Source organism: Sphingobium sp. B11D3B (genome assembly GCF_025961735.1).
Taxonomy (GTDB): domain Bacteria; phylum Pseudomonadota; class Alphaproteobacteria; order Sphingomonadales; family Sphingomonadaceae; genus Sphingobium.
The window spans coordinates 400,680-1,314,618 of sequence record NZ_JAOQOF010000001.1 but is presented as its reverse complement, the minus strand read 5'-3'; the positions used below and the strand labels follow the sequence as shown (position 1 = coordinate 1,314,618).

The following is a 913,939-nucleotide window of genomic DNA, read 5'->3' as shown; positions in this document are numbered from 1 at the left end:
ACCCCTGTGCCGGTGAAGGCGCTGCCCTTAACGCGACCCGAAGGCGGGCGCAAGCGGTCAACGGCGCTTTCTGCAACTTGTCGTCATTCGTCCTTCGCCGCGTCATCAAGGAGGATGCGGGTCACGCCGAGGAGATCGTCGTCCCACATCATGTGGCTGGTGGGGAGTTCGTGGACATCCCAGGTCGGGTCTGCGGTGCAGCGCGCGCGGAACGGCGCGAACGAGCCGAGCGGGCTGGCGGACGCAAAGACGTACGTCCGCCGCGCAACCGCGTCCTCCTCGCCACCGAGCTTGACCGGTTCGAGCAGGGTGAGGAGCGGATGGCCCGAGACTCGCCCGGCCCGCCCCGGCGGAATCGGGAAGATCGGCTGGACGAGGCCCGGCGACTGCCGCTGATTCTCGATATACATCGCTCGTGTCGCGTCATCGACGATGTCCCAGAGCATTTCGCCATCCTTCGGCAGGAAGGCGTCGAGATAGATGAGGCTGCGGATGCGGGTGCCGCGCAGGGCCGAGACGCCGGTGATGACCATGCCGCCATAGCTATGGCCGACGAGGATGATGTCGCGCAGGCCCTCGCAATCGATGAGGCCGACCACATCGGCGATATGATCGCTGAGCATAATGCCGCCATGCGCCAGATGAGCACGCTCCCCAAGGCCGGTCAGCGAGGGGACATACACCTCATGGCCGGCGGACCGCAGTTCGCGGGCGAGGGGGCCATAACCCCAGCTGCCGCCCCAGGCGCCATGAACCAGCACGAAAATTGCCACAGGCTTGCTCCTCTCCAGACTGTGCCGGATCGCTATCGTCTCCCCGCAGGGCCCGCCAGCCCTTTTTGCCCCAAGGGACGGGCGCGACAAAGACCGGTGGAGATGCTAAAGGCCGGGAATGGCGATCGATTTACCGATCCTGTTGCGCGCTTATGCGGTCGGGCTGTTCCCCATGGCCGACGACCGTGCCGCCAATTCTGTCTTCTGGGTAGAGCCAGAGCGGCGGGCAATCCTGCCGCTCGATGGCTTTCACCTCTCCAAATCCTTGCGCAAGACCGTGCGCGCCGACCGGTTCGAGGTCACGGCGGACACCGCGTTTGAGCAGGTCATCGCCCTGTGCGCGCAGAGCGCCAGCGACCGCCCGACGACGTGGATCAATGGGGACATTGAGGAAGCCTTTGTGCGCCTGCACCACGGCAAGCTGGCGCACAGCGTGGAAGTGTGGAGCCACGAGGATGGCGAGCGCCATCTCGTCGGCGGGCTTTACGGTCTGGCGCTGGGGCGGGCCTTCTTTGGCGAGAGCATGTTCAGTCGCCGGCGCGATGCCTCAAAGGTGGCGATGGCCTGGCTGGTCGCCCGGCTGCGGGTCGGCGGGTTCACGCTGCTCGATTGCCAGTTCATGACCCCGCACCTTGCCTCTCTGGGCGCGGTGGAGATTGACGCGCAGGCCTATTCGGGATTGCTCGGCGATGCGCTGTCGGCAGGCGCGGACGGCGCTGCGGGGGCTTCTGCCGCGTTCGATGCGCTCGATTCGTTGCCGGATGCCCCGGCCGAACGTGCGCTGCGATCCGCCACGCGCACCGTATCCGGCCCGGTCTCCGGCCAGCTCATCGCGCAGCTGATCACCCAGACGTCGTAGATCGGGTGCAGCACCACATTGCGGTCAGGCCGTTCCTTGAACAGCCAGCCGGAGAAGGTGCGGTGCCATTTGTTGTCGCGGCTTTCGAGCACGTCGAGCTGCACGAATGCGCCGGTTTCCTTGTCCATTTCCCATGGCGCGGTGGTTTCGCAGGCGCGCAGGCGGATGATGGCATTGCCTGAGCGCAACGCCACGCCCGGCTTCATCGTGAATTTCTGGGTGATGCCGTTGCGCTTGTTGAGCAGACCGATCTCCGCGACGCGCTCTGCCATCGGCGTGCCGGGCAGGCCGGTCTCGACCTTCACGGGGCGCTCGTCCTGCGTGCGCTCTTCCGGCACGACGGCGACATTGCGGGCAGCCTCGGGGTCTCCGCAGGCCGTTAGCGGTCCAATGATGCCGAGCGCGAGCAACCATCGGCCCGGCCGCGCGGACCGGAGAATCGTCACGTATTCGGCGTCCAGGCTTCGTAATCGCCCGTCGCCATCTGGCGGCGACCGCCGGCAGCGATGGCGCCGGAAGGCAGATGGGCCTGCGGCGTGCCCGTCTGGTTGGGCGTGAATTCGGTTTCCCAGATGCGGGGCGGCGGCAAATGGCTCTCAGGCGTGCCGTCGATGCTGTGATGCAGCCAGCCATGCCATTCTGCAGGCACGCGGCTGGCATCATTGGCGCCCTTGTAAATCACCCAGCGGCGCGTGAGGCGATTAGGGTCCGTGCCGCCTTCATAATAGACATTACCCTGATGGTCCTCGCCCACTTTCGTGCCTTTGCGCGAAGTGAACAGCGAGGTGCCGATGGTGGCGCCGTCCCACCAGGTGAAGATCTTGCCGAGCAGTCCCATGGCCAGAGCGCTTAGCCGCACTCACGGGGGATTGGCAACGTGGAATCGAATGAAGTGCGCTCAGCGCTGCGACGAGGGGCAGAAGCGATCCGCTCGCCACACGGGCGCGCGACCGGCACCGGCGCCTGCATCCGTGGCGCAATCGCCCCATTCGATCCGGTCGCCCTTGTCGATGCCGAGCGCCTCTGCACGTCCCTGCCGGATTTCCAGCACCGCCGTCACCGGCTCGTTCGCCGCTAGCGGGCGGAGGCTGTTCGGCTCACCCTCCAGAATGTCGGCAATCGTGCCGTCGGTGCGGATGAACAACAGGTCCAGCGGAACGCGCGTGTCCTTCATCCAGAAGGATGCCATGTTGGGATAGGCGAAGGGAAAGATCATGCCGGCATCGTCGGCCAGCGTCTCGCGGCCCATCAGGCCGTGCTGCTGGGCCTCCTTGTCCGCCGCCAGTTCCGCGACGAAGCGATGAGTCTGGCCGCTGGACGTGCGAATGCGAACTTCGGTGCTGCCAGCGGGCAGGGCCGCGCTATTGGCAACCGCTGAGGTGTTGGCGCTGTCCTCCGGCGCTGCATGGCAGGCGGACAGTGCGAGCGCTGTCGCCAGCGCGCCGATGTTCAGACCACGCCCGATCCGCCGCCTCTTCGTCATTCCCAATCCTCTGCTGACAGGGTCTCCGGTCGCTCGGGCAACTCGCCCGGCGCGCTTTCGATCCAATTGCGGGCGGTCTGCATGCTGTGCCCCGCCCGCAAAAAGGTCGCGATCTGCTTTTCCCGCAACGGCCGGTCGGCCGGCTCGGCCGCGAACGGCCCGATTCGTTTGCGGCGGGCGAGGCGCTCGGCCGCATCCCATTGCGCGGCAGCGTCGGGGGCGGCCTGCTCGGATGTCGTCTCGTCGATCCCGTCATGCCGCAGCGTCTGCGCGATGCGGCGTTGCCCGAGGCCCCGCCGCTGCATCGCCCCGGATTTCATCTCGGCATAGGCCCGGTCGTCCACATAGCCGAGATCGACCAGCTTCTGCGTAATCCGCTCGGTCGGCGGCGGGGCATCGCCGGCCCAGCCACGCTCGCGCAGCTTGCGCGCAAGATAGGCAGCGAGTCGGCCCCGGCTGGTGGCGAAGCGCCCGACATAGTGGATGGCCAGCGCCTCAAGGCTCGCTTCGACAAGCGGTTTTGGCGGCGATTTTTGCGGGCGCGGCGTCATGCGCCATTTTTGTGCCACACTCCCTGTCTTAAAGTAAACGCGCCTAACTCGCGCAAGAACGGGGTAGGGCCAGGCATAGAATGCGGCTTTTCGGTTCAGACAAGCGCAAGCCAGCCAGGCGTAGACGCAAGAGAACAGCCGCCATGCCTTGACTTAAGGGGATGATATCTGGCGGAAAAAGAAGGGTCATTTAAGATGCAGCCAACACCGACGGAAGATCGGCTTGAGCGGCGCTTTGCCGATTTCGATACTTTGGGTGCCGCGCTTGATTATGCGGCGCAGGGTGTTCGTGGAGTTAACTTTCACGATGCCCGCGGCAATCTTGCGCGTCCTTATCCCTTTTCGGAAATGCGCGGCGATGCACTGGCCTGCGCCTATCGGTTGATTGCGCGGGGTGTCCAGCCCCAGCAGCGGATCGCCCTGATCGCCGAGACCGGCCCCGAGTTCGCCCAATTGTTCTTCGGCATTGTCTATGCCGGTGCCTGGCCTGTGCCGCTACCGTTGCCCACCAGCTTCGGCGGCAAGGAAAGCTATATCGACCAGCTTTGCGTCCAGCTCGACAGCTGCGACCCGATCATGCTGCTCTTCCCCGCCGAGCTGAGCGAGATGGCCGGTGAGGCCGCGCGCCGCAAGGGCGTGGAGCCGCTCAGCTTCGATGATTTCCTCGCGGCACCGGTCGCGGCCTGTGCGCTGCCGCAGGCGGGTCCGGACGACATCTGCTATCTGCAATATTCCAGTGGATCGACGCGATTTCCGCATGGCGTGGCGGTGACGCACAAGGCGCTGCTCAGCAATCTCGCCGCCCATAGTCACGGCATGGAGCTGATCGCGAGCGACCGCTGCATCAGCTGGCTGCCCTGGTATCATGACATGGGTCTGGTCGGCTGCTTCCTGTCGGTCGTCGCCAATCAGGTCTCAACCGATTACCTCAAGACCGAGGATTTCGCGCGCCGGCCGCTGGCGTGGCTGGATATGATCTCGCGCCATCAGGGCACCGCGATCAGCTATTCGCCCACGTTCGGTTACGATATCTGCGCCCGTCGCATGTCCAGCCAGACGCGGGCATCCGAGCGCTTCGACCTGTCGCGCTGGCGCTTGGCCGGTAACGGCGCGGACATGATCCGCCCGGATGTGATGCAGCAGTTCGTGGATGCCTTTGCGGAAGCGGGCTTCTCGCCGAAGGCCTTCCTGCCGAGCTATGGCCTGGCTGAAGCGACGCTGGCCGTAACCATCATGCCACCGGGTGAAGGCATCATGGTGGAGCTGGTCGAGGAAACCGAACTGTCCGGCGGCCATGCCGTAGAGGATCGCCCGCAGCGCTTCCGCGCGATCGTCAATTGCGGCAAGCCGGTGATGGGCATGACTGTCGAAATCCGCGACGAATTCGGCGGCCCGCTGCCCGAGCGGACCATCGGCAAGGTGTGGACGACCGGTCCCTCGCTCATGGTCGGTTATTTCCGCGATCAGGAATCGACCGATGCCTGCATGGCCGATGGTTGGCTGGACACCGGCGACATGGGCTATCTCTCGGATGGCTATCTGTACATTGTCGGCCGCGCCAAGGACATGATCATCATCAACGGCAAGAATCACTGGCCGCAGGATATCGAGTGGGCGGTGGAGCAGCTACCCGGCTTCAAGCAGGGGGACATTGCCGCCTTCGCCATCACCACCGCTGGGGGCGAGGAAGCACCCGCCGTCCTCGTGCATTGCCGCGTCTCCGACAATGTCGAGCGCGCACGGCTGCGGGAAGAGATTCGCGAGCGCGTCCGTTCGATCACCGGCATGAACTGCGTGGTTGAACTGGTACCGCCGCGCTCGCTGCCGCGCACCAGCTCGGGCAAACTCAGCCGCTCGAAGGCGCGGACCCTGTATTTGACCGGGGAAATCGTGCCCTATGACATCGCGGCCTGATCGGGGCGGTTGACGCGGTAAAAGACTGCGAGCGCTTGCTTACGGGTTGATAACCTGAGCGCGATATGACCGCGCCGTGACCAAGCGTTCAACCGTCCCAGACCAGCGCGCAGCGCCCGCCACGGAAGTCGTTTCGCTCGGCTTGTTGTGCGGATTCCGCCCGCTTCCCGGGGCGCAGGGGCGCCTTGTATGCGGGAGCCAGATGCGCTCCGCAGACCGGATGCTGGGGCTCTTCACCACGATCACGGCCATCTCTGCCATGCTCGTGGGCGCGCGGTTTTACAACCATATCAATATCTGGATGTTCGTTGTCTGGATGTTGGTGCTCGGTATTTCACAAGCGCAGTTGCTGCGGTTACGCCGGGTCAATGTGGCGTCGGATTATGCCGATGCGACGCGGGCCGCATTGTTGCGACATGGCGCGATCTGCTGGCTGCAGGGCGCCATATGGGTCGCCGCAATGGTGCTCTTCACCGGTGAGGCCAGGCCGGAAGAAGTGGTCACATTCTGGACCATCGCCTGCTGCCTGATGGCGTCGGTGGCCATTTCGTTCCAGTCGACTCCCTTGTCCGCCAGTGGCTTCATCCTCTCGATCGGCACGGGCACCGTCTGGATGATGCTCCGCCATGCCGATCCCTTTCTGGCGGGCGTAGTGGCGATCTATGCTCTGCTCGCTTTGGCGACAAGCCTCTGGCAGGCGCACCAGTTCGGCGTGCAGGTCTCGACCAGCAAGGCGCTGGCCGAAAAGCGGGAGGTCGTCAGTCTCCTGCTGCGCGAGCATGATCGCGACGGGGCCGATGTGCTGTGGCAGACCGACCCCGCCCGGCGTCTGACCGGGGTTTCCCCGGCCTTTGCGCGGATGCTCGGCAAGACGGTGGAAGAGGTGGACGGCCAGTCCATCCTTCAGGTGCTGGCGGGATCGACCTGGACGAATGGGGACTTCGACCCAACCCTTCATGTGCTGGCGGAGAAGCTCAAGGACCGGGTGTCATTTTCCGACCTGTGCCTGTCCGGCACGGTCGACGGTGTGCGGCGCTGGTGGTCATTGTCCGCATCTCCCAGGCTGGATGAGGTCGGCAATTTCCTGGGCTTTCGCGGCGTCGGCTCCGACATCACGGTGCAGAAGGAGACGAACGAGCGCATTTCGCAGCTTGCCCGGCTGGATACGCTCACCAATCTTCCCAACCGCCTCAATCTGGGCGAGGAACTGGCTAAATCCGTCGAAGACACGCAGACGTGGCAGACGCGGTGCGCCTTCATGATGATCGATCTCGATCGGTTCAAATCAGTCAACGATACGTTGGGCCACCATGTCGGCGACCAGCTTCTGGCGCAGGTTGCTGAACGGTTGCGCGGCGTCTGCTCGCTCAACGAAGTCTGCGGGCGGCTCGGCGGCGATGAGTTTGCCGTAGTCGTGCGCGAGGTGGCCGATCCCATCTATGTCGACCGGCTGGCGAGCGCGATCATCGAGGTCGTGTCCAGACCCTATGTGCTTGATGGGCAGACGCTGTTCATCGGCGCCAGCATCGGCTCGGCCATGGCACCGCAGGACGGCACGGATGCGGACATGCTGATGCGCAGTGCGGATCTGGCCATGTATCGCGCCAAGGAGGCAGGGCGCGGCAAGCATCTGCGCTTTACGGCATCGATGCACGCCGACGCGGAGGAGCGCCGCAATCTCGAACTGGCGTTGCGCAATGCGATCGAGGCCGGTGAATTCCATCTGGTCTACCAGCCCATCGTCAATGCGCGCTCCCGCCACGTCATCGGCTTCGAGGCACTGTGCCGGTGGACACACCCCCAGCTCGGGCCGATTCCGCCCAACCGCTTCATTCCTATCGCCGAGGATACAAGGCTGATCTCCCGCCTTGGCGCTTGGGTGCTGGAGACGGCATGCAAGACCGCCTGTCATTGGCCGGACGCGGTGAGCCTCTCGGTCAATGTGTCGGCCCAGCAACTGTGCGATCCCGAGATCGTCCCGCAGATCAGCGCAGCTCTGGCGCAGTCCGGGCTTCCAGCCAGCCGGTTGGAGCTGGAGGTGACCGAGAGCGTCTTCATGCAGGAGGAGACCGGCGCGTCCCAAGCGCTCGATCGGTTGGCGAAAATGGGCATCCGGCTTTCGCTGGACGATTTCGGAACGGGCTACTCGTCGCTCGGCTATCTCTCCCGCGCACGGTTTGACACCATCAAGGTCGATCAAAGCTTCATTCACGGCGCCGCTCGCGGCCAGCGTGAGAGCCTCGCCATCATCAACGCGGTGGTGGCGATGGCCACCAGCCTTGGGTTGGAGACCACCGCCGAGGGTGTAGAAACCGAAGGGGAATATGACATCATCCGGGCGCTGGGATGCTCGAAGATTCAGGGCTATTATTTCGGCCGGCCCATGTCGCGAGAAGAGAGCATCGGCCTGTTCGGCCGCTCGGCGACGCAGGTCGCCTAATCCTTTCGCCTCACCCTTTGGCGAGACGGCGCTCGATGGCTTGCCAGATCGTCGCAAATTGCTCGGCCGGCTGGCTCTGGGCGGCATAAGTGGCGAGCGGCGCACGCCGGAAGCCCATCTGCTCGACAAGGCTGGAGTAGCTGACGATCGGCCAGTCTGGATGGGCTTCGAGCGCCTCGGCATGGAGCTTGCGCCGCCGGTCCACCATCGAGAACACCGGCAGGATCGGGGGATGCCATCCGCCGCGCCGGATCAGGATGCTGGCCAGATCATCGAGTGATTTGCGGGCGAGCGGTGAGGGGATCACGGGAGCCACGACAAGATCTGCGCCCCGTAGCACCTGCTCGGCCGTCTCGGTGAGGCCGGGCGGGCAATCCAGGATAACACGGTCATAACGCTGCGCGAGGCCCGAGAGGAGCTTCGCCAACCGGCGCTTCTTGCCCAGATCGAAGAGCAGCCGCTCCAGACCGTGAAGAGACATGTCGGCGGCCAAGAGATCGAGGCCCGGGATCGCGGTGGGCTGGCAGATGTCCTCGGGTTCGAGTTGCCGCGCAAAGACGGCGCGGGCGGCGTCGCGCGTTTCCGTCTGCGCGGCCAGGAGCCAGGTCGCGGCGCCTTGCGGGTCGAGGTCCCACAGCAATGTCCGTCGCGCAGAGAGGCTTGCCGAGGCCCATGCCAGATTAACGGCAAAGGTGGATTTGCCGACGCCTCCCTTGAGGCTGAACACCGCGATTGTCTTCATCTCGGGTTGCGCTGCCATGATCCTGTGATGGATCGATGACAGAAATGTTGCAAATTAAAGTCATGCGATGGGCCCGTCCGCGCCACCCGCCGGGCACCCGCACGCGATCCCTGCTTGCAAGATCGCCCGCTGCTGCGCAAAGGTCACCGGCGAAACAGGAGCAGAATTCCCATGCAATGGCAGTTGCCGGCCCTTGTCGCGCTTGTCGGCTATCTTCTGGGGTCCATCCCCTTCGGCATCATCCTTACGCGGCTGGCTGGGGCAGGGGACCTGCGCGCGATCGGCTCCGGCAATATCGGCGCGACCAATGTGCTGCGCACCGGGCGCAAGGGCCTCGCGGCTGCGACGCTCCTGCTGGATGGCGCGAAAGGCGCCGTCGCGGCGATGGTCGGCGCGTGGCTGATGCCGGTCGGTGATATGGCCCTGAGCGGCGCCACCATTGGCGGCGTCATGGCCTTTGTGGGGCATTGCTATCCGGTCTGGCTGCGGTTTCGCGGCGGCAAGGGCGTGGCGACGATGCTGGGCGTGTGTTTGGCGCTGTCCTGGATCGTCGGGCTGGTCTTTGCGACGGTCTGGTTGGCCGCGCTGGCCCTGTTTCGGATCAGTTCGGTGGGCGGCATGAGCGCGGCCATCAGTGCGCCGGTGGCGGCGCTGCTGATCGGCCGGCCCGATCTTGCGGCGCCCATCGCCGGCATGGCGCTCGTGGTGCTGTGGCGGCATCGGTTGAACATCGCGCGCCTGCTGCGCGGGGAGGAACCGCGCGTGGGACGCTCCCGCGCCGCATGACGTCGCTCTACGCAGATCGGTACGATCGCCTGCGGCTCATCCGGACGCCGAATATCGGCCCGGTCGCCTATCGGCAGCTGCTGGCCCGCTTCGGCACGGCGGGCCGCGCTCTGGAGGCGCTCCCCGATCTCGCCTCGCGCGGGGGAAACCGCCGCTTCAAGCCCTGTGACCGCCACAGCGTCGATGCCGAGATCGCGCAGGTCGAGCGGCTGGGGGCGCATTATCTGTTTCTGGGCGAGGCGGATTACCCGGCTCTGCTCGGCCAGGCCGAAGGTGCGCCGCCGGTACTCATCGCCCGGGGTGACGCGGCGCTGGGCGTCGAGCGCTGTGTCGCCATTGTCGGTGCGCGCAATGCCTCCGCTGCAGCCTGCCGATTTGCGCGAGAACTGGCCCATGCCCTGCGCGCGGCCGGCATCGTCGTGGTCTCCGGTCTCGCACGCGGCATCGATACTGCCGCGCATCAGGGGGCAGGGATCACGCGGACCGTTGCGGTCATCGGGTCTGGCATCGATGTCAATTTCCCTCCGGAAAATGCCGATCTGCAGGAGCGCATTGCCCGCGAGGGCCTGCTGCTCACCGAGCTGCCGCCCGGCGCTGAGCCGCTTGCCCGCCACTTTCCCGCCCGCAACCGGATCATCGCCTGGATGAGCCTGGGTACGGTGGTGGTGGAGGCTGCGCCGCGCTCGGGCTCGCTGCTGACTGCGCGGCTGGCGGGCGAGGAGGGGCGGGAGGTGATGGCCGTGCCCGGCTTTCCGGCCGATCCGCGCGCCCATGGCTGTAATGCCCTCATTCGCGACGGCGCCACGCTGGTGCAAAGCGCGCAGGATGTGGTGGAGGCGATCGCGTCGCTCGATCCGCGCGCGCTGCGCTCGGGGCAGCGCGACTTCCTGTCGCAGCCGCCATCTGACGATCTGGGGGAGGCGGAACGGCAGCGCGTGACGGGCTTGCTCAGCCTCAGCCCGGTGGCGGTTGACGAACTGATCCGGCAGAGCGGCTTAGCACCGGCGAGCGTGCAGACGGCGCTGCTGGAGCTTGAGATTGCCGGTCGTCTGCAGCGCCATGCCGGGGGACGGGTGAGCTTTGCCTGAGGTGGCATCGCCTGACACGCCGCCCGCCTGGCAGGGGCGAGGACTGCCCGGCGCGATGATGCGCCGGCTGCTATCCTTGTTGCTCCTTGCGCTCATCGCGGTGCAGGCATGGCCCGACGGTGCCGCGACATTCCAGCCGCGCAACGGCTCGGCTTTCAGCGCTTCGACCGTCGACGTCGCGCTGGTTCCGCCGGGGCGGAGCGAGTTTGCCAAGACGGGGCTGCCTCACACGCTGCCGCCGCTCCCTTATGCGCCCGATGTCGTGGCAGCAGGGCGCACAGTGGCGGTCCCGGAATTCTTGCCGCGGCTGGGCCGCGCAGACCCAACCCACGATCAGGCGGCGCGCCGCAATCGAGGCCCACGCCCACCTCCCTCTGTCTGAAGCTCGGTAATCGCGCCTTCTCGGCGCCCTATCTCACCCGAACTTCGGACAATTATCATGAAACATCTGACGACCCCCGACTCCGGGGATGTCGCTGCGCAGGCGCGCATCGACGCCTTGATCGCCGCATATCCTGACCTGAGCGAGGACGATTTGAAGCGTCTTCTCCACTGGTATCGCAAGGAGGCCTCCTCCTATGAGGTCGCGATGCTGTCCGCTCGCGATGATCTGCGGCCCGGCTATGAGCGCTTCTACAAGGATCATATCGAGCGAATTTCGCCCTTCGGCTACACGGTGATAGCGATAATTGTTCTGCTCTGCGCCATCGGCGTTTATGCGATCATCAACTATTTGCGCTGATGGGTGTTGGGGCAGGGCGGGTCTGCGGGTTGCAGATCCGCCCGTCTTCTAACGCTAACGCGCGCTGGACTGGAGTTTTCAATGCAGGATTGGGTGTTTGATATCGTGGAGAGCACCGGCCTGTTCGGCGTCTTCCTGCTCATGCTTCTGGAGACCGTGTTCCCCCCTATCCCATCGGAAGTGATCATGCCGGTCGCGGGCGTGCTCGCCGCGCGGGGTGGCATGGGGCTGGGCGGCGTGATCCTGGCCGGCACGGCGGGCGCGATGGTCGGCAATCTGTTCTGGTATGCGCTGGCGCGGATGATCGGCCTGCATCGCTTCCGCCCCCTCATCGAGCGATACGGCCGCTGGCTGACGCTCGACTGGCCCGAGGTGGAGCGCGCGCAGGGCCTGTTTCGGCGCTTTGGCGGGCCGATCGTGATGGTCGGCCGGGTCCTCCCAACCATTCGCTCGGTCATTTCCATTCCCGCCGGCGTTCTGCGGATGCGGCTGGTCCGCTTTTTCGTGTGGTCGACGGTCGGCACCGCTGCATGGAGCTCCGGCCTGGCGATTGCCGGTTGGGTCCTTGGGCGGCGGTTCAGCAATATCGAGCAGTTCCTCGGGCCGCTGTCGACCGGCATCATCCTGTTGATCGTGCTGATCTATATCTGGCGGCAGGCGACGTGGCACCGCCGTCATGTCGCAGCCGATAAGCCCGATGCCGACGCGTAAGCATTTCGCTTGACGTTGCGGCCGAGCCGTTTCCAGACTCGCGCGTACACGTAAGGATCGTTAGCGGAACTCTATGCAACTCGTCATCGTCGAATCACCGGCCAAGGCCAAGACCATCGAAAAATATCTGGGAGGCGACTTCCGGGTGTTGGCGTCCTACGGCCATGTTCGAGATTTGCCTGCCAAGGATGGCTCGGTCGATCCGGACGATGGCTTCTCGATGGCCTGGGAGAATTATGGCGACAAGGCGCGCCAGCTCAAGGCGATCACGGACGAGGCCAAGAAGGCCGACCGTCTGATCCTCGCGACTGACCCTGATCGCGAGGGCGAGGCGATCAGCTGGCACGTGCAGGAAGTGCTGCGCAACAAGAAGGCGCTGCCCAAGCTGGTCGATCGCGTGACATTCAATGCCATCACCAAGGCCGCCGTGACCGAGGCCATGAAGGCGCCGCGCGCGCTCGATGAAGATTTGATCGATGCCTATCGCGCCCGTCGCGCACTGGATTATCTGGTCGGCTTCACCCTTTCGCCGGTGCTGTGGCGCAAGCTGCCCGGCGCCAAGTCCGCCGGGCGCGTTCAGTCGGTTGCGTTGCGCATCATCGTCGAGCGCGAGCGCGAGATCGAGGCGTTCACGCCGCAGGAATATTGGTCCGTCACGGCCGATCTGGAGCAGGCCGGGCAGAGCTTCGAGGCGCGGTTGGTGCGCTGGCGCGGCGAGAAGATCGACCGTCTGACCATCGGCAAGGAAGGCGATGCCAAGGCCGCCAAGGCTGATGTGGAGGCCGGGCGCTTCACGGTCGCCTCGGTCGAGACCAAGCCGGCCACCCGCAATCCACCGCCGCCCTTCACCACCTCCACGTTGCAGCAGGAGGCCGCGCGCAAGCTTGGTCTCTCAGCCAACGAAACCATGCGCGTTGCCCAGCAACTCTACGAAGACGGCGCGATCACCTATATGCGGACCGACGGCGTGCAGATGGATGGCAGTGCCATTTCCGCCGCGCGCAAGGCCATCGCGGACCGCTATGACGGCGGCTATCTGCCGGACAAGCCGCGCATGTACCAGACCAAGGCGAAAAATGCGCAGGAAGCGCACGAAGCGATCCGCCCGACGGAATTCACGCGCGAGAGCGTGGGCTCGGGCGTTCATGCCAAGCTCTATGATCTGATCTTCAAGCGCGCGCTGGCGAGCCAGATGGCCTCGGCGCGGCTGGAGCGCACGGCGGTCGAGTTCACCGACGGCACCGGCCAGCACGCGTTGCGGGCGACCGGGCAGGTCGTGCTCTTCCCCGGCTTCCTGGCCCTGTATGAGGAAGGTCGCGACGACGTGGCCGATGAGGACAGCAAGCTGCTGCCCGCCATGTCCGCAGGCGACCAGCCGGCCAAGCGCGATGTGCGCGCGGAGCAGCACTTCACCCAGCCGCCGCCGCGCTACAGCGAGGCGAGCCTCGTCAAGCGCCTGGAGGAACTGGGCATCGGGCGTCCGTCCACCTACGCCTCGACGATCCAGACGCTCAAGGATCGCGATTATGTCCGTGTCGAGAAGAACCGGTTTTTTGCCGAGGAAAGCGGGCGGCTTCTGACGGCCTTCCTCGAGCGCTTCTTCGAGCGCTACGTGGCCTATGAGTTCACCGCCGGTCTTGAAGATGAGCTGGACGAGATTTCCGGCGGCCGGGCCCAGTGGCAGGCGGTGCTGGAAGCCTTCTGGCGCGACTTCAAGCCCAAGACGGTCGAGATCATGGATCGCAAGCCGTCCGAGATCACCGCTGAGCTGGACGAATTCCTCGCGCCGATGCTCTTCCCGGAGCGGGCCGACGGCAGCGATCCGCGTGCCTGTCCGCTGTGCGCTGACGGGCGCCTGTCGCTACGCGGCGGGCGCTTCGGCGCATTCATCGCCTGCTCCAATTATCCCGAGTGCAAGTTCACCCGCAAATTCGGCCAGCCTGGGGGCAGCGGCGAGGCAGATACCGGGCCGGAAGAGCTTGGCAAGCATCCCGAGACCGGTGAGCCGATCCTGCGCAAGTCGGGTCGCTTCGGGCCTTATGTCGAGATGGGCAATGGTAAGGAGGCCAAGCGCGCCTCGATCCCCAAGGATCTGCCGGATGGCGAACTGACGCTCGACTGGGCGGTCAAGCTGCTCTCGCTGCCGCGCACGATTGGCGATCATCCCGAAACCGGCAAGCCGATCGTGGCCAGCCTCGGGCGCTATGGTCCCTATCTGGCGCATGAGGGCAAATATGCCCGGCTGGGCTCGACGGTCGAGATTTTCGAGACCGGCATGAATGCCGCCGTCGCCAAGCTGGCCGATGCCGCCAATCGCGGCGGCGCCCGCAAGGCCGCCGAGCCGCTCAAGGTTCTGGGCGCACATCCGCGCACCGAGGCCGAGATCAAGCTGATGGAAGGCCGCTATGGCCCCTATGTCACCGACGGCACCACCAATGCGACCTTGCCCAAGAGCGTTGCGCCGGATGCGCTGACGCTGGAGGAAGCGGCTCAGCTCATCGATGCGCGCGCGGCTGCCGCGCCGGCCAAGAAGAAGGGCAAGAAGGCACCGGCCAAGAAGAAGGCCGCGACCGCCAAGGCGCCAGCCAAAAAGGCCGCAGCCAAGAAGCCTGCCGCGAAGAAGGCACCGGCCAAGAAGAAGGCGGCAGAAGAGGCTTAAGGGCCCGCTTTCCACGGGGCAGTCGCAGACCCAAGCGCGACTGCCCAAGCCAAACTGTGGCGGATCGTAGGAAAAGCTTGCTGCACCACCTCTGGTGCTGGGCTAGCAGCGTGGCCAGATTAATCGGCCAGGATTGATCGACAATGCCACCGGCCCATCCAGTCCAGGACTTTCCATGACCCGTACGCTCACGCACCTCGAACGCCTCGAAGCCGAGAGCATCCACATCATGCGTGAAGTGGCGGCCGAGGCGGAAAAGCCGGTGATGCTCTACTCGGTGGGCAAGGACAGCGCTGTGATGCTGCATCTGGCGCGCAAGGCCTTCTATCCCGCGCCGCCGCCCTTTCCGCTGCTCCATGTCGATACGACCTGGAAGTTCAAGGCGATGTACGAGCTGCGCAACCGCATGGCGGAAGAGAGCGGCATGGAATTGCTCGTCTACCAGAATCCCGAGGCCAAGGAGCGGGGCATCAACCCGTTCGATCATGGCCCGCTGCACACGGACATGTGGAAGACCGAGGGTCTCAAGCAGGCGCTCAATCTCTACGGCTTCGACGTCGCCTTCGGCGGCGCGCGCCGCGATGAGGAGAAGAGCCGCGCCAAGGAGCGCATCTTCTCCTTCCGCACCGCAAGCCATGGCTGGGACCCCAAGAACCAGCGGCCCGAGCTGTGGAACCTCTACAATGCGAAGAAGGCCAAGGGCGAGAGCATCCGTGTCTTCCCGATCAGCAACTGGACTGAGCTGGACATCTGGCAATATATCCAGCTCAATCGCATCCCCATCGTGCCGCTCTACTTCGCGCAGCCGCGCCCGACGGTGGAGCGCGACGGGATGCTGCTGATGGTCGATGACGAGCGCTTCCCGCTGCGCCCCGGCGAGGAGCCGGTGATGCGTTCGATCCGCTTTCGCACGCTGGGCTGCTATCCGCTCACCGGCGCGGTCGAAAGCGAGGCGAGCACGCTGTCCGAGGTTATTCAGGAAATGCTGCTCACTACCACCAGCGAGCGGCAGGGGCGCATCATCGACAAGGATGGTGGTGCCGCCAGCATGGAGAAGAAGAAGCAGGAGGGCTATTTCTGATGGCCGACGCCACCCTCGAGACGCCGGTCTACCAGACCGATGCCCTCATCGCGCAGGATATCGATGCCTATCTGGAGCAGCATCAGCACAAGTCGCTGCTGCGCTTCATCACCTGTGGCAGCGTGGACGACGGCAAGTCGACCCTGATCGGGCGCTTGCTGTATGACAGCAAGATGATCTTCGAGGATCAGCTTGCCGCGCTAGAGGCGGACAGCAAGCGGGTCGGCACGCAGGGGCAGGAGATCGACTTCGCGCTGCTGGTCGATGGCCTCGCCGCCGAGCGCGAGCAGGGCATCACCATCGATGTCGCCTATCGCTTCTTCACGACGGAAAAGCGCAAGTTCATCGTCGCCGACACGCCGGGCCATGAGCAATATACCCGTAACATGGTGACGGGCGCCTCGACGGCCGACCTCGCCGTGATCCTCATCGACGCGCGCAAGGGCGTGCTGACCCAGACGCGGCGGCATAGCTATCTCGCGCAGCTTGTCGGCATCCGCCACATCGTGCTGGCCGTGAACAAGATGGATCTGGTCGGCTACGACCGCGCCGTGTTCGACAAGATCGTGGCGGATTATGCCGCTTTCGCCAAGGAAATCGGCATCGAGCAGTTCGTGCCCATGCCGATCTCCGGCTTCAAGGGCCACAATATCACGACCCTCTCGGCCAACACGCCCTGGTATCAGGGGCCGACGCTGGTCGATTATCTGGAGACGGTCGAGGTCGACAACAGCGCCGATCAGGCCCGCCCGTTCCGCATGCCAGTGCAATGGGTCAATCGGCCGAACCTGGATTTCCGCGGTTTCTCGGGCCTGGTCGCCAGCGGCGCGATCAAGCCGGGTGATGCCATCCGCGTGCTCCCCTCGGGCAAGACCAGCACGGTCACGCGCATCGTCACGCTGGATGGCGATCTGGACGAAGCCGTTGCCGGCCAGTCGGTCACGCTCTGCTTTGCCGATGAGGTCGACTGCTCGCGCGGCGATGTGATCGCGTCCGCCGAAAACCCGCCGCAGGCCGCCGATCAGTTCGAATCCACCGTTGTGTGGATGTCCGACGATGCCCTGATTCCGGGTCGGGCCTATTGGCTCAAGATCGGCACGCAGACCGTCTCCGCGACGGTCCAGCCGCCAAAATATGTCGTCAACGTCAACACCATGGAGCATCTCGCAGCCAAGACGCTGGAGCTGAATGCCATCGGCGTTGCAGAGCTGACGACCGACAAGGCCATCGTGTTCGAGCCTTATGCCGAGAACCGCACGCTGGGCGGCTTCATCCTCATCGACAAGATCACCAATTCCACCGTCGCGGCGGGCATGCTGAACTTCTCGCTGCGGCGGGCTCAGAATGTCCACTGGCAGGCGATGGATGTCAGCCGTGAGGCCCATGCGGCGCAGAAAGGCCAGCAGCCTGCGGTGCTTTGGTTCACGGGCCTGTCCGGTTCGGGCAAGTCGACCATCGCCAACATCGTCGAGAAGAAGCTGTTCGCGCTAGGCCGACACAGCTTCCTGCTCGATGGCGACAATGTCCGCCATGGCCTGAACAAGGATCTGGGCTTTACCGAGGCCGACCGGATCGAGAATATCCGCCGCGTCGGTGAGGTCACCAAGCTGATGGCCGATGCCGGGCTGATCGTGATCACCGCCTTCATCTCGCCCTTCCGTGCCGAGCGAGACATGGTCCGCGCGATGCTGCCGGCCGGCGAGTTCATCGAGGTGTTCGTGGATACCCCGCTGGCCGAGGCGGAGCGGCGGGACGTCAAGGGCCTCTACAAGAAGGCCCGCGCCGGGGAGCTCAAGAACTTCACCGGGATCGACAGCCCCTATGAAGCGCCCGAGAAGCCGGAAATCCGCATCGACACCCAGGCCCTCACGCCCGAGCAGGCGGCGGACCTCATCGTCGAGCGGATCGTGGGCGTGTGGAGCCCGGATCTGTGACGGACGCAGAGCTGGCCGCGCACCTCGCGGAGGAAGCGGGCCGGCGGCTGCTCGCCTTGCGGGATGAAGCGCGCTTCGACGGAAAGGGGCTCGGCGATGAGGGCGATGCGCTCGCCAATGCCTATCTGTGCGAGGCCCTCGGACGCGAGAGACCCGACGACGGCCTGCTCTCCGAAGAGAGCCGCGATACGAAGGATCGGCTCGCCAAGTCCCGGGTCTGGATCGTCGATCCGGTCGATGGCACGCGCGAATATGGTGAGGCGCGGGCGGACTGGGCGGTCCATGTCGCGCTGGCCGTGGATGGCGTGGCGTCGCTTGGCGCCGTCGCCCTGCCGGACATGGGGCTGGTGATGCGCTCGGACCGGCCCATCGCTGTGGCGCCGGCACCTGCGACGCCCCGCATGGTCGTCAGCCGCACTCGCCCGGCGCCCGAGGCGCTGTCGGTCGCGCAGGCGCTGGGTGCCGAGCTGGTCCCGATGGGCTCGGCCGGCGCCAAGGCGATGGCGGTCGTGCGCGGCGCGGCGGATATCTACCTGCACAGCGGCGGCCAATATGAGTGGGACAGTTGCGCACCCGTCGCCGTCGCGCTGGCCCATGGTTTGCATTGCTCCCGCATCGACGGCACGCCGCTGCGCTACAACCAGGCCAATGTCTACATGCCCGATCTGCTGATCTGTCGCCCCGACTATGCCGACCGGGTGCTGGCCCTGGTCGGCGCGAAGGCGGGGTGACGGGCGGGTTACCGCTTGATGATGAGCGATTCCGGGCGCTTGCGCGGCACCCATTCGCCCTTGCCGGGGAAGTTCTTCAGCACTTCGCCATCCCAAAGGCGCACGGTGCGACGATGGAACAGCCAGGCGCCGTCCGCCCCTTTCACGGCATGGTCGTCATACCAGCCGGCAAAGCGCAGCAGATAGGGCGGCTCGCCCTCGCATTCGGTCACGAAGGCGAAGGAGCGCATCTTCACCGATCCGTCCGGCTGCGGCATGAACTGCGTCTGGGTGACATGATGCTGCCGGCCCGGAAAGCCCGGCGCATTGCGATAATGCTCGGCAATGCCGCGAATGCCCTCATGGCCTTCCCAGATGTCTGGATCCTCGAAGACCTCTTCCACCATGCGCGCATCGGGGGTGAAGCAGGCGACCAGCGCATCGACATCGCCGGTATCCAGCGCCCAGCTATAATTGGCGATAAGATCCTGCAGGCCGAGCCTGTCTTCAATGGGCAAAGTCATTGCGCGCCTCTCCTCTTATGTGTGCCATCCCCGCTACGGACGGGGTGACATTTTAGTACAAATTGCAGGATTGAAGGCGGCGGCGGCATTTTGCAATGCGGTCTTGGCGGACAGGCCAGAAATGAACCCGTTTCGCTGTTTGCCATCCCCATCCGGTCGAGCCTCGGCTCTCCCTCGTTCTGAAGGTTTCTATGCCCGCCAACCGACGCACTGCCGCCGCACTGTTCCTGGCGACCTCGTCCTTTGCCCTGATGCCCGCAGCGGGGCAGGCGCAGGAAGCGGATACCCATCTCGATGAGGGCGTGGGGACGGATATCGAGGAGATCGTGGTGAGCGGTCAGCGCGAGCGGGGCGCGGTCATCGGCAATGCCACCCCTGAGTTGCAGCTGCGACCCGCCGACATCCGGGCCCTGGGCGTCAGCACGATCAGCGACCTGCTGACCGAACTCGGTCCTGAGCTGCAGAGCGCGAGCGGGAAGCCGCCGGTGACGTTGCTCGAAGGGCACCGCATTTCCGGCTTCCGCGAGATCGCCCGCCTGCCGGCCGAGGCCATCGCGCGGATCGACATCCTGCCGGAAGAGGTTGGCCTTCGTTATGGTTACGGCGCCGACCAGAAGGTGATGAACATCGTCCTGCGCCAGCGCTTCCGCGCGGTCACGGCCGAGGTCGACGGCCGCGTACCGACCGCTGGCAATGGCGCTTCGCTGGAGCTGGAGGGCGGGCTCTTCCTGATCCGCAACAGCCAGCGGGTGAACATCAGTGCCGAGCATGAGAGCATCGATCCGATTCTGGAGAGCGATCGCGGGCTGGACCGTGCAGAGAGCCCGGCGCGCAGTCTCCAGGCCGCGCAGGAGACGCTCACGCTCAATGCCAGCTATAGCCGTCCCCTGGGCGAACGCACCAAGGCGACACTGAGCGGCGAGCTGGTCACCAACCGGCGGGACAGTCTGGTTGGCCTCACTCTGCCGGGCGTGACGATTCCCGCCGGATCGCCTTATGTGCCGGGCACCGACGATCTGCTGTTCTACCCGCAACTGGCCGGCGCCGGCGCTCTGGGGCGCGCCTCCAAGAGCCAGACCGGCACGGTCGGCCTCACCGTCAATGCCGAGCGCAGCACGGGGCAATGGACGCTCACCGCCAATTATGCGCGTGCCGAGAGCCGCGTCATCACGGGCCGCCCGTTCGATCTGTCAGATTATGCCGACGCATTGGCGGCAGGCGATCCGGCGGCTGACCCCAGCCTGCCGATCGATGCCGCCTTTCTCAACGCGCGCGCTGCGGACCTCACACGCAGCACCTCGGATACGGCGGACATCACCTTCATCCATAACCGGCCGCTGTTCAGGCTGCCGGCCGGTGAGGTCATGGCCACGATGAAGCTGGGCGGCGCGCTCACGCGGATCGAGAATATGCGCGAGCGCGATCTGGTCCCTTCGGTTCGCGACCTTGGGCGGGACAGCGCGACCGGGTCGCTCACCGTGGACATCCCCCTCATGCCCGCCTCCTCGGGCATCGGACGCATGTCCGCCAATGCCACGCTCGGGCTCGATCATTATTCGGATGCCGGCACGTTGCGGAACTTCGGGCTGGGTCTCAACTGGTCGCCGCTTGGCTTCCTGTCCCTCTCGGCCGGTTACAGCGATGAAGACTCCGCCGCGACGGTGGCTCAGATCGGCGACGCGCAGACCTTTACGCCCTTCGTACCGATCTTCGATTTCGCGCGCGGCGAATCCGTGCTGGTGACAACAATCACCGGCGGCAATCCCGATCTCGACAAGGCGCGGGTGAAGACGTTCCGGCTCGGGGCGGACATCTCGGTGCTACGCGAGCCGCGCCTGCGGTTCGACATATCCTACAATCACCGCGCGACCGAGGGTGGCGTGTCGGCCTTTCCGGGCGTGACGGCGGACGCCATCGGCGCTTTCCCGGAGCGGTTCCTGCGCGATGAAAGCGGCCGCCTCACGCAGGTAGACCTGCGCCCGATCAACATCGCCGAGCAGACGCGGGAAGTGCTCCGCTGGGGTTTCAGCTTCAGCAAGCGCCTTGCCACCCCGCAGAGCCAGATCGATGCCATGCGGGCTGCGTTCCAGCGGCGGCAGGCCGAGCGGGCCCCACGCGGGGAAACGGGCGGTGCGGATCGGCCGGGCAGGGGCGGACAGCCCGGAGCCGAGACGCCACCCGGCGCGGATGGACCCCCTCCGGGCGATGCACCCGGTCCCCGGCCGGGCGGCTTTGGTCCCGGTGGCTCCGGTGGCCCCGGTGGACGAGGCGGCGCAGGCGGCGGCGGACGTGTCGATTTCTCGATCCACCACGAATGGGCGCTTACCAACACCACGCAATTGGCCCCGAGCCTGCCCGTGCTCGATCTGCTGGATGGCGATACGCTGGGGGACACCAGCGGGCCGTCGCGGCATCTGATCGAGTTGCGCACCGGCGTTTCGCAGAGCGGCTATGGTCTGCGGCTGACCGGCAGCTGGCGCAGCCCCTCGCGCGTCAATGGCACCGCAGGGCTGCCGGCCAGCCAGCTGCGCTTCGGTGCGCTGGCCAAGGTGGACGTGCGGGCGTTCGTGAACTTCAATCAGATGCCCGGCCTGATCGAGAAAGCCTCGTTCCTGCGCGGCGCGCGGCTGCAACTGGGGGTCGAGAATGTCTTCGATGCACGTCAGCGCGTCACGGATGGCAATGGCGCGGTGCCCTTCGCCTATCAGCCCGCCTTCATCGATCCGCTGGGCCGCACCGCCCGGTTGAGCTTCCGCAAGCTATTCTAAGCGCTACAGGTCGCGGGACCAGAACTGCATCGGGTGGCTGGTCTCGTCCGTCTGGTCGATGTCTTTCCAGCGATAGTCCGCCATGACGCCTTCCAACGGCTGATAGCCCCGCTTGCGCCAGAATGGGCCAAGGTCGCGGGCATCGGCTGGGCGCAGCGGATGATCGGCAGGGCGGATGACGCCGCAAAAGCAGGTCGCCGTCGCGCCGGCCTCGCGTGCGGCGGCTTCGCGCGCATCGAAAAAGGCGTGGCCGAGCCCATGCCCACGATAGGCACCGAGCAGCACGGACTCGCCGAAGTAGAAGAGCCGATCCACCTCCATGCCCCGCGCGCGGAACGGCGCCTGCAATGGTTCGTCCTGCCCGCTCATGGGCGAGGCCGTGGCTGCGCCGATGATGGCGCTGCCATCGCGGGCGATGACCAAAGCCGCATCCGTCCCTTCCAGAAACGCGCTCAGATAGCGCTGCTCGTAGTCGACCGAGCCATCGTACAGATAGGGCCATTCGCGAAAGACGGTGATGCGCAGGCGGGCGAGATCGTCGATGGCGGCATGGCGCGCCTCGCGGTCCCGCAGCGTCTCGACGGTCAGGTTGCTCACGCCTGCGCGTCTTGCTGGGTGACCTGCGCGATCCAGTCGGCAAGATTGTAGTACACCGTGACACGGCGGATCAGCTCGTCCCGCACCTCGAAGAAGGCCGCGGCCGGCAGCACATAGCTTTGGCCATGCGCGGGAGGCAGGCCGTCCTCGCCGACGAGATACTCACCATGGACGACGAATTCCGCCGCGGCGCGACTGCCCTCCTCATTCACCATCAGCGCGATGTCGGCGAGGCGCTCACGATAGGCGCGGTCCATGCGGCCCAGAAAGGCGCGGAAGGCGTCCTTGCCGGATTCCCGCTCGCCCTGATTGATATCATGCACCACATCGTCGGCGAGGCAGGCCAGCATGGTCTCGGCATCGCCGGCATTGAAGGCGTCATAATAGCGCGCGAGGAGGGCGCGGGTCTGGCTTGCTGAGGTCATCGCAGGTCTTTCGTGATCCATGGAAGGCGGATCGCTAACCTATTCCCGGTTCAACAATCGAGCGCAAGACATGGCCGAACTGGGTGCGCCTTGGCGTTAGTGGCAATAAGTCTGCTTGAGGGTCACCCCATCGATCATCAGGCCGCCCACGATCATCACCGCTCCGCAGCAGCTGGCGTAGAGCAGATAGCCCGCAAAGCCGGGATAGACCTCAAGATAATGGGCACCCCGCGCGGTCGCGCCCATGGCGACGCCGAAGATCGCGAGATAGGCCTCGAACTTGGTGCGAATGGTGAAGAGGCGGGCGATCTTGCGCATCTCTGGTCCTGTGCATCGCGAGTCCGAAGGGGCGGACCGCAAAGGTAAGGATCGTGTTAACCATGCGCAATCGCAGGAGACGGTCGCGTTCGCCAGATGTGTCAGGATGGCACGGTGCCGGCGATCCCGCCGGCCCCGATTTTAGAGCAGGTGCGCAAATTCCTGCACGACGGCGCGATAAACCGGGCGCTTGAACGGCACGATCAGATCCACCAGCCGGTCGGACGTGACCCACTGCCACGCCATGAACTCCTGATGCTCGGTAGCAATGTCGATATCGCTGTCCTCGCCCTTGAAGCGCAGCAGGAACCAGCGTTGCGTCTGGCCGCGATATTTGCCGCCCCACAGCCGGCCCATCAGCTCTTCGGGCAGATCGTAAAGATGCTCCTCGGTCGAGCGGGCGATGATGTCGACGAGATCGGCCACAATGCCGGTTTCCTCGCCCAGTTCGCGCAGTAGTGCCTGCTCTGCCGTCTCGCCCTTGTCGATGCCGCCCTGCGGCATCTGCCAGGCATCGCCTTCCTTGGAATCGAGTCGCTGGCCCACGAACACCTCGCCCTGACGGTTCGCCAGCATGATGCCGACGCAGGGGCGGTAGGGGAGAGAGGCGGGGTCGATCTTGGTCATGACGCGGTCGCGATTTCATCCGTTAAAAGAAGTTCACGGCCGCGATGGCAAGCCGGAGAGAAAAAGGCAATGCTCTGTCGCGCGCAGCTTTTCTACTTTGCTCGGCTGGGCTCGACGGACTAGGGGCGATGCAACCACTGCATTACTAGAGTCTGAGCATGGCATCTGCCGCATCCACATCGACCATTCCCGTCAGCAGCGAAGAGGCTGCCCCCGAAGCTGTCGTCGTCCGTTTTGCGGGGGATAGCGGCGATGGCATGCAGCTGACCGGCGGCCAGTTCACCCTGTCCACTGCGCTTGCCGGCAACGATCTGGCGACGTTCCCTGACTTTCCCGCGGAAATTCGTGCGCCGCAGGGCACGCTGTTCGGCGTTTCGGCGTTCCAGATCAACTTCGGTTCGTCTGAGATTACCACGGCCGGCGATGCACCGGACATCCTGATCGCGATGAACCCGGCAGCGCTCAAGACCAATGTGGTTGATCTGAAGCCCGGCGGCCTCATCATCGCGGACACCGGCGAGTTCAACGATCGCAATCTTGCCAAGGCCAAATATGAGAGCAATCCGCTCGAGGATGGCTCGCTGGCGCGTTGGCAGGTGCTGGCCTTCGACATCTCGGCGCTCACGCTGGAGAGCGTGAAGCCGTTCGGCCTCGGTAATAAGGAAGCGCTGCGCTCCAAGAACATGTGGACGCTGGGCCTGGCCTTGTGGATGTTCGACCGCAGCCGCCAGCCGATCATCGACTGGTTGAAGGCCAAGTTCGCCAAGGCGCCGGAAATTGCCGATGCCAACATCGCCGCGCTCAATGCCGGCCACGCCTATGGCGAGACCGCCGAGCTGGCCGCGCCGCTCAAGCAGCTCCATGTCGCCCCGGCGCCTGCGCCCGAGGGGCTTTACCGCACGGTGACGGGCGCCGAAGCGATCTCGCTCGGCCTCGTGGCCGGTGCGCAGCTGGCCAGCCTGCCGATGTTCTTCGGCGGCTACCCGATCACCCCGGCCAGCTCGATCCTGCATCATCTCTCGCGCCTCAAGGAATATGGCGTGACGACATTCCAGGCCGAGGACGAGATTGCCGCCATCGCCAGCGCGATCGGCGCGAGCTATGCCGGTTCGCTCGGTGTGACCAGCTCGTCCGGCCCCGGCATTGCGCTCAAGGGCGAGGCGATCGGCCTTGCGGTCATGACCGAGCTGCCGTTGGTGATCGTGAACTCGCAGCGCGGCGGTCCCTCGACCGGCCTGCCGACCAAGACCGAACAGTCCGACCTCTATCAGGCCGTCTATGGCCGCAACGGCGATGCGCCGATGCCGGTCATTGCCGCCCGCTCGCCCGCCGATGCGTTCGATTGCGCCATCGAGGCCTGCCGGATCGCCATTGAATATATGACGCCGGTGATGCTGCTAACCGATGGTTATATCGCCAACGCCGCCGAGCCTTGGAAAGTGCCGGATATGAGCGGCTACACGCCGTTTGCCGTCAAGTTCCTGGATGCGGTGCCGGAAGGCGGGCTCAAGCCTTATGCCCGCAATGAGAAGCTGGCGCGGCCGTGGATCAAGCCGGGCACGCCCGATCTCATGCACCGCATCGGCGGCATCGAGAAGGAAGTGAACACCGGCCACATCAATTATGCGCCGGCCAATCACCAGGCGATGACCGAACTGCGCCGCGACAAGGTGCTGGGCATCGCCAAGGGTGTGCGGCAAGATGTGTCGCTGGGCGAGGAGAGCGGCAAGCTCGTCGTCGTCGGCTGGGGCTCGACCTACGGCCCGATCCATCAGGCGGTCCGGCGCGCCCGGCGCAAGGGGCTGGATGTCTCGCACATCCACATCCGCCATATCTGGCCGCTGCCGGAAAATTTCGGTGAGCTGCTCGCTGGCTACGAAAAGATTCTCGTGCCGGAGATGAACACCGGCCAGCTCAAGACCGTGCTGCGCGACCAGTATCTGCTGGATGCCCGCCCGCTCAACAAGATCTCGGGTCAGCCTTTCCGCATCGCGGAAATCGAGGCGGCCATCGAGGGGATGCTCGCATGAACGACATGACCACATTGACCAAGCCGCGCGTCGAGACAAGCCTCAAGGACTGGGAGACCGATCAGGAGGTGCGCTGGTGCCCGGGTTGCGGTGACTACGCCATCCTCAAGGCCGTGCAGCGCACGCTGCCGCAGCTGGGCGCGGACCCCAAGAACACCGTGTTTGTCTCGGGCATCGGCTGCTCCTCACGCTTTCCTTATTATGTCGAGAGCTACGGCTTCCACACCATCCACGGCCGCGCGCCGGCGGTGGCGACGGGCGTGAAGCTGGCCAATCCCGAGCTGGACGTATGGATCGTCACCGGCGACGGCGACGGCCTTTCCATCGGCGGCAACCACACGATGCACATCCTGCGTCGCAACCTCGATTGCCAGATCCTGCTGTTCAACAACGAGATCTACGGCCTCACCAAGGGGCAGTATTCGCCGACCAGCCGGGAGGGAACCAGGAGCCCATCCACGCCCTTCGGTTCGGTCGACCATCCGGCGCGGCCCTGCGCCTTCGCGCTCGGCTCGGGTGCCCGGTTCATCGCGCGGGCCTACGACGTGTCCAAGCAGCTGCCGGACGTGCTCAAGGCCGCCTATGAGCACAAGGGCGCGGCGTTCGTGGAAATTTTCCAGAACTGCATCGTGTACAACAAGGATGTGTTCGCCGACTTCACCGAGAAGAAGAATGCCGATGTCGGCCAGCTCTGGGTGGAGCATGGCAAGCCGTTGCTTTTCGATAAGGGCGCTAAGGGCATCGCGCTCGACCGCGAGGCGCTGACGCTCAAGGTCGTGGATGTGGTCGACGGCGACTGGCAGGCAGCCGGCGTGATCGTCCATGACGTCACCAACCGCGCCGTTGCGCATATGCTGGTGGAAATGCCCTTCGGCCTGTTCCCGATGGCGCTGGGCGTGCTCTACGATGCCCCCAAGGCGAGCTTCGAGCAGGCCGTGGTGGAGCAGAATGCCCTGCTGGCCAAGGGTAAGACGCCGGACCTGCAGAAGTTGGTGAGCCAGGGGCAGACCTGGACGGTGACGAAGGACGGCCCGGCGCTCTGAGGGCGCCGTTTCCGTTTCTTATCCGGCCAACGCCAAAGAAGGCGCAAGCCGACCTTGTCTCACGGTGGATTGGCCCGTAATCCACTCCCGTGATTGCCAATGTCCCGTTCTTTCCGCTGATCGTGGGTGCCGTGCTGGCCGTGTGGCTGGTGCTGGCGGTCTGGGCGCTGTTCACCGGCCTCTCGATGCGGCGCAAGGCGGCGCTGGCGCGCACGCACGCCGCGCAACTGGTCGATCTGCTGAATTCCGCGCCCGCCGTCCCCCTGCTCATTCGCCCCGATGGCAAGCTGGATGCGCCGGACAGGCTGGCCGCATGGCTCGGCCGCGAGACGGCGCCCACCGACCTTGATGCGCTGCTGGAGGCTGATGGCGGCTTGGAGCCAGATCATGCCCGCGCGCTCGGCACCGAAATTGCAGCGGCGCAGCAGGGCGGCCGACCCTTCACGCTGCCGGTGCGGGTCAACGGGTCGGACCGGATGCTGCTGGTGCGCGGCGGCCCTGTCGGCACGCGGCTCGGCAAGGCCGGCACGGTGGTGCTCTGGGTCTTCGACGCGACCGACAGCTTCGCGCAAATCCAGGAGTTGCGCGGGCAGGTCGGGCAATATCGCCAGGCGCTCGATGCGCTCTCGGGCGTGATCGAGGCGGCGCCCATGCCGGTGTGGCATCGCGGCGCCGATCATCAGATCAGCCTGGTCAACAGCGCCTATGTGAAGGCGGTGGACGGAAAGTCCGCGCAGGATGTGATCGAGCAGGGCATTGAGCTTGTCGAAGCAGTCGACGGCATTTCCCCGCGCGCATCCGCTGCCAATGCCGCCGCGCGCAAGGCCCCGACCGCCCGGATGCTGCCGGTCACCATCGATGGCAAGCGCCGCTTGATGAAGGTCGTCGATGTCCCGCTCGGCCCCTCGGGTGTTGCAGGTTACGCCATCGACATGCAGGAGCTGGAGGAGGTGCGGGCCGAGCTGCGCCACCTCTCGCAGGCGAACCGGGACATGCTGGACAGGCTGTCGGCCGGCGTCGTCCAGTTCGGCGCCAATCAACTGCTGCAGTTCTGCAATCAGCCCTTCCTCAGCCTGTTCGGCCTGACGCCGGAGACAGCGGCGTTCGATACCCATTTCGACCGGGTGCTGGATGCCATGCGGGACAGCGGGCAGGTGCCCGACACACCGGATTTCCGCGCGTGGCGGCAGGAGCGCCGCAACTGGTTCCTCTCGCCCTCCGCGCATGAGGAGCAGTGGCGCCTGCGTGATGGCGTGCATCTGCGCGTCTACGCCCAGCCGCTGCCCGATGGCGGCCTGCTGGTCATCTTCGAGGACCGTACCGAGCATGTCCAGCTGGCCTCCGCGCGCGATACGCTGCTGCGGGTGCGCACCGCGACGCTCGACAATCTGTTCGAGGCGATTGCCGTGTTCGCCTCCGACGGTCGTCTGCATCTGTGGAACAGCCGCTTCACCAAGATCTGGTCCGTGCCCGACACGACCATGGCGGCGCATCCGCGCGTCGATGAACTCATGTCGGCGCTGGCGGATCGCCTGGCGCGACCCGAACAGGCAGGTCTTGTCCACCAGCTCATTCGGGCCGCGACGATGGAGCGCCGCCAGCGCGGCGGGCGCATCGCCTTTGCCGACGGGCGCTTCTTCGAATTTGCGGCCATCCCGCTGCCGGACGGCAACGCACTGTTCACCATGCTCGACACCACCGACAGCCGCCACATCGAGCAGGCCCTGCGGGATCGCAATGAGGCGCTGGAGGATGCAGACCGGGTGAAGACCGCGTTCGTCTCCAACATGAGCTACGAGTTGCGCACGCCGCTCACCTCCATCGTCGGCTTCGCCGAGATGATGGAAGCCGGCTATGCGGGCGAATTGAGCGCCCAGTCGCGTGATTATGTGAATGCCATCATGACGGCGACGACGCGGCTGACGCGGCTGATCGATAATGTGCTGGACCTGACGCAGGGCGCAGCGGGCGGCCTGCCCATCGAGAGGCGCGACATCGATGTGGCCGCGATGGTGCGGCAGGTGGTCGAGGGCTTGAGCGACAAGGCAGATTCGCGCGACGTGACGGTGGACATGTCGTTCGAGCAGGAGCCGGGAACCGTGTCGGGCGATGAGCGGCGGCTGCGGCAGGCTCTCGCCCATGTGGTGGACAACGGAGTGAGTTTCGTGAGCCGGGGCGGGCGGGTGCTTGTGCATGTGCAGCCCGCGCCGGACGTGGTGCGAATCATCGTGTCAGATGACGGCCCGGGTATCGACGCCAAGACACAGGCGCATCTGTTCGACGTTTTCGTGCGGTTCGGGCGCCATGGCGACGGTGCCAATCAAGGGCTCGGATTGCCCTTGGTGCGCCAGTTCGTGGAAGCGCATGGCGGCAGCGTCGACCTCGTCTCCGAGCCGGGGCAAGGGACCAGCGTCACCCTCACTCTGCCGCGTGGAGAATAATGGCGTGTCCGATCATGCCCTTTTCTTCTCCTCAGCAGACGCGCTCACCGATTTCGGCGCAGCTTTGGGCGCAAAGCTGCGGCTCGGCGACGTAATCACGCTCACCGGCGGGCTGGGCGCCGGCAAGACGACGCTCGCGCGCGGCCTGCTCAGGGGCCTTGGGCATGAAGGCGATGTGCCAAGCCCGACCTTCGCCATCCTGCAGGGCTATGAGCCGCCCGAGACGCGTCTGCCGGTCGGCCATGTCGATCTCTATCGTATCGAGGACACGGGCGATCTCGGCGAACTCGGGCTGGACGAATGGCTCGAAGATGGCGCGCTGGCGATCGAATGGCCCGACCGTCTGGCCGGGCGCTACGATGCCATTGCCCTTGCCCTGCAGATCGACATTTTGGCGGATGGCACGCGCCGCTTGACAGCGCGGGTGCCGCGCGTTTGGGAGAGCCGATGGCCAGTCACATGATCCCGCCGCCAAGCGCGCGCCCGTTTCTCGATCAAGCCGGATGGGCAGGGGCGGAAATCCTGCCGCTTGCCGGTGACGCCTCGTTCCGGCGCTATTTCCGCGTGGTCGAGGGTGACCGGCGCGCCATTTTGATGGATGCGCCGCCGCCGCATGAAGATCCGCGCCCGTTCATCAGCGTGGGCGAGTGGCTGTGTGAAAACGGATTCGCGGCGCCCGCCATATTGGCGCGGGATCTGACGCAGGGCCTCGTGCTGCTCGAGGATTTAGGCGATGCGCGGGTGCGCGAGCATCTGGATGCCGCGCCGGCCGAGGAAATGGCGATCTACACTCGCGCCGTGGACCTCCTCGCCGATCTTCATGAGCAGCCGGCCCAGAGTGGCCTCGCGCCTTATGACCGCGCCGTCTACCAGCGCGAGGCAGCGCTGCTCCCCGAGTGGTTCGCTCCGGCGGCAGGGCTTGCGGTCGACGCGGCGGGCTATACCGCCGCATGGGACAAGGTGCTGCCGATTGCCGAGCAGGATACAGCGCCGGTGGTGACCGTGCTGCGCGATTATCATGCTGAGAACATCATGCTGCTGCCGGACCATGCGCGCTCGCACGGGCTTGGGCTGCTGGACTTTCAGGACGCGCTGGCCGGCCACCCGGCCTATGATCTCGTCTCGCTCCTGCAGGATGCCCGGCGCGATGTGAGCCCGGCCGTCGAGCAGGTAATGCTGGCGCATTATCAGGCGCGCGCGAAAGCTTCGCCCGATTTCGAGGCGGCTTATGCGGTGTTGGGCGCCCAGCGCAATGCCAAGATCATCGGCATTTTCACGCGCCTGTGGAAGCGCGACGGAAAGCCGCGCTATCTCGATTTCCTGCCGCGCATGTGGGGGCTGCTGGAGCGCGATCTCGCCCATCCCGCGCTCGCGCCGGTGGCCGACTGGTTCGCGCAGAATGTGCCCGCCTCGGCGCGGGGCCAACTGGCTGCGGGGCAATCCGCGCAATGAGCACCACGCTTGAGACGGCGATGCTGATGGCCGCCGGCCTTGGCAAGCGGATGCGTCCGCTCACGGCCACGCGGCCCAAGCCGCTGATCCGCGTCGCTGGCCAGCCGCTCATGGATCATGCGCTGGACCGCATCGAGGACGCCGGCATTCGCCGCACGGTGGTGAACGTCCATTATCTTGCCGGGCCCATCGAGGCGCATCTGGAGTCGCGTGCCCGGCGGACGGGTGCGAGCTATCCGGTCTCCGATGAGCGCGCCCGGTTGCTGGAAACCGGCGGCGGTCTGGTCAAGGCCCTGCCGTTGCTTGGCGACAAGCCGTTCCTCTGCGCGAACAGCGACAATCTATGGATCAACGGGCCGTTCGACTCCATCCGCGCGCTGGCCGACCGCTGGGACGATGACGCGATGGATGCGCTGCTGCTGCTCATCCCGCACGCCCGTGCCACCGGTCATCGTGGTCTTGGCGATTTCCACATGGAGGCCAATGGTCGCCTGAGCCGGCGCAAGCCCGGCCGCGTGGCGCCGTTCGTCTTCACCGGCGTGCAAATCCTCTCGCCGCGCCTGGTGCGCGATCCGCCGGGCGAGGTCTTCTCGACCAATATTTTCTGGGACCGCGCGATTGAACAGGGCCGCGCCTTTGGCCTGAGCCATGGCGGCCAATGGTTCGATGTCGGCACCCCGCAGGCGATTCCGCTGGTCGAGGCAGGGTTGGCCGATGGCTGAGCGCCGCGCGCCGGCCCTCTTTACCATCCCCGCTCACCGGGCATTTTCGGATGCGCTCGCCGCCGGGCTTCTCGCCCAGCATGGCCGGCGCGATGGCGGGCTGGCGCTCGCACGCGGCATCATATTGCTGCCGAACAATCGTGCGGTGCGGGCGGTGCGCGATGCCTTCGTGCGCGCCTCCGGCAACGGGTTGCTGCTGCCGAGGCTGGTGCCCATCGGCGATATCGATCTCGATGAGGCGCTGGGCAGCGCGCTCAGCCCGATCGGGGCGGAAGCGGATATTCCGCAAGCCATCGCGCCGGCCGAGCGGCTGATGATCCTGACCCGGCTGGTGATCGATCAGCGCGCGCGTCGCGGCGAGCGGCTGGAAACGGGCGAGGGCTGGCGGCTGGCGACGGCGCTGGCGGCCGCTTTCGATCAGCTCACCGTCGAGCGCAAGGCGCTGGCCGATCTCAAGGCGCTGCAGCCCGATGACCTCTCGCACCACTGGCAAGCCGCGTTCAGCGATTTCGATGCATTGGCGGCCCAGTGGCAGCAGGAACTGGCCGCGCGCGGGCTGATCGACATGGCCGAGCGGCGCAATCGCCTGCTCGATCATGTTGCGGCCCGCTGGCGCGAGGTGCCGCCGGAGCGCTTCGTGGTTGCCGCGGGTGTCGTCACCAATGCGCCAGCCGTGGCGGGACTGCTCAAGACGGTCGCTGGCCTGCCGCGCGGCGCTGTGGTGCTGCCCGATCTCGACCAGAATCTCTTGGATGAGCAATGGGATGCGATCGGCCCCGTCGCGCGGCCTGAGCTGGGGCGCGATTTGCCGCCGCCCGCCAATGAATCGCACCCGCAATTTGCGCTCAAGCTGCTGCTGGAGCGGATGGATGCCCACCGGGCCGAGGTGGCGCTGTGGCGATGGGGCAGCGAGCATGATGCCCGCGCCGCGCGGGGCAAGGCGATCAGCAACGCGCTGCTGCCGGCTTTGCTCACCGGTGGCTGGCCGGATGTGCCGACGGCGCAGCGCTCGCTCAAGGATGTCCGCGCCATCGAGGCGGCGAACCCGGCCGAGGAGGCGCAGGCCATCGCCATCGCCCTGCGCGAGGCGGTGGAGACGGAAGGGCGCACGGCCGCGCTCGTGACGCCGGATCGTGCGCTCGCGACGCGCGTGTCCGCGCATCTGCGCCGCTGGGGAATCGAGGCGGATGACAGCGCCGGCCGCCCGCTCTCCCAGCTTCCGCCCGGCACGCTGCTGCTGGCGCTCGTGCAGGCCGGTGCCGAACAGTTCGCGCCAGTGCCGCTGCTGGCGCTGCTCAAGCATCCGCTGGTGATGGCTGGCGACGAGCGGTTGGCGTGGCTCGAATCCGTGCGCCGCCTCGATCTGGTGCTGCGCGGCCCCCGGCCGGCGGCGGGATTGGCCGGTGTCACCGCCTTGCTCGCGGAGAAGGGCGGCCGGCAGCAGGTGATGAGGGAAACGCTGCGTCCCTGGTGGGCGCAGGTCGTAGCACTGCTGGCGCCTTTGGAGGCGGCCTTTTCTGAAGAGCAGAGCCTGCCCGCCTTGTTCGCCGCCGTCCGCGAGGCGGCCTCGGCCCTGACGGAGGAGCGCGTCTGGGCCGGTCATCAGGGCCATGCCGCCGCGCAATGCCTGGGCGATGCGGAAGCCGCAGCACCGCAAGGGCCGGCGCGCGCGGATGGCGCCGGCTTCGTGGGGATGCTCGCGCAGATCCTCGGCGGGCAGGCCGTGCGTCCCCCGCAGGGCGGTCACCCGCGCCTGCAGATCCTGGGCTTGCTGGAAGCGCGGCTGCAGCAGGCCGATCTGATGATCCTCGCCGGCCTCAATGAAGGCGTCTGGCCCGGCCTGCCATCGCCTGACCCATGGCTCGCCCCGCGCATCCGCCGCGCGCTTGGCCTGCCGGGGCTGGATTATCGCATCGGCCTCTCCGCGCATGATTTCGCCAATGGGCTGGGCGCGCCGCAGGTGATCCTCTCCCGCGCCCGGCGGGATGCCTCCGCGCCCACCGTCGCCTCGCGCTTCTGGCTGCGGCTCAAGGCCATGACCGGCGCGCGCTGGGTCGAGGATGACAGGCTGATCGCGCTCGCGCGGGCCATCGACCGGCCTGATGCCCCCGCACCCGCCTATCGTACGCCTGCGCCACGCCCACGCGCCGACCTGCGCCCGCGCGAGATCGCCGTCACCGATGTCGATCGCCTCCGGGCCGACCCTTACGCCTTCTACGCCGCGCGCATTCTGCGTCTGGCGCCGCTGGACGTCGTGGATGCCGACCCCGGCCCGGCCTGGCGTGGTACCCGCGCGCATGATGTCCTCCAGCGCTGGATGGAAGAAGGCGGGCACGATCCGGCGCGGCTCTCTGCGCTGGCGCAGGAAATGATCGCGCAGGCGCAAGCCCATCCGCTGCTCAAGACGCTCTGGCAGCCGCGTTTGCTGGCCGCGCTCGACTGGGTGGCGAGCGCCGTGCGCGGTCAGGCCGGCCAGGGGCGCGAGGTGCTGTTCGGCGAAAAATGGGGCCGCATCGAGCGGGCAGGCGTGACCCTGCGCGGCAAGCCCGACCGGATCGACCGGGTTGCGGACGGCACGCTGGCCATAGTTGATTACAAGAGCGGCGCGACCGCCTCGGTCAAGCAGGTCAAGGCCGGCTTCTCGCTCCAGCTCGGTTTGCTAGGGCTGATCGCGCAGGCCGGCGGGTTTGCGAAGGAAGCGGGTCTTGCCGCCGGATCGGATGTGAGCGCCTTTGAATATTGGAAGCTCGGCAAGGGCACGGATGGCAATTTCGGCTTCAAGCGTCCGTTGACCGACCCCAAGGGCAGCTACAGGCGGATCGTGACGGCAGATTTCCTCGCGATGGTCGCCGGCTTCTTCGATGATGCCGTGGCGCGCTGGCTGACAGGCGACGAGCCGTTCGCCGCACGCCCGCACAGCGATGCACCCGTGTTCACCGATTATGACCAACTCATGCGGCTGGATGAGTGGTTCGCGCGGGATCGGCGGGCCGAGCCCCTGCCGGAGGTGAACTATGGCTGAGGCGGGCGAACTCAACCGGCTGACGCACGAGCAGGCCAGCGCCTCGGACCCCGCCGCCCATCGCTGGGTGCGCGCCTCCGCCGGCACCGGCAAGACCGCTGTGCTCTCGGCCCGGGTTCTGCGGCTGCTGCTGAGCGGCGTCGCGCCCGAGCGCATTTTGTGCCTCACCTTCACCAAGGCGGGCGCTGCGGAAATGGCCGAGCGCGTGCACAGCCGGTTGGCGCGCTGGGTGCAGGGGCAGTCCGTCGACGTCGCGCGCGATCTGGTGGCGCTCGGCGAGGATCCGGGGCCGGAGGCGATCGCCCGCGCCCGCCTGCTGTTCGCGCGCGTGCTGGATGCGACCGGCGGCGGGCTGCGCATCCAGACCATTCACAGCTTCTGTCAGGCCCTGCTGACTGCCTTCCCGCTGGAGGCAGGGCTGGTCCCCGGGTTCCGGCCGCTCGACGAGCGCGGGCAGGGCGAGCTGGCCCGGCGTGCGTTGATCGCGATGATCGAGGAGGCCGGGCAGGCGCAGGACGATCCGGTGCTGGCGGCGCTGGAGATGCTGGCCCTGCGGCTGGGCGAGGAAGGCACGCAGGCCTATCTCGCGCGCTGCGTGCCCGCGGCGCAACTGCTGGAGATGTTGCCGGAAGATCTGGCGGGCTTCCTCCTTGCCTTCCTCGACCTGCCGGATGGCGACATCGATGCGCATCTGGCGGATCGCTGCGCCGAGGGCGTGTTTCCGGTGGCCGCGTTGCAGGCCGTCGCGCGGGCCAATGGTGCATGGGGTGCCAAATCCGGCCTAGCGTGCGCTGATATGATCGCGGCTTGGCTAAGCGGCTCCGAGGTCCAGCGCGCCGAGGGACTGGCGGACCTGCTCGGCGTGCTGCTCACCAAGGAAGGCGAGGTCAAGAACCGCGCCAACAAGAACCTGCTGGAAGCCGAGCCGGATTATGTCGATCTCGCCAGCGCGTGCGGCGCGGCGATCAAGGCTCTGCTCGATCTGCGCAAGCAAGCCGCCTTCGCGCGCACGGCGGCGCAGGGACTGACGGCGGGCCGTGCTTATGCGCGGGCCTATGCCAAGGCCAAGCGACAGGCTGGCGCTGTCGATTTCGATGATCTGATCGGCCGCGCGAGCGCGCTGCTCATCCAGCCCGGCATGGCGGACTGGATCCGCTACAAGCTCGATCAGCAGGTCGACCATATCCTGGTGGACGAGGCGCAGGACACCAATGACGCGCAGTGGGACATCGTCTGGTCCATCGTCGAGGAGTTCCTCGAGGTTGAGCCCGACGAGCAGGCGCGGCTGCGCACCCTGTTCGTGGTGGGCGATACCAAGCAGGCGATCTTCGGCTTTCAGGGCACCAGTCCCGAGGCCTTTTCCAGCGCCCTGCAGCGCTTCCGCGAGGCAACCGAGCGCGTCGGCCACCCCTTCGCCGAATTGCCTTTGGCCCGCAGCTTCCGCTCCATGCCGGCCGTGCTCGATGTCGTCGACGCGGTGCTGGACGCGGTGGGGCATGATCGCCTGGGGCTGGAGTCGCCGTCCGCCCCCCATCAGGCCGCCCGCCAGCATCCCGGCGAGGTGCTGCTGCTTCCGCCGACCTCATTGCTGCCGAGCGAGAGCGATGAGGACGGCGAGGCTGACGAGACTGCCGGCGAGGGAGAGGAAGACTGGCTGGCCGATCAACAGCGCCGCCATGCCGAGAAGATCGCGCGGCTGGTCAAGGGCATGATCGGCACGCCGCTGGCCACGCAAGGTCGCCCGGCGCGCGCCGGCGATGTGCTGATCCTGCTCCGTAGCCGCAGCGCGCTCTCCCGGCTGATCGTCGCGCGGCTGTATGAGGTGGGGGTGCCGGTGGCGGGTGTGGACCGGCTGCGGCTTCAGGCCCCGCTCGCCGTGCGCGATCTGTTGGCGGCCCTGCGCTTTGCGGTGCAGCCCGAAGACGATCTCAATCTCGCCAACCTGCTGGTCTCGCCGCTGATCGGCTGGACGCAGGATGAATTGCTGGCGCGCGCCGTCCCGCGCGATGGCTCGCTGTGGAGCCATGTCCGGGCCACGTTGGCGGCGGAGCTTCAGGCCCCGCTGCGCACGCTGCTGGGGCAGGCCGATTTCACGACGCCCTATCGCTATCTCGAGGCCATTCTCTCCGGCGCCATGGACGGTCGGCGCAAGCTGATCGCCCGGCTCGGCGAGGAAGCGCGCGATGCCATTGACGAGCTGCTCAATGTCGCTCTGGGCTTCGAGGCCGACGATCATCCCTCGCTGCAGCGGTTCATCGACTGGTTCGACCGTGGCGACGCGGACATCAAGCGCGAACTGGGCGAGGGCGGTGACATGGTGCGGGTGATGACCGTGCATGGCGCCAAGGGGCTGGAGGCGCCCATCGTCATTCTGGCCGATGCCGCCTTTGATCCCAGCCAGCGCCCCCGCGCCGACGCCGTGAGCCTGCCGGTGACCGAGGCCGCCCGCTTGCCGCTCATCCGCCCCGCCAAGGGCGAAGCCGCGCCGGCGATCGAACAAGCCATGCAGTCCGCCGAGCGGCTCGACATGGAGGAACATTGGCGCTTGCTCTATGTCGGCCTCACGCGCGCAGAAGAGCGGCTGATCGTCACCGGATCGCTCGGTAGCCGCGCCAAGGGTGAGCCGCCCAGGGAAAGCTGGTATCAGGCTGTCGATCTCGCGATGCGGACGCTCGGGGCTGCCGAGGCGGACGTGCCCGACTGGGGCAAATCCCTGCGCTGGTCCGGCCCGGCGGGTCTTGCGCCAGCCAAGCCGAAGAAGGCCCGCGAGGCAGATGCCAGCGCCGCAGAACCCGCGCTGCCCGCCTGGCTGCGCGCGCCGGCGCCGCAGGAAGCACGGCCGCCGCGTCCGTTGTCTCCCTCCGCGCTGGTCGAGGATGACGTGCCCAATCCGCCGCCGGATGCCGCCATGCGTGCCGCCGCAGAGCGGGGCCGGCTGCTCCACGCGCTGTTCGAGCGTCTGCCGGATCTGCCTGCCGCCGAGCGCTCTGCTGCCGCCTCGCGCTGGCTGCAGCGGGCCGGCGTGGCCGATGCCGGGATGCGCACCGACCTGCTCGCGCATGTCCGCGCCGTACTCGACGACCCCGAGCATGCCGCGCTGTTCGGCCCGGATGCGCTGGCAGAAGCGCCCATCGCGGCCGTCGTAGCCGGGCAGGTGATCGCGGGCACGGTGGACCGGCTGCAGGTGACGGATGATCTCATCCATATTGTTGATTTCAAGACCGGGCGGCATATCCCTGACAATGCAGTGGATTTGCCTATGACGCATGTTCGCCAGATGGCGGCCTATGCGGCGGCGCTGGCCGAGATTTTTCCCGGTCGTCCGCAACGGGTAAGTCTGCTTTACACAGCGGCCCCCCGCCTCATCGATCTGCCGCCGGCCTTGCTTGCCGCGCACAAGCCCGGCTTGCTGGCACAGGAGCACAAGTTGGGCAGCACCGACCTTGAGGCGGACGCCTCGGCAACCTAGATAGACGTTCGACAGAAGGAGTTTCGACGATGGCTACCAAGGCAATTTCCGACGCCAGCTTCCATGAGGACGTGATTGCGTCCGACAAGCCTGTTCTGGTCGATTTCTGGGCTGAATGGTGCGGCCCGTGCAAGATGATCGGACCCGCTCTGGAAGAAATCAGCGAGGAATTGGGCGAGAAGGTGACCATCGCCAAGCTCAATATCGATGACCATCCCGACGCGCCGACTCGCTATGGCGTGCGCGGCATCCCGACCATGATCCTGTTCAAGAATGGCGCGCCGGCCGCGACCAAGGTCGGTGCCGCCCCCAAGAGCGCGCTCAAGGGCTGGATCGAAGGCGAACTGTAAGGCAACCGACCACCATTGGCGGTGAGCCAAAGAAAGGGCGCCAAACGGCGCCCTTTTTGTTTTCAGTTATCGTTATAAAACAGCATTTTGTGCTGGGCATTGATTAACCGTACAGAACCGCGGCCGCACGATCCCATAGAGCCGGAGACGCCGCCGCAAGCAGGCCGCGCCCCGGATCGGCTGCCAGCCGATAGGGCGAGCCATCCGGGCGCGCGACACGACCGCCCGCCTCGTTGACGAAGAGCGCGCCGGGGGCATGATCCCATGGCAAGGTGCGCTCGAACGCAGCGAGATCATGCACGCCCAGCACGATGCGGGGATATTGCTCCCCGGCACAGCGCGGAATGTCGGCAATGGCGAACTGGCCTTCGACGCGGTCGATCATCGCCTGCCGGTCTGCGGGGTTCAGGAACAGCACGGACAGTCCGGCAACCGGGATATCCGCGCCGCTCGTCCGGGCCTCGACCCGTTCGCCATCGATCCACGCCCCCTGTCCGAGCGAGGCCTCGCACAGGCGCCCGGTCAGCGGATCGAGGATCCAGCCCGCCTGGATCACGCCGGCATCGGCCAGCGCGACCATGATGGCAAAGGGCGGCTTTCCGGAAGCGAAATTCGCTGTGCCATCAATGGGATCGATCACCCAGTTGAGACCCGTTTCGAGCTTGCCAGTAAGGCCGGGGTCGGTCGCGCAGGCTTCCTCGCCGACAAGGCCCGCCTCTGGCAGGATGCGGCTCAGCCCTTCATTGAGGCGCAACTCGGCTTCGCGGTCGGCAATGGTCACCAGCTCGCCGACCGTCTTTTCCTCCACCTCATGATTGGCGAGGTTCTGGTAGCGCGGCAGGACGACATCGCGCGCGACATCACGCAGGAGCGCGCGCACGGCGCTGCTGAGGCTGTTCATGAGGCTTAGCTCCGGTAATCGGCGTTGATCGAGATGTAGCCATGGGTGAGATCGCAGGTCCACACGGTCGCGCGGCCTGTGCCCAGCCCCAGATCGACACCAATGCGGACATCCTGCCCCTTGAGATGCGCCGCCACCGGGGCTTCGTCATAACTGTCCACGGCAAGTCCGTCCTGCGCCACCCATTTGTCAGCAAAGCGGATGGCCAGCTTGTCGCGATCCGCCGGTTCGCCGGCCTTGCCGACCGCCATGACCACGCGGCCCCAATTGGCATCTTCTCCGGCGATCGCCGTCTTCACCAGTGGGGAATTGGCAATGGAGAGGCCGATGCGCCGGGCGCTGTCGTCGCTGACGGCGCCCGTCACCTCGACCTCGATGAACTTTTGCGCGCCTTCGCCATCACGCACCACGAGTTGGGCGAGCTGGGTGCAGATGTCATTCAGCGCTGCCTGAAACGCGTCGGCGCCGGCATCGTCCATGCTCGTGAGGGGGGCGTTGCCGGCCTTGCCGGTCGCGAAGAGCAGCACGGTGTCGCTGGTGGAGGTGTCGCCATCCACGGTGATGCACGAGAAGCTGCGCCGGTTGACGGCGCTCAGCATCTGCTGGAGCAAATCGGGCGCGATGGCGGCATCGGTGAAGATATAGCCCAGCATCGTCGCCATATCCGGCGCGATCATGCCCGAACCCTTGATGATGCCAGAGAGGCGGACGGTCTTGTCGCCGATCACCGCGCTTGTCGTCGCACCTTTGGCAAAGGTGTCCGTGGTGCCGATGGTCTCGGCCGCCTGCTCCCAGGTGCAGGGCCTAGCGGCCAGTGCCGTCTCGACGCCGGCCTGGGCCTTATCGCGAGGCAGCGGCACGCCGATCACCCCGGTCGAGCTCACAAACACGTCGCTGGCGGCGCAACCCAGGTGCCCTGCGACCTGATCGCGAATCTGGTCCACGGCTTCGCGCCCCCGAAAACCGGTGAAGGCGTTGCTGTTTCCGGCATTGACGATCAATGCGCGCGCCTTGCCCTGCGCGGCGCTTTCGCGGCCAAGCTCGACCTCGGTCGAGCAGCAGACGTTCCGGGTGAAGACGCCGGCCACAGCGGTGCCTTCCGCCAGTTCCACATAAGTGAGGTCGCAGCGATCCCATTGCTTGTATCGGGCGCGGGCGACGCGCGGCGTCACGCCGGCAATATCCGGGAGGGCGGGGAAGGGGCGAGCGAGAGGCGATCGATCAGTCATGCCGCGCGATTAGCGCAAGATGGGGCAGGGGCCAATGCTTCTGGTGCGGCTATCGATATGGTCAGGGTGAGCGGTTGCGCCTTGGCGGGCTGCTCGGGCATGATGCGGGAACGGAGATGGGGGTATGAACCGCAAATCACAGGATTTTCTGTTGGCGCTCGTCGGTGTGGCTGGGCTCGGGGCCTTGCTGCTATGGGCTGGGAAAGCCGTGCAGATCGACGTTGATTATGCAGGGCATTTCGAGCGAGCCGAGGCGGCATTCGGCGCCTTGGCGGAAGCGGTGGTCCTCGGCGCGCCCGAAGCGATCGAGGACGACTATGCACATGTCGCGGTTCCGCCGCCTTATGATCCGGCAAAAGATGCCCTGAAAGCGCCAGCAACGCGGGCGAGGCTGCAGGGAGCCGTGCCAGCCGTCGACTATCCTCTGCTCGCCCGGCGTAACGGCTGGGAAGGCGCGACCATCATCCATTTCACCGTCGATGAGACCGGCCAGCCTTTCGATTGCAGACTGGTGGAAAGCAGCGGTCATGATGTGCTGGACAAGGCTTCGTGCGAGATGATCACGACGCGTGCCCGGTACACGCCGGCGCGCGATGCGCTGGGTCAGCCCGTGATGAGCGGCTTTAATCAGCGTATTCTCTGGCGGCTTGAGGAATGATGCGGCGGGAGGGGCCGCCACAAAAAAAGCGCCCGGGTCTCCCCGGGCGCTCATCTCTCCGACTGGTGAGAGAGGGTTGAACGGATCAGGCGGCGTTCTTGTCGCTTGAGAGGTCGATGACCTCGCCCTTGCCGTTAATGGCGATCTTGCGCGGCTTCATCGCATCCGGCACCTCACGGACCAGCTCTACGATGAGCAGGCCGTCGGCGAGGTCGGCGCGCTCGACGCGCACGAAGTCGGCCAGCTCGAACCGGCGCTCGAAGCTGCGGTTCGCGATGCCGAGGTGAAGATAATTGGCGCGCTCGCTCTCCGCTACCTCGGCTTTGCGGCCAGTGATCTGGAGCAGGTTCTGCTGCGCCGTGATGTCGATTTCTTCCGCCTTGAAACCGGCGACGGCGACCGTCACGCGATAGCGATCCTCATCAAGCCGCTCGATGTTATAGGGCGGATAATTGTCCGTCTGCTGCAGGCGCGCGCTGTTCTCGATAAGGTCGAACAGGCGATCGAAGCCGACAGTGGAGCGGCGGTAGGGAGTCAAATCAAAGCCACGCATAATCAAATCCTCCATTGGAGCGTGTTTGAACTGCGATGCCAGGCCCGTACTCGGCGCCCGGTGCATCAGCCGATCCCCATCATGGGCGACCGGACAGGGCAGAGATATGCGCGCGCCATGCCCTTTCAAGAGGGGCAGGTGAGGCGAGTGATCATGATTTTTGCACAGCCAAGCGGTGCCGCTCGCGCTGACATCATCCGGCAACAATCGGGTGCTAGGCGTGCGGGGAAGATTGCCACAAAGACTAAGCGCCCAGATCGTTGCCGATCCGGGCGCCCGTGGACGATTAATCGTCTCCCCCTTTGGCGTCGCTTCCGCTCACCTGTCCGGCCCCCTCAAGCGAGTCAGGCGGGATGCGACATCCCTGAACCACGGCCTGCTATGATTGCCTGTGTTTCGCCGCTGACGCTAGGATGACGCACGGCGGCTGTCATCAGGCAAGTTGCGACGCTACGAAATTGTTAAGCACCCTGTGCCATATCCGCAACAGGCGCGCCATGCCCCCGGTCAGGCCGCTAGCCCTTGCCACTCCCTCCCCCGCACCATAGAGGTGCGCAGACTGTCCCCCCGCGAGGCTTCTGCCCCTGCCATGATCCTCAATCGTTACGAACGCATGATCGCCCGGCGCTACCTGCTGCCTGGCAAGGGTGAGGGATTCATCTTTCTGGTCGCCTCCATCAGCCTCGTCGCGGTGATGCTGGGCGTGGGCGCGCTGATCGTGGTGATGAGCGTGATGAACGGCTTCCGCGCCGAGCTGTTCGACAAGATCGTGGGTTTGAACGGCCATGCGGTGGTGCAGGGCTATGGCGGGCGGCTGGACAATTGGGAGGAGATCGCGCGGCAGTCGCGAGCCACCCCGGGCGTGACCAGCGCGACGCCCCTAATCGAGCAGCCGCTGCTGGCGACGTTTAACGGCCGGGTGGAAGCCGCTCTGATTCGCGGCATGACGGAAGCCGATATTCACGACAATGCGTCGCTCTCCGGCAAGGTGCTGGCAGGCTCGCTCAAGGATGTGCGTGCCGGCAGCGGCAAGGTGGCGATCGGCTCCCGCCTGGCCGAGGCGCTTGGCGTGGGCGTTGGCCAGTCGATCAGCGTCATCAATCCGGCCGGGCGCTCGACGCCCTTCGGCACGGTGCCGCGCCAGCTCCCCTATGAGATCGGCGCCATCTTCGAAATCGGCATCTATGATTATGACAAGGCGTTCGTGATCATGCCGATGCAGGATGCCCAGACGCTGCTGCTGATGGGCGACAAGGTCGGCATGGTCGAGCTGCAGACCGAAGATCCTGACCGGGTCGGCGAGATTCTGGCGCCGCTGGCCAAGCAGGTGGCAACGCAGGGCCAGGTGATCGACTGGCGACAGATGAATGCCAGCCTGTTCGAGGCCTTGCAGGTGGACCGTGTGGTCTCCTTCGTCATCCTTTCGCTCATCATTCTGGTCGCGGTGTTCAACATCCTCTCCTCCCTCATCATGCTGGTCCGCGCCAAGACGCGCGACATCGCGATTCTGCGCACGATGGGCGCCACGCGCGGTAGTCTGCTGCGGATTTTCGTGACGGTGGGCGTGACCATCGGCACGCTCGGCACTGGCGCAGGCCTTGTGCTTGGCTCGGTGATCCTGTTCTTCCGCCAGGGCATTGTCGATGGCGTGCAGATGCTCACCGGCCAGCAACTCTGGGATCCGTCGATCCGCTTCCTGACCTCGCTGCCATCCAAGCCCGATCCGGTCGAGATTGGCGCGATTTGCATCATGGCGGTGGGCTTCAGCTTCCTCGCCACGCTTTATCCGGCCTTCAAGGCTGCCAATACCGACCCCGTACAGGTGCTGCGCTATGAGTGAGGTGCTCTCCGTTCACAGCCTGTCGCGCAGCTTCACGCAGGGCGGCGCCAAGATCGACGTGCTGCGCGGCGTGGACCTGAACGTTCAGGCCGGCGAGATCGTGGCGCTGCTCGGCCCGTCCGGCTCTGGCAAGTCGACCATGTTGCAGGCGATCGGCCTGCTGGAGGGCGGCTTTGGCGGCTCGATCCGCCTCTGCGGCGTCGAGGTTGCGAGCGAGGGCAACGATGGCCGTACGACGCTGCGGCGGGAGAAGCTCGGCTTCGTCTACCAGTTCCATCATCTGCTGCCGGATTTCAGCGCGGTCGAGAATGTCATCCTGCCGCAGCTGATCCTCGGCAAGAGCAAGGCTGAGGCGCGAGCGCGGGCAGAAAGCCTGCTTACCAGCCTTGGCCTCGGGCACCGGCTGGAGCATAAGCCCAGTCAGCTTTCCGGCGGCGAGCAACAGCGCGTCGCGGTGGCGCGCGCGCTTGCCAATCGCCCGGCGCTGGTGCTGGCCGATGAGCCGACCGGCAATCTGGATGAGCGCACGGCCGATGTGGTGCTGGACGAATTCATCAGGCTGGTCCGCGAGCAGGGCTCGGCCGCCCTCATCGCAACGCATAATGAGCGGTTGGCGGCGCGGATGGACCGGATCGTTCGGCTGCATGACGGGTTTCTCGATTAGCGATTTGTGCCGGCGCGCCATGGTGGCCGGCGGCACGCGACAGGAGACGACTCATGGCAACCATCGTGATCGCCGGCGCCAATCGGGGCATCGGCCTGGAACTGGCGCGGCAATATGCGCAGGACGGGCATGATGTGATCCGCGCCATGCGCGGCGAAGACCGGGCCGACCCCATCTTCGGCACCACCATGGCGCTGGATGTGGCGGATGCGCAATCGGTCAGCAAGTTTGCGGCGGCGCTGGACGGCAGGCCGGTCGACCTGCTGCTTGCCAATGCCGGAGTGATCGGCCCCGAGCGTCAGAGCAGCACGGACATGGACTTCGATGGCTTCCTGCACACGCTCGATGTGAACGTGCTCGGCCCGCTGCGGGTGATCCAGGCGCTGCTGCCCAATTTGCGCAAGGCGGCTCATCCGCGCGTAGCGGTGACCTCCAGCCGCATGGGGTCGATGGCCGCGCCGCAGTCGGGCCATCTCGCTTATCGCGCCTCCAAGGCGGCGGTGAACAAGGTCGTCCAATGCCTGGCCGCCGATCTGGCAGGCGAGGGGATTGCGGTGGCTTCCCTCCACCCCGGCTGGGTACGCACCGATATGGGTGGCCCCGGCGCGGACATCGACGTCGAGACCAGCGCGGCGGGATTGCGGCAGGTGCTCGATGGCCTGAGCATGGAGAATAGCGGCCGCTTCTGGGCCTATGATGGCGAAGTGCTGGACTGGTAATCGCCGACGCTTTCAGCCTCGCGCCTGAACCGCTCAGGCGCAGGCGATTTCTGAACGGATCGGCGCCTGATTAGCGCCCTAGGCCTTTGAGCTTGGCCATGTCGATGGCGGCAACGGCGGCCTTCAGCTCGTCGATGCTGCCGGCGTCGCCCTCTGCCTCGACCATGAAGCGCTTGTCGACCGTGGTTGCGAACGATCCATTGCCGGCGCCGCGGTCCCACCGCTCGATGATCATATTGTCGTCCACCGTCGTGGTGCGCTCATAGCTGTCGCCATCCTCACGGTTGGATTCAACGCCCATGGCGCTTGCCATGCCGGCAATCGCGCCCATCACCGCCATGTCGGAGACCTTGAGGGTGAAGCGCTTGCCGCCCGCTTCATAGCTTGCCTCGGCCTGGCTGGTGGGGCCGGCCTTGACGCTGCTGATTGCCGTGCGCTGATAGGCGCCAATGCTGGCGGGCAGGAGCGCCTGCAATTGCGCCGGGGCGACGGCCTCACGGGTCTGCGCGGCTTCCATGTCGCGCGCTGCCTGCTCGATCTTGCCGGTATCGATGTTGCCGACGCCGGGCAGGGCGATCGTCGCGCCATCCTCCGTCGTCACCGTGCCGCCGCCCAGGCTGCCCGAGGGCGAGAAGCCGAAGGTGCGGCCCACCGTGGCGGTGATCGCGCCGATGACGATATAGATCACCAGCACGCACAGCACCGTCACGATCGTGTAGGTCAGCGCCTTCTCGGGCGGCACTTTCATCAGCGGGGCCGCGCCGACATAGAAGAGATAGAAAGAATAGAGGCCGAGAATTCCAAGGAAGCTGAGCGACGGCACGATACTGAAGATGCCGGCTAGCCAACTGGCCGTCATCGAATAGGCGACGAGCTTGAAGGCGTTGCGAAAACTGCCGACACCGCCGAATTTGGGCGCGAGCTTGCTGGTGATGAAGCTGATGAGGAACAGGCTGACCAGCGCCAGAATGAAGCTCGTCATCGCCATGGAGAGGCCGCCCATCAGCGACGGGCGATAGCTGAAGCCGAACGCGCCGAAGCCGAAGAGCTGGCCGCCGACGAAGGCCGCGATCGGGCTGATCGCCGCCAGTGGCAGGGCGTAGTTGGTGAAGATGTCACCGCTCGGCGTCGTCTCCGCCGCAATCACCGGCCATTCCGCCTTGGGCTTGAGAATGATCGCCTTCGCGCGGTCCATGAGCGATGGCGCCGTGCCACCCGTCGGTTCGATGTCCATAATCCCGTCCCCTGTGTCTGCGACTCATTGAACCATCTTGGGTCCGGCGCGCAAGTCCTTGCAAGATCGGGCGTTCAGGGGGATTGCGGGGATGACCCAGTGCCGGCGGTCTCAGTGGTGCAAAGCCTGTGGGTAACTTGCGCGCGGCCCTTTCCAGATGGACGCCAAAGCCCCATAACAGCGGTCATGCCGCACCAGCCCTATGTTCCGCTCCGAAACCTGTCGGCCTACACCCTGCTGGAAGGCGCGATTGCGCCCAAGCAGCTTGCCGCGCGGGCCAAGGAACTGGGCTTCCCGGCCGCCGCGCTGACCGATCGGAACGGCCTTTATGCGGCCATGGCCTTCTCCGACGCGGCCGCCAAGGCCGGCGTGCAGCCGATCATCGGCACGACGCTCGCGGTGGCGCGCCCCGGCCGGCCGGACAATGCGCCGGTGCAGATCGACTGGCTTGTCCTGCTGGCGCAGGATGATGTCGGCTATGGCAATCTCTGCGCGCTGGCGAGCCGCGCCCATGTCGAGCGGCCGGAAATGGAGGAGGCGCATGTCTCCTTCGAGGCGCTGGAGCGCCATGCCGATGGGCTCATCTGCCTGACGGCCAGCGGCGAAGGCGCACTCGCCCGGTTGCTGGCGGAAGGCCTTCCGGAGGAAGCCGGTCGCTATCTTGGCCGTCTCTCCGCGATGTTCGGCGATCGTCTCTATATCGAGCTGTCCCGCACGGACGATGCGATCATGGCGGCGGCGGAAGACGCGCTGATCGACCTCGCTTATGCGCGCAACCTGCCGCTCGTCGCCACCAATCCCGCCTGTTATGCCGATGCCGGCTTCCATCCGGCCCATGACGTGCTGCTCTGCATCGCCAACAGCAGCTATGTCGAGAGCGACGACCGCCCGAAAAGCTCGCCGCAAAGCTGGATGAAGCCGGCCGATGCGATGCAGCAATTGTTCGCCGATCTGCCCGAAGCCATCGCCAACACCCTCGTCGTGGCGCAGCGCTGCGCGGTGATGGCGCCCAAGCGCAAGCCGATCCTGCCCAGCCTTGCCGGCGACCGCGACGGTGAGGAGGCGCAGTTGCGCGTCGATGCGACGGCGGGTCTGGTCGGGCGCCTGCGCAAGATCCACCAGCAGACGCATGGCGAGGCCGCGGCCGAGCTTGACGAAGCTGCGCTGCGGGAGAGCTATCCGGACTATTTCACCCGGCTCGATTTCGAGCTGGATATCATCATCCAGATGGGCTTCCCCGGCTACTTCCTGATCGTGGCCGACTTCATCAAATGGGCAAAGGCGCAGGATATTCCGGTGGGGCCGGGCCGTGGATCGGGCGCTGGTTCGGTCGTCGCCTGGGCGCTGACGATCACCGATCTCGATCCGCTGGCGCTGGGCCTGCTGTTCGAGCGCTTCCTCAATCCCGAGCGCGTGTCGATGCCGGACTTCGACATCGACTTTTGCGAAACCCGGCGCGGCGAGGTCATTCGCTATGTGCAGGGCAAATATGGCCATGATCAGGTCGCGCAGATCATCACCTTTGGTACGCTGAAGGCGCGCGCGGCGCTCAAGGATACCGGCCGGGTGCTGCAAATGGGCTATAATCAGGTCGACCGGCTGGCCAAGCTCGTCCCCAACCACCCGACCGACCCATGGACGCTGGAGCGGACCATGAACGGCTCCGCCGAGTTCGTGGCCGAATACAAGGCGGACGGACAGATCAAGCGGCTGGTCGATCAGGCGATGATGCTGGAAGGCCTGCCGCGCAACAGCTCTACCCACGCCGCCGGCGTCGTGATCGGCGATCGTCCGTTGTCGGAGCTGATCCCGCTCTACCGCGATCCCAAGTCCGACATGCCGGTGACCCAGTTCGACATGAAATATGTCGAGAGCGCGGGACTCGTGAAGTTCGACTTTCTGGGCCTCAAGACCCTCTCGGTGCTCCAGCGCGCGGTCAAGCTGCTCGCCAAGCGCGGCGTTAGCGTCGATCTGGAAGGGCTGAGCTGGGACGACGCGAAGGTCTACGATCTGCTCAAGCGGGGCGACACGGTCGGCGTGTTCCAGCTGGAATCCGAGGGCATGCGCAAGACGCTCGCCGCCGTGAAGCCGACCAATTTCGGCGACATCATCGCGCTCGTCTCGCTCTACCGGCCCGGCCCGATGGACAATATCCCGCTGTTCGGACGCCGTAAGAATGGCGAGGAGGCGATTGAATATCCGCATGATCTTCTCGAGCCGATCCTGAACGAGACCTACGGCATCTTCGTCTATCAGGAACAGGTGATGCAGGCCGCGCAGATCCTTGCCGGCTACTCGCTCGGCGGCGCCGATCTGCTGCGCCGCGCCATGGGCAAGAAGGTGAAGGCGGAGATGGACGCCCAGCGCGCGACCTTCGTCGAAGGCTGCAAGGCGCACAACCAGATCGACAAGAAGAAGGCCAATGAGCTGTTCGACTTGATCGACAAGTTCGCCGGTTACGGCTTCAACAAGAGCCACGCCGCAGCCTATGCGCTGCTCGCTTATCAGACGGCCTGGCTCAAGGCCCATTATCCGGCCGAATTCTACGCCGCCTCCATGGCCTTCGATATCCACCAGACGGACAAGCTGACCGTCTTCGTGGATGACATGCGCCGCATGGGCCTGACCTGCCTGCCGCCCGACATCAACGTGAGCGAAGCCGATTTCTCGGTGGAACCGGACCCGGAGGACGCCAGTCGCCATGCCGTGCGTTATGCGCTCGGTGGCCTCAAGGGGGTGGGCGAGAAGGCGATGGAGACGCTGGTCGAGGAGCGGTTCCGGGGCGGCGCGTTCCGCGATCTCGATGATCTCGCCGGGCGGATCGAGCCGCGCCTGCTCAATCGTCGGCAGCTTGAGAGTCTCGCGGCGGCCGGCGCCTTCGACAGCCTGGGGCTGGACCGCGCGGTGGTCCATGCCGCGGCCGAGGCGCTGCTGGCGGTTGCCGCCAAAGCCGCCGAGCAGCGCGAGAGCGGGCAGGGCGGCTTGTTCGGTGGGGAGGATGTTTCCCATGCGGATGTGCCGCTGCCGGATGTGAAATGGGCCGCCGTCGAGCGCATGGCGCAGGAGAAGGAGGCGTTCGGCTTCTATTTCTCGGCGCACCCCGTGGACCGCTACCGCATCCTCGCGCGCGGCAAAGGCGTGCGCAGCTATGCGGAACTGTGCGGCCAGTCGGATGGCATTGGCGGGGGCGACCGCACGGGCGCGATGATGGCCGGGCTGATCGAGGATATACGCTGGCGCGAGACCAAGCGCGGCGCCCGCTATGCTTCGGCGACCTTCTCGGATTCGAGCGGGCAGTTCCAGGCCAGTTGCTTCGATGAGGAAAGTTGCAAGCTGCTCGCCACCCTGCACGAGAGCAACGAATGCGCCCTGCTGACCGTGGAGCTGGATCGCCAGCCCGGTGAGGAGACCCCGCGCGTCACCGTGCGCAACGTCCAGTCCTTCGCGCGCCTCGCGGGCACGGCGCGAATGCGGATGGTCATTTCCGTGGAGGAGCCGAGCGCTATTCCTGCGCTCCGGCAGATGCTGGGCGAACGGCGCGGCGCGCGCTCGACGGTGGAGCTGGACGCGGCGCTGCCCGATGGCGGGCGGGCGCGGGTCATCCTCGGCGAGGATTTCCAGCTCGATGCCGAGCTTGGCGAGCGGGTCGAAACGGTGCGCGGTGTGACCAAGGTGGTGCTAGCTCAGCACGGGCCGCAGCTGGCGCTGGTCGCCTCCCGCTAAACCGTGCCTGACGCGCGACGTGCTGCACCGCACCGCGAGGGCGCGCGGACCAACGCGGCTTTCCTCGCCTCGTGAGCACAATTGAACGCAGCGCTATTGTGCGTTTGCGAAATGTTAACCATCGCAGCGGCGGGGGTGCCATCCCGTTCCATCGGGTGGCGTCGGGGGTGACTCTTAGGATTTGGGAGTTACCGATGAAAACTATGTACAAACTGCCGCTTCTCACAGCGGCGCTCATGGCCGGAGCTGCCTTGGCGGCACCATCACAGGCCGCAATCATCAGCTTCGATGGTCTCTCCGGATCGGGTGATCCGTTCACCAGCTACACGCAGGATGGGTTTACCTTCGCCAATGTGCTGGGGTCTTCCGTGGTCGATACCGGCTCGGGCAATAGCGCGCCCAGCGTCGGCTTTGGCGGCGGGACGGCGCTCAGCCTGTTCGATCTGACGGCGGGCGGCGCGAGCTTCACGCTGGACAGCTTCGATTTGGCGACCGTGGACAGCAACCTGCTCTACAGCGTGACCGGCTTTGCGGGTCAGGTGCCGGTGTTCAGCCTGCTCTCGACCTTCTCCGGGGATTTCTCCACCATCGCCGGCGCCAGCAATCTGGTTGACCGGGTCGTCTTCGGCTTCGTTGTCGGTGGCGCTTCGGCGAACATCGACAATATTGCCGTAAACGGAACCAACGCTCCGCCGGTGCCTGAGCCGGCTGTCTGGGCCATGCTGGTCATCGGCTTCGGCGCGGTTGGCTACACGTTGAGGGGTCGCAAGGCGACGATGCGCGTGTCCTTCAACTGATCTGACATAGCCGAAGGGCGGTCTGTTCATCGCAGCATGCTGAACAGATCGCCCTGATCGGACGGCGGCACGAACAGGTCATGCCGCAGCGCAAGGCGGCCCTTGCCAAGGCCATGGCGTGCCTGAGCGACGCGGAAGCGGGTGCCGATCAACTCCGCATAAGCCCCGAACCCACGCATGCGCGTGCCGAAATTGGGATCATTGTCGCGCCCGCCCCGCATCGACTGAATGAGGCTCATCACCTTGGCGGCCCGGTCCGGATAATGCGCATCGAGCCAATCCCGGAACAGCGGCGCGACCTCGAAGGGCAGCCGCACCGGAATGAACGAGACCGATTGCGCGCCCGCCTCTGCGGCCGCCGCGACAAGCGCCTCGATCTCATGATCGTTGATCGCCGGGATCATCGGTGACAGGCTGGCATGGGCCGGCACCCCCGCCTGTGAGAGCCCGCGGATCGCCGCGAGCCGACTGGCAGGCGAGGGCGCGCGCGGCTCCAGCTTGCGGTGCAGCCCGGCATCCAGCGTGGTCAGCGAAATCGCCACCGCGACCAGCCCCTGCGCCGCCATCGGCGCCAGCAGATCGAGATCCCGCAACACCCGGTTGGATTTGGTGGTGATCATCAGCGGATGGCGGCAGTCCGCCAGCACCTCGATGCACGCCCGCGTGATGCGATACCGCGCTTCGATGGGCTGATAGGGGTCGGTGTTCGTCCCCATCGCGATGGTCTTCACCAGATAAGCACGCTTGGCGAGTTCCTGCCGCAGCAGCCTGGCCGCGTCCGGCTTGGCGAACAACCGGCTCTCGAAGTCCAGCCCCGGCGAGAGATCGAACCGGGCATGGCTCGGCCGCGCAAAGCAATAAATGCACCCATGTTCGCAGCCCCGATAGGCATTCACCGATTGCTCAAACCCAATGTCGGGGGAATTGTTGCGGGTGATGATCGTGCGCGCCTGCTCCAGCGTCACGGTGGTGCGCAGGGGGGGCGGCTGATCCTCCTCGTCCGCCAGTCGCGCATCCAGCCAGTCGCCATCCACCTCGCGCGCGGGCAGGTGGAAACGGCTCGATACCTCGTTGGCCGGGGCGCCGCGCCCCTTGATCGCACTCATGCGTCAATAGAACATATGAAGAACATATCTGCAATGGGCTTTGCGGTGTGGCGATGTCCGCTTCATCGCGATAAGGCCGTGGCCGTAACGAGCAATGGGGACGACGATGAAGACGACCGCTTGGATTTCCGCTGCGGCATGTGCGTTTGTGATGATGACGGCGCCCGCTCATGCGGCCGATGAGGAACCGTGCGGCAAGGGGCTCGTCTGCGCCAATGCGCCCGAGACGGTGGTGAAGGCGATCCAGGACGCCGGCTACAAGGCCAGCCTGAGCAAGAGTGAGTCGAGCGGCAACCCGATGATCACCAGCGCGGCGAGCGGCTACAACTTCAACATCTATTTCTACGAATGCGAGGACGGCAAGAACTGCGCCTCGCTGCACTTCTCGACCAGCTTCGTGGATGACGGCAAGAACACGCCAGAGCTCGCCAATTTGTGGAACCGCAAGAACCGGTTCAGCCAGATGGCGGTGGACGAGGATGGATCGCTCGACCTGACCTATGACGTGACAACCTATGGTGGCCTGACCCAGCGCAATTTCGCCGATGTCGTCGACTGGTGGCAGACGATGCTCGGCGCCCTCAACAGCTTCTTCCGCGAGCAGGGCCATATCGAGTGACGGGCTTGCGCTTGTGAGGCGGGGGCGATAGGTTCTCATTTCGTTCCTGTTTTGCCGCGAGTTGCCGTGACCGTTGAAAGCCTCGTTCTTAGTCTGCTTCTTCTGCTGGTCGGGCTTGTCGCCGGCTGGCTGATGCGCGCCCGCATGGCTGCGCCGGTCGAGGCTGAGCGCAAGGCTCTCGCCGACCGACTCGCCACCCTTGAGGATATGCGCAACGCCGCGCTGCGCGACCTCGCGGTGGCGGCGAGCCGGGCGGAAGAGACCGACGCCTTGCGCGCGAAATTGGAGGACACCGATCGTGCGCGGGACGAGGCCGAACGGATGCTCGCGGCTGTGCAGGCCGATCAGAAGGCGCGGATGGAGGGCTTCGAGGCCCAGATTCGCGCGCTGGGTGAGGCGCGTGAGCAATTGTCTGCGCAGTTCAGTGAGACCGCCGGCAAGTTGCTGAATGAGGCGCAGCGCATGCTCATCGAGCGCGCCGATCAGCGCTTCCATCAGGCCCATGAGAAAAGCGAGGCCAGTCTCAAGGCGCTGTTGCAACCGGTCGAGACGACGCTGAAGCGCTATGAGGAGGGCCTCGGCAAGGTCGAGAAGGAGCGGGTGGATAGCTACGCCGCGCTGCGCGAGGCCGTCGAGCAGGTGCGGCTGGGCAGTGCAGAGGCGCGGGTCGAGACGGCGCGACTGGTGAATGCGCTACGCTCCAGCCCCAAGGCGCGCGGACGCTGGGGCGAGCAGCAGTTGCGCAATGTGCTGGAAATGGCGGGCCTCAGCCAGTTCGCCGATTTCCGCTCGGAAGTTTCGGTGGATACTGCTGACGGCCGCCTGCGCCCGGACGTGATCGTGCGTCTGCCCGGGGGCCGGCAACTCATCATCGACGCCAAATGCTCGCTCAACGCCTATCTGGAAGCGGTCGACGCTGTGGACGAGGTGGTGCGGGCCGGGCATCTCAAGGCCCATGCCGGCGCGATCCGCAACCACGCGCAGCAGCTTGGCGCGAAGGATTACTGGACGCGCTTTGGCGATGCGGCGGACTATGTCGTGATGTTCATCCCCGGCGAGCACTTCCTCGCGGCCGCGCTGGAGCAGGATGACGGCCTGTGGGAATGGGCCTTCGAGAAGCGTGTGCTGCTCGCCACGCCGACCAATCTGGTCGCCATCGCGCGGACCGTCGCGAGCGTCTGGCGGCAGGAGAAAATGGCCGAACAGACCCAGCAGATCGCGGCGCTCGGCAAGGAGATGTATGAGCGGCTGGCGGTTGCCGCCGGGCATCTTTCTTCGCTCGGCCGCAGCCTCAATGGCTCGGTCTCCAGCTACAATAAGTTCGTCTCCAGCTTCGAGAACCGCGTGCTGGTGACCGGCCGTCGCTTCAAGGATCTAAGTGTCGAAACCGGATCGCGGGAGATCGACGCGATCGAACCGGTCGAGGCGCTTGGGCGGTTACCGGCACCGGGCGAGAGCGCCGCTCAAGAGGCCGATGCCATGGCCGACGAGCGAGTCACAGGGCGCGCGGACTAGCGTCGTTCGACCAGGTGGCCCTCCGAAAGCGACGCCAGCACGATGTCGCGCACGGCATGCAGATCCTCGACGATGTGGGCGCATAGGCCCTGCATTTCTGATGTGGGCGCCATCAGATCCGGCACCATCACCGTCATCATGCCTGCCGCGGCTGCCGAGCGCACGCCATTGTGTGAATCCTCAAGGGCAAGGCAATCCGCCGGCGAGACGCGCAGCCGCTCTGCGGCGAGGAGATAGGGATCGGGCGCCGGTTTTCCCGCCTGATAATCGCCAAACGCCACGACATGCATGAACCGATCCGCCAAACCATGATGCGCCAGATGATGCCGGACCTGCTCATGGCCGGAGGATGTCGCGATCGCGCGGGGCAACGCTGCCGCATCGAGCACATCAAGCAGCGCTTCCACACCGGGCTTGAGCGGCAAATCCCGCGCCACGAACTGGTCAAAGTGCGCCCGCACGCGATGCCGAAAATCATCGGCCGGAAAATCGCCGCCGAAATGGTCGAGCAATTGCTGGCGCGCCGTCGGCCATGGGCACCCCAATGTGGCATTGAACAGCGCAGCGGTGATCGCATGGCCGCCCTCGTCGCCGGCGGCAAACATCGCCGCGCGATAGAGCGTCTCGGTGTCGAACAGCACGCCGTCCATATCGAACACCACGGCTCTTGTGGGGGGCGGTCCAGCTTCATGCTCGCCTCATAGGCAGAGAGCAGGCGGGTTGGAAGCGCTGCGGTCTCACTGCCCTTCCAAGGCGCGCAAAAGCGCCTATGATCGCGGCCGTCACGGGGCAGAAGGAGTTGGCATGTCTTTCAACGAAGCGTCAAACGAAGCCATTGCGGCCTCCCATATAGACGCGACCATCGATGCGGCGCTGCCCGAACTGATGGAGATCTATCGCGACCTGCATGCCAATCCGGAGCTGAGCTTTCAGGAAGTACGGACCGCGGCGACGCTGGCGGCGCGAATGCGGGCGCTTGGCTTTGCCGTTACCGAGCAGGTCGGGCAGACGGGCGTCGTGGCTGTGCTGGAGAACGGCCCCGGCCCGGTGGTGATGATCCGCGCCGACATGGATGCGCTTCCGCTCGAGGAAAAGACCGGTCTGCCCTACGCCTCAAGGGTCCGGGCGACGACGCGCGACGGCATCGAGAGCCCGGTGATGCACGCCTGCGGCCACGATACGCACATGACGGCCTGGACCGGCGCGGCGCAGGCGCTGATTGGGCTGCGGGCGCGATGGTCGGGGACGCTGGTGATGATCCTGCAGCCGGCCGAGGAGATCGGCCTGGGCGCCAAGGCCATGCTTGACGATGGGCTGTTCACGCGCTTCCCCAAGCCAAGCCATGTCCTTGCCTTCCACGACAGCGCGGAACTCGCGGCCGGCACCATCGGCTACACGCCGGGCTGGATACTGGCGAATGTGGACAGCGTCGACCTCACCGTGCGCGGCCAGGGCGGTCACGGTGCCTATCCACACAAGACCATCGACCCGATCGTGATCGCCGCGCGCATCGTCACCAGCCTGCAGACGCTGGTCAGCCGCGAGTGCGATCCGCAGGAGGCTGCCGTGGTCACGGTCGGCAGCTTCGTCGCCGGCGCCAAGCACAATGTCATACCGGATGAGGCAAAGCTGCTGATCACCGTGCGCAGCTATTCCGATGAGACCCGCGCGCGCCTGCTGGGCGGCATCGAGCGGATCGCGCGGGGCGAGGCGATGGCGGCCGGCGTGCCGGAGGACCGGATGCCGATCATGACGGTGGAGCAGGATTACACGCCGGCCACCTACAACACGCCCCAGTTCAGCGACCATGTCGCGGGCGTGCTGCGCGCCCATTTCGGTGCCGATCGGGTGCGGCAGGTGCCCTCGGTGATGGGCGGCGAAGATTTCGGTCAATATCACCGTGCCGATAACAGCATCGAGAGCATGATCTTCTGGGTCGGCGGGGTGGACCCTGACAAGGTGGCCGCGGCGCGGCGCGGAGAGATCAGCCTGCCGTCGCTCCACAGCCCGCTCTGGGCGCCCGATCCCCATGCGGTGATCGGCACGGCCGCAAAGGCGCTGACGGTGGCGGCGCTGGATATTTTTGGGAAGTCGTAGGTCGGGTGGGCGCATTCACTGATTGGCCGTTATCTTGTATTTATCTTCGAAGGCGCCATTCCGGACACGCCGCCGTTGTGGGCATCGTTGGCATGAGGCAACTGGGCGAGCATGAGGCGGCGGAACCTAAAACTATCGGATTATGGCGTTCACATATTCGGAGCGCTTTTCACTTTCGCATTCCTAACTTTCGCGAGAGAACGAGGTTGGTCTTGGTCGTTATCCATCATCGTGCTGATTGTGGTTTCGATCCCGATAGGTTTGGGACTCGCATGGCTGAGTCTACGATTTAGATCGCGGCGAAGAAGGCGCCCCTAACCAAGCGTTTCGGTTCCAGATCGAGCAAGTCTGCGCTGCTCCGTCGCGGACGTCCAAGAGATATGAATTCTCTACGGGGCGTGGACTGATTGCTGCAAGATCACGCGCGCATCAATAATGCGGTTTGCCATCGTCGCCGCCAAAACCGGACTGCGGCGAGAAGTTTTCCGCGTGGGCCGGGGGCGCCGGTGCGGGGACATCCTCGGCGACCGGCTCGGGAAGCGAGACGCGGGCGGACTCCACGTCCAGCGTCGGGTTGGCATCGAAGAGGGGATCGGTCGATCCGGGCGCCTGTTCCACCATCGGCGGGGGCGGCGCCTCCGTGTCCGGTTCGGACTGAGTCTCGTTCATCGACGGGTCTGGGCCCTGCCCGCCGTTCGCCGCCATCTCTGCCGCCGGGTCCGAAGGGAGGACATCGCTGATGCCCATCACAAGCACCGGGCCGCCGATGATGAAGGCGAGGGCGATTAGCAGATAGATGCGGTTGGGCATGAACGGCTCCGGCTCGTCCGGTCTTCGCGGACGCGGGCATGATAAGCAAACAGGCTTAGCATCCGGTAAAAATCGGCATCGCGCGCCGGCAGTCTGCGGCGTTCAGCATATTTTTGCTATTTCACTGTAAGTCGGCCGGGTGTCGGATCATCTTACACTGAGCTGTAAAGCGGGATGGCGGGGCTACGGCGTGGGCGGTGTGCTCGTCACGGCCGCGCGGTCGCTTAGCCGAGGGGGATGCGCATGGCTGTCTGGCTGATTGCCGGCCATCTGGGGCACGCGCTCGCGGCGATCCTGTTCGCCACGCTCGCGATCCTGATTTCGCGACAGCCCCACCGCATCGCCGCGCCGCAGTTCGTCATCGTGGCGCTGGCGCTGACGGCGCTGTGGTCGCTGCGGCACGCCTTTGTCGGCTTCAGCCCGCTCGGCCAATTGAGCGATGGCGTCACCGAGACCATGCGCAATGCGGCCTGGCTGGCAGCACTGGCCAGCCTTTCGCGGGTCTGGCGACCGGGCGGGCGGGCCGGCCCCAAGGTCGTGGTGCTGGCTCTGGCGCTTGTGCTCGCGGTTCAGCTGATTTTCGATCTGCAGATGGGCGAGGGCATTCGGGTCGATCGGCGCATTCTCGTCTATTTCGAGATGACCTGGATGTTGCGCGCTGCCTTCGCTCTGGGCGCGCTGCTGCTGCTCTTCCGCTGGAACACCGGGCGCGGTGACCCGGAATCGGCCCGCCGCGAGGGTTGGCTGGCCGCCGCGCTGGCCTGCATGTGGGCCTATGATTTCAATCATTATCTGCTGGTCTGGTTCGCCGAAGGGAGCATGACCCCGCTCGCGCCGATGCGCGGGTTCGTGATGGCGGTGCTGGCGATCATGCTCGCATTGGGCCTGCGCAGCGATGGCACGCGCGCCTTCGCGCTCTCGCGCACACTGAAGACCCGGCTCGTCTCTGCAGGCCTCGCGCTGTTCTATATCTGCGTCATCCTGCTGCTGGTCGGCTTGCTGAGCGGCATGAGCGCTCCCATGGCGCGCATTGTCCAGTTCGCGCTCCTGTTCACCCTTGCCGTCGCGGTCCTGGCCTTTCTGCCGTCGGCGTCCATGCGCTCCTGGCTGCGGGGCGAAATCTCCAAGCATGTGTTCGCGCATCGATATGACTATCGCAGCCTCTGGCTCCGCTTCTCCGCCACGATGGATGGCGGAGATACGGATGATACCAGCCTCGATTGCCGCATCGCGCGGGCGATTGCCCAGGCGGTCGATGCGCCGGCCGGTGCGCTGTATCTGAGGCAGGATGAGCGTCTGGTCCGCGTCTGCGCCTATGCGTGGCCAGAGGCTAGCGCTGCGCCGCTGACCCTGCCCATCGCCGTCACCGACCGAATGGTCCCGGCCGGAAAGATCCTCGACATCGCGCGTGAGGGGCATGATCTGGGCGACCTTCTACCGGCCTCGATGTTGGAGAGCCGTATCGCTTGGGCACTTGCGCCGCTCATCTGCCGCGATGAGATCATCGGCGTGATGCTGCTCGCGGCACCGCCACGTTCTCGCGCGCTCGACTGGGAGGATTTTGACGTTCTGCGCGTCGTCTGCGGTGAAGCTGCCGCTCGCGTCGCGGAGGAGCGCCATCGCGAGGCTTTGGCTGAAGCGCAGCGGTTCGAAGAGTTCAACCGCCGCTTCGCCTTCATCCTGCACGATCTCAAGAATCTCGTGAGCCAGATGACGCTGCTGGCCGGCAACGCCCGCCGCCACGCAGACAATCCGGCGTTCCGGGAGGATATGATCCTGACGCTGGAAGAAACTTCATCGCGGATGAACGACCTCATCCAGCGCCTTGGGCGTGGCGGGCAGGCACGCCCCTCCGAGCGCGAGGAACTGCTGCTGGGGCCATGGCTCGGCGATCTCGGCCGCGCCTGGGCTGGCGGCACGCGCAATGTCGTCGTGGAGGGCGCGCTCGAGCAGCAGGTGATCGTCGACGCCGATAATCTGCAGCGCGCGCTCACCCATCTGGTGCGCAACGCTATCGAGGCCAGCCCGGATGAGGCCTTGGTGCGGATCGTCGTGGAGCAGGGCGATGCCTGGCTCGATCTTCACGTTATCGATCGGGGCAAGGGGATGAGCGCCGCCTTCATGCGCGACCGTCTGTTCCGCCCCTTCAGCTCCACCAAAGCCAATGGATTTGGCCTTGGCGCGCATGAGACGCGCGCGCTGGTCGAGGCGATGGGCGGCCGGCTTCTCGTCCAGAGTGTCGAGGGAGAAGGCAGCCAGTTCACGATCCGGCTGCCAGTCACCAGCCCAAGTGAGAACGCAACAGACATGCCGATGCGGAGTGCGATGTGATGGGGGATAGCCGCCCGAAATTGCTGATCGTCGAAGATGATCCAGGTCTGCAGCGCCAGTTGCGCTGGTCCTATGACGGTTATCACATCCTGATCGCCGGGGATCGGGAGGAGGCGATGGACATTCTGCGTGCCGAAGCGCCGCCGGTGGTTACGCTCGACCTGGGGCTACCGCCCGACCCGGATGGAATCACCGAAGGGATGGCCGCACTGGCGCAGATCCTTGCCGAAGCCCCGGCGACCAAGGTGATCGTAGCGTCCGGTCAGGGCGACCGCGCCAGTGCCCGGCGTGCGATCGGGCAGGGGGCGTGGGACTTCTACCAGAAGCCGCTCGACATCGACTCGCTGGGGCACATCGTCGCCCGCGCCTTCCACGTCCACACGCTGGAGCAGGAGAACCGGCGGCTTGCCGAGGCGGTCCCCGCCGATGCGCGGGTGCTCGGGCATATGATCACGGCATCGCCGGAAATGCTCAAGGTCGCGCGCATGATTGAGCGCGTGGCGAGCGCCAGCGTGTCCGTGATGCTGCTTGGCGCCAGCGGCACTGGCAAGGAACTGCTCGCCCGCGGCCTGCACGAAAAGAGCGACCGCGCCGCCGGGCCGTTCGTCGCGATCAACTGCGCGGCGATCCCTGAGACGCTGCTGGAAAGCGAACTGTTCGGGCACGAGAAGGGTGCATTCACCGGTGCAGTCAAAACCACGCCCGGCAAGATCGAACAGGCGCAGGGCGGCACGCTATTCCTCGATGAAGTGGGCGACATTCCGCTGGCCCTGCAGGTGAAGCTGCTGCGCTTCTTGCAGGAGCGGACCATCGAGCGGATCGGCGGACGCCAGCAGATCGCGGTCGATTGCCGGATCGTTTGCGCGACCCACCAGAATCTGGAGGAGATGATCGCCCAGAGCCGCTTCCGCGAGGATCTCTATTATCGTCTGGCGGAGATCATCGTGCGCATCCCGGCTCTTGCGGAGCGAACCGGTGATGCCGTGCTGCTGGCGCGCCATTTCGTCGCCCGCTTCGCTCCGGAACTGAATGCACAGGTGCGCGGCCTGGCCAGCGATGCCATTGCCGCCATCGATGCCTGGCACTGGCCGGGTAATGTGCGGGAGCTGGAAAACCGCGTCAAACGCGCGGTCATCCTGGCCGAGGGCAAGATGGTGACCGCAGGCGATCTTGATCTGGATGGAGCAGCCGGCGAGGATGGTCCGGTGGTCAATCTGCGCGCGGTCCGCGAGGCGGCCGATCAGGCGGCGATCCGGCGGGCGATCGCCCGGTCCGAGGGCAATATCTCAGGCGCGGCCCGAATGCTGGGGGTGAGCCGGCCGACGCTCTACGATCTCATGAAAAGCTATAATCTCCAGAGTTGAGCGGCCCGTGCCGGAGCGACCTTGTGGCCACTCCGGCGCGTCCAAACTCAAGCGCCGATCAGCGGCAGCGCGCGCCGCTGCGCTCGATTTCCCGACCGAGCAAGGCGCCACCGGCCGCTCCAAGCACGGTGCCGAGCGTGCGGTCGCCCCGCGTATCGATGGTCCGGCCCAGCAATGCGCCACCGGCTGCGCCGATGATCAGGCCCGTCGTACCGTTCGCGCGCTTGCAATAATAGCGGCCATCGTCGCCGCGCCATGTGCGCGTGTCGCGAGTGATCGGGCGGGGCTCGCGATAATAGCCGCGGTCGTCATACATACGGCTGGCGCCGTGCCCGTGCCGATGCTTGCTCTTATGGGCTTCCGCAGGGGCTGCGCTCATCATCACGCCGACAGCGGCGAGGGTAGCAAGGGCGGTCTTGATCATGTCTTGTCTCCGTTCAACCTGATGCGACAAGTCTGGCGAGGCCAATCGCAACGGCAGATGAACGAGGGATCAGACGCGATAGGTCGATGGGCTGGAGCGATGGGCCGTGGTCAGCCGGTGGTCACGCGATCTCGTTCGGTCAGCTCTTCCAGCGTGATTCCAATGCGATGCATCTGCTCGGAGACACCTGGCCAGACCGCACTGAAGAAGCGTTCGCGCTCCATCGCCCGCAAGCGACGCGATGCGCCCGGCGCGACGAACATGCCGACGCCGCGGCGGACCTGCACCAGCCCTTCATCCTGAAAGCTCTGATAGGCTTTGGCGACGGTCAGCGGATTGGCGCCCTGCTGGGCGGCAAAGGCGCGCACGGATGGCAAGACATCGCCATCGGCAAAGCGTCCCTCCAGAATGGCGGCGGCGATTTCGTCGCGCAGGCGCAGATAAACGGGCCGGCTCTCATCGATCATGCTGCATCACTGACATAATACAGTGGATCGGTCAAGGCGCCGGCCAGGAAGGGTGCGATCAGCCGCCCGACCAGATCGACAACACGTCGTCCAGCTCCGGCCGGGGGCGCTCGTCCAGATCCCGCGAGGGCGTGCCGATGAACACGAAGCCGGCGATCCGCTCCTCGCTGGTGCCGAACGCATCGCGCACGGCCTCGTTGTAGGACGGCCAGCCGGTCAGCCAACCTCCCGCAAAACCCATGGCATGGGCGGCATGCAGCAGGTTCATCGTCGCCGCACCGACGGAGAGCTCCTGCTCCCACGCCGGAATCTTGGAAGGCTTGGGCGAGGACAGGACAACGATCAGCGCCGGCGCCTGATGCGCGAACTGGTGCATCGCCTCGATTTCCAGCCGGCCAGCCTCGGGCTTCTCGGCGAGGTAGGCGCGCTCGAGCAGCGCCGCCAGCGCCGCGCGCTGGTCGTCGGCCACGATCACGAACCGCCAGGGGGCGAGCTTGCCATGATCGGGGGTCCGCGTCGCGATCCGTACCATTTCGCGCTGCTCATCGAGCGAGGGGCCGGGCGCCGCGAGATCGCGCGGTTTGCCGGACCGGCGGGATGCGAGATAGGCGGGGAGGGAAGAGCGGTCGTTGAACATGCCGTATCGCTAGCCAAATCCGGTCGATCCGCCAAGCGCATTTGCGAATTGATCGCAATGTCGCGGCGGTAGCGGCGCTTTTCGCTACGGCAGGGCCGATGGAGCGGCTCGCATCGAGGCCGGCGGAAAAAAGCGCTTTTCTCAAATGTCAGACTCTCTAAGTCTCGTGGGCATATTGTCGCGGCCGGCGTCTCGCCGTTGCCCGGACCAGGAGACTTTATGGCGACCATTCCAGCCATCGCCCTCATCGCGCTCGTCGTGCTTCTTGCCGGCGGCGCGGTTGGGCTTGTGAGCAAGAAGCAGGAGTTTATCGGCCATCCCAAGGGCCTCTACATTCTGTTCTTTGCCGAGATGTGGGAGCGCTTTTCCTATTATGGCATGCGCGCCCTGCTGATTTTCTACCTCACCAAGCATTGGCTGTTCAGCGATGGACAGGCGAACCTTGTCTACGGGGCCTATACCAGCCTCGTCTACGTCACCCCGGTGCTGGGCGGCTATCTCGCCGACCGTTATCTGGGCCAGCGCAAGGCCGTGCTGTTCGGCGCGCTGATCCTCACCGCTGGCCACTGCCTGATGGCATTTGAAGGCTCGGGCGGACAGGATGATCCCACGATCAATATCTTCTGGCTGGCGCTAAGCTGCATCGTTGTCGGCTCGGGCTTCCTCAAGGCCAATATCTCGGTGATCGTCGGCCAGCTTTACGGGCTTACCGATCCGCGCCGCGACGGCGCCTACACGATCTTCTATGTCGGCGTGAATGTGGGCGCGGCCATCGGCACCATCATGGCCGGTTGGCTCGGCGAGACGTACGGCTGGAAATATGGCTTCGGCGCGGCGGGCGTTGGCATGTTGCTGGGCGCGGCGGTGTTCGTCATCGGCAAGCCGTTCCTGATGGGCAAGGGAGAGCCGCCCAAGCCGCTCACCTTGCGCACCGAATGGCTGCTCTACGCTATCGGTGTCGCTTCCATCGGCGTGATCTGGTTCCTCGTCCAGTATCAGGATATCATCGAGACGCTGCTTATCGTCGCGGGCGTCGCCCTGCTCGGCTATGTGCTCTACGCCGCGATGAAGCTGCAACCGGACGCACGCGACCGGATCTTTGCGATCGTGTTCCTCGTCGCGCTCAACCCGGTGTTCTGGGGTCTGTTTGAACAGGCCGGCGGCAGCCTCAACCTCTATACGGATCGTTATGTCGACCGTGGCGGTTTCCAGACCACCTTCTTCCAGTCGCTCAACCCCATCTACATCGTGTTGCTCGGGCCGGTCTTCGCCTGGCTTTGGCTGTGGCTGGGCAAGCGCGGCTGGGAGCCGTCCGCACCGGCCAAATTCGGTCTGGCGCTGGCGCAGGTCGGCTTCTCCTTCCTCATCTTCGTGTGGGGCGCCCAGTCCGCGGGCATGGCGGCGCTGACGCCGGTACTGTTCGTGTTCCTGGTGTATCTCTTCCAGACCACTGGTGAGCTGTGCCTTTCGCCTGTCGGGCTCTCCGCGATGAACCGGCTGGCCCCCAAGCATCTCGCCAGCCTCATCATGGGCGCGTGGTTCTACATGTCGGCGGTGGGCAATTTCGTCGCCGGCAAGATCGGCGAGGCGACCGGCGGTCATGATGGCGAGATGACCAAGGAAGCAACGCTCTCGGTCTACAACACCATCGGCTGGTGGACGATCGGCATTGCCGTCGCGGTGCTGGCGGTCTCCCCGCTGGTCAAGCGCCTGATGCATCTCGACACGCTGAAGGAAGAGGATGAACCGGTCGATGATCGCCCGGAGGAAGGCCTGCGGGACCAGACGGCGCCTGTGCGGTGAGCCTTCAAGGGGGCTGGCGCTGCCGGCCCCCGATCCGCTAAGCACCGGCGATGACCAGACGCTTCTTCGGCACGGATGGCATCCGGGGCCGCACCAATCAGTCCACGATGACGGCCGAAATGGCCATGCGGGTAGGCATGGCCGCCGGCCGACACTTCATGCGCGGCAGCCATCGCCACCGCGTGGTGATTGGCAAGGATACGCGGCTTTCCGGCTATATGATCGAGAATGCGCTGGTCGCGGGCTTTACCAGTGTCGGCATGGACGTGGTGCAATTCGGCCCGATCCCGACGCCCGCCGTAGCGATGCTGGCGGCATCGATGCGCGCCGATCTCGGCGTGATGATCTCGGCCAGCCACAATCCTTATTATGACAATGGCATCAAGCTGTTCGGGCCGGATGGCTACAAGCTCTCCGACGCCGACGAGCTGAAGATCGAGGCGCTGATCGAGGGCGGCGAGATACCGCTGGCTCCGTCCGAGGGCATCGGGCGCGCGCGGCGGGTCGAGGATGGGCGCGGGCGCTACATTCACTTCGTCAAATCGACCTTCCCGCAGCATCTGCGGCTCGATGGCCTCAAGGTCGCGCTCGATTGTGCCAATGGCGCCGCCTATAACACCGCGCCCTACACCTTCTGGGAGCTGGGAGCTGAGCTAGTCCAAATCGGCGTGACGCCCAACGGCACCAACATCAACGATGGCTGCGGCTCGACCGCTCCGCTGCTGCTGCAGGAGACGGTCGTGGCATCCGGCGCCGACATCGGCATCGCGCTCGATGGCGATGCCGACCGGCTGATCGTGGTGGATGAGACCGGCACCATCGTGGATGGCGACCAGATCATGGCGCTGATCGGCACGAGCTGGGCGCGGCAGGGCATGTTGAAGGGCGAGGGGGTCGTCGCCACGGTGATGTCCAACCTGGGGCTGGAGCGAAAGCTCGCTAGCGAGGGCATTCCCCTCATCCGCACCAAGGTCGGCGACCGTTATGTGCTGGAAGAAATGAAGGCGCGCGGCTGCAACGTCGGAGGCGAGCAGTCCGGCCACATGATCCTCTCCGATTATGCGACGACGGGCGACGGCACCATTGCCGCGCTCCAGGTACTCGCCGCGCTGGTGCAGAGCGGCAAGCCGGCCAGCGCCCTGCTGCGCCAGTTCGAGCCGGTCCCGCAATTGCTCAAGAATGTCCGTTTCGCCGGCGGTAAGCCGCTTGAGGCGCAGAGCGTCCAGGCCGTGATCGCCCAGGCGGAAGCGGAGCTTGATGGGGTGGGGCGCCTCGTCATTCGGCCGTCCGGCACCGAGCCGGTGATCCGCGTGATGGCCGAAGGGGACGATGGCGATCAGGTCGTCCGCGTGGTGGACCGCATCTGCGATGCCGTGGCAAGCGCGGCGGCCGCCCATGCTTGAGATGCGCCCGGATTGCGAGCGCTGCGGCGCCGATCTCCCCGCCGATGCGGGTGGTGCCTTCATCTGCTCGTTCGAATGCACCTTTTGCGCCGAATGCGCCGAGGATCTGGACGATCGCTGCCCCAATTGCGGGGGCGAGCTGCTGGACCGGCCGAGCCGGACTGGCGACGCGCTCAAGCGAAACCCCGCTTCGACGGAGCGCCGCTTCAAGGGCTGAGCGCCCGCGCGACCGGTTTGATCTGGCGCATGGATTGGCGCGCATCACTCCCTAGACTGGCATCGAGCAGTCGGACGGAGAGGTGTGACCATGGATATGATGGACGCAAAGGCACGGCTTCTGGCTATGCGCGATGATTTGAAAGCCCGGCAAAAGCGGCTTGCGGTCGATCTGGACGAACCGCTGAATGCCGATTCAGATGAACAGGCAAGCGAAGTGCAGGATGATCGCGCACTGGAGCAGCAATCTGCACTGGTGGCGCGCGAGATCGGCTCGGTCAATCGTGCGCTCGCGCGGATCGGGGCGGGCGTATACGGCGCCTGCGTGCTGTGCGGCGAGCCCATCGCGCCGGCGCGTCTGGCGGCCCGGCCCGAGGCATCGCTGTGCATCGCCTGCGCCCGTAAGGAACAGTGAGGCGCAGCGCCAGCGGCTCGACTTCCGCGCCGGCAAGGGGCAAAAGCGCCTCATGAGCTATCCTCGAATCCTGATCATCGCCGGCTCGGACTCCGGCGGCGGCGCCGGCATCCAGGCGGACGTCAAGACCGTCACCATGCTGGGTGGCCACGCCATGACGGCGATCACCGCGATCACCGCGCAGAATACGCTGGGCGTGCAGGCCGTACATCCCGTGCCGACGGACATGGTGCTCGCGCAGATCGACAGCGTGGTCAGCGACATCGGCGTGGACGCCGTGAAGATCGGCATGATCGGCTCCGCGGAGACGGCGCTGGCGGTCGCCGACCGACTTGAGAGCATCGGCGCGCCGGTGGTGCTCGATCCGGTGATGGTCGCGACGAGCGGCGGCGTGCTCGCGGACGCCGCCACCATCGAGAGCCTGCACGAGCTGATGGGCTGGGCGTTCGTCACGACGCCGAATCTCCCCGAACTGGAGGCGCTTGGCGGCGAGGCGGACCTGACTGCGCGGGGCGAGATGCTGCTCATCAAAGGCGGCCACGCGCCCGGCGAGATCATCACCGACCGGCTTGTCGGTTCGGAAGGCGAAATCGCCCGTTGGGAAGGGGCACGCATCCATACCGAGGATACCCATGGCACGGGCTGCACCCTGGCCAGCGCCATCGCGACCGGGCTGGGGCAGGGGCTCGATCTGCCGGAGGCGATTGCCCGGGCGCGGCTGTTCGTGCGGCTGGCTCTGCGCACTGCGCCCGGCCTCGGTCGCGGGCATGGTCCGATGGCGCATGGCGCGGTGCGGCTCGATATGGGACCGAGCGGCCGCCTCAATCAGATTTCCGTGCCGGTCAGTGATTATGCCGCCTCGCGCGATTTCTACGAGGATCTGGGCCTCACCCTGATCGTGGACAGCCCGGACCAGCCCTATGCCCGGTTCGAGGCGCCGGGCGGCGCGACCCTATCCCTTCATGGCCAGCAGCATGGCGTCTATCTGGAATGCGATGATCTCGATGCCCGGGTGACGGCGTTGATCTCGGCGGGCCTCGTCTTCGATAATGAGCCGGTGGATCAGGCATGGGGCTGGCGCGAGGCCTGGCTGGTCGATCCGGCCGGTAACCGCGTTTGCCTTTATTCGGCGGGCGAGAACCGGCGCTATCCGCCCTGGCGGGTCGAGGGATGATCGCGGGTGTCGACGAGGCCGGGCGTGGGCCGCTGGCCGGGCCGGTGGTCGCGGCGGCGGTCGTTCTCTGCAAACCGCGCCCGTCCGGCCTGGATGACAGCAAGAAGCTGAGCGCCGCCAAGCGCGCGGGTCTGGAAGCGACGATCAAGCGCCGCTGCCACTGGGCGGTCGGCGTGGTGGACGTCGCCGAGATCGACCGGCTCAACATCTTTGGCGCGACGATGCTGGCGATGACGCTCGCGGTCGAGGGGCTGTGCGCCCGCCTGGGATGCGATCCGCGCGAGGTGCTGGTCGACGGCAATCTCACGCCGCATGGCCGGCGCCCCGAGTGGCGCTGGTCGGCACGGGCAATCGTCGGGGGGGACGCATTGGAGCCCTGCATTTCCGCCGCGTCGATCATCGCCAAGGAACATCGCGACGCGCTGATGCGGGAAGCCGCGCGCGACCATCCGCATTATGGCTGGGAGCGGAACAAGGGCTACGGCACCGCCGATCACCTTGCCGCCCTGCGCCAGCATGGCCCAAGCCCGCTTCACCGCCGCAGCTTCGCACCGGTCGCACAACTGGCCTTTCTGTAGGGCGCCCGTTGACGGGAGACTGCCGAGCGCCTAAGGCGCTGGGGTCATCTGGGGAGTAGCCAGCTGCCGGTTTCCGGCAGGCCTGCGCGTCAACATACTCGGTCGAGAGGCCGTGGCGGCAGGGAATCCAAGCATTCCGGCGAGACCAATGACATCGAGCTTCCGTCCAGGCCGGGCGGGAGGCGCGGTGTCATTGTTTGTCTTGTTGCCCGGCTGAGGATTTTTCATGGAAGCTCTGTTCACCTCCACCGCCGTCGTCGCGCTCGCCGAAATCGGCGACAAGACGCAGTTGCTGGCCATCCTGCTCGCCACCCGGTTCAAGAAGCCGGTGCCGATCATCCTCGGCATTCTCGCGGCGACGCTGGCCAACCACTTTCTGGCGGCTCTGCTCGGCGCGAGCGTGGCGTCCATCTTTCAGCAAAATTGGTTCCACTATCTGGTCGCAGCCGGCTTTCTCGCCATGGCGATCTGGACGCTGATCCCCGACAAGATCGACGATCTGGAGGACAAGCCGGCCCGCTTCGGCGCGTTCGTCACCACCACGATCGCCTTCTTCCTGGTGGAGATGGGCGACAAGACGCAGATCGCGACCGTCGCGCTTGGCGCGCAGTTCCATCAGGTCGGCCTCGTGACGATGGGCACGACCCTCGGGATGCTGATCGCCAATGTCCCGGCAGTGTTCCTCGGGCACGAACTGCTCCGCCGCGTGCCGCTCAAGGTGGTGCGCATCGTGGCGGCCAGCCTGTTCGCGGTCATCGGCCTGTGGTTGCTGATCCAGGGGCCGGGTAGCCTTTGAAAATCGATAATGCCGGAGGCTCGGGTAAAATATTTTTCGGCCCCTCGCGGCCCTGAGTCTTCGGCGCAACACCACAACATGTTGAGTCCTGCCTGAATCGCAGGACTCCATCCCTCGTGTGGGACTCGTTTCGTTCTCATTTCCGGCCCGGATTCTTCGCGTGACTCCAGTCCGTTACCGCTCTTGACGGTGGACTCGTCGTGACTCACACCGGGCGCACAAACGGGGGTGAGACGACATGAGCGTGATGGAAAAACTGACGAAGCGACCGGTGCGCGCAAAGGTCCTGCCGGCCAACACGCCGCCGGTCCTGCCACTCGACACGCTGCTGCAGGGCGACTGCATCGCCATCATGCGCACGCTGCCGACGGCAAGCGTAGACATGATCTTCGCCGATCCGCCGTACAATCTCCAGCTCGGCGGCGATCTGTTCCGTCCCGAGGGCGGGCGCGTGGACGCCGTCGACGACGCCTGGGACCAGTTCGACAGCTATGCCGCCTATGATGCCTTCTGCCGCGAGTGGCTGGCCGAAGCGCGCCGCATCCTCAAGCCGGATGGCACGATCTGGGTGATCGGCAGCTATCACAATATCTTCCGCGTCGGCGCGCTGATGCAGGATCACGGCTTCTGGATCCTCAACGATATCGTCTGGCGCAAGGCCAACCCCATGCCCAATTTCAAGGGCACGCGCTTTACCAATGCGCATGAGACGATGATCTGGGCGAGCCAGGGCGAGAAGGCGAAATACACCTTCAATTATCGCGCCATGAAGACGTTGAATGACGAGCTGCAGATGCGCTCGGACTGGGTGCTGCCGATCTGCGCCGGGCAGGAACGCCTCAAGCGCGGTGGCACCAAGGCCCACCCCACTCAGAAGCCGGAGGCGCTGCTGTACCGCGTGCTGCTCTCCTGCACCAACAAGGGCGACGTGGTGCTCGATCCCTTCTTCGGCACCGGCACAACCGGCGCCGTGGCTCGCCGCCTGGGGCGCCGCTGGATCGGCATCGAGCGGGAAGACAGTTATTGCGAGGTCGCGCGGGAGCGTATTGCTGCCGCGCTCCCGCTCGATGAGAGCGCGCTGACCATCATGCAATCCCCCAAGAGCCAGCCGCGCGTGGCGTTCGGCACGCTGGTCGAGACCGGCATGATCGCGCCCGGCACCTTGCTCACCGCCAGCAAGGGGCGCTTCAAGGCGCATGTCCGCGCCGATGGCTCGCTGGAGTGCAATGGCCAGACCGGCTCGATCCACAAGATGGGCGCCACGCTGCAGGGCGCGCCAAGCTGCAATGGCTGGACCTTCTGGCAGATCGAGCACGAAGGCGCCGTGAAGCCGCTCGATGCAATGCGCCAGCTTTACCTGCTCGCGACGGAGCCATAATGCACCGTCGTTGGGGCCCGGACGGCGCGCTCCCACCGCGGGTCCGGGCTCCTGCTTCCGCTTTTCTGTCGGGCAAGCTAAGGCGCGCGGGATGCACAAGGATATCGCCCGATGATGATGGAAATCCCGCCGCCGGACGCCCGCCTCTATCTGCGCCCGATCTGGTTCATCGACACGCCTGTCGGGCTGGAGACGCATGAATTCCGCAGGCTCGCCGGTGGATTGATCTGGTTCCAGGGCCTCGAGGTCCGTTGGGCGGGCGCGGAAGGCGCCGCCGGCAAGGCCATCGTCCCCGTTGCCATGTTTGAGGACTGGCAAAGCCGCCTGAGCGATGCGCAGGCTGAGCGGATCGCAACGCAAATGCAGGGGCTGACGGCGCCTCGCGCACCGTTGACGCTGGGCGAGCGCGTCATTCGCTTCGATACGCCGCAGGTCATGGGCATCCTCAACATGACGCCGGACAGTTTCTCGGATGGCGGCAAGCTTATCGGCGATGCCGGGCGCGCTGCCGATGCCGGCTTTGCCATGCAGCTGGCCGGCGCCTCGATCATCGATGTGGGCGGCGAGTCCACAAGGCCGGGCGCCGCGACCGTGTGGGAGGGCGACGAGATCGCTCGCACAGTGCCGGTGATCGAGCGACTGGCGAAGAGCGGCATCATGGTCTCCATCGACACGCGCAAGGCAGCGGTGATGGAGGCGGCGCTTGCCGCCGGCGCCGGCATCGTCAACGATGTGACCGGCCTCACCCATGATCCGCGTGGGCTGGAGGTGGTAGCGAAGGCGGGGTGCCCCGTCATCCTGATGCACAGCCCGTCCGCCGGCGACGATCCGCACGGCGGCGCGGTCAAGTACAAGGCCGGCGCCGTTGCCGGCCCGACGGTGGACATGGCCGTGTTCGACTGGCTGGAGGCGCGGATCGCAGCCTGCCTCGATGCCGGTATTGCGCGGAGCAAGATCATCCTCGATCCCGGTGTCGGCTTCGGCAAGGCGTTGCAGGATGACACGCGCATCATCAACAATCTGGCCATGTATCAGGCTCTGGGCGTGCCGCTGCTGTTCGGGGCGAGCCGCAAGCGCATTGTCGGCGCGCTGACCGATGGTGCGCCGGTCGAGCAGCGCCTCGGCGGCTCGGTCGCCTTGGCGCAGGTCGCGATCGGGCAGGGCGCGCAGATCGTACGGGTGCATGATGTGCAGGAGAGCGTGCAGGCCGCCCGCGTGTGGCGCGGCTTGCGGGATGCCGCCTTGGTTGCTGCCTGATCGCTGGGGTAGCGTTCCGATGCAGAAACGCCTGTCATGTTGAACATGGCCATGATCGGCGGAGGCGGGCTCCTGTCTATCGGCCAGACCCACCGCATCGCGGCGGAGGCAAGCGGGCAGATCAGGCTGGTTGCGGGCGTGTTTTCCTCCGACCCCGCGCGATCTCGGCAGGCGGGCCTTGCCTATGGCATCGATCCCGCCCGCGTCTATGCCGATGTCCCCGCCTTGCTGGCGGGCGAGCGCAGCCGGGTGGATGGCGCCGACTTCGTGACCATCGTCACGCCCAATCATCTCCATTATCCGGCGGCCGTCGCGGCCCTTGAGGCTGGCCTTGCCGTGATGAGCGACAAGCCCATGACCGCGCGGCTCGATGAAGCCCGCAGGCTTGCCGCGCTTGTGAACGAGACGGGCCGCCCCTTTGCGGTCAGCTATCCTTATGGTGGCTTTGCCGCCGTGCGCGCCGCCCGCGCGATGGTGGCCGCGGGAGAGCTGGGCGCGATCCGCAAGGTCAGCGCAACCTATGCGCAGGGCTGGCTGGCGAGCGCAGCCGGCCATGCGCAGGCCGCCTGGCGTGTAGACCCCGTGCGCTCCGGCGCGGGCGGCTGCATTGCGGACATCGGCGTCCACGCCTTCAATCTCGCCGAGTTCGTCTCCGGCCTGCATGTGAGCCGGATCATGGCCGACCTTGGCAGCGTCGTGCCAGGACGCACGCTGGACGATGACTGCGCCGTGCTCCTGCGGTTCGACAAGGGTGCGCGCGGGACCATAATGGCCTCGCAGATCGAGGCGGGGGAGGGCAACCGGCTGCGCCTGCGCTGCGATGGGGAGGCCGCCAGTCTGGTCTGGACGCTCGATGATCCGCATGCCCTTACGCTGCATCCGATCGACGGTGCCAGTTTTCGGCTCTCATTCGAAGAGGCCGCGCCTGCGATCGCCTGTCCGCCGGGCGTCCACCATGCCGAAGGTTATATGGCGGCCTTCGCCACCCTCTATCGCGATTTCGCGGCGGTTCTTCAGGGCAATGCGGCGCCTTTGCTCCCCGGCGTGCAGGAGGGGTTGCGCGGCATGGCGTTTATCGAGACAGCCGTTGCCGCCTCTCGGGCCCAAAGCGGGTGGGTCGATCTGGCGCTCTAGACCCGCGCTATCGCCTCAGCTGCTGCAGGTCGAGGCCGCAACATTCTCGTTATTGGCGACGCCCGTTCCGCCATTGCCGTCGTAGTCGCGGTCGTCGCGCACGGTCATGGCGGCGGTATCGACGATGACGGTCGTTGGCACGATGCTCCCCGAAATGAGCGGCGTATAGTCATAGGCTACTTCTACGAAGATGACCGCGCCGCCATCAGGCGCCGTCACCTGCTTGCCGGTTTCACCCATCGCCGGCAGATCGGTGTCGCCCTGCACGCCATGGGTCGAGGCCCAGTTCTTGGCGCCGAAGCAGCGCTGCCAGTGGATGCGGAATTTTTTTGGTTCGGGATTGGGATTGGCGACCGGTTCCAGGCTTGAAATGATGATCCGCCCATTGGTGGCGAGATCCAGCGAGCCGGACTGCATGTTGGCGCCGATCAGTAGATCGTTGATCTGCGATTCGCTGATTAGTGGTGGCGCGTTTAGCTGATTGGTGCCGATGCGCGAGGCATTGTCGGCGACATGCAGCGCGATCTGGCTCACCCGCATCCGCGTAATCGCAAAATTGGTAAGCTCGGCGCCGGCCAGGAATAAGCCGAGAATAAGCGGGGCCGTGAGCGCGAACTCGACGGCGGCGACTCCTCTGTGAGCGCGGATCAAACGCGCGAGGAAGCCATGGGGCGCTCCCTTGCGCCGGGGACGAAGGCGAGCCGTCGTACCGTTCATAAGCAATTCCGCACGGTGGGCTCGCCATCACTGCCCTGGTCGCCATAAGGCTGGTTGGAAAGCACAGTCCTGGCCACGACATGTGTGATCCCATGCCCGCCGATCAGTCTGTCGATCGGAAAAAGGCGCGGATAGGAGACCGTCACCGTGAACACGACATTGTCACGCGCGCCCGCGGCGTTGATGGCATTGCCACCGTCGGCATCCCAAACGCCGTTGTTATTGTTATCCACAAACGGCTCGCCGCCGTCACAAACGCCATTCTTGTTGGGGCCGCTGGCACTGTCCGTAAAGGGCTCGGCCTGGGCAGCGGAGGCTTGCGAGAAGCTGCGATAAAAGCGCCGCTGGACCGAAACCTCCGCGTCATTGTGCAACTGCTTGATCTGGCTTTCCACGACGGCGTCGATAGCATCGCGCGAGGTCGCGTTGGTGCCCGCGGATGTCTCCAGCGTGCCGTCCCGCGCGGCCTTCTGCACGGCGCCCTGCACCACGCTCTGCATGTAGAGCGTGTGGCCAACATCCAGCGCGCCCAGCAACATGATGAGGAAGCCCGGCAGAATGAGCGCGAACTCGATGATCGTCACGCCGTCCTGCGCCTGCGAGAACTGACGCAGGACAGGCAGGGCGTGTGCGCCGAAGATATGAGGCGCGCGCCTCATCTCAGTGGGTCAACCTTAAATCGGCGATTTCCGAGGCGATCTGCTTGAAATTGCTGATCAACGTGGGCGTATCGTCCGCCTTGAAGTATTTTTTAGGCGTGGCACAGCTTTCCAGCCGCGTTTCCGTGGTTTTATCGACACCGCCCCCGTAGGAGACGACCCACAGGGTGATATTGCGGTTACGGATGGCGGTGCACAGGGCGACGAGTCGGCTATTGACGATGTTATTGAGCTGCGTGCTGTTCGGAGAATAGGTAGTTTGGCGCCGTTCATACCAAGGAATCCCATAGGCCGTATAATTCGTGTTGTCGGTCATCGTGGCACCGTCGGTCATGAAGATGATGTGCCGCTGGATGGCGCCGCCGGTGGGCGTCTCCTTGTTTTCGTCGGCGAAGATCCCAGTAGGGGAGATGAAGCGGGCGCCCCATATCAACCCAATGTCGTGATATGTGTTACCGATCGCGGCCAGCGAGTTGACGTAGGTCTCGAATCCGGACGGCGTATACCAAGTCTGGAGTTTCTTGGCTTCGGTCGTGCAATAATAGCTGTTATTGCGATCGAGATTTTCGAACGTTGGCACGTCCGCCATCGTTCGCGTGGAGGTGCCGGTGTACCGCCCCCATACTGCGTCGCGCAGCATCGGGCCCCAGTGCGAACCCGTCGTTGCATCGGGCACGAGATCGATATTCATGTCCAACGCATCACTGGGGATCGGGCTCCATTCGTCGGTTGGATTGCCGTCACTGTTCGGGACAGTCTTCCGCTCTTCGATGCACCCGTCCCACACCACATCCATGTCGACTCTCTTCGAGACGGTGATCGTCTCGTTCGAGCCGGAGAGCTTTGCCTGCACATCCGAGTTGCCAACAGGTAGCGACAAACTGTTATTCCACGTCCAGCCGCCAGCCTTCAGGGCCGCCGTGCTAAACTGGAGTTTTTTATAGGTCCAGCTGGCGCGGTCCCGCGCTGTCCATGTGATCGGACGAGTCGAGGTTTGACTGCGCGTTAATGTATAGGTGCGAGTGCTACTCTGCTGCAGGCGGCAACTATTGTTCGTCCACGTATATTTATATCCTCTGACCGTGTGAACGTCGTTCTCCGAGTAGGTGATTGTCTGTTGTGGGTCGGAGTAAACGGGGGGCGATTCGTTCGTTGCCGCCTGCACATTTCCACTGTCAGTGTAAGTCAGAACGCCACCATTATTGTTCAATTGAGGACACGTCGTAGAGTTCTTGTTAGATACCGTCTTGTTGTAGCTAGTATTGTTTATTGTCACGGAGCCACTCCCGGAGATGTTTTGCCATCCCGTGTAGCTGCTTGAGTTGTTTAGACCGCTCGGTGGATTCGACCAAGCGCTCCAGTTCGAGAAAGTCTCAGAACCGGCCTCCCAGGTGTAGACTCTATTATTGACGCCAACGCGGGACTGGTAATCCCACGTATCGGCAATCCAGTCGTTATGAAGCAACTTGCCTACGTTTACGTTTACCGAATAGGGCATAAATCCTATTCTGACTTGGGCAGTACCAGTATAACTAGTGGCGGTCGGGTCGTTTCCGCATACTTCCGCAGTATTCACCCGTAGCAACGCTTCATAGAAGCACTTGACCGCGCTTTTAAGACCGTAAAGCTTTGCGTTGCTCGCCGGAACGTTATTGTTATTACCGTTGGGGCAGGAGCCGGCGCCGGTAGCGCAATTCATCGATCCCGTCACGTCCAGCACGAACATCACGTCGGTATTCGGAATTTCCATCTTGGCGGTGCAGGTGACGTGCATGGTCCGCTCCGTGATTCCGAAGATGCGCATGATGGTCATGGGCACGGAGACGTCCGCGAAGCCGCTGACCTCGCCGTCATCCACCGAAAAATCATTGTTCAGCAGGGTCGCGCCATAAGCACCATCCGTGAAATTGGCGTTGAACAATTCGAGCGCGCGTCCTCGCGTGCTGGTGGGGCCTTCCGTTGTCCAACTTCCCCCGCCCATCGCGCGGCGGCCGGCCAGCACGCCGGCGTCACAAGCCTGTTGCAGTCGCGTCTTTGTGAGGTAGAGACGGCTCATGTCCACGCCGCCGCCAATCAGCCCCGCCAGCGGAATGAGCGCCGCTGCCGAAATGGCGATGACGTTGCCGCGCACGTCGCGGCCAAGCCTGGTCATGAAGCTTGCGCCTGCCCGGTTGCGCATTCCTGTCCTCACTGCCCTTGAAGCCACCCATCCGGCGAACGATTGCACCGCCACCGGCCCGATCCTCGCCTTATTCAGAAGTGGTGGACAAATGCCTAATTCGGTTGGTTGATCGTTGGTGAATGCGCCGCCTACCGCGCTCGGTGCCGATCACGAGCCCGCCCCCTTGCAGCGCCTGTTGCTCGCACACACGCCTGCGGCGGAACGCTCATGGCATGCGCTGTGCTGGCAATTGGACGCCCGGTTGGCGGAGCTGATCGGTCGGCGGGCCGATCCGACCATCGCCGCCATTCGCCTTGCCTGGTGGGATGCCGTGTTGGTGGAACGGGATGATGCCAAGGGGCGCGGCGAGCCTCTGGTCGATGCCTGGCGCCAGCAAGCGGACGCCGGCGCCAGCGCGGCGGCCGAACGGCTGATCGACGGATGGCGCGTGCTTGCCTCGCCCGATCCGCTGAGCGACGAGGATTTGCGGGACTATGCACTTGCTCGGGGCGGCGGGCTGTTTGCCCTGCTGGCTGGAGGAGAGAGCGAGGTGGCCAATCGGCTCGGCGCGCTCTGGGCCTTGTGGGATCTGGCCGGTCACGCCAGCGAGGATGCGCTTGCGCGGCGGAGCCTCGCGATTGCCTCGGATTTTCTGCCTCGGGATGCGCGATCGCCTCGTAGCCTCCCGCGCCCCCTGCGTCTGCTCGCCGCTGTTGCCATGCCGGACGTCCGCGCCGCCCGGCTGCCATCGCGCGGCTTCACGCCCCGCCAGTACGGCCGCTTGCTGATCGCCGCCCTGCGCGGTTAATCTCCCTGCGGGGGGCCTGCGATGGGGCGATTCTTTGCCGGTGTACTTTCCGCGCTGCTGTTCGTCGCGGCGGGGCTGTTCTGGTGGCAGTCCGCCGTGGATGTGGACATGCAGCCGCGCGTCGCCAATGGTGGCCTGCGCGCCGAAGCGCCGCCTTTGCCGGCACTGGGCGACCCCAATGCACGCGGTGCGCCGCCGCCCGATGTCCCGGAAGCTACAGAGCGCACCCGCGAACAGAAGCGCTTCGACCGCTATGATCGCAATCGCGATGGCGTGGTGACGCGTCTGGAAATGATGGCGAGCCGAACGAGCGCGTTCCGCAAGCTGGATAAGGACGGCAACAACCTCCTCTCGTTCGAGGAGTGGGCCGTGGCGACATCGACCCGTTTTGCCGGAGCGGATGCAAACCGCGATGGGCGTCTGGTCCCAGTCGAATTCGCGACGACCGCACCCCGGCCCAGCGCGACGCGCGCCGGGCCGGTCTGCAAGTGCGAAGAGGATTGAGCCGAAGCGGATTGGAGCGGAGGCGGAAAGGGGGCCGTAGCCCCCTTAGCCTTACTTGGCGGCGTCAGTCTGCTCGACCAGATCGAGCAGGCCGTTGACGATGCCACTTTCCGCGCAACCCGGCTTCAGGCGCGAGGACACCACCTCGAAGGTATATTGGCCAAAAGCCGCATCGTTCGGAATATAGCCCGATGGGCCAAAGCCATTCGTCAGCGTCGTCATCATCGTGCGGCGCGAGGGCGCCTGCGCCTTGAAGCTGGTCGCGATGGGATTGAACACCTCGCCATTCACGCCGCCGATGAAGACATCGCCGATCTTCAGCATGCTGAGGTGAATGGGGATGTCTGCCGCGTCGACATAGGTGCCGGCATAGCCTGCGCGGCCCTTGTCGGTGCGCTCGCGACCGGGGCACACCAACGTCTTGCTGGCGCCGGCGATGCCGTTCACCTTCTCGGGCCGTTCGAGGCGCAGGCGCATGGTCTGCAGCACTTCCTCACCCAGCATCTGGCCCATGGACTGGGCCATTTGCTTTTGCTGCTCCATCAGCTTGGCGACCTGCGGGTTCTTGCGGTCCATGCCGACACCACCGGGCGGCATGGCATTGCTGATGTCCTCACCGCGCTTGGCATAATCGGCGATGCGGATGGCGCGCAGATCGTAGGTCTGTTGGAAGAAGATGGGGTTCTGGTCACCCGCGGCACCCTCGGACCACACCGCCACCACATCATCGCCCATCGCATTTTCGATATAGCGGGAGGCGGCGCCGGGCAGATCGCCGCTCACCAGATCGAGATTGCCGGTCAGCACGGCATGGACCGCATAGTTATAGTAGACTGCGACCGGCTTCCCGGCCGCATTCTCGAAGCGCAGCACGGCCACGGTCTTGTCGGACGGGCCATCGACATTGGGGCCTTCCCACCAACGGCGGTTGTCCGGGTCGATGATGTTGCGGTTCACGTTGATGTAGGATTTGCCTTCCCCGAAGGCGACCTTGCCCGGCTGCATCTTGCCGACCGCTTCGCGCACGGCCTGGACGATCTGGTCCTCCAGCTTGGGGTGCGGACCCCAGGGCACGCTGTGGGTGTGGGTCGCGGTGAGCATGACGCGCTCCGGCGCAATGCCGAGGTCGCTGCTCAGGCGAGCGGTGACGCCGCTCCACAGGTCCGTCGGGATTGCGCCCACATCGACCGTCACGAGCGCGGCGCGCTCGCCATTGCTCTCCAGCGCGATGGCGCGCACGTAAATGGGGTCGAGAACGCCGGTATAGGGTTCTTTCAGACTCTTGGCGGCCGGGGTCCAGTCGACCTTGGCGGCGCCGACTTTCAGTTCTGCCTGAGCGGGCGCAGCGAGCGCGGTCCCCATGGCCAGCATGGCGGCGCCGGCGATCAAAAATCTCTTCAATTCAAAGCCTCCTCATCCTCGTGCGGCTACGGCGAGTCTCGCATCCAGCAGGTCGATGGGTGGGAGGGGTAGCGAAGCGGGACGGGCAGGGCCAGCAAAAATGCAATCGATTGCCGTGGGAGTGTCGGCTCAAACGGATTGTGGCGGCGCGATGCCCAGGATCAGGTCGGCGGCCTTTTCCGCGATCATGATCACCGGCGCATTGGTATTGCCGCCGACGATGCGCGGCATGACAGAGGCGTCGGCCACGCGCAGACCTTCGATGCCACGGACCCGCAAGGCCGGGTCGACCACAGCCTGCTCATCGGTGCCCATGGCGCAAGTCGAGGAGGCATGATGGGCAAGCACGCTGCTGCGGCGATTATAGGCGTCGATCTCCGCATCGCTCTGCACGCCACTGCCCGGCATGATCTCGCCTCCGGCAAGGTCGCGCAGCGGCGCGGTGGCAAAGAACTCCCGCAACATCCGTACCGCCCGGCGCATCGTTACCAGATCCCGTTCGTCCTCATACATGTTGATCCGGATCTCGGGCGCGTCCGCCGGGTTGCGCGAGCGCAGGCGCACGCTGCCTCGGCTTTCAGGCCTCAGCAACACGGCGAACGCGCTCATGGCATGACCCGCGCCCTTGCGGATGCCGGGGAACCAGACGCGGGCATCGAGCCGGGTGGGGTAGATATTGGCCTTGATATCCGGCCGCGCCAGTCCGGGCTTGGTCGGCATGAAGCCAAAGGCGGTGACTGGCAATTGCGTCGCCCGGTTCCCCAGGCCGAGGAAAAAGCGTCCCACGTTCAACAGCAGCCGGTCGAAGCGCAGATTGCTCTCGAAGCCGATGGGCTCGGTCAGCGTGTAGCCTATGCCGGTGAGGGGATGCTCCTGAAGATTGCGGCCAACCCCGGGCAAATCGGCCACGACATCGATCCCGAGCGCGCGCAAGTCGTCCGCCGGGCCGATCCCGGAGAGCATCAGCAATTGCGGCGAGTTGTAGGTGCCCGCGCACAATATGACCTCGCGACGTGCGCGCAGCAAAGTCGGGCGGCCTTTGTCCATGATCTCGACGCCCACCGCGCGCCCGGCCTCGATGACGATCCGGGTGACCGTGCAGCCGGTCCGAATGGCCAGATTGGGTCGATGCGCGACGGGATGTAGGAACTGCCGCGAACTGCTGGCGCGGCGGCCTTTGTCCACCGTTACCTCGGGCGGTGCAAAGCCGTGCCCGCTATTTGGCCCATGCTGATCGTCGAAAATTGGATGGCCAAGGGCGCGCGCGGTCTGCATCACCGCATCATGCAAAGGCCCAGTCGTCTCGACCGGGCTGACCGTCAGCGGCCCCTCGACGCCATGATCCGCGCTGTCGCCGCGCCAGCTCCGTTCGGAGCGCCGGAAATAGGGGAGCACCTCGTCCCAACTCCAGCCGGTGGCGCCGAGTGCCGACCATTCCTCATAGTCTGCTGGATGGCCGCGCGCGTAGACCATGCCGTTGATCGAGGAGGTGCCGCCCAGCACCTTGCCGCGCGGCAGCCAAAGGCGCCGGCCATCCAGCCCCGGCTCCGGCTCGCTCCAATAGGGCCATGTCAGGGACGGCATGAATTGCAGTTTCATGAAAGCGAAGGGCATGCGGATCAGCGGGTGGCGATCGTGCGCGCCCGCCTCCAGCAGTAAGACCTGGTTTTCCGGCGCGGCCGACAGGCGGTTGGCGAGGACGCATCCCGCCGAGCCCGCGCCGATGACGATATAATCTGCGCTTTCCGATTGCGGCACCGGCGCCTCTCTGAAATAGTATATTCTCGTGCTATACAATTCTCACGCCAAGGTGTCACGACTTTGAATGCTCCGCTGTATCAGGATCGTCTCTTCATCGGCGGCGCATGGGTCGAACCGCACGGCCGGGACATCGTCGAGGTTCGGTCTCCGGCGGATGGAACGCTGCTCGGGCGCGCGGCGCTCGGCGATGCGGTCGACGCAGATCGAGCCGTCGCAGCAGCCCGGCAAGCGTTCGCCTCATGGTCGCAGAGCAGCATCGCGGAAAGGCTGGACGTGCTCGCCCGGATGCGCCGCGCCTTCGAGGTGCTGGCACCCGCGCTCGAGGATCACCTCATGCGGGAGATCGGCCTGACGCGCATGGTCGCGCAGGGGCAGAGCATGATGTGCCGAGCGCATTTCGACAGCATGGCCGATATCCTCGCGCGCTATCCCTTCGCCCAGATGATGCCCGGCAGCTTCGAGATCGTGCGGGAGCCGATTGGCGTGGTGGTGGCGATCACCAGCTGGAATGCGCCGGTCAATCAGATGCTGTGCAAGGCCGTGCCGGCGATTGCTGCGGGATGCACGGTGATCGTCAAGCCGAGCGAACATGCGCCATTGTGTGGCGGCCTGCTCGCGGAGGCGATGGCGCAGGCGGACCTGCCGCCCGGCCTGTTCAATCTCGTTAATGGTCGCGGCGCGGATTGCGGGCAGCGCCTCGCCGCGCATCCCGATGTAGACATGATCTCGATCACCGGATCGGTGGCGGGCGGCGCGGCGGTCGCGGCAGCGGCGGCACCGACGATCAAGCGAGTGCATCAGGAACTGGGCGGGAAGGGCGCCAACATCCTGCTGCCGGATGCCGATTTCGCGGCGGTCGTCCCACGCAGCGTGGCGGCATGCATGATGGTGGCAGGGCAAGTCTGCGCCGCGCCGACCCGGCTGATCGTCCCGGCCGACCGCTTCGAGGAGGTTTCCGCGCTTGCCGTGGCCGCCGCGCAGCGCCTTGTGGTGGGGCCGCCTGATGATCCCGCAACAAGCTTCGGCCCGCTGATGAATGAGGCGCAGTTCGATCGGGTGCAGGGCCTGATTCGGCAGGCGATCGATGAAGGCCAGTCCCTATTGACCGGGGGTCTCGGACGACCTGACCATTTGCCGACCGGCTATTACGCCAGGCCGACGATCTTCGGCCCGGTTGCGCCGGATGCCGCCATCGCCACGCAGGAGGTCTTCGGCCCGGTCCTGTGCATCCTCACCTATCGCAATGTTGACGAGGCCATCGAAATCGCCAATGCCACCGACTTCGGCCTCGCCGCCTATGTGCAGTCGGCCGATCCCGCGTCGGCGCGGGCCGTCGCAGCCCGTGTGCGGGCCGGTTATGTGTCGATCAACTTTCCGCCATGGACGGCGGCGGCGCCGTTCGGGGGATACAGAAGGTCCGGCAATGGCCGGCAATATGGTGTCTGGGGACTGGAAGAGTTTCTGGAGACCAAGACAATCATCGCAAGCTAAAAGGGGCAGGAGCAATCATGGGTGTGGTCGTACAGAATATCGAGCGTGCTGATCCTGAGGTGATTGACGGTCTGGCGGCGTGCGGTGTTGCGACGGTTCATGAGGCGCAGGGGCGCACGGGTTTGCTGGCGAGCTACATGCGGCCGATCTATGCCGGTGCGCGGATCGCGGGCAGCGCGGTAACGATCAGCGCGCCTCCGGGCGACAATTGGATGGTGCATGTCGCCATCGAGCAGTTGAAGGCCGGCGACGTGCTGCTGCTGGCGCCGACCAGCCCGTGCGAGGATGGCTATTTCGGCGATCTGCTGGCGACCTCGGCGCAAGCCCGCGGCTGTCGCGGCCTGATCATCGATGCCGGCGTGCGCGATGTGCGCGACCTCACCGAGATGAACTTCCCGGTCTGGTCCAAGGCGGTCTACGCGCAGGGCACGGTCAAGAACACCCTGGGCAGCGTGAACATCCCGGTGGTCTGCGCCAATGCCCTGGTCAATCCGGGCGATGTGATCGTCGCTGATGATGATGGCGTGTGCGTCGTCCCCCGCGCCAACGCCGCCAAGGTGCTGGAAGCATCGCGGGCACGGGAGGCGAACGAGGCTGGCAAGCGCACGCGCCTTGCAGCCGGAGAGTTCAGCCTCGACGTGTTCGATCTGCGCCAGCGGATCATGGACGCCGGGTTGCGCTACGTCTGAGCCAAAGATTCGCTCGGATCGCCCTGCATCCAATATCGGCCTTGCGCGTTAGGCTATCGGGTTCCCGATCAAGCGTGGAGGCAATTGTGGCCGATCTCAGCAACGTCAAAGAGCATATGTCCATCATCGGCGCGGATGGCGTGCATATCGGCACGGTCGACCATGTCGAGGGTGACCGCATCAAGATGACGCGCGCGGACAGCGGTTCGCATGGCAAGCACCACCATTATCTGTCGGGCGGGCTCGTCGCAGAGGTGGAGGGCGACAAGGTGCGCTTGTCGGCAACCGGAGCAGCGGCCTTGCTGTTCGAAGAGGAGCAGGACGGGAAGCCGATCGCGGACATGAATCCCTGAGATGGCCAGCCGCGCGCAGGTCGCCGAGGCATGTTCTGCAGACCTGGCTGACCACTTCCAATCCGTCCGCTCGCTTTCTGTCGATCTGGCGGCGCCCCTGAGCGATGCCGACGCGACGGTGCAGTCGATGCCCGACGCCTCGCCGGCCAAGTGGCACCTCGCCCATACGACCTGGTTTTTCGAAACCTTCCTGCTGCGCGACCATGTGCCGGGCTATGTCGCGCATGACGAGCGCTGGGCCTATCTCTTCAACAGCTATTACGAAGCGGAGGGGCCGCGACATCCGCGCCCGCATCGAGGCCTGCTCACGCGCCCGACGCTCGCGGAGGTCCGCGATTATCGTGCGCGGGTCGATGAGGCGGTCCTGAACGCGATGCCTCTGCTCGCGGAGGCGTGCCCGGACTTGCTCACCCTCGGCCTCCATCATGAGCAGCAGCATCAGGAACTGATGCTGACCGATCTCAAGCATCTGTTTTCGTGCAACCCGCTCGATGTCGCCCTGTGGCCCGCACAACCGCGAGGACATAGCGACACCCCGGCCGCGCGTTGGATCGAGCGGCCGAGCGGCCTTGTCGAGGTCGGTCATGCAGATGGCGCTGGCGCCTTCGCCTTCGACAATGAGCAGCCGCGTCATCCCCATTATCTCGCGCCCCATGCGCTCGCCAACCGGCCGGTCAGCAATGGCGAGTGGCGGGCGTTCATCGAGGATGGCGGCTATCGCACGGCATCCCTGTGGCTGTCAGACGGCTGGGATTGGTGCAATCGCGAGGGGATCGGCCGTCCACTCTACTGGCGGGAATCGGGTGGCGTCTGGGAGCAGTTCAGTCTTTCGGGCTGGCAGGCCTTGGATGATGCCGATCCGGTCACGCATATCAGCTTCTACGAGGCCGATGCCTTTGCGAGCTGGTCCGGCGCGCGCCTGCCCACCGAGCAGGAACTGGAAGCGGCGGCGCAGGGTGCCGATCCTCACACCGGCATCCAGCTTGACGGGCCGGGACCGGTCGCGCCGCGTTGCCCGGAAGATGGGCCCGGCCTGCTCTCGCTGTTCGGCAATGTCTGGGAATGGACCGGTTCGGCCTATCGACCCTATCCCGGCTTTCGCACCGCCGAGGGCGCGGTCGGCGAGTATAATGGCAAGTTCATGAGTAGCCAATTCGTGCTGAAGGGCGGGAGTTGCGCCACGCCACGCGGGCACATGCGCGCCTCGTACCGGAATTTCTTTCACCCTCATCAGCGCTGGCAGTTCACCGGACTGCGGCTCGCAAAGGACTGCTGACCATGGCGACGATGCCCAAACTCGATCTGCTGGACCGCTGCGCGCTCGACGAAGGCAACAATGCATTTTGCGAGGACGTCCTGTCGGGCCTGTCGCAACGGCAAAAGGCCATCCCGGCGCGCTGGTTCTACGATCTTGTCGGCTCGGAACTGTTCGAGGATATCACGCGGCTGCCCGAATATTACCCGACCCGCACGGAAATCGGCTTGCTCAAGACCCATTGCGGTGATGTCGCAGGCCTGATCGGGGAGGGGCGGGTGGTTGTGGAGTTCGGCTCCGGGAGTTCGCTCAAGACCCCGCATCTGCTGCGGCAGGTCAGTCCTTCCGCTTATGTGCCGATCGACATTTCCGGGGAATTTCTCCTCCAGTCCAATGCCGATCTCGCGCAATTGCTGCCGGATCTGCCAATCTATCCCGTCGAAGCCGACTTCACCAAGACCGTGGCGCTGCCCTCCGCGCTGCGGGGCAGTGCGATGCTCGGCTTCTTTCCCGGCTCCACCATCGGCAATCTCGCGCCCTTCGCCGCGACGGACCTCTTACGCTCGATGCGCGACACGCTCGGCCATGGCTCGTGGCTGCTCATCGGCATCGACCGGGTGAAGCCAATCGATCGCCTGATCGCCGCTTATGACGACGCGCAAGGCGTGACCGCTCAATTCAACCTCAATCTCCTGCACCGGATTAACCGGGAGCTGGGCGCGGACATTCCCGTGGACGATTTCCACCATGTCGCCCGTTGGAACCCCTCCGCGAGCCGGATCGAAATGCATCTTGAGGCGCATCGGGACGTCGCGTTCCAGGTCGAGGACCGCCTGTTCTTCATGCGCGATGGGGAAACCATCCATACTGAGAACAGCCACAAATATACTGAACAGTCCGCCCGCGCTCTGCTTTCGGCCGGTGGCTGGACCCACCGGCAGGTTTGGACCGACGCCCGGGAGGACTTTCTCCTGATCCTCGCCGAGGCTGAGACTATTCCCCTCGCTCCCTGACCTCTTTGGGGGTTTTGGTGCTCAGAAACCCCCATCCGAGTGGACTTTTTCAACGCAAAGCCCCGGTTTTGTGACGGATATGTCACACCTCGCCAATGAGGCAGTTAACTCGCGCTAAAGGTGTTGAGGGATCAATTCTCCCTTGATAGTCCGTCATCGTTGTTTTTCCAGCATGTCGAACGGGGGCGGGCATTGTCTTTGCGCGCGCGTCGTTCGGCAAAGCTTGTGCCTAGTGCCTGATCAGGAGAGGAGATTGTCCATGTCCCCATTCATTACCCGTTCGCGCGTTTTGAGGGCCGGTGCCGGTGCCAGCCTGAGCGCTCTCGCGCTCGGCATGGCTTTTGTCGCCACGCCCGCTTTCGCCCAGGACGCCGCGCAGCCGCAGGATGATGAGGCTGGCGAGGCGATCATCGTCACCGGCTCGCGCATCGCCCGCACCGGCTTCGATCAGCCCACGCCCGTCTCCGTCGTCGGCGGTGAGCAGATCGCGCGCCAAGCCGCCGTTAACGTCGCGCAGGTGCTGAACGAGCTGCCGTCCTTCCGTCCGCAGGCGACGCCGAGCACCAACGCGATCTTCGCCAACAACATCGGCGCCTCCACCGCCGACTTGCGCGGCCTCGGCGCCAACCGCACGCTCGTGCTCATCAATGGCCGCCGCGTGGTGGCCTCGACCGTGCAGGGCAGCTCCTTCGCCAATGCCGGCGCGGTTGACCTCAACATCATCCCGACCTCGCTGGTCGAGCGCGTCGACGTGGTGACCGGGGGTGCCTCGGCCGCTTACGGCTCGGACGCCGTCGCGGGCGTCGTCAACGTCATTCTCGACACCAACCTGACCGGCCTCAAGGGCTCGGCGCAGTACGGCATCAACGATGCGGGTGACGGCAAGGAATATCAGTTCGCGCTGGCCGGCGGCATGGGCTTTGCCGGTGGTCGCGGCCACATCATCGCGGGCGTCGAGTATTCCGATAATAAGGGCACCGATGGCTGCTATTCGCGCGACTGGTGCTCGCTGGCTTACAACACAGTCGCCAATCCGCTCGTTAACCCCGCCAATCGGAGTCTGGGCCGCGTCGGCGCGGGGCTGCCCGCCACGCTGATCCTGCCGAATACGCGCACGGCGACGGCGTCCTATAATGGTCTCATCGTCTCTGGGCCGGCTGCGAACGCGGCAGCCTTCAATGCGTCGGGTCTGCGCGGCATGGAATTTCGCCCGGACGGCACGCTCGTGCCGCATGATTATGGCACCTATTACGGCGTGCCGATCTTCCAGAGCGGTGGTGGCGATGCGCGTCAGGCTTTCTACGAAAACTTCCCGATCGCCGCGCCCGTCGAGCGCCTCAATGGCTTCACCCATCTGAAGTTCGAAGTGGCTGACGGCGTCGAGTTGTTCGCCGAGGGCTCCTACAGCCGCGTCAATGGCTCCACCATCGGGGCGCAGCGTCGCGACCTGGGTTCGCTGGTGATCCGCGCCGACAACGCCTTCCTGCCGGATTCGGTCGCAGCCACCATGGCGAGCGTCGGCCTGCCGTCCTTCAACATGGGTCGCGTGTGGAACGACCTCGGGCCGCAGCGTTCGACCGTGAAGCGCGACACCTACCGCGCGGTCGTGGGTATCAATGCCGAAATGTGGGGCGACTGGAAATTCGATGCTTATTACCAGTTCGGCCGCACCGACTACTGGCAGCGCGGCTACAACACCTCGATCACGCCGCGCCTGCAGTTTGCCATCGACGCCGTCGATCAGGGCGAATTCAACGGCGGTCCTGCCAACGGCAACATCGTGTGCCGCGCAACCCTGCAGGGCAACCCGGCGGCTGCTGGCTGCGTTCCGCTGAACCCGTTCGGTGAGAACAACTTCTCGGCCGCCGCCAAGGCGTGGACGCATGGCACGGTGGAGCAGGACACGCGGATCACCCAGAACGTCGTTGCCGCATCGATGAACGGCACGCTGTTCCAGGGCTGGGCCGGTCCGATCAAGGCCGCAACGGGTGTCGAGCTGCGCCAGGATATCGCGCGCGGCAATGCCGATGCGATCTCGCGGGCGCTGCAGTTCTACACGGGCCCGGGCGCGCCGATCGACGGCAAGGTCGATGTCTTCGAGGCCTTCGGCGAACTCGACGTTCCCGTCGCGCCGGGCGTCTATCTGAACGGCGCGCTGCGTTACACGGACTACTCGACCAGCGGCGATGTCATGACCTGGAAGGTCGGTGTCGAGGCTTCGCCGCTTGACTGGCTGCGTGTGCGCGCGACGCGCTCGCGCGACATTCGTGCGCCCAACCTCTTCGAGCTGTTCGGGCCGCTGCAAACCAGCTTCCAGAACGTTCGCCCGAGCGAAGGCGGTCAGGTGCTCACCTCCGTGCTGCTCGGCGGCGATTCCACGCTGGTGCCGGAAGAAGCCGATACCTTCACGGTCGGCGTCGTCCTGCAGCCCGATCTGGGCAGTGCCGGTCGCCTGCGCTTCTCGATCGATTACTTCGACATCAAGCTTGATAAGGCTGTGTCGCAGCTAGGTGCGCAGGTCATCGTCGATGGTTGCGAGCGCGATGGCATCCAGGAATATTGCAGCCTCATTACCCGCGGTCCGGTCGCTCCGGGGCGTCGTTTCGGTGATATCCAGTCGATCGTGAACACGAACGTGAACCTGGGTAGCTTGATCACGCGCGGTTGGGACATCGAGGCCGCTTACACGCTGCCGGTCAACCTGTTCGGGGGCAGCATCTCGCTGCGCGGCATGGCGACGATCATCGACGATCTGATCACCAACTCGGCCAGCGGTACGGTCGATCGTGCCGGCATGAACGGCTCGCCGGTTTCGCAGCCGTCGGGCATGCCGCGCTACATCATCAACGGCTATGTGACGTTCAATGCGGAGCCTGCCACGCTGCAGGTGCAGGTCCGTCACATCTCCAGCGGCACCTACAACAACTCGCTGATCGGGCCTGGCCAATATGGCTATGACCCGAACCTCGATAACAGCGTCAACGACAACTACATCGCACCGTGGACCTATGTGAACCTGAACGGCAGCGTCGCGGTCTGGAACCGTGGCGACCAGAAGATGGAGATCTTCGGCGCGATCAACAATCTGTTCGACAAGGATCCGCCGGTGGACGCGCCGTCCAGCTTCGGTCCGACCAACAACGTGCTGTATGACGTGGTTGGCCGTTCCTACCGCATCGGTGCCCGGTTCAAGTTCTGATCCGTTAATGATGTGCCCGGCGGTCGAACCGATCGCCGGGCATTTTTAATTTCCAGACGAGAGGATAGTCGATGAGCGATACGGCCGGCTTCACGCTGATCATGCAGGATAGCATTGATCCCACGACAGCGCCGGGCAAGCCGCCGCTGCCGCCGATTGCCCATGAGCAGTGGGAAGAGGACGGCCTCCTCATCGACCGCAATATCCAGGTGACGCTGCGCGACGGCGTTCACATCTATGTCGATCTTTATCGTCCCGCCGATGCCGCCGACGGCCCGCTGCCCGTGCTGCTGGGGTGGAGCCCTTATGGCAAGCATGGCCTGTCCGATAAGCTCTTCCCGCCTCATTCGGGCGTGGAGGCGGGCTGGATGTCGCGTTTCACCGCCTTTGAGGCGCCCGATCCGGCCTTTTGGTGTGCGCACGGCTATGCCGTCTGCAATGCGGACTCGCGCGGCATGTGGCAGTCCGAAGGGGAGGTGCGCCACAACGGCCTTGGCGAGGGGGAAGATTGCTACGACCTCATCGAATGGCTCGGCGTGCAGGATTGGAGCAATGGCAAGGTCGGCATGACCGGCGTCTCCTATCTCGCGGCGATCCAGTATCTCGTCGGTCAGCTCAAGCCGCCGCATCTGGCCGCCATCAATCCGTGGGAAGGCTTCTCGGACTGGTATCGCGAATTCGCCTATCATGGCGGCATTCGAGAGACGGGCTTCCTGCCGCGCGGCAGTAGCAATCTGCGCTTTGGCCATCAGCGCTACGAGGATACCAACGCCAATGTGCAGGCGCACCCTTTGTACGATGCCTATTGGGCGAGCAAGGAAGTCGACCTGTCGGCCATCGACATTCCGGCGCTGGTTGTCGGCAGCTGGGCGGATCAGGCGCTGCATACCCGCGGCACCTTCGAGGCCTTCCGCCAATTCTCATCGGCGGACAAATGGCTGATCGGCCATGGCCGCAAGAAATGGGCGCATTACTACATGCCCGAGAGCAAGGAACTGGCCCGCGTCTTCTTCGATCGCTATCTCAAAGGCGTCGAGAGCGGCCTTGCCAACTGGCCTAAGGTGCTGCTCGAAGTTCGCGAAAGCGCGCAGACATGGACCATGCGCGGCGAGCAGGAATGGCCGCTGGCACGCACGGTCTACACGCCGCTCTATCTCGATGCCGCGACCGGCACGATGCAAGGCGAGCCCGTGGGCAATGCAGCCAGCGCCTCCTATGACCCGCTCGATGAAGCCGGCGAGGCCCGCTTCGATATCCGCTTCGACAAGGATACCGAGCTGACCGGCTACATGAAGCTGCGCCTGTGGGTGGAAGCGCAGGGCGCGGACGACATGGACCTGTTCGTCGCGCTGCAGAAGTTGGATGCCGATGGCAATCCGGTCGGCATGACCTTCTACGCCTTCTTCGAAAATGGTCCGGTGGCACTGGGTTGGCTGCGGGCCAGCCATCGCGCCTTGGATGAGGCACGCTCGACGCCGTTCCAGCCGGTTCACAGCCATCTGGTCGAGGAGCCGCTGGAGCCGGGCGTTCCGGTGCCGGTCGATATCGAGATCTGGCCGTCCTCCACGCTGTTCCGGGCGGGCGAGCAATTGCGCGTGGTGGTGAAGGGCATGGATATCTATCGCGAGGGCCTGCCGATGCTGCCCTTCGCGCGCCACGAAGAACTGCGCAACGCCGGCACGCATATCATCCACACCGGTGGTCAATATGACAGCCATCTGCTGGTGCCGGTCATCCCCAAGGCGTGAATGCGAACGCCCGCGACGTGGAGTTTTCCACGTTGCGGGCGCGCTCGCGCACCTAAATGCTAGCGGAACTGAGAGGGTAGGCGGCTGCGCGTTGTTCAGGCGTTCGCTCCCTGATTGGCGGCGCGTAGCGTTTGAATAGCGGGCTGCTTCAGAGGTAGCGTTCCGACCAATTAAATGCCTCCATGCCTTGAAAGACATGATATACCATATCATAATAGTGGCATGGAATTGAATCACGCAGCCGCCGCATCTCCCCTCACGCAAACCCGGAGCAGAAACGACTGGCTGGATGGCTTTGCCGTCTGCGCCTCCGTCGCCTGCATGATCCACTGTCTGGGACTGCCGCTGCTGCTGGCAGCCCTCCCGGCCTTCGCCGATCAGATCGATCCCGGCGAGAGCTTCCACGCCGTCGTCCTCGCGCTCGCGGTGCCGACCAGCGCCTTGGCGCTGGTGAGTGGTTGGCGCAGGCATCGCGCGCCCGTGCCTTTGGCGATCGGCGCGGTCGGCCTGGCGCTGATGGCGGTCGGCATCCTGTTCGCCAGCCGGGAGATTCTGGAAACGGCGATCACGGTCTCGGGCAGTTTGCTGCTAGCGGGCGCGCACCTCGCCAACTGGAGGCTGCGGCGCCCGCGGAACCGATGATGTCCTTCACGAGACCGGCAGTGGCTCCCCGCCCGACATGTGCGAGGTCGAACGCGGTGGTTTGATAGGCGTCGTTGATCCAGTTGGCGAACAGCAGATGGGCGTGGCTCCGCCAGCTGTTCAGCGGCGGACGCGTTGGGTCATTCTGCGGGAAATAGTCGACAGGCAAACAGTCCCCGCCATCGCGGGCATATTCGCGCGCGAGCGTCTCCGTATCATATTCCAGATGATTGAACATGTGGAGCATGTGCCGGGCCTCGTCATAAACCAGACCCGCGCCTGTTTCGGGCGCATCGGCCAGGACCTGCACATGCGGCGCCGTCTCCAGCTCCATCTGCGGCACCTCGGTCCAGCGCGACACCGGCACGTCGAACACGTCGGACATGCCCCGCAGATATGGCGAGGTCGGCAGGCGATTGCGATGCGGGAAGATCCCGAACGCCTTCTGCTCCAAGGTGCGCTTGCGCAGGCCATGGAAGTGATAAAGCGCCGCCTGCGCCGCCCAGCAGATCGTCAGGCTGCGGTGAACATGGGTCTGTGTCCAGTCGAAGATGTCGGTCAGCTCCGGCCAGTAGCGCACATCCTCATAATCGAGCCGCTCCACCGGCGCCCCCGTGATGATGAAGCCATCGAACCGCTCATTGCGTACCGCGCTCCACGGGCGATAGAAGGCGGCCATATGATCGGCGGAGGTATTGCGGGTGGCGTGATCGGTGATCCGCACCAGCGTCAGCTCGATCTGGAGCGGCGTGGCGCCGAGCAGTCGGGCAATCTGCGTCTCGGTGCTGATCTTGTCCGGCATCAGGTTCAGCAGGCCGATCCGTAGTGGCCGGATGTCCTGCCGCGTGGCGGTGCCTTCGTCCATCACGAGGACGCCTTCCGCTTCCAGGGTACGGCGGGCGGGGAGGTGGTCTGGTATCTTGATCGGCACGGTGCGTCGGTCCTTGTCCGGGTCGACGCTGAGTGGCTTGATCCGCATAATTGCCGTTCGGCCACATCCTCCTTGCGGAGTGCCACCTTGCCCGGATTGGCAGGTTGGCGTTGGGCGTCGCCCCAACTCTTGATGTACGGATCCTGCTAGACGCTCGCGCGGGCTTTGGCAACCGCGCCTGCTATCAGGCTGTGAGATCGATGCCGAAAAAGGCCTCGCCTTCCACCTGCTTGCCATCCACGAACCGCATCGTCTCCAGCGCGCGCCGGGATCGGCCATTGCGTTGCGCGAGATAATGGACGTCCAGCACCTGTGCCTCGACGTCGCACACCGCCGCGAGGAGGGTGAAGTGCATGTCCGTGGTGACCGCAAGCGCATCGGACCAATAAGCGCGCAACGCGGCCTTGCCCTCGATAATGGGCGAGCCGGCAATCTCCTTGGCCAAGGGACTGATGAAGCGCCCGTCCTCGGCGAAGTGCGAAAGCACCGCCTCCAGATCACGCGCGTTCCAGTTGGCGATCCACTGGGTCGCAAAGCGCATCATCTCGTCGCGGGTCATGCGCCTATCTCCCTAGATCAGAAACAGCAGGGCGGTGAGCGCCGTCATGATGGCCATGGTCCGCACGAACAGGGTCATGGCTTTGCGACTCTCGAGCAATTCGCGCGCGCCGGCGCCCATCGCCGCCCAGCCCGCGATGGAGGGCAGGCCGACGAGCGAGAAAGCCGCGACGATCACGGCAAGCTGCAGACCCAGCGGCCGATCCGGCACGGTAAAGGTAGCGATGGCAGGCACCGTGATCGCCCATGCCTTGGGATTGATGAACTGGAAGGCCGCCGCCTGCCAGAAGGTCATCGGATGCGCGCCTTCACGCCGGGCCATGCCTTCGGACTGCCAGAGTTTCACCGCAAGCCAGGCCAGATAGGCTGCGCCCACGATGCGCAGCACCCAGCGCAGGATCGGCCAGGCTTCGAAGATCGCGCCAAGGCCCAACCCGCTCAAGGCCAGCATCGCCGCACAACCGAAGTTGATGCCGAAAATATGGGGCAGCGTCCGCCGGAATCCGAACACCAGCCCGGATGAGGCGAGCATGATGTTATTGGGGCCAGGCGTGGCCGTGCAGACGAAACTGTAGAGCGCCAAAGGCGCGAGCAGGCTGGTATCCATGATGATCTCCCGTTTGCGGAAATGATCGCGATTGATCCATGTGTCAAATGTGATATTGAACCGGTTCAATCGAGCGAGGATGATGAATGAAGGACTGGCGGCCGGAGGTGTCGGGCGAGGATGCGCCGATGTACGAGCGTCTTGTCGCAGCGCTGGAACGCGATGTGCGCGAGGGGCGGCTCGTCCCGGGGGATCGCCTTCCGCCGCAGCGCGACCTTGCTCATCGTCTGGCGCTGAGTGTCGGGACGGTCAGCCGCGCTTATGTCGAGGCGGAACGGCGGGGCTTTATCTCCAGCCATGTCGGGCGCGGTTCCTTCGTCGCGGACCGGGCGCGGCCGCAGTCGCCGGCCGAGGCGGGCGGGCCATTGGACATGGCGCGCAACATTCCGCCGCTCGCGCCTGCCGAGCGCTGGATCGGTGAAGGGTTGAGCCGTGTGCGACAGCGCGCGGATCTGGCGACAGCCGTCAATTATGCCCCGCCCGAGGGGCTTGAATCCATCCGGGAGGCCGGAGCCTCCTGGCTCCACCGTCGCCATGGCGTTCAGCGCGCCACGCGGGATCGCGTGATCCAGTGCAATGGCGGCCAACACGGCCTTGCGCTGGCCTTCTCGGCGCTGGCGCGGCCCGGCGATACGATCTTGTGCGAGGCGGCCACTTATCCCGGCATCCGGACGCTGGCCGATCATGCCGGCTATCGCCTGGGCGGTGTCGCCATGGATCAACGCGGGCTCGAACCCGAGGCACTGGCTCGGGCCGCCCGCGAAACCGGTGCGCGCGTGGTGGTGTTGATCCCGACCCTGCAGAACCCTACCACCATCACGCTCGATGCCGCGCGACGCGCAGAGATCATCGAGGTGGCGCGCGCGCAGGATCTGATGATCGTCGAGGACGATGCCTATCGCGTGTTCGCGGATCGCGACGCCCCGGAGAGTTTCGCCGATCTGGCGCCCGAGCGTACGCTCATGGTCGCGGCCGTGTCCAAGGCCGTGGCGCCGGGCCTTCGCCTCGGCTTTTTACTGCCGCCGGAGGATGCCGGGATTCGCGACCGACTGCTGCTCGGTGTCCGCGCCTTTGGTTATACGCCGCCGTCCTTGGGCGGTCTGGTGTTCAGCCAGTGGGAGCAGGATGGCACGGCCGATCGCATCGCCGACGAGCTCGTCGCCGAGACGGAGATGCGGACACAGCTTGCCCGCGACATTCTCGGCAAGGCCATGGCCGTGCCCGGCGCGTCGCGCAGCCTGCATGTGTGGATGCCGATGCCGATGCTCGATGCCGAGCGCCTGAGCGCCCGCGCCCTGCGTGCCGGCATTGCGCTCACCCCGCCCGATGCGCCGGCCGTCGATCCCTGTGCGCCCTCGGGCGTGCGGCTGTGCCTCGGCGCAATCCCGTCACGGGATCGTCTCGAGCACGCGCTTCATGAGGTGGTGGAGATGCTGACGCCGGCGGGCGACAGTACCGCGCGAGGGCTGGTGTAACGCGCGGTCGTTGGTCAGGCTGAGGCGTTGGCGCTGATCCTGCGCAGCACGAAATCCGCCCGCTCGTCTGGAGTCGTAAGCGGTAGCGGCACGAGATTATATCCAAGGTCGGAATAAACCCGGGCCATGACCTCATGGGTTGCCAAGGCTTCCGACCAGTCCTGTTTGCGCTCGGCATCCTGCGCATAAATGTCCGCCCAGGGCGGGGCGATGAAGACGTCGTTATTGTAGCGGTGCGCGCTGGCGGTCCGCTCCAGATCGTGCGGAATGGAAAGACCGCACAGAGTACGATAACCGATGACATCCGGGATGCCCCGGTCGAAGAGGATCGGGCCGAATTGTCCCTTTGCGGTCTCATAGGACGTCACGTCGAAGGCCAGCATCTTCTCCGCAAACGCCTCCCGGTCGGCCCAGGGCAGGGCGCTGCCGCCTGCGGCCATCTGTTGCTGGATGATCGCGCGCCCGGCCTCGGCCATGGTCGCGATGCCATGCCGGGCCAGCGCATCGAGCAGTGTGGTCTTGCCCGATCCGGAGCCGCCGGTGACGATGAAGAAGCGATCCAAGCTGGCCGCTCAGCGCCCCGCGGCGTTCGCGAAGGTCAGGACCAGCGTATCCCGCCAGGCCGGCAGATCCCCGGCTTCCGACTGAATCGGCGTGGTTCCGTGGCGCACCTGTCCGTCATCGAGGAGCAGCGCTTCGCCGGCGTGCGCGAGCCGGTGTTCGAGCAGGCACGCGCCCGAAACAGTTTCGACGCGGGTCTCACCGCCGGAATAATTGCTGCCGCCGACCAGCAGGATCAACACCCAATCGCGCCCATCCTGATGCATCCCCTCAGGGGTCGGAAGGCCGGGGAGGTCGGGCAGGGCCTCAATGCGAAACTGATGGGCCTCGACCATCCATGCGTGCTGTTCGCAACCGCTGGCCTGCGAAATGTGCGCCGCAGTATTCCGCATCAGATCGCGCAATAGCGCGCTCTCGGCCTGTTCGTCCGCCACTGGTGCAAACCAGCGTTCGACGCCGCCATTCAAGGGATTGTGATCGCGATCCTGATAATGCGCGCGGTGCGGCAGGCGCGCGCAGGCGTCGCCATCGATCTCAAAGGCAGCGTAGCGGCGGCGGCGATAGGTTCCGCCATCGGCCATCCACATGTCGCGGGGCAGGTCATCCCAGCTCTGCGCGAACGAGCGCCATTCGGGCCGGGTAGGGAGCGCCAAGTCGCCGGGCTGCAGCAGCAGCGCTGTGGAACGAGTCAGGGTCTCGGTGCGTGGCCTCATCGCGTGAGACCGGCGTTGTCGCGAATGCGCATGATTGAACCAATACATTAGTTCGTTTGGTCGGCGGACCTGCTGATACAATGACACCGGCCTGTGGGCAACCCTGCCGCGTTCGCTCAGCTGGAAAGATTGGCCGCGCGTTCAGTGGAGCCGGTCAGACGGCCTTGTCATCATCTTCCTGCTTGGCCGGCCCGTTATCCTTCTTCGCGATGAAGCTCATTTTGCCATTGGGTTCGAGGATGGCCCAGGCGACCTCGGATATGTTGGCGATACCCGCCAGCCGCATCTCGATTTCAACCTCGGCCCGGGTCACGCGATCACGGCGCATATTGGGGGTAATCAGTTCCCCATCCTTGATCAGCACGCGCGGCACGCCTTCCAGCAGCCGCTCGGCGCGCGGGGAAAGATAGGTGATCCAGCTCAGCGCCAGCGCCCAGAAGGCGATGGTGCCGATGGCGAGGGCGGCGCCGGTCATGCTGAGATCATTATGAGTGATGCCCTGCTGGACGAGATCGCCCATCACCACCAGCAGCACTAGTTCGAACGGCGTGACTTGACTGAGCTCGCGTTTGCCCAGCAGCCGGAGCAGCATGTACATGATGAAGAACATCACGCTGGCGCGCAGGATGATATCCATCAGGGCAAGACCTTGATGTGGACGGGCAGGGCAGCGAGTTCGCGCTCCCCGTCTAGGGCGGCGATCTTGCCGCGCGTGCCGGCGAACAGCGGCGGGTTGATCTGCCCGTCGATCTTGAAGCGGAAGGTCTCGCCGGGCTTCGCCTCGCCGAACGAGAACTGGCGAGAACCGTCTTTATAGCGTTCCTCGCTTGCGGCCGGGATCATCGTGTTGATCGTCATCTCCCGCCAGAGGTCATCCGACACGGCAATCACCAGCTCACCGACCGGTTTGCGCGGCGTCACCTCGACGATGGTCTCAAAAACCATGCCGTTGCGCAGCGTTTCCGGCGTTTGCACGACGAGGGTGATGCGGTCGTTCGAGGTTTTGCGCACGACAGGGGCCTGCCCTGCAAACAGGCCGGTCAGGCCGGCGCCCAAGATCATCGTGAGCAGGACCAGTGGCCAGGGATTGGCCCGCCGGCTGTTGCTCTCATGCTCCTGCGTGATGCCATCGGGTGCCGGTGTCGCCATGGGCGGCCTCACGCGGCCCGCTGCGGATCGGCGACCACCTCGGCGAGCATCTCGCTCAACACGGCAAGGGCAACGCGCAGGCATTCGATCCTGGTCGCGCCGCGCCCGATGTCGCCGAAGTGATGGACGCTGTGGCGCGTCTCCGCCCCATGCGCGGCGCACGCGAAATGGACCAGCCCCGGCTCATCGTCGGAGGCGCCGGGTCCGGCAAAGCCGGTGATCGCAATCGCCAGTCGCGCCTTGGAACGGCGCAAGGCCCCTTCAGCCATCGCGCGCGCGACGGGTTCGCTCACCGCGCCGCAATCCTCGACAAGCTTATGGCTGAGCCCGAGCAGATCGCATTTGGCATCCTCGCTGTAGACCACGAAGCCCCGGTCAAAGGCGCTGCTGGTGCCCTCGATATCGGTCAGCAGCGATGCGAGCAGGCCGCCGGTGCAACTTTCTGCGGTGGCGATCCCGATCTCCGCCTGACTGGCGGTTTCGAGCACAGCCATGGCTGCCGCAATGATGTCATCGGGTAGTGCCGGGGATAGGGTCTCGGCATCTAAAGATTCTGAGGGTTTCTCCTGCGGAAACATCATCTTTCGACCTGTCGTCCTCATCGCTGGAGAGAAACTTCCATCCGGTCGACATCGTTCCCTGCGCCGGGATCTCCGCGAGAAGTTAACCGGCGGTCTCCGCGTCCCGTGACCGCCCAGTCCAAACTTGCGTGGCATCTGAGATCGCGCAGTTATTTGGTCTTCTGATGCCTTTGCGCTTCCTCGCCGGCTTCGATCAGGCTCTCGCCCGTGGCGAGGGCTGCATCCGCCGTCATGGTGACGGCGATCCCGCCCGGACCCTCGAGGATGACATGATCCTCCTCGGCCGTGGCGACGCCGGGTTCGGCATAAGGCTCGATTGGGGAGTGGACAGTCATGCTGGTCCTCCTTGCTGGATATCTGCGCAGGGGGCGAGATACAGATAATCTGATGAAAAATTGCCCCGGCGGGCCAGACCGGCATAATCGTTGATCTGGACCAGCGAAGCGTGCCTCTCGCACAGTCCGGCTTCTCTTAATTGGCGGAGCACCCGATTGGTGTGAACGGTGGTCAGGCCGCAAATCTCGGCAATGTCGCCCTGCGTCAGGGTCAGCACGAAGCGATGTCCGTCCGATAATCCCACCGCATACAGGCGGGCATTCATCTCGCACAGGAAATGGGCGACACGCCCGACCGCGTCGAGCCGGCCCACCCGGAACAACCAGGCACGATGAAGGGCAGCATCGATGAGCGTCGAGAACCACAACTTGCGCGCCAGATCGGGCCGGGGGTCGAGTACTTCCCTCAAGGCTTTGTGCGGCACGATGGCGATGCTCGCGGTCGTGAGCGTGCCGATGGCATGGTCCAGCTCTCGCATGGGATAGGCATGGAGATCGACGAATTCGCCCGGCACATGGATGGCGACGAGTTGCCGCAAGCCTTTGCGATCATCGATGTAGCGCGACATGATCCCTTCGACCAGGAAGCTGCTGACATCCACAATCTGACCCGCTTCGACAATCGTCGTGCGGGGCTCAAAGGTGCGAACCTCGAGAATCGTGTCTTCGAGCGCGGCTCGTTCTTCCGGCGTCAGGGCAACGCCGCGGCGGTTTGCAAGGAGGCGATCCATCAACATCGAGTGGCTAACGGATAAGCCGCGCTGGCGATCCAGCCCCGATCGGCTTTCACTATGATCAATGTTAATTCTTAGCCTTAACAGGCAACTGTCATCCGGACGGCGTGTTGGTGAAGCACGAGACGAACTCGTTCACATCCCAGCAATGACAAGGAACCGCGATGGCGAAACAGGCAACGCGTGCGGCGAAAGGCCGTGCGCCGATGAAATCCGATCAGCAGCGGTCATCGGCAAACAGCTCTTCTGCAGATGCCGCCTTTGAGGACATGCCTGTTTTTGAAGGACCGATGGGCGAGGGTGGCGAGACGCGGCAGACCGCTGGCGGTGATGTCGCGACGCTGACGACCGCGCAGGGCGTTCCCGTTTCCGATGACCAGAACAGCCTCAAGCAGGGCGCGCGCGGCCCCGCGCTGCTGGAAGACTTCCATTTTCGCGAGAAGATGTTCCACTTTGATCATGAGCGTATCCCCGAGCGCGTGGTTCATGCGCGCGGTTATGGCGCCCATGGCTTTTTCGAGCTCACCGACAGCCTGTCCGACATTACCCGTGCCGATCTCTTCCAGCGGGTAGGCGAGCGGACCGAGGCCTTTGTGCGCTTCTCGACCGTGGCGGGGTCCAAGGGCTCATTCGATCTCGCGCGCGACGTGCGCGGCTTTGCGGTGAAGCTCTACACCAAGGAGGGCAATTGGGACCTCGTTGGCAATAATATCCCGGTCTTCTTCATCCAGGACGCGATGAAGTTTCCCGACCTGATCCATGCCGCCAAGCCCGAGCCGGATCGCGCCTTTCCGCAGGCCCAGACGGCGCATGACAATTTCTGGGACTTCATCAGCCTGACGCCGGAATCGATGCACATGGTCATGTGGATCATGTCCGACCGGACGATCCCGCGCTCCTTCCGCTTCATGGAAGGGTTTGGCGTCCATACCTTCCGGCTGGTCGATGCAGAAGGAAAGTCGACATTCGTCAAGTTCCACTGGAAGCCCAAGCTGGGCCTTCAGTCGGTGGCCTGGAACGAGGCGGTCAAGATCAACGGCGCCGACCCCGACTTCCACCGGCGGGACCTCTGGGCCGCCATTGAAGCCGGCGATTTTCCTGAATGGGAACTGGGCCTCCAGCTTTTCGATCAGGAATTCGCCGACAGCTTCGATTTCGATGTGCTCGATGCCACCAAGATCATTCCCGAGGAACTGGTGCCGATCCGTGTCGTGGGTCGTCTGGTGCTCGATCGCCTGGTCGATAACTTCTTCGCCGAGACCGAGCAGGTCGCCTTCTGCACCCAGAATGTCGTGCCGGGCATCGACTTCAGCAACGATCCGCTGCTGCAGGGGCGCAATTTCTCCTATCTGGATACGCAGCTCAAGCGCCTCGGCTCGCCCAATTTCACGCATTTGCCGATCAACGCCCCGCGCTGCCCGTTCGCGCATTTCCAGCAGGATGGGCATATGGCGATGCGCAATCCCGTTGGTCGCGCCAATTATGAGCCCAATAGCTGGGGCGCGGAAATCGGCGGTCCGCGTGAGGATCCGCAGCGCGGGTTCAAGAGCTATGCGGAGGCGGCCGACGGCGACAAGCTGCGCATCCGCCCGGAAAGTTTTGCCGATCATTATAGCCAGGCCACGCAGTTCTATGCGAGCCAGACTTTGATCGAGCAAAAGCATATCGGCGATGCGCTGGTGTTTGAGCTCTCGCGCGTTGAGCGCCCGGACATCCGCTCACGGATGGTTTCGCATCTGCTGAACATCGATGCGGACCTCGCGGCAACCGTCGCAGACGGGCTGGGGCTTGCCATGCCGCAGGCGGCGACCGCAGCGGTCCAGCCGCGGACCGACCTGGCCCCATCCGACGCGTTGAGCATCATCAAGCGCGGGCCGCAGAGCTTTGCCGGCCGAAAGCTGGGCCTGCTGGTGACGGACGGCGCCGACGCGACGCTCGTCCAGGCGATCATCAATGCGGTCGATGAAGCCGGTGCGATGATCGAGTTCATTGCCCCCAAGATCGGCGGGGTCACCTTGTCGGACGGTAAGATCCTTGGCGCCCACTACAAGGTGGATGGCGGGCCTTCGGTCCTGTTCGATGCCGTCGCGGTCGTCGCCTCGGCCGAGGGCGGGCAGTTGCTCGCGCTCGATGCCACGGCGAAGGACTTCGTGACGGACGCTTTTGCCCACTGCAAGTTCATGGGCCTGAGCAAGGAAGCAGAGCCGCTGCTGACCAAGGCCGGTCTGATGCCCGACCTCGATGAAGGCTGCTTCGCCCTCAAGAGCAAATCCGATGCGACGGCATTCGTCGCGGCGCTGGCGCCGCTGCGGTTCTGGGCACGCGAGCCGCTCGTCGATCTCGATGCCGTTGCCTGAGTTCCTTCGAAACGGAGATTAATCATGTCCATTATCGATAAGGTCATCGCCGCTGTCACCCCGCCCGAAAGCGAGGAGGCGCGGGCCGAGGCCCGGGCCAAGGCCGAGGAGCTTGCGACGCGCGGCAGCTGGCTTGCGCATATTCTCGATCATCATCGGCAGATCGAGGCTCTGTTCGCAGCCGTGAAGGCCGCCACCACGGCCGAGACGCGTCGCGATGCGCAGGAGCGGTTGGCGCTGCTCCTCACGGGCCATTCCATCGCGGAGGAAGCGGCGATCTATCCCGCGCTGGCCGCGGACAAGCAGGTCGGCCATGCCGAGCTTGCCTATCAGGAACAATCCGCCGCCAAGATGGAGATGGGTCTGCTGGAACGGCTGGACCCGATGAGCCAGGATTATCTCGACAAGCTCGAGCATATCCGCGGCGCAGTCGCCCATCACATCTATTCCGAGGAGGGAACCTGGTTCCCCAAGCTGATGGAGGACGTCTCGTCCAGCGAGCAGGCGATGATCACCCGCCGCTATTCTGAGGAGTTCGTCCGATATGTGGGCAACGGTCCCAGCTGAGACGCGTTGACTGATCATACGCTCACTGAGCCAACCCGCGATAGGAGAAGTAGAATGCCCGATGCGCGCGACGACGCACCGCTGACGACCTCCAAAGATCGCCACGCGGTCGATGAGGCCGCGGCGACCCTGGTCGAACCCAAAGGCGACAGTCTGGTCGGCCGCTCCGTGACGATCAATCGCCCCCGTGCGGAGCTATACGCTTATTGGCGCGACTTCACCCGGCTGCCGACCTTCATGGACAATGTCGTGCGGGTCGACATGATCGATGATGTGACCAGCCATTGGGTGGTGAAGGCGCCCGGCGGCCGGACCGTCGAGTGGGATGCAGTGATCACCGAAGAGCAGCCCGACGCGTTCATCGCATGGGCCTCGACCGAGGGTGCCGACGTGCCGAACAGCGGTCGCATCGATTTTCGCGATGCAGGCGCGCGCGGCACCGTGGTCACGGCGACGATCCTCTACGATCCGCCCGCAGGGTTCATCGGCAAGGTCATCGCCAAGATGTTTCAGCGCGAGCCGGCCATTCAGGCCCGGCGCGACCTGCGGCGCTTCAAGCAACTCATGGAAACCGGCGAGATCGCCACGTCGGCGTGGACGCACAAGCAACTGGAAGAGGAGACGGCCTGATGCGCGCGCTCACCTGGCACGGCAAGCATGATGTCCGCGTGGACACCGTGGACGATCCCGAAATCATCAATCCGCGCGATGCGATCATCAAGGTCACATCCACCGCGATCTGCGGCTCGGACCTGCACCTTTACGATGGCTACATTCCCACGATGAAGTCCGGCGACATTCTTGGCCATGAGTTCATGGGTGAGGTGGTCGAGACCGGCCCCGGCTCGACGCTCCAAAAAGGGCAGCGGGTGGTGGTGCCGTTCACCATCGCCTGCGGGAGTTGCTACCATTGCGGCAAGCACCAATATTCCGCTTGCGACAATTCCAACCCGGCCGACAATCAGGAAATCGCCCAGACGCTCTACGGTCAGCCAATGAGCGCGCTGTTCGGCTATAGCCACATGACGGGCGGCTATGCCGGCGGGCAGGCGGAATATGTTCGCGTGCCGTTCAGCGACGTTGGCCCGATCGTCATTCCCGACGGGATCGACGACGACAAGGTGCTGTTCCTGTCCGACATTCTGCCGACAGGCTGGCAGGCCGCCGAGTTCGCGCAGATCGAGCCCGGCGATACGGTCGCTGTCTGGGGATGCGGGCCGGTCGGACTATTCTGCGTGCAGGCAGCCTTCCTGATGGGCGCGGAGCGGGTGATCGCCATCGATCATTTCCCCCGCCGCCTTGAGCTGGCGGCAAAGTTTGGCGCAGAAACCATCAACTTCGAGGAGAGCAAGACCTACGAGGTGCTGATGGAGATGACCGGCGGCATTGGCCCCGACGCCTGTATCGACGCGGTCGGCCTGGAGGCGCACGGTCTTTTCGCCGACAATGTCTGGGACCAGATCAAGGTCTCCACCTTTACAGGCACCGACCGCACCCATTCGATCCGCCAGGCGATCATTGCCTGCCGCAAGGGTGGCCGCGTGTCGATGCCGGCGGTCTATGGCGGCTTCGTCGACAAGTTTCCGCTCGGCGCCTTCATGGAGAAGGGGCTGACGCTCAAAACCGGTCAGACCCATGTGCAGCATTATCTGCCGGGCCTGTTGAATGCGATCATGGAGGGGAAGATCGATACCACCTTCCTCATCAGCCACCGCATGCCGCTGAGCGAAGCCCCGCAGGGCTACAAGATGTTCCACGATCACCAGAACGAAGTGACCAAGGTGGTGCTGAAACCGGGGCTCGACCGGGTCGCCGCATGACTCATGCAAGGAGACGGATGATGAAACTCTATTTTGCGATACCGTTGGCGGCCTGTGTATTGGCTGGGTGCAGCCAGGGCGGCGCACCGGCGAATGATACAGCCATGACCAACAACGACATGGCCATGACGGGCAATGCCACGAACATGTCCGTGGGCACGCCGCCGCCGGGCGAGATGTCCGCCACGCCCACCGACGCGACGGGCTATCTGGCCAAGGCAGGCGCCGGCGACCTGTTCGAAATCGAATCGTCCCGCGCCATCCTCGCGAAGAATCCGGACAAACCGGTTGCCGATTTCGCAAACATGATGGTCGATGCGCACGGGCAATCCACCGCCAAGCTCAAGGCAGCGGCTGAGAAGGCTGGCCTGACCGTCACGCCGCCGGCGCTCGACGCCAACCAGCAAGCCAAGCTGGATGCCATCAAGGCTGCAGAGGGCACTGCCGCCACCACGGCTTATCTGACGGCCCAACGCGAAGCCCATGCAGCGGCGCTTGCGCTCCATCAGGGTTACGCCGCCAACGGCGACACGCCGGCGCTCAAGGCTGCTGCGGGCGAGATCGCTCCGGTCGTCCAGAAGCATATCGACATGCTGGCAAAGATGCCGGGCGCATAAGGAGGCATGGGATGGGCGAGAAATTCGCAATCGTCACGGGCGCGTCTACCGGCATCGGTTTCGAACTCGCCCATCTCATCGCGCAGGATGGCTATGACCTGCTCGTCGTCGCTGACGAGCCGCTGATCGACGCGGCCGCGCAGGACTTCAGGCGCCATGGCGGCGACGTGCGATCGCTGGAGGCCGATCTCTCAACGCTGGAAGGGGTGGACCGGCTTCTGGCCGCAGCGGAAGGCCGGAGGATCGACGTGCTTTGCGCCAATGCCGGGGTCGGCACGGGCGGACCCTTTCTGGAGCAGGATGTCGCCATGTGGCGACGGTCTGTCGACACCAATGTCACCGGCACCGTCTATCTTCTGCAGAAGGTGCTGGCCGACATGGTCGCGCGCAATGACGGCAAGATTCTCGTCACCGGCTCCATCGCCGGCTACATCCCGGGCACCTTCAATGCCGTGTACAACGCGACCAAGGCGTTCATAGACAATTTCACCGAAGCGCTGCGCAACGAGATTAAGGAGGCCGAGGGCGTTACCCTCACCACATTGATGCCCGGCCCCACGGACACCGAGTTCTTCGAGCGTGCCGGTCTGCTGGATACGCAGGTCGGCCAGCAGGACAAGGCCGATCCCGCCAAAGTCGCGCGCGATGGCTGGAAGGCGCTGCTGGATGGCAAGGGGCATATCGTCTCAGGCCTCTCCAACAAGCTGCAGGTCGCCGCCGCGGGCGTCGTCCCGCAGGCCATTCTCGCCGAGCAACACCGCAAGCTGGCCGAGCCCGGCAGCGGGAAGGACTGAGCCATGGCCGACAAGAAATGGTCTCAGGATGTGACCGAACATTCGGACGCGCTCGATCTGGATGAGGGCGTCTTCAAACGGGACGATCCGGCGAAGATCGCAGCCTCGCTCAAGCGCTCGGCGGAGCATAGCAAGCGACGCAAGGGCACCGCGCTTCAGTCCGCGATGAGCATGCTCACCTTTTACATCAACCGCGCCGGCGGCAATCTCGGCAAGGACCAACGTCAGATCCTCGAGAAAGCCAAGGATGAGCTGCGTGAGGCTTTTGGCAAGGAGCCAAAGACCGCTGGGAAGGAGAAGGCCCATGGATAAGGATCGCGAAGCGGAGGCCAATTCTCCCAAGGACAAGGGCGAGAAGGGCAATCCAACCGAGATGCCCCATGGCCCCATGGGCGACGCCCGGCCGGACGCTGTCGAGAATGACAATCGCACCGGCGGTGGTCAGTCTCAGGAAAAGGTAGAAGACCGCCCCATGGTCGGCTCGGTCAAGCCAGAGGATTATCCCGAGCAGCAATAGTCTGTTGCGGGAGGGCGGATAGATCGCCCACTTGGCATTCTGAAGCATTTGCGCCATCATCGCGGGATGAAGATCGCACCGTGTACCATCTGCATCGTGCTTCCGCGCCATTGACGTGAAAAGCTGAAGGCGGGCGATCCAGTGATTGCCCGCGCACGTTGTCTTGCGCCAGCGGCCGTCTCAGGCCCTCGAAACTGGCGATCAAATCTTCAGGCCAGACCAACCATGCACAATATATTTGAAAGCCCCTTCAAGGGCATCACGCTCGATCGTCTTGTTGCGCACCCGAACATCCGCGCGGGACGCTACAGCTATTATTCCGGCTATTATCATGGCCATGGTTTCCGCGATTGCGCCCGCTACCTGTTGCCCGATGACGGCGCGGACAAGCTCATCATCGGCTCGTTCTGCTCTATCGGATCAGGCGCGTCCTTCATCATGGCGGGCAATCAGGGCCATCGCAGCGACTGGATCAGCACCTTCCCCTTCTTCTGGATGCCGGACGTGCCGGCATTTGCCGGTGCGGACAATGGCTATCGGCCGGCAGGCGATACGGTCATCGGTCATGACGTGTGGATCGGGTCGGAAGCGGTGATCCTGCCCGGCATCACCATCGGGCATGGCGCGATCATCGGCACGCGCAGCCTGGTGACCAAGGATGTCGCCCCCTATGCCATCGTCGGCGGCAACCCCGCCAAGCTGATCCGGCAACGCTTCGCCGCAGCGGACGTCGCCCGCCTGCTTGAGCTGTGCTGGTGGGACTGGAGCGATGACGACTTGCAACGCGCCATGCCCATCCTGACCAGCGGCGATATCCCGGCTCTCTACGAACATTGGCGCACCAACATCGCTGCCGACAGATAAGGGAGAAGCCTCGAGCCGGCGCTGGCGTCAGGGACGGCGGCAGGCTAGATCACAGCTTGCCGGTGCCTTGGCGCCGCGCTGTCCGCTCGGATGATGGGGAAGGAACATGGCGGGGCTTTTTGCGGCATCCGATGGCGTGGCCCGTTGCGGCTGGTGCGCAGCGTCGGAGGATTACATCGCCTATCATGACGATGAATGGGGCTATCCCGTGTCCGACGATCGGCGGCTGTTCGAGAAGCTGAGCCTTGAAGGCTTCCAGTCGGGGCTAAGCTGGCGCACGATCCTGACCAAGCGCGAGAATTTTCGGGCCGCGTTTCACGGCTTCGATTTTCATCGCGTCGCGGCGTTCGATGAAAGCGACGTCGAGCGCCTGCTGCAGGATGCCGGCATCGTGCGTCACCGCGGCAAGATCGAGGCGGTCATCAACAACGCGCAGCGCGTGCAGGATCTCGTGCGCGAAAGCGGCTCCTTCGCAGCCTATGTCTGGAGCTTCGAACCCCGAGACGAGGTTCCGCATCTCGCCTCAACGTCGCCTGCGTCCATCGCCATGTCGAAGGACCTCAAGAAGCGCGGCTGGAAGTTCGTTGGCCCGACCACGGTCCATGCCTTCATGCAGGCTATGGGGCTGATCAACGACCATGCCCAAGGCTGCGCGATCCGGGAGCGGGTCGCCAAGGCTTACGCCGGGTTCCAACCCCCGCAGGGCTGAGCGGCCGTGCGGGCGGGCGATCAATCCGGCGCGCGCCTGTTGGCCTCGATCGCCGAGACCTCCGGACCATATTCGTTGATCGTAGCGCGGCGCATGTCACGCTTGTAGCGATAGCGCTCGAATGACGTCGCGCTGTGCATCGTGCAGCGATTGTCCCACACGACCATGTCGCCCGGCCGCCACTTATGCGCGTAGACATAGCGCTCCTGCGTGGCGAAGCGGTAGAGCTCGTCCAGGAAGGTGCGGGCCTCGCCTTCCGGCCACCCTTCGATGCCCACGCCGTGCCAGCCCATGTACAGCGCCTTACGCCCGCTGGCCGAGGTGCGAACCAGCGGATGAGCCATGCGCGGATAATTTTTGCGCATCTCCTCGTCCTCGAACTTGACGCCGTTCAGCTGCAGCGCGCGGAAGAGGTCGTGGTCGACCTTGAGGTCGGCGACCTTTGCCTTCATGTCCTCCGGCAGATCGTCATAGACGGCACGGGTGTCGATGAACTCCGTATCGGCACCCTCCGGCGGCGTCACATAGGCCAGCAACATCGACCATTTCGTGGGCCAGGAATTGAACGGGCTGTCGGTGTGGAACAGCTCGAAATCGGCCGGCTGGGCGCCATCCGGCTTGGGCTGGATGATCTCGCCGTCGGCAGTGAGATTGCTGATGTCGTAAAGCCCCGGCGCGATCCGGTTGCGCCCCGGCGGCGCGAGTTCCAGCGGGCCGAAAGACCGGGCGAAGGCGATATGATCCTCGTCCGACAGGCTGGCATTGCGGATCACGCAGACGGCATATTGCGCCATCGCCGCCTCGAAGAACTCGACGGTCTCGGGCGAGAGGGGGCCGGAGGTGTCCAGATCGGTGATCTCGCCCACGAACCGGGGGTGCAGTTGGTTGATCTTCATCGCTCCGCTCATTCCTCATCCCACTCTTTTCTCAGCCCGGCGCGTGCAGGTGCTGCCTGCGCGCGAAGCCATTCTTCCTCGATCTGACATCAGCGCTGGCCCTCAAAATAGTGTGTTCTTTTGCAGCGGCCACTTCATGCCAGTCGCCAGGCTGCTTTCATGATGCTTTGGGACCGCAACCAATTCACAGCACTATTTTCGTCCCGCGTGCTTAGCCCAAAGGCAGGTGGACAAGAGAGGATGTCATCGACCGGACCTCGTCTGCGACACGCGAGCAATGCGGCGCAGTACCGGATCGTGCATCCCGAAACAGCCGCAAGGCCGGGAGGGTGAACATGACTGCAGGCCATCGTCTTTCATTCACGTCGCGCGCGCAATGCGCGCTTCTGCTGCTCAGCAGCGCCTCGATGCTGGGGCTGGCCCAGCCGGCCAGCGCGCAAGCCGGCTCGGCAAGCGCCGATGTCGGAGCGCAGGACAGCAATGGCGATAATGAACGCGCAATCATCGTCACCGGCACCCGCATCGGCGGCGAAGCACCGGTCGGCACGGCGCTCGTTCAGTTGGGCAGGGAGGAGATTAGGGCCACAGGCCTCTCCAGCACCGCCGACATTCTCGGCACGGTGCCCTCCATCCTGCGGCTGGGCGGCGGCGACAATTATGCCGGTGGACAGGCGCAGCAGGCGAACACGATCAACTCCTTCAACTTCAACAAATCGCCCAACGTGCGCGGTCTGGGCGTGGGCGCAACGCTCAGCCTCGTGAACGGGCACCGCGTGCCGTATGAAGGCGGCAACATGAACTCGTTCGACGGGGATAATTACCCCGCGCAGATGATCCAGCGGATCGACGTGGTGCAGGACGGCGGCTCGGCCCTCTACGGCGCGGACGCGATCGCGGGGACGGTCAACTATATCCTGCGACGGCCGGAGGACACGCTTGAAGTCCACGGCGGCTATCGCAAGAATGACGGTCAGGATGGCTGGTATGTGACCGGCATCGGCGGGGTGCGCTGGGGCGAGGGCAGCGTGGGTGAGGGCGGCATTATCCTCTCCTACCAGCACTCCTATCAGACCGCCTTCGCGGCCTCGGCACGCCCGGATCTCTATAATGACGATCTCTCGCCTTATGGCGGGGCGCCCTCATCGCTTTACTCGGCGCCGGGCAATGTCGTCATCAACGGCATCTATTACGGCATCCCGGCGGGTCAGGACGGGTCGAAGCTGACTCTCGCAGATCTCAAATCCACGCCCAACTATTTCAATACCTGGAGTGGCATCGAGGTTATTCCGCAGGTTGAGGCAGACCGCTTTGCGATGAACTTCGAGCAGAATGTTACCGATTGGCTCCGTGTGTTCGCGGACGCGCTCTATGTACGGCGCGACTTCACCATTAACGGTCCCAACTCGTCGACCAGCAACCGCGTCACCAATCTTGGCCAGTTGCCGCGCATTCCCAACAGCAATCCGTTCAGCCCGTGCAACCCCAGCCATTATGCGGGCGGCGTCGTCACCGGTCCCGCCAACCTTCTCGCCGCCTGCGCGACGGGCGCGCTCTCTGTGGCCTACAGCACCGTCTACGACATCGGGTCGCCACGCCGCTTCGGCAAAACCGAAACCTGGACCTATGGCGGCGGTGTCGACATCAAGCTGCCCTATGACTGGTCGGTAACCCTGTCGGCCTTCGCCGGCACGCATGATGCGCCGTCGACCACCACACAGACGGGCGGCGCACCGGCGCCGGTCTTCGCGACGTTCAACTTCTTCTGCGACCCCACCGCCTTCCCGTGCACCGATCAGGCGACGGCAGATTCCATCAATGCGCGCGGCACTTCGCTCATCAACCGCACCAAATATGACATGCAGGTCTATTCGGCGACTGCCGACGGCCCGCTCTTCTCCCTGCCGGCCGGGCAGGTGAAGCTAGCCGTGGGCGTCGAACGCTATGAAGGCTCGCTGCTCAACGAGAATAATTTCGGCGGCAACAACTTCAATCCCCGCAGCGTCTCTTCGGTGTTCGGCGAATTGTTCGTGCCGGTCGTGAGCCCGGATGCGGAAAGCGGCCTCATCTACAAGCTCGAGCTCAATGGCTCGATTCGCTACGATGATTATAGCGACGCCGGCACCACGACCAATCCGCGTCTGGGCTTCAACTTCTGGCCGACGCGCGGCCTCAAGATCTTCGGCAGCTGGGGCACGTCCTTCCGGGCGCCGGGCCTTGCCGATAATGATCCCTTCTCGCAGACAGGCGTCATCCCGCTGGTGACGGCGGGCAACCAGCTCTCGCCGGCGATCTGCGCGGCGTGTCAGGGCGTGCCGATGGGCGCGATCTATCAGTCGATCGGCGGCGCCAATCGCGATCTCGCACCCGAGACCTCCGAGACCTATGCCATCGGCGTCGACTGGACACCACCGTCGCTGCCGGGCCTCACCATGTCCGCCAAATATTGGTGGCTGAGCTATGAGGGCCAGATCACCACGCCGGCCTTCAACGTCGGCAGCGTGCCGGCGATCAACCAGCAGATCTACAACTCGCAGATCATCTACAACCCGGCCTATTTCCCGACACTGGCCGCGAACAACCCGACTGCCTTCTTTGGCGATTTCCCGACGATCAATCAGGCAAACCCGTCCTGCGCCGCAGCCTTCGGGAAGAATGTGACCACGCAGGCGCTCTACGATGCGATGATCAGCTGCTACAACACCGGCGGGGAGCGGGGCGGTCTGTTCGGTCCGCCGACGGCTCCGGGCAATGTGTTCGCGCTGGTGAGCGGGCGCCGGATCAACGCAGGCAAGACGGTCGGCCGGGGCATCGACTTCAACATCGATTATGCCTTCGATAGCAGCATGGGCCGGTTCAACCTCGGTGCGGTTGCCTCCTACACGATGAGCTGGAAGGTGTCCCCTTTGCCCGGCGCTGACCTCGTGCAGGAAGTGAACCAGCTCGGCTTTCCGCTCACCTTCCAGGCGCGCGGCCAGCTTGGTTGGCGGCGCGATATCGGCATGGGCGATCTGTTCGCCAGCACCTTCATCAACTTCCGCAATTCCTATGAGATCGATCAGGCACAACTGCCGGTCGGCGTCGACCCGTCCTATGCCAAGATTGGCTCCTATACGACCTTCGACCTGACCATCGGCTTCGACACCGGGGATCGGGGCGGCTCATGGCTGACGGACAATTTCAGCATCGTCCTCAGCATGCAGAACGTCTTCGATAAGGACCCGCCGCTGGTCGTCAATCAGGCGGGCCTTGCCGGCAGCGCGATCCGCTTCGACCCGACTTATGGCAGTGCGCTGGGCCGTGTGATGCAGATCCAGGTCGGCAAACGCTTTTGACGCGGGGTTCGCTGGGCGGGGTGGCGGCATGCATGCTGCTTGCGGCATGCACGGCCTCCTCGGGCGACGGGTCACCATCGCTCGCACCGCCCGTGGCTGCCGCGAGGGAGGGAAGCGTCGTGCCGGTCATGGGTCACCCTGCGCCACTGTCTCTGCTGGAGGACAAGGACCCGCGCCTGGCCCGGAACAAACGCCTGGCGTTCGACATGTGGCGCAGCATCGTCAATGCCGGCCATGTCGAGCTGGCCGACGATTTGCTGACAGAAGACTATATCCAGCATAGCCCTGTGCTGCCGAGCGGGCGCGCGGCCTTCAAGCAGATTTTCTCGGCCGTCCCACGGCGCGACATCCCGGCGCTGGTCTCCCCGCCGCTCGTTACCATGGTTGCAGAGGGCGATCTGGTGGTGATGGCCTTGCAGGAAGAGCTGCGCGAGCCGGAGGGGGCCGGGCGCTATACCAGCACGCACTTCAACCTGTTCCGGGTGGAAGGGGATCGTCTGGCCGAGCATTGGCACTCGGTCGAAGCCCCGCCCGGACCAGATCTGCCTTCGCCGGAGGAGGGTGGTCCGCAGCCGGTGACGGGCGCGACTGGGCCGGCCCAACAAGCGCGGCTCCAATCGGACGATCCCGCACTGGCAGCCAACAAGCGGCTCGTGTTCGATGCCTGGCGCCATCTGGTCGATGCGGGTGGCGCGGCCGCCGCTAAGAAATATCTGGCCGGCGACTTCATCGAACATGATCCACGCGCCACGCACGGCGCGCCCGCGATCATCGCCGCAGCCAAGGGTCGCACTGCGGTACCGCTTGCGCAGGCCATGCAGGCCACACTGGTCGCCATGGTCGCGCAGGGCGATCTCGTGATCGTCGTCACCGGCCATGAGCATCCGCATCCGAGCCGGGCAGGGGCCAGCTACACGACAACCCAGTTCAACATGTTCCGCATCGAGAAGGGGCGCCTTGCGGAGCATTGGACCGGCGCGATGAAGCCGGGAACCGTGCCCGGCCCCTATACCGATTGATGACATGCTGCGTGGAGAGACAATTTGACTGACATCGCCGCCGCGCAGCCTGATCCGGATCGCGCCGCCAGCCCCGTTTATCGCCCCCATTATTCGGACGAAGCCTGGCCCGCCGCGCGTCAGGCCTATCATGTCGCTTGGGTGCTGGCCGCCGTGCAGATGTGCGCCCAGCTCAATAACGGCGTCATGACGCTGCTGGTGGAGCCCATCAAGCGCGACCTGCAATTGACCGATATGGAGATGAGCTATCTGCTCGGCTTCTCGGTCAGTCTCTTCTACGTGCTGATCGGCATTCCCGCCGCTCGACTGGTGGACCGGCATAATCGCAAGCATCTGCTCGCGGTATCCGTTTTCCTGTGGAGCCTCGCCAGCGCGGCGTGCGGCCTTGCCCAGAATTTCTGGCAGTTCTTCGCGGCACGCTTTGGCATCGGCGCCGGTGAATCGATCAGCGGCCCGCTCTCCTATTCGCTGATGGCCGACTATTTTCCGCCGGAAAAGCTCCCCCGCGCCATCGCGATCTACAATGTCGGCTTTCAGGGTGGCACGGCGCTCTCGCTGCTGCTTGGCGCGGTGATGATCCACCTGCTCTCCGGGATGCCCCCCATTCACCTGCCCCTGCTCGGCGCCGTGCGCGAGTGGCAGGTCGTGTGGGTGGTGACCGGCCTCATGGGCATCCCGATCCTGCTGCTGGTCGCCACGATCATTGAGCCCAAGCGCCGCGGGTTCAGCGCGGCTGCGGTCGTGGGGATGCAACCGCGCAAGGTCGGCCTGCGCGAGACCTTGCGCTATCTGCTTGCCCATTGGCGGCTCTACGGGCCGATGTTCCTGGGCCTTTGCTTCACGGCCATGCACATGTTCGGCACGGCGGCCTGGAGCGCGGCCTTTTATGCGCGAACCTACGGATGGGCGCCGGCCAGCACGGGCCTCTACACCGGGCTGCTCAGCCTCGCCCTGGCGGTTCCGGCCCTGTTCGGCGCGGTCTGGCTCAACGATCATTTCCGCAATCGCGGCCATGCCGATGCGAACATGCGGGTGCTGGCCATCGGCTTTACTGCATCGGCGCCCTTCATGATCGCCGCGCCACTCATGCCCAGTCCCTGGCTGGCGCTCGGAATGGGCGGCATTGGCACGGCCCTGATGCTGATGGCGGCGCCATCACTCAACTCGGCCTTGCAGGTGGTTACGCCCAACGAGATTCGGGGGCAGATCACCGCGCTCTATCTGTTCACCATGACGGCGGTGGGCGGCGGGCTCGGGCCGACCTACTTCGCCTTCCTCACCCAATATGTGTGGGGGGACGAGGCGCTGTTGCGATATGCCATCGCCACCTCTGCGGCGATTTCTTTCCCGCTGGCGGCGATCACCTATTGGGCAGGGGTGAAGCCCTATCGCCGGCGCATCCTTGAGATGCGGGCCGATGGCGCGCCACTCTGAACCGCCCACCGCATCTGCCTATTGTCGCCACTATTTTCGCGCCCGGCACAGCGGCACTCGCTGGGAAAATCAACGGCATGCCTCTTGCGTGAGGCGACGCCGGCCAAGCTGACACATATCGAGGGAGAGAATGATGGCGGACAAGCGTGGAACGATCGTGATCGTGCATGGCGCATGGGTTGGCGGGTGGCGCTGGCGCAAGGTGGCCGATCTGCTGCGCGATCGTGGCCATTATGTGTTCACGCCCACGCTGACCGGGCTGGGTGAGCGCGCCCACCTCAGCAGCCCCGACGTCAATCTGGCGATGCATGCGCAGGATATCGCCAATGTCATCCGCTATGAGGAACTGGAGAATGTGCTGCTGGTCGGCCACTCCTATGGCGGCATGCCGATCTCGCAGGCGACCGAACTGATCCCCGAGGGGGTGATCCAGTCGATCCTCTATATGGACGCTTTCATGCCGGAGAACGGCCAGTCGCTGAACGATCTGGTGCCCGGCGAGCCGCACCTCCCGCCCGAGGAGGGGGATTATCTCGTGCCGCCGCCCCGGCTGCTGCTGCAGGGCTTCAATGCGCATATGGATCCTGCGTCCCGCGCGTCTTACGAGGATCGGCGCACGGCGCAGTCCGTCTACTGTTTCTCGCAAAAGGCGGAGCTGACCGGTGCCCGCGACCGCATCCCGCAAAAGACCTATGTGATCGCCACCGGCTACAAGAACGATACGTTCGCCCCCGTGGCCGAACGGTTGCGCGCCCAGCCGGACTGGCGCGTGGAGGAAATGCCCTTCACCCATGATCTCCAGCACGTTGCCGTGACCGAATCTGCCGACATGATCGAATCCGCGCTGCCCTGAGGCCACTCGGCTCGGCTCAGCCTTGCAATGTAGGCACTATTTTCAAGCCGGCCGATCCGCACACTGGCGCGAAATGAACGAAAGGCGGCCGCAGCGGCATCGCCAGATCGGACGGATAGCCCGTCGACTGCGATGACCCGGCCGTCATGAGGAGAGAGAATCGTGAACAATCAGGCTGCCGCCGTCGCCTCGTGCCCGACCTCGGTCGAGAGCTTCATTCGGTATTCGGAGCGCGCGGCCGATGGGGGCTGGATCGAGAAGAACGGCTCCTATTCCTTCTCGATGGAAGACCATGACGTGACCGTGCACAACGCCCGGCTCGCGGACATCTCGTTCGATGCGCAGGGCTTCACCCTGGTGAAGCACGCCACAGATGTCGATTTCACCGACAAGGATGATTTCGAGCGCCGCTATTATCCCGAGGTGGCACGTCTGGTGAAGGATCTGACCGGCGCCAGCGAAGTCTTCGCCTTCATGGGCATTTTGCGCGGTGGCGAGGATGCCAAGGGCGGCGGCCCGGCGCTGAGTGCCCATGTGGATTTCAACGGGCCCGCGCTGCAGCAGTGGATCGCGCGGCTCGCGCCCGATCGGGCCGAGGAACTGGCGGCCAAGCGCCTCGTCAACATCAATGTCTGGCGTGGCACCAAACCGGTCGAGAATTATCCGCTGGCGGTCTGCGACAGCCGCAGCGTCGAGAAGCGCGACTTCTTGAGCGTATCGCTGGGCAAACCCGAGGGTGGCTTCCGCCAGGGCATGCCAGCCGGCCTCAACATGGCCTACAATCCCCGGCATCATTGGTATTATTATCCGGATATGCAGCCCGATGAGGCGCTGATCTTCCGTCTGTACGATACCGGTAATCCCGATTGGCAGATGACCGGCCATACCGCCTTCGAGGATCCGACCAGCCTGCCGGGTTCCCCGCGCCGGGAGAGCTTCGAGGTCAGGACCATCGCGGTGTTCGACGCATGATGGCGCAGCGCTCTCCTGTCCGCTCCGCCATCCTGCGCGCCGGATCAGCCCGAGGCTGCGCCGGCCGGCGCGCCGATGCGGAAATGGCCTTCCTCCAGCCGGGTCAGCTTCGCCTGTCCGCTCTGCTGCCAGGGGTCCTTCGCCAGTCGATCGAGCACTTCTTCGCGGCTGTCCGCCAGAAACACGAACAGCACATCCTCGGACTCGGCCAGCAGGCCCGCCATGGCGATGAAGCCCTCCTTTTCGAGCGCGCCCATATAGCCGGCGTGGTCCGCAAAGCCGGGCTGCTCATGCGCTTCCTTGCTGGGGTCCCAAAGGTCTGTTCGCTCGACCAGAGCAACGAAGGTCTTTTTCATAAGAACGCCTTTCAAGATTTTCAGACTGCATTAGTATAAGTTCAGTCTAACAATATATTCAAGCGTTACGTTGGAGAATAAATCATGAAGGTCTTTGTATTCGACTGGACCGCTTATCAAGAGAATGTTGATAAGTATCGCGAGGATGGTGTTCTTCCGCGCTTGGGTGCAAGTCATTTTGATCCAAAGGCCGCCGCAAAGACTTACAAGAACCATCTTGAAGCATGGGCGGAGATGGACAAGCAGGGTTTTGATGGCATCGCGATCAATGAACATCATGGCACGCCCTTCGGTCTGGGCAATTCGCCCAATCTGATGGCGGCAGCGCTGTCGCAGGTGACTGAGCGCCTGAAGATTCTGGTCTACGCCAATCTGCTGCCCATCCACGAGCCGCTGCGTCTGGCTGAAGAAATCGCCATGCTCGATTGCATGAGCAACGGACGGCTGATCTGTGGCGTGGGTCGCGGCGCGCCCCGCGAATACAAGATCTTCAACGTACCCATGGGTGAATCGCGCGGCCGGTTCAACGAGGGCTTCGAGGTGATGCGCCGCGCCTGGACGCAGGATAGCTTCTCGTTCGATGGGGAGTTCTACAAGTTCGAAGACGTCTCCCTGTGGCCGCGCACCTTCCAGCAACCCCATCCGCCGATCTGGGTGCCGCTCACCGGGTCGAAGGAGTCCATCGAATGGGCGGCCGAGCATGATGCGACCATCACGCCGGGGATCTTCCGTGGGTCCATGCGCGAGGATACCATCCGCTATTTCGCCGAATGCCAGGCCCGCCATGGGCGCGAGGTCCAGTCGGACAAGATCAGCATAATGGTCGACTGCTATGTGGCCGATTCCAAGGAGCAGGCCATCGAGGAATATGGCAGCCACCTGATGTATCTGTTCAACACGCTGCTGCGCTACGATCAGGTCTGGCAGTCGGATGTGCGCAAGACGAAATATTATAGCTCCACCGCGTTCGAACATCTGCGCGAGGGCGCGAAAGGCACGCTGGCCGAGGATGACACGGTGTTCAACGAGTGGACGATGGACACGGTCCGTGACGCAGCCCAGCACATGCCGATCGGCACCGCCGACGAGATCGTCGCGCGCATCATTGACGAGTGCAACGATGCCGGCGCCAACAATGTGCTGCTGGTCTGCAACCGCGGCGACATGCCCCACGACATGTACATGAATCAGGTGCGCCGTATCGGCAAGGAGGTCTTGCCACGCCTGCAGGCGCACAATGTCACCTTCGTTCCCCATGCCGAGCGGCAGCAGGCAGCGGAATAGCAGTCGGTCAAAAATAAAGTAGAACCGTCGGACGAAATGGGGGGAGTGACGATGGCGACGACGACACAGCAGGACATGGCGGAGCCGGTCGCGGACGAAACGCATCCGCTGCTGCGGCCCGGCTACAAGAAATGGGCCGTCTTCGTGCTGTTGCTCGTCAGCATTTTCAACTTCGCCGATCGCGCGATCCTCGCGGTGCTCGCCCAGCCGATCAAGGAAGACCTCGGGCTCACCGATACCGACCTTGGCATTTTGCAGGGACTGGGCTTTGCGATCATGTATTCCGTGCTGGGGGTGCCGCTCGGTATGTTGGCCGAGCGCGTCAACCGGACGCGGCTGATCGCCATCTGCGTCGCCGCCTGGTCTGCCATGACGGCGGTCTGTGGCCTCGCGACGGGTTTCACGACCTTGCTTTTGGGGCGGATCGGCGTGGGCATCGGCGAGGCGGGGGTGCAACCGCCGACATCATCGCTCCTGTCCGATCATTACAGGGCCAATCGTCGCGCCTCAGTGCTGGCCGTCATCTCGCTCGGCTCACCGTTCGGCTTTCTGCTCGGCCAGTCGTTGGGTGGTTGGGTGGCGACGCAATGGGACTGGCGCACGGCCTTTTTCGTCATGGCCGCACCGGGAATCATGGTCTCCCTGCTGGTCTGGTTCACCCTGCGAGAGCCGCCGCGTGGATTGGCGGATGGCCGCATCACCCGCGCACCCGTGCCCTCACTGGGGACAGTGCTGCGCTTCCTGTTGGCCAAGAAGACCTACATTCACTTGCTGGCGGGGGTGACCATTGCCGGTTTCACCCTCAACGCCATCGCCAACTTCGTGCTGCCCTTCTATCTGCGCAGCTTCGAGATCAACCTGGCGACGCTCGGAGTGATCTTCGGCATCGTCACCTTCACCTCCAACGGCATTGGCATGCTGCTGGGCGGGTTCGGCTTCGACTGGCTGTCGCGTCGAGATATGCGCTGGGTGCTCTGGGGCCCGGCGCTGTGCATGGCGCTGTGCGTGCCCATCTATTTCGGCGCCTTCATGAGCCGCGAACTGTACGTCTCGCTCGCCTGCATCTTCTTCGGCAATATGGCGCTGATCACCTTCATGGCCCCCACAATGGGCACGATGCAGAACCTTGCCGGGCCGCAGATGCGCGCCATGACCGCCGCGATCACTGCGTTGGTCGGCGGCCTGCTGGGTGCCGGCCTTGGACCGACTGTCACCGGCGTGCTCAGTGACTTCTACGCAAGGCGCGCTTATGGCGCGGCTGATTTCGCGACATCTTGTCCGGGGGGCAGGGGGCCAGATGGCATAGGAACGGCTCTCGATGCCGCCTGCCTCATGGCGTCATCGACCGGTTTGCGGTACGCGCTGGTCACTGTGCTGGTGCTGTTTTTCTGGGCAGCTCTGCACTATGTCCTCGCCGCACGCGATCTGCGCAAGGACGTCTACAAGCCCGAGGATGAGGGAGGGGTCGCGTAAGAACCGCGCCCCCTCGCGCGCGCCCTCAGATCGGGCGCGTCGAACTCATGGACAGCATGACCCGCGAGGCTTCTGCCTTCGCCCAGTCCAGTTGCGTGTCGCCGCCGATCGGCATCCGGTCGAGAAGTGTGCGGAGCAACTGGAAATATTCGGCCTGCTTGTGGGCCGGCAGACGCTCCAGCAGAAACGGATGGAACCGCGCTTCATAAGCCGCGAGGCAGCGCGAGAAGAGATCGATGATCGGGCTTCTGGCCAGCTTGGAGACATATTGGACCAGCGCCAGCAGATCATAGCGATCGATGGGGTCGCTGCGCTGTGCCCGGTCGAGAAGTTCCTGCAGCCGTGCTCGCTCCGCCGCACTGGCGCGGCTTACGGCCAGCGCCGGTACGAAGCGGTTCAACTGGAACAGCGTCGTGCCGGCGGTCTGGGGATCGACCTGCCGGCTGATCAGGAAGGCAAGGACAAGCCGGATGCTGCCGGTGCCGCGCAGATCCCGCACGATGAGGCCATTGCCCCGGCCCCGGCGGCACTCGACGAGCCCGCTGTCCTGCAACTGCCGGATCGCCTGGCGCAAGGTAACGCGGCTGACGCTGAAGCGCTCGCACAAATCCCATTCGGAGCCGAGGCGCTGGCCGGCATTGCCGCTCGGCAGGATTTCGGCCGCCAGCCGGCGGGCGACGAGGAGGGCGAGCGTCCGGTCGGCATCCTGACGGGATGCCTCGATGGTCGGCGGCGAAAGCGGCGCATCGCGCGCGGCCAGCCAGTCGCCGAGGCGCCGGTGAAGTGTGTCGGCCTCTTGCTGTGCGGCCGCCACGTTACGGTGAGCGACGGCCTGGTTGATCGCTTCGGCCTGCTGCTTGGCTTGCCCCAGCCAATCGCAGTCATGCGATTCGACGCCGGTAAACAGTATCGTCAGTTCGTTGAGGCACTGCACGAACAGCGGCAGGACGGGGTCTCCACTCATCGCCGCCAGGTGGGAGCGGACCCGCAAATGCCATGCAAGGCCGCCCTCACGTTCGTCCGGCGCGTCCAGTCGCATCCCATGGTCTGACCGATCGGCTGTGGACGCCGCAAGCGTTGCGAGCAGCGGGTCGACAGCTTCGCGCGCATCCAGAACCTGCTCGCACGTCACGCCAGCCAGCTGGAAGTAATTGGCGAGCTCAAGCCCGATCCGGCCCACGTCGGGCTGCGCGACCATGAAGCCACCACTCGGTCCGGGGCGCAGCCGGCCCAACCCGCGGCGCTCGAGCAGGGCAACCGCTTCGCGCATGGCTGCGCGCCCCACCGCATAATGCTCGCACAGACCCCGCAGTGACCCCATCACGCCACCGACGGGCAAGGGGCTGGAGGCGATATCGTCCTCGATCCTGCGGGCCAGCCGCTCGGCCAGGCGGGCGGTGCCGGCATCCTCGCTGGTGGACGCGCTATATATCTTTTCCGCTGTGTTCATGCGATCCTCTACGGACCGATTGAAACTGTCTGATCCTTGTTATGCAAGCGAAATTCAGCCAGCGGCAACTATATTTTCGCTCGGAATTGTTGCCACTATTTTAGTCTGCCCAAGTCCGCCAAGCTCTGGCACACTCGTATCTGTCATACGCATGATGGAACTCAGGAAGATATCTTGAAAAGGCAGCTGCTCGGCGACCTAAGCGCCCAGGTCGTGATCTCTTCGTTACGTCGCAAGCTGCCCCCGCTGCCGGTGATGACGGTTCAAGGTCGCCTCGCGTGACCATTTCCATGCCGGCCCCGGACCCGGACATTCCGGGTCGTCGCGCGGAGATCGTGCGGGCGATGCAGGCCATCGTGCCGGGGGAGGGGGTCGTCTCCCATCCCGATGGCCTGCGCCCGTTCGAGACCGATGCGCTCACCGCCTACCGGCAGATGCCGCTGGCCGCGGTGCTGCCTGAGACGGTCGGGCAAGTCTCGCAGGTCCTGGCCTGGTGTCACGCCCATGATGTGAAAGTCGTCCCGCGTGGGGCAGGGACGTCGCTTTCGGGCGGCGCGCTGCCGCTGGCCGATGGCATCCTGCTCGGCCTCTCCCGCATGAACCGCATCATCGAGATTGATTATGCCAACCGGGTCGCCGTCGTGCAGCCTGGCGTCACCAACCTTGCGATCACCAAGGCGGTAGAAGCGCAGGGCTTCTATTATGCGCCGGACCCCTCGAGCCAGATCGCCTGCTCCATCGGCGGCAATGTCGCTGAGAATAGCGGCGGCGTGCACTGCCTCAAATATGGGCTAACGACCAACAACGTACTCGGCGTCGAGATGGTGCTGATGACCGGCGAGGTCATCCGCCTCGGCGGGCGCCATCTCGATGCGGCCGATCTCGATCTGCTGGGTGTGGTGACCGGGTCGGAAGGGCTGCTGGGTGTCGTGACGGAAGTCACCGTGCGCATTCTCCCCAAGCCGCTGCAGGCACGAGCAATGCTGATCGGCTTTCCGAGCATCGAAACGGCGGGGCGCTGCGTGGCGGATGTGATCGGCGCCGGCATTATTCCGGCCGGCATGGAGATGATGGACCGGGCCGCCGTCGGCGCGGCGGAAGCGTTCGTGAAAGTCGGCTATCCGCTCGACGTGGAGGCCTTGCTGATTGTCGAGATCGACGGTGTCGATGCCGAATGCGATCATCTCGCCGCAGAGATCACCGCCATCGCGACGGCCAATGGCGCGGCCAGCCTGCAGGTGTCGCAGGACGAAACGCAGCGTCTCGCCTTTTGGGCCGGTCGCAAGGCTGCCTTTCCCGCCGTGGGCCGCCTCGCGCCGGACTATTATTGCATGGACGGCACCATTCCCCGCCGCCACCTGCCGCATGTGCTGCGACGCATCTCCGAGCTGGCCGCAGCGCATGGCCTTGCCGTCGCCAATGTCTTTCACGCCGGCGATGGCAATCTGCATCCGTTGATCCTCTACGATGCCAACCAGCCCGGCGAGCTCGACCGCGCGGAAAAGCTCGGCAATGCGATCCTTCGCCTGTGCGTCGAGGTGGGCGGCGTGCTCACAGGCGAACATGGCGTCGGAATCGAGAAGCGTGATCTGATGCCGGAGATGTTCAGCGAGACCGATCTTGCGCATCAGCAGCGGGTAAAATGCGCGTTCGATCCGGCCTTGCGCCTCAACCCCGGAAAGGTCTTCCCCACCTTGCATCGCTGCGCCGAGCTCGGCCGCATGCATGTGCACAAGGGGCAGGTGCCTTTCCCCGACCTTCCGAGATTTTGATGACCCCCAATATGGTCAGGCCGCCCGACATCGCTGAGCTCTGCGCGATCATCAGCGATGCGGGTGGCGATGGCACGCCCGTGGAACTGCGCGGTGGCGGGAGCAAGGCGGACATCGGCCAGCCGGACCGGCAGGGGCTGATGGTGAATATGTCGGCTTTTGCTGGGATCATCGATTATGATCCCGCCGAACTTGTGCTCACGGTGGGGGCGGGTACGCGCCTGTCCGAGATCGAGCAAATTCTGGCGGAGCAGGGCCAGATGCTGGCGTTCGACCCGTTCGATTATGGTCCTGTCTTTGCGCGCCCATCCGGCGCCTCGACCATCGGGGGTATCGTCGCAGCCGGCGTCTCCGGCTCGCGCCGCCTCTCGGCCGGGGCCGCGCGCGATCATATGCTGGGCTTCGAGGCCGTCTCGGGCCGTGGCGAGGCCTTTATCGGCGGCGGCAAGGTGATGAAGAATGTCACTGGCTACGACCTGCCCAAGCTGATGACTGGCAGCTGGGGCAGGCTGGCCGCGCTCACCAGCCTCACCGTGAAGGTCATGCCCCGCCCGCAGACATGCGCGACGCTGCTGTTGCGCGGACTGGACGACGAGGCTGCCGTCGCGGCAATGGCCCGCGCCATGGGTTCGCCCGCCGATATCGCCTGCGCCGCCCATCTGCCTGAGGCGGGTCTCACGCTGCTGCGCATCGAAGGCTTCGCGCCATCGGTCACTGCGCGCGCCGACATGCTGCGGGCGCTGCTGGGGCAGGCCGATCTGCTCGCTGACGGTGCCGACGAGCCTTTGTGGGCAGCGGTGAGGGGTGGAGGCGCCCTGCAGGGCGAGGCCGTATTGTGGCGGATCAGCACCGCGCCGTCCCGTGGGCCGGAGGTCTTCCGGGCGCTCCAGCATCTGGGTGCGCGACGCTGCTATGACTGGGCGGGCGGCCTCGTCTGGCTGAGTTTGCCGCAAGATGCCGATCAGCACCGCGTGCGCCAGGTCATCGCGCAGACGGGCGGGCACGCGACGCTGATCCGCGCGCCAGCCGCGCTGCGCGCCAGCATGTCCGCGCTCCATGTCGAAGAGCCCGGCGTCGCCGCACTCTCGGCGCGGGTGCGGGCGGCGTTCGATCCGCTGGGCATCCTGTCACCCGATCGCTTTGGAGTCGCCCATGCGCACTGATTTCACGGCCGAGCAATTGGCCGATCCTGCGATGGCGACCAGTGAACGCGCGATCCGCAAATGCGTCCATTGCGGCTTCTGCACCGCGACATGCCCGACCTATGTTCTGCTTGGCGACGAGCGGGATTCGCCGCGCGGGCGCATCTACATGATGCAGGATATGCTCCAGAATGAGCGCGTGCCCTCCAGCGAGACCGTGCGCCATATCGATCGCTGCCTGTCCTGCCTGTCCTGCATGACGACCTGCCCGTCGGGTGTGAACTACATGCACCTCGTCGACCATGCGCGCAGCTGGATCGCGACGCATTATAGGCGCCCCTGGCACGAGCGGCTGATGCGGCGCCTGCTCGGCGCGGTCCTGCCGCACCCGCGCCGCCTTGCCCTGGCGCTGCGCCTCGCACCGTTCGGTCGCCCCTTCGCACCGCTGCTGGCGCGATGGCCGGCCACGCGCCCTCTGGCAGCGATGCTGCGACTGGCGCCGTCCGAACGCCCAACGGCTGCTGGGGTGCCGCCAACCGCGACCGGCAATCTGGGCCGCGTCATTCTCCTGCAAGGCTGTGCAGAGCCGGTCCTGAAGCCCAACATCCGCGCTGCCACGCACCGACTGCTATCGCGCGCCGGCTATGAGGTCCTGTTCGCCAAAGGCGAGGTTTGCTGCGGCGCGCTGGTCCGGCACATGGGGCAGGACGCCGAGAGCCTGAACGCCGCGCGTCGGAATGTCGATGCCTGGACTCCTCATATGGACGCCGGCCTGAAAGCCATCATCATCACAGCCTCGGGCTGCGGCACGACGATCAAGGATTATGGCTTCATGCTGCGCGACGACCCGCTTTATGCGGAGAGGGCCGCCCGCCTATCGGCGCTGGCCTGCGATATCAGCGAGTTTCTCGCGAAAATCACGCTTCCGCGGGGACGTCCGCAGGGCATCCGCGTCGCCTATCAATCGGCCTGTTCGCTCCTGCACGGGCAGTCGGTCGACCATGAGCCGCGCGCGCTGCTGGAGCGTGCTGGTTATGAGGTCGCGACCCCCGCCGAGCCCCATTTGTGCTGCGGCTCTGCCGGCACCTACAATATCCTGCAGCCGGAAATCTCCGCACAACTGCGCGATCGCAAGGTCGCGAATCTGCGAGCCTTGCGGCCCGATGTCATCGCCACGGGCAATATCGGCTGCGCGATGCAGATCGGCAGCGCCACGAACATTCCCGTTCTGCACGTCGTTGAACTGCTGGATCGGGCGTGGGGCGGAGTGGACGCCCGCTAGAGTCCCAGACGCCCAAGCCCTTCATTCGCCGCAGCTTCGATCAGTGCGGCGCAAGCCCCATTTCCACGCCCGTTTTGTCGTGCAATGCGAAGCGGTCGACAATGTCGGCGCTGGCGCGGTTATAGCCCACGACCTCGACCTCGCGTCCATCGCGGCGGAGTCGCGCGACGATCTTGTCGAGCGCGCCGACGGCCGAGATGTCCCAGAAATGTGCGCCGGTCACGTCGATGACGACGCGCGTCGCTGTGCCTTCCGATTGGAACGCGCGGGTGAAGCGGTCGACCGACGCGAAGAAAATCTCGCCGGTCACCCGATAGGTGGCCAGCGCGCCGTCCGCAGTTTCGTCACGCTCGACGGCGAACATGCGCTGGACCTTGCCGGCGAAGAAGATGCCGGAGAGCAGCACCCCGGCCAGCACGCCAAGCGAGAGATCATGCGTGGCGACAACCACGATGACCGTGGTCAGCATCACCACTGACGAGGTTGCAGGATGGCGGCGCAGATTGGGGATGGAGTTCCAGCTGAACGTGCCAATCGAGACCATGATCATCACCGCAACCAGCGCCGGCATCGGCACCCGGCCCACGAATGGCCCGAGCACCGCCAAAAGGAAGAGAAGGAAGGCACCGGCGACGAAGGTCGAGAGGCGCCCACGGCCGCCCGACGTGACGTTGATCACCGACTGGCCGATCATCGCGCACCCGCCCATGCCGCCAAACAGCGCGGCGACGATGTTGGAGCCGCCCTGGCCGGCGCATTCGACCCGCTTGTTACTGTCCGTATCGGTCATGTCGTCGACGATCTGCGCGGTAAGCAGGGATTCCAGCAGGCCGACCGCCGCCATCGTCAGGGAATAGGGTAGGATGATCCGCAGGGTGTCGAGGGTCAAGGGCACGTTGGGCAGCGCCAGGCTCGGCAGTCCCTCGGGCAGCTTGCCCATATCGCCTACCGTGTTGACCGGCAGGCCCATGCCGATGCTGATTGCGCTGAGCAGGAGGATGGCGACGAGCGGCGAGGGGATGGCCTTCGTGATGCGCGGAAAGCCATAGATGATGACCAGACCGCCCGCGACCATGGCATATGTCTGCCACCCGACATTGGTCAGCTGGGGCAATTGAGCCATGAAGATGAGGATCGCCAGCGCGTTGACGAAGCCCGTGATGACTGAACGGGACACGAACTGCATCACCAGATCGAGGCGCAGCAGTCCGGCGATCATCTGGATAAGGCCCATCAGGATGGTGGCCGCAAAGAGATAGTCGACCCCATGCTCGCGGACGAGCGGCACGACGAGGACGGCGACAGCCGCCGTGGCCGCAGAGATCATGCCCGGGCGGCCGCCGATCAGGGCGATGGTCATGGCAATCGCGACGGACGCATAAAGGCCAACGCGCGGATCGACGCCGGCGATGATCGAAAAGCCGATCGCCTCCGGAATGAGGGCGAGAGCGACGACGACGCCCGCCAAGATGTCGCGACGGGCAGTCGGTCCGTCAGTGAACCACTGGCGGCGGTAAGATGTCAGATGAGAGGTCATGCGGATTCCACAACAAGGCACATGGCGCACATTGGGCGCGGGGGAGGTTGCATGTGTGATGTTGTCCGGCGGATCGGCGGCCGGAATAGCCACCCGGGGTTTCACCGGGTCCTTGCGATTGCCCGCCTGTTACATGGCACAACGCGGTCGGGCAAGGGACAGAACCACCGCTCGGCATCGCCTTGGGATCGACCGAATAGTCCTGACCACCCTATGGGCGCTCATCGCCCATCGGTCAGCGTAGCCGCGGCGCGGTTAGCGGAAGGATCCACGCTGATTCCCCGCGCTCTCCGTTCGGAATAGCGATCGACCAGTTGAGCCGCATGCGGTCGCATGAGCACGGTGATCCGCACCAGTTCCTCCATCACATCGACGATCCGGTCATAATAGCTGGAGGGCTTCATACGGCCGGCCTCATCGAACTCCTTATAGGCCATGGCCACCGACGACTGGTTGGGGATGGTGAACATCCGCATCCAGCGGCCCAGCAGGCGGAGCGTGTTGACCGCGTTGAAGGACTGCGATCCGCCCGACACCTGCATGACCGCGAGCGTCCGGCCCTGTGTGGGGCGCAAGCCTTTCATCTCCAGCGGCAGATGATCGATCTGTGCTTTCATGATGCCGGTGATCTGCCCATGCCGCTCAGGGCTGCACCAGACCTGTCCCTCCGACCACAGCGACAGCGCGCGCAGCTCATGCACGGCGGGGTGATCGTCGCCGGGCAGCTGATCGGGCAGGGGGAGGTCCGATGGATCGAAGATGCGGGTTTCCGCGCCGAAGAACCGCAGCAGGCGAGCGGCTTCCTCGACCGCAAGGCGCGAGAAGGACCGCTCCCGGAGCGACCCATAAAGCAGCAGGATGCGCGGCGGCGGCTGATCCTCGCCAATCCCGAGGGCGGGCCTGGGTATCGCATAGGCCCGGTCGAGCGCCGGAAGATGATCAGGATCGGGCAGGATGCGTACACGGCTCACGAAACGAGGTTCCTTTCATACCAGGGCCGGCTGCGCTTCACGATGGCGACCACGGAGAGCATGTCCGGCACTTGGACCAGCACGATCATCAGCCAGATCAGCGCGGCGACGATGAGGTTCACTTGCGCCACTTCGGCCGATGCGATTGCGGCGAAGACACCGGGCGCGGCCTGCCCAAGCAGAATGCCGACGACGATGCACAGGGCCACCCAGAGCGAGAGATAGCGCTCGAACGTGCCCATCAGCTCACCCGCTGCCCGGCAGCATCTACGACCGGCTCGCCATCTTCCTTGGTGAAGGCGCCGCGCTGCGCATCGGGCAGGATATCGAGAACAAGCTCGGACGGGCGACAAAGCCGCACGCCAAGCGGCGTGACCACCAGCGGGCGATTGATGAGGATCGGGTGCGCCATCATCGCATCGAGCAGCGCGTCATCGCTCAGGCTCTCATCGCCCAGCCCGAGTTCGGCGAACGGCGTGCCCTTTTCCCGCAGCAGTGCGCGCGGCGTCAGCCCGGCCCGCGCGATCATCTGGGCGAGCAGCGCTCGCGTCGGCGGGCATTTCAGATATTCAATGACATGCGGCTCGACCCCGGAATTGCGGATGAGCGCGAGCGTGTTGCGCGACGTCCCGCAATCGGGATTATGATAGATGACGATGGTGGTCATGGTCCCGTCCTTCAGCAGCAGGAGAGTTCGGCAAGCAGCGGCTCGCACAAATCCGCGCGGCCCTGGCAGCAATCCTTGGCGAGGAAGAGCATCAGATCGCGTAAAGCTGCGATATTGGCGCGCTGGATTTGCTGGCGCCCCCGCTTTTCCGAGATCACCAGTCCTGCCTTCGCCATGACGGCCAGATGGGTCGAGAAGGTGCTCTGCGTCAGCCCGCTCGCCGCGACGATTTGCCCCGTCGAAAGGCCCTCCGGTTCGTGTCGCACGAGGAGATGGAAGGTCGACAGGCGGGTCGGGTGGGAGAGGGCCGCTAGAATGCCGAGGGCGTTATCGGTGTCCATTCATCGGGAATAGCCGATAGGACTGGCTCGCGCAATATCGAACGGGAAAACCCGATACTATTTTCAGACAACGAACGGGGCCGGACGCCTGGAATCTCAAGCGGAAGCAATGTCCGGCTTCGCTCTAGAGATTGAAATTTAGGAAAAAAATGGTGGACGCACTTGGGCTCGAACCAAGGACCCGCTGATTAAGAGTCAGCTGCTCTACCAACTGAGCTATGCGTCCACTTCGGCGGCTCGTTGATCGTTTGATCAACATCCCGTCGGGAGGTGGGCCGTTAACATGGTGTTTTCAGGATGCCAACAAAAAATCTGAAGCGCGGCGAAAAAAGATGCTGCTTTGCGAGAAAGCCGCATGCGGCTCAGTCGGTTTCGCGGGTGCCGGGGCCGACGGGGGCATCGATGTCGCCATCCTCGCTTGTATTGGCGCCGTCTTCGCTCGCGGTCTGCGCCGGGCTGGCGGGAGTCGGAGCGGCCGGGGAGGCCGCATTGCCGGGCTCCGGCATCAGGGGGGCAGACTCAAGGCCGCGCGCAATGCGGAAGGCGTTGAGCTGGCGCTCCATGCGCATCTGTGGGGTGCCGCCCCAGGTCGCCTCGAAGCGCTGCAGCTTCTCCATCGCCTTGGCGGGATCGTAGAGATAGGTGATGCAATCGCCCGAGATCATCGGCGCATCCTGCACCCGGTCCATGTGCCCGCCATGCTCGATGATCGTGGCGATGGCGTAGCGCGGATTGTCATGCGGCGCGAAGCCCTGGAACAGGGCGTGATCGCGCAGGCGGAAGGGCTGGCTTGCCGCGCGCTGGCCGCGGGTGCTGATCGCCCCGACCTGCGCCGTGCCGGTCTTGGCGGCGAGCATTACGCCGGGAACGTCCAGCCGCGCTGCACGGCCGGTGCCGCCGCCGTTGACCACATCCTTCATGGCATTGCGGATGACCGTAAGATGCTCGAGCGAAACGCCCAGCGGCTCGCCCTGATGGCGCTTGCCGTCGACGATGAAATGCGGATCGAGATCGAGCCCGGTGGCGAGGCGCGCGGCCATCACGCACATCTGCGTCGGGTTCACCAGCATATAGCCCTGGCCGATGGTCGCGTTGACCGTGTCATAGGTCTGCCAGGGCTGGTTGTATTTCTTCATCTTCCAGGCCGGGTCCGGCACGGTGCCATAGCTCTGGTTGGGGAAGGGCAGGTCGAAGCGCTGGCCGAGACCCAGGCGCCGCGCCATCATGGCGATGGCGTCCATGCCGATCTTCTGGGCGAAGTAATAGAAATAGATGTTGCAGCTCTGCTCGATGGCGCGGTGCATGTTCGTCGTGCCGTGGCCGCGGCGCGCGTGGCAGTGGAACAGGCGATTGCCCACCCGCAGCGCCCCGGTGCAGTTGACCGTCGCCTCGGCCGGCAGACCGGCTTCGAGGAAGGAGAGGGCGATCATCGGTTTGACGGTCGACCCGGGCGGATACAGCCCGCCCAGCGTTTTGTTGCGCAGCGGCACATGGTCGTCTTGCGAGAGCATCTGCCATTCGTGATGCGAAATGCCCTCGGAGAAGCTGTTGGGGTCGAAGCTCGGCATTGAGGTCGAGCAGAGAATGTCCCCGGTTTGGCAATCCATGATCACCACGGCGCCGCTCTGCGTGCCCAGCCGGCGGCCGGCGAATTCCTGCAGGCCAGCATCGATGGTCAGCTTGATCGAGCGGCCCGGCGTATCGGGCCGGGTTTCGAGGTCGCGCACCATCGCCCCGCGCGCCGTCACTTCCACGCGGCGGGCACCGGGCTTGCCGGTAAGAATCGAATTGAGCGACTTCTCCAGACCCTGCTTGCCGAGCTTGAAGCCGGGCGTGATCAGCAAGGGGTCGCGCGATGCATTATATTCCTCGGCTGACGGCGTGCCGACATAACCGAGTAGATGGCCGACTGGCGGCCCAGCAGGATAATAACGCGAAAAGCCTTGCGAGGGCACGACGCCGGGAAAATCGGGCAGCCGCACGGAGAGCGCCGCATATTGCTCGTAGCTCAAGTCATCGGCCACCTGCACGGGCTGATAGCCCGCCGCGCGGTCGAGATGCTCGTTGATGCGGTCCACATCATTGGGCGTCAGGGCCAGCAGCGTGGCCAGCTCGCGCACCACCCGCTCCCGGTCGCGCAGGCGATCCGGAATGATGTCGACACGGAAATTGGTGCGGTTCGAGGCCAGCGCCTGCCCGCGCCGATCCAGAATCCAGCCCCGCCGGGGCGGGGTGATGGTTAGGTTGATGCGGTTGCTGTCGGAGAGGAGCTGGTACTTCTCATTCTCCGCAATGGCGATCCACCCCATGCGTCCCACCAGCAGGCCGCCCACTGCCAACTGCGCCCCACCGAGCACGAAGGTGCGGCGGTTGAAGCTGTAGGCCTGGCTGGCGGGGGTGACGACTTTGTTGGGGAACAGGATCTTGCGGAAGGAAATCACGGAAGCCGCCATTTGTCCAACGCGGCACAAATGCGCACGATGAAGGGGAACAAGGCGACACTATAGAGGAACTGGGGAAGGATTTGAATGATTTCCCCGCCATGGCCGGACAGATGCACGGCAAGCCAGCCACCGGCCAGCGCAAAGCCGATCGCCAGCGAGCCGAGCAGCCAGCCATGCCAATAATCGCGCCACAAGTTCCGCTGCCCCTCAAAGTCGAAGGCGAGCAGCAGGATCGTCCACAGAAATACCGCGCTACCGACGGGTTGCCCGTTCATCAGATCATCGACCAGCCCCAGCGGCACCCCGATCCACAGCGGCCAGATGTCCGGACGCAGCACGCGCCAGGCGATCAGCATCATCAGGCCGAACGGCGGGAGCAGGGGGGTCTGCGCGATGACCGGCATGAGCGGCGCCAGCATCGATCCCAGAATGACGGACGCGACCGGCACGCCGCGCAGGTGCAGCCAGGTCCGCTTGCGGCCGATCCGGTTGCTGTAGCGGCTGTTCATGGCGCGGCGGGCGGCTGCGCGGCATTGCCGGCACGCTCGGCTTCTTCCGGGCGGAAGGGGGCCTGCACGACGACCAACTCCACGCGCGAGGGGTTGGCGAGTGGAATGGCGATGGCCTTCTCGCCTTCGCGCCGCGCGACGATCGCTACAGGGATGTTGGAGCGATACAGACCGCCAATGCCGGACGTAACGAGCACGTCGCCGGGCTTGAAGGGATTGCGCTCGGCATTGAGCGCGCGGATCTCGACCGTGCCGTCACCCCGGCCGGAGCTGATGCCCGGAATATTGTCGCTCGTGCGCCGCACCGGCACGATATTGCCTTCATCGATGAGCAGCAGCACGTCGGCGGTGTTCGGCCCGGCACGCAGCACGCGGCCAACTAGGCCCTCCGGCGCGCGCACAGGCATGCCCGCACTCACGCCCTCGCTGCGGCCCATGTCGAGGCGCGCCAGGCGGGCGGCGCTGGCCGGCGTGGAGGAAATCAGATGGCCGGCAGCGACCACGCCCTGATCGGTTTCGGTCAGCTTGAGCAGATCGCGCAGGCGGATATTCTCCTGGCGGATCGCTTCGGCCTCAATGAGCCGCGTGCGGTTCGCTTCCACCTGCCGGCGCAGGGCGGCATTCTGCGAGCCGGCATTGATATAGGCGGCAAACTCTTCCTCCATATTGCCGACGCCGACGACGACCGAGCGCAGGTTGCTGGAGATCGGGCGCGTGACTTCCGCCGCCGCCGAGCGCAGGCCAGCAAAGCCGGCGGGATCGGCAATGGAGACGATCAGCATCAGCAGGCCAGCGACCGCGCCGAGCAGCGCGATCACATAGCTGGCGAACAGTCCATATTGCGCTTTCCGGTTGAAGCCGGGGCGCCTGTTGCCGGGTGGCGCCATGCGAACAACCTCGGGCTCAGGCGGTCTGGAGCACGCCGCGGAAGACCGGGTCCTCCATCGCGCGCCCCGTGCCAATGGCGACGCAGGTCAGCGGGTCTTCCGCCACGGTCACGGGAAGCCCCGTCTCGTCGCGCAGTTCCTCGTCCAGCCCCTTGAGCAAGGCGCCACCGCCAGTGAGGACGATGCCCTGATCGACAATATCGGCGGCCAGCTCCGGCGCGGTGTTTTCAAGCGCGATGCGCACGCCTTCCACGATGGTGCCAATGGGTTCGGCCAGCGCATCGGCGATTTGGCCCTGATTGATCGCGATTTCCTTGGGCACGCCGTTCACGAGGTCGCGGCCCTTGATGTGGATCGTGGCGCCCACGCCGTCGGCCGGCTTCTGGGCGATGCCATATTCCTTCTTGATCCGCTCGGCCGTGGCCTCGCCGATCAGCAGATTGTGGTGGCGACGGACATAGGAGACGATGGCTTCGTCCATCTTGTCACCGCCCACGCGCACGCTGGTGGTGTAGGCCAGGCCGCGCAGCGAGAGCACGGCGACCTCGGTCGTGCCGCCGCCAATGTCGACGACCATCGAGCCGATGGGCTCGGTGACCGGCATGTCGGCACCGATCGCAGCGGCCATCGGTTCCTCGATCAGGAAGACCTGGCTCGCGCCGGCGTTACTCGCGGCGTCACGGATCGCGCGGCGCTCGACGCTGGTCGAGCCGGACGGCACGCAGATCACGATCTCAGGAAAACGGGGGAAGCGGCGGTGGCCATGGACCTTGCTGATGAACCATTTGATCATCTGCTCGGCAATGTCGATGTCGGCGATCACGCCGTCGCGCAGCGGGCGGATGGCCTCGATGGATTCCGGCGTCTTACCCATCATCAGCTTGGCGTCTTCGCCCACGGCCTTGACGCGCTTCACGCCGTTGATCGTCTCCACCGCAACCACGGATGGTTCATTGAGGACAATGCCGTGACCGCGCACGTAGACCACCGTGTTGGCCGTGCCGAGGTCGATCGCCATGTCCCTGGAAGTGAACTTGAACCAATTGGAGAAGAACGCCATTGACTGTCCTGTTCATGCCGGTCGCGCCGGTGAGGACGCGGCTTTCAGATGCTCCGGGGAATGCCCGCCCTGCCGACTCCAGCCACCGGAAAAACGGGTGGCTTTCGCTCGCGTAGGAGGCTCGCTTGGTCTAGTCGCAATCCAATGTCAATACGCCGCCTCCCCGAGTCCCTTGTTAATCGAATTGCCGCCGGAGAGGTGGTCGAGCGCCCTGCGAGCGCGCTCAAGGAGTTGCTGGAAAACGCGCTGGATGCGCAGGCCCGCTCCGTTGCGATCTCGCTGCAGCAGGGCGGCCTCGGCGGCCTGAGCGTCACCGATGATGGCCATGGCATGAGCCGCGACGATCTGCCGCTTGCGCTGGAGCGCCACGCGACATCCAAGCTGCCTGACGAGGCCATCGAGGCGGTCAGGACGCTCGGTTTTCGGGGTGAGGCGCTGCCCTCGATCGGCAGCGTCTCGCGCCTCAGCATCGCCAGCCGTCAGCGCGATGCGGATGGATGGCGCCTGGTGTGCGACAATGGCGTGCTGGCCACCGCCGCCCCCTGCGCGATGGCGCCCGGCACGCGCGTGGAGATGGATGGGCTGTTCGAGCGCGTTCCGGCGCGCCGCAAGTTCCTGCGCTCGGCGCGGTCGGAATATGCCGCCTGCCTCGACATCGTCCGCCGCCTCGCCATGGCGCGCAACGATGTCGCATTCGTGCTGGAGCATGACGGGCGCCGGGTGTTCTCGCTGCCGGGCGGGCAGACCCGCGAGGATCGCGTCGCCCAGCTCATTGATCGCGAGCTGGCCGATAATCACGTCATCGTCTCGCTGGAGCGGGAGGCGGTGACGATCAGCGGCGTCGCCTCCCTGCCTACCTATCATCGTGGCTCGGCCGATCATCAATATCTCTTCGTCAACGGCCGCCCGGTGCGCGACCGCCTGCTGGTCGGCGCGGTGCGCGGCGCCTATGCCGATTTCATCGCGCGGGACCGGCATCCGGTGCTGGCCTTGTTCCTCAATGTGCCCATGCCGGACGTGGACGTGAACGTGCACCCCGCCAAGACCGAAGTGCGGTTCCGCGATCCCGCCTTCATGCGCGGGATGATCGTCAGTGGCTTGCGGCGCGCGCTCGATGATGCCGGCATGCGCGTCGCCAACCGGCCCGAGGCCAGCGCCGCCGATCTGTGGCAGCGCGAAGAGGCGCCCGCACAGCCAGCCGAGGCTGCGACACCCTGGCCAGCGCCTTCACCCGGGGGCGCTTATGGCGGCGTGCCCCTGTTCGGAGACCGGCAGGCCCGTTTCACCGGTTTTGCGCCGTCTGGCCGGGCGGAAGCGCCGGTCGCGCAGCCGCAGGCCGAGCACCGTGAGTTTCCATTGGGCGTGGCCCGCGGGCAGGTGGCGCGGACCTATATCGTCGCCGAGGCGGAGGACGGGCTGGTGCTGGTCGATCAGCATGCCGCGCACGAACGCCTCGTGCTGGAGCGGATGCGGCGGGCTTTGGCCGACGGCGCGGTCGCGCGGCAGGCGCTGCTGTTGCCGGAAGTGGTCGAGCTGGATGAGCCGGCCTGCGACCGGATCGAGGCGCGCGCCGCCGAGCTGGCCGAACTCGGTTTGGAGGTCGAGCGCTTCGGCCCGGCCGCAATTCTCGTCCGCGCTGCACCGGCCCTACTTGGCACCAGCGACGTGCCCGGCCTCGTCCGCGATCTCGCCGACGATCTGGCCGCGCTTGGCGATGCCGCCTCGCTCAAGGCCCGGCTCGATCTTGTCGCGGCGACCATGGCCTGCCACGGCTCGGTTCGGGCAGGGCGGGTGCTCTCCGTGGCAGAAATGAACGCGCTGCTCCGCGAGATGGAGGTCACCCCCCATAGCGGGCAATGCAACCATGGCCGGCCGACCTGGATCAAGCTGGCGCATGGCGACATCGAGAAGCTGTTCGGCCGGCATTGAGCCGGCGCGGCTTGTTCGCTCTGCTTATTCGCTCTTGCCGGCCGGGATGAATTCCCGCCGGAACACCGCCGAGCGGATGTTGGTGAAGACGTCGCCCACATATTCATACAGCGCGAAGCTATTGATGTGGATGCGGTCGCCCTTCTTGAGCGGGCCGGAGGTGAAATCGGGCGCATCGACCGTGGCCAGAAACTCCGATTCCAGCTCGGCGACCAGCCGCTTGCCGTCGGTGAAGACATTGCGGACCTGGATGATCCGCCGCGTCTGCTGGTTCACCTTCTTGTAGAAGGCGACAATGGCATCGTGCCCGATCAGCTCTGTGCCATTGCCGATGACCAGATGCACGTCCGGCGCGTAATTCTTCACCAGCGCGGGCCAGTCCTGCGCGTTGAACGAGGCGATATAGGCCCGGAAGCGCTCTTCCTGTGTCATGCGCTGCGCCCCTTCTGCGGACTGAACCGGGCCGAGCGGACCCGCGTGAACCGACCATCCTTGATGTCGTACATGACGAAGTTGACGCTCGAGCGCGTGTCGCCCGCCTTGAGCGCACCGGTGGGCATGTCGGGCCAGTCGGTATGGGCCACCAGCGTCGTGCGCAGCACCGCGAGGATATGCGCGCCGGACGGATCGCCCACATAGGTTAGCAGATCGACCTTCTCGTGCAGATGCTTGCGCACACCGCGATAGAAATCGATCACCGCCTGTCGGCCGGTTACCTGCGCGGCCTGGCCGAAGAACTGCACGTCATCGGCATAATAAGCGCTGAAAACCGCTTCGTCGGCGCGGTTGAACGCGGCTAGATACGCCTCGAACCAGGGCTGCGACGGCACGGTGCCCTCCTGCGTTGCGGCCCTTGCAAGCGCGCTGGTGCTGCCGATGCCGAGCGCTGCCGCCCCGGCGATGAACGTCCGCCGCGATGGTGCGAGCGCACCCGGCACAGCCTTGTCGTCCTTCATGATCCTCTCCTTGCCGCCCCCATGGCCGACGCGCACAGGGTGCAGCAAGGATGTTGAGAGATCAATACATCTTGTGCAGCATTCGTCGCATCAGGCCTTCGGGCGGCGACGATGGAGCACGACGGAGACGAGGCTGAGCACTTCCTGATCGTCCTGATTGAGCAGGCGGGTGCGCCATTTGAGGATGCCCGTCTCCGGACGGCTGCGCGATTCCAGCTTCTCGACCAACTCGCTCGATCCGCGTAGCACGTCACCCGGGAAAACCGGCCGGCGCCAGCGCAGTTCGTCCAGACCCATCGCGCCCAGCGCATTGGCCTGCCAGCCGCCGCTATTCTGCCGCGCCCGCACCATCGCGCCCATCATCATCGCGCAGGTCTGCCAGCCGCTCGCCGCGAGACGGCCGAAATGCGTCTTGGCGGCGGCTTCTTCATCGAGGTGGAAGGGCTGCGGATCATAGCGCTCGGCAAAGGCGATCACTTCATCGCGATCCACTTCGAACGGGCCGAAATGCTCGGTGAGGCCGAGTTCCAGGTTTTCCCAATAATAGTCCATGTCTGTGCCTTCGGTTCCGGGATCGGATGACCGTTTGCCTAAGCGGCGAGGGCAAGAAGGGCAAGCGGCGCTCATTTGGCTTGAACAGGGCGCGAATATGTAACATGATATGTTGCATGAGTCGCAACAGCAGCAAATTGTCCGGCGTCCTTCACGTCCTCCTCCACATGGCCGAGCAGCAGCGTCCGGTTACATCGGAGATGCTGGCCAGGATCATGCAGACCAACCCGGTGGTGATCCGGCGCGTCATGGGCGGGCTGCGGGATGCCGGTTATGTCCGCTCGGAAAAGGGGCATGGCGGGGGCTGGTCGGTCGCTTGCGATCCGGCGGCTGTCACGCTGCTCGATATTTATCGGGCCATCGGGGCGCCGCCGCTCTTCGCCATCGGCAATCGCAGCGACAACCCCGGCTGCGCGGTCGAGCGAGCCGTTAACGCCGCGCTCGATGCACCGCTGCGGCAGGCCGAGTCGTTGCTGCTCGACTCCTACGCCACCGTCACGCTCGCCAGTCTCAGCGCCGGCTTCCACCGTCTCTTGCCGCCCGATTATCCGGGCCAACATAGGATCGAAAATCCATGACCACGCACGACACCGCACCGGACGAGACAGTGGACCCGGACATGTTCATCAAGGCCTTCGATGATCCGGCGGCCACGGCGCGCTACTGGGATAGCCCGCGCCGCTTCGTGCCGGGGCTGGATGCGCTGCACCGAATGACCGGACTGCTGCTCGCCGAGCGCGCCCCATCGGAGGCTAGGGTGCTCGTGCTCGGCGCGGGCGGCGGCATGGAATTGAAGGCGCTCGCGGAGGCACAACCAAACTGGCGCTTCGTGGGCGTGGACCCGGCCGGCGAAATGCTGAAACTGGCCGAACGGCAGCTCGGTCCGCTGATGGAGCGCGTCGAGCTGGTGCAGGGGCTGATCGATGACGCACCGGACGGGCCATTTGACGCGGCGGTCTGCCTCCTGACCCTTCATTTTCTCGATCCCACAGAGCGGACGCGCACCGTGCAGCAAATCCACCGCCGCCTGCGCGCAGGCGCGCCCTTCGTCGCTGCCCATAGCAGCTTCCCGCAGGATGCCGAGACCCGCGATGTCTGGCTGGACCGCTATGCGGCTTACCCCAAGGCGATGGGCGCGGACCCGGCGGACACCGCCAAGGCCCGTGCCGCCGTCGCCGCCAGCCTCCACTGCCTCTCGCCTGAAGAAGACGAAGCCATCTTGAAAGCCGGCGGCTTTGCGGACGTGGCGCTGTTCTACGCCGCCTTCACATGGCGGGGCTGGGTCGGCCACGCCTGACAGCTCAATTAGCCCCTCCTGTTGAGCTTCGCTCACCTGCGGCTCAGAGGAGGTGTTGGGGTGGTGCTGCAACCTCGTGGCGCATCACTGACTGCGCGATGCTGACGCATCGCCACCACCCCCGACCCCTCCTCTGAAGAGGAGGGGAGGCTGATGTCAGCGCCCCAAGGAAAGCCGCGCGAACAGCGTGTAGCCCCAGGGATTATCCCCATAGACCGCATCCAGCGCCGCGGGCTTGGCGTAGAGATTGACGCTGCCGCCAAGCGCGAGGTGGACCGGGCCGTCACCGATCGGGGTGTTCCACGCATAGCCAGCCTGCATCTTGGTGATGCGGAACGGCACGTCGTGGAGCGGATCGTCATGATCGGGGATCAGCTCATCATTGGCGACATTCTCGACCCGGCCGAACAGGCTGTGTCGCGGCGTCAGGTCGTAAGTGATCTCGCCGAGCCAGGCGGTCAGCGTATCGCCGGGGTCGCGGTTCTTGGCGGAGAAGGCCGCGGTCGCCGAGAGGGCGCCGTCCGCATAATGGACGCTCGCCGTGGTACGATGCTCGTTCTGGTCGCCATGAAGCGTCTCGGGATTTTTGAGGAAGCCATGGCTGACCTGCGCGGCCCAGTTTGGCGTCGGCGTCCAGCTCAGCCGCACCGACCAGCTATCGAGCTTGGGCGTCTCGATGCCCCAGCGCTCCTCATCCGGCTCACGCCCCCGGAAGGCCGAGCCTTCGAGCTGCCATTGCGGCAAGGCGACGCCCGCAGTCACCACGCCATAAGTGATATGGGTGGAATCGAACCAGTGGTGCGTGATCGGCGGCTCGGGATTATAATGCGCGCTCGCCCGATGCATGAAGGCCGATGGCCCCAGCGCCGGCTCGCCGACCGGTCCGCCATAGAGGAAGACGCTTGCGCCGGGCGCGATGTCCACGTCCAGCCGCGCGGCCAGCTCCATGAACAGATCGTGCGGATGCTGGCGGTCGACCAGCGCTGCGCCGCCCGCCGTCTCGCCCGTGGCAAAGAGATTGGGGTAGCCCCGCGCCGACATGGTCGGCTCAAGGCTCAGCATCGAGCGGAGCGCAAGCCGCGCGCCGCCCAGATCTCGCTCCGCCGCCAGCATCAGCATGGAGGTGGCGTAGACCAGATCGTCGCCGCGCGGCCCCTTGTGCTCGGTGTAATTGAGCTGGACATTGCCGTGCGCCATCAACATCCAGTCGCCGCTCATCGCATGAAGGCCGCTCATCGGGCCTTGCGCCGCCGGGAGCCGCGCCGTGCCGGAGCCATCGACATAAGGTTGGGCGGTGTCGGTGGGGTGGATGTGGTTCGGCGCCGAGGCGGGCGCTTCGGCATTGTGCTGGGCGTGATCCATCCCAGAATGATCCATGCCAGAATGGTTCATGCCGGCATGATCCATCGCGCCATGATCCATCGCGCCATGATCCATCGCGCCATGATCCATGGTCGAATGGTCCATCGTCTCGCCGGCATTTTCGGCGGGCGGTGTCAGCGGGCTGGCGCTCTGGTGTCCGGCATGGTCATGCCCGGCCGTCGGCGCCTGCGCGAAGAGGGCAACGGGCGAGGCTGCCGCGAGCAGGCTCGCAGCCACGTTCAATCGAAAACTCATGATATAAAAGTCCTGTCTGAAGCTGTTTGGGAAAAGCGTTCAGAGGACCTGTCGGGGAGGAGGGGTATCGGGCGATCCCAGCCAGTCCGTCAGCCGGGCAGGGTTGGGGGACCAGTTCGCCTTGCCCGGCAGCAAGGACAGTCGATCGACCGGGCGGTAGCTCCGGCTGTCGATCGGGGCGACGCAGCCGATGCAATCATGATGCGCCACCGCCGGTTTGGAGCCATCCGGCACAGACGGCGCATGGCCGCTATGGGCAGCGTGATCGCCATGCGGCGCGGCAGTCTGGGCGCTCGCATGGTGCGCGACGCCCGTCCCCTCGCTCCCCGGCGCGCATGCGCTGGCCTGCATCGCCGGCAAGGCCAGCAGCAGCGTCAGCAGCGCGCAGAGGAGTCGGCGGGGGAACGACATGATGGCGAGGTTATCGCACCGATCTAGCTGTGGAGGAAGTGCATCACGTCACCGTCCTGCACCACATAGGCCTTGCCCTCGGCGCGCAGCTTGCCGGCCTCGCGCGCCTTCGCCTCGCCGCCAAGCGAGATGAAATCGTCGAAGGCAACGGTTTCGGCGCGGATGAAGCCCTTCTGGAAATCGCTGTGGATTTCGCCCGCCGCTTCCGGCGCGCTGGCGCCTCGATGGACCGTCCAGGCACGCGCTTCCTTGGGGCCGACGGTGAAGAAGGTGATGAGGTGCAGCAGATCGTAGCCGGCGCGGATCACGCGGGCCAGCCCGGCTTCCTCCAGGCCCATGGCCTCCAGAAACTCGGCGCGATCCTCGATCGGCATCGTGACGAGATCGGCCTCGATCGCGGCGGAGACCACCACGGCCTGCGCGCCCTCGGCCTTGGCTTTCTCGAACACGCGGGCGCTGAAGGCATTGCCCTCGGCCGCGCTCTCTTCCTCGACATTGCACACATAGAGCACGGGCTTGGAGGTCAGCAGCTGCGCCTGCTGGAAGATGCGCGCTTCCTCCTCGTCATTGATATCGACGAGTCGCGCGGGCTTGCCCTCGCGCAGCAGATCGAGCGCGCGCCCGAGCACGGCGGCGGCAATCTTGGCTTCCTTGTCGCCGCCGGTCGCCTTCTTGGCAAAGGCGGGCACGCGCTTTTCCAAGCTTTCAAGGTCGGAGAGCATCAGCTCGGTCTCGACTGTCTCGGCATCGGCAATGGGATCGACGCGATTGTCGACATGCTGAATGTCGTCATTCTCGAAGCAGCGCAGCACATGCACGATGGCGTCCACTTCGCGGATGTTGCCGAGGAACTGGTTGCCCAAGCCCTCGCCCTTGGAGGCGCCGCGCACCAAGCCCGCGATATCCACAAAGGCCAGCTGGGTCGGGATGATCTTCTGGCTGCCGGCAATCGCCGCGAGCTTGTCGAGCCGCGCGTCCGGCACCGAGACCTGGCCGACATTCGGCTCGATGGTGCAGAAGGGATAGTTGGCAGCCTGCGCGGCCTGCGTCTCGGTCAGCGCATTGAAGAGAGTCGACTTGCCGACATTGGGCAGGCCGACGATCCCGCATTTGAAACCCATGGAAATCTGTCCGTTCGATCTGGAAGCACGTGATGTGGCCCCTTAGCGCCCTGTCGCTGCCATGGCCAGCCGTCTCGACCGTAGCGCCCAACAAGAAACCGCCGCGCCGGGGTGGGCGCGGCGGTCGTGCATCGTCGGATCGTGAATCGGTCAGGCGCCGACGGGCTTGCCGTCCGTCCGGGTGATGACGACGGTCGAGGAGCGGGGCTGCTCCCCGGCGATCGGCCAGTTGCCGGTCGGGTGCTGGATGTTCACGAAGAAGGTCTTGAGGTCCGGCGTATAGGCAAGGCCGGTGATCTCGCAGCCCGTCGGGCCGACGAGGAAGCGTTTGCTCTTCTTGCTCGTCTGGTCGATGTAGAACATCGCATTGTGGCCCACGACCTGCTCGATGGTGACGCCGCTCGCGCCCGATGTGCCCGGCACGCTATGATCTGTCTGCACCCACAGGCGCCCCTGCGGATCGATGCGGATGCCATCCGGGCTGGAGAAGGTGTCGCCATTGATGTTGCCGACCAGATTGGTGCCGCCGGCTGCATAACCGGGGTCGCCGGCCAGCAGGAACAGCTCCCAGGTGAAACCGGTCGCCAGCGGAGAATCGCCACTCTCGCGGAACTTAAGGATATGGCCGTGGCGGTTGGTGACGCGCGGGTTCGCCGCATCCGTCACCTTGCGGCCGCTGTTGTTGGTCAGCGTCACGAAGATCGCCTTGCCATCGGGCGAGACCGTGATCCACTCCGGCCGATCCATCACGGTGCCACCAGCAACGCGCGCGGCCGAGGCGCAGTTGATCAGCACGTCGGCCTGGCTGTTGAAGCTCACCGGTGTCGGCGCAGGGGCCGTCGTGAACTGACTGACATCGCCGGGATCGGACGCATTGGCGACGAGGCCATTCTGACCCTGCACCAGCGCCTTCCATTCGCCGGAACCATCGGCGTTGAACTTGGCGACATACAGCGTGCCATAGTCGAGCAGGTTGCTGTTCGCCGCCCGGTTGGTGGTGCTGTAGGCCTGATCCGGCACGAACTTGTAGATGCAGCCCGGCGTCGAATCGTCGCCCATGTAGAAAGCCACGCGGCGATCGCTGTTGGTGAGGTGCGCGACATTCTCGTGGCTGAACCGACCCATGGCGGTCCGCTTAGTCGCCGGAGCCAGCTCCTGGAGCGGGTCGATCTCGACCACCCAGCCATAATCCCGCTCGGGGCGCGTGGGGTCGAGATAATTGTCCGTCGTTTCCTCGCAGGTGAGGTAGGTGCCCCACGGCGTGCGGCCGCTCGAACAATTGTTGAGCATGCCCTTGATCGTGCCGGAGAGCAGCCCGGCGGCCGGCCCACCCGCGCGGTAATTGGAGTTGCCGGTATAGCGCTTGTTATATTGCGAGCCGGCCTTCACCGCCCAGTTGCCATCGCTGCCCTTGGCGACTTCCACCACGCCAATGCCTACGGCCGAGAGCGCAAGCGCCTTCTGGTCCGTGGTGGCGGTGGCGGCATCGTAATTGCCGTTCATCAGAATGTTGAAATCGGGATATTCGAAATTGATCGCCAGCAGGCCGCCCTTGTTGGGGTCGACGCCCGACAGCTCGAAATATTCCATGCCGTCATGATTGCCGCCGGCCCATTTCTCCGCCGTCGCAGGCGTCGGGAAGCTGCCGGCATAGCCGGTGACGCCGGTCTCGATGGCATCGCCCGCCTTCAGCAGGACTTTCACGTCATAGCCGGCCGGCACGGTGACCTTGTCGTCCTGGTTGGCGGCCACCGACGTGAACTCGATGGCGTAGCTGACCGCCGGCGTGGGCGTGGGGGTCGGCGTCGGGCTGGGTGTCGGCGTGGGATTGGGAATGGTCACCATCCCATCCTTGTCCTCCCCGCAGGCCGAGAGCATCGCCGCGACCGGGAAGATCGACAGGCCGAACAGGCCGTTCTTGATGATCGTGCGGCGCGAAGGATTGGCCTCGACAATCGCTTCCAGACTGTTGGGATTGGCCTCGTTAGACATCGCGGTCCGGTAGGGCGCGCGGGCTTCGTCGGTAAGATGTGACATGATTTCCCCTGAATTGGTTCCGCCACGGCTCGCGGAAGGTGCATTTGCCGCTCAGGCGGGGCCTGATCGCAGAGGTGCATGACATGATGATTGCGAGGCGATGGCACGGGGATGAAGATTGCAAGTCAGTTCCGTGACTTAGGTGAGGTGAGGGATGGGGCTGACCGGGAAGTCGATAGCTCAGGGGCACAAAACGCCGTCATTCCCGCGCGCGCGGGAATAACGAAGGGTGAGCGGCTTGGATAAAATTCAGGGGCATGCGACGTCCGATTTCAGACACAGCCCAGGAGGTCTGTACGGCTGATTTGGCGTAGAAAGCGGCCGTTGCAACAAGCGCCAACTCCTGTAGTCTGTAGGCGTGGAAATGGACGAGCTACGCAGCCGCTTAGCGGCCATTCTGGCTGTCGAACAACGAGAGCCAACAGATTGGCTTGAGGTGGATCGGCTAGCAAGCGAGCTTCAGGAGGAACTGCCAATCGACGCGACGCCGGAGGCCGTTCACCACTATCTTAATGATGCTGACATTCGATCCCGCGACGGCGCATACGGGGCGCGTCAAAGGCAAGCGGTGCAACGGTATGTCGACTTGGGAGATTATGACGATGGCACCCTCATCCCGTGGTGGGGATGCGGTCTGGTCCTCTTGGCTGGCGCGTGCGTCGTGAAGTGGCTGCTGCTATAGTGAGCGAATTTCGGCAATGTTGTCGTGTCGGGAATATCTGCATCGCGACGACAATGCAGGATAGCCGACATTACCGGAAGCAGCCAGCTTGTGCCCGCACCCTAGCTGACGACTCATCTCTTCACCGTGGCGGCCCAGTGGGTTAGGGGGAGAGGGATGCTTGCGATCCGCTCTTCCATGCCGCGCGCCTTGCCGGGGCGTTCTCTCTGGCTCGCGTTGCTTGTCGTGCCGGCCCTCGCCGGGTGCGCCAGCAGCACCAAATTCCGTCCGGTCAGCGATACGCCGGTGCGCATAGGCCCGCCTTATGTGGTGCGCGGCGTCACCTACACGCCCGCCGATGACCGCACGCTGGACATGCTGGGCGATGCGAGCTGGTACGGCAGCGAATCCGGCAACCAGACCGCCAATGGCGAGCGCTTTGTAAAGCACGGTATTTCCGCCGCACACACCACCTTGCCGCTGCCCAGCTATGTCGAGGTAACGGCGCTGGACACGGGCCGGACGATCCTGGTGCGCGTCAACGATCGCGGGCCGTTCGCCCGGAACCGGATCATCGACCTGTCGCAAGGCGCGGCGGAACTGCTCGGGATCAGGCAGCAGGGCACGGTGCAGGTGCGGGTGCGCCGGGTCGAGCCGCCCGAGGCTGATCGGGCGCGGCTGCGGGCGGGAAAATCGGCCATGGCCCGGCCGGACGTGCCGCAACAGACGCTGGCGCCGTGGCGCGCGCGTCTCGCGGCCTATCGCGCCGCGCAAGCGCAAAATGGCGGCAGTCGGTAAGCGCGCCGGCGCGTACCCTCAGTCCTGCAGGCGGCGCGCAACCTCGTTCATGAAGCGCACATCGTCGCCCGCAGCCAGCCATTCCGCCTCGCGCGACATGGCGCCGAGCAGGTCGGCCAGCGGATCGATCTCGATCTTGGCATAATTGCCGAGCACATGGCCGGTCACGCGGTCCTTGTCGCCGGGATGGCCGATGCCGATGCGCACGCGCCGAAAGTCCTTGCCAAGATGCGCGTCGGTGGAGCGCAGGCCGTTATGGCCGGCAGTGCCGCCGCCGCGCTTCACCTTCATCTTCATCGGCGCAAGATCCAGCTCGTCGTGAAAGACGGTCACGTCCTCGACACCGAGCTTGTAGAAATCACAGGCGGCGCGAATGGCGCGCCCGCTCTGGTTCATGAATGTCTGGGGTTTGAGCAGCAGCACCTTGTGGGGGCCGATGCGGCCTTCGGAAACGAGGCCCTGAAACTGCTTCTTCCACGGCGAAAAGCCGTAATCCGCGGCGATGACGTCCAGCGCCATGAAGCCGACATTGTGGCGGTGGAGCGCATATTGCGGTCCGGGATTGCCGAGGCCAACCCAGAGTTGCACAGATGCGCTCCCCCCGCGCGGAGAGGCTTACGCCTCGCCGGCCTCTTCGCCGTCCTTCGTCGTGTCGCCTTCGCTCGACTTGAGCGCGGACGGTGCAACGATGGTGGCAATGGTGAAATCGCGATCGGTGATCGCCGGCTCGGCGCCCTTGGGCAGCTTCACCGCGCTGATGTGGATCGAATCGCCCACATCGAAGCCAGTGAGGTCAACCGTGATGCTGTCCGGAATCTCGGCGGCATCCACGATCATTTCCAGCTCGTGACGGACGACGTTGAGCACGCCACCGCGCTTGAGACCGGGAGCGGCCTCTTCGTTCTCGAACACCACGGGCACATTCACATGCACCTGGGCGTGTTCGGAAACACGCAGGAAGTCGGCATGGAGCGGACGATCTGTCACCGGATGGAACGCCACGTCCTTGGGGAGCGTGCGGACCTTCTTGCCGCCCACTTCGACCATGACGACCGAATTGAAGAAGTGGCCAGTGCCAAGCAGCTTGTTGAGAAGCTTTTCCTCAACGTGAATCGACTGCGGCTCTTCATTATTGCCATAAATGACGGCGGGAACGCGGCCCTCACGGCGGAGAGCGCGGGAGGCTCCCTTGCCTGCCCGATCGCGTGCCTCGGCCGACAGCGTAAGCGTATCGCTCATGTGCGTGTCTCCAGAAGCTTAGTGCTAGAATCTCCGCCACGCCTCCAGGGATGACCATGACGGAAGCCGGGGCGCTTAGCGGCAAATTGCAGGGAAAGCAAGCGAAGCGACCGAGCGCTCGTTCACTGCACCCGGTCGATCCGCCATCCGCGCGCGGCAAGGCGGGTCTGCAGGCTGGCATCGCCAACCAGATGCCCGGCGCCGACCGCGACGAACGCGGTGCCGGGCTTGGCTGTCATGGCAGTATCGAGATGCCGCGCCCAGCGCTCATTGCGCCCGTCGATCAGCCTTGCGCGCAGAGCCGGCGCGCGGGCGAATGGGGCGATGAATTCGCGCTCCAGCCGGGCCACGTCGCCGCTCGCCCAGGCGGTGAACAGGCTGCGGTAGAGGGCAGGGGCCTGCGCCGCATCGGTGAGGGACTGGCTGAGCAGTAGCCGTTGCTCGCTCTCCGGCATCCTGTCGAACAGGCCGAGTTGCTGGTCGATGGTCTCCAGCCCCAGAACCGGCCGCGAGGCCTTGTCGAAGCGCTGCTCCAGCACCGCTTCGCCCGCCTCCGCGGCGGTGAGCGAGAGGCCGGAGGCGGCCGCAGCGTTGAGGAGCAGGGCGGCGGCCCAGCTCTCATAGCCGTCCAACTGATCGAGCGCCGCGCCATGGCTCGCCTGCAGCGCCTGATAGCGCTCGGCATCCTCAGGCGAGAGGCGTGCGGCGATAGGCGGCAGGCCGGCGCGGCGCCCCAGCCGCTCGAACACCGCCCGGCTCTTGCGCTCGCCTTCAAGCCCGGTGACCTCAAGATACAAGCGGTCGCTTTCGTCCGCCGCCTTGGCGATGGCCGGCGAAAGCCAGGCCTCGCCGCGCGGCACGGCGTGGATGGTGCCGAACAGCCAGAGCCGCGCCTCGCCCTTGCTGGCCTGCCACAGCGCCGGGCGCGCCGTGACGGTGGCGGGATCGGGCTGCGTCAGCGCGCCGATCCGCCAGCCCAGCCACAAAAGGGCCGTCAGTGAGGCCAGCGCGAGCAGCAGCAGCGGCGCAAGGCGGCGCTTGTTCAAGGCTGGGTGCGGCCCACTCATCGATCAGCCCTTATGCTACCCCGTCCATCACCGCGGCCATTTCACCCGCTTGGCGGACAGACCGTGCTTTTCCAGCATCGCCTGCACGCTCTTGTCTCCCGACAGATGACCCGCGCCCACCGCCATGAAGACGGTGCCGGGCTGCTTCATCCGCGCGGCGATCCACTCGGCCCAGCGGGCATTGCGGTCGGTGAGCAGGATGCGCTCGATCTCTTCGCTGCTCTCGGTCGTCTCGTTCATCAGCGCCGCGAGCCGCTCTTCGTCGCCGGCGCTCCACGCGGCGACCATGCCGTCGATGGTTTCGGCGAGCGTCGGCAGCTCCGCCAGCGTTTCCTTGAGCAGCGTCAGTTGCACGCCCTCGGGAATCTGGTCGAAAAAGCCGATCTGCTCGCTGGAGGTCTCCAGCCCGACCAGCGACTTGCCCGCGTTGACCGTCGCAGCCTTCACCGCCTTGTCGACGCCGCTTTCGGGCGAATAGCCGAGGGCATCCAGCGGGAGCACGGTGAGGGTCGTGGCCGCGAACCAGGGCTTCACATGATCAAATAGCAGGGTCGAGACGCCATATTTCTCCAGCGCGGCGAAATAGGCGGTGCGCGTCGCCTCATCGAGCTTGTTGGAGAGCGGCAGGCCCGGCGCCACCGCGCGCTGCATGATTGCCTCCCGCGTGGCGCCCTGATCTTGATCGATGACCTCCAGCACGACGGTATCCGCCTTGTCGAAGGCCTTGCGCACCGGTCCCTCGAACCAGCTGATGCCGGGCTTGAGCAGGTGGATGGTGCCGAAGAGGTAGATCGTCGTATCCCTGTCCCGCACTACCCACAGGGCCGGCCGCGCGTGAACGGTGGGCGCCTCCGCAGCGGCGGCCGGTGTGGCCGGCGCCTTGGGTTGCTGGGCGAGCGCGGGGCCGGTGAGGGCCGGGGGCAGCAGCAGCGCCCAACCGAGGATCAATGTTTTCCAGTTCATGCACGCGCTCCTCAAATCACCGCCTGCATTGGGCAAGTTGGCGCGCGGACGCAACCCCGCCCGGTCCGGCGCCACCGCGCGGCTTGACCGCGTTAGCCCCATGGGCCAAAGCGCGCGCGTTCCGACAGGCGGTGCACAGCCGCTCAAGCTTAGACGTGAAACGGTTGAACCATGCAGGATAAGGCCTCCAAACCGCTGAGCTTTCAGCAACTCATCCTGACGCTGCATGACTATTGGGCAGCGCAGGGGTGCGTGATCCTCCAGCCCTTCGACATGCGGGTTGGGGCGGGCACCTTCCACCCTGCGACCACGCTGCGCAGCCTGGGGCCGAACCCGTGGAACTGCGCCTATGTGCAGCCCTCGCGCCGGCCGACGGACGGCCGCTATGGCGAGAACCCCAACCGGCTGCAGCATTATTACCAATATCAGGTGATCATGAAGCCGAGCCCGCCGGATCTGCAGGATCTGTATCTCGGCTCGCTCAAGGCCATCGGCATCGATCCGCTGCTGCACGACATCCGCTTCGTCGAGGACGATTGGGAGAGCCCGACGCTCGGTGCCTGGGGCCTGGGCTGGGAAGTCTGGTGCGATGGCATGGAGGTGACGCAGTTCACCTATTTCCAGCAGATGGGCGGGTTCGACTGCAAGCCGGTGGCGGGCGAGCTCACCTACGGGCTTGAGCGCCTCGCCATGTATATCCAGGGCGTCGACAGCGTGTACGATCTTGTCTTCAATGAGGCAGTGGGGGATCGGCCCGCCGTCACTTATGGCGACGTGTTTCTCGAAAATGAGCGCCAGCTCTCCAAGTGGAACTTCGAGGTGGCGGATACGGACAAGCTGTTCCGCTGGTTCAAGGATTGCGAGGAAGAGTGCAAGGCGAGTATCGCGGCCGGCGTTCCCCTCGCGGCCTATGAGCAGGCCATCGAGGCGAGCCATGTCTTCAATCTGCTGCAGGCGCGCGGCGTGATCAGCGTGCAGGAGCGCGCCAGCTACATGGGCCGCGTGCGCGATCTCGCCAAAGGGAGTTGTGAGGCCTGGATGACGCATAACGGGTGGGCGGAATGATAACGATCAGCACCTCATTCCCGTTCGTGTCGAGGTCTCCGTTCGTGTCGAGCGAAGTCGAGACACCCCTCCCAGCACGACTTCGCTCGAACCGAACGGAGAGCAATAATGAGCGCTGACTTCCTTCTCGAGCTGCGCTGCGAGGAAATCCCGGCGCGCATGCAGGCCAAGGCCAGCGAGGATTTCGCCCGGCTGTTCAGCGACGCGATGGCGCAGGCCGGCCTCAAGCCCGAGGGCCTGACCGTCCATGTGACCCCGCGCCGTCTCGCCCTGATCGCGCGCGCTCTGCCGCTCTCCACACAGGCCGTCAGCGATGAATTCAAAGGCCCGCGCACCTCGGCCCCGCCGCAGGCGCTGGAGGGCTTCCTGCGCAAGACCGGCCTCACGCAGGAGCAGCTTGAGGATCGCGACGGTGTGTGGTTCGCCACGGTCGAGAAGCCTGGCCGCGCCACGGCCGATGTGCTGGCCGAGGCGATCCCGCAGGTGGTGCGCGCCTTCCCCTGGCCCAAGTCGATGCGCTGGGGCGATGCCAGCCTCTCCACCGAGAGCCTGCGCTGGGTGCGTCCGCTGCAGGGCATCATCGCGCTGCTCGGCAATGATGTGGTGCCCTTCGCCATCGAAGGCATTGCGACCGGGCGGACGACGCGCGGCCACCGCTTCCATTCCAGCGGCGAGATCACCATCGAAAGCGCTGCAACCTATGCCGATCAACTGCGCGCGGCCTATGTCATCGTCGATCAGGAGGAGCGCAAAGCGATCATCGACCGGCGCGCCAATGAGCTGGCGACGCAGGCCGGTCTGGAGCTGATCCCCGATGCCGGCCTCGTCGCCGAGAATGCCGGGCTGACCGAATGGCCGGTGCCGCTGCTCGGCCGCTTCGATGCCGCGTTTCTGGAGGTGCCGCCCGAGGTCATCCAGCTCACGCTGCGCATCAACCAGAAATATTTCGTGCTGCGGGATAGTGCTGGCAAGCTCGCCAATGCCTTCATCTGCACGGCGAATATCGAGGCCAGCGATGGCGGCACCGCGATTGTCGAAGGCAATGGCAAGGTGCTCGCCGCACGTCTCTCCGATGCCCGCTTCTTCTGGGAGCAGGACAAGAAGACGAAGCTGGAAGACCATGCGCGCAAGCTCTCGCGCATCACCTTCCACGAGAAGCTGGGCACCGTTGCGGACAAAGTAGAGCGGGTCGCGAAGCTCGCCCGCTGGCTGGTGGAATCGGGTGTCGTTGGCGCCGATAACCAACCCCGTGTTCCTGCGAAGGCAGGAAGCCAAGGCGATGTCGCCCAAGCTGGCCCTGGGCTCCTGCCTTCGCAGGAGCACGGCAGAGCGCAACTGGCCGACCTCGCCGAACAGGCCGCGCGCCTGTGCAAGGCCGACCTCGTCACCGAAATGGTCGGCGAATTCCCCGAACTGCAAGGCCTGATGGGCGGCTATTACGCCCGCGCCGAAGGCCTGCCTGATGCGGTGGCCGATGCCATCCGCGATCATTACAAGCCGGTCGGGCAGGGGGATGAGGTTCCGACTGCGCCGGTGACGGTGGCGGTGTCGCTCGCGGATAAGCTTGACACCTTGGTGGGCTTCTTTGCTGAAGACATGCCTCCTACCGGATCAAAAGATCCATATGCGCTCCGGCGTGCAGCCATCGCTGTCATTCAGCTGATTATCAGCAATAATGTTCATGTAAGGCTTTCCAGCCTGCTGCTCGAAGCCTCCCGGCTTCATTTCAACCGTGGTTGGACCAACTATGCGGAGGAAATTGGTGCGGGCGTCTATTTCGGCTTGGCTGACGTCATCGGGGACGCTCCAGAACTTCAGTTGTATCAGCAAGCTCTAGCAGGCCGCGATCTCTCTGATGAACACAAGGCCCTGTTGAAAAAACACCATTCGGCAATCCGCCAGCTGCTCGACTTCTTCGCCGACCGTCTCAAGGTTCAGCAGCGCGAGGCGGGCGTCCGCCACGACCTCATCGACGCCGTGTTCGCGCTCGGTGGCGAGGACGATCTCGTTCGCTTGCTCGCCCGCGTCCATGCGCTGCAATCCTTTGTCAGCACCGAGGACGGCAAGAACCTCCTCGCGGGCTACAAGCGTGCAGCTAATATCCTCAAGAAGGAGCAGCCCGAGGGGGGGAAGCCGCAGAGCCAGCTTGGCGAGGAAGACCCCGGCGAAGCGCTGACCGATCCGGAGATGGCCGACGCCATGCGTGCGCATGAGGCGCAGTTCGTGGCTGAGCCCGGATACGCGCTGGAGCCCGCCGAGGCGGCACTGGTGAGCGTGCTCGACGAGGCCGAGCCGCGCGCGCAGGCAGCCATCGAGGCGGAGGATTTCGAGAGCGCCATGGCCGCGCTGGCCACGCTTCGCGCGCCGATCGATGCGTTCTTCGAGACGGTGACGGTGAACGATACCGACGAGCGGAAGCGCCAATCACGGTTAAGTCTGTTGACCCGTATTCGCGCTGCGGTGCACAAAGTCGCCGACTTCTCGAAAATCGAAGGTTAGGTTTGCGAGCAATAATCGCGCGTCGGCGGCGAGATCATAACGGCTGCTTGCGCGCGCATTCCAATGCAGGTGGAGTGTCTGAATGACGAAATATGTGTACCGTTTCGGTGGTGGCGTCGATGATGGCGGCAAGGGCGACAAGAACCTGCTTGGTGGCAAGGGCGCCAATCTGGATGGCATGGCCGCTATCGGCCTGCCGGTCCCGCCGGGCTTCACCATCACCACCGAGATGTGCACGCGCTATTATGAGGATGGCGAGACCTATCCCGAGAGCCTGAATGCGGAAGTCGCCGGCGGCATCGCGCATATCGAGGGCGTGACCGGCAAGCGCTTCGGCGACAAGGCCGATCCGCTGCTGGTCTCCGTCCGCTCCGGCGCCCGCGTCTCCATGCCGGGCATGATGGACACCGTGCTCAACCTCGGCCTGAACGATGAAACCGTCGCAGGCCTCGCCACCGTCTCCGGCGACGCGCGCTTCGCTTGGGACAGCTATCGCCGCTTCATCCAGATGTATTCGGATGTCGTGCTCGGCCTCGATCACGGCAAGTTCGAGGAAGCGCTGGAGATCGCCAAGGAAGACAAGGGCGCCTTCCTGGATACGGAACTGAGCGCTGAAGACTGGCAGGCGCTGGTCGCCGAGTACAAGACTTTGGTGCAGCAGCTCTGGGGCAAGCCGTTCCCGCAGGATGTGCATGAGCAGCTCTGGGGTGCCGTCGGCGCCGTGTTCGGCAGCTGGCAGGCGGATCGCGCCAAGGTCTATCGCCGCCTCAACAATATTCCGGGCGACTGGGGCACGGCCGTCAACGTGCAGGCCATGGTGTTCGGCAATATGGGCGAAACGTCCGCCACCGGCGTCGCCTTCACCCGCGATCCCGCGACCGGTGAGAACGCTTATTATGGCGAATATCTGATCAATGCGCAGGGTGAGGATGTCGTCGCCGGCATCCGCACGCCGCAATATCTGACCAAGGCCGCGCGCGAGCGGGCCGGAGCCAAACCGCTGAGCATGGAGGAGTCCATGCCGGAGACCTATGCCGAGCTGGCCAAGGTCTTCCAGATTCTCGAGACGCATTATCGCGACATGCAGGATATCGAGTTCACCGTGCAGCAGGGCAAGCTGTGGATGCTGCAGACCCGATCGGGCAAGCGCACCGCCAAGGCCGCGCTCAAGATCGCGGTGGACATGGCCCATGAAGGCCTGATCAGCAATGAGGAAGCCGTGGCGCGCGTCGATGCCGCCGCGCTCGACCAGCTGCTGCACCCGACGCTTGATCCGCAGGCGCCGCGCGATGTGCTGACCAAGGGCCTGCCGGCTTCGCCGGGCGCGGCCTCCGGTCAGGTGGTGTTCGATGCCGAGACCGCCGAGCGGCTCAATGAGCTGGGAGAGGCGGTGATCCTCGTGCGCATCGAGACCAGCCCCGAGGACATTCACGGCATGCACGCCGCCAAGGGCATCCTCACCGCGCGCGGTGGCATGACCAGCCACGCCGCCGTGGTGGCGCGCGGCATGGGGCGGCCTTGTGTGTCCGGCGCAGGCAGCATCTCCATCGACACCGCCGGCAAGCTGATGCGGATCGGCGACCGTCTGCTCAAGGAGCGCGAGATCATCACCATCGACGGCGCGACCGGCGAAGTGATGGCCGGCGAAGTGCCGACCGTGCAGCCCGAGCTGGCCGGCGATTTCGGCACGCTGATGGAATGGGCCGATCAGGTCCGCCGCCTCAAGGTGCGCGCCAATGCCGAGACGCCGCTCGATTGCCGCACCGCGCGCGAGTTCGGCGCGGAGGGCGTGGGCCTGTGCCGCACCGAGCATATGTTCTTCGATGCCGCGCGGATCACCGCCGTGCGCCAGATGATCCTCGCCGAGACCGAGGCAGGCCGTCGCGAGGCGCTGGCCAAGCTGCTCCCCGAGCAGCGCGCCGACTTCACGGAGATCTTCACCGAGATGGCCGGCCTGCCGGTCACGATTCGCCTGCTCGATCCGCCGCTGCACGAGTTCCTGCCGCATGAGGATGTCGATTTCGCCGATGTGGCCGAGGCTGCCGGGGTGAGCGTCGATCTGCTCAAGCGTCGCGCGGCTGAACTGCACGAGTTCAACCCGATGCTCGGCCATCGCGGCTGTCGTCTGGGCGTCACCTATCCCGAGATCTACGAGATGCAGGCCCGCGCCATCTTCGAGGCGGCGCTGGATGTCGCCAAGGCCAGCGGTGACGCGCCGATCCCCGAAGTCATGATTCCCCTCGTCGCCACCAAGCGCGAACTGGAGCTGATGAAGGACATCGTCGACAAGACCGCCAAGGCCGTGTTCGCCGAGCGCGGTACCTCGGTCGAGTATCTCGTCGGCACCATGATCGAACTGCCGCGCGCCGCACTCAAGGCCGGCGAGATCGCGGAGGCCGGCGAGTTCTTCTCCTTCGGCACCAACGATCTGACGCAGACGACCATCGGCATCAGCCGGGACGACGCCGGGCGGTTCCTTACCCAATATGTCGACAAGGGCATCTTCGCGCGCGACCCGTTCGTGAGCCTCGATGTCGAAGGCGTGGGTGAGCTGATCGAGATCGCCGTGGAGCGGGGCAGGGCGACGCGCCCGGCCATCAAGCTTGGCATTTGCGGCGAGCACGGCGGCGATCCGGCCTCCATCGCCTTCTGCGAAAAGGCGGGCCTCGATTATGTCAGCGCCTCGCCCTACCGCGTGCCGATCGCCCGTCTGGCGGCCGCACAGGCGGCACTCGCCGCGCGCGGTTGAAAGGACAAAAAGAATGCAAAAAAGGGGGTTGCCACGGACGGCGCCCCCGACTATCTGCGCCTCTCCCACGGCGGCCAACCGGCACCGTGAGATTGGCAAGCGCCCGTAGCTCAGCTGGATAGAGCATCAGACTACGAATCTGAGGGTCGGACGTTCGAATCGTTCCGGGCGCGCCATTTCTCCCCATCGCAAGCATGATGACCCGCACGGCCAGCGCCGGCGGATGGGGTTAGAAGGCGGTCCAGACCACATAGCCGCCGACGCCGATCACCAGCATCGCAAAGCCCTGCTCGAGCAGCTTTTTGTGCGCAGCAAGCGCCGCCCCCGCGCGCATGCCCAGCACCGATCCCGCAGCACCGCCGGCGATCAGCAGCGCCGTCAGCGGCCAGTCGACATAGCCGGACAGCGCATAGGATGTCGCCGTGGTCAGCCCCAATGCCGTCACCACCACCAGCGAGGTACCGATGGCCGTGGCGAAGGGCATCGCCGTCGCCGCGATGAGCGCCGGGACGATCAGAAACCCGCCACCAATTCCGAAGAACCCCGCCGCCAGACCCACGCCGGCGCCCATGGGGATCAGCCGCGGCAGCAGCCGCCCGGCGGACTGGCGGGTAAGGCGCACGTCGGGATCGTCAACGCCCTTGCGCCTGCGCAGCATCGCGATACCGACGCCGATCATCAGCAGGCCGAACAGCGCGAGCAGCCACCGGCCGTCCACCGCCTTCCCGATCTCCGCCCCCAGCGCTGCCGCCACGACGCCCGACGCCGCGAACACCAGCGCGCAGGGCCATTTGACCCGCCCGGCCCGCGCATGCCCCGCAAGCCCCGTTGCCGCATTGGCCGCGACCGCCACGGCTGCCGTCGCAATCGCGGCATGCGTGGATCCAACCCCGACAACATAGACGAGCAGCGGCACGGCAAGGATCGATCCTCCGCCGCCCACCAGCCCGAGCACGACGCCGATGAGACCGCCGGAGAGGAGCGCGAGGAGGATCTGCGCGGTCGTCATGGCCTCAGGCCGCCTTGCGACGGTTCCAGGGCATGCGCTGGAGCAGCGTCGCCATGCCGCACCAACCGGTCGCCCCCGCGAACATCAGGCCCGCGCCGACAAAGGCGGAAAGGCCGAAGAACCCCGGCGCGACGAGGAAGCCGAGCAGCACACCGATGAGCACCAGCCCGCCGGCAGTCAGTTGCACCTGCCGCATGATCTCCAGCGGCTGCACGCTGTCGACACGCACATCCAGCCCGGCCTTGCGCCAGGCGTCGATGCCGCCTTCCAGAATGAAGCAGGGGGCATCACTGGCTGCGGCCAGACGGTCGGCATTGGCCTGTGTCCGCATGCCGGAGCGGCAGTGAAACACGATGGCATTATTGCCGGCGTCGACCGTGTCGATGCGCTCCAGCGGCAGGTTGACGGCACCCGGAATGCGCTCGCGGGCATGTTCGTCCGCCGCGCGGATATCGATGAGCTTGGCGCCACCCTCAATGAGGCGCTTGGCGTCGGCGGGGGAAAGTGTCTGGATCGTCATGGGATCAGTCCCCTGTGCAATAGAGTTGATAGAGCGTAGCAAGCAGGGTCTCGATCCGGGGATCGGCAATCCTGTACCAGATGGTCTGGCTCTCGCGGCGGAAGGTCACGAGGCCTTCCTCGCGGAGCCGGGCGAGATGTTGCGAGAGGGCCGATTGAGAGAGGCCGACATCGTCCGCCAGATCGCCCACCATGCGCTCGCCATGTTCGACGAGCTTGCACAGCAGCATCAGGCGGCGCCCGTTGCTCAATTCCTTCAGCACCTGCGCAACCTCTTCGGCGCGCGCCTCGAACGTGTCGAGATCCATGGCAGCTTTTAACATCAGCATCCTCTAAATTAGATATTGCTAATGTAGAAGGCGCTTCTATATTGTCAAGCATCGAATGGAGGCACTTATGACCCAACCCATCATTGAGGCATTTTTTGACGAACCCACCAACACGGTGAGCTATCTGGTGGTCGATCGGCAGACCCACATCGCGGCGGTGATCGATCCAGTGTTGGATTTCGATCCGGCCAGTGGCGAGGTCGATACCGGCTCAGCCGAGCGCATTCTTGCCCGCGCCCAGGCGCAGAACTGGTCGATTGCCATGGTGCTGGAAACCCACGCCCATGCCGATCATCTTTCCGCCGCGCCCTTCTTCAAGGCGAAGACGGGCGCGAAGATCGGCATTGGCGAGCACATCCGGGACGTTCAAAAGATCTTCCGCCCGGTCTTCGCGCTGGACGATTTGCAGACCGACGGCTCGGATTTCGATTGCCTGTTCGCCGATGGCGAGCGGTTCTCGATCGGATCGCTGGAGGTCGAGGTGCTTCATCTTCCGGGTCACACCCCGGCGGACATCGCCTACCGGATCGGCGATGCGGTTTTCGTGGGTGATACGCTGTTCATGCCGGATTATGGCACCGCGCGGGCCGACTTTCCGGGTGGCGATGCCCGCACCCTCTACCGCTCGATCCGCCGCCTGCTGAGCCTGCCGGACGAGACCCGCCTGTTCATGTGCCATGATTACAAGGCGCCGGGGCGGGATGATTATCGCTGGGAGACCACCGTCGGCCAGCAGCGGAAAAACAGCGTGCATGTGCGCGATGATGTCAGCGAGGAGGACTTTGTGGCGATGCGCACCAAGCGGGATGCCGGATTGTCCGCGCCGCGCCTGTTGCTGCCCTCCATCCAGGTCAACATCCGCGCCGGCCATTTCCCGAAGGCGGAAGCCAATGGCGTGCGCTATCTGCGCATTCCGGTGACGGTGAAGGGCGACGCTGCAATAGGTTGACGCCCGGGAGGGGAAAGGCCGTGCCCCCGCTCAGCCCAAGGCTTCCAGCGCGGCGAGCAGCGCCTTCTCTTCGATGGTCAGGCGTTTCTGGAACTTGCGATTGCTCGCCTTCACCCGCTTCATCGCCTCGCGCTGCAGGGCTTCTCCCTGCGGCGTCAGCGTCAGGCTCAGGGATCGCCCGTCAATGGGCGCATCGCTGATGAGGTCGCGCGCCTTCAGCCGGCCGATGAGCGGCGTCAGGTTGGCGCGCTTGATGGCCAGCGCCCGCCCGACATCGCTCTGCCGGCAACCCGGATTATGGCCGACGAGAATCAGCAAGGACGCCTCGCCGACGCTCAGGTCAATGGCGCGGAGCGCGGCGATGACATCGCCCATCATCGCCATGGAGGCGCGGCGCAGCCGATAGCCGAGCGTCCCGTCGAGCGGGCTGGCGAGCGTATTGGCGACCGGGGGTTCAGCCGGTGAATCCAGCGCCTTGTCGCGTCCCTGCCTCTGGTCCCTTGCCATCATGCCCCCGGATGAAAACCAGTCGCCAGCCCCTTGTGAGCCATGGTCGATAATGCTATGGCGCATAGCATAAATTGCCTTGAAGGGAAATCAAATGGCTGAGGAAAATACGTCCGTCGAGCGGGAAGAGGATACCGTTCGGGTCGAGGTCGAGAACAATATCGCATGGGTCTATTATAATCGCCCTGCCAAGCGGAACGCGCAGAGCCCCAAGCTCAACCGCCAGATGCTCAAGGTTCTGACGGATCTCGAATTCCGGGACGATGTCGGCGTTGTGGTTCTGGGTGGCGAAGGCCCCGCCTGGTGCGCCGGCATGGACCTCAAGGAATATTTCCGCGAGACCGAGGCGCAGGGCCTGGCCGGCACGCGCAAGGCACAGCGTGAGGCCTATACCTGGTGGGAGCGTCTGCGCTGGTTCCAGAAGCCGACCATCGCCATGGTGCATGGCTGGTGCTTCGGCGGCGCCTACGGCCCGCTGTTCGCCTGCGATCTCGCCTTTGCGGCTGATGAAGCACAGTTCGGCCTGTCGGAAGTCAACTGGGGCATCCTCCCCGGCGGCGGCGCCACCAAGGTGGCCGTGGACCTGATGCCGATGCGCGTCGCCATGTATCACGCCATGATGGGCGAGAACCTCTCCGGTCAGGAAGCGGCCCGTTACAATCTCGTCAACGAGTCGATGCCGGTCGACCAGCTCAAGGCCCGCGTGAAGCAGGTCGCCGAGACGCTGATCGCCAAGAACTGGGCGACGGTGAAGTACACCAAGGACGCCGTCCGCCGGGTCAAGGAAATGACCTACGACAATGCAGAGGATTATCTGATCCGCCTGCAGGAAGGTCTCAACTGGTTCGACAAGTCGGATGGCCGCCATGTCGCGATGAAGCAGTTCCTCGACGACAAGACCTTCAAGCCGGGCCTGGGTCACTACGACAAGACCAAGACCGACGTCTGAGTTGCCGGAAGGGTGGCCCAAGCAGGGCCGCCCTTTCCTGTGTGTTATCCTTCGCCCCGGCAGCATCGGCCTCCGGGGCGAAAGGTCTGATTGCCACGAGCTGGTTTCGCGAAGGAGAGTTGAGTTATGACGGTTGAGGCCGGAGAGCGCCCGCAGGCGGGAACGCGTGACATCAATCGGTTGCTGCGTCCGCGGTCCATCGCGATCGTCGGGGCGTCCGAAACGCCGGGTTCGCTCGGTGCCAGCGTTCTGGCCAATCTCGTTCGGAACGACTTTTCCGGTGACATCCATCTCGTCAATCCCAAGCGCGAAACGATCAGCGGTCGGCCTGCGGTGCCCAGCGTCGAGGCGCTGCCCGAGGGCGTGGATTGCGCGATCCTCGCCATTCCCCGCGTCGCGGTGCTGGATACGATGCGTCAGCTTGCTGCGCGCAAGGCCGGCGCCGCCATCATCTTTGCGGCAGGCTTTGCCGAGGGCGGCGAGCAGGGCATGGCCGACCAGCAGGAAATCGGGCGCATTGCGCGCGAGGCTGGCATCGTGGTCGAGGGGCCGAATTGCCTGGGTTCGGTGAACTATCTGGACCGCATTCCGCTCACCTTCATCGATACCGACATCAAGGCGCCGAGCCCCGGCGGCGTCGGCATCGTCTCGCAGAGCGGCGCCATGGCGGCCGTGCTCGCGGTGATGCTGGAGAGCCGCACGCTCGACCTCACTTACTCGGTGTCCACCGGCAATGAGGCTGGCAGCGGCGTCGAGGATTATGTCGAGTTCATGATCGCCGACGAGAAGACGCGCATCATCGCGATGATCGTCGAGCAGTTCCGTGATCCGGCCCGCTTCCTGGCATTGATGGACAAGGCGCGTGCTGCCGGCAAGCTCGTGGCCCTGCTGCACCCCGGCAAGAGCAGCGCGGCGCGCGAATCCGCCGCCACGCACACCGGCGCCATGGCCGGCGACTACAAGCTCATGCGCGCAAAGGTGGAGCGGGCAGGGGTCGTCGTCGCCGAGACGCTGGAAGAGCTGGGCGACATCACCGAGATCGCGGCGCGTTGCCCGGCGCTACCGAGCGGCGGCACCGCCGTGCTTGGCGAATCCGGTGCGCTCAAGGCACTGACGCTGGATCTGGCTGAAGAGCTGGAACTGGCGCTGCCGACCCTCGATGACAACAATGCGCCTGCTTTGCGCGCGGCGCTGCCCGAGTTCGTCCCGGTTAGCAATCCGCTCGATCTGACCGCACAGGGGCTTGTCGATCCCGACATGTATTACCGCACCCTCGCGGCGCTGTTCGAGGATGATCGCGTCGGCACCATCTTCGCCGGGATCATCCAGACCAATCCGGCGACCATCGGCATCAAGCTGCCGCCGTTCCTCAAGGCCGTCCGTGAGCTCAAGGCGACCAAGCCGGTGATCTTCGGCGGCGTGGATGAGGGCGCGCATGTGCCGGCCGACTGGATCGAGCAGCTTCGCGCCGAGGGTATTCCTTATTTCCCGACCACCGAGCGGGCATTGCGCGCCATCAAGCGGCTCTCGGCCGCTGGTCAGCGCGATGCGACCAAGACGGACGCAGCGCCGGCAAGCGTGCCTGCGCTGGCCAGCGAGAAGGGCGTCGTGCCGGAATATAAGGCCAAGGCTCTGCTTGCGCCGCTCGGCATTCCCTTCCCCAAGGGTCAGTTTGCCGCGACCGTAGACGAAGCGATTGCTGCGGCCGACGCCATTGGCGGGCCAGTGGTCATGAAGGCGCAGGCTGCCGCGCTCAGCCACAAGAGCGATGCCGGCGGCGTGGCGCTCAATCTGGTCGGCGCCGATGCGATCCGCGCGGCGTGGGACAAGATGTTCGCGGACGTGAAGCGCTATGACGCATCCATCATTCTCGATGGCGTGCTGATCGAGGCGATGGGCGCGCGTGGCATGGAACTGATCGTCGGCGCCAAGAATGATCCGCAATGGGGTCCGGTGATCCTTGCCGGTTTCGGCGGCGTGACGGCGGAAATCCTGCAGGATGTACGCCTGCTCTCGCCGGACATGACCAAGGCGGCGATTGTGGCCGAACTCGGCAAGCTCAAGCAGGCCGCTCTGCTCAACGGCTATCGCGGCGCGCCCGCGCTGGACGTTGAGGCGGTGGCCGATCTCATCGGCGGAATCGGGCGTCTGCTGCGCGGCGAGCCGCGGATTCAGGAGCTCGATCTCAATCCGGTGGTCGTCTATCCCAAGGGGCAGGGCGTGGTCGCTCTCGACGCGCTGATGCTCGTCGACTGACACCAGCAGGTCCATTCGTCCCGCAAGGACACCGCCTTATAGTAGACCCTCCCGCGCCAGGCGTGGGAGGGTTGCTTGCATTGGGTGCCTGTGCATTCCTGACGTGCAGCAAAATTGCAGTCTCACCTTCGAATTGGTCTGGCCTTGCGCCACGTTTTCGGGTAGATGAAGTTTTCGTATATACGAACGATTGGAAGCGATGAACGACTCGCCCTCTCTGGCTGTGCCGGTCTTGTTGTTGCCGGGCCTCATCTGTGATGCGCGCATCTGGGCGCCGCAGGTCGCCGCCTTGGGGCCGATCATGCCGATCACAGCCGTGGATGGATATGGCGAGGCGGACAGCCTCACCGCCATGGCCGATCAGGTGATCGAATCCGCCCCTGCGCGCTTTGCAGTCATCGGCCATTCGATGGGCGGCCGGGTCGCGCTCGAAATCTTCCGCAAAGTGCCCGAGCGGCTTGCCGGCATCGGCCTTATCAGCACCGGCGTTCATCTCCCCAAGCCCAATGAGGCGGACGGCCGCTTCGCGCTGCTCAATCGCGGTGTGGAAGAGGGCATGGACGCCCTGATCGATTCCTGGCTCCCGCCGATGGTGTGGGAGCGCAACCGGCTCAAGCCCAAGCTCATGGACATGCTCTGGCAGATGTGCAGCGATGCCGGCATCGACATGTTCGAGCGGCAGATCCGCGCCCTGCTGGCACGCCCGGAAGTCGAGAGCCTGTTGCCGCAAATTCGTTGCCCTGCCTTGGTCGCAACCGGCGCGCACGACGCCTGGGCGCCGCCGGTGCAGCATGAGCGGATTGCTGCAGCGATCCAGGGCGCGACCTATGCTGTCATCCCCGATTCAGGGCATATGCTGCCGGTCGAACAGCCCGATACGATGTCCGCCCTCTTGCGCACCTGGCTTGACCGCGTCGCGCAGCAAGAGGCTGCGGCAACCGCGAACCCCTGACCAATTATAACTGCGTTTCCAACTTCAGTCCGAAGGAGAGTATCATGGCGAAGAATCTTCAAGACGTGCTGGATGGCGCCGGCAATGCCGTCGACTTCCTGCGCAACCAGCAGACCGGTCCGAACGTCTATCCGGGCGTGCCGGCGGAATATTCGAACTGGCGCAATGAGCAGCGGGCGTGGGCCAAGACGGCCGTGCTGTTCAACCAGAGCTACCACATGGTCGAGCTGATGGTCGAAGGCCCCGACGCTTTCGAGTTCCTCAACTATCTCGGCATCAACAGCTTCAAGAACTTCAAGCCCGGCAAGGCCAAGCAGTGGGTCCCGGTGACGCCTGAGGGTTATGTCATTGGCGACGTGATCCTGTTCTACCTCGCCGAGAACCAGTTCAATCTCGTCGGCCGCGCGCCGGCCATCGAGTGGGCCGAGTTCCACGCCTCCACCGGCAAGTGGAACGTCACGCTGACTCGCGACGAGCGCACCGCGCTGCGCACGGACGGCAAGCGTCGCCACTATCGCTTCCAGCTGCAGGGCCCCAACGCCATGGCGATCCTGACGGACGCGATGGGCCAGGCCGCGCCGGACCTCAAGTTCTTCAACATGGCGGACGTCCAGATCGCCGGCAAGACCGTTGGCGCGCTGCGTCACGGCATGGCCGGTCAGCCGGGCTATGAGCTTTATGGTCCCTGGGCCGATTACGAAGCGGTGCACAGCGCGCTCGTCGCCGCCGGCAAGAAGCACGACCTCGCCCTCGTCGGCGGTCGCGCTTACTCGTCGAACACGCTTGAGTCGGGCTGGATCCCGTCCCCGTTCCCGGGCTATCTGTTCGGCGAAGGCTCTGCGGACTTCCGCAAGTGGGCCGGCGAGAACAGCTATGGCGCCAAGTGCTCGGCGGGCGGTTCGTTCGTGCCCGAGACGCTTGAGGGCTACGGCCTGACGCCGTGGGATGTCGGCTATGGCATCATCGTCAAGTTCGACCATGACTTCATCGGCAAGGAAGCCCTCGAGAAGATGGCGAACGAGCCGCACCTCGAGAAGGTGACGCTGGCGCTCGACGACGAGGACATGCTGCGCGTGATGAGCAGCTACTTCGCCGAGTCCGGCCGCGCAAAGTATTTCGAGTTCCCGAGCGCGGTCTACTCGATGCACCCCTATGACTCGGTGATGGTCGACGGCAAGCACATCGGCGTCTCCACCTGGGTGGGTTACTCGTCGAACGAGGGCAAGATGCTCACGCTCGCGATGATCGATCCCAAGTATGCCAAGCCCGGCACGGAAGTCTCGCTGCTGTGGGGCGAGCCCAATGGTGGCACCTCCAAGCCGACCGTCGAGCCGCACGAGCAGACCGAGATCAAGGCGATCGTCGCGCCGGTGCCTTACTCGGCTGTTGCCCGCACCGGCTATGCTGACAGCTGGCGCACCAAGAAGGCCTGATCGGTCTCAAGAGTTCAAGAGCGGGGCTGCCGAAAGGCGGCCCCGTTTTTTATGGGCTGGACGACAGCTCAGTGAATAGCGATGAGTTTTGCGCGAGTGCCGACCGCGGAATGACGCGGCGGACTGGGTAGGCAGCGCGCAGGGGGCAAAGATGGTCGAAGACGAGAAACTCCCGCCATTCGAGCAATCGCTGGCTGCGATCCTGTTGAGCGCCAAGGAAGCGGTGATCGCCCCGATGCGCACCAAGTTGCGCGACTTCGACATCACCGAGCCGCAGTGGCGCGTGCTGCGGGTGATCAACGACCGGGGCACCACCGATGCAACCGACCTCGCCGAAGTCGCGCTGCTCCATGCGCCGAGCGTCACGCGCATCTTGCGCGAACTGGAAGCGCGTGCGCTGATCGTTCGCACTGCCGATCCCGATGATCGCAGACGGTCCACCATCGCGCTCTCGCCGGCAGGCGCGCAGATCGTCACAGCGGTCTCCGCCCATGTCGCGGCGATGATGCGGGTCTATTCCACCCGGTTCGGCGCGACGCGCCTCGATGGCCTCGCCGCTGAGTTGCGCGCATTGTGCGCAGCAATCGATGAGGAGTGAGCCCACGCGTCCCTCTTGCGGCAGTTGCGACGATATGCTTATCATGTTAAGTGATTTCGCATGATGCGCGCGATGGTCTTCCAGGGATCTTGTCGCGCGACCAGCATGATCCTTGGGAGATGAGTGTACGATGACCGGCTTTGCGCTTCGCGACCTGATCGACGACCGCCCGGAAGACGGCGTGTTCCGCGTCAACCGTGCCCTGTTCCGCGACCCCGATCTGTTCGATCTGGAGATGAAGCACATCTTCGAAGGCGGATGGGTGTTCATTGGGCTCGCCACGCAAGCCGAGAATCCTCACGATTATTTCACCAGCTTCATCGGCCGGGTGCCGATTATCGTCAGTCGTGATGGCGAAGGGGCGCTGCACTGTTTCGTCAATGCCTGTCCGCACAAGGGCGTGCGCCTCATCCAGAAGCTGTGCGGCAATGCGCGCCGGCATGTCTGCCCTTATCATAGCTGGACGTTCGATAGCGCGGGCGCGAACAAAAATATTAAGTGGCAGAAGAGCGGCTGCTACGGTGCCGGGTTCGACCAGGAGAACCACAATCTGGCCCCCGTGGCGAAGTTCGGCGAGTATCGCGGTTTCCTGTTCGCCAGCCTGAATGCCGATGTGCCGAGCCTCGATGAGCATCTGGGTGAGGCCCGCAAATTGCTGGATCTGGTGGTAGACAAGAGCCCGGAAGGGGTTGAGCTGGTGCCGGGCCGCGTCACCTTCACTTATGCCGCGAACTGGAAGATGCAGCTCGAAAACTGCTCGGACCAGTATCACTTCACCTCCACCCATCCGAGCTACATCCGCATTCTCGATCAGCGCGCCAAGGAGCAGGCGGAGGATGTCGTGCAGTCCTCGCTGGGGGCCTCCGACTTCTGGCAGGAGGAGGCCAGCGGCACGAGCGGCGGCACGATGAGCTTCGATCATGGCCATGTGCTCAATTGGGGCATCATGCCCGTCTCCTCGGCCATTCCGGAGTTCGAACGGGCCGAACAGCTCGCCCGCGATCATGGCGAGGCCAAGCGCAACTGGATGTTCAACATGCGCAACCTCACGATCTTCCCCAATCTGCAGATCGCGGAGAATGCGTCGAGCCAGATGCGGGTCATCCGCCCGTTGGCCGCCGGCCTCACCGAGATGCAGACCTGGTGCATCGCTCCGCGCGGCGAAAGCGCGCAGGCGCGGACGTTCCGCATCCGGCAATATGAGGATTTCTTCAATCCCACCGGTATGGCGACACCGGACGACACCGTCTGCTATGAGGAGGCCCAATTGGGCATGGCCGAGCAGGACCGTCCCTGGCTGCAAGGCCACGCCCGCGGCCTGACCGCCTCCAAGGAGGGCGGGAACATGTATGCCGACATGATCGACCTCAAGCCCGCGCGCAACGTCGTCGCGGATGCGCAGCTGTGTGACGAAAGCCTTTTCGCGAGCTATTATCGCGCCTGGGCGCAGCGCATGGCGGAGGTGATCGCATGAGCCAGCTGAGCCACGCCGACGCCGCGCAACTGCTTTATCGCGAGGCGCTGCTGCTCGACAGTCTCGATCTCGAGGCCTGGCTTGAGCTGTTCACCAAGGATTGCGTGTTCTGGATGCCTGCCTGGCGCGACGATGGCACGCAGACCGACGACCCGGACGCTGAACTCTCGCTGATCTACTATCGCGGTCGCCGCAACTTGGCCGATCGTATCCAGCGCATCCGCTCAGGCTTTTCGGTCGCCTCCGCCGTCATGCCGCGCGTGTCGCACATGATCGGCAATGTCATCGCCGAGCCGGTGGGTGACGGGCTGGCGCGCGTGAATTCCACCTTTATCGTGAATGTGCACGACGTGCGCAGCAATCGCTCCCACGCCTATTTCGGGCGCTATGAGCATGAGTTGCGCAACGAGGATGGCGCGTGGAAAATCGCGCGCAAGGTCATCCGCCTGCTGAACGACCGGGTGCCGACGATGCTGGACGTCTACGGCATCTGATCGTCCCGCAGGCGCCCGCTTACATCGCCCGGTAGAATCGGATGCGGACGGCGCTCACTTTGCCGTCCGCCATCACCGGCTCCAGCGTGCCGAGAAACGCGCTTTGCCCCAGCCACTCATATTTGCCGAGCGGTGCCTCGAACACCGGGTGGGTGCGCCCTGGCCGTGGTTTGCCGTCCTTGTCCGGCCCGCACAACGTGCCCTTGTTGACCACGTTGATGATCACGCCATCATCGGTGCGGATCATGTAATCGGCCTTGATGTCCGTGCAGCCATCGCTGCGCCGCAACTGCCAGTCCCACCCACCGGGGATGATCGTGCCCTTGATGCCCGGTCCCTCAAACGTCCCGCCGGTGATCGGAATGATCAGGCGCTCGCCATAGGGCGTCTTCCCGGCCGGCATGGCCGGCGAGAGCGTGACCACCTCTTCAAAGGCGAATTCGAGGCTGGGCTTGCTGAGGTCAGCGTCGGCGGCATGAGCCGGGAGCGCCAACGCGGATATCAGCGCGACTGCACCGAGGCCGCGGCTCATGGCTTTTCCTCCACGTCAGGTTGGGTGCAGGTGAAGCTGCTGGCCTTCGTGGCATCGCCGCCGGTATAGCGCGCATATCCCGGGAACGGGCAGAGCGGACGACTGGCCGATCCATCGCGCCGGCTCGCAGTCACGCCTTCTGGCGCCTTGCCTTGCTCGACCCAGTCCACCACGGCGCCGAGCAGATCGAACTGGTCGAAGGCATTGCCGCCACTGCAATGCGCCATGCCCGGGACCATGTAGAAGCGGCTCGCCTTGTCCCACGCCTCGCCATTGGTTTCGGACGCGCGCAGCCAGTAATCCCACGTATCCCAGGCCGAGAACCAGGGATCGCTCACGCCGTGGAAGAAGAGGATCTTGCTGCCCTTGTCGAGGAAGGTGTTGAGGTTGGTCCAGTAGGATGTGTCTGTGAGCCGCTGCTGGGCGTTGTTGCGCACCTCGTTGATGCGGGCATCGAGATCGATCGTGAGGTCGCGAAGTGGCGGGCCGAACACGCCCGGCGCGCCGGTGGTGATGTAGCCGGACACCGGGCCGGAGGTATCGACGATGCCGGTATCAAAAGGCACCGGCGCGTAGAGCGGGTAACCGGACTTATCGCGCGGCCCGGCAAAGGCGCGCTCAAGGGCCTCGACCTGCGCCTTGCTCAGGCACGAATCCGCCTTCGCGCCGGTGCATTGCAGCCGGGCAGGCTGGAAGCGGCATTGGCCCACATTCTCGATCATCCCGTCCTTCAGGCCATCGAGTCCGTCGCACTGGTTGAGCAGTCCCTTGAGGATGAGCTGGCGGTCCGCCGGCGAGAAGGCCCTGTCGATCAAGGGCGAGCCCTTGTCATCCTTGGGTGCGGCCTGGTTGAACATCACCTGCGCATAGCTCATGCCAAGATTTGAGTTGCCAGTCCGCATGGCCGGCGCGCCGACCACGATTCCATCGAACAACTCGGGATAACGCTGTGCGGCGAGCATGCCCTCCCGGCCGCCGGTCGAGCATCCGGTCATGTAGCTGCGCGTGGCCGATTTGCCGTAGAAGCCCTGTGCGATCGCCTTGCCGGCGAGCGTGACGGTGCGCACCGAACTCTCCGCAAAGTCGAGCGTCGCGCGTTGATCGACCATGAAGGCGTTGTCGAACACCGCGCCTTTGTGGCCGCTGTCATGGCTGAGCACGGCAAAGCCGCGGGCGAGGGCAGGGCGGTTGCCGGCCGCAACCGGACCGATCGGCTCGCGAATGCTGCCATTCAGTCCGCCGCCGCCCATCAAGAGGAAGCGACCGCTCCAATCCTTCGGCAGCGCAAGGGCGAAGCCGATGCCATAGGTCTTGCTACCGGCGCCCGTGCGCTGGTTGATGACGCCATCCACGCGGCAGTGCTCAGGGAGGACCAGCGTGGCGGGAGGCTCGCCCGGAGGCGGCGGCGCCTTGGAGGGGCCGGCCGGTACCAGCATGGCGCCGGTGATCTTCACCTCGGCGCCGAAATTCTGGCTGGTGAGGGCCGCACAGCGCTGGGCCGCTTCCTGTGCGGCTGCAGGCGTCGGCGCAAGGGCGGCGCCGGCCAGCAAGGCGGCCAAAGAGGCGATGGATTTGCCGTTCATATATTCTCCCCTGTCGTTGCGTCTTATTGGATCGTCGCCGTCGCGCACGCAAGGCGCTCGGCAGGTTCCGGTCAGGTGAGGTCGCTCAAGCCGATCTTTGCGCCTTCCAGCGCGGCCTTGTTAGCGGCCCGGCGCATCCGCTCGACCTCAAGGCGCTCCGGCGGCGCGACTTCATCCGGCAGGGCGGCGAGGCTGGTTTCGTAGATGTCCTGGAAGTCTTCCGCAAATTCGGGGTGGGTGAAGATCAGGCCCCGGTTCTCGACCATGCCCGCAAAAATCTTCTCGCCGGCCTCCAGCGGGTCCATGCCATTCTGAAAGGCGGTCGCGAACTGGCGGATTTCCGCCTCGTCCACCGGTGCGAAGCCGCTGCCCGAAAATTCGGCCGGGCGCTTCAGCGCAGAGAGCGCCGCGTCCGTGGCGACCAGCGCCGGGCAGACCAGCGAGGCGCCAATGCCATAGGGCACCAGATTATAGCGCAGGCACTCCGTAAGGCCGCGCACGGCGAATTTGCTGGCGGTATAGATGCCGGCTTGCGGCCCGGAGAGATAGGCCGCCATGCTCGCGACGTTGACCACATGTCCGCCTTCGCCGCTCGCCTTGATCTTGGGCAGGAAGGACACGATGCCGTTCACCACCCCGCCAAAGTTGACGCCCATGATCCAGTCATAATCGGCAAAGCTGGCTTCATCGGTGGGGCCGAAGACGGAGACGCCGGCATTGTTCACCAGCACATGGCAGGCGCCGAAATGGTCGACGACCTGCTCTGCCGCCTGCTGGAACGCCGCCCGGTCGGTCACGTCGAGCTTGATCCAGAGCGGCACTTCCCGCCCGCGCTCCTCGAACCATTTGGTACAGTGCGCGCGCTGCTCTTCATTGCGGTAGGAGAGGGCAAGGCGCATGCCAGCGTTGCTGAAAGCCCGCGCGATCCCGAAGCCGATTCCGGTGCCCGCGCCGGTGATGAACGCGACCTTTCCGGACCAATCCGTGCTGCTCATGATGACTCTTTCCTCTCGCCGGCTATTTGTGCTTTGTTAGCAAAACATACAGTCAAAGAGAGAGGAGTCGATAATGTCTGAGGTGGAATCGCGCCTGGCCAAGCTGGAAAAGAAGGTCCAGGAACTCGAAGATATCAACGCGATCCGTCGGCTCCAATGGGCCTATGGCTATTATATCGACTATAACCGCCCCGAGGAGGTTGCGGGTCTCTTTGCCAATGAGGGCGTGGTTGTGTTCCTCTCCGGCGAATATGTCGGATATGAGGGCGTGATGCGGCTCTATGGAACATGGTTCCAGAACCTGTTCACCGGCGGGCGGCGCGGCCCGGTCCATGGCCTGTTGCTCGATCATTTTCAGTTGCAGGACGTCATCACGATTGGCGAGGACGGCCAGACCGCCAAGGGTCGCTTCCGCGGCATTCTTGCGGGTGGCTGGCATGACGACGCGCTGCACGAAAAGCCCGAAGGCGTGCCGCAGCAATTCTGGGAGTCCGGCATCTACGAGAATGACTATGTCAAGGAAGGCGGCGTCTGGAAGATCAAGCGCCTGGACTATATGATGCAGTGGCAGGGCGACTATGAGAAGGGCTGGGCACACACCACCGCGCACCTGCAGCCGGCGCAAAAGCCTTATCCGGAAGATCCCAACGGCCCCGACCGCATCCTGCCCGAGAAGGAAGTCCGCCAGACTTGGCCGCACCGCTACGAAGTGCCGATGAGTTTTGCGCATCCGGTGCTCGGACGCGCCTTCATTGTCGAGAATTTCACGCCGATGATGACCAAGCAGCCGCGGGGTAACTGACGGCCCGACACGTCGCCCGGCGGTTCACTCTGCCGGGCGATCCTGCGGGAAATGCACAGCCAGCCAGACGGTCGGCGGTGCCGCCTGCGTCCAGACGACCCGATGACGGACATGAGCGGGAATGAGCAGCGCATCGCCGGGTGACAGCGGGCATTCGCCACGGTCCTCCAGCCAGAGCCGGGCCGCGCCGGCCAGCAGCAGCACCCACTCGTCATGGGGCTGATCGTATGGCGCGACCTCGGGCGTCGTCTGTCCCTGCGACACGATCCGCTCGATCCGGGTGCCGGCTTTTTCGAGGATCAGATTAAAGACTTCCTCGACGCTGGCATCAGGAAGCGGTGCGAGGAGGTTGAGAACCCCCGGCGCCTCGCCCTCATTCGCCGCCAAGAGCCTGGGCCGCCTGGGTGAGTAGGACGGCCGCGCGCTGCTCAAGCTCTGCTGTAGCCCGCGCGACCGGGATGGCCGCGCTGATCGCGCCGACCAGGCTCCCGCCCACATGCACGGCATGGCCGATACCGATGATGCCGGGGGTGAACTCTTCGGCGGTGCGCGCAATACCGGTTTGCGCGATCTGTGCCAGTTCTCGGCGCAGCTCTGCCTCGGCAGTGCGTGTCTGCGGGGTGAACGCCGCGCGGCTGGCCGCCGCGAAATAGGCGTCCAAGTCCTGCGGATCGAGCGCCGCCAGAATGGCCTTGCCGGCGGCAAAGGCATGGAGCGGGACGAGGCGGCCAACCTCAATGGTATAGCGCAGGGCTTGGGGGGCCACTTCGCCCGCAATCGCCTCCATATTCTCGCCATGGCGGACGAAGAAGGAGACGGTCTCGTTGAGTTGCCGCGAGACCGATCGCAGCACCGGATAGACCCGGTCCTTGAGCGGGATGGCCTCGGGCGCTGGGTTGAGACGGGCGAGCGCTGGCCCGGGCGAATGGAGCCGGCCACTGCGCAGCAGATAGCCGCGCTCGACGAGCGTCCCGAGCAGATAGGAGAGGCTGCTGACGGGAATCGCCAAGGAGAGCGCAATCTCGGCAGCACTGACCGGCCGGCCACTGCTGACGACATATTCCAGAATGTCGAGCGTCCGCGTGGCCGATTTGACCGACGAGGACTCCGCCTTCGCTTCCATGCCGCGATCCCCCAATAGCCGTCGGCCGGCCTGCCCTATTGTGCCCGCCTCACTGCTCAAGCCCGAGCATCTGCCGGGTCTCACCCGGCGTGGCAAGCTCACCGCCGATCTTCTCGAGAATCTCGACGCCCTGCCGCACCAGATCGGCATTGCTCTGCGCCAGCACGCCCTTGCGCAGGTAGATGGTATCCTCGAACCCGACGCGCATATGCCCGCCCAGCAACACCGACTGCGCCGCCATGGGGAAGCTGTGGCGGGAAATGCCGAAGCCGGTGAAAGGCGCACCGCGCGGAATCTGGTTCTTGGAATACATCATCGCCTCCGGCGTCGCGGGCAGACCATATTTGGTGCCGAGCACGAAGGTGAAGGGTGCGTTCTTGGGAATGAGGCCTTTGGCCATCAGATCGTCCGCGAAGACGAAATCGCCGGCCTCGAAGCATTCGATCTCGGTCAGCACGCCGGCATCCTGCAGCATGGTGCCCATCTTACCGACGATCATCTCCAGATTCATGGCGATGCCGCCCCACAGGTTCATGGTGCAGATGTCGAGCGTGCACATGTCGGGCTTGAGGTCGAGAATGTGCTCGATGCGCCGCTCCGCGGTGAACATCAGGGTCTTTTCGAGGTCCGGCATCGCCGGCTCCTCGGCGCTCTTGGGGAACCACATGCAGCCCGGGCCGGTCGTGACGTTGAGGATCACGTCGGTGTTCCTTTCCCGGATGAGGCTCACCACCTTGCGATAGTCGTCCATCTCCTGGCTCGGCGTGCCATCTTCGCCATTGCGGACATGGACATGGATGATCGACGCGCCGGCCTCGGCCGCGTCGAGCGCTTCCTGCGCCACATGCTCGGGGCGGAAGGGAAAGTTGGGATGCTTGGGCATCGGCGATGCGCCGGTGATCGCGCAGGTAATGAATGTCTTGCTCATCTTTTTCTCCTATCGGACACCGGCGCTCGCCGCTCATGCTGCGCGCAGCATAAGCCTCAGCGCGCCCGTTCCACCATGACTTCCAGCAAGCGGGGGCCGCTGCCGGCAAACAGATCCCGGATCGCATCGTCCAGCGCTGCGGGGTCGGAAACGCGCGCACCGGGCACGCCCATGCTCTCACCAAGCTTCACGAAATCGATACCCGGCAGCTTGCTGCCCACCACCTCGATGTCGAACAGCGCACCGAACTGGTCGAGCGCCGCATAGCCGCCATTGTTGACGATGAGGAAGCGCACGTCGAGCTTAAGGTCGCCCGCCGTCCAAAGGCCCTGAATCGAATACATCGAAGACCCGTCGCCCAGCAGGCACAGCACCGTGCGGTTCGGTTGCGCAAGGGCAGCGCCGACCGCAGCAGGCAGCGCAAAGCCCAGCCCGCCGCTGGCGGTGGCCATGAACTCATCCTCGAGCCGGATCGGGAAATGATCGTGTAACGGCCCGCGCGTGCTCGGCGCTTCCTCGCTGATGATGATGCCCTTTGGACGCAGGGCATCGAGGCGCTGCATCAGATAGGGCTCGAAAATGGCGGCGCCATCGGGGCTTTCGGCGGCATGGCTCGCGGGAGGTGCTGGCGCCTTCCGGGGTGCAGCATTGGATGCAGCATTAAGGCGCGCAATCGCATCCGCGACATTGCCGACGATAGCGGTGCCGACCGGCGTGCGGGCTGCCGTGGCGGGATCGTCCACAATCTGGATGATCTGCGCGCCCTCGGGCACATAAGGGCCGAAGCCCTCGACATGATAAGTAAAGACCGGCGCACCGAGCACCAGCACGAGATCATGGCCATCCAGCGCGCCCACAATGGCTTCACGGGAAGCCGGGAGGAAGCCTGCGAACAGGGCATCGTCTTCCGGGAACACGGCGCGGGCAGCCATTGGCGCGACCCACACCGGTGCCTGATGCGCCGTTGCCAGCGCATGGAGCGCGGCGCGCGCATTTTCGCGACCCACGCCTGCGCCGGCAACGATCACCGGGGATTTCGCGGCGTTCAGTGCGTCCGCTGCGGCACCGATGAGGGCAGGGGACGCCATCGATTCCTGAGAAACGGTCGAGGCGCTAATCGGCTGACAGGCGCGATCCCAATCGTCGATGGGCACCGAGACGAACACCGGACCGCGCGGCGCCTGCATCGCCATATGATAAGCGCGCAGGATGGCCAGCGGCACATCCTCGGCGCGCGCCGGCTCGCAAGTCCATTTCACGAAGGGTTGCGGAAACTCCGTGGCGCGCTCGGCATAGAGGAACGGGTCGTAGGGGAAGATGCTGCGGGCCTGCTGCCCTGCGGTGATCACCAGCGGCGTCTGGTTGCGGAACGCGGTGAAGATGTTGCCAAGCGCATGGCCCGTGCCGGCAGAGGAATGCAGGTTCACAAACGCAGCATTGCCGCTCATTTGCGCGAAGCCGTCCGCCATGCCGACGACGACGCTTTCCTGCAGGCCCAGGACATATTGGAAGTCCTGCGGCATGTCGCGGAACAACGGCAGCTCAGTCGAGCCGGGATTGCCGAACAATGTCGTCATGCCTAGATCGCGCAGCAGGCTCATCACGGCATCACGCACCGTCGGTCCTTCGACTGCCTTGGGCTTCTCGACTGCCAGACCCCGCGCCGTCATGCCGCCGCTCCCATCATGTTTGTTGCTGCCGTCATCGTCATTCTCTCTATATATGAAATTATCACATACGCGAACGCATAATCGCTCCCGCGGCCGGGCCGTCAGCCCACGCAAAGTAATTAACATGTTCAGCAAAAGATGGAAGCGGCAACGCTAGTTTGTCACCGCGCATGGCCGATCCAAGCCGCACCCGAAGGAGAACGGGCGCGGCTTGTCGAAGATCAGGCCGGTCAGGCGTCCATCACAAGGACGGGCTTCACCACCGCGCCGCTCTCGCCGGCATGGAAGGCTTCATCGATCTGCGCGAACGGGAAGGTTTTGATCAGCCGATCATGCGGGAAACGACCCGCGAGATGATGGTCGATCAGCTCGGGCAGGAAGCCGAACAGATCGGAATCGCCACCCAGGATGCCCATCAGCCGCTTGCCGCCACCCATGAAGGCTGACTCGTTGAGCGTCAGATTGGCGGCGGGGTCGGATGCACCGACGATGCCGACGATACCCAGCGGCGCAATCAGTCCGGCGGCGCTCTCGATGATCGCCTTCAGACCCGTCGTATCGAACGCATAGCCCAGCCCCTGCGGGCAGAGTTTGCGGATTTCCTCCTCGGCATTGCTGGTCTTGCCGTTGATCGTGTGCGTCGCGCCCAGTTCGCGAGCCAGCGCGAGGCGATTATCGTGGATGTCGACGGCAATGATCGGGTTCGCGCCCGCGATCTTGGCTGCCATGATCGCGCCGAGGCCGACAGCGCCCGTGCCGAAGACGGCGATGGGCATGCCGGCGCGCACCTTCATGCTGCGCAGCACGGCACCGGCGCCGGTCATGAAACCGCAGCCGAGCGGCGCGAGGGTCGAGAGTGGCACATGCGCGGCGCTTTCGGGCACCTTCACGACGTTGCGGGCATGGCCGATGGCGTGGGTGGCGAAGGAAGACTGGCCAAAGAAATTCGCATTCACGCCCTCGCCATCACGATGCAGCGTGTGGCTGCCGTCCGGCCTCGTGCCGATCCAGTTCTCGGGCACGAAATTGTAGCAATAAGTGGGCTTGTCGACTTCACAGCTCGGGCAGGTGCCGCAGCTGTTGAAGCTCATCAGCACCCGGTCGCCCGGCTTCACATGAGTCACCTCGGACCCGACCTTCTCGACCACGCCGGCGCCTTCATGGCCCAGCACCATGGGGAGCGGAGTCGGGAGTTGCCCATCGCGTGCGGCCATATCGGTGTGGCAGATGCCGCAGGCGTGGATGCGCACCAGCACCTCGTCAGCGCGGGGCTCGTCAAGCGTCACGGCTTCGATCGCGAACGGCGCTTCACCGCCCTTGCAGATGGCGGCCTGTGCTGATGTGGTCATGCGTGTCACTCCTGTTCTGGTCTTGGCTTGAGGCAGCGCGATATTGCTCAGCCGAGCCGGCCGAGCGACATGCCGCCATCGATCATCATTTGCGCCCCGGTTACATAGCTCGATGCGTCGGAGGCAAGGAACAATGCCAGCGGCTTGATCTGATAGGTCTCGGCGATCCGCCCCATCAAGGTCGCGTCGTCCCACGCCTTGCGGACCACGGGATCCTTGAGCGATCCATCCGCGATGTTGGTGACGAAAGGTCCGGGCAAGATGGCGTTGACGCGGATCTGATAGGCCCCCAGCTCCAGCGCGAGGTGGCGGACCATGTGGCTGACCCCGGCCTTGGACGGCATATAGGGCATCGGCACAATCGGCTCGCAGATCACGGCCGCATTGGACGAGGTGGCGATGATGGAGCCGCCCTTACCACCCTTCTTCATCAGCCGCGCAGCATCGCGCATCGTGTTGTAGGCGCCTGTCAGGTTGATCGCGATGATCCTGTCCCAGATCGCCGGATCGTAGGTATCGATCTGGCCATGCGGGTCGCGGCCGCCTTCTGGTTTCCAGAAGCCGGGGCCGATCCCAAGGCCGGCATTGGCAAAGGCGATGTCCAGTCCGCCATAAGCAGCCTCGTGCGCATCGAACACCTGGGTGGTGCGGGCGCGGTCGGAGACATCGAGCTGGTCGGCGCGCACCTCATAGCCTTGCGCGCGCAGGCGGGCTGCTTCCCGCTCGGCGGCGGCACCATCGACATCCGTCAGCGTGACCCGTGCGCCGGCTTCAGCCATCGCCTCGGCATAAGCGAGGCCGATGCCGGAGGCGGCGCCTGTCACGAGCGCGCTGCGCCCCGCGATGTCGAACTGCTCAAGTGCCTTGGGCGGCTGTCCCGTGCCGGCGTCGGTCATTCTGTGCGGTCCTCTCCGGTTAGGCGCGTTCAGGCCGGGTCTTCGTCGAACACATTCAGCTCGATCTGCACACCTGTTGGGTCGTGCAGGAAGACCTGCGTCATCTTGATCACCTCGACCCGATTCTCCCGCCAGGGCACGCCATGCGCCTCGAGCCGCTCGATCAGCGGATCGAGGCCGACGCACTGGAAGGCGACATGATCGAGGCCGCCCGTCGTCCCGGTGATATTGTCATAAACCCCATGTTCGGACAGCGCGCCAGGCGTGCTGATGTGGACGATCGGATCGTCCTTGTGATCGTACATCCACCGCACCATCGTCCGGTCCAGATTGGACGGCGGATCGCGCTCCTCCAGCAGCAGAATGTCGCGGTAGAACGCCACCACCGGCGGCAGGTCACGGGTGCGGATGTTGACGTGGTCGAGCCGTTTGATGAGCATGTACGAGTCCTGTTCGTGGGAAGGCGGGCGGTCGGCTTATTGATAGTGTCCAAAGCATCTGCGGCGCAACCGCTTCTGGCCTTTTTGTGCGGCGATTGTGCGCACAATAAGATCGGGAGAGGCGACGGTGCGCCCCTCCCGATCCGCTCGCTTGACGAAGCGGTCAGAAACTGCGGCGCACGGAGACCGCCCAGGTCCGCAATGGCGCAGGCACGCCCGTCACGACGCCAAGCGACGCGCTGACATCGCTCTTGGTCAGGAAGTAATATTTGTTGAACATGTTCTGCACTTCCAGCGAGACACGCCAGTCCTTGTCCGTCGTGGTGAAGGAGAGGCGCCCATTGGCGAGGAAGTTGCCCTCGACCCGGCTCCATTCGGAGTTGGATGTCTCGGTGAAGACATCGGACTGGTAAGAGCCATCGAACCGCACGCTCACCGTGCCGGGCGTGATCTCGTGATCATATTGCAGGCCGAAGCTGTAGGTCCATTCCGGCGTGTAAGGCGTCACCGCATCCAGTGAGATGCCGGACGTGCCGACTTCCTTATACTGGAAGTTGATGTAGCTGAGGCTTCCATCGACGGTGAACCCGGCGAACGGATGAATGGTCGTTTCCAGCTCGAAGCCCTTGACGTCCGCCTTGCCGACGTTGGTCGGCTTGAGGCACGGCACCGACGGACAGGCCGAGAGCGTGAGGATCATGTCATTATACTTGTTCAGAAACACCGCGCCGTTCAGCCGCACACGCCGGTCGAACAGGTCGGACTTGAACCCCAGTTCATAGGTGGTGAGCGTCTCCGGATTGAAACTGCCAAGTTGGTTGCATGGCGCCGGAGCGACATAGCCCGGTGCCGTGCACGAACCCGCCGACGGACCGAAGAACGGCCGGGGATTCACACCGCCGCCCTTGAAGCCGGTCGCGACCGAGCCGTAAACCAGCAGTTCCGGCGAGAAACGGAAGTCGGTGGAAATCCGCCAGTCCCAGCGATCGCCCTTGAAGCTGTCGCTGACATTGTAAAGGCCGGAGAGCAGGCAGTTGGGCGTGTTGCCGATGCCGGTCGGTCCTGCGGTCGGTGCGCCCTGGAAGAACTCGCAGATCGGGAGGGACGGCAATTGCGCCGGCGTCCAATTACCGAACGGAACCGTGCCGTCCGGATTGCGGCGGAAGTAGGTGTAGGTCTTTTCATCCCGCGTGTAGCGCAGGCCGCCCGAGATGCTCCATCCTTCCAGTGGCCGGATTACGCCATTGGCAAACAGCGCTTTCGAGGTGGACGGCGTGGTGTCGGGACCGTGCAGGAAGTCGATTCCGGCATAGTTCAGATCGACACGGGCGGAGTAGGTGCCTTTCTGATCGAAGTAGAAGCCGCCGAGGGTGAAGTCGGCGAACGTGCCGACCTTGCCGTTCAGGCGGAGTTCCTGGCTCCAGGCATGATGGTTGAGCTGGTTATCCAGTTGCGCGACGGGCACAGGGGTCGCGTCCTGATCCTGCCCGAAGTTCGACTGATATTGGCGATAGGAGGAAATCCACACGACATTGACGCTGTCGCTCAACGTCCACGTCACATTGCCGTGAATACCCCAGCCCTTGAAGTCCTGGTTCTGCAAGGCCGTGTAGGGCTTGTAGGGGGACTGGGACGTGGGCAGCATTCCATCGACGAAATTGGCGTAGCTGATGAAGCGGCGGTCACCGCCATAGGCCGAGCTGGCCAGGGAATCGCAGCCATAGACCCCATAAGGCACGAAGGCGCAGCCTACTGGCACGGGACTGCCATTCTTGCCCGGCAGCCAGGCACCGCCGTTGGCATTCGTGCCGGGGTTGGGGATGGCCGGGTTGAACGGATTGGGGTTGGTCGAGGTCGGCCCCGGCAGACCGGCCGCGACTAGGACGGTTGGCGCCGGCTCCGACTTATCCGACGTATAGTCCCCCGACAGGTTCACTTCGAGCGCATCCGTCGGCAGCCAGCGCAGAGCGATCCGCCCGGCGACATAGGACTGGCCGCCCTGCGTCCCGACAACGGGGTCGGCGCCCCGATTGTTGCTGGCCGGCACGTTTGAGCCGGGGTGGGTCGCGCCATAATCCAGAAGTTTGAGGTAGCCATCGCGGCTCTTCGCGGCGCCAGACAGGCGGACGAACAGATTGTCCGTCACAGCGAAGTCGGCCATGCCGCGCAGATCGAGACGATTGTAGGAGCCGTAGGTGGCCTCGAGCGTGCCGCCGCCAGAGCCATCGGGCTTGGCACTGAACAACTTGATAGCGCCGCCGATCGAATTCTTGCCCGCAAGAGTACCCTGCGGGCCGCGAAGGATCTCCACCCGGTCCAGATCCATGAGGTCCAGCAGCGAGCTGGAGAGGGTCGGAATGTAGACATCATCAATATAGACGCCCACGCCGGGGTCGAGGGCATAGTTGAAGTCGGTCTGCCCCACGCCGCGGATGAAGGCGATGAGGCCGGCGCCGCCATTTTGCGGTTGTGGCCGCAAGGTCACGTTGGGCGACTGGTTGGCGATGTCGGCAATGCTGGTCTGTCCGCGCTGCTCCAGGAGGGCGGCGTTGACCGCCGTGATGGCGATCGGCGTATCCTGAAGCCGTGTCTCGCGGAACTGGGCGGTGACGATGATATCGCCGGTAACGTCCGTGTTCTGGGTACTTTGGGGCTGTTCGCCGCTCTGGGCATAAACCGGTGCGGCTAACGCACAGGCCAGGGCATAGGACGCAACGGATCGCGCGCAAAATCTGCGCATGGGCAATCTCCTCTCCATGTTGCCGTTGCTGATTTTCATGTCTCGTAGCGGACATGCAACGGCGTGGCGGCGGCATAACATGAGGGTTTGGCACCAGCAATATGTGCAATAGTGTGAACAGCGGCGGGCCGGGCGGCTGCCCGGGTGATGCTGAGACATCATTGGATATTGTCAACAATGACTGTCTCCGCAAATGGCGGTAAGCCTTGCGTTTTTGGCCCGACCTCTCTCGGGCTTGCCTGATTGCATTGGTCGTGCGAGGGGCGGCGGCATAGCGTTGAATTGAAGAAAGGGTTGAGTACTGTGATCGCAACGACACATGTCGGAAGTCTGCCGCGCGGGCCGGAGCTTGTTCCCTTGCTGCTCGCGAAGGATCATGGCGAGCCCTATGATGCCGCGCAGTTCGAGACGGTTGTGCAGCAAGCCATCGACGATGCCGTTGCCAAGCAGGTCGAGGCCGGAGTCAGCATCGTGTCCGATGGCGAACTGGGCAAGGTCGGTTACTCGACCTATATCATCGAGCGTCTGGAGGGCTTTGGTGGCCACACCGATCGCAAGCCGGCGCTCGACCTCGCGCCCTTGCCGGAACTGCGCAAGAAGTTGGCCGCGATCATGGGCGATCAAGAGTTCACCCGCGCCTCGTGCATCGCACCGGTGAAGCTCAAGAACCTGCAGCCCTGTCATGACGACATTCGCCGGTTCGATCAGGCGCTCAAGGCGCAGGGCAAGGGCGCACGCGGCTTCATGAATGCCGCGTCACCGGGTCTGATCACGGCCTTCCAGCCCAACGCTTATTATTCCAGCCACGAGGCCTATCTCGCGGATCTGGTGACGGCCATGCGCCCTGAATATCAGGCGATCATCGATGCGGGCTTCGACCTGCAGCTCGATTGCCCCGACCTCGCCATGTCCCGCCACACCGGCTATCAGGATGTGAGCGACGCAGAGTTCGTGAAGATTGCCGAGGCCAATGTTGAGGCGCTGAATGCCGCCACCGAAGGACTCCCCCGCGACCGGCTGCGGATGCACATCTGCTGGGGCAATTATGAAGGCCCGCATGATTGCGACATCGATCTTGCCAAAGTGCTGCCGACGATCCTGCGGGCCCGCCCCGGCGTGGTGCTGTTTGAATCGGCCAATCCCCGCCACGAGCATGAGTGGACCGTGTGGCGGGATGCGAAGCTGCCCGACGATCTCGTGCTGGCCCCGGGCCTCATCGATAGCTGCTCGAACTATGTCGAGCATCCCGAGTTGGTCGCCCAGCGGATCGAGCGCTTTGCGGGCATCGTCGGCGCTGAGCGCGTGATCGGCAGCACGGATTGCGGTTTTGGTACCTTTGCCGGCTACGGCAAGATCGATCCCGCCGTCACGTGGAAGAAGCTGCAGGCCCTGCGCGAAGGCGCCGATATTGCAGCCACGCGCCTCGCGAGCGTGCCGGCCTGATTTAAGACCTCCATGCCGGGCCGCGCTCTTCAGATCCGCGGCCCGACATCGGATGCTGTCAGAGCGCGGCCGCCATCCTGGCGCGTTGCGAGGGGGCGGTTTCGGTGAGGAACATCGCCACGATCCCGCCGAGGATCGCCAGCACCACCATGATCCACAAGGGCGCGGCCAGGCTGGTCGCGTCCGCCGCTACACCGGCCAGCGAAGGCGCGAAGACCCCGCCCAGAATTTCCGCTGATCCCATGGTGAGACCCAGCGCGGTCGCGGCTTGGCGCGGATCGACGCTTTCCGACGGCACGGTGGCCATGAACAGCGGGAAGATCCCGTTCAGCCCCCAACCAAAGAAGAAGATCGGGACCAGTCCCCAGATCGACCCGCTCCAATAGAGGGCGCCCAGCGGCAGGATGATGCCGAGCAGAGGCATGGCGATCATGACGGGCCGCCGCCCGATCCAGTCCGACAGGCCCGAGATCGCGAAGCTGCCGATAGTCGCGGAAATGCCCAGGGTTGCGATCAGCCAGCTCATTTCCGTTGGCGTGTAGCTTCTGACGCTGGTCAGATAGATCGGCAGGAAGGTCAGGCAGATGACGAAATAGCTGACCATCAGCACGCCCAGCAGCACGCAGACCAGCACATTGCGGGTGCGCAACACGCTGAGGACACCTTGCGCTTCGCCATCCTGTGCCTGCGGCCGGGCCGGAGCGCCCGGCTCTTCCAGCGTGAACCAGATCAGCAAGGCACAGATGATGCCGGGAATGGATGCGAGGAAAAAGGCGTTGCGCCACCCGAACTCCAGGCCGAACCACACGAGCAAGACCGGCGCAAGAAACGATCCCAGCAGGTTGGACCCGAAATTCTGGGCGATGCCCTGCGCAAGGCCGCGACGGCGCGGATCGACTTCGCTGGCGACCATGGCATGGCTGATCGGCATCACGCCGCCCTCCGCCGCACCCATCAGCATCCGTGCGCACAGCATAAAGAGGAAGCTTGTCGCCATGCCGCTCAGAAAGCAGCAGAGCGAGAAGCCGAGCGTCGCGCCGACGAGCAGGAGCTTGCGATTGCCGATCGTGTCAGACAGGCGGCCGATGGCGAAAGCCGCGATGGCCCAGGTGAAGGAGAGGCCGCCGGCAAGCAGGCCGATCTGCGCATTGGACAACCCGAGCTCGGGCTGGACGAACGGCATCAGCACGTTGAGCGCCTGCCGATCGAAAAAGACGATGCCGAAATTCAGGCTGAGCAGTCCGACCAGCCATGCCTGATAGCCGCCGCTGCGCAGACGCGGCGTGCCCGCATCCCCCATCACCATAAGCCCCTCCATGAGTCCTCTTGTTATGAGGGCATCATGGCGCAGGCTTTGGCAAATGGATAGCCCTCTATCGAATGGCTGTGCGCCCTCGATAGGTCGGCGGCATCACGCTCCGGGCAGAGCGAACCGGGCCCGAATGTCATCGGGCACGCGCTCGGCGCGCATCCCGCCCGGGCGCTCGCTGTCCCGCACGGTCCAGACCCGCTTTTCCGTGCCGCTTACGCAGACATGGCCGTCCTTGAGCAGGCGATGGCGAATGGTGAAGCTGGAATTGCCGAAATGGGGCGCTTCCACCTCCAGCACCACATCGTCGCCATAGGCGGCGGGGCGCTGGAACTTGGCCGACACATCAACCATCGGAAAGCCGACTACGCCCTGGGTTTTCAGCATGTCCCGCTTGCGCACGCCAAGCGCCTTCTCGAACAGCATGATCGTGCTCTCGCCGAACATCTCGAGGAAGCGCGGCGCATAGACGATGCCCGCCGGGTCGCAATGTCCCCATTCAATGCGATAGGGTCGGGAGAGGAACGCCTGGAAGTCATCCGGCTGCGAAGCAGGGGCGCCGGTCATGCCGCGAAATCCAGACCGCCGCGCCGTTCTGCAAAGCGCCATCCCTCCGGTGTCTTGCGCAGGCGGTCCGCATAGGTACCGATCAGCGGCCCCTTGGGATCGCGCACGGGCAGCCCGCCGGTTTCGCTCGCGACGCCCTGATACAGCACGATGACCGACAGCGCCGTCGCTTCGATCTCGCTTACGACGTCCACGACCACGTTGGAAACCACATGGCGCGCCGCACGGGCCGGCCTGCTCTTGAAGGTCGCAAGAATGGCGTCACGTCCCTTGATGGGCTGATCCGGTGCGCTCGGCCGGGCCATCTGACCATCCTCGGTGTAGAGGGCCGCGACGGCGTCCCAGTCAGCCGCATCGTTGAGCAGCGTGTAGCGATTGATGAGCGTGGTGCAGTCCCACTCGATCGCCCGCCGCATCGCGTCGTCCAGTGTCACGCTCATGTCGCGTCCGCCTCTTCGGGCAGCAATTCGGTATCGATCTGCTTCTGCACCGGTGCGGGATAACGCGCGCCGGCAACGGCGCCAGGCGCGAAAATCGCATCGACGGCCGCGACGCATTCGGGCGTAAGGGTGATGGAGGCCGCTTTCACATTCTCCTCGAGATGCGCGATGGACCGCGTGCCGGGGATCGCGATGATCTGCGGCGCCCGCGCCAGAACCCAGGCGAGGCTGAGCTGTGCAGGTGTGATGCCGAGATCGGCCGCTACCGCATTGAACCGCTCGGCCAGCTTGAGGTTGTGGCTGAAATTCGGCTCTTGAAAGCGCGGCATGGGGATGCGGATGTCGCCGGGCTTGAAGTCGATGCTGCTGATCGCCCCGGCAAGCATTCCGCGCGCGACCGGCGAAAAGGCGACGAAGGCGATATCGAGATCGCGGCAGGCGTCCAGCACCGCCACTTCGGGATTGCGCACCCAGGGCGAATATTCGGACTGGATGGCCGCAATGGGATGCACGGCATGGGCGCGGCGGATGCTCGCTGCGGACATTTCGGAAAGGCCGATGGCACCGATCTTCCCGGCTTCCTTCGCGCGCACCAGAGCGCCCATCGAGTCTTCGATCGGCACGTTCCGATCGAGCCGGTGCATATAATAGAGATCGATAAAATCGGTATCGAGCCGCTTGAGCGAGCGTTCCAGCGATCCCGTGATCGTCTCCGGCCGCCCGTCCAGCACACGCTCGCCATCGATCAGATCGAGCACGCACTTGCTCGACAGTACGAAGTCCTTGCGGCGATGGCCGACAGCGCGGGCAATCAGGCCCTCATTCTTGCCACCGCCATACAGCGCTGCGCTGTCGAGATGCGTCACGCCGATGTCGAGCGCATGATTGAGCAAGCGCGCGCCTTCCTCCTCGCTCGGCGGGGCGTCATAAGCGTGAGAGAGGTTCATGCAGCCCAGACTGATGGCGGAGACGGCCATGTCCGCGATGCGGCGGGTGGGGAGGGGTGTCGATGGCGAAGTCATGGCCCGGCTTGTGTCGCCCCGGGCATCAAAAATCAATCCTCGCGGCGCTTTTGGCGAGGATTGCGTGCTTTATCGCCGAAAGCCGACGGCGGTTTCGATCCAGTCCCAGAAGTCCCGGGACGCATCCTTCACATGCTGGGACGCCTCGCGATAGGCGATGGGATCGTCCCGGACACGGATGACCGGCCAGTCCGCCTGATTGATGGCATTGCGTGAGCGGAAAGCCGCCAGCAGGCGCATGGCTTGCGTCATCAGTGCTGGCGAGGCGAGCAGGATGGGTTCGCGCTGGAGCGCGGCGCTTACCAGCCCGAATTGCTCGACGAACTGCCGACGGAGCTGGAGCAATTCATGCATCCGCGCCGCTTGCGCGATCGTGCCTAACTGCACGATTTCAGTTTCGGTGGCAGAAAACGCGCGCAGCAGGTCCGCGAGATCTGAACTTAGCCCGGTCGCCACTGACATGCATCTCTCCCGCCGCCTATGGTCTGACGGTAGAGCGGCGCCTTAAACGGCAAAGCTTGAGAAATGACTACGGGCATGACGCCGATGATTGAGCGTCGCCGGAAATGAAGCGGTGTGCAGCCGCGAAACAGGCCGCACACCGCCAGTCTTTATCAGCCGGCCTTGTTGAGCTGAACTTCCAGATCGCCGAGCACGCGATAGCAATCGAGCACCTGTGCGACGGAGCTGTTGGGCTCGCGGCCCTCGCGGATCGCGGCGATGAACTCGCGGTCCTGCAGTTCAATGCCGTTGCTGGAGACGGCGACGCCGCTCAGGTCCACAGGCTCTTCCTTGCCGGTCACCAGATCGTCATAGCGCGCGATCCAGGTGCCATTGTCGCAAATGTAGCGGAAGAAGGTGCCGAGCGGCCCATCATTGTTGAACGAGAGGGAGAGGGTGCAGATCGCGCCGCTCTCGCTCTTGAGCTGGATGGACATGTCCATCGCGATGCCCAGCTCCGGGTGCATCGGGCCTTGCACGGCATTGGCCTGCACGATCTTGCCGGCCTGATAGGCGAACAGGTCGACCGTGTGCGCGGCGTGGTGCCACAGCAGATGGTCCGTCCAGGAGCGCGCTTCGCCCTTGGCATTCATGTTCTTGCGGCGGAAGAAATAGGTCTGCACATCCATCTGCTGGATTGCGAGTTCGCCCGCCGTAATCTTGTTATGGATATACTGGTGGCTCGGGTTGAAGCGGCGGGTGTGGCCGACCATGCAGACGAGACCGGTTTCCTTCTGCGTGTCGATGACCGCCTGGGCGTCGGCCCAGCTGTCCGACAGCGGGATTTCCACCTGCACATGCTTGCCCGCCTTCATGCAGGCAATGGCCTGCTGGGCGTGCATCTGCGTGGGCGTGCAGAGGATCACCGCGTCCACGTCATCACGTGCAAGCGCTTCGTCCAGTTCGGTGCCGCTGTGCTTCGCGCCATATTTGGCGGCGACTTCGGCGGCCTGCTCGGCACGACGGCTGATGATCGAGACGATCTCCACACCATCGATGTTCTTGAGGCCGTCGAGATGCTTTTCGCCGAATGCGCCGGCGCCTGCGAGTGCGATTCTCATGAGGGGGAGTCCTTTCTCCAGCTAACCCCTCCCTTTCAAGGGAGGGGCAAGGGGTGGGTGAGAGGTATCTAAACGAACGGCGGGGGCTCAATGCCCCGAAGTCGCTTCAAATGGGGTGATGACCAGCACCACCCCAACCCCTCCTCTGACGAGAAAGGGCTTTTGGGCGTGTCAGGCCTTCGCCATGCTGTGGCCGCTCATGACCTTGCGCGGTTCCAGCGGCGCCCCGGCCGTTTCTTCCGGCTGCAGGATCATCGCGCCGAGCGCGGTGTTGGAGGCCGGGATGTGGTAGAAGGTGTAGAGGTCACGCACCTTCTCCGGCAGCGCGCCGCGCATGATCAGCCACATGACCAGCTCGATGCCTTCCGATCCGCTTTCGCGCAGATACTGGATGTGCGGCATCTTGCTGAGCTCTGCGGGATCGCTGATCAGCTTGTCGATGAAGTTCAGGTCGAACTCCTTGTTGATCAGGCCAGCGCGTGGCCCCTGAAGCTGGTGGCTCATGCCGCCTGTACCCCAGACGTGGACATTGAGGTCTTCCGGGAAGCTCTCGACCGCAGCCCGGATGCTGTCGCCCAGGCTGAAGCAGCGCTTGCCCGACGGCGGCGGATAGGTGACCACGTTGACCGGGAAGGGAATGACCTTGCACGGCCATTCTTCCGGCTCGCCGAAGATCATCGAGAGCGGCACGGTGCAGCCATGGTCGACGTCCATCTGGTTCATGATGGTCATGTCGAACTCGTCCAGGATCAGGCTCTGGGCGATGTGCCAGGCGAGATCGGGATGGCCCTTCACGTCGGGCACTGGGCGCGGGCCCCAGCCTTCGTCCGCCGGCTTGAAGCTCTCCGCGCAGCCGATCGCGAAGGTCGGGATGATGTTCATGTCGAACGCCGAGGCGTGGTCGTTATAGACCAGGATCACAACGTCGGGGGTGTTGCCCGGCTGCTTGATCCACTCCCGGATCGGCTCATAGCCTTTGAAGACCGGACCCCAATAATCGTTGTCGCTGGTCTTGGTCTGCATAGCCGCGCCGAGCGCGGGAATGTGGCTGGACGTAATGCCCGTGGTAACGCGTGCCATGATCAAAATCCTCCCTTGATCGAGCGCACGCCCTCAGGCGAACGACCACCGTCGATCATCATCTGTGCATATTCTTCCTGCGTCATGCCGGTCATCGATCCGGCAGCGAACTGGAAGCTCTTGCCATCGGTCGAGAAGAGCTTGGAGAGGAAGTAAACATTCCCGCCCTCGTCGATCATGGCATTGTAGTCGCGGGCCAGCACGGCCGCTTTGGCGGCGGGCGTCAGGTTCCACTCGTCGAGATAGGCGCTCTCGTCCGCCTTGAACCGCTCGCGATTCTCGGCCTTCATCAGGCTCATCGCGAACTGGTTGAGGTTGTAGCCCCGGCGCGCGCGCTGGGCCGTGAACACGCGGGTGCCGGGAATGTCGTCAAACTCGGCAAGATAGGCGTGAACGTCGATTCTCTCTTTCTTCTCGGTCATGATATCCTCTCTTAGAGCCCGCGGGCGTTCAGCTTGGCGTCGAGACGCGGGAAGACGCGGCGGGTATTGCCCTCAAAAATCGCGTGACGCTCCTCGTCAGAAATGTCGAGCGCATCGATATAGCGCTTCGTATCGTCGAAATAATGACCTGTGGTCGGGTCGATCCCACGCACGGCACCGACCATCTCGCTGCCGAACAGGATGTTCTTGTTGTCGATCACGTCCGCCAGCAGGTTGATGCCGGGCTGGTGATACACGCAGGTGTCGAAGAACACGTTGTTCATGAGCAGCGTATCAAGGCTGGGCTGCTTGAGCATGTCCGCGAGGCCCCGGAACCGGCCCCAGTGATAAGGCACCGCGCCGCCGCCATGCGGGATGATGAAGCGCAGCGTCGGGAAATCGGCGAACAGATTGCCCTGCAGCAGCTGCATGAAGGCGATCGTATCGGCCGCCAGATAATAAGCACCCGTCGCGTGCATCGCGGGATTGCAGCTGCCCGAGACGTGGATCATCGCCGGGACGTCCAGTTCGACCATCTTCTCGTAGAAGGGATACCAGAATTTGTCGGTCAACGGCGGCTGCTTGAAGTGGCCACCGCTCGCATCCGGGTTCAGGTTGCAGCCGATGAAGCCCAGCTCGTTAACGCAGCGATCCAGCTCGGCGATCGAGCTGGTCATCTCCGCCTCTGGCGACTGCGGCAACATGCACACGCCAGCGAAGGTCTCGGGATAGAGGTCAACCACGCGGGCAATCAGGTTGTTGCAAGCCTGCGCCCACGGGACCGCCACCGACTGATCGCCGACATGCGGCGCCATGGCCGAGGCGCGGGGCGAGAAGATCGTCATGTCCGCGCCGCGCTCCTTGATGAGGCGGAGCTGGTTCTGCTCGATGGTCTCGCGAATGTCGTCGTCAGAAATCTCGGGATAGGGCGGGCAGGGCGTGCCATTCTTGAACGCCGCCTTCTGCTGCTCGCGCCACTCGTCATGCGCCTTGGGCAGCACGGTATAGTGGCCATGGCAGTCGATGATCATAGTCATTCCGTCACCTTCCAGACTTTTCTGCTTCTGTAATTTTGGGCTGCGCAGCGGACACGGGCTTTGCGATCATTTCTGGATGCATGGCATCCAGAAAGGCCAGCTTGGCCTCAAGCCCCTGCGGCATCTCGGCCGAACCGAGCAAGGCGCCCATCGCCCGCTGGCGTGTCACTGTCCCGCGTGTCATGGCCGGTTCGATGCCCAGCTCGGTAAGCGTCACGACCACCTCGTCCATCTCGGCGGCGCGCCGTGTGCCGTGCGCCAGCATCCGGTCGAGATTATAATCGATCTTTTCGGGCCAGTCTCCGCCGAGTGAGGCCAGCACGTTCTCGGTCACGCCCGCACGACGGGCCGCGAGGATCATCTCCGCCGTCAGCGCCTCGATGCCCTTGATCATGACAGAACGGACCATCTTCGTCGCGCTGGCGGCGCCGACCTGATCGCCCGCAATTGCAACCTTGCTGAAGCCGATCGCACGCAGCGCCGCTTCACCCTGCGCGGCGTGCGGGCCGCTGATCAGCAGAGGCACAGTCATCGCGGCGGGCTGTACGGGCGACATGACCGCTACATCGACATAATGGCCGCCAGCCTGCTCGATCGCCGCAGCATTGCGCTGCTTGGCGCCCGGCGACACGGAATTCATGTCGAAGAACAGCGCGCCGGGGGACAGGTGCCGCGCGGCTGCGGACGCTGCCGCCTCGGTCTGATCGGCGGTGACGAGGCTCAGGATTATTTCCGCGCCGGCTAGCGCGTCCGCCAGGGACTCGCAGCCAGTGACGCCCGTTTCGGTGTACGCGGCGCGGATCGGGCCGGCCGTCTGCGGTTCGATTGCCTTGAGGTCGAATGCGCGAGCATCGCTGCGCCATCCGGCGGCGCCGGCGAAGGTCCGGCCCGCTTCCCCAAAGCCGATAAGGGCAATTCTCCCGCTCATGATCGACGCTGTGCCGCCTATCGATCAGAATCGCAAATTTGTTCCCGCTCCGTGCCATAAGCAGAAGCGAATGGTTCCGTCGCGGCCCGGTCCAGCTCGGCGATGAAGACAGCTTGTGCCGGGGCCGGCCGCCACTGTGCCCGGGTGGTGAGCGCGACCGCGCGAGAGAAGCCCCCGGGCGGGGCGCCAAGCGAGACGAGCCAGCCCGCCTCCTGCTCGACCGAGACCTGATCGGGCGAGAGCAGGGTCAGAAAGTCAGTCTGCATCAGGATTTCGCGGATCATCATCACCGAACCGCATTCGATCGGAACGGGCGGCGGGGCAAGTCCGGCCGTGCGGAACATCTCGTCGAAGCGCGTCCGCAGGGGCGCGCCGGGTGACGGCAAGATCCAGGCATAGCCCGCGAGATCGCTCAACGGACGATCCCGTGCTGGCCCGGCCTCGGGATGACCGGCCCGCGCGATGATAATCACCTCATCCTCGAACAGGGGGCGCTGCGTGAGATCCGGGCCGGGTGGCGGATCGCGCATGGCGCCGACCATCATGTCTATGCTGCCGTCGCGTAGGGATTCCGCCAGTTCGCCATGCGATCCTTCCACGATCACGATTTCGATGGCCGGAAATGCGGTGTTGAACCTTGCCAGCGCGCGCGGCAGCACCCGAGCGCGGGAGAGCGGCATCGCCCCGATGGTGATCCGCGCGGGCACGCCGCCGGATTGGCCCAGGGCTTCGTCGAGGCCGGCTTCCAGCTCTGTCCGGGCGAGGCGGAAGTTCCGGGCGGTGCGCCGGCCCGCGTCGGTCAGCGCAATCCCCCGTCCGCGCCGTTCGACGAGCGACCGCCGGAGGATCAGCGACAGATCGCCAATGGCGCGATGCAGTGTCGGCTGCGAGAGGCCGCTCTGCGCCGCTGCAGCCGCATAACTTCCGCTATCCGCGACGGCGAGGAAAGCCCGCAACTGCGCCATGGTCACCCGTCGCGAGCCGATCAGTTCGGCCGCTTGCTCAACGCGCTCAGCCAGCGCCATCGCAGGAGGGAGGGGCGTCATGCCGTCCGTGCGCCGCTCGAACAGTTGCACGTCCATGATGCTTTCCACGCGGGCAATGGCTTGAGTTACAGCGGGCTGGGTCAGATGGAGCGTGCTCGCGGCGGCGGACACGCTTCCCTTGTGCGTTACCGCCGCAACGGCGGCGAGGTGGCGCAGATTGAACGAAAAGGGTGAGAGGCCCGATGCCATGAGGGCCAGACTTAGCAGATGCTTATGATCTGCGCAAAGTTCGGGGTGGATTGACCGGACGCCGTTCCCCTATTCTATACGGGAGCAAGGCTGTTGCCAGTTAATGTTGATCGAGAGGAGCAATCATGGGTGTGGTCGTACAGAATATCGAACGTGCTGATCCTGAGGTGATTGACGGTTTGGCGGCGTGCGGTGTTGCGACGGTTCATGAGGCGCAGGGACGCACGGGTTTGCTGGCGAGCTACATGCGGCCGATCTATGCCGGTGCGCGGATCGCGGGCAGTGCAGTGACGATCAGCGCGCCTCCGGGCGACAATTGGATGGTGCATGTCGCCATCGAGCAGTTGAAGGCCGGCGACATCCTGCTGCTGGCCCCGACCAGCCCCTGCGAGGATGGCTATTTCGGCGATCTTCTGGCGACCTCGGCGCAGGCGCGCGGCTGTCGCGGCCTGATCATCGATGCCGGCGTGCGCGATGTGCGCGACCTCACCGAGATGAACTTCCCGGTCTGGTCCAAGGCCATTTACGCGCAGGGCACGGTCAAGAACACCCTGGGCAGCGTCAACATCCCAGTCGTCTGCGCCAACGCGCTGGTCAATCCGGGCGATGTCATCGTGGCCGATGATGATGGCGTGTGCATCGTCCCTCGCGCCAACGCCGCCAAGGTGCTGGAAGCGGCCCGCGCGCGCGAAGCCAATGAAGGCGAGAAGCGCGAGAAGCTGGCCTCCGGCGTGCTGGGCCTCGACATGTACAAGATGCGCGAGCGCCTGGAGAAGGAAGGCCTGAAATATGTGTGAGGCACGTCGGCCTCGGAATGCATCTCAGTTCGCTTCGAACGGGAGGCTGTGATGGACGGCATCACCTGCATGTGGATGCGTGGCGGCACCTCTAAGGGCGGCTATTTCTTGGCGGACGATCTGCCCACGGATACCGCCGCCCGCGACGCCTTCCTTCTACGCGTCATGGGCTCGCCAGACCCGCGCCAGATCGACGGCATGGGTGGTGCCGATCCGCTGACCAGCAAGGTTGGCGTGGTCAGGAAATCGAGCCGCGAAGGGGTCGATGTCGATTATCTCTTCCTGCAAGTGTTCGTCGATCAGGCGATTGTCACCGACGCGCAGAATTGCGGCAATATCCTCGCGGGCATCGGTCCGTTCGCCATTGAGCGCGGTCTCGTGCAGCCAACCGGCGATGAAACCCGCGTCGCCATCTTCATGGAGAATACCGGCCAGGTCGCCGTCGCCACGGTGCAGACGCCCGGCGGCCAGGTTCGCTATGATGGTGACGCCTCGATCAGTGGCGTGCCGGGTACATCGGCGCCCATTCCGCTGTTGTTCCGCGATACCGCTGGCTCATCCTGCGGCGCCCTGCTGCCCACGGGCAATGGCGTCGACGAGATCAAGGGCATCAAGGTGACGATGATCGACAATGGCATGCCCTGCGTCGTCATGCTTGCCAGCGACGTCGGCGTGACCGGCTATGAGGATCGTGACACGCTTGACGCCAATAACGAGATGAAGGCGAAGGTCGAGGCCATCCGCCTCAAGGTCGGTGAGATGATGAACCTTGGCGACGTAACCGAAAAGTCCGTCCCCAAGATGATGCTGGTGGCGCCGCCGCGCGAGGGTGGGGCCGTTACCGTGCGTTCGCTCATCCCGCATCGTGTCCATGCCTCCATCGGGGTGTTGGGTGCGGTGAGCGTGGCGACGGCATGCCTTATCGAAGGCTCTCCCGCCGCCTCCGTCGCCAAGGTGCCCGAGGGTGCGACGAAGACGCTGGGGGTCGAGCATCCGACCGGCGTCACCGAATGCGTCGTGACCGTGGACGCTGACGGACAGCCGGTGGAAGCCGGCATGTTGCGCACCGCCCGCAAGCTGATGGACGGGGTGGTGTTCGGCTGAACATCCCCTGCGTCTATGGCAGGCTCCCTGCACCTCAGAACAAGTCCGTTCGCCCTGAACTTGTCAAAGGGCTGTTTCATCTGGAACAATCGAACGGAAAGTGAGAACCGGGCTTCGACAGGCCCAGCCCGAACGGAACCAATGAGATGACCGACCGCATCCTTTCCTGGCATAGCAACCCGAGCAAGCCCGCCTACACGCCGCCGCCGGGCGCCGTGGATGCGCATTGCCACGTGTTCGGGCCGATGGCGCAGTTCCCGTTCAGCGCGAAGGCCAAATATCTGCCGCAGGATGCAGGCCCGGACATGCTCTTTGCCCTGCGCGATCATCTGGGCTTTTCCCGCAACGTGATCGTCCAGGCGAGTTGCCATGGCACCGACAATGCCGCGACCCTGAACGGCATTGCCGTTTCTGACGGGAAGGCGCGCGGTGTCGCCGTGGTCGATCCCGCGATCAGCGAGGCCGAGCTTGAGGCGCTGCACGCCGGCGGCATGCGCGGCATCCGCTTCAACTTCCTCAAGCGCCTGGTAGACGATGCTCCCAAGGACAAGTTCCTCGAGGTCGCGAGCCGACTGCCGGAGGGCTGGCATGTGGTCATCTATTTCGAGGCGGACATTCTCGAAGAACTGCGCCCGTTCATGGATGCGATCTCGGTGCCGCTGGTGATCGACCATATGGGCCGGCCCGATGTACGCCAGGGACCGGACGGTGCTGACATGAAGGCCTTCCGCAACCTGCTCGATAGTCGCGATGACATCTGGTTCAAGGCGACCTGCCCGGACCGGCTCGATCCCGCCGGTGCGCCTTGGAATGATTTTGCCAATGCCGTCGCGCCGCTTGTCGCCGATTATCAGGATCGGGTCATCTGGGGCACCGACTGGCCGCACCCCAACATGCAGGATGCCATCCCGGACGATGGCTTGCTTGTGGACATGATCCCACGCATCGCGCCGACGGAAGCGTTGCAGCGCAAGATGCTGGTGACCAACCCGATGCGTCTATACTGGCCTGAAGAACTTCGCGCTGGGTCATAGCCAGTTCGATAACGAGAGACCAAACAGGCCCGAAACCGCAAGCTGACTGGAGAGAAGAATGCCGTTTCCCGCAACGCCGGACTATATGGGCCTCAACACGCCAGTCCGTCAGGAAGTTTCGCTCAAGGGCCTCACGGCATCCGAGGGCACCATTCCGGCGGATGTGCGCGGCGCTTTCTTCCGGGCAGTGCCCGATCCGCAGTTCGAGCCGTTCTTCCAGCCCGATACCGCGCTCTCCGATGATGGCATGATCAGCCGCATCCTCTTCAATGAGGACGGCACGGTCGATTATGACATCAAATATGTCCAGACCCCGCGCTGGAAGGCCGAGAACGCCGCCGGCAAGCGTCTGTTCGGCCGCTATCGCAACCCCTTCACCAATGACGCGTCGGCCGAGGGCGTGGAGGGGACCGTCTCCAACACCACGCCGGTCTGGCATGCGGGCAAGCTCATCATGACCAAGGAGGATGGGCCGGGTCATCAGGTCGATCCGCACACGCTGGAGACCATCGGCGCCTATGATTTCGGTGGCGCGCTCAAGTCGCAGACGATGACGGCCCATGTCCGCATCGATCCCGAGACCAAGGAGATGTTCGTCTATGGCTATGAGGCGGATGGCCTCTGCTCTAAGACCATCGCTTATTGGTGGACCGACAAGGACGGCAAACTTGTCAAGGAACAGTCGTTCGAGGCGCCGTTCTGCAGCCTTGTCCATGACTTCGTGATCACCGAGAACTACGCGATCTTCCCGCTGCAGCCCACCACCGCCGATCTTGAACGCGTGAAGGCGAAGGGCGCGCACTGGGTTCACCAGCAAGATCTGGAATATCACATCGGGGTGATGCCGCGTTATGGCGATGTGTCCGAGATCCGTTGGTTCAAGGGACCGAAGGGCGCCTCCAGCTTCCATATGATGAATGCGTTCGAGACGCCGGACGGCAAGGTCCATATCGATCATCACATCACCGACACCATCGCCTTCCCGCACATCCGCGCGGACAGCGGTATCGATGTACAGCCTTGGGAGCTGGGCGGCGGCTTTCAGCGCTGGACGGTCGATATGAAAGGCGACGGCGATGGCGTGGAGGTCACGCCGCTCGGGCCTCCGGGAGACATGCCGCGCATTGCCGATGCCGATCAGGGGCGCCCGTACAAGCGGGGCTGGTATTGCAGCATGAACCCGCAGCCCATGGGGCCGCCGCTGATGGGCGGCGTCGTCGGCGCCATGTTCACCGCGCTCCTCCGGAAGGATTTCGAAACCGGCGCAATCGTCGGCTATAATCTGCCGCCGGCGCATGGGATGAGCGAGACCGTGCATGTGCCGTCGAGCGAGCCCGGTCATGAAGGCTGGCTGGTCGGCGTCGTCGATCATGAGACCGCGCCGGACCAGTTCGAACATGCGGTGTGGATCTGGAACGCAGGTGACCTGCCGGCCGGGCCAGTCGCCAAGGTGCCCGTGCCCACCCGCATGCGGCCGCAGGTCCATGGCTGGTGGGTGCCGATGGCGGCCTATCAGGCGGCGAAAGCGGCCTGATCCTTTCGCACGCCCAAGGGCGCAGGTGTTAGAGCCTGCCCCCTTGGACGGCAGTGATGTTTCGTCATACCAACTTGGCGATCAAAGCGTGCTGATCATCCGCACAGTCTCGTCAAACCGTCCCTCGCGCTCAGCCGAGCGAAGGAAGCGGACATTCTCGACGAGGATTTCCTCGGGCGTGGGCACTTGCTGAAAGAGTGCCATCACTTCCGCAGCATAATCATCGAGTGGCATATAGTTTTCCCGCGTGGATTGTCCCGGGGTTAGCTCGGTGCGCACGGCTGGTGGGGCCAGCTCGATCACCTCGACCTTGCCGCGCAGCTGTTCCCGCAGGGAGACCGTCCAGCTGTGCAAGGCCGCCTTGCTCGCGCTGTAGCTCGGCGTGCCGATCAGCGGCACGAAGGCGAGGCCGGAGGTCGTGTTGACGATCGCGGCGTCTTCCTGCGCCGTCAGATGCTCGATCAAGGCATTGGTGAGACGGATCGGCCCCAGCACATTAGTGATGAAGGTCTGCTCCGCCACAGTCGTGTCGCCACGTCGCGTCAGATCCTCGCGCTGCATGATGCCGGCATTGTTGAACAGGATGTTGATCGCCGGAAAGCGGGCGATCGCTTCGGCCGCGAATGCTTCGATGCTTCCCGGATCGCTCGCATCGACGGTGAGCATGTGCATGCCCGCGCGACCCTGGATGGTTTCAGCCAATGTCGCTGCGGTCCGCCCCGCGACGATCACCGTGTTGCCGAGCTCGTGGAAATGGCGCGCCAATGCGCGGCCAATACCGGAGCCGCCACCGGTGACGAGAATGGTGTTGCCAGTGGTCTTCATGCCGTCTGCTCCAAATTCTGCTGGTGGACGACTGCTCATTTAAGTCCTAGCTTTCAGAACGAAAGAAGGCACCGGAAAGATTGATACTCACCGGAAAGAGAGTGTGAATGACAACTCAAGCGAAGCGCCCAAGCGTGCCAGCCAGCCCGGATCGCTACGATCAGATCGATCCCCGCGTGGAAGCGCTGGTCAATGACCTTATCGGCCAAGTCGCGGACAAATGGACCATGCTGCTGATCGAGGTGTTGCATGACCATGGCGAGCAGCGCTTCACACGCATCTTCGAGAAGATGCCCGGCATCAGCCAAAAGATGCTGACGCAGACCCTGCGACAGATGGAGCGCAACGGTCTGGTCCACCGCACGGTGCATCCGGTCGTGCCTCCCCATGTGGATTATCGGCTGACGGAGCTGGGTGCCAGTCTGGGCGAAGCATTTTGTGGCGTGTGGACCTGGGCGGAAGATCATCTGCAGGCCATCGACGCCGCTCGCCTGAGATTTGATGAGGCACGCACTCGTTAAGTGAGCCGGGCAGGGCGACCGCTAACTCGCCGCATTCTGTTTTCACGAACGAAGTGGCAACGAATCACGCATTCAAGTTGGTGTCTTAGCCGGCCTCCGCCTCCATCGCTGCGGCCGTTCGCCTTTGCCGTGCTTCAAAGATGCACAACCAGACATGTTCCTGCGCTCTTGAACAAGCGCGCTGATGCATAACTCCCACGCCGGGACCAAAAGTTCGGCCATCGCGCTGCCGCCGTCTCCTTTAAGTTGATCCTGTCCGGAATTCCTGCCTATATCAACGAGCCTAAAAAACGGCTCCTGTATGCTCTGCGAGAGGTCGCAAAGACCCGCGCAATGTGAGGCTGCATCGAGCCGCACAGGTGAGGAGAAGATGTGATGAACAGGAAGTCCAGAATCCGCCCATTGCTATGCGCCGGTTCGGTTATGGTGATGGCCATCGCGGCGACGACGCCCGCTTTCGCCCAGCAAGATGCCGCCCCGCAGGCCGACAGCACCCCCGATATCATTGTTACTGCACAATTTCGGTCCCAGCGCCTGCAGGATACGCCTTTGGCGATCACGGCGGTGGATGCGGCGCTGCTCGAGGCGCGCAATCAGGATGACATCGCTGCGGTCGCCCGGCAGGCGCCCAGCGTGACCCTCACCCCCATGGGTGGCGCGTTCGGCGACTCCATGGGCGCCTCCATCCGCGGCATCGGGCAGTTCGATTTCAACCCGGCTTATGAGCCGGGCGTCGGGCTTTATGTTGATGATGTCTATTATCCGACCCTCACCGGTGCCAATTTCGACCTGCTCGACCTGGAGCGCGTGGAGGTGTTGCGCGGCCCGCAGGGAACGCTCACGGGTCGCAACTCGATTGGGGGCGCGATCAAACTGTTCTCGAAGAAGCCGGAGGCCGATCCGAGCGGTTTTGCCGAAGTGAGCTACGGCTCGCGCAACCGCGTGGAAGTTCGGGCGGGGGCGAATTTCCCGATTACGGATATGCTCTTCGCCCGCGTTTCCGGCGTCCATAAGAGCCAGCGGGGGTATGTCCAGCAGATCGATTATGGCTGCGCCAACCCCGGCAACCCCGAGGGCATCCTGCCGGCCGTGCCGACCAACACCGACTGCGTGGTCGAGGATCTGGGCGGCATCAATTATTCAGGCGTACGCGGCGCGCTGCGTTATGCCGGCGAGAAGCTCGATATCCAGATCATAGGCGACTATCAGTATTCCGATCGCCCGAGCGCTGCGGAAGTGCCGATCGTCGCGCAGGGCGATGCCTCGAACTTCCTGTGCGGACCGTGGTGCACCTATGCAAGCTGGGGGCTGCCGGCGGGCGGTCAGGCCGGCAACTGGGATACGGGCAATCGCAACAAGTTCCGTGGCTGGGGCGTGTCTGGTCATATCGATTGGGACGTGACCGACAATCTCCAGGTCCAGTCGATCACGGCCTACCGCTCCTACAATAACCGCTGGGGCACGGACGATGATTTCACGCCGACGCTGACGCGGGCTGCCGGCGGCTTCAACGATCTCGATTTCTGGTTCGTGAGCCAGGAACTGCGGGTCAACGCCAAGCTTGGCGACATGGCCGATTTGACCGTGGGCGGATACTATTCCGACCAGCGTAGCACCTACTTCACCATTCAGGATATTCGCTACATCATCCCCGGCGTTCCGCTCCAGTTCCTCGGCAACGATCCGATCAATGCGGATAGCAAGGCTGTGTTCGGCACTGCGATCGTCCGTCCGGTTGATGGCATGACGATCACGGGCGGTATCCGCTACACTGAGGAGCATAAGGACTACACGTTCATCCGGCGGAACCTCGACAATACCGCGCCGCTCTTCCCCGATCCGTTCGGCCTCTCGGCTCTCAACAATCTGAAGGCCGTGTATGACGGCAGCCGGGTCGACTGGCGCTTGTCCGTCGATTACCGCTTCTCGCCGGAAGTGTTGCTCTATGGAACCGTGGGCACGGGCTTCAAGGGTGGCGGCGTCACCGCGCGCCCGTTCCTGCCGACGCACGCGACCCAAGGCACGTTCGGGCCGGAGACCGTCACAGCCTACGAGATCGGCCTCAAGACGGACTTGCTGGACCGTCGCCTGCGGGTGAACCTCGCGGGCTTCTATAACGACTATAAGGCGATCCAGCTGCCCCTCTCCGACTGTTCGGCTTATGGTGGCGGGCCCTGCGCGGTCATCGCCAATGCCGGCGACGGCAAGATGTGGGGCTTTGAAGCCGAGGTTTCGGCAACCCCGGTCGACAATCTGATGATCGACGCGTCGCTGAGCCTGATCGGTTCGGAGTACAAGTCGATCTCGCCCGCCGTCGGCAGCACGATCACCGCCGGCAGCCCCATCGTTTCGCCCGAAACACAGTGGAGCGCAGGCATTCAATATGAGATCGACATGGGCGGGTCCGGCTCGATTACACCGAGGCTGGACGTCGCCTATCGCGGCCGGCAGTTGGCCAGCAGAACGCTGAACGCGGTCAATCCGGACTTCGAATATTTTCCGTCCTACGTGCTCGGCAGCACCCGGCTGACCTGGCGCAATCAGGATCGCGACCTCGCCGTGTCGTTCGAAGTGACCAACCTCTTCGACGAATATTACTACACGTCGCGGTTTGACGCCGTCTACGGCTTCGCGGGCACGGCCTATGCCAATGTCGGCGCGCCGCGCGAATGGCGCGTGTCGATCAAGAAGGACTTCTAAGGCCCTAGGGCGAGATAAACTTGAGGAGGGCGGCCGCGTGGTCGCCCTCATTTCCTTTGACCGCCCCATGATCCCACAATAGCAATAGTCGCAAGAGCGAGAGGCCGCACAGGCCCGCAAGGAGAGGTGAGCGCATGAAGCTAGTTTTGCCGCCCGGAATGTCACCGCAACGCTTCGATGCCGCCGTCAAGGCGTTGCAGGCTGCGGTCGGTGCGGGCTGGGTGATGACCAGCGATGAAGATCGCGACGCCTATGCAGATATCTATGCGCCGGGCCCCGAGACGCTCTGGAGCGCATCGGGCGCGGTGGCCCCGAGCACGGTCGAGGAAGTGCAGGCGGTCGTGCGCATCGCCAATGAGCACAAGCTGCCCCTCTGGACGGTCGCGCGCGGCAAGAACCTTGGTTATGGCACGGCGGCGCCGCGGATGCCGGGCTGTATGGTGTTGGATCTCGGGCGGATGAACCGCATTCTCGAGGTCGATCCGGAGCTGGGCTATTGCGTCATCGAGCCGGGCGTCGGCTTCATCGATCTCTATGAGCATATCCAGCGCGAGAAGCTGCCGCTGATGATGTCCGTGCCCGGCAATGGCTGGGGCTCGGTGCTTGGCAACGCACTCGATCACGGCATCGGCTACACGCCTTATGGCGTCCACGCCAGCAACCTGTGCGGCATGGAAGTCGTGCTCGCCAATGGCGATGTGGTGCGCACGGGCCTTGGTGCCATGGAGAACAACAAGGCCGCGCATCTTTTCCCGTTCAGCTATGGCCCGAGCTGGGACCAGATGTTCACCCAGTCCAACCTGGGCGTCGTGACCAAGGCCGGCATGTGGCTGATGCCGGAGCCGGAAACCTCGGTGGAGCTGAACCTTGAAATCCCACAGGCGGAAGACATCGCCTGGGTGATCGATACCCTCACACCCTTGCGGCTGAATCGGATCATCGATCAGTCGATCTTCATTCCGAGTTGGCTTGGCAAGATGACGATCCTGGGGCAGCGCAAGGACTTCTGGGACAAGCCCGGCGCCATCCCTGACTGGCGCGTGCAGGAGCTGCTCAAGGAGCACAAGCTCAGCTACTGGAACATGCAGTTGCGCCTCTATGGCGAGGAATCGGTGACGAAGGCCAAGGCGGCTGTCGTGAAGGCCGCCTTCGCGCCGCACCTCAAGACGCCGATCGGCGAGCGCTGGTGGCGCAAGGGCGATCCGACCAATGTGATGGACCTGACGCTTGGCGTACCTTCCGCCGTTCCGCTGCAGATGGGCGATTGGGTCGGCGGGCGCAGTGCCCATATGGGCTTCTCGCCGGTTGTCCCGGCCACTGGCAAGCATGTGCTCGACCAGATGCGCCGCAGCCGCAAAATCATCAACGATCATGATGTGGATTTCTACGCCAGCTTCACCATCGGCGGGCGGTTCTGCAACAATGTGAACATGCTGATGTACGACCGCGACAATGACAAGCAGGTCGAGACGATCAAAACGCTGTTCAACGCGCTGATCGCCGACGCTGCCGCCCACGGCTATGCCGAATATCGCACCCATCTCGGCTGGATGGACGCGATCTCCAATACCTTCGGGTTCAACAACCATGCCATGCGGCGGATGACCGAGCAGGTGAAGAATACGCTCGACCCGAACGGCATTCTCTCTCCCGGCAAGAACGGCATCTGGCCCAGCGCCTATGCCGACCAGCGTGGAAAGGCTCTGGCATGAGGATAGGGCAGGTCACGAGCCTCATGACGCTGATGGCAGTCGGCGTGCTGATGACGACCTATGATCTGGGGACAAGGGACGCGCGGGCTGCCCAGCCCGGCGGTGCTCCGGCAGGCGGCCCGCCGCCCCCCTCCGCTTACGGCATGAGGGCGCAAATGGCGCCAGGGGACCGGCAGCATAATGCCAATAGCGGTGAAGCGCTGTTCTCCAATCGGTGCGGCGCATGCCATTTCGATTGGGGGATGGGCACCAATCTGATCACGAAGCAGCAGGTGATGATGGGGAACCCGCCCGCCATGGGCCTGATCGCCAACCGGGACGATCTGACCGCCGATTATGTGAAGGCGGTCGTGCGTATGGGCAAGGGCGCTATGCCCCGCCAGACGCGCGTGGACATCACCGACTCCGAACTGGAAGCCGTGGCGGCCTATCTGGGGAAGGGCAAATGAGCGGCGTCTCCCGGCGGCAATTGCTGGGCGGCGCGGCGGTGGCAGGGGCTGTCGGCTTATTCGGCGCCCGGGCCGTCGCTGGCCCGGAGAAGGCAGCCCGCATCGTCGTCTATGACAGCCGCAGAGCCGCAAGTCGGTCTTTCGCCGGGCAGTTCTTCGGCGTGCAGCAGATCGATCTTGCCGGAGAGCATAGCCGTAACTGGGCCGGCGTCCGCGCGATCCGTCGCAGCGGTGCGATGTCTGGTCCGGTGGCCGGTCTGACCGGCTGGAATGACTATGTCGCCGCCCGGACCTGGCTTGAGGATCGCGGGCTGCGTCTGCGCTCTGAACGGCGCGACGCGACCCATGACCTCATCGCCTGGACGATGGCCTGAAATTGATCGAGAGGAGAGGGCAGCGGCCCGCGTTACGATGAGCAGCAGCAACGACGTCACTTTGTACCATTGGGAGCCCAACGCCAATTCGGGCAAACCCATGCTCACCCTCATCGAGAAAGGTGTGGCGTTCAATAGCCATTATCTCGACCTGCTCTCGTTCGATCAGCACAAGCCGGACTATCTGGCGATCAACCCGATGGGGACGATCCCGGCGATGACCCATGGCGGCCGGCTGCTCAATGAATCGACCGCCATGATGGAATATGTGGAGGAGGCCTTTCCCGGCCCCTCGATGATGCCTGAAGACCCGGTCGATCGCTGGCGTGTGCGCTGGTGGATGAAATATCTCGACCAGTGGCTTTGCCCGTCGTTCAGCATGATCGGCTGGAGCATCTTCATCGGCCCGCAAGTCCGGGCGCGCGACCCGGAAGAACTCAAGGCAGCGATCGACCGCATTCCCTTGCCGGAGCGCCGCACTGCCTGGCGCAAGGCGATCTACGGCTTGTTCAGCGAGGCGGAACTGGCAGAGTCGACGCGGCGGGTGAAGCTGGGCATCACCAAGCTGGAGGAGGCGCTGGGGCAGCGCGAGTATCTCGGCTCGGATCAATACTCGCTGGCGGATATCAATTGCTTCAATTCGGCTTACGGGCTCCCCTCCATGCAGCCCGATGACGTGAACGACGCAAAAACCCCCAACATCATGCGCTGGCTGCGCGCCATTGCGCGGCGCCCTGCGGTGCGGGAGACCTGGGCCTATAGCCGCGTGCCCCGTTTTGCCGAGCGCATCATTCCCTTGATCGAGGAGGCAGCGTGATGGCGATGACCCTGTATCATGGCGAGCCGACCGGCCCCTCGCTCACGGTGCTCGCCGCGCTGTTCGAGAGCGGTCTGAACGCGGAGCTTCGCCCTATCGACCTCGGCATGGCCGAGCGCCATGGCGGGACCGTGCCGCGCGCTTTCGAGGTGGATTACAGCGTCGAAGGGGAAGGTCCCGTGCTCGTCGTCGACGGGCACGCGCTGTGCGATAGCGTGTTCATCGCCTGCTATCTGGATGACGCCGCGCCCGGTTGTGGCCTGCGCCCCACTGATCCCTATGCCCGGTGGGAAATGATGGCCTGGTGTCGCTGGATGATCGAGCGCGTCGCGCCCGGCGCGGCGGCCCTGGCCAACCTGGCGTGGACGACGCCGCGCTTGGCTGCGCTCGATGACGCGCGCTTCGATGCGCTGATTGCCCCCATTGCCTCGCAGGATCTGGCCGAGCGCTGGCGCGAGACGCGTAGCGGCCAGCTCTCGGCCGAGCATCGTGCTGCCAGCGAGGCACGGGTCCGTGAGGCCACGCAGAAGATCGAGGCCCGCCTTGAGGCGCGCGACTGGCTCATGGGCAGCTTCTCCATCGCCGATCTGGAAAGCTACGCCTGGGTGGCGCCGATGCGTGATCTGGTCCCTGATGCCTTCACCGACAAGCCGCGCCTGGCGGCGTGGCTGGCGCGGGTTGAGGCGCGGCCCAGCGTGCAGCAGGCGCTCGCGCAGGCGGGCAGCCCGCAGCCGGCTCACGCCTTTGCCCCCGGCCCGGAAATCAATCGCTGGGGCTAGGACGGAACGTCCACCGCGCTCTCTCGTTGGATGATCGGCGGCGCCTCTCGCGCCGCTGCATCATCGGAGAGGAGCAGCATGAGCACCCAAGCCCGCGACCTGACCAGCTTGCTGACCGTCTGTCTGGAAGACCTCTATGCAGGACGGGTTCTTGCCGCCGAGGCTTTGCCCTCGATCGCTGCTGCCGTCGGCCTGCCGGTCTCCCAGCTTGTCGATGCCCTGGCGCGCAGCTGGAGGGATCAGGCGCGTGCGATCAACGCGCTCGAGCCGATCGACGATCCCGCCGAGAACCTCTGGATGGGCGGCATCGTCAAGGATGCCCACCGCGATACCGAGACGATCCCGCAGGGGGCGTTACGCGACATCGCCATCATTGGCGCCGTGCGAAAAGCCGTGGCGGCCGATGCCGTCTCCCTGGAGACCGCCATCGCTCTTGCGAATACGCTCTCCCATGACCGTGCGCAGGAGGCTCTGACCGCGATGCGCACGCATGCCCACGCCACCGATGAGCAGTTCCGCACCCTTCTGCTCGATGTGACGCGAGCCGCCGGCTGACCATTCCTTTCATCTGACCAGCTAGCAGAGGCTAAACACGGCGATGGCGCGGGCCTAGGCGGGAGGCGTTTTGCCGGTCTTGCCATCGATTAGCACCGCCTGCTGCCATCGCCCGGGGGCCTTGTCCGTCCGGTGGATGCACCCGGCCCAACAGCAGGGCCGCTTCTTGCCCTCGCGCAGTTCCTCGCAGGTTCGCTGGATCCGCCTTTCGCGGGTGTTCGCCTGTTTGGCGTCCTCCACCCAGCAGATGAATTCGTTCCGGCCGAGCGGGGTCAGCTTCTCCCAGAGAGTGAGCAGGTCGGCATCTGCGGTCAGCGCGTGCCGAAGATCGTCTGCGGCCCGATGGACGGTGCCATGCGGAAATGCGTCTGCCGTCTTGCCTACCAAATTACCCATGGGCGCATGGTGCCCGCGATGACCGGACAATTCAATGGGATGGAAGGGAAGCGCTGGCTGCGTAGGCGGACGCGCATTTGCGCTGCCCCGGCGCGACCTCGCAATGCGTAGTTTGACGTATTCCCTCCGAGCCCCTGGCAGCGCTCAATCATGGCACTTTCCGGCCGGTTTCGGAGTGCCTTATGACCCAGACTTCCCCATCACGCCGCCAGTTTCTCGCTGCCGTCGGCAATCTGGCCAGCGCGGCCTGGGTGACCTTGAACTGGCCACAGATCGCATCCGCCGCAGAGCATGTCGGGCATGGTCATGGCAGCGCAGGAGCGGGCGAGGGGCATACGAGCTTTACGACGCTGAGCCCTGCGGAAGCGGCCAATGTCGATGCGATCGCCAACCAGATCGTGCCGGGCGGCGCCATGCCGGGCGCGCGCGATGCGCATATCGTCTACTTCATCGACAATGCGATGGGCAGCTTCTTTGCTGAGCAATGGCCGTCCTTCAAGGCCGGCCTGACCGAGTTCAACGCTGGCTATGCCGCAAGATATGGAACGCAGGCGCCATTCTCCGCCGCGCCGGACGCCCAGCAGATCGCCTGGCTCAAGGAGGTCGACAAGACGCCCTTCTTCCTAGCGGTGCGGCGGCTGACGGTCCTCGGCCTCATCGCCATGCCCAAATATGGCGGCAATTTCGAGGGGGTTGGTACCAAGCTGATCGGCGTGATCGACAGCCATTATTGGGAGCCGCCCTTCGGCTATTACGACAAGGATTATCCGGGGTTCGAGCCCTATCCCGGCACCAAGCCCTACATGGCCTGACGGAGGCGCCGCATGGATCGCAAGACATACAAGACCAGCGAAACAGTCGATTTCATCGTCGTCGGCTCGGGCGCTTCGGGCGGCATCATGGCGCGGGAACTGGCGCGCGCCGGCAACAGCGTCGTGGTGATGGAGCAGGGGCCTCGGCTGGAGGCCTATGAGTTCGAGCATGACGAGCTGAAGTACCGGCACCTGTCCGGCATCACCAACAGCCCGACGGCCAATCCGCAAACCTTCCGCAGCGACCCGAGCAAGCCGGCGCAGCGCATGGAGCGGAATGCGCTGACCTATGCGCGCGTCGTCGGTGGCAGCAGCGCGCATTTCAACGCCAATTTCTGGCGACTGCACGAGATCGATTTTATCGAAGGCAGCCGGTGGGGCTCCATTCCCGGCGCCGATCTGGTCGACTGGCCGATCACCTATGCCGAACTGGAACCCTATTACACGATGGTGGAATGGGAAGTCGGCGTGTCCGGCCTGGCCGGTGCCAGCCCGTTCGACCCGCCGCGCAGCAAGCCTTATCCGATGCCGCCGCTGCCGGTGAAATCTTCCGGCGTGCTGTTCGAGCGCGGCGCCCGCAAGCTCGGCCTGCATCCCTTCCCGGCGCCGCTGGCGATCAATTCGGTAATCTACAAGGATCGTCCGCCTTGCGCGCAATGCGGCCTGTGCGGCGGCTTTGGCTGTGAGGTGATGGCCAAGTCCTCCTCGGTCTGGACGGTGATCCCCGAGGCCGAGGCGACAGGCAATTGCGAGATCCGCTCGGAGAGCTACGTGTTCCGCATCGGCATGAACGATGCCGGGCGCGCCACCGGCGTCCATTATTTCGACAAGGATCGCAAGGAGCAGTTCCAGAATGCCCGCGCCGTGGTCGTGTGCGCCAATGGTGCGGAGACGCCGCGGCTGCTGCTCAACTCCGCGACCAATGCCTTCCCGGATGGGCTGGCCAACTCCAGCGGCAAGGTCGGGCGCTATCTGATGTGCAACAAGGGCGGCGGGGCGATGGCCCGGTTCGAGCAGCCGCTCAACGAATATAAGGGCGCGAACGTCACCCGCATCTTGCACGATTTCTACGATGCCGACGAGAAGCGCGGTTTCTACGGTGGCGGCGGATTCGACGCGCGCTCGGGCGGGCCGCTCACCTGGGGGCAGAGCGTTCCCAAGGGCACGCCGACATGGGGGCCGGGATTCAAGGAATATCTCGAATCCTACACCTATTGGATGAATTGCTCGGGCCACGGCACGTCGCTGGCGCAGGAGACCAACCGCGTCGACATCGATCCCGAACTCAAGGACGAGTGGGGCATTCCGGCGATCCGGGTGACGTACAAGGATCACCCTGACGACACCAAGCATGCGAACTGGCAGGCCGATCGGGCGGTGGAGATCATGGATGCCGCCGGCGCGACGCAGGTCGTCCGCAGTGAAGTCGGCGAAGGGCGAGGCGGCGTCCATCTGCTCGGCACCTGCCGCATGGGGAATAACCCGGAGACCTCGGTCATCGACAAATATCACCGGACCCATGACGTGCGGAACCTGTTCCTGTGCGACGGATCGAGCATGGTGACGTCCGGGCGCGGTCAGCCCACGCAGACGATCGAGGCCCTCACCTTCCGCGCGGCCGAACATATCGCCCGGTTCGCGCGGACCAATCAGATCTGATCGCAGCCAAAGGGGCCATCTGACACAAATCAGACGGCCCCTGAGCAGGCCTATTGGACCTGCCGGCGCGGCATGAATGGCGGCAATGACGGTTATCGCTACGCTCCCGCAATCACCCCATCGACTCTCATCATGACTTTGTCCTAAACCTGTCGTCGAGATCGATGATTTGGGTCATGCGCGTTCCTTCGCCGCCAAGTAGCGTCGGAGCGCTCTGGGCAGATGACATGCCCGGCACGCTGAGCCGGGTTCAAAGAGGAGCTGGATGAATGAACCAGATGAGCAACGTGAAGCTCGAGCAATTCCCCTATTCGGAAGCGGCCAAGAAGGCGCTCGCCCGCAAGCCGCAGCTGTTTATTGACGGGCAGTGGGTGGATTCCACCGGCGGTGAGACGCTGGGCGTGATCGATCCCAGCTCCGGCAAGGAAATCAGCCGCTTTGTCGATGCGAGCGATGCCGATGTGGATCGGGCCGTCGCCGCTGCCCGCCGCGCTTTCGACGATGGCCGCTGGTCCGACCTGCCGCCCATCGTTCGCGAGACGATGATGCGCAAGCTCGCCGATATCCTGGGCGCCCATGCCGATGAACTGGCCGAGCTGGAAGCCATCGACAATGGCAAGCCCAAGGGCATGGCCGGTGCCATCGACGTGCCCGGCGCCATCGGCATGATGCATTATATGGCAGGCTGGGCGACCAAGCTGGGCGGCGAGATGATCGAGCCCATGTCGGCACCGCGGGGTGCCTTCCACAGCTATGTCCGCCGCGAACCGATCGGCGTCGCCGCGCAGATCGTGCCGTGGAACTTCCCGCTGCTGATGGCTGTGCTGAAGATCAGCCCGGCGCTGGCCGCCGGCTGCACCGTGGTGCTCAAGCCCGCCGAGCAGACGTCGCTCACCGCGCTGCGCCTTGCGGACTTCATTGCCGAGGCCGGCATTCCGGCCGGCGTGGTGAACATCATCACCGGCAATGGCCACACCGCTGGCGATCGGCTCGTGCGGCACCCCGATGTCGACAAGGTCGCGTTCACCGGCTCGACGGAAGTGGGCAAGATCATCAACCGCACCGCGACGGACAGCCTCAAGCGCGTCACGCTGGAGCTGGGCGGCAAGTCGCCGGTGATCGTGCTGCCGGACGTCGACCCCAAGGTCGTCGGCCCCGGCACGGCGCAGGCGATCTTTTTCAATTCCGGCCAGGTCTGCGTCGCTGGCTCGCGGCTTTATGCGCACAAGAGCGTGTTTGACAGCGTGCTGGAGAACTTCGTGGAAGCCTCCGCATTCTGGCAGCCGCGCGCCAGTCTCGATCCCGATGCGCATATGGGGCCGCTGGTCAGCGACGAGCAGATGCAGCGCGTGATGGGCTATATCGAGGACGGCAAGAAGGCGGGCGCCTCTGTCGCCGTCGGCGGCGATGCGCCGGCCAGCGAGGGCGGCTATTATGTCAACCCGACCGTGCTGGTGGACGTGAAGCCGGACATGCGCGTGGTGCGCGAGGAGATCTTCGGCCCCGTCGTCGTAGCCCAGCGCTTCGATGATCTGGATGAAGTCGCGCGGCAGGCGAACGACACGAGCTTCGGCCTTGCGGCGGGCATCTGGACCAAAGATCTCTCGGCCATGCACAAGCTGGCCGCGAAGCTGAAGGCCGGCACGATCTGGGGCAATTGCCACTCGATGATCGACCCCGCGCTGCCGTTCGGCGGTTATAAGGAAAGCGGCCTTGGCCGCGAGCAGGGCCGTCAGGGCGTCGAGGCCTATACCGAGCTGAAATCGGTCATCATCGCCCTTTGATCCACAAATGAGCGCCCCCTCCTCAGCCGGGGAGGGGGGCGAGATCGGTCGAGGGACATGGCGGACCCGGACGACATCCGGAACTTTCTGCGCGTCGATGCGCGGATCACGACGTCCGGGCGACTTCAGTCGGGCGATCCTGCGCGCCTTGCCGAGATTGGCGTGCGCCATGTCATCAATCTCGCGCTGGATAGTCACCCGGAGGCCCTGCCGGATGAAGCCGCGGAGATGGCCGGGGCAGGGCTGCGTTACACGCATATCCCCATCCCCTTCGATGCACCGACCGAAGATCACTATCAGGCGTTCGTCGCGGCGCTGGAGGCCGATGACGCGCCGGTGCATATCCACTGCATCATGAACTGGCGCGTTTCGGCCTTCGTCTATCGCTACCGCCGGGATGTGCTGGGCGTCGCCGAGGAACAAGCGCGGGCGCTGATGACGCAGATATGGGATCCTGCCGACGCGGCGAAGGCCGGGAGCAGCCCGGGCCTGGGGCCGTGGATCGAGATCATCGCGCCGCGCTAGACGGTGCGCAGGGAGAGGAGAGAGGCCATGACAGACTTTGCGGGGCGGCATGTGATCGTCACGGGCGCATCCAGCGGCATAGGACTGGCGACGGCGCGGATGCTCGCCGCCCGTGGCGCGAGGGTTTCCATGCTCGCGCGGCGCAAGGACGCGCTGGCCGATCAGGCCCGGGCCATTGGCGATCATGCCGCTGCCTTCGCCGCCGATGTCGGTGACAAAGCCGCGCTTGAAGCCGCGCTGGCAGAGGCCGTGGGGCATTTCGGGCCGGCTTATGGGTTGTTCGCCAATGCCGGGCTCGCGGGCAACTTCGCGCCGGCGCTGGCCTATTCGCCCGAGCTGTTCGACGAGGTGATCCGTGTCAACCTCACCAGCGTCTTCTGGGCGATCCAGGCGCTCGCGCCGGGAATGGTGGAAGCGGGCGAGGGCAGCATCCTCGTCACCGGATCGATGGCCAGCAAGCGCGGCATGGCGATGAACCCGGCTTATGTCGCGTCCAAACATGGCGTACTTGGCCTCTCGCGCGCCATCGCCGTCGAACTGGCGCCGCAGGGTGTGCGGTGCAACTGCATCGTCCCGGGCTTCATCGAAACGCCGGCCTTTGACCTGATCCCGCCCGAGCAAGCCGCGCGCATCAATCAGCGCGTGCCCCAGCGCCGGATGGGCAGCGCCGATGAACTGGCGGAGGTCGCCTGCTTCCTCCTTTCACCGGCTGCCAGTCATGTGACGGCGCAGAACTGGGCAGTCGATGGCGGCGTGCTCGATACGCTCGAAGTTTAAGGAACCCTCACGATGACGCTCAAATATTACCACGCCGAGCCGCTGGCCAATTCGCTCAAGTCGATGATCCCCTTGAAGGAGAAGGGGTTGCCTTATGAATCGATCTATGTCGATCTCCACAAGTTCGAGCAGCATTCGGACTGGTTCAAGGCGATCAACCCGGAAGGGCAGGTGCCGGTGCTGGTCCATAATGGCGCCGTGATCACCCACACGACCGTCATCAACGAGTATCTGGAAGACGTCTTTCCCGAAGTCCCGCTGATGCCCTACGATCCGCTCGGCAAGACCAAGGTGCGCTACTGGAACAAGTTTGTGGACGAGCATGTCATGAACTATGTCTCCATGCATGGCTGGCACCGGCTCGTCGGCGTGATCGCGCGCAACATCGAGAATGGCGAGTTCGAGAAGCTGCTCGAGCATATTCCGCTCCCCGATCAGCGCAAGAAATGGGCGACCGCGCGTTCCGGTTTTTCCGAGGCGGACCTCGCCAATGCGACCGACAAGATCATCTATGCGCTGCGCAAGATCGAGGCCCAGCTTGGTGAGACGCCCTGGCTGGCCGGCGAGATGTACACGACGGCGGACATCAATTTCTTCAGCCATTGCGGCGCGATGGTGGAGCGGATGTTCCCGGAGCTGGATGTTACGACCAACTACCCGCGGATCGTCGATTGGCGCGAGCGGGTGAAGGCGCGCCCGGCCGTCGCCGAGGCGCTGGCCAGCGAAGACCGCACCGCGCCGGGCCTGCGGACCTGGTCTGGCGACCGCTAGGCGCTGCGGTCGGCGGTACAGTGAATTGAGATGAGTGAAGGAGTTTGACGATGCGTGCATGGCAACTGGCGGCGGGGGCCACCTCGATCGACGATCTTCATCTGGTCGAGCGCGATCAGCCCGCGCCCGGCCCCGGCCAGGTGGCGATCCGGGTTCATGCCTGTTCGCTCAACTATCGCGATCAGGCGGTGGTGCTCGGGCGCTATCTCGGCGGTCCGGTGCCCAACCCGACGATCCCGCTTTCGGACGGGGCGGGCGAAGTCATCGCCGTGGGGACGGGCGTGACGCAGTTCAAGCGGGGCGACCGGGTGGCCGGTACCTTCTTCCAGAGCTGGGACGATGGCCCGCCCAATCCGGCGGCTGGCCTCGCGCTCGGCGCGGCCGGCGCTGACGGGATGCTCGCCGAAGTGGTCGTTCTGCCGGAGCAGGGCGTGGTCCCCATCGCCAAGTCGCTCAGCTACGCCGAGGCCGCCTGCCTGCCCTGCGCCGGTGTGACGGCCTGGAACGCGCTGTTTGAAGGCCCCCGGCCGGTCAAACCCGGCGAACGCGTGCTGCTGCTTGGCACCGGCGGGGTGTCGATCCTCGCGCTGCAACTCGCCAAGGCGGCGGGCTGCGAGGTCATCATTACCTCCTCCAGCGACGCCAAGCTGGAGCGCGCCAAGGCGCTGGGGGCCGATCATCTCATCAACTATCGCGAGATCGAGGACTGGGGTCAGCATGTCTCCACCACGATGGGCGGCGTCGACAAGGTGGTCGAGGTCGGCGGTGCCGGCACGGTGCAGCAAAGCATGGCCGCACTGCGCCACAATGGCGAAGTTGCACTGATCGGCGTGCTCAATCCCGTTGGCGGGCCTAACCCATCAGGCCTGATGTTCGTCGGCGGCACGCTGCGGGGTATTTTCGTCGGCTCGCGCGGCATGGCGCGACGACTGGCTGCGGCAATTGACGTCAACGGCATCAAGCCGGTCATCGGCGCCCGTTATACGTTCGAGGATGCCAAGGCGGCCTTTGCGCATGGCAGCGGTTCGGAACATTTCAGCAAGGTGGTGATCGACGTTCGCTGAGATCGCGTGGCCCGCTTCATGTTCATACCCGGGGCCTGGCATAGCGGGTCGTGCTTCGACCGCCTGCGCGCGCCCCTGGAGCGGGCCGGGCACAGCATGATCGCGCCGGACCTGCCGGGTGCCGGTGGCGACGCGCGCGCCATGGCGCAGGTCTCGCTGGAGGGCTGGGCGCAGTTTATCGTCGGGGAGGCCCGCCGCCAGGCTGAGCCGGTGATCCTGTGTGCCCATAGTCGCGGCGGCATTATCGCCAGTCAGGCCGCCGAACTGGCGCCGGAGGCGTTCGCGGCGCTGGTCTATATCAGCGGCGCGCTCATCCCCGACGGGCAAAGCCTTTATGACATGATCGGGCGCTCGATGGAGACGGGCCGCTTCGGCGCCGCGCTCAGCCCGGTCCATGCAGGCCTTGGCTTGCGGTTCGACCCATCCGCAGCGGCGGAATTCTTCTACCAGCTGTGCAGTCCTGAGGACCAGCGGCAGTCGGCCGTGCAGCTCATTGACGAACCGGTGAGGCCATTCGGGACCGCGCTGCGCCTCACTGGGGCTCGCTTTGGCCGCGTACCGCGCCATTACATCGAATGCGCGCAGGACCGGACCTTTCCATTGGACGTGCAACGCGCGATGCAGGCGGTGCTGCCTTGCCGCAGCGTCACCACGCTCGAGAGCGACCACAGCCCGTTCATTTCCATGCCGGAAACCCTCGCGGGTGCTCTGGCGACCATCGCAGAACAAGAATGAAGAGGAGAGACGGATGACCAGGAAATTTGGCTTCGGCGGCGACATCGGCACCATCTGCCAGATGGCCTATGTGGTCCGCGACATCCATCAGGCGATCGACTGGTGGATCGAGCGCACGGGCGTCGGTCCCTGGTTCGTCCTGCCGAGCTTCGGGGGGCCGGATCATGTCTATCGCGGCGAGACGTGCAAGAGCAGCAGCGCCATCGCGATGAGCTTTGCCGGCTCGACCAATATCGAGCTGATCCAGCCTTTGGACGACCATCCGTCGGTCTACAAGGAGACGATCGATCGCGTGGGCTATGGCTTCCATCACTTTGGCGTCGCGCGCGAGGACATCGAGGACGAGGTGGCGCGCCGGATCGCGCGTGGGGAAACACTGGTCCAGCGGGCGCCGGTTCCGACCGGTGGCTCTGTGGCGTTCTTCGAGGGCGGGCCGGGGGCGCCGGGCTTCGTCGAGCTGATTCCTGCGACGGCGGGCATGGATGCGGGCTTCACGGCTTTCTGGGAGCAGACGCAGGACTGGGATGGTCGAGACCCCGTCCGGCCCTTCCTGTGAGCCGGTTTAGGCCCCGCGCGACCTCAATCATATTGCGCAGCAACATGGCCACGCATGATACCCCGCGCCGTGGAAATGGCATGAACCGGCGATCCGTGCGAACCGGCTCCGAAGGGACGCGAAACTGGTTCGCTGGTGCAGCATGAACGTGCAATTTTTTGACGCCGTTGCGAGGTGATAAATCCCTATCAATTCGCTAATTTCTGCGCCGGAGGGTCTGGGCGGCCTTCCAATTTTTCGTTTGTGTAACATACAAAATTTCGTATGTTCCGCCCGTCCATCGATTCGACGTTCTCGTCGAACGCAGACCCTTGTTTCTCGCGATCCAAATGGAGAGGCTCTCTGATGTCCAACCCTACCAATCTTGAGCAAGTGCTCAACGCCGCCGGCAATCCGGTGGAAATGCTGCGCAACAGCCAGATCGGCGCCTATGTGTATCCGGTCGTTGCTCCGGAATTCTCCAACTGGCGCTCCGAGCAGTGGGCCTGGCGCAACGCTGCCGTGCTGTTCGATCAGTCGCACCACATGGTCAACCTGTTCATCAAGGGCAAGGACGCGCTCAAGCTCCTGACCGACACGATGATCAACTCGCCCAAGGGCTGGGAAGTCAACAAGGCCAAGCAGTATGTGCCCGTGACGCCTTATGGTCACGTCATCGGCGACGGCATCATCTTCTGGGAAGAGCCCGAAGTGTTCTGCTATGTCGGCCGTGCGCCGGCTGCCAACTGGCTGCAGTACCATGCCGAGACCGGCGGCTACGACGTCGAGATCGTCTATGACGACCGCTCGCCTTCGCGTCCGATGGGCAAGCCCGTCAACCGCAGCTACTGGCGCTTCCAGATCCAGGGTCCGAACGCCTGGGACGTGATCGAGAAGCTGCATGGCGGCAAGCTCGAGCAGCTCCGCTTCTTCAACATGTCCACGATGAACATCGCTGGCCGCTCGGTGCGCACGCTCCGTCACGGCATGGCCGGTGCGCCCGGCCTCGAAATCTGGGGTCCGTACGAAGAGATGGAAGACATCCGCGGCGCCATCGTCGAGGCTGGCAAGGATCTTGGCCTGGTGCAGGTCGGTTCGCGCGCTTATCCCTCGAACACGCTGGAATCCGGCTGGATCCCGAGCCCGCTGCCCGCCATCTACACCGGCGAGAAGCTGAAGGCCTATCGTGAGTGGCTGCCGGCCAAGAGCTACGAAGCCACCGGCGCGATCGGCGGTTCGTTCGTCTCGAACAACATCGAGGATTACTACACCAATCCTTATGAGATCGGTTACGGTCCGTTCGTGAAGTTCGACCACGACTTCATCGGCCGCGAAGCGCTCGAAGCCCTCGACGCTTCAACGCAGCGCAAGAAGGTCACGCTGGCCTGGAACGGCGACGACATGGCGAAGATCTATGGTTCGCTGTTCGATGCCGACGCCGACTCGCACTACAAGTTCTTCGACCTGCCGCTGGCCAACTATGCCAACACCAATGCCGACGCCGTCCTCGACGCCGCTGGCAACACGGTCGGCATCTCGATGTTCACCGGCTACTCGTACAACGAGAAGCGCGCGCTTTCGCTCGCGACGATCGACCACGAGATCCCCGTCGGCACCGAGCTGACGGTTCTGTGGGGCGAGGAAAATGGCGGCACGCGCAAGTCCACCGTCGAGCCGCACAAGCAGATCGCTGTTCGTGCCGTCGTGAGCCCGGTTCCCTATTCGGTGACCGCGCGCGAGACGTACGAGGGCGGCTGGCGCAGCGCTCGCGTCGACGCCTGATCCTGATCCGTTGCGGGCGGCCATCCTCCGGGGTGGCCGCCCCGACGACCTTCTAAAAACACAGTAAGCCCTAATCGAGGCGAGGACTTTTCATGGCTACGGCAACCCTGGACAAGACCGCACTGGCGCGGCTGTTTGAAGACTACTCGCTCGAAATCACGCCCAAGGACGTGGAAGCGCTGCAGAATGCCGCGCACATGATCCCGCAGGGCACGCTCATTTCCTGCACCTTCTTGCCGGGTGCCGAGTTCGAGGATCGCGTCCGCGCGGCTCGGGCCATTCAGGACCTCGGTTTCAAGCCGGTTCCGCACATTTCCGCACGGCGCCTGCTGGTGAAGGAAGACCTCAATCGCTTCCTCGACATGCTCGCCGCCCAGATCGACCTCAAGCATGTGTTCGTGATCGCCGGCGATCCTTCCGAACCGCTCGGGCCCTATGACGACGCGCTGGCCGTGATCTCCTCGGGCACGCTCAAGGAATATGGCATCCAGCATGTCGGCATCTCCGGCTATCCGGAAGGTCACCCGGACATCACCAACGAAAAGCTCGTCAAGGCGATGCATGACAAGGTCGCCTCGCTCAAGGAGCAGGGGATCGACTATTCGATCATGACTCAGTTCGGTTTCGATGCCGATCCGGTGCTCGACTGGCTCAAGCAGATCCGCGCCGAGGGCATTGACGGCCCCGTGCGCATCGGCCTTGCCGGCCCGGCCTCGATCAAGACGCTGCTCCGCTTCGCCGCGCGCTGCGGCGTCGGCACCTCCGCCAAGGTCGTCAAGAAGTATGGCCTTTCGATCACCAGCCTGATCGGCAGCGCCGGTCCCGATCCGGTGATCGCCGATCTCGTCCCCGCGCTGGGCGAGGAACATGGCAAGGTTCACCTCCATTTCTATCCGTTCGGCGGTCTGGTGAAGACCAATGAGTGGATCGTGAACTTCAAGGGCAAGCAGGGCATCTGACGCGCTCGCGTCCGTTGCCGCTCAATTAATTCCGGACAAAGACGGTCGGCCCGTTCCGGGCCGTATCATGGAAAGGCTAGGAGAATCATGGCTCAAGGCTCCGACATCGAAATCGCACGCGAAGCGAAGATGCAGAACATCGCCGAGGTCGGCGCGAAGGTCGGCATCCCGCAGGACGCGCTGCTGAACTACGGCCCTTACAAGGCGAAGCTGTCCTGGGACTTCATCAACAGCGTCCAGGGCAATCAGGATGGCAAGCTCATCCTCGTCACCGCGATCAACCCGACGCCAGCAGGCGAGGGCAAGACCACGACGACGGTCGGCCTTGCTGACGGCCTGAACGCCATCGGCAAGAAGACGGTTGCGGCGCTGCGTGAGCCGTCGCTCGGCCCGTGCTTCGGCGTCAAGGGCGGTGCTGCCGGCGGCGGTTATGCGCAGGTCGTGCCGATGGAGGACATCAACCTCCACTTCACCGGCGACTTCCATGCCATCACCTCTGCGAACAACCTGCTCGCAGCGCTGATCGACAACCACATCTACTGGGGCAACAAGCTCGGCCTCGACCCGCGTCGTATCGCGTGGCGTCGCGTGCTGGACATGAACGACCGCGCCCTGCGTTCGATCGTCAACTCGCTCGGTGGCGTGTCCAATGGCTACCCCCGCGAGGATGGCTTCGACATCACCGTGGCGTCGGAAGTCATGGCGATCCTCTGCCTTGCTTCGGACCTCAAGGATCTGGAGCGTCGCCTCGGCAACATCCACGCCGGCTACACGCGCGACCGCAAGGCCGTGCTGGCGCGCGAGCTGAACGCCTCGGGCGCCATGACCGTGCTGCTCAAGGATGCCCTGCAGCCGAATATCGTGCAGACGCTCGAGAACAACCCCGTGCTCATCCACGGCGGGCCGTTCGCCAACATCGCGCATGGCTGCAACTCGGTGCTCGCCACCAAGACAGCCCTCAAGATCGCCGATTATGTGGTGACCGAAGCCGGCTTTGGCGCTGACCTCGGCGCCGAGAAGTTCTTCGACATCAAGTGTCGCAAGGCTGGCCTGAAGCCCTCGGCGGCGGTCATCGTGGCCACCATCCGCGCGCTCAAGATGCACGGCGGCGTCGACAAGGCCGATCTCGGCACGGCGAACCCGGATGCGGTCCGCAAGGGCGGCGTCAACCTCGCCCGTCACATCGAGAACGTCCGTCAGTTCGGCGTGCCCGTGGTCGTTGCGATCAACCAGTTCGTCACCGACACGGCCGAGGAAATGGCCGTCGTTCAGGAGATCGCGGAAGCCGCTGGCGCCGAAGCGGTCGAGTGCAGCCACTGGGCCAATGGCTCGAAGGGCACCGAAGAGCTGGCCCGCAAGGTTGTCGCCCTGGCCGAGGGCGGTTCGTCCAACTTCGCGCCGATCTATGAGGACGGCCTGTCGCTGTTCGACAAGATCGACACGATCGCCAAGCGCATCTACCGCGCCAGCGAAGTGACCGCCGACAGCAGCGTGCGCAACAAGCTCAAGGGTTGGGAAGCCGATGGCTATGGCCATCTGCCGGTCTGCATGGCCAAGACGCAGTACAGCTTCTCGACCGACCCGAGCCTGCGCGGTGCACCGACCAACCACGTCGTGCCGGTGCGCGACGTGATCCTGTCGGCAGGCGCCGAGTTCATCGTCGCGGTGTGCGGCGATATCATGCGCATGCCCGGCCTGCCCAAGACGCCGTCGGCGGACTTCATCCGTCTGGACGACAAGGGTCAGATTGAAGGTCTGTTCTGATCAATTAAGACAGAGGGGAGGCGCACGGCCTCCTATTTTGAGAGATTGGCCCGTCGGCACTGCTGGCGGGCCATTTTCTTTTCCGGTTAACAAATGTTTACCACGCATTAACCATCGGTTAGACAGGCCTTGTCTGTGGGGGGCAAGCGAACCATGGTGCGCTATAAAGTGATGCTGGTTTTCGGCACGAGGCCCGAAGCCATCAAGATGTTTCCTGTCTATGATGCGCTGAAATCTCTACCGCAGATCGAGACGAAGGTCTGCGTTTCCGCACAGCATCGGGCCTTGCTCGACCAGGTTCTCGATCTTGCCGGGATTGTGCCGGACTTCGATCTCGACATCATGGCGCCGGATCAGACGCTCGATACGTTGACGGCGCGGCTCATCCTCGCCTTGGGTGCCGTGTTCGATGCCGAAAGGCCAGACAGGGTATTGGTCCACGGCGATACAAAGACTGCGATGATGGCCGCCCTTGCGGCTTATTACCGCCGCATTCCGGTTGGGCATGTCGAGGCGGGCTTGCGCAGCGGCGATATCTACAACCCATGGCCCGAAGAGGTGAATCGCCGCATCATCGCCTGCGCGGCCAATCTGCACTTCGCCCCGACGGCGGGGGCGGCGGCAGCGCTGGAAGCCGAGCATACCCAAGGGCGGATCATCGTGACGGGCAACACGGTGGTGGATGCCTTGCTCGCGACTCAGGGCAGGCTGCGGGAGCAGCCTTTTTTGGCGGGCTCGATCGCACCCGTGCTGCGGCGTTTTTCAGGGTGCCGGATCGTTATCGTTACCAGCCACAGGCGGGAGAATCTGGGGCAGGGGCTCTCGAACATTGCCGCCGCCATCCGCGCCGTCGCCCAGCGCGACGATGTGGCTATCATCTGGCCGGTCCATCCCAATCCACAGGTCCGGGCCACGCTGGAGCCCGCGCTTTCCGGCTTGGAGAATATCGCGCTGATTGAACCGCTGGATTATCCAGGATTTGTAGGCCTGCTCGATGCAGCTTCCCTCGTGCTGACGGATAGTGGCGGTATCCAGGAAGAAGCGCCCACATTTGGCAAACCCGTGCTGGTCATGCGGGAGACGACCGAACGGCCAGAGGGCATCGAGGCAGGCACCGCCCGTCTCATCGGCACCGTCCCTGATCGCATAGTCGCCGAAGTAACCCGGTTGCTGGACGACCCCCAAGCCTATGCCGCCATGGCCCATGCCCATAGTCCTTTCGGGGATGGCCAAGCCGCCGCGCGCATCGCGGCAGTGCTGGCCGAAGAAGCCGCAGCGCGATGGGTGGTGGTGCCCAGCCTCGGAAACCTGCAATCGGTTTCCCACGTGCCCAGCGCGCCATAGAGCGCGGCTTGGCATCATGATCTCGCCTGCGACCGGGCAAAAACCCGGCGGAGTCTATGCCGTGCGAGTGATCGTCGAAGCCGGGCGAACGGCCTGAATCGCGTTTATCGGCGATTTCTACGGGCCTGCCAGAGCAAGGCTGATTAGAATCGCCGACATCTCCTTTCGACGCAGTTCGATTTGTTCTCCTTCGCTCAGTCATCAGGAAAGAGCGGATTACCCAACGATCGACCAGCAGAATCCGACCTAATCTAAAGCAGTTGCATTTGTCTGAGCAATCGATTGCAAAAATGTTTAGACAAAGTGTATTCATTTTCGTAAGTCGATATTGACGATCGACAGTAGGGCCGATCGCGCTGTCATATTGGGGAGGATCATGGCCAAAAATGGCTTCCGGCGCGCATCTGCGCTTGGCTTCGTGTCGTTTGCTGCGCTTGTTGCGTCGCAGGGTGTCAGCGCTCAGACGGGCACCGCACAGACCAATCAGTCCGAGGATGATGCCGCGAACGCCGCTGACATTGTGGTGACCGGCACCCAGTTGCGCGGGGTTGCGCCGGTGGGTTCCTCGGTGATTGCAGTCGGTCAGCAGGAAATCCGCGACACGGGGCTGGCCACGACATCGGATATCCTCAAGACCATTCCGCAGGTGTCCGCCTTGGGGCCGGGCGAAGCCACGCTGGGCACCAACGTCAACAGCGCGACGCTCAACAGCACCCGCGCCAATGGCGTTAACCTGCGCGGCCTCGGCACGCAGGCGACGCTCACCTTGCTCGATGGCCGCCGCGCCCCTCCGGGCGGTGTTGCCGGCCAGCTCTTCGATGCCTCGGTGATCCCGGCCATTGCGCTCGAACGGATCGACATCGTGGCGGACGGCGCTTCGGCCACTTACGGCTCGGACGCTGTCGCGGGCGTTGCCAACCTCATCCTGCGCCGCAACTTCGACGGGCTGGAGGCCAGCGCGCGTTACGGCTTCGCTGATGGCTATGACGAATGGCAGGGCAATGCCATTCTCGGTAAGAAGTGGGACACCGGCTCGGTGATGATTGCCGGCGACTATTATTACCACAGCCGCCTGCGCCAGGAAGATCGCGCGGAGCTGTTCCAGTGCGATCAGCGTGCTTTTGGCGGGTTGAACAACTGCGCCTTCACCAGCTCGCCGGGCAATGTGATCGATCCCGCGACCTTCACCCGCTACGGACTTCCGGGTGGCAGCGGTGAGAATCTGACGCCTGCCAACCTCTCGACCACGCCCAACTTCCAGCAAAGCTATGTGAACAATGATCTTCTGCCGCAGCTCAAGCGCTGGAGCGTCATTGGCCGCCTCGATCAGGAACTGACGCCTGCGCTCAAGATGTGGGCCAGCGGCTTTTACTCCAAGCGGACCCTGAACCAGCGCGCGGGGTCTCTGACGCTGGGCGCCGCGACGCCTGTTCCGAGCAGCAATCCCTACTTCATCGAGTTCGCGCCGGGGCAGACCTCGCAGATCGTCGAATATGCCTTTAACGAATATGGGCCGATCCAGGGCAATATCTACGAAAGCTCATACCAGCTGGCGACCGGGTTTGACTATTCGCTGGATGGCAACTGGCAGCTTTCCATCTACGGCTCCCATGGCGCCACGGAAGGCGGCGCCAAGACGGACGGTTTCCTGAACACGGCTTTGCTCTCCGCCGCGCTGGCTGATTCCAACCCCGCGACGGCCCTGAACGTCTACGGGACCGGGCAGAACAGCCGCGATCAGATCGACCGCCTTGTCGCCTTCTTCGACGTGACCGGCCTCTACACGGTCGACCTCGTCAACGTGAAGACGGACGGTGCGCTCTTCAACATCGGCGGCGGCGCGGTGCGCATGGCGGTGGGCGGCGAGTTCCACCATGATTATTACCGCAACACCGCCGCCGAGAATATCAACGGGCCGTCGCTCTCGCAGATCAACCTCTTTGGCGATACCGCCAGCTCTCGCGACGTCTGGTCGGCCTTTGCGGAGGTGAACGTGCCGCTGGTCGGTGCGGCCAATGCCATGCCGGGCATCGATCGGCTCGAGTTGAACATTGCCGGCCGCTATGATCACTATAGCGACGTCGGCGGAACGACCAATCCGAAGTTTGGCATTCGCTACGATCCCGTGCCGGGCGTCTCGGCTCATGCCAGCTACGGCACCTCATTCCGGGCGCCGACGCTGTCCGATACCAACCCCGCCAGTACGGCGACGGTCTTTTCGATCCCCAATTTCGGGCCGTTCGGCAATGTGATCGAATATGTCGGCGGCAATGCCGATCTCAAGCCTGAGAAGGCCACGACCTGGTCGGTTGGCGTCAAGTTCACCCCGCCGAGCAGCGGCTTCACTGCGTCGCTGGATTACTTCAACATCGATTATAAGGACGTGATCGAGACAGCGCCGGTGTTCAGCGTGCAGGTCTTCACCGACCCGGCCTACGCGCCGTTCGTGACCTTCAACCCGACCGTCGCGCAGGTGAACGCGATTTACGATCTGCCCTGGGCGCCGCCGGCGATCATTGCAGCTTCCGATGTCGATGCCATTGTCGATGCCCGCCGCAACAATGTCGGGCGCATCAAGATGGACGGGCTGGATTTCCTCGCCAACTATGCGTTCGATCTGGGCGGTGGATCGGCCAATATCGGGGTCTCGGGCACCTATCTGCTCAGCTACGGGCGAGCGACCGGCCCGACCTCACCGACAGTGGACCGACTGAACCTCGCCAACTTCCCGCTGCGGTTCCGGGGCCGCGCCAATCTCGGGTGGCGGGGCGAGAATTTCGGCGCGACGATGTTCGTGAACTATACCAATGCCTACACCAACACGGTGGGCACCATCGCGCCATCGCAGTCCGTCGACTCCTACACGACGGTCGATTTGACGCTGACCTACGACGTGCCCAAGGCGGACGGCGTGCTGAGCGGCCTGTCCTTCTCGCTGAGTGCGCTCAACCTGTTCGATGCCGCGCCGCCCTTTGCGGCGATCGCCAACAATCAGGTCTATGACTCCACCGTGGCAAACCCGCTCGGCCGGTTTGTCTCGCTGACAGTCCGCAAGGCATTCTGACCCCGTGCCACCCGCGCCCTCCAGGAGGGCGCGGGTGGCCGGATTGCTCTCGACGGGCAGGGGCGAGCGCGCTACCCCGCCGACATGATCGACTGTCCCTCATCGCCGCTGGCCCTGCATCTGGATCGTGACGCGCTGATCGCCAATTGGCGCTGGCTCGCAGGGCAGAGTGGGGCGGCAGCCTGCGGGGCAGCCCTTAAGGCCAATGGCTACGGCCTGGGCGCGACCGAGGTTCTTCAGCATCTGCTGGCCGCCGGGTGCCGGGATTTTTTCGTCGCGACATGGCAGGAAGCGGCGGCTCTGCTGCCATTGCTGGAAGGCGCATCGCTCAGTGTGTTGCACGGAGTGCGCGCCGAAGATGTGGCTTTTGCGCTGGCGGCACCGGCAAGACCGGTGCTGAACAGCGCCGCTCAAGTCGCCCGATGGAAAGCCGCAGGTGGCGGCCCGTGCGATGTCATGATCGATACCGGCATGAACAGGCTCGGCCTGCGCCCCGATGAGCTTGGCTCTGGCGTGCTGGATGGGCTGGAGATCGAGACACTTTGCAGCCACCTCGCCTGCGCCGATGAAATGTCCGGTCTGAACGCGGTGCAGCGCGCGCGCTTCGATGCCGTGCGGCAGCAGGTGCCGGCGCGGCGGTACAGCCTGGCCAATAGCGCCGGCATTCTGCTCGGCAGCGACTACGCCTTCGATCTGACCCGGCCGGGGCTCGCGCTCTATGGCGGCCTGCCGACACCGGCTGCGACCGGCCATATCCGCCCGGTCGTGCGTCCCCATGCGCAGATCCTCCAGCGGCGCCGGGTCGAAGCTGGGGAAACAGTGGGCTATGGCGCGACCTTCACCGCGAAGGCGCCCGTCGAGGCGGCAATCGTCAATCTCGGTTACGCAGACGGCTATCTGCGCGCCTTTGCCGGGGGAGGGGTGATGCTCCATGGCGGAGGGCGACTGCCGCTGCTGGGGCGCGTCTCCATGGATCTGATCGCCGTCGATGTCAGCACGGCACCGGATCTGGAGGAAGGGGACTGGCTGGAGGTGGCGTATGATCTGCCCAGCGCCTCTGCGCACACCGGCCTGTCTCAATATGAGTTGTTGACCGGGCTCGGCCAGCGGTTCGAGCGGCGCTGGGTTTAGTTATGAACTACCCGCCAGCGCGCTCAAGGCAACGCTGACGGGCCTGTTCCTCATTCCGCGGTGTCGGAGGCCTCGCCCTCGGCCGCCGGCATGTCTGCCTCGACCCCGTCCGTGCTTTCCTCAATCCGAGCGGCACTCACGACATGCTCGTTCTGCGCCACATCGAACAAGCGCACGCCCGCAGAACCACGGCCGATCACGCGCAGGCTGCTGAGCCCCATGCGGATAAGCTTGGCCTGATCGGTCACCAGCATGAGCTGATGCTCGCGGGTCGCCGGGAAGCTCGCCACGACCGGGCCGTTACGCTCGATATTGTCGATGTTGGTGATGCCCTGGCCACCACGCCCGGTGCGGCGATACTCGAAGGCTGAGGAGAGCTTGCCATAGCCATTGGCGCAGACGGTCAGGATGAACTGCTCGCGGGCGCGCAGGGCCTCGAACCGGTCGGCGGCCATCTTCGGCTCGCCCTCCTTCTCGCCCTTCCATGGAGCGAAGCGCAGATACTCCTCGCGCTCTTCCATGTCCTGAATACCGGCACGCTGGAGCACGGAGAGCGAGATGACCTCGTCGCCTTCCTTCAGCGTCATGCCGCGCACACCGGTGGAGTTGCGGCTCTGGAACTCGCGCACATCATCGCCGCGGAAGCGGATCGCCTTGCCCTGGCGGGAGGCCAGCAGCACGTCATCTTCTTCGCTGAGGAGCGCGACGCCGATCAGGCGGTCGTCGGCGTCCTCACCCTCAAACTTCATCGCGATCTTGCCGTTCGAGGGGATATTCGCGAACGCATCCATGCTGTTGCGGCGCACACTACCCTTGGCGGTGGCGAACATGACATGGAGCTGCGCCCATTCATTCTCGTCTTCCGGCAGTGGCAGCACCGTCTGGATGGTCTCGCCCTCGGCCAGCGGCAGCAGGTTGACCATCGGACGTCCGCGTGTGGCCGGCCCGCCTTCCGGCAAGCGCCAGACCTTGAGGCGATAGACCTTGCCCAGCGTCGAGAAGAACAGCACCGGCGTGTGCGTGGAGGTCACGAACAGCTCGGTGACGACATCCTCTTCCTTCGTCGCCATGCCGGCGCGGCCCTTGCCGCCGCGGTTCTGGGCGCGGAAGGTATCGAGCGGCGTGCGCTTGATGTAACCGGACATGGTCACGGTCACGACCATGTCTTCGCGCTCGATCAAATCCTCATCCTCGATGCCGTCGGCAGCGGGGGCAAGGGTGGAGCGGCGCGGCGTGGCGAATTCAGCTTCGATCGCGTCGAACTCTGCGCGCATCACCTCGAACAGGCGAACGCGGCTGGCGAGGATCTCGAGATAGCCAGCAATCGCATCGGCCAGCCCCTTGAGCTCATTGCCGATCTCGTCGCGGCCAAGCGCCGTCAGCCGGTGCAGGCGCAGATCGAGAATAGCGCGAACCTGCGCGTCCGACAGATGATAGACGCTGCCCGAGGGCTCATCATCCGCGGCCTCGACCAGCTTGAGATAGGGCGCGATGTCCCCGATCGGCCAAGCGCGCGCCAGCAGCGCCTCGCGGGCCGCCGCCGGGCTGCTGGCCCCGCGGATCATGCGCACGACTTCATCGAGATTGCTGACCGCGATGACGAGGCCGAGCAAGATGTGGGCGCGATCCCGCGCCTTGGCCAGCTCGAACTTGGTCCGGCGGGTGATCACTTCCTCACGGAAGCGCACGAACGCCTCGATGATGTCGCGTAGCGTCAGCAGTTCGGGCCGCCCACCACGGATGGCGAGCATATTGGCCGGGAAGCTCGACTGGGCGGGCGTGTGCCGCCACAGCTGATTGAGCACCACATCCGCCGTGGCATCGCGCTTCAGCTCGATGACGACGCGAACGCCCTCGCGGTTGGATTCGTCGCGAATGTCCGAGATGCCCTCGATCCGCTTGTCCTTGGCGGCCTCGGCGATCTTTTCGACGAGACCGGCCTTGCCGACCTGGAACGGAATTTCGGTGAGGACGATCTGTTGGCGGTCCCCGCGCAGAGTCTCGATGATATGGCGCGAGCGCATGATGATCGATCCGCGCCCGGTCGTATAGGCCGAGCGGGCGCCAGACTGGCCCAGGATGAGCGCGCCGGTCGGGAAGTCCGGCCCCGGCACGATTTCCATCAGCTCTTCAGCCGAGATCGCGCCATTATCCATGTACGCCTTGCAGGCGCGCAGCACTTCGCCGAGATTGTGCGGCGGGATATTGGTGGCCATGCCGACCGCGATGCCGCCGGCACCGTTGACCAGCAGGTTCGGGAAGCGGGCAGGAAGCACCTGCGGCTCGCTCTCGCTGCCATCATAGTTCGGCAGGAAATCGACGGTGTTCTTGTCGAGATCGTCGAGCAGCGCATTGGCGACCTTGGCGAGGCGCGCCTCAGTATAGCGCATGGCCGCCGGCGAATCCGGGTCCATCGAGCCGAAATTGCCCTGACCGTCGATGAGCGGCACGCGCATCGACCAGTCCTGCGTCATGCGCGCCAATGCGTCGTAGATCGAGCTGTCACCGTGCGGGTGATATTTACCCATCACGTCGCCGACGATGCGGGCCGATTTGCGGTAGGGCTTGTTATAAGTGAAGCCCATTTCGTGGGCGCCGAACAGGATGCGGCGATGCACGGGCTTCAGCCCGTCGCGCACATCCGGCAGCGCGCGGGACACGATCACCGACATGGCGTAGTCGAGATAGCTCGACTTCATCTCATCGACGATGTTGATCGGGCTGATATCCGAGGGTTCGGCGAGGATTGTCTCGTCGCTCAAGCGTTTTCTCTTATGATTACGTGGTGGGAACTCGAAGCGGTGTGACTAGCCCGCGACTGCAGAAAAGGCCAGAGAAAAGGGCAAAATTGCACGCTGTCACGAACCGGTCGAAGCCGAATGGGGGCGGGAGCACGACGGCTTGCCGATTTCCCGTACCAACCGGCATCGCGCCCTCATGACAAGCCCCGGAACGGTGGTTATAGCGACATTCAATTCCCGTTCACGCGTGATCCTGCAGTGCAGGGCCATGAAGTCAGCGGGATCCGCGACTTGGGGGCCGAGATCTTAGTTCTGGAGGAATATTTGATGCGTCTGTTCAATACCACTGCTCTTACGATCACCCTGGCCGCGTTTGCGGCGGGCGCCTTCGCAACGGCTCCCGCATCGGCGCAGAGCCGGGATGGCAAGCAGGCCGAACAGAGTTCGGCACCCAAGATTTCGCTGAGCCGCGGCTTCCAGAAGGGAGCGGTCGAGGCCCAGGAGCTGGTCAAGAAGCAGGATTTTGCGGGCGCCAAGGCGAAGCTGGACGAGATCCAGTCCACGGCCACCAAGCCCGACGATCGCTACTTCTTCGGCAGCCTGCTGCTGCAGGTCGGCATCAACCAGAAGGATGAGGCCATCCAGCGCCAGGCTCTGGAAGCGATGATCGACTCCGGCATGACGCCGGCGACCGAAGTGGCGAAGTTCCACTATTTCGTCGGCCAGTTCGCCTTCAACGCCAAGCAATATGATCAGGCCCGCACGCACTTCCAGTCGGCGATCGATGGCGGCTACGGCGGCCCCACGCCCGACGTGCTGATCGCCAACACCTATTTCAACGAGGCGCAGGACCAGATCGTCAACAACCAGTTCACCGATGCCGGCAAGGCCAAGGTGGAGCAGGGCCTGCCGCACCTCAAGCGCGCGATCGAACTGCAGAAGGCATCCGGCCAGCCTGTCGATGCGAGCTGGTACAACAAGGGCCTGAGCATGGCGGTGTTCGCCAAGTCGCCGACCCTCTCCGACTGGACCAAGCTGGCACTGCCGGTCAGCGGCACCCCGGACAACTGGGCGCTGGTGCTGCGGATGTTGCAGGACGAATATCCCAATGCGACCCGCGACGAGAGCATCGACATCATGCGTCTGATGGCGGCCACCAAGTCGCTCAAGAGCGCCTATAACTACAATGAATATGCAGAGGCGGCCAATCGCCTCGGCCTGCCCGGCGAGGTCAAGGCAGTGATCGATCAGGGTCGCTCCAGCGGCGTTCTGAGCGGCACCACGCTGTCCGACCTCTATCAGGTCGCGACCAGCGGGATCACGCAGGATCGCGCATCGCTTGCAACCTCTGAGAAGAGCGCCGCGTCCGCCGCTACTGGCAAGCCCGCCGCCAACACCGCCAGCGCCTTCATGAGCTATGGCGACAATGCCAAGGCCGTGACCCTGTATCGCCTCGCGCTGCAGAAGGGCGGCGTGGACGCGGACGAGGTGAACACACGCCTCGGCATCGCGCTCGCTCGGTCGGGCGACAAGGCCGGTGCTCTGGAGGCATTCGGCAAGGTCAGCGGCACCGGCGTGCGCAAGCGGACCGCCGACCTCTGGACGGTTTGGCTGAACAGCTCCAACGCCTGAACCCCTGCGGTTCGATCGAAAAAAGTTAGAATGCCGGCGGCTTTGTCGCCGGCATTTTTATTGGGCGTTGGACGGATTGCCTCAGCTCTCGGCCATGCGCGCGCTCAGCGGCCGACCGGCACGCCCGGCAGGTTCTTGGAGGTGCGGATCGTCAACGACGTCTTCACGCTCGCGACATTGGGCGCTTGCGTCAGCTGCGAGGTGAGGAACTGCTGGAAGCTGCGCAGATCCTGCGCCACCACCTTGAGGATGAAATCGATCTCGCCGTTCAGCATGTGGCATTCGCGGACTTCCGGCAGCGCCGCGACGTGGGCCTCGAATGCCTGCAAATCCTCTTCGGCCTGACTTTTCAGGCTGACCATGGCGAACACCGTCGTCGTGTAGCCCAAGGCAACCGGATCGAGATGGGCGTGATAGGAGGCGATGAAGCCGCGATCCTCCAGGCTTTTCACCCGGCGCAGGCAGGGCGGGGCGGTCAGGCCGACGCGCCGTGCCAGCTCGACATTGGTCAGGCGGCCATCCTCCTGAAGCAGGTCGAGCAATTTGACGTCGGTCTCATCCAGCGAACTACCGGGCATAGAGGACATTTCCTTTCACGGCAGATGTTCTTGCAGACATATAATGTCGCTGCAACGTAATTGTCCCACAATGCAACGTCCCATTTTTTAACGCTAGGCGGGTCGGTTTACCATCAGTACACGCGGTTCCGTTACAGGGGCCAACTGAATGCGTTTCAACGATCTTCTGCGGACGGTGCTGGCCAATGGCGGCGAGGGCACAGGTGCCGCCGTGACGCGCTGGCGCCAGTGCATGGATCTGCTTGCCCAATATGATGTCTCTGGCGTGGAAACCCAGAAGCTTTCGCCGGACGAGGCGCATACCATCCTGACGATCCTGCAGGAGGCCCGCCCGAAGGTGAGCCTGGAAGGCCGCATCGCGTCCGTCGTGGAGCTTGGGTCCAGACTCCGCTCCCCCACGCTGGTGCAGTGGCTGGCGGGCGACCATCCTTCGGTTGTCGTGGCAATGATGAAGTCTGTCCGTCTGACGGGCGAAGACTGGGCCGCGATCATACCCCATCTGGGTCCGCTGGCGCGCAGCGTTCTGCGTCGCCGTCCGGATCTGCCGGATGCCGCAATGGCCGCGTTACGACGCTTCGGCGAAGTCGATCTGTCGCTGCCCGCAGCTGAGGTTCGGCAGGCGGAAGCCGGGACGTCGAGTGCGGACCGGGTTGTTGGGACCGAGGAGCTTGATCGCCCGGGCAGCACGGACGAGGCAAGCCAGATCGGCCGTCTCGTTGCGCAAATCGAGCGGTTCAAGAAGGCAAACCCGTTCAAGGCGGCCGGCGCCGCTGAACCGGTGCCAGATTCGGTTCGGCAAGACTCTGACGCCCACGACACGCCGGACGCCGATGTCGACAGCTTTCAGTTCGAGACCGATGCTTCGGGCCTCGTTCGCCTGACCGACGGCGCATTTCCTGAAGCGATCATTGGCCTCAGCATTGCGACGCCGGGCGTGGACGTCAGCCATGGGGTGGATGGCGCCACGCTTGGGGCATTTCGGCACCGCGCCGCGTTCGAGAATAGCCGCCTGACCTTGCAGGACGGTGCGCTGGCGGGCGAATGGCGCATCTCCGGCGAACCGCATTTTGACCGGCAGAGCGGTCGCTTCCGGGGCTATACCGGCATTGCCCGGCGTGAGCGGCGGTTCGAGGCGCCGGTGCGCCCCCTCGAGACGCAGTCGAGCGACGAGGGCACCACGCTCTCCGCCACCAGCACGCGGCAACTGATCCATGAGTTGCGCACGCCGTTGAACGCCGTGCAGGGCTATGGCGAAATGATCGAGGCGCAGATCCTCGGTCCGGTCCCCGAGGTCTATCGCGACATCGCCCGGGCCATCCTGGCGGATGCACGGGCATTGCTGACGACCTTCGACGATCTCGACGCGGCGAGCCGACTGGAGCGGGGAGACCTCTCCGCCCAGCAGGATGATGTCGATCTGACCGCTGCCCTGCATAGGGTGGTGGACGCCGCCGGCTTTGGCCAAGCCGTCAATCTCTCGGTCGAGAGCGGTTCCAGCCTCGTGCATGGCGACCGCAACCAGATCGAACGCATGTTGAATCACCTGATCCGCATCGGCCATGCCGGCTTGGCTGCGGGCGAACAGCTGGTCCTGTGCATCTGCCCAGCGCCGGAGCGCGCCTCCGTGAGCTTGACGATGAGTCGCCCGACGGCCTTGCGCGGCATCGAGGCGCGCGCCTTTCTCGAACAGGGTTATGTGGTCGAGCAGCGCCTCTATGGCGACACGCCACCGCTCGGCCTTGCGTTCACCCTCAAACTGGTGCGGGGAATCGTCCGCCATCTCGGCGGGGAGTTCGCCATCACGGCACAGGCCTTCGGCATCGTGCTGCCGACCGCGCCGGAGTCCTATCGCGAGCAGGGCCATAACGGCTGATCCGACGCCTGTTCGCTCCGCTCGCCACCATGCATCAAGACTTGCCAAGCGGGATCGCCGCAAGCTAACGCGCCCAGAGCCGGCGCCATGCGCTGCGGTGGAGAATGGGGCCTGTAGCTCAATGGTTAGAGCTGGCCGCTCATAACGGCTAGGTTGCGGGTTCGAGTCCTGCCGGGCCCACCATCCATCGAAGAGCGGACGTTGCTGCGCTTTGCGCTTGCCGCAAAGGCAGAGCGAACGCCCGGCTCAGCCGTGGCAATGCCGATCACACTATTCAGAAAATAAGGGAAAAGTGGTCGGGGAGACAGGATTCGAACCTGCGACCCTCTGCTCCCAAAGCAGATGCGCTACCAGGCTGCGCTACTCCCCGATCCAGGGCGGGCCTTAGCTTTCGCTTTGCCCTTGATGCAAGCACAAAGGCCGCGCCGATCCGGATGTGCCCGGTGGAGGCGCAGGGATGATCGCAAGACGATCACCGGTGCCTGTAACTGGCGGGCACGATCCAAACGGCATTGCCGGTGACCGTACCACCAAATGTAAAGGCGGCGCCGATGATCGACGCCGCCCTTGAACAATGCGCAGAAGCGCAGTCGCAGATTACTCTGCTGCGTTCGCCGCGTTGTTCGAGACGTTGGCGAGGTTGTCCATCGCGTTCGCAGCATTGTCAGCAGCGTTGGCAGCGGCGTCCAGCTCGTTCACAACCAGCTCGTTGGAGACGTTGTTGGTCTCAGCAGCCGGCTTCTCGCCGCACGCTGCAAGGCTCATGAGCGCGATCGCGGCGCCGGCCACAGCAAACTTCTTCATATTATTAGGCTCCCATAGCAAAGGTCGTGCACAGCAAAGGGCACGAGCGGCCCAATTAACGCATGCCGCAGGGAAATCAATAGCCTTATCAACCAAAGTGCTTGGCAATAAGGGGCGGTTTTTCGCGTGGGACAGCGCTTTGATGGTGATGGCGCGAAGAGCGGCGGAGCGGGACAAGCCGGGATTTGCCAATGGACCCGCCGTAAGCTAACCGGGCGCCAATTCAAAGACACTCCATTCCGCTCAAGAGGACCGTTTCCCGATGGCCGTCCAGTACAGCTTTGTCATGAAGGGTCTCACCAAGACCTTCCCCGGCGCAAACAAGCCGCTTTTCAATAACATCCACCTTCAGTTCCTGCCGGGAACGAAGATCGCGATCATCGGCGTCAACGGTGCCGGTAAATCGACGCTGATGAAGGTGATGGCCGGCATCGACAATGATTATACCGGCGAGGCGTGGGCCGCCGAGGGGATTCGCGTCGGCTATCTGCCGCAGGAGCCGCAACTCGATCCCGACAAGACGGTGATCGAAAATGTGAAGGACGGCGTGCGGCCAGTCGCCGATCTGGTCGACCGGTTCAACGAGATCAGCGCGATCATGGGCGACCCGCCGGAAGATTGCGATTTCGACGCGCTGATGACGGAGATGGGCGAGCTTCAGGAGAAGATCGACGCGGTCGACGGCTGGACGCTCGACAATCAGCTCGAGATCGCCATGGAGGCGCTGCGCTGCCCGCCGGGCGACTGGAGCGTCGACAATCTCTCGGGCGGTGAGAAGCGCCGTATCGCTCTGTGCCGCCTGCTGCTGGAAAAGCCGGACATTCTGCTGCTCGACGAACCGACCAACCACCTCGATGCCGAGAGCGTCCAGTGGCTGGAGCAGCACCTGATCAATTACACCGGCAACGTGATTCTCGTCACCCACGACCGCTACTTCCTGGACAATGTCGTCGGCTGGGTGCTGGAGCTGGATCGCGGCCGGGGCATCCCGTTCGAGGGCAATTATTCAAGCTGGCTGGACGCCAAGGCCAAGCGCATGGCGCAGGAAGAGCGTGAGGATGCCGGCCGCCAGAAGGCGATCAAGGAGGAGTTGGAGTGGATCCGGCAGTCGCCCAAGGCGCGCCAGACCAAGAGCAAGGCGCGTATCCGGGCGTTCGACGAGTTGGTCGAGAAGCAGGAGAATCGCGCGCCGGGCAAGGCCCAGATCGTCATCCAGACACCCGAGCGCCTTGGCGGCAAGGTGATCGAGGCCAAGAACCTCACCAAATCCTACGGCGACAAGCTGTTGTTCGATGATCTCTCCTTCACGCTGCCGCCGGGCGGCATTGTCGGCGTGATCGGCCCGAACGGCGCGGGTAAATCTACGCTGTTCCGGCTCATCACCGGGCAGGAACAACCCGATTCGGGCAGCATCGAGGTCGGGCCGACCGTGCGCCTGGGCTATGTCGACCAGAGCCGCGATGCGCTCGATCCGAATCATAACGTCTGGGAAGAAATCTCAGGCGGACATGATCTGATGACCATCGGCAAGCATGAGTTGCAGACGCGCGCCTATGTCGGCGCCTTCAACTTCAAGGGGCCGGACCAGCAGAAGAAAGTTGGTCAGCTCTCGGGCGGTGAGCGCAACCGCGTCCACATGGCCAAGATGCTCAAGGAGGGTGGCAACGTCCTCCTGCTCGACGAACCGACCAACGATCTCGACGTCGAGACGCTGCGCGCGCTGGAAGACGCGCTTGAGAACTTCGCTGGCTGCGCCGTGGTCATCAGCCACGACCGCTTCTTTCTCGACCGCCTGGCGACTCACATCCTCGCTTTCGAGGGGAACAGCCACGTCGAATGGTTCGAAGGCAATTTCGAGGCCTATGAGGAAGACAAGCGCCGCCGCATGGGCGACGCCGCGGATCGCCCGACGCGACTCGCGTACAAGAAGCTGACGCGGTAACGAGGCTTACGAGGCCGGGCAGGGGGCAGCGATTAGCCGGAGGCTCTATCGCCAGCTCTCGCCAGGCCGATCGAGCGTCGGCCGACTCGGCGCGGATCGACCCAGTGTGGCGAGGGCGCTGGATGTCGGCGTGACGCCGGGCTAGGCATTGCGCCATTGGCCGTTGGCGATCACCGGTAGACCCTCAACACTGCGATTATACTCATAGGTCCAGACCCGGCGCCCACTGTCCAGCAGGTCGACCTCGACGCGGCGATACTCTGACGCACCGGGCTTCTCGGGATCGTACAACTCATAGACATCCATTTTCTCGAGCAGCAGCGGATCGCGGATGCCGATCAGTTCGCCATGCACCACGCCTGACTCGCCCGTGACCAGCCCGGGATAATCACCCAGATGATAGAGCCGGCCGACCACCCGGTCCGGCCCGAGGCGGCGAACGCCGCCCTCCATGCCGAGCGCCGCGAAGCCCGGTCCGCCTGTCATCAATAGTCCGTAGACGAAGAAAGCGACTTCTGTGTCCATCGCCTATTCGAACGGAGCGAAGTCGCCGCTCTGCTCATCGAGCACGTGCAGGACGCCATCCGATATGGCGAAGAATGCGCCTCGGAGCGCCAGCGCGCCGCTGGCTTCCTTTTCCGCGATCCACGGGAAGGTGCGCAGATTGGCGAGGCTGACCTTGACGGCGGCCAGTTCCATCGCCCGGCCTGCCGCGCCGCCATGGTCGCTGCCATGCGTCGCGACGACCTCGGCCCGCGCGTCATCGAGCAGGGATATCCAGTTCGCGATGAACCCGCCCTCGCCGGGCGCCGCATCGTGCATGGCACGGGTGAGCGCCGCGTTGCAGCCGCCGCACATGCCATGGCCCATCACAAGAATTTCCCCCACGCCGAGGAACTGCACGGCGAACTCGACGGCAGCGGAGACGCCGTGCCGCCCGGGATTGGTCTCGAACGGCGGGACCAGCGCCGCCACGTTGCGGACGACGAAGATTTCGCCGGGACTGGTGTCGAAAATCTGGGTCGGATCGACGCGGCTATCCGAGCAGGCGATCACCATCACGCGCGGGCTCTGGCCCTCGCTCAGTTCCGCCCAGCGCGTGCGCTGTTCCGACCAGTCCTGACCGCGAAACCGGCGATATCCTTCGAGCATGTCTGAAAACTGTACCATGGCAATTTCTTTGCCGATGATCGTGGGGGCTGGCAAGCGGGCTTTGCGGTCGCTATCTGGGCGGCATGAACGATCTCTCGTCCGATCCCGCAGGCTTCCGCCCGCGCAAGCCCGACTGGATCCGCGTCAAGGCGCCGGTCAGCGCAGGTTATGAAGCCACACGCAAGCTGATGCGGGACAAGGGGCTGGCGACGGTCTGCGAAGAGGCGGCCTGCCCGAACATCGGCGAGTGCTGGACCAAGAAGCACGCCACGGTGATGATCCTGGGCGACACCTGCACCCGGGCCTGCGCTTTCTGCAATGTGAAGACAGGGATGCCCCGGCCCGTCGATCCGCGCGAGCCGCAGAATCTGGCCGATGCCTGCGCCGAAATGGGTCTTGAGCACATTGTCGTGACGTCGGTGGACCGCGATGATCTCGCCGATGGCGGGGCAGGGCAATTCGTGAAGGTGATCGAGGCGCTGCGCCGCACGACGCCGGAAACGACGATCGAAATTCTGACACCCGACTTCCGCAACAAGCACGAGGCCGCCGTCGAGGCTATCGTCGCGGCGCGGCCGGATGTCTATAATCACAATCTCGAGACGGTGCCCCGGCTGTATCCCACGATCCGCCCCGGCGCGCGCTACTATGCCTCGCTTCGGCTGCTGGAGACGGTGAAGCGCCTCGATCCCTCGATCTTCACAAAGTCCGGCATCATGCTCGGCCTTGGCGAGCAGCGGCTTGAGGTCCATCAGGTCATGGACGACATGCGTTCGGCGGATATCGATTTCCTGACCATGGGCCAGTATCTGCGCCCGACGCCCAAGCACGCTGCCGTCGCGGAGTTCGTGACCCCGCAGGCGTTCAAGGCTTATGCCGCCATCGCGCGTGCGAAGGGCTTCCTGCAGGTCGCTTCCAGCCCGCTGACCCGCTCAAGCTATCATGCCGGCGACGACTTTGCCCAGATGCGCGCCGCGCGCGAAACCGCGCTCGCCAAAGCCGCGATGAAAAGCAGCCTGTGAACCCCCATGCCCAAGCATAACGAAACCCGCCATCTGCCTTACTCGCCCGAACAGATGTTCGATCTGGTGGCTGACGTCGCGTCTTATCCGGAGTTCCTGCCCTGGGTCAGCGCCATGCGGGTCCGCTCGAACAGCGACACGGAGATGCTGGCGGACATGGTGGTCGGCTTCAAGGGGCTGCGCGAGACCTTCACCTCGCGCGTCGTGAAGGAGCGGCCGCATCATGTGCATGTGGATTATGTCGACGGGCCGTTGCGCCATCTCTCCAACGACTGGCGCTTCCGGCCGGACGGGGAGGGCGGGGTGCTGATCGACTTCGAAGTCGATTTCGCGTTCAAGAGCCGCATGTTCGAGATGCTGGCCGGTCAGGTGTTCGACCGGGCATTGCGCAAGATGATCGGCGCTTTTGAAGAGCGGGCGGCGGCCCTTTACGGCGCCGATGCCTCGGGCAGCAGCAGTTCGAGCGCACATAGCGCCGCCTGAAGCCGCACCTTCGCGCGGCCTTCATCCTCGAATTTCCGCAAGTCAGCGACGGCATCGGCATCCTGCATGCCCTTTTCAGCGCGGGCGAACACGACCGTGCCTACAGGCTTCAGCTCCGTTCCGCCATCTGGGCCGGCCACGCCGGTGATCGAGACGGCGACATCGGCTCCCGTCCGGTTGAGGGCGCCATGCGCCATCGCCCAGGCGGTGGCGATGGAGACCGCCCCGAAGGCATCGATCACATCTTCGCTCACACCGAGCAACTTGACCTTCTGCGCGTTGGAATAGGTCACGAAGCCTGCCTCGAACACGGCGGACGAGCCCGGAATTTCGGTCAATGCGGCAGCGACCAGCCCCCCGGTGCAGCTCTCCGCCACCGCAACCGTGCGGCCAATGGCGCGATTTTCTGCGATAACGCGGCGGGCCAGGGCAACGAGTTCGGGCGGTAGAACGCCATCGGCTTGGTTCAGGGTCGACTCACTCATGATCGTCCACGCATGATCTCATCGGGTGGAAAAGCCAACGCCAATAATGATGGCCTCGATGAGCGGGAACGGTGGCGGGCGGCATTTGGTTGCCTTGGGACCGCGTCACGATGCTGCTTCAACATCGTCATCCGGCAGACGCAGGGTGACCACCGCCTGCGCCGCGATGCCCTCGCCGCGGCCAGTCAGCCCCAGTCTCTCGGTCGTGGTGGCCTTCACGCTGATCCGGGTTTCCGGCAAGGCCATGATCGCCGCCAAACGGGCGCGCATTGCCGCGCGATGCGGCCCGATCTTAGGTGCCTCGCAGATGATCGTCACGTCGACATGCTCGATCTGCCCGCCACGCGCCAAGACGCGATCGCAGGCGAAGGCCAGGAACCGATCCGAAGCCGCGCCCTTCCATTGCGGATCGCTGGGCGGGAAATGGCTACCGATATCCCCCTCGGCCAGCGCGCCGAGCATTGCATCGACCAGCGCGTGAATCGCTACGTCGGCATCGCTATGGCCGGAGAGGCCATGACTGTGGGGGATCTGTACGCCGCACAGCCAGAGATCTTCGCCTTCCACGAGGCGATGCACATCGAAACCCATGCCCACGCGCGTGCTCATGCCGACCGTCAATAGTCGCTCCATCCGTTCATGATCGCCCGGTCCCGTGATCTTCTCAAGCGCGCTGTCGCCTGGCACCAATGCCACGTCGATGCCCGCGCGCCGCAGCATCTGCGCGTCGTCGGTCGGCTCCTCTGGCTCCGTCCAATTCTGATGGGCGGCTATGAGCGCGGCAAAATCGAAGCCCTGTGGTGTCTGCACCCGTGCAAGGGACGACCGGTCGACCACTTGGCCGGCCTCGTCGCCACCGGAGCGCACCAGTGTATCGACCACCGGCAGCACGGGCACCACGCATCGCGCGCCATCGACGAGTGCGCCGAGCACTCGGTCGATGACGGCAACCTGAAGCAGAGGCCGGGCGCTGTCATGAACTAGCACATGGGCTGCACCGGGCTCGCTGCCGGCTAAAGCCTCAAGACCGGCGCGAACCGAGAGGCGCCGGCTGCTACCACCTGCGACGATCATCAGACCTTCCGCGCGGGGACCGAGCAGGCTGCGCATCGCATCCTCGCTGCCTGGCGGCACGACGAGCGCCACAGGGCCAACGCCGGGATGGGCGCGCAACGCATCCAGCGCATGGGCCACAACCGGCTTGCCGGCGAGCGTTCGCACCTGCTTGGGTGTCTCGTGACCGGTGCGCAAGCCGGCACCGGCAGCGAGCAAAATCGCGGCTGACAGGCCTGCGCGAGGGGCTTGATCGGGCATGGAGGCGCGCTTAGCGCACGGCTTGCTTGCCCGCCAGCGTCATTCGCGGTAAGGGCTGCCTGTTTTTTAGGCAACATTCCGGTCATGACGCTGCTCAAACCCATCCAGATCGGTCCCGTGCGGATCGAGACACCGGTCGTTCTTGCGCCCATGACGGGCGTGACCGACATGCCATTCCGCACGCTCGTGCGGCGCTATGGATCGGGCCTCAACGTCACAGAAATGATCGCCTCACCGGCGATGATCCGCGAGACGCGGCAATCGCTGCAGAAGGCCGCCTGGCACCCGGTCGAGGAACCGGTGTCACTTCAGCTCGCCGGCTGCCAGCCCGCTGAAATGGCTGAGGCAGCGAAGCTCAATGCCGATCGGGGCGCAGCCATCATCGACATCAACATGGGCTGCCCGGTGAAGAAGGTGGTGAATGGCGATGCCGGCTCGGCGCTGATGCGCGACCTGCCGCTCGCTGCCCGACTGATCGAGGCGACCGTGAAGGCGGTCGATGTGCCGGTGACCGTGAAGATGCGAATGGGCTGGTGCCATGACAGCCTGAACGCACCCGAGCTGGCACGCATCGCCGAGGATTTGGGCGCCAAGCTGATTACGGTTCACGGGCGGACCCGCAACCAGATGTACAAGGGCAGCGCGGACTGGGCGTTCGTGGGGCGCGTGAAGGATGCGGTGAAGTTGCCCGTCATCGTGAATGGCGACATCTGCTCGCTCGACGACGCGCGCACCGCGCTGGCGCAGAGCGGCGCCGATGGCGTGATGATCGGGCGCGGCGCCTATGGCAGGCCGTGGCTGCTCGGGCAGGTCATGCAGGGTCTGGTGAGCGGCCGGACCGTCGAGAACCCCGACATTGCCGAGCAATATGCCGTGATCGTCGAGCATTATCGCGCGATGCTGGATCACTATGGCGAGACGACAGGCGTCAACATGGCCCGCAAGCATCTGGGCTGGTACACCAAGGGCCTGCCCGGCTCGGCCGAGTTCCGCAACATGGTCAATCAGGTGCCGGATGCGGCGACCGTGCTCGATATGCTGGAGCGCTTCTACGCCCCGTTCGTGACGCACCCTGAACGGCTCGATCAGGAACCGGAACAGGCCAGGAATGCAGCCTGAGGCCGATTTCAGGGCTGGGGCGGATGCGAATGCACCGACCCGATCCCTGCCTGCCGCTGCCGAAATCGTCTCCGCGCATCCCGTCGCGACATTGATGATCGATCCGGACGGCCGGATCGTCCTGGCCAATGCCCGCGCAGAGAATCTGCTCAATATGGCGCGCTCGGCACTGGTCGGCAGCGCCATCGGGCGTGTGCTGCGCATTGCCGATCCACGCGTCGATGCGGCGATCTGGATGACGGATAAGCCGCTGTCTGCCTATGATATTCAGGTCCATGCCGGGCGGAATGAAGCGTTGGAGATGGATATTCTCATTCATCCGCTGCTGGAGGACGATCGCTGGCGGATCGTCGCCCTGCATGTCCATGGCCAGTCGCAGGCACTCGGCACGCGGCGCACATCCATGGGCGTGCGCTCGGCGACCGGCGCGGCAGCGATGCTCGCTCATGAGATCAAGAACCCGCTTTCGGGCATTCGCGGCGCGGCGCAATTGCTGGAGGGCGATGCCGGGGAGGCAACCCGTCCGCTCACCAAGCTGATCTGCGACGAGGTGGACCGGATCGCTGCACTGATCGACCGGATGCAGCATTTCACCAGCAATCAGCCGCTCGAATGCCGGCCGGAGAATATCTATCCGCTGCTCGACCGGGCGGTGGAACTGGCGTGCGCCGGGTTCGCCCGCAATTGCACGATCACCCGCACCTATGACCCGTCTCTCCCGTTCGCACAGGTGAATGGCGACGCGCTGGTGCAGATCATGCTCAATCTGGTCAAGAATGCGGTGGAGGCCGTGGATGGCATGGCGGATGGCGCGGTTCAGGTTGCGACGGCCTACCGCCATGGCCTGTCGGTGATGGGCGCGCGCGGCAAGGGCGCCGCGCCGCTGCAGATCGAGATACAGGTGATCGACAACGGCCCCGGCGTGCCGGACAATATCCGCGATGTGCTGTTCAACCCCTTCATTTCCAACAAGCGCAGCGGGCAGGGCCTCGGTCTCGCACTCGTCGACAAGCTGGTGCGCGATATGAACGGCCTTGTGCAATATGAGCGGGACAAGGTGGCCGGGCGGTCGATCTTCCGGGTTCTCCTGCCCATGGGAGGGAGCCTATGACGCGCCTGACCGGCAAGGTTCTGGTGGTCGATGACGATCCGGCGATCTGCATGGTCGTCAGCGAGGCGCTCAAGCGGCAAGGCCACATCATCCGCACCGCCGGCTCGATAGCCGAGCGCCATGAGGCGCTGGCGAGCTTCACGCCCGATGTGCTGATCACTGACGTGATCCTGCCGGATGGCGACGGCCTGGACGATGTCGGCAATATTCTCGCTTCCGAGCCTGACCTCAAGGTCATCATCCTCTCCGCGCAGAACACGCTCAATACGGCCGTTCGCGCCACAGGTCAGGGTGCATTTGAATATCTGCCAAAGCCGTTCGATCTGAATGAGCTTAGCCGCGCAGTGGCGGAAGCGCTCAGCGTCCGGGCCAAGGGCAAGCTGGCGGAACCCGCGGCTGGTGAGGGCACGGACGACGGCCTGCCCCTCATCGGGCGCTCGCCGCAGATGCAGGAGGTCTATCGCACGATCGCGCGGGTGGTGGGCAATGATCTCAACATTCTGGTTCTGGGCGAATCCGGCACCGGCAAGGAACTGGTGGCCGAGGCGATCCACAGCCTGGGGCCGCGCCGCAATGAACCCTTCGTGGCGATCAACATGGCCGCCATTCCCCGCGAGCTGATCGAGGCGGAGCTGTTCGGATACGAAAAGGGCGCGTTTACGGGGGCCTTCGCCCGAACGGCGGGCCGGTTCGAGCAGGCCGAGCGCGGCACGCTGTTTCTGGACGAAATCGGCGACATGCCGATGGATGCGCAAACGCGGCTGCTGCGGGTGCTCCAGTCCGGCGAAATCACGACGGTGGGCGGCACAAGGCCGGTGCGGGTCAACGTGCGCATCATCGCCGCCACCAATCAGGATTTGCCGACGCTGATCAGCGAAGGCCGGTTTCGCGAAGACCTGTTCTATCGGCTCAACGTTGTGCCGATTCGCCTGCCGGCGCTGCGCGAGCGAACGGGTGATGTTGCAATCCTCGCGCGGCATTTTCTCGATCAGGCGGTCTTGGAGGGGTTGCCGAGCAAGCTGCTCTCCGAACAGGCCGCCGCGCTGCTCGAGCGCTATGATTGGCCCGGCAATGTGCGCGAACTCCAGAACCTGATGAAGCGCCTGACCGTGCTCACGCGCGATCAGGAAATTCAGGTCCAGCATGTCCGGCAGGTGCTGCGCGTGCAGGACAGCGTGGGCGACCCGGCGGACAGCAGTGCCGCCGATCTTGCGGACGCGGCGCGGCGCTGGGCGCGGGATCACCTCGCGGTCGGCGGTAATGCGAGCCCTTGCGAGCTTTACGACCGGCTGCTCGACGTCATCGAACCTGTGCTCCTGAGTGAAGTTCTCGCCGCGATGGATGGCAACCAAATCAGGGCAGCGGCCACACTGGGGCTCAATCGCAACACCTTGCGCAAGAAGCTCAACCATTATGATATCGACCCCACCATGCCGCTGCGCCATCGCTGATTGCGGTGCGATAGACCGGGGCCGGCCAGCGCCGTAACTTCCGCCATCGCGTGTTAAGCGTGTTTGCTCCGCCACGCTGATGTTGTATCGGTGCCACGATGGATCAAAGATCGACCGTGCTGGACAATGTGAGCGATCCGTCGCGGCCGTTGCGCATCTGGCAGCGGCTCAGCCGGCTGGCTGTTCCGCTCACAGCGGGGGTCTTTGTCGCCACGGCGGGGTTCACCTGGTGGTTACTCACGCGTCCGCAGGATGACGACACATTGCTCAGCGCCGCCGTGGTGGCGCTGCTGCTGGTCCTCAATCTTCTCCCCGCTATTCTGCTGCTTGTTCTGCTTGGGCAGAGGATCGCCCGGCGGCGCGCCAATCGCAGTCTCGTGGGCGGCAACGGGCGTCTGCACGTCCGCCTCGTCGCCCTGTTCTCGGTGATCGCGAGCCTTCCGCTCCTGCTGGTGGTGATCTTTGCCTCGCTGCTCTTCCAATATGGCGTGCAGTTCTGGTTCTCGGCCGACGCGCGCGGCATGCTCCAGAACGCCTCCGATCTCGCGCGCGGCTATTATCAGTCCAACCTCAAGGAGTTGAGCGACGAGACGGTGACGATGGCGGGGGACCTGCGCAATTATCTCTCCCAATCAAGCATTTCCAGCCCGTCCTTCGCGGAGGGTTATATCTATCAGGTGGTCACGCGGAAACTGAACCGCTCGGCGATCATCGAGATCGGCAAGGATGGCGTCGCGCGGACGGCAGCGACGGTCGATCCGGAGCGGCAGACGGCCACGGATATGCTGACGCCGGAGATCATCCGCGATCTGCGCAATGGCCAGCCCGTCGTGGTGCAAGCCAAGCCCAACCAAATCGAAGCCTTTGTGCTGCTCTATCCCGAGTCCAACACCTTCCTTTACGCCACGCGCGATTCGGCCGTCTCCGCCTTCAGCGAGATGGAGCGCGCACAGGCCGTGCTCGCCGATTATGATGAGTTTGCCGCCCGGTCCCGACAGTTGCAGCTGCGCTTCAACATCGCGTTGTTCATCGGCACTTTGATGTTGGTCGGCACGGCGGTTTGGATTGCGCTGGCCGTGGCGGATCGACTCGTTCGACCGGTGGGAGAGCTGGTGGATGCCGCGCGGCGTGTGACGGCAGGCGATCTCTCCGCGCGGGTCACCGATTCCCATTCCCGCGACGAGTTGGGCACGCTGGCAAGCGCGTTCAACCGGATGACCCAGCGACTGGAGGCGCAGACCGGCGCGCTCGTTTCGGCCAACAACCAGCTCGCAGATCGGCGGGCGCTCATCGAGGCCGTGCTGTCGGGCGTCAGCGCGGGCGTGGTGTCTGTCGATCGCGATGGGACCATCCAGATCCTGAACAGCTCGGCAGCGGGTCTGCTTGTGCGCCCTGGCGAACAGGCGGTCGGCCAACGGCTTGCCGATGTGTCCGAGGAGCTGGCAGCGCTGATGGAGGCCGGCACCGGTGCCGACATCATCCAGATACGCGCCCGGGGCGAAGTGCGCACGCTCGCAGTCCGGGTGGTCGTCGAGGACGGCAATCAGGTGCTGACCTTCGATGATATCACCGAGCAATTGCTCGACCAGCGCCGCGCCGCCTGGTCCGATGTCGCCCGCCGCATCGCCCATGAAATCAAGAATCCGCTGACCCCGATCCAGCTCGCCGCCGAGCGGTTACAGCGGCGCTACGGCAAGGAGATCGAGTCCGACCCCAGCACCTTCCGCCGCCTGACCGAGACGATCGTGCGGCAGGTCGGCGATCTGCGCCGTATTGTCGATGAGTTCACCTCCTTCGCACGCATGCCCAAGCCCGTCTTCCGGGAGGAAGCGGTGATCGACATCGCCCGCCATGCGATGTTCCTGCATGAGGTCGCGCACCCCGAGATTACTTTCACCTTCGATAGCGAGGAAGCCGATCCGGCCTTGGTCTGCGACCGCCGGCAGATCGGCCAGGCGCTGACCAATATCGTCAAGAACGCGGTCGAGGCCATCGAGCAGCGGCATCTTGCCGACACGCCGAAGGGGGAAGGCGATCAACCGCCCGCCAATGCCCCGCATGGCCATGTGACGATGCTCGTGCTGCGTGAGGAAGGGCAGCTCGCCATCTCCGTGACCGACGACGGCATCGGCCTGCCCGAGCAGCGCGAGCGGATCATCGAACCCTATATGACGACGCGCGCCAAGGGCACCGGCCTCGGGCTCGCGATCGTGAAGAAGATCGTCGAGGAACATTTCGGCTCCATCACCTTCGGCGATGCCGAAAGCGGAGGCACAGTCGTGACTCTCCGCTTCGACGTGGAACGGCTGTCGCGCCTCGCCGAGGGCGACGAGAGGGCCGAGACAATATGAAAGAGACGTTGAATGGCGCTTGATGTTCTGATCGTCGATGACGAAGCCGATATCCGGGAACTGGTCGCGGGTGTCCTCGAGGATGAGGGGTTCGAGACGCGCCTGGCCGCCAATAGTGACGAGACGTTGGAAGCGCTTGCCGCGCGGCGCCCATCGCTGGTGTTGCTGGACGTGTGGCTGCAGGGGTCAAAGCTGGATGGCCTCGAACTGCTCGACATCATCAAGGAGCGAGACCCCAGCATTCCGGTGCTGATGATCTCGGGCCATGGCAATATCGATACGGCCGTCGCGGCGATCCGGCGCGGGGCGGTCGATTTCATCGAGAAGCCGTTTGAATCCGACCAGCTTCTTCACATCGTCAACCGGGCGACGGAAACCGAGCGCCTGCGCCGGGAAAATCAGGTGCTGCGCGCGCGCTTCGGACAGGAAGAGGAACTGACCGGCACCAGCAATGCCATCAACACGGTGCGTGCGACGATCAAGAAGGTCGCCGGCACCGGCAGCCGGGTGCTGATTACCGGACCGGCCGGCGTCGGCAAGGAAGTGGCGGCGCGGATGCTCCACAACTGGTCGACGCGGGCGAGCGGTCCGTTCGTGATCGTCACGGCGGCGCGGATCGAGCCGGAGCGCGCCGAAGAAGCGCTGTTCGGCGTGGAGGGTTCAGACGGGGTGATCCGGCCCGGCCTGCTGGAGCAGGCCCATGGCGGCACATTGTTCCTCGACGAAATCGCGGACATGCCCCTCACCACGCAGGGCAAAATCCTGCGGGTGCTGACCGACCAAAGCTTTACCCGCATCGGCGGCCAGCGGCAGGTGAAGGTCGACATCCGGGTCATCTCATCCACGGCGCGCGACCTCAAGGAAGAGATTGCCGAGCGGCGGTTCCGTGAAGATCTCTATTACCGGCTCAATGTCGTGCCGCTTACCCTGCCACCGCTGGCAGAACGGCGGGATGACATTCCCGGGCTGGTCGAGCATTATCTGGCACGCTTTGCCGCTGAGCGCGGCATGGCTTCCCCGAACATGGCGCCCAATGCGATGGCCGCCCTGCAATCGGCCGATTGGCCGGGCAATGTCCGCCAGCTCCGCAATGTCGTCGAGCGCACCGTCATTCTGGCGCCGATGAACTCGGGCGGCGTGATCGAGCTGGAGATGCTGCCCGCGGAGGCTACCGGCGGTGGCGACGACACCGGCATGTCCACCGCGATCATGGGCGCGCCGCTGCGGGAAGCGCGCGAGAATTTCGAGCGGGAGTATCTGCGCATCCAGATCAAGCGCTTTTCCGGCAACATTTCGCGGACCGCTGCGTTCATTGGCATGGAGCGCTCGGCCCTGCACCGCAAGCTGAAGTCGCTCGGGCTGGGAGATGAACGCGATAGTTGAACACTGAAAACCTTTGTGCAGCGCAACAAGCCGGGGCTGGATTTCTCCCCGGGAATCACATAGCGTGCACCAGTCACCCCGCTCATGGGGCATATCGACGCTTTGACAGAGCGCGACGCGGACAGCGAGCCGCCAATAATGGAGTAGAAAATGGCCGAAAAACTCAATAACTTACAGGACATATTTCTCAACAGCCTTCGCAAGAGCAAGACCCCGGTGACCATGTTTCTGGTCAAGGGCGTCAAGCTTCAGGGCATCGTCACCTGGTTTGATAATTTCTCGGTCCTGCTTCGGCGCGACGGTCAAACCCAACTGGTATACAAGCACGCCATTTCCACGGTCATGCCTGCGCATCCGATGGATCTCGCCAAGATTGAATCCGCCTTCTCATCAAATGAGCGCAAGCCGAAGCTTTTGCAGGAAATTTTCCTATCGGCGGTCCATAAGTCCGGCGACCCGGTGACTATGTTTCTGGTCAACGGCGTGATGCTTCAGGGCGAGATCGCGGCTTATGACCTGTTCTGCATGTTGCTCCAGCGCGATGGTCTCGTGCAGCTCGTCTACAAGCATGCCATCTCGACCGTTCAGCCCACCCATCCGCTCGATCTCTCGGGCGAAAATGATGAAGATGAGGACTGAACAGATGGGGATGACCCATTAGTTTTCATCTCGATCAGGAAGAAGTGACGCGTGGAACGCGGGCCATCGTGGTCCACGCCGATCTCGGGCGACGCCAGCGGCGGGACGTCTCGGCCCGGCTGGAGGAAGCCAAAGGCCTCGCGCTTGCCATCGGGCTGGATGTGTGCGCGACCTCCGCGTTCCGCGTGCGGCAGTCCCGGCCAGCGACGCTGTTCGGCTCCGGACAGGTGGAAGAGATCGCCGCGCTTGCCGTGCGTGAGCAGGCCGAGCTTATCGTGGTCGACAATAATCTGACGCCCGTCCAGCAGAGCAATCTAGAGAAGAATTGCGCCGCCAAGGTCATCGACCGCACCGGCCTTATCCTGGAGATTTTCGGCGAGCGCGCCGCCACGGCCGAGGGGCGACTGCAGGTCGAGCTGGCGCATCTCGATTATCAGGCCGGCCGGCTCGTGCGCAGCTGGACTCACCTTGAGCGGCAGCGGGGCGGCTTTGGCTTTCTTGGCGGCCCCGGCGAAACACAGATCGAAGCCGACCGGCGGATGATTCGCGATCGCATGGCCCGCATCCGGCGCGAGCTTGAGCAGGTCACGCGAACCCGTGGGCTTCATCGTGCCCGGCGCCAGCGCGCGCCTTGGCCGGTGATCGCGCTCGCCGGCTATACCAATGCTGGCAAATCGACCCTGTTCAATCGCCTGACCGGATCAGCCGTGGTTGCACAGGACATGCTGTTCGCCACGCTCGACCCCACGATGCGACAGATCAGCCTCCCGGGCATCGACAAGGCTATTCTCTCGGATACGGTGGGCTTCGTGTCGGACCTGCCGCACCAACTCGTCGCAGCGTTCCGCGCAACGCTGGAAGAGGTGCTCTCCGCCGATCTCATCCTCCATGTGCGTGATATCGCGCATCCCGACAGCGACGCGCAGAAAGCCGATGTGCTGGACGTGCTGGCCGATCTGGGGGCCGTCGCCGGTGAGGATGACGAGGCGCCTGCGGACAGCGCCGTGCCGGTGCTGGAAGTCTGGAACAAGGTCGATCTTATCGACGATCCCGACCATCAGGCCGCGATCCGCAACCGGGCCGAGCATGAGCCCGATGTCGCCCTTGTTTCCGCGCTGACGGGCGAGGGGATCGAGGCGCTGCGTCGGCGCCTTTCCGATATCCTCGGCAAGAGCCACCGGCGCTACGAGTTCGATCTGAACGGACGTGAAGGCGCGGCGCTTGCCTGGCTTCATGCCCATGGCGAAGTGCTGTCGGAAACGGCGGAGGCCGATGGGGGCGAGGTTACCATCCACGTCTCTGTGCGGATGGAGCCGGCCGATTATGATCGCTTCGCACGCCTGCATGGCGATCAGGCCGGGCTGATCGCCTGAGGCTCGCCCTCAACGCTCGGCGCGCTTGACCTTCTGCCAGAGCGCTTCCTTCTCATCCAGCGACAAGCCGGGAAATGCCTCGCCCGCATCGGCTTCCATGGCGCGGAACCGCCGCTCGAACTTCCCGCTAGCCCGGCGGAGCGCCGTCTCGGGATCGACATGATGATGCCGCGCGAGGTTGACGGCGGCGAACAACAGGTCGCCGATCTCGTCCTCAAGCTCGGCCTGCCCGGTGGCCTGTTCGACCTCCTCCAGCTCTTCCAGCACCTTGGCGCGCACATCTGCGATGTCATCCCAATCGAACCCGATGCGCGCGGCACGGTCCTGGATTTTCTCCGCACGCGAGAGCGCGGGCAGGGAGAGCGCAACGCCTGACAAGGCCGAACGGTCCTCCGAGGGCTTGCCGGCACGCTCTGCAGCCTTGATCTCATCCCAACCGGGCGAGACCGACCCCGGCGCCGCAAAAACATGCGGATGGCGCCGCAACATCTTCTCGCAAATCGCGGAGATCACATCGGAAAGATCGAAGGCCTTTTGCTCCGAAGCCATCTGGCTGTGAAACACGACCTGAAACAGCAGATCGCCCAGCTCATCCTTGAGCGCCGCCATATCGCCGGACTCGATGGCGTCGGCGACCTCATAGGCCTCCTCGATCGTATAAGGCGCGATGGTGGCGAAGGTCTGGGCAACATCCCACGGGCAGCCATCATGCGGATTGCAAAGCCGCGCCATGATGTCCTGAAGCGGTGCGATGTCTGCGGGTGTCTTGCTCAATGAAGGTTCCGTCACGATAGGAAAGCTCGCCAGACGGTAGACAGGTCGATGTCCAAACTCCAGCGTCGACCGGACAGAGCCCCCATCGAGCAGGGAGCCACCTTAAAAGTGGACCCGATTTTTCTTTTTTTATGAATGCGCTGAGGAATTCCGGGTAACGACGCTCATAGAAAACAGAACAAATGAACCTCTCACGGAGATGGCATAGGTGCAGGATAAATCCGTGCCTGTTTTGGATGACGAACGCGTGTCGCTGCACCGGCGCGCTTTGCATCGCTATTTCAGCAAACGGGTGCCCATCGGCGAAGTCGAGGATCTCGTGCAGGAAGTGCTGGCCAATCTGCACAGCCGCCAGAAAAGCGCGGAAATCGAGAATGTGCAGGGCTATCTCTTCACCATCGCCTCCCATGTGCTGGCGCGGCGGCACCACAAAAATGCCCAGTTGCGCTATGCCGACGAAGAGGTGCCGGATCAGATCGATCCCTTCTCACCAGAACGCATCCTGATCGGGCAGCAAAGCCTCACCGCCGCTCTGGAGGTGATCCGCACGCTGCCTCCGCGCACCCAGCAGGTGTTCGTCCTTCATCGCTTCGAGGAGATGACCTACGCCCGGATCGCGGCGCATCTGGGCATCTCGGCGAGCGCGGTCGAAAAGCACATCATGCAGGCTTTGAAAGCGTTGCACGACAATGCCAGGGGGACGGAATGAAGTTTCTGCCTCGCCTCGTGCGACCCGCCGACCGGCCGACGCCCGTGGATGCCCCCGGATGGGTCGCCCGTGTGCGCTCAGGCACATTGCCTCCGCAAGAGGTTCGCCAGTTCGAGCGCTGGCTTGCCGAACGTGACGAGAACCGGCGCGACTATGACGCGTTGGTTGCCCAGTTTCTCGAACTAGACCGCCTCCGCTCCCATCCCGAAATCATGGCTTTGCGCGAGGAGGCGCGCCAGGCGCCGCGGGGCAAACGCCGGCTCGCCATCGCGGCGGCTCTCGGCCTGCTGCTCACTGGTGCCGTGACGGCCGTCGTTGCGCTCGATCTGCTGCCCACCAGCAGCGAGCAGCGAGCGTCCGTCGTCACAGCCTATTACGAAACGCCGGAGGGCAAGACGTCGGCGATCGTCCTGCCCGATGGCAGCAAGGTCTTCCTCGATGCGAGCAGCGCGCTCAAGGCGAGCATGGGCGAGACGACCCGGCGCATCGAGTTGCTGAGCGGCCGCGCCAATTTCGCGGTGGCGAAAGACCGCGAGCGGCCCTTCGTCGTGATGGCCGGTGGTGAGCGGATCAAGGCGCTCGGCACCCAGTTCGACGTCAATCTCGTCGAGCGCAGTGTCGAACTGACGCTCATGGAGGGCCATGTCGTCGTGCAGGGCCTCAAGACCAAATCGGACACGGCGTCGACCGTCTTCATGCGCCCCGGCTACCGCCTCGTCGCGGGGGACGGCAATTGGACACTCGCCCCGGTCGATCTGCGCAACGTCTCGCGCTGGCGGGAGGGTGTCCTGATTTTCGACGAAGCCCGGCTCGGCGACATCGTGGCCGAGATGAACCGCTATCTGCCGGCCAAGATCCTCATCGGCACGCCCGCAATTGCCGAGCGGCGGATGAGTGCCGTTCTCCGCGCCGGCGACGTCTCGACATTTCTTTCAGCCATCGATGCCATGGGCGTGGCCCGGTGGACGCGGGTTTCCGACGGGGAATATCGGTTGCTGGACATCGCCCGCGAAAGAAATCTGAACGCACGACTGAGGTAAATCGCGCGAACCGCCTCATCAGGTAGAGAAGTCTAAAAACAGGTGAGGGGATTTTCATGTTCATGTCTGGTTTCAACACGCGCGGCGCCTTGATGCTCGGCGCGGCGGCGACCGCGCTGGTCGCTTCGGCGGCGCAGGCCAAGCCGGTCGATTTCGATATTCCATCGCAGCCTCTGCCATCAGCCCTACGGACGTTCGGGCTGCAGAGCGGCACGTCGATCGTCTTCTCCGCCTCGTCCACGGGTTATGGCCCGTCGGTGCCGATCAAGGGGCAGTATGAGCCCAAGGAAGCGCTGGCCCGGCTGCTAGGAAGCGCGCCACTGCAGCCGCTGGAGCGTGGCAGCGGCTTCACCGTCGTGCGCATGGAGCCGCGGCCTGCCGCCGCCATGGCCGCACCAGCGCCCGCCGCGCCTGCGCCGCAAGCCGTGGCTCAGGCTGAGCCGGTGCCGGAGGCCGAAGAGGGCGATGCGATTGTGGTCACCGGCTCACGGATCGCCCGTTCCGGCTTCACCGCGCCGACGCCTGTCACGCAGCTCGGCAGCGAGCGTCTGGCGAATACCTCGGCGGCCAGCGTCGGTGAGGCGCTTGCCCAGCTTCCGGCCTTTCGCGCCACGACCTCGCCGACCACCTCCGGCGTGACCATCGGCGCCGGTGGTGCCCGCACGGTCGATCTTCGCGGTCTGGGCGCGCAGCGCTCGCTGGTTCTGGTCGACGGGCGCCGGTTCGTGCCCAGCACGATTGCCGGCGCTGTCGACACCAATCTCATTCCCGGCATCCTCATCAATCGCGTCGAGCTCGTGACGGGCGGTGCCTCGGCGGCCTATGGCTCGGATGCCGTCGCCGGCGTCGTGAACTTCATTCTCGACAAGAAGCTGCAGGGCTTCCGGGTCAATGTGCAGGCTGGCATCTCCGAGCGAGGCGAGGATAGCGATCAGCTGATCGCCGCCGCAGCAGGCACCAGCTTTGCCGGTGGACGCGGCCACGTCATCATCGGCGGCGAGTATAACAATAACCGCGGCATGGGCGGCTGCTACAGCTACGATCTGTGTGCGCAGGAATGGCAGGTTCTGACCAACACCGCCTACCGCACCAACGGCCAGGCGGCGCGGATCATCAGCCCGAACGTGCGCACGGCGACGCAGACCTACGCCGGCAAGATCAACGCCCCGACCGCGCTGGCGACGATCCAGTTCGATGATGCAGGCAACCCGGTTCCGTTCGTGCGCGGCCAATATGCCACGCTGTTCATGCAGGGCGGGAGCGGGCAGGGGCAAAACGCCTTCCGGTCCGCCGGCGTTCTGAAAGTGCCTGTGGAGCGCTATGCCCTCTACGGACGCACCGAATATGAAATGGGCGCGGTGACGCCCTTCATCGATGTGTCCTATGGCCGGGTGCGCGTCATCACGCCGGGCGCGCAGACCCGCGATACCAATCTGACCATCAATCGCGACAACCCCTATCTGCCGCGGTCGATCGTCAACCAGATGACCACCCTTGGCGCGCAGACGCTCACCTTCGGGCGCGTCGGGCAGGACCTTGGCGTGGCGGTAGGCGACAATGTCACCAAGACCTTCCGCATCGTCGGCGGTTTCGATGCCGATCTTGGCAATGGGTGGAAGGCGGATGCCTATTATCAACTCGGCCAGACCGACGCGAGCCAGATCGTCGAGAACAACCGCATCACCGCCAACTTCACGCGGGCGCTGGATGCCGTGGACGAAGGTCGGTTCCGCACCGGCGTAGACAACGGCAATATCGTGTGCCGTGCGACCCTCAGCCCCAATGCTGCGGTCCGCGCCGCCGCGACGGGCTGTCAGCCGCTCAACCTGTTCGGCCAGTATCGCTTCTCGGAGGCGGCGCGCGCCTACAGCTTCGGCACTTCCGAGCAGCGCACGCGCTTTCAGCAGCATGTGGTCGCCGCCAACCTGCGGGGCGATCTGTTCGACTTCGGCTCCGGGCCCGTCTCCATCGCGGTGGGCGGCGAGTATCGCAGCGAGCGTGTAAGCGGCACGGCAGACCCGATCTCGCTGACTAACGGCTTCTACATCGCGAACGCTTCTTCCTTCGGGCCGGAAACGATCAACATCGTGGAAGGCTATGCGGAAACCGTCGTGCCGCTGCTCCGCGACCTGCCGGGCATGGAACTGCTCGAGTTCAACGGCGCGATCCGCCGCACGAATTACAGCACCAGCGGTTCTGTGACGACGTGGAAGCTCGGGGGCATATATGAGCCGGTCGAGGGCGTGCGCTTTCGCGGCACGCGGTCGCGTGACATCCGGGCGCCCAATGCCGCCGAGCTCTATACGCCGCTGGTTGCCTCGCAGGGCTCCATCTTCGACATCTCGAACAGCAGTCAGGTGCTTGCCCGGGTGTTCCGTGGCGGCAACCAGGCACTGCGGCCGGAAATTGCGGATACCACCACCGCCGGCGTCGTGCTTCAGCCGCGGATGATCCCGGGCCTGCGCTTCTCTGCGGATTATTATGACATCAAGATCCGCGACGCGATCGACCTCGTCGGCGCGCAGGTGATCACGGATCGCTGTAACGCGGGCGGGGCCAGCTATTGCGCGCTGATCACGCGCGACACCGGCCCGAGCGGCCTGATCACGGACGTGGTGGACCAGTATCTCAACGTCAACCAGATCAAGACGCGCGGCATCGACTTCGAGCTGGATTTCTCGAAGCGCTTCGGGGCCGATAACCGCGTCGCCATCAACCTGCTGGCGACCCGCGTGTTCGATCTGATCCAGGTCGATGCCACCGGCTCTCTGGACCGCGCTGGGCAGACCGGGCGTCAGGTCGGCGGCCCGATCGGCGTGCCGAAATATACGCTGGATGGCACCTTTACCTTCGAGAAGGGACCGTTCGGTGCCACGGTGCAGGGGCACTACATCCCCAAGGGCAGCTACGACGCGAGCCTGATCGGGCCGGATGATCCCAATTACAGCAACACCTTGGCCAACAGCATCGACAATAATGTCGTGGACGACATGCTGACCTTCAATCTCTCGCTGCGCTACACCATCGGTGGGGCAGGGGATTCCACGATGCAGATCTATGCCGCGATCAACAATCTGTTTGATACGGACCCGCCCATCGCGCCGGGCAACTCGGTGACCAACCCTGTTTTCTTTGACCAGACCGGCCGCAGCTACCGCGCCGGCGTGCGTCTGAAATTTTAAGAGGAGAGAAAGAGATGACCCTGGAACGCAGAGATATTCTGACCGGCGCGGCGGGCCTCGGCCTTGCTGCTATGGCCGGCAGTGCCGGCGCACAGCGACGCGGCGGCGCGAAAGTGCCTGTCATCGACGTTCACACCCACAATTTCACCCCGCGCTGGGTGGAAATGCTGCGCAAGCACCCGGACGCGGACACGAGCCTCCTCCCGACCAAGCCGGACGAAACGATCTCCTATCGTGGCGCGCCGATCGTGCGGCTGGCGCCGGATATGACCGACCTCGACATGCGCATTGCCGCCATGGACAAGGCCGGGGTCGATATCGCGATCATCAGCCTCACGGCGCCGAACGTGTTCTGGAGCACGCGCGAGGTCGCGATCCAGACCGCGCGCGAGGTGAATGACGACTTCGCGGCGGCGGAGAAGAAATATCCCGGCCGCATCAAATGGATGGCCTCGCTGCCCTGGCAATATCCCGATGCCGCCATCGAGGAACTCGCGCGCGTGCGCGGCATGGGAGCCGCTGGCCTCTGCCTGCTCACCAACATGGTCGGCATGTTGCCGGACAATGAGCATTTCCATCCGGTCTGGAAGGCGGTGGAGGAATCCGGCCTGCCGGCGTTCATCCACCCGACGGTGCCGATGGTCGACATCAAGAAGTGGGGCGTGGAATCTTTCGGCCTCGCCAACACCATCGGCTTCACCAGCGACACCGCGCTGGTGTATGCGCGCTTCATCCTCACAGGCTTCATGGACAAGTTCGAAGGGTTGAAGCTGATCGCCTGCCACGGCGGCGGCACGCTGCCCTATCTCATCGCTCGGATGGACAAGATGTGGGAGAACACCACCAGTCGCCGGCTCGTCAACAAGCCGCCGAGCGCCTATTTCCGCAAATTCTGGTATGACGCGATCGTCTACGACCAGCCCACGCTCGAATTTCTTGTGAAGCAAGTCGGCGAGGACCGGGTGCTCTACGGCTCGGACTATCCCTTCTCCATCCAGGACATGGTCGGCGTGAAGGCAAGGGTCAGCGCGCTGCCGCCGGTGCAGCGGGACAAGATCCTGGGCACCAACGCGCAGCAGCTTTTCAAGATCTGAGCCACCGCGGCGAAAGCAAAACAGCGCAGGCCGCACCATTGGGTTGGTGCGGCCTGTTTCTTTTGGGTTGAGGCGGGCCGGCCTGGCGGCGCCATATCGGCAACCTTGCTGAGCTTGTTCGTTCTGTCGACATTATACGCGCGCTACGGCGCACGGATGGCGTAGGCAGAGAATGCCCACAAGCTGGCGATGGAAGGAGTCCGACATGGCGCATGATCATCACGGTGGTGGGCACGCCCATGATCATACCGCCGGGGCCAGCGCCCGGATGCTGGTCCTGGCACTCATCCTCACCTCGATCTATCTCGTCGCGGAGGTGGTGGGCGCGTTCGTGTTCAACAGCCTCGCACTGCTGTCCGACGCAGCGCACATGTTGACGGACGTGGCAGCGCTGGGGATCGCGCTGCTAGCCATCCGCATCGGCCGCAGGCCCGCCGATGACAAGCGGACGTTCGGCTACCGAAGATTCGAAATTCTGGCAGCCGCTTTCAACGCGGTTCTGCTCTTCATGATCGCGATCTACGTCTTCATCGAAGCGATCTCGCGCTTCAACGTGCCGCAGGAGACGCAATCCCTAGGCATGATGATCGTGGCGGCGATCGGGCTGGTCGTGAACCTCGTCTCGATGCGGCTTCTCTCGGCCGGCAAGGACAAGAGCCTCAACGTGAAAGGGGCTTATCTGGAGGTCTGGGCCGACATGATCGGCTCGATCGGCGTGATCGGGGGTGCCATTGCCATTCGCCTCACCGGGGCGACATGGATTGACCCGGCCGTGGCGATCGCGATCGGCCTGTGGGTCTTGCCGCGGACCTGGGTCCTCCTGCGCGATACAACCAACATCCTACTGGAAGGCACGCCCCAGGGGCTCGATCTGGGCGAGGTCCGCCGCGTTATCGCTGATGTGCCCGGTGTCGCCGGTGTCCATGATCTCCATGTCTGGTCGATGTCGAACGACGACATCAGCTGTACCTGTCATGTCACCCTGAGCGGGGAGGGGCGGGCAGATGCCGTCCGCATGGGGGTGACAAACGCCATAGCATCGCGCTTCGCCATTCACCATGTGACGGTGCAGACCGAAGCGGCCGATCTCGCCTGTGCGGAAGAGCATCGGCACGGATGAGAACGCGACGCCCCCGACCGACTTAGAACATCTCCTGATCAAAGACTTTCCTGATCGAGCTCAAAACTCTCTTTTGAATATCATCTGAGCTTTTCTTGCTGCAGACGAACGTAATCCAGAACGTCGTTTCGTCATGAGATAATTTCACGATGTCACCACTCTCAACGGCAGAGCGGGCGTGATGATCGAGCAGGAACGTCTTGGCGCCCCTCTCAATGGCTTCCGCAATAATCTGGTCTGAAAAAACCTGAGACTGGATTATGTTGTGATTAAATTCGCGGGATTGAATTTCCTTGATGCAAATCTCGTTAACTCCGTGATTGGAGCTCGGAGTGACATAAGGCAAATCTTCGATGTTTATTTTTCCATCCACGCACATTTTATAAATGTTCGTAGGAACATAGACCGAGGCTAGAGATTTTTTGAGATAATGAAAATTCACCTGATCATTCTGCTGCACATATAATCTCGCGATGCAGAATGCACTGTGATTTGTGGAGAGACGGCTCACGATCTCCGATGTTGATTCAAGGATCGTCAACCGCAATTTACTCGGATAAACGGCTTCATTTATAATTTTTATTTTAGGCTTCACGAATGTTTCGAAGAAATATGGCCTCGTTATAAACTCCAAATCCTCTTCGATACCTGCGTTCAATTTTGGCGATTGTATTTGCTTTTTAAGCTGAAGGGTTTCGTTCGCGAGTTTCAGCGTGCGCTGACCGCCACTGGTTAGTTCCGGCGATTTTCCAGCCGCGCGGTCGAAGAGGGCGGTGCCGCACGCGCGTTCCAGAGCTTTTATCTGCTTGCTGACAGAGGCTTCGCTGATGTCGAGCTTATCCGCAGCCCGGCGGAATCCGCCGGCCTCCACCACCGCCAGAAAAATCTCGAGCTGTCTCGTCGTCGCCATACCCACACCATACCGATAACCAATTGGTTATCACGGTGATAGCCCGCCGGTACATTGCTTCTCAAGCGCTTTCCTCCGAACTGACGATCAACCGGCCCGCGAGAGGGGACGGATCAATGTTTATAAGGGGGAGGAATCGTGTCCAAGATTCGCACTTTACTCGTACGGGCCAGCGTCGTGGCCGTCGCATTATCTGCCGTCACGCCTGTTATGGCACAGGGACAAGCCACAATCGACAATAGCGCGCAGGAGGCCGATGGGGGCGTCGGCGATATTGTGGTGACCGCCCAGTTCCGCTCGCAGCGTCTTCAGGACACGCCGATCGCCATTACCGCGATGGATAGCGCGATGATGGAGTCGCGCAGCTATAACACCGTCACTGATCTTACGAACAGCGCGCCCAACGTCGTCTTGAAGCCGACGACCTCGGCCTTCGGCCCTGGCGCGGCGATCTATGTGCGCGGTGTCGGACAGGCGGATACCAACTTCGCTTATGAGCCGGGCGTCGGCCTTTATGTCGACGATGTCTATCATGGCACGGTTTTCGGGTCTCAGCTGGACCTGCTCGATCTCGAGCGCGTGGAGATCCTGCGCGGGCCGCAGGGAACGCTGGCGGGTAAGAATTCCATCGGCGGCGCGGTCAAGCTCTTCACCAAGAAACCCTCGGGCGAAGGCGGCTTCATCGAGGCCACAACGGGCAGCTTCGACCGCCTCGACTTGCGCGGTGCAGGCGATTTCGCGCTCGTGCCGGACCGGCTCTTCGTGCGTGTATCGGGCGCCACGCGCAGCAAGAAGGGTTATCTCGACCGGCTGGATTTCGGCTGCGTCTACCCGACTAACGGCGTGTTCACGGCCTCTGCCGCGGTTGGCAAAGATTGCGTGATCGGACAGGAAGGCGGCACGAAGTACACCGCCGGGCGTGTCGCTATGCGCTGGATCGCCAGTGACGACATCGAGGTCAATGTGGCGGCCAGCCGTTTGGTGGACGATTCAGAGCCGAGCGCAACCAAGCTGCTCGCGATTACGGTGGCGCCGACGCTGACGCCCGGCATCACCAACCGCAACGTTTTCATCACCGGGCCGGAATCGTACACAAACTACGCCAATTACACGACGCCCGCATTCACCGATGCCGGCGGCAGCCACAATACGGTCGTGTGGCAGCCCAATACGCGTCTTCGCACCTGGGAAGTCTCTGGTTCGATCGACTGGAAGCTCGGCCCTGATCTGGCTCTGAAGTCGATCACCTCGTATCAAAGCATATCCGGCCGCTATGGCACGGATTTTGACACGACGCCCTATGGCATCAACACCAACAACATCACCAATACCCACCACCAGTTCACCCAGGAACTGCGCCTCAATGGCACGAGCATTTCGGGGCTGCTGGATTGGACGCTGGGCGGCTATTATTACAAGGCCACCAGCTATATCGAAGGCGGCAGCATCATTGCGCCGGGGGCTGCGACCTCTTCCGTCTTCTATTCGGATGACACCATTCCGGCCCGCAGCGTTTCCGGATTTGCCCATGTCACGGCGCATCTCACGGATCGCCTCAACCTGACCGGCGGTATTCGCTACACTGACGACAAGAAGGACTATAACTTCCGTCGCTTTAACCCGTTCAACACAAGCCAGGTGAGCTATACCGCACAGCGCCTCATCGACGGTGCGGTGGGCAGTTACAGCGGAAAGCGCTGGGATTATCGCGCCAATATCGACTACCGCCTAACCGACGATCTGATGGTGTTCGCGCAATATTCCACTGGCTTCCGCGGCGGTGGCGTCAATCCGCGACCGTTCGTCATCCAGCAGGTGGTGCCGTTCAATCCTGAATCGCTGGAAGCCTATGAAATCGGCTTCAAGAGCGATCTGCTGAATCGCGCTGTCCGGTTGAATGCGTCTGCCTTCATCAACAATTACAAGGACATCATCTTCTCGAACACGGCGCCAACCGTTGTGAACGGGGTTGTCCTGACACCGCAAAACGCGACCCCCACCAATGCCGGCGACGCCCGGTTCAAGGGGTTCGAGGCGGAACTGACCGTCAATCCGCTCCGTGGCCTGTCGTTCGACGGCAGTGTCAGCTACCTCGATTTCCAGCTCACGAAGCTGGGCGCGGCGGGCGCCACGATTGCCGGCATCACCCTCAATTCGATCGCGCCTTTCGTGACCGAGTGGAAAGTCAGCGCTGGTGCGCAATATGAGATCCTCGTCGGGAACGCGGGCACGCTGACCCCGCGCCTCGATCTCGCCTATCAGTCGTCCTTCTACACCAATTCGGACAATAACCCGGCCTCCCTGGTGCCGGCCTATACGATGCTGAATGGTAGACTGACCTGGCAGTCCGCCGATGAGGATTGGAAGGTCTCACTCGCCGTGACCAACCTCACCGACAAGTTCTACTACCAGAACAAGACACGCCTGCCGATCGGCCTCGTCATCGGGACGCCCGGCGCGCCGCGTGAATGGTCGCTCACCGTCAGGCGGGCGTTCTGATCCGTTCCTGCCGCCCGGACACGCGCCGGGCGGCAGGGCATGTGAGGTTTTCTCTGATGCAACTGATCGCAGGCGGAACATTCACAATGGGGTCTGACGATCACGATCCGGAAGAAGCGCCGGCCCGGAAAGTGAGAGTTCGCTGCGCGCGGGATGCGTGAGCCAGAATAAGAGGACTGCCCCAATGTCACCCCGCTCTGCCAAGCTCCGCCTCTCTCTCCTTGTCGCCTTATTGCCGGTCCTGACCATGCAACCGGTGCCGGCCGTCGCGGCCGATGAGCCGGTGCAGACTTGGCAGGCCTATCCCAAGGAGCCGGTCGCTCCCAAGAACGCACCCAATGTGCTGCTGATCATGACTGACGATGTCGGCTTCGGCGCGGCCTCGACCTTTGGCGGACCCGTCCCGACACCGGCCTTCGATGCCCTGGCGCAGAGCGGACTGCGCTACAATGCCTTCCACACGACCGCGATGTGCTCCCCGACCCGCGCCGCACTCCTGACCGGGCGCAATCATCATGCGGTGGGAAGCGGATCGATTGCCGATGTGTCCCTCGATGCGCCCGGTTACACGTCCGTCATTCCCAAGAGCGCCGCGACGATCGCCCAAGTGCTCAAGTTGAACGGGTATGACACCAGCTTCGTCGGCAAAAATCACAATACGCCCGTGTGGGAAAACACGCCGGTCGGGCCGTTCGACAACTGGCCCAACGGCATGGGCTTCGATTATTTCTACGGGTTCAACGCGCCCTATGCTGATCAATTCAATCCCGCGTTGATCGAGAATCGCAACACCGTGCGGGCGCCAGAGGACCCCGATTACAGTCTGGATCGGGATCTTGCCGACAAGCTGATCCACTGGATTGACGTGCAGCATAACCTGCGGCCGGAGCATCCCTTCTTCGCCTATTTCGCCTCTGGCTCGACGCATGCGCCGCACCAGGCACCGCCCGAGTGGATCGCGCGCTTCAGGGGCCAGTTCGATCAAGGATGGGACGTGCTGCGCCAGCAGACGTTCGAGCGGCAGAAACGGCAGGGCATCATTCCGGCCAACGCTCAGCTCTCTCCGCGCCCGGAGCAGATTCCGGCGTGGGATCAGGTCAGCCCCGAGGTTCAGCGCGCGTACGCGAAGCAGATGGAAGTAGCGGCCGCGCAGCTCGCTTTCTTCGATTTTCAGATCGGGCGCGTGCTCGATACGCTGCGACGGAACGGCCAGCTCGACAACACCATGGTCGTCTATATCCAGGGCGACAACGGCGCGAGCGAGGAAGATCTGCGCGGCAGTGCGGACCTGCTCCGGGTGATCGCCGGCAATCCGACGACCGACCAAGACCTGATTGCCGCGATGGGCGACTATGGTGGCCCAAAATCCTTCGGCACTTATCCGGCCGGCTGGGCCTGGGCGACCAACGCGCCGTTCCAGTGGGGCAAGCGCGTCGCATCGCATCTGGGCGGCCTGCGCGATGGGATGGTGGTGAGCTGGCCGGCGGGGATCAAGAAGGGCGGGGCGATCCGCCAGCAATTCACCCATGTCATCGACGTCGCGCCGACCATTTTCGAGGCCGCAGGCGTTTCCGCGCCCGACGTCGTGAACGGCGTGCAGCAGCAGCCCATCGATGGGACGAGCTTTCTCTACACGTTCAAGGATGCGGCGGCGCCAGAGCGGCATCGCGAGCAATATTTCGAGATGCTGGGCAACCGGGCCTATTACAAGGATGGCTGGATGGCATCGACCCTGCCGGGCCGGGCCCCGTGGGATGGGGCGGCCAAGACACAGCCGGCCGATTTCAAATGGGCGCTCTACAACCTCCGGAGCGACTGGTCCCAGACGGAGGATGTCTCCTCCCAACATCCCGCGAAACTGGAAGAGCTCAAAGCGGATTTCGACGCCGCCGCGCGTCGATACGCAGTCTACCCCCTGAACGCCGATCTTCATACGCGGATGGCGCCGCAGTTCCGGCCGTCCTTGCTCGGGCAGCGCACCAGCTTCACTTACTACCCCGGCGATACGCGGTATACGAACTACGCCTTCCCGACGATCGCGGCCGGGTGGACCGTGACCGCCGACGTATCGACTGCGGGCCCAAGCTCCAGCGGGGCGATCTACGTGCAGGGGGACCATTTTGGCGGCATGGCGCTGGTGCTGAACGCAGGGCGCCCCACCTTCATCGTGAAGCCCAGCAGTGCCGGGACGCCGGTGGAGATTTCTCCCCGAGATGCGCTGCCAGCGGGCCGTTACAAGATTGCGGTAGATTTCGAACCCGTCCCCGCAGGCGGCACTACCGTACGCCTCAGGGTCGACGGCGCCGAGGTCGCGTCCACGACGGTAAGCCAGGCCCTCCGCGGCCGTGGCGATGCCTATATCGGGCGCACCGGTACGGCGCCGCTCTCCTACACCCCGTCCGTGGCGCCAGTCGCAAGCCGCTGCACCTGCGACATCGCATCCGTCACGATCAGCAAGAACGCCCGGTAAACCAGGAAAGACCGATCATGCCCATGAAATCCCGTATCGCCCGCATCGCAGGATCGACGGCGCTCTCGCTCCTGGTTCTGGCCCACGCCGGCGCAGCGATGGCGAAAGAGCCCGCAGATCGCACGCAAGCGCCGGAATGGCGCTATTATCCGAAGGCACCGAGCGCCCCCAAGGGCGCGCCGAATGTGCTGCTGATCATGACCGACGATGTGGGCTTCGGGTCAGCAAGCACCTTCGGCGGCCTGATCCCGACGCCCACATTCGACGCCCTTGCCAAGCGGGGCCTGCGGTACAATGAGTTCCACACGACCGCCATGTGCTCGCCCACCCGCGCGGCTCTCCTCACCGGTCGAAATGCCCATGCCGTCGCCTCGGGCTCGATCACCAATGTCGCCATCGATGAGCCGGGCTATACCTCTGTCATGCCCAAAAGCGCGGCGACCATCGCACGGGTGCTGCGCGACAATGGCTATGACACGGCGTTCTTCGGCAAGAACCACAATACACCGGTCTGGGAGACCGGGCCGATGGGCCCCTTCGATCGCTGGCCCAACGGGATGGGCTTCGACTATTTCTACGGGTTCAATGCCGCCGCCAGCGACCAGTTTCGTCCCGAGCTGATCGAAAACCGCAATGCCATCGAGCCCCCCAAGGATGGCGATTACATTTTCGACAAGGACATGACCAACCATCTGGTGGACTGGTTGCGGGTGAAGTGGAGCCAGAAGCCCGACAATCCCTTCTTTGTCTATCTCTCCCCCGGCACCATGCACTCGCCGCATCAGGCGCCGGCAGAATGGATCGCGCGTTTCAAGGGGCGTTTCGACATGGGCTGGGATGTCATGCGCCAGCAGATCTTCGACCGGCAGAAGCAGTCAGGCACGATCCCGGCCAATGCGGTTCTGACGCCCCGGCCCGATGCGGTGCCGGCCTGGGACAGCCTCAGTCCGGAGGCCAAGCGGACCTATGCCCATCAGATGGAGGTGGCGGCCGCGCAGCTTGCCTATTTCGATGACCAGCTGGGCCGGGTGATCCGCGAGATCGAGGCCAATGGCCAGCTCGACAACACCATGATCATCTATCTGCAGGGCGACAATGGCGCCAGCATGGATAGCCGGCGCGGCGCGGTGCAGGAGTTGCAGAGCCTGATCGGGATTGAGCCCACCGAAGCGGAACTGATCGAAACATCGGACCAGAACGGAACCCCGCATAGCTACTCGAACTACAATGCCGGCTGGGCATGGGCGCAGAACGCCCCCTTTCCCTGGGGCAAGCAGATCGCCTCGCATCTCGGCGGCTTGCGCGATGGGCTGGTCATCAGCTGGCCCCAGCGCATCAAGGCGACCGGGCAGGTCCGTAGCCAGTTCCACCATGTGATCGATATCGCGCCGACGATCTATGAGGCAGCCGGCGTCGTGCCGCCGGCGGAGGTTGATGGCGTGCAGCAGCAGCCGATCGACGGCGTCAGCATGGTCTATAGCTTTGGCAATGCGACCGCGCCCTCCACCCGCCGCGCGCAATATTTCGAGATGCTGGGCAATCGCTCCTATTACAAGGATGGCTGGCTGGCCTCGACCACGCCGCCCCGCGCGCCCTTCGACCGGTCTACCACCCCGCTGGACCCGTCGACGTTCAAGTGGGAGCTCTACAACCTCACGCAGGATTACTCGCAGTCGCGCGATTTGGCCGCTCAGCATCCCCAGAAGCTGGCCGAATTGCAGAAGGATTTTGAGGAGGCAGCACGGCGCTATCAGGTCAATCCGATCCAGGCTGACCTGATCGGGCGTGTGGGGGCGGGGAAGCGGCCCTCGCTCGTCGATGGTCGCAACCAGTTCACTTATTATCCTGGGCCAACCCGTTATCCGCAGGGGACGTTCCCGGCCCTCGCCATGGACTGGACCATGCGCGCCGCGATCACCACCGCGAGCACGAATGCGAAAGGGCCAATCGTGATCATCGGCGATGAGGCCGGGGGCGGGGGGCTGATCATGCAGGATGGTCGCCCCACCTATCTCTACAACCCGAGCGGGCGGGAAGCCGAACGCGTGCGGCTGGAGGGCGAGCCAGTCTCCGTTGGGCGGCATGATGTCAGCATCTCGGTCACGGCCGCGCCCAAGGTCGGCCCCCGCGCCGCGACGATCGCCATGATCGTAGATGGCAAGGTGGTGCAGTCGCAGGACGTCGCAGTTTATTATCCGCTGCGGGGCAGCGGTGTGATTGGCCGGTACAATGTCCGCACCCTGCTGGAGAACATGGCCGAGCCGGTCATGTCCGAACTCGCGATCGACCGCGTCACCTTCGAGAAATCAGCCAAGTGAACTGAGAGGGAGGGGGCGCGCGGCCAGCTGCCGCCTCCCTTATCCTGGCCGAATCTAGGATAACAAGCGCATGAAAACATTCGTCAAAGTCTCGGCAGCCGCTTTCAAGGCCACCACAAGCGCGCTGGGCCTCTCGCTGATGCTGTGGGCACAACCCGGCGTCGCGCGAACCGAAGATGCGCCCAAGGCCCGACCGAACATCGTCCTCGTCATCCTGGACGATGTGGGCGTTGACGCGGTGTCCGACATGTATCCTGGAATGATCGATCGTCTCGTGGCGCAGTACGGACCGTCCGGGCTCAATCATCCCAATTACCGCGCGATCAAGGGGCGTCCGGCCTCCACGCCGGTTCTCGATCGTCTGGCGGGGGAGGGGCGCACTTTCACCAACGCCTGGGCGCAGCCCTTCTGCTCACCGACCCGCGCATCCATGCTCACGGGCCTCTATGCCCACAACACGGGCCTGCGGGATTATGAGGACTGGCTGTCGCAAACGCAGCATTCCTTCGTGGAGGATCTGCAGGCCGCCGGCTACACATCCGCGGTGTTCGGCAAATGGCACATGGCTGGCCTTAACCAATATCCCGGCCTGAAGCCCAAGGAAGCCGGTTTCGCGCTGTTCGAAGGCAATCTAAACGGGGCGATCACCGACTACTGGCATCATGATTATCAAGTGCAGGATTCTGCCAGCCCTGACTCGGAATGGCGAACCGAGCCGGCGCCGGTCCGCTCACTGCCAGGCATCGCGCCGACCAGTTTCGAGCCGGTCGTGCGGGCCGCCGACACGCTCAACTGGATCAAGCGCAACCAGGCTGAAGCGCCCGACAAGCCGTGGTTCGCCTGGCTCGCCTTCAACATGGTCCATATCACGGCAGGACCGCAGCCATCCTTCGTGCCGAACGCAGATACGCTCGATGCCAAGTCTCGCGCCGAGATTGAGGCGTGTGGCGGAAAGTTCGGCACCACCGAGCTCGGCAACTGCTCCCCGCCGGCCCTGAACCGGTCCTGGGTCAATTCGACCGATACGGTCCTCGGGATATTCCTCAAGGAGCTCAAGAAGCTCAGCCCGGAAACCTATGTGATCATTCTGGGCGATAACGGCACGCCCATGTATGGCCGCCCGGCGGTCGATTTCATCGACAATATGTACCTGACGGCCAAGGGCAGGGCCAAGGGCACCGGTTATGAAAGTGGCATGCGCGTTCCGCTGGTGATGCTGGGGCCGGACATCACGCCGGGCTATAGCGATGCGCTGACTCACGTCGTCGATATCTACTCGACCGTCCTCGATCTGGCGCATGTGGCCAAACCGCAGCAGGTTCCCAATCGCGCCGGGGACATGATTCCGCTGGACTCGGTGTCTCTCGCGCCTGTCCTCTTCGACGGAAAGGACAGCGTCCGTGACGAGGAGAAAGACTTCATCATATCCGAAACCGTAATCCCTCTGAAAGACAGGGAGCGGCAGGTCGCCATCCGCAACAAGCGCTATAAGCTGCTGTATATCAAGTCAGAAACGGGCAATCCCTCCTGCGCTTATTACGACCTCGCGAACGACCCGCTGGAAGAGTTTCCGATATCCAAAGCCGAGGTCGGCAGCCTGTTCGACGGGAGCATGAAGGGACTGAACATATCCTGTCAGGGCGGATCCTGATAATTTTGGCAGGCGTGCAGGATGACAGAATTTCGTCCTGCACGTTACCGCACTTGTCCGAAACCGCTTGGAGCGAGCGGACGCCCGACACGCGGGCATGACGGAATGGAACGGATCGGTTCAGATCGTCCCGGCGCGCGTGGGGGCAGAGCGTACCAACTCGTGAAGCGAACCCCACCGCCCTGGCGCAAGTTCGATAATATATATTATGTTAAATCTATGCCGTCAGCCAGCAGTGGGTTGATCATCACGACCACCGATACCCGGCCCGTTATATCGCCCTAACCTGTCCTTCGTGATCAGCCAGAAAAATTCCAGATTGCGGGCATAGCGCATGGCGTAGCGTCGTGGGTCGGATACGACGCGGTGAAACCATTCGAGACCGAGCTTGCGCATCCATACCGGCGCGCGCTTCACGACTTGCGCTTCGTAGTCAATTGTGGCGCCTACGCCCATGAAAAGCTTGACGCCTGGCATGCGGTGTTTGTGGCGACTGATCCAGATTTCCTGCTTCGGGGCCCCCAAACCCACCACCAGGCATGTCGCGCCTGAGCGGTTGATCATGTCGATCGCTGCGTCGCACTCGGCTGGGTCGTCGACGAAATTCATGGACGGACCATGCGCGCCCACGACGATTTGGCGCCCGGCCAAGCGATTGATCCGCTCCTGGGCCGCCTGAGCGACGCCCGGCTTCGCGCCGAGCAGGAACATCGTGACCTCGGGATTGTCGGCATGGTAGCGCCAGTATGCCGGCACGATGTCCGAGCCGCATGCTTTCTTCATCGGGCCTCGACCAGTGAAGACCACGCCAGCCTTTACATATTTGCTGTCGCAAGAGATGACGGTCGCGGCCGAATAGGCTTCGCGGAAGGCGGCATTGCGCTGGAGTTGATACAGGTGATCGACATTGGCGGTGAAGAGAACATCGTCATTCAGATTGGCGACAATTTCTTCGACTGACAGGTCATCGAGCCAGATGTTCAGCAGCCTGACTTTGCGCCACGTTTGGCCATTGGAGCGCTGGATTGTCCGGATATCCGTCATTCTGTTCCGCATTCGGGGATCTGAGGGAGCTTCCTCTTATAGATGGATATTGGGTTTGAAATGGTTAATCGCAGAGCATAACGGTTTTGCGAGGGCCGCCTTCGTTGGGCGCTCATGCGCGGTCCTGACAGCTTCCCGCATTGACGGGCGCGCTTCGCGGTCATACTCGGGCAGTGGGCGCCCGTAGCTCAGCAGGATAGAGCATCAGATTCCTAATCTGGGGGCCACAGGTTCGAATCCTGTCGGGCGCACCACCCTCCAGCGGCAATCAGTTGACCTGATCGGGCGGGGCGATCGGGATTAGCAATGGAGCGACGGGCAGCCCCTCTTCCAGCATCTCGCGGGTTTCCCTGACGTTGGCCGTCCCATGGATCAAGCGGCTCTCCGTTTCGCCATAATGCATCGCGCGGGCCTTGTCCGCAAAACGTTCGCCAACCCATTCAGATTGCCCGATCATTTCTGATTGAGCTTGAGCCAGCTCTGTCATCAACGCACCGATCCGCTCGGCATCCGCCTTGGACATAACTGGAATGGCACCCGCGCCCCCCGGCATGGCGAGATCGGTGCGACTCGATGTTCTCTGGTTACCCTTGGCCGCCACGGCGGGAGCCATCACCGCTTTCTCGATCCTGTCATCCCCGCAGGTGGGACACAGCAACAGCCCCCCTCCCCGCTGGGTTTCGTAGTCTGCGGATGACCGGAACCACACTTCGAAGACATGATGGTGGCCGCATTTGAGATCGAAGGAAATCACGACAAAACAACGTCCTGAATAGACTTTCTATGAGCCAGTACCGGGATTTTCGAGCGGACCTCGGCAATGCGATCAAGGTCAAGGTCCGCGAAATACAGCCCCGACGCCTCCCCCGCATCGAGCAGTACTGTGCCCCAAGGGTCGATGACCAGACTGTGCCCGTAGGTCCGCCGACCATCCTCATGCAGCCCGCATTGGGCGCTCGCAATGACGAAGGCGGCGGATTCTATGGCGCGGGCACGCAGCAGCACATGCCAGTGCGCCTCGCCCGTCGGCACGGTGAAGGCGGCGGGCACGGAGATGATGTCCGCCCCGGCATTGCTCAGCGCACGGAAAAGGTCAGGAAAGCGCAGGTCGTAACAGATCGTGAGGCCGATCCCGCCCCACGGCGTTTGCACCAGAACCGCCTCGTGGCCGCTCTGGTACACGCTGGACTCGCGCCAGCGCTCGCCGCTCGGCAGATCAACGTCGAACAGGTGGATCTTGTCATAGCGCGCGCGGATCTCGCCGGCGGCGTCGATGACAAAGCCGCGGTTGAAACGTTTGCCGGTTTCCGGATCGCGCAGAGCCAGCGATCCGAGATGCACCCACAAGCCCGAAGCCTGCGCGGCCTCACGGACGGCGCGGAGCGTCTCATCCTCATCCTCAGTCGCCAGCGCGGCTTCTGATCGGGCGCGATCCTGATCAAGCAGGCCACTCATTTCAGGTGTGAAAAGCATCGCAGCGCCATCAGCCGCAGCGTCCTGCACCGCCGTGACCAGCGTCTCCCGATTGCGGACCGGATCGATGCCGGCATTCATCTGCAAAATGGCAACGCGCACGGCGATAGCCTGGGTCAGGCGTTCAGCAACGAGTCGAGCTTGCCGCTCCGTTCGAGCGCCATCAGATCATCGCTGCCGCCAATATGCTGGCCGTCGATGAAGATTTGCGGAAAAGTGGCGCGGCCATTGGCGCGCTCGATCATCTCGGCGCGCTTCTCGCCGCCCATGGTCAGATCATATTCCTCGAAGTCGACGCCTTTCTCCCGCAGCAGCGCCGTTGCCCGCGCGCAATATCCGCAAAAGGCTCGCGTGTAGATTTCGACATGCGCCATGCGTGGCTGTTTCCCTTGTGATAAGTCTCAAGACCGGATGTCGTGCGCATGGAAACGAATGTCAATGTTCGCCCATGCCCACCCGCGTCCAGCACAGCACCTCGATCCGCCGCGCGCCCGCAGACCGCAGCACGCGCGCGCAGGCGCTCGCGGTGGCCCCGGTCGTCCAGATATCGTCGATCAGGATCACATGGCGGCCCGCCAAACGCGCCGCCGCTCCGGGGGCGAGCGCGAAGGCGCCTTTCACGATCTTTTGTCGCTCCCGCCGGCTCAGCAAATGGAGCGGCGGCGTGGCCTTCACGCGGTGCAAAAGCTCCGGCTCCAGCACGCCGCCGGTCCGGCGGGCGATATGGCGGGCAATCAGCGCGGACTGATTGAATCCGCGTGACCAGAGTCGCCAGCGATGCAGCGGGACGGGCAGGAAGAGGGGTGGATCGGCTGATCCTGCGGCTTCGTCTTGCGCGACCAGTCGCGTCATATGCTCCGCCATGACCCGCCCGAGGCTGAGCCGCCGCCCGTATTTCAGGCGATGGGCCACGGTTCGTGCAATCTCGCCATAGGTCATGACGGCGCGCGCGCGTTCATAGGGCGGTGGCACGGAGAGGCAGGCCCCGCACGTCATGTCCCCGCCGACCGGACCCGGCAGGTCGACCCCGCATGTCGCGCAGATCGGCTCGCCGATAAAATCGATGGACAGCCAACAGTCCGCGCAGAACGTCCCCACCGCGCCGACCACGACACCGCAGCCGGGGCATCGCGGCGGCAGCGCATAATCGAGCAGGGGTGCGAGTGCAGCCTGCAAAATCGTCCGAACGGCCATAAGCGGCTTGTTCCACGCAGCGGGAGTCGGCACAAGCCCGGCCATGACTGTCCCGGTGATCTTCAACGAGGCTTTGCGGGCCCAGCGCCGCGACCGCGCTGCCGGGAATTTCGCAGCGCATGACTTTCTTTACGCCGCGATGGCCGACGCCATGCTGGAACGACTGGATGACGTGACGCGTGCCTTCGAGTCCGCACTCATCATCGGCTGCCCGGACCGCCGCCTGGTCGATGCCCTCGCTGCGCGGGGTTGCTCGGTAACGGCGGCCGATCCGGGCGCGCGGTTCGCGCAGGCCTGCGGTGGCGACATTATTCGGGAGGATGCCCTCCCCTACCCGCCGGAACGCTTCGACCTCATCCTGTGCTGCGGCACGCTCGATACGATCAACGACCTGCCGGGCGCGCTGATTGCGCTGCACCGCGCGTTGCGGCCCGATGGTTTGCTCCTCCTGACGATGATCGGCGCGGGATCGCTGGCGCGGCTCAAGGCGGCGCTGCTGGCGGCTGACGGGGAGCGGCCTGCCCAGCGCATCCATCCGCAGATCGACGTCCGCGCGCTCGGTGATCTGCTCGCCCGTGCCGGCTTCACCATGCCGGTGGCGGATAGCGACAGTCTGGACGTGCGCTATGGCTCGATCTTCAGCCTGATGGCAGATCTGCGCGGCATGGGCGCGGCGCAGTGCCTCGCCTCGCCGCCGCCGCCGCTGACGCGCGCAGGGCTGTCGCTGGCAGCGGCGCACTTCGCGCAGGCCGCTGACCCGGATGGGCGGACGCGGGAACGCTTCGTAGTCCTGCATGGCAGCGGATGGGCGCCCGATCCCGACCAGCCTCGCCCTGCAAGGCGTGGCAGCGCCACGGTGTCGCTGGCGGAGGCTTTGCGCCCCTCCCGCGCCACCGAGACTTAGGCGCTAGAGCAGCGCGTCCAGTATCGCTACGAGCGGGGCGTCCGCGGGGGGCATGTCGAGCGCGAACAACTGGTGGGTGTGGAGCCAGCGGCTGTCCGGCGCTTCTGTCGGCTGAACGACGCCCTGCCATTTGCGGCAGACGTACAGCAGAAGCAGCAGCGGACGCTCCCCGATCATGCCGGTCGCGAAGCTCGCCGGCGCGAGGCAGGCGGTTTGGGTCTCGATCGTGAGTTCTTCGCGCAGCTCGCGGATCAGCGCTGCTTCGGGGGTTTCATCGGGCTCGACCTTGCCGCCGGGAAACTCCCACAAGCCGCCCATGGCCTTGTCGTGCGGACGCTGCTGCACGAACACCCGGCCTTGCGCATCCACCAGCGCCGCGGCGACGACGACCAGTGGCGGTTTGCTTCGGTTCATTCCGGTCATGCTCGGGCGATCATCCTACAAATTGTTAACGGCTTGCGCTTTACACCGCGTTGGACCGACATCTGCTTTCAGGAAAACCCTCGTGCGGGCCTTCATCCACAGCCTTTTCGCATCCCAAAAAGGCGCCACTGCCGTCGAATATGGGTTGATCCTCTCCCTGATCGTGCTGGCGCTCGTCACAGGCGTATCGCACCTTGGTTCAGCGACGACCCGCACCTGGAATGAAGTATCGAACGAAGTGACCAGCCATTAACCACCATTTTTTTACAACTGGGCCCTAGGTTAGGAATTTGGAAATCAATCCGCCGTATCGGTAGCCTGCTTGCTGACCCCATTCAGTGGCCGGGTGTGATTGATACCAAGGAATTGAGGAGACATCCTATGAAGACCCTTCGCAAGTTGTTCAAGAACGACAAGGGCGCGACCGCCATCGAATATGGCCTGATCGCAGCCCTGATCGCCGTCGCCGCCATCGCCGGCATGAGCGCCATTGGCGGAAGCCTCGGCAACACGTTTAATGGTGTATCTGATAAACTGGATACGTCCGGTGCGAGTGGAGCGCAGACTCCGGCCCCCGCCCCATCCAATCCCTGAGGCAGTTTCGACGACTCCCTCATAGGAACGGGTGGCGACCTCGCGGTTGCCACCCGTTTTTTATTATCAAGCCCGGCGCTTAGTAGGTCACAATCTTGACCCGACTGCCGGTGGACAAGGCGGTGTTAGACGACAATCCGTTCAGCACCAGGAACCGCTCGACCTTGTAATCGTCGAACGCCATGCGGCCGGCGAGTGTCTGGACGGTATCGCCCTGGCGCACCGTCACCAGTTGCAAGCGACGCGGCTTGATCGCCGCCGCCTCCTTGTCCGTCATGCGCGTCACGGAGTTGATCAGCGTGGAGAGCGATCCCAGTCCCCGCCCCGCCGGCGTGACCGTAATGAAGTGATAGGCCGTGGACGGTCCGAACTGATAGGCAACCACCGTCACGTCGAGCCGTGTCCCCTGGCTGTTGGCCATGCTGGCCGAGCCCGACGCGACCGGCAGGCCGTTGATGGTGGTGCGCTGGACGCGGATGTCCGGCGCCTGTCCCTGCCCTGCCAGCTGATTGAAGACCGACTGGACGTAGCCGTCGAGATCGCCATTGAACTGCGCCATCGAGAATTGCGCCTGACCGGATTGGCCGACTACGGCCACGGCGCTGGCGCCGTTCTGGATCGAGAAGCCCTGCGGCGCCGTGAACTTGAGCTTCATCACCGGATGCAGGAACTGATTGCCCTGCACAATCCCATCCTTGGGATCGTCGCCGTAGATCATGCCGCCCAGCTGATTGAGGAATACGTCGCGGTTGCGCAGCGTGTTGGTGGAGCGGGTCGCCTGCGCATTGGTGAGCGCGCGGCGAACGCGGGAGGCGGGATCGGGGTGTGTGCTGGCCCATTCGGGCACCGCCGTGCCCTGACCGCGCACCTGCCCATCGAGCGTGTTCTGCGCGGCCAGCGAGGCGAGCATGGAGGACAGCGCCTTGGGGTCGTAGCCCGCGCTCGCGAGATATCGGATTCCCAGATCGTCCGCTTCATATTCCTGCGAGCGGGAGAATTTGAGGGTCAGCAATTGCGTGCCCGTGCCGATGCCGCGTTGCAGGAGCTGGCCCAGCCCAGAATCGCCCGCAACAGCGCCAACCAGCACCTGACCCAGCACGCCGAGGATCGAATTGCGCGTGGCTGCGCTCTGGCGGCGCTGGCCGTGCTGGGCTGCGACGTGGCCGACTTCGTGACCAAGGACGCCCGCCAGCTCGGCTTCGTCATTCATGAGTGCCAGCAACTGGCGAGTTACATAGACATAGCCGCCGGGGATCGCGAACGCGTTATTCACCGATGAATTGAGCAGGCTGATCGTAAAATCATTCTGCTGGTTCGACAGGCTCGACTGGACTGCGATGCGTTTGCCGACGCTGGTCACATAGGTGGCCTGCGGACCGTTATAGACCCCGCCGAATTCCGCCAGAAGCTCCGGATGCGCCTTGGCGCCCTGCTGGCGCTCGGACTGGCTCATCGAGGTCGCCGTGCGGATACCGCCCTGCTGTGCCTCGCTCGATTGCGTGGTTGCGCAGCCTGCCACGAGGGCGCCGCTCAACCACAGCATCAGATATTTGCGGCCCATGGCCTCCCCTTCTCATTCAGGTCTATTTTGCGACGAACCGAAAATAGACAGACGTTGAGGGAATGCAAATCGCCTTGGGCTGTTCCCGTTGTCAGGCGCCCATGGCCAGAAACTTCTGTGCTCGCTGCGTGCGCAGCACATTCGAATCTTGGCTGGCGAGGGCACCAAGCTCTTCCAGAATTGCGCCCTTGAGGCTCCCGATGGCCGAGTCGGGCGCACGATGAGCACCGCCCACCGGCTCCGGAACGATCCGGTCGATCACCCCCAGGCTGGCGAGCTGCTGCGCGGTGACCTGCATCGCCTGCGCCGCGTCCGCCGCCTTGTCGGCAGTCCGCCAGAGGATGGAGGCACAACCCTCAGGCGAGATCACAGAATAGATCGCATGTTCGAACATCAGCACGCGATTAGCAGACGCCAGCGCCACGGCGCCGCCCGATCCGCCCTCGCCGACCACGGCCGCCACCAGCGGCACGCCGAGCGTGAGGCAGGCCTCGGTCGCACGCGCGATTGCCTCGGCCTGACCGCGTTCTTCGGCCTGCACACCGGGAAAGGCGCCTGAGGTGTCGACCAGCGTTACCACGGGCAGGCCGAACCGATCGGCCAGCTGCATCAGCCGGATCGCCTTGCGATAGCCATCCGGCATGCCCATGCCGAAATTATGCTTCACCCGGCTGGCGGTATCATTGCCCTTCTCATGGCCGATCAGCATCACCTTGCGGCCCTCGATGGTCGCAAAGCCGCCCTGAATGGCCTGATCGTCGGCAAAGGCGCGGTCGCCAGCGAGCGGCATGAAGTCGCTGCACATGCCCTCGACGAAATCGCGGAAGTGCGGCCGCTGGGCATGGCGCGCGACCTGCGTCTTCTGCCAGGGCGTCAACCGCGCGTAGAGATCCCCGAGCATCGCCGTCGAGCGCTGCTGCAGCTTTTCGACCTCCGCATCGATATCGATGGAATCATTGTCCGCCGTCTCGCGCAATTCGTCGATCCGGGCCTGGAGTGCCGCTACCGGCTTCTCAAAGTCGAGATAACTGATCATGCTCGCGCGCTATACGCCGCGTCGCTTGAGGTCAACGAGCGGATGGCGTGCGTTAACGAGGGCGACCAGTCGCGCGGCGTCGACATGGGTGTAAATCTGCGTCGTGGCGATGTCGGCATGGCCCAGCATCGCCTGCAATGCGCGCAGGTCTGCACCCCCTTCCAGCAGATGGGTCGCGAAGGCATGACGCAGAACATGCGGGCTAACCCGCGCCGGATCGATACCAGCCTCGGCGGCCAAAGCGCGCACCAGCTGGAAGAGGCGCACGCGGCTCAAATAGGATTTGCCTGATGGGAAGAGCCAGGCACTGTCCTCCGGCACATGCGCCCGCCAAGCGGCCACGGCCGCGCGCGCCCGGTCGGAGATCGGCACGAGCCGCTCGCGCCCGCCCTTACCCCGCAGGATGAGAAAGGGGCGATCGGTCGCCATGGCCTTGGCCGGCAACGAAACCACTTCGGTCGCACGCAGCCCGGAACCGTAGAGCAACTCGATCAGCGCCGCGAGCCGTAGGTCGAGCGGATTGACCGGCACGCGCGCAATCCGTTCGGCGATGACCGCAAAAATCGCATCGACATCCTGATGAGACAGTATTTTGGGGAGCGGACGCTGCAGGCTGGGCCTTGCCAGACTCGCGGCGGGATTGTCAGCCCGGACCGCCTCTGCCTCCAGAAAAGCGAAGAAACCTCGTAGCGCCGAAAGTTTGCGCGCGACCGTCGATGTCGCGAGATCTCGCCATGATGCAGCCAGCGAGGTGAGCCGGGTAGCGTCCGCATGTGCCAACCCCTGGCAGCGCACCGCGGCGTCTTCGAGATCGGTTCGATAGGCGAGCAATGTGTTGCGCGAGGCGCCGCGCTCGGCCGCCATCATGGTGAGATAGCGGCTGATCAGCGTGGCATCGCGCGAACCGACGACCGACTCGCGCTCGTCCGCACCGGCCATCAGAGCCGGGCCATCGCCTCGGCGCCGATCATCCGCGCATAAGCCTCAAGACCGACAGCGTTCAGGCTCGATACGATGTAATAGAGCTGCTCGGGCGTCATGTTGCGCCAGTTGAGGCTCTGCATCCCGACGCCCGCCAGCAGCGCTACCGTGCCCTGTTCCCGACGTGCCGCCGCCGCAACGATCGCCCGGACCCATGGACGCCGCGAGGACAGGTTGACCCCGGCATCCTGCAAGAGCTGCGCCCGCTCGCCAGCGGGCAGACGATTGAGCCCGCCCAGCACGGCGACGAGACTATGACCACGCAACTTGTCTTCTGCCTCATCGGCGTCGACAAATGCGGCGATACGATTTGCGGACAGATCCACCGCCGCATCGGGCAGGCCAGTCGCCAACAGGGCCCAGCTGCGCTGCTGTGCGTCACCGTCCAGCCCCTCGATCACGCTGCGCCAGCGCGCGGCACTCCGATCATAGCCGCCTGTGAGCATGGCGGCGATCAGCCAGGGCGTATCCTCGCCCGCTTCCGCGTAGACCGGCAGCGCCGCCGCCGCGCGCGCGACAGCGGGCAACGCGCCATAGTAAACGCCACCCGGCCCGGCACTCCAGCCACCTGACGGCTGGGCCTGCCAGAAATCGCGCATCGCGGAAATTCGCGTGCCAGTATCGCCCGAGCCATAGGCCGTCCGCAACCAGTCGACGCGATCATTCGCGGTAGCCTCGGCGGACTCGTCCTCTGCCAAGGCAGCGAAGAAGCCCAATGTTGCGGCGCCTGAGAAAACGCCCAGCTGTGAGGCGACTCCTACGCCGGCCAAACGATCCATCGGCGACAGATTGGCCGCGCGAGCCTGCCAGGCGAGCACCTGCGGCCCGGCTGTCTGGAACAGCGCTGGCGGAATGGCGACATTGGTTGCCGTGGCCAGACCATAGCGCCATGTCGTAAGCTGGCTCACGCCATCCCACTCGATCTTCACCGAGCGGCGGCTGTTCGGCCCGGCGCCGACCACCTTTTCGGCAAGCCGGTAATCGATGCCCCGGGCGATGCCGCGCCGCTGCGCCTGGCTGAGCAACGCGCTCGCCGTGCCCTGATCTGCCGAGAACGACGCGCAGATGGCCTGCGCCATGAACCAGCCCGGCTCGTCGCTCATATCCCGCGCGCGTGGCAGCAGCGGGCAGAAGCCGGCGGGATCAGCGGTAGCAAGTTGCACCTGCATCGCCACGGAATAGAGCCGGCGGCTATACTGATCGGCATCGACCTGCTGAATCAGCAGGCGCGCATTATCCGCCTCGCCCATGCGCAGCAGCAGCCATGCGCGCTCGGCGGCCCAGTCCGCGCCGTTGATATCCGACGGCGTGGTGAGCTGGGAGAGCAGCGCGCGGCGCATCAAAATGCTTGCCCAGCGGGACATGACCGGCGCGCGCATCGTGCGCATTACGCCGGCAAGGGCCTGCCCATTGCGTTGCCCGAAGGCGCTTTCGCCCAGGCCGCCCTGCGCCACCTTGAGCGGGCCGATCCGGTCCAGAGACCGGCGTGCGGACGGCGGCAAATCGTATTTCTCGGCGATTTCGTCGGCAGCCGTCTCGTTCACCGCCTCGTCGGCTGCCATGGCATTGGCGGCACGGTCGGTCACGGCGCCGGGCGGCAACAGCGGCGTGGGCGTCGGTGCGGCATCGCCAAATCCGGGCGGCAGCAGTGATTCAGGACCGCTCTGTGCCAGCACTGGGATGCTGAGCGCCAGCGCGCTCAACCCCGCCAGCAAGCCAATCTGTCTGCCTCGCACTGCCCTGCCCTAACCGGCAAGTTGCTCGGCGGAAACCGGCAGCTCGATCTCGGTGACGGGTCGTTCAGCGCCGTTCCACCAAGACAGCACGAGGAGCAGCACGATGACGACCAACAGAATGACGCCGATCAGCGACAGCGGATTGCGCGGACGGCGCGAGCGATAGGACTGTTGATAAGGGTCGCGGCGGCTGAGTTTCATGATGGGGGATCGGGCCTTACCGTTGCAGTGACATATGCCTGATGGCGTTCGAACGCCGTTGCCTCAGACGTTGGCGGCTGTATAGCCGCGCAGATCATGGGGCGAAACGATAAATATCGCGAAGAGGCCATCGCAGGGTCATCCGCAGGACCATCCATCGTCCTGGTGGGTCTGATGGGCGTGGGAAAGTCCACCATCGGCCGCCGCCTCGCAGCCCGGCTCAACCTGCCCTTTGTCGATGCCGACGACGAGATCGAGCGGGCGGCCGGGATGACCATTCAGGAAATCTTCGACACCTATGGCGAGCCGGCCTTTCGCGATGGCGAACGGCGCGTGATCGCTCGGCTGATCGACGGCGTGCCCAAGGTTGTCGCCACCGGTGGCGGCGCTTTCGTCAATGACGAGACGCGGGCGCTGATCCTCGCGCACGCCACGGCCGTCTGGCTGGATGCCGATATCGACATTCTCGTTGACCGTGTTTCCCGGCGCGATGGCCGCCCCCTGCTCAAGGGCCGTGAGCCGCGCGAAGTGCTCAAGAGCCTCGCTGCGGCGCGCACGCCCTTTTATCAGCAAGCCCCCATCCACATCAAAAGCTCGGACTCGCCGCATGAGGCGACCATCGACAAGATCGTGAAAGCGCTCAACCCATGACCACCGTCCCCGTTTCCCTTGGCGAGCGCAGCTATGATGTCCGCATCGAAGCAGGCCTGATGGAGCGCGCGGGCGAGGCGCTGGCGCCTTTTGCCAGCAGCCGATCCTTTCTAGTCGTGACGGATACGCATGTTGCGACGGCCCAATGGCCGCGCCTTGCGGCCGCGCTGGAGCGGGCCGGGCTGGCAGCCGAGTTGGTGACGCTTCCGGCGGGCGAATCCACCAAGAGCTGGCAGCATCTCGAAGCCCTGACCGACCGGATGATCGCCCATGGCATAGAACGGCGGGACCATGTGATTGCACTGGGCGGCGGAGTGATCGGCGATCTGGTCGGTTTCGCGGCATCCATCGTCAAGCGGGGCTGCAACTTCGTGCAGATCCCGACCACTTTGCTCTCCCAGGTGGATAGTTCGGTCGGCGGCAAGACCGCGATCAATAGCCGGGCAGGCAAGAACCTGCTGGGCGCCTTCCATCAGCCCTCACTGGTGCTGATCGACCCGGATACGCTCGACACGCTCGGCCCGCGCGAAGTGCGCGCCGGCTACGCCGAGGTGGTGAAATATGGCCTGATCGACGATGCCGAGTTTTTCGCATGGTGCGAGGCGAACGGCACGGCGCTGATGGCTGGCGACCCCGAGGCCCGCGCCCATGCCATTGCCCGCAGCGTCGCCGCCAAAGCCGCCATCGTCGCCGAGGATGAGCGCGAGACCAGCGGCCGCCGGGCGCTCCTCAACCTTGGCCACACGTTCGGCCATGCGCTGGAGGCGGAAACCGGCTTTTCGGATCGACTGCTGCATGGCGAGGGCGTCGCGGCGGGCATGGCCCTAGCCTTTGGATACTCCGTGCGGCGCGGCGAATGCCCGCCCGAGGATGCAGAGCGGGTCGTTGCGCATCTGCGCGCCGTCGGCCTGCCGGCGTCGCTGGCGGATGCGGGCGTGTCCGCGTCCGGCGCGCGGCTCGTCGAGCATATGCTGCATGACAAGAAGATGAGCAGCGGCACCCTGCCCTTCCTGCTGGCCCGTGGCATCGGCAAGACCTATCTCGCCAAGGATGTCGATCTGGCGGACGTTGCCGCCTATCTCGACGGCGCCTGAAACAGGCAGATCGCCTCAGTCAGCGCGCGCGAGTTGCCAGGCCAACCAGAGCCATCCCAGGATCATCACCACGCCGCCAATCGGTGTGACCGCGCCCAGCCAGCGGGGGGCACCCAGCGCCATGGCGTAGAGCGTGGCGGCGAACAGCGCGCTGCCGGTCAGCAATGTCCATGAAGGACCATTGCTGACCGGCAGGCGCAGCAACGCAAGCACCGCCACGGCATGGACAAGCTGATAGACGCCACCGGTCCGCAACCACTCCGCGGCCTGCGGGCTGCTGGCCGCATGAGCGCCGAATGCCGACGCACCAATGGACAAGGCGGCGCTCAGCGCGGCCAGTATGCCGATCATGACGACGTCTCCTTTTGCGCGTCCCCATTTGCGCGGGCGAGGGCGGCGGCCGTGGCCTCGAACGCCAGTCGCATCGACGGGTGCCGGGCGGGATAATCGCGACCGGCTGCGAGCAAGGCGAGATCCGGCCAGTCCGGCAGGGCATCCTGCTCCCCGGCCAGATAGCCCCGCCATGCCTCGCTCACCGACTCGATGGTTGCGCGATCAGCGCCGATAGCTTGCGCGGCGAGAATCGCAGAGGCCGCCTGTCCCAGCGCGCAAGCCTTGGCATCGACCCCGAAGGCGGTGACGCGGCCGGCCTCATCCACCCGCAAGCTGACCGAGACACGACTGCCGCAGGTCGGCGAGCGCCGCTCTTCAACGAAATCAGCCTGATCGAGCGGCGGATAGGCCGAAATGCCGGCAGCGCGACGCAGCACATCCATGCTGTAGAGCGCGCTGCTCATGCGCCGGTGCCTTCACTGCGCGGCATTGCTGTCCTCGCCACTCGCGTTGCTACTCTCAGCGCCATCATCCTCAAGAATGCCGAGCAGGCCGCCGCGCCGGCTGTTCTCCGCCATCCAACCACTCATCGCCGCGCCGCTCGCGCTCAGGAGCGGATAGGAACGGGACAGTCGCATCCAGTCCGGCCGATTGGTCTGCACGCCGTAGATGGCATCATAACCGATCGTGAACAGCACGAAGGCGATGGTCGCCACCAGCAGGCCCTTGATGGCGCCGAAGCCAAGGCCCAGCGTCCGGTCGAACAGGCCGAGCAGCGAGGTCTTGGTCTTGTCGCCGATCCAGCGCGCCAGCAGCGTGCCCAGCATGAAGACGACGCCGAACACCGCGACGAATGCCAGCAGCGCCGCGACATACTCCGCCCCCACAATGGTATCGAGCAGAGCCGTGAATGGCGCGTGGAACAGACGCACCGCGACGATGGCGCCGATCAGCGCCGCAAGCGATAGCGATTCGGTCACGAAACCGCGCAGGAAGCCCCGCACGGCCAAGCCACCGATGAGCAGAAGAACGGCAAAATCCAGCACGGTCATGCCGGCTGGCTAGTCCCGCCCAAGCAGATGGTCAACAAGATCGCCGAGCCGGCGGAATCCGGTCGTCGAAATGCCGCTGGCTTGCGCCGCGCTGGATGCCGGCAACAAGGCACGCCCGAAGCCGAGCTTAGCGGCTTCTCGCAGGCGCAGCGCACTATGGGCGACCGGACGTAACTCGCCGGACAGCGCGATTTCCCCGAGCATCACCGCATCATGCGGCACGGGTTTTTCGGAAAGCGCCGAGATCAGGGCAGCAGCGACGGCAAGGTCGGCGGCAGGGTCCTGCAAGCGGTAACCGCCAGCGACATTGAGATAGACCTCGCAAGTCGCGAAGCTCAAGCCGCAGCGGGCTTCGAGCACGGCCAGCACCATGGCCAGCCGGCCGCTGTCCCAGCCGACCACGGCCCGGCGCGGGGTCGCGCCGCTGGCCAGTCGCACCGTCAGCGCCTGCACTTCCACCAGAACCGGCCGCGTACCTTCAAGCGCGGGGAAGACTGCCGTGCCCGCCACGCGCTCCTCACGGTCGGTCAGAAACAGCGCCGAGGGATTGCCGACTTCCTGCAGTCCCTCCTCGACCATTGCGAACACGCCGATCTCGTCCGTGCCGCCAAAGCGGTTCTTGATCGCGCGAAGGATACGATATTGGTGGCTGCGCTCGCCCTCAAAGCTGAGCACGGTATCCACCATATGCTCCAGCACGCGCGGCCCGGCGATGGTGCCATCCTTGGTGACGTGGCCAACCAGAATGAGCGCCGTTCCACCCCGCTTAGCAAAGCGAATCAACTCCTGAGCGCTCGCCCGCACCTGACTGACCGTGCCCGGCGCGCCTTCGATCAGGTCGCTGTGCATGGTCTGGATCGAATCGATGATGAGCAGATCGGGCTCTTCCCGCTGCCCCAATGTCGTCAGAATATCCCGCACGGAGGTGGCGCTGGCGAGATGCACCGGCGCATCGCCCAGCCCCAGCCGCCGGGCGCGCAGCCTGACCTGATCGGCAGCTTCCTCGCCACTCACATAAACGACATGCCGCCCGGCCTTGGCCATCCGCGCCGCAGCTTGAAGCAGCAGGGTGGACTTGCCGATGCCCGGATCGCCGCCGATCAGACTTGCGGACCCCGCCACCAGCCCGCCGCCGACTGCGCGGTCGAATTCCGGCAGGCCAGTGGTCATCCGCTCGGGCAGAGCGATATCCGCATCGAGCCCAATCAGATTGATCGCCTGTCCGCCGGCCTGCAGATCGTGCTTGGCCGAGAACGCGGTGGGCGGCGCTTCCTCGATCAGGCTGTTCCATTCTCCGCAGTCATCGCACTGCCCTTGCCAGCGGGACGCCACCGCCCCGCAGGCCTGGCAGACATATCGACGTTTCACTTTCGCCATGCGCCCTCTTAGCAGAACGAAGAGGGAACGCCAGAGGCGAGATCAGCTCTTCATGAGGATCTGTTCGATCTCGTCGACCGGATGGCTGGTGAGCGTCTTGCCGATCTCGCCGGCGAGCCGATCCTTGAGCGTCTTGTGATAATGGCGGCGCATCTCGCCCAGGGTGATCGGTGCCGCGACGATGACGAGGTGGTCGAACGAGCCCTCCATGGCGCGCTTGTTGAGCAGCGCGACCGCATCCGCTGCGAACCGATCTTCCGCCTGCTGCTTGAAGTCGGTTTCTTCCATCGCGCTGCGATCCTGGCTGTTGGGTGCCGAAGCGAAGCTGCGCCCGGGCCGATCGGTCGAAAGATCCTGATCCTGCTCGGATTTCTGCTCCACCGCTTCTTCGACCTGAAGGTTGAGAAACTCCTCGTCGCCAGCATTACGGAACAGCAGCATCTTGCTGCCATCGACCACCATCACGAGCGCGTCATGAGCAACTTTCATCATCATCCTCCAAGATTGCGATTTAAGTTGAATGGCTGAGCCGGCGCGGAGTTGCCTTTTTCTTGGCCATGGGGTTGCCTTGCGGCCGATAAGGCCAAATCTACGGCGCAATGATCAAGGTCGCTTCCTACAACATCCGCAAAGCCGTCGGTACCGATCGGCGCCGCATGCCAGAGCGCATCATCGATGTGCTGAACGAACTGGATGCCGATGTGATTGCCCTGCAGGAAGCCGACCGCCGCTTCGGCATCCGCCATGCGGTGCTGCCGGATCGCCTGCTGGAGATGCATTCGGATTATCGCGCCATCGAGTTGCCGACGCGAGTCGAGAGCATGGGCTGGCACGGCAATGCGCTCCTGGTTCGGCGCGACCAGAGCCATGCCGATGCCAGCGTGATCCATCTGCCCTGCCTGGAGCCGCGCGGCGCTGTGATGGCCTGTATCGAGATCAAGGGCATTCGCCTGCGGACGGTGGGGATGCACCTCGACCTCTCCGGCCTCTGGCGGCGGCGGCAGGCTGCGGCGGTTCAGCATCATGTCGATATGGTAGATGTCCAGCATCCCGCCGATGCGACCATCCTGATGGGCGACACGAACGAGTGGACCGCCAATCGCGGGTGCCTGCAGGATTTCTCGCGCCACTATGACATCGCGCCATGCGGCCGCAGTTTCCACGCCCGCCGCCAGATTGCGGAACTCGACCGGATCATGTGGCGGGGCGGCCTGACGCTGACCGACAGCGGCGTCCATTCCTCCGTGCTGGCCCGGCGCGCGTCCGATCATCTGCCGGTCTGGGCCACGTTCGACCTTCGCTGATTTGCGGATAATCCGTGCAACGGCTCGACAAGCCGGCCGTAGCGCGCCAATCTGCGCTCATGCGGGAGAAGGAACTGAGGCTGGCGCTGGTCTGCTATGGTGGAGTCAGCCTCGCCGTCTACATGCACGGGGTCACCAAGGAGATCTGGCATCTGGCGCAGGCCAGCCGGGATTTCCGCAGTGGTCGACCGGGCAATCTTGTTTATCAGCGCATTCTGGAGACCTGCCTTGCAGAGACCGGCCTGCGAGTGCGGATTCTGCCGGACATCATCGCCGGGGCCAGCGCGGGCGGCATCAACGGCGTGTATCTGGCGCAGGCCATAGAGAGCGGTCAGTCGCTCGACCCGCTGACCGAACTGTGGCTGCGCTGCGCCGATGTCGACATCTTGCTCGATCCGGACGCGCGCCCGCTCTCGCGCTTCACCAAATTCTGGGCCGCGCCGCTGCTCTGGCTGCTGCTGCGCCGCCGCAATGACACGGTGTCCCGCACCGTGGCTCCGGAAACGCGCTCGGAAGTGCGACGCAAGCTCTCCAACTTCATCCGGGCGCGCTGGTTCGCGCCTCCCTTCGGCGGCAAGGGGTTTACCGAGCTGCTGCTCAACGCCTTCGATGCGATGGAAAAAGCGCGCGAGACAGAGCCGGAGAAGATCGGAGGATCGCTGCTGCCACGCGGGCATCCGTTGGACCTGTTCGTCACCGCCACGGATTTTACCGGCCATGAGGAACGGTTGCGCCTCAATAGCCCGCCGGAAATCAGCGAGACCGAGCACCGGCTTACGATTGGCTTCCATGCCCGGGGTGGGCAACCGCGCACACTCGCCGACCCTGCCGAACTCGCGTTTGCCGCCCGCGCGACGGCCAGCTTTCCGGGGGCCTTTCCGCCGTTCACGGCTCGGGAAATGGACAAGGTGCTGGCCGACCGCGACCGCGCCTGGCCCGGTCGCGATGCTTTTTTGCGCCGCATACTGCCCGGTCACAGCGCCACGGGCGATGCGGAGGACGCCGTGCTGATCGACGGATCGGTGCTGGCCAATGCGCCCTTTGCGCAGGCAATCGATGCGCTCAAGAATCGCCCGGCGCGGCGGACGGTCGACCGGCGCTTCGTGTTCATCGAGCCGACGCCGAGTGCGCCCGGCTTTCGCCTCACCTCCCCTTCCCACCACGCCCAAAATGGTGAGCGCCCTGTCCCCGGCTTCTTCCGCACGATCTTCGGCGCGGTCAGCGATATTCCGCGCGAACAGCCGATCCGGGACAATCTGGAGGCGATTGGCGCACGCTCCGGCCGCATTCACCGGATGCTGGAAATCACCGAGCGCTTGCGGCCGGACATCGAGCGAACTGTGGACCAGACTGTCGGCCTCAGCCTTCTGCTCAGCAGACCCTCGCCGCGCCGCCTCGCGCATCTGCGGGCGAAGCTGCAGCAAAAGGCTTCACGGGCGGCGGGCTTTGCCTATCCCGCTTATGGCTATCTCAAATATGCCGGCATCATCGATGAACTGGCCGATTTGCTCAGCCAACTCCGCGATGGCCCACGCACGGCCACACGCAAAAGCCTGCGGGAGCGCCTGCGAGCGCAGCTCCATGCGACGGGCGTGGACCAGATGGACCCCGGGTCGGGCGATGGCGCAAGCGCGGCGCTTATTCTGTTCTATCGCAATCACGACATCGCGTTCCGCATCCGCCGATTGCGCTTCCTCGCCCGGCGCCTCGTCCAGCTCCGTGAGCAGACTGTGGAAGGCGAGAGCGAGGACGATGAGGGCAATGGCGCCGCCCTCTCCGTCATGCAGGATATGCTCTACGAAGCCATCGGCCTTTATGCCGAACGTCAGACGCCGGCATGGTTTGGCGCGGGCACACGCGAAGCCCTGCGGCCGCATGGCGACGATCTGATGGCGTCCCTTGCGATCATCGCGGAAGCGCGGGGCTTGCGGGATCTGGACCAGCAGATCGACGCGCGCTTTGCGGCCGCTTGTGTGGCGCTGCCGGCCGAAGATCGGCGCACCTTGCTCAAGGCCTATCTTGGCTTCCCATATTACGACATCGCGACCTTCCCGCTTCTGCAAGGCGAGGGCCTGGATGAGTACGACCCGATCAAGGTGGATCGCATATCTCCCGAAGATGCCGTGGCGATCCGCAAGGGCGGCGCACCGGCGACGCTGCGCGGCATCGAGTTCAACTGCTTCGGTGCGTTCTTCAGCCGTGCCTATCGTGAAAATGATTATCTGTGGGGCCGCCTGCACGGTGCCGACCGGCTGATCGACATCCTGCTCTCCACCATGCCGCCGGAAATCGCCGCCGATGACGCGCGCAAGGCGGCATGGAAGCGCGCGGCCTTCGAAGCAATTCTGGATGAGGAAGAGGCCCGACTGACCCTGATTCCGGGTCAGATCGCGACGATCCGCGCCGAGATCGCGCAAATCGGCGCCTAGCGCTTGATCAGCGTCACTTGCGATACGTCGATGCTCCGCCCTGCGAAACCGCCTTCGCAATACATGAGGTAGTAGCGCCACATGTCCACGAACCGCGCATCGAACCGGGCCGGCAGACGCCCTGCGTCTACCACCGCGTCAAAGCGCGCACGCCACTGCCGCAGCGTCCAGGCATAATCGAGGCCGAAGCGCGTCTGGTCTGCCCATTCCAGCCCTTCGCGCTGCGCAAGATCGCGAAAGCGCCGCTCGGCGATCAGGCAACCGCCGGGGAAGATGTAGCGCTGGATGAAGTCGGCCCGCGCGGCGTAGGCCGGGAAAATCTCGTCATCGATGCTGATATACTGGATGGCCGCGCGCCCGCCGGGCTTGAGCAGCCGGGCAATGCAGGCGAGGTAAGTCGGCCAATAGCGCTCCCCAACAGCCTCCACCATTTCCACACTGGCAATCGCATCGAACGGGCCGGCACAGTCGCGATAATCCTGCAGCAGGACCTGAGCCCGGTCCTGCGCGCCCAATCCCTCGATCCGGCCCCGGACGGTCTGCTGCTGCTCAGTGGAGAGCGTAAGACCGGTGTAGCCGATATCGGCCCGTTCCAACGCACGCTCGGCCAGTCCGCCCCAGCCGCATCCAATTTCAAGCAGTTGCTGACCATTTTTGAGATCGAGCCTCGCCAGAAGCTCATCGATCTTGCGAATCTGCGCGACTTCCAGCGTCTCATGCGGATGCGCGGGGCGGGCGCTGGAGTAGGTCAGGGTATCGTCCAGCCACAGCCGGTAGAAATCATTGCCGAGATCATAATGCTCGGCAATGTTGCGCCGCGCGCCGCGCCGGCTGTTATGCCGCCGCGCCAGCTTCCAGCGGCCCATCAGGCGCGGCAGGCCAGTCGAGCGCGCGGACTTCCCCAGCGAACGGGCATTGGCGCCGAACAGGGCGAACAGCGCAACCGGATCGGGGCTCGACCAGTCGCCATTCGCCCAGGCGCGATACCAGCCGGTCGAGCCGGAGGCCGCCAGCCGGATCAAGGCCCGCCAATTGGCAAGGTGCACGATCGCAGAAAAGCCCTGCTGGCGCCCGCCGAGCAAGCGCACCGATCCATCCGGCAGATGCAGTTCGAGTGATCCACGCATCAGACCCCGGTCGACCCTCACGAGCATCGGCTCGAACAGCCGGATCGGCAAAGCCCGCCAGAAACGCCCACCCACCTGCGCGCCGGCCCGGCGCATCATGGCGCGCTGGCGGCTGGCTTTGGGATTGTGAATGGTCATGCGCCCATATGAGCGCATTCCTCCCGCAAAGACAACCGGGCCGCGCTCAGCCTTTCACGCAGGCATAAGCGGCGAGCGCCCGTTCGCGAGCGACGCGATGTTCGATCCGCTTGGGTGGATATTGCGCTGGCCTAACGCCCCCTGCCTCGGGATCGTGGATCGCGGTGTCCTTCACATGCGCCAGTTCCCGCACCCAGCGCCGGATATAGGCAGCCGCGTCGAACTTCTCGGACTGGGTGAGCGGCGCCATGATCCGCACGAACATGTTGGAATCGATCCCGGTGCCCGCGACCCACTGCCAGTTGACGGCATTGTTGCCATAATCGGCATCGACCAGCGTATTCCAGAACCAGCGCTCCCCTTCGCGCCAGTCGATGAGCAGATGCTTGATAAGGAAGCTCGCCGCGATCATCCGCACCCGGTTGTGCATCCATCCGGTCTGCCAGAGCTGGCGCATCCCGGCGTCAACGATCGGGTAGCCGGTGCGCCCCTCCTGCCAGGCCTTGAGGTCATCCGCCGCCTCATGGCCCGAGCGCCAGGGAAAGGCATCGAACTGCGCCCGACCGTTGCGGCTGCCATAATCGCTCATCTGCGCGATCACATTCTGGGCATAATCGCGCCAGCCCAGTTCACGCAGATACACCTCGCTGGCGCCATCCTCCCGGTCGAGCGCGTGCCACAGCGTCGCTGGCGAAATCTCGCCAAAATGCAGATGCGGCGACAGGCGCGAGGAGCCTTCGCTGGAAGGCAGATTGCGGCCTTCGTCATAGTCACCGACATGGTCCATAAAGGCATCGAGCCGATCGTGGGCGCCCGCCTCGCCAGGCGACCAATCATGCGCGAAACCGCCCGCCCAGTTGGGTGAGGTCGGCAGCAAGGCCCAGTCTTCGAGTTGGTCGCTCGCCGGCCATTTTTGCGGAGCGGGAACTATATCGGGCGCCGGCACGGGCCGACCCGGCGGCATCACCTCCCGCAGCGCGCGCCAGAAGGGCGTGAAGATCTTGTACGGGCCGCCGCTGCCCGTGGTCAGGGCGCCCGGCGGCATGAGGTAATTGCCATCATGCAATATCAGTTCGTGAGAGCGCGCAACCGCCTTCTCTGCCTGGCGCCACCAGGGCTCATAATGATGCAAGGCATGGATGCGGGTGGCGCCGGTCTCCGTGGCCAACGCGGCGAGAACCGCCTCGGCCTTGCCGCGGCGCAGGATCAGCCGCGAACCGCGCGCGCGCAGGGCGGCGTCAAGGCTCTCGAGACTATGATGCAGCCACCAGCGAGACGCGCCGCCCATGGCCCGGTGCCGCGCCGTCTCATCATCGAGGATATAGACCGGGATCACCGGCCCTTCCGCGCACGCCTGTATGAGCGCGGCCTGATCGGTCAGCCGAAGATCGCGGCGGAACCACAGGATGCAGGGCGCTGCCATCGCCCTATCGCAACGCTTGCGCAGGCACCTGCACGGAAAAGCTCGCGCTGGCGCCGCGCCCCGCAAAGCGCTGGTCGGAGATCAGCAGGTCGCCATTCTCCGCCCGCTGCGCGACCGGCATCCGCGACCAGAACAGGAACGCCCGCGCATCCGCATCGCGCTGCCGCGCCCGCTCGACGCCGGGATCGTCCATGCCGGTCGGCATCCCTTCCGCTGCGCCTGCATCGGCTTCAAGCCCGGTGGCGAGGCTGTAGGGAAAGCCGCCGAAGCGCCCGTCCCCGCGCCAAAGCATTTCGCGCGACCAGGGTGCGAACGGACGCGGATTGGCGACCACCAGGTCCGGCTCGCGGCCTTGGGCGCGCAGCCATGCGGCGGCTTTCGCCTCCGCCGATCCGGTAATCAGCCCGTTGAAGAAGATATAGGCGCAGGCGGCCGTCGCGATGATCCGCGCGCGCTGCATCATCGGCGCGGGCCCGGTGCGTTCGCCGCGCCGTGCCCAGAGATAGCCGCCGATCAGCAGCGCCCAGAGCCAGATATCGATGATGAACAGCGTATCGCCATGGAACCACTGGTCGCTGAACGGCGAGAGCAATCGGATGCCATAGCTGTTGAGCCAGTCGAACGCGGGGTGGCTGAGCGTCCCGATCTGCGCGACGACCCACAGCCAGACTATGTTCACCGGCGGCCGCGTCTCTGGCCGTGTCCCACGCTTCGCCTGCCACCGGTCGAATGCGACCATGATCGCGGTGAGGATCAATGGCAGCACGATCATCGCGATCGGGCCGTGCGTCAGCCCGCGTCGCAGTGCCAGCGCCTGTGTCCCCAGCAGCGTACAGGTCGCGTCGATATCCGGGATGTTCGCCGCGATGATAATCGTCGGCATGGCAAGGCCGGAGGTGCGCCTGAGCCCGATCTGGCCCAGCACGGCGCCCACCATGCTGTGTGTGAGATTATCCATGCCCCCTGTCTTCACGACCCCACCGCTGCAGGTCAAGTTGCCCGAGAGGGCGGGAACGGATCAGGGGCGCGACCGGGATCACGAAAAAAGGCGCGGACTTAGCCCGCGCCTTCTCACGTCTTCTCAGCCTTATGCGGCTTAGTAGCGGTAGTGATCCGGTTTGAACGGACCCTCGGGCGTCACGCCGATGTAAGCGGCCTGCTTGTCGGTCAGCTTGGAGAGCTTCACGCCCAGCTTCTCGAGGTGGAGCGCTGCGACCTTCTCATCGAGATGCTTGGGAAGAACATAGACCTCGTTCTTGTAGGCATCGCTCTTGGTCCACAGCTCGATCTGCGCCAGCACCTGGTTGGTGAAGCTGGAGGACATGACGAAGCTCGGGTGACCGGTCGCGCAGCCCAGGTTCACCAGACGGCCCTTGGCGAGCATGATGATCTTCTTGCCATCGGGGAACTCGACCTCGTCGACCTGCGGCTTGATCTCGGTCCACTTCATGTTGCTGAGCGCCGCGATCTGGATCTCACTGTCGAAGTGGCCGATGTTGCAGACGATGGCCATGTTCTTCATCGCGCGCATGTGGTCGAGCGTGATGATGTCCTCATTGCCGGTCGCCGTCACGAAGATGTCGGCACGGGTGGCCGCTTCTTCCATGGTCACGACTTCATAGCCTTCCATCGCCGCCTGCAGGGCGCAGATCGGGTCGATTTCGGTCACCAGCACACGGGCGCCCCCATTGCGGAGCGACGCGGCCGAGCCCTTGCCGACATCGCCGAAGCCGGCGACGCAGGCGACCTTGCCGGCCAGCATCACGTCCGTGGCGCGGCGGATGGCATCGACCAGCGACTCCTTGCAGCCATAGAGATTGTCGAACTTGGACTTGGTGACGCTATCGTTCACGTTGATCGCCGGGAAGGGCAGCTTGCCCTTCTTGGCCAGCTCATAGAGCCGGTGGACGCCGGTGGTCGTCTCTTCGGACACGCCCTTGATCGCCGCGACGGTCTTGGTGAGATAGCCGGGACGCTCGGCGAGGAAGCGCTTGAGGGTTGCGACGAAGATCGTCTCTTCCTCGTTGGACGGCGCGAACAGCTCTTCACCGGCCTCGACACGGGCGCCCCACAGCGCGAACATTGTCGCGTCGCCGCCATCGTCCAGGATCATGTTGCAGGTCGTGTCCTGACCCCAATCGAAGATCTTGATGACATAGTCCCAATATTCCTCGAGCGTCTCGCCCTTGATGGCGAACACGGGGATGCCCCGCTCGGCGATCGCGGCGGCGGCATGGTCCTGGGTCGAGAAGATGTTGCAGGTGGCCCAGCGCAGCTCTGCGCCCAGCTCAGCCAGCGTCTCGATGAGCACAGCGGTCTGGATCGTCATGTGCAGCGAGCCGGTGATCCGCGCGCCCTTGAGCGGCTTGGATGCACCGAATTCCTCGCGCAGCGCCATCAGGCCCGGCATTTCGGTCTCGGCGATCTCGATCTCCTTGCGGCCGAAGCCAGCGAGGGAGATGTCCTTTACGATATAGTCCTGGGCCACGGTCGCCACTGATCATTCTCCTGATTGCCTGAGCCGGGGCCGCTACGCACGCCACCGGTAACACCGCGGCGCCTTACCAAGGCTATCGCTCCCTCGCAAATATAAAGATATCTTTATGTGATTGGGGTCGGGCGGAAGGGATAAAGGAAGCCAGCCCTGCCGTGTCAGGCGTGTCCCATATTGCCGGTCAGCATCGCGGGATCGATGCCTTCGAGCGAAAACGCCCCGGCCCAGCGGTTCTCCGGCGCCATCGAGAACAGCCGATAAGGCTGCGCCTTGCTGAGATACCAGCCCGGCGCGGCCAGCTCCGTTTCCAGCTGTCCCGCGCTCCACCCGGCATAGCCCAAGGCGACCAACCAGCGGGCCGGCCCGCCGCCCGAAGCAACGGCGTGCAGCACCTCCATCGACCCGGTGAGCGCAATCTCGTCATCGATGGGGTGGCTGTCCGCCGTCATCCAGTCCCGACTGTGCAGCACAAAGCCGCGGCGCGGTTCGACGGGTCCGCCTTGCAGCACCGGCTCATCGCCGACCGACTGCGCGTCGATGCTCAATGACCCAAGCAGAGCGTGCAGCCCCATGCCCTCCATCGGCTCGTGCAGCGCGATGCCCAGGGCGCCGCCCTCGTCATGCACGCACAGGAGAATGACTGCGCGCTCGAACCGCGCGTCCGGCATATCCGGCATGGCCAGCAACAATTTGCCGGCGAGGGAGAGTCTCGGTTGCGCGGGCGCGCTCATGCGATGGGCCTCCTAATCGCGACCATGCCTTGTTGGGGAGCATGCGTCCACCCCGCAGGCGGTTGACCCGTCCGGCTGAGCGGCCATCGTACCGCAGAGCCGCCCGGCCCCGCACAGCATCGACCTTGACAGGCGCAAGCCGAACACCGACTTGCTCGCTGCGCGCTGGTTCACCAGCCGAGCCCTTTCCCCCAGAACAGGAGACACCGATGACGATCAAAGTTGGCGACACGCTGCCCGAAACGACCTTCGTCAAGATGACCGAAAACGGCCCCGAACCGGTTGACAGCAAGAATTATTTTGCTGGCCGCAAGGTCGCGCTCTTCTCCGTTCCGGGCGCCTTCACGCCTACCTGCTCGGCCAAGCACCTGCCGGGCTATATCGAGAAGGAAAGCGACCTCAAGGCCAAGGGCGTCGACGAGATCGCCTGCACCGCCGTCAACGATCCGTTCGTCATGGGCGCGTGGGGCAAGGCCTCGTCGGCTGACGGCAAGGTGACAATGCTCGCAGATGGCAATGGCAGCTTCGCCGAAGCCGTCGGCCTCACCATGGACGGCAGCAAGTTCGGCCTCGGCACGCGCGGCCAGCGCTTCTCGATGCTGGTCAATGATGGCGTGGTCGAGCAGCTCCATGTCGAAGCGCCGGGCGAATTCCGCGTTTCCAGCGCCGATTTCATGCTCGAGCAGCTCTAAGACCATTGCGAGCGGGGCGGCGGCACAGGTCGCTGCTGCCCCGCACCCCGCCCCTCTTCCGCCTGTCATACAGGCCAGCTATGAAGGGGCATGAACCAAGCTTCCAGCACCCACATCGTCGAAGCGCTGATCGCGGGCTATGAAACCGCGACCGCCAATCTGCGCGAGGCCATTTTCGCTTATGCCAAGGATGGCACCGTGCCTTCCGCCCGCTCGGTGGCGGACCGGGATTTCTGCTATCCCTCGCTGATCATCGATTATCATCAGACCAATGACGGCGTGCCGAGCCGCCGCTCCTTCGCGCGCCTCTCTCGCCCCGGCCATTATGTGACGACGATCACCCGGCCGCAGATGTTCGCGCGCTATCTGACCGAACAGCTCGATCTGCTGATGGCCGACTATGAGGTGGAAGTCAGCGTCGGCCGGAGCGATCAGGCGATCCCGTTCCCCTATGTGCTGGATTCGCTGCCCGCCGGCACACTTGCCGCAATTCCGCCGAGCGAATTGGCGCGCCATTTCCCCTCGACGGAGCTCGCGCAGATCGGTGATGAGGTGGCGGACGGGCTGCTGCTGCCCGGCCCATCAGGCGAGCGACCGCTGGCGCTGTTCGATGCGCTGCGCACGGATTTCAGTCTAGCGCGTCTGCGGCATTACACCGGCACGCCGCCTGAGCACGTCCAGCGCTACATTCTGTTCACCAACTATCACCGTTATGTCGATGAATTCGTGCGCTGGGGCTGCACCGAACTCAAGCGACCGGGCACGCGTTTCACGGCGCTTTCCGGTGCCGGGGGCGTCGAGGTCACCGCCGACACCGCCAATCCGGAAAGCGCGATCGCTGACAGCGCTTGGCGGCGTCACCAGATGCCGGCCTACCACTTGATCGCCCCGGACGGCACGGGGATCACGCTGGTCAACATCGGCGTCGGCCCCGCCAACGCGAAGACCATCTGCGATCATCTCGCCGTGTTGCGGCCCGAGGCATGGCTGATGATCGGTCACTGCGGCGGCCTGCGCCCGAGTCAGCGGATCGGTGATTATGTGCTGGCCCATGCCTATCTGCGCGACGACCATGTGCTCGACGAAATGCTGCCGCCGGAAATTCCGGTGCCCGCCATTGCCGAGGTGCAGGTGGCCATGGCCGAGGCGTGCGAGCATATTCTGGGCGCCAGCGGCGACATGAAGCGCCGCCTGCGCACCGGCACCATCGTGACGACGGACGACCGCAACTGGGAACTGCGCTACTCCCGCTCGGCCCTGCGCTTCTCCCTATCCCGCGCGGTGGGCGTGGATATGGAGAGCGCGACCATCGCTGCCCAGGGATATCGCTTCCGGGTGCCCTATGGCACGTTGCTGTGCGTCTCCGACAAGCCGATCCATGGCGAGCTCAAGCTGCCGGGCCAAGCCAATCGTTTCTACGAGGAGGCCATTGCCGGGCACCTCGCCATCGGCATCGAGACCTGCGAACGCCTGCGCCAGCAGGGCGACCGCCTGCATAGTCGCAAGCTACGCGCCTTCAACGAGCCGCCCTTTCGCTGAAGGGGCGTCAGGCCGGGCTCTCCTCCGCCAGCCGGCCGGCGACGCAAAGCCGATCGCGGCCCCCGCGCTTGGCCTCATACAGCGCATCGTCCGCCCGGCGCAGGAAGGTCGTGCGCCCCTCCGCCTCCGCCAGCGTGGCCGCGCCGATGCTGGCGGTGACCGCCAGCGTGTCGCCATTGGGCAGATCGATGCTGTGGTCGCGCAACTGCCGCAGCAGCCGGTGCCCCAGCCGCGCCGCATCTTCCAGGCTGCTGTCCGGGGTGATGACGACGAACTCTTCGCCACCATAGCGCACCACGATGTCATTCAGGCGCACCTGGCTCTGGATCAACGAACTGACATGCCGCAGCACCTGATCCCCGACCAGATGCCCATAGAAATCATTGACGCCTTTGAAATGGTCGAGATCGATCATCAGCGTGGAAAGGGGGAGGCCCGAGCGGCGGGAGCGGCTGATCTCTTCGTCCAGCCTTGTGTCGAGATAGCGTCGGTTGAACGTGCCGGTGAGCGGATCGCGCACCACGTCGCGCTCCAGTATGGCGATGCGCACGAGATCCTGCGTGGTCAGCGCGGAGAGCCGGGCCACGGCGAGCACAAAGAACCCGCCAGCCAGCAGAATCAGACTGCCAAGCAAATCCGTCGGTTCCGACACCGTGGCAAAGCGGGTGCTGCCGTACACGGCATAGGCCATGATGAAGCCGACGACCAACCAGCGAAGGCGATTCCAGCGGCGGTACAAATCGCCACCTTTGAGGGCCTTGAGGATCGAATGGATCGAAGGAAGAGACGATGCAAGCAAGCCAATGCCGGCCGAGACGATTAACAGGAGAAGCCAGACCATATGCCCACCAGACCATCTAACATGCTGTCAAATAGCATGTTTATCTAAGCATTGCGCGCATTCCCTGCTGCGTTAACCATCATTCGCACCTCCGCTCGCCTCGCCCGCGCCTAGCGCATCAGCGGACGATCAAGGCTTCGGTGTAAGGACGGGGCAGAGCGGCTCGCCCTGCCCCGCTGGCGGCTCACCAGCCGCAGCTCTTCCCCTTGTTCTGCCGGTCCAGCCAGGTCTTCAGCGGCGAGAAGTACGCGGCCAGCGCCTTGCCGCTCATCTCGCGCGAGCCGGTGAAGGCCTGCAGCGCGTCCGGCCACGGGCGGGAGGCGCCCATTTCCAGCATGGCGTTCAGCTTTTCACCGACGGCCTTGTTGCCGTAGAAGGAACAGCGGTGGAGCGGCCCCTTCCAGCCCGACTGCTTGCAGGCAGCCTCATAGAACTGGAACTGCAGCAGCCGCGCCAGGAAGTAGCGGGTGTAGGGCACACTCGCCGGAATGTGATATTTCGCGCCAGCGTCGAACGCGTCATCCGGACGATCCGTCGGCGGAATGATGCCCTGATATTGCAGCCGCATGGCATTCCACGCCTTGTTGTAGTCCGCCGGCTGGATCGAGCCGTCGAACACACCCCAGCGCCAGCGATCGATCAGCAGGCCGAAGGGCAGGAAGGCGATCTTGTCCATCGCCTGCCGCAGCAGCAGGCCGATGTCCTTGTCCGTGCCTGGCACCTTGGACGGATCGAGCAGGCCGATGTCGACCAGATATTGCGGCGTGATCGACAGCGCGATGGTGTCGCCAATGGCCTCGTGGAAGCCGTCATTGGCGCCGTTCAGATAGAGGAAGCTCTTGTCCTTGTAGGCGCGCTGATAATAATTGTGCCCCAGCTCATGGTGGATGGTGACGAAGTCACCGCTGTCCACCTTGGTGCACATCTTGATGCGGATATCGTCCTTGTTGTCGATATCCCAGGCCGAAGCGTGGCAGACCACTTCCCGGTCGAGCGGCTTGATGAACTGGGTGCGCGTCCAGAAGGTTTCCGGCAGCGGGTCGAAGCCAAGCGAGGAGAAGAAGCCCTCGCCGAACTTGAACATCTGCGTTTCCCACTTTCCACGCTTGGCGGGATCGGCCTCGGTCGGGCTGGTTTCCACATAGCCCTTGGCTTTGAGCAGCGCGCCGATGTCATAGCCCAGATCGCCGGCCCCAGCCGGCGCGACCAGCGGGTAGATATTGCCCCACTCCTGCGCCCACATGTTGCCAAGCAGATCGGCGCGGATCGGCCCGGTCTTGGGCTGCACGGCGTCGCCATATTTCGAGTTCAGCTTGTCGCGCACATAGCAGTGCAGCGAATCGTAAAGCGGCTTCACGTCCTGCCAGAGCTTCTCGGTCAGCTTGGCGAAATCGTCCGGCGGCATGTCGTAATTGGAGCGCCACATCGCCCCCGCGTCGGCAAAACCCAGCTCCTTGGCGCCATCATTGGCGATAGTGACCAGCTGCTCGAACTCGCCGCGCATCGGTTTGCCGACATTGTCATGCCAGCTCGTCCACATCTCCCGATACTCGTTCGGCGTATGGTCGAGATTGCCCATCTCCGCTTCGATATCGCTGCCGTTGATCGGCTTGCCGTCCAGCGTGCCGCGGCCCTTGCCATAATCGGACTGCAGCTTGGTCGCGATGGCGTTCAGCTCGGCGGCAGCGCCGGGCGTGGTCGGCGCCGGCAGCACGATGCCTGCCCGCAAGATGTCGAGCTTGCGCTTGGTATCGTAGGAGAGGCCCGGCACCTTCTCGAACTTGGCGGCCTCCAGCGCATAGCGGACCGACATCTCGGTGCCCTTGGCGCCGACGCGGGCGGCAAGCGCATCTGTATCCTCAGTCAGATAGGTCGCGTTGACCCAATAGACCTGATTGGCCTCCAGCGAATAATCGAAGAATTCCTTCTCGGCTTGCGCCACGAGGGCATCGGCCTGCGCCGCCGTGGGCGTGGCCTGCGCCGGAGCCGAATCACCTTGGGCAAAAGCCGGCGCGCCGCAAACGGCCAATGAGAGCGCTGCCGCTACGGCAAGGCGCGAAACGGGATTGAGCATGATTGGTGTCCCTGAACCTGTGGCCTAAGCCTGTGGATTGCGGCCAAGCTGGCCTGTCAGGGCTAGGTTCGTCAACCCGCGAGATAATCGGCGATGGCCTGTCCGAATTCCGGCTTGGTGATCGCTGTCATATGGGTGCCGGGGCACGTCCCGCGCCGCGCATTAGGCAGAGCCGCGACCAGCGCATCAGCCGACCCGTTATCGTCATCATCCTCGCCGCACAGCACCAATGTCGGCATCGTCACCTTGGCCAGCACCGCGCGATCCATATCGCTCATGCTCATCAGCAGCAGGCGCAAGGCGACCGGATCGATCTTCATGGTCTTCATGAACTGGATCGCCATATAGTCACGGTCGCCAGGTCGTACCGTCTCGAAATGATCGAGCGCATTGAGAAAGAACTGCCGGCGGCGCGTCCACTCCAGCAGGCCTTCCAGCCCCATGCCGCCGAGCACCAGCCTGCGAGGCGTCATGCCCCGGTCGATCAGTCCCAGGCACAGCCGCGCGCCCATGGAATAGCCGACAAGATCGAGCTGGGTGACGCCCAGCGTCCCGATCACCGCTTCCAGGTCGAGCAGCATCACGTCCTGCGGATAGGCATCGGCATCCGTCGGCGCATCGCTGCTGCCGTGCACGCGCTGATCGATCATGATCGCCTCGAAACCGGCATCGGCGATTTTCTGGGCCGTGCCATATCGCTGCCAGTTAATTTGCGCGCTTGAACTGAGGCCATGCAGCATGATGACCGCCGGCCCATCGCCGAGCCGATGGACGGCGATGCGCGTGCCGTCATGGCCCTGAAGATGGTCGAGGCGGATCGTCGATGTCTCTGTCATCGCCTGATTGTGGGCGAGATCGCCCACCGAAGGCAAGGCGAATACGCGGGAAATGAGCGCGCCGTCCCGTCGGCGGGGTACAGAGTCTGGACTTGCTTTTAATAAGCCGGCTTACTAAATGCGCCGGCATCATGGACGGCAATCATCTCGCCTTTGCAATCGGCGACCTCGGGCGCCTGTATCGTCGCAGGTTTGACGAGCGCACCCGCAGCCTTGGCATTACCGGGCCGCAGATGCGCGCGCTCGCGCAGATCATGCGCTTTCCCGGCATCAACCAAGGCGCGCTTGCCGAGCGGCTGGATGTCGAGCCGATCACGACCTGCCGCATGGTGGACCGTCTCGAGCAGGCCGACATGGTCGAGCGCCGCCGTGATCCGCAGGATCGCCGCGCCTGGCAGCTGTTCCTGACCGAGGCGGCCAAGCCGCTCGCCGCCGAATTGCAGCAGATCGGCCAGCGGGTTCTGAATGAATCGCTCGCCGGCATTTCAGCGGAGGAGCAGGAAACCGTGCTTTCCGTGCTCTGCCGCATCCGCGACAATCTTTCCGGTGATAGCCAGCCTGCCACTGACGAGGCCGCAAAGGAGGCGGCAGTCCATGTCTGAAGCCGATCCTGCCCTGCGTCCGACCGCTCAGGCGCCTGCGCCTGCCGAGACCGTGGCCGCACCCGATGAATCAGCCGCAGCGGAGCCGCGCGGCAAGCGTTTGCGCAACCGCCTGCTCATGATTTCGGTACCGTTGATCATTCTGGCGGTGGGCGCGTGGTTCTGGGCGACGAGCGGGCGTACCGTGTCGACCGACAATGCCTATGTGAAGCAGGACATCGTAGCGGTCGGCAGTGATGTCGCAGGGCGGATCATCGAGGTGAAGGTTCGCGAGAACCAGATGGTGAAGGCCGGCGACGTGCTGTTCGTGGTCGACCAGCAGCCCTACAAGGTCGCCCTCCAGCAGGCCAACGCACAGATCGCCAACGCGCAGGTCGCAGTCGGCCGTCTCCGCACGGATTTTCAGGCAACGAACGTCGACATCACCGGGGCGCGTGAGGACGTCTATTACGCCCAGCAGGATCTCGACCGGCAGCAGGCGCTGATGAAGGACGGGTTCACCACCCGCGCCCGTCTCCAGCAATCCCAGCAGGCGCTCGACAATGCCCGCACGCGGCTGCGCACGGCGGAGGCCGATGCCGCCAAGGCCAAGGCGGCGCTCGCCAATGGCGCGCAGGTGCCGGGCGTCAATCCTGAAATCGCCGCGGCGCAAGCCCAGCGCGATCAGGCCGCTCTCAACCTCGATCGCACTGTGGTCCATGCCCCCGTCTCCGGCCGGATCAGCCAGGCCAGTCGCCTGCAAGTCGGTCAGATGGCGGTGCAAGGTCTGCCACTGGTCAGCATCGTCGCCAGCGACCGGATCTGGGTGACCGCGAATTTCAAGGAAACCGATCTCGACAGGATGCGCCCGGGCCAGAGCGCCGATATCAAGATCGATGCCTATCCCGGATCGCATATCCGTGGCCATGTCGATAGCATTGGCGCGGGCACCGGCTCTGAATTCTCGGTGCTCCCGGCCCAGAATGCCAATGGCAACTGGGTGAAAGTGACGCAGCGCGTGCCGGTGCGCATCGCTATCGACGGCCATCCGGAGCGGCCGATGATCGCTGGCCTGAGCGCGAAGGTGACGGTGGACATTCACGCGACCAAAGCCGGCGCCGCAGTCGCCTCCGCCCGCTGACGCAAACCGGCATCATGGCTCCCGCGTCGGATCTTCCGCAACTGCAGGTGCGCCACAAGGCGCTGCTGACCATGGCGATCATGTCGGCCATGATCATGCAGGTGCTCGATACGACGATCACCAACGTGGCGCTGCCGCACATGCGCGCCTCGCTCGGTGCCAGTGACGAGACAATAAGCTGGGTACTCACCAGCTATATCCTCGCCGCCGCCATCGCCATTCCCATCACCGGCTGGCTTGCGGACCGGATCGGGACGCGGCGCCTGCTGCTGATTTCCGTGTTCGTTTTCGTGGTGGCCTCCGTGCTCTGCGGAATTGCGCAGAGCCTGACGGAGATGGTGCTGTTCCGTGCCCTGCAGGGTGTCGGCGGCGCCTTTGTCGGCCCGCTGGCGCAGAGCCTGATGCTCGACATCAATCGCCCGTCCCAGCACGCCAAGGCGATGTCCGTCTATGGCATGGGCGTCATGATCGGCCCGATCATGGGGCCGGTCGTCGGCGGCTGGCTGACCGAGTGGATCGACTGGCGCTGGTGCTTCTTCGTCAACGTCCCCTTCGGCATCGTCTGCCTGGTCGGACTTTACGCCCTTCTCCCCGAGAAGCCGCTCCAGCGGCGGAACTTCGACCTGTTCGGTTTCGCGCTGATCGCCTTGGGTCTGGCGAGCCTCCAGCTCATGCTCGATCGCGGGCAACATGCCGACTGGTTCTCCTCGACGGAGATCTGGGTCGAGGCCGCTCTGGCCGTTAGCGGCCTGTGGATGTTCGCGGTCCACACCCTCACCGCCCGCAAGCCGCTCTTCGCCCCTGCCCTTTTCGCAGATCGCAATTTCCTGAGCGCCGCTGCGTTCATGTTCATCATCGGTCTGGTGATGTTCGCCGCCATGGCGCTGCTCCCGCCGCTGCTCCAGGGCCTCTATGGCTATTCAGTGGTCGACACCGGCTGGATTCTGGCGACGCGCGGTGCTGGTCTGCTGGTCGCCATGGCCCTTTCCAGCCGCCTCACCAGCCTCATCGATCCGCGCGTGCTGATTGCCGGCGGCTTCTCGGTCACGGCCAGTTCTTTGTGGATGATGACCGGCTGGTCACTGGAGCAGAATTGGGTGCCGTTCGTGGTCACCGGCGTCGTTCAGGGGGCCGGTATCGGCATCGTATTCGTGCCCCTGCAGATGCTCGCCTTCGGCACCCTGCCACCCGGCGCCCGCACCGAGGGCGCCGCAGTGCTCAACCTTACCCGGAACATCGGCTCGTCCATCGGCATCGCGGTGGTGATGGCGCTGCTGGCGCGCAACAGCCAGGTCAGCCATGCCGATCTCACGCAGCATATCTCATCTGCCCATCTGCCGGTGGACCCGAGCGAGTTGCAGCGCTTCGGCAGCTTCGGCACGACCGTGCTCGCGACAATCGATGGGATCGTGAACCAGCAGGCGACGATGATCGCCTTCCTCGACGATTTCTACGCCATGGCCATCGTCAGCACGCTGATCATCCCGGCCGCCTTCTTCCTGCGCAAGCCCAAACGAGGGCCAGGATCGCCCCCGCCGCCGCCAATCAGCGAGTGAGTGGGCGCCAGGCCCGGCGGACAGTCGCCGCCGGGCGTTGACAGGTATAAGGCTCAGCCCTTCTGCAGGTGCTTGCGGCCGAGCAGTTCGGCGATCTGCACCGCATTCAGCGCTGCGCCCTTGCGCAGATTATCCGAGACGCACCAGAGCGACAGGCCGTTCTCGACGGTCGAATCCTCGCGTACGCGGCTGACGAAGGTCGCGTAATCGCCCACGCACTCGACCGGGGTGACGTATCCGCCGTCCTCATGCTTGTCGACGATCATCACGCCCGGCGCCTCGCGCAGGATCTTCTGCGCTTCCTTCGCGCTGATCTCGTCCTCGAACTCGATGTTCACGGCCTCGCTGTGGCCGACGAACACCGGCACCCGCACGCAGGTCGCGGTGACCTTGATCTTGGGATCGAGGATCTTCTTGGTCTCGACGACCATCTTCCACTCTTCCTTTGTGGAGCCATCGTCGAGAAACACGTCGATGTGGGGAATGACGTTGAAGGCGATCTGCTTGGTGAACTTCTTGGGTTCAGCGGAATCGCCGACGAAGATGTTACGGCTCTGCTCGAACAGCTCGTCCATCCCCTCCTTGCCGGCCCCGGACACGGACTGATAGGTCGCCACGACCACCCGCTTGATCTTGGCGGCATCGTGCAGTGGCTTGAGCGCCACGACGAGCTGCGCGGTCGAGCAATTGGGGTTGGCGATGATGTTCTTGCGCCGATAGCCTTCGATGGCCTCGGGATTCACCTCCGGCACGATAAGCGGCACATCGGGGTCCATCCGGTAGAGCGAGCTGTTGTCGATCACCACGCAGCCAGCAGCGGCGGCCTTGGGCGCATATTCCTTGGTCGGTCCGGAGCCGGCGGCGAACAGGGCCATGTCCCAGCCCTTGAAATCGAAATGCTCGATATTCTTGACCTTGAGCATCTTGCCGGTCTCACCGAACTCGATCTCGTCGCCAGTCGACCGCGCGCTGGCGACGGCCGCGATCTCGTCGATGGGAAACTCCCGCTCGGCAAGGATGTTGAGCATTTCGCGACCGACGTTGCCGGTGGCGCCTACGACGACGACACGATATCCCACAGGGGCTTCTCCAGCGGTTGAATGAGGGGAACTGCGGGCCGGATACCGCAAAAGGGCCGCAGAGGCAAAAGCGCAATCTTGTGGCGGGTACTTGTGACCCGCCGTTGAAGCGTCAGGGCTTTTCTGGTGGCGGTGCGCCGGTCAGCGCGCGCACATCCTCGTCTTTCCACGGTGCAGGCAGGCTGCTCTGCGGGCAGTAACGCGCCTTGTTGGCCCAGCCGCTGTCCGATTGGGCGGCGTAATTTTCCGCATCGGTCACGTCATAGGTCCGGGTGCTGGTGCGCACCTCCTGCCGGTTCGCGATGGCATCGCCTTCCCGGCATGTCTCGGTCACCCGATAGGTGGTGGCGCCGGTTTTCTCGATGGTGCCGAAGGTGCAACTGTAGCGCGCGCCGCTATAGCCATTCCGGCCGATCAGCGTGACCGTGGCTTTGGAGGCTGACTCACAGGCCGTTTCGTTGGAAACATAATAGCCCAGCCGCAAAGGCAGGCCGCCGACGAGCACTTTGCCGGGTTCTGAGCTGTTCCCCGCGCTATTGCCGGCGCTGTTCATCGCATTGGCTGCCTGGGCTTGCGATCCGACATCGCCTTCCAGCACGTTGAGGCTGTTCGAGACGTCCTCCGAGAGATTTGACCCGGATTGGCCGCAGGCAGAAAGAAGCGCCAGTGCCGCCACCAGGGTCAATCGTCTCATCATGCCTCCTCCATCTCATCAGCTTCGATAGAGAATGGGCGTTGAGGGCCGCAGTGACAACCCCGCGCGGCTGCATTTTTCCGCGAAACATGGACTTCGCCGCCTCGCGCGCCTAAATGCGCCGCATGTCTGCCAACCCCGCCCTTCTCTCCTTCGCCAAGATGCATGGTCTCGGAAATGACTTCGTGGTCATCGATGCCCGCGAGCGACCGGTCGTCATGACCGAGCAGCTGGCACGGGCCATTGCCGACCGTCGGACCGGGGTGGGATGCGATCAGCTGATCGTCGTCGGCGCCTCCGAGCGCGCCGATGTCTCCATGCGCATCTTCAACCAGGATGGCAGCGAGGTCGATGCGTGCGGCAATGCCACCCGCTGCGTGCCGCTGTTCGTGAGGCGGGACGTGACCATCGAGACCAACGCCGGGCTGCTGGAGGCGCATCGCCAGGGCGATCTGGTCAGCGTCGATATGGGCGAGGCGCGGACGGATTGGGAGCAGGTGCCGCTGGCTTATGCCATGGACACGCTCACCATGCCGGTGAGCTGGGACGATCTGCCGGCGCCGTCCGCGGTGAGCATTGGCAACCCGCATGTGGTGTTCTTCGTCGATGCGCTGGATGATGTGGACATGGCGCGCCTCGGGCCGCTGATCGAGCATGATCCGCTGTTCCCAACCCGCGTGAACGTGAATTTCGCGCAGATGCTCGCGCCCGACCATATTCGGTTGGTGGTCTGGGAACGCGGAGCTGGCTTCACCCAGGCCTGCGGGACCGGCGCCTGCGCGACGGCAGTCAGCGCGCTTCGCCGGCGGATCGCGCAAGGGCCGGTGCGGGTCAGCCTGCCGGGCGGCGATCTTCTCATCGATTGGGCGCCGGGCGGCCATATCAGCATGACCGGCCCGGCTGCCCATGTGTTCGACGGCACGCTCGATCCGGCAGAGTTCGCACCCGCCGCATGACCGGCCCCGAGGTCATCACGCTCGGCTGCCGGCTCAACATCGCCGAGAGTGAGGCCATCCGCCAGCAGCTGGGCGGGCGGGACGATCTTGTCGTGGTGAACAGCTGCGCGGTCACCGGCGAGGCCGTCCGCCAGACCCGTCAGGCCATTCGCCGCGCTCATCGTGCCCGGCCGGAGGCGCGCATCGTGGTCACAGGCTGCGCGGCGCAGACCGACCCCGGAATGTTCGCTGCTATGCCGGAGGTGACTGCCGTCATCGGCAATGGCGAGAAAGCAGCCTTTGCGGCGCATCTCCAGACCTCTCCGTTCGTATCGAACGAAGGAGAGATTCCGTCGCCCGAGCGGGTCCGCGTCGCCGATATCATGACCCTCGAACATCAGGCGCCGCACCTGCTGGCCGCCTTTGCCGAGCGGGTCCGCGCCTTCGTGGTGGTGCAGAATGGCTGCGATCATCGCTGCACCTTCTGCATCATCCCCTTCGGCCGTGGACCGAGCCGGTCGGTGCCCGCCGGCGCCGTCGTGGATCAGGTCCGCGCGCTGGTGGATGAGGGCGTACAGGAAATCGTGCTCACCGGCGTCGACGTGACGAGCTATGGCCCGGACCTGCCCGGCACGCCCAGTCTCGGGCTGCTGGTCGAGCGCATCCTGCGGCATGTGCCTGACCTGCCCCGCCTGCGCCTCTCCTCGCTCGACGGCATCGAGATCGACGACCGGCTGTTCGAGCTCGTCACGGGCGAACCGCGGCTCATGCCTCATGTCCATCTTTCGCTGCAGGCGGGCGACGACATGATTCTCAAGCGGATGAAGCGCCGGCACAGCCGTGCCCAGGCCGTCGCGCTGGTCGAGCGCCTGCATGCGCGACGCCCGGAGATCGCCATCGGGGCGGACATCATTGCCGGTTTCCCGACCGAAGACGATGCGATGTTCGAGAACAGTCTCGCGCTGGTTCGTGATTTCCGCATCGTTCATGGCCATATTTTCCCTTATTCTCCGCGTGACGCCACCCCGGCAGCGCGGATGCCCCAGGTCGACCGGGCCGTAATCCGCGAGCGCGCCGCGCGGCTTCGGGCCGCCTGTGACGCCGAACGGACGGTATGGCTTCGCACCCTCGTCGGCTCCACCCAGAGCGTGCTGATCGAGACCAGCGGCCTCATGGGCCATGGCGAGAGCTTCGCGCCGGTCCGCTTTGCCACCCCACAAAAGCCTGGCGAGATTGTCCGCGCCCGCATCACGGGGCTTGAGGGAAACACGCTCATCGCGCATGGAGCCGAGCATGGCTGAACTTTCCTGGCGCGATCGCCTTTTCGGCGGCTTCAAACGCACTTCCGACCGGCTCGGTGAGAGCATTTCCGGCGTCTTTGCCAAGGCGGCGCTGGATGAGCAGACGCTCGATGAGCTGGAGGAAGCGCTCTACACGACCGATCTTGGCCCGGCGATGGCCGCGCGCATCCGTGACCGGCTAGCCGAGGGGCGCTTCAACAAGGAGCTGACCGAGGAATATCTGCGCGAGATCCTCGCCGAGGAAATCGAGAAGGTGCTGACCCCGGTAGCCAAGCCGATCGAGATTGAGGCTTTCCCGCGCCCGCAGGTCATCCTCGTCATCGGGGTCAACGGCTCGGGCAAGACGACGACCATCGCCAAGCTTGCGCATCTGTTCCAGGAGCAGGACTACAGCGTGATGCTGGCGGCCGGCGACACCTTCCGCGCCGCGGCCATCGGCCAGTTGCGCATCTGGGCCGAGCGGTTGGGCGTGCCCATCGTCACCGGGCCGGAAGGCGGCGATGCGGCAGGCGTGGTGTTCGACGCGGTCAAGCAGGCGACCGCGCAGGGCACGGACATCCTTATCGTCGATACCGCCGGGCGGTTGCAGAACCGCACGGAGTTGATGGACGAGCTGGCCAAGATCCGCCGCGTGCTGGGACGCCTCAATCCCGCCGCGCCGCACGATGTCGTGCTCGTCCTTGACGCAACAACCGGCCAGAATGCGCTGTCGCAGATCGAGATTTTCCAGAATGTCGCCAATGTCACTGGGCTGGTGATGACCAAGCTGGATGGCACGGCGCGGGGCGGCGTTCTGGTTGCAGCGGCCGAGAAATTCGGCCTACCCATTCATGCCATCGGCGTAGGCGAGAAGATCGACGATCTGCGCCCCTTTGACCCCGGCGAACTCGCCCACGCCATTGCAGGAGCGGCTTATGCACGCTGACGACAAAGCCCCGCCCCGCATCGATGCGACCATCGATTCCGCGCCGATCGCGCCCGGCCCCAAGGGCGAAAGCTGGCTGCCGATGGCGCTTGATTTCGGGCCGTTGCTCGTCTTCTTCCTCGCCACCAAGTTCATCGGCATGTTTGCCGGCACCGCCGCCTTCATGGCCGCAATTGCGGTGGCCGTGGTGGTCAGCAAATGGCGGCTGGGCAAGGTGTCGCCGATGCTCTGGCTCTCGGCGATCCTAGTGCTGTTTTTTGGCGCGCTGACCCTGTATTTCCATGATCCGGCCTTCATTCAGCTCAAGCCGACGATCATTTACGGCTTCTTTGCGCTGATGCTGATCGGTGGCTGGATGGGTGGGCGTCCGTTGCTGCGCTACCTGCTGCAGTCGGCTTATAGCGGGCTGGATGAAACGGGCTGGCTCAAGCTCTCGCGCAACTGGGGCTTCTTCTTCGCGGCGCTCGGCGTGGCGAATGAACTGATGCGGATGTCGCTCGATTTCGATACCTGGCTGCTGGTCAAGGTCTGGGGCGTCACCGCTGCCTCGATGCTGTTCGCCATGGCCAATGTCCCCATGCTCATGAAGCACGGTCTGGAGCTGGGCGACAAGCAGAGCGGCCCAACAGCCTAAGACAAGCGCGCGATAAGAATTGGTGTCGGCCGAAGATTTTTAGCAATATTCTTCAAGGCTTAAGAAACGACCTTGCGCGTCGCGCATTAATTTGTCACGTCAAAGAGAGGGAAGCCCGGAAAGTGACCGCAACGACGTTGGCAATGTCTCCCAAATTTTTGTTCCTTCAACAGTTCATCCGTCATCCACGGATGGTAGGATCGGTGATCCCCACGTCCGACATCGCCATTCACGCCCTGCTGGATCCGGTCGACTGGCAGGATGTGCGTTGCGTCGTCGAATATGGGCCGGGAACCGGCGTGTTCACCCGGCGCATTCTGGAAAGACTGGGTCCGGACGCTCGGCTGATCGCCATCGACACCAATCCCATGTTCGTGAGCCATCTGCGCCAGCATATTGCGGACTCAAGGCTGGTTTGCGTGGAGGGATCGGCCGCCGACGTGGAAGCCATTCTCGCGCGTGAGGGCTTCGAGGCGGCGGATTACATCATCTCCGGCCTGCCCTTTTCCACCCTGCCCCCCGCCGTCGCCGACGACATCGCGGCCGCGACGGCGCGTGCGATCCGTCCGGGCGGCCAGTTTCTGGTCTATCAATATTCGCGCTTCGTGCTCTCGCGCCTTGAAGCCAATTTCGCGAATGTGGCGCAGGGCATGGTGTGGCGGTGCATCCCCCCTGCCCGCCTTTTCTGGGCGCGCAAGGGTGACGACGTGGGCGCCGCGCTCAGCGACGCCGAAAGTTTAGCCGTCGCGTGACGGTATAGTCGGCCACGCCGACCAGAAGATAATCGATCCACCATCGAAACCGACTGAACGGACTGGCGAGTGCCGCATAAGTGCGGCCGTCGATGACCGTGCTGTCCTTCGCCATGGTGTCGACAAGCGCGCGGGCCGCGCGGGCAAATTCGGCATCCTCAATGCGCAGCATCAGTTCAAGATTGATGAAGAGGCTGCGCATATCGAAATTGGCTGATCCCACATAGACGATGTCATCAATGACGATCAGCTTCATGTGCAGCTTCTGCGGCTGATATTCCATGATTTGCACCCCGGCCCGCAGCAGCCGCCGATAAAGGTGGCGGGCAGCACCGACCGTGGTGGTGTTGTCGGATCGCTCAGGGGTGATGAGCCGGGCGCTCCCGCGCTGGGCGATGCCCGCCATGCGGCGCATGATGCCGGGGCTCGGGGAGAAATAGGCCGCCGCCAGATCGAGCGTGCAGCCATGGTGCAAATCCGTCTTCACACACTTGGCCCAGCTGTTGAGAAAGCGCGTCGGTCCCCCGATCAGCCAGCGCGCCTTTCCTTCGCCGGGCTGCCAGGTGCGGACCAGCCGGCGCAGATGGCTGAACCGCTGCCGGCTCTCCAGGCTCCACTTCGCCAATCCCTCATACCATCGGCCGAGATCTTCGACGAGCGGTCCTTCCAGCGTGAGGCCGAGGTCGCACCAGCCATCCGCGTCCTCGGGGCCGGCGAAGTAGCTGTTCTCGCAATTGAACCCGCCGATCATCGCCCGGCGGCCGTCGCAGATCACGATCTTCTGATGATTGCGGATCAGGTAGCGCATGGATCGACGCGCACCGAACCGCGCGAAACGCCCACCAGCACAGATGAAGGCATCGAAGAACCCATCGGGCGTCCGCGCCGATCCGAACGCGTCGATCATCAGTGTGACGGCGGCGCCGCGCTTGCAGGCCTCGACCAGAGCATCACGGATCAGCCTGCTGCAGTCGTCCGACGCGAAAATATAAAAATAGAGGTCGAGTGTCTTGCGCGCGTTGCCAATCAGATCGAGCAGCGTATCGAGCCGATCCTGCCCGCCGGGCAGCAACCTGAGCTTGTTACCGGCCACCTCGTGCAGGCGATCATCGTGCACGCGCGGTGCCAACGTAGAGACGTTGCCTGTCATGCCCCCCCTCATGCGTCAACCACTCTGCCTTGCCAACCATCACGCGCGCATTCCACATCCTTCAATGCCGGATAGGCGCTATTGTTTCCATGATCGCAGCGCCGCGAGCCTCCCATCGCCCCTGCGATTTTCTTGACTTTCGCTCCCTCGACTGTTAGCCGACAGCCTTTCCCGCATTCTCCTTAATCTGTTCAGGAGCCAAGCATGGCGCGCGTTACTGTCGAAGATTGCATCGACAAGGTTCCCAACCGGTTCGACCTCGTTCTCCTGGCGGCGCAGCGCGCCCGGACCATCTCCGGTGGCGCCGAGCTGACCGTTGATCGGGATCGCGACAAGAACCCGGTCGTCGCTCTGCGTGAGATCGCCGAAGAGACGATCATGCCGGACGACCTCAAGCACGACCTCGTCGGCTCGATGCAGAAGATGCAGATCGACGACGACGACACGCCGGACGAAATCGGCTCGATCGCACGCTCTGCCGAGGCGCTGCGCCTCACCGCTGCGACGCCGCCGCGCTCGCACAGCCTGGGTGCCGATTACGACGGCTAAGCCCTCAGACATTAGATCGAAAGGCGGTTTCGGCACAGTCGAAGCCGCCTTTTTTTATGCGGCTAGGGACTGAATTCGACGTCAATCGTGCCTTGCCGCTACCGGATGCGGCGCGCGGGGTGCCGGCCTGTGGCGCAAATCGCTGGTTTGCAGCACGCCGCCTGCAAGAAAGGGCTCGACGATGGTCTCGATCCGCGCGGAGCGGCCGGACCGGATCGCGATGTTGTAGAAGCTGTTGGCGACGACATCGGCGATCTGCACCCCCGCCGAGCGCCGGCTGTCGATCATCTGCGCGCTGCCGCATCGCGCGAGCCTTTTGGCAATGTCGTGCCGCACGGATTCCAGCACCAGCGTGTCATAGCGACCCGCATCGATGAAGACCTGCAGACAATCCTCCTCCGCGTCCGGTCGCCACTCGTCCACCAGTTGCGTGAGCAGAGCGACATAGACGTCGAGGTCTTCGGGACGGCGGCCGGCGTCTTGCGGGTCGGCGCGGATGATGCAGACCTTGGCTCGGGCATCGAACCGGTCGAGCAGTTCGAAGAAGAAGGCGCGTTCGACCAGACCGATCCGGCTGCCCTTGAGCTCACCGCGCAAACCCACAACCGCACGAAACCGAGCCAGCAACCGGTCGGCGGCATCCGCCTCGATCTCGACCCCAGCCATGATCATGGCGCCCGCGGGAAGACTGCCGCTTTCGTCAATATAGATGGGCATCCGTCCTCCCGTGCCGCTTCTTGTAATAGCCGCCTGCTGAAATGAATGTCGCCGCAAAGCCCGTGGGCTCGCGGCGACAATCAGTCTTTCGTGTCCACCCTCACCGGGTCAGACGTTTTGCGGCGTCGGATCGCTGATCGGGCCTTTGCGCTTGCCCGTCTTGGGGATCGACGTGCCCGTCACCGGGACCGGAGAGGGCCGGATCTTCTCACCACTCGGACGCACGAGTTCGCCCTTGTCGATCAGAGTCTTGATCTCGTCGCCCGAGAGCGTTTCGAACTCCAGCAGCGCATTGGCCAGCAGGTGAAGCTGGTCGAGATGATCGCTCAGCACCGTCTTGGCCCGATCATAACCGGATTCGACAACCTTGCGGATCTCCGCGTCGATCTTCTGCGCGGTTTCATTGGACATGTGCACGCGCTGGCTTTGCGAGTAGCCGAGGAAGGTCTCGCCCTGGGGCTCCTCATATTGCAGCGGCCCCAGCTCGTCGGACATGCCCCACTGGGTGACCATGTCGCGCGCGAGCCGCGTGGCGTACTGGATATCGCCGGAGGCACCGGACGACACCTTCTCGTGGCCGAAGATCACTTCCTCAGCCACACGCCCGCCCATGGCGACCGCCAGATTGGCGTGCATCTTGTCACGGTGATAGCTGTAGCTATCCCGCTCCGGCAGACGCATCACCATGCCCAACGCGCGGCCGCGCGGGATGATGGTCGCCTTGTGGATCGGATCGGACGCCGGCTCGTGAATCGCGACGATGGCGTGACCGGCCTCATGATAGGCCGTCATCTTCTTCTCGTCCTCAGTCATGACCATCGAGCGCCGCTCGGAGCCCATCATCACCTTGTCCTTGGCCGCCTCGAACTCGGCGCTGGCCACGAGACGCTTGCCACGCCGCGCGGCCATCAGCGCAGCCTCGTTGACGAGATTGGCAAGGTCGGCACCGGAGAAGCCGGGCGTACCACGCGCGATCGTGCGCGCATCGACGTCGGGCGCCAGCGGCACCTTGGCCATATGCACTTCGAGGATCTTGATACGACCCTCGATATCCGGGCGCGGCACGACGACCTGACGGTCGAAACGACCCGGGCGCAGCAACGCCGGATCAAGCACGTCGGGCCGGTTGGTCGCGGCGATGATGATGATGCCTTCGTTCGATTCAAAGCCATCCATCTCGACAAGGAGCTGGTTCAGTGTCTGCTCGCGCTCGTCATTGCCATTGCCGAGGCCCGCGCCACGATGGCGACCGACCGCGTCGATCTCGTCGATGAAGACGATGCAGGGTGCGTTCTTCTTGGCCTGCTCGAACATGTCGCGCACGCGGCTTGCGCCGACGCCCACAAACATTTCGACGAAGTCAGAGCCGGAAATGGTGAAGAACGGCACGCCCGCCTCGCCAGCGATCGCGCGGGCGAGCAGCGTCTTGCCGGTGCCCGGCGAGCCGACCAGCAGCGCGCCCTTGGGGATCTTGCCGCCCAGTCGCGCAAATTTGCTCGGGTCCTTGAGGAACTCGACGATCTCCTGGAGCTCCTCGCGGGCTTCATCGATGCCGGCCACGTCGTCGAACGTCACCCGACCCTGCTTCTCGGTTAGCAGCTTGGCCTTGGACTTGCCAAAGCCCATCGCGCCCCCGGCGCCGCCACCCTTCTGCATCTGGCGCAGAACGAAAAAGGCGATGCCGAGGATCAGGATGAACGGCAGCGACTGGTACAGCAGGATCATCCAGAAGTTTGGTTGTTCTTCGGGCTGGCCGCTATATTTGACCTTATGCTCGTCCAGCAGCGCCGTGAGCTGCGGGTCCGGCACGGCGTAGGTGACGAAACGCTGATCGTTCTTGAGCACGCCACTGATCCGGTCCGGACCGATCGCCACTTCCTTCACCGCATCGGCGGAAACCCGATCGCGGAAATCGGAATAGGCAATCGCGGTGCCGTTGTTGCTCATGCCCTTGCTGTCGAACACCGTCACGAACATCAGCAGCGCAAGAAACACGCCCGCCAATATGAGGGCGCTCTTGATCCATGGATTGCCTTGCGGCTCTTTGTTATCGTTCATCAACCACTCGCTTTCGCGGTCCAAAATAGGACTTCCTGCCCGGAACACAATGCCCGGAACGGCTTTGGGCTCAGCACGACCTGCGCGGCGGTGCCCGCCGCATCGTCCATCGCGCCCCTCCGGTGACTAGGCAGTCTGCCAAGGTGACGGTCTTACCATCGAAAAGTTGAACAAGCGCTTGATCCAGCGATGGCCCGCGCGGTTTTTCTGCCTGCGGATTGAGATGGGCAACCATGCGCAAGATCAGGCGGCGAAGGAGCTCCGGCGGCAGGTCCGTTCGGGTGAGGTCGGCGCGATCCCCGGCCAGCACAAGGTGCTCGGCGGCGAGCCGGTCCAGCATCCACGCGATGGCGTCCTCCGCCTCGCCCAGCGCTTCCAGCGCGCGGTTCATGCCACCGGGGTCGATGAGATCGCAGCCAGTCAGTGCCTGCCGAACCCTTACGCGGTCGAACCGCTGGTTCTCGTTACTCGGATCGTCAATGAACGGGACGTTTTCGCGCTGGCACCACGCGCGCAGATCAGCGCGGCGCTCATTGAGCAGCGGCCGCAGCAATGTCCCGCGCCGGCCCCGAATGGCTAACAATCCCGCCACCCCTGCCCCGCGATTGAGCCGCAGGACCAGCGTTTCGAGCTGATCGTCCGCCTGATGCGCCGTCATCAGCCAGTCGAGGCCCCGCACCTGCTGCCAATCCTCCAGCAACGCATAGCGCGCCGCGCGTGCCGCCGCCTGAAGATTGCCCTCAAGGGGCTGCGCGACCGTCAAAATCGCGTGGGGGACGCCCTCGTTCTCGCACCAGCGAGCGACCATGGCTGCTTCCGCTGCGGAATCGGCTCGCAATCGGTGATCAACCGTCGCCGCCTCGACGTGCCCGGGCCAGCAACGCGCCGCCAGCGCGAGCAGCGCCATGCTGTCCGCTCCGCCCGAGACCGCGATGCCGATGCGCTCGGACGCTTGCAAGGCGCGCCCGAGCAGGTGCTGAACCGCCTCGGGCAACCGCTGCGCGAGCGTGTCAGCCACTACATTTGGCGCGGGTCCGGCCCTTGGTCATCATGTCGCGGACACTGGCCGGCATGTTGGCGCCGAACACCTCGTTCAGCTCGTCATAGGCGAGGCACGCGTCCTTCAGCCGGTTGAGCTGAATGAGCGACTCACCGACCCAGGCAAGGCTCTCCGCCGCGCGGTCGCCAGCCGGGCGCTGCCGGTAATTTTCGTAGAAGATCTTGGCCGCAGCCGCCGGCTTCTTGTCATCGAGAAACGCACGGCCGAGCAGATTATGGGCGCGGCTGGCGACCGGGTCCTTGCCATATTTGTCGACGGTCTGCTGCAGCTGCACCTGCGCCTCGGGATAGAATTTCGCGGTCCAGAGGCGGAAGCCATAGGTGTAGCTATCCAGCGCGGCATTGCCGGTGCTGGGGCGCTCGACCGCCGCCACCGCTTCGGTGCGGGCCACGAGGGACGGCTGCGCTGCTGGGCGTGCGGTCGCCGCCGGCGCAGCCTGGGCCGCGCGGTCGGGGAGCGGCGCGCTGGGCGGGCCAAAGGGACTGGCCGGATCGACGGCCGGAGCAGCCTGCCCGGCGCTCATCGCCTTGAAATTCTCTTCCAGCTGACGGAGCCGGTGCTCATTCTCCTCGACCTGACCGGTGAGGCGAGCGAGCTGCGCCTCGACGGCGTTGATTCGCGCCGTCAGATCGGCAATCGGCGTCGTCGCGGGCGCACCGGCTGCGACACCGGGCGTCGGCGCAGGCGGCGTGACTTCCGGCGCCATGATCTGGCCCGCCCCGCCGGGGAACACCTTGCGCTGGACAGCCCGCATTTCCTGCTCAAGCCGATCGACGCGGCCTTCCACCGTGCGCTGGGCGCTCGCCGGAGCACTGAACAGCAGCGGCAGACCGGCGCCGGCAAGGAGCAGAGTGCGGACAATCCCGCCGCCGGTCCGTTTGCTGGTCATCTCGTGGGGGGAAAGCTCTGCTGCCATGGTGAAATTCCTGATATGTTCAAATCATGTTGGCCGGTGGCGGAGGCGCAATGAGCGCTGCACCATCCGTTGGCGAGGCCGTGCCTGCTAGCATCAACCCGCCGGCGGTGCATCACCATTGCTGGTCTGCGATGCCGCCGGATCGGTGTCTGTGGGCTGAACGCGGCGCTCGAGCAGCGCCGCAGCCGTCAGCGGAACATCCGATATCGTCCGCTCGGCAGTCCCAAGTGGCGGGATGGCCTGCCCGCCAACGGTCACCGCCAGCGCGTCCGGACGTCCGGTGAGGATCATCGGGTCCTGTGCCTCGGCCGGGACGGTGAAGCTCTTGTCCTTCTCCAGCGTCCCTTCGAAGAGACGCTTTCCGTCCGGCTGATAGATGCGCAACCAAACCTCGTTTACCGCGGTCAGGACCACCGGGCCATTGGGACGCGCCTGCGCCGGGTTCTGCGCGGGCGCCGCCGATTTGTTGCGCGGGTCGGCGATACGCGGCTCGGTCCGCTGCTCGATCGCAAGCTGGTCGTCGGTCGGCGGCGTGATGTATTGGGTCCGCCAGATCGCGTAACCGCCCGCAAACAGCAGCGCGATGACGGCGGCGGCGATCACCAGATAGCGCGGTGGAACGCTGCTGGGATCGACCGGCTCCTCAATCTCATAAGGGTCCTGCTCGACGCCCATTTCCGCGATTTCTTCACGCACCTTGCTGACAAGGGCATGTTCGTCGATGCCGACCGCGCGGGCATAAGCGCGCGAGAAGCCCGCGCAATAGGTCGTTCCGGGAAGGGCCTGATAGTCACCGGCTTCCAACGCGGTGAGATGGCGCAAGGTAATCCGCGTGCGGTTCGCTACATCATCGAGCGACATGCCTGCGGCCTCACGCGCCTGCCGCATCTGCGCCGATGCACTCAGTCCGCTGCGCGCGACCGTCTCATTTTCGTTCGCATCTTCGCGCATTGAGGCCTTTTTCCGTCTATTTTCGGTCTTTTTGCCAGTTCCTTTGTTTCATCAGTCGCTATGCGGTGTCAACGCGCGAATTCGCTGACGCAGCAGCGCACAGGCTCTCAGCCGAGATCGACGCCGTTATCGTCGGCCCACTGCGAGAGCGGCTCGCGAAGGTTGGCAACCCCGCCCTTCAGCAAATCGACCGTGACTTGCGACAAGGCCGTGAGATCCACCGAACGGACCATCGCCTTGACCGGGCCGATCGAGGCCGGCGTGATGGAAAGGCGACGGATGCCAAGGCCGAGCAGGGCCATGGCTTCCAGCGTACGCCCGCCCATTTCGCCGCAGACTCCCACCGGCACCCCATGTTCGGAGCAGGTCCGCGTCACGCGGGCGAGGAAGCGGAGGATCGCGACGCTCAGCCAATCGTAACGCTCGGCCAGCTTGGGGTTCGCGCGGTCGGCAGCAAACAGGAACTGGGTGAGATCGTTGGTGCCGATGGAGAGAAAGTCCAGGTCCGGCAGCACGAAGTCGAGCGCCTCGGCGAGCGCCGGCACTTCCAGCATCGCGCCATATTTGACGCTCTTGGGAAGCTTGCGGCCTCGCTTTGCGAGCCAGTCCTTCTGCTCGCGAAACAGCGTCATCGCTTGCGTCAGTTCCCAAGGTTCGGAGATCATCGGGAACATGACATGCAAGGTCCGCCCGGCCGCGGCCTCCAGCAATGCCCGCGCCTGCGCCTTCATCAGGCCATCGCGCTCCAGCGCGAGGCGAACCGCCCGCCAGCCCATGGCGGGGTTTTCCTCATCGTCGGAATCGCTCTTGCGCAGATAAGGCAGGGCCTTGTCCCCGCCGATATCGACCGTGCGGAAAATGACCGGGCGGCTGCCCGCCGCGTCGAGTACTTCCTTGTAGAGCCGCTGCTGGCGCTCGCGCTGCGGCAGGGTGGCCGAGACGAGGAACTGGAACTCGGTGCGGAACAGGCCGATCCCATCGGCGCCCGTCACGTCCAGCGCGGCGACATCGTCGCGCAGGCCGGCATTCACCATCAGCTCGATGCGCTGGCCATCCTTTGTCTCCGCCGGCAGATCGCGCTGCCCGGCATAGGCCGCGCGCCGTTTCTGCGTGAGTGCCAGGCCGCTCTCGAACGCCTCGTCCATGGGCTCGGAGGGGCGGATGTAGAGGCGGTTCTGGTTGACATCGAGCAGCAGCAGATCGCCCTCGTTGATCAGCGCCCGGGTATTTTTGACGCGGCCCAGCACCGGTACACCCATGGCCCGCGCAACGATCGTGACGTGCGCGGTCAGCGATCCTTCCTCCAGCACGACGCCCTTCAACCGCCGCCGGTCATATTCCAGCAGTTCCGCCGGCCCGAGATTGCGCGCGATCAGGATCGTGTCCTGTCGCAGTCCAAGCTGTGCCGCCGTGCCGAGCTGCCCGGCCACGATGCGCAGCAGGCGGTTGGACAGATCCTCCAGATCGTGCATCCGGTCCTGCAGCAGCGGATCGTCGATCTGCCGCATCCGCATCCGGGTGCGTTGCTGCACCCGCTCGATTGCCGCCTCGGCGGTAAGGCCGGAGTCGATCGCTTCGTTGATCCGCCGCGACCAGCCTTCGTCATAGGCGAACATCTTGTAGGTCTCGAGCACCTCCTTGTGCTCGCCGTCCATGCCGAACTCGGCCTGCCCCGCCATGCGCTCGATCTGCTCGCGCATCTTGGCGAACGCCGAATAGACGCGCTGCCGCTCGACCTCGACATCCTCGGCAACGGTATGCTCGATGGTGACGCGAGGCTGGTGGAAGACGGCGTGGCCGCGCGCCATGCCCATCACGAGTTGCAGGCCCGAGAGGATGCTCGCGCCCGTTTCGAGCGGGCGATCTTCACCGGGATTTTCATCGACCAGATTGGCGTTGTTGATCAGCTCGGCGAGCACCATCGCCACCGTCTGCAGCGCCTCGATCTCGACTTCTTCATAGCCGCGCGGGTCGAGATGCTGGACGCACAGCGCGCCAATTGCATTCTCACGACGCACGATCGGCACGCCGGCGAAGCTGTGGAAGCGCTCCTCGCCCGTTTCCGGCCGATAGGCAAAGTCGGGATGGCCCGACGCTTCCTCGAGATTGAGCGTTTCGACATTCTGGGCAATCGTGCCGACAAGCCCCTCGCCCGGCGCCAGGCGCGTGACGTGAACGGCCTCCTGCTTGAGGCCGCGCGTCGCGAACAACTCCAGCATGCCATCGCGCAGCAAGTAAATCGAGCAGACCTCGCTCGAAAGCTCCTGTCCGACGATCTCGACAACCTTGTTGAGCTTCACCTGGGTTTGCGTGCGCGCCGCCATCACCTCGTGGAGGCGAGAGAGAATTCTGCGCGCGGCTGTGGCCGCACTGCTCGATGGGGATTCCGGGCGCCGCGTTTGATCCATGCGTTCCTGCTATCAGAAACTGCCGCCGGGAACCAACCTCGACTCGATCTTTCCGGGCGAGAAACCCGGCAAAGACGATGATGGAATGGTGAGCAGCAGAGGAAGAAAGCCAGTCGGAAAAGAAGGAGACCCGGCAGACACGCAAGCAGGCGTTGAAACGCGCAAAAATGCGCCCCTCATGCACCTGTCATTTGACGGGCCCTTCAGCACGGCACCTCTCCCGACGTCTTGTTCTTTTCGACGGTCGCACCAGTCGGCGCGTTCGCACCGCTGTAAACGGAACGCCGTGATATCGCTACCCGTTAACCAATGACCGACAGGCTGTCTGCGAGAGCAGCGCCGCGATCAGCCGACCCGGCGGGTCAAGGCTGCCCGCGCCTCTGCCATCAGGGTCGTGATGATCTCGGCGACGGGTTCTTCCTTCGTCACCATGCCCACGGACTGGCCGGCCATCAGCGAGCCATTTTCGATGTCGCCATCGATCACCGCCCGCCGCAGGGCACCGGCCCAATAATGCTCGATCTGGAGCTGCGCCTCGCCCATATCGACCTGGCCGTCGTCGAGCAGTTGCGCGACTTCACGCTGCTTGGCGGTGAAGGCGTCAGTTCCGGCGTTGCGCAGGGCGCGCACGGGGATCACCGGTAGCCGCGAATCGATCTGCACGCTGGCAATGGCATCGCGCGCCGAAGCCCGGAAGAACGCCTTCTTGAAGTTAGCATGGGCGATGCTCTCGCTGGCGCAGGCAAAGCGGGTGCCGAGCTGCACGCCGGCCGCGCCCATGTCGAGATAAGCAGCGATCGCCTCGCCATGGCCGATGCCGCCAGCAACGAAGACCGGCAGCTCGCTTGCCATGACCGGCAGGATTTCCTGCGCGAGCACGCTGGTCGCGACTGGGCCGATGTGGCCGCCCGCTTCCATACCCTCGATCACCAGCGCATCGACGCCCGACCGGTGCAGCTTCTTGGCCAGCGACAAGGCTGGGGCGAAGCAGATCACCTTAGCGCCGCTCGCCTTGATCGCCTCGATGCTGCCCTTGGGCGGCAGGCCGCCGGCCAGCACGATATGCGTCACCGAATGGCGTGCGCAGACTGCGATCAAATCGAACAGCTGCGGGTGCATGGTGATGAGGTTCACGCCAAAGGGCTTGTCCGTCATCGCCTTGGTCGCGGCAATCTCGCTATCGAGCAGGTCTGGCGTCATGGCGCCGCACGCGATCAGGCCGAAGCCGCCGGCATTGCTGACGGCTGACACGAGATGCCGCTCGGACACCCAGCTCATCGCGCCACAGATGATCGCGGTCTCGCTGCCGAGAAATGCGGTGCCGCGGGCCATGAGGGAAGAAAGACGGTCGGTCATCACGATACCCAATCTGACCCTTCCCACCGGGAAGCGACGGCAAAGAGGAGATCAGCGGCCGACCGGATGCCGGCACGCTGCCTCGGAGCCTCTCCCGAACGGAAGCGGCTCCAAATAGATCAAGCGGGCGCCTGCTCCGCGTCGAGACCGTAGGCGGTGTGGAGTACGCGAACGGCCAGTTCGGTCTCGTCCTCGTCGATCAGCACCGAGACCTTGATCTCGCTCGTGGAGATCGCCTCGATATTGATGCCGCGCTCGGCCAGAGTCTTGAACATGGTCGCCGCGACGCCGGCATGGCTGCGCATGCCAACACCCACGACGCTGATCTTGGCGACCTGATCGTCGGTGATGATGCGACGAAAGCCGATCTCGTTCTGCAGTTTCTCCAGAATGTCGACGCTGCGCGCGAGGTCGGTACGGGGGACGGTGAAAGTCACGTCCGTCTCCGCATTATCCTTACTGTCATTCTGGATGATCATGTCGACATTGATGCTCGCATCGGCCAGCGGGCCGAAGATGCTGGCAACCGCACCGGGCTTGTCCGGCACGCGCGTGACGATGATCTTGGCTTCGTTCTTGTCATGAGCGATGCCGGTGATGAGCTGCCGTTCCATGTCGCTTTCCTCAATTTCTGCTTCGCTGACGATCATCGTGCCGGGTTCGGGATCGTCCCCTGGCGCGTCGAAGGAGGAGAGCACCTGCACGCGCACCTTCTCCTTCATCGCCAGCGCGACGGACCGCGTCTGCAGCACTTTCGAGCCGACACTCGCCAGCTCCAGCATTTCCTCATAGGTGACCTTGTCAAGCTTGCGGGCCCGGCTGACGATGCGCGGATCGGTCGTGTACACGCCATCGACATCGGTATAGATATCGCACCGATCGGCCTGCACGGCGGCGGCGACCGCCACGGCGGAGGTATCAGACCCGCCACGACCCAGGGTCGAGACCCGGCCGCTCTCCATCTGCCCCTGAAAGCCCGGAATGACCGCGACCTGCCCGGCGGTCATCGCCGCCAGCAGGCCTTCGGTCTCGACCGTGTCGATCCGCGCCTTGCTGTGTGCCTCGCTCGTGCGGATCGGCAACTGCCAGCCCAGCCAACTGCGCGCATCGACGCCCAGCGCCTTGAGCGTCATCGCCAGCAACCCGGACGTCACCTGCTCACCGGCCGCAACAACCACGTCATATTCGGCGGGGTCGTAAAGGGGGCTGGCTTCCTTGCAGAAGTTGACCAGACGATCGGTCTCGCCGGCCATCGCGGAGACGACGACGGCGACCTCGTTGCCCAGGCCAACCTCATGCTTCACCCGAAGCGCGACGTTGCGGATTCGCTCCATGCCGGCCATCGACGTGCCGCCAAATTTCATCACAATACGCGCCATGGACTTGCCGCGGACCTTTCTTGGACTATCAAGGGGGCATGAAATGCCGACGGATCGGTATTCACCGGCCTTCGAGCCGGCGCCCTATTAGTCAGCAGGATCGGCAATGGCAAGCGAACCGCACAGCAGCACCATCGACCCCAAAGAAGCCGCGCATTTCGGCGCGCACGCGGCCGATTGGTGGGACCCCAATGGCTCCAGCGCCATGCTCCATAAGCTGGGACCGGTGCGCCTTGGCTTCATCCGCGCCGCCATCGACGCGCACTGGGGTGGATCGGCCCAGGATCTGCGCCCGCTGGCCGGCAAGCGCGTTCTCGATGTCGGCTGCGGGGCCGGGCTCGTCGCCGAGCCGCTCGCCCGCATGGGCGGCGCCGTGACGGCAGTGGATGCGGCGCCGGAGAATATCGCCGTCGCCCGTGAACACGCCGCCGCAATGGGCCTGCCCATCGATTATCGCAATTGCGGGGTGGAGACGCTGGCCGATCCGCAATTCGACCTGATCACGGCGCTGGAAGTCATCGAACATGTCACCGATCCGGCGATGTTCCTCTCCGCCATCGCGCGGCTGCTCAAGCCGAATGGGCTGCTGATTATCTCGACGCCAAACCGGACGCCGCTCTCCAAGTTGATGGTGGTGACGTTGGCAGAGGGCTTCGGCCGCATCGCCAAGGGCACGCATCACGCAGCCCGCTTCATCACCCCGGAGGAAATGGAAGCGCTGCTGTCCGACCGTGGCCTGCACGTCATGACGACCAAGGGCCTGATGGCCGATCCGCGATATGGCTTCGTGCTCAGTGACAATCTGTCCGTGAACTACATCCTCTCTGCGGCGTTCTCATCGCACGACATCCCCCCATCTGCGAGCAAGCCAGCCTGATGACTGCTGCCCCGACGACAACTTCATCCCACGCCAATCCCCTCCGCGGTCTCGAACATGCCATGACATGGCTGGGCGAGAACTGGATCGAGGTGGCGATCGCCGTGGCCATCGGCATCGCCATCTATTTTGCGCTGGGGCTGCTCAAGCGGATCGTGCAGCGCCTGCTGCTCAGGGCGGCCCACAGCGCCCCGATCATGGGCGTCGCCGCCAGCACCGTCGGGAAAACCGGGCATCTGTTCATGATGCTCATCGCGGCGCGCCTCGTCGTCAATTATTTCCCGGTGCCGCCGGCATTGTTCAATGCGATCAACTTCCTGTTCATCGTGGTGACGGCCTGGCAGATCGCGGTCTGGGTGCGCCACATGGCGCTCGGCTTCATCCAGATGCGCTCGGACCCGGAGCTGGGCGGCAGCGAAGCCCTGGCCAACGCCAGCGGTCTTATCAAAGTCCTCCTCTCCATCGCGATCTTCGCCGTTGCGGCCATCGTCGTGCTGGACAATCTGGGCGTCAACGTCACCGGTCTTGTGGCCGGTCTCGGCATAGGCGGCATCGCCATTGGTCTTGCCGCCCAAGGCATTTTCTCGGACCTGTTTGCGTCCCTCTCGATCATTTTCGACAAGCCGTTCAAGGTCGGCGATGCGATCAATTTCGGTACGCAGACCGGCGTCGTGGAGCGCATTGGCCTCAAATCCACGCGCCTGCGCGTGGTGACGGGCGAACGCATGATCGTCTCCAATGCGCAATTGCTGAACAAGGAGATCACGAGCTACACCGGCCTCGATCGCCGCCGGGTCAAGTTCGCCATCGGCGTCATCTACCAGACCGCACCCGCTGAAGCGGCGAAGATTCCCGATCTGCTGCGAGAGATCGTCAACGCGCATGGCGGCGACTTCGTGCGCTCGGGCTTCATCGGCTTTGGGGCCAGCTCACTGGATTTCGAGCTGGAGTTCGATGTGCACTCGCATGATTGGGATGAGGTTTACATGATCCGCCACGCGATCGGCCTCGATATTCTCGGCCGCTTCAATGATCTGGGGCTGGAATTTGCCTATCCCACGCAGACCACATTTACCGCCGATCCGGCCGGCAAGATGATCATGCCCTACCCGGTCCTCCACGAACTGCCGGGCGCTCTGGCCCCGCGCAGTATCGGGAGCGCCGATCAGGCCACGTCGGAATAATAGCCGGCCCACACATGGTTCTGTTTGCGCTCGATCCGCATGAGCGCAAGCACGGCGACCATCATCGCGAGCAGCGCCAGCGCGGTGAACACCGGCCAGACCGATTCCGGCGAAACCATCAGGCTGAGCACGGCGCTCGCCATCAGCAGCGGCACGAACAGAACCGTCGCGAGCGCGGCGCGCTTGCGAGCTTTCTTGCGCTTGGGTGCCGTGCGCCAGAACCAGAGGCACAGGCCGACGCCAATCGCCGCAGGGACGATCTGCAGCCAAGCAAAGGGCATGCGATAGAGGAAATAGGCCGACACGCCGACAGTCGCGAGTACCACCAATAATGCGAGAATTCGTGCTAGGCGCACGTACAGCCTCCTCCAATCGCGACCCGGCAACTGCCGGTCCTCGGCCTTTACGACCGCTTCAAAACCCTATTGTCGTTCAACTTCGTTGAGCATCCGTTATAATCGCCTCGCCCCATAAAGTTCCGGGCGAAAGATATCCGTTGGCGACTTTCATGGCGCCCTCGCGATCATGAGCTAGCAGCAAGGCGCCATCGAGGTCCACCCAATCGGCGAACTGTGCAAGCAGAAAGGCAGGCGCAATGCCGAGCGAGCTTGCGAGCATGCAGCCGACCATGATGCGCTTCCCCGCGGCCCTTGCCGCATGGGCCATGGCGAGCGCCTCGGTCAGTCCCCCGGCCTTGTCGAGCTTGATATTGATTGCTTGATAGTCCCCGAGCCGCGCCAGATCAGCCAGCGACTGGCAGCTCTCGTCCGCGCAGATCGGCACCGGCAGAGCCAGCCCGGCCAGCGCCGCATCTGCCTGTGCCGGCAAGGGCTGCTCGATCAATGCGACGCCCAGATCGGCCAATGCACGGGCTTGCGCCTGCACGTCCAGATCGGCCCAGCTCTCATTCGCATCCACGATCAGGTCGACATCCGGCGCACCTTGGCGCACCGCTTCGATGCGGGCCTGATCGCCGTCGCCGGTGAGCTTGCACTTGAGCAGCGTGAACCCCCGCGCCCGCGCGTCTGCGGCCGCCTGCGCCATCTTCTCCGGCGTATCGAGGCTGATCGTATAGGCCGTTCGCACAGGCTGGGGCGCCGTCAGACCGGCCAGCGCCCAAACCGGCTTGCCGGTCCGTGCTGCCTCCAGATCCCACAGCGCGCAATCGAGCGCATTGCGTGCGGCGCCCGGTGGCATCAGGGTGCGCAACGTCTCGCGGTCCGGCACGCCGCCCTGCGCCTGCACGAGCGCCTCGATCGCCGCCGCACACCCTTCGGCCGTCTCGCCATGATAATAGATCGGCGTGCCCTCGCCCCGCCCGGTGAACGTGCCATCCGTGACCACGCACATGACCACATCCACAAACGTCTTGGCACCACGGCTGATGGTGAAAGCGTCGCGCACGGCGAAGCGCTCGACCGCGACTTGCTGCAGGCCAATGTCGATCACTGCGAATCCGACCTCATGAAAAACGGGCGATCAGCCGCGCGGTAGATCATCATGGCGGGCGATCCATGCCTCGACCACTGGCGCAATGCGATTGCGCCATTTCGAGCCATTGAAGATGCCGTAATGGCCGACCGTCTCGGCGAGATAATATTGCTTCATCTCGTCCGGCAGGTTCGGGGAAATCTTGAGCGCCGCCCTCGTCTGGCCGATCCCCGAAATATCGTCATTCTCGCCTTCGACGGCGAGCAGCGCGACATCCGTGATCGCCGTCGTGTCGATGCGGACGCCACGATGCATGAACTCGCCCTTGGGCAGGCTGTGCTTCTTGAAGACTTCATTGACGGTCTGCAGGTAGAATTCGGCGGTCATGTCGCAGACCGAGCGATATTCCTCATAGAACTTCTTGGTCGCGTCCGCGCTCTCGTCATCCCCCTGTACGAGGTGGCGGAACATCTGCCAGTGACTCATCAGGTGGTTGCCGAGGTTCATGGTCATGAAACCGGCCAATTGCATGAAGCCGGGGTAGACCTTCCGCCCGGCGCCGGGATAATTAAACGGAACCGAGGTTACCACATTCTGGCTGAACCAGCTCAGCGGCCGCTCCTGCGCCAGTTGATTGACGGCCGTCGGCCCCTCGCGGGTGTCGATCGGGCCGCCCATCATCGTCAATGTGCGCGGACGGCAAGGATGCTTCGAGGCCGACATGAGGCTCGCGGCAGCAAGGCAGGGCACGGACGGCTGGCAGACCGCCAGCATATGCGCGCCCGGACCGATATGCTCCAGCCAGCCCACCAGATAATCGACATAATCATCCAGATCGAACGTCCCGTCGGAGAGCGGCACATCGCGCGCATCGCGCCAGTCGGTGATATAGACGTCATGCCCCGGTAGCATTCGGGCCACCGTGCCGCGCAGGAGCGTCGCGAAATGGCCGGACATCGGCGCGACGATCAGCAGCTTGGGGTGCCGGCCCTCCTGCCCTTCCCGCACGAAATGACGCAGCTGGCCGAAGACCTGGCGCGCCTCGATGACTTCGTGCACCGCTACGGTCTGCCCATCCACCTCGGTGGTCGGCAGATCGAAGGCCGGCTTGCCGCGCGGCGCCGCGGCATGCGCGAATACGTCCAGCGCGGAGGCGAGCATCGGACCGCCACCGAAATAAGCGAAGGGATTTGCGGGATTTTGGAGCAGTTCTACGCTCGCGGTCGCCATGGCACTGGCGCTTGCCAGAAAGCTGCGCTGAATTTCATAGGCACTATAGAGCATGTGTTTCCTTACTCGGGGCCATCTGTCTAAACCAGCACATCCAACGCCCTGACGCCAGCGCCGATGCCGGGCTTAGAAGCATTAAATAGTGCCGACGCGTCTCCTTTGCCACACCAGAAGGCACAGCGCAGGTGCAAAAGCCCTCCCCTTGGTTGCAAAGTTGGTCTAGGGCGCGGCCATGGCTACCTCGGCGTCCACCCCAGACAATGACGATCGGCGCAAAGCGGGCGATCTTGGCAATCTGCGACTGATCTGGCGCGCCGCGCTCCGCTACCCCGGCCGCATAGCCGGCGCCGGCTTCGCCCTGGTTCTCGCCTCTGCAGCAACGCTTGCCATCCCCAGTGGTTTCAAGCTGGTCATCGATCGCGGTTTCGCCTCTGGTCTGGATGGGGACATCAGCCGCTGGTTCCAGTATCTGCTGCTGATCGTGGTCATCCTCGCCTTTGCGACCGCCATGCGCTTCTACTTCGTCGCCTGGCTGGGCGAGCGCGTGGTGGCCGATCTGCGGATCGCCGCGCAGGCCAATCTGCTGCGGCAAGAGCCTGCCTTTTTCGAGCATAACCGGCCCTCCGAGATCGCCTCTCGCATGACGGCGGATACGGCGATCATCGAGCAGGTCGTCGGCTCGACGGTCTCGGTGGCGATGCGCAATCTGCTCACCGGTTTTGGCGGCATCGTCTATCTGTTCATGCTCGCGCCGCGCCTTACGGCGATGCTGCTGTTCGGCATTCCCATCGTGCTCGGGCCGATCATTCTGGTCGGTCGGCGCCTGCGCGCGCTCTCGCGCAACAGTCAGGATCGGCTGGCTGCGGTCGGCAGCATCACCAACGAAGTGCTGAGCGCCATGAAGATCGTCCAGGCCTTCGGTCAGGAAGAGCGTGAAGCCGGGCGGTTCCGGCGCGCGGTCGAGGACAGCTTCCGCACCGCCCGTCAGCGCATCACTTTGCGGGCGGCTATGACCGCAACGATCATCCTGGTGATCTTCGGCTCCATCACGCTCATCATGTGGCAGGGCGCGCTTGACGTCGCGGCGGGCCGGATGTCCGGCGGCAGCATCGCAGCCTTCGTGATGACGGGCGGCCTTGTCGCAGGTGCCTTCGGCGCGCTCACCGAGGTCTATGGCGATCTGCTGCGCGGGGCCGGCGCCGCCACCCGGCTGAGCGAATTGACCAGCGCCATCTCCGAAATCCGCCAACCGGCCCGGCCGGTCGCCATCCCGCAGCCCGGTCAGGCGCGACTGACCTTCGAAAATGTGGCCTTCCGCTATCCGACGCGGCCGGATTTGCCGGCGCTCACGGATTTCTCGCTGGATGTCGCACCGGGCGAGACCGTGGCCATCGTCGGGCCATCCGGCGCGGGCAAATCCACGCTCCTTCAGCTTGCGGAGCGGTTTTACGACCCGTCCCACGGGCGGGTGCTCCTCAACGGCGTCGACCTGCGCGAGGCAGACCTGCTGAGCCTGCGCAGCATGATCGCGCTGGTGCCGCAGGAAACCGTGATCTTTGCGGCCAGTGCGCGCGACAATCTGCGTTACGGACGCTGGGATGCCACCGACGAGCAGTTGATGGAGGCCGCGCGCGCAGCCAATGCCGACGGCTTTCTCAAGGCGCTGCCGCAGGGCTTGGACACCGAACTCGGCGAGAGCGGCGCCCGCCTCTCAGGGGGCCAGCGCCAACGCGTTGCGATCGCCCGGGCGCTGCTCAAGGATGCGCCGCTGCTGCTGCTCGATGAAGCGACCTCGGCGCTAGACGCAGAATCCGAGAGCCTGGTGCAGGATGCCCTCGCCCGCCTGATGAAGGATCGCACGACCATCGTCATCGCCCACCGTCTGGCGACCGTCCGCGCCGCCGACCGCATCGTCGTCCTCGATCAGGGCCGGATCGCGGACATCGGCACCCACGCTGACCTGATCGCCCGCGGTGGCCTCTACGCCCGGCTCGCATCGCTGCAGTTCGACGAACCGGCCTGATCGGAGATTACCGGACGTTGGCACGGCGATCAGCTGTTGCTGATGCGGCGCTGGCTCTTAGCTGCTTAGCTCGCTCAGGGGCCGCATGTTTGGCCCGGTAGCCGCGTTGGCCAAGTGGGCGACGCTCAAACATAAGTCGGCTGCGTAGGGTTCAGGGTCTCACGTGGAAGCACCGAGACCGGCGACACGCCCATGCGCAGCCTGAGCACTTCCAGGTCCTAAAAAACGCGTGCAGAATGTATCGAAGCATCGACCAAGTCTTTAGCAGGTACGCGAGCCACGCCCCGTTGACCTCGGAAGCGAGGTCCCTTTCGGTGCTGCCTGTCCTGTGCAGTAAACCGGCAATGGGTCTGCAGCGCGGCACGGAATTGACCGAGCGTATCCACGATGCCGGCGAGCAAGCCTCAGTGCGCCCTCTTGCCCTTTTCCGGCGAAGCGGATCATGTCGAGCCCGCGCGCTTGATTGGCCCGAGGTCGTCAGTCCGTGCTCGCCCCACGCACGATATGGTCGAAAATCGCCGGATGCATCGGTGTCTCGAACTCGCACCCCGCTTCATGGTCGCATACCCAGGTGACGAACGCCTTGCGCCCTTCAAAGCCGGCAAACATCACCCACACTTCCATACCAACCTGAAGCTTCACGTAGCTCATCAGGCGGAAGCCGGTGAGCGACATGTCCGAAATCCGGCTCTTGAACCAGCTCTCGCCCTTGCGGCGCACGCGGACGCCAATCAAGACCGACTGCCGCGCTGACGAACGAGCGGACGGCTCATTCATTCTGTCTGGAACTGCGCCCATATCGACCTGCCTGCCTGGAACATCGCACGATACGACAGGGAAGCTTACCATCGTCCTAATCATAGGAAGTCCTTCCGGCCCAGCAGATGAGGGCCCTAACACCTAGGAGAACCTCGACCGGCGGCCACTTCCTCATCCTGACCGCTTGCAATCTGCAGCGCTGCCTCAGCGCCCGAGCCGAGGGCTAATGGCATCACCGGCGCCGTTGAAAGGTCCAGAACCGCCAACTGGCTTGCGTGTTTGTCCGCCACTCGCGTGCTGGCCTCTCAGCGCAATACAACTATGCTCGCACGCGCAGCGCAGGATCGAGGTCTTGAAGGCTGCTGACCCGCGCTCACGCCTAGGGCCGAAGCCTGCCCCCCAGACGCCTTCCATCTTAATCCCAGACGCCTCGCTCTGAAACCCAACAAAAAAAGGGGGCCGAAGCCCCCTTTTCCAAACACATCCAGATCCGCGACGAAGCGCGTTCCCGCTATGATCAGAACACGCCGCCGTAGCGGTCGTTGCCGACGAAGCCGAGCTTGGTCACGCCAGCGCGCTTGATGATGGCGAGCACCTCATCAACCACCACATAACGAGCCGACTGGTCAGGCTCGAACTGCAGTTCAGGCTCCGGGGCCATACGGCTGGTCTGATCGAGATACTGGCGCAGCGTCACCCGGTCGACCGGGGCACCATTCCAGTAGATCGTGCCTGCCGGATCGATGGTCAGGCGATTCTTGACCGGGTCGATCGTGTTCTGCGGCGCGTCCGCATTCTGCGGAAGGTCGATCTTCACCGCATGGGTCTGGATCGGGATCGTGATAATGAACATGATGAGGAGCACGAGCATGACGTCGATCAACGGCGTCGTGTTCATTTCCATCATCGGCTCGCCGTCGTCGCGGCCACCACTCATTGCCATGGGACTGGTCTCCTAAACTTGGGCGTCAGAGGCGACGGACGGAAATCGAAGCCGGGTCGGGCTCGGAAATGAAGCCAACCTTCGGATAACCAGCGCGCTGCATCGTGAAGATCGTGCCACCGATGCACCGGTACGGCGTATCGATGTCTGCACGGATGTGCGCTTCGGGCAGATCGTCGGGGTTCATATTCTCCACGCCACCGGCCTTCTCGATATCCGCTTCCAGCTTCTTGACAGCGCGGTTGAGAAGATCGCCGGCCGTGACCTTGGTCACGTTCCAGTACACTTCGCACTGCCCATCCACTGCGCGAACCGTAAGGCTCACATTTTCCGGCTTCGTGGTCGTTGGCTCGAAGGCGATCTTCGGCAGCTTCACGTCCACTGTCTGGATCACCACCGGAATTGCGATGAGGAAGATGATGAGAAGCACCAGCATGACGTCCACGAGAGGCGTCGTGTTGATGTCCGACATCGGGGTGTCATCACCACCACCCCCAGAGCTAATTGCCATCGATCAAAATCCTAACTCTTGGCTTTGGAAGCACGCACGTCCTTGCGGAGGCTTGATGTGGCGACCGCTCGAGGATCGCCACACCTGCTTCATTTGATAGCTCAGGCCTTGGCGGCAGCCGGCTTGGCAGCGGGCGCGGCCGGTGCAGCAACCACGGTCGGACGGACCGCACCGTTGGACACCATGTAGCCGAGCAGGTCGTTGTTGAAGCCGCTCAGGTCTTCAGCAATCGACTTGTTACGACGCTGCAGCCAGTTGTAGGCAAGCACCGCCGGAACGGCCACGGCCAGACCAAGCGCGGTCATGATCAGAGCTTCACCGACCGGGCCGGCAACGGCGTCGATCGAGGCCTGACCGGACGCACCGATCTTGATGAGCGCGCGGTAAATACCGATAACCGTACCGAACAGACCGATGAACGGCGCGGTCGCACCGACGGTCGCGAGGAACGCGAGGCCACCGCCGAGCTTGGAGTTGATCGCGGCTTCCGAACGCGCGAGCGAAGCGTGCATCCAGTCATGCGCCTCGACCGGATCGGTCAGCTTGGCATGCTGTTCCTGCGCCATGATGCCGTCGTCGACCAGCTGCTTGTAGGCGCTGTTCTTCTCGAGCTTGGCCGAACCCTCCTTGAGGGTAGCCGAACGCCAGAACGTGGTACGGACCTTCTTGGCCTGGCCGATCACCTTCTGCTGCTCGATGAGCTTCGAGAACAGAATGAAGAACGAGAACACGGACATGCCGCAAAGAATGATGAAAACGGTCCAGGCGATCACGCCGCCCTGCTCGAGGGCTTCCATGAGACCGTAAGGGTTATCGGCCGGCGCAGCGGCTGCGGACAAATAAATCAACATTCGTGTATTCCTCTCAAACCAGTCGGTGAATGGGCCGTCCCTCGCCCCGGTTCGGGACGGCCGAAATCAGGATTAACGTTCAAGCTTCCAGACGACGCGACGCGAGCTGCTGGACTTGATCGGGTTGCCGGCTTGATCGAGCGCAGGAGAATAACGTCCCCGGCGAACGATCAGGCTGCAAGCGGTTTCGTCGAGATCCCGACGGCCGCTCGATGCGGTCACTCGGCAATTCTCCACCCGACCCTGCTCGTTGATCTCCCATGCGATCGTCACGGAGCCCTCGGCTTCGTCACGACGGGCGCCTGCAGGATAGTCGTCAGACGTAATCCAGCTCGCGGGGTTACCCCTGGCACCAGCAGCCTTGCTGACAACCGGCGCAGGCGGCGGCGGCGGTGCAGGCGGAGCCGGCGGAGGCGGCGTGGGAGGAGGCGGCGGCGCCAGAACCGGGGCCGTGCTAGGCAGCGAAATCATCGGCGGCGGCGCTGTCGGCGGCGGCGGCGGTGGCGGCGGCATGTCTGGCGGAGGCGGAGGCGGTGGCGGCGGCTCCTCCTCTGGCGGCGGCGGCTCCTCTGCCACGTCGATGACGTTCAGCTGTTCTGCAGCCTGCTTGACATACTTGATGCCAAGCCCCGTCACAAACGCATAACCGAGGATCGCGTGAATGATTGCCACGATGATAAGAGAAACCGTCCTACCGGACGATTGTGACTGGTCAGCATAGGCCATTCAGCAATGACACTCCCTAGCTCGATACAGCGCTGACAATCAGACCACGAATCGACGAAATGCCGTAAAGCACAACGTCTTCCGTGCGATACTGATCGCTCGGGCTCCTAAATTCCGAGGCATGTCCTATCGTGGCAAAACGTGTGAAGCAAACGCTTTGTTGACGGTGGTCACCTCTGCTTAACCCCCTATGTTAGAGGCTGAGGAAGGCCTATCAGGAGAATTGCGTATGACCGACACAATCCGACGCCCAAAGGCCCGGTTCAAACTGGCGGCAATCGGTTGCAGCGCCCTGTTGACGGCCGCTTTCCCCTTTATTTCCACTTCCGCTACGGCACAGGTGGCAGAATCGCCAGAGCCGGCAAGCTTGAGTTACGCGCGGATGGCCGAACTGGCATCGTCATCCCCCACGGTGGCGCGCATTACCGTGCGTTCTATCGTCGCCCTCAAGCGCGAGCGCGCGCCCGATCTGCCGGAAACGCGGAGCCGTTTTTACGTCCAGGCTGAAACGCTCGGCTTGATTCGCAGCGATGGCGTGATGTCCAAGCGAATCTCTTTCCTTGTGGACGGGTCCGCGGAAAATGCCCGACGCCCCAACCTCAAGAACAAGATTTTTCTCGCTTTCGGCAAAGTCGGCCAGCAGGTGAGCGAGTTCCAGTTGAGCGCGAGCACGGCGCTCGTGCCCTGGACCCCCGCCAACGAGGCGCTGGCCCGAAAGGTCATCGAAGATCTTTACGCGCCGGGCGCACCAGGTCCGATCACCGCAATCACCTCTGCCTTTCATGTGCCGGGCGCGATTGTGGGTGAAGGAGAGACCCAGATCTTCCTTGGCACGGCGGACGGCTCGCCGATTTCGCTGTCAGTGATCCGCCGGCCGCAGGAGCAGCCGCATTTCAGCGTGTCGCTGGGCGAGGTTGTGGACGATTCGGCGAAGCTCCCCGAGCGGGACACCTTGCTGTGGTATCGCCTCGCGTGCAGCTTGCCCGATCAGCTTCCGGCCCTGGCCCTCACCGAACTGGCGCGCAACGATGCGGAAGCCGCCAGTCGCGATTACAACGCATTCCGGGCCGCACTCGGGCCATGTGACCGCACCCAAACGCCGGTCATTTAGGCAGAGGGCTCTTTCCTGTACGGGATTACCCGCTATGAGCGGCGGCGGACCTCCGTGCGACCGCCGCTCACACATTTTTGCAGGACATGACCATGACCGACGCCTCTTCCCGCCCCCTTCGCCTCGCCATCGTCGGCTTGGGAACCGTGGGCGCCGGTGTCATTCGCCTGCTGGAGACCAACCGGGATCTGATCGCCCGGCGTGCGGGCCGCCCGATCGAGGTGGTCGCCATTTCCGCGCGGGACCGCAGCAAGGATCGCGGGCTCGATCTCTCCGCCTATGAATGGGTCGACGACATGGCGACCCTCGCGCAGCGCGAGGACATCGATACGGTCGTCGAGCTGATCGGCGGCGCGGATGGCCCGGCCCTGACGCTGGCCCGCCAATGCCTGAGCCAGGGCAAGCCCTTCGTCACGGCCAACAAGGCGATGATCGCCCATCACGGTCTCGATTTGGCACATGAAGCCGAGCGGAGCGGCGTTGCGCTGAAATATGAAGCGGCCGTCGCGGGCGGCGTGCCGGTCATCAAGGGCCTGCGCGAGGGCGCCGCTGCCAATCGCATCATGCGGGTCTATGGCATCCTCAACGGCACCTGCAATTACATCCTCTCCACCATGGAACAGCATGGCAGCCCGTTCGACCAGGTGCTGGAGGACGCGCAGGCCAAAGGCTATGCCGAGGCTGACCCTACCTTCGACATTGACGGTATCGACGCCGCCCACAAGCTGTCGATTCTCGCCAGCCTCGCCTTCGGCACCGAGATCGATTTCGGCTCGGTGGATATCACCGGCATTCGCAATGTCATGGCAGCCGATATCCGCGAGGCCGCCTCGCTCGGGTTCAAGATCAGGCTGGTCGGCATGGCGGAATGCGAGGCGGACGGCAGCGAGAATGTCGGCCTCTTCCAGCGCGTCCACCCCATGCTCGTGCCGCTCGATCATCCCCTTTCCCATGTCGATGGCGCGCTCAACGCGGTCGTGGCGGAGGGCAATTTCGTCGGCCGCCTGTTCTTCCAGGGCGCCGGCGCCGGTGAAGGCCCCACCGCTTCCGCCGTGGTCGCAGACGTTATCGACGTGGCGCGCGATGAATATGGTCCTGCCTTCGCCATGCCGGCCGAATGGCTGCAGCGCCAGGTCAAGGCCGATGCCGGGCAGCGCACCGGCCGTGCGTATTTGCGCTTCCAGGTCCAGGATCGCCCCGGCGTTCTGGCGGAAATCACGGCGGCGATGCGGGATTCGGGCGTGTCGATCGAAAGCGTGATCCAGCGGGCCGCCACTGCGGACGAGGGCGTTCTGGTCGCCATCGTGACGCACCCGGGCGCCCTCTCCGCCATCGACGATCTGCTGCGCAGGCTCGGCGGATCGGACAGTCTACTGGGCGCGCCGATGCTGATGCACATCCTCGACTGACAGGCGCGACCCCGCGCTTAGAGGCCGGGATGCGATATGCGCCCGGCCGCACCGGTAAGACGCTGGCTCATTATCGACATTGCAACAATCCTCGCCTATCGCGTCCCATCAATTCAGCAAAGGATGCCGCAGGATGGGGAAGTCGAATACCGTCGAAGCCAGTTCCGTACTCGATCGGGTACTTGTTCTTGAGATGGTGCGCGTCACCGAGGCCGCCGCGATCGCCGCGTCCAAGCTCGTGGGGCGCGGCGACGAGAAGGCCGCTGACGCTGCAGCCGTCGAAGCGATGCGCAAGGCCTTCGATGGCCTGTACATGGATGGCACGGTGGTGATCGGCGAAGGTGAGCGCGACGAAGCCCCCATGCTGTACATCGGCGAGAAGGTCGGCGGCGCGCCGGGCCGTGGCCCCAAGATCGACATCGCGCTCGATCCGCTGGAAGGCACGACCATCACCGCCAAGGCCGGCCCCAATGCGCTTGCGGTTCTGGCTGCGGCCGAGGAAGGCAATCTGCTCAACGCGCCGGACGTTTACATGGAGAAGCTGGCGGTTGGCCCCGGCTATCCGCCGGACATCATCGACATGCGCAAGAGCGCCACGGAGAATGTCGAGGCGGTGGCCAAGGCCAAGGGCGTGAAGCCCTCCGAGATCATCGTGTGCGTGCTGGATCGCCCCCGCCATGAGAAGCTGATTGCCGAGCTGCGCGGCATCGGCTGCGGGGTGGTGCTGATCGGCGACGGCGACGTGGCCGGCGTGATCGCGACGACGGACCCGGACACCACCATCGACATGTACATGGGCTCTGGCGGTGCGCCCGAGGGCGTGCTGGCCTGTGCGGCCCTGCGCTGCGTCGGTGGCCAGTTCAACGGCAAGCTCTTGTTCCGCAACGAGGACGAGAAGGCTCGCGCCCGCAAATGGGGCATCACCGACCTCGACCGCATCTACAAGCTGGAAGACCTCGCCAAGGGGGACTGCATCTTCGCTGCAACCGGCGTCACCGATGGCTCGCTGCTCGAGGGTGTCAAGCTCCTGCGCGGCGGCAAGATGACCACGAACAGCGTCGTGATGCGGGCCTCGTCCGGCACCGTCCGCTGGGTCAAGGGCGAGCATCGCGCCCGCGACTGACGCACCGAGTATTCAGAGACTGAACCGCCCGCCTGCGTTCGCGCATGGCGGGCGTTTTGGTATCTGACGCCCCTCCGCTCTACTTCTTGAGACGATATCCGGTCTTGAACATCCAGGCGATTACCGCGAGGCAGATGATTAGCATCGCGCTGACGAACGCCACGGAGACGCCCATCGCGACGTCGCCCTTCCCGAAGAAGGTCCAGCGGAAGCCGCTGATCAGATAGACGACCGGATTGAACATGGTGATCGTCCGCCACGGTTCGGGCAGCATATGGATTGAATAGAACGCGCCGCCGAGAAAGGTCATCGGCATGACGACGATGAGCGGGATGACCTGCAACTGCTCGAAACTCTGCGCCCAGATGCCCAGGATGAACCCGAACAGGCAAAAGCTGATCGCGATCACCATCATGAACAGAATCATGGCGAGCGGGTGCGCGATCGGCAGATCGACGAACAAGTGCGCCGTCGCGAGAATCACCAGCCCGATAATCATCGATTTGGTCGCCGCCGCGCCCACATAGGCGATGACCGTCTCCAGCGCGGAAATCGGCGCGGAGAGCAGCTCGTAGATCGTGCCGCTATATTTGGGCATATAGATACCGAAGCTGGCGTTGAAGATGCTCTCCGTGAACATCGACAGCATGATGAGGCCCGGCACGATGAACGCGCCATAGGGAATCCCGTCGACCTCCGTCATCCGCGAGCCGATGGCGCTGCCGAACACCACGAAATAGAGCGTGGTGGTCAACGCCGGCACGACCAGCCCCGTCATCAGCGTGCGCTGGAAGCGGTGCAGTTCGAACAGATAGATCGCGCGGATCGCGTGGATGTTGATGCCGCTCATGCCGCCTGCTCCGACCGGGTCGCGGGCTTGTGGACAAGATCCACGAAAATGTCCTCCAGCGAGCTTTCCTTGGTGTTGAGGTCCTTGTAGCCAATGCCGAGGGCGCTCAGCTGGCCGAGCAGCGCCGAGATCCCGGTGCGCTCGGCCTGGCTGTCGAACACATATTCAAGCTCAGCGCCGTCGCTCTCCAGAGTCACGCGCCAGTCAGACAGGGCAGCAGGCACAGCCGACATCGGCTCATTGAGCGTGATCCGCAGCGTCTTCTTGCCCAGCTTCTTCATCAGCCGCGCCTTGTCTTCCACCAGAATCAGCTCGCCACCGGTGATGACGCCCACGCGATCGGCCATGTCCTCGGCTTCCTCGATATAATGGGTCGTGAGGATGATCGTCGCACCATTGTCCCGCAGCTGGCGAACCAGCGCCCACATGTCGCGGCGCAGTTCCACGTCGACGCCGGCAGTGGGCTCATCCAGAAACAGCAGGCGCGGCTCATGGGCGAGCGCCTTGGCGATCATGACCCGCCGCTTCATGCCGCCGGAAAGCTCCTGCAGCTTGGAGTGGCGCTTGTCCCACAGCGTCAGGTCGCGCAGCACCTTCTCGATATAGGCATCGTCGCGCGGCTTGCCGAACAGGCCGCGGCTGAACCGCACCGTATCGATCACGCGCTCGAACTGATCGGTCGAGAGTTCCTGCGGCACCAGACCAATGGTGGCGCGCGTCTGGCGATAATCCCGTACGATATCGTGCCCGCCGACATGCACAGTCCCGCCACTGGCGCGCACGATGCCGCAGATGATGGATATGAGCGTCGTCTTGCCAGCGCCATTCGGCCCGAGAAGCGCGAATATCTCGCCCTCCTCCACATCGAGATCGACGCTGCCGAGTGCTTTGTGACCGCTGGCGTACTGCTTGGTGACGCCACGGAGCGAGAGGATTGCCGTCATGATAGCGCAGCTACTCCATCGGTCAGGACTTGCAAAGAGCGGCGTGCGGATAAACGGTTCAGCTCGAAAGACGCCGTTCGCAAAATGACCCACTTCGGACGATTTCTCCGTTCGTCCTGAGTAGCTGCTGTGCCTGTCGAAGCGGCGTATCGAAGGATTCGATGCTTCGATACGGCTCCTCGGCACGCGCCTGCGGCGCACCTCAGACCCTACCCAGCACGCGGCGAAGACTAACCCGCCCCAATCACGACGCTCCTATCCTTTCCCCCATAAGCTCGGCTAAGGTGGCGCCATGCGCTTTGCTCTGGATATCGATCGCTCGCTCACCGGCCGTGCCTGGCGTTGGCGCGGGCCTGAGCCGTGCGGCAGCGGCGGCAATCTCGTGGACGATCTGCTGCGCGCGCGGGGGTGCACGCATGACAGCCTGGAGCGCGAACGGGCGCCGACCATCCGCAGCTTCCTGCCCGATCCGTCCATCTTCCAGGATATGGACCGCGCCGCCGAGCGGCTCGCCGCGGCCGTCATAGACCGGGAATCGGTGACTATCTTTGGCGACTACGACGTGGACGGCGCGACGAGCGCGGCCCTGCTCGTCCGGCTGCTGCGCGAGCTCGGGCTTGATGCCGGCGTTTACATCCCCGACCGACTGATGGAGGGCTATGGCCCATCTGGAGAGGCGCTGGTGTCACTGGCACGCAGCGGTGCCAGCCTTGTCGTCACGGTCGATTGCGGCGCCCAGGCCTTTGCCGCGCTGGAGGCCGCGCGCGCCGTGGGATTGGATGTCATCGTCGTCGATCACCACAAATGCGCCGCCTCGCTCCCCCCTGCCCTCGCGCTGGTCAACCCTAATCGGCTCGATGAGGCCGACGAGGCCGCCGGCCATGGCCATCTCGCCGCGGTTGGCGTCGCCTTCCTGCTCGGTGCCGCGCTGGTCCGCACCTTGCGCGCGCGGGGCTGGTTCGCCGCCCGCCCGGAACCGCGCTTGCTGGACCTGCTCGATCTGGTCGCGCTGGGCACCGTCGCAGATGTGGCGCCCATTCGGGGCCTCAACCGCGCCTTTGTCGCCCAGGGGCTCAAGACGATGGCGCGGCGCGGCAATATCGGCCTCAACGCCCTGCTTTCCGCAAGCCGGCTGGAGCGTGCTCCGCAATGCTCGGATCTCGGCTTTGCCCTGGGGCCCCGCATCAACGCCGGCGGACGCGTGGGCCGCTCGGATCTGGGCGTGCGCCTGCTCACCACCGGCGACCCCGATGAGGCCGCCATGCTCGCCGCAGAGCTCGATCAGCTCAATCAGGAGCGGCGCGCGATCGAAGCAACCGTGCAGGAGGAAGCCGAGGCCCTTCTCACAGAGTTGGGCGAGCGCTCCGTCGCCGTGATCGCCGGCGATCTCTGGCATCCGGGCGTAATCGGCATCGTGGCGGGGCGCCTGAAGGAAAAGATCACCCGCCCGGCCATTGTCATCGCGCTTGACGAGGACGGCATCGGCAAGGGCTCGGGACGCTCCATTACCGGTGTCGATCTGGGTGCCGCCATTCTGGCCGCCAAGGACCACGGCCTGCTGGTGGCAGGCGGCGGGCATGCCATGGCGGCCGGGCTTACCGTTCGCCGCGAGCATGTGACCGCGCTGGCGGAGTTTCTGGAAGAGCGGCTGCGCGAGGATGTCGCCCGCGCCACCACCGCCCGCGCCCTCCTCATCGACCTGCTGGTCGCGCCGGCCGGACTGACGCCGGAGCTGATCCAGTCGATGGAACAGGCCGGCCCCTTCGGCAATGGCTGGCCCGCGCCCCGCGTTGCGCTGGGTCCGGTGCGCGTCGTGCGCGCGGATATCGTCGGGACAAGCCATGTGCGCGCCATCGTGGCGGGCGAGGATGGCCGCTCGCTCAAGGCCATGGCCTTCCGCCAGGCAGAGACCGAGCTGGGGCAGATGCTGCTCTCCTCCCGCCCCGGCACGCGCTTCTGGCTCGCCGGCCGCGCCAAGATCGATGATTGGGGTCCACGCCCCGCTGCAGAGTTGCATATCGAGGATCTTGCCATCGCCTGAGCAAATGGCCTTGACCGCGCCAGACCATCCCCGTAAAGGCGCCCTCTCACGGCAGCGATGCACGTCGCTCGCTCAGTGGCCCCTTCGTCTAGCGGTCAGGACGCGGCCCTCTCACGGCTGAAACACGGGTTCGATTCCCGTAGGGGTCACCAGCCTTCCCGGCTGGGCAGGCTTGGAAAAGCCCTTCATCTTCCGACACTGCCTTTCGGTGTGCGATCATCCCGTCGGTGATCGGATACGCGCATGTATGGCACGCGACCGTTAAATTTCGCGCGATGCCAGAGGGCAGGCTACAAGGGAAAAGACACAGCGCCCAAACCCCTTCCCTAGTGTGGGAAGAGCGAAATCATCGCTATTTGGGGTGTCAGAAAAATGGTGCCCAGAAGAGGACTCGAACCTCCACGACCTTGCGATCGCCAGCACCTGAAGCTGGTGCGTCTACCAATTCCGCCATCTGGGCACGGGGTAGGACCGGCGCTTTAGGGGGGCTGTTCGGGGGTGTCAACAGCCTCGAACAGATAAGATGGGATTGATGCAAAATATTGTGTTGGGGTCAGCCAGAGAGGCCGCGGAAGGCCAGAACGACGATCCAGACAGCCGCGAAAATCGCGATCCAGATGAGGATCATCTTCACCAGATGGTGGAGCGGAAGGCGGCGCAGGGCCAGGCTGCTGCCGACGAGGACGAAGGCCAGGACGAACCAGAGGCTGTGCGCAATCATATCGGCCATGGCCAACTCTCCTGCTGGAACGGCCGCCCGCGAAGGGCGATCAGATCAGGGCGGTCAGACAATCGTAGCCGGGCTCGACGCCTTCGGGAAGCATGGTGCGCAGACGTGCATAGTCCATGCTGTTATCCATGTGGGTGAGGATGGCACGGCCGGGACGTATCCGCGCGATCGCCTCCAGCGTCAGAGCCAGATGGGCGTGGGTCGGGTGCGGCCGCTCGCGCAGCGCATCGATGACGAGACAATCCACGCCCGCATAGAGCGAGACCATGGCATCGGTCATCTCATGAAAATCCGTGGCATAGGCCAGCGACCGGCCCCCGCACGAGAATCGGAAGCCGCTGGAGGAGATAAAGCCATGGGGCTGATCGACATGAGTGACCGCGATGTCACCAACTGTCACCCCCTCATCGGGCAGATCATGGCCGGCGATCGTCGCGCGATAGCCCTCTCGCCCGTCGAACGCATAATCGAAACGGCTGCGCAACGCCGCCATGGTCGCCTTGTGACCATAGCCGGGCACAGGGGTGCCACGATGATGCATGATCTGCCGCAGATCATCGATGCCGTGGCAGTGATCGGCATGGTCGTGGGTCCAGAAGACGGCATCCAGATGCACGACATCGGCCGACAGCATCTGCGCGCGGAAATCCGGGGAGGTATCGACCAGCAACCGCGTGGTCGCGCTCTCGACAAGGATCGAGACGCGGGTGCGACGGTTGCGCGGCTCGGCGGGATCGCACTGCCCCCAATCATTGCCGATGCGCGGAACGCCCGAGGAGGTGCCGCTCCCCAACATGACCAGCTTGAGCGTCATGGCGTCACGCGACCGGCGCGGCGCGGGAGAAAAGGGTGAAGAAGTTGCGCGTCGTTGCCTGCGTCAGCGCCTCGAGGGACTCGCCACGGAGATCGGCCAGGAAGCGCGCGGTATCGGCGACGAACGCCGGTTCGCAGGGCCGTCCGCGGTGCGGCACCGGCGCGAGGAAGGGCGAGTCTGTCTCTACCAGCAAACGGTCGGCCGGAATGCGCGCCGCCGTCTGCTGCAAAGCCTTGGCGTTCTTGAAGGTCACGATCCCGGAAATACTGATGAACAGGCCGAGGTCCAGTGCGATGTCGGCAAAGGCATCGCTGGCGGTGAAGCAGTGGATCACCCCGGTGAACGCGCCCTGCCCCATTTCGTCCCGCAGAATAGCGGCGGTGTCCGCCTCGGCATCGCGGGTGTGGATGATGATCGGCAGACCGGTCTCGCGCGCGGCGGCGATATGGGCGCGAAAGCTCGTCTGCTGCTGGGCGCGATCGCTATGGTCGTAATAATAATCCAGCCCGGTTTCGCCAATGCCGACGACGCGGGGATTGGCCGCAGCGGCCACCAGCTTGGCGGTATCGACATGGGCATGGCTATCCGCCTCATGCGGATGAATGCCGACGCTCGCCCAGACGTCCGCCTCGCGCTCGGCCAGTCCGATGATCGCGGCCCACTCCCGCTCGCGGGTGGAGATGTTGAGCATCGTCCCCACCCCCGCCGCACGGGCACGGGCGAGGACGGCGGGCTGATCCTCCACCAGCCCCTCATAATTGAGGTGACAATGGCTATCGACGAGCATCAGGCCTCCGCTGCGGGGAGTTCAAGGCGGGGGAAGAGCGGCTGCTGCGGGCCGACGACATGGCCGCTCGCGCGCAGCGGCGTGTACCAGTCCGTGCCGATGGCGCTGAACGTGCGCGCACCCTGAGGCAGCCCCATGCGGTCGAGCAGTTCCTCTGCGCTGCGCGGGATGACCGGCAGTGCCGAGACGGCCAGGGTGGCAATGCAGACATAGAGCGTCGCCAGCACGGCCTCCATACGGGCCGGATCGGTCTTGCGGAGCGCCCAGGGCGCCTGCGCATCCACATAGGCATTGCAGGCATAGGCCGCGCGCAGCCAGGCCTGGATCGCCTCGTGCGGGGCGAAGCGCTCGAATGCGCCCGGAACATCCTGCATGGCAATCTGCCGCACCTGCGCCAGCAAGGCCTCATCATCGGCATTGGGTGCCGGTGTGGGCACGCGGCCTTCCAGATTCTTGGCAATGAAGCTCAGCACGCGCTGGGCGAGATTGCCGAAGGCGTTGCCAAGCTCGGTATTCGATTTATGAACAATGGCTTCCGCGCTATAGCTGCCATCATTGCCGAAGCCGACCTCGGCCAGCAGGAAGTAGCGCAGCGGATCGACGCCGAAGGCCTCGGCCAGCTCGACCGGATCGGCAACATTCCCCAGTGACTTGGACATCTTCTCGCCGCGGTTGAGCAGGAAGCCGTGGCCGAACACCGTTTTCGGCAAAGGCAGTTTCGCGCTCATCAGGAAGGCCGGCCAGTAGACCGTGTGGAAGCGTACGATATCCTTGCCGATGATGTGGACGATGTCGCCCCCTTCCGCCCAGTATCGCGCCATGCGTTCTGGATCAGAGGGATAGCCGCAACCTGTGAGATAGTTTGTGAGCGCATCCACCCACACATACATGACGTGATCCGGCGAGCCGGGGACCTTCACGCCCCAATCGAAGCTGGTGCGCGAGACAGACAAATCGCGCAGCCCGCCCTCGACGAAACGGAGGATCTCGTTGCGGCGGCTTTCGGGCTGAATGAAGTCCGGCTGATCGCGATACAGCGCCAGCAGGCCGTCCTGATAGGCCGAGAGGCGGAAGAACCAGCTTTCCTCGACAGTCCATTCGACCGGCGTGCCCTGCGGGGAGAGCTTTTCCCCGCCATCGCTGAGGCTTAGCTCGCTCTCATCATAATATGCCTCATCGCGGACCGAGTACCAGCCTTCATAGCGATCCAGATAAAGGTCGCCATTGTCGACCATCGCCTGCCAGATGGCCTGGCTTGCGGTATGATGGGCCGGCTCACTGGTGCGGATGAAGCGATCATAGCTAATGTTCAGAAGATCATCCATCTCCCTGAAATAGCCTGACATCTCATCGGCCAGCGCGACAGGCTCAACCCCGCGCGCACGGGCGGCCTGCGCCATTTTCAGGCCATGTTCGTCGGTGCCGGTCTGGAAGAACACGTCCCGCCCCATCATCCGGGCCGCGCGGGCGAAGGCGTCCGTCGCGATTGCTTCATAGGCATGGCCGATATGCGGGCGGCCATTGGGGTAACTGATCGCCGTGGTAATGGTGAAGGGTTTGGGCATGATGTCCTGCTGGATAAGGGCCGTCTGACGCGCGGCCTTCGCTTGCGGCTTCTCTAGCGGGGTACAGGGAGGATGCCTAGACTCCTCTCCGACCTCGCGGCACAGCGCCGTGCGGCAAGCCGTGACCTATAGCAGCGAGCGGATCTGATCGACGCACAGCACTGCAAACAGCAGCGAAGCCAGCCCGAGCATCAGGTTCGACCACCAGCCCGAGCGCCACTCCGCAGGCACGGCTTTCGAATTGAGCAGCCACATGAGCGTGACCGCGAGGAAGGGCATGAAGAAGGCACCGAACGCGCCATAAGCGATGATGAGCGCAAAAGGCTGGCCCAGAAACAGCAGGAGCATGGGCGGGAAGGTGAGCCAGAGGACATAGAAGCGGAAGGCCGGCGTCCGGTCCAGCGTCGCCGCGATGGCCGGATCATGCACGGCAGTTTCCCCTGCCCGTTCCGCCCGGATACTGCGGACGAAGTCCGCGAACAGTAGGGACACGCCTTGCCAGACGCCGAGCACCGACGAAAAGGTCGTCGCCGCGAACCCGATGAGGAACAAGGTCGCCACGGTGCGCCCGAAGCGCGCCTCCAGCACCGCGCCCAGGTCGAGCAGGCCCCGGTCGCCACCGGAAAGCGCGATCTGCGCGGTGTAGAGCAGTTCGGCACCGACGATGAGCATGGCGATCACGAAGACCCCTGTCGCGATATAGGCCACGCGATTGTCGAACCGCATCATCGGGATCCAGGCTGGGGAGCGCCAACCCTTTGCGTTGACCCAATAGCCATAGGCCGCGAGCGTGATCGTGCCGCCGACGCCGCCGATGAGCCCCAAGGTGTAAATGGCCGAGCCCTCCGGCAGCGTGGGCGCGAGGCCGATCAGTGCTGCGTCGAGATCCGGCATGACGAGGATCGCAAGCCCGACAACGACGACGAACATGACGCCGATCAGCAGCTTCATCACGGCCTCGAACACCGCATAGCGATTGAACAGGACGAACAGCGCGCCGGCGAGGCCCGAGGCCATGCCCCACGCCCAGAACGGCAACAGGCCGGGAAACATCGCAGCGAGCGGCAGCGCAGTCGCGCTCATCGCCGTGCCGCCATACACGAAGCCCCAGATCAGGATGTAGATGCCGAAATACCAGCTCGTCCAATGGCCGAGCGACCGCCAGCCTTGCAGCATCGTCGATCCGGTGGCGAGATGATAGCGCCCGGTCGCCTCGGCCAGCGCGATCTTGATGATGCAGCCGATGACGGCGGCCCAGAGCAACGCATAGCCAAAGCGCGCGCCGGCAACGAGCGTGGCGACGAGATCGCCGGCACCGACGCCGGTCGCGGCCACGACGATGCCGGGGCCGAGCCGTTTCCAGCGCTCCAGTCCGACGGGCGGGGTTTCGTCTATCGGTGTGGAAGGCAAGTCGGGCGCATCTCGGGTTTGCCTGTGCTCACTCACCATCCTGTCAGTCCCCACACTTGCTGTCCCGCGAGGGGTATAGCGCGATTTTGGCGGTGTGGTGATTTTCCTGCGGAGCGAGCCGATGATGTACGCTTGGATGCGCTCCTGCGAAGGCAGGAGCCTGGGGCGGCTAGGCTCGTCGGTTTGGCCCTGGGCTCCTGCCTTCGCAGGAGCACCCTATTCAGAAAGGCCAGCGAGCACCTATCGCACCGCGCGCGCCACGGTCTCGCACAGGGTGTAGACCAGCGCGCCGGGCTCGAGCTGCAGCGGGGTGACAGCGCCGGCGCCGAGGCGCTGGGCTTCTTCATAGGCGGCGATGGCCGGCCCGAGACTGGGTGCGGGCGCACCCCGCAGACGGCGGGCAATGTAGCGCGGCACAAGATCGACAAAGGCTTCGAGGCGTGGGCGAGCCGCGACACCCGAGAGCGCGCTCATCAGGCCGGCGCGGGCGCCTTCCCCACCGCGTCCACCCTGCGCGATGGCATCGAGCGCGCGCTCCAGCCCGGGCAGATCCAGATCGCGATTGGCGATCGCCTGCCCCGGCGATCCCTCGGCACTGGCCGCCAGCGCGGCGCGCTCAGGCTCTGGCACCTCCGACAGCGCGGTCGCCAGCGCCTGTGCCATGCTCGCATCATCGAGCGGTGCGAAGCGCATCACCCGGCAGCGCGAGCGGATGGTGGGCAGCAGGCGACCGGGCCGATGCGCCACGAGCAGGAAGATCGCACCCGTCGGCGGCTCTTCCAGACTCTTGAGGAGGGCGTTGGCAGCGCCCGCCTCCAGATCATCCGCGCTGTCGATCAGCACGACACGCCGGCTGCCCATGGAGGGCGCGCTGTGCAGCAGCCGCGAGAGGCTGCGCACCTGATCGACGGTGATGTTCCGGGCGAGTGCGCCGTTGTCAGTCTTGCTGTCGCGCTCAAGTCGTTCGAGCCGCATGAAATCGGGATGGGCCCCGCCGTCGAAAAGGCGCATGGCCGGGTCGGTGGGGTCCGGTGCGAGCCGGTCGGACGGAACGGGACGACCCGCGCCGCTCACCAGTAGCCGCCGAGCGAAATCATAGGCGATCCCGGCCTTGCCCAGCCCTCGCGGGCCGGCGAAGATCCAGCCATGATGCAGACGCGTCGTCGCGCTCGCCTCGATCAGCGTCGCGATCTGCTCGTCATGGCCGAGCCAGCGCGTCATCGCAGCCAGTCGGCGAGCGCGGCCAGCAGCCGGTCGCGCACCGTCTCCATCGATCCGCTGGCATCAATGTCCCGGAAACGCGCAGGTTCAGCGGCTGCGAACCGACGGAAGGACTCGGCGACATCGCGATGAAACTCAGCATCCCGCCCGCCGATCCGATCCACCGCCCCGGCATCCCGCGCGCCGGCCCGTTCGCTGCTCTCATCGAGCGGCAGGGCGAGCAGGAGGGTGCGATCCGGCAACAGCCCGCCCGAGCCGATCCGGTGAAGGGTCAGAATGTCCTCGTCGCTCAGCACGCCGCCCACGCCCTGATAGGCCCGGCTGCTGTCCAGAAAACGGTCGCAGATCACCCATTTGCCGGCCTCCACGGCCGGCAGAATGGTGCGCTCGGCATGATCGGCCCGGGCCGCAGCGAACAGCAGCGCCTCGGCGCGCACGCTCCAGCGATCCGCCGCACCGGAGAGCAGGAGGCCGCGAATGGCCTCGGCCCCCTCGCTGCCACCGGGCTCGCGGGTCAGCACTGTCTGGATGCCGCGCGCCTCAAGCGCCTCCGCGAGCAGACGGGCCTGCGTGGACTTGCCGACGCCCTCGCCGCCTTCCAGCGTGATGAAGCGGCCGCGCGTCATGTCGGTACTCAGCTAAAGAAGGAGAGGAAGCCGTTCCACAGGCGCGCGAAGAAGCCGCCTTCTGCGACAGCTTCCTTGGCTACAAGCGGCAAGGTCTGCGTAGTCCCGTCACCGGCATCCACCACGAGCTGCGCGATCTCCTGCCCCTGCGCGATCGGCGCCTTGATCGGGCCGCGATAGACGACACGCGCCTTGATCTCGCCATTCGCCGCCGCAATCGGCACGGTCGCGACGAGATCGCGCGGCGTCACCAGATCGACCGAGCGGGCCCAGCCGCCCTGGACCTGCGCCTGCCCCAGGGTAACGCCCTTCTTGGCCAGCGGTTTGGACCGCCAGGCCTTGAAGCCCCAATCCATGAAGCGCACCGATTCCTCGACACGGCCATTGAAGCTGGTGAGGCCCGCGACGACCATCACGAGACGGCGGCCATTCTGCTGGGCCGAGCCGGTGAAGCCGTAGCCTGCCTCCTCGGTATGGCCGGTCTTTAGGCCATCCGCGCCATCCACACGCCCGAGAATCGGGTTGCGATTGGCCTGGCTGATCTCCGATCCGCCCATGGTCTGGCCCCAGGTGAAGGATTTGACCGTGTAGAATTGCTTGTAGAGGTCCGGCGTCTCTTCCAGCGTGTTGCGGGCCAGCGTCGCGAGATCGCGGGCGGTGGTGTAGGTCCGGCCTTCGTCCGGCCAGCCGGTGGTGTTGGCAAAGTGGCTGTTGGTCATGCCCAAGCGCTTGGCTTCGGCATTCATGAGGTCAGTGAAGGCCTCTTCCGAGCCGGCAATGCCCTCGGCGAGCACCACGCAGGCATCATTGCCCGAGAGCGTGACGATGCCGTGCAACAGGTTCTCGACAGAGACCTCCTCATTGACGGAGAGGAACATGGTCGAGCCCTGGCTATGCCACTTACGCCAGGTTTCCGGGCGGACGGTGAACTTCTGGTCGAGCCGCAGCTTGCCCTGCTTGATGAGATTGAACGCCACATGCGCGGTCATCATCTTGGCCATGGAGGCCGGCGGCATCCGCCGGTCCGCATCCTTGTCGAAAAGCACCCGGCCGGACGACAGATCGACCATATAGGCGACGGAGGCCTCGGAGGTGTAGCTTGGCGTGTTCGCCTGCGCGGCGGACAGGAAGAGCGGCAGGACGAGGGCAATCGGCAGAAGTGCGCGCATGGGAAAATCCGGTCGTTGACAGGTCATCGCGCGCCCTGCGGGCATCGCGGCTTCGCTTCGTCCTTAGCCATCCGCCATGGCTCTGCCTAGCCCCGGATCAAGGCCGCACCGCATCGGCCAGCAGGCCGACGGACAGCGCGTAGAAGTTCGAGCAATTGTAATCGAGGATCACGCGGTAATTGCCGGTGAGCAGATAGGCCGTCTTGCCCGGGCCATCCGGCTCGATCAGCGTCGCCTGAATGCTGCCATCCGGCCAGGAGCCGCCCTCCGGCATGATTCCGAGCGCCTGCCACTCGCGCATCGAAAGCCAGCGACTGTGGCGACCGAACACGCGCGGGCAGCGAGTGGGATTGAGCGTGCTGGCGATCCGGCCTCGATCGAACCCGGTCGGCAAGCGCACCGCGACGCCCCAAGGCTCGCCCTTGCGCCAGCCGGCGCGCTGGAAATAATTGGCGATGGAGGCCAGCGCGTCGGGCTCGCTCGACCAGATGTTGGGCGTCCCGTCACCATCGGCATCCACCGCATCGCGCAGATAGACGCTGGGCAGGAACTGCGGATAGCCAAACGCGCCTGCATAGCTACCGACCAGCCGCTCACGCGGGACCCCGCGCTGCATCATCGACATCACGGCCAGCAGTTCCGGCTCGAACAGCGCACGCCGGCGCCCTTCATAAGCCAGCGTCGCCAGCGAGCGGAGCAGGTCGAAATCGCCGCTGATCGTGCCGTAATTCGTCTCATGGCCATAAATCGCGACCATGATCTCCTCCGGCACGCCCGTATCACGCTCGATGGCCACCAGCAGCGCGCGATTGGCGTTGTAGACCGCGCGGCCGCGGGCAATCTTGCGCGCATCGATATGGCGCTGGCGATAGGGCTCGAAATCGGGAATCGGGGCATTGTCGGCCGTCGGCAGATTACCGCGATCCAGCGCCGCAACACGCGGATTGAAGCTCAGCCCAGCAATTGCACGGTCGAATGTCGCATCGCTCACGCCCTGCGCCCGCGCCTTACCCCGCAGGCTCTCCAGATAGCCCGTAAACCCGGCCGCCGTCTGCGCATCCACCGGATCGTTCGACGATGGCAGCGCCTGCGCATTTGCAGGAACCTGCGCCGCGAGGGAAAGACCAAGAGCGAGACCGCATAGCGGCAGGAGCCGACGGCGAAGCGAGTGCGTTGTCATCGGTGCATATTGGCAGAGTTAACGCAGGACGCGCAAGGCAAGCCTCCGCAATTGGACGCATCGCCGCTGCGACGAACCGCCCGCACAACGATCCTCCGTTCGCGCGGGCTTCCTTTGCCGAACAGTTTCGATTAGGGCGCGGCACAACGGACAGGTGGCCGAGTGGTTTAAGGCAGCGGTCTTGAAAACCGCCGTGGGTGGAAGCTCACCGTGGGTTCGAATCCCACCCTGTCCGCCAAAAATTAATACATGTGATTGTTTTAAAGCGTAAAATTCTGCCGATTGGTTACTACCCACCGTTTTACAAACTACAAGGAAGCATAAATGGTGATCTTGCTTCGGGCTTCATATCCGCGCCGGTCTCGTGCCGTGGATCCAAGCAGCCTATCTTGTTAGCCTCGAACCCACTCCTCGGCTCACCTGACTTCATAACGCGATTTCAAAGCGCCGGGCCCTCCCCCTCTAGTTAGGGAAATCCGCTCCGACGACAGCAAGGGAAAGCTGTCGCATGGAGGGATGTGACACGATTCCGCTTAGCAAGAGTTACGGGAAGGACCCAATTAGTCTAGCCGGCCGCCCAACTCATTCTAATGTATCAACCCACTGCACCTCGACGTCGTACCGCAATGACTTCGCGTTGTATCCCTCGGCTACAGGAACGCTGATGCACTGCCACATCGATTGACTAGGCTGAAGGATCAGGTCGGTTTCATAAGTGGGATATCCCACGACCAGATTGGTAGAATATCCGGGCCGTGTCGCCTTAATGCTAAAGTGGATGGCGTTAATGGTCTCCGATGATGAATTGTGAAATCTGACTTTCACGGGCCATCGTTCATTGCACCGTTCTTCTTCCACCGGAGCCTTGCCATTGGTTGAAGGCAAGCGCAGGACCGGCGCGGTCCCATCATAATACTGCGCGGACGCTTGTTCAGTAAGCCTTTCCGAGAGAGGCGGGAACAGGATTGGGGTAACCCACGCGACGCCCACCGCAATCAGTCCGAGCATGAGCACGATGATGAAAAGCCGCCAAAGTATCTCCAGTAGCTTTAGGATAGCTTCCCCAATCGGCACAGGCCGGGACAGTTCACCGATATAGAATGGCCCTCTCCATACGGAACGGACCGCCCGGCCCAACCAATACGACATACCCCCTCCGCTGCTTCCTTGTCGGCCTCTGTCAGCGCTCGACAACATCAACATCGAACCGCCCTTCCGCCGTCATGATCCAGCGCGCAGCGGCAGGCAAGGTTAGTCTTTCGCCGCGATGGATCGTGCGTCTTCCAGCGCCACATGTCCAAAAGTTCATGCAGGCGCCATGCTCCGGTTCGGTGCGCGGGGCCATAAGGGGCTTGCGATCCACGAAGGGTCGCTTGTTGAAGGAGATACCCTCATGAACCGTCGCCTGATCATTGCCGGCCTGGCATCCCTCGCAGCCATCGCCACGCCGGTTGTCGCGTCGGCCAAGACGGCACCGGCGAAGGAGAGCCATCACAAGGTGGCCAAGCCCGCCAAGCCCGCCAAGAGCACGACGACTGCATCGCTCGCTGCCCCGGCCAAGAGCACGACCGACAAGAAGTGACCCCCGTCACCGGAGCCATGCCGTCCCTCCCCTTGCCCGCATGGCTCCGGTCGACCGCTTCATCGAACAGGCATGATCCTGTCGGCAGCGGAAGCAGACCGAAGGCTGCTCAGCCTCCCACGCCGATGAGAATTTCAACCGCGAACAGACCATGGCGGCGGGTGAAACGGACCTGACCGCCATGCATGCGCGCCACGGCCGCGACGAGCGATAATCCAAGCCCTGCGCCCGCCTGCCCGCGCGCGGCATCCAGCCGACCAAAGCGCCGCAGGGCCTCTGCTTCCCGATCCGGCGCAATCCCCCGGCCTTGATCGGCAAGACCAACGATCACGTCCGCGCCCTCGCGATCCAGATACAGCGTCATCGCACCCGCGCCATATTTGAGCGCATTGTCGAGGAGGTTGGCGAGCGCCTGCCCTAGCAGTTCGCGATGGACGCTGACCTCGACCGGCCGCTCGATTGCGATGGAAAGGGTGCGGCCCTGCTCCTCGACCAGCGGCGCATACAAGTCTTCCAGATCGGCGAGCATCTCCCCGAGCAGCGTGGGCCGGAAGCGCTCGCGCCCGATGCCCGCTTCCGCGCGGCTGATCTCCAGCGCGGTGGTGAGCATGGCGAGCAGCTGGTCCGCCTCGCGGCTGATGCCCTCGATGGCCGTGCGCATTGCCGCCGGATCGTCCGTCTCCAGCGCCCGGTCGATTCGTGCGCGCAGGCGGGTCAGTGGCGAACGCAGATCGTGCGCCATGCTATCGGTGACGGTGCGCAGTTCGCCGATCAGGCTGCCGATCCTGTCCAGCATCCCATTGATCGCCTCCCCCAACCGGTCGAAGCTGTCCCCGGAACCGTGCAGCGGCACGCGCTGCTCGATATCGCCCGCGCCCACGCCCTCTGCCGTCGCGGCGATGTGCCCGATCCGCCGATCGATAATCTGCACCACGAACCATGCGCCGGCGAGCGCGAGCGGCAGGGCAAGCGCCAGCGCGGTCAGCAGGGCCTCGTGAACAGTCTGGCGGATCTGATCGCTGGCCTCGGCGCGGCGGCCGACGAGCAAGCGGCGCCCATCGCCCAGCCGCGCGGCGGTGATGCCGAACGGGGCCGGCTCTGCATCTCCCAGCCGATAAAGCTCGGCGCGGGTCCAGCCCGCCTCGGCCGGGACATTGGGCGGCCAGTCCGAGAGATTTCCAGCCACTTTGCGCCCGTTACGATCCACGAGCAGAATGAGGGCATCGTCATCTTCCGCCGTTCGCTCGGCGATCGCCCGGTTCAGCGCCTGCGCGCCTTCATCCCGGCCGATCATCAGCAGGCTGTCGCGATCCTCAACGGCGATGCTGCGGTCGGCCGCCGCGAGGTCGGCGCGCACGAATTGCGTGACCGAGGCCAGTAACGCCGCGCCGAACACCAGCTCCAGCAGCAAAATCCAGCCCATGAAGCGGACATGTGACGAGCGCAGCCAGCGCAGGCCCGCCCCGGATGCGACACCCTGTCGACTCATTCGCCCAGCCGGTAGCCCGCGCCGCGCACGGTGTGGATCAGCGGGACATCGCCCTCAATATCGATCTTCCGGCGCAAGCGGCTGACATGCACATCGATGACGTTGGTGCCGGGGTCGAAATGATAATCCCACACGCCTTCGAGCAGCATCGTGCGCGTGACGACCTGTCCTGCGTAACGCATGAGATATTCGAGCAGTCGGAATTCGCGCGGCTGAAGGTCGATCCGCCGGCCGCCGCGCTGGACGGTACGCTTGAGCAGGTCCATGTGGAGATCGCTGCAGGCAAGCGTCGTCTCCACCGATGTACCATGGCCGCGCTTGCGCATCAGCAGTTCCAGCCGGGCGAGCAGCTCGGCAAAGGCGAAGGGTTTGACGAGATAATCGTCGGCGCCGGCCGTCAGCCCTGTCACGCGGTCGTCGACGGAGCCGAGCGCGGTGAGCAGGATCACTGGCGTTTCGATGCCGGCCGCGCGCAATGCACCCAGCACGGCCATGCCATCCATGCCCGGCAGCATCCGGTCGAGAATGATCGCGTCATAGCCACCATCGGTCGCCATGAAGAGGCCGTCGCGCCCATCCGCGCTGTGATCGCCGACATGGCCATGCTCGGCCAGCCCCTTCAAGATGAACTCGGCCGTCGCACGATCATCTTCGACCAAGAGTATTTTTCTGCCCATTCCACCGTCCCTGCCGCCATTATTTGCCGCATCGTCGAGCGCGGGCCTCATATCGCACGGCGCCGTGCGCCAGCGATAGCGGAATGTCGCAATGGGCGGGATCGTCGATCATGTGCCGCGCCACGCCGAGCCTTCGCACTGCATGCCCATCCACAGCGCGCAATTGATCGCCCACCGCAATCGGCCCGCCCCCTGCCTGCCCGTCCCGCAGGCTGGTCACAACGATCCGGCCAGCCTTGTCCTCGCCCAGCGTGAACCCGGCATGCGCAGCATGGCGAGGCGCGGCCGCGGACGGGGGCACGAGATGAGAGGACAGCAAGGGTGGCGCTCCCGCCAGCGGAACGAGAAAGAAGTAGAGGAGGCGGTTCGAGAGGCCCATGACATGCTGCCTAAGCCCCCGCGAATGGCGGGCGGCTGACCGCCACATGACATGAAGTTCATGAAGCGGCCACCGCGTTGACCGGCTGTCGCTGCCAGAGGATAACACTCAGACGATCATGGACATGAGAGCAGCATGACGAGGCGCGGAGGACGGATGCGGAAGACGGCAATCACGCTCGCGGCCCTCACGGCTCTAGTGCTCATGGCGTTCGGCTGGCTGGGCTATCTGGGCAGCGACCCGTTCACGGTTTTGCGCCCCGCCGGCTACCAGCCGCGCGCCGGTGCGCCTGTGGCGGTCATCTTTTCCGGCGACATGGGCTTTCGGGTCGGCATGGGGCCAAGGATTGCGCAGCGCCTTGAGGCGGCCGGCATCCCGGTGGTGGGCGTCAACAGCCTGACCTATTATCGCCAGACCCGCACCCCATCTGAGGCTGCTGCGCTCATCACCCAGGCACTGGCGCAGGCGCGCGCCGTGAACCCGCAGGGGCGCGTGGTGCTGATCGGCCAATCCTTTGGCGCGGATATGCTCCATGTCGGCCTCGCCAACCTGCCGGAGGCGCAGCGGCGCGATATCGCTCTGGCCGCGCTCTTCGTGCCCGGCGCGACGGTCGAGTATCGTGCATCGCCGAGCGAGGTGCTGAGCTTCTGGGAGACCGAGCATGATGCCCTGCCTAGCGCGCGCACGCTCAGCTGGCTCCCCTTGCTCTGCGTCTACGGCAAGGAAGAACCGCATAGCCTCTGCCCCCGACTCCACCTGCCTAATCTGCGCATTCATGGCCTGCCTGGTGGGCATCAACTGAACTGGGATGTCGCGGCGGTCACCGGACTATTGTTCGACGCGATGACCTCGGCCGGGATCAATCCTCATGGGTAAGCTGCTCGCGATAGCCGTTGCCGCCATGATCGGCGCCTTCACGCCGGCTCATGCCGAGAACGCCATTGCCGGGCATTGGATCAATCCGCGCGGCACGGTGGTCGTCACCACGGGCGATTGCGACGGCGGCCTGTGCGGCTGGGTGAGCTGGGCGAACGCGACCGCCCTTGCCGATGCCGCAGACGCTGGGGTCTCCAGGCTGATCGGCACCAAGCTCCTGCAGGATTATCATGCCAAGTCACCGGGGCATTGGGCGGGCCGCGTCTATGTGCCGGACCTTGGCCGCACCTTCTCATCCACCATCGAGCAGCTCGACCGGGATCGGGTGAAGATTTCCGGTTGCCTGATCGGCGGCTGGCTGTGCAAAAGCCAGATCTGGGTCCGCCAGGTTCAGGCCGATTAGCGCCCGATGGCCTCCGGGGGGCAGATGAAGACCATGACTCAGCGCCATCGCACGATCCTGACCATCGGCGTTGCCTTGCTGTTGGCCGTGCTCGGCTTCGTGGCGCTCAGCCACTTGCTGCGCGAGGTCCATCTGCGCGACGTGCGGGCGGCATTCCACGCCTTGCCTCCCCTCGCCTTTCTGGCTGCCGCGCTCCTCACCGCGTGCAGCTATGCCGCGCTGACGCTGTATGATGTGATGGCTCTGCGCACCATTGGGCGCCCGCTGCCTTACCGCACCGCCGCGATCGCCTCGTTCACCAGCTACACGCTGAGCCACAATCTTGGCCTCTCGCTGCTGACCGGCGGGTCGGCGCGATATCGGGTGTACAGCGCCGCTGGGCTCGGCGCCGGGGATATTGCCCGCGTGATCCTGATCGCCAGCCTCACCTTCTGGAGCGGCGTGTTCGTGCTCTCCGGTGCCATGCTCGCCTGGCGGCCCGAAGCGCTGGCTTATGACGGGATGGTCGCCCCGCCCGCTTTGCTGCGTGCGATCGGGTTCGTTCTGCTGCTCGCCACCGCTGCAGTCCTTATCTGGTCCGGGGGACGCGGACGGACGCTTCATGTCCGTCGCTGGTCTCTCCCCTTGCCGCCGGCCAAGCAGATCATCGCGCTCATCGGGATCAGCGCGCTCGATCTTGCAGCGGCCAGCGCGGCCTTGTTCGTGCTCATTCCTGGCATCGAGATCAGCGCCTGGCCGGCCTTCTTCATCGGCTATACCCTGGCAATCGTCGCCGTACTCATCACCCATGTTCCGGGCGGCATCGGCGTGTTCGAGGCGATCATGCTGATTGCCCTGCCGAATGTGGACCGACCGGAGCTGGTCGCCGCCCTGCTGGCCTATCGCCTCATCTACTATGTCGCCCCGCTGATTGTGGCGGCCATTCTGATCGTAGCGCAGGAGAGCGCGCGCTGGCATAAGCCGATCGGGCGAACGCTGCGCGGCGCTCAGGTCGTCGCCTCCGGCATGGCGCCACTGATGATCTCCGCTCTGGTCTTTTTCGGTGGCACGGTGCTGCTGATCTCCGGATCGCTGCCGACCATCCCCTGGCGCGCCAACACCGTGTCCGACATTGTGCCGCTGCCGTTCGTGGAGCTGTCCCACATGGCCGGGAGCCTGATCGGTGCGGCTCTATTGGTGCTTTCCGCCGGCCTTTACCGTCGCCTCGACGGGGCCTTCTGGCTCACGCGGCTCCTGCTGCTCGCCGGCGCGGTCTTCTCGATCGTTAAGGGACTGGATTATGAGGAAGCGGGCGTCATGCTGCTGATCGCGGCCGCGCTGCAATGGTCCAAGCCCGCTTTCTACCGGCGCACACGCCTGCTGGCGGAGGCCTTCTCGCCCGGCTGGCTGGCGACGATTGCGGTGGTGGTCGGCCTGTCGATCTGGATCGGGCTGTTCGCCTACCGCCATGTGGATTATCAGAACGATCTGTGGTGGCGCTTTGCCGAGCGGGCCGATGCCGCGCGGTTCCTGCGCGCCAGCCTTGCTGTCGCGGTGCTGCTCGTGGGCGTCGGCCTGGCCCGCCTGTTCGAGCCGGCCCGGGCCGAACGCGCCGTAGAAGCTGGGGTAGATGAGCCGTCCCCCGCCGCTCTCGCGCTGGCGGATCGGACCGACGCAAATCTTGCCTTCACCGGAGACAAGCGCTTCCTCCACTCGCAAAGCGGCCGCGCTTTTTTGATGTATCAGATCAAGGGAGCGAGCTGGATCGTGATGGGCGATCCTGTTGGCGCCGAGGACGAATGGTCCGATTTGCTCTGGGACCTGCGCGAAAAGGCGGACGCGGCGCAGGGACGCCTGCTGCTCTACCAGATCAGCCCGGTCGCCCTGCCGATGGCCATTGAGCTGGGCCTGCGCATCACCAAATACGGCGAGGAAGCCCATGTGGACCTCGCGACATTCTCGCTCGATGGCCCCAGCGCCAAGTCGCTGCGCCATGCAGAGCGCCGGGCGACGCGCGAGGGCGCGACGTTCGAAGTCATCCCTGCCACCGACGTGCCCGCCCATATGGGCGAACTCGAGCGCGTCTCCGATTTCTGGCTCAAGGCCAAGGGCCAGCGCGAGAAGGGCTTTAGTGTCGGTCGTTTCGATCGTGCCTATCTCGGAAGGTTCGATTGCGCCGTGGTGCGAAGTCAGGGGCAGATCGTCGCCTTCGCCAATATCTGGCCGACACAGACCCGCTCGGAACTTTCCATCGACCTCATGCGCCATGACGACGCCGCACCTTATGGCACCATGGACTTTCTGTTCATCCGCCTGATGCAATGGGGGCAGCAGCAGGGCTATCGCTGGTTCAACATCGGCATGGCGCCGCTCTCCGGGCTGGAAGCGCGCCGCCTCGCGCCTTTGTGGTCAAAGCTTGGGGCGTTTCTCTATCAGCATGGCAATGCCTTTTACGGCTTTGAGGGGCTGCGCGCCTATAAGGAGAAATTCTCGCCCGAATGGGAGCCGCGCTACATCGCAGGGCCTCAGGGCATCTCGCTCGCCCGCGCACTGATCGACCTGCAGAGCCTCATCGGCGGCAGCCCCCAGACCTGATCCATCGTCAGCGCTTCAGGGGCGCTTGCGAGCGAGGATGATCTGCGCCAGCAACGCCGCATTGCTATCGAAATGATGACCGCCCGGAACGACATATTGCTGGGCGAGCCCCTGCGGGATCTTGCCGCAGGCGCTCTCGTCTTCATCCTGCCCGCGCACGCACTGGACCGCCAGGCCGCGCAGCCGCGTAATCGCCGGAATTGTCGGCAGCCCGCCGCTATCGCCCACATCCAGCCAGCTGCTGAGGTGAAACTGGAAATCCGCCGTGCTGCTCAAGCCCAGCAGGGACACGCGCTCGATCTTGCTGCGGATGGCCGGCGGCAGAGCATCGACCATGAATGGGAGGGCATCCGCGCCGAAGCTGTAACCGATGAGCAGAACCCGCGGACGCGCCCATCGCTCACTAAACGTCTCGATGAGCGCCGCGAGATCGCGCCCGGTCCCGGCAGGGGTACGCGCGGTCCAGAAATATTCGAGGCTGTCCACGCCGACCACCGGTATCCCTGCCGCGGCGAGTTGGCTCGCCACGTCGCGGTCGATGCTCGCCCAGCCGCCGTCGCCCGAATAGATGATCGCCATCAGATCGCGGTTCATCGGCGTCGGCGCCGCCTGCACCAACGTGAGCGGCATGGTGAGGTGCGGGAGCGCGCCGGCGGGAGGGCGCGGCTGGTCGCGCGGCAGCAGTGCCATCGTCGCATCGGCGATGGCTTGCGGCCATGCCTGCGCGGCTGAGGGCAGCGTTCTCTGGTTCGCGCCCGGCGCCGCGCGTACGAAGGATTGCGTCCGGCCGACTTGCGTCGCCGTGTCCATGACGAGCCAGGGCACGCCAATCTGCCTGTTCGGTTTCAGCGACCAGCGGCTGGTCTGTCCGACTCGCGTAAAGGACGCGCCGCCGGTCGTGCACCATGGGCTGGCGCTGGTCACCTGCGGCGTGAAACCAATCGAAATCACCCCACGGTAGGGCGCGTTGGGCCATTGCGAGAGCGCGGCATAGGCCAGGGCCGCTCCCGTACCCTGGCCGATCAGCACGGGCTTGAGATAGGCCTCAATTCCCGAACGATGCTGAAGGTCCTTGGAGAGATCGTTGATCGGCGCATTCAGGTTGAGGCAGCGTTGATGCCAACCCTGAACGGTCTTGAGCAACGTAGCGGCCGAAACCGTCGCGACCAGCAACCCGCGCTGGCTCAAGCCCCGCGCGATGGGCGCGGCCGTCGGCGAATCCGAAAGGAAGATCACGACACCCTGCGGCGCACCGGCCGGCCGGTCGACATGCACGGCGCCAAAGGGCGCAAGCCGATAGGATGCGCCCGGCGCGGCGGCGGGTGTGCGCCCCTGCGCAGTCGCGCTGACCGCACCCAGCAATCCCAACGCCAGAAAGCCGAGCAGTTTCTTGCGCATGTTCTACCTCGTGTTCGATCCGACCGTCGGCGACCGCGTCGCCCGATGCCTCTAGCGGGCCGGAATACTACAGCGCCCGCTGCTCGGCGAGATGCAAGGTGGGCTCGTCGCAAAAGCGATCACTCACCCCTCTTGACGTGCCCCCTGCCCCGGCCGACTAGAGCGCGGCGAGGATGGAGCAGAGCATGACCGGCAGAGCAGTTCAGATGGCGGGATGGCAGACCGAGCATGTCATCGGATTTCGCCCGACCATGTCCGCCTTCCTGCTCAAATCCTTCAAGGGCTGGCTGACCCTGACCGGATCGATCCTCCTGCTCGGGATTCCGTTTATTGCCGTGGGCGTGGTCGCGCTGCGCTATCGCATGACATGGTACGAGCTGAGCGGCGAGCGCCTGTTCATTCGGCAGGGCATCCTCGCCCGGACGGAAGAGGAGATCGAACTCTACCGCGTCAAGGATGTGCGCGCGGATTTCTCGATCATTCAGCAGATGTTCGACGTTGGCAATCTGCAGATCATTTCCTCGGACCTGACCGGCGAAGGCGTCGATCGGCGCACCGTGCTGCGCATCAGCAACCTGGAAAATGCGCGCCATATCCGCACGGAACTGCGCAACCGCGTGGAGCGCGCTCGCAGGATCAAGGGCGTGCGCGAAATCGACATGTAAGCGCACCGGGCGCGCCGCCGGACCGTCGAGAACGGCGCGCACAAAAAAGCCCGGCCGTTTCCAGCCGGGCTTCCTTGAAATCGAGCGTTCGACTCAGGCGAAGCTGACAGTCGTGCGACGACGACGCATCATCGTACCAGCAATCGCAAACCCGCCGATCAGCATCATCCACGTTGCCGGCTCAGGCACAGGCGCCGCAACCGGCGAAACGCTGCCGGACAGGGCGAAGCGCGTGCCGCCATTCCACTTCACGACGGTCTCGTTCGAGAGCGCGAGCGACGTGCCATCAGCCGTGAGCGGGCTCGCGAAGACCAGCGAGATGCTCGAAATCGGCGAGAGGAACGATGCGCTCAGACCGAGGGTCGAAGACCAGGTGAAGCCAAGGGCATCGGCCAGCGTGTAGGTGTCGCCCGGGAAGTTGCCGAAGAAGCCGTAATTGTTCTTCGTGGTGCTGATCGAGAAATCGAGCAGCGTCGACAGATCGTTGCTGGTGGTGAACGATCCCGTCAGCGCACCGCCGCCGACGAAGTTCACGTCATCCAGCGTGAACGTGACTGCTGCAGAGGCAGGCGCTGCCGCCAGCAGCATCGCACCGAGCGAAGCCGCCGCCAAAAGTGATTTACGCATGATAGTCTCCCACATGTGTCGCTGCGACTCTGCAGCTGACAGCGAGCGACATAGCAGACCTTTAAAATTGATTAACAACGATATTAACCATTGCTGTTCTAAAATGGGCCACTCTTTATCGCTTCGATGGCCCAGCGCGGTAAGGCTACGCCGGGCCCATCAGGCATTCCTGAGAAAGCCCCAGCCTCGTTTGACTTGAATTATCCCGCCACTTATGGACGGCGCCAAAGATCAATTGCTTGGCTGCACCTGCTGCGTCGCGGCCCTTAAAGAGCAAAAGGCTCTATGAGGGTATTCCACCTGGGAGAGATCAAGCGTGACGCGCGCGACCGCCGGGCATGGGATCGGGACGAACAGCAAATGGGCCGACATCACAGGCCGCATCAGAAAGGCAGGATCGCGTGAACGCTCTCGCAACGGACAATCGGCCAGTGGGCGGCGCCAAGCTGATCGACGGCAAGACCGTCGCCCTCAAGATGCGCGACGAGCAGCGCGCGCGGGTCGAGGCACTTCAGGCGCGCGGCGTAACGCCGGGTCTTGCGGTTGTGCTGGTGGGTGAGGATCCCGCCTCCGCCATCTATGTCAGCCGCAAGGTGAAGGCCTGCGAGGCGGTCGGCATCAAGTCGATCAGCCATCGTCACCCGGCCACCATCACCAATGAGGAACTGCTGGTGTTGATCGGCAAGCTGAATGCCGATCCCAATGTGCACGGTATTCTCGTCCAGTTGCCCCTGCCCAAGCATATCGACATGGAGAAGGTGCTGGAGACCATCGCGCCCGAGAAGGACGTGGATGGCTTCCACCTTTACAATGTCGGCGCGCTGGTGGTGGGGCGCCAGGTCTTCCCGCCCTGCACGCCTTATGGCGTGATGAACCTGCTCAAGCATGAGGGCATCCCCATCGAAGGGCGCAATGTGGTCGTGGTCGGCGCATCCAACATCGTCGGCAAGCCGATGGCGCTGATGCTCATGGCCAATGATGCGACGGTCGCGATCTGCCATGCCAAGACGCGGGATCTCGGCCAGTGGACCATCCTCGCCGATATTCTCGTCGTCGCGGCGGGCGTCCCGAACCTGATCGTGCCGCAAATGGTGAAGACCGGTGTGGTGGTGATCGACGTCGGCATCAACCGCCTGCCCGATGGCCGCGTGGTCGGCGATGTGGATTTCGAGGGCGTGTCCAAAAAGGCGAGCCACATCACGCCCGTGCCGGGCGGTGTCGGCCCGATGACCATCGCCATGCTGCTGGAGAACACCATCCAGTCAGCCGAGCGGATCGCGGCCAATAAGGAAGGCTGATCAGCCTTTCAGCGCACTAGCGGATCGCCCGCCGGTGCGCTCCGCATTCATCAATTAGCCGACGCGCCGCGCTTCAATGGCCGCATAACGGTCATCGATCTGGGTGATCCCGGTCATGTCGAGCCCGGTCGCGCTCAGCAAGGCGCGATATTCGGCCTCCGTTCGCTCCTTGCCGCCGACGCTGAGCATGATGAGGTCGCCCCGGATCACATCTTCATCGCCCGGCCCGACACGGTCGGGCACGATCCGCTCGATGATCAGGATGCGTCCGTCCCCAATCGCATCCCGGCAGTTGGACAGGATCGTCCGACACCGCGCGTCGTTCCAGTCATGCAGAATGAATTTGAGGAGAAGCAGGTCCGCGCCGGGCGGAACGGCATCGAAAAAGCTGCCGCCGAGATAGGCAATGCGATCTCGAACGGGCTGCCCGTCCTGCCACTTGAGCGCAGCATCACCGAGCGTTGCCAGGTCGAAAATTTCGCCGCGCAAATGGGGATGGGCTTCGAGCAGGCCGACCAGCAGTGCGCCATAGCCGCCGCCGACGTCCCGCACCGTCTTCACGTCGGAAAAGTCATAAGCCCGCGCGAGAGCCCGCCCGACACGCAGGCTCCCTTCTGCCATGGCGCGGTTGAAGACATCCGCCCGCGCCGGATCAGCCTGCTGCTGGACGAAATGATCAGGGCCGGACGGCACGGAGGGCTCCCCGCTCATCACGCTGACACCCAGATTGGCGAAGCTGTTCCACATCCGCTCATTCCAATGTCCGCTCATGCCATAAAGCGAATCCGGCGCGTCCTTGCGCAGGCAGTCCCCGAGCGGCGTAAGCGAGAAGCGATCCGAGCCCTCATGCGTGACAAGGCCGAGCACCGCCAGTGCGCGCAACAGGCGCATTACCCCGTCCTCATCGGCACCCAATGACTGAGCGATAGCCGCGCTATCATGGCGTCCGGCTGCCAGCGCCTCGATGAGGCCCAGCCCAACCGCCTCGCCAATCACCTTGGTCTTCCAGGCCGCCGTGATCATGTCGATTAGTCGATGCCGCTCTTCACGGTCGATTGTGCCGTCCATCCTCTTCCTCCGTTATCGGATGCCATGATGGCAGAGCCGCCATCAGCGCTCAACCGCGCCCATCATCGACGATTGACTTGTGCGGACACGCAGCGTCAAGAGAAGCGCCATGGCTGAACCGACCCGCCCGCCTGAAGCGGCTCCCGTCCTGTTCTTCGATTCCGGCGTGGGGGGGCTGTCCATCCTGCGCCCCGCAACGGCCCTGCTGCCGACGATGCCCATCGTCTATGCCGCCGACAATGCCGGGTTTCCCTATGGCATCAAGAGCGAGGCGGAGATCGCGGCGCGCGTCCCGGCGCTGCTGGGCCGGCTGGTGGAGCGCTATCGCCCCCGCATGGCCGTGATCGCCTGCAACACCGCTTCGACCATCGCCCTCGCCTCGGTGCGCGCGGCGCTCGATATTCCCGTCGTCGGCACGGTGCCGGCGATCAAGCCGGCCGCTCTGGCCTCGAAAACTCGAGTCATCGGCGTGCTCGGTACCGATGCCACGGTGCGACAGCCCTATGTGGATCGGCTCGCCCGCGAGCATGGCGCGGACTGTACGGTCTTGCGGCATGGCAGCGCCGCTTTGGTCGCTTATGCCGAGGCGCGGCTGCGCGGTGCACCGGCCGACCCGGAAATTCCGGCTACTGCTCTCGCCGGCCTGCTCGAGCAGCCGGGCGGAGACCGGATGGACATGGTGGTCCTCGCCTGCACGCACTTTCCGTTGGTGGAAGCTGAACTGGCCGAGGCCGCGCCGCACCCCATCACCTTTCTCCACGGTGGCGACGGAATCGCGCGGCGGATCGCCTGGCTGAATGGTGAGGCGCCCTGGCCGGCCGAGCCGGCGCCGGGCAAAGCCGTCTTCACCGGCCCCTCACCGGACATCAACGCACTGAGCCCCGCGCTGCAGACTTACGGCATCACCAAAACCGAACTACTTTGAGCCAAATCAAAGCGTAGCGGCGCCACATCATTAGACGCCAATATCGACTTGCAAGCCATTATCAGTGGAATTGCGAGCCATAGACCGCTAGAGGCGCGGTATCGAGACGGGACAAGCTGCCGACCATGAATTATCAGCATGTTTTCACGCAGGCGATCGAGCGCCTGCATGGCGAGGGCCGCTACCGGGTCTTCATCGACATTCTGCGGAACAAGGGCGCCTTCCCCAATGCCCGCTGCTTTGCCGGGCATAACGGTCCGAAGCCGATCACCGTCTGGTGCTCCAACGATTATCTCGCCATGGGCCAGCACCCCAAGGTGATCGCGGCCATGGAAGAGGCGCTGCACGATGTCGGCGCCGGCTCGGGCGGCACGCGCAATATCGGCGGCAACACCCATTATCATGTCGATCTGGAAGCCGAGCTGGCGGACCTGCACGGCAAGGAGAGCGCTCTGCTCTTCACCTCCGGCTATGTCTCGAACGAGGCGACGCTCGCCACACTGGGCAAGCTGCTGCCCGGCTGCATCATATTTTCCGACGCGCTCAACCACGCCTCGATGATTGCGGGCATCCGCAATTCGGGCTGCGAGAAGCGCGTGTTCCGTCACAATGACGTAGCGCATCTGCGCGAACTGCTGGCCGAGGCCGATCCGGATGCGCCCAAGCTGATCGCCTTCGAGAGCGTCTATTCGATGGACGGCGACGTGGCGCCGATCCACGACATCTGCGACCTTGCCGACGAGTTCAACGCGCTCACCTACTGCGATGAAGTGCATGCCGTGGGCATGTATGGCCGGCGCGGGGGTGGCATCACTGAGCGGGACGAGGCGGCGCACCGGATCACGATCCTCGAAGGCACGCTGGGCAAAGCCTTTGGCGTGATGGGCGGCTATATCGCGGCCGACAAGGTGATCATCGATGTGATCCGCAGCTATGCGCCGGGCTTCATCTTCACCACCTCCCTCTCGCCGGTGCTCGTTGCCGGCGTGCTCGCGGCCGTGCGTCACCTCAAGCAGAGCCAGGTCGAGCGCGACGCGCAACAGGCCGCAGCGGCGTTCCTCAAGGCCGAAATGGCCAATGCCAATCTGCCGGTCATGCCGTCGGTCACCCATATCGTGCCGCTGATGGTCGGCGATCCGGTGAAGGCCAAGCGGATCAGCGACATTCTGCTCGCCGAATATGGCGTATATGTACAGCCCATCAACTTCCCTACCGTGCCGCGCGGTACGGAGCGGCTGCGGTTCACGCCCGGCCCGTCCCACAGCGAAGAGATGATGCGTGAGCTTGTGTCCGCACTGGTCGAGATCTGGGATCGGCTGGACCTGGAGTTCCGCAAGGCGGCCTGACCGGCGGCACGGAAAATCGGGCGAGCGGTTCCGATTTCCCACCCATTTTTTGCCAGCTGTGTTACACTTCTCGCGTTGAGGCGGGGAGTTTCGCTGTTTATCATCGAGTCGGCTGTGCATTGCAGCTGACGGTGCGCGGAATTCCGCTTTGCCCCTCGATAGGAGGGACATCCGATGAGAAAATTAACCGACGAATGCACGGACATGGCGAGAGCCATGCTGGATGCCGAATTGTACGCAATCGCGCGGCGCGCGGCTGCGCGCGAGTCGAATACGCCGCTGCAACAAGCGGTGAACACCGAAATTGCCCGTCGTAATCTGCCCTTCCGGGGTGAACTGCGCTACGGTTGAGCGCGCCGCGCTAGGTGGCGCTGCGCTGATTCGCGCGCACGAGATCGGCGAGCTTGTCGCTGGCGATGGCCGGCGAGCGCAGAAAACCTTGATAGCAGGTGCAGCCCGCCCGCGCGAGAAGCGCGAGTTGCTGCTCGGTTTCCACACCCTCCGCGATCACGCCCAGCCCCAGCGAGCGCCCCATATCGATGATCGCCCGGACGATCACGCGATCACGCGCAGTGCCCTCGATATCGCGCGCGATGCTCCGGTCGATCTTGAGATAATCGAGCGGCAGCGCCTTGAGATAGGCAAGGCTTGAATAGCCGGTTCCAAAGTCGTCAACGGCAACCTTGAGCCCCGCCTCACGCAATTGCGTGAGCAGCAGCGAGGCGCCGGCGAGATGCTCGACCAGGCCGCTTTCGGTCAGTTCGACGGTCAAACGCTCGCGCGCAAAGCCCGATGCATCGACGGTCTGGAGGAAGTTCTGCAGGAAATCCGGCTCGGAGATATCAGCCGCAGTCACGTTGATCGCTAACCGCAGATCGCGCAGCTCATCCGGCCATGCCGCCGCCTCCGTCAATGCCCGCGCATGAATATGATCGGAGAGCGGCAGCATGAAATCGGATCGCTCGGCGATGGCAAACAGCGCGCCGGCGCCGATCTCGCCATAATGAGGGTGCTGCCAGCGCGCGAGTGCTTCGACGCCGACGATGCTATCATCCTCCATCGCATATTGCGGCTGGAACAGGAGCTGGATCTGGCCGGAATCGAGCGCGTGGCGCAGGTCGTTCTGCAAGCGATCATCATCCACGATGCGGCTGGCTTCGTCCGCCACCCGGATGCGGATGCCGCCCTGCGCACTGCCGCGTCGGGCGTCCGCGAGCGCATTGCTTGCGCGGCGCAGGATCGTCTCGGCCGCATCGCCCGATTGACCGGGCGCAAGGCCGCAGCGCGCCGTCAGGCGAATGAGATAGTCGCCCGCGTTGAAAGGCCGACTGATTTCCGCGACGATTTGCTGCGCAAGCAGCGTTGCCCGCTCTACGGAGGGCAGCGCGGTTTCAGGCCCGCCCAGCACGGCGATGACGAACTCTGTGCCGGTGATCCGCGCCACCAGCGAGTCGCGCGGCGCCATGGCATCCACGAGCCGCTGGAGGCGTATCGCAACGCGAGAGAGCATCGCATCGCCGACCAGCCGCCCATAAGCGCTGTTGACCCGGTCGAAATCGCCAAGCCCGATCAGCAGAACCGCCGGCAGCCGCCCTTGCGCCAAATGATGGTCGAGCCAGCGGATCGCGCCTTGGCGGCTGGCAAGGCCCGTCATCGGGTCCCGATCCCGCCGGTTGGCGCGATGATGCACATCGAGTTGCTCGACCTCACCGCTAAAGCCCTGCGCGTCCGGATAGAGATGCTGGACCAGCCGTCGATCCGGCTGGGACGGGACGGCATGGGCAAAGGCGGAGGGCATCAGGTCGTCAACGGCGCGACGGATCGCGGCCACGGCCCCTGCCCGATCCGCCCGATCCAGCGCACGGACCAGATCGGCAATGCCCAGCCGGGCATGGTCGGCATCGGGCACCATGATCCGCAGCAGATCGCCCAGCGCAGGACTGATCGCAAGGGTCCGCTCCGCGCCATTCCAGCGCCAGAACAGGCCATCACTGCGTGCGACGGCATGGCGGTTGCCCGCCGCGGCCAGACTGCCGATCAATCGCTCGGCCAGCTTGTCGGCGGTGCGCAGCGCGATGGTGAAGCGGGTATCGTCGATCTCGCCATCAAGCAGATGGGTGGCGCCGGCGGCGATCAACCCGGGGACGTGCGGCGCGCCGACGTCTTCAACGAGCAGCAGCAAGGCGCCCCCGGAGGCTTCGACGGCGGCCGCAAGGGCCTTCACCATCTCGAGCGCATCATCCGGCGCCACACCCCGCAGATCGATGACCGCGATGCGTGCCAGGCTCCCGAGATAGCGGCTCTCGGCCCGGTCCAGCCGCCGCGCCGCGATCGGCTTCCACCCGGCCCGCGCAGCGCAGGCGGAAAGCGCGTCACGGTGCGCGGCCGAGAGAATGAACAGCGGCAGCCCGCCCATGTCCCCGGACGGGCCGGAGGACTGGTCGCCCTCTTCATGGGGCCGGGTTGCGGCAGGCTCTCTCACAATGGTCGCGATCCGTTCAGGCTTGTGGATTAGCGGACGGGATCGAGCGCAACCGACGCGCGATGGTTGCGCCTTCCCCCCGCATCGCCTAGCTAATGCGTATGGCGAACGCAATCGACAGCCTCCCCGACGCAGCTCCGGCCATGCGCGACAGTCATGGTCGCCGCATCGACTATCTGCGGATTTCGGTGACGGACCGCTGCGATCTGCGCTGCCGCTACTGCATGAGCGAGACGATGCAGTTCCTCCCCCGGCGGGAAATCCTGACGCTGGAGGAAATTGCGGTCATCGCCGAGCGCTTCATTGCCCGGGGCGTCCGCCGGATTCGCCTGTCCGGCGGCGAGCCGCTGGTGCGCCGCGATTTCGGCGACCTCGCCCGTGCCCTTGGCCGCCATGTGAAGGCCGGTCGGCTGGACGAACTGACGCTGACGACCAACGGCACGCAACTCGCGACCTATGCCGACATGCTGTTCGATGCCGGCATCCGGCGCATCAACGTCAGCCTCGATGCGCTCGATCCGGACATTTTCGCGCACGTGACGCGCGGCGGCGATATCGCCAAGGTGCTCGGCGGTCTTGAGGCCGCGCGGCAGGCGGGCCTCAAGGTCAAGCTCAACACCGTGGCGCTGCGGGATACCAACGAAGGCCAGATCCTGCCGCTGCTCGATTATTGCGCGGAGCAGGGCTTCGATCTCACCCTGATCGAGACGATGCCGCTCGGCGAAGTGGCGGAGGATCGCTCGGATCGCTTCCTGCCGTTGATCGAGGCAATCGCCCCGATTCGCGAGCGGCACGCTCTCATCCCGTTGGGTGACCGCACCGGCGGGCCGGCGCGCTATTTTGCCCTCTCCGGCCTCAAGACCCGGCTGGGCCTCATCACGCCGCTCTCCCAGAATTTCTGCGCCGATTGCAACCGGATGCGCCTCACCTGCCAGGGACGCATCTACATGTGCCTGGGGCATGAAGATCATATCGATCTCAAGGCCGCGTTTCGCGAACAGGGTGTCGCGGGCATCGATGCCCTGCTTGACCGGGCATTGGCTGCCAAGCCGCTGGCACATGACTTCAGCGTCGCGGCAGGCGCGCAGCCCGCCACGCGGCGCCACATGAGCGTGACGGGCGGATAACGCCACCTCATGGCCGATCGCAAACTTGCCCTGCTGGCCTCGCCCACGGACGCTGCGCAGGAAGCCGCGCGGCGGCTGCAGGCGGTCATTCCGTTCGTCAGCCTCAACGAGGCCGATATCATCATCGCGCTGGGCGGCGACGGCTTCATGCTGCAGACGCTCCATGCGCTGCTGGAGAGCCATCGCCGGGTACCCGTGTTCGGCATGAACCTCGGCACCGTCGGCTTCCTGATGAACGAATGGCGGCAGGACGGGCTGGACCAGCGCCTCGACAAGGCCAAGGCGTTCAAGGTGAACCCCTTGCGGATGCACGCCGTGACAGTGAGCGGCGAAACCTTCGCGATGCCCGCGATCAACGAAATCTCCCTGCTGCGCGAGACACGCCAGACCGCCTGGCTCGAAGTTTCGGTCAATGGGCGAGTCGTGATTCAGGAACTGGTTTGCGACGGCGCGCTGGTGGCAACGCCGGCCGGCTCCACGGCCTATAATCTATCGGCACACGGGCCCATTCTTCCGCTCGACTGCGGCCTCGTCGCGCTCACGCCGATCAGTCCCTTCCGTCCGCGCCGCTGGCGGGGCGCGATTCTTCCGGAGCGCAGCAAGATTCGGCTGCGCGTGGTCGACCCCGTCAAGCGTCCGGTCTCCGCCGTGGCCGACCAGCGCGAAGTGCGCGATGTCTCGCAGGTCGAGATCGCCGTGGATTTCGCCATGCCGCTTACGCTTTTGTTCGATCCTGAGCACACGCTGGACGATCGGATCGCGGCTGAACAATTTATCTCATGAGTGCTCTTGCGTTTCTTTCAAACCCGCTGCTATAGGCGCGGCCTCGCCGGACGAAAGCCCGGCTGCTCCCCGATAGCTCAGCGGTAGAGCATTCGACTGTTAATCGAATGGCCGTAGGTTCGAATCCTACTCGGGGAGCCACTTTCCACAGATCGCCGGCCTGCTCGGCCGGACCTGCCGGCCCGCACTGCCGCAAAAAGGGTTAGCCGCGTTGACAGGCTCGCCTCTCCGCTCCCATGAGCGGTCGGCCATGAAACTTGCTTATCTTCTCAACATGTATCCGCTGATCAGCACGACGTTCATCCGTCGCGAGATCGGCGCGATCGAGGCGCTTGGTCAGCCGGTCGAGCGCTTTGCCCTGCGGCACTGGGATGGTGAGCTGGTCGACCCGGAAGATATCGCCGAGCAGGCGCGCACGCACTATATCATCACCGGCAGCAAGGCGGCGCTGCTGTGGGACGTGCTGCTCACCTGCCTGCTACATCCGGTCAGGACGCTACGGGTACTGCCGCTCTGGTGGCGGGTGTGGCGCAACGCGGGGCGAAACCTTGTCGCCCATGTCGCCTATCTGCTGGAGGCCATGGCTTTCACCCGTCGCGCCAATGCGCAAGGGATCGATCACGTCCACACCCACTTCTCCACTAACGCAACCACCGTGGCGATGCTGGCGCGGCGGCTAGGCGGGCCGTCCTACAGCTTTACCGTCCATGGTCCCGACGAGTTGGTGCCCGGCGAACCCGCCCGCCTCTCCATCCGCGAGAAGGCGCGAGATGCGGCCTTCATCGTCGCCATCACCCGCTATTGCCACGATCGCATCGTAGCGGAGGCCCCAGAGGCGGCCCAGACGGTCCGCATCGTCCATTGCGGCATCAACCTCGCCGACTTCCCCTATCAGCCTGCCCCGCCCGAGAGCAGCCGAGTGATCTGCATCGGCCGCCTGTGCACCAACAAGGGCCAGATCCATATTCCGCCTGCCGTCGCTGCTGTGATTGGGGAATTTCCCCATCTTGTGGTCGAGCTGATCGGCGGCGGGGACGACGAGGACGCGCTACGGGAGGCGATCCGGGCACATGGCGTCGAGGATCATGTCATCCTGCACGGCTGGGGCACCGGTGCCTATGTACGGGAGCAATTGCTGGCCGGTCGCGCCATGCTGCTGCCGAGCTATGCCGAGGGCCTGCCCATCGGAATCATGGAAGCCTTCGCCATCGGTCGACCGGTGCTGAGCACGACCATTGCGGGCATCCCCGAGTTGCTTGACGAGCGCTGTGGCTGGATTTTCGCGCCTGGCGATGAGGACGCCATCGCCGAGGCCCTACGCGGCATCATGCGCGCCACGCCCGAGCAGCAGGCTGCGCTGGGCGCCGAGGCGCGGCGCCGGGTGGAAGAGCGGCACGATCTGTTCAAATCGGCCCAGACCTTGCTCGATTATTTCGAGACGGAAGCAGCCGCTGGCCGGCAGCATTAAACCAAACAAAAAAGGCGCCGGACCCGATGGTCTGGCGCCCTTTTTTAGAAGGCCGACGGTTAGACGGCCGTCCGATTAGCCGACGATTTCTTCCGGCTTGAAGAAGTAGGCGATCTCGATCGCGGCATTCTCTTCGCTGTCCGACCCGTGAACGCTGTTGGCTTCGATCGACTCGGCCAGTTCCTTGCGGATGGTGCCGGGCTCGGCATTGGCGGGGTTGGTGGCGCCCATGATGTCGCGATTGCGCTTCACGGCGTCTTCGCCTTCCAGAACCTGCACGACGACCGGGCCGGAAATCATGAACTCGACCAGCTCACCGAAGAAGGGACGCTCCTTGTGCACCGCGTAGAAGCCCTCGGCCTGCTCGCGGCTCATGTGGATGCGCTTGGATGCCACGACGCGCAGGCCGGCTTCCTCCAGCATCTTGGTGACAGCACCGGTCAGGTTGCGACGGGTCGCGTCGGGCTTGATGATCGAGAAGGTGCGGGTCGCCGCCATGAGAAATGCTCCGGTAAAGAAAACGAAAAAGTTGAGGTCGCGCGCGCTCTACCCGCGAAGCGACGGCCGATCAAGAGCAGCAGGCGTCCACGGGTTACGATCAATTAAGCGCTTTGAGTTCACATTGTTACAGTTTGCCATGGTTGGGTGCGCAAAGGGGGAATGGGAACATGCAGGGCGCGGGGGCGAAGGAATCCATTTATCGGATCGACAGGCATGATGACGGGTCGCTGCGCTTTCACAGCATCGCATCGGGACAGCACCGCTCCTTTCCTGATGCGGCGACGGTGACGACGCCCTGCCTGACCTTACCAGCAGAGGCTGCGGAGCCGGCACTGGCTCGAGCCGCTGCGCGTAAAAGCTCAACCTGCAACCGGGCTTCCCAATATCCTGCCATTTGCTGGCCGGACCTCGGACCGGGCGAAAGCCTGAATGCCTTTGGCATGTTCTGGAAACGCGAACTGGTGCCCTGGTCTGGACCGCCCCTCCTCCTCGGGCGGCGGACGAAGGGGGCGCCATTGTTCAACTTTGCCCGTCAAGTGGGCCTCTACCTGCTGCAGGATGGCGCGCGGACCGTCTATGTCGGGCGTGCGAGCAACGATCTCTATGCGCGACTCAAGACGCATACGACGGACCGACTTGCCGGCCGGTGGAATCGCTTCTCCTGGTTCGGCCTGCGAGACGCCAGTCAGCATTTGCCTTTCGCGCAAAGCGCGTGCTGGAGCGAAGCCAATATGCTCAGGACCATGGAAGCGCTGTTGATCGAAACGCTCGAACCGCCGCTCAACCGACGCGGCGGAGACGGGCTGAGCGGCCGTGAATTTCTTCAGGCCAGCGCACCAACGTCCCTCAAGAGCCGTCACGCAGAAGCGCGCGCCGATACCACCAAGAAGCCGCGTCACATGCGGTGAGCGAATCCGGCGTGCCGACGGTGCCTCAAGGCCCTTGGCGCCACCGCCCGCCATCCTGCTTCCAGAAGCGCGGCGTGACGTCCTCCGATCGACTCAGCGCCTTCCAGGCCAGCCGCGCACCGCCCACCGTGACATCGTCGAAAAAGTAGAAGACCCGATCGAAGCCCAGCGCTTCATCCCGCCACAGGCCATCGGCCAGCGCGACATGGCGCGCGCCATTGGCTGGATCGCAACTCGGAGCGAGGAGGATCGGCTGGACCTGCGGCATGGGTGCATCCGCATGATCATTGGCCAGATAGCTCTCCGGCCCAGCACTCCACAGACCCTCGGAGATACGGTCGAGCTGGTCGCGCTCGGCGGAAACGACCAGCAGTCGCCCGCCGCCATCGAGCACCCTGCGCGCGATGGCGGGCACCGTCGCCTCGACGGGGTCCCGGCTGAGCTGATAGAAATCCACCTGCATGTTGCGGCTCTAGCGCGATCCGGCCCGGCTGCGAAGGCCGGGCCGAAATATGCGCAAGACCTCAACCGGCCTGATAATGATCGCGGATCAACTGATCGAGCAGGCGCACGCCATAGCCGGTGGCGCCCTTCTCCCATGTCGCGCCGGGCTTGTCGGCCCAGACCATGCCGGCAATGTCCAGATGCGCCCATTTGACGCCATCCTGCACATAGCGCTTGATGAACTGCGCCGCAGTGATCGAGCCGGCATAACGCGGCCCGATGTTCTTCATGTCGGCAATGGGGCTGTCGATCAGCTTGTTATAGGCCGGCGACAGCGGGAAGCGCCACAATTTGTCGCCGCTCTCCCGACCGGCCGCAAGGAGCTGTTCGGCAAGACCATCATCATTGCTGAACAAGCCGCCATGCTCGCTGCCGAGCGAGATCAGCATCGCCCCGGTGAGGGTCGCGAGGTCGATCACAGTCTCGGGCTTGTAGGTCTGCTGGGTCCACCAGATGGCATCGCACAGCACCAGACGCCCCTCGGCGTCCGTGTTCAGCACTTCCACGGTCTGGCCGGACATGGTCTTGACGATATCACCGGGACGCTGCGCGCCGCCGTCCGGCATATTCTCGACCAGCCCGCAAATGCCGACGACATGCGTCGGCGCTTTGCGGAGGGCCAGCGCCTTCATCGCGCCGGCAACGGCGCCCGCGCCGCCCATGTCCCACTTCATGTCTTCCATGCCCGCACCGGGCTTGAGCGAAATGCCGCCGGTATCGAAGGTGACACCCTTGCCGACCAGCGCCAGCGGCTTGGCCTGCGCACCGTTGGTGCCGTCCCAGCGCATCGCAAGAATGCGCGGCTTGCGCACCGAGCCCTGTGCAACGCCGAGCAAGGCACCCATGCCGAGATTGGCCATGTCCGTCTCGTCCAGCACGCTGATCTCGATACCGAGATCGACGAGATGCCGACACCGCTCCACGAAACTCTCGGGATAGATGATGTTGCCCGGCTCGGCGACCAGTTCGCGCGTCAATGCAACACCTTGTGCGACGGCTTTGGCATCATCCACGAGCGCCGCCAGATCGCCGGACTCATGAATCAGCGTTACGGTTTCGAGCGTCGGCTTGGCCTTCTCCGCCAGCTTCGTGCGATAGGTGTCGATGCGCCATGCGCGCAATTCCGCGCCCAGCGCGATCCGGACGAGCGCGTCGGCCGTAAGCCCCGCGCCGTCGATCGCGACATGCTTGACGCCGGATGTCTGCAGCCGCGCCGTCACCGCGCCGCCTGCCTTCTCCAGATCGGCCGGCTTGCCCTCGCCCGTCCCGACGAGCAGGACGCGAAGAGTCTTGCCCGCCTCGGCTACGAACAACTCGACCACGGCCCCTGCCTCGCCGCCAAAGCGCGATGCCTCCGCCGCCTGCGCCGCCAGAGCCTGCGCCTCGATGCTCGGAGACACAGCTGCGCCCTTTGCGACCGGGAAAACGAGGCAGTCCATGTCGGCAGGGCGACTGGCGGAAATGGCGATGTGCATGGATACAAGCTCCTGGAAAGGAATTATGTGGCCAGATGACCTGGTGTGAATATGGAAGCGGAATAGCGCCTTGCCAGGGGGTATGCCACGGCAAAGGGACCGTTAAGCGCGATTTCACGCTTGGGAAGGCAATTGCGGAGCGGGCGCTGCAGTGCAATAGGGCAGCGTTGCACACGGCGCGCGCAGACCGCAAGCCGCGCTGGGAGAATGACGATTGGTTGCCACGATGAGCCGTGACACGCGCGAGCGGACCATGATGCGCGTGCACCTGTGCATCAGCGCGCCAGCTCTGATTCTGGCGATGGTCATGGCCGCGCCGGCCTACGCCCAGACGCAGGCCGAGCCGCCTGCGCAGGGCGAACCGCCGCTCACCATCGACAATGTGGCGCCGCAGGATATCCCCGCCGGCGCCGAACCGGATTTTCAGGACCGCCCGGCCAAGGCAGAGGCCGAGGCCGTGCCCATGCCTGCTGCTCCGGTCTCCAAGAACGAGATCAATTTCCAGGCGGACCGGATCGACTACGACAGCAATGCCGATATCGTGCGCGCCTCCGGCAACGTCCGCGTTGCCCGACAGGATGCCAATCTGTCCGCCGATCAGGTGGAGTGGGATCGCAAGGCCGGCACCGTCATCGCGCGCGGCGATGTGCTGCTCGTCAACGAGCGTGGCGACCGCGCTTATGCCGACGAGATGGACGTCACCGAAAGCCTGCGGGACGGCGTCATCGAAAATCTGCTGATCGTCACCAACAGCGAGAATCGTCTGGCGGCGGTGAAGGCCCAGCGCACCGACAACATTTACGTGCTGGACAAGGCGGCGTTCACGCCCTGCAAGGTGGAGACAGTCAAGGGCTGCCCCAAGGAGCCGACCTGGCAAATCCAGGCCGATCGCGTCATTCTGGACGAGGCTCGCCAGCGGGTGCGCTATGAGAATGCGCGCGTCAGCATGTTCGGCCTGCCCCTGCTTCCCCTGCCGGGCCTGCGCCACAGCATTGGCGATGAAGGCAGCAGCGGCTTGCTGGTGCCGGATATCGGCTATGATCGGCGCAACGGCGTGCAATATGTACAGCCCTATTACTGGCGGCTTGCGCCCAATCGCGATCTGACGCTGACGCCCTATGTCTACAGCGCGGTGCTGCCGATGCTCGGCGCCAGCTATCGCGCACTCCTGCCCAAGGGCGCCTATCAGATCACCGGCTACGGCACGGTCAGCGCCGTTACGCCGGTCACGGGCGAAACCGATGTCACTAGCGATGAGCGTCTGCGCGGCTACATCGCTGCGAGCGGCAAATTCCAGTTCGACCCGCTCTGGTCGTTGACCGGATCGCTGCGTTACGCATCCGACCGCACCTTCCTCAATCGCTATGACCTGAGCCACGAGGACCGTCTGCGCTCCACGCTCAATCTGGAGCGGATCGGCACGCGCAGCTATCTCTCGATTGCCGGCTGGGCCTTTCAGTCATTGCGCTCGGGGGACCGGGCCGGTCAGGTTCCCATCGCCATTCCGGCCATCGACTACCGCCTTCGGACCACCGATCCGCTATTCGGGGGACGAGTGGAACTGCAGGCCAACAGCCTGTCGATCCTCCGCACAGACGGGCAGGATACCCAGCGCGCGTTCGTCGGCTTCACCTGGAAGCAGAGCCGGCTGACCGGCATGGGACAGGAGGTCTCGTTGACCGCCTATGCCCGCGGCGACGTCTATAACAGCGCGCAGAATGATCTCTCGCCAACGGTAGTCTATCGCGGTGAGGAAGGCTGGCAGACGCGAGGAATCGCCGCGTTGGCGCTGGATGTGCGCTGGCCGTTCATCGGGCAGGCTTTTGGCGGCACCCAGCGCCTGACACCACGCATCCAGCTGGTTGCCGCGCCGCGCCTCGCCAACCTGAATGTACCCAACGAGGATGCCCGCGCGATTGACCTGGAGGATTCCAACCTCTTCGCGCTCAATCGCTTCCCCGGCTATGACCGCTTCGAGGATTCGACCCGCATCACCTATGGGTTCGACTACCGCTTCGACGTGCCGAATTTCTCGTTCGATACCACCGTCGGCCAGAGCTACCGCATCGATGACCGCCCGTCCCTGCTGCCCAATGGCACCGGCCTGTCCGATCGGCTGTCGGACATCGTTGGCCGTTCGGAAATCCGCTACAAGGATTTCCTGTCCTTCACCCACCGCTTCCGGCTCGACAAGGATGGCTTCGCCGTCCGACGCAACGAGATCGAGGCGACGGTCGGCACGCGCCGCACTTATGCCGAAGTCGGCTATCTGCGGCTGGACCGGAACATCACGTCAGGCGTCGAGGATCTGCGCGATGTCGAGGAAATCCGCCTCGCGGCGCGCGTCGCCTTTGCGCGCTTCTGGTCGGTATTCGGCTCGACCAACATCGATCTGACCGGCCAGCGGGACGATCCGACGAGTACCCTGTCCGGCTTCGAGCCGGTGCGTCACCGCCTCGGCATCGCCTATGAGGATGACTGCCTGGAACTCGGCTTCACCTGGCGGCGCGATTACCAGACGGTCGGCGATGCCCGTCGCGGCAATTCGTTTCAACTGCGGCTGGTATTTAAGAATCTCGGCCTGTAAAGACTCCAGCTTCGCAAAGGGTGTGAAGGCCGGGCGTCATCCGTCGCTCAGGCCCGGTTCAGCCGCCGCGCATTAATCCGCCGGGCAGGTCCGCGGCCTCTTGAGGCCGCCTGCTTCTGAATGGAGAGCAAGTTTGACTGACGTGAACAGCGTGAAAAGGATTTCCTCCCGTTTCACCGCCCGGATTCTTGCAGGCGCCGCGACGGGCCTTTTGGCGTGCTCAGCAATCGCTCAAACGCCGGAAAGCCAGGCTGAGGATGCCGCCGGGGCGACCGCGTCCGCGCTCGATATTCCCGCCTCGGTGGTGCTCTTCGGCAAGCGCGACCCCAATGTCCGCACCGCGACAGCGCTGGTGAACGGCGAGGTCATTACCCAGACGGATGTGGAGCAGCGGCTCGCACTGGTGGTTCTCGCCAATGGCGGCAATGTCAGTGCCGAGGAAAAGGACCGTCTGCGCCTGCAGGTGCTGCGCAACCTCATCGACGAGACGCTGCAGATTCAGGAGGCAGCGGCCAAGGATATTCGCGTCCCCGCCGCCGAGCTTGACGAGAACTTCGCCCGCGTCGCCGCGAACTTCCGCTACACGCCGGACAATTTCGCAAAATATCTTGCCGCACAGGGCTCATCCGCGCGCAGCATCCGGCGCCAGATCGAAGGCGAGGTCGCGTGGAGCCGCCTGCTGCGGCGTCAGGTCCAGCCTTTCGTGAACGTCTCCGAGGACGAGGTCCGCTCGACCTATGAGCGTCTCCAGGCCGCCAAGGGCAAGGAAGAGTTCCACATCGGCGAGATCTATCTCTCCGCCAACCCGTCGAACAGCCAGCAGGTGGCCGAGAACGCCCAGAAGATCATGGCGCAGATTCGCCAGGGTGGCTCGTTCCAGGCCTATGCGCGGCAATATTCGGAAGCATCGACCGCTGCGGTCGGCGGTGATCTGGGCTGGGTGCGCGCCGCGCAGCTGCCCGAGCCGCTGGCGGAAGCCGCCCAGCAGCTCCAGGTCGGCCAGATCGCCGGCCCGATTGCCATTCCGGGCGGATTTTCGCTCGTCTATCTGATCGACAAGCGCCAGGTGCTGATGGCCGACGCGCGCGACGCCGTGCTCAGCCTCAAGCAGGTCGCCATCGACTTCCCCGCCGGCACATCGGCGGCCGAAGCCCAGCGCCGGGCCAACGCCTTCGGTGAGGCGCTCAAGAAGCTTCAGGGCTGCGGATCGGTAGAGGCGATGGCCAAGGGCGTTGGCGCGACCGTCATCGAAAACGATATTCAGGCGCGCAACCTGCCCCCGCAGCTCCAGTCCATCCTGCTCTCGATGCAGGTCGGCGAATCCACGCCGCCCTTCGGCTCGGCAACGGAAGGTGTCCGCGCGCTCGTTTTGTGCGGCCGGGACGATCCGCCAGACGCGAGCGCGCCCTCGGTGGAGTCGATCATGGCGCAGATGGAGGAAGACCGCGTAAACAAGCGTGCACGCACATATCTGCGCGACCTCCGTCGCGATGCGGTGATCGACTATAACTGACGTCTTCCGCACGATGTATTCCGCGTCCGCGCTGCCGCGGCCGATCGCGATATCGTTGGGCGATCCCGCAGGGATCGGCCCGGAGGTTACCGCGAAAGCCTGGGAAGCCCGGGACGCGCACAATCTTCCGCCTTTCTTTGCGGTCGGTGACAGCGCCGCCATCGCTACGGTCTGGCAAGGCCCGGTGGCGATGATCGGCGACCCGATCGAAGCCGATGCGGTGTTCGGCAAGGCGCTGCCCTGCCTGCAGGTCGCCGACGCCGGTGAGGTCATCCCCGGCCAGCCCTCGATCGACGGCGCGCGCTGCGCGTTCCAGGCGCTGGAAGCGGCGACCGGCTTGGTCAGGGCAGAAAGCGCCAGCGCCCTGGTGACCGCGCCTGTTTCCAAATCCCAGCTATCGCAAGTCGGCTTCACGCACCCCGGCCAGACCGAGTTCGTGGCCGAGCGCTGCGGCGTCTCGCGCGGCAATGTGGTGATGATGCTGGCCGGTCCGTCGCTGCGGGTCGTGCCGCTCACCATCCACATTCCCTATACGGAAGTCCCCGAGGCGCTCACCGCCGCGCTGATCCGCTCTCGGGCGCTGGCCACCGCGCGCGGTCTCAAGCGTCTGTTCGGCATCGAAAATCCGCGCCTCGCCATGGCCGGCCTCAATCCGCATGCGGGTGAGAACGGCATGCTCGGCAGTGAGGAGACGGCGCTGATCGCCCCGGTGCTCGACCAGCTGCGCGAGGATGGGCTCGACATCTCCGGGCCGCATTCGCCGGACGCCTTGTTCACGCCCCGCGCCCGTGCGCTCTACGATGCGGCCTTGTGCTGCTATCACGATCAGGCCTTGATCCCCATCAAGGCGCTGGACTTTGACGAGGGCGTCAACATCACGCTGGGCCTGCCGATCGTGCGGACATCGCCCGACCATGGCACGGCGTTCGATCTGGCCGGCAAGGATCAGGCGCATCCCGGCGCGATGATCGCCGCCATTCGCATGGCGCAACAGGCCGAGCTCAATCGCCGCGCCTGGGTCGATCCCTGCCAGCCCTCATGACCCCACTTCCACCGCTGCGCGAGGTCATTGCCACGCATGGCCTGCGGGCCAGCAAGGCGCTGGGCCAGAACTTCCTGCTGGACGAGCAGTTGCTGGATCGCATCGCCGCGATTCCGGGGGATCTGACAGGCGCGCGCGTATTCGAGGTTGGCCCCGGTCCCGGCGGGCTGACCCGCGCTCTCCTTCGCGCCGGCGCCCAGGTCACGGCCGTCGAACGTGACGCCCGCTGCATTCCGGCGTTGGCCGAAGTTGCAGCGGCCTTTCCTGGCCAGTTGCGCGTCATCGAGGATGATGCTTTGCGGGTCGACCCCGTGGAGGCCTGCGGCGGACCGGCGCATATCGTCGCGAACCTGCCTTATAATATCGGAACGGCTTTGCTCGTCGGCTGGCTGGAGAGCGGCGTGTGGCCGCCCTGGTGGCTCTCCGCCTCGCTCATGTTCCAGGCTGAGGTAGCCGAGCGGATCGTCGCGCAGCCCGGCAGCGATGCCTATGGGCGGCTCGCGGTACTGGCCCAGTGGCGCAGCCGCGCACGCATCGCGATGAAAGTCCATCGCTCGGCCTTTACGCCGCCGCCCAAGGTCATGTCCGCCGTGGTCCATATCGCCCCGGCCGACGCGCCCGGCGGCGTCGAGGTCGCAACGCTCAGCCGGTTGACGGCCGCCGCCTTCGGTCAGCGGCGCAAGATGCTCCGGCAGAGCCTCAAGGGGCTGCCCGGCGCGCTGGATGCTTTGACGGAAGCCGGGATCGACCCCAGCCGCCGCGCTGAGACACTCAGCGTGGACGATTTCGTGATGCTCGCGCGCCTGATGGGGCGCTGAGCAGCTTTATATATCGCGGAATTTACTGCTGTTCGACCTTCGGCGCGTTGGTCACCGCCTCGGCCGTCGTCACCGGCGGCTTGGTCGTAGCGATCGCGGAGGCCAGCTGATCCGCACTGGCACATTGCGTCTCGCAGAGGAGGCGCAGCTTGGCGAGCGTCTCGCGCGCGCTTTCCACCGCGCCCTTGTCCAGCATCGCGAGCCCTTCGCCTTGCAGTGCCGCCTGATTGCCGGGCTCCAGATCCAGCGCGCGACCATAATAGCGGATCGCCTTGCCGGGGAGCTTCTGGGCGCGGGCGATCTTGGCCAGCGACATGAAGATACCGGGCTGATCGGGCGCCAGAAGCAGCGCAGTTTCGTAGGCATCGCGGGCCTTGGTAAGATCGCCGGCATCTGCCGCCGCCTTGCCCTTCGCCATCCACTCGACTGCGCGCGGGCTGGGCGCGGGCGTCGCGCTCTGCTGGGAAAATCCACTGCTCGCCGACAGGGCAAGCGCACTCGCAAGTAATATGGAGGCGGGGGTAAACCGCATGATTGTCTCCCAGATCGAGCCCTGCGCAACAGACGCCATGGGCGACGACGCTAGCATGGTTTTTCAAGCACCGCGAAGAAAAAGCCGTCGGTTCCGTCATGTGCGGGCGTGAGCATTGTGCCCTCGCCCCATGAACGTCCCGGCGCCTTCCCCGACCCAGCAGAGTGTACCGGCTGCCATAGGGGATCGGTCCTGACGATTTGCTGAATTTGATCGCGCCCTTCCCGGTCGATCAACGAGCAGACCGCATAGACCAAGCGCCCGCCCGGCTTCACCAGCGGTAGCGCGAGCCGCAGCAGCCGCGCCTGAAGCGCAACCACGCGGTCCAGCCGCGCCGGCGTTAGCCGCCAGCGCGCCTCGGGGTTGCGTCGCCAGGTGCCCGATCCACTGCAGGGCGCATCGATCAAGACGACGTCGCACTGCCCGACGAGCGGCTTGAGCGCCGCTTCCTCCCGAGCAGAATCGAGCAGCAGCGTTTCGATCTGTCCGCCATAGCCGGCGCGCTCGGCACGCGGCGTCAACCGCGCGAGACGGTCTCGCACAGCATCGGCCGCGATCAGGCGGCCAACAAGAGCGCCGTTCTTGATCATGTCCGCAGCCAGAGCGAGCGTCTTGCCCCCTGCCCCGGCGCATAGATCGAGCGCAGTCAGGCCGGGCGTGGCGTGACAAGCCTGCGCGATCAGCTGGCTCCCGGCATCCTGCACCTCGGCCAAGCCATCATCGGGCACGTCCGTGCCGGCCGGCAGCGCATAGCCATATGTCGTCGCCTCAATCGGCCGGGCCTCAGTCCAACGCGCCAAAATATCCGCATCGCTCGCCTTCAGCGGGTTACGCCGAACGTGGAGAGGCGCACGGTCAAGCAGCGCCGCCTGCTCGGCCTCATCGACCAGCCCGGCAAAGGCCGCGGCGACCCAGCCCGGCAGGCGCGAGCCATCCGGCCCGCGTTCCGCCTCGCCCAAGGGCGTCGGCGCATGGGCCGAGCCATCAAACAGCGCCGCCAGCGCCGCATCCTCGCGCGCCAGACCCGCCATGGCCGCACGGCCGGAGGATGGCGGATCGCCATAGGCCCGCACCGCGCGATAGACGAGATCGCGCACCGCCCGGCGATCCTTCGATCCGGCATAGCGGCGCTCACGGAAATAGCGGGCGATTAGCGTATCGGCGGCGGCGCCATCACCGCGCGCACTGGCGATGATGAGATCGAGCAGATCGATTGCGGCCTGCACCCGTGCGGCAGGCGTCATAACGCTGCCCCCAATCCAGGGCTTATATCGTTATCGTGTGGGATAATTAGGCGCTTCACGCGTAATCGTCACGTCATGCACATGGCTCTCGGAGAGGCCGGCATTGGTGATCTGCACGAAGCGGGCGCGCTCCTGCAGTTCGCGGATCGTCTTGCTGCCGGTATAGCCCATGGCGGCCTTCACACCGCCAACCAGCTGGTGGATGACATCGCGCGCCGGCCCCTTATAGGGCACCTGGCCTTCGATCCCCTCCGGCACCAGCTTCATCTGATCCTTGATGTCCTGCTGGAAGTAGCGATCCGCGCTGCCGCGCGCCATCGCACCGACGGATCCCATGCCGCGATAGCTCTTATAGGCCCGGCCCTGATAAAGGAACGTCTCGCCCGGTGCTTCCTGCGTGCCGGCCAGCATCGATCCGATCATCACCGCAGCGCCGCCCGCAGCCAGCGCCTTGGCAACGTCCCCCGAGGTGCGCAGGCCGCCATCGGCGATTACCGGGATACCGCTCTTCAGCGCTTCCTGCGCCGCGTCCATGATCGCGGTGAGCTGCGGAACGCCGACACCGGCCACCACGCGCGTGGTGCAGATCGAACCGGGGCCGATGCCGACCTTCACGCCGTCAGCGCCGGCGTCGATCAGCGCGCGCGTAGCCTCGGCGGTCGCGACATTGCCCGCCACGAGCTGGATTTCATTGGAAAGCTTGCGAATGCGCGCGACGCTCTCGGCCACCATCTTGGAGTGGCCATGGGCGGTATCGACCACGATCAGGTCGCACTCGGCGTCGATCAGCGCCTCGGTGCGCTCGATACCCTTGTCGCCGACCGTCGTTGCGGCGGCGACCCGCAGGCGGCCGGAAGCGTCCTTGGTGGCCTGCGGATAGGTGACGGCCTTCTCGATGTCCTTGACGGTGATGAGGCCCACGCAGCGGAAGGCATCATCGACCACCAGCAGCTTCTCGATCCGGCGCTGATGCAGCAAGCGCCGGGCCTCGTCCTGCGAAACGCCGGTGCGCACGGTCGCGAGATTCTCATGCGTCATCAGCTCGCGCACCGGCTGAGCCGGGTTTTCGGCAAAGCGCACGTCGCGGTTCGTCAGGATGCCGACCAGCTTGCCGGTCGACTCCACAACGGGAATGCCGCTGATCTTGTGCCGCGCCATCAGCGCCTGCGCCTCGGACAAAGGCTGATCCGGGCCTATAGTGATCGGATTGACGACCATGCCGCTCTCGAACCGCTTGACCGCGCGCACCGCCGCGCACTGCTCCTCGATGGAGAGATTGCGGTGCAAGACGCCGATGCCGCCGAGCTGCGCCATCACGATGGCCATGTCTTCCTCAGTCACGGTGTCCATGGCCGAGGAAAGAATGGGGATATTCAGCGAAATGTTGCGGCTGACCCGCGTGGACACATCGGCCTGACTCGGCAGCACATCGGACTCGCCCGGCTGAAGAAGCACGTCGTCGAAAGTGAGGCCGAGCCGAATGTCCATATATGTCGCCACCTGATCTGGAGAGACCCCTTGGGGGAATCAGTGGCGGCCCATGTAACCATTTCCCCCGTGCAGGGCTAGGGGGTCGTCAAAGAGAAGCGCGGGAAGGCTGGTTTGCGCCTATCCGAGGGCGGGACGGACCACATCGCGCTCCGCACGACCGCTGGCGATCATCTGCGTCAACGCGAGCAGGAGGGCTGGCACGGCAAGCGTCCAGACCAGATCGGCCAGCGTATCATCGAGGCGCAGCGACCGGTAATAGGCCGCTTGCAGGCTCTCGTTGATGAGCTCGGCCAGCGCCACCACAGCAAATGGCAACGCGGAATGGCGGCGCGTGAGCGGCCAAGCAGCGACCATAGCATAGAGCAGCAAGCCGCCGATCAGATGTGCGCGCTCGTGCGAAATGGCGAGAAAGCGCAGGCTCCCCTCCGTCAGGGCGACATAAGCGGCGGGTATATCCATGTAGCGATTCGTAAAGAAAGCAGGTTAGCGATCCGTTACGACGCGATCCAAAGCCTAGCTGCGCAGATGCTCGGCCCGGTCGATGATCGCCTTGGCTTCTTCGACATGCATCGCCTCGATCATCCGCCCATCATAGCGCTGGGCGCCGCCGGTAAAGGCCTCGACTAACGCGCGGGCCTGTTCCACCGCCGGGCCGCTGGGCGAGAAGGCATCATTGGCGATGTCGATATGGCTGGGGTGGATAATGGTCTTGCCATCGAACCCCATCTGCCGCCCTTCGTCGCACTCGGCGGCCAGACCGGCCGGATCTTCCAGATTATTATAGACGCCATCGAACGCGGCGACACCGGCGGCACGCGCTGCCAGCACGATCGACTGAAGCGAGTAGGAAATCGCGCTGCGCGGTGCGTCAGGCGGCACGGCCAGGCCCCGGCGCAGATCGTTGGTCCCGGCGACCAGCGCCGAGACGCCCGGCTCACGCGCGATAGACAAGGCATTAATGATCCCCGCCGGGCTCTCGATCATCGCAATGACCGGCCGCTGCGTCACGCGATTGACGTCGTGAACCTGCCGCGCCTCGATCACCTTGGGCACGATGACATAGGGCACGCCAGCACTGCGGGCCGCGACCATGTCCAGCCCATGTTCGGGCCGCCCCTCGGCATTGATGCGGATGGCGCAGGGGCGCCCGTCGAACCCGGCCTGCACAGCCTCCACGGCGCGCTGCCGGGCCGCGTCGCGGTCTTCGGCGATCACCGAATCCTCAAGGTCGAGAATGATGAAGTCGCAGTCGAGTTGGCGCGCTTTCTCAATCGCGCGCGGGCGCGAGGCCGGTACGAACAGCAGCGTCCGTACGAGGCGCAACGGCAAATCAATTCTTTCGACCGGACGACGCTTCTGCATGCCTTTTCAATCCTCTTATCTTGCCGATTCCGCTTTCCGGCACTGTTCTGAAGGGCCATAGTAGCGACCGCAAGCGCAGGAGGCTATCGACCATGGATCTGGTCACGTTCGCAATGTTCATCGCCATTCTGGTGATCTTCTATCTGTTTGCCAGCGTGAAGATCGTCCGACAGGGCCATCGCTACACCATTGAGCGGTTCGGCCGGTTCACGGAAGTCGCGTCTCCCGGTTTCAACATCTACCCCGCCTTCTTCTACCGGGTTGGCCGCAAGATCAACATGATGGAGCAGGTGATTGATGTCCCGTCTCAGGAAATCATCACGCGCGACAATGCCATGGTGGCCGTGGATGCGGTGGTGTTCTTCCAGGTGCTGGATGCCGCCAAGGCTGCTTATGAGGTAAGCCACCTCAATACGGCCCTGCTCCAACTCTCGACCACCAATCTGCGTACAGTGATGGGGTCGATGGATCTGGACGAGACCCTCTCCAAGCGGGATGAGATCAACGCCCGGCTGCTGAGCGTGGTCGATCACGCCACCAATGCCTGGGGCGTCAAGATCACCCGCGTCGAGATCAAGGATATCCGCCCGCCGCAGGACATCGTGAACGCGATGGCCCGGCAGATGAAGGCCGAGCGTGAGAAGCGCGCCAATATCCTCGATGCCGAAGGGTTTAAGAGCGCCGAGATCCTGAGGGCCGAAGGCGCCAAGCAGGCGCAGATCCTCGAAGCCGAGGGCCGGCGTGAGGCAGCGTTCCGTGACGCCGAGGCCCGCGAGCGCGAGGCGGAGGCCGAGGCGCGAGCGACGCAAGTGGTGAGCGAGGCCATCGCGGGCGGCAATGCCCAGGCGATCAACTATTTCGTGGCGCAGAAATATGTCGAGGCGGTGGAGAAGTTCGCGACCTCCAGCAATGCCAAGACCATCCTCTTCCCGGTGGAAGCTACCCAGCTCATCGGCACGCTCGGCGGCATCGGCCAGCTCGCCAAGGAAGCGCTGGGAGATCATGCAGCAACGCAGCCTGCACGACCCGTGTCGGGCACCGGCGTGCCTCACACGCGGACGCCGTGACGCCGATGCTCGACGGCATGCATCCTTCCATCCTCTGGGGTGTGTTCGCGGTGATCCTCGCCGGGGCGGAGATCATCGTGCCCGGCGTTTTTCTCATCTGGCTGGGCGTTGCTGCGGCGCTCACGGCCGGGCTCAGTCTGGTCCTGCCGATCAACCCGGCCTTCCAGCTGCTCGCCTTTGCCATCTTCACGGCCATTTCGGTGAGCGGCGGACGGCTCTGGTATCTCGCCCGCCCGGTCGCATCCCAAGACCCGATGCTCAATGACCGGGCCGCGCGCCTTGTTGGCCGCGAACTGCTGGTGGTCGAACCGATTAATCATGGCGTCGGTCGGGTGAAGGTGGATGACGGAAGCTGGACGGCGACCGGGCCGGATGCAGATCCAGGCAGCTATGTGCGGGTGACGGGCACCAAGGGCGCGGCGCTGATTGTCGAACCCCTGCCCACTCCGCTCGCCCCGCCTTACCCGGCCCGTGACGGCAAGGATATGCCGGAGCCGGAATGACCGCTTTCGCCTTTATCGGCGCGGCGCTGGCAGAAATCGCCGGTTGCTTTGCGTTCTGGGCATGGCTGCGGCTCGACAAATCGCCGCTCTGGCTGCTCCCCGGCCTCGCCTCGCTGGCGGTTTTTGCCTGGCTTCTCACGCTGGTGGAAGCCGATTATGCGGGGCGGACTTACGCAGCTTATGGGGGTGTCTACATCGCCAGCGCCCTCCTCTGGCTCTGGCTTGCGGAGGGCACCAGGCCAGATCGCTGGGATCTGCTGGGCGGCGTTGTCTGTTTGTCCGGCGCCGCGATCATCGTCTTCGGGCCACGCACAGCCTAGCGATCACCCGGCATTCGCCCGTTCAGTGACATCCCGCGCCAGCAGGCCGCGGTGGCGGGGCAGCGCTTGAGGCATCTCATCGCGGATGAAGGCCAGCACCTTCTCGCGAATCTCACAGCGCAGGTCGAACGCCTCGCCCGCATTGCGGGCACTGGCGAGACCGCGCACCTCGATAGCGTCCGGGCGCACCTCCGTCACCTGAAGCACCTTCACCCGCCCGTCCCAGAGCGGCGAGGCAGCCACGATCGCTTCATAGCGGGCCCGCAGCTGATCGATATCGGCCGTTGGGTCGAGATGGAAGAAGACCGAGCCAAGTAATTGACTTGTCGAGCGAGTCCAGTTCTGGAAACTGTCTTCGAGAAAGCGGGAGATAGGCACGACCAGCCGGCGCTCGTCCCACACCGCCACGACCACATAGGTCATGTAGATCGCCTCGATCTTGCCCCATTCGCCTTCGATGATGACAACGTCATCGATGCGGATCGGCTCGGTGAAGGCTAGCTGAATGCCGGCGATCACATTTTTGAGCAAGGGCTGCGCCGCCGCGCCGACCGCCAGTGCCGCAAGGCCGGCCGAGGCCATCAGTGTCACACCCACCGCCCGCACCGAGGGGATGCTGAACAGCATGAGGCACAGGGTGATGAAGATCACCAGCACCACGGCGATCCTGCCGAGAATGCCCGTCCGCGTTCGCTTTCGCCGGGCGCGGAGATTGTCGGCCACGCTGATATCCGTCCGCTGCTCGACCACATCCTGCGTGCCCCGAATGAGGGCAACGGCCAGCCAGCCGATCAATCCCGGCACGATCATCGCCGCCGCCTGGCTCCAGATCAGGTGACCGCGCTCTCCCAACGTTAGCGACGGACGGAGGAACGCCAGCGCGAAGGCAACCAGCAGCCAGCGCGACGGCCATTGCGCCCGGCGGAGCAAGGCGAGGCCACCTTCAGAATGCGCATGGGTCAGCAGACGGCGCAGCACCCGCACGCTGAGCCAGTGCAGAGCCAGAGCCGCCAGAACGGCGAGAACGCCCAGCATCAGCGATTCCAATAATGGCGGCAGGGTCCAATGGTGGGGAAACATGTCCCTTTTACTGCTCAGGCGCGATCCGGTTCCCGCGGCAGATAGGGAAGCAACGCTGCCAGCGCAGGCGTTTCCAGGTCCGGCGGCTTGTAGGACAGCCGCGCTTCGACCGAGAAGAGGCGCTCACGCGACCAGAAATTGAGCGGCCAATCCCGCGCGCTTTGCGCTGAGGTCAGCAGGCCATTGACCTGATCGAGCAGATCACCGCCTATATGCTCGGCCCGATAAAGCCGCACCCCGGCGAGAAACGCGCGCGTGATCGTTTCATGATAGCCGTGGCGATCATCGTTCGGCACGCCCACGCTGGCATTGTAGCGACGGATGATCGGCGCGACCTCATGATCCAGATCCATGTTCGGTCGCTCAATCATCAGCCAGAGACAGGCAGCGAGGTGCGCCTCATGTGTCCACCGCTCGCGCGGCAAGGTGCAATCCAGCAGCCCCTCCCCGACTGCGCGGACGGCGGCGACATCGCCGAACAAGCGATGATTGTTAGCTGTCATCACGACGGCGCGCTAAGCTTGCGCGGCATCATTTGCGACCGACAGGCCATTCCATCTGCTCATGCGTACCCCCCCGCAGATATGAGAACGGCGGCCACCCTAGCATGGGCAGCCGCCGCTCATAAGCCTCGAAAGGCGTCAATCGGCGCGCGTCAGGCCGCGACGGGAGCCTTCAGCACGTCGCGGACGGATGCGTCCACATCCGCCTCGAACTGCGCGAAGTTGGCCACGAACTTGCCGACCAGCTCGGCGGCTGTCTCGTCATAGCGCGCCTTGTCGCTCCACGCGGCGCGCGGGTCGAGCATATTGGGGTCGATATCTCCCACGGCCACCGGCACCTCGAACCCGAAATTGGGATCGATGCGGAATTCGGCGTTGTTCAGGCTGCCATCGAGCGCCGCGTTGAGCAGCGCGCGCGTCACCTTGATCGGCATACGGCTGATGCCCGGATCGGTTGCCTTGCCGCCGGTCCAGCCGGTGTTGACCAGCCAGCACTTCACGCCGCCCTTGGCGATCCGCTCCTTGAGCAGATTGCCGTAGACGCTCGGGCGACGCGGCATGAACGGGGCGCCGAAGCAGGTCGAGAAGGTCGCCTGCGGTTCGGTCACGCCGATTTCCGTGCCCGCGACGCGCGCGGTATAGCCCGAGAGGAAGTGATACATCGCTTGATCAGGCGTGAGACGCGCGATCGGCGGCAGCACACCATAGGCATCGGCGGTGAGGAAGATGATGTTCTTCGGCACCGGGCCGAGATTGTCGGCCGAGGCATTGGGGATGAAGTCGATCGGGTAGGAGCCGCGGCTGTTCTCCGCCAGCGTCGCATCGTCCAGATCGATCTCGCGCGTGTCGGGATCGATCACGACATTTTCCAGCACCGTGCCGAAGCGCTTCGTAACCGCGTAGATTTCCGGCTCGGCTTCGGCCGAGAGGCGGATCATCTTGGCGTAGCAGCCGCCCTCGAAGTTGAAGACGGCGGTATCCGACCAGCCATGCTCGTCGTCTCCGATCAGTGTGCGGCTGGCGTCGGCGCTGAGAGTCGTCTTGCCGGTGCCGGATAGGCCGAAAAACACTGCCGTGTCGCCATTCGGGCCGATATTGGCCGAGCAGTGCATCGGCATGATGCCCTTGGCCGGCAGCAGATAATTGAGGATGGAGAAGACGGACTTCTTCATCTCGCCGGCATAGGCCGTGCCGCCGATCAGGATCAGCTTCTCGGTGAAGTTGACCGCGATGATCGTCTCGCTGCGGCAACCATATTTGGCGGGGTCCGCGCGGAAGGTCGGCAGATCGATGATCGTATATTCGGGCTTGAAGCCGGCCAACTCATCGCGCTCGGGGCGCACGAGCAGCGTGCGGATGAACAAATTGTGCCAGGCAAACTCGTTGATCACGCGCACGTTGACGCGGTGCTCGGGCTGCGAGCCGCCGAACAGGTCGGCGACGTAAAGCTGCTTCTTCTCGCCCAGCGCGGCGAAGAAATCCGCCTTGAGCGTAGCGAACTGCGCCGGCGTCATCGGCACGTTCACGTCGCCCCAGGCGACCGTGTCCTCGGTCGTGCCATCGCGCACAATGAACTTGTCTTTCGCGCTGCGGCCGGTGTGCTTGCCGGTCTCGACAACCAGCGGCCCATCCTTGGCCAGCACGCCCTCGCCGTTGCGAACCGCTTCTTCCACCAACGGCGCGGTCAGAAGATTCCATTTGACGTCAGCCGACGTCGATATGCCTTGGTCGCCAAGACCAAAGGAAGAGATAACCTGCACACCTGTCTCCTAAGCAAAAACGCAGGGCGGGCTCCTACGGCCGTCCTCCGCGAGAAAACTTCAAATTCAGCCCCGTCCCCGGCGCATAAGGGTTTGATGGCCCAGCGTCAAACGCCACCCGTTGTGCAGTGCCGCGCATCTGTCGCTTTCGTCCGGTGGCGGGACAAAACAGCGGATTCCCTATCGTCCGCCCGGCCCAGGTTGCGCCCGGTCCCGCGTTCGTCTAGGCCGAATGACCAGCAATAGTCAGAGGATCGGCGCAAAGCTCGATGAGCGCTACCATCGCCCTGGTCGACGACGATCGGAACATCCTGTCCTCGCTCAGCATCGCCCTGATCGCGGAAGGGTTCATGACGCGACTCTATCCGGACGGTCAGGCCGCGCTCAAGGCGCTGATCGAGAACCCTCCGGATATCGTGGTGTGCGACATCAAGATGCCCAATCTGGATGGCATCGAGTTGCTCCGCCGGCTGCGGGAGAAGAGCGATCTGCCCTTCATCTTCCTGACTTCCAAGACCGACGAGCTGGACGAGGCACTTGGCTTTGCGATGGGCGCGGACGATTATATTGCCAAGCCCTTCTCGCAGCGGCTGCTGATTGCGCGGGTACGGGCGCTGCTGCGCCGCACGGCGCTCAGCCAGCCCCGCGATGACAATGGCGGCGAAGGCGAGACCGAAACCATCGCACGCGGCCGGCTGAGCATGGACCCCGCCCGCCACCGGGTGCAATGGGATGGCCGGGACGTCGCGCTGACTGTCACCGAGTTCCTGATTCTCGAGGCGCTGGCCCAGCGGCCCGGCATCGTGAAGACCCGCAATCAACTGATGGATGCCGCCTATCAGGACGACATCTATGTCGATGACCGCACCATCGACAGCCACATCAAGCGCCTGCGCCGGAAATTCCGCGAAGTCGCTCCCGAGTTCAACGCAATCGATACGCTCTATGGCGCCGGATATCGCTTCAACGAGGAATGAGGAGCGCCTGGCGAGCGGCGAATGGACCACGCGCATCTCGCTCACCCGGCGGATCCTCGCGGTCAACATCTTCGCGCTTGCCATCCTGGCTGGCGGCTTCTTCTATCTCGACAGCTATCGTGCGCGGCTGATCGATGGCAGGCTGGTGTCGATCAGCCGGGAAACCGCCCTGATCGCCGCTGCGATGGAGACAGCCCCGGCCAGCGATCGCGCCCGGTTGCTGCTGCGCACAGCGCAAACAACGGGTTTGCGGCTGCGCATCTATGATGCGGACGGCACCAAATTGGCTGATAGCTTTCGCCTCATCCCACCCAGCTACACGCTGCGTGATCCGATGCGCGATCCGCTCCACATCAAGCTGGCGCGCGTCTTGGACCGCGTTGTCGAGACCATCGCCCTCGCCGACCGTCCTGCCTATGTGAAGGAGCCGGCGCAGGATCGCCGCGATGCCTGGCCGGAAGCCCGCGAGGCCGCCCGCACCCGCGCGCCCGCTTCGGCCTATCGGTTCGCGCCGGACCGCACACCTTTCCTCAGCGTCGCCCGCCCGCTCGACGAAGCCGGGCGCGGCGATGTACTGCTCGCCACCGCAAACACGCGGGACATCACGGATATCGTCCGTGCCGAGCGCCTGCGCATCGCCCTCGTCTTTGCGGCGGCGATTCTGGTGTCCGTGCTGCTCTCGCTCTTTCTTGCGCGGACGATCGTGCTCCCGCTCCGTCGCCTCGCCCGCGCTGCGGTGCGCGTGCGCCTGGGGCGCGCGCGGGAAGTGATCGTGCCGCGCCTGCCGGATCGGCGCGACGAAATCGGGATGCTGGCCCGCGCCGTCTCCGACATGAGCCAGGCATTGCGCCAGCGCATCGATGCGACCGATGCCTTCGCGGCAGATGTGAGCCATGAGCTCAAGAACCCCATCGCGTCGCTGCGCTCGGCGCTCGAGGGGCTGGCCCAGATCAAGGACCCGGCCTTGCAGGCCAAGTTGCTCGCCATCGCGCAGGACGACGTGCGCCGGCTCGACCGGCTGGTCAGCGACATTGCCGAGGCAACCCGCATCGACGCACAGCTCTCGCGCACGCCGTTCGAGACCATCGATCTCGGGCGGATGATCGGACGGATGGTGCGCAACCATGCACCGCGGGAGGATGGTCCCGCCGTTCGGCTGAGCTATGCAGGGCCGGGCCGTGGCGCCGTATTCGTCTCCGGTGACCCGCAGAAGCTGGTCCGCGTGGTGGATAATCTCGTCGACAATGCCCGCTCCTTCTCACCCGATGGCGGGCGGATTCGCCTGACGCTGTCAGCCGAAGACGGCAAGGCTATCGTGGCGGTGGAAGACGAGGGACCCGGCGTGCCGGAGCGCGAGCGGGAAGCGATCTTCCGCCGGTTCCACAGCGTGCGCCCGGAGCGGGATGGCTTTGGCAATCACAGCGGCCTGGGTCTTGCCATCGCCCGCACAATTCTGGAGGGCCACCACGGCTCCATCCATGTCGAGGCGCGCCTCGATGGCAAGGCCGGTGCGCGATTTGTCGTGACCCTGCCGCTGGCCGAGCAGGATGTGCCCCCGCCAAACAGCGCTAAGGCGCGCAGCGGCACATGAGCAACGATCCCGCCCATTGCCAAACCATCCACGCTACCAGTGTCGCCATCGGAGGCAAGGGCGTGCTGCTGATCGGCGGAAGCGGGTCCGGCAAGTCGGACCTTGCCCTGCGCCTCATCGATCGCGGCGCGATGCTGATCAGCGACGATTACACCCGCGCCTCAAAGCGGGACGGCAAGCTGATCCTTGACGCGCCGGAAACCATTGCGGGCAAGCTGGAAATTCGCCACCTTGGCATTGTCGAAACGCCCCATGTCGGTGGCGTGATTGCGTGTCTTGCGATCAGACTGGATGAAGCGCCCGTGCGCATGCCTGACATCGGGTCCACATTCTCCCTTCTGGGTGTCGAACTCCCGCTGGTCGTGCTGGCCGGTCTGGAGCCTTCCGCCCCGATCAAGGCCGAATGGGCATTGCTTCGTCTCGATGGGCAGGCGAAGGGGTAGGCATGGACCAGCCCCCTGCCCTGTCACCTGCCCCCCATGCTCCCGGCGCCAAGCGCATCCTGGTGGTCACCGGCCTTTCGGGCGCCGGCAAATCGACCAGCCTGCGCACGCTCGAAGATGCCGGCTGGGAAACGGTCGACAATCTGCCGCTGGTGCTGCTCGACCGGCTGCTGGCTGCCCCGCTGCCGGCCGGTCATGAGCAACAGGCGGGCCGCCCGGTCGCCATCGGCATCGACAGCCGCACGCGCGGCTTTGCGGCCGACACCATCCTTTCTGCTATCGCCGCGATGCGCGAGCGCACTGGCTATGAGGTTGAGATGCTGTTCCTCGATTGCTCGGGGACGGTGCTTGAGCAGCGTTATGCCGAGACGCGGCGGCGCCACCCTCTGGCGTTGGATCGCCCGGCGGCGGACGGCATTGCCCGCGAGCGCGAGTTGCTGGAACCGCTGCGCCGCGCGGCCGAGCATGTCGTCGATAGCTCGGACCTCACCAGCAACGGCCTGCAGCAGGCGATCCGCCAGCGCTTCGCCGGCAGTTTCGAATCGACCCTGACCCTGCTGTCCTTCGGCTTTGCGCGCGGCGTTCCGCGCAATGCTGACCTGATGTTCGACATGCGGTTCCTGCGCAATCCCTATTGGGACGAGACGCTGCGCCCGCTGACCGGCCTCGATCCGGACGTACGCGATTATGTGATGGCGGACACGCTGTTCGAGGCGGCCGTGGGCCAGATCGAGAAGCTGCTGGTCACCATTCTCCCGCGCTATAGCGAGGAGGGGAAAGCCTATGTCACCATTGCCTTTGGCTGCACGGGCGGTCGCCACCGCTCGGTGTGCGTGACGGAAGAGATCGCAGAACGCTTGCGCCGGGCAGGCTTTTCGCCCACCATTGCGCACCGCAATCTGGATTCAGTCCAGTTGGACGCCTATGAGAACCGGCGCCAGGGCAAAAAAGAAATCGTACCAACGGAAATCGAAGGGCGGGGCGCACACTCACCATGATTGGACTCGTGCTCGTAACCCATGGCGGGCTCGCGACGGAATTTCGCGTCGCCATGGAACATGTCGTAGGGCCGCAACAGGCCATAGAAACCGTCTGCATCGGCCCCGATGACGATATGGAGGTGCGGCGCGCCGATATCGCCGCCGCCGTGCAGCGCGTCGATGATGGCTCGGGCGTGATCCTGCTGACCGACCTGTTCGGCGGCACCCCCTCCAACCTCGCCATTTCGCTGCTCGACGCCGGGCGCGTGGAAGTGATTGCCGGCGTCAATCTCCCCATGCTTATCCGTCTCGAAAGCGCCCGGCGCAATATGAGCGTCACGCAGGCGGTCGCCGCTGCGCGGGAAGCGGGCCGCAAATATATCAGCGTCGCCTCGGAACTGCTCGGAGACGCCACTTGAGTGGCGAGACAGCCAGCGCAACCGTGCGCATCGCCAACCGGCGTGGCCTGCACGCGCGGGCCAGCGCGAAGTTCGTCACCCTCGCGAGCAGTCTGCCGGCGACCATCATGGTGCGCAAGGACGGGCAGGAAGTGGTCGGCACCTCGATCATGGGCCTGATGATGCTGGGCGCTGCGATGGGCGACGATATCACGGTCTCGGTGAGCGGTGACGATGCCCCGGCGGCGCTGGCTGCCGTCATCGAGCTGGTCGAAAATCGCTTCGGCGAAGACTGATCCTGTGCGGCCCTGCTGACCATGCCCCGCGAAATCACCGGCTTTTCCAACCCGCTCGTCAAGCGCGTCCGCGGCTTGCGGGAAAAGAAGCTGCGCAAGCGCGAAGGCCTGTTTCTGGCCGAGGGCCTGCGTATCCTCACTGAAGCGCGCGAGCGCGGCATTCTGCCCGAGATGCTCTTCATGGCGAGCGATGCCCGCCCGCATCCGCTGGCCGACGAGCTGATCGCGGCGGTCGAGGCGCAAGGCGGCGATGTCATCCTCACCAGCGCGGATATTCTCGGCAAGATCTCCGGCAAGGACAATGCGCAAACGCTCGTCGGCGTCTATCCCGACCGGTTGACACCCCTCCCCGCGCTCGATCGCAGCGCGGCGCCGATCTGGTTCGTCGCGCAGGCCATGCGCGATCCCGGAAATCTGGGCACGCTGCTGCGCATCGGCGACGCGGTCGGCGCCGGGGGCGTGATTCTTGTGGATGACTGTGTCGATCCCTTCTCCGTCGAGACGGTGCGGGCGTCGATGGGCGCGCTCTTCACCCAATCCATCGCGCAGGCGAGTTGGGCTGACTTCCTCACTTGGCTCCGCATGGGGCCGGGCCAGCTTGTCGGCACCAGCCTCAACACCGAGCATGATTATCAGGCGCCGCGCTACGAGGCGCCGACGTTCCTCGTGATCGGCAATGAGGCGCGCGGCCTGCCCGCCGATTATGAAGCCGACTGCGACCTGCTCGTCAAAATCCCGATGATGGGCCGTGCGGACAGCCTCAATGCGTCCGTCGCCGGGGCCGTGATGGCCTATGAAGTGCTGAACCAGCAGCGCCGGCGCTGATCCCTCCGGTTGCCCGCATTCACACCATCTAGCGCTGCTGCCCGGAATCGAGCTAGGGCATCGCCGTCATATGTGAGGGGGGCCGACTTTGAACGACGTAGCAACTGCCGAAACGCCGGCGCCCGGCGGCCTGTCCGCCATGGTGAAGCACCGCCGCGTGCTCGTCGCAAGTCTGGCCGGCACCACAGTCGAGTTCTATGATTTCTATATCTATGCGACGGCGGCGAGCCTCGTCTTCGGCCCGCTCTTCTTCCCCGCCACGTCACCGACAGCACAGCTCATGGCAGCTTATGCCAGCTTCGCCCTCGCATTTCTGGCGCGCCCGCTCGGCGCCGCCGTGTTCGGCCATTATGGCGACCGGATCGGCCGCAAATCGACGCTCGTCGCCTCGCTCATGCTCATGGGCGGCTCGACCTTCCTCATCGCCTTCCTGCCAACTTATGCGATGATCGGCTGGGTCGCGCCGCTGCTGCTCTGCATCCTGCGCTTTGGCCAGGGCTTCGGCCTGGGCGGCGAATGGGGTGGTGCTGCGCTGCTGGCGGTGGAGAATGCCCCGCCGGGCTGGCGCGCGCGCTTCGGCATGATGCCCCAGCTTGGCGCACCGCTGGGCTTTGTCGCCGCGAACGGCCTGTTCCTGCTGCTCGGCCTGTGGTTGAGCGATGCGCAATTCATGGCGTGGGGCTGGCGCCTCCCCTTCCTCGCCAGCGCTCTGTTGGTCATCATCGGCCTGTGGGTGCGCTTGAAGATGGGCGAGACGCCCGAGTTCAAAGCGGCCCTGGAGGCCGAACCGCCGGCAGCCATTCCGTTGGCGGAACTGCTCACCCGCCATGTGCGCGCGACCATGGCCGGCACGCTCGCCGTCGTCTGCTGCTTCGCGCTGTTCTACATCTCCACGGCCTTCGCCCTGGGCTATGCCACGGTGAACATCGGCATGGCGCGCAGCGAGGTGCTGACCATCCAGCTTGCGGCGATCCTGATGCTCGCGCTGGGGATCATCGTGGCCGGCTGGTGGTCGGACATGCGCTCGGCGAGCCGTGTGCTGATCGCCGGATGCGCCGCGACGGTGCCGCTCGGCATCGTCTTCGGGGCCGGGTTCGATGCCGCCAATCCGCTGGCGCTCTTCCTCATCCTCGCCATGTCGCTGCTGCTGATGGGCTTCACCTATGGCCCGCTCGGCGAGTGGCTGACCGCCCTCTTCCCGCCGCGCGTGCGCTATTCCGGCTCGTCCTTCGCCTTCAATGTCGGTGGGATCATCGGCGGGGCCATGGCACCCATTGCCGCGCAATATCTGGTGAGCACGCATGGCGTGGGCGCCGTTGGCCTCTACCTCTCTGGCGCGGCCGTGATCAGCCTCATCGGGCTGGTGTGGCTGGCGCCGAGGGACTCGCAGCCCGATTGAAGGCCGCCGGGCGGACGTGACCGGGCTTACGCCCGGCCATCAGATCCTTCTCAGGGTCGTTGTCAGGCCAAGGCGCCGTGACAATGCTTGTACTTCTCGCCCGAGCCACAGGGGCACGGCGCGTTGCGGCTGATTTCCTCACCCGCATAGGGATTGCCCTCACCCACCGCCGCTGCCGTCGCGGCGCGGGGAATGGTGGTGGTGATGAAGCCGCGCGTCCCGGCGTCGATGTCCGCGCTGTTATCTTCGCCCGTGAACGGATCGATATGGCTGGTGAGGAAGTCCGGCAGTTCCGGCAGCGGCGGCGGTACTGGGTCCTGCATCTGGAACTGCACATGGCTCACCGTGCGGCTGACATCCTCGCGGATGTTCTCCAGCATCCGCTCGAACAGCGCGAACGCCTCCTGCTTATACTCATTGATCGGCGTTTTCTGCGCATAAGCGCGCAGGTGAACGACCTGACGGAGGGCATCGAGCGTCGCCAGATGCTCCTTCCAGTGATGGTCGAGATTCTGCAGCAAAATGCTCTTCTCGATCTGCGCCCAGGTATCGGGCTTGAGATCGTTGACCTTCTCGGCCAGCGCCGCGTCGGAGAGCGCGGTGAGGCGCTCGACGAACAGCTCGGGATCGACCACGTCCTCGGTCAGCCAGCCATCGATGTCCGGCGTCAGGCTCATCACCGTTTCCAGACGCTCCTTGAGCTGCGGAATATTCCACTGCTCGGGGTAGGTGCCTGGAGGACAGGCAGCGCCGACGATGTCGTTGATGGTCTCGTGCCGCATCTCGGTGACGACGTCGCCGACCGTTTCGGCATCCATGATCTCGCTGCGCTGCTCGTAGATGACCTTGCGCTGATCGTTCATCACGTCGTCATATTCGACGACCTGCTTGCGGATTTCGTAGTTGCGCTGTTCGACCTTCTTCTGCGCGGTCTCGATCGCCTTGCTCATCCACTTGGACGGCGGAAGCGCCTCACCATCCTCCAGACTGGAGCGCATCATGCGCGCGAACAGCGTGTCCGGGCCGAAGATGCGCAGCAGATCGTCATCGAGGCTGAGGTAGAAGCGGGACAGACCCGGATCGCCCTGACGGCCCGAGCGGCCACGCAGCTGGTTGTCGATACGGCGGCTCTCGTGGCGCTCGGTGCCGAGCACGAACAGACCGCCGGCGGCGAGCACTTGCTGACGCTCAGCCTCAATCTCCGCTTCGATCCGCGCAATCGCGGCATCGCGCTCCGGGCCTTCCGGCATGTCCTTGAGCTCATCCTCAACCCGGAATTCGAGGTTGCCGCCCAGCTTGATGTCCGTGCCGCGCCCGGCCATGTTCGTTGCGATGGTCACCGCGCCGAGCCGCCCGGCCTGCGCCACAATGCCGGCCTCCTGCTCGTGGAAGCGCGCGTTCAACACCGAGTGCTTCACACCTTCTTCCTTGAGGAAGCTGGAGAGCAGTTCGGACTTTTCGATGGAGACGGTACCCACCAGCACTGGCTGACCCTTGGCGGCATGTTCGCCAATCGTCCGGGCGATGCCTTTGAACTTGTCCTCAAGGCTCTTGTAGAACAGGTCCTGATCGTCCTGACGCTGCACTGGCAGGTTGGTCGGGATGGTCACGACGTTCATCTTGTAGATGTCGTAGAATTCCGCCGCCTCGGTCGCCGCCGTACCAGTCATGCCCGAGAGCTTGGGATACATGCGGAAATAATTCTGGAAGGTGATCGAGGCGAGCGTCTGGTTCTCCGGCTCGATGTTCACGCCTTCCTTGGCTTCCACCGCCTGATGCAGACCGTCCGACCAGCGGCGCCCGTCCATCATGCGGCCGGTAAACTCATCGATGATGACGACTTTGCCGTCCTTCACGATATAATCGATGTCGCGCCGGAACATGAAGTTGGCGCGCAGGGCCTGGTTCACATGGTGGACGACCTGCGTGTTCTCGAAATCGTAGAGATTGGCGCCCTGGAGCAGGCCGGCATCCTCCAGCATCCGCTCAACCTTCTCGGTGCCGTCCTCGGTCAGCACGATCGAGCGCTGCTTCTCGTCCTTCTCGTAATCCTCATCCGCGAGGTTCTTCACCAGCGCGTTGACGGACATGTACATCTCGGACTTGTCGTCCGTCGGGCCGGAAATGATCAGCGGCGTGCGCGCCTCGTCGATCAGGATTGAGTCCACCTCGTCGACGATCGCGTAATTGAACGGGCGCTGGACCATCTGGTCACGCTCATACTTCATGTTGTCGCGCAGATAATCGAAGCCAAGCTCGTTGTTCGTGGCGTAGGTAATGTCCGCGTCATAAGCCGCGCGACGCTCCGGCTCGGAGAGGTTGGGCACGATCACGCCCGTGGTCAGCCCCAGGAAATTATAGAGCTGGCTCATCCACTCGCAGTCGCGCCGGGCGAGATAGTCGTTGACGGTGACGACATGGACGCCCTTGCCGGGCAGCGCGTTGAGATAGGTGGCGAGCGTGGCGACCAGCGTCTTGCCTTCACCGGTGCGCATCTCGGCAATCTCGCCGCGGTGGAGCACAATGCCGCCGACCATCTGCACGTCATAATGCCGCTGGCCGAGCGCGCGCTTCGCGCCCTCGCGCACCGTCGCGAACGCCTCGGGCAGGATCTGATCGAGCGTCGCGCCGTCGGCGAGCTGGCTGCGGAACTTGGCCGTCTGCGCCTTGAGCTCATCATCGCTCATGGCAACCATCGTCGGCTCGAACGCGGCAATCTGATTGACCGTCTTGCTGAGAGACTTGACGTAACGCTCATTTGAAGAGCCGAAGAAGAATTTGGCAACGCCGCCGAGCATATCGGAAATTCCTGTCTGAAAACGGAAAGGTCGGGCGCCGGTTCACACACCGGCAAGCGAACGCGCCGGGAGCCAGCGCGCGAACAGCAAAATGGCAGACCGACACAGGGCGGCCTGCGGCGGGCTTAGATCAGCCAGCTCTGCTTCAGGGAAAGGTGGGTGCGGCCACTGCGGGCCGGCAGCGCCAGCACCATAGCCTGATCGGCCCGGACAAGGACGGCCTCGGCCCCCGTGTCAGCGCTGGACAAGACCCGTGCGACTGCAATCGCCTGCTCACTGGAGGGAGCCTGCTGCGATTCTGCACTGAGTTCCACCTGCGCAGGCGCCACGCGGCTCTCGCCGACCATCAGGCCGGAGAGCGACGCAAGAAGCGCAGACAGAAGGATCATCAATTGCAAGTCGCAGGCACCCCGGCCGGTAAGACGCACCCCACATAGGATGCGGCAAGCGGTTCGTCTACGCCCTTCACCATGAACGATCCGGAAACGGGCCGTCCATGGCTGGTGCAGGATCAGACGAGCCGGCTCTGCTTGAGCGCCGCCGCAATGAAGCTGGCGAACAGCGGGTGCGGATCGAACGGCTTGGACTTGAGCTCCGGGTGGAACTGCACGCCGATGAACCATGGGTGATTCGGCCGCTCGACGATTTCCGGCAGCGTGCCATCCGGTGACATGCCCGAGAAGATGAGGCCGCCCTGTTCGAGCGGTTGGCGATAGGCTGCGTTCACCTCGTAGCGATGCCGATGGCGCTCGCTGATATCCTCGGCACCGTAGATGCTGGAAACGACGCTGTTGCCGCTCAGCTTGGCCGGATAGGCACCCAGGCGCATGGTGCCGCCAAGGTCGGTATCGACATTGCGGGTTTGCAGGCCCTCGGCGCTCATCCACTCGGTGATCAGGCCCACGACCGGCTCGCTCGTCTCACCGAACTCGGTGGTCGAGGCGCGCTCGATCCCGGCGGTGTTCCGCGCACCCTCGATGCAGGCCATCTGCATGCCGAGGCAGATGCCGAAGAAGGGCACGCCCCGCTCGCGCGCGAACCGCACGGAGGCAATCTTTCCTTCCGAGCCGCGCACGCCAAAGCCGCCAGGCACAAGAATGCCATGCATCGGCTCGAGCTGGGCCGCGATGTCGCTGTCTTCGGCCTCGAACAGCTCGGCATCGAGCCACTGGACCTTCACCTTCACCCGATTGGCCAACCCGCCATGCACGAGCGCCTCGTGCAGCGACTTGTAGGCATCCGGCAAGCCGACATATTTGCCGACGACGCCGATGGTCACTTCTCCTTCGGGGTGGACCTGCCGGTCCATGATGTCGAACCAGCGTGTCAGGTCCGGCTCGCGCGAACCTTCGATGCCGAAGGCGCTCAGCACGGCCCGGTCCAGCCCTTCACGGTGATACTGCACCGGCACGGCATAGATGCTGCTGGCATCCAGCGCGGGAATCACGGCTTCCGTGCGCACATTACAGAACAAGGCGATCTTCGCCCGCTCGCTGTCCGGCAGCGGATGCTCGGTGCGGCAGAGCAGAATGTCGGGCTGAATGCCGAGCGAGGTCAACTCGCGCACGCTGTGCTGGGTCGGCTTGGTCTTCAACTCGCCGGCCGCCGCAATATAGGGCACCAGCGTCACATGGACGAGCACGGTCTGGCCGTGGCCCAGTTCATTGCGGAGCTGGCGGATGGCCTCCATGAACGGCAGGCTCTCGATATCGCCGACCGTGCCGCCGATCTCGCAAAGCACGAAATCGACATCGTCCGTCTCGGCCAGAGCGAAGCGCTTGATCTCGTCCGTCACGTGCGGGATCACCTGCACGGTGGCTCCAAGATAATCGCCGCGCCGCTCGCGCTGGATGATCGTCTGGTAGATGCGCCCCTGCGTGACGTTGTCGGCCTGCCGGCTCGCAACGCCCGTAAAGCGCTCATAATGGCCAAGATCGAGATCGGTCTCCGCCCCGTCGTCCGTCACATAGACTTCGCCATGTTGATAAGGCGACATCGTGCCGGGATCGACATTGAGGTAAGGATCGAACTTACGGGTGCGGACCTTGTAGCCACGCGCTTGAAGGAGCGCCGCAAGCGACGCAGCCATAAGGCCTTTTCCAAGCGAGGAGACCACGCCGCCGGTGATGAATATGAACCGCGCCATGGGAGAGGAGGCTTACGCTGAACTCGAACGGAAGGGCAAGCGGACGAATCCGCCACCGGTGAAAAAAACTGGTGGATCGTTACTGCGCGAGCGGTGCGCCGGCAGCGCCATTGGCAGGCGCCGAGGCCGGACCGGCCGGTGCTGCCGCGCTGTTGGCCGCGGCGGAAATGCCATCGCCATCGGCAATCGGCGCCGACATGTCGCTGGTGCCGGACTGGCCGACCAGCGAGGTATCGATCGTCGCGGCCCGGTGCTGCGTGGCGGCAATCACAGCCAGCACGATGCTCATGCCCACGAACAAAGTCGCGAGAATCTTGGTCGCCCGGCTGAGGAAATCCGCCGCGCCACGCGCCGACATCAGGCCGGACGGGCTGCCACCGCCACCCATCCCAAGCCCGCCACCCTCGGACCGCTGCATCAGAATGACAGTGACGAGCGCGAAGGCGATGATCGCCTGGACGACAAGGAGAAAGGTGAACAGCATGAGCGGTTAGGACATCCCGACGGGTGTTGAAGCAGCGCCCTTAGCGCGCATTGCGCCGGGCATCAACCTTTGCTCTTGCTGTCACCGGTCGATGGGCGAACTACCACAAGGCGGGCTTGGCGATCATTAGCCAGAAGGTCGCGATGAGCCCAAGGAAAGCAGGCCAGCCAAGAGCAAACCACAAGCTCATGGCTCGTGCGTACTCCAATCCCAACGGAACGCCGTTCTCACATGCCTCATGGGCCAGTCGCTGCGCCTTGATTTGCAGCCAGACAACCGGCACCCAGCAGCCAAAAGCAACCGCATACAAAACAAACGCCACGAGCAACCATGGTTCGGTGAGAGACCAACCGGCAAGATGGGCGAGCCAGATACCGGTCACCGGTTGGACGATGCCGCTCGTACCCGTAAATATCCAGTCCGCGCGCACCACCATCCGTCCGACGCTGGCAATCGTCGCGGGATCCCGCGTGAGGTGCGCATTCCAAAGATACCAGGCTGTCCCGGCTCCGAAGCCGAACAGAATAGTGCTGCTCAGGACATGCACCCACTTCAGGATCAGATAGATTTCCATCAATGCCGATCCGCGATCGCTCCGTGCATCAACACGGCAAGGAGAATAGGCGCATTCTTAAGAAGCGGCCCGAGAGGATCAATCCAGAGTTCTGGAAGCGCATAACCGATCACCGCAGTATAGCCGATGATAAGCAGGCATTGGCCGAGAGTGGACCATCGGCCGAAACGATCCACAAGCAGCCATCCCGCCATCGCTATGTCCAGTAGGCTCCCAGCGATGCGCAATGGTTCTGCCCAAAGCAAAGGCAATCCGAGTCCACTCGTCACCTCCTCCGTACGGACCTGACCATGAGCGAAACCCAGCCAGGCCGACACCAGCCACATGAGCACAAGAACGATCTTGAGTGCCGGCGCCAGAAAATAGAGCCGGGCGTGCCAGCGATCCTGCACCTGCGCAGGCCTCGCCTGAAGCGCCGCATCGAGACTGCGGGGCCGAAAGCTGATGGCCCGCTCGAAAGCGGCACTGTCACCAGCGTTTCCCGCGACCATCTGGTCAAGGCTGGACGAGGACACCGGGCCAGAGCCGAAAAAGTCCCCGGCCTTTCCAAGAACGCGCATGAGGGGCATCGGCACACGCAAGATGGCAGCATCGCCAAAACCCAGCCAGCGGCGATAGCGCACAAGAAGATCGCGCAGTTCCATCGTGTCGGGTCCAACCGGCTCCAGCACCTGTCCCGCGAAAGACTCGTCCTCGCAAACGATGCGGATGGCACGGGCCAAATCTTTCGCGTGGACCGGCGTGAACGGGAAGCGCCCATCACCGGCCACGGGAATCGCCCAAGGCAGTCCCGCCAATCCACGCATCAGGGACGTGCCGCCATAGCTGCCATCCCCGTAAACCAATGACGGCCGCAGAATGGTCCAGTCGACACCCGACTCCCGCAAGGCAACCTCGCCCGCCAACTTGGTGCGGGCATAAGCGGTCTGCACGTCCGGCCGCGCGCTGATCGCCGATAAGAGCAGCACCCGCTGTACGCGGGCGAGTCGAGCGGCTTCGTATAAGGCCGAAGGCATCGTGACATGCACCGAGGTCATCTCTCCTCCGCGCAAAACACCTGCGCAATTGATGATGACATCCACGCCAGCGAGAACCGGCGACCAGTCGGCCACCTGCAACGCGCGGGAAAGGTCTACCCGTATGAAAGATACGGCAGGAAAGCGCGCTTCGAGGCCGTCCAGCGACCGCGCTGTCGCGACGACGTCATACCCTGCTGCGAGAAGTACCGCCATGACCTCCCGGCCAATGAAGCCGCCCGCGCCCAGCACCAGAACTCGCATGCACACCCCGCCCCCATATTCCCATCAGTTCATAGGCGAGAATCAGTCTCAGCCGTGGAAATAATCATAGACTGTCTGCGCGACCGCCGATGAAACGCCAGGCGCGCGCTGGAGGTCCTCGAGGCTGGCGTTGCGCACGGCGCGGGCGGTACCGAAATGCATGAGCAGCGCTTTTTTGCGCGCGGGACCGATGCCCGGCACCTCGTCCAGCGAACTGACAGTGATCGCCTTGGCCCGCTTCTGCCGGTGTGCGCCGATCGCAAAACGGTGGGCCTCGTCGCGCAGGCGCTGCAGGTAGAATAGCACCGGATGATTGACCGGTAGCTGGAAGTCCCGCCCGTCCAGCAGATGGAAGACCTCCCGCCCCTCGCGGCCATGATGCGGCCCCTTGGCGACGCCGACCATCGGCACATCCTCGATGCCCATCTCTTCCAGTGCCTTGCGCGCTGCGTTGAGCTGGCCCCGGCCGCCATCGATCAGCACCAGGTCCGGCCATTCCCCGGATTCGCGATCGGGATCTTCCTCGGCCGCGCGGCCGAAGCGGCGGCCGAGCACTTCGCGCATCATGCCATAATCGTCGCCCGCGACCGTCTCGGGGCGCTTGATGTTGAACTTGCGATAGCCGCTCTTGCGGAACCCCTCCGGCCCCGCCACCACCATGGCACCCAGCGCACTGGTGCCCTGAATGTGGCTGTTATCGTAAATCTCGATGCGATTGGGCGGCCCTTCCAGACCCAGCAATTCGGCCATATCGGAGAGAATCTTGCCCTGCGCACTACTCTCGGCCTGACGGCGCTCAAGCGCTTCCTCGGCATTGCGCTGGGCCTGCTTGATGAGCTTCACGCGGCTGCCCCGCTGCGGCACCTCGATGCGCACCTTGCGCTCCAGCTTCTGGCTCAGCGCCTCGGCGAGCAGCAGCGTTTCGGACGGCTCGCGGTCGCACAGCACCAGCGGCGCCGGCGGCACATCCTCATAAAATTGCGCCATGAACTGCATCAGCACCTCATCCTCCCCCACCTCGGCGGTGTGGACCGGGAAGAAGCTGCGATGCCCCCAATTCTGCCCGCCGCGAATGAAGAAGGCCTGGATGCACATGCCGCCATTGCGGCTGGCGAGCGCGAAGATATCGGCATCGCCCAGCCCCTCGGCGTGGATCGCCTGGCTGCCCTGGATGAAGGTCAGGGCCTTGAGCCGGTCCCGGTAGACGGCAGCCATCTCGTAATCGAGCGACTCCGCCGCCGCATTCATCGCCTCACCGAGCCGCGCCTGCACCGCCGTGGACTTGCCGCCGAGAAAGTCCTGCGCGTCCTGGGTCAGGGCCGCATAATCCGCCTCGTTGATCCGCCCGACGCAGGGCGCGGAGCAGCGGCGAATTTGATACAGCAGGCAGGGCCGCGAGCGATTGGCGAAGAAGCTGTCCGTGCAACTGCGCAGCAGGAACAGCTTCTGCAGCGCGTTGAGCGTCTTGCGCACCTGCCCTGCCCCGGCGAACGGCCCGTAATATTGCCCCTTGTAGCGCCGCGCCCCGCGGTGAAGCTGCACGCGCGGAAAGGCGTGATCCTCGCGCAGCAGGATGAATGGGAAGCTTTTGTCATCGCGCAGCAGCACATTATACGGCGGCCGAAAGCGCTTGATGAGCTGCGCCTCCAGCAGCAGCGCCTCGGCCTCGCTCTGGGTGGTGACGATCGTCATCGAGCGGGTCTGCGAGACCATGCGCTGCAAACGGCGCGGCAGGCGATCGACCTGCGTGTAGTTGGAGACCCGATTCTTGAGCGCCCGCGCCTTGCCGACATACAGCACGTCGCCGCGCGCATCCTGCATCCGATACACGCCCGGTCGCGTGCCCAAGGTCTTGAGCGTTTCGCGAATCGCCGCGACGCCAGCGTCCACGTCCGGCAATTCACTGCCACGGATTGTGGAGGTCGCCTTTTCTTCGTTGAAGCGATTGGGGGACGATGGCCGCTCGGTCATCCGCGCCATTTAGGGGCGAGAGGCGGACAGGACAACGGCCTCCTGCCTCAACCGGCCGAAGCACGGCCCTTCAAATGCAGAAAGGCCGGACCGATCGCTCGGCCCGGCCTTTCTAAAGCCATCAATCTGCGGGCCGCTCAGTGCGCGAGCTTGCCGATCACGTCGTCGACGAGGCCCTTGTCGGCCGCGGCACTGTGCGTCTCACGGATCAGCACGCCGGCTGCTGCCGTCGCCGCTGCAGCCGCCTTGGCGCGCACATCGGCAATGGCCGCGCGCTCAGCTGCGGCGATCTTGTCTTCCGCCATCTTCTGGCGACGGACGACCAGCGCTTCAGCTTCCGCCTGGGCTGCGGTGATGAGATCGGCCGCTTCCTGCTCGGCCGCCGCGCGCATCGCGTCGGCTTCCTTGGCGACGGAGGCGATCCGACCTTCATACTCGGCCTTGAGCGCTTCGGCTTCCTTGCGGAGCCGCGCGGCTTCGTCGAGTTGATTGCGGATCGTCGCAATCTTGGCGTCCAGCGACCGGGCGATGAGCGCCGGCACCTTCTTCCAAATCAGCACCGCAACGAACACGAGCATCGAGAGGCTGACCCAGCCCGTCGCGTCCATCCCCAAAGCGGTGGCGTCCGGAACATGGTGCTCCGGGCCGCCCACGGCTTCCGTGGCCGCGTGGATGTCGCCGTCCAGATTCTGGACCTTGTCGGCGTTTTCGAGATTGAACTGCACGGCGCCGGAACCGTTGTCGCTTGCCGGGGCTGTCTCGGCAACCTGTGTCATGGTCTGGTTTGCCATATCAGAGTACCGCCTTCACTGCCTTGAGCGCCGCATCCGGCGACACCTGCGTGCCGGCGACCTTCTGCACGATGTCCGCTGCGGCGTCCGCTGCAACGGTTTCGATCTGCGCCAGCGCCTTCACGCGGCCGGCCTCGATCTCGCCTTCCGCTGCGGCCAGCTTTTCGCTGAGCGCTGCGTCGGTTTTGGCCAGCGCAGCCTCGCGATTGCGAGCAGCTTCGGCCTTTGCCTGGGCCAGACGGCCCTGCGCAGCGGCACGCGCTTCATTTTCCTTCGCCCGCCAGTCGGCTTCGAGCGCATCGGCCTTGGCCGAATTCGCACGGGCCGCTTCGAGATCGTCGGCGATCTTCTTGTCGCGCGCATCCACCGTGGACTGGATCTTCGGCACCATGCCGCGACCGATCACGAAAAACACGAACCCGAATGTCAGCAGAACCCAGAAGATCTGCGACGAGTAGGTGGCGGCGAGCTGGGCTATCTGAGGCATATCACCTGTCCGTTTGCGCGGTCCGGCGGCAGCCCGTCATTGGGCAGCCGCCGGCTCCACATCATCGTCTGTCGTCTTGCGGGCGATCAGGCGACGAAGATCAGGATCATCGCGACGACGAACGCCAGCAGGCCGAGAAGCTCTGCGGCGGCGAAGCCGATGAACAGACGGCCCTGCTGGCCGTCGGCAGCGCCCGGATTGCGCAGCGCGCTCTCAAGGAACGAGCCGAAGACGTTACCCACGCCGAGCGCGGCCACGCCGGCACCGATAGCAGCCAGACCGGCACCGATCAGCTTTGCTGCTTCTGCGTCCATGTTACTTAACTCCTTTTCTGAAACTCGATTTGGTCGTTGATTGAAACTCAGTGCAGATGCTCAGCGTCGTGAATGTACAGCGACGTCAGCAGTGCGAAAACATAGGCCTGGATGCCAGCGACCAGGATCTCCAGCGCGGAGATGCCGACCATCAGGGCAAAGCTTGGGATGCCGACGCCAAGGCCGGGCGCCACGCCGGCAGCCGAAGCGTTGATCACGAAGCCAGCAAGCACCTTGAGCAGAATGTGACCGGCGATCATCGCGACGAACAGTCGCAGGCCCAGCGAGAAGGGGCGCACCATGAACGAGACGAACTCGATGATGGGGATCAGCCAGATCAGCCACAGCGGCGTGCCGTGCGGCACGAACAGCGAGAAGAACTTGAGGCCATGCTTCCAGAAGCCGACGATCAGCACGATCGAAAAGCTCAGGATCGCGAGAACGCCGGTTACCGTGAAGTGGCTGGTAAAGGTGAAGGGATGCAGGCCGAAAATGCCGATGGGCAGCAGGCCGAGCAGGTTGGCGAAGAGGATGAACATGAACAGCGAGAAGATGTAGGGCACATATTTGCGCCCGCCCTTGCCGATATTGTCATCGGTCAGCTTCGCGATGAAGCCGGTCATCGACTCTACAGCCGCCTGCCAGCGCCCCGGCACCAGATCGCGCTTCATGCCGAGCAGCATGAAGCCCCACAGAACGACGACCGTGATCACCATCCACAGCGCGCTGTTGGTGAACGCAATGTTGTAACCACCGAGGCTCCACTGTTCGGTACCGAACAGCGGCTCGATGGCGAACTGGTGCATAGGATCGATCTTGCCGGGTTCTGCCACGTCTGATTCCCAAAAAGCCGTCTGCGATTATGACGAAAGCGCCCTTACTTCTCAGGACGCTTCATCGAAATCTTCCAAATGTTCCTGAAGGCTACGATGATCCCCAGAAAGAGGAAAACCAGCAGGAGCCAGGGCGATGTGCCGATGAACCGGTCCAGGACCCATCCAATCAGCGCGCCGCCGACAAGACCGCCGATCAGCTCCGCAAGAACCCGGTTGCCGAGGCGATAATTCTTATCGCCGCCAACTTCCCGGTCCGCTCCGGTCCTGACCTTTTCGACTGCCTCGGCACGTTCCAACCGCTCGCTGAGCGACTTGATGCGTTCATCTTCGGCAATCGGGTCTCGCCCAGGTTCGGTCTCTGTCATCGTGCCAACTCCCGTTCACGCCAAGAGACGTAAAAACCAGCGCTGCATGACGTGCCTGAGCCGCCCCCGTCAAGGCGCGGCCCGTGTAGAAAGCGTTGGCGTGCAAGTCAACACTGCTGACCGCGCCGGAGGGATCAGGCGGATTTTCGAGGAAAATTAGGCCCTCAGTGGCGCGAATCGCTCAGCGTGTGGCGGTGGCGCAATAATCCGGCAGCGCAATCGGCCCGGCGCCTTTGGTCTGCCATGGACCACTGCCGATCCGGTAGATCTGCCCTTCCGAGACGCGCCCGGCCAGCGTCTGACAACCGGTCACGGCCGCCATGTCCTGCACGGTCACGCCACGCTTGGCCGCCAGATCGGTATAGGCCGCGCGGCGCTTGATGTTGAGCGCATCCACGGCGGCGCGCACATCGCTGCTCACCGAGCCGTTGACGCCCAGATAGCCATCCGACTGCTCGCCGACCGTGCCGGCCGACTTGGCGGCGCTCACTACGGCGTCCTGCGCGACGGCCGGAGCCGCTCCGACGACGCCGAGACCGAAAACTGCCGCAAGCGCTGCGGCGCGAATGCTGTGCATATATGTCATTTCGGGAAAAGCTCCGGATTGTTCTCGATGAGGTCCTTGGCGTCCTGCTGAAGGCGCACGACCACTTCCTGCTGAATCTTCACGTTGAGATTGATCTCGATCGGCTTTTCGGGCGCGCGCACCTGAATGCAGCCGCCTGCCGCTCCGGCAAGCGTCAGCCCCAAGCCCAGTCGCGTTGCGCGCGATATCCATCGTCGGTGCCTCATTTCTTGTCCCCTTCTATCCTCTTGTCGCTGTCCGCCGGCTGAACGGCCACCCCGGAACCCCGCGTGGACGCCCCGCTGCCGACAGGCACAAACTGGTCGCCCAGACTGCCATTGATGAGCTTGGTCGGATCGGCAAGCCCGGTCGCAGTGTTGAGCAGCCCCCGGAAGGGCGCCTCGATCCGCACATTGAACAGGAAGGGCAGGCCAAGGAACGGCCGCGCCAGGAAGCTGCGGCGTGTTTCTTCCGTGCCCTGATTGACCCCGTTGATGCTCACCTGCGTGACGAACTCGCCATCGATGGCGCCATCAAGCCGGATCGCGAGGCAGCGATAGCCTAAATTCTTGAGCGCGTCGAAGGCCAACCGCGCCATTGCATTGAGCTGCGCGTTGGACACCTCACCCACGTAAGAAAGGCGTCCGGCCCGGCGCTCTGGATCGCATGGGATCGTCAGGCCTTGCGTGCTGGTGAGGTAGCGTGGCTCGTCGCCCTCTTGCCGCGCAACCAGCAGGCCACCGACGATCCGCCCGCCATCCTTGTCGAACACCATCGGCAGCAGACCATCGAAGGTGCCCGTCGCGGAGATGTTCTCCAGCTCCAGCGTGTTGATAAAGGCGCCCGCATCCAGCCCGACGACGCGGAAGGTGAGATTCCGCGGCTGGCGCGAATCCAGCGCGAGGGGGGCGGGCATCAGTTCCAGCATGCCGCCGGAGAACGGCCAGCGCCCGCCCTCGATCTCCGCCACCTCGCTCGAGAGCAGTTGATAGCGAATGGTGCCGTCGCGCACCTCGATGCCCGGGTTGACGCTCTCCACCGTCACCACCTGGCCGGGTTCGGTGCGCAGGCCAAGCAGGTCCGTGAAGCGGATCGTCGTCGACAAGCCGGCGACCGGGCCGAAGGCGGCCGCGAAAGCCATGTTCTCGGTCGAGAATGTCCCGTCGCTGGTCACCTTGTCGCCCGTCCAGCGGATCTGGCCGGCGCCGTTCACCATTCCGACGACATTGGCCACCACGCCCAGCGAGAGCGGCGTGAGATCGTCCGGCTGAAGCGCATTGCCGAAGCGCAAGTCTTTCACCGTCAGATCGGCGCGACCTGCGCCACGGCTGAGGTCGTGCCGGATTACCACATTGGCGACCTTGGCCTTTCGTTCCGGATGCACGAGCACACCGGTCGCCTCGATGCGATTGTCGGCCAGGGTCAGGTGCACCTGCTCGCCGGCCAGCGGATTGAAGCGCCGATCGGCTTGCGTATCCGCGACGCGCAGATTGCCATCGACCGCCAGACGTCCGTCGGCGAACTGCCATTGCCCTTCCATGGCGGTGAGATCGAGCGGCACAGAGCCGATCCGGCCCCGGCCTGCCGAAATCGTCCCGGCGAGGCCACCCGCCGACCCACGTCCGCCCGTCAGGCGATCGGCAGCGAGCCGGACCGGGGCTTCGGCCGCGCCAATGCGCACGTTCGGCTGCTGGATTTCGAAGCGGCCGGTGGTGAGGCCGTAACGCGCTGCGCTGGCATCAAATGCGAAGGGATTGTCGCCCAGCCGGCCGCGCAATGCCACATCGCGGATCGCGGCCGCGCCCTCCCCCAGCCCGCAAACCTGTAACGCCGCAGGATCGAGCACGAGGCCGGACATGCTGAGCGACGCCCAGCGCAATGGCACGCAAGTCCTTGATAGACTAACCGCCCCGCCTGCCCCGATGCGAGCATCCAGCGGCATCTGCAGGCCCTTGACTGCACCGCCCGGCAAGGGACCGTCCAGCGTCACCTGGGTCTGCACGCTGCCGCGCCCCGCGCCATCCATGGCAAAGCGCAGCGGGGCCAGCGCCAGCCGCGCCCCGTTGGCATCATAAGGCCTCAATGTGGCGGTGCCGCGCACACCGCCTTGCTCCTGCGTGGCGAACTCGATGCGCCCCTCCGGCAGATCGCCACCGGCGATATCCAGCCGTCCCGACGCGCGCAGGCCGCCCGGCCAGTCGATGCGCACCGCGCTGCCTTCCCAATTCTCGATCCGCGCGCCGCTCGCCGAGCGCAGCGCGAAGCGGTCAAGCCGGGCATTACCTTGCGCGCCGAGCATATTGACCTGGCCCGCCAACTCGATGTGATTGCGCCGGCCTATTGCCTCGACAGCGCGCGCCAGCTTGTTCGCGATCGGTTCCAGCGGACTGCCATCGGCCGCCGAAGCGAGGCGCGCGAGATTGATCCCGCGAGCCGGCCGGGCATTCTCGATGGTCCCGGTGCCTTGCCACGCCAGAGCGCGATTGCGGGAATCGAGCTGCACCGCGAAATTGCCGCCCAGCTTCGCCGCGTCACTTTCAAGGCCGTCGACAAGCGCGCTGACGGCGGCAAGCGAAGCGCTCCCCCGCAGGGTATCGCCTTCGCCTTTAAAGGTGATGAGCCCGGACAGTTCCTTGAACTCGCGCTTGCCCCGCCCGTCCCCCTGCTCGGCCAATGGCGCGGCAAGGCTCACCGCACCGCCCAAGGGTTCAAGGGCCAGGTTTGTGCGGATGTTGAGATCGAGCGTGGGGGCCGTCAGCCTGAGCTTCGCCGCCTCGCATCCAACGCCGCTGACGTGCGCGGGGCCCTTGAGGTGAATTTCGCCATTCTCGGTCGCCACGTCCACTGGCGCCCGCAGCGCCCGCAGCCTGCAATCGCCAAAGGTAAGCGCCGGGCTCGCGAGGTTGAGCTGACCATTGAACCCGGACGATAACGGCCCGCTGCCATCCAGCCCCAGCTCGACCGTGCCGTTGTCGGTGACGATCCGCGCCTGTGCGTCCTCGATCACCGCCGTCCAGTCGGGCAGCTTGGGATCGCCTGTGCCACCTTCCAGCAGGCGACTGACCTGACCCAAGTCCAGCGCCCCATCGGCAATCCGCCCGCGCAGCCGAACGCCGCTGGCCTCGAGCCGATCGATATAAGGCCCGGTCAGGCCCCAGGCGAGTTCGAGCTCGATGAAGCGGACCGTGAGATCGGGCGATTTCGGGTCGCCAATGACGAGATTGTCCAGCCGCTGGTGCTGCGGACCGATCCGCGTGATCTCATATCGGCCCTGTACGCCCCGCTTGGCCAGTTCCCGCGCGATGAAGCTGTCGGCAATCGGCTCGCGCGCCAGCCAGAGGCCGCCCGCGACCAGCAGCAGCGCCGTCGCGCTCCCGCCGGCAATCCAGCGCACACGTTGACGGCGCCGGTGCAGCCGCTCTGCTGCACCCGCCTCCAGCTCGTCATCCTCTTCGACCCACTCGGTCAGACGTTTATCCCCGTCATTCCCGCTTGCCGCTCTGCCGGCTCGCGCTTAGCTACAATGTTCATGGGCGAAGGGCGATCCCGGGGCAAGAGCGAGACGAGTCATGATGGCGTTGGCCACCGCGCCCGCCTGCGGCAGCGACTCGCGTCCGGACCAGATGGGCTGCTCGACCATGAACTGATCGAATATCTGCTCGCGCTCGCCCTGCCGCGCCGGGATACCAAGCCGCTGGCAAAGGCCCTGATCGCCCGCTTCGGCTCGTTGGGCGCCGTGCTCAGCGCCGATTGGGCCACGCTGATGCAGGTCGACGGCATGGGCGAGACCACGACCGCCGCGCTCAAGGCGACACAGGCCGCCGCCCTGCGGATGCTCCGCAACGAGGTGGCGGAGCGGCCGGTGCTGGCATCATGGCAGGCCCTGCTCGATTATTTGCGCGCCGACATGGCCCATCTCTCGATCGAGCGCGTGCGCGTGCTTCATCTCAACGCCCGCAACATCCTGCTGCTTGACGATCATATGGGGGACGGCTCGGTGGATGAAGCTGCCATCTACGCCCGGCAAGTTGCCCGGCGCGCACTGGAGTTCGGCTCTGCGGGCGTCATCCTCGTGCACAATCATCCCAGCGGCCTGCCCGAGCCGAGCCGGCAGGACATCCTCATGACTCGCGACGTCATCGCCGCGCTCAAGCCCCTCGGCGTGACCGTCCACGATCATGTCATTATCGCGACCGAAGGTCACCGTTCGATGCGGGCCATGGGACTGATCTGAGGTTGCGGCACGCGGATGAGGCTCTGATCAATCGGTCGACGCGCACCCATCTGCGGACGATTCGTTTCATTTCGCCGCGACCACCCACCACGGACAGCATTGATTTTTATCGCTATATCTCAGCACCTTGAGTCATAACCGCCGCCCTCACCCGGGTGATTTGCCCGTTTCGCCGCAGCCTGCTAGGGGCAGGCCGTCTCCAATTTGTCTCATCAGGAACCCGCCTCATGGTGCCTCGTTACGCCCGCCCGCAAATGACCGCGATCTGGGAGCCGGAAGCGCGCTTCCGCATCTGGTTCGAGATCGAGGCTCACGCGACCGAAGCGCTGGCCGAGCTGGGCGTGGTACCCAAAAGCGCCGCCAAGGCGCTGTGGGACTGGTGGGCAACCAATCCCTCCATCGACGTGCCCGCCATCGATGCCATCGAGGCTGTCACCAAGCATGACGTGATCGCCTTCCTCACCTGGGTGGCCGAGCAGGTCGGCGATGAAGCCCGCTTCATGCACCAGGGCATGACCAGCTCGGACGTGCTGGACACCTGCCTCAATGTGCAACTTGCCCGCGCGGCCGATCTGCTGATCGCCGATCTCGATGCGCTGCTGGAGGCAATCAAGCGTCGCGCGTTCGAGCACAAGCTGACCCCGACCATTGGTCGCAGTCACGGCATCCACGCCGAGCCGGTCACCTTCGGTCTCAAGATGGCGGAAGCCTATGCCGAGTTCTCCCGTTGCAAGGCGCGCCTGATCGCGGCCCGAGAAGACGTCGCCACCTGCGCCATCTCCGGCGCGGTCGGCACCTTCGCCAATATCGATCCCAAGGTGGAAGAGCATGTCGCGGCCAAGCTCGGCCTCACGGTGGAGCCGGTCAGTACGCAGGTTATCCCGCGCGATCGCCACGCCATGTTCTTCTCGACGCTGGCCGTGATCGCGGGCTCCATTGAGCGGCTCTCCGTCGAAGTGCGCCATTTGCAGCGCACCGAGGTGCTGGAAGCCGAGGAATATTTCTCGCCGGGCCAGAAGGGCTCGTCGGCGATGCCGCACAAGCGCAACCCGGTGCTCACCGAGAATCTGACCGGCCTGGCCCGCATGGTGCGCGCTTATGCCCTGCCCGCGCTCGAGAATGTCGCGCTGTGGCATGAGCGGGACATCTCCCACTCCTCGGTCGAGCGCTTCATCGGCCCGGACGCCACGATCACGCTCGACTTCGCCCTCGGTCGGCTCACCGGCGTGATCGACAAGCTGCTCGTCTACCCCGAGCGGATGATGAAGAACATGAACCGGATGGGCGGCCTCATCCACTCGCAGCGCGTGCTGCTCGCCCTCACCCAGGCTGGCGTGAGCCGCGAGGACAGCTATGCGATGGTCCAGCGCAACGCCATGCAGGTGTGGCAGTCGGATGGTGCGCATTCGCTGCTCGATCTGCTCAAGGCCGACCCGGCCGTTTCCGCGCATCTCTCCGGTCCACAGCTCGAGGCACTGTTCGACCTCGACTATCATCTGAAGCATGTCGACACGATCTTCACTCGGGTGTTCGGAACCGCTGGCTGACACGCCCGTTCCGGAAGCTCCCATGTCCGCAGAGAGGCGTTGAAACGCGCCCCTAGGCAAGCCGGCACGGCGCGCTTATGGTCAGGCTCTACGGACCAAGCAGAGGAAGACAAGCCATGCAGTTCCTCCGGACAGCCTTCTGGGTCGTACTGGCGATCATCATCGTCATTTTCAGCTTCGCCAACTGGACCCCCGTGATGATTAATCTGTGGGGCGGTCTCCAGCTTGAAACCAAGCTGCCTGTTCTCGTGATCGTCGCGTTTCTCGCCGGTTCGCTGCCGTTCTGGGCGCTGCATAAGGCGACCAAATATCGGATGCGCCGGCGGCTCGACAGCGCCGAGCGCGCCCTCGCGGCTTCCGCACCGGCGGCGACGGCACCGGTGGTTCATACCCAGGACCACCCCACGCCAACCGCCACGCCCGATCACATCACCCCAGCGGGATTCGATCCCGCACAGCCCGTTCGCACGATCGATGTGCGGGTGGACGACGATCTCAAACCGGCAGGCAGAACCGACACTCCATGACCAGCATCATCTATATCGCCATCGACACGCCCTCCCTGCCCCATGCGCAGGAGCTGGTTCAGAAGGTCCGCAACCATGTCGGCGGCATCAAGCTGGGGCTGGAATTTTTCTGCGCCAACGGTCACCATGGCGTGCATGAGATGCGCAAGTTCGGCCTGCCGATCTTTCTCGATCTGAAGCTTCACGACATTCCGAACACGGTCGCCAAGGCGGTTCAGGCCCTGCACGCGCTCGAACCGTCGATCCTCACCGTCCATGCCTCTGGCGGACGGGCGATGCTGGAAGATGCCAAGGCTGCGGCCGGGGTTCACACCAAGGTCGTCGCCGTGACGACGCTCACGAGCCTTGACCAGACCGATCTGGAGGAAACCGGCGTTCACGGCGGGACGCAGGAACAGGTCGAGCGGCTGACGCTGCTCGCGAAGGAGGCCGGTCTCGACGGCATCGTCTGCTCCGGCAATGAGGTCGCCCGCGCGCGCAAGCTGTGGCCTGCCGGCTTCTTTGTCGTACCCGGCGTGCGCCCGAGCGGCGCCAGCAAGGGCGACCAGAAGCGCGCGGTCACGCCGCGTGAAGCGGTGGATGCCGGCGCCTCGCTGCTGGTCATTGGCCGCCCGATCACCCAGTCGCCCGAGCCTGATATGGCGGCGCGCGAAATCGAGGCGACGCTTTAGGCGGCAGACGACATACTCCCCTCCTCTTCAGAGGAGGGGCCAGGGGGTGGTGGCGATGCGCAGCATCGCTCTATCGGTGAATAACCGCGAGGTTGCTGCACCACCCCAACCCCTCCTCTGAAAAGCAGGGGCTAAGTCTCGCTTCAAACTTCCCGACTCCACTGCAGGAGTGTCTGAGCGACACGGCGCTCATCGCCCCCGACTCCGGCGTAAATTCGGCCCTTTGCCCGAGCCGCGTCCCACCGCAAATACGCAAAACCTCGTATCAACAGCAGCGTGCCGCAGGCCGATCACTGGCTTCGCGACGAGGTGCTGCACAGGTTGGTGCGAGTCGGGTCAAGGCCCGGTTCGCCCACCATGGCTCCCTCACGCAAAGGGGTGACATGGGATATAACCACATATGACAGACACTAACGCGCTGCGCATGAGCAAGCGTGATCTGCTGGCGCTCATTGGAACCACGGCGGGCGCATCGGCGATGTACATGGCGATGTCGAGCCTCGGCCAGGCTCAGGCCTCGACGTTCAAGGGACCGATCAAGCTGGAGGGCGGCGCCAAGGGCGCGAGCGTGCTCATTCTGGGCGCCGGCGTCGCGGGGATGACCGCCGCGCTGGAACTCAGCCGCGCCGGCTACAAGGTTCAGGTGCTGGAGTATAACGACCGCGTGGGCGGCCGCTCCTGGACGCTCAAGGGCGGCGATACCTACACTGAACTCGGCGGCGCGACGCAGAAGTGCGACTTCGCGCCCGGCAACTACATCAATCCCGGCCCGTGGCGCATTCCATGGCACCACCATGGCATCATGCATTATTGCCGCGAACTGGGCGTGGCCCTCGAGCCGTTCATGCAGGTCAACTATAACGCCTATGTTCACTCGACCAAGGCGTTCGGCGGGGCCCCGCAGCGCTACCGGCATGTGCAGGCCGATTTCTACGGCCATGTCAGCGAATTGCTCGCCAAGGCGGTCAACAAGAATGCCCTGGCGGATACGCTCAGCAAGGAGGATGGCGACATCCTGCTGGAATCCCTGCGGAGCTGGGGCGCGCTCGACAAGGATATGCGCTATGTAAAGGGCCGCGAGTCCAGCAACCGCCGTGGCTGGGAGAAGCAGCCAGGCGGCGGCCTGACTGCCGAGCCCATCCCCTCCGAGCCGATGACCGCCGAAACGGTGCTCCGCTCACGCCTGTGGCGCTCGATTGGGGGCAACCTCACCTGGGATCATGAGTTCGCCATCTTCCAGCCGGTTGGCGGCATGGAAATGGTCGCCAAGGGCTTTGAGCGGGCGGTCGGCCATCTGGTTCGCCTCAACAGCAAGGTCACCGCGATCAAGCAGGGCGCGAAAGGCGTCACGGTCGATTATGTCGACACCAAGTCCGGTGCCGCCGCGCAGGCCAAGGCTGACTGGTGCATCTGCACGATCCCGCTGCCTATCCTCGCGCAGATCGACATGAATGTCGGCCCCAAGCTGGCCGGCGCCATCCGTGCCGTGCCCTACTCGACCAGCGTCAAGGTCGGGCTGGAGTTCAAGCGGCGCTTCTGGGAGCAGGACGACCAGATCTATGGCGGCATCACCACCACGGATCTGCCGATCTCGCAGATCAGCTACCCCAGCAGCAATTATGGCGCCAGCGGCCCGGGCGTGCTTCTGGGCGCTTATACCGGCGGCTCGACAGGGTTCGAACTGACCGCGCTGCCGCCGGAAGAGCGCGTCAAGCGCGCGCTCGAATGGGGCGCGCAGATCCATCCGCAATATAAGGCCGAGTTCATGAACGGCGTGGCCGTCGGCTGGCACCGGGTTCCCTGGGTGCTCGGCTGCTTCGGGCAGTGGACGGAGGAAGCGCGCGCCGAGCACTACCGGAATATGTGCGAATTCGACGGGCGGATCGTCCTGGCGGGCGAGCATACCTCCTATATCGGCGGATGGCAGGAAGGCGGTATCACCTCCGCCATCGATGCGATCACGCGGCTCCATCAACGTGTCACCGCGAGCTAATATCATGAAGATCAGCACATTGGCCTTTGGCCTCGCCGCCGGCATTCTCACCGGCTCGGTTTCCGTCGCACTCGCGCAGGATGCTGCCCAGCCACGCCAGGGCGATCCCGCCGCTCTGGTCGCCCAGCAAGGCGATGCCGACGGGGCGTTCGTGATGCCGGGGCGGTTCAGCGAACCCGACGGCGAAAAAATGTACCGCCGGGTCTGTGCCGCCTGCCACATGCCGGACGCAGCTGGCGCAACGGGCGCGGGCAAATATCCCGCGCTCGCCAACAACCCCAATCTCGCCGCCAGTGGCTATCCCATGCTGGTGACGCTCAAGGGGCTGAACGGCATGCCGCCGGTCGGCGAGATGATGACGGACCAGCAGGTCGCCAATGTGGTGAACTATGTCCGCACGCATTTCGGCAATCATTATGAGGACGCGATCACCGCCGAGGACGTCAAGGCGATGCGCTGAGCCGGTGCAGGCCCCGCCCTTAACGGCGCGGCTTGCGCGTGGGCCCGTGGAAGTCCGCCGGCTTGCCGGCGACCCAGCGCAGAAAGGCGGCGAGCCCGGGATCACCTCGCAACGCCGCCTGATCGCGCCCCATGCGCGCCAGCTGGCCATTGCTGGAGTGCGCGTGGATCGCGCGATGGCAGATCGGATGCAGCGGCACCGTCTCCCGGCCGCCCTTGGCCTTGGGCACGGGATGATGCCATTCGATGCGTGCGCCCAATGGCCGCTCGCACAGCCAGCATGAATCAGGCGTGCGCTCCAACGCGTAGCTCAGCGCGCCAGCTTTTCCGCCCGCACCCGCCACGCGTCGGCGAGGACGCGGGTCTCGGCCAATTGTGCGACGCCCGCCGGATCGGCCTTATGTCCGCCTGCGATCAGCAGGTTGAACACCCGCGCAATCGGCCAGTCTTCCAAGGGGCGCTCCAGCAGGATCATCGCATCGCCCGCCTTGGCCTCACCCTGCTCGATCACGCGCAGATAGAGACCGCAATGGCCGCTCGCGATGGCCTGACCCAGCACATCTTTGCGGCCGAAGCGCGCGTTGAGCTTGGCGCAGGGCTGGCGGCCGTGGCTGATCTCCAGCACAGCGCTGCCCAGCGCGAACCGGTCTCCCAAGCACAGATTGGCTTCGGTGGCACCACGCGTCGAAATATTCTCACCAAACGCGCCCGGCCCGTCGAGCAGCGGATGATCGTCGAGCACGCCGCGCCACCAGGCATAATGCTCATGCGGCAAGAGGTGGACAGCCTTGTCATGCCCGCCATGACGAAGGGGGTCGGCGACGCTATCGCCCTCCAGCCCCAGCCAGCCGATCCGGACAGGCCCGCGCACCGCGCGTTTGCCCATGGCGCTCATCACGCCCGGCGCCAGCAACGCGGGCGCGCCGACCAGCAGCGCATCGACGGAAAGGGAAAGCAAGGGTTCGTCCATGTCCTGTCATGGCACGACACCGATGAGTCGCGCCAGTGCAACAACGGACGGACAAGTTCCTGCCGATCGTGCGGCGGCACTTTGACCCCGCGGCCCGCCTCGCTATAGGGCCTCGATGCTCCCCAGCGACCTCCGCATTGCCCTGTTCAGCGGCAACTATAATTACGTCCGCGATGGCGCCAATCAGGCTCTCAACAATCTGATGGCCTCTGCGCTCGCGAGCGGCGCCAGCGTGCGTGTCTATTCGCCCACCATCGATCCGCCGGCGTTCGAGCCGGCTGGCGAGCTGGTGTCGGTGCCGAGCTGGTCCATGCCGGGCGGCCGGGGCGAATATCGGCTCGCCAAGGGGCTTTCAGCGCAGACTCGGGCGGACCTTGCGGCTTACGCCCCCAATATCGTCCACGTCTCAGCGCCGGACATTCTGGGGCATCGCGCATCGAGTTGGGCGCGGCGGGAGGGCATTCCCTGTGTCGCCTCCCTGCACACCCGCTTTGAAACCTATCCGCGCTATTATGGCCTTGGCTTTATTGAGCCGCTGCTGGTCCGCTTGCAGACGCGCTTCTACAATCGCGTCGATCAGGTGATGGTGCCAAGCGGCAGCATGGCGACGCTGCTGCGCGAATGGGGCGTGACGACGCCCATCGGTATCTGGTCGCGCGGCATCGATCATGCCCGGTTCAACCCGCAGCGGCGGGACAATGGCTGGCGGCGCTCGCTCGGCATCGCCGATGACGAGATCGCCGTCGGGTTCCTTGGGCGGCTTGTTCTGGAAAAGGGCCTCGGCGTCTTTGCCGATGTGATCGCGGCGCTCAAGGCGCGCGGCGTTCGCCACCGGGTGCTGGTGATCGGTGAAGGACCCGCGCGCCAGTGGTTTGCGGAGCGGGTGCCGGAGGCGGTGTTTGCGGGTTTTCAGGGCGGCGATGACCTCGGTCGGGCGGCCGCCTGCATGGATATCTTCTTCATGCCCTCGGTCACCGAGACTTTTGGCAATGTGACAACCGAAGCCATGGCGGCGGGCGTGCCGGTGGTCGCTGCCCGCGCCACAGGCGCGATTGATCTGGTCGCGGACGGTGAGACCGGCTTCCTAGTTCCGCCGCGCGACGTGCAGGCTTATGCCGACGCCATCCAGCGTCTCATCGAAGATCCCGCCTTGCGCGCAGCGGCGGGGCAAGCCGGGCATCTGCGGGTGCAGGATTACAAATGGGATCAGGTGAACGCCGCAATGATTGAAACATATTGCGGCTTGGCGAAACGCCGCGCCGGCTGATCACACGGCGACGAAGACTGAGTGTGACGGTCTGCAACCGTTCATCCCTCGGCGCGTTATGTGTCCGATGAGACAAAGGCCGCCCCTGCCCCGAATTGCGCCATTCCTTTCGCCGCGGCTCGCAAGATCACGCGTTGTATATTGCCGGCACGCGCTGTAAATTCACGGCAATGTCTTTCTATACTGATCCCGGCGTGGCGGAAATCCCGACAACAGCCGCGGCTCAGCCAGTGGCCTTCCATCAAGTCCTGAAGAAAGAGACGCGTGCTGACCACGACGAAGTCGACAGCCTGTTCAGCCAGTTCGATCTGACGAGCCGTGCGAGTTACGGCCGTTTTCTGTCAGCCCATGCAGCGGCGCTGGTGCCGCTCGAGCGCTGGCTGCGCTCAGCCTCGCCGAGTATCGACACGGCCGCGCGCGTACAGGCCCTTACAGCCGACTTGAACGCCTTGGGCCAGGCCGTTCCCGAGGCCGAGCCGCTGACATGGGCCCCGAGCACGGCGGCTCATTGGGGTGCTGCCTATGTGACGGAAGGCTCCCGCCTTGGCGGCGCGATGCTCGCGCGCCGGGTGCCCGACGATCTTCCGCGTGATTATCTGAGTGCCGTGCATCCCCAAGGCTCGTGGCGTGCCTTCATCGCCGCTCTGGAAGATCAGGCCCTGACTCACGGCCCCGTCTGGCAGCGCGAAACCCGCGCAGCAGCGACCCGGACCTTCGCCCTTTACCGAAATTGCGCCATCGCGATGGGAGCCAGACTTGGCCAATGATCCTGCCGGCTTTCGGGTCGATCTCACCAATTGCGACCGCGAACCGATCCATATTCTCGGGACGATACAGCCGTTCGGTTTCCTGATCGCGGTCAGCGCTGATTGGATGATCGGGCGCGTCTCGGACAATATCGCCGCGTTCACGGGCAAATCGGCGGATGCGCTGCTAGGTTCCAAGCTCACCGATCTCATCACGCCCGCTGCTCAGCATGACATCCGCAACCGGATTTCGATGCTGCGCGGCAATGATTCCGTGGAGCGCCTATTCTCGCAGCCGCTGTTCGATGATGGCAAGCTCTACGATGTCGCCGTGCATTTCTCGGGCAACAGCATCGTCATCGAATGCGAGCCCGCGCTCGAAGATCCAGGCGAAGCGGCGACGCTGGTCCGCACGCTCATGTCGCGCCTCGCCCAGGCCGACACGCTCACCTCCTTCATTCGCGAGAGCGCCCGGCAGGTGAAGGCGATCACCGGTTTCGATCGCGTGATGGTCTATCGCTTCGATGCCGAGGGCTCGGGCGAGGTCGTTGCCGAGGCCCTGAGCGCTGGCGTCGACAGCTTCCTTGGCCTGCATTACCCCGCGTCGGATATTCCGGCACAAGCGCGCCAGCTCTATGTGCGCAATCCGTTCCGCATCATCGCTGATGTGAATGCAGAGCCGGTGCCGATCGTGCCGCAGACCGATCCCAGCGGCGCGGTCCTCGACCAGTCGCTCTGCCTGCTCCGCGCGGTTTCGCCCATCCATGTCGAGTATCTGCGCAACATGGGCGTCAGCGCATCGCTGTCGATCTCGATCATCGTCGAAGGCAAGCTCTGGGGGCTCTTCGCCTGCCACCATTATCAGCCGCGCCTGCCTGGCCTCGCCATGCGTACGGCCGCCGAACTGTTCGGCCAGATCTTCTCGCTGATGCTCGAGAGCCGGGAACGCAGCGAGAATGCCGGCTATGAGTCGCGCGCACGCGGCGCCACCGATCGCTTGATGGCCTCCATCGCGCAGGATGGGAACCTGCTGCGAGACGCGGACTGGCTCGGCGAGGTCGTGTTCGATACCATTCCTGCCGACGGCGTCGGGGCTTATGTCGATGGCTCCGTCTCGCTCAGCGGGCTGACGCCCTCGCGCGAGCAGTTCATAAGCCTCGTCTCCATCCTCAATCAGCTTTCGCACGGCGAGGTCTTCGCGACGGACTGCATTTCATCCGTCCTGCCCGAGGCGACTGCCTATGCGGATGTCGCCGCCGGCCTCATCGCCATCCCGCTGTCACGCAAGCCGCGTGACTATGTGGTCTTCTTCCGCAGCGAACAGATGCGCTCGGTGCGCTGGGGCGGCAACCCGGAGAAGCCGGTCGAGCTCGGGCCCAATGGCGACCGGCTCACCCCGCGCAAGAGCTTCGAAAGCTGGTCGCAACTGGTGAAGGGCCGCAGCCTGCCGTTTACCACGGTCGAGCGCCGCGTTGCCGAAGCGCTGCGGGTCGGCATGCTGGAAGTGCTCATCCGCCTTTCCGAGAGCGCTGGCGAGGAGCGGCAGCGGGCGCAGGAGCGGCAGGAGCTGCTGATCGCCGAGCTCAATCACCGCGTGCGCAATATCCTCTCGCTCATCCGCGGACTCGTGTCGCAGACCCGCGACGGGGCCGCCAGCGTCGAGGATTTCACCCGCAATCTGGATGATCGCCTGCAGGCGCTCGCCCGTGCGCACGATCAAGTGACGCGCGATCGCTGGGGTCCGGCGCGGTTGCGGGATCTTATCGACATCGAGGCCAATGCCTTCCTGCGCGACAAGCGCACCAATGTGGAGACCAAAGGCTCCAACATCCTGCTACAGCCGGTTGCCTTCACCGTGCTCTCGCTGGTCTTCCACGAGCTCATGACCAATGCCGCCAAATATGGTGCGCTCTCCGATAGCGGCACGGTGCTGATCAGCTGGCAGCAGGACGAGGATGGCAGCCTGTTGATCGACTGGTCCGAACTCGGCGGGCCAGCGGTCACCCCGCCCTCGCGCCGCGGCTTTGGGTCGACGGTGATCGAAAAGACTGTCCCGCACGATCTGGGGGGCGATGCGAAGATTCACTACCGACTGAGCGGTGTGAAGGCGCATTTCTGCATTCCCTCCCGCTTCGTGGCCGGCGTCGCGCCGGAGGACCGGATCGACGCGACGGACGGCGCGTCTGCCGATCTGCGCGAGCCGGCGAAGCTGCCGCTAGCCGGGCAGCGCGTGCTGCTGGTGGAAGACAGCCTCATCATCGCACTCGACGGGCAGGACGCGTTGATGGAACTCGGCGCCGAGAAGGTCGAGGTCGCCTCCAGCGTCACCGCCGCCTTGCGCGCCTGTGCGACCGTCCCGCTCGACGTCGCCATGCTCGATTATAATTTGGGCGCGGAGACCAGCGAGCCGGTCGCCAGGGCACTGGCCGAGCGCGGCATCCCGTTCGTCTTTGCAACAGGCTATGGCAGCGGCTTGGATTCCTCGCGCTTCCACGCCGTGCCGATCGTCACCAAGCCTTATGGCACGGCGCAGATCGCAGCCGCTCTTGCAGAACTGAAAACAGAACCGGCGGACTGATCGCGCCGGTTCAAACCCTCAGGACCAGGGAAAGCTGAGCGGCGCCTCGCGGAACGCGAAGCGATCGAGATGGCGGGCGACCGTGTTTTTGAGCCCTTCGAGATGCTCCGGGCTGCTGGCGTCGATGGTCACGTCGAGCGTGTCGGGTTGCGCGACCATCGTCACCAGAGCGTCGGCAGGCCAATCGGCGCCGCGCGCATCGCGCGGAAACACGATCGTGCCGCGCTCGGGTGTGAATTCCACCTTGAGGTTGTGCGACCAGTGCTTGCACAGTTGCTGGAGGTAGCGGCTGCCGCTCTGCGTGGGCACCCTGGCTGTTGCGCTGTTCATGAGATTGTCTTTCTGTTGGTGGCTCCACCGTCCGGCGGTGGAGCGATTGGAATTATGCTGTGCAGTCTTACAACCGCTCGATCTTCCGCGCTGCCTCATCAAGGATCGCGGCGATCTCGTGCGGCAGATCGTCTGTGGTCTCGCCTTCGCGCAGCCGGCCCATCAGAGCCGTTTTGAGATTGCCCATGGCGCGGCGGACCGGGCCACTGTTGGATCGATGCTGCTCGGCGCCGAGGCCGGCGAGCCGGTCCATCAGGCCGCCGATTTCTTCGGCCTTCTCGGCAAGATGAGCCTCTCCTGCGGGGGTAATCGCGTACAGCTTGCGCGCGCCTTCGCTCTCGCTGTCGGCGATGAGGTCCATTTCCGCCAGCAGGGTGAGCGTGGGATAAACGACGCCGGGGCTGGGCGCATAAGCGCCGCCGGTCAGCTCCTCGATCGCACGGATGAGGTCATAGCCGTGGCGCGGCCCCTCGCCGATCAATTTGAGCAGCACGAGTCGCAACTCGCCGCCATCGAACAGGCGTCCGCGTCCGCGACGGCCGCCGCGCGGACCGCCATGGCCGCCCTGCCCGTCCCACTCTGCGCCGCCCCAGCCGCCGCCGAAACGACCGCCCCGGCCCATCATGGCCTTGAGCGCGTGACGGTGCCCATGCGGGCCGCGCCGTCCATGTGTGCGTATGTCAAACATCAAAGATTCAATCCTTCCAAAATTCAGATTGATCTAAGATATATCTTAGACTGATTTCCACAAGGTCCTTTTGCAATTTTTTTGAGCGTGCCCGCGAATGGCCCGCAATGCGATGCAAGCTGGCCCGTGCAACCGGTGACGGGCCGACCTATATGAGTCCGCATGTCTGATCTCTTCGGCGGCCTTGCCGCCGCCTCCAGCCCTGCCGAGCCTCGCGCGGATGCGCCGCTGGCCGACCGTCTGCGCCCGCGCACGCTCGATGACGTGGTCGGGCAAGACCACCTCACCGGTGCTGACGGCGCCATCGGGCGCATGGTCGCGGCGGGACGGCTCTCCTCAATGATCCTGTGGGGACCGCCGGGCACCGGCAAGACCACGCTGGCGCGACTGCTGGCCGAAGCGGTGGACATGCGCTTTGCGCCGATCTCCGCGGTCTTTTCCGGCGTGGCGGACCTCAAAGCTGCCTTTGCGGCCGCGCGCGATGCCGCCCGCGCCGGGCAACGCACGCTTCTGTTCGTGGATGAAATCCATCGCTTCAATCGCGCACAGCAGGATGGCTTTCTGCCTTATGTCGAGGATGGCACCGTCACGCTGGTCGGCGCCACCACCGAAAATCCGAGCTTTGCTCTCAACGCGGCGCTGCTCAGCCGCGCGCAGGTGCTCATCCTGCGCCGGCTGGACGAGACCGCGCTCGATACATTGATCTCCCGTGCGGAAGCTCTGACCGGCGCGCCGCTGCCGTTGACCGACGATGCCCGCGCCGCGCTCGTGGCTTCGGCTGATGGTGATGGCCGCTTCCTGCTCAATCAGGTGGAGACGCTGCAGGGCATCGGCCTCACCGAGCCGCTGGATCCGGCGGGCCTTGCGGCCCTTCTTCACCGCCGGATGCCCGTCTATGACAAGGATCGCGACGGGCATTACAATCTGATTTCCGCGCTCCACAAGGCGCTGCGCGGCTCCGATCCGCAGGCCGCGCTCTATTATCTCGCGCGGATGCTGGTTGCCGGAGAGGAACCGCTTTACGTCCTGCGCCGGCTGGTGCGCTTCGCCAGCGAAGATGTCGGCCTGGCCGACCCACAGGCGCTCACCCAATGCCTCGCCGCCAAGGATGCATACGAGTTCCTCGGCTCGCCCGAGGGCGAACTGGCGATCGTGCAAGCCTGCCTGTATCTCGCGACCGCGCCCAAATCCAACGCCGCCTACAAGGCGCAAAAAGCGGCCTTTGCCAGCGCCAAACAAACCGGATCGCTGATGCCGCCCGCGAACATCCTCAATGCGCCGACCAAGCTCATGAAGGAGATCGGCTATGGCAAGGGCTATAGCTACGATCATGATGTGGAAGGCGGCTTCTCAGGCGACAATTACTGGCCCGAGGAGATGGCGCCGCAGACCTTCTACGCTCCTACCGAGCGCGGGTTCGAGAAGCGGATCGCCGAGCGCATCGCCTGGTGGGATGAGCGTCGGCGCGACTTACGCGGTGACTGATCCCGCCCGCCACCCGTGAGCCGCTTCCGCCATTTCGCCGCAATCGACTGGTCGGGCGCACAGGGGCCGCGACAGCCGGGCATTGCCGTCGCCATCTGCGACGCAGATGGCGACGCTGGCCCCGCCCTGGTCCGCCCCGGCCATATCTGGTCGCGCCAAGATGTTCTCGACTGGATGCGCAAAGACATGCCGCGCGAGACGTTGGTCGGCCTTGATCTCGGCCCGTCCCTGCCCTTCGCCGACAAGGGCGCCTTCTTCCCGGGCTGGGATCGCACTCCACCCAACGCCCGCCAGCTCTGGGCCTTGGTCGAGGACATCTGCGCCGACGAGCCGCATCTGGGGGCCGGCGCCTTTGTCGATCACCCGGAGGCCGCGCGGCATTTCCGGCGCCACGGGGGCCGGGAGGGCGATCTGTTCGGTGGCGGACGCGGGCGGCTGCGCCAGACGGAGCTGGCCCAGCAGGCACAGGGCCTCAATCCCTGCAGCAACCTCAATCTCGTCGGTGCCGCGCAGGTCGGCAAATCCAGCCTGACCGGGATGAGGGTGCTGCACCGTATCCAGGCGGACGTGCCGGTCTGGCCGTTCGACGCCGACCCAGGCTCAGGCAGTCTGATCGTGGAAATTTACACCAGCCTTGCCGCGCTCGCCGCCGGCAAGCGCAAGGGCCAAACCAAGGTTCGCGAGGCCGAGTTGGATGCCTGCCTCGCGCGTCTCGCCAGCGGGCCGCATGTGCCGTTCACGGGTCGCTATAGCGACCATGCGACCGACGCGCTGCTCAGCGCGGCCTGGCTGCGGCTGGTGCACGGCGAGCCGGCCCTGTGGGCACCACAGACGCTGACGCCGGAACTGGCGCGGACGGAAGGCTGGACGTTCGGCGTGCTTTGACACGCGGACGGCCGCGTAGCCGGCCGAGCTAAACTATCACCCTTGCAAAGATCGCTTGATTGCCGGTGCCGCACCTTCCGGCTTAAACCCCTTTTGTCCGGAATGACGGGCGGCGCTGCCGCCTCCAGCCCGGAACGCGGCTTTTGATGTTTGTCAGCTTGCTCCGCGTCACCAACCGCTAAAGCGCACGAATCCCACGCGACAACGCCGGCTTCGTGCTCCGTACTGGAGAAACGATATGGCTATCCGTTCCATTCCCCGCCGTAACCGTAATCATGCCCGGCGAGCCGGCCGCGCGCTGACGCCGCTTCCGCACCCCAGCTGGCGGCTGGCGCCTGCGGCCCCGCACGACTCGCCGCCCCTCGCCAGTGCCAGTGACTTCTGGTCGCGCCTCGGCCTCTGACGCTCATTTCGAGAGGCCATTAACGATGAAGCGCGCGCTTGTGATTCGGCACGTCCCCCATGAGGGCATGGCGGGATATCGGGAGCCGGTGGAAGCGGCCGGCTATGCGATCCACCGGATCGATGTGACCGACCCCGCCTTCGCCACGCTCGACCTGCGAGAACCCGATCTGCTCATCATGATGGGCGGGCCGATGGGGGTGTATGAGCAGGATCGCTATCCGTGGATCGCCTGCCAGCTGCGCCGCCTGGCGCTGCGGCTGGCGGCCGACCGCCCCACGCTCGGCGTGTGCTTCGGCGCGCAGATGATCGCGGCGGCGCTCGGCGCGAAGGTTTATCCCGGCCCGGTCAAGGAGGTCGGCTTTCATTCGGTCAAGGTCAACGATGCCGGCCGCACCGGCCCGCTCTCTCATCTTGTCGACGTGCCGGTTCTGCACTGGCACGGCGACACGTTCACCCTGCCGGAAGGCACCCAACTGCTTGCGTCCAGCGACCGCTATACGCATCAGGCCTTCCGGCGGGGACAACATGTACTTGCCCTACAATTCCATGCCGAAATGGGCGAGGATGCGCGCTTCTATCAATGGATGGAGGAATGGCCGGAGGCGGCGGCGGAATCCGGCGGCTGCAACGACAGCCTGCGCGCCGCCCATGATCGGCTCGGACCTCGGGCCGTCTCCGCCGGACGCGCAATGCTCGGCGACTGGCTGGCGGGACTGAAAGCGGCCGCGTGATCGGGCCCGCATGATCGTCACATCACCAGTCTGACCAGCGCGCGGGCCATGCGTGCACGCCGCCTTTTGCAAGCCTCTCGCAACAACGCGATCCAGCGGTTTGCGCTTGCCAGCCGCGCAAAAAATAGGCAGTAACACAAACGAATTTCAGCAACGAAAGAAGACTTGGGAGACCCGCGCGCATGAGAGACGCCAAAGCCGATCGGCTGGACGAGATCATCGCGAGCCATAGCCGCCGCGAAGGGCCTCTTCTCCCCATCCTCCATGACGTGCAGGCCGAGTTCGGCTGCGTGGACGAGGCGTCCAAGCGCCAGATCGCCCTCGCGCTCAACCTCAGCCGCGCCGAAGTGCATGGCGTGGTGAGCTTCTATCATGATTTCACCGCCGAGCCCAAGGCAGCGCCGGTGCTCAAGCTGTGCCGTGCGGAATCCTGCAAGGCACGCGGCGTCGAAGCTCTGGTCGATGGCGCGGTTGCCGCGGCCGGCGAGCGCGTGAAGATCGAAACCATTTATTGCCTCGGCCTGTGCAGCGTCGGCCCCAATGCGATGATCGGCAATGCCGTTCATGCCCGGCTGGACGCGCCCAAGCTCGACAAGCTGATCCGGGAGATTGCCTGACATGGTCATGGTGCGCATTTCCGACGACGCGCTGGCCATCGCCTGCGGTGCCGACGCGGTTGCTGATGCCTTTGCAAGGGCCGGCGCCACCGTCGAGCGGGTTTCGAGCTGGGGCATGCAGTGGCTGGAGCCGCTGGTGGAAATCGACGGCAAGGGCTTTGGTCCAGCAACGGCCGACGATGTTGCGGCGATTCTGGACGGCTCGTCGCCGCTCGGCATCGGCGTGATCGCCGAGCATCCGTTCATCGCCAAGCAGCAGCGGCTGACCTTCGCCCGCGCCGGCAAGACGCGCCCGACCGAGCTTGCGGACTATGAAGCGACCGGCGGCTGGAAAGGCCTCGCCCGCGCTCGCGAGATCGGCGCCGAGGCGACGGTCGAGGAAGTCGTGGCCTCGGGCCTGCGCGGTCGTGGTGGCGCCGGCTTCCCCACCGGCATCAAGTGGCGCACCGTCGCGGCTGCAGTGGCGGACCAGAAATATATCGTCTGCAATGCCGACGAAGGTGACAGCGCGACTTTTGCCGACCGTATGCTGATGGAGGGCGACCCCTATTGCCTGATCGAGGGCATGGCGATTGCCGGCCTCGCGACCGGTGCGACCAAGGGCTATATCTACGTCCGCTCCGAATATCCCCACGCCATCGCCAAGCTGGAAGAAGCGATCCGCCGCAGCGCGCATCTCGTTGCGCCGTTCGTGCTGGAAGTTCGCGTCGGCGCCGGCGCCTATGTGTGCGGTGAGGAAACCTCGCTGCTCAACAGCCTGGAAGGCAAGCGCGGCGAAGTGCGCGCCAAGCCGCCAATCCCGGCGCTGGTCGGTCTGTTCGGCAAGCCCACCATCGTCAACAATGTGCTGAGCCTTGCGGCTGTACCTTACATTCTGGCCGAGGGCGCCAAGGCCTATGCCGATTATGGCATGGGTCGCTCGCGCGGCACGATGCCGATCCAGCTTGCCGGTAACATCAAGCATGGCGGCCTGTTTGAAACGGCGTTCGGCATCACGCTTGGCCAGCTCGTCAACGAGATTGGCGGCGGCACGGACGACGGCTCGCCGGTCAAGGCCGCGCAGGTTGGCGGTCCGCTCGGTGCCTATCTGCACCCGGACCAGTTCGACATTCCGTTCGACTATGAGGCTTATGCCGCCGTCGATGCGCTGATCGGCCATGGCGGCATCACCGTGTTCGGCCAGGGCGCCGACATGGCCGGTATGGCGCGCTTCGCCATGGAGTTCTGCGCGGCGGAAAGCTGCGGCAAGTGCACGCCCTGCCGCATCGGCTCGGTACGCGGCAAGGAACTGATCGACCGGATCATGGCGCGCGTGCCGCGCCAGCGCGATACGCTCGAGGGCCTGCCTCAGATGCACAACGCCCCCACCGCGCCGCGCAGCCTTGAGGACGAGATCGTCCTGCTGGAAGATCTGTGCGAGACGATGAAGTTCGGTTCGCTCTGCGCTCTGGGCGGCTTCACGCCATATCCGGTAATGAGCGCGCTCAAGCACTGGCCCGAGGATTTCGGCGCCCGCCAGAGCCTCCCCGAGGCGGCTGAATGAGCTGCTGCGTCGGCCTGCTTCCCATCGATCGCGCGGCCGTTCTCGGCGCGGTGATCGCTGGCGGCAAGTCGACGCGCTTCGGCAGTGACAAGGCCGTGGCGACCTTTCACGGTCGCGCCCTGATTGATCACGCCATCGACGCCGTGGCCGTGCACAGCGCGCAAACCATCGTGGTGGGGCGTGAGCATGACGGCGTGGCCAGCATCGCCGACCAGCCCGCGCCGCGTATGGGGCCGCTTGCCGGCCTCGCTGCGGCCTTGCTCGAAGCGCAGGCGCGCGGCCTCCCCGCCGTGCTGAGCGTGCCGTGCGATGCCATCGATCTGCCGCAAGACCTCTTGCAGCGCCTGTCCCCATACCCAGCTTATGTCGAGAGCCTGCCGGTGATCGGCGTGTGGCCCGCCTCGGCGGCCGGCGACGCGCTCGACATCCTCAAGAGCGAGGGCGTGCATTCGATGAAGGCCTTCGCCAACCGTATTTCCGCGCGCGCCGTGCAATTGCCGCGCGAACCTGTTAATATCAACACTGCTGCTGACCTGGAGAGAGTTGAACGTCATGGGCTATGAACCTCAGGCCGATTTCGGCACGCCCGCTTCCACATCGGAGAAGATGGTCACGCTGACCATCGACGGTCGCTCCGTCACCGTCCCGGAAGGCACGAGCGTGATGCGCGCGGCTGCCGAATGCGGCGGCGACATTCCCAAACTCTGCGCCACGGACAGCGTGAAGAGCTTCGGCTCCTGCCGCCTCTGTCTGGTCGAAGTCGACGGGATGCGCGGCACCCCCGCCTCCTGCACCACGCCGGCGATGGACGGCATGACCGTTTACACCCAGACTCCGCGTCTGCAGAAGTTGCGCAAGGGCGTGATGGAGCTCTACATCTCCGATCACCCGCTGGACTGCCTGACCTGCTCGGACAATGGCGACTGCGAACTGCAGGACAATGCGGCCGCCGTCGGTCTGCGCGATGTACGTTATGGCTACACGGGCGATAATCATCTGGGTCTCCAGAAGGACACGTCCAACCCCTATTTCGATTTCGACCCCAGCAAGTGCATCGTCTGCTCGCGCTGCGTGCGCGCCTGTGACGAGGTGCAGGGCACCTTCGCGCTCACGATCGATGGCCGCGGCTTCGGCTCCATGGTGTCTGCGGGTGTCGCGTCCGACGATTTCCTCTCTTCCGAATGCGTGTCGTGCGGCGCCTGTGTGCAGGCCTGCCCCACCGCCACGCTTCAGGAAAAGGCGATGGTCGAGATCGGCAAGCCCGAGCGGGCCGTCGTCACCACCTGCGCCTATTGCGGCGTCGGCTGCACCTTCCGCGCGGAAATGCGCGGTGAGCAGCTGGTGCGCATGGTGCCGTGGAAGGACGGCAAGGCAAATCGTGGCCATAGCTGCGTCAAGGGCCGCTTCGCTTGGGGCTATGCCAACCATCAGGACCGCATCACCCAACCGATGATCCGCAAGAGCGTGGATGATCCCTGGCAGGTGGTGAGCTGGGACAAGGCGATTTCCTACGCCGCATCTGAACTCAAGCGCATCAAGGCCGCCCACGGTGCGCGCGCATTGGGCGGCATCACGTCGTCGCGTTGCACCAATGAGGAAACCTTCCTCGTCCAGAAGCTGATCCGCGCCGGCTTTGGCTCCAACAATACCGACACCTGCGCCCGTGTCTGCCACTCGCCGACCGGCTATGGCCTCAAGACCACCTTTGGCACGTCCGCCGGCACGCAGGATTTCGACAGCGTGATGGACAGCGACGTCATCCTGATCATCGGCGCCAACCCGACGGACGGCCACCCGGTGTTCGCAAGCCGGATGAAGCGCCGCCTGCGTCAGGGTGCCAAGCTGATCGTCATCGACCCGCGCCGCACCGACATGGTCAAATCGCCACACATCGCCGCGCAGCACCATCTCGCGCTGCAGCCCGGCACCAACGTCGCCGTGCTCACCGCCCTGGCGCATGTGATCGTGACCGAAGGCCTGGCCGACGAAGCGTTCATCCGTGAACGCTGCGACTGGGACGAGTATCAGGACTGGGCCGCCTTCGTTTCGCAGGAGCGCAACAGCCCTGAGACGTTGGAGCCCGTCACCCGCGTGCCCGCCGAGGAATTGCGCGGCGCGGCCCGCCTGTTTGCGACTGGCGGTAATGGCGCCATCTATTATGGCCTTGGCGTCACCGAGCATAGCCAGGGCAGCTCGACGGTGATGGCCATCGCGAACCTTGCGATGGTAACCGGCAATATCGGGCGCCGCGGCGTAGGCGTGAACCCGCTGCGTGGTCAGAACAACGTGCAGGGCGCTTGCGACATGGGCAGCTTCCCGCACGAATTGCCCGGCTATCGCCACATCAGCGACGATGAAACGCGCGCGCTGTTCGAGGCGGACTGGGGCGTGACCCTGGATGCCGAGCCGGGCCTGCGCATCCCCAATATGCTGGACGCCGCGATCGACGGTACGTTCCGCGCGATCTATATCCAAGGCGAGGACATCCTTCAGTCCGACCCCAATACCGCGCATGTCGCGGCGGGCCTCAAGGCGATGGAGTGCGTCATCGTGCAGGACCTGTTCCTGAACGAAACGGCGAACTACGCGCATATCTTCCTGCCCGGTTCGACCTTCCTTGAAAAGAACGGCACCTTCACCAATGCAGAGCGGCGCATCCAGCCGGTCCGCAAGGTGATGGAGCCCGCCAATGGCTATGCCGACTGGGAGATCACCCAGCTTCTCGCCAACGCCATGGAGCTTGGCTGGAACTACGAGCATCCCAGCGAAATCCTGGCCGAGATCGCCCGTCTCACCCCGTCCTTCGCAGGCGTATCCTGGGCGCGTCTGGAGCGCGAGGGATCGTTGCAGTGGCCGGTCAAGGACGAGACCCACGAGGGTTCGCCGATCATGCATGTGGACGGTTTCGTGCGCGGCAAGGGCAAGTTCGTAGTCACCGATTATGTACCGACGGACGAGAAGACCGGCCCGCGCTTCCCGCTGCTGCTCACCACCGGCCGCATCCTCAGCCAGTATAATGTCGGCGCGCAGACACGGCGCACCGGCAACACGGCCTGGCACCCTGAGGATCTGCTGGAAATCCATCCGACCGATGCCGAGAATCGCGGCCTCAAGGATGGTGATTGGGTGAAGCTCTCCAGCCGCACCGGCGAGACGACGCTGCGGGCGACAATCACTGAGCGGGTGGCACCGGGTGTGGTCTACACCACCTTCCACCACCCCGCCACGCAGGCCAATGTCGTGACCACCGAATATTCGGACTGGGCCACCAACTGCCCCGAGTACAAGGTGACAGCTGTCCAGATCACGCCTTCCAACGGCCCGACCGATTGGCAGGAGGATTATAACAGCTGGTCCGAACGCTCGCGGCGGATCGTGGCCAGCCTCACGGCTGAAGCGGCGGAGTAAGCATCATGGAAGCCAGCCGCCTCATCTACATGGCGAACCAGATCGCGCGGAATTTTGAAGCGTTGGGCCACGACCAGGCGGCCCTCGCCACCGCCGACCATATCAAGATGTATTGGGATCCGCGGATGCTCGCGGGCATCAAGGCCGTCGACCCCGCCGACATGTCGCCGCTCGCCGCGCGCGCCATCGCCATGGTGGATGGGCCGGTGCCGCACATGACGCGGGCCACCGAATTCGCGAGCGCGGATGAGAACGATCCTGGCTACAACGACGCCGGCTGACCTCGTCGCCCTTCGACCGGATGGCTCCAGCCGTCCGGTCGCGCGCCCCTTTGCGCCGGAAGTGCCGGTCGCGCTGGAATATAACGGCCTTTCCTATGCCGTGATGATGGCCAGTCCGTTTGATCTGGACGACTTCATCACCGGCTTCGCGCTGACCGAGGGCTTGGCCACGCAACCGGGCGATGTCACCCGCATCGATATTGTCGAGACCGATCTCGGTTGGATCGCGCGTGCGACCATTACCTCACTGGCGCTCGAAAGGCTTGAAGAGCGCGTGCGCACGCGCGTGGCCGAGTCGAGCTGTGGCTTGTGCGGCATCGATAATCTGGAAGCCGTTTCGCGTGCCCTCCCCCCGGTCGCCGCGCATGAGGCGCTCGCACCGGCGGCGATCTTCGAGGCGCTGGAGGGTCTGCGTGCGCATCAGCCGGGCAATCGTGCCACAGGCGGGATGCACGCCGCTGCCTTTGTGGCACCGGATGGGGCGATCCTGATGGCCCGCGAGGATGTCGGCCGGCACAATGCGCTGGACAAGCTCGTTGGCGCCATGGCCCGCGCAGGGCAGACGATGGACGCCGGCTTCGTGCTTTCCACGGCGCGCTGCAGCTATGAAATCGTGGAGAAAACGGTCCGGGCCGGCGCCCACACCCTTGTGACCATCTCGGTCCCGACCAGCATGGCGGCAGCGCGGGCCGAGGCTGCCGGCCTCTCGCTCTATGCGCTGGCCCGGCCGGATGAAGTGCTCCGCGTCACTGCGGGCTGACCGTCTCGACCGCCTGCTCTCGTTGCATCATTCAGTACCTGACGATCCGCCGCCCCGCATAGACGAGGCGGCGGATTCATATCTCAGGCCTTGGCCTCAGCTTGAGCAATCGCATCGCCATCGCGCATCGGCAGCAACAGCAGCATGAAGATGGCGCATACCGAGCCAAGGCTCATGATGAGCGATACGGTGAGCAACTCGCCCTTGCCAAGCATGTCGAAGAGCAGGCCAGCCACGATGGGCGAGCCAGCCGCGCCAGCGCGCCCCACGCCGAGGACGAAGCCCGTACCCGTGGCGCGAGCATAGGCCGGGAAGCCCCGCGCGAAGGCGGCATAGAAGCCCACAATGGCCGCGTTGAGGAAGAACATCGACAGGAATGCCGCCACGCGCCATTCGCCAAGCTCACCATGCCCCATGCCGAACCATGCCACCGCAACCACGCCGGCAATCATCATGGCAATCGTCGGCCCCTTAATGTCCCATTTCTTGAGCAGGAAGCCGAACAGACCGCCGCCAATCGCACCGCCGATATTGGCCCAGGTGAGCGTGCTGGCGGCATCGGCCTGCGAGAAGCCGGAATCCGCGACGATCTGCACTGCGAACTTGAGGATGTAATAGAAGGTGAGCGTGTGGAACATGTAGCCGAAGGCCAACAGCCAGGTGACCTTGCGCAGGCCCGGCTTGGACAGAATGTCGGTCACCTTGGGCTGCGGTCCTTCCGTACGCAGCGGCGGCAGTGCCTCGATGGTCCGCTTGCGCAGCGCGCGGAGCGAGCGGTTGACCTTCTCGATCACGTTCGCGGGCCGGCGCGCGGCATAGAATGCGGGCGTCTCCGGCACGAGGAAGAAGACCAGCGGGATCATGATCGCGGTCACCACGGCGCCGAACATGAACACCGCGCGCCAATCATATTCCACCAGCAGCCAGCTCTGCGCGGCAAAGCCGCCAACCACGCCGCCGATCGGGTAGCCGATGACGTAAAGCGCCATGGCGAGGCTGCGGGAGGATTTGCTGGTCGATTCCGCCGTCACGGCGTTGGTCGCCGCCAGCATCCCGCCGATGCCGAGGCCGGTGACGAAGCGCCACACTGTCAGGAGCGTCACACCAGTCGCGGCATGGGCCAGATACATGCCGATCGCCATGACAACGAGGCAGATCAGCATCGTGTCCTTGCGGCCGATGCGGTCCGCGACACCACCGAGGATGACCGAGCCGAAGCCCATGCCGACCAGCTCGGCCGAGAGAACGATGCCCAGCGCCGAGCGCGGAATGCCCCATTCCGCCGAAATGCCCGGCGCCGCGAAGGCGCTCGACAGCACGTCGAAACCATCCAGCGCGTTCAGCAGGATCATCAAGACCACGACAATCCACTGCCGAACGGACATCGGCGACTCATTAATGATCTCAACAGGATCAGACGATGACATGGTTGGGCTTTCCTCTCCAGGCAGTGGACCGCATCGGCGACCTCACAGGCCGAATCTACTCGTGAATACGGCGCAATAACTCGATGAGCAACGTGGCTTCTTTCTTGGTGAAACGGGACTTGAGCCACTGCTCATGCTCGTCGATGCAGCGCCGCGCGTCGCTAAGGGCCGCCTGCCCGTCCGCAGTCAGCGTCAGCGTCTGCCGGCGCCGGTCCAGCGTGGACGCGCCGCGCACCAGCAGGCCGCGCGCTTCCAACCGGTTGATGATCGCCATCGTCGTCGCCCGGTCCATTTGCAGGCGGCGGCCGATATCGGCCTGCGCGATGTGCGGATGGTCGCTGATCAGCCAGAGGACGGAGACCATCTTCTGCGTCAGGCCAAGCTCGGAAAAAGTCTCGGTGAAATGGCGGTAGGCCGCGCCATGGGCAAGGCGGATGTGGAACCCGATAATGTCGTCGATCGCGCCGATATCATCGTCGATCTGCGCGGGCGCAGGCGATGGCGTCGCACTTCCACCACCCTTGGCGGCCACAAGAGGACGTTGACGTGCGCGTGCTTCCAAAATCTTTACCCCCGAGAACCGGAACGGTTCGGCCATTGATTAAGCAATGGGAATTGCCCAATTGGTATGCATAGCATACAAACCTGCGCAAGAGGAGCAAGCTATGGCGCAATTCCCCAATACCCCCGCTTTCACAGGTTTCAACAGCCCGTCTCGCATCGAATGCGACATTCCGAATCTCGTGCATGAGGGCACGATTCCGCCCGAGCTGAATGGCGCCTTCTTCCGCGTGCAGCCGGACCCGCAATTCCCGCCCCGCCTGGGCGATGACATCAGCTTCAACGGCGATGGCATGATCACGCGCTTCCACATTCATGATGGCCAGTGCGACATCAAGCAGCGCTGGGCCAAGACCGCCAAGTGGAGGCTGGAGAACGAGGCCGGCAAGGCGCTCTTCGGCGCCTATCGCAATCCGCTGACGGACGATGAGTCCGTCAAGGGCGAGTATCGCTCGACCGCGAACACCAACGCCTTTGTGTTCGCAGGCAAGCTCTGGGCCATGAAGGAGGACAGCCCGTCCCTCGTCATGGAACCGGACACGATGGAGACCATCGGGTTCGAGAAGTTCGGCGGCAAGATGACCGGCCAGACTTTCACCGCGCACCCCAAGATCGACCCGCACACGGGCAACATGGTCGCCATCGGCTATGCCGCAAGCGGCCTGTGCTCCGACGATGTGTGCCTCTATGAGGTCAGCCCTGAAGGCGAACTGGTCCGCGAACTGTGGTTCAAGGCGCCCTATTATTGCATGATGCACGACTTCGGCGTGACCAAGGATTATCTGGTCCTGCACATTGTGCCCTCGATCGGCAGCTGGGAGCGCCTGGAGAAGGGCCTGCCGCACTTCGGCTTCGACACCACCCTGCCCGTCTATCTCGGCATCATCCCGCGCCGTGACGATGTGAAGCAGGAAGACATCCGCTGGTTCAAGCGCGACAATTGCTTCGCGTCGCATGTGATGAACGCCTATCAGGACGGCACCAAGGTCCATATCGACGTGCCGGAAGCGGCGAACAACATGTTCCCCTTCTTCCCGGACGTGCATGGCGCGCCCTTCAACCCGCAGCAGGCGGCGAGCTACCTCACCCGCTGGACGGTCGACATGGCGTCCAACAGCGACGAGTTCGACAGCGTCACCCGCCTCACGGAGACGTCGGGTGAATTCCCCCGCATTGATGACCGCGTCACCGGCCTGCCCTATCGCTATGGCTGGATGCTGGAGATGGACATGAAGCGTCCGGTCGAGCTCAAGGGCGGCAGCGCCGGCGGCTTCCTGATGAACTGCCTGTTCCTGATCGACCACCAGACCGGCAAGGAGCAGCACTGGTGGTGCGGCCCCACCTCTTCGCTGCAGGAGCCGGCCTTCGTGCCGCGCTCCAAGGACGCGCCGGAAGGCGATGGCTGGATCGTGCAGGTCTGCAATCGCCTGGCCGACCACAAGAGCGACCTGCTGATCTTCGAAGCGCTGGACATCGAGAAGGGACCGGTCGCCACGATTCATATCCCCTTCGCGCTGCGCTTTGGCCTGCACGGCAACTGGGCCAGCGCGGACCAGATCGGCCTCGAACGCGAAGCCGCCTGACCCTAGCGATCATCCAGCCACAGCCCCGGCCCGCGCTATGTGTGTGCGCCGGGGCTGCAGCCTCACACTTCAAGTCTCAAGGAAGCACGTTCATGATTCAGCCCGGGCTGGAATTCGTCTATGAAGCCGGCGGCGATCTCGGCGCGCCCGTGCCGCTCGGCAACACCGTCGATGGCACCCGCCGCATCATCCCGATCTTCGAGGGTGGCCGTGTCGAAGGGCCGCTGATCAAGGGCAAGCTGCTCGGCAACGCCGCCGACTTCCAGCTCACCCGGCCCGACGGCGTCACTGTCGCCGATGCCCTTTACGCGCTGCAGACCGATGACGGCGTCGTCATCCAGATCCGCAATCGTGGCCTGCGCCATGGCCCGCCCGATGTGATGGCGCGACTGGCGGCAGGCGAGGAGGTCGATCCGGCGGATTATTATTTCCGCACCGTGCCGGAATTCATCGCGCCGGAAGGCAAATATGACTGGATGAACCGCAGCATCTTCGTCTGCTCGGGCGCGCGCTACAAGGCGGGCATCAAATTGTGGGTCTGGCGCGTCACCTGATCCCCAAGCGCCCCGCCCGCCACCGGTTGCGTAGCGGGGGTGCCGATCCCATCTTGGATCGATGACCCAACTCAGCTTCCTCGACCTCGTCAACGTTGTCGAAGGCGAGAGCGCCGGCGATGCGATCAAGCGCGTCGGCCCGCTCGCCGCCCATGCCGAAGCGCTCGGCTATCATCGCTACTGGATCGCCGAACATCACGGCATGGCCGGCGTGGCAGCAGCGGCCACCGCGCTCATCATCGCTGAGGCCGGGCGGGCGACCAAGACCATCCGCGTCGGCTCGGGCGGCATCATGCTGCCCAATCACTCACCCTATATCATCGCCGAGCAGTTCGGCACGCTGGACGCGCTCTTCCCCGGCCGTGTCGATCTCGGCCTCGGGCGTGCACCCGGCGCCGACGGCCGACTGGCCCGCGCCATCCGCCATGACACCCGGCAAGAGGCCGAGGAATTCCCCCGCAGCGTGGTGGAATTGCGCGCTCACTTTACCGGTGAGCCTGACCTCGGCCTGCTCGCCGTGCCCGGGCGCGGTGCGCAGATCGACATGTGGATTCTGGGGTCCAGCCTGTTCGGCGCGCAACTCGCGGCGGCACTCGGGATGCCCTACGCCTTCGCCTCGCATTTCGCGCCCGATCTGCTGGATGAAGCGCTGACCATCTATCGCCGCGATTTCCGCCCGTCCGCCTCTCTGCGCGAACCCTATGCGGCGGCGGCGATGAGCGTCGTCGCTGCGGACACGGTGGCGGAGGCGGAATATGTCGCCAGCTCCATGATGCAGAACTTCGTGGCGCTGCGCACCGGCCGCCCCGGCAAGCTACCTCCGCCGGTGGAGAATTATGTCGCGAGCCTCGATCCGTCGCTCAGCGCAATGCTGGGGCATGTCATGCAATGCAGCGCCTTCGGCACCGCCGATGATGTCGCGCGTGGCCTGCGCCAGTTCGTCCAGCGGACGCAGGTGGATGAGGTGATCGTCCACAGCCCCGCTTTCGATCCGCAGGCCCGCATCAGGTCGCTCGCGCTGATCGCGCAAGCCTTCCATGAAATGACCGAAGCCGCCTGACGCGCAGGCGGCTTCGTTTTCCGTTCAGTATTGATGCCGCACGCCGATCCGTTCAGGCCGGTGCCAGTTCCTTCGCGTCTTCCAGGATCATTTCCGATCCCTTCTCGCCGATCATGATCGTCGCGGCATTGGTGTTGCCGGAGACGATCTTGGGCATGATCGAGGCATCGACCACGCGCAGGCCCTGAACGCCGTGGACGCGCAGGCGCGCATCGACCACCGCCTTGGGGTCGCTACCCATGCGCGCCGTACCGACCGCGTGATACAGCGTGCCGCCGGCGACCTGCGCATAGAAGAACATCTGATCGTCCGTCTCGCCGAACGGATCGGGGCCGGCCAGATATTTGGCGATTGCCGGCTGCTGCCAGATTTCGCGAATGATCTTGAGCTGCGTGACGGCCATCTGCTGGTCGATCGGGTCCTGCAGATAATTGGGCGTGATCTTGGGGGCCTGCGTGCCATCGGGCGAGCGGGCGTGGATGTGCCCGCGCGATTCCGGGCGCAGCTGGCAGGGGTTGGAGGCCATGCCCGGCTCCTTCTCCAGCGCCAGCTGCTGCTTGGCGTTTAGCACCTCCAGATCCATGGACGCCGCCATGGTGTGAATCTGGATGTCCGGCGTCTCCAGCCCTTCGCGCGACCGCAGGAAGGTGCAGCCATGCGCCACCGCATAAGACAGCAGGCCCTTGCGGGTCATGCCATATTTGAGCACCTGACCGATCAGCGGCAGGCCGCTGGCCATGGAGTTGACCGAGGGCGTGCCCGGCTTCAGCCGCGCCTGGCAGCCGATCATATAATGGTCCTGCAGGTTCTCGCCGACGCCGGGCAGCTCATGCACCAGCTTCACGCCCAGTTCCCGGACGACACCGCCCTGCCCGATGCCGGAGATTTCCAGCAGCTTGGGGCTCTCGACCGCACCGGCGGCAAGGATCACTTCCTTGCGCACCTTCACGCGGCGTAGGCGACCATGCTGGACGAACTCAACCCCCACCGCGCGCTTGCCCTCGAAGAGGATGCGCGTCGTCATGGCGCGCAGTTCGACCGTGAGATTGACGCGGTCCATGACCGGATGGAGGAAGCCCACCGCCGTCGAGCAACGCTTGCCGTTGCGCGCGGTCATCTGGAACCAGCTGGTCCCCTCCTGATCGCCGTCGTTCAGATCATCTTTATAGGCATAGCCAGCCTCGACACAGGCATCGATGACTGCCTTGCTGATCGGGTGATGCTCGGGGAAGTCGGAGACAGCCAGCTCACCGCCCTGAGCATGGCCTTCCATGGCGCCACGGGTCTGGTCCTCGCTCTTCTTGAAATAGGGCAGCACGTCGTCCCACGCCCAGCCCTCATTGCCCATCTGGCGCCAGCCATCATAGTCGGCCGACTGGCCGCGCACATAGAGCATGCCGTTGAGCGACGACGAGCCGCCGAGTACCTTGCCCTTGGGCCATTTGTGGGGGCGACCGCCTGAGCCCTCGTCGACCTCCGTCTCATACAGCCAGTTGACCTTGGGATCGTTCAGCGTCTTGCCGAAACCGATCGGGATATGGATCATCATGTTGGAACGGAACTGGCTCAATTCCCGCGTCGGGCGGTCATCGCCGCCAGCCTCGAGCAGAACGACTTCCGTGCCCCGATCCGCCGAGAGCCGGTTGGCGAGAACACATCCCGCGCTGCCCGCCCCGACGATCACGTAATCGACAGTTCTCTCGTCCGTCATGCTCTTGTCATCCTCTCATTGCACCGCGCACGTCCCCCGCGCGGCTCGACTCAGTTCTTATGACACAAAGCGCCATTTCGAACAAAGTCAACAATGCGAGGATGCTGAGCAGGTCAAAGCATCAGACAGGCTCCCCCGCTTCCCGGGCACGAACCAGAATGAGGCTCTCGTCCTTGCGGATGCGGGTGAGGAGAATGACCAGCAGGATGATGATGGGAATCGCCATCCAGTTGACGCTCAGGATCGCGGTCCGCAGATCACCCGTGGCATCCGAGATCATCCCGACCAGATAAGGCCCCATGCCGAGGCCGAAAATGGTGGAGATGATGAGATAGGTGCTGGCGGTGATGCCGCGCATGCGGGGCAGCACAAGTCCATAGATCAGCGAGTAGAGCGGCGGCATCCAGCAGGTGAGGATGACGCTGTAGAGCACGAAGCGGCTGTAAAAGCCGAACGCGTCCGGTGCATGATAGGTCCAGACCCCGATCAGCGGTGAGACGCCGAGCGCGAACAGGGTGAGATACACGCGGCCGGTCGCCGGCATGGACTTGTCGAACCAGTCAGCCAAAGGCCCCGAAATCATCGGGCCGATCACGCCGATCACCAGCGAGAGCAGGCCGAAGGTGACGCCTGTTTCTGCGGGCGATGTGCCATAGGTCTGCATGATGAAGGCGGGCGTGAAGCCCATGATGCCGTAATTGATCACCGTCTGCAGCGCACCGACCGCGATGGCGATCATCAGCGCCGGCGAGCGCACCGTCACCTGATAGGTCGGCGGATCGGCAAGCGCCAGCCGCTGCAACAGGTTGAAGATCACGATGATCCCAAAGCCCATCACACCCCATTGCAGGATGTGGGGATTGAGAGGCACGCCACCGAAACTGAGCGCCGGGCGCGGCGAAAAAGCCGAAGCCAGATGCACGAACAGCGTCATCAGACCGACCACGAGCACCATGACGCCGATATTGGCGGTCCAGTGGCGGGCGCTGGCCTTGCTGGCGGCAAGGCTCAGCAAATTGGTGCCGGGCGTCACCGCACCGAGCAGCGCGAGGCTGGAGCGGAACGGCGCCGGATCGGGCCGGGACGCGATGCCATCCATCGCGCCGCGCTGAGGCTCCTTGAGGTGCCACAGCAGCAGAGCAAGGACGAGGCCCGGAATGGACGCAACCAGAAAGGCGAACTGCCAGCCTGCCAGCCGCAGCGGCGCTTGCCCCGCCGGGTAAAGCGTTTCCCACCATTGCGCCGCGACACCGCCGACGACATTGGACATGCCAAGGCCCACCGCGATGGACGCCGCGATGGTGCCCATCACCAGGCCACGCCGGTGCTTGGGGAAATAATCGAACAGCAAGGATGTGCCGGCGGGGGATGTTGCCCCCTCGCCGATACCCACGCCCAGCCGGGAAATCGCCAGCATCGCAAAGCCGCTCGCAAAGGCCGCGAGGCCGCTCGAGAAGGACCAGAAGGCGATGGCGATGGCCAGGATGCGCGTGCGAATCCAGCCATCCGACAGGCGACCGAGCGGCAGGGAAAACAGCGCGTAGAACAGCGCGAACACCGTTCCGTACAGCAGCCCCAGCTCGGCATCGCCAATCTGCAGGTCCGCCTTGATGCGCGGCGCGAGAATGGCGAGGATGTTCCGATCCAGCAGCGACATGGCGTTGGTGAGAGCCACCAACGCCAGCGCATACCAGGCGGTGCCGGTCACCCGGCCCGACACCGGCGGGGTCGTCACAGGTTGAAGACCCGCTCGGCATTGGTCTGCATCAGCTTCTTCTTGGCTTCTGCAGAAATGTCGAGATTGTCGTGCGTACGCACCTCATCGGCGACATATTCATAGGGATAATCCATCGCGTACATCACCCGGTCCTCACCGAGTTGATCGATGCACAGCTTGATCGCCAGCGGACAGGCCATGCCGCTGGTCGTCACGCAGACATTGTTGCGCATATAGTGGAACAGGTCGTGGTTGAGCGGCTTGAGGCGCTCGTAGCGCTTCGAGCGGACGCCAGCCTGATGCATGTAGTTCATGCGGAACAGCCAGTAGGGGATCGCCTCGCCGCCATGGCCGACGCACACGGTCAGGTTGGGATAGCGGTCGAACACACCCGTCGTCAGGATGCGCAGCAAATGATAGCCGGTCTCGACACCGAAGCCGAAGATCGCGCCATCGAGGCCAGCCTCGACCATGCCGGCGATCATCGCATCCGGCGGTGACTGCGGGTGGATGTACAGCGGCAGATTATTGTCGGCGCAGGCCTTCAAGATCGGGTCGAACTGCTCTTCATCGAGATAGTGACCCTTGGTGTGGCTGTTGACCATCACGCCCTTGAAGCCCAGCTCGTTCTTGCCGCGCGCAATTTCCTCGACCGACCACTGCACGTCCTGCGGGACGATGGAGACCATGCCGACATAGCGCGACGGGTGGCGTTCGCAGGCGGCCTTCAGAACGTCGTTGGCATTGCGGACCAGCGTCTTGGCTTCATCGGTCTCGAATGCCTGTCCACCGGGCGATGTCAGGGAGAGAATGGCGACGTCGATTCCGGTCTCGTCCATCGCCTGAATACGCAGATCGTCCAGATCAAGCAGCCGATCGCGAATGAACTGGGTCCGCTCGGAAGGCGACGTGCCGTAGAAACCCCAGAGCGACGTGGTCGCCTTGTCGGCCCGGCCCTCTTTGACCAGCTTCAGAAAGGCGTCGAGCTGTTCGGCCGTCGCAAAAGCCTCTTCGGTCGCAATGCGAAGATAGCCGCGATCGCCGCCGGTGTTGAGCGCGTGAGTCATGTTACTCTCCTGAGAAATGGGGAAAGAAAGCCCCGGCGCCTGCACGGGCACCGGGGCTTGTATTCTGGATCAGCCTTCGTGGACGACCTTGGTCACGAGGCAGGCGTGGAGGCCCTCGGGACCATCCTCATGGCCGTGGCCCGACCACTTGACGCCGCCGAACGGCGAGTCCGCACCGCCGATGGCGACGCTGTTGATGCCGAGCATCCCGGTCTCGACTTCCCGCGCCACGCGACGCTGCAGCTTGACGTCGTCCGTCCAGCTATAGGCGGCGAGGCCATAAGGCAGGCGATTGGCTTCCGCGATCATGTCGTCGACCTTGCCGAACGGATTGATTAGCGCGACCGGGCCGAACGGCTCCTCATTCATGATCTCGGCATCGAGCGGGATCTCGCTGAGCACCGACGGAGCATAGAAGAAGCCCTGATTGCCGATGCGCTCGCCGCCCGCATTGAGCTTGGCACCACTGCTGACAGCGCCGCCGATGAGGCGCTCCATGGCGTCCGGGCGACGCTCATTGGCCATCGGGCCCATTTGGATGCCATCCTCAAGGCCGTTGCCCACCTTGAGCGCCTTGGCACGGCTCGCAAACCCGTCACGGAACCGCTCGTAGACATTTTCCTGCACGATGAAGCGCGTCGGCGAGACGCAGACCTGGCCGGCGTTGCGATATTTGTGGCCGACCATGACATCCAGCACGCGGTCCACGTCGACATCGTCGAACACCAGTACCGGGCCGTGACCACCGAGTTCCATGGTGGTGCGCTTCAGGTCTTCGGCCGCCAGCTTGGCGAGATGCTTGCCGATCACGGTCGAGCCGGTGAAGCTGAGCTTGCGGATGATCGGCGAGGCGAGCAGGTGGCGCGACACCTCATCGGGCACGCCGAACACGGCCTGCGCGACGTCCTTGGGCAGGCCGGCATCGAGCAGGCACTGCAGCACGCCGAGCGCGGACGCCGGGGTCTCTTCGGCAGACTTCATGATCACCGAGCAGCCCGCCGCAATCGGCGCGCCCAGCTTGCGGCCAGGATTGCCGAGCGGGAAGTTCCAGGGCGAGAAGGCCGCAACCGGGCCGACCGGCTCATAAGTCACCGTCGAGCGCATGCCGGCCGGGCGAACCAGCGCGCGGCCATAGAGGCGCGAAACCTCACCCGCGTAGAAATTGAACAGGCCGGCGACCATCATCACTTCGATGCGGGATTCAGGCAGGGTCTTGCCCTGCTCCATCGTGGCGATGCGAGCCAGCGTCTCCTGCCGCTCCATGAGCAGACGCGCTGCACCGGAGAGCACGGCAGCGCGCTCCTGCGCCGTCGAGTTGCGCCAGCGATTGAACCCACGCTGCGCGGTTTCCAACGCGCGGTCGAGATCCGCGGTGGTGGCCAGCGGCAGCTCGCCAAGGGTCTCGCCCGTCGCAGGATTGACGATGGTCTGCGTTCGGCGATCACCGCCGGTCACGGCCTCGCCATCGATGATCATGTGCAGGGCAGGATAATTGGTCATAGCCATCCTCTCGGGACTCTCAGCGAAACAGAGTGACGCCGGACCAAAGCCCGGCGTCGCGCAATATCCCCTGTGAGAACTCAATGATGAGTCGTCAACTCCCCGCAGGCATTGCTTTGCTCACAGCCGCAGCTTCTGCTGCCTCCAGGCGCTCGATTTCCTCGCGATAGGGCTTGCACGCGCGCCACATGCTGATCGTGGCGAGCGGAAGCAGTACGAGCGCGGTGATGAAGATCGCCTGCCACAGCCGCGCTTCGTCCCGCACGACATATTGCGCCACGACGCCGATCACGAGGCTGCCCATCGCGCCGAAGAAGGTGAACATGAACAGGTACAGCGCCGTCACCTGTCCGCGCATGGCCTGCGGCGCGACGCGCTGCACGGCGGCATTCTGCGCCGGCGCGCCCGCGAGGCCGAAGAGCGTCGCCACGGCCATCGCGCCCATGGCGAGGTGCCCCGTCGGCATCAGCGGCGCGGCCAGCGTGCAGATGGTGACCGCGGTGAAACAGATCGCCGCCGTGCGAACGTTCGCATCCTTATACTTGCGGCCGAACCACGAGACCATCAGGCCACCGAGCACGAGGCCGGCGAGCTGCGCGACCAGCAGCATGGGCGCGAGCACCGCGCCGATCTGCGCCTCGTCCATGCCATAGGTCCGCACGAGGAAAGGCACGCGCCAGAAGCCGATGCCCTGGCTTTCCGTCGCGCTGAGCGCCAGCGCGATGAACAGCGGATAATAGACCATGCCTTTCGCCTGAATGCCACGAATGGCGTCGAATCCCATGAACGTGGCGATCTTGCGGCCGAAGCTGGCTTTCTGCGGCACTGCGATCGGGTCGGCGACCGCGGCACGGCGCGCAGGCTCCTTCACCAGCAGGAACAGCAGCGCCGCCGGGAAGGACAGCAGGCCGAGGCCGATCAAGATCCACTGCCAGTTGAAGATGCGCAGGCCCCACAAGTAACTGGTATCCCAATGCGACACCGCGCCGATCATCATCCCGCCGAACAGCACGCCAAGCGTGGTGCCGCCGATGAAACCGAACTGCAGCAGCGCGAAGGCAATCGGGATTTTCTTCGGCCGGAACATGTCCACGATGAGAGAATAGGAGCCGGGGCCATGGGCCGATCCGCCCGCGCCCAGCAGCATCCGCGCCGCGATGAACTGGCCGAAGCCCTGCGCCAGACCGCTCAGCATGGTGACACCGCCCGTCACCGCCGCGCTGATCGCGAGGATCATCTTGCGCGGATAGATATCCACGAGCCGGGCCAGCGGAATGCCGACGAACACGTAGAAGATGATGCTCGCCGGGCCGCCCAATATGCCAAGTTGCGTATCGGACAGGCCGAAATCGACCTTGATCCGCTCCGCCAGCATTCCGAACACGGTGGCATCGAAAAAGCTCAGGAAGGTGGCGATGATGATGACAGTCAGCGCGAAATAGGCACGCGGGCTGGAGGGCCATTGCTGCGACGCGGCCCCAGCATCGTCGCCCGGCACGGAGTGTGCCGCCTGAGGTGCCATTGCCATGTCGTGAATTCCTCTCTGCTCGCCCTGGCGCCGCACCGGTTCCATTTCCTGCGGCTCGTTATCCTGCCAGTTTCAACCGCTGAGATTGATTCTGTCCAGCTTTAATTGCGCATGCGAGGCTCCTCGTCTAACCTCTTGCGAGCCTGCGCCATGGCGCAGGCAGAGGAGAGGACATCATTATGCCGAACGAAACCGGACGCCCGACAGCGGCGCAGGAGGATTATGCCGCCGATCGCGCCGCGATCATGCAGCTCGAAGCCGAGTATCTCATGGCGCTCGATTGGGGCGATGCCGAAAGCTACGCCGCCCTGTTCGCGCCCGAAGGCGTGCTGGAATGGGCAGGCGGCACCGCCGTCGGGCCGGAGGAAATCTACAAGGAAATCGGCGTCTACAAGGAAGCCATCAAGCAATATTATGGCGACGATGGCTCAGGCCAGCCTGTCACACTGCGCCACTTCATCACCAATCAGGCCATCTATGTGCATGGCGATACGGCCAAGGGCGTGATCTACTGGTTCGAGGTTGCCAATAACGGCACGGGACATACCCCGCATATCGGCAGCTACGGCCATTATGAGGACAGGATGCGCAAGGTGGATGGCGCCTGGAAGTTCGTCAGCCGCAAGATTTTCAACGAACAATTACCGGGCCGTCGTGCCGGTGCCGAAAATCCGGGACGCGCGGCGCGGCTGCTATAAACGTGTCATCACGCTTGTGCTCCTGCGAAGGCAGGAGCCCAGGGCAGCCAAGCGATGACGGTGCTGAGTGAAACGGGGCGCCCGTAATGAGCGCCCCGCCCTATCTCAGTCCCGATAGCAGACCTTGCGGGCAGCCTTCACGACCCGCGCCGCATCGATCAGCGCAGCCTTTTCGAGATTGGCCGCATAAGGCAGCGGCACATCCTCATTGGTCACGCGCAGCACCGGCGCATCGAGATCGTCGAAGCCCTGCTCCATGCAGACCGCCGCAATCTCACTGGCGATGGAGCAGACCGGCCAGCCCTCTTCGACCACCACGAGGCGGTTGGTCTTCTTGAGGCTTTCCAGCACCGTCGCCGTATCGAGCGGGCGCAGCGTGCGCAGATCAATCACCTCGGCATCGATGCCGTCGGCGGCAAGCGTTTCCGCTGCCTCCAGCGCGACGCCAACGCCGATCGAGTAGCTCACCAGCGTCACATCCTTGCCGGGACGGACGATGCGTGCCTTGCCGATCGGCAGGACATGATCCTCAAGCTGCGGCACCTCGAAACTGCGCCCATAGACCAGCTCGTTCTCAAGGAACACCACCGGATCTTCGCTGCGGATCGCCGCCTTGAGTAGGCCCTTGGCATCCGAGCTGTCATAGGGCGCGATCACGATCAGGCCCGGCACGGCGGCATACCAGGGGCCGTAATTCTGGCTGTGCTGCGCGCCAACCCGGCTCGCCGCGCCATTGGGACCACGGAACACGATCGGGCAACGCATCTGGCCGCCGGACATGTAATTGGTCTTGGCGGCCGAGTTGATGATCTGGTCCATCGCCTGCATGGCGAAGTTGAAGGTCATGAACTCGACAATTGGCTTGAGACCGCCCATCGCAGCGCCGGCACCGATGCCAGCAAAGCCATGCTCGGTGATCGGCGTGTCGATCACGCGCTTGGGGCCGAATTCGTCGAGCAGACCCTGGGTGACCTTGTAGGCGCCCTGATATTCGGCGACTTCCTCGCCCATCAGGAACACGCGCGGATCGCGCCGCATTTCCTCGGCCATGGCATCGCGCAGCGCTTCGCGGACGGTCGTCTTGACCATCTGCGTGCCTTCCGGGATCGCCGGATCCGTCACCGCGCTCGCCTTGCTGCCGGAGAGATTGGCGGTGCCGCTCTCGGCCTTCTTGGGGGCCTCGGCCTCGTCCGCAGCCTTGGGCGCGGCCTGCGCTTCGGCCTTGGGGGCTTGCGCAGCCGGTGCGGGCGCTTCTTCGCCTTCGCCGGAGAGCATCGCGATCACGGTGCCGACCTTCACATTGTCGGTGCCCTCGGCGATCAGGATCTTCTCGATGGTGCCTTCATCGACAGCCTCGAACTCCATCGTCGCCTTGTCGGTCTCGATCTCGGCCATGATGTCGCCGGCCTTGACCTCATCGCCTTCCTTGACGAGCCACTTGGCCAGCGTCCCCTCTTCCATCGTCGGCGAGAGGGCCGGCATCTTGATCTCGAGACCCATCAATACTGCTCCACCAGCACATCGGTATAAAGTTCGGCCATGTCAGGCTCGGGCGAGGTTTCCGCGAAGTCCGCCGCCTCGCTCACATCCTTGCGGATCTTCGTATCGATGGCCTTCAAATCCTCTTCCTTCACGCCAGCGTCGGCGAGAATCTTCTTGAGGCCCTCGATCGGATCGGACGTGTCGCGCATGTGCTGCACTTCGTCGCGCGAGCGATACTTCGCCGGATCGGACATCGAGTGACCGCGATAGCGATAGGTCTTCATTTCCAGCAGAATCGGCCCCTTGCCGGAGCGGACATACTCCAGCGCCGCCTCGGTGGCGCCGCGCACGGCCAGCACGTCCATGCCATCGACCTGGATGCCCGGAATGCGGAAGCTCTCGCCGCGACGATAGAGCTGGTCCTCGGCGGAGGAACGCGCCACGGAGGTACCCATGGCATATTGGTTGTTCTCGATCACATAGATGATCGGGAGCTTCCACAGCTCGGCCATGTTGAAGCTCTCATAGACCTGGCCCTGATTGGCCGCGCCGTCGCCGAAGTACGCGACGCACACGCCGCCATCCTCATTATATTTATGGCCGAACGCCAGCCCGGTGCCGAGGCTGACCTGCGCGCCGACGATGCCATGGCCGCCGAAGAACTTATGCTCGACGCTGAACATATGCATCGAGCCGCCCTTGCCGCGCGAAATGCCGGCCTCGCGGCCCGTCAGCTCGGCCATGATGATCTTGGGGTCGATGCCGTAAGCGAGCATGTGGCCATGATCGCGATAACCGGTGATCACGCTGTCCTTGCCCGGCGTCAACGCCGACTGAATGCCGACCGCAACCGCTTCCTGACCGATATAGAGGTGGCAGAAGCCGCCAATCAGGCCGAGACCGTAAAGCTGCCCCGCCCGCTCCTCGAAGCGGCGGATGAGCAGCATCTGACGGTAGAATTCGAGCAGCTCTTCCTGGCTCGCGTCATAGGGATTGGGCTCACCGGGGCGCTCCCGGTTATGGTCCGCAGACGGCGCCGTGGCAGTGGATGCAGGGGCATTTTGCGCGCGTCTGGAAGCTGGCTTCGCCAATGTTTCAGGTCCTTCTCGCGTGGCTGTTACAGCCAGCTATAGGCACGGCACCGGCAGGAGCGCAATGTCCAGATAGGTTAAATGGGTGGCGAAATCTGGTTAGTCAACCGCACCCTTAGTCATTTCATCGGAACGACGACTTCATCGGGGTGCGTGACGCCGAGCTGCTTGCGGACCAGCTCGTCGACCATATCCGGATCAGCATGGCGCGGATCGAGCAGCTTCACTCGATTCTCCAGTGCGGCCTTCTGCTTGTGCAGCGCCGACAACTCGGCCTGCCTCTGCTTGAGCTGCCGGCTGTAATCGGACCATGCGAGAATGCCATTCGGGCCAATGATGGCATAGCCGATGAAGAGCAGGAGCAGGAAAATGGCAATAGCCGGCGTAAACGCCGAACCAAGAAGAAACCTCAATTTTGCCAGATGCGCCATGGGCCCTTGGAATCACGCCGACCGTCGCAATGCAAGCCCAAAATGAACGAATGCGACAAATTGCATTAACTTTGTAGACAAGCCGTCGGACCGGGGGATGCGCAACGGATCGCTCGCCTCCACCCGGACCGTTAAAAACGCCTCAGCGGAAAATCGACGTTCCCGCATAATAAGCGCGGTCGCCCAGCTCTTCCTCGATGCGGATGAGCTGGTTGTACTTGGCGAGCCGGTCGGAGCGCGCCAGCGAGCCGGTCTTGATCTGGCCGCAGTTCGTGGCGACCGCCAGGTCGGCAATGGTCGCGTCCTCAGTCTCACCCGAGCGGTGCGACATCACATTGGTGTAGCGCGCCCGGTGTGCCATATCGACGGCGGCGAGCGTTTCGGTCAGCGAGCCGATCTGGTTGACCTTGACGAGCATGGAGTTGGCCAGCCCCTTCTCGATGCCCATGGCGAGGCGCTTGGGGTTGGTGACGAAAAGATCATCGCCCACCAGCTGGCACTTGTCGCCGATCTTGTCGGTCAGGATCTTCCAGCCCTCGAAATCGTCCTCGCTCATGCCGTCCTCGATCGACTTGATCGGGTAGCGCGCGACGAGGTCCGCGAGATAGTCGGCCATTTCAGCCGGGGAGAGCGTCTTGCCCTCGCCGGAGATCACATAGCTGCCATTCTTGAAAAACTCGGTCGCTGCGCAATCGAGCGCCAGCACGACATTCTCACCCGGCTTGTAACCGGCCTTCTCGATGCTCTGCATGATGAAGTCGAGTGCTTCGACCGTTGAAGCGATGTTGGGCGCAAACCCACCCTCGTCGCCCACGCCGGTCGCAAGACCCTTGTCGTGCAGGCCCTTCTTGAGCGTGTGGAAGATTTCCGAGCCCATCTGCACGGCGTGGGCGATGCTCTCCGCCCCCACCGGCATGATCATGAACTCCTGGAAGTCGATCGGATTGTCGGCATGTTCGCCGCCATTGATGATGTTCATCATCGGCACCGGCAGCACATGGGCGGACACCCCACCGACATAGCGATACAGCGGCAACCCGCGCGCATCGGCAGCCGCTTTGGCCGTCGCGAGGCTCACGCCGAGAATGGCGTTGGCGCCGAGCCGCGCCTTGTTCTCCGTGCCGTCCAGCTCGATCATTGCGGCGTCGACATCGCCCTGATCCTCGGCATCCATGCCGGTGATCGCTTCGGCAATCTCGCCATTGACCGCATCGACGGCCTGGAGAACGCCCTTGCCGAGATAGACGGACTTGTCGCCATCGCGCTTCTCGACCGCTTCATAAGCGCCGGTGGATGCGCCCGAGGGAACGGCGGCGCGGCCGAAGCTGCCGTCTTCCAGCAACACGTCGACTTCCACCGTCGGGTTGCCGCGGCTGTCCAGGATCTGGCGGGCGTGAATGTCGAGAATTGCGGTCATGGCTGTGCCTTCCCCTTCCGTCTGGCAAATTATCGGCGCGGATTAGCGAGCGCACTCCCTCATGGCAATGGCGGGCGGCTCGGCTTATCTTGCTGTTTCTGTGCAATGGCGGGAACATTTGCCGCCGCAGGTCTGTTAAAGAGGGCGAGCCTTGCTATAACAGGCAAGCCTGTTCTGTATCACAAGAGGAACCCGCCATGGCCGAGACCAATAGCACTGGAACGACCCGCAAGAGCACGTCGAAGGCGACGTCGGCGCGCAAGGCTGCATCGGATGCCACGAGCGCGAAGTCGGCTGCGCTGTCCACGGCAGCAGAGGCGCGGGGCGCGGAGACCGGATCGAGCACCGACTGGCGCGAGCAGGCCGGCGAATTTGCCGAGCAGGCTAAGGCCACCGCACGCGGTGCCGCCACGACGGCCAAGAACACGACGGGCGATGCCCTCCATGGCCTCTCGAAGCTGATCGCCGAGACCGCCGAGACCGTCGATTCCAAGCTCGGCCCGCAATATGGCGATTATGCCCGCAAGGCTGCGGAAACCGTCGCCGGCGCGGCGGACTCGCTGGACGCCAAGGATATCGACCAGCTGACCGAGGAAGCACGCAACTTCGTGCGCAAAAGCCCTGCGGTGGCGATCGGTGCGGCGGCTGTGGTTGGCTTTGTGCTCATGCGCATGATGCGGGGCTCATCGAGTGAAAGCTAAGGCTGCAAGGACCGGCCGGCATTGATCGATGAGTGATCCCGACACCATGCACACTGCGGCGGGCACCCCGCCGAACCCTGAAGACGCGCTTGAAAAGGAGACCATTGGCGAGAGCTTTTCGCGGCTGATTGCATCGGGCCGGGAACTCGCCGAGGCGGAATTGACGTGGGCGAAGCTCAAAGCGGCACTGATTGCCGCGGCGGCCCGCCGCGCGGCGCTGTTCGGCGTCCTCGCCTTTCTGTTCGTCAGTCTGGCGCTCGTTACGCTGGTCGCGGCAGCCGTGATCGCGCTCGCGCCTTCCGTCGGTTGGCTTGGCGCGGCTGTGATCGTAGCCGGAGTCCTCCTGCTGCTCGCTCTACTTTGCGGCCTGATGGTCAAGCGTGCCCTCTCCCCCCTCAGCAAGGCAGATCGCCCATGAGCAGCGCGCCCTCCCCCCTCGAACTGGCCGAGGCCCGCCAGCGTGCGGATAGCGCTAGAGAGCGTTTTCGCTCTGCAGTGGACGGAGTTCGCGACCGGTTAAGCCCGGCGCATCTGAAGGACGACGCCGTCGAGGCGGTTCAGCAGAAAGTGTTGCAAGCCAAACAGGCCGCGCGGGGAACGCTGCGCCGCCACCCCGTCCTGACCACGCTGGTCGCGACCGGTGCGGTCGGCCTTCTCTTCTGGCGCCCTGTGCGATTCATCTTGCTCTACGTGATGCGTGGTGCTTGGCTCGTCTGGTTGAATCGCGCTCTGTGGAGCCAGAAAGAGGACAGTTGATCAGACGATGACCGCCCCGAAGACGAAGAAAGGCCGCCAAGCGGCTTCTACGCTTGATCAGGTCAAGGACAAGGTCGGGAGCACGCTTGCCACGGTGCGCGAGCGGGGCGAAGACGTGGTCGCCGACACGCGGGAGAAGGCCTATCGCGCGGCCAATGAAACCAACCGGATGTTTCAGGAACATCCCATCGCGGCAGTGGCCGCCGCGGCCGCAGCCGGGGCCGTCATCGCCATTTTCCTGCCCAAGCTCGCCATCGGATCAGCTGCGGGCAAGGCCAGACGGGCGGCGCAGCAGGCCGTGCGAAACTCCGGCGCGCGCCAAGCGGCGCAGACCATGTTCGCCAATCTTGCAAAGACGGAAAAGGCCGCGCTTCAAACGGCGGCGGTCGAAGCCGCCCGCCTGATCGGCAAACGCATCAAGAAGCCGCGTTCGGACAAGAAATCGGACGCCTAGGATCGCAAGGCCAGTGTCGCCATTCTTGGCAGAACCGGCCGAGGCTGCTAGCAAATCGACAACGCCCAGGCGCCTCTTGCCAGGCATAAATCCGGAGCACTTTCTTGAGCCTCATGCACCTCGTGATGGGCGGTCGCGTCAAAGACCCGCAGAAACTCGAATTTGAAGATCTGAATGCCATCGACATCGTCGGCATCTTCCCAAACTATGCCAGTGCCGAAGCGGCCTGGCGCGGCGCGGCGCAGCGGACCGTGGACGATGCGGAAATGCGCTATGTGATCGTCCATCTGCATCGCCTGCTCGATCCGAGCACGGATGATGCCGAGGATCACGCTCACTGACGGATTGGCTCGGGTGGCAGTGCTAGACCAGCGCTGGCACGCGCCCGTCAGGACGCCCGAAACCGCCGGGCCAGCAAGGGGCGTGCGAGCAGCAGGCCGGCGATGAAGCCGCCGATATGGGCGCCAACGGCGATCCCGCCGAAGAAACTGTCGAACCCGCCCGCCAGCGCGATCAGCAATTGCAGGATGGTCCACGCTGCGCCGAGCCAGACCATGCGGACGATATAGGCGGGAACAGGCCCGATCGCCTTCACGCCGCGCTGGCTGTAAATGAACGCATAGGTTCCCAGCACGGCGGAAATCGCGCCGCTTGCGCCGATCATCGGCACCCAGCCCTCGCCTTGCGCATAAAAGAAGCTCGAAAGCCATTGCCCGAGCGCTGCGGCATAGGCGCCGACGACATAGATCACCACGAGCCGGCCCGGACCGAGCAGATTTTCAACGAAGCGGCCGCAGAAGATCAGCATCAGCACATTGAAGCCCAGATGCATCCACCCGCCATGCAGCAGCGTGGCGGTGAGCGGCGTGATCCACAACGGCAGCCATGGCACGTTGAAGGTCAGCGCTTCGGACGACGAGAGCAACGTGACGCGCTCTGAAATGAACCCGGCAATCAGCGCCGCGCGCCCCATCTCCCCGGTGAGATACAACGGCAGGAAGACGATGACGATGATCGCCGCCAAAATGTTGGTCGCCGGACCTTTGGGAAGCTGCATCGCGATTTCAGCCGGCTGCGGCGCGCACCGACAGCGTGAACGCTGCCGGTGCGGCAACCAGAAAAGACATAATCATGGCGCGGCTGCGGATCAGATGAATTCGATCTTGTTGACCAGATAGAACTTGTCGCCGGACGGCACCGTCACCTCGACATCCTCGCCGACCTGACGACCGATGAGAGCGCGGCCAAGGGGGCTGTTGTAGCTGATCATGCCCAGCTTCGCGTCCGCCTCGGCCTGACCGACGATCTGGTAGCGCACCGGCTTGTCATCCTCGTCCAGCAAGGTGACCGTGGCGCCGAAGATGATCTTGTCGCCCGACAGCGTGGTGGGATCGATAACCTGCGCGCGCGAGAGCTTGTCTTCCAGATCGGCGATGGTCGCCTCGACCTGGCCCTGACGCTCCTTGGCGGCGTGGTATTCGGCGTTTTCCGAAAGATCGCCATGGGCGCGTGCCTCCTCGATCGCATCGACGATCTTGGGACGCTCGGCCTTGAGCGCGCGGAGCTGGTCGGTCAGCTTGTCATAACCGACTTGCAGCATCGGCATCTTCTCAACGGTCGCCATCTCGACTCCCTATTTCCAGCGCAACAATGCGCGAACTCCCTAGTCCGCCGGGGATCCGGTCGGCCCGCAACTGATTTCTTGTGTTCTGGAAGATCAGTCGTGCGACGCCTGATAATAGGATTGCAGCGACTTCACTTCAAGAGGACGCGCACGCAAAGCCTCAATTGCGTCCACCGCAGCCAGACTTGCCGCCGCCGTCGTGAAGCTCGGCACCTTGCCGCGCAACGCGCTCGTGCGGATCGCCTTGCTGTCCTTGAGCGACTGCCAGCCTTCCGTGGTGTTGAAGATCAGGTCCACTTCGCCATCCGCAATGCGGTCCACAATATGCGGACGGCCCTGCGCGACCTTGTTCACCTTCTCCACCGGCAGGCCGTTCTCCGCGAGGAAATCGGCCGTTCCACCGGTTGCGACGATCTTGAAGCCAAGATCGGCAATCTTGCGGGCCCCGGGCAGGATCACGCTCTTGTCGCTATCCTTGACGGAGATAAAGACCGTGCCCTGCTTGGGCAGCACCGTGCCCGCGCCGATCTGCGCCTTGGCGAAAGCGGTCGCGAAATCGCTGTCGATGCCCATGACCTCGCCGGTCGACTTCATCTCCGGGGAAAGGACCGGATCGACGCCGGGGAAGCGATTGAACGGGAACACGGCTTCCTTGACCGCGATGTGGCGGATCGCATTGCGGTCGATCTTCGGCAGGCTCGCGAGCTTCTCGCCCGCCATCACCCGCGCAGCGATCTTGGCGATGGGCGTGCCGATGGCCTTGGCCACGAACGGCACCGTGCGCGAGGCGCGCGGATTGACCTCGATGAGGTAGACCAGCCCGTCCTTGACCGCGAACTGGATGTTCATGAGGCCCCGCACGGAGAGCGCGCGGGCCAGCACATCGGCCTGCCGCTCGATCTCGGCGATGAGATACTCGGGCAGGCTATAGGGCGGCAGCGAGCAAGCGCTGTCGCCGGAATGCACGCCAGCTTCCTCGATATGCTGGAGCACGCCGGCGACGACGACATCCTCGCCATCGCACAGCGCATCCACGTCCACCTCGACGGCATCGCGCAGATACTGGTCGATCAGCACCGGCGAGTCGCCCGAGACCTGCACCGCCGTGGCGATATATTCCTCGAGCTGCGCCTGCCCGTCGACGATCTCCATCGCCCGGCCACCCAGCACATAACTGGGGCGCATCAGCACCGGATAGCCGATGCGATTGGCGACCGCGATGGCCTCTTCCCGGCTGCGGGCGATGCCGTTAGCCGGCTGCAGCAGGCCCAGTTTCTCGATCAGTGCCGCGAACCGCTCGCGATCTTCGGCAAGGTCGATGGCATCCGGCGAAGTACCGAGGATGGGAATGCCGGCCTCCTCCAGCGCCTGCGCCAGCTTGAGCGGCGTCTGCCCGCCAAACTGCACGATCACGCCGACAAGCTCGCCCTTCGACTTCTCGACATGCAGGATTTCCAGCACGTCTTCCGCCGTGAGCGGCTCGAAATACAGGCGGTCGGACGTGTCATAATCGGTGCTCACCGTCTCCGGGTTGCAGTTGATCATGATCGTCTCATAGCCCGCATCTTCCAGCGCGAAGCAGGCGTGGCAGCAGCAATAGTCGAACTCGATGCCCTGCCCGATGCGGTTGGGTCCGCCGCCCAGGATCACGACCTTGCGCCGGTCACTCGGCTGGCTCTCGTCCTCCGGCTCACCGAAGGTCGGCGCCTCATAGGTCGAGTACATATAAGGCGTCTTGGCCTCGAACTCAGCCGCGCAGGTGTCGATCCGCTTGAACACCGGACGCACGCCGAGCTTGTGGCGCAGGGCGCGCACTTCCTTCTCGGTGACGCCGCCGGTCATCGCCACCACGGCATCGCGGACGAGACCCGAGCCGCGCTTGATCGCGTTGTCCATGCCACCGGGGATGTTGGCCGACTGCAGCGCCAGCCAGGCAAGGCGCTTGTCCGAAAAGCCCATGGACTTGAGCTTGCGCATGGCCTCCGCATCGCGCGGCAGGCCATTCGCGAGCACGCCCTTCTCGGCCTCGACGATCTCGGCAAGGCGTTGCAGGAACCAGGGGTCGAACTTGGCGACGGCATTAATTTCATCCACGCTCAGCCCTTCACGCAGCGCCTGCGCCGCAATCAGCAGCCGGTCCGGAGTCGGCTGACCCAGCGCCGCAACGATCTGCTCCTTGGGCGCCCCGACCAGATGATCGACCTGATTGAAACCGGCGAGGCCTGTCTCGAGTCCGCGCAGGGCCTTCTGCATGGATTCGTGAATATTGCGGCCAATTGCCATCACTTCGCCGACGGACTTCATGGCGGTCCCAAGCAGCGGCTCGGCGCCCTTGAACTTTTCGAACGCAAAGCGCGGGATCTTCGTCACGACATAATCGATGGTCGGCTCGAAGCTTGCCGGCGTAACACCGGTGATATCATTGGTGATCTCGTCCAGCGTGTAGCCGACCGCCAGCTTGGCCGCGACCTTGGCGATCGGGAAGCCAGTGGCCTTGGATGCCAGCGCCGATGAGCGCGACACGCGCGGGTTCATCTCGATGACGATCAGCCGCCCGTCCTTGGGATTGACTGCGAACTGTACGTTGGAACCGCCTGTTTCCACGCCGATTTCGCGCAGCACCGCAATGCTGGCGTTGCGCATGATCTGATATTCCTTGTCGGTCAGCGTCAAGGCCGGCGCGACGGTGATGGAGTCGCCCGTATGGACGCCCATCGGATCGACATTCTCGATGGAGCAGATGATGATGCAGTTGTCCGCGCGGTCGCGGACGACTTCCATCTCATATTCCTTCCAGCCGAGCAGCGATTCCTCGATCAGCACTTCGGTGGTCGGCGACGCATCGAGACCGGTGGTCACGATGCGGACGAACTCTTCCTTGTTATAAGCGACGCCGCCGCCGGTGCCGCCCATGGTGAAGCTGGGGCGGATGATCGCCGGCAGGCCAGTGAACTCCAACGCGGCCATGGCTTCGTCCATGGTGTGCGCGATGCGCGACCGGGCGCTTTCTAGTCCGATCTTGTCCATCGCATCGCGGAACTTGAGCCGGTCTTCCGCCTTGTCGATCGCCTCGGCATCGGCGCCGATCATCTGCACGCCATATTTCTCCAGCGTGCCATCGTTGAACAGGGCCAGCGCCGTGTTCAGCGCGGTTTGCCCGCCCATCGTCGGCAGGATCGCGTCGGGGCGCTCCTTCTCGATGATCTTGGCCACGATTTCCGGCGTGATCGGCTCGATATAGGTTGCATCGGCCATTTCCGGATCGGTCATGATCGTCGCGGGATTGGAGTTGACCAGAATGATCCGGTAGCCCTCTTCCTTCAGCGCCTTGCAGGCCTGCGTGCCCGAATAATCGAACTCGCACGCCTGGCCGATGATGATCGGGCCAGCGCCGACGATGAGGATCGAGGAGATGTCTGTTCTTTTTGGCATTATTTATTCCGAGCCTCGTTCCCGGTGGAACCGATTTGAAGATCCTTGCGCGATCGCACCTTGTCGAGCGCGCATTGAAGGGCATTGGTCTCGCTGACCGATGGCGGGGCCTCGCGTCGCAGCATGTCAAAGCTCACCCGATCGGTGCCATGAGCCACCAGCCGGACGACCTGATCGGCGCGGCAGGTCGCGACCATATGATCGAGCTGACGCTGCAACTGGCCCTGATCGCCTGCCGCGCCCGCCGCAAGGAGCGCGAGCGCAATCACGCCAGCCCCTCCACGAACCGCTGGAACAGGTAGAAGCTGTCCTGCGGCCCCGGCGAGGCTTCGGGGTGATACTGCACGGCGAAAGCCGGCTTGTCCGTAAAGGCGATGCCGCAGTTGGAGCCATCGAACAGGCTCACATGGGTCTCGACGACATTGGCCGGCAGCGTGGCCGTATCGACCGCAAAGCCGTGGTTCATCGAGGTGATTTCCACCACGCCGTCTTCCAACCGCTTGACCGGGTGATTGGCGCCGCGATGGCCCTGATGCATCTTGGTGGTCTTCGCACCGGCGGCCAGCGCCAGCAGCTGATGACCAAGGCAGATGCCGAAGATCGGGACATTCTCGTCGAGCAGCTTGCGGATCACCGGCACGGCATAGTCCGCTGTCGCCGCAGGATCGCCCGGGCCGTTTGAGAGGAACACGCCAGCGGGCTTGAGCGCCTTGATCTGATCGTAGGAGGCCGTGGCCGGCAGCACCGTGACCTTCGCGCCGGCCTTAACGAGGTTGCGGAAGATATTGTCTTTCGCGCCAAAATCCATGGCGACGACATGGGGCCGCTCGCCCGCTTCCATCGCCTCATAGCCAAAGCCGAGGCGCCAGGCGCCGCCGGTCCATTCGCGTTGCGCGCCGGTCACCTCGATAGCGAGGTCCATGCCTTCCAGCCCGGGCCAGGCCTTCGCCTTCTCATGCAGCGCCGCGAGATCGAACTGGCCCTGCGGATTATGGGCGATCACCGCATTGGGCGCGCCCTTCTCGCGGATCAGGCGGGTCAGTGCCCGCGTATCGACACCGGCGAGACCGATCCGGCCGTTGGCCTTCAGCCAGGCATCGAAGGGCTGGACGTTGCGGAAGTTGGACGGCGCAGTCACATCTTCACGCACGATGCACCCAAGCGCCCAGGGCTGCTGGCATTCGACGTCATCGGCGTTGGTGCCGACATTGCCGATATGCGGGAAAGTGAAGGTGATGATCTGCCCGGCAAAGCTCGGGTCCGTCATGATTTCCTGATAGCCGGTCATCGCGGTGTGGAAGCACAGCTCGCCAACCGCGTCTCCCTCGGCACCGAATCCGCGCGCGAAGACGACGGTGCCATCGGCTAGAACCAATACCCCCGTCGCTCCTTTGGGCACGGTCGGGTATTTGGCGTTCGCCATGGCTGTCTGATCCTTCGCTTTTTGCTTTCTGGCAGGCGCCCCAAGCGCCCGGCTAAACGGCCGGCTCACTATGGGTTCGCACATGCACGGTCAATCTATTAAAAATTCCGCATCGCCGCTATATCTGATCCTTTCCCGCACGGTGACTCGGAGATTACGTGATGATTCGCGACGGCATCAAGGCTGCCCAGATTGAGGCGATGAAGGCCGGCGACAAGGCGCGGCTGGCCGCTGTGCGCCTGATCCTGGCCAAGCTGAAGGACCGCGACATCGAACTGCGCACCGCCACAAGCACGCCCGATGACGACGTGATCGTGGTCGATGTGCTACAGAAGATGGTCAAGCAGCGCCGCGAATCGATCACCATGTTCGAGCAAGGCGGCCGTGCAGAACTCGTCGCGCAGGAGCAGGCCGAGCTGGAGGTGATCGAAGGCTTCCTGCCCAAGCAGATGAGCGAGGACGAAACCCGCGCCGCGATCGAGGCCATCAAGGCCGAAGTCGGCGCGTCGTCGGTGAAGGACATGGGCAAGGTGATGGCCGTGCTCAAGGACCGCCATGGGACGGTGCTGGACATGAGCAAGGCCAGCGGCTTGGTGAAGGCGGCGCTGGGGTGATTGGGGGGACGGGAGTTTCAACCTGCTCTCTCTGACATTACTCCCCTCCCCGTTCGTGTCGAGCGAAGTCGAGACACGGCTGGCACGGCGCTGAGGTGTCTCGACTTCGCTCGACACGAACGGGAAGAGTTGGGCACCACGGATAGAGGTTTTGGATGGCCTTCTGGACGTACATTCTGCGCTGCCGCGACGGCCGATACTATACGGGGCATACCGACGACCTTGAGCGTCGCATTGGCGAGCATCAGACAGGTGGCTTTTGCGCGTTCACGTCCCCACGTCGCCCGGTGACATTGATCTGGTCGGAAGATTTCGGATCGCGTGAAGAAGCCCTACAAGCGGAACTGATCGTGAAAAAATGGTCGCGCGCCAAAAAGGAGGCTTTGGCCGCCAGCGACTGGGCCAGATTATCGCACTTCTCCCGCCCGCCCTCAGAGCGTGTCTCGACTTCGCTCGACACGAACGGAGTTTTAGGGGCACGTGGAGGGGAGCAGCTCGGCGCTCAGGGGCAAATACCATGAGCCTCACGCCGCAATGGCTGGACGAGCTTCGCGCCCGCACCACCCTCTCCACGCTCATCGGCAAGACGATCAAGGTCCAGAAGGCCGGGCGCGAATACAAGGCCTGCTGCCCCTTCCACAATGAGAAGACGCCCAGCTTCACGATCAACGACGAGAAGGGCTTCTACCATTGCTTTGGCTGCGGGGCGCATGGCGATGCGATCCGTTGGATGACGGATCAGCGCGGCCTGCCCTTCCTGGATGCGGTCAAGGAGCTTGCCGCCGCCGCCGGTATGGAGGTGCCCGCGCCCGATCCGCGCGCCGCCAAGCGGGCCGAGCAGGCGAAATCGCTGCATGACGTGACCGCCGCGGCGCAGAACTGGTTTGAGGATCAGCTTGGCGGGCTCGATGGCGCCGAGGCGCGTGCCTATCTGCATAAGCGCGCGCTGACGGACGCGACCCGCCGCGCGTTTGGGCTGGGTTTCGCGCCGGATAGTCGCGGCAAGCTCAAGACCGCGCTACGCGACTTCCCCGAGGATATGCTGGTCGAGGCCGGCATGCTCATCCGGCCGGAAGACAGCGAGCGGGACAGTTACGATCGCTTTCGCGGGCGGCTGATGATCCCCATCCGCGACCAGCGCGGGCGCGTGATCGCCTTTGGCGGACGGATTCTGGGCCAGGGTGAGCCCAAATATCTCAACTCGCCCGAGACGCCGCTGTTCGACAAGGGTCGCACGCTCTTCAACCTCGACAAGGCGGCGCCTGCCGCGCGCAAAGCGGGCCGGATCATCGTCGTCGAGGGTTATATGGACGTGATCGCCATTGCCCAGGCCGGCATCGCCGAGGCCGTGGCGCCGCTCGGCACGGCGCTGACGGAGGCCCAGATCGAGAAATTGTGGAGCATGGTGGAGACGCCGATCCTCTGCTTCGACGGCGATGGCGCCGGCCAGCGCGCGGCAATCCGCGCTGCCCACCGCGCTTTGCCGCTGCTGCGCCCCGGTCATAGCCTCTGTTTTGCGACGCTGCCGGCCGGGCAGGATCCCGATGACCTGCTGCGGGCCGAGGGGCTTCAGGCCTTCGAGACTGTGCTCGCAAGCTCGATCCCGCTGGCGGACCTCATCTGGCGCAGCGAGCATGATGCCGCGCCGCTGGCCACACCGGAAGAACGCGCTGGCCTCAAGCAGCGTCTCAATGCGCTCGCCGCCACAATCGCCGATAGCGACATCCGGGCGCTCTATTCTCGCCTGTTCAAGGAGCGTTACGACGCGCTGTTCTTCGCGCCGCGCGCCGCGTCCAACGCCCGCTTCGAGGGGCGATCGGCCAGTCGCGGGGGCGGCACGATGAAGGGTGGCCGCTGGATCGCCCCGCCCCCACCGGCCACGCAGGACGCGAAGGCGATCCGCGAAACCGGCGGAGACATGCTGCTTCTCCGCGCCGTTCTGGCCGGCCTCCTGCGCTTTCCGGGCGAGATCCTCGTCCACCGCGAGGCACTGGACAGCCTGTCGCCGCCCGACTCCGGGCTGGCAAAGTTGCTGGACGCGCTGCTCAAAGCGGCCGATCGCCAAGAAACTGTTGAAACCGAGGCGCTCCTTACCATATTGGGCAGCACTGAGCTGTATAATATGGCGAAGGGGTTGCTCCGCGCCGACGCGCTGCATTTCACCTTCACCCAGGCCGAAGCCGACGGATGGCGTGCACAGCGCGATCTGGCGGAAGCCATCGGGGTGCTGGTGGCGATGCCGCGAATCGAAGCGGAGCTGGCGGCGGCGACGAGAGCGATGGCGGAGAATCTGGACGAGGCGAGTTTCGCCCGCCAGCAAGCCCTGCGCAAGCTCAAGGAAGATCTGGCGGCACGAGCCGCCGAGCTGGCCCAACCCCTCGAAGAGTGAATAACTGGCCCGCGCGGCACCGCGCTTGGCCCGGAGCAAGGCAACGCATGGCGACGAAGATCAATGGAAACGCTGGAAACCCGGAGAGTGGCGAAGAAGGCGGCGATGCCCCCCTTCTCGATCTCAACGAAGCGTCCATCAAAAAGCTGATCGCCCGTGCCAAGAAGCGTGGCTACATCACCTATGACGAGCTGAACAGCGCCCTCCCGCAAGGCGAGATGTCCTCCGACCAGATCGAGGACATCACCTCGGCGCTTAGCGACATGGGCATCAACATCGTCGAGAACGAAGAACAGGGCGATGACGGCGAAGAGCAGCCCGAATCCGAAGTCGAGTCCATCGACAATGGTTCGGACGAGGAAGACGGCTCCGGCAATGTCGCCGAGAAGAAGCAGACGACGACCGACCGCACCGACGATCCGGTGCGCATGTACCTGCGCGAAATGGGCGCAGTGGAACTGCTCAGCCGCGAGGGCGAGATTGCCATCGCCAAGCGGATCGAGGCCGGTCGTGACACCATGATCCTCGGCCTGTGCGAAAGCCCGACGACGTTCAACGCAATCATCGGCTGGTCAACCGCGCTCAACAATGGCGAGATGCAGTTGCGCGAGATCCTCGATCTCGACGCGATGCTTTCCAAAGACCCGGCGCCGGAAAGCCTGTCGGAAGACGGCGAAGACGACGATGGCGAGATTTCCGAGAAGACCGCGGGTCCCTCGTTCAAGGACGAGGACGAGGTAAAGGACGAGCCGGAAGCCGACGGCGACGACGATGATTCCATGGTCGAACGCCGCACGGCGCGCCAGGAAGAGGACGACGAGGAGGATAACACCCTCTCGCTCGCCGCCATGGAAGAGTTGCTCAAGCCCGCCGCGCTCGAAAAGTTCGCCAACATCACCGAGCTGTATGGCAAATTCGGCAAGATCCAGCAGGCCCGGCTGGTCGCGCTCGGCAACGGCATGGAATTCCCGGCCAAGGACGAAGCGACCTATCACAAGCTGCGCGAAGACCTGACGGCGGAAGTCGAAAGCGTCCAGTTCCACCAGCAAAAGATCGAATATCTCGTCGATCAGCTTTACGCGTTCAACCGGCGCCTGACGACGCTGGGCGGCCAGATGCTGCGCCTCGCCGAGCGCCACAAGGTGCCGCGCAAGGACTTCCTCGATCAGTATGTCGGCCAGGAGTTGGACGATGGCTGGCTGGAGAAGGTCAGCAAGCTCGACAAGAAATGGGCGGCCTTTGCGGCCAATGAGGTTGATGCTGTCGAGCGCATTCGGGCGGAAGTCTCCGAAATCGCGCAATCGACCGGCACATCCCTGCCCGAGTTCCGCCGCATCGTGAACATGGTGCAGAAGGGCGAGCGCGAGGCGCGCATTGCGAAGAAGGAAATGGTCGAGGCCAATCTGCGCCTCGTGATTTCCATCGCCAAGAAGTACACCAATCGCGGCCTGCAGTTCTTGGATCTCATCCAGGAGGGCAATATCGGCCTGATGAAGGCCGTGGATAAGTTCGAATATCGCCGCGGCTACAAGTTCAGCACCTATGCGACCTGGTGGATTCGTCAGGCGATCACCCGCTCGATCGCCGATCAGGCCCGCACCATCCGTATTCCGGTGCACATGATCGAGACGATCAACAAGCTGGTCCGCACCAGCCGCCAGTTCCTCCACGAGCAGGGCCGCGAGCCCACGCCGGAGGAAATGGCCGAGCGCCTGAGCATGCCGCTCGAGAAGGTGCGCAAGGTGATGAAGATCGCCAAGGAGCCGATCTCGCTCGAAACGCCGATCGGCGACGAGGAAGATTCGCACCTCGGCGACTTCATCGAGGACAAGAACGCGATCATCCCGGTCGACGCCGCGATCCAGGCCAACCTCAAGGAAACGGTCACCCGCGTGCTGGCAAGCCTCACCCCGCGCGAGGAGCGCGTGCTGCGCATGCGCTTCGGCATCGGCATGAACACCGATCACACGCTGGAAGAGGTCGGCCAGCAATTCTCGGTGACGCGCGAGCGTATTCGCCAGATCGAGGCCAAGGCACTGCGCAAGCTCAAGCACCCGAGCCGCAGCCGCAAGATGCGCAGCTTCCTCGACCAGTAAGGTCCGAAATCAGATCAGGCGGCGGAGGCGTTGCGCGCTTCCGCCGCCTTTTTCGTGCGCGCAATACCTGCCAGCCGCAAGAACCCTAGCATGCGCCTGCGCGACTTGTGCAGCCGAGCTAATACTCTGAAATAAAACAGGCTCGCGTTGCTTGGTTGGAGCGTTTTCAACATCTTGTTAACTTCCTGCGCGTTACATCGCCGCGGGGAAAATTGCCGGCCCGTCGGTTCGGCATTCTAAGGCTTGATATGGACCCGCGCCCGCTTGATTTCGTTGAGACCGGCCTTTCCGCCCGAGTGCTTGCGCTTGTGGAGAGCGAAGGGTCCGCGACACATTCCTACTGCGCGCCCGTGCTGGCCGGCGAGCGGATATCCTTTGCGCGGCACTCGGCCGACTTTGCGGACTTCATCCACCTTCTCGTTCTGCTCCACGGCCAGATCCCGGGCGTTGTCGATCATGCCGCTGTTCACACCGCAGAGCCGGTCGCCCGCGATTGGCTGATCCGCTCGACCAGCGCCTTTGCCGAAGAACGCGACTATATGCATCGCCTCTGCGCTGCGGCCGGGCCGGTGCCGAGCACGCCGCGTCATAGTGAGGCGACTGCGGCCATCGCCCAGCAAAGCCATGCCATTGAGATGCTTGCCCAGTCGGAACGGCGCGGTTGCGCGCTCGGCACGGCGATCACGCTGGTGCTGGAATGGCAGGCCATCCGCAAGATCCTCGACGTCGGTGCGCTCAGCCTCGGCATTGAGCCGGCCGAAACCACCCTCCCCAGCCAGTCCGACACGGTGGCTCTGCTGGACGACCTTCCCCAGGTCGAGCGCTTCTCGCGTGCCGTGCAATTCGGCGCCGATCAGTTGCTCGTGCAGCATCGCGGCATGTGGAACTTGCTCAATGCCAGGGCTGGCGCGCGACAGAGCAGCCAGTAAGATCGATTGAACGCCGGACTTATGCCGGCATGGCCTTTCTCCTGCTCATCACCGACCCCATGCTGGCTGTCACAACCATCGCAATGCCGGCGAGTTGGATGGCGCTGAGACGTTCACCCAGCATGAACAGCCCAGCCAGAACGGCGAAGGCCGGTTCGAGACTGGTCAGCACCGCAAAGTTGCGGGCTGGCAACCTGGGCAACGCATAAAGCTCCAGCGACAAGGGAATGGCTGCGGACAGGATCGCCACCAGCAGCGCGAGCGGAAGCAAGGCGGGCGCGAAGAGCCCCACCCCGTTCTGCATCATGCCCACCGGTACGACGAGAAGCGCGGCCACGCAGAGCGACAAGGCCGCACCTCCAGCGCCGAATGATGTTGCAACCCTGCGGCCGCACAGGATGTAGCCTGCCCAGCAGGCAGCAGCGATGAGCGCGAACAACAGTCCCACCGGTTCCAGCGCTCCTTTTGCGCCATCGGCACCCACCAGGCACCAGATGCCGAGGCCCGCCAGCGCGACCCATAACAAGTGGAGGGCACGCTTCGCCATGCAGGCGGCGAGCGTCAATGGCCCTAGAGACTGGATGGCGATTGCGATGCCCAGCGGCAGGTGCGCGATGGCGAGGTAGAAAAAGAGAATAGCCCCCGCAACGCAGGTACCAAGGCCAAGCAGCGCCAGCCAGTCCGGCCGCGCAGGCCACGCCCGCCACGGCCGGACCAACACCAGCAGAATGAGCGCCGCGAACAGGATGCGCAGGACTGACGCGCCGATCGGCCCGACCGAGGGATACAGCCCCTTGGCGAAAGCCGCCCCGAACTGGAAACAAGCCGTCGAACCCACCACAGCCAGCACCGGCAACAGCGCCAGCCCCGCCGCCGGTTCTGAGCCACCCTTCATCCTCCCACCGCTCAGTAAAGCAGATGGGCCGCGCGGGCCTCCGCCCATGCACGTTCGTCAGCCCCGGCAATATCATCCAAGTCCGCCGCCGCCGCGGCGCCATCATCCACCCACTCGCGGAGCAAGGGCGATCCATTGATGACGTCGATGGGCAGCTTGCCGATCTCATATTCATAAGGGAAATCGCGCCAGAGCGGATAGTCCGGGTACAGTGCCCGGATCGCCTTGAAGGCCAGTGCCTGCACCCGCCATGGGCGGAAGGTCTGATGCGCGTAAGCCGGCCCTTCGGCGTGGATATGGACGCCGGCGCACAAGGTGCCGACATGCTTGTGAAAGGTCGGCTCGAACGAGCAGTCGCGCAGGATGCACCCGTCCAGCCAATGCGGGGCCAGCGCCTGCATCTTGCCGATCACCTTGCGCGCATCGATATCCGGCGCGCCGAATAGCTCCAGCGGGCGCGTCGTCCCCCGCCCTTCCGATAGCGTCGCGCCTTCCAGCATGACCGTGCCGGCATAACAGCGGGCCATGTTGAGATTGGGCGCGTTGGGACTTGGATTGACCCAGATGCGCTCAGTGGGCCAGCCGAAGCCCGGCGCCGCCTCGGGCGCGTAGCCCTGCATCGCGATTACGCGATAACCCACGTTCAGACCGAAATGCGCAATGAACCAGTGCCCCAGCTCGCCCATGGTGAGGCCGTGGCGCATGGGCATCGGCCCGGCACCGACGAAGCTCTCCCAGCCTGACCTCAGCGTCAGGCCCTCGATGGGCCGCCCGGCGGGATTGGGCCGGTCCAGCACCCACACGCTCTTGCCAGCCCTTTCCGCTGCTTCGAGCAGATAGAGCAAAGTCGTCACGAAGGTGTAGATGCGACACCCCAAATCCTGCAGGTCGACGAGGAATATGTCGGCCGAGTCCATCATCTGCGCCGTCGGCCGGCGCACCTCGCCATACAGGCTGAACACCGGAATGCCGTGGGCAGGATCGATGAAATCCGGCGATTCCATCATATTGTCCTGCTTGTCGCCCCGCAGGCCGTGCTGCGGCCCCATGGCGGCAGTCAGCCGGATGTCGCCACAGGCCGCGAGCGCGTCGAGCGCATGGGTGAGGTCCGCGGTGACGGAAGCTGGATGCGCCAGCAGACAGATGCGCTGGCCGGCAAGCGGTGCACGCAGCGCGGGGTCGGCCAGCAGGCGATCGAGACCGGTGAGAAAGCTCATGCCCGGTCCACTGGCGGAAGCCGCAGCGCGAAGCAATCCCGGTGGTGAAAGTCTGGCCGTCCGGGTGGATGCGCCAGCGCCCAATAGCTCAGAGTCCCGTTCGCCTCCTCGATGACCGCGCTGGCGCCGATCGCCCCTGATCGATCCCAGACCAGAGCGTCCTCGGCCAAGCGGATGGACAGTGACAGCCGCTCGGCATCTGCCGCCTGCAGGATATGCGGCGCGGGGATGTCGAAGGGCCTCATGCCGGTGCGATAATGGTCGAAATGATAGGCCGCAAAGGCGCCGGAGGGCGAGAAATTATACTCGGCATAGGCATCATCGTCCTCCGCCACGAACAGCTCGAAGCAGGTGGTGCGCCATAGCTCATCGGTATGAATGCCTGGTGCGGCCTCGGGCAGACGCAGATCGGCAATCCGGCCCATGGCCACGAAGCCGATCTCCCAACCATGATCGTCGGTCAGCTCAATCTGCATGCCCAGCGCCGCCAGCGCATCGCTGGGCGTATCCGGATGGCAGACCAGAGCGGCGCGGGCCAAAATACTACTCATCCTTCCCATCCCATGCTAAGCGCCCCCGCGTTTCAATAACCCCGCGCTTCCCAAAGGGCGATCATGACAAGCTACAAGTCCGACCTGCTCAACCTGCTCGAAGAGCGGGGCTATATCCACCAGATTACCGACGCAAGCGCGCTGGATGCGCTCGCCGTCCGGCAGGTCGTTCCGGGCTATATCGGCTTTGATCCTACGGCGCCCTCGCTGCACGTCGGCTCGATGGTGCAAATCATGCTGCTGCGTCGCATGCAGCAGACCGGCCACAAGCCCATCGTGCTGATGGGTGGTGGCACCGGCAAGGTCGGCGACCCCAGCTTCAAGGATGAAGCGCGCAAGCTGATGACGGTCGAGACGATCAACAGCAACATCGCGTCCATCAAGACGGTGTTCGAGAAGTTCCTGACCTTCGGCGATGGTCCCACGGACGCGATCATGGCCGACAATGCCGAGTGGCTCGATGCGCTCGAATATCTGCCGTTCCTGCGGGATTACGGCCAGCATTTCTCCGTCAACCGGATGCTCAGCTTCGATTCAGTCAAGCTGCGGCTGGATCGCGAGCAGTCGCTGAGCTTCCTGGAGTTCAATTACATGATCCTCCAGGCCTATGACTTCCTCGAGCTTTCCCGTCGGGCAGGTTGCCGGCTGCAAATGGGCGGATCGGACCAGTGGGGCAATATCGTCAACGGCATCGAGCTTTCGCGCCGGGTGGATGGCACGGAAGTCTACGGCGTCACCACGCCGCTCATCACCACAGCCGACGGCGGCAAGATGGGCAAGACGATGGCGGGCGCCGTCTGGCTGAACGAGGCGATGCTGCCGCATTTCGACTATTGGCAGTTCTGGCGGAACACGGATGATCGCGATGTCGGGCGGTTCCTGCGCCTGTTCACCGATGTGCCGATGGACGAAATCCGGCGGCTCGAAGCGCTGCAAGGCGCGGAGATCAATGAGGCCAAGAAGATCCTCGCCAATGAGGCAACGGCGCTTTGCCGTGGCCGAGCCGCGGCGGATAGCGCTGCGGAAACCGCCCGCCTCACCTTCGAGCAAGGCGCGGCAGCGGCGGCGGATTTGCCCACCGTTCACGTAGCCGAAGGCAGCATCGCCCTGGTCACCGCCCTCACCCAGGCCGGGCTGGCTGCCTCCAATGGCGAGGCGCGCCGCAAGATCGCCGAAGGCGCTGTCCGCGTCGATGACGAGCCTGTGCGCGACGAAAAGCATCTGATTGCGATTGGCGAGACGCCGGTAAAGCTCAGCCTCGGCAAGAAGCGGCACGCTCTGCTCAGCCGCTAAGCTGCCGGAGCGGGGCGTTCGCGCCTCGATTACGCCGAGTTTATCAGATGTTTACCGGTCCCTGACAGGATCAGACTCCGACTGGGAGTCTGATCCATGACGTTTGCCTTCTCGATGGACGAGCCGCGCCGCTACGAACGGGACGCCGTGGAAAGCCCCGTGCAGATCTGGGGGGGCACCCTCCCGCCATCGCCGGCCGTGCTCATCAACATTTCGCCGAGCGGCTGCATGATCCGCTGCGATCAACTGGTGTCGATCGGCGAAAGCCTCACCATCGATGTGCCGCAGATCGGTATGTTGCGGGGGCGCGCGATCTGGGCGAATAGTGCGCGCCTCGGTGTCGAATTCGAGTCCGCGATCGCGGACAAGGAGTATGACATCATGCTCCTGCGGCTGAAGGGCCCCGATCATCCCGGCCGCTGACCCTCACGCCAGCCGCGCCGGAGCCTGAACGATGGGCGACGAAGCGTGGAGCCGGGCTGTCCGATCCGAGCTGAGTCACAGCCGGCGCCGCGTCGTTTCACGCGACGCCATCTCCTTCCAGACCCATGTATCCCGGCCGCGCGGCACGGACCCCATCGAGGTCGAGCTGATCGACTTTTCGGTCTGGGGATTTCAAGCCCGCTGCGGTTTCGCACGCTTCGAGCGCGGCGAACCGGTCGCCCTTCGCTTGCCGCTCATCACCACGCAGGATGCGCAAATCCGCTGGAGCCTGCGGGGATGCTTTGGCGCGCAATTCCTCCAGCCTATCGATGCGCGGGCCTATCTCGATATTCTGGCACGCATCACCCGGCCACAGACCGACGGCTGACGCTCAGCCGCTGGCGAGCAGACTGATCGCCGCATCGCGCTCGAACAGATAAAGGCACAGCCGCGCGGCCTGCCCGCGCGGGGAGGCCAGCCCGCCATCGCGGTCCATGAGCAGCCGGGCATCGTCATGCGCTGCATCCAGCAGAGACTGGATCTGTTCCGGGCTGGCCAGCCGGAAGCGCTGCTCGCCCGATTGGCGCGTACCGAGGATTTCGCCAGCCCCGCGCAATTTCAGATCTTCCTCTGCGATGCGGAAGCCATCATTGGTCTCCCGCATCAGGGCGAGACGCGAGCGCGCCGTTTCCGACAAATTACTCCCGTGCAGCAACATGCAGAAGCTGCGCTGATCGCCCCGCCCCACGCGCCCGCGCAACTGGTGCAATTGCGCAAGGCCGAAGCGCTCCGCCGCTTCCACGATCATCAGCGTGGCATTCGGCACGTCCACGCCGACCTCGATTACCGTCGTCGCCACCAGCAGCTTGAGCTGCCCGCGCGAGAAGGCCTCCATGACCGCGTCCTTCTCCGGGCCGGGCATCTGCCCGTGGACCATGCCGACGACATCCGCGCCGAACCGCGCCTTGAGCATCGCAGCGCGCGCTTCCGCCGCCGCCTCGTCGCCATCCTCGCTCTGCTCGACCAGCGGGCACACCCAATAGGCCTGACGCCCCGCCGCGATATGGCGGCCGAGCGCGGAGACGATATCTTCCAGCCGATCATCGCCGATCACCCGCGTGTCGATGCTCTGGCGACCGGGCGGCATCTCATCGAGCCTTGAGACGTCCATATCGCCATATTGCGCCAGGCAGAGCGTGCGGGGGATCGGGGTTGCCGTCATCACCAGCAGATGCGGCGTGCGCTCGGCCTTGGCGGTCAGCATCAACCGCTGCGACACGCCGAAGCGATGCTGCTCATCGATAACCGCGAGGCCGAGATTGCGATAGGTCACGGCCTCCTGGAAAATCGCATGGGTGCCCACGAGGATATGGATGCTGCCATCGGCCAGCCCCATCAGCGTCGATTCGCGCGCCTTGCCCTTGTCCCGCCCGGTGAGGATCGCGACGTTCACCGGCAGGCCGGCCAGCATTGTCTGGAGGCTGGCATAATGCTGGCGTGCGAGAATTTCCGTCGGCGCCAGAAAGGTCGCCTGCGCACCGGCCTCCACTGCATTGAGCAGAGCCATCAAGGCAACCAGCGTCTTGCCCGAGCCGACATCGCCCTGCAGCAGCCGGAGCATCGGCACCGCCTGCGCCATGTCCCCCTCGATCTCGGCAGACGCACGGCGCTGGGCACCGGTTGGGGCAAATGGCAGGCGCAAGGCGTCGCGCAAATGTCCGTCGCCCGCCAGCGGAAATCCGCGCCGGCGGCGGGTCGAGGCGCGCAGCAGCATCAACGCAAGCTGGCTGGCGAACACCTCGTCATAGGCCAGCCGCTCGCGCGCGGCCTTTGCGCCGGGCGTCTCGTGCGTGGCCTTGAGCGCTTCCTGCCAGCTCGGCCAGCCCTTGTGGGCGCGCAGCCCCGGTTCGATCCACTCATCCAGAGCCGGGCCGCGCTCGACCGATTGCGCGACAAGATCGCGCAGTCGGCCATTGGTGATGCCGTCCGAAAGACCGTAGACGGGCTCGCAATCGGCAATCTGTCCAGCTTCCTCGACCGGCACGACATGATCGGGGTGGACGATCTGCAACTCGTCCCCGAACTGATCGAGCCGACCAGAGACGAAACGCGGCTCGCCGAGCGGGAAAAGCTTGCGGGACCATCCGCTGTTCTTGCCGAAATAGACGATACTCACCGGATCGCCGGCCATATCCACGGCGCGGATCCGGAACGGCGCCCGTGCGGTGCCGGACGCGCGATACTCTTGCGCGGTCAGCACCAGCGCGACCATCCGCCCCGTCTCGGCTTCCGCGAGCCGCCGGACGCGCTGCCGCTCGATCCAGCTCACCGGCAGATGGAAGGCGAGATCGACCACGCGCGTGAGGCCCAGGCGCTCCAGCGGCTTGGCCGAAGCGCTTCCCACGCCCTTGAGCGCCGTGCTTTCCGTGAACAGCGGATTGAGAATGTCGGGCCGCATCGCTATCTGCCCTAGTCGAAGCTGGAGGGCCGGAAAAGTGCCCGCCGGCCAATCATGACAAAACGCGCACCCGAGCGCCGCGCGAAAAGGACCGGACATGATCGACGAGACCCGCCTGCGCCGCCTCAAATTCCGCGCCTGGCACCGCGGCACGAAGGAAGCGGATCTCATGATCGGCGGCTTCTTCGATGCCCACGCCGCGAGCTTCACGCAGGAACAAGCCGATCTGTTCGAGGCGCTGCTCGAGGAAGAGGATGTCGACATCATGGCTTGGGCCATCGGCACTCTTCCCTGCCCCGCGCATTACGAAGGCGCGATGATGGAAGCGATGCGCAGGCTTGATTATGTCCCGATTGCGAAGTGATCCCTCCCCTTTCTTGACCCTCCCAACCTCCGTTCGGTTCGAGCGTAGTCGAGAACCAGCGGGCCAACGCCAATCCCAAAGCGCTACCCGTGTCTCGACTTCAGCCTCTGGCTGAAGTTTATCCTGAGCGCCCGCCCTGCGGGCAGTCGAAGGGCTCGACACGAACGGAAGGCAGAGTCGAACACACTAATGACCGACATATCCCGCATCCTCTCGGCCAAGGCGCCGCTCACCCTGTCCGGCGTGCCTGCAGGGTTCCTACCGGTTCTGCTGGCGGACCTCGCCCGCGCGGCGAAGGAGCGCGCCTGCTTCATCGCCGCCGACGGCCAGATGGCGGACGCGATAGCGCAGACCGTGCATTATTTCGCGCCAGAGCTGGAGGTGGTGAGCATCCCGGCCTGGGATTGCCTGCCTTACGACCGCGCTTCCCCTTCGCTGCGCGCCGCGTCCGAGCGGCTGGCGGGCCTGCACGCCCTGCAGGGCAAGCCCAAGGGTCCGCAGCTGGTCATCACCACCGTCAACGCGGTCACGCAGAAGACACTGACACCCTTCCGCATCCGCCAGATGGTCGCGCGCCTGGCTCCGAACGAGCGGATTGCCATCGACCGGTTGGTCAGCCTGCTCCAGTCTAACGGCTATGTCCGCACCGATACGGTGCATGATGCCGGCGAATATGCCGTGCGCGGCGGCATCGTCGACCTCTATCCCTCGGGCGAACCCGGCCCGCTGCGGCTCGATTTCTTCGGCGACGAGATCGAGACGCTGCGCCGGTTCGATCCCGCGACGCAGCGCACCACCGGTGCGGTCGATGGCTTCATGCTCCTGCCCGCCTCCGAAGCGCTGCTCGATGAGGAGAGCATCAAGCGCTTCCGCAGTCGCTACCGCGAGATGTTCGGCGCGACCGCCACGGGTGACCCGCTGTATCAGGCGGTGAGCGACGGGCGGCGGCTGGCCGGCATGGAGCATTGGCTGCCACTGTTCGAGGACCGGCTCGTCCCGCTCACCGAACATCTGCCGGAGGGCACGCTGTGGATTCGCGAGGCCGGCACTGCTGGCGCGGCCGAGGCCCGCTTCGAGGCGATCCGTGACTATCACGCCAACCGCACAACTGCCGCAGCGGCCTCGCCGGGCAGCTATCGCCCGCTGCAGCCGGATCAGCTCTATCTGACTGCCGATCGATGGACGCAAAGCGTCGAGGCGCTGCCGATCCACCTCATCTCCAGCTTCCACGAGCCCGAGAGCGCCCATGTGGTCGATTTCGGCGTGGACAGCGCCCGCGACTTCGCGCCGGAGCGGGCGCAGGGCGGCAATGTCTATGAGGCGGTGGCCAAGCATCTGGAACAAAGCCGGCGCAAGGGCCGCAAGCGCATCATCGCCAGCTACTCCATCGGCGCGCGCGAGCGACTGAAGGGCTTGCTTGAAGACCACGGCGTGCGCGGCGTCACACTGGTCGATAGCTGGCAGGAAGCGCTCGGCGCGCCCGCGGGCCGCGTCGCGCTGGCCGTGCTGCCGCTCGATCACGGCTTTGCCAATGCCGAACTGGAGGTGCTGACCGAGCAGGACATGCTCGGCGATCGTCTGGTGCGGCGCCAGAAGCGGCGCAAGAGCGCGGATGCCTTCTTGGCGGAACTCGCCACGCTCACCCCCGGCGATCTCGTCGTCCATGTCGATCATGGCATCGGGCGCTATGAGGGCCTGACCTCGATCCCGGTCGGCAAATCGCCGCATGACTGCGTGGCGCTGGCTTATGCCGGCGGCGACAAGCTCTACGTGCCAGTCGAGAATCTCGACGTGCTCTCCCGCTACGGTTCGGGCGAGGATGCGGTCGCGCTGGACAAGCTGGGCGGCGAGGCCTGGCAACGCCGCAAGGCGCGGATGAAGGAGCGCATCCGGGAGATCGCCGGAGAGCTGCTTGCCACTGCTGCCCAGCGCGCTTTGCGCGCTGCCCCTGCCTATGAGGCGGAAAGCGCCGGCTATCCCGCCTTCGTCGACCGCTTCCCCTATGAGGAAACCGAGGATCAGGATCGCGCAATCAGCGATGTGCTTGACGATCTGGCCGCCGGCAAGCCGATGGACCGGCTGGTCTGCGGCGACGTGGGCTTCGGCAAGACTGAGGTCGCGCTGCGCGCCGCGTTCGTCGCCGCGATGGCCGGCGCGCAGGTCGCGTTGATCTGCCCGACCACCCTGCTTGCGCGCCAGCATCACCTCAATTTCGAGGAGCGGTTCCGCGGCTTCCCGCTCAAGGTCGGGCGCCTCTCCCGCCTTGTCGGCACCACCGAGACCAAGGCGACCAAGGACGGCCTGGCGGACGGCACCATCGACATCGTCATCGGCACCCATGCCCTGCTGACCAAGGGGCTGGAGTTCAAGCGGCTCGGGCTGGTGATCGTGGATGAAGAGCAGCGCTTTGGCGTGGTCCACAAGGAGCGCCTCAAGCAGCTCAAGGCGGACGTCCACGTCCTCACCCTCACCGCCACGCCGATCCCACGCACGCTGCAAATGGCGATGAGCGGATTGCGCGAGCTGTCCGTCATCCAGACGCCGCCGGTGGATCGCCTCGCCGTGCGCACCTATGTCATGCCGTGGGATGACGTGGTGCTTCGCGAGGCGCTGCTGCGCGAGCATTATCGCGGCGGGCAGACCTATTTCGTCGTGCCGCGCATCTCGGACATGCCGGACATGGAGGATTTCCTCCGCGAGAAGGTGCCCGAAGTGCGCGCCATTTCCGCGCATGGCCAGATGTCGGCCAGCGAGGTCGAGGAGCGCATGTCCGCCTTCTACGAGCGCAAATATGATGTGCTGCTCTCGACGACCATCGTCGAATCCGGCCTCGATATCCCGAGTGCCAACACCATCATCATCCACCGCGCCGACCGTTTCGGCCTCGCCCAGCTCTACCAGTTGCGGGGCCGGGTCGGCCGCTCGAAGACGCGCGCCTATGCCTATATGACGACTCCGGCCGACCGGCTGACGACGGAGACGGCAGAAAAGCGACTGAAAGTCCTGTCCGATCTCGATACGCTGGGCGCAGGATTCCAGCTTGCGAGCCATGATCTCGACATTCGCGGCGCCGGCAATCTCGTCGGTGACGAGCAGAGCGGCCACATCAAGGAAGTCGGCTTCGAGCTTTACCAGTCGATGCTGGAAGAGGCGATCATGGAAGCCAAGGCCGGCGGTGCCGCGCTCGCCCCGGCGCCGGACAAGTCCTCGCCGCAGATCAATGTCGAGGCGCCGATCATGATCCCGGAGGATTATGTGCCGGATCTCGACCTGCGCATGGGCCTCTATCGCCGCATCAACGAGCTGGAGGACAAGGGCGCCATTGAGGCCTTCGCCGCCGAGCTGATCGACCGCTTCGGCCCGCTACCGGACCCCACCCAGAATCTGCTGACGCTGATCGACGTGAAGCTCAATTGCCGCAAGGCGGGCATCGCCAAGATCGACATCGGCCCACGTGGCGCGCTGGTGAGCTTCCAGAACGACCAGTGCCGCAATCTTCCGGGCCTGATCGGCTACGTCCAGAAGCTCGGCGCCATCGCCAAGCTGCGGCCCGACAGCAAGCTGGTGATCCAGCGCGCCTGGGGTGATCCCAGGGCACGGTTGAATGGGGCGCTCAAGCTGAGCCAGGGGTTGGCGAAGAGTATTGGTTGAGGGGTGGATTACCGCGACAGCGCGCGATGTGGGTATGTGTTGGCACGACGCCGTAGGGTCGAAGCAGAGAATCCGGATTGTCAGCTTTCCTCGACACTGAGGAGCCATCATGGCTGCTGTCGATAACAGCTCCCCGCCTGCGAACAAGCTATGGAAATCGGCCTTCTTACCTTTACCGCTCGTGCTGAGTAGGGTCTGAGGAGCGCCGCAGGCGCGTATCGAAGAGCCGTATCGAAGCATCCCAGTGCACGGGCCGGTCCTTCGATACGCCGCTTCGACAAGCTCAGCAGCGACTCAGGACGAACGGAGGGAATTCCGACAATGGCGTCGCGCCTGATCAGTCCGTGTTCAACACCAACGTCGGACCACAGCCGTAGCCGCTTTGAAGCGGTGACGAAGGATCGGTGAACGACATGTTCTAGCGTGGGAAGCGGCCGCTCAAGCCGGAGCGCGTTTGTCGAAGAATGAACAAGGCTCAGGGATTTTGATAAGTGGGCTGAAATCAACCTTCCAAAGATCAAGTTCGTACAGATCCCCGTCTTGGTCCAGAATCAACCCAACCCTAACTTGCATCCCATCTTCGTCGTAAAAGCCGCAAGAGCCAGCCTCGCCTCCATATGTGCGTTCGAGCTTTTGCGATACAAATGACAGGCCTCCCATCCCGCCATCATCCATCTCCTCAACGAGAAGCTCAGGCGGCAGGGCGTTACTGCACTCGTTCACCTCCCAAAGGTAGGCAACCAACGCCCGCTCTTCAGGCTTAAGAGGGCGAGGTGCAGAGTGCATTTAACGTCAAATAAGGGATTCAATATTGACTGCAATGACATGGTATCTGGACAGGCAGGTTTTAAGATTGCCGATGATAGCTGACGTTCTTGCCACCAACCCACTTCACGGCCGCCCCTGGAAGCGTCCCGCCCGAACCGTCCTACTCAATCCATAGCCCATGCGCCCGGTGCCAGTCTTCCAGCCCCTCGTCTGGATAGCCGTCGAAGCACTGGTCGTTCCGCCCGATCTGCGGTTCGACCCAATTCGCCTTTGATCCGAGCATCATGTGCACGAGCGACGGCGCCTTGGGCAAATCGCTGTCGATCGCGGAAGCGAAAGGGTGGAGCAGGTCAGGATACTCCGGGCTGAACACCCAGAGCGCGCTCGCGCAGGACGGGCAGAAGTGCCGCTCGCCGGTGCTGACCTGGCAGCTGCCTTCACCATCGTCCAGCGTAGCGTGATAGATGGCGGTCTCGCCTTGCACCTTGAGCGTGCGCTTGTCGGCGTGGAGATTGATGGCATAGCCGCCACCGCCGGCGGTCTTGCGGCAGATCGAGCAATAACAGCGCAGGAATGGCACCGGCGCGTGGCTGTCGACGGACAAGCGCACGGCGCCGCATCGACAGGAACCTTCGAGCTTGAGGGGCATGGCACGGTCCTCTTGTGGTGATCGTCTCTCGAGCTGAACCGCTCTTATCTCCGCCGGTTCCCTCAGCGCCCATTGCGCGCTTCCCCTTGCGGCCACTTAATCCTTGATCTGCGCGCGCATCCTCCGCATGGCGAGCGCGCCCGGTGCCCGGCCCATGTCCGGTGGCCGCGTGCCCTGGCAGGAGATGTCCGCCCTTGATCGTTCGCAACCGCCTTGGCTTGCTCGAAGTGCTGTTCGCCTACCGCGGCACGATCATGCCGCATATCCAGCATCGGCTGGCGGGCATCGCCGTGGCCAGTGTCGCGGCCATTCTCGCGGCCCGCGCCTGGCCGGGGCTGTTCGCGCAGATCAGCGGCATTCCGTTCGCGCTGATCGGCCTGTCGCTCTCCATCTTCATGAGCTTCCGCAACAGTGCCTGCTATGATCGCTGGTGGGAGGGTCGCAAGCAATGGGGCGCGCTGATCATCGCGAGCCGCTCCTTCGCGCGACTCACCTCCTCGCTGCCTGAGGAGGAACGCACCCCGCTGCTCCGCGGCATCTGCGGCTTCACCAACGGCCTCGCCGCCCGCCTGCGCCAGCACGACGAGGCGGCCGCGATCGGCCGGTGGGTAAAGGATGGGCCATGGCGCACCTCCCCGAACCCGACCGACACCGTACTTTACGAGATGGGCGCGCACTGCTTGCGCATGTCCGCAGATGAAAAGATCAACCCGATCCATCATTCGCTCATCGAGGGCCAACTCAAGGCGCTCAGCGATGTGCAGGCGGCCTGCGAGCGGATCGCCAGCACGCCGGTGCCGTTCACCTATTCGCTCATTCTCCACCGCACGACCTACGTCTTCTGCCTATTGCTGCCCTTCGCATTGGCGGGCTCGCTGGGCTGGTGGGCCCTCATTCCGGTGCTGGTGGCGAGCTATACCTTCTTCGGACTGGACGCCTTGGGCGATCAGCTGGAAGACCCGTTCGGCTATGATCCCAACGATTTGCCGCTCGATGCGATGACACGGACGATCGAACGCGAAATGCTCGCCCGCCTCGGCGCGACCGACCTCCCCGCACCCATCGCGCCCGATCAGCACATCCTGACCTGATCGCTCGCCCGTGCGTGGGGCTACACGCAGCCCAACAAAACGTGAGATATTTGGCCGATCCGTGTTGACGTGCCTCGATTCGTTTCCTAAACGTTCTCCGTCCGTTCCATATTGGGGAACCACTCATGTTGACCGCCAAGCAACAGCAACTGCTCAGCTACATCAAGCATCATCTCGATCAGGGTGGCGTCTCGCCCAGTTTCGAGGAGATGAAGGAAGCGCTGGACCTCAAGTCGAAGTCCGGTATCCATCGGCTGATCAGCGCGCTGGAAGAGCGCGGCTTCATCCGCAGGCTGCCCAATCGCGCGCGGGCGCTCGAAATCCTCAAACTGCCGGATGGTATGCCCGTGGCGGAGCGGACGGAAGAGCCGGCGGCGGCCACCAGCGTGACCCCGCTGCGCAAGGCGCCCACCGCGCCGGCGCGGACGATCCCCATCGCCGCCAATGACGTGATCGAAATTCCGCTGCATGGGCGCATCGCCGCCGGTCTTCCCATCGAGGCGATGGAGAGCGACACCATGTTGCCGGTCCCGGCCGCGTTGCTGGGCGCCGGCGATCATTACGCGCTAGAAGTCTCCGGTGACTCGATGATCGAAGCAGGGATTTTTGACGGTGACTTCGCGCTGATCCAGCGGACCGAGACGGCGCGCGACGGCCAGATCGTCGTTGCCCTCATCGACGAGAATGAAGCGACGCTCAAATATTTCCATCATGACGGCCGCAAGGTGCGGCTCGATCCTGCCAATCGCGACCATGAGCCCCAAACCTATGAGGCGCGGCAGGTGCGCATTCAGGGCCGGCTCGCGGGGCTCCTGCGACGCTATAACTGAGACGGGCGATATGGGGCGCCGGCTCTAGCGCGAGCCGGTGCCCGCGATCCAGGGATGGCGGCTGCGCGGGTCGTGGCCCGGCACGATCTCCCGACTGTCGAGCAGGATCAGTGCACCGCCCATGGCATTCAGCGCAGGCCGATCCAGCTTTGCCCAGCGCGGCACACATCCCGGCGGCAGGCGCCGGTCAGCGATCACAAGATCAGCCTGTGCGCAGGCGGCCACCAGTTCGGGATAGGGAACGAGCAGGCGCGAGCGACTGATCAGCAGGTGAACCGGCGGCTGGCCGGTACGGCCCGTCAAGGTCATCGCGCACATGTCCCGCGTGCATCGCGTGTCCGGCGCCTGCGTCAGGGACGCAAACTCACCGTCATAGGCGCCGGCCTCGGCCAAAGTCGTACGAACATAATCCCCGCTTCGGTCCCGCAACAACGCCATGCGCCCATCGCCCAGGCGCACCGCCACATGATGACCATCGGCGGTGACCAGCACATCGGCGGACGGCGCTAGAAATGTCAGGAAAAAGCCGAGCGCCGCCAGAGGCAGGCCCCACCAACGCAGCGCCGTGTGCCAGAGCATCAGCCACAAGAGGCCGATCATGGCGAGCGCAAAGGCCAGTCCGCTGGAGACGGGCAGCGATAGCGTCGCAAAGGGCTGACTGGCGACAGTATGCGCAATCCACAGCAGGAACTTGAGCGCCACACCGACCACCCACCAGACCGGCGCCCCCAGCCCCACAGCGTCGAGCACCAGCGCGAGGACCTCGGCGGGCATTACCACAAAACTTGTGAGCGGAATGGCGATCATATTGGCCGCAGCGCCAAGCAGGCCCGAGCGATGAAAATGAGCGAAGGCAATCGGCGTCAGCACCAGCTCCACCAGCAAACCTGTCGCCAGCAAGGCGCCGAGGCTGCGGGTCCAGCGCTTTATCCGCCCCTCGTCGCGTCGCTCGAACAGCCGCCGTGCGGGGGGATATTCGTAAAGCGCCACAATCGCGGTCACGGCGACGAAGCTCATCTGGAAGCTGGGGCCGATGACAGCCTCGGGCCAAAAGATCATCACGATCAGCGCGCCGGTCGCAATCAAGCGCAGCCCGATGGCCTCACGGCCCAGAGCCATGCCGGCGATTACCAGCAGAGCGGCAATGCACGAGCGGATCGTCGGCACCTGCGCCCCGGTGAACACAGTGTAGCCGATGCCCGCCGCGCCGCCCACGCAGGCGGCGATCATCAGCACCGGCCAGCGCAGCGCAAGGGTCGGCGAAAGCGCAAGCAGACTAACCATGATGAGAATCACGCCGCCGATCAGCGCGGAGACGTGCAAGCCACTGATCGAGAGCAGATGGGCAAGCCCGCTGCGCCGCATCGCGTCCGCATCCGCCTCACTGATCCAGTTCTGATTGCCCGTGGCGAGCGTGATCGCGATCGTCCCTTCCGGCCCCGGCAACCGCGCGGCGATGTGGTGGGCGAGAGTCGCGCGCGCATCCCCGCCAGGGGGTGCCGCATCGAGGCGCTGCACTTTGTCGAGTGCCCGCCCGGTAGCGCCGAGGCCGGAAAAATAGGCCGTCCGCGCAAAATCATAAGCGCCCGGCAGGGCAGCCGGTGCAGGCGGCATTAGCCGCGCTCGGACGGCAATGCGGTCCCCTGCGGCAATCTCCTCTGCCATCTGATCGGGCGCCGCGTTGATGCGGACCCGCGTCGGCAGATCGGGCCGCGACAGCGGCGCGACCTCCAGCCGCACCAGTCCCCGGGCAGCCAAGGGCGTTGCCGAGAGGACTCGAGCCTCCATTTCCACCACCGCGGCGCGCGCAAGTGGCGGCTGCGCAACAAGAAGCGCTTTGGCCCAGATCAGCAGACAGCCCGCCGCCAGCAGCACCGCGCCAACGGCGAGCGCAGCGGGCAAGCGTCCTCCGCGCCCCACGGCGCCAAACGCGGCGGCGACGCCCAGCCAGAAGGCGATCCACGCCATCCACTGCGGTGGCGCAGGCAGGGTGAACCACGCGATAATCCCGGCGCCCAGCAGGATCGGCACCCACAGTGGGAGTTGCGCCCGCTCAGCCTCCAGCACCGATTCCGCTCGCGCATGAAGCCGTCCCAACCAGACACTGCTGCGGCGCAACAACGGTATTTGTCGAGCCGGAAAAGGCGTGCTAGGGGCATTCTCGTTCACTAGGAAACCCACCCGCGACATAAGGGAAAAGCAGGCATAGCGTGGCAGAAGGACGGAAACAAACAGGCACGGTCGTCACCCGCTTTGCCCCCTCGCCTACGGGATATCTCCACATTGGCGGCGCACGCACGGCGCTGTTCAACTATCTTTTCGCCCGTCACCATGGCGGCAAGTTCCTGCTGCGCGTCGAGGATACCGACCGCGCCCGCTCGACCGAATCCGCGATCGAGGCGATCTTCGACGGCTTGAGCTGGCTGGGCCTTGCAGGCGATGACGAACCGGTCTTCCAGTTCGCGCGTGCGGCACGCCATGCCGAGGTCGCCAACGCCCTGCTCGACGCCGGCCATGCCTATAAATGCTTCGCGACTCCCGAAGAGCTGGCAGCCCTACGCGAGCAGCAACGCGCCGCGCGTCAGCCGATGCGCTACGACGGGCGCTGGCGCGACCGTGATCCCTCCGAAGGCGGCGATGCCCCCTATGTCATTCGCCTGAAGGCGGCCCGCGAGGGCGAAACCGTCATCGAAGATGCCGTGCAGGGCCGTGTGGTCGTGCAGAATGCCGAGCTGGACGACATGATCCTGCTCCGCTCGGACGGCACGCCAACCTATATGCTCGCCGTCGTCGTGGACGATCATGACATGGGCGTCACCCATGTGATCCGTGGCGATGACCATCTCAACAACGCCTTCCGCCAGCTCGGCATCATCCGCGCGATGGGCTGGCCCGAGCCGGTCTATGCGCACATCCCGCTGATTCACGGGCAGGATGGCGCCAAGCTCTCCAAGCGGCATGGCGCCATGGGCGTCGATGCCTATCGCGACGAGCTCGGCATGCTGCCGGAGGCCGTGAATAACTATCTGCTGCGACTCGGCTGGGGCCATGGCGATGATGAGATCATCAGCCGCGAGCAGGCCGTCGAATGGTTCGATCTGCCGGGCGTGGGTCGCTCGCCGTCTCGATTCGACCTCAAGAAGCTCGAAAATCTGAACGGCCACTACATTCGCGAGGCCGATGACGGTCGCCTCGCTCTGCTCGTCGCCGAGCGGATGGATCCGCTGGACGACGATGCCGCGGCCCAGGCCCGGCTGCACCAGCTTGCGGCGATCATGCCCGCGCTCAAGCCCCGCGCCAAGACGCTGCTGGAGCTGACCGACGGCGCCGCGTTCCTGTTTGCCAAACGGCCGCTCGCGGTCGAGGAGGCTGCCGCCAAGCTGCTCGACGAGAATGCACGAGTGCTGCTCGGCACCGTGGTCGAACAGCTGCGGGCGCTGCCCGACTGGTCGCTTGAGTCGCTTGAGGCGGCCATCCGCGCGATCGCGGAAGAGGCAGGCCTTGGCCTTGGAAAGATTGCACAGCCACTGCGCGTTGCTTTAACGGGACGGACGACGTCGCCCGGTATCTTCGACGTGCTACTCCATCTTGGTCGGGACGAAACCTTGGGCCGCCTGCAGGATCAGGCCGGACTCCTTCAGGCTTCCGGGTCCGGACCACAAATTTGAGCAATAAGGGGTGAAGGAATGAGCGACAGCACAGTCAAAATGACCGTCGAGGGCAAGGATCTCGAATGTAAGGTCGTCGAAGGTTCCGTCGGCCCCAAGGTCATCGACATTCGCAAGCTCTATGCCCAGACGGGCATGTTCACATATGATCCCGGCTTCACCTCAACGGCGAGCTGCGATTCGGCACTGACCTATATCGATGGCGATGAGGGCGTGCTCCTTCACCGCGGCTATCCCATCGATCAGCTCGCGGAGCAGTCGAGCTTCATGGAAGTAGCCTATCTGCTGCTGCGCGGCTCGCTCCCCTCCAAGGACGAGTTCGAGCTGTTCGAGCGGACGATCACGCGCCACACGATGGTGCACGAGCAGCTCTCCACCTTCTTCCGCGGCTTCCGTCGCGATGCGCACCCCATGGCGATCATGTGCGGCGTGGTCGGCGCGCTGTCCGCCTTCTACCACGATTCCACGGACATCACCGATCCGCACCAACGGATGATCGCGAGCCACCGTCTCATCGCCAAGATGCCGACGCTCGCCGCCATGGCCTACAAATATTCGGTCGGTCAGCCCTTCGTCTATCCCAGCAATGACCTGAGCTACACCGGCAACTTCCTGCGCATGACCTTCTCGGTGCCCGCCGAGGAATATGTGGTCGATCCCGTCGTCGAGGCGGCGATGGACAAGATCTTCATCCTGCATGCCGATCACGAGCAGAACGCCTCCACCTCGACCGTGCGCCTCGCCGGTTCCTCGGGCGCCAATCCGTTTGCGTGCATCGCGGCGGGCATCGCCTGCCTATGGGGCCCGGCGCATGGCGGCGCCAACGAAGCGGCGCTCAACATGCTCCGCGAGATCGGCACCGTGGATCGCATCCCGTCCTACATCGCCCGCGCCAAGAACAAGGACGATCCGTTCCGCCTGATGGGCTTCGGCCACCGGGTGTACAAGAATTACGACCCCCGCGCTAAGGTGATGCAGGCGACCGCCAAGGAAGTGCTGGACAAGCTGGGCGTCAGCGACCCCATCTTCGACGTCGCCCGCGAGCTGGAGCAGATCGCGCTGCACGACGAATATTTCATCGAGAAGAAGCTCTACCCGAATGTGGACTTCTACTCGGGCGTGATCCTGTCGGCGATCGGCTTCCCGACGGACATGTTCACGGTGCTCTTCGCCCTCGCCCGCACCGTCGGCTGGGTCGCGCAGTGGAACGAGATGATCTCGGACCCAGAGCAGAAAATCGGCCGTCCCCGTCAGCTCTACACCGGCCCGACGCAGCGCGATTATGTCCCGATGGACAAGCGCTGAGCCTCAGCTGGCTTATTCATGGATTAGAAAAAGGGGCGCCCGAAGCGCCCCTTTTTTCTTGCCGATCAAATTAGAAAACTAAGCCGCGCAGCAATCGGCGCGGAAGCTCAGGCCGCTTTGCGGGTCTTGGCGAGCTTCTTGAGCAGCATGTCCCGCTTGAGCCGCGACAAATGGTCGATAAAGAGAATGCCTTCGAGATGGTCCATCTCGTGCTGCAGGCAGGTCGCGAGCAGACCTTCTAGCTCTTCCTCATGAATCCGGCCCTGCCGATCCATCCAGCTGGCGCGGATGCGCGCTGGCCGCTCGACCTCGGCATATTGGTCCGGCACGGAGAGGCAGCCCTCATTATAGACCGAGCTTTCCGGAGACCCGTCGAGAATCTGCGGATTGATGAACACCAGCGGATTCTTGACCGGCGGCGCGTCTTCCGCGTCGGACTCGGGCTCCTGCAGATCGATCACCAGCACCCGCTTGGGCACGCCGACCTGGATGGCCGCCAGCCCGATGCCCGGCGCATCATACATCGTGTCGAACATGTCATCGATCAGCGTCTGCAAATCATTGTCGATCGCCTCGACGGGCGTCGAAATCGTCCGCAGAATCGGGTCCGGGGTCTCAAGGATCGGTCTAATGGCCATGCTGTCCAGATATGAAAGCCAAGGCGCGAGATCAAGCCGTTGTTAACGCTTTGTTCCGATCAGGCTGATCGAACGCGGCAGGATCTGCCCGCGTATCCGCCCCTCAACCAATCGGCCGCCGCGCCCGCAGCGCCTGCGCCAGCGTGCCCTCATCAAGATAATCGAGTTCGCCCCCGACGGGCACGCCATGAGCCAGTTGTGTCAGCCGCACCGGATAGGCCTCCAGCCGCTCCGCGATGTAATGGGCCGTCGTCTGCCCCTCCAGCGTGGCGTTCATCGCCAGCACGACTTCATCGATGCCGCCATCGGCGACGCGTTGGACAAGGCTGGCGATCGAAAGGTCTTCGGGCCGCACGCCATCCAGCGCGGAGAGCCGCCCGCCCAGCACATGGAACCGTCCCGGGAACAGGCGCGACTTTTCCAGCGCCCAGAGATCCGCCACATCCTCCACCACGCACAAAGCGCGGGCATCGCGGCGGGGATCGGCGCAAATGGCGCAGGGATCGATGGTATCGACATTGCCGCAGACCGAACAATGCACCATCCGCTCGCTCACGCTTTCCAGCGCGCGCAGCAGCGGCACCATCGCCGCATCGCGCCGCTGCAGCAGGTGTAGCACCGCCCGCCGCGCCGAACGGGGGCCAAGGCCGGGCAGCCGGGCAAGCGCCTGCGTGAGCGCGTCGATCTCTGGCGAGGACATGACTGCCAAATAAGGGCTTGCGCTGCGATGATACAAGCGTTTCAGAGGGCCGCATGAAAGAGCCTTTGCGGATCGTCTTCATGGGAACGCCGGATTTCGCGGTGCCGACGCTCGATGCGCTGACCGCGGCCGGCCATTCCGTGGTGGCGGTGTATACGCAGCCACCACGTCCGGCAGGTCGCGGCAAGGCGCCTCGCCCGAGCCCGGTGCAAGCCAGAGCGGAGGCGCTGGGCCTGCCGGTGCGAACGCCCCTCTCCCTGAATGACGCGGCGGAACAGGACGTCTTCGACGCTTTCGAGGCGGACGTCGCCGTGGTCGCCGCCTACGGGCTGATCCTGCCGATCCCGGTTCTCCACGCCCCACGGCTCGGCAGCCTCAACGTCCACGCCTCTTTGCTCCCCCGCTGGCGCGGCGCGGCACCGATCCAGCGTGCCATCCTCGCCGGCGATGAGCGCACCGGCGTCACCATCATGGCGATGGCCAAGGGTCTCGATACCGGGCCGATGCTGGCAAAGGTCAGCACGCCCGTGGACGAGAAGACCGCCGGCGCGCTGACCGAGGAGCTGGCGCATGCCGGCGCCGCGTTGATGGTCCAGGTGCTCGATCAGATCGGGGCCTATCCGCCGATCGTCCAACCCGAGGATGGGGTGACCTATGCGGCCAAGATCGACAAGGCGGAGAGCCACCTCGATTTCACCGCCGGGCCAGTCGCGGTCGAACGGCACGTTCGCGCCTTCAATCCCGCGCCGGGCGCATGGTTCGCGCACAAAGGCGAGCGCTACAAGGTTCTGGCTGCCTCAGTCGATTCTCAGCCCGGCCCCGCGGGAACCGTGCTCGACGAGGGTCTGCTGATCGGGTGCGGCGAGCAGGGCTCGCTGCGCCCCACCCTCATCCAGCGCGCCGGCAAGGGCGCCATGGCCACCGCCGATCTGCTGCGCGGCACTGCCATTCCGGCCGGCACCCTCTTGGAATGACCCGCTTCGCTTTCACGGTCGAATATGACGGGCGACCCTATATGGGCTGGCAGCGCCAGGCCCATGGCCCGAGCGTGCAGCAATGCATCGAGGAGGCGTTGGGCCGCATCGCCGGCGGCGCGCCGATCGTCCATTGCGCCGGGCGCACCGACGCGGGTGTTCATGCCCTCGGCATGCGAGCGCATGTCGATCTGGACAAGGCGATCACGCCTTTTCGCCTGATGGAAGCGCTCAATGCCCATCTGCGGCCCGAGCCGATCGCCATTCTGACCTGCGAAATCGTGCCGGAGGATTGGCACGCCCGCTTCTCCTGCGTCGCGCGCGCCTATGAGTATCGCATCCTTAACCGCCGCGCGCCGCTCACCTTCGAGAGCGGCCTTGTCTGGCGTGTGCCGCAGGTGCTGGACGCCGAGCGGATGCACGAGGCCGCGCAGGCACTGGTCGGCCGACATGATTTTACTACCTTCCGCTCCGCGCAATGTCAGGCGGACAGCCCCCACCGCACCCTCGCCCGCCTTGATGTCGTGCGCATCGGCGAGCGCATCACCGTTCACGCCAAGGCCCGCAGCTTCCTTCATCATCAGGTCCGCTCGATGGTGGGCTGCCTTGCCTTGGTCGGCACGGGCACATGGTCACCCGACGACCTCAAGGCGGCGCTGGACGCGCGCAATCGCGCGGCGCTGGGGCATAATGCACCGCCGGACGGCCTTTATTTCATTGCGGCGGACTATTCCCTAACCGCCTGACAACACATTGTTAAAGCTCCCGGGCGCAGACTGGATGCTCAGATGGACATGCGAGCGGTGTCGCGAGGCAGGCTAAGACATGGAATTGGGGTATCTTCAGGCTGAACATATGGCGCTGCTCGAGCTGTGCCACCAAGTTACGAGCCCGGCGGCGCAGCGATCCGGCGCGGAGGTGGGCGAACTGATCGCGGTGCGCAGCAAGTTGAACCGCATCTTGATCCGCCATCTGGCCAAGGAGGATAAGCACGTCTATCCAGCCCTGCGCGCCAGCGGCAACGGCAGGATCGCCACGCTCGCCTCGCAATATCATGCGGAGACCGGCCATCTGGGGGATCTATGGGCCGATCTGATGAAGGCGTGGCCGGACTGTCGGATTTTCCAGGAACCCGAGGCGTTTCGCGCCGCCCTCCGGCCCGCGCTGGAGGCTTTGGTCGACCGCATCCAGAGGGAAGAGCAGATGCTCTATCCGGCCTATCTGGAGTCGCAGGGCCTGAGTGGGATTGGGATTGCGCCCGATCAGGCATCAGCCGCCTGACGCGTATCAATCCTCTTCGACCAGCAACTCAGCTGCAGGAGCATGACCCAGGAAGGCCGCCGGACTCGCACTCGCGCCATAAGCGCCGGCCATGAACAGCGCGACGAGATCGCCGACCGCGACAGGCGGGAGCATCACGGCATCGCCGAGCCGATCCAGCGGCGTGCAGAGGCAACCGACCACATGGACCGGCTCGCTCGCTGGCGGCTCATCGAAGCGGTTGGCCAGCGCAATCGGGTAATTGCGGCGGACCACGGTGCCGAAATTGCCGCTGGCCGCGAGCTGATGGTGCAGGCCGCCATCCACCACGACGAAAGTCTCGCCGCGGCTTTGCTTCACGTCGATCACGCGACTGAGATAGATGCCGGCCTCCGCCACCAGAAAGCGCCCCAGTTCCAGCGCGAATCGGCTCTCGCGCAGGATGGCGGGACGGTCGGCCAGCAGACGGCTCAGCCCGTCGCCGATGATGGAGAGGTCGAGCGGCACGTCACCGGGGAAATAGGGCACCCCGAAGCCGCCACCGAGATTGACCAGCGGCGGGCTTGCCCCCACCTCATCGGAAAGGCGCGCGACGAGATCCATCGTGGCCGACTGGGCCGCGACGATGGCCTGCGCATCCAGCGACTGCGAGCCGGCAAAGACATGCCAGCCGCGCCATTCCGCTCCTGCGGCGATCAGGTGGCGGGTCAGTGCGGCCGCACGATCGGCATCCACGCCGAAGGGCCGCGCGCCGCCCCCCATCCGCATGCCCGAGCCCTTCAGTTCGAAATCGGGATTGACGCGCACCGCGAGCCGGGGCCGGACATTGGCGCGTGCAGCCAGCGTGAGTGCGCGCTCGGCTTCGCCTTCCGACTCCAGGTTGATCGTCACGCCCGCCGCAAGGGCGTCGTCCAGTTCCCGGTCGGTCTTGCCCGGTCCGGCAAAGCTGATCCGGCTGCCGTCCACCCCGGCTGCCCGCGCCATTTCCAGTTCTCCGGCGGAGGCAATGTCGAACCCGTCCACCAGCTCCCCCATGAGTGCGAGAAGCGGCGCGAAGGGATTGGCCTTCATCGCATAATGGAGATCGACCCCAGCCGGCATGGCCACCCGCAGGGCCGCTACGCGCTGGCGGAGCTTGCCGGCGTCATAGAGAAAGGCCGGCGTCTCCCCGATCTGATCGATCAGCGCAGCCACGCCCTGTCCGCCGACCAGCAGCATGCCCGCCTCGCTCTCATAGCCAGGCGGGATCGGCCCCATCGGCTTGGGCTTGAGGGGCGTCATGCCCCGCCCTCCCCGGCAAGCGCGGCGAGCGCTACGCGATCGATCTTGCCATTGGGGTTACGCGGCATCCGCACCAAAATCCTGATCTCCGCCGGTTGCATGAAATTGGGCAGCGTCTGCCGCATCTGCGCGGACAGACGCTCGCCAAGCGAGTCGCGATCGGCCTCGCATAACGCCGCTTCCGCCCGCACGAACAGCACGATGGCCTGGCCAAGGCGCTCATCCGCGCGACCAAGCGCGCAGGCTTCCGCCACCCCCGCGACGGCCACCGCCGCCTCCTCGACCTCGCTGGGACTGATGCGATTGCCGGCGCTCTTGATCATCGCGTCGTCCCGGCTGACGAAGCGCAGCAAGCCCTCGCCATCTCGCACCACGGTGTCGCCGGACCACACCGCCATGCCACCATAGGCAGACGCTGCGGGCGCCGGCTTGAATCGCTCCGCCGTCCGTGCTGCATCCTGCCAATAGCCTTGCGCCACCAGCGGGCCGCTATGAACCAGTTCGCCTGGCTCATCATCGTCGGTCAAAGTGCCATCTGCCCGCACGACGAGCACTTCCGCGTCCGGTATCGCCTGCCCGATACTGTCAGGGTGGCGATCCAGAAGGTCGGGAGGGAGATAGGTGGAGCGAAACGCCTCGGTCAGCCCATACATGGCGAACACGTCCACACCGGGAAACGCCTCGCGCAAGCGGGCGATCAACGGACGGGTGAGCGCGCCGCCGCTGTTGGTGAGACGGCGCAAGGCATCGCGCGCCTCTGGTGGCCAGTCGATCTCGGTCAATTGCACCCAGAGCGGCGGGACGCCGGCCAGCGTCGTGATGGCGTGCCGGGCTGCGACTTTCGCGACCTCCCGCGGCAGCAGATAATCGAGCGGCACCACACATCCGCCGGCCCACCATGTCGAGAGCAGTTGGTTCTGCCCATAATCAAAGCTGAGCGGCAGGAGCGCGAGAGTACGGTCTGTCGCGTCGAGACCGAGGTAGCCGGCCACTGACCGCGCGCCGATCATCAGATTGGCGTGGCTGAGCATCACGCCCTTGGGCCTCCCGGTCGAACCCGATGTATAGAGAATCTCGGCCAGATCGTCGGGGCGTCCCGTGCCGGGCGGCAACGTCGCGGCGTCCGCATCCTCAATCACAGCGAGCAGCGCGGCCTCTTCCACGCGCGCCACAGCCTCGGCCATATCGCCCGGCTCCAGCGTCCCTAGCCGCGCTGGCTGCGAGATCAGCATCGCCGCGCCGCCATCCCGCACGATATGGGCAACCTGCGCCCGTTTGAGCAGCGGATTGATCGGCACATAGACATGCCCGGCCCGCACCACGGCCAGGGGCAGCAGCGCTGCCAGAAGGCCCTTGGGCAGCCACGCCGCCACTCGACTGCCGGCGGACGCACCTGAGCCCTCCATACGCGCGGCGAGACAGTGCGCGAGCCGCCCCACCATCTGCTCCATCGTCGCATAATCGATCGCCCCGAACTTGCCCGCCAGAGCAATGGCAGTCGGATCGCCCTGCTGTGTCAGATGGTCGAGGGGCGGTAGCATCCCCCGCCCATATCATGTTCTATCAAGGCATGAATAGGCGCGCGCGTTGCGAACGTGGATCGGCCGCAACAGTCGGGCAAGATCGGCCCGGCCCAGCATCGCCATGCTTTCCAAAATGATATCGACCCGTTAGGGGCCCGGTGATGCAGACCAGCCAGGATCGAGAGGGCAATGGCGCCTCCAACCGCGCGGCCAGCGATGCGTTGCGCGCATCGCTCGTGGATGTGCTCGGGCTCGCCCCTCAGCGTGTCGATCTGTTCGACGACGACACGGGTCTGTTCGGGTCGCTGCCGGAACTGGATTCCATGGCTGTCGCCACCTTGCTGACCGATCTTGAGGATCGGCTCGATATCGTCATCGATGATGATGATGTGGATATGGACAGCTTCGAGACGTTCGGCAGTCTGGCCGCCATGCTGAGCCGCAAGCTGGACAGCCGCGCCGCCTGACAGGCGAACTCCTTCGCATTTGCCTGCCACACGCCGCGCGCTGCACCGCGTCATCGGTTTGCATCAAATGCAATCGCTCCGCCGCTTTTTGCGTTTGTGAGCCATGGTGCAGCGCAGCACTATGGCCACGGAAGAACATGGGATGCCGAGCAAGGCTCTTTTGCAACTGACAAAGGAGACTGTTCGTGAAAAATGCTTTTTTTGCCGCCGCACTGCTTTCGTTTGCCGTCGTCACACCCGGCCACGCGAAAGAGGCTGAGAAGACCTTCACACATGAAGGCGTCAGCTACACCTACACCGTCACCGAACTCGGCGACAGCCGCCGGGTGATCGAGGGCCGCGCAACGCCCGGCTCGACCTTCCGTCTCACCGTCGCCAAGGGCCGCGTGATCGGCAGCGCCAACGGCATGCCGGTATCCTTCCGCGTGAAGGATGCGGTCCTGCTGAACGAGACGCCGCTGACCAAGGTTGCCTCGCGCTAATCGCGCCACGTGACCCGTCTGGGCTCGCGCTCAGGCTCAAGACAAAGGAAAGCCGGGCAGACCTTCGCGGTCGCCCGGCTCTTCACATTCTAGTTCACCGTGATGCCGCGATCAGGCCGGGACATGCTCGCGCTGTGATTCAAAGTCGGCTTCCGCAAGGAAGCGCTCGGCGTCCAGCGCCGCCATGCAGCCCATGCCGGCCGCCGTCACCGCCTGACGGTAGATCTTGTCCGTCACGTCCCCGGCCGCGAACACGCCGGGGATGCTGGTGCGGCTCGTGCCTTTCTCGACAACCAAATAGCCTTCATCGAGCGGCAGCTTGCCCTCGAACAGCTCAGTCGCCGGCTTGTGGCCGATGGCGACGAACGCCCCGTCCGTCTCGATATGGCTCTTCTCGCCCGTCTCGGTATCGACCAGATCGACGCCGACCAGACCTTCCGGATCGCCACCGCCGACAAAACGCTCGACGGCCTTGTTCCACACGACCTTGATGTTGGGGTGGGCGAACAGGCGATCCTGCAGGATCTTCTCCGCGCGCAGACTGTCGCGGCGGTGGATCAGCGTCACATCATGGCTATGATTGGTGAGGTACAGCGCTTCTTCGACTGCGGTGTTGCCGCCGCCGATCACCACCACCTTCTTGCCGCGATAGAAAAAGCCATCGCACGTGGCGCAGGCCGAGACGCCCTTGCCCTGCAGCAGATGCTCGCTCTCCAGCCCCAGCCACTTGGCCTGCGCGCCGGTCGCGATGACCAACGTGTCGCCATAATATTCGGTGCCGCCGTCGCCAGTCAGCTTGAACGGGCGCTTGCTGAGGTCGACGTCGACGATCTGGTCGTACATCATCTGCGTACCGACATGCTCGGCCTGCGCCTGCATCTCTTCCATCAGCCACGGGCCCTGAATGACCTCGCGGAAGCCGGGATAATTCTCGACATCGGTGGTGATGGTCAGCTGACCGCCCGGCTGCATCCCCTGCACGACAATCGGCGCCATGCCGGCGCGCGCGGCGTAGATGGCGGCCGAAAGACCGGCCGGCCCGGAACCGAGAATGATCATGCGCGAACTGTGCGTGGCGGTCATGGGTCGATGTCTTCCTTCGCGGACAGATAGGGTTGTTTATGCGCCAGCACGGGGTGGCGATTGTCATTCGCATTTAGGGTGTGCGACGCGGAACTCAATGCTTGGGCGACGAGGTTGGGCTTTTCCAACCTCCCCTCCTCTTTAGAGGAGGGGCCGGGGGTGGTGGCGATGCGCCAGCATCACACCCGCGGTGGATAACAGAAGCGTTGCTGCACCACCCCAACCCCTCCTCTGAAGAGGAGGGGCTAAAGTCTTCAGGATCCCGCGCCGATCATCGAGGGTAGCGAATCGAAGCCGGACTTCAGCACCTCTCCCCATTGCCGGGAAATGGTCGAGAATTCCGGGTCGTCTGCTTCGATCCGGCGACGGACGCTGAACTCATATTGATCGCGTGGGATGATGCTCAGATCGAGCGGCATCCCCACCGACAGGTTGGAGCGCAGCGTCGAATCCATGGAGACGCACACCGCCTTGGCGGCGTCGGAGAGCGACGTGGTCGGCTTGATCATCCGGTCAAGGATCGGCTTGCCATATTTGTGCTCGCCGATCTGGAAGAAGGGCGTGTCCGCCGTCGCTTCGATGAAATTGCCTTGCGAGTAGACCAGGTACAGGCGGGGCTTGCCGCCCTTGCGCTGCCCGCACAGCAGGATGCTGGCACTCAGTGAGGGGCTGGTGCCGCTCATCCCCTCGCGCATTTCCTTCTGAACCGCTTTCATCGCCTCGCCCACCAGATGGGCGGCGCGGTGCATGGTGGCGCAGTTCAGCAGGGTCTCGACCTCAGGATTGTCGACCGCATCCTTCATGGCGCGGGAGAGCTTGGTGCGCACTTCCTGCGTGACCGAGAGGCTCCCGGAACACAGCAACGCAATCGCCCGCTCGCCGGGGCGCTCATAAGTGAAGGTCTTGCGGAACATGCCGATGTTATCGAGCCCGGCATTGGTCCGCGTGTCAGAGAGCATCACCAGGCCGGCCTCGACCCGCAATGCCACGCAATACGTCATTTTATGCCCCTTTTTCATGCCCGCATTGAGCCGCCCGCCCGACTCACTGTTGCGTCTGGGATTGTGCGGTATCCTCAGATGGCAGACTGGCAATCTGCACGTCGTGCGACAATGCGGTTTCGCCCCCTGCGATCATCACGCCCCGAATCGGCGCGGCATCTGCGGCATCAAGGCCACAGCACAGGCGCACATGCCCCTCCACCGGGCAGAGGCCCAGGGTAATATCGAACCCGATCCAGCCCAGCCCCTCTACCCAGGCTTCCGCCCAGGCATGGGGCTCATGGTCGCTATCCGGCCGCTCGTCGTCCCGCAGATAGCCGACCACATAGCGGGCCGGGATCAACAGGCTGCGCGCCGCTGCAATGAAGACATGCGCCTGATCCTGGCACACCCCCGATTTCTGGGCAAAGGCCTGCGCGGCCGTGGTTTCCATGCTCGTGCTGCCGGATCGATATTCGATCTCCTCGTGCACCAGATCGGAGAGGGCGTGCAGGCTGGCGAGCACGCCCTCCACTCGACGCGCGCGCTGGGCCAGATCGGCAATCGCCGCGTCGATCTCGGTCAGCGGCGTCGCGCGCAGGAACAGCTGGGGCCGCACTGCCCCATCGGCAGGCTTGAGCACACCGGCGCAATCGACTGTCCGCACCGTCCCTTCTGACAGGATCGTGACGCTGTCGACCCGTCCGGGCGCGCGCCACACGGCCTCCGCATCGCCATAACCGTTGACGATCCAGCGTTCGATGGGCTGGCCGTTCGCTGTCACCGTCCATTGCTCGACGGTTTGCGCGTTGCTGGTCGCGGGCAACAGGCGCAGGCGCATGACCACGCCGCCAGCCTCCTCCTCATACCGATAGACAGTCTCGTGACGGATCGTGATCCGCATGGCCCGGTCGCCTCCCGCTCAGCCGAAATGATAGGCTTGTGCGATTTCGTGCCCAAGCATGTTGCACTGGACAATCTTGCTCTGGACGGTTTCGTGCAAGCCCCGGCGGAAAATATCTCCGCTATTGGCCTGCGCGAGCGTCTCCACCATCTCCTCGCTGCGCAAATTGGCCGGCGTGCGCTGGCCATGCCAGCTGGCCAGCCGCTGCAGCCGATAGGCGATCTGGTCGAAGCAATAGAGCGTGCTGCGCGGAAACTGGCGGTTCAGCATCAAGAAGTCCGTGATCTGCGCCGGCGTGTAGGAGCCGCCATAGACATGGTGATAGGCGCGGCTGCCCGACAGAGCGTGCAGCACCGAAGTCCATTGATAATGGTCGCGGTGACCGCCGACCACTTCGGTCTCCGGCAGCAGGACGTAATATTTGACGTCCAGCAGCCGCAACGTCATCTGCGCCCGCTCCAGCGCGCCACCGACCCGCAGGAAATCATGCCCCTCGTTGCGCAACTGGCCGCTCTCGGTGGCGCCCCGGAAGATCATCGCGCGGGTCTTCACCCAATCGATGATCTCGGCGAATTCACGGCGCGCATCGTTGACGCCATAGGTTTCCAGTTTGCGCCAGCCCTCGTTGAGCGCTTCCCACATCTCCTGGGTAAGCGCGGTGCGCACCGACTTGCCGTTCTGCCGTGCCCGCGCGAGACAGGCGCGGATGGAGGCCGGGTTATCGGCATTCAGGATGAGATGTTCGACGATGTCGCTCTCGCGGATAATGGCATCCTTGCCGAACACATCCTCGCACTCGGTGACCTGCACGACCGAGCGCCACTCGTCGCGCATCGTCGCGCCGGGGAGGATGGTCATCCGCTGCCCCATGGTGAGCAATCGCGCAGTGGCTTCGGCGCGCTCCATATAGCGGGCCATCCAGAACAGATTTTCGGCGGTCCGGCTCAGCATGGGCGGCCTCCCTTTGGTTGGACCTGCATGTCGCAAACGGCCTCGCGCATCATGGCCGCCTCTCTCATCGCAGCCCCCCTCACCGGAGCACCCACGTGTCTTTGACGCCGCCGCCCTGGCTTGAATTCACCACCAGCGACCCTTCCGCCAGCGCAACCCGCGTCAAGCCTCCAGGCACCAGCCTGATCTCCTTGCCGACAAGGCAGAAGGGCCGGAAATCGACATGGCGCTGTACCAGCCCGACCGGCCCGAGTGTGGGCGCGGCCGAAAGGTCGAGCGTCGGCTGCGCAATGAACTCGGAGGGATTGGCGCGGATGCGCCCAGCATAAGCCTCGATCTCGCTCGCGCTGGCCTTGGGGCCGATCAGCATCCCATAACCGCCCGAGCCGTGAACTTCCTTCACAACCAGCTCGGGGAGATGGTCCATCACATAGGCGAAATCGTCCGGCTTGGAACATTGCCAGGTCGGCACATTCTGCAGGATCGCCGTCTCGCCCAGATAGAAGCGGATCATCTCCGGCACATAGACGTAGATCGCCTTGTCGTCCGCGATGCCCGCACCGGGCGCGGAGCAGAGCGTCACGCCGCCGCCGCGATAAGCATTGAACAGCCCCGGCACGCCCAGCAGGCTATCGGGCCGGAAAGCGAGCGGATCGATGAAATCATCGTCGATGCGCCGGTAGATCACATCCACCCGGCGGGGGCCGCGCGTGGTCTGCATGAAGACCAGCCCGTCTTCCACGAAGAGATCGGCCGGCTCGACCAACTCGACGCCCATCAGGTCGGCCAGATAGCTATGCTCATAATAAGCGCTGTTGAACGAGCCAGGGGTGAGCACTACGACCTGCGGCACGCCCTTGCAGGCGGGCGGCGCCACCTCCTGCAGCGAGCGCAGGAGCTGGCTCGGATAATCGTCCACCGGCGCCACGCGCTGCCGGGCAAACAGCTCCGGGAACATCCGCGTCATGATCTCGCGGTTTTCGAGCATGTAGGAGACGCCCGAGGGCGTGCGACAATTATCCTCCAGCACCATGAAGTCGTCGAGACCAGTGCGGACGATGTCGATGCCGACGATATGGCTGTAGACCCTGCCCGGCGGGGTGAAGCCGGCCATCTCCGGCTTGTAGGCCTTGTTCTGATAGACGATGTCGCCCGGCACGATCCCGGCGCGGATGATTTCGCCGCGATTATAGACGTCGAGCAGGAAGGCATTGAGCGCCGCCGCGCGCTGGCGAATGCCCGCTTCCAGGCGCGCCCATTCCGCAGCGGTGAAGATGCGCGGCAGCAGATCGAATGGAATAAGCCGCTCCGGGTCGCCGCCTTCGCCGTAGACGGCAAAGGTGATGCCGATGCGCCGGAAGATCGCTTCCGCCTCGCTCAATCGTCGGTGCAGCCCCTCGATGCCGGTCTCATCCACCCATTGCTGAACCACCGCGTAACAATCGCGAACGTCTCCAGCCTCACCCAGCATCTCGGAACATGTCATCAGCGTATGCGTTTCTCTATCTTATTGTGCATTGCAGCATAGTGAGCCGGGGAAATTCAAAATCAAGAGTAAAAATCGCGGGAGGGACTATCACGTTCCGCGCGGTTAAAAATATCTCGGCAAGGCGTCATAGCGGATTGACGCACCGCGAAAAATATGGCCGATTACCGCCGTTTTTCTACTTCATGCTGGACGGATGGTGATTTTCCGTGCATGGGAGCGCGCATGGACTTTTGGCTGGCCCTTCGCCTCACGCGACTTACGCGCCCTTAGGCGCGATACCCAAGCGGTTGCCGCAGGCGGCCCGCTGCGCCTAAGGGCCTTTTAGCCACAGAATCAGATCCTCATCAGTGCAAATGGATAGCGCCTGCGTGCATTTGGCTGTGAACAATGAAATGTCCGAACCATGATGCTGAGCGACCCGTCACAGAAATACCGTCCCTTCCCACAAGTGGACCTGCCCGACCGGCAGTGGCCCTCACGCACGATCACGCGGCCGCCCCGCTGGCTCTCGACCGATCTGCGCGATGGCAATCAGGCGCTGATCGATCCGATGGATACCGAGAAGAAGACCCGCTTCTTCGAGCTGCTGACCCGCGTCGGCCTCAAGGAGATTGAGGTCGGCTTCCCTTCGGCGGGCGCAACCGAGTTTGATTTCATCTCCGGCCTCGTCAAATCGGGCCGCATCCCGGATGACGTGATCATCCAAGTGCTCACGCAAGCCCGCCGCGACCTGATCGAGCGGACCTTCGAGAGCCTGCAGGGTGCACGGCAGGCTATCGTCCACGTCTACAACGCCGTCTCTCCAGCGTGGCGGCGGATCGTGTTCAACATGGAGCGGCCGCAGATCAAGCAGATCGCCGTCGATGCCGCGAAGATCATTCGCGACGAAGCCGCCAAGCAACCGAACACGGACTGGCACTTCGAGTACAGCCCGGAAACCTTCTCCACCGCCGAGCTGGATTTCAGCCTGGAGTGCTGCGAGGCAGTGATGGACATTCTCCAGCCCACGCCGGAGAAGCCGCTTATCCTCAACCTGCCCGCCACGGTCGAGGCCGCCACGCCCAATATCTATGCGGACCAGATTGAATGGTTCTGCCGCCACATCCGGAACCGCGACAGCGTGGTCATCTCGCTGCACCCGCATAATGACCGGGGCACCGGCGTGGCGGCGGCGGAGTTGGGGCTGATGGCCGGCGCCGACCGCGTCGAAGGCTGCCTGTTCGGCAATGGCGAGCGCACCGGCAATTGCGATCTGGTGACCGTGGCGCTCAATCTCTACACGCAGGGCGTCTCGCCGGGCCTCGACTTCTCCAATATGGAAGAGGTCGTGCAGACGGTGACCTATTGCAACCAGCTCCCCGTCCACCCGCGCCATCCTTATGCGGGCGATCTGGTGTTCACCGCCTTCTCCGGCAGCCATCAGGATGCGATCAAGAAGGGCTTCGCCGCGCAGGAACAGCGCAATGACGAGATCTGGGACGTGCCTTATCTGCCCATCGATCCGGCGGACATCGGCTGCTCCTATGAAGCCGTGATCCGCGTCAACTCGCAGTCCGGCAAGGGCGGCGTCGCCTGGGTGTTGCAGCAGGACAAGGGCCTCAAGCTGCCCAAGCGGATGCAGGGCGATTTTTCCAAGGTGGTGCAGGACCTGGCGGACAAGTCCAGCCGTGAACTGCATGCCGCCGACATCTGGGAAGCGTTCGAGCAGCATTACTGCCTCGCCGGCGCGCAGCCCTACGCGCTGGTCGATTATGTCGAGAGCGGCCCCGCCGGGAACCGCGTGTTCACCGGCAAGATCGTCCATGATGGCACGGAGCGCAGCATTTCGGGCCGGGGCAATGGCCTGATTTCGTCGGTCCTCTCGGCCCTGCGCGATGAACTCGGCATCGGGCTGGACGTAGTCGATTATAATGAGCACGCCATCGGTACCGGCGGCAACGTCCGCGCAGCGGCCTATGTCGAATGTCGCACCGATGATGGCACCACATTCTTCGGGGTCGGCACGGATGAAGACGTGGCGACGGCATCGGTGAAGGCCGTGCTGTCAGTCGTGAACGCCTATCACCGCCGCCAGAATGCAGCAGCGAAGGCTGCCTGACAGGCCCGATCCTTCAGAACATCGATAAACCCGGCCGGAGCATCCCTCTGGCCGGGTTTTTCATATCCCGCACAGGTTAGGCCCGCAGCGTCACACCATCCGGATAATCAGACCATCCCGCCGGATGAACTGGTGCCATAGCGCCGCGCCGATATGGCCGATTACCAGTGCCCCGAAGATGAGCCCAAGCACCTCATGCGAACCGGCCACGGTCACGATGGCATCGCCCCGCGCCACCGCGAATTTGGGCACGTCGAAGACATTGAACCAGTTGAGCGGCCGCGGACCGGCGGAGGACATGATCCAGCCGGTGAGCGGCATGAGGATCATCAGCGCATAGAGCAAACGATGCATTAACGCCGCCGCGCGCTTGGTGCGTCTGGATATCGTCGTCGGCAGCGGCGGCGGGCTGTTCATCAGGCGCCAGAGCAGGGCGAGCACGGACAGGACCAGCACAGTCAGCCCGATCGACTTATGGATATTCATGACGCCGGGGATCACCGCACCCAGCGGATCGTGCCCGAGGCCGATCGCGATATTGGCGATAATCAGCAGCGCAATGATCCAGTGCAGCCAGATCGCCACCATGGAATAGCGCACCCCCGCGTAAGTCCCCATCACGTCCTCCAACATGCCCAACAATGGGCAGAATGCGGACAAGGGCCCCGCTGCGCAAGAGGCCGCTCAAATATGCGAGCGCGACGGAGGCGCTATCCCCCGATCTGGATGCCGATCCAGAAGGTCTGCGGTGTGCCCAGGTCTGTGCTCACGGCGCCGTTGGTCGAGGTGACCTGTCGGGTGACCACGCGCTCGTCGAACAGGTTCTCGACCCGGCCGACCAGCGCCATCCGGCCGGTCAGTGGCACGCGGGCATAGCCGTCGAGCGTGGTTGCGGCGGGCATCCGGTCGGCCTGCAGATCGTCCTCATATTGCGGGCCGACATGGCGCACGGTGAGCGCGAGGCGGGCATTGCCGGGCGCGTGCCAGCCCAGCGTGGCGCTGGCGCCATGGCGCGGGCTTTGTGCCGGTTGCAGGCCATCGAGCTGGGCCGCCGCGCCGCTCGCCTCCACGCGGCTGTCATTATAGGCATAGGATGCCGCGAGATCGAAGTCCCCCAGCGTCATCGTCCCGCTCACTTCCACGCCCTTCGCCACAATCGCATCGACATTGCGGCGCTGGCGCAGATTGGTGCCGATCGTCACGTTCGCGACGGCATCGGCCAGACGATTGTAGAAGGCAGTAGCAGAGAGCGTCAGGCCGGGCGCCGGCGTCAGATCGAACCCGGCCTCGACACCGCGCAGCCGCTCGGGGGCGAGATCGGCATTGGCCTGCGTCGTCACCGGGAATACCGTGAAGCCGCGATACAGCTCGTTGATCGTCGGCAGGCGGAAGCTAGTGTAGCCCGCTGCACGCAAAGCGACTCCCGGCGTTGCCTGCCAGATCAGTCCCGCGCGGAAGCTGCCCTCCCAATCCTCGCGGTCGGCATAGGTCACCGTCCTGACTGCCCCGGAGGCCGGCGTTCGCTCGGTGAAGCGCCCACCGCTGATCCGCCAATAGTCGAGGCGCGCGCCACCGGTCAGGATGAGGCGCCCGAGCGACCAGTCATCCTCCACATAAATGCCGCTCGTGACCTGTCGCCCGCTGGCTTCACGCCGCGCAGTCGCGGCGCCGGTCGTGGCGTTAAGTGCCTCCTCATACATGTCTGCGCTCGCGAACCGGCTATCGGCGCCGATCCGCAGCAGATGATCCTCGCCCACCGGCGGGCGCACCTCCAGCTTGCCACCAAGGCCTGTCGAAGGAGTGTTGCGCTGGTTCAGCGTCGGGCGGAAGCTCGTCGCGCTGACCACGATGTTGCTGAAGTTGCGCAGTTGCACATAGCCCAGCGCCTCGACCTGCCAGTCGCCGCGCCCGACATAACGGAGGCTGGCGTCCTGCCCTTCCTGCGCGCTATCTGCCCCGGCGAAGCGCAAGGTCCGGTCATCGCGAAACAGGCCGATGCGTGCCTGCATCTCGCTCGACTCGCCCACGGCGGCGACACCGCGCGCGCTCACCGCCCATGTCTCGTAGCCCGCCGGCACGCTGGCCGCGACGCGCTGGTCCGCAGGCGTCGTCCAGAAGCCATCACCCCGGGCATAGCTGCCGGAGATGGAGACGAAGCCATTGCCGAGATCGGGACTAAGGCTCGCCTCGATCTGCTGCGCATTACGCGAGCCATAGAGCGCCCGCGCGCTATAGCGCGGCAATTGCGTGCGATCGGCGCTGAACAGCTCGATGCTGCCGGCGACCGTGCCGGCCCCGAAGCTTCCCGCACCACCGCCCCGGGTGATCCGCGCCGCGCCGATTCCGTCGAGCGGCAGGGCATTGAACGGAATGGAACCGAAGAAGGGATCGGCCAGCGGCACGCCATCCAGCAGCACGACCGCCCGGCTGGTCGCATTGCCGCCCAGCGCGCGCAGCGTGACGCCCTGCGCCGAAGGATTGGCCGAGCGGCTATCCGACCGGCGGAACTGCTGGAAGCCGGCGACATCGCCGAGCGCATGCTCGATCGTGCCGGAGGCGTCCTCCGCCAGCCGCATCTTCTCGAGCGTGACCGATCCATAAGCCGGCGTGCCTGGCGGCAGCGCAAGCCCCTGCCCCAGCACCACCACATCCGGGCCGGTTTCCTGCGCGTGAAGGGGCATGGAGAGGAGCAGACTGGTGCCGCTGAGCAGCGCGACGAAACGGAAATGGGTCATCATGGGGCCGGGCCATGCCGGATCGGCCCGGCCTTGGCAACGCCGCGATAAATAAGCGGGGATGTCTGACCATTTGCTTTGACAAGGCCCGGCACCTGTCTCAATACAGGATTGGAGTTGAGGAGATGGAAGCAGTCAATCTCGAGGGTCTATCCTCGGTTGTCGACCTGAGCGGCTTTGATCGGGCCAAGCGCGCGGACATATGGGCTGGCGCGGCGCCGAATGTTTTTCCCGGCCTATGCGTACAGGCGATCGAGGCCAATCCCACAATCGGGGCAATCCTGCATCGCCGTGTTGGCCCGGGCGCGCTGTTCGCCGTGTCTTCCGCCCCGGCCGAGGTGACATACGCGCCCACCGGCAGCCCGGAATCCCACCAGTTTCTCACTATGATGTTGCAGGCTGAAGGCAGCTCTCTTGCCACCCAGCGGCAACGCCAGTGCGAGATGGCGCCGGGCGACATCTGCTTTATCGACGAGCGCTACCCATTCCGCCTGTGCGGGCTGGATTACAGCCAGCTGCTGCTGCTGCGCATGCCGCGCGCGCTGGTGATGAGCCGCTTCCCGGACATGGAGCATCTCGTCGCCACGCTCATTCCCGGGCGCGATGCCGGCACCTCTTTGCTCGCTCACACCGTGCTGCACCTGCTGCGCGTGGCGGGCGACCTGCGTGAGGCACAGCAGCACGCGGCGATGAATGCCGTCATCCAACTCCTCGGCGCGACCTCCGGCCTCGCGGTAGAGCTGGAGAATGTCCACTGGCGCGTGCAGAAAGCGCTCGACTATATCGAGCTCAATCTCTCGATCCCCGGCCTGACCGCCGAACAGATCGCGCAGGCGCAGCATATTAGCCGTCGCCGGCTCGATCAGCTGATGCGCGATGCGCTCGGCGTCTCGATCACCGGGCAAATCTGGAATCGCCGCCTGCAGCGCGCTGCCGACGATCTACGCGATGCACGCTGGGCGGGCGCCTCGATCTCGCAGATCGCTTTTGCCAACGGCTTCGAAGACCCGGCCCATTTCGCCCGCGCCTTCAAGCGCCGGTTCGAGACGACGCCCGGGCAATGGCGCGCCCTCGCCCGGACTTTGACTCACTGACCAGTCAGGATTCGCCCGGTGCAGCCGCAATCGCGCGGCGCTCATAGGCGCGCGCCAGGAACGCGCCGGTCACCAACTGGACGATATGGAACATCATCACCGGCAGGACGACGGCGCCAGCCATGGCTGCGGGGAAAAGCACATTCGCCATCGGCACGCCCGTTGCCAGCGATTTTACCGATCCGCAGAATACCAGCGAAGCCTCGTCAGGACGCGCCAGGCCGGTCAGCCGCGCCGCTAGCCGCAGCACGATGACGACCACGGCCAGAATGAGCAGGCAGAAGCCAAGCAGAATGGCGATGTCGATGCCGGAGATCGCCTGCCAAAGGCCGCCGGTCACCGCCTTGCCGAATGCCCCATAGACCATCACCAGAATGGCGCCGCGATCCACGAAGGAGGTCAGCATCTTGTGGCGCAGCAGCCAGGCGCCGATCCAGCCATGCAGCGCCTGACCGATGGCGAAGGGGATCAGGATCAGGCCCACGATCGCCCAGACCGCATCCATGTTGATCGCCGCGCTGCTCGCCAGCAGCAGGCCCGTCAGCAGCGGCGTAAAGACCACGCCAGCCAGATTGGAAGCCGCCGCCGCGCACACCGCCGCCGGCACGTTCCCCCGTGCAATCGACGTCAGCGCGATGGACGACTGCACCGTCGACGGCAGACAGCAAAGGAAGAGAATGCCGGTAAACAGCATCGGCTCGATGACCGGTCCGGAGAGCGGCTTGAGGGCGATGCCGATCAGCGGAAACAGCGCGAAGGTCGCCGCGAGAATGAGCAGTTGCAGCTTCCACTGGCCAATGGCGCCGACCACCGCCTCGCGCGGCAGACGCGCGCCGTGGATGAAGAACAGCGCAATCACCAACACCTTGCCGAGCAGATCCACCGCCGGCACCAGACTGTCGCGCGCGGGCAGGAAGCTCGCCAGCAACAGCGTGCCCAGCAGCATCAGCGTAAAGCGGTCGATCTTCAGCCAGGCAAGGCGACCGGTCTTTTTCAATTGCTATCCCCCAATCGGATGAATGTCTGGCAGGCACCCTTAGGCCCATCCCGGCAAAGCCCATAGGCTCATGGCGCACAAATTCTAGTCGGCAAACCCCCGGACGGTTGCCGCACGCTCTGGCCCGCCATCCAAAAGCCTCAGCCGGCTAGCCCGCCGCGGAACCATTCGATATGCTCGCGCTATTCCGAAACAGCCGGCTCCCCCTTTCCAGAGGATGACCGGCCCATCGAGAGACATGCTTTATGAAGAGGCCGACCTGCGTGACGACATTTGCCCTTGGTTTCATGCTGGCTGCCGGCGGCGTGCCCGCGACGGCGAGCTTCGCGCAGGATGCGCCGATCATCGAGCGGCAGCGCCTGTTCGGCAACCCGGACCGCGCCCAGCTGCGGGTGAGCCCGGATGGCAAATATCTTTCCTGGCTCGCGCCGCGCGATGGCGTGATGAACATCTGGGTCGCCCCGGCCGACCATCCCGATCAGGCCAAGCCGATGACGGCGGAGAAGGACCGGCCCATCGGCGTGCACTACTGGACGGCCGATTCCGCCATGCTGCTCTATGTGCAGGACAAGGGCGGGGACGAGAATTACCTGCTCTACGGGGTCGATGTCGCCACCGGCGCCGAGAAGCTGCTCACGCCCTTCGAGAAAACGCGCGTGATGATCGTCGGCACCTCCACCACGATCAGCGACCGCATTCTCGTCGGCATCAACAACCGCGACGAGCGCTGGCATGATGTCTACAGCCTCAACCTGAAGACCGGGGCGCTGACCGAGGTCATCCGGGGTGATGGCTATGCCGGCTTCCTCGCCGACAATAATCTCGTGCTGCGCATGGCACTGCGGCCCAATGCCGAGGGTGGCTATGATTTCTTCCGGATCACGAACAACGTCGTGGAAGACAAGCCCCTCTCCCGCACCACGCTGGAAGATGCCCTGACCACCCAGCCCGCCGGCTTCACCACGGATGGCAAGACGCTCTACTGGCTGGACAGCCGGGGCCGCGACACCGCAGCATTGATCGCGCAGGACGTCACCACGGGGAAGAGCCAGGTGCTGGCCGCCAATGACAAGGCCGATGTCGGCGGCGCGATGGCCGATCCCGTGACCGGCGAGATCGAGGCATATTCGGTGGAGTATCTGACCACAGAGTGGACGGCGATCGACCCGGATGTCGGCCAGTCGCTGGCATGGCTGCGCGAGCGACTGAAGGGCGATTTCCAGGTCACCTCACGCACCCGCGACGATAGCGTCTGGACGATCTACAACGATCCCGTGACGGCCCCGGCCGCGGCCTGGCTGTACGACCGCAAGAAGGGCGAGCTCACCAAGCTCTATGTCAGCCGTCCCGATCTGGAAGGCGCGCCGCTGATGCCCATGCATGCACGGGAGATCCCTGCGCGCGACGGCCTCACTCTGGTCTCCTATCTCACCCTGCCGCCGGGCAGCGATGCAGATGGCGGCGGCGTGCCGGACAAGCCGGCGCCGATGGTCCTGCTCGTCCATGGTGGGCCGTGGGCGCGGGACAGCTTTGGCTATAACAGCTATCATCAGTGGCTGGCCAATCGCGGCTATGCTGTGCTGTCGGTCAATTTCCGCGGTTCGACAGGCTTTGGCAAAAGCTTCATCACAGCGGGCAACCTGCAATGGGGCCTCAAGATGCATGACGACCTGATCGACGCGGTCGATTGGGCGGTCAGCAAGGGCATCACGGCCAAGGACAAGGTCGCCATCATGGGCGGCAGCTATGGCGGCTATGCGACGCTCGCCGGCCTCGCCTTCACGCCCGACACCTTCGCGTGCGGCGTCGATATCGTCGGCCCCTCCAATCTGGAGACGCTGCTGAACACCATTCCGCCCTATTGGACCGCCGGCATTGAGCAATTCCACCAGCGCATGGGCAATCCCAATACGCCCGAGGGTTTGGCGCTGCTCAAGGCAGCCTCGCCGCTCCACAAGGCGGGCCAGATCAGCAAGCCGCTGCTCATCGGCCAGGGCGCGAACGACCCACGCGTAAAGCAGGCGGAGAGCGACCAGATCGTCGAGGCGATGAAGGCCAATAACATTCCCGTCACCTATGTGCTCTACCCGGACGAGGGCCACGGCTTCGCCAAGCCGCAGAACAATATCGCCTTCAATGCGATCACCGAGAGCTTCCTCTCGGCCTGCCTCGGCGGCCGTGCAGAGCCGATCGGCGCCACGGTGAAGGAATCGAGCGCCAAGGTGCTGGCCGGCGCAGACATGCTGCCGGGCCTAAGCGATGCGCTGAAGTAACTCGAAACAAAGGCAGGCCGGTGCCGCCCGGCCTGCCGCGCTCTAGGCGCATGTTCGAAAATGAGACAGTCTGGCGCATCCTTTAGGGAGGCGTTCCATGTTGAAGCCTGTGCTCGCGGCCGCTCTGGCCGCCCTGTCTCTCCCCGCTCATGCCATCACCCCATTCGAGATCAGCGGCACTGCCGATGTGTACCGGATCGATCAGGTCGCGCAGACCACGACCTATCTCGGCAAGACGACCTTTTTCGCCAGCGGCGATCTCGCGGTGGGCGGCAATGGCAGTGGCACCATGCCCGGCGATTTCACCTATTCCGCCCTGTTCGGCCATGTGACGCGCTGGGACATCGGCTTTTCGTTCGGGCCGGAGACGGTTGATCCCTTCGATGGTCTGTTTCACCGCACGCAGGGCGACGGCGTGTTCATGTCCGGCTACGAGGTGTTTGACCGCGCCGAACTCACGATCACCAGCGCGCGCATGTGGCAGGATGAGAGTTGGCCGGCCGAACCCTTCCCCGATATCCGCTTCGGCTCCTTCGTCCCCGAACCCGCAAGCTGGGCGATGATGATGGGAGGCCTTGCGTTGGTGGGTGCGATGATCCGGCGGCGGGAGATGTCGTTGAGCTTGGCGCGGGCCTGAGGAGTACACCTTCCGAACAGAACCACTTGTGCTCCTGCGAAGGCAGGAGCCCAGGGCGATAGCGCACTGCGGTTGGGCCCTGGGCTCCTGCCTTCGCAGGAGCACAAGGGTGTTTTAACTGAGTTGGAACTGAAAGCAACGCCCGCCCGCAACACTCGCGGGCGGGCGCCGGACCCGATCAGGCGAAGTAAACCGCCTTCGTCTCGGTATAGTTTTCGAGACCTTCAATGCCGCCATCGCGACCGAGGCCGGACTGCTTGAAGCCACCGAACGGCATGTGGATGTCCACCATCATGCCATTGATCGTCACTGAACCCGCGCGATATTCGCGCGAGACGGCGAAGCCGCGCTCGGCATCCTGCGTGTAGATTGCGCCGTGCAGACCGTAGACGGTGTCATTGGCCTTGGCGATCATGTCCGCCTCATTGTCATAATCGACGAACGAGACGACCGGGCCGAAAATCTCCTCCTGGAAGATCGTCATGCTCGGGTCGACGTCGGTGAACACCGTCGGCTCGATGAAGAAGCCACGGTTGAGGTCGGCCGGGCGACCGCCGCCGAGCGCAAGCTTGGCGCCCTCGGCCTTGCCCTTGGCGATATAGCCCTGCACGCGCTCAAGCTGGCGCTGCATGGTGAGCGGACCCATGCCGGTATCGGCCTCGAACGGATCGCCGACCTTCACCTTGGAGACGGCGCTCGTATAGGCGTCGATGATCTCGCTCTTGCGGCTCTTGGGCACCAGTACGCGGGTGAGCGAGAAGCAGACCTGCCCGGTGATCGGCATGGAATAGGGCACGAGGCTCTTGAGCACATGGTCCATATCGGCATCGTCGAGGATCATCGCCGCCGACTTGCCGCCCAGCTCCAGGCTGACGCGGGCGAGACGCTCGGACGCGACGCCGGCAATGTGCTTGCCCGCAGCGGTCGAGCCGGTGAAGCTGATCTTGTCGATGCCCGGATGACGGATGAGGTGATCGCCCACCTCGCGCCCGGCCGGCAGCATGTTGAACACGCCGGCGGGGATGCCCGCTTCCTTGATCGCTTCAGCAAGGATGTGCGCGTCGATGGGCGTTTCCGGCGAAGGCTTGCAGACCATGGTGCAGCCTGCGGCCAGCGCGGCTGCGACCTTGTAGACCAGCAGCACCAGCGGCGCGTTCCACGGGGTGACCGCCGCGACGACGCCAACCGGCTCCTTCACAACGCGCACCTTGTTGCCGCCCATCGAGCCAATGCGCTCATCGACGAACTTGTAGCTGTCGCACAGCTCGCCATAGAATTTGAACAGGCCGGGCACCTGATAGCTGGCCTTGCTGGAGAAGCCGATCACGGCGCCGACCTGGCCCGTCCAGGCCTCGGCCAACTCGGGCATGCGCGCCATGAGAATGTCGGAGACCTTCTTGAGGTACACGCCGCGCTCGGCGGGCGCCATACGCGGCCACGGGCCGGTGTCGAAAGCCTTGCGCGCGGCGGCGACGGCGACGTCCACGTCCGCCGTGGTCGGCTCGAAATAGGTGAGGACGGTTTCCTCGTCATGCGGGGTCACCACCGACAACTCATTGGTGCCGCTGCTCTTGCGCCATTCACCATCGATGAACAGCTGCGCCGCGCCGCGATCCTTTATGCCTTTGATCGTCTTGTTGAAATTTTCCATGCCGAATCTCCTAAGATCGAACGTCCTCTTCGTGGCGCCTTAATTGGCGACTGGTACGCGAAGGCGCAAGCATGCGATGGCCACTTTCCGGATCGATCCCTGCCTCATGCTGCATTGACAGGGCGCCCGGCCGTGCAGGAGGATGGACCGAGAGGCATCGCGAACCGATGAGAGGGCGAACGCCTGCCGGCAAGGAGAGATCAGCCATCATGACCAGCGAAATGATCACCGTCGAAGCGCTTGTGGAGGCGCCCATCGATCATGTCTGGCGGTGCTATACGACGCCGCAGGACATCATGCAGTGGAATGCCGCATCCGATGACTGGCATACGACGGCAGCCAGCGTCGACCTTCGCGAAGGCGGCGCATTCTCCTCGCGCATGGAAGCCAAGGATGGCAGCGTGGGCTTCGATTTCGCGGGCACCTACACCCGCATCGAACCGGAGCGCCTGATTGAATATGCGTTCGGAGACCGCACCGCCCGCGTGACGTTCGCGTCCGAAGCAAATGGCACCCATGTTCAGGTGCAGTTCGAGCCGGAGGACGAACATAGCCGCGACTTGCAGCGCGACGGCTGGCAAGCGATCCTCGACAATTTCGCGCGCCACGCCAAACAGGCGCATCTGGCGGGCTGACCCGCCCGATGGGCGGCGGTCAGTCGATCACGTCCATCGCCATGAGCCGCGCGACCGTCTCGTGCCGGAAGCGCTCGAAACTGCTCCGTGCCTCGGGCACCGGCAGACCGGTCACGAAGGCGGTTTCCAGATCCTGATGCATCGCGCGCATTTCCGGCAGGAATTCGCTGTGCGTGAGGATGTGCGGGCGGTTTTCGCGGATCGCCTCGACCACCAGTCGGCCCATTTCCAGAGGATCCATGGCGGCGCGCATCGCGGCCCAGAAGCGCTTGACGAACACACCCTCCTCGCCCGGCGGCGCGCTGCTGTCATCCTCCGGCACCGGCATCAGTGCGCTCTCCACCGCGCCCGGATAGAGGCAGGACACGCCAATGCCATGCGGCGCCAGATCGAGCCGGAGCGTCTGGGTATAGCCGCGCACGGCATATTTGCTCGCGGCATAGGCGCCGGCGCCGGGCAGCGGCACCATGCCGGCCATGGAGGCTGTGTTGATGACATGACCGCCCTCGCCCTGCGCCTTGATGATCGGCACGATGATCTTGCAGCCGTTGACCACCCCGCCCAGATTAATCCCGATGGTCCGGTCCCAATCCTCAAAGTCGGGATCATCCGCCGCACCGCCGCCGCCGACGCCGGCATTGTTGGCCAGCAGATGGATCCTGCCGAACATATCCAGCGCCTCCTGCGCCGCTGCGCGCAGGGCGGCCCGGTCGGTCACGTCCACCTTGATGAAGTGCGTGGCGTTGTTGCCCGTCATGAGCTCGCGGGCGGCATCGAGATGGTCCTGATTGTAATCGGCGATAACGAGCTTCATGCCCTCGGCCAGAAACGTGCGCGCCATGCCGAGGCCAATGCCACTCGCCCCGCCCGTCACGAAGGCAACCTTGCCCGCAAAATTCTTCATGCCCGCCTCTCCTCATGGTTCGTGCGCCTTTGGGCGCCACGCATTGCAAACAGGGTAACCCGCTGGAGGATCGGCGCCAAGCGGCTTGACCCATGCCGGGCCGGACGCCATCAGGGCCGCGCGTGAAGGCTGCTGGGCAGCCATGGAATAAGGAGACGCAGGTGCAGTCCATTTTGGTGATCGGCGCGGGTTCGATGGGCTGCCTGTTCGCAGCGCGCATTGCCGAGAGCGGCGCTGACGTCCTGCTCATCGATGTCGACAAGACCCGCATCGAAGCGATCGACCGCGACGGCATCCACCTCACCGACGACAATGGCACGCGCACCATCTCGCTGCGTGCCGGGCTTGCGGCCGATGCCCAGCCGCCAATCGATCTCGCTCTGCTCTTCACCAAGGGGATGCACAGCCGCTCGGCGATCCAGTCGATCGCGCATCTCGCGGGCAGCGGCACCTATGTGCTCACGCTCCAGAACGGCCTTGGCAATCCGGAGATCGTGGCGGAGAGCTTCCCGCAGGACCAGATCCTCAAGGGGATCGCCGCGCTTCCGGCCGACCTCCATGGCCTCAATGGTGTGGAATCCCACGGCACCGGTCATGTCGAGCTGGGCGCGATGACGCCGGCCGGCGCGCAAGCGGCGCAGGCCGCGACCGCCCTGCTCACCCGCGCCGGTTTCGACGCGCGCTACAGCACGAACATCGATGTCGCGATCTGGGAAAAGGTCGCCTTCAACGCCGCGCTCAACCCGCTCGGCGCCGTCACCGGCCAGCCCAATGCCGGCGTGGACAACGCACCGGGCCGCCGCATCATCGCAGCGATCGTCGACGAGGTGGTGGCCACGGCCAAGGCCCATGGGGTGACGGTCGACCATGCGCGCATCACCGCCAGCATCGACCATGCCCTGGCCGAACATCGCGGTCACAAGGCATCCATGCTGCAGGACATGATTGCCGGCCGTGCCAGCGAGATCGACTTCATCAACGGCGCCATCTGCGACCGCGCCCAAGCGGTCGGCGTCCCCGCGCCCAGCAATCAGACGATGGCCGATCTCGTTCGGTTGATGGAACTGGCCCGGCGATAATCCGAGCTAAAACATCATTTATTGCAGCGCCTTGCAGGCTGCATTGAAGACCATTTCGCGCAGTGCCGGAAAATCGTCGATGCCGTAGTCGGCAGCGTCATCGCTGCAGGCGATCTCGACGCGGCCTTTCCACAGGCGCAGGTCGATATCCTCCGGCTTGATCACCCGGCGCGCGGCGATGTCGTAGAAGCTCCAGACCCGCGGCGTGGTGTATTCGCCGACATTCTGCTCCACCACCAGCGCCAGGCGTCCGTTGCTCAGGCGTACAACCGAGCCGATGGGATAGACGCCGACGCTCTCGATGAAGTGATCGAGAATCTCGTCATCCAGCTCGCCTTCCATGCCCCGCATCAGGCCGAGCGCGGCATTGGGGTCGATCCGTGCCCGATGCGGCCGGTCGGACGTCATCGAGTCATAGACGTCGCATACCGCCGCCATGCGGCCGAACAGGCTGATATTCTCGCCAGTCAGTTGGTTGGGATAACCGGAGCCATCGCAGCGCTCATGATGCTCAAGGCAGACCAGTGCGACATCCTCGGCGATTTCGCCACCCATCTGGAGGAACTCATAGCCGAGCGTGGTATGCGTCTCGACGATCTTGCGCTCGCCCTCGCTCAGATCATCGCTGATCGTCGCCACGTCGATGGGCAGATGGCCCATGCCCACGTCCATCAGCAGCCCAGCCAGCCCGGCTTCCTTCACCCGAGCATCATCAAGACCCATCTGGCGGCCCAGCGCGATCATTAGTGCGCTCACCGCCAAGCCATGCGCATAAAGGGAACTATTCTCGCGGCGGATGCGCATCAGGCCGTTGAAGGCGTGCGGATTGCGCTGCACGGAGGCGAACAGATCCTCGATCACCGGCTCCACCTGCCCGCGCGAGATGGCTTTGCCCAGCCGGGCCTGCTCGAAGACGGCGCTCATCACGCGGTTGGACCGCGCCACCACGGCCTTGGCATGGCCCACCTCCGCGCCGACGCTCAAGGCCGTCGTGGAGCGGGGGTTGAACGGAACAACGTTCGATCCGCTCGCGCGCTCCGGCACCAGCTTGCGCAGCCGCTCCATGCGCACCCGCTCGGCAAGACCGACACCGCCCGAGGGGGCGGAGGAGCCCGCAGCCACGAGCGGTCGACGCAGCGTCGTCGCCGGCGGACGCGGACCGCCCGCACCCGGGACATCATCGCCCTTGTCGACGTCGATCATCACGCCCTCGACCTCGCTGGCGCGCAGGTCCGCGAGGATCTGGGGATCGGTCAGCAGAAATTTCGTCCGCCAGAACGGGTGCTTGAGCCACGGCCCTTCAAGTTTGTGAATAAACATGCCGAGTTTCACGTCAGCAACATCGATTCTCTTGAGCATCTGGACTCCGCCGGTCAGGTACGAGCGACGACGATGGCGCTCGCACGATACTGAACGGCTAAGAGCCATGGTTATTTAATGGTTCGCCTTGTCCATGCACCATGATTGTCCGCCTTTTTGCGGCCAGGGACGAACGGCGCTGCATTGACATCGTGAACGGCACGCAGCACGCAGCGCGCATGGCAAAGGAAACCCGCGCCACTCGGGCGCTGAGCAAGGCCGGCATCGCCTTCACCATCCATCTCTACGATTATGATCCGGCTGCCGCCCATATCGGCTTGCAGGCCGCCGAGGCGTTGGGTGAGCCACCCGAGCGCGTCTTCAAGACACTCATGACGCTGGTGGATGGCAAGCCGGCCTGCGCCATCGTCCCGGCGAGCAGCGAAGTGGCGATGAAGAAGTTTGCAGTAGCCCTCTCCGCCAAGAGCGCTGCGATGATGAAGCCGGCCGATGCCGAGCGCCTGAGCGGCTACAAGGTCGGCGGCATCAGCCCTTTTGGACAGATGAAGCCCATCCGCGCGGTGATCGACGAGAGCGCTTTGGCCCAGCCGCACATATATCTGAATGGCGGCCAGCGCGGCCTGCAGCTGTGCTTGGCGCCAGATCAGGCGATCGCCGCGCTCGGCGCAACGGTTGCGGCCATCACCGCCTGACGCGCAGGATCAGGCGAGATCGCCTTGCGTGGGCACTGATGGGCCACGCGGCTTCCATCGCGACAGGGTGAGGGTGAAGCATGAGCCCCCATTGACCGTGCGGTAGGTCGCCGCGCCGCCATGCGCCTCGGCAATGCCCCGCACCACGGAGAGGCCAAGGCCGCTGCCTTTCGCCGCCCCGCCCTGCTCCATATACCGACGGAACGGATCGAAGGCATGGCGGGCGAACTCCTCCGTCATCCCGGGGCCCTCGTCGGTCACGCTCAGGAGCACGCTGGACGAGGAGATGCGCAGCGTCACGGCCAATTGACCGGGGTCGGCATGGCGATGAGCGTTCTCGAGCAGCGCCATCAGGGCCTGCCGGATGCGTGCGGTATCGACATAGCATAGGCCGCGGTCGAAGGCGGTGACGATGCGGAAGCCCGCGGCCTCCAGCTCGGGCTGCATCAGACGGACGACCGTCTCCATTTCCTCCGCGAGATCGACCTGCTGGAACCGCATGTCCAGCCGGCCGCCTTCCATGAGGCTCACCGTGCGCAGATCCTCGATCAGACGGGTCAGGGCATTCACCTGCGTGACGAGCGAGCGCAGCAGCGGCGGATCGGGCGCAAACACCCCGTCGGCGAGGCCCTGGAGACGCCCGGAGAGGATCGTCACCGGGGTGCGCAGTTCATGCGCGATGGTGGCATTCCAGCGGCGGACGGCCTCCCCCGCCTGCTCCAGCCGGTCGGCCAGCAGATTGAAATCCTCCACCAGCATCGTCGCCTCGGTGGGCGCCCGATCATCGCTGCGCGCACGGACCTTGATATTGCCATCCGCAATGATCCGCGCGGTCTGCGCAACCGAAACCAGCGGCTGAACGATCCGCCGGGCCAGCCGCGTCGCCACCAGCACGGCAATGCCGGTAGAGACCACGCAAAACAGCCCGATGAGCAGCCATTCAATGCCGTGCGGGCGCCAATCGTCCGTCAGCGGAAACAGCATATGCGGCGCCACCCGGATGATGACGCCATAAAAGATATAGAGGCCGATGATCGTGATCAGCACGGAAGCGACCGTGGAGATCACCGTGGACAACACGATCTGCCGCCCCAGACCGCCTGCCGGCTTCTTCATGAAATATCTGCCAGGCGAAAGCCGACGCCGCGCACATTATTGATGAAGCCGTGGGCGCCGGCATCTTCCAGCTTGCGCCGCAGCTTGCTCAAATGCGTATCCACCGTCCGGTCGAGCGCGTCGCCGCCCGGCAGGCAGGCATCGACCAGCTCGCCACGCGAGAACGCCCGCCGGGGCGCGCGCGCCATGTGCGCAAGAATGCGGAACTCGGTGAGGGTGAGGGACAGGCTCACGCGTTGCGGATCGTCCCCGATGATCACGCTGGCCAGATGGCTGTCCATATCGATTTCGATCGGCCCCACTCGCAGGGTGGAGCCCCGGCTGCCACCCGACCGGCGCAGCACGGCGCGCGCCCTTGCGGCCACCTCCAGCGCATTGAACGGCTTGACGACATAATCGTCCGCGCCGATGCGCAGCGCCTGCAGCTTGTCGATATCCTGATCGAGCGCGGTCAGCATGATCACCGGGGTCGAACCGCGACGCCGCAACTCGGCCAGCACGTCCCAACCATTGAGCCGCGGCATCTGCACATCGAGCATCACGAGGTCCGGCTTGAGGGCAAGGTGCAGCTCCAGCGCGGTGCGCCCGTCGGCGGCGCGAACCGTCCGGAAGCCTTCCCGCTCCAGATAGGCGGCGATGACATCGGCAATTTCAGGTTCGTCTTCCGCGACCAGCACGAGCGCGTTTTCGGCATCCATAGAATATCCTTCTCCCTCAGAGCCGATACCGCACTTCAAAAAGGGGGGCCACCGGCCTCCACAATTTCTCTACACTTGACCAACACTGCCTCGACAAGCCAGTCCCAAAGGGCCAGCGCGGACAAGCAAAAATCAAGAGTCGGACATGATGACAAAATGCCCCCCCAGGCGCTCCGGCGCCTATATCGTTATCGCGTCGATGGCGCTTGTATTGTCCGCCTGCTCAGGAGGTGAGACCCCATCCTCGCCTCCGCCGCCAGAGGTATCGGTCGTGAAGGTCTCCCCCTCGCGCGTCGACGTGGCGGACGAACTGCCGGGCCGGGTGATGGCCTTCCGTGTGGCGGAAATCCGCCCGCAGGTGAATGGCGTCATCCAGCGCCGGCTGTTCGAGCAGGGCTCCGAAGTGCGGGCCGGCCAGCCCCTGTTCCAGATCGACGCGACGCCGTTCCGCGCGGATACACAGAGCGCCGCGGCCGCCGTGCAGCGCGCCCAGGCCGCCCTCAACCGCGCTCGCATCCAGGCTGAGCGCCTGGCGCCGCTGGTGAAGGTCGATGCGATCAGCGGACAGGCCTATGACGATGCCGTCGCCGCGCGCGATCAGGCCGCTGCCGACCTCGCCCAGAGCCGCGCCACGCTGGCGCGCCAGCAGGTCGATCTCGGCTTCGCCACGATCCGCTCGCCGATCAGTGGCCGGATCGACCAGTCCATGGTGACCGAGGGCGCCCTCGCCGCCGTCGGCGGCGCAGAGCCGCTCGCCACCGTCCAACAGATTGACCGCGTCTATGTGGACGTGCGTCAGCCGGCCGCCCGCCTCGAAACGCTGCGCGAGGCGGCGCGTGCCGGCAATTCCGCCCAGGGCGCCCCCGTGGAGATCCTCTCGTCCGAGGGCAAGCCCTATGCCGCGACCGGACGCCTGCTCTTCTCCGGCATCAGCGTCGATCCCGGCACGGGCGAAGTGATCGCCCGGGTCGAGGTGCCCAATCCCACGCGGGCGCTGCTGCCCGGTATGTTCGTGCGTGCGCGCCTCCCCCGCATGGTCCTCCCCAATGCGCTGACTCTGCCGCAACAGGCCGTGCTGCGCGATCCTGCCGGTCAGGCCAGCGTCCGGATTGTTGGGAAAGACGGCAAGGTCGAGCTGCGGCCGGTGCAGACCGGGGATGTGCGCGACGGAAACGTCCTGATCACGCAGGGCATCAAGGCTGGTGAAACCGTGATTGTCGAAGGGCAGGATCGGGTCCAGCCCGGCGCCACCGTTTCGGCCAAGCCATGGCGCCCTGCCGCCGCCGCAAAGCCCGCCGCGCCCGCGGCCGCGCGCTGAAGACGAAAGCGAACCCATGCCCCGTTTCTTCATCGATCGGCCCGTTTTCGCCTGGGTGGTCGCCATCGCGATCATCCTTGCGGGCGTCATCGCCATCCCGCGCCTGTCGCTGGAGCGCTATCCGAGCATCGCGCCGCCAAGCGTCGAGATCACCGCGACCTACCCCGGTGCCACACCGCAGACGCTGAATGACAGCGTCGTCAGCCTGATCGAGCGCGAACTCTCAAGCGTGCGCAATCTGCTGTACTTCGAAAGCTCGACGGATACGTCCGGTCAGGCGACGATTACCGCGACCTTCCAGCCGGGGACCAACCCGGAGCTGGCGCAGGTGGACGTGCAGAACCGGCTCAAGGCCGCCGAGCCGCGCCTGCCGCAGATCGTCCGCCAGCTCGGCATCCAGGTCGATTCCGCCAATCGCAACTTCCTCAATCTGGTGAGCCTGGAATCGTCTAACGGCCAGCAGAACCTCGAGGAACTGTCGGATTATGCGGCGCGCTATGTTGTCGAGGAGCTCAAGCGTCTCCCCGGCGTCGGCCGTGTCCAGCTGTTCGGCGCCGAGCGCGCGATGCGCATCTGGGTCGATCCGGCGAAACTGGCATCCTACGACATTGCGATGAGCGACATCACGGCCGCGATTGCTGCGCAGAACACACCGGTTTCGCCCGGTGTACTGGGCGGCGAGCCGATTGCCGAAGGCCAGCGCGTCAAGGTTCCGATCACCGTCGAGGGTCAGCTGAAGACCCCCGAGCAGTTCCGCGAGATCGTGCTGCGCGCCGGAACGGATGGCTCCGCCTTGAAGCTGGGCGATGTCGCCCGCGTCGATCTTGGTTCCGCATCCTACTGGTTCCAGACCCGGCTCAACGGCAAGCCCGTGGCGTTGATGGCCGTCCAGCTCGCGCCCGGCGCCAATGCGGTCTCCACCTCCGCCCGTGTGCATGAGCGCATGGTCGAGCTCGCCAGGGCCATGCCCAATGGCATGTCGTACCGCATTCCGTTCGACACCGCGCCTTATGTGAAGATCTCGATCGAGAAGGTCATCGAGACGCTGGTCGAGGCGATGGTGCTCGTCTTCCTGGTGATGTTCGTCTTCCTCCAGAAGTTCCGCTACACCATCATTCCCGCCGTCGTCGCGCCGATCGCCCTGCTCGGCACCTGCGCGGTGATGATGCTGGCCGGCTATTCCGTGAACGTGCTGACCATGTTCGGCATGGTCCTCGCCATCGGCATCATCGTCGACGACGCCATTGTGGTGGTCGAGAATGTCGAACGCATCATGGCCGAGGAAGGGCTGCCGCCCAAGGAAGCCACGCGCAAGGCCATGGGCGAGATTACGGGTGCCATCATCGGCATCAGCCTCGTCCTGACCGCCGTGTTCGTGCCAATGGCATTCTACAGCGGCTCGGTCGGCGCGATCTACCGGCAGTTCACCATCTCCATGGCGGTCTCCATCCTGTTCTCGGCCTTCCTTGCCCTGAGCCTGACGCCGGCGCTCTGTGCGACATTGCTCAAGCCGGTCACTGGCCATGAGACCAAGAAGGGCTTCTTCGGCTGGTTCGACCGCAAGTTCGACACGATGACGCACGGCTATCACAACTGGGTAACGCGCGCCTTGAAGCGCAGCGCAAGGATGATGGCGAGCTTCGCGGTCATCGTGGTGCTGATGATCGTCGGCTATACGAACCTGCCTTCCTCGTTCCTGCCCGATGAAGATCAGGGCTATTTCATGACCGTCTTCCAACTCCCCTCGGACGCGACGTCCGGCCGGACGCTGGAGGCACTGGAAGTCTTCGAAAAGCACACCGCGCAGCGCGCGGGCATCGCCGATACCATCTCGGTGCTGGGCTGGGGCTTTTCCGGCGCGGGCGCCAATGTCGGCCTCGGCTTCACGATGCTCAAGGACTGGAGCGAGCGTGACGGCGCGACCGCATTTGGCGAGGCCGGTGCAGCCAATCAGGCCACCGGTGCCGGCGTGCGCGAAGGGCTCGTGATGAGCCTCATCCCGCCGTCCATCGACGGCCTTGGCACCACCGGCGGCTTTTCCGCGCGCCTTGAGGACCGCTCGGGCCGTGGGTTCGATGCCCTGATGGCCGCGCAGTTCCAGCTGCTCGGCATGGCCGCGAAAAACCCGGCCCTTGCCGGTGTCTACCCGGAAGGCTTGATGCCGGGTACCAGCGTCGAGATGGTGATCGATCGCCAGAAGGCGCAGGCCATGGGCGTGCCTTTCGAGTCCATCACCTCCACGCTGAGCGGCGCCATGGGCTCGGCCTATGTCAACGACTTCCCCAATAATGGCCGGATGCAGCAGGTCATCGTGCAGGCGGATGCGCCCTTCCGGATGAACCTGGAGGACGTGCTCAAGCTCTATGTGCGCAACGCTGCCGGAAACACGGTCCCGCTCTCGGAGCTGGTCACGCCGCGCTGGGAGACCATGCCGCTGCAGTTGGTGCGCTATAATGGCTATCCCGCCATGCGCATTGCCGGCCAGCCCGCGCCCGGCCACTCCAGCGGCGAGGCCATGGCGGAGATGGAGCGTCTTGCGAGCCAGCTGCCGCCCGGCTTCGCCATCGAATGGACCGGTCAGTCGCTTCAGGAAGTGCTCGCTGGCAATCAGGCGATCCTGCTGCTGGGCCTCTCCATGCTGGTCGTTTTCCTGGTGCTGGCCGCGCTGTACGAAAGCTGGGCGATCCCGGCGGCCGTGATGCTGGTCGTCCCGCTCGGCGTGCTCGGCGCCGTGCTGGCGGTCACCCTGCGCAGCATGCCCAACGACGTGTTCTTCAACGTGGGCCTGATCACGATCATCGGCCTCAGCGCCAAGAACGCGATCCTGATCGTGGAGTTTGCCAAGCACGCTTATGATAACGGCATGTCTGCGGTCGACGCCGCGTTGCACGCCGCGCGCCTGCGCTTGCGTCCGATCCTGATGACCAGCTTCGCCTTCACGCTTGGCGTCGTTCCGCTGATGCTGGCGGGCGGTGCGAGCAAGGAGACGCAGCGGGCGATCGGCACGGGCGTCTTCGGCGGCATGATCAGTGCCACCATTCTCGCGATCTTCTTCGTCCCGGTCTTCTTCGTGGTGGTGATGAAGCTGGTCGAGCGGCAAAAGCGCAAGAAGCATGTCGATGGTTCATCGCAGGCGCCCGCCGCCTACCCCGCATCGGAGAATTGAGATGCGTAAATTTGCCCTCGCAGCGCTGCTGCTGACCAGCGCCTGCTCGATGAACCCGCGGCTGGAGACACCGCCTGCCCCGGTTGCGCCGGTCTACCCGCTCGCCTCTCCCGAAGAGGCAGCCAGTGCCGCGGCACTGGACTGGCGCGAGATGTTTGGCGATCCGCGCTTGCAGCGGCTCATCGAGCTGGCGCTGGAGAACAACCGCGATCTGCGCGTCGCCACGCTCAACGTCGAGGCCGCCCGCGCGCAGTTCCGCGTCGCCAGGGGCGCGCAATTGCCGACGCTGGATGCCAACGCGGCTTATTCCCGGCAACGTGTCTCTGCGGCAACGTCCCAAACCGGCGCTGGGGCGGAGTTCAGCCAGTTCTCCGCCAATGCCGCGCTGACCAGCTTTGAGATCGATCTGTTCGGCCGCCTCCGCTCGCAGAGCGAGGCCGCCTTCGAGCGCTATCTCGCCACCGACGAAGGCCGCCGCGCCGCGCGCATCGCGCTGATCGGGTCGATCGTCGATGCCTATCTGGCCGAACGGCTCGCCGAGGAGCAGCTTGCCCTCACCGACCGCACGCTGGGCGATTGGCAGGATTCGCTCGCGATCACCCGCCGTCTCCAGCAGGCCCGGCAGGTGAGCGGGCTCGATGTTGCGCAGGCAGAGGGCCAGGTGAGTCAGGCCCAGGCCGATCAAGCGATGCGCACGCGGATGCTGGCCGAGGCGCGCAATGCGCTGCAATTGCTGGTCGGGGCGCCCCTGCCCGCCGACCTGCCCGCACCCATCGCGCTCATGGACCAGCCAATCCGCACCCAGCTGCCGGTCGGCCTGCCCTCAGCCTTGCTTGCCAGCCGGCCGGACATCCGTCAGGCCGAGCATGAACTGGTCGCCTCCAATGCCGATGTCGGCGCCGCCCGCGCCGCCTTCTTCCCGCGTATTTCGCTCACGGGTCTGTTCGGCTTCACCAGCATGGCGCTGGACAGCCTGTTCGATAGCGCAAACCGCAACTGGTCGTTCACGCCGCAGATCACCCAATCGATCTTCAACGGCGGCAGTTTGCAGGGCCAGCTCGATCTGGCGAAGGTTCGCAAGTCGATCGCCATCGCAAACTACGAAAAGGCCATTCAGTCAGCGTTCCGCGAGGTCGCAGACGGGCTGGCCGGGCGGGAGACCTATACCCACCAGATCGAAGCCCAGCGGGGCGTGGCCCAGTCGGCCGCGCGGCGCGCCGAGCTTTCCCGCCTGCGCTATCAGGCCGGGGTCGATGCCCGGCTGGAACTGCTCGATGCGCAGCGCAGCGATTATGCTGCGCGGCTCGCGCTACTGGAATTGCGGCGACAGGAGCTCTCCAGCGCCGCCGGCCTCTACCGTGCACTGGGCGGGGGCGATGAGCCGACCGCGGCGACTGCTGGTCAGCCGACGCCGCCGAACTCCCAGTGACCATAAGCTTTCCCGCGCAGCAGTGAGGGCACCTGTGACGCGGGAACCGGCTTACTGAACAAGAAGCCCTGCCCCAGCGTGCAGCCCCGCGCGCGGAGATAGCGGGCCTGCGCGATGGTTTCGACGCCTTCCGCGACCGTCTGCATCCCCAAGCGCCGGGCCATCTGCAACACGGCGTCGATGACGGCCGTCGCGCCCGGGGTGCTGTCCTCGATCCGGTCGATGAATGACTTGTCGATCTTGATCACATCGACCGGAAATTGCTGGAGATGGCTGAGCGAAGCATAGCCCGTGCCGAAATCATCGAGCGCGACCATCACGCCTAGGCCGCGCAGTTCCTCGAGCATCCGCGCGACTTCTGGCCCCAATTGCCCGATGAGCACAGTCTCCGTCACTTCGATGTCGATCTGGGCAAGACCCTGCCGATGGGTCCGGGCGGCATCTTCCAGACGGGCCGGCAAACTCGGCGCGCGAAAATCGCCCGCGGACACGTTGACCGCGATCCGCCCCGGCTCCAGCCCATCGGCCCGCCAGCGCGCGATGTCCGCAAAGATGCCGCAGATCATCCGGTCGGTCAGCCGCACCGACATTTCGGCATCCGAGAACGCCGCCTCGATGGCCGCAGGCGGCAGAACCTGACCGTTCTCGGCCACCCGCAACAGCGCTTCCCAGCCGTCGATCTGCCCGGTCTGGAGGTTCACCTTGGGTTGGTAGAACGGCACGATGCGGTCCTCGTCCAACCCTGCGCGCGCCATGACGAGCATGCGGGTTCGCCTCTCGGATGCTACCTTGAGGGACGGGGAGAACTCCCGGACGGAGCCGGGCATGTCGGCCTTGGCTGCATAGAGAGCAAGGTCAGCCGCGATCAGGAGGTCCCCGGGCTCAAAGCCATCGCGCGGCCAGACAGCGACACCGACGGAAAAGCTGACCGGAATGCGCAGTTCTTCGATCTGCACCGGCACTTCAAAGCAGCGCTTCAAGGCGTCTGCTACCGGGCGATATTCGTCCGCCGCAGACAGGCCAGGCAAGATGATTGCAAACTCGTCGCCGCCCAGCCGAGCCGCTGTCGCCCCCTCGGGGATACAGGAGGACAGGCGCCGAGCGACCTCCACCAACACCCGGTCGCCTGCGGCATGGCCGAGCGAATCGTTCATTTCCTTGAATCCATTGAGATCCAGGATCATGAGCGCCACCGGATCACCGGAATCACATGCCGCGTCGATCGCGGCCTGAATACGAACGCCGAAGAGCGCCCGGTTCGGAAGCCTAGTGAGATGGTCGTGATACGCGGCCCAATTCAGTTCGGCCTGGGCCTGCTTCTGCTTGGTGATATCCAGTATCGATCCGACAAGCCGGACTGCTACGCCCTTGTCGCCGCGCACGATGACACTTCGCGCCTTGGTATCGATGAACGTCCCTTTGGCCGTGCGAAACCGAAACTCCTCGAGCCAGAACTTCTGGCCACTCTCCAGGGCCCGCCTCTGGTTCGCGAGGACCCGCTCCCGGTCATCGGGGTGAATACGCTCGATCCACCAATCGAAATGCGTGGCCTGATCCAGTTCCGGATAGCCCAGAACTTTTTTGTACGCCCCGCTCCAAGTCGTGATGCCCGTGGGCAGGGAGCAGTCCCATATCACGTCGTTCCCAGCTTCCGCAGCCAGGCGGTAGCGCTCCTCGCTCTGCCTGAGCGCGGTTTCGGCGATCACATGGTCGTGAATGTCTTCCAGCGTGCCATACCAGGCGAGGACTTTGCCATCTTCACCCCGGTGAGGCCGCGCCCGCGCCCGGTACCAGCGGTACATCCCGTTCGCCATGCGGATGCGATAGCGGACATCGGCGGCATCCGACTGATTTTTGACAACGTCCGCCCATAAGGCCTGAACGGTCGGAAGGTCATCAGGATGAACGGCCTGCGTCCATCCATATCCTAGCCCAGCCTCTAGATCGAGGCCCACCTGTTCAGCCCAAAGCGGGCCAATTTCGGTGATGCGCCCCTCCGCATCGGCCATCCAGGCGATCTGGGGATTGAGCTCGACATAGGCGCGATGATGCGCTTGCACATGGGCAAGTTCATCGAGCGCCTCGGCAAGCTGGCCGTCATCAGCCGATGCCGCACTGCCGCCCATCAATGCACGCCAGGCCAGAACAAGGGCGGTCATGAAGAGCAGACTGGCCACGCCCTCGACGATGATACGATCCATGTCAGGCCCGGCAGTCGTTCCGGCACGCGCACCCAAGGCCGCAACCCCTGTCAGCAGGATTGCCAAAAAGGAAACGCCCGTCACCAGTCCCGCCAGCACAAGCCAGGCCCGACGTACGCTCTGCGATTTCATGTTGAACGTATGACTGAGAATGGCCGTGGCCGTTAAAATGCCAGACCCGCAAATCGCCACAATGATCAGCATGCCCCGAATCTGCTGATCAACCACGACCAGATGGTAAAAGCTCTCCACGCCGTCCAATCGTCTCTGAGTTTAGGAGAGTGCTAAGCGTTCAAAGGTTAGTAAAACGTTGCCATAGGACGAAACGAACGGGCTATCGTCAGATCGATCAAATGGTGCTCACAAACCAGGAAAGATGACGCAAAGAAAAATCGCAGTTTTCGGCTCGACCGACGAGCCGAATTCCGTAGCGTTTCTCGCTCAATCCCCCTGGAAGCGCGGCACCCGCTTCTCCAGAAAGGCCGCGACGCCCTCCTGAAAATCCGCGCTGTGGCCGGCCGCTGCCTGATTGGCGGCTTCGATGCCCATCGTCTCCGACAGGCTGTGATTGAGTGCGGCAGCGACCTGCTTACGGATCATGCCGATGGCGCGGGTCGGCCCTTGCGCGAGTTTGAGAGCAAGACCGCGTGCGGTTTCGCCGAGCCTCTCGTCGTCGGTCACGCGGGCGACCAGTCCGGCGTCCTGCGCCTCCTGAGCGCTCATCGGCTCACCAAGAAGCGCCAGTTCGAGCGCCTTGGCGCGCCCGGCGCTCTTCGCGACCAGCCATGTCGCCCCGGCATCGGGCACGAGCCCGATATTGACGAAGCCAAGCTGCAGATAGGCAGAGCGCGCCATCACCACGATGTCGGCGGCCAGCGCCAAGGCGACGCCGGCGCCAACCGCCGGCCCGTTGATCGCGCTCACCACCGGGATATCGAGCCCGGCCAGCCGCAGGAACAGAGGATGGTAATAGGTCGCCAGGGTTTCCCCGAGATCGGCGCCGATGCCTTCGCTATCGGCCAGATCCGCGCCGGAGCAGAACGCCCTGCCCGTCCCGGTGATCAACACGGCCCGCGCACCTGCACGCACGCCCTCATCGAGCTTGCGGGTCAGGTCTGCCAGCAGGCCGGTGGAAAGGGCATTGAGCCGCTCGGGGCGGTTAAGGGCAAGGGTCAGCACCCCATCGTCCAGCGTGGACAGCACGATCTCGCTCAATCGATCCTCCCTTGCGGCGCGGTTACCGACCGCTGTTCTGACTGGGCGCAGGCTAGCATCGTACCCGCGCGCGGCAAGCGTCGCGCCAGAGCGAGTATGGATCGGCAAACACGAGCAGCAATTTGCGGAATTGCGAAATGAGCTGGTTCCGCTACGGTGCGGGCGTCTTGAAGGACGTCCTGGTTTATCGGCACAGGCGCTAACCCGCGGATGAAAAATTTGCGGATCGTGCCCACTGTCCCGGCCAGTGCGGCGATCCCTCACCCCGACTCGCACCCCGGAGACAGTCCTTGCCACGCGGAAACAGATTGTTCGTTGGCCAGAAAGTGCGCGACCTGCGTCTGCAGAGCCGGCTCGATCAGGCGGACATGGCGCGGCTGCTGGGCATCTCCGTCTCCTATCTCTCGCAACTGGAGAATAACGACCGTCCCCTGACCGCACGGGTAAAGGCCGCGCTGGCGGCGGCCTTTCCGCTCGACTGGTCCGATTTCGATGCCCGGCCTGAAGAGCAGTTGCTCGGCGCCTTCAACTGGGCGCTCGCCAATCCCGGCCATCGCTCACCGCCCCCCGATCCCGAGCGGACCGAGCGGCTGCATGTCCAATATCCTGAATTCGCGGCGCGCTATGTCGAGTTACATCACGCGCTCCGGCAGACCGAGGGTCGACTGGCCATGGCCGAACAGGCGCTAGGGAACGGCCTGCTGCCGGGCGCACGGGCCACCTTCGATCAGGTGAGCGATCGGCTGCGGCTGTTCGACAATTATTTCCACGATCTCGACACCGCCGCCGAAGATCTCGCCATGCAGCTCAGCATCGGCCCGCGCGCCAATCCCGAAGCCACCATTGCAACGCTCAGCGCGGCACTGCGTGACGAGCATGATTGCACCGTCAGTCGCGAACCACTCAAGACCACGCTGTTGCGCGCGCCCTCCCCCGATTTCCGGACCTTGCACGTCAATGATCGCCTGCCCGCCACGAGCATCGCCTTCCAGCTCGCCAGCCATATCGTGCATTTGCGCGGGCTGGCCGATCCCACCATGCACGCGGTCATCGCTCAGCATCCGGTCGGCGCGCCTGCCGATGCCCTGCTGCATCACGCGCTCGTCAATTATGGCGCTGCAGCCTTGCTCATGCCTTATGGCCTGTTCCGCGAGACGGCCCGGACGCTCCGCCATGATGTCGATGCGTTGGCGGCGCGGTTTGGCGTAAGCATCGAGCAGGTCGCGCATCGGCTTGCCACGCTGCAGCGACCGGGGCAGCGCGGCATTCCCTTCTTCTTCTGTCGCATTGATCCCGCCGGCAACATCACCAAACGACACAGCGCCACGCGGCTGGACTTTGGCAGCTATGGCCCGCTCTGCCCCCGCCTGAGGCTGCACGAGGCGCCGACGCGGCCCGAGTACAGCGGAGCAGAGCGCGCGGAAATGCCCGATGGCGTGCACTATATCCTGCTCGCCCGCGCCATCGCGCGACCGGACCGCCGCCATGCCATCGTGCTCGCCTGCGAACGCGATTATGCCGCCCATCTCGCCTGGGCGGACGGGCTGGACCTCGCCGATGATGCCGCAGTCACCCCCATCGGGCCGGGTTGTCGCCTGTGCCCGCGCGAAGGCTGCCCACAGCGCGCCTTCCCGCCCATCGACCGCCCGATCCATGTCGAGCGGGATGGCCGGCACGTCATTCCCTACAGCATCGGCTGAAGGGCGTGCCGGCCTGAACCTTCAGCGCATCAGCACCAGCTCTTCCGCCATGCTGGGGTGCAGCGCGACGGTGGCGTCGAAATCGTCCTTGGTCAGGCCCGCCTTCACCGCGATGGCCGCCGCTTGCAGAATCTCGGGCGCATCCGGGCCGATCATGTGGATGCCGACCACCCGCCCCGTCGTTTCCTCGCACACCAGCTTGTAGAGGCTGCGCTCGTTGCGATTGGCCAGCGTGTTCTTCATCGGCCGGAAGTCGGAGGTATAGACCTTGACCGCGCCCAGCGTGTTGCGTGCCTCGCCCTCGGTCATACCGACCGCGCCGATCGGCGGATGGCTGAACACGGCGGATGGAATGCAGCCATAATCCACTGTCCGCGGATTGCCGCCGAACACGGTGTCGGCAAAGGCATGGCCTTCCCGGATCGCCACCGGGGTGAGCTGTACCCGATCGGTCACGTCGCCCACCGCGTAAATGCTCTCGACATTGGTGCGGCTATATTCGTCGACCTTAATCGCGCCCTTCGCCGTCTCCACGCCAACCTTGTCCAGGCCAAGCCCGTCAATCTTGGGATTGCGGCCGGTGGCGAACAGCACCAGATCGGTCTCGATCGGATCGCCCCCCTCGATAAAGACCTTGAGGGAGCCGTCCTCCTGCTTCTCGATCTTTTCGAGCGGCGCGTTGAAGCGGAAGTTGATGCCCTTGGCCATGCTGATCTGCAGCAGCCGGTCGCGAATCTGCTCGTCATAGCCGCGCAGGATCTGGTCGCCGCGCAGCAACACCGTCACCTGACAGGCGAACTCGTGGAAAATGCCGGCGAACTCGTTGGCGATATAGCCGCCGCCGAAGATCGCGACGCGCTTGGGCATCTTTTCCAGATGGAAGACCTCGTTGGAGGTGATCCCCAGTTCCGCGCCGGGCACGTCAGGCACATTCGGCCAGGCGCCGACCGCGATGAGGATGACCTTGGCGGTCACCAGCTTGCCGCTGGCCAGACGCACCTCATGAGGCCCCTCCACCGTTGCGCGCTCATGGAAGGTCGTCACCTTGTTATTGTCGAGTGTCTGCTGATAGAGCCCTTCGAGCCGGGAGACCTCGCCGATCACATTGTCGCGCAGGGTCGGCCAATCAAAGCTGCAATCAGAGACATTCCAGCCAAAACGCCGGGCATCCTTGATGTCCTCGGCAAAGTGGGCGCCGTAGACGAGCAGCTTCTTGGGCACGCAGCCCCGGATCACGCATGTTCCGCCGACCTTGTGCTCCTCCGCCACGGCGACCCTGGCGCCATGCGCGGCCGCAATGCGCGAAGCCCGCACGCCGCCCGACCCAGCACCGATTACGAACAGGTCAAAGTCATAGTCGCTCATCAGGAGGGATCCTCGGATTATCTTGATCGTGTCCGCGCATATGGGCGTGAGCGCACCGCGCGCAAAGCAATTTTGCGAGGGGCGCCACCAGATTCGCTACGTCTTCCGGCGCCGCGCAACGCTGTGAGTGGACGGAAAGGCGCCGCGCACGGGGCAATTGCGCCCGCTATCGCTAGCCTCTTGTCACGCCCGGCCCTAGGCTCTAGGGCATCTCCAGATTGAAGACCAAAGTAAAGCAAAGGACCTCTCATGAGTGAGACCGCGGATCGCGTGAAGAAGATCGTCGTCGAGCACCTCGGCGTCGAGGCGGACAAGGTGACCGAAGACGCGAGCTTCATCGACGATCTGGGCGCTGACAGCCTCGACATCGTCGAGCTCGTCATGGCTTTTGAGGAAGAGTTCGGCGTCGAAATCCCCGACGATGCTGCCGAGAAGATCGCCACCGTCAAGGACGCGATCGATTTCATCGACGGCAAGCAGTAAGATAGCGGGAGCCCGGTTCGCGGCCTCGTCGCGGACATGCACCGGCCAGTGAATACACATGGATACGGCTCTCCGGTTGCGGGTTTGACTCGCCATGGGAGGGCCGTTCGTGTTTGATCAGCGCCCGGCGTTCCGGGCAACTGGCCGGGTGACTGGATCAGGAGAGTGAAATGCGTCGTGTCGTCGTAACAGGTCTCGGCATGGTTTCGCCCCTTGGCGGCGACGTGGAGACAAGCTGGAAGAACATCATCGCCGGCCGGTCGGGCGCGGAAACGATCACCCGTTTCGACGCGACCGATTTCCACACCAATTACGCCTGCGAAGTGAAGGCCCCGGATCATGAATTCGGCTTCGACCCGAACAAGCGCGTGGATCACAAGGTCCAGCGTCAGGTCGATCCGTTCATCGTCTATGGCATCGACGCGGCCGGCCAGGCCATAGAAGATGCCGGCCTGACTGAGATGAGCGAAGCCGAGCGTCTGCGCACCGGCTGTTCGATCGGCTCGGGCATTGGCGGTCTGCCGGGCATCGAGAGCGAATCGCTGGTGCTGGAGCACAAGGGCCCCAAGCGGGTCTCCCCGCACTTCGTCCACGGTCGCCTGATCAACCTGATCTCCGGTCAGGTCTCGATCAAATATGGCCTGATGGGCCCTAATCACGCCGTCGTTACGGCCTGCGCGACGGGCGTTCACTCGATCGGCGACGCGGCGCGGATGATCGCGCTCGACGATGCCGATGTGATGCTCGCCGGCGGCGCGGAAAGCGCCATCTGCCCGATCGGCATTGCCGGTTTCGGTCAGGCGCGCGCGCTGTCGACCGAATTTCGCGACGAACCCTGGCGCGCCAGCCGTCCGTGGGATCAGGCTCGCGATGGCTTCGTCATGGGCGAAGGGGCCGGCGTGGTTGTGCTGGAAGAATATGAGCACGCCAAGGTGCGCGGTGCGAAGATCTACGCAGAGATCCTCGGCTACGGTCTCTCGGGCGATGCCTATCATGTCACGGCACCCCATCCGGAAGGCTCGGGCGCCTATCGGGCGATGGAAATGGCCATGCGCAGGTCCGGGCTTTCGCTTGCCGATATCGACTATGTGAACGCCCACGGCACCTCCACCCCGCTCGGCGACGAGCTGGAGCTGGGTGCAGTGCGGCGGCTGTTCGGCCCGGCCCTGGAGACCATGTCGATGTCGTCCACCAAGTCGGCCATCGGGCATCTGCTCGGCGGTGCCGGTGCAGTCGAGACGATCTTCTGCATCCTTGCGATGCGTGACCAGATCGTGCCGCCCACGCTCAACCTGGATGATCCCAGCGACAGCTGCCAGGGTGTCGACCTCGTTCCGCACACGGCAAAGCAGCGGAAGGTCAAGGCCGTGCTCAACAACAGCTTCGGCTTTGGCGGCACCAACGCCAGCCTTGTGCTCAAGGCTCTCTGACGGCCGCAATGCGCCGCATCGTCCTCACGGTCGCTGCTCTGCTGCTGGCCGGACTGGCCGTTGCGGCGCTTCTCTTCGTCCATGGCTGGTCGAGGCCGGGCCCGCTTGAGGCCGACGCGACGATCATCGTTCCCGAGGGCGCGACGCTGCGCAAGGCGGCCGATGAGCTGGAGGCGCAAGGCGCCGTCGGCTCCGCCACCGCCTTCCTTGCCCGCGCGCGGGTGCTGGGGCCGGATGGATCGATCAAGGCGGGCGAATATCGCATTCCCCGGCGGGCGAGCAGTGCTGACATTCTGGGCATTCTCCAGAGCGGCAAGACCCTCGTCCATCTCGTCACCATCCCAGAAGGCATGCCCTCCATCCTCGTGCATGAGCGGCTGATGGCCAATGCCGAGCTGATCGGAAACATTCCCGTGCCCGAAGAAGGCTCGGTGATGCCCGACAGCTACGGCTATCAGAAAGGCGAGACCCGCGCGGCAGTGCTGGGCCGGATGCAGGCGGCAATGACCAGCTTCATCGCGCAACAATGGCCGAAACGCGCTAGCACCACGCCCGTGCGCACGCCGCAACAAGCGATCACCCTTGCCAGCATCGTGGAGAAGGAAACCTCCATCCCCGCCGAGCGACCGACGGTGGCCGGTGTCTACGCCAATCGGCTGCGCGAGGGCATGATGCTGCAGGCCGACCCCACGATCATCTACCCGATCACCAAGGGCAAGCCGCTTGGGCGCCGCATCCTCCAGTCGGAGATTCGCGCGGTGAACGACTATAATACCTATGCGATGACCGGCCTGCCCAAGGGGCCGATCGCCAACCCCGGACGCAGTTCCATCGAGGCCGTGCTGCGGCCGGCGGCAACGAAAGCGCGCTACTTCGTCGCGGATGGCAAGGGCGGGCATATCTTCGCGGAAACGCTGGCAGAGCATAATGCGAACGTGCGCAAATGGTATGACATCCGCCGTCAACGCGGCGAAATGTGAGCTTTGCTCAGCGGAGCAAACCCCTGCTCCGCAACCGCAGCGCATAGCCCAGTTGCAGCAGCGCAATCAGCACGATGAAGGCCGGGAACAGCGCCGCACTGGTGCCCTTGACCGCCAGCAGATCGGTGCCGATGAAGGAGTAGCTGAACTGGACCAATATGGCGATCAGCGCGATGACCGAGAACCAGACGGCGGCGGCACGCCGTGCCAGAAGGGCAACGGCGCCGGCAAACGCGGCAACAACGGCCACGCCGTAGCTCAGCCAGGCCCAGCGCGGCATGTTGGCCCAGATTTCCGCCTGATAGGGATCGGCCATGGCCAGCTCTTCGAGATTGGCGGTCGATTGGACAAGGAAGGCGGCGATGCCGATCAGGGTCCATATCAGAAACAGAATAGCCGGAATCCGCGACATGCTCCGGCTGCGATGGTCCCCCACACCCGTCATCACACACCCCCTCCCCATGGCTTGTTGCACGGCCATTTAGCCCGGTTCTGACATGACGCAAACTGTCCTCGAACTGCCCCGCGGCCCCCTCATCGTCACCGCTCAGTTGAGGAGCGCGGACCAAGCATGGGCCGACGGGCTGCGTCAGACCCATTATCCCGCCGCTCGCAATCAGGTGCCCGCCCACATCACCTTGTTCCACCATCTCCCGCCTTCCCTGCATGCCGAACTGCGGACGATGCTGAAGGGACTGGTCGATCGTCCCCCACCTCCGGCCAGTCTGGGCGAGCCGTTCGGGTCAGGCGGCCTTGTCGCGCTGGCGGTGGAGAGTGGCGAACTTCTCGACATACGCGCCATGATCGCCGAGCGGTTTGAGCGGCACCTCATCCCGCAGGACCACGCACTCAAGCGCCTGCACATCACGGTCCAGAACAAGGTCGCTCCCTCCGTCGCGAAGGAGACGCTGGCGCTGTTGCGGACACAGATCCGCCCTGCCCCTCTTGGCATCGCCGGCCTTGCGGTATGGGTTTATGAAGGCGGCCCCTGGTCTGCCCTGAGCCAGCACCGCTTCGTCGCTGATCGTCGTCACAAACGAAACGGCCCGCTTCATCACGAAGCGGGCCGCTGCATCAGCCGGGCCTTGCCGGCCGTTTCGTCACAATCAGAACGAGATCGACGCCTGCACATACCAGCTGCGCGGACGTGCGTAGATCTTCTCGGCATAGCCGAGCGTGCCGAGCGACGCATTGCCCTGCACCAGATACAGCTCGTCGAACAGGTTCTGCACGCCGCCGGTCAGCTTCCACCCGGTCGCCTTGTTGGCGAGCGTGACGGATGCATTGCCGACGAAATAGCCGTCCTGCTCGATCTCCGGCACGCTGCCGGTGATGAACTTGAGGCTGGCGCTGTAATTGCCGTCGAAGCGAGGCGTCAGCGTCACGTCGTCGTTGAGCGGGATCTCATAGCCGATGCCGAAATTGCCCTGGAAAGAGGGCGTGAACGGCAGGTCATCGCCCGGCTGAACCGTCGCCGTCGCGCCCGGAACAGGCGTGATGCTCAGGATCTCATCGTTGAGCGTGCTCGCCGCGATGTCGATCCGCAGGCCGTAAGCGCGCGGATGATAGCTCAGCTCGCCTTCAAGCCCGCGAATACGCGCCTTGCCGCCGTTGAACAGCAGCGGCACGACACCCTGACGGAAGATCAGCTGGATATTGCTGTAATCCGCCTGGAAAGCCGCCGCGTTGAAGCGGAAATCGCCGAAATCGAACTTGGCGCCGATCTCGTAGCTATCCACCTTCTCCTCGTCGAACGGCGTCGGCACATTGCCCGGAGGCGCCGCATTGTAGCGGGTGTTGAAGCCGCCCGACTTGAAGCTGCGCGAGTAGGAAATGTAGGTGCTGACATTGCGCGTCCACGAATAGCGCACGCTCGCCGAGCCGGTCAGCGCAGAGAAGCTCTGCGAATAGGGGCCCGGATAGATGAACAGCGGGCCACCCTGCGGGATCGCCAGCGTCGGCAGCGGATCCGGGTCCGGCAGCGTGGCTGGGAACAGGTTGAACACGATGCCGTGATATTTCTTCTTGTCCCGCGTGTAGCGCAAACCGCCAGAAATCTCGAGATTCTGGATCGGCTTGACCGAAAGCTCGCCGAATACCGCGATGGAATCCGTTTCCAGATCAGAAACCTGCAGGTCGCGCGAGCCGGGGCCGCCTGCCAGCAGGGACCCGATGACCGGCGGCGACGGCGGGAAGGCCAGCGGCACGGTCGCCCGCTCGTTGGTCTTCTCATTGAAGTAATAGCCACCGATGATGCCGTTGAGCACCGGCGATTCATACTGCAGCTGGAGTTCCTGGCTATACTGGTCGGACTGCGAGCCCACATCCGTGGTGATCAGCAGCAGCGGGGTATTGTCCGCATCGCGCACGCCGCGCGACTGGGTGGAGCGATAGGCGCTGATCGACTTCAGCAGGACATTAGAGGTCACATTCGCGGTGACCGTGCCCGAGACGCCCCAGACTTCCGAAGTACTCAGCACCGGGGCCGTGCCGCCATTGACGAACGGGCCCTTGTCCTGGAAATTGTTGGCGCAGCGAGCATCGTTGATCTGCGGCACGTTCGGCGCACCGAAGCGCGGATCGCCCGGCGTGAGCGGCGCGAACGGGATGGTCGCGCCGGGGCAGCCGGCCGCCACGCTCGCGATCGCCGCGACCGGTGCGTTCCGGTTCACGCCGGCGAAGACGAACGGCGCACCGTTCTCGTCCCGCTTGGTGTAGTCACCGCGGATGTTCACCTTGATGTCCGGGCTGGCTTCCCAATAGAGCGCGCCATTCAGCGTCGCGCTATCGTCATTGCCGAGATCAATGCCGTCATATTCGCGGATCACATAGCCATCGCGCTTGCGGAAACCGCCCGAGACGCGCGCCGCCAACGTGTCGCCCAGCGGAATGTTGAGGGCGGCAAAGCCTTCCATCAGACTGTCCGAACCAAGGCGCAGGCGCACATCCGCACCAAACCGGCCCAGCTCAGGTTGCTTGGTGCGCACGAGAATGGCACCGCCAATGGTGTTGCGGCCGAACAGCGTGCCCTGCGGGCCGCGCAGCACTTCAACGCCGGCGATATCGCCGAAGTCGATGGCGCCACCGACGGCGCGGCCGACATAGACTTCATCCAGATAGATGCCCACGCCCGGATCGACCGCCGCCGTGGGATCGAGCTGGCCGATACCGCGGATGAACACCACCGTCGCGGCGGAGTTGCCGGAGAGCTGGCCCGCCGTCTTGAACTGGAGGTTGGGTGTGATCGTCTCGAGATCGGACGTCTGGTTAATCTGACGGTCTTCGAGCACCTGCGCATCGAAGGCGGAGATCGCGACCGGCGTATCCTGCAGGGATTCGGCCCGGCGACGCGCAGTCACGATGATCGTGCCGGCATCCGATTCCGTATCCATCGCCTGGGGCGTCTGGGTCGCGGCCGTATCCTGCGCCAAGAGCGGCGTGGAGATCAGCGCGCCGAGCGCTGCGCCAATGAGAAATGGGGCTTTCATGATATCCTCCCTGTGGTTTCTTGGTCGGCGCAGCGGGGCCGCGCGTGCCCCGCAGGGCATTGACCTGGCCGCGAAAATAAGCCCATCATGCGCAACTAGCAATGCGGCATAACAATCAGTGCGCGGCTGTGATATACGCGCAACACACCCTTAGCTGGGAAATGATTTTCAGGCGGGAAGCCATGGCCATGAGGCAACCGCAAGCATCAGGAGGGGAGCCATCGACCAATCTGCCGAACCGTCCGATGCGCTTTCGCTCGGTCTTCTGGGCGATCTGGCCGGCTATCATCTTCGCCGCGCCTTCGCGGTAATGTCTGCCGACTTCTCCCGCACCTTTGCCGATAGCGACATGCGGCAAGTGCTCTTTGCTGTGTTGTCGGTCGTCTCTGCCAATCCCGGCATCAGCCAGGGCCGGGTGGGCACCGCGCTCGGCATCAAGCGCACCAATATGGTGACCCTGGTCAATCAGCTCGTCGCGCTCGATTTCGTGACGCGCCGGCCTTCGACAGCGGACCGCAGGGCGTTTTCCCTTACGCTGACGGACAAGGGCGCCGCCGCCTTCACCGAGGCCGCCGCACGCATCCACCGGCACGAAGCCCAGCTTCTGGCGCATCTCGATACACAGGAGCAACAGCTGCTGATCGATCTGCTGCGCAAGATCAGGCCGGCGCGCGCCGAGGGCTTATCCCCCTCGAACGCGTCCGACCTCAGCCGCTAGGCGACGCCGACCTCTTTCAACGGAATTTCGCCATCCGCCAGTTGCGCCCGGTCCAGGCGGCTCCCGGCGACGACATGGGCGCGGCCCTGCACATAATCCTTGGTGCGGTTGACGCAGTCGAGCGCGATGACATGCCCCTGCCGCAGATAGACGACCGAGAAGCTGCGCGAAGCCGGATCGCCGCGCACGATGCACTCGTCGAAATCCAGCGACAGGCCGATCGTCTGCAAGCGCAGATCATATTGGTTGGACCAGAACCACGGCACCGCCTCGTAGGGAGCGGGGTTACCCATGATATGCTGCACGGCCGTGCGTGCCTGATCATTGGCATTCTGCACCGATTCGAGCCGCATCCGGCGCCCCGCCGCAAAGCGGTTCTCATGCGCGGCGCAATCGCCGATCGCGTAGACGTCAGGCAGCGAGGTCTCGCAATATTGATCGACATCCACGCCGTTGCCGCCGCTCGCCCCCGCGAGAATCAGCGGCCCGGTCTCCGGCACAATGCCGATACCGACGATCACCGCATCAGCCGGGATCACCTCGCCATCGGCCAACCGAACGCCGGTGGCCTGCCCCTGATCACCGGTCTCGATGGCATCCACCGAGGCCGAGAGGCGCACGTCCACACCATGGGCGCGATGTTCCTGCGCGAAGAAGTCGGACAGTTCCGGCCCGGCAACGCGCGCCAGCAGCCGCTCCTGCGCCTCCAGAAGCGTGACCTGCTTGCCGAGCTTGCTCAGCACTGCCGCCGCTTCAAGGCCGATATAGCCGCCGCCGACGATGGCGAACCGCTCCGCCGTGGGCAGAATGGCCATCAACCCATCGACATCGGCGCGCGACCGCACGGTGAACAGGCCGCTCGCCGTCGAGCCCGGACAGGACAGCCGCCGGGCCGAGCCACCACCCGCCCAGATCAGCTTGCCATAGGAAAATTCCGTGCCCTTGGCCGTGACCACCTGATGCGCGACCGGATCGATCGTCTTGACCCGCTCCCCGAGGAACAGCGAAATCGCCTGATCCGTCCAGAAGTTGGCCGGGCGCAGCAGGATGCGCTCGAAGGTCTTTTCGCCGGCCAGATAGTCCTTGGACAGCGGCGGACGCTCATAAGGAAATTCCGGCTCATCGCCGATCAGGCCAACGGAGCCCTCATATTTGAGCTGGCGAAGCAGGATCGCCGCCTGTGCACCGGCATGGCCTCCCCCCACGATCAAGCAGTCGAAATGCTGCACGTCATCTCCCCAATGCAAATTACCCCGCGGCCTTGCCAGAGAAACGAAGGTGCCGCAATCGAACGGTCAACCATTGACCATCCGATTTCGCCTGCGTATAGCGCGCCGGCCTGACGCCGCAAGGCGGCAGCAAGCCCTTGGGGCGGAGTAGCTCAGCCGGTTAGAGCAGCGGAATCATAATCCGCGTGTCGGGGGTTCGAGTCCCTCCTCCGCTACCATCCTTCCAGCAACGTAGATCGCAAAGCCGAGGCTGGAAGAGCGCGCCATGGACGTGGCGCGCCCTCCCCTGCTCAGACGAGTTCCTGCAGGTCCGCCGGACTGAAACCCTTAAGGTCGCTCCAATCCTGCTGCTGCACCTTGCGGGGCCATTGCGGATCGCTGATCAGCGCGCGGCCTACGGCGATGAGGTCGAATTCGTCGCGCTCCATCCGCTCAATCAGGCGATTGAGCTCCACGCTTGTCGAGCTTTCACCGCCGAAAGCCGCCAGAAACTCGCCCGAGAGGCCGACGGACCCGACGCTGATCGTCGGCGCGCCGGTTAGCTTCTTGGCCCAGCCGGCAAAATTGAGGCCGGCCTCGCCGTCGATCTCCGGGAATTCAGGCTCCCAGAAGCGGCGCTGCGAGCAGTGGAGGATATCGACGCCGGCATCCACCAGCGGCTGCAGCCAATCCTCCATCTCGGCCGGTGTTGCGGCCAGACGGGCGGAATAATCCTGCTGCTTCCACTGGCTGACGCGCAGGATCACCGGGAAATCTGGCCCGACCGCAGCGCGAATGGCGGCGACGACCTCACCGGCAAAGCGCGCCCGCTCGCGGATGGTAGATCCGCCATATCGATCCTCGCGAACATTGGTACCAGACCAGAAGAACTGATCGATCAGATAGCCATGGGCGCCGTGGATCTCGATGGTGTCGAAGCCGAGGCGCTTGGCGTCGGCGGCTGCCTTGGCGAAGGCCGCCACGGTATCGGCGATATCCTCTTCGGTCATCGCGACGCCGCGCGGTTCGCCGGGGGCGAGCAGACCGGAGGGGCTTTCAACCGGCGCGTCCGGCTCCCAGCCGCTACCGGTGCGAGTCGAGCCGGTGTGCCAGAGCTGCGGCCCCATTCGCCCGCCGGCGGCATGGACCGCCTCGATCACTCCCGCCCAGCCGGCCAGCGCCGCCTCGCCATGGAAGAACGGAATGCCCGGATCGTTGCGCGAGGCTGGCCGGTCGATCACCGTGCCTTCCGAGAGAATGAGCCCTGCCCCGCCCTCGGCCCGTCGCCGGTAATAGTCCGCGTTGGGCTGGCCGGGGATGCCGCCAGGCGCCTTCGCCCGCGTCATCGGCGCCATCACGATGCGATTGGGGAGGGAGAGCGATTTGAACTTAAAAGGCCGAAAAAGTACGTCGCCAATGCCAGGCATAGCCGGTAACTCCAGGGTTCAGAGTGGGTCGTCGGCTTGGTAGATAGGCGCGCGACGCCAAATGCCAAATGTCGGAGAGGATTTGCCGGCAGCGCCCCATCAGGCAGACCCAGCCACAAGCGCGGTCATCTGGCGTTCAGGCTGGGATGCGATACCTGCGGCGTGCCGACCGACCGCCTGTACGCGCAACCAACCCGCGCGCTCATCTTCCGCGAAGGCCGGCATTCCTTCCCCGACCATCATTGCCCTGAGTTTCAGGGTGACCCCGCACGCAATGGGCAATAGACTGGCATCATGACCTTTTCCGATATCTTCCGGCCCATCGTTTCCACCACCGTTGTCCTCGGCCTGATCGCCTCGGCGCCACTGGCCGCACAGGGCGAGGTGCCCGGCCTTCTCCAGCCGCAATCCAAGGCAGGCCAGCAGCCGCTCAAGCCCACTGTTCCGGCCGAGCGCCCGTGGCTCTACGAGAAGAGCGACGTGCCCATCGACCCGGCATGGCATTTCGGCGTGCTGGACAACGGCCTGCGCTACGCGGTGCGCCGCAACGATGTGCCGGCCGGACAGGTATCGATCCGCGTGCGGGTGGATGTCGGCTCGCTGATGGAAGAGCCTGCCGAAGCCGGCTTTGCGCATTTCATCGAGCATCTCTCCTTCCGCGGATCGCGCGATGTGCCCGATGGCGAATCGAAGCGGATCTGGCAGCGGCTGGGCGCCGAGTTTGGCAGCGACAGCAATGCGCAGACCACGCCCACCGGCACCACCTACGCGCTCGATCTGCCGCGCGCGACGAACGAAGGCATTGACGAGAGCCTGCGCATTCTCGCCGGGATGATGCAGCAGCCCAACATCAGCAAGGCGCCGGTGGAGGCCGAACGCGCCGTCATCCTCGCCGAGCGGCGCGAGAGCCTTGGCCCCGGCGCCCGGCTGGGAGACGAAATCCGCGCTTTCTATTTCGCCGGCCAGCGCCTCGCCAGCCACAGCCCCATCGGCACCGAGCAGACGCTGCTCAAGGCGACGCCGCAGGCCCTGCGTGCCTTCCACGACCGCTGGTATCGCCCCGACCGCACCGTGATCGCCATTTCCGGGTCCATGGAGCCGGCCGCGCTCGAAGCGATGGTCCGCGCGCATTTCTCCGGTTGGAAGGCCAAGGGTCGCGCGACGCCACTGCCCGACTTCGGCAAGCCCGATCCCTCCGCCCCGGCCACCAAGGTGATCGTCGAGCCGAGCGTGCCCTATAGCGTGGGCCTCGCTTATCTACGGCCATGGGTGTTCAACGAAGACACGATCGTCTTCAACCAGATGCGGCTGGCCGACATGGTCGCGCTGGAACTGATCAATCGGCGCCTCGAAGCCGTGGCCAGCGACGGTGCCTCATTCGTGCAGGCCAATGTCTCGCTGGATAACAGTATGCGCTCGGCCAATGCGACCTATGTGACCATCGTGCCCAATGGGAGCGATTGGGAGAAGGCGCTGCAGGAAGTGCGCGCGATCATCGAGGATGCTCGCCGGGTCGCCCCCAGTCAGGTCGATATCGACCGCGAGTTTCAGGGCATGGAAGCAGGCTTCGCTGCGCTGGTAGCCAGTGCAGCCATTGAGGGTAGTCCCCAGCAGGTCGAGAGCATCGTGCAGGCGGTGGATATTCGCGAGACGGTCGTCTCCCCGCAGGACCAGCTCGCCATCTACCAGTCCTCCAAAAAATATATGACGCCCGAGCAACTGCTCGCGGCGACCAACCGGCTGTTCTCCGCCACGGTGGAACGCGCTCTGCTGAGCCTGCGTGCGCCGCAGGACAATGCCGAACAGCGCCTGCAGACCGCCTTCAGCGCGCAGGTCGAGCCCAATTCCCGCGCGCGCCTGAGCGATTCGCGCGTGACCATGGCCGCGCTGCCCACGTTGCCCGCGCCGGGCAAGGTCGTCTCGCGCACTGACCTCGGCGTGCTGGGCATCCAGAACGTCACGTTCGAGAATGGCGTTCGCTTGCTGGTCGCCGGCAATCAGGCCGAACCGGGCAAGGTGCACATCAATGTGCGCTGGGGCCATGGCCGCCAAAGCTTCGCGCCGGACGAGCGCGCCGCCTTGTGGGCGGTGCCCTATGCGCTGACCGCCAGCGGCATCGGCGACCTCGGCCAGCGCGAGCTGAACGATCTGATGAGCGGCCGCCGCCTGTCGCTGAACTTCGGCATTGATGACGATGCGTTTACGCTCAGCGGCACGAGCAGCCCGCAGGATTATCCCGATCAGCTGCGCCTGTTCGCTTCCAAGCTGGCCTTCCCCCGCTGGGACGAGGCACCGCTGCGCCGCTCCATGGCGATGCTTGAGGCGAGCTATGATCCGGTGCCGGCCTCCGCTGCGGAAGCCATTGGCCGCGATCTTGAATGGATGCTGCGGGACAAGGATGCCCGCTTCAGCCCGGCCTCGCCGGATGATCGCACGGCGTTGACGCTGGATACCTTCCGCAAGGTCTGGGCGCCCCGCCTCGCCAACGGCCCCATTGAAATCCAGGTGTTCGGCGATCTCGATGTCGAGCAGGCAATTGCCGCCGTGGCCGCCAGCTTCGGCGCTCTGCCCAAGCGCGCCGACGCACCGCCACCGGCCCGCAACCTCGCGCTCAATTTCCCCGCTCATGTCGCGACCCCGGTTCGCATCGTCCATGACGGGCCGGACGAACAGGCCGCCGCGATCATCGCCTGGCCGACCGGCAGCGGCGTGGCTGACATTCGCGAGAGCCGCCAGCTTGAGATGCTGGCCCGCATCATCACCGACCGGCTGTTCGAGCGGCTGCGCTCCATCGACGGTGCGGCCTATACGCCCAGCGCATCCAGCAACTGGCCCGAACGGATGAACGGCGGCGGCTTCCTGGTCGTGCAGACCCAGCTCAAGCCCGAGCGCATCCCGTATTTCTATCAGCTCGTGGATGAACTGGTGCGCGATCTGACCACCAATCCGGTGACGGAGGATGAACTCAACCGCCAGATCGCGCCGGTGCGTCAATTGTTGACGCGCGCGGCCTACAGCAATGCCTTCTGGATGGACCAGTTGCAGGGCTTCTCCCGCGACGAGAACCAGCTCGGCTATGCGCGCGCGCTTGGGCGTGACCTCACCAGCATCACGCCGGCCGACCTGCAGGCGCTCGCTGCCCGCTATCTCGTGCCGGAGAAAAGCTGGTCCGCGGTGGTTCTGCCCGAGAGCGCGCCGGCCCCGGCGCTCGGCACATCGGCCAGATTGGGATCCGCTCCGACGCGCTAGGCGCCAACTCGCCCCTTGCACGAGCGCCGGTGACGGCCCAAATGGGAGCCAGTCGCATCCTTGGCCGGCGCGCGTTCAAGCCGGCCTCCGTCCTTCGCGCGAGAGCCAGCATGTTCATCGAAACCGAGCAGACCCCCAATCCCGCAACCCTGAAGTTCCTGCCAGGGCGCCCGGTCATGACCTCGGGCACGCGCGATTTTGCCAGCGCAGACGAGGCGACGGCCTCGCCGCTCGCCGAGGCGTTGTTTAACCTCGGGGATGTGACCGGGGTGTTCTTCGGCCGGGATTTCATCTCGGTCACGGCAGCGCCGGGCGTTGCGTGGAGTTCGCTGCGCACCGACGTAATCGCGATCCTGCTTGACCATTTCTCGGCGGACATGCCGCTGTTCGCGCCGGGCACGGCGCACGATATCCGCGTTCCGGCGGAGAATGAGGACGATGGCGCCATGCCCGGCGACGACCCGGCCGATGCCGACATCGTCGCGCAGATCCGCGAATTGATCGACACTCGCGTGCGCCCCGCCGTCGCCAATGATGGCGGCGATATCGTCTATCGCGGCTTTGAGCGCGGCACGGTCTTCCTGCGGATGCAGGGCGCCTGCGCCGGCTGCCCCTCCTCAACCGCGACACTCAAGAACGGCATCGAGCAGCTGCTCAAGCATTATGTGCCGGAAGTGACCGAAGTCCGGGCCGTCTGAGCCGATCGATGCGCCGGATCGTTCCCCCACGCGCACGATGAGCCAGCCATTGGCGCAGCGCACGCTCATCATCGATTGCGCCACGCCGGCGCTCTCCATCGCCCTGTTCGATGGCGACCAGCTGATTGACGCAACGCATCGCGAGTTGGGGCGCGGTCATGCCGAAGCGCTGCTGCCCGCCATCGCTGCGCTGCCCGAGGGCGGGCGCGCTGACGCCATTCTCGTGGACATTGGCCCCGGCAGCTTCACCGGCGTGCGCGTGGGGCTGGCTGCCGCGCGCGCGCTGGGCTTCGCATGGCAGGTGCCTGTGTCCGGATATGGCTGTCTCGATCTGGTTGCCGCCATCGCCCGCGCCGAGCTTGCACCGACAGAGCCGTTCGCAGTGACAATGGTCGGCGGACATGGCGAAATCTTCTGGGTAGAAGCGGCATCGCCCGTCACACCCGACAGCCCGCCCCTCATCGTCCGATCCACGCCAATCGACGAACTGGCGGCGTCTCTCAACGGCGGCCTGCTCGTCGGATCGGGCGCACAGACGCTGGTCGATGCCGGCGCGCGAGGCCGGGCCACTCCGCTGCTTCCCGATGCCCGCGCGGTGTTCCGCCTGCCGGTGACGCAACGCACCCGCCCGCCCGTGCCGGATTACGGACGCGGGGCAGACGCCAAGCCTATGGCTGCCGCAAGCAAGCCCAGACCAGCGCCGGTTCGCTGATGCAGGACAAGGAGGCGCTCCGCATCGTGGCCAGTCTCGATCCTTGTGTGGACGAGATCGGCGCCGCCATGCAGGTGATGTCGGCCGCCTTCCCACCGGAATTTGGCGAAGCATGGTCCTCTGCGCAATTGATGGGCATGATGCAGTTGCCCGGCTCCATTCTGGTGACTGGCTACACCCATGCCGGACCGGTCGGCTTCGGCCTGATCCGCAGTATTGCCGGCGAAGCGGAGCTTCTTTTGCTTGCCGTCCATCCGGATCATCGTGGGCGGACACATGGCCGCCGATTACTTGATCGCTGTATGACAGAGGCCGAGGGAACCGGCGCAGAAACAATTTTTCTGGAAGTGCGATCAGGGAATCCAGCTCTTCATCTTTATATCAAAGCCGGCTTTCATCAGTATAATGTTCGACTTAACTACTATTGTGGATCGAACGGTTCCCGGTTTGATGCTTTGAGTTTGAAACTCGTTTTGGGACAGTCAGCGTCCTGAGTCCGAAACTTCTCTTGCGCTCATCGTTCGATCCCCATAATGTTTAATGGTAGAATATAGCCTAAGAATAGCGATTCTACGGGTCGCAAGTTGATAATGGGAACTTCATATGTCCGATACTAACGCTCAAGACGAAGTGCTGATCACGCTCACCTCGGATATCGTGGCTGCCCACGTATCCAATAACAGCGTGGCTGTGTCGGACGTGCCTACGCTGATCCAAAATGTTTACAGTGCGCTGGCCGGTCTTCAGCAGGACGTCCCGCCGCCGCAGCCCAAGCAGGAGCCGGCCGTATCTGTCCGTTCTTCGATCAAGCCCGATTACATCGTGTGCCTGGAAGACGGGAAGAAGCTGAAGATGCTTAAGCGGCATCTCATGACCCATTATCAGATGACGCCGGAAGACTATCGCGCCAAGTGGGGCCTCCCCGCTGACTATCCGATGGTCGCGCCCAACTATGCCGAACAGCGCCGCACGCTGGCCAAGAAGATCGGTCTCGGCACCACGCGCAAGCGCGGCCGCAAATAATCCCGGGCCCCGCGCGCGAATACAAAAATCGAACGATGCCGCCTTTGCACAAGGGCGGCATTTTTCTTGTCTGCCAATCGTCAAAAAGCCGAAATTGCGGGTTCCAGAACGGCTAAATTAAGCTACACAGTCCCCATGTCCCGGACGATTGACATAGAAGCGCTGTGCGCAGAGCGCGGCCTGCGCATCACCGAGCAGCGGCGTGTGATCGCCCGCGTGCTTTCCGAAAGCGAAGACCATCCCGATGTGGAAAAGCTGCACGAGCGCGCCTCCGCGATCGACAGCAATATCTCCATCGCCACGGTGTATCGCACTGTGCGCCTGTTCGAAGAGGCAGGCATATTGGAGCGTCATGATTTCGGCGATGGCCGCGCGCGCTATGAGCCGGCGCCAGAAGCCCATCACGATCACTTGATCGACGTGGAGTCGGGCAAGGTCGTGGAGTTCGTGGACCCGGAGCTGGAGCAGCTCCAGCGCCAGATTGCCGAGAAGCTGGGCTATCGGCTCGTGGATCACCGCATGGAGCTCTACGGCGTCTCGCTCGATCGCGATCGCAGCAAGGACTAAGTGAGCCGCCTGCGCGCGCTCGCGAGGCTTGCGCGCCTGATCGGCGTCGTCATTGCCTGCGTCATCCCGCATCTTCTCGCCCGGCGCCGCGGCGTTTCGCCCTGGCCCCAGCGCTTTCTCGCGCGCGCCGCGCACGCGACGGGCTTTGACGTCCGCATCGAGGGCACGCCCTTGCTGCACGATGTGTTCTTCATCGCCAATCATGTGAGCTGGATCGACATATTGGCGCTGGGCGGCGCCACGGGGACCGCGTTCATCTCGAAGGATGATGTACAGCGCGCACCGATCGTCGGCTGGCTCGCCGCGCAGAATAATACCGTGTTCATCACCCGCGAGCGGCGCGGCGCGGTGTCAGGTCAAATCGATGCCGTTCGCGCGGCGCTCGCGGCCCATCAGCCCATCGCCCTGTTCCCGGAAGGCACCACGGGCGACGGTAGGTCATTGCTGCCCTTCAAGCCGGCGCTCTTTTCGGTTCTTCTCCCGCCGCCCCGCTCGATCCTCATCCAGCCGGTCGTGATCGATTATGGAGGCGCCACAGATTTGGTCGCATGGAAGGAAGGCGAGAGCGGTGTCGCCAATGCGCTCCGCATCCTCGGCACGCCAAGCCGGCGCACCCTTACGCTGCGATTCCTCGATCCATTCGATCCCGGCGATCACCCTGATCGCAAGGCACTGGCCGCCAATGCGCGCGCGCGACTGGCCGCCGCCCTGGGCCTGCCCGGCTGAACGACAGGCCCCGCAACGGCCTGCCCTTCCCCCCTCGTCCTAACGGCTGTATAGGCGCGGGCATGACCCAGACCCCGCCCAAGACCTACCATGTCAAATCCTTCGGCTGCCAGATGAACGTCTATGATGGCGAGCGCATGGGCGAGTTGCTGGCGGCGCGCGGCATGACGGCGGCGGGCGATGGTGCAGAGGCGGATCTGGTGGTGCTGAACACCTGCCACATCCGCGAGCGGGCCGCCGAAAAGGTCTATTCGGACATTGGCAGGCTGCGGCGGGAGGATGGCACGCGCCCGATGATCGCCGTCGCGGGCTGCGTGGCGCAGGCCGAAGGATCGGAAATCACCCGGCGCACCAAGGCCGTCGATATCGTCGTCGGCCCGCAGGCCTATCACCGCCTCCCCGGCCTCATCGACGATGTGGTGGCGGGTCGCGAGGCCGTCGATACGGACATGCCGGCCGATTCCAAGTTCGACGTGCTGCCGGGTCGGGCACGCCGATCCGCACCGTCTGCCTTTCTCACCGTGCAAGAGGGGTGCGACAAGTTCTGCACCTATTGCGTCGTGCCCTATACGCGCGGCGCGGAGGTCAGCCGCCCCTGGAGCGCCATCCTAGATGAGGCGCGCGCGCTGGTCGATGCTGGCGCCTGCGAGATCAGCCTGCTCGGCCAGAATGTGAATGCCTGGTCCGGCGAAGACGACGCCGGTCGCCCGCAGGGGCTGGACGGGCTCATCCGCGCGCTGGACAGGCTGCCCGGCCTTGCGCGCATCCGCTACACCACCAGCCACCCCAACGACATGACGCAGGCGCTGATCGATGCCCATGCCGAGGTGCCGGCGTTGATGCCGTTCCTCCACCTGCCGGTGCAAGCCGGCTCGGACCGCATCCTCAAGGCCATGAACCGCAGCCACAGTCGCGACTCCTATCTGCGCATCATCGAGCGCGTCCGCGCCGCCAGGCCGGACATCGCCCTGTCCGGCGATTTCATCGTCGGCTTTCCCGGGGAGACCGATGCAGAGTTCGAGGAGACATTGAGCATCGTGCACGAGGCACGCTATGCGCAATGCTTCAGCTTCAAATACAGTCCGCGCCCGGGCACGCCCGCTGCCGATATGGAAGGCCAGATCGCGCCAGAGGTGATGGACGAGCGCCTCAAGCGCCTGCAGGCCGCGCTGAACGTTCATCAATTGGCGTTCAATCAGGCCAGCGTCGGCCAGCGCACGACTATTTTGCTGGAGCGCAAGGGGCGGCACCCCGGCCAGCTCATCGGCAAGACGCCCTGGCTCCAGTCGGTCCACATCGATGGCACGAGCGCGGCCATCGGCGATCTGATCGCGGTGGATATTCTCTCGGCCGGGCCCAACAGCCTCGCCGGCGCGCTCGCCAGTCCGCTTGCCGCCTGAGGTGGGCGGGCGCGGGCAACGGTCCCCTGAAAACACCGCTTCACCTCTTTGCAGAATACGCCACCGTGCCCGCGCGGCATGTGAACGGCTTCACTCAGTGACGATCTCGAGGGTATGAAGTTTTCCCGCTTTTTCAGCTTTTCCGGCCATGATCTCGCCATCGATCTGGGCACCGTCAACACATTGGTTCACGTCGCCGGCAAGGGCGTCGTCCTGAACGAGCCGTCCGTCATCGCGATCGAGACGATCGCGGGCGTCGGCCATATCAAGGCCGTCGGCAATGAGGCCAAACTGATGCTGGGCAAGACGCCGGAAGGCGTGCGCGCCCTGCGTCCGCTGCGTGATGGCGTCATTGCCGACATCGAAATCGCCGAGCAGATGATCAAGCATTTCATCGACAAGGCGCTGGGCAGTGCCCGCATGGGCCGCAACCGCGTGGTAGTCGCGGTGCCCTCGGGCGCGACGATGGTGGAGCGCCGCGCAATCCGCGACGCCACCTCGCGCGCAGGCGCTGCCGACGTGCAGCTCATCGAGGAGCCCATGGCAGCGGCGATCGGCGCGGGCTTGCCAGTCGTGGACCCGATTGGCGCCATGGTCGTCGACATTGGCGGCGGCACCACTGAGGTGGCCGTGCTGTCGCTCAGCGGCATCGCCTATAGCGGCTCGGTGCGTGTCGGCGGCGACAAGATGGACGAAGCCATCTCCTCCTACGTCCGGCGCCATCATAATCTGATGATCGGCGAGATAACGGCCGAGCGCGTCAAGCAGCAGATCGGCAACGCGATGACGCCCGACGGCGCTGGCATAACCCTAGGCGTGCGCGGACGCGACCTGGTCAATGGCCGCCCGGTCGAAATCGAGATCAGCGAAGCCCAGATCGCCGAGGCCCTGCGCGAATCGATCAACCAGATCGTCGGCTCGGTGATGACCGCGCTGGAGGAAACCCCGCCGGAGCTGTCCGCCGACATTATCGATGAAGGCATCACCCTCACAGGCGGCGGCGCGCTGCTGCGGGGCATGGACGAGGCCATTGCGGTCGCGACCGGCTTGCCCGTGAAGATCGCCGAAAACCCGCTGATGTGCGTGGCGATGGGCGCCGGTCGGGCATTGGAAGATTCGATCTACGACGGCGTGCTCGCCCCAGCCTGAGACTCAGCGCCCGAGCATGTGCCCGGGCGCACCTTCCAATCGCCATTTTACCTGTCGGTGGAACCCGCTAGTCCTGGGCGACACTGCTGGGGAGAGGATATGGCGCAGTCGCCGGAAGCCGCCGCGCTCGCGGCCAACAAGCAACTTGTGCTGGCGATGTGGCACGATGTCATCGACGGCCGCAACATCGAGGCTGCGGGCAAATATATCGCGCCCGATTATATCCAGCATTCGCCCGGCATCGGCCAAGGACTGGCAGCACTCATCGCCTTCCTGCGCACCGAATTTCCAGACATGCAGCCGTTGGAGCCCGGCACCTATCCGCTGACCCGGTTCGAGTTCGTCCTCGCCGAGGGCGACCTCGTCCAGCTCATGTTCCAGCGGCATTTGCCGGACCCGCACGATCCCGCGCGGCTCACGCCGGTCTGGTGGTACGACACCTATCGCATTCGCGATGGCCTGATCGTGGAGCATTGGGATTCGGCGCAAAGTTAGCGGATCGGACGACGAATTGCGCTCCGCCATGCGCCCTTCTCCCCTTGCGGGAGAAGGATACGCAGCCTTGCCGCCGTCAGGCGGGTAGGCGCAGTTGGATGAGGGGTGGCGGATCTCCGATCAGCGCGATCCGGCGGATCGCATACCCCTCTCCCAGCTTCGGCTAGGCAGCCCGCTGCCAAGCCTGCGCATCCCTCTCCCTCAAGGGGAGAGGGACGAGCCAACGACATCGCCACCATTTGTGCGGCGCAAAACCGCCGCCCCTCTTTTCACCTCAAGGGCGAGACTTCGCGCTTGTCGCTCCCCCCGCCCTTCTGGCATGAAGCTTGGCAATGACAGACACTCTCATCGCGCCCCGCGCCCTGAGTCGACCGCTTGGTCGCCCGCTTGCCTAAGCGCCCCGTGCCAGCCCAGGCCGGAGAACGGGCCCGCCTCGAACTGGTCTTCGACAAGCCGTTTCTGCTCGGCGCCTTGTTCGGGGAATATGACCAGAACCTTGTAGCCATCGAGAACCGCCTCGGCGTGTACATCTCCGCACGGGGGAACAAGCTGCAAATCGAAGGGAATGCGGAAGGCGCCGCTCGCGCCCGCGATGTCCTCCAGGGACTCTACAATCGCCTCGCCGCCGGCCAGACGGTCGACAGCGGCGCGGTGGAGGCGGTGATCGCCATGTCCGCCGAGCCCACGCTCGATGGCATCATCCGGCATGATGTGTCGGAGCCGCCCAAGGTGATGATCCGCACCCGCAAGAAGACCATCGTGCCGCGTTCGGCCAATCAGGGCGTCTATATGGACGCGCTGGCCCGCAACGAGCTGATCTTCGCCCTCGGGCCGGCCGGCACCGGCAAGACCTATCTTGCCGTCGCGCAGGCGGTGAGCCAGCTCATCACCGGCTCTGTGGACCGCCTTATTCTCTCGCGCCCTGCCGTCGAGGCCGGCGAGCGCCTGGGTTTCCTGCCCGGCGACATGAAGGAGAAGGTCGACCCCTATCTCCGCCCGCTTTACGATGCCCTCTACGACACGCTCCCCGCCGAGCAGGTCGAGCGGCGCATCGCCTCGGGCGAGATCGAGGTCGCGCCGCTCGCCTTCATGCGCGGCCGCACGCTCGCCAATGCTTTCATCATCCTCGATGAAGCGCAGAACACCACCATCGCGCAGATGAAGATGTTCCTCACCCGCTTTGGCGAAGGTAGTCGCATGGTCATCTGCGGCGACCCCAAGCAGGTCGATCTCCCACAGCCCGGCGCATCGGGCCTCGCTGATGCAGTCGAGCGGCTGGAGGGCATTGAAGGCATCGCCGTCACCCGCTTCACCACGGCCGATGTGGTGCGCCATCCCATCGTTGGACGGATCGTCGCGGCTTATGAGGGCCCGAATGCTTGAAGTGCTGACCGAGGCCAGCCCGGAATGGGCCGAGAAGACCGACTGGAACGCGCTCGCTGATCGAGCCGTGCGCGCCGCGCTCGCGCAAACTTCGCAATCGGTGATCATCGACAGCGATGCTTGCGTCGAACTCTCCATCCGGCTGGCAGACGATGCCGAAGTCCAGCAGCTCAACGCCTCCTTCCGCGGCAAGGATAAGCCGACCAACGTCCTCTCCTTTCCGATGATCCAGAGCGATCTCATCGAATCCATCGAAAATAGCGACGATGGTGAAGTTCTGCTCGGCGACATCATCCTCGCCTACCAAACCTGCGCCCGCGAGGCGCTGGAACGCGCGGTTTCGCTGGAAAATCACGCGACACATCTCATCGTTCACGGCACGCTCCACCTGCTCGGCCACGATCATGAGAATGATGCCGAGGCCGAGGCGATGGAGCGCCTTGAAATACGAGCCCTTGAAACGCTGGGCATTGATGATCCATATGGGGATCGCGAGCCCGGCATGACCGGGCCGATTGACGAAACAGGGAATTGATCCAGAAGATGTCGGAGACATCCGCACCGTCCCCTTCCAAAGAGGGCGACAGTAGTAGTAGCAGCGAAGGCGGACGAATATGGCAGGGCCTCAAAGCCCTGCTTTTCGGCGATAATGGATCGACCAGCCTCAGGCACGAGCTTGAGAGCGTCATCGAGCAATATGACGATCAGGAAGATGAGACGTCCCGTAAGGGCGACCTCACCCCGATCGAGCGTCAGATGCTCCGCAACATGCTGCATTTCAGCGAGCATACTGTGGACGATGTCGCCGTGCCGCGCGCGGACATCATCGCCATTTCGCAGGATGCCAGCTTTACGGAGCTGATGGCGCTTTTCGCTCAGGCCGGCCACAGCCGCATCCCCGTCTACAAGGACACGCTCGATCATGTCACCGGCATGATCCACATTCGCGATGCCTTCGCCATTCTGGCACGCGGAGAAGCGCACCCGGAGTCGCTGGAGACGTTGATCCGTCAGCCACTCTATGTGCCGCAGAGCATGGGCGTGCTGGATCTGCTCGCCGAGATGCGCGCCAAGCGCACCCATCTCGCGATCGTGCTCGATGAATATTCAGGCACGGACGGGCTGCTGACCATCGAGGATCTCGTCGAGGAAATCGTCGGCGATATCGAGGACGAGCATGACGAGGAACCCGAGGCGCTGCTGGTGCCGCTGGAAGACGGCATGTGGGATGCGGACGCGCGCGCCGAACTGGAAGACATCGCGCGGACCATCGATCCGCGCCTTGCCGAGGTCGATTCGGACGTCGACACCATCGGCGGCCTCGCGTTCGTGATTGCGGGCCGCGTGCCGGAGACCGGCGAGTTCATCGAGCATGAACCAAGCGGATGGCGCATCGAAATCGTCGAAGCCAATCCGCGCCATGTCGCGCGGGTGCGCCTGCATCCGCCCGAGGCACTGGCCGACGATCTGGAGCAGTAGGCCAAGGCCGCCGCGAGGTTCGCCGGCGGCCGGTCTAACGCGATCCTAAGCGGCGCGCGCCGCTGGCCTGGCCATGTCGCTCTCGGCAATCAGACCCGCCATGAGCTGGGCCAGCCAGCGCGCATCATCCTCGGCACGGTGGCGCCGCGCCCGCTGACGATCCGCCGCATCGAGCAGACGCATCAACACGGTGCGGTCGGTATCGTGGAAGAGACGAAGCTCGGCGAGGCAACGAATGTGCAAATGCGCGGGCTCACCCGCCGCCGCGAAGAGCGTGCGTGACCACGCATCGTCGAAATAGCTGTCCGCAATCACCTCATGCCCGGCCACGGCCGCGCGCAATTGCCGTGCGACGCAGCCGGCATCCAGCCCATCCCGCTCCAGTTGCGCGCGCGAAATGCCGTGCAGGCTCTCGGCTTCCTCGCTCCATTGCCAATCCGACCAGTCCGCATGAGGACGGATCAGCCAGGATCGGCTCCAGCCTTCGGTGCTGGCAATGCCGACTTCAATAGGGAAAGACCGGCCATATTGCGGCAGGCAGGACGCTTCAAAATCTACGGCGATGACGGCCATGCGACATACTCACATAAGGAGCTGCCCCATCACGCTCCATCCTCACCCGTACAGGACGTCCGTTGCCGGATTTTGTTCCTGCTTTTTCTGGCCCTGACGACAGGTCTAGCGAACCGAAGTTAAGAATTCGCGTCAGGTGGTAAAGCCGCGTGATGCAGCCCCAATCAGATGCTTCACCGGTGTGGCAGCAGCGCTCCGACGATCTGCCGGTCTTCCTGCCGCAGCACACCCCAGGCGCGCGCCGCCGCGCGGCTGTCCATGGCCTCCACGCCGATCCCCATGGCTTCGACGGCGCGGACGAACGCTGCCGAGGGCCTGACCAGCCTGGGTCCAGTGCCGAGGAGGAGAAATTCTGCCGGCGGGTCGAGATCCAGGATCGGGCGCAGCATCTCGACCGTCAGTTTGTCGATCGTCGTCGGCGCGTCCCACGGGACCACGCCAGACGGATCAATCAGGATGCCGCTGTCGAACACATGATCGCGCACGCGAAAGCCGCGCCCGGCAAAGCCGGTGATTACCGGGCCCGCGGGCTTCTCGTCGCGGAGCAGTTCCATGCTCTTTCCTCCCCGCCCGACGGATGCCGCGAGATCAGCGCGGCATCGTCTCGTTCTTGAGGGTCCGCTCGGCGCCTGCCACCTGACCGCCCGCCTTAGCAACGAAGCTGTCCGAGCCGACCTTGGTCCACACCAGCAGCGGTGCCGACATGTACATCGACGAATAGGTGCCGACGAAAATGCCGAACAGCATGGCTGCGGTAAAGCCGAAGATCACTTCCGGCCCGAGGAGCAGCAGCACGACCAGGGTGATGATGATCGTCAGCGAGGTCATCACCGTGCGTGCGAGCGTCTCGTTGATCGAGAGATCGAGGAGCGGGATTAGCTCCATCTTGCGATATTTGCGCAGATTTTCGCGGATACGGTCATAGATGACGATGGTGTCGTTCAGCGAATAACCGATGATCGTCAGCAAGGCCGCGACGATGTTCAGGTTGAACTCCATCTGGGTGAGCGCGAACAACCCGAAGGTGAGCGCCACGTCATGGAACAGCGCGAACAGCGCTCCGAGGCCGAACTGCCATTCGAAGCGGAACCAGATGTAGATGGAGATCGCCAGCATCGCGAAGAACATCGACCAGGCACCGGTCTGGAACAACTCGCCGGAGACCTTGCCCGACACGGTGTCGACGCTGCCGAACTTGGCGTCCGGATGACTCTTGAGGATTGCCGCCTTGAGCCGCTCGGCGGCCTGGTTCGCGGCATCCTCTCCGCCCTCGGGCAGCGACGTGCGGATCGAGACATCCTGGGCCGAGCCGAACTGCTGGATATTCACCTCGCCGGCCACCGCCGCATCCACGGTGCCGCGCAGCGCATCGAGATTGACGGGTTGCGAGAAAGTGACCCGCATCATCTGGCCGCCGACGAAATCGACGCCCAGATTGAGGCCGCGCGTGGCCACCAGGGCAATCGACGCGATGATCGAGATCATGCTGATCGCCATGGCGACATGGCGCCATTTGAGGAAGCCGATGTTGGTGTTGTCCGGGACAAGCTTGAGCAAGCGCATTGGTCTTGTGCCTCAGATCGTCAGTGTCGTCGGCCGCTTGCGCAGCCAGAAGGAAGCGAACAGGCGCGTCACCGTCACGGCCGTAAAGACCGAGGTGAAGATGCCGATGGTGAGCACGACTGCGAAGCCCTTGATCGGCCCGGAGCCGAAATAGAACATCAAAGCGGCAGCGATCACGTTCGTCGTGTTGGCGTCAAAGATCGCGCGCTGCGCTTCCTTATAGCCTGTCTCGACGGTCTGCATGATGCTCCGCCCCCGTCGCTGCTCCTCGCGGATGCGCTCGTTGATCAGCACGTTGGCGTCCACCGCCGCGCCGACCGTGAGCACGAACCCGGCGATGCCCGGCAGGGTTAGCGTCGCATTGAACAGCGCCATGATGCCGACGATCATCAGCACGTTGAAGATCAGCGCTAGGTTCGCGTAGATGCCGAAGCGGCCATAAGCCATGACCATGATCAGCAGCACCGCAGCCGTTGCCACGCCGCCGGCGATGATACCCTTGCGGATGGAATCAGCGCCAAGATCCGGCCCGACCGTACGTTCTTCCACCACCGTCAGCTTCACCGGAAGCTGGCCGGAGCGCAGCGCGATCGCCAGCTGGTTGGCGCTTTCGACCGTGAAGTTGCCGCTGATCTGCGCCGATCCGCCGAGGATGGGCTCGTTGATGTTGGGCGCCGAAAGCACCGTGCCATCGAGGATCATCGCGAACGGCTTGTTCACGTTCTGCTGCGTGGTGCGCGCGAACTTGTTGGCGCCGGAGCTGTTGAAGCGGATGCTCACCACCGGCGCATTGGTCTTGGGATCATAGGATTGCTGGGCGTCGATCAGCTCATCGCCCGCCACCATGGTCTGCCGCTTCACCGCGATAACCGGCTGGCCGAGCGGATTGTCCGGATACGGCACCAGCACGCTGCCTACTGGCGCGATGCCGCGCGCCAAGTCGGCCGGATTGGCCGTCGTGTCGACCAGCTTGAACTCAAGCTGCGCGGTCTGGCCGAGCAGATCCTTGAGCTGAGCGGGGTCCTGAAGGCCCGGCACCTGCACGACGATGCGATTGCTGCCCTGGCGGATGATGGTCGGCTCGCGCGTGCCCATCTCGTCGATGCGCTTGCGGATGACTTCCGTCGCCACTTCCATGGCGCTCTCGACGGCGGCGTTGATGCCGGCTTCGGTCGGCGTCACGACGATGGTGCTGCCATCACGCACCTGCACATCGAAGTCGCGCTGGCCCGTGAGGCCGGCACCGCGCGTCAGCGGACGGATGCGCTCGACGGCGGCATCCACCTGCGTGGCATCGCGCACCATGAAGCGCAGCGCGTTGCCCTGCGTCGACATCTCGCCAATGGCGATGCGGCTATCAGCCCGCCGCAGATCGACACGGATCGCTTCGTCGATATTCTGGATGCGCTGGCGCGCCACGTCCTTCGTGTCCGCCTCGAGCAGAATGTGACTGCCGCCGGAGAGGTCGAGGCCGAGATTGACGCGCGCCTGCATGAAGCGCGGCAATTGCGAATAGGTCCGGTCGGGCAGGAAGCTGGGCACGGCATAGAGACTGCCGACGACCAGCGCCACAAGGACGAGCCAGATCTTCCAGCGGGGAAAGTCGAGCATGGCCCGTCAGTCGTTCGCGGGCTTGGCGGTCATCGGATCGACGACATCGCTCAGGGTCGCCTTGACCGCCTTCACCTTGATGCCCTGGCCGAGCTCGACATCCACATAGGTGTCGTCCACCCGGGTCACCTTGCCGACAAGGCCGCCGCCGGTGACGACCTGATCGCCCTTCTTGACCGCGCCGATCTTGGTACGATGCTTCTTCATCTGCTGCTGCTGCGGACGAATGAGCAGGAAGTAGAACACCGCAAAGATCAGGATCAGCGGGATGAAGCTCATGAAGCTGGCCATTCCGGAAGAGCCCGGTGCAGCGGCGGCGAGTGCAAAAGTTGTGAACATTGCGATCCTTGAGCAGGGCAATCAGCAGATGGATGAACAGCGCGCCCCGCAGATGCGGCCTCACACACACTGTTTCAAGGGCGCGCGGCTAGCATATCGCCCCGGTGCAGGCAACCGAGATCGCCGGGCGCCCTTCCCCCGCGCTGCCGCCGCGCCGCGCGCCGGCCAAGCAAAGCGCGCCGAACAATCGCCCCGTCACTCCGCCCCGCCTGCCGGCCACCAGCAAAATGAAAAATCATGCCCGAGGAGGCGCCAACGGACCTTGCAACTTCCGCGCGATACGCCTAGGAGCGCACCTCCGGTCGGGACGTAGCGCAGCCTGGTAGCGCATCACACTGGGGGTGTGGGGGTCGGAGGTTCGAATCCTCTCGTCCCGACCAAATTTTCGCCGTTTCCCCGGACGGCCAGGCAGGCAGAAATTAGCCTAGCATTAACGTAGCCCATCACAGTGCTCATTGAGCAGCCGCGCTATTAGGATAGCGCTTAAGGATTATCGTCAACACATCGTTCGGCGACACCGGAGCTGCAAACTTTTCTGGCGATGTCACCCAGCCGCATAGCAGTACCGGGCGCTGCCCCTCAGGCCATCATGCTTCATCTTATCCAGCAAATCGCCGCTTTCGACCACGCTGTTGCCGCAACGTTTAGTCGGATGGCGCTGGGCGAGGTGCGCCTCCAGGAGCAGTTTCGCGCTGTTGTCCTAAATCGCGCCGGCTCAGCGCGCCCTTAGCCCAACGCTGGCCCGGCTTTTCCACGAAGCGGTAAGTGATCTCGGCGAACGCGATGACCCCAGCAAACAAAATCAGCCCGAGCACGTCAGCCATCCACGCCCCGCCACCGACATAATTAATGCCATCGATCGACACGACGAGATCGGCTCCAGTGGCTTTCTCCACCGCGCTGAGGACGTTGACGTACCTGTAGAGCAAGAAGGTGTGCACCATATAAATCGAATAAGACAGTACACCGAGCCTGACAAAGGCAGCCTTGCGCAAAAGCGCGCTGATGGCGCCTCGCTCCCGCGCAAAGATCAACAGGGCGATGAGAAACAGATAGGGTGCGATCAATGTCAGCGCCCCAACGCCGACGAATGCCAAAAATGTGATGATTGCCCCCACAATCAGCAGCTCGATCAACGTGTCACGACCCCCCAAATCGAGCTTCTCCACCTGCGCTATGAGATGCCATGCAACAACGCCGAGTGAGAAGCCGTACAGGCAGCGCACAAGCGCACCATCATGGAACGCCTGCATGTAACGGTCGGTGAGAAATGGAAGGGCCAGCGGAGCACAGATCGCGATCGCAATGCATATTGGGATCATAAAGCGAGACGCATAGCGCATCAGCAGGGCGAAGATGAGATAGGTCCACATCTCCGCCGCGATCGACCAGCTAGGGCCGTTCCATGTCAGGTCGTCTGGCCCCACGAATATGCCGATCAGAGCGAGCTGGGCGAACCAAGCGTCGATGGTAAACGGGAAAGCGAAGGGTTTCCGGCCTCCCAGACCGGGCATGATAGTGGCGAAAACGATCTCAAAGGTGAGGAAAAGCAGTAGCACAAATAGATGCAGTGGAAAGATCCGGCCGAGACGGAGCCATATGAACTTGCCCACCGGAAAACCATTCGCGAGTTTGCGGCCATAGCTGGAGGCAATTACGAATCCGGACAGCACGAAGAAGAAATCGACGAACAGATATCCGTTCTTGACGACCTCAAGCTGCGAGATGTGATTTTCGCCTTTGATGTGGATGCACACGATCACGCATGCAAAGATACCGCGCAGGCTATCGAGCACGACATATCGATGGCGACCCGAAGCCGATGTATCTGAATTCTCCACGGTCATTCGCGCTATCTTAAGGGCAATTCCGCGTCAACCGACGCCCCCCTCGGCCCGTTCCTCTTTCAGTACATCCATGCTTATTTCGGCTAGCTATAGGCAGACGCAGCTATGACTGCTGGCTTCGAGCCTGCTGGTGGCAAATGGCGGCGAGCGATGACGACAGCAACGAACAATATCACCGGAAGCGCAATTACGCCCAGCAAGCCTGAGCCTGCCGGGCGCGATGTTGGTGCGTTCGGGCAGTCACGCGGCGACCTCAGCCGCCGCGTGAATCCTCAGAACTTGTAGCCGACCGTCAGGCCGTAAGTGCGCGGCGGCAGCCAGGTCACGCCGAGCAGGCGGCCTGTAGCCAGAGCGAAGGTGCTGCTCGGGCGGAACACGTCGAACAGGTTCTTGGCCCAGAGCTGCGCGCGGATGCGGCCGTCGTTGGTCTCGTAGGCCAGCGAGGCATCGACCATGGTGTAGGCCGCGCTGCTCTCGATCTCGCGCATATACTCGCTGAAGTAAGTGCGGCTCTTGTAGGAGACGTCCACGCTCGGCGTGAAGGTGCCGATGGGCGCGATCACATCATATTCGCCGTGCAGGTTCCACGACCAGCGCGGGCTGTTGCGCGTGTCGTTGCCGGCGAGCTGGATGTTGCCGCCGCTCGGCGCCCCGAAGGCCGTCGGATCGGGGTTGGTCACGGCATTGTAGGGCGTGCCGCCAGCGATATTGGCCGGGTTGAGCGGATCGAGCGTGAGATAATCGACGAAATGCGCATCCGTGTAGGAGAGCGCACCGCTCAGGCGCAGGCCGGGCATCGGGCGCAACATCGCGTCGAGCTCGATGCCCTTTGCGCGTGTCTTGGCCGCGTTCTGGAAGATCGTGGTGTAGCCCGTCGGTCCACCGGCGATCGTCTTGTTCAGTTGCAGGCCGTTCAGCGTGTAAGCATAGCCAGCGAGGTTCACGGTCAACATGCGGCCGAAGCTCGCCTTGATGCCGGCCTCATGGTTGAACATCTTCTCGGGATTGACGATCGTGGTGCTGCCTGCGGCATTCTCACCCGAGCCGGCCTTGAAGCCTTCCGAATAGGTGTAATAGAGCAGGATGTCCTGATTGGCCTTCCAGACCAGACCGGCTTCCGGCGTGAAGTCGCGGAAGGTCTTCTCCACATGCGTGCCCGCGGGCGTGTAGCGGAGGACCGGCCCCACCCCGTTGCGGGTGATGATGATGGAGGGGTTCTCCGACTCCACATGCTCGCTGCTCCAGCGACCGCCAAGCTTCACGCTGAGGCCCGAGAGCGCCTCGCTGAACATGCCAAGCCCGATCTCATACTGGCCGAAGATCGAGAAAGCCTCGGTCAGCAGGTTCGAGCGCGTGCAGACGCGCTTGGGAGCAATGATGTTGCTGCCGCCGGTCACGCCGTTGGGCGAGTAACCGCACAGGCCATAGGCCTCGTTCAGATCGATGCCCGCAGCCTGAAGTACGCCGATATTCTGCGCCATGCCGGTCCGGTTCGCTAGACCGACATTGTCGATCGGCCGCTGGCGCTCATGGAAGAAGAACACGCCGATGGTGCCGTTCACCCATTCGGACTGCAGGCCAAGCCGCAGCTCGTTGCTCCACTGCTTGCTGTCGATCCGGCGCTCCTGCACCGTGGTCGCCTGGCCGTTGGTCGGCAGGCTGTCGATCACTGCCGAGAGGTCGAGGTCCTGGAACAGCGAGCTCTTGAAGGAGCGATAGTTGGCAATGTTGGTGACCGTCAGCGCATCGTTGAGCGGTACGTTGAGCGTGCCGGTGAAAGCGTAGGTCTCGGTCTCAGTGCCCGGGCTGGATTCCGTCGCGAGATCACGCGGGTTGGTCGCATAGCCACCCACGCCGAGCGGCGCCAGACGCGCCACGCCGGGGAAGGATGCGCGCAGATAGTGGATCGCGCCGGAGGCATCGCTCTGGCGGAAATATTCGCCGGAGACCAGCAGCGTCGCCTCGCGGCCAAGGTCGAACTCGAGCGAAGCGCGGCCCATGCGGCGGTTGAGGTCGTCGACATCCTTGCCGGAAACCGGATTGACGCCATAGCCGTCGCGGTTTTCGGTCTTGATCGCCAGACGGGCGCGAATGCCCTCGGTGATCGGGCCGCTGATCGCGGCTTCGGTCGTCAAGGCATTGTAATTGCCATAGCCGATGCGGCCATAGCCGGAGAAAATGTCTGTCGGCCGTGCGGTGATCACGTTGATCGACCCACCCACCGCGTTGCGGCCATAGAGCGTGCCTTGCGGGCCGCGCAGCACCTCGATGCGCTCCAGATCGAAGAGCGAGGTGAGCTGCGCCTCGGCGCGGGCGACATAGGCGCCATCGACATGGAAGGCGACGCCGGTGGAGCTGCCCGTGGTCGAGGTGTTGGCACCCACGCCGCGAATGAAGATCTTCGCCTGGTTGAAGTCGCTGCCGAAATTCACCGACGGCACGATGGTCTGCAGGTCAGAAATGCTGTTCACGCCAGCGCTGGCGATCCGCTCGGCACCGAGCGCGCTGACAGCCGCGCCGACATCCTGCAGCGATTGCTCGCGCTTCTGGGCCGTGACGATGATCTCCATGCCGTCATCGGCGGCAGTCGCGGTCTGGGCGGCCTGCGGGGTTTGGGCGAGGGCGCTCGTCGAGGCGAGGAGCAGCGCGGGGATGGACGCTTGGATGGACAGGGAAATCCGTTTCATTCTCTCTCTTCCGTTTCTGTTATGCTGGCCCTGCGGGATGGGCATGCATGTTCAATGCGCCCGCACTCACTGAATGCAAGACCCGACTGCCCCAAAGGGCAGCGATATCGTTCATTCGAGACACAGGTGTAGCCTTTGCGCCACGGCTCGCTTTGACCCACGTCAAACCGCCCCGCGCCTTGTCGACACGCGTTGCAAATGCGCATCTGTGCTGCGCGAGGGAGGGGCGTAATGCTGGCATGAAGCGCAGCGATGCGCAGTCCAGACGCTACGGAAACGGGAAGCGCCCGAGCCGGCGGTGGCCGGCCCGGGCGCTCGATAATCAGGCGGATCGTCCGCGACGATCCTCAAGAGAGGGAAACGGCGCCGGCGCTATTCCGGGATGGAGCCGTCCTCGTCGTCCATATTCTCCTCGCCTTCATAGGCGCCCATGTCGATGAGGCCGCTGCGATCCATCTGGTTCATCGTGTCCACCAGGTCCGGCGCATCGATGGGCATCACCTGAGCGGGATTCGGCTTGCCGCCATGCTCGGTCTCGGACTCGCCGCGATAGGGATTGGCCTGCGCATCGGCGGCGACATCCTGCGCCTGTGTGCCGCTCTCATCCTGCTCGGCATTGTCCTTATCGGGATCGTTGAAGTCCAGCGGCGGGGTTTTCTGACTCTGCGTCATGGATAGGCCTCCTATAATGCCGAGGACCAAGCCCTCAGCCTTCGGAGGAAGAACGCACCCCTGCCCCATCAGTTGCCGCGCCCCGCCCCGGCCGCAAGGCGTCCAGTCCAGCATCGCCCTCCTGGCCGAACAGGCCGCGCACCCGGATTTCCTGCTGCGGCAGCGGGATTTCGATGGCACTCTGGCGCAGGGCATCGTCGATCGCCCAGCAATAGGTCGCCAGCGTGCGCCCCGGTCGCTTGACGGCGGACAGGGTGGGCCAGACGACCAGCTCGAACTTGAGCGCGTTCTCGCCATAGCCGACGAGCCAGACCTGCGTGCGCTTGCGCCCGGCATCCGGCAAGGTCAGCGGCACGGCCTTGGCCGCCTCGATCACGGCGTCGCGCACCTTCTCCTTGTCGGCATTAAGAGCCGTGCGGAAGGGAATGTGGACGCGGCGGGTCATGCGGTTGCGCGTCCAGTTGGTCACCTTGCCGTCGATGAGATTGGCATTGGGCACCAGCATGTCGACATCGTCGTTGGTCAGCACCGCCGTCGCGCGCGGCCCGATGGAGCGCACCTCGCCCATGGTGCCGTCTTCCAGTTCGACGAAATCGCCCACTTCGATGCTCCTGTCGAACAGCAGCACCAGACCGCCCACGAAGTTGCGCACGATATCGCGCAGCCCCAGGCCGATGCCGACACCCAGCGCACCGGCGAACAGGGAGAGCGCGGACAGATCGACTCCCAGCGCCGACACCGCCGCTGCAAGCCCGAAGGCGACGATGACATAGCGCGCAATCTGCCCGCCGATATGAATGGCGTGGGAGCGTTCCTCCCCCATGGTCTGCTGCGCGCGGCGCACGAACTTCTTGAGCAGCCACACCGCCAGCAGCGCCGTCGAGAAGACGACGATGGCCGAGATGATCGCGCCGATGGTGAGCCCGGACGCCCCGATATAGGCGATGGGTTGGGTCAGCAGTGCATCGGCGCCGTTCAAAGCCACATGGCCTCCTGTGGAGTGACCGCACCGTGAGGGCCGGCTATCGGGATGTCAAATCGGCGGCTTGGTCGAAAAGTTCCGGGCCTCCTCAAATGCCCTCCTTGTCCCGTTGCAAGACAAGCTGTCGCAAAACGGCTTCGCGCGAGGCCATGTCGTGCTATTCCGCAGGACATGGAAACCCGGCGTGATGCCATTTACTATCAGCAACTCGCCCGGGTGGCGCGCTTGAAGGCCGACAACTGTGGCGATGCAGACGTCGCCCGCCGCCTGCGCGAGGCCGCCATATTGCATGAGCGCACTGCCCGCCGTCTGCAGCGGGAAGGATCGCCGAGCCAGCCCGAAGAATAATGCGCAGCATCGACAGGGTCGATTGAGCCATTCGTCGCGATCAGCTAACGCCTCATGGCCTGCGCGATGAGGAGAGACGATTGAAACGGCGTATTTTTGCTTCGGCCCTGCTCTGTGGCCTCGCCCTCTCTGCGGTGGCGCGTGCGGGGGAGACGCCGTTATATCAGCCCTCGCCCGACTGGGTCATTCCCGCGCAGCTTCCCGCGCCGTCCGCACTCGCGGCGAGCGGCCCCGCCATCCTGATCTTCGACCGCCAGCAGCGCATCGCAGACGGCAGCCTGTGGACCTATTCGGACACCGCGCAGCGCATCACCTCGGCCGAACAGCTCAACCAGCTCGCCAACCTCACCCTGCCCTGGCTGCCGGACAAGGGCGATCTCATCATCCATGAGCTGGCAATCGTGCGCGATGGTCAGAGCATCGATCTGCTGGCCGGTGGCCGCACGTTCACGGTCATCCGGCGCGAGCAGGCGCTGGAGCGGCGCGAACTCACCGGGCTCCTGACCGCGACCATGGCCGTCGAAGGCCTGCGCGTGGGCGACATCCTGCGCCTGCGCGCCTCCACCACCGGCAAGGACGCCGCGCTTGCGGGCCACGTCCAGGCGCTGACGCCGCTGATTACCGCACCGGTCACGCTCGGTCAGGGTCGCCTGCGCACGCTGTGGGACAATGACAGCCCGGTCACATGGAAGGTCGGCATTACCGGCATCGAGGCCAAGCCGGTGCGCGGCCCACGCTTCACCGAGCTGAGCTTTGCTCTGCCGGGCCCGCGCCAGACGGAGATTCCCTCCGACGCGCCCATCCGTTTTCAGCCGCTGCCACTGCTCGAGGTCTCTACGTTCAAGGATTGGGCCGACGTCTCCAGGACAATGTCCCCGCTGTTCGCGACGCAGGGCCTGCTCAAGCCCGGCAGCGCCCTGCTGCAGGAGGTCCAGGCGATCATGGCTGCCGAGCGTACGCCGCTCGGCCGTGCCCAGCGCGCCCTGCGGCTCGTTCAGGACCAGATCCGCTATCTGGCGGTCTCCATGGATGGCGGCAATTATGTGCCGCAAACGCCGGAGCAGAGCTGGGCTTTGCGCTATGGAGACTGCAAGGCCAAGACACTGATGCTCCTCGCGATGCTGCGCGAAATGGGCATTACGGCAGAGCCCGTGCTGGCCCATGCCCAGCTCGGCGACGCCGTCGTGAAGCGCCTCGCCAGCCCGGCCGCCTTCAACCACATTCTCGTGCGCGCGCAGATCGATGGCGAATCCCTTTGGCTGGACGGCACCGGCATTGGCTCGCGGATCGAGGATATCCACGATACGCCGCCCTTCCGCTATGTGCTGCCGCTACGCCCGGACGGCGCCGATCTCCTGCTGATCGAGCCGCGCAATGCCGGCCGCCCCGCCTTCGACCTGACGATGACCATGGATGAGACCGCCAGCATCGATCTGCCAAGCGTGTTCGATCTCACGCTGGTGTTGCGCGGCCTCGCCGCCATGCAGCTCAACGTCGTGCGCACGCAGCTGGACAGCGAGAAGCAGCAGGAGGTGCTTGGCGAGTTCCTCTCCAGCGTGGTCGGCGAATCCCAGTTTGCGGACATCAGCCTCACCGGAGACGATCAGGCGGGGATCGTGACGATCAAGGCACGCGGCGTCACCGATTCAGAGTGGGCGTGGACGGACAAGACCATGCGCCGCGCGGTCGACAAAAGCATCTCGTCGATCAGCTTCGCGCCGGATCGCGCACGTGCGGCCTGGTCCGCCATCCCGGTCGCGACGCCGGCGCCCGAGGGACGCCATGTTCGCACGACCATCCGCCTGCCCCAGCAGGGCGCGGGCTTCCGCGTTGAGGGCGAGCCTGCGCTGGCCGCCCGCATCGCCGGCTATGATTTCAAGCGCGCGCTCAGTCTTGAGAAAGGCGTGCTCACCATCGATGAAAATGTCGATTCCACCGGCATCGAGATCCCGGCCAGCGAGATCGGCCCCGAGAAGGACCGCCTTGCCACCGCGCAATCGCAGGCGCCGCGCCTGATCGCCCCGGCCAATGCCCTGCGCTCGTGGGACATCACCGGCAAGGACCCCGCCGGCGCGACGCAGATCGCCGCCGCGCAGGCCGTCTACGCCAAGGCCATTGCCGCCAATGCCGACAAGGCCGCGCCCTATCGCGACCGGGCGACATTTCTCCGCGCCATCAATGATCGCGAGGGCGCTCTGGCCGATCTCGGCAAGGCCATCACGATCGAGCCGGACATCGACCTCTATCTGATGCGCAGCCAGATCCACAAGGAAATGGGCGACCTTAAGGCAGCGCTGGTGGATGCCGAAGCCGGCCGTGCGCTCGACCCCGCGTCCGTGGGCGCGGTGTTCAGGGTCGCCAACCTGCGTGCCGAAAGCGGCGATCTGGATGGGGCGGTTGCCCTGCTGGATCAACGCATTGCGCTGGGCGGCGAATCCCGCCGGACTTTTCAGGAGGGCAAGGCCGACATCATCGGCACTTATGGCGACCCGGCCACGGCGCTTGCGCTGGTCGACACGCTGCTGGAAGACCGGCCGGGCACGCCGTCACTCCTCAACATGCGCTGCTGGATAAAGGGGACGCGGCAGGTCGAGATCGAAACCGCCGCGAAGGATTGCACATCGGCGCTGGAGCTGAGCAACAGTCCCTATGGCATTCTGGATAGCCGTGCGGTCGTCTCCTATCGCCTCGGCCGGTATGAGGATGCGCTCCGCGATCTCAATGCCGTGCTGAATGCCGTCCCCAATCTCGCCGAAAGCCGCTTCATGCGCGGCGTCGTCCTCGCCCGCTTGGACCGCGGCGCGGAGGGCCAGACCGATCTCGCCATCGCCCGCCGCATCAAGCCCCGGATCGACGCGGACTATGCGCGCTTCGGCATTGCCCCGTAAGGCAAGGCGAGCGCCGAACACCGGCCCATAATCCTTCCGACACCCCGGACTTGATCCGGGGTCCAGCTTTCTTGGTGAGATGCCTAAACCTTGGACTGCACTGAAGCAGCGGGACCCCGGATCAAGTCCGGGGTGACGAGGAAGGGAGGTAAGCCCGCCCGTCGCTCCAACCGGCGCGCGCAAATCCTCAGGCGCGCGCGAGGAGGCCTTCGGTCAGTCCTTCGAACATCCGGCGCCCATCTGTGCTGCCATGGGTCTTCTCGATCGCGCGTTCGGGGTGCGGCATCATGCCGAGCACATTGCCGCCCTCGTTGAGGATGCCGGCGATGTTCCGGGCCGATCCATTAACGGCCTCGGCGTAGCGGAACGCAACGCGGCCCTCTCCTTCCAGCCGATCCAGCGTCTGCGGATCGGCAAAATAATTGCCGTCATGATGCGCGACGGGGATGTTGATCGTCTGGCCGGCCTCATAGCCGCTGGTGAATGCGCTCTGGCTGTTCTCCACGGTCAGCGCCACGCTGCGACAAACGAAGTGAATACCGGCATTGCGCATCAGCGCGCCCGGCAGCAGCCCCGCTTCGGTCAGCACCTGAAAACCGTTGCAGATGCCGAGCACATGGGTGCCGCGCGATGCCGCCTGGGCAACGGCCTGCATGATCGGCGAGCGCGCCGCCATGGCGCCGGAGCGCAGATAGTCGCCATAGGAAAAGCCGCCGGGCACGCCAATGAGGTCCAGACCCTCCGGCAATTCCGTCTCGCGGTGCCAGACCATCTCGGGCTTGGCGCCGCTCACGGCCTCGAAGGCCACGGCCAGATCGCGGTCGCAATTGGAGCCCGGGAAGACGATGACAGCGCTTTTCATCGGAAACGTCCTTCCTGTCGCCGGCTCAGCCGATCGCCTCGATGCGGTAATTCTCGATCACCGTATTGGCGAGCAGCTTGCGGCACATGGCGTCGATCTCGTCCTCGCTGGTGCCGTCGGCCAGATCGAGCTCGATGAGCTTGCCGGCGCGGACATCATTGACGCCGCCAAAGCCCAGCCCTTCCAGCGCGTGCTGGATCGCCTTGCCCTGCGGATCGAGCACGCCGGATTTCAAGGTGACGAACACGCGGGCTTTCATCGGGACTGTCCTTGTCATGTTGATCGGTGATGGTGATCGGATGCGCCGGCCCTAGACCCGGTCTTTCGTCGCCGCAAGGGGTGAGCGCGCGTCGATGCGTTGCGCAGCCAGGGCATCGCGCCGAAAACGGTCGAAGCAGCGCCCGCCGACGCGGGCCAGCTCCGCCTCGCCCAGCTGCAGCACAGCGTCAGCTCGCCCGGCGCCGAACAGATCAGCAAAGGCGGTCTCGTAGCGGCTCGAGAGGCCGGGTTGCGCAGCCTCCAGCTGGCGGGGCAGCCATTTGCCGGCGCCATTCCAGCAGTCGCGGGTGCGCAGGCTCAGTTCCGCTAGCAGCGGGTGGAGTCGCGCGCCGATGGCCAGCTTCTCGGAGCGGCTGCGCTCGCCGCGCAGATCGTCCAGGGCGTCCGTGATCTGGTAACGGAGGTCTTCGAGCGCCTCGGCACTCAGCGGCCTCGGCCCCGCCGCGAGCCGCGCCGCGACCTTTGCCTGCAGCACCTTGCCTAGCGCGATCCGCCGCCCGATCACTTCGCCCTCGGCCACCATAGAGAGCAAGGAGGGGCGCCCCTTGGCAATATCCTGCTCCATGAACCAGGCGAGCGTGGAGGGATCGTGCACGAACATTTCGACCGGCACGCCGTCGACCGTCTCCGATTCCCGATGCGCCAGCGGCAGCGCGCGATAGACCACCACCAGATCGATATCCGACCAGGCGCGCCCTTCACCGCGCATGATGGAACCGGCCACAAAGGCGTAATCGGCTCCGGGAAAGCGTTCGAGGAAAATGGACTTGGCAATGGCCAGCGCGCGCGCGGGATCGGTGATCATGATGGCGGCGCCTTATCAGCCCCGCGCGCGGAAGAAAATGCGCCTGAGCCAGAGCGGATCGGGTTTGAGGTGGTGGCGGGCTGGGGCGGATCGGAAGCGCTCGGGCGCGGACAACTTAGGCCCCCACCGAAGGAACGCGCCCTTCTCCTTCCTCCGTCATTCCCGCGAATGCGGGAATCCAGGTCCGTGCCGGCGCGTTAAGGCGACGTCGAAGCTGGATTCCCGCGTTCGCGGGAATGACGAGGATGAGGCCGCTATACCAAAATCGTGAAGCGGCGGCTGGACTACCGAATCCGGTAAAAATCCCCCACCCGATCCAGCGCGAAGCCCAGCACCAGCTTGCCCGCCCGCGCCGGCCAGCCGAGCGCGCGTTCGGCGGCGACGAGGCTTTCGCACGCGCAGACGACCCGCCACAGGATATCCACCAGACCGGGGCCAGCCGCCGCCAGCGCGCCATTCAGCCGATCGCGCGCGCTCATTCCGGCGAGCGTCGGCGCTTGGCCGGGCGCCCCGCCCCGCCCGGCGCGAACGGGTACAGCCGCCAGATCCCAGTTCATCGTCACGCGCGCACCCATGCCGGCCTGTTCCCAATCGCGGCGCAGCGCCTCGGCGGCATCGAACTGCCGCTGGCTCAGCATCCCACGGGCATGGAGCCAGCTCGTCGGCGATTCTGCCATGTTGACCATCACGCGCTCGCGCCGCCCATCGGGTCCTTCGATCACTCGTTCCACTGTCTTACCGCGCCGTTCAGCCATGCCCTGCGTCTCCCGTTTCGAGTCGCAAAGACCATTGCCATGCGGCGACAAATGTAGGACATAGCGAACCGATGAGGTTAACAAATCAGGTGAGCCGATGATTACGAGGATCAGGGAAGTCCGCAAGGCGCGGGGCCTCACGCTGGAGGGAGTGGCGGCCCGCTGCGAACCCCCAACCACGGCCCAGACCATCGGTCGCCTCGAAACAGGCACGCGAACCGTATCGGTGAAATGGCTCAACCGTATCGCCGCCGCGCTTGATGTGCAGGCCAGCGATCTGGTCGATCTGCCCGCCAGCGAGAAAGTTCCCGTCGCCGCGCTGGTCGGCCCAGACGGCGCCGGCGCGCCCAGCCGCCCGCTCACGCTGGTGCCGCCCGCCGTGCCCAAAGGCGCGCTTGGCATCCGCATGACCGCCGCGCTTGGCGATTACCGCGCCGGAGACGAATTGTGGTGCGAACCCCTGCCGCCGGAGCGGTTCGCCGACGCGCTCAACCGCGACGTGCTGGTGCCCCGCCCCGCCGGCCGCTTCCTCTTTGGCCGCCTCATCGGCCGCGACGGCGCCATGCTCCACCTCCTCCCGCTCGGCATCGGCATGCGCCAGCAAGTGGTGAACGACCCCGCCTGGATCGGCTTGCCGGTGCGGCTGATCAGGGATTTGTGATCCTAATCGCGGCACCCCACAATGCGCTCGTCTGGGACTAAAGTTGATGCCGCATCTGCCTCGGCGGCCTGATGCTTTAGCGATGATCTGAACTTATGACGCAACCTGCGGAGCCCTTTTCCCTCACACTCGCAAGAGACGGCGCCGAGCATTTTCATGGCGCCGCTTCAAATTGCCTTGGAGAAATTTGCGAAATATTGAGCACGCTTCCCGGAGGGCAAGCCGGCTTGCGTCTTCGTAACGTAGCGGGCCTCCGGCCTCTTTTGGCATCCACAGGACCAGTAGGATCTTTGGCCGCTTCGGTTCTCGGAGAGCGCTGCCAACCGGTTCGAGCGATCCTGTTCGACAAAACCAACGAGACGAATTGGTCGCTCGCGTGGCATCAAGATCGGACAATATGCGTGCAACGCCGATTGGAGGTCGAAGGCTATGGCCCTTGGAGCAAGAAAAGCGGGATGCAACATGTTGAGCCGCCCTTCGCCCTCCTTGAACGGATGCTGACCCTACGCTGCCACATCGATGATGTTCCAGAAGACAATGCGCCACTTCTGGTTGCGCCAGGCTCACATCGCGCCGGCCGGCTTCCCATAACCCAGTATGATAACGTCGTTCAGAAATGTGGGGTGCGGGCCTGCCTAGCTCAAGCTGGCGATGTCTGGGCTTACGCCACGCCCATTCTACACGCTTCCGCCGCCAAAAAGTCCGCGGGACATCGGCGCGTGTTACAGATCGATTACTCGGCAGACGAACTCAAAGGCGGACTGGAATGGCTAGGCATATAATGCCGGCCGACCTGCAACCAGTCAGCTTTGGACTTCAGGCAACGCTTACTCCGCGGCGTTCGCTACGCCCGCCGCACCCGGCTCCGCCACCGGGATCGTCCAGATCGTCACATTCATGAACATTACCATCGCCGCGACGATCATCAGCCAGCCGCGCTTGGCATCGTGCCGCCAGCCGATCATGTAAATGCCGCCCACGCCCAGCGCGATGCCGGCGAGCATGAGGATGGAGAGAATGGTCCCGCTCATGGCTGCGCGATAGCCCGAGCGGGCAAGTCACGCAATCCACGGTGGCATTCTGGGCCGGTGGATACTAGATAGCGGCGCGAAGCCGACTCGTTCAAATTCAGAGTTGGGCCGGGGACCTTCTGCCATGCGTATCGCTATAGCTTCCGACCATGCCGCAACCGACCTCAAGGCCGCGTTGGCCAATTGGTTGCGCGAGCAGGGTCATGATGTGAATGACCTTGGCCCGGCCGCGGGCGAGAGCGTCGACTATCCCGATTATGGTTACAAGCTGGCCGCACAGATCGCGGCCGGTCGCGCCGAGCGCGGCGTGGCGCTGTGCGGATCGGGCATCGGCATTTCCATTGCCGTCAATCGCGATCCGGCCTGCCGCTGCGCGCTGGTGAACGAGCCGCTCTCCGCCCAGCTCTCACGCGAGCATAATGATGCGAACGTGATCGCGATGGGCGCCCGCCTGATCGGCCCGGAAATGGCCAAGGCCTGCCTTACCGCTTTCCTCACCACCGATTTCGGCGGTGATCGTCACGCGCGGCGCGTCGGTAAGCTCGGCAATCCGCCGGCGCTCGCCACGACGGCGTGATGCCGCGCCCGATCCGTTGAACACAGAAGTCTGATAACAAGGAACATCCGCTCATGACTGCCTCGCCAGCCGCTGCCGATCTCGACAACCAGCCCGCCATCCGCGCTCAGGGCTTTTTCTCGACCGGCCTTGCGGACGCCGATCCGGAGGTGTTCGCCGCCATTCAGGGCGAGCTCAAGCGCCAGCAGGATAAGATCGAGCTGATCGCCTCCGAGAACATCGTCAGCAAGGCGGTGCTGGAAGCGACTGGCAGCGTGTTCACCAACAAATATGCCGAGGGCTATCCCGGCAAGCGCTATTATGGTGGCTGCGAGTGGGCCGACGTCGTAGAGAACCTCGCCATCGAGCGCGCCAAAAAGCTCTTCGGGTGCGACTTCGCCAATGTGCAGCCCAATAGCGGCAGCCAGATGAACCAGGCAGTGTTCCTCGCGCTGCTCCAGCCGGGCGACACCTTCATGGGCCTCGATCTCTCGGCGGGTGGCCACCTCACCCACGGGTCGCCGGTCAACATGTCCGGCAAGTGGTTCAACTGCGTGTCTTACGGCGTGCGCAAGGAAGACCAGCTGCTCGACATGGACGAGGTGATCGCCAAGGCGCGCGAGCACAAGCCCAAGCTCATCATCGCGGGCGCCACGGCCTATCCGCGCGTGTGGGACTTCGCGGCTTTCCGCGCGATTGCCGATGAAGTGGGCGCCTATCTGCTGGTCGACATGTCGCACTTCTCCGGCCTCGTCGCCGGTGGCGCGCATCCCTCGCCCTTCCCGCACGCCCATGTCGTGACGACGACCACGCACAAGTCGCTGCGTGGCCCCCGCTCGGGCATCATCCTCACCAATGACGAGGCGCTGGCCAAGAAGTTCAACTCGGCTGTGTTCCCCGGCCTGCAGGGCGGCCCGCTGGTGCATGTTATCGCCGCCAAGGCCGTCGCCTTCGCCGAGGCGCTGCAGCCCGAGTTCAAGGCTTATGCCCACCAGATCGTCGCCAACGCCAAGGCGCTGGCGGCCAGTCTCGCCGACGCTGGCGTGGCGGTGGTATCGGGCGGCACAGATAATCACCTGATGCTGATCGACCTGCGCTCGCGCAACACGACCGGCAAGGCGGCCGAGAAGGCGCTGGATCGCGCCTACATCACCTGCAACAAGAACAGCGTGCCGTTCGACACGGCGAGCCCGTTCGTCACCTCCGGCCTGCGCCTCGGCACCCCGGCGGGCACGACGCGCGGCTTCCGCGAGGCCGAGTTCCGCCAGATCGGCGGCTGGATCGCCGAAGTGGTCGAGGGGCTGCGTCGCAATGGCGATGAAGGCGATGGCCAGATCGAGGCGCATGTGCGTGAGAAGGTGAAGGCCCTCACCGCCGCCTTCCCGATCTACTGAGCAAGGACCGCGACCGATGAGCAAGCCCGACGATCTCGCCCAGCGCGCCAAGGCGGAAGCCACCGGCATGGCCAAGCAGGGGCTTGCCCATCCCTCCACCAAGCCAGTGCTGACCGGCGCGGCGATTGGCGCCGTGGCCGGACTGGTCCTGCCGGTGGTCTCACTGCCGCTCGGTCTTGTGGCCGGCGCCGGTATCGCCTTCTGGCAGAGGATTCGCCGCTAAATGCGTTGCCCTTATTGCGCCCATGAAGACAGCCAGGTGAAGGACAGCCGCCCCACAGAGGACGGCGCCGCGATCCGTCGCCGCCGCCAGTGCGAAGGCTGCGGCGCGCGCTTCACCACGTTCGAGCGCATCCAGCTGCGCGACATCGCCGTGGCGAAATCGAACGGCACCAGCGAACCCTTCGACCGGGACAAGCTCGCCCGCTCCATCGAAATCGCCTGCCGCAAGCGGGCAATCGACACGGTGCGCATCGAGCGGCTGGTCTCCGGCATCCAGCGCCAGCTGGAAACCAGCGGCGAGACGGAAGTCCCGGCCGCCCGCATCGGCGAACTGGCGATGGAAGGCCTCAAGGGCCTGGACAGCGTCGCGTATATCCGCTTCGCCAGCGTCTATCGCGATTTTACCGAGGCGAAGGATTTTGAGTCCTTTGCAGGGTCGATCCGTGAGGTTGGCCGGGAGTGAGGCACCACGTCGCCCTCCCCCCGTTCGCCCTGAGTAGTCACTGAGCCTGTCGAAGTGGCGTATCGAAGGGCCTTGCCATGAGCTTCTACACCTATCTGCTGAAGTGCGCCGATGGCAGCTATTATGCCGGCCATACGGACAATCTGGACCTGCGCATTGCCCAGCATGAGTCTGGATCAATTCCCGGCTACACAGCAACGCGCTTGCCGGTCGCTCTTTCGTGGTCGGAATCGTTCGGAACGCGCGAGGAAGCATTGAGTGCGGAGCAACAGATCAAGGGCTGGTCACGCAAGAAGAAGGAAGCGCTGATCGCGGGAGATTTTGAGGCCCTCAAGGAAGCGGCGCGGAAGTCCTTCGATACGCCGCTTCGACCGGCTCAGCAGCAACTCAGGACGAACGGGGAAGAAACAGCCGCATTTCCTTCCGTCAGCGCTCCTGCCTCGCCTGCGCTCAGCTCGGCCCTTCGACTTCGCTCAGGGCGAACGGAGGAAAGTGAGCAAGTACAAGGGCATGACACCCCACGCCCCGTCATCGTCCTCGTCCGCCCTCAACTCGGCGAGAACATCGGCAAGGCGGCGCGGGCGATGCTCAATTTTGGGCTGACCGAGATGCGGCTGGTCACCCCGCGCGATGGCTGGCCCAATCCAGCCGCCGGCCCCGCAGCAGCCGGCGCGGACGAGGTTCTGGCCAACGCGCAGTTGTTCGAGACGCTGGCCGATGCGGTGGCGGACTGTCCGCATGTCTATGCCACCACCGTACGCAAGCGCGGGGTCACCAAGCCCGTGGTGACGCCGGAAGAAGCCGCGCGGGACATTCACCTTGCGCAGGGGCGCAGCGCCATTGTCTTCGGCCCGGAGCGATCCGGGCTGGAAACCGATGATGTCGCGCTTGCCAGGGCCATTCTCACGGTGCCGATCAACCCCGAGTTCGGCTCGCTCAACCTTGCGCAGGCCGTGATCCTGTGCGCCTATGAGTGGTCCAAGCAGGCCGCGCTCAGCCAGCCGACCCACACCGACCTGCTGCCCCCCGCCCCGCAGGAAGAGCTGGAGGGCATGATTGCCCAGCTCGATGGGATGCTGGAGCAGGCCGGCTATTTCTATCCGCCCGATCGCGCTCCGGCGACACGGCGCACCCTGCGCGGCGTGCTCACCAAGCCCGGCTGGAACAGCCTTGAGGTGCGGACGCTGCGCGGCGTTCTTTCCGCGCTCGCCAATCCGCGCCCGCGCTGACAATCAGCGACGCTGACACCGCGCGACAGGCCCATTGAGGCCCATCTTGCGCGTCAAAACCGACGAACCTCCCTGCCATCGCGGCCAGCCGTGCCACCGCTCTGGTGCCCGAGCGCTTTCTTGTTCAAGGCTGGTGCGCGTCAGGAAGAAGAATGAGAACAGACGTTTCGGGTCGTGAACATCATTGGGACGCCATGCGCGCCCTGCTCATGCTGCTCGGCATTCCCTATCATGTCGCCATGGCCTACCGCGCCAATGACGTGTGGATCGTCAATGCGGGCGAAGGTGATCTCGTCTTCACGTGGATCGCCGGCATCATCCACCTGTTCAGAATGCCCGCTTTCTTCGTGATTGCTGGCTATTTCGCAGCGCTGCTGCTGATGCGCCGCGCCCCCGGTGCGTGGATAAAAAACCGCCTGATCCGCCTCGGCTTGCCGTTCATCGCGGCGCTGCTTACCCTCAATCCGCTGCTCAACCTGTTCACGGAGCTGTCCAATTTCAGTCTATGGGGCGCCTTGGGCTCGCTGGAGAAGAACAGCCTGCAATCCGGCGGATATTGGGTGCGGCATTTGTGGTTCATCATCGTGCTGCTTTATCTGTGCGGTGCGGCCGCCCTGCTCTGTCATCTCGCAACGCGCGCGGGGCAGGCTGTGCTTCCCGCGCGTCTCGATGACTGGCTTGGCCGGCATATGGCAGCGGCCGTGATCGGCCTTGGCGTGGTGATCGGTCTATGGCAGGCTGGCATGATCGAGCTCTTCTATGCCTGGGGTTTCGCCACCAACCTGCCCCAGCAAATCCTGCGCATCGACCAGTTGGTCCAGTTCGCGCCGTGGTTCGCGCTCGGCTGGCTGGTCTGCCGCGCCCCCGAGTTCCGGGCAGCGCTGCACAAGCCTTCCGCGTTGCTTGCGCTCACCGCCCTCGCCGCCACCCTGCTCTACCTCCAGATCGGGCGAGACGTGCACCCGATGACGGAGCGGTTCATCGGCGCCATCGCGGCGATCTCCATGACGCAGTCCCTCATTGCCGCGATGAAGCGACTAGCCGACAGGCCAAGCCCGACGGTGCAGGCGCTGGTGAGCGGGGCCTTCGTGATTTATCTCGTCCATCTGCCCATTACGGCCGGTCTCGTCGTCCTCGGCCAGCACATCGCCATGCCGGTGGTGGTGAAGGCGGGCGTGATCACCGCGCTCACCATGGCGCTCAGTTGGGGCTGCTGGCGCATCGTCCAGGCCTCCCCTACCCTGCGCCTGCTGTATGACGGCGTGGGGCCGGAGCTTCCGCGCCTGCCCCCACCCCCCGCGCGAAAGACCGCCACCGCGACGGCGCCTTGACTTTCCGACCCTCGCCCGCCATAGGCGCGCCTTCGCAATCGGCCCCGCACCCCGGTGCAGCGGCGGCCCTGCCTCTGAAAATGAGTGTCAGGCGAAAGACCGGGATCGACGCCAAACCCTTTCAGGGCGCGGCAGACGTTGTTCGCAATTGAAGGAAAGTCATCATGACGAAGCGCACAAGCGCCAAGTACAAGCTCGACCGTCGCATGGGCGAGAACATCTGGGGTCGCCCCAAGAGCCCGGTCAACAAGCGTGAATATGGCCCCGGTCAGCACGGCCAGCGCCGCAAGGGCAAGATGTCCGACTATGGCATCCAGCTCCGCGCCAAGCAGAAGCTCAAGGGCTATTATGGCGACGTGACCGAGAAGCAGTTCAAGAAGAGCTACATCGAAGCCAGCCGCATGAAGGGCGACACCAGCCAGAACCTCATCGGTCTGCTCGAGCGTCGTCTGGACGCGGTCGTCTACCGCGCCAAGTTCGCGCCGACGATCTTCTCGGCCCGCCAGATCGTCTCGCACGGCCACATCTATGTGAACGGCGTGAAGTGCAACATCGCGTCGCGTCTGGTGAAGCCGGGCGACGAGATCACGCTCGGCAAGAAGGCGCAGGAAATGGCGCTCGTTCTCGAGGCGCAGAGCCTGCCCGAGCGCGACATCCCCGACTATCTCGCCCCCGATGGCGCCACCAAGATCACCTACACCCGCGTCCCCACGCTGGACGAGGTGCCCTATCCGGTGAAGATGGAGCCGAATCTGGTCGTCGAGTTCTACTCGCGCTGATCGATCGGCCTCTCAGGCAGATTTCAAAAAAGGCGGTCCGGCAACGGGCCGCCTTTTTTCATTATTCTGAACCGGCGCCCTGCCGCTTGAACGCACCCGGAGGCGATGCCATGAGGAGGGCTAACAATTTGAAAGCTCTGTCATGCGCCCCGTTCTTGCCCTGCTCGCCTTACCGCTCATTGCCTTGGCAGGATGTCATTCCCGAGACGTTGTGCAGAGCAGTGCGACGACAGCGCCCGCGCCGATCGCCCAGACGCCGACATCCGACTTCGTCCTTCCGGCTCCGCAACCCGGCCGCCTCATCGACATCAACCTGCTCAAAAGCGTCACGCGCACCCTGTCCTCGGACGCTTTCGAAGGGCGCGCGCCCGGGACTGTCGGCGAGGAAAAGACCGTCTCCTATCTCATCGCCCAGATGCGCAAGGTTGGCCTGAAACCCGGCAACAAGGGAAGCTGGACGCAGGACGTGCCGCTGGTCGAACTGACACCCTCGCCGGACATGACCTTGCGGATCGCCGGGGCAAAAACCGCCATCAACCTCGCCTACAAGACGGATATGGTTGCGGGCACCTATCGGGTGGTGCCGACCAGCACGGTGGCGGCCAGCGACATGGTGTTCGTCGGCTACGGCATCAACGCGCCCGAACGGGGCTGGAACGACTATGCCGGCGTAGATGTGCGCGGCAAGACGGTGGTTATCCTCGTCAACGATCCCGATTACGAGATGGAAGGTCTCGACGGCCCCTTCGAGGGTCGCGCCATGACCTATTATGGCCGCTGGACCTACAAATATGAGGAAGCCGCGCGGCAAGGCGCGGCTGCCGCGCTGATCGTTCACGAGACATTTCCGGCCGCTTATCCATGGGACGTGGTCGTCTCCTCCTGGACCGGGCCGCAGCTCAACATCGATGTGCCGGGCGATCATATGGATCAGTCCGCCGCGGCTGGCTGGGTGACGCTCGATGCTGCCAAACGCGTTTTCGCTGCGGCCGGCAAGGATTTCGCGGCACTCAGCGCCGCGGCCAAGCGCCCGGGCTTCCGGGCGGTCCCCCTGGGTGACCTCAAGGCCAGCATCACCATCAACAACACGATCCGCCGCCAACGCTCGCGCAACGTGATCGGCGTCCTCCCCGGCACCAGCCGGCCTGACGATTATGTGCTCTACACCGCGCACTGGGATCATCTGGGCCGATGCGAACCGATCGATGGCGACGACATCTGCAATGGCGCGGTCGATAACGCGACGGGCACTGCCGCGCTGATCGCGCTGGCCAAGGCTCACCGTGACGCAGGCCCCACCGCGCGCACGCTGGTCTTCCTCGCCGTGACGGCGGAGGAAGCCGGCCTGCTCGGCTCGGCTTATTATGCCGAGAACCCCGTCTTCCCGCTCGCGCGGACGGTGGGTGGCATCAACATGGATGCGCTGAACATGGCGGGCCCGACCCGCGACGTGGTGGTCATCGGCGGCGGCAAATCCGAGCTGGAGCTGTTCCTCGAACGCGCCGTCAAGGATGCCGGCCGCGTCATCAAGCCCGAACCGGCGCCGGAAAAAGGCAGCTTCTACCGCTCGGACCATTTCAGCTTCGCAAAGCAGGGCGTGCCCATGCTGTATGCCGAGAGCGGCGAGGACCTGGCGGATGGCGGCGTGACGGCCGGCCAGGCCGCGGCCGAAGATTACACGGTCCACCGCTATCACAAGCCGCAGGACGAATATGATCCCCGCTGGAATTGGGCCGGCGCGGCAAGCGATCTCCAGCTTCATTATCGCATCGGCCGCGAACTGGCGCAGAGCGACGTGTGGCCCAACTGGTTCTCAACCGCAGAATTCCGGACGATTCGCGACCAGAGTCGAAACGGTGCGAATGCGCCAAAGTAGACGGAACAGGTTATTAAGAGCCTTGGTGTTAAAACTTTAAATCATCGATTTGTTAAGGCCAGTTGTTCTGAGCAAGCGATGAGTTGTTGCGGTGCAAAAATGAGTTGCGCGAAAGCGCAGCCAAAGCTAGCCCAAGGCGCAAATCAGGGAAATTCCGTCGACATGGCTACTGTTAACCCGCGTTCCTTTCACCCTTCCCGGGTAGACCATGAAAGAACGCTCGAGGCGGGCCTGTCCGTTATCACGCAAGAGGCCGCTGGTCTCGCAGCCTTGGCTGCGTCGCTCGATCAGTCCTTTTCGGATGCCGTCAACGTCATCCTGAATACGCCCGGCCGTGTCGTCGTCGCAGGCGTCGGTAAGTCCGGGCATATTGCCCGCAAGATTGCAGCAACCTTTGCTGCGACCGGTACATCCTCCTTCTTTCTTCACGCCGGGGAAGCAGCCCATGGCGACCTGGGGATGCTGAGTCAGGGCGATGTGCTGATCATTCTCTCCAACAGCGGCTTTTCGCCGGAATTGCGCCCGCTGCTCACTTATGCCGGGCGGCGGGGCGTACAGGTGATCGGTATTGTCTCGCGGCGTCATTCGCCGCTGGGCGTCGCAGCCGATATCGTCCTGCAACTGCCCGACGCACCAGAGGCCTGTCCCGTGCGGATTGCGCCGACGACCTCCACCACGATGATGTTGGCGCTTGGCGACGCGCTGGCCATGGCTGCCATGGAACGTCGCGGCCTCACGCGCACCGATATTGCCCAATGGCATCCCGGCGGAGACATCGGCTCGCGCCTCGCGCCGATCGAAGAAGTGATTAACGTCAACGACCCGCTTCCCCTGGTCCGCTGGGACGCGCCGATGCGCGACGTGGTTTTCGAGATGACAAGCGGCGGCAAGGGCGTGGCGGGCGTCGTGTCCGATGATGGCTCGTTGGTCGGCATCATTACCGATGGCGATTTGCGCCGCGCTTTCGACCATGTGCTTACCGCCCGTGCGGCCGATATCATGACCAGCGCCCCCATCACTGTGCCCGTGGGCACGCTGGTGGAAGAAGTTCTCACGCTCATGAACGATGCCAAGATCACGGTGCTGTTCGTCACGGCGCAGGATGACCGCGCAAAGCCCGTCGGCATCGCGCATATTCACGATCTCGCGCCCTGAGCGGGTGCGCCATGATCGCCGGTCAACGTCACGCCCAGATTGACCGCGAGGCTGATGGAACCCGGCTTGCATTCGGCCAGAGATTAGACGACGGGAAGCCGCATGAGTGAGCGCCCTGCCCTGGCTGACGCTGGGACCGTCATCATTATCCCGACACGCTATGGATCGAGCCGTTATCCCGGCAAACCGCTGGCGCCCATCATGGGCCCTGATGGCATCACGAAGACACTCATCGGGTGGAGCCATGATGGCGCACTCGCCGTCTGCGAAGACGCGGCCGTCGTCGTCGCGACGGACGACAAGCGGATCACCGACGAAGTCGATGACTTTGGCGGCCAGTGGTTGATGACGCCGGAAAGCTGCGGCAATGGCACCGAGCGGGTGGCGGCCTGCCTCGACGCGCTGCCCAATGCGCAACTGCTCGTCAATTTCCAGGGCGATGCGCTGCTCACCCCGCCGGCTTTCGTCACTGCCCTGGTAGACCATATGAACGCCAATCCGGAGACGCAGGTCGCGACCGTCGCGGTGCGTTGCTCGGCCGAAACCTATCGCCACCTTGCCGAGGATGCCGCGCAAGGCCGGGTCGGCGGCACCACCGTCGTGGTCAACAACCGTTCCGACGCACTGTATTTCTCCAAGCGCATCCTTCCCTATCTGCCGGACGGCCGCATGCCGGACGAGGACATGCCCGTCCTGCTCCATCTTGGCCTCTACGCCTATCGCCGCGCCGCGCTTGAGCGCTATGTCGCGCTGGGGCCGACGATGCTGGAGGCAGTCGAGGGCCTCGAACAGTTGCGCTTCCTCGTCGCGGGCATACCGGTCTCGGTCGTCACGCTTGAGGAACAAGGCTATCCCATCGTAGAGGTGAACAACCCCAGCGACGTTCCGCTGGTCGAAGGGATTCTCAGCGCGCGCGCCTTGCCCTAGGTGAGGATCATGCGCGAGACACAGGATCGTCCGGGCAAGCCGCGCCATAGCAGGCGGGGGCGTGCGCGGCAGACCATGGTGCTGTTGGCATTGCTGGGGATGACGCAGGGCTGTGCGTCTTTGTCTCGCGACGTCCTCTATTCTCCCCATAACAAAGCCGGCGTGACCCATTGGGACGGCGCGCCACCCCAGACCATCAGCGTCACCATGAAGGATCATCTCGCACTCACCGGCTATTACTGGCCGGGCGCGCCGGGCGACCCCGACATCTTCGTCATGTTCCACGGCCGCAACTGGAATGCGGAAATGAATGCGAATGCTGCCCAGCATCTGGCCGGGGCAGGCAATGCGGTTCTGGCTGCGTCTTACCGCGGCTTTGGAACCAATCCGGGTCGACCGAGTGAGGACGGCCTGCTGATCGATGCGAGCGCGTTCATCGCAAAAGCGAGGGATCTGGCCGGGCCCGGCGCGCGTGTCTGGTTGATCGGCCATTCGCTGGGCTCTTCCGTAGCGCTTCATGCCGCAGCGAGAGAACCGGATATCGCTGGCGTGATCGCGATGAGCGTTTTCGTTCGCATTGCCGCCGCCGCGCCAAAGATCAGCCGTGCCTTCATTCCGGATCGATGGGACAATCGGGAGGCATTGAAGGCGATCAAGGTCCCGGTGTTGTTCGTGCAGGGCGATCTCGACCGCCTCGTTCCGAAGACCAGCGCCGATACGCTGTTTGCGGCTTATTCCGGCCCCTCCAGTCTGGTCACAGGGGTGGCCTCCCGTCATAATCCCGACATGGCCCTCCTGTCGCCCTGGCTGAACCGCGTGATCGAAGCGATGCGTGCCGATCCCCACGCCGCCGTGCCCAAGCCGCCGACGGGCTGGCTGGAGAAAGTGCATCGCCCATGACGCTCGCCGCACAGACGATCCTCGCCGTTCCTCCTTTTCCCGGCGGCAAACCCTATCCGGTCGTCCTCAGCGCTGCGGGGGGCGAGAGCCATGTCCGCTCGGCAACCGCGGAGCAAATCCTCGCGGCCCTGCGACAATATCGCGTCGGTGGTCCGTTCTGGGCGCCGGACGATCCTTGGACAATCGCACAAGAAAGCGTGACAGGGTCCGCCGACCATCCGCTGATGCTGCTCAGCGCTATCGCAGGCAAGCGCGTTTGCCTTAACGGTGAAGGCGCATTCGCTGCGCTGTCCGACCGCGCGCCCGGCGCCCCCGAGACTGAGGCCATCATCGCCGCTTTGGTCGGGCGGCATCTGGTGCAGAACGTCGCCTACGCAGACCCGTTCACCGGCCAGCCAACCAGCGCACTCGATTTGATCGAAACGCTGGCGAGCTGGCGGCGCTTGATCGACGCCAACCGCCCGATCGCCGCCGCATTCGGCTTCGCGCACTGGAAGCGGGATACGGTGGACCCCTTGCTCTGGGCCGGCGGCGCCGTCCCGTTCCGTCCTTCCAATCCCGCCGCCCTGCGCGATCTCACGCCCAGCGATGCCATTGCCGTGTGGAAGGCGCGCATTCCCCCTGCCCTGCTGGCGGAGATCGAGGCGGGTCCCTGGCCGGTGATGGAAGTGGAGGATGGCTTCATCCGCTCGGCCGGACTCGGCGCGGACTGCGTCCCGCCGCTTTCCATCATCGTCGATGATCTGGGCGTCCACTACGACCCCACCCGTCCAAACCGGCTGGAGGAGATGCTGGCGCAAGGCACACCCTCCCCCGACATGCTTGCCCGCGCGCGCCGTCTGCGCGAATGGTTGGTGCGCGAGGGCGTCAGCAAATATGGCATCGGCCGCGCAGCCACTCTGCCCCGCCGGGGCGGGCAGAAGCGTCATCTCCTCGTGGTCGGTCAGGTCGAGGATGACCGGTCCGTCCAGTTCGGCGGCGGGGCGGTCCAGTCCAACCTTGAACTGCTCCGCCGGGTCCGCGCAGGCGCACCGGATGCGTGGATCGTCTATCGACCGCATCCCGATGTTGAAGCGGGCCATCGGCGCGGCGCCATTCCGACGAATATCGCGTTGGATCTGGCGAACGAAATCAACCACGACAGTCCGATCAGCGCGTTGATCGCCATGGCGGACGAGGTGCATGTCATCACTTCTCTCGCCGGGTTCGAAGCGCTGTTGCACGGGACACCGGTGACGACGCACGGCATGCCCTTCTTTGCGGGCTGGGGGCTCACCAATGATCTCGGCCCATCCCTGCCGCGTCGAAACAGGGCCTTAACGCTAGATGCGTTAACAGCCCATGTGCTTATTCAATATCCGCGCTATCTGGACCCCGTAACCAATTTGCCATGCACGGCAGAAATACTTGTCATGCGTCTCATTTCTGGTGTTCAGCGTCAAAATGTTGCGCTAGTCCCGCTCAGAAAGTTGGTTGGTTTGGCTAGACGGGCCATCGCGCACATGTTGGGAAACAGATGAAATTCCAGCCCATAGCGCATCGGAACTTCCTGTTCCTGCAGGGGCCGCCGGGGCCCTTCTTCTGGCAATTGGCCGAACGACTTCGCACTCTCGATTGCGGTATTTTCCGCATCAATCTGAATGGCGGCGATCTCGCCGATTGGCCCGGCGAGGCCACCAATTATCGCGGAAGTCGCAAGCGGTGGACCCTGTTCATTGATCGCTTCCTAAGCGACAATGCCATCACCGACATCATTCTGTTCGGCGATTGCCGCCCTCTGCACATGGCGGCCCATCGCATGGCACAGCTTCGCAAGATCGACGTGCATGTCTTTGAAGAAGGCTATATTCGTCCGGACTGGCTGACCCTTGAGCCGAGCGGCGTGAACGGCAACAGCTCGCTGCCGCGAGACCCGGAATGGTATCTGCACGCGGCGCGCAACCTGCCCCCCTTGCCGCAGCGCCCGGTCATCACCGCCAGCTTCAACCGCCGCGCGCGCGACGCCTGGCGCTATTACTCACGCACCTGGTTCGGGCGGCCGCTCTATCCTTTCTACCAGTCACACCGGACCGGGTCCCTGATGATGGAGGGCTTTGGCTGGCTCTATAAATTCTCGCGGGAAAAGGCAGATGCCCGCCGCGCCGAGGAGACCCTCGCACGTCTGCCTGAGGCCCCCTACTTCCTCTTCCCGCTGCAACTCTCGACTGACTTCCAAATTCGCGAGCATTCGCCGTTCTCGGACATGAAGGAAGCGCTGGATTACGTGCTTTACAGCTTCGCTCGCCGCGCGCCCAAGCATGTGCGCCTGCTCATCAAGGAGCATCCGCTCGATTGCAGCTTCATGAGCTGGCGCAATCATATCATGAGCCAGGCCCGCAAGGCCGGCATCGAAGATCGCATCTTGCACATCGCAGGCGGCGTGCTTGATGAGCTGACGGCGGACACCCTCGGCATGGTGACGATCAACAGCACCTCAGCCACGCTGGCCCTCGCCGCCGGCGTCCCCACCATGGCGCTGGGCAAGGCGATCTACAACATACCGCAAATCACCCACCAAGGTCGGCTCGACGACTTCTGGATGCGCCCGCAAGCGCCCGATCCGAACGTCTACGAGTCCTTCCGCCGCGTGCTGCACGATCGCTGCCTTGTCTATGGCGGGCTGGCGAGCGAGACGGCGACGAGTATATTGGTGGAATCGTCCGTGGAGCGGCTGGTTAGCAGTCGAACCGGCCAGTGGCAGCTTACGAGCGTTGCCACTTACGGCTGAGCAGCTAAATCCTCCAACCAGGGATCGAGCTTGGCGAAATGATCCGCCCAGGTCGGCGGTTGCCAGCCAGCAAGACGCTTTAGCTGTTCTGCACGTCGAATGCTGTCGGGCTGCGCAAAATCCTCAATCAACTGAGACCAACCGAGACCATCGATTGGACTGAGATAATCAGGAATGTCGCCCGCAAGCTCACGAAAGACCCCAAGATTACTAGCTATGACCGGCGTCCCGCTGGCCAACGCTTCCACGAGTGGAAGACCATATCCTTCGACGAAAGATGGAAAGAGCAGCGCTCGCGCCCCGCACATATAGGCTTGGAGCTCAGCATCGTCACAGCGTGACAGCTCAATAACATGCCCACGCAGCGCGGCGCTGCGCTCCAACATGTCGACAGCCTGCTCACTTTCCCAGCCGCGCTGGCCAATGATAACGAGTTGCGGGCATGCTACCCCCAAACGCCGAGCCATCTCTGCCCAGATCGTAAGAATAAAGAGATGATTCTTCCGGCCCTCGATCGTGCCAAGCATCACGAAGTACGGCTTTGAGGGCAAAAAATATGGTACTTCCGCGGAACTGGCGCGTGATGAGACATCCGCGCCCAGCGGCGCCACGAGCGTGGGCGGCATTTGAAATCGCTCTTGCGGCCTCGCGAATGCCGCGACCTCGCTCAGGGTATCGTGACTGTTTACGATAATACCTGCACCATTTCGTATAAGCGTGATCATTCGCCTTGAATGCTTCACGCTTTCGTTGGGCCTGCAATATTCTGGATGGGTAGTCGGGATAAGATCATGGACAAAGTATACGGGGCGCACGCCAGATCTCCTAATCCACGCCTCGTGCCCTACCCTATCCAGTCCGGTGTGACCGACGTTAACGTAAATGCTACGCCCGATACTCCCGTCACAACGCCAAGCACTTCGCAAAAGGGTCTTGCACCAGTCGCTCCATGATAAGAAGCACAGCCTTTTTCGTGCAGCTATTGGATCGCCGCAGAGCAAAATATCATATAACGACTGAGAAAAACGAAGCGAAAGAACGAGAGTAACTCGGCCGAATTGTACGACCCCTCGGGACCGATGACGATAGTGTGAGACATAAGCTAAGCAGGTCCGATCAATTCCTGTGGGTAAGACGCCATCGCGGGCACGCCACAAGAGCCGACTTACATCTAACAGAATTATGTCGTCAGCACTTCGCAATTCACAATTCCATTCACGCTCGAACTCGCGCTTCAATTCTTTGAAACCGAACCAGGCGAACTAGTCGACTACCGTTCTAACTGTGGCTACCGGAATTATTGCCGACGAAATCACACCAATAAACTTTTGAATATCTGCAAATGGAGCATTTGAAACATACAATATATCTTTGTCTTTAATGGGAAAGCTTTGCGCGACAAAAAATGCGGCCGGATCCCTCAAATTTATCCTGTAAATTACCGGAACCTTGCCATCTGGCGTGAGCGCCCCCTCCTTCAGCGTAGTGGGGTCAACAGCGCTCGGGTTTTCTAACCGAAAAACGAACACGCCCTTAATATCAGCTCTTTGATCTTGCAATCCGCCCACACGCCCGAGCGCTTGGGCCAAGGTTAAGCCCGTCGCTTCAAATGAAAGTTCTTCGTTTCTGCCGGTGGCGCCTAGTGCCGAAAAACTATACGGCTGGAATAAGGCTGTCACAACATCATCCGGCTGCAACCGTACATTCTGTTTCGGATTACGAATGACGGCATCCAATGGCATGGAAACGTTGGTATAACCCCGGGTGAGTTGGATGGTCATTTTACCGATCGGATGCTTCACCCCGCCGGCACTTGCCAAAACGTCGAGAAGCCGTTCACCTTTCGCGGTCAGGGGAACGCGAGCGTTCGTCGCAACGTCCCCGACCACGGTAACATTCATACTGGCATTTTTCACAACCCGGACGATCACCTGCGGCTGATGCGCCTTTCCTGCCAGCCGAGAAACTATCTCTCTACCTATATCCTGGGGAGCCCGCCCGGCAGCAACAATCGACCCAACAAATGGGATTACCACTCGCCCAGCGCTGTCTACCATCTGCTCTGGCAGCGCAGAATTGCGCGCAGTAGAAATTGCCGATCCTAATCTGGCATCGTTGGAAACAGACCCGAAAAGAGCAGCAGGCGGAGCCTCCCAGATTGCGATATCAAGGACATCCCCTTTTCCAACAACTGATCCCAAGGCAGGTCCGTCCCCGATAGCTTCAGAAAAAAACGACTTCTCATCGTTAGAAATTATCTGTCGGGCGACAGTATCCGTGACTTCAACGACGCGGATTCCGGCTCCACCAAATCCACCTTCGGACGCTGCCCTTACGCCCTTGGCGGAAGGCCCGGCGCTTGGCATCACCGAACAGGCCGAAATGGCGGTCGCCAATAATAAAAATGAAGACATTCGCGCAATATTCTTGATTGAAGTCATTTTAATTCCACGCTGGCCAGGTAGGTTTCATTAGTTCTGAAGCCTCGCGGGATATGGCCCAAGGCGAGGCTCGGATCAAGCGAACCTGGTGCCATAGGTTCAAGTGCCTGACTAAGCCGGGCTGATTTTTAATGCTTGCTCGCTCGCTAACGCACCTACATCATGGTCAGCTCGCTCGCCCAAAGGACGCTGCGTCCCGACTAGGTCGTAGACTCATAAGAGCGCAGCCACAGCCGCATTGAGGCGAGTTGGACCATTGCGAGGAAGTTGGCGGCGAGCTTGTCGTAGCGGATGGCGACGCGGCGGAAGTGCTTCAGCTTGGAGAAGAACCGCTCGATCAGGTTGCGCTCGCGATAGAGCCGCTTGCTGAAGCAGGGTTTCCACTTCCGGTTGGATTTGGCCGGGATGTTCGGTGTGGCTCCTTGCTCTTCCACGGATGCGGTCAGCGTCATAGGCCTTGTCGGCCAGCACGATGGTACGCGGGCCGAGATGGTCGAGCAGGATGTTGGCAACCTGTCCATCATGCGCCTGTCCCGCCGTCAGGCCGAGCCTGATTGGGAGCCTTTGCGCATCGACGACCGCGTGGATCTTGGTCGTGAGCCCGCCTCGGGAGCGACCGAGACAATGATCTCGATCCCGCTTTTTGCCGTCGCAGCCTGTTGGTGCGCCCGGATGGAAGTGCTGTCGATCATCTGGATGTCGCCGTCATAGGCGGCAGTGATGGCATCCATCATCCGATCCCAGACTCCTGCCTTCCGCCATCGCACGAAGCGATTGTAGCAAGTGGTGCGCGGACCATAGCGTTCGGGCAGGTCGCGCCATGGAGCGCCTGATCGCAGCACCCAGAAGATGCCGTTCAGCACGCGGCGATCATCGACACGCGGCACGCCTCGGGTTTTGTTGGGCAGCAGGGGCTCGATTGCGCGCCATTCGAAGTCGGTCAGGTCATATCGGCTCATGCCAAATGCTGAATCAGTTCTGCTTCCGGAAAGGAAGTCACTTGGCTACCAGCCCTCAAAAGGCCACGCAGTTCGGCGAACAACGCTTCGTTGTCACGATACCTCTTCCGCATCCGCGGAGACTACCGGCTTATGCCTGCTGACTCAATTTATGAGTTTACGGCCTAGCACTACTTTGGCGGATCATACGTCGCCATCGTTTACGGCAATGGGGGCATGTTGGCGGCGGAGGCTGGCTGAGCTGGATCAGGATCGCCTGCCTGATGGCCGGCAAGGTCGGCTGTGGCGGCGGGCTCTGGCTTCTTTTTTCCGACCCGCTGCCTTGAGGCGGCGAGCTTGCAGGAAGGCGAACGCGATCATGCTCATGAGGGTATGGCGGTGAAGACCTTGCCATGATCGTCCCTCAAAGTGATCGAGGCCAAGCTCTTCCTTGAGTTGCTGATAGGCTTGTTCGCAGACCCAGCGGGCCTTGATTGCACCGGCCAGTTTCCTGAGCGGCGTGTCGGCGGGCAGATTGCTGAGGTAGTATTTGCGCTCGCTGGTGGAACGATGCTCGCCGACCAGCCAGACCTCTTCGCCGGGAAGATGCTGCTGTCCGAGATCGCCGATCCGCTGCGGCGGGCCGTCTGCCACCCGCACGCGCATGGCAGCAAAGCGCGCCGAGAGCCTGCCCTTTGTCCCACGCCGCCAGCTCACGGTCTGCCACTTCGCGCTCTCGAGCACTTCCTGGGCAGGACGCGAAGCAACGTCAGGCACATGGTTCTTGCGTGGCCGCCCGCGGCCAGCAGCTGGGAAGACCATGGCAACATCGGCCGGATAGACCTTCTGCTTGTAAGGTATGCCCACTGCCCAGGTCAGACCGCGCTCGCTCAGTGCCTGCCGGAACGGGCCGGACAGGCCATAGCCAGCGTCGGCCAGTATGCCGCCCAAGCGCACACCAGCGCTGCGCACGCGGTCGATCTCGGCAAGGGCGATCTCGGGCTTGGTGCGATAGGCGCGCGCCTCTGCAGGAACCTTGGCACGATCCATCCGCGCCGCATCGCTGGTCCAGCTCTCAGGCAGGAACAGGCGCAACCCGATCATGACCGGCACTTCGCACGATGCCAGCGTCACCGATACAAGCGTCTGGCAGTTCGCGTTCTTGCCCAGCACCGAGGCATATTGCGGCGCCACGCCCACCGACGCACGCCCCTTCTTGGGCAAAGCCGTGTCATCGATGATTAGCCAGGCATCGCTGCCACCTACAAGCGCATCAGCCTGTCTGCACAGTTCCTCCTCCAATGGCGCGCTGTCCCACGAGGCACCGCCGATGAAATGGTGCAGCTGATCATAGCCGATCCCCGGCGAACGCATTGCCATCGGCTGCACGCTCTTGCGGTCACCAGGGCCGATCAACCCCTCGACATAGGCCGGGCACATCCGCGCCCTGCGCCGATCGCCCAACATCCCCACAAAGGGCGCAAGCCACTCCGTAAGATCATCCCGCCAAGCATCCGCCATCGCCAGCCTCCACACGCTGACGATCTTGAATCACGATAAGCAACTCATGGGAATCTCAAAAATGCACTTCTGCCAAAGTAGTGCTAGTTACCGGCGATTTTCATCGATTGCGCGGCGCGGCTTGGCAAATTATAGCGATTCAGATATCCCGCCATGGTGATTTTCCTACGTAATTAACGGGCTATAATTGTGGAATTAAGCGGAGAAATATTCGCCACACGGAGAATAATTATCGTGGGCGACGTGGTGCTGGACGGGTACGCAAGTGGAACTGTAGAAAGAATTTCTCCAGAGGCCCCTGTTCCAATTCTGCATCACATGAGCAATCAGGAAGTTCCGGGTGGCGCGGCTAACGTGGCCATGAACATCGCAGCTTTGGGGGGGAGCGTTGGGCTCGTCGGAGTCGTCGGAACTGACGAGGAAGCCAAAAGACTCGAAACAATGCTCACCGAAAGCGGGATAGAAACGCATTTTATACGGAGTGCCGAGCGGCCAACGACGTCAAAGTTGCGTATCTTGGTAAGCAATCACCAAATGCTGCGAATCGATAGAGAAGAAGTTTCGGATATTAACCCGGATGATGAAGATCGGGTCATTGTTGCGGCGACCGAACTCTTGGCGGCGGCCGACGCGATCATTCTGTCAGATTATCGCAAGGGCTGCCTGACGGATAAGGTTTTACAAGAATTAATCGATGCAGCGGTTGCGGCAGGGGTTCCCGTTTTTATTGACCCGAAACGGAAGGACTTTCGAAAGTACCGCGGCGCTACCTATCTGACGCCCAATCGCTCAGAATTGGCCGCCGCGACCGGTATGGCTTGCGATGGGGACGATTCCTGCCGGCTTGCGGCGGAGCAAGCTATTGAACAGACCGGCGCGACCATTTTACTCACGCGCTCCGAACGCGGAATGGTTCTGTTTCCGCCAAGGGGGCAAGAGATCTGGCTCCCTACAGAAGCAAAGGAAGTTTTCGATGTTTCCGGAGCCGGTGACAGTGTGATAGCGACTTTCGCCTATGCGCTCGCAAACGGAACGCCGGTAGCCCAGGCGCTACGCATCGCCAACTGTGCAGCAGGCATCGTTATAGGAAAAGCGGGCACCGCGACGACAACGCAGGCGGAAATAATAGCGGTGATGGAGCGTGAGCACGCTGACGTCGCGCCCGCCAACCGGATCGCTGATCTTACGTCAGCGCTACGATTGCGCGCGGAATGGAAGGCAGAAAAGCTGTTAGTGGGCTTTACCAACGGCTGCTTCGATTTACTGCATCCGGGCCATATCGCACTTTTACGAGAGGCAGCCCAGGAGTGTGACCGGTTGATCGTTGGGCTAAATAGCGACGCTTCAGTGCGCCGCCTTAAAGGAGCAAGCCGCCCCGTCCAAGACGAGAATGCTCGGGCGGATGTTATGGCCTCTATCAGGCATGTGGATTTGGTTGTCCTATTTGAGGATGACACCCCGCAGAAACTCATTGAGGCATTGAGACCCGACTTTCTTATCAAGGGCAGCGATTATGAAATCGACGAAATCGTTGGAGCTGATTTCGTGATGACTCACGGCGGAAAGGTCAAACGAGTCAACTTGAAGCCGGGGCATTCCACGACTAACCTAGTTGCGAAGAGCCAATCGCAATGAACCTCGAGGGTCATGGAGCAGCCGACCTGCGATCGGGATGGAAAAAAAAAGCGGCGGAGTGGCTCTTTGAGCATGCCATGCCGCTGTGGCTGTCCAAAGGTATAGACACTGAAAAGGGAGGCTTTTTCGGCGCCCTTGACCATGATGATTTGACTAACGCTGCGCCAGTAAAGCGCCTGCGCGTGCTGACAAGACAGCTCTATGTCTTTTGCCAAGGCGCCCAGGCGGGGGTGCCAGGAGCCAGACAAGCGGTAGAGCACGGCCTTCAATATCTGATCGATCGCTACACCCATCCGGACGGAGGATATGTCATGTCCTGCGATTTGGATGGGCAAGTCGCAGACTCCAGTCGAGATTTATACGATCTTGCATTCGTCTTGTTCGCATTCGCTCATGTTTATCGCCTGGATAATGATTCTTGGGTGAAGGAGAAGGCAGAGAGCCTTATCGAATTCATCTATGGACAAATGACGCATCCGTCGGGTGGATATTTCGAAGGCATACCTCCGAAGTATCCCCGGCGCCAAAATCCACATATGCATCTGTTCGAGGCAGCGTTAGCAGGGTTCGAGTCCTTTGGGGATTCGATCCATCGCGACTTGAGCGACGAGTTGGCGAAGCTGTTCGCTAATCACTTTCTGGTTAGGGAATCTGGTATCGTACTGGAATATTTCGAGGACAATCTAAAGCCGTTCGATGATACCCGCGGCCGGCGTATCGTTGAGCCCGGGCACCATTTAGAGTGGGCTTGGTTGCTTTCGGAACATGCGCGATTGCTCGGAGGATCCGCCGCCGCCTCGCCCCCCATCGCACGCTTCGCCTTGGTTCACGGGCTAGACCAAAGCTCGGGTTTTCTAAGGGGGGAGTTGTTCGACGACGGCGTTATCGCGACGGCCAATGTGCGCCTGTGGCCTCACGCCGAATGGCTTAAGGCTACTCTGACGATCGAGCAAGCCGGTGATCCACAATGGGCTTGGAATGCTCTGCAAAAGTTTCTCGACACGCCGACGACGGGATTATGGTTCGAGCGCTGGGATGCCGAGGCAGGCATCTTTCCAAAGGAGCCGGCGCCAGCCACGACACTTTATCATATCACTTCAGCCCTCACGACGCTGCTTTCTCATCAGGGCAATAGAGAGCGGTCAACACCTACTAGCGAGAGCAAATGATGCCACTTCTCGCAGGGGCAGTTTTTTTCGACCGCGACGGCGTGCTGAACGAAGATGTCGGCTATTTGCATAAGGCTGAGGACTTTCGGTGGATCGAGGGCGCACGTGATGCGCTGAAACTCGTTCAGGACCACGGCCTTCTTTCCATCGTGGTCACCAATCAGTCGGGGGTAGGCCGAGGATATTATACGCTCGATGACGTAGCGGCCCTTCACAGATGGATGACCTCCGACCTTTCCAAGGACGGAATTTCGATCACAGCTTTCTACGCCTGCCCCTATCATGAGGAAGCAACCGTGCCGGAATACAGGATTGCAGATCATCCCGATCGAAAGCCCAACCCAGGCATGATCCAGCGTGCCATCGCAGATTGGAAGATCGACCGGGGAAAGTCGGTCATGATTGGTGATAAGCAAAGCGACATGGTGGCGGCTCAGTCGGCAGGTGTCACCGGCGCTCTCTTCGGGGGCGGTAATTTGATGGACTTCCTGGCGCGCCACCTGCCCCGCTAATCTGGCAAATTCTAACGATCCGCCTACCGATATGAGTGAGGCACGCTTGCACCCCCGCTGTCCTCACCCTATCGATGCTACGGCGTAAAGAAGGACAAACTCACATGCGTGACATCACTTGGTTTCACTCCATCGACCTCGGTGAGGCAGTCACACCCGGTTTCAAGCATCACTGGCTTTTAAAGGCCGAAGCCGACGCGTATTTCCGTAGCGATCTGGTTACCGACAAGAGCGTGCTCGACATCGGTGCTTGGGACGGATTCATGTCATTCGAGGCAGAGCAGCGCGGCGCCGGCCGCGTGGTGGCCACCGATCATTTCTGCTGGTCCGGACCAGGATGGGGCACCAAGGCCGGATTCGACTATGCACATTCTGCACTCAATTCGCGTGTAGAAGCGGTGGAGGTCGATGTATTCGAGCTCGACCCCGCGAGACTTGGTACTTTCGACGTCGTACTGTTCCCCGGAGTCCTATATCATCTAAAAGACCCATTCGGAGGCTTGGAACGCGCCAGCGCGATGAGCCATGACTTGCTCATTGTAGAAACCGCGACAGCGATGAACCATGTCAAAGAACCCGTCATGCAATTTTATTTGGGCAATGAACTAGGCGGAGACCCAACCAACTTTTTTGCACCCAATGAACCTTGTCTTTGTAACATGCTTAAAGAAATCGGATTCACCCGCTTTCAAAGCGCCATCACAAAGCTCGATGGTGCTACGGACCGGCTAATCATCCATGCTTGGAAAGATCAAAACCAATAGCTTATAGAGAGGTTTTAAGATGTCTCAATCGGTCACGTCTCACGGTATTCAGATCCAAGAACCACCTGTAGATTTCCAAGTTTCGGAGCATTTTCAGGGTATTTATTTGTTTCATCGCTGGGAGCTTTTCCCAGGCGTATGGACTGACGGCCCTAAGGACATAAATTTTCATCTGGACAAGATGAATTTTCCTTCCGATCTTCGGGGGAAACGTGTACTTGATATTGCTCCCTGGAATGGCTTCTTTAGCTTCGAGTGCATTCGCCGCGGCGCCAAAGAGGTGGTTTCGTTTGGTCCTGAAGACCCGCTTGAGACCGGTTATGAGCAAACACGGTCGCTTCTAGGGATACAGAATTGCCGTTGGGAAAAAGGCAGCATCTATGATTTATCTCCAGAAAAATTTGGCCAATTTGATGTCATTTTGTTTCTTGGTCTAATCTATCATCTCCGACACCCGCTGTATGCATTGGATCGGGTTTATGATGTCCTCGTCGACGGGGGGACGATGTACTGTGATACGCCGTATATAGATCACGCCGTTTTCGATCAGACCATACCAGAGCACGAACGGTTGGCACATCTTCTTGCTCAGCAAGTGAGTAGCCGCATACCTATGACATATTTTACACCTGGCTCCGAAACTGGAGATCCGTACAACTGGTTCATGCCGAATTTTGCTTGCTTTCGGGCATGGATCACATCCTCTGGTTTCGACGTTTTCCACGAGGCCAACAACGGCGAAAATTGGGGTTATGTTGTTTCCCAAAAGGGCGTCCGTCCCTTTGAGGAGGGACTAGAAGGCTTTAATCGGAACGCACCTAAGGCGTGAATACTCTGCAGAACTGGCGCGCCCTCTCGAAGGGCGCGCCCAAAAAAATGTGGAACTTCTGCTGAGTGGGGCGCCGAGGTTTACTGCTTCAGCCTATTTTAGAGGGCGCAAACGAGGCCATGCATAGCAGAAAAGAACTTTTGAATTGGGGCCTCAAAACTGGCACAGAGGTACGCCAATCTTACGCTCGATGGTTGCATGACGGTTTTTTTGACAGATATTTGTCTGGACAACATATTTTAGACATTGGCTATCGCGGTTATGATGAGAGCGCCCGCGCGATAACGCCTTGGGCTAAGGGAATTGATCTCGACTATCCTGGGTACGATGGAAAAAATCTTCCGTTCCCCGACAAATCTCAAGACACAGTATTTTGCTCCCATGTGTTGGAGCATATTGAAGACTATCGGTCAGCCATTATTGAATGGTTTCGTGTTTTAAGGTTTGGCGGGCATTTGATTATAATTGTACCACATCAGTTTCTTTACGAAAGAAAACTTTCCCCCCCTTCTATATGGAATCAAGATCATAAGAGATTCTATACAGCAGGTTCACTCCTGAAAGAAATAGAGGAGGCCATAAATCCGGCATTGTATCGAATACGCTTAACGGAAGATAATGATAGAAATTTTGATTACTCAATTCCTTCAACTGAGCATGCAGGCGGTTGCTATGAGATTATTGTGGTTCTACAGAAGATCCTCCCTCCGACCTATATATTTGAATTTCAAAAAAAGGCTCGCGGCCGGGTTCATAAATTAATTGTTCGAGTTTTTAGTAAATTATTGAAAAAGGAAGAAATTCCTGTAGCCGATCAAAGTGAAATTTGGAATAATTACCAATGACAGCGAAGCAGGATATTCTAAAAAATTTGATTTTTTTGGATGCCGCAGCGTTCGTGGAAGCGGCTTACGACATTTTGTTAGGTCGGGAGGTCGATCCGAACGGCAAAAGAAATTATGTCGGACAAATTCAGCGCGGAATTAGTCGCATTTCCGTTCTGCAGGAAATTCACGATTCTCCCGAGGCTAGGCAGAAAAATTTGCCCGTCCCGCAAGAACTATTGGAAGCTATAACCGCAGGATGGCATCAGTTCATTTTGGATGAACTTCTCGAGCTTTATGACAGTGCTTTCATAAGATTGGCATTCAAAACAATTCTGAAGCGCGACGCGGACCCCTCAGGATTCAACGCTTATCTCCACATGATCAGACGCGGCGAAGCTCGTCTCTTGGTGCTCTGGCATTTGCGTAGTTCCCAAGAAGGGCTCGAGGCCGGCGTTGTCGTTCCCGGGCTGGATCGCGCTACCAGCCGTTATGAGGTCCTCCGTATTCCCCTATTGGGAAAATTGCTGCGGGTTATCGGCTATACCAAGGAACCTATCGACTTGAGGCGTTCGCTACGGCACGTAGAGAGCCACCTCGAACAATTCAGGGGTTCATCACTCGGATCTGCCACTGTCGGCTTGCTTTCTTCCTCACGCAATGCCTGCATTGACGCTTTGAGGCGCAGCGATCGCCCGAAGCTCTCAGAGAGTCCGGATGCCTCGGTGATGGTGCGAGGAAACGCCGCGCTTCCTGGCCATGCCTGGACTGAACAAGAGGAAATCAAACGCATCCTGATTTTGAAGCTCGACCACATGGGCGACTTCTTCATCAGCGTACGGCCGATGGCAATGCTTAAGGACGCTTGGCCCGACGCACAAATCACGCTGGTATGCGGACCATGGAATGTGCCGCTGGCGGAACAACTCGGCATTTTTGATCGGGTCGTCCCCTATCGCTTTTTTACAGCCAAGACCGGGGAGGAAGAATTCAACTGGGATGCAGAAGACTGGATGGTTCGGTGCGAAGGAGTGCGCAAGCTTGACCTGGGCCCTTTCGATATCGCAATCGACTTGAGGCACGATAGCGATACACGACCATGTCTGACACGGATAGACGCAAGATATCGGGTCGGCTTCGCGTCGCCGGGCGGCCCTTTGCCGGCCACTCCGCCCTTGGACCTGTCTCTTTTGGAGATTCCGCCGGACCATCGAGAGCAGCTTCATGCAGAAACACGTTTGATCGCTCTAGCGTCCCTTACGGTGGAAACTTTCAAGCCGCCTACTCAACATCCGATCCGAAAGCTCCTCAAGCAAAGAACTGATCGCTTTATTCCTTTTAATGGGAAGCGGGATTATGTCGTCATCGCGCCCGGCGCGGGTTCCCCGAACAGAACATGGAGTCCGGAAAATTTCATCTCGCTGATGGTGAGGATCCGCGAGGAGTTGGGCCTTGGCATGATACTGATCGGTTCTGCCGGGGAAGCTTCGGTCAACAGTTACATTGCAGCTCAGTTCGATGCTTCCGACTGCATTGACATGACCGGCGGATCCCTCCCGGATTTGCCGGACCTGGTGAACGACGCGACGTTCTATATCGGCAACGATACGGGGGGCGGGCATCTCGCGGCCCTATTGGGTACTCCGACATTAAGCATCTTCGGCGGCGTGAGCGACCCGCGCGTTTGGCAGCCTATCGGACCCAAGGTGTCGATCCTCCACGCCAAGACGCCGTGCTCCTATTGTCATATCAATCTGCGCAAGGACTGCCATTTTGACGTGCGCTGCATGACAGAAATTTCGGTAAACGACGCCTTCTCCGAACTCCTTAAACTCAATCGGCGCTGGGGGCCCGCCGCCCTTAAGTTAGAGGATGGCCAGGTGACGGCATGATTTATTATCGAGATCTCGTATATAACGACGATGAGCAATTCGTTTGGAACTGCTACGTAGAAATTCTTGGCCGCGAGCCAGATTCCACCGGGTTTGTCCATCATGTGAACGTCCTGCGCACCGGGCGCCCGCGAGCCATGATTGTTCGCAGCCTGATGCGATCCACAGAAGGGCGCAGGCGTGGCACGAAAATCAGAGGAGCCAGAGCCGCGTTTTTTTGGGCACGCCTATTTAGAGTTCCTGGAATCGGATCCTTGTTGGCTCGCATAGAGCGAGTCAACGACACTTGGGAACTTAGGCGGAGCATGAGACGGCTGGAACTAGAGACGACCAAACTTGTCGCAATTGCGCAGGAGCAGGCAGACATGTTCGCCCGATCGCCGAACCGCCGCTCCGCTCTCGCGTTAAGAGATGCCGAAAGCGGACTGTCCCCTCGAGGCCTGCGAATTTTCGAAGAATTGATCGGTCAGGGCTGATAAATGCGCATAGTCATCGACATACAGGCCTACCAGTCGCCTTACTCCAAGACACGCGGAGTAGGCCGCTACACCAAAGACCTAATCCGGGCCTTGCTGGAGCGTTCGCGCGGGCACGAAATTTATCTCGCCATGAATGGCGCCTATTTAGCTACGATCGAATCAATTCGAGCGGAATTTTTTGATCTGCTGCCGCAAGATCGCTTCCTCGTCTGGCAAAATCATATGAAGACGCAGTTTTCTTACAATAGGGAGTTGAGTCCCCCTAAGGAAGAGTTAGTCCGCACCGCCGAGGTTGTTCGTGAAGTCTTGCTCAACAGTGTGAAGCCCGACATCATTTTTTCACCAAATATGCAGGAAGGATTTTCCGATCCCGCAGTTACAAGCGTGCGACGAGTTCGGAGTTCGGCACTGTACGCGACGACACTGCATGATCTCACCCCGATGCACTTCGAGGATGAGCTTTTGTCAAACGAGGTTGTGCGGGAGTGGTATTTAGAGAAGATCGAACATGCAAAAACCAGTGATTTAATCATCACGGACTCACATTCTGCCGCGGACGATATCGTCACTATGCTGGACGTCGATCGTAAAATAGTCTCGGCTATTCATTTGGGCTACGATCCCCGCGTCTTCGATAGCACCGAAACATCTCGAGATATTTCTGAAGATATTCTTAAGAATCTTGGAATTCCTAATTCTTTTTTGTTTTACTTCGGCGGCAATGACAGATGCAAGAATGTTGAACGGTTATTGAGAGCTTACAGCCTTCTTCCTGTTGAAATCAGGACAGCCTACCCGCTTGTGCTGGGTGGCAGTTCTTTCAAGTTCGATGCTTATGGGAAGTCCCATCTTGAAATCCTACAAACAATTGAGGCGCTTGGAATTACCGATAACGTCATTGCCCCAGGCTTTATTGACGATCTGGAACTGCCGACAGTTCTTAAAGCATGCACATGTTTCATATTTCCCTCCACCCATGAGGGCTTCGGACTCCCAGCGCTTGAAGCCATGGCCTGCGGAGCGCCCGTTATCGGCTCAAATCGATCTAGCGTGGGCGAGGTGATCGGAAACAAGAGTGCCCTCTTTGATCCTTATGATGTTGAGGATATTGCGGGAAAGCTCGAACAAGTTTTGACCGATGAACCTTTCCGCGAGAATTTGAGAAAGACAGGCTTGGAGCGCGCAAAAGCCTTCTCTTGGAGCAAAGCGGCCGACACTTTACTCGACAGGTTTGAGATGGCGGTAGCCGCTCGAAAGGCAGTTGACGGGGTCTATGAAGGCGAGCCAATCCGCCAGGCGATGATTGAACTTGCGCCTTATACAAGGGCGCTGAACGGATCAGAGATGTCCGACCTTGCACGTTCGCTGGATGAGACGTTTCCACCAGGAGGACCGCCCACGATCTACCTAGACGTGAGCACGGTCGTTTCACAGGATGATCGTTCAGGCATTCAGCGCGTCACCAGAGCCATTGCCACGGGACTGATCGCTAATCCGCCCATCGGCTACCATGTAGAACTTGTGCATTCAACAGCAGATCGACAGAGCTTTTACGCGGCTAACCGCTACAAGAAATTCGGCTTGGGATTTCACGCGCCTACCAATGATGACTACGTCGCATTTAAGCCTGGCGATATCCTTCTTTTCTTAGACCAAGCGCCAAGAATGGCAATCAATCATGACGCCTACACCCAATATCTGAGGGCTATCGGAGTTCGTGTCTATTTCTATGTTCACGATCTCATTCCTCTAAACCATCCCGAATGGTTTGCTGATGGAAGTGTTTCTGAGTTTCGCGAACTGATGGAGGTCGTCAGCGGATCTGACGGCGCGATTTGCTGCTCCGCCGCTACTGCGGCGGATCTAAAAAAGTTCGTAGAACCTCGTATCTCGTCCGACAGGCTGCCGTTCTACATCGCCTCGGTCCATCACGGCTCGGATATTAAAAACACAGCGCCATCTAAGGGCTTACCTTCGGAAGCTGATGCTGTCCTTCAAACAATTGACGCAAAAATAAGCTTTCTGATGATTGGGACATTGGAACCGCGTAAGGGGCACCGCCAAACTCTTGAAGCCTTTGAGCGTCTGTGGGCTTCCGACATTGACGTAAATCTTGTCATCGTAGGCCGGTGGGGCTGGCTGATGGGTGATTTCGACGAAACACTGCGCAATCACCCGGAGTGGAATCGACGCTTATTCTGGTTGTCTGGTATAAGCGACGAGTATCTTGAACGCATATACGGCAGTTGCGACTGCCTCATTGCAGCGTCGCAGGCTGAAGGATTTGGCCTGCCCCTCGTGGAAGCGGCTCATCACAAGATACCCATCATTGCGCGGGACATTCCGGTGTTTCGAGAGGTCGCAGGCCACCACGCCCATTACTTCCCGGACGACTCATCTGCCGCCGACCTCTCACAAGTTATCTCGGAGTGGATCGCGCTAAGTCGAAATGGCACTCACACGTCGTCTGACATGATGCGCACCTTAAGCTGGGCTGAAAGCATCGACCAAATAGTGGATTTTCTCGTTCACGATCGGTGGCAAATTAAAGTGCCGAGGGACTTCTTTTTTCAAGAGGTGTATCACAGAGCCTAGCTCTAGGGGGCGTGAACAAATTCAGGGAAGCTTTTCGACGTTAACCAGCTTGAGATCGCCGTCGAAGGGTTCGGTATATGCGCACATGTTATCCGCGAACTCATCTGTCAGAATGAGCCCTCCGGAATCACAGGCGTTCTCGGCTGAAGGGCCCCCGGTTTCTCATCCGGGTGTGATGCGAGCCTCCGAACTGCATCCGCTGGGGTTAAACCCGGTGGATGCAGCATATTCAGCTCGCATCAGCCAGCCAAGCGCTGTGTGAGGATGGCTCTCGTTATAGTCCCGACGCCAGGTGGCCATTACCTCAACCAACCATCATGAAGGATCCGGACACTATCTCTGACTGGTGACAATCAGGGGGGGCACATCAACCTCGAAAGCATTGGATCGGTGGGCATACGAGAACGGCGTCACGGTCGACTTCTGGCGACCGAGCAAACCGACGACAACGCCTTCGTGGAGTCGTTCAACGGCCGCCTGCGTGACGAGTGCCGTAACCGGAGTGAACCGCCCCGGGATTGCCGGAGGCCATTTGGTTTAAGTTACGCAGCAATGGGTTGGTCGCCCAGCATGGCGTAATATCGTTCTTCGGCTTCGGCGGGCGGGATATTGCCGATGGGCTCGAGCAGGCGCCTGTTGTTGAACCAGTCGACCCACTCAAGCGTGGCATATTCGACCGCTTCGAAGGATCGCCATGGTCCTCGCCGGTGGATCACCTCGGCCTTGTAAAGGCCATTAATCGTCTCAGCCAAAGCGTTGTCATAGCTGTCGCCGACGCTGCCGACCGACGGTTCGATCCCAGCTTCGGCAAGGCGCTCCGAGTATCTGATCGAGACATATTGGCTTCCGCGATCGCCGTGATGGACCAGGCCACCCCGATGAACCGGACGCCGCTCGTGGATGGCCTGCTCCAGGGCATCCAGCACGAAGCTGGCATGGGCAGTCCTGCTGACACGCCAGCCCACGATATAGCGGGCGTGGACGTCGATCACGAACGCGACATAGACGAAGCCCGCCCACGTCGCGACATAGGTGAAGTCCGAGACCCAGAACATGTTGGGCGCTGGGGCATGGAACTGCCGGTTGACGTGATCGAGCGGGCACGGCGCAGCCTTGTTGCTGATCGTGGTCCGCACAGGCTTGCCCCGGGTTACCCCTTGCAAGCCCAACTCCCGCATCAGCCGCTCGACGGTGCATCGAGCCACAGCGAAGCCCTCACGGTTCATCTGCCGCCAGACCTTGCGTACGCCACAGACGCCGAAGTTCTCGGCAAAGACGCGCACAACTTCGGGCTTCAGACCCTGATCGCGCCGGGCACGAACTGACAGCCGCGCCGGGTCTCGTCGCAGCGCAACACGCTCATGGTAGGTGGATGGGGCGATCGGCAAAACCCTGCAGATCGGCTCGATCCCATAAACCTCACGATGCTCGTCAATGAAGGCGGTCATCGCTTGAACGGGCGGTCGAGCTCCGCCTGGGCAAAATACGCTGATGCTTTACGTAGTATCTCGTTGGCCTGGCGAAGCTCGCGGTTCTCGCGTTCCAGAGCCTTGAGGCGATCAGCCATCTCGGTCGGCACACCGGCACGCTTGCCGCTGTCCACCTCGGCCTTCTTCAACCACTCCAATAGCGTCTGCGGAACGCAGCCGATCTTCTCTGCGATCGACACAATAGCTGCCCAGCGCGATGGATGATCACCTTCGTGATCCAGCACCATCCGCACGCCCCGTGCACGAACCTCGGGTGCAAACTTGTTGGTTGTCTTGCTCATGGTAAACCCTTCCTCTCAGGAGTTAGGGCCTCCAGCAATCCCGGGGCCGTTCAGCCCGCCCCCCCCCCCCCGCTCACAGGATCATCAATCGTGATCATCATAGTAGCAGCACACCCCGACGGTCAGGGCGCGACGACTTAACGCTACGCTTCAAGCCCGCAAGGTGGGGTCAGGCCCCGATTACAACGCAAAAAACAGGGAAAACGTCAGAGCAGCTCGCCTCAACCGCATTCCAACCGGACGACCGCAACAACCTGCAAACCCGTTAAGCGCTTTAGCGAGCATCACTCTCCAGCATCCACTCGATCGTTTGCTCAAAAGGTGGCATCTCTAAGGGGCCGATTAGGGTCTCAAATTTCCGCTTGCTGCCGCGAAGAACCCTTACTTCATTATGCCGGACGAGCGCGGGATCGACATCTATGGACCATTCGATTCCAGTCATCGCCGTTAACATTTTCAGGATATCCCGGATTGAGATTACCCTACCGGAGCAGATGTTGAAGGTTTCACCTGCGCTTTGCGGAGCTGACAATAACCGAATATAGGCGGCCACTACGCCTCGAACGTCCGAAAAATCTCTGAAAACGTCGAGATTTCCCATTCTTAGTGCACGGTTACCGAGGCGTGCCGCCTCTACGATCTTCGGGACAAGGAACGCAGGAGACTGCCCCACTCCAGTGTAATTGAAAGGTCGCACCACGGTAACAGGAATTCGATCACTAAATATTCGTGCCAGGAACTCGGTCGACATCTTCGATATTGCATAATCATTGACCGGAGAAAAGGGACAATCTTCTTCAATAATTTCTTGAGAGCAATTTCCGTATACATTAGCGCTACTTGCAATTAAAACCCGATCTGGACAAAATCCTGTATCAACCACAGCCTGTAAAAGATTTCTCGTTCCCACAACATTAGACATGTACATCTCATCAATATTGCCATGAGCGACGTGAGATATGGCTGCAAGATGAACGATATTTTTTGGCTTTATTGTTCTAACCAGCGAACGAATCCGATCGACATCGGCGAGGTCAGCGGCAACAATGCTAAAGTTCGCAAAAGGGTCCCCATGTCGCGCTATCCCGTGCACTTCGAAGCCAGCGCTTGCCATAGCGCTACTTAAATAGCGCCCGGTAAATCCTTCAATTCCGGTTATAAGGACAGACGACATAGAACAGTCACGCACCAATTCATGGAAAAAACCACAATACCTAAAATGACATTCGGTTACGATTCCTTTCGAGATCAGCTTGCACCATCATATCACACAATTGTTCCAAATTCGTGGTCGGACGCCATCCCAACTCCGCATGGGCCTTAGCAGGATCTCCGATCAAAACATCGACTTCGGCAGGGCGATAAAAGATGGGATCGATCGCCATCACAACCCGTCCGCTGTTCTCGTCTATCGCCACTTCGGAAATGCCTTCTCCTTGGAAACCGATGGGGATACCTGCGCTCGCGAAGGCCATGACAACAAAATCTCTGACGGTTTGCGTTCTTTTTGTTGCTAGCACATACGTGTCCGGGCGGGGAGCTTGCATCATTCGCCACATCCCGTCGACATAATCCTTCGCAAAACCCCAGTCTCGTCTTGCATCTATATTACCCAGCACAAGACGATCCAGCAGCCCCAATTTAATTTTGGCCACGCTGTCGCTAATTTTTCTGGTTACGAATTCACGGCCCCGTAGCGGACTTTCATGATTAAACAATATTCCGCTACATGCGAAAATATCGTAGCTTTCTCTGTAATTTACTGAAATCCAATGCGCGTAGAGTTTTGCTACTCCGTATGGGCTGCGCGGCCAAAACGGTGTGGACTCATCCTGGGGGATAGCCTGCACCTTGCCAAACATTTCAGACGTACTTGCCTGATAAAATTTGATAGCTGGATTTACGCAACGAATGGCTTCCAGAAGATTGAGCGCGCCTATGCCGGTAATCTCGGCCGTAGTGATTGGCTGATCAAAGGACACGCCCACGAAACTCTGAGCAGCCAAATTATAAACTTCCTCCGCGTTGGACTCGCGCAGGAGGCGGATTGACGACGAGATATCCGTAAGATCATGCTCAACAAGGTGCAAATTCGGGTGATTCCGAATCTTCAGCTCCTCGATTCTCCAAAAATTGACAGAACTGGTGCGTCTGTAGGCCCCGTACACTACATAGCCCTTTTCTAACAGAAGCTGTGCCAGATAAGCTCCATCTTGTCCGGAAATTCCTGTAACGAGCGCTGATCGCATATGAGTTCCGCCATTTGAAAAATTGTGAATGCGTTGTAATAAAGCACGTAGACAATGCCCATCGAGTACACTGATGGAGCAATCTCTCACCGACGCACAACGGCTGCAAGCAATGCCTCGGCCGACATATCCCAACCTTTTAAAACCGAGATCGAGGGGGTGGGAAGCAAGGACGCCATCCTCTCAATTTCAAGGGAAAGAGAGACCGGATCATCTCTTTGGAAGTATCTTATCAAAATATCGTCGAATTCCCGGAATATCGGAATATCCCTCGCTAAAACAGGTTTATGATAAGCGAGCGCCTCGGCAACCGGCAAGCAATATCCCTCATCAAACGATGCAGCAATCAGGCCCACGCAATTTCTATAAAGGAGGTCCAATAACTCATCTGAGGCTGCCGGCAACCACAATGCCCCATCCTTCTCTAGAGATAGTTCCTCTAACGCGCGCTGCGTATCTTTCGATTTCCACCCTGGCTTGCCTACGACAATAAGAAATGGACAGTTCTGAGCCCGACTAGCACGCAAATGTCTATGCGCTTCCAATATTTTGGAGTGCGCCTTTCGAGGTTCTACAGTCCCCACCGCCATAACATAGGGACAATCACGTAAAGACTTGAGTAGAACGCGCTCCTGCTTGGTTATGCCCATTGTCGGACGGCTGGCCCGTATGTCGCCGCTCAACGGGAGAACTTCGCACTTTATGAACCCAGCGCGATCCGGATGGCGGCGTTGCATATAGTCCCTAACCTTGTTAGAGACCTGCTCAGAGATGGGCAGCAGGATATCGGCCCTTCTACCTATGAGACCAAGCCAGCGGCGAAAATTTTTGCAAGCTTTTTTGCTGAACCATTCAGGGTTAGAATAGGGCAAGAGATCGTAGACGACCGCGGCAATCACGGCACCACGCCTTTGCCATTCGACAAACTGCCTTTCGTGCAGCGGCAGAATATGCGCGCACAAATCAAGCGCAAGGAAGATGTCCCCTGCTCCTAATTCTAGTTCGACATCTTCAGGAACTGATCGATCGAAAACTTCGGCCGAAAGAAAATAATTCGTCAGGCGGTAAGGGCCATTTACCGTAGCGTATACAGTGCAGATTTGAAGGTTTGATTCAGCCACGCATTGAATATTGGCGACCAACGCTCTAACCACACGCTGTATACCAGTTTGAGCGTCATGAGCCTTGATCGCAGAGACGTCCAAAAATATGCGACGCGTTTTTGAATTCTTGGCCTGAACATCATCGGTAGGGCCAAGACGCCGAGCTAAAAAACTATCGAAATAATGTAGCATCAAAAATCGGCGACTTTTTGGGAAAAGGCATAAAATTCTAAAGCCTCCTCAACCGTGGGAAAATTCACCAGCCTCCCGTCAATCAAAACACAAGCGTAATGACAATATTCTCGAATGTAGCCATCGTCATGAGACACAAAGACCATCGCCCTGTCACTGCGCTTTTCAAATAATTCGATATTGCACTTATGGTGAAATCGAGAGTCTCCAACTGCAATTATCTCATCCACCAAGAAACAGTCAAACTCCACTACCATTGAAATAGCGAAAGCCAACCGCGCGCGCATGCCTGCGGAATATGTGGAAACTGGCTCACGAAGATATCTGCCCAGTTCGGAAAATTCCTGAACATATTCGATTTTGTCATCAACCGTAACATTATACACGCGGCAAATGAAGCGCAGGTTATCCAGCCCGGTCAGAGCATTTTGAAAAGCTCCGCCGAAAGCCAGGGGCCATGACACGCTCATGGATCGATCGACATAGCCAGATGTAGGCAACTCCGCCCCGCTGATTAGCCGAATCAATGTGGACTTTCCTGCTCCATTGCGCCCAAGTATGCCTAAACGCTTCCCTGCGAGGATGTCCGTGGTCAGATCACGCAGAATGACCACAGGACCGGATCTTGTCGGATAAGACTTCCGAACATTGCGCAGACATATCATGCCGGCACGACCTTGCGACTGATTCTGCGTACCTGCGCCAAGCCAAAGAGCGTCATGCCCAGATTGAAAAGCGCCATATACTGCAAATCATGATGCGCCTTGAACTGACTTCCGAAATAGCCATCCCTTACATATTCAACGCCATTTACCATCGGCAGATACAGCGCCAAATCGCGCGCGGCCGGTGGCAGCGCATCAACTAGAAAGGCTGCCCCAGACAATGGAAACAACAAATAAGACGCCGGGTGCCACAGCTTCTCAACGATCTCAAATTCCTCGGATAATCCGCCTATCAGCAGGGCAAGCGCTGCGCCGAACCATGCCAGCATCGCCCAACCTAAAGCGACTTTCAAGATATCTTCCGGTAGCGCCATCCAACCGACTGCAGAAAAAAGAGCACCTAGCACACAAAAGGAAATCGTGGCGCCAATCACCTCAAGCAGAAGGCGCGAGTACATAATGTCTATTACCCGAACATTACGATGATACATCAACGCCAGATTGGGGCCCACAGCGGAAACACAGCGGCTCGGCATGTTGCGCCAGAGCAAAACGCTGGAATACCCTGTGAGCGCAAACGCAACAATCGGCAAGTTTGAGCCGTGAATCGCGTGAGAGGCGGTCCAAAGCGCAGTTACTCCTAGTGTAAACAGCATCGGCTCGACGAAAAGCCAAAGAAATCCTATATTGTGACGTCCGAAGCGGGTTAAAATTTCTCGCATCAGAAGAGCGAAAATTATCCGTCTCTGAGTGCCAAGGGAGCCCAGAATAGACTTTTTGGGTCGATCCTGAATCAATCCTGGTGCTCCTTAATGCCAGCCAGCAACATCCCCAAAACACCCCACGCCACAATACCAAGAATGAATGTCGCCATTACACCACGCCAGCGGCGGGGCTCCATTGCGTCGTCAGGAAGATTCGGCGCAACTATTCGTTCAACATAAGCTTGTTTGCGCCGTGCTTCGTTATTCGCCTCCTGAAGCGACGCCATAGCGCCGGCCAAAGTACGATCCGCGAATTGGCTCTCTAGATATAGACGTTGATATTGGGCAGCAGTGGAAGAAAGCGACTTTTGCCCGCCTGCGACTTTCCCCAGCTGCTCTTCAATTTCTGCAGCAATCCCGTCGGCTCGCAAGGCTAAAACCTCAATCTGCGGGTTTTGGGGAGTAAAAGATCGCAACTGCCGCAGTTGCGCGCGGGTGGAAATAAGTTCGTCCTGGAGCTTTGAAATCATCTGGAGTTGCACGGCAGCCTGGCGCTCAGGGTCAACCACTCCTTCTCGGTTTCTATACGCCGACAAGGCCAATGCCGCATCGCGAGCCTTCTGCTTGGCGTCCGCAACTTCGGCCTCCGCGTAGCGGATCAAATCCTGCCGACCACGAAGATTAAGCTTGTTGACCGTCGACTCAGCCATTTCTAGCAATCGCTCATTGAAGCGGTGGGCAGCTGCAGGTGAATAAGCGCGCACCGTCAACGTCGTAATAGATGAGGAGGTATCATGGTTAACCTTCACCTTTCCGAGATAATAATCGTAAAGGTCTTCAAAGGTGTGGCCCGAAACAATGCCATCAAACCTGTCAAATGCCGATATTTCGTGATCTGAATATGATTTCACAAATCCGTTATCGCGATTAAGATCTCTCAGCGCATCCCGCGACTCGATGTACTCCTGCGCAGCATAAATTTCGTCACCCGCATTTGAAAATCCAGCGCTTTTCAGAAGAATTCCTAGGCCAGATGTTGATGGCTTATCCGGGCTTCGAACAACAAATTTTGATTCAGAAATATATACGTCAGACGATAAAACTGTAAAATAAATCAAAGAAGTGATTGTGGGCATTATAACCACGATAAAGAATATTGGGCCAAATCCTAAAATTTTCCGAACCAACTTCAACAGGCCAAATGGCCCGGCACTCTCAATTTGAGAATTGGCACCTGCCTCACCTGCGGGCACTTCATTAGCTCCCATTGCTCCAAACGATGCTGCGCCCTCAGCCGAAGGCGTATCCGTATTCAAACTGATCGGCGGAGGATTGGGGGCCTCACCCTCCCTCGAAATGACGTGGTGAGCGACATCCGCATCAGGGACACCGGGTTTCTGCACATCAACCATTGCGGACGGCACCTCTTCCTGCATGCCAAACTCGCTTGCGATCTCTCCCTGTGCATCGCCTTCTTGGCTCGCACTCTTGCCTCCTTGAGGTGACATCAGCTTGTGACTCTCGCCAAGAAACACATTTCTGTCACCCTTTTACACTACATTTGTCGATATTAGGCCGCCAAGCAGCGCTTGAGCGCCATGCGCAAATCGGTATCCCATTGCAACCTCAAAGCCTGATCCTGAAGCTATGGCTGATGTCCTTTTCGACACTGACGGAAATGTGATGCAAAGCAATGCCCATCCCGCGAGGCCTGCAGCACACATTGACCTATCATTGGGGCCGTGGCATTGGCTACTATCCATCCTACAAATGGGTCGATCTTAAACTTGTCCTACCGGATGTTTCCTGAATGGGCGCTGCAAGAGCGCCTCTGGGTCGGGTTTCCTGGAAATCCTCAAGAGTGGCCGGACCGGCTACGCGAAGCGCAGCAACAAGCCGCTGCGTTCGCGTACACTGTAGAGCAGCATGGCGAGCCAGTGCTACTGCTTACCCGAGTGGAGGGGGACCTCGACGAGGCTAGAGGTCTGCGAGCCGGGACGGTAGATGTCGAATGCTTGCCCTTCGGCGACATCTGGCTGCGCGACACCGGCCCAATCGGCCTCCTCGGCCCGAATGGCTCCCGCGCCCTCGTCGATTTCGATTTCAACGGCTGGGGCGGCAAGTTCCAGATGCCGGGCGATGAGGACATTGGGGCGCGCCTTGCCGCTACGACCGGCCTGCCCTGCCGTCACGTCCCCATCATCCTGGAAGGCGGCGCGCTCGATACGGATGGCACCGGCCTTTTCGTGACGACCGAGCAATGTCTGCTCAACCCCAATCGCAATCCCACGCTGGATCGCAAGCAGATCGAGACGATCCTGGCCGGCACCCTTGGCCTGTCGTCCATGCTCTGGCTGGGTGATGGCTTGCTGAACGATCACACGGATGGACATGTCGACAATCTCGCCCGCTTCGTGGCGCCGGGGGTTCTCGTGGTGCCGCAGGCCAGCACCGAGGATGATCCCAACACCGCCATCTATGCCGATGCCGCAGCGCGCGCCCGCGCCTATGGGCTGGAGGTCGCCACGATGCCGTCGGTCGGCCGATACGAGATTGACGGGCACATCGTGCCAGCGAGCTACATGAACTTCTGCATCACCAACGGCGCCGTCATCGTGCCGCAATATGGCGCGCCCAATGATCAGGCCGCGCTGGATGCGCTCGCACCATTCTTTCCGGGCCGGGCTATTGTCGGCCTGCCGTCCGATGCCATATTGCGCGGCGGCGGCAGTTTCCATTGCATGAGCATGCATCTGCCGGCCGCCGTCTGACCCCCTTCGCCGCAGGATCTATCATGTCTCATCTCACCGTCGCCGCGCTTCAGCTCGCCTTTTCGGACGATGAGGCCGCCAATATCGCGCTGGTGGAGGAACATGTCGCCAAGGCCGCGGCCCGCGGAGCCAAGATCATCCTGCCGCCCGAACTGTTCGAGGGACTGTATTTCTGCACGGTCGAGGACGAAGCCCTGTTTGCCCGCGCTCGCCCGCTCACCGAGCATCCTGCCGTGCTGGCGATGCAGAAGCTGGCCAAGGCGCAGGGCGTCTACATCCCCACCAGCTTCTTCGAGCGGGATGGGCAGCACCATTATAACAGCCTCGCGATGATCGACGATCAGGGCGAGATCATGGGCGTCTACCGCAAGAGCCATATCCCGGACGGGCCGGGCTATGAGGAGAAATATTATTTCCGTCCCGGCAACACCGGCTTCAAGGTGTGGGAGACGAAATATGGCACGATCGGCGTCGGCATCTGCTGGGACCAATGGTATCCGGAAACAGCCCGCGCCATGGCGCTGATGGGCGCTGAACTCCTGCTCTACCCGACGGCGATCGGCTCGGAGCCTTATGATGGCGATCTGAATACAAGCCGCATGTGGCGGCGGGCGATGCAGGGCCATGCCGTCTCCAACTGCATGCCGGTCGTCGCCGCCAATCGCATCGGCAGCGAGCAGATGGCCGGCGCCACCGGCGAACAAAGCTTCTACGGCCACAGCTTCATCGCGGACGAATGGGGCGATCTGGTGGCCGAGGCGGAAGACTGGCAGACCGGCGCGCTTATCGCCACGCTCGATCTCGACCGTGCCCGCAAGCACCGCGCCGGCATGGGCTTTTTTCGCGATCGCAGGCCGGAGCTTTATGGACGGCTGGCGCAGGATGTGTAACCATCGCTGAATAAGGAGATGTGTATGACCGTGGCTCGCCTCTACATCATTCCCGCCGCAGACGGCAAAAGCGCCGAGATGGAAGCGGCCCTCATCGCCCTCTCCGGAACGGTGAAGGCTGCCGATGGCTGTGAAGGCGTCGAGCTGATGCGGGACCTGGGCAACGAGCACCGCTTCATCTTCATCGAGAAATGGGCCAGCGAAGAGCATCATGCCAAGTCGCTCGCCTCTCTACCGGAGGGCGCCCTGGATGGCGTGCAGGCTGCCGCCGGTGGTCCGCCGGATGGCGCTTATTACGATTATCTGCTGCGATAAGCCCGGCGAGCGTGGGGGTGGCTTTCAGTCCCTGCGTTCACCAGCCTCTTGAGCCGGGCCTTCAGCTTGGCGAGATAGGACTGGTCAGTGAGGTCTGCCCCCTGGAACCTGTTTGGCTTGCGCGTTCCCTCACGACCATTGTTGCGTCGAGAAGGAGCAGCCGCGCGCAAGGTTGCCGCCCGATCTTCATCCCACGAGCGCAACGCCCGAGGAATAAATAAGCGCCCATCGCGTTGCCTAAAGGCCATCCCGCAACGCCAGCGCCCGCTCGAAAACCGCCTCGAACATCTCCGCCGTCAGCCGCCCGGTGTTCGTATTGTAGCGCGAGCAGTGGTAGCTATCGATCAGCATGCGCCCATCGGGCATCCGGTGCTCGGCGAGATGCGCGAAGCGGGCCTTGGGCAGCCGTCCACCCAGCACTTTCACCGCGGATTGATGCGCGATCTGCCCGAGCGCGATGAAGATGCGCGCCTTGGGCAGCAACGTGACCTCCGCATCCAGAAACGGACGGCACGTGCGGATTTCCTCGGGGGTCGGCTTGTTCTGTGGCGGCAGGCATTTCACGCTCGCGAGGATCGCGCAATCCACCAGCTCAAGACTATCATCCACACGCGCGTCATATGTGCCACGCGAAAGACCGAATTTGTCGAGCGTGGCGAACAGGAGGTCGCCCGCATAATCGCCGGTGAACGGCCTCCCCGTGCGGTTGGAGCCATGTTTGCCGGGCGCCAGACCCACCAGAACAATGCGTGCATCCGGATCGCCAAAGGCGGGGATTGGACTGTTCCACCAGTCCGGATACTCGATCCGACAGGCCTGGCGAAAGGCGACCAGACGCGGACATAGGGGACAATCGCGCGCCGGTTCGGCGCCGGGCACGGGGCTTATAACAGGTCTGGTCATGGACATGCCCTGCGGATAGGCCCTGGCGGATGAACAAGGCAAGCATCCACCCTCTGGCGCACGACCATCGGTCGCCGGGAACCGGCGAGCTGATCTACGCTATTGGTATCGGCGCCAATCGCCCGATGGCGGGGATGCGCCCGCGCGACATCGTGCGCGCCGCCTTTGATGCCCTCGACCTCGCGCCCCTCAGCCTTGTTCGAGCCTCCCCCATCATCGACTCGCGCCCCCTGGGCCCGTCCGCGCGCACTTATGCCAATGCGGCAGCCATTGTGAGCACGACGCTGCCACCGCTGGCGGTGCTCGACCAGCTTCAGGCCATCGAGCGCACCTTCCATCGCCGCCGCTACCGCCGCTGGGGCGCGCGCACGCTGGACCTCGACCTGCTGCTCTGGTCTGGCGGCGCCGTGCACAGCAGACGGCTGACCGTGCCGCATCCGGCCATCGCAGACCGTGCCTTCGTCCTGGAACCGCTGCGCGCGATCGCTCCGAATGCACAAGATCCTGTGTCCGGCCTCACCATCCACCATCTGGCCTTCCGCCTGCGCAAACCCAGCCCAGCCAGATGATCGCGACGGTAAAAGCCGCCAAGCCGGTTGACCGCCAGAGCCCGCACCTTTAGGGGATCGCGACACCCGCTTGGGGGCCCTTAGCTCAGTCGGTAGAGCAACTGACTTTTAATCAGTAGGTCGCTGGTTCGAACCCAGCAGGGCTCACCATATTCCGCCGGTATTCCGTTTTGTCACAACCCTAGGCTTGGGCGATCCCCCCGCGAGATCGGCCACGACGGTTCGTGGGTTCAGAACTGAACAGCGCGTCAGCGCCAACGGAGAGCACTCACACAGCCGCCCCCACCCACCCTCACCACAAAAAAACGGCGACCTCTGAAAGGTCGCCGTTAAGGGGGTCCGCTGACCGGCGGGAGCCAGTCAGGGAGAGAATGATTGGGGCGGCGTCCGGTTCCGCCTGCCGATAAAAAATCTCGCTCTGCCGTGACGAGCGAGAGATCAGCCGACCTCAAAAGAGACCGGCCAAAGCTCAGATCATCGCCATGCCGCCATTCACGTGCAAGGTCTGACCGGTGACATAGCCCGCCTCGCGGCTGGCGAGGTAGACCACCGCCGCGCCGATATCCTCGCCGGTGCCGAGCGCGCCGGCTGGAATGCGCGAGAGGATGGCGTCCTTCTGGGCGTCGTTGAGCGCGTCGGTCATCGCCGAGCGAATAAAGCCGGGCGCGACGCAGTTCACGGTGATGCCGCGGCTGGCCAGTTCCTGCGCCAGGCTCTTGCTCATGCCGATCAGGCCGGCCTTGGAGGCGGCGTAATTGGCCTGGCCCGGATTGCCGGTCACGCCCACCACGCTGGTGATCGAGATGATCCGCCCCGTCCGCGCCTTCATCATGGGCTTGGAGGCAGCGCGGATGAGGCGGAACGCCGCTTCCAGATTGATCTTCTGGACGGTGTCCCACTCCTCGTCTTTCATGCGCAGGATGAGGTTGTCGCGCGTGACGCCGGCATTGTTGATGAGGATATCCAGCTTGCCGCCCAGCGCCTCAAGCGCGGCGGGCACCAGGGCGTCCACCGATGCCGCATCGCTCAGATCGCACGGCACGCAGACGTGATCGCCGCCCAGCTCGGCGGCAAAGGCCTCCAGCTTGGCGACATTGCTGCCGGAGAGCGCCAGCCGCGCGCCCTGCGCGGCCAGTGCCCGGGCCACGGCAGAGCCGATGCCACCGCTCGCGCCGGTGACCAGCGCCGTCATTCCATTGAGATCGAACATGATGCAGTCCCTCCTGTCTCTCACACGCGGCCGAGCAGCGCCTCGATGTCGTCCATCGAGATGACGCTGGTCACGGTCGCATCCGGCGCGATGCGCTTGACCATCGGGCCGAGCACCTTGCCGCCCAGCTCGACGAAATCGGTAATGCCGGCCTCCCACATCGCCGCGATGCTTTCGCGCCAGCGCACCCGGCCGGTCACCTGCTGCACCAGCAGGTCACGGATGGTCGCAGCATCGCTCACCGGCGCGGCCGTGACATTGGCATAGACGGGAATGAAGGCGCCGGGCGACTGCGTGTCCGCCAGGGCAGCCGCCATCGCATCGGCAGCGGGCTGCATCAGCGGGCAGTGGAACGGCGCGGAGACCGGCAGCAGCACGCCACGCTTGATGCCATGGTCCTTCACCAGCCCGATCGCGCGCTCGATGGCGCCGACATGGCCGGAAATGACGACCTGGCTCGGATCATTGTCATTGGCGACGGCGCAGACTTCGCCCTCGGCCGCAGCAGCCGCGAGCGCCTCGGCCTTCTCGATGTCGGCGCCGAGCAGCGCGGCCATCGCACCCTCGCCCACCGGCACCGCGGCCTGCATCGCCCGGCCGCGCGTCTTGAGCAGACGGGCCGTGGTGGCGAGATCGAACGCGCCCGCTGCGCACAGGGCGCTATATTCGCCAAGGCTGTGACCGGCCAGCGCATCCGCCTTATCGCGGAGTACGACCCCGCCTTCCTTCTCTAGCACGCGCAAGGTGGCAAGCGCGTTGGCCATGATCGCCGGCTGGGCATTCTCGGTCAGGGTCAGGTCCGCTTCCGGCCCTTCGGTCATGATGCGAAAGAGATGCTGGCCCAGCGCCTCGTCGACTTCCTGGAAAATCTCTCGCGCCACGGGCGATGCTGCGGCCAGCGCCGACCCCATGCCCACGGCCTGACTGCCCTGCCCCGGAAAGATGAATGCACGCACGGCCCTGATCCCTGCTTGGTCTGTGAAGGCCTGCGCCCTAGTCCGGGGGGGCGCCCCGGGCAAGTCCTGTTGGCTTGACCGGCAAGACGGCGCGCCAGGATGGACATTGGCCATTGTGCGCCCTGCTCATGGGGCATAGGGGAAGCCAGGATGTTAAAGCCACGGTTCTCCAACGCGATCAGCCGCGTGGATGCCCGCGTGATGCGGGGCCGCATCGGCGCGATCGGCGGCGCCTTGCTGCTCAGCCTGGTCGCGGTGCTGTTCGCCAAGCTGGGCGAGGCCGCGCAGGGTCTGTTCACGGGCGTGGCCGATGCGTTTCCCTACGCGCCGCTGGTCATCACCCCGGGCCTGTTCGTCGCGGTGACCTATGTCACGCGGCATTGGTGCCCGGAGGCGCGCGGATCGGGCATTCCGCAGACCATGGCGGCGGCGCGTATGCCGGATCACCCGCAATCCCGCCGCCTGCTCTCGCTGCGGACGGCGCTGTTCAAGCTGTTCGGCACGCTGGGGATGCTGCTCGCGGGTGGCTCAGTCGGTCGCGAAGGACCGACCGTGCAGATCAGCGCCGCCATCATGGCCGCGGTGCAGCGCTGGCTGCGCGTGCCGGTTTCGGCCGGGATCATCATCGCCGGCGGTGCGGCAGGCGTTGCCGCTGCGTTCAATACCCCGCTCGCGGGGGTCGCCTTCGCCATCGAGGAACTGGCCGCTGCCTTCGAACAGAAGATCGCGATCGTGGTGATGGCTGCGGTGATGATGGCGGGCATCACGAGCCTGTGGCTTTCGGGCGATTACATCTACTTTGGCGCCATGCATCAATCGATGCCGATCTCCTCCATGCTGCTGCTGACACCGGTCGCTGGCCTCGTCGGCGGCGTGGCGGGCGGCCTGTTCTCCCGCGCGCTGATCGCTCTTGCCTGGTCCCGCAGCCCGCTCACCCGGGCGATGCGGGCCAAGCCACTGCTCGTCGCGGGCATCTGCGGCCTCGTCGTCGCCATCACAGGCATCCTCACCGCTGGAATCAGCTGGGGCACCGGCTATGAGACGACGCGTGCGTTGCTCGCCGGTGAAGAGGTTTCCTGGAGCTTCGGCCCCGCCAAGCTCGTCGCCACACTGGCCACGGCGCTGAGCGGAGCCCCCGGCGGCATCTTTGCGCCATCGCTCTCCGTCGGCGCCGGCCTTGGTCAGCTGCTGGGGCTGCTGATGCCGGACCAGCCGCACGGCGCCATCGTCTTGCTCGGCATGATCGGCTATTTCGCGGGTGTGGTCCGGGCGCCGCTCACCGCCGCGATCATCATGATGGAGATGACCGCAGACCGCACCATGATCCTGCCGCTGTTCGCCACGGCGATCTTCGCCAACTGGGTCAGCGGGCAGATCTGCAAGCCCAAGCTCTATCACGCGCTGGCCCGGCAGTTCCGGCCCTGATCGCTTATCGGCGAGAGCGGGCAATGCGCACTTGCCTTGCGGGCACTTTTCAGCCATAGGCCGCCCCTTCGCCGGGCAGGCTCTCGCTGCGCCCGCCGCGAAGCTTTGTTTGAGACGACAGCCGGAGGGGCATGCGCATGGGGCGTATGTCAGCAATCGGCCAAAAGACAGGACGCATGAACCATGCCCTATTATGAGCATGTCTTCCTTGCGCGTCAGGATCTGGCACAGGCCCAGGTCGATGCGCTCGCGGAAAATGCCACCAAGATCATCGAGGCCAATGAAGGCAAGGTGACGAAGGTGGAAAGCTGGGGTCTCCGCAACCTCGCCTACAAGATCGCCAAGAACCGCAAGGCTCACTACGTGATGCTCAACATCGACGCGCCGGCTGGCGTGGTCGCCGAGCTGGAGCGTCAGACGCAGATCAACGAAGACGTGATCCGCTTCATGACCGTCCGCGTTGAAGAGCTGGAGGGTGGCCCTTCGGTGATGATGCGCAAGAACGAGCGTGACCGTGAGCGTCGTGGTGAGCGCGGCGACCGTGGTGACCGCCCGGATCGCGGCGATCGCGCGCCCCGCCGGGACCGCGAAGAAGCCTCGGACGGCGAATAAGGAGACCTGACACATGGCACGCCCATTTTTCCGCCGTCGCAAGACCTGCCCGTTCTCCGCTAAGGACGCACCGCGCATCGATTACAAAGATGTGCGCCTGCTGCAGGGCTTCGTCTCTGAGCGCGGCAAGATCGTTCCCTCGCGCATCACGGCCGTCTCGGCCAAGAAACAGCGCGAGCTTTCCCAGGCAATCAAGCGCGCCCGCCATCTGGGCCTGCTGCCCTACATCGTGAAGTAAGGAGGGCGGACCCATGGAAATCATTCTGCTCGAGCGTATCGAGAAGCTGGGTGCAATCGGCGACGTCGTAACCGTCAAGGACGGCTATGCGCGCAACTATCTGCTGCCCAACAAGAAGGCGCTTCGGTCCAACAACGCCAACAAGAAGGTGTTCGAGGCCAACCGCGCCAAGATCGAGGCCGACAACGCAGCCCGTCGTGACGACGCTGCCAAGGCGGCCGAGAAGGTCGATGGCGTTCAGGTCGTCCTGATCCGTCAGTCGTCGAACAGCGGCCAGCTCTACGGATCGGTCTCGGTCCGTGACATCGTGGAAGCGCTCCACGAAGCCGGCCACACCAATGTGAGCAAGTCGATGGTCGTGCTGGAACGCCCGATCAAGACGCTCGGCCTGTTCGACGTGCGCGTCTCTCTGCACCCGGAAGTCTCCGTCACCGTTCAGGCCAACGTCGCACGTTCGCCTGAGGAAGCCGACCTGCAGAAGGACGGCGTGGACGTCATGGCCTCCATGTTCGAGAAGGACGAAGCCGGCTTCACCGAGGATTACGATCCCAATGCCGAGCCGGGCGAAATCGCGACCGAAGCTGCCGAGCCGGCCGCCAACGAGGATACGGAAGAGGCCTGAGCCCCTTCCCTCCGTAAGCTTTAGAAACCCCGCCGGACAGATCGTCCGGCGGGGTTTTGCTTTGTAGGAGATCGGATAGGCCGTCACCGGGCGCTGCCGGGCGGTTCAGGTCTCCAGATGCAGAAAATCGCGCGCGTAACTGCGCATATGGGCACCGCCATCGACGATGATCGTCTGGCCGGTCACCGACTCCGCCCGCGCCAGATACAGCACCGCCTCGCCCACCGCTTCCGGCGTCGGCAACACGCCGAGGGGCGCGTGACTGGCAAGCCGCTCCAGTTGCTCGGGCGTATAATCATAGGTTGCGAGCGTCAGCCCCGGCGAGACCGCGTTGACTCGAATGGCAGGCGCCAGCGTGCGCGCCGCGATCCGCGTGAACGCCTCCAGCCCCGCCTTGCCCAGCGTATAGGCGAGCTGGTCGCCATGCGGCTGGGCCAGGCGCTGGTCGAGAATATTGACGATCGAGGCGCCAGCCCCATCGGGCCGGGCCGCCGCAGCAAAGGCCTGGGTCAGCAACACCGGCGCAACCGTATTGACCTGATGATAGTCAGCCAGCTGACCGGCGCTGACATTGGCCAGCTCGCTCTCGCCGAACAGCGAGGCGCTGTTGACCAGCAGATCCGGCGCGCGGCCGAAATGATCGGTTACTGCCGGCATCAGCCCTTCGGCGGCCCCCGGCGTCAGGAAATCCACGACGAAACCATGCCAGCGCACGCCTGTTTCGGCGAGGCATTCGGACAGGAAGCGATGCGGCTCGGCGTCGTGCCGGCCATGGATCGCGAGCGCATAGCCGGCACGTGCCAGATGCATGGCGATCCGCGCGCCGAGGCGGCGGTGCCCCCCGGTGACGAGCGCGAGCGGGGCCTGCGCCGTCATTTTACGCCCATGAGGCGCAGCACTTCCTCTCGGCTCTTTTCGTCGCGCTTGAACACGCCCATCATCCGGCTCGTGCGCATGATCGTGCCATGGGTGCGGACGCCCCGCCCGGTCATGCAGCCATGAGTCGCCTCGATCACCACGGCCACGCCGAGCGGCTTGAGATTTTCCCAGATGCAGTCAGCGACCTGCGCCGTCAGCCGCTCCTGCACCTGCAGGCGGCGGGCGAACGCCTCCAGCACGCGAGCCAGCTTGGAGATGCCGACGACATAATCCTGCGGCAGATAGGCGATGTGCGCCTTGCCGACGATCGGCGCCATGTGATGCTCGCAATGGGACTGGAACGGGATGTCGGTCAGCAGCACGATCTCGTCATAGCCGCCAACCTCGTGGAAGATGCGCGAGAGGTGATAGGCCGGGTCTTCGGCATAGCCCTCGCAATATTCCCGCCAGGCGCGCGCCACGCGCTTGGGCGTTTCAATGAGTCCTTCCCGCTCTGGATCGTCGCCGGCCCAACGGATGAGGGTGCGGATCGCCTCCTCGACATCCTTGGGAACGTCCGGCTTTACCGGCTTGGGACTGAGTTCGTTCTGGCTGGCCATGCCTACCCCCGGGAAAAGGACAAGAGGACACGCGGGTGTGCATGTCGATATGCTGATGCGGCGCAGATAGGCCGTTGGAACTTTCTATTCAACCGCAGACGCCCGAGTCGGGCCGCTTGCGCCCAAAAGGGCAGCGCGGACTTGGCATGTACGGCTCGCCTTGGCGCCAAAGAAAGGGAAATTATGCCCCGCCCGCACCCCTTCCGTTGACGTTAGGGTAAGGCAGAGGATTGGCGGATTTCTTGGGCTTGCATGGATCGTCCACCCGACGAAACCCGCAGCTGACCCTTGCGCGAAGGCGATGGCATGGCCCATATTGGCCGCACCAAAGGCCCCGCCAGACCTACAGGAGAGCGACCATGGAAGCCTTCATCTATGATGCCGTGCGCACACCGCGGGGACGCGGCAAGCCGGACGGGTCGCTCCATGAGGTGACGCCGGTACAGCTGGCAGTGCAAGTTCTCCAAGCGGTGCGCGATCGCAACGCCATCGACACGGCCGATGTCGACGACGTGATCCTCGGCTGCGTCGCGCCGGTCGGCGAGCAAGGCACGGACATTGCCCGCATGGCGGTGCTGACCGCCGGCTATGCCGAGACCGTGCCGGGCGTGCAGATCAATCGCTTCTGCGCCTCGGGACTGGAAGCCGTGAACATGGCCCTCGCCAAGGTGATCAGTGGCGAGGCGGAGCTCGCCATTGGCGGTGGCGTGGAGAGCATGAGCCGCGTGCCGATGGGCGCGGACGGCGGCGCCTGGGCTTCCGATCCCAATGTCGCCTATGCCAGCTATTTCGCGCCGCAGGGCATTGGCGCGGACGTGATCGCGACTAAGTTCGGCTTCTCCCGCGACGACGTGGACGCCTATGCGGTCGAGAGCCAGAAGCGCGCCAAGGCTGCTTGGGACGACAAGCACTTCGGCAAGTCGATCATTCCTGTGAAGGATGTGATCGGCCAGGTGCTGCTCGACCATGACGAGCATATGCGCCCGGAAACGACGATGCAGAGCCTCGCCAGCCTCAAGCCCAGCTTTCTCGCCATGGGCGAGGAGATGCCGGGCTTCGACACCATCGCCCTGCTGCGATACCCGGAGCTGGAGCGCGTCAATCATGTTCACCATGCCGGCAACAGCTCCGGCATCGTCGATGGCGCTGCGGCTGTGCTGGTCGGCAGCAAGGCCATGGGCGAGAAATATGGGCTCAAACCCCGCGCCCGGATGAAGGCCATGGCGTCGGTCGGCTCCGAGCCGATGATCATGCTCACGGGCCCGGAAAACATTGCTGACAAGCTCCTGAAAAAGGCTGGAATGTCGGTCGGCGATATCGACCTGTGGGAGCTGAACGAAGCCTTCGCCAGCGTCGTGCTGCGCTACATGCAGGCGATGGGGCTCGATCACGGCCAGATCAACGTGAACGGCGGCGCCATCGCCATGGGCCACCCGCTCGGCGCGACCGGGGCCATGGTGCTGGGCACTGCGCTCGATGAGCTGGAGCGCTCCGGCAAGGGCACGGCGCTGATCAATCTGTGCGTGGGCGCGGGCATGGGCACGGGCATCATTATCGAGCGGGTTTGAGGCCCGCGAATTGAAGGCAGCAGTTCAACACCGTTCGTGCTGAGTAGCTCCTGAGCTTGTCGAAGGAGCGTATCGAAGCGCCCAGCCTGCTCAGTGACCCTTCGATACGGGTCTTCGACAGGCTCAGCCCCTACTCAGGGCGAACGGAAAGTGAAGACGAACGAGTCAGGAGGCACACATGGCTACGACCATCACGACCGAGATCGACGGCGACGGCATCGCCCTTCTCACCATCGACGTGCCGGGGCAGTCGATGAATGTCATCACGCCAGACTTCCTGACCGATTTCGCTGCCGCCATCGCGCGGATCGGTAGCGAGGAGGCCATCAAGGGCGCCGTCGTCTGCTCCGGCAAGGACAGTGGCTTCATGGCGGGCATGGATCTCAAATATCTCTCGGCCATGCTGCGCGAGGCGACAAGCGGCGATGTCGACATGGCCGCCCTGTTCGACAATGTCTTCACCCTCAACGACTTGCTGCGCAAACTTGAGACTTGCGGAAAGCCGGTCGCCATTGCCATCGAAGGTACGGCCATGGGCGGCGGTCTGGAACTGGCGCTCGCCTGCCATCACCGCGTGCTCAGCAACAATCCCAAGGTGCAGATCGGCCTGCCGGAAATCCTTGTCGGTCTGTTCCCCGGCGGTGGCGGCTCGCAGCGCCTGCCCCGCCTGATCGGCATCCAAGGTGCCCTCATGTACATGCTGCAGGGCAAGAGCTGGCGCCCGGCCGAGGCCGCGGCGATGAAGGTCGTCGATGAACTGGCCGACCCGGGCCAGACGATCGATGTCGCCAAGGCCTGGGTGAAGGCCAATCCCGATGCCCACACCCAGCCATGGGACATCAAGGGCTTCAAGGTCCCCGGCGGATCGGGGCAGTTCAACCCCGGCTTCATCCAGACGATGATGGCCGCAACAGTGATGACCACCAAGCAGACCCAGCGCAACATCCATGCGCCGCACGCCCTGCTCAGCGCGGTCTATGAGGGCATCCAGTTGCCCATGGACCGGGCGATCCGGGTCGAGAGCAAATATTTCGCCAAGGTGGTGGCCGATCCGCAGGCGGGCAACATGGTCCGCACGCTGTTCGTCTCCAAGCAGGCCGCCGAACGCGGCGCGCGGCGCCCTGCCGGTGTCGAGAAGGCCCCGACGAGAAAGCTGGCCGTGCTCGGCGCCGGGATGATGGGCGCGGGCATCGCCAATGTCGCGGCGCAGGCCGGTATCGACGTGGTGCTGCTCGACCGCGATCTGGCCTCGGCGGACAAGGGCAAGGCCCATGCGCAGGCGCAGATGCAAAAGCGCATCGGCCGGGGCATGACGCCGGAGAAAATGGAGCAAGCCCTCGCCCGCATTACCCCGGCAGACAGCGTGGATGCGCTGCAGGGCTGCGATTTCGTGATCGAGGCCGTGTTCGAAGACGCGGCGATTAAGGCGGAGATCACCCAGCGGGTCGAATCCGTGCTGGGGCCGGACGTGATCTTCGGCTCCAACACCTCCACCCTGCCGATCTCCGGCCTCGCCAAGGCGTGGTCGAAGCCCGAGAACTTCATTGGCGTGCATTTCTTCTCGCCGGTGGAAAAGATGCCACTGGTCGAGATCATCCTCGGCAAGCAGACCGGCGATGCCGCCGTCGCCAAGGCGCTCGATTTCGTCGCGCAGATCCGCAAGACGCCCATCGTTGTCAATGACTCGCGCGGTTTCTACACCTCGCGTTGCTTCGGCACTTATGTGCAGGAAGGCGCGCAGATGCTGGCCGAGGGCATCAACCCCGCGCTGATCGAGAATGTCGGGCGCCAGCTCGGCATGCCGGTCGGCCCACTCGCCGTCTCGGACGAGGTCTCCATCGAGCTGGCCCATAAGGTGACGCTCGCCGCGAGGGCCGCACTGGGCGATGCCTATGTGCCCGCGAAGGCCGATGATGTCGTCGCGCATATGGTCAAGATCGGCCGCCTCGGCCGCAAGAACGGCAAGGGCTATTATGATTATCCGGCGGACGGCGGGAAAAAGGCGCTCTGGCCCGGCCTTGCGGCGGAGTTCCCGCGCGCTCTCAAACAGCCGACGCCGGCGGAGGTGCGTGAGCGGCTGCTCTACCGCCAATTGGTCGAATGCGCCCGCTGCTTTGCCGAGGGCGTGCTGGTGACGCCGCAAGATGGCGATATCGGCGCAATCTTTGGCTGGGGCTTCGCGCCCTATACCGGCGGCCCGTTCAGCGCGATCGATACGATCGGCCCCACGAAGGTTGTGGAGGTTCTGGATCGACTGACGGCAGCGCATGGCGAACGCTTTGCACCGCCAGAGCAGTTGCGGGAGATGGCAGCGAGCGGCCATGGCTATTATGACGGCGCGCAGGTGAAGGCGGCCTGAGATGATAATAGGCTGCCGTTAAGCAGCAAGGATCGCCCTATACCCTCTCCCCTTGAGGGAGAGGGATGCGCAGGCTTGGCAGCGTGCTGCCTAGCCGAAGCTGGGAGAGGGGTAAGCGATCCACGGGATCGCGCGGATCATGGATCCGCCACCCCTCATCCAACTGCGCCTAGCCGCTCATAGCGGCAAGGCTCCGTATCCTTCTCCCTCAAGGGGAGAAGGATTAAGCTTGTCACAGCCTTTGCCGGCATCAGGGAGGATCACCCATGCTCACGCTCTACATCGCCCCGGGCGCCAGCTCGATGGCGCCGCATATCGCGCTCCTGCACATCGGCGCGCCGTTTGAATTGCGCTCGCTCTCCTTCGCGAAGCGCGAGCAGGCCGAGCCGGCCTATCTGGCGATCAACCCCGAAGGCAAGGTGCCGACCTTGGTGACCGAGGAGGGCACGTTGACCGAAGTGGCGGCCATCCTCTTCTATCTCGCGCGGCGTTTTCCTGAAGCAGGGCTGCTGCCCGACGATGCCATGGGCACCGCGCAGGCTCTGTCCTGGATGTCGTTCGCCGCGTCGACGCTGCATCCCTCCTTCATTGCCGGGCAAGAGCGCGCGGAGGCAGCGCTCGGACAGGCCGAGCATCGGCTGGCGGGTCAGGATTGGGCGGTCGGCGGCAGGCTTTCGGTGGCCGACATCCACCTTTTCCGTCTATTCTGGCGGATGCGACACACGCTCGCCCTGCCAGTGGAGAACTGGCCGGGCCTCACCGCTCATTATGACCGGATGATGGCGCTGCCAGCCGTTCGCAAGACCTGCGAGATCGAACAGTCGATCGGCTATGAATTGCGAGGTCTGCGGATGCCCTGAGCGCTACGCCTCAGGTTAGGCGTCCGCCCACACCGGCAGATCGAGCGTGAAGCGGGCGCCCTGCCCCAGCGCGCTCTCGACGGTCAGATCGCCGCTCATCGCGCGGGCAAGGCGGCGCGAGATATAAAGCCCCAGTCCGCTGCCATCCCCGCCGGAGAGGCCCAGTCGCTCGAACCGCTCGAAAATGCGCTGGTGATCGGCAGGGTCGATGCCGCCTCCCTGATCCGCAACGACGACGCGGGCGCGCCCGCCCTCGCTATCGACGCGCACCCAGATGGTGCTGTCGCGCGGCGTGTGCCTCACCGCATTGCCGATGAGATTGACGAGGATCTGCAGCACGCGGCGATACTCACCGCAAGCCATGGCGCTCTCGCCCAGCGGCGGGGTCTGGATACGGATGCCGCGCTCGCCAGCGCGGACATGCAGCAGACCGGCCGCGCGGCGCGCCAGATCGGCCAGATCGACGCGCTCTTTCGCCACCCGGAAATCAGGGCGCTCGATGGCGTGAAGATCGGACAAGTCATCGACCAGATCGAGCAGATGGCGGCTGGCCTGGGCGATGTCCGCGCCATAGCCTGCATATTCCTCGCGCAGTTCACCATGGGCCTGCGCGGCAATGCTGCCAGCATTGGCGATGATCCGCCCGATCGGCTGGCGCAGGGCGCGGTCCAGCCGGGGGGCGAAGCCGGCATCGAACATGCCATCGCCAAAGAGATCGTGGATCTCCGCCGACGGCGCCTCTGCCTCCACACGGGGCGCCTGTGCGGGCTGGTTTTCTTGCGGCACGGCGCGGCCGCGATAGCCCATCAGCGCACCATGCTCATCGAACAGCGGCTCGCCGGAAATGCGATAGGAAACCGCATCGTCGGCCCGCAGGCGCGCATGCTGGTCCGTAAACGGCATGCGCAGCGCCAACGCCTCGACCAGCGGCATCGGCGACACATCGTCGGCAATGATCGCATCGAGGCGGAAATAGGCCGTCAGCGGCTCGCCATCGCGGGGCGGCTCATGCCCGATGGCGGCGGCGTCGGCCGCAACCTGCCGGAAGCGCAGTTGCGTATCCACCTGCCACGGCCAGCCCGGCTCGGCGGGCGCCAGACGCCGCGCCATCAGCACGCCCAATTCGCCCGGCCACTGGCGCGGGGCGCGCACCTGCCAATCGACAATGGACATGGCGTAGCCGTCCGCCGCGGGACGGATTTGTACCCACATGCTGAGATCGGCCTCGCCCTGTGCAGCCTGCACCGCGCGGGAAATCGGTATGCGCAGCCGCGCGGCGAGGCGGACGAGCGCGGCCAGCGCAGGAATGGCGAGCGGCCCATGCGGATCGCCGCCTGCATCGGCCTGCAACCGCGCAAGCGGCGCGTCGGCCGAGATGATGCGGCCGTCGCCGTCCAGCCGCGCCAGGATTGGCTCCGTGCCGGGGGGCGCGACTGTCATCGGCCGTCCAGCAGAGCGAGCTTGTCCGCCAGCGCGCGCGGGTTCATCCGGTCGAGCAGCCACTGCATGGCCTGTTCCGCATCGAACGCGCGATAGCTCTCGACGAAAGCGACGAGCGCGGCATCGCCCCCTTCGGCGAGACCGGTGACCGGGCCGAGCATCTCTGCGACCTGAAAAGCGCCGGGATCGTCCACGCCCATGACCCGCAACAGGGCGAAGCGATCGCGCTCCTGCGGGCCGATCAGGGCCTCCAGCACCTCGTCCAGCGCAATGCCGCCTTCGCACTCCACGATGGCGGCGAAGAGCAGCAGCCGTGCTTCCGCCAGCGCGTGCGGGGCGACGGCGAAGCGCTGATCCGAATTAAGCGCACGCGCGCAGCGGCGGGCCTGTGCGATGGCGCCCTGCCCTTCATCATGCCGGGCAATCAGCCCCTCGGCGGCGCGCGCGATGGCCGTCGTCAGCATGGGATCGGCGCCGGCGGCTTGTGCGCTACTCCCGTTTACCAGCAGGGCCGCGACGGTCCAGACGAGATCGTGATAGAGTTCGGCCGGCAGATCCGGCAGCATCGTCGCGTCGAGCAGCATCGGCCCGCACCAGTTGCGCTCCGCCAGCGCGAGGCCTGCCAGGGCGTCGAGATAGCGACCATTGTCGCTGGCCTCGCTCTCCAGCCGCGAGCGAACGCCATGGCGACCCTCGAGCCGATATTGCCGCATCAGCAGCGACACGCAGGCACGATGACGCAGATGGCGCAGCAAGTCCGGCGAAAGCACGGCGATGTCCCGCTCGATCGCCTGCCGCGCATAACCAACATCGGGCATGGCGGAGATCGAAGCCACGGGCTCGCGGGCCAGTCCGGCGACCAGCGCCTGCTCGACCGCGTTCATCAGCCCGGCAAGATGGATACGCGTTTCGGCCAGCAAGGCATCGGTCCAGCGGCCGGGCGCATCGTCGGCCAGCCGCGCGAGATCGGCACCATGGCGAACCTCCAGCGCCAGCCCGCGAGCAAAGCGCGCGGCAAACACCGCGCCTTCCCGCTCGCCGCCATGGCGTTGCTGAACCGGTTCACCCACGCCCGTCATGCCCCATCCCTAGCCAAACAGGCTTAACAGGCCCTAAAATTCGGACCTTCCCACATGGAACAGTCGCGCCGCCAGCAGACCGGCCAGAACCCAGCCGAGCAGCGCAAAGGCTATTCCCACATAGCCGACGATAACGCCGGCCAGCACCATCAGCAATGCCGCCGGGACGCCGGGACGAAGCTGCACTTCCCAAAGCGCAGTGGGCGGCGTTCGTTCCGACCCGAAGGTGAAAAGAGTGAGGAACAGCAGCACGAACAGCACCGTCGTGAGCGCTAGCGGATCCGCTCCTGCCGCCCGCAAACCGGTCATGCCGAGCAGCAGCAGCGCGCCGCCCTGCACCAGCGCGAGCGGCCAACGCCGACCGGTCGCGCGCAGGGTCAGCTGGGCATAACGATTTGCCAGCGCCGCAATGCCGAGCGCGGGCAGCATGAGGAGCAGCGCCGGGAAAGCCCATCCGCTGAGCCCCACTGCCACACTGCCCGCGCACAGCAGCACGGCAAGCAGCGCGATATGCGCCGGTTCGGCCTGCCGGTGCATCAATTCGCGCAGCAACGTACGTGAGAGCGGCGCCAGCAAGGCCCCAACGCCACCGCCATCGCGCCAACTCGCGTCGGGCGCGTAATCGCTGAGGGCATTCAGCGCCAAATCGGCGCTGGACTGGTCGGTCAGGAAGGCCAACCGGCCCTGCAGCACCGGCTCGGGCGGCAACATGATCCGCTCCACGCCATCCTGAACGGCGCGGCGCAGCAAGGTGAGCACCAGATCCCACTCGCCCAGCATATCCAGCGTTGCGAGCAGCCGTGCCCCGGAAACACAGAACGCCCCGCCCCACATGCTGCTGACATCCAGCCGCTCGAAGCTGGCCGTGCTCGCGCCCGAGGGCAGCACCAGCACCGCCTCGCCACCGCTGACCGTCAGGGCGTCGAGCGCTTCTGAGGGGATCACCGCGCCTTCCGCCATCAGCAGAACAAGGTCTTCCGGTGCAATCGTGCGGGCCAGTTCCGGCATGTCGCGCACCACGCTCACCGGGCAATCGGTCTCGCGCGCGATGTGATCGGCCATGCGGGTGAGGCCGGGCAAGTCCGCCTCCGCCGCTGCCGCATCGGCATGAATAATGAGCTTTTCCGCGCCCGCGCCCAGCGCCAGCCGCGCCTGATATTCGATGAGGCTCTGGCCGCCAAAATCCAGCAGCGCCGATGACACGGGCGACTGCAGACCGTCCCGTGCGGCATTGCGCGCACTGAGCAGAGCGACCAGCACCATGGATGCTACCTAGAGACCGACATTCGACACAGACAATCTGTCTGGCAATGCGGTGGCCCGATTGCAAGGCCCCCATTTCGACACAGGGGGATGCCGTGAGAGTGATCAGCCGACACATGCGGTCGGGCGGTCAGTCTTCGTTTTCCGCCCCGACCGTCGCGAGCGCCTGGGTGATGCGCCGCAGGATGACCGGATCGCCCGGCGCGCCGACCAGTGCCTCGTCGGCAAGGTTCATCAGGCGATTAACGCCAAAGCTGGCGCACAGCCCCTTGAGTCGCAGCGCCGCCATCGTCCAGTTCGCATCGCAGCGGGAACGGGCGAGAAGATCAACCTGCCGGCCTGCGCTCTCGAGGAATGCGCGACGCAAATCCGCGATGAGCGCACGGTCGGAACCGACTGCCGCAGCAAGGGCTGCTTCGAGCGTGCCAGGATCATATGCCATGGCCATCTGATAACCTTCGAAAGGTGAACAGAGTGTAAAACCGGGTTCCCCCTCAGAGGGAACATGTTAAGGAAATGTCATGTCCGACGCCCGAAAAGTCGAAAATCCGTCCCAAAACGGTACGGATGGGCGGGACATCGACCAGATTAGCGGCATCAATAAGGGGCCAGAACACGTGAAACAGGACGGCGTCTCGCGCCGCAACGAGTCGGATGCAGGCTGGGACGCGCCCGCCTTTCCCGATCGTTCCTCTGAGGGAGATCAAGGCATGGCCACATCCTTCGCCAGCGGCGCCGAAGAGCGCGAACCGCTCAGCCCGGCGCGGAAAGCCGCTTTGGGGGGCTTGGGCGTCATTGCCGTCGGCTGGGTCGCGCTTGTGGTCGCCAGCGGGACCGATCCGGACATCGGCGCGCGCTCGGCATGGCTGATCAACCTGATCGCGGTCGCGACGGCCCCCTTGTTGATCCTTGGCGGTCTCGCCGTGGTCCTGATGCGACGCCCGGCCGCGGCTGTAGCCTCGCTCAGCGCCGACGACGCCGCGCTGATCACCAGCGAAGCGCGCCAGGCCCTCACCATGCTCACCGACGTGAACGGCCAGCTTGCCGGCCAGACCCGCGAAACCGCCCGGGCAGCCGAGGCGGCGAGCGAGTCCCTGCGCCGATCCATGACGGAAATCGCCGCGCAAACCGACCTGCTCGGCCAGAACAGCACGACCTCGCTGTCGCGCGTGAGTGCCGTCGGCGACCGTCTCGCCGCGATGGTCGATACGCTGCCCAAGCTGGAGGACCGGCTGGCGACACTGGGCGAAACGCTCGCACGGGTCGGTGGCGATCTGGGCCAGCGCCACGACGCGCTCGATCATCAGTTGCAAGCGACAGCTTTGGTGGCGGAGGAAGTCCGCCTGCAGCTCACCGATGCCGGCAAGGCGCTCTCGGCGCAGATCTCCGGGCTGCGCGATGGCGCGCATGACGCGGGAGAAGAGCTGACCAATCTCTCCGAACTCTCCTCCGCCCGTCTCGACCTCACCATCGACCGCGTGAAATCCGTGCTCGATGCGACCGAGCAGCGCCTCGATGCGCAGAACGCCGCGCTGGCCGCGCTCGTCGAACAGAGCGCCGCGGCGATCGACCGCGCATCCAGCGGCGGCCTGGATCGCTTCGCTTCCACCTGCCGCGAGATGGAAGCCCTACTCGACGGTCTCGATGCCCGATTGGAAGGGCAGACCGGCAGGAGCACGCAGTGGCTGACCCAGACGAGCGAGCAAGCAGTCGCGCTTGCCCATTCGTTCGATGCGCTGGAGCAGGCCTCGCTCGCCCGCACCCAGCAGCTTTCCGGCACGCTCAGCCGGCTGTCAGGGGAAACCCAGGCCCTGATCGAGACTCTGGGGCGCGGCGATGGCCATGCCGGTCAGCTTATCCAGCGCACTGAAGCGTTGCTGCTCGCCCTCGACAGCAGCGTGCGCGAGCTGGACGAGAGCCTGCCTGCCGCGATCGGCCGGGTTGAAAGCCAGCTTGGCACGATGCACGAACGCATCCGCACGGCAGGGCCTGCGCTTGAAGCCGTGGAAGCGGTGGCGACCGGAGTCGTCAGCCAGTTGCGCGAGTCCGACAGGGCGACCAACACCCAGCTCAGCGTGCTTACCGAGGCTTTGTGCAAGTCTCAGGATGCCCTTTCCGCGCAGCGCCAGCAAATCGCGGCGCTGGCCGATGCGGTCGAGCAGGCAGGTCGTGGCATGGAGGTGCTTGGCGAGACGGTCGGCCCGCGTCTGGCGGAAGCGCTGGGCGAAGTCCGCAATGCCGCCGACGCTGCTGCCTCACGCGCGCGAGAAGCGATGGACAACGTGATCCCGGCAGCCGCGCAGGGGCTCGCAGTGGCCAGCGACAAGGCCATCCGGCAGGTGGTTGAGGCGACCGTCTCGAGCGAACTGGCCCGGCTGGCTCAGGCGGCCGACGAGGCTGCGCAGACCGCCCAGAAGGCCACCCACAAGCTGAGCGGCGACATGCTGACCCTCGCCGAAGCCGGCAAGACGCTCGACCTCGCCATCAGCGCACATCGCGAGAAGCTGGAGACGCAGGACCGCGATCTGATCTCCGAACGATCGGCCATGCTCATCGGCGCATTGGGCGAGCACGCCATCGATGTCGGCAAGTGGTTCGACAAGGATGTCTCGGACAGCGACTGGAACGCCTATCTCAAGGGCGACCAGGGCCTATTCGCACGGCGCGCGACCAAGCTGGTCAACAATGCAGAGGCGAAGCAGATCCACGCCCTCTATCAGGACGATGCCACCTTCCGCGAGCATGTGAACCGCTACATCCGCGACTTCGAAATGCTGCTGCGCACGGTGATGGCCGCCAAGGACGGCAGCACCCTGGCGCTGACAATGATCTCGTCGGATATCGGCAAGCTCTACGTGGCGCTTGCCCAGGGCATCGACCGGCTTCGGCCAAATTGAGGCCGAACTGAGCGGGGCGCGCGGCTGAAACCGCGCGCCCGCCTCCCGCTTATTGCCGGAGGCTCTCCGGCGCGTTCAAAAACCCGTCGAAGCTGCGTATGGTCACCCAGCCATATTCCCAGTTCGCGTAGAACAGCGCGAAGAACAGGGCTGAGAGCACCGTCGTGCGCAGGATCATGCGGAAGAAGCGGAACTCGTGGGGCGCGCTGTCCGCCTGCCCCGGCACCTTCTCCTTCCCAAGCTCGTCGCTGGTGCGCACGCCGAACGGCAACACCAGAAACAGGCTGAGAAACCAGATCAGAAAATAGATCGCCAGCGCGGAGCCGATTTGCATCCTCGCCTCCCTCAGCCGGCTTGCACGATCGTCACGTCGACGATCGGCTTCTTGCCGGTCCACTCGAACGCCACGCGCCGCGCGCCGATGCGCACCGCTTCCCGCAAGGATTCGACGTCCCCACTCGCCTTGCCCTTGGCAACCACTGCGCCCACAGCCTTGGCCGCATCGGCCAGGAACTGCTCGCGATCATCCTCGACCGGCACGCCCTTGGTGCGGATGTCCGGCGCGCCGAGCATCTTGCCCTTGGCGGAAATGGCGAGGCCCACGCTCATATGGCCGTGGATCATGATCTTGCGGCGCTCGTTCATGGTGTTGCCATCGGCCGGCAGGATCACATCGCCATCCAGCACGAGGCGCCCGGCGCGCGTCTCGCCGATCTTGTGCGGCCCATCGGGCGCGAGGCGGATGATGTCGCCATTGGTCTGCACGATGCCGCGCTCGATGCCCTGCTCCGCGGCAAAGCGCGCCTGCTCCGCCATATGGCGCAATTCGCCGTGCACCGGCACAATCATCTCGGGCCGGATCCAGCCATACATCGCCGCCAGCTCCGGCCGCCCGGGGTGGCCGGAGACGTGGATATGCGCGTCATTCTCGGTGATCATCACCACATTCTTGGCCGCCAGCGCATTCTGGATGCGGCCGATGGCCAGCTCGTTGCCGGGAATCTTGCGCGACGAGAAGATCACCGTGTCGCCGGTATCCAGCTTGATCGGGTGTTGATCGGTCGCGATGCGGGCGAGCGCGGCGCGGGATTCGCCCTGGCCGCCAGTCGCGATGATCATCGCTTCGCGCGGCGGCACCGCCATGATCGCGTCGAAGTCCAGCATCGGCGGCAGATTCTGCAGATAGCCGCAGCTCTTGGCGATGGTGATGATGCGATCGAGCGAGCGCCCGGCGACACAGAGTTTGCGCCCGGTGAGCCGCGCCACATTGGCCAGCGTCTGCAGGCGCGCGGCATTGCTGGCGAAGGTGGTCACCACCACCCTGCCCTTGGCGCCGGCAATCGTGCTCAGCAGATCGGCCTGCACTGAGCCTTCCGAGCCGCTGGCCTCGGGATTGAACACATTGGTGCTGTCGCAAACGAGCGCCAATACGCCCTCGTCGCCCACTGCCTTCAGCTCTTCTGCTGTGGACGGCACGCCGATCTGGGGCTCATCGTCGAGCTTCCAGTCGCCGGTGTGGAAGATGCGGCCAAAGGGCGTCTCGATCAGCAGCGCATTGCCTTCCGGGATGGAGTGCGCCAGCGGCAGATAGCGCATCCGGAAATCGCCGAGCGTAAAGCTCTCATCCTCCTGGATGACATGCAGCGTCACGCTGTCCGTCAGGCCCTCCTCCGCCAGCTTGCCGCGCACCAGCCCGGCGGTGAACGGCGTCGCATAGATCGGCACGTCGAGATCGGCCGCGAGATAAGGCACCGCGCCGATGTGATCCTCATGCCCATGAGTGAGCACGATGCCGAGCAAATCCTTCTGCCGCTCCTCGATGAAGGCGGTGTCCGGCATGATGAGATCGATCCCGGGGAAGGACGGATCGGAGAAGGTCACCCCCAGATCCACCATCAACCATTTGCCACGACAGCCATAGAGATTGAGATTCATGCCGATTTCGCCTGACCCACCAAGGGCCAGGAAGAGAAGTTCATCGCCTGGCGTCATGCACTTTTTCCGCTGCGTTCATAGAGGAGTGCCAGGCCGGTCAATGTGAGATCCGGCACGATGGCATCGAAGAGATCGGTCTTCTGGTCGAACAAGATGGCGAGGCCGCCGGTGGCAAGAACAGTCGCCGGGCGGCCGATCTCCTTGCGCATCCGCATGACCAGCCCCTCCATCATTGCCACATATCCCCAGAAAACACCAATCAGCATCTGGTCCTCCGTGGTGCGACCGATCACGGAATCATTGTTACGGGGGGATTCGATGGCGATGCGGGGCAGTTTCGCGGCATTGTTCACCAGCGCATCGAGCGACAGGTTGATGCCCGGCGCAATGATCCCGCCCTTATAGGCGCCGGTGTAATCGATATAGTCGAAGGTGGTTGCCGTGCCGAAATCGATGACGATCAGATCGCCTTCATAGGCGTCATGGGCGGCGATGGCATTGAGCGCGCGATCCGCGCCGAGCGTCTGCGGCATCGGCACGTCGACATTGATATGCCATTCCACCGGCGGCTTGCCGGCGATCAGCGGCTCCACGCCGAAATATTTGCGGGCCAGCACGTCGAGATTATGCAGCGCCCGCGGCACGACGGTGGAGACGATCACCGCCGTCACATCCTTCATGCCCAGCCCTTCGAGCTGGAGAAGCTGGTTGATCCACACGGCATATTCATCGCCGGTGCGGCGCGGATCGGTGGCGATCCGCCAGCGCGCGCGGATTGTCCGATCGGGCGCGATCAGCGCGAAGACGACATTGGTATTTCCGGCATCGATGGCTAGCAACATGGGCTGATCCTCTCAGGCGGCGTTGCGCGTTTCCCGCGTCGAATTCAAGGCAATATGCCGACATCGCCGCTGTGGATGACGGCCTGTGTCCCGTCGTCACAGGCGAGCATCAGCGCACCATCGTCGCGCAAGCCGACAAAGCGACCGTGAACGGGCGCGTCACCCGCGCCTGTCACCACCAGCGGCGTGCCGATGGGATGCGCCCGCGCGAGCCAGGCCGGGACGAGCGCGCTCGTCCCCTCGGCGCGCCAGCGCGGCAGCCAGTGGTCGACAGCAAGCACCAGCGCGTCGAGAACCACCTCGGCAGTGAGGCCGCCCCCGCCAGGCAAGGCATTCAGCGCTACGGTCGGGCGGTCGGCGAGCGACGGCGCGGTGGCGATGTTGACCCCGATCCCGGCGATGATCGCCTGCCCTTCCCGTTCCAGCAACATGCCCGCCAGCTTGGCGCCATCCGCAAGAACATCATTGGGCCATTTCAGCAGGATCGGCGCAGCAGCAGCCACGCTGCAGAGCGCATCGTGGACCGCGACACCCATCATCAAACTGATGCCGGTGACTGGCGGATCACCCGGCTGCAGCGCGATCAGGGTGGAGGCGTAGAGATTGCCCGTCGGACTCTGCCATGCACGCCCGAGCCGCCCTCGCCCCGCCGTCTGCCGCTCGGCGCGCAGCCAGTGCCCATCCGGCCAGCAATCGGCCTGCGTGCGCAGATCGGCATTGGTGGAGCCGGTTTCCGGCACGACATGGATGCGCGCGTGCGCCATCTAGCCGCGCCCCTGTGACGCCATGCGGTGATCGAGGGTCATCGATGCGCCCACTGCGCACCGCGGCGTCGCCCCACTGGGGAGGCGACGCGCGGCGGTCTCAGAACAGCGAGGCTGCAGCAGCCGCGCTCGCCCGGTCGAGCCAGGGGTTGAGCAGATAGCCCACCACGATGATCGCCGCGCAGGCGGTCATAAGCCCATATTCCAGCGGACTACGCGCGGTGCCATAAGGCTCGGCCGGCTGGTCGAAGTACATCGTCTTGACCACCTTGAGATAATAGAAGGCGCCGATGACCGAGGCGGCAACACCAATGGCGGCGAGCGGCGTGAGGCCCGCACCAACGGCGGCATCGAACACCAAGAACTTGGCCCAGAAGCCGAACAGCGGCGGAATACCCGCAAGGCTGAACATGAAGATGGCCAGCGCAGCCGCCAGACCCGGCCGCGAGCGCGACAGGCCCGCGAGGCTCGCGATCGTCTCGACCGGATTGCCGTCCTCATCCCGCATCTGCAGCACGCAGATGAAGCTGCCGACCGTCATGATGATGTAGATGAACAGATAGCTCATCACCGCTGCAACGCCTTCGGCCGTGCCGGCCGCCAGGCCGATCAGTGCGAAACCGATGTTGTTGATCGAGGAATAAGCCAGCAGCCGCTTGATGTTGGGCTGGTTGATCGCCGCAACGGCACCCAGCACGATCGAGGCCAAGGCCATGAAGATGATGATCTGCTGCCACGCGACGCCGCTCGGCCCCATCGCGCTGATCGCAACGCGCACCGTCAGCGCGAGCGCGGCCACCTTGGGCGCGCTGGCGAAGAAGGCGGTCACCGGCGTCGGCGCACCTTCATACACGTCGGGCGTCCACATGTGGAACGGCACGGCACTGATCTTGAAGGCCAGACCCGCCAGCACGAACACCATGCCAAACATCTCGCCGGTGCTCAGGCCATCGGCCATCGCCGCGGCGACACCGGTGAAGCTGGTCGTGCCCGAGAAGCCATAGAGCAGCGACATGCCATAGAGCAGGATGCCGCTCGCGAGGCCGCCGAGCACGAAATATTTGAGGCCCGCTTCTGCCGAGCGCGAATCCTTGCGGGCAAAGCTCGCGAGCACATAGGCGGCCAGGCTCTGCAGCTCGAGGCCGATATAGAGCGTCAGCAGATCGGCCGCCGACACCATCATCGACATGCCGATGGACGAGAAGAGGATCAGCACCGGATATTCGGCGCGCAGGCCACCGTCGCCATCGAAGAAGCGCGGGGCCACGACGATGCAGGCCGCAGCCGCGAAGAAGATCAGTGCCTTGGCGAAGCTCGCAAAGGCATCGGCGCGGTAGAGACCCTCGAAGATCAGGCCGCCGGCATTCACCGCCGGCGTGGCGAGCAGCAGGCCGGCCACGGCCAGCGCCAGCACCGAGAGCCAGCTCACCGTGCGACCGGCGCTGTCGCCCGCAAAGGCACTCACCATCAGCAGGACCAGCCCTGAGATCGTCAGCGTGATTTCCGGCAGGACCGAAGCAAATGCGCCCAGGCTATCCATCAGTGCGCCCCCTCGGCGTGTTCTTCGTGATGTGTGTCAACGGCTTTGCCGGTGCCCTTGGTGAGATGGGCGTCACCGGCGGGCTTCGCAGCCTCGGTGCGGGCAACGATGCTGGCGACATTGCCGCGCATCGGCGCGAGGAAGCTTTCGGGATAGACGCCCATCCACAGGACTGCGGCGGCAATCGGCACCAGCAGCGCCAGTTCGCGCGCCGAGAGGTCCGGCATGGCGCGGACGTCGTCCTTGACCAGATCGCCGAACACGACGCGCCGGTAGAGCCACAGCATGTAGGCGGCGCCCAGGATGATGCCGGTGGTGCAGACCAAAGCGACCCAGCTCGATGCCTGATAGATGCCCATCAGCGACAACAGTTCGCCGACGAAGTTGCTCGTGCCCGGCAGGCCGACGGAGGCCATGGTGAAGAGCATGAACAGCAGCGCATATTTGGGCATGTTGACGGCAAGGCCGCCATAGCGACTGATCTCGCGGGTGTGCAGGCGATCATAAATGATGCCCACGCACAGGAAGAGCGCGCCGGAAACCAGGCCGTGGCCCAGCATCACCATCATGGCGCCCTCGACGCCCTGCTGGTTGAAGGCGAACAGGCCGACTGTCACGATCGCCATGTGCGCGACCGAGGAATAAGCGATCAGCTTCTTCATGTCGCTCTGCACCAGCGCGACGAGGCTGGTGTAGACCACCGCGACCATCGAGAGGCCCCAGACCAGCCAGGCCAGTTCGGCCGAGGCCACCGGGAACATCGGCAGCGAGAAGCGGATGAAGCCATAGCCGCCCATCTTCAGCAGCACGCCGGCGAGGATGACCGACCCGGCGGTCGGCGCCTGCACGTGCGCATCCGGCAGCCAGGTATGGACCGGCCACATCGGCATCTTCACCGCGAAGCTCGCGAAGAAGGCGAGGAACAGCCAGGTCTGCGCATGCGGCGGGAAGTCATAGGCCATCAGCACCGGAATGGCGGTGGAGCCGGCCGTGCGGACCATCCACAGCATCGCGATCAGCATCAGCACCGAGCCGAGCAGCGTATAGAGGAAGAATTTGTAGCTCGCGTAGATCCGGTCCGCGCCGCCCCAGATGCCGATGATGAGATACATCGGGATGAGGCCGGCCTCGAAGAAGATGTAGAAGAGGAAGATGTCCTGCGCCGCGAAGACGCCGATCATCAGCGTCTCCATGAACAGGAACGCCGCCATATATTCGCCGACGCGGTCCTTCACGGATTCCCAGCTCGCGCCGATGCAGATCGGCATCAGGAACACCGTGAGCGCGATCAGCATCAGGGCGATGCCGTCGATGCCCAGCGCCCAGGCGAACCGCCCGAAGATCGGCGCATATTCGGTGAACTGCCACTCCGCCGCGCCGGGCGTCATGTCGAAGTTCAGCCACAGGATAGCGCCCAGCACCAGGTCGATCAGGGTCGCGGCGAGCGCGATCCAGCGCGCCGACTGCGCCGAGACGAACAGGCAGGCGATGGCGCCGATCATCGGAACGGCGAGCATCAGCGAAAGGATTGGGAAGCTCTGGCTCATTTCGGCATGATCGCCCAGGTGACTGCCGCGGCGAGGCCAATCAGCATCACCAGCGCATAGGAATAGAGATAGCCCGACTGCATAGCCCGCGTGACCCGGCTGCCGGCGACGACGACTGCCGCCGCGCCATTGGGACCGAACCGATCGATGACCCCCTGGTCGCCGCCCTTCCAGAAGACGCGGCCAAGCCACATGGCCGGGCGAACGAAAATGAGATCATACAGCTCGTCGAAATACCACTTATGCAGCAGGAAATCGTAGAGCATGTAGAACTGCGCCGTAAACTTGGCCGGCCAGTCGGTGTGGCGGATATAGGCCAGCCAGGCGATGACGAGGCCGGTGAGCATGACGACGGCCGGCGTCGCCTTCACCCAGAACGGCACTTCATGCGCGGCATGGACCAGATGCTCGTTGAAATAGAGCGTGCTGGCCGCCCAGAAGCGGGCGCCCTCTTCGACCCCGAAGAAGCTGTAGTAGAACACATAGCCACCCAGCACCGCGCCAAGGCTCAGCACGATCAGCGGGATGAGCATGACCAGCGGGCTCTCATGGGGGTGATAGCCTGCCGGGCCGGTCGCCTGCGCATCGACGCCATGGCCGTGCGGATCATGACCCGCATCTTCCTGCGCCGGCGGATTATCCGCGCCATGCTCGGCATGGCCATGTGCTTCGGCGTGGGCATGGTCGTCATGGCCGTGACCGTGGGCATCATGCCCATGCGCGTCATGCACAGCGTGCTGAATGTGCTCGCTGCCCGCCCAGCGGGGCTTGCCCCAGAAGGTCAGGAACATCAGGCGCCAGCTGTAGAAGCTGGTGAGCAGCGCCGCGAAGGCGCCGACGAAGAACGCGCCCGTGCCATGGCCGCCCGCCGCGAAGGCGCTCTCCAGGATGGCATCCTTGGAGAAGAAGCCGGCAAAGCCGAAATAGGTGCCGGGAATGCCGACGCCGGTAATAGCCAGCGTGCCGAGCAGCATCGTCCAGAAGGTGATCGGGATCGATTTCCGCAGGCCGCCATAATAGCGCATGTCCTGCTCGTGGTGCATGGCATGGATCACCGAGCCGGCGCCGAGGAACAGCAGTGCCTTGAAGAAGGCGTGCGTCAGCAGGTGGAACATGGCGGCGCCATAAGCGCCGACACCAGCAGCGAAGAACATGTAGCCGAGCTGCGAGCAGGTCGAATAGGCGATCACGCGCTTGATGTCGGTCTGCACCGTGCCGATTGTGGCGGCGAAGATGCAGGTTGCCGCGCCAACGATGGTAACCACCGCCATGGCCGTCGCGCTCGTCTCGAACAGCGGCGAAAGGCGGCAGACCATGAACACGCCTGCCGTGACCATGGTCGCTGCGTGGATGAGCGCGGAGACCGGCGTCGGGCCTTCCATCGCGTCCGGCAACCAGGTGTGGAGGCCGAGCTGCGCGGACTTGCCCATCGCGCCGATGAACAGCAGCAGGCACAGGACCGTCATGGTGTCGAGGCGCATGCCAAGGAAGCCGATGGTCGAACCGGCCATGGTCGGGGCCGCCGCCAGGATCGCCGGAATGTCGATCGTGCCGAACACCAGATAGATGCCGAAGATGCCGAGCATGAAGCCCAAGTCGCCGACACGGTTGACCACGAACGCTTTGATGGCTGCCGCGCCCGCCGACGGCTTCTTGTACCAGAAACCGATCAGCAGATAGGACGCCAGGCCCACCCCTTCCCAGCCGAAGAACATCTGCAGCAGGTTGTTGGCGGTCACCAGCATCAGCATCGCGAAGGTGAACAGCGATAGATAGGCGAAGAAGCGCGGCTGATCCGGGTCCTCGTCCATATAGCCCCAGCTATAGAGGTGAACGAGAGCGGAGACGCTGGTGATGACCACGAGCATCGTCGCCGTGAGCGAATCCACCCGCAGCGCCCAGCCGACGTCCAGCGTGCCCGAGCGCATCCAGGTGAACAGCTCGACAATCTGCGGCTGCGCACTGCCGGTGAGGTAGGAGATGAAGATCGGCCAGGAGAGCGCGCAGGAGAGGAACAGCGCGCCCGTCGTGATGACCTTGGCCGGCACATTGCCGATGGCGCGCTGGCCCAGCCCCGAGATGATCGCGGCCAGCAGCGGACCGAAGACGATGATTGAGATCACGCGATCAGCCCTTCATCTGGTTGACATCGTCGACGGCAATGGTGCCGCGCTGACGGAAATAGATGACGAGGATCGCCAGACCGATCGCCGCTTCACCGGCGGCCACCGTCAGAACGAACATGGCGAAGACCTGCCCGACCAGATCGCCCAGATAGGCGCTGAACGCGACGAGATTGATGTTCACCGCCAGCAGGATCAGCTCGATCGCCATCAGGATGACGATGATGTTCTTGCGGTTGATGAAGATGCCGAGCACGCCGAGCACGAACAGGATCGCGCTGACGACGACATAATGACCTAGGCCGATCATGCGGAAAGACCTCCCTTTCCGTTCGCTTCGAGCGAATTCGAGAAGCGGAGTGCGCGACGTGTCTCGACGACGCTCGACACGAACGGAGCGTTGATGCGGAAGAGGCTCACAGCTCTACCCCCTTGCCGACCGGCTGATCGATGTTGCGCACGGCATCCTCGGGCCGGCGGCGGACCTGCTTGCCGATGTCCTGCGAGCGAACGCCGCCCCGGGCGCGATGCGTCAGCACGATGGCGCCGATCATCGCGACGAGCAGGATGAGCCCGGCCGCCTCGAACAGGAAGATGTAGCGCGAGTAAAGCAGCGCGCCGATCGCCTGGATGTTCGGCATGTCCGTCGGTGTCGGCGCAGCCCGCTGCGCGAGCGTGACCTCACCGGCCTGCCAGATGGCGATGCCCAGCACCAGCTCGACCAGCAGGATCAGCGCGATGGCGCCGCCCAGCGGGAAATAACTGACGAATCCCGCTCGCAACTCCGCGAAATCGATGTCGAGCATCATCACCACGAAGAGGAAGAGCACGGCGACCGCACCCACATAGACGATGACGAGCAGCATCGCGACGAACTCGGCGCCGAGCAGCACCATGAGTCCCGCCGCGTTGAAGAACGCCAGGATGAGCCAGAGCACGCTGTGCACCGGATTGCGCGCGAGAATGACCATCGTGGCGGATGCCACGACGATGCTCGCGAACAGGTAGAAGGCGAAAACTTGAACGGTCAAAACGTCCCCCTCTGGTCCCTTCGCGGCGCCTTAACGGTAGGGGGCATCGGCGGCAAGGTTCGCCGCGATTGCCCGCTCCCATTTGTCACCATTGGCGAGCAGTTTCGCCTTGTCGTAATAGAGTTCTTCACGGGTTTCCGTGGCGAACTCGAAGTTCGGGCCTTCCACGATCGCATCGACCGGGCAGGCTTCCTGGCAGAAGCCGCAATAGATGCACTTCACCATGTCGATATCGTAGCGCGTCGTGCGGCGCGAGCCATCGTCGCGCGGCTGCGCCTCGATGGTGATCGCCTGCGCCGGGCAGATTGCCTCGCACAGCTTGCATGCGATGCAGCGCTCTTCGCCATTGGGATAACGGCGCAGCGCATGCTCGCCGCGGAAGCGGGGCGAGATCGGGTTCTTCTCATAGGGGTAGTTGATGGTCGCCTTTGGCTTGAAGAAATATTTCAAGGTCAAAGCGTGCGCCTTCAAAAACTCCCAGAGAGTGAAGGATTTGACGAGATGCGCAATCATGCGCCGCCTCCATAGCGGGTCAACATCAGGAACCCGGACACGAGGAATACGAAGAAGAGCGAGAGCGGCAGGAATACCTTCCAGCCCAACCGCATGAGCTGGTCATAGCGGAAGCGGGGCACCGTCGCCTTCACCCATGAGAAGATGAAGAAGAAGATGAAGGTCTTGGCCAGCAGCCAGATGATACCCGGCACATAATAAAGCGGCGCCCAGTCCACCGGCGGCAGATAGCCACCCCAGAAGAGCAGCGCATTGAGCAGGCACATCAGGATGACGTTGGCATATTCGCCGAGCCAGAAGAGCGCGAAGCTCATCGACGAATATTCGGTCTGATAGCCGGCGACGAGCTCGGATTCCGCCTCGGTCAGGTCGAAGGGCGCGCGCGCCGTCTCCGCCATGGACGAGATGAGGAACACCACCGCCATCGGGAAGAGCAGCGGATTGAAGCCGTGGCCGTTGAGGAAGCCATAATAGCTGCGCTGCGTCTCGACGATGGTCGAGAGATTGAAGCTGCCCGACCAGAGCACGACGCTGATCAGCACGAAGCCGATCGAGACCTCATAGGAGATCATCTGCGCACTGGCGCGCATCGCCGAGAAGAAGGGATATTTCGAGTTGGAGGCCCAGCCCGAGATCACCACGCCGTAAACGCCGAGCGAGCTGATCGCGAGAATATAGAGCAAGCCGACATTGATGTCCGCCAGCACCATCCCGGCATCGAACGGAATGACCGCCCAGGCCAGCAGTGCCACCGTGAAGGTGATGATCGGCGCAAGGATGAACAGCCCCTTGTTAGCCGCGCTCGGGATGATCGTTTCCTGCAGGAAGACCTTGAGGCCGTCCGCGAAGGACTGGAGCAGGCCGAAGGGGCCCACGACGTTGGGACCGCGGCGCAGCGCCATCGCCGCCCAAATCTTGCGGTCGGCATAGATGATCATCGCCACCGCCAGCATGAGCGGCAGCGCGATGAGCAGGATGAGGATCAGGTTGGCGACGAACCAGCCGAAGCCCGTGCCCAGATAGGTCTGGAAAAACTCGGTCATTCCGCGGCCTCCGCGAATTCTTCACCCATGACCAGTTCCGCCGAGCAGCGCTTCATCGTCGGGCTGGCCCGGCAGATGGCGTTGGTGAGATAGAAGTCCTTGATCGGCAGGCTAATCGGGCCGCTCGCATTGCTCGCGAGCGACGGGGCCGACCAGCCGAATTCGACCAGGCCTTCCTGTGCCAGCGCCGGGACGGCGGCATACATGGCAGCACGGAGCGCCTCGAAGCTGTCGAACGGCAGCGTCTTGCCCAGCACATCAGAAAGCGCGCGCAGGATCGTCCAGTCCTCGCGGGCATCGCCCGGCGCGAACACGGCCTTGTCGCCCCGCTGCACGCGACCTTCCGTGTTCACATAGGTGCCGGCCTTCTCGGTGTAGGCCGCGCCGGGCAGGATCACGTCCGCCGCATGGGCGCCCTTGTCACCATGGTGGCCGACATAGACCTTGAAGCTCTTGCCGAAGAGATCGAACGGCACATCGTCCGCGCCCATCAGGAACAGCAGCTTGGGCTCGCTCTGCGCGATCGCCTTCACGCCGCCCTGTGCCGCATAGCCAAGCATCAGCCCGCCCATCCGTGCGGCAGCCATGTGGACGACGTTGAAGCCGTTCCAGTCAGGCTTGATCAGACCGAGCGTGTTCACCGCCGCCAGTGCGGCGCCGTGTACGCCCGCGGCCGCCAGCGCACCGCCGCCCATGATGAGCGCCGGGCGGTCGGCCGCAGCGAAGGCATCAAGCACGTCCTTGGGCAGGTTCGCGAGCAGCGCGGCATCGTTGCCGAGCGAGATCACCTTGTAGGTCAGGTCCACGTCCGGCCCGATGGACCAGACCTTGGCGCCCTTCTTGATGGCCTTGCGGATGCGCGTGTTGATCAGCGGCGCTTCCCAACGCAGATTAGTGCCGACCAGCAGGATCGCGTCCGCCGTCTCGATGCCGGCGAGCGTCGAATTGAAGTTCACCGCCGAGAGGCTGGAAACCTCATAGTCGAGGCCGCCCTGGCGGCCTTCGAGCAGCGAACCGCCAAGACCATGGACAAGCTCACGCGCGGCGAACATCGTCTCGCAATCGAGCTGATCGCCGGCGATCGCCGCGACCGAACCGTTGGCGCTTTTCGCCGCGGCAGCGATGGCCGCAAAGGCCTCGTCCCACGTCGCGGGGACGAGCTGACCGTCCTTGCGAACATAGGGCTTGTCCAGCCGCTTGCGCATCAGCCCGTCAACGGCGTGGCGGGTCTTGTCGCTCGCCCACTCCTCGTTCACGTCATCATTGACGCGCGGCAGCACGCGCAACACGGCGCGGCCACGGCTGTCGATGCGGATATTGGTGCCCACCGCATCCATCACGTCGATGGCGAGCGTCTTCTTGAGCTCCCAGGGCCGCGCCTCGAAAGCATAGGGCTTGGACGTCAGCGCGCCGACCGGGCAAAGATCGACCACATTGCCGGATAGCTCGCTCTTGGCGGCATGCTCCAGATAGGTGGTAATCTGCATGTTCTCGCCGCGATAGATCGCGCCGATCTCCGGCACGCCGGCCACTTCCTCGGCAAAGCGCACGCAGCGCGTGCACTGGATGCAGCGGGTCATCACCGTCTTGACGATGGGGCCCATATATTTCTCGGTGACCGCGCGCTTGTTCTCGTCGTAGCGCGATTGGCCACGCCCATAAGCGACGGACTGGTCCTGCAGATCGCACTCGCCGCCCTGATCGCAGATCGGGCAATCGAGCGGGTGATTGATGAGCAGGAACTCCATCACGCCCTCGCGGGCCTTCTTCACCATCTCGCTGTCGGTGCGGATTTCCTGCCCGTCAGCGGCCGGCAGCGCGCAGCTCGCCTGCGGCTTGGGCGGCCCGGGCTTCACCTCGACAAGGCACATGCGGCAATTGCCCGCGATGGAAAGGCGCTCATGATAGCAGAAGCGCGGAATTTCCTTGCCGGCCAGCTCGCACGCCTGAAGCACGGTCGCTCCGGCGGGAACTTCGATGTCGATGCCATCTACTTTGAGTTTAGGCATTAGTGAACAGTCCTTGCATAGCGCGCCCAAAGGCCTTCGACGGCAAGCGATCGAATCATCGTTACGTTGAGCTTCAAAGTTTGATCCGGGGGCAAACAACCGCCAACAGCCGCCGCGAGAGAAACAGCGCCTGCCCGCTCCTCCGGCGAGTCCGACACCGTCCGCACCAACGCGTCAGCTCCAGCTAAATCGTGGTAAACTAGGCAGTCGGCGACGGCAGCCAGAACGACACTTGCTTCCGGAACGGATCCGACAGTCAGGGGCTCCCTTGACAACACCTCGACAGCGTCGGTCGGCGGGCGGGGAGCGCCTTCGAAGCGAGAGAGATAAGCTTCTTCTGCCATCAACAAACGAAAGCTCGGTATGCTGACCTGCGCCGTCATATCGCCCAGACCGGCTTCTCGTTCCAGGCATGTCGTGAATACTGAAGATGACGATGCCGGCTTTCCTTTACGCGCACCCGCGAGCTTTGCCCATCCGCCCTCATAGTCCGGGCTTATCAGATAGGCGTCGATTTCTGCCGCGCGATAGCCGTACACGCACTTTGCAAACCGCTTGCGGACGAGCGCCGTAGCGAGTTCACGCGCCGTAATAGAGTTTTCTGCGTGTCGGTACATCGACCCGGCAGGAAGAGGCTCCGCTGGTGGCCGCCCCTTGCTATCAGGCTCCGCGGCATTGCCAGATGTAGCGGCTATCAGAACGCCAACTGGCACGATTAGCCGAAGAAAGCGCGCGTCCATCACTCCGCTGCCTCCAGCACAGGGGCGCCGCCGCGCTTGGCCGCGATGCGGCGCTCGATCTCGGGGCGGAAATGGCGAATGAGGCCCTGGATCGGCCAGGCGGCTGCGTCGCCGAGCGCGCAGATGGTGTGGCCTTCGACCTGCTTGGTGACCTGGAAGAGCATGTCGATCTCTTCCACCTCGGCATCGCCGCGCACAAGCCGCTCCATCACGCGCCACATCCAGCCGGTGCCTTCGCGGCACGGCGTGCACTGGCCGCAGCTCTCATGCTTGTAGAAGTAGCTGAGCCGCGCGATCGCCCGCACGATGTCGGTCGACTTGTCCATGACAATGACCGCTGCCGTGCCGAGGCCGGAGCCGAGCGCGCGCAGGCCATCGAAATCCATCGGCGCGTCCATGATCTCGGCGGCCGGCACCAGGGGCACCGAAGAGCCGCCGGGGATGACCGCGAGGAGGTTATCCCAGCCGCCGCGAATGCCGCCGCAATGGCGATCGATCAGCTCGCGGAACGGGATGCTCATGCTCTCCTCGATCACGCACGGCTTGTTCACATGGCCGCTGATCTGGAAGAGCTTGGTGCCGCGATTGTTCTCGCGACCGAAGCTGGAGAACCAGCCGGCGCCGCGCCGCAGGATCGTGGGCGCAACCGCGATGCTCTCGACATTGTTGACCGTGGTCGGGCAGCCATAGAGGCCCGCGCCCGCCGGGAATGGCGGCTTGAGGCGGGGCTGGCCCTTCTTGCCCTCGAGGCTCTCGATCTGCGCGGTTTCCTCGCCGCAGATATAGGCCCCTGCCCCGCGATGCACGAACACGTCGAAATCATAGCCCGAGCCGCAGGCATTCTTGCCGAGGAAGCCCTTGGCATAAGCCTCTTCCACCGCCGCGAAGAGCACCTTCGCTTCGTAGATGAACTCGCCACGGATGTAGATATAGGCCGCCCGCGCGCGCATCGCGAAGCCGGCGACGAGCGCGCCCTCGATCAGCTTGTGCGGATCGTGGCGGATGATCTCGCGGTCCTTGCACGAGCCCGGCTCGGACTCGTCCGCATTGATGACCAGGAAGCTCGGACGCCCGTCCTTGCTTTCCTTGGGCATGAAGCTCCACTTCATGCCGGTCGGGAAGCCGGCGCCACCGCGACCACGCAGGCCCGAGGCCTTCATGATGTCGATGATGCCATCCTGCCCGATTTCAAGCAGCTTCTTAGTATTGTCCCAATCGCCCCGCTTCATGGCGGCGTCGATGCGCCAGTCCTGATAGCCATGGACGTTGGTGAAGATGCGGTCCTTGTCTTCCAGCGGGCCGACAAAGGGCGCGGGTGCGGTCTCGCTCATGCGATCCCTCCAAATCCGTTCGCTTCGAGCGAAGTCGAGAAGCGCTGGGCACGACGTGTCTCGACTTCGCTCGACACGAACGGGAGGTCAGAAACAGCAGCCATTACCATTCCCCCCGATAATCATGATTCTCGGTGACCATCGCCTTCGTCGCAGTCGGCCCGCCCTCGGGCGCGCTGGTCTGGCGGTCGATCTGCGGGCCAATCTTGGGCTGCTTGCCGGCCGCGAGATCGTCGAGGATCGCCGTCATGCTCGCGAAGGTCAGGTCTTCGTAATTGTCGTCGTTGATCTGCACCATCGGCGCATTGGCGCAGGCGCCGAGGCACTCGACCTCGGTCAGCGTGAACAGGCCGTCCGCGGTGGTCGTGCCCTTCTTGAGGCCGCGCTTGGTGCAGGCGTCCAGCACATCGTCGCTTCCGCGCAGCATGCACGGCGTCGTGCCGCACACCTGCACATGGAACCGGCCGACCGGCGCCAGATTGTACATGGTGTAGAAGGTCGCGACCTCATAGGCGCGCATGAACGGCATATCGAGCTGGGCGGCGACATATTCGATCACCGGGATCGGCAGCCAGCCTTGCGTGTTCGTCTCCGCACCGACCTGCCGCTGGGCGAGATCGAGCAGCGGCATCACTGCCGACTGCTGGCGGCCATCGGGATAACGCGCGATGACCTTCCTGGCCTGCTCGGCATTTTCCGGCGTCCAGGCAAAGCCGCCCCAGCGGGCGCGGACTTCGGCTTCATCGGGGATCTGGGGTGCGTCAGCCATTCTCGCGGATCCGCTTGCTGTAGGCCGGCGCGCCGAAGGTCAGCCAGAAATAGACCGTGGCGCATGCCAGCCCGGCGACCACGCCATCGGGAACATCGGCCATGCGGTCCAGCACGATCAACACCATGCCGGCAAGGCTCAGCACCAGGATATGCAACCAGACGGGTGTTGCGTCGCCCCTCATCGAATGAACTCCACGCGCGACACCTTGTCGCCCTCGAATGAATAGACAGCGATCACGTCGAACGGCTCGACCAGCTCCGAGCCATCGCTGGCCGGGCCGCGCGTGACATGCTCGCGCATCAGCACATAATTGCCGATGGCCTGCGCCTCGACGATCTCCGCATGGTTCTGCGGCCATTTGGCGAAAGCGGCGGCGAGGCCCGAGCGGGTCCCTTCCTTGCCTTCGCGCACGACCGCACCGCGATAATTCGCCTCGCAGGCCTCGTCCGTCATCAACTCGACATAGGCGTCGGCATCCTGACGATTGTAGCGCGCGATCATTTCGCGGGTGATGGCGATGCGCTCGTCGGCGGACAGCATGGTTGCAACGCTCACCGGTCGCACTCCCCGAACACGATATCCATCGCGCCGAGCACGGCGGTGGTGTCGGCCAGCATGTGGCCCTTCATCAGGAAGTCCATCGCCTGCAGATGGCTGAACGCGGTCGGACGGATCTTGCAGCGATAGGGCTTGTTGGTCCCGTCGCTCACCAGATAGACGCCGAACTCACCCTTGGGGCTTTCGGTCGCCACGTATACTTCGCCCTCGGGCACGTGGAAGCCCTCGGTATAGAGCTTGAAGTGGTGGATGAGTGCTTCCATCGACTGCTTCATCTCGCCGCGCTTGGGCGGCACGACCTTGCGATCGAGCGAAGCGACCGGGCCATCCGGCATCTCGTTCAAGCACTGCTTCATGATCCGCGCCGACTGGCGGACCTCCTCCACGCGCACCATGAACCGGTCGTAGCAGTCGAAGTTGGTGCCGACGGGCACGTCGAACTCCATGCGATCATAGACATCGTAGGGTTGCGCTTTGCGGATATCCCACGGAATGCCCGAGCCACGGAGCATCGGACCGGAGAAGCCCCAGCGCAGCGCGTCTTCCTTGGAGCAGACCGCGATGTCGACATTGCGCTGCTTGAAGATGCGGTTGTCCGCCACCAGACTGATCGCATCCTCGAAAAGACGCGGCAGGCGCGTATCGAGCCAGTCGCCAATATCGGCGAGCAGCTTGAGCGGCACGTCCTGATGAACGCCACCCGGACGGAAATAGGCCGAGTGCATGCGCGCGCCGGAGGCGCGCTCGAAGAAGTTGAGGCAATCCTCGCGGATCTCGAACATCCACAGGTTCGGCGTCATCGCGCCGACGTCCATGACGTGGGAGCCAAGGTTCAGCATGTGGTTGCTGATCCGCGTCAGCTCCGCAAAGAACACGCGCAGATACTGCGCACGCAGCGGGACTTCGAGGTTCAGCAGCTTTTCGATGGCCAGCACATAGCTGTGCTCCATGCCGAGCGGCGAGCAATAGTCCAGCCGGTCGAAATAGGGCAGCGCCTGCAAATAGGTCTTGTATTCGATCAGCTTCTCGGTGCCGCGATGCAGCAGGCCGACATGCGGATCGCAGCGCTCCACGATCTCGCCCTCGAGCTCCATGACCAGACGCAGCACGCCGTGGGCAGCGGGATGCTGCGGACCGAAGTTGATCGTGTAGTTCTGGATCGCGGTGTCGCCGAGCGCCGGATCGGCGTCGTCAACAAGATGCTCCAGCTTGTCGAGATATTCGGACATCAGGCGTCACCCTCGGGCGTCTTGGGCTTGCGCGTACGCTTCGGCTTGTTTTCCACCGGGGGCGTGTCTTCCACCGGCGCAGACGCAACCTCCGCCTTCTTGGCACGCGGCGCACGGGCCTGCTTGGTCGCAGCCTTATCGGCCGGCGCACCGGCGCCGGTATCCGCAGGCTCGTCCGTCGTCTTGGGCGTCTTGGCGTCCGGGGAAGCGGATGCTGGCGGGGGTGGCGGCGGAGGAGGTGGCGGCGTGGGCGCACCCGGCGCCTCGCCCTTGGCCTTCTCGTCGCCTGGCAGCACATATTGCGCGCCTTCCCACGGGCTCATGAAGTCGAAGCTGCGGAAGTCCTGCGCCAGCTTCACAGGCTCATAAACCACCCGCTTCTGCTCTTCCGAGTAGCGCAGCTCGACATAGCCGGTGAGCGGGAAGTCCTTGCGGAACGGATAGCCCTTGAAGCCATAATCGGTGAGGATGCGGCGCAGGTCCGTGTTGCCCTCGAACAGCACGCCATACATGTCGAACACTTCGCGCTCGAGCCAGCCGGCAACCGGCCAGAGATGCGTGACGGTCGGCACCGCATGATCCTCATCGGTGCGCACCTTGACGCGCAAGCGATGGTTCTTGGTCACCGAGAGCAGATGATAGCAGACCTCGAAGCGCTCGGCTCGCTCGGGATAGTCGACCCCGGCGATCTCCATGAGCTGCTGATAGTCGAAGCGATCGCGCAGAAGCTGCAACGCTTCGGCCAGCGCCTCGCGCTGCACGCCCACGCTCAGCTCGAAATGCGCATCCTTGATCGCCAGCACGGCATCGCCCAGCGCGGCGCGAATGGCATCGGCCAGACCCTCGATCGGCTCGACCCGCGGTGCGGAATGAACGGCTGTCACCATATCCGCCCCCTCAACGCTCTATCGTGCCGACCCGGCGGATTTTCCGCTGGAGCTGCATGATGCCATAAAGCAGTGCTTCGGCGGTCGGCGGGCAGCCGGGGACGTAGATGTCCACGGGCACGATCCGGTCGCAGCCGCGCACGACGCTGTAGCTGTAATGATAATAGCCGCCGCCATTGGCGCACGAGCCCATCGAAATGACGTATTTCGGCTCGCTCATCTGGTCATAAACCTTCCGCAGCGCCGGAGCCATCTTGTTGCACAGCGTGCCGGCGACGATCATCACGTCGCTCTGGCGCGGAGACGCGCGCGGGGCAGCGCCGAAGCGCTCCATGTCGTAGCGCGGCATATTCACATGGATCATCTCGACCGCGCAGCAGGCGAGGCCGAAGGTCATCCACCAGAGCGAGCCGGTACGCGCCCAGTTGAACAGGTCTTCCGTCGACGTGACGAGAAAGCCCTTATCGCTCACCTCGGTCGAGAGCGCCTTGAAGAATTCGGGATCTGGCTGCGTGGCAGGCGGAACCCCGATCAGCGGAGCGCCCAGCGTGCCCGGCCGTTCAAGTTCTACTCCCAATCGAGTGCTCCCTTCTTCCAGGCATAGACGAGGCCGAGCACCAGCTCGAAAATGAAGATCATCATCGCGCCCCAGCCGGCCCAGCCGATCTCAGCCAGACTCACCGACCAGGGGAAGAGAAACGCTGCTTCCAGATCGAAGATGATGAACAGGATCGCGACGAGGTAGAAGCGCACGTCGAACTGACTGCGCGGATCCTCAAATGCGGGAAAGCCGCATTCATATTCGCTCAGCTTTTCCGGGTCCGGCTTGTGCGATCCCGTCAGCCGGCCGACGGCCATGGGCAGGAACACGAACGCGCACGACAAGCCCAATGCGACAACCAGAAACAGCAGGATCGGCAGATATTGCGACAGATCGACCACTTGAATCCCCTAGGCTTAATAGCCTTTGATGGGGGCGCTTTAGGACTGCTGCACCTGCGAGGCAACCCTTGGACGGGCTGAGAATGATTCGCAACAAATCAGCCGAGCGTCAGCCCCTCCCCTATGGGCTCAGACCGGCCGGATGCCCAACCATTCGTCGCATCCGATCACGTCGGAGATTGCAAATGCCTCGCAACAACACTATCAACGAATCATGCTTGTCTGTATCTGTAATGCGATCACGGAACAGGAACTGCGCAGCGTTGCTCGCCAGGGTGTGACGTGTCCCGAAAGCGCCTACCGGGCGCTTGGCAAAACGCCGCAATGTCGCATCTGCCTCGATCATGCGGAAGATGTGATGGTGGAAGAGCAATCCTCCTGCCGGTCGCGCTGCAGCCGCAGCCTCAATGCACCGAGCCAGACCGGCACCTGGGCAACGGCCTAACCCGACCAGACAAGCCCCATTCCTGACTATCATTGGCATTAGCGAAGAAGTGCACCGCTATTAAGAACCTATCGCACCCATGGTTGCGAGACGTTCTCGCGTGAATTATTGCCGCTTTGCTGCTAGTTCCGCTCCATCGACTGACGACATGGAGACAGAACATGAAGGGTGACGAAAAGGTCATCGAATTTCTCAATGGCGCGCTCAAGAACGAGCTGACGGCCATCAACCAGTATTTCCTCCACTACCGTCTTCTCGATCATTGGGGCATCTCGAAGCTCGCCAAGTTCGAATATGAGGAATCGATCGACGAGATGAAGCACGCCGACAAGCTGGCGGAGCGCATCTTGTTTCTCGATGGCTTGCCCAACTTCCAGCTGCTCGGGCGCCTGCGCATCGGCAGCACGGTCGAGGAAGTGCTCAAGGCCGACCTGGATACCGAACTGGAAGCGATCCCGCTGCTGCGCGACGCCATCCAGCATTGCGAGAGCGTGCGCGATTATGTCAGCCGCGACCTGTTCCAGCATATCCTCGACAGCGAGGAAGACCATGTCGACAAGCTGGAGACGCAGTTCGAGATGATCGAGCGCATGGGCCTGGCCAATTATATCCAGCTCAACAGCGAGGCCGTCGAAGGCTGACGCGCCGTCCAGAAGCAAAAAGGGCGCCCCTGCTGGCCGAATGGCGAGCAGCGGGCGCCCTTTTTTGTTGGCCGGTAAATGGCGGCAGCGATAGTCGCCGGCGCCGGACCGTTCCGCATCACATGTTGCGTAGCGCTCCGGCGAGCAGCTTGTGGAGCTTGCTGTGGAGCACGTCATTGGCGGCCAGCACCTGGCGACGCTCTACGGGCTCGGCGCCACCCCGGAAATCGGTGACGAAACCGCCGGCCTCGCGCACCAGAAGAATGCCGGCCTGCACGTCCCATGCCGAGAGGCCGCTCTCCCAGAAGCCGTCATAGCGCCCGGACGCCACCCAGGCGAGATCGAGCGCGGCCGAGCCATAGCGGCGGATGCCCGCAACCGAGGGTGCGATGGCGCCGAAGATGCGGCTCCATTCGGTAAAATCGCCATGGCCGATGAACGGAATGCCGGTAGCGATCAGCGCCTCGGTCAGATCGCGGCGTGCGGAGACGCGCAAGCGCTGGTCATGCCGCCAGGCGCCGCGGGATTTCTCCGCCCAATAGCTCTCGTCAGTGATCGGCTGATAGATCATGCCCGTGGTCACTTCACCCCAGCCCTGCCCGGAGCGATGCGGCTCCTGCACGGCGATGGAAATGGCGAAATGCGGGATGCCGTGGAGGAAGTTGGTGGTGCCATCGAGCGGATCGATCACCCAGCGCGGCTTCATGGGATCGCCGGCGATCTCGCCGCCTTCCTCGAGCAGGAAGCCCCAGTCCGGCCGCGCCTTGCTCAGTTCGGCGACCAGCGTGTCCTCCGCCTTCTTGTCGGCGACAGTCACGAAGTCGGCCGGTCCCTTGCGGCTGACCTGAAGATGCTGAACCTCGCCGAAGTCGCGCCGCAGTTGCGGAGCCACCTTGCGGGCCGCGCGCTCGATGACCGTCAGCAGGCCGGAATGGGATACCATGTCAATCTGTCTCCTCCGGCGCGGAAGAGCGGCCGGTCAGGGAATGAAATCACTTCTTGGGCGGTGCGACCATCTCGGGCCGCAAACCGCAAACGGCCGCCATGGCGCTGAGCACCTGGGTCGGATTTTTGCGGTCCAGCTTCTTCTCGGTCATCAGCTTGTCGGTATTCTCGCTGATCTTGCTGAACGGATTCCCGTAGGCGCAGGTGAAGAGAATGCTCTTCACCGGCTGCGGAATCTTGTCGGACTGCAGACCGCTGACCATGATGCGGAAATTCTCCGCCGCGTGCTGAAGCTGGGCTTCGCTGGGCTGCCCCGCAGGCTTGGCCGGCTTGGCCTGCGCCAGCAGCGGCGCGGACCAGGCAAGGGACAGGGCCAGCGCGGACCCGGCGACGAGGCGGAGAGCCCGCATCAGTCGGCCCGCTTCACATATTCGCGCTCATACACGTCGACGATGATCCGGGTGCCGGTGGTGATGTGCGGCGGCACCATCACGCGCACGCCATTGTCGAGAATCGCCGGCTTGTAGCTGGCCGATGCGGTCTGCCCCTTCACGACGGCGTCCGCCTCGACCACGGTCGCCTCGACCGTCTCGGGCAGTTGCACGCTGATCGGGCGCTCTTCATACATTTCGAGCATGACCATCATACCGTCCTGCAGGAACGCTGCGGCATCACCCACGAGATCGTTGGGCAGGTTGATCTGCTCATAGGTCTCAGTGTCCATGAAGACGAGCATGTCGCCCTCGGCATAGAGATACTGGAAATCCTTGGTGTCGAGGCGGATGCGCTCGACCGTCTCGGCAGAGCGGAAGCGCACATTGTTCTTGCGCCCGTCGATCAGGTTCTTCAGCTCCACCTGCATATAGGCGCCGCCCTTGCCGGGCTGGGTGTGCTGGATCTTCACGGCGCGCCACAGGCCGCCTTCATATTCGATATTGTTGCCGGGACGAATATCCACGCCGCTGATCTTCATGGGTCGCGCCTGTCTATTTCAAGGATGGAAAGAGCCGGTGCGCCCTCTAGCCGTGTTGACGCGCAACGGCAAGGGGCGCGGGCAATCCCGCCGCCCATGCGCCAGGGGTGGGCGATGAATTGATCTTGCGCAAGGCGCGCTATCATTCCGCCCGGCACGATCGGATCATTGCCAGCCGGATAAGGCCCAGGAGAGCAACATGACCCTTGATACCCGCGAAACGCTCGACGACCTGTTCCCGCATGACCATGAGGTGCTTCACGCCCTGAAGCTCCACAACGCGCATTTCCGCACGCTTGCCGAGCGCCACCACCTGCTCACGCGCCAGATCTACCGGATCGAAACCGACATCGAGCCGGCCTGCGACGAGCATCTGGAGGACCTAAAAAAGGAGAGGCTGGCGATCCTGGACGACATGTCCACTCTGATCGCCCAGCAGCGCAGCTGAGGCACGCCGCGCCCGGCCTTAAGGCTGGGCGGGCTCAGCCGCTGGCTTCGCGACGGGGTCGCTTTTGCTGCCCTTCAGGCGCGGGAACAGCAGCCCGAAGAGATGATCGATCGCGAAGATGGTGATCAGCGCGGTCATGAACATGGTCAGCCCGGCGAAATCATGCAGGAAGCCCTGCGCCGCTGCCTCGCCGCCGTGATAGGTCAGCAGCACAAGCAGCACGATCCGGACGAAATTGGCGAACACGGCGACCGGCACGATCGCCACGATCATCAGCAGCGCATAGCGCACATTCGCGTGGTGACGCAGATAGACGTAGAATAGCGAGATGGCGGAGAGCGAGATGAGCGAGTTGAGGCCCGCGCAGGCCTCCGCGACAAGCAGCTGATACTGGCCCACCTGAATGGTAACGCCCGACGAGGCGACCGGATAACCGACCAGATACAGGAAGCCGACGGCGGATTCGGACAGCATGATCTTGAGCGGATTGGTGACCATGGCCACCAGCGTCTCAGGCGGCGGCAGCACGAACAGCAGGTAGATGAGCGGGAACCAGAGCCGCTTGAGCGCCTCCCAGCCGATGGCGCTGAACAGCGCCGCAACGACCAGGCCATACATGAGAAAGCCCTCTGTCTCGACAATGTTGCTGACCCGCGAGACGAAGTAGAGCGGCAGGAGAATCGCGAAGGCGATGGAAATCGGAAGTCCTGGCGCCGGGCGCGCGACGACCGCGGCGTTCTGCCATTCCCGCCACAGCAGCCACAGGCCGGTGGCCAGCACGATGGGACCATGCGCGCCCTGCTCCGTCGACCAGCTTTCCCTTGCCACGAGCAACAGCGTCGGAACGAGCACCGCGAGAATACCCGCCCCCAGAACAGGGTTGGCCATCAACCAGTTCAGCAGCTCGAAACGGGTTTTCTTTTCGGTAATCACAGGTGCATTCGTCGCCATTGGAACTCTCAGCTCTTTGACCTGCGCCTAACCCGAACAAGGTTAAGAGCTGATGATGATACGGTCAGCCATCGGGATAATTTTGGTTTACGGTAATTTACCTTTACCGCGATCTCCGCCCTCTCGCCAATAGGCAATGGCGCGCGCCTCGACGCTGATGCGCGGCGGCGCCTCGTCATCGCACAGCGGATCATCGAACGCGACGTGCGGCACGCAGCGCGCGACGCCTGCGCGGCTGTCATGCGTCTTGAAGATGATCGCCTCGTCCGTCGTCATATCGGGAAACCATAGCCAGCGATGTGCCGGGTCGTGCGCGACGACATAGCCCTCGAAGCTCCAGTCGCCCGAGGGACTGTCGAAAATTGCATCCGCCAGCAGCAGTTCTTCCCCGGTGACCGACCGCGCATCGCAGATCGCCAGCGGCACATCCTGCGGGGCGGGCGAAAGCACGCGCCAGACATTATAGTGCGCGGCGCGGGCAATGCCCTCCCCGGCCGGCTGACGCTGCGCCGAAAAACCGCGCGCCGTCGCGTCGCTGACATCGACATGGGCGAAGCGCGCGGGATGGCTGTTATCGCTGCTGCCGGCCTTGCCGGAGCGTTCCGAAAAGCGCAGGATCGGCGGCCCGGTGACGATCACCACATCCGCCCCCGTCTCGCGCAGCAGCAGCGCTTCGATCTCCTTGGCATAAGCTGGGAAATTGGCCTTGTCGGCAAAGTCGGTGACCGCCGTGGGCGCCTCAACCAGCGCCACGCCCGCCGTGTCGAGGCCCAGCACCTCATGCCGTCCATCGCTGGCGGCCATGCCGTGCTCCTCGATCACCACCGTGTCCCGGCTGTGATCGTTCGCATAATAACGCGGCCGTTCGCTTGTGCGCGCCACATAGTTGATCGTCACAGAGGGCCGATCAGCCCGAATTCTGGTCATCCACTCCTCCGTTCCGCCCGGGGTGTGCCTTTGTCGGGCCCGGATCAATGTTGCTTTCGTGCGATGAACTTTGCCGTCAGCGCGGCTCGAACGCAACGGATGTCCTGATGACATGGAATATTGGGGGCCGACAGTCGAAAGGCGCGCGCATCACTCGGCCTCGCGGAAGCGGATCAGCCCTTCCTGCGCCACGCTGGCCACCAGACGACCGTTCCGCGCGTAAAAATGCCCGCGCGCGAAGCCCCGTCCATGCCCCGCCCAGGGACTGTCCGTGACGTAAAGCAGCCAGTCACCGCACTCCACATCGTCGTGGAACCAGACGCTGTGATCGATGCTGGCACTGGCCACGCCGGGGCTACCGATGTGCAGGCCGTGCGGCCGGTAGGCCGTCGCAAGCAACAGCATGTCGCTCATGAACCCAAGCATCGCCCGCTGCATGGGCTGCTCAAGGCCGAACGGCCCCTCCCCCACGCGCATCCAGCATAGCTGCGGGGCGGCATCGTGCGTCTTGATGATGCCGGATTGGATATCTCCCACCGGACGGAAGCGCACCGGGCTGTTGCGCCCGGCGATCCAGCGCAGCACCGGGCCGGCCGGGAGTTCATGCTGCTCGATGAGATCGCCGAGATCCTTGAGATCATCGGGGTCCGGCACCGGCGGCATGTCGCTCTGGTGCGCCGGGCCACGTTCGGCCTTATGGAAGGACGCGATCATGTTGAAGATCGGCTTCTCCTGCTGCCAGGCCACGATCCGCCGGTTTGAGAAGGCGCGGCCATCCATGTCCGCGTCCACCTGATAGTCGATGGGATAGTCCTCACTGCCCGGGCGCATGAAATAGCAATGCAGCGAATGCACGGGCCGGTCCGCCGCCACCGTCTTGGCCGCGGCCGCCAGCGCCTGGCCGACCACCTGCCCGCCGTAGACGCGCCCTGCCCCGCCGGGCTTGCGATGGCCGAGGAAATGCCCGGGCTCTCCCGCCGGCTCGACATCGAGTAGGCGGATAAGCCCTGCGGTGAGCATGGACATGGGCGTGGCGTCGCTCGACATGAAGAGCATATCCCATTCTGTTTCAATCGATTCACCGGTGGGAATGCCCGGATTTCGCGCCCCAAGGCAAGCGCTGGACGGCGCCCCGCCCATGCCGTAGCGTCGTTTCATGACAGAACTCTTCGCCTTCAAGCTGTTGCGCCCCGAGGAATGGTCGGCATGGCGCGACTCAGGTGTTTTTACCGGCGCGCCGGTCGATCTGGCCGATGGCTACATCCACCTTTCCGCCCGCGAACAGGTGCGGGAAACGGCAGCCAAATGGTTTGCCGATATCGATCCGGCCATCCTCGTCATGGTCGATCTGCCGCCGCTGGGCGACACCGTGCGCTGGGAAGTCTCGCGCGGCGGCGCTCTGTTCCCGCACGTCTATGGCCCGATCCCGATGAGCGCGGTTGCCGGTCACAGCAAGCTGCGGCTAGGGGCGGACGGGAAACACGCATTCCCGGCAGGATTTGAAGAACCATGACCCATCAGGTGCACATCATCGGCGGCGGCCTTGCCGGCAGCGAGGCGGCGTGGCAGCTCGCCCAGGCCGGCGTGTGCGTGCGCCTCTCCGAGATGCGGGGCAGCGGAGAGCAGACGCCCGCTCACGAAACCGATGCGCTGGCCGAGATGGTCTGCTCCAACAGCTTCCGTTCGGACGATGCCAACAGCAATGCCGTCGGCCTGCTTCATCAGGAAATGCGCGCCCTCGGTTCGCTGATCATGGCGCAGGCGGACAAGTGCAAGCTGCCGGCGGGCTCCGCGCTGGCGGTGGACCGCGACATCTTCGCACAGGGCGTGACCGCTGCCATCGAAGCGCATCCGCTGATCGAGCTGGTGCGCGAGCGCGTTGATGGCATTCCGGCGGAGGGCCCGACGATCATTGCCACCGGCCCGCTCACCGCCGCGCCCTTGGCCGAGGCGATCGCGCGGACGACCGGCAAGGACCAACTCGCCTTCTTCGACGCGATCGCGCCCATCGTCCATGGCGACAGCATCGACATGTCGATCGCGTGGAAAGCGAGCCGCTGGGACAAGGGCTCGCCCGACGGCGACGGCAAGGATTATATCAACTGCCCCATGGACAAGGATCAGTACGACGCCTTCGTCCAGGGTCTGCTCGATGGTCCCAAGACCGAGTTCAAGCAGTGGGAGAAGGACACGCCTTACTTCGATGGCTGTATGCCGATTGAGGTGATGGCCGAGCGCGGGCGGGAGACGCTGCGCCACGGGCCGATGAAGCCGGTCGGTCTCGATAATCCCCGCACGGGCCGCTGGCCCTATGCCGTCGTGCAGCTGCGGCAGGACAATGCGCTAGGCACACTGTGGAACATGGTCGGCTTCCAGACGAAACTCAAATATGAGGCGCAAGTCGCTCTGTTCAGGACGATTCCCGCGCTTGAGAACGCACAGTTCGCGCGGCTGGGCGGACTGCATCGCAACACCTTCATCAAGAGCCCGGACCTGCTGGACGATCGCCTGCGCCTGCGTGCCATGCCGCATGTCCGCTTCGCCGGGCAGATCACCGGCTGCGAGGGCTATGTGGAAAGCGCCGCCGTCGGCCTGCTCGCTGGCCTGTTCTGCGCGGCGGACTTGGGCGGACGCGACATGCCTCTCCCCCCGCCCCAGACGGCGCTGGGCGCCCTGCTCGGCCACATCACCGGCGGCGCCGATGCGGAGAGCTACCAGCCGATGAACGTCAACTTCGGCCTCTTCCCGCCCATCGAGGACGAGAGCGTGCGCAAGAAGCAGCGCAAACAGGCCTACACCGACCGGGCGCGCGAGGCGCTGGCGGGGTGGAAGGCGAGCGCGATCCCCGCTCTCGCAATTTCGGCCTGACGTCACGAAGCCGCATTTGACGGTTGCCCGTCGCACCACGATTACTTAGCTGGACCTTGGGGGCCAACGATGGCTCGTGGTTCGTGGGGGACATCATGGGGAGCACATCCGGCTCGGGGTTCCGCGCCGCAGCATATGCGATCATCGCAGCAGCATTGTTACTGATCCTGTCACCGCAAATAGCGGCGGGGTCCACCGAAAATGCGCCTGCTGCCGCTCGTGCGCCACTACCAACCGAAGCATTCGCCGCCCTGCCGTTCGTGGAGAAGGCGACGCTTTCCCCCGATGGAACGCATATCGCCGGACTGTTCGCGGTGAACGGCGGCCAGATGATCACGATCCTGCCGGTCGCTGGCGATCGCGCCAACATGCTGCGCTTCGCTGTGCCGGATCTGACGGAAGTGGCGTGGATACGCTGGGTCGGCAACGACCACATCCTAGTCGGCGTTTACGCGCTCGCGCCGGTCGAAGGCAGTGATTGGTATGTCTCACGTCTGCTTTCCGTCAACCGGACAACAGGAAAGATCACCTATCTCATGTGGGATTCCGGCGGCCAGGATGCAGCCAGCGTCATCTGGGCCCCGACCGACGGCAGAACCGAGATCCTGGTTGCGGCCCAGGACAGCATCTACACCAATTATCCCGGCTTTTGGCCGTCCGTCTATCGGCTGAACGTGGCGAACGGCCGCAGGGTGGTCGTGGAAAAAGGCCGGACCGATGTGTTCGACTGGGGAGCGGATTCTCAGGGCCGCGTGCGTATGGCTATCAGTTATAATGATCTGACAGTCCATTCGCGCCTCCTCTATCGCGCGGAGAAGAACGACGTGCTTCGCACGATCGACACGGCCAATCTGGGCGCGGACGAAGACCTCACCGTGCCTTTCTATTTTGTGCCCGGCAGCGACAATGGCTATGTGCTGAAAGCCGGCGACGCCGGTCATCGCGGTGTCTTCGAGGTGGACCTGAGCACCGGCAAGACCCTGCGCACCATCTTCGACAGGGAAGCCGTGGACGACGTGATCCTCGCTCCAGACGATTCCAGCCTGCTCGGCGTGCGGACAACCAGTGACGACGCCCCCTTTCATTGGTTCGATGCTCAACTGAAGGCCTATCAGGAGAAGCTGCAGCAGGCCGCGCCGGACACGGATGTCGAAATCCTCAGCATGAGCGCCGACCGCAAAAAGATGCTTGTGCGCTTCGGCACGCCCGACAATCCCGGGCTGCTATATTATTTCGACCCCGACAACGGCAATCTGGCGAAGCTCGCGGAGATGAACAGCCGCATCGGGACCAAAAGGCTCGCGCGCTCCCGCTACGTCCAATACAAGGCGCGCGACGGGCTGGAAATCGAAGGCGTGCTCACCATGCCGCGGGGAAAAGCGGGCACGAACCTGCCGTTCATCGTGATGCCCCACGGCGGCCCCTGGGCGCACGACACGCTGACCTATGACTATTGGGTCCAATTTCTGGCCGAGCGGGGCTATGCCGTCCTGCAACCGAATTTTCGCGGATCGACCGGCTATGGCGATGCGTTTGAGAAAGCCGGCGAGGGCCAGATGGGCCTCGCGATGCAGGATGATGTGACCGACGGCGTGCTCTGGGCCGTCAAGGAGGGCATTGCCGACCCCAAGCGTGTGTGCATCGTAGGCGCCTCTTATGGCGGCTATGCGGCCATGTGGGGCATCGCAAAAGATCCGGACTTTTATCGCTGCGCTATTTCCATCAACGGGGTCTCGAACGTCCGAAAGGAGGTCAACGACTTCGGCGGCAAGTTGCGTACCAGACTTTATCGGGGTCAGTGGCAGAGGATGTCTGCGGACTTCAGGGGCATCTCGCCGGTTTACGCCGTCGATAAGATCAAAACGCCCTTATTGCTGATCCACGGGAAGAAGGACGTGACGGTGGATCACGCCCAGTCAGCACGAATGCATTCTGCCATGACCAGCGCGGGCAAACAGGTCGAATTCGTCTCCGTCCCGCTGGCAGACCACTATTTCACGCGCGAAGCGGATCGGTTGACGCTCCTCCGCGCGATGGAGGATTTCCTCGCCAAGCATAATCCTGCGGACTGAGCCGCTACGAACGCTTATAAAGCGCCGATGACCTCCCGCCCGCGCTCGACAGGACCAGACTCGACACCCTCCTCACAGAGCCTCGCACACCTGCGCGCGGAGAGTGAGGCGCATCGGCTGGATGCGGCAGTGGATGCGCTTGTCGGGGAGTGGCAGGCCGTCATTCCGGCGCTGGATGCCGATGTGCGGGCGATTGCGGCGCGGGTCGCGCGGATCGATGATCGGTTGCGCGCGGAGACGGCAGCGGTGCTCAAGGCGTCGGGGCTATCCGATAATGAGTTTCGTCTGCTGGCGGGCCTGATGCGCATCGGCGCGCCCTATCGCGCGGCGCCGACCGACCTCGCCGGGCGCTATGTGCCGGTGACCTCGGGCGGGCTGACCGGGCTGGCGCGGCGGCTGGAGCAGCGCGGCCTGATCCGCCGCGTCTCGCATGCCAGCGACCAGCGCTCGCTGCTCGTCGAACTCACGCACGACGGCATCGCGCTGGCCGGGCGGACCATGGCCGCCTTTACTGCGACGGAACAGCGCCTGATGGGCAGCCTTTCGCAGGCGGACCGGCAGCGTTGCAACGCGATCCTGCGCAAGCTGCTCCACTCGATCGAGGCCGCGCTGCCCTGAACGCGGGAGTGGTGGCGCCGGTCAGGCTTCAGCGAACTCGACCACCGGGATGGTATCGACAGCCACCGCGCCATCGCCTGCGTTCGCGAGGCGGACGTGGCGCACCCAGGCGGGATCTTCCTGCGGGAAATCGGTGCGCCCGTGGCCGCTGCGCGTCTCCTCGCGGGCGAGCTTGGCGGTCGCCACCAGTTCGGCGGTGAGCGCGAGATTGCGTAGTTCCTCGGCGGCGACCAGATCGGACTGATCGACATCGGTCGCAGCGATGCGCTGGATCTCCTGAAATTTGGCGATGGCATCGGTCAACTGAGTGCGGTTGGACACCACGCCGACCTGCGCCCACATGATCTCGCGCACCCTCTCGAACAGGGCGACAGGATCCTGCGCGCCCGCGCTCCGCGCCAGCCGCGCTGCCTCGGCCTCCACCGCAGCGGGATCGAGCGCGGGCAAGTCAGTCGTCTTCGCCCGCTGGGCCGCGCTCTGCCCGGCGATGCGGCCGAAGGTCTGCGTCTCCAGAAAGCCGCAGCCCTGCATCCGGTCGCCGCCATGAATGCCGCCGGACGCCTCGCCTGCGGCATACAGGCCTGGCACCGCCGTCGCAGCGGTTACATCGATGCGCGCGCCGCCCATCAGGCGCTGGAACATGAGGGTGATCTCCACGATCTGCCCGCCTTCATAATTGCCGACCGGCGCGCGGGAGCGGGCGACCTGCCCGTCCTCGACATGCCAAACGACCGGCCCGCGCCCCTCAAAATTCTCGGTATAGACGGCGCGTGCCATCATGTAGCGCGGGGCGCATTCCATATTCTCGGGATCATATTTCTCCATGATCCGCTCGCCGAGCGCATTCACATAAGCGGCGCCGTAGATCGGCCCAGCGGGCGGCGAATCGCGGAACTGAACAAACTCCATGTCGATCAGCTGGGCACCGGCATGGAACGCCAGACTGTAGGAATCGCCCGTGGTGCGGCTGCCATGCTCGACCACTTCGTCGCAGAGCTTCGTGTAGAGCCGGTTCACCCCGCCCGAGGCGAGCACGACGGCCTTGGCGCGGATGATGAAATGCTCGCCATCCGGGCCGACCGCATATGCCCCCACGACGGTGCCATCGCTGAGCAGCAGGCGCGTGATCATGGTTCCTTCCTGCAGCGTCACGCCGGCATCGATCAGGCCGGTGCGCATGGGCGCGATGACATTGGCGTGCTTGCCCTTGCCCAGGCCCTGCGCCTGCAAGGTCCGGCGCACCGAATGGCCGGCGCGGCGGGAGATGAACCAGCTTCCATCGGCATTGCGGATGAAGGGCACGCCCCGCTTTTCCATATCTTCGGCCAGAAAGCGCCCATGCTCTGCGCATTGCGCCACCAGATCGCGATCGCAAATGCCGCCGCTGGCCTTCGCCCAATCCTCGACGAACAGCGCGGAGCTATCCGCCTCATCCAGCAGCGGCACGCTGAAGCCGACCAGTGCGTGCGGGCTGGAGCCGCTATCGCCGACCGTGCCCTTGTCCACCAGCATCACGGCCACGCCCGCCGCCGCGGCCTCCAGCGCCGCGCGCGTCGCCGCGGAGCCGCCGCCGATCACCAGAACATCCGTCACCATTTCGCGGGCCACTGCGCATCTCCTAAACCGTTATCAGGGGCACCGAGCGCAGCAAATGGCGCGTCCGGCGAATGGCCTTGAGGGTATTTTCGCCCTCGTCGCCTGTCAATATATCTTAGCACTAAGACATTTATGGCGTATGAAGGATGAATGGAAAGCATGATAGAGATTGCCGGTCGTGACTGAAAAACAGCCCCTCCCCGATGGCACCATCATCGTCGAACTGGCCCGCTCCGGTCTGGTGCTCACCGTGGCGCCGGGCCAGTCGATCCTCGATGCGGTGCGCGAGGCTGGCGTGCCGACCAGCTCCAGCTGCGAACAGGGCACTTGCGGCGCCTGCGCAACGGAAGTGCTCGCCGGAACGCCCGAGCATTTCGACGCGGTGCTGACACCGCAGGAGAAGCGCGAGGGGAAGATGATGATGATCTGCTGCTCAGGCGCGCTCACCGAGCGGCTGGTGCTGGACCTTTGATGAGTGACCAACCGGGCGACTTGCCGGATGACAGCGGATAACTCGTATGGTATACATAATCGTCTACCAATGATTCAGGAGAGGTTTGCTGCGCCCGCCTCCTGGTCCTGTTGCGGGAGCCCCGGTTGCCGCGATCAAAATATTGATGGAGTGGTGAGTGCTCTCGATCCTGAAAAACACCTGGTACGCTGCAGCCTATTCCCATGAGCTCGGCGAAGGCACGCTGGCCCGCACGCTGATTGACCAGAAAGCCGTGCTGTTCCGCGACAGCCATGGCGAGGCAGCCATGATTCTCAATCGCTGCCCGCACCGCTTTGCGCCGCTCTCCGCCGGCCGGATCATCGATGACACGCTGGAATGCCCCTATCACGGGCTGCGCTTCAACCGGGATGGCGAATGCGTGCTCAATCCGCATAGCAAGACCAAGGCCGGTCTCCCCGCTGCGAACATTCGCGCCTGGCCGCTGCTGGAGCGCTACGGCATCATCTGGTTCTGGCCCGGCGACCCCGCAAAGGCCGACCCGGCGCTGCTGCCGGTCATCGATTTCCTCGAACAGCCCGATGACTATGCCGTGGTGCGCGGGCTGTTGCACGTGAAGGGCCACTACGAGCTGGTGGTGGATAACCTGCTCGACCTCAGTCACGCCGCCTTCATCCACCCGCAGTTCAGCGGCGGCAATTACACGCCAGAGCAATTGCTCGCCGCCACCACGCAGCGGCTGGAGCGTGGCGATCGCTGGATCACCAATCATCGTATCCGCAGCGGCCTTGGCCCCTCCTCGGCGCATGTCGGCCTGTTCGGCATGGACCCCAAGGTTGTGGTGGAGACCGACACCACCATGACCTGGCATCCGCCGGCGATGCTGGACTTCAAGCTCGGCAGTTGGGAGGTCGGTCAGCCGCGCGAGAGCGGCGCGCATATTCCGCAGCTCCATATCATCACGCCGGAGACCGAGTTCACCTCCCATTATTTCTTCGTCAACGGCCGCAATCGCCGCCGCGATGAGCCGGAGGTCGACCAAGCCCTGCTCGATTTCTTCGACATGGCCTTCCGCCAGCAGGACGAGCCGATGATCGAGATGGTTCAGGAGAATATGGGCGCGGTCAGCGACATCAACGAGCTGAACCCGATCCTGCTTGCGACGGATACGGCGCCGGTTTCCGCGCGTCGCATGTTGGCCGATCTCATCGCCCGCGAACGCGCCGAGGAGGCCTCCGCTTCCCTGAATGCTCCGCGCGCACGCGCGGAGATGGCGCACTGAGGGCGTCGCCCGCACACGGGTTAAATATTAGGAAGGCGCGCGACCACATGGCATTGACGACGCCAGATTAGTATACTATTTTTTATATTGTTTGCTGCCTAGCCGAAGCTTCCCACAGAAGAAAGCGGGGTTGGACCAGCCGCTGCCTGTCCTGCGAGTCTCGCGACACACTGGATTGGGCGCCTGAGGGGAGACGGTCTTCAATGCGCATGCTGCTATCTGCAATCGCCCTGGCCCTGGCCGGCCTCACGCTGGGCATGCCGGCGCGCGCGGCAGAGCCGGAAAAGATCGTCGACTCAAGCTGGACCGATGTCGGCAAGACCGGTTACGCCACCAAGCGTCTCGTCCTCGCCTCCGCCTGCCCGGAAGCCTGCCCCTGGGGCGAACTGGGCGAATTCGTGCGCGATGCGATGGCGCCGGAAGGCTATGAGATCATCCTCTGCCGCAATTGCAACCGCACCGAAGGGCCGCGTCTGGTGGGCAAGGCCGCCCTGCCCCCGCCCCTGAAGGAAGGCGATGTACGCCACGGCACGACCCAGCGGATCAACGCCCCCATCGACTTCGGCATCACCGAGGCATCGATGATGACCTGGGCCTATCGTGGCCAATATATCTATGCCAAGGACGGTCCCTATCCCGCGCTGCGCCTCATCGCACGGATCGAGGACCCGACCTATCTGCTGGTCGCGGTCAAGCCGGACCTCGGGATCAAGAGCCTTGCTGAAATTCGCGAACGCAAGCTGCCGGTGCGCATTCTCACCGATGGCCAGCCGAGCGAGGCGCCCGTGCTCGCTTATTACGGCCTCGACAAGGCCAGCGTGGAGAGCTGGGGTGGCTCGATCCAGAGCCCGCACGACGTGACGGCGGAGACCCCGTTCGACGTCGTCATCTCCAGCCTCGCCAGCCCGGCGAACAATCCTGAGTCCTCGTTCTGGACGACGCTGACCGTCGCGCACAAACTCCACTTCCTCGATCTGCCGGACGATCTGCTCGACAAGATGGTCAAGGAGGCGGACATGGTCCGCACCACCGCCCGCTGGGGCGTGCTGCGCGGCGTGGATCGCGCGATCAAGACGGTCGGACGGTCCGGCGAAGTCGTGTTCGGTCGCGCCGATATGCCAGACGACATCGCCTATGCCGCCGCACGCGGCATCGATCGGGCACGCGGCGAGCTCAAATGGTTTGTGCGGCCCTATTCCATCGATCCGCGCACGGTCGGCGACGGCAAGGGGGTTCCGCTGCATCCCGGCGCCGCGCGCTATTATCGGGAGATGGGCTACATCGACTGAGCGGGCGGCTCGCAAGCCCCGGACATGACCCGCGTATGACACCACCAACGACACAGGGCGAACGACCCCAAGGCGCTCGCCAGCAGAAAGAAGCACCATGCCCTCGTCACCCAAGCCGCTGACCACTGGCTTCATCGTTCCGGCCGCGCTGAGCGGCGCCATCGGCCTCTATTTGGCGTTCGGCAAGTTCGACACGTTCATGTTCTTCGGCTTCCCGATCCTTGCCGGCATCGTGGGCGCGCTGATCCTGCGGCGGCTGGACCCGAAGCGCACGACGGCGGACCATGTGACCGATGCGATGCGCATCTATTTCGGCCTGCATCTCATCTGGTCGTCGTCGCGCTACTGGCTCACCGACATGCAGCCGGTCGTGCCCCACCCCATCGGCGGACCGTTCATCCAGTCGCTGCTCGACATGGGCCTCTTCCCGGGGATCAAGGCCATGGAGGGCCTTGTCGGCATCGTGCTGCTGACCAACCGGTTCGTGCCGCTGATGCTGGTGCTGCAGGTGCCGACCAGCTTCACGATCTTCTACCTCAATGCCATCGTCGTCGGCCTGCCGCGCCAGCTCATCACAGGACCGCTGGAGATCGGCGTGAACTGCGCCCTGCTGCTGGCCTATTTCCGCTATTACCAGCCGTTCCTCACCGCGCGCGCCTATGCCGCGCCGCCGCGCTTCATGGGCGAGAGCGCCCTCGACACGCAGGAGCCGCCCCGCCCCCTTTGAAGCCATCCGCCGTGAGCGCGCGACACCAGAATCGCCCCCGGCCACAGACCAACGCCTGACACGGAGAGAGAGCAGCATGGCATCCTTCACCCCAGCAGCCGGCACGGCACTGCCAGCCGAGCCCAGCGGCGCGGCGTCAGCTGTGGTATCGCATGATCTGGGCACGGCCATCGACAATGCGGCGTGGAGCCCGTTCCAGAAGCTGCTGCTCGGCTGTTTCGCGCTGGTCTTCGCGGTCGACGGGCTGGCCAACCAGTCTCTCGGCATCGTGCTGCCGGCCCTGATCGCGGACTGGGGCATTGCCCGTGGGGCGTTCGCGCCGGTGACGGCCGCCAATCTGGCCGGCGTCGCATTGGGCTCGATCATCGGCGGGATCATGGGCGACCGGATCGGCCGCCGCTGGGCCTTGATCGTTGCCATGCTCCTGTTCGGCCTGATGACTGTGGCAGGTGGCTTCACGCATGACGCCACGCAGTTGCTGCTCGTGCGCTTCCTCGATGGCCTTGGCATCGGCGCGGCGATCCCCAATGGCGCCGCGCTCATCTCTGAATTCACGCCGGAAAAGCGCCGGGGCCGCGCCATTGCCATCGGCATGGTGTTCATTCCCATTGGCGGCATCATCGCCGGCGGGCTCGGCGCCTCGGTGCTGGAGATGTTCGGATGGCGGACCCTGTTCTTCGTCGCAGGCGCCCTGCCAATCCTGCTGGCCCTCGCCTTCATCGTCTTCCTGCCGGAATCGCCCAGCTTCCTGCTGCGCGCCGGCCGGCATGAAGATCTGGCGCGGCTGCTCAAGCGCTGCCGTATCTCGCATGACCCGGCCCATCGCTTCGATGCACCGCCGCCAGCCAGCACGGTCATCGCGCCGCTGCGGCTGCTGCTCTCGCCGGCGCTGCGCCACCAGACCCTGCTGCTCTGGGGCGGGTTCTTCACCTGCCTGATGGCCTCCTACACCATCTTCAGCTGGGTCCCGACGATGCTGAGCACGCTAGGCTTCGATCTCACCATGACCAGCCTCGGCATCACCACCTTCCATATGGGCGGGGTGGTCGGCGCGTTGTTCAGCGGCATCCTGCTCGATCGTACCGGCTTCAGCCGCGCGCATATGGGCCTGGCGGGTGCCGCTGCCCTCCTCGCAGGCGTACTCGCCGTGCTGCTCGGCAGTGATGTGGTCTCGGCGCTCATCATCCTGCCCGTGATGGTCGCGCTCGGCTTCTGCATGGCGGGGCTTCACAACACGCTCTACACCCTGGCCGCCACGGCCTACCCAACGGCAGCGCGGGCAACCGGCGTGGGCGTCGCCTCCGCCACCGGGCGGCTGGGCGCGGTGCTCAGCTCGTTCACCGGCGTCATTTCGCTCGATCTGGGCGGCTCCTTTGCATTCTTCGCCGTCGTTGCCGTGCTGCTCGCCCTGTGCGGTCTGGCCGGATTTGCCGCCCGCGCCCGCCCCTCGGCCAGTGCGGCCTGAACGGAGATTCCCATGAAGACGATCCCTCTGCTGCGGCGTAGCGCGCTTGCCGCACTCCTCCTCGCCGGAACTGCCGCCCCGCTGGCCGCCGACACCGGCGCCGCGCCGCAGGTGACGATCCGTCAGGGCGCGCTGAAAGGCGCGGAGGCGGACGGCGTGCGCAAGTTCCTCAACATCCCGTTCGGCGCATCGACCGCCGGCGAGCGGCGCTGGAAAGCGCCGGTCGCGGCCTCCGGTTGGAGCGGCCTGCGCGATGCAACCGAGTTCGGCCCGATCTGCCCGCAATGGCGCCCGCCGGTCGACCAGCGGCCGATGAGCGAGGACTGTCTTTCCGTAAATGTCTGGACGCCGGCCGACCACCAAGGGCCGCTCCCGGTGATGGTGTGGATCTACGGCGGCGGCTTCCTGGGCGGCTCCAACCGCGAGCCGGCTTATGACGGCACGGCGCTCGCGAAAATGGGTGTGGTGCTGGTGACTCTCAATTACCGCGTCGGCCCGCTCGGCTTCATGGCACATCCTGGCCTTACCGCCGAAGCGCCTTACAAGGCCTCGGGCAATTACGGCATTCTCGACCAGATCGAGGGGCTGAAATGGGTGCGCGATAACATCGCGGCCTTTGGCGGCGATCCGGGCAACGTCACCGTGTTTGGCGAATCCGCCGGCAGCACCGCGATCAGCATCCTGCAGGCTTCGCCCCTGGCCAAGGGATTGTTCCACCGCGCGATCGGCGAGAGCACGTCCCAGTTCGATCCCGATGGTGGCCTCGTCGGCCGCAAGGACATGCGCGAGGCCGAGGCTTATGGCGCGGACTTTGGCCGCAAGCTTGGCGGCGAAACAGTCGCGCAGCTTCGCGCGCTGCCGATGGGCGCGTTCACCAAGGAACTGGCCTTCTTCTGGCCCACCGAGCGTGACGGCTATGTGCTGCCGGACATCGTCTACAACATTTTCGCGGCGGGCAAGCAGAACGACGTGCCCACGCTGGTCGGCTCCAATTCCATGGAGGGATCGAACATCCGCAAGGACTGGGTGCAGCGGTCGGACACGAACGGCGCGGCTTACGACCGGATTTACGGGGCGTCCAAGGACCAATTGGGCCAATCCTCGACAGATGCCGTCCAATGGCAGATGCGCAGTTGGGCCAAGCTCCAGGCCAAGACCGGCAAGGCGCGCGCGTGGCTCTACTGGTTCGATCAGCCCTGGCCCGGCAAGCCGGAAATGGGCGCCTTCCATTCAGCGGAGATCGTCTATGTCTTCCGCAACCTGCAGGTCGAGGATCAACCGTGGACGCCTGAGGATCACAAGCTCTCCGACCTCGTCTCGCATTATTGGGTGAACTTCGCCCGCACCGGCAATCCCAACGGCCCCGGCCTGCCGGAATGGCCGCGCTATGACGACACGGCACCCAAATTGATGCGTCTCTCCCCGCAGCCGGCCGTCATCGGCACCCCGCGCGCAGAAGCGCAGGCCTTCCTCGACAGCTATTTCGATGCGCGACGCTAGCGATCCGCGTCCGGCGGCGGCGCCGGATCGGGTCAGAGGACCGCAAAAGATGTGGCTGTGATCGACTGCGGCTTGCTGAGCAGGATCGCGAAATCGATCAGCTCGTTTGCTTCGTCACGGTAACTGAGCGTTCCGCTGCCGGGATCGTAAATGACGAGCAGGTCGGGATCCGCAGACTGGGTCGAATAACCGAAGTGACCGCTCAGATCGCTGAGGTTGCTGAGCCGGTCGAAAATACTCTTGTCGAGCGCGATGACGTCACCTGCGCTGACAGAAAAGTCGCTTATGCTGTCGACATTGCTCGCTCCCAGCGCGGTATTGAATATGAACTGATCGGCCGCGCCGCCCCCGGTCAACAGGTTGGAAACTTGGTTGCCGATGATCGTGTCGCGGCCTCCCCCGCCGATCGCGTTTTCGATCACCGCACCCGCCGCGATCGTATATCCTCCGGTTATCGCAAGATTCCGCGATACATAGAGCGTGGGGTCGATGCCGGCCGTGAGCGGATAGGCATTGAGGTTGATGACGCAGTTGAGCGAACTGCCCGCATTGCTGATCGTGTCCACGCCCCCCGCATCCCAGATGCATGCCCAGCCCGTACCCGACTTGCTCGCGGTGGGCAGCGTGTAGACGTCGTTACCGGTTCGGTATGAGAGATTGGCGCCATAGATCGCCTGTATCGCAGCAACATCGAAGACCATCGGCGTCTTCGACAAGCCCCATGCGTAACTGTTTGGCGGCGCCTTCACATCCCAGCCGAAATTGTAGGACATGATAGTCCAGATGCCCTGATTCAGGTCCAGCGTCCCGAGCGCATAGGCATCATTGGCCGCTACGCCCGGAAATTGGGTCTGCGTGACGCCGTTGATGGTATCCGTGAAGGGGTGGCCTAGGCCGAGGGCATGGCCAAGTTCATGCACCAGCGTGTCGAACGCGAGGCCCCCTTCGCTCAGATTCTGCCAATAGGAAATCTCATAGTTGAAGCGGCCGACCTGCGTGGCATTGTATCCGCCGAAGGGAATGGTGAAGTCGGCCAGAATTCCAGGCTCGGTCCAGATCGAAGCGGGCGATTTTTCGAGAGCGATATTCGCGCCGCCCGCCGCTTCGCCATAGTCGTCCGTCTCCTGAAAGTCCAAATTCGCGATATTCTCGTAGAGAGCCAATGCCGATCGCACGGCGCTCTTTTCACTTTCAGACCAGACCGATGCGCCCGAGCCGGCGGAGAAAGAGTAAGTGATGATGCCACCGGACCAGCCGGCCTCGCCGATAATCAGAGCGTCGACATACTCACTGCCATAGCCGGAGGCCGCAACATCGTTGGTCGTGTAGGCTTGTGCATTGATCTGCAGCGGGACGGTGGTGCTTGCAGAATTACCCGCGTCATCGCTGACGGTGGCCGTAAATGCCTCCGCCCCGATGCCGAATGACACGATGTCCGCGTGCGTGAGATTCAGGGACCAGGCCCCCGCGGTATCCACCGTCACCACCCGCTGTTCAGAGGCCCCGAAGGTGACGACGACCTTGCTGCCGGCTGTGCCTGTGCCGTGCAGACTGGTCGCGCCCTGCTGAAGAACAGAAGCGCCAGCCACCGGGCTCGTCACGAGGTTGATGATCGCCCCCGTCGACGGGTTGATCGAACTCGCGATCGGATCAAAAAAGCCCGATATCACGGGCGCCACCGGCGGCGTGGAATCGATGGTCAGGACAGTCTCATTGTGCCCGGCTTCGGACAGGTTCCCTGCCGCATCGCGCTGCCGGACCTGAACCTGCTCGGCCGCATAGGTTCCCGCAGCAAGGCTGAAGGTCTCCCCCTCGCCCTTGAGCCAGGTCTGTCCGCCGTCGATACTGTATGCCCAGGATGCTCCCGCCTCCAGAAGCGTGACGAGAATATGGCCGTCATTGGTCAGGCCGTCCGTCTGAGATGTCCCGTTATCGTTGGCCAGCGATAGCCGGGGCGCAACGGGCGCGACCAGATCGACGAACACGCTCGGATCAAAGCCGGCGAGATCCGCTAGAGCGACGTTGGCATCCGCCTTCACCCCCTGGCCGGCCACCTGCGAGCGCACAGCCCCATCGGCGAACACCAGCAGATCGTTGAGCGTGCCGCCGCTGGATGCCACGACGACCGTCTCGACGTGCCCGCCTGCGGTGCGGGTGAGCGTCAGGCGCGCGCCGGTGAGGGTCTTGGTGTAGTCGGCCCACTGTCCCCGGAAGTAAACCACATCAACGCCGCCGCCGAGCGAGGCAGCGTCGATCGTGGTTCCCTCGGCGACGTACACCCTATCGACACCGGCACTGCCGAGGATCTGGAACGCGACGCCCGGCTTCGAAGCGGCGACCGTCTCGCCAGCAGGGTTGAAGCATCCGATCTTCACTATGGCGTCCAGAACGGCACCGGGCGCGGCCGCGCCCTGAGGGGCCAGTGAGGTTTCGCCCGTCGGCACTGGAGCCGCCGTTCCGTCTGCAACATGCGTGTAGAGGGCGTTCACGCTCACGCTGCCATCTGAAAACACCAGCACATCGGGTGCGGCGGTCGCGTTGGCGCCCGCCACATGGACGGTCTCCACCTTGCCGTCCACCGTGCGCATCAGGGTCAGCGTCGCGCCAATGCGACTCATCGTGTAATCGGAGAGCTGACCTTCGACATAAATGCGGTCCGCTCCGCCTCCCGTATTCAGAACATAGCTCGCCCCGGGGCGGACTAAAACGGCATCGATCAATGAGGAGCCGAGAAACTGGATGTCCTGACCATCCAACGCCAATCCACCATATGTCACAATGAAATCGATAAACGCGAGGCCATCACCTCCGTTCTTCATCATGATGTATTTAGAGGTCGTCATTGAAATCCAGGTCGGTTAAGATCGTTATATTAAATTAACAATCGTTAAATAAAATATTTGATTTATACTTCGACTTCAGCTCTCTCAGACGCACCGAATTTCGCAAAATTGCAGAGACAGTCATTTACATACATTGACTTTACATGTCAGGAAATAGACCATTATTTCCGTCGCACTTGTCAATAAGCGCAATCCACCGCCACGCCAAGGGTGGGTTGCGGCGCTTTCGGAAAGCGGCAGGAAGCTGATTAGCGGGGTGTCATCGTCAGATCGGCGAACCAAGCTGCCGCGATGGGCTCCAGCACCGGCGACCCAGCTTGTTCTACAGGTCGCGCTCCGCCAGCCAGCGGGCAATGAAATCGGCGATCAGATGATTGTTGGTCTCGGTCGGGAAGCCATGGGTGTTGCCGACGAACCCATGTGCGTCGAGCGGGACGAGATCGACGGATACGCCCGCCTTCTTCAGAAACTGAGCGGTGCAGTGGTCATAGCCGGCATGATAGGACGCGCCGCCAACTAGGACGATCACCGGCACCTGCGCCAGATTGACCAGCCGGGGCATTTTTCCCGCCACCGTCCAGCAGCCCACCTTGTGGCCATCCTCCGGCGGCAATTGCGTGAGCGGCCCGAAGTCGCGCAGATCGGTGACCGGCGGATCGAAGCGCAGGCCAGCATAAGTGATGCCGAAGGGCCGCGCGACCGGATCGCCCGGAGCGCCCATTGGCGGGGCGTTGTAGAAAGGCGGGCCGTTTGGTTCGGCGGCGACGATGGCTTTCACAAGACGGGGGCGTGCATCTGCGATCTGCCAGCCTGTCGTCCCCGCCCGCGAGTGGGTGACGAGAATGGCGGGGCCGATCCTGTCCAGCAGCGCGGCGCCCGCCTCCCGGTCCAGCCGGTCGACATAGAGGCTGACCGCCAGAGCATCGCCGGGCGCGCCGAAGGGCACCTCGATGGTCGATTGGCGCGCGCGACGCATGTAGGCGGTGGCCGGATCGTCAGGGGCGTTCGTGCCGGGCAGATGCGCCGGCTTGCTGGTCGGCGGAGGCGGTGCCGCCTGCCCTTCCCGCGCGGGAAGTCCGGCGGGAGGCATCAGCTTGCGCCCATCGACCGTCTCATAATGCGGAGAGCGGCCGAGCGTCGGCCGATCCACCACATAGACGGCATAGCCCTTGCGCAGAAACAGCGTCGCCCAGCCCTCGCGGCCGTCCGGCGTGCTCCAGAAGCTCGCGCCGCTGGATGCGCCGCCATGGAAGAATACCAAGGGATAGGGGTGCGTCTGCTGCGCCGGGATCTGATATTCGACATACATGGCGCCGGCGATCACCGGCCCGTCCGGCGTCTGCGCCTCATGTCCGCCGACGAAAAAATTGCCTTGCCGCGCAATGACGAGCGGCTGCGTTGCAGCGGCGCTCTCCTGCCCGGACGCAGCAGAAAGCGGCAGCGTCGCCAGCAGGCAGGCGAGCAGCGAGAGGCGGATGGACCTCATACCGGCTCAGCGCCGAAGATAGACAGTGAGGTAGGTGATGCCGATAGCTGCGGCTATGCCGACAAGCGCGGCGAGGCCGTGCCGCGCGGGCACCATGCGCGAGCCCTGCGCGGCGGTTGAACCGCCGGGCGGACCTGCGCTCCCCGCCAGCATCGGACGATAGCGGTGGAGATAGCCGAAAGACATGACCGCGTTCAGCCCGATAATGACGGCCGCCACACCCATGCCGAACGGACGGCCATGCGATGCCGTGACGAACGCAATCATCAACGTGATCGGCCAGGCGGCGACAACCGCCAGCGCCGCGAACAGATCGAGCAGCAGGGCCAGGCCAATGGTGACTTCCAGCGCCTTGACCAGCGCCATCACGCCGGATTCTGCCAGTTCAGGCACGAGACCCGGCCCGGGCTGGATCGACCGGTCCAGATAGAATTCCAGCCAGTAGTTCAGCCCGTGGAACAGGAACCAGCCGCCATAGAGAAACTGGCAGGCATAGACGACACTGCCGAAGGTCGTGCGCCCACCGGTGGGCGAAGCGACTGTGCTGGGTGCCATGGCGGATCGCCTCCGGTGCAACTGACGGACCGGACGAAGCCCTTGGGCTTCGTCCGGGCGCCCCCCTCAGCCGTTAGAACTTCTTCGAGAGCTGGAACGAGATGTACCGGCCCATCGAGCTGGAATAGCTGGAGTCGAACCGGATCGGCGTGGCGCCACCCGCATTCACCACCAGCGGCGGATCGGCATCGAACACGTTGAGCACGTTCAGCGATGCCGCCAGACCATTGGTGATCATCGATCCGGTTTCGCCGAAATTGTAGCGCAGGCTGAGGTCCACCGTCGTGATCGGATCGATGTTCTGATACTGATCGGGCACGGCTGCCGGCAGGAAGTCGCGCGTGATCGTGCGCGAATTCACATAGTTGAGGAACACGGTGCCGGAGAAGCCGCCGATGTCCACGCCCGCTTCCACCTTGCCGGTGAAGCGCGCCGGATAGCCGAAGTGGTTCACCTCATCCTTGAGCGCAACGCCGGGCACCGGCGAGGTCTTGTAGTGGAGGACATAGTTGGCCCGGGCGCCGAAGCGGAAATCGATGCCATTGCCATAGAGCGTATAGTCGAGCGAGACGTCGAAGCCGTCCGTCTCCACCACGCCGCTGTTATTGCGGCGCGCGTCGACAATGGCGATGACGGTCGTCGGATCGACCAGGCCCAGCACCGGCAATTGCGGATCGGCCGTGATCTGGTTCCAGTACGCGACATACTGGGCCAGCGTCTGGTTGGTCTTGTTCGGGAAGTAAACCGGGTTGAAGACGATGAAATCGTCATAGGCGCCCGAGTTCAGCACGGCACCGATCGGCGCGTTGTAGGCGGCCGTATCGACCTTATCCTTGTAGACGATATTGTAGTAGGTCAGGCTGAAGTTGAAGCCCTTGGCCAGCTCCGGCGTCAGGTCCATGCCCAGCGACCAGGTGGTGGCCGTTTCCGGCTTCAAGTCCGGGTTGCCGCCGATGGGATAGACATATTGGAACGAGCCCGCAGCGGGCGACAGGCCCACGGCCGAGCCGCTGCCGGTGCGCGGCAGGAAGCCGGCGGTGGCATATTTGTTGACATCGACCAGCGAGGGCGCGCGGAACGACGTGCCATAGCTGCCACGGAACTGAATGCCCGACGCCGGGGCGTAGGTCACACCGAAGCGCGGATTCGTCGTCGAGCCGACGTCGCTATAGCGATCGTAGCGGACGGCGGCGTTGAACTCGAGCTTCTCCAGACCCGGCCGGGCGTTGTCCGGACCGAACAGCGGCACATAGGCTTCTGCGTAGACCGAACGCACGTCGCGCTCGTTAGAGGTCGGCACACCCGCGAAGGTATCGACATTCGCAGTGCGCGTGTTGGAGAGCTGGCCGTTGCCGAACAGATAGTCAAAGCGGACCTCGCCACCGACCGAGACGCGCACGTCACCGCCCGGCAGGCGGAAGAGTGAGCCGCCGATATTGGCCGAGCCGCCATAGCTGCGATTGAACACTTCAAGTTCCGTCTGCGCGCGGAAGAGCGCGAGAGTCGCCTCGGAATTACAATCGAACTGCTGCCCGTCGCAGAACGGGTTGAAGAACGGCACGCTCGCCGGCTTGGTGGTGCCGGCGACGGTAGCGCCGAGCGCCCGGTTAAGGCCATTGGTATTGAGCTGGTTGGTCGCCAGGCTGTAGCCTTTGTTCTCGCTGTAATAAGCGGTGACGTTGGCGTTCCAGCTGTTGCTCAGCTTCATTTCCAGCCCGCCCGAAAGCGACCATATCTGCTCATAGCCTGTGATCGTTTGCGGCCCCAGGTCCTCAAGGAAGCTGTAGGGCACGCTCAGCGTCCCGTTGGCCGGGCAATTGAGCGTGGCACTATCGTCCACCTTGCCGGCCGCGCACGGGCTGAACGGGTTGGTGCTCGGCACCGAGAGCGTCGCTGTCGAGGCGATGCCGCGGTTGGTCAGTTCACGCCGCGAGAACAGGCCATCGGCCACGAACGTCACGTTATCATCGAAGTCCTGACGGAAGGTGCCGACCACCGTATGCCGCTTGCCGGACGGAATGGCATCGGCGCCGATCCATGCATTCTCGCGATTGGGCGTCGCCGTCAGCTTGCCCAGCGTCACGTTCGTGCCATTCTGCCCGGCGGGAATACCATAGAAGCTCGACCCGAACTGAACGTTGCCGGGATTGGTGAGCACCGGGTTGGGCGCGCCGCCATAAGGCGAGAGGTCGCTGTTATACAGGTTCGGCCGGTCGGCGGCTTCCAGCGCGGTGCGGTTCTGATACTCGTAGGCGAGGAAGAAGCCGCCGCTGGACCAGCGCCGCCCGAAGGCGACCGAGCCGATATACTCCTCGACGGAGTCGGCAAAACCGGCGCGGGCCTGCACCTCGAACACATTGTCGGGCCGGCGCATGATGAAGTTGACGACACCGCCGACCGCATCCGACCCATAAATGGCGGAGCCGCCGTCCGCGACCACTTCGATGCGCTCCAGCGCGATGGCGGGGATGTTATCGGCATCGAAGAGCTGGCCATTGGCGCCCTGCGGGGCGACACGGTGGCCGTTCACCAGGCTGAGCGTCGAGGCCGTGCCCAGACCACGCAGGTTGATCGACTTCGCGGCGAAGGAATTGAGCGAGGTGTTCTGGATGATCGATCCACCCTGCTGCTCGTTATTGCCGCCGAAGTTGACGATCTGGGGGAGCTTGCGCAGGGCATCGTTGGTGGTGCTGACGCCGAGCTTCTCGATCTCCTCGCGACCGACCGGGATGACCGGCGAACCGACCGGCGCGACGCCCTTGATGCGCGTGCCGGTCACGATAATCGCGGCATCCGCGGCATCCGTAGAGCTGCCCTGCTGCGGCGATGCATCCTGCTGCGCCATGGCGGGCGCTGCGCCGAGCGCCGCCAACACCAGAGCCGAAGCGGAGACCGCCAGTTTCAGACCCGTCCGTTCGCGGACAGAAAAATTCCGTGCCTTCATCTCATCTCCCTCCCCTTGCTCCCGATCATGGCCGGGATGCCTGGGCGACTGGCACCTCGCCAGACCGCCGAATTCATCGGTATATTAAATGTTATTTGATTTTGTATAACTATATTGAGCCTTGTCGTCAAGGCGATCCTCGCGCGCCCAAGGCGGCGCAGCGCGCGGCTTTGCGCGCAGCATCGGGCGGTAATGCTGGAAATAGGCGAGCATCAGCAGCACGTTTACGCCCAATTCGGTCGGCCCGGTGAGCAGGCCGCTCAGCCGTGCGGTGATGAAGGTGTTGAGATAGAACACCGTCATGCTCGTCGGCACTTCCAGCACGAGGGCCAGCGGAACGAAACGGTTGCTCAGCAGCATTACGCCGACAATTCCCTCCAGCACCTTGACCGCCGGGAAAATGCCGGTCGCAAAGAGCGAGGCAAGGAACGGCCCCGCAATCGGGTGCATGGGCGCCCCGGAGGGTTGCATGTCCGTGAACCAGAAGCGCAGGCACGACCAGAGCAGATGCCCGCCAAAGTAGATGCGCATCACATCGGTCGCCTGGTCAATCGTCCGCCAATCGGCATGGCGGCGCGTGTTCGCCCAGGCCACAGCAACACCGGCCACCATCGGCAGGCCGAAGAAGATGAAGGAATCAAAGCTCAGCAGATTGAACGAGAAGCCCGCGATACAGATCAGTATCGCCGCGACGATCTTTGCCTGGTGCCCCATCGATGCATCCCCTCCAGCGCAGGATCAGGCAGGAGGCACTGCGTACCCCTCACGCCTTCAGCGCTGATGGTCATGCTAGGGCCATCCCCCGCATCGTGTCAACATTTTGAATTTAGTTTTGACTAACAATCTTACTTTTGAGCGCGAATTGATCTTCCAGCAGACGCGCCACCGGAACGCGCGCATACATAACTTGCCCTGCCGCGCCTGTCGGCCAGCCTGTCCAGGCGGCGTGAAACGCGTCGCTCCCGGCACCCAGACTGCTGATGAAGTCCCCGCCTGCGGAATAGTCCTTCACCAGCGCGTCCGGCACGCGGGATGAGGCGGGCGAGACACGCTGCACCGGCCCGAAGCGCTCTCCATCGGCAGACGCCGCGATGTAGAGGTCATAGCTGCCATCGGCATGATAGCCGCGCCAGAGCAGCCCCAGCACGCCGTCGGGCGTATAGGCCAGCGCCGGGCGCGACGACCGCACCACGCCTTCAGGCGCGACCGGGCCATCCAATGCCTGCCAGTGGGCGCCGCCATCCCGGGTGATGCGCACCGAGGGAGTCCCCGCCTTGTCGGACGCCAGCGCGAGCGCATATTGCCCCGCATGGGCCGGATGAGCGGCGATCGGCGGATAATGGACCAGCCGGTCGAAATACTCGACCTGTGTGACGAGGTGCCGCTGCACCGTCGCTCCGCCATCCGCGCTGGTGGCGAAGACCACGCACAGGCATTTCACGCCATCGACCGGCACGGCTTCCGCCAGATAGCTGAACGCGAGGGTGCCGTGGGCGACGACATAATGCCCGTCCCAGCGCTGCGGCCAGCCCGGCGCACCAAAGGCGCGGATCGGCCCCCAGCTTTTGCCACGATCTTTCGAGACGGTGTAGAAGCGCTGGGAGCGCAGCGCCTCGCCCGGCGGGGCCGGATATCCGCCGGAGAGGATGATTTCCCCGCTCACCGCGTCGATCACGCCGCGCCCGCCATCCCATGGCACATGCGTCGCTTCGGCCGGGACCGTGGCATTGGCCTCGAACCGCGCCTCGTCTCCCGTCGCGATGCCGCTGTAGATCGGGGACCAATTGTGGCCCCAGTCGGTCGAAAGGCGCATCACCACCCGCCCTGACGCATGCTCGCCCTCCGGCGCGTTCTGCGGCAGCACGCCCGCCAGCGTCGCCCCGATCAGCAGCTCGCCCTGCGGACCAATGTCCACATAAGGCGAGTTGCACACGGGCGTGTCGGCCATCGCCCAGACCAGCGGCTGGGTATCGAAGCTGCGTCCGCCGTCCTTGGACAGCGAGAGGTGGCACTGCATGCCCCGCTCGCCGGCGGGTTCGCCTGGCCGGGTCATGGCCAGATCCCGCCAGATGACCGCGACGCGCTGCGGGTTGGCGGGGTCGACTGCGATTTCCGGCACCGAGGCGGAAAAGGCCGCGCCGCCGGTGCTGAGTTGCTGGACCATCGGCATCTGCGCCTCCGTTCGTGACGCTACAGGATGACAGCCCGCCACCAGTGCCACTGCTCCTAAGCCAGCAAGCGCCCGCACCCCGCCCTTACCCTGCGCCAAACCGACCATATCCACTCTCCCTCGACCAGCAAAAAGACCGATTTGGACGGCCTCTTTACAATCGATTGTATTCATGTGAGTCTAACAATTCCAGATGCCAATTTGCGATGCGGCACAAAAAATCAGACTAAATGAGAGGTTTATATGGGAGAATCATTCGCCAAGCGCCCTGCGCACAGCCTGTGGTCGCGACTGGTGGCGGTTACGGGCGCATCGGTCGTCGCGCTGGCTTTGCCAGCCGCCGCACCGGCCCAAACGGCTGACAAGCCGGACAGCAATCCAGTGAAGATCGATGCCGATGGCACAGTGCATGTGCCCGCGATGAGCGTGCCGGTTTCCAGCTTCCTGACCGATGAAGCCAAGGCCTATCTGGCCGAGCATCTGCACGACATGCAGGACCGTGAATCCAAGACGCTGCCTGAAAATGGCGTCCCCTTCTTCATGAAGCCCTATATGGCCTCGGCCAAGGCGATGTTCCCGCTGGTCCGGCAGGAAACGACCATCGCAGGCGTGCCCGCCATCACCTACACGCCTACGCAAGGGGTCAAGCCGCAGAACCAGAAGCGCGTCCTGCTCAACCTGCATGGCGGCGGCTTCGGCGGCTGCTACCCCGGTTGCGCCGAGTTGGAATCGATGCCGATCGCGTCGCTCGGTGGCTATAAGGTCATCACGATCGATTATCGCCAAGCACCGCAATATCGCTTCCCGGCTGCCAGCGAGGATGTCGCCAGCGTCTATCGCGAACTGCTCAAGAGCTACAAGCCGGCTGATATCGGCATCTATGGCTGCTCGGCGGGTGGCATGCTCGTTGGCATGGCGATGGCCTGGTTCGATAAGGAGAAACTCCCCATGCCCGGCGCCATCGGCATTTTCTGTGCCGGCATGACGCTGGAGAAAGGCCCCGGTTTCGGCGGTGATGCGCATTATACCACCGCCGCCATCGGCGAGGCGAACCCGCCGGCGGAACCGCCGCCGCCGCTCGGCAAGGGTCTTCCCCCGCTGCAGTATCTCGAGAAGGTCGACATCAAGGACCCGCTGGCCGCACCGGCCAACTCGCTCGAACTGCTGGCCAAGTTCCCGCCGACGCTGTTCATCACCGGCACTCGGGCCTTTGAACTGAGCTCCGCAGTCTACTCACATGGCCAGATGGTGAAGGCCGGCGCCGATGCCGATCTGCATGTGTGGGACGGCCTGTTCCACGGCTTCTTCTACAATCCGGCCATCCCGGAATCGCAGGATGCCTACAAGGTCATCGTCAACTTCTTCGACAAGAAGCTCGGCAAGTAGCGGGTGGGATGCGGCGCAGCGGTCTCCCCTCTGCGCCGCATGTCAGTAAGGAGCCGGCGGCGGACCAGCCTCCATGCCGGCGCCCACCCAATCGAACCGGTCGTCATGATCCTTGGCGATGGGCACCGGCGCAAAGCTGCTGGCGGCGTTGATGTCCCCCCGGCCCGTATAGCGTATCTGCACTGGGAAAGGATAGGTTGGGCGGCGGCGAACTGTACCATCCTCCAGAATGGCAGCGCCTTCCACCGCGCCCGGCGCCGCGCCCCGCTCTACCCAGTTGACCATTGGCCCGAGCAGGTCGTGCTGGTAGGCGACATAGCCGCCAGCGCAGTGATAGACGCCGGGGAACATGTAGACCCGCATGAACGGATCGGTCCCGGCAAAGCCGCCCATCGCGTCCCGGACGCGCTGGTAATAGTCCGGCAGCAGCCATGATCCTGCGGCATTGTCCGCCTCGCCCTGCCACATGATCAGCTTGCCGCCGCGCGCCTTGAATGCGGCGAGATCGGGATTGCTGGCGTTATAATAGCCGCCCTTCTCGATCAGATCGGCCAGGGCCGCCGCATCGGGCTTCCATGTGCGCCAGTCGAAATCCTGATGGGCCTCGCCATTGTAGATCATGAACTTGATCTGGTTCGCCGCCAGTTGATAGCCATCGGCCACGAAGCTGCCCGACCCGGTCCACAGCAATTCGGAGCCGTAAGGCTCGCCGCCAAAGAACAAGGGCCGGCCCTGTGCATCCCTCGGCCCTTCGTAAAGCCGGTTCATCGTCTCGGCCTGTTGCGCCGTCACGCAATCGGTCCGCTGCCCCGGCTTGCAGACGAGGGTGCGCGGATCGAACCGGCAGCGACGAGGATTGTCGATCTGGCCATCCTTGAGGCCATCAAGGCCGTCGCATGCCGCCATCACTGCCCGATGAAGCAATTGGGTGGATTGCGGCGTCAGAATGGGCTGGCCATCCGCGCTCCTGGCCACCTGAGACTCATGAATGATGCGGACGACGCCCGGCGTGATCCACAAAGCGGGCGCGCCCGCGATGATGCCATCGAAATCATCAGGATAGCGCTGCGCTTCCATCATGGCTTCGCGCCCGCCATTGGAGCAGCCCATGAAGTAGGAGTAAGCCGGCTTGCGTCCATAGAAGCGGGCGATGATCTCCTTGGCGACACGCGCCGTCACATGCGCCGCCCGATAAGCGAAATCCGCCCGCAATTGCGGAGCATGAGCCGCCCACAACGTATCGCGCGCGTCCGGCCCGACATGGCCGCTATTATTGAAGCTCACGGCAAATGCGCCGCTGAAGGCCGTCTGATTATCGCAGGAGGGCGACACCGCCTGATAGATGACGCCACAGGCCCCGCCACAGCCACCCTGCAGGTAGCGACCGGTGTAGGTTTCTGTCGGCAGGTGCAGCTCGAACTGAATCTGCGGCGCGATCATGCCCTTGATGCGGCAGAAGGCCACGCCATTGTCCCGCGTCTCCAGCGTTGCGCTGCTGATCCGCGCCGGCGCGCCCTCGATGGTCAGCAGATCCTCGGCGGGCAAGGCGTCGCAGGCCATGACCGGCATCACGACCGGCCGCTCGGGCAGCGTCGTGAAATGGACCGGCGGCATCGGGGATTTCGCCGGTTGCGACTGAAGCGAGGCGCTGCTGACACAAGCGAGCATGGCACCCGCCGCGAGTCGTGCCAGCCGCTTGATCCAACCTGTCCGCATAAGCCTTCCCCTCTCCGATACCTTCGCGTTCAGCGCGGCTTTATGGTCTGATCCGCTTCCCCGCTCTCGCCGTGATAATGCCGGTCGATGAGGTCGAGCAGCACCGGCTCGCGCTCGCCGATCGGCGCCGCGCCCTCCGCGCCGAAGCGCAGCGCGACATGGGCCGGCACGCCATGAGCCGGCCATTGCGGCAGACCGGCCCCATTGGGATTGCCGGTGCGCGCGAAGTTCAGCCAATAGCCGCTCAGCAGACGATGGATCATCTGCTCCTCGGCGTCGAGCGCCCGCCCGGCGGGCTGATAATTGCCGAAGATATAGGCCAGCTCCGCACCATGATGGGCCGTGCGGGGGCGCCCGGCCGGCTGGGGCGGCGCATAATCGAAGACATAGCGATAGACAGGCGCCCGGCCGGTCTTGGTCTGCAGGCCAGACCACATCGCGGCGGTGAAATTGCCCCATTCGACATTGGTCAGGCGCCAGCGGGCATCGGTGGGATTGGCCTGCCTATCCGCACCGATGGCGGCGGCGATAGCGGGCGCCAGCGGACCATATTCGGCCCGCAAGCCATCATTCAGCGCCTCCCGGCTAATCTCGGGCGGGCGCCCGAATTCCTGCGTGGTGCCACCGATGATCATCGGCACATCATTCTGCGCCCCGGCCAGATAGATCTCACGCACGCTGCGGGGCAGCAGCCAGCCATCGACATTGGGCTCATATTTCTGGTCGTCCGGGATCAGCAGCTTGTCCGTGGGTAGCTTGCGCAAGGCGGCGAGGCTGGTCACGTTGCGTTCCGCCATGAACGCTTTGCCCAGGGCCTCGGCCTTCCGCAGCGGCAAGGCCGCCCGCACGCCGAAGGACGAGCCGGATTCGCCGATGGCCTTGGCGAACAGTCCCTTGGCGAGCGGCGAGGCGGTGAGGATGTTCACTGTCTCCGAGCCGGAGGACTGGCCAAACACCGTCACATTCTGCGGATCGCCCCCGAAGGCGGCGATATTCTCCTGCACCCAGCGCAGCGCGGCAACGGCATCGAGAACCCCGTAATTGCCCGAGGCCCCATGGGGCGATTCAGCGCTCAGCTCCGGCGTGGCGAGGAAGCCGAGCGCGCCCACCCGATAGCCGAAGCTCACCAGCACCACGCCCTGCTGCGCGAGCGCGCGCCCATCGAAGATCGGCAGCGCGGTCGATCCACCGCGAAAGCCGCCGCCATAGATCCACACCATCACCGGGCGCTTGGCCTGCGCGCCCATCTGCGGCGTCCAGACATTGAGATAAAGGCAATCCTCGGACGTATCCTTGCGCGCCGGCAGCCCACCGGGACAGGCCGGGGCAAAAGCCGTCGCTTGGCGGGGCCGGCTCCAGCCCGCCGGGGCCGCAGGCGGCCGCCAGCGCAGATCGCCGGTCGGCGCGGCTGCATAGGGCACGCCCTTGAACACCAGCACGTCATCATCGCGCGTACCGACAACGGGACCATAGGCTGTCTCGGCGCGCGGTGCCTCCGCCGAGGCCCCCTGCGCCTGAGCTGAAGCGGGCGCTGCCACGAGCGTGGCGGCCATCATCAGGGCTGCCATCAAGCGGCGTCTCCCGGCGATCTTCCTCATGCGATCAACCATTGGCCCGGCCCCCGCTCGCGCAATCATGGGTCGCGAAGAAGTCGAGCGTCTGCGGCAGATAGCGCACCCAGGCGTCGCCATGCGTGCCCTCGGGAATCAATTCCATGCGCGCATCGACGCCGGCAGCTTTCAGGCGCTCCGTCAGTGTCTGCGTATCGGATGCGTTCGCGCGATCATCCTTGCCGCCATGCACCAGCAGCACGCTAGAGATGGGCTTCAGCTGCTCGACCGGATAGTCCGGCCAGGGCGGCCCGCCGCTCGCGGAAATGGCACACCAAAGCTGCGGATCGGTCTGGGCGAAATGCAGGACGCCGGTCATGCCCATGGAATTGCCCATCAGATACACACGGCGCGGATCGATATTATAGTCCGCCATAGCCTTGGCCAGCACGTTGCGCACATCGGCCTCGGCCAGCGCGGATTGCTGCTCGGGCGGCATCGTCGCTTTCTTCCCCATGTCGGGCAGCGCCGAGGGGAGCGGAAGATTGGCGCCATAATCGGCCATGCCATTATAGCCATTGGGCGAGACCACCACGAAGCCATGCTTTTCCGCTTCCCGCTGAAGCGCACCCCCGGCATCGTCAAAGGGGCCGTCTGCCGTGCTGCCATAGCCATGCAGGATGACCACCATCGGCCAGTGCCGGTCCGCCCGCCAGTTTGATGGCAGAAAGACCCGGTACGCGATCTCCTCGCCCTTGGCCTGCGGCATGGCGTAGGTGAGCTTGAGATCGCCGGTCTGTACCGTGCTCGCATTCGCCGCGGCCGAATTGTTCTGCGCATCCGGCGCGGCCCCGTTGCACCCGGGCAGCAGCAAGCCCAGAGCACCGAGCGCGAAAAGCGCCTTGCCCCCGGAAAACCGCGCAGCTAGCTTGGCGTCAGGCCTTTGAAATGGGGGCATCGTCGCTCTCCTCAATCCTCATCTTGCAATCCATTGCGAATCATCTTTATTCATGATCGTATAACAAAGCGAGATCGGCACCAGCGTTCTTCTGGATAAATTGACCGACCGCTGACTGGACAGGAGACGCCCCATGCCCAACCGCTCGATTTCGCTCTGGGCTTTCACGGCGGCGCTGGCCGGCCTGCTGTTCGGTTTCGACACCGCAGTGATTTCAGGCGCGGAAATGGCCATTCAGCGCACATGGTCGATGGGCAGCGCGATGCACGGGCTCGCCATATCCTCTGCCCTGTGGGGCACGGTGGTCGGCGCCCTGTTCGGCGCGATCCCCAGCGATCGCTATGGCCGCAAACCGACACTGATCTGGATCGGCATCCTCTATCTGGTCTCCGCCATCGGATCGGCGCTGGCGTGGGACCCGTGGTCGTTCATGGCCTTCCGCATCATCGGCGGCCTCGCCATCGGCGCTTCCTCGATCGCCGCGCCCGCCTATATTTCGGAGATTGCCCCGCCGACCTGGCGCGGCCGGCTGGGTATCCTGTTCCAGACGATGATCGTGCTGGGCATTCTCATCGCCTATGTCTCCAATGCCCTCATCAGCGGCATGGGTGCAGCCGATTGGCGGATCATGCTCGCCATCCCGGCCATTCCCGCTGCGCTCTTCCTCCTCGCCACCGTCGTGCTGCCGGAGAGTCCGCGCTGGCTGCTGCTCCACAAGGGCAATGAAGCCGAGGCGCGGCGCGTGCTGGCGATGGCCGGCGGCGATATCCAGGCGATCCGCGCCACGGCCGACCCCGCTGGCGAAAGCCGGATGACACTGCGCCGCTTCTTCGACGGGCATCTGCGCCGGCCGATCATGCTCGCCTTCCTCGTCGCATTCTTCAACCAGCTCTCAGGCATCAACGCGATCATCTACTACGCCCCGCGCATCTTCGGCCTGACCGGCGCGGAGGCGAGCGCCACCCTGTACGCGACAGTGGGCGTCGGCGTGGTCAATCTGGTCTTCACGCTGGTCGGCATGGCGCTGATCGACAGCGCCGGGCGCCGGAAGCTGATGCTGATCGGCTCGGTCGGCTACATCGTCTCGCTGGCCATGGTCGCATATGGCTTTGCCAGCGCGCATTACACACTGGTGCCGGTCTTCATCTTCCTCTTCATCGCTGCCCATGCCATCGGCCAGGGCGCGATCATCTGGGTCTACATCTCGGAGATCTTCCCGAACAATGCCCGTGCGACGGGTCAGGCGCTCGGCACCGGCACGCATTGGGTGCTCGCCGCCGCCCTCACCCTGATCATGCCTGCCGTGCTCGCCAGCGTCGCGCCGGTTTGGATCTTCGGCTTCTTCGCCTTCATGATGGTGCTGCAGCTGCTCTTCACCCTGTTCATGATGGTCGAGACGCGCGGCCGCTCGCTGGAGGAGCTATCGGCGGATCTGGCGAGCGAGCCCGCCCGGCCCTGACCGCCGGGCTACTTCCCGATCAGGCCGACAAACAGATAGAAATTATAGGCCTGCAGCGCGATGGCGAACCAGCCGAACGCATAGAAGGCGATCCGCAGCCAGCGCCGGCTCTTGGACCGGGCCTCGCGGGGCGATGTGGTCTGTACGCTCATAGCCCGGCCTCCTTCGCCGTCGCTTTCCAGGCAAGCATAGGACGATAATAATCGAGGTAGCACCAGATCAGCCACAGATGGATCAGCAGCACGCACAGGCCGCCGATGATCATGTCGCCGATGGCGGCGAGCACCTGCGCATTGGTCACCGTGCCCTGTATCCAGCCCCAGATATCATCGAGGATCAGGGCATCGAGCATGAAGGTGCCGAAAATCACCGGGAAGGCGACGACCAGCATCAGCGGGACGCCCCGGTTGAAGACCAGCGACAGGCCCAGCAGGATTTCGACCACCTTGGCCATCTGGAACATCCAGCCGGTGCGGATCATCTCGGTGATGACAATATGCTTCATCGGTGCATCGAGCGGCATGTAGATGCTCGGTAGCGGCATGAACCCAAAGAACCAGTTGAGACCGCTCAGCAGGCTGAAGATGCCGAGCAGCATCCGGGCAGAAACCACCATTGGCTTGAACATACTGTCTTCTCCCGCTCCGCGACCCCACCCGAATTGCGCCGATTCGAGTTGACAGCGCCCTTGTAACGCGCATGAATTGCTAGGCAATCATGTATTAGGATTTCTCATGACGCCGCAGACTCTGGGCCGGATGACGATCAGTCGTGTCATGGAAATGGAGTCGGCCATGCCGCTCGCGATGATCTTTCCGCAGGTGACGGCGGACGATCTCACCGGCCTTGCGCGATGGTACCGCGATGACAGCCTGACCGGCGACCCGGCGACCTCCCTCGTCACGCTCAGCATGCACAGCTTCGTCATCCAGCTCGATGGCCAGAACATCCTGATCGATAGCTGCAATGGCAATTGCAAGGCGCGTAGCGTGCCCGACATCCACATGCTCGACACGCCCTATCTCGAGAATCTGGCGAAGCTCGGCCTGCGCCCGCAGGATATTCACATGGTGCTCTGCACCCATCTCCACATGGATCATGTCGGCTGGAACACCCGGCTGGAGAATGGCCGCTGGGTGCCGACCTTCCCCAATGCGCGCTACATCTTCGGCAAGCGCGATTATGATCATTGGTCCACCCAGCAGGATATTCCACCCCATCGCGAGGCCTACGACGATTCGGTCCTGCCGGTGGTGGAAGCCGGGCTGGCCGACATCGTCGATACCGACGATCCGCGCGCGGCGTTCAAGGAGATTGGCGATGGCGTATGGCTGGAGCCCGCCTATGGCCACTCGCCGGGCAGTTGCCTCGTCCACGCCCAGGGCGGCGGCGCTGCGGCGACATTCTGGGGCGATGTGATCCACCACCCTGTCCAGCTCCTGCGGCCCGACCTGCAGCTGATGTTCGATGACGATGGCGACGCCGCCGCGCAGGTGCGCCAGTCGCTGCTCGCACGGCTGGCGGATACCGATACATTATGCTGCCCCGCGCATTTCAGGGGCAATTCCGTCGGTCATGTTCGCAGTGATGGCGACGCCTATCGCTACGATTTCATCGACTGAGCCGCCCGCCCCTGCCTAGGCCGCCGGCGGCTTCATCGCGGCGATCCGGAACCGCCGGACCGAGACCAGTTCCAGCACGCCCGCCGCGACATAAGGGTCGGCCTGAGCCGCCGCCTGCGCGGCGTCGAGATCGGCAGCCTCGATGATGACGACGCTACCGATGGGGCGCTCATCCTCGTCCAGCAAGGGACCGGTCAGCGGCATGGCTGGCCCGAACCCCTTGCGATAGGCGATATGCTCGGGCCGCTTGGCCTCGCGAAGCTCGGCAGCGCCAAGCTCGCGATACTCGACCAGAAAATGCGCCATCAGGCTGCTGCGCCCACCGGCTGGAGATCATCGCCGAGCGGCTGGATGTCCTGCCACTTCTGCGTCGGCTCGAAGTTGAACGTCTCGGCCGTGATCTGGCCCCAGTTGAATTGGCCCTGATCGGCTTCCGGCATCTCTCCGGTCTCCGCCAGCCGCCGCGCCGCCTTCAGCATCATGCGCCGGAACGCCACGACAGCCATGTCCGAGCGCCCGAGATGCTCTTTCGAGCGGTCGGCGATCTTGCCCATCGTCTCGCTCACGGCATGATCCTGCAGCGCCACGCCGATGATGCCGGACATGTTCTGCGTCCGCATCATCTCGCGGTCCTGATTGTACCAGACCGACATGCCATTGGTCTTGAAGAACTGTTCGTCATGCGGCGTGTTCGCCTCGCCCATGCGGTGTTCGCGGTCGATGGTCTGGCCGGGATCGTAGAAGAACTGGATGTGCCAGGTGGTGTAGTCGTCACGCGGCACGAAGGCATTGACCAGCCGGCGATTGCGGCGGAACTCCGGCGCTTTGGGGCCATCGGGTGGAATGAAGGTGTAGAAGGGCAGCGGCACCTGCGTCATGCGGCCCTGCTTCTGCTCGCCATCGTTGCGGACGGCGCAATAGCGCATGCCGTAGCGGGTATATTCGATCTCGAGCTTGGGCCGCAGATCCTTCTCGTGCGGCCATTTCGCGGGCTGATCCCAGGCGCTGTCGCGGTGCAGGATGCCCGCATGCGAGCTGTCGACCGCGCCTTCCAGCGCCTGCGCGTAATTGCACTCATAAATGACCTTGAAGGCCTCGCAGCTGCCCGGCGGAATATCGAACCAGGGGAAGTGCGGGAAGACCGGTTCCTTCTCCTTCGGCCCCATATAGGTCCACACCATGCCCCCAGCGACGCGCGTGGGATAGGCCTTGACCCGCATGGCCTTGGCCAGCTTGGAATTTTCCGGCTCGGCCGGCGTATCGACACACTGGCCGGTCACATCGAACTTCCAGCCATGAAACAGGCAGCGCAGGCCGCACTCGCCGTTCACGCCCAGCGCCAGCGAGCTGCCGCGATGCGGGCAATGCTCATCCAGCAGGCCGATCCGCCCCTCGCTATCCATGAAGGCGACCAGCTCTTCGCCGAGCAGCTTGATGCGCACCGGCTTGCCGTCTGCCTGCAACTCCTGAGTCAGCAGGGCCGGCATCCAGAAGCGGCGCATCAACTCGCCCATGGGCGTGCCGGGACCGATCCTGCAAAGCAGCTCGTTATCTTCGTGAGAGAGCATTTGACGCACCTGACATTGTTAGACAATAAGATATAAATATCGTGGCTCGCCCGAAAAGTCACTACCCAAAAGTTGCCGGCATGCGCGCCGGCCCGATAAGGCGGAGCAGCCGCCGCACTGAACTGGAGATACTGCGTGGACCTGGACGATATTCTGCCGGTGGAGAACTTCTCGGACCTGACGATCCAGACGCTGGCCGACCGGCTACAGCGCAGCAGCGGCGCCGAACAATGCATCTACCGCGAGAGCGAGCTGGACGAACTCTGGCGGCTGATCGACATTGCCCTCAAGGCCGGCGGCGACACGCATTATGATTTCGAGCAGCTTCATCATCTGCGCGATCTGGTCCACCGCGCCCATGATCTGGTCGGCATGGAAGACCGCCCCCGGGAGGCGGCGGAAGTGCTGCGGGAAGCGTTGCTGCGGTAGAACGCCGCACCCTTAGGCCGGGAACGGCCGACTGGCCTTGCGGGTTCTTTGGCCATGAACAGCGCCAAACTCATTCTGATGATTCCCGCCTTCTCGCTCGCTGCCTGCGGCGGTGCGCCGACGGGAGAAAATCAGACCATCGATCCATCCAACGCAGCCAGTCCGGGAGCGATCAACCCGACAGGTCCAACCGAGCCTCCGGCCGCCGACGAAGCGGGTGGGACCAGCAATCGCGCCGCCGCGCCCGATTTCACCCCCCCGGTGCTGACACCGGAAGCGGAACGCACCGTGAAAGGTGCGCGCAATGTGCTGATCTCCTTCGCGCGGGCGATCGAGCAGCGGGCTTTCGATCAGGCCTGGGCGTTGCTCGCGCCGGCAGACAAGGAAAAGTGGAGTAAGAGCGCGTTCGCGGCACTCTTTGCCGACCTCTCCAATATCATGGTCGCAATGCCGGACGGCACGATGGAGGGGGCGGCGGGCTCCAGCTACTACACGGCCCCCGTCACGATCACCGGCAAGGATCGCGATGGGCGACCAGTGCGCATGGAAGGCGAAGCCGTGCTGCGGCGGGTCAATGATGTGGATGGCGCGACGCCCGCGCAATTGCGCTGGCATTTCCAAAGCCTGGCGCTCGACTGGACGCACTGAGGTAGGCGGGCAGCGCCAACCGTCGCCCACCGCCCTCACTTCCAGTAAACGAACCCCATCGCATTGCCCGTCCCGGCCTCGCTGCGATAGCAGGGCACATAATCGAGCACATGGCCCTCCAGCCCAAGCTGCGCCATCGCGCCGGCCACCGGCACCCAGTTCTTCATCTCGGACGTGCCATCGCGGAACGTCTCTTCGCCCATGTTGAAGACCGGATCAAAATTCTTGCTTTCCAGTGCGTTGAGAAACGTCTTGTCCACTGTTTCGTCAATGACGAAATGAGTCAGCCCGCCACTGGCGATCAGCGCGACGCGCTTGTCGCTGTCCCAGCCGCGGATCGCTTCCAGCAGGGACTGGCCGAACTTGTAGCAGCGCCGCACGCTCGGCTGGTTGGGTGGGAAGAAGGTGTTCACCGTCACCATCACGCTCGGGCAGGGTCGGTCGCGCATGATGCGGCGATAGACGAACCCCCAGGCGTGGGGCGCCTCCGGTCGCGGCATCGCAGACATCGCCGCGACGTCGAACTCGTCTGCCATTGCCTGATCGATGATCTTGAGCGCCAGGTCCGGGCAGCCGGGATAATCCGCGCCGCCAGCCGGAATATAGCCCTTGAGCGATGGCGCAATGCCCGGCGGCAACTCGCTCAGCCGCTCCGGCGTGAACTCGTAATTGGTGATCGTGTCGCCATAATGCACCGCGAAGGCGGGGTTGAGCGTCTTGCGAAAGATCTCGTCCTGATCGTTGCCGACGATCACGGCCACGTCCACCCGTGCCTCCTCGAACAGGTCGGCCAACTTCTCGATATTCTGCTGGCAGCGCGCCTGCCGCTCGTCCCACACGGATTGGACGGTCTGCTCGCCCAGCCGCTCCCCGGCCCGTGCTTCCACTAGCTCATCGAAGGTCCAGGTACCGCCCTTCCACGCGTGCTTGTTGGCCTTGTCGGCGGGCACGCGCAGGCCCCAGCTCTCGGTTTCGGTGACCAGCATTGGGCCATGGCTCGTGCCGATACCAAGGACGATTTCTGCCATGTCTCTGCTCTCCTGCCGATGCTCTTTTGTGGTCGTTGCACGGACGGGCAACGTGGGGTGTTGATGTCCGCTTCATTATCGGATACCTGTTTGTATAACAATCCTGCATCGCGGGTCAATCGCGGGCAGAAGGGGCTGCGGCGCGCAATGAGCCGACGGAAGCCCCGAAGATGAACGCAATGGAGGAAGGATGACGAACATGGCGAGCCAGGCAAACGCGGACGTTGCGACGTTGGATATTGCGGGCCGTTACCCGGTCGTCGAATCCAGTGCGGATGCGATTGCGCGCATTCGGGCGCTGCTCCCGCAGATCGCGGCGGCGGATGCCGAGTCGGAGAGCGCCCGACGCCTCTCCCCGCATGTGGTCGATGCCATCCGCCAGACGGGCCTGTTCGGCATCGTCATGCCGCGCAACCTTGGCGGATCGGAGCTGGGCTTTGCCGATCTGGTGCGCGTCACGGCGGAGATCGGCACGATGTCCGGTTCGGCGGCGTGGATTTTCGGCGTACTGGCCGGGCATAGCTGGCTCATCAACCTCTTCCCCGAGCAGGCGCAGCGCGAGGTGATGGACGATCCCACCACGCTCATCGGCACCGTCTTCCGCCTCGGTGGCGAGGTCGTGGAGGAAAATGGCGGCTACCGGCTGACCGGTGGCGCCGGGCGCTTCTGCTCCGGCATCGATTATGCGAGCTGGGTGATCATCGGCAACGCCGTCAAGAAGGCCGATGGCCGCATGGAGCCGCGCTTCTTCGTCCTGCCCAAGTCCGAGATCGAAATCGTCGACGACTGGTTCACCATGGGTATGCGCGCGACGGGCAGCCGCTCGATCAAGATCGACAGCGCCTTCATCCCCGCCCATCGCAGTTGCAGCCTGGCCGACATGCTGGCCGGTTCCACCCCAGGTGCGCGCGTGCATGAGGGTGCGGTCTACCGCATGCCCTTCTCCAACATCGCCCCCTTCTCCATCGTCGGCGCGCCACTCGGCATGGCGCGGGGCATGGTGCAGCGCTTTGCGGCGGATATCGGCAAGCGGCTGGACGGCGCCGATCCGTTGGAAGTCGCCGAGCAATCCGCCACCTTCGCCCGCATCGCGGAGATTGGCGCCGAGGTCGACGCTGCCCTGGCGCTGATCCTGGAGGATGCCCGCATGGTGGATGAGGCCCGCGACCCCGCGGAAATCACGCCCCTTCTGGGCGCGCAAATCTCGCGCAACTGGGCGTGGGGCGTGCAGCGCGCGCGCTATGCCGCGAACCGGATCTTCGAGGCATCAGGCGGCAGCGCCATCTATGATGGCAGCGCCATGCAGCGCCTGTTTCGCGACATGAACTCCGGCGCGCAGCACTTCGCCTTCACCTGGGACCGGGCGATGACCGGCTATGGCCGCGCCGCCGCCGGACTCAAGGCCGGGGCTTTCGCCATTCCCAAGGGGAAGTGAGTCACGAGGGGCTGACCGATATCAGGGGAGGACGCGGCATGAGGGGCGTGATCGAAAAATACGGTGTCGTCTTCTGCCGCTATTATCTCGGCGGCTTCAACCTCGTTTCCGGCCTCAACTACTTCATCCTCTTCTGGCCCCAGCCCAAGATGGGCGCGGCGGCCGGCAATGAGTTCGTGCTCGCCGCCACCGATCTCAACCTGTTCACCTATGCCAAGATCATCGAGCTGACCGCCGGCGCCTGCCTGCTGCTCAATCGCTTCGTGCCGCTTGCGCTGACGCTTCTGATGCCGGTGACGCTGATGATCTTCCTCACCAATGTGCCGTGGGTGCCCCTGCCCCACATCCAGCTCTCGGTGACGCGCAATCTGGTCATGCACCTCATCTTGCTCGCGGCTTATGCCAACTACTTCCTGCCGCTGCTCAAGGCGAAGACCGCGCCGCAGCCGATTTGGAAGCGGCCCTCCCGGCTGATGCGGGCACTTTAAGCAGGGATCGACAGGCGAATGGCGAACTTCAGCTTCAAACTCGACGGCCAAGTCGACATGATGAGCCTCAATCCACTCGAAATGACAAATTTTGAGATGGTCGGCGCGCTCTTCGGCATTATGGGCATATTGATCACCCTGTTCCTCAGCCGAAAGGCCGCCGCACGGCAACGCCCCCATGAGTTCATTCCGCAAGAAACAGACGAAGACGCCATCGGCTAGCCGGCCACTGCGCGAGCGGACAGACCTGGCTTGAAGCGGTTTCTGTCCCTGAAGAGTCGCGGCGCGATCCTCATCGCGTCGACCGCCATGTTCATGGTCCAGCTCGATGCGTCCGTGCTGGCGGTGGCGATCCCGCAGATTTCAACCGACTTTGGCCTGCCCGCCATCGAGCTCAGCCTCGCCATCACCATCTACCTCACCATGCAGATCGCGCTGCTGCCGATCAGCGGATGGGCGGCCGAGCGCTTTGGCCCGAAGACCGTGTTCATGATCGCGACGGCAGGCTTTGCCTTCTTCTCGATCTGCTGTGCCGCCGCGCCCTCCTTCTGGCCGTTCATTGCCGCGCGCGCCCTCCAAGGAGCCACGGCCTCGCTGATGACCCCGGTGGCCCGGCTGCTGCTGTTACGGCAGACCAGCAAGGAGGAACTGGTCGATGCGATGGCGATCGTGGCGATGCCCATGCTCATCGCGCCGACGCTCGGTCCCTCGATTGGCGGATTCATCGTGCAATATGCGCGTTGGGAGTTCATTTTCCTGCTGAACATCCCCGTCACCGTTGCTCTGCTGCTCGCGGCATGGCGCACCATCCCGGCCAGCGCGCCCGATGCCTCTAGACGACTGGACATGGTCGGCGCCGCGCTGCTGGGCGGATCGCTCGTTTGCCTGCTCACCGGCTTCGACCGGCTGGCCAGCGGCGTCGGTCGCCCATTGCCTTGGATGTTGCTCGCGGTCGGCACGGTCCTGTGCCTTGCCGGACTGAAGCATATTCGCACCCATCCGGACCCGGTGCTGAAGCTCGATGCCCTCAAGGACCCAAGCTTCCGGACGACGGTGATCGGCGCGGGCGCCATCGTCCGCATCCCGGCGCGCGCGATGCTCTTCGGCCTGCCGCTCATGTTCCAGATGGCCTATGGCTTTACGCCCATTCTGGCCGGCGTCATGCTCATGGCGCTCAATGGCGGCGACCTGTTGGCCAAGCTGTTCATTCGCCCGCTGTTCGACCGCTTCGGCTTCTCGGGACCGGTGATGCTTTCGAGCTTCGCAGGGCTGGCCGCGATCGCCGTCGTCGCCCTGGCCGATCAAGGCCCTTGGCTGGCTGCCCTGATCTTCGTGGCGCTGCTCGTCGCCGGGCTGGCCCGCTCCGTGCTGTTTACCGGCATGACCTCGCTCACCTATGTCAGTCTGGACAAGGACACGATGACGCAGGGCAATGTGCTCGCCAGCATTTCCATGCAATTGTTCGCGGCGCTGGCGGTCTCGCTCACGGCGCTGCTGCTCGGCCTCCTGACACAATTTGCCGGCCATGCCGAGCCGGGGCTGATGGAGTATCGCGGCGCCATGCTGGCCGTCGCGCTGATCGGGTTCGTCGCGACCCTCCTCATGCGCCGGCGCATCCCCCGCCATTTGAGCCAGCTGGCCGTGCGCGACGAGGACTGATGCCCCGACTAGAATCGCCTAACATTTTACGCTAACGATATCGGCCAACCCCCCGGCGATGACAGCCTGTGAGGATATGCCGTGCTCCTGATCGATGCCCATTGCCACGTCTCGCCCCGCTGGTTCGAGCCGGTCGAAACCCTGCTCTTCCAGATGAACCGCCACAATGTCGCGCAGGCGGTGCTGACGCAGATCCTGGGGCAATTCGACAATCGCTATCAGCGCGATTGCGTTGCGCGCTATCCGGATCGCTTCGTCAGCGTCGGCGCCATCGATCCGGCGGCGCCCGATGCGGTGAACCAACTCGGAGCGCTAGCTGATGACGGCATGGCTGGCGTTCGCTTACGGCCCGATGCCCGCACCCCGGGTGACGACCCACTTGCCATCTGGCGGGCTGCGGAGCGGCACGGCCTTGTCATCAGTTGCGGCGGGCCGAGCGCCCAGTTTGCATCCGCCGCGTTCGCCGATCTCGTCGGCAGCGTCCCGACCATGCCGATCGTGCTGGAGCATCTGGCGGGATGGGTCAGACCCGACTGCGACCGTAAGCCCGAAACCTGGGCGGCACTGCTCGCGCTCGCGCGCTTCCCCAATATCACGGTCAAGATCCCCGCCCTGGGGCAGCTCATTGCGCGCCCCGTCGGCCAGCCTCTGCCTGCATCCGGACCGGTGCTCGACCCGGCGGGCAGCGCACCGCTGATCGAGCTGCTGGACGCCTTCGGGCCAGACCGGCTGATGTGGGGCAGCGACTTCCCCGTCGTCTCCTCACGCGAGGGCTATGCCAATGCGCTCGACTGGACGCGCGATGTGTTCGAGCAGCACCGCCCCGCCAGCGTCGCGGCAATCTTCGGTGGCAATGCCGGCAGAATATTCTTCCAGCGCAAGGCTTGAAGACTGGAATAGATTGTTATACAAAACGATATATTCTATTGCTGGAGCACATCCCATGGCAGAGGCTGCCAAATCCACGATCATCTGCATTTCCGCGAACGGAAAGACGAGCTCCGCCAGCCAAAGCGCCGCAAACCGGATGCTGATCGCCACCGCGGACGGCGTGGTGGATTTTCGCCGGGACAATCTTGATGCGCCTTGGACCCGGCAGCCCGATATGCTGCTCCCCGGCCATCATGTCAGCGCGCTCGTCTATGACGAGGTGACGGACATGCTGTTCGCCGGCCTGCATTATGAGGGCGGCCTGATGGTCAGTTCTGACCATGGCAAGAGCTGGGAAGCGCGCAACAACGGCCTGCAATCCGGCCATGTCTACAGCCTGCTCGTGCAGCACGACGGCGACCGGACGATCCTCAATGTCGGGACCGAACCCGTGATGTTCTACCGCAGCTTCGATCTGGGGCAGAGCTGGACCGCTTATCCCGGCTGCACGCAGGTCGAGGGCACCGAGCACTGGTTCTTCCCTCGCTCCCAGCCCCATGTGAAGCATATCGCAGCCCATCCGTCCGAGCCGGACACGATCTACATCTGCGTGGAGCAGGGCGACCTGCTGCGCACCGAAGATGGCGGGGAAAGCTGGACGTCGCTCAACTCCATGGAGCGCCCGGACGACAAGTTCCGCCGCGACCAGCACCGGGTGACCTTCTATCGCGACAACGCTGCCGAGATTTTCCTCACCACCGGCATCGGCCTGTATCATACGGCGGACCGTGGCGAGACCTGGGAGCGCCTGACCGACACCAGCCACCCCTGCGCCTATCCGGACCCGCTGTTCGTGCATCCCCGCAAGGAGCTTATGTTCATGGTCGGCGCCGGCATGAACCCCAATCCCAATTGGGGCGCGGAAGGCACGGCCTATCCCAAGTTCATGATCAGCACGGACCATGGCAAGACCTGGCAGACCAGCATGATAGGCATGGCCGATCCGATCGCCGGCAATCTGGAAGTCGCGGCGATGCACGATTCTGCCGAGGGCGGGGTGGAACTCTTCGCCGGCTCCGCCTGCGGGGAGCTGTACGCAAGCCGCGACGAGGCGCAGAGCTGGCAGCGCATTGCCGACGGGCTTCCGGCGATGTCCAAGGGGCCGCACTTCCGCCACTTCCTGCCGCCTGACGAACGCGCGGCTTATGAAGAAAAGCTGCGCGCGCTCAACGCGTTCGCCTGAGCAAGAACGGTCGATCGTCAGCGGGCGACAGACCCGCTGGCGGCTTTCAAGGGGGGAATGGTCTTGGACAGGCTTCAATCGTCGGCTTTGCGCATTGGCAAATGCGCTCGGATGCGGCGGCCTGATCAGGATGCGGCGCACGGCGCCGGCCCCTCGTCTCACTGACGGGTGCAATTTCGCTCATGATCGACTGCCACGCCCATCTTGTCTCCGATGACAAGACTACCTACCCGCCGGCACCGCCGGGCGGTCTGCTCCCCCCGATGGCGTTCGACAACCTCATGACGGCCGAGACGCTCCTCCAAGAGATGGACAAGGCCAGCGTCGAGCGGGCCGTGCTCGTGCAGCGCGGATCGATCTACGGGTTCGACAGTCGCTATGTCTGCGATAGCGCCGCACGCTATCCGCAACGCTTCGCCGCCGTCTGCTCTATCGACGCCACGCAGGCCGATTGTGGGGAGGCCGTGCGATATTGGATCGGCGAGCATGGCGCCGTCGGCATTCGGCTGATGGAACTCATCAAGGGCTCGGACATCGGTTGGCTGGATTCCTCGGTCGCGCGCGACGCCTGGGAGGCGGCTGCTGCGCTCGACGTGCCGGTCTGCGTCCATTTCTTCCCGTGGAACCGCGACATCGGGCTGGCGCATCTGGAGCGGATATTGCGCGAGGTGCCTGGCCTGACAGTCGTCATCGACCATCTCAGTTCCATTCAGAGCGATGCCGGCGGCCCGGACCATGGCATCGATGATCGCCTGCGCTCGATCGCGCAATTCGACAATGTCGTCGTCAAGTTCACGACCATTCCGCTGGGACGGCTGGACAAGGCGGGGATCGACCCCTGCCCCGTCATCGAGCGCGTGTGCGATCTGTTCGGCGCGGAGCGGATGATCTGGGGATCGGACATCACCCAATCGCCCGGCAGCTATGATTATATGGCCGCGCTCGGTCGCGCAGCCGTGCGCAATCTCACGGCTGCGCAGCAGGAGATGATCCTGGGCGGAACGGCGATGCGCGTTTACGGCAAGAGCTGGGGCAAGGCCTGAGCGCAACGGGCCTTCGAGACGAGAATTGGAGGGGAATGATGGAATCCGTGTCTCGTGCTGCCGTGAAGATCGATATCGAACGATCTGAAATCAGGGAATTTCCGTTGCCACCTCTTGGCGAGAATGATGGCTTGCTGAAAGTCGAGGCCTCGGGCGTGGGTGGCAGTGACCCCGAAATGTACCGGCGGGAGAACACGGCGCCGTGCATCATGGGGCATGAGAATGTCGGCACCGTCGCCCGCATCGGCGGCGCTGCGGCACAGCGCTGGGGCCTACGCGCCGGCGACCGCATCGCCCTGCACGAGTATCTCCCCTGCTGGCATTGCCACTGGTGTCGCCAGGGCGATTTCCGCCTGTGCATGGAGGCCGACTTCTTCAACGTGAAGGATCGGTTCAACACCCTGCGCTACGGCACCTGCAATGCGGACATTCCGCCGCATCTATGGGGTGGTTTCTCGGAATTTATGTACCTCGCGCCCAATGCCGTCATCCACAAGATCCCGGCGGACATGGATGCCCGGCTGGCGACATTGGCCGTGCCGCTCGGCAATGGCGTGCAATGGGCGGTGCTGGATGGCGGCGCGGGACTGGGCAAGACCGTGCTGGTCTTTGGCCCCGGCCAGCAGGGCCTGAGCTGCGCGCTCGCCGCCAAGCAGGCGGGTGCGCTCACCGTCATCATCGCCGGCATGACGCGCGACCGTGCGCGGCTGGACCTCTCGCTCAGCCTCGGCGCCGACATTGCCGTGGACGTGCAGCAGGAGGATCTTGCAGCGGTGGTCATGCGGGTGACCGGCGGCATGGGCGTGGATGTGGTGGTGGATACCACCGGCGATCCCGATGGCAAGATCGCCGAGCAGGGGGTGGCGCTGTCGGCCAAAGGTGCTTGGCTCAGCCTCAATGGCCTCAGCGCTTCGGTGCCGCTGGGCGAGATCAAGAAGCGCTATCTCACCATCCGTGCGCCACGGGGCCATAGCTATCGCGCGGTGCAGATGGCGCTCGACATTCTCGCCGGCAGGAAATGGCCGGCCGAAAAACTGTGCAGCCATGATTTTCCGTTGGAGCAGGTGCATGAGGCGATCCTCGCCACCGCCGGGCGCGGCATCGAGGGCGCCATTCACGTCACCGTTTCCCCGCACAAGCGTTGACGGCCCCTGCCTATTGCCTCGCCTGCCAAAATCCTCTTCCATGGCGCACCGCCATCAGCCGCAAGGAGCACCTATTTGGCCACGCAGATCGACATGGGGGATTCCCTGCCCAATGTGGTGGCGGATGAACTGCGGGCGCTGATCGTACGGGGCACGCTGCTGCCGGGCGAGCACCTCGGGCAGACCCAGCTTGCCGACCGGTTCGGGCGTAGCAAGGTGCCCATTCGCGAGGCCCTCAAGCTGCTGGCGGCAGAAGGCTTCCTGCGTCACGATCATAACCGGGGTTACTTCGTGGCGCCTTTGGAGCTGGAGGAAGCGCGCCAGCTCTACAAGCTGCGCCGCTGGCTGGAAGCGGAGCTGCTCGCCACGGCGGTATGGCCGACCGACGCGCAGATCGCCGAATTTCGGCGCCAGTTCGATGCGCTGGATGCGATGGATCAGGTCAGCGATTTCACCAATTGGGCGCTGGCGCTGGAAAATCTGCGCCTCGCGCTCTTCGCGCTATCGCCCGAGCGCATCCTGCTGCGCGAAGCCACCCGCCTTTGGCGCCTGACCGACCGCTATCGCTCGCTCATGCCCCGCACGATGGGCGAAAGCCCGGAACGCAAGCTGATCGACGCGCTGGCCGCGCGAGATCGCGACGCGCTGCTGGCCGATTATATGCAGGCGCGCAGCAAGATCGAGGATGCGCTGGAACAGGTTTTCCAGCACGGCCGCTAGGGCCTGCGCCACCATCGCCCAGCTGGCTTTCTCAGCCCTGCACGCGTGTCTGAAGGCTGTGATATTTGAACTGCTTGCGGGCCTCATCGAGGCGCATCCCGGTGCGGCAGGCGGCGCGGATGCTTTCCTCGGCAGCGTGGATTTCCTCGGCGGCGGCGAGGACGGCCTCTTCATGCGCCTGCGGGATGACGATCACGCCATCGGGATCGCCGCGCAATATGTCGCCGGGCGCGACGCGCGCGCCGCCGATGTTGACCGGGCAATTGGTGACTTCCACCTGCACCCGGTCCTTGCCGGTGCGCATCCAGTGCCCCTTGCTGAACACCGGGTAACCCAGCGCGCGGCAGAGCGAGACATCGCGGCTGATCCCGTCGATGACGGTGCCGGCAAGGCCGCGACGGTGGGCGATCTCGGTGAGGATATCGCCCCAGATAGTGGCATCGTCGCGACCGCCATTGTCGATGACCACGACATGGCCGGGGGGTACATCGTCGATGTAATCCCCCACCGTGCCCGGCGGATTGGAGGCCGGGCCGCACAGCATGGTGTAGGCGCGCCCAGCCATGCGGAAATCGGGGTCACGCCCGGCGATCTTGTAGCATTGGCCAACGATGCCGAGCCGGTCGAGCGCGTCGCTCAGCGTTGCGGTGTCGAGCGCGGCGGCGCGGGTGACGTTGCTGTCGTCGGTCATTGATGGTCGCCCTTGAGCATATATTCGTAGTTTGCGCCGAGCACGGCGCTGGCGCTCTCGCCGGTAGCGAGGCGGCGAGTCATCTCACCCTCGCGGCGGACGATATCTTCGGCCGCATCGAGCACGCGGGCGACGTCGGCCGGCGCGATGAACACGGCGGCGCTGGAATCGCAGATCACGTAGAAGCCGGGTTCGACGGTGAAGTCACCCACCGTGACGGGAACGTCGGTCGCGTCCTCATAGACCCGGTTTCGCGCCGTCCTCGCGGTGTAGCCCCGACAGAAGACCGGAAAGCCGATCTCGCGCGCCTCATCCACATCGCGGGCCAGACCCTCGCAGATCACCCCGGCCACGCCCTTGTGTTGCGCCCCGCGCGACAAAATGCCGCCCCAGCAGCCGGCATCGATCCCCGTGCGCTGCTCGACAACGATCACATCGTCCGGGCCGCTGGCATCGATGGCGGCAGCGCCCAGATGCACGGGCGGGCGACCAGCAGGCGCATTGCCGGCCTTGAGCTTTACGGTGTGGACGCGCCCGGCGATGCGGCGGCCCGGCGACGCCGAGCGCAGCCCGGTCACGCAGCCGGCGAGGCCCAGCTTGTCCAGCGTGTCCGACACCGCGCACGCATCCAGCTGGCGCAGCCGCGCGACATGAGGATCGTGCTCGCTCATGCTGCCGGCAGGTCCAGCTTGAAGAGGCGCGCGGCATTGCCGAACATGATCTGGTCCTTCTCCGCCTGGTTCAGCCAGTCGAAGCCGGTGATGAACGGGGCGATGTCGTCCAGCGTCTTGCCGGTCGCGGGGTCGACAGCCGAACCGACGCCGGGGCATTCCGCGCCGAACAGGCAATTGTCGGCGCCAACGGTCTTGATCAGCAGCCGCAGCGCTTCCTCCGAATAGAGCACGGTATCGTAATAGATGTGCCGCATCTTATCGAGGAACTCCTCGCCCTTGCGCAGGCCGGACGCGCGGAAACGGCCGACATGATAGGGGATCGCGCCGCCGCCGTGGCTGCAGACGATCTTGAGGCTAGGAAAGTCCTTGAACACATCGCTTTCCAGCAGGCCATAGACGGCCATCGTCTCTTCCAGCAGGAAGTTGAGCGTATAGGGCGCGCGGCGGCTGCGCGATCCGGCGGAGTGGATGTGCGCCGGCACGTCCAGCTCGCACAGCTTCTCGTACAGCGGGTACCAATAACGGTCGCCCATCGCCGGCGGCTCGGTGCCGCTATTCTCGTAGGGATCAGGATTGAGCAGGCAGCCCTTGAAGCCCAGCGTTTTCACACAGCGCTCAAGCTCGGGCAGGACATTCTCGATTGGCTCGCCAGCCACTTGCGGCAGGCCGCAGATCGGCGCGAAGCGATGGGGCAGAAGCTGGCATTGCCGCGCGATGATGTTGTTGGTGGCTTCGGTAAACCAGTGGACCAGAAAACCCGGCTTTTCCGAATGCATCATCTGGAACGGGCGCGGGCTGAGCAGCTGGTAGTTGGTGCCGACCCGGTCGAGCATGTCGAGATGACCGCAGGGCGCCATCTCCTTCTTGTTGGTGTAGGCGAGAATTTCCTCATCCGTGAGGTCCGGGAACTTCTTGCCGTGCTCGCCGCGATGCGAGAGCAGCATCGACTTGTAGATCCACAGTTCCGCCGGCGCACTCACATGGCCATGACAATCGACAATCATCGCAAAATCCCCACCCGCAGCTGGTTATCAGATCATAGGTATACATTTTTGTATACCTATCCTGAATTTCCGGTCAAGCGGGTGGAGGGTTGTTTGTCGGCCAAAAGCCTCGCGCGACCGTGCAGGGATTCCTAGCGCGTGAAAATGTCTACATTTTTGTGAGACACCAGGCTAGGGATGCCCGGAACAACCATAATCTCAAGGCCGCTGGCTCTCCGGCCAACCAGGAATGCCCATGATGCAGGAAACAGTGAAATCCGAACGCGGAGTTCCCGCCAAGATCGCCAATGAGCTGCGTCTGCTCATCGCCCGTGGCACATTGGCGCCCGGGATGCGGCTGGGGCAGACCGAACTGGCCGAGCAATTCAATGCCAGCCGCGTGCCCGTGCGCGAGGCGCTCAAGCTGCTGAGCTCGGAAGGCATCATCGAGCACGACCCCAACCGCGGCTTCTTCGTCACCCGGCTCTCCCGCGATGAGGCCGAGCAACTGTTCGCCCTGCGCCATCTGGTCGAGGACGAATTGCTCAAATCCGTCGACTGGCCGGACGCCGAAGAGCTTGCCGAGCTCGAACGTCGCGAACAGCGCCTCGAAGAGCTGCTCGACGAAGGCGACCGCACGAGCTGGTGGAACGAGCATCGTGAATTCCACACGATGATCTTCAATCTCTCCCCCAAGAAGACCATCGTGCGCGAGGCCATCCGCCTGTGGGCATTGACCGATCGCTACCGCGCCCTCCTGCCGCTGCCGCGCCGGAACAGCGAAGAGCGCAAGGTGGTGGACAAGCGCGAGCTGCTGAACGCCATCCGCCAGCAGGACAGCAAGAAACTGCTCGCCGCCCGCCGCACCCGCCGCGAATCCTTCGAGCGGATGCTGCTGGAAACGCTGGAAGCACGCGGGCTCTAACGCCAGCCACCTGCCACGCTCAGCTCTAGCGGGCGATCCTTACGCGTCGCGGGCGCAGCGAAACCCGATATGCGATGTGGAGGTATCCACCGTCTGCGGATAGCGCGCGGCGGGGCGATAGCGCTGGCAGTAATTGGGCGCGCACAGATGCGATCCGCCCTTGAGCACGCGGCGGGGAAAGCCGCTATAGGGATCACGGCTGGCATCCTCGCTGGCGCCCCGCGGATTATGCGGCGCGCAACAGGGCTTGGTCGGCGCGTCATGCCGATCGACATACCAGTCGCTTGTCCACTCCCACACATTGCCAATCATGTCCCAGAGGCCATAGCCATTGGCTGCATAGCTGCGCACCGGCGAGGTGCGCAGATAGCCGTCCGAAAGATCATTCTGATGCGGGAAATCGCCCTGCCAGGTGTTGGCCAGCATGGCACCGCCGGGGTGCAGTTCGTCGCCCCAGGCGAAGGCCTTGCGATCCAGCCCGCCCCGCGCGGCGAATTCCCATTCCGCTTCCGTCGGCAGCCGCTTGCCTGCCCAGGCTGCATAGGCCTCCGCATCGGCACAGGCGATGTGGACAACGGGATGATCCGCGAGCCCGTCGATGGAACTCTCCGGCCCCCAGGGATGACGCCAGTTTGTCCCGAACGAGAATGTCCACCACCCCATTGGATCGTGCAGCGGCACGGGGGCCGGCGGCGGCGTAAACAGGGACGAGCCGGCCTTCAGCATCGCCGGATCGGCACCGGGATAGTCGGCAGCGTCGGGCACCGTTTCGGCCACAGTCACATGGCCCGTCGCTTCCACAAACCGCGCGAACTGCGCATTGGTGACCGGCGTTTCATCGATCCAGAAAGCATCGACCGAGACCGGATGCGCGGGGCCCTCATCGGGATAATGGTCGTCCGACCCCATCCAGAACTGCCCGCCCGCCACACGGATCATGCCGTCTTTAATCTCTGGCGCACTCATCATGCCACCCTGCGCCTGATCGGTCATCGCTTCTGCTTGCGTCCTTCCTGAGTCTCGATCCGCCGGTCCTCGAGACTGCGGCGGACGAGATAAGCATCAATGGCGTCGACCTGTGCCGGCGTCAGATGGCCTGCGAAGCTGGGCATGCCCATCTCCGCCAGCGCGCCGCCCAGAACGACCTGCGAAAAACCCTTCGTGCCGAGCAATCCCGTCCGGCGCAAGTCCGGATAGGCGCCGGCGCTCACCGCCCCGCTCCCATGACAGCGCAGGCAGAAGCGACCGAACAGTCCGTCGCCCTGTGCGATTTGCGCCGGTGTTCCCTTGTCCACCACATCGGGGAACGGCAGCGGCTCGGCCGGCGTGAAGGCCAGCAGCTTCGCCGCCCCATCCAATTTGAACACCAGCAGCCGGTTTGGGCCGATGGTCTTGCCGGCCTTGAGCGCCATCACCCCGCCCGTCAGTGGCCATCCGCCGCCCCAGCCAGCCATGACTGCGATATATTGCACCCCGTCCAGCCGATAGCTGATCGGCGGCGCGACGATGCCGGTCTGCGCATCGAACGACCAGAGCTGCTTGCCGCTCTCGTCATCATAGGCGACCAGCCGCCCCTGCGCATTGCCGGCAAAAACAAGGCCGCCCGCCGTCGCCAGCAGGCCACCGTTGAAGGGTGCCGCTTCCTCGCTTGTCCAGCGCGGTTTGCGGGCAATCGGGTCCCAGGCGATCAGCCGCGCCTTCATGCTGTCGTACAGCGCCTTGCGGTCCGCCGCGCTCATGGCGCCGCCGCCGCTCATCGCCACGCCGGACGTGTAGGCGCCGATCACCTGCGCCTCCTGCGGATTGGGGCCGAACGGCATGCCCACATCCTGCGCCGGAATGTAGACCAGCCCCGTGCGCGGGCTGAAGGCCATGGGCGGCCAGTTATGTCCGCCGCCCGAGCTGGGGAACTGGAAATGCGGCTTGCCGGTGCGGTAATAGCGTGCTTCCGGCACGATGTCCGGACGGCCAGTCTTGGGATCGATGCTCTTCGCCCAATTCTGCGGCACATAAGCGGTGGCATTCAGGAACTCGCCGGTCGCGCGGTCGAGGATATAGAAGAAGCCGTTCTTGGGCGCCTGCATCAGCACCTTGCGCGGCCTGCCGTCGATCTCCATGTCCGCCAGCACGATATTCTGGGTTGCGGTATAATCCCAGGCATCGCCCGGAACCTGCTGGAAATGCCAGACATAGTCGCCGGTCGAGGCGCGCAGCGCGACGATGGAAGACAAGAACAGATTATCCCCCTTCCCGTCCGAGCGCATCTGATGATTCCACGGCGAGCCATTGCCCGTGCCGATGTAGATGAGGTCCAGCGCGGGATCATATTCGATCGCATCCCACACCGTGCCGCCACCGCCATAGCGCCACCATTGCCCTGCCCAGCTTCCCTGCGCCTTGGCCAGCACCGCGTCGGACGCGGCATTGTCCTTCGTACCGGGTTTGCCGGGGACGGTGTAGAAGCGCCAGGCCAGCTTGCCGGTCGCGGCATCAAAGGCACTCACATAGCCGCGCACGCCGAACTCGGCGCCGCCATTGCCGATGACGACATTGCCCTTGATGACGCGCGGCGCCCCGGTGATCGTGTAATTCACGGCGAAGGGGCCGGACTGGTCGATCGTCTGCGTTTCCCAGACCGGCTTGCCGCTTTTGGCATCCAGCGCGATCAGCCGCCCATCGAGCGCGCCGACATAAACCCGGCCCTGCGCCACCGCGACACCGCGCGAGACTGGCCCGCAGCACGAGCGCGCAGACGCCGCCCGGACTTGTGGATCATAGGTCCACAGGCCCTTGCCGGTGCGGGCATCGATGGCGGAGACGACATCATAGGCGCTGACCACATAAAGCACGCCATCGACCATGATCGGGGTCGCTTCCTGCCCGCGATCCGTCTCCAGATCGAAGGACCAGGCCAGGCCCAGCCGTGACACGGTCTCGCGATCAATCTGGTCCAGCTCGGCAAAGCGCTGCGCCGTCTCGGTGCGACCATGCAGCGGCCACTCGACATCGGTGGCGGCCTGACCACCGTCTGCGGCATCACGGCAGGCCGAAGGGAGGACAAGCAGCAGCGCGGTCAGCGCCATCATGCGCCTGAACATCAAACCCACGATTAAAATTCCCTCTCCCTCGACCCACTGCCACCCGTCGGCCGCTATGCGGTCCGTTCCGCATCCGCCAGCGCCCGGCCGAGCACGGGATGCGCGAAGTGCATCGCCAGTTCCTGCCGATAAGGCCATGTCTGCCGCTGATTGTCGACCAGTTCATCCGGGCCGAGCGGGTCGTCCGGGAAGGTCTTCGTCAGCGGCTGGAGATGCGCAATGGTCTTGTACCAGCCGGCATCATAATCCGCCTGCCATTGCACGACATAATCGAGCCGCTTGATCTTCCAGACGCCGTCCTCGCGCACATAATCATTCTCGTACATGCCGGCTTCGTAGAACTGGTCGGGCAGGCCTTCCGGGCGATAGTCGCGGCTCTCATGATTGCCGCCGAGGAGCAGCGCGCGAAACCGGCCCTTGGCGGTGCGGCGATCCGGCGCGACGGTGATGATGTCCTGCATCTGGAAATGATCGAGCAGGAAGCCATAGACCGGGCCGGGGCGCCCTTGCGTGAAGAACTGGCGAAACCAGTCGCCATAGAGCCGCCGCGCACCCACCTTGCCGCGATAGATGCCGGAGAGAAAGATGATCTCGGCATCGTCGGAGAACAGCTCGGCCAGCTCGTCCGAACGGTTATAATCGGTATAATAGCCATAGGCATTATGGAGCCGGCGGATCGCATTGAGATCCTCCAGCATCCCGATCCGCTCGGTCAGGGCCTTCACATCGCTGCGCAGCGCTTCGATCTCGCTCATAATCCTGCTCCTGATTGCTCTTTTGCTCTGTGCGGGCCGCCCGGATCATCGCCGAGACGCCTCATTCCCAAGGCATCGGTTGCTCCCGATTGCAAAGCAACGGCCCGGTCCGCTATCAGTTATAAGGGAGGGGCTATCGCTTATGGCATTCACGATCCGGCAATTGGAGATTTTCGTCGAAGCGGCGAAGGACGAGAATTTCCGTATCACGGCCGATCGGCTGGGGATCAGCCAGCCCTCGATCAGCAATCATATCAAGGCGCTGGAGCAGAAAGCCGGCGCTCGCTTGTTCGATCGTCAGCGCGGATCGACAGCGCGCCTCTCCCCTCTGGGCCGCGATTTGCTGGATCAGGCGCGGTTGCTGCTGCGTGAGGCGAACAAGGTTCAGTTGGGCGCCACGGCCGGCAGTGCGCAGAGCTATGTGCTGCGGGTCGCCGCCGGCCCTTATCTTATCGATCAATGGATCAGGCCGTGCCTGCCGGATTATTATGCGCGCGGCCAGGTGCCGAATGTGGAGCTGATCCTCTCCGCGCCGGGCGAAGAAATGCTCTCCATGCTCCGCAGCGGCAAGGTGGACGTCGCCTTCTTCACCGGCCGGCCACCGGTCGCCCCGGATCTCACCATCGAGACACTCCGGCGCGTGACCAGCAGCCTCTTTGGCACGTCCGCGCTGGTCGAGGCGGTGGGGAGCGATCCTGCCAGGATCAGCGCCGCCCCGATGATCATGATGCCGGACAACACACCGCATAATGACTGGCTGATCAACGCGCTGGCCGATGCGTGCATCTACCCGTCCAATGTCGTCGCGCGACCGCAATTCACCGATGTCGCGATGGGGCTGGCGCTCAATGGGACGGGCCTTGCCATGCTGTTCGATGAGGAAGCCGCACCTGCCACCACGCGCGGACAACTCCATCGCGTCCCGGTCGATTTCGAGCCGGGCTACCGCCTGATGCTCTCGCGCAAGGGGTTCGACGATGCCCGCGGGCGTCTGGCCATCGATCATCTCCGGCGCACGCTGCAGGCCGGACGCGCCGCCAACTGAGGGTACCGGCAGACGCCTGCCCTCTTCACTCCGGCGCATCTCAATGGCGCGGCACGGAACGCTCCGCGCTCTTGCTCATTGTGCTAGCGATCAAGGAGACCGCACATGATGAAAACTTTGCTCGCCGGCGCGGCGATTGGTTATTTCGGCAAGAAGCTCTACGATGAAGGCAAGCTCGATCCCTATATCGCGCGCGCCAAAAGCACCCTCGCCGAGCTTTCCCCTGAACAGGCAGACACACGCGCGCCGCGCGGCGTGGGTCAGGACGAACAGCCCAATATGGCATTCTGAACGGGGTCGCGGGCGCGAGCTGGCTACCACCTTCGAATGAGAGGCACGAAAAAAGGGGCGCGGTCATTCCGCGCCCCTTTCGTTTTCAGCTTAGACGCGTCTGAGATCAGAAGCTGTAGCTAAAGCCGATCTTGACGCCGTGGTCCTTCCACTGGTCGCCGATGTTGCCCACGTAGGTGGCGCCGATGGAGCCGCCGGGCATGATGTTGGCCTGCACGCCGCCCTCAAGGCGCAGGGTATCGCGCGTCGTGGGCAGGCCCGCGACCGAGAAGGCCTCACCGGTCGAGAGGATGTTGCGGCTGGGCGCATCGACATCGCCAAAGCTGCGCAGCCACGCCGCCGAGACGCGCGGGCTGAGCACCGTGGTGGCGCTGACCGGTACCGCCCCGCCCAGACGCAGACCCAGGGTGGTGTAGGTCACATCGCGGGTGCTGTCGGTGACGCCCAGCGCGGTCAGGGCGCTGCCCGTCTCGGTGAAGGCATCGCTCTTGAGATGGACATAGGTCACGCCGGCAAAGGGCTCGGCGGTCACCGCGCCCAGCGGGAGAGCATAGCTCACCTCACCGAAGGCAGAGGCGCTCCTGGCATCATAATCGCCAGCCAGCGCATCATTGACGCCCAGGAACGCCACCTTGCGTGTCCCGTTCACGCCGAGCCAGCTATAGGAAGCGCCGATCCGGGCGCGCAGGGCGCCCCAGCCACCGCCGGCATAGACCAGCGCGCTGTTGCCGTTGACGGTCGCCTCGCTGCTGCGCCCGTCGACCCGCACCTTGTTCTGCTCATGCGCAAAGGCCACGCCCAGACGCCAGCCACCAAGGCCCGTATCGACACCGGTGATGAAGCCGAAGGTGCTCTGCGTCGCCTTGATCGCATTGCCATTGCTCTTGAGCGTGCTCCACGCACCGATGCCCTGGCCCCAGACCGCCGTGCTGCCATCGCGCAGCGTGCGGGCCGACGAGCCGGCGCCGGCCAGCGTGCGGCTGACGACATCGGCCTGCTCCATGCGGCCGATCACCATGTCGCCAAGCCGGCGGGTGCCGTCCACCATCAGCGTACCCGTGGTCGCCCACAACTCGCCCGACAGCGCATCGAACGCGCGGACGGCGCCGGCTTCCTCGAGCTGCCCCGCCACCGCGCGGGACAGGCTGGCATTGTCATCGCTCGCATCCAGCGCCAGCGCCACGGCCAATTGGTTGGGCGTCACCGCCACGCTCTCGAAGCTGCGATTGTTGCGCGTCAGCACGAGCCTGACATTATTGGCGTCATAGCTCAGCTCCGGCGTCAGGAACGGCAGGTCAACATCGGTGGCAGAAAACTGCCCGGTCACCCCGCCTGCGGCCGTGATGATCGTGTACTCATTGCTGAAGCGATAATTGCCTGCAGCCGCCAGCACCGAAACCGTGCCGCCCTGAATGGTCGCCGTACCGCCGACGATCAGCTTGTCGCTCTCGCCCTCGGCATTGACCTCCACCTCATAGGTCGAGCCCGCCTGGAACACGACATTGCCCGCTGCGGTAAGCGTGCCGATCGAGTTGCCCGGCAGCAGCGTGCCGCCATTGCCGACCACGATATTGTTCACCTGCCCGCGACCGCCCAGGGCCGCATCGCTGCCGACCGTGATCGTGCCGCCCATCGAGCCGTTCACCCGCGTCACGATGCCCTCAAGGTTGAGCGCACCGGTGAACGAGCCAAAGCTCTCCCCGGTCAGGTTGATGCTGACGGGCGCGCTGGACGGACCATTGAGAGCAATCGTTCCGCTGCCACTGAAGCTGCCGCCGAACAGCGTGTTGCTGCTCTGGTTGACGGTCAGCGTGCTCGTGCCCAGGCTCACCGTCCCGCCAGCGCCGCTCAGGCCCGCAACGGTCTGGTCGGTGCCACTCAGGTCAAACTCGCCATCGTCCACGACCAGATCGGTCGCGCTGTCGAGCTGCGCCAGCAGCCGCACCCGGCCCGCCTGCACCACCGTCGATCCGGTATAGCCATAGTCGCCCGAGAGCAGCAGCGTCCCCTCACCCTGCTTGATCAGGCCACCATTGCCGGACAGCGCGCCGGTATAGTCATAGTCGCCAATCTGGTTGAAGATCAGCGTGCCATTGTTGGTGGCATCGGCCAGCAGATCGCCATTCTTCAAGCCATTGCCCACTTGCAGCGTACCTGCGGTGTCGATCAGCAAAGTGCCGCCCAGCTTGCCCGTCAGCAGCACCGTGCCGCCATCGATGGTCGCATCGCCTGCAAAACCACTGCTGTCGCCCGAGAAGGTGATTGTGCCCGTGCCCGTTTTCAGCACGGTGCCCGTGCCGCTCAGCCTGCCCTTGTAGCTGGTGGTCGCGGGGTTGGCGAACACCAGCTCGCCCTGTTCGGCGACATTGACATTGTTGCTGATCGTCCCAACAAACAGGGCCGTACCCTGCTGCACGTCAAGCTGGACGCCGCTCATCGAGCCGCCGAAGGTCACTCTATTATCGCCGGTCTTGATCACCGTGCCCTGACCGGAAATCTGGCCGAGATAGCTCACATCGTCCGCACGATCGAACAGCAGCGTGCCGTAATTGGTGACATTGGCAGTGATCGAGCCGGTCGTGCCACCATTGCCGAGGTTGACCGTGGCGCCGTTGCTGATCCCCAGACCGCCTTCGAAATCGCTGGCGTTGGTCAGGGTGAGCGTGCCGGCAGACACGTTCAAACCGCCCGTTCCGGTGATCCGTCCGGAAAAGACCTGCGAGGCATTGGCCAGCATCAACCCCGCATCACCGACAATCACCGTTCCGCTGCCGCCAAGATCGTTGATCTGTGCGCTGGCTGCACTGGTCAGGTCGAAGGTACCATTGACCGTTACGGAACTCGATTGGTTCACCCGGCCCTGATTGGAGAGGGCCAGTGTCGCACCGGCATCAATCGTCGTGGCGCCAGTGAAGGTATTCATCCCGCTCAAGGTGATCGCCCCGCCCGCCACGGTCAGATCGCCCGTGCCGGAAATGACCCGGTTGTGATGAAGCGCATCGGAGCGATCGAACACCAGCAGACCGTTATTCACAAGGTCGCCGTCGAAGGAGCCACTGGTGCCGCCATTGCCGATCTGCAGCGTGCCGTCCTGCTCGATGATCGTGCTCGCGGCACTCGTCATGTTGGCCAGCACCAGCTTGCCGGCGCTCACGTTCAGCGCGCCGCTGTAGTTTCTGCTGTCCCCGGTCAGGATCGTGGTCCCGGCCAGCACATCGACCACGCCGGTGCCTGACAGGCCGGCGGCCAGCGTGTAATCGGTCTCGCTGTGGTTGAGGACCAGCTTGCCGGCCCCGGCACCGAACTGAATGCCATTGACGGCATCGATCACGCCGGCCGCCTGGGCCGCATTGCCTGCCGCCGCGCCAATGTTCAGCGTGCCCGTCGAACCGGCCTCATAAGCCAGCGTGATGCCGCGATTGCCGTCAGACTTGAGGGTCGCGCCATCGGCGACGGTGACGACGCCGCTGCTCCCGGCATATGTGCCGACCATGACGTAAGACGTGCCTCGCGCGAGCGTGCCTTCACCGCTGATGTTCAAAGTGCCCTGGCTGCCATCCACGAAGCCGACAATCAGCTTATCGCCGCCCAGCAGCGCCTCGGCCGTCACGGTGGCCGTGCCTGATCCATAGCTGCCGATAGTCATGTTCCGGTCGGTCGTTACGCTGGACCCGCTGCCTGAGACTGTCATCTGACCGTTGCCGTTGGCGCTTGCGCCAAGTCTCACATCCGCATCGCTGCCGGAGGCGGCAATCGTCGCGCCATCTGTCACGGTGAGGATGCCTTCGCCGCTGGTGCCGATCCCCAAGCCGCTTGCCCCGATTTCCCAGCGCGTTCCCACGCCGCTGAGGGTGCCGGTGCCGAGCGATCCGGCATTTACGCCGAAACTCCCGCTGGTGGATTGCATCGTCGCGCCGCTGGACAGGATGAGCGTGCCCTGGCCGCTCCCGCCAAACTGCAGGGAGCCGCTCTGCAGATGGCTATTTTCACCCGAAACGGTGATGGAGCCCACACTGCCCTCGACCGCACCGACGGACGTGGAGGTGTTAACCACGACGGTACCGCCATTCTCGATCGCCACGCTGCCGTCGCCATAATAGCCGACCGTCAGGAATTCGGTCGTGACCGTGGATCCCGTTCCCGTGACGAGCAGCGAACCGCTCTCATCTTCCATGCCCGGCATTGCCGAATTGGTGCTGTTGCTGACGATGATGTTGGGGGCGTTGAAGGTGCCGCCATTCACCACGGTCAGCGACGCCCCGTCGAGCCCGCCCAGGAAGACGATGTTCCCGCTCGTCGTACTGCCATCGATGACCGTCTCGCCGCCGGTGAGCATCATGTTGCCAGCAAAAGCGCTATTGTCGCCCGTGAGGGTCAACGCTCCGCTGCCGGTCTTGATCACAGAGCCCAAGCCTGAAATCGCACTGGAGAGCGTGTAATTCTCAGACTGGGCGAATTCGAGTTTCGTGGCACTGGTCGCAACGACGATACCACCGTTCAGCGTGGCGCCGCTGGCGAGTGTCAGCCTGTTGGTACCGCCCGTGAAATTCAGGGCCGCGGCCCGCTCGCCATTGCCACCAAGGCCGCCGGATACGGAACCGCCAGTCCCGATGGAAAGAGCAAGGTTCTCGCCTTGAATGCCTGCGCCGCCCGCACCGTTGGTGAACATCCCGGCCCCGCCGGCGCCGCCTGTCACCGCTGTGTCGATCGTGAGGGTGGTGAGGCCGCTCATGTTCTCGATCAGGATGCCAAAGCCCCCGGCCCCGCCGAAGTTGCCGCCTTGGGCATCACCGCCCATGATGCTACCGCCGGAGATCGAAACAGTGCTGCTGCCGGTGCCGCCGGTGAGCACAAGGGCAGACCCGCCATTGCCGCCAAAGGACTGGCCTTCGCGGCTCCCGCCGCCCGCGCCGCCGGTCAATATGCTGTCCGTAATGCTGATGGCCGTATTGCCGGCCGGCTGATCGATAACCAGACCGCTGCCACCATTGCCGCCGACGCCAGCCCAGCCATAGGCGCCGCCCGCGCCGCCGGTGGCACTGACGGTGATGGCGTCGTAAGAGTCGTTAAGACCGGTGACGACCGCGCCGAAGCCGCCGCCGCCACCGCCGCCGCCATATCCGGCAAAACCTGCGAGGCCGCCATTACCCCCGTTGCCGCCCGTGAGCGTACCCGAGCTGGGCAGATCGGTAATAAGCCCGACATAGCCATGCGCGCCGCCACCGCCGCCGCCACCCGAACTGTTGTCGCCACCGTTGGAGCCATCCGTGCCCGCCTCACCGGCGAGAGTTCCACCCGCACCGCCAACGCCTGCACTGTCGCCCGAGCCAGCCCCGCCATCGCCGCCCGTCAGGCCGCTACCGCCACCGGCACCGCCGGAGAGATAGCTCGATTCAGAACCGACCCCGTCCGTCCCGCTGTTTCCCGTTGACGTAGTGCTTGCGCTCCCGCCTGCGCTCGTGAAAGTACTATCCCCCGCCATACCACCCGCGCCGTCCGACGCATGTGCAGGCAGGCTGCCCACCGCGACCAAGAACGTCGTCGCCACCGAGCAGCGCAGAATGGATTTGAAGGACGTCCGGCGATTCCCGACGGGATGAAACATGCAATAACCCCACGTTCAAATTAACAACTATAAATATTCAATATATCTCAACGAGATAATCATACCAACGGATGGGCATTGATTATAAATAATTAGTTAAAATAATTTATTTATTTCGATATATTTGGCTGAAATATTGAATTACGACGACACGTCATTTCGGAAAAGGAGAGGTGCAACTTAGGCCGCACCTCTCAATTCATCTCGATTCAAAGGACGCAACTGCTCGCGCCCTTCGTTTTAACGGTCGGAATGGCCTCAGAAGCTGTAGCTAAAGCCGATCTTGACGCCGTGGTCCTTCCACTGGTCGCCGATGTTGCCCACGTAGGTGGCGCCGATGGAGCCGCCGGGCATGATGTTGGCCTGCACGCCGCCCTCAAGGCGCAGGGTATCGCGCGTCGTGGGCAGGCCCGCGACCGAGAAGGCCTCACCGGTCGAGAGGATGTTGCGGCTGGGCGCATCGACATCGCCAAAGCTGCGCAGCCACGCCGCCGAGACGCGCGGGCTGAGCACCGTGGTGGCGCTGACCGGTACCGCCCCGCCCAGACGCAGACCCAGGGTGGTGTAGGTCACATCGCGGGTGCTGTCGGTGACGCCCAGCGCGGTCAGGGCGCTGCCCGTCTCGGTGAAGGCATCGCTCTTGAGATGGACATAGGTCACGCCGGCAAAGGGCTCGGCGGTCACCGCGCCCAGCGGGAGAGCATAGCTCACCTCACCGAAGGCAGAGGCGCTCCTGGCATCATAATCGCCAGCCAGCGCATCATTGACGCCCAGGAACGCCACCTTGCGTGTCCCGTTCACGCCGAGCCAGCTATAGGAAGCGCCGATCCGGGCGCGCAGGGCGCCCCAGCCACCGCCGGCATAGACCAGCGCGCTGTTGCCGTTGACGGTCGCCTCGCTGCTGCGCCCGTCGACCCGCACCTTGTTCTGCTCATGCGCAAAGGCCACGCCCAGACGCCAGCCACCAAGGCCCGTATCGACACCGGTGATGAAGCCGAAGGTGCTCTGCGTCGCCTTGATCGCATTGCCATTGCTCTTGAGCGTGCTCCACGCACCGATGCCCTGGCCCCAGACCGCCGTGCTGCCATCGCGCAGCGTGCGGGCCGACGAGCCGGCGCCGGCCAGCGTGCGGCTGACGACATCGGCCTGCTCCATGCGGCCGATCACCATGTCGCCAAGCCGGCGGGTGCCGTCCACCATCAGCGTACCCGTGGTCGCCCACAACTCGCCCGACAGCGCATCGAACGCGCGGACGGCGCCGGCTTCCTCGAGCTGCCCCGCCACCGCGCGGGACAGGCTGGCATTGTCGTCACTCGCATCCAGCGCGAGGGCCACGGCCAACTGGTTGGGTGTCACCGCCACGCTCTCGAAGCTGCGATTGTTGCGCGTCAGCACCAGCCTGACATTATTGGCGTCATAGCTCAGCTCCGGCGTCAGGAACGGCAGATCGACATCGGTGGCCGCAAACTGCCCGGTCACCCCGCCCGCGGCCGTGATGATCGTGTACTCATTGCTGAAGCGATAATTGCCTGCAGCTGCCAGCACCGAGACCGTGCCGCCCTGAATGGTCGCCGTCCCGCCGACGATCAGCTTGTCGCTCTCGCCATCGGCATTGACCTCCACCTCATAGGTCGAGCCTGCCTGGAACACGACATTGCCCGCTGCGGTGAGCGTGCCGATCGAGTTGCCCGGCAGCAGCGTGCCGCCATTGCCGACCACGATATTGTTCACCTGCCCGCGACCGCCCAGGGCCGCATCGCTGCCGACCGTGATCGTGCCGCCCATCGAGCCGTTCACCCGCGTCACGATGCCCTCGAGGTTGAGCACACCGGTGAACGAGCCAAAGCTCTCGCCGGTCAGGTTGATGCTGACGGGCGCGCTGGACGGACCGTTCAGCGCAATCGTCCCGCTGCCGCTGAAGCTGCCGCCGAACAGCGTGTTGCTGCTCTGGTTGACGGTCAGCGTGCTCGTGCCCAGGCTCACGGTCCCGCCCGCGCCACTCAGGCCCGCAACGGTCTGGTCGGTGCCACTGAGGTCAAACTCGCCATCATCCACGACCAGATCGGTCGCGCTGTCGAGCTGCGCCAACAGCCGCACCCGGCCCGCCTGCACCACCGTCGACCCGGTATAACCATAGTCGCCCGAGAGCAGCAGCGTGCCCTCACCCTGCTTGATCAGGCTGCCGTTGCCCGAAAGAGCGCCCGTGTAATCATAGTCTGCAACCTGATTGAAGATCAGCGTGCCGTCGTTGGTCGTGCTGGCGGTCAGCTCGCCATTGTGGACGCCATCGCCAACCTGCAATGTGCCATTGGCGTTGACGGTCACGGCACCATTGAGCTTGCCCGTGAGCAGCAGCGTCCCGGCATCAACCTTGGTCTGACCAGCGAACGTGCTGCTATCGCCGGCCAGCACCAACCGGCCCGATCCGGCGTTCACGATCGTGCCGTGCCCAGTGATGCTACCGCCATAACTGGAGACATCGCTGCGGTTGAACACCAGCGTGCCGTTGGCGTGGACGTCGCCAGCCAGCGTGCCGGCCGTTCCGCCGTTACCGATCTGCAGCGTGCCATCCGCCGCGATCGCGGTCGAGCTGGCATTCATCACGTTGGCCAGTACCAGCTTGCCGCTGTTCACGTTCAACGCGCCGGTATAGGCGCTGCCATCGCCGGTCAGCACCGTCGTGCCCGCAAGAACATCGACCACGCCATTACCCGACAGGCTGGCGGCAAGTGCATAATCGGTCCCGCTGTGGTTCAGGACCAGCTTGCCGGCCCCGGCACCGAACTGAATGCCCTGCACGGCGTTGATCACACCAGCCGCCTGGGCCGCACTGCCTGCCGCCGCGCCGATGCTCAGCGTGCCGGTGGAGCCGGCGCGATTGCCGATCTTGATCACCTGGGCGCTGAGTTCTGCGCCATCGGCCAGGGTCAGGACGCCGGCCCCCTCGGCACCGATATAGAGGCCTTCCTCTGTCCGGATCGCCGAAGCTGCGCCGCTTACCGTCACGCTGCCGCTCGAGGCGACATCATTGCCGATGTAGACGCGCACCGCCTCTACCTTGCCGCCGTCCGAGACCTCCAGCGTGCCGCTGCCAAACAGGCCGACATTGATGTAACCCGCCCAGTTCGTCAGGCCATCATTATAGGCGCTCCAGGTCGAGCCAGCGCCGGTCACGATCATGCTCGCCTGCGATCCCGTGAGATTGCCGAGCGTGCCCTGCACCGCGCGCAATGTGCCGCCATTGGAGATCGAGATCGTCGACTGTGCGCCCGCCTCGGTGCCGGCAATGAACAGCCCGCTCATGTCCCAGACCGAGTTGGCACCGCTGATGTTCACAGCGCCTGTCGAGCCGCTGACGGTGCCCACATAGCCATCCGTGCTGGTGACCCGGCCGCCCTGCGCGACGTTGAGCGTTCCTTCGCCGACATTGCCGACGTAGAGAATACCGTCATTGGTCCAGATGCTGCCCGCGCCATTCACCGTTGCCGTGCCTTTGCCGGTAGCCTCCCAGCCAAGGATGGCGCCCTGCGAACTCGCCGAGGCGCCATTGCTGACCGTCAGCATGCCTTCGCCAGAGATGCCGACACCGATACGACCGCTGCCGATCTCGAGCGTGGAGCCTGCCCCATCGACGCTGACGCTGCCGACAGCGGACTGAGCCCCACCGATTCGCAGGGATTCGCCGGTGACCCGGCCGCCCGCCTCGATGGTCAGCGTACCGCTGCTGCCCTCCTGGCTCGCCACATCGATCAGGGCGGCTGCCGACAGCAGGGCGCCGTTGGAAACCGTGGCGGTGCCCGTGCCGCTGTAGCCGACCCGCATGTTGCCGGCGTAGCCGTTACGGCCGAGAACACTGTAGGTCGTGCCTTCGCCGGTCAGCGTCAGCGTTCCGCTCGAGCCGGTGTCGACGCCAAGCGCGCTGGTGTAGGACGTGACTTCTGCGCCGCCGGACACCGTCACATTGCCCTGGCCAACGGTGTCGTTGCCGGTGCCGCCGATGTACAGGCTGAGGCCGTTGCGCCACACCGTGTCGGCACCGTCGACGATCATCGTCGCCGTGCCGGACCCGTTTCCGCCGATATAGCTGCCGTCAGCCTCCAGCAAACCACCGTCGGTCACCGAGATGCTGCCCTCATCCGCACTAAACCAGCCATCGGCCGAAACCCAGTCGGCCGGCAGTTCGGAATGCAGCGTACCGACACGGAGCGCCGAACCCTGACCACTGATGCTGACCGAGCCGCCCGCGCCCATGTAAATGCTGCCATTCACAGTTTCGACCGAGCCGCCATTTGGGATGGTCAGCGACCCGGAGGAATTGGGATTGCGACTGATCTCGATGAGGCTTGAGTTGATCCAACTCGCGCCGCCGTCAACGGTAACGCTCCCCGCGGTGCCATTCATGCCAATGGCCGCCGAGACAGAGTTGAGCTGCCCCCCCGCCTTGATATTGAGCGAAGCCAGCTCCGCGCCGCCCACGGTCACCGTGCTGGCGCTGAAGCCGCCCGTGAGGTCAAAGGCGCCGCCGGTGACATCCAGCGCACCGTCGAAGAGAGCGCCATTGCCGGTGAAAGCGAGCGCACCTTCGCCCGCCTTGACGAACCTGCCCTGGCCGACCAACGTGCCGGCGAAAACGGTATCACCGCTCTGGTCGAGCACGAGCACGCCGCCGTCGGTGGAGACAAGGCCAGCTTCTCCGACAGTGAGCGAGCCCAGGGTCGCCTGATAGGTGGAGCCACCCACGCCCAGCACGCCCCCTTCGACGACATAGGCCTGACCCACACCGAATGCGTCGCTGCTGGCAGCGTTCAGCGTCCCTTCGCGGACCGTCCAGCCGGTCGTCCCTGTCCCCGTGAGCGTCCAGGTGCCGGTCCCTACCTTCACGAACTCATCGAAATCATAATATTGCGTGCCGACCAATCCGGCATCGAACGATGCGTCGATCACGCCGCCCAGCGCCAGGGTATTGGTACCGCTCGCGATATCCGCATCCGCGACGAGGCCGATGATGTTGGAGCCGGCATGCAACTCCAGCGTCACGTCGCCGGCGCCCATCAGAATGGCGTGGCCGAAGGAAGGCGAGGCCTCGATGGTGCCCGAGTTGGTGATCATGGTCGCCGCGCTGTTGGTGACGATACCGGTTTCACCCAGGATCGACCCGGAATTGGTGATCTGGACCATGCCGCTGAGCGTGTCTGCATCGACAGCCGCGATCCCGCTCAGCGATTGCAGCGTGCCGGTGTTGCTGATAACCACATCGCCAAGCGGCGTGCGCGCCTGAACTGCGCTTCCGGTTCTGCCGGTGACAATGCCGCTGTTGGTGATGGTGATTTTACCAGAGCCGGGCGCATCCTCGTCGAAGCCGGCGACGGCGAGAATGCCGGTGGTGCCCTCCGCAATGCCTGCGTTGGTGATGGTGATATTGCCGATCTGCGAGGCGCCCTGAATCGCCGGGCCGTTGGCCGAGATAGCCTCACCCTGCTCCTGATTGTCGATCACCACTTCGCCGTTCGGCGTCCAGCCGACCAGCGCCTGATTGTTCACCGAAGACACGTAGGCGTTGTTCGTGATTTTCGCCAAACCGTTGTAATTGACGACGCGGATACCCGCCGCCTGAGCCTCCACCTGGCCAGTGTTCGTCACGGTCACTTCGACCGGCTCGGCATCGTTGAAACCGCCGTCGGCGTAAATTCCCCGCTGGGTGAAGTCTGCGGCCCCGTTGGTTTGCTGGACCGTGATGGCCCCGCTATTGGTGATGTTCACCGATCCTGCGTTGGTGGTGGCAGAGATGCCATTGGTTTCCACGCCTGAGACCGTCAGCGCGGCGCCATTCTCGATCGCGATGTCGCCCGCGATCTGGTTGCGAACCCAAATGCCACCGCTGCCACCCACGCTGTTGACCGTGACGTCCGGGCCCAAGGTGACCGAGATGTCGTTCCGACCCTGGATATTGGAACTGACGTTTACGCCGCCATTATCAGTGGTGCTGATCGTGGAATTGGTGATGAGCAGCGTCGACGTAATGTCGCCAGAGGCTGTATTGTCCCACGTATAATAGCTGACGCCATCGCCCGTGATACTCCACTCGTCCTGTGCGCCGTTCACAGTGAGGCTGGTATCGCCTCCTTCAATACGAGCCTTAACCGACGAGGGTTCGCAGAAAAACAGGGTCACATCACCCTCAGCTTGGCAAATGCCCGGCTCGGCGTGGGCGGCCGATGCGCCTGCCAACATCCCCGCAATGCCGACGCTGCTGAACAGACCGGCCTTGAGAGCCTGCCGAACGGCGCCCCGCGTTTTGATTGCCATGCCCTGCATTCCGAAATCCCCTCGTGTGGGCCCACCGCCCAGATGATGTGAAGGGCAAACCGCCATGCAGGTGCGGTTCAACGGGATTTGAGACAGGGATCGAAGCGCGACGACAGGGAGCGCAGCCTGAGGTTCAAACGAACCCCATGACCTTCTCACAGCAGGTTACACACGATATCCGAAAATGCTCTGTTTCATCCCCCGGTGGCCCCGCTACCCCATTGGGGCCGGAGGCTTTGCGTCCCGCCGTTACCGACAGTTTGCCCTTGTCGAAGGCAACGAACACCCTTGGGAACGCCCATGGGCGGAGCCGTCATCTTCAGGAGGAATATTAACGTTAGCTGAGCGGCAGCGCAACAAAAAAGCCCGCCCTCGTCGAGATGATGCGCATGCAGATCGGAGCCATGCAGCTGATTTGTCGTGTGAAAATCGTCGCCCTCGGTCTGGAGCGGGGTCATAACCGGCCGTGTTAAGCCGATAACCATGGTTAACGGATGCGCAAGCAAGACGTCGATTGCACTGCAATCCGCTCCTCTAAAATATGGTTGGGGACCACCCGCCCGCGACGCGATCGTTACAGCCGTCGCTGGTCGGGCAACCACGCCGAAAGGCGCCGCACGGCCTCCCGCACTTCGGCTTCCGTGATCGCAAAGCTCAGCCGGATGAACCGATGTCCATTGACCGGATCGTGGTCGACCCCCGGCCCCGTGGCGAGCCCAGTCTCAACGAGCAGCTTCTTGCAGAACGCCGGGCTATCGTCGGTAAAGTCGCTGACATCCGCATAGATGTAGAAGGCACCATCCGGCGGCGCGATGCGTCGCAGGCCAAGGGCTGGCAAGGCTTCCATGAGAATGTCCCGGTTGCGGGCATAAGTGGCGCGATGCGCTTCCAGCTCTGACGTGCAGTCCAGCGCCGCCAAAGCGGCATGCTGACTGATCGACGGCGCGGTTAGGAACAGGCTGCCCATATAGGCGCGTGCTCGCTCGACCATGGCGCGCGGCACATAGAGCCAGCCGAGCCGCCAGCCGGGCATGCAGTAATATTTGGAGAAGCTGCTGACGATCATCGCGTCGGCTGCGAATTCCCCCATCGAGCGGCAAGGCGCGCCATAGCTCAGGCCATGGTAGATTTCGTCCGAGATGATCGCGATGCCGCGCTCCGCGCAGAGCCGCGCAATCGCCTCCAGTTCAGCCGGCGCAATAATCGTTCCGGTGGGGTTGGCCGGGCTGGCGACGATCACGCCCTGCGGGGGCGGATCGAGCGCGGCGAGCGCGCGCGCCGTCAACTGGAAGCGCGTCTCTTCGCCGCATTCGATCTCGACCGGCGTCATGGTGAGCGCGCGCACGGTGTTGCGATAGGCGACATAGCCCGGCCGGGCCATGGCGATCCGATCACCCGCCTTAAACCGGGTGCTCAGCGCAAGGACCAATGCCGGCGAGGCGCCGCAGGTGAGCAGGAACTGATCCGGCTCCGCCGCTATGCCGTACCGCTCCCGATAGAGTTGGACGAGACGCGCCTGCAGCGCATGACTCTCCCAATAACCCATCGGATCGATGCCAAGCGCGTCGCGCGCAGCATCCAACGCGGCCTGCGGTGCCCCCGTGGAGGGCTGGCCAAACTCCATATGGAGAACCGATCGCCCCTCCCCGCCCAGGCGATAGGCCAACTTGCTCAATTCTATGGCCTGAAACGGCTCGACTTCCATCAGATCACCCATCACTCGGTACAGCGCCGATAGCGGGCGGGCGCGCAGATGCCAACGATGCAACCCCACCCCGGCCGTCGTTCATCCTCGCGGCGCATCTGCCGTGAAATCAAAAAATTGCGCCAGCGTCGTCGGGCGCTTCGAAGAATGTTTTCGGCAGAAAGAAAACGGCAGGTCGTATTTTCGGCCTGCGCGTGACGCGCATTTTCAGGCAGTCTGTCAAATGGCAGCTCGCAGAAACCTGCATCACGGAAGCAGGGCCTCCGACCCCCTTCAGCGGGAAGCCTCCCCGAAACCAGACCTCCTTACAGCCTGAGCATAAGGTTTGATCGCCAGATACATGAGCGCCGCGCCGCCGGGGGCCATTACGGCGGCGAAGAACGCCATCGAATAGCGCAGCATGCTCTCGTCCTTCAGCAGGAAATCGGTCACCAGCGCAATGAGCAGGGGCCCGAGACCATTGCCGATGACACTGATGGTGAAGAGATACACAGCGCTGATCTGGGCGCGCATCTCGCTGGGCGTCACCATCTGGATCGCCGCATTCTGCGCAGGCGCGCTGGCGAGGCCGATGATCGAGGAGATCATGCCGCAGAAGAAGGCGAGCCAGGGGCTGGGCATGAGCGAGGTGGCGATCGCGAAGGGAGCGGACAGTGCTTGCGAATAGAAGCAGACCCGCGCCATCGCATCGGGATTGCCGCGCTTGCCCATATATTCCGCAAACCAGGTGCCCAGCGTCAACGCAATCGGCGTAGAGATGAGGAGCGACAGCGCCAGCAGCGGCCCGATCTGCGCCGGTCCCCAGCCATAGGTGCGCTCATAGAAGGCCGCGCGCCAGGTCATGAGGCCCGTCGTCTCGATCGCGCCGATGCCGATGCTGAGGAACAGGGGCAGGAACAATATGCGGTTTGACAGGAGATACGCCCCGACCTCGCGCAGTGGTACGCTGCCCTTGCCGCGGCGATTGCGGCGCACCGGCTCCCGCACGGTGAAGAGAAAGAGCAAGGCGGTTGCCAGCCCCGGCAGGGCGCAGACGAGGAAGACGAGCTGCCACTCGCGCATCTCGCCCAGAACCGGGATATGGACCGGCCCCATTCCGGCAAAGAACGCCACCAGCAGGCCACCGGCCAACAACGCCGTGGCCTGACCGGCGCTGATGCCGAGCTGATAGACCGCGAAGGCACGCGGCAGCTTCGACCGCGGCACCATGTCCGAGATCATCGACATGGACGAGGGGCCGGCGACGGACTCCGCGCCCCCGACGACGCCGCGTGCGAAAAACAGCCCGCCGAAGCTCCGGGCCATGCCACAGAGCGCAGTGGCCAGGCTCCACACCGTCAGGCCGGCCGTCAGGATCATCTTGCGGCTGCGCTGATCCGCGACGCGAGCCATCGGCAAGCCGACGACCATATAGGCCGACGAAAAGGCGAAGCCGATGATGAGGCTGATCTGGGTGTCGCTCAGCGCCAGGTCGCGCTTGATCGGCTGGACCAGCAGATTGATGATGTTCCGGTCGACATTGGAGAGCATGGTCACGAAGGCGATCAGCCAGATCGTGTACCAGGCGCGCGCCGGCGACGGCCAATCGTCGCCGGCTCCAGACGCGCCGGCCGATGCCGGCTGCGTCTCACCCGTGGCTTGCGTGCCGACCGGCTCGCTCATCGCTTGAGACGCACCCCGACGCGGAACGCGCGTCCGACCTGATCGAACAGCACCTGATTGGTGATGCCCACCGCGCTAGGCGCAATCGGCGGGTCCTTGTCGAACAGGTTACGGATCGCGATGAAATATTCGAAATCGCTGCGGCCGGCCTTCACATTCCAGCCCAGCGTGAGGTCCGCATAGAAGCGGGCGGCCACGCGATTGGTGCTGATGCTGTTCGCGAGACCGACACTGTAGCCTGCGTCCTCGGGACCGACGAACTCGACGAGGAACTTGCCCTCGGGAATGTAGCGGCCATGCGCACTCACGCTGAATGGCCCGGCCTTGAGGGTCGCCATACCGTCCAGCACATAGTCCGGCACGCCGGGGGTGTTGCTGGCGCGGAAGCCGGTCTGGCCGGCGCGGTCTACCGAACCGGCGCTGTCGATGATCATAAGATCGAACGTCTTGGTCGCCAGCAGCCGCAGGTCGAGCGATGCGGCGGCACCGATGCGGGTGCGATAGCTCGCCTCGATGTCCAGGCCCCGGGTCTTGAAGCCATTCACATTCTGCAGACGGTCGTTGATCAGCGTCACTTCGCCTGCCCCGTTCCGCGTGATCAGTGGGCAGAACTCGGTCGCGTTGTTCACCAGACAGCGCGTCGCGATGGTCGATGAGCCGATCTGCGCGATCGCGTCGTTTACGCGGATATTGTAATAATCGACCGAGAGGTTGAAGCCGCGCAGAAACGACAGGTTGCTCAGCACCACCCCGGCCGTGAAGGTATCGGCCTTCTCCGGGCGCAGCGTGTTGTTGGAACCCGAGACGATTTCGATCAGGCCCTGCTTGCTCGTCACCGGATCGGTGAAGGACGAGAAGCTGCGCGTGACCGAGCCGAACAGCTCGTTCACATTGGGCGCCCGGATATCGCGAGAGAGCGTGCCACGCAGGCGCAGGAAATCGACCGGCTCATAGACGCCTCCGAGCTTCCAGGTAGTGACCGCGCCGCTCGTGCTGTAGTCGGTGCGGCGCGCCGCGCCGTTCAGCTCCAGGCTCTTGCCCAGCGCACTATCCTTGAGCAATGGCAGCACCGCCTCAACGAATGCTTCCTTGACCTCGACCTTGCCGTTGGAAGCAGCGAAGTTGGAGACGTAGAAGGCGCCGGTCGGCGAGAGCGGGTCCGTCGAGCCCTTCACCTCGTCGCGGCGATATTCCGCGCCGGCCGCGAGCGACAGCGGGCCGGCCCACAAGTCGACGAGATCGCCCTGCACGTCGAGCGCAGCAACCTGTTGGGTGATCTTCAGGTCGAGCATCGATGTGCCGGTGACATAGGCCAGCGCCTCCTGACTGAAGCGGCCGGCGCCGATCAGGTTGAGCGGCTGGCAGCCATTGGTCGGGTTGTTGAGCGTCGAGCGGCAGATTGGCGTGCCGCCGGGGCCGGTGGTGACATCGGCCGCGAGCAGCAGGCGCGAGCGGATGAGGTTGTTGGTCGCTTCCTGATGATAGGTGCTGCGGCCATATTGATAGTAGGCGTTCCACGTCCAGCTATCGGTGATGGCGCCGGAGAGGCCACCGATGATGCGGAAGGCAGTGCTCTTGGTCGCGCCGCGGGCATTGCCGAGGTCGAGCCCGGCGCGGCCCATGTTGAACTGGGTGATGCCGTTGGCATCCATGACGTCCGTGACCGACCGCGGGAGATACGGATTGTCGCGGCGGACCGGACCGATCAGCGAACCTGTGCTGTCGCGCAGCTGCGCGCTCACCGAGAACGCGCGGACTTCGCCATAGGATGCTTCCAGCGTGGCTTTGAGCGCGTCGCTGAATTCATATTCGGCATGGCCATAGGTGCTGAAGCGCTCGACCGGCACCTTGAGAAGCAAGCCGGCGAGGAAGGCGTTCTGGCCCTTCCCACTGCCGCCCTGCTGAAACAGCGAACCCGCGAGCCTGCCGACCTCATAGGGCGCTGTCGTCCCATCCGGCAGGAACTGCAGGCCCTTGAGGGGGCCATTGCTGAGGATAAGGCCGCCCGGGGCTATGGTGGCGGTGTGGACATTGTTGAGAATGCTCAGCGCCGGGGCGCCCGCACCGGCCGCGCCAGCCGGGCGGCCGACAAGCGTCCACTCCTGCGCGCACAGCGAGCGGGCCTGATAGCAGTCCGCCAGGCCATCATTGTCTTCATACTCCCCGCCGAACACGACGTGGCCCCGGCCACCGGCGAAGGATGTGCCGCCGGCCGCCGAGAGGAAGATCGTGCGGTCGTCGCCGCGCTGCGAGATGCCCGACTGGGCCTCGGCGCGAAGGCCATCGAGCTTGTTGTTGAGGATGAAGTTCACGACGCCCGCAACCGCGTCCGAACCATAGGCCGCCGATGCACCGCCGGTCACGACGTCAACGCGATCGATGAGGATGCCGGGGATATAATTGGTGTCGACCGTCCCGCGCGCTGTCGTCGGCACGAACCGACGGCCATTGACCAGCACCAGGGTGCGCTCGGTGCCAAGGCTGCGCAGTTCCAGCACGCGCGAGCCGACGGCGTTGCCCGGAGTCGTCTGCGTCGCGGAAGGACTGGACGTCGCCCGGAAGCTCGGCAGCTGGCTCAGCACGTCGCCAATATTCGTCGCGGCAGTTGTCTCCAGTCGGTCGCGACCGATCGCGGTGACGGGGGTCGGCGCGGTGAAGCCGCCGCGCGTGATGCGCGAGCCGGTCACGACGATCTCCTGCGAACCGGATGCGGCCTGATCCTCGGCCTGCGGTGCTGGACCGCCTTGATCCTGCGCGTGCGCAGCAGAGGCCACGCCGATCGCAGCCATCGCCAGAATGGCCGCAGAATTTCTCAAAACCCGAACTCGTTGACGAAGCGCCAGCATTGCAATCCTCTCCCCAGTCTCTGCCCATTTCGTTCGCTCGACGGCGCCCATGTGGCATGGCGTAGAGCACGTATGGACATGAATTTACCGCCCTAATGTTTAGGGCGACTAGTAATTCATATCCTATCTTTTAAAGTGAAGGCAATGGGTGTTGAAGCATCAAGACCAACAAGGCAGGAGGGTGATGATGGGAAGGTCGAAAGACGCAAAGGATTCGACGAAAATCACGCCCTTTTCTGCAAAGGATGCGAAGGCGCGGTTTGTGCCAGGACCGCCGCCGGCCCGCGTTCAGGAACCCGGTTCGGATGCTGATTTGCGGGTGCAGATGTCGTGGTGGCTGGTCGGCACCGGCCGCGCGTGGCGCAATCTGCTGGATGAACATCTACGCTTCGCGGGCCAGACACAGCCCCGCTGGCGCGTGCTCGCCTGGGCGCGACTGCAGCCGGGGATTACCCAGACCGAACTGGCGGAACATATGTCCGTCACCAGCGCCACTTTGGTGGCCATCGTGGACGAGCTCGTCCGTCAGGGGCTGCTTGAGCGGCGCGAGAGCAGCACGGATCGCCGGGTCAAGAACCTGCACCTTACGCCAGCGGCGCATCCGATCATCGAGGCGATCTCGCAGGAGGTCAGTGACATAAGGGACGCACTGCTCAGCGACGTCTCCCGCTCTGAGCTGGAGACCTGTCTCTCCGTCCTCCAGCGGGTTAGCCAGGCGATCGAGAATTATGGGCGAGGCGAGGGATAAAGCTCTCATCGCTCCGTCGAAGACGGTCCCGGCATAGCGCCTCTGGCGAACGTCCCAACCTCTCCCCTGAACCGCAACCGCGATGCGATCAACCGCTGCCTATTACCCATCCGCGAGGTGCGACACGACTTTGCCGTCCAATACCCCATCTCATGTGCGGATCGCCGCAGCGCCCGAACGAGATATGCACGGCTGGAAACCAGCGCAGCGAGCCCGGTCAGAAATGATGTGTCTAAAGCAATTTTCGCGACACTTTTCTTGCCCTTGGCCCGGCGCATTCCGAACTTCATCCTCACGTGCCGCACGATCGCGCATCTGCACACGCAACCGGGCATCTTCTCTATCAATCGCTTCGTCTTCGGCTCTGCAATGACGCTCTTCTTGCGATCGGACAGTCGAGCGCGTTGAGACACGGAGCGATATTATTCTGCAGTTGCTCCGTCCGCCAAGCGACCTTTGCGGCCGCGTAGTTCTTGTCGCGGTTGCTGACAGCCTTCGTGACAAGCGTGTGTCCATGTCGCCTAGTGGCCTGGTTCCGACCGGTTGAGCCAATCAAGAATCTCGGCCCGATTTTCATCGAGGCGAGGCGGGACTTCGCCGACTTGAAGACCGGGTGTAAGGCGGAAGCCGGCACCGGGGTAGCGCACTGGTCCCGTAAGAGGTCCCTCGGGGATATCGAAGGATACAAGCGCATCCGGACGCGCCAGTTCGGCCGCTTCATCGACCCGGCGCACCATCCCGCAAGGGATGCCAGCTTCGCTCAATCCTGCTTCCCAGGCGGCCGCATCCCTTGTGGCGAACACCCTCTCCAGTTCCGCCTTCATGGCGTCGAAATTGGCCCGCCGTGCTTCTGGCGTGGCGAACAGCGGATCAGTCAGCCAGTCCTCTCGTCCGGTGAACCGGGCAAGCGCGGCAAACTGGTTGGGCTGCACGACGCCGAGCGAAATCTGCCGCCCGTCCCTGGCTGTGAACAACGAAGCGGTGGGCAGGCCGCTATAGCCGGTATTGCCCATGCGGGACATCGCTTGCCCGGTCAGCAGATAGGGCGTCACGGCCGACGTCATGAAGGCCAGGCTGGCATCGAACATCGACACATCGATATAACTGCCGCCGCCACCCTGCAGTCGCCGCACCAGTGCGGACAGGATGGCAAGTGCCGCGGTCTGGCCGGTCAGCGTATCGACAATGGGAAAGCCGACGCGCACCGGCGGGTCACCCTCTTCACCGCTCAGCATCATCATGCCGCTCGTCGCCTGCACGATATTGTCGATGGCCGGCCAGTCGCGCTGAGCACTGTCCTGCCCATAGCCGGACACCGAGCAAAAGATGATATCCGGCCGCAGTTCTCGCACCGCTTCGTAGCCGAGGCCAAGACGTGTGATAACGCCGGGCCGGAAGTTCTCGAGCATCACATCACACCGCGCCACGATCGCGTGGGCGATGTCGAGGTCGGCGGGATCCTTGAGATCCAGCATGATCGACTTCTTCCCTGCATTGGCCGCAATGAATGCAGGTGAGAGACCTTCAAAGCGCGGATCCGATCCGTAACTGCGGAAATTGTCCCCCTTGGGCGACTCGATCTTGATGACGTCGGCGCCCATCAGCCGCAACAGGTGCGACGCATAAGGCCCGGCCATCACATGGCTGAAATCGGCGATGCGGATGCCCGCAAGCGGTTGGGTCATGGTTTTTCCGGAAATTGTTTGCGAACGAGCGTCCATGCGGGGTCTTTGCAAAGGCCGCAGGACGCCCCCGTGAAGAGTTGACCCGCCTTCGGGTCACGCTTGAGTTGCCAGTCGAGCCACGCCACCGCGATCCGGCCATAGTCCCCGCCGTTCGCCGCGCCGAACGTTCCGCCATGGCCCGTATTCTTGTTGGCGTAGAAGACGGGCACATGATCAATGCGGCCCACATCGTCATTGCCGTTGGGATAGGCGATGTCGGTCGGTCCGCCCAAGATGTAGGCGACCGGTGTATGCAGCTTGCGCAGATCGTCCTTGGCGATCGAGACGCGGCTAAGGCCATTGCCTGGCCGGTTATACACGCCGCTGTTGAAGATGACGGCCGTGCGAATGCGCGGATCGGCAGCGGCGGCAAGCGCCTGCAGGCCACCGCAACTATGTCCCATCACGGCAACCTGCTTGGTATCGACGTCGCGTCCGTAGGGGCTACCCTTCACCCAGTCGATTGCAGCGAGGAGCTGGTCCACTGAGGTTTCGTCCGCGGTTGCGGGTGGCGGAATGGGCGGCTCGGGTCCCCGCTGGTTTCCAGCAGCCGGTTCCGTCGAGGGCCTCTCCCCTTTCGGAGCCCCATTGGCGATGACGATGTAGCCATGGCTGGCGATCTCGCGCAGGAAGCCACTGGCCGACAGCCCGTCATTGCGGCAGCCACCATTACCCCACAGCACCAACGGCAGGCGTCTTTGTGGCAGCTTCGCCGGGCGATAGATGGTGTAGCCGGGCGCATCCGCTCGCCCTTCCGCAATCGCGGGCAGATCGCCTGTTCCGCCGGGAGCTCCGATGATGCCAGAAGGTATCTGGGCCGATGCGGAAGGGGCCTGCAGGATGGCAGCCAAAGCACAGAGCAGCGGCGCGACGTGCTTCATTGATTTCCTCCACACTGGATTTTGTCGCGACCCTGCACGGAAGCGCGTGCGGTGCGGAACGCCCTGAGACCATCAATGCCGAAGCGGGACAGGTCGCGGGCATTGCCCTCCGAGTCGCGCAGATAGAGCGCATCAAACCGCGCCTGCTCCTGACGCGACACGCCATTGATCGTCACATGCTGGGCGCGCGCTTCTTCCAGTCCCTTTTCAAGCGCAGCATAGATCTCGCGCGCGAGCGCTGCTTCCCAGACCGCTTGCGACTCCTCGAGGATAGCCCGATCCTGCGCACTCAGCCGATTCCAGCGCTCCATCCCCATCGCCCGAGCAGGATAGGCGCCGCGTGGAATAGCGAGGTTGTTATAGTGGCGGGCGACCTCGGCGAAATGGAGCGACTTGAACGTGTCGCCAGGTGCGATGACGCCATCGATCACACCCTTCGCCATGGCCGAATAGACGTCAGCCATCGGCATGTTCACCGGATCGGCGCCGAGGGATTCGAGCACGCTCAGCAGCTCCGTCGGCGCGCGCAGACGCAGGCCGCGCAGATCGGCCAAGGAGTTCACCTGCCTGCTGGTGGTGACGACGCCGGCGAGCGATCCGCCCTGCACCGCCAGCACCTTGAGCCCTTCCAGCTCGTGGCCGATCTCGGGGTTCGCCGCCGCGATGCAACGATAGAGCGCAAGTTGGGATTCAATGCTGTCCGCACCGCTGTAGAAACCCGTCTGGATGCGGATAAGATGGGCGCCGCCGCGCGCGTAGATGGGCGTGATGAGCCCCACATCCGCGACACCGTGGCGCAGTTCCTCCATCGACATGTCGGACGAAAGCAGCGCCCCGGACCAGCTCGGCCGGATGCGGATGCGGCCGTGCGAGCGCTGCTCGACAAACGCCATCCACGCCTGATCCGCTTTGCTGAACGGATGATTGGGGCTGTAGGGCGTCGCATAAGTGAGTTCCGTCACATCCTGCGGCACGGGCCGGGCGCAGGACGTCAGCAGCAGCAGTAGCGAAGGCAGGAACGCCCGCAGCCTCATGCAAGCCCCCGCTCAGCGAGGAAGCTGGCCACCGTCGCTACCATCCTGTCATGGTCCCAGTTCTTGGCATCCACCATGTCGGCATCAATGGTCAGCACCGGCACGCCTGCTGCCTCCAGCGACAGCGCGGTCAGCTTTGTGCCCGATTGCGAGAGGCGGTTGTCCGGCGGGAGCAACACAACGCAGGCGTCGATGCCGCAGCGCTCCGCCTCGCTGGTCATCCAGCCGTTCATCCAAGGCGGCAGGTGTAGCACTTCATTCATGGAGCAGATACGGCTGGCCAGCGCATCCATTGGCTCGCCCTGCAGTTCACGGATATATTGCGGCCCGGCGAACGGCATATACATCGACCAGACGAAGACTGCGCCGAGCCGTTCCTCCAGGGCCTGATAGAAGCCGGGGTCGTGCCACACACCCGCGCCGATCCACATGAGGCGGACCTTCTCGTTGCTGGCAGAGCCAGTACCATTTGCGATGCGCTCCATCACCTCATCGCGGAAACGTTTGGCATGGGCGACCGCCCAATCCGATCCGCGATGCCATTGCGGGATCATCGTGTTGGGCATCTGCTCGGCGATCGACACGGGGCAAGGCCGCGCCCGGCCGATGGCCTGCGCCGCCTCCCAGATATAGCCCTCCTGCTCGTTGATCCGCTCCATCAGATAGTGGAGCTTCGCCTCGTCGAACTTTCGCCCGGTGCGGTTCTCCAGCAGGGCGATCAGATCACGCATCTCCGCGACCATCAGCGCGATACGATCGGCATCGTAGACCTGGCGCCAGTCGCCCCGGCTATGCTCGAACCAGCGCGGGTCCTTGTGCTCCCATGCCGGCGCCTCCATCGCAAAAAATTCGCTGCCCAGCGCCTGCGCCCATTGGCCGAAGACATGCTGGATGCAGTCGCAGGTCAGCCGCGCCACCAGCACGGTCGGCGTGGGCAGGCCTCCCCAAGGGGCGGTCTTAGGATCGTTAGCGAGCGTGCAGGCGAGGCCCAGCGAGCAATATTTGCAGCTATTCTCGGGATAGCCATGCCGGGCCATTACCTCAAAATACTGGTTCGAGAGCTGCTTTGCCGAAATATAGGCCGACCACCACTGGTTGGTGATGATCGGAATATCCATCACGTGGAAGATTTCGTGCGGCGTGTCGGCCTGCACGATAGCAAAAGGCTCGCCCTCATCCACGACCCGTCGCCGCAGATCCGCACCGAACTGCTTCTGATAGGCGCTGGCTGCTGCCGTGCAGGCCAGATCCTTGCGGCTGCGCTGCCCTGTTGCCCGCGTCGTGACATCCTGGCTCATTCAAAAACTCCTGCAGCGTCGAGCTCTGCGATGCGGGCCTCCGAGAGGCCGCAGATGTCGCGGGCGATGGTGTGAGCATGCTCGCCCATGCGCGGCGCGCGGAACGGCTCCAAGCGATCATGCGAAAATTTGATCGGCGTTGCGATGTGGCCGAACGGCCCGAGCAGCGGATGGTCAAGCGTCACCAACGCGCCGCGCCCGGCAAGTTGCGGATCGTGATCGATCATGTCTTCACAATCCTGCACCACACCGCAGGCGATGCCGGCAGCCTGAAGCTCGGCCATAATGGCATGGTCGGCGCGTTGCGCGACCCACGCCGCGACGTCGCCGCCGGCAATGGCGTGGAGTCTGGCAAGCTCTGCTTCGTCCCTCAGGCTGATCGCCACCCATCGATCCTCGCCCTGCGCCTGGAAGACATCCTGAAAGAAGACAGCGGGATCCGCATTGCCCGAGCGCTGCGGGCGCTCGCCGCGCCGCGCCGCCGCCAGATAGTCCCGCATCTGTTGCACGCAGATCTCGTACATCGAGGCATCGATATGACAACCAAGCCCGGTTTCGCGGCGATGCTGCAGCGCCGCCGCCACTGATCCTGCCATGACGAAAGGCACGATGACGTCGCCATAGGGCACCGCGCCGGGGATGACGGGATCGCGGTCCGGATAGCCGGTGAGGAAGGTCCGTCCCGAGAGTGCGCCACCGGTCCCGTCGACACCCCATTCCTGCGCCAGCGGACCGGTCTGGCCGAACACGCTGCCCGACACCATGACGATGCCCGGGTTGCGCGCTGCCAGTGCATCATAATCGAGGCCAAGCTTCTTCATCGTGCCGGGGGAGAAATTCTCGACCACCACATCGGCCCAGTCGATCAGCGGATCGATGAGTTCACGCGCCTCCGGTTTCTTCATGTTCAGCGAGAGGCTACGTTTGGAGCTGTTGAGATGCGCGAACCAGGGCTTGTCGTCCCAATTGCCTGGGCTGGACGCGGAAACCTGCACGTCGAGACGGGCAAGATCAGGCCGCGTGCGGCTCTCGATCTTCACGATCTCCGCGCCAAGATCGCCGAGCGTCTTGGTCGTGATCGATCCGACCAGAGCCCAGGCGAAATCCAGCACCCGAACGCCCGCCAGCGGCCCCGGCCGCTCGCCGGTGTGGATTGCGGGCGCGGCAATGGCAGCGCCCTTGCGGATCGTCGCGAAGCGCTCCGGCAGGCCCGAAGGCGTATCGAAGAAGTGGCGCGCCGCCAGATGCGGATCGGCCAGCACATCGCCCGGCTCGTTCGCCACGCAGGCATTGATGCCGCGCCTCAGCCCTTCGGTCGCGATCTCATACTTGGTGCGCGAGAGGAAGAAGGCGGCGATCGCCGCTTCCCACAGCGCCCGCGTGTCGGCCGGCAGCGTAGAGCGATTGTAGCTCAGCCAGTCCGTGCCGTGCAGCGGATTGGGGACACCGACTTCATCCATCCAGTCCGAGAGGGCCTGATTGGCGGGCGCGCCGAGCCGCCCGGTCATCAGCGAGTGGAAGCACCAGCCGTCCGCCAGCCGCCAGATGGCCCGCACGGTCGCTTTGCCATAAGCGAGCGCACCGCCCACACGCGTGAGCTTGCGCCGGTCGAACTGCCAGCACAGCACTCCGTTGAAATTGCGACTGAAGGCCACCTGCTGGATCGAGACATCGACATGTTGCCCCTTTCCGTGCGTGCCGCGCGAATAATGAGCGGCCATTGCCCCGGCCCCAGCCACCATATCCGCGTGGAAGGTGCAGGCATCCCCCGCTTCCTTCACCGGTGCCAGATCCGGCTCGCCGGTGACGCGGAGGGCACCTCCCATGGCAGACGCCACCAGCTCGCCGCCTTTCCATTGCGACCGTGGACCACCCGAGCCGAAGCTGGTGACTGACACGTGCACGGCAGTTTCCGGGATGGCAATGCCCCCCAACCCCTCCAGCCCGATATCGTCGATGACGAACGATGCGCCCTCCACCGGACCGCCCAGCTCCGCCCCAATCGAAGCCAGGAAGCGGGCCAGTGGCCGATCCGCCATGCCGCCCAGAATGGCGACGCGATGACCGGATAACGGCATCATGCAGAAAGCTCCTTCAGAAATTGCGTAATCTCGCCGGCCGCGCCGTCAGTTCCGCGCCAGCCGCGCCGCGTCATGATGAGGTGGGGAATGCCGGCCTGTGACAAGGCCTCACGCTGCGCGGGCAGATGCCAGATGCGCGCCTCATCCTCCTCCGCAAACCAGAGCACGACCGCCGAGGCGCCGAATGTCCGCGCCCTGTCGACCAGATCCGATGCGCGATCGAAAAAGGCGCGGCCGCTCTGCGAGGCGGCATGGAGCTGGCGCGCGATAGCAGTTATCGGATCGCCGCTCGCCTCCTCAACGGCCGCGCCCGGATCTTGCCAGGCGTCCGCCAGCGTCGGTCCGCATGCGGACCAGCGGGCCGCCTCGATGACGGCATGGAGACGGCGATCAGGCGGCGGCGTGCCAGCCAGCAGGCAACAAGGCGCAGCCATGCCCGCCATCCCGCTGGCCGATGCGCGACGCCGGTTCGTTTCGGCGATCCCACGCTCCAGTGCGGGGGCATCCAGCCCCAGCCGATCGGCAAGCTGGCGGACAGCGGCCACCATATGCGCCGCGCTGCTCGAGCGGGCGATCCGCGCGACGTCGAAGATCAGCGGCTCGGGGCCCTTGACCTTTCCCTGTCTGCGGAGCTCGCAGATATAGTAATAGAGCCGCTGCGCAGCGTCGTCCGCCCGGGAGAAGATGACGGCGTCGAGACTGTCCAGAGCCCCGTCCGCCCAGTCCTGCACGATAGATCGCGCCCAGAGCGGGAATTTGCTTTCCAGCCAGCGGTCGGCAGTGGGCATGGCGCGATCGACATTCCAGGCCACCGGGCCGGAACAGGCGCCCGTCGCGGCGAGCAAATCTTGCGGCAGATCGGGGCCGACATAAGCGATCATGGTCATTGTCCAAATACGGTGGGCAGCCACAGCACCATGGCCGGGAAGAGAATGATGAGCAGCAGGTGGATGAGATCGCTGGCAAGGAAGGGCATCACGCCCCGGAAGATGCGGCCGAGCGGCACATCCTTCGCCACGCCCTGAATCACGTAGAGGTTCATGCCGAGCGGCGGATGGACGAAGCCGATCTCCATCGCGCGGGTGATGAAGATGCCGAACCAGATGGGCGACATGCCCACGCTCTCGACGATCGGGAGCAGGATCGGCGTGGTGAGCAGCATCAGCGCAAGGCCATCCAGCACCGATCCGAGCAGCAGCAGCAGAACCGCCACGACGAGGAGCGTGGGGATGGTGCCGAGGCCCATCTGCGTCACGCTGCTGCCCACTGCCTCGGTGAGACCGGTGACGCTGATGAAGACCGAGAAGGTGATCGCCCCGATGATGACGAGGAAGATAAGGCCGGCAGTGCGCAAGGTCTCCGAGAAGGCGCGGAACAGCACATCCCGATTCAGGCGGCCACGCCAGGCCGTGATGACCAGCGCGCCAGCCGTGCCGATGGACGAGGCCTCCGAGGGGCTGAACCAGCCCAGCACGATGCCGCCCAGCACCACGGCGACCAGCAGCAGCATGTCTGCAATCTTGAGCATCGCCCGGCCACGCTCGGGCCAGCTCGCACGCGCGCTGGCCGGGGCGATCGAGGGCTTCCAGCGGCAGAGCAGCCAGATGACCAGGCAATAGAAGAGCATCTGCGAGATGCCCGGGATCAGCGTCGCAGTGAACAGCTTGCCGATCGATTGCTCGGCAATGATGCCATAAACGATCAACGCGCCGGATGGCGGCAGCATCTGGCCCAGTGTGCCGCCCGCCGCGACCGTGCCGGTCGCCAGGGCGTCGGAATAGCCGCGCTGGCGCATTTCCGGCAGGGCGACGAGGCCGATGGTCGCCGCCGTCGCCAGGCTCGATCCGTTGATCGATCCGAAGCCGGCGCACCCGCCCACCGACGCATAAGCGAGGCCGCCGCGCCGGTGACCGATCATCTTGGCCGCGGCATCGAACAGGTCGCTGCTGGCATTGGCGGAAAAGAAGAGATGCGCCATCAGCATGAAGAGCGGCAGCGTCCCCAGCTCGTAGCGGGTCAGCGTCTCGACCACGACGACGCCCGCCTTGATGAGCGCCGCTTCCGGCCCCAGCACGATCATCAAGCCGCCTACGCCGACAAGGCCGAGCGACACGCCGATCGGCAAGCCGGCCATGAGAATGGTCAACAGGATCAGCAGGCCGATAAAGCCTGTCTCGGGTGTGGCGAGCATCATGAGCGGGGGCGCTCCGCGAGCTGGCGGACCAGCAGGACAATGACGACGACAAGCGAGGCATTGAGGAAGGCGCGCATCCAGCGCCATGGCACGCCGACCAGTTCGCTCACTTCCTGGCTATTCCAGAGATCGAACGCGAGCCAGCAGGAGCCGGCGAGCAACCCTGCATAGAAGACGATCGAGAGCGCCGTGCAGGTGCGCTCGGCAATGTCGCGCCGGATGCCCGTCAGCCGATCGAGGATCAGATGCACGCGGGCATGGTTCCGGGCGATCGTCGCCGCCACGAGCGCCAGCGCTCCGGCGACCAGAACCGCGACCTGAACCAGCTCGATCGCGCCCTTGAGCGGCAGGCCCGTATGCCGCCCGATCACCGCGAGCAGGTTCAACAGCGCGGCCGCGATCAGGGCGCCCCCCCCGATCCAGACCATGGCAACCCTGGCAGAACTCATGCGCCAACCTCTTCGACGCGACCGTCGGCCGCTATTGTGATGGCAGGCAGCCCCGCCTTTTGCGTGATCCGCTCGACATAGGACCGGATGTCCGCCGCGCGGGCGGGCGAGGCGAGCACGGGCCGCCCCGGCGCCTCGACATCGACAGGAATGATGCCCACGTCCATCGCGCCGCCACCATGGAGACGGATGGTGCCGAGAAAGGCGTTCACCGCTTCAGGATGAAAGGGCGCGAGCGTGTAGGCCGGGTCCGGCTCGAAACCGAAAAGCTTGCGCCGCCGATCGACCCATTCCGCGCGGGCCGGATGATCCTGAGCCGGACTGAGCGCACTGGTGACGACGCAGCCATTGCCAAGTCCATGGAAGATCGGTTTCCCGCGATAAAATTCGATTCCGCGCACGATATGCGCATGGTGACCGATGACGACGTCCGCCCCCGCATCGATCGCAGTGTGGGAAACCGCTCGTTCGTAAGGCGCGAGTTGCGCGGGTGTGTGGACGATACCCTTGTGGAGCGCCACGAGCACGATGTCCGCCTGCTGGCGCGCGGCCGCGATATCCTCCCGCAAGGTCGCGACGGCCTCTGCGGTCAGCGTGGTGAGCGCAGCCGCCGGCGCAATCGGCGCGCCGTCTGCCGTATCGACCCGCAGAAAGGCGCAGCCGGCAGTATCCTTACCGGCCCAACTGTTTTCCGGGCCAACACAATTATAGCTCAGCAGCGCGATCCGATGGCCACCGCGCGTCACGATCGCTGGCGCGCGGGCGGCTGCAAGCGTCAGCGCCGCGCCGGTGTGATGCACGCCGTGCGCATCGAGACCGGCCAGCGTGTCGGCAATGCCCTGCGAGCCGCAATCGGCGATGTGATTGCCGGCAAGACTGAGCATCCCGAACCCTGCCTGCGCGATGGCGGCAAGATTTTCGGGCGGCGCACCGGGCGCCGGCACATCTCCCTTCAGTTCGACGACACTCGCCGTGTGGGGCACTTCCAGATGCCCCACTGCGAGGTCGGCAGCGCGCAGGGCGGGGGCGATCCCAGCCAGCCAATAGGCGCCATCCGGCTCATCCAGAACCAGATCGCCTGCCAGCACAATCGAGATCGCCTCCTTCGCCACGCACTCCGCTCCCTTAGAAGGACTTGCGCACGCTGACGGCGAAGAGCCTCCCAATGGGATCGCTCGCCGTCGCGTCATAGCCACCGCCGCCATTGCCGTTGGGCGCCAGATTGACATAGGGGGGCGCAATATCGAAGACGTTGCGCACTTCCATCGCGAGCGTGAGCCCCTTCTCGAAGAAGCCGGTCGCCTGTGGATCCCCGATGCGCCACGTCAGCGTCAAGTCGACAGGGGTATAGCTCTTCACGGACTGCACCGGGTTGGAAAGGTTGTTGGTGTATCCACCAACATGCGTGGCCAGAACACGCGCGCTCAGTGGCCCGTGATCCCAGGTGATGCTGGCCCGCGCCTTGAACTTGAGCGGATTGAAGATGACGTTGCGCCGGTCGACCAGCGGCGCGGCTGGCGTCACGGCGATGTTATACTTGGTGAGGTAGGTACCCGACACGTTGAAAAGCAGATGGTCGTCCGCACCGACGTCCGCTTTCCAGGTTCCGCTGAAGTCGATCCCGCGCGTGATCGACACGCCCAGATTCTGGCTGCGTCCATCCACGAACAGCGTCACATTGGCCGGATCGCCACCGGGGAAGGAACCTCCGGCCAGCGCGACGCCCTGGCTCAGCAACTGCTGCACCCGCGCCGCCGCCGCCGATCCGCGCAGGATGATGCCCGTGCCGGCATATTGCGCCTCGTTACCCAGGATGGTGAGGTTGGAGAGGTTGGCCAGCACCTGATTCTCATATTTGACGTCCCAATAGGTGACGCCGAAACTCAGATTGGATGTCGGCTCGAAGTCCAAGCCGACCGACCAGGTGGTTGCCGTCTCCGGCTTCAGGTCCAGATTGGGACCGGAAAGCGCATAGCCCTGCAGCGGCGCACCGCCCGCCGGGTTCTGGTAGCTCTGGCCGAATATGTTGTTCGAGTTGCCGTAAATCTCCGGGATAGTCGGCGCACGGAACGACGTGCCGTAGCTGCCGCGCAGCTTGACACCGCGCACCGGCTGCCAGTTCAAGCCGAACTTGGGGTTGGTGGTGCTGCCCACGTCACTATACTTGTCGTGGCGCACGGCGGCGTTGAGTTCCAGCCGCTCGAAACCGGGAACCGCGTTGTTCGCCCCAAAGATCGGGATGTAGAGTTCGCCATAGAAGGAATCCACCTCGCGGCCGAAATGGCGGTATGTAATCGGCGTCGTCGGCCCGCCGCGAGCGGAGCCGAGCGCGACGTTGAAATCCTGCCGCTCATAACCCGCCGCCAGCTTCACGTCGCCGCCGGGCAGCGCGAAGAGCGAGCCGTTGAGGCGACCTTCATAGGTCTTCAGGTGGCCATTGGTTGGAGCCAGGAAGATCTGGTCGGCAATCCCGGCCAGCACTGCGGCGCTGGTGCGACCACGGCTGTACGGGTCAAACGCCGTCGCGGGGTTGCTACTGGCGAGCGCAGCGTTCAGCGCGGCGTTGTTGATGCCGTGATAAGAGCCTGAGAAATCATTGGTCTTGCCATAACCGAACAGCACTTCGGCTTCCCAGTCATGGGGCAGCTTGGCACGAAGGCCGGGCGTGATTTGCCAGCTTTCCGCAGAACCGAACGAGTCATTGATCGGCACGCTGTTCCCGAAATTATAGTCGAGTGTGTAGCTGGTCCCGCTAAAGCCAGCCGGCCGCACGAAGAAGGCGTTCGTCTGCGGCACCGTCAGGCGCGCGTTGGAATAGGCGGAATTCCGGTAAAAATTACGCTTTGAATAGAAGCCGTCATAGAAGACGCTCAGCCAGTCGGTCAGGTCGAAGCGACCCGTGCTATTGAATGAGTCGTAGCGCTGCTTCGGAATGAGATCCTGATTGTCCAGCTCGTCGCACCTGTTGAGCGTGCCTGCCGCCAGCGATCCGGCCGTCGCCTGCGTCACACCGCCCGCCGGGATGGCGTAGGTCGTACCGTTCGCATTGATGTTGCCCGGGGCGCACCGCACGATCCGGTAATCCCCGCCGCCGAAGCCCGTCTGGTTGCTGGTAAAGAAGCCGCGATCGTCGCCGCTCAGGTTCGAGCGCTCGACATGCTCGTAGGCGACCATGATCTGCCCGCGTTCAAACACCTTGCCGAGGGCCGCGCCCAGCGTCGTCTCATGGAAGTCGCCCCGTGACGATATGCCCGATCGCGCGAACACCTCGCCGCCGTCTAGGGACCGACGGGGGATAAGATTCACCACGCCTGCGACCGCATCCGAACCGTAGATGGCGGATGCGCCGTCGGCGACCACCTCGACCCGCTCGACACCCAGTGACGGAAGCACCGACGGATCGATCGAACGGCTGTTGTTGGTCACGCGGTGCCCGTCGATCATCACCAGTGTCGCATAAGGCCCAATGCCGCGCAGGTTCACCGAGTTGCCATAGGTGATGTTGCCGCTTCCGCCCGACTGGCCACGCGAATTTTCCGAGACGCCGAGGTCGAAGACCTGCGGAATTTCCTTAATCATGCGATCGACGGTGACCGCGCTCGAGGCCTCCATCTCGGCCCGGCCAAGTGTGGTGACGGTCGACCCGACCGGCGCTTCGCCACGCACGCGGCTGCCGGTGATGACGATGTCCGGCGCTGCCCCCTCCTCGTTCTGCGCCACCGCCATGGCGGGCAGAGCCAGTGCCATCAGGCTGCTGCTCAGCTTCAGTGCCGTTCCTAGAGTGATCCCGCCCTTATAATCCTTGCTCATCCCAACCTCCCTCGCCGCCCCTGCGGCTTTTATGTTTAATCGACGTCTCAGTTCGCGACCGGCAATTTGACCCAGGAGCCGCCCGCGCTGCCCCGCTCGACCGTGAAAACCGGGGCGGGAGTCTGTTGTATTTCCTTGAGATTGCGCTGGCGGGGGTCCGCACCGGCGATGGTGACGCGCAAACGGGCGCCAGCCGGCACGATCCGCGACACCGGCGTCAGATCGATCGCCAGATTGGCCTGCTGGCCGACCGGGAGAGGTGCTACATCCGCCTTGCGCCCTGAGTGCCAGGGCAGACCCATGACGTGATAGGGTGCCTTGCCAGTCTTGCGATGCGCGAGTGCCAGCCGGCCGAAGGCCACGACCTCCGCCTCTCCGTCGGCCGCCACCTGATCCAGATAGACGAAAACATCGGCATCGGGCTTGTCCGCCGAGACGCGCAGGCTCACGACCGGATAGCCGATCAGCTTGAGCGGCTTGTCCAGCGGGGCGCTGGTATAGCTCAGCCCCTTGTCGTCCATGGGCTTGGCCCAGAAGGCAAAATAGTCTGCGCCGGGCAAGTCGTAGCGCACCGTGAACTTGTCCGCGCCCGCGCGATCCGGCTTTGCACCGAGCGTTCCGTCATTCACCGATCGCGCGGTGCCACTGCGACCGCCGTTCAGGAACCACTGCATTGGCGTGACGTTGGCACCCGGCAACGCGTCGGAGCGGGCATAGCCACCTTTCCCGTCCAATCCCTCGACCCAATAAGTCGCACGCGGCTCTTTCTCGATGCCGTTGTCCGCGCCTTTGAGATAATGATCGAAATAGCGCACGACTTCGCCAGTGAAGTCGAATCCAGGCGGCGGCACGCAGTGGCTGCCAGGCCCCGCGAGAAACTTCGATCCCTTGAGGTTCGCCGCGCTTAAGATGGACTGGGCCGTTGGCTCGTCATGCCAGTTGCTCCAAAAATAAGTGGCGATGCCCGCCCGCTGGATCGCGTCGAGATAATTATAGACGCCCACTTCCTCCCAGAAGCGATTTCCAGTGAAAGAGGAAACGCTGTCGCGATAGGGCATACCATACCAGAGCGCGGCCATCGGCGTGTTCTGGGCATGCTGGGCAACGGCTGATTTAAGCTGCTGCCCGTCCGCGTCGCCATCGACCGGGACGCTCGCCAGATCGTCGCTCAATGGCTCGTCCGGCCGGGTGTTGAACTGTGCGGTGATACCGCCGCGCCGCACGAAAGCATATTTATCGAGGTCCGACGCGCCAATGAAAACCGCCTTGAGCGCCGGGGGCGCAGTGGTCGCGGTGTGAAATGTTGTGCCCCCCAGATAGGAGCATCCGATCATGCCGACTTTGCCGGTGGAAAAGGACTGACTTGCCAGCCACTCGACCAGATCATGGCCATCTTTCGCCTCGGTGCGGTCCTGAAAACCCCGCCGCGCGCCGAAGGATGCGCCCTTGCCGCGAATATCGGCGACCGCGACCACATAACCGGCGGAAATCAGCGAGCGCAGCGCCAGGCCATGCTCCAGCGCGACTTCCCTGATCGCGCCGTCCTTATCCTTGAAACGAGCGCGATAGGGCGTGAATACGAAGATGACCGGAAGGCGCTTTTCTTGCACCTTGCCGTCACTGGCCGGTCGATAGATATTGACGGCCAGCTTCGTCCCGTCGCGCACAGGCACGTAGAGCGAGCTGCGCTGCACATCTGCATAGTCTTTAGCCGGACCCGGCACGGCTGCCGTAATAGCAGCCAGCGCGCCGATCCATCTAACCGCCCGCATCCTCGCTCTCCTATTGTTGACAATTTCATCAGCGATCAACCCGCTGGATGCAATCAAAAAACAGATGACAATATTGTTGACAATATTGTCAGGAGATTAGACGCTACGCACATGAACGAGCAGTTGGACAAGCGGGCACCCTCGGCCGTCGAGGTCGCCGACTGGGTGCGTGACCGCATTCGCACAGGCCGTTTTGTGCCCGGCCAGCGGTTGGTCGAAGTGGACATCATCCGGCAAACCGGCGCTAGTCGGTCGAAGGTGCGCGAAGCGTTGCAGCGGCTGGAAGGCGAAGGCCTGGTGCTGATTGAGGAATTCCGCGGGGCATCCGTCCGAAGCACCAGCCTTGAGGAAGCTGCGCAAATTTATCGGGCGCGTCTTGCCTTAGAAGGTATCTGCGCCGCCGACTTCACACGAAATGCTTCGGATGAGCAGAAGCACCAGTTGTGCATCGTCCAGGAGCAACTCGACAAATGCGTGAACGATCGGGCGCCGGATAAGTTTGGGCGACTGAATATCGAGTGGCATCGCCTCATTGTGGAAGGCTCTGGCAACACGGTTATTGCCGAGTTGCTCAAACGCCTGAATGTTCCCATTCACCGAATGTTGTTCGAGAGTTTCTACGACGAGGAGCGCCTGCGTACCGCGAACGCGGACCACCAGAACATGCTGCGCCTCATTTTGGCCGGAGAGGCCGATGCGGCCGAAACGGCCATGCGCAGCCACATCGGTGACGGGTTCAAAACACTGTCAAAAATCGAGAGTGAATTTTATCGGTGAGGGTCGTGAGTGCGGTGCTCACCGATCGTCAGCAACGGGCCACTGACAGAATCGGCCTAACCCGCGATAAATGCGGGGTGCGAACCTCAGCGCTGTTCCTCTCCGCCATCCTCGACCGCGCTTGAAGCGCTTGCGGCAGCGCGTGCATCGGCGAGCGCCTTCCTCGCCTTGCCGGCGAAGGAGGCCTTCGGGTCCAGCTTCAGGGATCGCTCCAGCAAGGCGATCGCTCGCGCATGATTGCGATCCCGACCGTGCTGGCCCTCCAGACTGGCTTTCCCAAGCATGAAGCAGCTTTCCGCCTCCCCGAGCCCGCACGCCTTGTCGAACATGTCGAGCGCGCCGCTCCGGTCTTTACGGACTCCCTGACCCCGGTGGATCATCATCGCGAGATTGCCGCAAGCGCTCGCGTCGCCAGTCTGACACGTCTTCTCGAACAATTCTGTCGCCCGAGCATAGTCACGCGGCACGCCGAGGCCGTCCCGATAGAGAACGCCGAGGTTATAGCATGATTTGTCATCGCTCGCGTCGCAGCCCTGCCCGAACAGGCGCGCGGCTTCTGCATGATTCCGGCGCAGTCCCTTGCCCAGCGAATAGGCAGCGCCGAGGTTCATGCATCCGTCGGGCGATCCGTTGTCGCAGGCTTCCCGGAACAGAGCAGCGGCGCGGACGTCGTCCTTCGCAACGCCATCCCCGCGAATGTAAGCGAGGCCGAGGTTCGAGCATCCGGTGGCATCGCCGCTCCGGCAAGCATAGGCATAATAAGCAGCGGCTCGGTCCATCGACAGAGCCACGCCCTGCCCCTGCCCATAAGCGAAGCCGGCCATGGTGCAGCTTGCCATGTCACCAAGATTGCACGCCTTGCCCGCAAAATACGTCGCCTGCACCAGATCGCGTGCGACACCCCGGCCTTCTCGGTAGCGCTTGCCCAGGTCGGCGCAGCTGTCCGCATCCTCTCCGTCGCAGCGCGTGACAAGCTCCGGCACGGAGGTCAGCGCGTCCTCTTGTGACACCTCCATTTCCGATGGCGCTTGCGTTGCTGTCGTGGCTTCCTGCGCCTGCGCAGGGGGCACCACGGAGGCGGTTAGCAGCGCGAGGACGACCATGGGCCGCAAGGCCGAGGTCATCCGCCTTGTCCCTCGCCGCCGTCTCGGACGAGCTGTGCGCGAAAGCGCAGCGATTGCGGCGTAGCCTCAAGCACGTCGATCATGAAGTCGCCGATATGAACTGTCTTTTGCGCTCGGGGAAAGCGCATGGGCTGGCCGGAACCGGCATGAGCGAGGTCGTCGATGCTGTAGCCGCGCTTCTCGAACACCAACTCGCCATTGTGCACGCCCAGATAGGCAATGTCGTAAATCTGCCCGACCACATCCGTGTCATAATCGCTGACGATGGGGATCTGCACACCCTTGGTATAATCCCGTGGTGGAACGACGGCATGTCCCGCCAGCGCAATCTGCGGCGTGCCGAAGGTTTCGACGCCGGGCGCCTTCGAGCGAATGACCGGCACCTTGGGATCAAGGCGCATGCGTTCGTGGATTGCCGCCGGGCTTTCCGACGCCTGGGCGTCAGCGATCAGGGCCTCGGCAAAAGCGACTTCGTCGATCTGCAGCGGGAAGCCGTCGCTCTGCGCGCGATCCGCGGCGCAGACGAACTGTAATTGCGCATCGCCGATTGTGTCGGGCAGGACGGCTTCGGTCGGAAAGCGCACCGCGGTCTCGTCGAGCCGTTGATCCTCAGCGTCATAGCGCATCGCCATATCCCAGCTTTCGGTGCGCTTCTTGCAGTCGGTCACCATATAGGCGCGGATGAGGGCCGCTGGATCATTGGGATCGCGGATCACCTGGCTGGCCTGATACCGGACGATATCGCCCTCACGCTCGATGGAGCCCACATCGACGAACAGAACCCGGTCTGCGCCCTGTGCCACGAACCACCATTGCGAAGAGCGCGCCTGTGCCGCCATCGGCGCCAGCGCGAGCAGGCCACATAGCAACGTAGCAATTTTGCCGTTCAACAGCTGTCCTTTCCTCACAGTCATAGTCATATGCCGGCCTATTCCGCTTCTGGCGCGCCTAGCGGCTCAATGGATTTGCCGTCCTTGGTACAGGTAAACCGCGACGCGCGCAGGGGCGGTTGCACGCTCACCGCATCTGCCCGCCAGATTTGCCCTTGCTCCGGGCTGGACGTCATCGCACTGCGGTCGATACGCATGCCCGCCTCCGGCGCCAGCTCTTCTTCGAAAAACCGAACGCACTTCTGAACGGCGCTATCCGTGATCCCGGCAATCGCGACCTCATCTTCGCCGATACCGGCGGGCAGCATGCCGGCGACAGGATCTGCCCTCACCACGTCTTGCGGTAGGGCCGCCGCAGCGACCAGCATTGTTATCATGAGCATAGGATGAGACCTCTACAAGCGGGAACAGGCTCTTGTGGCCACCTATGCGCAAGATATGAAACTCTTTTTTCCCAATCGATCGTCCAGCCGTGCGACGCTGCCGTTGGCACGACGGTGGACGGAAACACGCACACCCTATTTCGGCCGCCAGTAAGATGCCGTGGTTGCGTGGGCACGCATGAGCAGCAGCCACCCTGCGCAACTAGCGGATCGGCGTCAAAACCGGAGGTCCGGTGCATGGCCGATCTGTATTATCATTCTTGCTGAGATGCTGACCACCCGGCCACGGGCATGCAGTGCCTCATCGTTGACATCAGCGGTAGCCTTCGGCTGAAATCGAGCAATTTCTTACCGAATTTTTCGCGGCAAAATGGTAGATATCCCTTTCGCCAAGATGCACCTTTTGAAGGTACCGATGATTAAATACGGATTTTATTTAGGAATAGTCTGACGATTTTAATTGTCGCAAACTCAAAATCGGCGAATTTTAAATCGCCATCTGAAAAACTATATGCGCCGCAAGGGGCCACACTCAAAGGTCGAACCTACTCCACCGTCACGCTCTTCGCCAAATTCCGGGGCTGGTCGACATCCGTGCCCTTGAGCACCGCGACGTGGTAGGCGAGCAGTTGCACGGGCACGGCATAGACCATCGGCGCGATGAGGGGGTGGACCTTGGGGAGCGCGAGTGTGGCAAGGCAGCCTTCGCCGGCGGCGACGATGCCCTCCTCGTCCGAGATCAGCACAACCTTGCCGCCGCGGGCCTGCACTTCCTGCATGTTGGAGACGGTCTTCTCGAACAGCGGGCCTGAGGGCGCGATGACGATGACCGGCACTGCCTCGTCGATCAGCGCGATGGGGCCATGCTTCATTTCACCTGCCGCATAACCTTCGGCATGGATGTAGCTGATTTCCTTGAGCTTCAGCGCACCTTCGAGGGCCAGCGGATAATCGGTGCCGCGCCCCAGATAGAGCACGTCGCGCGCGGGCGCGATGTGCGGCGCGAGGGCCTGGATCGCCTCGTCCTGCATCAGCGCCTGATTGATCGCGGCGGGGGCCTCGGCGAGGTGGCCGACGATCCGCTGCTCTTCCTCGCGCGTCAGCCGTCCCTTGGCGCTGGCGAGATTGGCCGCGAGCGCCGCGAGCACGGCGAGCTGGCAAGTGAAGGCCTTGGTCGAGGCGACCCCGATCTCCGGCCCGGCATGGGTCGGCAGCAGCAGGTCCGCCTCGCGCGCCATCGAACTGGTCGGCACGTTGACGACGACGGCGATCTTCTGCCCTTCGGCCTTGGCATGGCGCAGGGCCGCGAGCGTATCGGCCGTCTCGCCGGACTGGGAAATGAAGAGGGCAAGGCCGCCCGCCTCCATCACCGGCTCGCGGTAGCGAAACTCCGATGCGAAATCGAGATCGACCGGCACCCGGGCGAACTGCTCGAACCAGTATTTGGCGACCATGCCAGCATAGAAACTGGTGCCGCACGCAACAATCGTGACACGGCCGATCGCTGACAGGTCGAAGTCCGGAATCGGCAGGGAGAGCGTGTCGTCGATCCGCCGGAGGTAGCTGCGCAGCGTCTGGGCGACCACCACCGGCTGCTCGTAAATCTCCTTGAGCATGAAGTGGCGGTGATTGCCCTTATCGATCATCGCACCGGACACGCCGGAGATGGTGACCGCGCGCTCGACGGGATTGTTGGCCCGGTCGAACACCTGCGCGCCCTCGCGCGTCACCACCACCCAGTCGCCCTCGTCCAGATAGGCGATGCGCTGGGTGAGCGGGGCCAGCGCCAGCGCGTCCGATCCGAGATAGGTCTCGCCATCGCCATGGCCGACCACCAGCGGCGAGCCAAGGCGCGCGCCGATCAACAGATCGGGATGGCGACGGAACAGGATCGCAAGCGCGAAGGCACCGTGCAGGCGGGGCAGCACCTGCTTCACCGCCTCCTGCGGCGAGACGCCCTGCTCGACCAGTTCGCTCACCAGATGCGCGACCACCTCGGTATCGGTCTCGCTGGCGAACACCCGCCCGCGCCCGATCAGCTCATCGCGCAGCGCCTTGAAATTCTCGATGATGCCATTGTGGACCACCGCGACTTCGTCTGTCGCGTGGGGATGTGCGTTGCTCGTGGTCGGCGCGCCATGGGTCGCCCAGCGGGTGTGGGCGATCCCCGTCGCCCCCGCCAGCGGCTCGGCGGCCAGCACGCGGGCAAGATTGACGAGCTTGCCCTCGGCCCGCCGCCGCTCGATCCGGCCATCCACGATTGTAGCGACGCCGGCGGAATCATAGCCGCGATATTCGAGCCGCCGCAGCCCGTCGAGCAGGCGCTCCGCGACATCCTGCGTGCCGACGATGCCGATGATTCCGCACATGGGGGTGAGCCTTCCTTGAATTCAGATCGTGTAAGGGATGCGGATGCCCGGCATATTGGCCGGGAAATCCCTGCTGTTGCGCGTCACCAATATCCGCCCGCTCAACTGGGCCGATGCCAGGATGATGGCATCGGGCAATTTAAGCGAGCGGCGCTGCTGCCGAAGCGAGGCAGCCCGCCGCCCCACTTCCTCGCTCACTTCCGCGATCGCGAAAAGATCCAGAAAGCGCTCGGTCTCGGCATGGAGTCCGTCCGGGGCGCCGGCCATGATCTCGATCCAGCTGATCCGGCTGATCCACGGACGACGAGCGCGCTGCAGTTCCGCCCAGGCCTGCGGGCGTTCGTGAAGCGCATCGATGAGAATATTGGTATCGAAGTAGAATTCGCTCACGGCTGAGGTGCGTCCTCGGCGCTCTCCCAATCCCGATCCCACTCGCCACGGGCGCGACGTTCATAGGCCAGCCCGTCCACCGATGAGCCATGCTGTGCCCAGAGGCCGAAAAAACGCTCCACCCCCTGCATGGACTGGGCGGCACGATAGCTGCTGACGGCCTCGCGGAGGATCGCCGCGCGGGATGTCCCCTGCTGCGCGGCCTGCTCCTCAAGCCACTTCACATCGTCGTCGGAGAGGTCAGCCAGGAAGCGCATGATATATTGATATCATATCGTGATATCATGTCAACGCGCACCTCGGTCACGCAAGAAAAGAGGGCGAACCACATAGCTGGCCGCCCTCTTTCCTATCCCAACTGCCCAAATGCACTCGGCGGCGCATTCCCACGGACAGGTTCGGCTCGCACCGATAAGGATCGACGATCAGCGCTGCACTCCCCACAACCGGGCAAAGCCGATTGCGTCCCACGAAGGATCGCTGCTCATCTGCTGGGCTCGACCCTGTCAAAAATGCTGCCAGGGCGATTGGACATTTTCGACAATCGCGCAGAAATTTTCCTCGGTTCGTCGATAAAATGTCACCGGATGGCAGGGGGCCTCAGCTGTCTTTCCTGTGCGCCGCACTTTTCTTTTTGCGCATCGCGTCATGGAAGCGATCGGCCCAGCCCGGCTTCACGAACTGTTCCGCGCGGACCAAGCGTAGCTCTCCATCGCCAACATCGCGCGAGACCGCGCTGCCCGCTGCGACGATGGCATCCCGGCCGATCCGCACCGGCGCGATCAGCGCGCTGTTGGAGCCGATAAAGGCGCGGTCGCCGATCACTGTTTCGTGCTTGAAATAGCCGTCATAGTTGCAAGTGATCGTGCCGGCACCGATGTTCACCGCCTCGCCCACCTGCGCGTCGCCGACATAGGAGAGATGGTTCACCTTGCTCCCCGCGCCCAGCACGGCCTTCTTGATCTCGACGAAATTGCCGACCTTGGTCTTTTCGCCCAGCCGCGCGCCGGGCCGCAGCCGCGCGAACGGCCCGACCGAGGCATGCCGGCCCACATGCGCACCCTCCAAATGGCTGAAGGCATGGATCGTCGCGCCCTCCTCCACCACCACGCCGGGGGCGAAGATCACATTCGGCTCGACGGTCACGTCGCGGCCCAGAACCGTATCGTAGGCGAAAAACACCGTCTCCGGCGCAACCAGCGTCACACCGTCGCGCATCGCTTCCGCGCGTCGTGCCTGCTGCCAGCTCGCCTCGACCGCGGCCAGTTCGGCCCGGCTATTCACCCCGGCAACCTCGTCCGCGCTCGTTTCGATGACCGCGCTCGCCCGCCCGTCAACGGCAGCGAGCATCACGATGTCCGGCAGATAATATTCGCCCGCCGCATTGTCATTGCTGACCCGATCGAGCAGCGCGAACAGATCCTCCGCGCGCACGGCCATCAGGCCGGAATTACAAAGATCCTCGGCGCGCTCGGCCTCGGTCGCGTCCTTATACTCAACCATCTTGCCAATGCGTCCATCGGCAGTGGCGATGATGCGGCCATAAGCGGCGGGATCGCGTGGACGGAAGCCGAGCACCACGCAGGCCGGCCCATCCTCCTCATGCAGGCGCGCAATCAGCGCCCGCATGGTCTCGGCGCGCACCAGGGGCACATCGCCATAGAGAATGAGCACGTCCCCCACAAAGCCCTGCAGCGCCGCCGCGCTCTGCGCCACGGCATGGCCCGTGCCGAGCTGTTCGGCCTGCACCGCGATGTCGATCCCGCGACCGGCCACGGCGGCCTCCACCTGCTCGCGCCCGGCGCCAACCACGACGATCTGCCGCGCCGGATCGAGCGCGCCGGCGCTTGCCAGCAGGTGGAGCAGCATCGGGCGACCAGCAAGCGGATGCAGCACCTTGTGCCTGGCCGACTTCATGCGCGTCCCCTGGCCGGCAGCAAGAATGATAACGGCAAGCGGGCGGTTGATCGGATCGGGCACGGGCACTCTCTTGTTGGCGAGATCGAGGGGCGATCAGGACAGGGCAGGCAAGCCTTGCCATGTTTGACTTGATCGCGCCACTGCCCAGAAGGCATGGGGCAGCGATGACCAAATTTGCTTTCGACCTTGTCGGCTTCGATCTTGACGGCACGCTGCTGGATACCGGCGCGGACCTGACCGCCGCCGTCAATCACGCGCTCGCCACGCGCGGTTACGGCCCCTTTCCGGTCGAGACCATTCGCCCGTTCATCGGCAAGGGCGCGCAGCGCATGCTGGCGCGGGCACTGCAGGAATCGGGCGAGCAGGACGAGGCGCTGGTCGATGCGCTGCTGCCGATCCTGCTGGACCATTATGCCGCCAACATCGCGGTACATACCCAGCCCTATCCGGGCCTGATCGACGCGATGGATGCGCTTTCCGCGCGCGGCGTGCGACTGGCCGTCTGCACCAACAAGCGCGAGGCGCTGGCGCGCAGCCTTCTCGATCAGCTCGGCCTTACACCCCGTTTCGCGGCTATCGTCGGCGGCGACACGCTCGGCCCCAACCGGATGAAGCCGCTGCCCGATCTGCTGCTCGACATGGTGGAGAAGGCCGGCGGCGGGCGCACCATCTTCCTGGGCGATACCGACAATGACACGCTGGCGGCCCGCGCTGCCGCCATTCCTTCGATTGCGGTCAGCTTCGGCTTCGTGCCCTGCACGGCGGAAGAGATCGGCGCGGATGCCGGCATCGACCATTATGACGAGTTGGTACCGCTGCTGGAGCGCTGGACGGTCTAAGCCACTCCCCGCCCCAGCGCCGCGATCTTTGGAATCGCGCTGGCAGTGCGAATCATCTACGGGGTGGCCCATGGCCCGCGTCGATCGCTCGATCTGGATTTTGCTGCTGACGGGGGCGCTCGCAACCGTCATCGTCTACGACCTGACCGGCAGCGCGGAAGCCACGTTGACCTCGGCGGTGGCCTGCCTGTTCGGCGTCGCGCTGCTCTTCGATGCGCTGGAGCGCCGCGCAACGCCGTCCCTGATCTCGGCACCTGCGCCTGACGCAAATGGCGCGAGCCTCAGCCAGATCGACACCCTGCTCCAGGCCCTGCCGCACCCGAGCCTGATCGTGGAGCGCGGACGGATCGAGCGCTGCAACGACGCCGCGCTGGCGCTGCTCGGCCGTCACATCATCGGGCAGGACGTGCGGCTGGCCCTGCGCCACCCGGCCGCGATCGATCTGCTCACCGGCCCCAATCAGGCGCAGGCTCCCGCCCGCGTGGACATCATTGGGCTGGGCGCCGCCGGCCAAAGCTGGGCGCTCGACATTCAGCCGATTGCCAATGGCCGCCTGCTCGCCTTGCTGTTCGACCAGAGCGACAAGCAGGCCGCCGAGCGGATGCGCGTGGATTTCGTCGCCAATGCCAGCCACGAGCTGCGCACGCCGCTGGCCGGCATCCTCGGCTTCATCGAAACCCTGCGCGACCCCGTCGCGGGCGCCGATGCGGCCACCCGCGAGCGCTTCCTCACCATCATGGATGGCGAGGCGCGGCGGATGCAGCGGCTGGTGGACGATCTCATGTCCCTCTCCCGCATCGAGGCGGACAAATATCGCTCGCCCGACCAGCCGGTGGCCTTCGCCCCGCTGGTGGAGGAAGTGGTGGAGGTCTTCCGCCAGGGGCAGAACAAGCGCGGGCAGGATATCGTGACGCAGGTCGATCCGGACTTGCCCCCGGTGCGCGGCGACCGTGCGCAGTTGAGCCAGCTGCTTCACAACCTCATCAGCAATGCGCTCAAATATGGCGCGGCCGGCACGGCGGTGACGGTGCGGGCCGAGCCGCATGAGCGCAACATGGTGCTGCTGGCGGTGGGCGATCAGGGCGAGGGCATTCCACCCGAACACCTCCCCCGCCTCACCGAGCGCTTCTACCGAATCGACTCAAGCCGCAGCCGCGCGATGGGCGGAACGGGCCTTGGCCTCGCCATCGTGAAGCACATCGTGCAGCGCCATGGCGGAATTCTTCAGTTCGACAGCAAGGTCGGGGTCGGCACCACCGTGCGGGTGGAACTGCCGGTCTTCCGCGCTCTTGCGGGCGAAGACGCCGCTGCCGGTACCGCCCGGGCCGCACCTGCCGGGGTGACCGAGTCACAAAAGTGAAACAGAAATGTCACAGAGGCGCGAGGAACCCGGTTCTAAGGCGACGCCGGGCAACACAAGCGCCTCCCGGAGACCAGTCCATGCGTCACGCATTTTTCGCCGCGTCCCTGCTCATGCTCGCGGCCTGCCAGAACCAGCCCGGTGGCGGCGCGCGCGATCAGATCCGCGCGGTCGGCTCGTCCACCGTCTATCCGTTCGCACAGGAAGCCGTGCGCCTCTTCCAGAATGACAATCCCGGCATGAAAGCGCCGATCATCGAATCCACCGGCACCGGTGCGGGCATCAGCCTGTTCTGCAAGGGCGTCGGCGCCCAGAACCCGGATATCGCCAACGCTTCCCGCCGCATGAAGAAATCCGAGTTCGAGGCGTGCCAGGCGAACGGCGTCAACGAGATCATCGAAATCCAGATCGGTCTGGATGGCCTGGCGCTGGCGGAGTCCGTGAAAGGTCCCAAGATCGCGCTGACCACCAAGCAGGTCTATGAAGCGCTGGCCGCCAATCCTTATGGCAAGGGCCCGAACAAGGCCAAGACCTGGCAGGATATCGACCCCGCGCTGCCTGCCATAGCCATCTCCGTCTTCGGCCCGCCCTCGACCTCCGGCACGCGCGATTCGCTGGCCGAACTGATCCTGACGCCCGGCTGCGACACCGACCCGGCGATGAAGGAGCTCAAGGCCAAGGATGAAGACAAGCACAAGCAGCTCTGCACGCAGATCCGCGAGGACGGCGCCTATGTCGATGCCGGCGAGAATGACAATCTGATCGTGCAGAAGCTGAATGCCAATCCCGATGCGGTCGGCATCTTCGGCTTCTCCTTCCTCGAGGCCAATCGCGACACGGTGCGCGATATCGCCATCAATGGGCAGGAAGCGACTTATGAAACCGTTGCCGGCGGCTCCTATCCCGGTGCCCGTCCGCTCTACATCTATGTGAAGAAGGCCCATCTCGCCGCCATTCCGGGCCTCAAGGCCTATATGGAAGCCTTTGCCAAGAACTGGGCACCCGATGGCGCGCTGGCCCGCCGTGGCATGGTCGCCGCGCCCGAGGATGTGCGCACGGCCAATGCCGAGCGCATCGCAAACCTCACCGTGCTGAACGGCGACGAACTGCACTGATCGGACAATCCAACCGGTGACGGCGCGCTGCCGCCACCGGTTCCTGCCAGGTTGAATGGCCAAGGGGGTATGAGCGAATGACCGGCGTAATGATCGTCCTGATCATAGGCGCGCTTGGGGTGATCGGCTGGATCATCGCCCGGGCACGCGCCACCCGGCTGCAGGCGGAAGTCGGTCGTCTCGCGACCAACAGCCGCCCCACCCAGCATGGCTGGTATGTGGCGCTGTGGACCATGCTGCCCGCCTTCGCCTTCCTCGCGGTCTGGGCGAATGTGATGCCGGCGCTGATCGCGGACTCGGTGCTGGCCACGCCCGCAGCGCAGACCCTGCCCACCGACGATTTTTCGCGCAACGCGATCCTTGCCGAAGCACAGTCCATTGCCAGCGGGTCGCAGGCCGCGGCCTTCAATCCCCAAGCCACGGAGCTGGTCGAGCCCTATCGCGTCGCGACGATGCGTTATTCGACCATGGGCGCCATCCTCGCCGCGATCCTGGCCTTCGCCTGCGGCGCCTATGCCCTCTCCCGCGTCCGCCCCGCCTTCACCGCGCGCCACCGCGTCGAGAAGGTGGTGATGTGGTCGCTGCTCGGCGCCTCGTTGATCGCCATCGTCACCACCGCCGGCATCGTCGCCTCGCTGGTGTTTGAATCGATGCGGTTCTTCTCGATGGTCAACCCGCTCAACTTCCTGTTCGGCCTCAACTGGAGCCCGCAATCGGCCGCGATGGGCTATGGCAATGAGGACGCCTTCGGCGCAGTGCCGCTGTTCTGGGGCACGATATTCATTGGCGCCATCATCGCCATGATCGTCGCCATTCCGCTCGGGCTGATGAGCGCCATCTACCTCACCCAATATGCCCGCCCGACGACCCGCAAGTGGATGAAGCCCATTCTTGAGGTGCTCGCCGGCGTTCCGACGGTGGTCTATGGTTATTTCGCGGCGCTGACCGTCGCGCCGGCGCTGCGCAGCCTCGCGGTCTCGCTCGGCATTTCCAATGCATCCTCCGAGAGCGCGTTGGCCGCGGGCCTCGTGATGGGCATCATGATCATCCCCTTCGTCTCCTCCATGGCGGACGACAGCATCGCCGCCGTGCCGCAATCGATGCGCGACGGCAGCCTCGCCATGGGCGCGACGACCAGCGAGACGATCCGCAAGGTGCTGATCCCCGCCGCGCTACCCGGCGTCGTTGGCGGCGTGCTGCTCGCCGTGAGCCGCGCGATTGGCGAGACCATGATCGTGGTGATGGCGGCCGGCCTTGCCGCCAACCTCACCCTCAATCCTTTCTCCAGCGTGACGACCGTGACCACCCAGATGGTCCAGCTCCTGACCGGTGACCAGGAATTCGACAGTGCCAAGACGCTCGCCGCCTTCGCGCTCGGGCTGGTGCTGTTCGTCGTCACATTGCTGCTGAACATCGTCGCCCTGCGGGTCGTGAAGAAATATCGGGAGGCTTACGAATGAGCGGCGAGACTGTTCTCGACCGGGCTGCGGCCAGCGACCGCGCCGAACGGGTGCCGACCGACTGGCGCGGCGATGCGATGAAGCGCCGCATTGCGCGCCGTTACGCCGCCGAGCGCCGGTTCCGCCTGTGGGGCATGGCCGCCGTGCTGGTTTCGGCAGGCTTCCTTGCCTTCCTGCTCATCTCGATGATGGGCAATGGCCTGCGCGGCTTCACGCAGACGGAAGTCGCCGTGCCCATCGATTTCCCGCGCTCGCCCGCGCTGATCGATCCGGCGGTGCTTGCGACCAACCCCGAGCAGGCGCTGGCCAGTGCCAATCTGCCGGCGGTGCTGGAGCAGGCCACGAGGGAGGCGTTCGGCCTCCCCGAGACCCAGATCCTCTCGCCCAACGCCGTGCTCACCCTGCGCAAGGCGATCATCAGCGATCCGACCATTCTCCAGCGCAAGGCCACGGTGAACCTCCCCGCCTCGACCGGCCTGGACGTGGCGATGAAGAGCGACGGCACGCCCGCCGATGAGGCATTGGTCGCCAAGCTCGGCGATGCCGGCGCGCTCTCCACCGCCTTCAATATCGGCTTCCTCACCGGCAGCGATGGCACCGACCCGACGATGGTCGGCATCTGGGGCGCGCTCAAGGGCTCGCTGATCACGATGGTGATCACGCTCGCGCTGAGCTTCCCCATCGGTGTGTTCGCCGCACTCTATCTGGAGGAATATGCGCCGCGCAATCGCTGGACCGACCTCATCGAGGTGTCGATCAACAATCTGGCGGCGGTGCCCTCGATCATCTTCGGCCTGCTCGGCCTCGCCATCTTCCTTAACGTGATGCATCTGCCCCGCTCCGCGCCGCTGGTCGGCGGCATGACGCTGGCGCTGATGACCATGCCCGTCATCGTCATCGCCGGGCGCAATGCCATCAAAGCCGTGCCGCCCTCGATCCGCGACGCGGCGCTGGGCATCGGCGCCTCGCCGGTGCAAGTGGTCTTCCATCATGTGCTGCCGCTCGCCCTGCCCGGCATTCTCACCGGCACCATCATCGGCATGGCCCGCGCCTTGGGCGAGACCGCGCCGCTGCTGATGATCGGCATGCGCGCCTTCGTCTCGCAGCCGCCGGGCGGCTTCACCGATCCCGCCACCGTGCTGCCAGTCCAGATCTTCCTGTGGTCGGACGAAGTGGGCCGGGGCTTTATTGAAAAGACCTCCGCCGCGATCATCGTGCTGCTGGCGTTCCTGCTCACGATGAACAGCATCGCGATCTTCCTGCGCAACAAATTCGAGAAGAAATGGTAATGGCCGATATTCAGACCAGCGCACCCAAGATGTCCGCTCGCGGCGTCAAGGTCTTCTATGGCGAGAAGCAGGCGATCGACAATGTCTCGATCGATGTGGACCTGGATCATGTGACTGCCTTCATCGGCCCCTCGGGCTGCGGCAAGTCCACCTTTCTGCGCACGCTCAACCGCATGAACGATACGGTGGCGAGCGCGCGGGTTGAAGGCGAGATCACGCTCGATGGCGAGGATATCTACGCCTCTGGCATGGACGTCGTGCAGCTGCGCGCGCGGGTGGGAATGGTGTTCCAGAAACCCAACCCCTTCCCCAAGTCGATCTATGAGAACATCGCCTATGGACCGCGCATCCACGGCTTGGCCGCCAGCAAGAGCGATCTCGATCAGGTCGTGGAGAAGTCGCTGCGCCGCGCCGGCCTGTGGGAGGAAGTGAAGGACCGCCTCAACGAGAGCGGCACCGCGCTCTCGGGTGGCCAGCAGCAGCGCCTGTGCATCGCCCGCGCGATTGCCGTGGACCCTGAAGTGATCCTGATGGACGAGCCCTGCTCGGCGCTCGACCCGATCGCCACCGCCAAGATCGAGGAGCTGATCCTGGAGCTGCGGGGCAACTATGCCATCGTGATCGTGACCCACAATATGCAGCAGGCTGCGCGCGTCTCCCAGCGGACCGCCTTCTTCCACCTGGGCAAGCTTGTGGAACAGGGACCGACGACCGAAATCTTCACCAACCCGCGAGAAGAGCGCACCAAGGATTACATCACCGGACGCTACGGCTGACATCGGCCGATTGGATGGACAGGAACGAGCTATGACGGAACACACGCTCAAGGCCTTCGACGACGACATCAACGCCCTGCGGGCGCTGATCGCCGAGATGGGCGGCCTCACCGAGGATGCCATCGACAATGCCATCAAGGCGCTAACGACACGCGATGTGGCGCTAGCCAAGAGCGTCGTTGCCGGCGACGCGCGGATCGACGAGCTGGACGCGCATATCGAGCGGCTGGTGGTGCAGACCATCGCCCTTCGCGCGCCGATGGCGGACGACCTGCGCGAGATCATCGCGGTGCTCAAGATCGCCGGCATCGTCGAGCGCATGGCCGATTATGCCAAGAACATCGCCAAGCGCGTGGAGACGGTGACGGCCTCCAGCCGCATGGAGCCGCTCTCGCTGCTCCCCTCCATGGCGCAGATCGCCCGCGAGATGGTTAAGTCCGCGCTCGATGCTTTCGCCGCGCGCGACGCGCAGCAGGCGCTGGCCGTGATCGAGCGGGACCGGGCGGTGGACGATTTCTACAATTCCATCTTCCGCACCATGGTGACGTTCATGATGGAGAACCAGAAGATGATCTCCGAGAGCGCGCATGTGCTCTTCATCGCCAAGAATCTCGAGCGCATCGGCGACCACGCCACCAACATCGCCGAGATGGTCCATTACGTCGCGACCGGCGCCAAGCCGCCGGAGCGGGAGAAGGGAACGTCAGTCGATCTGCTGGCGGAGGACTGAGTGGTGGTCCGCGCAAAGATGTTGCTCGTCGAGGACGATGCAGCGCTGGCGGAATTGCTCATCTGGCACTTCCAGCGAGAAGACTTCGACGTCACGCAGACGCCCGACGGCGAGGAAGCGCTTATTCTGGCGCAGGAGAGCACGCCGGATATCGTGCTGCTCGACTGGATGGTGGAGAATCTCTCCGGCATCGAGGTCTGCCGGCGACTGCGGCGGATGCCAGAGACGGCCAATGTGCCGATCATCATGCTCACCGCCCGCGGTGAAGAGGAAGATCGCGTGCGCGGCCTGGAAACCGGCGCTGACGATTATGTGACCAAGCCGTTCAGCCCCCGCGAGTTGATCGCCCGCGTCAACGCCGTGCTGCGCCGCGTCCGCCCTGCCCTCGCCGGCGAGGTCCTGACCTTTGCCGATCTGGAAATGGATACGGTGGCCCACAAGGTGCGGCGCGCCGGGCAACTCGTCGCGCTTGGCCCCACCGAATTCCGCCTGCTGCGCCATCTGCTCGAACATCCCGGCTGGGTGTTCTCCCGCGAGCGCCTGCTCGACAGCGTATGGGGGCAGGACAGCGAGATCGAGCTGCGTACGGTCGATGTGCATATCCGCCGGCTGCGCAAGGCGGTGAATGCCGGCGGCCTGCCGGACATCATCCGCACCGTCCGCTCGGCCGGCTACTCGCTGGATGCCGACGCAGCCTGACCGCGCGCCTTTAGAAACGCGCGGTCGCGCCGCTCCTCAGAATTCGTATTGCGCGCGCAGACCGAACACGTCGCTACCATAATCGTCCCGCGTCCCGGCGACGACGGGCGTATCGCGCACTTCGACGCGCAGATAATTGGCCAGGAACTTCACCCGCTCGATCGGCACCCAGATGAGTGACACGCCGTAGGTCTGCTCGCGGCCGCCATTGATGAGGCCATCGTCGAGATCGAGCCAGTCATAGCGCAGGTTGAGCTGCCAGGCGCCCGAGCCGCCCTTGTCCAGCCCGCGTGCGGGCTTGATCGAGCCGAAGGCGCCATTGCGATAGCCCCGGCTGGAGGCGCCGGCGAGCATGTAGCCGACTTCCCCATAACCGCCGAAAAAGGTCGGATCGGCAAGGCCGGGCCGCGCCACTTTCTGCCAGAAGCCTTCCGCCGCCACATGCCACCGCCCCCGCAAGGCCGCAAATTCCAGGCCATAGCCCGTCTCCGCGCTGGCGCTGAACAGGCCGGTGTCGACAAAGCGCACATCGGTCGTCCGCGCGCCAGGCCGGGCGCGATATTGGAGGACGTCGGTCAGATCGTTCAGCTCCCGGTGATGCAGCGAGCCGCCGAGATGAAGTTGCGTGTCGCCGAGCTTGGGCATGAACACCAGCCGGCCATCCAGCGCATAGCTGTTGCTGGTGACGCCCGACGTGCCGAGCGCCGCGAGATCGTCCGCAAAGGCGCCGGCGGAGAGCAGCACGTCGCCGATGCGGTAGGTGGCCGAAAGCCCCAGCCGCCGCTCCAGACCGAAGGCCTGCGTATAGGCCGCGCGCTCGAGGAAGCTGGTTTCCAGATCGCTGGTCAGGTCTTCCAGCGTGGTGATGCGGTGGTGCCCGACCGTCAGCGTAAGCGGCCCGCGCTCATAGGTGAGCCAGGCGTCGGTGAACTGCGCGCTGCCGGAAGCGAAATCCAGCTCCAGCCGATAGCCAAAGCCGCCACCCAGCGTGCCGTCCGCACCGAGATAGGCGCGGCGCACGTCGGCCGACCAGCCCAAAGTGGGCGAATTGATGCCATCCGGGCGGGAGACGACGTTGGTATCGAGTTGCAGCCGACCGCGCGGCTTAAAAGAAAGCCCGCCCTCGCCGCTAAATTGCGGCGCGCCACGCCAGCTCACTTGGGTGTCCGGCTTGGCGCTCGCTGCGGGCGCGGGAGTGGCAGTCTGGGCAGAGGCGACCGCCGCCTCGGGGGTCGCGGACGGCGTGGAGGACGCGTCCTGTGTGCCCTCGACCTTGCCGAGCCGGGCCTCCATGCTCTCAAGCTGCGCTCTTAGCCGCGTAATTTCTGCCCGCAGCGCGGCGACGTCATCCGGGGCAGAGGCTTGCGAGGAGGCCTGGGCCAGCACGGGCGCGGGTATCGTCAGCGCGCTCGCAGCGAGAAGCGCCGCCATCAGGGGAAATCGCAAGGTCCATGCTCCGTTCAAATGTCGGACGCCGGTATGACAGTTTGATGACAGTTTTGCGACAGTCGGGTGAGAGACCTCGCGGCGACGCGCCTGCCCCTAATCCTCGATCAGCTTCATCAGCCGGCGTTCGACAGGCGCCAGAATTCCGGCCAGTTCCTGCCCCCGGCGCAGGATCACGCCATTCTCGCCGATCAGCGCCCACATGCCCTGACGGTTGCGCAGAGACGGGCGCTTCTCGATGCGCACCTCCGGGCGTTCCGCCGTGCGGCGGAAGGCGGAAAAGATCGCGACGTCCCGATTGAGATCAATGGCGTAATCGCGCCACTGCCCGGCCGCGACCATGCGTCCGTACAGATCCATGATGCGCGAGAGTTCCAGTCGGTCGAAACTCGTCTGCGTGGGCGGGCTATTGGCCGGTGTGGGCCGGGGAGGAAATGGTGTGACGTTGCTCATCAAGCCGAGGTGCGGGACTGACCGTCAGCGCCGTCCGCGCGCCGGGCTTCCTGCTCGGCAACCAGATCCGCCAACCGCTTGCGCAGCACTTCGACTTCGCACTGGAGGATTTCCAGCTTCTGCGTCGCCGGATCGTAGGTCTCGCTGCAGGGCGTACCATAAGGCGTGAACGGCTTTTGATATTCCTTGGCATCGACCAGCGTCGCGCGGGCTGGAATGCCGATCATCACCGCGCCCGCCGGCACGTCCTTGGTCACCACGGCATTGGCCCCCACCCGCGCGCGCTCACCCACGGTGATCGGGCCGAGCACCTGCGAGCCGGATCCGATGATCGCGCCGTCGCAGATCGTCGGGTGGCGCTTACCGGCGATTCCGTTCGCCGGATCGGTGCCGCCCAGCGTCACGCACTGGTAGATGGTCACATTGTCGCCAATCAGCGCAGTCTCGCCGATGACCGTGAAGCCGTGATCGATAAAGAAATTCTTTCCGATCGTCGCGCCGGGGTGAATGTCGATGGCGGTCAGGAAGCGTGAAAAATGATTGACCAGACGCGCAAGGAAGAAGAGCCGCCAGCGAAACAGCTGATGCGCGACCCGATGCAGGCCGAGGGCCCAGACTCCTGGATAAATAAGGATTTCCAGCCGCGAACGCGGCGCGGGATCGCGCTCTTTCACGGAATCGAGGTAGGACAAAAGCCCCATGGCAAAGCGTCCCTTGCTGGCCGACAAGAGCAGCTATCTAGTCGCGATGCGTTGAAATTTCTAGAGCGTTGCCAGGATTAGGCCCAAGGACAATTTCCTTGCCAAGCCGGAAACGGCGGGCCTATTGTCCAGTGAGTTAATTGAGAAAGGCTTGCCCTTGCCCGACGCCTGGATGGATTTTGCGCTGATGCTGTTGCCCTTCGTGGCCGTCGGCTTCGGTGCGCAGATAATCGATGGCGCGCTCGGCATGGCCTATGGCGTCATTTCCAGCAGCCTCCTGCTCGCGCTCGGTGTTCCGCCCAAGGCAGCCTCCGCCAGCGTTCATGCCGCAGAGACCTGCACCACCGCCGTCTCCGCGATCAGCCATGTGCTGCATGGCAATGTCGACTGGAAGCTGTTCTGGAAGCTGGTAGTTCCCGGGATGATCGGCGGCGTTGCGGGCGCCTATTTCCTCTCGAATATCGATGGCGAGCTGATCCGGCCCTATATCCTCTCCTACCTTGCCTTTATCGGCCTCTGGCTGCTTTGGCGCGGCCTGCGCCATACCGAGGCGCATGTGCGCGACCCCCGGTTCGTGTCGCCGCTCGGCCTTCTCGGTGGCTTCCTCGATGCATCCGGTGGCGGAGGATGGGGTCCGGTCGTGACCTCGAACTTGCTGATCCAGGGCACCAGCCCGCGCCACACCATCGGCACGGTCAATACGGTCGAATTCTTCCTGACCCTGTCGATCAGCATTACCTTCCTCGTCCATCTCGGCTGGGAGACGTTCACCACCGCCACGACCGGACTGTTGATTGGCGGCGTGCTGGCCGCGCCACTCGGCGCCTGGATCGCCAAGCATGTTCCGGCCCGGCCTCTGCTCATCATGGTCGGTTGCGTGCTGACCCTGACGACCGGCTACGGCATCCTGCGCTCGCTTGAACTGATCGGCTAGATCGATTAAATTGCCACTTTCCAGCGGAAAGGGCGATCAATGTCGATCTACATGCCGACCCTCAAGCAGCTCCAATATCTGGTTGCGCTGAAGGAACATGGCCATTTCGGGCGTGCGGCGGATGCGTGCTTCGTCACCCAGTCCACGCTTTCGGCCGGCATCCGCGAACTGGAATCGCTGATCGGCGTCACCTTGGTCGAGCGAACCCGCCGTATCGTGCGCTTCACGGCGCTGGGTGACCGCATCGTCACCAAGGCCCACCGCGTGCTGCGCGAGGCCGAAGAACTGGCAGCCATTGCGCAGGCCTCGGGCACGCCGCTGGTTGGCGAATTGCGGATGAGCGTCATCCCCACCATCGCGCCGTTTCTCCTGCCCCGGCTGCTGCCCAGACTGCGCGAGGAGCGCCCGGCGTTGCAGCTTTATCTCCGCGAGGAAACCAGCCACGCGGCGCTCGACTCGTTGCGCCACGGCCATGCCGATTGCGTGCTCCTCGCCCTGCCCTTTCCCTGCGGCGATGCGGAAATCGAGGTGCTGTTCGACGATGCACTGTTCGTCGCCTTCCCCAAGGACGATCCACGCGATCCGCCGGCCCTGATCACGCCCGAGATGATCGACGGCAACCGCCTGCTGCTGCTGGAGGATGGCCACTGCCTGAAGGAACATGCGCTGGCTGCTTGCAACCGCGCGGAGTTGCGCACCGAGGCGACCATCACCGGCACGTCGCTGCATACGCTGGTGCAAATGGTGGATAATGGCCTGGGGCTGACCTTGCTGCCGGACATGGCGATAAGGGGCGGCATTCTTGCCAACACCAAGATCACCGCGCGGCCGATCCAGTCGCCGAGCGCCCATCGCGAGATCGCCCTGGTCTGGCGGCGCAACTCGCCGCGGGAAGCCGACTTCCGATTGATGGCGGACATTCTGCGCAACGCCGCGACCAGCCAGCAGGAGACAGCCGAGGCCGCCTGAGCGCGGCGGCCGTCAGATCGGGTCCAGCCGCCCCTGCCGCCAGATTGCGGCGCGCGCGTCGTCGGCGCCTTTCGCTTCGACCCAGCCGGCCGAGCCGTCATGCCGGATCTCCTGCTTCCAGAAGGGCGCTGAGACTTTCAGCCAGTCGATGAGAAACGCACAGGATTCGAGCGCGGCGACGCGGTGGGCCGAGGCGGTGCCGACGAAGACGATCCGCGCGCCGACCGGCAGTTCACCGAACCGGTGGATGACCGTCACGCCGAGCAACGGCCAGCGGGCGCAGGCTTCTTCGACCACCGCAGCGATCTGCGCCTGTGTCATCGCGGGATAATGCTCCAGCCGGAGCGCGCGCAGCCCGCCATCATCGCGCACCAGCCCCGTAAAGCTCGCGATCCCGCCGCCATCCAGCCCTTCCAGCCGGGCCAGCTCGCGGCCGGGATCGAAATCCTCCGCCGTGACGCGCAGCGAAATCGAGGGCGTGGCGTCAGCCACCGGTCACGGGGGGAAAGATCGCCAGCTCGCGCGCCTGGCCGACGGCAGTGTCCAAGGGCACAAACTTCTGGTCCAGCGCCGCGCGCAGACGCGCCCTGTCCGCAAAGGCCGCCGCATGGCCGGCGCTGCCGGCTGACAGGGCATCGAGAAGCTGCGCCACGGTCGTATCGGGCGAGGGCACGGGCTGCTGCTCTTCGTCCAGACCGATCCGCTCGCGCACCCAGGCGAAATAGAGAATCGTGATGTCGGCCATGATCAGACCGTCATGTGCTTGAGGCCGGCGCGCAGATAATCCCAGCCGGTAAGCAGGGTGAGCAGAGCGGCCGCCCACAAGGTGACGAGGCCGGCAAGCTGGATGAACGCGATATGCGGCAATCCGCCCGCCAGAATGAGCGCGCCCAGCGAGACAAGCTGAAACGCCGTCTTCCACTTGGCGAGCCGCGAGACCGGCACGGAAATCCGCAGGCCCGCGAGAAACTCCCGCAGGCCGGAGACCGCAATCTCCCGCAGCAGGATCACCAGCGCCGCGATGATATGGACGCCGTTGATGTTCTGGTTGGCACACAGGATGAGAATCACCGCGCCGATCATGATCTTGTCCGCGATCGGATCGAGAAACACGCCCAGCTTGGAGACCGTGCCCTGCGCGCGGGCGAGATAGCCGTCGAAATAATCGGTGATGCCCATCAGGCAGTAGAGCCCGAACGCCGCGAGATAGCCGAGGCGCCAGGCGTGGACAGACTCGGCCGGCCACAAAAGGGCGACGAGCAGGGGCACCGCGAGAATCCGCGAGAGGGTCAGAATGTTTGGCAAGAACTTCACGACAATGCGGGTGCCACAGCCGTTCAGCGCAGACAAGGGGCTGCACGATGCGGCATCCAATGTCTTTTCACCTGCCCATTTCGCCGCTAGAAGCCCGGCGACGGCGCGAGTCCGGCCGGATCACAAGAGTTCACGCACTTATGCAGGCATCCCTGCGGCTGCTCGGCCACCGGAAGTTTCTGCCCCTGTTCGTCACTCAGTTCCTCGGGGCCTTCAACGATAATCTCTTCAAGACTGCGATGATCCTGTTCGCGACCTATGGCGTGTTTCAGGACCCGCAACAGGAATCGGCGTTCAACGCGGTCGCGACCGGGCTGTTCGTGCTACCCTTCTTCCTGCTGTCGGCTCTCTCCGGCCAGCTTGCGGACAATATCGACAAGTCCAGGATCATCCGCACGGTCAAGCTCGCGGAAATCCTCATCATGACGGTCGGTGCGGCCGGCCTGCTGGTGAGCGCGCGGCACCCGATGACCGGCGTTGGCCTCATGCTGACCGCATTGCTGGCGATGGGCGTTCACTCGACCTTCTTCGGGCCGATCAAATATGCGATTCTCCCTCAGCATCTGGAGCAGGATCAGGTGCTCGGCGGGACGGGGCTCGTCGAAGCCGGCACCTATATCGCCATTCTGACCGGGACGATCGTCGCGGGCTGGATCAGCCCGACCGCCGCGGCGTGCGGCGTCCTCATCATCGCGATGATCGGCTACCTCTCGGGCCGCATGGTGCCGCCCGCCCCGCGCGTCGGGCCGCCGATCGACATGGATTACAATATCTTCCGGGCCTCCTGGCGCCTGATCTCGGCAACCATGCACATCCGCCGCCTGTTCCTGGCGATCATGTCGATCAGCTTCTTCTGGATGATCGCCACGGTGCTGGTCATCATCTTCCCGCCGCTGGTGAAAAATGAGTTCACCGCGACCAAGGAAGTCGCGAGCATGTTCCTCGCGATCTTCTCGATCGGCGTGGCGGTAGGATCGGTGGCGGTCAACCGCCTGCTCGGTGGCGTCGTCTCCGCCCGTTACTCCCCCATCTCGGTGCTGATGATGGCCGGCTTCATCTGGTTCTTCTCCTATGCCTCCGGCGACTGGGTCCGCGCGCCCGCCGATACGCTCTATACGGTCCGCGATTTTCTCGCCGCACCACATAGCTGGCGCATCGTGATCGCTTTGTTCGGCATCGCGACGTTCGGCGGCATGTTCGTTGTGCCGCTCTACGCCTTCCTCACCACCACGGTGAGCAAGGACCAGACCGCGCGGACAGTCGCCGCCAACAATGTCGTCAACTCAGGCGCGATGGTCTTCGGCGCGCTCGTCATCATGGCCGCGACCAGCGCGGGCCTGAGCAACCGGGAAGCACTGCTCATCATGTGTGGCATGTGCGGCATCTGCGCCCTGCTGGCGCTGAAGCTTCACCGGGCGTGCGAAGCGGACCTGGCAGCCGCGCGGGAAGCCGGCGGCCGCTGAGTCCTCACACGATGAACGTGTAGGCGACCGTAAAGAACGCCGCGAAGCTCAGCACAAACAACTTCCAGTCCTTGTCTTCGTCCGGCGCAGGGCGGGCTTGCGACGTCGCGTCCGGCGCAGGCCGGAACACATGGCGGGGAAGCGACTGGCGAAACGGATGTCTCGCCTCTTCGTGAGTCAGAACGGGGGCGCGTCTCATAGTTAAGAACTGTTAACCATTCTGACCCGACAGGGAAGCCCGGAAGATGGTTAACGCGCCATGCGGCACCCCGAAGCGCAAATTTGCGGTGAAATTTTACCGACTTCACCTCCAACCGTCTCAAAAACGGACCCAGTTCCAAGATGATAAACTTTTCGTCAATTATATTTGGCCAACGTCCGGACACGAACCCTCGAACCGTCTCGCGCTCATTAATCCGGAGTTTCGCCCCGTCATGGTCAAGCAGAGCAAGTGGGCTATGCCCCTCCTCATCACTCTTCTGACCACCGCTTGCGGAGGCGGTGGAGCGGGCGGCGTCAATTCCACGCCGACCCCCACACCGACGCCGACTCCCACAGCTACCCCGACACCGACGCCGGCCCCAACGCCGACCCCCACACCTACGCCGACGCCGACGCCCACGCCGACCCCCACCCCGACGCCGGCGCCCGCCCCCAGCCCGAACCCGATTGCCGGGCCGAATACGAGCCTGATGGGGCCGCTGCAGAGCCAGACCTTCACCAGCAATGGCGGCAATCTCTCCGGGCGCTTCTATGCCGATGAGCGACCGGTCGAGAACGGTCAGTCGGCCCGGGGCACGCTCTCGATCTCCTATAACGCCAGCACGCAGAGCTATTCCATCGCCACGGCCAACCGCAGCGCCACCTTCGCCCCAGCCGATCTGGTCGCGTCCGGATCCCCGGCGTTTATCAGCTTCCAGAAGCTCGGCACGACCAGCGAGGCACTGACGCTGACACGGCCCGGCACATCGGGAGAACTGACCTATCGCTATGTCGGCGGCGGCGCATGGGAGCGCGCCACGGTCTCCGGTAACACCCTCGACTTCACCTATGATCCGTTCACTTATGGCATCCAGACGCCTGCCGGCCAGCTCCAGCCATCCGGCACCGGGCGTTATGCCGTGAGCCTCGTCGGTGCGCGGGCGATCGATTCTCCCTTTGCGGTCGCGGGGAGCGGCGCCCTGCAGATCGACTTCCAGAGCGGCGCCCTGACCAGCAGCGGCGTGCTGACCACGATTGACGTGGACACCGGCCTCATCAAGGGCATCGGCGCCTATTTCGGTGAGGCGGCGCTGACCAGCGGCACCACAGCCTTTTCCGGCAACTTCTTCATGGATGACGGCAAGCGCTTCAACGGCGGTTGGGACGGTCGCTTCTACGGCCCCAATGGCGAGGAAGTCGGCGCGACCTGGTATCTCTATAGCGCCGACGGCGAGGTGACCGCCGGCTATATGCTCGGCCGGCAGGACAGCACGGTGGCCGGGCTTAACATGTCGCTCACCGCCCTGCAGTTCGATGACAGCTTCGAGCACCGGTTCAGCCAGCTCAGCCTGACCGATATGGGCAGCGGAAACAGCGCGAACAATGCAGCGCTGCTCCGCTCCAACGGGCTGTTCACTTACAACGCCACGCAAGGCAGCTACCGCTATCAGGATAGCGACCGGGGCATCGACACCACATTCGGTTCTGCCAGCCTCGATTCGGCAGCGTCCTCGAATGCGCTCGCGGTCTACAAGATCACCGGCGGGGACGGCCTGTCCTACACGCTCTCGCTCAACAAGGCCGGGGCCGGCAACACCGCCATTGCGCTCAGCTATGCGAGCTTCGGCCGGTGGGAGCGCGCGCAAGCACCGGGCAGCGACCGGCTCGACCGCTGGTTCGCCTGGGGAATCCGCACCAACGGCTTCCAGATCCCGACCGGATCGGGCAGCTTCACGGGCATCATTCGCGGCACGGCGGCGCAGTTCGGCGGCGGCGCGACCTATGCGCTGAGCGGAACGAGCAACTTCGCCGTCAATTTCGGCGCCGGCACATTTACCGGCTCGCTCAACCCGACCGGCAAGAGCAATTTCGACGGCAGCACCCGCAATTTCGGCACGTTTACCTTCGACCGCGGAGTCATGGACATCGACGCCGGACTGACGGCGGACGTCGTGAACGGCAGCAATGCCTATCTCGGCTTCTTCGAGGGGGCTCTCTACGGCCCGACAGCGACGGAGATCGGCGGCACCTTCGGCTTCCAGACCGCGCCGGGCGACAATAGCAGCACATATTATCTGAGCGGCGCGACGGTGGGCAAACGCACCAATTGATTTGTCCATAGCGCACCGGCAAGGGCCTGCCATGACATTGCGACGACTGAGCTGGCTGGGGCTGATTCCAAGCCTGTGCCTGCATGCCCCACTGGAAGCGCAGGCTCAGGCCCAACCGCCCGCTGGCAGCACGCCGACTGTTTCCCAAGACGCCCGGTCCATCTCCGGCCTCAATGCCGCGCAGCTGTTCGACCTCGCCGATCAGGCGCGCGTCGCGGGGCGGCTGGAGGATGCCGAGACCATCTATCGTGCGCTCGCCCGCGATCCCGATCTCAAGGTCCGCTCCGAAGCGCGCTTTCGCCTGGGCATGATGCTCGATGAGCAGGGCCGGCAGACCGATGCCGCCCTCGCCTTCCGCTCTATCTTGGATGAGGAGCCGGGCGCGACCCGCGTGCGGCTGGAACTCGCGCGCGTGCTGGCGGCGATGGGCGATGAAAGCCGCGCCCGCCAGCAATTGCGGCAGGCGCAAGCCAATGGCTTGCCGCCGGACGTGCAGCAGGTGGTGGATCGGTTCGCCGCGGCACTGCGCTCCAACCGGCGCTTCGGCGGCAATTTCGAGCTGGCCATGGCGCCGGACAGCAACATCAACCGCGCCACCGATGCCAAGGAGCTGGACACGGTCATCGCCCCGCTCACCCTGGATGAGGATGCGCGGGAGCAATCGGGCATTGGCCTGCGCCTCTCAGGGCAGGTCTATGCCCGTGTCGGGCTGGGCCAGGGACTGACGCTGGTGCCGCGGCTCTCGGGCGATGGCACCTTCTATCGCGCCAGTCAGTTCAACGACCTTTCCGGCAGTGCCCTGCTGGGGCTGGAGTGGCAACGGGGGCGCAGCCGCCTCATGCCTTCTGCCGGCGTCACCTGGCGCACTTATGGCGGCAAGGCTTATGCTCGCACGGAGACGGCCGATCTCCGCTGGACGCAGCGCATCGGGCGGCGCGCGCAAAGCGATGTCGGCTTTTCCTATGGCCAGTCGCATTACAACCGAAACGCCCTGCAGGATGGCGCGCTCTACAATCTGAGCGCCGGCATCGAGCGCGCCCTGTCCGCCCGCAGTGGCGTCGGCATTCAGCTGAGCGGCACGCGGCAGACCGCGCGCGATCCCGGCTATGCGACCGCCTCGGGCGGTGCGACCCTGCTCGGCTGGCGGGACATGGGCCGCACGACCCTGTTCGCCAATGCCACGGTGCGGCGGCTCGAGGCCGATGCCCGGCTGGCTTTGTTTCCGGAGCGCCGCAAGGAATGGTTTCTGCGCGGATCGGTCGGCGCGACCTTCCGCCAGATCGAGGTGGCAGGCTTCTCGCCGGTCGTGCGACTGGCCTATGAGCGTAATATCTCGACGGTCGGCATTTACGATTACCGGCGCACGACCATGGATCTGGGCATCACCCGCGCCTTCTGACCTTCGCCCCTTGCGGTGGGGCGTGACGGCGCGCGGGAAAGGGTGTAACGGCTCGCCCATGCCTCGTTTGCTCGCCTCGATCCATGATGTGACGCCGCATTTTGAAAGCGAAGTCGATGCGCTGTTCGACCGCCTGAGCGGCCTGCTCGGTGGTCCGCGCCTCGCCATGCTGGTGGTGCCCGACTTTGAGGACAGGGCGCCGCTGGTCGGCAATGCCGCCTTTGCCGGCAAATTGCGCCGTTGGGCCGATGCCGGGGTGGAAATGTTTCTGCACGGCTGGTGCCACCGCGACGATGCCCGCGAAAAGGGCTTCATGCAGAAGCACATGACGGCCGGCGCCGGTGAGTTCGCGCAGCTCTCGCGGGAGGAAGCGCGTCGCCGGCTGGAGCGTGGTCGCCCGATCGTGGAGGACGCTATCGGCCGGCCCGTCACCGGGTTCATCGCCCCGGCCTGGCTCTACTCGCAGGATAGCCTGCAGGCGCTCGCCGATTGCGGCTTTCCGCTCGCCGAGGATCATCTCAAGGTCTGGCAGCCGGAAACGGGCCGAGTTGTGGCCAAGGGGCCGGTCATCACCTGGGCCAGCCGCACGAAGGGACGGATCGCCAGTTCGCTGATGGTCGCCGCCGCCGCCCGCGCCACGCCCTGGGCACTGCCCAATGCTCGCATCGCGGTGCATCCGCCGGACACGACCGTACCCGCTTTGCTCGACAGCATCGACGCGACGTACAGCAAGTTCATGCGCACCCACACGCCCGCGCGCTATGCGGATCTTGCCGCCTGATGACTGACGAGAGGCCGTTGTTCGTCCTGAGCGTGCTCCACAGCCTCGAACCGGGCGGGGTCGAGCGCGATCTGCTGCGCTTTACCAAGGCCTGGCGAGAGGCTGGGCTCGATGCCCGCATCGCGCTTGGCCGCTGGGAAGGCCGGCTGCAGGAAGAGGCGCCGGACGTCCCCTATATCATCCCGCCTCCGGGCCGGCTCGCGCGGATCGAGACCGAGAGCCTGTGGATGATGATCAAGCTGCCGGGCATTGTGCGGCGGTTGAAGCCCGATGTGCTGTTCTTCCCCAGCAACGGGCTGATGGCAGTGGCTGCGGTCACCCGGCTTGTCCTCGGCAAGAGCTGCCCGCCAATTGTGCTGCGCCCGAGCAACAGCCTCGATGAGCGCCACAGCAGCCCACTGCGGCGGCGGCTGAGCAGGTTCATCATGCACAGCCACAGCCATATCTATGCGGCTGTCGTCGCAATGGCGCCGCCGGTCCGCGACGAAATCGAAACCGAGATGGGCGTCCCGCCCGAGCGGATCGCCATCATTCACAATGCCTCGATGACGGCGGCGGTGGCGCAGCGTCTGGCCAGTCTGCGCGACAGCACGCCGCGCAATAACCCGGGCCGGCATTTCCTGGGCGTGGGGCGGCTGTTTCCGCAAAAGAACTTCGAGCTGCTGCTGGATGCGTTCGCGCGGATCGCGCGACCGGACGACCGGCTGACGATTGTGGGCGAAGGCCCGCTCCGCGCCGCGCTGGAAGCCAAGGCGCAAGCGCTCGGCGTCGCCACGCAGCTTAGCCTTCCCGGCCATCACAACCCTGTCGCCCCCTGGTTTGCGCAAGCCGATGCCTTCATCCTCTCCTCGGACTTCGAAGGCGTGCCCGCAGTGGTCGCGGAAGCGCTGGCCGCCGCGATCCCCATCGTCGCGACGGATTGCACCATCGCCATGCCGATGATGATGGAGGATGTGGGCACGCTGGTTCCGATCAAGGATGTCTCGGCTCTCGCCGCCGCCATGGATCGCGTGTGCGACCAGAAGCCGCAGATATCCGCCATGCGCGCGCGTGCATCGCTGTTCACGATGGAGGCGACGCTAGAGAAGTGGATCGCCCTCTTCCGCCGTGTCGCGGGGAAATAGACTTTGACCCTGGCCAGATTGTTGCTATCCGCAGCGCGGACGCGATCGGGCCTTATCAAGTAAGCAAACACACATGCAGACACCAGCCCCTGCTCCGTCGAGCGACGATCCTTCCAAAGACCCGATCCCGCTTCCTGTCCGGCAGACCTCGTGGTGGGTGTGGATCACCCCGGCGCTGTCCATTGCCATTCTTGCGGTTGTCATCTGGCAGTTTCGGTCGTTCCGCCTGGACGATCTGTTGCAGACCATCCCGGCCAATCCTTTGTTCTGGGTCGCCTTTTTCGGCTATTATTTCACGGGCCTGGCCTTCGATTTCATCATTTTCCGCTGGCTCTGGCATATTCCGGGCGAAGGTCTCATCGCCCTTGCGCGCAAGAACGTCACCAACGAGCTGATCGTCGATTATCTCGGCGAGGCCTATTTCTACAGCTGGGCCCGCAAGAAGATCAAAATGGAGGGCTCGCCCTTCGGCGCCGTCAAGGACGTCGCGATCCTCTCCGCGGTGGTGTCCAACATCTTCACGCTTGCGATGATGGCCTTGGTCTATCCTTATGCCAAGAGCCTGAACCTCGGCATTACCAGTTCCGCCCTGGCCGCATCGGTCGGCGTCATCATGGTCGTCTCCCTGCTGGTCTTCGTGTTCAGCAAGCGCATCTTCAGCCTCACGCGCACGCAACTCTGGGCCATTTCCGGCCTGCATTTCGCGCGACTACTGGTCGGTAACGTCCTGCTCGCGGTGGTGTGGAGCCTGGCCCTCCCGGACGTGGCGCTGGGCTGGTGGCTGGTGCTGGCCACGGTGCGGATGCTGCTCTCGCGCCTGCCGCTCATCAGCAACAAGGATATCATCTTCGCGGCGGTCGCCGTGTTCGCGGTCGGGCAAGACAGCGAGATCCACATTCTCATCGCTCTCATCACCACCCTTATCCTGCTGACCCATCTCGTCATCGGTGCGGTGCTGGCCATCGGTGATCTCGCCACGATCAGGGTTGGCAGAAAAGAAAAGCGGGCCTGATGGCAGGATCGCGCGACAAGGTGGACGCCATGTGCGCCCGCGCCGGGTGACATCCATGCGCATTGTGGATGTCGCCGCCTTCTACACGCCCTATGGCGGCGGCGTAAAAACCTACATCGATCGCAAGCTTCTCGCCGGACCTGCGGCGGGGCATGAGGTGGTGGTGATCGCACCGGGACCGGGGTTCCGCGTTGAGGATCATGGCCCCAACGCGCGGATCATCTACCTGGAAAACCCTCAATTTCCGCTGGACCGGCGTTACCATTATTTCCGCGACGTCGACACGTTGCACGATACGCTGAGCCAACTCGAACCCGACGTCGTCGAATGCTCCTCGCCCTGGCGCAGCGCCCGCTTTGTAGGTGAGTGGCCAGGCAAAGCACCGCGGGCGCTGGTGATGCATGCCGATCCCATGTCGGCTTATGCCTATCGCTGGTTCGATCCTTTCCTGCCCCGTCCGGCCATTGACCGCGCTTTCGGCATGTTCTGGCGCCACCTTAAGCGAATGGACCAGTTGTTCGACGGCTCGATCACGACTGGCGAGGACCAGACCAATCGCCTGCTGGCGGGTGGGATGAAACGGGTCGTGACCAATCCGATGGGCGTCCAGCCAGGCATTTTCTCTCCGGACTTTCGTGATGAAGAGCTGCGCGCTCGCCTCCTTGCGCGCTGCGACCTGCCGCCCGAAGCAACGCTGCTGCTGGGGGCTGGGCGGCACGGGCCGGAGAAGCGCTGGCCTATGGTGATCCAGGCCGTGACCATGGCGGGGAACAAGGCGCCGGTCGGCCTCGTGATTGCCGGTGATGGGCGCGATCGCGCGCGCGTGGCCCGCGCCGCCGCGCAAATCCCGCACGTCCATCTGCTCTCACCGATCTCGGACAGGCAGGCAGTCGCGCGTCTTTTCGCCAGCTGCGATGCCCTGATCCATGGCTGCGAAGCGGAGGTGTTCTGCACCGTTGGCGGTGAGGCGCGCGCGGCCGGCCTGCCCCTCATCATGCCGGATCGTGGTGGCGCTGCGGATCACGCCCGCTTGTGCGAAGGGTGGCTGTACAAGTCAGCCGATCCAACAGCCGCAGCCAAGGCGATCCTGGACTTCATTGCAACGCCCAAGGAAGAGGTGCGCGCCAAAGCCCTCCATTATGCGCAACATGTGCGCACCATCGACGAGCATTTCGCCGATCTATTCGCTTATTATCAGCAGCTCGTCGACAACCCCGTCGTGCGACGGACGGGCACACTGGCGGCCTGACACGCGAGGGCGGCTAGGCCAGCCCTCCCCCTTGCCGCTACTTCTTGAGCGGGCCAAAGCAGACCAGACTGCGACGATACTGCATGGTGACGTTGATCGTGGTCGGGCCATTGCCCACCGTCGCCCGCGCGTCGCGGCCCTTGGGCTGGCCCCAGCACAGTTTGGGATCACCCGGAAAAGCGACGCCATCCACCGACAGGCCGAGCTTGCGGTTGGAATCGCGATCGTGCAGCAGGCTCAGCGTGTAGGTGCCCGCGCTCGGCGCGCGGATGCAGAGCACGACCGGGCCGCTGGCCGGCACCTTCATCTCGGCGCGACGGAAGGGCTTGCCGGCCATGAGCAGGACATTGTCGTCGGCGAGAAAATCCTCGTCGCTATTGGGATAAAGCTCGACGCGAACCAGACCCTGACGGTCCTTCAGCCCGTTGATGTTGATCATATAGGCCGGGCCGCCTTCGTTCGCACGGCAGCGCCCTTCGGCCATCCCCAGCGTGGGGCTGGACGGGATATATTGCGGCGATCCTGCGGCCGCCGCCGCGGCAAGCAACACACTCAGTGTCATCAGCACTCATTCTCCTGCACCGGGCAGACCCCACACCGCATGGCGCGCGATCCGCACTGGTCAAACTACCATAGGCCCGGCTCAAAGCCCGCACCGACAAGGGCGCGAAGGCCGGTTGCGACAAGCTGAAAGCCTATCTGCATGACATCATCCGGCTCGGCAATGCCTGACTGGCACGGACAGTTACTGCGTCAGCGCGTCCGTGAACCGTTACAATGCCGCGCCGACCTGAAAGATCCATGGCATGATGCGCCTGAACACAGGATGGATCGGCCCTTGTTCGCCCCTTGTGGGAGCGGCTACCGGATGCTGCGCTTGATGGTCAGATATGCAACGAGGTGACTCTCGCGATGCCGCAGCTCGCGCTCATAGGGCATCAGCGAGCGCCGGTCCGGATCGTAGAAGTCGCGCACGCGCCGCTTGCCGCCATCCAGCAGGTTTTCGCTGCCGAGGGTCACAGTCCAACTGGGATTGGGGCGATATTCGACAAAGGCGGCGACGTTCGGCGCGATCCCCCGGTTGAAGTCCACCTCGTCGATCCGGTAGCTGTCCGACCCGCTATTGCCGGTCATGCTCGTGCCCCAGGCGAAACGGCCCAGATCCTGCCGGAAGCGCGCCTCGTAGTAGAAGGGCGCATAGCCGGAAAAGGGGCGGTAGCGCAGCGTGTACGGATCCCGCACGGAGGTATCGACATAGGAGCCGTAAAGGGTGAGCCGCCCGCCTTTGACGCCCAGCCGGGAGAGCGGCAGATCGATATTGGCCGCCGCGCTGAACTGGGTGCCGTCCCCCAAATTGCCCGGCGCATCGAAGCCCTCCGGCGTCGGCACGCGGTCCTGAACCTTTGCGATGAAATCATAGCCCAGATCGAGCGTGATGCGCCCGTCGCCCGGCAAGGCGCGATCGACGCTCAGCTTGAACTCCCAGGCCCGCTGCGGGAGGAGATCGGGATTGCCACTGTTCACCCGGTCCGCCGATAGCTCGGCAGCGCTTACGAAATCCTCGAAATCGAGCTGGGCCACGGTCCGTTCGGCGCTGATCTGGCTGTGCCAGGCGCCGTGGCGCCAATCCAGCGCGATCTTGGGCTTGACGAAGTCGAGTGTCCGACGAGCGCTGACATCGCCCCTTACGCTGAGGCGCGAGCGTTCATAGGCAAGGCCCAAATCGATCCGCAGCCGGGATGACAGCGGCCGGCCCGCATTGGCGAAGGCCTCGCCGCGATCTTCCGTCACCACGGCATGGCTGACGGGCAGATCATAAACCGTGACGGCCCCATCGGGATCGACGGAAAACAGATCCACTTGGCCATCCAGCCGAGTGCGGACGCCTTCCACGCCTGTCTCGATCGTCCAGCCCGAGAATGCCGTGCCGCTCCAGCTCAGACGCGCCAGCGTCTCGTCCCGCCAGTCATGCTGGTTCTGAAAGAGGCCGCCCAGATCGTCCCCTGCCAGACTGGCCTCGGTCGCCTGATCGCGCAGGCTGCGATATCGCCGGGAGGCCAGACCGAGCAGCTTGATGCCGCCAGAACCGAGCGGCCGGGTGATGTCGCCGCTCACTTCCATGGTGCGGGTAAACCAACGCTGCACAAGGGCGTCGTTGCGCTCGGATCCGTCATCAGATTGCACGAAGCTGCTTTGCGTCAGGTCATCATAATTGAGGTTGAGACTGGCGCTGAGATTGACCGTGCGATGCTCCCCCTCGTTCAGCGTCCACCGCACAGAGCCGGAGGGCTGGGGATTGCGGAAGCGGCTGAACTTCTCGCGATACTCCTGCTCGGCCCCGCCGGGCAGCGCGACCAGTTGGTCGAACCCCTCCTCCGATGTCGCAGCATTTTTAACGGCGAGTGCGACGTTGAAAGTCGAAGCACCCCGATTCCACAGCGCGGAGATGCTTGCTTCCGGGAGGATCGCGCCGCGATATTCCCGGCGCAAGGTCGTCTCAACCGTCGCGGCGAGCCCGCCCTCCTGCGAAAGCACAACATTAGCGACCAGCGCGCGACCGGCATAGTCCGTCCCGAACCGATCGCCGGAGGCGAGTTCGATGCGGACGACGCGGGCGGCGGGTATCCGCGAGAGCAGCGTACCGAGCGTCTCGCTCTTGGCATTGGGCCGTCGGCCATTGATCACGACATTGCCTGCCGCCTGCCGAAAACCGCGAATCTCGGCATCGCCCTCGTCCAGCGTGAAGCCGGGCACCAGGGAGATCATCTCCAGCGCATTGCTGGGTGCGGAGGGGCTAAAAAAAGCGGCCTCGTAAACGGAGCCGCGCGATTGGTCTGCAGGCTGCCCCTGTGCCAGCGCTGGCAAGGCTGCACCGGCCAGACACACATATCCAAAGATCAGCCACTTGCGGCGTGACAAACCAGATCCCCCAAGGCGATACCCACACCGGCTCTCGGGAAGCCGACTGGCCTGCTCGCTCCCACAGGCCAAGTCCCTCATTATGGTTAACAATTCCTCATGTCATGACCCGAAGATGCACCTTGCCAAGAAAGCATGAAGGATGTGGCAATCAGATCATAGCATGCTAAGGAATTTGCGCGTTAAGCGGCAAGGCCCAATTCGTTATCGGTCGCGGGGCGGCCCCATTTGTCCCGGGGAGGCATGGGGCGGTTGCGCCAGTCGAAATCCGGGGAGAAGCTGGAAATGGCGCGCCCTTCGGGTATGCGACCGTTGCCGCCGCCCTGGCTATAATCATAATAGAGCTTGATCAGCTCTTCATGGCTGCGGTGCTGGGCGGCCGGATGCGCGACGCAGGCTGCGCGCCAGCGCAACACCCGGTCGAACTGGGCGGGCACCGCATAATCTTCGTAATATTCGAGGAACCACAGCCGCTTGAACATCGGCGTGAAGGCGACCTCCGCCCAGCCGAAGCGATCCTCGAACAGAAAGTCCGCGCCGGTGGCGTAGCGGCGCAGGAAAGCATCCACCTTGCCGAACTCCGCGTCCACAGCCGCGCGCATTTCCTCGCGCTTGTCGGCATCGCGGTTGAGGATCATGCGGTAACCCGCGCCCGAGAACGGGCCGGACAGCTCCGCCAGCATTCCCTCGACGGCGTGGTGGAACGGATCGGGATGCGCGACGGCAGGCTGCGGGTATCGCTGCTCAAGATAGCGCAAGATGACCATGCTCTCCTTGAGGCTCTCGCCATTCTCTACATCGAGCAGCGGCAGCGCCGTGGTGCCGCCGCTCTTGGCCAGCAGCCAGTCCGGGCGCGGCTTGGAGATGTCGATCTCGACATCCTTCAGCGCCACGCCCTTGAGCGCCATCATGATCTCGATGCGCTCCGAGAAGGGGCAACCGGGAATGTGGTAGATGGTGAGATCCTGCGTCATTGCCCAGTCCGCCTTCTTATCCTTGATGTATGACCGCCGCCCGGTTCAGGCGGCGGGCTGCGGCTTGGCCTTGAGCAGATCCTCGCTCTTGGCCTTCTCGAACATCGCCTTGATCGCCGGACGCTCGTTGATGCGCGCTAGCCAGGCGCACAGGCCGGGCGTCTTCTGCTCGTTCACATAGTCGCCGAAGAAGCCACCGGGACGCTGGAGGCCATTGGCAATGGCGAAGTTGCAGATGTCTGCGAGGCTAAAGCCGCTGTCGACCAGATAGTCCTGCTTGGAGAGCGTCTCCTCCAGCCGCTGGACCGACACGCCGACCTTGCGGAACTCCTCGTCCAGCATCTCCTGCGGGAAGCCGTTCCGGGCGCGGCGCCACTTCACCTGCTGCTCGGGAATGGTCACCTTGTTGGTGACGTGGTCCTCGAACTCTTCGTCAGTCATCTTCTGAGCGATCGCCTTGATGCCGAATGCCCAGCCGATGGTGGAAACGCACCAGCAGAAATACTCGTCCACCCACTTGGTCCACACGCGCATTTCCGCGCGCTTGAACGGATCGGCGGGGCGCAATGACGTGCCGGCATCCGGAAACACGTCTTCGAGATATTCGCAGATCACGGTGGATTCGGTGACGACCTGGCCATCATGCCAGAGCGCCGGCACCTGGCCGCGCGGATTGATCTTCTTGAACCAGTCCGAATGCTGCTCGAACTTGGCCGGGTCCACGAAGACCGGCTCGAATTCGAGGCCCTTCTCATAGAGCGTCGCGAGCGGCTTGAGCGAATTGGCGCCGGGGCCAAAGCTGTACAATTTGAGGGTCATGTCTCTCTCCGATAGTTCTTAGCGCGACCATGGCTCCGCATGGCGCCCCAGCGCAATTCGATCGCGCAATGCGATTATTCGCCCTTCTTGCCGTCGGCGAAGACGCGCGTGCGGTCGCGACCCCAGTTGATCAACGCCTCGGTGCGCAGACGCGCGCCCTCCGGGTCGCTCTCGATCGGCGCGACGGACTCGATGATCGCCTGGAAATGCTTCTCCAGCCCTTCGCGCACTTCCGGATAGGGGATGATGTAGAGCGCGTTTTCCTGAATGCCCTTCATGATCGCCTCACCCAGCTTCTCGGGATCAAGCCCGTGCTGGTGGATCGAGTGCAGGGAGGCGATGGAATCGTCATTCTCGACATAGCCGCTCGACCCGAACTTCTCAGGACGGAGGCGGCTCGCCTCGGCGATGTTGGAGCGGATATTGGCCGGCGTGCAGACCGAGACGCCAATATCATACTGCGCCAGACCCTGCCGGTAGCCTTCCATCAGGTTGATGCTGGCCGCCTTCGCCGCCGAATATGGGCCGGCCAGCGCGCTGCCCATGAACCCGCCGAGCGAGGACACTGTCACGATATGCCCCGGCACACCCGCCGCGATCATGCGCGGGACGAAGGTGACCATGCCATTGATGACGCCGCCCAGGTTGACGCCGACAATCCAGTCAAAGTCATCATAGGTCGTCTTCTCGATCGGCCCGAAGCTGTTGACGCCAGCGGTGTTCGACAGGATCGTCGGCGCGCGGCCGAAAACGGATTCGACCTCGTCCGCAGCCTTCGCATAGGCGTCGCGGTCCATGATATCGAGCTTGATGCCGTGGGCGCGGACGCCCTCTGCCCGCAGCTTCTCAAGGGCGGCGTCGATGGCTTCCGCGCGCACATCCGCAATGACAATCTCAGCGCCCGCCCGTCCGAACACGGTTGCCTGACCGAAGCCGGCACCCGAAGCGCCACCGGTGATGAAAGCCAGTTGGCCCTTTAAATCCTTCATGCAATCCACTCCTCGCTCCGGTCATCCGACGGGAGACTGACCTGTTATGCCCCTCAGGGTGTTCCGTGCTGCTGCGCCAGGCCGCTGGCCCTTCGCTTTGCGCGGAATGATTCCCCATTCCCCGCCCGGTTTTCACTCAATGCCGGACAATGTCAACAATGAGTCGGCGCTGCGCGCGGTCGACGAGGAGCGTGAAGCGGCGACCGTTCGGCAAGTCCGCCTCGTAGCGGACAAAGCCGGTCTCGGCCGATTCCCAGCCGGAAACGCTCATATCCGCCCCATCCGCCCGGAACCAGCGGCCGGGCTCAGGAAATGTCGCGAACGCATCGAGATCCGCCGCGCGCGCGGCGGAGAGCGCACAGGCAAAGGCCTCCAGTGAGGTATCGCGATCATGCCAGGCAACCCAGGAGAGCGGATTATCCTGCGCATAAGCGTTGTTGTTGCCCTGCTGGGTGCGGCCAAATTCATCGCCGGCCGTCAGCATGATCGTCCCGGACGAGGCAAAGAGCGTCGCGAGCAAGGCCCGCAGATCGTCCCCGCGCGCCGCGATCACGTCCGGGTCGTCGCTCGGTCCCTCGACACCGTGGTTCCAGCTGAAATTCTCGCCATGTCCGTCGCGATTATGCTCACCATTGGCGAGATTGTGACGATGGACATAGGCCACGGTATCGGCGAGCGTGAAGCCGTCATGAGACGCCAAAAAATTGACGCTCCGGCTCGGCTTGCCGAAGATGTCCGCCGATCCGGCGAGACGCGTGACGAAGGCGCCGATCCCGCCATCGCCGCGCCAGAAGCGGCGCACATCGTCGCGATAGCGGTCGTTCCATTCCAGCCAACTCTCAGGAAAGCGGCCGAGTTGATAACCGTCCGCGCCAATATCCCATGGCTCTGCGATCAGGACCCGATCCGCCAGCCAGGGATCGCGCGCGATCTCATCGAAGATTGGCGCCTGCGGATCGAACGCCGGGCCGCGCGCCAGAATCGGCGCGAGATCGAAGCGGAAGCCATCCACGCCCGCCTCACGCACGAAGCGTCGGAGCGTCTCCAGCGTGAGCGCCCGCACGGCAGGCTGGGTAAAATCAAGCGTGTTACCGGTGCCGGCGACATTGACGAGGTCGCCATCGGCCTCCAGCGCATAATAGCTCCGCTCGCCCAGCCCGCGCATCGACAGGGTCGGCCCGATCCGGTCGCTCTCGCCGGTGTGGTTGAACACAAGGTCGAGAATGACGCCGATGCCGGCCTCGTGCAGGCACGCCACCGTTTCGCGCAGTTCCGCCATGCCACCGGGGCACAGTCGGGGATCGAGGGCCATGGGCGCGATCGGGTTGTAACCCCAGGCATTGGCCAACCCACGTGCGACCAGATGCCTCTCATCGATCCAGGCGACGATCGGCATCAGTTCGACCGCCCCGACATGCAGCTTCTGGAGATGTGCGATGACCGCCGGGTGTGCGAGCGCCGCCACCGTGCCCCGCAGCGCCGGCGGTACGTCCGGATGCAGCATGGTGAAACCGCGTACGTTCAACTCGTAGATCAGGGCGCCCTGGCGGATGTGCGGCGGCGCCGGCGGGAGATCGGCCAGCGGCGCAGTGACGATGCTGCGCGGTACGAGTGGCGCCGTCTCTACGCCGCGCTCGGCAAGCTGGGGATCAAAGACAAAAGGCCGATCGATCGCGCTCGCCCAGGGATCGACCAACAGCTTGGCGGGATCGAAGCACAGCCCCTGCTCCGGCGCCCATGGGCCGTCGGCGCGAAAGCCATAACGCTGGCCGGCAGCAACCCCGGCAATCTGCGCCTGCCAGACATCGCCCTGTTGGGCCATGGCATGGCGATGCTCGCACTCGTCATCGCCGAACAGGCACAGGGTTACAGCGGTGGCGTCGGGCGCCCAGACGGAGAATGTCGCGCCCTCGCGGGTGAGGTGAACGCCGTACATTCAGGCCCTGGACGCCTGCAAAGCAAAGGCGCGCCGCCTCATGTCACGACATCCGGGGCTGTGCGGCCCGTGTGGCGCGCGATACCGGCGATCGCTTCCGCCGCTGCGATCAGCTCCGCCAGCATCGCAGGCGTCTCTTCATCCAGCGCGCCGCCCACGGGTTCGTAACGCTCCAGATAGACGCGCAGCGTCGCGCCTTCCGTGCCTGTGCCGGAGAGACGGAACACCACGCGCGAACCGCCCTCGAACAGCACGCGCAGGCCCTGATTGGCACTGACAGAGCCATCGACCGGGTCGGCGTAAGAGAAGCTGTCCGCCGCTGCGACGGTGAGCGCGCCGAAGCGCGCACCGGGCAGCGCGGGGAGCGCCGCCGTAAGCGCTTCGATGAGCGCATTGGCCTTCTCCGTCTCGATGCCCTCATAATCGTGCCGCGCATAATAATTGCGGCCAAAGCGCGCCCAATGATCGTGGGCCAGAGCATCGACGCTGATCTTGCGCTCGGCAAGGATGTTGAGCCAGAGCAGCACGGCCCACACCCCGTCCTTCTCGCGAACATGGTCGCTGCCCGTGCCGGCGCTTTCCTCGCCGCAGATCGTCGCCATGCCGGCATCCAGCAGATTGCCGAAGAATTTCCAGCCGGTCGGCGTCTCGAAGCTCGGGATGCCGAGCGCTTCCGCCACGCGATCCGCCGCCGCGCTGGTCGGCATGGAGCGGGCAATGCCCTTGAGGCCGCCGCGATAGCCCTTGGCGAGATGGGCGTTAGCCGCCAGCATCGCCAGCGAATCCGACGGCGTGACGAAGCGCCCCTTGCCGATGATCAGGTTACGGTCGCCATCGCCGTCAGACGCCGCGCCGAAATCGGGGGCGTCCGCGCTCATCATCAGATCGTACAGCACCTTGGCGTGGACGAGATTGGGGTCCGGGTGATGATGGCCAAAGTCCTCGAGCGGCGTCCCATTGCGGACGGTGCCGGGCGCAAAGCCCAGGCGTCGCTCGAAAATCTCGGTCGCATAAGGGCCAGTGACCGCGCTCATCGCATCGAAGGCGAGCGTGAAGCCGCCAGCGGCCATGGCGCGGATGGCGGCGAAGTCGAACAGCTCCTCCATGAGATCAGCATAATCGGCCACAGGATCGACCACCTCGACCGCCATGCCGCCGACCGTGACGGTGCCCAGCGCATCGAGATCGATGTCGCCGGCTTCCACCATCTGCCACTGGGTGATGGTCTGCGTACGCGCGTAGATTGCCTCGGTCACTTTCTCCGGCGCCGGCCCGCCATTGGAGACGTTATACTTGATCCCGAAATCCTCGTCCGGCCCGCCGGGATTGTGGCTGGCCGAGAGGATGAGCCCGCCCAGCGCGCCATATTTGCGGATGAGGTGGCTGGCGGCTGGCGTCGAGAGGATGCCGCCCTGCCCCACCATCACCTTCGCAAAGCCATTGGCGGCGGCCATGCGGATCGTCTGCTGGATGACCGTGCGGTTATGGTAGCGACCGTCGCCGCCAATCACGAGCAGCGCGCCATCCTTGCCATCAATCGCATCGAAGACCGACTGGACGAAATTCTCGGCATAATTGGCCTGCTGGAACACCCGCACCTTCTTGCGCAGGCCGGATGTGCCGGGCTTCTGGCCTTCAAACGGCGTGGTGGGAACGCGCGTGATCGTCATCTCTGCTCCTTGAGTTGCCGGTAGAGCGCAGCATAGGCAGCGCCGCTCCGTCCCCAGCTATTGTCCGTCTTCATGCCCGCCTGCTGGATCTGCCGCCAGCGCGCTCCCGCCCCATAAAGGCGGATCGTGCGGCTGATCGCGGCGGCGAGGCCTTGATAATCGACCGGCGAGAACAGCACGCCGGTGGCTGCCCCCGCGTTCATCGCGGCCTCATTGGCGTCGATCACCGTATCGCCCAGCCCGCCGGTGCGCGCGACGACCGGCACGCAGCCATAAGCCAGGCCGTAAAGCTGCGTGAGGCCGCAGGGCTCGAACCGGGAGGGAATGAGAATGGCATCGCCCCCGCCCTGCATCAGATGAGCGAGCGGCTCGTCATAGCCGATGCGAATGCCGACGCGGCCGGGATGCCGCCCGGCGGCGGCATGAAGTCCGGCCTCGATCGCCGCATCACCGCTGCCGAGCACCGCGAGCCTGCCCCCCAGGCCGACGAGGTGATCGATCACCTCCAGCAGCACGTCCATGCCCTTCTGCCAGGTGAGCCGTGTGATGACGACGAACAGCGGCCCATCACCGCTCTCCAGCCCGAAGGCGGCCTCGATCGCCCGCTTGTTGGCCACGCGACCGGAGAGGTCGTCCGCCGTGAATGGCGCGGCCAGCGCTGCATCCTTGGCCGGATTCCACTCGGCAGCATCGATACCGTTGACGATGCCATGCATGCGGTCCTGCCGGCCGACGACCAGCCCCTCCAACCCCATGCCGAATTCCGGCCGGCGGATTTCCTCGGCATAGCCGGGACTCACGGTGGTGATCGCATCCGCGAGGACCAGCCCCGCCTTCAGCATCCCCACGCCTCCATGATATTCCACGCCCTCGATCGACCATGCGACCGGCGGCAGGTCCAGCCGGGCAAAGAAAGCTGCGTCGAACCAGCCCTGGAATGCCATGTTGTGAATGGTCATCACGCTGGCGGGTCTTGTTGCCTGATCTCCGGAATAGACCAGATAGGCCGGCGCGAGCCCGGCCTGCCAATCATGCGCGTGGAGCACATCGAACGGCTTGAGCCCTGCGCGCCCGGCGGCGAGATCGGCTGCGGCCTTGGCGAAGGCGGCGAAACGCAGGCCGTTGTCCAGCCAGTCCCGCCCCATGGCATCGGCATAAGGTCCGCCGTCGCGCTCGAAAAAGCCGGGCGCATCGAGCACCAGCAGCGGGCGCCCCTCATGCTTGGCAGCGAGAATGCGCGCCGGCGTGCCGAGCAGCGAGTCATAGCGGAAGACGGTGCGCTTGCGCGGCAGGGCCTTCAAGACGGAGGGGTAGCCCGGCAGAAAGCGCGTCATCGCCACGCCATGCGGCGCCACCGCCGCCGGCAAGGCCCCGGCCACATCGGCAAGGCCACCGGTCTTGATGAGCGGCCAGCATTCGGACGCGGCGGAGAGGACGGAAAGCTCTGTCATGTTCGTAACAACCCGATGGACGGCGACACGCCTTAAGGCAAAGGATGAAAAATCCGGTTCGACACGCGCAAGTGCTGCGCGCGCCGCAAGACGCTAGTCCAGCCGGTCGATCATCGCCTTGGTGATCAGACAGATGCCGCTTTCCGTGCGGCGAAACCGCTGCCCGTCCAGGCCCGGATCTTCGCCGACGACCAGACCTTCCGGAATGCGGACGCCGCTATCGATGATGCACCGCTTGAGCCGCGCACCGCGACCGATGTTGCAATAAGGCAGGATCACCGCCTCCTTGACGCTGGCGAAGCTGCCCATCTTCACGCCGGTGAACAGCAGACTGCGATGGGCCTCGGCGCCCGAGACGATACAATCCTGCGAGATGAGCGAACTCACCGCCATGCCCCGGCGGCCTTCCTCATCATGCACGAACTTGGCGGGCGCGGCGATGATCTGGTCGGTCCAGATCGGCCAGTCGCGATCGTACATGTTGAGCTTGGGCACCACGTCGGTCAGGTCGATATTGGCTTCCCAATACGCATCGAGCGTACCGACATCCCGCCAATATTCCTCGATCTGCTCGGCAGCGCGGATCGCGCTGGATGAAAACAGATGGGCGACGGCTTTGCCGTGCTTGACGATATAGGGGATGATGTCTCCGCCGAAATCGCGCTTGCTCTCCGGATCGTCGGCATCGCGGCGCAGTTGCTCGAAGAGAAATTCGGTCGTGAAGACATAGATGCCCATCGAGGCGAGCGCGACATCCGGCTTGCCGGGCATGGCTGGCGGGTCGGCGGGCTTCTCGAGGAAGCTGGTGATCTGGCCCTTGTCATCGACATGCATGACGCCAAAGGCCGTCGCCTGCATGCGCGGGACTTCCAGGCAGCCGACGGTGACATCGGCATTTTCCTGCACATGCTGCTGCAGCATGAGCTCATAATCCATCTTGTAGATGTGATCGCCGGCCAGAATGACGATATATTTGGGCGCGTGGCTGGCGATGATGTCGATGTTCTGGAACACCGCGTCGGCCGTGCCCTCATACCAGTGAAACTCGTCGATGCGCTGCGAGGCGGGCAGGATGTCGAAGCTCTCGTTGCGCTCGGGACGCAGGAAGTTCCAGGCGCGCTGCATGTGGCGGATGAGCGAGTGGGCCTTGTACTGCGTCGCCACGCCGATGCGCCGGATGCCGCTGTTGATCGCATTGGAGAGCGCGAAATCGATGATGCGGGACATGCCGCCGAAATAGACCGCAGGCTTCGCGCGATTGTCGGTCAGTTCCATCAGGCGGCTGCCGCGCCCGCCGGCCAAGACATAAGCCATCGCATCGCGTGCCAGAGGTTGTTTGCGGCCTTCTCTTTGTGTCACCTGTTCCCACTCCTTCCTCTGGCGCGCCATTATGACGGCAGACGCCTCAATCTTCTCCGTGCAGCATGATCGTGGCGAGGGGCGGCAAGGTTATCCTCGCCACGCCTTTCTCGGCCTGCACCGCACCCAAATTACCGACACCGCTGCCCCCATAGATCGCGGCATCGGTGTTCATCACCTCCTGCCAGATCCCGTCATGGGGCAGCGGCACGCCATAATCATAATGCACCACGGGCGTCATGTTCGCGATCACCGCGACAGGCGCCTCACCGGGTGCCTTGCGGACCCAGGCGAACACCGAATTCTCGCGATCGTCGACGATCAGCCATTCAAAGCCCTCACCCTCGCAATCGCGCTGATACAGCGCGGGAAGAGAGCGGTACAAACCGTTGAGATCACGAATTAGTGTCCGGATGCCGGCATGGGCAGGCGCGTCCAGTAGCTCCCAGTCGAGCGCGCGCGCTTCGCTCCACTCCCGGCGCTGGGCGAATTCCTGCCCCATGAACAGCAGCTTCTTACCGGGGTAGCCCCACATGAAGGCATAATAAGCGCGCAGATTGGCGAATTTCTGCCAATCATCGCCGGCCATCTTGTTGAGCAGCGAGCCCTTGCCGTGGACCACCTCGTCATGGCTGAGCGGCAGCACGAAATTCTCGGTATAGGCGTAGGTCAGCCCGAAGGTGATTTCTTCATGATGATAGCGCCGGTGGATCGGATCGCGCGCCATGTAACTGAGCGTATCGTTCATGAAGCCCATGTTCCACTTGAACCCGAAACCCAGGCCATTGTCATGCACTGGATGCGTGACGCCCGGCCATGTGGTCGATTCCTCGGCAATCGTCATGATGCCGGGATGGGCGCCGTAGATCGCCTTGTTCATGGTCTGGAGGAAGGCTGCGGCCTCCCAGTTCTCGCGCCCGCCCTCCGCGTTGGGCACCCATGCGCCCGGCTCGCGGCTATAGTCGCGGTGGAGCATCGAGGCGACGGCGTCGACTCTTAATCCGTCGACATGATAGCGCTCGGCCCAGAACAGCGCATTGTTGACGAGGAAGCTCGCCACCTCGCGCCGCCCGAAATTGTAGATCGCCGTATTCCAGTCCGGGTGGAAACCCTGCCGCGGGTCTTCATGCTCATAGAGCGCCGTGCCATCGAAGCGCGCCAGCCCGTGCGCATCGGTCGGGAAATGCGCGGGCACCCAGTCGAGCAGCACGCCAAGGCCGGCGCGGTGGGCGCCATCGACAAAGCGTGCAAAGCCGGCCGGATCACCAAAGCGGGCCGAAGGCGCATAAAGACCGGTGGTCTGGTAGCCCCAGCTCGGGTCATAGGGATGCTCGGAGACCGGCAGGAACTCGATATGCGTGAAGCCCATGTCCGCGACATAAGGGATCAGCTCCTCGGCCATCCGGTCCCATGAGAGGAACCAGCCGTCCTCGTCCCGTCGCCAAGACCCGGGATGAACCTCGTAAATGCTCACCGGTACGCGGCGCGGATCGACCGAGGCCCAATGCGCGCGGTGGGCGGCATCGCCCCAGTCAGGCTTGGCTGGAGAGAAGGTCATCGACGCAGTTTTCGGCCGAAGTTCGGAGGCGAAGGCGAACGGATCGGCCTTGAGCGGCTGGACCGTGCCGTCCGGCCCGACGATCAAATATTTATACGCCTCCCACGCCCCGAGGCCGGGCATGAAGATTTCCCACACGCCATTGTCGCTGCGACGGCGCATCACATGGCGTTGGCCGTTCCAATCATTAAAGTCGCCGACCAGCGCCACGCGCTGCGCATTGGGCGCCCAAACGGCAAAGTGGACACCGCTTGCGCCTTCATGTTCAATGAGATGCGCGCCAAGCTTGTCGAACAATCGGAAGTGCGTGCCTTCCCCAATCAGCAGATCGTCGAGCGGCCCCAGGACCGGCCCGAAGCTATACGGGTCCGTAATTGTCCACTCGGCCCGCTGCCCCTTCGCACGATAGCGCAAGGGCTGACGCGGTCCCGACACGGCGCCTTCGAACAGACCGCGTGCGTCGACACGCTCCAGCCTGCCCAGCCGCGTGCCCGCCAGATCATAGGCGTCCACCTGCTCGGCACCCGGAATGACCGCGCGCACGAATATGCCCGTCGGCCCTTCGTGCGGCCCGAGCAGCGAAAAGGGGTCGGCATGCGTGCCAGCCAGCAAGGCTTCAAGGGCCGCTTTGGGCGGCTTCACATAACTCCCCAGATGTCTTTGGCATATTCCGCGATGGTGCGGTCTGAGGAGAACCATCCAACGTTCGCAATGTTCCGCAGCGCTGCACTTTGCCAACCGGCCGGGTTCGACCAGCGCGCGTCGACGGCGCGCTGAGCCTGACTATAGCTCTCGAAATCGGCAGCGACCATGAACCAGTCATGGTCATAAAGCCCACCGATCAGTTCGACATAGCGATTGGGGTCGTCCGGCGAGAAGACGCCCGAGGCAATCGCCGACACCGCCTGCTGCAACTCGCGCGACTCCTCGATGATCTGGCGCGGATTATAGCCATTGGCCCGCTGGTGCGCGACTTCATCCGCCGTCAGACCGAAAATGACGATATTGTCATCGCCGACACGATCCTTGATCTCGATATTGGCGCCATCGAGCGTGCCGATGGTCAGCGCGCCGTTGAGCGCGAACTTCATGTTGCCGGTGCCGGATGCCTCCATGCCGGCGGTGGAAATCTGCTCGGAGAGGTCGGCGGCGGGGATGATCTTCTCGGCCAGGCTCACATTGTAATTCGGCACGAAAACGACCTTGAGCAACCCGCCCACCGAGGGATCGCTGTTGATCCGCCGGGCAATGTCATTGGCCAGTTTGATGATGAGCTTGGCATTATGGTAGCTCGGCGCTGCCTTGCCGCCGAAAATCTTGACGCGCGGCACCCAGTCAATCTCCGGGTGGCTGCGAATCTGGTCGTAGAGCGCCACAGTCTCGATGAGATTGAGGAGCTGGCGCTTATATTCGTGGATGCGCTTGATCTGCACGTCGAACAGCGCGGAGGGATCGAGGCGGATGCCCATATGGTCGCGCAGGTGCTGCGTCAGCGCCTCCTTGTTGGCGCGCTTGATGGCGCCCAGCCGCTCGCCAAGCGCCGCGTCATCAGCGAACCGGTTCAGCTCGTGGAGCTTCTCGGCGTCGTCCATGAACCCGTCGCCGATCGTCTCGCGAATGAGCGCGGTGAGGCCGGGGTTGCACTCCAGCAGCCAGCGCCGAGGGGTCACGCCATTGGTCTTGTTATTGATCCGGTCCGGGTAGAGCCGGTGCAGATCGGCAAAGACGGTCTGCTTCATCAGCTCGGTATGCAGCGCCGCCACGCCATTGACGCTATGCGCGCCGGCAAAGGCGAGATTGGCCATGCGCACGCGACGCTCGCCATTTTCGTCGATCACGGAAATGGCGGAGATGGCTGCATTATCGAGCTGCTTGCTGGCCCGCGCCTCACGCAGCACCAGCGCGTTGATGGCATAGACGATCTGCATATGCCGGGGCAGCATCCGCTCGAATAGCGGCAGCGGCCAGCTCTCCAGCGCCTCGGGCAGAAGCGTGTGGTTGGTGTAGCCGAAGGTGGCGCGGGTGATGGTCCACGCCTCAGCCAGTTCCAGCCCGTGATCGTCCATCAGCAGGCGCATCAGTTCCGCGACGGACACCGCAGGATGGGTATCGTTGAGCTGGATGGCGACCTTGTCCGGCAGGGTGCGGATGTCGCCATGATATTGCATGTGCCGCCGCACGATGTCCTGAATGGAGGCCGACGAGAAGAAATACTCCTGGCGCAGGCGCAGTTCCTGCCCGGCCTGCGTCGAATCCGCCGGATAGAGCACGCGCACCAGGCTTTCGGCGCGCACCTGCTCGGCCAGCGCGCCGGCATGATCGCCAGCATTGAAGGCATCGAGCCGCAGCGGATCGACCGGGAAGGCATTCCACAAGCGCAGCGTGTTCACGCGACGTCCGCGCCAGCCAACCACGGGGGTGTCGACCGCCATGGCGATGACCTTCTCGGCCGGATGCCATTCGACGCGACCATCGACATCGCCGACCACTTCGCCGCCAAAGCCGACGCGATAGGCGCTCTCCCGCCGCTCGAACTCCCATGGATTGCCGTGCGCCAACCAGTTTTCCGGCAGCTCGACTTGCCAGCCATCGTCGATGCGCTGGCGGAACATGCCGTTCACATAGCGGATGCCATAGCCATAAGCGGGGATGTCGAGCGTCGCGAGGCTCTCCATGAAGCAGGCCGCCAGGCGTCCGAGGCCGCCATTGCCCAGCGCAGCATCCGGTTCGATCTCCACGATCTCGTCCAGCTCCACGCCATGTTCGGCCAGCGCGGCGCGCACCTCCTCGACCACGCCGAGATTACTCAGCGCATCGCGCAGCAGCCGACCGATCAGGAACTCGAGGCTGAGATAGTAGACTCTCTTCGCACCTGCAGCATGAGCCGCCTTGGACGATTCCATCCACCGCTCGATGATCTCGTCGCGCAGGGTATAGATTGTCGCGGCGAGCCAGTCGTGCGGCAGCGCAGCTTGACTATCCTTGCCAATCCGGTGGACCAGCGCGTCGACAATCCGCATCTGAAGCGCCTTGTCCGACCTGCTGTCTCTGCTCGCCATTACCCCTGCCCCTTTTCGATTCATGCCGCGTCGCGGAATCACCCATCGATAACACAGACGCACGCATGCGCCAGCCTTGCTTTCAATGCTTTTCCCAGAACGGCTGGATAGGATCAGGCTCAAATTCGATTGAATCTTATTGGTTGCCGTCTGCATTTATTTGAATAGCATTCATTTGAAGCTGACCTTTCGAGTCGGCGACGCAGACGGGGAGGATATGGCTGCGCGGCACAGGTCCGCGCAGGCAGATGGCGTTCGCTCATTCGATGTTCCTGCGCACGATGACGCGTATCCACGCCGCTCACTCTTCCTCGAGAGACGACCACGCTGCGCGAATGGCTCGCGCGACGCAGGGGAGGAAGACTGATGAACCCACGAACTGACAGATGGACGGCGCGTGCCCTGATGAGTTGTACGGCACTCGCCTTTGCCTTCAACGCGCCAAGCCCGGCAAAGGCCCAGTCCACCGAGGCGGACGCGCAGGAGACGCAGGCGATCGTCATCACCGGATCGCGGATCGTGCGCCGCGATTATACCTCAGCGACGCCGCTGACCACCGTGACCAGCGACACCTTGCAGTCCTCATCGGATCTCAGCATCGACCAGGGGCTAAAGGAAATGCCGCAGTTCACCGGCGGCGTCGGCGCGACCGGTCGCGGCGGTGCCGGCCTGACCGGCCTGGCCGGATCTGACGTGCAGGCCACACCGACCAACAGCCCCGGTATCGCGACGCTCGACCTGCGCGGCATCGGCGCCAATCGAACGCTGGTCCTCCTGGATGGACGGCGCACTCAGCCGGCCAATGCGACACTGGTGGTCGACATCAACACCATTCCGAAGGCAGCGCTCGACAGCGTCGAGGTCATCACCGGCGGCGCGGGCGCAACCTATGGCGCGGATGCCGTTGCCGGCGTCGTCAATTTCAAGCTCAAGCGCGACTATTCCGGCGTCACGATCGATACCAGCATGGGAATCAGCGAACGTGGCGATGGCCGGCAGTTCGAGATATCCGCGCTTGTTGGTGGCAACTTCGCCAATGGACGCGGCAACGCCATGCTGGGCGTGACCTATCAGGACCGCGACATCATCTATCAGGCGGATCGCCCCTTCTATCAGGCCGGTTATACCGATCCCGCCAGCACCGGCGGCGCGGTCTTCTTCGGCAGCAGCTTCGGCGTTACGCCGCGCACCAATACGACCGGCGTACCGGGCGTGGTGGCCGGCTTCGACTTTGGCGCACCAGCCGGCAACCCGTCCCAGGCGGCCGTCAATCAGGTGTTCGCGCGCTACGGCTTCGCGCCGGGCGAAGTCACGATTGCCGGGCCGGGGCTGTCGACCAGCTTCTTCTTCAACAAGGCGGCAAATCCGCTCGATGCCACGATCTTCTCGGGCGTCGTCGGCCGCGTGACAGGGGCGCCCGCACCCAACTACAACGGCACCGATCCCAATGTGAAAATCCTGGAGAACGGCAATGCCTCCTTCGTCAGCAAGGAAGGCTATCTCCAGTTGCCGCTGCGGCGAATTTCGTTCTTCGGCAGCGCGCATTACGACATCACGGACGACGTTACGGCCTATGTTCAGGCCAAGTTCGACCAGAACAATGTCCAGACCCAATCCACTTATGCCACGGCGTTCAGTCAACTGAATGCCGGTATCACTTTCGACGCCGCGACATGTGGCGCGGCGGTGGGGCATCCTGTGCCGCAGGACCTCTGCGACATCCTGCGCAGCCGCGCTCGCCCGAATGCGCCATGGTCGCTCAATCAATCGATGACGTTCATGGGCCCCTCGCGCACCGAAACGAACACCTATAATTATGAGGTGATTGGCGGCTTCCGCGGCAATGTCGGCATCCGCGACTGGACGTTCGATGTCTTCGGCGGTCACGGCAAGAGTTCGCAAGTTACGCGCTATGAGAATTTCATCGATCTGGATGCCTACCAGACGCTCATCGGCCTACCCAATTACGGCGCCGGAACAACCTTTCTGCACCCCAGCCTCGGCATGTCCGCAAGCTGCACGAGCGGCCTCAACCCGTTCACCACCGCCCCGGTCTCGCAGGACTGCCAAGACCTGATCCAAGCGAACATAAAGGCTGAGACGGTCGTCGGGCAGACGCAGGCTGAAGTGAACTTCCAGGGCGGACTGTTCGACCTGCCGGCCGGAGAAGTGCGCTTTGCGGCCGGCGCGTCCTATCGCGAAAACAACTTCTTCTATGAGCCCAGCGGCCCGCTCAACGCGCAGACGATCAACAGCGGCGTCATCAGCCTGCCCGGCGTCTCGCGAACGGAAGGCAAGATCTTCGTCAAGGATTTCTACGGCGAGGTCCTGATCCCGCTTCTGTCCGATCTGCCCTTCATTCAGGCACTGAACCTCAATGCGGGCTATCGTCATTCGAGCTACAACACGGCAGGCTCGGTCGGCACATGGAAAGTCATTGGCGATTGGGACGTGAATGACTGGCTGAAGTTCCGCGGCGGCTACCAGGTCGCCAACCGCGCACCGAACATCGCCGAAATCTTCCAGCCGGGCATCTACACCGTGGTCAACTGGCCCGGCGGCGATCCGTGCGCGACCCATGCCAATAATTCGGCTTATCCCGGTTATGGCAATCGCGCCGACAATCCGGATCGCGCGCAGGTTCTGGCACTCTGCTCCGCGATCTCAGGCGGCTTTCCGATCGGTCCGGATTTCGTCGGCAATCAGCCGCAGCTGTTCCCGCTCGGGCGGGATGTCACATTGGGCAACCCAAATCTCAAATCCGAGGAAGCCCGCACCTTCACGGCCGGCATGGTCATCCGCTCGCCATGGCGGGATTCCCCATGGCTCAGCCGCCTGACCCTCTCGGTCGACTATTATAATATCAAGATCGCAGGCGCCGTCTCGACCCTGTCGACCGATTATGTCTACCGCCAGTGCTTCAACTTCGATGGGACGAGCAATCCCACTTACGATCCCGGCAACGAGTTCTGCACCCGGATCATCCGTGAGCCGCAAAGTGGCTTCTGGTCGGCGACACGCGCTTTCTTCGAGAATTTGGGTAAAATCCACACCGCAGGCATCGACGCCAATCTCAACTGGACCGTCCCGGCGCCCGGGCTGTTCGGCGATGAGGGATCGTTCACCACCAATATCGCGTTCAACTATCTCGACAAGTTCGACGTCCAGAGCTTGCCGGGCGGGCCGACGGCCGACTATCGCGATACCATCGGCAGCAACCAGTATAGTGCGCAGTTCAAATGGAAGCTGTCGACCAACGTCGCCTATAATTTTGGCCCAGGTGCGATCAGCCTGACATGGCGTCATCTGCCCAAGGTTCGCTACTTCACCTATGCGACCAGCACGACGGCGACTGAGCTCCCAATCCCCGCCTATGACATCTTCGATCTCTCAGGGCGGATCGCGGCAACATCCACCGTCGAGTTGCGGTTCGGCGTGGACAATCTGTTCGACAAGCAGCCCCCGCGCCTCGGCGTGCGGGCGGGCACGCTCGCGCAGGGAGGCTCTTCGCAATCCGGTGTCACGGACCCGAGTACCTACGATGTGCTTGGCCGGCGCTTCTTCCTCGGCGCCCGGTTGCGCTTTTGACGAGGGCGTGGCGGGCGCACTGGGCGTCCGCCACGCCTACTTGCCTCCCGGCGCACCCCTGAACGGTTGCAGACAAGGCAGTTCGCGCGGGCGGTTGCACATTGCTCACGCGCAAACTAATTTTGCGGACCGCAGAGATTTTTGCGACTTTTTGGGCGATCGCGCCCTTCTGGCAAGGTTACGAAGGAACGGCATCGCATGAAAAGCGCTCCCAAGACGGCAGGCGGCGAAGCTGAAATCTTCGGGAAGGTCCTACCACCGAAATCGGGCTATCCTTCCCCGGACATGGCGCTGACCATCACCATTGTGATGCTGGCCCGCCGCTGGCGCGCGCTGGTCGATGAGAAGCTGCGGGATATCGGCCAGAGCGCATCGCGCATGGAGGCGATGTCCTCCATCGCCTATGCACCGCCCGGCACGACCCAGATCCAGATCGCCAAGCGCGTCGGGATCGAAGGCCCTACCCTCACCCGCACGCTGGACCTGCTGGAGGCCGAAGGGCTGGTGGAGCGGCTGCCCGACCCCAGCGACCGGCGCAACAAGCTGATGCGCCTGACGGCCGAAGGCTACCAGACGCTGGCCCATATGCTCCAAATCGCCGCCAGCCTGCGCGCGCATTTGCTTGAGGACGTCTCCGAGGAGAAGGTGCGGGAAGGCTATGACTTCTTCTCGATGCTGCTCCAACGCATCGAAGCCGGGCTCGATCTGCCCGCCGATCAGATCGGGAAGCTGCCGGGATTCGCGAATGACGGACTGCCGCCCACGACCCGCTGACGATTTATGGGCTCGGATGGTCCGCGCCGGATAAGCGGGCCCACGGACAATGCAATCGATCGATTGCCGATGCGGGCACCCGTCCCGAAGGACGTGGTTCCAAATGATCATCATGGGAGATGGTGGAAGGGGCTGGATTCGAACCAGCGTACGCTCACGCGGGCAGATTTACAGTCTGCTGCCTTTAACCACTCGGCCACCCTTCCAGAGGCGCCTGACCCGGACGGCGGTGCCGTCAAACGGATTGGAGGCGGCTCAATGGCGAATGGGGCCTTGCCTGTCAATGCCATGCTGTGGAAAAGCGCACGCATGAAACGGGGACACAGAACAGGAAAGCCGAAAGGCGGGTATCCGAGGCTCTATGGGCGCCACGCCATTACGGCCGCGCTCGCCAATCCGGAGCGGGTGATTCGCAAGATCTGGGGCACGCGTGAGGCATTGGCCGCGCTCGATCTGCCGCCGGTGCTGCCGATCGTCTATTCGGACGTGGCGGATCTGGGCCGCATGGTGCCGGGCGACGCGCCACATCAAGGCCTTGTGGCCGAGGTGGAAGCGCTGGAGGATATCTGGCTCGGCGATCTGCTGGAACAGGGTGTACCGGATGAACAGGCACGCCGGCCGATCCTGGTGCTCGATCAGGTGACCGATCCGCACAATGTCGGCGCAATCCTGCGCTCGGCCGCCGCCTTCAACGCGCTCGGCATCGTGACGCAGGACCGTCATGCACCGCCCGAATCGGGCGTGATCGCGCGCGCGGCGGCCGGCGCGCTGGAAATCGTGCCTTGGGTGCGGGTGGTGAACCTCGCTCGCGCGCTCGATGAAATCGCCGAGGCCGGCTATTGGCGCATCGCGCTCGATGGCGACGCACGCGATACGATCGCCGGCGCGCTGGACAATACCACCCGCGTCGCGCTTGTGCTGGGCGCGGAAGGTGAAGGCCTGCGCCTGAACAGCGTCAATCACTGCGACATGGTCGCTCGCCTGCCGATCAGCCCGCGCATGGAGAGCCTCAACGTTTCCAACGCCGCGGCAATCGCGCTATACGCCTGCATGACGCGCTAGGCGCAAGCTTGGCGCCGAGCCTCGCGGGGGATGAGCGATTGACGAACCGGGCGATGATGACGCGCTGGCTGCTGGTGCTGGTCGCCCCCCTGCTGCTTTCAAGCTGCCTGCTCGTGCCGACGCGATTCGCGGCGACGCTCGATATCAAGGCCGACCGCAGTTTCACTTTCGCTTATGTGGGTGAGGTGCAGCTTCTCAAGAGCAGCCCGTCCGGCATGACCGACGGACTGCTGGATGACGACAATGCAGCGGAAGACGACGCCACGGACGGGGCGACGGACGATGCGCAGATGTTCAAGATCGCCAGCCAGCCGCAAAGCAAGAGCGGGACTGCGGACGACGCCGACGCCGATGCCGACGATGAGGCGCAACTCCGGCGTCTCGCCGAGGCGCTGAGCAAGGAATATGGCTACCGCTCTGCCCGCTACATCGGCGACCGCAAGCTGGCCATCGATTACCGGATCAGCGGCCGGCTCGACCATGGCTTCGTCTTCCCGTTTAACCCGGACGGGGAAGTCGTGCTGCCCTTCCTCGCCATCGAACTGCGCGGCAAGGATCGCGTGCGCATGAAGGCTCCCGGCTTTGCCAATGATAGCGATGCCGCCGCCCTACCGATGGGCACGGCGAGCGGTGGTGAGAGCCCTGGCGGGCTGCTGGACGGCACGTTCACGCTGACCACATCGGCGGAGATCGTGAGCCAGAATCAGGAAGAAGGCGCCGAAACTATGACGGATGGACAAAGACGGATCGTCTGGACGGTCACCCCAGCCACCAAGGATGCACCGATGGTCGTGCTGCGCGTGGCGCCGTTGCCATGAGGTTGCACGCAGGCCTTGGGCTGCTGATCGCTAGCGCCGCTCTAAGCGCTAGCGCAGTCCGCGCGGCGGAAAGCGAATCGCTTGGCATCTGGACCAATCCGCAGCGCAGCGTGCAGGTGCGCGCGCATCGCTGCGGCACGGCGATGTGCGGGACGGTGATTCAGGCCAGCGAAAAAGCCCGCGCGGATGCGCGCAAGGGCGGGATCGACAATCTGATCGGGGCGCGCCTGTTCAGCGGCTTCGTGCCCGAGAAGGAGAATGTCTGGCGGGGCAAGGTGTTCGTACCGGATATCGGCAAGACCTTTTCCGGCACCATCACCCTGGTCAACGAGCGGACGCTGAGCGCGCAAGGCTGCCTGATCGGCCGCATCGGCTGCCGATCACAGGTCTGGACCCGGGTGGACAACTAGACCCGGCGGGCGCCCGCTGGCGCGCACCGGGCCAAAGCGCTCAGTCTTCCGGTGCGATCGTGACGACCATGCCCTCGAGCTCCGGGCTGACCGGGATCTGGCAGGAGAGACGGCTGGAGGCATTGCGATGCTCGGAGCTGTCGAGCAGATCGTCCTCGTCGCCCTTGAGCGGCGGGAGCTTGTCCGCATAAGCCTCGTCAACATAGACATGGCAGGTTGCGCAGGAACAGCAGCCGCCACAAATGGCCAGCAGTTCGTCGATTCCGTTGTCGCGGATCACTTCCATGACCGTGTGGCCATTCTGAGCCTCGATCTCGTGGCGCGCGCCGTCCCGTGTCACAACCGTCAATTGCGGCATTTTTATCTCCAAACCATGGTTTGGCTCGCTATGAGGGGCTGCTGGACAGAAATCAACCCGGCGACGCGCGCCGCTCTTTATCCTGGGACGAACCATGCTCGATGATGCCGCATTGCGGACTTCGCTGGATGCGCTGGCGGCAGATCAGCCCGCGATCGCCGCGTTGATCGAGCGGCTCGGTTACCCCCCATCCCGCCAGCGCGAACCGGGCTATGAAACGCTGCTGCGCACCATCGTCGGCCAGCAGGTGAGCGTCGCCGCGGCGGCCTCCGTATGGAGCAAGCTGGAAGCGGCGCTTGGTGCCGGCTGCGCGCCCGATGCCCTGCTGGCGCAGGATTTCGAGACGCTCCGCGCCTGCGGCCTCTCCCGCCAGAAACAGGGCTATGCCCGCAGCCTCGCGGAAATGGTGGTGAGCGGCGGGCTGGACCTGCACGCCCTGCCGCAGGATGATGAGGAGGCCATCGCCGCGCTCGTGCGGATCAAGGGCATCGGCCGCTGGTCGGCGGAAATCTATCTGCTGTTCGCGGAAGGCCGCAGGGACATCTGGCCGGCGGGCGATCTCGCCGTGCAGATCGCGGTGGGGCAGATCATGGGCCTCGATGCGCGCCCAGCCGAACGCGAAACCCGCGCGCTGGCCGAAGCCTGGCGCCCGCACCGCAGCGCCATGGCGCTGATGGCCTGGCATCATTATAATACCCCGGTCTTCTGATGCGCCGCGCCCCCCGCCCCCTTCCCGTCAGAGCAGCGCGTCGATCGCCTTGGCGAGGGCAATATCGCGCGCGCTCAGGCCCCCGGCATCATGGGTGGTCAGGCGAATATCCACGCGATTGTAGACGTTCGACCATTCCGGGTGATGATCGGTGCGTTCGGCCAGCAGGGCGACCTTGCTCATGAAACCGAAAGCGGCGACGAAATCATCGAACCGCAGGCTGCGCGAAATGCCGCTGGCATCATCCGACAGGCGCCAGGCCGGGACGGTGCTGAGCGCTTGCGCACGCTCCTCGTCGGAGAGACGGGCGATCCTTGGCATGGCGGTCTCCTTTTCGCGCGCCCCCTTCTCGGCCACGCGCGCATGGACCGTCAAGCCATGAGCGGCGCGGCGCTCCGGCTGGAGGATGTCGCCTGCCTGCGCGGGGGACGGCTGCTGTTCGCCGGCGTCAATCTCAGCCTGACGGCGGGCGGCAGCGCCCAGATCGCCGGCCCGAACGGCATCGGCAAATCGAGCCTGCTACGCATCATTGCCGGGCTGCTGCGGCCCTTTGCGGGCACCGTGACCTGCGAAGGCGCGGTGGCGCTGACCGACGAGCTCGATGCGCTGGACCGGGACCGCACGGTGCATGATGCCCTCGCCTTCTGGGCCAAAGTGGATGAGGCGCCGTCCGCGCGCATCGATGCCGCGCTCGATGACCTCGCCATTGCACATCTGCGCGATATTCCGGTGCGGATGCTCTCCACCGGCCAGCGCAAGCGGGCCGCGTTGGCGCGCACGCTGATTACCGACGCGCCGATCTGGCTGCTGGATGAGCCGGCCAACGGCCTCGACGTCGCCTCGGCAGCGCAACTCGGCCAGCTGGTGGACCGGCACCGGGCGCAGGGCGGCATCGTGCTCGCGGCCTCGCACATGCCGCTTGCCTGGACGCAGGACGCGGTGATCGACCTTCATGCACCGGACCCGGATGCCGGCGGGGAGCGCGACGCATGATCGGCCCGATCATTCTGCGCGACCTTGGCCGGGCCTGGCGGAGTGGCGGCATCTGGCTGCCGCTGGCCTTTCTGCTGCTGATTGCCGCGCTCTTTCCCTTCGCTGTTGGCCCCAATGCCACGTTGCTCAGCCAGACCGGCGGCGGCCTGCTCTGGGTCGCCGCGCTGCTGGCCAGCCTGCTGCCCATCGACCGGCTGATCGAGCCGGATCGTGACAGCGGCGTGATCGATCAGCTCGTGCTGCGCGGCGTGGGGGAAGGCACGATCCTGTTTGCCAAGGGTGTCGCGCATTGGCTGAGCTTCGGCCCGCCGCTGCTGATCGCCGCGCTGCCAGCCGGGGCGCTGCTCAAGCTGGAGCCGGAGATGCTGCGGCTGGTGATGATCGGTCTGGCGCTTGGCACGCCCGGCCTTGCCGCGCTGGCGCTGCTGGTGGCGGCACTCACCGCAGGCCTGCGGGGCAGCGGCGCGCTCACCGGCCTGCTGGTGCTGCCGCTGGCGGTGCCGATCCTGATCTTCGGTGCCGGCGCCCTGCAATTTGGCGGCGACAGCGCCCTCAAGCTGGTCGCCGCCTGCTCGCTGCTGCTGTGTGTGGTGGCGCCGGTCGCCGGCGGGGCGGCGCTAAGGGCGGGACGGGATTAGGTAGGGCGGGATTGAGGGGCGCGGCATACCAGGCCTTCCCTCTTCCCCGTTCGTGTCGAGCGAAGTCGAGACACCAAGCTCAGCGCCAGACGTGTCTCGACTTCGCTCGACACGAACGGAAAGGTGGGCAGGTTTACGCAGGCGCTTGCGGTGCGCTGACTCTACGAGCGAACCCCTCCCTCCAAAAGCCCCTCAGTCCCGCGTCCAGCGCGCCCAGATCGCCGTTGGAAGCAACAACCCCCGCGCCTCCTCCCGCACAGCCAGTTCGCCGCATTCGATCCGCCCTGGCAGATCGCCCAGATGCGCGCGGACCAGTTCGCCGATCGCCAGGGCGGACATGCGCACAGCATAGACCGTGAGGAACAGGAAGCGGCTCTCGCCATCCAGCAAGCGGCGGCAATCGGCGATCAGGCCGGGCAGGTCTTCCTCAAGCCGCCAGATCTCGCCATCTGGCCCCCGGCCATATTTGGGCGGATCGAGCAGGATGCCATGATAGCGCCGCTCGCGCCGCACCTCGCGTGCCACGAATTTGGCGGCATCGTCGATGATCCAGCGGACGGGATTGCTCTCCATGCCGGAGAGCGCCGCATTGGCACGCGCCTGCGCGACCGATTTCTTGGAGGCATCAACATGCACGCACTGTGCCCCGGTCGCGGAGAGGGCCAGCGTGCCGACACCGGTATAGCCGAACAGGTTGAGGAAATGGGGCGCGTCGACGCCGTGCAGTCGCTCGCGCGCCCATTGCCAGACCGGCGCCATGTCCGGGAAGAAGCCGAGATGGCGGAAGGGCGTGCAGTTCGCCTGAAAGCGCGCCTCCTCCCAGCGCAGCGGCCAGCCATCGCGCGGCACGGGTTTATCAAAATGCCAGCGCCCGCCGCCATCCTCGTCCGATGCCGGAATGAAGCTGCCATGCGCATCCCAGTCGGCCTGCGCCGGCTGCCACATCGCCTGCGGCTCAGGGCGGATGAAGCGAAAGGGGCCGTAGCGCTCCAGCTTGCGGCCAGCGCCGCTATCGATCAGGCCGTAATCGGCCCATGGCTCGCCGACCATCGTCGTGAGCGGGAGCGTGGGTGGCAGGGTGATAGACATCTAACCCCTCCCCTTTAGGGGAGGGGTTCGGAGGTAGGTGCTTACGTAGCGCTCTGGAGCCGACACCACCCCAACCCCTCCTCTGAAGAGGAGGGGCTTCAGAAAGAACGTCCTACCCACGGCGCGGCGTGGCGCGTTCCGCGATATATTCGGTCACCGCCTCGAACGTACCGGGCAGCGTCACATAGCGCTCCTCGCGCCCGAACAGATCGCCCACGCGTGACGGCAGCGAGGGACGCACGCCGGTGGCCCGTTCCACGGCATCGCGGAACTTGGCGGGATGCGCCGTCGCCAGCGTCACCACCGGCACGGTCGGATCGAGTGGCACGGCATGGGCCGCCGCGAGGCCGACCGCGCTGTGCGGATCGATGACCTGAGAGGCCGCATCATAAGCCCAGCGCATAGCCCGCGACATGTCGTCGCCATCGACGCGCGCGGACGAGAAGAGCTGGGACGCCCCATCGCGCTGCGCGTTCGTCAGGCGCATGGCCTTGGTCGCCTCGAAGCCCTTCATCTGCTCCGCCAGCGCCAGACCGTCGCGCCCGCCGAGATCGAACAGCAGCCGCTCGAAATTGGAGGAGACCTGAATGTCCATGCTGGGCGTGGCCGTCGGCACGACGCCTTCCTGGCTATAGTCGCCCTGCGAGAGCGCCCGGTGCAGAATGTCGTTCACATTGGTGGCGACGATCAGCCGCTCGATGGGCAGTCCCATGCGCGCTGCGACATAGCCGGCAAACACGTCCCCGAAATTGCCGGTCGGCACCGAGAAGGCGACCTGCCGATGCGGCGCGCCGAGGCGCACGCCGACATAGATATAATAGACCACCTGCGCCACGAGTCGCGCCCAGTTGATGCTGTTCACCGCCGACAGATCGAAGCGGCCGGCGAACTCGGCATCGTTGAACATGCGCTTCACCAGTGCCTGAGCATCGTCGAAACTGCCCTCGATAGCGATGTTGTGGACGTTCGGCGCCAGCACCGTCGTCATCTGCCGGCGCTGCACATCCGACACGCGATCGGCCGGATGGAGCATGAAGATGTCGATCTTCGCGCGGCCCGCAACAGCATCGATCGCCGCCGAACCTGTGTCTCCCGACGTGGCGCCGACGATGGTCAGATGCGTGTCGCGCCGACTGAGAAACTTCTCGAACAGCAGGCCCAGCATCTGCAGCGCGACGTCCTTGAACGCCAGCGTCGGCCCGTGGAAGAGCTCAAGCAGCCAGTGCTGATGATCGAGCTGCACCAGCGGTGTCACCGCGGCGTGGGAGAAGCGGCCATAAGCCTGCGTACACAGTTCGCGCAGTTCGTCTTCGCTCAGGCAATCGCCCACGAACGGGCGAATGACGCGCACAGCAGTCTCGACATAAGAGAGGCCGCGCATGGCCTCCAGCTCGTCGGCGGAAAAGCTGGGCCAATGCTCGGGCAGATACAGCCCGCCATCGCTCGCCAGCCCTGCCAGCGTTGCGCCCTCGAAATCCAGCGCAGCCGCGCGCCCCCTGGTGCTCACATATTGCATGACCGGCCCTTAGCCTTGTGGCTGCCGTAGCGCAACGGAGTGGATCAACCCTCGCGCGCTTCGCCCCGCCAGCGCTTGCGCAGGGCGAGCGCATAGATCACCAGCGCGATCGTGGCGAACAGGAACCACTGCACCGCGTAGGAGCGGTGATTATTGGGCACCGACGACGGATCGGGCGGCGCGGAAGCGAGCAGCCCGGGCGCGGGCTCGTCCGCGACGATCATCAGCCGCAAGGGCGATGCCTTGCCCTGCACACGGGCCATCAGTGAGGAATTGTCCGGCTCATGGGTGGCTCTGCCAGTCACCGGGCCGCCCTGCCAGTCAGTCTTGCCATCCGGTCGCACGCTCACGCCCATGTCCACCACAAGTCCCGGCCCTTCGGCACCGGTCGCGCAATATGCGATGTGCCGCCATCCGGTCTCGCCGCTGCGCGCCCGACCGCCGATCACCTGCCAGTCGACCACGCGCAGACACTGGGCCGCGAGACGGCGAAACATGTAGCTTTGATCGGTTGGGTTCTGCCGGGGATAGGCCGTGAGCGGCAGATGCAGATTCGCGCGCCAGGCATCCAGCGCGGCCTCCTTCTGATGCGCCCGGCCGATCTGCCAGATGCCCAGCGCGATCATCACGGCGACGGCGAGGCCGACCAGCACGGTTGGCACCAGCGGCACGCGGCGGCTCATGGCGCGCCCTCGCCCGGCTGACGCGGATCGGCAATGCGTCCCTCGCGCGCCTTGTTGCGATATTCGATGATCAGCAGCGCTGCCTTGGACAGGCGCAGACAGCCGATGACCAGCGCGGTGGTGAGCGGCACCCAGAGCAGGATATGCACCCAGAATGGCGGATCGGCGGCCAGCTGGACCATCAACGCCAACGCCGTGACCAGCCCGCCGACAATCAGGATGAGGAAGGCCGCCGGGCCATCGCCAACATTGAACGCGGCCAGATCCAGCCCGCAGGCGCGGCAGCGGGGCGCGAATCGCACCCAGCCATCGAACAGCGGCCCGACGCCGCAGCGCGGGCAGCGGGCCTTGACGCTCGCCTGGACCAGATAAGCCGGTGTGACAGCGGCAACCTTGGGCGCCACTGCGGGCTTAGTCTCGCTCATCCATCCTGTCCTTCGCAAATGCCGCGTGCCGGAAACCAAGCGACGCGCGGAAGGGCTTTCCGCGCGTCGCCTTTGCTATCGATAGATGAGGAGCAAACATGGGCCTTGGCGCCGCACATGCCGTGCTCCCCGGCCGATCAGCCCGCGTGCATCGGAGCTCCCCAGCCGCCCCACACATAGATGGAGACGAACAGGAACAGCCACACCACGTCGACGAAATGCCAGTACCAGGCCGCCGCCTCGAAGCCGAAGTGCTGGCGCGGCGTGAAGTGACCCTTATAGGCCCGCACCTGGCAGACGATCAGGAAGATCGTGCCGACCAGAACGTGGAACCCGTGGAAGCCGGTCGCCATGTAGAAGGCCGAGCCATAAGGCGTCGTGCCGAAGGCAAACGGCGCGTGGGCATATTCATAGGCCTGCACGCAGGTGAAAACGATGCCGAGGATGATCGTGAGCCACAGGCCCTTCTTCAGGCCGTCCCGGTCGCCATGGATGATCGCATGGTGCGCCCAGGTAATGGTGGTGCCGGAGCAGAGCAGGATCAGCGTGTTGAGCAGCGGCAGTTCGAAGGGATTGAGAACCTCGATGTCCTCGGACGGGAACAGGCCGTCAATCGGCGGCAGGGCCGTCGGGAAGAGGCTGAAATCGAAGAACGCCCAGAACCAGCCCACGAAGAACATGACTTCCGAGGCGATGAACAGGATCATGCCGTAGCGCAGGTGAAGCTGCACGACAGGGGTGTGATCGCCGGCATGCGCCTCGCGAATAACGTCCGCCCACCAGAAGAACATGGTGGCGAGCACGCCGGCCAGACCCAGGAAGAAGCCCGCGCCGCCCCAGCTGCCCATTTCAGAGGGGTGCATCCAGGCAACGGCGCCCAGCGCCATCACCAGGGCCGACATCGAGCCCATCAACGGCCAGAAACTGGCGGGGAGAATGTGATAATCGTGATTCTTGGCGCCGGCCATATCGTATTCCCTGTATCTAAGCGCTTTATCCGAGCGCTCGTTTGCGCGCTTCTTTAGCTCTGGTCGTCCGGCTTCTCAACCGGATAGAATGTGTAACTCAGCGTGATTTCCTGGACGTCCTTGCCGTCAGAATCATCAAGGAACGCCTTGTCGACATAGAACAGCACGGGCATCCGCACCTGCTGCCCCGGCTGCAAGGTCTGCTCCGTAAAGCAGAAGCACTGCACCTTGCTGAAATATTTGCCGACATATTCGGGCGTGACGTTGAACACGGCGCGCCCGGTCACCGGCTTATTCGAGGTGTTCTTCGCGATGAAGATCGCCATCGACTTGCCGCCGACGCCCACGGTCAGGCGGCGCTTCTCGGGATAGAATTCCCACGGGATGCCGCCGCCGATATTCGAGTCGAACCGAATCGACAGTTGCCGGCCCTGCGTCTGCAGCGAGACCGCCTTGGCGGCCTCTGCGGCGTCGACGCGCTGGGTGGTGCCGCCGAAGCCGGTAACCTGACAGAATAGGCGGTAGAGCGGGACCGCCGCAAAGCCGAGGCCGAGCATCGCCACCGCCACCAGCGCAGCCAGCAGGGCTGTCTTGCGGTTACTCACGCGCTTTCCAGCAATCGTCGTCATCGCACCGCTCCTCAGGCCATTTTCGCGATGGTGATCGCAAAGAAAAGCACGACCAGCGCGGCGAGAATCCACGCCATGATCCGCGCCCGCGCCCGCTGGCGCTCCTGAATGAGTTTCTGGTCTTCAGGGGTCATGCGGCAAACACCCAATGGTCGACGACAACCGCGCCGAAGAGCAGGAAAAGATAGAGAACCGAATATTTGAACAGCCGCCGCTCCGGCTTCATTTGCGCAGGATCGCTCTCCCGGCGCAGCGAGACCTGCAGGGCCATGGCCGCGAAAACCGCTGTCGCCAGCAACGCAGTCACGCCATAGATCGGGCCGGTCAGCCGCAGGACCACCGGCGCCAGCGCAGCAACGCCCATGATGCTGGTATAGCCCAGGATCTGGCGGCGGGTGGTCACCTCACCGGCCACCACCGGCAGCATCGGGATGCCGGCATTGGCGTAATCCATCCGCACGAACAGCGCGAGCGACCAGAAGTGCGGCGGGGTCCAGAAGAAGATCAGCATGAACAAAGCGATGGGCAGCAGCGCCACATCGCCCGTCACCGCCGCCCAGCCGATCAATGGCGGAAAGGCGCCGGCCGCACCACCGATCACGATATTCTGCGCCGTGCGTGGCTTGAGCCAGATAGTGTAGATGAACACATAGAAGAGGATCGACGTCGCTAGGATGCCGGCGGCGAGCCAGTTGGTCGCAAAGCCCATCAGCAGCACAGAAAAGGCAGCGAGGCCGACGCCGAAATGCAGCGCCGTTTCCCGGCTCATCCGGCCGGCCGGCAGCGGACGACCCGCGGTACGCTTCATCTTCGCGTCGCGGTCGACTTCATACCATTGGTTGAGCGCGCCCGCCGCACCAGCGCCGAGCGCGATGCAGAGAATGGCGGTAAAGGCGAGCACCGGAGACAGGCTGCCGGGTGCGACCAGCAATCCGCACAGGCCGGTGAATACGACGAGCGTCAGCACGCGCGGCTTGGTCAGCGCGAGCAGATCGCGCCAGTCCGCTGGGAGCGGAACCGTCGACCCGCCAAGCGGAGACTGTTGTGGCGCGGTGCCCATGATCGATGCCTTGCTCGCCAAAACCTCTGACCTTGCGTTCAGTTCAACTCGTCAGTTCATATTGCAAGCGGGAGCGCTTGCGCGCCCCCGATCGCCATCTTGTCTGTTCAAGCCGCCACCCTGAAGACGGCGGCTCGCGGGTGAAACCCGCTGCCGATCAATCGATGACCGGCAGGGTCTCGAACTGGTGGTACGGCGGCGGGCTGGACAGCGTCCATTCCAGCGTCGTGGCACCCTCGCCCCACGGATTGGCAGCGGCCTTCTTGCCGGCCAGCAGCGAGATGAAGACGTTCACGAAGAAGATCAGAACGCCCACGCCCATGATCGCATAACCGAACGAGGCGATGCCGTTCCAGTAGGCCAGCGCATCGGTGTAGTCCGGCACGCGACGCTGCATGCCGCTCATGCCCAGGAAGTGCATCGGGAAGAACATGATGTTCACGCCGATGAAGAACACCCAGAAGTGGAGCTGACCCAGGAACTCGTTGTACATCTTCCCGAACATCTTCGGGAACCAGTAGTAGAAGCCTGCGAACAGCGAGAACACGGCACCGAGCGAGAGCACGTAGTGGAAGTGCGCGACCACATAATAGGTGTCGTGCAGGTTATCGTCGATGCCGCCATTGGCGAGCACCACGCCGGTCACGCCACCCACGGTGAACATGAAGATGAAGCCGAGCGACCAGACCATGGGGGTCTTGAAGCTCATCGAGCCGCCCCACATCGTGGCGATCCACGAAAAGATCTTCACGCCGGTCGGCACCGCGATGACCATGGTGGCGGCCGTGAAGTACATCTTCATGTTCACGGTCATGCCGGTAGTGAACATGTGGTGCGCCCACACGATGAAGCCGACGACGCCGATGGCGACCATGGCATAGGCCATGCCGAGATAACCGAAGACGGGCTTGCGGCTGAAGGTGGACACGATCTGGCTGACGATGCCGAAGCCCGGCAGGATCATGATGTACACTTCGGGGTGACCGAAGAACCAGAACAGGTGCTGATAGAGAACCGGGTCGCCACCGCCGGCGGCGTCATAAAAGACGGTGCCGAAGTTACGATCGGTCAGGAGCATGGTGATGGCCGCGGCCAGCACGGGCAGTGCGAGCAGCAGCAGGAAGGCAGTGACCAGCACCGACCACACGAACAGCGGCATCTTGTGGATGGTCATCCCCGGTGCGCGCATGTTGAAGATGGTGGTGATGAAGTTGATCGCGCCCAGGATCGAGCTGGCGCCGGCGATGTGCAGCGAGAGAATCGCCATGTCGACCGCCGGACCAGGGCTGCCGCTGGTGGACAGCGGGGCATAGACGGTCCAGCCGGTGCCCGCGCCATTGCCGGTGCCGCCGGGCACGAAGGCCGAGCCGAGCAGGAGCAGGAAGGCAGGGATGAGCAGCCAGAAGCTGATATTGTTCATCCGCGGGAAGGCCATGTCCGGCGCGCCGATCATGATCGGGACGAACCAGTTGCCGAAGCCGCCGATGATCGCCGGCATCACCATGAAGAACACCATGATGAGGCCGTGGGCCGTGATCAGCACGTTCCAGAGGTGATAGGCCTGATCGATCGTCGCATCGGGACCGTCCGCGAAGGTGGCCCAATGCTGAAGATACTGAATACCCGGCTCAGCCAGCTCGAGGCGCATGAGGCCCGAGATGGCGCCGCCGATGACGCCGGCCATGATCGCGAAGATCAGGTAAAGCGTGCCGATGTCCTTGTGGTTCGTCGACATGAACCAGCGGACGAAGAAGCCCGGCTTGTGATCGGCATCATGATCGCCATGGGCGTGCGCCCCGTGGAAATCGTCTGCGGTTGTGGTGCTCATCTTGGAAGTCCTCAGGATGCAGTCGCGGGCGCCGCAGCGGGCGTCTCGGCGTTGGCGGGAGCAGGAGCGGCGGCGGGTGCTTCGGCGGCAGCGGCAGGCGCGGCTGCGTCACCCGGCATCTGGCCACCCTGCGAGCGGACCCATTGTGCGAACCGCTCGGGGCTCACCGCTTCGATCGAGATTGGCATGAAGCCATGGCGTGCACCGCACAGCTCCGAGCAGACGCCATAATAGACGCCTTCCTTCTCGATGGTGAAGGTCTTCTCGTTGAGACGACCCGGCACAGCATCTTCCTTCACCCAGAAGGCGGGAATCGAGAAGGAGTGGATCACGTCAGCCGCGGTGATGATCGCCTTGATGGGCACGCCGACCGGGAGGACGACGCGATTGTCGACGCCGAGCAGGCGAGGCTCGCCACGCTTGAGCGCTTCTTCAGGCGGCAGCATGTTGGAGACATATTCGCCGATGCCGAGATCGGGATACTCATAACCCCAGTACCACTGATAGCCGGTCACCTTGAGGGTGATGGCGTTGGCGGGGGCTGGCTTGAACTGCTTGGCCAGCAGGTCGATCGACGGAATGGCGATACCGATGAGGATCAGCACCGGCGCCAGCGTCCAGACGATCTCGATCGCCGTGTTGTGCGAGGTGCGCGAGGGCACCGGGTTGGCGGCGCGACGATAGCGCACCACGACCCAGAGCAGCAGCCCGAGCACGAACAGCGAGATAACCGTGATGACCGGCAGCAGAATCACATTGTGCATCCACAGCGCATAATTGCCCGTGGAGGTCACCTGCTTCTGGAAGGTCGTCTCGCCCACGGCGGGCTGGCCGATGCCTTCGACCGGCGCAGCATGATCGAACGCCGGCGCGGCGGGAGCTGCGGGCGCAGCGGCGGCGGCCGGTGCGGCTTCCGCAGTCGACGCCGCGGGCGCAGCAGCCTGTTCTGCCTGCCCGAAAGCGGAAGATGGCGCGAGCGTGCTCAGTCCGAGCGCGATCGCCACCATGAAGCCATTGATTCTTCTAGTCATGCGGTCGACCTGCCTTCAATTTCAGGCCGCTAGCGAAAGACATCGACTGCGGCCCCCCTCATTGATCTTGCGGCCCCTATACGCAGCCAGCCTCCCAGCCTCAAGCGCAGAAATTGCCCGAATGCCAGCCGTTGATTGTCAGCCCGTCCGCCGCTATCTGCGCCGCTCTATATAAGAGGTCGGGGAAACATGACAGAATCGGAAGTGCTCGCTGAATTTCGCGCCTGTGACGCGCTGCTCCAGGGGCATTTTCTGCTGTCCTCGGGCAAGCACAGCGCCAACTATCTGCAGTGCGCGCGCGTGCTGATGAATCCCGAGCGCGCCGGCCGCATCGCCGTTGCGATCGCCCAGTCTATCCCGCGGGATATTCGCGCTGCCATCGACGTCGTTGTCTCGCCGGCGATGGGCGGCATCATCATCGGCCACGAGATGGGCCGGGCGCTGGGCTGCGATGCGCTGTTTCTCGAGCGGCCGCAGGGCACCTTCTTGTTCCGTCGCGGTTTCTCGCTAACACCCGGCCAGAAGGTGCTGATGGTCGAGGACGTCGTGACGACCGGCCTCTCCTCCCGCCAGGCGATGGAAGCGGTGCGCGCGGAAGGCGGCGAGGTCATCGCCGAAGCCGCCGTGGTCGATCGCTCGGCCGGCGAGGCCAATCTGGGCGTGCCCTTCTTCCCGCTCGTGAGCCTCAACTTCCCTGTGTACGACGCTGACGATCTGCCGCCCGAGCTGGCCGCGATCCCGGCCACCAAACCGGGCAGCCGGGCATGACAGCAATGGCGGACCAGAGCGGCCGCCACCTGCGCCTGGGCGTCAACATCGATCATGTGGCGACCATCCGCAACGCGCGGGGCGCCTCCTACCCCGATCCGGTTCGCGCCGCCCTGCTCGCGCAGGAAGCCGGCGCCGACGGCATCACCGCACATTTGCGCGAAGATCGCCGGCACATCACGGATAAGGACATTGCGCGCCTGTCCGCCGAGTTGGAGATCCCGTTCAATTTCGAGATGGCGGCGACACAGGAAATGCTGGAGATCGCGCTGCGCCATAAGCCGCACGCCGTCTGCCTCGTGCCGGAGCGCCGCGAGGAGCGCACGACCGAGGGCGGGCTGGATGCGGCCGGGTTGCACAATCACCTCGCGCCCATGGTGGATCGGCTCGGCGAAGCGGGCTGCCGCGTCTCGCTGTTCATCGAGGCCGATCCGCGCCAGATCGATGCGGCGCTGCGCCTCAAGGTGCCGGTGGTGGAATTGCACACGGGCAAATATTGCGAGGTCGAAGGCCCCGAACAAGCTGCGGAACTTCGCCGCATCACCGACATGGCAGCACTGGCCGCCAAGAACGGCATCGAGCCCCATGCCGGCCATGGCCTGACTTACGAGAATGTCGCGCCGATCGCAGCGATTCCGCAGGTCGCTGAACTCAATATCGGCCACTTCCTTATCGGCGAGGCGATCTTCCTGGGCCTGCGCGACAGCGTGGCGCAGATGCGCAGGCTGATGGACGAGGCGCGCGGGCAGGCATGATCGTCGGCCTGGGCTCTGATCTTTGCAATATCGAGCGAATCCAGGCCTCTCTGGACCGGTTCGGAGCGCGATTCGAGCAGCGGGTGTTCACCGACCATGAAATCGCCCGGGCCAATCGACGCCCGTTCACCAAGGCCGGCACATTGGCCAAGCGCTTCGCGGCCAAGGAGGCCTTCAGCAAGGCTGTCGGCACCGGATTCAAGGCCGGCGTGTTCATGAAGGACATTGGCGTCGTCAATCTGCCCTCCGGCGCACCGACGCTTGCCCTCACGGGCGGCGCCAAAGCGCGACTGGATGCCTTGACCCCGTCCGGCGCCAGCCTATTTGTTCACCTGACATTGACCGACGATCATCCCTGGGCGCAGGCGTTCGTCATTCTGGAGGCGCGCTTTCCGTGACGGATGAGGCATCGATCAAGGCGCAGGAAACGCGCCGGAAACGCGCTGACAAGAAGACCGATTGGGTCGGCGAGATCAAGAGCATCGTGCTGCTGCTGGCGGCGGTGCTGGCATTCCACAGCTTCGTGGCCAAGCCTTTTTACATCCCCTCCGAATCGATGATGCCGACCATGCTGGTGGGCGATAGGCTCATCGTCTCCAAATATGCCTATGGCTGGTCCTACGTCTCCCCGACGATTCCCAATCCGGCCGCGATTCTGCGCACGACGCTGCTGGGCGGACCGCCCGAGCCATGGGGCGTCACGCTGCCGTTCATGAATGGGCGCGTTTGGGGCAAGATGCCCGAGCGTGGCGACATCGCGATCGTGACGCCGCAGAACAGCAACGAGGATTATATCAAGCGCGTCATCGGCCTGCCCGGCGATCTGCTGGAAGTGCGCGACGGCGTGGTGATCCTCAACGGCAAGCCGGTCAAGCAGGAGGCCCTGCCCACCATGCGGATGCCGGTGGACGCCAATAGCCGGTGCGATCCGCGCCAGTTCCCCGGCGCGCTTGAGGCACAGCCGGATGGCACGCAGGTGTGCGTGCTCCCGGTGCTGCGTGAGACGCTGCCCAATGGGCGCAGCTACACCATCATCGACATGGGCGCACGCGAGACCGACTGGTACGGCCCAGTGCGCATCCCTGCCGCCCATGTGTTCCTGATGGGCGATAACCGCGACAATAGCGCGGACAGCCGCGTCTCCGCCGCAATGCAGGGCCTTGGCGGCCCGGTGCCTTGGGAATCGCTGGGTGGCCGCGCCGAGTTTATCACCTTCTCGCTTGACGGCTCGACGCGGCTCAATCCGGCCACCTGGATCAGCAGCTTCCGAAGTGGCCGGGCAGGGATGTCGCTGCACCCTGAAGAGACAGCAGGTTCCGCGCAGCGCTAAGCGCTTTTGCGGTAAGAGCGGCTCTTCACCGACAGCCGAGATAGCCGCGCACGGCACGGCCGACGCGTTCTTCCAGACCGGGCCGGTCCAGCTCTCCATGCGCACCAGCCGCGTCGACCATGCCCTTGATGATCGCGAGCATATCCTGCGCGGCAAGCGCCGTATCGGCGTGGGGTGGAAGATCCGGGCGCTGTAACACGCCGGTGACGATCTCGCGGAGCCGCACGCTCACCGCGTGAACTGCCGGATCGAGCGGCAGCCGCGCCTCCTCGATATCAAGAAGGCGCGCCAAAACGGGGCGCCGGAGTTGATGCGCGACCGCTGCTGCGATCAGCAGAGCCAGCGCCGCCTGCCCCGTCTCGGCCGTTGTCGCCGCCTCCCAATCGGCGATCAGCAGCGCGGCTTCCCGCAAAATCAGCGCGCCAATCAGGGCGTCCTTGCCCGGAAAGTACTGATACAGCGACCCGATGCTGACGCCGGCACGTTCGGCAACGGCATTCGTGGTCAGTCCGCCGAGTCCCTTTTCCTCCAGAATGCGAGCCGTCGCTTCGACGATGGCCTTTACCGTCTCCAAAGAGCGGCTCTGCCGCGGCGATTTTCTGGGGATGGAGCGCTGCTGGGAAGGGATGTTGGTCATGACGTCAATGCGAGTAGCCAATCTTGAGCATTTGCTCGCATTTAGTCCGCGCAGACACAGACTGACAAGGACCTACCATGACTCATGCAAGCCTTTCGTTCGAACCCGCCCTCACCGTCTTCATGCTCGTCAAGACGTCGCCGGAGTGGCTCGGCTTTCCCGTCGATCAGCGTTTCGCGCTGCTGGGTGAGCAATTCGCGCCCATTTTGCGCAAGCACGCCGGCAAGGTTGCGCTGCGCTTCTTCGACGTGGAGTTCTACGCGACGCGCGTCACCGACATCTGGATGTGGGATGCGATCGACCACCACGCCTATCAGTTGCTGGTCGAGGACCTGCGGGAAACAGCCTTTTGGGACCGTTATTTCGATATCGTCGAAATTCTGACCGGTGTCGAAAATGCCTATGCCAAGAATTATGGCCGGCCGGTCATTGGCGGATGAGGCGTTCAGCCGGGTGACGGCCCAGATGCCGGGCCGGGAATGGGATGTGTGAAGCGGGCGCCGGATCGGCGCCCCTTCGCCATCAGGGCTGCGGCATCTCCGGCGCGCCCGGCGGCATCGCGCCCGGGCCACCCGGACGTCCGCCCTGCTGCTGCATCATCTGCTGCATCTGCATCATCTGCTGGGCCTGCATGACCTCGGCACGGGATTTGAACTCAAGCAGCTTGATCTCGAACTGCAAGGGCGTGTTCGGCGGGATGACGCCGCCCGGAGGGGGGCTGTCGCCATAAGCCAGCTCGGCGGGGATCCATGCGCGAATGCTGCCGCCGCGCTTGAGCAGGGTCACCGCCTCGGCAAAGCCGGGGACCAGCGACTGCAGGTCCATCGGCGCGCTCTCATTCTCGTCGAACACCGTACCATCGGGCAGCGTGCCCTTATAGGCCACGAGCGCAAAATCATCGAGCGTGGGGCTTTCGCCCGACCCTTGCGTGATCATCTGATAGCGCAGGCCGCTGGCGGTATGACCGAACTGGCGGCTGCCGGCCCAGGCCAACACCGCCGCAACGGCCAGCACCAGCACGACCGCAAGCCAGAAACGACGAACCGAACCGCGCCGGATGGGCTGCAAGGGAACCGCCGTGACGGACATGGGCCGTGCCTCTTCTTATTGAAACCGGGAGAATCAACAGGGCCGCAAACGCGGCCCTGAATGCACCTTAACGGGCGCCGTCGCGCTCGGCGCGCTTGCGCTCCAGCTTGCGGGCACGACGGATGGCCGCAGCCTTCTCGCGCGCACGCTTCTCGGAGGGCTTCTCATAGTGACGACGGAGCTTCATCTCGCGATAAACGCCCTCACGCTGCAGCTTCTTCTTGAGCGCCCGCAGCGCCTGGTCGACGTTGTTGTCGCGCACGATGATTTGCATAAGCTCGTCAGTCTCCAGTTCTATCGCTTGTCCGCAGGGACCGGAGCACACTCCGGACGCGGTATCAATCTGCCTAAAATAACATACGCCGCGACAACCTGCCACGGCGGAACGGGCTGCCCTTATCAGGGTGACCTTACCGGATCAAGACCGGAAAGGCTTGGAAAAGGCCACAATCATTGCGGTGTGACATTGCGGATGCGGTCCAGGGCAGGTGGGCCGCGATGCGAGTCGCTGGCGATATACACCTCCAGCGCGTCCACATCCACCGGCCCTTCCGCCAGCACCGGCACCGGCGCGAACAGCCGCAGGCCATCACCGCCCTGCGCGATGAAATTGTTCATGGCGACCCGATAGGTCCCCTCGTCTCGCACCGCCGCGCCATTCAGGCGGATGTTGAAGACGCGTGCGCCGGCGGGACGGCTGGCGTCGAATTCATAGCTGAATCCCCTGGAAACGCTGAGGATCGACGGGCGATCGCCACGGGTGAACTGCTGCTCCAGCGCGGCACGGATATCTGCGCCCGAGAGCTGCTTGACGAGCACCACATTGCCGAAGGGCTGCGCGGAGTAGAGATCGCCAAAGCGCACGCTGCCATCGGCCAAGGGCGCGATGGGCGCGCGGAGCCCACCGGGATTCATAAGGGCCAGCTGCGCCCCGCCCCGCTCCGGCGCTTGTACGGAAGCCAGCTGCGCATCCGCGATGAAGTTGCCGAGCGTGCTCTGGCCGCTCACATCGGCGATCTGGGTCAGGCTGCCGGCCAGCTTGCCGACGACTCGGTCGCTCACGCTGGAGGCCGCCGTGCGATAGCGGGCCACGAGATCGGTCAGCTCGGGCTGGGCGACAGGCGCATCCTCGCGCTGCTCCACGAGAACGTTCTCGGCCCGCTTGTCGACCAGCCGATGTGCGGCGACATCATAATCGAGCGTGATGCGGGTGAGCAGCGTGCCATATTGCCCGGCGCTGGTGGCAAGGAAGGGCCGAGCCGGATCGACCGTGCCATAGCGGCAGACATAGGCCTGATGGGTATGGCCGGAAATCACGAGATCGAAAGCAGGATCGAGCCGCGCCATGATCTGCGGCAGCGGTCCGGAAAGCGAGCCGCAATCGCCGGGATCGCCCTCCCCACCCGGATAGCCGCCTTCGTGGATCAGCAGCACCAATATCTCTGCCCCGGCCTGCTTGAGCGCGGCGACATAGCTGTTGGCCGCCTCCGCTTCATCGAGGAAGCGCAGATTGGCGACACCGCTGGGCGCCACGATCTCCGGCGTGCCCTTGAGCGTGACGCCGACGAAACCGATGGTCACCGTCTTGCCGCCAGCGACGGCAAAGCGCTTGAGGCCATAAGCCGGGAACAAGGTCTGCCCATCGGCCTGCTGCACATTCGCCGCAAGAAAGCCAAAGCGCGCGCCCGGGAAATCGCTCATCACCTGGCAGGGCTGCAATCGTGTAAACTGCGTGCAACCGCCGGTCTGCATCCGCCGCAGCTCGTCCGGCCCGCGATCGAACTCATGATTGCCCACCGAGTTGAAATCAACGCCGACCGTGTTCATCACGCGGATCGTCGGCTCATCGAGGAAATGGCCGGAGATGAGCGGCGACGCGCTGATCATGTCGCCGGCGGAGACCACGGCGCTGTTGGGATTCTCGGCCCGCAGGCGGGAGACGGCCTGCGCAAAGTGGATCGCGCCGCCCGCTGCCGTGCGCGGCGCATCGGCAGCGGCGCCCGGTGGGAGCACGGTCTGTCCGACAGTATCGATATGGCCGTGAAAATCATTGAAGGCGATGATCTGCAGCCGCGCAATGCTGTCGCTACCCGGCGATGCGGGCCGCTGCGCCGTCTGTGCGCAGGCGCCGAGCAAGAGAAGGCCAAGCGGGAGGCTGGCGCGGATCATCGAGGAAAATTGCATCGTCACTCGTCCATAGCTGGCGAAAAGTGGGTCTCTGTTAGCAGATGCTCCGGGTCATCGCGGTGACAGCGGCACAGGCCGCCGCCTTTCACTCGACAACCCGCCCTCTCCCGCGCATCATCCAAGCCATCGCCCGACGAGACCCAGGAGGGTCCGGCGCAAGGAGAGAGGATCATGGCCACAGCCGCCCAAACACACCCGATGAGCGATGCCGAATGGCAGGCCCGCCAGCAATTGGCCGCCTGCTACCGCATCTTTGCGCATATGGGCTGGGACGAACTGATCTATAATCACATCTCGCTGCGCGTGCCGGGCGAAGAGCAGGCATTTCTCATCAACCCTTTCGGCCTCCATTATTCCGAGGTCAAGGCATCCAATCTCGTCAAGATCGACATTGACGGCAACACGCTGGATCGCAGCCCGCACCCGGTCAACCGCGCGGGCTTCGTGCAGCACAGCGTCTTCCACCGCCATGTGCCGGATGCGCATTGCATCATCCACACCCATACTACGGCGGGCATGGCCGTCTCATCCACGCAGGAAGGGCTGCTGGCGACGAATTTCTATGCCGGCTTCCTGGTCGGCAACATCGCCTATCATGATTTCGAGGGCGTAACCGTGCGCACGGAGGAAGGCGCGCGCCTCGTGGCCAATCTGGGTGACAAGCGCTTCATGATCCTGCGTAACCATGGCTTGCTGGTGATGGGCCAGACGTTGCCGGAGGCATTCCTGCGCTATTTCGTATTCGAGCGGGCTTGCGAGATCCAGCTGGCGACGCGGCAGGCGGGCACGCCGCTGATCATCCCGGACGAGGTGCTGGCCGTGCATAAGCGCGACATGTTTTCGGCCATTCCGGCCGAGCGGTTCGGGATGCTCGACTTTGCCGCGATGGTGCGCGTGATCGACCGGATCGACCCGAGCTGGCGCGACTGAGCATTGCTCCAGCACGCCGCTGGTGGCAATCAGGGGCGTGTTTCCGGGAAGATTCTCCATGAAGGTATTGGCAATGGCGGCTGCGATCACCCTCGCAAGCGGAACAACGGCGGCTACGGCAGACACTGTGGCGCAGGACGACCCCTTCCTCTGGCTCGAGGACTGGCATGGCGAGAAGTCCATGGCGTGGGTGGAGGCGGAGAATGCGCGCACCGTGAACGTGCTCCAGAACGACCCCAATTACCCCGGCATGGTGAAGGACGCGATTGCCATCGCCACCGCGACCGACCGCATTCCGATGCCGAGCCTGATCGGCGGGCGCATCTATAATTTCTGGCGCGACGCCGCCCATCCGCAGGGCATCTGGCGCCACACCAGCACCAGCGAGTATGCGCAAGCCAGCCCGCGCTGGACGACCGCGCTCGATCTCGACGCGCTGAGCAAGGCCGAGGCGAAGAAATGGGTGTGGAAAGGCGCCACCTGCCTTGAGCCGGATGAGCGACGCTGCCTGATTTCGCTCTCTGACGGTGGCGAGGATGCCACCGACATTCGCGAGTTCGATCTCACCACCGGCACCTTCGTCAAGGGCGGTTTTGCGCTCTCCACGTCGAAACAGGGTGTCGACTGGGTGGATGCCGACACGCTCATCGCCTCGCGCGACTGGGGCGAGGGCACGCTGACGGCATCGGGCTATCCGTTCGTCGTCAAGACGCTGAAGCGCGGCGCGCCGCTGAGCGATGCCACAGAGGTATTTCGCGGCGCGAAGGAGGATGTCGGCGTGTGGCCGGCGGTGCTCAACGATGGCGCTGGCAACCGGGCGGTGATTCTCGTGCGCTCGCGCACCTTCTTCGAGAATGATTACATCCTCGTCACGCCGCAGGGCGTGCGCAAACTGCCGCTGCCGGCCAAGTCCACGCTCTCGGGCATGATTGCCGGCCGGGTAATCCTCAAGACCAGCGAGCCCTGGCGCGGCGGCGGCGTGGACGTGCCGACTGGCAGCGCAGTGGCGATCGCGCTCGATGATCTGCGCGCCGAGCGGACGCTGGTGCCCCAAATATTGTTCGCGCCGGGCGCCCGGCAATCGGTCGAGCAAGTCGCCACGACCCGCGACCATGTCATCCTCGCCACCACGGACAATGTGCGTGGCCGCGCCGCCGTATTGACGCCGACCGCAACGGGCTGGGCATCGACCGCGCTGACGCTGCCCGACAATGCCTCCATCGGCATCGCGGCGGCCAGCGACCGGGACAATGCCGCCTATCTGTCTGTCACCGGTTTTCTTCAGCCGACAACGCTCTGGCAGATCGATGCCGCCAAGCCGGCGCCGGTGCAGGTGAAGGCCCTGCCCGCGCGCTTCGATGCCAGCGGGCTGGTGGTCGAGCAGTTCGAGGCCAGTTCTACCGACGGAACGAAAATTCCCTATTTCATCGTCCACCGTGAAGGGATGGCTCGCGATGGCAGCACGCCGACGATCATGACGGCTTATGGCGGTTTCGAGGTTTCCTATACGCCGTCCTACTCCGCGCTGATCGGCAAGCTCTGGCTGGAGCGCGGCGGCAGCTTCGTCGTCGCCAACATCCGTGGCGGCGGGGAATTCGGGCCGGCCTGGCATCAGGCCGGGCTCAAGACCAAGCGCCAGATCATCTATGATGACTTTGCTGCCGTCGGCCGGGATATCTTCGCGCGCAAGCTCTCCAGCCCCAAGAAGTTCGGCATCTTCGGCGGCTCCAATGGCGGGCTGCTGATGGGCGTGGAGTTCAATCAGCATCCCGAGCTTTGGAATGCCGTGGTCATTCAGGTGCCGCTGCTGGACATGCTGCGCTTCGAGCAGATCGCCGCCGGGCCGAGCTGGGTCGATGAGTATGGCAGCGTCTCGGTGCCGGAGGAAAAGGCGTTCCTCGAGACGATCTCGCCTTACCATAATGTGGTGAAGGGCAAGGCCTATCCCGAGCCCTATATCTGGACGACGACAAAGGATGACCGCGTCGGCCCCCAGCACGCCCGCAAGTTCGCGGCGCGGCTCAAGGATTATGGCATCCCCTATCTCTTCTACGAGGATACAGCAGGCGGCCATTCGGGCGATGCGGACATCGAGCAGAGCGCCCGGCTGAAGGCGATGGAAATGGTCTACTTCACCCGCAAGCTCGTCGACGGCAAGTGACGCGGGGCCGATGACCAAGTTCACCGTCAACGACCGCCCGGTCGAATATAAGATGGACCCGCAGACGCCCTTGCTGTGGGCATTGCGGGACGCCTCCAACCTCACCGGCACCAAATATGGCTGTGGCACGGGCGACTGTGGCGCCTGCACAGTCGACATTGACGGTCTCGCGATTCGCTCCTGCCAGGTCACGATCGCCGCGATGGAAGGCCGGTTCGTCACGACCATCGAGGCGCTGTCGCCCGATCGCAGCCATCCTGTGCAGCAGGCCTGGGCAGCGCAGATGGTGCCGCAATGCGGTTACTGCCAATCCGGCATGATCATGGCGGCCTCCGTGCTGCTGCGCCGGAACAGCAACCCGACCGACGCGCAGATCGACGCGGCGATGACCAATATCTGCCGGTGCGGCACCTATCCGCGCATTCGCGAGGCGATCAAGCAGGCGGGGCGCATCATGCGCGGCGAGGAGCGGGTCGCGGCCGCGCCGGCGCCGGGCATCGCGCCGGCAGACGCCGCGCGCCATGTGCCCGCCATGACGCCGCCCAATGACGGGCGCTCGACCGCCGATTGAGCGTCCCGCTGCGAGACAAGCTTTCGCATCGCTGTCAGCAATGTTCAGCATGACGACAGCGGCCTTGTCGTAAACACATCCTTAATGGCGAAGAACCGCCTGCTTTGAGGATGTAACCACGATGAGCCGTCTTTTGACCTTCGGCCTGCTGGCTTCCACCATGCTGGCCACAGCGCCGGTTGCTGCGCAGGAGCGCAGCGCCAACCGGGGCGACTGGATCCGCAACCAGAACCAGCAGCAGCAATCCGCGCCCCGGCAGGACGGTGGCGATCGCCGGCGTGACTGGTCGGGACAGCGCGGTGGACAGTCGCGCGGCGAGGGCATGCGCCCGCAGCCGGCTCCGCAGCCGCGCGCGCCCGCTACGGTGACCACGACCCGCGTCGCGCCGTCCGATGCGCCCCGCCCCAATTGGCAGGACCGTCGCGCACCCGACCAGGCCGGACGGCCCGATAGGCCCGAGCAGCGCGAGCGTCCCCGCGATCAGCCGCGAAGCTGGAATGACACCAGCCGGAACAATGCCAACTGGCGTGACGACAACCGCCAGCAGGCGGAGAACCGCGCAGAATGGGAACGTCGCCGCGAGCAGGCCAATCGCGATGGCAACCGCACCGACTGGCGGGACCGCGACGATGCGCGCCGCTGGGATGGTCGCCGCGACAATGACTGGCGACGCAATGACAGCACCAGCCGGGACCGCGCCGACTGGGAGCGGCAGCGCCTGAACGAGCGCCAACGCTGGGCCGACCAGCGCCGCTGGGACAATCGCTGGCGCAACGACCGGCGCTATGACTGGCAGCGCTACCGTACGCAGTATCGCTCGGTCTACAGGATGCCGACCTATTACGCGCCCTATGGCTGGAACTACGGCTATCGCCGCTTTTCGATCGGCATCTACCTGAACGACATGCTGTTCGGGCGGAATTACTGGATCAGCGATCCCTACGAGTACCGCCTGCCGCCCGTCTACGGCTCGCTGCGCTGGGTGCGCTATTATGACGATGCGCTGCTGGTCGACACGCGTGACGGCTATGTCGTCGATGTGATCCACGACTTCTTCTGGTGAGCGGGTCGGCGCCCGCACCAAGCCCTTCCTGAGCGGCCTTCAGGAAAGACTGGGCCGGTTCCCGCTTCGGCAGGGGCCGGTCCTTTTTTGGGTGCTGGCGCACCGCCTCCCCTTGCTAAGCCCGGGATCGGGATGGCAGGAGGCAAGCATGAAGCAAGATTGGCCAGATGACGCGGAACTTCCCTCGCAAGCCCGCGCTGAGATCGGCGTCCGCGTGCGCCAGCGCCTCTCCCGCAACCCGATGATCAGCCGGGTGCAGACCGAGCGGGCCGAGATGTTCCTGCGCCACGGGCTTGTGACGCCCAAGGAATGCAGCGAGCTGATCGGCAAGATCGATGCCGGGTGCAAACCCTCCAAGCTGTTTTCCGGCACCGAGTCGGGGTATCGCACCAGCAGCAGCTGCAATCTCGATATCTACGATCCGCTTGTGGTCGCGGTGACGAAGCGCATTGATGCGCTGATGGGCATCGAAGGCGACTATGGCGAGTTGTTGCAGGGCCAGCGTTATTACGAGTCCCAGCAATATCAGCTCCATTGCGATTATTTTCCCGCGAAGGTGCACTATTGGCCGGCGATGCGGGCGACTGGCGGACAGCGCTGCTGGACGGCGATGGCCTATCTGTGCGACGTCGAAGCGGGCGGCGAGACGCAGTTTCCGCGCTTGGGCGTAACGATCCCGCCCCGCACCGGGACGCTGCTGATCTGGAACAATATGACCGCGGACGGCAGCCCCAATTACGATACGCTGCATGCGGCCCTGCCCGTTACCAAAGGCGCCAAATATGTCGTGACCCGCTGGTATCGCGAGCGCCCGTGGGAACCGCGCAATAAACCGTGACTCCGGGCTCAGCCACGCGGGGAACCTCAGACAAATTGCGACACTTATGAGCGAAAGCTGACACAGGCGTTCGCGCGCCATTCAGCCCGTCGAGCCGATAAGGATCAGGCGACCAAGGCCGCAGAATGAGGCGCCTGGCCGGCACTGAAAGGAGTGTCACATGATGAAAAAGTTTCTGCTCGGCGGGCTTGCAGCCCTCACCCTCATCCCCACCACCGCGATGGCCCAGCCCTATCATGCCCAGGACCGGCAGGATGTGCGGGAAGCTCGTCGCGACGTGAACGACGCCCGTCGCGATGTTCGCGATGCCAAGCGTGACCTGCGCGACGCTCGCTGGGACTATCGGCGCGAGGTGCGCGACTATAATCGCGAGCGCCCGTGGCGTGCGGCCCCGTTCAAATATCAGAGCTTCAAAGCAGGCGTCACCATCCGGCCCGTCTATTACGGCCGCAACTATGTCGTGAATGACTGGCGTCGCTTCCACTGGGATGCCCCCCGTGCGAACCAGGTCTGGGTACGCCATTATGACGACGCACTGCTCGTGAATACGCGCACCGGCAGGGTCGTGAAGGTGATTCACAACGCCTTCCGTTACCGCTGACCACGCGTCCCTTTTCGGGATAAGAATGAAGAGGGCCGCGCCGACATTCGGCGCGGCCCTTTCTATGCGCCTAAGCATGCTTCCCCGCGACGAAACGAGCCGGTCGAGCGTTGTGATGAACGGCGCGCGGCGCTACGCATCGATGCATGCGATCCCCCGATCGACCTTCCCGGAAAGGATTTCCCATGTTCCGCGCCCAGCGCTTTACCCGCAGCCTCTCGTTGCTGCTTGCCGCCACCGCTTCCGCCACGCCATTGCTGGCCCAAACGCCTGCGGCGCAACCTGCCGGACAGACTGCCTCGAGCGAGGATCAGCGCCTGACCGCGCTCTTCGCCCGCGCCAATGAGGCCACGCTCGCCAACAACCCGCTCGATGCGCTGTTCCGGGGTGATATGCGCCATGCCGACCGCATGGGCGATTATATCAGCGACGCCTATTTCGCGACCGAGCGCAAAATCGCGCAGGACAATCTCGCCGCTCTCCACGCAATCAACCGCGACCGGCTGAACGCCCAGAACAAGATCGCCTATGACGTGTTCGAGTGGGAAGTGCAGGACAAGCTGACGAAGCTCAGCCCGCCGCTGGTCAATATTAGCGCGGTCATCCCGATCAATCATTTCACGGGGCTGCACACCTTCTACCCGACCTTGTCGTCCGGCAAGGGCGCGGCGCCGTTCAAGACGCTCGCCGACTATGAGAACAACCTCAAGCGCCACAAGGACTATGTGCGCTATCTCGACCGCGCGATCGGCCGCTTCCGCCAGGGCATGGCGAGCGGCGTTGTCGAGACGAAGCTGACCATCGGCAATACGATCTCGCAGCTCGACGCCCTGCTGGCCCAGCCGGTGGACGAATCGCCTTTCTACCAGCCGGTGAAGGATTTTCCCGAGGACATCGCGCCGGCTGACCGGCAGCGGTTGACCAAGGCTTATCGGGATGCGCTGATCAACGAGATCAACCCCGCCCAGAAGCGGCTGCGCGACTTCCTGAAAGCGGACTATCTGCCGGTGGCACGCGAGGGCGTTGGCCTCAGCGCCATGAAAGGTGGCGCTGAGCTTTATGCCGCGCTGGTCAAGAGCATGACGACGCTGCCGCTCACGCCGGATTATATCCACAACCTCGGCCTTTCGGAGGTTGCGCGCATCCGCAGTGAGATGGAGCAGGTGCGGGACGAGGTGGGATTCAAAGGCACGCTCGGCGCTTTCTTTACCCATTTGCGCGAGGCCCCGGAATTTCACCCCAAATCACGCGAATGGATGACGGAGGAATTCTACCGCATCGGCAAGATCGTCGATGAGAAGGTGCCGAGCCAGTTCTCGACGCTGCCCAAGGCGAAGCTGGAAATCCGACCCTATCCCGAATTCCGCGAGAAGTTCGAGGCGGGCGGCTCCTATGAGAATGGCACGCCCGATGGCACGCGCCCGGGGGTCTTCTACTTCAACGCCTATGACCTGCCGTCCCGCAGCATTCCGGGGATGACGACGCTCTATCTGCACGAAGGCGCGCCGGGCCATCACTTCCAGATCAGCCTCGCGCAGGAAAATGCAAGCCTGCCCGACTTCATTCGCTTCGGCGGCAACACCGCCTATGTCGAAGGCTGGGCGCTGTATGCCGAGACGCTGGGCTACGATTTCGGCCTGTTCAAAGACCCCTATCAGCGCATGGGCCATCTTGACGACGAGATGCTTCGCGCGATGCGGCTGGTGGTGGATACCGGCATCCATTCCAAAGGCTGGACCCGCGATCAGGCCATTGCATACATGCTGGATAACAGCTCAATGGGGAAGACGGACGCCACCGCCGAGGTCGAGCGGTACATCGCCATGCCGGCGCAGGCCCTCTCCTACAAGATCGGCGCGCTGACCATCCAGCGGCTGAAGAAGAAGGCGCAGGCGGCGCTTGGCGACCGGTTCGACGTCAAGGCCTTCCACGATCAGGTGCTGATGACCGGCGCGCTGCCGATGAGCGTGCTGGAGCGCAAGATCGACGATTGGATTGCCCACGCCAAGGCTCGGTAATCGGCTGCGCCCTGTGTGCACCCGGTGGCCCCGCCCAAGCGAGAGCCACCGGGATTGACCCCGACATCGGCCTCAATCACTATTGCAATTCGTTCGCAATAGCATATCCTACCAGCCTTCATTCTGAAGGAAGGGGTCGCCATGACCAGGGATTTATCCGCTCTTTTCGCCTTTCGGGACCTGCGGTCCTTTCCGTTGACGGCCATGCACCTCATCATGGCCGCGCGGCTGTGCATTATCTACGGCCAGTCAGGCCGTGATCCCGTGCCGGACCTCGCCGTCCGCTTGCGGTCCATGGATGCCGCCCGGCGCGTCATTCTGCTCGTGCGGGGATTGCAGGAGGGCTGGCCCGAGCATTTCCTCGTGCATCGCCCCTGCGCAATGTCGCTCAGCCCTGACGAGGCGCTGCTTGGCGATCTGGCGCTGACGGCGATCCAGGGCGACGAGGCGGAGGCCACGCGCCTGCTGCGCGAGACGCTGCCCTGCGATGTCACGCATTTCCTCTTTCACCAGACCGTCGCTGCGGTGGCGGCCATCCGGTCCGCACAATTGCAGCCGCATCGTCCCGAGAACCGATGCGGCTGCTGAACTCGGGGAACGTTGGAGGGTAGCTCACCCCCGTTCTACCGATTATGCGGCTGCCAAATCCAGCGCCTGGGCAATCAGCTTGCGGCTGTTTGCAATGCCATAAAGTGCGATGAAGCTGCCCATGCGCGGCCCCTGCTGGGCGCCGAGCAAGGTCTCATAGAGTGCCTTGAACCAGTCGCGCAGCTGCTCGAAGCCGTAATGCGGGTCCTTGCCGATTTCGTAGACGATATTCTGGATGTCTTCGGCCGAGGCGTCGTCCGGCAAAGCGGCGAGCTGGGCATCCAGTTCGCGCAGGGCCAGCGCTTCGTTGGGCTCCGGCGCGCGGCGCTTGAGCGTGGGCGCGACGAAATCGCGATTATAGGCCAGCGCATTGCGCACGAGGCCCGCGACGCGCGGATAGCGCTCCACCGAGGCATCGGGCGCGTAATTGCGCAGATAGGCCCACACCTGATGCTCGGTCGCATCGGCGCCCATGACGCCGACCAGATTGAGCAGCAGGCCATAGGTGACCGGCAGCGGATCGTCCGCCACCTGCCCGCCATGGACGTGGTGGACGGGATTGCCGAGGCGCTTGTCCACGGCTTGCGTCGCATAGGCCGAGCGGAACTGCTCATAATCATCGACCGCGCGCGGAATGACACCGATGTGCAGCGACTTGGCCGCCTTGGGCTCGCGATATATATAGAAGGCCAGACTCTCTTCCGAGCCATAGGTCAGCCACTGCTCGATGCTGAGGCCATTGCCCTTGGACTTGGAGATCTTCTCCCCCTTCTCGTCCAGGAACATCTCGTAATTGAAGCCCTCGGGCGGACGTCCGCCGAGCGCACGGGCGATCTTTGAGCTTTGCGTGACGCTGTCGATCAGATCCTTGCCGGCCATCTCATAATCGACGCCGAGCGCTACCCAGCGCATCGCCCAGTCGACCTTCCACTGCAGCTTGGCGCCGCCGGAGAGGATGCTCTGTTCGATCGTCTCGCCCTCATCCTCGAAGCGGACGATCCCGGCATCGGCATCGACCACCTCGACCGGCACCTGCAGCACGATGCCGCTCTTGGCGCTGATCGGTAGCACCGGCGAATAGGTTGCCTGCCGCTCCTTGCGCAGCGTGGGGAGCATGATGTCCATGATCGCCTGATAGTTGCGCAGCACATTGCGCAGGGCGTCATCGAACTGGCCCCCGCGATACATGTCCGTCGAGGAGACGAATTCGTAATCGAACCCGTAGCGATCGAGGAATGCGCGCAGCATCGCGTTATTGTGATGCGCGAAGCTCTCATATTTCTCGAACGGATCGGGCACCTGGGTGAGCGGTCGGCCGAGATGTTCGGTCAGCATTGCCTGATTGGGGACGTTGTCCGGCACCTTGCGCAGCCCGTCCATATCATCGCTGAACGCAATGAGCCGCGTGGGCGCGCCGGTGATTTCCTCATAGGCGTGGCGGACCATGGTGGTGCGCTGCACCTCGTTGAACGTGCCGATATGCGGCAGGCCCGAGGGGCCATAGCCGGTCTCGAACAGCATCGGCGCACCGCTCGGCTTGCCCTGCGGATAGCGCTTGAGCAGCTTGCGCGCTTCTTCATAGGGCCAGGCCTTGGAGACCTTCGCGGCCTCCCGCAGTTGAGCGGCATAATCAGCATCAGTCATGCGGCGAGCCTCTAGCGCCAAGAGCGCGCGCGCAACAACCAAAAAGGCCGGAGAGCAAAAAACAGAAATGCGACGAAACGAAAATTTTACCAATTGGTGTAAGACATCGTGAACGTCCGCCGGAGACGCAAAGCCCCTGGGGAGGGGAGAATCGGGTGGGCTTGTGTGGGAGTCTCACCGTGGACCATAAGATCGACCGGCCGCAGCGCGTCTGCGTCCAAGTTCCTGTTATCATAACAACCGTGCTCGATGTGCAGGAGGGCACTTTGGTGGACCTGACCGAGGACGGCGGCCTGATTTCAGGATGCAGCCTGAGCGAAGGCACACGCTTCCAGATCGATTATATGAGCGAGACGATCTATGCCCAGTCCATCTGGCATGAGGTTGACCGCACCGGCTGCCGATTCATTTTCCCGCTAAGGGATGGCGCGCTCTATCAGCATCTCGAACTGGCCCGATCGGCCCTTTTCGCGGAAAGTGCGGCCTTCGCGGATGCGAGCGCTAGCCCAATTCGCGGTTTTGGGCGCCGCCTCGCCTGAATTCCGTCTTTTACCTCAACATTCCTCGCCGACGAGCCGCCGGCCGTTGCGCCGGACCGGGGGGCCGGACTCGGGCTGAAGAATCTTGAGCAGGGCAAGCGCGAGCCGGACTTCCACGAAATCATCGCCCGCGCCCGTCGCGACCCGCTGAGCCTCTTCGGCAAAGCCGCTGTCGCGCAGATGCTGCGCTGCGGCCTTGCGGGCCAGATCGATGGGCGCAGCCGTCACGGCCGGTCGCCCGAAGGCGCCACCAGCGGACCATCCGCGCCATAAGGGCGCCAAGGTTGCGACACCCGCCCTTCCCGCGCCTTGAAGAAATACTGGCTGCAGATCAGCCAGCCCTTGAGCGGCCGCAACGGCAGGATGCAGGTGGCGAGCACCAGCGGCAGGGTGGTGACCAAATGCAGCCACAGCGGCGGATCGGCCTTTACCTGCAGCACGAGGGCGAAAACGACCGCAGGCACGCAGGCGAAGCAGATCACGAAGAAAGCGGGGCCATCGGCGGGCTCGGCATAATCATATGAGAGTCCGCAGACCTCACAGGAGTCGCGGATGGTCAGGAATCCCTTAAATAGCCGGCCCTGCGCGCAGCGTGGGCAGCGGCCGCGCAACCCGGTGCGCACGGGGTCATGCCGAGGCCCGTTTTCTTGCTCTTGCGTGGTCAGGTTCGACACGGCGATTGCTCCATTTCCTTTGGCAATCAGATAGGCGATATGTAGGCATCATCCTACCATACATAAAGCGGGCGCTTGCCATGCAGAACTGGGTTGCCCTGATCCGCGCCGAGAATCTCCGCGCCGACCACGGGCCAAAATATGCGGCCATTGCCGATGCCCTCCGCGGCGCGATCCACTCCGGCGAGTTGCGACCGGGCGAACGTCTCCCCGCGCAGCGCGATCTGGCGGCCCAGCTCGGCGTGGACCTGACGACGGTCACCCGCGCCTACACGCTGGTGCGCGAGGCCGGGCTGATCGAAGGCGCCGGGAAGCTCGGCAGCTTCGTGCGCAACGACATCGCCCTGCCCCGCTTTGGCGAAACCGCGAGCGACCGAGGCATGAATGTACCACCGCAACCGGGCTTCAACCTGCTGCCACAGGCGATCCACAATGGCATGGCCAGCCTGCTGCGTGCCGGCCGCCATTCCCCGATCCTCCAGTATCAGCCGAGCCTCGGCAACATCGCGGACCGCGCGCAAGGGGCCGAGCGGCTGGCGGCGGCGGGCTTACCGAGCGAGGCGGACCAGATCGCGATCACGGCGGGCGCCCAACATGCCCTGCACGGGCTGGTCCACAGCATTTTGGAGCCGGGCGACCGCCTGTGCTGCGCGCCGTTCGTCTATCCCGGCATGATCGCGCTGGCGCGGCGACGGGGTCTGGTGCTGACGCCCGTCAATGTCGATGATGAGGGGCTGATACCGGATGCGCTGGACGCAGCCCTGCGCGGGGGCGCGCGCGCCGTCTATCTCACGCCGACCAATGACAATCCCACCTGCATCACCATGGGATTGCGGCGCCGGGAGGAAATTGCCGCCGTCATCGTCACCCATGGCGCGACACTGATCGAGGACGACGCCTATGGGCAGCTCTGCCGCGCCGCCCATCCGCCCTGCGCGGCGCTGATCCCGGCGCAGAGCTGGTATATCGCCGGCACGTCCAAGCTCATCTCGCCGGTCTTGCGCGTCGCGCATGTTCGCGCGCCCTCCGCAGAGCAGAATCTGCAATTTGGCGCGGCGCTGGGCGACAGTGCCGTGATGGCGCCGCCGCTGAACGTCGCTCTGGTCAGCCACTGGCTGCGCGAGGGGCTGTTCGGTGCGCTGATCGATGGCGTGCGGGCGGAAGCGGTCACGCGGCACCGGCTCGTGACGCGCCATCTCGGCGGCCTGCCCTACCGGATGCAGCCCGAGGGTTACCATCTCTGGCTGGACCTGCGCGATACCAGCGGACGGGCGCCGGATATCGACGCGCTGATCGGTGTTCTGGGCGGCATGGGCCTTTCTGCCGTGGCCGGCAGTGCGTTCGCCGTTGAAGATGGCGCGTCCACGCATATGCGCCTGTCCGTCGGCGGCGCGCTCGACCATGGGGCGATCGAACGTGCGCTGCGACACCTCCGGGACCGACTAGGGCGCTGAGCCCCACCCCCGGCCGGCGGTTATGCGGTAAAATAACCGAACGGCGCGTTCCCCTTATGGACCAAGCACGCTATGGCTGCTGGGTGTCCCCATCCGATCCGATCCTGCCGGGCCTGCCACCGGCGCTCCATGCCAGCCATGCCGGCATCTGGCTGACCGACGGCAGCGGCGAGCAGACCATCGGGCTTGGTCGCGGACAGGCCCTTGCGCGCGCCGCGGATACGCCGCTCCTGCTGGTCAATGCGCCCTTGCTGGGATCGCGACTGGGCTATGCGGATCTCTCTGGCCTCGACCTGCTGGAGCTATTTGCCTTCCTCTTCCCCGCCCAGTTCGTGATTCCCACAGTTGCGGGGCTCGCCCGGGCCGTGGGCCTCGCGCCGCCGGCCAGCGATGCCGAGGCGGCCCGGCTCATCCCGCAGATTGCCAGCTCCATGCTCGGCTGGACTGAGCGGGCCGACTGGGCGGAACGTGAAGGCGCCTGGACCAGCCTCAATCAGCTTGAGCGGTTGCGCTGGAGTTGGGCGCCGCTGCTGCGCCCGCGCATTCGCCAACCGGCTGAGGCCGAGCGATGGCTGTTCACGCGCCTGCCGCAATGGGAGGAGCAGGCACCCCGCCCTGCCCCGCGCCCGGTGACCCTCGACGAGGCGGATGTGCTGGCGCGCCTGCGTAGCCTGACCGGCAGCGGTGCCGAAACGCGGCAGGGCCAGCGGGATTTCGCCGCCGCCGCGTCCGGCAGCTTCGCGCCCCGGCCGCGTGAGGACACGCCCAATGTGGTGCTGGCGCAGGCGGGCACAGGCATCGGCAAGACGCTCGGCTATCTCGCACCCGCGACGCTGTGGGCCGAGCAATCCGGCGGGACGGTGTGGATCGCGACCTACACCAAGGCCCTGCAGCGCCAGCTCGACCGCGAAACCCGGCGCCATTATCCGGACGATGCCGCCTTCCGCCGCCATGTCGTCATTCGCAAGGGGCGTGAGAATTATCTCTGCCTGCTCAACCTGGAAGATGCCCTGCAGGGCGGCTTCGCCGGGCGCGCGGCGGTGCTGGCGCAGTTCGTGGCGCGCTGGGCGGGCTATACGCGCGACGGGGATATGGTCGGGGGCGATCTGCCGGGCTGGCTGATGGCCATGTTCCGCCGCGCGGGTGCGACCGCGCTCACCGATCGGCGCGGCGAGTGCATCTATGCAGGCTGCCCGCATTTCCGCACCTGCTTCATCGAACGGGCGACCCGCGCCAGCCAGAATGCGGACCTTGTAATCGCCAATCACGCGCTGGTGATGATCAACGCTGCGCGCGGGCGGGAAGCGCAGGGTACGCCGACCCGGATCGTCTTCGACGAGGGGCACCATCTGTTCGATGCGGCGGACTCGACCTTCGGCGCGGCACTGACCGGGCGCGAGGCGATCGAACTGCGGCGCTGGATCATGGGGCCGGAAAGCGAGCGCAAGGGGCGCCGGCGCGGCCTCGCCGCCCGCCTCTCCGATGTCGCGAGCTATGACGAGGAAGGCGCCGAGGCCATCGACGCGGCACGCGAAGCCGCCCGCGCCCTGCCGGGCGAGGACTGGCTCCGCCGCGTCGTCGAGCACGGCGCCGAGGGTGCTATCGAGGCGGTGCTCGCCGCCGTGCGCGACACCGTCTACGCCCGCGCCGAACGGGACGGACGCGACACCGACCCGGGCTATGGGCTGGAAGTGGACCTGAGCGAAGCGGACGGCGCACTGATCGATGCTGCGACCGATGCCGCGCGCGCGCTGGAGGCACTGCTGGGGCCGCTCCAGCGGCTGGGCAAGCGCCTCGTTGCGGTGATTGAGCTTGCGCCGGACTGGCTGGACGGCCCGGCGCGCGCGCGCATCGATGGCGCGATTTCCGCCCTTGGCTGGCGGTGTGATCTGCTGCGCGCCTGGATTGCGCTCCTGCTGCGCGTCGGCGGGCCGCCGGAGCCGGCCTTTGTCGACTGGCTGGCGGTGGACCGCGTCGAGGGCAAGGAATATGATATCGGCCTGCACCGCCACTGGCTGGACCCGACCAAGCCGCTGGCCGAGACGGTGATGCGCCCGGCCCATGGCGTGCTCGTCACGTCGGCGACGCTGCGGGCCGGCGGCGATACCCAGACGGCCGTCGAGCGATCGGGCGCGGTGCACCTCGGCCGCGCGCCGCAGTGGTTCGAGGCGGCCAGCCCCTTCGACTATGCGCGACAGAGCGAAGTGCTGATCGTCACCGACATCAAGCGCGGCGACCTACCCGCGCTGGCCGGTGCCTATGCGCGGCTGATCGAGGCGGCGGGCGGCGGGACGCTGGGACTGTTTACGGCGATCCGCCGGCTGCGCTCCGTGCAAAAGCGCATTGCCGATCGGCTCGCCCGGGCCGGGCTGCCGCTCTATGCGCAGCATGTCGACCCGTTCGACCCCGCAACCCTGATCGACATGTTCCGGGACGATCCCCGCGCTTCCCTGCTCGGTACGGACGCGCTGCGTGACGGCATCGACGTGCCGGGCGATTCGCTGCGGCTGGTGGTGATGGAAGGCGTGCCCTGGGCCAAACCCTCGGTCCTCCACGCGACGCGGCGGCAAGCCAGTGGTGAGCCGACCGCCTATGATGATCGGCTGGTCCGCGCCCGCCTCGCCCAGGCATTCGGGCGGCTGATCCGCCGGGGTGACGACAGCGGCCAGTTCGTGATGCTCTCCTCGGCCATGCCCAGCCGATTGTTGAGTGCTTTTCCACCCGATGTCCCCATCCTGCGCATTCCGCTCGATGAAGCCATCGCTCGCGTGCGCTCCCGCCTTGGTTCCTCGGCCGATATCGGGCAGAGACCGCTGGACGGATCTTATGAGACTAGGGTGTCCACCAAGGAATGAAGACGGTTATCGTTCTGCGTCATGCCAAGTCCGACTGGAGCGATGCCGCGCTGCGCGACTTCGACCGCGGACTGAACGGCCGCGGCGAACGCGCGGCCGCCGTGATGGGCCAATGGGCCGCCGGTCACGGCGTGACCTTCGAGACGATCATCGCATCGCCCGCCGTCCGCGTGACGCAGACATTGGCACGTTTTCGCGACGCTTATGGCCCCTGCCCCGAACCCATGCGGGACATGCGGCTCTATCTGGCTTCTGCCGGAACCATAGCAGAGGTGTTGAGCGAAACCGCGCCGGACCGGGCCTCGGTTCTGTTGGCCGCCCACAGTCCCGGTCTTGAGGATTTCATCCTGACGGCCAGCGGCCAAGAGCGGCTGGCCGGACTGCGCGCATCCGTCGAAACGAAATTTCCGACCGCCGCCATGGCCGTGCTGACCTTCGATGTGGCGGACTGGGCTGACCTGGCCAGCGGATTCGCTGATGCGGCGACGCTTGAAACCTTTGTACGGCCACGCGATCTGGATCCGAGTCTGGGGCCGGACCAGCGCTGAGTCGGAAGCGCAGACAGGCCGCTCAACCGGGGTTGAGCGCCTCTTCGAGATTGTTGCGGATCACCCTCAGCCTTGCAATCACCGTGGAGATGTCCGGCGAGGCTGGCGCGCGCGGGCGAACCGGCTGATCGACGGCCGTCCCTGAAAACAGGTCGTCCATTGCCGTCCGTGCCAGACTGGAACGCCCGTCGCTCGCCGCAAGCGCAGGCCCTTGCACGAGCCGCTCCGCGGGTTGCGCTGCGTCTGCCTCAGGGAGGGGAGGCGCCGACGCCGCCTTGCGCACGCCGGCCAAGGCCCGCTGCGCACCTGGCACAGTAAAGCCTTCCTCATTCAACAGTCGATGAATCCGACGCGCAAGTTCCACGTCCGCCGGCCGATAATAGCGGCGATTACCAGAACGCTGGAGCGGACGAAGCTGCGGGAACCGGGTCTCCCAGTAGCGCAAGATATGCTGCGCCACGCCCAGTTCACGAGCAAGCTCTCCAATCGTCAGAAACGCGCCGTCATCTTTGGCCATGCCTTATTCTGCAACGAGATACGCGCGCGGGTCAATCCGCGACCGACCGCACGAGCCCATCACGCGACAGTCAGCCGTGAGATATTCAGGCGCCGGCGACGCGTTCGCGCAGCGTCTGGCTCGGCCGGAAGGTGAGAACCCGCCGCGGCGTGATCGGCACCTCGACGCCGGTTTTCGGATTGCGCCCGACGCGCTCGTTCTTGTCGCGCAGCACGAACGTCCCAAAACCGGAAATTTTGACATTCTCGCCTTGCTCAAGTGCCTCACTCACAAGGTCGAGCACCTGCTCGACAATCTGCGCGGATTCAGACCGCGAGAGGCCGATCTGGCGGTTGAGCCGATCAGCGATCTCAGCGCGGGTCAACGTTTCTTCTGAACTCATTTCGCCCCCAAATAACGAAACCAAGCGCGCCCTGTCCCCCAACAGGCCACATCGCCGTCTCTGCGGCAGAAACTCTTACAATGCAATCGGCAAGAATCGAAACAAGCCGCAGTTATTTCGCGATATTATTGAAAAATAAGATTATCAGAACACGGGCTAAAACCGCAGGGCACTCGCGCCCCAGGTGAAGCCGCCGCCCATCGCTTCCAGCACGAGAAGATCGCCCCGCTTGATGCGCCCGTCCCGCACGGCGGTATCGAGCGCCAACGGGACCGACGCGGCCGAGGTATTGGCATGCTGATCGACGGTGACGATCACCCGCTCCGCCTCCAGCCCCAGCTTGCGCGCCGTGGCATCGAGAATGCGGGCATTGGCCTGATGCGGGACTACCCAGTCAATATCCTCGACAGCGATATCGGCCGCCTCCAGCACTTCGCGGAGAACCTGCGCAAGGTTGACGACCGCGTGGCGGAAGACGTCCTGCCCCTTCATCCGCAACTTGCCGACCGTTCCGGTGGTCGAGACGCCGCCGTCGGTATGGAGCAGGCAGTTATGCCGGCCATCGGCGTGGAGGCGACTGGCGAGAATGCCCCGCCCGGTCTCCTCATCGGTATCCTGCCCGCGCAGCAGCACGGCGCCCGCACCATCGCCGAACAGCACGCAGGTGCCGCGATCTTCCCAGTCGAGCAGCCGGCTCATCGTCTCCGAGCCGATCACCAGCGCGGTCTTTGCCGCGCCACCACGGATCATGTTGTCCGCGACAGTCAGCGCGTACAGAAAGCCCGAGCATACCGCTGCCACGTCGAATGCGACGCAATCATTGATGCCAAGACCGGTCTGAACGCGCGTGGCAGTCGCCGGGAAGGTCTGATCGGGCGTCGTGGTCGCCAGAATGATGAGATCGACCTCGGTGGCCGGGACATTTGCCGCCTGCAAAGCCTTGCGCGCCGCCTCGACCGCGAGCGTGGAGGTCGTTTCGCCCTCCCCGGCCAAATGGCGAGCATGAATGCCGGTCCGCTCGACGATCCACTCGTCGCTCGTGTCCACTGTCTGCGCCAACTCATGATTGTCGACACGGCGCCGGGGCAGGGCGGACCCGGTCCCTTCGATCACGGACCGCAAGGTCATTTGGCGACCAGTTCCTCTTTTCCAATAGGCCCAACGCGGGCGATGTCCTGCGCGATGCGGGCACTCAGATCTTCCTCCACCAGCCGCGCGGCGACGTGGACGGCGTTGGCGATGCCCTTTTCGTCGGCACTGCCGTGGCTCTTCACCACCATGCCGTTGAGGCCGAGGAAGACGGCGCCATTATGATTGTTGGGATCAAGATGCACCTTGAGCAGGTGCAGCGCCGGCTTGGAGAGCAGGAAACCGGCCTTGGAGCGCAACGAACTGGTAAAGGCACGGCGCAGCACGTCGGTTACGAACCGGGCGGTGCCTTCGGCCGTCTTGAGCGCGATATTGCCGGCAAAGCCCTCGGCGACGATCACATCCGCATCGCCCGAGCCGATCTTGTCTCCCTCGATGAAGCCATCGAAGCGGAGCGGCAGGCCGATGCCCTTGCGAAGTATCGCAGCGGCATCGCGAATTTCGTCAGTGCCCTTCAAATCCTCGGTGCCGATGTTGAGCAGGCGCACGCGCGGCATCTCGAGATCGAGCACGACACGGGCATAAGCGGCGCCCATGACCGCGAATTCGACGAGATTGCGCGCGTCGCACTCGGTGTTCGCACCGAGATCGAGCATGACGACATCATTGTCGCCCAGCGTGGGCAGGAATGCAGCCAAGGCCGGCCGGTCGATCCCCGGCAGCGTGCGCAGGGCGAGCTTGGCGATTGCCATCAGAGCGCCGGTATTCCCGGCGGAGACGGCAGCCTGCGCGTCGCCGTTCTTCACAGCCTGAATCGCCAAGCCCATGGAGCTCTGGCGGGACTGGCGGATCGCCTGACTGGGCTTGTCGCCCGCGTTCACCACCTTGTCGGTGTGAACGATTTCAGCGGCCTGCGAGAGATTGGGGTGGTTGGCGAGCGCGGCACGAATCCGCGTCTCATCACCAAAGAGCAGGAATTGCAGCCCTTCATGCCGACGACGCGCCAAGGCGACGCCCGCGATCATCACGCGGACGCCCTCGTCACCGCCCATCGCATCAATCGCGATCCGCGGCGTCTTCACAGCATGATTCCCCGGTCGGGCCTCAGGCGCCGATCGCGACGATTTCGCGGCCGTTATAGTGCCCGCAAGCGGTGCACAGATTGTGGGGGCGCTTCAGCTCACCACAATTGGGGCATTCCTGATAGGATTCCACGCGCAGCGAGTCATGGCTGCGACGCATGCCGCGCTTGGACGGCGAAGTTTTTCTCTTTGGGACAGCCATGAGGGCACCTGTCTAAAAAACGCAAAACATCAATAACGGGTTCGCTTGCCTGGCCGCCTGCAAAGGCGTCTTGGCGGCCACAGAGGACCGCGGCCAACCGAGAGCCGGGCGTTCGCGAGAGTGAGCGCCTATAGCGCTTTTTCCTGATGGTGCAACCGATTCATTGGACAAACTGGGCGCTAGCGGGACCGAACCGGACATTGCGTGGCGGGAACGCCGTATCGCGCCGTCAGTCGCGCACGCCCGTGACGCTGTCGCCCACAAAGGGGTTGCTCGCCCGCTCATGGGCGAAGCTGCTTGGCTGGCCATGGCCCGGCACGAAGATTGTCTCACCGCCCAGCGGCCAGAGCTTGCGCGTGATCGACGCAATCAGATCCTCATGATTGCCGAGCGGAAAATCGGTGCGGCCGATGGAGCCCTGAAAGAGGACATCGCCGACAATGGCGAGCTTTGACGGGCCATGATGAAACACGACGTGACCCGGCGTGTGGCCGGGGCAATGGATGACATCCAGCACCAGCTCGCCGACGGTGACCGTGTCCCCATCGACCAGCCAGCGCGTCGGCTCGAACGGCTCGCCGGGTACGCCCCAGCGCTTGCCGTCATCATCCAGCCGCGCGATCCAGAAGCGATCATCCTCATGGGGCCCCTCGATAGGCAGGCCCAATTCCTTGGCGAGCACGCCGGCCTGCCCGCAATGATCGATATGACCGTGCGTCACGAGCAGCTTCTCCAGCGTCACGCCGGCATCCGCCACCGCCTTCTTGAGCCGCGCCAGATCCCCGCCGGGATCGACCAACGCGCCCCGCATGGTTTTGGTGCACCAGATGAGCGAGCAATTCTGCTGGAGCGGCGTCACCGGAATCATCGCGGCGCGCATCGGCGGATTTTTTGGATCGGCAGTCATGCGGTCTGATCTGGCAGTCGAATCCGCCCGGCGCAAGGGTAGCGCGGGGCAGCGGCGTTCAGGACGCCAGCATCTCCTCGACCCATGCCGGCACGAGCTGGCTCGCCGGGCCGAGGCGGGATTCATCGAACCAGGCGCTGCCTTCTGAAGGTTCGAGATTCAGCTCCAGCGTCCGCGCGCCATAGGCCTGCGCCATGCGGACGAACCCGGCGGCTGGATAAACAGCGCCCGACGTGCCGATCGACACGAACAGATCGGCACGGGCCAGCGCCGCTTCGATCCGCGCCATCTGATAAGGCATCTCGCCGAAAAACACGATGTCGGGCCGCAGAGCGGGCGCGCCGCAGGTGGGGCACGTCGCTGCAGGCGGGAGAGGACCCGTCCACGGCAGACGGTAATCGCAGGCGGCGCACAGCGCGCTGTTCAACGCGCCATGCATATGGAGGAGGTTGCGCGAGCCGCCCCTCTCGTGGAGATCATCGACATTCTGCGTGACCAGCAGGAGCTCGCCGGGCCAATGCGCTTCCAGCCGGGCGAGCGCCTCATGCGCGGGATTGGGCTCAACGCGGTCCAACGCGGCGCGACGCATATCATAGAAGCGATGGACCAATGCAGGATCGCGCGCCAGCGCTTCGGGCGTGCAGACATCCTCGATCCGATGCTGTGCCCACAGGCCATCTTCCGAGCGGAAGGTCTCCAGGCCGCTTTCTGCCGAGATGCCGGCGCCGGTGAGGATGACAAGTGCGTTCGAGTCTGGCATCGGCGCGATGAGACAGATTTGGGGCGAAGGACGCAAGCATCATGACGGCGATCGGCATCTTTGGCGCGCGGGGGCGCATGGGTCAGGCGATCGCGGGGGTTGCGGCGGATGCCGGGATTGCGGTGGCGGGCGGAACGGACAGTCAGCCGGGCGGGACCATCGGCGCAGAAGGCGCGGCGATCACCAGCGATGCGATGGGTCTTGCGGCCCGCGCCGAGGTGCTGATCGACTTCTCGGTGCCCGGCGCGCTGCAGGCGCATCTCGATGCCTGCGTCGCGGCGGGCAAGCCGATGCTGATCGGCACGACCGGCCTCGAAGCAGCCCATCACGCCGCCATCGACCGCGCGTCGGCGCACATCGCGGTGCTGCAAACGGGCAATACCTCGCTCGGCGTCAATCTGCTGGCTGCGCTCGTCCGGGAAGCGGCCGCGCGACTGGGCGACGATTGGGACATCGAAATTCTGGAAATGCATCACCGCCACAAGGTGGATGCCCCTTCCGGCACGGCGCTGTTGCTGGGCGAAGCGGCAGCGGCCGGGCGCGGGATCAGCCTTGCCGAGCATAGCGCGCGGGGGCGCGACGGGATCACCGGCGCGCGCAAGGCCGGCGACATCGGTTTTGCGGCGCTGCGCGGGGGATCGGTCGCAGGCGATCATCTTGTGGTGCTGGCCGCCGATCAAGAGCGGATCGAGCTGGGTCACCGGGCCGAGAGCCGCATCATCTTCGCCCGTGGTGCGGTGAAGGCCGCGCAATGGCTGATCGGCAAGGCGCCGGGACGCTATGCCATGGCGGATGTGCTGGGGCTTTAGGTTTTGAGCCGCCAGCGCATTCTCAACCGCGATCAGATTTTTACGCTATTCTCGCGGCTGGCGGAGCATAATCCCGAGCCTCGCACCGAGCTGGAATATGGCAATGATTTCCAATTGCTGGTGGCCGTGGTCCTCTCCGCGCAGGCGACCGATGCGGGCGTCAACAAGGCGACGCGGCGGCTGTTCGAAACGGTGAAGACGCCGGCGGACATGGTGGCGCTCGGCGAGGAGGCGCTCAAGGAACACATCAAGACCATCGGCCTCTTCAACACCAAGGCCAAGAACGTCATCGCGCTCTCGCAGGTCTTGGTGGAGACCTACGGCGGCGAAGTGCCGCGCGACCGGGACGTGCTGACCACCCTGCCGGGCGTGGGGCGCAAAACCGCCAATGTGGTGATGAACACGGCATTCGGCGAGGAAACCTTTGCGGTCGATACCCATATCTTCCGGGTCGGCAACCGCACCGGGCTGGCGCCGGGGAAGACCGTGCTCGCCGTCGAGAGCGGGCTGGAAAAGCGCGTTCCCCAGCCCTTTCGGCGCGATGCCCACCATTGGCTGATCCTGCATGGCCGCTATGTCTGCAAAGCCCGTAAGCCCGAATGCTGGCGCTGCATCATCAACGATGTGTGCCTGTTCAAGGACAAGACGCCAGCACCGTGATTTTACCAGATAGGTAAATTTAATCTGTCCTACAGCACTTCTCCGGTGGCTTAAGGGCGTTGCGGCGATTCGGCCGCAGCACTCGCCACAGGAAGGGCACGGACATGGCCGACCGCTTCGAAACCCAGATCGACTCCCTCACCCAGCCAGCGCGCGAGGCCTTTGCCATCACGCCCCACGCCACCAATGAAATCGACCCTCTGCCCAAGGCCATCTATGTCGGGACAGGCGGCGCCATCACGCTGCGCGCGGCGGGCTCCAGCACGGACGTGGTGCTCAAGAATGTAGCGTCAGGGCAGATCCTCGACATCCGCGCTCGCTACATCCGCGCCAGCGGCACGACCGCGGCCGACATTGTGGGCCTTGCTTGATGGTCGGTCCCGGATTTGGTTTCGGCGCTGCAGGGTCTGCGCGCCGTCATCGGCCCCTTGGCGTCTCCCCGACGCCGACGCCTACACCAACCCCGACGCCCGCCCCCAGTTGGACGAGCAGACCCGCCATGACCGGCGCCGCCAGTCCTCCGCGCGTCGGCGATATGCTCACCGCTCTGGGCGGCATCATCGTGAACGGCGCGGCGACGGGCTGGCAGTGGCTGCGCGATGGCGTACCCATCGCAGGCGCCACCGCGAACAGCTATGTGCTGGCTGCCGCCGATATGGGATCGATGATCAACCTGCGCGAGCTGGCCAGCGGGGCCGGCGGCAGTGGGTCGGCCGATGCGGACCCCGTCGGGCCGGTCGCTGCGACGCTCGTCGCAGCCAGTTACAGCGCAGGCTTCACGCTGGCGCAGTTCCCGAGCTACGAAGAAAAGCGGATTTACCAGCGCACGACCAACAGCGGCGGTGGCCAAGGCAAGGGCACCGGCACGATCCGCGTGCCGCTGTCCGGCACCGTCACCACCGGCACGGTCGGGGTGCGTATCCGCTCCGCCGAGGATGGAACAACGATCCTGCAGGGGCCGTGGACCGCCGGCACGATCGCAAACGGCGCCACCTATGTCGACGTAACCGGCGTGGACGCGCGGCTTGGCTGGTTCTTCGTCGATCTGAAGGGCGCGGATGGCGCCTGGCAGCTGGGCACCGTCAAGGTCGGCATGGGCATGCTGACCGGCTTTGCGGGTCAGTCGCTCACCGTGCGGATGCTGGGGCGACAGGCCACCGATTCGACGGCGACCTTCGCCTCGCTTGGGATCGCGCCGGATGCCAACAGCGCGGTGCTGGCGCGCTATGTGGATGGCAACACCTACAATCCCGCCGCCGCCACCATGCCATGGCAGACGCCGGCTGATATGAGCAATAGCACCGGCCCCAATTCCGTCGGCGTCGGTGAATATCTCAACCGCATGATTGCGCTGACCGGCGTCAACTGCGGCGTTGTCGGCCATGCGGTCGGCGGCACCACCATCGCCAGCTTCTTTAGCGGGCAGAGCAACTGGACGGCGCTCACCGAGGTGATGAACCGGGCCGGCAATGGCTTCGAGGCCTTTGTCTGGGGCCAGGGCCATACCGAGGCCCTCTATGGTATCCCGCCCAAGGCTTATGGCCAGGCCCTGAGCACCCTCTTCAGCCAGCTGACCGCGCTCAACAGCCTGCCGTCCTTCGCCCGCCTCGTCTGGACCATCCCCTCCATGGGGCTGGTGCGCAGCTGGGGCACGCCGTGGCAGGTGAGCCGCATCCGCAAGGGCGCGCAGGATTGGTGCGCGGCCAATGGCGGCACCTATGTCCATATGGACGATACGCTGATGAGCAGCGACGGCATCCACCAGACGCAGGCCGGCTCGCTGACCATGGCGCGCCACCTGTATCGCGCGCTGCGCAGTTCTTATGGCGCGAGCGCGGGCCTTGGCCCCGCGCCCCTGTCCGCCACCCGATCCGGCACCACGATCACGCTTACGCTGAGCAATGTCGGCCAGAGCGCTCTCGTGCTGAGCGGCACGCCGGGGAACCGCTTGTGGGTGTTCCCACGCGGCCGGGTGAACCCGCTGGCCAACAATGCGACCGATAACCGCTTCCCGGTCGCCTCGGTCAGCGCAGTGAACGCCACGACGCTCGCGATCACGCTCGCCAACGATCCCGGCCCCGGGCATGAGCTCGATCTCTGGGTCTACTTCCCGAGCGGCCCGGCCAATGCGGCGACCGACACGATCCGCGATGACCGGACCGATGGAGACGGCATCACCACCGGCCGCATCGTACAGGGCAGCACGCTCCCCATCGCCATCGCGGCGCCGACGCCGGGCGGCGCGATCAATGCCCCGCCGAGCGGCTTCATCGCGCCGATCAGCCCGCTCAGCATGGCCGAGACGAGCACGAGCTATGCCGCCAGCACCGGTGGCGCGGCGTTCGGCCAGCAGATGACGGGCGGCACCGCGCGCGGCAGTTACAGCCCGGTCTTCGCGCCGATTACCGTGGAGGGCTTCTTCACCTGCCCGGACCCGCTCCCGGGCGCGATCCAGGTCCTGTTCGGCGGGTTCGGAAGCAACGGCTCCCGCTTTGTCGCCATCGATGGCGCCGGCAAGCTGCGGGTCTGGAGCGGTCTCACCGGCACCACCGTGCTGGCGCCCGGCAAGCGCTACCATGTCGCCTGCCAGGCCGGGCCGGGAGGGCTGGCGCTCTATGTGACCAACGTCACCGATGGCCTTCCCGGTACCCGCGAGAGCTATGCCGCGTTCGGCGAGACGATCGTGCCGGCCGCCTCGGGCTATTCGCTCCGCAACCACAACGGCGAATACGGGCTCACCGGCGGCGCGCTGGATGAATGGGCGGTGTTCAACAGCGAGCGCTACAGCGGCACGACCTACACCTGCCCGACCGCGCCGCTCAACGGCGATGAAGCGGATATCGTCGCGCTCTACCGCTGCGATGGCGAGGCAAAGGACATGGTGACAAGATGACCAGCCCGCAACTCGCGCGGAAGCTGGATCAACTGATCGGCAAGGTGGAGAGCCTTGCCGAGACGGTCGACCGGCAGGCGCAGGAAATCGGCCGCGCATCCGAACGGCTTGCGCTGGTCGAACAGGACACGAAGCGGACCATGGAAGTGATCGAAGCCTGGCGCGCGGCGAAGCTCTGGCTGCGCTGGAGCCGATGGGTGGCGGGTTTCATCGCCTCGATGATCGCCGCGTTCGCGGCCTTCAAGGGTTTGAGCAAATGAACGCGCGGGATACGCTGCTGGGCGGCGCAGTCGGCAGCGCTTTCATCGGCCTCGCCATCATGATCGCGGCACCGTTCATCGCGCAATGGGAAGGCACACGGACCGACCCTTATCGCGACATCGCGGGCATTTGGACGGTCTGCACCGGCGAGACCCGCGTGCCGATGCGGCGTTACACGCCTGCCGAATGCGCGGCGATGTTGGATCGAACGCTGGCCGCCGACTGGGCGCCCGCGGTGCTGCGCGCCGTGCCAGCGCTCAAGGATCGGCCCTATCAGTTCGCGGCGGCCATCTCGCTCACCTATAATATTGGCGAGGCGGCCTTTGCGCGCTCGACGGTCGCACGGCGGTTCAACGCGGGCGATTGGCCGGGCGGCTGCGACGCGTTCCGGCTCTGGGTGATGGTCGATGGGCGGCGCGTGCAGGGGCTGGTCAACCGGCGGGAGGCAGAGCGCCGGCTCTGCCTGACCAACCTGTGACGCTGCAAGGATGGCCCGGCGCCACTGGCGCGCTCGCCCTCGCTCTTATTCTCTCGCTGGCATGGGGGATGCGGGTCGACCATCTGCGCGCACGCCATGCGGCCGCACTCGCACAGGCCCGCCAGGATTATCGCGCCGCCCAGGACAAGGCGCAGGCGGATTTCGACGCGCAGGTCGCCGCGCTACGCGTTCACAACAGGAGGCTCAACGATGCTGCCGAACAGAAGAGCGAGGCTCTTACCCTTGTTTATCGTGATCGCGTTGTGCGCCTGCCAGCCGCGCCCGCTACCTGTGCTGCCACTATCCCCGGCCTGCCCGCGCCCCGCGATGCCCAGCCTGTTGACCGATCCGGTCGCGATCCCATCCTTTTTGACCGCGCCGACGCCCTGATCTGCGCGACCAATACTGCCCGGCTGGAGGCGGCGCGCGCCTGGGCACTGGAGATGCAGACCGGGCCATGACCTTGCCGACGAGCCGCATTGCGGATTGACCCCCGCGCGGCGAAATCATAGGGAGTTGCGACCTTGCCGGATTAGCACAGTGGTAGTGCAGCGGTTTTGTAAACCGAAGGTCGCGGGTTCAAATCCTGCATCCGGCACCATTTCCTCACGGATGTGAGGGTGGTTGTGACCTCGCCCTATTTCGCCTCAAAGCGCGCCGATGGATGTCCGGCGATCGTCGAGAGAATTCAGGTCGGCGCTCAGGTGCATTGCATCCGAGCGCTCATCGGGATGAAAACTGCGCGACAGTCCGCCAAAAACGCGCCGCTGCTGCACTTGATTAAGATGCGCGTCGGCAGCCGCGTTGGGGACCTCTGGCGCAGTCTCCCCGCCCCACTTATAATCGGCAATTTCGTCCGCTAATCGAACGATCGAGTCCCTCAGCGAGCCGGACGCCTGGAGCGCATCGCCCACAGGGTTGGCATAGGAGACGGGGCTCATGGAACGGCGACGCCAACCGACAATCACATCTTTGATCACGTAAAGTCCCCCGTCGACGCCCCGAAGCATTTACAGGCCGGTGCAACCTTCTGCTCCTTAGAGCGTTTACACCCTTTTTTGAGCGGAGCAATTGCCATCCGCGTGGGAAAAATCGCGCGCTAGGCGGCGCTGCGGGCACTCGATTTGACGCAAAATATGGATCGTTTGGGGCCGCGGTGGAGAGTTCCCTGCGCCAACGGCGTCGAGCGCTGAAGCCCAAACCCCGCTAGAATGGCTGGAATCCTGGCATATGGCCCGCTCCGACCGCGCGAGCGTCCGGGCGTCATGCCCAGTTGATGACCGCAGAAGCACTGCCACCGGCATGCCTCTGGTCAACTGAAAATCGTATTAAAACGGCACGGTGCATTTGACAGCGGGCTCAACTATTTGCACTTTATTTGTCGGAGTAAAACGCGTGATGGTGCGCTGAGGCGTCGCAGGCAGACGAAGAGTGAAGGGAGCGGATCATGCGCGAGCACGCAGCCAGCGGAGTCACGCGGCGACGGCTGATGGGGGGCGCGGCTGCGGGAACGCTCGCGTTGCTCGGTTCACCGCTCGCCGCGCGCGCTCAGAACGTGGGATTGGGAGCGCGAGCGCCCTTCCCCCTGATCCGCAGCGGCGTGCCGGCTGCGGTGATAATCGATAGCGAAGCCGACACTGCGGTGGGCCATGTGGCCACGCGATTCGCAGAAGATATTGGGCGGGTGTGCGGCACGGCTGCGCGCGTGTCGAAAGGCTATAGGAGCGCGCCTTCCGCCGTGGCTGTCATCATCGGCGTGCTGGGCCAAAGCCGGCTGATCGACGGTCTGGTCGACGCCGGAAAGATCGACGTGAGTGATCTTGCGGGGGTTTGGGAAGCCTTTCGGCGGATCGTCGTGGATCATCCGGCCAAGGGGATCGAGCGCGCTCTCGTGATCGTGGGATCAGATCGGCGCGGCGCCGTGTTCGGCACCTATGATGTCTCCGAGCAGATCGGCGTCTCGCCATGGCACTGGTTTGCCGATGTGCCGGTCACGCGGCGGCGGGATGTGTCGATCTCCGCCACGCCGGTGCGGGATCAGCCCAAGGTGCGCTATCGTGGGTTCTTCATCAACGACGAGGCGCCCTGCCTGAGCAGTTGGGCGGAAAAGACGTTCGGCGGCTTCAACGCCGCGATGTACGCCCATGTCTTCGAGCTGCTGCTGCGCTTGAAGGGCAATTATCTCTGGCCAGCGATGTGGGCGCCGCGCGCTTTCGCCGCCGACGACCCGCAGAACATGATCCTTGCCGATGAAATGGGCGTGGTGATGGGCAATTCCCACCACGAGCCGATGCTCCGGGCGCAGGACGAGTGGCACCGCAATCCTGAAGGCGGCGTGACCGGCGGACGCTGGGATTACACGACCAACGCCGACAATCTGCGCGAATTCTGGCGCGGCGGCATCGCCCGCATGATGTCGAAAGGGAATGGCGGGCGCTATGAGTCCGTCGTTACCATCGGGATGCGCGGCGATGGCGACGAGGCTATGGCGGAAGGAACCGCGATCCCGCTGCTCGAACAGATCGTGACGGACCAGCGCGCCATCATCGCGCAGGTGACCGGGCAGCGCGCCGACAAGACCCCGCAGGTCTGGGCGCTCTACAAGGAAGTGCAGGATTATTACGACCATGGCATGCAGGTGCCCGACGATGTCATCCTGCTCTTCGCGGACGACAATTGGGGCCAGATCCGCCGCCTGCCCGATCCGACCGCGAAACCCCGCAGCGGCGGCTATGGCGTCTATTATCACTTCGATTATGTGGGTGTGCCGCGCAACTATAAGTGGCTGAACACCAACCAGATCGAGAAGGTCTGGCAGCAGATGGACCTGGCCTGGCAGCGTGATGCGCGGGCGATGTGGATCGTCAATGTGGGCGACATCAAGCCCATGGAATATCTGCTCAGCTTCTTTCTGACGATGGCCTGGAATCCCGAGGCTATGACGCCGCAGGCGCTGGCCGCTTATCCGGCGCGCTGGGCGGCGGCGACATTCGGACCCGAACAGGCCGAGGCGATCGCTGCGATGATGACGGCCTACAGCCAATATGCCGCGCGGCGGAAACCCGAACTGATCGATCAGGACAGCTTCCCGCTGGGCGACGTCACCCCGCGCGCGCTGGACGGGGGCGTGTTCGGGGCGCTGGTCGGTGAGTGGGATGCGCTCGAACGCCGGATGCTCGCCACGCGGGCGCGGCTGCGCCCCGAGCAGCACGATGCTTATGATCAGCTGCTCGCCTAACCGATCAGCGCGATGGCCAATCTGTACCGGCTCTATTATGGCGCGGCGTGGAACAAGCGGCTGGCGCAGGGCAACGACCCGCGCGCCAACTATTTCGCGGACATGGTGGAAACGAACTACCAGCGCGATGCCGATCTGACCGCGCACTATCATAGGCTCAATGGCGGCAAGTGGGATGGCATGATGGCGCAGGTGCACATCGGCTATGTCATCTGGCAGCAGCCGACCCAACAGAGCATGCCCAGCATATCGCGGGTCGGCGATGGCACGACGAAGGGCGCCCCCCTCTTCGTCACGCCCCGCCCTGCAGACCCCCGCGTCATCACGATCGCGGCGAACGACTTCTCCCGCGCGCGCCAGGCCAAGGGCCTGCGCTGGACGCCCATCGCTCATCTCGGCCAGGGCGGCAGTGCGATGGTGGCCCTTCCGCAAGGTCGTCCAGCGACCACGCCGGCCGACGGGGTCGCGCTCGATTATGAGGTGGACGTCCCCCAGGCCGGGACCGGCCAGATCACGGCCTATCTCGTCCCCACGCTGGACACGATGGGACAGGCCGGAGTCGCGCTCGGCGTGTCTCTGGACGATGGCCCGGTCACGGTCTTGCGGGCCGTGCTGGAGCCGACGGGCGGCGCACAGGACACGCCCGCCAAGCAGCGCTGGGCCGAGGCGGTCATCGACAACAGCGTACGCCTGACCGCCGATCTCGGCCCGGTTGAGGTCGGGCGGCACCGGATCAGCATCTGGCGCATCGACGACAATGTCGTGCTGGAAAAGCTGGTGCTGACCATCGCTGCCGGAGAGGGCGCGCGCCCGCTCCGGCATGACCCATGAAAAAAGGGCCGGAAGTCCAGCCCTCTCTTCCTTTTGCTGCGGGCGAAACGGTCAGCCGAAGCTGACCGACACCTTGCGGCGGCGCATCATAAGACCCACCAGCGCCAGACCGCCGAGCATCAGCGCCCAGGTCGCAGGCTCAGGAATGGGATTGGAGGCCGGCGGCGTCACCGGCGGATTATAGGCCGCCTCGCTCACCTGCACATAGCCGCCGAACCAGTCGCCCCAGCAATCGGGGCAGGTGTAGTTCGCCTTGAACTGCAGGGTTACCGACCCGGCATCGGCAAAGCCGGAGCCGATCAGCGCATTCGACCAGCCCGGCGTCAGATTGCTGGCGATGCTCGTGCCGTTGAGCAAAATGTCCGTGAACTGGAATTTCGGCGAACCGCTCAGAAACAGATCCACCTTGCTGTAGGTGGGCAGATTGAACCTGAATGTCTGGTCTACCGTCGAGAATTGGGAGACCTGGACGCCCCAATAATCGATGCCGGCCCACTGGCCTGCTGGGTTGTTGATTCCGTCGGTAATGGTCGAGGTCGCCAAAGCGGGGACCGACACCAAAGACAATGCGAGCGCCGCAGCGCCAAGCCTCACGTTCATCATGCTGTTCTCTCGAAGAAGATCGGGCTCCGTCCTGGTGCGTCGCTATCGACGATCCGGCCCTGTTGCAGCCATGATAACCGACGCGCATTCACCGAACAACTTCCTTAACCATCAATATCTTAAGGAATAGATAAGGCCTCACCGTGCCGCTTTCCGTAGCGGCAATCCATCCGCTCGGTATAATTTGTGACAATTTGCGGCTGGACGAAAATTGCGCGCTCACCCATTCATCGGGCATGAACCGCGCATTCCTGCTGCTATCGGGCATCGTCCTGCTGCCATCCTGCACCATGGCTCCCGCTTATGAGCCGAAAAGCGCCTCCGCTCTGGGGGTGCCCGATCAGTGGTCCGTGCCGGCAACGCCGGACCGGGCGGACCTGACCCGCTGGTGGCTGAGCTTCGATGATCCGGTGCTGGGCCAGTTGGTGGAGCAGGCAGCGCAATCCAACCTCGACCTCGCACAAGCGACGGCGCGGCTGCGGCAGGCGCGCGAGGCGCTGGTGGTCAGCCGCTCGAGCCTTCTCCCCTCGGCCAGTGGCTCGGCCGGTTACCGCCGGACCGAGCCGCTGCGGGGCGGCGACAGGACAACGACGCTGCCGGATGGCTCGGTCGTAACCGTTGGCGATGGCGGCACTGACAGCTTCTCGCTGGGGCTGGACGCCAGCTACCAGCTCGATCTCTTCGGCGGCGTGCGCAGCTCCGTGGCGGCCAGTCGGGCGCAATATGAAGGCGCGGGCTTCGATTATGCGACCGTGCTGCTATCGGTGCAGAGCGAGGTCGCGCGCAATTATGTGCTGGCGCGCGCCTATCAGGCGCAGATCGAGAACGCGCGGTCGAGCTTGGCGATTCAGGACGATAATCTGGAGATCGCCGGCTTCCGCGTGCAGGCCGGGCTGGTCTCATCGTTGGATGCCGAGCAGGCGCGGGCAAGCCGGGCACAGACTGCCGCCGGCGTGCCACAGATTGAGCAGCAGTATAATGCCGCTGTCTCCCGCATCGGCGTGTTGACCGGACAGGCACCCGGCGCGCTCAAGCAGATGCTGGCAGCGCCCAAGCCCATCCCCCATGGACCGGAGGAGATCGCCGCAGGCATCCCCGCCGACGTGCTGCGCCAGCGCCCCGACGTGCGCGCCGCCGAGCGAAACCTCGCCGCCACCACCGCACAGATCGGCGTCTCGCGCGCGCAGCTTTTCCCGGCACTCAGCATTGGCGGCAGCCTCAGCGCGGGCGCCACCAGCATCGGCAGCGTGCTCGATACGATTACCGGCAGCCTGTTCGCGAGCCTCAGCCAGCTCATCTTCGATGGCGGCCGCACCAGCGCGCAGATCCGCTCCGCCCAGGCTGGCGCGGAAGGCGCCTTCGCCAGCTATCGGTCGACCGTGCTGACCGCGCTGGAAGATGTCGAGAACGCGCTGGTTGCGCTGCGCACCGCCGGTGAGCGGGAACGACAGTTCGCCATCGCCTTCGATGCGGCCAACACCTCCGCTTTGCTCGCGCGGGACCAGTATCGCACGGGGCTCACTGACTTCACCACGCTCAACACGCAGGAAGCATCGCTCATCTCGGCCCGCAACGGCCTGGTGCAGGCCCGCGCCGACAAGGCAACCGCCCTGATCGCTCTTTACACCGCAATGGGTGGCGGGTGGGATTCCACCGTCACGCCGACCGCGCCTCAATGACCGGAAGCACAAGCATGGCAGATCAGCAACTCGATGATTTTCTCGGCGTGAAGCCGCAGCCGGCCTGGCGCCGCCATTTCAAATGGGTCGCCATCGTCGCTGGCGCGCTGCTGCTCATCCTGCTCGCCTGGCGCTTCTTCGGCAACGCAGAGGCGCCCGGCTATGTGACCGCGCCCGTTCAGCGCAGCCACCTCGTCACCACTGTCTCGGCGACCGGCAAGCTGGCGCCGACCAATCAGGTGACGGTCGGCTCGCAGCTCTCCGGACTGGTGGTGCGCGTGCTGGTGGACGTGAACGACCGCGTGACGCAGGGCCAGCCGCTGGCCGAGATCGACCCCGAGCAGATCGAGGATCAGATCCGTCAGGGCCGCGCCCAGCTTGCCGCCAATCAGGCGCAGGTGGCGCAGGCCAAGGCAACACTCTCCGAATCGCAGGCGCAGCTTGCCCGGCTGGAAGAGGTCGCCCGGCTTTCCGGCGGACGTGTCCCCTCCAAGACCGAGTTGCAGACCGGACGCGCCAATGTGCAGCGCGCGCAGGCTGCGCTGCGGGTAGCCGAGGCCAATGTCGTCGCCAGCCAGGCCGCGCTTTCCCAGAACCAGACGCAGCGCGCCCGCGCGATCATCCGCTCGCCCGTGGCTGGCGTGGTGCTCGCCCGTCAGGTCGACCCCGGCCAAACGGTCGCGGCCTCGTTCAACACGCCGACCCTGTTCGTGATCGCCGAGGATCTCTCCAAGATGAAGCTGGAGGTGGCCATTGACGAAGCCGATGTCGGCACGGTCAAGGAAGGCCAGAAGGCGACGTTCATCGTGGATGCCTTCCCTGAGCGGACCTTCCCGGCCGTCATCACACGGGTCGACATCGGCTCCAATCTCTCGGCCAGCGCGGCCAGCGCATCCTCGACGTCGAGCACGTCCACGAGCGGCACCACGGGTCAGGTCGTCTCCTATGCCGCCGACCTCAGCGTCGATAACGAGAAGCTCGACCTGCGCCCCGGCATGACCGCGACGGCGGATATCGTCACGTCCGACAAGAAGGATGTGCTGCTGGTGCCCAACGCGGCGCTGCGCTTCTCGCCGCAGGCGCAGGGCGGCAGTCAGGCCGGCGGCGGGCAGTCCGGCATCACCGGCGCGCTCTCGATGGGGCCGCGCCGCAGAGGCGGCGGCAATGACCGCAGCGTCACCGTGGGCCGCGGCGCGCAGCAGCAGGTCTATGTGCTGGGCGACGACGGCAAGCCGAAAGCGGTGCAGATCACCACCGGCGACACCGACGGCTTCCATACCGAAGTGCTCTCCGGTGACCTCAAGCCCGGCATGAACGTCATCACCAGCCAGCTCAGCGGGGCCGCCAGCAGTGGCCGATAACGCCTTCATTTCCCTGCGCGGCATCACCAAGGTCTATGGCGAGGGCGCAACGGCGTTCCAGGCGCTCAAGGGCGTCGACCTCGACGTGGCACAGGGCGATTTCGTGGCAGTCATGGGCCCGTCCGGCTCCGGCAAGTCGACGGCGATGAACATCCTCGGCTGCCTCGATGTGCCGACCTCGGGCGCCTTCATGTTCAAGGGCGTGCATGTCGAAACGCTGGACCGGGATCAGCGGGCACTGCTGCGCCGCAAATATCTCGGCTTCGTCTTTCAGGGCTTCAACCTGCTGGCCCGCACGACCGCGCTCGAAAATGTCGAGTTGCCGCTGCTCTATCGCGGCGATGCCAAGGATGCGCGGCGGGAGGCGGCGATGAGCGCGCTCGAGAAGGTCGGGCTGGATAAATGGTGGGACCATACGCCCGCCGAACTCTCCGGCGGTCAGCAACAGCGCGTCGCCATCGCGCGCGCCATCGTCACCAATCCCGATGTGCTGCTGGCCGACGAACCCACCGGCAATCTCGACAGCGAGCGTTCGGTGGAGATCATGGAACTGCTGCGCGGCCTCAATCGGGATGCGGGCATCACCGTGCTCATGGTGACGCACGAGCCGGATATGGCCGAGTTTGCCCGCACCATCGTGCATTTCAAGGACGGGCTGGTCGACCGCATCGAACAGGGCGCTGGCAAAAGGGCAATGCACTGATGCTGGGCACCACCTTCCTCCTCGCGCTGCGCTCCATCCTGCGGCACAAGCTGCGCTCCTTCCTGACGACGCTGGGCATCATCATCGGCGTGGCGGCGGTCGTGACCATGGTGACGCTGGGCAAGGCAACGACAGCCGCCGTGCAGCAGCAGATCGCGGCGCTTGGCACCAACATCCTGCAGGTGCGCCCCGGCCAAGGCTTCGGCCGGGGGGGCGGCGGGCCGCGTCCGCCCGAGTTCGAACCCTCGGACGTAACGGCCATTCAGCAGCAGGTGGCGGGCGTTACCGCGGTCGCACCGCAGGCGCAGGCCAGCGCGACGGCGATCTATGAGGGCGCCAATTGGTCGACGACGATCAACGGCACGACCATGGATTATTTCCAGGTGCAGCCCTGGCCACTGAGTGCCGGGCGCATGTTTATCCCCGCGGAGGAAACCGCCGGCAAGGCCGTGTGCATCATCGGCTCGACCGTGCAGCGCAACCTCTTCCGGGGCGACGATGCCATCGGCAAGCGCTTCCGCATTGGCGATGTCAGCTGCGACATCGTCGGCACGCTGAGCACGCGCGGACAAGCGGGCTTCGGCGGCGATCAGGACGATGTCGTCATCATGCCGATCAAGACCGTGCAGCGGCGCTTTACCGGGACGACGGACATCCGGCTGCTGATGGTGGGCGTCGATCAGGCCTATTCGACCCAGCAGGTGCAAGCCTCCCTCACCGATCTGCTGCGGGACCGGCGCAAGATCACCGGCGGCAAGGAAGATGACTTCAACATTTTCGACACCCGCCAGATTTCCGACACGCTGACCGGCACCACGACGCTGCTCACCCGCATCGTCGCGGCGGTGGCGGGCATCAGCCTTGTGGTCGGCGGCATCGGCATCATGAACATCATGCTCGTCTCCGTGACGGAACGGACCCGCGAAATCGGCATCCGCCTCGCCATCGGCGCGGTGCAGCGTGAGGTGCTGCTGCAGTTCCTTGTGGAGGCGGTGGTGCTCTCCTGCCTCGGCGGCGCGATCGGCCTGCTGTTGGCCCAGATCGCCATCGCCGTGGCGACGCCCTTGATGCAGGTGCCGTGGACGTTCGACGCGCAGATCAACGTCTTTGCCTTCTGCATCTCCGCGCTGATCGGGGTGGTGTTCGGCTTCTTCCCGGCTCGCAGGGCGGCGGCCCTGAATCCTATCGACGCGCTTCGGCACGAATAGGGGTTAACTGCACGCCCTCACTCCCCTTCTTCCGTTCGTGTCGAGCGTAGTCGAGACACGTGAGGGTAGCGCTGGCGTGTCTCGACTTCAGCTTGCAGCTGAAGTTTATCCTGAGCGCCCGCCTGCGGGCAGTCGAAGGGCTCGACACGAACGGGTAGGGTACAGGCTTACAACTCCGGCAAGCTCTGCGCCATCAATCCCCAGCCCCGCAGCGCCTTGTCCCGTGACCGTTCGATCAAGGCCTCCGCATCCGCGATGCTGAACGGATGCGCGTCCTTCGCATCCTCCAGCTCCTCCCAACTGATCGGCACCGCAACGGGGGCGCCGGCGCGGGCGCGGGCCGAATAGGGCACCACCGCCGTGCCGCCCCGCTGGTTGCGCAGATAATCGATGAAGATGCGCCCCTTGCGCTTGGCCTTGCTCATCGTGGCGACGAAGCGCTCCGGCTCAGCCATGCTCATCGCCTCTGCGAAGCGATGCGAGAAATCCTTGTGCGTGTCCCAATCATGCCCCGGCGTGAGCGGAACGACCACATGCACGCCCTTGCCGCCGGACAGCATGGCAAAGCTGACCAGCCCGATATCCTCCAACCGCCGGCGGATATCCCGGGCCGCGCGGATGATCTCCGAGAAATTTAGCGCCTCATCGGGATCGAGATCGAAGATCATCTTGTCGGGATGCTCGACATCGCTGGCCCGCGCGGCCCAGCCGTGGAATTCGATGGTCCCCATCTGCACGCAGGCGAGCAGGCCCTCAGCGTCCTGCACGTAGAGATAATCCTCCGTGCCGCCATCCTTCTCGCGGATGGGCACATGATGCACATGGGCACCGAACGAGCCGCTATCATGCTTCTGGAAAAAGCACTGCTTGGCCCGGCCCTGCGGGCAGCGCACCAGGCTGATGGGCCGATCCGACACGAAAGGCAGCATGATCGGCGCGATCGCCGCATAATAATCGGCCAGATCGCCCTTGGTCTGCCCGCTCTCGGGGAAAATCACCCGCTCCCGGTTGGAGATCGGCACTTCGCTTTTCGCCTTGGGTGCGGGGATTTTCTTTTCGGGCGTCACGGCGGCCGCATCCTTGTCGCTACGCAGCCCCAGGAAGCTGCCATGCCGAACTCGGCCGTCGCCGGTAAATTCCGCAAAGGCCACCTCGGCCACCAGGTCCGGCTTGATCCACTGCGCGCCGCGTGCCTCGGCCCGAGGCACCTCGGCCGCCGGGTTCTTGCGCGCGCGGGTGGCGAAGCAGGCCGCGAGATCGTCCATCGTCGCCGCATCGAAGCCAGTGCCGACCTTGCCCTTGTAGACCAGCGCCTCCCCTTCCCGCTGGCCCAGCAGTAGCGAAGCAAACGGGCGCCCCTTGGCGCTGCTGCGGCTCCAGCCGATCAGCACGAACTCCTGCCGAAGCGTGCATTTGATCTTGAGCCAGTTGCGGGTTCGCGCGCCGCGATAGGGCGCGTCGATGCGCTTGGAGATGATCCCCTCCCCGCCCGCTTTACACATGGCCGTAAACAGCTTCTCGCCCGCACCAATGACATGATCGGCGACATGAAGCGGCGCCTGTGCCGCGTGGAGCAGCGATTCCAGCCGCTCCTTGCGCTCGATGTTCGAACTGCCGCGCAGGTCCACGCCATCGAGGCTCAGCAGATCGAAGGCGAAGAAGCTCAGCGCAGCCTTGCCCTCACCCTTCAACGCGGCCTGCAAGGTCGAGAAATCGGGATTGCCGCCCTTACCCAGCGCCACGATCTCGCCGTCAATCAGCGCGGGCGGCAGATCCAGCGCGGCCAAGGCGTCGGCAATGGGCTGAAACTTGTCCGTCCAGTCGAGGCCGCTGCGCGTAAAGAGCCGAACATCCGCGCCGTTGACGGCTGCGAGTGCACGATAGCCGTCGAACTTGATCTCGTGCATCCACGCATTGCCCGTTGGCACCGCATCAACCAGGGTCGCCAGCTGCACGGACTGGAAATCCGGCCGCTTGGCTTTCGACTGAGCTTTCGACGTACGGCGTGCTGGCGCCGCCGCCTTCTTGGCAGCCTTGTCATTATGCGCGGCGGCGGCCTCCATCGCCTGGGTGAAGGCCTTGCCCTTCTTGCCGGCCAGCGACTGCGCGCCTGCCGTATCCGCCGCGATCTCCGCCATGGTGCGGTCGGTGAGCACGGATGTCAGTGATTGCTCCACCAGAACGTCGCCGGTGCCGGCGAATGCGTCGTCGATCTTGCGCAGCAGCCAGTTCTCGCGCTTTTCGCCAGGGCGCGGCTTCATCCGCACCAGCAGCCATTCGCCCTTCATCCGCTCGCCTTCCAGCCGGAAATGGAGGTGGCCCTTTTCGATGTCCTTGGCGCTCTTGCCGTCCACCGGTGCCCAGCTACCCTTGTCCCACAGCATCACCGTGCCGCCGCCATATTCACCCTTGGGGATGATCCCCTCGAACGTCGCGTAGGAGAGCGGATGATCCTCCGTCCGCACGGCGAGGCGCTTGTCGTCCGGGTCCACGCTTGGCCCCTTGGTCACCGCCCAGCTCTTGAGCACGCCGTCCACTTCCAGCCGGAAGTCCCAGTGCAGACGGGTCGCGTCATGCTTTTGCACGATAAACAAATTGCCGCCGGGGCTGCGCTCCTGCTTGCCTGCCGGCTCGGGCGTCCGCGTGAAATCGCGCTTGGCATCATAATCGGCAAGGGGGCTCTTGCGGGGCATCAGCTCTTCTCCTCTTCCTTGTCGGAGGGCCTGTCTGCGAGGCGAGGCTCGATCCAGCGCCGCTCCACCAGCCGCAGAAAGGTCAGCATCACCACCGACACGATGCTCGCCACCAAAACCAGCGGCCACTGCGCCGCACCGCACGCAATGCCCACCACGGTCGCCAGCCAGATGTGCGCCGCAGTGGTGAGATTATGGACCTCGCCCTTGCTGAAGACGATGAGGCCTGCCGCAATGATGCCGACGAACGTCCCCGTCGCCTCAAAGATACGCAGCGGGTCCATGCCCGACTGGCCGGTCGCAAGCTGACGATAGAGCGAGATCGAGCTCACCGTCATCACCGCCGCGCTGAAGCAGATGAGGCCATGGGTACGAAGCCCGGCAGCGTGTCCTCGCAATTCCCGGTCCAGCCCCAGAGCCAATCCCAGCAGGGCCGCGATGCCCAGCCGCAGCATCACCTCCCCATCGACCCAATGCAGCGGCGTTCCGGGGTTGAGATCCATGTCAGGCGCTCTTGCGGCGGCTCGACCGTGATGCGGTTGCCCGGCTTCCCGCTGTCTTCGAGGCCGGAGCCTTGGCGCTCTTGCTGGCAGTTGCCCGGCTCTTGGCGGACGCGCTCTTGGTTGTGCCGCCCTTCTTGGCAGCCCCGCCATCGCCAACCGACTTCTTGAGCGCGGCCATCAAATCGATGACATTGCTGCCGCCGGGCCGGCTCGCCTCCTCGGCATCCTCGAGGATGCGCTTGCCGCCCTTGGCCTTGCGCTTTTTCTCGATCAGCCCCTCGAGCGCCTCGATGTAGCGATCCTGAAATTCGGCCGGGTGGAACGGCGCGCATTTCTTGTCGATCAGCGTGGTGGCGAGGTCGAGCAGATCGGCCTCCGGCTTGGTGTCGCCAATGTCGCGGAAGAAGCCCTGGGCCTTCACCACCTCGTCGGCATAGCGCAGCACCTCCATCACCAGCCCGCGCCCGCACGGCTTGATGGAGACCAGCTGCTCGCGCCCGCGCACCGAAAGCTGGCCAAGGCCGACCTTCTTCGCCTGCCGCAGGGCATCGCGCAGCACCACATAGGCTTCTTCGGCCAGATCGTCCGCCGGCACGACATAATAGGGCTTGTCGTAATAGAGGACGTCGATCTCGCTCGCGTCGACGAACTGGACAAGGTCCAGCGTCTTGCGGCTCTCGATCTTAACGGCCTCGATTTCCTCATCGTCGAGCAGCACATACTGCCCCTTGGAAACCTCAAAGCCCTTCATGATCTCGTCGCGATCAACCGGCCCGACGCCGGGTGCGACCTTCTCATAGCGGATGCGCTTTCCGCTAGGCTCATGGACCTGATGAAAAGCGATCTTGGCGCCCGAGCGCGTGGCGGAAAAGACCTCCACGGGGATCGAAACGAGCGCCAGCTTGATCTGCCCACGCCAATATGCACGCGCTGCCATGAGATACCTCCGGGAATGAACCCCGCGGCGCGGTGGTTGGTTCCCTGCGGGGTCCCAAGAGGTTTGGACAAATTCCGGGATTCGGCGGAAGGCGGATGTTGCGCTCTATTTTTCAAAAGCTGCCTTTCCGGACACGACGCCATTGCGGACCTCCCCTCCGTTCGTCCTGAGTAGCTGCTGAGCCTGTCGAAGCGGCGTATCGAAGGACAAGCCCGTGCGCTGCGATGCTTCGATACGGCTCTTCGATACGCGCCTGCGGCGTACCTCAGACCCTACTCAGCATGAACGGTGAAGTTTGACCCTAACGCATCACCGTCACGGGGCGATGGTCCACGCAAGTCGAGCCGCTAGCGGTGCGGCGAGGCAGAGGAAAGTGCCAAACGGCAAGCGCATGTTCCCGGAGAGCGCGTGCCCCTTCAGACGCAGGATGACAGCCCAGATCAGCCCTCCCACGCTGGCCAGCAGCAGCACGACCGGCAGCAGCTGCCAGCCGAGCCATGCTCCGATGGCGCCGAGCAGCTTGGCATCCCCCAAGCCCAGCCCATCACGTCCACGCAGTCGCCGGTAGCTCATGGCCAGCAGGAACAGGCCGATATAGCCGACGGCGGCGCCGATCATGCGGTCCGCAAAAGGCGCGGGCACCAGCCAGTCGCCCAGGGTGAGACCGAGGATCGCGAGCGGTAAGGTCAAGGCATCCGGCAACCAGAAATGGCGCACATCCAGCACCGCCAGCGCCAGCAAGATCCACAACGCCACCGCGACCAGCGCGGCAGCGGGCAGCGGCAGCATCAAGGCGCAGACGCCGCCGATCAGCGCTGCGCCCAGTTCCGTAATCATATGCGCCGGATCGATCCGTGCCCCGCAGGTCCGGCATCGCCCGCGCGTCCGCAAGGCGCTGAGCAGTGGAATGAGGTCGATCGCGCCCAATGTCCGCCCGCAGGCATCGCAGGCAGAGCGCCCGCGCATCACCGATTCGCTACGCGGCCAGCGGGTGACGATGGCGCCGAGAAAACTGCCGGCGATGAGGCCAAGGCCGCAGCCCAGCGCCACGCGCAACAGATCGGCCCCCAGCATCACGCGATCAGAACCGGCCGACGGTCCGCAGCACCTGCTCGCCATTGACCGCCTGAAAGCCGTTGGCGCCCAGCGCCGCGCCGATCAGCGGATCGGTTGTGTGCATGCGCATCGTCGCCTCATAGCTGCCGTCCTGCTTGATCCGCACGAACAGTTGCTCCTGACCGGACTGGCTGACCAGCGGCAGTTCCACCGCATCGCCTGCGCAGCGCACCGCGCCGGCAAGACCATTGGCGAGGCCCAGCCCGCTCATGATCGCTGGCACGCGCGCGCGCACCCGCCCTTCCGCCTTGGTGCACATGCCGCCGGAGAAGTGGACGGTCATATCCTCGAACTCGACCCGGCTCACCGGCAGCGGCGCCAGCGGTGCGCCGAGCGCGACCGATCCGGTCACATCGTCCACACCGCGCCGGTTGAGCCCCAGCGTGAAGGCCCCGCTGATATCATCGCGGTCGCCTAGCCGCCGCACGATGTCGATGCGCACGCGGCCCACGAACAGCTGGATCGGGCTCAGGAACACATCCACGGTGCCCAGCTGAACCCCACGGATTTGCAGCTCCTCGGCGCCTCCCCACCAGATGGGCCCGCGCAGGGATCGGGCGGCGACGCCCATGTCCTTGAGGCCGAACAGCGCGAAGGCGGCATAAAGCGGCCATGTGACCAGCAGCGCGATCAGGAAGATCACGCCGAGCATGATGCGCGCCCGCGTCGTCTGGACCATCGCCATCATGGCTGCGTCTCCTGGAACACGGCCTGTACGGAGACGGTGCCTTCTGCCGCGCCGGGGACGATGCTGATCGTCTGGACCGCAACCCCGTCTGCCTCCAGCCGCGCGATCCATCGCAGCAACGGCCCGACGCGCGCCGAGGCGATATTCACGGACATGCGGCCCTGCCCCTGCTGGTCGGCGCGATCGAGCGTGAAGCCTGCTTCCGCTGCTGTCTGGCCGATGCGTTGATCGACCGCGAGGCGCTCGCCCTGCGCGCGCTTTTGCGGCTTCTGGCGCAATTCCGCGACCATGGCCCGCACCGACGCATAGCGATCCAGCGCGGCGCCTTGTCGCTCCCACCCCGCTGCCAGGCCATCATTGACCGGGCGCCAGACGCCCAGCCACAGAAAGATCAGCAATGCCACGATGCCCAGCCCCGCCATGAAGCGACGCTCGGCCAGGCTGTGATTAGCCCACCAGGTCCGCAGCCCCTGCATCAGCGCACCACCGTGATATCGGCGACGATCCGCGCGCCGCGCTGCTGCACGGCATTGGCGCTGATCCGCCAGCCGGCCTCCTGAATGGCGATCAGCACCTCATTGATCTCCTCGGCCTGATTGGCGGACAGTTGCACCCGCAGCGCGCCATCGCTGCCCTGATTGATGCTGGTGAGCGTGACATTGGCATTCACCTGCATGGCGCTCATCAGCCCGGCGACCGTGCCGGTGAAGCCGCCGCGCCCGCCCCGCGCGCCGAGCAAGGCGGTCACGCGCGCCTCTGCACCGGCGGCATCGGACACCGCCGGATCGACACTTTGCGCGATGGCCACGGTCTGGGCGTCCAGTCGGGAGGCCTCCGCATTCAGCCGAACGATGGTGATGAGCGAGACAATAAGGCTGGCCAGCAGAATGAGCCCGAGCATGATGGCCATGCGCCGCCAGCGATCCTTGCCGAACAAGGCCGGCGCGCGGCGAGCGAAGGCGCCCTGCCGCAGATCCAGCGGCGGCGTCGCCAGCGCCAGCAACAGCGCCTCATCGACATTATCAGGCGGCAGACGGGTCAGCGGCGCCTCGCCGATGATGAGCGGCGCGTGCGGCTCGCTGCCATCGAACGCGCTGTCGCGCCCGCGCACCACGTCCGCGCCGCCAATGGGCGCATGGACAAAGCCATCCTCAGGCGCCGGCAGCAGCAGCGCGGAAGGGACGAGGCTTGCCTGCGCGATGCCATGCTCTGTCGCCCAGTCCACCCAATGCGTCATGGCGCTGCGGCTGGTGACGGCCACGACATGCGGCGCATCGGGATCGTCATTGGCGGCGACGGCGGCGTGAAGCTGGTCGCCATCGCCAATGCTCGCCTCCAGCGCCATCAGCCGCGCGGCGGCAGCGCCTTGCTTTGGCGTCATGCCGGGGCAGGCGATGAAGTGGAGCGTCGTCACATGCGGCGGCAGCACCAGCATGGCGTGGCCGACGGGGGGCTCGGCCTCGTTCGCCTGCTCCGGCGGAAACCACTCGGTCCCGCGCCCGCGCCGCACGATTTGCTCGTCCGCCACCCGATACCAGACCGGGGGCGTGTCGCTTTCGCGCGGGAGGACAATGACATAATCGTGCTTCAACTCTCGTCACCCCATTGGCGGCGCATCAGCCGGGCCGGCTGCGTCTCCGCATCGATCAGCACAATCTCACTCACCTGGTCTCCCCCGAGATCCGCCCGCAACGTCGCCTCGAACCAGCGCGTCTTGGCCACAGTCTGGTTCTTCACATCCTCGGGCAACGCAAGCCTGACAAGCTGCGGGAGAGTCCAGAAGGCGTTCACACTGCCATACCCATCCGCAGGGCGCTGCGCCAGCACCTGCCGCGCCTGTTCGAGCCCAAGGCCGTCCGGCGCGAGCATCGCCAGCAGCACCGCCTGCCCCGGCAGCAGCGTATTGATATTGATCGGCGAGAGGCGCGTCGTCGGCAAGGTGCAGACCCAAGGGCGGATGCGCTGATAGACCTGCGGCGTCATGGCATTGACCATCAGCAGCTCGCTCGGATCGGCCATCAATGTGTTGGCCGCGCGATAGGGCGGGTCGAACCCCGCATAATAATTGTCCTCCGCGCCGCCATTGCCCGGCTCTGAATCGCTGTCGATCCAGTCGGCGGCGGAAATCGCGATTTGCGTGGCCGCATTCTGATCGACGCCGAGCAAGCGCATCAGCGCCGCGAACTGGGCGATGCCGACCGGCCGGGCAGCGAGTTGCATGGTGGACGTATCCCCCTCTACCCCACCTGCCGGCTCCGGCCCCACGACCAGACTATTCAGATTGAAGCAATTGCCGCGATCCACCAACTGCACGGTCACCGCACCGCCCGGTACGGAGATGGTCTGGTCGCGGCCCAGCCAGCCGCCCTGCAAAGTGGTGCGATCCGCGTTCACCGCCACGAGGTCGCTCACCAGATTGGCAACCATCTGCTCGCCGGTCAGCAGATAGGCGCGGCCCTGATCGGCCGAGACGATGTTGCGGGTCATCCGGCTCGCCAACGTCAGCCGATCCAGCGCGACCGCCGTCACGACCGAAAGAATGGCCACGAGTAGCAGCACCGTGAGTAGCGCGGCGCCCCGCTCACGCGTCGGCATTGCCGTGCTGGCATGAAGGAGGTCAGGGCGCACTGGCAGCCTCCGCCTCTTGAGCCGGCGGCTGATACATCGCCGTGCCGACCGGAAAGCGCAGCGTCACTGGCGTAGCGCTCCGGCGCCCGACTGTGAGTTCAACAACGGTCGGCAGATCGGTCGGGCGCACGGGCGCCCAGCGGTCCTGCCAGACGCCATTGCGCGCCCGGTAGCGCAGACTGAGCGCCGTCACATGCTCGAACAGCACGGATGGGGCCGGCGGCTGCGCGCCATCGAGCGCCGGGTAGCCGATGCGTTCCAGCCGCCCGTCCCGCCACCAATATTCGATCTTCTGCAAGGTCGGCCGGCGCAATGTGGCAGGATTGCTCCAGCCGGCGCGCACGAACTGGATCAGCGGTTCCTCACTCTGCGCGGCGCGGCCGAAAAAGGCCGGCGCGAACGTCCCCGCCTCCGTCCGGCTGATCCGCGTCACAGCCTGCGAGAGATCGGCATCGAGCAGGGACACGCCGCGCTGCACATCGGCCAGCGCATCGAGATTGCGGCCGACCGCGGCCTGCCCGTCCACGCTGGTGCGCAGCAGCACCACCCCCGCCGTCGCGAGCATGGCGAAGATCATCACCGCCACCAGCAGCTCGATGAGGGTAAAGCCCTCCTCGCCCGCATGGGCATGGCCAATGGCGCGCGCGTCAGTCACCGCTGGTTACCTTGCCGTCCAGCGTCATGCGCACCGGCAGTTTCTGCCCGTCCCGCTCCAGTGCAAAATCAAGCGGCTGATCGGCCTGCCCGACGCTGTCGAACATCACTCGCAGACGCGTCTGCTGGCCGAGCGCGGCGCGGGTCTCGCCGGACCAGTCATGCGCGGCGAGCGGCCCTTCCGTGATCGGCTCCCACTGCCCCTGCGCCCGCCGCTCGAAGCCATAAGCGGTGGTGGAGACCCACAAGGCAACCGGGCGTCCGGCAATGATGGCGCTATCCCGCGCCGCATGCACACGGCCGGCAAAGCGGTCGACATCGCCCGAGACCCGCCCGCGCGGATCGGCCATGGTGAGGACAACCGCGCCCGAGATCAGCCCGATAATCGCGATGACGACCATCAACTCCACCAGCGTGAAGCCGGCCGTGCTACGCGTCACAGGCCAAGCAGGGGCCCGCCGCATCATTGCGCCGGCCGCCCGAAGGTGAGCACGGCGGGCGACTGGCCCGGCCCGGCATCCACACGCACCGTCACGATGAGCAGCCGCCCGTCTTCCCCCTTGTCGACCCGCTGAATCCACGGCCATTTGCGGCCGCCATTCTCGGCCACGCCGTTGCTCGCGCCCAGCGCCGGGGGCTGCGGATCGGTCATGCGCTCGATCATGAGGTTGCGCGCGACGATCTGCGCCATGGTGCGACTGTTGAGATCAACCGAGGTCCGCGCCGAGACGCCCTGCAGGCGCACCAGCGCCAGCGCGGCGAGGCTGAAGATGGCAAGAGCGACCAGCATTTCCAGCAAGGTGAAGCCGGCGGATGCGCACGCGCGGCGCGGCACGGGCAAGCCCTGCCGATGACCGGGCGTGCCCCGCCTCATCCCTCAATCTCCCTGACGGACCCGCGCCGGTGCGCTGCCGTTAAAGATCGCTCGAATAGATATCGGCATTCTCGCCCTCGCCTCCTGTCTGGCCGTCGGCGCCCAGCGAATAGACGTCGAAGGCGCCGCGACGGCCGGGAGCGGCATATTGATAGGGCTTGCCCCACGGGTCGTTCGGCAGCTTCTTGACATATCCGCCGACGCGATAGCGCTCCGGCTGGGCAAGGCCCGGCGGCGGCGCGGTCAGCGCGTTCAGGCCATCGCTGGTGCTGGGATAAGTGAGATTATCCAGCCGATATTGCTCTAGGGCGGATTCAATGACGGAAATATCCGCTTTCGCCTTGGCGACGTTGCTGGTGCCGAGCGCACCGAATACGTTGATCGCCACGATGGTGCCGAGCAGGCCGATGATGACGATCACCACCAGCAGCTCAATGAGCGTGAAGCCCTGCTCGCTCGGCCGCTGCGGCCCCCGCAGGGCAGGCCCGAAGGATCGCGACCGCCGTGCCTTGCGGCGAAGGGAGGAGGCAAGAAAACGCGCGAACTTCATGAGTCAGACTCCGGCACCGGTGAGATTCTGCAATTGCATGATGGGCAGCAGAATCGAGAGGATGATGATCGCCACGATACCACCCATCAGGATGATGATCAGCGGCTCCAGCATGGAGAGCGCCGCAGCGGTGAAGCTGTCGAACTCGCGCTCCAGATATTCGGCGGCGCGCTCCAGCATCAGGTCGAGCTGGCCGGCGCTTTCGCCGCTGGCCGCGAGATAGACGAGCAGCGGCGGGAACACATCGGCGCGACGCATCGCAGCGGAAAGACTGCCGCCGCCGCGCACCGACTCCACGATCTCGCTCGTCGCAGCCCGCAACACGCGGTTGTGGATGGTCGGCACGGTGAGCGAGAGGCCTTCCATCACCGGCAGGCGGCTCTGCACCATCGTTGCCAGCGTGCGGGCCATGCGCGCGGCGTGCAGATCGCGCAGCAGCCGGCCGACGAACGGCACGCCAAGCAGCATCGCGTCGGCACGCAGGCGCACATCCTCATTCTTGAGCGCCCGCCAGCCGATCAGACCGAGCGCGACCAACAGGATGAGGATCGCCCACCACCAGCTCGCCAGCATGTTCGAGATGCCCATCACGACGCGGGTGAGCAGCGGCAGTTGCTGGCCCAGCGTATCGAACTGCTCGACCACCAGCGGCACCACGAAGATCATCAGCGAGATGATGACGATCACCGCGAACGCCGCGAGAACGGTGGGATAAGCCAGCGCCGTCAACAGCTTGGAACGCATCACGGCTTGCCGTTCCAGCAAGACCGCCAGCCGCTCGGTGAGCATGGGCAGGCTGCCGGACCGCTCGCCCGCCGCGATCATCGCGCGATACAGCCCGGGGAAGCTGCGCGGGTCCATGCCCATCGCCTCTCCCAGCGTGCGTCCCTCGACCACGCCCTGATGCACCCGCGAGACGATCTCGCGGACATGCGGCTTCTCGCTCTGCCGGGTGATCGTGCGCAGCGCTTCTTCCAGCGGCGAGACCTGCGCCAGCGTGGAGAGCTGACGCGTGAACAAGGTGAGATCTTTGTTTGAGAGCCGATTGCGCTCGAAGCTGAGCAGGCTGCGCGCCGGCCGGGCCTTGCCTTCGGCCTTGGTACCCGAGGAGCCCCGCCCCTCGCCGATGCGCACCACGAACAGCTTCTTGGCCGCCAGCGCGCTGCGCGCATCGGTGGCGGTTTCCGCGCGGATCAGCCCGCGCTTCTCCCGCCCGGCGCCGTCGATGACGACATAGTCGAACTCAGGCATGGCCGCTCTCGGGCATCGCGATTTCAGGCATCGACCGCTTCGTGCCGCGAAATGCGGATCGCCTCTTCCGCGCTCGTTTCGCCGCTCAGCACCAGCGCCCGCGCGGCGGAAATCAGATTGGGGGCATTGAGATAGGCGTGGCGGGCAATGCGCGATTCATCGCCGCCCTCGTTGATCATCCGGCGGATCGTCTCATCCACGCGAATGGCCTCGAACACGCCGATCCGGCCCTTGTAGCCGCTATTGCCGCACTGGTCGCACCCGCGCGGGCGATAGATTAGCGTACCCTCGTCAATGCCGAGCAGCGCGCTGACCGACTTGTCCGCCGGCACCTGCTCGCGACAGTGCGGGCACAGCCGCCGCACGAGCCGCTGGGCGATGACCGCGCGCAGCGTTGAGGCGAGCAGGAACGGCTCCACCTTCATGTCGCGCATCCGGGTGATCGCGCCCACCGCATCATTGGTGTGGACGGTCGAGAGCACGAGGTGGCCGGTGAGCGAGGCCTGCACGGCGATTTCCGCCGTCTCCCGGTCGCGAATTTCGCCGACCATCACCACATCGGGGTCCTGGCGCAGAATGGCACGCAGGCCGGCAGCAAAGGTGAGGCCGACCTTGGCATTGACCTGCGTCTGGCCGACACCCTCGATGGCATATTCCACCGGGTCTTCGACCGTGAGGATGTTGCGGCTGCCGTCATTCAGCTGGCGCAGGCCGGCATAGAGCGTGGTCGTCTTGCCGCTGCCGGTCGGGCCGGTGACGAGAATGATGCCGTTCGGCTCCTCCAGCGCGCGACGGAAGACGCCATCGGCGGTGCCAGTCAGCCCGAGCACATCGAGCGAAATGCCGGCATTCTCCTTGTCGAGAATACGCATGACGACCCGCTCGCCCGCCCGGCTGGGCAAGGTCGAGACGCGCACGTCCAGCAGCTTGCCGCCCAGCGTGAGGCCGATGCGGCCATCCTGCGGCACGCGCCGCTCGGCAATGTCCAGCCGCGCCATCACCTTGATTCGGCTGACGACGACCGGGGCGACATGCGGCGGCATCCGCAGCGTCTCGGTCAGCACCCCATCCATGCGCATCCGCACGACAAGGCCGGTCTCGTAAGGCTCGATATGGATATCGCTGACGCCCTGCCGCGCCGCTTCGGCAAGAATGCCGTTGATCAGGCGGATCGCCGGTGCGTCGTCGCCGCTGTCGAGCAGATCCTCGGCGGTCGGCAGGTCGCCGGCGATGAAATCGAGATCGTCCCCGCCCATCGCAAGCGAGCCGGCCATCGCCGCTGCCGAGCCTTCCATGGCGTAATGGTTGGAGAGATGCTTGTCGAAATCCTGCTGGCTGACGATCGAGACATCGAAGCTGCGGGCAAGATGCCGCCGCACCTCCACCAGCACGCGCGGATCGGCGCCCTCCCGCATCGCGACGGCAAGGCGGGGTTGCGCGGCATCCGCATCGGCCTTGTCCGCCACTAGCACCACGCCATGCTTGCGCGCGAAGGCATAGGGAATATCGACCGGCAAGGTCTCATGAACCAGCGGCGGCATCAGTTCAGCCGGCACCGGCAGGGGCGCGCCTTCGGCCTGAGCGGGGCGCTCTGACTCGCTCATGGCACGTCCGTCGTCTTGACCGCGCCGGGTCGCACGACCTGCTGGGAGCGGACCTCCTGCCCGGTCGTGATCCGTCCGTCGATCACCTGATCGCCGGGCTTGGGCTCGGCGACCGGTGGCGTCGTCCCCAGATATTCGCGCACGAGTTGATCGATGGACGGCTCGACATCCGGGTTGGCGAGCATCTGCTGGCCGCGAATATAGCCATAGCGCTGGGCGGTCATCTTGCGCGCATCGGCGCGGCTGCCGAGGATCGTCGGGCGGATGAAGACCATCAGGTTGGTCTTGGCCTTCGCCCGGCTGCGCGATTTGAACAGCTCACCGATCAGCGGAATATCCCCCAGCAGCGGGATCTTCTCGATCGTCCGGCGCTCATTCTCGTCGAGCAGGCCGCCAATGGCGAGGATATCGCCATTATCGACCAGCACCGTCGTCTCGAACTCGCGCTTGTTGATGATGAGATCGCTGCTGTTGTTGGAGACCGGCCCGGCGACGCTGCTGACCTCCTGTTTGATGAACAGCTTGATCGTCCCTTCCGAGCTGATCTGCGGCGTCACGTCGAGCATGATGCCGACATTCTGCCGCTGCACGGTGCGGAACTTGTTATCGAAATTGGGGCTGAGCGCCTCACCCGTCGCAACCGGCACTTCCTGCCCGACGAGCATCTTGGCCTGCTGATTGTCGAGCGTGGTGATGTGCGGCGTCGAGAGGATGTTGCTCTCGGTATCCGACTGGACGGCGTTGATGATCGCGCCGAACACGCCGTTGCTGCCCAGTTCCGTCGCGATGCCGCCAAAGCCGCCGCGCGCCGCCGCCAGCGAATCGACGGCCGCGCTCTGGAGCTGATTGGCAAGTCCGCTATTCTCGGTCGTGGTCGTCGTGGTGCGCGTGCCGTCCGGCGCTACGACCACCGTTTCCGTCTGGCTCAAATTTCGGGCGGCAAGCGCGCCGGCCAGCGTCAGGATGTTCGGGCTGGCATTGGAATAGTTCGTCGCGGCAAAGCCGGTCGACGTGCTGCCGACCAGGAACTGCACGCCGAGCTGCCGCGCAGCATTGTCGCCGATCTCGACGATGATCGCTTCGACCAGCACCTGATCGCGACGGGTATCGAGCTGGCGGATCACTTCGCCCAGCATCCGCTGCGTATCGCCATTGGCCGCGACGATCACCGCATTGGCGCCCTCGTAGCGGGTCACGACGGCGGGCCCGCGCCCGATGCCGCCCCCGCTCGAACTGCTCGCCGGTGTGGCGGCGGGGGCCGCGGGTGCGCTGCCAGCCCCGGCGGGCGCGCTGGGCGCATTCGAAGCGGTCGGCGTCTCCGACACCACCCCGGCCTGACCCAGCAGTTGCTGCAGCACCGGCAGCATCTTGTCGGCATCGGCATGCTGCAGCCAGTAGACGCGAATTTCCGTGCCCGAGGCGGCGCGCGCGTCGATATCCCGCACCATCGCGGCGAGGCGCTGCACCGTCGTCGCGTCACCGCGCAGGGCGATGCTGTTGGAACTGTCGATCGCGACGATGGTCGCGCGGGACGGCGCGCCCTCCTCGCCCGCAAGCAGCCCTTGCAGCGACGTGGCAATCTCGCGCGCGCCGGCATTTTTCAGCGTGATGAGCTGCGTGGTCGATCCGTCCGTATCCACCTGCGCGAGCACCTGCCGGATGCGCCGGATATTGTCGGCATAATCCGCCACCACGACGGAGCGGCCGGAGCGGTTGGCGGTGATCGAGCCATCGCGGCTCACCAGCGGGCGCAGCGTTTCCAGCGCAGACTGCGCGTCAATGGAACGCAGGCGGATGACTTCGGTCACGAACTGGTTGCTGTTGGCCGCCCGGCCCACCTGCCCCGGCTGGCCGGCCGCGCCCTCGACCGGCTGGATGCGGAAGGCGCCGCCCGCCGCTGGCACGGCGACCAGCCCGTTGGCGCGCAGCGTCGAGAGGAAGATCTCGAAATATTCCGAGCGCGACAGCGGCCGATCCGTCACGACCGAAACCTTGCCCTGCACCCGATTGTCGATGATGAAGGTGCGCCCGGTCACCCGCGCCGCATCCTGAATGAAGGCCCGCACATCGGCATCCCGCACATTCAGCGTCAACTGGCCGACCGCCGGCACGGCGAGCAGCAGCGCGATCATAGCGCTGCCGGCGAAACGGCGGAATTTGGGGAGCAGGGTCATTGGCGTTCCGAGAGATTGAGTGAGATGGGCACGGTGGAGGCACCGCGCTCGACCATGAGGGACAGGCGCGCACCGGGCCGGAGCGCCGCCTGCAACTGGGCAATGTCGCCCATGGACGTCACGGGCCGCCCGTTGATCTGCACGATGATGTCGCCGGGCCGGAAGCCGACCTGTGACAGTGCGCCGCTATCGCTGCCGGCGTTGAGGACGATGCCGGTGACTTTCCCGTCCTGATTGCGCGGCGCCATGTTGACCGCCTTCATCACCGAGTCGGGCGTCAACGCCGCGGCAGGCGCCTGCGGGCCGGCGCCGGTCGTCATCTCCGGCGGCATGGCCGGGCCGCCCTCGGCCGGCGGTGCTGGCACCACGGGCGCGTCGCCACCGGACTGATCGATGTAGAGCGTCTCCCCCACACCGCCGCGCTCGATGACGACATGATCGAACTGCACCGCCTTGAGGATGATGCCCGGGGCGATCTGATCGCCCACCGCATAGCTGGCCTGCTCGCCGGCCTCATTGGCGATGATCGCCGAGCCCTGGCCCGATGCTTCGTTGAGACGGATGCCGAACAGGCGGAACGGCAGGGACGTGACTTGCTGCACGCCACCGCCCGCGCTCGCGCCGTTGCGGAAGAACGGATCGAAGCCGGCGAACAGGGCGCTCCGCGCATCGGCGGAGACGAGCACGGGCTCGCGCGCGCGCCAGTCGCCGAACAGGCCGACCGGCGTGCCGAGCGCCCAGAGCAGCCGGGCGATCTGAATAATGAGGACGACGAGCAGCACCGCCTCGATCCATTGACCGAGGCTGGAAGAACCGGCGGGCCGGCCCTGTCGCGCGCGCCGAATGAGATCGGTCCACCGCATCCTAGATTTGATGCCCTCCAGCAAAGCAAGCGCTGCCTATGCGCGGTGTATGACTGATCCGTTTCACCATGGTTACCAAAAAATGACAACCGGCGCTGAGATGCGCCGAATGGCCGGTCGGACGCCGTCTACCCCACAAAAATAATCGCCGTGGAGCGGTTGATCCGGCTCCGCTCCCGTTGCTAGACGCACCGTTCAGCCATGTCGATGCTCGACGCACCTCTTCTTGCCGGTCAGCCGGGCATTCAGCGCCTCCCCCGGCGCGACCTCACGCTGTTCGTGAAGAAGGGTTTTCTCGATTCGGACGAATGCGCTGGGCTGATCGACCGCATCGAAGCCAACCGCCGGCCTTCCACCATCGCCGATGATCTCGGCTATGAAGCCTTCCGCACCAGTGAGACCTGCGATCTGGAGGATAGCGACCCCTTCGTCGCCGCGATCAACGCCAAGCTCGCGGCCTATAGCGGCATCGATCCCGCGCAGGGCGAGCAGCTGCAGGGGCAGCGCTACGCCGTGGGTCAGGAATTCAAGGCGCATACCGATTATTTCGAGCCGGGCGGCATGGATTTTGAGCGCTACTGCGGTCGCTCGGGCAATCGCACCTGGACGTTGATGGTCTATCTCAACCAGCCCGCCGCCGGCGGCGCCACGCGCTTCACCCAGGTGGACAAGATGATCCAGCCGGAAACCGGCAAGCTGGTCGCCTGGAACAATCGCCTGCCGGACGGGACAATGAACCCGGCCACCATCCATCACGGCATGAAGGTGCGCTCGGGCGTGAAGTACATCATCACGAAATGGTATCGCGAGCGCATCTGGGCGGGGTAAGCCAAGAAGTCGCGATGGCCAGAATGTTCGACACAATGAAAGCGCCCGACCTACCCTTGGCCGGGCGCTTTCTGACTCTTGAGTGCGGCTTCTCGCAGTCGATCAGAACTTCAATGATGCTGAAAGACTGAAGGTCGTGCCAATATTGTAGAAATTATAGTAGACGCGCCGGTCGCCCAATTCCTGATATTCGCGATACTTGTTGTACAGGATGTTGCGGACCTCTGCCTTGAGGTCGACCTCGCGGCTTCCGATCAACACGCCCTCTCTCCAGACGAAGTCCAAATTAAAGCCAGGATGCTCAAACACATCCGGCTGATCGCCAGACACGCCCCGGCTGGTCACCCGCTTGCTGGCGTAGGAGAGGATGAATGTCTGTTGCGACAACCGGTCCGTATTCTCCATGCCGAGCTGGAAATTGACGATGTGATCGGACTGTCCGGTCAGCGAGGAACCGTCCTTGAAATAGGCAGTTGCAGCAGTCACGACGCCGTTGGCCCCAATGGTGGTATCGCCGCTCGCAACCTTCAGCTTGGACTTGGTGTAAGTGTAGTTCGCAATCGTCACCAGACGGCGGGCCGCGAACATATCGCCAGCAAACCAGTCGGACATGTTGAAATATTTCTGCACGTCAACTTCAACACCGTACAGACTTGCCTTCGGCGCATTGGCGAAGAAAGTCGACGCGCTGTTTCCGGATGAGTCGAGCGATAGATACGCCTCGATCGGCCGATCGATCGTCTTGTAGAACCCGGCGACGGACAGCCGCTGGTCGCGATCGAAATACCATTCGTACCGGCCCTCGAAGTTGGTCAGTTTACTGTCCGTGAGGAATGGATTGCCCGTATAGGTCCGGTTGGTTTCGGGGTCGAAATAAGGCTGAAGCACCAGCTCGCGGAACTGGGGCCGTGCGATGGTCTTGGAGGCATTGAAGCGCAGCTGCATGGCCGGCTGGAACTCCCAGGTCACCGTTCCGGCGGGCAGCCAGTAGTCATTCTTCAGGGCAGTGCGGAACACCGAAGCGTCCGAGAGGAAGACCTGAATACGCTGGGTGCGCTGGAACGCCCTTTCATAGCGGACGCCAGCATCGACGGTAAGGCCCGGTATCAACTGCCAGTTGATCTTGCCGTAACCGGCGTGATTCTTGAGGCGAGCGCTCCAAGCCGGGTTCGGCTCGACCTCGTTCGCTTCGATGCCATAGGGATTGATCGCACCACCCGGTCCGACGGCATTGATGACGCCCGGCGAAAACAGGATATCGGGCCGCAATAGCAGAACACCCGTCGGCGTTGAATTGTCAGCGTTCAACTGGAATTCGCGGCGGACGGTAGTACGGCGCGTCACCTGATAATAATAGCCGGCGCCCAGACTGATGTCCGGGGTAAGCTTGTAGGTGACGTCACCCCCTGCTGCCCACAAATCCTCATTCAGGTCCGAGAAGGCAACGCGTGGGCGATTACCCACATTGCCGGTCAGGCTGATCTGATAGAGGTTGCCATAGGGATCCTCACTGTTACCCGTTCGAAAATACTCGAAACTCGTCTCGGCCGGCGCTTCGCGCTGAGAATTGGCGTAACTGGCACGCAGATCAACACTGAGCCCATCGAACGGCTTGAACTCTCCGACCACCTGTGTGTCGATGAGTTGGCGCTCGTACCAGGCGGTGTCCTGCACCTGGAATGTGGCCCCCTGGGACCGGGTGCCGATTCCGATGCGCGTGCTTTTCAGCGTATCGCGAATGTATAGTGCGGTCGTCCGGATCTTGTTGTCGCCAAATTCCAGGCCAACGCCCAGAAGGCCGTTTGCGACGCTACGATCCGTCGTCGTCACCCGCTCAAAATTCGAGTTCAGGAACCCGAGATCGTCCTGGCTCGAGAACTGCTGGATGGCGTCGCGGGTCTGCCACTTGTTGCTGAACCCGGCAGTGGCGATCAAGCCGAGCGCTGCGTCGCTGCCCAGCTCGAAGGACGTGCCGGCGGACAGGCTGCCCGAGAAGTTGGGCGGAATTGTGCCGTCGCGCTGTGCGATCGACAGGCTTGGCGTCACCAGCGACCCAGCGAGGGTTCTGTTCTGTTCATTGGTGATCTGACTAGTCGTGAGACCGGTCGCATAATAAGCCGCAAGGCCCGCCGGCGTGTTGCGCGTGCCATTGTCGAAGCCCGTCCAGTCGGTCTTCGACCCATAATAGGTGTAACCATTGATGCCGGTCGTTTCCGAATGAAAGCTGCCGCCGATCGTCGCGGTGAGGAAACTCTCCTGCGGCACCACGCTGGTGGTAAGATTGACCACACCGCCGCCAAACTCGCCGGGGAAGTTCACCGAATAGCTCTTCTGGACGAGCGAGGACGAGACGATGTTGGTGGGGAATAGATCGAGGGGAATTGAGCGCTTGAGAGGCTCGGGGCTGGGTAGCGGCAGGCCGTTGAGCAAAGCGAGCGAATAGCGGTCGCCAAGCCCGCGCACATACACAAAGCCATTGCCCACAACGCTCAGGCCCGTGACACGGCCCAACGCGCCGGCGATGTTGCCTTCGCCGGTCCGGGCGATGTCCGCTGTCGAAAGAACCGAGACAACGGCCGGCGCAGCCTGCTGAACATTCGCATTGCGACGGCCCGTGACAACAATATCCCCGCCTGGGATGGAAATGTCCGGAGCAGCCTGCTCCTGGCCGTCAGCAGCAGGAGCCGTATTGTCGCTTTCCTGAACCGCCTTGGCTTCCTGAGCGATCGCTGCAGGGGCAACGAACGCCGTGGATAGAAGCAGCAAGACCCCGAACTTGAGCGGCGTCGCCATGGAATATCCCCTAAATATAATCGGTGTCACGGCGGGGTGCGACGATCAGCGCCGCACCCCGCTCAACAGTGAGGTTCGGGCAACCGATCAGGTGGTCGGAAGCGAGCTGCAGTTCCGGTTCGTATTGCTCGTATCGTCGAACTGCGCGTAGCTGGAGTTGCAGGTCCAGCCCTTGTACCACGTGTCATTCGCGTCCTTGACGGCGCCGACATAAGTCGTGCTGTCAAAGAAGTCGCGGAAGTCCGTGCTCAGGCCGGCGATCGTCTTGGGATCGGTTCCCGCGACTGCGTTTTCTGTGGCACCGTTGATGAACAGGCTAGTCAGCGACGATGTATAAGCGTCGTTATTGCCGTTGGACCCAGCACCAAAAGCCAGCGCCACGTCCGCAGCCGTATAGCGGGCGGCGTTCGAGTCAGAGCTCTTGTTGCCCAGGAATTTGGCGCTGTTGCACTGAAGCAGGACCGAATAGGCCTTGAGAGTGGCACGATCCGCCGTCGAGCCTGACCCGTTCAGACGGATACATTCGTTATTCGGCGTGACCATGACGCCGTTGACCAGCGTCGTATCCGAGTTGCCGCGGAACAGCGACGAAGCCAGATCGTTGGCTTCGTTGTTGGTGCTGGATTGCGACTGAAGGGCTGTGAAGTTCGCGACGTACAGCTTCGAGCGCGGTGCGTCGGTCTCTTTGCCATCACTGTCGATCTCGAACAGTGCATCACCCTGGCCCGGACGCTGGATCAGCATGACATGCTGGAAAGCGCCTTGCGCACCCGTGTCCAGATCGAGGCTGTCGTCGTCGGCGCCGGTTGCGATATAGTGCTTGAATTTCACGACACCGCCGAAGAACTCAGCGCCATCGTCCGAACTGTTGTGCGATTGGATGTAATCAAGCTTGGTCCCGCTACCGATGCCTTCGGTCGTGAGCGCCTGCAGTTCGGTGTTTCCGCTGAGGATAAAGCCAGAGAAGCGAATCTGGACATATTTCATGGACCCCGCATTGTAGGTCGGGTCATTGCCGCCAAACCGCGCGGGGTTCACCGAACCCTCGGTGTTGCGCTCGCAATCGACGCCCACGGTGCCGAAGTTGCAGTCGGTGACCGGCGCGCGACCCATCAAGATCACGCCACCCCAGTGACCGATCGATGTATCGGTTTCCTGACCGAGCACGTTGTCGCGGCTGGTGAAGATGATCGGTGACGTCTGCGTACCCTCAGCGACCAACTTGTTGCCCCGGTTGACCGCCAGGAAAGCCGCGCCCTGCCCCATGACAATTACGCCCGGCTGAATGGTCAGTGTAACGTTGGTGTCTGCAATCAGTTGGCCCGACCCGTTAGCGACTGAGCTCTGCAGGCCCAGACCCGCGATCTCGCTTGCGCGACAGCCGACCGTGGTACTTTCGCGGGGCGAGCCAGAACTTGGCGCGGAGAAACCGCCGTCGCAGCCGACATCCACGCGGCCGTTGTTGATGGCCGGGTTAAGATAATAAACGAGACCGGGAATCTTCTCCAACGTCAGGTTGCGGCTGATGACGCCGGGCAGCGAGCAGACGCGCCACGTTCCGGTCGGTCCGGAGATCGTACCCGAGTCAGTCAGCTGGGTGGGATTGTTGATCGTCGGACAGCCGAGCGCCGCGGTGACCGAGTTGGTTGGCGTCGGTGTAGGAGTCGGCGTGGGGGTGGGCGTTGGATTGTTGATCACGATACCGCCCGTACCCGGGGATGCGATCTCGCTCGCACCGCAACCGGCGAGCAGCGGCAGGGCCACGCCTGCCAGCATGAAGTTGATAGTCCGATTGATCAGTTTCATCGTCGTCTCCGCTGCCGGATGTTCCGGATTTCGATTGCAGGACGGCCAACGGGAGTAGCGACTCTGTGAAGTCCCCCTTGCGCCCTCGGCGCGGCAGCTAGGCGATGAGTGTGACAGCGGGATGCAATCCCCGCGTCATCCGCGTGACGGATTCATGTCAGTTTTATTGCAGGGACGTAGGGCAGCGGCGGACGCAAGGGTTAGGTCGCGAAGATCGGCCCGGCTTTCGGAAGCGGGATGATGTACGGCATTGGAGCTGCCGGTGGCGGGCTCGCCGTCCCCTCTATAGAAAAAGGTGCGCAAGACCTGCGTCCGCGCACCTTCTCGTGATGATGTCCGGCCGGGAGCCGGATCGGCCTCAATGCTGATCGAGGCGCGCCAGCAGGGTGCGGGCGACGGCGTGGCTCGAATAGCTGGCGCCATCGGCCAGATCGAGCTGCTCGGCGGGCAGCGACTGAACGCGCATCAGCGCCTCGCGCGCCTCGGCCTTGCGCTGCGTACGCGCATAGACCGTCGCGATGTTGATGAGCCGCGCGGGATCGGCAGCATCGTTCATGCTGGCCGGCTGCAGCAAGCGCTCGGCTTCGTCCAGATTTCCGGCAGAAATGGCGGTGGCGGCATAGCTGCCCGTGGCGCCGCCGGTCTGAGCGATCGCGCCTGTGCAGCCCAGTGCCGCGAGCGCGGCGCCTCCTGCAATCAAAATCTTGAAATTCATGACAATTCCTCTCGTATCTTTTGAAATCTGACCGAGAGTATTTCAGTTTTATGACTCGCTATCAATATTCGAACAAAAATTTTTAAGTTCATAAAATCATAAGGATAGTCATGATTTTTCGTGTGTACGTACGAGAGGAGCATTTTGTCATAATTCTGTAATATTCATGATTCTGCGCTTCGCAGCAACGTTCAGGGCGCGAAACGCCAGAGCCGCGAAGCAGCGCCCCGCAGAAGTCGGGTCTTCAAAAGCTGAGCGAGAAGGGCTGAGGTGGGGAGCTTCTGTTGCCCGGCGCTCCCCGTGCCGCTGGAATCCGATTCTGTTGCCCGGTTCGGTCCAACCGCGTTCTGTTAGGGTAATGTCAGGCCGTGAGGCCCTCAATTACGCTGCAAGAGCAAGTGCTTCGTTATCGTTGGCACTTATGGGTTTTGAGCCTTGAACGGGTTACTCAGCCCGGGCAAAAACAGCGTTTTTCAACACACGTCGATCCTAGTTCGGCCCCGTCAGGAACAGTTCTTCCTGAAAGGAAGAGCCACTTCTGGTGGAGCCGCCGGGTACCGCCCCCGGGTCCGCTGCGCCTATTACACGCCGCAGTTTATCGCCATAGCCGGACAAGCCGGCAAATCCTCATATAGGGATCAATTCGCGGTTGAGAAGCCCGCAGACGCAAACAGCCCGGCATAATCCCTGTGGACTATGCCGGGCCGGTCGAACCAAACGCTCAGCGAGCGTTTAGATCAATTGGCAATTCACTTGGCCGCGTCGATCGCGTCAGCCTTCTCGTCGCCCATGTTCCGCACGGCATCCGCACGATTTTCAAGACGATCCACGGCGTTTTCCGCGCGGTCTTCAGCAGCGCCGTTCATGTGGTCGCTCGCCTGCTCAAGCTGGTCAGCCTGGTTGTCAATCGCGTCCGCCCGGTTGTCATAGGCATCTTCGACGTTCTGCGCTTCCTTGGAATCGCATGCGGCCAGCGTCAGGGCTACGCCTGCAGCGGCAAGGATCATCATGGGTTTCACGCGTCTGTCTCCTGTTAGGTCCCGCCATCTGTCACGAGACTGCAAACAAAACCCCCGCAGCGACAAAGGTTCCCGGCTCGGCAACCTTTCGTTCACCCCAATGCGACGGGCCGATCAGGGCTTCGCCTTCAGAACGTCGCGGATTTCCTTGAGAAGATCGACCTCGGAGGGGCCAGCGGGCGCTGCAACCTCCTCTGCTTTTTTCTTAACGAAGAAGCGGTTGGCCTGCCGCACGATCAGGAAAATGACGAACGCCAGAATGAAGAATTTGATCACCGCCGTGATGAACGAACCATAAGCGAACACCGGCACCGCCGCAGCCTTCATGGCCTCCAGCGTCGGTTCGGTCCCGGCGGGGACGGCGGCCAGCGGAACGAAGTAGTTGGAGAAATCCAGGCCGCCGAGCAACGCGCCGATGATCGGCATGATGAGATCGTCCGTCACCGAACTGACGATGGCGCCGAAGGCTGCGCCGATGATGACGCCCACGGCGAGATCGAGGACATTGCCCCGTGCGATGAAGGCTTTGAATTCGGTCAGCATCGTGTTTCTCCCCTGCCGTCTGCGGGCTGCTGATGATGGATTTGGATGATGCGGGGCAGCTAAGCCCGTTGCGGGCGGGCAATCAACACCCTATTTAGCGTATCACTCAAGCGATACACCGCCTTATGAGGGGACAGACCGCCATGGCCACGCTTTCATCGCCATTCAAAGCACTGCGCATGTTTCTGCTGCTTGCCTTGCCGCTGGCGCTGGCGGCCTGCGGCATCAATTCGGTGCCCACCGCCGAGGAGAATGCCAAGGCCAAATGGGCTGACGTGCAGGCGGCTTATCAGCGCCGGGCCGATCTCATTCCCAATCTCGTCGCCGTCGCGCGCAATTCCGCGCAGATCGAGCGGGAGACGCTGGAAGGCGTGATCAGTGCCCGCGCCTCCGCGACGCAGGTGCAGGTCACTGCGGATCAGCTGAGCGACCCGGCCAAGGTCCAGGCGTTTCAGGCCGCGCAGAACAATGTGAGCGGCGCCCTCTCCCGCCTGCTCGTCACCGTCGAGCGCTATCCCGACCTCAAGAGCCAGGAGCGCTTCGCGGACCTGATGACCCAGCTCGAGGGCACGGAAAACCGCATCAACATCTCAATCCGCGACTATAATCTCGCGGTGCAGGACTATAACACGCGCATCCGCACCTTCCCGGAGATGATCGGCGCCAAGCTGATCCACGGCGCCAAGCCGCTGACGCCCTTCGAGGCCAAGGCCGGTGCTGACACCACGCCGGATGTCGGCGCGATGTTCAACGGCAATTGACCCGGTCCCACCGCCCTGTCGCGCCGGCCATCGTGCCGGCGCTGATGCGCTTTATGCTGCTTCTGGCCGCGCTGCTCATGCTGCGGCCGGATGCGGCGCTTGCCCAGAGCTTTCCCGCGCTGACCGGCCGGGTGGTGGACGGCGCGAACATTCTCGATCCCGCCACAGAGGCAGCTCTCACCCAGCAATCCGAAACGCTGGAAAAGACCACCGGGCGCCAGCTGGTCGTGGCGACCGTGCCGGACCTCAATGGCTATGAGATCAGCGATTATGGCTATCGGCTTGGTCGCGCCTGGGGCATCGGCGAGAAGGACACCAACAGCGGCGTGTTGTTGCTGGTCGCGCCGAACGAGCGCCGGCTGACCATTCAGGTCGGTTATGGTCTGGAGCCGATCCTGACCGATGCGCTATCCGGCCGCATCATCCGCGATGTCATCACGCCGCGCTTCCGCGATGGGGATTTTCCGGGTGGCATCAGCGCGGGCGTCGCCGAGATCGTGCGCATTCTCGAACTGCCGCCTGAAGAACAGCGCAAGCTCGCCTCGGCCGCTGCCGAGCAGGACAGGCGCCAGGCGGGCAAGGGCTTCGGGCCGGCGATCTTCCTCGCAATCTTAATATTGTTCTTCGTCGTGCTGCCCATTTTCGGGCGGCTGCGCGGCGGCCGGCGCTATCGCGGTGGCATCCACCCCATCATCATCTGGGGAGCAGAAGCGGCCATTCGCAGCGCGCTCAACAGTCGCGCCAATGATGGCGGCGGCTGGGGCGGCGGCGGTGGCTGGGGCGGCGGTGGCGGATTTTCCGGTGGTGGTGGCAGCTTCGGCGGCGGCGGCGCGAGCGGAGGCTGGTGATGGGCAGGCGAATTTCCATGAGCGAGGCCGATCATCGCATCGTCACCGATGCCGTGGCGAAGGCCGAATTGAAGACCGACGCGGAAATCGTGACCATCGTCGCGCGCCGGTCGGATGCTTATCATGATGTCGGGCTGCACTGGTCCTTGCTGTTCATGCTGCTGGTGCCGCTGGTCGCTGCCGCCTTCCCCGCAGCCTATGAGCATGCCTTGATCGGCCTGACCGGCGGCTGGCATCATGAGTTGCCGCGACACCTGCTCTACCTGATGATGTTCGGGCAGATGTGCCTGCATTTCCTCATCATGCGCTATCTGCTGGCGATCCCGGCACTGCGGATGCTGGTGACGCCCGGCGCGACCAAATCGCGGCGGGTGCGGCATCGCGCTCTGCTGCTGTTCCGTACTTCGGCGGAGGCGCGAACCCGCCGCCTCACCGGCATGTTGCTCTACCTCTCGCTCGATGAGCATCGCGCGGAAATCGTCGCCGACGAAGCCATCGCCTCGCGCGTGTCGCCGGAAGTCTGGGGCGAAGCAATGGCCGCGATGATCGACGAAGTGCGCGCCGGGCGCATCGCGCAAGGCATGGCGCTCGCCATCGAGAAGGCCGGCCTGATCCTTGCCGAGCACTGCCCCAAAAGCGCTGACAATCCCAATGAGTTGCCGGATCGGCTGATCGAACTGTGAGCGACACTACCCCTGAAGACGAGTTTCGCTTCCCCGAGGAAACCATGTGGGAAGGCCTGTTCATCACCGCCAAGCGGCGTGGTCGCTGGGAATATGTGTCGCGCGCACGCGGCATCCGGGCCGCCGTCATCATTGCCATCGATGAAGGCGCGGACGGACGCCATATTCTGCTGGTCGACCAGTTTCGCGTCCCCCTCGGGCGGCGCTGCATCGAACTGCCCGCCGGACTGGTGGGCGACGAGTCGGCTGGCGAAGAGCCCGGCCTGGCGGCCGCGCGGGAACTGGAGGAAGAAACCGGCTATCGCGCAGGCCGCATGGAGGATCTGGGCGAATATTGGAGCTCGCCCGGCATGGTCTCGGAAAGCTTCACGCTCTTCCGCGCCTTCGACCTTGAGAAAGTGGGCGATGGCGGCGGCGTTCCCGGCGAGGACATCCGCGTCCACCGCGTCCCGCTCGCCGGCTTCGCCGACTGGATCACAGCTCGCCGCGAGAAAGGCTATGCAGTGGACGTAAAGCTGCTCACGCTGCTCGGCGGCGCGTTTCTTATGGCGGGAGAGTGATAGCAATGGGCGATCGGAAGATGGCGCCGGGCGGGGACAATTCAGAGGCCCGCAACATTGCGCTGCTGATCGATGCAGACAATTCTCGCCCTGACGACCTCGATGCCGTGCTGACCATCCTGGGCGACCTTGGAACGGTCAATGTTCGCCGCGCCTATGGAAACTGGTCCAAGCCCGGGCTCAAAGGCTGGGCGGGGCTCGTGCTTCAGCAGGCAATCGAGCCGCAACAGCAATTCGATCTCACCAAGGGCAAGAATGCTACGGACATGAAAATGACGATCGACGCCATGGACCTGCTCTACGGCGGTCGCGTCGATGGCTTCGGCATCATGTCCAGCGACAGCGATTTCATGCCCATCGCCGTCCGAATCCGCCAGAACGGGTTGCCAGTTTATGGCTTTGGCAATGCCAAGGCTCCCGTCGGCTTTCAGAGGGCCTGCACCCGGTTTATCGACCTCGGCGCACTCGCCGCCAGTGAAGCCGACGAAGTGACGGTCGAGGCCAAGCCACCCATTGACGAGGAACTGGTAAAGCTGCTCGGAGATGCGTGGAAAGCATCCAAGCGCGATGAGCGCGGCTTTGCCCGCCTTTCCGAGCTTGGGCAGCGGGCTGCCAATCGCTCGTCCTTCGATGCGCGCAGCTACGGCTTTTCCCGCCTTTCCGAGCTGATCGCCTCCTTACCCAATTTCGTCACCGAGCAGCGCGAGGATGGCGCTGTTTTCGTGCGGCGCGTGCGCTGAATTTCCAACAGGCCAGAAGCCCGCTACACCCCGCCGCCATGTCACGAGTCGCCATCAAGATTTGCGGGGTCAAGACCGCCGAAGCTATCGATGCGGCCGTGCGTGGCGGCGCGAGCCATGTCGGCCTTAATTATTTCCCGCCCAGCCCGCGCTATCTCGCGCCCGATCGGGTGAGCCTCATCGCCGCGCGGGTGCCGGCCCATGTGAAGCGGGTGGGTGTTCTTGTGGATCCGAGCGATGATCTGATCGATACACTGGTCGCTGCCGGCGGCATGGAGATCGCCCAGTTGCATGGCCGCGAGACGCCGGAACGGGCTGCGGCCATCCGCCAGCGCACCGGGCTGGAGGTCTGGAAAGTCATCTCCGTGAAGACCGCCGCCGATCTCGCCACTGGTGCGGCTTATGCCGGCGCGGCCGATTTCCTGCTCTACGATGCCAAGACGCCGGACGGTGCGGCTCTGCCCGGCGGCATGGGCCTGCGTTTTGATTGGCGCCTCCTCGCCGGCCATCGCCCGCCCCTGCCCTGGGGCCTCTCGGGCGGGCTGGACGCGGAGAATGTCGCCGATGCCATTCGCCTGACTGGCGCGCCGCTGGTGGATGTCTCTTCCGGCATCGAGAGCGCGCCGGGCGTCAAGGATGTGGCCAAGATCGCCAACTTTTGCCGTGCGGCGCAGGCTAGCTGATTGGGGCGCCCTGGCGGTTCGCGGACGCTGTGCGGGATCGAATGCACGTGATTGCGGTTGAGCTTTCATGCCGATGACGACCAACCCCGAATGGCTTCACCTTGCGCTCTACGCGGGCGGTGCGGCGCTGATCCTCATTCTGATCTTCAAAATCCCCTATGTGGGGCGGGCTTTGCGCGCCCTGTTTTCGTTCGCCTTGCTGGCGTTTGCCTTGTTCGTCCTGTTTCAGCAGGCGCCATTCGACCCGTCCCTGTCGCGCTTCAGCAGTCGGCTCGGCGTCGACTCTCAGCAAGTCGTGGGCGACGAGGTGCGCATCCGGATGTCGCCCGACGGCCATTTCTGGGCGACGGCGCAGATCAATGGCGTGGACCGGCGGATGCTCATCGATAGCGGCGCCACCGTCACGGCGCTGTCCACACGGACGGCGGACCTGGCAGGCGTGCCCCGCGGGGCCAGCCTGCTGCCGGTTGTGCTCCAGACAGCGAACGGGACGGTGCAGGCGGAAACGGGCACCGTCGAGCGCCTCGCGATCGGCCCGCTAACCGCCCAAAATCTCAAGGTCGTGATATCCCCCGCGCTGGGTGACATGGACGTGCTCGGCATGAACTTCCTCTCCCAACTGGCCTCCTGGCGCGTGGAGGAGCGAACCCTGATCCTCGTGCCCACCCCGCCCGCCTGATGGATCAGGACCGAGGGCAAAACGGGCGCCGCTCGCGCGACTGCCCCAAAGGCCAGCCGCCGAATGCGTCAATGCGGTGGACAAGGCCGCGACCTTCTGCAAAGCGGTTGGGAATGATGACACTGCCTGCCATAGCCAGATGCATCGGGACACGATGGCGCTGATCGCTCGACCCTTTCGACGCGACCCGACCCCAGTGACCAAGAGAGACGCACAGTGACTGCTGCAACCACCCTCCCCAATTCCCGCCCCAATTCCTTGCGCGCCCTGCCCGACGAGCGCGGCCATTTTGGCCAGTTCGGTGGCCGTTACGTCGCCGAGACGCTGATGCCACTCATCCTTGACCTTGAGCGCGAGTATCGCGCCGCCAAGGAAGATCCGGCTTTCGAAGCCGAGTTCAATGGCCTGATGACGCATTATGTCGGCCGCCCCTCACCGCTCTACTTCGCGGAACGGCTGACCGCTTATTATCGCGAGCGCGCCAAGCCCGGTTTCGGCGCCAAGATCTATTTCAAGCGCGAGGAGCTCAATCACACTGGCGCACACAAGATCAACAATTGCATCGGCCAGATCCTGCTCGCCATCCGCATGGGCAAGACGCGGATCATCGCCGAGACCGGCGCCGGCCAGCATGGCGTGGCGACGGCCACCGTCTGCGCGCGCTTTGGCCTGCCCTGCACCATCTTCATGGGCGCCAAGGACATCGAGCGGCAGCAGCCCAACGTCTTCCGCATGAAGCTGCTGGGCGCGGAAGTGCGCCCCGTCACCAGCGGATCGCAAAGCCTCAAGGATGCGATGAACGAAGCGCTGCGCGACTGGGTCGCGACGGTCGAGAACACCTTTTACATTATCGGCACTGCCGCAGGTCCGCATCCCTATCCCGAGCTGGTGCGCGATTTCCAGAGCGTGATCGGCAAGGAAACACGCGAGCAGATGCTCGCCGCCGAAGGGCGCCTGCCCGATCTGCTGATTGCGGCCGTCGGTGGCGGTTCCAATGCCATCGGCATGTTCCACCCCTTCCTCGATGACCCCGACGTGGCGATGGTCGGCACCGAGGCGGCGGGCCACGGCATCGATACGGACAAGCACGCCGCCAGCCTCACCGGCGGCAAGCCCGGTATCCTCCACGGCAACAAGACCTATTTGCTGCAGGACGAGGACGGCCAGATCACCGAGGCACATTCGATTTCGGCGGGCCTCGATTATCCGGGCATCGGCCCCGAGCATAGCTGGCTGCACGAGAGCGGCCGCGTGCGGTATGTGCCGGTGACCGATACCGCCGCGCTCGACGCCTTCCAGCTCTGCTCGCAGCAGGAAGGCATCATCCCCGCCCTCGAAAGCGCCCACGCTCTCGCCGCGCTGGAGGCGGAGGCTACGGCGATGCCGCAGGACAAGCTGATCGTCGTCAACGTCTCCGGCCGCGGTGACAAGGACATCTTCACCGTCGCCCAGGCGCTGGGAGCGAAGATATGAACCGCCTCACCTCCACCTTCGCCCGCACCCGCTCGGAAGGGCGCGCAGCGCTCGTGACCTTCGTCACCGGCGGCGATCCGACGCCTGCTGACACCGCCTCTGTGCTCGATGCGCTGGTCGCGGGCGGCGCGGATGTGATCGAGCTGGGGATGCCGTTCACTGATCCCATGGCGGACGGGCAGGCCATTCAGTCCGCCAATCTGCGCGCGCTCGCGGCGGGGATCAGCACGGCGAAGATCTTCGAGATCGCCGCCGCCTTCCGCGCCCGCCATCCTGACACGCCGCTCGTGCTGATGGGCTATGCCAACCCGATGACCGTGCGCGGCGCCGACTGGTTCGCCGCCGAGTGCGCCAAGGCGGGCGTCGATGGCGTGATTTGCGTCGATATTCCGCCCGAGGAAGATGCCGAGCTTGGTCCGGCGTTGCGCGGCGCCGGCGTCTCGCTGATCCGCCTTGCGACGCCGACCACGGACGCCGCGCGTCTGCCGGCTGTGCTGGAGGGCGCCTCGGGCTTTCTCTATTATGTGTCCGTCGCCGGCATCACCGGCTTGCAGCAGGCCGCGCAGACCAGCATCGAGTCCGCCGTCGCCAAGCTCAAGGCCGCCACCGATCTGCCCGTCGCCGTTGGCTTCGGCGTGCGCACGCCCGAGCAGGCCGCCGCCATCGGCGCGGTGGCTGAAGGGGTCGTCGTCGGCTCGGCCATCGTCGAGCTGGTCGGCAAGCATGGCGCCCAGGCCGCTGGCCCGGTCCGCGACTTCGTGGCGACGCTGCGCGCCGCGCTCAATCAGAAGGAGAAAGCCGCATGAGCTGGCTGAACCGCGTTCGCAATGCCCTGCCCTTCATCGCCAAGAAGGCCGAGACACCGGACAATCTCTGGCACAAATGCACGAGCTGCGGCCAGATGATCTTCCAGAAGGAATGGGACGAGAATCTCTCCGTCTGCCCGCGTTGTGACCATCATGGCCGGATCGGCCCGCACACCCGCTTCGCGCATATTTTCGACGACGGCACGATGCACATCCTGCCGGCGCCGGGGGTCAAGGAAGACCCGCTCAAGTTCCGCGATTCCAAGCGCTACACCGATCGCTTGAAGGCCGCCCGGGCCCAGACCGGCGACCAGGATGCGCTGATCAATGCCTCCGGCCGGATCGAGGGCCAGCCGGCTGTTGTCGGCGTGCAGAACTTCGCCTTCATGGGCGGCTCGATGGGCACGGCGGTTGGCGCGGCCTTCGTCGCGGGGGTGCAGGAAGCCGTGCGCCAGTCCTGCCCTTATGTGATCTTCACAGCCGCTGGTGGCGCGCGGATGCAGGAGGGCATCCTCTCGCTGATGCAGATGCCCCGCGCCACCGTCGCCGTGCAGCAATTGCGCGCGGCTGGCCTGCCCTACATCGTGGTGCTGACCGATCCGACCACCGGGGGCGTGACCGCCAGCTATGCGATGCTGGGTGACGTGCAGATTGCCGAGCCCAATGCGCTGATCGCCTTCGCAGGTGCCCGCGTGATCGAGAACACCATCCGCGAGAAGCTGCCCGAGGGCTTCCAGCGGGCCGAATATCTGCTCGCGCACGGCATGATTGACATGGTGACGCATCGCAAGGAAATGAAGGCGACGCTGGCCAAGACGATCGGCTATCTGACGACGAAGCAAGCGGCATAAAACCACCGATTTCTGTCCCGTCCGCGCCTGTCTGAGGACTCGCCGACCTGCGCAGCAGGGCGAGTCTCCCGGCAAGCAGGCCGGCGGCACCTGACCCAGAGGCCTTGCGATGGCTGACCACGCCGTTTCCGATCATCCTGCCGTGCAGGCGCAACTCGATCGCCTGATGGCGCTTTCGCCCGGCCGCGACGTGCTGGGGCTGGAACGCATCAGCGAACTCGTCCGCCGGCTGGGCAACCCGCATCTGGAGATGCCGCCGGTCTTCCATGTCGCCGGCACCAACGGCAAGGGATCGACCTGCGCCTATCTGCGCGCTGCGCTGGAAGCCGACGGCAAGAGCGTCCATGTCTTCACCTCCCCCCATCTGGTGCGGTTCAACGAGCGCATTCGCCTTGCCGGTACGTTGATTGATGATGACACGCTCGCCCGCGCGCTGGAGCAGGTGCTCGACATCGGCGGCGATCTGAACGCCAGCTTCTTCGAGATCACCACCGCCGCAGCCTTCATGCTGTTCGCCACCGTGCCGGCGGATGCCTGCGTGATCGAGGTCGGCTTAGGCGGACGGCTGGACGCGACGAACGTGATACAGTCGCCGGTCGCCTGCGGCATCGCCTCGCTGGCGATCGACCATGAGAGCTTCCTGCTCGCGCCGGACCATGACGTGCCGGAAGACCCGCTGAGCCGCATCGCCTTTGAGAAGGCCGGCATCGCCAAGGCCGGGGCGCCATTGGTCACCCAGCATTATCGCCCGGCGATGAACGCCACGATCGCGCGCGTGGCCGACAAGGCCGGTGCCGCGCATCTGCCGCGCGGGCAGAGCTGGGACATCGCTGAATATCAGGGCCAATTGCACTATCGCGACGAAGCCGGGCGGATCGAATTGCCGATGCCCCGCCTCCACGGCGCTCATCAGATATCCAACATGGGCCTCGCCATTGCCATGCTCCGTCACCAGCAGGCGGTGCCCCTGCCCGAGGCCGCGCTGCGCGCCGCGCCGCTCTGGGCGCACTGGCCCGCGCGCATGCAGCGTCTGGAAGGCGGTCCGCTCAACGCGATGCTGCCCGGGCGGACGCTGATGCTCGATGGCGGGCATAACCCCGATGCCGGCAAGGCGCTGGCCGATGCGCTGACGGAAAGCCATCTGGCCGATGAGGGCATCGACCTGATCATCGGCATGCTCTCGAACAAGGACGTCGCCGGCTTCCTCAAGCCGCTCCGCCCCTTGATCCGCTCGATCCGCTCGCTGCCGGTGCCCGGCCATGAGCATCACGGGCCGGAGGTCTTCGCGCAGGTCGCCCGCGCATGGGAAGTACCGCACCGCAGCTTCACCACGATCCAGGAGGCGTTGACGGATGTCGCCGCCGGGCCGCGACGCACCGTGCTCATGGCGGGCACGCTCTATCTGGCCGGGCAGGTGCTGGTCGCGAACAACCAGCCGCCGGTCTGAGGCGCGGTCCTAATCGTCCTGCGTGCTGGGCTGTCGCACGGACTCCACCACGAAGCCTTTCGTCCACATGATCCAGAGCAGGATCATGCCCGGAATGGCGGCCACGACGGTGAATGCCCAGAAACCGACCCAGCCCAGCCCCTCGGCGAGATAGCCCGAAGGCGTCGAGAGCCATGTCCGGCCGACTGCGGCGAAGGATGAGAGCAAAGCAAACTGCGTCGCGGTATAAGCCAGGCTCGACAGGCCGGACAGATAGGTGACGAACACCGTCAGGCCGATGCCGCTGGTGAAATTCTCCGTCCCCACCGCCAGCGCGAGCATCGGCGTCGAATGGCCGGCCATGGCGAGCGCGCAGAACAGCAGGTTGGAGAGCATCATCATCGCGCCGGAGACGAACAAAGCGCGCCCCATGCCCAGCCGGGCGATGAACGGCGCGCCCAGCGCCGACCCGGCGATCAGCGCGGCAAAGCCGACGAACTTGTTGACGGTGACATATTCGGTGTCGGTAAAGCCCAACTCGACGATCATCGGCGCTAGCATCACCTGCCCCATGGCATCGCCGATCTTGTAGATCAGCACGAAGCCCAGGACGAGGAAGGCGCCGTGACGGGAGAGAAACTCGCGGAATGGATTGACGATGGTCTCCTTGAGCCAGTCGCCCATCGCCAGCCCTTCGCGGACCGCGCGGTGCTCCACATAGCGCCCCGGCCCCGCCAGCAGCGCGCCAATCGCTGCCGGGAGCACGCAAAAGGCAGTGATGCCATAGGCGACGGCCCAACCCAGCCCGGCGCCTTCAGTGGAGGCGAGGAAGATCGTCCCAGCGCCGGCCAGCAGATTGCCGGTGCGATAGCCGAACTGGTTCATCGCCGTACCGTGCGGCAGTTCCTGCTCGCTCAGGATTTCGATGCGATAGGCATCGATCACGATATCCTGCGTGGCCGAGAGGAAGGCGACGGCGATGGCCCAGAGCGCAAAGCGCGCCAGATCGGTCGCCGGATCGCTGGCGCCCAGTTGCCAGATCGCGCCAAACAGCAGCGCCTGGATGAAGAACAGCCATGCACGCCGCTGCCCGAACAGGCGGGTGAGCACAGGCAGTGGCACCTTGTCGACCAGCGGCGCCCAGAGGAATTTGAGCGTGTAGGGGGTCGTCAGGCCGATGGCGAAGCCGATCGTGGACTTGTCGATGCCAACCTTGGAGAGCCAGAAGGTCATTGTCGCCAGCAGCAGCGTCAGCGGAAAGCCGCTCGATATGCCGAGCAGGAACGCGACGAACGGCATGGGCCGCAAATAAGGACGGAAGCTTGGAACGAAGAAGCCGCTCGCCACGACTGCACCGACAATCACGGCGAATATGAGGGTCTGCGACATGCACACTCCGACTGCTTGGGCCTGAACCCGCAGTCTTAGAGCGCTATGCCGGAATTCAAAGCATCGTTTTTGCCGGCGCGCCTCAGCGCAGCCCTCAGTTGCGCTTGAAGAGCTTCAGCCCCGCCGGCAGCCGGCCCGGCGAACGCCCGCCTATCACCCGCTCGCACACGCCAATGGCACGGATAAGATCGCGCGGCAGAAACGGCTTGGAGAGGCACCCGAGCGCAATGTCCTGATCCCGCGCTTCGTCCGGACAGGTGGCCGTCGCGAACAGCACGGCGATGCCGAGTTCGCGGGCATGGCGGGCCAACTCGACGCCCGAGCGGACACCGGCAAGCCGCACATCGGTCACCACCAGATCGACCGCGCCCTGTTCGAGGATGATCGCCGTCGCTTCCCGGAAGCGATCGACCGTCGCGACCACCTCATAGCCGGCCGTCTGGAGGGTATGTTCTTCATCGAACGCGAGCAGCGGCTCATCCTCGACGATCAGGATGCGGCGTATTCGCTGCGTCTCCTTCGAGAAAAACATTGCCGCCTCATTCCCGTTGCGCCAAACCGCAGACCGAAAACGGATCGATCCCGGCGCACAAAAACGCTAGGTCGCGCGGCTGCGATTCGCCAGTGCAGCGATGACACAGCCGCCCCAAAAACGGACACAGATTTTGTCGAACACTCGTGGACCTTCCGGACCTCGCCGTCCCCAGCGCCCTGCAGCCGGCGCAACCGATCGTCGAGCCCAGCCGCCCAGAGCGCGCCGGGGCGCAGGCCGCGTCACGCCGCAAGTGCGCCAGGCCGCCGATGATGGCACGGCGCGCGAGGGCGAGCGCATCGCCAAGCTGATGGCCCGCGCGGGCGTCGCCTCCCGCCGGGATGTCGAGCGGATGATCGCAGAAGGGCGCGTGGCGCTGAACGGCACGCTGGTGGAAACGCCCGCAACCTTGCTCAAGTCGCTGCGCGGCGTGACCGTGGATGGCGTGGCGGTTAAGGAACCCGCACCGGCCCGCATGTTCCTGTTCCACAAACCCGCAGGTCTCCTCACCACCGCTAAAGACCCTGCCGGGCGACCGACCATTTATGATCGCTTGCCCGCGGACCTGCCGCGCGTAATGCCGGTCGGCCGGCTCGATCTCAACACAGAAGGCCTGCTGCTGCTCACCACCGATGGCGAGTTGAAGCGGCAGTTGGAACTGCCTTCCACCGGTGTCGAGCGCACCTATCGCGCGCGCGCGTTCGGGGAGATCAGTCAGGCGCAACTTGAAGAGCTGATCGAGGGCGTCGAGATCGAGGGGATGCGCTATGGTCGCATCGACGCCAATCTGGAGCGGCGGACCGGGCGCAATCAATGGATCGAAATGACCCTGACCGAAGGCAAGAACCGCGAAGTGCGGCGCGTGCTCGAACATCTCGGCCTCAAGGTCAGCCGGCTGATCCGGACCCGCTACGGTCCGTTCGTGCTGGGCGATTCAGCGCCTGCTGAAGTGGCCGAGGTGCGCCAGGTCGATCTCATCAAGTTCCGCAAGACGCTCAAATGAGGATCATTTCAGGACAATGGCGGGGCCGCCCGCTGGTGGCGCCAGTCGGCGAGGAAACGCGCCCGACAGCGGATCGCACACGCGAGACACTGTTTTCGATGCTCACCAGCCGGCTGGGCTCATTCGAAGGGCTGGCGGTGGGCGATTTCTTTGCCGGCTCCGGCGCGCTGGGCCTCGAGGCACTCTCGCGCGGGGCAGGGACATGCCTGTTCGTCGAGCGCGACCGGGCTGCGATCGCCGCCTTGCGCAAGAACGCAGAAAAGCTGGGACTCGCGCGCCCCGACATCCGCCAGAACGATGTTCTCGCGATTGGCGCCACGTCGGCGCCGCTGGATGTGATTTTCATGGACCCGCCTTATGGTACCGGCGCGGGTGCCGTCGCTCTGGACAAGCTCGCCCGGCTCGGCTGGGTCGGCCCCAGCACCTGGGTGAGCATCGAGACCGAAAAGCGGGAAGAGATCGCGGTCAAAGGCTTCGATTGCGATGCCGAGCGCGTGGTCGGCAAGGCCAAATTGGTCCTGCTGAGGCCAGCGACCTAGACGGAGGCCGACCTCAGCAGAAGCTCAGTTAGTTATTGCCCGCCAGGGTTCTTACACCCGTCCTTCACGGTGCGCGAGCAGACCGGATATTCTGCCGGGGGCTGCGGAGCGGTCTGCTCCACGGGCCGCTGCGGCATCATCTCAACCTGACCACCACCGGGGGGCGGAGGCGGCGGCGTCATCGTGCCGCCGGGTGCAGGGGGCGGCGGGGGAGCAGGCGGCGGCGGCGGCGGGTTCATGCCATCGCCGGGCATGGGGTTACCAGTCGGCGGGGGCATGGTGTCCGTCCCGCCCGGCATCGGCCCGGGTGTGTCGCCCGGCATCGGCGCGGTCGCGGACGGCGGGCCGGCTGGCGCTCCACCCGGCGGCGGCATGTCTTGTGCGTGGGCAGCGAAGGCCAGTGCCGAAGCGGCACCGCAGGCGAGAATGGTTGAGAAGCGCATGATCGCATCCTCCTATGAGTGATCGTTCTTGTGGGATGGAAATCCCGCAGTGGGACAGCCGTTCCGTGCGAACCATCCGCCGCAGACCGCCGGGGGCGTAATCGGGATGAAGCGGTCGGAACGCACGCCAAGGCCCTTGCCCCGGCCCCACCCGTTCCCTAGTTGTTCGCCTGTGACCGATCCTTTGCCAGCCCCCTCTCCTGCCGACCCGCCTTATATCCAGGGCCTCAATGCGCCGCAGCGCGAGGCTGTGCTGACCACGGAAGGGCCGGTTCTGGTTCTGGCCGGCGCCGGCACGGGCAAGACGGCAGCGCTGACTGCGCGCCTCGCCCATCTGGTGGCGACCCGCCGCGCCTGGCCATCAGAGATCCTGTGCGTCACCTTCACCAACAAGGCCGCCCGCGAGATGCGCGAGCGCGTGGGGCGAATGATCGGCGAAGCGGTCGAGGGCATGCCCTGGCTCGGTACTTTCCACTCAGTCTGCGCCAAGATGCTGCGCCGCCATGCCGAACTGGTCGGGCTGCAGAGCAACTTCACGATTCTGGATACCGACGACCAGCTGCGCCTGATGAAGCAGATCATCGTCGCCGAGGGGATCGATGAGAAGCGCTTCACCGCCCGCGCGCTGGCCGGCCTTATCGACAAGTGGAAGAACAAGGGCCTCACACCCGGCGAGATCGACGCGGGCGAGAGCGAGGCCTTCGCCAATGGCAAGGGCGCGGCGATCTATGCGCTGTATCAGGCCCGCCTGCGCGCGCTCAACGCCTGCGATTTCGGCGATCTGCTGCTGCACATGCTGACGATCTTCAAGACCGATCGTGAGGTGCTGGAGCAATATCAGCAGCGCTTCCGCTACATCATGGTGGACGAATATCAGGACACCAACACCAGCCAGTATCTCTGGCTGCGGCTGCTCGCCCAGCAGCGCAAGAACATCTGCTGCGTTGGCGATGATGACCAGAGCATCTATAGCTGGCGCGGCGCGGAAGTGGCGAACATCCTGCGCTTCGAGCGCGATTTTCCCGGCGCCGCGATCATCAGGCTGGAGCAGAATTATCGCTCGACGCCGCATATCCTCGCCGCGGCCTCCGGCGTCATCGCGCAGAATGGCGGACGGCTCGGCAAGACCTTGTGGACGCAGGAGGCCGATGGCGAGAAGCTGCGCGTCATCGGCGTGTGGGACGGGCCGGAAGAGGCCCGCCGCGTCGGCGAGGAGATCGAATCGCTGGAACGGCAGGGCGTCGGCGCCGAGAAGATCGCCATTCTTGTGCGCGCCTCCTTCCAGACTCGCGAGTTCGAGGACCGCTTCATCCAGATCGGCCTGCCCTACCGCATCGTCGGCGGCTTCCGCTTCTACGAGCGCGCTGAAATTCGCGATGCGCTGGCTTATCTGCGCCTCGTCAATCAGCCCGCGGACGATCTTGCCTTTGAGCGGATCGTCAATGTCCCCAAGCGCGGCCTTGGCGACAGGGCGGTCGAGAAGGTCCATCGCCTCGCCCGCGCCATGGGCGAGCCGCTCACCAGCGCGGCGGCCCGTATTCTCGACACGGACGAGCTGACCCCGCAGGCACGGCGCTCGCTGGGGCGGTTCATCGGCGATCTCGCCCGCTGGCGCGATCTCGCCAATGCGATGAACCACGCCGATCTCGCGCGCCAGATACTCGACGAGAGCGGTTACACCGCTGCGCTGCAGGCCGAGCGTACGACGGAGGCCAGCGGGCGACTGGAAAACCTGCAGGAACTCACCCGCGCCATGGAGGAATATGAGACGCTCGGGGCCTTCCTCGAGCATGTCAGCCTGGTCATGGACAATGAGGCGCAGGCCGATGAAGCCAAGGTCACGCTGATGACCATCCACGCTGCCAAGGGGCTGGAGTTCGACACCGTGTTCCTGGCTGGCTGGGAGGATGGCCTGTTCCCCTCGCAACGCGCGCTCGATGAAGGCGGCCTTGCCAGCCTGGAGGAAGAGCGTCGGCTGGCTTATGTGGCGATCACCCGCGCGCGCCAGCGCTGCCTGATCCTGCACGCCGCCAATAGGCGGGTCTATGGCCAGTGGACCAGTTCCATCCCGTCCCGCTTCATCGGCGAATTGCCCAAGGAGACGGTCGACGAGGAAAACACCATGTCCGGCGGCGCCAGCCTGTGGCGCGCCAACTGGTCCGAGCGGGACGATCCCTTCGCCAATGTGGCGCGCGGTTCAGGACGCGGCCCGGGCTGGCAACGGGCGCAAAGCCAGTTCTCGCGTGAGCCGACGCGCCTCGTCGAAGCGCGGCAGAGCGCGGTGAGCCTCGGTAACAAGGGCCGCAGCGACGTCAGCCTCGGCACCCGCGTCTTCCACCAGAAATTCGGATATGGGACGGTGACGGGCATCGAGGGCAACAAGCTGGAGATCGATTTCGAGCAGGCCGGCGCCAAGCGGGTTCTGGACAGCTTCATCAGCCTCGCCTGAGGTGCGGTACCTCAGGCGGCACAATTGTGTTCATGACGCCGCAGGTGCCCCAGGAAAAATGACAAGCTGCTTTATTTCCTGATGACTCATTAACCCTGTTTTCTTAGGGCGGAGCTGCGACCCGAAGGGCGCTGGCAGCCCCAGTGCTCAAACTCGGCCCGGCGGAGCGTGGGTTCCTGCCGGGCCTTTTTCGTTCCGCCCAAGCGGAGGCGCGCGGCAATCGAAAATCTTTGCCATGCGCGCGTTTTGGTCCGTTGCGCCGTCGCCAGCCTTGCGCCAAGGAACATGCATGGTCAGCCCATCTTCTCGCGAGCCTGACGGCACCGCCGGGCGCAAGCCACCGACCCATCCCTTTCAGATCGGCGCCTTCCGCGCCTATCTGATGGTCCGCCTGTCGACGATCCTCGCATCGAACGGCATGGCGCTGATCATCGCATGGGAAGCCTACAACATCGCGCGCCAGACCATGTCTCCCGGGCAGTCGGCGGCGCAATTGGGGCTGATCGGCCTCATCCAGTTCGTCATGGTCTTCGTGCTGACGCCGTTTGCGGGGCTTGTCGCGGACAATTATTCGCGCACCCGCATCGCCATGGGCACGCTCTCGCTGCTGCTCTTCTCGGCAGGGATTTTGGCGCTTTCCAGCTATGAAGGGTGGATCAGCCTGCCGCTGATCTTCGCCCTCGCCGCGCTGATCGGCTTTGCCCGCGCCTTCCAGGGGCCAGCGCTCGGCTCTCTGGGCCCGAACATCGTCCCCAAGGACCTGCTGCCCCGCGCCATCGCATTCAGCAGCATGTTCTGGCAGGCCGGCAGCATCGTCGGGCCGGCCGTCGCCGGCTATGCCTACGCGTTCAAGCCCTATTTTGCCTACATGTTCAGCAGCGCACTGTTTGGCGTGGCGGTCATTGGCATGATCTTCGTCGGCAAGGTGCCGCAAGCGGCCCGCCAGCGCGACCGTCATCCGATCGGCCAGATCATCGATGGCCTCACCTATGTGCGGACCAACCGGCTGGTCTTCGGTGCCATCACGCTCGATCTCTTTGCCGTGCTTCTCGCCGGCACCACGGCGTTGCTGCCGGTCTATGCGCGCGATGTGCTCCATATCGGCTCGCAGGGCCTGGGACATCTTGCCGCAGCGCCCGGCATCGGCGCGGGTCTGACGGCGCTGTTCTTCTCGTTCCGGCCGCTGCGCCACAATGTCGGGCTGAAAATGATGCTGTCCGTCGGCATCTTCGGGTTGGCGACCATTGTCTTCGGCCTCACCGCCTTCATGCCGCAGCAGACCGCGATCATCGTCGCCCTGTTCGCCATGGCGACCTGGGGCAGCGCGGACATGTTCTCTGTGTTCGTCCGCCAATCACTCATCCAGCTTCACACCCCCGACGACATGCGCGGCCGGGTGACCAGCGTATCGATGATGACAATTTCCGCCTCGAATGAGCTGGGCGATGCCGAGTCGGGCTTTCTCGCCGCGCTCATCGGGCCGATCGCTGCTGTGATTGCCGGCGGCGTGGGTGCAATCGCCATTACCTTGTGGTGGTCGCGCCTTTTCCCTGAATTGCGGAACGCCCGGACGTTCGATCCGCCCGAGGTTCATTTACGACCTTCCCACGCGGGCGCTGCTCCCGCAAAAGAAGGATAGAGTCCGCCCCTTGCAAATCTCTATCAATTAAGTTTTAATTGATCGATCGCCTTATGGAGGATTGCCCATGAAAGTCTCGTCCATTCTCGAAACGATCGGCGGCACGCCGCACATCCGCTTCAACCGCCTGTTTGGCGATGCGAATGTCTGGATCAAGTCCGAGCGCTCCAACCCCGGCGGATCGATCAAGGACCGCATCGCGCTGGCCATGATCGAGGCTGCGGAAAAGGACGGCAGCCTCAAGCCCGGTGGCGTCATCGTCGAGCCAACCTCAGGCAACACCGGCATTGGTCTTGCCATGGTCGCCGCCGTGAAGGGCTATAAGCTTGTCCTCGTCATGCCCGAGAGCATGAGCCTTGAGCGCCGCCGCCTGATGCTGGCCTACGGCGCCAGCTTCGACCTGACCCCGCGTGAAAAGGGCATGAAGGGCGCCATCGAGCGCGCGCTGGAGATCGTGGCCGCCACACCCGGTGCGTGGATGCCGCAGCAATTCGAGAATCCGGCCAATATCGATGTCCATGTCCGCACGACGGCGCAGGAAATCTTCAACGATTTCGCCGACGAGCCGCTGGATGCACTGATCACCGGCGTCGGCACGGGCGGGCACATCACCGGCTGCGCGCAGGTGCTCAAGGCAATGTGGCCGGGCCTCAAGGTCTTTGCCGTGGAGCCGACGCTCTCCCCGGTCATCAGCGGCGGCGCGCCCGGCCCGCACCCCATCCAGGGCATCGGCGCCGGTTTCATCCCGGCCAATCTGCATACCGATCTGCTGGACGGCGTGATCCAGGTCGATCCCGCCGATGCCAAGGATTATGCCCGCCGCGCTGCCAGCGAGGAAGGCGTGCTGGTCGGCATCTCCTCCGGCGCGACGCTCGCCGCCATTGCCCAGAAGCTGCCGGAACTGCCCGCCGGCGCCAAGGTGCTGGGCTTCAATTACGATACTGGCGAGCGCTATCTTTCGGTGCCGGACTTCCTGCCCGAAGCTGGCTGATCCGGGTCGACCATCCCGTGCCGGCGAGCCGTTAAGACTTGCCGGCCGGAATTTCCCGTTATGGCACGGCCGTCCCTGCGGCCGGGCGGCTGGCCGTGCCGCTCTTGCCTAACGCGGCCTAAAGGCACACATACCGCCCCTCTCCGGCCGCGCATGGCGGCTTTGGCGGAAGGACGTATGGCAAGCAACGGTCTGATTGCGCGAAAATCGGCATTCCCGGCGCTCTCTTCGCGCCAGGGCCGACTCGTGCTGGCCGGCCTCCTAGGGCTGATCCTGACCGGCGCTCTGGCGCTGCTCGCTATCGGCAATCGCACCAGCGTTACCGCGCTGTCCGGCAGCGAGGCCGTGAGCACAGCCCTGCCCAAGGCACCGGATAACAGCCCCGTGCCCGTCGTCGAGCCGCTGGTGCTCGACGCCTCTCATCCCGATCAGGCCCGGCAGATGAACGCGCAAATCCCGTTCTCGACCGCGCCCAATCCTGCCGCCCGCCCCTTCACGTTCAAGGGCGATGCGATGGCGCTGGGTCGGGCAACCGACTGTCTCGCCGCTGCGATGATCTATGAGGCCGGCGATGACGCCAAGGGCCAGCGCGCGGTGGGACAGGTGGTGCTCAATCGCCTGCGCCACCCCGCCTTCCCCAAGACGGTGTGCGGCGTGGTCTTTCAAGGGCAGGAGCGGGCCACCGGCTGCCAGTTCACCTTCACTTGCGATGGCGCTATGGCGCGCCGCCCGTCCCAGGCAGCCTGGGATCGCGCTCGGGGCAATGCCATGCGGATGCTCGCTGGCGATGTCTATGCGCCTGTCGGCTACAGCACCCATTATCACACCGACTGGGTGATGCCCTACTGGAGCAAGTCGCTCGACAAGGTCGCGGCGGTCGATACGCACCTGTTCTTCCGCTGGGAGGGCTGGTGGGGCACACCGCCGGCCTTTGCGCGGAGCCTCAACATCGCTGCCGAGCCCGCCATCGCCAAGCTCGCCGCTTTGTCGCCTGTCCATGCCGATGATGGCGCGCTGGCCGGCACCCTGCCCGGCTCGCTGATCGACGACGCCACCGCACCGGCCTTGCTTGGCGCTGCGGATATCGGCAAGCGCATCGGCCCCGGTCGGCTGGCTGCCATCGAACCCGGTGGCACAGGCTTTGTGATGACGCTCGATCCGGGTGGTGACCCCGCCCGCTATGCGGACGCCGCCGCGCGCCTGTGCGCCGGGCGCGCGCAGTGTCGCCTGCTGGCCTGGACGAGCGACAAGGCGACGCCACGCAGCTTCCCGGTCGCGGAAACCAGCCTCGCCTCCATGTCCTTCTCCTATATCCGCATGAAGGACAGCGGCATCGAGCGCACGCTCTACAATTGCGACGAGTTCCGCGACGTGCCGCGCGTCAACTGCATGGTCCGCCGCACGCCGAGCGCACCCGCGCCCAAGCTGCTGGCCGACGAACGAGGTGAAGGCTCGCGGATCAACCTGCCGGACGGCGCGCGCCCCGTTGCCGACATGCAGCGCGGCGAGCTGGTGCCGCTCAAGCCCGGCGACGCCGCGCTGTTCAAGGCGCCGCTGCGGGCTGATGCGCCGGCATCTGCAAAGCCCTGAACGTCAGCCATCGACGTGAAAACGGCTCCCTCTCCGGAGAGAGGAAGCCGCTTCTTGATCCCGCAGGATAAGCCCGATCAGGCTGCCGTCAGGAACGCCTCCGGCGGCAGTTCCATGAGCACCTCGGCGCCACCCTCGATCTTGCGACGCAGCGCGCCGGCTTCCGGCATGATGCGCTCGGCGAAGTAGCGCGCCGTCACCAGCTTGGCCTTCATATAGTCGGGATTGCCTGTGCCGGCATTGAGCTGCGCCTGCGCGGCCATCGCCATGCGCAGCCACATCATGCCCGTCGCGACGATGCCGGTGATGTGCATATAGGCGTAAGCCGCGGCGCCGGCATTGTTCGGGTTCTGCATGGCATTCTGCATCAGCCACATGGTCGCAGCCTGCAGTTGCTGATTCGCCTTCTCCAGAGCCTCGGCAATAGCAGCCGTCTCCGGCACGGCCTTGCCGGCGGCGACATCCTGGGCGACCATCTTGAACAGCGCCCGCACCGCGCGACCGCCATTGGCGGGGAGCTTGCGGCCGACCAGATCCATGGCCTGAACGCCATTGGTGCCTTCGTAGATCATGGTGATGCGCGCATCGCGCACCGCCTGCTCCACGCCCCATTCGCGGATGTAGCCATGGCCGCCAAACACCTGTTGCGCCAGCACCGCGACGTCGAAGCCCTTGTCCGTGCCATAGCCCTTGATGACCGGGGTGAGCAGCGAGATGATGTCATCCGCCGCCTGACGCTCTTCCTCGGTCGGCGCATATTTGATGAGATCGACCTGCAGCGCGCCCCACAGTACCAGCGCGCGCAGGCCCTCTGTGAGCGCCTTGCACTCCATCAGCATCCGGCGGACATCGGGATGAACGAACAGCGTATCGGCAGGCTTGTCCGGCTCGGCAGCGCCGGTCAGTGCGCGGCCCTGCCGCCGGTCCATCGCATAATGGACCGCCTGCTGATAAGCCAGCTCACCTTGCGCGAGGCCCTGAAGGCCCACGCCGAGCCGCGCCTGGTTCATCATGATGAACATCGCAGCGAGGCCCTTATTCTCCTCGCCGATCATCCAGCCCGTCGCATCGTCATAGTTCATGACGCAAGTGGCGTTGCCGTGAATGCCCATCTTGTGCTCGATGGAGCCGCAGGTGACGGCATTGTGCGCCCCCAGCGAGCCATCGTCATTGACCATCATCTTGGGCACGAGGAAGAGCGAGATGCCCTTGCTGCCTGCGGGCGCGCCCGGCGTCTTGGCCAGCACGAGGTGGATGATGTTCTCGGCCATGCTGTGCTCACCGGCCGAGATGAAGATCTTGGTGCCGGTGATCTTGTAGCTGCCATCATCCTGCGGCTGCGCGCGCGTCTTGATGAGGCCGAGGTCGGTGCCGCAATGCGGCTCGGTCAGGTTCATGGTGCCGCACCACTGGCCGGAGACCATGTTGGGCACATATTTCTGCTTGAGCGTATCGTCGCCCTTGGCGAGGATCGCGCTGACCGCGGCCCCGGTCAGGCCGTGATACATGTTGAAGCCGTGGTTCGATGCCGTGAAATATTCCTCGGCGGCGATCGCCAGCACGATGGGCAGCCCCTGCCCGCCATATTCCTCCGGCGCATGCAGCGTGGTCCAGCCACCCGCGACGAACTGGTCGAAGGCTTCCTGAAAGCCCGGCGGCGTCGTCACCGTGCCATCGTCATTGCGCTTGCAGCCGATCTGGTCGCCGACGGCATTGAGCGGGCTGAGCACCTCGCTGGCGAACTTGCCGCCCTCTTCGAGAATGGCCTGAACGATATCGCTGGTCGCCGAAGCAAAGCCGGGATTGTTCGTCAGACGCTCCAGCCCGACGATCTCGTTGAGGATGAACATGGTGTCGGCGACGGGCGCCTTATAGCTGGGCATGGGCCTCTCCGTGGTAGAAAGTCTTAGTTGAGTTCGCCTGACAGGCGCTGATTTTCCTCGACGAGCGCGACGAAATTCTTCAGCTCTTCAATCGCTTCGTCGATATCCTGCCGCTGCCGCTGGAGCAATCCGATCCGCTCCTCGCATTTGGCGACGGTAAATTCGCGCTGGGTGCGCCGACCGTCGCCGGCATCGTACAGGTCGATCATGTCGCGGATTTCGGCCAGGCTGAATCCCACCCGCTTGCCGCGCAAGATCCAGGCGAGCCGCGCGCGATCGCGGTGGCTGTAGACCCGCGTCAGGCCCTGCCGGCGCGGCGAGATGAGTTCCTCATCCTCGTAAAAGCGCAGAGCGCGCGGCGTCACTTCGAATTCATCGCACAGGTCGGAGATCGAAAACTCTTCCCGCCCGTCCCGTTCCGGCTGGGGAATGCCGGCAATCATCTGGAGCTTCGTCATTGCATCCATCCTTCCGTGAAGGTCAGACGCGCAGTTTACGTTTACGTCAACGGAAAATCAACCCCTCCACGCCGGTGTTCAGGCGAGACTGAGCGACAGATCCGTTACCGCTCAATGGGCGTGCGGCTCGCGGTCGATCCATTCAAGCCCGTCATCCGTGACGCGGCGATAGAAGCAACTGACGCGGCCCGTGTGGCACGCCGGCCCTACGGGCTTGACCAGCAGCCAGATGGCGTCCTGATCGCAATCCAGCCGCATGTCGACGATGTGGAGTTCGTTGCCGGACTCCTCGCCCTTGCGCCAGAGCTTGCCCCGGCTGCGGGACCAGAAATGGGCAACACGCGTTTCGATCGTCGCGGCCAGGGCCTGCGCGTTCATATGCGCCAGCATCAGCAATTCGCCGGTATCGACACTGCTCGCCACGGCTGTGATCAACCCGTCGCGGTCATAGCGAGGATTGAGCCGCAGCCCTTCCTCCCGATCATCGTCTGTTTTTGCCATGCTGTGTCTATAGGCGGCGCGCGACGGGCTGTCAGCCCCGCGCACGCAGCGCGGCGGCCAGTCATCCAAATCTCGGAGAAGAAAATGGGGCGATCGACGGGATCCGAACCCGCGACCTCTGGTACCACAAACCAGCGCTCTAACCAACTGAGCTACGATCGCCACAGCGTCCATCGACGCTATCGAGAGGCGGCCCATAATGCCCCGGGAGGACCGCCGTCAAGCACAGAGCGCGCCCCTTTCGGGATTGGCACGCTTTTCCCGGCAGACCGGGCATCCTCAGCCCTCACCCCGGCTGAAAATCAAAAAGGCCAGGCAGAGCCCGGCCTTTGCCGACATGGGACGTCGCGTTCCCTGTCGGCGATCCAATCAAGCGGTGCCCCGGCCGGAAAGCGCGGGGCAACGATCGATCGAGTTGATTAGTTGACGGCGTCCTTGAGACCCTTGCCGGCCTTGAACTTCGGCTGGCTGGAGGCCTTGATCGCCATGGTTTCGCCGGTGCGCGGGTTGCGACCGGTCGAGGCCTTGCGCTGCGAAACGGAGAACGTGCCGAAGCCAACGAGGCGAACTTCATCGCCCTTCTTGAGAGCGGCGGTGATCGCGTCGAACACTGCCTCAACAGCCTTGTTCGCATCGGCCTTGGTGAGGCCGCTCTGATCCGCGACCGAACTGATGAGATCCTGCTTGTTCATGCCTTGGGAACCCCCTTCTTGAGAAAACTTGTGGTGGGAATCATGCGACGAAGGCGCGCATAAAGGCTTGCTTCGTCGCAAGTGTCAAAGAGATTTGCGCCTCAAACCCGTTAAAAACCCTGATTTACGCTGTTTTTCACGATGATCGGTCCGGTCCGGGCGACGGACCGGCCCATTTATGACGATCCTTAACCGCCCTTAACTTCAAATCGGGCTGTTTTGGGCATCGGCGTCATGACGATCATCGCGAGACTCAGTGCCGCATCCGCTGCTCATGCTCGGCTGCCGAGCCGATCGGAGGCTGGGCGGCGAGATCATCTTCCTCGGACCAGTCGATCGGTGTCAACGCCCCGGTGAGCGCCCGGGCAAGCACCTCGTCCACATGGCTCACCGGCACGATTTCAAGGCCTTCCTTGATGTTCGCCGGAATCTCCACCAGGTCCTTCTCATTCTCCTGCGGAATCAGCACGGTCTTGATTCCGCCGCGCAGCGCCGCGAGCAGCTTTTCCTTCAGCCCGCCAATGGGCAGAACTCGGCCGCGCAGCGTCACTTCGCCGGTCATCGCGACATCCTTGTGGACGGGGATGCCGGTCAGCGTCGAGACGATGGACGTCACCATGCCGATACCAGCGCTCGGCCCATCCTTGGGCACGGCGCCTTCGGGAAGGTGGATGTGAATATCCTTGCGGTTGAAGATGCTCGGCTTGATGCCATAAGCTGGGGCGCGCGCCTTCACATAGGAGAAGGCCGCCTGCACCGACTCGGTCATCACGTCGCCGAGCTTGCCGGTCGTCTTGATCTGGCCCTTGCCGGGGACCGTCACCGATTCGATGGTGAGCAGTTCGCCGCCCACTTCCGTCCAGGCAAGGCCCGTGACGGCACCGATCTGGTGCTCTTCCTCGGAAATGCCGTGACGGAATTTCCGCACGCCCGCATAATCGCCGAGATTCTCCGGCGTGATGGTCACGCTGGTTTCCTTGCCCTCGAGGATACGGCGGAGGGCCTTGCGCGCCAGCCGCGCGATCTCGCGCTCCAGCGTCCGCACGCCCGCTTCCCGCGTATAGTAGCGAATGAGGTCGCGCAGCGCGGCTTCCTCGATGGCGAATTCGCCTTCTTTCAGCCCATGGGCCTCGATCTGCTTCTCGATCAAATGCCGCTGGGCGATCTCCAGCTTTTCATCCTCGGTGTAGCCCTCCAGCCGGATGATCTCCATCCGGTCCAGCAGCGCCTGCGGAAGATTGAGGCTGTTGGCGGTCGTGACGAACATCACGTCCGAAAGATCGAGGTCGATCTCCAGATAATGGTCCTGGAACTTGCTGTTCTGCTCCGGGTCCAGCACCTCGAGCAGCGCGGACGCCGGATCGCCGCGGAAATCCTGGCCCAGCTTGTCGATCTCGTCGAGCAGCACCAGCGGGTTCATCGCGCCGGCCTTTTTGAGGTTGGACGCGATCTTGCCCGGCATGGAGCCGATATAGGTGCGGCGATGGCCCCGAATCTCGGCCTCGTCCCGTACGCCGCCCAGCGACTGGCGCACGAACTCGCGTCCTGTTGCCTTCGCGATGGAACGACCGAGCGAGGTCTTGCCGACACCCGGCGGGCCAACAAGGCAAAGGATCGGGCCTTTCAGCTTGTCGGAGCGCGCCTGCACGGCGAGATATTCGATGATCCGGTCCTTGACCTTGTCGAGCGCGAAGTGATCGGCATCCAGCACGTCCTGCGCCTTCACCAGATCCTTTTTGAGCTTGCTCTTCTTGCCCCACGGCACGCCGAGCAGCGCATCGAGATAATTGCGGACCACCGTCGCTTCGGCCGACATGGGCTGCATGGAGCGCAGCTTCTTCAGCTCGGCTTCCGCCTTGCTGCGCGCTTCCTTGCTCAGTCGGGTCTTCTTGATCTTCTCGGTCAGTTCGGAAAGCTCATCGCCCTCCTCACCTTCGCCGCCGCCCAGCTCGCGCTGGATCGCCTTGAGCTGCTCGTTCAAATAATATTCGCGCTGGGTCTTCTCCATCTGGCGCTTCACGCGGCCACGGATCTTCTTCTCGACCTGCAGCACGCCGAGTTCGCCTTCCATGAAGGCAAAGACCATTTCCAGACGCTTGAGCGGATCGCCCTCGACCAGCAGCGACTGCTTGTCGGCGACCTTCACGGCCAGGTTGGCCGCAATGAAATCGGACAGGCGACCAGCCTCGGTGATCTCGCGCAATTGCGCGGCAGCTTCCGCCGGCAGCTTCTTGTTGAGCTTGGCGTAATTCTCGAACTGGTCGGTGACCGAGCGCATCATCGCCTCGACCTCCGCGCCGCCCACGACGATATCGTCCAGCGGCGCAACGGTGGCGACGATATGATCCTCGACATCCGTCAACGCAGTCAGCGAGGCGCGCTGCTTGCCTTCCACCAGCACGCGGACATTGCCATCCGGCAGCTTGAGCATCTGCACGATACTGGCAATGACGCCCATGTCGTAAAGCGCTTCCCGGTCCGGATCGTCCTCGCTCGGGTCGAGCTGCGCGACGAGGAAGATGTCCTTGTCGCCCGCCATCGCCTTTTCAAGCGCCGTCACGCTCTTGTCGCGTCCCACGAACAGGGGCACGATCATCTGCGGGAAAACGACGATATCCCGCAGCGGCAAGAGAGGCAGATCAAGATCCATTGTCACTCCAATCCAGCCAGGGGGCCTTACCCCTGAGCCTGCGAACCGCCTTCGTGCAGAAGGGGCCGCTTCACAACCCGGTCGCTTTTCCCGCGCATCGCGAAAAACGATCAATGCATCATATCGTTCAGCCGCGCGCGCATTTCAACGGCGCGAAAAGCTACTGACTGCCGAACTGGTTAAGCGCGGGTAAAAACTATCGCCTTTTTACGCCGATCAGAAGGGCATCTTGAAGCCCGGCGGCAGCGGCAGACCAGCAGTCATCTTGCTCATCTGCTCGTTGGCGGCTTCATCCGCCTTGGCGCGCGCATCGTTGAAGGCGGCGACAATCAGGTCTTCCAGCATCGTTTTGTCGGCCGGCACGATCAGGCTCTCGTCAACCGAAAGGCCGAGGATACGGCCCTTGGCGCTCGCCCGCACCTTGACCAGTCCGCCGCCGGACGCACCCTCGACCTCGATATGGTCGAGTTCAGCCTGCGCCTTCTGCATTTCCTCCTGCACCCGGCTGGCCATGCCGAGAATGTCGTTGAGGTCCTTCATCAGCCTTCACTCCTATATTGCTCATCATCCGGGTCCACGAGCCGTGCTCCGGGGAATGCTTCCAGCGCAGCAGCCACGATGGGCGCAGCGCTGATCTGGGCAAGCCGCGCTTCCTTGGCGGCCTGCTCCTGCTCGCGCAGGCTTGGCTGGCCGTGGGCATCCGTCGAGCGGACATCCCAGACCTCGCCCGTCACCTCACGCAACGCCGCCGCTACTTGCCGGGGGAAATCGGCATCGAGCGGCTGGAGGATGCGGAAGGCCAGTTCCGGCGGAGCATAATGCACAAGGCTCACATAATCATGCAGCTCCGCGCTGAGCCGGGCATGGCGCGCCTTGAGCGCCTCGACCATCGCGGCAAAATCCGTCGGCAGCGCTGGCGTTGCCGCTTCCGACTCCGGCTCAGGCGCGGCTGGCGGCGCGGGCGGCGGAGCGCTCGGGGCCGCCTGGGCCGCTTCGCTCAACGTCCCGCTGGGCGCAGGGGCCGGCATCGTCGGGCTCGTCTGCCCGCCACCGGCACCGTCGCGGATGAGCCGCGCCAGTTCGGCCGGGTCCGGCATGGCTGAGGCGTGGATCAGCCGCAGCAGCGCCATTTCGCAGGCCGCGTGGGGCCGCGCTGCGGCAGCAACCTCGGCATGGCCCTTGAGCAGCAATTGCCACAACCGATGGAGCACCGGGAAAGACAATTGCTCTGCCCAACCGGCAATCGCGCCGCGCTCGGCCTCCGGCATGCGGTCGAGCCCGGCGCCGCGCCCGGCCTTGGCCGTCGTCGCCGCATGGATGAGATCGAGCAAGGCATTCACCGTGGCGAGCGGCTCAACGCCGAGCGCTTCCTGCTCGCCCAATGTCGCCAGCACCGCCGGGGCATCGCCATCGAGAATCTGGTCGAACAGCCGCCGCGTCGCGCCGCGATCCGACAGGCCGAGCATCTCGCGAACCTGGTCGGCCTGGACGAAGGGCCGGCCATCCTCGCCAACCCCGGCATGCGCAATCGCCTGATCAAGGATCGACTGGCCATCGCGCGCGGAACCTTCCGCGGCGGTGGCAATGAGGCGCAGGGCGTCGTCTTCGGCAACCACCCCTTCCTTGCCGCAGATCATGCGGAAATTATCGACCAGCAGTTCCACCGGAATCCGCCGCAGGTCGAAGCGCTGGCAGCGGGAGAGCACCGTGATCGGCACCTTGTTCACCTCGGTGGTGGCGAACAGGAACTTCACATGCTCGGGCGGCTCCTCAAGAGTCTTGAGCAACGCATTGAAGGCATTGCGCGAGAGCATGTGCACTTCGTCGATGATGTAAATCTTGAACCGCGCCGAGACGGCCGCATAGCGCACCGCCTCGATGATCTCGCGCACATCATCGACGCCGGTGTGGCTCGCCGCGTCCATCTCGATCACGTCGATATGGCGCCCCTCGGCAATCGCCTTGCACGGTTCGCAGACGCCGCAGGGATCGATCGTCGGCCCGCCCTGCCCGTCCGGACCGACGCAATTGAGTGCCTTGGCGATCAGCCGCGCGGTGGACGTCTTCCCCACCCCGCGCACGCCGGTCATCAGGAAGGCGTGGGGCAAACGCTCGCGCTTGATCGCATTGGCGAGCGTGCGCACCATCGCTTCCTGGCCGATCAGCTCGGCAAAGGTCTGCGGGCGATAGGCGCGGGCGAGCACGCGATAGGCGGGCGCGTCAGGCGCCACAGCCGCTTGCGGCCGGGGCGGTTCGCCAAGGTCGAAGCCCGGATCGTCTGAGGAATCGGTCATTGCGTTCGTTCTAGCCGCACTCGCGCCGGAAGTTAATGCGCGATCGGGGCGCGGACGGATCGCCGCAGGAAGGGCAGCGCGATGCCAATGAAGATCAGGCCCATACCGGCAAGATGATAGCCATGCAGCGGCTCGTCCAGCAGCAGCGCGGCGAGCAGCGCGCCGAACACCGGCTGCAGGTTGATCACCTGCCCCGCATCGCCCGCCCCGATCTGCTCCACCGCCAGGTTGAACAGAAAGTAGGCGACCAGCGAGGGCAGCAGGATGACATAGGCGACGCCCGCCGCGACGCCGGGCGTCATGATCACCCGCGCATGTGCCAGTTCATAAGCGGACAGCGGCGCCATGCACAGCACGCCGATGAACGCGGTGATCGCCAGAAAGCTCAGCCCGTGGATCTTCGGCCGCAGGCGCAGAAACACCGTGTAGAGCGACCAGAGGCTGACCGCGCACAGCACCAGCAGATCGCCCCGGTTGAACACCATCGAGAACAGGGCCGACGGATTGCCCTGCAGGATGATCGTAAGCACCCCGGCGGCTGCCATGATCACGCCGACCACCTGCATGGCGCGCGGGCGATTGCGGAAGAACAGGAAGTCGAACAGCAGCACCAACGCAGGAATGGCTGCCTGGATGAGCAGGCTGTTCGCCGCCGTCGTATATTGCAGGCCGGAATACATGAAGGCGTTGAAGCAGCCGACGCCGATCACGCCGAGGAACAGAATGATCTTCCAATTGGCTTTGGCCACGGGCCAGTCCTGCCGCAAATAGCGCCACGCCACCGGCAGCGCGATCAGGGTCGCGCCGCTCCAGCGCCAGAAGGCCAGTGTGAAAGGCGGCATTTCCGTGTGGATCGCTCGCGCAACCACGGAGTTGCCGGACCAGAGCAGCATCACCAGCACCAGCATGAGATAGACGATGGTTCGGGATCTGCCGGCCATGAACTCAGTCCTTTCGCGCGCGCCGCTCAGCCACGAAAGCGCGGCCTGCCTATGACGCCATGCCCATGACGCCCTATCCTGCCCCCGGCAAGTCCGCGCGCGTGCCCGCAAGCAGAAGGACGCTGCAGAACAAGGACGTTGTGATGAGAGGTAGGTGGAAGCCGGAACGACCCGCAGCGAATTCGTTGTGGCTGCTTCCGTCAGGACCTGACCAGGTTGGCGAAGACTACGTCCGCCCGACTTCCGCGGCGCATATGGCGGCATGAGGCGGGAAATGCAAGCGGATGGAGACGGCATTCCGCCCTCCAGCTATTCAAATGGCCCTGTGGCATGGCCTCCGGCACGAACCGATCGAAGCCATAACACCCCGTCATTCCCGCGAACGCGGGAATCCATGGCCCAACCGAACTGCGTGACGCCCCTGGATTCCCGCGTTCGCGGGAATGACGGGAGATGGAGGTCACGAGCTGGACCTTGTAGCGCTCACGCCCCCTGCATGTTCCGGCTCTCGGCGGGAATGTGCACGGTCAGCGTCTCCAGCGCGTCACTCAGCACGATCTGGCAGGAGAGCCGGCTTGTCCGAGTGGTGGAGGCGGCCAGATCGAGCATGTCCTCCTCATCCTCGCTGGCGCGGGGGAGCTTTCTGAAGTCCTCCGCGTCCACGATCACATGGCAGGTGGAGCAGGCCATCTGCCCCTCGCAGGTGCCTTCCAGCGGCTGACCGGCGGCCTGTGCCACGTCGAGCAGAATGTCGCCCGCGCTGGCCTCCACTTCCTGCACATGTTCGCCATTGGCGCTGACGAAGCGGACTAAGGTCATGCGGGCACTCCCTGTGCGTCGGCGGCCTGATTGAGCAGGCTCGCGGCTTCTTCCAGATCGGCCATGCTGGTGTAGCGCCCCATGCCGATCCGCAAGGAACTGCGCGCCTCTGCATCGCTAAGGCCCATGGCCTTGAGCACATGGCTCGGCCGGCCGGACCCGCTTGCGCAAGCAGACCCGAGGGAAACGGCGACCGTCCGCACGTCCGAGATCAGCCGCGCCGCGTCCAGCCCCGCCCGGCGGAGATTGAGATTGCCATGATAGCGCGCCTCGCCGGTACCATTGAGGTGCCAATCCGCAAACAGCTCCAGCGCGCGCGTCCAGAGCGCTTCGACATGGGCGAGGTCGGCATAGCGGCGCTGCGCCGCCAGTTGCGCGGCCACACCGAAGCCCGCGCACAGCATGGGCGAGAGCGTCCCCGGCCTCACCCCCTGCTCCTGCCCGCCACCATGCATGAGCGGCGGCAGGTCGAGCCCTTCGCGCAGCCACAGAGCGCCCACGCCCTTGGGGCCGTAGATCTTGTGGGCACTGATCGCGATCAGGTCCGCCTGAGGAGTCGCAAGTCGGCCAAAACCCTGCACGGCGTCGCACAATGTCGGCACGCCAGCCGCGCGCGCGATCACGAACAGCCGGTCGAGTGGCTGCACCACGCCGATCTCGTTGTTCGCCTGCATTACCGCAAGCAGGGCGGCTCGCTCGTCGATCGCCGCCTCGGCAATCTCCAGATCGACCAGCCCGTCGGCATTCACCGGCACGATTACCGGTTCGAAACCCTCGCGGCGCAAAGCCATCACCGTATCGAGCACGGCGGCATGTTCGGTCGCCACCGTCACCACCCGTCGCCGGCTGTGCGGAGCGGCCCGCGCGGCGCCGATAATGGCCATGTTCAGCGCCTCGGTCGCGCCGCTGGTGAAGATCAGGCGGCCATCCGCGCGGCCCAGCGCATCGAGGATGCGGCCCCGCGCCAGCTCGACATCCGCCGCCGCAATGCGGCCGATGCGATGCGCGCTGTTCGGATTGCCATAATGATCCATCGCGGCCACCATGGCATCCGCAACCTCCGGCGCCAGCGGCGTGGTGGCCTGGTAATCGAGGTAGATCATCGTCTTGCGTTCCCGTGCGCGATGGCCTGCCACTCAGTGAGAAAATCGTCAATGTCGGCCGCGCACGTATCATGCCCCATAGTGACACGGATCACCTCGGCGGCCTCAGCCTGCGGCCAACCCATGGCCGCCAACACATGGCTGGTGCGCAAGCTGCCCGACGAGCAGGCACTGCCCGCCGACACCGCAATCCCGGCCATGTCGAAGCGGATGAGCTGCGCTTGCGCGGACACGCCGGGCATTCGGTAGCTGGCGATGGTGAACAAGCGCGGGGAGGCGCCCGCCACGATCTCACCGCCGGCTGCGAGAATAGCCGCGTCCATCCGCTCGCGCCAACCGGCGACGTCAGCCAACCAGTCGCGCGGGGCTTCCAGCGCCGCCGCAAAGCCTAGCGCCAGCGGCATGGCCTCGGTGCCGGCGCGGTAGCCCTGCTCCTGCCCGCCGCTTGGGCTGAGCAGCGTCAGATCCCGTACCAGCAGCGCACCAATGCCGATCGGTCCGCCCAGCTTGTGCGCGCTCAGAACGATCAGGTCCGGACCTTTCGGAAGCGGCATCTTCCCAGCCGATTGGCTGCAATCGGCCAGCAGCAGGCCGTTTTGCGCGTGGATGCGCTCGGCGAACGCCTCCAGCGGCTGGATCAAGCCGGTCTCGCTATTGACCTGCTGGATCGCGATCAGCGTGCCCTGCGCCATGGCATCGGGCAGGCACACGATCCCGTCATGATCGACCGGCAGCCGGCGATCCTCCGGGATGTGGCGCAGAACAGCATCATGTTCGCTTGCCCCTGCCAGCAAGGGAGACGCCTTTGTGCGGGTCAACGCGATGGCCAGTGCCTCGCTCGCGCCGGCGGTGAACAGCACATGCCCATCCCAATCGAGCGCCTGCGCCACGCGGCGGCGGGCATCCTCCAGCATGGAGCGCGCCTGTCGACCGGCAGCATGCGGCGACGAGGGATTGGCCCAGGCATCGAACCCGGCCAGCATCGCCGCGCGAGCCTGCGGCAGCAGCGGCGTGGTCGCGGCATGATCGAGATAGATGCGTCGGCTCATCGCCCCTTCCCTACAGGCCCGCCGCGCCGCGGCAAATGGATTTGCCCTCTGGTGCAATCAGCCATGTTGCGGCGCAGCACAGACCTGATATGCGAAGACATGGATCCCGCCTTCGACATCATCCTAATCCTCATGGCGGTGGCGTTTCTCGCTGCGACCATCGACGCCATGGCGGGCGGCGGCGGCCTCGTTACCATTCCCGCGCTGCTGGCGGCGGGGATCCCGCCCGTGGCCGCTCTGGCGACCAACAAGCTCCAGAGCAGCTTTGGCACGTGCGGCGCCGTCATCGCCTTCGCCCGGCGCGGACATATTGATTTCCGCCGCTTCGCCATGCCGGCGCTGGCGTCATTTATCGGCTCTGCGGGCGGCGCGTTTCTGGTAACGCGGATTGATTCCGGCTTTCTCTCCGCGCTGCTGCCGATGCTGCTGATCGCGATGGTGCTATATTTCCTGCTCTCGCCACGCATGAGCGATGAGGACAGGCACAGCCGCTTCGGCCCGCTCGTGCTCATCGTCACAGCGGCGATCATCGGCGGCTATGACGGCTTTTTCGGGCCCGGCACCGGCTCCTTCTTCACCACCGCGCTGGTCGGCCTGTTCGGCTTGGGCCTCATCCGCGCCGTGGCCCATACCAAACTGCTCAATTTCGCCAGCAATTTCTCCAGCGTGATCGTCTTCATCATCGGCGGGCATGTGCTCTGGATCACCGGCCTTGCCATGGCCGTCGGCAGCATCGCAGGCGGGCAATTCGGCGCCTATCTCGCGATCCGCTTCGGCGCCGGAATCGCGCGGCCTCTGCTGATCGTCATGTCCCTCGCGCTCACCACCAAGCTGCTGCTGGACCCGACGAACCCCCTCACCGCCGCCGCGCTGGGCTGGTTCGGGGGCTGAAGCGGGCGCCCTCAACCAGAAACATTGCGAAAATCGCGCTTCCGCCTATATAAGCGCCCGTCCCGCGTCGTCGGCCAGTCTCGGTCGCCCGCTCCCATTTCAAGTCTCAGGTGCCATGCCCGACGTCATTTTTCCCGGTCCCGAAGGCCGTCTCGAAGGTCGTTTCAGCCCTCCGCCCCGCCCGCGTGCGCCCGTTGCGCTGATCCTGCATCCGCACCCGCAGGGCGGCGGCACGATGAACGATCGCATCACGCAGGCACTCTACAAGACCTTCGTGAAGCGCGGTTTCGCGACGCTGCGGTTCAATTTCCGGGGTGTCGGTCGCTCGCAGGGCGTGTTCGACAATGGCATCGGCGAGCTCTCCGATGCCGCCGCCGCGCTCGACTGGATCCAGAGCTTCCACCAGGAAGCGCAGACGACGTGGATCGCCGGTTTCTCGTTCGGTGCGTGGATCTCCATGCAGCTGCTGATGCGCCGGCCGGAAGTGCGCGGCTTCATCTCGGTCGCGCCGCCGGCGAACATGTACGACTTCTCGTTCCTCGCGCCCTGCCCCGCCTCCGGCATCATCGTCCAGGGCGTGAACGATGAGGTCGTCTCCGCCGCCTCCGTGCAGAAGCTGGTCGACAAGCTGCGCACGCAGAAGGGCATCACCATCCATCATGACGAGATCCGCAACGCCAATCACTTCTTCGAGCATGAGCTCGACCAGCTGATGATGAGCGTCGACAATTATCTCGACATGCGCCTCGCCCCGGATTCGCCGATCCGCTGATGCTGATCCTCGCCGGGACCGTTCGCTTGCCGCCGGAGAACCTGCCGGCGGCGCGTCTGGTGATCGCGCGGATGGTCGCGGCCAGCCGCGCGGAGCCGGGCTGCATCGTCTACAGCTTCGCCGAGGATCTCGGGGAGCCCGGTCTTCTGCGCATCTTCGAGGTGTTTCGCGACCGCGAGGCCCAGCAGGCCCACGCCGCGAGCCAGCACATGAAGGACTGGCGGGCCACATGGGTTGACCTCGGCATCGGCGACAAGCAGATCATCCATTATGAGGTTTCGGCCACCTCGGAGGGCTGATACGGGCGGGTGCGTTCACACTGTTGCGGGCGGAGTCCGGCGGCGGCGCTTCAACACGATCAACATGCCGGCGCTGCCGATCGTGAGCATTCCGATTATCGCCACCGGATCGGGCACATGCCGGAACACGATCCAGCCCAACACCGTCGCCCACAGCACCTGCAGATAGGTGATCGGCGCCAGGGTCGAAGCCGGGGCGTGGCGAAAGGCTGCCGTGAACAGATAATGTCCCACCCCGCCCCACAAGCCCAGCGACGCCAGCAGCGCGCCTTCCAGCAGCGTCGGCATCCGCCCCGCCCAGTAGAAGGGCGCCACGGCGCCGAAGACGAGGCTGCCCACGGCGGCACTGTAGAAGAGCAGCGCGAAGGTTTTTTCGGTCGCCGCGAGCGTGCGGGACATCAGCTGATAGGTGCCATTGAGCATGGCGGCACCCAAAGCGAGCATGACGCCCACGACATCCAGCCCGCCACCTGGCCGCGCAATCAGCACGACGCCGGCCAGCCCGAGCAACACAGCGCCCCAGCCCCGCAGCCCGACCTCTTCCCCGAGCAGCAGCCCCCCGCCCAGCGCGACCAGCGTCGGCGCCAGAAACATGATCGCCGTCGCTTCACCGACCGGCATGCGGGTGAGCGCCAGCGCCATCAGCACGGAGGCACAGGCGAGGCAGCAGCCACGCAGCCAAACGAGCGCGGTGCGCGTCGTGCGCACCATCTCCCGCCCGCCGCGCGGCGCCATGACGACGAGCATCAACAAGAGGTTGCCTATGAAACGCGCCGCCACGATCACCGGCGCCTCGAAATGCGCGGTGAGCACTTTCGTGGTCGTATCCAGCGCCGCGAACAGCAGCAAAGCGGCGGCGCAGAGCAGAATTCCCCGAATCGGTTGAGTGCTGGTCATCTGAATGCTCGTCGGCGACAACGTCCCCGCCGACCATGGCTGGGCACGTCGAAAATCTTGATCGGGGCGATCTGGTCAAAGACAGCCGAACGCCACGCAACCCTTGCCGGGCTCAACCCTGCAGGGCCTCGACCTGCTCGGCCAACTCCAGCCAGCGCTCCTCGGCCGCATCCTTCTGCGCGCGCGCCTTTTCGATCGTCGCGCTCAACTCGGCGAAGCGCTTGGGGTTCTTGGTATAGAGATCGGGGTCGGCGAGCGCGGCTTCATCGCGCGCAATCGCCGCCTCGAGCGCCTCGATCTGCCCCGGCAGCAGATCGTAATCCCGCTGGTCCTTGTAGCTGAGCTTCGCCGCCTTGGGGGGCGGAAGCGCAGCCAGTGTATCCGCCTTCGCAGCTGATCGCTTGCCCGCCGCATTGGGCTTTTGGCGCTTGGCTTCCCAGTCCGCATAGCCGCCGGCGATCACATCGATCCGGCCCGAGCCATCCAGTCCCAGCGTCACCGTCACCGTGCGGTCGAGGAAGTCGCGATCATGGCTGACGATCAGCACCGTGCCATCATAATCGGCGATCACTTCCTGCAGCAGGTCGAGCGTTTCGAGGTCGAGGTCGTTGGTCGGCTCGTCCAGCACCAGCAGGTTGGATTCGCGCGCGAACTCCCGTGCCAGTAGCAGGCGCGAGCGCTCGCCGCCCGAAAGCGTGCCGATCTTCGCCTCTGCCAGCGAGGGATCGAACAGAAAATCCTTGAGATAGCCATGGACATGCTTGCGCACGCCGCGCACGTCGATCCAGTCGCCGCCCTCGGCTAGCACATCGCGCACCCGTTTGTCCGGCTGCATCAGCGAGCGTTGCTGGTCGATGACGATGCCGTCCAGCGTCTTGGCCAGCGTGATGGTGCCGGTATCCGGCTGCAGATCGCCGGTCAGCAGGCGCAGCAACGTCGTCTTGCCGGCCCCGTTTCCGCCGACGATGCCAATACGGTCGCCGCGCTGAATGCGGATCGAGAAATCCTTGATGACCGCGCGGTCGCCGAACTGCTTGGTGACATGCTCGGCGGTGATCACGCTCTTGGTCTTGGTGTCGTTGGCGGTGACCTCCAGCTTGGCGCCGCCCTGCGGGCCGATCATCGCCGCGCGCTGGGCACGCATCTCCCAGAGCTTGGCCAGCCGCCCCTGATTGCGCTTGCGCCGTGCAGTCACGCCGCGCTCCAGCCAGTGCGCCTCGATCTTCAGCTTGGCATCGAGCTTCTCGGCCGCGCGGGCCTCGTCCGCATAGGCCTTTTCCATCCAGGCCTCGAACCCGCCAAAGCCGATCTCCTGCCGCCGCAGGCTGCCTCGGTCGAGCCAGAGCGTCGACCGGGTGAGGCGCGTGAGGAATGTCCGGTCGTGGCTGATGACGATGAATGCGCCATTGAAGCGCGTCAGCCAATCCTCCAGCCAGGTGATCGCGGCGATATCGAGATGGTTGGTAGGCTCGTCCAGCAACAGGATATCGGGCTCGCTCGCCAGTGCCCGGCAAATCGCCGCACGCCGCCGTTCGCCGCCCGATGCTGTTGATGCCGCGCGGGAGAGATCGATGCCAAGCTGGTCGGCAATCGCTTCCACCTCGTGCGCCGCCGGCGCCTTGGCGCCAGACGTGGCGAAATCATGCAGGGTCGCGAAGGCCGAGACATCCGGGTCCTGCTCCAGCATCACCACATGGCGCCCCGGCACGACCGAGCGCTTGCCCTCGTCCGGCTCCACCGTGCCGGCGATCAGCTTGAGCAGCGTCGTCTTGCCTGCCCCGTTGCGACCGATCAGCGCAAGGCGATCACGCTCGCCGACATGAATGTCCAGACCACGGAACAGCCAGCCGGCGCCCTGGATGAGACCGAGATTCTCGAAGGAAAGAAGTGGCGGGGCCATGGCAAGGCGCTAAAACAGATGCAGGCGGCGGGAGCAAGGGCTGAGGCGCCAGATGAACGGGAAGAAACTCGATGGGTCAGGATGCGTTCAGAAGCTTCAGCCCATTTCTATGGCCATCACACAAAAGGGAAAATGTTCCATGCGTCGTTTGCCAATTCTGCTCGCTGCAACTGCCGCTCTCATGACGCCGGCGATCGTCTCGGCCCAGCCGCAACCGCCGGCACCCCAGGCTGCCAAGGGCCCGCTGCTGAGCCTGAGCGTCAGTGAATCGGTGAACAGCGCGCCGGATATGGCGACCATCAACACTGGCGTGCAGACCCGCGCGATGTCAGCAAAGGATGCGATGGCGCAGAATGCCACCCAGATGGACAAGCTGATCGCCGCGCTTGTGAAGGCTGGCATCGCCCGCAAGGACATCCAGACCAGCGGCATCAACCTCAACCCGCAATATGATTATAGCGACCGCACTGATGGAAAAGGTCCGCGCTTCACCGGCTATGAAGCCAGCAACCAGCTCACCGTCGCGGTCCGCAAGCTGGATAGCGCAGGCGATCTGATCGACTCGCTGGTCGCCGCCGGGGCGACCAACATCAATGGCCCGAGCTTTGGCATTGCCGAGCCAGACAAGCTGCTCGATCAGGCCCGCACCAAGGCGCTGAAGACCGCTCAGGCCCGCGCAAACCTGTATGCGCAGGCGACCGGCTTCCGCACCGCGCGCCTGGTGAGCATCTCCGAAGGTGGCGGTTTTGCGCCGCCGCCCATGCCGATGATGGCGATGCGCGACTCTGCTGCAGCCGCGCCGCAGACCAAGATCGAGCCCGGTGAGATCGCCACCTCGATTTCCCTCAACGTCCAGTATATGCTGGAACCCTGAACGGGGGACAGATGGGACATTCAGCGCTTGTTCAATGCTTGATGGCTAACACGGCATCATGAAAACTCTTTCATCCTCTCTTCTGCTCGGCGGGCTGATGGCACTGGCGGCCACCAGCCTCCCGGTTTCGGCGCAGAGCTTCGCGCGGGGCGATGACCAGCGGGCGGCGCGGCGCGCCATGCTTGATGGTGAGGTGATGCCGTTTTCGATCATCAAGCGTCGTGTCGAGCGCGAGATCAGCGACGCCCAATATGTCGGCGTCGCCCCATCCGTTCGCGAAGGCGTGTACCGGATGCAGTTCCTCCAGCAGGATGGCAAGGTCATCTGGGTTGATGTGGACGGCAAGACCGGCAATATCATCGGACGGACGCGCTGATCCGGCCGGATCGCCTGCGCACGCTCCCTCATTCGGAAAGGAAAAGCCATGCGTCTGCTGATCGTCGAAGATGAGCCGACCTTGGGCAAACAGCTCAAGTCCACGCTCGAAGGCGTCGGCTATGCCGTCGACCTGGCGACCGATGGCGAGGACGGCCATTTCCTGGGATCGACCGAGAGCTACGACGCGATCATCCTGGACCTTGGCCTGCCGGAAATCGACGGCCTGACCGTGCTCGACCGCTGGCGCAAGGAAGGCTCGGCGGTGCCGGTGCTGGTGCTGACAGCGCGGGACAGCTGGTCCGACAAGGTTGCCGGGCTCGATGCCGGGGCGGACGATTATCTCGCCAAGCCGTTCCAGAGCGAGGAGCTGATCGCCCGCCTGCGCGCGCTCATTCGCCGCTCGTCCGGCAATGCCTCATCCGAGCTCATCGCCGGCAGCGTGCGACTGGATACTCGCTCCGGCAAGGTCACACTGAACGGCGAGCCGGTGAAGCTGACCGCGCAGGAATATAAGCTGCTCTCCTATCTGATGCACCACAAGGGCAAGGTGGTGAGCCGCACCGAACTGATCGAGCATATCTACGATCAGGATTTCGACCGGGATTCCAACACCATCGAAGTGTTCGTCACGCGCATCCGCAAGAAGCTGGGTGCCGATGTGATCTCCACCATTCGCGGTCTGGGCTACAGCCTGGAGGACCCCGCTGGCTGAACCGGCGCCGCACGATGCGGAGACGGCGCCCCCGCCAGCCTCCAGCCGCAGTACCGGATCGCTCAGTCGCCGCATTCTCGGCATCTCGGCCATCTGGATCGGCCTGCTGTTGCTCGGCGGCGCGCTGGCGCTCGACCGGGTGCTGGTGAGCACCGTCACGCGCACCTTCGATGACGGCTTGTCCTATGTGCTGACCGCCATGATCTCCTCGGCGGAGATCGGCCCGGAAGGCGAAGTACTGTTCAACCGCCCGCTGGCCGACCAGCGGTTTCTGGAGCCGGCAAGCGGGCTCTATTACCAGATCAGCGGTCAGGGCCATGAAGATTGGCGCTCGCGTTCGCTGTGGGATCGCGCGATCCGCGTCACGCCGGGTATGACCACCAATCCCGGCGAGGGGATGGACAGCAACCAGTTCCCCGACGAGCCACTGCGCCTGATGGCTCGCACCGTAATCCTGCCGGGCAGCAATACGCGGTGGATCTTCATTGTCGCGCAGGCCCGCGAGGGCCTGGACGCGCAGATCCACGCGCTGCGGGCCACGCTGTTCAACAGCTTCGTCATTCTTGGCGTCGGGCTGATCATATTGGCCGGCTTGCAGGTGTTCTTCGGCCTGCGGCCGCTGCGCCATATCCGCCGCGAAATCGCGCGCATGAGGGATGGCGAGAAAAGCCGCGTAACCGTGCCGCTCCCGCGGGAGGTCCAGCCGCTGGTCGAGGAATTGAACGCGCTGCTCGCCCATAACGAACAGCAGGCGGAGGAAGCCCGCCGCCACGCCGGCAATCTCGCCCACGCGCTCAAGACGCCGCTGACGGTCGTGATGAACGCCGCGACGGCCCAGTCGCCCGACCTGGCCACCACGGTGGTGCGGGAAACCGGGACGATGCGCCGCCAGATCGACCACCATCTTGCCCGCGCCCGTGCCCTCGGCCGGCGCGGCGCGGCGCAGAGCCGCACATTGGTGTGGCCGAGCCTCGAAGCGGTGGAGCGCGCCGTCGAGCGCCTCTACCCTGATGTCCGCATCGACCGCGACGGCGCGCAGACGGCCGTCGTCCGCGTCGAGCGGCAGGATCTGGACGAGCTGCTCGGCAACCTGGTCGAGAATGCCGCCAAATATGGCGGTGGCAGCGTGTTCGTCACCGTGGTGCAGAGCACGCCTTGGGTCGACATTCTCGTGGAGGACGACGGCATGGGCATTCCCGAGGCCGCGCGCGAACGCATCTTCGATCGCGGCGTGCGGCTGGATAGCGGCAAGCCCGGCACCGGCCTTGGCCTTGCCATCGTGCGCGATGTCGCGGAAATCTACGGCGGCTCGGTCACGTTGGACGAGAGCGAGGACCTCGGCGGCCTGATGGTACGCCTGCGCCTCCCCGCCGGATAAGGCCTCACACGCCGAAGGATTGCAGGATCGGGCACGGCCCTTCTTCGGAACGGGCACAGGTCCGCGCGAGTTGGCGCAGCGAGGCGCGGGCCGCTTCCAATTGCGCGATCTTTTCATCGAGCTGGACCAGCCGCTCTTCCGCCAAGGCGCGCGCGCGGGCACGATCCTGCCCCGCGTCCAGCGACAACAGCGTGCGGATTTCCTCCAGCGTAAAGCCGGCCTGCTGCGCCGCTCGAATGAAGCGCAGCCGCCGGACATCCTCCTCACCATAGCGCCTTATGCCCCCGGACAGGTCGTTGCCGGCCTGCTTCTCGGGCGTGGGGAGCAAGTCCTTGCGCTGATAGAAGCGGATCGTCTCGACCCCCACACCGCCGGCTTTCGCCAGACCCGAAATGCTCATCGCCGCCATGCTTGACTCCGTACCGTGGTACAGACCCTATATGGGGTGCATGGATTTCTCAGCAAGGATGAGCGTCAATGCCTGAACCCCGCGCCACGAGCAGCCGTAAGGCCGTTCTCCATCGGATGGTGATGCCCGGCCACATCTGCCCCTATGGCCTCAAGGCGCTGCACCTGCTGCGCAGCAAAGGCTATGATGTCGAGGATCGCTGGATCGAAACCCGCGAACAGCAGGAAGCGTTCAAGGCCGAGCATTATGTGACCACCACGCCGCAGGTGTTCATCGACGGTCAGCGGATCGGTGGCCATGATGACTTGCGCCGCTTCCTGGGCCTCAGCGTCAAGGATCCGAACGCGACGAGCTATACGCCTGTTCTGGTCGTCTTCGCTGTTGCGGCGCTGATCGCGCTGACGATCGATCTGTTGACGGCCGCGCCGCTGCTCAGCCTGCTCACCCTCGAGCGCTTCATCTCCGTGACGATGATCCTGCTGGCGATGCTCAAGCTGCAGGATGTGGATCGGTTCGCGACCATGTTCCTGGGCTATGATCTGCTGGCCCGCAAATGGGTGCCCTATGCCTCAATCTATCCGTTCGCCCAATTGGGCGCCGGCGTGCTGATGCTCGCGGGGGCCCTGCCCTGGCTCTCGGTACCAGTCGCCGCGTTCATCGGCGGCATCGGCGCGGTCTCGATCTACAAGGCCGTCTATGTGGAGAAACGCAGCCTGAAATGTGCCTGCGTCGGCGGCGGGACCAATGTGCCACTCGGCTTCGTGTCGTTCACCGAAGACCTGTTCATGGTCGCCATGGCCCTGTGGATGGGCCTCAATGCCTGGGTGCATCCCGGCGCGCCGATGTAAAGGCGCGGGTGCCGGGCGCCGCTGATGAACGCCCGGCCCAATGCTCTTACTTGCCGCGCTTCTTGCGGTGGCTCTCCAGATCGAGAACGTCGTTCTCAAGGCCCTCAGGCAGCAGGCCCAGGCGGCGCGCGACCTCCTGATAGGCCTCGACCTCACCGCCCAGATCGCGGCGGAAGCGGTCCTTGTCCAGCTTCTCGTTGGTGGCCATATCCCACAGCCGGCAGCCATCGGGGCTGATCTCGTCGGCCAGGATGATCCGCGAGAAATCGCCATCCCAGATGCGGCCGAACTCCAGCTTGAAGTCGACCAGACGGATGCCGATGCCGGCGAATAAGCCGCTCATGAAGTCGTTTACGCGGATCGCCATGTCGGCGATGTCGTGCATCTCTTCCTGGCTCGCCCAGCCGAAGCAGGCGATATGCTCTTCGGTGATCAGCGGATCGCCGAGCGCATCATCCTTGTAATAATATTCGATGAGCGTGCGGGGGAGCTGCGTGCCCTCCTCGATGCCCAGCCGGGTGGAGAGCGAACCAGCGGCGACATTGCGCACCACGACCTCGATCGGCACGATCTCCACCTGACGGATGAGCTGCTCGCGCATGTTCAGCCGCTTGATGAAGTGGGTGGGCACGCCAATGTTCGCGAGCAGCGTGAAGACATGCTCGGAAATCCGGTTATTCAGCACGCCCTTGCCGGAGATCGTCCCCTTCTTCTGCGCATTGAAGGCAGTCGCATCATCCTTGAAATACTGGATCAGCGTGCCGGGCTCGGGACCTTCATAAAGGATCTTCGCCTTGCCCTCATAAATCTGGCGACGACGGGACATGTGCGGGTGCCTACTCATCAGTTGTAAAAATCAAGGCCCCGGCGGCGCGAATCAGCGAGGATCAGCGGACACCGGGGCTCTTCCCCAGCGCATAGCGCAAGGCACATGGCAGTGCAATTTTCAGACGAACCGAGCCGGGATGGCCGCGTCGGCGCTTGCCGCCCTTACCCGCGGAACATATAAAGAACAAATGAAACAGGAGACGATCACGGACCGCTTGGCGATCCTTGCCGACGCCGCCAAATATGATGCCTCCTGCGCATCCTCCGGCACCGCCAAGCGCAACAGCCGCGATGGCAAGGGGATTGGATCGACCGAGGGCATGGGCATCTGCCATGCCTATGCGCCGGACGGGCGCTGCATCTCGCTGCTCAAGATCCTGCTCACCAATCATTGCATTTTCGATTGCCATTATTGCGTCAACCGCAAGAGCTCGAACGTGCGCCGAGCGCGCTTCACAGCCCAGGAAGTCGTCGAGCTGACGCTCAACTTCTACCGGCGCAATTATATCGAGGGGCTATTCCTCTCCTCCGGCATCATCAAATCTGCCGACTATACGATGGAGCAATTGATCGAGGTCGCCCGTGCCTTGCGGGAGGATCATGGCTTCAAGGGCTATATCCACCTTAAGACGATTCCCGAGGCCGATCGCGCGCTGGTCGAGCAAGCGGGCCTGTGGGCGGACCGCGTCTCAATCAATGTCGAACTGCCGACTGAGCGCGGTCTGACCGATCTGGCGCCGGACAAAGATGGCGGGCAGATCGAAGGCGCGATGGCGCGGCTCGGTTCGGCCATGGTCGAGGCGAAGGATGCGCGCAAACGCTTCAAGCATGCGCCGATGTTCGCGCCCGCCGGCCAATCTACCCAGATGATCGTCGGCGCGGATGGCGCCAGCGACACGCAGATCATCGGCCGGGCCAGCGAATTGTACGACCGCCATCGCCTGCGCCGCGTCTATTATTCCGCCTTCAGCCCGATCCCCGATGCCAGCGCCGTTCTGCCGCTCAAGCGACCACCACTGATGCGCGAGCATCGGCTCTATCAATCCGACTGGCTGATCCGCTTCTACGGATTTTCGACAAGCGAGGTGCAGACCGCGACGGACGATGACGGGATGCTGGCGCTCGACATCGACCCCAAGCTGGCCTGGGCCTTGCGGCACCGGCAGGATTTTCCGGTCGACATCAATCTGGCATCGCGCGAGAAGCTGTTGCGCGTGCCAGGACTGGGCACGCGGGCCGTGGCTGCCATCCTGGAAGCCCGCCGCCATCATCGTCTCCGGCTGGATGATCTCGCCCGGCTCACCCGCACGGTCACCAAATTGCGGCCGTTCGTCGTCACGGCCGACTGGCGCCCGACAGGCTTGATCGACACGGCAAACCTGCGCGCCCGACTGGCCCCGCCGCCCCGCCAGATGGAACTGTTCGGGTGAAGCCGGCCCAGCTCCGAGATCAGCCGGCGCTGTTCAATGCCGAACTGGATGACGCCCATGATTTCGACACATGGCGCGATCTGGCCCGCGCCCTGGTCTTGCAGGGCGTCGGTCCGGAGCATATCCGCTGGGCAGCGGCATCGGACGGCG

The 913,939-nt window shown here is 64.2% G+C and carries 842 protein-coding genes, 16 tRNA genes, 2 other RNA genes, 9 pseudogenes, 3 riboswitches and 2 other annotated features (2 of these 874 only partly in view); of the genes and pseudogenes, 433 read left to right on the top strand and 436 right to left on the bottom strand.

Translation table 11 applies throughout. The features are described from left to right. Together M2333_RS06225 and M2333_RS06220 are read right to left on the bottom strand one after the other, a co-directional pair. Positions 1-6: transfer RNA gene (locus M2333_RS06225), tRNA-Trp, on the bottom strand; it reaches 70 nt to the left of the window's first position. Between the two features lie 77 nt (positions 7-83). Further along, positions 84-773 (bottom strand): alpha/beta fold hydrolase, encoded by a 690-nt coding sequence (locus tag M2333_RS06220; protein WP_264611189.1) that lies wholly within the window; start codon positions 771-773, stop codon positions 84-86. A gap of 118 nt (positions 774-891) precedes the next feature. On the opposite strand from M2333_RS06220, the gene aat reads away from it, so the two are divergent. Beyond that, the gene (gene aat, locus M2333_RS06215; RefSeq protein WP_264611188.1) at positions 892-1,632 is read left to right on the top strand and encodes a leucyl/phenylalanyl-tRNA--protein transferase; all 741 of its coding nucleotides are present in this window, start codon (positions 892-894) and stop codon (positions 1,630-1,632) included. A gap of 35 nt (positions 1,633-1,667) precedes the next feature. Here the strand turns inward: aat and M2333_RS06210 are convergent. The 4 genes and pseudogenes from M2333_RS06210 to M2333_RS06195 all read right to left on the bottom strand — a co-directional run. Next, positions 1,668-1,838: pseudogene (locus tag M2333_RS06210) on the bottom strand (DUF2155 domain-containing protein); the annotation flags it as partial. A gap of 236 nt (positions 1,839-2,074) precedes the next feature. Then, entirely contained in the window at positions 2,075-2,470 is a 396-nt protein-coding gene (locus tag M2333_RS06205; protein ID WP_264612578.1) for an NADH:ubiquinone oxidoreductase subunit NDUFA12, read from the bottom strand. Between the two features lie 60 nt (positions 2,471-2,530). Then, entirely contained in the window at positions 2,531-3,115 is a 585-nt protein-coding gene (locus tag M2333_RS06200; protein WP_264611187.1) for a DUF192 domain-containing protein, read from the bottom strand. After that, positions 3,112-3,666, bottom strand: a complete 555-nt coding sequence (locus M2333_RS06195; RefSeq protein WP_264611186.1) for a regulatory protein RecX — start codon at positions 3,664-3,666, stop codon at positions 3,112-3,114. The genes M2333_RS06200 and M2333_RS06195 overlap by 4 nt, the downstream gene beginning before the upstream one ends. 195 nt (positions 3,667-3,861) lie before the next feature. On the opposite strand from M2333_RS06195, the gene M2333_RS06190 reads away from it, so the two are divergent. Next, complete coding sequence (locus tag M2333_RS06190) at positions 3,862-5,580, top strand: fatty acyl-AMP ligase (RefSeq protein WP_264584917.1); 1,719 nt, start codon at positions 3,862-3,864, stop codon at positions 5,578-5,580. A 202-nt stretch (positions 5,581-5,782) separates the two neighbouring features. Then, positions 5,783-8,020, top strand: a complete 2,238-nt coding sequence (locus M2333_RS06185) for a putative bifunctional diguanylate cyclase/phosphodiesterase (RefSeq protein WP_264611185.1) — start codon at positions 5,783-5,785, stop codon at positions 8,018-8,020. Between the two features lie 10 nt (positions 8,021-8,030). On the opposite strand, the gene M2333_RS06180 is transcribed toward M2333_RS06185, so the two are convergent. Next, positions 8,031-8,780: a ParA family protein gene (locus M2333_RS06180; protein ID WP_181559492.1), complete on the bottom strand. Its 750-nt coding sequence runs from the start codon at positions 8,778-8,780 to the stop codon at positions 8,031-8,033. A gap of 153 nt (positions 8,781-8,933) precedes the next feature. Here M2333_RS06180 and plsY point away from each other — a divergent pair, with 153 nt between their 5' ends. The 9 genes from plsY (at position 8,934) to M2333_RS06135 (ending at position 18,494) form a co-directional block, all read left to right on the top strand. Beyond that, positions 8,934-9,548, top strand: a complete 615-nt coding sequence (plsY, locus tag M2333_RS06175; RefSeq protein WP_264611184.1) for a glycerol-3-phosphate 1-O-acyltransferase PlsY — start codon at positions 8,934-8,936, stop codon at positions 9,546-9,548. Next, complete coding sequence (gene dprA / locus M2333_RS06170) at positions 9,545-10,636, top strand: DNA-processing protein DprA (protein ID WP_264611183.1); 1,092 nt, start codon at positions 9,545-9,547, stop codon at positions 10,634-10,636. The genes plsY and dprA overlap by 4 nt, the downstream gene beginning before the upstream one ends. A 1-nt stretch (position 10,637) precedes the next feature. Next, the gene (locus M2333_RS06165; protein ID WP_264611182.1) at positions 10,638-11,018 is read left to right on the top strand and encodes a hypothetical protein; all 381 of its coding nucleotides are present in this window, start codon (positions 10,638-10,640) and stop codon (positions 11,016-11,018) included. A 57-nt stretch (positions 11,019-11,075) separates the two neighbouring features. Beyond that, positions 11,076-11,378, top strand: a complete 303-nt coding sequence (locus tag M2333_RS06160) for a hypothetical protein (protein WP_264611181.1) — start codon at positions 11,076-11,078, stop codon at positions 11,376-11,378. Between the two features lie 81 nt (positions 11,379-11,459). Next, complete coding sequence (locus M2333_RS06155; protein ID WP_264611180.1) at positions 11,460-12,089, top strand: DedA family protein; 630 nt, start codon at positions 11,460-11,462, stop codon at positions 12,087-12,089. 73 nt (positions 12,090-12,162) lie between these two features. Beyond that, on the top strand, positions 12,163-14,748 hold the full coding sequence (gene topA / locus M2333_RS06150; RefSeq protein WP_264572676.1) for a type I DNA topoisomerase: 2,586 nt from the start codon (positions 12,163-12,165) through the stop codon (positions 14,746-14,748). A 175-nt stretch (positions 14,749-14,923) separates the two neighbouring features. Continuing rightward, the gene (cysD, locus tag M2333_RS06145) at positions 14,924-15,829 is read left to right on the top strand and encodes a sulfate adenylyltransferase subunit CysD (RefSeq protein ID WP_181559499.1); all 906 of its coding nucleotides are present in this window, start codon (positions 14,924-14,926) and stop codon (positions 15,827-15,829) included. Continuing rightward, complete coding sequence (gene cysN, locus M2333_RS06140) at positions 15,829-17,763, top strand: sulfate adenylyltransferase subunit CysN (RefSeq protein ID WP_264611179.1); 1,935 nt, start codon at positions 15,829-15,831, stop codon at positions 17,761-17,763. Before cysD ends, cysN begins: the two co-directional genes overlap by 1 nt. Next, a complete protein-coding gene (locus tag M2333_RS06135) occupies positions 17,760-18,494 on the top strand; it encodes a 3'(2'),5'-bisphosphate nucleotidase CysQ (RefSeq protein WP_264611178.1) in 735 nt (244 codons plus the stop codon). Before cysN ends, M2333_RS06135 begins: the two co-directional genes overlap by 4 nt. A gap of 8 nt (positions 18,495-18,502) precedes the next feature. Here the strand turns inward: M2333_RS06135 and M2333_RS06130 are convergent, their stop codons facing one another. Then, positions 18,503-18,997: a nuclear transport factor 2 family protein gene (locus M2333_RS06130; RefSeq protein WP_264611177.1), complete on the bottom strand. Its 495-nt coding sequence runs from the start codon at positions 18,995-18,997 to the stop codon at positions 18,503-18,505. Between the two features lie 191 nt (positions 18,998-19,188). On the opposite strand from M2333_RS06130, the gene M2333_RS06125 reads away from it, so the two are divergent. Beyond that, positions 19,189-21,765, top strand: a complete 2,577-nt coding sequence (locus tag M2333_RS06125; RefSeq protein WP_264611176.1) for a TonB-dependent receptor — start codon at positions 19,189-19,191, stop codon at positions 21,763-21,765. A 3-nt stretch (positions 21,766-21,768) separates the two neighbouring features. On the opposite strand, the gene M2333_RS06120 is transcribed toward M2333_RS06125, so the two are convergent. The 4 genes from M2333_RS06120 to M2333_RS06105 all read right to left on the bottom strand — a co-directional run bounded on the left by M2333_RS06120 (position 21,769) and on the right by M2333_RS06105 (position 23,732). Beyond that, on the bottom strand, positions 21,769-22,362 hold the full coding sequence (locus M2333_RS06120; protein WP_264611175.1) for a GNAT family N-acetyltransferase: 594 nt from the start codon (positions 22,360-22,362) through the stop codon (positions 21,769-21,771). Next, positions 22,359-22,787 (bottom strand): ketosteroid isomerase-related protein, encoded by a 429-nt coding sequence (locus M2333_RS06115; protein WP_264611174.1) that lies wholly within the window; start codon positions 22,785-22,787, stop codon positions 22,359-22,361. Before M2333_RS06115 ends, M2333_RS06120 begins: the two co-directional genes overlap by 4 nt. Positions 22,788-22,883: 96 nt before the next feature. Further along, positions 22,884-23,105 carry a hypothetical protein gene (locus tag M2333_RS06110; protein WP_264572683.1) on the bottom strand — a complete coding sequence of 74 codons (222 nt, stop codon included), beginning with the start codon at positions 23,103-23,105 and terminating at the stop codon, positions 22,884-22,886. 141 nt (positions 23,106-23,246) lie between these two features. Next, positions 23,247-23,732: an RNA pyrophosphohydrolase gene (locus M2333_RS06105; protein ID WP_264611173.1), complete on the bottom strand. Its 486-nt coding sequence runs from the start codon at positions 23,730-23,732 to the stop codon at positions 23,247-23,249. Between the two features lie 158 nt (positions 23,733-23,890). Here M2333_RS06105 and M2333_RS06100 point away from each other — a divergent pair, with 158 nt between their 5' ends. The 9 genes from M2333_RS06100 (at position 23,891) to trxA (ending at position 38,261) form a co-directional block, all read left to right on the top strand. Continuing rightward, positions 23,891-25,762: a 2-oxoacid:acceptor oxidoreductase subunit alpha gene (locus M2333_RS06100; RefSeq protein WP_264611172.1), complete on the top strand. Its 1,872-nt coding sequence runs from the start codon at positions 23,891-23,893 to the stop codon at positions 25,760-25,762. After that, a complete protein-coding gene (locus M2333_RS06095) occupies positions 25,759-26,805 on the top strand; it encodes a 2-oxoacid:ferredoxin oxidoreductase subunit beta (RefSeq protein ID WP_264611171.1) in 1,047 nt (348 codons plus the stop codon). The genes M2333_RS06100 and M2333_RS06095 overlap by 4 nt, the downstream gene beginning before the upstream one ends. Before the next feature lie 92 nt (positions 26,806-26,897). Beyond that, the gene (locus M2333_RS06090) at positions 26,898-29,246 is read left to right on the top strand and encodes a PAS-domain containing protein (RefSeq protein ID WP_413716519.1); all 2,349 of its coding nucleotides are present in this window, start codon (positions 26,898-26,900) and stop codon (positions 29,244-29,246) included. Between the two features lie 4 nt (positions 29,247-29,250). Then, positions 29,251-29,709, top strand: a complete 459-nt coding sequence (gene tsaE / locus M2333_RS06085; RefSeq protein ID WP_264611169.1) for a tRNA (adenosine(37)-N6)-threonylcarbamoyltransferase complex ATPase subunit type 1 TsaE — start codon at positions 29,251-29,253, stop codon at positions 29,707-29,709. Beyond that, positions 29,706-30,698 carry an aminoglycoside phosphotransferase family protein gene (locus tag M2333_RS06080; RefSeq protein ID WP_264612577.1) on the top strand — a complete coding sequence of 331 codons (993 nt, stop codon included), beginning with the start codon at positions 29,706-29,708 and terminating at the stop codon, positions 30,696-30,698. Before tsaE ends, M2333_RS06080 begins: the two co-directional genes overlap by 4 nt. Further along, a complete protein-coding gene (locus M2333_RS06075; RefSeq protein WP_264611168.1) occupies positions 30,695-31,420 on the top strand; it encodes a nucleotidyltransferase family protein in 726 nt (241 codons plus the stop codon). Before M2333_RS06080 ends, M2333_RS06075 begins: the two co-directional genes overlap by 4 nt. Continuing rightward, positions 31,413-34,442, top strand: a complete 3,030-nt coding sequence (addB, locus tag M2333_RS06070) for a double-strand break repair protein AddB (protein ID WP_264611167.1) — start codon at positions 31,413-31,415, stop codon at positions 34,440-34,442. The genes M2333_RS06075 and addB overlap by 8 nt, the downstream gene beginning before the upstream one ends. Then, complete coding sequence (gene addA / locus M2333_RS06065) at positions 34,435-37,911, top strand: double-strand break repair helicase AddA (protein WP_264578768.1); 3,477 nt, start codon at positions 34,435-34,437, stop codon at positions 37,909-37,911. Before addB ends, addA begins: the two co-directional genes overlap by 8 nt. Positions 37,912-37,940: 29 nt before the next feature. Beyond that, on the top strand, positions 37,941-38,261 hold the full coding sequence (trxA, locus tag M2333_RS06060; RefSeq protein WP_181559514.1) for a thioredoxin: 321 nt from the start codon (positions 37,941-37,943) through the stop codon (positions 38,259-38,261). A gap of 103 nt (positions 38,262-38,364) precedes the next feature. Here the strand turns inward: trxA and M2333_RS06055 are convergent, their stop codons facing one another. Further along, positions 38,365-39,162 (bottom strand): inositol monophosphatase family protein, encoded by a 798-nt coding sequence (locus tag M2333_RS06055; protein WP_264611166.1) that lies wholly within the window; start codon positions 39,160-39,162, stop codon positions 38,365-38,367. A 5-nt stretch (positions 39,163-39,167) separates the two neighbouring features. Further along, on the bottom strand, positions 39,168-40,391 hold the full coding sequence (argJ, locus tag M2333_RS06050) for a bifunctional glutamate N-acetyltransferase/amino-acid acetyltransferase ArgJ (RefSeq protein ID WP_264611165.1): 1,224 nt from the start codon (positions 40,389-40,391) through the stop codon (positions 39,168-39,170). Between the two features lie 124 nt (positions 40,392-40,515). On the opposite strand from argJ, the gene M2333_RS06045 reads away from it, so the two are divergent. Beyond that, positions 40,516-41,049 carry an energy transducer TonB gene (locus tag M2333_RS06045; RefSeq protein ID WP_264611164.1) on the top strand — a complete coding sequence of 178 codons (534 nt, stop codon included), beginning with the start codon at positions 40,516-40,518 and terminating at the stop codon, positions 41,047-41,049. Positions 41,050-41,134: 85 nt separating this feature from the next. On the opposite strand, the gene M2333_RS06040 is transcribed toward M2333_RS06045, so the two are convergent. Next, positions 41,135-41,602: an Hsp20 family protein gene (locus M2333_RS06040; RefSeq protein WP_181559518.1), complete on the bottom strand. Its 468-nt coding sequence runs from the start codon at positions 41,600-41,602 to the stop codon at positions 41,135-41,137. Between the two features lie 589 nt (positions 41,603-42,191). Between M2333_RS06040 and M2333_RS06035 the strand changes: the two genes are divergently transcribed. Genes M2333_RS06035 through M2333_RS06025 form a run of 3 tightly spaced genes read left to right on the top strand, consistent with a single transcriptional unit; the run spans position 42,192 to position 44,825 of the window. Beyond that, complete coding sequence (locus M2333_RS06035; RefSeq protein ID WP_264611163.1) at positions 42,192-43,442, top strand: lipoprotein-releasing ABC transporter permease subunit; 1,251 nt, start codon at positions 42,192-42,194, stop codon at positions 43,440-43,442. Next, entirely contained in the window at positions 43,435-44,106 is a 672-nt protein-coding gene (locus M2333_RS06030; RefSeq protein WP_264572695.1) for an ABC transporter ATP-binding protein, read from the top strand. The genes M2333_RS06035 and M2333_RS06030 overlap by 8 nt, the downstream gene beginning before the upstream one ends. Positions 44,107-44,159: 53 nt before the next feature. Further along, positions 44,160-44,825: an SDR family oxidoreductase gene (locus M2333_RS06025; protein WP_264570169.1), complete on the top strand. Its 666-nt coding sequence runs from the start codon at positions 44,160-44,162 to the stop codon at positions 44,823-44,825. Between the two features lie 70 nt (positions 44,826-44,895). Here M2333_RS06025 and M2333_RS06020 read toward each other — a convergent pair whose 3' ends face one another. Next, entirely contained in the window at positions 44,896-46,059 is a 1,164-nt protein-coding gene (locus M2333_RS06020; protein ID WP_264611162.1) for a Yip1 family protein, read from the bottom strand. A 186-nt stretch (positions 46,060-46,245) separates the two neighbouring features. Between M2333_RS06020 and dnaE the strand changes: the two genes are divergently transcribed. Together dnaE and M2333_RS06010 are read left to right on the top strand one after the other, a co-directional pair. Beyond that, positions 46,246-49,782 (top strand): DNA polymerase III subunit alpha, encoded by a 3,537-nt coding sequence (gene dnaE / locus M2333_RS06015; protein ID WP_264611161.1) that lies wholly within the window; start codon positions 46,246-46,248, stop codon positions 49,780-49,782. 194 nt (positions 49,783-49,976) lie between these two features. Next, complete coding sequence (locus M2333_RS06010) at positions 49,977-50,579, top strand: PEPxxWA-CTERM sorting domain-containing protein (RefSeq protein WP_264611160.1); 603 nt, start codon at positions 49,977-49,979, stop codon at positions 50,577-50,579. Between the two features lie 26 nt (positions 50,580-50,605). Here the strand turns inward: M2333_RS06010 and M2333_RS06005 are convergent, their stop codons facing one another. Further along, positions 50,606-51,685, bottom strand: coding sequence for a PA0069 family radical SAM protein (locus tag M2333_RS06005; RefSeq protein ID WP_264575904.1), 1,080 nt, complete (start codon positions 51,683-51,685; stop codon positions 50,606-50,608). 106 nt (positions 51,686-51,791) lie between these two features. Between M2333_RS06005 and M2333_RS06000 the strand changes: the two genes are divergently transcribed. Next, positions 51,792-52,304, top strand: a complete 513-nt coding sequence (locus tag M2333_RS06000; RefSeq protein ID WP_264575903.1) for a YbjN domain-containing protein — start codon at positions 51,792-51,794, stop codon at positions 52,302-52,304. 66 nt (positions 52,305-52,370) lie between these two features. After that, complete coding sequence (gene rmuC / locus M2333_RS05995) at positions 52,371-53,819, top strand: DNA recombination protein RmuC (RefSeq protein ID WP_264611159.1); 1,449 nt, start codon at positions 52,371-52,373, stop codon at positions 53,817-53,819. Here the strand turns inward: rmuC and M2333_RS05990 are convergent. Next, positions 53,816-54,478: an HAD family hydrolase gene (locus M2333_RS05990; protein ID WP_264611158.1), complete on the bottom strand. Its 663-nt coding sequence runs from the start codon at positions 54,476-54,478 to the stop codon at positions 53,816-53,818. The genes rmuC and M2333_RS05990 overlap by 4 nt on opposite strands. A 145-nt stretch (positions 54,479-54,623) precedes the next feature. Between M2333_RS05990 and M2333_RS05985 the strand changes: the two genes are divergently transcribed. Continuing rightward, positions 54,624-55,916, top strand: coding sequence for an amidohydrolase (locus M2333_RS05985; RefSeq protein WP_264611157.1), 1,293 nt, complete (start codon positions 54,624-54,626; stop codon positions 55,914-55,916). A 429-nt stretch (positions 55,917-56,345) separates the two neighbouring features. Here the strand turns inward: M2333_RS05985 and M2333_RS05980 are convergent, their stop codons facing one another. Further along, complete coding sequence (locus M2333_RS05980; RefSeq protein ID WP_264587112.1) at positions 56,346-56,726, bottom strand: hypothetical protein; 381 nt, start codon at positions 56,724-56,726, stop codon at positions 56,346-56,348. 243 nt (positions 56,727-56,969) lie between these two features. Here M2333_RS05980 and prsK point away from each other — a divergent pair, with 243 nt between their 5' ends. Next, entirely contained in the window at positions 56,970-59,057 is a 2,088-nt protein-coding gene (prsK, locus tag M2333_RS05975) for an XrtA/PEP-CTERM system histidine kinase PrsK (RefSeq protein ID WP_264611156.1), read from the top strand. After that, entirely contained in the window at positions 59,057-60,421 is a 1,365-nt protein-coding gene (prsR, locus tag M2333_RS05970) for a PEP-CTERM-box response regulator transcription factor (RefSeq protein ID WP_264611155.1), read from the top strand. Before prsK ends, prsR begins: the two co-directional genes overlap by 1 nt. A 58-nt stretch (positions 60,422-60,479) precedes the next feature. Here the strand turns inward: prsR and M2333_RS05965 are convergent, their stop codons facing one another. From M2333_RS05965 to M2333_RS05955, 3 genes are all read right to left on the bottom strand, one after another. Next, on the bottom strand, positions 60,480-60,845 hold the full coding sequence (locus tag M2333_RS05965) for a glycine zipper 2TM domain-containing protein (protein WP_181559532.1): 366 nt from the start codon (positions 60,843-60,845) through the stop codon (positions 60,480-60,482). A 110-nt stretch (positions 60,846-60,955) separates the two neighbouring features. Continuing rightward, positions 60,956-61,312: a GntR family transcriptional regulator gene (locus M2333_RS05960; RefSeq protein WP_264611154.1), complete on the bottom strand. Its 357-nt coding sequence runs from the start codon at positions 61,310-61,312 to the stop codon at positions 60,956-60,958. 58 nt (positions 61,313-61,370) lie between these two features. Then, positions 61,371-61,949 carry a nitroreductase gene (locus M2333_RS05955; RefSeq protein WP_264611153.1) on the bottom strand — a complete coding sequence of 193 codons (579 nt, stop codon included), beginning with the start codon at positions 61,947-61,949 and terminating at the stop codon, positions 61,371-61,373. Between the two features lie 219 nt (positions 61,950-62,168). On the opposite strand from M2333_RS05955, the gene M2333_RS05950 reads away from it, so the two are divergent. The 10 genes from M2333_RS05950 (at position 62,169) to M2333_RS05905 (ending at position 72,103) form a co-directional block, all read left to right on the top strand. Beyond that, the gene (locus M2333_RS05950) at positions 62,169-63,752 is read left to right on the top strand and encodes a peptide MFS transporter (RefSeq protein ID WP_181559535.1); all 1,584 of its coding nucleotides are present in this window, start codon (positions 62,169-62,171) and stop codon (positions 63,750-63,752) included. Positions 63,753-63,802: 50 nt separating this feature from the next. Continuing rightward, positions 63,803-65,155, top strand: coding sequence for a phosphoglucosamine mutase (gene glmM, locus M2333_RS05945; RefSeq protein ID WP_264611152.1), 1,353 nt, complete (start codon positions 63,803-63,805; stop codon positions 65,153-65,155). Beyond that, positions 65,148-65,372, top strand: coding sequence for a DUF1272 domain-containing protein (locus M2333_RS05940; RefSeq protein WP_181559537.1), 225 nt, complete (start codon positions 65,148-65,150; stop codon positions 65,370-65,372). Before glmM ends, M2333_RS05940 begins: the two co-directional genes overlap by 8 nt. A 90-nt stretch (positions 65,373-65,462) precedes the next feature. After that, positions 65,463-65,786: a TraR/DksA family transcriptional regulator gene (locus M2333_RS05935; protein WP_264611151.1), complete on the top strand. Its 324-nt coding sequence runs from the start codon at positions 65,463-65,465 to the stop codon at positions 65,784-65,786. Positions 65,787-65,838: 52 nt separating this feature from the next. Next, the gene (gene thiD / locus M2333_RS05930) at positions 65,839-66,960 is read left to right on the top strand and encodes a bifunctional hydroxymethylpyrimidine kinase/phosphomethylpyrimidine kinase (protein WP_264570187.1); all 1,122 of its coding nucleotides are present in this window, start codon (positions 65,839-65,841) and stop codon (positions 66,958-66,960) included. After that, positions 66,957-67,538 carry a ribonuclease HII gene (locus tag M2333_RS05925; protein ID WP_264570188.1) on the top strand — a complete coding sequence of 194 codons (582 nt, stop codon included), beginning with the start codon at positions 66,957-66,959 and terminating at the stop codon, positions 67,536-67,538. The genes thiD and M2333_RS05925 overlap by 4 nt, the downstream gene beginning before the upstream one ends. 37 nt (positions 67,539-67,575) lie before the next feature. Beyond that, positions 67,576-67,761, top strand: a riboswitch (yybP-ykoY riboswitch). Positions 67,762-67,764: 3 nt separating this feature from the next. After that, positions 67,765-68,334 (top strand): TMEM165/GDT1 family protein, encoded by a 570-nt coding sequence (locus tag M2333_RS05920; protein WP_181559541.1) that lies wholly within the window; start codon positions 67,765-67,767, stop codon positions 68,332-68,334. Positions 68,335-68,572: 238 nt separating this feature from the next. Further along, entirely contained in the window at positions 68,573-69,712 is a 1,140-nt protein-coding gene (locus tag M2333_RS05915) for a site-specific DNA-methyltransferase (RefSeq protein ID WP_319801299.1), read from the top strand. A gap of 111 nt (positions 69,713-69,823) precedes the next feature. After that, on the top strand, positions 69,824-70,969 hold the full coding sequence (gene folP / locus M2333_RS05910) for a dihydropteroate synthase (protein WP_413716479.1): 1,146 nt from the start codon (positions 69,824-69,826) through the stop codon (positions 70,967-70,969). 36 nt (positions 70,970-71,005) lie between these two features. After that, positions 71,006-72,103 (top strand): Gfo/Idh/MocA family oxidoreductase, encoded by a 1,098-nt coding sequence (locus M2333_RS05905; protein WP_319801298.1) that lies wholly within the window; start codon positions 71,006-71,008, stop codon positions 72,101-72,103. A gap of 15 nt (positions 72,104-72,118) precedes the next feature. Here M2333_RS05905 and M2333_RS05900 read toward each other — a convergent pair whose 3' ends face one another. The 3 genes from M2333_RS05900 to M2333_RS05890 are packed head-to-tail and all read right to left on the bottom strand — an operon-like array spanning position 72,119 to position 75,631. Continuing rightward, a complete protein-coding gene (locus tag M2333_RS05900; RefSeq protein WP_264611150.1) occupies positions 72,119-72,820 on the bottom strand; it encodes a TadE/TadG family type IV pilus assembly protein in 702 nt (233 codons plus the stop codon). Next, a complete protein-coding gene (locus tag M2333_RS05895) occupies positions 72,817-73,479 on the bottom strand; it encodes a TadE/TadG family type IV pilus assembly protein (protein ID WP_264575888.1) in 663 nt (220 codons plus the stop codon). Before M2333_RS05895 ends, M2333_RS05900 begins: the two co-directional genes overlap by 4 nt. Before the next feature lies 1 nt (position 73,480). Then, positions 73,481-75,631 carry a pilus assembly protein TadG-related protein gene (locus M2333_RS05890; protein ID WP_264575887.1) on the bottom strand — a complete coding sequence of 717 codons (2,151 nt, stop codon included), beginning with the start codon at positions 75,629-75,631 and terminating at the stop codon, positions 73,481-73,483. Positions 75,632-75,776: 145 nt separating this feature from the next. Here M2333_RS05890 and M2333_RS05885 point away from each other — a divergent pair, with 145 nt between their 5' ends. Beyond that, the gene (locus M2333_RS05885) at positions 75,777-76,448 is read left to right on the top strand and encodes a hypothetical protein (RefSeq protein WP_264611149.1); all 672 of its coding nucleotides are present in this window, start codon (positions 75,777-75,779) and stop codon (positions 76,446-76,448) included. 21 nt (positions 76,449-76,469) lie between these two features. Then, positions 76,470-76,952, top strand: a complete 483-nt coding sequence (locus tag M2333_RS05880; protein ID WP_264611148.1) for an EF-hand domain-containing protein — start codon at positions 76,470-76,472, stop codon at positions 76,950-76,952. A gap of 51 nt (positions 76,953-77,003) precedes the next feature. Here M2333_RS05880 and M2333_RS05875 read toward each other — a convergent pair whose 3' ends face one another. Continuing rightward, positions 77,004-78,353, bottom strand: coding sequence for a neutral/alkaline non-lysosomal ceramidase N-terminal domain-containing protein (locus tag M2333_RS05875; RefSeq protein WP_264611147.1), 1,350 nt, complete (start codon positions 78,351-78,353; stop codon positions 77,004-77,006). 129 nt (positions 78,354-78,482) lie between these two features. Beyond that, positions 78,483-80,111, bottom strand: a complete 1,629-nt coding sequence (locus M2333_RS05870; protein WP_264611146.1) for a GMC family oxidoreductase — start codon at positions 80,109-80,111, stop codon at positions 78,483-78,485. A gap of 63 nt (positions 80,112-80,174) precedes the next feature. Here M2333_RS05870 and M2333_RS05865 point away from each other — a divergent pair, with 63 nt between their 5' ends. The 8 genes from M2333_RS05865 to M2333_RS05830 all read left to right on the top strand — a co-directional run bounded on the left by M2333_RS05865 (position 80,175) and on the right by M2333_RS05830 (position 90,504). Then, positions 80,175-81,605, top strand: a complete 1,431-nt coding sequence (locus tag M2333_RS05865; protein ID WP_264611145.1) for an aldehyde dehydrogenase family protein — start codon at positions 80,175-80,177, stop codon at positions 81,603-81,605. 14 nt (positions 81,606-81,619) lie between these two features. Then, positions 81,620-82,294, top strand: a complete 675-nt coding sequence (gene ligK, locus M2333_RS05860; RefSeq protein WP_319801101.1) for a 4-carboxy-4-hydroxy-2-oxoadipate aldolase/oxaloacetate decarboxylase — start codon at positions 81,620-81,622, stop codon at positions 82,292-82,294. Positions 82,295-82,380: 86 nt separating this feature from the next. Continuing rightward, positions 82,381-82,647, top strand: coding sequence for a DUF2171 domain-containing protein (locus tag M2333_RS05855; RefSeq protein WP_181559551.1), 267 nt, complete (start codon positions 82,381-82,383; stop codon positions 82,645-82,647). Between the two features lies 1 nt (position 82,648). Further along, the gene (gene egtB / locus M2333_RS05850; protein ID WP_264611144.1) at positions 82,649-83,923 is read left to right on the top strand and encodes an ergothioneine biosynthesis protein EgtB; all 1,275 of its coding nucleotides are present in this window, start codon (positions 82,649-82,651) and stop codon (positions 83,921-83,923) included. A 2-nt stretch (positions 83,924-83,925) separates the two neighbouring features. Continuing rightward, positions 83,926-84,915 carry an L-histidine N(alpha)-methyltransferase gene (gene egtD / locus M2333_RS05845; protein ID WP_413716478.1) on the top strand — a complete coding sequence of 330 codons (990 nt, stop codon included), beginning with the start codon at positions 83,926-83,928 and terminating at the stop codon, positions 84,913-84,915. Positions 84,916-85,174: 259 nt separating this feature from the next. After that, on the top strand, positions 85,175-88,114 hold the full coding sequence (locus tag M2333_RS05840) for a TonB-dependent receptor domain-containing protein (protein WP_264584969.1): 2,940 nt from the start codon (positions 85,175-85,177) through the stop codon (positions 88,112-88,114). A 71-nt stretch (positions 88,115-88,185) separates the two neighbouring features. Then, the gene (locus M2333_RS05835) at positions 88,186-89,862 is read left to right on the top strand and encodes a CocE/NonD family hydrolase (RefSeq protein ID WP_264611143.1); all 1,677 of its coding nucleotides are present in this window, start codon (positions 88,186-88,188) and stop codon (positions 89,860-89,862) included. Between the two features lie 222 nt (positions 89,863-90,084). Continuing rightward, on the top strand, positions 90,085-90,504 hold the full coding sequence (locus M2333_RS05830) for a MerC domain-containing protein (protein WP_264611142.1): 420 nt from the start codon (positions 90,085-90,087) through the stop codon (positions 90,502-90,504). On the opposite strand, the gene M2333_RS05825 is transcribed toward M2333_RS05830, so the two are convergent. The 3 genes from M2333_RS05825 to M2333_RS05815 all read right to left on the bottom strand — a co-directional run bounded on the left by M2333_RS05825 (position 90,428) and on the right by M2333_RS05815 (position 92,600). Beyond that, positions 90,428-91,435, bottom strand: coding sequence for a homoserine O-succinyltransferase (locus tag M2333_RS05825; protein ID WP_264612573.1), 1,008 nt, complete (start codon positions 91,433-91,435; stop codon positions 90,428-90,430). The genes M2333_RS05830 and M2333_RS05825 overlap by 77 nt on opposite strands. 36 nt (positions 91,436-91,471) lie before the next feature. Beyond that, positions 91,472-91,576: riboswitch (SAM-I-IV-variant riboswitch) on the bottom strand. A gap of 43 nt (positions 91,577-91,619) precedes the next feature. Continuing rightward, complete coding sequence (locus M2333_RS05820) at positions 91,620-91,994, bottom strand: nuclear transport factor 2 family protein (RefSeq protein WP_264611141.1); 375 nt, start codon at positions 91,992-91,994, stop codon at positions 91,620-91,622. A 12-nt stretch (positions 91,995-92,006) separates the two neighbouring features. Next, complete coding sequence (locus tag M2333_RS05815; RefSeq protein WP_181559558.1) at positions 92,007-92,600, bottom strand: LysE family translocator; 594 nt, start codon at positions 92,598-92,600, stop codon at positions 92,007-92,009. Positions 92,601-92,686: 86 nt separating this feature from the next. Here M2333_RS05815 and M2333_RS05810 point away from each other — a divergent pair, with 86 nt between their 5' ends. Next, positions 92,687-94,075 carry a PLP-dependent aminotransferase family protein gene (locus M2333_RS05810; protein WP_264611140.1) on the top strand — a complete coding sequence of 463 codons (1,389 nt, stop codon included), beginning with the start codon at positions 92,687-92,689 and terminating at the stop codon, positions 94,073-94,075. A gap of 14 nt (positions 94,076-94,089) precedes the next feature. Here M2333_RS05810 and M2333_RS05805 read toward each other — a convergent pair whose 3' ends face one another. The 7 genes from M2333_RS05805 to M2333_RS05775 form a co-directional block, all read right to left on the bottom strand. Further along, complete coding sequence (locus tag M2333_RS05805; RefSeq protein ID WP_264594554.1) at positions 94,090-94,638, bottom strand: AAA family ATPase; 549 nt, start codon at positions 94,636-94,638, stop codon at positions 94,090-94,092. 9 nt (positions 94,639-94,647) lie between these two features. Beyond that, complete coding sequence (locus M2333_RS05800; RefSeq protein WP_264611139.1) at positions 94,648-95,349, bottom strand: 2OG-Fe dioxygenase family protein; 702 nt, start codon at positions 95,347-95,349, stop codon at positions 94,648-94,650. Between the two features lie 154 nt (positions 95,350-95,503). Then, positions 95,504-95,986: a DUF421 domain-containing protein gene (locus tag M2333_RS05795; protein ID WP_264611138.1), complete on the bottom strand. Its 483-nt coding sequence runs from the start codon at positions 95,984-95,986 to the stop codon at positions 95,504-95,506. Further along, positions 95,986-96,498 (bottom strand): hypothetical protein, encoded by a 513-nt coding sequence (locus tag M2333_RS05790; protein ID WP_264611137.1) that lies wholly within the window; start codon positions 96,496-96,498, stop codon positions 95,986-95,988. The genes M2333_RS05795 and M2333_RS05790 overlap by 1 nt, the downstream gene beginning before the upstream one ends. Before the next feature lie 8 nt (positions 96,499-96,506). After that, positions 96,507-96,992 carry a CinA family protein gene (locus tag M2333_RS05785; protein ID WP_264611136.1) on the bottom strand — a complete coding sequence of 162 codons (486 nt, stop codon included), beginning with the start codon at positions 96,990-96,992 and terminating at the stop codon, positions 96,507-96,509. A 236-nt stretch (positions 96,993-97,228) separates the two neighbouring features. Then, positions 97,229-97,414 (bottom strand): hypothetical protein, encoded by a 186-nt coding sequence (locus M2333_RS05780; protein ID WP_264611135.1) that lies wholly within the window; start codon positions 97,412-97,414, stop codon positions 97,229-97,231. Next, positions 97,411-98,151 carry a Crp/Fnr family transcriptional regulator gene (locus M2333_RS05775; RefSeq protein ID WP_264578810.1) on the bottom strand — a complete coding sequence of 247 codons (741 nt, stop codon included), beginning with the start codon at positions 98,149-98,151 and terminating at the stop codon, positions 97,411-97,413. The genes M2333_RS05780 and M2333_RS05775 overlap by 4 nt, the downstream gene beginning before the upstream one ends. A 266-nt stretch (positions 98,152-98,417) precedes the next feature. Between M2333_RS05775 and M2333_RS05770 the strand changes: the two genes are divergently transcribed. The 10 genes from M2333_RS05770 (at position 98,418) to M2333_RS05725 (ending at position 106,393) form a co-directional block, all read left to right on the top strand. Then, a complete protein-coding gene (locus M2333_RS05770; protein ID WP_319801320.1) occupies positions 98,418-100,505 on the top strand; it encodes a catalase in 2,088 nt (695 codons plus the stop codon). A 24-nt stretch (positions 100,506-100,529) separates the two neighbouring features. Continuing rightward, entirely contained in the window at positions 100,530-101,072 is a 543-nt protein-coding gene (locus tag M2333_RS05765) for a hemerythrin domain-containing protein (RefSeq protein WP_264575866.1), read from the top strand. A 54-nt stretch (positions 101,073-101,126) separates the two neighbouring features. Beyond that, the gene (locus M2333_RS05760; protein WP_264572740.1) at positions 101,127-101,702 is read left to right on the top strand and encodes an SRPBCC family protein; all 576 of its coding nucleotides are present in this window, start codon (positions 101,127-101,129) and stop codon (positions 101,700-101,702) included. Then, positions 101,702-102,892 (top strand): zinc-dependent alcohol dehydrogenase, encoded by a 1,191-nt coding sequence (locus tag M2333_RS05755; protein ID WP_264611134.1) that lies wholly within the window; start codon positions 101,702-101,704, stop codon positions 102,890-102,892. The genes M2333_RS05760 and M2333_RS05755 overlap by 1 nt, the downstream gene beginning before the upstream one ends. Before the next feature lie 104 nt (positions 102,893-102,996). After that, entirely contained in the window at positions 102,997-103,509 is a 513-nt protein-coding gene (locus M2333_RS05750) for a DUF4142 domain-containing protein (RefSeq protein WP_264611133.1), read from the top strand. Positions 103,510-103,520: 11 nt separating this feature from the next. Continuing rightward, positions 103,521-104,303, top strand: coding sequence for an SDR family NAD(P)-dependent oxidoreductase (locus tag M2333_RS05745; RefSeq protein WP_264587146.1), 783 nt, complete (start codon positions 103,521-103,523; stop codon positions 104,301-104,303). 3 nt (positions 104,304-104,306) lie between these two features. Continuing rightward, positions 104,307-104,615, top strand: coding sequence for a DUF3175 domain-containing protein (locus tag M2333_RS05740; protein ID WP_264611132.1), 309 nt, complete (start codon positions 104,307-104,309; stop codon positions 104,613-104,615). Further along, positions 104,608-104,820, top strand: coding sequence for a hypothetical protein (locus M2333_RS05735; RefSeq protein ID WP_264611131.1), 213 nt, complete (start codon positions 104,608-104,610; stop codon positions 104,818-104,820). Before M2333_RS05740 ends, M2333_RS05735 begins: the two co-directional genes overlap by 8 nt. A 225-nt stretch (positions 104,821-105,045) precedes the next feature. Beyond that, a complete protein-coding gene (catB, locus tag M2333_RS05730) occupies positions 105,046-105,684 on the top strand; it encodes a type B chloramphenicol O-acetyltransferase (protein WP_264611130.1) in 639 nt (212 codons plus the stop codon). Positions 105,685-105,790: 106 nt separating this feature from the next. Beyond that, entirely contained in the window at positions 105,791-106,393 is a 603-nt protein-coding gene (locus M2333_RS05725; protein WP_319801297.1) for a DNA-3-methyladenine glycosylase I, read from the top strand. A 20-nt stretch (positions 106,394-106,413) separates the two neighbouring features. Here the strand turns inward: M2333_RS05725 and M2333_RS05720 are convergent, their stop codons facing one another. Beyond that, positions 106,414-107,289, bottom strand: a complete 876-nt coding sequence (locus M2333_RS05720; protein ID WP_264611129.1) for a TauD/TfdA dioxygenase family protein — start codon at positions 107,287-107,289, stop codon at positions 106,414-106,416. Between the two features lie 335 nt (positions 107,290-107,624). On the opposite strand from M2333_RS05720, the gene M2333_RS05715 reads away from it, so the two are divergent. From M2333_RS05715 to M2333_RS05695, 5 genes are all read left to right on the top strand, one after another. After that, entirely contained in the window at positions 107,625-110,621 is a 2,997-nt protein-coding gene (locus tag M2333_RS05715; protein WP_264611128.1) for a TonB-dependent receptor plug domain-containing protein, read from the top strand. Between the two features lie 92 nt (positions 110,622-110,713). Continuing rightward, entirely contained in the window at positions 110,714-111,640 is a 927-nt protein-coding gene (locus M2333_RS05710; protein ID WP_264611127.1) for a nuclear transport factor 2 family protein, read from the top strand. Positions 111,641-111,664: 24 nt separating this feature from the next. Beyond that, positions 111,665-113,074, top strand: coding sequence for an MFS transporter (locus M2333_RS05705; protein WP_264611126.1), 1,410 nt, complete (start codon positions 111,665-111,667; stop codon positions 113,072-113,074). 133 nt (positions 113,075-113,207) lie between these two features. After that, on the top strand, positions 113,208-113,927 hold the full coding sequence (locus tag M2333_RS05700) for an alpha/beta hydrolase (RefSeq protein ID WP_264611125.1): 720 nt from the start codon (positions 113,208-113,210) through the stop codon (positions 113,925-113,927). A 162-nt stretch (positions 113,928-114,089) separates the two neighbouring features. After that, entirely contained in the window at positions 114,090-114,899 is an 810-nt protein-coding gene (locus tag M2333_RS05695) for a CmcJ/NvfI family oxidoreductase (RefSeq protein ID WP_264611124.1), read from the top strand. A gap of 44 nt (positions 114,900-114,943) precedes the next feature. On the opposite strand, the gene M2333_RS05690 is transcribed toward M2333_RS05695, so the two are convergent. Further along, entirely contained in the window at positions 114,944-115,255 is a 312-nt protein-coding gene (locus tag M2333_RS05690) for a hypothetical protein (protein ID WP_181559580.1), read from the bottom strand. 84 nt (positions 115,256-115,339) lie between these two features. Between M2333_RS05690 and M2333_RS05685 the strand changes: the two genes are divergently transcribed. Together M2333_RS05685 and M2333_RS05680 are read left to right on the top strand one after the other, a co-directional pair. Next, the gene (locus tag M2333_RS05685) at positions 115,340-116,539 is read left to right on the top strand and encodes an LLM class flavin-dependent oxidoreductase (RefSeq protein WP_264611123.1); all 1,200 of its coding nucleotides are present in this window, start codon (positions 115,340-115,342) and stop codon (positions 116,537-116,539) included. Between the two features lie 51 nt (positions 116,540-116,590). Further along, positions 116,591-118,012, top strand: a complete 1,422-nt coding sequence (locus tag M2333_RS05680; RefSeq protein ID WP_264611122.1) for a spinster family MFS transporter — start codon at positions 116,591-116,593, stop codon at positions 118,010-118,012. A 25-nt stretch (positions 118,013-118,037) separates the two neighbouring features. Here M2333_RS05680 and M2333_RS05675 read toward each other — a convergent pair whose 3' ends face one another. Continuing rightward, positions 118,038-119,462, bottom strand: coding sequence for a FadR/GntR family transcriptional regulator (locus tag M2333_RS05675; RefSeq protein WP_264611121.1), 1,425 nt, complete (start codon positions 119,460-119,462; stop codon positions 118,038-118,040). A 278-nt stretch (positions 119,463-119,740) separates the two neighbouring features. Between M2333_RS05675 and M2333_RS05670 the strand changes: the two genes are divergently transcribed. From M2333_RS05670 to glcF, 3 genes are read left to right on the top strand one after another with little or no spacing between them, the layout of a single operon-like run. Then, a complete protein-coding gene (locus M2333_RS05670; RefSeq protein WP_264611120.1) occupies positions 119,741-121,234 on the top strand; it encodes an FAD-linked oxidase C-terminal domain-containing protein in 1,494 nt (497 codons plus the stop codon). An 11-nt stretch (positions 121,235-121,245) separates the two neighbouring features. Then, positions 121,246-122,397 carry an FAD-binding protein gene (locus M2333_RS05665; RefSeq protein WP_264611119.1) on the top strand — a complete coding sequence of 384 codons (1,152 nt, stop codon included), beginning with the start codon at positions 121,246-121,248 and terminating at the stop codon, positions 122,395-122,397. Beyond that, positions 122,387-123,658, top strand: a complete 1,272-nt coding sequence (gene glcF, locus M2333_RS05660; RefSeq protein WP_264611118.1) for a glycolate oxidase subunit GlcF — start codon at positions 122,387-122,389, stop codon at positions 123,656-123,658. The genes M2333_RS05665 and glcF overlap by 11 nt, the downstream gene beginning before the upstream one ends. A gap of 40 nt (positions 123,659-123,698) precedes the next feature. Here the strand turns inward: glcF and M2333_RS05655 are convergent, their stop codons facing one another. From M2333_RS05655 to M2333_RS05610, 10 genes and pseudogenes are all read right to left on the bottom strand, one after another. Next, the gene (locus M2333_RS05655) at positions 123,699-125,195 is read right to left on the bottom strand and encodes a SulP family inorganic anion transporter (RefSeq protein WP_264611117.1); all 1,497 of its coding nucleotides are present in this window, start codon (positions 125,193-125,195) and stop codon (positions 123,699-123,701) included. A gap of 59 nt (positions 125,196-125,254) precedes the next feature. Next, positions 125,255-125,310: a sequence feature (sul1 is cis-regulatory element that is thought to sense ions involved in sulfur or methionine metabolism; They are found in Alphaproteobacteria), on the bottom strand. Positions 125,311-125,416: 106 nt separating this feature from the next. After that, the gene (arsH, locus tag M2333_RS05650; protein ID WP_319801296.1) at positions 125,417-126,166 is read right to left on the bottom strand and encodes an arsenical resistance protein ArsH; all 750 of its coding nucleotides are present in this window, start codon (positions 126,164-126,166) and stop codon (positions 125,417-125,419) included. An 80-nt stretch (positions 126,167-126,246) separates the two neighbouring features. Next, positions 126,247-126,408, bottom strand: a pseudogene (locus M2333_RS05645) (arsenical-resistance protein); the annotation flags it as partial. After that, positions 126,408-126,833, bottom strand: a complete 426-nt coding sequence (arsC, locus tag M2333_RS05640) for an arsenate reductase (glutaredoxin) (protein ID WP_264611116.1) — start codon at positions 126,831-126,833, stop codon at positions 126,408-126,410. The pseudogene M2333_RS05645 and the gene arsC, both read right to left, overlap by 1 nt. 11 nt (positions 126,834-126,844) lie before the next feature. After that, on the bottom strand, positions 126,845-127,174 hold the full coding sequence (locus M2333_RS05635) for an ArsR/SmtB family transcription factor (RefSeq protein ID WP_264611115.1): 330 nt from the start codon (positions 127,172-127,174) through the stop codon (positions 126,845-126,847). A gap of 150 nt (positions 127,175-127,324) precedes the next feature. Beyond that, positions 127,325-127,400: transfer RNA gene (locus M2333_RS05630), tRNA-Lys, on the bottom strand. Positions 127,401-127,536: 136 nt separating this feature from the next. Next, the gene (gene mrdA, locus M2333_RS05625) at positions 127,537-129,627 is read right to left on the bottom strand and encodes a penicillin-binding protein 2 (RefSeq protein ID WP_264611114.1); all 2,091 of its coding nucleotides are present in this window, start codon (positions 129,625-129,627) and stop codon (positions 127,537-127,539) included. Further along, positions 129,612-130,127 carry a rod shape-determining protein MreD gene (locus M2333_RS05620; RefSeq protein WP_264570233.1) on the bottom strand — a complete coding sequence of 172 codons (516 nt, stop codon included), beginning with the start codon at positions 130,125-130,127 and terminating at the stop codon, positions 129,612-129,614. The genes mrdA and M2333_RS05620 overlap by 16 nt, the downstream gene beginning before the upstream one ends. Continuing rightward, the gene (mreC, locus tag M2333_RS05615; protein ID WP_264611113.1) at positions 130,124-131,014 is read right to left on the bottom strand and encodes a rod shape-determining protein MreC; all 891 of its coding nucleotides are present in this window, start codon (positions 131,012-131,014) and stop codon (positions 130,124-130,126) included. Before mreC ends, M2333_RS05620 begins: the two co-directional genes overlap by 4 nt. Positions 131,015-131,030: 16 nt before the next feature. Continuing rightward, positions 131,031-132,074 carry a rod shape-determining protein gene (locus M2333_RS05610; RefSeq protein WP_181559593.1) on the bottom strand — a complete coding sequence of 348 codons (1,044 nt, stop codon included), beginning with the start codon at positions 132,072-132,074 and terminating at the stop codon, positions 131,031-131,033. Positions 132,075-132,218: 144 nt separating this feature from the next. Here M2333_RS05610 and mutL point away from each other — a divergent pair, with 144 nt between their 5' ends. After that, on the top strand, positions 132,219-134,003 hold the full coding sequence (mutL, locus tag M2333_RS05605) for a DNA mismatch repair endonuclease MutL (protein ID WP_264611112.1): 1,785 nt from the start codon (positions 132,219-132,221) through the stop codon (positions 134,001-134,003). A 24-nt stretch (positions 134,004-134,027) separates the two neighbouring features. Here the strand turns inward: mutL and M2333_RS05600 are convergent, their stop codons facing one another. The 3 genes from M2333_RS05600 to M2333_RS05590 all read right to left on the bottom strand — a co-directional run bounded on the left by M2333_RS05600 (position 134,028) and on the right by M2333_RS05590 (position 135,511). After that, positions 134,028-134,435: a nuclear transport factor 2 family protein gene (locus M2333_RS05600; protein WP_264594526.1), complete on the bottom strand. Its 408-nt coding sequence runs from the start codon at positions 134,433-134,435 to the stop codon at positions 134,028-134,030. Beyond that, the gene (locus M2333_RS05595) at positions 134,432-134,959 is read right to left on the bottom strand and encodes a nuclear transport factor 2 family protein (RefSeq protein WP_264594525.1); all 528 of its coding nucleotides are present in this window, start codon (positions 134,957-134,959) and stop codon (positions 134,432-134,434) included. The genes M2333_RS05600 and M2333_RS05595 overlap by 4 nt, the downstream gene beginning before the upstream one ends. A gap of 90 nt (positions 134,960-135,049) precedes the next feature. Then, on the bottom strand, positions 135,050-135,511 hold the full coding sequence (locus M2333_RS05590; protein WP_264611111.1) for a MaoC family dehydratase: 462 nt from the start codon (positions 135,509-135,511) through the stop codon (positions 135,050-135,052). A 116-nt stretch (positions 135,512-135,627) separates the two neighbouring features. Between M2333_RS05590 and M2333_RS05585 the strand changes: the two genes are divergently transcribed. Next, positions 135,628-136,089 (top strand): Rrf2 family transcriptional regulator, encoded by a 462-nt coding sequence (locus M2333_RS05585; RefSeq protein ID WP_264594524.1) that lies wholly within the window; start codon positions 135,628-135,630, stop codon positions 136,087-136,089. After that, positions 136,086-136,808 (top strand): class I SAM-dependent methyltransferase, encoded by a 723-nt coding sequence (locus tag M2333_RS05580; protein ID WP_264611110.1) that lies wholly within the window; start codon positions 136,086-136,088, stop codon positions 136,806-136,808. Before M2333_RS05585 ends, M2333_RS05580 begins: the two co-directional genes overlap by 4 nt. Positions 136,809-136,964: 156 nt before the next feature. On the opposite strand, the gene M2333_RS05575 is transcribed toward M2333_RS05580, so the two are convergent. The 4 genes from M2333_RS05575 to M2333_RS05560 all read right to left on the bottom strand — a co-directional run bounded on the left by M2333_RS05575 (position 136,965) and on the right by M2333_RS05560 (position 141,994). Further along, positions 136,965-138,425: a hypothetical protein gene (locus M2333_RS05575; protein ID WP_264611109.1), complete on the bottom strand. Its 1,461-nt coding sequence runs from the start codon at positions 138,423-138,425 to the stop codon at positions 136,965-136,967. Between the two features lie 39 nt (positions 138,426-138,464). Next, complete coding sequence (locus M2333_RS05570; RefSeq protein ID WP_264611108.1) at positions 138,465-138,836, bottom strand: hypothetical protein; 372 nt, start codon at positions 138,834-138,836, stop codon at positions 138,465-138,467. 23 nt (positions 138,837-138,859) lie between these two features. Further along, positions 138,860-139,957 carry a redox-regulated ATPase YchF gene (gene ychF, locus M2333_RS05565; protein WP_264572773.1) on the bottom strand — a complete coding sequence of 366 codons (1,098 nt, stop codon included), beginning with the start codon at positions 139,955-139,957 and terminating at the stop codon, positions 138,860-138,862. A 150-nt stretch (positions 139,958-140,107) separates the two neighbouring features. Continuing rightward, positions 140,108-141,994 (bottom strand): PhoX family protein, encoded by a 1,887-nt coding sequence (locus tag M2333_RS05560; protein WP_264605239.1) that lies wholly within the window; start codon positions 141,992-141,994, stop codon positions 140,108-140,110. An 838-nt stretch (positions 141,995-142,832) separates the two neighbouring features. On the opposite strand from M2333_RS05560, the gene M2333_RS05555 reads away from it, so the two are divergent. Beyond that, entirely contained in the window at positions 142,833-143,453 is a 621-nt protein-coding gene (locus M2333_RS05555) for a septal ring lytic transglycosylase RlpA family protein (protein WP_413716477.1), read from the top strand. Between the two features lie 18 nt (positions 143,454-143,471). On the opposite strand, the gene pth is transcribed toward M2333_RS05555, so the two are convergent. From pth to M2333_RS05535, 4 genes are all read right to left on the bottom strand, one after another. After that, entirely contained in the window at positions 143,472-144,041 is a 570-nt protein-coding gene (pth, locus tag M2333_RS05550; RefSeq protein ID WP_264611107.1) for an aminoacyl-tRNA hydrolase, read from the bottom strand. Between the two features lie 27 nt (positions 144,042-144,068). Further along, on the bottom strand, positions 144,069-144,692 hold the full coding sequence (locus tag M2333_RS05545; RefSeq protein ID WP_264570246.1) for a 50S ribosomal protein L25/general stress protein Ctc: 624 nt from the start codon (positions 144,690-144,692) through the stop codon (positions 144,069-144,071). Positions 144,693-144,814: 122 nt separating this feature from the next. Then, complete coding sequence (locus M2333_RS05540) at positions 144,815-145,738, bottom strand: TraB/GumN family protein (protein ID WP_264611106.1); 924 nt, start codon at positions 145,736-145,738, stop codon at positions 144,815-144,817. Positions 145,739-145,786: 48 nt separating this feature from the next. Further along, positions 145,787-146,722 (bottom strand): TraB/GumN family protein, encoded by a 936-nt coding sequence (locus tag M2333_RS05535; RefSeq protein ID WP_264611105.1) that lies wholly within the window; start codon positions 146,720-146,722, stop codon positions 145,787-145,789. Positions 146,723-146,893: 171 nt separating this feature from the next. Between M2333_RS05535 and M2333_RS05530 the strand changes: the two genes are divergently transcribed. From M2333_RS05530 to M2333_RS05515, 4 genes are all read left to right on the top strand, one after another. Further along, complete coding sequence (locus M2333_RS05530; protein ID WP_264578844.1) at positions 146,894-147,787, top strand: glycine--tRNA ligase subunit alpha; 894 nt, start codon at positions 146,894-146,896, stop codon at positions 147,785-147,787. A gap of 108 nt (positions 147,788-147,895) precedes the next feature. After that, positions 147,896-150,286, top strand: coding sequence for a glycine--tRNA ligase subunit beta (gene glyS / locus M2333_RS05525; RefSeq protein ID WP_264611104.1), 2,391 nt, complete (start codon positions 147,896-147,898; stop codon positions 150,284-150,286). An 82-nt stretch (positions 150,287-150,368) separates the two neighbouring features. Next, the gene (gene ppdK / locus M2333_RS05520) at positions 150,369-153,035 is read left to right on the top strand and encodes a pyruvate, phosphate dikinase (protein ID WP_264611103.1); all 2,667 of its coding nucleotides are present in this window, start codon (positions 150,369-150,371) and stop codon (positions 153,033-153,035) included. A 99-nt stretch (positions 153,036-153,134) separates the two neighbouring features. Further along, positions 153,135-153,211 (top strand) — tRNA-Arg (locus tag M2333_RS05515). A gap of 53 nt (positions 153,212-153,264) precedes the next feature. Here the strand turns inward: M2333_RS05515 and M2333_RS05510 are convergent. The 3 genes from M2333_RS05510 to M2333_RS05500 are packed head-to-tail and all read right to left on the bottom strand — an operon-like array spanning position 153,265 to position 154,886. Beyond that, a complete protein-coding gene (locus M2333_RS05510) occupies positions 153,265-154,044 on the bottom strand; it encodes a sulfite exporter TauE/SafE family protein (RefSeq protein WP_264611102.1) in 780 nt (259 codons plus the stop codon). A gap of 4 nt (positions 154,045-154,048) precedes the next feature. Continuing rightward, entirely contained in the window at positions 154,049-154,564 is a 516-nt protein-coding gene (locus M2333_RS05505) for a rhodanese family protein (RefSeq protein WP_264611101.1), read from the bottom strand. Between the two features lie 4 nt (positions 154,565-154,568). Next, positions 154,569-154,886 (bottom strand): ArsR/SmtB family transcription factor, encoded by a 318-nt coding sequence (locus M2333_RS05500; protein WP_264611100.1) that lies wholly within the window; start codon positions 154,884-154,886, stop codon positions 154,569-154,571. Between the two features lie 73 nt (positions 154,887-154,959). Here M2333_RS05500 and M2333_RS05495 point away from each other — a divergent pair, with 73 nt between their 5' ends. Continuing rightward, positions 154,960-155,841, top strand: a complete 882-nt coding sequence (locus tag M2333_RS05495) for an MBL fold metallo-hydrolase (protein WP_264611099.1) — start codon at positions 154,960-154,962, stop codon at positions 155,839-155,841. A 30-nt stretch (positions 155,842-155,871) separates the two neighbouring features. On the opposite strand, the gene M2333_RS05490 is transcribed toward M2333_RS05495, so the two are convergent. Then, positions 155,872-156,414 carry a MarR family winged helix-turn-helix transcriptional regulator gene (locus M2333_RS05490; protein ID WP_181559614.1) on the bottom strand — a complete coding sequence of 181 codons (543 nt, stop codon included), beginning with the start codon at positions 156,412-156,414 and terminating at the stop codon, positions 155,872-155,874. Between the two features lie 28 nt (positions 156,415-156,442). On the opposite strand from M2333_RS05490, the gene M2333_RS05485 reads away from it, so the two are divergent. From M2333_RS05485 to M2333_RS05455, 7 genes are all read left to right on the top strand, one after another. Beyond that, entirely contained in the window at positions 156,443-157,297 is an 855-nt protein-coding gene (locus M2333_RS05485; RefSeq protein WP_264611097.1) for a p-hydroxycinnamoyl CoA hydratase/lyase, read from the top strand. 126 nt (positions 157,298-157,423) lie between these two features. Further along, a complete protein-coding gene (locus tag M2333_RS05480; RefSeq protein WP_264611096.1) occupies positions 157,424-159,553 on the top strand; it encodes an acetate--CoA ligase family protein in 2,130 nt (709 codons plus the stop codon). Between the two features lie 199 nt (positions 159,554-159,752). After that, positions 159,753-160,505, top strand: a complete 753-nt coding sequence (locus M2333_RS05475) for an alpha/beta fold hydrolase (RefSeq protein ID WP_264611095.1) — start codon at positions 159,753-159,755, stop codon at positions 160,503-160,505. Positions 160,506-160,549: 44 nt separating this feature from the next. Next, positions 160,550-161,938: a syringate O-demethylase gene (gene desA, locus M2333_RS05470; protein WP_264570260.1), complete on the top strand. Its 1,389-nt coding sequence runs from the start codon at positions 160,550-160,552 to the stop codon at positions 161,936-161,938. Positions 161,939-162,089: 151 nt separating this feature from the next. After that, positions 162,090-162,536: a MarR family winged helix-turn-helix transcriptional regulator gene (locus tag M2333_RS05465; RefSeq protein WP_264611094.1), complete on the top strand. Its 447-nt coding sequence runs from the start codon at positions 162,090-162,092 to the stop codon at positions 162,534-162,536. A 130-nt stretch (positions 162,537-162,666) separates the two neighbouring features. After that, the gene (locus M2333_RS05460) at positions 162,667-164,010 is read left to right on the top strand and encodes an aromatic ring-hydroxylating oxygenase subunit alpha (protein WP_264587186.1); all 1,344 of its coding nucleotides are present in this window, start codon (positions 162,667-162,669) and stop codon (positions 164,008-164,010) included. Beyond that, the gene (locus tag M2333_RS05455; protein ID WP_264611093.1) at positions 164,007-164,504 is read left to right on the top strand and encodes an aromatic-ring-hydroxylating dioxygenase subunit beta; all 498 of its coding nucleotides are present in this window, start codon (positions 164,007-164,009) and stop codon (positions 164,502-164,504) included. The genes M2333_RS05460 and M2333_RS05455 overlap by 4 nt, the downstream gene beginning before the upstream one ends. A gap of 19 nt (positions 164,505-164,523) precedes the next feature. On the opposite strand, the gene M2333_RS05450 is transcribed toward M2333_RS05455, so the two are convergent. The 4 genes and pseudogenes from M2333_RS05450 to M2333_RS05440 form a co-directional block, all read right to left on the bottom strand. Further along, the gene (locus tag M2333_RS05450) at positions 164,524-165,036 is read right to left on the bottom strand and encodes a DUF3237 domain-containing protein (RefSeq protein ID WP_264611092.1); all 513 of its coding nucleotides are present in this window, start codon (positions 165,034-165,036) and stop codon (positions 164,524-164,526) included. Next, positions 165,033-165,473, bottom strand: a complete 441-nt coding sequence (locus tag M2333_RS16985) for a tannase/feruloyl esterase family alpha/beta hydrolase (protein ID WP_413716518.1) — start codon at positions 165,471-165,473, stop codon at positions 165,033-165,035. The genes M2333_RS05450 and M2333_RS16985 overlap by 4 nt, the downstream gene beginning before the upstream one ends. 93 nt (positions 165,474-165,566) lie before the next feature. After that, positions 165,567-166,472, bottom strand: a pseudogene (locus M2333_RS16980) (tannase/feruloyl esterase family alpha/beta hydrolase); the annotation flags it as partial. Positions 166,473-166,690: 218 nt separating this feature from the next. Beyond that, a complete protein-coding gene (locus M2333_RS05440; protein ID WP_264611090.1) occupies positions 166,691-167,614 on the bottom strand; it encodes an SDR family oxidoreductase in 924 nt (307 codons plus the stop codon). Positions 167,615-167,687: 73 nt separating this feature from the next. Here M2333_RS05440 and M2333_RS05435 point away from each other — a divergent pair, with 73 nt between their 5' ends. Beyond that, positions 167,688-168,416: a nuclear transport factor 2 family protein gene (locus M2333_RS05435; protein ID WP_264611089.1), complete on the top strand. Its 729-nt coding sequence runs from the start codon at positions 167,688-167,690 to the stop codon at positions 168,414-168,416. A 24-nt stretch (positions 168,417-168,440) separates the two neighbouring features. Here M2333_RS05435 and M2333_RS05430 read toward each other — a convergent pair whose 3' ends face one another. From M2333_RS05430 to M2333_RS05395, 8 genes are all read right to left on the bottom strand, one after another. Then, a complete protein-coding gene (locus tag M2333_RS05430) occupies positions 168,441-168,803 on the bottom strand; it encodes a cupin domain-containing protein (protein ID WP_264611088.1) in 363 nt (120 codons plus the stop codon). Beyond that, complete coding sequence (locus M2333_RS05425) at positions 168,790-169,599, bottom strand: IclR family transcriptional regulator (protein WP_264611087.1); 810 nt, start codon at positions 169,597-169,599, stop codon at positions 168,790-168,792. The genes M2333_RS05430 and M2333_RS05425 overlap by 14 nt, the downstream gene beginning before the upstream one ends. Then, on the bottom strand, positions 169,589-170,467 hold the full coding sequence (locus M2333_RS05420; protein WP_264611086.1) for a 3-keto-5-aminohexanoate cleavage protein: 879 nt from the start codon (positions 170,465-170,467) through the stop codon (positions 169,589-169,591). The genes M2333_RS05425 and M2333_RS05420 overlap by 11 nt, the downstream gene beginning before the upstream one ends. A gap of 56 nt (positions 170,468-170,523) precedes the next feature. Continuing rightward, entirely contained in the window at positions 170,524-172,137 is a 1,614-nt protein-coding gene (gene mdlC, locus M2333_RS05415) for a benzoylformate decarboxylase (protein ID WP_264587193.1), read from the bottom strand. Positions 172,138-172,367: 230 nt separating this feature from the next. Then, a complete protein-coding gene (locus tag M2333_RS05410) occupies positions 172,368-173,486 on the bottom strand; it encodes an NAD(P)-dependent alcohol dehydrogenase (protein WP_264572800.1) in 1,119 nt (372 codons plus the stop codon). Between the two features lie 47 nt (positions 173,487-173,533). Further along, positions 173,534-174,382, bottom strand: a complete 849-nt coding sequence (locus tag M2333_RS05405) for an SDR family NAD(P)-dependent oxidoreductase (protein WP_264611085.1) — start codon at positions 174,380-174,382, stop codon at positions 173,534-173,536. Positions 174,383-174,411: 29 nt separating this feature from the next. After that, positions 174,412-174,822: a VOC family protein gene (locus tag M2333_RS05400; protein WP_264611084.1), complete on the bottom strand. Its 411-nt coding sequence runs from the start codon at positions 174,820-174,822 to the stop codon at positions 174,412-174,414. A gap of 163 nt (positions 174,823-174,985) precedes the next feature. Beyond that, complete coding sequence (locus tag M2333_RS05395) at positions 174,986-177,562, bottom strand: TonB-dependent receptor (RefSeq protein ID WP_264611083.1); 2,577 nt, start codon at positions 177,560-177,562, stop codon at positions 174,986-174,988. 303 nt (positions 177,563-177,865) lie between these two features. Here M2333_RS05395 and M2333_RS05390 point away from each other — a divergent pair, with 303 nt between their 5' ends. Beyond that, entirely contained in the window at positions 177,866-179,005 is a 1,140-nt protein-coding gene (locus tag M2333_RS05390) for a cobalamin-independent methionine synthase II family protein (RefSeq protein WP_264611082.1), read from the top strand. 58 nt (positions 179,006-179,063) lie between these two features. On the opposite strand, the gene M2333_RS05385 is transcribed toward M2333_RS05390, so the two are convergent. The 11 genes from M2333_RS05385 to M2333_RS05335 form a co-directional block, all read right to left on the bottom strand. Beyond that, positions 179,064-180,311: an MFS transporter gene (locus M2333_RS05385; protein ID WP_264611081.1), complete on the bottom strand. Its 1,248-nt coding sequence runs from the start codon at positions 180,309-180,311 to the stop codon at positions 179,064-179,066. Positions 180,312-180,416: 105 nt separating this feature from the next. Further along, positions 180,417-180,881, bottom strand: a complete 465-nt coding sequence (locus M2333_RS05380; RefSeq protein WP_264570276.1) for an acyl-CoA thioesterase — start codon at positions 180,879-180,881, stop codon at positions 180,417-180,419. Continuing rightward, positions 180,878-181,321, bottom strand: a complete 444-nt coding sequence (locus M2333_RS05375; RefSeq protein ID WP_264611080.1) for a nuclear transport factor 2 family protein — start codon at positions 181,319-181,321, stop codon at positions 180,878-180,880. Before M2333_RS05375 ends, M2333_RS05380 begins: the two co-directional genes overlap by 4 nt. Beyond that, positions 181,318-182,343 (bottom strand): aldo/keto reductase, encoded by a 1,026-nt coding sequence (locus M2333_RS05370; RefSeq protein ID WP_264611079.1) that lies wholly within the window; start codon positions 182,341-182,343, stop codon positions 181,318-181,320. The genes M2333_RS05375 and M2333_RS05370 overlap by 4 nt, the downstream gene beginning before the upstream one ends. Before the next feature lie 69 nt (positions 182,344-182,412). Further along, positions 182,413-182,805 (bottom strand): hypothetical protein, encoded by a 393-nt coding sequence (locus M2333_RS05365; protein WP_264585035.1) that lies wholly within the window; start codon positions 182,803-182,805, stop codon positions 182,413-182,415. A 152-nt stretch (positions 182,806-182,957) separates the two neighbouring features. Continuing rightward, entirely contained in the window at positions 182,958-183,905 is a 948-nt protein-coding gene (locus M2333_RS05360) for a Gfo/Idh/MocA family oxidoreductase (protein ID WP_181559638.1), read from the bottom strand. A 171-nt stretch (positions 183,906-184,076) separates the two neighbouring features. Beyond that, positions 184,077-184,985 carry a class III extradiol dioxygenase subunit beta gene (locus M2333_RS05355; protein WP_181559639.1) on the bottom strand — a complete coding sequence of 303 codons (909 nt, stop codon included), beginning with the start codon at positions 184,983-184,985 and terminating at the stop codon, positions 184,077-184,079. 2 nt (positions 184,986-184,987) lie between these two features. Then, entirely contained in the window at positions 184,988-185,407 is a 420-nt protein-coding gene (ligA, locus tag M2333_RS05350; RefSeq protein WP_181559640.1) for a protocatechuate 4,5-dioxygenase subunit alpha, read from the bottom strand. 11 nt (positions 185,408-185,418) lie between these two features. Continuing rightward, positions 185,419-186,444 (bottom strand): amidohydrolase family protein, encoded by a 1,026-nt coding sequence (locus M2333_RS05345; RefSeq protein WP_264611078.1) that lies wholly within the window; start codon positions 186,442-186,444, stop codon positions 185,419-185,421. 4 nt (positions 186,445-186,448) lie between these two features. Further along, entirely contained in the window at positions 186,449-187,372 is a 924-nt protein-coding gene (locus M2333_RS05340; RefSeq protein ID WP_264611077.1) for an NAD(P)-dependent oxidoreductase, read from the bottom strand. A 17-nt stretch (positions 187,373-187,389) separates the two neighbouring features. Then, on the bottom strand, positions 187,390-188,607 hold the full coding sequence (locus tag M2333_RS05335) for a LysR family transcriptional regulator (RefSeq protein ID WP_264611076.1): 1,218 nt from the start codon (positions 188,605-188,607) through the stop codon (positions 187,390-187,392). A 122-nt stretch (positions 188,608-188,729) separates the two neighbouring features. Here M2333_RS05335 and ligK (M2333_RS05330) point away from each other — a divergent pair, with 122 nt between their 5' ends. The 4 genes from ligK (M2333_RS05330) to M2333_RS05315 all read left to right on the top strand — a co-directional run bounded on the left by ligK (M2333_RS05330) (position 188,730) and on the right by M2333_RS05315 (position 193,076). Then, on the top strand, positions 188,730-189,404 hold the full coding sequence (gene ligK / locus M2333_RS05330; RefSeq protein ID WP_319801319.1) for a 4-carboxy-4-hydroxy-2-oxoadipate aldolase/oxaloacetate decarboxylase: 675 nt from the start codon (positions 188,730-188,732) through the stop codon (positions 189,402-189,404). Positions 189,405-189,455: 51 nt separating this feature from the next. Next, a complete protein-coding gene (locus M2333_RS05325; RefSeq protein WP_264611074.1) occupies positions 189,456-190,508 on the top strand; it encodes a 4-oxalomesaconate tautomerase in 1,053 nt (350 codons plus the stop codon). Between the two features lie 146 nt (positions 190,509-190,654). Continuing rightward, complete coding sequence (locus tag M2333_RS05320) at positions 190,655-191,542, top strand: amidohydrolase family protein (protein WP_264611073.1); 888 nt, start codon at positions 190,655-190,657, stop codon at positions 191,540-191,542. A 58-nt stretch (positions 191,543-191,600) separates the two neighbouring features. Then, on the top strand, positions 191,601-193,076 hold the full coding sequence (locus M2333_RS05315) for a carotenoid oxygenase family protein (RefSeq protein ID WP_264611072.1): 1,476 nt from the start codon (positions 191,601-191,603) through the stop codon (positions 193,074-193,076). Between the two features lie 81 nt (positions 193,077-193,157). On the opposite strand, the gene M2333_RS05310 is transcribed toward M2333_RS05315, so the two are convergent. Next, positions 193,158-193,901, bottom strand: coding sequence for an SDR family oxidoreductase (locus M2333_RS05310; RefSeq protein WP_264611071.1), 744 nt, complete (start codon positions 193,899-193,901; stop codon positions 193,158-193,160). A gap of 107 nt (positions 193,902-194,008) precedes the next feature. Here M2333_RS05310 and M2333_RS05305 point away from each other — a divergent pair, with 107 nt between their 5' ends. The 8 genes from M2333_RS05305 to M2333_RS05270 all read left to right on the top strand — a co-directional run bounded on the left by M2333_RS05305 (position 194,009) and on the right by M2333_RS05270 (position 201,808). Beyond that, on the top strand, positions 194,009-194,422 hold the full coding sequence (locus M2333_RS05305; protein WP_264611070.1) for a winged helix-turn-helix transcriptional regulator: 414 nt from the start codon (positions 194,009-194,011) through the stop codon (positions 194,420-194,422). Positions 194,423-194,797: 375 nt separating this feature from the next. Beyond that, on the top strand, positions 194,798-197,122 hold the full coding sequence (locus tag M2333_RS05300) for a TonB-dependent receptor (protein WP_264611069.1): 2,325 nt from the start codon (positions 194,798-194,800) through the stop codon (positions 197,120-197,122). 134 nt (positions 197,123-197,256) lie between these two features. Further along, positions 197,257-198,834: an FAD-binding oxidoreductase gene (locus M2333_RS05295; RefSeq protein WP_264611068.1), complete on the top strand. Its 1,578-nt coding sequence runs from the start codon at positions 197,257-197,259 to the stop codon at positions 198,832-198,834. After that, positions 198,831-199,283 (top strand): c-type cytochrome, encoded by a 453-nt coding sequence (locus M2333_RS05290; RefSeq protein ID WP_264570291.1) that lies wholly within the window; start codon positions 198,831-198,833, stop codon positions 199,281-199,283. Before M2333_RS05295 ends, M2333_RS05290 begins: the two co-directional genes overlap by 4 nt. Then, positions 199,280-199,657, top strand: a complete 378-nt coding sequence (locus M2333_RS05285; RefSeq protein ID WP_264587211.1) for a twin-arginine translocation signal domain-containing protein — start codon at positions 199,280-199,282, stop codon at positions 199,655-199,657. The genes M2333_RS05290 and M2333_RS05285 overlap by 4 nt, the downstream gene beginning before the upstream one ends. A gap of 37 nt (positions 199,658-199,694) precedes the next feature. After that, on the top strand, positions 199,695-200,474 hold the full coding sequence (locus M2333_RS05280; RefSeq protein WP_264578882.1) for a glutathione S-transferase family protein: 780 nt from the start codon (positions 199,695-199,697) through the stop codon (positions 200,472-200,474). Further along, on the top strand, positions 200,474-201,253 hold the full coding sequence (locus tag M2333_RS05275) for a glutathione S-transferase family protein (protein ID WP_264611067.1): 780 nt from the start codon (positions 200,474-200,476) through the stop codon (positions 201,251-201,253). The genes M2333_RS05280 and M2333_RS05275 overlap by 1 nt, the downstream gene beginning before the upstream one ends. 78 nt (positions 201,254-201,331) lie before the next feature. Next, complete coding sequence (locus M2333_RS05270) at positions 201,332-201,808, top strand: ferritin-like domain-containing protein (RefSeq protein WP_264611066.1); 477 nt, start codon at positions 201,332-201,334, stop codon at positions 201,806-201,808. 54 nt (positions 201,809-201,862) lie between these two features. On the opposite strand, the gene M2333_RS05265 is transcribed toward M2333_RS05270, so the two are convergent. Beyond that, positions 201,863-202,204 carry a YdeI/OmpD-associated family protein gene (locus M2333_RS05265; protein ID WP_264611065.1) on the bottom strand — a complete coding sequence of 114 codons (342 nt, stop codon included), beginning with the start codon at positions 202,202-202,204 and terminating at the stop codon, positions 201,863-201,865. 182 nt (positions 202,205-202,386) lie between these two features. Between M2333_RS05265 and M2333_RS05260 the strand changes: the two genes are divergently transcribed. The 15 genes from M2333_RS05260 to alr all read left to right on the top strand — a co-directional run bounded on the left by M2333_RS05260 (position 202,387) and on the right by alr (position 220,910). After that, positions 202,387-203,016, top strand: coding sequence for a gluconate 2-dehydrogenase subunit 3 family protein (locus tag M2333_RS05260; RefSeq protein ID WP_264611064.1), 630 nt, complete (start codon positions 202,387-202,389; stop codon positions 203,014-203,016). Positions 203,017-203,028: 12 nt separating this feature from the next. Then, complete coding sequence (locus tag M2333_RS05255; protein ID WP_264611063.1) at positions 203,029-204,675, top strand: GMC family oxidoreductase; 1,647 nt, start codon at positions 203,029-203,031, stop codon at positions 204,673-204,675. Between the two features lie 269 nt (positions 204,676-204,944). Beyond that, positions 204,945-206,459 carry an aldehyde dehydrogenase family protein gene (locus M2333_RS05250; protein WP_181559658.1) on the top strand — a complete coding sequence of 505 codons (1,515 nt, stop codon included), beginning with the start codon at positions 204,945-204,947 and terminating at the stop codon, positions 206,457-206,459. Positions 206,460-206,516: 57 nt separating this feature from the next. Continuing rightward, complete coding sequence (locus M2333_RS05245; protein WP_264611062.1) at positions 206,517-206,984, top strand: protein tyrosine phosphatase family protein; 468 nt, start codon at positions 206,517-206,519, stop codon at positions 206,982-206,984. Between the two features lie 27 nt (positions 206,985-207,011). Further along, positions 207,012-207,761 (top strand): SDR family NAD(P)-dependent oxidoreductase, encoded by a 750-nt coding sequence (locus tag M2333_RS05240; RefSeq protein WP_264605215.1) that lies wholly within the window; start codon positions 207,012-207,014, stop codon positions 207,759-207,761. A 12-nt stretch (positions 207,762-207,773) separates the two neighbouring features. After that, positions 207,774-208,532 carry a glutathione S-transferase family protein gene (locus M2333_RS05235; protein WP_264611061.1) on the top strand — a complete coding sequence of 253 codons (759 nt, stop codon included), beginning with the start codon at positions 207,774-207,776 and terminating at the stop codon, positions 208,530-208,532. 50 nt (positions 208,533-208,582) lie between these two features. Next, on the top strand, positions 208,583-209,596 hold the full coding sequence (locus M2333_RS05230; protein ID WP_264611060.1) for a zinc-dependent alcohol dehydrogenase family protein: 1,014 nt from the start codon (positions 208,583-208,585) through the stop codon (positions 209,594-209,596). Positions 209,597-209,614: 18 nt separating this feature from the next. Further along, the gene (locus M2333_RS05225) at positions 209,615-210,331 is read left to right on the top strand and encodes an alpha/beta fold hydrolase (protein WP_264611059.1); all 717 of its coding nucleotides are present in this window, start codon (positions 209,615-209,617) and stop codon (positions 210,329-210,331) included. Between the two features lie 13 nt (positions 210,332-210,344). After that, a complete protein-coding gene (locus tag M2333_RS05220; protein ID WP_264611058.1) occupies positions 210,345-210,887 on the top strand; it encodes a VOC family protein in 543 nt (180 codons plus the stop codon). 345 nt (positions 210,888-211,232) lie between these two features. Further along, positions 211,233-212,648 carry a vanillate/3-O-methylgallate O-demethylase gene (gene ligM, locus M2333_RS05215; protein ID WP_181559665.1) on the top strand — a complete coding sequence of 472 codons (1,416 nt, stop codon included), beginning with the start codon at positions 211,233-211,235 and terminating at the stop codon, positions 212,646-212,648. Between the two features lie 92 nt (positions 212,649-212,740). Next, positions 212,741-213,607 carry a methylenetetrahydrofolate reductase gene (locus M2333_RS05210; protein ID WP_264570305.1) on the top strand — a complete coding sequence of 289 codons (867 nt, stop codon included), beginning with the start codon at positions 212,741-212,743 and terminating at the stop codon, positions 213,605-213,607. 87 nt (positions 213,608-213,694) lie between these two features. After that, the gene (locus tag M2333_RS05205; RefSeq protein WP_181559667.1) at positions 213,695-215,371 is read left to right on the top strand and encodes a formate--tetrahydrofolate ligase; all 1,677 of its coding nucleotides are present in this window, start codon (positions 213,695-213,697) and stop codon (positions 215,369-215,371) included. 153 nt (positions 215,372-215,524) lie between these two features. Next, the gene (gene wecB, locus M2333_RS05200; RefSeq protein WP_264611057.1) at positions 215,525-216,715 is read left to right on the top strand and encodes a non-hydrolyzing UDP-N-acetylglucosamine 2-epimerase; all 1,191 of its coding nucleotides are present in this window, start codon (positions 215,525-215,527) and stop codon (positions 216,713-216,715) included. 376 nt (positions 216,716-217,091) lie between these two features. Further along, positions 217,092-219,779, top strand: coding sequence for a TonB-dependent receptor (locus tag M2333_RS05195; protein WP_264611056.1), 2,688 nt, complete (start codon positions 217,092-217,094; stop codon positions 219,777-219,779). An 84-nt stretch (positions 219,780-219,863) separates the two neighbouring features. Continuing rightward, positions 219,864-220,910: an alanine racemase gene (gene alr, locus M2333_RS05190; RefSeq protein WP_264611055.1), complete on the top strand. Its 1,047-nt coding sequence runs from the start codon at positions 219,864-219,866 to the stop codon at positions 220,908-220,910. A gap of 50 nt (positions 220,911-220,960) precedes the next feature. On the opposite strand, the gene gyrA is transcribed toward alr, so the two are convergent. Next, positions 220,961-223,672, bottom strand: coding sequence for a DNA gyrase subunit A (gene gyrA, locus M2333_RS05185; RefSeq protein WP_264611054.1), 2,712 nt, complete (start codon positions 223,670-223,672; stop codon positions 220,961-220,963). A gap of 306 nt (positions 223,673-223,978) precedes the next feature. On the opposite strand from gyrA, the gene M2333_RS05180 reads away from it, so the two are divergent. After that, positions 223,979-225,283: a hypothetical protein gene (locus tag M2333_RS05180; protein ID WP_264611053.1), complete on the top strand. Its 1,305-nt coding sequence runs from the start codon at positions 223,979-223,981 to the stop codon at positions 225,281-225,283. Positions 225,284-225,387: 104 nt separating this feature from the next. Here M2333_RS05180 and M2333_RS05175 read toward each other — a convergent pair whose 3' ends face one another. Then, complete coding sequence (locus tag M2333_RS05175; protein ID WP_181559673.1) at positions 225,388-225,861, bottom strand: Lrp/AsnC family transcriptional regulator; 474 nt, start codon at positions 225,859-225,861, stop codon at positions 225,388-225,390. Positions 225,862-226,009: 148 nt separating this feature from the next. On the opposite strand from M2333_RS05175, the gene M2333_RS05170 reads away from it, so the two are divergent. Both M2333_RS05170 and M2333_RS05165 read left to right on the top strand, forming a co-directional pair. Further along, on the top strand, positions 226,010-227,734 hold the full coding sequence (locus M2333_RS05170; protein WP_264611052.1) for a histidine kinase dimerization/phospho-acceptor domain-containing protein: 1,725 nt from the start codon (positions 226,010-226,012) through the stop codon (positions 227,732-227,734). A gap of 107 nt (positions 227,735-227,841) precedes the next feature. Beyond that, a tRNA-Ile gene (locus M2333_RS05165) sits at positions 227,842-227,917 on the top strand. 110 nt (positions 227,918-228,027) lie between these two features. Here M2333_RS05165 and M2333_RS05160 read toward each other — a convergent pair. Both M2333_RS05160 and M2333_RS05155 read right to left on the bottom strand, forming a co-directional pair. Then, positions 228,028-228,104 (bottom strand) — tRNA-Pro (locus tag M2333_RS05160). 227 nt (positions 228,105-228,331) lie between these two features. Then, entirely contained in the window at positions 228,332-228,538 is a 207-nt protein-coding gene (locus M2333_RS05155) for a hypothetical protein (protein ID WP_181559675.1), read from the bottom strand. 262 nt (positions 228,539-228,800) lie between these two features. Here M2333_RS05155 and ettA point away from each other — a divergent pair, with 262 nt between their 5' ends. After that, entirely contained in the window at positions 228,801-230,480 is a 1,680-nt protein-coding gene (ettA, locus tag M2333_RS05150) for an energy-dependent translational throttle protein EttA (RefSeq protein ID WP_264572842.1), read from the top strand. Positions 230,481-230,621: 141 nt separating this feature from the next. Here ettA and M2333_RS05145 read toward each other — a convergent pair whose 3' ends face one another. Next, positions 230,622-231,005, bottom strand: a complete 384-nt coding sequence (locus M2333_RS05145) for a gamma-glutamylcyclotransferase (protein WP_264578900.1) — start codon at positions 231,003-231,005, stop codon at positions 230,622-230,624. A 3-nt stretch (positions 231,006-231,008) separates the two neighbouring features. Next, complete coding sequence (locus M2333_RS05140) at positions 231,009-231,650, bottom strand: carbonic anhydrase (protein WP_181559678.1); 642 nt, start codon at positions 231,648-231,650, stop codon at positions 231,009-231,011. A 65-nt stretch (positions 231,651-231,715) separates the two neighbouring features. Here M2333_RS05140 and lipA point away from each other — a divergent pair, with 65 nt between their 5' ends. Then, a complete protein-coding gene (gene lipA, locus M2333_RS05135) occupies positions 231,716-232,654 on the top strand; it encodes a lipoyl synthase (RefSeq protein WP_264572844.1) in 939 nt (312 codons plus the stop codon). A 6-nt stretch (positions 232,655-232,660) separates the two neighbouring features. Further along, positions 232,661-233,137, top strand: coding sequence for a type II toxin-antitoxin system RatA family toxin (locus M2333_RS05130; protein WP_181559680.1), 477 nt, complete (start codon positions 232,661-232,663; stop codon positions 233,135-233,137). Here the strand turns inward: M2333_RS05130 and M2333_RS05125 are convergent. Both M2333_RS05125 and M2333_RS05120 read right to left on the bottom strand, forming a co-directional pair. Continuing rightward, complete coding sequence (locus M2333_RS05125) at positions 233,083-233,622, bottom strand: CinA family protein (RefSeq protein ID WP_264575765.1); 540 nt, start codon at positions 233,620-233,622, stop codon at positions 233,083-233,085. The two genes, M2333_RS05130 and M2333_RS05125, sit on opposite strands and share 55 nt — an antisense overlap. A 105-nt stretch (positions 233,623-233,727) precedes the next feature. Next, positions 233,728-234,936, bottom strand: a complete 1,209-nt coding sequence (locus tag M2333_RS05120) for a bifunctional 2-C-methyl-D-erythritol 4-phosphate cytidylyltransferase/2-C-methyl-D-erythritol 2,4-cyclodiphosphate synthase (RefSeq protein WP_264611051.1) — start codon at positions 234,934-234,936, stop codon at positions 233,728-233,730. A gap of 84 nt (positions 234,937-235,020) precedes the next feature. On the opposite strand from M2333_RS05120, the gene dusB reads away from it, so the two are divergent. The 7 genes from dusB (at position 235,021) to hflX (ending at position 244,363) form a co-directional block, all read left to right on the top strand. Beyond that, complete coding sequence (gene dusB / locus M2333_RS05115) at positions 235,021-236,055, top strand: tRNA dihydrouridine synthase DusB (RefSeq protein ID WP_264611050.1); 1,035 nt, start codon at positions 235,021-235,023, stop codon at positions 236,053-236,055. Then, positions 236,045-237,166 carry a two-component system sensor histidine kinase NtrB gene (locus M2333_RS05110; protein WP_264578904.1) on the top strand — a complete coding sequence of 374 codons (1,122 nt, stop codon included), beginning with the start codon at positions 236,045-236,047 and terminating at the stop codon, positions 237,164-237,166. Before dusB ends, M2333_RS05110 begins: the two co-directional genes overlap by 11 nt. Continuing rightward, positions 237,163-238,617 carry a nitrogen regulation protein NR(I) gene (gene ntrC / locus M2333_RS05105; RefSeq protein WP_264611049.1) on the top strand — a complete coding sequence of 485 codons (1,455 nt, stop codon included), beginning with the start codon at positions 237,163-237,165 and terminating at the stop codon, positions 238,615-238,617. Before M2333_RS05110 ends, ntrC begins: the two co-directional genes overlap by 4 nt. Positions 238,618-238,715: 98 nt before the next feature. After that, positions 238,716-240,968 (top strand): ATP-binding protein, encoded by a 2,253-nt coding sequence (locus M2333_RS05100; protein WP_264572850.1) that lies wholly within the window; start codon positions 238,716-238,718, stop codon positions 240,966-240,968. Between the two features lie 12 nt (positions 240,969-240,980). Next, positions 240,981-242,351, top strand: a complete 1,371-nt coding sequence (locus M2333_RS05095; protein WP_181559687.1) for a sigma-54-dependent transcriptional regulator — start codon at positions 240,981-240,983, stop codon at positions 242,349-242,351. Positions 242,352-242,501: 150 nt separating this feature from the next. Further along, the gene (gene hfq, locus M2333_RS05090; protein ID WP_264570320.1) at positions 242,502-242,990 is read left to right on the top strand and encodes an RNA chaperone Hfq; all 489 of its coding nucleotides are present in this window, start codon (positions 242,502-242,504) and stop codon (positions 242,988-242,990) included. Positions 242,991-243,034: 44 nt separating this feature from the next. Further along, positions 243,035-244,363 (top strand): GTPase HflX, encoded by a 1,329-nt coding sequence (gene hflX / locus M2333_RS05085; protein WP_264611048.1) that lies wholly within the window; start codon positions 243,035-243,037, stop codon positions 244,361-244,363. 9 nt (positions 244,364-244,372) lie between these two features. Here hflX and mazG read toward each other — a convergent pair whose 3' ends face one another. Further along, positions 244,373-245,137, bottom strand: coding sequence for a nucleoside triphosphate pyrophosphohydrolase (gene mazG, locus M2333_RS05080; RefSeq protein ID WP_264611047.1), 765 nt, complete (start codon positions 245,135-245,137; stop codon positions 244,373-244,375). A gap of 223 nt (positions 245,138-245,360) precedes the next feature. Between mazG and M2333_RS05075 the strand changes: the two genes are divergently transcribed. From M2333_RS05075 to M2333_RS05055, 5 genes are all read left to right on the top strand, one after another. Beyond that, a complete protein-coding gene (locus tag M2333_RS05075; RefSeq protein ID WP_264572854.1) occupies positions 245,361-245,846 on the top strand; it encodes an RNA polymerase sigma factor in 486 nt (161 codons plus the stop codon). Then, positions 245,843-246,886 (top strand): FecR family protein, encoded by a 1,044-nt coding sequence (locus tag M2333_RS05070; RefSeq protein WP_264570324.1) that lies wholly within the window; start codon positions 245,843-245,845, stop codon positions 246,884-246,886. Before M2333_RS05075 ends, M2333_RS05070 begins: the two co-directional genes overlap by 4 nt. Positions 246,887-246,942: 56 nt before the next feature. Beyond that, the gene (locus M2333_RS05065) at positions 246,943-250,068 is read left to right on the top strand and encodes a TonB-dependent receptor domain-containing protein (protein ID WP_264611046.1); all 3,126 of its coding nucleotides are present in this window, start codon (positions 246,943-246,945) and stop codon (positions 250,066-250,068) included. Positions 250,069-250,082: 14 nt separating this feature from the next. Beyond that, positions 250,083-251,162, top strand: a complete 1,080-nt coding sequence (locus tag M2333_RS05060; RefSeq protein WP_264611045.1) for an amidohydrolase family protein — start codon at positions 250,083-250,085, stop codon at positions 251,160-251,162. A gap of 205 nt (positions 251,163-251,367) precedes the next feature. Next, complete coding sequence (locus M2333_RS05055; RefSeq protein WP_264611044.1) at positions 251,368-252,282, top strand: cation diffusion facilitator family transporter; 915 nt, start codon at positions 251,368-251,370, stop codon at positions 252,280-252,282. A 22-nt stretch (positions 252,283-252,304) separates the two neighbouring features. Here the strand turns inward: M2333_RS05055 and M2333_RS05050 are convergent, their stop codons facing one another. Continuing rightward, a complete protein-coding gene (locus tag M2333_RS05050; protein WP_264611043.1) occupies positions 252,305-253,192 on the bottom strand; it encodes a LysR family transcriptional regulator in 888 nt (295 codons plus the stop codon). A gap of 138 nt (positions 253,193-253,330) precedes the next feature. Between M2333_RS05050 and M2333_RS05045 the strand changes: the two genes are divergently transcribed. The 4 genes from M2333_RS05045 to M2333_RS05030 all read left to right on the top strand — a co-directional run bounded on the left by M2333_RS05045 (position 253,331) and on the right by M2333_RS05030 (position 262,130). Further along, positions 253,331-255,691 (top strand): TonB-dependent receptor, encoded by a 2,361-nt coding sequence (locus M2333_RS05045; protein WP_264611042.1) that lies wholly within the window; start codon positions 253,331-253,333, stop codon positions 255,689-255,691. A gap of 184 nt (positions 255,692-255,875) precedes the next feature. Continuing rightward, positions 255,876-258,161, top strand: coding sequence for an arylsulfatase (locus tag M2333_RS05040; RefSeq protein ID WP_264611041.1), 2,286 nt, complete (start codon positions 255,876-255,878; stop codon positions 258,159-258,161). Between the two features lie 17 nt (positions 258,162-258,178). Then, positions 258,179-260,479: an arylsulfatase gene (locus M2333_RS05035; protein WP_264611040.1), complete on the top strand. Its 2,301-nt coding sequence runs from the start codon at positions 258,179-258,181 to the stop codon at positions 260,477-260,479. A 70-nt stretch (positions 260,480-260,549) separates the two neighbouring features. Then, positions 260,550-262,130: a sulfatase gene (locus M2333_RS05030; RefSeq protein WP_264611039.1), complete on the top strand. Its 1,581-nt coding sequence runs from the start codon at positions 260,550-260,552 to the stop codon at positions 262,128-262,130. 225 nt (positions 262,131-262,355) lie between these two features. On the opposite strand, the gene M2333_RS05025 is transcribed toward M2333_RS05030, so the two are convergent. Continuing rightward, a complete protein-coding gene (locus M2333_RS05025; protein WP_264611038.1) occupies positions 262,356-263,174 on the bottom strand; it encodes a WecB/TagA/CpsF family glycosyltransferase in 819 nt (272 codons plus the stop codon). Positions 263,175-263,351: 177 nt separating this feature from the next. Between M2333_RS05025 and M2333_RS05020 the strand changes: the two genes are divergently transcribed. Then, positions 263,352-263,428, top strand: a tRNA-Arg gene (locus M2333_RS05020). Between the two features lie 14 nt (positions 263,429-263,442). On the opposite strand, the gene M2333_RS05015 is transcribed toward M2333_RS05020, so the two are convergent. The 4 genes from M2333_RS05015 to M2333_RS05000 all read right to left on the bottom strand — a co-directional run bounded on the left by M2333_RS05015 (position 263,443) and on the right by M2333_RS05000 (position 265,841). Next, entirely contained in the window at positions 263,443-263,928 is a 486-nt protein-coding gene (locus M2333_RS05015; RefSeq protein WP_264594449.1) for a DUF1178 family protein, read from the bottom strand. Next, positions 263,925-264,749, bottom strand: a complete 825-nt coding sequence (locus M2333_RS05010) for a carbon-nitrogen hydrolase family protein (protein ID WP_264611037.1) — start codon at positions 264,747-264,749, stop codon at positions 263,925-263,927. Before M2333_RS05010 ends, M2333_RS05015 begins: the two co-directional genes overlap by 4 nt. A gap of 14 nt (positions 264,750-264,763) precedes the next feature. Then, positions 264,764-265,021 (bottom strand): glutaredoxin 3, encoded by a 258-nt coding sequence (grxC, locus tag M2333_RS05005; RefSeq protein ID WP_264575745.1) that lies wholly within the window; start codon positions 265,019-265,021, stop codon positions 264,764-264,766. A 61-nt stretch (positions 265,022-265,082) separates the two neighbouring features. Next, positions 265,083-265,841 (bottom strand): ComF family protein, encoded by a 759-nt coding sequence (locus M2333_RS05000; RefSeq protein WP_264611036.1) that lies wholly within the window; start codon positions 265,839-265,841, stop codon positions 265,083-265,085. Positions 265,842-265,884: 43 nt separating this feature from the next. Between M2333_RS05000 and M2333_RS04995 the strand changes: the two genes are divergently transcribed. Beyond that, the gene (locus tag M2333_RS04995) at positions 265,885-266,745 is read left to right on the top strand and encodes a class I SAM-dependent methyltransferase (RefSeq protein WP_264611035.1); all 861 of its coding nucleotides are present in this window, start codon (positions 265,885-265,887) and stop codon (positions 266,743-266,745) included. 3 nt (positions 266,746-266,748) lie between these two features. Here M2333_RS04995 and M2333_RS04990 read toward each other — a convergent pair whose 3' ends face one another. After that, positions 266,749-267,159 (bottom strand): (deoxy)nucleoside triphosphate pyrophosphohydrolase, encoded by a 411-nt coding sequence (locus M2333_RS04990; RefSeq protein ID WP_264611034.1) that lies wholly within the window; start codon positions 267,157-267,159, stop codon positions 266,749-266,751. Positions 267,160-267,250: 91 nt separating this feature from the next. Here M2333_RS04990 and M2333_RS04985 point away from each other — a divergent pair, with 91 nt between their 5' ends. Together M2333_RS04985 and M2333_RS04980 are read left to right on the top strand one after the other, a co-directional pair. Then, positions 267,251-267,421: a Flp family type IVb pilin gene (locus M2333_RS04985; RefSeq protein ID WP_264611033.1), complete on the top strand. Its 171-nt coding sequence runs from the start codon at positions 267,251-267,253 to the stop codon at positions 267,419-267,421. Positions 267,422-267,549: 128 nt separating this feature from the next. Next, the gene (locus tag M2333_RS04980) at positions 267,550-267,762 is read left to right on the top strand and encodes a Flp family type IVb pilin (protein ID WP_264611032.1); all 213 of its coding nucleotides are present in this window, start codon (positions 267,550-267,552) and stop codon (positions 267,760-267,762) included. Positions 267,763-267,841: 79 nt separating this feature from the next. Here the strand turns inward: M2333_RS04980 and M2333_RS04975 are convergent, their stop codons facing one another. The 5 genes from M2333_RS04975 to M2333_RS04955 all read right to left on the bottom strand — a co-directional run bounded on the left by M2333_RS04975 (position 267,842) and on the right by M2333_RS04955 (position 273,277). Further along, a complete protein-coding gene (locus M2333_RS04975) occupies positions 267,842-269,323 on the bottom strand; it encodes a M48 family metalloprotease (RefSeq protein ID WP_264611031.1) in 1,482 nt (493 codons plus the stop codon). 91 nt (positions 269,324-269,414) lie between these two features. Beyond that, the gene (locus M2333_RS04970) at positions 269,415-270,359 is read right to left on the bottom strand and encodes an acetyl-CoA carboxylase carboxyltransferase subunit alpha (RefSeq protein ID WP_264611030.1); all 945 of its coding nucleotides are present in this window, start codon (positions 270,357-270,359) and stop codon (positions 269,415-269,417) included. Between the two features lie 9 nt (positions 270,360-270,368). Further along, a complete protein-coding gene (locus M2333_RS04965) occupies positions 270,369-271,298 on the bottom strand; it encodes a tyrosine recombinase (RefSeq protein ID WP_264611029.1) in 930 nt (309 codons plus the stop codon). Further along, positions 271,298-273,076: a hypothetical protein gene (locus M2333_RS04960; protein WP_264611028.1), complete on the bottom strand. Its 1,779-nt coding sequence runs from the start codon at positions 273,074-273,076 to the stop codon at positions 271,298-271,300. Before M2333_RS04960 ends, M2333_RS04965 begins: the two co-directional genes overlap by 1 nt. Positions 273,077-273,085: 9 nt before the next feature. Beyond that, a complete protein-coding gene (locus M2333_RS04955) occupies positions 273,086-273,277 on the bottom strand; it encodes a hypothetical protein (RefSeq protein ID WP_181559713.1) in 192 nt (63 codons plus the stop codon). Positions 273,278-273,373: 96 nt separating this feature from the next. On the opposite strand from M2333_RS04955, the gene M2333_RS04950 reads away from it, so the two are divergent. Both M2333_RS04950 and aroB read left to right on the top strand, forming a co-directional pair. After that, positions 273,374-273,928, top strand: a complete 555-nt coding sequence (locus tag M2333_RS04950) for a shikimate kinase (RefSeq protein ID WP_181559714.1) — start codon at positions 273,374-273,376, stop codon at positions 273,926-273,928. After that, positions 273,925-275,022: a 3-dehydroquinate synthase gene (aroB, locus tag M2333_RS04945; RefSeq protein ID WP_264570347.1), complete on the top strand. Its 1,098-nt coding sequence runs from the start codon at positions 273,925-273,927 to the stop codon at positions 275,020-275,022. The genes M2333_RS04950 and aroB overlap by 4 nt, the downstream gene beginning before the upstream one ends. A 15-nt stretch (positions 275,023-275,037) precedes the next feature. Here aroB and M2333_RS04940 read toward each other — a convergent pair whose 3' ends face one another. The 5 genes from M2333_RS04940 to M2333_RS04920 are packed head-to-tail and all read right to left on the bottom strand — an operon-like array spanning position 275,038 to position 278,279. Further along, the gene (locus M2333_RS04940; protein ID WP_264570348.1) at positions 275,038-275,373 is read right to left on the bottom strand and encodes a DUF423 domain-containing protein; all 336 of its coding nucleotides are present in this window, start codon (positions 275,371-275,373) and stop codon (positions 275,038-275,040) included. Further along, entirely contained in the window at positions 275,370-275,819 is a 450-nt protein-coding gene (locus M2333_RS04935; RefSeq protein WP_264570349.1) for an iron-sulfur cluster assembly scaffold protein, read from the bottom strand. Before M2333_RS04935 ends, M2333_RS04940 begins: the two co-directional genes overlap by 4 nt. Positions 275,820-275,831: 12 nt before the next feature. Beyond that, entirely contained in the window at positions 275,832-276,407 is a 576-nt protein-coding gene (locus M2333_RS04930) for a CvpA family protein (RefSeq protein ID WP_181559718.1), read from the bottom strand. Positions 276,408-276,416: 9 nt separating this feature from the next. Further along, the gene (gene radA / locus M2333_RS04925) at positions 276,417-277,784 is read right to left on the bottom strand and encodes a DNA repair protein RadA (protein WP_264594438.1); all 1,368 of its coding nucleotides are present in this window, start codon (positions 277,782-277,784) and stop codon (positions 276,417-276,419) included. Positions 277,785-277,826: 42 nt separating this feature from the next. Further along, positions 277,827-278,279: a host attachment family protein gene (locus tag M2333_RS04920; protein ID WP_319801295.1), complete on the bottom strand. Its 453-nt coding sequence runs from the start codon at positions 278,277-278,279 to the stop codon at positions 277,827-277,829. A 104-nt stretch (positions 278,280-278,383) separates the two neighbouring features. On the opposite strand from M2333_RS04920, the gene M2333_RS04915 reads away from it, so the two are divergent. Beyond that, entirely contained in the window at positions 278,384-279,088 is a 705-nt protein-coding gene (locus M2333_RS04915; RefSeq protein WP_181559721.1) for an endonuclease/exonuclease/phosphatase family protein, read from the top strand. A 59-nt stretch (positions 279,089-279,147) separates the two neighbouring features. Then, positions 279,148-281,517, top strand: coding sequence for a patatin-like protein (locus M2333_RS04910; RefSeq protein ID WP_264612568.1), 2,370 nt, complete (start codon positions 279,148-279,150; stop codon positions 281,515-281,517). Here M2333_RS04910 and M2333_RS04905 read toward each other — a convergent pair. The 5 genes from M2333_RS04905 to M2333_RS04885 form a co-directional block, all read right to left on the bottom strand. Further along, the gene (locus M2333_RS04905) at positions 281,514-282,782 is read right to left on the bottom strand and encodes an SAM-dependent methyltransferase (RefSeq protein WP_264611027.1); all 1,269 of its coding nucleotides are present in this window, start codon (positions 282,780-282,782) and stop codon (positions 281,514-281,516) included. The two genes, M2333_RS04910 and M2333_RS04905, sit on opposite strands and share 4 nt — an antisense overlap. 46 nt (positions 282,783-282,828) lie before the next feature. Further along, the gene (locus M2333_RS04900) at positions 282,829-284,205 is read right to left on the bottom strand and encodes a cryptochrome/photolyase family protein (RefSeq protein ID WP_264611026.1); all 1,377 of its coding nucleotides are present in this window, start codon (positions 284,203-284,205) and stop codon (positions 282,829-282,831) included. 4 nt (positions 284,206-284,209) lie between these two features. Next, entirely contained in the window at positions 284,210-285,163 is a 954-nt protein-coding gene (locus M2333_RS04895) for a metal-dependent hydrolase (protein WP_264611025.1), read from the bottom strand. Between the two features lie 138 nt (positions 285,164-285,301). Next, complete coding sequence (gene ahcY / locus M2333_RS04890; protein ID WP_181559725.1) at positions 285,302-286,702, bottom strand: adenosylhomocysteinase; 1,401 nt, start codon at positions 286,700-286,702, stop codon at positions 285,302-285,304. Positions 286,703-286,857: 155 nt separating this feature from the next. Next, positions 286,858-287,430: a YqgE/AlgH family protein gene (locus tag M2333_RS04885; RefSeq protein ID WP_181559726.1), complete on the bottom strand. Its 573-nt coding sequence runs from the start codon at positions 287,428-287,430 to the stop codon at positions 286,858-286,860. 209 nt (positions 287,431-287,639) lie between these two features. Between M2333_RS04885 and M2333_RS04880 the strand changes: the two genes are divergently transcribed. Beyond that, on the top strand, positions 287,640-288,122 hold the full coding sequence (locus tag M2333_RS04880) for a peroxiredoxin (RefSeq protein ID WP_181559727.1): 483 nt from the start codon (positions 287,640-287,642) through the stop codon (positions 288,120-288,122). 90 nt (positions 288,123-288,212) lie between these two features. Then, on the top strand, positions 288,213-289,661 hold the full coding sequence (locus M2333_RS04875; RefSeq protein WP_181559728.1) for an AMP nucleosidase: 1,449 nt from the start codon (positions 288,213-288,215) through the stop codon (positions 289,659-289,661). 7 nt (positions 289,662-289,668) lie between these two features. Here the strand turns inward: M2333_RS04875 and M2333_RS04870 are convergent, their stop codons facing one another. The 3 genes from M2333_RS04870 to M2333_RS04860 all read right to left on the bottom strand — a co-directional run bounded on the left by M2333_RS04870 (position 289,669) and on the right by M2333_RS04860 (position 293,412). Next, positions 289,669-290,502, bottom strand: coding sequence for a GGDEF domain-containing protein (locus tag M2333_RS04870; protein ID WP_181559729.1), 834 nt, complete (start codon positions 290,500-290,502; stop codon positions 289,669-289,671). Between the two features lie 184 nt (positions 290,503-290,686). Continuing rightward, positions 290,687-292,576: a M2 family metallopeptidase gene (locus M2333_RS04865; RefSeq protein ID WP_264611024.1), complete on the bottom strand. Its 1,890-nt coding sequence runs from the start codon at positions 292,574-292,576 to the stop codon at positions 290,687-290,689. A 71-nt stretch (positions 292,577-292,647) separates the two neighbouring features. Then, positions 292,648-293,412 carry an alpha/beta fold hydrolase gene (locus M2333_RS04860; RefSeq protein WP_264611023.1) on the bottom strand — a complete coding sequence of 255 codons (765 nt, stop codon included), beginning with the start codon at positions 293,410-293,412 and terminating at the stop codon, positions 292,648-292,650. A 131-nt stretch (positions 293,413-293,543) separates the two neighbouring features. On the opposite strand from M2333_RS04860, the gene M2333_RS04855 reads away from it, so the two are divergent. From M2333_RS04855 to M2333_RS04845, 3 genes are read left to right on the top strand one after another with little or no spacing between them, the layout of a single operon-like run. Further along, a complete protein-coding gene (locus tag M2333_RS04855) occupies positions 293,544-294,014 on the top strand; it encodes a MarR family winged helix-turn-helix transcriptional regulator (protein WP_264570360.1) in 471 nt (156 codons plus the stop codon). Continuing rightward, positions 294,007-295,134 carry an HlyD family secretion protein gene (locus M2333_RS04850; RefSeq protein ID WP_181559733.1) on the top strand — a complete coding sequence of 376 codons (1,128 nt, stop codon included), beginning with the start codon at positions 294,007-294,009 and terminating at the stop codon, positions 295,132-295,134. The genes M2333_RS04855 and M2333_RS04850 overlap by 8 nt, the downstream gene beginning before the upstream one ends. Positions 295,135-295,148: 14 nt before the next feature. Continuing rightward, positions 295,149-296,690, top strand: coding sequence for a DHA2 family efflux MFS transporter permease subunit (locus M2333_RS04845; RefSeq protein ID WP_264585098.1), 1,542 nt, complete (start codon positions 295,149-295,151; stop codon positions 296,688-296,690). 53 nt (positions 296,691-296,743) lie between these two features. Here M2333_RS04845 and M2333_RS04840 read toward each other — a convergent pair whose 3' ends face one another. Beyond that, positions 296,744-297,769, bottom strand: coding sequence for an aspartate-semialdehyde dehydrogenase (locus tag M2333_RS04840; RefSeq protein WP_264611022.1), 1,026 nt, complete (start codon positions 297,767-297,769; stop codon positions 296,744-296,746). A 112-nt stretch (positions 297,770-297,881) separates the two neighbouring features. Then, on the bottom strand, positions 297,882-298,463 hold the full coding sequence (locus M2333_RS04835) for a hypothetical protein (RefSeq protein ID WP_264611021.1): 582 nt from the start codon (positions 298,461-298,463) through the stop codon (positions 297,882-297,884). Between the two features lie 125 nt (positions 298,464-298,588). On the opposite strand from M2333_RS04835, the gene dapF reads away from it, so the two are divergent. The 5 genes from dapF to M2333_RS04810 all read left to right on the top strand — a co-directional run bounded on the left by dapF (position 298,589) and on the right by M2333_RS04810 (position 303,010). Further along, positions 298,589-299,419 (top strand): diaminopimelate epimerase, encoded by an 831-nt coding sequence (dapF, locus tag M2333_RS04830; RefSeq protein WP_264611020.1) that lies wholly within the window; start codon positions 298,589-298,591, stop codon positions 299,417-299,419. Continuing rightward, complete coding sequence (mtaB, locus tag M2333_RS04825; protein WP_264611019.1) at positions 299,416-300,699, top strand: tRNA (N(6)-L-threonylcarbamoyladenosine(37)-C(2))-methylthiotransferase MtaB; 1,284 nt, start codon at positions 299,416-299,418, stop codon at positions 300,697-300,699. The genes dapF and mtaB overlap by 4 nt, the downstream gene beginning before the upstream one ends. After that, positions 300,692-301,624, top strand: coding sequence for a signal recognition particle-docking protein FtsY (gene ftsY, locus M2333_RS04820; protein WP_264572890.1), 933 nt, complete (start codon positions 300,692-300,694; stop codon positions 301,622-301,624). Before mtaB ends, ftsY begins: the two co-directional genes overlap by 8 nt. Further along, positions 301,614-302,258: an inner membrane-spanning protein YciB gene (locus M2333_RS04815; RefSeq protein WP_413716476.1), complete on the top strand. Its 645-nt coding sequence runs from the start codon at positions 301,614-301,616 to the stop codon at positions 302,256-302,258. Before ftsY ends, M2333_RS04815 begins: the two co-directional genes overlap by 11 nt. A 203-nt stretch (positions 302,259-302,461) precedes the next feature. Further along, entirely contained in the window at positions 302,462-303,010 is a 549-nt protein-coding gene (locus M2333_RS04810) for a class I SAM-dependent methyltransferase (protein WP_264611018.1), read from the top strand. On the opposite strand, the gene M2333_RS04805 is transcribed toward M2333_RS04810, so the two are convergent. Next, positions 302,979-304,160 carry a phospholipase D-like domain-containing protein gene (locus M2333_RS04805; RefSeq protein WP_264611017.1) on the bottom strand — a complete coding sequence of 394 codons (1,182 nt, stop codon included), beginning with the start codon at positions 304,158-304,160 and terminating at the stop codon, positions 302,979-302,981. The genes M2333_RS04810 and M2333_RS04805 overlap by 32 nt on opposite strands. Positions 304,161-304,364: 204 nt before the next feature. Here M2333_RS04805 and rpoZ point away from each other — a divergent pair, with 204 nt between their 5' ends. Then, the gene (gene rpoZ, locus M2333_RS04800) at positions 304,365-304,709 is read left to right on the top strand and encodes a DNA-directed RNA polymerase subunit omega (RefSeq protein WP_181559744.1); all 345 of its coding nucleotides are present in this window, start codon (positions 304,365-304,367) and stop codon (positions 304,707-304,709) included. An 81-nt stretch (positions 304,710-304,790) separates the two neighbouring features. Here rpoZ and M2333_RS04795 read toward each other — a convergent pair whose 3' ends face one another. The 8 genes from M2333_RS04795 to M2333_RS04760 form a co-directional block, all read right to left on the bottom strand. Then, positions 304,791-305,426, bottom strand: coding sequence for a DUF3800 domain-containing protein (locus tag M2333_RS04795; protein WP_264611016.1), 636 nt, complete (start codon positions 305,424-305,426; stop codon positions 304,791-304,793). 108 nt (positions 305,427-305,534) lie between these two features. Further along, positions 305,535-307,484, bottom strand: a complete 1,950-nt coding sequence (gene ftsH / locus M2333_RS04790; RefSeq protein ID WP_181559746.1) for an ATP-dependent zinc metalloprotease FtsH — start codon at positions 307,482-307,484, stop codon at positions 305,535-305,537. Between the two features lie 70 nt (positions 307,485-307,554). Further along, positions 307,555-308,502 (bottom strand): tRNA lysidine(34) synthetase TilS, encoded by a 948-nt coding sequence (tilS, locus tag M2333_RS04785; protein ID WP_264611015.1) that lies wholly within the window; start codon positions 308,500-308,502, stop codon positions 307,555-307,557. Then, positions 308,495-309,460: a hypothetical protein gene (locus M2333_RS04780; RefSeq protein WP_413716475.1), complete on the bottom strand. Its 966-nt coding sequence runs from the start codon at positions 309,458-309,460 to the stop codon at positions 308,495-308,497. Before M2333_RS04780 ends, tilS begins: the two co-directional genes overlap by 8 nt. A gap of 93 nt (positions 309,461-309,553) precedes the next feature. Further along, a complete protein-coding gene (locus M2333_RS04775) occupies positions 309,554-310,411 on the bottom strand; it encodes a helix-turn-helix domain-containing protein (protein WP_264575713.1) in 858 nt (285 codons plus the stop codon). Positions 310,412-310,518: 107 nt separating this feature from the next. Continuing rightward, positions 310,519-312,819: a phosphoenolpyruvate--protein phosphotransferase gene (ptsP, locus tag M2333_RS04770; protein ID WP_181559749.1), complete on the bottom strand. Its 2,301-nt coding sequence runs from the start codon at positions 312,817-312,819 to the stop codon at positions 310,519-310,521. Between the two features lie 345 nt (positions 312,820-313,164). Next, positions 313,165-314,175: an NAD(P)H-dependent flavin oxidoreductase gene (locus M2333_RS04765; protein WP_264611014.1), complete on the bottom strand. Its 1,011-nt coding sequence runs from the start codon at positions 314,173-314,175 to the stop codon at positions 313,165-313,167. Between the two features lie 119 nt (positions 314,176-314,294). Then, complete coding sequence (locus M2333_RS04760) at positions 314,295-315,554, bottom strand: aspartate kinase (protein WP_181559751.1); 1,260 nt, start codon at positions 315,552-315,554, stop codon at positions 314,295-314,297. A 106-nt stretch (positions 315,555-315,660) separates the two neighbouring features. Here M2333_RS04760 and ubiG point away from each other — a divergent pair, with 106 nt between their 5' ends. Continuing rightward, positions 315,661-316,431 (top strand): bifunctional 2-polyprenyl-6-hydroxyphenol methylase/3-demethylubiquinol 3-O-methyltransferase UbiG, encoded by a 771-nt coding sequence (gene ubiG, locus M2333_RS04755; protein WP_264611013.1) that lies wholly within the window; start codon positions 315,661-315,663, stop codon positions 316,429-316,431. A gap of 62 nt (positions 316,432-316,493) precedes the next feature. Next, complete coding sequence (locus tag M2333_RS04750) at positions 316,494-317,615, top strand: mechanosensitive ion channel family protein (RefSeq protein ID WP_264611012.1); 1,122 nt, start codon at positions 316,494-316,496, stop codon at positions 317,613-317,615. On the opposite strand, the gene M2333_RS04745 is transcribed toward M2333_RS04750, so the two are convergent. The 3 genes from M2333_RS04745 to M2333_RS04735 all read right to left on the bottom strand — a co-directional run bounded on the left by M2333_RS04745 (position 317,597) and on the right by M2333_RS04735 (position 320,330). Further along, entirely contained in the window at positions 317,597-317,971 is a 375-nt protein-coding gene (locus tag M2333_RS04745) for a hypothetical protein (RefSeq protein WP_181559754.1), read from the bottom strand. The genes M2333_RS04750 and M2333_RS04745 overlap by 19 nt on opposite strands. A 76-nt stretch (positions 317,972-318,047) precedes the next feature. Next, on the bottom strand, positions 318,048-319,064 hold the full coding sequence (gene dgcA, locus M2333_RS04740; protein WP_413716474.1) for an N-acetyl-D-Glu racemase DgcA: 1,017 nt from the start codon (positions 319,062-319,064) through the stop codon (positions 318,048-318,050). Positions 319,065-319,094: 30 nt separating this feature from the next. Then, on the bottom strand, positions 319,095-320,330 hold the full coding sequence (locus M2333_RS04735; protein ID WP_264611011.1) for a polyhydroxyalkanoate depolymerase: 1,236 nt from the start codon (positions 320,328-320,330) through the stop codon (positions 319,095-319,097). Between the two features lie 178 nt (positions 320,331-320,508). Here M2333_RS04735 and M2333_RS04730 point away from each other — a divergent pair, with 178 nt between their 5' ends. Further along, entirely contained in the window at positions 320,509-322,299 is a 1,791-nt protein-coding gene (locus M2333_RS04730) for an ABC transporter transmembrane domain-containing protein (RefSeq protein ID WP_264611010.1), read from the top strand. A 477-nt stretch (positions 322,300-322,776) separates the two neighbouring features. On the opposite strand, the gene M2333_RS04725 is transcribed toward M2333_RS04730, so the two are convergent. The 5 genes from M2333_RS04725 to M2333_RS04705 form a co-directional block, all read right to left on the bottom strand. Continuing rightward, a complete protein-coding gene (locus tag M2333_RS04725) occupies positions 322,777-323,076 on the bottom strand; it encodes a PilZ domain-containing protein (protein WP_264611009.1) in 300 nt (99 codons plus the stop codon). Positions 323,077-323,575: 499 nt separating this feature from the next. Further along, positions 323,576-324,001 carry an ExbD/TolR family protein gene (locus M2333_RS04720; protein ID WP_181559759.1) on the bottom strand — a complete coding sequence of 142 codons (426 nt, stop codon included), beginning with the start codon at positions 323,999-324,001 and terminating at the stop codon, positions 323,576-323,578. Between the two features lie 25 nt (positions 324,002-324,026). After that, positions 324,027-324,512 carry an ExbD/TolR family protein gene (locus M2333_RS04715; protein ID WP_181559760.1) on the bottom strand — a complete coding sequence of 162 codons (486 nt, stop codon included), beginning with the start codon at positions 324,510-324,512 and terminating at the stop codon, positions 324,027-324,029. 101 nt (positions 324,513-324,613) lie between these two features. Next, positions 324,614-325,363: a MotA/TolQ/ExbB proton channel family protein gene (locus M2333_RS04710; protein ID WP_181559761.1), complete on the bottom strand. Its 750-nt coding sequence runs from the start codon at positions 325,361-325,363 to the stop codon at positions 324,614-324,616. A 72-nt stretch (positions 325,364-325,435) separates the two neighbouring features. Then, positions 325,436-326,089 (bottom strand): energy transducer TonB, encoded by a 654-nt coding sequence (locus tag M2333_RS04705; protein ID WP_264572904.1) that lies wholly within the window; start codon positions 326,087-326,089, stop codon positions 325,436-325,438. A gap of 229 nt (positions 326,090-326,318) precedes the next feature. Here M2333_RS04705 and M2333_RS04700 point away from each other — a divergent pair, with 229 nt between their 5' ends. From M2333_RS04700 to glpX, 3 genes are all read left to right on the top strand, one after another. Then, the gene (locus tag M2333_RS04700; protein ID WP_264611008.1) at positions 326,319-327,200 is read left to right on the top strand and encodes a hypothetical protein; all 882 of its coding nucleotides are present in this window, start codon (positions 326,319-326,321) and stop codon (positions 327,198-327,200) included. Between the two features lie 92 nt (positions 327,201-327,292). After that, positions 327,293-328,609: a homoserine dehydrogenase gene (locus M2333_RS04695; protein WP_264570382.1), complete on the top strand. Its 1,317-nt coding sequence runs from the start codon at positions 327,293-327,295 to the stop codon at positions 328,607-328,609. 133 nt (positions 328,610-328,742) lie between these two features. After that, on the top strand, positions 328,743-329,732 hold the full coding sequence (gene glpX / locus M2333_RS04690) for a class II fructose-bisphosphatase (RefSeq protein WP_181559765.1): 990 nt from the start codon (positions 328,743-328,745) through the stop codon (positions 329,730-329,732). A 79-nt stretch (positions 329,733-329,811) separates the two neighbouring features. Here the strand turns inward: glpX and M2333_RS04685 are convergent, their stop codons facing one another. Beyond that, on the bottom strand, positions 329,812-330,582 hold the full coding sequence (locus M2333_RS04685; RefSeq protein ID WP_264611007.1) for an ABC transporter permease: 771 nt from the start codon (positions 330,580-330,582) through the stop codon (positions 329,812-329,814). Then, positions 330,579-331,526 carry an ABC transporter ATP-binding protein gene (locus M2333_RS04680; RefSeq protein ID WP_264611006.1) on the bottom strand — a complete coding sequence of 316 codons (948 nt, stop codon included), beginning with the start codon at positions 331,524-331,526 and terminating at the stop codon, positions 330,579-330,581. The genes M2333_RS04685 and M2333_RS04680 overlap by 4 nt, the downstream gene beginning before the upstream one ends. A gap of 292 nt (positions 331,527-331,818) precedes the next feature. On the opposite strand from M2333_RS04680, the gene recJ reads away from it, so the two are divergent. Both recJ and M2333_RS04670 read left to right on the top strand, forming a co-directional pair. After that, entirely contained in the window at positions 331,819-333,567 is a 1,749-nt protein-coding gene (recJ, locus tag M2333_RS04675; protein ID WP_264611005.1) for a single-stranded-DNA-specific exonuclease RecJ, read from the top strand. 77 nt (positions 333,568-333,644) lie between these two features. Then, positions 333,645-333,719, top strand: a tRNA-Glu gene (locus tag M2333_RS04670). 221 nt (positions 333,720-333,940) lie between these two features. Here the strand turns inward: M2333_RS04670 and M2333_RS04665 are convergent. From M2333_RS04665 to M2333_RS04620, 10 genes are all read right to left on the bottom strand, one after another. Continuing rightward, a tRNA-Leu gene (locus M2333_RS04665) sits at positions 333,941-334,027 on the bottom strand. Between the two features lie 93 nt (positions 334,028-334,120). Continuing rightward, positions 334,121-334,297, bottom strand: coding sequence for a hypothetical protein (locus tag M2333_RS04660; RefSeq protein ID WP_264585118.1), 177 nt, complete (start codon positions 334,295-334,297; stop codon positions 334,121-334,123). A 40-nt stretch (positions 334,298-334,337) separates the two neighbouring features. Beyond that, positions 334,338-335,111 (bottom strand): MBL fold metallo-hydrolase, encoded by a 774-nt coding sequence (locus tag M2333_RS04655; RefSeq protein ID WP_264611004.1) that lies wholly within the window; start codon positions 335,109-335,111, stop codon positions 334,338-334,340. 4 nt (positions 335,112-335,115) lie between these two features. Further along, complete coding sequence (locus M2333_RS04650; protein ID WP_264611003.1) at positions 335,116-335,898, bottom strand: TatD family hydrolase; 783 nt, start codon at positions 335,896-335,898, stop codon at positions 335,116-335,118. Then, positions 335,898-337,463 (bottom strand): methionine--tRNA ligase, encoded by a 1,566-nt coding sequence (metG, locus tag M2333_RS04645; RefSeq protein ID WP_264611002.1) that lies wholly within the window; start codon positions 337,461-337,463, stop codon positions 335,898-335,900. Before metG ends, M2333_RS04650 begins: the two co-directional genes overlap by 1 nt. Before the next feature lie 126 nt (positions 337,464-337,589). Continuing rightward, positions 337,590-338,873 carry an Nramp family divalent metal transporter gene (locus M2333_RS04640; protein WP_264611001.1) on the bottom strand — a complete coding sequence of 428 codons (1,284 nt, stop codon included), beginning with the start codon at positions 338,871-338,873 and terminating at the stop codon, positions 337,590-337,592. 240 nt (positions 338,874-339,113) lie between these two features. After that, complete coding sequence (locus M2333_RS04635) at positions 339,114-340,094, bottom strand: DNA polymerase III subunit delta' (RefSeq protein WP_264611000.1); 981 nt, start codon at positions 340,092-340,094, stop codon at positions 339,114-339,116. Then, positions 340,091-340,720 (bottom strand): dTMP kinase, encoded by a 630-nt coding sequence (tmk, locus tag M2333_RS04630; protein WP_264610999.1) that lies wholly within the window; start codon positions 340,718-340,720, stop codon positions 340,091-340,093. The genes M2333_RS04635 and tmk overlap by 4 nt, the downstream gene beginning before the upstream one ends. Positions 340,721-340,728: 8 nt before the next feature. Continuing rightward, positions 340,729-341,889, bottom strand: a complete 1,161-nt coding sequence (locus M2333_RS04625) for a D-alanyl-D-alanine carboxypeptidase family protein (RefSeq protein WP_181559776.1) — start codon at positions 341,887-341,889, stop codon at positions 340,729-340,731. 97 nt (positions 341,890-341,986) lie between these two features. Continuing rightward, the gene (locus M2333_RS04620; RefSeq protein ID WP_264610998.1) at positions 341,987-343,069 is read right to left on the bottom strand and encodes a lytic transglycosylase domain-containing protein; all 1,083 of its coding nucleotides are present in this window, start codon (positions 343,067-343,069) and stop codon (positions 341,987-341,989) included. Positions 343,070-343,217: 148 nt separating this feature from the next. Between M2333_RS04620 and M2333_RS04615 the strand changes: the two genes are divergently transcribed. After that, a tRNA-Ser gene (locus tag M2333_RS04615) sits at positions 343,218-343,307 on the top strand. 344 nt (positions 343,308-343,651) lie between these two features. Here M2333_RS04615 and M2333_RS04610 read toward each other — a convergent pair. Further along, on the bottom strand, positions 343,652-344,077 hold the full coding sequence (locus M2333_RS04610) for a hypothetical protein (protein ID WP_264610997.1): 426 nt from the start codon (positions 344,075-344,077) through the stop codon (positions 343,652-343,654). A gap of 385 nt (positions 344,078-344,462) precedes the next feature. On the opposite strand from M2333_RS04610, the gene M2333_RS04605 reads away from it, so the two are divergent. Then, the gene (locus tag M2333_RS04605; protein ID WP_264570395.1) at positions 344,463-344,651 is read left to right on the top strand and encodes a hypothetical protein; all 189 of its coding nucleotides are present in this window, start codon (positions 344,463-344,465) and stop codon (positions 344,649-344,651) included. Between the two features lie 109 nt (positions 344,652-344,760). On the opposite strand, the gene M2333_RS04600 is transcribed toward M2333_RS04605, so the two are convergent. From M2333_RS04600 to M2333_RS04590, 3 genes are read right to left on the bottom strand one after another with little or no spacing between them, the layout of a single operon-like run. Continuing rightward, on the bottom strand, positions 344,761-346,140 hold the full coding sequence (locus tag M2333_RS04600; RefSeq protein WP_264610996.1) for a sensor histidine kinase: 1,380 nt from the start codon (positions 346,138-346,140) through the stop codon (positions 344,761-344,763). Beyond that, positions 346,137-346,817: a winged helix-turn-helix domain-containing protein gene (locus tag M2333_RS04595; RefSeq protein ID WP_264610995.1), complete on the bottom strand. Its 681-nt coding sequence runs from the start codon at positions 346,815-346,817 to the stop codon at positions 346,137-346,139. The genes M2333_RS04600 and M2333_RS04595 overlap by 4 nt, the downstream gene beginning before the upstream one ends. Before the next feature lie 19 nt (positions 346,818-346,836). After that, complete coding sequence (locus M2333_RS04590) at positions 346,837-347,196, bottom strand: hypothetical protein (RefSeq protein WP_264570398.1); 360 nt, start codon at positions 347,194-347,196, stop codon at positions 346,837-346,839. A 156-nt stretch (positions 347,197-347,352) separates the two neighbouring features. Between M2333_RS04590 and M2333_RS04585 the strand changes: the two genes are divergently transcribed. The 3 genes from M2333_RS04585 to mprF are packed head-to-tail and all read left to right on the top strand — an operon-like array spanning position 347,353 to position 351,049. After that, positions 347,353-348,072, top strand: coding sequence for a virulence factor (locus M2333_RS04585; RefSeq protein WP_264610994.1), 720 nt, complete (start codon positions 347,353-347,355; stop codon positions 348,070-348,072). Next, positions 348,065-348,475 carry a DUF2147 domain-containing protein gene (locus tag M2333_RS04580; RefSeq protein ID WP_264594396.1) on the top strand — a complete coding sequence of 137 codons (411 nt, stop codon included), beginning with the start codon at positions 348,065-348,067 and terminating at the stop codon, positions 348,473-348,475. The genes M2333_RS04585 and M2333_RS04580 overlap by 8 nt, the downstream gene beginning before the upstream one ends. A gap of 24 nt (positions 348,476-348,499) precedes the next feature. After that, positions 348,500-351,049: a bifunctional lysylphosphatidylglycerol flippase/synthetase MprF gene (mprF, locus tag M2333_RS04575; RefSeq protein WP_181559784.1), complete on the top strand. Its 2,550-nt coding sequence runs from the start codon at positions 348,500-348,502 to the stop codon at positions 351,047-351,049. A 15-nt stretch (positions 351,050-351,064) separates the two neighbouring features. Here mprF and M2333_RS04570 read toward each other — a convergent pair whose 3' ends face one another. Next, on the bottom strand, positions 351,065-352,447 hold the full coding sequence (locus M2333_RS04570; RefSeq protein ID WP_264610993.1) for an AcvB/VirJ family lysyl-phosphatidylglycerol hydrolase: 1,383 nt from the start codon (positions 352,445-352,447) through the stop codon (positions 351,065-351,067). 185 nt (positions 352,448-352,632) lie between these two features. Between M2333_RS04570 and M2333_RS04565 the strand changes: the two genes are divergently transcribed. Beyond that, the gene (locus M2333_RS04565) at positions 352,633-353,112 is read left to right on the top strand and encodes a PH domain-containing protein (protein WP_264610992.1); all 480 of its coding nucleotides are present in this window, start codon (positions 352,633-352,635) and stop codon (positions 353,110-353,112) included. Between the two features lie 93 nt (positions 353,113-353,205). Here the strand turns inward: M2333_RS04565 and M2333_RS04560 are convergent, their stop codons facing one another. After that, positions 353,206-353,739, bottom strand: a complete 534-nt coding sequence (locus M2333_RS04560) for a PEPxxWA-CTERM sorting domain-containing protein (protein ID WP_264572938.1) — start codon at positions 353,737-353,739, stop codon at positions 353,206-353,208. Between the two features lie 401 nt (positions 353,740-354,140). Here M2333_RS04560 and folD point away from each other — a divergent pair, with 401 nt between their 5' ends. Beyond that, the gene (folD, locus tag M2333_RS04555; RefSeq protein WP_264578979.1) at positions 354,141-355,037 is read left to right on the top strand and encodes a bifunctional methylenetetrahydrofolate dehydrogenase/methenyltetrahydrofolate cyclohydrolase FolD; all 897 of its coding nucleotides are present in this window, start codon (positions 354,141-354,143) and stop codon (positions 355,035-355,037) included. Between the two features lie 54 nt (positions 355,038-355,091). On the opposite strand, the gene M2333_RS04550 is transcribed toward folD, so the two are convergent. Then, complete coding sequence (locus M2333_RS04550) at positions 355,092-356,105, bottom strand: acetylserotonin O-methyltransferase (protein WP_264610991.1); 1,014 nt, start codon at positions 356,103-356,105, stop codon at positions 355,092-355,094. 109 nt (positions 356,106-356,214) lie between these two features. On the opposite strand from M2333_RS04550, the gene murI reads away from it, so the two are divergent. From murI to M2333_RS04535, 3 genes are all read left to right on the top strand, one after another. Then, the gene (murI, locus tag M2333_RS04545; protein ID WP_264610990.1) at positions 356,215-357,030 is read left to right on the top strand and encodes a glutamate racemase; all 816 of its coding nucleotides are present in this window, start codon (positions 356,215-356,217) and stop codon (positions 357,028-357,030) included. 125 nt (positions 357,031-357,155) lie between these two features. Then, positions 357,156-358,376 (top strand): 5-aminolevulinate synthase, encoded by a 1,221-nt coding sequence (gene hemA, locus M2333_RS04540; RefSeq protein ID WP_181559791.1) that lies wholly within the window; start codon positions 357,156-357,158, stop codon positions 358,374-358,376. Between the two features lie 174 nt (positions 358,377-358,550). Further along, on the top strand, positions 358,551-358,727 hold the full coding sequence (locus M2333_RS04535; RefSeq protein WP_181559792.1) for a hypothetical protein: 177 nt from the start codon (positions 358,551-358,553) through the stop codon (positions 358,725-358,727). Positions 358,728-358,737: 10 nt separating this feature from the next. On the opposite strand, the gene M2333_RS04530 is transcribed toward M2333_RS04535, so the two are convergent. Further along, a complete protein-coding gene (locus M2333_RS04530; protein ID WP_264610989.1) occupies positions 358,738-360,858 on the bottom strand; it encodes a putative bifunctional diguanylate cyclase/phosphodiesterase in 2,121 nt (706 codons plus the stop codon). 143 nt (positions 360,859-361,001) lie between these two features. Between M2333_RS04530 and moaA the strand changes: the two genes are divergently transcribed. From moaA to M2333_RS04510, 4 genes are all read left to right on the top strand, one after another. Beyond that, on the top strand, positions 361,002-361,985 hold the full coding sequence (gene moaA, locus M2333_RS04525) for a GTP 3',8-cyclase MoaA (protein ID WP_264610988.1): 984 nt from the start codon (positions 361,002-361,004) through the stop codon (positions 361,983-361,985). Between the two features lie 9 nt (positions 361,986-361,994). After that, complete coding sequence (locus M2333_RS04520) at positions 361,995-362,768, top strand: NAD kinase (RefSeq protein WP_264570410.1); 774 nt, start codon at positions 361,995-361,997, stop codon at positions 362,766-362,768. 66 nt (positions 362,769-362,834) lie between these two features. Continuing rightward, a tRNA-Asn gene (locus tag M2333_RS04515) sits at positions 362,835-362,909 on the top strand. Between the two features lie 109 nt (positions 362,910-363,018). After that, positions 363,019-364,236: a glycosyltransferase family 4 protein gene (locus tag M2333_RS04510; RefSeq protein ID WP_264610987.1), complete on the top strand. Its 1,218-nt coding sequence runs from the start codon at positions 363,019-363,021 to the stop codon at positions 364,234-364,236. Between the two features lie 75 nt (positions 364,237-364,311). Here the strand turns inward: M2333_RS04510 and ndk are convergent, their stop codons facing one another. Further along, positions 364,312-364,734, bottom strand: a complete 423-nt coding sequence (gene ndk / locus M2333_RS04505) for a nucleoside-diphosphate kinase (RefSeq protein ID WP_181559849.1) — start codon at positions 364,732-364,734, stop codon at positions 364,312-364,314. 443 nt (positions 364,735-365,177) lie between these two features. On the opposite strand from ndk, the gene M2333_RS04500 reads away from it, so the two are divergent. Further along, positions 365,178-365,645: a hypothetical protein gene (locus M2333_RS04500; RefSeq protein WP_264579037.1), complete on the top strand. Its 468-nt coding sequence runs from the start codon at positions 365,178-365,180 to the stop codon at positions 365,643-365,645. 25 nt (positions 365,646-365,670) lie between these two features. On the opposite strand, the gene M2333_RS04495 is transcribed toward M2333_RS04500, so the two are convergent. Together M2333_RS04495 and M2333_RS04490 are read right to left on the bottom strand one after the other, a co-directional pair. Next, the gene (locus tag M2333_RS04495; RefSeq protein ID WP_264610986.1) at positions 365,671-366,108 is read right to left on the bottom strand and encodes a DNA polymerase III subunit chi; all 438 of its coding nucleotides are present in this window, start codon (positions 366,106-366,108) and stop codon (positions 365,671-365,673) included. Between the two features lie 61 nt (positions 366,109-366,169). Further along, the gene (locus tag M2333_RS04490) at positions 366,170-367,624 is read right to left on the bottom strand and encodes a leucyl aminopeptidase (protein WP_264610985.1); all 1,455 of its coding nucleotides are present in this window, start codon (positions 367,622-367,624) and stop codon (positions 366,170-366,172) included. 226 nt (positions 367,625-367,850) lie between these two features. Between M2333_RS04490 and M2333_RS04485 the strand changes: the two genes are divergently transcribed. The 4 genes from M2333_RS04485 to rsmA all read left to right on the top strand — a co-directional run bounded on the left by M2333_RS04485 (position 367,851) and on the right by rsmA (position 373,584). Then, on the top strand, positions 367,851-370,211 hold the full coding sequence (locus M2333_RS04485; RefSeq protein ID WP_264610984.1) for an LPS-assembly protein LptD: 2,361 nt from the start codon (positions 367,851-367,853) through the stop codon (positions 370,209-370,211). Between the two features lie 142 nt (positions 370,212-370,353). Beyond that, positions 370,354-371,724 (top strand): peptidylprolyl isomerase, encoded by a 1,371-nt coding sequence (locus tag M2333_RS04480; RefSeq protein WP_413716517.1) that lies wholly within the window; start codon positions 370,354-370,356, stop codon positions 371,722-371,724. A gap of 13 nt (positions 371,725-371,737) precedes the next feature. Continuing rightward, entirely contained in the window at positions 371,738-372,766 is a 1,029-nt protein-coding gene (gene pdxA / locus M2333_RS04475; protein ID WP_264610982.1) for a 4-hydroxythreonine-4-phosphate dehydrogenase PdxA, read from the top strand. Continuing rightward, positions 372,763-373,584, top strand: a complete 822-nt coding sequence (rsmA, locus tag M2333_RS04470) for a 16S rRNA (adenine(1518)-N(6)/adenine(1519)-N(6))-dimethyltransferase RsmA (RefSeq protein ID WP_264610981.1) — start codon at positions 372,763-372,765, stop codon at positions 373,582-373,584. Before pdxA ends, rsmA begins: the two co-directional genes overlap by 4 nt. A 22-nt stretch (positions 373,585-373,606) precedes the next feature. On the opposite strand, the gene M2333_RS04465 is transcribed toward rsmA, so the two are convergent. The 5 genes from M2333_RS04465 to M2333_RS04445 form a co-directional block, all read right to left on the bottom strand. Then, positions 373,607-374,116: a tetratricopeptide repeat protein gene (locus M2333_RS04465; protein ID WP_264610980.1), complete on the bottom strand. Its 510-nt coding sequence runs from the start codon at positions 374,114-374,116 to the stop codon at positions 373,607-373,609. A 50-nt stretch (positions 374,117-374,166) separates the two neighbouring features. After that, positions 374,167-375,360, bottom strand: coding sequence for an RsmB/NOP family class I SAM-dependent RNA methyltransferase (locus M2333_RS04460; protein WP_264610979.1), 1,194 nt, complete (start codon positions 375,358-375,360; stop codon positions 374,167-374,169). A 30-nt stretch (positions 375,361-375,390) separates the two neighbouring features. Continuing rightward, positions 375,391-376,848, bottom strand: a complete 1,458-nt coding sequence (gene guaB / locus M2333_RS04455) for an IMP dehydrogenase (protein WP_181559858.1) — start codon at positions 376,846-376,848, stop codon at positions 375,391-375,393. Between the two features lie 120 nt (positions 376,849-376,968). Further along, on the bottom strand, positions 376,969-377,310 hold the full coding sequence (locus M2333_RS04450; protein WP_264610978.1) for a hypothetical protein: 342 nt from the start codon (positions 377,308-377,310) through the stop codon (positions 376,969-376,971). A 54-nt stretch (positions 377,311-377,364) separates the two neighbouring features. Continuing rightward, positions 377,365-378,213 (bottom strand): HpcH/HpaI aldolase/citrate lyase family protein, encoded by an 849-nt coding sequence (locus M2333_RS04445; protein ID WP_413715938.1) that lies wholly within the window; start codon positions 378,211-378,213, stop codon positions 377,365-377,367. Between the two features lie 92 nt (positions 378,214-378,305). Here M2333_RS04445 and M2333_RS04440 point away from each other — a divergent pair, with 92 nt between their 5' ends. Genes M2333_RS04440 through M2333_RS04430 form a run of 3 tightly spaced genes read left to right on the top strand, consistent with a single transcriptional unit; the run spans position 378,306 to position 380,103 of the window. Further along, the gene (locus tag M2333_RS04440) at positions 378,306-379,280 is read left to right on the top strand and encodes an SPFH domain-containing protein (protein ID WP_264579048.1); all 975 of its coding nucleotides are present in this window, start codon (positions 378,306-378,308) and stop codon (positions 379,278-379,280) included. 5 nt (positions 379,281-379,285) lie between these two features. Next, positions 379,286-379,783, top strand: coding sequence for an NfeD family protein (locus M2333_RS04435; RefSeq protein ID WP_264612565.1), 498 nt, complete (start codon positions 379,286-379,288; stop codon positions 379,781-379,783). Then, complete coding sequence (locus tag M2333_RS04430; RefSeq protein WP_264610977.1) at positions 379,780-380,103, top strand: YnfA family protein; 324 nt, start codon at positions 379,780-379,782, stop codon at positions 380,101-380,103. The genes M2333_RS04435 and M2333_RS04430 overlap by 4 nt, the downstream gene beginning before the upstream one ends. Before the next feature lie 3 nt (positions 380,104-380,106). Here M2333_RS04430 and M2333_RS04425 read toward each other — a convergent pair whose 3' ends face one another. From M2333_RS04425 to M2333_RS04415, 3 genes are all read right to left on the bottom strand, one after another. Next, entirely contained in the window at positions 380,107-381,138 is a 1,032-nt protein-coding gene (locus M2333_RS04425) for a mechanosensitive ion channel family protein (protein WP_264610976.1), read from the bottom strand. Between the two features lie 59 nt (positions 381,139-381,197). Beyond that, the gene (locus tag M2333_RS04420; RefSeq protein ID WP_264610975.1) at positions 381,198-381,686 is read right to left on the bottom strand and encodes a hypothetical protein; all 489 of its coding nucleotides are present in this window, start codon (positions 381,684-381,686) and stop codon (positions 381,198-381,200) included. 152 nt (positions 381,687-381,838) lie between these two features. Beyond that, positions 381,839-383,446: a phosphoenolpyruvate carboxykinase gene (locus M2333_RS04415; protein ID WP_264573006.1), complete on the bottom strand. Its 1,608-nt coding sequence runs from the start codon at positions 383,444-383,446 to the stop codon at positions 381,839-381,841. A gap of 269 nt (positions 383,447-383,715) precedes the next feature. Between M2333_RS04415 and M2333_RS04410 the strand changes: the two genes are divergently transcribed. The 8 genes from M2333_RS04410 (at position 383,716) to M2333_RS04375 (ending at position 390,355) form a co-directional block, all read left to right on the top strand. Then, positions 383,716-384,423, top strand: coding sequence for a response regulator transcription factor (locus tag M2333_RS04410; RefSeq protein WP_264573007.1), 708 nt, complete (start codon positions 383,716-383,718; stop codon positions 384,421-384,423). Continuing rightward, entirely contained in the window at positions 384,392-386,014 is a 1,623-nt protein-coding gene (locus M2333_RS04405) for a sensor histidine kinase (protein WP_264610974.1), read from the top strand. Before M2333_RS04410 ends, M2333_RS04405 begins: the two co-directional genes overlap by 32 nt. Further along, positions 386,011-386,457 carry an HPr kinase/phosphorylase gene (locus M2333_RS04400; RefSeq protein WP_264587318.1) on the top strand — a complete coding sequence of 149 codons (447 nt, stop codon included), beginning with the start codon at positions 386,011-386,013 and terminating at the stop codon, positions 386,455-386,457. Before M2333_RS04405 ends, M2333_RS04400 begins: the two co-directional genes overlap by 4 nt. 2 nt (positions 386,458-386,459) lie before the next feature. After that, positions 386,460-387,455: an RNase adapter RapZ gene (rapZ, locus tag M2333_RS04395; RefSeq protein WP_264610973.1), complete on the top strand. Its 996-nt coding sequence runs from the start codon at positions 386,460-386,462 to the stop codon at positions 387,453-387,455. Next, positions 387,452-387,856, top strand: a complete 405-nt coding sequence (locus tag M2333_RS04390; RefSeq protein WP_181559869.1) for a PTS sugar transporter subunit IIA — start codon at positions 387,452-387,454, stop codon at positions 387,854-387,856. Before rapZ ends, M2333_RS04390 begins: the two co-directional genes overlap by 4 nt. Continuing rightward, a complete protein-coding gene (locus tag M2333_RS04385; RefSeq protein ID WP_181559870.1) occupies positions 387,853-388,131 on the top strand; it encodes an HPr family phosphocarrier protein in 279 nt (92 codons plus the stop codon). Before M2333_RS04390 ends, M2333_RS04385 begins: the two co-directional genes overlap by 4 nt. Before the next feature lie 21 nt (positions 388,132-388,152). After that, complete coding sequence (locus M2333_RS04380) at positions 388,153-388,956, top strand: TrmH family RNA methyltransferase (protein ID WP_264610972.1); 804 nt, start codon at positions 388,153-388,155, stop codon at positions 388,954-388,956. A 139-nt stretch (positions 388,957-389,095) separates the two neighbouring features. Next, positions 389,096-390,355 carry an MFS transporter gene (locus M2333_RS04375; RefSeq protein ID WP_264588359.1) on the top strand — a complete coding sequence of 420 codons (1,260 nt, stop codon included), beginning with the start codon at positions 389,096-389,098 and terminating at the stop codon, positions 390,353-390,355. Positions 390,356-390,417: 62 nt separating this feature from the next. Here M2333_RS04375 and secA read toward each other — a convergent pair whose 3' ends face one another. The 15 genes from secA to M2333_RS04300 all read right to left on the bottom strand — a co-directional run bounded on the left by secA (position 390,418) and on the right by M2333_RS04300 (position 406,360). Further along, positions 390,418-393,153 carry a preprotein translocase subunit SecA gene (gene secA / locus M2333_RS04370; RefSeq protein WP_264610971.1) on the bottom strand — a complete coding sequence of 912 codons (2,736 nt, stop codon included), beginning with the start codon at positions 393,151-393,153 and terminating at the stop codon, positions 390,418-390,420. A 125-nt stretch (positions 393,154-393,278) separates the two neighbouring features. Then, entirely contained in the window at positions 393,279-393,542 is a 264-nt protein-coding gene (locus tag M2333_RS04365; RefSeq protein WP_264605149.1) for a hypothetical protein, read from the bottom strand. Positions 393,543-393,664: 122 nt separating this feature from the next. Further along, a complete protein-coding gene (locus M2333_RS04360; RefSeq protein ID WP_264610970.1) occupies positions 393,665-395,299 on the bottom strand; it encodes a CTP synthase in 1,635 nt (544 codons plus the stop codon). A gap of 79 nt (positions 395,300-395,378) precedes the next feature. Then, the gene (secG, locus tag M2333_RS04355; RefSeq protein ID WP_264612564.1) at positions 395,379-395,780 is read right to left on the bottom strand and encodes a preprotein translocase subunit SecG; all 402 of its coding nucleotides are present in this window, start codon (positions 395,778-395,780) and stop codon (positions 395,379-395,381) included. Between the two features lie 103 nt (positions 395,781-395,883). Then, positions 395,884-396,357, bottom strand: a complete 474-nt coding sequence (locus tag M2333_RS04350; protein ID WP_264587324.1) for a DUF2269 family protein — start codon at positions 396,355-396,357, stop codon at positions 395,884-395,886. Beyond that, a complete protein-coding gene (locus M2333_RS04345) occupies positions 396,357-397,637 on the bottom strand; it encodes an SDR family oxidoreductase (protein WP_264610969.1) in 1,281 nt (426 codons plus the stop codon). The genes M2333_RS04350 and M2333_RS04345 overlap by 1 nt, the downstream gene beginning before the upstream one ends. A 48-nt stretch (positions 397,638-397,685) precedes the next feature. After that, entirely contained in the window at positions 397,686-399,608 is a 1,923-nt protein-coding gene (gene uvrC, locus M2333_RS04340; protein ID WP_264610968.1) for an excinuclease ABC subunit UvrC, read from the bottom strand. Positions 399,609-399,745: 137 nt separating this feature from the next. Next, positions 399,746-400,399, bottom strand: coding sequence for a F0F1 ATP synthase subunit B (locus tag M2333_RS04335; RefSeq protein WP_264575657.1), 654 nt, complete (start codon positions 400,397-400,399; stop codon positions 399,746-399,748). Between the two features lies 1 nt (position 400,400). Continuing rightward, on the bottom strand, positions 400,401-400,886 hold the full coding sequence (locus tag M2333_RS04330) for an ATPase (RefSeq protein ID WP_181559876.1): 486 nt from the start codon (positions 400,884-400,886) through the stop codon (positions 400,401-400,403). 86 nt (positions 400,887-400,972) lie between these two features. Further along, complete coding sequence (locus tag M2333_RS04325; protein WP_014076610.1) at positions 400,973-401,200, bottom strand: F0F1 ATP synthase subunit C; 228 nt, start codon at positions 401,198-401,200, stop codon at positions 400,973-400,975. A 47-nt stretch (positions 401,201-401,247) separates the two neighbouring features. Beyond that, positions 401,248-402,033, bottom strand: a complete 786-nt coding sequence (locus M2333_RS04320; protein WP_181559877.1) for a F0F1 ATP synthase subunit A — start codon at positions 402,031-402,033, stop codon at positions 401,248-401,250. Positions 402,034-402,077: 44 nt separating this feature from the next. After that, complete coding sequence (locus M2333_RS04315) at positions 402,078-402,401, bottom strand: AtpZ/AtpI family protein (protein ID WP_181559878.1); 324 nt, start codon at positions 402,399-402,401, stop codon at positions 402,078-402,080. Positions 402,402-402,582: 181 nt separating this feature from the next. Next, positions 402,583-402,978: a YdbL family protein gene (locus M2333_RS04310; protein ID WP_413716473.1), complete on the bottom strand. Its 396-nt coding sequence runs from the start codon at positions 402,976-402,978 to the stop codon at positions 402,583-402,585. A 5-nt stretch (positions 402,979-402,983) separates the two neighbouring features. After that, positions 402,984-403,193, bottom strand: coding sequence for a YnbE family lipoprotein (locus tag M2333_RS04305; RefSeq protein WP_264610966.1), 210 nt, complete (start codon positions 403,191-403,193; stop codon positions 402,984-402,986). Further along, positions 403,190-406,360, bottom strand: a complete 3,171-nt coding sequence (locus M2333_RS04300) for a YdbH domain-containing protein (RefSeq protein WP_264610965.1) — start codon at positions 406,358-406,360, stop codon at positions 403,190-403,192. Before M2333_RS04300 ends, M2333_RS04305 begins: the two co-directional genes overlap by 4 nt. 135 nt (positions 406,361-406,495) lie before the next feature. Here M2333_RS04300 and radC point away from each other — a divergent pair, with 135 nt between their 5' ends. The 6 genes from radC (at position 406,496) to M2333_RS04270 (ending at position 412,398) form a co-directional block, all read left to right on the top strand. Next, positions 406,496-407,200: a RadC family protein gene (gene radC / locus M2333_RS04295; RefSeq protein WP_264612563.1), complete on the top strand. Its 705-nt coding sequence runs from the start codon at positions 406,496-406,498 to the stop codon at positions 407,198-407,200. A 227-nt stretch (positions 407,201-407,427) separates the two neighbouring features. After that, complete coding sequence (gene purB, locus M2333_RS04290) at positions 407,428-408,747, top strand: adenylosuccinate lyase (protein ID WP_264570581.1); 1,320 nt, start codon at positions 407,428-407,430, stop codon at positions 408,745-408,747. A gap of 116 nt (positions 408,748-408,863) precedes the next feature. Then, the gene (locus M2333_RS04285; RefSeq protein ID WP_264587331.1) at positions 408,864-409,274 is read left to right on the top strand and encodes a hypothetical protein; all 411 of its coding nucleotides are present in this window, start codon (positions 408,864-408,866) and stop codon (positions 409,272-409,274) included. Beyond that, positions 409,271-409,945: an orotidine-5'-phosphate decarboxylase gene (gene pyrF, locus M2333_RS04280; protein WP_264575651.1), complete on the top strand. Its 675-nt coding sequence runs from the start codon at positions 409,271-409,273 to the stop codon at positions 409,943-409,945. The genes M2333_RS04285 and pyrF overlap by 4 nt, the downstream gene beginning before the upstream one ends. A gap of 400 nt (positions 409,946-410,345) precedes the next feature. Continuing rightward, complete coding sequence (locus M2333_RS04275; RefSeq protein WP_264585209.1) at positions 410,346-411,938, top strand: NAD(P)/FAD-dependent oxidoreductase; 1,593 nt, start codon at positions 410,346-410,348, stop codon at positions 411,936-411,938. Between the two features lie 4 nt (positions 411,939-411,942). Continuing rightward, positions 411,943-412,398, top strand: a complete 456-nt coding sequence (locus tag M2333_RS04270) for a c-type cytochrome (RefSeq protein WP_181559886.1) — start codon at positions 411,943-411,945, stop codon at positions 412,396-412,398. A 19-nt stretch (positions 412,399-412,417) separates the two neighbouring features. Here M2333_RS04270 and M2333_RS04265 read toward each other — a convergent pair whose 3' ends face one another. After that, entirely contained in the window at positions 412,418-412,699 is a 282-nt protein-coding gene (locus M2333_RS04265; protein ID WP_264610964.1) for an HNH endonuclease, read from the bottom strand. 8 nt (positions 412,700-412,707) lie between these two features. Next, positions 412,708-413,367, bottom strand: a complete 660-nt coding sequence (locus M2333_RS04260) for an MOSC domain-containing protein (RefSeq protein WP_264610963.1) — start codon at positions 413,365-413,367, stop codon at positions 412,708-412,710. A 115-nt stretch (positions 413,368-413,482) separates the two neighbouring features. On the opposite strand from M2333_RS04260, the gene M2333_RS04255 reads away from it, so the two are divergent. From M2333_RS04255 to M2333_RS04245, 3 genes are all read left to right on the top strand, one after another. Next, positions 413,483-414,634 (top strand): glycosyltransferase family 4 protein, encoded by a 1,152-nt coding sequence (locus M2333_RS04255; protein ID WP_264610962.1) that lies wholly within the window; start codon positions 413,483-413,485, stop codon positions 414,632-414,634. Positions 414,635-414,828: 194 nt separating this feature from the next. Next, complete coding sequence (locus M2333_RS04250; RefSeq protein ID WP_264610961.1) at positions 414,829-415,401, top strand: biliverdin-producing heme oxygenase; 573 nt, start codon at positions 414,829-414,831, stop codon at positions 415,399-415,401. Then, complete coding sequence (locus tag M2333_RS04245; RefSeq protein ID WP_264610960.1) at positions 415,391-417,958, top strand: HWE histidine kinase domain-containing protein; 2,568 nt, start codon at positions 415,391-415,393, stop codon at positions 417,956-417,958. Before M2333_RS04250 ends, M2333_RS04245 begins: the two co-directional genes overlap by 11 nt. Before the next feature lie 18 nt (positions 417,959-417,976). Here M2333_RS04245 and M2333_RS04240 read toward each other — a convergent pair whose 3' ends face one another. Both M2333_RS04240 and M2333_RS04235 read right to left on the bottom strand, forming a co-directional pair. Beyond that, positions 417,977-418,288 (bottom strand): DUF2218 domain-containing protein, encoded by a 312-nt coding sequence (locus M2333_RS04240; protein WP_264610959.1) that lies wholly within the window; start codon positions 418,286-418,288, stop codon positions 417,977-417,979. A 67-nt stretch (positions 418,289-418,355) separates the two neighbouring features. Then, positions 418,356-418,976, bottom strand: coding sequence for a PadR family transcriptional regulator (locus M2333_RS04235; RefSeq protein ID WP_413716472.1), 621 nt, complete (start codon positions 418,974-418,976; stop codon positions 418,356-418,358). 162 nt (positions 418,977-419,138) lie between these two features. On the opposite strand from M2333_RS04235, the gene M2333_RS04230 reads away from it, so the two are divergent. The 10 genes from M2333_RS04230 to fdhD all read left to right on the top strand — a co-directional run bounded on the left by M2333_RS04230 (position 419,139) and on the right by fdhD (position 429,091). Then, on the top strand, positions 419,139-420,461 hold the full coding sequence (locus M2333_RS04230; RefSeq protein ID WP_264594358.1) for a replication-associated recombination protein A: 1,323 nt from the start codon (positions 419,139-419,141) through the stop codon (positions 420,459-420,461). Between the two features lie 15 nt (positions 420,462-420,476). Further along, entirely contained in the window at positions 420,477-421,346 is an 870-nt protein-coding gene (locus M2333_RS04225; protein ID WP_264610958.1) for a hypothetical protein, read from the top strand. A 238-nt stretch (positions 421,347-421,584) separates the two neighbouring features. Further along, the gene (locus M2333_RS04220; protein ID WP_264610957.1) at positions 421,585-421,749 is read left to right on the top strand and encodes a hypothetical protein; all 165 of its coding nucleotides are present in this window, start codon (positions 421,585-421,587) and stop codon (positions 421,747-421,749) included. Positions 421,750-421,774: 25 nt separating this feature from the next. Then, positions 421,775-422,482 (top strand): glutamine amidotransferase, encoded by a 708-nt coding sequence (locus M2333_RS04215; protein WP_264610956.1) that lies wholly within the window; start codon positions 421,775-421,777, stop codon positions 422,480-422,482. 182 nt (positions 422,483-422,664) lie between these two features. After that, positions 422,665-423,099 (top strand): NAD(P)H-dependent oxidoreductase subunit E, encoded by a 435-nt coding sequence (locus M2333_RS04210; protein WP_181559896.1) that lies wholly within the window; start codon positions 422,665-422,667, stop codon positions 423,097-423,099. Position 423,100: 1 nt separating this feature from the next. Next, positions 423,101-424,642 (top strand): NADH-ubiquinone oxidoreductase-F iron-sulfur binding region domain-containing protein, encoded by a 1,542-nt coding sequence (locus tag M2333_RS04205; protein WP_264610955.1) that lies wholly within the window; start codon positions 423,101-423,103, stop codon positions 424,640-424,642. Next, positions 424,639-425,205: a molybdenum cofactor guanylyltransferase gene (locus M2333_RS04200; protein WP_264610954.1), complete on the top strand. Its 567-nt coding sequence runs from the start codon at positions 424,639-424,641 to the stop codon at positions 425,203-425,205. Before M2333_RS04205 ends, M2333_RS04200 begins: the two co-directional genes overlap by 4 nt. Continuing rightward, positions 425,195-428,050, top strand: a complete 2,856-nt coding sequence (gene fdhF, locus M2333_RS04195; RefSeq protein WP_264610953.1) for a formate dehydrogenase subunit alpha — start codon at positions 425,195-425,197, stop codon at positions 428,048-428,050. Before M2333_RS04200 ends, fdhF begins: the two co-directional genes overlap by 11 nt. 5 nt (positions 428,051-428,055) lie before the next feature. After that, positions 428,056-428,331, top strand: a complete 276-nt coding sequence (locus M2333_RS04190; RefSeq protein WP_264573033.1) for a formate dehydrogenase subunit delta — start codon at positions 428,056-428,058, stop codon at positions 428,329-428,331. Next, positions 428,297-429,091, top strand: coding sequence for a formate dehydrogenase accessory sulfurtransferase FdhD (fdhD, locus tag M2333_RS04185; protein WP_264610952.1), 795 nt, complete (start codon positions 428,297-428,299; stop codon positions 429,089-429,091). Before M2333_RS04190 ends, fdhD begins: the two co-directional genes overlap by 35 nt. An 83-nt stretch (positions 429,092-429,174) precedes the next feature. Here fdhD and M2333_RS04180 read toward each other — a convergent pair whose 3' ends face one another. Together M2333_RS04180 and M2333_RS04175 are read right to left on the bottom strand one after the other, a co-directional pair. After that, the gene (locus M2333_RS04180; RefSeq protein WP_264610951.1) at positions 429,175-430,476 is read right to left on the bottom strand and encodes an MFS transporter; all 1,302 of its coding nucleotides are present in this window, start codon (positions 430,474-430,476) and stop codon (positions 429,175-429,177) included. 97 nt (positions 430,477-430,573) lie between these two features. Then, the gene (locus M2333_RS04175) at positions 430,574-431,116 is read right to left on the bottom strand and encodes a MarR family winged helix-turn-helix transcriptional regulator (protein ID WP_264570599.1); all 543 of its coding nucleotides are present in this window, start codon (positions 431,114-431,116) and stop codon (positions 430,574-430,576) included. Positions 431,117-431,183: 67 nt separating this feature from the next. Between M2333_RS04175 and M2333_RS04170 the strand changes: the two genes are divergently transcribed. From M2333_RS04170 to M2333_RS04160, 3 genes are all read left to right on the top strand, one after another. Beyond that, a complete protein-coding gene (locus tag M2333_RS04170) occupies positions 431,184-432,662 on the top strand; it encodes a carotenoid oxygenase family protein (protein WP_264610950.1) in 1,479 nt (492 codons plus the stop codon). 92 nt (positions 432,663-432,754) lie between these two features. Further along, complete coding sequence (locus M2333_RS04165) at positions 432,755-433,216, top strand: DUF3237 domain-containing protein (RefSeq protein WP_264570601.1); 462 nt, start codon at positions 432,755-432,757, stop codon at positions 433,214-433,216. A 61-nt stretch (positions 433,217-433,277) separates the two neighbouring features. Further along, positions 433,278-434,276: an LLM class flavin-dependent oxidoreductase gene (locus M2333_RS04160; RefSeq protein WP_264610949.1), complete on the top strand. Its 999-nt coding sequence runs from the start codon at positions 433,278-433,280 to the stop codon at positions 434,274-434,276. A 52-nt stretch (positions 434,277-434,328) separates the two neighbouring features. Here the strand turns inward: M2333_RS04160 and M2333_RS04155 are convergent, their stop codons facing one another. From M2333_RS04155 to M2333_RS04135, 5 genes are all read right to left on the bottom strand, one after another. After that, positions 434,329-435,987 (bottom strand): GMC family oxidoreductase, encoded by a 1,659-nt coding sequence (locus M2333_RS04155; protein ID WP_181559906.1) that lies wholly within the window; start codon positions 435,985-435,987, stop codon positions 434,329-434,331. Positions 435,988-436,108: 121 nt separating this feature from the next. Further along, positions 436,109-437,722, bottom strand: coding sequence for an MFS transporter (locus tag M2333_RS04150; RefSeq protein ID WP_264610948.1), 1,614 nt, complete (start codon positions 437,720-437,722; stop codon positions 436,109-436,111). Next, positions 437,719-438,771 (bottom strand): amidohydrolase family protein, encoded by a 1,053-nt coding sequence (locus tag M2333_RS04145; protein WP_264570604.1) that lies wholly within the window; start codon positions 438,769-438,771, stop codon positions 437,719-437,721. The genes M2333_RS04150 and M2333_RS04145 overlap by 4 nt, the downstream gene beginning before the upstream one ends. A gap of 69 nt (positions 438,772-438,840) precedes the next feature. Further along, positions 438,841-440,271 (bottom strand): NAD-dependent succinate-semialdehyde dehydrogenase, encoded by a 1,431-nt coding sequence (locus M2333_RS04140; protein ID WP_264610947.1) that lies wholly within the window; start codon positions 440,269-440,271, stop codon positions 438,841-438,843. A 94-nt stretch (positions 440,272-440,365) separates the two neighbouring features. Then, the gene (locus tag M2333_RS04135; RefSeq protein WP_264587351.1) at positions 440,366-441,799 is read right to left on the bottom strand and encodes an MFS transporter; all 1,434 of its coding nucleotides are present in this window, start codon (positions 441,797-441,799) and stop codon (positions 440,366-440,368) included. 179 nt (positions 441,800-441,978) lie between these two features. Between M2333_RS04135 and M2333_RS04130 the strand changes: the two genes are divergently transcribed. Then, the gene (locus M2333_RS04130; protein WP_264610946.1) at positions 441,979-442,497 is read left to right on the top strand and encodes a nuclear transport factor 2 family protein; all 519 of its coding nucleotides are present in this window, start codon (positions 441,979-441,981) and stop codon (positions 442,495-442,497) included. 105 nt (positions 442,498-442,602) lie between these two features. Here the strand turns inward: M2333_RS04130 and M2333_RS04125 are convergent, their stop codons facing one another. The 4 genes from M2333_RS04125 to eno form a co-directional block, all read right to left on the bottom strand. Next, entirely contained in the window at positions 442,603-443,997 is a 1,395-nt protein-coding gene (locus tag M2333_RS04125) for a pyruvate dehydrogenase complex E1 component subunit beta (RefSeq protein ID WP_264610945.1), read from the bottom strand. Beyond that, entirely contained in the window at positions 443,997-445,070 is a 1,074-nt protein-coding gene (pdhA, locus tag M2333_RS04120; protein WP_181559911.1) for a pyruvate dehydrogenase (acetyl-transferring) E1 component subunit alpha, read from the bottom strand. Before pdhA ends, M2333_RS04125 begins: the two co-directional genes overlap by 1 nt. A gap of 119 nt (positions 445,071-445,189) precedes the next feature. Continuing rightward, the gene (locus tag M2333_RS04115; protein WP_181559912.1) at positions 445,190-445,501 is read right to left on the bottom strand and encodes an FtsB family cell division protein; all 312 of its coding nucleotides are present in this window, start codon (positions 445,499-445,501) and stop codon (positions 445,190-445,192) included. Between the two features lie 142 nt (positions 445,502-445,643). Next, entirely contained in the window at positions 445,644-446,918 is a 1,275-nt protein-coding gene (gene eno / locus M2333_RS04110) for a phosphopyruvate hydratase (RefSeq protein WP_264587354.1), read from the bottom strand. Positions 446,919-447,115: 197 nt separating this feature from the next. On the opposite strand from eno, the gene M2333_RS04105 reads away from it, so the two are divergent. The 5 genes from M2333_RS04105 (at position 447,116) to M2333_RS04085 (ending at position 449,170) form a co-directional block, all read left to right on the top strand. Continuing rightward, the gene (locus M2333_RS04105) at positions 447,116-447,619 is read left to right on the top strand and encodes a hypothetical protein (RefSeq protein WP_264570611.1); all 504 of its coding nucleotides are present in this window, start codon (positions 447,116-447,118) and stop codon (positions 447,617-447,619) included. 28 nt (positions 447,620-447,647) lie between these two features. Further along, positions 447,648-448,037: a phage holin family protein gene (locus tag M2333_RS04100; protein ID WP_264610944.1), complete on the top strand. Its 390-nt coding sequence runs from the start codon at positions 447,648-447,650 to the stop codon at positions 448,035-448,037. Beyond that, on the top strand, positions 448,034-448,375 hold the full coding sequence (locus M2333_RS04095) for a hypothetical protein (protein WP_264610943.1): 342 nt from the start codon (positions 448,034-448,036) through the stop codon (positions 448,373-448,375). The genes M2333_RS04100 and M2333_RS04095 overlap by 4 nt, the downstream gene beginning before the upstream one ends. A 7-nt stretch (positions 448,376-448,382) precedes the next feature. Beyond that, the gene (locus tag M2333_RS04090; protein WP_264610942.1) at positions 448,383-448,829 is read left to right on the top strand and encodes a hypothetical protein; all 447 of its coding nucleotides are present in this window, start codon (positions 448,383-448,385) and stop codon (positions 448,827-448,829) included. 104 nt (positions 448,830-448,933) lie between these two features. Next, the gene (locus M2333_RS04085) at positions 448,934-449,170 is read left to right on the top strand and encodes a DUF4170 domain-containing protein (protein ID WP_264570615.1); all 237 of its coding nucleotides are present in this window, start codon (positions 448,934-448,936) and stop codon (positions 449,168-449,170) included. Positions 449,171-449,217: 47 nt separating this feature from the next. On the opposite strand, the gene M2333_RS04080 is transcribed toward M2333_RS04085, so the two are convergent. The 3 genes from M2333_RS04080 to carB all read right to left on the bottom strand — a co-directional run bounded on the left by M2333_RS04080 (position 449,218) and on the right by carB (position 453,885). Further along, positions 449,218-449,886, bottom strand: a complete 669-nt coding sequence (locus M2333_RS04080; protein ID WP_264570616.1) for a rhomboid family intramembrane serine protease — start codon at positions 449,884-449,886, stop codon at positions 449,218-449,220. A gap of 90 nt (positions 449,887-449,976) precedes the next feature. Beyond that, the gene (greA, locus tag M2333_RS04075; RefSeq protein ID WP_181559920.1) at positions 449,977-450,453 is read right to left on the bottom strand and encodes a transcription elongation factor GreA; all 477 of its coding nucleotides are present in this window, start codon (positions 450,451-450,453) and stop codon (positions 449,977-449,979) included. A 93-nt stretch (positions 450,454-450,546) separates the two neighbouring features. Beyond that, on the bottom strand, positions 450,547-453,885 hold the full coding sequence (gene carB, locus M2333_RS04070; protein ID WP_264610941.1) for a carbamoyl-phosphate synthase large subunit: 3,339 nt from the start codon (positions 453,883-453,885) through the stop codon (positions 450,547-450,549). A gap of 149 nt (positions 453,886-454,034) precedes the next feature. Between carB and M2333_RS04065 the strand changes: the two genes are divergently transcribed. Further along, on the top strand, positions 454,035-454,187 hold the full coding sequence (locus M2333_RS04065) for a hypothetical protein (RefSeq protein WP_264610940.1): 153 nt from the start codon (positions 454,035-454,037) through the stop codon (positions 454,185-454,187). On the opposite strand, the gene carA is transcribed toward M2333_RS04065, so the two are convergent. Then, positions 454,151-455,308: a glutamine-hydrolyzing carbamoyl-phosphate synthase small subunit gene (carA, locus tag M2333_RS04060; protein ID WP_264570619.1), complete on the bottom strand. Its 1,158-nt coding sequence runs from the start codon at positions 455,306-455,308 to the stop codon at positions 454,151-454,153. The two genes, M2333_RS04065 and carA, sit on opposite strands and share 37 nt — an antisense overlap. Positions 455,309-455,469: 161 nt before the next feature. Here carA and M2333_RS04055 point away from each other — a divergent pair, with 161 nt between their 5' ends. The 4 genes from M2333_RS04055 (at position 455,470) to rpoD (ending at position 460,407) form a co-directional block, all read left to right on the top strand. Further along, positions 455,470-455,922, top strand: a complete 453-nt coding sequence (locus tag M2333_RS04055; protein ID WP_264612561.1) for a GatB/YqeY domain-containing protein — start codon at positions 455,470-455,472, stop codon at positions 455,920-455,922. Between the two features lie 155 nt (positions 455,923-456,077). Next, entirely contained in the window at positions 456,078-456,443 is a 366-nt protein-coding gene (locus M2333_RS04050; protein ID WP_264573047.1) for a GIY-YIG nuclease family protein, read from the top strand. Continuing rightward, a complete protein-coding gene (gene dnaG, locus M2333_RS04045; RefSeq protein WP_264610939.1) occupies positions 456,440-458,311 on the top strand; it encodes a DNA primase in 1,872 nt (623 codons plus the stop codon). The genes M2333_RS04050 and dnaG overlap by 4 nt, the downstream gene beginning before the upstream one ends. Before the next feature lie 47 nt (positions 458,312-458,358). Further along, a complete protein-coding gene (gene rpoD / locus M2333_RS04040; protein ID WP_264570622.1) occupies positions 458,359-460,407 on the top strand; it encodes an RNA polymerase sigma factor RpoD in 2,049 nt (682 codons plus the stop codon). A 14-nt stretch (positions 460,408-460,421) separates the two neighbouring features. Here rpoD and M2333_RS04035 read toward each other — a convergent pair whose 3' ends face one another. Continuing rightward, positions 460,422-460,580, bottom strand: coding sequence for a hypothetical protein (locus tag M2333_RS04035; RefSeq protein WP_264610938.1), 159 nt, complete (start codon positions 460,578-460,580; stop codon positions 460,422-460,424). 75 nt (positions 460,581-460,655) lie between these two features. Between M2333_RS04035 and M2333_RS04030 the strand changes: the two genes are divergently transcribed. Further along, positions 460,656-461,336 carry a DUF6975 family protein gene (locus M2333_RS04030; RefSeq protein ID WP_264605125.1) on the top strand — a complete coding sequence of 227 codons (681 nt, stop codon included), beginning with the start codon at positions 460,656-460,658 and terminating at the stop codon, positions 461,334-461,336. A gap of 19 nt (positions 461,337-461,355) precedes the next feature. Here the strand turns inward: M2333_RS04030 and M2333_RS04025 are convergent, their stop codons facing one another. Genes M2333_RS04025 through M2333_RS04015 form a run of 3 tightly spaced genes read right to left on the bottom strand, consistent with a single transcriptional unit; the run spans position 461,356 to position 463,999 of the window. Next, a complete protein-coding gene (locus tag M2333_RS04025; RefSeq protein WP_264610937.1) occupies positions 461,356-462,231 on the bottom strand; it encodes an EamA family transporter in 876 nt (291 codons plus the stop codon). 11 nt (positions 462,232-462,242) lie between these two features. After that, a complete protein-coding gene (locus M2333_RS04020; RefSeq protein WP_264610936.1) occupies positions 462,243-463,448 on the bottom strand; it encodes a DUF1343 domain-containing protein in 1,206 nt (401 codons plus the stop codon). After that, the gene (locus tag M2333_RS04015) at positions 463,445-463,999 is read right to left on the bottom strand and encodes a DOMON-like domain-containing protein (protein WP_264610935.1); all 555 of its coding nucleotides are present in this window, start codon (positions 463,997-463,999) and stop codon (positions 463,445-463,447) included. The genes M2333_RS04020 and M2333_RS04015 overlap by 4 nt, the downstream gene beginning before the upstream one ends. Before the next feature lie 63 nt (positions 464,000-464,062). On the opposite strand from M2333_RS04015, the gene tyrS reads away from it, so the two are divergent. The 3 genes from tyrS (at position 464,063) to M2333_RS04000 (ending at position 466,103) form a co-directional block, all read left to right on the top strand. Further along, positions 464,063-465,292: a tyrosine--tRNA ligase gene (gene tyrS, locus M2333_RS04010; RefSeq protein ID WP_264610934.1), complete on the top strand. Its 1,230-nt coding sequence runs from the start codon at positions 464,063-464,065 to the stop codon at positions 465,290-465,292. A gap of 96 nt (positions 465,293-465,388) precedes the next feature. Beyond that, positions 465,389-465,715, top strand: coding sequence for a PilZ domain-containing protein (locus M2333_RS04005; protein WP_181559932.1), 327 nt, complete (start codon positions 465,389-465,391; stop codon positions 465,713-465,715). A gap of 31 nt (positions 465,716-465,746) precedes the next feature. Next, positions 465,747-466,103 carry a hypothetical protein gene (locus M2333_RS04000; RefSeq protein ID WP_181559933.1) on the top strand — a complete coding sequence of 119 codons (357 nt, stop codon included), beginning with the start codon at positions 465,747-465,749 and terminating at the stop codon, positions 466,101-466,103. Between the two features lie 3 nt (positions 466,104-466,106). On the opposite strand, the gene recG is transcribed toward M2333_RS04000, so the two are convergent. Next, positions 466,107-468,173, bottom strand: coding sequence for an ATP-dependent DNA helicase RecG (recG, locus tag M2333_RS03995; RefSeq protein ID WP_264610933.1), 2,067 nt, complete (start codon positions 468,171-468,173; stop codon positions 466,107-466,109). 97 nt (positions 468,174-468,270) lie between these two features. Here recG and M2333_RS03990 point away from each other — a divergent pair, with 97 nt between their 5' ends. Beyond that, positions 468,271-468,537 carry a succinate dehydrogenase assembly factor 2 gene (locus tag M2333_RS03990; RefSeq protein WP_264585244.1) on the top strand — a complete coding sequence of 89 codons (267 nt, stop codon included), beginning with the start codon at positions 468,271-468,273 and terminating at the stop codon, positions 468,535-468,537. Positions 468,538-468,726: 189 nt separating this feature from the next. Further along, on the top strand, positions 468,727-472,188 hold the full coding sequence (mfd, locus tag M2333_RS03985) for a transcription-repair coupling factor (RefSeq protein ID WP_264610932.1): 3,462 nt from the start codon (positions 468,727-468,729) through the stop codon (positions 472,186-472,188). A gap of 438 nt (positions 472,189-472,626) precedes the next feature. Here mfd and M2333_RS03980 read toward each other — a convergent pair whose 3' ends face one another. Both M2333_RS03980 and M2333_RS03975 read right to left on the bottom strand, forming a co-directional pair. Further along, positions 472,627-472,974: a DUF6984 family protein gene (locus M2333_RS03980; protein WP_264610931.1), complete on the bottom strand. Its 348-nt coding sequence runs from the start codon at positions 472,972-472,974 to the stop codon at positions 472,627-472,629. 142 nt (positions 472,975-473,116) lie between these two features. Then, positions 473,117-473,605: a GFA family protein gene (locus M2333_RS03975; RefSeq protein WP_181559938.1), complete on the bottom strand. Its 489-nt coding sequence runs from the start codon at positions 473,603-473,605 to the stop codon at positions 473,117-473,119. Positions 473,606-473,799: 194 nt separating this feature from the next. On the opposite strand from M2333_RS03975, the gene M2333_RS03970 reads away from it, so the two are divergent. Both M2333_RS03970 and lexA read left to right on the top strand, forming a co-directional pair. Continuing rightward, positions 473,800-474,696: a bestrophin family protein gene (locus M2333_RS03970; RefSeq protein WP_264610930.1), complete on the top strand. Its 897-nt coding sequence runs from the start codon at positions 473,800-473,802 to the stop codon at positions 474,694-474,696. 125 nt (positions 474,697-474,821) lie between these two features. Next, entirely contained in the window at positions 474,822-475,526 is a 705-nt protein-coding gene (gene lexA / locus M2333_RS03965; protein ID WP_264610929.1) for a transcriptional repressor LexA, read from the top strand. 24 nt (positions 475,527-475,550) lie between these two features. Here the strand turns inward: lexA and M2333_RS03960 are convergent, their stop codons facing one another. Further along, positions 475,551-477,593, bottom strand: coding sequence for a ComEC/Rec2 family competence protein (locus M2333_RS03960; protein ID WP_264610928.1), 2,043 nt, complete (start codon positions 477,591-477,593; stop codon positions 475,551-475,553). A gap of 143 nt (positions 477,594-477,736) precedes the next feature. On the opposite strand from M2333_RS03960, the gene gltX reads away from it, so the two are divergent. Together gltX and M2333_RS03950 are read left to right on the top strand one after the other, a co-directional pair. Then, a complete protein-coding gene (gene gltX / locus M2333_RS03955) occupies positions 477,737-479,194 on the top strand; it encodes a glutamate--tRNA ligase (protein ID WP_264575612.1) in 1,458 nt (485 codons plus the stop codon). 18 nt (positions 479,195-479,212) lie between these two features. Then, positions 479,213-480,499, top strand: coding sequence for a citrate synthase (locus M2333_RS03950; RefSeq protein WP_264570636.1), 1,287 nt, complete (start codon positions 479,213-479,215; stop codon positions 480,497-480,499). A 107-nt stretch (positions 480,500-480,606) separates the two neighbouring features. Here the strand turns inward: M2333_RS03950 and def are convergent, their stop codons facing one another. Beyond that, positions 480,607-481,137 (bottom strand): peptide deformylase, encoded by a 531-nt coding sequence (gene def / locus M2333_RS03945; protein WP_264610927.1) that lies wholly within the window; start codon positions 481,135-481,137, stop codon positions 480,607-480,609. Between the two features lie 103 nt (positions 481,138-481,240). After that, entirely contained in the window at positions 481,241-481,837 is a 597-nt protein-coding gene (gene recR, locus M2333_RS03940; protein ID WP_264575611.1) for a recombination mediator RecR, read from the bottom strand. Between the two features lie 65 nt (positions 481,838-481,902). On the opposite strand from recR, the gene fmt reads away from it, so the two are divergent. The 3 genes from fmt (at position 481,903) to M2333_RS03925 (ending at position 484,092) form a co-directional block, all read left to right on the top strand. Beyond that, the gene (fmt, locus tag M2333_RS03935) at positions 481,903-482,811 is read left to right on the top strand and encodes a methionyl-tRNA formyltransferase (RefSeq protein ID WP_264612560.1); all 909 of its coding nucleotides are present in this window, start codon (positions 481,903-481,905) and stop codon (positions 482,809-482,811) included. Next, complete coding sequence (gene truA, locus M2333_RS03930) at positions 482,808-483,557, top strand: tRNA pseudouridine(38-40) synthase TruA (RefSeq protein WP_264610926.1); 750 nt, start codon at positions 482,808-482,810, stop codon at positions 483,555-483,557. Before fmt ends, truA begins: the two co-directional genes overlap by 4 nt. A gap of 79 nt (positions 483,558-483,636) precedes the next feature. Continuing rightward, the gene (locus M2333_RS03925) at positions 483,637-484,092 is read left to right on the top strand and encodes a hemerythrin domain-containing protein (RefSeq protein WP_264610925.1); all 456 of its coding nucleotides are present in this window, start codon (positions 483,637-483,639) and stop codon (positions 484,090-484,092) included. A 6-nt stretch (positions 484,093-484,098) separates the two neighbouring features. On the opposite strand, the gene M2333_RS03920 is transcribed toward M2333_RS03925, so the two are convergent. Both M2333_RS03920 and M2333_RS03915 read right to left on the bottom strand, forming a co-directional pair. Beyond that, entirely contained in the window at positions 484,099-485,352 is a 1,254-nt protein-coding gene (locus M2333_RS03920; protein WP_264610924.1) for a pyridoxal-dependent decarboxylase, exosortase A system-associated, read from the bottom strand. Then, on the bottom strand, positions 485,349-486,893 hold the full coding sequence (locus M2333_RS03915; RefSeq protein ID WP_264610923.1) for an AMP-binding protein: 1,545 nt from the start codon (positions 486,891-486,893) through the stop codon (positions 485,349-485,351). Before M2333_RS03915 ends, M2333_RS03920 begins: the two co-directional genes overlap by 4 nt. A 143-nt stretch (positions 486,894-487,036) precedes the next feature. Here M2333_RS03915 and M2333_RS03910 point away from each other — a divergent pair, with 143 nt between their 5' ends. Both M2333_RS03910 and M2333_RS03905 read left to right on the top strand, forming a co-directional pair. Continuing rightward, positions 487,037-487,342 (top strand): phosphopantetheine-binding protein, encoded by a 306-nt coding sequence (locus M2333_RS03910; protein ID WP_264610922.1) that lies wholly within the window; start codon positions 487,037-487,039, stop codon positions 487,340-487,342. Between the two features lie 185 nt (positions 487,343-487,527). After that, positions 487,528-487,824 carry a hypothetical protein gene (locus tag M2333_RS03905; RefSeq protein WP_264570643.1) on the top strand — a complete coding sequence of 99 codons (297 nt, stop codon included), beginning with the start codon at positions 487,528-487,530 and terminating at the stop codon, positions 487,822-487,824. A 111-nt stretch (positions 487,825-487,935) separates the two neighbouring features. On the opposite strand, the gene trxB is transcribed toward M2333_RS03905, so the two are convergent. From trxB to M2333_RS03875, 6 genes are all read right to left on the bottom strand, one after another. Continuing rightward, positions 487,936-488,907, bottom strand: a complete 972-nt coding sequence (gene trxB, locus M2333_RS03900; RefSeq protein WP_264575604.1) for a thioredoxin-disulfide reductase — start codon at positions 488,905-488,907, stop codon at positions 487,936-487,938. Then, the gene (locus tag M2333_RS03895; RefSeq protein WP_264573070.1) at positions 488,904-489,035 is read right to left on the bottom strand and encodes a hypothetical protein; all 132 of its coding nucleotides are present in this window, start codon (positions 489,033-489,035) and stop codon (positions 488,904-488,906) included. The genes trxB and M2333_RS03895 overlap by 4 nt, the downstream gene beginning before the upstream one ends. 126 nt (positions 489,036-489,161) lie before the next feature. After that, complete coding sequence (locus tag M2333_RS03890; RefSeq protein WP_264573071.1) at positions 489,162-489,896, bottom strand: peptidase; 735 nt, start codon at positions 489,894-489,896, stop codon at positions 489,162-489,164. A gap of 55 nt (positions 489,897-489,951) precedes the next feature. Then, a complete protein-coding gene (locus M2333_RS03885; protein ID WP_264610921.1) occupies positions 489,952-490,791 on the bottom strand; it encodes a transglutaminase family protein in 840 nt (279 codons plus the stop codon). Between the two features lie 18 nt (positions 490,792-490,809). Then, positions 490,810-491,742, bottom strand: coding sequence for an alpha-E domain-containing protein (locus M2333_RS03880; protein ID WP_181559953.1), 933 nt, complete (start codon positions 491,740-491,742; stop codon positions 490,810-490,812). A 79-nt stretch (positions 491,743-491,821) separates the two neighbouring features. Next, complete coding sequence (locus M2333_RS03875; protein WP_181559954.1) at positions 491,822-493,228, bottom strand: circularly permuted type 2 ATP-grasp protein; 1,407 nt, start codon at positions 493,226-493,228, stop codon at positions 491,822-491,824. Between the two features lie 406 nt (positions 493,229-493,634). Between M2333_RS03875 and leuA the strand changes: the two genes are divergently transcribed. Then, a complete protein-coding gene (leuA, locus tag M2333_RS03870) occupies positions 493,635-495,329 on the top strand; it encodes a 2-isopropylmalate synthase (RefSeq protein ID WP_264610920.1) in 1,695 nt (564 codons plus the stop codon). Positions 495,330-495,419: 90 nt separating this feature from the next. Here leuA and M2333_RS03865 read toward each other — a convergent pair whose 3' ends face one another. Together M2333_RS03865 and M2333_RS03860 are read right to left on the bottom strand one after the other, a co-directional pair. Continuing rightward, a complete protein-coding gene (locus tag M2333_RS03865; protein WP_264610919.1) occupies positions 495,420-495,962 on the bottom strand; it encodes a cytochrome b in 543 nt (180 codons plus the stop codon). Positions 495,963-496,039: 77 nt separating this feature from the next. Further along, the gene (locus M2333_RS03860) at positions 496,040-498,067 is read right to left on the bottom strand and encodes a TonB-dependent receptor (RefSeq protein ID WP_413716471.1); all 2,028 of its coding nucleotides are present in this window, start codon (positions 498,065-498,067) and stop codon (positions 496,040-496,042) included. A 122-nt stretch (positions 498,068-498,189) separates the two neighbouring features. Here M2333_RS03860 and M2333_RS03855 point away from each other — a divergent pair, with 122 nt between their 5' ends. After that, positions 498,190-499,158, top strand: a complete 969-nt coding sequence (locus M2333_RS03855; protein WP_264610918.1) for a helix-turn-helix domain-containing protein — start codon at positions 498,190-498,192, stop codon at positions 499,156-499,158. A gap of 4 nt (positions 499,159-499,162) precedes the next feature. Here M2333_RS03855 and M2333_RS03850 read toward each other — a convergent pair whose 3' ends face one another. Then, positions 499,163-500,155 carry a bile acid:sodium symporter family protein gene (locus M2333_RS03850; RefSeq protein WP_264610917.1) on the bottom strand — a complete coding sequence of 331 codons (993 nt, stop codon included), beginning with the start codon at positions 500,153-500,155 and terminating at the stop codon, positions 499,163-499,165. Positions 500,156-500,418: 263 nt separating this feature from the next. Here M2333_RS03850 and M2333_RS03845 point away from each other — a divergent pair, with 263 nt between their 5' ends. Both M2333_RS03845 and M2333_RS03840 read left to right on the top strand, forming a co-directional pair. Further along, positions 500,419-502,428: a S9 family peptidase gene (locus tag M2333_RS03845; RefSeq protein WP_319801294.1), complete on the top strand. Its 2,010-nt coding sequence runs from the start codon at positions 500,419-500,421 to the stop codon at positions 502,426-502,428. Positions 502,429-502,525: 97 nt separating this feature from the next. Further along, a complete protein-coding gene (locus M2333_RS03840; protein ID WP_264610916.1) occupies positions 502,526-503,065 on the top strand; it encodes a PEPxxWA-CTERM sorting domain-containing protein in 540 nt (179 codons plus the stop codon). 178 nt (positions 503,066-503,243) lie between these two features. Here the strand turns inward: M2333_RS03840 and M2333_RS03835 are convergent, their stop codons facing one another. Beyond that, a complete protein-coding gene (locus M2333_RS03835) occupies positions 503,244-504,716 on the bottom strand; it encodes an aldehyde dehydrogenase (protein ID WP_264573077.1) in 1,473 nt (490 codons plus the stop codon). A gap of 209 nt (positions 504,717-504,925) precedes the next feature. On the opposite strand from M2333_RS03835, the gene M2333_RS03830 reads away from it, so the two are divergent. Continuing rightward, positions 504,926-505,351: an SRPBCC family protein gene (locus M2333_RS03830; protein ID WP_264610915.1), complete on the top strand. Its 426-nt coding sequence runs from the start codon at positions 504,926-504,928 to the stop codon at positions 505,349-505,351. A gap of 19 nt (positions 505,352-505,370) precedes the next feature. Here the strand turns inward: M2333_RS03830 and M2333_RS03825 are convergent, their stop codons facing one another. Further along, a complete protein-coding gene (locus M2333_RS03825) occupies positions 505,371-506,255 on the bottom strand; it encodes an SDR family oxidoreductase (protein WP_264610914.1) in 885 nt (294 codons plus the stop codon). A 161-nt stretch (positions 506,256-506,416) separates the two neighbouring features. On the opposite strand from M2333_RS03825, the gene M2333_RS03820 reads away from it, so the two are divergent. Further along, the gene (locus M2333_RS03820; RefSeq protein ID WP_264610913.1) at positions 506,417-507,334 is read left to right on the top strand and encodes a ketopantoate reductase family protein; all 918 of its coding nucleotides are present in this window, start codon (positions 506,417-506,419) and stop codon (positions 507,332-507,334) included. Positions 507,335-507,352: 18 nt separating this feature from the next. Here the strand turns inward: M2333_RS03820 and M2333_RS03815 are convergent, their stop codons facing one another. After that, entirely contained in the window at positions 507,353-508,693 is a 1,341-nt protein-coding gene (locus M2333_RS03815) for an HD-GYP domain-containing protein (protein WP_264610912.1), read from the bottom strand. A 179-nt stretch (positions 508,694-508,872) separates the two neighbouring features. Between M2333_RS03815 and ybaK the strand changes: the two genes are divergently transcribed. Beyond that, complete coding sequence (gene ybaK / locus M2333_RS03810; protein ID WP_264579128.1) at positions 508,873-509,346, top strand: Cys-tRNA(Pro) deacylase; 474 nt, start codon at positions 508,873-508,875, stop codon at positions 509,344-509,346. 9 nt (positions 509,347-509,355) lie between these two features. Here ybaK and M2333_RS03805 read toward each other — a convergent pair whose 3' ends face one another. Together M2333_RS03805 and M2333_RS03800 are read right to left on the bottom strand one after the other, a co-directional pair. Then, positions 509,356-510,462 (bottom strand): ATP-binding protein, encoded by a 1,107-nt coding sequence (locus M2333_RS03805; protein WP_264610911.1) that lies wholly within the window; start codon positions 510,460-510,462, stop codon positions 509,356-509,358. Further along, positions 510,459-511,160, bottom strand: a complete 702-nt coding sequence (locus M2333_RS03800) for a response regulator transcription factor (protein WP_264575593.1) — start codon at positions 511,158-511,160, stop codon at positions 510,459-510,461. The genes M2333_RS03805 and M2333_RS03800 overlap by 4 nt, the downstream gene beginning before the upstream one ends. A 271-nt stretch (positions 511,161-511,431) precedes the next feature. Between M2333_RS03800 and M2333_RS03795 the strand changes: the two genes are divergently transcribed. The 3 genes from M2333_RS03795 to M2333_RS03785 are packed head-to-tail and all read left to right on the top strand — an operon-like array spanning position 511,432 to position 517,073. Continuing rightward, positions 511,432-512,478 carry an efflux RND transporter periplasmic adaptor subunit gene (locus tag M2333_RS03795; protein ID WP_264575592.1) on the top strand — a complete coding sequence of 349 codons (1,047 nt, stop codon included), beginning with the start codon at positions 511,432-511,434 and terminating at the stop codon, positions 512,476-512,478. Positions 512,479-512,494: 16 nt separating this feature from the next. Beyond that, complete coding sequence (locus M2333_RS03790; RefSeq protein ID WP_264610910.1) at positions 512,495-515,644, top strand: efflux RND transporter permease subunit; 3,150 nt, start codon at positions 512,495-512,497, stop codon at positions 515,642-515,644. A gap of 1 nt (position 515,645) precedes the next feature. Next, positions 515,646-517,073: an efflux transporter outer membrane subunit gene (locus M2333_RS03785; protein ID WP_264610909.1), complete on the top strand. Its 1,428-nt coding sequence runs from the start codon at positions 515,646-515,648 to the stop codon at positions 517,071-517,073. On the opposite strand, the gene M2333_RS03780 is transcribed toward M2333_RS03785, so the two are convergent. Together M2333_RS03780 and M2333_RS03775 are read right to left on the bottom strand one after the other, a co-directional pair. Continuing rightward, positions 517,046-519,274: a putative bifunctional diguanylate cyclase/phosphodiesterase gene (locus M2333_RS03780; protein WP_264610908.1), complete on the bottom strand. Its 2,229-nt coding sequence runs from the start codon at positions 519,272-519,274 to the stop codon at positions 517,046-517,048. The two genes, M2333_RS03785 and M2333_RS03780, sit on opposite strands and share 28 nt — an antisense overlap. 441 nt (positions 519,275-519,715) lie before the next feature. Further along, positions 519,716-520,489 (bottom strand): enoyl-CoA hydratase-related protein, encoded by a 774-nt coding sequence (locus M2333_RS03775; RefSeq protein ID WP_264575588.1) that lies wholly within the window; start codon positions 520,487-520,489, stop codon positions 519,716-519,718. A 326-nt stretch (positions 520,490-520,815) separates the two neighbouring features. Here M2333_RS03775 and M2333_RS03770 point away from each other — a divergent pair, with 326 nt between their 5' ends. Continuing rightward, positions 520,816-522,189, top strand: a complete 1,374-nt coding sequence (locus tag M2333_RS03770) for a helix-turn-helix domain-containing protein (RefSeq protein WP_264610907.1) — start codon at positions 520,816-520,818, stop codon at positions 522,187-522,189. Between the two features lie 21 nt (positions 522,190-522,210). Here the strand turns inward: M2333_RS03770 and gor are convergent, their stop codons facing one another. Then, a complete protein-coding gene (gene gor, locus M2333_RS03765; RefSeq protein ID WP_264610906.1) occupies positions 522,211-523,554 on the bottom strand; it encodes a glutathione-disulfide reductase in 1,344 nt (447 codons plus the stop codon). A gap of 249 nt (positions 523,555-523,803) precedes the next feature. Here gor and M2333_RS03760 point away from each other — a divergent pair, with 249 nt between their 5' ends. The 3 genes from M2333_RS03760 (at position 523,804) to mltG (ending at position 526,447) form a co-directional block, all read left to right on the top strand. Then, positions 523,804-524,037, top strand: a complete 234-nt coding sequence (locus M2333_RS03760) for an acyl carrier protein (RefSeq protein ID WP_181559973.1) — start codon at positions 523,804-523,806, stop codon at positions 524,035-524,037. 170 nt (positions 524,038-524,207) lie between these two features. Then, positions 524,208-525,467 (top strand): beta-ketoacyl-ACP synthase II, encoded by a 1,260-nt coding sequence (fabF, locus tag M2333_RS03755; RefSeq protein WP_264570662.1) that lies wholly within the window; start codon positions 524,208-524,210, stop codon positions 525,465-525,467. 8 nt (positions 525,468-525,475) lie between these two features. Continuing rightward, positions 525,476-526,447, top strand: a complete 972-nt coding sequence (gene mltG, locus M2333_RS03750; protein WP_264610905.1) for an endolytic transglycosylase MltG — start codon at positions 525,476-525,478, stop codon at positions 526,445-526,447. Positions 526,448-526,454: 7 nt separating this feature from the next. On the opposite strand, the gene M2333_RS03745 is transcribed toward mltG, so the two are convergent. After that, positions 526,455-526,859, bottom strand: a complete 405-nt coding sequence (locus M2333_RS03745) for a sugar transporter (protein ID WP_264610904.1) — start codon at positions 526,857-526,859, stop codon at positions 526,455-526,457. Positions 526,860-526,944: 85 nt separating this feature from the next. Here M2333_RS03745 and M2333_RS03740 point away from each other — a divergent pair. Next, positions 526,945-527,373, top strand: a pseudogene (locus M2333_RS03740) (2'-5' RNA ligase family protein); the annotation flags it as partial. 180 nt (positions 527,374-527,553) lie between these two features. Here the strand turns inward: M2333_RS03740 and M2333_RS03735 are convergent. Beyond that, positions 527,554-529,935, bottom strand: coding sequence for a TonB-dependent receptor (locus M2333_RS03735; protein WP_181559978.1), 2,382 nt, complete (start codon positions 529,933-529,935; stop codon positions 527,554-527,556). 310 nt (positions 529,936-530,245) lie between these two features. Between M2333_RS03735 and M2333_RS03730 the strand changes: the two genes are divergently transcribed. Continuing rightward, positions 530,246-530,653, top strand: a complete 408-nt coding sequence (locus M2333_RS03730) for a MarR family winged helix-turn-helix transcriptional regulator (RefSeq protein WP_264610903.1) — start codon at positions 530,246-530,248, stop codon at positions 530,651-530,653. Here the strand turns inward: M2333_RS03730 and M2333_RS03725 are convergent. Next, positions 530,650-531,882: an NAD(P)/FAD-dependent oxidoreductase gene (locus M2333_RS03725; RefSeq protein WP_181559980.1), complete on the bottom strand. Its 1,233-nt coding sequence runs from the start codon at positions 531,880-531,882 to the stop codon at positions 530,650-530,652. The two genes, M2333_RS03730 and M2333_RS03725, sit on opposite strands and share 4 nt — an antisense overlap. Before the next feature lie 141 nt (positions 531,883-532,023). Here M2333_RS03725 and M2333_RS03720 point away from each other — a divergent pair. Continuing rightward, a tRNA-Met gene (locus M2333_RS03720) sits at positions 532,024-532,100 on the top strand. Positions 532,101-532,172: 72 nt separating this feature from the next. On the opposite strand, the gene M2333_RS03715 is transcribed toward M2333_RS03720, so the two are convergent. Further along, positions 532,173-533,288 carry an NADH:flavin oxidoreductase gene (locus tag M2333_RS03715; protein WP_264610902.1) on the bottom strand — a complete coding sequence of 372 codons (1,116 nt, stop codon included), beginning with the start codon at positions 533,286-533,288 and terminating at the stop codon, positions 532,173-532,175. Between the two features lie 294 nt (positions 533,289-533,582). Between M2333_RS03715 and M2333_RS03710 the strand changes: the two genes are divergently transcribed. From M2333_RS03710 to M2333_RS03650, 13 genes are all read left to right on the top strand, one after another. After that, the gene (locus M2333_RS03710) at positions 533,583-536,537 is read left to right on the top strand and encodes a M16 family metallopeptidase (protein WP_264610901.1); all 2,955 of its coding nucleotides are present in this window, start codon (positions 533,583-533,585) and stop codon (positions 536,535-536,537) included. A gap of 110 nt (positions 536,538-536,647) precedes the next feature. Then, a complete protein-coding gene (locus tag M2333_RS03705) occupies positions 536,648-537,235 on the top strand; it encodes a NifU family protein (protein WP_181559983.1) in 588 nt (195 codons plus the stop codon). A gap of 37 nt (positions 537,236-537,272) precedes the next feature. Further along, complete coding sequence (gene tsaB / locus M2333_RS03700) at positions 537,273-537,947, top strand: tRNA (adenosine(37)-N6)-threonylcarbamoyltransferase complex dimerization subunit type 1 TsaB (protein ID WP_264610900.1); 675 nt, start codon at positions 537,273-537,275, stop codon at positions 537,945-537,947. Beyond that, positions 537,947-538,441 carry a GNAT family N-acetyltransferase gene (locus tag M2333_RS03695; RefSeq protein WP_264610899.1) on the top strand — a complete coding sequence of 165 codons (495 nt, stop codon included), beginning with the start codon at positions 537,947-537,949 and terminating at the stop codon, positions 538,439-538,441. Before tsaB ends, M2333_RS03695 begins: the two co-directional genes overlap by 1 nt. Positions 538,442-538,550: 109 nt before the next feature. Next, positions 538,551-538,970 (top strand): MucR family transcriptional regulator, encoded by a 420-nt coding sequence (locus M2333_RS03690; protein ID WP_181559985.1) that lies wholly within the window; start codon positions 538,551-538,553, stop codon positions 538,968-538,970. Between the two features lie 135 nt (positions 538,971-539,105). After that, a complete protein-coding gene (locus M2333_RS03685) occupies positions 539,106-539,537 on the top strand; it encodes a Fur family transcriptional regulator (RefSeq protein WP_181559986.1) in 432 nt (143 codons plus the stop codon). Beyond that, positions 539,538-540,263 carry a lysophospholipid acyltransferase family protein gene (locus M2333_RS03680; protein WP_264610898.1) on the top strand — a complete coding sequence of 242 codons (726 nt, stop codon included), beginning with the start codon at positions 539,538-539,540 and terminating at the stop codon, positions 540,261-540,263. 50 nt (positions 540,264-540,313) lie between these two features. Next, positions 540,314-541,663, top strand: coding sequence for a tRNA (N6-isopentenyl adenosine(37)-C2)-methylthiotransferase MiaB (gene miaB, locus M2333_RS03675; protein ID WP_264612557.1), 1,350 nt, complete (start codon positions 540,314-540,316; stop codon positions 541,661-541,663). Between the two features lie 114 nt (positions 541,664-541,777). Then, positions 541,778-542,812 (top strand): rod shape-determining protein, encoded by a 1,035-nt coding sequence (locus M2333_RS03670; RefSeq protein ID WP_181559988.1) that lies wholly within the window; start codon positions 541,778-541,780, stop codon positions 542,810-542,812. A 99-nt stretch (positions 542,813-542,911) separates the two neighbouring features. After that, a complete protein-coding gene (locus tag M2333_RS03665) occupies positions 542,912-543,307 on the top strand; it encodes a nuclear transport factor 2 family protein (protein WP_264610897.1) in 396 nt (131 codons plus the stop codon). 387 nt (positions 543,308-543,694) lie between these two features. Further along, positions 543,695-544,690, top strand: coding sequence for a PhoH family protein (locus tag M2333_RS03660; RefSeq protein ID WP_264575570.1), 996 nt, complete (start codon positions 543,695-543,697; stop codon positions 544,688-544,690). Then, positions 544,683-545,225, top strand: coding sequence for an rRNA maturation RNase YbeY (gene ybeY / locus M2333_RS03655; protein WP_264570673.1), 543 nt, complete (start codon positions 544,683-544,685; stop codon positions 545,223-545,225). The genes M2333_RS03660 and ybeY overlap by 8 nt, the downstream gene beginning before the upstream one ends. 8 nt (positions 545,226-545,233) lie before the next feature. Continuing rightward, complete coding sequence (locus tag M2333_RS03650; RefSeq protein ID WP_181559992.1) at positions 545,234-546,169, top strand: hemolysin family protein; 936 nt, start codon at positions 545,234-545,236, stop codon at positions 546,167-546,169. A gap of 45 nt (positions 546,170-546,214) precedes the next feature. Here the strand turns inward: M2333_RS03650 and M2333_RS03645 are convergent, their stop codons facing one another. From M2333_RS03645 to yajC, 5 genes are all read right to left on the bottom strand, one after another. Then, positions 546,215-546,742 (bottom strand): hypothetical protein, encoded by a 528-nt coding sequence (locus tag M2333_RS03645; RefSeq protein WP_264610896.1) that lies wholly within the window; start codon positions 546,740-546,742, stop codon positions 546,215-546,217. A gap of 173 nt (positions 546,743-546,915) precedes the next feature. Next, positions 546,916-547,296, bottom strand: coding sequence for an Mth938-like domain-containing protein (locus tag M2333_RS03640; RefSeq protein WP_264610895.1), 381 nt, complete (start codon positions 547,294-547,296; stop codon positions 546,916-546,918). A 34-nt stretch (positions 547,297-547,330) separates the two neighbouring features. Then, the gene (gene secF, locus M2333_RS03635; RefSeq protein ID WP_264610894.1) at positions 547,331-548,305 is read right to left on the bottom strand and encodes a protein translocase subunit SecF; all 975 of its coding nucleotides are present in this window, start codon (positions 548,303-548,305) and stop codon (positions 547,331-547,333) included. A gap of 12 nt (positions 548,306-548,317) precedes the next feature. Continuing rightward, on the bottom strand, positions 548,318-549,916 hold the full coding sequence (secD, locus tag M2333_RS03630) for a protein translocase subunit SecD (protein WP_264610893.1): 1,599 nt from the start codon (positions 549,914-549,916) through the stop codon (positions 548,318-548,320). Positions 549,917-549,922: 6 nt separating this feature from the next. After that, a complete protein-coding gene (yajC, locus tag M2333_RS03625) occupies positions 549,923-550,255 on the bottom strand; it encodes a preprotein translocase subunit YajC (RefSeq protein WP_264610892.1) in 333 nt (110 codons plus the stop codon). 303 nt (positions 550,256-550,558) lie between these two features. Here yajC and M2333_RS03620 point away from each other — a divergent pair. Further along, positions 550,559-550,635: transfer RNA gene (locus tag M2333_RS03620), tRNA-Pro, on the top strand. Between the two features lie 264 nt (positions 550,636-550,899). Here M2333_RS03620 and M2333_RS03615 read toward each other — a convergent pair. The 4 genes from M2333_RS03615 to M2333_RS03600 form a co-directional block, all read right to left on the bottom strand. Beyond that, positions 550,900-552,102, bottom strand: a complete 1,203-nt coding sequence (locus M2333_RS03615) for an acyltransferase family protein (RefSeq protein WP_264610891.1) — start codon at positions 552,100-552,102, stop codon at positions 550,900-550,902. A 272-nt stretch (positions 552,103-552,374) separates the two neighbouring features. Beyond that, positions 552,375-554,789: a TonB-dependent receptor gene (locus M2333_RS03610; protein WP_264610890.1), complete on the bottom strand. Its 2,415-nt coding sequence runs from the start codon at positions 554,787-554,789 to the stop codon at positions 552,375-552,377. Between the two features lie 372 nt (positions 554,790-555,161). Continuing rightward, a complete protein-coding gene (locus M2333_RS03605) occupies positions 555,162-555,461 on the bottom strand; it encodes a hypothetical protein (protein WP_264579173.1) in 300 nt (99 codons plus the stop codon). A 34-nt stretch (positions 555,462-555,495) separates the two neighbouring features. Further along, a complete protein-coding gene (locus M2333_RS03600; protein ID WP_264610889.1) occupies positions 555,496-556,446 on the bottom strand; it encodes a mechanosensitive ion channel family protein in 951 nt (316 codons plus the stop codon). A 168-nt stretch (positions 556,447-556,614) separates the two neighbouring features. Between M2333_RS03600 and M2333_RS03595 the strand changes: the two genes are divergently transcribed. Then, positions 556,615-556,791, top strand: coding sequence for a hypothetical protein (locus M2333_RS03595; protein ID WP_181560004.1), 177 nt, complete (start codon positions 556,615-556,617; stop codon positions 556,789-556,791). Positions 556,792-556,871: 80 nt separating this feature from the next. Further along, a complete protein-coding gene (locus M2333_RS03590) occupies positions 556,872-559,679 on the top strand; it encodes a DUF3857 domain-containing protein (protein WP_264610888.1) in 2,808 nt (935 codons plus the stop codon). Positions 559,680-559,866: 187 nt separating this feature from the next. Here the strand turns inward: M2333_RS03590 and purQ are convergent, their stop codons facing one another. The 4 genes from purQ to M2333_RS03570 all read right to left on the bottom strand — a co-directional run bounded on the left by purQ (position 559,867) and on the right by M2333_RS03570 (position 562,380). Next, entirely contained in the window at positions 559,867-560,541 is a 675-nt protein-coding gene (purQ, locus tag M2333_RS03585) for a phosphoribosylformylglycinamidine synthase subunit PurQ (protein ID WP_264610887.1), read from the bottom strand. A gap of 25 nt (positions 560,542-560,566) precedes the next feature. After that, positions 560,567-560,800 carry a phosphoribosylformylglycinamidine synthase subunit PurS gene (gene purS / locus M2333_RS03580; protein ID WP_264570683.1) on the bottom strand — a complete coding sequence of 78 codons (234 nt, stop codon included), beginning with the start codon at positions 560,798-560,800 and terminating at the stop codon, positions 560,567-560,569. A gap of 51 nt (positions 560,801-560,851) precedes the next feature. Further along, positions 560,852-561,625 carry a nucleotidyltransferase domain-containing protein gene (locus tag M2333_RS03575; RefSeq protein ID WP_264594292.1) on the bottom strand — a complete coding sequence of 258 codons (774 nt, stop codon included), beginning with the start codon at positions 561,623-561,625 and terminating at the stop codon, positions 560,852-560,854. Between the two features lie 284 nt (positions 561,626-561,909). Further along, positions 561,910-562,380 carry a DUF6456 domain-containing protein gene (locus M2333_RS03570; RefSeq protein ID WP_181560008.1) on the bottom strand — a complete coding sequence of 157 codons (471 nt, stop codon included), beginning with the start codon at positions 562,378-562,380 and terminating at the stop codon, positions 561,910-561,912. Between the two features lie 97 nt (positions 562,381-562,477). Between M2333_RS03570 and M2333_RS03565 the strand changes: the two genes are divergently transcribed. Together M2333_RS03565 and M2333_RS03560 are read left to right on the top strand one after the other, a co-directional pair. After that, the gene (locus M2333_RS03565; protein ID WP_181560009.1) at positions 562,478-563,041 is read left to right on the top strand and encodes a helix-turn-helix domain-containing protein; all 564 of its coding nucleotides are present in this window, start codon (positions 562,478-562,480) and stop codon (positions 563,039-563,041) included. Between the two features lie 95 nt (positions 563,042-563,136). Next, a complete protein-coding gene (locus M2333_RS03560; protein WP_181560010.1) occupies positions 563,137-563,823 on the top strand; it encodes a phytanoyl-CoA dioxygenase family protein in 687 nt (228 codons plus the stop codon). A 45-nt stretch (positions 563,824-563,868) separates the two neighbouring features. Here the strand turns inward: M2333_RS03560 and M2333_RS03555 are convergent, their stop codons facing one another. Beyond that, positions 563,869-564,072, bottom strand: a complete 204-nt coding sequence (locus M2333_RS03555) for a hypothetical protein (protein ID WP_181560011.1) — start codon at positions 564,070-564,072, stop codon at positions 563,869-563,871. Between the two features lie 124 nt (positions 564,073-564,196). Here M2333_RS03555 and M2333_RS03550 point away from each other — a divergent pair, with 124 nt between their 5' ends. The 13 genes from M2333_RS03550 to M2333_RS03490 all read left to right on the top strand — a co-directional run bounded on the left by M2333_RS03550 (position 564,197) and on the right by M2333_RS03490 (position 577,671). Beyond that, positions 564,197-564,649 carry an RpiB/LacA/LacB family sugar-phosphate isomerase gene (locus tag M2333_RS03550; RefSeq protein WP_264610886.1) on the top strand — a complete coding sequence of 151 codons (453 nt, stop codon included), beginning with the start codon at positions 564,197-564,199 and terminating at the stop codon, positions 564,647-564,649. 53 nt (positions 564,650-564,702) lie between these two features. Next, positions 564,703-566,022, top strand: coding sequence for a serine hydroxymethyltransferase (gene glyA / locus M2333_RS03545; protein ID WP_264570689.1), 1,320 nt, complete (start codon positions 564,703-564,705; stop codon positions 566,020-566,022). Between the two features lie 16 nt (positions 566,023-566,038). Next, positions 566,039-566,245 carry a hypothetical protein gene (locus tag M2333_RS03540; RefSeq protein WP_264570690.1) on the top strand — a complete coding sequence of 69 codons (207 nt, stop codon included), beginning with the start codon at positions 566,039-566,041 and terminating at the stop codon, positions 566,243-566,245. Continuing rightward, the gene (gene nrdR, locus M2333_RS03535; RefSeq protein ID WP_181560014.1) at positions 566,246-566,707 is read left to right on the top strand and encodes a transcriptional regulator NrdR; all 462 of its coding nucleotides are present in this window, start codon (positions 566,246-566,248) and stop codon (positions 566,705-566,707) included. A gap of 77 nt (positions 566,708-566,784) precedes the next feature. Beyond that, positions 566,785-567,936 (top strand): TrmJ/YjtD family RNA methyltransferase, encoded by a 1,152-nt coding sequence (locus M2333_RS03530; protein ID WP_264610885.1) that lies wholly within the window; start codon positions 566,785-566,787, stop codon positions 567,934-567,936. 152 nt (positions 567,937-568,088) lie between these two features. Beyond that, positions 568,089-569,267 carry an acyltransferase family protein gene (locus M2333_RS03525; RefSeq protein WP_264610884.1) on the top strand — a complete coding sequence of 393 codons (1,179 nt, stop codon included), beginning with the start codon at positions 568,089-568,091 and terminating at the stop codon, positions 569,265-569,267. Between the two features lie 164 nt (positions 569,268-569,431). Then, on the top strand, positions 569,432-570,046 hold the full coding sequence (rpsD, locus tag M2333_RS03520; protein WP_181560017.1) for a 30S ribosomal protein S4: 615 nt from the start codon (positions 569,432-569,434) through the stop codon (positions 570,044-570,046). Between the two features lie 142 nt (positions 570,047-570,188). Then, entirely contained in the window at positions 570,189-571,922 is a 1,734-nt protein-coding gene (locus tag M2333_RS03515; RefSeq protein WP_264610883.1) for a M28 family metallopeptidase, read from the top strand. 270 nt (positions 571,923-572,192) lie between these two features. Continuing rightward, on the top strand, positions 572,193-573,077 hold the full coding sequence (locus M2333_RS03510; protein WP_319799386.1) for a KpsF/GutQ family sugar-phosphate isomerase: 885 nt from the start codon (positions 572,193-572,195) through the stop codon (positions 573,075-573,077). A gap of 102 nt (positions 573,078-573,179) precedes the next feature. Beyond that, entirely contained in the window at positions 573,180-574,004 is an 825-nt protein-coding gene (locus tag M2333_RS03505) for a 3-deoxy-manno-octulosonate cytidylyltransferase (RefSeq protein WP_264610882.1), read from the top strand. Between the two features lie 9 nt (positions 574,005-574,013). Further along, positions 574,014-574,904, top strand: coding sequence for an alpha/beta hydrolase (locus tag M2333_RS03500; RefSeq protein WP_264610881.1), 891 nt, complete (start codon positions 574,014-574,016; stop codon positions 574,902-574,904). Continuing rightward, complete coding sequence (locus M2333_RS03495) at positions 574,901-576,424, top strand: hypothetical protein (RefSeq protein WP_264610880.1); 1,524 nt, start codon at positions 574,901-574,903, stop codon at positions 576,422-576,424. The genes M2333_RS03500 and M2333_RS03495 overlap by 4 nt, the downstream gene beginning before the upstream one ends. Beyond that, a complete protein-coding gene (locus M2333_RS03490) occupies positions 576,421-577,671 on the top strand; it encodes a capsule biosynthesis protein (protein WP_264610879.1) in 1,251 nt (416 codons plus the stop codon). The genes M2333_RS03495 and M2333_RS03490 overlap by 4 nt, the downstream gene beginning before the upstream one ends. Here M2333_RS03490 and M2333_RS03485 read toward each other — a convergent pair. The 4 genes and pseudogenes from M2333_RS03485 to M2333_RS03470 form a co-directional block, all read right to left on the bottom strand. Further along, entirely contained in the window at positions 577,662-578,396 is a 735-nt protein-coding gene (locus M2333_RS03485; RefSeq protein WP_264610878.1) for a glycosyltransferase family 4 protein, read from the bottom strand. The two genes, M2333_RS03490 and M2333_RS03485, sit on opposite strands and share 10 nt — an antisense overlap. Before the next feature lie 537 nt (positions 578,397-578,933). Continuing rightward, positions 578,934-580,112, bottom strand: a complete 1,179-nt coding sequence (locus M2333_RS03480; protein WP_264610877.1) for a polysaccharide biosynthesis/export family protein — start codon at positions 580,110-580,112, stop codon at positions 578,934-578,936. A gap of 200 nt (positions 580,113-580,312) precedes the next feature. Beyond that, a pseudogene (locus M2333_RS03475) lies at positions 580,313-581,071 on the bottom strand (IS5 family transposase). Between the two features lie 200 nt (positions 581,072-581,271). Beyond that, positions 581,272-582,571: pseudogene (locus M2333_RS03470) on the bottom strand (IS701 family transposase). A 189-nt stretch (positions 582,572-582,760) separates the two neighbouring features. Between M2333_RS03470 and rfaE1 the strand changes: the two are divergent. The 9 genes from rfaE1 to M2333_RS03430 all read left to right on the top strand — a co-directional run bounded on the left by rfaE1 (position 582,761) and on the right by M2333_RS03430 (position 593,270). Then, positions 582,761-584,206: a D-glycero-beta-D-manno-heptose-7-phosphate kinase gene (gene rfaE1, locus M2333_RS03465; RefSeq protein ID WP_264610875.1), complete on the top strand. Its 1,446-nt coding sequence runs from the start codon at positions 582,761-582,763 to the stop codon at positions 584,204-584,206. Further along, positions 584,203-585,375: an AGE family epimerase/isomerase gene (locus M2333_RS03460; protein WP_264610874.1), complete on the top strand. Its 1,173-nt coding sequence runs from the start codon at positions 584,203-584,205 to the stop codon at positions 585,373-585,375. The genes rfaE1 and M2333_RS03460 overlap by 4 nt, the downstream gene beginning before the upstream one ends. Beyond that, the gene (locus M2333_RS03455) at positions 585,372-585,887 is read left to right on the top strand and encodes a D-glycero-alpha-D-manno-heptose-1,7-bisphosphate 7-phosphatase (protein WP_264610873.1); all 516 of its coding nucleotides are present in this window, start codon (positions 585,372-585,374) and stop codon (positions 585,885-585,887) included. Before M2333_RS03460 ends, M2333_RS03455 begins: the two co-directional genes overlap by 4 nt. Positions 585,888-585,991: 104 nt before the next feature. Beyond that, complete coding sequence (locus M2333_RS03450) at positions 585,992-586,651, top strand: class I SAM-dependent methyltransferase (RefSeq protein ID WP_264610872.1); 660 nt, start codon at positions 585,992-585,994, stop codon at positions 586,649-586,651. Positions 586,652-586,670: 19 nt separating this feature from the next. Further along, the gene (locus tag M2333_RS03445) at positions 586,671-587,480 is read left to right on the top strand and encodes a DUF1698 domain-containing protein (protein ID WP_264610871.1); all 810 of its coding nucleotides are present in this window, start codon (positions 586,671-586,673) and stop codon (positions 587,478-587,480) included. Positions 587,481-587,599: 119 nt separating this feature from the next. After that, the gene (locus M2333_RS03440) at positions 587,600-588,325 is read left to right on the top strand and encodes a class I SAM-dependent methyltransferase (protein ID WP_264610870.1); all 726 of its coding nucleotides are present in this window, start codon (positions 587,600-587,602) and stop codon (positions 588,323-588,325) included. Next, positions 588,322-590,196: a glycosyltransferase family 9 protein gene (locus M2333_RS03435; protein ID WP_264610869.1), complete on the top strand. Its 1,875-nt coding sequence runs from the start codon at positions 588,322-588,324 to the stop codon at positions 590,194-590,196. The genes M2333_RS03440 and M2333_RS03435 overlap by 4 nt, the downstream gene beginning before the upstream one ends. Next, positions 590,193-590,672, top strand: a complete 480-nt coding sequence (locus tag M2333_RS16975; RefSeq protein WP_413716470.1) for a DUF4214 domain-containing protein — start codon at positions 590,193-590,195, stop codon at positions 590,670-590,672. Before M2333_RS03435 ends, M2333_RS16975 begins: the two co-directional genes overlap by 4 nt. A gap of 3 nt (positions 590,673-590,675) precedes the next feature. Continuing rightward, the gene (locus M2333_RS03430) at positions 590,676-593,270 is read left to right on the top strand and encodes a glycosyltransferase family 4 protein (protein WP_264610868.1); all 2,595 of its coding nucleotides are present in this window, start codon (positions 590,676-590,678) and stop codon (positions 593,268-593,270) included. 162 nt (positions 593,271-593,432) lie between these two features. On the opposite strand, the gene M2333_RS16970 is transcribed toward M2333_RS03430, so the two are convergent. After that, positions 593,433-593,570: a hypothetical protein gene (locus tag M2333_RS16970; RefSeq protein WP_413716469.1), complete on the bottom strand. Its 138-nt coding sequence runs from the start codon at positions 593,568-593,570 to the stop codon at positions 593,433-593,435. 73 nt (positions 593,571-593,643) lie between these two features. On the opposite strand from M2333_RS16970, the pseudogene M2333_RS03425 reads away from it, so the two are divergent. Next, positions 593,644-593,768, top strand: a pseudogene (locus tag M2333_RS03425) (integrase core domain-containing protein); the annotation flags it as partial. Between the two features lie 44 nt (positions 593,769-593,812). On the opposite strand, the gene M2333_RS03420 reads toward M2333_RS03425, so the two are convergent. From M2333_RS03420 to M2333_RS03390, 7 genes are all read right to left on the bottom strand, one after another. After that, a protein-coding gene (locus M2333_RS03420) for an IS3 family transposase (protein WP_264610867.1) occupies positions 593,813-595,041 on the bottom strand; the annotation gives its coding sequence in 2 pieces (ribosomal slippage) (positions 593,813-594,753 and positions 594,753-595,041; 1,230 coding nt in all). Further along, positions 594,644-594,760 (bottom strand) — a sequence feature (AL1L pseudoknot). Its footprint overlaps the gene before it by 117 nt. A gap of 274 nt (positions 595,042-595,315) precedes the next feature. After that, positions 595,316-596,215, bottom strand: a complete 900-nt coding sequence (locus M2333_RS03415; RefSeq protein ID WP_264610866.1) for a GDP-mannose 4,6-dehydratase — start codon at positions 596,213-596,215, stop codon at positions 595,316-595,318. A gap of 40 nt (positions 596,216-596,255) precedes the next feature. Next, on the bottom strand, positions 596,256-597,290 hold the full coding sequence (gmd, locus tag M2333_RS03410) for a GDP-mannose 4,6-dehydratase (protein ID WP_264610865.1): 1,035 nt from the start codon (positions 597,288-597,290) through the stop codon (positions 596,256-596,258). Positions 597,291-597,376: 86 nt separating this feature from the next. After that, entirely contained in the window at positions 597,377-598,585 is a 1,209-nt protein-coding gene (locus tag M2333_RS03405; protein ID WP_264610864.1) for a glycosyltransferase, read from the bottom strand. Next, positions 598,585-599,250 carry an ABC transporter ATP-binding protein gene (locus M2333_RS03400; protein WP_264610863.1) on the bottom strand — a complete coding sequence of 222 codons (666 nt, stop codon included), beginning with the start codon at positions 599,248-599,250 and terminating at the stop codon, positions 598,585-598,587. Before M2333_RS03400 ends, M2333_RS03405 begins: the two co-directional genes overlap by 1 nt. Next, a complete protein-coding gene (locus M2333_RS03395) occupies positions 599,247-600,044 on the bottom strand; it encodes an ABC transporter permease (protein ID WP_264612556.1) in 798 nt (265 codons plus the stop codon). The genes M2333_RS03400 and M2333_RS03395 overlap by 4 nt, the downstream gene beginning before the upstream one ends. Next, positions 600,044-601,489: a hypothetical protein gene (locus tag M2333_RS03390; RefSeq protein WP_319801293.1), complete on the bottom strand. Its 1,446-nt coding sequence runs from the start codon at positions 601,487-601,489 to the stop codon at positions 600,044-600,046. Before M2333_RS03390 ends, M2333_RS03395 begins: the two co-directional genes overlap by 1 nt. Positions 601,490-601,741: 252 nt before the next feature. On the opposite strand from M2333_RS03390, the gene M2333_RS03385 reads away from it, so the two are divergent. The 3 genes from M2333_RS03385 to M2333_RS03375 are packed head-to-tail and all read left to right on the top strand — an operon-like array spanning position 601,742 to position 603,930. Further along, positions 601,742-602,725 (top strand): agmatine deiminase family protein, encoded by a 984-nt coding sequence (locus M2333_RS03385; protein WP_264610862.1) that lies wholly within the window; start codon positions 601,742-601,744, stop codon positions 602,723-602,725. Positions 602,726-602,748: 23 nt separating this feature from the next. Continuing rightward, a complete protein-coding gene (gene aguB / locus M2333_RS03380; protein ID WP_264610861.1) occupies positions 602,749-603,615 on the top strand; it encodes an N-carbamoylputrescine amidase in 867 nt (288 codons plus the stop codon). 24 nt (positions 603,616-603,639) lie between these two features. Beyond that, positions 603,640-603,930 carry a putative quinol monooxygenase gene (locus M2333_RS03375; RefSeq protein ID WP_264573133.1) on the top strand — a complete coding sequence of 97 codons (291 nt, stop codon included), beginning with the start codon at positions 603,640-603,642 and terminating at the stop codon, positions 603,928-603,930. A 237-nt stretch (positions 603,931-604,167) separates the two neighbouring features. Here the strand turns inward: M2333_RS03375 and M2333_RS03370 are convergent, their stop codons facing one another. Then, positions 604,168-604,839 (bottom strand): uracil-DNA glycosylase, encoded by a 672-nt coding sequence (locus M2333_RS03370; RefSeq protein ID WP_264610860.1) that lies wholly within the window; start codon positions 604,837-604,839, stop codon positions 604,168-604,170. A 23-nt stretch (positions 604,840-604,862) separates the two neighbouring features. Here M2333_RS03370 and folK point away from each other — a divergent pair, with 23 nt between their 5' ends. Next, entirely contained in the window at positions 604,863-605,402 is a 540-nt protein-coding gene (folK, locus tag M2333_RS03365) for a 2-amino-4-hydroxy-6-hydroxymethyldihydropteridine diphosphokinase (RefSeq protein ID WP_264610859.1), read from the top strand. Between the two features lie 74 nt (positions 605,403-605,476). Then, positions 605,477-605,552 (top strand) — tRNA-Lys (locus tag M2333_RS03360). A gap of 319 nt (positions 605,553-605,871) precedes the next feature. Here the strand turns inward: M2333_RS03360 and fabG are convergent. Both fabG and fabD read right to left on the bottom strand, forming a co-directional pair. Then, complete coding sequence (gene fabG, locus M2333_RS03355; protein WP_264610858.1) at positions 605,872-606,612, bottom strand: 3-oxoacyl-[acyl-carrier-protein] reductase; 741 nt, start codon at positions 606,610-606,612, stop codon at positions 605,872-605,874. A 20-nt stretch (positions 606,613-606,632) separates the two neighbouring features. Beyond that, on the bottom strand, positions 606,633-607,568 hold the full coding sequence (gene fabD, locus M2333_RS03350; protein ID WP_264610857.1) for an ACP S-malonyltransferase: 936 nt from the start codon (positions 607,566-607,568) through the stop codon (positions 606,633-606,635). 150 nt (positions 607,569-607,718) lie between these two features. Here fabD and M2333_RS03345 point away from each other — a divergent pair, with 150 nt between their 5' ends. From M2333_RS03345 to rplI, 4 genes are all read left to right on the top strand, one after another. Then, positions 607,719-608,993 carry a chloride channel protein gene (locus M2333_RS03345; protein WP_264610856.1) on the top strand — a complete coding sequence of 425 codons (1,275 nt, stop codon included), beginning with the start codon at positions 607,719-607,721 and terminating at the stop codon, positions 608,991-608,993. A gap of 183 nt (positions 608,994-609,176) precedes the next feature. Beyond that, positions 609,177-609,605, top strand: a complete 429-nt coding sequence (rpsF, locus tag M2333_RS03340) for a 30S ribosomal protein S6 (protein ID WP_181560055.1) — start codon at positions 609,177-609,179, stop codon at positions 609,603-609,605. Between the two features lie 13 nt (positions 609,606-609,618). After that, positions 609,619-609,843: a 30S ribosomal protein S18 gene (rpsR, locus tag M2333_RS03335; RefSeq protein WP_181560056.1), complete on the top strand. Its 225-nt coding sequence runs from the start codon at positions 609,619-609,621 to the stop codon at positions 609,841-609,843. Positions 609,844-609,856: 13 nt separating this feature from the next. Beyond that, positions 609,857-610,465 (top strand): 50S ribosomal protein L9, encoded by a 609-nt coding sequence (rplI, locus tag M2333_RS03330; RefSeq protein WP_181560057.1) that lies wholly within the window; start codon positions 609,857-609,859, stop codon positions 610,463-610,465. Between the two features lie 105 nt (positions 610,466-610,570). Here the strand turns inward: rplI and M2333_RS03325 are convergent, their stop codons facing one another. Then, a complete protein-coding gene (locus M2333_RS03325) occupies positions 610,571-611,341 on the bottom strand; it encodes an SDR family oxidoreductase (RefSeq protein WP_264610855.1) in 771 nt (256 codons plus the stop codon). Then, positions 611,338-611,943: a GTP cyclohydrolase I FolE gene (gene folE, locus M2333_RS03320; protein ID WP_264610854.1), complete on the bottom strand. Its 606-nt coding sequence runs from the start codon at positions 611,941-611,943 to the stop codon at positions 611,338-611,340. Before folE ends, M2333_RS03325 begins: the two co-directional genes overlap by 4 nt. A 359-nt stretch (positions 611,944-612,302) precedes the next feature. On the opposite strand from folE, the gene M2333_RS03315 reads away from it, so the two are divergent. The 3 genes from M2333_RS03315 to M2333_RS03305 all read left to right on the top strand — a co-directional run bounded on the left by M2333_RS03315 (position 612,303) and on the right by M2333_RS03305 (position 616,730). Then, positions 612,303-613,511 carry an acetyl-CoA C-acetyltransferase gene (locus tag M2333_RS03315; protein WP_264610853.1) on the top strand — a complete coding sequence of 403 codons (1,209 nt, stop codon included), beginning with the start codon at positions 612,303-612,305 and terminating at the stop codon, positions 613,509-613,511. Positions 613,512-613,689: 178 nt separating this feature from the next. Then, complete coding sequence (locus M2333_RS03310; RefSeq protein ID WP_264610852.1) at positions 613,690-615,870, top strand: 3-hydroxyacyl-CoA dehydrogenase NAD-binding domain-containing protein; 2,181 nt, start codon at positions 613,690-613,692, stop codon at positions 615,868-615,870. 266 nt (positions 615,871-616,136) lie between these two features. Then, a complete protein-coding gene (locus M2333_RS03305; protein ID WP_264610851.1) occupies positions 616,137-616,730 on the top strand; it encodes a glutathione S-transferase family protein in 594 nt (197 codons plus the stop codon). Between the two features lie 15 nt (positions 616,731-616,745). On the opposite strand, the gene M2333_RS03300 is transcribed toward M2333_RS03305, so the two are convergent. From M2333_RS03300 to M2333_RS03285, 4 genes are all read right to left on the bottom strand, one after another. Further along, positions 616,746-618,170, bottom strand: coding sequence for an ATP-binding protein (locus M2333_RS03300; protein ID WP_264610850.1), 1,425 nt, complete (start codon positions 618,168-618,170; stop codon positions 616,746-616,748). Then, positions 618,167-619,249, bottom strand: a complete 1,083-nt coding sequence (locus M2333_RS03295; RefSeq protein ID WP_264610849.1) for a hypothetical protein — start codon at positions 619,247-619,249, stop codon at positions 618,167-618,169. The genes M2333_RS03300 and M2333_RS03295 overlap by 4 nt, the downstream gene beginning before the upstream one ends. 33 nt (positions 619,250-619,282) lie before the next feature. Next, a complete protein-coding gene (locus tag M2333_RS03290; RefSeq protein ID WP_264610848.1) occupies positions 619,283-620,512 on the bottom strand; it encodes a hypothetical protein in 1,230 nt (409 codons plus the stop codon). Positions 620,513-620,642: 130 nt separating this feature from the next. Next, positions 620,643-620,954 (bottom strand): Hpt domain-containing protein, encoded by a 312-nt coding sequence (locus M2333_RS03285; RefSeq protein WP_264570741.1) that lies wholly within the window; start codon positions 620,952-620,954, stop codon positions 620,643-620,645. A gap of 268 nt (positions 620,955-621,222) precedes the next feature. Between M2333_RS03285 and M2333_RS03280 the strand changes: the two genes are divergently transcribed. Beyond that, positions 621,223-623,409 (top strand): hypothetical protein, encoded by a 2,187-nt coding sequence (locus M2333_RS03280; protein ID WP_264585334.1) that lies wholly within the window; start codon positions 621,223-621,225, stop codon positions 623,407-623,409. 49 nt (positions 623,410-623,458) lie between these two features. Here M2333_RS03280 and M2333_RS03275 read toward each other — a convergent pair whose 3' ends face one another. From M2333_RS03275 to M2333_RS03175, 21 genes are all read right to left on the bottom strand, one after another. Next, complete coding sequence (locus M2333_RS03275) at positions 623,459-623,743, bottom strand: DUF1467 family protein (protein WP_264570743.1); 285 nt, start codon at positions 623,741-623,743, stop codon at positions 623,459-623,461. Between the two features lie 11 nt (positions 623,744-623,754). Then, positions 623,755-625,401, bottom strand: coding sequence for a ribonuclease J (locus tag M2333_RS03270; RefSeq protein WP_264610847.1), 1,647 nt, complete (start codon positions 625,399-625,401; stop codon positions 623,755-623,757). Beyond that, a complete protein-coding gene (locus tag M2333_RS03265; RefSeq protein ID WP_264587463.1) occupies positions 625,398-626,186 on the bottom strand; it encodes a type III pantothenate kinase in 789 nt (262 codons plus the stop codon). The genes M2333_RS03270 and M2333_RS03265 overlap by 4 nt, the downstream gene beginning before the upstream one ends. 44 nt (positions 626,187-626,230) lie before the next feature. Further along, on the bottom strand, positions 626,231-626,950 hold the full coding sequence (locus tag M2333_RS03260; RefSeq protein ID WP_264610846.1) for a biotin--[acetyl-CoA-carboxylase] ligase: 720 nt from the start codon (positions 626,948-626,950) through the stop codon (positions 626,231-626,233). A 100-nt stretch (positions 626,951-627,050) separates the two neighbouring features. Beyond that, positions 627,051-628,490 carry an NADH-quinone oxidoreductase subunit NuoN gene (gene nuoN / locus M2333_RS03255; protein ID WP_264610845.1) on the bottom strand — a complete coding sequence of 480 codons (1,440 nt, stop codon included), beginning with the start codon at positions 628,488-628,490 and terminating at the stop codon, positions 627,051-627,053. Beyond that, positions 628,490-630,037 carry an NADH-quinone oxidoreductase subunit M gene (locus M2333_RS03250; protein ID WP_264610844.1) on the bottom strand — a complete coding sequence of 516 codons (1,548 nt, stop codon included), beginning with the start codon at positions 630,035-630,037 and terminating at the stop codon, positions 628,490-628,492. The genes nuoN and M2333_RS03250 overlap by 1 nt, the downstream gene beginning before the upstream one ends. Continuing rightward, positions 630,034-632,160, bottom strand: coding sequence for an NADH-quinone oxidoreductase subunit L (gene nuoL / locus M2333_RS03245; RefSeq protein WP_264610843.1), 2,127 nt, complete (start codon positions 632,158-632,160; stop codon positions 630,034-630,036). Before nuoL ends, M2333_RS03250 begins: the two co-directional genes overlap by 4 nt. A gap of 4 nt (positions 632,161-632,164) precedes the next feature. After that, complete coding sequence (gene nuoK / locus M2333_RS03240; protein WP_181560075.1) at positions 632,165-632,470, bottom strand: NADH-quinone oxidoreductase subunit NuoK; 306 nt, start codon at positions 632,468-632,470, stop codon at positions 632,165-632,167. A 106-nt stretch (positions 632,471-632,576) separates the two neighbouring features. Further along, complete coding sequence (locus M2333_RS03235) at positions 632,577-633,191, bottom strand: NADH-quinone oxidoreductase subunit J (protein ID WP_181560076.1); 615 nt, start codon at positions 633,189-633,191, stop codon at positions 632,577-632,579. 30 nt (positions 633,192-633,221) lie between these two features. Next, on the bottom strand, positions 633,222-633,704 hold the full coding sequence (gene nuoI, locus M2333_RS03230; RefSeq protein ID WP_264570750.1) for an NADH-quinone oxidoreductase subunit NuoI: 483 nt from the start codon (positions 633,702-633,704) through the stop codon (positions 633,222-633,224). Beyond that, on the bottom strand, positions 633,701-634,747 hold the full coding sequence (nuoH, locus tag M2333_RS03225) for an NADH-quinone oxidoreductase subunit NuoH (protein ID WP_264610842.1): 1,047 nt from the start codon (positions 634,745-634,747) through the stop codon (positions 633,701-633,703). Before nuoH ends, nuoI begins: the two co-directional genes overlap by 4 nt. Next, positions 634,744-636,756 carry an NADH-quinone oxidoreductase subunit NuoG gene (gene nuoG, locus M2333_RS03220; RefSeq protein ID WP_264610841.1) on the bottom strand — a complete coding sequence of 671 codons (2,013 nt, stop codon included), beginning with the start codon at positions 636,754-636,756 and terminating at the stop codon, positions 634,744-634,746. Before nuoG ends, nuoH begins: the two co-directional genes overlap by 4 nt. Next, entirely contained in the window at positions 636,756-637,295 is a 540-nt protein-coding gene (locus tag M2333_RS03215) for a hypothetical protein (protein ID WP_264610840.1), read from the bottom strand. Before M2333_RS03215 ends, nuoG begins: the two co-directional genes overlap by 1 nt. A 200-nt stretch (positions 637,296-637,495) precedes the next feature. Continuing rightward, positions 637,496-638,827 (bottom strand): NADH-quinone oxidoreductase subunit NuoF, encoded by a 1,332-nt coding sequence (gene nuoF / locus M2333_RS03210; RefSeq protein ID WP_264610839.1) that lies wholly within the window; start codon positions 638,825-638,827, stop codon positions 637,496-637,498. Between the two features lie 103 nt (positions 638,828-638,930). Next, entirely contained in the window at positions 638,931-639,596 is a 666-nt protein-coding gene (locus M2333_RS03205; protein WP_264610838.1) for a complex I 24 kDa subunit family protein, read from the bottom strand. After that, complete coding sequence (locus tag M2333_RS03200) at positions 639,589-639,780, bottom strand: hypothetical protein (protein ID WP_181560082.1); 192 nt, start codon at positions 639,778-639,780, stop codon at positions 639,589-639,591. Before M2333_RS03200 ends, M2333_RS03205 begins: the two co-directional genes overlap by 8 nt. Continuing rightward, on the bottom strand, positions 639,777-640,139 hold the full coding sequence (locus M2333_RS03195; protein ID WP_264574893.1) for a nuclear transport factor 2 family protein: 363 nt from the start codon (positions 640,137-640,139) through the stop codon (positions 639,777-639,779). The genes M2333_RS03200 and M2333_RS03195 overlap by 4 nt, the downstream gene beginning before the upstream one ends. Before the next feature lie 11 nt (positions 640,140-640,150). After that, positions 640,151-641,386, bottom strand: a complete 1,236-nt coding sequence (locus M2333_RS03190; RefSeq protein WP_264585343.1) for an NADH-quinone oxidoreductase subunit D — start codon at positions 641,384-641,386, stop codon at positions 640,151-640,153. Then, positions 641,386-642,273, bottom strand: coding sequence for an NADH-quinone oxidoreductase subunit C (locus M2333_RS03185; RefSeq protein WP_264610837.1), 888 nt, complete (start codon positions 642,271-642,273; stop codon positions 641,386-641,388). The genes M2333_RS03190 and M2333_RS03185 overlap by 1 nt, the downstream gene beginning before the upstream one ends. Before the next feature lie 10 nt (positions 642,274-642,283). Next, positions 642,284-642,850, bottom strand: a complete 567-nt coding sequence (locus M2333_RS03180) for a NuoB/complex I 20 kDa subunit family protein (RefSeq protein WP_181560084.1) — start codon at positions 642,848-642,850, stop codon at positions 642,284-642,286. Beyond that, on the bottom strand, positions 642,841-643,215 hold the full coding sequence (locus M2333_RS03175; protein WP_181560085.1) for an NADH-quinone oxidoreductase subunit A: 375 nt from the start codon (positions 643,213-643,215) through the stop codon (positions 642,841-642,843). Before M2333_RS03175 ends, M2333_RS03180 begins: the two co-directional genes overlap by 10 nt. Before the next feature lie 142 nt (positions 643,216-643,357). Here M2333_RS03175 and M2333_RS03170 point away from each other — a divergent pair, with 142 nt between their 5' ends. Both M2333_RS03170 and bfr read left to right on the top strand, forming a co-directional pair. Further along, complete coding sequence (locus M2333_RS03170) at positions 643,358-643,660, top strand: (2Fe-2S)-binding protein (protein WP_319801292.1); 303 nt, start codon at positions 643,358-643,360, stop codon at positions 643,658-643,660. Between the two features lie 161 nt (positions 643,661-643,821). Continuing rightward, positions 643,822-644,301 (top strand): bacterioferritin, encoded by a 480-nt coding sequence (gene bfr / locus M2333_RS03165; protein ID WP_181560086.1) that lies wholly within the window; start codon positions 643,822-643,824, stop codon positions 644,299-644,301. A gap of 118 nt (positions 644,302-644,419) precedes the next feature. Here bfr and M2333_RS03160 read toward each other — a convergent pair whose 3' ends face one another. Genes M2333_RS03160 through efp form a run of 3 tightly spaced genes read right to left on the bottom strand, consistent with a single transcriptional unit; the run spans position 644,420 to position 646,219 of the window. After that, positions 644,420-645,244 (bottom strand): inositol monophosphatase family protein, encoded by an 825-nt coding sequence (locus tag M2333_RS03160; protein ID WP_181560087.1) that lies wholly within the window; start codon positions 645,242-645,244, stop codon positions 644,420-644,422. A 49-nt stretch (positions 645,245-645,293) separates the two neighbouring features. Then, complete coding sequence (locus M2333_RS03155) at positions 645,294-645,656, bottom strand: hypothetical protein (RefSeq protein ID WP_264610836.1); 363 nt, start codon at positions 645,654-645,656, stop codon at positions 645,294-645,296. Next, positions 645,656-646,219: an elongation factor P gene (efp, locus tag M2333_RS03150; protein ID WP_181560089.1), complete on the bottom strand. Its 564-nt coding sequence runs from the start codon at positions 646,217-646,219 to the stop codon at positions 645,656-645,658. Before efp ends, M2333_RS03155 begins: the two co-directional genes overlap by 1 nt. Positions 646,220-646,418: 199 nt before the next feature. On the opposite strand from efp, the gene M2333_RS03145 reads away from it, so the two are divergent. Further along, positions 646,419-646,667 (top strand): YdcH family protein, encoded by a 249-nt coding sequence (locus M2333_RS03145; protein WP_264578577.1) that lies wholly within the window; start codon positions 646,419-646,421, stop codon positions 646,665-646,667. Positions 646,668-646,685: 18 nt separating this feature from the next. Here the strand turns inward: M2333_RS03145 and xrtV are convergent, their stop codons facing one another. The 3 genes from xrtV to M2333_RS03130 all read right to left on the bottom strand — a co-directional run bounded on the left by xrtV (position 646,686) and on the right by M2333_RS03130 (position 649,703). Continuing rightward, on the bottom strand, positions 646,686-647,618 hold the full coding sequence (gene xrtV / locus M2333_RS03140; RefSeq protein ID WP_264610835.1) for an exosortase V: 933 nt from the start codon (positions 647,616-647,618) through the stop codon (positions 646,686-646,688). Positions 647,619-647,705: 87 nt separating this feature from the next. Next, positions 647,706-648,545, bottom strand: a complete 840-nt coding sequence (locus tag M2333_RS03135; protein ID WP_264610834.1) for a CmcJ/NvfI family oxidoreductase — start codon at positions 648,543-648,545, stop codon at positions 647,706-647,708. Between the two features lie 150 nt (positions 648,546-648,695). Next, positions 648,696-649,703 carry an acyl-CoA thioesterase gene (locus tag M2333_RS03130; RefSeq protein ID WP_264610833.1) on the bottom strand — a complete coding sequence of 336 codons (1,008 nt, stop codon included), beginning with the start codon at positions 649,701-649,703 and terminating at the stop codon, positions 648,696-648,698. Here M2333_RS03130 and M2333_RS03125 point away from each other — a divergent pair. The 4 genes from M2333_RS03125 (at position 649,702) to M2333_RS03110 (ending at position 654,103) form a co-directional block, all read left to right on the top strand. Beyond that, entirely contained in the window at positions 649,702-650,058 is a 357-nt protein-coding gene (locus tag M2333_RS03125) for a DUF952 domain-containing protein (protein WP_264573164.1), read from the top strand. The two genes, M2333_RS03130 and M2333_RS03125, sit on opposite strands and share 2 nt — an antisense overlap. Continuing rightward, positions 650,055-651,413, top strand: coding sequence for a methylenetetrahydrofolate--tRNA-(uracil(54)-C(5))-methyltransferase (FADH(2)-oxidizing) TrmFO (gene trmFO / locus M2333_RS03120; RefSeq protein ID WP_264610832.1), 1,359 nt, complete (start codon positions 650,055-650,057; stop codon positions 651,411-651,413). The genes M2333_RS03125 and trmFO overlap by 4 nt, the downstream gene beginning before the upstream one ends. Positions 651,414-651,508: 95 nt before the next feature. Further along, a complete protein-coding gene (locus tag M2333_RS03115) occupies positions 651,509-653,485 on the top strand; it encodes an alpha/beta hydrolase family protein (protein WP_264610831.1) in 1,977 nt (658 codons plus the stop codon). Positions 653,486-653,512: 27 nt separating this feature from the next. Further along, positions 653,513-654,103 carry a MarR family winged helix-turn-helix transcriptional regulator gene (locus M2333_RS03110; protein WP_264610830.1) on the top strand — a complete coding sequence of 197 codons (591 nt, stop codon included), beginning with the start codon at positions 653,513-653,515 and terminating at the stop codon, positions 654,101-654,103. 21 nt (positions 654,104-654,124) lie between these two features. Here the strand turns inward: M2333_RS03110 and M2333_RS03105 are convergent, their stop codons facing one another. Further along, on the bottom strand, positions 654,125-655,711 hold the full coding sequence (locus M2333_RS03105) for an FAD-binding protein (RefSeq protein WP_264610829.1): 1,587 nt from the start codon (positions 655,709-655,711) through the stop codon (positions 654,125-654,127). Between the two features lie 166 nt (positions 655,712-655,877). On the opposite strand from M2333_RS03105, the gene M2333_RS03100 reads away from it, so the two are divergent. From M2333_RS03100 to M2333_RS03075, 6 genes are all read left to right on the top strand, one after another. Beyond that, on the top strand, positions 655,878-656,171 hold the full coding sequence (locus tag M2333_RS03100) for a 2Fe-2S iron-sulfur cluster binding domain-containing protein (RefSeq protein WP_264610828.1): 294 nt from the start codon (positions 655,878-655,880) through the stop codon (positions 656,169-656,171). 157 nt (positions 656,172-656,328) lie between these two features. Further along, positions 656,329-657,432 carry an aromatic ring-hydroxylating dioxygenase subunit alpha gene (locus M2333_RS03095; protein WP_264610827.1) on the top strand — a complete coding sequence of 368 codons (1,104 nt, stop codon included), beginning with the start codon at positions 656,329-656,331 and terminating at the stop codon, positions 657,430-657,432. Between the two features lie 203 nt (positions 657,433-657,635). After that, positions 657,636-658,721, top strand: a complete 1,086-nt coding sequence (locus M2333_RS03090) for a TAXI family TRAP transporter solute-binding subunit (protein ID WP_264610826.1) — start codon at positions 657,636-657,638, stop codon at positions 658,719-658,721. 97 nt (positions 658,722-658,818) lie between these two features. Further along, entirely contained in the window at positions 658,819-659,448 is a 630-nt protein-coding gene (locus tag M2333_RS03085; protein ID WP_181560100.1) for a hypothetical protein, read from the top strand. A 76-nt stretch (positions 659,449-659,524) separates the two neighbouring features. Beyond that, entirely contained in the window at positions 659,525-660,913 is a 1,389-nt protein-coding gene (locus M2333_RS03080; protein ID WP_264610825.1) for an MFS transporter, read from the top strand. Positions 660,914-660,925: 12 nt separating this feature from the next. Then, entirely contained in the window at positions 660,926-662,413 is a 1,488-nt protein-coding gene (locus M2333_RS03075) for a carboxylesterase/lipase family protein (protein WP_264610824.1), read from the top strand. A gap of 32 nt (positions 662,414-662,445) precedes the next feature. Here the strand turns inward: M2333_RS03075 and M2333_RS03070 are convergent, their stop codons facing one another. From M2333_RS03070 to M2333_RS03045, 6 genes are all read right to left on the bottom strand, one after another. Further along, the gene (locus tag M2333_RS03070) at positions 662,446-665,235 is read right to left on the bottom strand and encodes a M10 family metallopeptidase C-terminal domain-containing protein (RefSeq protein WP_264610823.1); all 2,790 of its coding nucleotides are present in this window, start codon (positions 665,233-665,235) and stop codon (positions 662,446-662,448) included. A gap of 343 nt (positions 665,236-665,578) precedes the next feature. Further along, the gene (locus M2333_RS03065; RefSeq protein WP_264610822.1) at positions 665,579-666,742 is read right to left on the bottom strand and encodes an alpha/beta fold hydrolase; all 1,164 of its coding nucleotides are present in this window, start codon (positions 666,740-666,742) and stop codon (positions 665,579-665,581) included. 6 nt (positions 666,743-666,748) lie between these two features. Further along, positions 666,749-667,297, bottom strand: a complete 549-nt coding sequence (locus M2333_RS03060) for a hypothetical protein (protein ID WP_264610821.1) — start codon at positions 667,295-667,297, stop codon at positions 666,749-666,751. A gap of 73 nt (positions 667,298-667,370) precedes the next feature. Beyond that, a complete protein-coding gene (locus tag M2333_RS03055) occupies positions 667,371-670,241 on the bottom strand; it encodes a TonB-dependent receptor plug domain-containing protein (protein WP_264610820.1) in 2,871 nt (956 codons plus the stop codon). An 84-nt stretch (positions 670,242-670,325) separates the two neighbouring features. Continuing rightward, positions 670,326-670,955, bottom strand: a complete 630-nt coding sequence (locus M2333_RS03050; RefSeq protein WP_264573177.1) for a hypothetical protein — start codon at positions 670,953-670,955, stop codon at positions 670,326-670,328. A gap of 112 nt (positions 670,956-671,067) precedes the next feature. After that, positions 671,068-672,519 (bottom strand): sialidase family protein, encoded by a 1,452-nt coding sequence (locus tag M2333_RS03045; RefSeq protein WP_264610819.1) that lies wholly within the window; start codon positions 672,517-672,519, stop codon positions 671,068-671,070. 135 nt (positions 672,520-672,654) lie between these two features. On the opposite strand from M2333_RS03045, the gene M2333_RS03040 reads away from it, so the two are divergent. Then, positions 672,655-673,797 carry an alpha/beta hydrolase gene (locus M2333_RS03040; RefSeq protein ID WP_264610818.1) on the top strand — a complete coding sequence of 381 codons (1,143 nt, stop codon included), beginning with the start codon at positions 672,655-672,657 and terminating at the stop codon, positions 673,795-673,797. Between the two features lie 42 nt (positions 673,798-673,839). Here M2333_RS03040 and M2333_RS03035 read toward each other — a convergent pair whose 3' ends face one another. The 3 genes from M2333_RS03035 to M2333_RS03025 are packed head-to-tail and all read right to left on the bottom strand — an operon-like array spanning position 673,840 to position 678,021. After that, the gene (locus tag M2333_RS03035; RefSeq protein ID WP_264610817.1) at positions 673,840-675,513 is read right to left on the bottom strand and encodes a tannase/feruloyl esterase family alpha/beta hydrolase; all 1,674 of its coding nucleotides are present in this window, start codon (positions 675,511-675,513) and stop codon (positions 673,840-673,842) included. 29 nt (positions 675,514-675,542) lie between these two features. Next, a complete protein-coding gene (locus M2333_RS03030; protein ID WP_264610816.1) occupies positions 675,543-677,081 on the bottom strand; it encodes a carboxylesterase/lipase family protein in 1,539 nt (512 codons plus the stop codon). A gap of 34 nt (positions 677,082-677,115) precedes the next feature. Beyond that, positions 677,116-678,021, bottom strand: a complete 906-nt coding sequence (locus M2333_RS03025; RefSeq protein WP_264610815.1) for a dienelactone hydrolase family protein — start codon at positions 678,019-678,021, stop codon at positions 677,116-677,118. Between the two features lie 133 nt (positions 678,022-678,154). On the opposite strand from M2333_RS03025, the gene M2333_RS03020 reads away from it, so the two are divergent. Beyond that, complete coding sequence (locus tag M2333_RS03020; RefSeq protein ID WP_264610814.1) at positions 678,155-679,480, top strand: sugar porter family MFS transporter; 1,326 nt, start codon at positions 678,155-678,157, stop codon at positions 679,478-679,480. Positions 679,481-679,488: 8 nt separating this feature from the next. Here M2333_RS03020 and M2333_RS03015 read toward each other — a convergent pair whose 3' ends face one another. Next, positions 679,489-679,632 carry a hypothetical protein gene (locus tag M2333_RS03015; RefSeq protein WP_264610813.1) on the bottom strand — a complete coding sequence of 48 codons (144 nt, stop codon included), beginning with the start codon at positions 679,630-679,632 and terminating at the stop codon, positions 679,489-679,491. Beyond that, entirely contained in the window at positions 679,629-680,108 is a 480-nt protein-coding gene (locus tag M2333_RS03010; RefSeq protein ID WP_264610812.1) for a hypothetical protein, read from the bottom strand. Before M2333_RS03010 ends, M2333_RS03015 begins: the two co-directional genes overlap by 4 nt. A 106-nt stretch (positions 680,109-680,214) precedes the next feature. Between M2333_RS03010 and M2333_RS03005 the strand changes: the two genes are divergently transcribed. Continuing rightward, positions 680,215-681,102, top strand: a complete 888-nt coding sequence (locus M2333_RS03005) for an MBL fold metallo-hydrolase (protein WP_264610811.1) — start codon at positions 680,215-680,217, stop codon at positions 681,100-681,102. A gap of 15 nt (positions 681,103-681,117) precedes the next feature. Here M2333_RS03005 and M2333_RS03000 read toward each other — a convergent pair whose 3' ends face one another. Both M2333_RS03000 and M2333_RS02995 read right to left on the bottom strand, forming a co-directional pair. Beyond that, positions 681,118-681,408 carry a YciI family protein gene (locus M2333_RS03000; protein WP_264610810.1) on the bottom strand — a complete coding sequence of 97 codons (291 nt, stop codon included), beginning with the start codon at positions 681,406-681,408 and terminating at the stop codon, positions 681,118-681,120. Continuing rightward, entirely contained in the window at positions 681,408-682,616 is a 1,209-nt protein-coding gene (locus M2333_RS02995) for an aromatic ring-hydroxylating dioxygenase subunit alpha (protein ID WP_264610809.1), read from the bottom strand. The genes M2333_RS03000 and M2333_RS02995 overlap by 1 nt, the downstream gene beginning before the upstream one ends. Positions 682,617-682,805: 189 nt before the next feature. Here M2333_RS02995 and M2333_RS02990 point away from each other — a divergent pair, with 189 nt between their 5' ends. Beyond that, positions 682,806-683,099, top strand: coding sequence for a hypothetical protein (locus M2333_RS02990; RefSeq protein WP_264610808.1), 294 nt, complete (start codon positions 682,806-682,808; stop codon positions 683,097-683,099). 54 nt (positions 683,100-683,153) lie between these two features. Further along, a complete protein-coding gene (locus M2333_RS02985) occupies positions 683,154-683,747 on the top strand; it encodes a hypothetical protein (RefSeq protein ID WP_264610807.1) in 594 nt (197 codons plus the stop codon). A gap of 35 nt (positions 683,748-683,782) precedes the next feature. Here M2333_RS02985 and M2333_RS02980 read toward each other — a convergent pair whose 3' ends face one another. Beyond that, on the bottom strand, positions 683,783-684,775 hold the full coding sequence (locus M2333_RS02980; protein ID WP_264610806.1) for a protocatechuate 3,4-dioxygenase: 993 nt from the start codon (positions 684,773-684,775) through the stop codon (positions 683,783-683,785). 199 nt (positions 684,776-684,974) lie between these two features. On the opposite strand from M2333_RS02980, the gene M2333_RS02975 reads away from it, so the two are divergent. From M2333_RS02975 to M2333_RS02935, 9 genes are all read left to right on the top strand, one after another. Next, a complete protein-coding gene (locus M2333_RS02975; RefSeq protein ID WP_264610805.1) occupies positions 684,975-686,210 on the top strand; it encodes an acyl-CoA dehydrogenase family protein in 1,236 nt (411 codons plus the stop codon). A gap of 38 nt (positions 686,211-686,248) precedes the next feature. Continuing rightward, positions 686,249-686,698: a hypothetical protein gene (locus M2333_RS02970; RefSeq protein ID WP_264585375.1), complete on the top strand. Its 450-nt coding sequence runs from the start codon at positions 686,249-686,251 to the stop codon at positions 686,696-686,698. Between the two features lie 18 nt (positions 686,699-686,716). Then, a complete protein-coding gene (locus M2333_RS02965; RefSeq protein WP_181560124.1) occupies positions 686,717-686,920 on the top strand; it encodes a hypothetical protein in 204 nt (67 codons plus the stop codon). Between the two features lie 30 nt (positions 686,921-686,950). After that, a complete protein-coding gene (locus M2333_RS02960) occupies positions 686,951-688,357 on the top strand; it encodes an MFS transporter (protein WP_264610804.1) in 1,407 nt (468 codons plus the stop codon). A gap of 81 nt (positions 688,358-688,438) precedes the next feature. After that, positions 688,439-689,245 (top strand): amidohydrolase family protein, encoded by an 807-nt coding sequence (locus M2333_RS02955; protein ID WP_264610803.1) that lies wholly within the window; start codon positions 688,439-688,441, stop codon positions 689,243-689,245. Between the two features lie 55 nt (positions 689,246-689,300). Continuing rightward, the gene (locus tag M2333_RS02950) at positions 689,301-690,470 is read left to right on the top strand and encodes a WD40/YVTN/BNR-like repeat-containing protein (RefSeq protein WP_264610802.1); all 1,170 of its coding nucleotides are present in this window, start codon (positions 689,301-689,303) and stop codon (positions 690,468-690,470) included. Between the two features lie 182 nt (positions 690,471-690,652). Beyond that, the gene (locus tag M2333_RS02945; protein WP_264610801.1) at positions 690,653-691,513 is read left to right on the top strand and encodes an amidohydrolase family protein; all 861 of its coding nucleotides are present in this window, start codon (positions 690,653-690,655) and stop codon (positions 691,511-691,513) included. Positions 691,514-691,551: 38 nt separating this feature from the next. Continuing rightward, a complete protein-coding gene (locus M2333_RS02940) occupies positions 691,552-692,658 on the top strand; it encodes a zinc-dependent alcohol dehydrogenase (RefSeq protein WP_264610800.1) in 1,107 nt (368 codons plus the stop codon). 75 nt (positions 692,659-692,733) lie between these two features. Then, positions 692,734-693,378 carry a GntR family transcriptional regulator gene (locus M2333_RS02935; protein ID WP_264610799.1) on the top strand — a complete coding sequence of 215 codons (645 nt, stop codon included), beginning with the start codon at positions 692,734-692,736 and terminating at the stop codon, positions 693,376-693,378. A 31-nt stretch (positions 693,379-693,409) separates the two neighbouring features. On the opposite strand, the gene M2333_RS02930 is transcribed toward M2333_RS02935, so the two are convergent. The 3 genes from M2333_RS02930 to M2333_RS02920 are packed head-to-tail and all read right to left on the bottom strand — an operon-like array spanning position 693,410 to position 695,747. Beyond that, on the bottom strand, positions 693,410-694,069 hold the full coding sequence (locus M2333_RS02930; protein ID WP_264610798.1) for an RraA family protein: 660 nt from the start codon (positions 694,067-694,069) through the stop codon (positions 693,410-693,412). Next, entirely contained in the window at positions 694,066-694,740 is a 675-nt protein-coding gene (locus tag M2333_RS02925; RefSeq protein WP_264610797.1) for an RraA family protein, read from the bottom strand. Before M2333_RS02925 ends, M2333_RS02930 begins: the two co-directional genes overlap by 4 nt. Next, positions 694,737-695,747 (bottom strand): amidohydrolase family protein, encoded by a 1,011-nt coding sequence (locus tag M2333_RS02920; RefSeq protein WP_264610796.1) that lies wholly within the window; start codon positions 695,745-695,747, stop codon positions 694,737-694,739. Before M2333_RS02920 ends, M2333_RS02925 begins: the two co-directional genes overlap by 4 nt. 235 nt (positions 695,748-695,982) lie before the next feature. Between M2333_RS02920 and M2333_RS02915 the strand changes: the two genes are divergently transcribed. Next, positions 695,983-696,651 (top strand): GntR family transcriptional regulator, encoded by a 669-nt coding sequence (locus tag M2333_RS02915; RefSeq protein ID WP_181560131.1) that lies wholly within the window; start codon positions 695,983-695,985, stop codon positions 696,649-696,651. 39 nt (positions 696,652-696,690) lie between these two features. Here M2333_RS02915 and M2333_RS02910 read toward each other — a convergent pair whose 3' ends face one another. From M2333_RS02910 to M2333_RS02900, 3 genes are all read right to left on the bottom strand, one after another. Next, the gene (locus tag M2333_RS02910) at positions 696,691-697,590 is read right to left on the bottom strand and encodes a formylglycine-generating enzyme family protein (RefSeq protein ID WP_264612554.1); all 900 of its coding nucleotides are present in this window, start codon (positions 697,588-697,590) and stop codon (positions 696,691-696,693) included. A gap of 50 nt (positions 697,591-697,640) precedes the next feature. Beyond that, a complete protein-coding gene (locus tag M2333_RS02905) occupies positions 697,641-699,737 on the bottom strand; it encodes a PQQ-dependent dehydrogenase, methanol/ethanol family (RefSeq protein WP_264610795.1) in 2,097 nt (698 codons plus the stop codon). A 65-nt stretch (positions 699,738-699,802) separates the two neighbouring features. Continuing rightward, positions 699,803-700,504: a nuclear transport factor 2 family protein gene (locus tag M2333_RS02900; protein ID WP_264570800.1), complete on the bottom strand. Its 702-nt coding sequence runs from the start codon at positions 700,502-700,504 to the stop codon at positions 699,803-699,805. A 142-nt stretch (positions 700,505-700,646) separates the two neighbouring features. On the opposite strand from M2333_RS02900, the gene M2333_RS02895 reads away from it, so the two are divergent. Together M2333_RS02895 and M2333_RS02890 are read left to right on the top strand one after the other, a co-directional pair. After that, complete coding sequence (locus M2333_RS02895; RefSeq protein ID WP_264610794.1) at positions 700,647-701,549, top strand: LysR family transcriptional regulator; 903 nt, start codon at positions 700,647-700,649, stop codon at positions 701,547-701,549. A 105-nt stretch (positions 701,550-701,654) separates the two neighbouring features. Next, positions 701,655-701,840, top strand: coding sequence for a hypothetical protein (locus tag M2333_RS02890; RefSeq protein ID WP_181560134.1), 186 nt, complete (start codon positions 701,655-701,657; stop codon positions 701,838-701,840). Between the two features lie 106 nt (positions 701,841-701,946). Here the strand turns inward: M2333_RS02890 and M2333_RS02885 are convergent, their stop codons facing one another. From M2333_RS02885 to M2333_RS02865, 5 genes are all read right to left on the bottom strand, one after another. Next, complete coding sequence (locus M2333_RS02885) at positions 701,947-707,445, bottom strand: autotransporter domain-containing protein (protein WP_264610793.1); 5,499 nt, start codon at positions 707,443-707,445, stop codon at positions 701,947-701,949. Positions 707,446-707,703: 258 nt separating this feature from the next. Next, the gene (locus M2333_RS02880) at positions 707,704-713,751 is read right to left on the bottom strand and encodes an autotransporter domain-containing protein (protein ID WP_264610792.1); all 6,048 of its coding nucleotides are present in this window, start codon (positions 713,749-713,751) and stop codon (positions 707,704-707,706) included. Positions 713,752-713,951: 200 nt separating this feature from the next. Then, positions 713,952-714,026, bottom strand: a riboswitch (cyclic di-GMP riboswitch). 299 nt (positions 714,027-714,325) lie between these two features. Next, complete coding sequence (locus M2333_RS02875; RefSeq protein WP_264612553.1) at positions 714,326-715,468, bottom strand: pyridoxal phosphate-dependent aminotransferase; 1,143 nt, start codon at positions 715,466-715,468, stop codon at positions 714,326-714,328. 261 nt (positions 715,469-715,729) lie between these two features. Next, positions 715,730-717,118 carry an MFS transporter gene (locus M2333_RS02870; RefSeq protein ID WP_264610791.1) on the bottom strand — a complete coding sequence of 463 codons (1,389 nt, stop codon included), beginning with the start codon at positions 717,116-717,118 and terminating at the stop codon, positions 715,730-715,732. After that, positions 717,115-719,934 carry a TonB-dependent receptor plug domain-containing protein gene (locus M2333_RS02865; protein ID WP_264610790.1) on the bottom strand — a complete coding sequence of 940 codons (2,820 nt, stop codon included), beginning with the start codon at positions 719,932-719,934 and terminating at the stop codon, positions 717,115-717,117. The genes M2333_RS02870 and M2333_RS02865 overlap by 4 nt, the downstream gene beginning before the upstream one ends. 355 nt (positions 719,935-720,289) lie before the next feature. Between M2333_RS02865 and M2333_RS02860 the strand changes: the two genes are divergently transcribed. Further along, entirely contained in the window at positions 720,290-720,712 is a 423-nt protein-coding gene (locus M2333_RS02860) for a MarR family winged helix-turn-helix transcriptional regulator (RefSeq protein WP_264610789.1), read from the top strand. A 521-nt stretch (positions 720,713-721,233) separates the two neighbouring features. On the opposite strand, the gene M2333_RS02855 is transcribed toward M2333_RS02860, so the two are convergent. From M2333_RS02855 to M2333_RS02805, 11 genes are read right to left on the bottom strand one after another with little or no spacing between them, the layout of a single operon-like run. Next, complete coding sequence (locus M2333_RS02855) at positions 721,234-722,397, bottom strand: CaiB/BaiF CoA transferase family protein (RefSeq protein ID WP_264587514.1); 1,164 nt, start codon at positions 722,395-722,397, stop codon at positions 721,234-721,236. Next, a complete protein-coding gene (locus tag M2333_RS02850) occupies positions 722,394-723,317 on the bottom strand; it encodes an alpha/beta hydrolase family protein (RefSeq protein ID WP_264610788.1) in 924 nt (307 codons plus the stop codon). Before M2333_RS02850 ends, M2333_RS02855 begins: the two co-directional genes overlap by 4 nt. Continuing rightward, on the bottom strand, positions 723,314-724,351 hold the full coding sequence (dctP, locus tag M2333_RS02845; protein WP_264610787.1) for a TRAP transporter substrate-binding protein DctP: 1,038 nt from the start codon (positions 724,349-724,351) through the stop codon (positions 723,314-723,316). The genes M2333_RS02850 and dctP overlap by 4 nt, the downstream gene beginning before the upstream one ends. Then, on the bottom strand, positions 724,348-725,649 hold the full coding sequence (locus M2333_RS02840) for a 2-hydroxyacyl-CoA dehydratase subunit D (RefSeq protein ID WP_181560752.1): 1,302 nt from the start codon (positions 725,647-725,649) through the stop codon (positions 724,348-724,350). The genes dctP and M2333_RS02840 overlap by 4 nt, the downstream gene beginning before the upstream one ends. Further along, on the bottom strand, positions 725,646-727,730 hold the full coding sequence (locus tag M2333_RS02835; RefSeq protein WP_264610786.1) for a CaiB/BaiF CoA-transferase family protein: 2,085 nt from the start codon (positions 727,728-727,730) through the stop codon (positions 725,646-725,648). The genes M2333_RS02840 and M2333_RS02835 overlap by 4 nt, the downstream gene beginning before the upstream one ends. Further along, the gene (locus M2333_RS02830; RefSeq protein WP_264610785.1) at positions 727,727-728,617 is read right to left on the bottom strand and encodes a hypothetical protein; all 891 of its coding nucleotides are present in this window, start codon (positions 728,615-728,617) and stop codon (positions 727,727-727,729) included. Before M2333_RS02830 ends, M2333_RS02835 begins: the two co-directional genes overlap by 4 nt. Further along, positions 728,614-729,924 carry a TRAP transporter large permease gene (locus M2333_RS02825; RefSeq protein WP_264610784.1) on the bottom strand — a complete coding sequence of 437 codons (1,311 nt, stop codon included), beginning with the start codon at positions 729,922-729,924 and terminating at the stop codon, positions 728,614-728,616. Before M2333_RS02825 ends, M2333_RS02830 begins: the two co-directional genes overlap by 4 nt. Continuing rightward, positions 729,921-730,373: a TRAP transporter small permease subunit gene (locus M2333_RS02820; protein ID WP_264610783.1), complete on the bottom strand. Its 453-nt coding sequence runs from the start codon at positions 730,371-730,373 to the stop codon at positions 729,921-729,923. Before M2333_RS02820 ends, M2333_RS02825 begins: the two co-directional genes overlap by 4 nt. Beyond that, positions 730,370-731,485, bottom strand: a complete 1,116-nt coding sequence (locus M2333_RS02815; RefSeq protein WP_264610782.1) for a CapA family protein — start codon at positions 731,483-731,485, stop codon at positions 730,370-730,372. Before M2333_RS02815 ends, M2333_RS02820 begins: the two co-directional genes overlap by 4 nt. 13 nt (positions 731,486-731,498) lie before the next feature. Next, entirely contained in the window at positions 731,499-734,183 is a 2,685-nt protein-coding gene (locus M2333_RS02810; protein ID WP_264610781.1) for a TonB-dependent receptor domain-containing protein, read from the bottom strand. 47 nt (positions 734,184-734,230) lie between these two features. Further along, complete coding sequence (locus M2333_RS02805) at positions 734,231-735,955, bottom strand: CocE/NonD family hydrolase (RefSeq protein WP_264610780.1); 1,725 nt, start codon at positions 735,953-735,955, stop codon at positions 734,231-734,233. 111 nt (positions 735,956-736,066) lie between these two features. On the opposite strand from M2333_RS02805, the gene M2333_RS02800 reads away from it, so the two are divergent. Next, positions 736,067-736,732 carry a GntR family transcriptional regulator gene (locus tag M2333_RS02800; protein WP_264571406.1) on the top strand — a complete coding sequence of 222 codons (666 nt, stop codon included), beginning with the start codon at positions 736,067-736,069 and terminating at the stop codon, positions 736,730-736,732. Positions 736,733-736,818: 86 nt separating this feature from the next. On the opposite strand, the gene M2333_RS02795 is transcribed toward M2333_RS02800, so the two are convergent. From M2333_RS02795 to glmU, 7 genes are all read right to left on the bottom strand, one after another. Continuing rightward, positions 736,819-737,856, bottom strand: coding sequence for a tetratricopeptide repeat protein (locus tag M2333_RS02795; protein ID WP_264610779.1), 1,038 nt, complete (start codon positions 737,854-737,856; stop codon positions 736,819-736,821). After that, entirely contained in the window at positions 737,853-738,746 is an 894-nt protein-coding gene (locus tag M2333_RS02790) for a hypothetical protein (protein WP_264610778.1), read from the bottom strand. Before M2333_RS02790 ends, M2333_RS02795 begins: the two co-directional genes overlap by 4 nt. A 38-nt stretch (positions 738,747-738,784) precedes the next feature. After that, entirely contained in the window at positions 738,785-739,054 is a 270-nt protein-coding gene (locus tag M2333_RS02785) for a hypothetical protein (protein ID WP_264610777.1), read from the bottom strand. 620 nt (positions 739,055-739,674) lie between these two features. Further along, a complete protein-coding gene (gene glmS, locus M2333_RS02780; protein WP_264610776.1) occupies positions 739,675-741,498 on the bottom strand; it encodes a glutamine--fructose-6-phosphate transaminase (isomerizing) in 1,824 nt (607 codons plus the stop codon). Between the two features lie 21 nt (positions 741,499-741,519). Continuing rightward, positions 741,520-741,888: a type II toxin-antitoxin system VapC family toxin gene (locus M2333_RS02775; RefSeq protein ID WP_264570817.1), complete on the bottom strand. Its 369-nt coding sequence runs from the start codon at positions 741,886-741,888 to the stop codon at positions 741,520-741,522. Next, positions 741,885-742,145 carry a ribbon-helix-helix protein, CopG family gene (locus M2333_RS02770; protein ID WP_264610775.1) on the bottom strand — a complete coding sequence of 87 codons (261 nt, stop codon included), beginning with the start codon at positions 742,143-742,145 and terminating at the stop codon, positions 741,885-741,887. Before M2333_RS02770 ends, M2333_RS02775 begins: the two co-directional genes overlap by 4 nt. A gap of 343 nt (positions 742,146-742,488) precedes the next feature. Further along, on the bottom strand, positions 742,489-743,805 hold the full coding sequence (glmU, locus tag M2333_RS02765) for a bifunctional UDP-N-acetylglucosamine diphosphorylase/glucosamine-1-phosphate N-acetyltransferase GlmU (RefSeq protein ID WP_264610774.1): 1,317 nt from the start codon (positions 743,803-743,805) through the stop codon (positions 742,489-742,491). 167 nt (positions 743,806-743,972) lie between these two features. On the opposite strand from glmU, the gene M2333_RS02760 reads away from it, so the two are divergent. From M2333_RS02760 to phoB, 8 genes are all read left to right on the top strand, one after another. Further along, positions 743,973-744,647 carry an HAD-IA family hydrolase gene (locus M2333_RS02760; RefSeq protein ID WP_264610773.1) on the top strand — a complete coding sequence of 225 codons (675 nt, stop codon included), beginning with the start codon at positions 743,973-743,975 and terminating at the stop codon, positions 744,645-744,647. A gap of 70 nt (positions 744,648-744,717) precedes the next feature. Further along, complete coding sequence (locus M2333_RS02755; protein WP_264610772.1) at positions 744,718-746,007, top strand: sensor histidine kinase; 1,290 nt, start codon at positions 744,718-744,720, stop codon at positions 746,005-746,007. Between the two features lie 80 nt (positions 746,008-746,087). Next, a complete protein-coding gene (locus tag M2333_RS02750) occupies positions 746,088-747,122 on the top strand; it encodes a substrate-binding domain-containing protein (protein WP_264610771.1) in 1,035 nt (344 codons plus the stop codon). 77 nt (positions 747,123-747,199) lie between these two features. After that, entirely contained in the window at positions 747,200-748,582 is a 1,383-nt protein-coding gene (gene pstC, locus M2333_RS02745; RefSeq protein ID WP_264610770.1) for a phosphate ABC transporter permease subunit PstC, read from the top strand. Beyond that, complete coding sequence (pstA, locus tag M2333_RS02740; RefSeq protein ID WP_264578500.1) at positions 748,579-749,871, top strand: phosphate ABC transporter permease PstA; 1,293 nt, start codon at positions 748,579-748,581, stop codon at positions 749,869-749,871. Before pstC ends, pstA begins: the two co-directional genes overlap by 4 nt. Then, on the top strand, positions 749,865-750,647 hold the full coding sequence (pstB, locus tag M2333_RS02735; RefSeq protein WP_264573226.1) for a phosphate ABC transporter ATP-binding protein PstB: 783 nt from the start codon (positions 749,865-749,867) through the stop codon (positions 750,645-750,647). The genes pstA and pstB overlap by 7 nt, the downstream gene beginning before the upstream one ends. Before the next feature lie 31 nt (positions 750,648-750,678). Next, complete coding sequence (phoU, locus tag M2333_RS02730) at positions 750,679-751,377, top strand: phosphate signaling complex protein PhoU (protein WP_181560146.1); 699 nt, start codon at positions 750,679-750,681, stop codon at positions 751,375-751,377. Between the two features lie 3 nt (positions 751,378-751,380). Then, positions 751,381-752,076, top strand: coding sequence for a phosphate regulon transcriptional regulator PhoB (gene phoB / locus M2333_RS02725; protein ID WP_181560147.1), 696 nt, complete (start codon positions 751,381-751,383; stop codon positions 752,074-752,076). A 36-nt stretch (positions 752,077-752,112) separates the two neighbouring features. On the opposite strand, the gene M2333_RS02720 is transcribed toward phoB, so the two are convergent. The 3 genes from M2333_RS02720 to epsC form a co-directional block, all read right to left on the bottom strand. After that, positions 752,113-753,507: an OprO/OprP family phosphate-selective porin gene (locus M2333_RS02720; RefSeq protein ID WP_264610769.1), complete on the bottom strand. Its 1,395-nt coding sequence runs from the start codon at positions 753,505-753,507 to the stop codon at positions 752,113-752,115. A gap of 111 nt (positions 753,508-753,618) precedes the next feature. Next, entirely contained in the window at positions 753,619-753,975 is a 357-nt protein-coding gene (locus M2333_RS02715; RefSeq protein WP_181560149.1) for a DUF2794 domain-containing protein, read from the bottom strand. Continuing rightward, positions 753,975-754,676, bottom strand: coding sequence for a serine O-acetyltransferase EpsC (epsC, locus tag M2333_RS02710; RefSeq protein ID WP_181560150.1), 702 nt, complete (start codon positions 754,674-754,676; stop codon positions 753,975-753,977). Before epsC ends, M2333_RS02715 begins: the two co-directional genes overlap by 1 nt. A 172-nt stretch (positions 754,677-754,848) precedes the next feature. Between epsC and M2333_RS02705 the strand changes: the two genes are divergently transcribed. Together M2333_RS02705 and M2333_RS02700 are read left to right on the top strand one after the other, a co-directional pair. Next, complete coding sequence (locus M2333_RS02705) at positions 754,849-755,610, top strand: sulfite exporter TauE/SafE family protein (RefSeq protein WP_181561460.1); 762 nt, start codon at positions 754,849-754,851, stop codon at positions 755,608-755,610. Between the two features lie 39 nt (positions 755,611-755,649). Beyond that, positions 755,650-756,579 carry a hydrogen peroxide-inducible genes activator gene (locus M2333_RS02700; protein WP_181560151.1) on the top strand — a complete coding sequence of 310 codons (930 nt, stop codon included), beginning with the start codon at positions 755,650-755,652 and terminating at the stop codon, positions 756,577-756,579. 12 nt (positions 756,580-756,591) lie between these two features. On the opposite strand, the gene M2333_RS02695 is transcribed toward M2333_RS02700, so the two are convergent. From M2333_RS02695 to pgsA, 3 genes are read right to left on the bottom strand one after another with little or no spacing between them, the layout of a single operon-like run. After that, entirely contained in the window at positions 756,592-757,071 is a 480-nt protein-coding gene (locus tag M2333_RS02695) for a molybdenum cofactor biosynthesis protein MoaE (protein WP_264610768.1), read from the bottom strand. Then, positions 757,064-757,324 (bottom strand): molybdopterin converting factor subunit 1, encoded by a 261-nt coding sequence (gene moaD, locus M2333_RS02690; protein WP_264594189.1) that lies wholly within the window; start codon positions 757,322-757,324, stop codon positions 757,064-757,066. Before moaD ends, M2333_RS02695 begins: the two co-directional genes overlap by 8 nt. 2 nt (positions 757,325-757,326) lie before the next feature. Next, the gene (pgsA, locus tag M2333_RS02685; protein WP_181560153.1) at positions 757,327-757,893 is read right to left on the bottom strand and encodes a CDP-diacylglycerol--glycerol-3-phosphate 3-phosphatidyltransferase; all 567 of its coding nucleotides are present in this window, start codon (positions 757,891-757,893) and stop codon (positions 757,327-757,329) included. A 140-nt stretch (positions 757,894-758,033) separates the two neighbouring features. Here pgsA and M2333_RS02680 point away from each other — a divergent pair, with 140 nt between their 5' ends. Then, positions 758,034-759,356 (top strand): MFS transporter, encoded by a 1,323-nt coding sequence (locus M2333_RS02680; protein WP_264570830.1) that lies wholly within the window; start codon positions 758,034-758,036, stop codon positions 759,354-759,356. Positions 759,357-759,360: 4 nt separating this feature from the next. On the opposite strand, the gene M2333_RS02675 is transcribed toward M2333_RS02680, so the two are convergent. Continuing rightward, positions 759,361-759,555 carry a hypothetical protein gene (locus M2333_RS02675; RefSeq protein ID WP_181560155.1) on the bottom strand — a complete coding sequence of 65 codons (195 nt, stop codon included), beginning with the start codon at positions 759,553-759,555 and terminating at the stop codon, positions 759,361-759,363. A gap of 235 nt (positions 759,556-759,790) precedes the next feature. Between M2333_RS02675 and M2333_RS02670 the strand changes: the two genes are divergently transcribed. From M2333_RS02670 to M2333_RS02645, 6 genes are all read left to right on the top strand, one after another. After that, complete coding sequence (locus tag M2333_RS02670; protein WP_264610767.1) at positions 759,791-761,668, top strand: transferrin-binding protein-like solute binding protein; 1,878 nt, start codon at positions 759,791-759,793, stop codon at positions 761,666-761,668. 31 nt (positions 761,669-761,699) lie between these two features. Continuing rightward, positions 761,700-763,067, top strand: a complete 1,368-nt coding sequence (locus tag M2333_RS02665) for a surface lipoprotein assembly modifier (RefSeq protein WP_264610766.1) — start codon at positions 761,700-761,702, stop codon at positions 763,065-763,067. Between the two features lie 58 nt (positions 763,068-763,125). Then, positions 763,126-763,848 carry a DUF2334 domain-containing protein gene (locus M2333_RS02660; RefSeq protein ID WP_264610765.1) on the top strand — a complete coding sequence of 241 codons (723 nt, stop codon included), beginning with the start codon at positions 763,126-763,128 and terminating at the stop codon, positions 763,846-763,848. Then, on the top strand, positions 763,848-764,972 hold the full coding sequence (locus M2333_RS02655) for a glycosyltransferase (protein ID WP_264594185.1): 1,125 nt from the start codon (positions 763,848-763,850) through the stop codon (positions 764,970-764,972). The genes M2333_RS02660 and M2333_RS02655 overlap by 1 nt, the downstream gene beginning before the upstream one ends. 73 nt (positions 764,973-765,045) lie before the next feature. Next, positions 765,046-765,984, top strand: coding sequence for a hypothetical protein (locus M2333_RS02650; protein WP_264570835.1), 939 nt, complete (start codon positions 765,046-765,048; stop codon positions 765,982-765,984). 55 nt (positions 765,985-766,039) lie between these two features. Beyond that, positions 766,040-767,233, top strand: a complete 1,194-nt coding sequence (locus M2333_RS02645; protein WP_264570836.1) for a glycosyltransferase — start codon at positions 766,040-766,042, stop codon at positions 767,231-767,233. Between the two features lie 37 nt (positions 767,234-767,270). On the opposite strand, the gene M2333_RS02640 is transcribed toward M2333_RS02645, so the two are convergent. The 11 genes from M2333_RS02640 to M2333_RS02590 form a co-directional block, all read right to left on the bottom strand. After that, on the bottom strand, positions 767,271-767,795 hold the full coding sequence (locus tag M2333_RS02640) for a DUF2141 domain-containing protein (protein ID WP_264610764.1): 525 nt from the start codon (positions 767,793-767,795) through the stop codon (positions 767,271-767,273). 299 nt (positions 767,796-768,094) lie between these two features. Continuing rightward, positions 768,095-770,152 carry a TonB-dependent receptor gene (locus tag M2333_RS02635; RefSeq protein WP_264610763.1) on the bottom strand — a complete coding sequence of 686 codons (2,058 nt, stop codon included), beginning with the start codon at positions 770,150-770,152 and terminating at the stop codon, positions 768,095-768,097. 182 nt (positions 770,153-770,334) lie between these two features. Then, positions 770,335-771,126, bottom strand: a complete 792-nt coding sequence (locus M2333_RS02630; RefSeq protein ID WP_264610762.1) for a glutathione S-transferase family protein — start codon at positions 771,124-771,126, stop codon at positions 770,335-770,337. 45 nt (positions 771,127-771,171) lie between these two features. After that, positions 771,172-771,945, bottom strand: a complete 774-nt coding sequence (locus tag M2333_RS02625) for a glutathione S-transferase family protein (protein WP_264573239.1) — start codon at positions 771,943-771,945, stop codon at positions 771,172-771,174. Positions 771,946-772,019: 74 nt separating this feature from the next. Then, complete coding sequence (locus tag M2333_RS02620) at positions 772,020-772,934, bottom strand: SDR family NAD(P)-dependent oxidoreductase (RefSeq protein WP_264575394.1); 915 nt, start codon at positions 772,932-772,934, stop codon at positions 772,020-772,022. A 136-nt stretch (positions 772,935-773,070) separates the two neighbouring features. Next, positions 773,071-774,870 (bottom strand): glycogen debranching protein GlgX, encoded by a 1,800-nt coding sequence (glgX, locus tag M2333_RS02615; protein WP_264594182.1) that lies wholly within the window; start codon positions 774,868-774,870, stop codon positions 773,071-773,073. 38 nt (positions 774,871-774,908) lie between these two features. Then, positions 774,909-776,540, bottom strand: coding sequence for an alpha-D-glucose phosphate-specific phosphoglucomutase (locus tag M2333_RS02610; protein ID WP_264610761.1), 1,632 nt, complete (start codon positions 776,538-776,540; stop codon positions 774,909-774,911). Then, a complete protein-coding gene (gene glgA, locus M2333_RS02605) occupies positions 776,537-777,991 on the bottom strand; it encodes a glycogen synthase GlgA (RefSeq protein WP_264610760.1) in 1,455 nt (484 codons plus the stop codon). Before glgA ends, M2333_RS02610 begins: the two co-directional genes overlap by 4 nt. A 93-nt stretch (positions 777,992-778,084) precedes the next feature. Continuing rightward, a complete protein-coding gene (gene glgC, locus M2333_RS02600; protein WP_264570843.1) occupies positions 778,085-779,350 on the bottom strand; it encodes a glucose-1-phosphate adenylyltransferase in 1,266 nt (421 codons plus the stop codon). A gap of 46 nt (positions 779,351-779,396) precedes the next feature. Beyond that, positions 779,397-781,550 carry a 1,4-alpha-glucan branching protein GlgB gene (glgB, locus tag M2333_RS02595; RefSeq protein ID WP_264610759.1) on the bottom strand — a complete coding sequence of 718 codons (2,154 nt, stop codon included), beginning with the start codon at positions 781,548-781,550 and terminating at the stop codon, positions 779,397-779,399. Beyond that, positions 781,547-783,967, bottom strand: coding sequence for a glycogen/starch/alpha-glucan phosphorylase (locus M2333_RS02590; RefSeq protein WP_264610758.1), 2,421 nt, complete (start codon positions 783,965-783,967; stop codon positions 781,547-781,549). Before M2333_RS02590 ends, glgB begins: the two co-directional genes overlap by 4 nt. 405 nt (positions 783,968-784,372) lie before the next feature. Here M2333_RS02590 and M2333_RS02585 point away from each other — a divergent pair, with 405 nt between their 5' ends. After that, the gene (locus M2333_RS02585; RefSeq protein WP_264610757.1) at positions 784,373-787,555 is read left to right on the top strand and encodes a TonB-dependent receptor domain-containing protein; all 3,183 of its coding nucleotides are present in this window, start codon (positions 784,373-784,375) and stop codon (positions 787,553-787,555) included. 198 nt (positions 787,556-787,753) lie between these two features. Next, positions 787,754-788,329: a MarR family winged helix-turn-helix transcriptional regulator gene (locus M2333_RS02580; protein WP_264610756.1), complete on the top strand. Its 576-nt coding sequence runs from the start codon at positions 787,754-787,756 to the stop codon at positions 788,327-788,329. A 120-nt stretch (positions 788,330-788,449) separates the two neighbouring features. Here M2333_RS02580 and M2333_RS02575 read toward each other — a convergent pair. Next, a tRNA-Tyr gene (locus M2333_RS02575) sits at positions 788,450-788,535 on the bottom strand. Positions 788,536-788,587: 52 nt separating this feature from the next. On the opposite strand from M2333_RS02575, the gene M2333_RS02570 reads away from it, so the two are divergent. From M2333_RS02570 to M2333_RS02560, 3 genes are read left to right on the top strand one after another with little or no spacing between them, the layout of a single operon-like run. Then, positions 788,588-789,391, top strand: coding sequence for an RNA methyltransferase (locus M2333_RS02570; protein ID WP_319801291.1), 804 nt, complete (start codon positions 788,588-788,590; stop codon positions 789,389-789,391). 8 nt (positions 789,392-789,399) lie between these two features. Continuing rightward, on the top strand, positions 789,400-790,209 hold the full coding sequence (locus M2333_RS02565) for a hypothetical protein (RefSeq protein ID WP_319801290.1): 810 nt from the start codon (positions 789,400-789,402) through the stop codon (positions 790,207-790,209). Then, on the top strand, positions 790,206-790,619 hold the full coding sequence (locus tag M2333_RS02560; RefSeq protein ID WP_264610755.1) for a DUF2147 domain-containing protein: 414 nt from the start codon (positions 790,206-790,208) through the stop codon (positions 790,617-790,619). The genes M2333_RS02565 and M2333_RS02560 overlap by 4 nt, the downstream gene beginning before the upstream one ends. A gap of 40 nt (positions 790,620-790,659) precedes the next feature. On the opposite strand, the gene M2333_RS02555 is transcribed toward M2333_RS02560, so the two are convergent. After that, a complete protein-coding gene (locus M2333_RS02555) occupies positions 790,660-790,977 on the bottom strand; it encodes a 2Fe-2S iron-sulfur cluster-binding protein (RefSeq protein ID WP_264570850.1) in 318 nt (105 codons plus the stop codon). Between the two features lie 94 nt (positions 790,978-791,071). On the opposite strand from M2333_RS02555, the gene M2333_RS02550 reads away from it, so the two are divergent. Next, positions 791,072-791,686: a DNA-3-methyladenine glycosylase family protein gene (locus M2333_RS02550; RefSeq protein WP_181560178.1), complete on the top strand. Its 615-nt coding sequence runs from the start codon at positions 791,072-791,074 to the stop codon at positions 791,684-791,686. 27 nt (positions 791,687-791,713) lie between these two features. On the opposite strand, the gene M2333_RS02545 is transcribed toward M2333_RS02550, so the two are convergent. Next, a complete protein-coding gene (locus M2333_RS02545) occupies positions 791,714-792,007 on the bottom strand; it encodes a 4a-hydroxytetrahydrobiopterin dehydratase (protein ID WP_264610754.1) in 294 nt (97 codons plus the stop codon). Positions 792,008-792,064: 57 nt separating this feature from the next. Here M2333_RS02545 and ccmA point away from each other — a divergent pair, with 57 nt between their 5' ends. Both ccmA and M2333_RS02535 read left to right on the top strand, forming a co-directional pair. Then, positions 792,065-792,679, top strand: coding sequence for a heme ABC exporter ATP-binding protein CcmA (gene ccmA, locus M2333_RS02540; RefSeq protein WP_264612551.1), 615 nt, complete (start codon positions 792,065-792,067; stop codon positions 792,677-792,679). After that, complete coding sequence (locus M2333_RS02535) at positions 792,676-793,317, top strand: heme exporter protein CcmB (protein WP_264570854.1); 642 nt, start codon at positions 792,676-792,678, stop codon at positions 793,315-793,317. Before ccmA ends, M2333_RS02535 begins: the two co-directional genes overlap by 4 nt. Positions 793,318-793,509: 192 nt before the next feature. Here M2333_RS02535 and M2333_RS02530 read toward each other — a convergent pair whose 3' ends face one another. The 10 genes from M2333_RS02530 to coxB all read right to left on the bottom strand — a co-directional run bounded on the left by M2333_RS02530 (position 793,510) and on the right by coxB (position 802,546). Then, entirely contained in the window at positions 793,510-794,406 is an 897-nt protein-coding gene (locus M2333_RS02530; RefSeq protein ID WP_264610753.1) for a class I SAM-dependent methyltransferase, read from the bottom strand. Positions 794,407-794,518: 112 nt separating this feature from the next. Beyond that, positions 794,519-795,922, bottom strand: coding sequence for a threonine synthase (gene thrC, locus M2333_RS02525; protein WP_264610752.1), 1,404 nt, complete (start codon positions 795,920-795,922; stop codon positions 794,519-794,521). 44 nt (positions 795,923-795,966) lie between these two features. Further along, positions 795,967-796,605 carry an SURF1 family protein gene (locus tag M2333_RS02520; protein ID WP_264610751.1) on the bottom strand — a complete coding sequence of 213 codons (639 nt, stop codon included), beginning with the start codon at positions 796,603-796,605 and terminating at the stop codon, positions 795,967-795,969. Then, complete coding sequence (locus tag M2333_RS02515; protein ID WP_264587553.1) at positions 796,602-797,030, bottom strand: DUF983 domain-containing protein; 429 nt, start codon at positions 797,028-797,030, stop codon at positions 796,602-796,604. Before M2333_RS02515 ends, M2333_RS02520 begins: the two co-directional genes overlap by 4 nt. 137 nt (positions 797,031-797,167) lie before the next feature. After that, positions 797,168-797,998 carry a cytochrome c oxidase subunit 3 gene (locus M2333_RS02510; protein WP_264610750.1) on the bottom strand — a complete coding sequence of 277 codons (831 nt, stop codon included), beginning with the start codon at positions 797,996-797,998 and terminating at the stop codon, positions 797,168-797,170. 53 nt (positions 797,999-798,051) lie between these two features. After that, positions 798,052-798,627, bottom strand: a complete 576-nt coding sequence (locus M2333_RS02505; RefSeq protein ID WP_264587554.1) for a cytochrome c oxidase assembly protein — start codon at positions 798,625-798,627, stop codon at positions 798,052-798,054. A gap of 11 nt (positions 798,628-798,638) precedes the next feature. Further along, on the bottom strand, positions 798,639-798,761 hold the full coding sequence (locus M2333_RS02500; protein ID WP_264570860.1) for a hypothetical protein: 123 nt from the start codon (positions 798,759-798,761) through the stop codon (positions 798,639-798,641). Next, a complete protein-coding gene (locus tag M2333_RS02495; protein ID WP_264580004.1) occupies positions 798,758-799,687 on the bottom strand; it encodes a heme o synthase in 930 nt (309 codons plus the stop codon). Before M2333_RS02495 ends, M2333_RS02500 begins: the two co-directional genes overlap by 4 nt. Before the next feature lie 157 nt (positions 799,688-799,844). Next, the gene (gene ctaD, locus M2333_RS02490; RefSeq protein WP_181560188.1) at positions 799,845-801,515 is read right to left on the bottom strand and encodes a cytochrome c oxidase subunit I; all 1,671 of its coding nucleotides are present in this window, start codon (positions 801,513-801,515) and stop codon (positions 799,845-799,847) included. Positions 801,516-801,526: 11 nt separating this feature from the next. Beyond that, the gene (coxB, locus tag M2333_RS02485) at positions 801,527-802,546 is read right to left on the bottom strand and encodes a cytochrome c oxidase subunit II (RefSeq protein WP_181560189.1); all 1,020 of its coding nucleotides are present in this window, start codon (positions 802,544-802,546) and stop codon (positions 801,527-801,529) included. A gap of 189 nt (positions 802,547-802,735) precedes the next feature. Here coxB and pyrE point away from each other — a divergent pair, with 189 nt between their 5' ends. The 4 genes from pyrE to lepB are packed head-to-tail and all read left to right on the top strand — an operon-like array spanning position 802,736 to position 805,399. Beyond that, positions 802,736-803,314 (top strand): orotate phosphoribosyltransferase, encoded by a 579-nt coding sequence (pyrE, locus tag M2333_RS02480; protein ID WP_264573260.1) that lies wholly within the window; start codon positions 802,736-802,738, stop codon positions 803,312-803,314. Continuing rightward, positions 803,311-804,069 carry a pyridoxine 5'-phosphate synthase gene (locus tag M2333_RS02475; RefSeq protein WP_413716468.1) on the top strand — a complete coding sequence of 253 codons (759 nt, stop codon included), beginning with the start codon at positions 803,311-803,313 and terminating at the stop codon, positions 804,067-804,069. The genes pyrE and M2333_RS02475 overlap by 4 nt, the downstream gene beginning before the upstream one ends. Next, positions 804,066-804,467 (top strand): holo-ACP synthase, encoded by a 402-nt coding sequence (gene acpS / locus M2333_RS02470; protein WP_264604991.1) that lies wholly within the window; start codon positions 804,066-804,068, stop codon positions 804,465-804,467. Before M2333_RS02475 ends, acpS begins: the two co-directional genes overlap by 4 nt. A gap of 14 nt (positions 804,468-804,481) precedes the next feature. Continuing rightward, positions 804,482-805,399 (top strand): signal peptidase I, encoded by a 918-nt coding sequence (gene lepB, locus M2333_RS02465; RefSeq protein ID WP_264612549.1) that lies wholly within the window; start codon positions 804,482-804,484, stop codon positions 805,397-805,399. Positions 805,400-805,424: 25 nt separating this feature from the next. On the opposite strand, the gene M2333_RS02460 is transcribed toward lepB, so the two are convergent. Then, positions 805,425-806,036 (bottom strand): TetR/AcrR family transcriptional regulator, encoded by a 612-nt coding sequence (locus M2333_RS02460; protein ID WP_264578469.1) that lies wholly within the window; start codon positions 806,034-806,036, stop codon positions 805,425-805,427. 77 nt (positions 806,037-806,113) lie between these two features. On the opposite strand from M2333_RS02460, the gene M2333_RS02455 reads away from it, so the two are divergent. Beyond that, positions 806,114-806,476, top strand: a complete 363-nt coding sequence (locus tag M2333_RS02455; protein ID WP_264570866.1) for a darcynin family protein — start codon at positions 806,114-806,116, stop codon at positions 806,474-806,476. Between the two features lie 82 nt (positions 806,477-806,558). Here M2333_RS02455 and M2333_RS02450 read toward each other — a convergent pair whose 3' ends face one another. The 3 genes from M2333_RS02450 to M2333_RS02440 form a co-directional block, all read right to left on the bottom strand. Further along, entirely contained in the window at positions 806,559-807,125 is a 567-nt protein-coding gene (locus tag M2333_RS02450; protein WP_264610749.1) for an FKBP-type peptidyl-prolyl cis-trans isomerase, read from the bottom strand. Positions 807,126-807,192: 67 nt separating this feature from the next. Further along, the gene (rpsU, locus tag M2333_RS02445; RefSeq protein WP_181560196.1) at positions 807,193-807,399 is read right to left on the bottom strand and encodes a 30S ribosomal protein S21; all 207 of its coding nucleotides are present in this window, start codon (positions 807,397-807,399) and stop codon (positions 807,193-807,195) included. Between the two features lie 176 nt (positions 807,400-807,575). Next, positions 807,576-809,309 (bottom strand): bifunctional metallophosphatase/5'-nucleotidase, encoded by a 1,734-nt coding sequence (locus M2333_RS02440; RefSeq protein WP_264612548.1) that lies wholly within the window; start codon positions 809,307-809,309, stop codon positions 807,576-807,578. 174 nt (positions 809,310-809,483) lie between these two features. On the opposite strand from M2333_RS02440, the gene M2333_RS02435 reads away from it, so the two are divergent. The 8 genes from M2333_RS02435 (at position 809,484) to M2333_RS02400 (ending at position 818,082) form a co-directional block, all read left to right on the top strand. Further along, a complete protein-coding gene (locus M2333_RS02435) occupies positions 809,484-810,242 on the top strand; it encodes a class II aldolase/adducin family protein (protein ID WP_264610748.1) in 759 nt (252 codons plus the stop codon). 58 nt (positions 810,243-810,300) lie between these two features. Beyond that, a complete protein-coding gene (locus M2333_RS02430) occupies positions 810,301-812,403 on the top strand; it encodes a prolyl oligopeptidase family serine peptidase (RefSeq protein ID WP_264610747.1) in 2,103 nt (700 codons plus the stop codon). Between the two features lie 10 nt (positions 812,404-812,413). Beyond that, on the top strand, positions 812,414-812,974 hold the full coding sequence (locus M2333_RS02425; protein WP_181560199.1) for a (2Fe-2S)-binding protein: 561 nt from the start codon (positions 812,414-812,416) through the stop codon (positions 812,972-812,974). Between the two features lie 121 nt (positions 812,975-813,095). Next, on the top strand, positions 813,096-814,037 hold the full coding sequence (locus M2333_RS02420) for an RcnB family protein (protein ID WP_264610746.1): 942 nt from the start codon (positions 813,096-813,098) through the stop codon (positions 814,035-814,037). A gap of 148 nt (positions 814,038-814,185) precedes the next feature. Beyond that, complete coding sequence (locus M2333_RS02415; protein WP_264610745.1) at positions 814,186-814,875, top strand: prolyl hydroxylase family protein; 690 nt, start codon at positions 814,186-814,188, stop codon at positions 814,873-814,875. Between the two features lie 160 nt (positions 814,876-815,035). Continuing rightward, complete coding sequence (locus M2333_RS02410; RefSeq protein WP_264610744.1) at positions 815,036-815,476, top strand: RcnB family protein; 441 nt, start codon at positions 815,036-815,038, stop codon at positions 815,474-815,476. A 185-nt stretch (positions 815,477-815,661) separates the two neighbouring features. After that, positions 815,662-817,494 carry a DUF885 domain-containing protein gene (locus M2333_RS02405; RefSeq protein ID WP_264610743.1) on the top strand — a complete coding sequence of 611 codons (1,833 nt, stop codon included), beginning with the start codon at positions 815,662-815,664 and terminating at the stop codon, positions 817,492-817,494. A 141-nt stretch (positions 817,495-817,635) separates the two neighbouring features. Continuing rightward, complete coding sequence (locus tag M2333_RS02400) at positions 817,636-818,082, top strand: hypothetical protein (protein WP_264573273.1); 447 nt, start codon at positions 817,636-817,638, stop codon at positions 818,080-818,082. Between the two features lie 42 nt (positions 818,083-818,124). Here the strand turns inward: M2333_RS02400 and M2333_RS02395 are convergent, their stop codons facing one another. Beyond that, complete coding sequence (locus M2333_RS02395; RefSeq protein WP_264610742.1) at positions 818,125-819,726, bottom strand: lysine--tRNA ligase; 1,602 nt, start codon at positions 819,724-819,726, stop codon at positions 818,125-818,127. Between the two features lie 179 nt (positions 819,727-819,905). Here M2333_RS02395 and M2333_RS02390 point away from each other — a divergent pair, with 179 nt between their 5' ends. Further along, positions 819,906-820,265, top strand: a complete 360-nt coding sequence (locus tag M2333_RS02390) for a PilZ domain-containing protein (protein ID WP_264610741.1) — start codon at positions 819,906-819,908, stop codon at positions 820,263-820,265. 15 nt (positions 820,266-820,280) lie between these two features. Here M2333_RS02390 and M2333_RS02385 read toward each other — a convergent pair whose 3' ends face one another. Together M2333_RS02385 and M2333_RS02380 are read right to left on the bottom strand one after the other, a co-directional pair. After that, positions 820,281-820,493 carry a hypothetical protein gene (locus tag M2333_RS02385; protein WP_181560206.1) on the bottom strand — a complete coding sequence of 71 codons (213 nt, stop codon included), beginning with the start codon at positions 820,491-820,493 and terminating at the stop codon, positions 820,281-820,283. Next, positions 820,490-820,930, bottom strand: a complete 441-nt coding sequence (locus tag M2333_RS02380) for a DUF983 domain-containing protein (protein WP_413716458.1) — start codon at positions 820,928-820,930, stop codon at positions 820,490-820,492. Before M2333_RS02380 ends, M2333_RS02385 begins: the two co-directional genes overlap by 4 nt. A gap of 89 nt (positions 820,931-821,019) precedes the next feature. Between M2333_RS02380 and M2333_RS02375 the strand changes: the two genes are divergently transcribed. The 3 genes from M2333_RS02375 to M2333_RS02365 are packed head-to-tail and all read left to right on the top strand — an operon-like array spanning position 821,020 to position 825,796. Continuing rightward, positions 821,020-822,393, top strand: a complete 1,374-nt coding sequence (locus tag M2333_RS02375) for a PLP-dependent aminotransferase family protein (protein ID WP_264610740.1) — start codon at positions 821,020-821,022, stop codon at positions 822,391-822,393. Between the two features lie 56 nt (positions 822,394-822,449). Further along, positions 822,450-825,248: an ATP-dependent DNA helicase gene (locus M2333_RS02370; RefSeq protein ID WP_264610739.1), complete on the top strand. Its 2,799-nt coding sequence runs from the start codon at positions 822,450-822,452 to the stop codon at positions 825,246-825,248. Beyond that, positions 825,245-825,796, top strand: a complete 552-nt coding sequence (locus tag M2333_RS02365) for a SixA phosphatase family protein (RefSeq protein WP_264610738.1) — start codon at positions 825,245-825,247, stop codon at positions 825,794-825,796. Before M2333_RS02370 ends, M2333_RS02365 begins: the two co-directional genes overlap by 4 nt. A 247-nt stretch (positions 825,797-826,043) precedes the next feature. On the opposite strand, the pseudogene M2333_RS02360 reads toward M2333_RS02365, so the two are convergent. The 7 genes and pseudogenes from M2333_RS02360 to M2333_RS02330 form a co-directional block, all read right to left on the bottom strand. Next, positions 826,044-826,313 (bottom strand): annotated as a pseudogene (locus tag M2333_RS02360) (MerR family transcriptional regulator); the annotation flags it as partial. An 85-nt stretch (positions 826,314-826,398) separates the two neighbouring features. Further along, positions 826,399-826,695: an integration host factor subunit alpha gene (locus M2333_RS02355; RefSeq protein ID WP_181560211.1), complete on the bottom strand. Its 297-nt coding sequence runs from the start codon at positions 826,693-826,695 to the stop codon at positions 826,399-826,401. A gap of 156 nt (positions 826,696-826,851) precedes the next feature. Beyond that, positions 826,852-827,823, bottom strand: a complete 972-nt coding sequence (locus M2333_RS02350) for a beta-ketoacyl-ACP synthase III (RefSeq protein WP_319801055.1) — start codon at positions 827,821-827,823, stop codon at positions 826,852-826,854. Beyond that, positions 827,820-828,866, bottom strand: a complete 1,047-nt coding sequence (gene plsX, locus M2333_RS02345) for a phosphate acyltransferase PlsX (RefSeq protein ID WP_264610737.1) — start codon at positions 828,864-828,866, stop codon at positions 827,820-827,822. The genes M2333_RS02350 and plsX overlap by 4 nt, the downstream gene beginning before the upstream one ends. A gap of 22 nt (positions 828,867-828,888) precedes the next feature. Next, positions 828,889-829,068 carry a 50S ribosomal protein L32 gene (gene rpmF / locus M2333_RS02340; protein WP_181560213.1) on the bottom strand — a complete coding sequence of 60 codons (180 nt, stop codon included), beginning with the start codon at positions 829,066-829,068 and terminating at the stop codon, positions 828,889-828,891. A 229-nt stretch (positions 829,069-829,297) separates the two neighbouring features. Continuing rightward, positions 829,298-829,975, bottom strand: a complete 678-nt coding sequence (locus M2333_RS02335; protein WP_319799380.1) for an MBL fold metallo-hydrolase — start codon at positions 829,973-829,975, stop codon at positions 829,298-829,300. Positions 829,976-830,033: 58 nt separating this feature from the next. Beyond that, the gene (locus M2333_RS02330; protein ID WP_264610736.1) at positions 830,034-830,735 is read right to left on the bottom strand and encodes an NAD-dependent deacylase; all 702 of its coding nucleotides are present in this window, start codon (positions 830,733-830,735) and stop codon (positions 830,034-830,036) included. A gap of 41 nt (positions 830,736-830,776) precedes the next feature. Between M2333_RS02330 and dapB the strand changes: the two genes are divergently transcribed. The 8 genes from dapB to M2333_RS02290 all read left to right on the top strand — a co-directional run bounded on the left by dapB (position 830,777) and on the right by M2333_RS02290 (position 836,437). Further along, positions 830,777-831,544, top strand: a complete 768-nt coding sequence (gene dapB, locus M2333_RS02325) for a 4-hydroxy-tetrahydrodipicolinate reductase (protein WP_264610735.1) — start codon at positions 830,777-830,779, stop codon at positions 831,542-831,544. A gap of 3 nt (positions 831,545-831,547) precedes the next feature. Further along, positions 831,548-832,204 (top strand): endonuclease III, encoded by a 657-nt coding sequence (gene nth, locus M2333_RS02320; protein ID WP_220128546.1) that lies wholly within the window; start codon positions 831,548-831,550, stop codon positions 832,202-832,204. Positions 832,205-832,308: 104 nt separating this feature from the next. Further along, positions 832,309-832,575 (top strand): spike base protein, RCAP_Rcc01079 family, encoded by a 267-nt coding sequence (locus M2333_RS02315; protein WP_264594149.1) that lies wholly within the window; start codon positions 832,309-832,311, stop codon positions 832,573-832,575. Positions 832,576-832,703: 128 nt separating this feature from the next. Further along, entirely contained in the window at positions 832,704-835,097 is a 2,394-nt protein-coding gene (locus tag M2333_RS02310) for a sialate O-acetylesterase (protein WP_264610734.1), read from the top strand. Continuing rightward, a complete protein-coding gene (locus M2333_RS02305) occupies positions 835,094-835,357 on the top strand; it encodes a hypothetical protein (protein WP_181560218.1) in 264 nt (87 codons plus the stop codon). Before M2333_RS02310 ends, M2333_RS02305 begins: the two co-directional genes overlap by 4 nt. After that, on the top strand, positions 835,354-835,836 hold the full coding sequence (locus M2333_RS02300; protein WP_264610733.1) for a lysozyme: 483 nt from the start codon (positions 835,354-835,356) through the stop codon (positions 835,834-835,836). Before M2333_RS02305 ends, M2333_RS02300 begins: the two co-directional genes overlap by 4 nt. Further along, on the top strand, positions 835,833-836,297 hold the full coding sequence (locus M2333_RS02295) for a hypothetical protein (protein WP_264610732.1): 465 nt from the start codon (positions 835,833-835,835) through the stop codon (positions 836,295-836,297). The genes M2333_RS02300 and M2333_RS02295 overlap by 4 nt, the downstream gene beginning before the upstream one ends. Positions 836,298-836,362: 65 nt before the next feature. Further along, positions 836,363-836,437 (top strand) — tRNA-Thr (locus M2333_RS02290). 46 nt (positions 836,438-836,483) lie between these two features. Here the strand turns inward: M2333_RS02290 and M2333_RS02285 are convergent. Then, positions 836,484-836,816, bottom strand: a complete 333-nt coding sequence (locus M2333_RS02285; RefSeq protein WP_264610731.1) for a hypothetical protein — start codon at positions 836,814-836,816, stop codon at positions 836,484-836,486. Positions 836,817-837,283: 467 nt separating this feature from the next. Between M2333_RS02285 and M2333_RS02280 the strand changes: the two genes are divergently transcribed. Continuing rightward, positions 837,284-839,074 (top strand): glycosyl hydrolase 115 family protein, encoded by a 1,791-nt coding sequence (locus M2333_RS02280; protein WP_264610730.1) that lies wholly within the window; start codon positions 837,284-837,286, stop codon positions 839,072-839,074. A 12-nt stretch (positions 839,075-839,086) separates the two neighbouring features. Beyond that, positions 839,087-839,905 (top strand): hypothetical protein, encoded by an 819-nt coding sequence (locus tag M2333_RS02275; protein ID WP_264610729.1) that lies wholly within the window; start codon positions 839,087-839,089, stop codon positions 839,903-839,905. 51 nt (positions 839,906-839,956) lie between these two features. Here M2333_RS02275 and M2333_RS16965 read toward each other — a convergent pair. Next, positions 839,957-840,052: pseudogene (locus tag M2333_RS16965) on the bottom strand (PEPxxWA-CTERM sorting domain-containing protein); the annotation flags it as partial. A gap of 692 nt (positions 840,053-840,744) precedes the next feature. Here M2333_RS16965 and M2333_RS02265 point away from each other — a divergent pair. The 4 genes from M2333_RS02265 to M2333_RS02250 are packed head-to-tail and all read left to right on the top strand — an operon-like array spanning position 840,745 to position 845,459. Beyond that, positions 840,745-842,187 carry an efflux transporter outer membrane subunit gene (locus tag M2333_RS02265; RefSeq protein WP_264610727.1) on the top strand — a complete coding sequence of 481 codons (1,443 nt, stop codon included), beginning with the start codon at positions 840,745-840,747 and terminating at the stop codon, positions 842,185-842,187. Positions 842,188-842,201: 14 nt separating this feature from the next. Next, positions 842,202-843,548 carry an efflux RND transporter periplasmic adaptor subunit gene (locus tag M2333_RS02260; protein WP_181560224.1) on the top strand — a complete coding sequence of 449 codons (1,347 nt, stop codon included), beginning with the start codon at positions 842,202-842,204 and terminating at the stop codon, positions 843,546-843,548. Then, positions 843,538-844,251 carry an ABC transporter ATP-binding protein gene (locus M2333_RS02255; protein ID WP_264610726.1) on the top strand — a complete coding sequence of 238 codons (714 nt, stop codon included), beginning with the start codon at positions 843,538-843,540 and terminating at the stop codon, positions 844,249-844,251. The genes M2333_RS02260 and M2333_RS02255 overlap by 11 nt, the downstream gene beginning before the upstream one ends. Next, entirely contained in the window at positions 844,251-845,459 is a 1,209-nt protein-coding gene (locus M2333_RS02250) for an ABC transporter permease (RefSeq protein ID WP_264610725.1), read from the top strand. Before M2333_RS02255 ends, M2333_RS02250 begins: the two co-directional genes overlap by 1 nt. A gap of 167 nt (positions 845,460-845,626) precedes the next feature. On the opposite strand, the gene ligD is transcribed toward M2333_RS02250, so the two are convergent. From ligD to M2333_RS02170, 16 genes are all read right to left on the bottom strand, one after another. Then, the gene (gene ligD / locus M2333_RS02245) at positions 845,627-848,152 is read right to left on the bottom strand and encodes a DNA ligase D (RefSeq protein WP_264610724.1); all 2,526 of its coding nucleotides are present in this window, start codon (positions 848,150-848,152) and stop codon (positions 845,627-845,629) included. Beyond that, on the bottom strand, positions 848,152-848,655 hold the full coding sequence (locus M2333_RS02240) for an MgtC/SapB family protein (RefSeq protein ID WP_264570900.1): 504 nt from the start codon (positions 848,653-848,655) through the stop codon (positions 848,152-848,154). The genes ligD and M2333_RS02240 overlap by 1 nt, the downstream gene beginning before the upstream one ends. Before the next feature lies 1 nt (position 848,656). Next, on the bottom strand, positions 848,657-849,592 hold the full coding sequence (locus tag M2333_RS02235) for a Ku protein (RefSeq protein WP_264610723.1): 936 nt from the start codon (positions 849,590-849,592) through the stop codon (positions 848,657-848,659). A gap of 315 nt (positions 849,593-849,907) precedes the next feature. Then, a complete protein-coding gene (locus M2333_RS02230; protein WP_264610722.1) occupies positions 849,908-850,666 on the bottom strand; it encodes a prepilin peptidase in 759 nt (252 codons plus the stop codon). Between the two features lie 7 nt (positions 850,667-850,673). Continuing rightward, positions 850,674-851,396: a type II secretion system protein N gene (gene gspN / locus M2333_RS02225; protein ID WP_264610721.1), complete on the bottom strand. Its 723-nt coding sequence runs from the start codon at positions 851,394-851,396 to the stop codon at positions 850,674-850,676. Then, the gene (locus tag M2333_RS02220) at positions 851,393-851,872 is read right to left on the bottom strand and encodes a type II secretion system protein M (RefSeq protein WP_264610720.1); all 480 of its coding nucleotides are present in this window, start codon (positions 851,870-851,872) and stop codon (positions 851,393-851,395) included. The genes gspN and M2333_RS02220 overlap by 4 nt, the downstream gene beginning before the upstream one ends. Next, a complete protein-coding gene (gene gspL, locus M2333_RS02215) occupies positions 851,872-852,987 on the bottom strand; it encodes a type II secretion system protein GspL (RefSeq protein WP_264610719.1) in 1,116 nt (371 codons plus the stop codon). Before gspL ends, M2333_RS02220 begins: the two co-directional genes overlap by 1 nt. Then, entirely contained in the window at positions 852,984-853,991 is a 1,008-nt protein-coding gene (gene gspK, locus M2333_RS02210) for a type II secretion system minor pseudopilin GspK (protein ID WP_264612547.1), read from the bottom strand. The genes gspL and gspK overlap by 4 nt, the downstream gene beginning before the upstream one ends. A gap of 22 nt (positions 853,992-854,013) precedes the next feature. Next, positions 854,014-854,679: a type II secretion system minor pseudopilin GspJ gene (gene gspJ, locus M2333_RS02205; RefSeq protein ID WP_264610718.1), complete on the bottom strand. Its 666-nt coding sequence runs from the start codon at positions 854,677-854,679 to the stop codon at positions 854,014-854,016. Continuing rightward, complete coding sequence (locus M2333_RS02200) at positions 854,672-855,118, bottom strand: GspH/FimT family pseudopilin (protein ID WP_264610717.1); 447 nt, start codon at positions 855,116-855,118, stop codon at positions 854,672-854,674. Before M2333_RS02200 ends, gspJ begins: the two co-directional genes overlap by 8 nt. Before the next feature lie 23 nt (positions 855,119-855,141). Continuing rightward, a complete protein-coding gene (gene gspI / locus M2333_RS02195) occupies positions 855,142-855,552 on the bottom strand; it encodes a type II secretion system minor pseudopilin GspI (protein WP_264587588.1) in 411 nt (136 codons plus the stop codon). Between the two features lie 40 nt (positions 855,553-855,592). Beyond that, positions 855,593-856,102: a type II secretion system major pseudopilin GspG gene (gspG, locus tag M2333_RS02190; RefSeq protein WP_181560238.1), complete on the bottom strand. Its 510-nt coding sequence runs from the start codon at positions 856,100-856,102 to the stop codon at positions 855,593-855,595. A 3-nt stretch (positions 856,103-856,105) separates the two neighbouring features. Further along, the gene (gene gspF / locus M2333_RS02185) at positions 856,106-857,353 is read right to left on the bottom strand and encodes a type II secretion system inner membrane protein GspF (RefSeq protein ID WP_264594120.1); all 1,248 of its coding nucleotides are present in this window, start codon (positions 857,351-857,353) and stop codon (positions 856,106-856,108) included. 23 nt (positions 857,354-857,376) lie between these two features. Then, positions 857,377-858,894: a type II secretion system ATPase GspE gene (gene gspE, locus M2333_RS02180; RefSeq protein WP_264612546.1), complete on the bottom strand. Its 1,518-nt coding sequence runs from the start codon at positions 858,892-858,894 to the stop codon at positions 857,377-857,379. 59 nt (positions 858,895-858,953) lie between these two features. Next, on the bottom strand, positions 858,954-861,131 hold the full coding sequence (gene gspD, locus M2333_RS02175) for a type II secretion system secretin GspD (protein WP_264610716.1): 2,178 nt from the start codon (positions 861,129-861,131) through the stop codon (positions 858,954-858,956). Next, complete coding sequence (locus M2333_RS02170; RefSeq protein WP_264610715.1) at positions 861,128-861,994, bottom strand: type II secretion system protein N; 867 nt, start codon at positions 861,992-861,994, stop codon at positions 861,128-861,130. Before M2333_RS02170 ends, gspD begins: the two co-directional genes overlap by 4 nt. Before the next feature lie 201 nt (positions 861,995-862,195). Here M2333_RS02170 and M2333_RS02165 point away from each other — a divergent pair, with 201 nt between their 5' ends. Next, positions 862,196-862,822 carry a prolyl hydroxylase family protein gene (locus M2333_RS02165; RefSeq protein ID WP_181560242.1) on the top strand — a complete coding sequence of 209 codons (627 nt, stop codon included), beginning with the start codon at positions 862,196-862,198 and terminating at the stop codon, positions 862,820-862,822. A 102-nt stretch (positions 862,823-862,924) separates the two neighbouring features. On the opposite strand, the gene M2333_RS02160 is transcribed toward M2333_RS02165, so the two are convergent. The 6 genes from M2333_RS02160 to mscL all read right to left on the bottom strand — a co-directional run bounded on the left by M2333_RS02160 (position 862,925) and on the right by mscL (position 869,698). Next, entirely contained in the window at positions 862,925-865,615 is a 2,691-nt protein-coding gene (locus tag M2333_RS02160; protein ID WP_264610714.1) for a TonB-dependent receptor domain-containing protein, read from the bottom strand. An 87-nt stretch (positions 865,616-865,702) separates the two neighbouring features. Continuing rightward, the gene (locus tag M2333_RS02155) at positions 865,703-867,421 is read right to left on the bottom strand and encodes a hypothetical protein (protein WP_264610713.1); all 1,719 of its coding nucleotides are present in this window, start codon (positions 867,419-867,421) and stop codon (positions 865,703-865,705) included. A 358-nt stretch (positions 867,422-867,779) separates the two neighbouring features. Beyond that, the gene (locus M2333_RS02150) at positions 867,780-868,136 is read right to left on the bottom strand and encodes a tetratricopeptide repeat protein (RefSeq protein ID WP_264610712.1); all 357 of its coding nucleotides are present in this window, start codon (positions 868,134-868,136) and stop codon (positions 867,780-867,782) included. A gap of 269 nt (positions 868,137-868,405) precedes the next feature. Further along, positions 868,406-868,796, bottom strand: a transfer-messenger RNA (tmRNA) gene (gene ssrA / locus M2333_RS02145). An 89-nt stretch (positions 868,797-868,885) separates the two neighbouring features. Further along, a complete protein-coding gene (locus M2333_RS02140; protein WP_264572283.1) occupies positions 868,886-869,146 on the bottom strand; it encodes a hypothetical protein in 261 nt (86 codons plus the stop codon). Positions 869,147-869,269: 123 nt separating this feature from the next. Further along, complete coding sequence (mscL, locus tag M2333_RS02135) at positions 869,270-869,698, bottom strand: large conductance mechanosensitive channel protein MscL (protein WP_264587597.1); 429 nt, start codon at positions 869,696-869,698, stop codon at positions 869,270-869,272. Positions 869,699-869,841: 143 nt separating this feature from the next. Here mscL and M2333_RS02130 point away from each other — a divergent pair, with 143 nt between their 5' ends. From M2333_RS02130 to M2333_RS02080, 11 genes are all read left to right on the top strand, one after another. After that, positions 869,842-870,459 (top strand): LemA family protein, encoded by a 618-nt coding sequence (locus M2333_RS02130; RefSeq protein ID WP_181560247.1) that lies wholly within the window; start codon positions 869,842-869,844, stop codon positions 870,457-870,459. Between the two features lie 44 nt (positions 870,460-870,503). Further along, complete coding sequence (locus tag M2333_RS02125; RefSeq protein WP_264612545.1) at positions 870,504-871,307, top strand: TPM domain-containing protein; 804 nt, start codon at positions 870,504-870,506, stop codon at positions 871,305-871,307. Positions 871,308-871,324: 17 nt separating this feature from the next. After that, positions 871,325-871,990, top strand: coding sequence for a TPM domain-containing protein (locus tag M2333_RS02120; protein WP_264610711.1), 666 nt, complete (start codon positions 871,325-871,327; stop codon positions 871,988-871,990). Between the two features lie 44 nt (positions 871,991-872,034). Further along, a complete protein-coding gene (locus M2333_RS02115; RefSeq protein ID WP_264612544.1) occupies positions 872,035-872,550 on the top strand; it encodes an NUDIX hydrolase in 516 nt (171 codons plus the stop codon). Positions 872,551-872,555: 5 nt separating this feature from the next. Continuing rightward, the gene (locus tag M2333_RS02110; protein WP_264610710.1) at positions 872,556-873,290 is read left to right on the top strand and encodes an NYN domain-containing protein; all 735 of its coding nucleotides are present in this window, start codon (positions 872,556-872,558) and stop codon (positions 873,288-873,290) included. Positions 873,291-873,328: 38 nt separating this feature from the next. Then, on the top strand, positions 873,329-873,973 hold the full coding sequence (locus M2333_RS02105; RefSeq protein ID WP_264610709.1) for a phosphoribosylanthranilate isomerase: 645 nt from the start codon (positions 873,329-873,331) through the stop codon (positions 873,971-873,973). 73 nt (positions 873,974-874,046) lie between these two features. Then, positions 874,047-874,652, top strand: a complete 606-nt coding sequence (locus M2333_RS02100; protein WP_264610708.1) for a TIGR02281 family clan AA aspartic protease — start codon at positions 874,047-874,049, stop codon at positions 874,650-874,652. 216 nt (positions 874,653-874,868) lie between these two features. After that, a complete protein-coding gene (gene trpB, locus M2333_RS02095; RefSeq protein WP_181560251.1) occupies positions 874,869-876,125 on the top strand; it encodes a tryptophan synthase subunit beta in 1,257 nt (418 codons plus the stop codon). Further along, positions 876,122-876,931 carry a tryptophan synthase subunit alpha gene (gene trpA, locus M2333_RS02090; RefSeq protein WP_264594111.1) on the top strand — a complete coding sequence of 270 codons (810 nt, stop codon included), beginning with the start codon at positions 876,122-876,124 and terminating at the stop codon, positions 876,929-876,931. The genes trpB and trpA overlap by 4 nt, the downstream gene beginning before the upstream one ends. After that, the gene (gene accD / locus M2333_RS02085; protein ID WP_264610707.1) at positions 876,928-877,782 is read left to right on the top strand and encodes an acetyl-CoA carboxylase, carboxyltransferase subunit beta; all 855 of its coding nucleotides are present in this window, start codon (positions 876,928-876,930) and stop codon (positions 877,780-877,782) included. The genes trpA and accD overlap by 4 nt, the downstream gene beginning before the upstream one ends. Positions 877,783-877,891: 109 nt before the next feature. After that, positions 877,892-879,229 (top strand): bifunctional folylpolyglutamate synthase/dihydrofolate synthase, encoded by a 1,338-nt coding sequence (locus tag M2333_RS02080; protein WP_264610706.1) that lies wholly within the window; start codon positions 877,892-877,894, stop codon positions 879,227-879,229. Positions 879,230-879,238: 9 nt separating this feature from the next. Here M2333_RS02080 and M2333_RS02075 read toward each other — a convergent pair whose 3' ends face one another. Together M2333_RS02075 and M2333_RS02070 are read right to left on the bottom strand one after the other, a co-directional pair. Then, positions 879,239-880,597, bottom strand: coding sequence for an AmpG family muropeptide MFS transporter (locus M2333_RS02075; protein ID WP_264610705.1), 1,359 nt, complete (start codon positions 880,595-880,597; stop codon positions 879,239-879,241). A gap of 94 nt (positions 880,598-880,691) precedes the next feature. Further along, a complete protein-coding gene (locus tag M2333_RS02070; protein ID WP_264604958.1) occupies positions 880,692-881,129 on the bottom strand; it encodes a response regulator in 438 nt (145 codons plus the stop codon). 100 nt (positions 881,130-881,229) lie between these two features. Here M2333_RS02070 and M2333_RS02065 point away from each other — a divergent pair, with 100 nt between their 5' ends. Together M2333_RS02065 and rsmD are read left to right on the top strand one after the other, a co-directional pair. Further along, on the top strand, positions 881,230-882,132 hold the full coding sequence (locus tag M2333_RS02065) for a pseudouridine synthase (protein ID WP_264587605.1): 903 nt from the start codon (positions 881,230-881,232) through the stop codon (positions 882,130-882,132). Continuing rightward, positions 882,129-882,671 carry a 16S rRNA (guanine(966)-N(2))-methyltransferase RsmD gene (gene rsmD / locus M2333_RS02060; protein ID WP_264610704.1) on the top strand — a complete coding sequence of 181 codons (543 nt, stop codon included), beginning with the start codon at positions 882,129-882,131 and terminating at the stop codon, positions 882,669-882,671. Before M2333_RS02065 ends, rsmD begins: the two co-directional genes overlap by 4 nt. A gap of 32 nt (positions 882,672-882,703) precedes the next feature. Here rsmD and M2333_RS02055 read toward each other — a convergent pair whose 3' ends face one another. Continuing rightward, the gene (locus M2333_RS02055; protein ID WP_264604955.1) at positions 882,704-883,114 is read right to left on the bottom strand and encodes a hypothetical protein; all 411 of its coding nucleotides are present in this window, start codon (positions 883,112-883,114) and stop codon (positions 882,704-882,706) included. A 106-nt stretch (positions 883,115-883,220) separates the two neighbouring features. Here M2333_RS02055 and M2333_RS02050 point away from each other — a divergent pair, with 106 nt between their 5' ends. From M2333_RS02050 to M2333_RS02035, 4 genes are all read left to right on the top strand, one after another. Continuing rightward, entirely contained in the window at positions 883,221-885,563 is a 2,343-nt protein-coding gene (locus M2333_RS02050; protein WP_264610703.1) for an ATP-dependent helicase, read from the top strand. 289 nt (positions 885,564-885,852) lie between these two features. Further along, positions 885,853-887,202, top strand: coding sequence for an MFS transporter (locus M2333_RS02045; RefSeq protein WP_181560260.1), 1,350 nt, complete (start codon positions 885,853-885,855; stop codon positions 887,200-887,202). Between the two features lie 67 nt (positions 887,203-887,269). After that, positions 887,270-888,193: a cysteine synthase A gene (gene cysK / locus M2333_RS02040; RefSeq protein ID WP_181560261.1), complete on the top strand. Its 924-nt coding sequence runs from the start codon at positions 887,270-887,272 to the stop codon at positions 888,191-888,193. Between the two features lie 177 nt (positions 888,194-888,370). Continuing rightward, positions 888,371-889,783 carry a cell wall hydrolase gene (locus M2333_RS02035; RefSeq protein WP_264610702.1) on the top strand — a complete coding sequence of 471 codons (1,413 nt, stop codon included), beginning with the start codon at positions 888,371-888,373 and terminating at the stop codon, positions 889,781-889,783. A gap of 77 nt (positions 889,784-889,860) precedes the next feature. On the opposite strand, the gene M2333_RS02030 is transcribed toward M2333_RS02035, so the two are convergent. The 13 genes from M2333_RS02030 to M2333_RS01970 form a co-directional block, all read right to left on the bottom strand. After that, on the bottom strand, positions 889,861-891,666 hold the full coding sequence (locus M2333_RS02030) for an acyl-CoA dehydrogenase C-terminal domain-containing protein (RefSeq protein WP_264610701.1): 1,806 nt from the start codon (positions 891,664-891,666) through the stop codon (positions 889,861-889,863). 23 nt (positions 891,667-891,689) lie between these two features. Further along, positions 891,690-892,124, bottom strand: a complete 435-nt coding sequence (locus M2333_RS02025; RefSeq protein ID WP_181560264.1) for a MerR family transcriptional regulator — start codon at positions 892,122-892,124, stop codon at positions 891,690-891,692. Between the two features lie 111 nt (positions 892,125-892,235). Next, positions 892,236-892,625: a phosphoribosyl-AMP cyclohydrolase gene (hisI, locus tag M2333_RS02020; protein ID WP_264610700.1), complete on the bottom strand. Its 390-nt coding sequence runs from the start codon at positions 892,623-892,625 to the stop codon at positions 892,236-892,238. An 85-nt stretch (positions 892,626-892,710) separates the two neighbouring features. Continuing rightward, positions 892,711-892,787: transfer RNA gene (locus tag M2333_RS02015), tRNA-His, on the bottom strand. 257 nt (positions 892,788-893,044) lie between these two features. Continuing rightward, positions 893,045-893,317, bottom strand: coding sequence for an HU family DNA-binding protein (locus tag M2333_RS02010; RefSeq protein ID WP_181560266.1), 273 nt, complete (start codon positions 893,315-893,317; stop codon positions 893,045-893,047). Positions 893,318-893,570: 253 nt separating this feature from the next. Further along, on the bottom strand, positions 893,571-895,967 hold the full coding sequence (gene lon / locus M2333_RS02005; RefSeq protein WP_264610699.1) for an endopeptidase La: 2,397 nt from the start codon (positions 895,965-895,967) through the stop codon (positions 893,571-893,573). 216 nt (positions 895,968-896,183) lie between these two features. Then, positions 896,184-896,507, bottom strand: coding sequence for a YbaB/EbfC family nucleoid-associated protein (locus M2333_RS02000; RefSeq protein ID WP_264610698.1), 324 nt, complete (start codon positions 896,505-896,507; stop codon positions 896,184-896,186). Continuing rightward, positions 896,507-898,261, bottom strand: a complete 1,755-nt coding sequence (locus M2333_RS01995; protein WP_264610697.1) for a DNA polymerase III subunit gamma/tau — start codon at positions 898,259-898,261, stop codon at positions 896,507-896,509. Before M2333_RS01995 ends, M2333_RS02000 begins: the two co-directional genes overlap by 1 nt. Positions 898,262-898,293: 32 nt before the next feature. Continuing rightward, complete coding sequence (locus M2333_RS01990) at positions 898,294-899,202, bottom strand: DMT family transporter (RefSeq protein ID WP_264575311.1); 909 nt, start codon at positions 899,200-899,202, stop codon at positions 898,294-898,296. Between the two features lie 150 nt (positions 899,203-899,352). Continuing rightward, an RNA gene (ffs, locus tag M2333_RS01985) (signal recognition particle sRNA small type) lies at positions 899,353-899,450 on the bottom strand. Between the two features lie 235 nt (positions 899,451-899,685). After that, positions 899,686-900,021, bottom strand: a complete 336-nt coding sequence (locus M2333_RS01980; RefSeq protein WP_264585505.1) for a 2Fe-2S iron-sulfur cluster-binding protein — start codon at positions 900,019-900,021, stop codon at positions 899,686-899,688. Then, the gene (locus tag M2333_RS01975; protein WP_264612543.1) at positions 900,018-901,124 is read right to left on the bottom strand and encodes a cysteine desulfurase family protein; all 1,107 of its coding nucleotides are present in this window, start codon (positions 901,122-901,124) and stop codon (positions 900,018-900,020) included. Before M2333_RS01975 ends, M2333_RS01980 begins: the two co-directional genes overlap by 4 nt. Continuing rightward, positions 901,121-902,173 carry a cysteine desulfurase family protein gene (locus M2333_RS01970; protein ID WP_264610696.1) on the bottom strand — a complete coding sequence of 351 codons (1,053 nt, stop codon included), beginning with the start codon at positions 902,171-902,173 and terminating at the stop codon, positions 901,121-901,123. Before M2333_RS01970 ends, M2333_RS01975 begins: the two co-directional genes overlap by 4 nt. Positions 902,174-902,272: 99 nt before the next feature. Here M2333_RS01970 and M2333_RS01965 point away from each other — a divergent pair, with 99 nt between their 5' ends. The 3 genes from M2333_RS01965 (at position 902,273) to M2333_RS01955 (ending at position 904,135) form a co-directional block, all read left to right on the top strand. Beyond that, the gene (locus M2333_RS01965; protein ID WP_264610695.1) at positions 902,273-903,064 is read left to right on the top strand and encodes a TSUP family transporter; all 792 of its coding nucleotides are present in this window, start codon (positions 902,273-902,275) and stop codon (positions 903,062-903,064) included. Between the two features lie 115 nt (positions 903,065-903,179). Continuing rightward, positions 903,180-903,836: an alpha/beta hydrolase gene (locus M2333_RS01960; protein ID WP_181560275.1), complete on the top strand. Its 657-nt coding sequence runs from the start codon at positions 903,180-903,182 to the stop codon at positions 903,834-903,836. Beyond that, positions 903,836-904,135 (top strand): putative quinol monooxygenase, encoded by a 300-nt coding sequence (locus M2333_RS01955; protein ID WP_264610694.1) that lies wholly within the window; start codon positions 903,836-903,838, stop codon positions 904,133-904,135. Before M2333_RS01960 ends, M2333_RS01955 begins: the two co-directional genes overlap by 1 nt. A gap of 15 nt (positions 904,136-904,150) precedes the next feature. Here the strand turns inward: M2333_RS01955 and M2333_RS01950 are convergent, their stop codons facing one another. Together M2333_RS01950 and M2333_RS01945 are read right to left on the bottom strand one after the other, a co-directional pair. Beyond that, on the bottom strand, positions 904,151-905,032 hold the full coding sequence (locus tag M2333_RS01950; RefSeq protein WP_264573334.1) for a DMT family transporter: 882 nt from the start codon (positions 905,030-905,032) through the stop codon (positions 904,151-904,153). Between the two features lie 112 nt (positions 905,033-905,144). Beyond that, on the bottom strand, positions 905,145-906,932 hold the full coding sequence (locus tag M2333_RS01945; RefSeq protein ID WP_264594092.1) for an ABC-F family ATP-binding cassette domain-containing protein: 1,788 nt from the start codon (positions 906,930-906,932) through the stop codon (positions 905,145-905,147). Positions 906,933-907,071: 139 nt separating this feature from the next. Here M2333_RS01945 and M2333_RS01940 point away from each other — a divergent pair, with 139 nt between their 5' ends. The 4 genes from M2333_RS01940 (at position 907,072) to M2333_RS01925 (ending at position 910,274) form a co-directional block, all read left to right on the top strand. Beyond that, entirely contained in the window at positions 907,072-907,806 is a 735-nt protein-coding gene (locus M2333_RS01940) for an SIMPL domain-containing protein (protein WP_264610693.1), read from the top strand. A gap of 58 nt (positions 907,807-907,864) precedes the next feature. Continuing rightward, complete coding sequence (locus M2333_RS01935) at positions 907,865-908,182, top strand: hypothetical protein (RefSeq protein ID WP_264594090.1); 318 nt, start codon at positions 907,865-907,867, stop codon at positions 908,180-908,182. A 48-nt stretch (positions 908,183-908,230) separates the two neighbouring features. Next, positions 908,231-908,896, top strand: a complete 666-nt coding sequence (locus M2333_RS01930) for a response regulator transcription factor (protein WP_181560281.1) — start codon at positions 908,231-908,233, stop codon at positions 908,894-908,896. Between the two features lie 73 nt (positions 908,897-908,969). Then, the gene (locus M2333_RS01925) at positions 908,970-910,274 is read left to right on the top strand and encodes a sensor histidine kinase (protein ID WP_181561478.1); all 1,305 of its coding nucleotides are present in this window, start codon (positions 908,970-908,972) and stop codon (positions 910,272-910,274) included. A gap of 4 nt (positions 910,275-910,278) precedes the next feature. Here M2333_RS01925 and M2333_RS01920 read toward each other — a convergent pair whose 3' ends face one another. Beyond that, positions 910,279-910,683, bottom strand: a complete 405-nt coding sequence (locus tag M2333_RS01920; RefSeq protein ID WP_264575304.1) for a MerR family transcriptional regulator — start codon at positions 910,681-910,683, stop codon at positions 910,279-910,281. Positions 910,684-910,751: 68 nt separating this feature from the next. Between M2333_RS01920 and M2333_RS01915 the strand changes: the two genes are divergently transcribed. Continuing rightward, positions 910,752-911,531 (top strand): glutaredoxin, encoded by a 780-nt coding sequence (locus M2333_RS01915; RefSeq protein WP_264610692.1) that lies wholly within the window; start codon positions 910,752-910,754, stop codon positions 911,529-911,531. A gap of 46 nt (positions 911,532-911,577) precedes the next feature. On the opposite strand, the gene purC is transcribed toward M2333_RS01915, so the two are convergent. Then, positions 911,578-912,357, bottom strand: coding sequence for a phosphoribosylaminoimidazolesuccinocarboxamide synthase (purC, locus tag M2333_RS01910; protein ID WP_181560284.1), 780 nt, complete (start codon positions 912,355-912,357; stop codon positions 911,578-911,580). 190 nt (positions 912,358-912,547) lie between these two features. Between purC and M2333_RS01905 the strand changes: the two genes are divergently transcribed. Next, positions 912,548-913,789, top strand: coding sequence for a putative DNA modification/repair radical SAM protein (locus M2333_RS01905; protein WP_264610691.1), 1,242 nt, complete (start codon positions 912,548-912,550; stop codon positions 913,787-913,789). A gap of 29 nt (positions 913,790-913,818) precedes the next feature. Next, positions 913,819-913,939, top strand: the beginning of a protein-coding gene (locus M2333_RS01900) for a UdgX family uracil-DNA binding protein (protein WP_264612542.1). 1,271 nt of this gene lie beyond the right edge of the window; 121 of the gene's 1,392 nt are visible here — the first part of the coding sequence; it begins with the start codon at positions 913,819-913,821; its stop codon lies off the right edge, out of view.

Excerpts from the sequence above, each read along its gene's own strand:
- M2333_RS05905 (WP_319801298.1), top strand. The coding sequence starts at position 71,006 with ATGTTGAACATGGCCATGATCGGCGGAGGCGGGCTCCTGTCTATCGGC.
- M2333_RS04880 (WP_181559727.1), top strand. The coding sequence starts at position 287,640 with ATGACGATCAAAGTTGGCGACACGCTGCCCGAAACGACCTTCGTCAAG.
- M2333_RS03495 (WP_264610880.1), top strand. The coding sequence starts at position 574,901 with ATGACGCTCGCCGCACAGACGATCCTCGCCGTTCCTCCTTTTCCCGGC.
- M2333_RS02375 (WP_264610740.1), top strand. The coding sequence starts at position 821,020 with ATGCAGAACTGGGTTGCCCTGATCCGCGCCGAGAATCTCCGCGCCGAC.
- M2333_RS02265 (WP_264610727.1), top strand. The coding sequence starts at position 840,745 with ATGAACCGCGCATTCCTGCTGCTATCGGGCATCGTCCTGCTGCCATCC.
- M2333_RS02415 (WP_264610745.1), top strand. The coding sequence starts at position 814,186 with ATGAAGCAAGATTGGCCAGATGACGCGGAACTTCCCTCGCAAGCCCGC.
- M2333_RS05030 (WP_264611039.1), top strand. The coding sequence starts at position 260,550 with ATGAAAACATTCGTCAAAGTCTCGGCAGCCGCTTTCAAGGCCACCACA.
- M2333_RS02805 (WP_264610780.1), bottom strand. The coding sequence starts at position 735,955 with ATGCGGGCGGTTAGATGGATCGGCGCGCTGGCTGCTATTACGGCAGCC.
- M2333_RS02830 (WP_264610785.1), bottom strand. The coding sequence starts at position 728,617 with ATGACCATGATCGCTTATGTCGGCCCCGATCTGCCGCAAGATTTGCTC.
- glmM (WP_264611152.1), top strand. The coding sequence starts at position 63,803 with ATGACCAGACGCTTCTTCGGCACGGATGGCATCCGGGGCCGCACCAAT.
- M2333_RS05775 (WP_264578810.1), bottom strand. The coding sequence starts at position 98,151 with ATGTTGATGGATCGCCTCCTTGCAAACCGCCGCGGCGTTGCCCTGACG.
- M2333_RS05895 (WP_264575888.1), bottom strand. The coding sequence starts at position 73,479 with ATGAGGCGCGCGCCTCATATCTTCGGCGCACACGCCCTGCCTGTCCTG.
- M2333_RS05130 (WP_181559680.1), top strand. The coding sequence starts at position 232,661 with ATGCCCAAGCATAACGAAACCCGCCATCTGCCTTACTCGCCCGAACAG.
- M2333_RS05355 (WP_181559639.1), bottom strand. The coding sequence starts at position 184,985 with ATGGCACGCGTTACCACGGGCATTACGTCCAGCCACATTCCCGCGCTC.
- M2333_RS05370 (WP_264611079.1), bottom strand. The coding sequence starts at position 182,343 with ATGACTTCGCCATCGACACCCCTCCCCACCCGCCGCATCGCGGACATG.
- M2333_RS02750 (WP_264610771.1), top strand. The coding sequence starts at position 746,088 with ATGCGTCACGCATTTTTCGCCGCGTCCCTGCTCATGCTCGCGGCCTGC.
- M2333_RS02835 (WP_264610786.1), bottom strand. The coding sequence starts at position 727,730 with ATGATGCCGTTATCCGGTCATCGCGTCGCCATTCTGGGCGGCATGGCG.
- M2333_RS05120 (WP_264611051.1), bottom strand. The coding sequence starts at position 234,936 with ATGCCCGATCAAGCCCCTCGCGCAGGCCTGTCAGCCGCGATTTTGCTC.
- pyrF (WP_264575651.1), top strand. The coding sequence starts at position 409,271 with ATGACCAGCATCATCTATATCGCCATCGACACGCCCTCCCTGCCCCAT.
- M2333_RS02115 (WP_264612544.1), top strand. The coding sequence starts at position 872,035 with ATGTGGGAAGGCCTGTTCATCACCGCCAAGCGGCGTGGTCGCTGGGAA.
- M2333_RS04020 (WP_264610936.1), bottom strand. The coding sequence starts at position 463,448 with ATGAGCTTTCTCACCGGTCTCGATCGCCTGCTGGCCGACCCCGCGCTG.
- M2333_RS05195 (WP_264611056.1), top strand. The coding sequence starts at position 217,092 with ATGGCCAAAAATGGCTTCCGGCGCGCATCTGCGCTTGGCTTCGTGTCG.
- M2333_RS03405 (WP_264610864.1), bottom strand. The coding sequence starts at position 598,585 with ATGCTACATTATTTCGATAGTTTTTTAGCTCGGCGTCTTGGCCCTACC.
- M2333_RS02900 (WP_264570800.1), bottom strand. The coding sequence starts at position 700,504 with ATGAGCGAGATCGAAGCGCTGCGCAGCGATGTGAAGGCCCTGACCGAG.
- M2333_RS02800 (WP_264571406.1), top strand. The coding sequence starts at position 736,067 with ATGAACGAGCAGTTGGACAAGCGGGCACCCTCGGCCGTCGAGGTCGCC.
- M2333_RS03805 (WP_264610911.1), bottom strand. The coding sequence starts at position 510,462 with ATGAAGAAGCCGGCAGGCGGTCTGGGGCGGCAGATCGTGTTGTCCACG.
- M2333_RS03550 (WP_264610886.1), top strand. The coding sequence starts at position 564,197 with ATGCGTATCGCTATAGCTTCCGACCATGCCGCAACCGACCTCAAGGCC.
- M2333_RS05270 (WP_264611066.1), top strand. The coding sequence starts at position 201,332 with ATGAGCACCCAAGCCCGCGACCTGACCAGCTTGCTGACCGTCTGTCTG.
- M2333_RS02825 (WP_264610784.1), bottom strand. The coding sequence starts at position 729,924 with ATGATGCTCGCCACACCCGAGACAGGCTTTATCGGCCTGCTGATCCTG.
- M2333_RS02165 (WP_181560242.1), top strand. The coding sequence starts at position 862,196 with ATGTCGATGCTCGACGCACCTCTTCTTGCCGGTCAGCCGGGCATTCAG.
- hemA (WP_181559791.1), top strand. The coding sequence starts at position 357,156 with ATGAATTATCAGCATGTTTTCACGCAGGCGATCGAGCGCCTGCATGGC.
- M2333_RS02275 (WP_264610729.1), top strand. The coding sequence starts at position 839,087 with ATGGCCAATCTGTACCGGCTCTATTATGGCGCGGCGTGGAACAAGCGG.
- purB (WP_264570581.1), top strand. The coding sequence starts at position 407,428 with ATGGTGCCTCGTTACGCCCGCCCGCAAATGACCGCGATCTGGGAGCCG.
- M2333_RS05965 (WP_181559532.1), bottom strand. The coding sequence starts at position 60,845 with ATGATCAAGACCGCCCTTGCTACCCTCGCCGCTGTCGGCGTGATGATG.
- M2333_RS02795 (WP_264610779.1), bottom strand. The coding sequence starts at position 737,856 with ATGACCTCGGCCTTGCGGCCCATGGTCGTCCTCGCGCTGCTAACCGCC.
- pstC (WP_264610770.1), top strand. The coding sequence starts at position 747,200 with ATGACCGGCGTAATGATCGTCCTGATCATAGGCGCGCTTGGGGTGATC.
- glmU (WP_264610774.1), bottom strand. The coding sequence starts at position 743,805 with ATGAAGTCGGCCAGGCACAAGGTGCTGCATCCGCTTGCTGGTCGCCCG.
- M2333_RS05465 (WP_264611094.1), top strand. The coding sequence starts at position 162,090 with ATGGTCGAAGACGAGAAACTCCCGCCATTCGAGCAATCGCTGGCTGCG.
- M2333_RS02150 (WP_264610712.1), bottom strand. The coding sequence starts at position 868,136 with ATGAATTTCAAGATTTTGATTGCAGGAGGCGCCGCGCTCGCGGCACTG.
- M2333_RS02885 (WP_264610793.1), bottom strand. The coding sequence starts at position 707,445 with ATGTTTCATCCCGTCGGGAATCGCCGGACGTCCTTCAAATCCATTCTG.
- M2333_RS01970 (WP_264610696.1), bottom strand. The coding sequence starts at position 902,173 with ATGAGCCGACGCATCTATCTCGATCATGCCGCGACCACGCCGCTGCTG.
- M2333_RS05735 (WP_264611131.1), top strand. The coding sequence starts at position 104,608 with ATGGATAAGGATCGCGAAGCGGAGGCCAATTCTCCCAAGGACAAGGGC.
- M2333_RS05595 (WP_264594525.1), bottom strand. The coding sequence starts at position 134,959 with ATGAAGGACGACAAGGCTGTGCCGGGTGCGCTCGCACCATCGCGGCGG.
- M2333_RS04695 (WP_264570382.1), top strand. The coding sequence starts at position 327,293 with ATGACCGACGCCTCTTCCCGCCCCCTTCGCCTCGCCATCGTCGGCTTG.
- M2333_RS05530 (WP_264578844.1), top strand. The coding sequence starts at position 146,894 with ATGCAGGATAAGGCCTCCAAACCGCTGAGCTTTCAGCAACTCATCCTG.
- M2333_RS04895 (WP_264611025.1), bottom strand. The coding sequence starts at position 285,163 with ATGGATAATCTCACACACAGCATGGTGGGCGCCGTGCTGGGCCAGATC.
- M2333_RS05750 (WP_264611133.1), top strand. The coding sequence starts at position 102,997 with ATGACCAACAACGACATGGCCATGACGGGCAATGCCACGAACATGTCC.
- M2333_RS03565 (WP_181560009.1), top strand. The coding sequence starts at position 562,478 with ATGATTACGAGGATCAGGGAAGTCCGCAAGGCGCGGGGCCTCACGCTG.
- M2333_RS05035 (WP_264611040.1), top strand. The coding sequence starts at position 258,179 with ATGCCCATGAAATCCCGTATCGCCCGCATCGCAGGATCGACGGCGCTC.
- M2333_RS05880 (WP_264611148.1), top strand. The coding sequence starts at position 76,470 with ATGGGGCGATTCTTTGCCGGTGTACTTTCCGCGCTGCTGTTCGTCGCG.
- M2333_RS05280 (WP_264578882.1), top strand. The coding sequence starts at position 199,695 with ATGAGCAGCAGCAACGACGTCACTTTGTACCATTGGGAGCCCAACGCC.
- M2333_RS03860 (WP_413716471.1), bottom strand. The coding sequence starts at position 498,067 with ATGATGACCCATTTCCGTTTCGTCGCGCTGCTCAGCGGCACCAGTCTG.
- gspF (WP_264594120.1), bottom strand. The coding sequence starts at position 857,353 with ATGCCTGAGTTCGACTATGTCGTCATCGACGGCGCCGGGCGGGAGAAG.
- M2333_RS02000 (WP_264610698.1), bottom strand. The coding sequence starts at position 896,507 with ATGAAGGACCTCAACGACATTCTCGGCATGGCCAGCCGGGTGCAGGAG.
- M2333_RS05475 (WP_264611095.1), top strand. The coding sequence starts at position 159,753 with ATGAACGACTCGCCCTCTCTGGCTGTGCCGGTCTTGTTGTTGCCGGGC.
- M2333_RS03555 (WP_181560011.1), bottom strand. The coding sequence starts at position 564,072 with ATGAGCGGGACCATTCTCTCCATCCTCATGCTCGCCGGCATCGCGCTG.
- M2333_RS03310 (WP_264610852.1), top strand. The coding sequence starts at position 613,690 with ATGGCTACGACCATCACGACCGAGATCGACGGCGACGGCATCGCCCTT.
- M2333_RS02620 (WP_264575394.1), bottom strand. The coding sequence starts at position 772,934 with ATGAAGGATTTAAAGGGCCAACTGGCTTTCATCACCGGTGGCGCTTCG.
- M2333_RS05915 (WP_319801299.1), top strand. The coding sequence starts at position 68,573 with ATGAGCGTGATGGAAAAACTGACGAAGCGACCGGTGCGCGCAAAGGTC.
- glmS (WP_264610776.1), bottom strand. The coding sequence starts at position 741,498 with ATGTGCGGAATCATCGGCATCGTCGGCACGCAGGATGTCGCGGAGCGC.
- M2333_RS05575 (WP_264611109.1), bottom strand. The coding sequence starts at position 138,425 with ATGAGTTTTCGATTGAACGTGGCTGCGAGCCTGCTCGCGGCAGCCTCG.
- alr (WP_264611055.1), top strand. The coding sequence starts at position 219,864 with ATGATCGACTGTCCCTCATCGCCGCTGGCCCTGCATCTGGATCGTGAC.
- M2333_RS06075 (WP_264611168.1), top strand. The coding sequence starts at position 30,695 with ATGAGCACCACGCTTGAGACGGCGATGCTGATGGCCGCCGGCCTTGGC.
- M2333_RS06040 (WP_181559518.1), bottom strand. The coding sequence starts at position 41,602 with ATGCGTGGCTTTGATTTGACTCCCTACCGCCGCTCCACTGTCGGCTTC.
- M2333_RS03045 (WP_264610819.1), bottom strand. The coding sequence starts at position 672,519 with ATGGTCGGTTTGGCGCAGGGTAAGGGCGGGGTGCGGGCGCTTGCTGGC.
- M2333_RS05380 (WP_264570276.1), bottom strand. The coding sequence starts at position 180,881 with ATGACCGGCGCCCCTGCTTCGCAGCCGGATGACTTCCAGGCGTTCCTC.
- M2333_RS04860 (WP_264611023.1), bottom strand. The coding sequence starts at position 293,412 with ATGACAGAGACATCGACGATCCGCCTCGACCATCTTCAGGGCCATGAC.
- M2333_RS02010 (WP_181560266.1), bottom strand. The coding sequence starts at position 893,317 with ATGAACAAGCAGGATCTCATCAGTTCGGTCGCGGATCAGAGCGGCCTC.
- dnaG (WP_264610939.1), top strand. The coding sequence starts at position 456,440 with ATGAGCCTCACGCCGCAATGGCTGGACGAGCTTCGCGCCCGCACCACC.
- M2333_RS04145 (WP_264570604.1), bottom strand. The coding sequence starts at position 438,771 with ATGACTCACGCGCTCAACACCGGCGGCGATCGCGGCTATCTTCGCATT.
- M2333_RS02555 (WP_264570850.1), bottom strand. The coding sequence starts at position 790,977 with ATGCCGCAATTGACGGTTGTGACACGGGACGGCGCGCGCCACGAGATC.
- M2333_RS05580 (WP_264611110.1), top strand. The coding sequence starts at position 136,086 with ATGACCACGCACGACACCGCACCGGACGAGACAGTGGACCCGGACATG.
- M2333_RS04165 (WP_264570601.1), top strand. The coding sequence starts at position 432,755 with ATGATTCAGCCCGGGCTGGAATTCGTCTATGAAGCCGGCGGCGATCTC.
- thrC (WP_264610752.1), bottom strand. The coding sequence starts at position 795,922 with ATGCAATATGTGAGCACCAGGGGGCGCGCGGCTGCGCTGGATTTCGAG.
- M2333_RS02315 (WP_264594149.1), top strand. The coding sequence starts at position 832,309 with ATGGCCGACCGCTTCGAAACCCAGATCGACTCCCTCACCCAGCCAGCG.
- M2333_RS05800 (WP_264611139.1), bottom strand. The coding sequence starts at position 95,349 with ATGAGGCCACGCACCGAGACCCTGACTCGTTCCACAGCGCTGCTGCTG.
- dapF (WP_264611020.1), top strand. The coding sequence starts at position 298,589 with ATGTCTGCCAACCCCGCCCTTCTCTCCTTCGCCAAGATGCATGGTCTC.
- addB (WP_264611167.1), top strand. The coding sequence starts at position 31,413 with ATGGCTGAGCGCCGCGCGCCGGCCCTCTTTACCATCCCCGCTCACCGG.
- M2333_RS05025 (WP_264611038.1), bottom strand. The coding sequence starts at position 263,174 with ATGACGGATATCCGGACAATCCAGCGCTCCAATGGCCAAACGTGGCGC.
- M2333_RS04335 (WP_264575657.1), bottom strand. The coding sequence starts at position 400,399 with ATGGCAAACCAGACCATGACACAGGTTGCCGAGACAGCCCCGGCAAGC.
- M2333_RS05545 (WP_264570246.1), bottom strand. The coding sequence starts at position 144,692 with ATGAGCGATACGCTTACGCTGTCGGCCGAGGCACGCGATCGGGCAGGC.
- M2333_RS04325 (WP_014076610.1), bottom strand. The coding sequence starts at position 401,200 with ATGGACGCAGAAGCAGCAAAGCTGATCGGTGCCGGTCTGGCTGCTATC.
- cysN (WP_264611179.1), top strand. The coding sequence starts at position 15,829 with ATGGCCGACGCCACCCTCGAGACGCCGGTCTACCAGACCGATGCCCTC.
- mdlC (WP_264587193.1), bottom strand. The coding sequence starts at position 172,137 with ATGACGGCGCGGGGTCTGGCAGTCGAGAAGCCCAAGGCAGTCGAAGGA.
- M2333_RS05810 (WP_264611140.1), top strand. The coding sequence starts at position 92,687 with ATGAAGGACTGGCGGCCGGAGGTGTCGGGCGAGGATGCGCCGATGTAC.
- M2333_RS04310 (WP_413716473.1), bottom strand. The coding sequence starts at position 402,978 with ATGCACAGCATTCGCGCCGCAGCGCTTGCGGCAGTTTTCGGTCTCGGC.
- dapB (WP_264610735.1), top strand. The coding sequence starts at position 830,777 with ATGACGGCGATCGGCATCTTTGGCGCGCGGGGGCGCATGGGTCAGGCG.
- M2333_RS06155 (WP_264611180.1), top strand. The coding sequence starts at position 11,460 with ATGCAGGATTGGGTGTTTGATATCGTGGAGAGCACCGGCCTGTTCGGC.
- M2333_RS04450 (WP_264610978.1), bottom strand. The coding sequence starts at position 377,310 with ATGGATATACCCGCCGCTTATGTCGCCCTGACGGAGGGGAGCCTGCGC.
- M2333_RS04910 (WP_264612568.1), top strand. The coding sequence starts at position 279,148 with ATGCGGGAGAAGGAACTGAGGCTGGCGCTGGTCTGCTATGGTGGAGTC.
- egtB (WP_264611144.1), top strand. The coding sequence starts at position 82,649 with ATGGCCAGCCGCGCGCAGGTCGCCGAGGCATGTTCTGCAGACCTGGCT.
- M2333_RS03445 (WP_264610871.1), top strand. The coding sequence starts at position 586,671 with ATGTCTCAATCGGTCACGTCTCACGGTATTCAGATCCAAGAACCACCT.
- M2333_RS03265 (WP_264587463.1), bottom strand. The coding sequence starts at position 626,186 with ATGTTGCTAGCCATCGATGCCGGAAATACCAATGTCGTCTTCGCGCTG.
- M2333_RS03145 (WP_264578577.1), top strand. The coding sequence starts at position 646,419 with ATGACCCTTGATACCCGCGAAACGCTCGACGACCTGTTCCCGCATGAC.
- nuoI (WP_264570750.1), bottom strand. The coding sequence starts at position 633,704 with ATGATTGCGCATCTCGTCAAATCCTTCACTCTCTGGGAGTTTTTGAAG.
- M2333_RS02570 (WP_319801291.1), top strand. The coding sequence starts at position 788,588 with ATGGCGAATGGGGCCTTGCCTGTCAATGCCATGCTGTGGAAAAGCGCA.
- M2333_RS03040 (WP_264610818.1), top strand. The coding sequence starts at position 672,655 with ATGGGAGAATCATTCGCCAAGCGCCCTGCGCACAGCCTGTGGTCGCGA.
- M2333_RS05230 (WP_264611060.1), top strand. The coding sequence starts at position 208,583 with ATGCGTGCATGGCAACTGGCGGCGGGGGCCACCTCGATCGACGATCTT.
- M2333_RS05250 (WP_181559658.1), top strand. The coding sequence starts at position 204,945 with ATGAACCAGATGAGCAACGTGAAGCTCGAGCAATTCCCCTATTCGGAA.
- M2333_RS02650 (WP_264570835.1), top strand. The coding sequence starts at position 765,046 with ATGCAGACACCAGCCCCTGCTCCGTCGAGCGACGATCCTTCCAAAGAC.
- cysK (WP_181560261.1), top strand. The coding sequence starts at position 887,270 with ATGAAAGTCTCGTCCATTCTCGAAACGATCGGCGGCACGCCGCACATC.
- M2333_RS04100 (WP_264610944.1), top strand. The coding sequence starts at position 447,648 with ATGAGTGATCCCGACACCATGCACACTGCGGCGGGCACCCCGCCGAAC.
- M2333_RS02055 (WP_264604955.1), bottom strand. The coding sequence starts at position 883,114 with ATGCGCTTCTCAACCATTCTCGCCTGCGGTGCCGCTTCGGCACTGGCC.
- M2333_RS05405 (WP_264611085.1), bottom strand. The coding sequence starts at position 174,382 with ATGACCGACGCCGGCACGGGACAGCCGCCCAAGGCACTTGAGCAGTTC.
- glpX (WP_181559765.1), top strand. The coding sequence starts at position 328,743 with ATGGGGAAGTCGAATACCGTCGAAGCCAGTTCCGTACTCGATCGGGTA.
- M2333_RS03730 (WP_264610903.1), top strand. The coding sequence starts at position 530,246 with ATGTCTGCCGACTTCTCCCGCACCTTTGCCGATAGCGACATGCGGCAA.
- M2333_RS05610 (WP_181559593.1), bottom strand. The coding sequence starts at position 132,074 with ATGGCGTTCTTCTCCAATTGGTTCAAGTTCACTTCCAGGGACATGGCG.
- M2333_RS02905 (WP_264610795.1), bottom strand. The coding sequence starts at position 699,737 with ATGATGGCGCTGACCGCGCTGCTGCTTGTCCTCCCTTCGGCCTGCCGT.
- M2333_RS02410 (WP_264610744.1), top strand. The coding sequence starts at position 815,036 with ATGATGAAAAAGTTTCTGCTCGGCGGGCTTGCAGCCCTCACCCTCATC.
- M2333_RS04610 (WP_264610997.1), bottom strand. The coding sequence starts at position 344,077 with ATGCTCGGACTGATTGCGGTGGGCGTCGCGTGGGTTACCCCAATCCTG.
- M2333_RS04765 (WP_264611014.1), bottom strand. The coding sequence starts at position 314,175 with ATGACCGACCGTCTTTCTTCCCTCATGGCCCGCGGCACCGCATTTCTC.
- M2333_RS03260 (WP_264610846.1), bottom strand. The coding sequence starts at position 626,950 with ATGGCGCACGCGCGCATCCATGTCGTGCCGGAAACCGGCTCCACCAAT.
- M2333_RS05285 (WP_264587211.1), top strand. The coding sequence starts at position 199,280 with ATGAGCGGCGTCTCCCGGCGGCAATTGCTGGGCGGCGCGGCGGTGGCA.
- lon (WP_264610699.1), bottom strand. The coding sequence starts at position 895,967 with ATGGATCTTGATCTGCCTCTCTTGCCGCTGCGGGATATCGTCGTTTTC.
- M2333_RS02715 (WP_181560149.1), bottom strand. The coding sequence starts at position 753,975 with ATGAGCAACGTCACACCATTTCCTCCCCGGCCCACACCGGCCAATAGC.
- M2333_RS02580 (WP_264610756.1), top strand. The coding sequence starts at position 787,754 with ATGAAAAGCGCTCCCAAGACGGCAGGCGGCGAAGCTGAAATCTTCGGG.
- M2333_RS05290 (WP_264570291.1), top strand. The coding sequence starts at position 198,831 with ATGAGGATAGGGCAGGTCACGAGCCTCATGACGCTGATGGCAGTCGGC.
- M2333_RS02350 (WP_319801055.1), bottom strand. The coding sequence starts at position 827,823 with ATGACCTTGCGGTCCGTGATCGAAGGGACCGGGTCCGCCCTGCCCCGG.
- M2333_RS03515 (WP_264610883.1), top strand. The coding sequence starts at position 570,189 with ATGCGCCCCGTTCTTGCCCTGCTCGCCTTACCGCTCATTGCCTTGGCA.
- M2333_RS03745 (WP_264610904.1), bottom strand. The coding sequence starts at position 526,859 with ATGTCGCGGATTCCGGCTATTCTGTTTCTGATATGGACCCTGATCGGC.
- greA (WP_181559920.1), bottom strand. The coding sequence starts at position 450,453 with ATGGCGACCGTTGAGAAGATGCCGATGCTGCAAGTCGGTTATGACAAG.
- M2333_RS05920 (WP_181559541.1), top strand. The coding sequence starts at position 67,765 with ATGGAAGCTCTGTTCACCTCCACCGCCGTCGTCGCGCTCGCCGAAATC.
- M2333_RS04445 (WP_413715938.1), bottom strand. The coding sequence starts at position 378,213 with ATGCAGAAGCGTCGTCCGGTCGAAAGAATTGATTTGCCGTTGCGCCTC.
- egtD (WP_413716478.1), top strand. The coding sequence starts at position 83,926 with ATGGCGACGATGCCCAAACTCGATCTGCTGGACCGCTGCGCGCTCGAC.
- M2333_RS04190 (WP_264573033.1), top strand. The coding sequence starts at position 428,056 with ATGGAAGCCAGCCGCCTCATCTACATGGCGAACCAGATCGCGCGGAAT.
- M2333_RS05260 (WP_264611064.1), top strand. The coding sequence starts at position 202,387 with ATGACCCAGACTTCCCCATCACGCCGCCAGTTTCTCGCTGCCGTCGGC.
- M2333_RS04375 (WP_264588359.1), top strand. The coding sequence starts at position 389,096 with ATGGTGAAGCACCGCCGCGTGCTCGTCGCAAGTCTGGCCGGCACCACA.
- glyA (WP_264570689.1), top strand. The coding sequence starts at position 564,703 with ATGACTGCCTCGCCAGCCGCTGCCGATCTCGACAACCAGCCCGCCATC.
- M2333_RS01960 (WP_181560275.1), top strand. The coding sequence starts at position 903,180 with ATGCCCGACGTCATTTTTCCCGGTCCCGAAGGCCGTCTCGAAGGTCGT.
- M2333_RS02930 (WP_264610798.1), bottom strand. The coding sequence starts at position 694,069 with ATGACCGACGACAGCAACGTCACCCGCGCCGCCGCGCTCGACACCGCA.
- rpoD (WP_264570622.1), top strand. The coding sequence starts at position 458,359 with ATGGCGACGAAGATCAATGGAAACGCTGGAAACCCGGAGAGTGGCGAA.
- trxA (WP_181559514.1), top strand. The coding sequence starts at position 37,941 with ATGGCTACCAAGGCAATTTCCGACGCCAGCTTCCATGAGGACGTGATT.
- guaB (WP_181559858.1), bottom strand. The coding sequence starts at position 376,848 with ATGGACATTCGGCTCGGCCTCACTTTCGACGACGTGCTTCTTCAGCCG.
- M2333_RS05235 (WP_264611061.1), top strand. The coding sequence starts at position 207,774 with ATGACGCTCAAATATTACCACGCCGAGCCGCTGGCCAATTCGCTCAAG.
- M2333_RS04750 (WP_264611012.1), top strand. The coding sequence starts at position 316,494 with ATGACATGGCTGGGCGAGAACTGGATCGAGGTGGCGATCGCCGTGGCC.
- M2333_RS06000 (WP_264575903.1), top strand. The coding sequence starts at position 51,792 with ATGAAGACGACCGCTTGGATTTCCGCTGCGGCATGTGCGTTTGTGATG.
- trpA (WP_264594111.1), top strand. The coding sequence starts at position 876,122 with ATGAACCGCCTCACCTCCACCTTCGCCCGCACCCGCTCGGAAGGGCGC.
- M2333_RS03880 (WP_181559953.1), bottom strand. The coding sequence starts at position 491,742 with ATGCTGAGCCGGACCGCCGAAAATCTGTTCTGGATGGCCCGCTATATG.
- M2333_RS02700 (WP_181560151.1), top strand. The coding sequence starts at position 755,650 with ATGTCGATCTACATGCCGACCCTCAAGCAGCTCCAATATCTGGTTGCG.
- nuoF (WP_264610839.1), bottom strand. The coding sequence starts at position 638,827 with ATGAGCGAGACCGCACCCGCGCCCTTTGTCGGCCCGCTGGAAGACAAG.
- ligD (WP_264610724.1), bottom strand. The coding sequence starts at position 848,152 with ATGCCCCGCAAGAGCCCCCTTGCCGATTATGATGCCAAGCGCGATTTC.
- M2333_RS06030 (WP_264572695.1), top strand. The coding sequence starts at position 43,435 with ATGAGTGAGGTGCTCTCCGTTCACAGCCTGTCGCGCAGCTTCACGCAG.
- M2333_RS06195 (WP_264611186.1), bottom strand. The coding sequence starts at position 3,666 with ATGACGCCGCGCCCGCAAAAATCGCCGCCAAAACCGCTTGTCGAAGCG.
- M2333_RS05385 (WP_264611081.1), bottom strand. The coding sequence starts at position 180,311 with ATGGTGATGGGGGATGCGGGCACGCCGCGTCTGCGCAGCGGCGGCTAT.
- M2333_RS05055 (WP_264611044.1), top strand. The coding sequence starts at position 251,368 with ATGGCGCATGATCATCACGGTGGTGGGCACGCCCATGATCATACCGCC.
- M2333_RS02420 (WP_264610746.1), top strand. The coding sequence starts at position 813,096 with ATGAGCCGTCTTTTGACCTTCGGCCTGCTGGCTTCCACCATGCTGGCC.
- M2333_RS02810 (WP_264610781.1), bottom strand. The coding sequence starts at position 734,183 with ATGAGCAAGGATTATAAGGGCGGGATCACTCTAGGAACGGCACTGAAG.
- M2333_RS05760 (WP_264572740.1), top strand. The coding sequence starts at position 101,127 with ATGCCCGATGCGCGCGACGACGCACCGCTGACGACCTCCAAAGATCGC.
- M2333_RS03275 (WP_264570743.1), bottom strand. The coding sequence starts at position 623,743 with ATGCAAATCGGCTCCGCGCTGGCGATCTATTTTCTGATCTGGTTTCTC.
- M2333_RS04500 (WP_264579037.1), top strand. The coding sequence starts at position 365,178 with ATGTTCTGGAAACGCGAACTGGTGCCCTGGTCTGGACCGCCCCTCCTC.
- M2333_RS02080 (WP_264610706.1), top strand. The coding sequence starts at position 877,892 with ATGGCTGACCACGCCGTTTCCGATCATCCTGCCGTGCAGGCGCAACTC.
- M2333_RS04285 (WP_264587331.1), top strand. The coding sequence starts at position 408,864 with ATGCAGTTCCTCCGGACAGCCTTCTGGGTCGTACTGGCGATCATCATC.
- M2333_RS03610 (WP_264610890.1), bottom strand. The coding sequence starts at position 554,789 with ATGAAACGGATTTCCCTGTCCATCCAAGCGTCCATCCCCGCGCTGCTC.
- M2333_RS04590 (WP_264570398.1), bottom strand. The coding sequence starts at position 347,196 with ATGGGCCTCTCGAACCGCCTCCTCTACTTCTTTCTCGTTCCGCTGGCG.
- M2333_RS04025 (WP_264610937.1), bottom strand. The coding sequence starts at position 462,231 with ATGAAGGGTGGCTCAGAACCGGCGGCGGGGCTGGCGCTGTTGCCGGTG.
- M2333_RS03500 (WP_264610881.1), top strand. The coding sequence starts at position 574,014 with ATGCGCGAGACACAGGATCGTCCGGGCAAGCCGCGCCATAGCAGGCGG.
- M2333_RS04430 (WP_264610977.1), top strand. The coding sequence starts at position 379,780 with ATGACCGCTTTCGCCTTTATCGGCGCGGCGCTGGCAGAAATCGCCGGT.
- M2333_RS02850 (WP_264610788.1), bottom strand. The coding sequence starts at position 723,317 with ATGAAGCACGTCGCGCCGCTGCTCTGTGCTTTGGCTGCCATCCTGCAG.
- M2333_RS02365 (WP_264610738.1), top strand. The coding sequence starts at position 825,245 with ATGAAGACGGTTATCGTTCTGCGTCATGCCAAGTCCGACTGGAGCGAT.
- M2333_RS04095 (WP_264610943.1), top strand. The coding sequence starts at position 448,034 with ATGAGCAGCGCGCCCTCCCCCCTCGAACTGGCCGAGGCCCGCCAGCGT.
- M2333_RS03735 (WP_181559978.1), bottom strand. The coding sequence starts at position 529,935 with ATGAAAGCCCCATTTCTCATTGGCGCAGCGCTCGGCGCGCTGATCTCC.
- M2333_RS02545 (WP_264610754.1), bottom strand. The coding sequence starts at position 792,007 with ATGCCAAGGATCGCCCGTCTCTCCGACGAGGAGCGTGCGCAAGCGCTC.
- M2333_RS05300 (WP_264611069.1), top strand. The coding sequence starts at position 194,798 with ATGAACAGGAAGTCCAGAATCCGCCCATTGCTATGCGCCGGTTCGGTT.
- M2333_RS02405 (WP_264610743.1), top strand. The coding sequence starts at position 815,662 with ATGTTCCGCGCCCAGCGCTTTACCCGCAGCCTCTCGTTGCTGCTTGCC.
- M2333_RS02550 (WP_181560178.1), top strand. The coding sequence starts at position 791,072 with ATGCTCGATGATGCCGCATTGCGGACTTCGCTGGATGCGCTGGCGGCA.
- M2333_RS05175 (WP_181559673.1), bottom strand. The coding sequence starts at position 225,861 with ATGCCCGGTAGTTCGCTGGATGAGACCGACGTCAAATTGCTCGACCTG.
- M2333_RS02105 (WP_264610709.1), top strand. The coding sequence starts at position 873,329 with ATGTCACGAGTCGCCATCAAGATTTGCGGGGTCAAGACCGCCGAAGCT.
- M2333_RS05240 (WP_264605215.1), top strand. The coding sequence starts at position 207,012 with ATGACAGACTTTGCGGGGCGGCATGTGATCGTCACGGGCGCATCCAGC.
- M2333_RS03460 (WP_264610874.1), top strand. The coding sequence starts at position 584,203 with ATGAACCTCGAGGGTCATGGAGCAGCCGACCTGCGATCGGGATGGAAA.
- M2333_RS02125 (WP_264612545.1), top strand. The coding sequence starts at position 870,504 with ATGCGCTTTATGCTGCTTCTGGCCGCGCTGCTCATGCTGCGGCCGGAT.
- M2333_RS04775 (WP_264575713.1), bottom strand. The coding sequence starts at position 310,411 with ATGCGCGAAGATGCGAACGAAAATGAGACGGTCGCGCGCAGCGGACTG.
- lexA (WP_264610929.1), top strand. The coding sequence starts at position 474,822 with ATGTTGACCGCCAAGCAACAGCAACTGCTCAGCTACATCAAGCATCAT.
- M2333_RS04905 (WP_264611027.1), bottom strand. The coding sequence starts at position 282,782 with ATGACCATTCACAATCCCAAAGCCAGCCGCCAGCGCGCCATGATGCGC.
- M2333_RS02880 (WP_264610792.1), bottom strand. The coding sequence starts at position 713,751 with ATGGCAATCAAAACGCGGGGCGCCGTTCGGCAGGCTCTCAAGGCCGGT.
- M2333_RS04460 (WP_264610979.1), bottom strand. The coding sequence starts at position 375,360 with ATGACGCCTGCCGCACGGGTGCAGGCCGCAATCGATCTGCTCGATCTC.
- M2333_RS02450 (WP_264610749.1), bottom strand. The coding sequence starts at position 807,125 with ATGTCCGTCACGGCGGTTCCCTTGCAGCCCATCCGGCGCGGTTCGGTT.
- M2333_RS03090 (WP_264610826.1), top strand. The coding sequence starts at position 657,636 with ATGCGCATGCTGCTATCTGCAATCGCCCTGGCCCTGGCCGGCCTCACG.
- M2333_RS01950 (WP_264573334.1), bottom strand. The coding sequence starts at position 905,032 with ATGACCAGCACTCAACCGATTCGGGGAATTCTGCTCTGCGCCGCCGCT.
- M2333_RS02610 (WP_264610761.1), bottom strand. The coding sequence starts at position 776,540 with ATGACGATCACGCGCGTTCCCACCACGCCGTTTGAAGGCCAGAAGCCC.
- M2333_RS05950 (WP_181559535.1), top strand. The coding sequence starts at position 62,169 with ATGGCGACCATTCCAGCCATCGCCCTCATCGCGCTCGTCGTGCTTCTT.
- M2333_RS04125 (WP_264610945.1), bottom strand. The coding sequence starts at position 443,997 with ATGGGTCTCGAGATCAAGATGCCGGCCCTCTCGCCGACGATGGAAGAG.
- M2333_RS03710 (WP_264610901.1), top strand. The coding sequence starts at position 533,583 with ATGACCTTTTCCGATATCTTCCGGCCCATCGTTTCCACCACCGTTGTC.
- M2333_RS04920 (WP_319801295.1), bottom strand. The coding sequence starts at position 278,279 with ATGATGATGAAAGTTGCTCATGACGCGCTCGTGATGGTGGTCGATGGC.
- M2333_RS04005 (WP_181559932.1), top strand. The coding sequence starts at position 465,389 with ATGACGTTTGCCTTCTCGATGGACGAGCCGCGCCGCTACGAACGGGAC.
- M2333_RS03455 (WP_264610873.1), top strand. The coding sequence starts at position 585,372 with ATGATGCCACTTCTCGCAGGGGCAGTTTTTTTCGACCGCGACGGCGTG.
- M2333_RS02855 (WP_264587514.1), bottom strand. The coding sequence starts at position 722,397 with ATGACCCAACCGCTTGCGGGCATCCGCATCGCCGATTTCAGCCATGTG.
- M2333_RS02675 (WP_181560155.1), bottom strand. The coding sequence starts at position 759,555 with ATGAGACGCGCCCCCGTTCTGACTCACGAAGAGGCGAGACATCCGTTT.
- M2333_RS05925 (WP_264570188.1), top strand. The coding sequence starts at position 66,957 with ATGATCGCGGGTGTCGACGAGGCCGGGCGTGGGCCGCTGGCCGGGCCG.
- M2333_RS04510 (WP_264610987.1), top strand. The coding sequence starts at position 363,019 with ATGAAACTTGCTTATCTTCTCAACATGTATCCGCTGATCAGCACGACG.
- M2333_RS05790 (WP_264611137.1), bottom strand. The coding sequence starts at position 96,498 with ATGGCGACACCGGCACCCGATGGCATCACGCAGGAGCATGAGAGCAAC.
- M2333_RS02240 (WP_264570900.1), bottom strand. The coding sequence starts at position 848,655 with ATGGATCTCAACCCCGGAACGCCGCTGCATTGGGTCGATGGGGAGGTG.
- fdhF (WP_264610953.1), top strand. The coding sequence starts at position 425,195 with ATGGGCTATGAACCTCAGGCCGATTTCGGCACGCCCGCTTCCACATCG.
- M2333_RS02220 (WP_264610720.1), bottom strand. The coding sequence starts at position 851,872 with ATGCAGGGGCTGCGGACCTGGTGGGCTAATCACAGCCTGGCCGAGCGT.
- M2333_RS04705 (WP_264572904.1), bottom strand. The coding sequence starts at position 326,089 with ATGGCCTATGCTGACCAGTCACAATCGTCCGGTAGGACGGTTTCTCTT.
- rpsU (WP_181560196.1), bottom strand. The coding sequence starts at position 807,399 with ATGCAAATCATCGTGCGCGACAACAACGTCGACCAGGCGCTGCGGGCG.
- M2333_RS04600 (WP_264610996.1), bottom strand. The coding sequence starts at position 346,140 with ATGAGTCGACAGGGTGTCGCATCCGGGGCGGGCCTGCGCTGGCTGCGC.
- M2333_RS02760 (WP_264610773.1), top strand. The coding sequence starts at position 743,973 with ATGACCAAATTTGCTTTCGACCTTGTCGGCTTCGATCTTGACGGCACG.
- M2333_RS04140 (WP_264610947.1), bottom strand. The coding sequence starts at position 440,271 with ATGACCAATTATCCTGCCCTGCACATGATCATCGATGGCGAGGCCGTG.
- M2333_RS02065 (WP_264587605.1), top strand. The coding sequence starts at position 881,230 with ATGACACAGCCGCCCCAAAAACGGACACAGATTTTGTCGAACACTCGT.
- M2333_RS04940 (WP_264570348.1), bottom strand. The coding sequence starts at position 275,373 with ATGATCGGCATACTGGCCGCGCTGAGCGCCGCCTTGTCCATTGGTGCG.
- M2333_RS02335 (WP_319799380.1), bottom strand. The coding sequence starts at position 829,975 with ATGACTGCCGATCCAAAAAATCCGCCGATGCGCGCCGCGATGATTCCG.
- M2333_RS02400 (WP_264573273.1), top strand. The coding sequence starts at position 817,636 with ATGACCAGGGATTTATCCGCTCTTTTCGCCTTTCGGGACCTGCGGTCC.
- M2333_RS06080 (WP_264612577.1), top strand. The coding sequence starts at position 29,706 with ATGATCCCGCCGCCAAGCGCGCGCCCGTTTCTCGATCAAGCCGGATGG.
- M2333_RS05305 (WP_264611070.1), top strand. The coding sequence starts at position 194,009 with ATGACAACTCAAGCGAAGCGCCCAAGCGTGCCAGCCAGCCCGGATCGC.
- M2333_RS04465 (WP_264610980.1), bottom strand. The coding sequence starts at position 374,116 with ATGCGGTTTACCCCCGCCTCCATATTACTTGCGAGTGCGCTTGCCCTG.
- M2333_RS02495 (WP_264580004.1), bottom strand. The coding sequence starts at position 799,687 with ATGGGCACCGCGCCACAACAGTCTCCGCTTGGCGGGTCGACGGTTCCG.
- M2333_RS03400 (WP_264610863.1), bottom strand. The coding sequence starts at position 599,250 with ATGATATGTCTGCGCAATGTTCGGAAGTCTTATCCGACAAGATCCGGT.
- rpsF (WP_181560055.1), top strand. The coding sequence starts at position 609,177 with ATGCCCTATTATGAGCATGTCTTCCTTGCGCGTCAGGATCTGGCACAG.
- M2333_RS04155 (WP_181559906.1), bottom strand. The coding sequence starts at position 435,987 with ATGACGGACGAGAGAACTGTCGATTACGTGATCGTCGGGGCGGGCAGC.
- rsmD (WP_264610704.1), top strand. The coding sequence starts at position 882,129 with ATGAGGATCATTTCAGGACAATGGCGGGGCCGCCCGCTGGTGGCGCCA.
- recJ (WP_264611005.1), top strand. The coding sequence starts at position 331,819 with ATGCGCTTTGCTCTGGATATCGATCGCTCGCTCACCGGCCGTGCCTGG.
- tmk (WP_264610999.1), bottom strand. The coding sequence starts at position 340,720 with ATGACGCGCGGCCGCTTCATCACGCTGGAAGGCGGCGAGGGCGTCGGC.
- M2333_RS04835 (WP_264611021.1), bottom strand. The coding sequence starts at position 298,463 with ATGAGACGATTGACCCTGGTGGCGGCACTGGCGCTTCTTTCTGCCTGC.
- M2333_RS04970 (WP_264611030.1), bottom strand. The coding sequence starts at position 270,359 with ATGATCAGTTATCTCGACTTTGAGAAGCCGGTAGCGGCACTCCAGGCC.
- M2333_RS04570 (WP_264610993.1), bottom strand. The coding sequence starts at position 352,447 with ATGCGCAAGAAACTGCTCGGCTTTCTGGCGTTGGGATTGCTGGGTGCG.
- M2333_RS04215 (WP_264610956.1), top strand. The coding sequence starts at position 421,775 with ATGAAGCGCGCGCTTGTGATTCGGCACGTCCCCCATGAGGGCATGGCG.
- M2333_RS04720 (WP_181559759.1), bottom strand. The coding sequence starts at position 324,001 with ATGGCAATGAGTGGTGGCCGCGACGACGGCGAGCCGATGATGGAAATG.
- M2333_RS06190 (WP_264584917.1), top strand. The coding sequence starts at position 3,862 with ATGCAGCCAACACCGACGGAAGATCGGCTTGAGCGGCGCTTTGCCGAT.
- M2333_RS03135 (WP_264610834.1), bottom strand. The coding sequence starts at position 648,545 with ATGACCAGAATTCGGGCTGATCGGCCCTCTGTGACGATCAACTATGTG.
- M2333_RS03000 (WP_264610810.1), bottom strand. The coding sequence starts at position 681,408 with ATGGCGCATTTTCTGGTCGAGTATCGCGAGCTTGGCGCTGCCGAGCTT.
- glgX (WP_264594182.1), bottom strand. The coding sequence starts at position 774,870 with ATGTACGGCGTTCACCTCACCCGCGAGGGCGCGACATTCTCCGTCTGG.
- M2333_RS02045 (WP_181560260.1), top strand. The coding sequence starts at position 885,853 with ATGGTCAGCCCATCTTCTCGCGAGCCTGACGGCACCGCCGGGCGCAAG.
- M2333_RS03375 (WP_264573133.1), top strand. The coding sequence starts at position 603,640 with ATGACCGTGGCTCGCCTCTACATCATTCCCGCCGCAGACGGCAAAAGC.
- M2333_RS06205 (WP_264612578.1), bottom strand. The coding sequence starts at position 2,470 with ATGGGACTGCTCGGCAAGATCTTCACCTGGTGGGACGGCGCCACCATC.
- M2333_RS02280 (WP_264610730.1), top strand. The coding sequence starts at position 837,284 with ATGCGCGAGCACGCAGCCAGCGGAGTCACGCGGCGACGGCTGATGGGG.
- radC (WP_264612563.1), top strand. The coding sequence starts at position 406,496 with ATGGGCGAAGGGCGATCCCGGGGCAAGAGCGAGACGAGTCATGATGGC.
- hfq (WP_264570320.1), top strand. The coding sequence starts at position 242,502 with ATGGCCGAAAAACTCAATAACTTACAGGACATATTTCTCAACAGCCTT.
- dprA (WP_264611183.1), top strand. The coding sequence starts at position 9,545 with ATGACGTCGCTCTACGCAGATCGGTACGATCGCCTGCGGCTCATCCGG.
- M2333_RS02670 (WP_264610767.1), top strand. The coding sequence starts at position 759,791 with ATGGTCAAGCAGAGCAAGTGGGCTATGCCCCTCCTCATCACTCTTCTG.
- M2333_RS03250 (WP_264610844.1), bottom strand. The coding sequence starts at position 630,037 with ATGAGCCAGAGCTTCCCAATCCTTTCGCTGATGCTCGCCGTTCCGATG.
- M2333_RS04420 (WP_264610975.1), bottom strand. The coding sequence starts at position 381,686 with ATGACAGCTAACAATCATCGCTTGTTCGGCGATGTCGCCGCCGTCCGC.
- M2333_RS04760 (WP_181559751.1), bottom strand. The coding sequence starts at position 315,554 with ATGGCGCGTATTGTGATGAAATTTGGCGGCACGTCGATGGCCGGCATG.
- gmd (WP_264610865.1), bottom strand. The coding sequence starts at position 597,290 with ATGCGATCAGCGCTCGTTACAGGAATTTCCGGACAAGATGGAGCTTAT.
- M2333_RS04580 (WP_264594396.1), top strand. The coding sequence starts at position 348,065 with ATGGGTAAGCTGCTCGCGATAGCCGTTGCCGCCATGATCGGCGCCTTC.
- fdhD (WP_264610952.1), top strand. The coding sequence starts at position 428,297 with ATGAGAACGATCCTGGCTACAACGACGCCGGCTGACCTCGTCGCCCTT.
- recR (WP_264575611.1), bottom strand. The coding sequence starts at position 481,837 with ATGTCCTCGCCAGAGATCGACGCGCTCACGCAGGCGCTTGCCCGGCTG.
- M2333_RS02070 (WP_264604958.1), bottom strand. The coding sequence starts at position 881,129 with ATGTTTTTCTCGAAGGAGACGCAGCGAATACGCCGCATCCTGATCGTC.
- fabF (WP_264570662.1), top strand. The coding sequence starts at position 524,208 with ATGCGTCGTGTCGTCGTAACAGGTCTCGGCATGGTTTCGCCCCTTGGC.
- gspE (WP_264612546.1), bottom strand. The coding sequence starts at position 858,894 with ATGCCGCCGCTGGTTCATGAGACCTTGCCGGTCGATATTCCCTATGCC.
- M2333_RS05635 (WP_264611115.1), bottom strand. The coding sequence starts at position 127,174 with ATGGACACCGATAACGCCCTCGGCATTCTAGCGGCCCTCTCCCACCCG.
- M2333_RS02965 (WP_181560124.1), top strand. The coding sequence starts at position 686,717 with ATGGCGAACTTCAGCTTCAAACTCGACGGCCAAGTCGACATGATGAGC.
- M2333_RS03155 (WP_264610836.1), bottom strand. The coding sequence starts at position 645,656 with ATGCGGGCTCTCCGCCTCGTCGCCGGGTCCGCGCTGGCCCTGTCCCTT.
- M2333_RS05065 (WP_264611046.1), top strand. The coding sequence starts at position 246,943 with ATGTTCATGTCTGGTTTCAACACGCGCGGCGCCTTGATGCTCGGCGCG.
- M2333_RS04620 (WP_264610998.1), bottom strand. The coding sequence starts at position 343,069 with ATGACAACGCACTCGCTTCGCCGTCGGCTCCTGCCGCTATGCGGTCTC.
- pdxA (WP_264610982.1), top strand. The coding sequence starts at position 371,738 with ATGTATTCCGCGTCCGCGCTGCCGCGGCCGATCGCGATATCGTTGGGC.
- M2333_RS06035 (WP_264611163.1), top strand. The coding sequence starts at position 42,192 with ATGATCCTCAATCGTTACGAACGCATGATCGCCCGGCGCTACCTGCTG.
- M2333_RS03835 (WP_264573077.1), bottom strand. The coding sequence starts at position 504,716 with ATGGAAAATTTCAACAAGACGATCAAAGGCATAAAGGATCGCGGCGCG.
- gspI (WP_264587588.1), bottom strand. The coding sequence starts at position 855,552 with ATGAGGCGGGGCACGCCCGGTCATCGGCAGGGCTTGCCCGTGCCGCGC.
- rapZ (WP_264610973.1), top strand. The coding sequence starts at position 386,460 with ATGGACCAGCCCCCTGCCCTGTCACCTGCCCCCCATGCTCCCGGCGCC.
- M2333_RS02050 (WP_264610703.1), top strand. The coding sequence starts at position 883,221 with ATGAAGCGGTCGGAACGCACGCCAAGGCCCTTGCCCCGGCCCCACCCG.
- M2333_RS04975 (WP_264611031.1), bottom strand. The coding sequence starts at position 269,323 with ATGGGCCGCAAATATCTGATGCTGTGGTTGAGCGGCGCCCTCGTGGCA.
- M2333_RS03160 (WP_181560087.1), bottom strand. The coding sequence starts at position 645,244 with ATGGTATCCCATTCCGGCCTGCTGACGGTCATCGAGCGCGCGGCCCGC.
- M2333_RS04965 (WP_264611029.1), bottom strand. The coding sequence starts at position 271,298 with ATGGCCGGTGCGGACGAGCGCGAGTCGGTCGTCGGTTCGCGCGATGCC.
- M2333_RS05040 (WP_264611041.1), top strand. The coding sequence starts at position 255,876 with ATGTCACCCCGCTCTGCCAAGCTCCGCCTCTCTCTCCTTGTCGCCTTA.
- M2333_RS02890 (WP_181560134.1), top strand. The coding sequence starts at position 701,655 with ATGATGAAAACTTTGCTCGCCGGCGCGGCGATTGGTTATTTCGGCAAG.
- M2333_RS05420 (WP_264611086.1), bottom strand. The coding sequence starts at position 170,467 with ATGAGCAAGACATTCATTACCTGCGCGATCACCGGCGCATCGCCGATG.
- M2333_RS05440 (WP_264611090.1), bottom strand. The coding sequence starts at position 167,614 with ATGAGCAGCACGGATTGGTCCGGAAAGGTCGCGTTCATCACCGGCGCG.
- M2333_RS05450 (WP_264611092.1), bottom strand. The coding sequence starts at position 165,036 with ATGAGCCGCGGCCTCGGTGCAGTCGCGCTGATATCCGCGTTGGCGCTC.
- M2333_RS05510 (WP_264611102.1), bottom strand. The coding sequence starts at position 154,044 with ATGACGACCGCGCAGATCCTCCTCGCGCTCCTCTCCGGCGGTCTCATC.
- M2333_RS06185 (WP_264611185.1), top strand. The coding sequence starts at position 5,783 with ATGCGCTCCGCAGACCGGATGCTGGGGCTCTTCACCACGATCACGGCC.
- uvrC (WP_264610968.1), bottom strand. The coding sequence starts at position 399,608 with ATGACCGAGCGGCCATCGTCCCCCAATCGCTTCAACGAAGAAAAGGCG.
- M2333_RS04560 (WP_264572938.1), bottom strand. The coding sequence starts at position 353,739 with ATGCGTAAATCACTTTTGGCGGCGGCTTCGCTCGGTGCGATGCTGCTG.
- M2333_RS03030 (WP_264610816.1), bottom strand. The coding sequence starts at position 677,081 with ATGGCAGCCCTGATGATGGCCGCCACGCTCGTGGCAGCGCCCGCTTCA.
- M2333_RS04585 (WP_264610994.1), top strand. The coding sequence starts at position 347,353 with ATGCGGAAGACGGCAATCACGCTCGCGGCCCTCACGGCTCTAGTGCTC.
- M2333_RS04405 (WP_264610974.1), top strand. The coding sequence starts at position 384,392 with ATGGCGCCGGATATCGCTTCAACGAGGAATGAGGAGCGCCTGGCGAGC.
- M2333_RS05410 (WP_264572800.1), bottom strand. The coding sequence starts at position 173,486 with ATGACCACATCAGCACAGGCCGCCATCTGCAAGGGCGGTGAAGCGCCG.
- M2333_RS03315 (WP_264610853.1), top strand. The coding sequence starts at position 612,303 with ATGGAAGCCTTCATCTATGATGCCGTGCGCACACCGCGGGGACGCGGC.
- M2333_RS03020 (WP_264610814.1), top strand. The coding sequence starts at position 678,155 with ATGCCCAACCGCTCGATTTCGCTCTGGGCTTTCACGGCGGCGCTGGCC.
- M2333_RS05490 (WP_181559614.1), bottom strand. The coding sequence starts at position 156,414 with ATGCGCCATAGCATTATCGACCATGGCTCACAAGGGGCTGGCGACTGG.
- thiD (WP_264570187.1), top strand. The coding sequence starts at position 65,839 with ATGAGCTATCCTCGAATCCTGATCATCGCCGGCTCGGACTCCGGCGGC.
- M2333_RS05505 (WP_264611101.1), bottom strand. The coding sequence starts at position 154,564 with ATGACGATCCAGACACTTTCCCCCGCCGACGCCAAGCGCCTCATTGAG.
- M2333_RS03205 (WP_264610838.1), bottom strand. The coding sequence starts at position 639,596 with ATGGCTGACGCACCCCAGATCCCCGATGAAGCCGAAGTCCGCGCCCGC.
- M2333_RS04410 (WP_264573007.1), top strand. The coding sequence starts at position 383,716 with ATGAGCGCTACCATCGCCCTGGTCGACGACGATCGGAACATCCTGTCC.
- coxB (WP_181560189.1), bottom strand. The coding sequence starts at position 802,546 with ATGACTAGAAGAATCAATGGCTTCATGGTGGCGATCGCGCTCGGACTG.
- M2333_RS01905 (WP_264610691.1), top strand. The coding sequence starts at position 912,548 with ATGAAACAGGAGACGATCACGGACCGCTTGGCGATCCTTGCCGACGCC.
- M2333_RS01940 (WP_264610693.1), top strand. The coding sequence starts at position 907,072 with ATGCGTCGTTTGCCAATTCTGCTCGCTGCAACTGCCGCTCTCATGACG.
- M2333_RS04595 (WP_264610995.1), bottom strand. The coding sequence starts at position 346,817 with ATGGGCAGAAAAATACTCTTGGTCGAAGATGATCGTGCGACGGCCGAG.
- M2333_RS05060 (WP_264611045.1), top strand. The coding sequence starts at position 250,083 with ATGACCCTGGAACGCAGAGATATTCTGACCGGCGCGGCGGGCCTCGGC.
- M2333_RS02075 (WP_264610705.1), bottom strand. The coding sequence starts at position 880,597 with ATGTCGCAGACCCTCATATTCGCCGTGATTGTCGGTGCAGTCGTGGCG.
- M2333_RS05935 (WP_264611151.1), top strand. The coding sequence starts at position 65,463 with ATGGATATGATGGACGCAAAGGCACGGCTTCTGGCTATGCGCGATGAT.
- mfd (WP_264610932.1), top strand. The coding sequence starts at position 468,727 with ATGACCGACATATCCCGCATCCTCTCGGCCAAGGCGCCGCTCACCCTG.
- M2333_RS04130 (WP_264610946.1), top strand. The coding sequence starts at position 441,979 with ATGCCGAACGAAACCGGACGCCCGACAGCGGCGCAGGAGGATTATGCC.
- M2333_RS03540 (WP_264570690.1), top strand. The coding sequence starts at position 566,039 with ATGAGCAAGCCCGACGATCTCGCCCAGCGCGCCAAGGCGGAAGCCACC.
- M2333_RS04315 (WP_181559878.1), bottom strand. The coding sequence starts at position 402,401 with ATGACAGAGACCGAACCTGGGCGAGACCCGATTGCCGAAGATGAACGC.
- M2333_RS04170 (WP_264610950.1), top strand. The coding sequence starts at position 431,184 with ATGGCGCAATTCCCCAATACCCCCGCTTTCACAGGTTTCAACAGCCCG.
- M2333_RS05780 (WP_264611135.1), bottom strand. The coding sequence starts at position 97,414 with ATGACTGTCCACTCCCCAATCGAGCCTTATGCCGAACCCGGCGTCGCC.
- M2333_RS04990 (WP_264611034.1), bottom strand. The coding sequence starts at position 267,159 with ATGAACCGAAGCAAACCGCCACTGGTCGTCGTCGCCGCGGCGCTGGTG.
- M2333_RS04305 (WP_264610966.1), bottom strand. The coding sequence starts at position 403,193 with ATGAGGCACCGACGATGGATATCGCGCGCAACGCGACTGGGCTTGGGG.
- M2333_RS04710 (WP_181559761.1), bottom strand. The coding sequence starts at position 325,363 with ATGTTGATTTATTTGTCCGCAGCCGCTGCGCCGGCCGATAACCCTTAC.
- M2333_RS02395 (WP_264610742.1), bottom strand. The coding sequence starts at position 819,726 with ATGACTGATGCTGATTATGCCGCTCAACTGCGGGAGGCCGCGAAGGTC.
- M2333_RS04730 (WP_264611010.1), top strand. The coding sequence starts at position 320,509 with ATGGCTACCTCGGCGTCCACCCCAGACAATGACGATCGGCGCAAAGCG.
- xrtV (WP_264610835.1), bottom strand. The coding sequence starts at position 647,618 with ATGGCGACGAATGCACCTGTGATTACCGAAAAGAAAACCCGTTTCGAG.
- pstB (WP_264573226.1), top strand. The coding sequence starts at position 749,865 with ATGGTAATGGCCGATATTCAGACCAGCGCACCCAAGATGTCCGCTCGC.
- folE (WP_264610854.1), bottom strand. The coding sequence starts at position 611,943 with ATGGCCAGCCAGAACGAACTCAGTCCCAAGCCGGTAAAGCCGGACGTT.
- M2333_RS01980 (WP_264585505.1), bottom strand. The coding sequence starts at position 900,021 with ATGACCTTAGTCCGCTTCGTCAGCGCCAATGGCGAACATGTGCAGGAA.
- M2333_RS02630 (WP_264610762.1), bottom strand. The coding sequence starts at position 771,126 with ATGACGCAGGATCTCACCATCTACCACATTCCCGGTTGCCCCTTCTCG.
- M2333_RS03825 (WP_264610914.1), bottom strand. The coding sequence starts at position 506,255 with ATGAAGAATTTTGCGGGCAAGGTTGCCTTCGTGACGGGCGGGGCGAGT.
- M2333_RS04435 (WP_264612565.1), top strand. The coding sequence starts at position 379,286 with ATGCTCGACGGCATGCATCCTTCCATCCTCTGGGGTGTGTTCGCGGTG.
- M2333_RS03080 (WP_264610825.1), top strand. The coding sequence starts at position 659,525 with ATGGCATCCTTCACCCCAGCAGCCGGCACGGCACTGCCAGCCGAGCCC.
- M2333_RS03075 (WP_264610824.1), top strand. The coding sequence starts at position 660,926 with ATGAAGACGATCCCTCTGCTGCGGCGTAGCGCGCTTGCCGCACTCCTC.
- M2333_RS04805 (WP_264611017.1), bottom strand. The coding sequence starts at position 304,160 with ATGACAGGCAACGTCTCTACGTTGGCACCGCGCGTGCACGATGATCGC.
- M2333_RS04605 (WP_264570395.1), top strand. The coding sequence starts at position 344,463 with ATGAACCGTCGCCTGATCATTGCCGGCCTGGCATCCCTCGCAGCCATC.
- M2333_RS04865 (WP_264611024.1), bottom strand. The coding sequence starts at position 292,576 with ATGCTCAATCCCGTTTCGCGCCTTGCCGTAGCGGCAGCGCTCTCATTG.
- M2333_RS04240 (WP_264610959.1), bottom strand. The coding sequence starts at position 418,288 with ATGAACAGCGCAACAGCCAGGGTGCCCACGCAGAGCGGCAGCCGCTAC.
- M2333_RS02435 (WP_264610748.1), top strand. The coding sequence starts at position 809,484 with ATGGCCACAGCCGCCCAAACACACCCGATGAGCGATGCCGAATGGCAG.
- M2333_RS02500 (WP_264570860.1), bottom strand. The coding sequence starts at position 798,761 with ATGACCCCTGAAGACCAGAAACTCATTCAGGAGCGCCAGCGGGCGCGG.
- rplI (WP_181560057.1), top strand. The coding sequence starts at position 609,857 with ATGGAAATCATTCTGCTCGAGCGTATCGAGAAGCTGGGTGCAATCGGC.
- trxB (WP_264575604.1), bottom strand. The coding sequence starts at position 488,907 with ATGACCGCCACGCACAGTTCGCGCATGATCATTCTCGGTTCCGGGCCG.
- ybaK (WP_264579128.1), top strand. The coding sequence starts at position 508,873 with ATGGCAAAGGAAACCCGCGCCACTCGGGCGCTGAGCAAGGCCGGCATC.
- M2333_RS03440 (WP_264610870.1), top strand. The coding sequence starts at position 587,600 with ATGCATAGCAGAAAAGAACTTTTGAATTGGGGCCTCAAAACTGGCACA.
- M2333_RS04365 (WP_264605149.1), bottom strand. The coding sequence starts at position 393,542 with ATGATCCTTCTGTCTGCGCTTCTTGCGTCGCTCTCCGGCCTGATGGTC.
- M2333_RS05375 (WP_264611080.1), bottom strand. The coding sequence starts at position 181,321 with ATGAGCGTGACACTGGACGACGCGATGCGGCGGGCGATCGAGTGGGAC.
- ychF (WP_264572773.1), bottom strand. The coding sequence starts at position 139,957 with ATGGGTTTCAAATGCGGGATCGTCGGCCTGCCCAATGTCGGCAAGTCG.
- pyrE (WP_264573260.1), top strand. The coding sequence starts at position 802,736 with ATGACAGAATCGGAAGTGCTCGCTGAATTTCGCGCCTGTGACGCGCTG.
- M2333_RS04995 (WP_264611035.1), top strand. The coding sequence starts at position 265,885 with ATGACTGTCCCGGTGATCTTCAACGAGGCTTTGCGGGCCCAGCGCCGC.
- M2333_RS04230 (WP_264594358.1), top strand. The coding sequence starts at position 419,139 with ATGTCTGATCTCTTCGGCGGCCTTGCCGCCGCCTCCAGCCCTGCCGAG.
- M2333_RS02980 (WP_264610806.1), bottom strand. The coding sequence starts at position 684,775 with ATGGCAGAAATCGTCCTTGGTATCGGCACGAGCCATGGCCCAATGCTG.
- M2333_RS04850 (WP_181559733.1), top strand. The coding sequence starts at position 294,007 with ATGTCTGAAGCCGATCCTGCCCTGCGTCCGACCGCTCAGGCGCCTGCG.
- M2333_RS04635 (WP_264611000.1), bottom strand. The coding sequence starts at position 340,094 with ATGACGCGCTGGCTCGGCCATGACGAGCAGATCGCGACGCTGATCGAG.
- M2333_RS06045 (WP_264611164.1), top strand. The coding sequence starts at position 40,516 with ATGAACCGCAAATCACAGGATTTTCTGTTGGCGCTCGTCGGTGTGGCT.
- glyS (WP_264611104.1), top strand. The coding sequence starts at position 147,896 with ATGAGCGCTGACTTCCTTCTCGAGCTGCGCTGCGAGGAAATCCCGGCG.
- accD (WP_264610707.1), top strand. The coding sequence starts at position 876,928 with ATGAGCTGGCTGAACCGCGTTCGCAATGCCCTGCCCTTCATCGCCAAG.
- M2333_RS02035 (WP_264610702.1), top strand. The coding sequence starts at position 888,371 with ATGGCAAGCAACGGTCTGATTGCGCGAAAATCGGCATTCCCGGCGCTC.
- M2333_RS02030 (WP_264610701.1), bottom strand. The coding sequence starts at position 891,666 with ATGCCCAGCTATAAGGCGCCCGTCGCCGACACCATGTTCATCCTCAAC.
- M2333_RS02100 (WP_264610708.1), top strand. The coding sequence starts at position 874,047 with ATGACGACCAACCCCGAATGGCTTCACCTTGCGCTCTACGCGGGCGGT.
- M2333_RS02585 (WP_264610757.1), top strand. The coding sequence starts at position 784,373 with ATGAGTTGTACGGCACTCGCCTTTGCCTTCAACGCGCCAAGCCCGGCA.
- M2333_RS02590 (WP_264610758.1), bottom strand. The coding sequence starts at position 783,967 with ATGGCGAGCAGAGACAGCAGGTCGGACAAGGCGCTTCAGATGCGGATT.
- M2333_RS04520 (WP_264570410.1), top strand. The coding sequence starts at position 361,995 with ATGGCCGATCGCAAACTTGCCCTGCTGGCCTCGCCCACGGACGCTGCG.
- wecB (WP_264611057.1), top strand. The coding sequence starts at position 215,525 with ATGGTGCGCTATAAAGTGATGCTGGTTTTCGGCACGAGGCCCGAAGCC.
- M2333_RS04380 (WP_264610972.1), top strand. The coding sequence starts at position 388,153 with ATGCCCCGCGAAATCACCGGCTTTTCCAACCCGCTCGTCAAGCGCGTC.
- M2333_RS03430 (WP_264610868.1), top strand. The coding sequence starts at position 590,676 with ATGCGCATAGTCATCGACATACAGGCCTACCAGTCGCCTTACTCCAAG.
- M2333_RS05460 (WP_264587186.1), top strand. The coding sequence starts at position 162,667 with ATGACCGGCTTTGCGCTTCGCGACCTGATCGACGACCGCCCGGAAGAC.
- M2333_RS04270 (WP_181559886.1), top strand. The coding sequence starts at position 411,943 with ATGAAGATCAGCACATTGGCCTTTGGCCTCGCCGCCGGCATTCTCACC.
- M2333_RS02305 (WP_181560218.1), top strand. The coding sequence starts at position 835,094 with ATGACCAGCCCGCAACTCGCGCGGAAGCTGGATCAACTGATCGGCAAG.
- M2333_RS03910 (WP_264610922.1), top strand. The coding sequence starts at position 487,037 with ATGCAGACCAGCCAGGATCGAGAGGGCAATGGCGCCTCCAACCGCGCG.
- folK (WP_264610859.1), top strand. The coding sequence starts at position 604,863 with ATGAACAAGGCAAGCATCCACCCTCTGGCGCACGACCATCGGTCGCCG.
- M2333_RS04015 (WP_264610935.1), bottom strand. The coding sequence starts at position 463,999 with ATGAGTAGTATTTTGGCCCGCGCCGCTCTGGTCTGCCATCCGGATACG.
- M2333_RS03715 (WP_264610902.1), bottom strand. The coding sequence starts at position 533,288 with ATGCCTGGCATTGGCGACGTACTTTTTCGGCCTTTTAAGTTCAAATCG.
- gspG (WP_181560238.1), bottom strand. The coding sequence starts at position 856,102 with ATGAAGTTCGCGCGTTTTCTTGCCTCCTCCCTTCGCCGCAAGGCACGG.
- M2333_RS16975 (WP_413716470.1), top strand. The coding sequence starts at position 590,193 with ATGATTTATTATCGAGATCTCGTATATAACGACGATGAGCAATTCGTT.
- M2333_RS04535 (WP_181559792.1), top strand. The coding sequence starts at position 358,551 with ATGAGAAAATTAACCGACGAATGCACGGACATGGCGAGAGCCATGCTG.
- M2333_RS02505 (WP_264587554.1), bottom strand. The coding sequence starts at position 798,627 with ATGACGACGATTGCTGGAAAGCGCGTGAGTAACCGCAAGACAGCCCTG.
- M2333_RS03290 (WP_264610848.1), bottom strand. The coding sequence starts at position 620,512 with ATGGTGCTGGTCGCTCTGCTCAGTGCGCGCAATGCCGCACGGGACGGT.
- M2333_RS03025 (WP_264610815.1), bottom strand. The coding sequence starts at position 678,021 with ATGCCCCCATTTCAAAGGCCTGACGCCAAGCTAGCTGCGCGGTTTTCC.
- M2333_RS06115 (WP_264611174.1), bottom strand. The coding sequence starts at position 22,787 with ATGACCTCAGCAAGCCAGACCCGCGCCCTCCTCGCGCGCTATTATGAC.
- leuA (WP_264610920.1), top strand. The coding sequence starts at position 493,635 with ATGATGCTGAGCGACCCGTCACAGAAATACCGTCCCTTCCCACAAGTG.
- M2333_RS04715 (WP_181559760.1), bottom strand. The coding sequence starts at position 324,512 with ATGGCAATTAGCTCTGGGGGTGGTGGTGATGACACCCCGATGTCGGAC.
- M2333_RS03485 (WP_264610878.1), bottom strand. The coding sequence starts at position 578,396 with ATGATCACGCTTATACGAAATGGTGCAGGTATTATCGTAAACAGTCAC.
- M2333_RS03885 (WP_264610921.1), bottom strand. The coding sequence starts at position 490,791 with ATGCGGATCACGATCCGTCACGAGACTGTCTATCGGTATGAGGAGGAG.
- M2333_RS03050 (WP_264573177.1), bottom strand. The coding sequence starts at position 670,955 with ATGGGGCACCAGGCAAAGATCGTCGCGGCGATACTGATCTGTATCGCG.
- M2333_RS02520 (WP_264610751.1), bottom strand. The coding sequence starts at position 796,605 with ATGAGCCGCCGCGTGCCGCTGGTGCCAACCGTGCTGGTCGGCCTCGCC.
- M2333_RS03055 (WP_264610820.1), bottom strand. The coding sequence starts at position 670,241 with ATGAAGGCACGGAATTTTTCTGTCCGCGAACGGACGGGTCTGAAACTG.
- ligA (WP_181559640.1), bottom strand. The coding sequence starts at position 185,407 with ATGACCGAGAAGAAAGAGAGAATCGACGTTCACGCCTATCTTGCCGAG.
- M2333_RS02755 (WP_264610772.1), top strand. The coding sequence starts at position 744,718 with ATGGCCCGCGTCGATCGCTCGATCTGGATTTTGCTGCTGACGGGGGCG.
- plsY (WP_264611184.1), top strand. The coding sequence starts at position 8,934 with ATGCAATGGCAGTTGCCGGCCCTTGTCGCGCTTGTCGGCTATCTTCTG.
- M2333_RS05000 (WP_264611036.1), bottom strand. The coding sequence starts at position 265,841 with ATGGCCGTTCGGACGATTTTGCAGGCTGCACTCGCACCCCTGCTCGAT.
- M2333_RS02170 (WP_264610715.1), bottom strand. The coding sequence starts at position 861,994 with ATGCGGTGGACCGATCTCATTCGGCGCGCGCGACAGGGCCGGCCCGCC.
- M2333_RS02310 (WP_264610734.1), top strand. The coding sequence starts at position 832,704 with ATGACCGGCGCCGCCAGTCCTCCGCGCGTCGGCGATATGCTCACCGCT.
- tyrS (WP_264610934.1), top strand. The coding sequence starts at position 464,063 with ATGACAAGCTACAAGTCCGACCTGCTCAACCTGCTCGAAGAGCGGGGC.
- M2333_RS04160 (WP_264610949.1), top strand. The coding sequence starts at position 433,278 with ATGACCCAACTCAGCTTCCTCGACCTCGTCAACGTTGTCGAAGGCGAG.
- M2333_RS05755 (WP_264611134.1), top strand. The coding sequence starts at position 101,702 with ATGCGCGCGCTCACCTGGCACGGCAAGCATGATGTCCGCGTGGACACC.
- M2333_RS05715 (WP_264611128.1), top strand. The coding sequence starts at position 107,625 with ATGACTGCAGGCCATCGTCTTTCATTCACGTCGCGCGCGCAATGCGCG.
- M2333_RS03980 (WP_264610931.1), bottom strand. The coding sequence starts at position 472,974 with ATGCACTCTGCACCTCGCCCTCTTAAGCCTGAAGAGCGGGCGTTGGTT.
- M2333_RS04260 (WP_264610963.1), bottom strand. The coding sequence starts at position 413,367 with ATGGACGAACCCTTGCTTTCCCTTTCCGTCGATGCGCTGCTGGTCGGC.
- M2333_RS05955 (WP_264611153.1), bottom strand. The coding sequence starts at position 61,949 with ATGTTCAACGACCGCTCTTCCCTCCCCGCCTATCTCGCATCCCGCCGG.
- M2333_RS03790 (WP_264610910.1), top strand. The coding sequence starts at position 512,495 with ATGCCCCGTTTCTTCATCGATCGGCCCGTTTTCGCCTGGGTGGTCGCC.
- M2333_RS05665 (WP_264611119.1), top strand. The coding sequence starts at position 121,246 with ATGGTCAGGCCGCCCGACATCGCTGAGCTCTGCGCGATCATCAGCGAT.
- M2333_RS04400 (WP_264587318.1), top strand. The coding sequence starts at position 386,011 with ATGAGCAACGATCCCGCCCATTGCCAAACCATCCACGCTACCAGTGTC.
- phoU (WP_181560146.1), top strand. The coding sequence starts at position 750,679 with ATGACGGAACACACGCTCAAGGCCTTCGACGACGACATCAACGCCCTG.
- M2333_RS05180 (WP_264611053.1), top strand. The coding sequence starts at position 223,979 with ATGCGTCTGTTCAATACCACTGCTCTTACGATCACCCTGGCCGCGTTT.
- M2333_RS03190 (WP_264585343.1), bottom strand. The coding sequence starts at position 641,386 with ATGTCCGAATATCTCGACAAGCTGGAGCATCTTGTTGACGACGCCGAT.
- M2333_RS03760 (WP_181559973.1), top strand. The coding sequence starts at position 523,804 with ATGAGTGAGACCGCGGATCGCGTGAAGAAGATCGTCGTCGAGCACCTC.
- M2333_RS02300 (WP_264610733.1), top strand. The coding sequence starts at position 835,354 with ATGAACGCGCGGGATACGCTGCTGGGCGGCGCAGTCGGCAGCGCTTTC.
- M2333_RS03645 (WP_264610896.1), bottom strand. The coding sequence starts at position 546,742 with ATGGCCGTCATCGCCGTAGATTTTGAAGCGTCCTGCCTGCCGCAATAT.
- M2333_RS03125 (WP_264573164.1), top strand. The coding sequence starts at position 649,702 with ATGACAGAACTCTTCGCCTTCAAGCTGTTGCGCCCCGAGGAATGGTCG.
- M2333_RS06160 (WP_264611181.1), top strand. The coding sequence starts at position 11,076 with ATGAAACATCTGACGACCCCCGACTCCGGGGATGTCGCTGCGCAGGCG.
- M2333_RS04205 (WP_264610955.1), top strand. The coding sequence starts at position 423,101 with ATGGTCATGGTGCGCATTTCCGACGACGCGCTGGCCATCGCCTGCGGT.
- M2333_RS03295 (WP_264610849.1), bottom strand. The coding sequence starts at position 619,249 with ATGACGGGCGTGGGTGAACCGGTTCAGCAACGCCATGGCGGCGAGCGG.
- aguB (WP_264610861.1), top strand. The coding sequence starts at position 602,749 with ATGTCTCATCTCACCGTCGCCGCGCTTCAGCTCGCCTTTTCGGACGAT.
- M2333_RS05690 (WP_181559580.1), bottom strand. The coding sequence starts at position 115,255 with ATGAAAAAGACCTTCGTTGCTCTGGTCGAGCGAACAGACCTTTGGGAC.
- M2333_RS05110 (WP_264578904.1), top strand. The coding sequence starts at position 236,045 with ATGCAGCCTGAGGCCGATTTCAGGGCTGGGGCGGATGCGAATGCACCG.
- M2333_RS01955 (WP_264610694.1), top strand. The coding sequence starts at position 903,836 with ATGCTGATCCTCGCCGGGACCGTTCGCTTGCCGCCGGAGAACCTGCCG.
- cysD (WP_181559499.1), top strand. The coding sequence starts at position 14,924 with ATGACCCGTACGCTCACGCACCTCGAACGCCTCGAAGCCGAGAGCATC.
- carA (WP_264570619.1), bottom strand. The coding sequence starts at position 455,308 with ATGGCGAACGCCAAATACCCGACCGTGCCCAAAGGAGCGACGGGGGTA.
- secF (WP_264610894.1), bottom strand. The coding sequence starts at position 548,305 with ATGCGCTTGCTCAAGCTTGTCCCGGACAACACCAACATCGGCTTCCTC.
- M2333_RS05740 (WP_264611132.1), top strand. The coding sequence starts at position 104,307 with ATGGCCGACAAGAAATGGTCTCAGGATGTGACCGAACATTCGGACGCG.
- gspK (WP_264612547.1), bottom strand. The coding sequence starts at position 853,991 with ATGCCGACGCGTGAGCGGGGCGCCGCGCTACTCACGGTGCTGCTACTC.
- M2333_RS03115 (WP_264610831.1), top strand. The coding sequence starts at position 651,509 with ATGGGGAGCACATCCGGCTCGGGGTTCCGCGCCGCAGCATATGCGATC.
- M2333_RS06125 (WP_264611176.1), top strand. The coding sequence starts at position 19,189 with ATGCCCGCCAACCGACGCACTGCCGCCGCACTGTTCCTGGCGACCTCG.
- M2333_RS01965 (WP_264610695.1), top strand. The coding sequence starts at position 902,273 with ATGGATCCCGCCTTCGACATCATCCTAATCCTCATGGCGGTGGCGTTT.
- M2333_RS06180 (WP_181559492.1), bottom strand. The coding sequence starts at position 8,780 with ATGGCAGCGCAACCCGAGATGAAGACAATCGCGGTGTTCAGCCTCAAG.
- carB (WP_264610941.1), bottom strand. The coding sequence starts at position 453,885 with ATGCCAAAAAGAACAGACATCTCCTCGATCCTCATCGTCGGCGCTGGC.
- epsC (WP_181560150.1), bottom strand. The coding sequence starts at position 754,676 with ATGGGGCTTTTGTCCTACCTCGATTCCGTGAAAGAGCGCGATCCCGCG.
- M2333_RS03170 (WP_319801292.1), top strand. The coding sequence starts at position 643,358 with ATGCCCAACCATTCGTCGCATCCGATCACGTCGGAGATTGCAAATGCC.
- M2333_RS03280 (WP_264585334.1), top strand. The coding sequence starts at position 621,223 with ATGGCCACATCCTTCGCCAGCGGCGCCGAAGAGCGCGAACCGCTCAGC.
- M2333_RS05050 (WP_264611043.1), bottom strand. The coding sequence starts at position 253,192 with ATGGCGACGACGAGACAGCTCGAGATTTTTCTGGCGGTGGTGGAGGCC.
- M2333_RS05320 (WP_264611073.1), top strand. The coding sequence starts at position 190,655 with ATGACCGACCGCATCCTTTCCTGGCATAGCAACCCGAGCAAGCCCGCC.
- M2333_RS05820 (WP_264611141.1), bottom strand. The coding sequence starts at position 91,994 with ATGACCCGCGACGAGATGATGCGCTTTGCGACCCAGTGGATCGCCAAC.
- M2333_RS02975 (WP_264610805.1), top strand. The coding sequence starts at position 684,975 with ATGGCGAGCCAGGCAAACGCGGACGTTGCGACGTTGGATATTGCGGGC.
- M2333_RS03010 (WP_264610812.1), bottom strand. The coding sequence starts at position 680,108 with ATGTTCAAGCCAATGGTGGTTTCTGCCCGGATGCTGCTCGGCATCTTC.
- M2333_RS04855 (WP_264570360.1), top strand. The coding sequence starts at position 293,544 with ATGGACGGCAATCATCTCGCCTTTGCAATCGGCGACCTCGGGCGCCTG.
- M2333_RS04495 (WP_264610986.1), bottom strand. The coding sequence starts at position 366,108 with ATGCAGGTGGATTTCTATCAGCTCAGCCGGGACCCCGTCGAGGCGACG.
- M2333_RS03130 (WP_264610833.1), bottom strand. The coding sequence starts at position 649,703 with ATGAAACGACGCTACGGCATGGGCGGGGCGCCGTCCAGCGCTTGCCTT.
- M2333_RS04390 (WP_181559869.1), top strand. The coding sequence starts at position 387,452 with ATGATTGGACTCGTGCTCGTAACCCATGGCGGGCTCGCGACGGAATTT.
- M2333_RS02645 (WP_264570836.1), top strand. The coding sequence starts at position 766,040 with ATGCGCATTGTGGATGTCGCCGCCTTCTACACGCCCTATGGCGGCGGC.
- aroB (WP_264570347.1), top strand. The coding sequence starts at position 273,925 with ATGACCACCGTCCCCGTTTCCCTTGGCGAGCGCAGCTATGATGTCCGC.
- M2333_RS02535 (WP_264570854.1), top strand. The coding sequence starts at position 792,676 with ATGATCGGCCCGATCATTCTGCGCGACCTTGGCCGGGCCTGGCGGAGT.
- M2333_RS04105 (WP_264570611.1), top strand. The coding sequence starts at position 447,116 with ATGGCCGAGACCAATAGCACTGGAACGACCCGCAAGAGCACGTCGAAG.
- eno (WP_264587354.1), bottom strand. The coding sequence starts at position 446,918 with ATGACCGCAATTCTCGACATTCACGCCCGCCAGATCCTGGACAGCCGC.
- M2333_RS01990 (WP_264575311.1), bottom strand. The coding sequence starts at position 899,202 with ATGGCCGGCAGATCCCGAACCATCGTCTATCTCATGCTGGTGCTGGTG.
- M2333_RS04950 (WP_181559714.1), top strand. The coding sequence starts at position 273,374 with ATGGGGCGAAACGATAAATATCGCGAAGAGGCCATCGCAGGGTCATCC.
- M2333_RS05095 (WP_181559687.1), top strand. The coding sequence starts at position 240,981 with ATGGCGCTTGATGTTCTGATCGTCGATGACGAAGCCGATATCCGGGAA.
- M2333_RS04650 (WP_264611003.1), bottom strand. The coding sequence starts at position 335,898 with ATGCTCGTCGATAGCCATTGTCACCTCAATTATGAGGGGCTGGTGGAG.
- M2333_RS03560 (WP_181560010.1), top strand. The coding sequence starts at position 563,137 with ATGACGCAACCTGCGGAGCCCTTTTCCCTCACACTCGCAAGAGACGGC.
- M2333_RS05770 (WP_319801320.1), top strand. The coding sequence starts at position 98,418 with ATGCCTGTTTTTGAAGGACCGATGGGCGAGGGTGGCGAGACGCGGCAG.
- M2333_RS01945 (WP_264594092.1), bottom strand. The coding sequence starts at position 906,932 with ATGGCCCCGCCACTTCTTTCCTTCGAGAATCTCGGTCTCATCCAGGGC.
- M2333_RS03070 (WP_264610823.1), bottom strand. The coding sequence starts at position 665,235 with ATGATGAAGAACGGAGGTGATGGCCTCGCGTTTATCGATTTCATTGTG.
- M2333_RS03920 (WP_264610924.1), bottom strand. The coding sequence starts at position 485,352 with ATGACGCCCCTCAAGCCCAAGCCGATGGGGCCGATCCCGCCTGGCTAT.
- M2333_RS03060 (WP_264610821.1), bottom strand. The coding sequence starts at position 667,297 with ATGGCACCCAGCACAGTCGCTTCGCCCACCGGTGGGCGCACGACCTTC.
- M2333_RS04725 (WP_264611009.1), bottom strand. The coding sequence starts at position 323,076 with ATGAATGAGCCGTCCGCTCGTTCGTCAGCGCGGCAGTCGGTCTTGATT.
- M2333_RS05570 (WP_264611108.1), bottom strand. The coding sequence starts at position 138,836 with ATGTCGTTCCCCCGCCGACTCCTCTGCGCGCTGCTGACGCTGCTGCTG.
- M2333_RS04200 (WP_264610954.1), top strand. The coding sequence starts at position 424,639 with ATGAGCTGCTGCGTCGGCCTGCTTCCCATCGATCGCGCGGCCGTTCTC.
- M2333_RS02430 (WP_264610747.1), top strand. The coding sequence starts at position 810,301 with ATGAAGGTATTGGCAATGGCGGCTGCGATCACCCTCGCAAGCGGAACA.
- M2333_RS03415 (WP_264610866.1), bottom strand. The coding sequence starts at position 596,215 with ATGTCGTCTGTCCTTATAACCGGAATTGAAGGATTTACCGGGCGCTAT.
- M2333_RS04175 (WP_264570599.1), bottom strand. The coding sequence starts at position 431,116 with ATGGCCGAACCGTTCCGGTTCTCGGGGGTAAAGATTTTGGAAGCACGC.
- M2333_RS02680 (WP_264570830.1), top strand. The coding sequence starts at position 758,034 with ATGCAGGCATCCCTGCGGCTGCTCGGCCACCGGAAGTTTCTGCCCCTG.
- M2333_RS03595 (WP_181560004.1), top strand. The coding sequence starts at position 556,615 with ATGGAAACCCGGCGTGATGCCATTTACTATCAGCAACTCGCCCGGGTG.
- M2333_RS03800 (WP_264575593.1), bottom strand. The coding sequence starts at position 511,160 with ATGGATGCCGAAAACGCGCTCGTGCTGGTCGCGGAAGACGAACCTGAA.
- M2333_RS03855 (WP_264610918.1), top strand. The coding sequence starts at position 498,190 with ATGGAAGCAGTCAATCTCGAGGGTCTATCCTCGGTTGTCGACCTGAGC.
- nuoK (WP_181560075.1), bottom strand. The coding sequence starts at position 632,470 with ATGATCGGCCTAGGTCATTATGTCGTCGTCAGCGCGATCCTGTTCGTG.
- M2333_RS01930 (WP_181560281.1), top strand. The coding sequence starts at position 908,231 with ATGCGTCTGCTGATCGTCGAAGATGAGCCGACCTTGGGCAAACAGCTC.
- M2333_RS02250 (WP_264610725.1), top strand. The coding sequence starts at position 844,251 with ATGCTGGGCACCACCTTCCTCCTCGCGCTGCGCTCCATCCTGCGGCAC.
- M2333_RS04210 (WP_181559896.1), top strand. The coding sequence starts at position 422,665 with ATGAGAGACGCCAAAGCCGATCGGCTGGACGAGATCATCGCGAGCCAT.
- M2333_RS05500 (WP_264611100.1), bottom strand. The coding sequence starts at position 154,886 with ATGTTAAAAGCTGCCATGGATCTCGACACGTTCGAGGCGCGCGCCGAA.
- addA (WP_264578768.1), top strand. The coding sequence starts at position 34,435 with ATGGCTGAGGCGGGCGAACTCAACCGGCTGACGCACGAGCAGGCCAGC.
- M2333_RS03840 (WP_264610916.1), top strand. The coding sequence starts at position 502,526 with ATGTTGAAGCCTGTGCTCGCGGCCGCTCTGGCCGCCCTGTCTCTCCCC.
- M2333_RS04330 (WP_181559876.1), bottom strand. The coding sequence starts at position 400,886 with ATGCCTCAGATAGCCCAGCTCGCCGCCACCTACTCGTCGCAGATCTTC.
- M2333_RS05125 (WP_264575765.1), bottom strand. The coding sequence starts at position 233,622 with ATGAGTGAGTCGACCCTGAACCAAGCCGATGGCGTTCTACCGCCCGAA.
- M2333_RS03925 (WP_264610925.1), top strand. The coding sequence starts at position 483,637 with ATGGAATTGGGGTATCTTCAGGCTGAACATATGGCGCTGCTCGAGCTG.
- ettA (WP_264572842.1), top strand. The coding sequence starts at position 228,801 with ATGGCCGTCCAGTACAGCTTTGTCATGAAGGGTCTCACCAAGACCTTC.
- ftsH (WP_181559746.1), bottom strand. The coding sequence starts at position 307,484 with ATGAACGATAACAAAGAGCCGCAAGGCAATCCATGGATCAAGAGCGCC.
- M2333_RS02625 (WP_264573239.1), bottom strand. The coding sequence starts at position 771,945 with ATGACCCTCAAATTGTACAGCTTTGGCCCCGGCGCCAATTCGCTCAAG.
- M2333_RS03865 (WP_264610919.1), bottom strand. The coding sequence starts at position 495,962 with ATGTTGGAGGACGTGATGGGGACTTACGCGGGGGTGCGCTATTCCATG.
- desA (WP_264570260.1), top strand. The coding sequence starts at position 160,550 with ATGGCGAAGAATCTTCAAGACGTGCTGGATGGCGCCGGCAATGCCGTC.
- ptsP (WP_181559749.1), bottom strand. The coding sequence starts at position 312,819 with ATGGATCAAACGCGGCGCCCGGAATCCCCATCGAGCAGTGCGGCCACA.
- M2333_RS03325 (WP_264610855.1), bottom strand. The coding sequence starts at position 611,341 with ATGACGGCGCAGGCCCCGCTCGCGCTCGTCACCGGGGGGCACCGCCGC.
- ctaD (WP_181560188.1), bottom strand. The coding sequence starts at position 801,515 with ATGAGCACCACAACCGCAGACGATTTCCACGGGGCGCACGCCCATGGC.
- M2333_RS03035 (WP_264610817.1), bottom strand. The coding sequence starts at position 675,513 with ATGCGGACAGGTTGGATCAAGCGGCTGGCACGACTCGCGGCGGGTGCC.
- M2333_RS05535 (WP_264611105.1), bottom strand. The coding sequence starts at position 146,722 with ATGAACTGGAAAACATTGATCCTCGGTTGGGCGCTGCTGCTGCCCCCG.
- M2333_RS04915 (WP_181559721.1), top strand. The coding sequence starts at position 278,384 with ATGATCAAGGTCGCTTCCTACAACATCCGCAAAGCCGTCGGTACCGAT.
- M2333_RS02940 (WP_264610800.1), top strand. The coding sequence starts at position 691,552 with ATGGAATCCGTGTCTCGTGCTGCCGTGAAGATCGATATCGAACGATCT.
- M2333_RS02640 (WP_264610764.1), bottom strand. The coding sequence starts at position 767,795 with ATGACACTGAGTGTGTTGCTTGCCGCGGCGGCGGCCGCAGGATCGCCG.
- M2333_RS05400 (WP_264611084.1), bottom strand. The coding sequence starts at position 174,822 with ATGCTCATCAAACGGCTCGACCACGTCAACATCCGCACCCGTGACCTG.
- nrdR (WP_181560014.1), top strand. The coding sequence starts at position 566,246 with ATGCGTTGCCCTTATTGCGCCCATGAAGACAGCCAGGTGAAGGACAGC.
- M2333_RS02770 (WP_264610775.1), bottom strand. The coding sequence starts at position 742,145 with ATGCGCTTCCTGGCTGACCTCTCCGACGACGATGTGAAGTGGCTTGAG.
- secD (WP_264610893.1), bottom strand. The coding sequence starts at position 549,916 with ATGCTCGACTTTCCCCGCTGGAAGATCTGGCTCGTCCTTGTGGCGCTG.
- M2333_RS05960 (WP_264611154.1), bottom strand. The coding sequence starts at position 61,312 with ATGATCGATGAGAGCCGGCCCGTTTATCTGCGCCTGCGCGACGAAATC.
- M2333_RS02025 (WP_181560264.1), bottom strand. The coding sequence starts at position 892,124 with ATGACGAAGCTCCAGATGATTGCCGGCATTCCCCAGCCGGAACGGGAC.
- M2333_RS05835 (WP_264611143.1), top strand. The coding sequence starts at position 88,186 with ATGAGCGATACGGCCGGCTTCACGCTGATCATGCAGGATAGCATTGAT.
- M2333_RS04870 (WP_181559729.1), bottom strand. The coding sequence starts at position 290,502 with ATGGTCTGGCTTCTCCTGTTAATCGTCTCGGCCGGCATTGGCTTGCTT.
- M2333_RS06005 (WP_264575904.1), bottom strand. The coding sequence starts at position 51,685 with ATGAGTGCGATCAAGGGGCGCGGCGCCCCGGCCAACGAGGTATCGAGC.
- M2333_RS04485 (WP_264610984.1), top strand. The coding sequence starts at position 367,851 with ATGAGCCGTGACACGCGCGAGCGGACCATGATGCGCGTGCACCTGTGC.
- M2333_RS03705 (WP_181559983.1), top strand. The coding sequence starts at position 536,648 with ATGTTCATCGAAACCGAGCAGACCCCCAATCCCGCAACCCTGAAGTTC.
- M2333_RS05335 (WP_264611076.1), bottom strand. The coding sequence starts at position 188,607 with ATGGCATCGGGCCTCTCACCCTTTTCGTTCAATCTGCGCCACCTCGCC.
- M2333_RS02870 (WP_264610791.1), bottom strand. The coding sequence starts at position 717,118 with ATGAGCGAGCCGGTCGGCACGCAAGCCACGGGTGAGACGCAGCCGGCA.
- rpsD (WP_181560017.1), top strand. The coding sequence starts at position 569,432 with ATGACGAAGCGCACAAGCGCCAAGTACAAGCTCGACCGTCGCATGGGC.
- M2333_RS02950 (WP_264610802.1), top strand. The coding sequence starts at position 689,301 with ATGGCAGAGGCTGCCAAATCCACGATCATCTGCATTTCCGCGAACGGA.
- M2333_RS02455 (WP_264570866.1), top strand. The coding sequence starts at position 806,114 with ATGACTCATGCAAGCCTTTCGTTCGAACCCGCCCTCACCGTCTTCATG.
- M2333_RS04815 (WP_413716476.1), top strand. The coding sequence starts at position 301,614 with ATGCACGCTGACGACAAAGCCCCGCCCCGCATCGATGCGACCATCGAT.
- M2333_RS04055 (WP_264612561.1), top strand. The coding sequence starts at position 455,470 with ATGATTCGCGACGGCATCAAGGCTGCCCAGATTGAGGCGATGAAGGCC.
- secA (WP_264610971.1), bottom strand. The coding sequence starts at position 393,153 with ATGCTCGGCGGCGTTGCCAAATTCTTCTTCGGCTCTTCAAATGAGCGT.
- M2333_RS05315 (WP_264611072.1), top strand. The coding sequence starts at position 191,601 with ATGCCGTTTCCCGCAACGCCGGACTATATGGGCCTCAACACGCCAGTC.
- trmFO (WP_264610832.1), top strand. The coding sequence starts at position 650,055 with ATGACCCATCAGGTGCACATCATCGGCGGCGGCCTTGCCGGCAGCGAG.
- M2333_RS05495 (WP_264611099.1), top strand. The coding sequence starts at position 154,960 with ATGACCCAACCCATCATTGAGGCATTTTTTGACGAACCCACCAACACG.
- moaA (WP_264610988.1), top strand. The coding sequence starts at position 361,002 with ATGCGCGACAGTCATGGTCGCCGCATCGACTATCTGCGGATTTCGGTG.
- M2333_RS05140 (WP_181559678.1), bottom strand. The coding sequence starts at position 231,650 with ATGGTACAGTTTTCAGACATGCTCGAAGGATATCGCCGGTTTCGCGGT.
- M2333_RS04440 (WP_264579048.1), top strand. The coding sequence starts at position 378,306 with ATGGATCTGGTCACGTTCGCAATGTTCATCGCCATTCTGGTGATCTTC.
- M2333_RS04235 (WP_413716472.1), bottom strand. The coding sequence starts at position 418,976 with ATGTTTGACATACGCACACATGGACGGCGCGGCCCGCATGGGCACCGT.
- glcF (WP_264611118.1), top strand. The coding sequence starts at position 122,387 with ATGCGCACTGATTTCACGGCCGAGCAATTGGCCGATCCTGCGATGGCG.
- ubiG (WP_264611013.1), top strand. The coding sequence starts at position 315,661 with ATGGCAAGCGAACCGCACAGCAGCACCATCGACCCCAAAGAAGCCGCG.
- M2333_RS02895 (WP_264610794.1), top strand. The coding sequence starts at position 700,647 with ATGGCATTCACGATCCGGCAATTGGAGATTTTCGTCGAAGCGGCGAAG.
- M2333_RS02705 (WP_181561460.1), top strand. The coding sequence starts at position 754,849 with ATGGATTTTGCGCTGATGCTGTTGCCCTTCGTGGCCGTCGGCTTCGGT.
- M2333_RS04065 (WP_264610940.1), top strand. The coding sequence starts at position 454,035 with ATGAGCCACCAGCCGGACGACCTGATCGGCGCGGCAGGTCGCGACCAT.
- M2333_RS03670 (WP_181559988.1), top strand. The coding sequence starts at position 541,778 with ATGAAGTTTTCCCGCTTTTTCAGCTTTTCCGGCCATGATCTCGCCATC.
- M2333_RS02840 (WP_181560752.1), bottom strand. The coding sequence starts at position 725,649 with ATGAGCCAGGATGTCACGACGCGGGCAACAGGGCAGCGCAGCCGCAAG.
- rsmA (WP_264610981.1), top strand. The coding sequence starts at position 372,763 with ATGACCCCACTTCCACCGCTGCGCGAGGTCATTGCCACGCATGGCCTG.
- M2333_RS03005 (WP_264610811.1), top strand. The coding sequence starts at position 680,215 with ATGACGCCGCAGACTCTGGGCCGGATGACGATCAGTCGTGTCATGGAA.
- M2333_RS04845 (WP_264585098.1), top strand. The coding sequence starts at position 295,149 with ATGGCTCCCGCGTCGGATCTTCCGCAACTGCAGGTGCGCCACAAGGCG.
- M2333_RS05365 (WP_264585035.1), bottom strand. The coding sequence starts at position 182,805 with ATGTCAGTGGCGACCGGGCTAAGTTCAGATCTCGCGGACCTGCTGCGC.
- M2333_RS05435 (WP_264611089.1), top strand. The coding sequence starts at position 167,688 with ATGTCTGAGGTGGAATCGCGCCTGGCCAAGCTGGAAAAGAAGGTCCAG.
- M2333_RS02910 (WP_264612554.1), bottom strand. The coding sequence starts at position 697,590 with ATGATCCGTGTGGCGGGCGGGCAGTTCTGGATGGGGTCGGACGACCAT.
- M2333_RS01935 (WP_264594090.1), top strand. The coding sequence starts at position 907,865 with ATGAAAACTCTTTCATCCTCTCTTCTGCTCGGCGGGCTGATGGCACTG.
- recG (WP_264610933.1), bottom strand. The coding sequence starts at position 468,173 with ATGCGGCCCGACATTCTCAATCCGCTGTTCACGGAAAGCACGGCGCTC.
- M2333_RS05395 (WP_264611083.1), bottom strand. The coding sequence starts at position 177,562 with ATGCGCAGATTTTGCGCGCGATCCGTTGCGTCCTATGCCCTGGCCTGT.
- M2333_RS03110 (WP_264610830.1), top strand. The coding sequence starts at position 653,513 with ATGACCTCCCGCCCGCGCTCGACAGGACCAGACTCGACACCCTCCTCA.
- M2333_RS03305 (WP_264610851.1), top strand. The coding sequence starts at position 616,137 with ATGCTCACGCTCTACATCGCCCCGGGCGCCAGCTCGATGGCGCCGCAT.
- rpoZ (WP_181559744.1), top strand. The coding sequence starts at position 304,365 with ATGGCGCGCGTTACTGTCGAAGATTGCATCGACAAGGTTCCCAACCGG.
- argJ (WP_264611165.1), bottom strand. The coding sequence starts at position 40,391 with ATGACTGATCGATCGCCTCTCGCTCGCCCCTTCCCCGCCCTCCCGGAT.
- M2333_RS05985 (WP_264611157.1), top strand. The coding sequence starts at position 54,624 with ATGTCTTTCAACGAAGCGTCAAACGAAGCCATTGCGGCCTCCCATATA.
- M2333_RS01915 (WP_264610692.1), top strand. The coding sequence starts at position 910,752 with ATGCCTGAACCCCGCGCCACGAGCAGCCGTAAGGCCGTTCTCCATCGG.
- M2333_RS02785 (WP_264610777.1), bottom strand. The coding sequence starts at position 739,054 with ATGCTGCCCGCCGGTATCGGCGAAGATGAGGTCGCGATTGCCGGGATC.
- M2333_RS03015 (WP_264610813.1), bottom strand. The coding sequence starts at position 679,632 with ATGAGCGTACAGACCACATCGCCCCGCGAGGCCCGGTCCAAGAGCCGG.
- prsK (WP_264611156.1), top strand. The coding sequence starts at position 56,970 with ATGGCTGTCTGGCTGATTGCCGGCCATCTGGGGCACGCGCTCGCGGCG.
- M2333_RS06010 (WP_264611160.1), top strand. The coding sequence starts at position 49,977 with ATGAAAACTATGTACAAACTGCCGCTTCTCACAGCGGCGCTCATGGCC.
- M2333_RS04660 (WP_264585118.1), bottom strand. The coding sequence starts at position 334,297 with ATGGCCGATATGATTGCGCACAGCCTCTGGTTCGTCCTGGCCTTCGTC.
- purS (WP_264570683.1), bottom strand. The coding sequence starts at position 560,800 with ATGAAAGCCCGCGTGTTCGTCACCTTGAAATCCGGCGTGCTCGATCCG.
- nuoG (WP_264610841.1), bottom strand. The coding sequence starts at position 636,756 with ATGCCTAAACTCAAAGTAGATGGCATCGACATCGAAGTTCCCGCCGGA.
- M2333_RS03605 (WP_264579173.1), bottom strand. The coding sequence starts at position 555,461 with ATGACGCAGAGTCAGAAAACCCCGCCGCTGGACTTCAACGATCCCGAT.
- grxC (WP_264575745.1), bottom strand. The coding sequence starts at position 265,021 with ATGGCGCATGTCGAAATCTACACGCGAGCCTTTTGCGGATATTGCGCG.
- yajC (WP_264610892.1), bottom strand. The coding sequence starts at position 550,255 with ATGTTCACAACTTTTGCACTCGCCGCCGCTGCACCGGGCTCTTCCGGA.
- M2333_RS02945 (WP_264610801.1), top strand. The coding sequence starts at position 690,653 with ATGATCGACTGCCACGCCCATCTTGTCTCCGATGACAAGACTACCTAC.
- M2333_RS03830 (WP_264610915.1), top strand. The coding sequence starts at position 504,926 with ATGACCAGCGAAATGATCACCGTCGAAGCGCTTGTGGAGGCGCCCATC.
- M2333_RS04735 (WP_264611011.1), bottom strand. The coding sequence starts at position 320,330 with ATGCTCTATAGTGCCTATGAAATTCAGCGCAGCTTTCTGGCAAGCGCC.
- nuoN (WP_264610845.1), bottom strand. The coding sequence starts at position 628,490 with ATGGATAGCCTGGGCGCATTTGCTTCGGTCCTGCCGGAAATCACGCTG.
- M2333_RS03915 (WP_264610923.1), bottom strand. The coding sequence starts at position 486,893 with ATGCTACCGCCCCTCGACCATCTGACACAGCAGGGCGATCCGACTGCC.
- M2333_RS04685 (WP_264611007.1), bottom strand. The coding sequence starts at position 330,582 with ATGAGCGGCATCAACATCCACGCGATCCGCGCGATCTATCTGTTCGAA.
- M2333_RS02510 (WP_264610750.1), bottom strand. The coding sequence starts at position 797,998 with ATGGCCGGCGCCAAGAATCACGATTATCACATTCTCCCCGCCAGTTTC.
- M2333_RS02235 (WP_264610723.1), bottom strand. The coding sequence starts at position 849,592 with ATGGCAGCGCGTGCATATTGGCGTGGGCAGATCAAGCTGGCGCTCGTT.
- mreC (WP_264611113.1), bottom strand. The coding sequence starts at position 131,014 with ATGGCGCCACCCGGCAACAGGCGCCCCGGCTTCAACCGGAAAGCGCAA.
- metG (WP_264611002.1), bottom strand. The coding sequence starts at position 337,463 with ATGCCCAAACCCTTCACCATTACCACGGCGATCAGTTACCCCAATGGC.
- M2333_RS03640 (WP_264610895.1), bottom strand. The coding sequence starts at position 547,296 with ATGGAACTGCTCCGCGACGAGAAGCCCGCGGGCCCGGTAATCACCGGC.
- M2333_RS06105 (WP_264611173.1), bottom strand. The coding sequence starts at position 23,732 with ATGACCAAGATCGACCCCGCCTCTCTCCCCTACCGCCCCTGCGTCGGC.
- M2333_RS05225 (WP_264611059.1), top strand. The coding sequence starts at position 209,615 with ATGTTCATACCCGGGGCCTGGCATAGCGGGTCGTGCTTCGACCGCCTG.
- tsaB (WP_264610900.1), top strand. The coding sequence starts at position 537,273 with ATGAGCCAGCCATTGGCGCAGCGCACGCTCATCATCGATTGCGCCACG.
- M2333_RS04425 (WP_264610976.1), bottom strand. The coding sequence starts at position 381,138 with ATGCTGGGCGTTCTCGCCGTTCTGGCGGCTCTGGCTCTGCACTGGCTC.
- M2333_RS05480 (WP_264611096.1), top strand. The coding sequence starts at position 157,424 with ATGACGGTTGAGGCCGGAGAGCGCCCGCAGGCGGGAACGCGTGACATC.
- M2333_RS03300 (WP_264610850.1), bottom strand. The coding sequence starts at position 618,170 with ATGACAGTCGCGCCCCCCGGCACGGAGCCAATCCTGGCGCGGCTGGAC.
- M2333_RS03650 (WP_181559992.1), top strand. The coding sequence starts at position 545,234 with ATGTCGGAGACATCCGCACCGTCCCCTTCCAAAGAGGGCGACAGTAGT.
- hisI (WP_264610700.1), bottom strand. The coding sequence starts at position 892,625 with ATGGCAAAAACAGACGATGATCGGGAGGAAGGGCTGCGGCTCAATCCT.
- dusB (WP_264611050.1), top strand. The coding sequence starts at position 235,021 with ATGACGCTGCTCAAACCCATCCAGATCGGTCCCGTGCGGATCGAGACA.
- ccmA (WP_264612551.1), top strand. The coding sequence starts at position 792,065 with ATGAGCGGCGCGGCGCTCCGGCTGGAGGATGTCGCCTGCCTGCGCGGG.
- gspD (WP_264610716.1), bottom strand. The coding sequence starts at position 861,131 with ATGACCCTGCTCCCCAAATTCCGCCGTTTCGCCGGCAGCGCTATGATC.
- M2333_RS02515 (WP_264587553.1), bottom strand. The coding sequence starts at position 797,030 with ATGAGCGAGACTAAGCCCGCAGTGGCGCCCAAGGTTGCCGCTGTCACA.
- M2333_RS05680 (WP_264611122.1), top strand. The coding sequence starts at position 116,591 with ATGGCGACGACGACACAGCAGGACATGGCGGAGCCGGTCGCGGACGAA.
- catB (WP_264611130.1), top strand. The coding sequence starts at position 105,046 with ATGCACAATATATTTGAAAGCCCCTTCAAGGGCATCACGCTCGATCGT.
- M2333_RS05255 (WP_264611063.1), top strand. The coding sequence starts at position 203,029 with ATGGATCGCAAGACATACAAGACCAGCGAAACAGTCGATTTCATCGTC.
- M2333_RS03490 (WP_264610879.1), top strand. The coding sequence starts at position 576,421 with ATGAAATTCCAGCCCATAGCGCATCGGAACTTCCTGTTCCTGCAGGGG.
- M2333_RS05590 (WP_264611111.1), bottom strand. The coding sequence starts at position 135,511 with ATGGACTATTATTGGGAAAACCTGGAACTCGGCCTCACCGAGCATTTC.
- M2333_RS04345 (WP_264610969.1), bottom strand. The coding sequence starts at position 397,637 with ATGCGAGTTCTGGTGCTGGGCGCGGGCGGCTTCATTGGCCGGGAGGTC.
- M2333_RS04795 (WP_264611016.1), bottom strand. The coding sequence starts at position 305,426 with ATGCCCATCTATATTGACGAAAGCGGCAGTCTTCCCGCGGGCGCCATG.
- M2333_RS05205 (WP_181559667.1), top strand. The coding sequence starts at position 213,695 with ATGGCTCAAGGCTCCGACATCGAAATCGCACGCGAAGCGAAGATGCAG.
- M2333_RS06055 (WP_264611166.1), bottom strand. The coding sequence starts at position 39,162 with ATGAACAGCCTCAGCAGCGCCGTGCGCGCGCTCCTGCGTGATGTCGCG.
- M2333_RS02530 (WP_264610753.1), bottom strand. The coding sequence starts at position 794,406 with ATGTCTATCACCCTGCCACCCACGCTCCCGCTCACGACGATGGTCGGC.
- nuoH (WP_264610842.1), bottom strand. The coding sequence starts at position 634,747 with ATGACCGAGTTTTTCCAGACCTATCTGGGCACGGGCTTCGGCTGGTTC.
- M2333_RS03665 (WP_264610897.1), top strand. The coding sequence starts at position 542,912 with ATGGCGCAGTCGCCGGAAGCCGCCGCGCTCGCGGCCAACAAGCAACTT.
- M2333_RS04360 (WP_264610970.1), bottom strand. The coding sequence starts at position 395,299 with ATGGCGCGGTTCATATTCATCACCGGCGGCGTGGTCTCCTCGCTTGGA.
- M2333_RS04935 (WP_264570349.1), bottom strand. The coding sequence starts at position 275,819 with ATGAGCAGCGCGCTCTACAGCATGGATGTGCTGCGTCGCGCTGCCGGC.
- radA (WP_264594438.1), bottom strand. The coding sequence starts at position 277,784 with ATGGCGAAAGTGAAACGTCGATATGTCTGCCAGGCCTGCGGGGCGGTG.
- M2333_RS02155 (WP_264610713.1), bottom strand. The coding sequence starts at position 867,421 with ATGAAACTGATCAATCGGACTATCAACTTCATGCTGGCAGGCGTGGCC.
- M2333_RS03615 (WP_264610891.1), bottom strand. The coding sequence starts at position 552,102 with ATGACCGTGGAGAATTCAGATACATCGGCTTCGGGTCGCCATCGATAT.
- purC (WP_181560284.1), bottom strand. The coding sequence starts at position 912,357 with ATGTCCCGTCGTCGCCAGATTTATGAGGGCAAGGCGAAGATCCTTTAT.
- ybeY (WP_264570673.1), top strand. The coding sequence starts at position 544,683 with ATGCTTGAAGTGCTGACCGAGGCCAGCCCGGAATGGGCCGAGAAGACC.
- M2333_RS04220 (WP_264610957.1), top strand. The coding sequence starts at position 421,585 with ATGGCTATCCGTTCCATTCCCCGCCGTAACCGTAATCATGCCCGGCGA.
- M2333_RS02230 (WP_264610722.1), bottom strand. The coding sequence starts at position 850,666 with ATGCTGGGGGCCGATCTGTTGCGCGTGGCGCTGGGCTGCGGCCTTGGC.
- M2333_RS04080 (WP_264570616.1), bottom strand. The coding sequence starts at position 449,886 with ATGCAGCTTCCCAAAGGTCCGGCGACCAACATTTTGGCGGCGATCATC.
- M2333_RS05840 (WP_264584969.1), top strand. The coding sequence starts at position 85,175 with ATGTCCCCATTCATTACCCGTTCGCGCGTTTTGAGGGCCGGTGCCGGT.
- M2333_RS03435 (WP_264610869.1), top strand. The coding sequence starts at position 588,322 with ATGACAGCGAAGCAGGATATTCTAAAAAATTTGATTTTTTTGGATGCC.
- M2333_RS04655 (WP_264611004.1), bottom strand. The coding sequence starts at position 335,111 with ATGACGCTCAAGCTGGTCATGTTGGGGAGCGGCACCTCCTCGGGCGTT.
- M2333_RS06100 (WP_264611172.1), top strand. The coding sequence starts at position 23,891 with ATGGCATCTGCCGCATCCACATCGACCATTCCCGTCAGCAGCGAAGAG.
- def (WP_264610927.1), bottom strand. The coding sequence starts at position 481,137 with ATGGCCATTAGACCGATCCTTGAGACCCCGGACCCGATTCTGCGGACG.
- M2333_RS05720 (WP_264611129.1), bottom strand. The coding sequence starts at position 107,289 with ATGAAGATCAACCAACTGCACCCCCGGTTCGTGGGCGAGATCACCGAT.
- M2333_RS06025 (WP_264570169.1), top strand. The coding sequence starts at position 44,160 with ATGGCAACCATCGTGATCGCCGGCGCCAATCGGGGCATCGGCCTGGAA.
- M2333_RS05675 (WP_264611121.1), bottom strand. The coding sequence starts at position 119,462 with ATGAACACAGCGGAAAAGATATATAGCGCGTCCACCAGCGAGGATGCC.
- M2333_RS02995 (WP_264610809.1), bottom strand. The coding sequence starts at position 682,616 with ATGGGCGAGTTGATGCGCCGCTTCTGGATGCCGGCCCTGCTGACTCAG.
- gspN (WP_264610721.1), bottom strand. The coding sequence starts at position 851,396 with ATGATGGCGATGGTCCAGACGACGCGGGCGCGCATCATGCTCGGCGTG.
- M2333_RS03990 (WP_264585244.1), top strand. The coding sequence starts at position 468,271 with ATGATCGACGAGACCCGCCTGCGCCGCCTCAAATTCCGCGCCTGGCAC.
- M2333_RS02460 (WP_264578469.1), bottom strand. The coding sequence starts at position 806,036 with ATGACCAACATCCCTTCCCAGCAGCGCTCCATCCCCAGAAAATCGCCG.
- efp (WP_181560089.1), bottom strand. The coding sequence starts at position 646,219 with ATGAAGATCAGCGGCGTGGATATTCGTCCCGGCAACAATATCGAATAT.
- M2333_RS03695 (WP_264610899.1), top strand. The coding sequence starts at position 537,947 with ATGCAGGACAAGGAGGCGCTCCGCATCGTGGCCAGTCTCGATCCTTGT.
- M2333_RS03345 (WP_264610856.1), top strand. The coding sequence starts at position 607,719 with ATGTTAAAGCCACGGTTCTCCAACGCGATCAGCCGCGTGGATGCCCGC.
- ndk (WP_181559849.1), bottom strand. The coding sequence starts at position 364,734 with ATGGCGGCGACCCGCACCTTCTCGATCATCAAGCCCGACGCGACCCGT.
- mtaB (WP_264611019.1), top strand. The coding sequence starts at position 299,416 with ATGACCGGCCCCGAGGTCATCACGCTCGGCTGCCGGCTCAACATCGCC.
- M2333_RS04565 (WP_264610992.1), top strand. The coding sequence starts at position 352,633 with ATGACCGGCAGAGCAGTTCAGATGGCGGGATGGCAGACCGAGCATGTC.
- M2333_RS02665 (WP_264610766.1), top strand. The coding sequence starts at position 761,700 with ATGACATTGCGACGACTGAGCTGGCTGGGGCTGATTCCAAGCCTGTGC.
- M2333_RS03815 (WP_264610912.1), bottom strand. The coding sequence starts at position 508,693 with ATGCTCAAGAGAATCGATGTTGCTGACGTGAAACTCGGCATGTTTATT.
- M2333_RS05620 (WP_264570233.1), bottom strand. The coding sequence starts at position 130,127 with ATGAACAGCCGCTACAGCAACCGGATCGGCCGCAAGCGGACCTGGCTG.
- M2333_RS06200 (WP_264611187.1), bottom strand. The coding sequence starts at position 3,115 with ATGACGAAGAGGCGGCGGATCGGGCGTGGTCTGAACATCGGCGCGCTG.
- M2333_RS04255 (WP_264610962.1), top strand. The coding sequence starts at position 413,483 with ATGCTCCCCAGCGACCTCCGCATTGCCCTGTTCAGCGGCAACTATAAT.
- M2333_RS04135 (WP_264587351.1), bottom strand. The coding sequence starts at position 441,799 with ATGGCAATGGCACCTCAGGCGGCACACTCCGTGCCGGGCGACGATGCT.
- M2333_RS02970 (WP_264585375.1), top strand. The coding sequence starts at position 686,249 with ATGAGGGGCGTGATCGAAAAATACGGTGTCGTCTTCTGCCGCTATTAT.
- M2333_RS04780 (WP_413716475.1), bottom strand. The coding sequence starts at position 309,460 with ATGGCAGCAGAGCTTTCCCCCCACGAGATGACCAGCAAACGGACCGGC.
- M2333_RS02875 (WP_264612553.1), bottom strand. The coding sequence starts at position 715,468 with ATGGGTGATCTGATGGAAGTCGAGCCGTTTCAGGCCATAGAATTGAGC.
- M2333_RS02920 (WP_264610796.1), bottom strand. The coding sequence starts at position 695,747 with ATGATTGTCGATTGTCATGGCCATGTGAGTGCGCCGGCGGAACTGTGG.
- M2333_RS03200 (WP_181560082.1), bottom strand. The coding sequence starts at position 639,780 with ATGAGGGGCGACGCAACACCCGTCTGGTTGCATATCCTGGTGCTGAGC.
- M2333_RS02985 (WP_264610807.1), top strand. The coding sequence starts at position 683,154 with ATGAACAGCGCCAAACTCATTCTGATGATTCCCGCCTTCTCGCTCGCT.
- M2333_RS05220 (WP_264611058.1), top strand. The coding sequence starts at position 210,345 with ATGACCAGGAAATTTGGCTTCGGCGGCGACATCGGCACCATCTGCCAG.
- M2333_RS02655 (WP_264594185.1), top strand. The coding sequence starts at position 763,848 with ATGACTGACGAGAGGCCGTTGTTCGTCCTGAGCGTGCTCCACAGCCTC.
- M2333_RS02140 (WP_264572283.1), bottom strand. The coding sequence starts at position 869,146 with ATGATGATCCTTGCCGCTGCAGGCGTAGCCCTGACGCTGGCCGCATGC.
- M2333_RS02820 (WP_264610783.1), bottom strand. The coding sequence starts at position 730,373 with ATGAGTTCTGCCAGGGTTGCCATGGTCTGGATCGGGGGGGGCGCCCTG.
- murI (WP_264610990.1), top strand. The coding sequence starts at position 356,215 with ATGGCTGAACCGACCCGCCCGCCTGAAGCGGCTCCCGTCCTGTTCTTC.
- M2333_RS03785 (WP_264610909.1), top strand. The coding sequence starts at position 515,646 with ATGCGTAAATTTGCCCTCGCAGCGCTGCTGCTGACCAGCGCCTGCTCG.
- M2333_RS05890 (WP_264575887.1), bottom strand. The coding sequence starts at position 75,631 with ATGACCAGGCTTGGCCGCGACGTGCGCGGCAACGTCATCGCCATTTCG.
- M2333_RS05555 (WP_413716477.1), top strand. The coding sequence starts at position 142,833 with ATGCTTGCGATCCGCTCTTCCATGCCGCGCGCCTTGCCGGGGCGTTCT.
- M2333_RS02355 (WP_181560211.1), bottom strand. The coding sequence starts at position 826,695 with ATGAGTTCAGAAGAAACGTTGACCCGCGCTGAGATCGCTGATCGGCTC.
- prsR (WP_264611155.1), top strand. The coding sequence starts at position 59,057 with ATGGGGGATAGCCGCCCGAAATTGCTGATCGTCGAAGATGATCCAGGT.
- M2333_RS05325 (WP_264611074.1), top strand. The coding sequence starts at position 189,456 with ATGGACGGCATCACCTGCATGTGGATGCGTGGCGGCACCTCTAAGGGC.
- M2333_RS02330 (WP_264610736.1), bottom strand. The coding sequence starts at position 830,735 with ATGCCAGACTCGAACGCACTTGTCATCCTCACCGGCGCCGGCATCTCG.
- M2333_RS05170 (WP_264611052.1), top strand. The coding sequence starts at position 226,010 with ATGCGTTTCAACGATCTTCTGCGGACGGTGCTGGCCAATGGCGGCGAG.
- M2333_RS05360 (WP_181559638.1), bottom strand. The coding sequence starts at position 183,905 with ATGAGAATCGCACTCGCAGGCGCCGGCGCATTCGGCGAAAAGCATCTC.
- M2333_RS02110 (WP_264610710.1), top strand. The coding sequence starts at position 872,556 with ATGGGCGATCGGAAGATGGCGCCGGGCGGGGACAATTCAGAGGCCCGC.
- pstA (WP_264578500.1), top strand. The coding sequence starts at position 748,579 with ATGAGCGGCGAGACTGTTCTCGACCGGGCTGCGGCCAGCGACCGCGCC.
- M2333_RS16970 (WP_413716469.1), bottom strand. The coding sequence starts at position 593,570 with ATGGCCACCTGGCGTCGGGACTATAACGAGAGCCATCCTCACACAGCG.
- M2333_RS03065 (WP_264610822.1), bottom strand. The coding sequence starts at position 666,742 with ATGAGGTCCATCCGCCTCTCGCTGCTCGCCTGCCTGCTGGCGACGCTG.
- M2333_RS03270 (WP_264610847.1), bottom strand. The coding sequence starts at position 625,401 with ATGACGCCAGGCGATGAACTTCTCTTCCTGGCCCTTGGTGGGTCAGGC.
- M2333_RS06095 (WP_264611171.1), top strand. The coding sequence starts at position 25,759 with ATGAACGACATGACCACATTGACCAAGCCGCGCGTCGAGACAAGCCTC.
- bfr (WP_181560086.1), top strand. The coding sequence starts at position 643,822 with ATGAAGGGTGACGAAAAGGTCATCGAATTTCTCAATGGCGCGCTCAAG.
- M2333_RS04550 (WP_264610991.1), bottom strand. The coding sequence starts at position 356,105 with ATGGACGGCACAATCGACCGTGAAGAGCGGCATCGACTAATCGACATG.
- M2333_RS03370 (WP_264610860.1), bottom strand. The coding sequence starts at position 604,839 with ATGTCCATGACCAGACCTGTTATAAGCCCCGTGCCCGGCGCCGAACCG.
- M2333_RS04090 (WP_264610942.1), top strand. The coding sequence starts at position 448,383 with ATGACCGCCCCGAAGACGAAGAAAGGCCGCCAAGCGGCTTCTACGCTT.
- M2333_RS02925 (WP_264610797.1), bottom strand. The coding sequence starts at position 694,740 with ATGAGCGAGCACGATCCTCATGTCGCGCGGCTGCGCCAGCTGGATGCG.
- acpS (WP_264604991.1), top strand. The coding sequence starts at position 804,066 with ATGATCGTCGGCCTGGGCTCTGATCTTTGCAATATCGAGCGAATCCAG.
- M2333_RS04625 (WP_181559776.1), bottom strand. The coding sequence starts at position 341,889 with ATGCGCGCACTTCTGCCGATTGCCCTCGTCCTGCCGCTCTTCCTGTCC.
- M2333_RS03085 (WP_181560100.1), top strand. The coding sequence starts at position 658,819 with ATGCCCTCGTCACCCAAGCCGCTGACCACTGGCTTCATCGTTCCGGCC.
- M2333_RS05655 (WP_264611117.1), bottom strand. The coding sequence starts at position 125,195 with ATGACCTCTCATCTGACATCTTACCGCCGCCAGTGGTTCACTGACGGA.
- ftsY (WP_264572890.1), top strand. The coding sequence starts at position 300,692 with ATGGCTGAACTTTCCTGGCGCGATCGCCTTTTCGGCGGCTTCAAACGC.
- gor (WP_264610906.1), bottom strand. The coding sequence starts at position 523,554 with ATGAGCGACTATGACTTTGACCTGTTCGTAATCGGTGCTGGGTCGGGC.
- M2333_RS04680 (WP_264611006.1), bottom strand. The coding sequence starts at position 331,526 with ATGACGGCAATCCTCTCGCTCCGTGGCGTCACCAAGCAGTACGCCAGC.
- M2333_RS05245 (WP_264611062.1), top strand. The coding sequence starts at position 206,517 with ATGGCGGACCCGGACGACATCCGGAACTTTCTGCGCGTCGATGCGCGG.
- ntrC (WP_264611049.1), top strand. The coding sequence starts at position 237,163 with ATGACGCGCCTGACCGGCAAGGTTCTGGTGGTCGATGACGATCCGGCG.
- M2333_RS05455 (WP_264611093.1), top strand. The coding sequence starts at position 164,007 with ATGAGCCAGCTGAGCCACGCCGACGCCGCGCAACTGCTTTATCGCGAG.
- M2333_RS05685 (WP_264611123.1), top strand. The coding sequence starts at position 115,340 with ATGAAGGTCTTTGTATTCGACTGGACCGCTTATCAAGAGAATGTTGAT.
- M2333_RS05700 (WP_264611125.1), top strand. The coding sequence starts at position 113,208 with ATGGCGGACAAGCGTGGAACGATCGTGATCGTGCATGGCGCATGGGTT.
- M2333_RS04900 (WP_264611026.1), bottom strand. The coding sequence starts at position 284,205 with ATGGCAGCGCCCTGCATCCTGTGGTTCCGCCGCGATCTTCGGCTGACC.
- M2333_RS05265 (WP_264611065.1), bottom strand. The coding sequence starts at position 202,204 with ATGGGTAATTTGGTAGGCAAGACGGCAGACGCATTTCCGCATGGCACC.
- lipA (WP_264572844.1), top strand. The coding sequence starts at position 231,716 with ATGAACGATCTCTCGTCCGATCCCGCAGGCTTCCGCCCGCGCAAGCCC.
- M2333_RS03525 (WP_264610884.1), top strand. The coding sequence starts at position 568,089 with ATGAGAACAGACGTTTCGGGTCGTGAACATCATTGGGACGCCATGCGC.
- M2333_RS04930 (WP_181559718.1), bottom strand. The coding sequence starts at position 276,407 with ATGACCGTGCTGGATTTTGCCGTTCTTCTGCTCATCGGTGGCTTGGCC.
- M2333_RS02560 (WP_264610755.1), top strand. The coding sequence starts at position 790,206 with ATGAGGTTGCACGCAGGCCTTGGGCTGCTGATCGCTAGCGCCGCTCTA.
- M2333_RS05745 (WP_264587146.1), top strand. The coding sequence starts at position 103,521 with ATGGGCGAGAAATTCGCAATCGTCACGGGCGCGTCTACCGGCATCGGT.
- M2333_RS04875 (WP_181559728.1), top strand. The coding sequence starts at position 288,213 with ATGAACCAAGCTTCCAGCACCCACATCGTCGAAGCGCTGATCGCGGGC.
- M2333_RS03950 (WP_264570636.1), top strand. The coding sequence starts at position 479,213 with ATGAGCGACAGCACAGTCAAAATGACCGTCGAGGGCAAGGATCTCGAA.
- M2333_RS03285 (WP_264570741.1), bottom strand. The coding sequence starts at position 620,954 with ATGGCATATGATCCTGGCACGCTCGAAGCAGCCCTTGCTGCGGCAGTC.
- M2333_RS02475 (WP_413716468.1), top strand. The coding sequence starts at position 803,311 with ATGACAGCAATGGCGGACCAGAGCGGCCGCCACCTGCGCCTGGGCGTC.
- M2333_RS05795 (WP_264611138.1), bottom strand. The coding sequence starts at position 95,986 with ATGGATATCATCCTGCGCGCCAGCGTGATGTTCTTCATCATGTACATG.
- M2333_RS06110 (WP_264572683.1), bottom strand. The coding sequence starts at position 23,105 with ATGCGCAAGATCGCCCGCCTCTTCACCATTCGCACCAAGTTCGAGGCC.
- M2333_RS03450 (WP_264610872.1), top strand. The coding sequence starts at position 585,992 with ATGCGTGACATCACTTGGTTTCACTCCATCGACCTCGGTGAGGCAGTC.
- M2333_RS02260 (WP_181560224.1), top strand. The coding sequence starts at position 842,202 with ATGGCAGATCAGCAACTCGATGATTTTCTCGGCGTGAAGCCGCAGCCG.
- M2333_RS03685 (WP_181559986.1), top strand. The coding sequence starts at position 539,106 with ATGTCCCGGACGATTGACATAGAAGCGCTGTGCGCAGAGCGCGGCCTG.
- M2333_RS04885 (WP_181559726.1), bottom strand. The coding sequence starts at position 287,430 with ATGAGCGCGCCCGCGCAACCGAGACTCTCCCTCGCCGGCAAATTGTTG.
- M2333_RS03975 (WP_181559938.1), bottom strand. The coding sequence starts at position 473,605 with ATGCCCCTCAAGCTCGAAGGTTCCTGTCGATGCGGCGCCGTGCGCTTG.
- moaD (WP_264594189.1), bottom strand. The coding sequence starts at position 757,324 with ATGGCCGACATCACGATTCTCTATTTCGCCTGGGTGCGCGAGCGGATC.
- M2333_RS01975 (WP_264612543.1), bottom strand. The coding sequence starts at position 901,124 with ATGATCTACCTCGATTACCAGGCCACCACGCCGCTGGCGCCGGAGGTT.
- M2333_RS03530 (WP_264610885.1), top strand. The coding sequence starts at position 566,785 with ATGAGCTTCTACACCTATCTGCTGAAGTGCGCCGATGGCAGCTATTAT.
- ligM (WP_181559665.1), top strand. The coding sequence starts at position 211,233 with ATGTCCAACCCTACCAATCTTGAGCAAGTGCTCAACGCCGCCGGCAAT.
- M2333_RS02660 (WP_264610765.1), top strand. The coding sequence starts at position 763,126 with ATGCCTCGTTTGCTCGCCTCGATCCATGATGTGACGCCGCATTTTGAA.
- M2333_RS03185 (WP_264610837.1), bottom strand. The coding sequence starts at position 642,273 with ATGGTGACAGCCGTTCATTCCGCACCGCGGGTCGAGCCGATCGAGGGT.
- M2333_RS02720 (WP_264610769.1), bottom strand. The coding sequence starts at position 753,507 with ATGGCGGCGCTTCTCGCTGCGAGCGCGCTGACGATACCCGCGCCCGTG.
- rpsR (WP_181560056.1), top strand. The coding sequence starts at position 609,619 with ATGGCACGCCCATTTTTCCGCCGTCGCAAGACCTGCCCGTTCTCCGCT.
- M2333_RS03480 (WP_264610877.1), bottom strand. The coding sequence starts at position 580,112 with ATGACTTCAATCAAGAATATTGCGCGAATGTCTTCATTTTTATTATTG.
- mscL (WP_264587597.1), bottom strand. The coding sequence starts at position 869,698 with ATGCTGACCGAATTCAAAGCCTTCATCGCACGGGGCAATGTCCTCGAT.
- M2333_RS03570 (WP_181560008.1), bottom strand. The coding sequence starts at position 562,380 with ATGGCTGAACGGCGCGGTAAGACAGTGGAACGAGTGATCGAAGGACCC.
- M2333_RS04350 (WP_264587324.1), bottom strand. The coding sequence starts at position 396,357 with ATGGAAATCTATCTGATCCTGAAGTGGGTGCATGTCCTGAGCAGCACT.
- M2333_RS04115 (WP_181559912.1), bottom strand. The coding sequence starts at position 445,501 with ATGGCGCATCTGGCAAAATTGAGGTTTCTTCTTGGTTCGGCGTTTACG.
- dnaE (WP_264611161.1), top strand. The coding sequence starts at position 46,246 with ATGCCGCACCAGCCCTATGTTCCGCTCCGAAACCTGTCGGCCTACACC.
- M2333_RS05345 (WP_264611078.1), bottom strand. The coding sequence starts at position 186,444 with ATGACTATGATCATCGACTGCCATGGCCACTATACCGTGCTGCCCAAG.
- M2333_RS05830 (WP_264611142.1), top strand. The coding sequence starts at position 90,085 with ATGGAATTGAATCACGCAGCCGCCGCATCTCCCCTCACGCAAACCCGG.
- M2333_RS05785 (WP_264611136.1), bottom strand. The coding sequence starts at position 96,992 with ATGGCTGTGCTCGAAACCGCCAGTCAGGCGGAGATCGGGATCGCCACC.
- M2333_RS05310 (WP_264611071.1), bottom strand. The coding sequence starts at position 193,901 with ATGAAGACCACTGGCAACACCATTCTCGTCACCGGTGGCGGCTCCGGT.
- M2333_RS03690 (WP_181559985.1), top strand. The coding sequence starts at position 538,551 with ATGTCCGATACTAACGCTCAAGACGAAGTGCTGATCACGCTCACCTCG.
- M2333_RS05725 (WP_319801297.1), top strand. The coding sequence starts at position 105,791 with ATGGCGGGGCTTTTTGCGGCATCCGATGGCGTGGCCCGTTGCGGCTGG.
- purQ (WP_264610887.1), bottom strand. The coding sequence starts at position 560,541 with ATGAAAAGCGCTGTCATCGTCTTCCCGGGCTCCAATTGCGACCGCGAT.
- M2333_RS06130 (WP_264611177.1), bottom strand. The coding sequence starts at position 18,997 with ATGACTTTGCCCATTGAAGACAGGCTCGGCCTGCAGGATCTTATCGCC.
- aat (WP_264611188.1), top strand. The coding sequence starts at position 892 with ATGGCGATCGATTTACCGATCCTGTTGCGCGCTTATGCGGTCGGGCTG.
- M2333_RS05600 (WP_264594526.1), bottom strand. The coding sequence starts at position 134,435 with ATGACACAGGAAGAGCGCTTCCGGGCCTATATCGCCTCGTTCAACGCG.
- M2333_RS02130 (WP_181560247.1), top strand. The coding sequence starts at position 869,842 with ATGGCCACGCTTTCATCGCCATTCAAAGCACTGCGCATGTTTCTGCTG.
- folP (WP_413716479.1), top strand. The coding sequence starts at position 69,824 with ATGATGATGGAAATCCCGCCGCCGGACGCCCGCCTCTATCTGCGCCCG.
- truA (WP_264610926.1), top strand. The coding sequence starts at position 482,808 with ATGACCCGCTTCGCTTTCACGGTCGAATATGACGGGCGACCCTATATG.
- mutL (WP_264611112.1), top strand. The coding sequence starts at position 132,219 with ATGTCAATACGCCGCCTCCCCGAGTCCCTTGTTAATCGAATTGCCGCC.
- ppdK (WP_264611103.1), top strand. The coding sequence starts at position 150,369 with ATGACGAAATATGTGTACCGTTTCGGTGGTGGCGTCGATGATGGCGGC.
- M2333_RS04180 (WP_264610951.1), bottom strand. The coding sequence starts at position 430,476 with ATGTCCGTTCGGCAGTGGATTGTCGTGGTCTTGATGATCCTGCTGAAC.
- M2333_RS04490 (WP_264610985.1), bottom strand. The coding sequence starts at position 367,624 with ATGCACATCGCCATTTCCGCCAGTCGCCCTGCCGACATGGACTGCCTC.
- mrdA (WP_264611114.1), bottom strand. The coding sequence starts at position 129,627 with ATGGCGGCTTCCGTGATTTCCTTCCGCAAGATCCTGTTCCCCAACAAA.
- M2333_RS04980 (WP_264611032.1), top strand. The coding sequence starts at position 267,550 with ATGAAGACCCTTCGCAAGTTGTTCAAGAACGACAAGGGCGCGACCGCC.
- arsC (WP_264611116.1), bottom strand. The coding sequence starts at position 126,833 with ATGACCACCATCGTCATCTATCATAATCCCGATTGCGGGACGTCGCGC.
- M2333_RS05585 (WP_264594524.1), top strand. The coding sequence starts at position 135,628 with ATGAGTCGCAACAGCAGCAAATTGTCCGGCGTCCTTCACGTCCTCCTC.
- M2333_RS03875 (WP_181559954.1), bottom strand. The coding sequence starts at position 493,228 with ATGACATGTTCCGAGATGCTGGGTGAGGCTGGAGACGTTCGCGATTGT.
- M2333_RS05155 (WP_181559675.1), bottom strand. The coding sequence starts at position 228,538 with ATGAAGAAGTTTGCTGTGGCCGGCGCCGCGATCGCGCTCATGAGCCTT.
- M2333_RS01920 (WP_264575304.1), bottom strand. The coding sequence starts at position 910,683 with ATGGCGGCGATGAGCATTTCGGGTCTGGCGAAAGCCGGCGGTGTGGGG.
- M2333_RS05275 (WP_264611067.1), top strand. The coding sequence starts at position 200,474 with ATGGCGATGACCCTGTATCATGGCGAGCCGACCGGCCCCTCGCTCACG.
- M2333_RS04000 (WP_181559933.1), top strand. The coding sequence starts at position 465,747 with ATGGGCGACGAAGCGTGGAGCCGGGCTGTCCGATCCGAGCTGAGTCAC.
- M2333_RS05560 (WP_264605239.1), bottom strand. The coding sequence starts at position 141,994 with ATGTCACATCTTACCGACGAAGCCCGCGCGCCCTACCGGACCGCGATG.
- rpmF (WP_181560213.1), bottom strand. The coding sequence starts at position 829,068 with ATGGCTGTCCCAAAGAGAAAAACTTCGCCGTCCAAGCGCGGCATGCGT.
- mprF (WP_181559784.1), top strand. The coding sequence starts at position 348,500 with ATGAAGACCATGACTCAGCGCCATCGCACGATCCTGACCATCGGCGTT.
- M2333_RS05100 (WP_264572850.1), top strand. The coding sequence starts at position 238,716 with ATGGATCAAAGATCGACCGTGCTGGACAATGTGAGCGATCCGTCGCGG.
- M2333_RS05940 (WP_181559537.1), top strand. The coding sequence starts at position 65,148 with ATGCTTGAGATGCGCCCGGATTGCGAGCGCTGCGGCGCCGATCTCCCC.
- M2333_RS02915 (WP_181560131.1), top strand. The coding sequence starts at position 695,983 with ATGATGCAGGAAACAGTGAAATCCGAACGCGGAGTTCCCGCCAAGATC.
- M2333_RS05900 (WP_264611150.1), bottom strand. The coding sequence starts at position 72,820 with ATGAACGGTACGACGGCTCGCCTTCGTCCCCGGCGCAAGGGAGCGCCC.
- glgA (WP_264610760.1), bottom strand. The coding sequence starts at position 777,991 with ATGACAGAGCTTTCCGTCCTCTCCGCCGCGTCCGAATGCTGGCCGCTC.
- M2333_RS03505 (WP_264610882.1), top strand. The coding sequence starts at position 573,180 with ATGAGTGAGCGCCCTGCCCTGGCTGACGCTGGGACCGTCATCATTATC.
- M2333_RS02160 (WP_264610714.1), bottom strand. The coding sequence starts at position 865,615 with ATGGCGACGCCGCTCAAGTTCGGGGTCTTGCTGCTTCTATCCACGGCG.
- M2333_RS03575 (WP_264594292.1), bottom strand. The coding sequence starts at position 561,625 with ATGATCACCGATCCCGCGCGCGCGCTGGCCATTGCCAAGTCCATTTTC.
- topA (WP_264572676.1), top strand. The coding sequence starts at position 12,163 with ATGCAACTCGTCATCGTCGAATCACCGGCCAAGGCCAAGACCATCGAA.
- mltG (WP_264610905.1), top strand. The coding sequence starts at position 525,476 with ATGCGCCGCATCGTCCTCACGGTCGCTGCTCTGCTGCTGGCCGGACTG.
- M2333_RS03195 (WP_264574893.1), bottom strand. The coding sequence starts at position 640,139 with ATGCTGTCCGCCGACGAGCGCATCGCCATCACCCGCGAAATGATCGCG.
- M2333_RS02370 (WP_264610739.1), top strand. The coding sequence starts at position 822,450 with ATGGACCAAGCACGCTATGGCTGCTGGGTGTCCCCATCCGATCCGATC.
- M2333_RS04700 (WP_264611008.1), top strand. The coding sequence starts at position 326,319 with ATGACCGACACAATCCGACGCCCAAAGGCCCGGTTCAAACTGGCGGCA.
- M2333_RS05070 (WP_264570324.1), top strand. The coding sequence starts at position 245,843 with ATGAAGTTTCTGCCTCGCCTCGTGCGACCCGCCGACCGGCCGACGCCC.
- M2333_RS05485 (WP_264611097.1), top strand. The coding sequence starts at position 156,443 with ATGGCTGAGGAAAATACGTCCGTCGAGCGGGAAGAGGATACCGTTCGG.
- M2333_RS03780 (WP_264610908.1), bottom strand. The coding sequence starts at position 519,274 with ATGGATCGTATCATCGTCGAGGGCGTGGCCAGTCTGCTCTTCATGACC.
- M2333_RS04035 (WP_264610938.1), bottom strand. The coding sequence starts at position 460,580 with ATGTTGAAAACGCTCCAACCAAGCAACGCGAGCCTGTTTTATTTCAGA.
- M2333_RS05815 (WP_181559558.1), bottom strand. The coding sequence starts at position 92,600 with ATGGATACCAGCCTGCTCGCGCCTTTGGCGCTCTACAGTTTCGTCTGC.
- M2333_RS04050 (WP_264573047.1), top strand. The coding sequence starts at position 456,078 with ATGGCCTTCTGGACGTACATTCTGCGCTGCCGCGACGGCCGATACTAT.
- M2333_RS02120 (WP_264610711.1), top strand. The coding sequence starts at position 871,325 with ATGAGCGAGGCCGATCATCGCATCGTCACCGATGCCGTGGCGAAGGCC.
- M2333_RS01995 (WP_264610697.1), bottom strand. The coding sequence starts at position 898,261 with ATGACCGATTCCTCAGACGATCCGGGCTTCGACCTTGGCGAACCGCCC.
- M2333_RS02425 (WP_181560199.1), top strand. The coding sequence starts at position 812,414 with ATGACCAAGTTCACCGTCAACGACCGCCCGGTCGAATATAAGATGGAC.
- M2333_RS02440 (WP_264612548.1), bottom strand. The coding sequence starts at position 809,309 with ATGCAATTTTCCTCGATGATCCGCGCCAGCCTCCCGCTTGGCCTTCTC.
- M2333_RS05980 (WP_264587112.1), bottom strand. The coding sequence starts at position 56,726 with ATGCCCAACCGCATCTATCTGCTAATCGCCCTCGCCTTCATCATCGGC.
- M2333_RS05295 (WP_264611068.1), top strand. The coding sequence starts at position 197,257 with ATGAAGCTAGTTTTGCCGCCCGGAATGTCACCGCAACGCTTCGATGCC.
- M2333_RS05145 (WP_264578900.1), bottom strand. The coding sequence starts at position 231,005 with ATGGACACAGAAGTCGCTTTCTTCGTCTACGGACTATTGATGACAGGC.
- M2333_RS04955 (WP_181559713.1), bottom strand. The coding sequence starts at position 273,277 with ATGAAACTCAGCCGCCGCGACCCTTATCAACAGTCCTATCGCTCGCGC.
- M2333_RS02860 (WP_264610789.1), top strand. The coding sequence starts at position 720,290 with ATGTCGTGGTGGCTGGTCGGCACCGGCCGCGCGTGGCGCAATCTGCTG.
- fabG (WP_264610858.1), bottom strand. The coding sequence starts at position 606,612 with ATGTTCGATCTCAATGGAATGACGGCGCTGGTCACCGGCGCGAGCGGT.
- M2333_RS05765 (WP_264575866.1), top strand. The coding sequence starts at position 100,530 with ATGTCCATTATCGATAAGGTCATCGCCGCTGTCACCCCGCCCGAAAGC.
- M2333_RS05340 (WP_264611077.1), bottom strand. The coding sequence starts at position 187,372 with ATGAGCGGGAGAATTGCCCTTATCGGCTTTGGGGAAGCGGGCCGGACC.
- M2333_RS06020 (WP_264611162.1), bottom strand. The coding sequence starts at position 46,059 with ATGGACATCGAACCGACGGGTGGCACGGCGCCATCGCTCATGGACCGC.
- M2333_RS04275 (WP_264585209.1), top strand. The coding sequence starts at position 410,346 with ATGACAGACACTAACGCGCTGCGCATGAGCAAGCGTGATCTGCTGGCG.
- M2333_RS04030 (WP_264605125.1), top strand. The coding sequence starts at position 460,656 with ATGGACCCGCGCCCGCTTGATTTCGTTGAGACCGGCCTTTCCGCCCGA.
- M2333_RS05210 (WP_264570305.1), top strand. The coding sequence starts at position 212,741 with ATGGCTACGGCAACCCTGGACAAGACCGCACTGGCGCGGCTGTTTGAA.
- dctP (WP_264610787.1), bottom strand. The coding sequence starts at position 724,351 with ATGAGGCTGCGGGCGTTCCTGCCTTCGCTACTGCTGCTGCTGACGTCC.